Here is a 649,829-nt window from a genome sequence, read left to right as displayed (position 1 = left end):
AGAAAATAAAGTTTGCATCACTTCGATGAAGTGCTGCCTGTTCTGCAAAATTGTGAAGAGAAGATTGATCTGGAGGCTTCCAGGTGTTTTGAGCGCAAGTTCAAGACGTCCGAAGCCGGTTCCAATGACGTCGTGGATGGTCTAGCCGACTGGAAACGAACGAGGAGCCGGACGTAGGAAGGAAGCTTGTCACTCTGGATCGTTTGTTGTTGGTGACTTCGTGTCATCTCTGATGAACGATCGGATTACCGTTGCCTGACCGCGCGGTACCGGATTTGATCTCGAGAAGCTGGTCTTAAGACAGACTGCAAGTGAGCTGCTCGGCGTAGCTCCAGTAAAGCAGATCTGTCGAACACGTTGATGGCATTGTTGAGTAGGTTGGGTTGTAAAAGGTAACCCGGCCCGTCGATCGTTTCTGATGAAACGACGACTAGATGATGAGCATTGGCAATGAGAACGATTAAGTAGAATAAGGGCAATTGGTGGATGCCTTGGCATGCACAGGCGATGAAGGACGTGATACGCTGCGAAAAGCCGTGGGGAGCTGCGAATAAGCTTTGATCCATGGATATCCGAATGGGGAAACCCACCTTAAATGCTTGGAGAATCCAAGCTGTCAGCGATGACGGCTTGGGTTTCCAAGCATTGTGATAAGGTATCAACCCTTGAATAAAATAGGGGGTTTGAAGCGAACTCGGGGAACTGAAACATCTAAGTACCCGAAGGAAAGGACATCAACCGAGACTCCGTAAGTAGTGGCGAGCGAACGCGGACCAGGCCAGTGGCAATGTGGAATAAAGTGGAACGCTCTGGAAAGTGCGACCGTAGTGGGTGACAGTCCCGTACGCGTAGAACACACATTGTCCTTGAGTAAGGCGGGACACGTGAAATCCTGTCTGAACATGGGGAGACCACTCTCCAAGCCTAAGTACTCGTGCATGACCGATAGCGAACAAGTACCGTGAGGGAAAGGTGAAAAGCACCCCGACAAGGGGAGTGAAATAGAACCTGAAACCGGTTGCCTACAAACAGTTGGAGGGCGCAAGCCTGACAGCGTACCTTTTGTATAATGGGTCAACGACTTAGTGTAACTAGCAAGCTTAAGCCGGTAGGTGTAGGCGCAGCGAAAGCGAGTCTGAATAGGGCGTTTAGTTAGTTGCATTAGACCCGAAACCGAGTGATCTAGCCATGAGCAGGTTGAAGGTTGGGTAACACCAACTGGAGGACCGAACCCGCATCTGTTGCAATAGATTGGGATGACTTGTGGCTAGGGGTGAAAGGCCAATCAAACTCGGAAATAGCTGGTTCTCCGCGAAAACTATTTAGGTAGTGCGTCGACCGAATACCCTCGGGGGTAGAGCACTGGATGGGCTATGGGGACTCACCGTCTTACTGATCCTAACCAAACTCCGAATACCGAGGAGTACTAGTCGGCAGACACACGGCGGGTGCTAACGTCCGTCGTGAAGAGGGCAACAACCCTGACCTCCAGCTAAGGTCCCCAAGTCATGGCTAAGTGGGAAAGGATGTGAGGATCCCAAAACAACCAGGATGTTGGCTTAGAAGCAGCCATCATTTAAAGAAAGCGTAACAGCTCACTGGTCTAAATAAGGGTCTTTGCGCCGAAAATGTAACGGGGCTAAAGCCATGCACCGAAGCTGAGGATACGTCGCAAGACGTGTGGTAGCGGAGCGTTCCGTAAGCCTGTGAAGGGGTACCCGTGAGGGGCCCTGGAGGTATCGGAAGTGCGAATGTTGACATGAGTAACGATAAAGGGGGTGAGAGACCCCCTCGCCGAAAGACCAAGGGTTCCTGCTTAAAGTTAATCTGAGCAGGGTTAGCCGGCCCCTAAGGCGAGGCAGAAATGCGTAGTCGATGGGAACCACGTTAATATTCGTGGGCCTGGTGGTAGTGACGGATCGCACAAATCGTACATTCTTATTGGATTGAATGTGCGGTGGAGCGGTTCCAGGAAATAGCTCCACCCTATAGACCGTACCCGAAACCGACACAGGTGGTCAGGTAGAGTATACCAAGGCGCTTGAGAGAACTATGCTGAAGGAACTCGGCAAATTGCACGCGTAACTTCGGAAGAAGCGTGACCCCATTTTACGCAAGTGAGATGGGGTGGCACAGACCAGGGGGTAGCGACTGTTTATCAAAAACACAGGGCTCTGCGAAGTCGCAAGACGACGTATAGGGTCTGACGCCTGCCCGGTGCTGGAAGGTTAAAGGGAGAGGTGCAAGCTTTGAACTGAAGCCCCAGTAAACGGCGGCCGTAACTATAACGGTCCTAAGGTAGCGAAATTCCTTGTCGGGTAAGTTCCGACCTGCACGAATGGCGTAACGACTTCCCCGCTGTCTCCAGCATAGACTCAGTGAAATTGAATTCCCCGTGAAGATGCGGGGTTCCTGCGGTCAGACGGAAAGACCCCGTGCACCTTTACTATAGCTTTACACTGGCATTCGTGTCGGCATGTGTAGGATAGGTGGTAGGCTTTGAAGCTTGGACGCCAGTTTGAGTGGAGCCATCCTTGAAATACCACCCTTATCGTCATGGATGTCTAACCGCGGTCCGTTATCCGGATCCGGGACAGTGTATGGTGGGTAGTTTGACTGGGGCGGTCGCCTCCGAAAGAGTAACGGAGGCGCGCGATGGTGGGCTCAGACCGGTCGGAAATCGGTCGTCGAGTGCAATGGCATAAGCCCGCCTGACTGCGAGACTGACAAGTCGAGCAGAGACGAAAGTCGGTCATAGTGATCCGGTGGTCCCGCGTGGAAGGGCCATCGCTCAACGGATAAAAGGTACGCCGGGGATAACAGGCTGATGACCCCCAAGAGTCCATATCGACGGGGTTGTTTGGCACCTCGATGTCGGCTCATCGCATCCTGGGGCTGGAGCAGGTCCCAAGGGTTTGGCTGTTCGCCAATTAAAGCGGTACGTGAGCTGGGTTCAGAACGTCGTGAGACAGTTCGGTCCCTATCTGCCGTGGGTGTAGGAATATTGACAGGATCTGTCCCTAGTACGAGAGGACCGGGATGGACATATCTCTGGTGGACCTGTTGTCGTGCCAACGGCATAGCAGGGTAGCTATATATGGAATGGATAACCGCTGAAGGCATCTAAGCGGGAAACCAACCTGAAAACGAGTATTCCCTATCAGAGCCGTGGAAGACTACCACGTTGATAGGCCGGGTGTGGAAGTGCAGCAATGCATGAAGCTTACCGGTACTAATAGCTCGATTGGCTTGATCGTTCTCATTGACCATGCTCATCGGCCGCCTCAGCGGCGGCGATGAAGCCAAAAACGTGTTCATATCTCAAAACGAAGTCGAAACGACTTCTACCAGCTTCTCTTTTATTGCCCTTAGCTGACCTGGTGGTTATTGCGGGGTGGCTGCACCCGTTCCCATTCCGAACACGGCCGTGAAACGCCCCTGCGCCAATGGTACTCCGTCTCAAGACGCGGGAGAGTAGGTCGCTGCCAGGTCTGCTAAAGGCAAACATAAATCTTCTCTAAACATTCTACGGCCCTTGAGCCGATCAGGGGTCGCCAAAAGCGACCCTTATTCGTTTGTAGAATACGCAAAACACAGGGTTGGATCAGAGGCTTCGGCTTCGTGCCAACCTTACAGGAGACAAAACCTTCGGTTTTGCTCCGGCACAGTCCGTCATCGCATAGCGATGACGTAATCGCGACATTCGGCAAAGCCGAATGCGCTTGGCGCGGGGTGGAGCAGCCCGGTAGCTCGTCAGGCTCATAACCTGAAGGCCGCAGGTTCAAATCCTGCCCCCGCAACCAAACGAAACGTGTAACCAGCGCCATGAAGCTTCCTCCTCAGCGAGGAAAGCACGAAACCGGTCAACATACGCCAGCTGCTCAGCTCTATCCCTAAACTCACCCGCTATAACCCGGCGGGCGAACTCGTTTGCGTGCTGTTGAAGAATGCCGGTGCTGTGTAGTGTAAGCAGACGGCGTGCTGGTCAAGGCCACGCAAGCATCTGTGTCGCAGCGTCAGCTTTTTTCGTTGGGCTTGGTCGAACAGTGGGTCCGGCGCATCAATCCGTGTGCATCAGAGTTCAAGCTGAAGCCGGTTTTCTTGACTGTTGTCCTGTTCGGCCGGAACCGCGCAGCACAACAGGACTTCGCCTTCAGCGATCGCGGCCGTTGGTTCCTTCATGTAGGTCACGGCACCCTCGGTGAGCTTGGTGCGGCAAGTGCCGCAGGTGCCCTCTCGGCAGCTGAACTCCGGTTGCAGGCCGCGGGCTTCCGCCAAATCCAGCAGTGTGCCAGCTCCAGGCGTCCATCGCGCCTCCTTCAGAGACATCAGAAAGGCAACCGGCACGGGCTTTGTCGATGCGGGTGGGCGCACTGGTTCGGTCCTGCCGGCGTCAAGTGTTCGCGTCAGGGACGACGGACCGAAGGCCTCGGCGTGGATGCGGTCGTCCGCGATCCCAGAACCCCGCAAGCCATCATACAGGGCCTGGGTGAACTGTGGCGGCCCGCAGAGGTAGAAATCATAATCGCCGAACGGCAGGTGACGGGAGAGTAGCCCCATGTCGATCCGGCCTATCGCATCATAGTCAATGCCTTCCCTGGCCGCGTCAGTATCGCTGAGGACCCTAATCAGCCTGATGGCACCCTTGCCTGAATTGACCAATTCGGCGATTTCCCGATCAAACGGCCGCTCTTTTCTCGATCGGGCTGCATATAAGAGGATGATTGGGCGGATCTGTTGCCTCCGGCGGCCTTCGTAGATGACATGGCGCAGCATGGCGAGTAGCGGCGTGATCCCTACGCCCCCGGCAAGCAATACCGCCGGGCGGGTGGCGCGTGCATCGATGGTGAAGTCGCCGGCTGGCGCGCGCGCCTCGATCGTGTCGCCGACACGGATATGATCGTGTAGATATTGCGACACGGCGCCGTCGCGCTTGACGCTGATGCGGTATACCCCGTCGGAGGGAGCTGTCGACAGCGTGTAGGTCCGGATCAACGGCCTGTCTGTACTTGGTATCGTCACCCGGATCGGCAGATGCTGGCCGGCACGATGAGGCAGCAAGCCTGCGCCATCGACCGGCTCCAGATATATCGAACGGATGGAGGCACTCTCCTCGACGATCTTTGTCACAGAAAGCGCGCGCCATCGGGTGGCCAATGATGCTGCATGCAGCCGGTCGGCTGCCTGCGCCCAATCGCCGGTCATCAAGGAGCTCTCCGACCAACCGCCTTCCCGAAAGACCCAGCGCAGCGCCAGGGCATTGCGCCTGCGGACGATCCGGCGGGGCTTGAATGTCCAGAGCCGCTCTGCTCCCTGGAAAGCGGCGATCTCGGCGGAATCGAGAATGACTTGCGCATCGCCGGTCATCTGCAGCATGTCACCATTGGTATAGTCGATAAACAGAAGCCCGGCCTTGCCGTTTAGGACGATATTCCCGAGCGTGTTGAAAAAGAGATTTCCATCGAAGTCCGGTATGGTCAACGTGTCGTCTTCGCCGATGCGGACAAACCCCGCTTTGCCACCACGATGCGATACATCGACTTGGCGTCGGTCCTTTCGGTCGGCATAGGATGCAACGAAGAAGGCATCGGCTGTGGCGATCATCGATCGTGCAGCCTCGTCGAGCGTAGAGAGGTTTTCGACGGTGCCTGAATGGGGCTGGCGAGGTTCGCGAACGAACTCGAAATCGCGCAATTGGATGTAACGTGGGCAATTTCCGAAACTCTGGTCGACATCGACGCGTAGACCTTCCGGAGTGTAGGAGACGAACCCGTTCATGCGATTGCGGCGCCGCGTGTGCATCTCGATTCCGAGAAGTCCGATGGGCTGACCATCGGTCAACCCCTCTCCTGCGGGATCGCTCACATCCGCTTTTGCCTTGATTTCGAGGACTGTGGGCAATGGAGAAAACATGAAACCGGAGCGCCCTTCGAGAAGGGTCGCCCAGGCGTCACCTTGGTTGTCTACACCGCCAACGACGATGCAGGGCAATTGAGCATAGAAATCGCGGTGTTGGTCGGGCATGAAGTCACGAATGAAGCGCTGGCCGACAAATGCCATACGTTCAACAGCGCCAACCTTCTCTTGAAGGTAGATTTCCCCTTCGTGCCAAGCCGGCAGGCCATTTGGCGTCTCATTCATGTCTGATCTCCCGCAAGTAGACCGGGCGCACGAAGCTGTACGCCCGCATCAGGGCCTCAGGCGGCAAGGCCGACCGATGTTTGAACGAAGGGCACGAAGCCTGGCAGAGCTTCAATGCGACGGAGATATGTGTCGATCGAAGGATAGGTGGACAGATCGACATTGCCCTCCGGTGCCCGGGCGACATAGCTGTAGATGGCCACGTCGGCGATGGTTGGCCCGTTGCCGACAAGCCAATTGCGATTGGCAAGGTGGCTTTCCAGACGTCCCAGCAATGTGTGGGCACGGCCGATGACTTCTTCAGGATTGAACTTTGCGCCGAACACAGTGATCAGACGAGCGGCGGCCGGACCATAGGCAACTTCGCCGGCGGCCACCGAAAGCCAGCGCTGGATGGCGGCAGCGCCTGCGGCGTCTTCAGGAAGCCAATCGGGGCGGGCCGCCTTCTTCGCAAGGTAGACGAGAATGGCGTTGCTGTCGGCGACAACGACGCCGTCGTCTTCCAGAACCGGCACCTGACCGAACGGGTTCAATTTCAGGAAGTTCGGCTGTTTGTGCGCGCCGGATTTGAGATCGACCTCAACCAGTTCATGCGGCAAGCCAAGCAGCGATGCCATCAGGCATGCTCGATGCGAGTGACCTGAAAGCGGGTGATGATAGAGTTTCATTGATGGTTCCTTTTCGATTGATGGGTACATTTCCAACAGCAACCCGCGTGTGTTCGGCCCGGTTGTCAGTCAGGATGGCTGAGTTCGGCAGTTCGTAGCTCGGTTGACGCGACAGGCGTGTGAGTGGGCATGGGATCCTGGTTCGTCATATCTCCGTCACACCGCCCAGCAGGAGCAGCCGAGCGCGCCGAAGAAGCCCTTGAGGTCGGCAATCGGAAGTTTGGATGTCCAAGCTCCGGCATGGTCGTGGCCGTGGACGCCGCAGTCGCTGGCGCAGCCGCAGGTCGAGATTGCCGTACGGCGCAATGACCGGGCACCGGCACCTTCCGGCTCACCCCAGGCGGCATAACCGCCAAACTTGCGGACAGGCGACCAGTCCGGCATCGCGGGAGGAATGTCGTTTTCGTCGAGCGCGTTGAAGTCACCTGCGCCATAGACGATCTTGCCGCCCACCATGGTCAGCTCCGAGACGAGGAAGGAGATCTCCTCCTCGGCACAGGAGAGGAAGTCCTTGTCCGGCACGATCAGATCGGCGAACTGGCCCTTTTCGATCCGGCCCTTCTTGCCCTCCTCGTTGGAGAACCAGGTCACTTTCTCGGTCCACATGCGAAGCGCCGTCTCGCGGTCGAGGCAATTGGCACGCGGGTAGAGCTGCATGCCGCCAACCGTCTTGCCGGTCACCATCCACGACAGCGACACCCACGGATTGTAGGAGGCGACGCGGGTGGCATCCGTGCCGGCGGAGACGTTGACGCCCTTGTCCAGCATGCGTTTGATCGGCGGGGTGGCTTCCGCCACACCATGGCCGTAACGCTCGACGAAGTACTCGCCCTGATAGGCCATGCGATGCTGGGTGGCGATACCACCACCGAGTGCCGCAATGCGATCGATCGAACGCTCGGAGATCGTTTCCGCGTGGTCGAAGAACCAGTTCAGGCCTTCGAGCGGAACATCCTTGTTGACCTTCTCGAACACATCCAGCGCGCGGGAGATCGTCTCGTCATAGGTGGCGTGCATGCGCCAGGGCCAGCGGTTTTCGGCAAGAACCCGCACGACTTCTTCCAGCTCGCCTTCCATCTCCGGCGCCATTTCCGGGCGCGGCTGACGGAAATCCTCGAAGTCGGCGGCGGAGAAGACGAGCATTTCGCCAGCGCCGTTATGGCGGAAGTAGTCATTGCCCTGCTTGTATTTGACCGATTGCGTCCAGTTGAGGAAATCCTGCTTCTCTTCCTTGGGCTTTTGCGTGAAGAGGTTGTAGGCAAGCCGGACCGTCATCTGGTTTTCGTCGGAGAGCTTCTGGATCACTTCGTAGTCGTCCGGATAATTCTGGAAGCCGCCGCCCGCGTCGATCACGCCGGTGACCCCCAGGCGATTGAGCTCGCGCATGAAGTGACGGGTCGAGTTGACCTGATAGTCGAGCGGCAGCTTCGGCCCCTTGGCAAGCGTCGAATAGAGGATGCCGGCATTCGGCTTGGCGAGCAGCATGCCGGTGGGATTGCCGTTGGCATCGCGGGTGATCTCGCCACCTGGCGGGTTCGGCGTATCCCGGGTGTAGCCGACGGCACGGAGTGCTGCGCCGTTCAGCAGCGCCCGATCATAGAGATGGAGGAGAAACACGGGTGTGTCCGGGGCGATCGCGTTGATCTCCTCGATCGTCGGTAAACGCTTTTCGGCGAACTGGTGCTCGGTAAAGCCACCGACGACGCGCACCCATTGCGGCGCCGGCGTGATCGCGACCTGCCGTTTCAGCATGTCCATCGCATCGGCCAGCGAACGAATACCGTCCCAGCGGAGTTCCATGTTGTAGTTCAAACCACCGCGCACGACATGGGTGTGATTGTCGATCAGACCCGGCAGGACACGCTTGCCCTTGAGATCGATGATCTTCGTGTCGGGCCCGGCCAGCGCCATGATCTCGGCATCCGTGCCGACCTCCTGAAAGAGGCCGTCCTGGATGGCGACTGCGGTCGCGTTGGGTCTTGTCCGGTCAAGTGTCGTGATCAGGCCGCGATAAAGGATGAGGTCAGGATGCATGGATTGGCCTCCTGTCTTGCCGGGATAGGCGGCATTGGCAGGCGAGAACAGATTGGCCATGGCAAGGCCGGAGGCACCGCCGAGAAAGGCGCGTCGCGTGGTCATCAGCCATTCCTCGCATCGTTTGCCTCCGCGCCGCGCGGTCTTGCCGTCGGGAGTTCACCGAGAATGTGCGGGGCACAATGTGTGCGGAACCATGAGATGTTCATGGGCTCGCGCGAGAGGATTCGCCTGGCTACAGGCACCACCTGCTCGCCAGCGAGGATGCCGAACAGGCCAATGAGCGCGATGACGGGCGGTGCCGGTGAGCGGACATTAAGCAGGCTGTAGACCACACCGACCAACAGGCCGGCTGCCAGCGAGAACATATAGATCTTCATCGTTTCTTGTCCTTTGAACCGAACCGAGGGCAGGGGGAGTTAATCGCGGTTGATTGATCTCACCCAAGGCTAGGCACATCAGACTGGCTGCGCGCGTGAAGTGTTGGGAAATGCGGTGAAGCCCACAAGGCGAACCCGCGAGCATCGCTGATGCGTCCGAATTCTCACCGATTTTCGTCCTTTAACTCGTCTCCCACAACCGTCTCCGGCACCCTGTGTCCTGCATTCGACCTCGATCACCTTCAAAGGCAGGCTGGAATGACCACCAACGCCAAGACACCTCTGCTGACGGCAAATCGGCGCGAACTGTTGCTTGCTGGAGTGGCGAGCATGGCCGCCTCACTCCTTCCCACAATCGCGCTCGCCGCCGAACCGCGCAGCGAGAACAGCATGGAGATTCCCGATATGTCCTTCATCAAGACCATCGACGGCACGCAGATCTACTACAAGGACTGGGGACCACGCGACGGCAAGCCGTTGGTCTTTCACCATGGGTGGCCGCTTAGCGCTGACGATTGGGACGCGCAGATGCTGTTCTTCGTCTCCAAGGGGTATCGGGTGATCGCCCATGATCGTCGTGGCCATGGGCGATCGACCCAGACCGCCACAGGAAATAACATGGACACCTATGCGGCCGATATGGCCGAGTTGGTGAGCCATCTCGACCTGCGCGATGCGATCCATATCGGTCATTCAACCGGTGGCGGCGAGGTCGCCCGCTATGTCGCACGCGCCGACAAGGGCCGCGTGTCGAAGGCGGTGCTGATTGCCGCGATCACCCCGCTGATCTTGAAGACATCGGGCAATCCTGGGGGCATTCCTATCGAGGCCTTCAACGGCTTTCGGCAAGCGATTTCGGTCAATCGCGCCCAGTTCTTCCTCGAGATTCCGTCCGGTCCGTTTTTTGGATACAACATGACGGGTGCTACCCCGGTCGAGGGTGTCATTCGAAACTGGTGGCGACAGGCGATGATGGGAGGCGTCAAGGCGCAACATGATTGCGTCAGGGCTCTTTCGGAGACTGACTTCACCGCAGATCTCAAGGCGATCGATCAACCGGTTCTCGTGATGCACGGCGAGGCCGACCAGATCGTGCCTTTCCCATTGGCGGCCGCGACCACTGTCGATCTCCTTCGAAACGGTACGCTCAAAGCTTATCCGGGTCTCAGCCACGGCATGTGCACGACGCATCCAGACGTTATCAACGAAGATCTGTTGGTCTTTTTCCAGAGCTAGTCCAGCGCGAGTCAACCGGAGGCGGCTTTTCGGTCGCCAGTTTCATGCTGCCGCGAGGATCGCGGCGGCCTCGGAAACATCACGGGTCTGGTACCCTTCCGTGAAGGTTTCGTAGATCGGGTTCAACACTTGCCTGGCAGCTTCTCTCTGCGACCGGGAAATCAAGAGCCGGGCAAGATCATTGGATGTACGAAGCTGCCAAGAGCGGGCATTGATCTCGGCTGCTGCCGCGAGGGATGCGTGGAGGAAATGTTCTGCCGCGTCCGTTAATCCTTGCCGATAGACGATGGATGCATTGAAGCGCAGGATCTCGGGAAGGCACCATCGCTCGTTCTGGATGCGTGAACATTCGAGCGCTTCTTTCATGATGAAGGAGGCCATCTCGTGATCTCCGGCCGCAGCTCTGAAATAGGCGTGCACCCCGAGATAGTACGGCATGCGTACAAAATGATTCAGCGATCGCAGTTCCAGGATAGCTTGCTCAATGTCATGGAGACCGCTCTCACTGACTTCGCCGTGACTGCAGGTTATCGCACCATCATAGAAGCGCGCAACCGGTCGCCAGACGGCGATGCCGTGCCGCATGAGATGCTCCCGGAAAATTGCCAGGTGTTCGGCAGCCTTCGTATATTGACCATTCCAGAACAGCACGGGTGTCGCAAAGGCGAGGGCATGCGAATAGGAAATCGCATGCCTGGATTCACGTCCGTATTCGACCGCACGCATTGCGATCTGTTCCGCCGTTTCAGGCGAACCGGTGATCCACTCCACATGGGAAAGGACGTTCATGACGTTGACGTGCTTGCTGTCGAGGAATCTGACGAACTGCGAATCTTCGAAATCCGGCAAATCCAATTTGAGCTCTTGCAGTCGCGCCTTTGCAGTATTCAACTGTCCTACAAAAAGCTCTCCAATCGCCTGATGGGTTGAGCCTTCTATCAATGCCGACACGTCTTCTGACGGGGTTAATTGGGAAAAGGTTGCAAGTGTGCGAATGGCCGAGTCATGTTTACCCGTCCAAAGCTCGAACGCTCCTACAAGTCGTAAGCAGCGCAGCCTGTAGTCGGTGTCTCCAGTCTGCACGGCTACGAACAAGGCGCGGTCGGCAGCTGCGGATGCTTCAGGCGTCAATCCATGTGTCAACATCGTCGCCGCAGCCAACGAGAACTGCAGCCGAACTTCGAGACTTGTGCCCGCCAATCCGGCATTGACCAATTCATCGATCGCACGTCTGACCCTTATGCGGCACTCCTCAACGAGCGAAAAATGGTTCCACAAAAGACATCCGGCGACTGTAAGGCGAACGAGCAGTGCCCGCTCCTCGTCCCGTTGTCCGAGAAAGTCGAGCGCATTGCGCAAGTCGTCTATCAGATTCCCGAATTTTTCTCCCCATTCGCGTGCGGGCATGTTCATCCATTCATTGGCGCCGCGCTCAAGCGTGTCGCAAACATGGGTCGCGTGTCTTAGCTGGGCGATCGCTTCCTCGCGGCCAGCGTGCAGCCGATCTCTGCAATACGCCCGCGTGGTCTCCAGAAATCGGTAGCCTGTTCGCTTGCCAGCCTGATCAGAGACAAGGAGGGATTTGGATGCGAGCTGTGAAAGCATCTTTGCCGTCTCGCTGGGGGGGTGGCTTGAGATTGCAGAGGCTGCCGCGACATCAAAAGAACCGGCAAAGACCGACAAGGCAAGTAGGGTTTCCGCCTCTCGCGCCGATAGCAGCCCATAGCTCCAGTCGAGCGTTGCCCCCAGCGTACGATGACGCTCAAGGCCGCCACGCCGCCCGGCCAGAAGCCGAAACCTGTCGTCGAGCTGCGTCCGCAGCCCGACAACGCCAAACACGTCGATGCGCATAGCAGCGAGCTCTATCGCAAGCGCGATACCATCCAACCCCCGACAGATGTCGGCCACGACAGGTGCTTCCGCATCGTTGAGTGTGAACGCCTCCATCCTGTCTGTCGCACGGTCGACAAAGAGCTGAATTGCGGGAAATCGCATCGCAGTTTCAGCCGTAAGGGGCGAGGAAACGTCAGGCGAGGCCAACTGAGGGAGACAGTAAACGCGCTCACCCGCGGCCCCGAGCGGTTCACGACTTGTCACCAGAACCTTGAGCGCAGGGGCGTCTTTGAGAAGCTGAGTGGCGCACTCTGCCACGGCTTGGGTGAGATGCTCGCAATTGTCTAGGACGAGCAGCATTTCGCGGTCGCTGACAGATTTGCATATCGTCGCCAGAACGTCGGCAGAATGGACTTCAAGTCCGATAGCAACAGCGATCGCATTGGCGACAAGGCCCGGCCCCCTGATCGGTGCAAAATCCACCAGCCAGACACCGTCTTTGACGTTGCCGGCGATTTTCTCCGCGACGGCCAGTGCGACTGTCGTCTTGCCAATTCCACCGCCGCCTACGATCGAGACCAAGCGGTTGAGGGCGAGTTCCCCCGCTATTGTCTCGATCTCTTGGTCTCGACCAAAGATCCGCGTCGAATTGGTCGGCAAATTGCCGGCCTCCAATAGGCGGTGTGCTGCAGCCCTGCTGGCTTGGACCGCCGCAACAAATTGGTAGCCCCGTCCAGGCACTGTTTTGATATACCTGTCTTGCCCAGGTTCTTCACCAAGCGCGCGCCTCAGTGCAGCCATGTTAACCTTGAGATTGCCCTCGTCGACTATCTGGTTCGGCCAGACACGCTGGTTGAGCTCGGTCTTGGTGACCAGATTGCCCGCTTTTTCCACGAGCACCGTCAAAATATCGAGCGCCCTACCGCCCACCCGAATTGCTTCGTCGCCTCTTAACAGGGCTTGGCGTTCGGGAACCAGCGAAAATGGTCCGAAGGCATATGTCCCTGGGCTCTCAGGGTCGAAAACGCTCATTACGCCCTCTCTGAAACGTTCGCTGCGATCCGAGGAACATATCAGGCTTGATCGAGAACTGCGCGCGCGCGGCGCAGGTCTGCGGTCCAGAAACCTTCTTCAAATCGGCCATAGGCTGACAACAGCATCTCCCGCGCTTCCTGACTGCCACCCACTGTGTGCCAAAGGCTTGCAAGCTGTGTCGCCGACCGTAGTTCCCAGGTCAACGAACCATGGCGGCGTGCAAGCTCGATCGATTGCATGTAGCAGTCCGCAGCTTGCTCGAAGGATGACGCTCGGCCACCGGCCCGAATGAAATTGCCTTTCATCATCAGCATTTCCGGTAGCCCCCAGTCCTGGCCGCTTTCGGAATAGAGCGAAATAGCCTCGTTGATGCATGAAAGTGCGCCATCTACGTCGCCGTTGCGCGACAGTAGGTGGCCGTAATTGCCGAGGAAAGGCGGATAGCGCATGCCAAGACCACTGCTGCGCAGCGCGTCTAGGGCGCGGCGATAGGTTTCCAGATCGACCGGCAGGTTTGTGTCGATATTGAGCTTGGCTCGCATGCAGACGGAGATCGCGCCCCAAAGCGCGAGGCTGTGTTCGGCCGCAAACTGGTCGGCGAAGTCCAGCATCTCTTCGACCTCGTCGAAGTTGCCAACATAAATCGCAATGCAGACCGACGTTATCAAAATGGCTGAACAGAGAGGAACCGGATAATGGCGAGCCTCGGCTTCTTCCCGCTGGCGGCGTGCCATGGCTAGTGCCTGATCCGAAAATCCCTGCAGCCAGAGCACCATGGCCAGGGAGCCACGGGCTTCTGATTGTTGGTCGAATTCGAAACGGGATACTTCGGCGCTCGTGGATGGCAGGGTGTTGAGGAAACCTTCCAGCTGTTCGCGCGCTGCCGTCAGGTCGCCGAGATAGTGGAGCGCGCTGCCGGTCTGGCCGTCGACCTTTCGTGCGAGATGTTCCTCACCCATGCCTGCCGCAATATCGCGAACCTGTTCGGCATAAGCCAGAGATGCGCGCGAGTCGCCGGCCCAGAGTTCGTATTGCGACAGACCCCTCAGGCATTCGATCCGCAAATCGACATCGGCAAGCGCCTTGGCTATGTCCAGTGCCTTGGCAAAGGCGCCCTTCACCTCAGGCAGCGGCCCGCGAGTAAAGAGCCGGGTCCATCCTTGGGACAGCAGGAGCAGCAGATTGTCACGTTCGGTCCTGTGGGCCACGTGGTGATCGTCAAGCGCGCGCTCGACGGCAACCCTGCATTCCTCAAGCAGCGACAGTCGTTCCCAGAAGGGAATTGCGGCGACAGTGAGTTTAATACCCAGAGCTTCTTCGCCACGACCGGAGAAGGCGAAGGTCAGGCCATTCCTGATCTCGTCGATTTTCGAACGGTACCGGGCGAGCCATGCGTCAACCGGCAATACCACAAGCTCGGACTTGGCCTCCTCCGCGAGGTCGAGTGCATGATATGTGTGCCGGCGTCGAATCTGTTCGAATTCCGCAGTCGCTGCGAGCTTTTCGAAAGCATATGCGCGGGTAGTCTCCAGCATGCGGTAGCTGACCTCGATGTCGAGGGCATCCGCGGTGAGCAGTGATTTGGCGACCAGCCCGCTGAGATCGTCTACAACCTGTATCTGATCCATGGCATCAACGGCCGCTACCTTGCAGGCAGCGGCGAGATTGAAGGTGCCTGCGAAGACTGAAAGGCGCCGCATGAGCGCTTGCTCGCTGTCGGATAGCAGCTCGTAGCTCCAGTCGATGGTCGCTGCAAGCGTGCGGTGGCGCTCGGGTCCGGCTCGCCGCCCCAGCAAAAGACGGAAGCGGTCGTCAAGGCGGGCTAGCAGTTCTGATGGCCGAAACGCATCTATTCGGGTTGCTGCGAGTTCAATTGCCAGTGCCAGACCGTCGAGCCGCCGGCATATGGCGGCGATGATCGCGGCATCGGCATCGCGCATGGCAAAGGATGCGCTCCTGTCGGTCGCGCGCTCGATAAACAGCTGGACCGCAGAGAAGCCCAGTGCGTCCTGAGCATTGATCTCGGAGGTCGAGGGCGGCAAAGCCAGTCCTGAGAGCCGGCGCACGCGTTCCCCCTTGACAGACAGTGGCTCCCGCGACGTTGTCAGGATTTTCACATGTTTCGCGGTTGTCAGGATTCGCTGGGCGCAGGTTGCCGCCGCATCGATCAGATGCTCGCAGTTGTCGAGCACAAGCAGGGTCTCGCGTTCCTGAAGAGCAGCGCACAGAGCGGCCATAATGTTGGCCGAATGAGCCTTCAGACCAACCGCTGTCGCGATTGCGCTGGGCACGAGCGACGGATCCTTCAGTGCGGCAAGATCCACGAACCAGACACCGTCGGCGAAGCTTTCGATTGCCTTCTCGGCAGCGGCTACTGCCACGGTCGTCTTCCCAACCCCCCCGGTGCCGACGATCGAGACAAGACGCGTGCTCGCCAGCTCGCGGACAATTGAGTTGATCATGTCAGCACGACCGACGATGCGCGTGGTGCCAATAGGCAGGTTATGGCTGTGGGCGGCAGGCCTTTCCTCAATATACGGAGAGGGCGCGGCTCCATTGGACGAGACGGGCGCGACAAACCGGTAACCCCGCCCGACGACGGTTGCAATATATTGCGGCGGACCGGCGAGCTCGCCGAGGGCGCGGCGGATGACGCCCATATTCACCTTGAGGTTTGCCTCGTCGACGGCGATGCCAGGCCAGACGCGAGACAGGAGTTCCCGCTTGCTCACGACTTCGCCGGGACGCTCGACGAGCACCGTCAATACGTCGAGCGCGCGACCGCCTATTCGAACCGGCTTTTCCCCCTCGACGAGCAATTGCCGCTCCGGAATGAGGACAAACGGTCCGAAGGAGTATGAGCGCTGTAGACCCTTTGCCGGAACTCCGGTCAATGCGATTCCCTCAGGTTTTAGAAAGCAAAACAAGGGTCACATGATAGCCGAGGTGGGCTCCAGTAAAAAACGGTAAAGACCGATCCGAATTCTTTTCGTGCACGTTTATGCACGAATTTCGCTGAGAAGAGCACCGATCGGGGGATCGGTGCTCCAGGGCAGTGGCCTGCCGGACAAGGGTTACTCAGCGCATTGCATGGTTGCGATCGAGGAAGTCATGGATAAGGGGTGCCATCACGTCGAGGCGATCTTCGAGCGCGAAATGACCGGAATCAAGAATATGCACTTCGGCCTTGGGTAGGTCGCGGAGATAGGGGTGGGCGCCTTCCTCGGGGAAGATTTTGTCGTTCTTGCCCCAGACGATGAGCGTAGGCGGCTGGTGCTTGCGGAAGAAGGCCTGGAAGTCAGGATAGAGCGGCACGTTGGAGCCGTAGTCTCCCAACATATCCAACTGGACATCCTGGTTGCCCGGACGGTCGAGCAGCGCTTGGTCGTGCACCCAATTGTCGGGGCTGATGCGCTCTACGTCGCCCATGCCGTCAGTGTATTGGAACTTGGTGACAGAAAGCGTCACAAGCCCGCTTAACGCGTCGCGGTTCTTCTGCGAGCGGTCGGCCCAATACACCTTTATCGGATCCCAGAAAGGTGACTGCAAGCCCTCGTCATAGGCGTTGCCGTTCTGAACGATCAGGCCACTGACGCGCTCGGGATGTTTCAGGGCCACGCGATAGCCGATCGGTGCGCCGTAATCCATGACATACATGGTGTACCGGTCGGCGCCGAGTTTCGTCACGAGCTTGTCGACGATGTCGGCCTGGTTGGCGAAAGTGTAGGCGAACTTCGAGTGATCAGGCGCATCGCTTTGACCATAGCCCGGATAATCCGGCGCGATGACCCGATATTTGTCAGCCAAGAGAGGAATAAGGTTGCGGAACATGTGAGACGAGGTGGGGAAGCCGTGCAACAGCAGCACGACCGGACCATCGACGGGGCCCGCCTCACGGTAAGACACCTTGACCCCATCGATAGCGACAGAGCGATAGTGCACGGTTGGAACCACCAGGCTGGCATTGGCTAGCTCGTCTGCATGAGCGGTGAGCGGCGGTGCAACCGTGGACGCGAGAGTTGTGGCGAGCAGCAAAGACATCAGAATTCGACGCATTTTGTATCTCCAGTGCGTTGTGAGGCTGAAGGTGAAGACACCAATTCAGTGCGATCAGCGTCCTGCACGGAGGCGGCAATAGCGAGTTAAAGCTTGAAAATTTGAAGGAAAATCAGAGCGCAGGCGATAGGTCGATTGTGGAAAGGCGAGGTAAAGCCGAACTCTTTACTGGAATTAACGGGTCTCAGGCCCCGCTCTCGACTATCTCTGACATGCCAGCCGCAAAAGAGCGAACGCTTCCTGACACGGCGCCACCATGGGATGTCCTCGAGATGTTTGACAGAACAAGAGACGGCTACTTTGCTTTTGGCCCCTATTATCTCTACCCGACCTGTCGGATCCTGAAACGGGGCGATGATGCCGTCGCCATTGGTAGCCGAGCGTTCGACATGCTCGTGGCGCTGGTTCAGCGACAGGGCGAGGTACTGTCGCGGCGGGAACTCATGTCATTTGCCTGGCCCGGTCTTAATGTTGAGGATTCCAATGTGCGCGTCCAGATGGCGCATCTGCGTCGGGAGATTCACTGCGGTGACAACGGTGAACGCTACGTCGTCAGCATTGCCGGGCGGGGTTATTGCTTTGTCGCCCCGGCGGAATGGAGAGATGCCCCGGAGGGGGCGCCAACTACTTCGGGCCCCATCGATCTTCAGATGGTGTCGGATGAGGTGCGCTTGCCAAACCGGTATTTGCAGCCAGTCGGGCGTGAGGAAAGCTTGGCAGACCTCATCCAGAGCATCTCGGAGAAGCGCCTTGTAACAATTGTCGGAGCGGGAGGGGCTGGCAAGTCGACACTGGCTGTTATGGCCTCACAGGCCACTACGAGCTTCGAGCGAATCCACTTTGTGGATTTAAGCGCGGTCGTTGATGGCGAAACGCTTCTCGCCGCGATTGGCGTTTCGGCCGGCATCGACAGTTGCGACATCATGCTGGATCGTGTTGTCGCCAGTCTGTCGTTGCATCGAACGCTGTTGGTGCTCGACAACTGCGAGCACGTAATCGATGCAGTCGCTGACGTCGTCGACCACATCATGCGACAGACCTCGGTCGTACACATCCTTGCTACTAGCCGCGAAGCATTCCGACTGTCCGGTGAAACGATCCATCTTCTCGGGCCGCTTGCGGTTCCGCTGGCGACGGATAATCTGTCGGCTCAACACGCTCTTGAATGGCCTGCAGTGCAACTGTTCGTCCAGCGCGCCATAGAGAGTGGCCTTGCTGGCCCCATGGATGACGAGCAGGTTGGCGCCGTTGCTGCGATCTGCCGGCGGCTTGACGGCAACCCATTGGCGATCGAGCTGGTCGCGAGCAGAACGGGGGCCTATGGACTTGAGCGTGTTGCGGATCTTCTCGATAACCGTCTCGTCTTGTCTTGGCGCGGAAATCGCTATGCGCCCCAACGACATCGAACAGTTCGCTCCATGCTGGATTTGAGTTATTCTGGTCTCGCGCCAAAAGACCAAAAGGTGCTTCGGGCCTTGTCAATCTTTCAAGGCCCATTCTCTCTCGATGCGGCGTTGACAGTCGTCGGCGGAGACGACCTGGAAGATGCCGATGTCGCTGCGGCCATCGGAAACCTGGTGGACAAGTCTCTCCTGCATTTCCACCCTGGCACCGATGTAGCAAGCCTGAGGCTCTCGGAATTCACCAAGACCTATGCCGCGGCGAAACTTGCCGAAACGATGGAACGCGAACATGTTCAGCGCCGGCACGTCTCTTACATGTCCCAGACGGTCAAGATGCTGACGAATGTCGCGGAAGATGCACGCATTGCGCCGCAGAGGATAGCAGCGCCGGCGGCCTAGGTTTGGCGAAATCACCCCCTTGACAGGATCTTGCACGATGGGCGGCCCGTTGGCTGGCAGGGAAAACTGCCAATCAACCTCGAGCACATACTGCGCATCTGGCCTGGGCTCCGGGACCTTTTTCTGATCAACATATGGAGACTTCATGTCACACCCAGCTATTCGGCGTGAGGAAGCGATTGAGGTACAGGCTTTCATCGATCTCTTTCGATCGGCACTCCGGTCGATGACGGAGGAGGACGAACTCGCTTATGCGTCGATTGCCGAAGGTTGCGCAGTTTCACTGCCTTTCGCGCCCGCCATCGGATTGAACCGGGTGCTCGGCCTCACGGATACCGAAAGCCTGGAAGCTGCTCTTGGATGGTTTGCCGGGCGCGGGGGGACCCGCCATGTGCAGATCGATGCAAGCTCAGCATCTGCGAGTGTCCTTCAATGGATATCAGACCGGGGATTGAAGAGGAATGGTGCAAGCTGGGTCAAGCTTGCTTGTCCTGCACCCGTTTCTCCTGGGTACAGAAACGGTGCAATCGAGGTGCGGCTTGCCAGCGAGGCAGAGGCCGAGCTGTTCGGTGCGCTGATGTGCCGTGGTTTCGGTTTTCCTCCGCGGCTCGCGCCGCTGTGGTCGGGTATCGTCGGCAAACCTAGCTGGAGTTGCCATCTCGCCTATCTGGATGAAACGCCGGTAGGCAGTGCGATCATGTACACGGCTGGCGGCTATGCCTGGCTCGGCGGCGGCACAACGCTTCCGGAATACCGGAACAGAGGCGTGCAGACGGCCTTGATTCACGACCGGATGAGCATCGGCGCCGCGCTGGGCGTGACAGTCTTCGCCTCAGAGACAGCTGAGCCGGAAAGCGGCAAGAGCCGGGTCTCCTATGACAATTTGGTCAAGCTGGGGTTCGAGCCGGTCTACACGCGCCAGAACTATTTGATCGAGGATTAAGCGTCCGCAAACGTTGAAGAAGTCCCGCACCATCTGGAACCTCCCCGTAGCCAATGATGTCGCTGATGGGGATGCCGCGCGCGGGGCTTACCGCCCAGCACAGTATTTGTCGTTAGAGACGGCGGATAGTCCGATGACGCTGCTTCGTGTGCTTCTCAGAGCGATGCGAGTGTCACCTGGCTCCGCTTCTGTCGGTGTCGACTGCGGTCTGCGCGATGCGTCGTCTGCAGGAAAAATGAGCGCGCCGGACCTTGTAGGGCACGGGGCGGGGGCGGATCGGTCGCGGCGCGCTCAGGTTGCCTCCGGTGGGAGCCGGGGCAGGGGAACGGGAACGGATGGTTACACAGTCTTGGGAACAGTGGGCATCTGGTGGCTTCAATGTGCCATTGTCTCCCATGCCTGGCGAATAAATCGTGGTCAAACCATGTGAATTGGCGATCGGCCGCAGCGAAGCGATTGTTCACGCGACTGGAAGAACCCAATCGGCTCGAAACCGTCCTGGTGTCCCTGATCTTTCCCCGAGTGATAAGATGAGGCCGAAAAATGCTTCGATATCTTCTGGTTCTGCTTCGTCCAAGCCTCGGAGAAAATGAAAAACTACGGCTTCACAGCGTTTCCCCGCGTTTGCCCTTGCTTAACTTCTATCGCTGCCGCGTTCCCGCTATCCAAGACCGAGGGCGGATTGCCCCACCGACACAGATCAGGGAGAGTGACAGTGAGCACATCAATACATACAAAATCGAGCGTTTTGGCGTCTGGAGGCGGCATCGCGCTCATCGATCCTGCCGATGCCGTCATCCTGCTACTCGACCACCAGTCAGGGCTTTTCCAAACGGTCAAGGATATTCCCGTGGCCGACCTCAGGCGAAATGTTGCGATGATCGCCCGGCTTGCAACGCTCCTCGATATCCCCGTCATTACAACGGCCTCGGAGCCCAATGGCAGCAATGGGCCCTTGATGCCTGAGATCCACGAGGATGCACCACATGCCGTCTATGTCCCGCGAAAGGGAGAGGTCAACGCCTGGGATAACGATGATTTCGTCGCACAGGTCAAATCAACCGGCCGCAAGACGCTGGTGATGGCTGGTGTCTGGACCAGCGTCTGCGTGATGTTTCCGGCGCTCGATGCCGTCGCCGCCGGATACGGTGTCTATGCCGTCATCGATGCCTCGGGCGATCCCAGCGAAATGGCTTCGCGCGTCAGTGTCGCACGCTTCGTACAGGGGGGCGTCAAACCGACCTCGACTAACGCGCTGCTGTCTGAACTGCACCGCACCTGGGCGCGTCCTGAAGCCGCCGAGCTGGCTAAACTTTACGGGATGGTCGCGCCGAACTACGCCGCCGTCAGCGAGAGCTATCAGCGTGCGCAGCAGGCGGCGAGAAACGCATCGTAGACGCTCCGGGCATGGTGCATTCCGACTGACTTCATGATGCGGAGACGCGCAAACTGTGCGGCTCCTCAGCCTCTCACTCAGCCAAGGAACCAAAAGATGTCCCGTCCGCCGCTACCACCATTCACAGAAGAGACAGCACGTGAAAAAGTCCGCCTCGCCGAGGATGGCTGGAACAGCCGCGATGCGGCCAGAGTGGCTCTCGCCTATACCGAAGACACCGAATGGCGCAATCGCGCGGAGTTCCCGCGTGGACGCGCTGAGGCGAGGGCGTTTCTTGAGCGCAAGTGGGCAAAGGAGCTCGACTACCGGCTGATCAAGGAACTCTGGGCCTTCTCCGGCAATCGCATTGCCGTACGCTACGCCTATGAGTATCACGACGACAGCGGCAACTGGTTCCGCGCCTATGGCAACGAAAACTGGGAATTTGCTCCCGACGGCTTGATGCGGCAACGTTTCGCCAGCATCAACGAGCATCCGATGCGGGAGGACGAACGCAAGTTCCGATGGCCGCTGGGCCGCCGTCCCGACGATCATCTCGGCCTTTCGGATCTCGGTCTCTAAGCTAGCGAATGATGTGCAATCATGGCATGAGGGTGGAGTGCCCTCTGCATGTCTACTTCAACCTGGCGAGGGTCTCGCGGGCGCGTACAATATCCTTGCTCTTGGTGCCGATAATGTCGGTGAAGGCCGGTCGTAGCATCTGCACGGCTTCTTCAGTCCGTGACTGACCTTGCCAAAGCCGCGCCAGATCGTTGCTCGCCCTTAACCGCCAAGTCGAAGCGTCGATCTCATCCGCTGCCGCGATTGCCTCCTTGAGGAGGGCTTCAGCCGTGTCGACCTGCCCCTTGGCCAGCACGATAGACGCATTGATCCTGATGATTTCGGGGAGACACCATCTTTCATTCTGCTCGTAGGCAAGAACGAGGGCCTCTTCGATCCTGGCGGATGCCGCATCGATCCATCCCTGCCGAGCAAGGGCCTCGGCGAGTACGGAGAGAAAATACGGTAACCGGACCAAGTGACCAATGGTTCGAAAATCGGCGATCGCATCCTGCATGCGGTCGATCCCTTCGGCCAGGCTAGCAGGCCGCGTGGCCGCCACCGCCCCGCGGCAGAAGGTTGCAATCGGCCGCCAGATCACGATGCCATGGCGTTCGCAAAGTTCGTCGAGAATGATCGCATGGTGCTCGCAATCGGTCTCGCGACCCGCCCATTGGAAAAGCAGACAGGCCCAGGCGAGCGCAATGCTGTAAGATAGTTCATGTTCTGCCTGTCGGGCATATTCGAGTGATTTCGCAATCATCTGTTCGCCGGCGTCGGGATATCCTGTCAACCATTGCGCATGCGACAGCACGATCATGGCATTGACGCTGTTGCTGTACTGATATTGGGCAAACCGCTGGTTGTTGAAGTCCGGGGGGATCTGTGCATGCAAGCGTTCCATCCGATGCCGGGCGGTGATAAGCCTGCCCCGACAAAGCTCTCCCACGCCAAGATGGGTCTCGCCCTCCGGCAATGCCGAGATGTCGTCAGTCGATGCGATCGGCAGGAAGGTCTCAAGCGTGTGGATTCCAGCATCCAGTTGGCCGGCGAAAAGCTCGTATGTCGCCTTGATCCGTAGGCATTGCAGGCGGGCTGTCGTGTCGCCCAATTGGTCGGCGATCTCAAGCGAGCGGGATAAGGCTGAAAGGACATCCGGCACGTTGCCACGGGTGAACAGCAGTGCGCCGCCCAGCATGATCTGAAGATTCATCTCAACCGCGGTTCCGGCCTGGCCGGCGTTCTCAAGTTCGGCAATCGCTCGCGTCAGGTGTGCCCGTCTCTCGTCCGTGAGGGAGAAGTGGTTCCAAAGTGGGATAGCCGCTACCGTCAATCGTATCAGCAGCGCTGAATGTTGCGGGTCGGAACCTGCCCATCCCAAGGCAGCGCGCAAGTCGTCCAGATGTCGTCCGTGTCGCGCGCCCCACTCACGAGATTGGGAGTGTTTCCATTCGTTTGCAGCCAGTTCGAGAACGCCGCAGATATAGATCGCATGGCGAAGACGGATCGAGTCTTCCTTGCCATTCAGGGCGAGCTTGGACAGGCAGTAGGCGCGTGTCGATTCCAGAAGGCGGTAGACTGCGCGCTCCCCCGTCTCGTCAATCGAAAGCAGCGATTGTGCTACAAGTTCCCGAAGCAATCCGATCGTATCGCTTGGCGTGTGGTCAAACGCTGTTGCCACATCCTCGGCCTGAAATGAACCGGCAAAGATGGACACTGCCATCAACAGCTCGGCTTCCCGGTCAGGCAGCAATCCATAGCTCCAGTCGAGTGTGGCAGCCATGGTGCGATGCCGCTCCATCCCGGCTCGCCGTCCGGCAAGGAGTCGAAAACGGTCCTCCAACTGCCTTTGAAGCTCGGCAATTCCGAAGACGTCCACCCGCATCGCCGCAAGCTCGATCGCCAGTGCAATTCCATCCAGGCTTCGGCATATATCTGCCAGCTTTGGAGCATCGGAATCCGTGAGAACGAAGGTCTCGACGCGGTCGCGGGCCCGATCGACAAAGAGCTGGATAGCCGAATACTGCAGAGCAGTTTCGGCGCTCGGCGTGGTGCCAGGCGGCGGTATCTCGAGGCCGGGGAGCCGATGGATCTGTTCGCCTTCGAGACCCAGCGGCGCCCGGCTGGTGCAGAGTATCCGAATGCCGGGCGCCTCGGCCTGGATCTGCCTGACGCATGCCGCAATCGTTTCGAGCAAATGTTCGCAGTTGTCCAGTACGAGCAACATGTTGCGATTTTGAAGGAATCGGCATAAGGCGGCTAGGGCGTCTGAAGAGTGAACGGTCAATCCGGTGGCATTGGCAATGGAATGGCTGACAAGCACAGGCTCGCGCAGCGGGGCAAAATCTACCAGCCAGACGCCGTCGCCAAAAGTCCCAAGAGCCCTGTCGGCAATCGCGAGCGCAACCGTTGTCTTCCCGATCCCTCCGGCGCCCACGATCGACACCAGTCCACACCGCTTCACCTCGCTCTGAATGAGGTCAATAAAGGCGTCTCGACCAACGACGTTGGTGGTTGCGGCCGGCAAATTGTTGGCTGCTTTGGACCTCATATGTTCAGCCCCCTCTTCCCTAAGACGCGTATCGCGGAAATGCGAGAGAGCAGGAAAAGTGACCCGCGTGAGGTAGCGTCTGATGGATTTCGGTCACCTTGAGGGATTCAGACAAATTGGGCCTCGGGAGTTGGCCATATAGGCTTGAACATGTGCGGATCGCTGCCACACATCGGTACACGGTCCCCCAGCATCCTTTATCGTCTCACTTAACGCCTTCCGATCCCATGGCTCAAGTAAAATGAGGTAAAGTCAAGGACATATGCCTTCGACGAATTGCACGATTTTGATCGGATAGGCAGGCCCGCGTCGCATCACGATGCGAGCCCGCTTGTGTCATTGATAGACGCGGTTCACCGCCGGTACCGTCCCGCAAAGTTCCCGAGAGCAGAGATTAATCCTGCAGGGCCCAATCTGCGATCTGCCAGCGCATTTCTCCACGATCAGCCACGATGCGGCCGAGCCCGGGAAAGGGCATGTGCGTGGCGGCGATGAGCGCGCCTTCGGAAGCGGCGCGAGGAAAGAACTTATCGCGCATCGCTTTCGCAGCAGCAGGATCCTGTTCGAAGAGGAAGAAGACATCGGTCGCTCCTGGATGGACGACAGGAAAGATCATGTCCGAAACCATGATCAGGCTTTTCCCGCCATCCTCGACACGCACACCGATCTGGCCGGGCGTATGGCCGGTCAGGTCGACGATCGAAATTCCAGGCACGATCTCTCGCTCTCCGTCGATCGCCTGCAGCCTTGGATAGAGACGAACCACTTCCTCCGCCATGGCAAAGCTGGTCTGCAGAAAGTCAGGTGCACCATTGCGCTTGGCCGGATCGGTCCAATGCTTGACGTCACGGCGATCGATATAGAGTTCCGCTTGCGGGTAGTTGTTCTTCCCGCCCAGGATGAGACCACCCATGTGGTCCTGATGCATATGTGTCACAATCACCGCATCGATCTGGTCTGGTGTAATGCCGAGCATGGCGAGGGCTTGGGGAAGCTGTCCCGTCTGCCCGATCGAGCCCGCAGCTCCGGCATCGATCAGGATCCGCCGTTGCCCATCGTCGATGAGATACTGGTTGAAGAGGAAACGAACACCGCTTGTCCGGGCGGAAAACTGGGCGGTTGCCGACTTCTCCACCTCGGCGGGACTGCGCCCCGGAAAATAGTCGTAGGGCATATCGGCATATCCATCCGTCAATGCCGTGACTGTGAAACGACCGATGCGGATCTGAGCAAGTGGGGTGACGCTTGCCGGTGCTCTGGCGGCTTCCTGGGCCGCAGCCGGAGCAGCCGCACGTCCGATGATGGCAGCGCTGAAAAGGCTCCCTCCGAGGAGGCCGACAGGTAGGGCGCCGGCAAAGGCACGACGTGAAAGTTGGGGCATGATAATCTCCTTCGGATGAGTGTCAGGTCAATGGGGCTGAACGAGTGGCATGGACATCAACCCGACGACGCCGTGCCGCTGGGTGTCTGGCATCGGAAGAGCGCGCCTTACTCCCGGATCTCTTGGGAGGGGCAAGTTCCTTCGGTAAGGCGCGCTCTGGTAGATCCCCTTCAAAAGGAGATCATCGAGCGGGCTGAATGCCGATAGGTCCAATGCGGCGGAAGACCTTCGGCTACGTGGCGGGGAACTGCTTCAACTCAATCGACCAACACAGGATGGCTTGCTGGCGAAAATGCGCGAGTTAATCTCGATCAATTTAGGTGAAACCCGGTGAAACGGACGTTTCCAACTGGTCCTGGGGCGGAGAATAGACGTTTGGACGATGCATGTTCCGGAGATGCATTGGAGACACAAGCAAATGGGAGGCTGGCGGATGTAATCCCGGTTGGATCGCCCTCAATTCATCATCGAGTTCAGATGTCGGTGTCCCGATTCATGTCCGGACAAACAGCAACGTATCCTGCAAGATCACTGTGTAGCCTGCAAAAGCAGATGCGCACGTCGAAGGTCTCCGGTATCGTCGTCTGCTGCGAAACGCGAATAGATGGGCATCAACATCGCGTACGCCTCGTGGCCGCGTGACGCCGTCTGCCAGAATTCGGCGAGATCGTTTGCCGCGCGTAACTGCCACGACAGCATGCCGAGATCGCCCGCAACCGTCATCGACCTGATAAACCGTGATTCCGCTTCTGCCGGACGGGCCTGTGCAAGCAGGACCGAGCCATGTATACGAAGCAGTTCGGGGAGGCACCAGCGTTCATTGTTTTTCCCCGATATGGCCAGTGCAGTCTCGATCGTGGAAATTGCCTCTTCCATATGTCCTGCTTTGGCAAGCGCTTCTGCGAGAACTCCGAGGAAATAGGCACGGCGAAGCTTCTGGCCCTTAGAGTCGAGACCTCTGAGAGAGGTCTTCAACATCTCAAGGCCTTCACTCAATGAAGCTTCTTCACTGCACATCAAAGCGCCGCGATAATGCAGCGCGACCGGACGCCAGACTTCCAGCCCGCTTTCGTCAAGAACGTGATCGAGGATGTCGAGATACCGCCGTGCGTCGTCCCTATTGTTTCGAAGCAGCGCAATCAGGCATCCCGACATCACCAGCGAACTGGCTATTTCCATTTTGTGGCCTGTGCGAAGCGTGTCTTGCACCACTCGTTCTATCGTGCGTGCGGCACGACCAGGCCATCCCTTGTTCCATTGCGTGATCGAGAGGATAACGCCGAATGTGGAATTCGAGACGAATTGGAAGCGGGCCAACCGCGGCTTTTCCAGAGCATTCTCGTTGGGATTAAAATGCGCTTCGACGCGCCGCAGGGCATTGTCGAGGTCGCCAACGTAGAATTCCGCGGTGGCCAGCATCGCCTCACCGCCCGGAACAGCGGTTCTGTCTTTCGCCTCCGCTATCGCAAGGAACGCCTTCATGTGATCGAAGGCCTCGTCATATTTGCCTGCGAAAATCTTGTAGCTTCCCAGCGTCCACAGGCTACGGAGCTGAAACTCGGTGTCATCGAGTGCAGTTGCGATGTCGAGTGCCCGCTCTGCGGCCATCAGCATTTCCGGCCCGGGACCCCGTGTGAAAACGGCTGCTCCGGATAGAAAGGTCTGCAGCCGCATCTCAGTTGCAGTGCCCTCAAGACCGAGATGATTCAGTTGGCCAATGGCGCGAAGGATGGCTTCTCGGCATTCTTCGGTCAATGAAAAGTGATTCCAGAGAATCGTCGCCGCGGTTGTCAGTTCGATCAGCAACTTTTGATCGCGGGCCTCGGCCCATACGAGGGCAATTCGCAAATCTTGCAACACCGAGCGATAACGCTTGCCCCAATCGCCGGCCGGCGTCCGGCGCCATTCTTCGCCCGCTGTCCGAAGGATCGTATGGACGCGTTCTGCATGGCGACGTTGCATCGCATCGAGCCGTCTGGTCGCCCGCAAATGCATGACGCAATAAGACCGGGTGGTTTCTAAAAGCCTGTACCATGTGCGGTCGCCGGCGAAGCTTATGGTTACGAGTGACTTGGCAGCGATCTGCGCCAACCGTTCAACAGCGTCCACCGTCGAAGTTCCTGCGACGGCAGCGGCATCCTCGCCACTGAATGCACCGGCAAACACCGACATCGCGTTGAGCAGTTCGGCCTCGCCTGGGGACAGCAGCTCGAAGCTCCAGTCCAAAGTGGCCACAAGGGACCGGTGCCGTTCCGTAGCCGTTTTCGGTCCCACCAAAGCCCGGAAGCGGTCGTCGAGTTGCTCAAGGATTCCGTCGACGGAAAACGTGTCGACGCGCGTGCCAGCGAGCTCGATCGCCAGGGCAATTCCGTCAAGACGCCTGCAGATTTCAGCGGCAGCCGGTGCGTCTTGATCGCGCAAGGCGAATGTCTCCTTGCGCCGTTTTGCACGCTCGACGAAGAGCTGGATGGCTGGAAACATCAACGCGTCCTGGGCCCTGACGCCAATGGGCTCCGGCGGAAAGCTCAGGCCGCCGAGCGCACGGACACGCTCACCATTTACACCGAGTGGCTCGCGACTGGTGGCGAGGATGCGCACGCCACTTGCTGCGGACAGAATGCGGTAGGCACTTGTCGCAGCCGTCTCCACAACGTGCTCGCAATTGTCCAGTAGCAGCAGCATTTCGCGGTCGCGCAAGCTGGCGCAGACGCTATCCAGAACAGGTGAAGCTCCCGTTTTCAAACCAAGTGCTTCGGCAATCGCGACCGGTACCATCGCCGGGTCCTGCAAGGTTGCAAAGTCGACGAAACAGACCCCGTCCACGAATTGTCCATGTACGGCTTTTGCCACCTCTATGGCGACTGTCGTCTTGCCGACGCCGCCAGGACCGACAATCGAAACCAGCGGAGATGCCATCAAGTCGGCAGCGAAGCTCTCGATCTCGCCTTCTCTGCCGAAGACTTGCGAGTGGAGGGTCGGGAGATTGGGATTCTGTAACAAATCCATGTTTATCAGGAGCTTGTGTTAGACAGATTTTGGGCGACGACGGCGCGGGAGGTCTCAACCGTTTGATTCAGATGGTCCATCTGTGCCCTGAGGTCAAATCATTTTCCAGAAGAAGCCGCACCCGCGCCCGTTCTTCGACGGCCGTGGCGTCAAGCCTGTACGATTGTTACACCGTCTTAATGACCGTTTCAGCTTTCACGGCCGCTTCGGAGCCGCCGTGGGGAATTGCCTCCTACACGTCGGCCAAAACGGCACGCAGTCGGAGTCCGCTGGTTGCAGGCTGCGGCATGTTTGCCGCAGCCTGCTCCTGTTGCGGCAGCTCAGGCTTTGACGAAGGCCAGCAGGTCTTCGTTCAGCACGTCGGCATTGATGGTGAGCATGCCGTGGGAGAAACCGGGATAAGTCTTGAGCGTACCGTTCTTCAACAGCTTCGCCGACTTCAGTGCCGAATCCGCGATCGGGACGATCTGGTCGTCTTCGCCATGCAGGACGAGCGTCGGCACGGTGATCGCCTTCAGGTCTTCCGTCTGGTCGGTTTCAGAGAAGGCCTTGATGCCGTCATAATGGGCCTTGGCGCCGCCCATCATGCCCTGGCGCCACCAATTCTGGATCACGCCTTCATGGACCTTGGCGCCGTCGCGGTTGAAGCCATAGAAGGGGCCGGCCGGGACATCCCGGAAGAACTGGGCGCGATTGGCGGCAAGTGCCGAGCGGAAACCGTCGAAAACCTCGATCGGCAGGCCTTCCGGATTGGAGGCCGTCTTGAGCATCAGCGGCGGAACCGCCGAGACGAGAACGGCCTTGGCGACGCGACCGGCGGGCTGGCCGTGCTTGGCGACATAGCGGGCGACTTCGCCGCCGCCGGTGGAGTGGCCGATATGAACCGCGTTCTTCAGGTCCAGATGCTCTGCGACGGCGAAGGCGTCGGCGGCGTAGTGATCCATATCGTGACCGTCGGCCACCTGGGCGGAGCGGCCATGGCCGCGGCGATCATGGGCGACGACGCGATAGCCCTTCGACAGGAAGAAGAGCATCTGCGCGTCCCAGTCGTCTGACGACAGCGGCCAGCCGTGATGGAAGACGATCGGCTGCGCGTCCTTCGGACCCCAGTCCTTGTAGAAGATGTCAACGCCGTCCTTGGTGGTGACGAAACCGCTGGTCATATCGGTGTCTCCTTGGTTCGTGGAAGCGGTTTGGGTTTGGGCGAATGCGGGGATATTGAGGGCTGCGAGCGAGACGGCTGCGACGCCCGTGATCAGCAAGCCGCGGCGGGTGGCCATCGGGCCTAAGCCTTGTTCAGTCGATGCCATGGTCGTTCCTTTCTCAGGTGGTTCGCGCTCTGTCTTCGTTTCGACATGGACAGATGTAGGCCATCCGTGCTTCATGGAGAGGTGGCGAAAATGACTTTAATGATGCAGAAAGTGACAATATGGCGGAGCAGGTAGACGTCGTGATGGAAATCGGGCTGCTGATCTATCCCGACTGTCAATTGTCGGCGGTTTACGGCCTGACCGATCTATTCCGAATTGCCAGCCAATGGGCGCCGCAGCAGGCTGGACATCCCCGCACGATCCGGATTTCGCACTGGCAGATCGCCGGGGACGACGTGGTTTGCGCGTGGGACAGCCATCCGGGAACGCCGCACCGTCTCGGCTATGTCATCGCGCCGCCGAGCATCATCATGCCGGCGCAGATGCAGCCGATGCCCGTCGCGGCGCGCTGGATGGCAACCAAGCATAAGGAAGGAGCCACAATCGGCTCGATCTGCGCCGGGGCCTTCGTTCTGGCGGAGACGGGGCTGGTCAACGGCCGACGCGTGACGACCCACTGGGCGTTCAGCGAGGAACTCGCAGCACGCTATCCGAAGCTCGAACTGGCAGCCGAACAGATGGTGATCGACGACGGCGACATCATGACGGCCGGCGGGATCCTGGCTTGGACGGATCTGGGACTGACGCTCGTCGAAAAGCTCATGGGCGTCGGGACGATGCTGGCGACGGCCCGGTTTCTTCTCGTGGACCCGCCCCGCCGCGACCAGGATATTTACAAGGCCTTCGTTCCGAAATTCGACCATGGCGACGCCGCCATCCTCAGCGTGCAGCACCATATCCATGGGCAGGCTGGGGAGGCGCATGACATTCCGGAGCTCGCTGGCAGGGCGGGACTTGCGCAGCGAACCTTTCTGCGCCGCTTCGTAAAGGCGACGGGACTTCGTCCGACCGAATATCTTCAGCAGATCCGCATCATGAAAGCGCGCGACGCCCTGGAAACCACCAATCTGCCCGTCGAGCAGATTTCGTGGAATGTCGGTTACTCCGATGTCACGGCCTTCCGGCGTGTGTTCCTGCGCGTGACAAGTCTCACGCCCACCCAATACCGGCAACGCTTCGGCGTTCGGTATGACGCCAAATGATAGGATTGCGTGCGTGAGCGCTCCAGTCGAAAGGTACAACCCCGACGGGTCGCGCGTAGCAGGCCGCGATCACCCAAATTATTGACAGTGCTGATGATTTTCTTGGGGGTTGACGCTTGAGCGCAATGTTTGGGCCGGGCCGCCAGCCTGCGATACCCCATGGCCCGGACTTCACGATTCAACGTCTGCTCGCTCACAGAAGCCCGAAATTCTTCCCAAAGCCATTGCGCCAGATCGCACAGACGCCATCAAACAACCCGGTCAAGATAGGGTGTCGGCCCACGCTCGATTGCTTGCGCCAGGGCCGCACGCTGCTGATCGTTCAACCGCGACTGCGGACCAGGAGCCTTGCCATTGATCAGGCCTTGGGGACCGCGTCCGTTGAACCGCATGACCCAGTCCCGGTCAATCTACAGCGTGAGATTACCGAGGCGTGCGGCATCGGAACGCGAGCCTCCATCGTAGATCGACGCGATTGCTAACAGACGCCGTACCTGGGCTGCGTCCTTCGTCGGCCGCGTCAGCCGCCGAAGACTTTCTCCATCGAAATCGTCACGTAGTGAATTCCCTGATCGCATCGCAGACATCCGGTTTTCATCAGAGATTCAGATTCACCGCGTTTTGGGAAGGCCAAAGAGTCGAGGTCAGCAAGTTGGCGGATAAGGCGTCATGCCGAGTTTTGTAACATCATGATACGATGTGAATTTTAGTGATGATTGATGTTGTCCGGCAAAGACTTGCCTAACGTATTCTTCTTTGTTTGACGAAAGGCAAGATTGAATCGGATAGACCTGAGCGTGCGTCAATCTACCGCGTGTCTGGACAATGCTACAGTCGAGAACTGCACGTCTTATACGCAAATTCCAGATGCGAAGAAGTTGGTGGATTTGGATGGCGGGTCATCGCCTGTGGCACTGTCTCGGCACCCTCTGGTTTTGACCGTCCCTTCTTAGCGCCTTTTTTCAACGACCGGGTCAGCTTCGCCCTGTAGGCAACCTGCCTTCTGTTTTCCGCCTTTGCGATAACATCCTCTTCCCGTCCAACGACACGTGGCGCCGCGACACCGACCACTTCGTGCAGGGGTACCGCGGGCGCAGCCCTGAGCAGATCGACACTCTGCTCGACGCCGCCCATGACGCGATGGTCCAGTCATTCAACGTACCGGAGCGTGACCGCTACCAGGAACTGAACGAGCACGAGCCAAGCCATTTGCGCGCGCTCGATACGGGGCTCGATATTCCACGGACAGAACGCTTCGTGATGCTCGAAGTCGCCTCGCGTCCGAGGCGACCGAGGAGAAGACGTCCTTCTATGAGACCCTCTGTGCAGCCTTGCAGTAACGATGCAGTACCGCTCCAACGGATGTGATGGTGTCGTTCATACAGAACACCGACGAGGACTGGTCCTTTGGTCGGGGCCATGCCCAGTTCCTGACCGGGGAACTCTAGGTCGCGCAGTCTACCGGAATGCATCAGCGGGTCAGCAGAACGAAAGCGAATTCAATGAGCCAGCAATCAATCCTTCCGCGTTCGAATGCACGTTTGGCCGTAAGTCCGCTGTCGTGGGCGAACGACGTCCTCGAGGATCTCGGCGCCGACATTTCCCTCGAGACGTGCCTGCGCGATGCTGCGGCCAACGGTTACGCAGGCGTCGAGTTGGGCAGGAAGTTCCCCCGGCGATCCGGCGGTCCTGAAACCAATGCTCGAAGAGAACGGCCTCGCGCTTGCTTCTGGTTGGCATTCCGGCCAGCTGGCAGAAAAATCGGTGAACGAGGAAATGACTTCAGTTGCGGCGCACGCTGAGCTTCTCAAAGCCATGGGCTGTAGCGTGCTCGTTTATGGCGAGGTCGCTATGATGGCTCCCGGTTCGCCTTTGGACGAGCCGATGTCGCGCCGCCTTCTGATGCCGACAACTGATAGAGCTGGCTACGCCTCTCGACTGACAGAGTTCGGCAAGCGCCTCTTCGACAAATACGGCCTCAAACTGGCATACCACCATCACCTAATGATGGTTGCGGAAACCTTCGACGAGATCTCCGACATGATTGGAGCAGCCGGGCCGGAGGCAGGGGTTCTTGTTGACACCGGGCACGCGGCCGCTGCCGGCTTCGACTATGCGAGGCTGATCGAGCGGTTCGGCGACCGTATCGCTCACATCCATCTGAAGGACGTGCGCAAGGTGGTCCGTGCGGAGGTTCAGTCGAAGGACCTGAGCTTCAACGACAGTGTACGGAGCGGAATGTTCACGGTTCCAGGAGATGGGATGATCGACTTCGCTCCGATCGTCCGGTTTGTGAAGGACAGCGGCTATGCCGGGTGGCTCGTCGTCGAGGCGGAACAGGATCCCGCGATCGCTGCGCCGAAGGAATACACGGCGACAGCCTTCGAATTCATCCAGGCAAAGTTCCGAGGCTAGTTCGAAACCCCGGATGCTGGCCACCCGAGACACAAGTGCTTCCTCATGACGAAAAGGGCTTCGAAGCAATGGCATATAGTCGGGACTATTGCCGCTCGCTGCAACAACCGATGACAAGTCGCCTCCGCCCTAAGTTCCCATGCTTGCAACCCGCTCGGCCGATTCCGGGCGGCTGCGTCACTGAGTCTAAAATAGACTATGGGTGCCTTAGCGTCGATCACGGCTTAAGCAGTCCCTTCTTGTGGACATAAACTGTCGTTTTGCCACAATGGCATGTCAAGCAAATCAAGGGCTTGATCTCGTCCACAATCCTTTGTCCCGGCTTTTCGTCATCCAAACATCGAGTTCGGCAGCACAAGGGCAATCTGCGGGAAGATGATGATGAGCAGCAGCGCGACGATCATCGCCAGCAGAAACGGCATGACGCCCTTGAAGATCGTCGCGAGCGGGACATCCCCTGCGACGCCGCGGACGACGAAGACGTTCATCCCGACCGGCGGTGTAATCATGCCCATCTCGATCACGATGACCGCCACCACGCCGAACCAGATCGGGTCAAATCCGAACGACATCATGATCGGGTAGACGATCGGAATGGTGACGACCAGCATGGCGAGGCCGTCCATGAACATGCCCAGGATGATGTAGGCAAAGATGATCACGGCCAGCGAGCCGTAGGCTCCGAGACCCAGACCCTGCAGCCCCTCTCCGAGCACTGCCGGAATGCGGGTGACGGCGAAGAAGGGATTGAGCACATTGGCGCCGATGACGATCGTGTACAGCATGGCTGATGTGCGCAACGTGTCCTGAACCGCTCTCCAGAACCCTGCAAGAGAGATGGAGCGCGTTGCGAAGGCGAGCAGGATCACGAGAGCGGCACCGATGCCCGAGGCTTCGACCGGCGTGAAGACGCCAACATAGATGCCTCCGATCGAGAGGACCATAACGCCAAGCAGTGGAGCGGAGCGCTTCACGGTGCTGAGCTTCTCCCGGATCGTCATCGGTTCGCCCCGAGGTCCAGCCTCCGGATTGAGCGTGGCGACGATCCAGACGACGATGACGAACAGACCGGTCAGCAACAGGCCAGGGACCACGCCCGCCATGAAGAGACGACCGATGGATTGCTCAGTCAGGATTGCGTAGAGAACAAAACCCGTCGATGGCGGGATCAGAAAGCCGAGCGTTCCGCCCGCGGCAATGGCACCCGTCGACAGACCGGGCGCGTAGCCGAGCCGTCGCATTTCAGGAAGTGCGACCTTGCCGAGCGTGACGGCTGTTGCAACCGACGAACCACAGACAGCCGCAAAGGCGGCACAGGCGATGACCGAAGCAGAGGCCAGCCCGCCGCGGAACCGTCCGACCCAGGCATAGGCCGCATCGTAGAGACCGGCGCTGAAGCCTGCTGCCGACGAGACGTTGCCGAGCAGGACGAACATGGGTGCCACAATCAAGGAGTAGGAGGCCACTGCGGAAAAGCTCTCCGTCACGACCACGCCGCCCGCAGATCTCAAACCCTCCAGGGCCCACATCCCAAAAAATCCAACGCACATCATCGCGAAGGCGACGGGCATGCGCAGCAGCATCAGGATGAACAGGCTGGCTATGCCGATCAGGCCGATTGTCATGGGGCTCATTTTTCAGCCTTTCCTGTCACGATAAGCAGGATTTCGACCGCAAAGACGAGGACACACAGGGCAACACCGGCGGCCAGCATGCCGTAGAATGGCCAGAGCGGCATGCCGAGCATGTTGGTGGTGTCTTCGAACTCACGCGCATCCAGGAGCTTGTCCCAGGCGCGGGACACCAGGATCAGCAGAACAAATCCTGACAGCAGGCGAGACAGCACGTCGCCCAGATTGCGCCCGGCGCGTCCCAGCCATTCGTCGAAGATGTCGACACGCACATGCGCGTCGCTCAGCGTGGCATAGGGCAAGGCAAGCATGACGAGGCCGACGCCCGTCATCTGGACGATCTCATCGATACCCGTGATCGGCATGTTCAGGAGATACCGGGTCATCACGCCGAAGGTGATGACCGCCATCATGAACAGGAGGCTGATCCCGGCAAGCACTGAAAGTGCGCGGGTGGCGCGGTCCATGAACCGCGCCAGGGGTGATTGTTCAACCGCAACCATGGTTCGTCACTTCGCCGCAAGCGCGTCGACAAGCGCCTTGGCCTCGTCACCGGCTTCCGCAACGATTTTCGCGGTTACCTCGGCAGCGATGGCGTCGAAGGGCGCCGCCTGCTCGGGGGTAAGCCGGATCACTTCCTTGCCCGGCATGGCAGCGATTGCCTCGATGCCCGATGCCGCCACCTTGAGCTGGCTTTGCTGCCCATTCAGCGATGCTTGCTTGCCGGCTGCTTCAACAGCAGCCTTCTGCTCATCGCTGAGACCCTGCCAGGAGTCGCGGTTCATGACGATGAAGAAGGGTGAATTGGTCGTCTTCATACCGAGCGTCACGTAGCTGGCCACCTCGCCTAGCTTGAAGGCCTTGGTCGCCGTGCCATCGATCATGGCCGCGTCGATGACGCCGGTCTGCAGCGCGTTGTAGACCTCGCTCACCGGCATCGACACGGGCGTTCCGCCCCAGGCCTCGACAAGAAGACCGGAGTTGCGCGAGGGAACGCGGATCTTCATGCCCTTGACGTCGTCGATCGTCCGGATCGGCTTCTTGGCGCTGTAGAGAATGTTCTCGGCGCTGGACCACAAGGCAACGAGCGGCGTCCGCTTGTATTCGGATTTCAGCAGATCGAGGTGGTTCCAGAGCGTCTCCGTACCATCCGCTTCTGCCAGTACGCCTGGCAGTTCGGCAACAAGCGTCAACGGGAAGTTGGAAGCGGTGTAACCCGGAAGGCTGATCGAGAGATCCGCAACGCCGTCAACGGCGCGGGCATATTGCTCGGCGGGTCCGGCGCCCAATTCTCCACCATTGTAGAGCTGGACCTTCACTTCGCCCTTGGTGGCCTCTTCCACGGCCTTTGCAAAAGGCTCGAAGGTCGAGGCGACATAAGGATGCGTCGGAGCCATGAAGTTGGCGAACTTGAGGGTTTCGGCCTTCGCTGCCGTCAGTCCGAGCCCGAGGCCCAGAAAAGCCCCCGCTATTGCAGTCATCTTGCGCATGTCTTCCTCCCAAATGAGACAAGATTGATGGTGCCGGCACAACTCTTGCCGCTTCAGGGGCGGGGACACCAATTCAAAGCCGAGGGAGCGCTATAAGGTTTGGCTATGCTGCGTGGTCTGAGCAGACACTTCTGACAGCAGGTCCAACATCAGCTTCTGTGGTTTGGTCGGCGACCATGTCTGCCGGGTGGTGATCCCGATCGGCCGGACGAGATGTTCAGTCGGAAACCGCAGCGGGACCAGCAAGCCATGTTCGGCTTCGCGTTCAGACTGGTGGCGGGAAATGCAGCCCAGATGCTGGCGGTCGGCGAGGAGCTCGCGCATCAGGAGCAGGGAGCCCGACTCGATAATTCGCTCCGGCGGATCTCGACCATTCTCCGTGAAGAGGGATCGGAACTGCTCCCTGGCCGGCGTGCCGCTGCGCGGCACCACCCATGGAAAACTCAAGAGATCATCGAAGCTCGGTGTCTCCATTCCGACCAGCGGATGTCCCGGGCCTGCGATCAGGGCGAGTCGATCGTGAAACAGGGTTTGCTGGACGACGTCGCCGATCGGCAGGGGCTCGCGCAATGCGCCGATCAGAAAATCGATCGCACCCCGGCGAAGGCCACCCAGCAACTCGTCATAAGGACCGTCAAGGATGGAAACCGGATAGGTGGGGCGCGCCTGGCGGAAGCGGCTCAAGGCACGTGGCAGGAGCGTCGAGCGGGCAAGCGGCATGGCGCCGATCACGATCCTGCCGGCCTCTCCCCCATCAAATTCGGCCAGCTCGACATCGGCCTGATCGAGCTCGTACATTGACAGACGGGCGGCCTGAATGGCTGCCTGGCATGCGCGTGAGGGAATGATGCCGAATGACGTGCGCTCGAACAGGCGTCGCCCGGCTTCCAGCTCGACTTGTGTTACCGCACGATGGACGGTCGGTTGCGCCAGTCCGAGCTTGTTGGCGGCCAGCGTGAAGTTTTCACACTCCCCGACCGCAATGAGGGAGAGTAGCTGGGCATAGCTCAGCGTCACTTTCAGTCGAGGAGAGATATCGGCAAGGACTGGGTCGAGAAGCGCGAAGGCCGCTTCGACCCGATGGTGCACGAGAGTACCTCTGTCGGTGAGGAAGAAGCCGTGTGGTGTGCGGGTAAACAGCGGACCGCCAGTCTCACGTTCCAGTTTTCCGATCGCCTGGGTGACCGCCGGCTGGGAGATGTTGAGAGCAAGCGACGTGGCTGTGAGAGACTTCAGATCCGCGACGGCCGCAAACAGCCGCAAGTGTCGGAGATTGCGCGAGATCAGAGGCATTCGAGGATCCTGTCCGCCCGGACCGTCAAGCTGTTCACTCCGGCCTCGAGTTCGAGATCCGCGAGTTTACGCTGCCATTCGATGGTGCTCCGGCTCATCCAGTCGGGAAGCCCCAGGCTAGTCAGCGTCTTGCAGACCTCTTCCATCTCGGCTGCGCGACGTTCGCCGTGTACCAGCATCCGCTCCAGATTGTAGGAGGCCCTGGCCGACCAGTCGATCCCGGGGTCGGATGCCTTCAGGGAGGCCAGCACTGCGTCTTCCACACCAGCGCGGCGCGCGGCGAGGAGGCATTCGCCTGTCAGGGCTTCCAGCCCCTTGATCATCACGGAACGCAGCATCTTGATGGTGGATGCATCGCCGACGCGCGTGCCTACAATCTCGGGCCGCATGCCCAGTTCCAGAAGTAGATTTCGGGCAGGTTCAGCCATCTTGCCGGCGAGCAGGAGCGGTACCTCATGCCGCCGGGGATAGACCGGCGCCATGACCGCCATATCGACATAATACGCTCCCGCCGCCTCTATCAATGATGCTGCCTTGACCTTCGTTTCAGGCGCGCAGGAGTTTCCGTCCAGCCACAGGCTGCCGGGTCCGAGATGGGGTGCGCATGCGATTGCTGCTGCAAGCGCTTCGTCCGCCGTCACCAGCGAAATCACGAGGCCTGCACCCGCGAGAGCCGATTTGGGGTGATCGTTTGGCTCGACCCCGGCTTCTTCGCACCGAACGTGGATGAGGTGACGAGTCTCGGGGTTTTCCAGTCCGCGATCATAGGTGCGCAGGGCGGACCAACCCCTGTGGTGCCAGCTCCCCGCAATGGCATGCGCGGCCTCGCCAAATCCAATCATGGCGATGTCTGGAAATGCCGTCGAGTGCTCCGTCATTTTATCCTCCTGGCTGGCAGTGCAACTTCGCAAATCCCGCGGCCGAATTCCATCCGTTATAGCCCTAGCTTATGGATTGGTGCTGCCTTTCGATTTGATCTCGACGGGCCTGAGCGCGCATCCCTGTGACCGGGAAAAATCTGGAGTCTGCAACATGTCCAAGGAGAGTAACGTGGCCAAGACTGCACTGGTGATCAGCGCGCATGCGGCGGATTTCGTGTGGCGATGCGGCGGTGCGATCGCGCTCCATGCGGCCATGGGTTACCAGGTGACGGTCGTTTGCCTGTCGTTCGGCGAGAGGGGCGAGTCGGCGAAGCTGTGGAAGCAACCGGGCATGACACTCGACAAGGTCAAGGCGACGCGCCGGGCAGAGTCCGAAAAGGCGGCCAAAGCGCTTGGTGTTCATGATCTCATCAGCTTCGACCTCGGAGATTATCCGCTCAGGTTGACCGACGAAGACAAGTATCGTCTGGTCGACGTCATTCGTGACGTTCAGCCGTCCTTCATGCTCAGCCACTCGCAGTATGACCCCTACAACACTGACCATATGTATGCGACGCAGGTTGCGCTGGAGACGCGGATGATCGCCCAGGCCTGGGGTCACAACCCCGGCCAGAAGGTTCTCGGGGCGCCACAGCTCTACCTCTTCGAACCGCATCAGACCGAGCAGATGGGCTGGAAGCCCGATGTCTTCCTCGACATCACCTCGGTCTGGGACAAGAAGCGTGCCGCCATCGAGTGCATGGAGGGGCAGGAGCATCTCTGGGAATTCTACACCCGCGTGGCCGAAAACAGGGCCAACCACTTCATGCGCAATTCTGGCGGACAGTCCGGTGGACGGGCGGCAAAATACGCGGAAGGCTTCCAGTCGGTATTCCCGCGGACCGTCGACGAACTCTAGGATGCCGAGGGGCGGTTCCTGAATATCCTAGGGAGGAGATGATCCATGACCATGCCGACAAACCCATCCTTCGACATTGCGCACCTGGCGCATGTCGAAATGTATACCGACAAGTTCGAGGAGAGCCTCGATTTCTTCACGCGTGTCTATGGCCTGAAATTGTCTGGGACGGACGAGACCTCTGCCTATCTGCGGGCCTGGGACGATTACGAACACTGCTCGCTAAAACTCACCCGTTCCGATCGGACGGGGCTTGGTCACGTTGCCTATCGGACCTCCAGCCCGGAAGCGCTCGAACGGCGCGTTAAGATCATCGAAGCATCGGGTTTCAAGGTCATCGGCTGGGTCGAGGGTGACCAGAGCCACGGCCGGGCCTTCCGCTTCGAGGATCCATTCGGTCATGTCTTCGAGATCTATTGGGAAACGAGGTGGTACGAAGCTCAGGATGCCGCCGAAAAGGCGGCATTGAAGAACACGGCTTCGTCCTTCACCGGTGCGGCTCCCCGCAGGCTCGATCACCTCAACCTGCTGAGTTCGGATGTCAGGGAGTTTCGCCGGTTCATGGAAACGTGCCTTGGTGCGCGCGTCACCGAAATCATCCAGCTCGACAACGGGCGGCTCGGTGGATGTTGGTTCACGATCAACAACAAGACCTATGACCTGGCCTGCACCGAGGAACATGGCGGCGGCGTCGGCCGCCTGCACCATGTGACCTATGCGACCGATCAGCGTGAGGACATTCTCCGGGCGGCGGACATTTTCCTGCAGAACGGCGTGCACATCGAGACCGGACCCCACAAGCACGCGGTTCAGGGCACCTTCTTTCTCTATGTCTGGGAGCCGGCAGGCAATCGCGTCGAGCTCGCCAATGCCGGAGCGCGCCTGATCCTCGCGCCCGATTGGCAGCCCATCGTCTGGACCGAGACGGATCGCAAGAAGGGCCAAGCCTGGGGGCTCAAGACGATCGAGACATTTCATACCCACGGCACACCGCCGGTGAAGAAGGAGCATTGAACATGGCTGTCGTCGTCCAGAACATCGAGCGTGTTTCGCAAGAGGTCATCGACAGGCTCGCTGGCGCCGGCGTTGCGACCGTGCACGAGGCGCAAGGGCGCAAGGGGATGCTGGCGAGCTACATGCGGCCCATTTATCCGGGTGCGCAAATTGCCGGTTCCGCCGTCACCATTTCCTCCCCTCCTGGCGACAACTGGATGCTTCACGTGGCGATCGAACAGCTGAAGGATGGCGATATCCTGGTGCTCGCACCGACCAGCCCCTGCGACAACGGCTACTTCGGTGATCTCCTGGCGACCTCGGCCAAGGCGCGCGGATGCCGGGGACTGGTGATCGATGCCGGCGTGCGCGACATCCGCGATCTCACCGCCATGGGGTTTCCGGTTTGGTCCAAGGCCGTCTCGGCCCAGGGGACAGTGAAGGAAACGCTGGGCTCGGTGAACGTGCCCATTGTCTGTGCCGGATGCCATATCGAGGCTGGCGACGTGATCGTCGCGGATGATGACGGCGTTTGCGTGGTCAAGCGGGCGGAAGCGGAGACCGTTCTAGCCGCTGCCGAAAAGCGGCTTGCCAACGAGGAGGCCAAGCGGCAGCGTCTGGCTGCGGGAGAACTCGGCCTCGATATTTACGACATGCGCGGAACCTTGGCTGCCAAGGGGCTGAAATATGTCTGACGGGCAGGGCATCCCCTGTCTCTGGATGCGCGGCGGCACATCCAAGGGGGCCTATTTTCTGGGCCAAGACCTGCCTGCCGATCCCGCGGAGCGCAATGATCTCCTGCTGCGCATCATGGGATCACCCGACCCCCGGCAGATCGACGGTATCGGCGGCGGCGATCCGCTGACATCGAAGGTCGCCATTCTCTCGGTCTCGACCAGGGACGATGCCGATGTCGACTATCTGTTCCTCCAGGTCTTCGTCGATCAGGCTCTCGTCAGCGATGCGCAGGGATGCGGCAACATTCTCGCCGGCGTCGGTCCGGCGGCCATCGAGCGCGGCCTCGTTTCCGCCACTTCCGAGGAGACGGAGGTGCGCATTCACATGGTGAATACCGGCGAGATCGCGCTTGCACGGGTCCAAACCCCGAACGGTCGCGTATCCTATGACGGAATGACCGAGATTGCCGGCGTGCCAGGGCGCCACGCGGCGATCCCGCTGCTGTTCCAGAACACGGCCGGCTCCATGTGCGGCAGCCTGCTGCCGACGGGGCAGGAGGTCGATGTCATCGAGGGCGTCGAAGTGACCCTCATCGATAATGGAATGCCGTGTGTGATCATGCGCGCTTCGGACTTTAATCTGTCGGGGGCGGAGGCTCCGGAGGAACTGGAGAAAAACCATCGGCTGAAGGAGCGCGTCGAGGCCATTCGGCTGCAGGCTGGCCCAATGATGAACCTTCGCGATGTCAAGGCTGCCTCCGTTCCCAAGATGGTCTTCGTCTCGGCGCCGACGAGCGGTGGGGTGATCTCGACCAGAAGCTTCATTCCCCATCGGGTTCACACGAGCATTGGCGTTTTTGCGGCCATTTCCGTGGCGACAGCCACGCGTCTCCCGGGAAGTCCGGCCTATTCGCCTGCGCTGCAGCCGTCCGATGGTCGCTATCAGATCGAGCATCCGACGGGCTCCATGGAGGTGTTTCTGGATATCGACGCCGCTGGCACGCAGCAGGCCGCCGGTTCTGTGCGGACGGCACGCAAGCTGCTGGACGGACTGGTGTTTGCCAGATCGGCCGTGTGACTTGGTCGTATCGGCGTTGGTGCGTGGATCGTTAGTGGCGGGGTCGTAGATGTCGGGCCAACCCGATACTTGCCTCCACCGCGATACCCTTCAAGCACAATGCCTCCCGCCGCCATCGTATCCGCAAGATGAGGTTCGATGTGACGAATTTACCGAAATGCGAGGTAGGCCTTCGTGGGCGCGGAAGTCTGACCCTTTGGATGACACCAGAGGCGCTATCGCCCAGGCAGGCACAGAAGCGGACGACGCGCGGTGGCCATCTGCCGAAGACTGCCTGGGTTACGTTCGACCTTGCAGTGCGGCCGTTCTGGTGACCTACAGGAAGCAGATAAGCGAAAAGCTGGAGCCGCCCCAAAGCTAAGACGGCAGATCATTGGCACTGCAGGGTATTCGATTATGGATTGCCAATCCGGATTACCACATCACCTTCAAGGTGGGAGCCGCATCAATCGCCGATATGGTGCTCCAGCCCTTGAAACATGCCAGCGTTTCAACGATAGGATTTTCAATCACATAGCTATATGAAGCATGGGTTGATGGTTCGTTTCCGTTCAAGACCATAGTGCCCCCGCTATCACTTACTGGATTTTTTTCAATCCGACTTGTTCAGTTCTAAGGCGAAGACTTTGGCGAATATTTCGCCGCAGTCTCCGCCGTGAATGCCGTCGGTCTACATCAGCGTCCCTCGTCCATCTCGGCAAGCTTGCGGACACGTCGGCGGAAATCCTCATCGGTGGAGAATTCGGCCTTGAGATAGGCGTCGACGAGGTCGGTGGCGAGCCAGGCACCGACGATCTGGGCGCCGATACACATGACGTTGACGTCGTCGTGTTCCACCGACTGGTGCGCTGAGTGCACGTCATGGCATACCGCCGCCCGGATGCCCTTCACCTTGTTGGCTGCAATCGAGGCTCCGACGCCAGTGCCGCAGACGAGCAGGCCGCGTTCCGCTTTGCCGGTGATGATCGAAGCGGTCACGCTCTTCGCGATATCGGGAAAATCGACGGGATTTGGATCGTAGGAACCGACATCTGTGACCTCATGACCCAGCGATTTGATGTACTCGACAATGGTGGACTTGAGTGGGAATCCGGCGTGATCGGAACCGATGACGATGCGCATATGGGAGTTCTCCAGGTTATTGGGCAATCATGCGAGGCAGCCACAGCGTGAAATCCTTCGCAAATGTCAGAATTACAAGCGTGGAAAGCAGCGGGACGTAAAATGGCAGAAGCGCTTTCAGCAACTGTCGGACAGACACTTTCGCAATGTCGGAAACGAGAAACAGCGACAGCCCCATGGGCGGTGTCAGAAGACCCAGCATCAGGTTGAAGATCGTGACGATGCCGAGTTGGACGGGATCTACACCCGCCAGGACAAGCGGCGGAGCGATGATGGGCACGAGAAGCAGCGTCGCGGTGGTGGAATCCAGGAACATGCCGGCGACGAAGAAGATCAGATTGGCGATGACCAGCAACATCAGCGGGTCCTTCGACAGCCCGAGCAGGGCGGCGGCAAAGGTCTGCGGCACCTGTTCGACGGCAAGGATCCAGCCGAACAGCGCGGCCGAGGCGACGATGATAAGGATGGCGCTGGAACTACGCGCCGTCAGCACGGCCGAGTGCCAGAGATGCGCGAATGTCAGTTCGCGATAGAAGACGGCGCTGATGAAGATGACATAGACGGCGGTCATGGCGGCCGCCTCGGTCGGCGTGAAGGCGCCGGCCGTCATGCCGCCGACCATCAGCAGCGGTGCGACGATGGCGGGCATGGCAGGCAGCAGCGTGCGGATGATTTCACCTCCCGTTGGCCAGCGCTCCGCCCGGGGATGGTTGTGCCTGATGGCAACGATCAGGACCGTCAGCATCAGCAGCACCGTGCAGACGATGGCGGGCATGATGCCGGCGATCAGCAACTGGACGATGGAGACGCTGGTGACCGAGCCGTAGACGATGAGCGGGATCGAGGGCGGAAAGATCGGTCCGAGTGTGGCGGATGCCGCGGTGACGGCGCCGGCAAAGGCCGGATTGAAGCCCCGCTTCTTCATGGCGTCGATCTCGATGCGTCCGAGACCGCCGATATCGGCGAGCGCGGCACCCGACATGCCGGAAAACACAAGGCTGCCGAAGACATTCACCTGTGCCAGGCCGCCGGGAATGCGACCGACCAGCGTATAGGCGAACAGGAAGATGCGGTCGGTGATGCCCGACAGGTTCATGAGGTTGCCGACGAAGATGAAGAGAGGGACGGCGACGAGCGGAAACGAATCCAGCGCGTAGGTAATGCGCTGCGCCAAGAGGCCCAGAGGCAGGCCTTCGATCAGCACATAGGCGATCGACGGCAGAAGGATGGCGTAGACGACAGGAAAACCGAGAATGAACAGGCCGAGAAAGGCGACGACGACCAGAAAGCCCATGGGACGCTCCTCAGACCGCGACGTTCTTGTCAGCCTGCGGCGGCTTGCGCAGATGGATCAGATGAACCAGTACGGCGCCGGCGAAACCGAAGAGGGTGGCCCCAAGGAAGATCCAGAACGGGATGCCGAGGGTCGGCGTCGCATTCGAGAGGTTCTTCGATATGTTCGTGGCGGTCACCCAGGCCAGAAATCCTGTGATCGCGATGGCACTCACGGAAATGCTGACATTGACCACCGCGCGCAGGCGGGCGGGCAGGGCGGCCTTGATCTCCCCCATCACGATATTCTCGCCATTCTGCACGACCAGCGGATAGGCGCAGAAAACCAGGCAGATCAGAAGAAACCGCGTCAGCTCTTCCGCGCCGATAAAGGGCAGGGTGAAGGCGTTGCGCATGACGACCTGGGCCGTTGGCACCAGCACAAGTCCTGCAACCAGTACGGCAACGACCGCGGTCAGGACGCGTTCGGGCAGACGCATCTTGCAAACTCCATTTGATGTTCGGATTGGGTGCGGGGGCGACCTGTGGTTCGCCCCCGCCGGCACCTTGATTATTTGACGGCGTCGATCTGTGCCATCAACGGCTCGAAATTCGGGAAGTCCTGCTTGATCTGGGCGCTCACCTTCTCGCGGAAAGCTGCAACGTCAAGTCCGTCGGCTTCCGTGATGACGGTCATACCCCGGCCCTTGAGGTCGCCCACCAGCCTGGCCTCGGATTCGCTCGCCATCTTCAGGGACTTGTCGGCCTCTTCGTCCAGTACCTTGGTGATCGCCGCCCGCTGCTCTTCGGTGAGCCGCTGCCAGACCTCCTCGTTGACGAAGACGGCGAGCACGGCGCGCATATGGCCGGTCATGGACAGATGCGTCTGCACCTCGTTGAGGTTGTTGGACGCGATCATCGTCAGCGGATTTTCCTGTCCGACCACCACGCCGGTCATCAGCGCGGTCGGAAGCTCTGCCACTTCGACCGGCGTCGGGATGGCGCCGAAGCCCTTGACCATGGAGACCCAGAGTTCAAGCGGCACGGCGCGGAACGGCTTGCCCGAGAGATCGGCCGGCGTCTTGACCGGGAAGTTCGACGATATGTGCCGGTCGCCGCGATAGATGCGGCCGATGATGCGCACGCCCTGGGCGATCAGCTTCTCGTTGACGGCCTTGAGGGCGGGCGAGCTGTCCGGATCGGTGGCGGCCAGCGCATGGGCACCGTCACGGTAGATGAAAGGGGCGTTGAACACGGCCACTTCCGGAACGAGGCGGGCAAGGGACGCGAAGTCGTGGTGACCCATCGAGATCGAGCCCATGCGCACGCCGTCGACCATTTCGGCGACGCCGCCGAGCTGGCTGGCGGGATAGACCGTGACGGTCACCTCGCCATTGGTCGCGGCCTTGATGCCATCTGCGGCCTGGGCCGCGTAGATGGTCTGGATGTCTCCTTCGGCGCCGACATGCGCGTAGCGCAATTCCGCTGAGATCGCCGTGTTGGCGCAAAATGATATCGTTAGGGCAACCGCTGCGGCGGTGCCCAGTTTCATAATGTTCAGCATTTCATTCTCCTCCCTGAATTAAAGACGGGCCTGCGTCACTCCTCTTTCGGCAGGTCCTTCTTCGTGAACGCGGCGATGTAGCTCTTGCGTCGAAGCTCGTCGCCGATGGCAAAATGTTGTCTGAGCTTGTTCTCGGCATCGTCCGGATTGCGCGAAAGAAGGCAGAGATAGATCTCGCGATGGGCCTCCAGGAGATAGTCGCGGATGCCGCCGGTATCACGCGTTTCCACGCGCCGCTTGACGTGGCTACGTTTCAAAAGGGTCGCGATGGATTGATAGATGGTGATCAGCGCCGGGCTGCGGCTCGCTTCGACCAGCGCCAGGTGGAAGGCGAAATCGGCCGCGCCGCCATCCTCGGCGCTGTCTATTGTCTCCATCAATTGCGCGAGCAGTCCGCCGATGCGGGAAAGGTCGCCATCTGTAGCGCGGCTGCAGGCCAGCCGGATTGCCTGGCATTCGATGGCGATACGGGCCTGCATGATGTCGTCCATCATGTCAGGCTGCTGGGCCAGGCAAAAGGTCAAGAAATCGCCAAGCACGGCCATGTCGGCCCTGCGCACGAAGGCGCCCTTGCCGTGGCGGATGTCTAGGAAGCCGAGATTGGCAAGCGACCTCAGAGCCTCCCTCAGAACGGGGCGGGAAACGCCGAGCGCTAAGGACAACTCCCGCTCGCCCAGAAGACGATCCCCCTCCTTCAGCGTGCCGGACAGAAGCTGCTCACGGAAAAAGGTCAGTACTTTTTCCGTCCCTGTGACATCCGACGATTCTTGCGCGACGACTGTGTTCACAGCTGGGCTCCACTGGTATGACCAGTTAATCACCACTTTGTAGTGGTGTCAACTCCGGCGTGGGTGAAGTTAGGTTAATTTGGGCAAGTACATTTCCGCACCATGGTTGGCTGATACCGCAGCCCCGGTGACCGCCGTCCAATGTGCCATCGCTCAAAGTCGATAGAGACGCACGGCGACGGCTGAGTTTTTGGAGCGAGGGGGACGAAGAGATTTCGCAGGAATACAATGACGCTTGTGCATGATGGAGCTCTTGTTCATCACGGCGAAGTAGCCGCAAATCTTCAGCACAAGTGAACCTGACATCCTGCTCGCAATGCGGCGCTCGGTTCAACACCGGCGATACCTACGATGTCCAGCCCAGAGGCCGCCCGCAAAGAATTTAATGTCCGCATTCCATGCCGCTCGCCTTAAATGCATACGGTCGGCCGTCGGTGCACTTCTCGACATTCCAAATGCATGAAATCCTTGATTTGGCGCGTTTAGCTGCCAGATGTCATGGTGGATTGACGGTTCGAACCCCTCCGAGAGCTTAGCGACGGACACCATTGCCGAAGTCTGAAACAGTCATCAGCGCCCCACCGATGAAGTAGGGCGCCAAAAGATCAAGAATTGAGCAGGTCGTTCATGCTATGGCCTTTTCCTTGCTTAGAAGGGTGAGGCCGAAGATCACGAGGCCGATCAAGGTCAGCGCAAAACCGGCCCAGACAGCGGAGAGCAGACCGTAGCCTGCGGCGATGGTGGCACCACCGGCTGCGGCGCCGATGGCATTGGCGACATTGAGTGAGGCGAGGTTCATTGCGCCCATCAGGCTTGGGGCTTCGGGGGCAAAGTTTGTGAGGCGAACCTGGATGGTCGGGATTGCAGCCATCATCGCGGCGCCGACACCGAACATGGCGGAGAAGAAGACGATCGGATTGGAGCCGCCGACGGCGAGGGTGGCCATGATAACCAGGGCGCTGCCGAAGCCGATGACGATGCCGCGAGCCGGATAGCGGTCAGCGAGCTTGCCACCATAGATATTGCCTGCTGTCATGCCGATACCAAACAGGGTGAGTGCAACCGGGGTCATTTCCGGAGCGAGGCGGACAGTGTCGGCGACCATGGGGCCGATGAAGGTGTAGACGGCAAAGATGCTGGCGACACCGAGGGCGGCAACGAGCATCACACCCCAGACAGAAGTCTTGCGCAGCGACGAGAGTTCCTGGATGACCGGGGTGCCGTCAAGCGCTCTGGTGCGCGGAACCCACTGCCAGATCGCACCGAAGGACAGCAGCGAAAAGGCGGCGACCGCGAGATAGGTTTCGCGCCAGCCGACGGTCTGGCCAAGGAAAGTGGCAAGCGGCGAGCCGATGATGGTGGCGACCGTCAGTCCGGTCATGACGATAGCGAAGGCCTTGCCCGCCTGACCGGGACCGACGATGTAGGAGGCGACCACGGCGCCGGCGCCGAAATAGGCGCCTTGCGGCAGGCCGCTGATGAAGCGGGCGAGCATCAGGAGTCCGAGATTGGACGCAAGCGCCGACAGCACGTTGCCGGCGACGAAGAGAGCCATGAGACCGAGAAGAAGCGTACGGCGGTTGAGTCGGGCGGCAGCCAGCGTCACCAGGGGTGCGCCGAGGACGACGCCGAGAGCATAAGCCTCGATGGCATGGGTGGCGTCGGGGACGCTGATGCCGAGGCTATCGGAGAAGAGCTGGATGATGCCCATGCTGGCAAATTCGGACGTGCCGATCGCAAAGCTGCCAAGCGCCAGCGCCAGCAGCGTCAGTTTCCGGGAGTGGGCGGCAGTATCGGCGGGAGCCGATACGAAGGGTTGGGTTTCAGAGGCGATGGACATGGGAGCGATCCTTTCGAGAACGGAGTAGATTTCGCCGTTTGGCGAAGCCCAAAATCAGCGTGTTGCTTGAAGACATAGATCTCACGGACGAGCCGGCGGCAGTAGCCGGGCCGCGTTCTCACGATTTGAGAAGAAAATTCACAGACCGACCGACGCAAGTGCCCTTGTCGGGCGACAGCGCACAATTCAGCGACTATGCTCGACCCACTTTTGAACCGGAACGGGGACGGGCATGGACAACAGGGCCGGCGAGATGATGGTTTTTGTGCAGGTCGTCGAGGCTGGCAGTTTTTCCGAAGCTGCGCGGATGATGATGATGACCCCATCAACGGTTTCCAAGCTTGTGGCGCGGCTTGAGAACCGGCTAGGCATCCGGCTCATCGAGCGCTCGACACGCCGCCTGGCTTTGACCAAGGAGGGCGAGTTCTACTACGAGCGAAGTCAACAGCTGCTGGCTTCGCTTGACGAGACCGAGCAGCAGATCGCCCAGGGCGGAGCGGAACCCGAGGGACTGATCCGGGTAAGCTCGTCGGTTACTTTCGGCGTGGCTGCGCTGGAGCCGATTCTGCCCGCATTTTGGGAAGCCTATCCGGGTATCGTCATCGACCTCTCACTGTCCGACGAAACGGTCGATCTTTACCTTGACCGCACTGATGTCGCGATCCGGGTGGGCAAGCTCCCGGACTCCAATCTGATGGCGCGCAAGATCGGCACCACCCAACGCCGGATCGTTGCCTCGCCAGCCTATCTTGAAAAGTGGGGCAAGCCGGAGACGCCCGAGGATCTGCTGAAGCATAATTGCCTCGGCTTCAATTTTCGCCGGGCCAATCCCGTCTGGCCGATGCGCGAAGGTGGCCGCATTGTCGAACGGATGCTGAGCGGGTCGATGCTCGTCAACAACGGCGAAACGATCCGCCGCATGGCGATTGCCGGTGTCGGTATCGGGCGCATTGCCGACTATCACGTTCGCGGCCCGATCGCCCGTGGTGAACTGGTCGAGTTGCTCGCGGACAGTACCGTTTCGGATTTCGACGATATCCACGCGCTTTATCGAGGAGCCCAGCTAATGCCGGCGCGCGTGCGGGCTTTCCTCGATTTCACCGTGCCACGCTTGCAAAAATTCCTCTCGGATGATCCGACAAAGGATGCCTCGCGCACGCAGACGTGAGCGAGGCGGATTTTAGTTCACTGCCATCAGTTCGAGATGGGAAGCGGTGCTTCCGGGTTGACCAGATTTGCGGCTCGCAGCTCCCGCCAGAAATCGGCAGGGATGGTTTCCCCGAAAGCTCCACTATCCTCGGTGATGCGGCTCGGCTGGCTGGCGCCGGGGATGACGGCGGCGACAGCGGGATGGCCGAGCGCGAATTGCAGGCCGGCCGCCTTCATGCTGATGCCATAGCGATCAGCGATCGCCTTGATCCGTGCAACCTTGTCGAGGATGGCCGGTGTTGCCGGGGCATATTCAAAATTCGAACCACCGACGAGGGCGCCGGAGCTATAGGGGCCGCCAACGACGACGCCGAGGCCGCGTTCTGCTACCTGCGGCATGACGCGCTGAAGGGCGCTGTCATGGTCAAGCAGCGTATAACGGCCGGCGAGCAGGAAGCCATCTGGACGTGGTCCTTCCAGCGCGAGCAACAGTTCGATCGGCTCGACACGGTTGACGCCGAGACCCCAGGCCTTGATCACGCCCTCGTCGCGCATGCGGTCGAGCGCCTTGAATGCGCCCTTTCGAGCGGTTTCGAATATACTCAGCCACTCGTCGCCATAGAAATCCTGGGCGACGTCATGGACAAAAGCGACGTCGATCTGATCGGTCTTCAGCCGTTTCAGGCTATCTTCAATCGAGCGGTAGGTCGCATCTTCCGAGTAGTCGTTGACGATCTTGTTAGGACGACCGTACTTGAAGACATCTCCCTTTTCACCGAGATCACGGCTGGTTACATCCTCGATCTCGTCGAGGATGACGCGGCCGACTTTGGTGCTAATGATGTAGTCCCCTCGCGGCTTGCCAGCCAGCGCCTCGCCCATGCGGATTTCGGCGAGACCGGCGCCATAAAAGGGCGCGTTGTCGAAATAGCGGATACCATCGTTCCATGCAGCCTCGACCGTGGCGCGGGCTTCTGCTTCAGGGATGTCGCGAAACATGTTGCCGAGGGGTGCTGCGCCGAAACCCAGTTTGGTGGGCAGAATATCCTTGAGAGTCATTGTCTTGTCCTTACGATTTGAGTGCTTTGAACCAGGGCCTTGCCTGTTGGGATAAGAGATATGGGAGATGGTCGGAGGGCGGTAGCCGGACGGCATTCCCAGGATTTTGGAAGGAAATTCATAGCTTGGGACCCTCCCTTGTCCCCACCCGCACCTGACTCACTGCGCCGCCGTCTCCATCACCGCACCTAGGTCTTAAGCCTTCGAAGTTATCTCCCCATCGCTGGCCACGATCTGGGTAACCTCAGTTTTCCTGAAGCCGGCGAAGAAGAACTGGCATCGGCGGGACGGTTGTTGTCGTTTGTGTTTCGGCAAGGTAATTCACCCCGCAATACGCGCAGAACGTTGACGGTCGAGGATCCGAACATTCTTCACGACGGTGCTCAGCGCCTCGAGGAAGATTGGAGAGTTCTCGTGCGCTTCCTAGGCGGCCTTGTCTCTCCAGCCTCGACAAGGTGGAAGGTGTTCGGATCCGTCAGATCCTGCGCGAAGGCGTAGAAGATGCATCCGTCGATTTCGGCTGCCGCTTCTTCTGATACGTTATCTGGGATTTCGGTAACATATTCAGCCGAGACGGTTGCCTTCTCGATCCACGTGCCGCGGCCTGGAAAGAAGGCAACGCGAGTGCCTTGCTGTTGGTTTCCACGCGGAACTGAGCCGGTTTTTCCACCGAGAAGTGAGCCACCTCTGATTATGGTTTTCTGATCAGGCTTTGGTCAATGGGTTGGTCTTTTCTCCTCTCTTTTGCGCTGCTGCGGCCGAGCTGGCTTTGAAGCGGAAGCTGTCGTTCCCGGTTTCCAGGATGTGGCAACGGTGGGTGAGGCGGTCCAGCAGAGCTGTCGTCATCTTGGCGTCGCCGAAGACCGTTGCCCATTCGCTGAAGCTGAGGTTGGTGGTGATGATGACGCTGGTGCGCTCATAAAGCTTGCTCAGCAAATGGAACAGCAGTGCACCGCCTGAGGCACTGAACGGAAGGTATCCGAGCTCATCGAGGATAAGCAGATCGAGGCGAACCAGTGTCTCGGCGATCTGGCCTGCCTTGCCTTTGGCCTTCTCCTGCTCGAGCGCGTTGACCAATTCGATGGTCGAGAAGAAGCGGACCTTTCGGCGATGATGCTCGATGGCCTGGATTCCAAGAGCGGTCGCGACATGCGTTTTGCCAGTGCCAGGGCCACCGATAAGGACAACGTTCTGCGCCCCATCCATGAACTCGCATCGGTGCAATTGGCGCACGGTGGCCTCGTTGATCTCGCTGGCGGCGAAGTCGAAGCCGGAGATGTCTTTGTAGGCCGGGAAGCGGGCAGCCTTCATATGATAGGCGATGGAGCGGACCTCGCGCTCGGCCATCTCGGCCTTCAGCAACTGGGACAGGATTGGCACGGCCGCATCAAAGGCGGGAGCGCCTTGCTCGATCAGGTCGGTGACGGCTTGGGCCATGCCATACATCTTCAGGCTCCGCAGCATGATGACGACGGCAGCACTTGCGGGGTCATGACGCATGGCGGCCTCCTGCGATCCGGGCGCGTAGGTCATCATAGCGTTCGACATTTGCTTTGGGTTCACGCAGCAAGATCAGAGCCTGTGGCGTATCGATGTCGGGACCATCGATTGTCTTGCCGTCGATCAGCCGATGCAGCAGGTTCAGCACATGCGTCTTGGTCGCCACCCCCGCATCCAAGGCCAGTTCCACAGCCCTGAGGACGACCTGTTCGTCGTGATGAAGGACAAGCGCAAGGATATCGGCCATCTCACGATCACCGCCGGGGCGGCGAAGCATCTGATCTTGCAACTGTCTGAAGGCCAGCGGTAATTCCAGGAAGGGTGCACCATTGCGCAGGGCACCGGGTTTGCGCTGGATGACGGCAAGGTAATGTCGCCAGTCGTAAATCGTTCGCGGCGGCTTGTCGTGGCTGCGCTCAATGATCCGCTCATGCTCGCATAGGACATTGCCCTCAGCCGCAACCACCAGTCTTTCGGGATATATCCGCAGGCTGACGGGCCGGTTCGCAAACGATGCAGGCACGCTGTAGCGATTCCGCTCAAAGGTAATCAGGCATGTCGGCGAGACGCGCTTGCTCTGCTCGACGAAGCCGTCAAATGCAGCGGGGAGCGGCATCAATGCTGGTTGTTCTGCGGACCAGACGTCCGCGATCGTGCCGGGCAAGGTGCCGTGCGCTGTGTCGCGCCACAGGTCCTGGCAATGCTGTTCCAGCCAGGTATTCAATGCCGCCAGATCCGGAAAGTCTGGCATCTGTTGCCACAGCCGCGGTCGGGCATCTTGGACGTTCTTCTCGACCTGCCCCTTCTCCCAGCCGGCGGCGGGATTGCAGAACTCAGGCGCAAAGACGTAGTGGTTCGTCATCGCGAGGAAACGGATGTTGACCTGCCGTTCCTTGCCGCGGCCGACACGATCGACCGCCGTTTTCATGTTGTCGTAGATGCCGCGACCAGGTACGCCGCCAAACGCCCGGAAGCCGTGCCAGTGGGCATCGAAGAGCATCTCATGCGTCTGGAGCAGATAGGCCCTGACCAGAAAGGCGCGGCTGTGCGACAGCTTGATGTGAGCGACCTGTAGCTTCGTGCGCTCGCCGCCGATCACGGCATAGTCTTCACTCCAATCGAACTGGAATGCTTCGCCTGGGCGGAAAGACAGAGGAACGAATATGCCGCGGCCAGTCGTCTGCTGCTCAACCCGCCACTCACGGGCAAAGGCGGCGACCCGACCATAGGAGCCGGTAAAGCCGAGAACCACCAGATCGGCATGAAGCTGCTTCAGCGTTCGGCGCTGCTTGCGCGACCTCCCGGCCTCGGTCTTCAGCCAGCCAGCAAGTTTGTCGGCATAGGGATCAAACTTGCTCAGTCGTTCCGGTCCCGTGAACGTCGGCTCGATCGTACCAGCGTTCAAATACTTCGCGATCGTGTTACGCGACAAACCGGTATGCCGACTGATCTCGCGGATCGACTGCTTCTCGCGCAGCTTCATCCGACGGATGATGTTTAAAAGTCCCATGTGGATCACTCCGTTGCCCCCGTCGCTCACCGCGTTGGGGGAAGGTTCACATGGCTCAATTCTCAATGGAAATTATGCGCCTAACCGGCTCAGTTCTGCGTGGAAACCAACACACTATGGCCTGATCGCACCGCGCTACGCCTTCTTCCTGTTGATCATTTGTCATTTCTCCTTGGCGTTGTTCGTGCTCGTCCTGGTCCAGGAGCGGGCCGAAGCGCGGTTGAGACACCTGGCAAACACGGATTCTCTCACAGGAATACCAAACCGGCAGCGCTTCTTTGCATCGCTCCCAGCGGCGCCGAGGCAAGGCGACGCCTTCGTCATGATCGATATCGATCACTTCAAGAGCGTCAACGACCGTTACGGCCATGAAACTGGAGATGCCGTACTCGTCGGCGTCGCTCAAGCCATTGCCGCCGCTGCCGGAAAAGAAACCTCGCTTGGCCGTCTAGGAGGAGAGGAGTTCGGGCTGTTTTTGAGCAACCAGACAGAGGAGACGGTGTTCGCCAAGGCCGATAAGGTTCGTCGGGCGGTCAAGGCTCTAGCATTTTCATTTTCGGCTTCGACAATAAGGCCGAGCGTGAGCATTGGCGTCGCGCTTTGGGAAGGTGTTGGAGATCTGAAGGCGTGTCGTGACCGGGCCGATCAAGCGCTATATCTTTCAAAGGCTCGTGGTCGAGATCGTGTAGAGTTACATGTCAAAGCGCCCCAGCATGTACGGAGCGGCTTTGGACAATAAGTGTTTCGGTCTGGTCAAAATGTAGTCATGAAGCACATTGGTGAACTGAGGGGCATCCACCCCATCAGTTCAGCCCGTTGAGTTTTAATCCATCCATCCTCTGTCAGAATGTGCCGGGTCGGTAGGGTGGCAACCACGCCATCTATTGAGTTTTCAACCTCGGCAAGCCAACGGATCTGGAGTGGCTCGTGCATGTCGTCCGAGATCTGGGAACGCCGGGAGGATCAGCATCCGGGCGAAGCGCCGCCGTCTGGTCTGCCGCGAATCCCGTCGGTGTGTCGCGGATGAGGCGGCGGCATGGAGGGCCTCAGCGCGCTTCCTTTGCCTCCATCAAGACGGTTTTGAGCGCATCCAGGGTGAAGGGCTTGGAGAGCTGCAAGGCATCCTCGATGCCGGATGTCGACTTGGCCGCATTGTCGCCGCTGGCGAAGATGATTTTCACGCTCGGCCAGCGCTCGCGAACGATGCGGGCCAGATCCATGCCGCTCATTCCAGGAAGGCCAACATCGGTCAGCAGGATGTCGATATGCCTGTCATCCAGGATCTTCAGCGCGTCTTCGGCCGATTTCGCGTCTTCGACCTCGTGACCGAGCTCCTCCACCATGTCGACATTCGACATCAGGATCAGCGGTTCGTCTTCCACCACGAGAATGCAAGTGGTCCCAGTCAGTGAGCCGGTCGGCTCGGGTGATCGCGGGGAAGGCATAGTCGTTTGCACCTGTTCGTGTCGCTCCAGGCGCTCCACCGCGATGCGATGCTGCTGTGCATTGCCCAGCACATGTCGGACTTTGCGCGCCAGCGCTTCACGCGTGTAAGGCTTCGACAGCAGCTCTACTCCGGCGTCCAGCTTGCCCCCGTGCACGATCGAATTTTCGGTATAGCCGGAGGTGAAGAGGATCGCCATGTGCGGGAAGAGCGCCTTGGCTTTCCGGGCTAGCTCCGTGCTGCGCATCGGTCCCGGCATCACCACGTCGGTGAACAGCAGGTCGACATGCACGCCGCTATTGACGATCGCGAAGGCGGACTGCGCATCCTGTGCCTTCAACACGCGATATCCGAGATCGGCCAGGAGCGCGACCGATGTGTCGCGAACACCGTCGTCGTCCTCGACGACCAGAACCGTCTCGCTGCCACCTTTGACCGGATGGGAATTGAGGTCAGTCAGGCTGTCCTCGACCTGCATGGTGCGCGGCATGTAAAGTCTCATCGTCGTGCCATGCCCTGGCTCGCTGTAGATCTTGAGATGGCCACCCGACTGTTTGAGAAAACCGTAGACCATGGAGAGCCCAAGACCGCTGCCTTTCCCGTCCGATTTGGTGGTGAAGAACGGTTCGAGCACATGCTCGATGATATCGGCAGGGATCCCTGATCCGGTATCGGTCACGGCAACCATGACATATTGGCCGGGCCGAACGTCTTCGTGCATCCTGGCGTAATCGTCATCCAGTACCGAATTTGCCGCTTCGATCGTCAGTCGCCCTCGACCATCCATGGCATCGCGGGCATTGATCGCGAGGTTGAGAATGGCGTTTTCGAGTTGGCTTGGATCGATCAGCGTGTTCCACAATCCTCCCGACACGACAGTTTCCAGTTCGATCTCCTCGCCGAGCGCGCGACGCAGCATGTCGTCCATGTTGTGAATGAGCCTGCGCACATTGACGACCTTTGGCTCCAGCGGTTGCCGTCGCCCGAAAGCCAGGAGCTGCGACGCGAGTTTCGCGCCGCGGGTAACCCCGGACAGGGCGTTCTGCAGGCGTTGTTCGGCCCGTTCATTGCCCTCGACATCCTTGGAAAGCAGCTGCAGATTGCCGCCCACGACCTGGAGAAGATTGTTGAAGTCGTGCGCGACACCGCCCGTCAGATTGCCGAGTGCTTCCATTTTTTGGGCTTGTCTCAGCGCAAGCTGGGCCGTCTCGCGTTCGATGGTCTCCCTCTCCAGCTTGAGGAGAGCCGTCCTCAGCTCGTTCGTGCGCTGCTCGACCCTCTGTTCGAGCGTATGATTGAGGCTGTGCAACTGCTCTTCCGCACGTCTCTGATGCGTGACGTCGAATCCATCGACGAAGATACCTGCGACCTGGTTAGTCTGATCGAATATCGGTTGATAGATGAGATTGAGGAACCGTTCGTCGGGCTCGCTTGCGCCTTCCCGTTGGAGATGGACCTTCACGTTACGCCCGATGTAGGGCTTCCCAGACTGGTACACGCCGTCCAGCAATTCGAAAAAACCCTGTCCTTCGACTTCCGGAAGGGCGTTTCTCACAGTCATCCCCACCAGCTCGTGCTTTCCCACGAGCTGCAGATAGGCATCGTTGACCAGCTCGAACACATGGTCCGGACCGCTGAGGATGCACATGAAACTTGGGGCCTGCTGGAACAAGGCCCGCATGCGGTCCCGCTCTGCGGTGCGAAGTTCGACCTCGGAAGAAAGTTGCCGGTTGATCTGCTCCAGGGCGACAGCGGCCTGATCCCGCAGCTCCGCCGCTTCGGCGAGCGCCACCGCCCTTCGGCGCTCTGTTTCGAAGGCTTCCGCGCTGGCCAGGCGAGATGTGATCTGGCCGGCAATCAGCTTGAGGAAGTCGAGATACTCGTCGCTCACAACCCGATGGGGGTTAAGGCCGCTGATCAGGGCGCCGGTTGCCCTCCCGCTCCCTTGCCCCATCAATGGAATGACGGCTGCCTGAACCGGTGCGTTCTGCCATGCCCCGCACGGCATATCAGGCAAACCGGACAGGTCGGCGAGCTCGACTGCCTGCTGGGCCCACGCCTGCTCGAGGTTCCAGATGCTGTCTGTCATTAAGATCGCCGATGGTAGCAATACGTCATCGTCTTCGGCGCCGCAGATCCATTGCCGCCGCGCATTGCCCGCGTCGTCGAAAAGGTAGAGCGCACTGAACGGCAGGTCGTGCAGATTTTCTCCCAGGGCGTGCTGCGATGCATCGAGGACTTGGCGCTTGGTATCAGCAGCTGCAAGGCCGGAGGCAAGCAGGCGCAGTGTGACCATGCGGCGCTCGCTGATGACCCGCTCGGTCTCCTCGGTCACGGCGCAAAACACGCCTTCGACATTGCCCGTGTCTCCGATCAGCGGGCTGTAGGAGAAGGTATGGTATGTTTCCTCGGGATAACCTCCTCGCTCCAGGATAAGCAGCAAGGCCCGGTCCCATGTCGATTGACCGGTCTCGTAGACCGTTGCGAGGCGGTCCTTGATGTCATCCCAGATCTCGGCCCACAGGACATGTGTCGGGACCGCGAGCGCGTTGGGATGCTTGTTGCCCAAGGTCGGCCGATAGGCATCGTTGTAGAAGAATGCGATCTCCGGTCCCCAGCCGAGCCACATCTCGAATTTCGAGGTCAACAGCAGGCGAACGGCTACCTTCAGCGCTTCAGGCCAGCTTTCGGGCGGGCCGAGCGACGTCTGCGTCCAATTATGTTGGCGCATCATCTGCGCCATCTCGCTGTCACCGATAAAGATGTCCTGATGTAGATTCGGTGATGCCAGATTCACGCCATGTCCCCAAATGCCGGTATTGCGACACTTGGTAACTCCTCTGCAGCCATTTGGTTCCAATTCGCTGTCCATTTTTTCGCGTATTGGACGCCGAAGTATTGTCTCGGAGCCGGCTGCACAAAAATCGGGAAGAATGCGCCGGATCTGAGCGGTCAGTTCTCCGGCAAACTGCCGTACAAGCGCCTGTCTGGTCGGTGTTCTAAACAGCCCCTGACATCCGACCTGTCGTAGAGAATGCCGCTTGTGGCGCCTTCGATGCCAGACTCCGCTACAGAGTGCTTACGGCCTGAACTGGTTCGCTCGCATGTTCTGTGGTGCACGACCGGATATCTGACCCGTCGTGAAGCTTCACATCATCCCGCAATACCCAATAGCGGGTCGGCGGCTAATGCAATCGCATCGTGCGCGGGAGGCATTGGAGTTCGCGTATTGCGATCTTGCGCGCCCGCGCCTCGAAAACAGCGTCAAGCGAGCTGTTTGGAGTGAGGGCATAGACGAGCGTGCAATCCACGGGCTCAGCGGCAAATATGCAGGGGCGAAACCGCGGGGGTGATGCAGGTGAAAGACCTGTGCCGAAAAACCTCTTGCCGACCGAGCAAACCAATCCCGCTCTACATCGATAGCATCCTGGACCAGCTCCGGATCTCTGTCGATCAACCCGTTGAGGCTCAGCTTACATGGGATGTTTGCTGTCAATGCACCACAAGAAATCTCCGCAGTTTTCAAAATCCGGGCTTGAGCTATATAGATGACGCGGTTCATCGCTGAACCCATCAACCTCACGTCCGCTCACCGTTAAAAGGGTCGTTTGCGGGCGGGAGCGAAATGCCGCGCCACGCCGCGGGCCCGCTTGCCGTACTCTCTGAGTATGCCCTTGGGGACGACATATCTGTAAAGAGAAACGCGCTCGATCCCGAGTTCTTTGCACATATCGAAAAAGGAAGTGTCGCGCCTCATGTAGCCCATGGTGCAAGCTCCGCCCACGAACCCGCCCCGATAGGCGACGCTGCCGTCGACATCACCGCAAAGCTCAAGGCGATGTTCGAAACCGAGGGAAACCCGCTCGCCGTCGAGCCGGCGGGTTCTTCAGCTAGGTGTAAAATCCGCTCGGGTGAACCCGCAGGAGACGGCACATCGTCCGCACCGAAAACTGCAAGCAATACAGGGCAATGAACGCGTACTTCACTTTGCATCCCTGGCGAAATACGCGGCCGCTTTTTTTAAGATATCGCGCTCCTCGGTGACGCGAGCCAGTTCCTCCTTCAGCCGCCTGATCTCCTCGGCCTCGTCGTTGCCTTTGGCGTTCGACGCGGCAAACTTCTTCTTCCATTCATATAGGGAATGCTGGATCACGCCGAGGCGCTGAGAAACCTCCGCAACCGGATAGCCTCGCTCCGTGATCTGACGCACGGCGTCGCCCTTAAAATCTTCGCTGAAATTCGATTTGCTCATGATGCTCTTCCTGCCTCAAAATTAAGAAAGAAGGCGTCTACAAATCTAGGGGCTATTCACAATTCGCGCGACGCGCTCTCGAAAAGTCCTTCGGCGAGGTCAGCCATCGGGGCTGTTCACGCAATGAAGATCAAGACATATCTTGGCAGACGCGGTTGAAACGGCTAAACCTACCAGACAGGTAATCGGGCCGAAGGTGGAACAATGACAGCAGAGGCTCGGCAAGCCCAGTCGCTCGCATCGATGATTAGCGCTGCATTGCGCGAGGATCTCGTGAGCGGGGTCTTTCGCGTTGGCGACAAGCTGCCGAGCGAAAGCACGCTGTCACGCCAGTATTCGGTAAGCCGGACGGTCGTGCGAGAAGCCATCGCCATCCTCCGCGCCGACGGCTTGGTCGAAGCGAAGAAGGGAGCTGGCGTTTTCGCGCTCGCACCGAAGCAGAACGCCGCACGCCCCTTCGATGACGTTGCGACGCAGCGGATCTCGTCGGTGATCGAGCTACTGGAGCTGCGCACGGTATTCGAGGTGGAGTCCGCTGCACTGGCTGCACTGCGGCGGTCTGCGGCACAGATTGAGGACATTCTCGAAGCCCATCGGGAGGTGGGGAAGTGTCTTGAAGAAGGGCTCCCGACGCGGGACGCCGACTTCGGCCTGCACCTCGCCATTGCTGAAGCGACCCAGAACCGTCGCTTTCCGGAATTTCTGCAGTTGATCCGCTCGGGGATCATTCCCCGCGGCGATCTGCAAGGAGAGGCGCCGGGTTCACGCCCCAAAGACTACAATCTTCATCTTCAGGAAGAGCACGGAAATATTGTCGATGCAATCATCGAAGGTGATGCCGAAGCCGCTCGCCTTCATATGCGTGCCCACCTGAAAGGAAGCCTCGAGCGCTACAAGGCGCTTTTGCGCAACCAGCCGCTCGCGAACGCGGAGCGTGCCCGTTGAAATCCAAGCTTGTCAGGTAGATTGAATTTCCTGTATGACACGTTGTCGATCTAAGACGGAGATAACGATGTCCTTAGTCAAGTTTCCCGAATTCCATCCTGATCAGGGCGTCACGCGGCGCGTACTCGCCGAGACGGACCAGCTCATGGTCGTATCCTTTCGATTTAACGCCGGCGCCAGAGGTAAATTGCACAGCCATCCCCATGTGCAGTCGACCTATGTCGCCAGCGGCAGCTTCGAGTTTTTCAGGGGTGGCGATGCCTTCAACTTGAAGGCGGGCGATAGCCTTGTCATTCCCGGTGGCGTCGAGCATGGCTGCCTCTGCCTTGAGAAGGGCGAGCTCATCGACAACTTCACGCCGCGCCGCGACGATTTTCTTCTTTGATGTACTCCGGATCGACATGCCAGCCCGGCTTGTCTTGCGGGCGGTGAACCGCCCGCAAGACAGCTTGACACATCCATCTACATGTGACAACTTCGATCAACTTGTCAGACAGGAATGGAGATCTGTCGTCGGTGGCAAGGGTCGGAGTTCTCGGAGGAGCCATGTCCATCAGAAGCCTGCGCCTTGCGGGCGCGATCAGCCAGCTCGGCAGCATTGCCGCGACTCTTCTGGGTCTGCTCGCGTTGACCTTCTTCATCGGGCGGCTGATGCCGGCCGACCCCGTTCGCGCGATCGTCGGTGAGGATGCGACGCCGGAAACCTATGAGCAGGTCTATCGTTCGCTCGGCTTTGACCGGCCGCTCTACGAGCAGTTCTTCTATTTCCTCGGCGATATCGCGACCGGTGATTTCGGGACATCGATCCGCACCGGCCAGCCCGTCATTGAGGATATCCTGCATGTCATGCCGGCGACGATCGAGCTCGCTACATTTGCCATTCTGATCGGCGCATCTCTGGGCGTGACCATGGGGGTCATTGCCGCCGTCAACAAGGATCGGTGGCCGGATCATGTCGTCCGCGTGTTGAGCCTTTTTGGCCACTCCATGCCGATCTTCTGGACCGGGATGATCGCGCTGATCGTCTTCTACGCCCATCTGGGGCTAGTCGGGGGAAGCGGGAGGATGGATCAATTTTACATCGGGCTTGTCGAGGATCGAACCGGGTTCCTGCTGATCGACAGCCTGATCGCGGGAGAAATGGACGTCTTCTGGTCCGCGCTCAATCACCTGATCCTGCCTGCCTCGCTCCTGGGCTACTCGTCCTCCGCCTATATCACCCGAATGACGCGCAGCTTCATGCTGGATCAGCTTGGGCAGGAATACATCACCACGGCGCGGGTTAAAGGACTGTCCCGAAGCCAGACGATCTGGCGGCATGCTTTCGTCAACATTCGGGTCCAGCTGGTCACGATCATCGCGCTTGCCTATGGCGGGCTGCTGGAGGGCGCCGTCCTGATCGAAACGGTCTTCGCCTGGCCCGGATTCGGCCAGTATCTTACCAGCAATCTGATCATTGGCGACATGAACGCCGTGATGGCCTGCGTGCTGATCGTCGGTGTGATCTTCATCGGCCTCAATCTGCTTTCCGACATCCTCTATCGCATCTTCGATCCCAGGACACGCTGATGACAGCCGAGACCCAAACCCGCAGCCTTCCTATCTGGCTGATCGCCCCAAAGAACATCGTGGTCTTCCTGCTGCGCAGCCCGACTTCGGCCTTCGGTCTGGCGGTCCTGCTGCTGCTGGTGTTGACGGCCATCTTTGCGCCGCTGATCGCCACGCATGACCCCTATGTGCAGGCCCTGGGAAATGTGCTGCAACCACCATCCAGCGAGCATTTCTTCGGAACCGACGAACTCGGCCGCGACATTTTCAGCCGCCTCGTCTATGGCGCGAGGATCACTCTCACCATTGTCATGCTGGTATCGATCGTCGTCGGCCCGATCGGCCTCGCGGTCGGCACTTCCTCCGGTTATCTGGGGGGGCGGTTCGACACGGTGATGATGCGCATCACGGACATTTTCCTGTCATTCCCGAGCCTCATTCTCTCGCTCGCATTCGTCGCTGCCCTGGGACCGAGCCTGAACAACGCGATCATTGCCATCGCCTTGACCTCATGGCCGCCCATCGCGCGCCTTGCGCGGGCCGAGGCGATGACGTTTCGCAAGGCTGACTACATTGCCGCAGCCCGGCTGCAGGGCGCCTCTTCGGCACGTATCATCGTCAAATCGATAATGCCGATGTGCCTGCCATCGGTGCTGATCCGACTGACACTGAACATGGCGACAGTAATCCTCACGGCCGCGGGCCTCGGCTTTCTTGGCCTTGGTGCCCAGCCGCCCATGCCGGAATGGGGCGCCATGATTGCGACCGGTCGACGTTACATGCTCGACAGCTGGTGGCTGGTGACGTTTCCAGGGCTTTCGATCCTGTCGGTGAGCCTGGCCTTCAACCTGCTGGGCGACGGGCTGCGTGACGCCCTGGACCCGAAGCAGATGAACAGGAGATAGGCGATGACTGAAACCGTACTCGACGTCGAGAACCTCCGCATCCGCTATGCCAACGCACCCGTCGAGGCCGTACGTGGCGTGTCCTTCCAGTTGGGTCGGGAGCGTCTCGGGATTGTCGGCGAATCTGGCTCGGGCAAATCGACGGTCGGCCGGGCCCTTCTGCGCCTGCTGCCGGGAGCGACGATCACTGCCGACAGACTGCGTTTCGATCAGCGCGACCTGCTTTCGCTAAGCGAAAGGGAAATGCTGAAGATCCGCGGACGCCGGATGTCGATGATCCTGCAGGATCCCAAGTTCTCGCTCAATCCGATCCGCAAGGTCGGCGATCAGGTGGCTGAAACCTACCTGCGTCATTTCAGATGCACACGGACCGAGGCACACCAGAAGGCCGTTGCCATGCTGGAAGCCGTCAAGATCCGAGATCCGGAGCGCGTCTTCAATCTCTATCCGCATGAGATTTCCGGTGGCATGGGGCAACGCGTGATGATCGCGATGATGCTGTTGGCGGATCCCGATCTCGTCATCGCCGATGAGCCGACTTCAGCCCTGGACGTAACCGTCCGGCTTCAGGTGCTTAACATCCTCGACGGGCTGGTCCGCGATCGAGGCATCGGACTGATCATGATCAGCCACGATCTGAACCTCGTGCGAAACTTCTGCGACCGCGCGCTGATCATGTACGCGGGAAAGGTCGTCGAGACGCTCAAGGCGAGTGAACTGGATCAGGCTCGTCACCCCTATACGCAGGGCCTGCTGGCGGCGCAACCTCGCGTCGGCGGCAGTCGCCAGCCGCTGGCGGTGCTGGATCGCAAACCGGAGTGGCTGGAGGAAATGGCCTGATGTCGGTAACCGTCAATGTTCGCGACCTCTCCATCGTCTTCGGGTCCGGCCCTTCGGCCGCGAAGGTATTGCCCGGCGTTTCCTTTGAGGTGAAGGCCGGCGAGTGCTTCGGCCTGGTCGGGGAATCCGGCTCCGGCAAGTCCACCGTGCTCCGTTGCCTCTCCCTGCTGACCGACTTCTGGAAAGGCGACGTGAAGATTGCCGGCCGATCCGTTCGCGACATCCCCCTTGTCGAACGGTGCCGCACGCTGCAGATGGTGTTCCAGGATCCCTATGGCTCGCTGCATCCGCGCCAGTCCGTCCGAACCGTGCTCAACGAACCTCTGGTGATTCACGGGATGAGCAATCGCGAGGAAAGAATACGTCGTGCCATCACCGATGTCGGTCTTCCCGTGTCCTTTCTGGATCGGTTCCCCCATCAGTTGTCCGGGGGGCAGCGACAGAGGGTCGCCATTGCGCGCGCCCTGATCCTGGAGCCATCGCTGCTCTTGCTCGACGAGCCCACTTCGGCGCTGGACGTTTCCATCCAGGCGGAGATTCTCAATCTTCTGCAGCGCCTGCGCGAGGAGCGCGGTTTTACCTATATCATGGTCACCCATGATCTGGCCGTCGTCGATCATATGTGTGATCGCTTTGCGGTGATGCAGCACGGCGAGGTTGCCGAGATCCTTCCGCATGAGGCGATCCTCGGCAATGGAGCGACACATCCCTATGCGCGGGAATTGATCGCCGCCTCGCTCGAATACGAAGGCGCGCGTTGAGCTGAATGGTTCACATCGCGACTGTCTGTGAAGGCCCGGCCATAAGCCGGGCCTAACCCGTTTATCCGATCGCTGATCGGACGTCCGTGCCGCCATGAAAATGAAGGGGCGCGTGTTTCCACGCGCCCCTTCGTCCCTTGGGAGGAATAGCATGAAGATCCCAATGCGGCCGGCTCCGCCGGCCGCATTGGAGTTGGTTCACCGCGTCTTGGTGATGCCTTCGAAGCGGGAAAGCCAGGGGCTGACGATCAGCCCTTTGACATCGCTGCGGAAGGCCGCCGTATCGACGACTTCAGAGAAGGGCTGGATGGGCATGACGATTTCATCCATGTAGACCTGCAGCTCCTCATAGAGCTTGGTCTGCTTTGCCAGATCACGTTCGACCAGCGCCGCTTCGATCATCTCGTTGAGCTTCACATCCTGAAAACTGGTGCGCCAACTCTGATAGTTCGTGAGCTTGGCCTCGTCCGAATTGTCCGGGTTGTAGGCCATGGAACGAAGATTGTTGTCCGGATGGGGCTGCTGCCCGCCACCGCCACGCCCGACAAGCAGCTCGAACTTGCGCTCGCGCATGGCACCGTAGATCTGGTCACCGGATCCACTGATCAATTCCGCCTCGATGCCGGCCTGGCCAAGCGTGTTCTGGATTGCGGTCGCGGCCTTGAGGAAAGGGTCCTCCGAGAGCACGCGCAGCGTCGCCTGGAAGCCGTTCGGGTAGCCTGCGTCGGCGAGGAGAGCCTTCGCCTTCTCGACATCGAGCCTGTAGCCCTGGTTCGGCAGGGAGCCCATGACGCCGGAACTCAGCGATCGTTGATGCAGCTTGCCGTAGAAGGGCATGACTGCCTGGTCGATACCTTCGTAGTCGATCAGGTACCGCAGGGCTTCCCGCACCTTCCTGTTTGCAAACCGCTCGTCCTTCATCGAAACGGCCAGATAGTAGAATCCGGAACCGGGAACGGATTCGCTCGTGATCGCGGCGTCTGCTTCAAGCGCCTTGAGATCTGGCGCCTGCAGCGAATAGGCGACATCGATGTCGCCCTTTTCGATCATCAGACGCTGGGACTGCGATTCCGGAAGATGGCGGAGGAGGACCCGACGCATGGCAGGTGCCGATCCCCAATAGGCGTCATTGCGGGTCAGGATGATGAATTCGTTCGACTTCCATTGGGTGAGGGTAAAAGGCCCCGAACCGGCTGAATTCGTCGTCAGCCAGGCTGCTCCGAGGTCCCCATTTGCTTCGTTCTCAAGCGCGGCCTTGCTGTCGATAATGGATCCCGGACCATTCTGGGCCAGAATCATGAGCAGGAGGTTCGGATCGTCCGCGCGCGGCAGCTTCAGAACGAAGGTATGGTCGTCCTCCACTACGAAATGCTCGTCCGCCGCCTCAAGCGTGAAGCCGCGCGTCTTCAGGAATGACGACTGCGCGAGATTGATCGTCAGCAGACGCTTGAGGCTCCATGCCACATCCTGCGCGGTGACCGGATTGCCTGATCCGAAGGCAACATCCTTGCGCAGATGAAAGCGGATCGACAGACGATCCTCGGCGATCTCCCACTTCTCCGCGAGCCGCGGCTGAAGGCTTCGATCCTGTGGCGAGAGCATGACCAGCGTGTCGTAGACATTGTTGAGTACCTGCACCGTCTCGCGGCCCGTGATGGCGGCCGGGTCGAGGGTCAGGATATTGTTCATCGTCGTCGCGACGACAAGTTGATCAGCCGGCGTCTCCGCCAGGGCTCCCACGGGTGCGGCACCAGACAGCAATGCTGCGATGGCGACGGATAGAAAGAACTTCCTCATGCTTCCTCCCTTTCGGCCCCACGAACGTGGATGGCCTTCAATGTTGAGAACGCGACCGTTCCTCCACGAACGGCAGTGTTCAGGCGAGTAGACGGCGGACCGGCGCGGCAAGCGCCCGTCCGATGGCGCGGGTCTGCTCTCTGTCGAGATGGACCCCGTCAATGCTGGATGCCGTTGCAACTGTCCCGGCATCGAAAAAATGCACACCAATTTCTTCGGCCAGCGCCCGGTAGAGCGGCGAAAGACGGGCGGCTTCGGCGAGACTTCGTCCTGCCCTTTCGCTCGTGCAGGCTGGCGGTGCCACAAGGAGAAATTTCGGGACCGAGCGCCGCGGCTTGTAGGGAAAGGTCTCGACGATCTCCGCCAGCCGTCGCATGCCGGACACGGCAGCCTCGGCGCGACCTCCATGGGCAGGCTTCAGATCATTGGTGCCCAGCATGACGATCACGAGGTCGAGCGGCATGTGGCTCGCGAGGGCCACGGGCAGCGCCCTGGCTCCATTGCGGCAGCAGGGGCCTGTGTGATCGTCATGGCAGGTCGTGCGACCTCCGAGGCCTTCGGAGATCACGCGGTAGCCATCGGCCAGCTCATTTTCCAGGACCTCGGGCCAGCGCCATTCTTCCGGGTGCCGCAATCCCGTCGCCGGATCCGCGCCCCAGGTTAGACTGTCACCGAATGCCAGTATCGTCCTCATCGCCCTACCTTCATCCGACGCGGTTGTTTTCGATGAAGTCAAAGTCGATGTCCTCTCCAAGCCCCGGGCGATCCGGCACATGCACGTAGCCGTCCTGATCCATCGGGTCGGAGAGGGACTTCAAGTAGTCATGCCCGTCGTCATATTCGAGGAAGGGGTGCAGCAGACCGCGCTCGTACCAGCGACAATTCTTGGATGCGGCCACCACATGCAGGTTCATCGCCGTGTTGCCGTGGACCTCGCAATCCATGCCAAAGCACTCCGCCATACGCATGGTCTTGAGTGCCGGCGTGATGCCGCCAACATCATTGACTCCCGTCCGCAGAATGTCGCAAGCGCCCGCCTTCACCCATTCCGCACGGTGCCAGTGCTTGCCCGCAGCGCTTTCGGGCCCGACGACCGGGATGTCGAGGTTATCTGCTAGCCACTGGTAGGAACTCATGGACTGCTCGTCCATCGGTTCCTCGATCCAGTCGAAACCGAGCTTCTCGAGCCCGCGCCCGAGCGCGAGCGCATCGCTGCGCGTATACCAGTGAAAAGCGTCGATCATCAGTCGGATGTCAGGGCCGACTGCCTCGCGCACCGCCGCGCAAGCCTTGAGGTCCATGCGCACGTCCGGAGCCCAGCTGACCGGCGGCATCCAGGTATGCAACTTGATCCCCTTGTAGCCGCGCCGGACCAGTGTTTCAGCAAAACGTCCATAGTCCTCGGGCGTCGCCAGGCCGCCCTCGAGTTCGTCGCCGCACATGATCGATCCGTACGCCAACACCTTGTCGCGATAAGCCCCGATCAACTTGTATACAGGCTGGCCGGTCGTCCGCCCCGCGAGATCCCAAAGGGCGCAATCGATCGCGGCCAGCGTGCGGTCCGTCAACTGCGCCGCAGAACCGCGCTGCCAGTGCGCGAGGTCCTGCCACAACCGTTCACGGTCGCGATGGTCCTGACCGATCAGGACCTTCTTGGCGAATTTTTCGATCACGTGCGGCCGAACGATCTCTGGCGCGGTAAAGGAGTGTCCCTCTTGGCCATCCTCGGTTCTGATGGTCAAAAGGGCCTGCTCCACCTTGTGCGGCGGACCGGGATGCGCGTGACCGGCGCTGTCGGAGTGTCGACGCGTTGTGGTTAGAAATCGCCGGACGAAAACTTCGGAAATGTTCATGATTGCTTATGGTCCCCCAGACAAATCTCCATCCTGTCTGTTAGGTTATGCACAAAAGAGCGATTTGTGTCAAACCTGTAATACAGGAATGGAGGATTTATGTGCGTCAGGCGGCAGGCCGGCGCTTCATGGGTTTGCAGGTTCCGGTAACGGTGCCTAGGAGGAGAGCCTTTATTCGCCGCTCCAGAAGCTGGAGGCGACGCTGCCCAGCTGCCTCCATGCCGTCATGACAGAGGCGGTCAATGAAAACCGGCTTCCCGGAGAAGGCATGCATCTCCATGGGTGACAGCCTGAACGGCTCGCTAGGTTTTTGATCCGGGATATTGAGGAGAGGGTCCCATGTGTTGAACCCGCAGCTTACCGGAATGTGGTCGGTGGATGACCATATTTCTGCTTGAAGGCAGTCGCTAGGTGAGCCGAATCGGAAAAGCCGGTTTCGAATGCGATCTCGGTCATGGACATGGCGCCGTTCTCGACGAGGAAGCGCGCATAACGCAGCCTGGTTTCCAGAATGAACCGTTTTGGCGTGACACCGATATGCTGCCGGAAAAGCCGGGTGAACTGGCGTGGAGAGAGACCCGCGACGCGCGCAGCCTCTTCCGGGGAAACGTCTTGCCCCTTTCTGCTTTCAATCAGGACCAACGCTCGTTGTATGCGGGTGTCGCCAACATGACGGAAAACCGAAGCGCGGCCATGGTCGAAAGCGCTCATCGTCTTGTGTTCGGTCAGGGAAAGCTGGTGCACGGCCTTGGCTGCCCGGTCCGGGCCGCAATGCTGACGAATGAGTTCGGTCATCAGTGAAAGGATCGAAACGCCACCCGGTACGGTGATCCGGCCGTTGTCGACCAGAAAGTCGTCGCGGCTCGAAAATGCGATGCGTGGAAAGGCGACGCGGAAATCTTCGGCATGAAAAGGATGGACAGAGGCTTTCCTGCCCTCAAGCAATCCTTCCTGCGCAAGGACGAAGACGCCCGTGCAGGCTCCAATGATCGGGACGTTTGCCGCGGCCGCAACCTGCAAGTAGTCGCGATGCTGACGGGATGCAGCCCGCAGGTGGGGGAGAAGCCCGCCAATCGCGACGATGTAGTCGAAATCCGTCGGGTTGATATAGGGCGAGTCTGCGTGCACGCGAATGCCGCAGCTTGCCGCCACCGCGTGACCCGGTCCACCCATGATCGACCAGCGGCAGTGGAGCGGGCGGGAGTTGTCGGCGAAGTCGGCTGCATGGCGCAAAGGCTCGACGATGCCGGTAAGCGACATCATCGGAAAGGTTGGCCACAGCAGTATCCCGACCGAAAGATCCGGTCTGCGCTCCCGTGACGCCTGCAGACGCCGCGACCAGATCCCGTCCAGCCATTCAACATACCCCGTCTCGGTCGGTGCGGATAACGTCGGCACATCATCGGAATTCATGCCGCTCTCCAGCAAGACGAGCTCGCACGCGTCGAATTTTCAAAGAGAATGTCCGATTTATAAAATTCACGCAAGCCGATGACTGCCAGATTTGCAGGCGTCAGATGAGACGGCCGGGGAGAAGAACTCCGTGGCTTGGGGAACTCAATAGAAAAAAGGATCGAATCGATGACACTTTCTCTTTCGAGAAGGGTGGTGGTGTGCGCCCTGCTGGCAGCTGCGAGCTATCCCGCGTTCACGCCCAGGGCGACGGCATTTGAACTGGCAGAGGACGGCAAGTTGACGGTGGCCTTCACCGGCGACATGCCGGGCTCCGGCTGGCAGGACGGTAAGTTGATCGGCTATGACGGCGAAATCATGCAGAAGATCGCCGACAAGCTGGGGCTCAAGATTCAGCCGGCGCTGATGGAGTGGTCGGGCACGATCGCCTCGGTTGAGGCCGGCCGCGTCGACGTCATGCTCGGTACCATGGGCTGGACGGAAAAGCGCACGAAGATCATGACGTTGTCCGAGCCGATCCATTACTTCAAGAACGGCATCATGCAGTCGACCAAGACGAACTGGGACAAGCTCTCGGATCTCGAAGGCAAGAAAGTCGGCACCATCACCGGATTCTCTTTCGTGCCTGAATTGAAGAAGATCAAGGGCTTGGAACTGTCGCTCTACGACACGTCAGACGCTGCGGTGCGGGACCTGATCGCAGGTCGCATCGAGGCAGTGATCGGCGATCCGCCGGTTGTCTCCTATGCCATCAAACAGAACCCGGATTGGAACATGCAGTTCCTCGCCTTTACCGACCAGAACGCTGATTTTCCGCTTCTGACCGGCCTCGGACAGGTCGTCTACGGCATCAACAAGAAGAATGATGACCTGCGCCAGAAGATGGACGCCATCATCGCCGAGATGTGGAAGAGCTGCGAAATGAAGGCGATCGGCGCCCGCTACGGCCTGTCTGCCGACGTCTGGTTCACCCCGTCGGGAGACAATTTCCGGGCCGGCGTCGATCGCCCCGCCGACTACAAGCTGCCGTCCTGCGCTGCAGGCGGCTGACCGGCATCCATTGGGGCCGCAAAAAGGCGGCCCCAATCTCAGCTGAAAAAGACGAGGAGAACGGTGATGTCGGTACTGTTGAGCGTGACAGGACTGCGGAAGAGCTATGGCCCGGTGGACGTCCTGAAAGGCATCGATTTCAATGTAAAGGCGGGCGAAAAGATTGCGCTGATCGGTCCTTCGGGCTCGGGCAAATCCACCTGCCTGCGTTGCCTGAACTTTCTTGAAAAACCGTCTGCCGGCGACATCAGGCTCGACGGTGAACGCGTCGGCGTCCGACCAATCGGGCGAGATGGGCGTGAGCACGTCATGAGCGACCGGCAACTCGCACCTCAGCGGGCGCAGATGGGCATGGTGTTCCAGCTCTTTCATCTCTGGCCGCATCTGTCGGTTCTGGAAAACGTCGCCATTGCGGCCCGCAAGGTGCGACGGCTTTCGTCTGCTGAAGCCCGAGAACTTGCCATGGAGATGCTCGCCAAGGCGCACATGTCGCATCGAGCCAGTGCATCGCCGCTCGAGCTGTCCGGTGGACAGCAGCAGCGCGTCGCCATCGCCCGTGCCCTGGCGCAGAAACCCAAGCTGATGCTTTTTGACGAGCCGACCTCGGCTCTCGACCCTGAACTGGTGCACGAGGTGCTGAAGGTCATCGAGGAACTGGCAAGCGAAGGGCGGACAATGCTGCTCGTTACCCACGAAATCGCATTTGCACGTGACGTCGCCGATCGGGTGATGTTCCTCGATGGTGGCGTGATTGTCGAGGAGGGCGCGGCGCGCGATGTGATCAGCTCGCCTCGGGAGCCGCGCACACAAGCCTTTCTCAAGCAGATCCGGCATTGAGGGGCTTGTCATGACCGGTCTGGACACATTCCTCACCATCCTGCAGGGCCTCGCGCGTGGTGCCGGCATCACCATTGTCGTCACACTGTCGGCGCTGACATTCGGTCTATCGCTCGGGTTTATCCTGGCGCTCGCCCGGCAGTTTTCTCGCTCGAGGATTCTCTCTGGTCTGATCGATGCCTATGTGGAGTTCTTCCGCAACGTTCCGGCGCTGTCGCATCTGTTCATCCTGTATTTCGGGCTGGCGGGGCTTGGCTTCCGCCTCTCTTCGATCGGCGCGGCAATCTTGGGTCTCGGGCTGATCGGGGCAGCGGTCACCTGCGACATCTTTCGCTCAGGTTTCAAGTCGCTTCCTGCCGGACAGACGGAAGCCGCACTCGCTGCCGGTTTTACGCCGCTTCAGACGATCTTCACCATCCTCACGCCGCAGGCAATGCGCATCGCCCTGCCATCGCTCGGCAATTTTGCGGTTCAGCTCTTGAAGGATACGTCGGTGGTGTCCGCCATCGCCGCACCTGAAATCATGTTCTATGCCCGCTCCATGGTGACCTCGTCCTTCCAGACAACGCTGATCTACGCCACGGCCGCCGGTCTTTACCTCGTCATGAGCCTGCCGCTGATGCAGGTCACGAGGGCGCTCGAAAATCGCTACGGGAGAGTGAAATGACCGGCTTCTTCCAGCCTTATATCGAGTATGGCGGCGAGTGGTTGCCCTTGCTTTTCGACGCAATGACGAAGACGGCACTCCTGTCGATCTCGGCCTTCGTCCTGGCTCTGGTTTTCGGACTTGTCCTCTGGCTATGCCAAGGGTCTCGTGTGCCAGCGCTGAGGCATTTCGCGAGCCTCTACGTGACGGTCGCGCGTGGCGTGCCGCTTCTTGCCGTGCTCTTTCTTCTCTACTTCGGGCTTCCCGGGGTCGGCATAACCTTCGATGCCTTTACCGCTGCCATGCTGGGCCTTGCCCTTTGCTTCGCGGCGCAGGTGGCGGAAGTGTTTCGCGCCGGCATGCTGGCGATCCCGAAGGGACAGCGGGAGGCGGCACTGGCCGTCGGTTTCACGCCCCGCCAGTGTTTCACCTTCATCATCCTGCCCCAGGTTGTGCGGGTGGTCTTGTCGCCCCTGATCGTCACTTTCGTTTCGCTGCTCAAAGACAGCTCGCTCGCTTCGTTGATCACGGTCGATGAACTGGTGTTGACCGGGCGGGCGATGGCAACGGAATACTTCCTGCCTCTTCAGATCTATTGCGCCGTCGGGCTCTGTTATTTCCTCATTGCCTGGCCGTTTTCCCTGCTCTCACGGCGTCTCGCCGTTCGATGATCCTTCCGACAAGGCATAGATGATGACCACCCAAAGCCGTCGTATCAACCGCATGCAAACTGAGCCTCGGGAAATCAGCTCCGTCTTTCGCAAACCCCTTATCCTGATGACCCCGGATCTTCTTGAAACCTCAGATGCCGCCACAGAGCGGGAATATGTCGTGCGCGTGAACTATGCAGAAGCCATTGCCGAGGCAGGCGGGATCCCGCTGATATTGCCCCATGCGCTGGACGGAATCTCCGCTGCGCTCGCCATTGCGGACGGGATCATGATCACCGGCGCACGCCCCGGTGTCGAAGTCACGGCGCAGCGCAGCGCCTTCGAAAGAGCTCTCGTTCGACAGGCGCTCGACATCGGCAAGCCGCTGCTCGGCATTTGCCATGGCATGCAGCTCATCGGCGAAAGCCTCGGCGGCACATTCGTCACGGATCTACCGGAGACTTCTGCCGATGGTGAAACGGTGCATATGCCGCGTGACATACCTGATCGTCTGGCGCACGAGATAACGGTTGATCCGGGTAGCTCATTTGCCGCCTGGTTTGGCGATTCAAAGGTGAGCGTCAACAGCCTTCATCGCCACGCCCTTGCCGGGTCGGGCCGTTTCCGGGTCGTGGCGCGCGCGCCGGATGGTGTCATCGAGGCATTTGAAGGGGAGACATCCGGTTTTGCTCTGGGCGTCCAATGGCACCCGGAATATCGGCTGACCGCCCTTGACCGATACATCCTCAAAACTTTCGTCGATCACGCTGCGTCCCGTGTCGAGGCTCCGTGCAAAAGGGATTCCGGCGGATCGTCGATCGCAGACCGGCTGGCGGCGCTCGGACTGATCCTGCCGGAAGCGCAGACGCCGCCGGGTTCCTTTGCCGGCGCCGTGCGAAATGGCGACGTCGTGACGGTCTCCGGCCAGGTACCGTTGAAAGACGGAAAGGTTCTAAGGACGGGGCATCTGGGGCAGGACGTATCGATCGAGGACGGTCAGGAATGCGCTCGGTGGGCACTCCTCAATGCGCTTGCGCAACTGGATCGAAGGGCAGGCGGATTGGAGCGGGTGAGCGGCTTTGTCCGCCTTGCCGGTTATGTCGCGGCAAGTGCCGATTTCACCCGGCATGGGGCGGTCGTCGACGGGGCATCCGAACTGCTGCGCGAACTTTTTCCGGATCGTTGGTCTCATGCTCGGATTGCCGTCGGAGTCTCGTCGCTGCCCCGCGGTGTTCCGGTCGAAATCGAATTGACTGCGACCGTCATGGGGGAGGGCGGCTGACATGGCGGACATCGCTATCATCGGCGCCGGTGTCGTCGGCGTAAGTACCGCCTATATGATGGCGCGGCGCGGATATCGGGTCACACTGATCGACGCCGCCGGCGCGCCCGGCTCGGGCGCCAGCGCCGGCAACGCCGCTCAATTGTCATGGGCCTATGGCGATGCCATGGCCTCACCCGCGCTGATCCGGCATTTGCCAGGGATAATGCTCGGTCGCGACCCCGCCTTTCGCATAGGCTGGCAGGCCGATCCCGACTTCCTGATCTGGGGGCTGCGTTTTCTCGCCAACGCATCACCCCGCCGCTGGTGGACAAACACACGTTCCATCCTCGATCTTGCAGCCGTCTCGCGCGAGGAGCTTGCCACGCTGCTGCGCGAGACGGGAATTGCCTTCGACTATCGGCTTGCCGGCAAGCTGCACCTCTACGGCGATGCCGCGAGTTTCCAGGCAGCCCGTAGGGCGGTTGACAGGAAGAACGGGCTCGGCATCGAGCAGCGCATGCTTAACCGGGAGGGTGCCGAGGAGATCGAACCGGCGCTCCGCCTCTATCAAGGCGAGATTGCGGGTGCGGTCTATACGCCCGGCGACGCACTCGGTGATGCGGCCGTTTATTGCCGCGCGCTCACGAACCACCTCGTTCGCGAATACGGAATGACGACGCTTCTCGGCCACCGAGTTTGCGGCTTTCGCACGGTCAATCAAAGGCTGCGCGCCATTCGTTTTCTGGATCGTGACGATCTTGGCGTCGATATGGCGGTTCTGGCCGCTGGGCCGGGAGCGCCGCTCCTCTCTCGCGAGGTACCGGAGGCGCGCGCCATTCGCCCGGTGCGCGGCTACTCGCTGACCATTCCCCTGACCGCGGGCTCGCCGCGTGTCAGTCTCACCGACGTCAAACGCAAGCTGGCCTTTGCCGCCATCGGCGACCGGTTTCGCGTCGCAGGCCTCGCCGATATCACGGCCGTCGGTGCCGGGTTCGATGGCGAACGCTTCGGTGCCCTGCGAACTGCCGCTTCCTCGGTTCTGTCGGAATTTAAGGCTGCGAGCACTGACGAGACCATATGGTCGGGCGAACGCCCCACCACGCCTTCATCACAGCCGATCATCTGCGCCTCGCGCCGAACCCGAGGACTGTACCTGAATATCGGTCACGGCATGCTCGGCTGGACGCTCGCTCTCGGCTCCGCCCGGCGTGTCGCTGATCTCATCGCCAGATAATGCGCATGTCGGCCGCGTAAAATGGCGGTGTCCGCCGAGCGAACCGGGAAGTGCTTCTTGCAAACTCTTCTGGTCACGCCATCGGATAAGATCGCGACAATGATATCCTTTGTGAGGGAAGGCGCGGACGTAGTCACCGAGCCAGAAACGACGGAGATTGAACGCTTTCGTACCGGATTCAAGGTCGTTTCAATCCTCGCATCGTCCTTAACCTCGATGTCGCCATGCTCCAGCCGCGTCCTCCCGCCCAAGCGCTTTCCTTCGAGCGGTATTCGTGCTTATATTGAATGAACGTTCAGCAAGTATGAGGGCGCCATGAACGAGCTTGTCCGGGATATCGCCGTGCCGAAGGAGTGGGACAGACGGGGACTGCCCGGGTGGTGTTACCATTCGGACGCTCTGCTCGAACTCGAGAAGGAACATGTCTTTCGCAGCCACTGGCAGATAGCCTGTCATGTCTCCGACGTGCCGGAACCGGGCAGCTACATCACCCTCGACATGGTGGGTGAGAGGGTTCTCGTCCTGCGCGACAAGGCGGGTGATGTCCGCGCCTTCAACAATGTCTGCCGGCATCGTGGCTCTCGGCTGGTAACCGCTGAGGCCGGGATGTGCCGCGGCGCGTTGGTCTGTCCGTTTCATGGCTGGGTCTACAACCTTGACGGCACGTTGCGGGGCCCCTCGCGACCGGACAGTTTTCCACCGCTCGACAAGAATGATTTTTCGCTTGCCGGCATCGAGACGGAAGTCTGGCTCGGCTTCGTTTTCATCCGCCTCAAGCCGGGTCCGCAGGCAACTGTCGCCGAGCTCATGAAACCCTTTGAAGCGGAGCTTTCACATTACCGGACCCGCGACATGATCCCGACCACTGGCTTTTGGGGTCACGAGTCGCCGGTCAACTGGAAGTCGGTGCGCGACGTCGACAACGAAGGTTACCATGTCGCGATGGCGCATCCAGCGCTGCAGGATCTCTACGGTTCCAGCTATTTTGACGAGCCCTTCGTCGGTGGGATCTGCCGTTCGTTTGCCACTTACAATCCCCATGCGGGCCGGCGCTGGAGCGTACGACAGTACCGCGCCGTCGCGCCGCCGGCGACGCAACTTCCGCCGGAACTGCGCCATGCGTGGATCTACTACGGCCTGTTTCCAAACAACGTCATCGCGGTGACGCCGGAAAGCGTGCAGTTCTACCAGGAGTTCCCGATCACACGCGGCAGGACCCAGCTTCGCGGCGCGATCTATCGCTATCGCGACGAGGGCAGGGCCGAGCGTCTCGCACGTTATCTCGCCGCCCGCATCGACCGGGACACGATGGCCGAGGACGTGCAACTCACCGTCTGGTCCAACGAGGCGATGACGTCACGAGCCTTTGCCGGTTTCTACCTTTCCGACCTGGAATATGGAGTGCGCACCCATCACGACCATCTGCGTGCGGTGCTGCCGGTGATGACCCTCGACGAGGCGCCGGAGGAAGAGCGCATGGCTGAAGTGAATGCACGGATGTCGAACAGGATCTGAGCGGCTGAACCTTCATCGGCGCGACATTAATTGCCGGCGGCAACGGCATGTCGCCGGCTTCCCATATTTTGAACCTGGTTTCAGCCCTTCCACAAACCTTCACGGACCAGTTCGTCCTGCGTGAGCGCAATGCCCTGGTGCAGGATGGAGACGAGATCGTCGATTTGCGGTCGCGTGATCGTAAGTGGCGGCGACATCACGCACATGTGGATCAGCGGTCGCACCAGCAGGCCGAGCTGCTGGCAATGGGCGTCGATCCGCTTGCCGACCTCGAGGTCGAGCGCCAAGGGATTATTGCTCTTGCGGTCGGCGACGCATTCGACACAGGCCATCAGTCCGAGCCCGCGAACTTCGCCCACGAGCGGCAGATCCTCGAGCGTCTTCAACTGCGCCTGGAAGTAGGGTGCTATGTCGCGGGCATGGGCGAGAAGGCCGCCCTCGAGCAGGTCGAGATTGGTTTCCGCGACGGCGCAGCCGATCGGGTGGCTGCTATAGGTCAGTCCGTGGGCGAACATCGCCTCGGGATGGTTGGAGTGACGCAACCTTTCCAGAAGCCCCGCCGAGATCATCATGCCGCCGAGCGGGAAGTATCCGGAGGTCACGCCCTTCGCGAACGTGATGATGTCAGGTTCGATGCCGAAAACGTCTTTCGAGGCAAAGACATGGCCGAGGCGGCCGAAGGCGGTGACCACCTCGTCGGCGATGAAGAGGATGTCATTGTCGCGGCACAATTTTCGCATGCGGGTAAGGTAGCCGGCTGGCGGTACGATGACGCCGCCGGAGGCCATGATCGGTTCGGCAACGAAGGCGCCGATGGTTTCGGCCCCATGCGTCTCGATAGCAGTGCGGAATTCGTCGATGAGGGTGTCGCAGAAGGCCTCGACCGACAGGCCGACCGAGCGGCGGAACGGATTGGGACAGGAAAGCTTGATCACCATGTCCTGCGCGCTGTCCATCCAGTCATGGTCGCGGGGGCGGCCGTTCAGGGAAGCGGAGAGGAAAGTGGATCCGTGATAACCGCCCTGGCGGGCGATGATCATCTTCTTGGTTGGGCGACCGTGGACATTGTTGGCGAACTGCATGAAGCGCAGTGCCGTTTCGACCGCCGACGATCCGCAGGTCGTGTAGAAAACATGGTCGAGATCGCCGGGTGCATGGGCCGCCAAGCGTCGTGACAGGCGAACCGATGGTTCGCTCGCCGTGTACCAGGGCGAATTGTAGGAGAGCGTCATCGCCTGTTCGTACATGGTTCGGGCGATAGGCTCGCACGCATGGCCCACATTGGTGCACCACATGCCGGCGGGGCCGTCGATGAGCCTGCGCCCTTCGATATCGGTGACATAGATGCCGTTGCCACCGACGATGCCGCCCCGTGCCTCCGCGCCGATCTCGCCGGCAACCGGCCAGGGCTGGATCAGGTGTCCTTTGGCAGCATCGACGAATTCCTGGCGTTCGGTTGCGGACATGGTCTCGAAGTTTCGGATGGCTGCCATTGCGAACCTCTTTTTGTATCGCTTCAAGCGTCTGAATTTGATTGAAGAATAGCACCATATTGAATGGACGTTCAATCAGATTCGATGGATGAGTGCTTGCATTTCGTCAACATTTGCGCTCATCATGCGAAACGAAACGGAAGAGGCGGAAAGCCGGAGGGCAGCCATGCATCGATTGCTGCATTACGCCTGTTGTCACGCGGGCCCCTGGGAGGGCGGCTGATGGCGCTGGCTGTGGATCGATCGTCGAGTGCGGCGAACAATGCCCCGCCTGCAAGGCCGTCATGGCTGCGCGGGGAAGAGGCGGCGGGGCTCGCTCTCATTTCTCCGACCGCCCTCTACGCCCTGTTTCTGCTCGGCATTCCGATCCTCACAGTTTTCGCCTACAGCTTCTGGACGCAGAACTACCTGGAGATCGATCGCAGTTTCACTTTCGAAAACTACCGTATTGCCCTGACGGAGCCGATCTACCGCGATCTGCTGCTGCGCTCGCTGGCGATCTCCCTTGTCGTCTCCGTTGTCACGGTTGTTGTTTCCTATCCGGTGGCCTGGTTCATCTCCTTTCACGGAGGCCGCCACAAGAACCTGCTGCTTTTCCTGATCACGGTACCTTGCTGGACGAGCTACCTGCTCAGAGTCATGTCGTGGAAGATGATCCTCGGCTATCAGGGTGTCCTGAACACGGGGCTGATGTCGCTCGGCGTCATCAATGAGCCGATTGCCTCGCTTCTCTATAACTCCAATGCCGTGGCCATCACTCTTGTCCATAGCTGGGCCGCTTTCGCCATCCTGCCGATCTACGTGTCGCTCGAGAAGATCGACCGGTCGCTTGTCGAAGCGGCGCGCGACCTCGGTGACGGGTCGGTGCGGAGCTTTCTGCGTATCGTCCTGCCGCTTTCCATGCCGGGGGTCATATCGGCCATGCTTATCGTCATGATTCCGACCGTCGGCGACTATGTGACACCGCGCCTCGTTGGCGGCAAGGACGGGGTGATGATTGCCACCGCCATCCAGGCGCAGTTCGGCAAGGCGGCCAACTGGCCGCTTGGTGCCGCCCTGTCGGTCACCACCATGGCGATTGTTTCGGTCATGGCTGGCGCCTGCGCGCTTCTGCTCAAACTTGCGGCGAGGCGTATCCGATGACCGTGCTGAAGCTGTCCCGCTGGCGCGTGCTGCCGGTCTATATGACACTCTATCTTGGGTTCCTCTATCTGCCCATCCTGCTGCTTCCAGTCTTTTCCTTCAACAATGCCGCCGCCACGCGCTTCCCGCTCGCCGGGTTTACGACGAAGTGGTACGCCTCGTTGTGGGGCAATCGGGAGATGCTGGATGCCGCCTTCAACAGCCTCGTCGTCGGCATCTGTGTGTCAGTCCTGTCGACAGGGCTGGCAATCTGCGCGGCCCGGGCGGTAACCCGCTATCGATTCCGGGGGCGGCGGGCCGCGAACGGCCTGATCATGGCGCCGCTGTTCCTGCCTGAGATCATCGTCGCCGTCTCGCTGCTGATGATCGTGCTTCAGGTCGGCGCAGAGCTCTCGCTCGTGACCGTCATCCTCGGTCAGGTGGTTTTCTGCCTGCCCTATTCGATGGCCGTACTGACGGCAGGGTTCGACGGTTTCGACCGGTCGCTGGAGGAGGCCTCGCTGGACCTCGGTGAAACCGCCTTCGGCACCTTCCGAAGGGTCACCTTGCCTGTGGTAGCACCTGCCATCCTGTCCAGCCTTCTGGTCTCCTTCACCATATCACTCGACGAGTTCCTGCTCGCCTTCTTCCTGTCCGGCACCGAGCCGACGCTGCCCGTCTACATCTGGGGACAATTGCGTTTTGCCGCTAAGCTTCCTGGCGTTCTCGCGCTCGGCAGCATCATGCTTGCCTTGTCCATCTGTCTGCTCGTCGCTGCCGAACTCCTGCGCCGGCGCACTGCGCGGCAGCTTTCTACCGGAGCCGCAGCCCATGTCTGATATGCCGATGATCGCGATTTCGGGGGTGAACAAGTTCTACGGAATCTACAAGGCGTTGACCGATGTCTCGCTCGATATCGCTGCCGGTGAGTTCTTCTCGCTGCTCGGCCCGTCCGGATGCGGAAAGACCACGCTGCTGCGCTCCATCGCAGGCTTCGAGACACCGAGCTCCGGCGACATCAGGATCGACGGCCAGTCGGTGATCGGTGTCCCGCCGAACCGCCGGCCGACCAACATGGTCTTCCAGAGTTATGCCATCTTCCCTCATCTCAACGTGGAGGAGAACGTGTCCTACGGCCTGAAGCGCTTGAAGATTGGCGCGGCCGAGGAACGCCGCCGCGTCGGCGATGCTCTGGATCAAGTGCGGCTCGGCCACCTCGGAAAACGACGCGGTCATGAACTGTCCGGCGGCCAGCGGCAGCGCGTCGCGCTTGCCCGGGCGCTGGTGTTGCGCCCCAAGGTGCTGCTGCTCGACGAGCCGTTGTCGGCCCTCGACAAGAAACTGCGCGAGGAGATGCAGTCCGAATTGCGCGCCCTGCAGAAGGCTGTCGGAATTACCTTCGTCCTGGTCACCCACGACCAATACGAAGCGCTGGCGCTGTCCGATCGGATCGCCGTCATGTTCGGTGGGCGGATCGCCCAGGTGGCCACGCCGAAGGAACTGTATCAGCATCCCCTGACGCGGCTGACGGCAGATTTCCTCGGTGGCATGAATTTTCTGTCCGGCAAGGTCGTCGACAAGGCCGGTGACATGCTGGCTGTCGAGACCGAACATTTCGGCCGGCTGCGGCTTGCCGCTGCGGCCTCGGGCGGGCGGGCGGGCGACAGGATCACGCTCGGCATCCGGCCTGAACGGCTGCGTCTGCTCTGGGACGGCGAGCGCGCCGACCACGAGTTGCAGGGCAGGGTCACAAACCGGGCCTACTTTGGCGAGACGACACATCTGAGCGTCCAGGTTGACGGGCTGGAACAGCCGCTTTCCATGGTCGAGACCAATACCTATGGTGCAGATGACCTTCCGATCGGCGAACCGATCCGGCTCGCCTATGATCCGGAGGCGTTCGTCGCGCTCGCGGATGACGAGACCGAGGATCGTATTCGCAAGCCCGACTGATCACATGGGTCGGATCCATTCAGCGGCTGCGGCGCGCCAGCTTTTCGAGCCAGCTGTCGCCGACGCGATAGCGCCGCAACACGTCAGCGGGTTCCTCAGCATCGAGACGGGCGAGATAGCGGTAAACTTCCAGTGTCTGGACGTCCATTTCCCCGCAAGCATAGAAATACATGGCCGCACCATAGCGGGCGCGGCCGGACCATTCGATGCCCGGTGGAAGCGTGATGTTCTCCCATTGCGCTTCGGTCTCGCTGTCCGGATCCGCGTCCATGCTCGATGCCTCAGAACCGGCCCGGCGGCGTTGCCGTGCGTCGGTCCAGTCTGATGAAGGGGCGCGGCACGATCTTGGCGCGCTTCATCAGCTTCTGGTACTGCAGTTCCCGCAGCGCATAGATCTCCACCCAGAGATCGTCGAGAATGCGTTCGCCATAGGGGTGTGCGAGCGTGGCGATCGCGATATTGCGCTTGGCGATCGGCGACCAGATGCCGGCGGTGACGATCCCGGCTTCCCGGGTCCTGCGATGATAGACAAGGGCATGCTCGGCAGCGATGTTTCCCTCGATTTCGAGACCCACAAGGATGTGCTTCAGCGATTTTGTCCGCCGCGCCCCGAGGATTGCGTCGCGACCGTTGAAGAAGGGCTTTTCAAGATCCACCAGCCAGTCGAGGCCGATTTCGTCGGGTAGACGTACGCGGTCGGTGCGCAGCGTTGCCTCCGCGGTGGTGAAGTCGGTATTGGCGACGATGAATCCGGCTTCGATGCGGGCGCGATTGAGTGCGCCATATCCGATCGCCTGAAGGCCGAACAAGTGGCCGGAACTCCAGATCCGATCCCACAATGACAGGGCAAGGTCGGCGGGCGCGAAAAGCTCGTAGCCCAGGTCGCCGGTGAAGCCGGTCCGAGAGATGGTGATCTCGCGACCCTCGTGGTCGAAACGTGCCAGCTGGAAGGGCCTGAGGGTCTCGATGCCGCCAAACCCTGCCGTGTCGAGCACCGCAAAGCTGGTGGGTCCCTGCAAGGCTACGGCGGCCACCGTCTCGGTTTCCTCATCGATTGTCACGTCGAAACCCACGGCACTGTCGGTCAGCCAGGGCAGGTGGCGCTCCTGGCAGCAGAGGCGGAAATCCGTCTCCGCCAGCCGGAACAGGGTGCCGTCATCCAGGACATGGCCGTGATCGTCGCACCACGCGGTATACTGGACGCGTCCGGGCTTCAGCTTGCGCACGTCGCGCAGCGTCAGGCGATTGAGGAAACGTTCTGCATCGGCTCCGCGTATGCGGTATTTGATCATCGGCGAGATGTCGAACAGGGCCGCCGTGGAGCGGATCGCGAAATATTCGAGCTCATCGTCGAAGACCGAGTGCGGCGCCTTGTAGCCTGCCCACGAATACCAGTCGTTGGTGGTCGACAGAGCCGCGATGCGCGGATGGAAAGGCGTTTCCAGACGGGGAGCCGTGATGTGGATTTGTCCGGCACGGCGCTGGGCGGTCTCGATGTTCATCGTCTGTCTCCGGCAAGGATTTGGCGCGCCGCGAGCAGACCCGGCAGGCCTGAAATGCCGCCGCCGGGATGCGATCCGGCACTGGCGAGGAACAGCCCCTGGAGCGGCGTGCTGTAGCGCGAGGCGGCGTGCACGGGCCGGTTCACCAGCAGTTGATCGGCCTGCAACTCGCCATGGTGCCAGTGCCCGCCCGGAATGTGGTAGGCGGCCTCGATATCCGGTGGTGCCATCACACGGACGGCCCGCACGGAGCGGCCAATGCCCGGCGCATGTCGTTCCAGAACGGCAAGTGCTGCGGCCTCCAGTCGGCTTCGCCCGTGCTTCAAGCCCTCTTTCAGCGCATAGGGCACAAACGGGATGAGAGCCGACAGCGTTGCGGCGCCTGACGGTGCAAGCGAGGGCTGCGCCAGGCTCGGCAGCATCACCTCCATCACCGGATCTGCCGGAAGCTCGCCGTATTTCGAGGGATTGAAAGCGGTTTCCACATGCTCCATCGACCGTCCGATCACCAGCCTGCCGGTGAGCGCGTCCTGCGGCACTCCGGTGAAGGAAGGGGGCGTATCGAGGGCCAGGTCGAGCCGGGCGACATTGCCCAGCGAGCGGATATTGCCGATGGCGCGACGGAAACCGGTGCCGATCTCGGCGGCGTCGATGAGGGTGAGGAACGTTGTTTTTGGATGAATGGCGGCGACGATGATCGGTGCCGTGAACGTCTCGCCGCTTTCCAGCACGACGCCGCTGACGACACCCCGGTCGGCCAGAATGCGGGCGACGGGAGCACTGGTTCTGATCGTTACACCGGCCTTCAGTGCGCCCGCGACGAAGGCTTCGCCAAGCGCGGCCACGCCCCCTTCGGGCACGAACTGGCCACCGACATGCCCGTTCACCTCGCCCGTCAGGCGATAGTAAAGGCCGAGCAGGGAGGTCGGAGAACGTGGACCAAGCTGGACGCCGAGTGTGGCGTCAAAGGCGATGAGCGCCTTCAGGCGATCGTCGGTCAGGTATTCGTCGCCGATATCGGCGACATTCATCAGCAGCATGCGCAGGAAGTCCCGGCTTTCCTCGCGACCTTTGAGCAGAAGCGCGAGACCTGCCGACCCCAGCGCAGCAAGGTCTGAAATCCCGACAGCCTTGAGCGGTGGAGGCGTACGCTTGAGGAAGCGCCGCAGGATCCCGGCTTGTGAGATCAACGTGTCCCGCAGGAGCCTGAACCGGTCTGCCTCGTTCTTGGAGACGCCTCTGATTCGTTCGCCATAGGCACTTTCCAGAATGGCGGGCTCCACCCGAGCAGACAGCACTACGGTCGGAACGTCTCGCCCGCCTGCCAAGTTGTCGGGCAGGGCGAGAAGCTTCGCCACATCCGGATCCAACCGGTTGACGATCTGGGCGGGACCGTTCGCCTGGAAGCCCGGATGAAAGCTATCACCGCGTAGTGCACCGCCGGCCTTCTCATGCGCCTCCAGAACCACGACCTTCCTCCCGCTTTTGGACAGGGCTGCCGCTGCGGTCAACCCGTTGTGCCCGCCACCGATCACGATCGCATCAAATGACGTCATGGGCCCCACTCATGTGTTGCCGGCCCCGCTTGAGGTCGCGCAGGATTTCCGAAGCGGCGTTGCGGCCCGGAGCCCCCATCACTCCGCCTCCGGGATGGGTTGAGGATCCGCAGAGATAGAGCCCCTTCACCGGGCTGCGATATTGCGCATAGCCGGGCACCGGTCGGTTGAACAGCAACTGGTCGAAAGTCAGCTCGCCCTGGAAGATATTGCCTTCAGTCAGCCCGACCTCCGCCTCGATCTCGCGCGGCGTGCGCACTTCCATGTGCAGGATGCGGTCGCGGAAGCCCGGCGAATAGGCCGCGATCTGGCTGACGACGGTTTCGGCAAACGCGTCGCGGTCGGCATCCGTCCAGTCGCGTCCTTCAACCTTCGGCGGACAGTACTGCACGAAGCAGCTCATGAAATGCTTGCCCGGCGGCGCCATGGTCGGATCGAGCGTGGTCGGGATCATCATGTCGATAAAAGGATCTGTCGACCAGCGCCCGTCCTTCCAGTCGTCATAGGCCCGTTCCATGCGCTCCACGCTGTCGGTGAAATGCATGTCGCCGCGAATACAGGTGGAGCCCTGCGGCAGGGCCGGAAATTCCGGCAGGCTGTCGAGGGCGATGTTGAGCTTGCCCGACGAGCCGCGCATCTTGAAGTGGCGGACCCGGTGCACGAAGCGTTCGGGCAGGTCCTTTTCCTCCACGAGCTTGAGGAAGGTCCGTTTGACATCGGCATTGGAGACGATCGTCCGGCCGCGCACTTCCTCGCCATCGGCCAGCACCACGCCCGTCGCTTCGCCGCCGCGTGTCAGTACCTTGTCGACATCGGCGCCGGTGCGGATCGTGCCGCCGGAGGCCTGGAAAGAACTGGCAAGCGCCCGGCTGATCGCCCCCATGCCGCCGCGGGCATAGCCCCAGGCGCCGACCGATCCGTCGACTTCCCCCATGTAGTGATGCAGCAGCACGTAAGCCGTGCCGGGCGACATCGGCCCGAGCGCGGTGCCGATGATGCCGGAAAGGGCGAGATAGGCCTTGACCACATCGGTCTCGAAGTACTCGTCTAGGAAATCCGAGATGGACATGGTCCAAAAGCGAAGCGTCGCAGCCATCTCTGCGGCCGAAAAGTCCCCGAAGCGCCTGGCGAGAAACAGAAGTTCGCCGATGTCGCGCGGCTTGAAGGAAAAGGGATCCGGTGCCGTCCGCATCAGCAGAGGCTGGATAAAGCGGCACTGGCGCGTCACGTCGCGGGCATAGCGCTCATAGGCCTCCGCATCGCGCTTCGACCAGCGAGCGAATTCGCGCCGGTGGCTGTCGTGATCCCGGTAGGAGGCCAGATAGTCGCCGTCACGGGTGAAGACCGCACCGCCCTCATAGGAGATGATCTGTAGCCCATGTTTCGGCAGTTCGAGATCACGCATGATTTCCGGCCGGAAAAGTGAGCAGACATAGGAGCAGTTGGAATAGACAAATCCGGGCGTCAGCTCGCGGCTGGTGGCCGCTCCTCCTACCCAGTCGTTCTTTTCAAGCACCAGGACATCGAGGCCGGCCCTCTGCAAATAGCAGGCGGCAACGAGGCCGTTGTGACCGCCGCCGATCATCACCACGTCATGGGTCTTCATGTTGCCCCCAATCATGCGTTTCACCAAAAGTGAATGAAAAACGAATGCTTGTCCATCTATATTGAATGAACATTCAGCAAGTTTGTTGCAAAGTTGTGAGAATGAGCTACTCTGATGTGGACAAAGGGAAGGTCAGAATGGCTGAGGGTTTCGTGGGGCATCCATGGGGAAAGGGCAGGCCGGACGGTCGGGTGTTCCAGTCTCTGTCCACGCGCATCATTTGCAAGAAGGTCCTTGACAGTGACGGCTGACGTCGCGCTCATCTCAAAGCTGATGAACCGGGTGCACGGCGATGATGCCTGAGCACGCGGACAGATACGTTCGGAACTGGACCCAGAGCATGAAGTCGATAGACGCCCTCCCCGAAGCGGGAGTTCCCGGCGACAAGAAGGGCCGCAAGGCTTCCAAGGAAACCCGCCAGCAACAGCTCATCGAGGCGACGATCGATTCGCTGGCAAAACGTGGTTATGCGGAAACGACGCTCGCCAATGTGGCCGATGGAGCCGGACTGTCGCGCGGCATCGTGAATTTCCATTTCGAAAGCAAGGAGCGGCTTCTCATCGCCACGCTTCAGTTCATGGCGGATGAATATGCCGGCCATTGGATGGGGGCCTACGAGAAAGCCGACCCACCGCCCGCAGCCAAGCTCTGGGCGCTTGTCGCTGCGGATTTCGATCGCAAGCTTACCACGCGGCGAAAGCTCGCGGCCTGGTGTGCCTTCTGGGGCGAGGCGAAGTCGCGACCGACCTATCAGGCACTCTGCGGTGCGCGGGATGCCAAGTATCAGCAGCTGTTCGAGGATATCGTTACGGCACTGAAGGCGGAAGCCGGATACACCTTTGAACCGAAAGCCACGACGCTTGCGCTGTGCGCAACACTCGAGGGCCTTTGGTGGCGCCTCATGATGAACGACGGGCTGACGCGCGATGCGGCGCATGCAGCGGCTATTGAATTCCTCGTCGGACTTTTTCCGCGGCACATGACCCGCGAGGGGCCCGACCCGACATAGCAACAGAGACCAAGGAGATCGGCATGAAGCCCAAAACTGCATTACGACTGTCCGTCCTGCTTTCCGGTCTCCTGGCGAGCGTCGCGCTCGCCGCGGCTGCGGCCGACAACATCGTCGTGTTCGACTGGGCCGGCTATGAGGATCCCGCTTTCCATCCAACCTATACGGAGAAGTTTGGCAGCGAGCCCGACTTCTCCTTCTTCGGCGACGAAGAGGAGGCCTTCCAGAAGCTGCGCTCCGGTTTCACCGCAGACCTCGCCCATCCCTGTTCGCAAAGCGTTTCGAAATGGCGAGACGCAGGCCTGCTGGAGCCGCTCGATACGTCCAAGCTGGCCAATTGGAACGACGTCCTGCCCGGCATCAAGGCGATGAAGGGGTTGATGACGGCCGATGATGGTACGGCCTATTTTCTGCCCTTCGAATGGGGGAATACGGTTCTCACCTATCGCACAGATACGGTGAAGCCGGAGGATGTCACGTCGCTCAAGGCCTTCGCCGATCCGAAGTTCAAGGATCGTGTTTCGATCGGCGACAATGTCGACGATGCCTATGCCCTGGCGAGCCTGGCGATCGGGATGAAAGACTGGACCACGCTCACGGATGAGCAGTTCAAGCAGGCATCAGACTTCCTGCGCGCCGTACACCAGAATGTTCGGCTCTACTGGACGGACAACACCGACCTCAGCCAAGCCATGGCGGGCGGTGAGGTCGATCTGGCCTGGGCGTGGAACGAGACGGCGACGACACTTGCTGCCGATGGCGTTGCGGTCGCCATGAACAAGAATACCACGGAAGGCATTTCCACCTGGGTGTGTGGCTATGTGCGGCTGAAGGGTGGAGCCGGCAGCGAGGAACAGCAATACGGCTTCCTCAACGCCATCACCGACCCCGCCATCAGCAGCTATATGGTGGAAAGCTGGGGTTACGGGCATTCCAACGCGAAGGGCATGGCGGCAGTCGATCCCAAGATCATGGCAGACAAGGGGTTTGCCGACATCGACAAATTCACTGCCAGCACCCTTTTCCAGTCGCCGATGCCGACAGAACTGCGTCAGCGCATGATCGCGGAGTTCGAGAAGATCAAGTCGGGCTATTGATCGCCGATGCGAGACGTGTCGCGGTGGATCTGTCCGTTACGACGAAGAAGGGCAAATCCTGACCGTCTTCGCGTATATGTCGAACGACCAAACTGCGGTTAGCCCGAGCCCCCAGCGAATACTAAATACTATATGGATCAGTCGCGGCGGCAGCGCTCGTGCCTGTCCGGTTGCGTCGCATTTCCACAACAAGCTCGGTTGAGGCTAGCCTGAGGAGCCGATTCATCAGTCCTCATATACTCGCCGTGGAAATCGACAATGCAGTGAACGCTTCTTCCCATGTTCCCACCGTTCCAAAAGCCGGTTCAACATTCTTTTCCTCAATATGTTCGCAAGGTGCCTGCTCTCATGAAACCGTTTCATGCACCGCAGAACGCCGCTTTACATGGTCTGCCAAGACAACCACCTCCGCCGGCGCATTGAGGCCTGAAGCGATGATCGAGACCCGCAGGTTGTTGCCGAGGGTGTCATCCAGATTTGCGCCCAGGATCATATCGGTATCCCCGTTGACTTGGTTGCGGATGTAACCCGCGGCCTCGTCGACCTCGAGCAATGTCAACTCTCGAGCGGCTGAGATCGACACGAGCAGGCCCTTGGCATCTCGGAGGCTTGTTCCATTGAAGAGCGGGTTCTCAACGGCAGCCTTTGCCGCTTCTGTCGCGCGACCCAACCCTGAGGCTACGCCGGTCGCCATGATGGCTCGGCCCATATCCCTGACCGGTTGGGCCATGTCGCTGGCTTGAAGTTTCATCCGGCTTTCATACGAACTCCGACAGCGCGTCAGGCGGAAATCTTGTCTGCCCCGCCAGAAAGATTGGCATAATTGGCCCAACGCGCTCACCCACAAATGCGGCCGTGATGGCAAGTGGGTGAGCGCCATTGCCCCGGGCGGCCGGCGTTTGCGTCGTGCAGCTTCAAATCGATGCCGTGCCTTCCTTTTGGACGTGAGGGTATAAGGCCTCACCGGGTTTTGACACCGGCGGAACAGTCCAAAAGCGCGATGTGTGTCCGCAATCCATCGGAAGTCTTCCTTTTTCGGTGACGCAGATCCGCAGTAGCCGTGGTGAAATAGACAGCGCTACAGCGGTCAACGAGGCTGGCCCGGGAAGAGCGCGCAAGTTCGTTGGTCTTTTGGTCCGTCTGTCAAACGAGACTTACCCGTTTTCCGGACCGCACACTTTCCAACGCTGCGTCCGCGAGCTCCAAAGCGCGTAATCCGTCTTCCCCGCTCGGCGACATGGCGGCACTGCTTTCTAAGGCCGCGATGAAGCTTGCGATCTCGTTGGCGTAGGCCTCGGTGTAGCGTGTCATGAAGAAATCGTGCAGGGGCGGGCGGGTGTAGCCCTCGGCTGTCGCGACCTCGATCGAGATCGGGCGCTGGTTTTCTGCGGATGCCGAGCCCTTGGAGCCATGTACTTCGATGCGCTGGTCATAGCCGTAGGTGGCGCGGCGGGAATTGGAGATCACCGCTTGCCGGCCGCTCGCGGTCTCCAGGACGACGGTCACGCTGTCATAGTCGCCAGCGGCGCCGATAGCGGGATCGACGAGAACGGCGGCATGCGCGGAGACAGACGCGATTACCTCGCCATCGAGCAGGAAGCGGGCCATGTCGAAATCATGGATTGTCATGTCTCGAAAAATGCCACCGGAACGGCCGATGTAGTCGAGGGGCGGCGGACCTGGGTCACGCGATGTAATGGTGATCATCTCGACCTTGCCGATCCTGCCGTCGTCGATCGCCTGCTTGACCGCCATAAAGTGTGGATCGAAGCGGCGATTGAAACCGACCATCAGCTTGGCGCCAGTCTGCTTGACCACGCTGATGCAGGCCCTTACCCGCTCGACATCCAGATCGACGGGCTTCTCGCAGAAGATCGCCTTGCCGGCCCGGGCAAATCGCTCGATCAGATCCGCGTGCGTGTCTGTCGGTGTGCAGATGATCACGGCGTCAATGTCACGCGCAGCCTCGATTTCCTCGATAGTGCGAACCTCTGCGCCATATTGAGCCGCAATCGACTGGGCCGCAGCCGGAAAGGCATCGGCCACGGCGAGAAGCCGCGCGTCTGGATTGCTGCTGACGGCCTTGGCATGGACGCGGCCGATCCGGCCCGCACCTAGAAGGGCAAAATTCACTGACATGGTCTGGTCTCCTGTGGCTTGATCAGCCGTTGATCATGGTGCGGAAGCGGGCGAGTTCGTCGGCCGGCACGCCGACATTGTGCCGATCTGCGGGATAGGCGCCGCGGTCGACGTCCTCGCGGAACTCCCGGAAGGCGGCAATCCGCTCTTCCTGAAGGCGGCTGAACTCGGCCGCGAAATTGCGATAGGTCTTGGCATGGCGCGGGACATGCCCGCGGGTCTGGCCAAGCACGTCATCGGCGAAGAGGTATTGCGCATCGCAGCCGGCGCCGGCGCCCATTGCGATCATGAAGAGCGAGGTCCTTGCGCTGATCAGGGAGGCAATTTCGGCCGGAACCACCTCGATCTCGGCAGCGAAAGCACCGGCTTCCTCGAGCGCCTGCACAGCCATCCAGATCGCCAGCGCACTTTCGGCCGTCTTGCCGACAGCCTTGAAGCCCCCTGTCCATGTCGCCTTGGAGGGGATGAGGCCGACATGGCTGCAGACCGGAATGCCTTCGTCGCGCAGCCGGCGGATTATGCCGAGGCTTGCTGCGCAATAGACGGCGTCACCGCCTGCGCGCATCGCCTGGAAGGCGGCGCGGAGGTATTCCTCCGCAGTGACGTAGTCTCCATATTCAAGGCCTGGCACGGCAAAGACGGTGGGAGCCGCCTCGCGGAAAGCGGGGCCGAGCAGGGCCGGCGGCACCGAAACCATTTCGATGCCGGCCTTCTCCGCGGCTTCTGCCTCTTCCAGCGTGACGACACGCAGCATGCTCAATTGCCGCTTGCCCTTGAGTGCCAGAATGTCGGCGACGGTGGGACGGTTGGATTTCATGGGATTGTCCTCTGGCGCCCTGCGCCTACAAAAGGGATTTCAGTTTGACGGAAGGGTCGGCAAGCGCCGCCGGGTCCGGGTGGACCCGCCTCGCGATCAGCATCTCGGCAAGACGGATATCGCGCGCTACGGAGCCCCCTGGACCCAAGCCGCTTGCCGCCAGCAATCGTCCCTCACCATCAAGGTGAAAGAGAATTTCGGCCTCCGATGAGAGCGCGCGGCGCACGGTGGACGCGGCGCTGTCAGCAAGGCCAGCCACTTGCAGGGTCAAGTCGTATTGATCGGACCAGAACCAGGGCACGGCCTCGAAGATTTCCGCCTTGCCCAACATGTTTGCCGCGGCGACATTGCCCTGCTCTTGCGCATTGCGCCAGGATTCAAGTCTCGCGCGCCGGCCGCCATATGCTGCGATCGGGAAAGAGCAGCAGTCACCGGCGGCAAAGATATCCGGATCGCTCGTGCAAAGATGATGATCCACCGCAATGCCGTTTTCGATGGCCAGCCCAGCCTCCGCAGCGAGCGCCGTGTTGGGCTGGGCACCGATGCCGACCACCAAGGCATCGGCCTCGATCCGGCGACCGTCAGCGAGCGTGATCGAAACGGAAGTCTCGTCGTCCGTGATGGAATTGATGCCGACACCGCAGATCAACTCGACACCTTCTGCGGCGTGCCGCGCCTGGAGTGTAGCGGCCAGTGTCTCCGGAACGCCGCGCATCAGGACGCGGGGTTGTACTTCGATCAGCGTGACATCGGCGCCGAGCATCCGTCCCATCGCCGCCAGCTCCAGTCCGATGAAGCCGCCTCCGAGAATGGCAAGATGGCTGCCTTTGCGCATATGACGCCGGATGGCCCCGGCATCCTCGATTGTTCGCAGGACGTGGACACGATCACTCCGGTGAAGACCCGGAACCATGCGTGGCGAGGCACCGGTCACCAAAAGCAGCCGGTCGTAGTCCCGCGGATTCTCACCATCGAGGGCGAACGTGTGAGCGCCTGGGTCGATGGAGGTAACCTTCTGGCCCCGAAGAAACGTGATGCCTGCCTCCAAAAACCGGTCTTCCGCGGCAATGGCCCGCACGGCATCAGCCTCAGCTCCCGGCTTGGACAGGGGTGGACGTTCGTAAGGGAGATGCGGCTCGTCACCGATCAGCGTGACGGTTGCCTGATAGCCCTGCTCGCGGAGAGCAAAGGCCGCGCGCACGCCCGCCTCGCCGGCCCCAATGATCACCATGCCAGAGGTGCCCATCTCAGCCGACCTGGATGAAGACGCGACCGCCTTCGACCTTGACCGGATAGGTCTTCAGATTGATGCAGACGGGAGCCCCCTTTGCCTCGCCGGTCTTGTAGTTGAAACGGCCATTGTGTTTCGGACATTCGATGATGTCGTCCATCACCAGGCCGTCCGCCAGATGAACGTGCTCATGCGTGCAATGACCGTCCGTCGCGTGGAAGCTGTCTTCCGGGCTACGATAGACGGCAAAGCTCTTGCCGGCGTGGTCGAAGCGGATGACGTCCTCTTCGTCGATCTCGTCCTTGTCGCAGATGTCGATCCAGTTGCTCATCGGGTTCTCCTCCCCAAAATTCGATTTTCGTGTTTGCCGACCGGCGTTATTCGGCGGCCGGTGCCATGACTTCGCCGTGGAAGTCTTCGCGATAGGGCTTCGCTGTCGACGGCAGTTCCCGTCTAAGGAAGTAATCCTCGTTGCGGAGCTGGCGCAGGAAAGCCGGGATCATTTCACGGTAGCCGTCGAGGATTGACAGGTTCGGCGCCGGCAGGTCGTCCTTGATCATCGCGTGCAGTCTCGGCAGGGCGTGATAAGGCACCATCGGGAACATGTGATGCTCAACGTGGTAGTTCATGTTCCAGTAGATGAACCGGCTGATCGGGTTCATGTAGACTGTGCGGCTGTTCAGCCGATGATCGATCACGTTGTCCGCAAGGCCGCCATGCTGCAACAGGCCGGTCATGACATGGTGCCAGGCGCCATAGAGACGTGGTAGGCCAATGAGCATCAGAGGCAGGATCGAACCCAGGTAGACCGCGAGGGCTACGGTCGCGATATAGATCGCGAGCCAGATGCGGGCGGCTTGGATTGCCTTGGGCTGCTCGCTTTCCGGAATGAAAGTCTTCTCTTCTGCGCTGATCACGCCGAAGGCATTGCGGACCATGTCTATCATGGCGTGCCAGGCATCGAGCAGGCCGAAGAAATTGAGGATTAGCCGCAGAAGATCCGGCGGACGCATGACGGCGATTTCCGGGTCGCGTCCGACAATTACGGTGTCGGTGTGATGTCGCGTATGGCTCCAGCGCCAGGTCACGGGATTGCGCATGATCATGAAGCAGGCGATCTGGTAGACGACGGTGTTCATCCACATCGTCTTGAAGGCCGTGCCATGGCTGCATTCGTGCCAGCGGCTGTCGGAGGCAGAACCGTAGAGCACGCCATAGGCCAGGAAGAAGGGGATAGCCCAGAGGCTGCCCCAGAAATAGATACCGAGGCCGCCAAAGACGAGCATGGAGCCGAGCCAGATCGCAGTATCGCGCATGGCCGGGCCATCTTCCCGCTTCATCAGCTCCTTCATTTGCTTGCGCGGCACGTCGGTATGATACCACTCCGCAGCCGACAGGCCATTGGCCACCGCTGCCTGCGCATCGCGACCCAAAAGACTGTAGTCACGCTTTGTCGCCATCCTCGCCATGCTCTCCTCCTGCTCCCAAGGGACACCGGTCCCACGTCGTCTTGACGGATGCCAAAGGATGAGCACACTTTTTCCCGACCTCAATAGGCGCATGATATATTCTATCAAACTATATCATTTTCGATCCATTTTATGATAACTTACCTCATCGAGAGGAGTTTTCATGGGAACGAGACCAACCATTGCCGATCTCGCCAAGGCCGCAAATGTCAGCGTCGCCACGGTGGACCGCGTCCTGAATGGGCGCCACAAGGTGCGGGAGGATACGGCACGACGGGTATATCAGGCGGCGAGCGACATCGGCTTCCATGCCGTCAGCCTGTTGCGGCAACGCGTCTTTGAAGGCCAGCCGCAATACAGGCTCGGTTTCGTGCTGCAAAAGCCCGACCAGCCTTTCTATCGGGCCTTTGCCCGGGAACTGGAAAATGCGGTTGAAAATTACGCCGAAATTCGTGGTATCGCCCAGATCGAGTATTCCTCCAGCCAGACTCCGGCCGAACGCTCGGAGAAACTGAAGGATGTTGGCGCACGCTGCCATGCGGTCGCCATGGTCTCTCCCGACTACCCCGCCATCACGGCAGTGGTGGAGGACCTGAAGGCGAGAAACATCCCCGTGTTCTCGCTGCTGACGGATTTTGCCACCGGCGTGCGCGAAGGCTATGTCGGAGTCAACAACAGGAAAGCCGGCCGCACGGCTGCCTGGATGATCACCAAGGCGGCCAAACGGCCCGGCAAGGTCGCCGTCTTCGTCGGCAGCCATCGTTTCAACGGTCACGAACTGCGCGAAATCGGCTTCCGCTCCTTTTTTCGTGAATGTGCTCCGGAATTCGAGGTGCTAGACAGCTTCGTCAATCTCGACAGCGGTGAGATCACCCATGAGGCGACGATCGATCTGATCCAGCGCCATCCAGACCTTGTCGGCTTCTATGTGGCAGGCGGCGGCATGGAGGGGGCGATTTCCGCACTCAGGGAAGAAAACGCCGCGGGCAAGTATGTCGTTGCGGTCAACGAACTGACAGCTGATTCCCGTGCGGCCCTGGCCGACGACATCGTAACTGTCGCCATCCACACGCCGCTGCAGCATCTCTGCCGCGAACTCGTGCGCCTGATGGTGGCCGCCATCGAGAACGGACCGGCTACCGTCCCCGGCCAGACCTTTCTTCCGTTTGAAATGTACGTTCCAGAAAATATTTAATATGGAATGAAATAATCGCATCATGATTATTTGCAAAATCTCTCATAAATGAAAGAGAATGACGACAGTTCGACTTTGACGATCGCCATGAAACCTGATGACCTTCCCCCACGAGGCGGGAGGATAGAGCCGCCCGGAACAACATCATTCTGGAGACATCCATGGCGGCCCCCACTTTTGCGCTCAACCATATGGTTGCGCCTACGCTTTCCTTTGCAGACCTGATCAAGGCCGGCGCCGCAATCGGCGTCCATCAATTCGAGATCCGCAACGACCTCGCCGGCAACGCCATCCTTGACGGAACCGCCCCGGAAACGATCCGCGCCGAAGCGGCCGCTGGCCGGGCCGAGATCATTTCGATCAATGCCCTGCAGCGCTTCAACGAATGGACACCCGAACGCGAGGCGGAAGCAAAAGAACTCGCAGCCTATGCAGCCGCCTGCGGTGCCAAGGCGCTGGTTCTGGTCCCCGTCAACGATGGCAGCGGCCAGGCGGATGGCGAGCGACAGGCAAACCTGCGCACCGCCATTGCGGCGCTTGCACCCATTCTCGAACGGGCCGGTCTGATCGGACTGGTCGAGCCGCTCGGCTTCCAGATCTGTTCGCTGCGCTCGAAGAAGGAAGCGGCCGAGGCAATCGCCGCCATTTCCAGCGCTGGCCGCTTCAAGCTGGTGCATGACACATTCCACCATGTCCTGGCAGGCGAGCCGGAAATCTTTCCCGAACTGACCGGCCTTGTGCATATCTCCGGTGTCGACGACGAGACCGTCGGCATCGACGACATGCGCGACCCGCACCGGGTCATGGTCACGCAGAATGACAGGCTCGACAATGTCGGCCAGATCCGTAGCCTCCTGGCCGCCGGCTATGCCGGGCCGTTTTCCTTCGAGCCCTTCGCCGCAGACGCCGCACGCGATGCGGACCCCGCAACGGCGGCGCGCGTAAGCATCGATTTCATCCTGCAGAAACTCGGCTGAGGACCCGGCCGAGATTCACATTGACACGCCCTTAAAATGGAATAAATATTCCAGTAACTCGAATATGGATTTGTTTATTCCATGCGCCTTTGGGAGAAGGGCGTTGCGAGCTCACCTCACCGAATTGGATGAGGCTCCGGGATTTTTCGGGTGCACCGGACACCCAAAGTGGAGGAGAAAACATGAAAAAGCTTATTCTCGGCACGACGATCGCGCTGATGACGTCCGTTTCCGCCTATGCTGGCGACATCGGCGTCTCGATGGCGAATTCGGACACCTTCCTGACCGTTCTGCGCAAGGGCATCGAAAAGTCGGCAGGCGATGCGAGCCAGCCGGTCCAGATCGAAATCGCCGATGACGACGTGCAGAAGCAGCTGTCGCAGATTCAGAACTTCATCGCCGCCAAGGTTGATGCCATCATCGTCAACGCTGTCGACACGTCGGCAACGGCACCGATGACGAAGCTGGCCAATGACGCCGGCATCCCGATCGTCTACGTCAACCGTCAGCCGGCTGACGTAGATGCACTGGGTCCGAAGGGCGCATTCGTCGCATCGAACGAAGTGGATTCCGGCACGCTGGAAACCAAGGAAGTCTGCCGCATCCTCGGCGGCAAGGGCGACATCCTCGTCATGGTCGGCGACCTTGCCAACCAGGCTGCCGTCCAGCGCACCAAGGACATCCACGACGTGATCGCCACGCCGGAATGCGCCGGCATGAAGATCCTCGACGAGCAGACCGCAGTCTGGGATCCGGTCAAGGCACAGGACCTGATGACCAACTGGATCGCAGCAGGCCACAAGCCCGCCGCCGTCATCGCCAACAACGACAACATGGCGATCGGCGCGATCAATGCCATGAAGTCCGCTGGTTGGGACATGAAGGATGTCGTCGTCGCAGGTATCGACGCGACCCAGGAAGCGCTTGCCTACATGAAGGCCGGTGACCTCGATGTGACCGTCTTCCAGGATGCCTTCGGCCAGGGTGCCGGCGCCGTGGATGCCGCCATCAAGCTCGCCAAGGGCGAAAAGGTCGACGCCAAGGTCTGGATCCCGTTCCAGCTGGTCACGCCTGAAAACATGGACCAGTTCGTCACCAAGAACTGATAGAATGCCAATCCGGTTCGCCGCCATTGGAGGTGGCGGCGAACCGATCTTTCCGGGGAGGAGTACACCTAATGGTGCGATCACAAGCGATCAGCCCGCAGACCATGCTGGCGGTCAGGCAGAGCGGAGCCGTTCCACAAAGTGAATACCTGCTCGAGGTCACGGATGTCCGCAAGGAGTTTCCGGGCGTCGTCGCCCTTGACGATGTCCAGCTGAAGCTTCGCCGCGGCACCGTACACGCCCTGATGGGCGAAAATGGCGCCGGCAAGTCGACGCTGATGAAGATATTGGCTGGCATCTACACGCCGGATAGCGGCAGCTTCCGCCTGCGCGGCAGCGAGATCCGCCTGAAGAACCCGCTCGACGCCCTGCAGAACGGCATTGCCATGATCCATCAGGAACTGAACCTGATGGCGCCGATGACCGTTTCGGAAAACATCTGGATCGGCCGCGAACCGATCGGCCGCTTCGGGCTGATCGACCATGCCGAGATGAACCGCCGTACAGAGGCGCTGTTTGCCCGTCTCGACATCGACATCGACCCGGAAATCAAGGTGGGCACACTCAGCGTCGCGAGCCGCCAGATGGTCGAGATCGCAAAGGCTGTTTCCTTCGATTCCGACGTTCTGATCATGGACGAACCGACGTCGGCCCTGACCGACAAGGAAGTGAACCATCTCTTCCGGATCATCCGCGCCCTTCGCGAAGAGGGTAAGGGCATCATCTATATCACCCACAAGATGAACGAACTCTTCGAGATTGCCGACGAGTTTTCCGTCTTCCGCGATGGCAAGTACATTGCTACCTGCAACTCATCCGACGTCACCCGCGACGACATCATTCGCATGATGGTCGGCCGTGAAATCACCCAGATGTTCCCGAAGGAACCGGCAAAGATCGGCGAGGTCGTGCTGGCGGCGAAAGGCCTGACACTGAACGGCGTCTTCCGCGACGTGTCCTTCGAGGTTCGCGCCGGAGAAATCGTCGGCTTTGCCGGACTGGTCGGCTCCGGTCGCTCGAATGTCGCCGAGACGATCTTTGGTGTCACCCCTGCCGATGCCGGCACGATCGAACTTTTCGGCAAGCAGGTGGACGTTTCCTCGCCCTCCATTGCCATGAGCCACGGAATGGCCTTCCTGACCGAAGATCGCAAGGAAACCGGCTGTTTCCTGCTGCTCGACATCCAGGAAAACGCCCAGATGGCGGTGCTCCAGCAAGGCTATACCAAGTTCGGTTTCGTCCAGCAGGACAAGCTTCAGAAGGAAGCGTCCGACATGGCCAACCGACTGCGCGTCCGCACGCCGGACATGCGCGAGCCGATCATCAACCTGTCGGGCGGCAACCAGCAGAAGGTGCTGATCTGCCGCTGGCTGATGACCAATCCGAAGATCCTGATCCTCGACGAGCCCACGCGCGGCATCGATGTCGGGGCTAAGGCGGAAATCCACCGCCTGATCTCGCAGCTGGCGGGACAGGGCGTCGCGATCATCATGATCTCCTCGGAGATGCCGGAAGTGCTCGGCATGAGCGATCGCATCGTCGTGCTGCATGAAGGACGCGTCACCGGCATCCTGGACAGGGCCGAGGCCGATCAAGTGAAGATTATGGAGCTGGCGTCGCATTGACGACACAGCCGGGAGGAAATCATGTCAGATGCCATCAACGAACTCGGCGAGACGTCCAAGACGGGCCTGAAAAAGGTCCGCCGTCTGCCGCCTGAATTCTCGATCCTGGTCGTCCTGATCGGGATTGCCCTGGTCTTCGAAGTCCTTGGCTGGTACCTCGTCGGCGAAAGCTTCCTTGCCAACAAGCAGCGCCTGTCGATCATCGTCCTGCAGGTTGCCGTGACCGGCATCATCGCCGTCGGCGTGACCCAGGTCATCATCACCGGCGGTGTCGATCTCTCTTCCGGATCCATGGTCGGCTTCATCGCCATGGTGGCGGCAAGCTTCGCGCAGACGTCGCTCAATGCCCGCGCGGTCTTCCTGCAACCGGAATATGCCGCCTTCGGCCTGAACTGGTTCATCGATTCCAGCCCGATCTGGCCCTTGCTGGTTGGCCTTTTGCTCGGCGGCCTGCTCGGTTACCTGAACGGCGTGCTGATCGCGAAGACCGGTATCCCGCCCTTCATCGCCACGCTCGGCATGATGGTCTCGGTCCGAGGCCTGGCAAAATGGTATACCGAAGGCCAGCCGGTTGCGCTCCTGAACGAGAACTTCGCCTGGCTTGGCCAGAGCTTCGAGGTCTGGGGCTTCCCGGTGCCGCGAACGGTGATCGTCTTCTTCGTGGTTGCGATCATCTTCCACATTGCCTTGTCGCATACCCGCTACGGCAAATTCACCTATGCGATCGGCGCCAACAGCCAGGCGGCACGCGTCTCCGGCATCGATATCGGCAAGCACCTGATCAAGGTCTATGCGGTCGCCGGCCTTCTCTCCGGTCTGGCAGGCGTCATGCTGGCTGCCCGTGCCCAGTCGGGCCAGCCCAACATGGGCGTCTCGTTCGAACTCGATGCAATCGCCGCAGCCGTCATCGGCGGCACGTCGCTCTCGGGCGGCATCGGCCGGATCACCGGAACCGTCATCGGCACGATCATCCTCGGCGTGGTGACCTCCGGCTTCACCTTCCTGAAGGTCGGCGCCTACTACCAGGAAATCGTCAAGGGCGCGATCATCGTTGCGGCCGTCGTCATCGACGTGCATCGCCAGCGCAAGAAGTCCCGCGCCTGAACTACCTCCCAGGCGCATGAGGCGGTGCAGGTTCGGGGGAACCGGCGCCGCCTCTCCTCTTCATGCCACAAGACAATCTGACCTGACCCGTCACGGACCTATCGAGAGATGACCATGAAGCCCTATGTATTGACCGTATCCTGCAAGTCCACGCGCGGCATTGTCGCGGCGATCTCCGGCTATCTCGCCGCCGAGGGCTGCAACATCGTCGACTCATCCCAGTTCGACGACCTCCATACCGGCCAGTTCTTCATGCGCGTCTCCTTCATCTCCGAGGAAAGCGCCAGCCAGGCCAGCCTCGAAAAGGGCTTTGCCACCGTCGCCGAAGCCTTCGGCATGACCTGGAACCTCTACGACGCCGCAAGACGCGAGAAGGTCCTGCTGATGGTCTCGCGCTTCGGTCACTGCCTCAACGACCTGCTCTATCGCTGGAAGATCGGCGCCCTGCCGATCGACATCGTCGGCGTCGTCTCCAACCACTTCGATTACCAGAAGGTCGTCGTCAATCACGACATTCCCTTCCACCACATTCCCGTCACCAAGGCCAACAAGCCCGAGGCCGAAGCCCGCATCATGGGCATTGTCGAGCAGACCGGCACCGAACTCATCGTGCTTGCCCGCTACATGCAGGTCCTGTCCGACGACATGTGCCGCAAGATGTCCGGCCGGATCATCAACATCCACCACTCCTTCCTGCCGTCGTTCAAGGGCGCCAACCCCTACAAGCAGGCCTTCGAGCGCGGCGTGAAGCTGATCGGCGCCACGGCCCATTACGTCACCGCCGATCTCGACGAAGGCCCGATCATCGAGCAGGACGTCGCCCGCATCACCCATGCGCAGTCGGCCGAAGACTATGTCTCGATCGGCCGTGACGTCGAAAGCCAGGTGCTGGCCCGCGCCATCCATGCCCATATCCACCACCGCACCTTCATCAACGGCAACCGGACCGTCGTCTTCCCGGCAAGCCCGGGTTCCTATGCTTCCGAGCGCATGGGGTGACGCCGTGGCAACCGTAATCGATGGAAAGGCAGCGGCCGCCTCCGTGGTCGAAGCGGTAACTTCAGCGGCGACGGACCTTCAGGCGCGCGGCCACCGCAAGCCGGGGCTTGCCGTGGTGATCGTCGGCGATGATCCGGCAAGCCATGCCTATGTCGGCGCAAAGAGCCGCATGGCCAAGCAATGCGGCTTCAACTCGATCCAGCACACCCTGCCGGCCGAGACCGCGCAAGCCGATCTGATGGCACTGGTTGCTTCGCTCAATGCCGATCCCGAAATCGACGGCATCCTTGTGCAACTGCCGCTGCCCAAACCGCTCGACAGCGACAGCGTGATCCAGTCGATCCTGCCGGAAAAGGATGTCGACGGGCTGCACATCGTCAATGCCGGCAAGCTGGCAACCGGCGATCTTGCGACCGGTCTGATCTCCTGCACGCCGGCCGGCGCCATGATCCTGGTGCGCCAGATCCATGGCAAGGACCTGTCCGGTCTGAACGCACTGGTCATCGGCCGCTCCAACCTGTTCGGCAAGCCGATGGCGCAGCTTCTGCTGAACGCGAACGCCACCGTCACGATCGGCCATTCGAAAAGCCGCGACCTGCCGGCGCTCGCCCGTCAGGCGGATATCCTGGTCGCAGCCGTCGGCCGTCCGGAAATGGTGAAAGCCGACTGGCTGAAGCCGGGTGCGACCGTGATCGATGTCGGCATCAACCGCGTCGATGCGCCGGAAAAGGGCGAGGGCAAGTTCAAGCTGGTCGGTGATGTCGCCTTTGCCGAATGCCGGCCGGTCTCCGGTGCCATCTCGCCGGTTCCCGGCGGCGTCGGCCCGATGACCATTGCCATGCTCATGGCGAATACGGTCATCGCTGCCTATCGCCGCGCCGGCGAAGACGCGCCGGCGTTCTGACGGAATTTTCGAAATCGACTGCTGCAAGCGGAGGAAGACATGGGATTGGGAATAGGACTGATCGGTTCGGGTTACATGGGCAAGTGCCACGCCATGGCCTGGAACTCGGTGGCAACCGTCTTCGGCGACGTGGAGCGGCCGCGCCTTGTGGCGCTCGCCGATGCGACCGAGGAATTGGCAAGCCGCCATGCCAAGGCCTTCGCCTTTGACCGCGGCACCGGAAACTGGCGCGACCTCGTGGCCGACCCTGATATCGATGTGATCTCGATCGCCGCACCGAACCAGTTTCACGCCGAAATGGCGATCGCCGCCCTTGAAGCGGGCAAGCATGTCTGGTGCGAAAAGCCGATGGCGACCTCGCTTGAGGATGCAACACGGATGCGGGATGCGGCGCAGGCATCCGGAAAGACGGCGATCCTCGGCTACAACTACATCCAGAACCCGATGATGCGCCAGGCAAGCCGGCTGATCGCCGAGGGTGAAATCGGCACCGTGAACCACATCCGTCTTGAGATGGATGAAGACTATATGGCCGATCCGGACGAGGCCTTCTACTGGAAGAGTGCCGCCACGTCAGGCTATGGCGCCCTGGACGACTTTGCCGTCCACCCGCTGTCGCTGCTGACGGTGCTACATGGCAGGATCACCTCCGTCGTCGCCGACATGGCCAAGCCTTACGAGGACCGTCCCGCAGCCGGCGGTGGCCGTCGCGCGGTTGAGAACCATGATATTTCCCAGGCTCTGTTTCGCACCGAAAACGGCGCTTCCGGCGTGCTCATGGTCAACCGCTCCGCCTGGGGCCGCAAGGGTCGCATCGCCGTCCAGATTTTCGGTTCGGAAGGCTCGATCCTGTTCGATCAGGAACGCATGAACGAACTGCAGGTCTTCACGCGGAAGGATCGCAGCGACACTCAGGGTTATCGCACCCTGCTGGCAGCCCCAGCGCACCCGCCCTATCAGCAATTCATCCCGGCACCGGGCCACGGCCTGGGCTTCAACGAACTGAAGGTGATCGAATGCCGCGAACTGCTGCGCCTGATTGATGGCGACAAGGCAGCGCATGTGATCGACTTCGATACCGGGTTGGAAATCGAACGCATCGTGCATGCCACTGCGCAATCAGCGGAACGTCGGTCCTGGGTCGAACTCTGAACGATGGCTTTGCCTGGTGTGCTGTTCGAAGCCTGGCAATCTTCGGCAGCGACATGGGTCGTTTCCTGCGGGGGCGACACAACGTGCATTCCGGCTTGCTTCCGAGCCTGACCACTCTTATCGCAGTGATGATCGCCCGCTGCTATCAGACTACGGCACGACCTGTTGCGTGATAACAGACGCGTTGTAAATCTGCTCTGCTGCGAGTGGCAGCAGGCGATAGGCCATTTCGGCCTTCAGTTCCTCGTGACGGGCGATCTCGTCGGGGGTCTTGTCCTGCTTGGCGCCGAGCGTGACGAATTCCTCCTTCACGTGTCCCGGCTTGATCACGGCTTCGGCGGTGCGGCCGCGATAGCTGAAACGGAACACGTAAGGGCCGGGATGGTCGCTGATCGACTTGTCGACGGTCAGCCGTCCCTCGGTCAGCGCCCGGGTCACCATTTCCAGCGCATCGCGGCCGCCGGGACCGGAAAACGCGGTCACGATCGTCACCTCGCGCCGTTCCAGCGGCGTGTCGGAGAGGAGCGGAAACGCCGCCTGCATCGCCTTCAACGCATGCGCGACACCACCGGGAAAACCGCCGCCGTGATAGGCGTTGATGTTGTCGAAGGTGAAGCTGATCGGGTGGCCGTTGTCGAGCACGGTAATGACGTTAGACATCTGCGAAGGCTTTCAGGTTGGGTACGAAACAGTCGAGGAAAAAGGTCGTGGCCGGCATGAAGTGCGAACCGTGGTGGAACATCGGATCAAGCGAGGAGAGGATCATCGTGCCTTTGGTCGAGACCTTGTCCTCGTAGAGGATCGCCCGGCCGTCTCCATCGCGGGCGAGAACCGTGGCGCCGTCCGGCGGCACGAACCAGCCGTGCAGGTGCCAGGTCGCCTGCCGGTCGCCGATCCCGGCCATCAGCGGATGGCGGGCGGCGACTTCGGTCACGCGCACGCCGAGATCGGCGGCCGGATCGAGCCACCACCACCAGTTCGTCGGCGTGCCGGTAAAGTCGACATGCGGCAGCCAGAGATCTGACTGGCTTTCGCCGAGCGCCACCACCGTTCCGCCGGCCGCCAGGTGGCGGGCGATCACGGGCTTCTGGGCGATCATGCGCTGCGCCGGCGTGCGGCACGGAACCCAGAGAATGTCGTCTGGCCGAAGGATGTCGGCGAGCTGTTCGGGCGCGCAGATCACGTCGAAGGCCGCGGTGTAGCGCGGCCCTTCAAGGCTGCGGATATGGTAATGGGTGCCGCAGGATGGCGCGACGATACGCCGTCCGGTGTGGCTCGACATGCGCATGCCGCCATAGGTTTCGGAGGCGGAAAGCGGCAGGTCGGCCGCCGGTGACGCGGGCGAACCGGGCCAGGGGTCGAGGCATGTGCCGCCGCGGGTCCAGTCGATCATGCGGCGCGTCAGCTCGCCCGAAAGCTTCCATTCGAGCCCCATCGAGCCAAGATCATTGCCGGCATGGGAAAAGATCCGCCCACCCTTTGGACGCGCCCAGACCCAGTCGACCGGCACCTTCGCCGCGCCCAGGCCGTTGACCGCGACCGCGCCCTCGGGCAGCGGATTGCAGCCCCGGCCGTAAAAGCCGGCAACGCCCTTGTTGGTCTCGAGTTTCGAAAGGTCGATACCGGCAAATACCGGATGGGAATTGACCGAGGCGAGGTCGAAATCGGCGCGCTTCGGCGCCTCGATCGGCCGGTACTGGGCCATGCCGTCGACCAGCGGCCGCACCATGTGGCCGTTGAAGAACCAGCGCCCGCCGGCTTCGAGGAAGGCGGCGAGCGCCTCGCGCATCAGCGCCATGGCGTTCTGGTCGAGCTGGTTGCCGGTGATCAGGCCCTTGTGGGCCAGAAGCATGTCGGCGTTCAGCGCCGACTGCTCGACGATCGTCACAAAACCCTCGGCGGCGGCCGCCTTCACCGCCTCGGACGGAGCCTCATAGGTGGATTTCAGATAGATCGTACTCATGCTGCCTCTATTCCGGCGAAGGCCGGCAGGATTGCCCGGCGCGTCTCGCCCGTCGGTCCGGTGACCTCCACCCAGCGCATCGGCACGCCGTAAAGCTCGGAAAGCTTGTCGGGCTCGATCATGTCGGCGACGGTCCCGTGCATCTCGCGCCCGCCCGGCATCATCAGGAGAACGTCGTCGGCCGCCGCCAGCGCATGGTTGGGGTCGTGGGTGGTGAACAGGATGGCCTTGTCGCGGCGCAGCCTGAGCGTGTTCAGGAGTTCCAGCGTGCGCGACTGGTTGCCGAGATCGAGCGCCGAGGTCGGCTCGTCGAACACCAGCGCCGGCGAACCGGTGGCGATGGCCCGCGCGATCAGCACCATCTGCCGCTGCCCGCCGGACATGCGGTCGTAGCGAAGCTCGGCGAGATGGCAGGCGCCGACCTCGACCAGCGCCTCCGCCGCCGCCGCGCGATCCTCGGCCGAGGGCTGGCCGAACAGCCCGAGCCGTGCCGCCCGGCCCATCACCACCACGTCGAGCCCGGAAAGCTTGGCCTGAGAGGCGCCGTGCTGCGGCACGTATCCTGCGATTTTCGGCGCGCTGCGGCGACCCTTCGCCAGCGGCTGGAAGCCGAGCAGGGCGCGCAAAAGCGTGGTCTTGCCGCGCCCGTTGGGGCCGAGCACCGCCATCGACCGGCCGACCGGCACGGTGAAGCTGATGCCGGAAAACAGGGGGCGGGCACCGAAGGAGACGGAAGCGTCGTCAAGGCCGATCATGTCCGGCTGGTCTCCTTGAAATGGCGGCGCAGCAGGGTGCCGAACACCGGCGCGCCGACCAGCGCGGTCAGCACGCCGAGCGGAATCTCGGCCGCCGTCAGCGTGCGGGCCATGGTGTCGATCAGTGTCAGGTATGCCGCGCCCAGCAGGGCCGAGGCGGGGATCAGCACGCGGTGGTCCTCGCCGACGAGGATGCGCGCGGCATGCGGCACGACGAGGCCGATCCAGCCGATAATGCCGGCCACCGCCACCGATGTGCCGGTCATCAGCGAAATGGCGACGAAGATGTACCAGCGCTCGCGGTCGGGATTGACGCCGAGCGACCGGGCCTCCTGTTCCTCGAGCGCCAGAAGGTTGAGCCGGTAGCGCAACATCCAGACGGCGAAGAGGCCAAGTCCCATGCCCGGAACGGCGAGCCACAGGCGTGGCCAGGTGGCGGTCGAGAACGAGCCCATCAGCCAGTAGACGATCGCCGGCAGCGAGGTGTTGGGATCGGCGACGAACTGCACGACCGAGACCAGCGCGGCAAACAGCGCGCCGACGATCATGCCGGCGAGGATCACCGTGATCACCTCGGTGCGGCCGTTGATGCGGGCGAGAAGCCCGACCATGACCAGCGCCGACAGGCCGAGCAGGAAGGCCATGCCAAGCAGGATGAAGCCGGAATAGCCGAACAGGATGGCGAGCGCGCCGCCGAAGGCGGCCCCCTGGCTGATGCCCAGCACCTGCGGCGAGACCAGCGGATTGCGGAACACGCCCTGCAGCGCAGCACCACCGACGGCGAGCGCCGCGCCCGACAGCGCCGCCAGCAGAACGCGCGGCAGCCGCACCAAAAGCACGATGCGCTCGTCCATCTGGCTCGGCGCGGCGTCGGGGTTCATGACCGCCGCCAGCAGGATTTCGCCGATCCGAGGCACGTCGACGGAAAAACGCCCGGCGCCGATCGAAAACAGCATGGCGGCGACAAGCGCCAGCGCCATCAGGCCGAAGGCGCCGATCCTGACGCCGATCAGGCTCTTACGCCCGCTTTCCGCCGCCGCCATCGCCATCCTACTTCGCCTTGAACTGGGCGTAGTCGGTGGCGTCGCCCTGCATGCCGATCCACAGGATGCCGTCGATGTCCTCGTCGGTCAGGTCGTAGTCGTAGAGCGTCTTGTAGGCCTTTTTCATCTCTGCGCGCAGGTCGTACTGGAAGATGTCGGGATGCATGAGATTGGCGAGCCACATCCAGGTCAGCGGGCTTTCCTGGTTCGGCGGATCCCAGCGATAGCCGCCGAGCGGCATCTTGTAGACGCGCTTGTCCTGGGCGGCCTTGGTCAGCGACAGGATCGGATCGTCATAGATGCGCTCAAGGCCGAGCTTGGCTTCGAAACTGTTGAGGAGAATGACGTCCGGGTTCCACTCGGCGATCTGCTCGGGGCTGATCGTCGTGCCCTGGCCCTCGAGATCGGCCGAAACCGAGACGGCGCCGGCCAGATTGACGTAGAAGGCTGCATAATTGCCCTTGTCGCCGGAGGCCGTGAGGCTTTCCAGCGCGCGGCCGAGATAAAGGATACGTGGCTTCTTGTCGGCCGGAATATCCTTCGACTTCGCGGCCATTTCGGCGGCCACCTGGTCGCGCCAGCCATTGATCATCTCGGCGCGCTCGGGCTTGCCCATCGCGGTCGCCACCATGGCCTGGTACTGCTTGGTCTTTTCTTCCGAGCCGTAGGAGATCAGAAGCGCGTTGAGGCCGGCATTGACGATCGGATCGACCAGGTCCGGGCCGCGATCGGCCCACTGGATCACCAGTTCCGGATTGGTGGCCGCCAGTTCCTCGACATTGGGAATGAAGTTCGGCGCGGTGATGTCGGAGGGAATGTCCTTGGCCTCGGGGAAGATCTTGCCCAGCACACCCTCGACGATCGCCGATTTGGCGGTCGGGTTCATGCCGACGAGCTTGGAGGTTCCGCCGTCCATGGCGATGATGGTGGAGGCCATCGGGATCGGGATCGAGGCGATCCGCTCGACCGGCTTTGCCAGCGTTACGGTCCTACCTTCATGGTCATTGATGGTAATTGGGTCGGCGCGCGCTGGGATTGATGCAAGTATGGCGAGGACTACTCCCGCCAGGGCGATAGGAAATCGGATGGTCATTGAATGTCTCCAAAAAGTAGATTGTCTAGTTTCCTCGGCGAATAGCGCACTAGCGCGCCGCTGCCAGGAAGCGCTGTTGGCGATGACAGTCGCATATGCCCCAGGACAGGTTTGGATAAGATGGTCTTTCCGGCTTCGAGATTTTGCCCTCGGCGGCAATGATGCCGTTGCAGATGTCGCGCAACAGACAGGGGCCGTGCGGCCCATGATCTGGATACCGCACGATGCTGTCGCCGTTGTGCATGAACACGTAGCCCCCCTTGTCGTTGGAGGTCGGGTATTTCCACAGCCAGTCCGCCGGTTTCGGGTCGTCCGTAGGTCCCACATCTGTCAACCAGATGGCGCCCTCTGGCATGTCCGTCCAGCCGCGCGCGTACTGACCGAAAATCCCCTGCCAGCCGTCGAATTCGTCGCTCACATTCGAGAAGAAGCCGAGTGGGTCGTGTCGAACGCGTACCTTCAGGTTGGTGAACGGGCGCGGTGCCACGGCGCGAAACGTCGACATGAATGGCAGCCATGGGATGGCCGGCTGGCTCGACAGGATGAGATGCCCACCGCGTTCCAGGAAGGCTAGAAAGTCAGTTGCCCTGCTGCGCAGGAAGATCTCGTCCGTGTTGTTAGGTATGTAGATGAAATTGGAGTCCCGCAGTACGGTGTCGTCGAGATCGTAGAGAGCGTGGTAGCGAAGGGTGACGCCGGTTCCCTCGAAGGTTTCGGCCAGACCCGGCGGTTCCCAGTCCCAGGTGCTGTCGAGAGCCCGCAGATATGTAAGGCTAAACGTGTTTCTTTCCCGGTTGATGCCGAGTTCGCCATTGAGCCATGGATAGAATGCTTCGAGAAAGCGTGTGGTGGCGGGCATGAAACGCTCGCCGTTGTGGCCGTGCGGATCGAGCGTGGTCACCATCAGCCGACCGCCGCCTTGGAGATTTCGGAAGTCCATGAAGAGGCTGAGGCTGTCGTCGTCAAGGGTCAGAATGTGCTCGGCGTCGGGATGTTTCTCCAGTGCTCCCATCCAGTGCCAGCTCATGTCGGCAAGTGAAATGGCGTCGCAGATCGGATGCCGAGGCTCCGGCTGCCGGACCTCGAGATAGGGATTGGGGCGCGTCCACCAGAGCCAATCCCGTGCGTTCACTGGCTGCCATTTGAGCTTGACCACATCAATGATGTTCTCGACGTCGCGGATCGAAAAAACGATGAGAAAGCCGCCATTGCGGACATAGTCGTTCAATTGCCGGGCGTGCGCTCTCAATTCCACGCAATCCATTACATCCGGGATGATGATGGCAGAATATGCACCGAGATCGTGCCGATCGAGTTCGCGAAGATACAGCATGTCGTCGAGCAGATGGGCAAAGTCCTGGAAGCTGCGCACCTGCGCGGCGTTGCCCCACGTCACATAACCTATCTTTTGCATGTACCGTCCAGTTTTCAGCCTGCCACAGGTGGCAGATATCTAAACTTGACATAAATAGTCAATATATCATATCAGCTCCGCGACAAAACAATCTGGGGCGAAGATCATGAAGACGGCGATTTTTACAGGCTTGGCGGCAATGCTGGCGGTTTCGGCCGCACACGCCGGTGATAAACCGATCAGCTTTGAGGATCACCGCGGGCAGAAGATCGAGTTGGCAGCGCCTCCTGAGCGGATTGCGACGATCATCCGGGCAGCGCCGTTCATCTACTATTCGGCGGATCGTACGACTGATCACATGGTTGCGGTGAATGCGGATTCGATCGCTCGTATGAAGAAGTTCGTCTATGCGGATCTCATTCCCGAATTGCTTGAGCTCGACGGTACGGCCGCCCGCGATGGCTTCGCCCCCAATGTCGAGGCGATACTGGCAACGAACCCGCAGCTGGTGATCCAGGCCATGCACAACCCGGACCTCATCGAGCCGCTGGAGCGTGTCGGCCTCAAGGTTGCGGCTTGGGGATGCTGCTCGGAACAGCAGCGCCTTGACTACATCACCATGAGCGGCATCATCTCCGGTCATCCGGAACGGGCAGAAGCGACGCTCAAGCTCCATTATGATTCCAACGCGGCGATGAAGGCAAAATTCGGCGAACTGGCGGACGACAAGCAAGTCAGCCTCGTCTACATCGAGAAGCTCGGCGACCAGATCCAGGTCGTTGCCAATCCCTCGCAGGACTTTTCCCTGAGCGGAATCAAGAACCTCGCAGCAGATGACAGCGGCGAATGGTGGAAGAATGTCGATGTGGAGCAGCTCTTCACCTGGAACCCCGACATGATCATCATTCCGGCCCAGGCCGTGACGCTCAACCCGTCCGATTTCTATGCGCATCCCTTGCTTTCAGGTATGGACGCGGTGAAGAACAAACGCGTCTACAAGGTCCCGAAGTTCAACGCCTCGCCGGATTCCCCGGAACTGTTCCTCTCGGCGGTATGGCTTGCCATGGTTGCTCATCCGGAGATGGGTCCGATCGACGAAGACTTCCGCAAGACTGTTCGCGATGCCTACGTGACGATCTACGGTCGTGAACCGGACGAAGCGCTCATCAACCGTATTCTTGAGCTGGAGGCAAATAGCCAGGCTCCCGGATACGCAGCCCTGTTCGAATAGTGTCTGTGGCCTCGACCAGCGAGACAATTTCAAGGCAGCGCGGCGGGAGCGCAATACCCGCCACGCTGGTGCTGTTTACAGCGCTCGTCGCCTTGACCCTCGTTTCCATCACCATCGGGCGTTACGACCTTGATGTGCTCAAGGTCATCCGTATCCTTGCCGACAATCTCATACCGGTGCGCAATCCAGACTGGACGGTGCTGGAGGAACAGGTCGTGGAACTCGTACGGCTGCCTCGTATCCTGGCCGCCGTGCTGGTTGGCGCCGGGCTTGCGGCGTCGGGCGCCGCTTTGCAGGGCCTGTTTCGCAATCCACTGGTTGATCCGAACATCATCGGCGTCACGAGCGGCGCCGGCTTCGGCGGAACGCTCGCCATCCTGTCAGGGATTTTTGGCTACGGTCTTCTTGCGATTGCATTCCTCTTCGGACTGGCAAGCGTGATGATCGTCAAGGTGCTGGCAAGTTCCCGCGGAAGGACGTCCGTCTTGGCGCTCGTGCTGGCTGGGGTCATCATTTCGGCCTTCTTCGGCTCGGCTATATCGATCGTGAAATTGCTTGCCGATCCGCACCAGAAACTGCCGGCCATTACCTATTGGCTGATGGGCAGCCTGGCATCGACAAACTATGAAGACCTGTTGCTCATGGCGGTCGTGATGGTCCCGGCTCTGGCGGTGATCTATCTCATGCGTTTCCAAATCAACATCATCTCGCTTGGCGAGGAGAAGGCGCGGGCGCTTGGATCTCCGGTCGCGACGGTTCAATGGGCCGTGCTCGGCGCAACCGCTGTCATCTCGGCCGGCGTGGTGGCCTGTTGCGGGATTATCGGGTGGGTTGGACTGGTCATCCCACATGTGGCGCGGGCCATTTCCGGACCCGACCATGGCCGGTTGCTGCCGGTCTCCATTCTGCTCGGGGCAATCTACATGCTGCTGGTCGACAATATCGCGCGAACGGTGTCGACGGCCGAAATCCCGGTCGGCATCATCACGTCGCTGATCGGCGTTCCGGTCTTTGCCGTCCTCTTGCGACGCATGCAGAGCAAGGGAGGCTGGAAGAGTGATTGAGGTGCGCGATTTGTCCGTGGAGCGAGGCGGCCGCCCGATCCTCGAAGGATATGACCTTGCCATTTCCACCGGCAGCGTTGTGGCAATCCTCGGCGCGAATGGTGTCGGCAAGACCAGCCTGATCAACACGATCGCCGGCCTGGTGGCACCGAGCCGGGGTGAAGTGCATTGCCGTGCCCGTATCGGCTATGTACCGCAACTCTTCGACGTCGCTTTCGACTACTCGGTGACCGATATCGTGTTGATGGGCCGCGCGCGTCAGGTTGGCTTGTTCGGTACGCCCCAGCGCCTTGACTACGACGCCGTGCATAACCAGCTCTCCATGCTTGGCATCAATCATCTGGCAGAGCGCTCCTTCAATGCGCTGAGCGGCGGCCAGAGGCAGCTTGTCATCATCGCCCAGGCGCTTGTGTCGGAATGCCAGGTGCTGATCCTTGACGAACCCTGTTCCGCACTCGACTATCACAATCAGGCCGTGGTGATCTCGGTGTTGGACCGGCTGTCGCGCCAACATGGCATGACCGTGCTGTTCACCACCCATTCTCCCCAACATGCGCTGGAAATCGCAAGCGACGTTCTGTTGATGTATGGCAGCAACGAGTTCGACTTCGGCCCGACTGCTCGCATTGTGTCGGAGGCAAGCCTGGCGAGGCTTTATGGCGTCGAGGTCCGCAAGGCGTTGTTCGAGGGTGATGGCGCCTTCACATACGCACCGTCGTTTAGGAGCCGATAGGACTTGATCCTGCGGATGGTCATGAGGTCAACACCTGATGCTGCAGAGTGCTTGGACTTGTCACGAAAATTGCTCCTAGAAGAAATAATTCCAGATATGCCTGTCTCGGTGTCATCTGCATTCCATGAGCGCTGAGTGATCGATTGGCGGCAGCCAAACAATCATGCGTGATGAACAGGAGTTCGATCGATCCTGTTCCGGTTCACATTGTCTCAAGCGCATTCACCCTTCACAGCGGAAGGCCGATGTTGGAGCGCTCTTGTTTCGCAAAGGCTACGACGAGCGACAAGGATCGGATTGGTTTTAAGCGCCATTGGCTGCACGCGACCCTCTATGCGCGACAGGAGCGTTTCGGTTGCAAGTACGCCAAGGGCGCGGCCAGACTGATCGATACTGGCCAAATCGACAAGGCTGAGGGCGGCGGTGGGCGAGTTGTCATAACCGATCACAGCAAGATCTTCCGGAACCCGGACCTTCATCTCGGACGCCATGTTCAAAAGCGTTATGGCGTCGAGGTCACTCCAGCAGAAGACGGCCTCGGGGCGATCAGGCCGGAGCAGAAAGGCTTTAAGGCTTTCCTCTCGTTCCGGCGATGCGACGGCGACACTATGGATGTCGATTGCATCGGCAAAGCCGGCCGCCTCCATCGCCTGACGATAGCCAATCTCGCGCTGGCGCACCACCGAGACGCTGTGTCCTTCCCGTGAGCCAAGGGTCAGCATGCTGATCCTGTTGTAGCCGCGTTCGACAAATGCCTGAACGGCAATAGCGGCACCTCGCTGGTCGTCGCAGTTCACCGTGTCGAAATCTTTCGCCTCCGGATCATGATAGCCGATGGCAACGATCGGGATCTGGGCGGCGAACCGCGCGATGACCTCGGAGGGCAGGCGCGGAGCAATCAGGATCAGGCCGTCCATCTTGTAGTCGATCATCGATTCGATCAGCGATGTTTCCAGCTGTATCCGTGCCTCGCTGACGCCGATCATGGCGCGGTAGTGCGACGGAGCGAGGATTCCGTTCACTCCGTCGATGATTTCCGGAAGGAAGGGGTTGCGGATATCGACCAGCAGCAGGCCGATGGTAAAGGTGCGGCCGCGAAGTCCGCGTGCTGCCCGGGAAGGCCTGTAGCCAAGCGCTTCGATTGCGGCTTCGACCCTGCCGCGCAGTGCTTCGCTCACCCCATATGCATTGCGCAGGACCTTGGAGACGGCGGCAACGGACACCCCGGCACGGGCGGCGACCGTGCGGATGGTCACGCGGCCGCCGGTTATTGCCGTCTCGTCTCTCTCGGACATTATTTTCCCCGATTTTTCAATTGCTACGACCACCATGGCAGATGCCGTGCGAAATTTCTATTGCGTGCCGACAAAAAATGTAGAACGTTACACATAGAACGTTCTACACGACGTCAGGGAGGACATCATGAACATGCACGCCACCGCCAGCCGCAAGGGGCTGACGCAGCGCAACTGGGCTGCGGAGATGATCGCGCCGTTGTCGGATGAGGGCGTCGGTCGTCCTGCAAGTTTTGTTTCGAAGACGTTTGCGCAGGAGGCTGTGCCGGCTGCCGTAGATCTCTTCATTTCTGCGCAGGGGCTCTATCGCTGTTTCATCAACGGCAAGCGTGTCGGTGAAGACCTGCTGACGCCCGGCTGGACCAATTACGACCATCGCATCGCCTTTCAGCGTTATGATGTCGCGCCGCTTCTCGTTGCCGGAGAAAACCGCATCGAGATCTGGCTGGCGGATGGCTGGTATCGCTCGCCGATCATGTGGGGTGTCAACGCCATTCCCAACTGCTGGGGCGACCGGATCGCCGCGATTGCCGAGCTGGTGTCTGGCGGACGCACGCTGCTTTCGACCGATGCGAGCTGGAAGAGCGGTAAACTGCCGGTCGTGAAGTCGGGCATCTATTTCGGCGAGATTTTTGACGCACGGATCGGACTTGCGGAGACGCATGGCGCAGAAGCCATCGCCTTCGACAAGGCGCTGCTCGTCGCCCATGAAGCGGCGGCAGTGCGCGAGCTTCCGGCGCTTGCTCCGCTTGAGCAATGGCGCGATGCCGAGGGGCGTCTGGTCTATGATTTCGGCCAGAATGTCGGCGGCTATGTGCGCTATACGGTACGGGGCAAGGCAGGTGCGCAGGTGCGTGTCGAGCATTCGGAAGTGCTTGGTCCCAGTCGCTATTTCGACAATCGTAACTACCGTACGGCCGTTGCCGAAACCCATTATACGCTTGCAGGCGAGGGCGATGAGACCTACGCGCCTTACTTCACCTTCCAGGGCTATCGTTATGCCCGCCTGACGATCACGGGCGAGGCGGAGATCGTTTCGATCGCTTCCGTGCCGATCACCTCGGTTGCCGAGATCAAGGGCGGCTTCGAAAGTGGCTCCAGTCTGGTCAACCGGCTGGTTCTCAACACCGTCTGGTCGCAGCGCGGCAACTTCATCGAGGTGCCGACCGATTGCCCGCAGCGCGATGAGCGTCTCGGCTGGACCGGCGACGCGCAGGTCTTTGCGCCGACCGCCTGCTGGCTGGCAGATGCCGAGGATTTCCTGCGCAAGTATCTGCGCGACGTGATGGCCGATCAGCGGCCGGATGGCGCGATCCCGCATGTATCGCCGGACCCGACGCGGCTGCATCCGGAGCATTTTCCGGGTTATGCCGGCTCGACCGGCTGGGGTGATGCCATCGTCATCATTCCGTGGGTTCTCTATACCCATTATGGCGACCGCGCTGTGCTCGACGAGTGCTTCGATGCCATGGTGCGCTGGGTGGATTTCCTCTGGTCGATCTCGGACGGGCCGATCGTACGCCCGCCGCCGCATTGGGGTGATCGTGGTTTCACCTTCGGCGACTGGTTGCAGCCGGTCGGTGACAATCGCAAACCGCGGCCGACCATCGCCGACGATTGCGCCGCGACCCTCTATCACTTCATCTCGACCGAGCTTTTGGCGTGTATCGCCGGGGTGCTGGGGCGTAACGACTTGCGGCAGACGATGGAGCGTCGGGCGGCCGAAATCCGCACTGCCTTCGCCTTCGAATTCATCTCGCCGTCCGGTCGTCTCGCCCATAATGACCAGACATCGTACGCACTCGCTTTCCTCAACGACCTCGTACCGGCCGAGCATTTCGAGGCAGCGAAAGGCCATTTCCGGCGTGTCGTCGAGGATGCGGACTACAAGATCGGAACCGGCTTTATCGGCACGCCGGCGCTTCTGCCGTCGCTGACCAAGCTTGGCATGGACGATCTGGCCGAAAAAGTCTTCCTGCAGGAAGAGGTGCCGGGCTGGCTCTATCAGGTGAAGCAGGGCGCGACCACGATCTGGGAGCGCTGGGATTCCATGGCGCCGGACGGGACGATCTACGATCCCGACATGAACAGCTACAACCACTATTCCTATGGTGCTGTTTGCCAGTGGCTGTTCGAGAGTGTCGCGGGTGTCTCACCTGATCCCGAACATCCGGGATTCACCCGTGTAAGGATTTCGCCGACGCCGCTCGAAAGGCTCAATCCTGTCTCGGCCTGGCATGAGAGCGCCAAGGGCCGCATCGAGGCCTCATGGACGATTGCCAATAGCATGGTCGAATACAGAGTCAGCCTTCCCGAAGGCTGCGAGGGACTGTTCGTGCCGACAGCGCGGTATGTCAATCCGGTGCTGGACGGCAAGCCAATTAATGGCGAAACCCTGATGGCGGCCGGCCGCCATCTGATCACCTTTGAGATTTCGAAAGGCAACTAGTGCATTCCATCGTGTCGTCTTACTGTTCGGAGGAGGAACATCATGACACTGCGTATGAAGACGAAACTGACCGCTGCAACGGCCCTGACGGCGCTTCTGCTGTCGGGCACGGCTTTTGCCGATACAACGCTCACCTTTCTGGTCGATAACAACACAGACTCTGTGGCGGCCGCCGAAGCGCTCGCGACTGCCTATTCAGAAAAGCATCCCGATGTGACGGTCGAGGTCGAGCAACGTCCAGGCGGCGGCGAGGGCGACAACATCGTCAAGACCCGGCTTGCGACCGGCGAAATGACCGACGTGTTTCTCTATAATTCCGGTTCGCTTCTGCAGGCACTGAAGCCAGAAAGTTCGCTGCTGGATTTGAGCGACCTGCCGTCACAGGGGAAGGTTGCCGATGGTTTCAAGTCGGTCGTTTCCGCAGACAGCAAGGTTTATGGCGTGCCCTATGGCACGACCATGGCTGGGGGCATCTTCTACAACAAGAAAATCTATTCCGAGCTTGGCTTAGCGCCTCCCAAAACCTGGGCCGAGTTCATGGCCAACAACGAAAAGGTCAAGGCGGCCGGCAAGGTCGCTGTTGCCCAGACCTATCGCGACACCTGGACATCGCAGCTTTTCGTGCTGGCGGACTATTACAACCTGCAGGCTCAGGTGCCGAATTTCGCGGCCGACTACACGGCCAACAAGGCGAAATACGCGACCACCCCTGCGGCCGTCAAAGGCTTCGAACGTCTGCAGGACGTGCACGACAAGGGCTTGCTGAACGAGGATTTCGGTGCCGGCACCTATGACGACGGCCTGCGCATGGTGGCGACCGGGGAGGCGGCGCACTATCCGATGCTGTCCTTTGCCATCGGCGCCCTGAAGCAGAACTATCCGGATGAGATGGCGGATGTCGGCTTCTTCGCCCAGCCGGGCGACGATGCAGCAAACAACGGCCTCACCGTCTGGATGCCGCCGGCGGTCTATATCCCGAAGACCACATCCAATCCCGAGGCGGCGAGGAAATTTGCCGATTTCGTCGGCAGCGTCGATGGCTGCAAGGCGATCATGGCTGTCAACACCGTGCAGGGGCCGCCGCTGATCGACGGCTGCGATCTGCCGGCGGACGTTCCGGCCGCGATCAGCGACATGCTGCCTTACTTCAGGGACGGCAAGACCGCGCCGGCGCTCGAATTCCTGTCGCCGATCAAGGGGCCGGCACTGGAGCAGATCACCGTCGAAGTCGGCTCCGGCATGCGCCCGGCCGCGGAAGCGGCTGCTCTCTATGACGAGGATGTGCGCAAGCAGGCCAAGCAACTCGGCATTCCGAACTGGTGAGTTCCCGCGCGTTGCAAGAACAAGCCGCCCGCAACAGCGGGCGGTCCCCCATGCCGTGGAAGGAGGCCCCATGGTCGAGGCAATAAGACCGAAACGCAAATCCCCATACCCGCTGTGGTTCTTTCTGCCGGCAGCGGTCATTTATGGCGTTTTCTTCCTCCTGCCGACAGCCACGTCCTTCTGGTACAGCCTGACGCGCTGGGATCTGATGACGGCTGAGTTCATCGGTCTTGAAAACTTTCGTCAGTTCTTTTCCGAGCCGTTCCTGGTGCAGGGACTGATCAACACGCTGATCTATGCGGTCATGACTTCCGGCCTGAAAACCATCTTCGGTCTGCTGCTCGCCGTGCTGCTAACCAGCAATCTGATCGCCCGCGGCTTTCTGCGCACCGTGGTCTTCTTCCCCGTTCTGGTCTCGACCATCGGTATCGGCATCACCTTTACCGTCATGATGCATCCGACACGTGGCATCATCAATGTGGCGCTGGAAGCCATCGGCATCGACGGACCGGGCTGGCTGACCGATCCTGCACTTGCCTTGTTTTCCGTGGCGCTTGTCGATCTCTGGAAGGGTGTTGGGCTGGCGACCCTGATCTTTATCGCGGGCCTTGCCGCCATCAGCCCGGATTACTACGAAGCCTCTCGCATCGATGGCGCAACAAGGATGCAGCAGTTCCGGCGGATCACCCTGCCGCTGGTGCAGCCAGCGACGATCACGGTGATCACGCTTTCGCTGATCGGCGGGCTGCGTTCCTTCGACCTGATCTGGGCGATGACGCGCGGCGGCCCGGGTTTTTCTTCCGATGTCGTCGCCTCGGTAATCTACAAGCAGTATCAGGCCGGGTTCTACGGGCTTTCGACGGCAGGCAATGTCATCCTCTTTGCCCTGATCGCCGCGATCATGGTGCCGTTGACCGCCATGTTCAATCGCCGGGAGATCGATCAATGAGGCGTTATCGTCCCATCGTCGTCGGCGGTATTTCGCTTGCGATCGCAGCCGTCATCTTCATCGTGCCGTTTCTGTTCATTGCACTGCAGGCGGTCAAGTCCCGCTCCGAGGCATCGCGGCTGAACTTCCTGTTGCCCAAGGAATGGCTGCTCTGGGATAACCTCGTTGCGGTCGTCGAGGCGCGCAACTACCAGCTGCTGCTCGCCTATTTCAATTCGACCGTCATAACTGTGTTTTCCGTAGCGATCCTCGTCGTGCTCTCGGCGATGGTGGGTTATGTGATGCAGCGGCGGCGCTCCCGCTGGAACGGGGTCGCGCAGGTGGCGGTGCTGATCGGGCTGATGATGCCGCCGGCCGTGGTGCCGACCATCGGGCTCCTGCAGTCGATTGGCCTGTTCAAGACGATGACCGGCATGGTGCTGATCCAGGTCGCCTACAATCTCTCCTTCTCGACGCTCCTCTACCGCTCGTTCATCAGCACCATTCCGCGCGATCTCGATGAGGCCGCGCTGATCGATGGCGTAAAACCGTGGCAGATCTTCTTCCGGGTGGTGATGCCGCTTTTGAAGCCGGTGACGGTGACCAATATCGTCGTGCAGTCGATTGCCATCTTCAACGATTTCACGAACCCACTCTACTACCTGCCGGGCAAGGAGAACGTAACGGTACAGCTGACACTCTATAATTTCCAGAGCATGTATTCGAGCCAGTACAATCTGCTCTTCATGAACATCCTTCTCGTGACGATCCCCCCGCTCATCGTCTTCATTTTCTTCAATCGACAGATCGTTGCCGGCATGACCGCCGGTGGTGTGAAAGGCTAGGTGTATGTCAGGCGTTCAACTGAAGGACATCCGCAAGAGTTTTGGCGCGCTGGAGATCATCAAGGGCATCGATCTTGATGTCCGCCCGGGAGAATTTGTGGTCTTTGTCGGCCCCTCGGGTTGTGGCAAGTCGACCTTGCTGCGGATGATCGCAGGGCTGGAGGATGTGACCTCTGGCGTGCTGACAATCGGCGGCAAGGATGTGACCTATGCGGAGCCGTCACAGCGGGGCATCGCCATGGTGTTCCAGTCCTATGCGCTTTATCCGCACATGACGGTGGCGGAGAATATCGGCTTCGGCCTGTCACTTGCGGGACGCCCCAAGGCGGAGATCGCGGCGAAGGTTAAGGAGGCGGCAGGATCGCTGCAATTGACACATCTGCTGGATAGAAAGCCGAAGGCGCTTTCCGGCGGCCAGCGCCAACGTGTCGCCATCGGGCGTGCTATCGTGCGCAATCCGCAGGTGTTCCTGTTCGACGAACCGCTGTCGAACCTCGATGCGTCTCTTCGCGGGCAGATGCGGCTTGAGATCACCGACCTGCACAAGCGCCTTGAAGCGACGATGATCTATGTCACGCACGATCAGGTCGAAGCGATGACCATGGCCGACAAGATCGTGGTTCTGAACGGCGGCCGCATCGAGCAGGTCGGCAGTCCGATGGATCTCTACAACAGGCCGGCGACGCCTTTCGTTGCCGGGTTCATCGGAAGTCCCAAGATGAACCTTTACACAGGAGCGGCGGCCGAAGGCCTGGGATGCAAGACCTACGGCATACGGCCGGAAGACTTGACGCTGTCATCTGAGAGCGGTCGCTGGAGCGGCAGGATCCGCCATGTCGAGCGGCTTGGGGCGGACGCGCTCGTCTATTTCAATGTTGACGGCCTTGGTGAGATGGTTGCCCGTACGCCGGGCGACAGCACCCTCCAGTCCGGTGAATTGGTTTGGGCAACACCGGATACGTCGAAGGAGCACAGGTTCAGGAGATAGAGACCGGCTGCTGGCGATATCCGGCAATCTGAGAAAGTCGCTGTAGGAAGACCAAAAGTGATGTTTTGAACTGCTTCATACGACGGAAATCATGAATTTGGTTGCTTTCTCCGACTGACTTCCCGGAGGATTTTTCTGGAGTTGCGTCACCTGCACTATTTCATAAATGCCGCTGGGGAGCCGCATTTCTAACGGACGGCATTTTGATGAAAATTTCCCTGGCGCTGCTCAGCGGGCAGATCCGATCACTGGAGCGGCAGCTTGGCATACAATTGCTGCTGCGCTCGACGGCGAGTTGAACTGATCAGGGTAGGCGCAACCTTCGACGATCGCTGTGGCAGGATCCTTCGTGACATCGACCTCGCGACCGAGTTCACCCGATCTGCTGCCGGCAAACCAGTCAACCGGATCAAGATCAGAACGAGCTGCAAGGTCACTTTGGGCGTGCCGTCGCGCGTCCTCGTACGCTCGCCCGCAAGTATGCGAACATCCAGTTGCTGATCCAGAGCGGCTTTGCTGTCACGTCATCCGTGAACTGGAATGCGGCCAGATCAGCCTCTGCAGCCTGTGCTTGATAAATATGCAAGTGACGAGTGTCTACCGGTCTGAATAGCCCCGAGTTTCATAGACACCCTCGGGTTACGTTTTCTGCAAGCGTTCGAACTCGACGGCGATAGCATCCCGTTCCTGACGTGCTTGCGTTTCGGGTTGTAGAACATTTCGATGTAGTTGAACACGTCCTGGCGAGCTTCATCGCGTGAACGGTAAACTTTGCGACGTATCCGCTCCCGCTTGAGAAGATTGAAGAAGCTTTCAGCCACTGCTTTATCATGGCAGTTACCGCGTCGGCTCTGAGCGAAGAAAACCGGCAAGGAGCGCGCCGCAGTGCTGCGCAAGCTCTACGATCTGATGATCGCCAATGCCGATGATCTGGCGGCGATCCTGACCATGGAAATGGGCAAGCCGCTGGCCGAGGCCAAGGGCGAAATCCTCTATGGCGCAGCCTATGTCGAATGGTTCGGTGAAGAGGCCAAGCGCGTTTACGGCGATACCATTCCCGGCCACCAGCAGGACAAGCGCCTGATCGTCCTCAAACAACCGATCGGTGTCGTAGCATCGATCATCCCATGGAATTTCCTCAATGCCATGCTGGCCCGCAAGTTCGCCCCCGCGATTGCCGCAGGCTGCGCCATGGTGTCGAAACCGGCGGCCGAAACGCCGCTCTCGGCGCTTTCGCTTGCGGTGCTGGCCGAGCGCGCTGGCCTTCCCGCCGGTGTCTTCAGTGTCGTCACGTCACGAAAGTCGGCCGATATCGGTCTGGAATTCACCGAAAACGAGAAGGTGCGCAAACTGACCTTCACCGGCTCGACAGGCGTCGGGAAGATCCTGATGCGCCAGGGTGCCGAGCAGATCATGAAGCTCGGCCTGGAGCTTGGCGGTAATGCACCTTTCATCGTCTTTGACGATGCAGACCTGGATGCGGCCGTCGAAGGCGCAATGGTTTCGAAATATCGCAACAATGGCCAGACGTGTGTCTGCGCCAACCGGCTTTACGTGCAGGCGGGCGTCTATGATGCCTTCGCCGAAAAGCTGGCGGCAAGGGTTTCGGCCATGAAGGTGGGCGATGGCTTCGAGGATGGTGTCGTTGCCGGTCCCCTGATCACCGAAAAGGCGGTGCAGAAGGTCGAGGAACATATCGCCGACGCTCTGGCCAAGGGCGGCGCCATTGCCGTCGGCGGCAAGCGCGATGCGCGCGGTGGGCTGTTCTTCGAACCCACGATCCTGACCGGCGTGACCTCTGCCATGCAGGTCGCGAAAGAGGAGACTTTCGGCCCGGTCGCGCCGCTCTTCCGCTTCGAGACGGAGGAGGAAGTGATCGCGATGGCGAATGACACCGAGTTCGGCCTTGCCTCCTATTTCTATGCCAAGGACCTGAGCCGTGTGTTCCGGGTCGCCGAGGCGCTGGAATATGGCATGGTCGGCATCAACACCGGCCTGATCTCCACCGAAGTCGCCCCCTTCGGCGGGATTAAGCAATCCGGCCAGGGCCGAGAGGGTTCGAAATACGGAATCGAGGACTATGTGGAGGTGAAGTACCTGTGCCTGCAGGTCGATGCATAACACCACGCCTCACAATTTGATCCGCGGATGTATGTTTCCAACTGTGGACGGTATTGATTGCCGCAAAGCGACAAGCTCAGGGGTTTCGAACTGAACCTGCTACTGCTCGCGGAAGGCGCGGGTGATCTGGTCGCTCAGCGGTTTGACGAGATAGGACAAAGCGGATCGTTTGCCGGTCTGGACGAAAACCTCGGCCGGCATGCCCGGCACAAGTGCCAATCCGGCAAGCTCAGCTTCTTTGCCGGCATCGACCGAAAGCCGCACCAGATAATAGGAAAGCCCTGTCTTTTCGTCGGAGGTCAGATCCGCCGCCACGCGGCTGACATGGCCACTGAATTCCGGAGTTGTTCGCTGATTGAAGGCCGACAGGCGGATCATGGCTTTCTGACCCGGCTGCACCTGATCGATGTCCTTGGGCGAGATGCGTATCTCGACGGAAAGCCGGTCGCTTTTCGGCACGATCAGCATGATGGGTTCTGCCGGCGTCACCACCCCGCCAACCGTGTGAACCGCCAGTTGATGCACCACGCCCGATTGCGGTGTGATGATATCGATCCGCTTGAGCTGGTCCTCCGATGCGATCTTGCGTTCGACATATTCGCCGATATCGCCCTGTACCTCGCGCAGTTCCCTGCCGACTTCGGTCTTCAGGTCCTGGTCGATCTGCAGCATGGCGAGCCGGGTTTCGGTAATCCGACCGGCAATCTGCGCCTGATAGGCGATCTTTTCGCCTAGTTCGCCGCCGAATGTCGCAAGCTCGGTCTTCAGGCCGTTGAGGCGCTGGTCGGAAACCGCACCTTGCTTGCGCAGGTCCGCAAGTAGCGAAATTTCACCGCGCAAGACCTCGCTTCCCTCGCGATAGGCGGCTTCCTGCGCGCGCAGTCCCTCGATTTCATGGCCATATTGCAGGATGCGCTCGCCGAGCTGTGCCTTCTGCCCCTCGCGCGAGGCCCGGCGGAACTCGAACAGCCGCGTTTCGCTGTCGATAGCGGCGGCCACTTCCACCTGTCCCTGGCGCTGGCCCTCCAACAAGGCAACCGGAAAGGCGATTTGCTGCAGGTCGTCTCGTTCCGCCTGCAATCGGGCCTGCCGGGCAAGCAGCTCATCCAGCCGCTTGCGCACCATATCGAGATTGGCCCTGGCCTGAGTGGCATCGAGACGCATCACCACCTGGCCTGCGGCAACGCTGTCGCCTTCGCGCACCAGAATTTCCCCGACCACACCGCCTTGCGGATGCTGGACCGTTTTCAGATAGCTGTCGACCACGAAATGGCCGCTGGCAACGACGGCACCCGACAGGTTCGTCACGGCCGCCCAGGCACCGGCGCCACCGACCAGCAGCAGGCAGGCGAGGAGCCCGAGGCGCATATGGCGACGGATCGAGCGGCTGACGGCAAAGTCCATGTCATGGAGTGACATCGGCATCTCCCTGTTTGGCGGTCGGGTAGGTGTGTTCTGCCTGGAGGGCGCTGCCGGGTGAGGCGACGACCCGCAGGGGCGAGATGCCGTAAGGAGCCGGCTGATAGGGACGAACCGCCGGCGGGAGTGCCTGCAGGACTTCGGCCAGAACCTTTTCACGCGGGCCAAAGGCCTTTTGCCGGCCTGCCTCGACCATCAAGATGAAATCCACGGCCCCGATCGCGCTCGGGCGGTGGGCGACGACGACGGCAATGCCCTTGCGCGCACGCACCGAGGCAATCGCTTTCACGACGGCGGCTTCGCCTTCAGCGTCCAGATTGGCATTCGGCTCGTCGAGGATCACCAGAAACGGATCATTGTAGAGGGCGCGTGCGAGACCGATGCGCTGGCGCTGTCCGGCAGACAGCGCCGACCCGCCTTCGCCGATCCGGGTGTCGTAGCCATGCTCCATCCGCAAGATCATCTCATGCGCACCGGCTGTCCGGGCGGCGGCAACGATGGCTTCGGAATTCGGCTGTGCCTCCAGCCTTGCGATGTTTTCGGCAATCGTCCCGTCGAAGAGTTCGACACCCTGGGGCAGGTAGCCGATATGGGGGCCGAGTTCCTCCCGGTTCCATTGGTCTAGGCTGGCGCCATCGATCCGGACCTTGCCTGCCAGCGGTGGCCATGCGCCGACGAGTGCGCGTGCCAGGGTTGATTTGCCGGAACCGGAAGGGCCGATGATCCCGAGGGCGTTTCCGGCCTGGATGGCAAATGCGATGCCGGCGAGCGTGGGGATTTTCTCGCCGGGCGGCGCGACTGCCAGGGCATCGACCCTGAGATCGCTTTGCGGCCGCGGCAAGGACAGGACGGGAGGGTCCAGCGGAACGCGTGCCAGCAGTTCCTGCAGCCGTGTCCAGCTCTGGCGCGCCATCAGATAGGGCTTCCAGGCGGTGATCGCCGCATCGACCGGCGCCAGTGCGCGGCCCATCATGATCGAACTGGCGATCATCACGCCGCCGGTGGCCTCCTGGCTGATGACCAGCCAGGCGCCGACGCCGAGAAGAGCCGATTGCAGCATCATGCGCAAAGCGCGCGACAGGTTGCCGAGCCCGTTCATCACGTCGCCGGATTGCCTGTTTGCGTGGAGATAGTCGAGATTGGCCTGCTGCCAGCGCAGCGCCGTGCGTGAGCCGAGGCCCATGGCGTGGACGATTTCGGCATTCCGTCGGGTGGCTTCGAGAAGCCCGTTGCGCGCCATGTTGGCGGCGGTCGCCTCGCGGATCGGCCGACGGGACATCAGATTGGTCAGGATCGTCAGTGAGACCAGCATGATCGCACCGGCAAGAGCGGTGACGCCGATCCAGACGTGGAACAGAAAGCTGATGCCGAGATAGAGCGGCATCCAGGGCAGGTCGAAGAAGGCGGTCGGGCCACTGCCGGAGAGAAAGCCGCGCACATTGTCGAGATCGCGCAATGGCTGGAGCCCGTCTCCGGGCATCCGCGTGAGGAGCGGTAGACGGACCACCGCATGGTAGACGCGTGGTGACAGACGGTGGTCGAATTTTTCACCGATCCGCAGCAGCACACGCGCCCGGATGATGTCGAGCAGGGCTTGGAAGGCATAGAGGCTAGCGGCCAGGACGGCGAGCCCGACCAGCGTGGGAATGCTGCCGCTTGACAGAACACGGTCATAGACCTGCAGCATGAAGAGCGGCGAGGTCAGCGCCAGAATGTTGGTGACGCCACTGAGCAGCGCAATGGCCGCCAGAGGCCCGTTGATTTTCAAGGCCTTGCCCGCCGGGGCGTGTTCCGTGCGATTTGCAGTTTGCATGCGGTCGACGCGCTCCTGGTTTGAAACGAAGTGGTCGCGCGCACAAGAGCTGTGCGCGCGACCTTTGTTACCCTTAGGCGAACAGGAAGTCGGAGGCGTCGAGGACGCTGGACGAAACACCATTCAGTGTGATGGTGTCACTGGTATACTGGTTTCCGATAACGGCGTTGCCGTTAAGGTTTGAGAAGGTCAGTTCGCTGAAATCGGAAAGGTACCATCCCGAAACGTCCAACGTGTCTACACCGTCCTGATAGCCATAAGTGCCGGCCGGACCTGCCTTGACGATGTCATTGCCGGAGCTGAACACGAAAGTGTCGGCGCCGCCGAACCCAACCAGGGTATCGGAAGCGGCGGTATCGCGAACTTCGGTGCCAACGGCCGCCAGATAGTCATAGAGGCTGTCGAGCGAGCTGTTGACGGTCAGATCGTAGATCGCCCAATCGAAGACATCCTGGCTGGCACTCGGGAAAGTGCTGTCCGGCGTGATCACGAGATCGGCCGAGACGCTGAAGCCGGTAGATGCAGACTGGCTGAAGCCTGTGCCGAGCGTGATGCTGTCGACGGTGCCGGTCAGGTTGCCGCGGGAATACTGGAATTCGCCTTCCATGTAGATGCCGTTGCCGCCTGTGGAGCCGTTGCCCCATTGTTCGTAGACGGTCGTTGCGAGCGGATTGGTGACCAGGCCGTTACCCTCGTCCCAAAATGCGCCATAGGTCGAGCTGTAACCGCTCGTCCAACCGTTGAGGTAGCCTTCCATATTGGCGGAGGCGGAGCTAAGTTGGATGACTGCAGCCATGGGGTTTCTCCTTGAGTGGCTGTTGACATTGGCCCGGACGATCGTCCGGACATTGTATCCCCGGGTCAGGCCATCACCCTGGCCCGGGGAATTTCTGGTCGGCGCTGCTGCTAAGCCGCGCGATAAGGGAAGCGTTAGAACTTCATCTTCAGTGTTGCGATGAAGGTACGGCCTGGAGCGGTATAGTCGCCGCCTGCCGGGAGGTAGTTCCGATCGGTGACGTTGTTGACCGCAAACCGCAGCGTTGCCGCATCGGTCACATTGAACGAGCCGTAAAGATCCACCGTGGTGTAGCGGTCTGATGCTTCGGTCAGGTCACCGTCGGAATCGTAGGTCCTGCCCTGATTGGGACTGACGTGATTGACGCGTGCGCCGAGAGAGAGCCGTTCATCGAGAAAGCGCATGCCGCCATCCAGGGTCAGCTTCATCTTCGGCGGCACGTTGCCTGACGTCGCAAAGATGTCGCCTGTGGTGGTCTGGCTGCCGTTCGAGAAGATCTCGGTCTTGGTCGGCCATTTGGTATCCAGCAAGGTGGCCGTGCCGCCCAGCCAGAACGCGCCTGTGTCGTAGTTGCCTTCCAGTTCGATGCCCTTCATGCGGGTCGTGCCGTCGACATTGACGAAGCTTCTATATGTCCGGCTGCTGACTTCGGACGTGTAGATGTCACCCATCACGATGAAGTCCTCGATTTCTCGGTAGAAGACTGCGGCCTTCACGCGAAGAGAGTCTCCTCCGGTCAGCACATCGTCCAGGCTGATATTGGTGCCGATCTCATAGGTCTCAGCGGTTTCGGAGCGAAGATGTTCGTTTGGAGCATAGGTGATGCCAATGTCGTCGCTGGGCGTGCCGCCGCTGAGAAACGCCTCGAGAATGGTAGGGGGGCGGTAGCTTTCGGAATAGCTGGCATACGGCCGGAACCAGTCTACCGGCTTGAATTCTATGGTAGCCGATGGCAGCCAGGCACTGTCGATGCGGTCGATGTCGACTTCGTATTCCGGAAAGTCTTCAACTGGGGGTTCTTGTGTCGCAGGGACGATGTCGCCGGCCACGTACCAAAGGCCATCGATCATTTCGCCGGCTGCGTTCAACGCATTGCATGTGCGGGTCCGTAGTACGTTATTCACCGCGAGACCGGTGTTTGGATTGATGCCTGTTGTGCAAACAGCCGTGCGAAACGTGTAGTTGGTGACATCGTAGATCTGGCCCCAGGCACCCCATGTGGTGACTGCCTGCGCAACACGGGCGGGAGTGATCACTGTGGTTACCCGGCGATTGAAATAGCTGGTGGTCCCCTTCAATCGTGACCAGTCATAGCGTATCCCGGCAGAAACGCTGACCCAATCCGTCGGCTCCAGCGTTCCGTTGAGAAAGATGCTCGCCATGTCGCGCCGGCCTGGAGGGCTGAAAGCGGTATAGCTGCTGGCGATGTCAGGCTCGGCCGCAATCGTTTCGCTATAGGCAGACGAGTTGGCGATGTCGCGAAATGCCTCGGCGCCGTAGTTCAGGGTGAGCGGTCCGGCGATGGTATCCAGCTCGCTGGTATTCTCCAGCGAAGCCCCGAAACTTTTTGTCCCCATGTCGATCGAGGTTTCAGGCGCCTCGTTCGTGCGTGCCTCGCGCACCTCATTTGTCATGGAATCGTTGAGCCACAGCAGGCCCTTCATATCGATCAGCGCGGATTCCGGATCCCAGGCGAATTTGGCCGTAACGCTGTCGTTGCGCGCGTCCTCATGGTTGAGGCTCGCGCCACCGGACGATCCGTAAAGGAAGGAGTTGTCCTGATGCATCCAGGACAGCGATGTCTGTACATCGCCGAAATCCCCTTCCAGCTTGAACAGCGAGCTCCAGTTGCTGCGACCGAGCAGGTTCTTCATGTTGGTTTCGGTGGTTGCCGAATCGCCGTTTCGGCCGATCGCATATTCACCGAGATTGGAACTGCTGAAGCCGCCGGTCAGTGAGAATGGCGTCTCGCCAAGCCGGGTCGCTCCGAGAACAGAGCCCTGAAAATAATAGTTGTTCGTGCCGGTCGAGGTATTCGTCTCGACACCCCAGGTTCTGCCGTCGGCAATCAGGTCGTCCGCACCGACCGTCTGGAATTCGACCTTGCCGCCAAGCGAACCGGCACTGCCGGACGTCGCGGACGTTCTCTTTTCCACTTCGACGGCACGGATGAATGCGCTGTCGACAAAGGCCTGGCCCGAGTTGGAGATGTAGTTGCCACCACCGAAACCGGCGCCGCGCTGGGCATTCTGACGTGCGCCATCGATCGAGACGACGACACGGCCGGAATCCTGCAGGCCGCGAATATTCGGCGACACCGTCGGAAAGCTTCCATTGCCTTCGCCGGCATAGACACCGGATATCCGGTTGAAGACATCACGGGTGTTGCGAACGCCGGCCGCCTGTATTGCTTCGCGGCCAACCACGCTGAGACTGCTCGGTGTCTCGTAGACCCAGTCGGGCGTACCCTGATAGCCGGAACCGGTCGTGGCCGTGCCGCGGCCTCCGGCAACAGTGATGGTTTCAAGGACCGTAGATCCATCGTCCGCGGAATTGGTGGCTTCGCTGCCGTTCTGGCTGGCGCCGATCACCACGGCCCGGTTGCCGGTAAACCGGAAGGGTATGCCTGTGCCGGAAAGCATGGTCGTGAGAGCGGCCTGCGGCGTCATGCGTCCCCTGACGGCATTGACAGTGACATTCGCTGCTGTGCCAGAGGCCTGGCTCACCTGGATGCCGGACTGGCGGTTGAATGCGGCCAGCGCTCCTGACAGCGGCTGACCTGTAATATCGAAATCGCGCATATCCGTTTGGTGCGACTGCTGGCCTACGGCGGGAACGGCCGTTTGCGCCTGCCCCTGTCCGCAGAGCATGACGGTGCCGAGGGCGACCGAACTCAAAAGAAACCCAATTTTCCCGGCTCTGCCCTTTGGGGAAGGATGTCGCCTCAAAGCTACTCGTTGTACCATTTACCCACTGCCTCTCCTGCCTTGGCACACCGGTCGAACCGGTTTGCTGACAGAAAGACACATCGATAAGCCGATATTTTCAGTAGGTTTTTCGCTTTTGTGCTAAATCTTGATTATTATTATCATATTTTTAATGGCGGCTTATGACCCTGACGGAGCTGCCGAAGTTTCTGACCCTGCCGCCGAATGGATCGACCAGCGCCCCGAGTGCGAGTTCGGGGGATTTGAGGTCGTAGATACCCGTCACCCTCTGTTCGCCGAGCGAAGTATCCGCAAGCGTGATCCACGCGCTGTCGTAGTGCCGGATGACGTCCACCACCGAGGCTATGGTCGCATTGCTGACCACCAACCTGCCTTGACGCCACGAGCCGACGTCGTCTGCCGCAACAAGCGTCCTGGTCGCAATGCCCGTCCGCTCGTCGATCTCGATGGCGTCGCCCGGTGCAAGCATGTTGTTTGACGAAGGTGGCGAAGCGTTTCTGGCAAATGCCGAGACCGAGCCGCGGGCAACGGAGACCGTTGTCGACGCCTCGGTGACATGAACATCGAAGGCGGTGCCGAGCACTTCGACCTCGGTGCCGCCCGCAACGACCTTGAATTTCCGGTTTGTATCCTTGGCGACGTCGAAGAATGCTTCACCGCGCACAAGCACGACCTGCCGGACACCGTCGTGGAATTCGATGCGCAGGGCACTCTCGGGCGCAAGTTGCACCGTGCTGCCATCCTCCAGCCGGATGGTCTGGATCTCCGCAGTCGTCGTCACGTGATCTGCGGACAATCGGATCATCAGGGAGGGGGCCGCAAAGAAGACAGCGAGTGCGCTGACGCACACAATCGCCAGCGCCGTCGCAAGCCGGGGAAGGGAAAATACCGGCAACCGCATTGCCTTCGGCGCCTTGGGCTTGCTTGATTGGGCAAGCGGACGATAGAACGGCTCGGCCTTTCCCGTGGCGCTCCATAGACGACAGAGATCGCTCCAAGCCTGTTCATGATCCGAAGAGGTCCGCCGCCAGGCCTCGAACGTCGCCCGTGTATCGGCGGATTGTGGATTTTCCCGGATACGGATCAGCCATTCGCTGGCTTCCTCAAACAGGAGAGATCGGTTGTTGCGTGGTTCGGAGGTCATCTGGGCCGGCCTTGTCAGTCCTGGCGATTGTGTAGTTTCAAATGCATTATCTGCATAAACACGCGAGCCGGGTAATTCTTTCACAGAATTTGCATTGAGCGGGATTTTTTCCGTCACAAGACATCCCTTGTCTCGTCCCGGAGGCGGCGCATGGCTGCACTTAGCAAGCGGTGCGCGGTGGCAACAGAAATCGCCAGCCGATCAGCGATCTCCTGCAGCGTCATTTTTTCGAAGCGGTACATCTCCATGACCGCGCGTTCGCGATCCGGCAATTGCTCCATGACCTGAGCCACCAGCTTTATCTGCTGCTGCAGCACGAGGTCCGCCTCCGGTGACGGGCGGCTTTGCGGCCAGGCCCACCATGGAATGTCGTCCGGCTCATCCTTCGTCTCAAGCTTGCGCCTGCGCCTTTTATTGAAAGACAGGTTGCGAACGATGCGAAACAGATAGGCCTTCGGAGGCGTTGGCCCTTCGCTGTCTTCCGGCACAAACTTCAGAAACGCATCCTGTACAATATCCTCAGCGTCCTCGCGGGAGCCGGTAATCGGCGTGGCATAGTCGATCAGGGCCTTGCGTGCCTTCAGGTACACTTCATACCGGGCATCTTTTTTTACAGTGACCATGATCGGCTCAAATAGCATGATTGCAAAGAAAGGATGCGACACAACAATTCGCACCACCTGGCGGCGAGCGAGGAGATATCATCGTTTGAATAAATATGAATAGAAATGTCAAGTTATCATCGGTCTATGGATGACATCGTGTTTCGGCGGACAGGGAATCCCGCTCGTCATACGGTTAGGTCGTGGTGAAAAAGGTGTGCGGATCCATATATGCGCTATTCCTGGGCTCAGCATCAGGATGCAGCCTATCATGATATCGCGGCCTCCCTTGGCAAGGCTGTCTCAGCGGCCGCCGCCTCCAGTTCGTCCGCCGGTTGGTTTTGGCTGCTATTGCGGCGAGCGGCGGCCCGTTCATCCACGGGCCGCCATCGACGGGTTTAACCGAGAGCAGGTTTGCGGCTTTCCCTGAAACCTCAGGGACTCAGGCCGCTGCGCGCGTAAGCTTCACACCTGGAAAGTCGACCGGCACGTCGAGGGCGACGTTCAGGTAGTTGGTAAACAGGTTCAGCGCGATGTGTGCGACGATCTCGACGATTTCCTCGTCGTCGAAACCAGCCGATCGCAAGGCACTGACATCGGACGTTTCGATCCCTGCGCGCTTGTCCACCACTGCAATCGCGAAGGTGAGAGCGGCGGCGGTTCGAGGATCGGTCGAGCGGCCAGCCTGGGCGTCGGCCATCTCCTGGCCAGTCGCACCTGCCTTGCGGCCAAGACCCGTATGGGCGGCGAGGCAATAGTTGCAATTGTTGCGATCGGCGATGGCAACGGCAATCTGTTCACCCAGCTTGGCGCCGAGGCGGCCGCTGCCGAGCGCGCCAAATGCACCCCACAGGCTGTTCAAGGCTGCGGGCGAATTGGCCGCCGCCTTGAACATGTTCGGGACCATTCCGAAGGCGGACTTGATCTGGGCAAGCTGTTGCGATGTCTCGCCTGTTGCATTGGTCGGTTCGATAAGTGTAATTCTGGACATGTTCTTTCTCTCTATTAGCCTGGAGGGGGGAATATGCGGGTTCGTCGATGGCTGTCGGCGGACCCGCGCAATTCAAGTCACTTGGAAGGCATCACCTTGCCGGGAAGGCTGAGGTTGCCGGAAGCGACCTTGAATACGTTGCTGACGCACAGAAGCGGTGCGTGCAAATTGCCGTTGACCTTGAGGCCGGCAGTCACCCCGTCATAGGATGCGCCGTTGATGCCGCCGATCAACGACAGCGGGATCGTGACGTCCACGGCATCACCGCGGAACGTCGTCGGGTATTCGGGACTGTCGATCAGCAGAGGCACGCCCGGCCAGGTTTCCGGAACCTTCGGCTTTGTGCCTTCGGGGATGTCGATGACCTTCAGACCGCCGCCACAGGCCTTGTCCTCGGCCAGAACCACCCAGTGGGGATGCCAGATGTCGCGATTCTTGCCGCCCTTGGCTGCATCGTCGAAATCGGGATGGAAGGTGACGGCGAGTGCGACGATGCCCTGATCCTTGCCGAAGCCTATCTCGCCGCTGTTGAGCGATGTCGGCCAGACATAGGCATAGACGTCCGATCCTTCGAATTTGCCGGTTGCCGCTGGCTTGTCAGCGCCAGCTTCCCCGCGGACGCGAGTTGTAAAGACGGCGGAATCGCCCTTGGTGGCGATCGTCGTCTCGATGATGTCGAACGAAGCCTGTACGGCTTGCGAAGGGTCGGCCTTGATCGAGTGCGCGCTGGCTGTTGACAGCCATAGCGAGGCCGTTCCGGCGAGAAGCGCGCCGGCTGCAGATATCCTGGTCATTTCGATGTTCTCCTCTTGTCTCCATAGCCTGGAGGGGTTGCAAACTAGCCCTGTTGAAACGCGTCCCAGGTGGCTGCCCGTGACGCAGGGTCGGCGGTCTCGTGTTCCCGACAGTCTATGCGGATATCCCGCTGTCCGAATGCCGCGTTGACGAAATTGCAGTGATGCGGTTTTGCCGCATCCGAATGGATGAATGGCGCGAAATACCGGCAGCTGGCGCACATGCGTTGAATCGGGATCGCGTCGATCTCTTGAAGATGTCTGATCATCTTGACCAGTGTGACCAGCAGATCTTCTTGTTCGCGGTCGGCCAGGGCATCTACCGATTGTTCGGCGACGCTTTGCGACGACCTGCCAACCTCAAGCACCGAAAGTCCTTCGGGCGTGATGCCGACATTGACGGCGCGCTTGTCGGTTTCGCCACCGCGTTTGGTCACGCAGCCCTTGCGTCCAAGCGCCGCGATGGAGTCGGTGGCTGTGGGTTGCGAGACCCTCAGGTTTGCGGCGATCTCCTTCACGCCCAGTCCGTCCGTTCGCCCTTCCAGCAATTCCAGAATGGCGAGTTGTGTCGGGTTCACGCCGCTTGTCTTGGCGCGGGTCCAGTCATCTGTCCGCATGGCCATGGCGATCCGCGAAAGTCCTTCGCGAATGCGGTGGTTAACAGACGTTGGGTTGCTGGGCGTTTCCATGGATCTAATATGTATAGGACTCCTATCCATGTCAAGAGATGGTCTGAGACTTCATTTGGTTGGCGGTGCGCCGATACCCGTGTCCGATATCGGCCCATGCGGTTGCTCGGCATTGTGCGAATGTGTTGCCCTCTCGGCAGTTGCCGGGCCCGTAAATCCTTCGGCTCCGTAAAAGGCGAGATGCAGGCCCCAGTAGGCGGTCGCAAAGACCACCAAGGCGCTGGCGATCCCTCCAGGGATTGCCGGAAGGTGGACCTTGAGTGAGGGCAGGAACCTTGTGACGCGGCATTGATCACAGGCGACAGCCACCAGGATAGCCATGATCAGGCCATGTCCGATGAGATCGACCCGCCCGAACGGCCACACTGCTGCCGTGAAGATCACGATCAGCGCGATCGCCGACAGACGACGGATCAAGGGAGTCCAGAGGAGGCCGAAGCCCATGGTGAATTCAGCGACACCTGCCATCGGGATGAACACATCCCGTGGCATGCCGAAGGTCAGGAACGGCTTCTCGACGACAAGCGGATAGAACCAGTCGGGATAGGCGAATTTTTCGAGGCTCGACCACATCAGGGCGATGGCGAGACCCCAACGCAAAGCCTCAAAGCGATGCGATCTCCATGTCTCGTTCTTCGACGGCTCGAGGATCAGATAGGCGGCGACCCCCGTACCCAGCGCCAGATAATCGAACAGGTGGAACAGGTCATAGTCACGGATCGCCAGGAACCAAAGTGCCAGAATGCCGATGCCCGCCAACGGCATGGTCTTGCGCGAGAAGATGCAGGCGGCGATCAGGAGCTGCAGCCATGACACCCATTCCGCCGGGGTCTTGAGATCGGGTGTCAGGTATACGCCGCCGACCGAGAAGATCGCCACGAAAAATGCACCGACGGTCACGCGGACATAGTCATCCAGCCTGTTCCACAATGGTCCGGAGATACGGTCCAGCCCGTCGTGAACACGTGCGCCCAACGGACTGATCTCGACCAGGCGCGCCAGAACGAAGAAGACCACGACCAGCGCAATACCGATCCAGAACCACGGATCGGCGAGCACGGTCGAGATCGGTTGCGGCGGAGCGCCGATGATATAGGGGGCGAACCATTTGACATGGGCGATTGCCGGGGAGGCAACCGTCAATGTCGATGCGAAGGCTGCTACCCGGAAGACCGTATCTCTCCGGGTCATGGGCGCTGCCCAATCGCATAGCGCCCCGCGGCATGTTTAAGCGACAGGTGCGGCGCCAGTGTTCCCCTGGCTTCCACGTATTTTTGCCAGAGGGTGACATCCGCAAGCGAGGGGATGGTCACGATTTCCCCCTGATCGAAGCCCGCAAGGGCGGCATCCACCATCTCGGCAGCATCCATCATCATGTCCTGCGGGATCGCATTGATGTCGATGCCGGCGCGGTCGAAGATTTCCGTGCGCGTGAAGCCGGGCAGGACCGCCTGAATGCGGACGCCTTTCGGCTTGAGTTCCACTTCCAGCGCCTCGGTCAATGCGAGCACGAAAGCCTTGCTTGCGACATAGGTCGCATTGAAATGTTCCGGCATCAGCGCGACGACCGAGGCGATGTTGATGATCGCGCCTTCTCCCCGATCGGCGAAAATCCTGGCGGCTACGGTCGTCAGGGTATGTAGGACATCGACGTTGAGGTAAACCATGTCCGACAGCCTTTCGGGCTCAGCGGTCAGAGCCGGGCCCTTCGGTCCGATTCCCGCACAGTTGACGAGCATCCGCAGGGAGTCGTCGCCCTGCAATTTTGCCGTGACCTTAGCTAGGTCGGCGCTACGAGACAGGTCGGCAGGCAGCGCGGCGACAGAGACCCCATGCTCCTGCGCCAGCCGTTTCGATAGGATCGCCAGCCGTTCGACGTCGCGTGCGACGATGACGAGATCGAAGCCTCGACCTGCCAGCTTCTCCGCATAAACCGCTCCGATGCCCGAAGACGCTCCGGTGATCAATGCCGTTCCCTTTGCCATCTTGTTCTCCTATTCCGCCGCCTGTGCGGCCAAAATGCCGATTGCTGCCGCCACACCCGCGCCGTAGCGCGGATCGGCCCGCGTGCAGTTGGCAATGTGGCGTTCCTTGATCTTCAGATCCGCTCCCGAAATCGAGCGGGCGGTGTTGTCGAACAATGCCTGCTGTTGCTTCGGCGACATCAGCCTGAACAGGTCGCCTGGCTGTTCGAAGTGGTCATCATCGACCCGATGGTCGTAATGCGCGGCGTAGTCGCCCGTCGGCATTGGTGGTTCGGCCATGCCCGGTCTCGTTTCCCATTCCGCCTGGGAGTTCGGGAAGTAGTGAAGCGTGGACCCCAGATTTCCGTCGGTCCGCATCGCGCCGTCGCGGTGGAAGGAATGGAACGGGCATTTCGGCGCGTTGACCGGTATGTGGTTGTAATTGACGCCGAGGCGGTAGCGCTGAGCGTCGCCATAGGAAAACAGCCGGGCCTGCAGCATGCGATCCGGTGAAAAGCCGACCCCGGGGACGACATTGGCGGGGCTGAACGCCGCCTGTTCCACTTCCGCAAAGACATTGTCCGGGTTCCGGTTGAGTTCCAGTATGCCGACCTCGATGAGCGGATAGTCTCCATGGGGCCAGACCTTGGTCAGGTCAAACGGGTTGTGTCTGTGATCGCGCGCCTGCTCCTCCGTCATCACCTGCACGCAGAGCGTCCATCGCGGGAAGTCGCCGGCTTCGATGGCCTCATACAGATCGCGCTGGTGGCTTTCCCGGTCATCGCCGATGATTGCCGCAGCATCTTCGTCGGTGAGATTGTGAATGCCCTGCTGGCTGCAAAAATGGAATTTGACCCAGACGCGCTCGTTGGCGGCGTTGATGAAACTGAAGGTGTGCGACCCGAAGCCATGCATCGTGCGGTAGGATTTCGGGGTGCCGCGGTCGCTCATGACGATAGTGACCTGATGCAGCGCTTCCGGAAGAAGCGTCCAGAAATCCCAATTGTTGTTTGCGCTGCGCATGCCCGTGCGCGGGTCGCGTTTGACCGCGTGGTTGAGGTCGGGAAAGCGTAGTGGGTCGCGAAAGAAGAAGACGGGAGTATTGTTGCCGACGATGTCCCAATTACCCTCTTCGGTATAGAGCTTGACCGCGAAACCCCGGATATCCCGCTCTGCGTCGGCAGCACCCCTTTCGCCGGCGACCGTCGAAAAACGGACGAATGCCGACGTCTGCTTGCCAATCTCGCTGAACAGTCTTGCCTTCGTGAAATGGGAGATATCGCCCGTGACGGTAAACGTGCCGCAGGCTCCGGACCCCTTGGCATGCATACGCCGCTCGGGAATGACTTCGCGGTCGAAATGGGCGAGCTTCTCGATAAGCCAGATGTCCTGGAGAAGCGCAGGGCCGCGAGGACCCGCCGTCTGTATGTTCAGGTTGTCGGTGACGGGTGCACCGTTGGCATGGGTAAGGCTTTGCCTCATTGCGGTCCCCTTCATGTTTTGGCGGAAATGGGCGGACGGCAATCACTGCCGTCCGCGAGCGTCAGGCCGCCTTCGCAGCTGATCCGAGATATTCGTCTGTCGACATCATGCGCGCATAGGCGAAGCCAAGGGCCGACATGAACGCCGCATGGGCGAGATTGGCCGGGACGGTGACACCGTTGAATTCGAGATCGCGTGACGCGCATGCGTCATGGATCACGGTGACGGGATAGCCGAAGTCGGCCGAGGCGCGGGTGATGGCATCGACGCACATGTGGCTCATGTTGCCGCAGACGACGACCTCTTCGATACCGTGTGTATCTAGATGTTGCTTGAGATCAGTGTCGCGGTAGGAGTTGATCTGGTGTTTGAGCACCACATGTTCGGTATCCAGATTGATGACGCTTGGGTGAAGTGCTGCACCCTCCGAACCTGGCTGGAAGAAGGGGGCGTCGGCAGTCGGGAATTCGTGCCGGATGTGGACGACGAGATCTCCCGCCGACCGGGCATCGGCGATCAGGCGCGCCGCGTTGCGTGCTGCGGCCTCCACGCCTGCCAATGTCCATTTTCCACCGGGAAAGTAGTCGTTCTGGATATCGACAACGATCAAAGCTCTCTTGCTCATGGCTTTTCCTTTATCCATTGCGCTGCCGCTCGCGCGGCGGGTGCCGCTCGTGGAAGCTGTTGCGAGATTGACGACAGGAAGGACCTTGTCCTTCCTTACCTGTAGCCTGCGGGACCAACACAGCTCCGACAGGGATGCACTTCGCTTTCCGGGGCTCGGCTCAAGAGACCGCCCGGAGATCACCGATAAGCGTAGGCAAGATTTCCGACACGGTCGGATGGATGGGCACCGACCATTGTAGGGTCGGGTAGGGGGTGCGTGCATTCATGGCGTCGATGATGCCGTGAATCGCTTCGTCGCCTTCGATGCCGAGAAAAGCGGCGCCGAGTATCTGCTGCGTTCCGGCGTCCGCGATGATCTTCATCATGCCCTGGGTTTCGCCTTTTTCGACGGCCCGGCCGATACGGGTCATCGGCCGTGTCGAGACCAGGATCGGCCGCCCGGAAGCTCTCGCCTGACGCTCCGTCATGCCGACCCGACCGAGCGGCGGATCGATGTACAGCGCATAGGCAGGAATGCGATCACTGAGTTTGCGATCGGCTCCGTCGAGCAGGTTGGCGGCGACGATCTCAAAATCGTTGTAGGATGTATGCGTAAACGCGCCATGTCCGTTGCAATCGCCCAGCGCCCAGATGCCGGGGACATTGGTGGAAAGACTGTCATCGACGAGGATGAAGCCTTTCTCATCCGTCTCTACGCCCGTCGTCTCAAGGCCAAGGTCATCGGTATTCGGCCGTCTCCCCGTCGCGACGAGTATATGACTGGCGATGACGGTTCCACTGTTCGTCGTCACTTCGATACCGTCTGCGGCTTTGCGGAATGATAATCCGGTTGCTTCCGTCTGGACGTTGATGCCCTCCGCACGGATGATGTCGGCGATCGCATCGGAAATGTCCACGTCTTCACGGGAGGCGAGATGCGTGCCGCGCTCAACGACCGTAACCATTGCGCCGAAACGGCGGTATATTTGCGCAAACTCCAGCCCGATATAGCTGCCACCAATCACCACCAGGTGGCGGGGGACTTCGGTCAACTGGATGATCGACGTGCTTGTCAGGTACGGCACATCCTGAAGGCCATGATAGTCCGGAATGGACGGACGCGCTCCAACGTTGATGAATATCTGTGGTGCAATAAGCCTCTCGCCATTGACCACAACCGTATTCGGGTCTTCGAACCGCCCCTGGCCGTAGATCACGGTCATGCTGTCGAGGCCATCGAACCACGTCTCAAGACCCTGGCGGGCATCCTGTGTCACCTTTTCGGCCCGGCCATGCACCACCTTCATGTCGATCCCGATTTCACCGGGGATCAAGACGCCATAGGCCGAGGCGCTGCGGGTGACCTGGGCGGCCCTGGCGCTGGCAACGAGCGTCTTCGTCGGCATGCAGCCGGCATTGACGCAGGTGCCGCCGAGATACTTCCGCTCGACCAGCGCGACCTTGCGCCCTGCCGAGGCCATCCGGGCTGCTAGAAACGGTCCAGCCTGTCCCGCGCCGATGAAGATGGCGTCGAACTCCTTCATGACACGGCCGAGACGATAAGGAGGGCGCCACCGACAGCGATCACGTCTTCGATGAGGGCGGCCGGGAGGTCGCGGCCGAAGGAGGCGGCAAGTCGGGCACGAACCGTCGCGCCGCCGTAGGTGCCGATGACCGCGCCGATGATCCCGGCGACCAGTCCCAGCACGAGCGACCCGCCCGCTGCTCCGATGGCGGCGCCTGAAAGGCCGCCTGTCACGATGCGTGTTCCGAACTGGACCGGCACCTTCCGGGAGGGTGTACTCGGGAGCTGATCGCTGATCAACTCGCCGATTGCCAGCACGGACAATATCCAGGGTGTCCACCTGTAGCCCATAAAGGCAAGCGGTGTCTGGGAGATGTCGATCCATCCAAGACTTGCGGCCCAGGCGATGGCCGCCGGGGCCGTCATCGCACGCAATCCTGCAACGATACCGATCAAAAGCGCAAAGACTATCATCATGTTTTCCCCTGTGATGACCTGGCGTGGCGCATCTTCTCAGATGCGCCACTGCTTGAACTGGTGAGCGACTAGCTCTTGATGAAGGCGAGAAGATCGGGATTGACGATCTCTGGATGCGTGGTGCACAGCCCGTGAGGCAGCCCGGCATAGGTCTTAAGGGTGCCGTTTTTCAGAAGCTTTACCGACAGCGGCGCTGAATCCGCATAGGGGACGATCTGGTCGTCGTCGCCATGCATCACCAGCGTCGGAACGGTGATGGCCTTCAGGTCGTCGGTGAAGTCGGTTTCCGAAAACGCCTTGATGCAGTCGTAATGCGCCTTCGCACCACCGGCCATGCCCTGTCGCCACCAGTTCTCGATAACGCCCTGGCTGACTTTCGCGCCTGGTCGGTTGTAGCCGTAGAATGGGCCGGCCGGGACGTCGAGAAAGAACTGCGCGCGGTTGGCGACCAGCGCCGCCCTGAAACCATCGAAGACCTCGATCGGCAAGCCACCCGGATTCTTGTCCGACTTTACCATGATCGGCGGGACGGCTCCAATGAGAATGGCTTTGCTGACCCGGCCGGGTTTGGCGCGGGCAACATAGTGTGCCACTTCACCGCCGCCTGTCGAATGGCCGATATGAACCGCGTCCTTGAGGTCGAGGGCATCGGTGAGCGCTGCGACATCGGCGGCATAGGTATCCATCTCATTGCCGGTCCAGGTCTGGGTGGAGCGGCCATGGCCTCGACGATCGTGCGCGATGACGCGGTAGCCCTTGTCGAGGAAGTACATCATCTGTCCGTCCCAATCGTCGGCGCTGAGCGGCCAGCCATGGTGGAAGACGATCGGTTGCGCCTCCTTTGGACCCCAGTCCTTGTAGTAGATTTGCGTGCCGTCCTGTGTTTTCACGAATGACATGATTTCGTTCTCCGATTGGTTGGCAGAAGCTTGGGTTGAGGCCGCCCCCAGTCTCGGGAGCGCCAGGGCAGTGATCGCAATACCGGCGGACAGAATGACATCACGCCGGGTGATCCCAAAGGTGGATGCTGCTGAGCGTTCGTTCATGGTGTCCTCCAACCGCTGCCTTCGATGCCGTGACGTTGCCCGGGCTGCATTCGAATGGCGAGTAAAGCGTCGTAAATTGATGCAAACGCCGATTTTGGCGTGATAGGTGTCAAGCGACGTGGCTGCGTCGTTGCGTCACGATCGCCGCAAGGGCATGCGCTGCCATGATCGGTGCGTTGTCTGAATCGCCGAAAATCAACAGCCCCTCGCCGGCGCCGTGAGGAGCAATCGCTACAGCCTTGCCGGGGATGACGGCAACGGGCTTGCCGTTCTCCAGAAGCGTTGTGAGTATGGCGGTCACGCTGTTGGTGCAGTTCCCCCAGAGAGCGCCCGATAATCCCAGGCAGAGGGCCGCGTCGAAATCTTCCGCGACGATTTGGTCTGCGGCCAGTGTGTCGGCAAGTTCGTCCCTTGCCGCCCTGTCGAGGAGGAAACGACGAAGGCTCTTTTCGTGCGTGTCTGTCTCTCTGTAGTCGGGAAGGCAGGGATAGCCGCCCGTCAACGTGGCAAGGACAACCTCCGCGCCTTGGTCCTTGAAGAAATAGTAAGGCGCTGCAATTCGACCGAGTGTAACAGCGCCAGCCGATACGTCGCCACTTTCATCCGTTGAAAGAATGACCAGATATCGGATCGGCTGGCTGCCTTGCATGGCACTCTCCTCTTCGACGCCACAATGCCGCGCCCAAAGGATGGAAGCGAGTTTAGAGTTGTAAATCCGTGTAAACCGGCGACTTTTGCAATTCTGTCATTGCGCGGGATCCAGCCAGGTCTCGTTCGACAAACCGGGCCAAAGCGATGGCGCCGGCGGCGCTGGCCGTGCGCTCCGCGATGTCGAAGTTGAGTTTCGCGTCCCCCATGTCCGCCATCTGTAGGTGTATGTTCGCCTTCGCCCGGTGCAGTTCAGGAAGGTACCATGCCTCGCCGGAAGCCTTGCTTTTCTGCAGGGCGGCATCAAGGATCACGACGGCCTCTGAATTGCGGCCGAGCCCGGATAACGCCCGTGCCTTGGTCACCACGAACATTGACTCGAACAGGATGAACCCCGCCTTGCGGAGCGACTGAAGCCCGTGTCGAAGCTGTCGCAGGCAGGCCTGATTGTCGCCATTTCTTCGTGCGAGCTCGGCCTCGAAACAATCCGCATAGGTGCGCCAGACGTCGAGCATCGTGGTCTTCGTGTGGTCTCGCAGCATCGCGATATAGTGAGCAGCCAGTTGATCGTCGCCGGACATGAGGGCCAGCGGGCAGGCAGCCTCGGCGAGAGCGTTGGTCATGGACGCATAATGGCCGATGCTCTCAGCATATTTGAGCGTCGCCACCACATCGTCCTTGGCCTCCTGCTCGCTTCCGAGAAACCATTTGCACCGTGAAAGCAGGATTCTGGCGGTCACGCTCTGGTCAAACTGAAATCGGATCGCATGCCCGGCCGATGGCAGGCCGTCGTATTCTGCCAGCATGGTACTCAGGCAATCGGCAGCCTCTGCATGGCGACCCAGCCAGTGAAGGGTCGCACCTTTCATTCGGTGGCCGATCAGAATATCGGCGGGATCGGGTGACATGGTTGCCGTTTCTGCAAACTGCAGCGTCAAGCCGAGTGCGGTCGTCGGCTCCGCCCTGTTGATCGTGTCCACCCAAAGCCCCCAGATGGATCGCAGTTGATGATCGACATCTCCCAGTTTCTCGGCGATGCGAGCGGATGCCGTCCAGGCTTCGACACCTCGCCCCGGGGCATCGGCGGCTATCATCTGCGGCCATCCCAGCGCCGTGTAGAGTTTCATTCTGCTCGCCTCGTCGATGTCGGGGTTGGCATCGAGGTAGCCGATCGATGACGTGACCGCGGCGATACATTCGTCATACAGCGACAGTTTGAAAAACAGTGGTAACGCCGCGACCGTTATCCTCGCGCCGAGGAGCCTTTCGCCGTTCTCGAGCAGTGCCCAGTCCAGACACGCGCGCAGACTGGGTATGAGATAGCCGAAATCACGCACGACCTCGTCGGTGGCATGCGTGTGCATTTCCGACGCGGATGCCTCGAACAAATCGCACAGGTAGTTGCCGAACCTGCCCATGGCACAATCGAATTCACCGGATTCCACAAGCTTTGCGGAAGCATATATGCGTGTCGTGTCGAGCAAACGGTAGGATGGTTCGGTTGCGCCGGTCTCCAGAACCACCAGCGACTTGGCTACCAGTGCCGCCAGAAGGTCGTAGGCGTCGCCGGTCAAAACCGCCTGGGCAGCGTCTATCGAGAACCGGCCCCGGAAGACCGAGAGTTCGATCAGTGCGCGCTGTTCATTGGGATTCAGCAACATGTAGCTCCAGTCCAGGGCCGCGCTGAGCGTCTGGTGTCTGGGCAAGGCTGTCCGTCTTCCGCGGCTGAGCACCTTGAAGCTGTCGTTCAGGGACTTGCCTAGCGACGCTATTCCCATGGATTCAAGCCGGCCGGCGGCCAGTTCGATGGCCAGGGCAATCCCGTCGAGCCGGTTGCAGATGTCAATGACGGTAGGTGCATCATCCTCGGTCAGTTCGTAGCCGCCCAGGCAGGCATCGGCCCGCTCGACGAAAAGCTGAACGGCCGGAAAACTGAGCGCCTCCTCTGCGGTTACATTGGCAGCCGGGGTGTCGAGGGGCAGGAGACGGTGGACGCGCTCGCCGCTTGCCCGGAGTGGTTCGCGACTAGTGGCCAGGAACCGGACCGACCGCGTGCGCTGCAGGACGGTTTCGACGAATTTCGTCGCATCCTCGATCAGATGCTCGCATCCGTCCAGGACAACCATTGTCGGCGTGGCTTCCAGCGTCGAGCATATTGAATCCAGTATGTCGTCGGTCCTCGATTTGACACCGAGCGCGGATGCGACAACCGTCGGCACGAGGTCGCCGGAAACGATTTCGGACAATTCTACAACGACAATCTCAAACAACCCGGACGATCTCGCAGCGACCGCTCTCGCCACGGTGGACTTGCCGATCCCGCCTGGACCCGTCACTGTGACGAGCCGGCCTTTGTCCAGTTGCGACAGGATGATCTCAATGCTGTCATCGCGGCCGATTACGCGCAGCGGATCCGTGTCGCGTGACATGCGGGTGAATGGGGGGTCGGTCGGTGAGAGGTGCGACCGGCGCTCTACCCGGGCGATGAAAGTGTAGCCGCGACCCGGGACATTCGCCACGAAGCGGGGTTCGGCCTTCGTGTCGCCAAGAGTTTTCCTCAAGGTCGACACATGCACACGCAGATTGGCATCATCGACATACGTGTCTGGCCAGACGTGATTTACGATCTCCTGGTTGGTTTTCAGTTCACCGGGATGCGCGACGAGGAAAAGGAGGATGTCCGTGGCCCGGCTTCCCAAAGGAACGACCGCGCCGTTCCGCATCAGGCTTCGCCTGGCGGGCACAATTGAAAACGGCGCAAAATAAAATTCCTCTTCCAACCTCGCCACTCCAGCGACATCACTTAAAATTGTCGTTGGTCACATTGTGCCGCGACACGCCCTTAATAACATTCGAAATTCTTATACTTCAGGTTTCAATGCGCTTAGCTAACACCATTGCAATTACTGGAACAAGGTGACGAACGAACGAAGCAGCTCCGCTGGCATTCCGGATGCCTCGCGTTGCAACTTTCTGCGCGCGGGCCAATTCCCGCTACCTGTTTCAGCCAACAGCATTGACGCAGGCATCGCAAACGTCTTGTCTGGCTGTGCCGAGGTTTTTACCTTGTGTGCTGTTTTCTTGATTTCAGGCCGATGCTGATCATACAACATTGAGGGCAAGACTATGCGCGGGCGGCTGCAATGACATCTCTTTACGACCACGGCGTTCAGAAATTTCCCGATGCAGGTTTGCTCGCGACGTCCCAGCAACGAGGTTGGAGTGGATTGGCCGCGGAGTTGCGGACGCATCCCGCATGTGAAATCCCGGATATCTGCTCGAAGCAGACGGAAATAACCTTTGCTGTTCGTGGGACGGGCGGCGGAACGGTCGAGCGACGAGGCAACGGACGATTTCAATCGACGCCGAGCCGATCCGGAACGCTCTGGCTATGTCCCAAGGGCGTCAACGAGGACCAGATCCGGCTGACCGAGGCGATTCCGGAAGTCTTGCATGTATACATTCCCGACAATCAGATCGAGGCGCTGTCCGCGCTGGCATCGCGTCCTGTCGTTTTCGATGAAAACCTCTATAGAGCCGGGCTCGACGACGAGTTCGTCCGACAGATTTGCCTACGCATACTCGGCGAGTTGAGGGAAGAGACCGCTGGCGGTTCGCTCTTGATGGAATATCTCGCGAGTGTCCTGGTAACGCATATCTGCGGTAGTTATACAGATCACCGCATAGAGAGCCAGGGTAGCGGAATAGTCGGTGCATTGGATCAACGGCGGCTCAAGCGTGTCCAGGACTACATAGAGGACAATCTCGAAACCGATCTGACCGTCACCGAGATTGCGTCGGTCGCGTGTCTGAGCCGGTATCACTTCGCGAGGGCGTTCAGGGCGGCGGTTGGTGAAAGCCCGAACAGTTATATCGGGAGCCGCAGGATCAATCGCGCATTGGCTCTGCTGGCTTCATCAGAAATGTCGCTCGTCGAGATCGCCTTCGCCTGCCGTTTCTCTTCACAGGCGGCGTTCGCCAGGGCGTTCAGGCGAAAATTTGGCCAAACGCCGGGCGAGTACCGGCGGGGTTGCTGAAGTCCGCCGGTACAGATAGCGGGTCATCAGTGGGCCGCCAAAGGTGAGGTTGGCCGGATTTGTCATATGCGACCTTCGCTGACCTCTGGCATTGTATCGTAGCAACAAGCCAAAGTCGCAAAGGCGTCCCTAGAGCAACTGGGGTCCACTACGCGAACAGCCATCGCATATGCTATATATTCTGGGTCCGGAATGCAGGCGAGCCGTAGGAGTGGCGGATGCTCGAAAATCGGGGCAACAATCCACGACAACTGACAAAACCTTCGCTTGGCAAGGGGCGCCCCTTCGAACATGGCGGCGAGCGGAGAATCGTGACCGCCCTTTGTTATGATCTCATCGGTTCGACGAGACTTCTCCAGTTGCTCGACATCGAACACTATCAGGAACTGATCGCTGCATTTCAGCATGCGGCGAAACAGTCTGTCATCGCGCATTCGGGCGTGATGCTGCTTGAGGCCGGCGACGGTGGAGTGGCACTGTTTCCAAATGACCTGGGTGCGAAGGATGCGGCATCGCTCGCCATTCGTGCCGGTCTCGGAATCGTCGAAGGCTGCGCCCGCGTGGGCCGGGACGCCTTGCGTGACGATCTGCACGTTCGTGTGGGTATCGCGACGTCTGTCGCGCTGATTCAGGAGACGCAGGGCGAACCGGTTGCTGCTGCGGCACTGGCCATAGCCACCCGTCTGCAAGAGATCGCTGCACCCGACACGGTCCTTGTTTCGGAGGACACGCGCAATCTGGCAGGCAGGTCACACGCTTTCGTGTTCGAAGGCACAAAGGAGCTAAAGGGTTTCGCTGACCCGGAAAAGGTTTGGCGTGCACTCGGACACAAGATCGATGTCAACCGGTTCTACGCGTTCGGTAGTCTCGATGGTCCCTTCATTGGCCGTGAAAGCGAGTTGAGCAGCATCGCCGCTTGCTGGGAACGAGTTCACACCAAGGGCGGCGAAATACTGCTGCTCGAGGGCGACGCAGGCATCGGAAAGTCGCGCCTTTTGCGAGAGGTTCGAAAGATCACTCGCGACCAGCGATCGGGACTGTTTTTCTTTCAATGCCTGCCCGGGGGACATCGCGCGACACTCCACCCCTTGTTGAACACATTCACTGGCGCTGCCTCTGGACATGACGACGAACCCGGTCTGTCGACTTCGGCTGTGGCGGCCGCCTTCGAACGAAACGGCATTCGTGACGCAGAAACGATAGAAACATTCTCTCATTTGCTCGGCGCCCTGGGACAAAATCAGACCCTCGCCGATATCGACCCCAAAGCCATCCGGGACAAGGCGCATCGCGCCGTGTTTCGCGTGCTTGCCGCATTATGCGCGAACGGGCCAATCGTGGTGGCCGTCGAAGACATCCACTGGATCGATCCGACCTCGAAGGACCTGCTGGTGGAAGCGGCTCGGGTTGTGGGCCAATTTCCGATCCTCCTCGTCGTGACCTCACGTCTCGGGGCCGGGATAGACTGGCTGGACGAGGCCACCCTCACGCGTCTGATCCTGCGTCCGCTTGATCGATACGAAACCCGAATGGCAATAGAGGCGCGATGGCCGGAGCAGCGCCAAGCCATGCTTCCCGGGCTCTATGACGTCATCGAGCGGATATCCGGCGGCGTTCCGCTCTTTATCGAGCAAATCGGCCAATGGATCTCGGAGAATGTCGACCCGGACACGATGAGCCTGTCGCAGGACGTTACCCCCAGCCACCTGTCTGCATTCGAGGAAATTCTGAATGCGCGCCTGAACGAGCTGGGCACGTCTAGAGACGTGGCCCGGGCGGGAGCTGTTGCGGGCAACCGGTTCACGCTGCAACTACTTCGCGCCCTGTTGCCAGGGCTGAGCAAGGCCTCCCTGGCCAAGGCCGCCGATACCCTGAGCGATGCGGGGTTCCTGATGCGGGTCAGGACACGTGGGCATGTCGCCTACGGTTTCCGACACGCTCTGATCCAGGAGACCATATATAAAACGCTCTTGCGCAAGCAACAGCAGGCATTGCATCGGCGCCTGTTCGCGGCAGTCAGTCAAGACCGCCCGATGGCCTCGTGGATGGATACCGGAACGCTGGCAGAGCATGCGGAACGTGGGGGGCTGCTTGAAAATGCAATCGATCTTTATACCGCGGCAGGCAGGGAGAGTTCCAGCCGATCGGCGATGATAGAGGCGCGCAACTATCTGGAGCACGCCCTGGCGTTGTGCGATCGCATGGGGGAGAAACAAGCAATCGAGCCTTATCAACTGGCTGCGTTGACTTTACTCGGTCCCATCCTCACCGGCCTTGTCGGACAGAACTCGCTGCCGGCACGTACGCTCTATGAAAATGGCGTAAACATAGCCCGTCGGCAGCCGTTGGAGGACCAATCCAGATGGTTTCCCATCTATTGGGGATGGTGGCTGACAGGATCTGATTTTCGCGTCATGCATGATCGTGCACTGCAGGTGCAGGCAATGTTGGCCGGGGTGGACGATCCGGAGATCAAGCTGCAGGTCAACCATTGCATCTGGGCCATCGATTTCAACCTCGGCAACCATCAGGAGACCCAGTCAGCGATCAAGGCGGGGCTGGCGCTTTACGAAGAGCAATCTGCAAGGACCAGCCGCACGTTGTTTGGTGGCCATGACGCAAAAGTGTGCGGCCTCGGCCAACTTACTCTTTCGCTTTGGCTGACGGGGCAATCGAAAGCCTCGGACACATCTCTTTCGAAGATGGTCGCTTTCGCAGACCGGATATCACACGCGCCAAGCAAGGCGCACTCGCTGGATACGGAAGCGGTGTCGGCGTTTTATCGAGATGACTATGGGCGTCTTGCCGAAATTGCCGGGAGAATGGCCGATTTCGCGAAGTTTCACGATATGCAGTCGTTGTCCGGTCTGGCGCTGCTCTTTGCCGGATGGGCTCATGCCCATAGCGAAGACCTCGACAGTGGGCATGCGATGTTCAGCGAAGGGCTGTCGCACCTGAGAAGCCTAGGTGCCGTCGCAGATCTTCCCATCTATCTCTACATGCAGGCCACCCTGTTCGGTCTTGCGGGCAAATTCGAGCGGGCGGTCGAGGTCACGAACGACGCAATCGAAAAGGCCAGGGAGACCGGGCATGCCTATTGGCTGGCCGAGCTTTACCGCCGCCGCGCCGTTCTTCATGCGCGGCTCAATACCACCAAGGAGCCCGTTGCGGCTGACCTTCGCTCCGCCATGGAAATTGCCGAGCGCCAAGGCGCCAAGGCGCTTCTAAGGCGGGCGAGACGTTCCATTCAGGAGCTAGGCTTTGCAGGTCAATCTTGATCTCACGCACCCGGAAGCGAACGGTCCGTCAGACCGTGACGAGATGCTTGCGCGTCTTCACTGTGCCGTGGTGTCAAACCTGCACAAATCCCTAACGCCACGCCCAGATCGCGAAGAGACCAATCAATGCTTGCGCAAGATACTGCCGCTCTGTCGTCGCGCGCGCATAACCCGGCTGGGGGATCTGACCGGACTGGACCGGATCGGCCTGCCGGTCGTTCAAACCGTGCGACCCGCGGCCCTCTCTGAAGTCACTTCACTCGGGCGGGGCCTTTGGATGGCGGGCGCGGCGGTGGGGGCGATCATGGAATCGCTTGAGCGGTTCTACGCTGAAGCCATTCCCTCCGAGTTTATATTTCAAGCGACGGCGGATGAACTCAAAATCGCTGACGGCCTGTTTGAAAATCTCCTGACACCGGATCGCCGGGGAAACTGGCGTGCAAGGAGCCTATCGTGGATCACCGGTATCGATATCAAGACCGGTTTGCCGCAACCGGTGCCGCTCGAACTGGTTCACGCCTGCTATACGGATCCGCCACTCGCTCATGATGGTGTGTTTATGCGCACGACCACGGGTCTTGCCTGTCACATGACATTGCTCGATGCGTTTGTGCATGGATTGTTCGAATGTATCGAGCGCGACGCCATCGCTCGCGCCTTTGCTACCCACGGCTTCTTTGATCGCATGCGTATTTCTCCGCTCGGGTTGGGGGACGGGGTTGATCACATCCTGTCCATTGTCGGCGAGCATCCTGTGTCCTTTGGCTTGTGGCTCGTTCCGTCGCCGGCAAAGGTTCCGGTGGTCTGGTGCCAGACGATCGAGACAGGTCCAGGCGAACCTATCCTTGCTCTTCCGACCGAGGGATATGCGGCGGCACCAAGCATCGCTACGGCGGCGGCGAGTGCGATGCTCGAAGCCTTGTCGGCACGAGCCGGCGCCATTTCGGGTGCGCGCGATGATCAAACCCGCGAGCACTACAGGCGCAGCACCGACATGGTCGTCGCCAAGGCACGCCAGCTTATTGTTGTAGACCCGACCAGGTTACCGCACCCGGCGATGGAAGCCTGCGCCGTGCCGGATCTCGGCTCGCTCATCGACAGGGTTCTTTCTGCCGGCTTCGGACCGATACTGGCTGTTCCGTTGGGATCGGACATCGAGACGGGTGTCCAATGCGTGAGAACCATTCTTGCCGGAGCCCGACCTTTTTCAATCCAGCGGTGAGTGTTGATATGGTCGATGGGAGCGCGGAAGGTCCGGTGGTGGTGTTCCTTGGTCCAACGCTTCGACTGGTCGAGGCCGAGCGGGTTCTCGATGCCATATACGTGCAGCCGGCCGCGCAAGGCGACATTTTGCTGGCCGCCCACGCATACCGTCCGCGGATCATGGTCCTGATCGACGGGCAATTCGAGGACAGGCCGGCCGTGCGGCACAAGGAAATCCTCTGGGCGATGGCACAGGGGATCCTGGTAATTGGGGCCGCGAGCATGGGCGCGCTCAGGGCCGCTGAACTCAATCCATTCGGTATGATTGGAGTAGGCCTGATCTACAGGTGGTATCGGCGCTGGCAACTGGCTCCCGACGATGCTGTCGCGGTTCTTTCAGGTCCGGCGGAACTCGGCTTCCTACCCTTGACGCACGCACTGATCGATCTTCAGCGGACATTCGCCAATCTGGAGCGCCAGAATTTGGCAACCCCCGCACAGCGCGCCGCGTTGACAACGATTGCACGTAACATGAATTTTCGGGAGCGCCGGTTCGAGTTGGTCATGCGGGATGCGGGATGGCCGGAAGAGCGGCTGAAGGAATTGTGCAAAGAGGTAGTGGGCCAAAAGAGACTGGATGCGCTGCTGGCGCTGCAAAGCGTGCCTGCCCTCGCGAGGGGGCACGCGGCGGGGCCGGCGAGCAGCACGTGGATTGCAACGAATACCTTTGTCCGCGATCTTGAGGCTGGCGGCATTGACTCAAAATTAGTCAACACTTATAAATTGAACCCTTAGATGCGAGTTTCAATCGAGGGGGCAAATGTGCGATGCGCCTGCTTCGGGACGATTCCCTCGATTCTGGAAATGCGCGTCTAGGCACGCGCTTCTGGATCTATCCCCAACCCCCCTTCATTCCCGGATACGAACAGCCCGACCGTGTGTGGCTGTCGATACAGCGGGATGAAATCGGCGAGGGGCCAAGCGACCTCTCCATGTATGTCGCTGATCCGGTCGATCACAAACAGCCCTATGGCTTTGCGAACCTGCCGCCGTTCGGTGGGGCAAAACGCGCGCCGGTCAGACCTGGACCGGACAGACACTTCGACAATATCGATCCAACCTCGCGTCCGTTCCTCGCGGTTCACGCCTATGCCTGCGTACGGTTTGTACTCGACATCTGGCAGAGCTATCTGGGACGGCGGGTCCACTGGTTTTTCGATCAGACCTTTCCGCGGCTTGAAATCATTCCATTTGTCGATTGGGATAATGCCCAGGCGGGATACGGCTTTCTGGAGCTGGGGTGTTCCGACGTCGATGGCATACTCAGACCTTACGCGTTGAATTTCGACACGATCGCCCACGAGGTCGGACATCTGATCATGCTGTCGGAGACTGGCGTGCCAACCGCAGCATCGCCCGACAGCGACTTCTTTTCGTATTCAGAAGCGTTTTCGGACTGCGTTTCGCTGATCTCGCTCCTGCATTTCGATTCCGCGATTGACCGGCTCTTGCGGAGAACGAAAGGCAATCTGCTGCTGTACAACGAACTGAACCGCTTTGCGGAAACAAGCCCCGAAACGCAGATCCGTCTGGCAACCAATTTCCGGAAAATGTCTGCGGTGACGCGCGAGGTCCACGACCGGGCATTGCCGTTTGTCGGCGCGATCTTCGACAGCATCGTTGCGCTTTATCATCGCGATCTTGTCGCCAAAGGCTGCGCCGACAAGCGGCTTCTGGACGTCGATCTGCGGGATCTGGCATGGGACGAGTTCGACATGTTTCGTCAAGCGACGGCGCAGGCATTCAGTGCCAGGCCGTTGTTTTTCAAACAGGCGTTGATCGGCGCACGGGACGCGGTTGGCTCGGCTTTGGCGGCTTCACTGAAAGCGCTTGATCCGGGCACGCTGCGACTGGATCAAGCGGCAGGCGCCGTCATTGCCGCCTCGGACGGGCGGGCGGCCGAGCTGCTGGAAGAGAATTTTGTGTGGCGTGAAATCATTGGATCGAGGTAAATATCAAAGGAGAGTGCGATGAGCGACTGCAGCAGTCATCCCGGTGTGGGGCCGTTTCTGGAAGGTTTGTCCGAGCCGGATTATCGATCTTACAATCCGAGCGAAGTGCGCCTCTACGGCAGGCCCGCCATCCATCGGCCAATTTTCAAGCTTTCGGACGAGACTATAACCAGGCAAATCTCTGAAAAACTGCAAGGGCTTACGGTCGATTCCGCGGAGATGCGGAAAATTGTTGAAGCCGTCAAGGAAGTCGCTGTCCTAAAGATTACCAGCGACGAAATATTCGGCATAGTCAATCAGCAGATCGTGTTGGCCATTGTCGATCACAATCTCAAGCTCCAGCAGCTTCCCGTCGATATCGGTGTTCCGTCGAAAAATTTTAAGGGTGATGACGGGCGCTATATAAAGAGCATTGGTGTGATTTACGGCTATGCCTATGAGGGGCATTGCTACACGTTGCCGAAACCCCAGATCATGTATCTGCCCGAAGAGGCACATGCGATCAAAGGGGGCGATTGCGGTTGTGACTGCGGCTATGTGCCCGAACTTGGCTATGTCGTGTGGCAAATCGACAAGCTTGAACGCGTCGTCGCGCTCGATGTCCGATCCGATGATCTGAAGACGTTGGTTTTGGACGAAAATATGCCCGGAAACCGGTCGCCACTCGCTTATGCACAGACGATGGCGCTGGCCCCGCAACGACACCGTGACTGATGACCTTGCGCTGTGGGCAAACTCGTTGTCAGTTTGCTCTTGCAGGCCTGTACCATATTCCCGAGCGGCGGGCATAGAAGCCGGTATGTCGGCAAGGCAGCCATGGAGTATGGGGCCGGCTGGCCTGCCGTCGGTTGGTGGCTTGATTGCATCTTGCGGATCAGTCGATCAGGACGTCGCAATCCCGTCGGACGTCATGCTGTTTGGTGGTGCTGTTGCTTGCAATCCAAGTCAGGGTGCGATGGATTGATGACGAGGCCCTTTGCGACCCATGACGTTTGCCGATTGAATTGGCAACAGACGCTTCGATCTTCTCGCGCCGTTCGCGGGCCTTGGAGTATCATGTCGAGTGCGTGATCCCATGTCGGTCGTTCTCGATGTGTATGGTGAGCCACGCGGCAATGCCAACACTGGCAATCATACGGTCGCCGCAAGACGTCTTGCGTTCGGACGTGCCGGACTGAGTGTCGAGGCGGTCTCCGCCAAGGTCGGCTTCGGCAGCGCCGCCGCATTTTCCCGTGCTCATCATCGCAAGTTCAGCGCTGCGCCGATCTATAGCAAAACGAAGCCATGGAACGGTGCATGATTTACCACCGGGCAATTGAGCCACTCTCGCGGATAATCAGCTTGACATTAATGATGATGGACATCATATAAAATAAATGATGGTCGTCATCGAAAAGTCCACAGTGCGTCCGTAACGGACGCGCGCTGTGTGACGGTTTTGCAAGCGACGATGTGTCCAACGTGAGGGAAGAACAGATGATGGCATTCCTCACGGGTGCTTCCACCGGGATTGCCATGGCGTGGCACAAACCGTTGGGCGTCAACTAGCCGGGCCGGGGTGTGGCGGTTCGCCGTTCATTGGTCACAAACAATTGCCTGCCTGCGAATCCGGGCAGATCAGGAACGCAAAGATGGTCAATTTCGTCAAAAACTCAGATTTCAACAAGCGGTATCAAGATGCCCCGAACAGTTCGATCACAATCGGCGGGGTGCATTTTGCCTATCGGGAGCTTGGTCCGCGAACTGGTGTGCCGATCATCCTCCTCAATCATTGGGGCGCGGTGCTCGACAATTTCGATCCGCGCATTGTCGATGCGCTGTCGGCCACCCATTGGGTGATAGCGACGGACTATCGCGGCATTGGCGGCTCAGGTGGGACAGCACCGCTCACCGTCGGCGAGATGGCGCAAGATGTGGTCGACCTTATCCGTGCTCTGGGCTTGGAGAAGGTCGATCTGCTTGGCTTCTCACTGGGCGGTTTCGTTGCGCAGGATGTGGCGCTCAAGCAACCGGGGCTGGCGCGCAAGTTGATCCTCACCGGGACCGGGCCGGCCGGCGGGCAGGGTATCGACCGGGTAGGGGCCGTCTCGTGGCCGCTGATGATCAAAGGCCTGCTGACGATGCGCGATCCAAAGTTCTATCTCTTCTTCACGTCGACTGCGAACGGCCGCCAAGCCGCAAAAGCTTTTCTCGACCGCTTGAAGGAGCGCAAGACGGATCGGGACAAGGCGCCGACGCCGAAGGCCTTCCTCAGGCAGCTCAAGGCGATCAAGGCCTGGGGACGGCAGGCACCGCAGGGCCTCAGTACACTTGATTTGCCTGTACTGATCGCCAATGGCGACAATGACATCATGGTCCCAACCGCAAACAGCCTCGACATGGCGCGGCGCATCAAGGGGTCGGAACTGGTGATCTACCCGGACGCAGGGCATGGCGGAATCTTCCAGTATCACGCCGAGTTCACCACCAAAGCGCTTACCTTCCTGGCGGCCTGAATGCCAGACAATCAAGATTGGAGAAAAGCCCATGAAGGCTTTCATCGTTGAGAAATACAAGAAGAACGGCGAGTTGCGCATGGTCGATACCGCGGAACCGGTGATGCAGGCCGATGATGTCCTGGTCGAGATCAAGGCGACCGGGGTCAACCTGCTCGATTCCAAGGTGCGCGACGGCGAATTCAAGCTGCTCCTGCCCTACAAGCCACCTTTCATTCTTGGGCATGATGTTGCGGGTACGGTCCTCGCCGTTGGGGCGAATGTCCGCCACTTCAGAGTCGGCGACGAGGTATATGCTCGTCCCCGCGATCATCGTGTCGGAACATTTGCAGAGCGCATCGCGATCCACGCAGGCGACGTCGCGCTGAAGCCCAAAAACCTTGGGTGGACGGACGCGGCGTCCATACCTCTGGTCGGTCTGACGGCCTGGCAGGCGCTGGTCGAACTTGGCAAGCTTCGCAAAGGGCAGAAGGTCTTCATTCAGGCCGGTTCAGGCGGTGTCGGGACCTTCGCCATTCAGCTCGCCAAACATCTGGGAGCATTCGTTGCCACGACCACGAGTTCTAAAAACGCCGAGCTCGTCAGGAGCCTGGGTGCCGATGTCATCATCGACTACAGGGCACAGGATTTCGAGACTGTGCTGTCCGACTATGACTTCGTCCTGCATAGCCAGGACCAGAAGACGTTGGAAAAGTCGCTTCGAGTGCTCAAGCGCGGTGGTCACCTCGTGTCAATTTCGGGGCCGCCGGATCCGGCATTTGCAAAATCGCTCGGGCTCAATTTTGTCCTGAAGCTGGTGTTCGGCTTGCTCAGCATGCGCGTGCGCAGAACGGCCAAAAAACACGGGCTCCGTTACGACTTTCTGTTCATGCGGGCTGACGGACGGCAATTGGCAAATATCACTGCCCTCGTCGAAAACGGTGTGATCAAGCCCGTCGTTGACAAGGTCTTCCCGTTCGAAAAGACCGGTGAAGCATTGGCCTATGTCGAGACGGGACGGGCCAAGGGCAAAGTCGTCATCGAGGTGCGATAAAGGCCGATAGGCGCTCCTGCGGGCCCCGTAGTCGACATTGCCAGAAGCATGTCGTTGCGGATGGTCGAGGAGGGTGATGACGAGCTTCTTTCAAGGCAGATGCTGGCATGCTCCGGACCGATGTGCCTATCGTCTGCAAGGAACAACGACCGTGCTGGTGCTGCTGCGGCAACTGGCCTGGTGATCTTCAGAAACCTCGATCATCTCCAATGAGCGCGCGGCAGGATTGCTCGATCGTGAGCAATCCGCGACCTGCTGGCGCGAGATTGCCTGAGTGCACAAACCCACTGGGTCCCGGAAAGGGGAAGCCTCAGGCACGAAAAATCCGGGACGCACCCTTGACAATTTACATGTTGATCGTCATCTATAAATATAGATTACGAACATCATCATTGTGGCAAAACCAGAAAGAAAGAGTTTCAAAATGTCTTCCAAATCCACAGTCCTGATCACTGGCGCTTCAACCGGTATCGGAGCGACCTATGCTCAACGGTTTGCAGAGCGTGGACACGACCTCGTGCTCGTTGCGCGCAATATCGAGAAGCTTGAGGCAAATGCTGCGAAGCTGAGACAGCAGGCAGGCATTAACGTCGATCTTCTGCCCGCCGATCTGACGGATGAAACCCAACTACAGGCCGTCGAAACGCGATTGCGCGATGACGCGTCGATCGGCATTCTAGTCAACAATGCTGGCGGCAATGTCGGTGGGACGTTTGTCACGCAGAGTGTTGGCGACCTGACGAAACTGGTGACGCTCAACGCCACGAGCATCCTGCGTCTCAGCCATGCCGTTGCCCCCCGTTTCGCAGAAAAGGGCGAAGGCTCCATCATCAATATCAGTTCCGTGCTGGGCCTTGCTCCGGAATGGGGCACAAGCGTCTATTCCGCAACCAAGGCATTTGTCTTGTCGATCTCGCAGGCGCTGCAGGCCGAACTGGGGCAGAGCGGCGTCTATGTTCAGGCTGTGCTTCCCGCAGCAACACGCACCGACATATGGAACTTCGTCGCGGAAGATAAGCGTCCTCCGATGATGGAAGTTGCCGAAATGGTCGATGCTGCACTTGTCGGTTTCGATCGACGCGAAGGCGTCACCATTCCGCATCTGCATGAAGAGGCTCATTGGGTTGCCATGGAAGCCGCTCGCAAGGCGCTCATGCAGGATACTGGCCATACCAGCGCCGCAAGCCGTTATCTCGCCGCGAATTAAAGCAGCCGGCAGTCGTCATTTTCCTGGTTGAAGGATCAATGAAATGACCTTCGGAACTTTGTTGCCACAAACGCCGGGAACGCTCTTTTCGAGAGCGTTACGGATTTTGACGACAAGGACCTTATGCCGGGTGAAGTACCAGCGACCGTGGAGCATTCCACGGTCAGCTTCAAGGATAGAGCATGGCACTGACAGGTGCTTTGTCGATCACGCAGAGCTTGCCGACAATTGCATACGCGGGCTTGCTAAGAAAATTCTGAGAGATGAGGTGCAGAGCGGGACCATCGGTCACGAAAAAGCTGAAGCAGAACGGGAGACGACATGAAAGTCACGCGCGAACAGGTTGTTGAGAACAGGCGGCGCATACTCGATTCAGCCAGCCAGCTTTTCCGGAGCAGAGGTATCGATTCCGTCACCGTGGCTGAGGTGATGCAATGCGCCGGCTTGACCCATGGTGGCTTCTATCGGCATTTCGCGTCCAAGAACGATCTGGTTGCGCAGGCATTGGGCCATAGCATGAAGGCTGACATCGACCGACCGTTCGATTTGCCTGGCTATATAGATAGCTACTTGTCCTCGCATCATCGGGACAATCCCGGGCTGGGATGCCCAACGGCAGCGCTTGCTTCGGAGATGCGTCGCCAGAACCCCCAGGCACGAGCGGTGATGTCGTCAGGTGCCCATCTGGTCTTAGACACGATTGCAGATGCGGTATCGGCTCCCGTTGCAGCGGAAGGACGTCAGGCAGCAATCGGAAGCTGGGCAGCTATGGTCGGTGCGATCATTATCGCCCGGGCTGTCGACGATCGCAAACTCTCTGACGAGATACTGGAGGAGACGCGTCGCTTCATCTTATCCGCGATGACGTAAGTCTGCTCGCGACTGTCCACCGAGCCCTCGACAGGCCAGCCGCATTTCCGACACCACAGCCGCCGTCACCACGCCGCTGTTGGTGCGCACTTATTCCGATAGGATTGCCTTCGTTGCGGCCTCGAGAATTTCGCTCGATAGGCTCGAATCCTCCACCGTGCGCGCCAGCATCAATGCGCCGACCATGGTCGCCAGGGTCGCGATGGCCGCATCTCGCCGGGAGGTGTCTCCTTGTGGCTCGACGATGGATTCGAGCATTCCAATATGGTCCTCCACGCCGCGTTGCATCACTCGGCGCACCTGCGGACCATGACGGGCCGCATCTGGGCCGAGCGATGCCAAAGCGCAGCCGTTTGCGATGGCATTGCGATGTCCATCAGACAGATAGTGGCGCACGGCCGTCTCGAATGATGCACCTTTGTCCTTGCCGACCAACGAGGAGAGCTGCTCTCTTGACTGGTTCAGCGCGGCCTGGGTCGCTTTGGCGATCAGGTCGTCCTTGGATTCAAACTGCTTGTAAAAGCCGCCATGCGTCAAACCGGCAGCTTGCATCAGGGTGCTGACCCCGACACCGTCGAAGCCTTTTTCTCGAAACAACCGACTGGAGGTCTCAATGACCTGCTGCCGGTTTTCTTCGGCTTTTTCTCTCGTGACTTTCATGGCTCTTGCCTTGGTGGATGTGTTGCTCACATATATATGATGAATAGCATCTTACTCAAGGCCAGTACTTCGGAAACGATTCCGGCCGAAGTGGCCTTGGAAGCCGAAGCCGGTGGTTCTGTAGATGTCGACAAATCGACATTACGGGTATATACATCAAATATGACCCGATGCTATTCCACATTGTTGCGTGAGGCGACCCGCAAGGTTTCGACGATTTACGACGACGCGCTGTCTCCGCTCGGCGTAAATGTCGCACAGTTTTCGCTTCTGAGGCGTATCGAGCGGCTGCAACCGGTCAGCCTGAGCGACTTGGCGCGCAGTGTGCAGCTTGATCGTTCGACAATTGGCCGAAACGTCCGGGTGATCGAGCGTATGGGGCTCTTGGAAACGCGGCGTGGTGATCTCGATCAGCGCGAGGCGATGATCCGGTTGACCGGGGCGGGTGTGGAATTGCTTCGCGTGGCAGGTCCGGTCTGGGACGGATGCCAACGAGAAATGGAGGATCGGCTCGGACCCGTGAAGATCACGGCGCTGCAGGATATCCTTCGATCGATATGATTTGTTTGTTCAAGCTGGGGTATATACCCGCAATAGGGACGTAGTATGACGACTGAACCTCTCGTTTCCGGCGATGCCTCTGCGCCAGCACAATTCTCCTTGAAGAGGGGTATTCACTATGGCTGGGTCGTCGTTGCGGTCACCTTCCTGACGATGATGGTCGGGGCGAGTGCGGTCGGTGCACCGGGTGTTCTGATCGGCCCCTTGCAGAAGGAGTTTGGCTGGAACATCGCCGACATCTCTGCGGCCTTTGCCATTCGTTTCCTGCTCTTCGGTGCAGTCGGTCCCTTCGCGGCCGCATTCCTCACCCGCTTCGGCGTGAAGCGCGTATCGGTTTTTGCTCTCGGTCTGATCGCGGCAGGTGTTGTCGGATCGTTCACGATGACATCTCTGATCGAGCTCTTCCTCCTCTGGGGCGTCATTGTGGGGGTCGGCACGGGCTTCACTGCGATGGTGCTGGGCGCGACTGTCGCTACGCGCTGGTTTGTTGCAAAGCGTGGCCTGGTCATCGGTCTGCTCAGCGCCAGCGTCGCCACCGGACAAGTGCTCTTTCTGCCTGCATTCGCCGCTCTCTCTGAAACCTGGGGTTGGCGGATCGCGCTCAGCCTTCTGCTTGCTATGCTGGGCTTCAGCGCCATGGTTGTGCTGTTCCTGATGCGCGAGCGGCCCGCTGATGTCGGTTTGTTGCCCTTTGGCGCATCCGATGCTCCCAGGCCGGAACCACAGCAGGTATCGCTCCTCAACACGCTCCTGGCACCCATCCGTGTGCTCGTTGTCGCCATCCGATCCGCTGCGTTCTGGATATTGTTCGGCACTTTCTTCATTTGCGGCGCAACCACGACCGGGCTTGTCCAGACCCATCTGGTGGCAATCTGCGGGGATTTCGGCATCGCTCCGGTCATGGCGGCCGGAATGCTCGCCGCGATCGGAGCCTTCAATTTCATCGGTACCATCGCTTCCGGTTGGCTGTCCGATCGCTTTGATAGCCGCTGGTTGCTGTTCTGGTACTATGGCCTGCGCGGTCTCTCGCTTCTGTATCTGCCTTACACGGATTTCGGATTCTATGAGCTGAGCATTTTCACCTTGTTTTACGGCCTTGATTGGCTGGCGACCGTTCCGCCGACCGTCAAGCTCACTTCCGAAAAATTCGGTGCCGATGCCACCATCGTCTTTGGGTGGGTGTTTCTCGGCCATCAGATCGGAGCGGCGGTGGCTGCTTGGGGTGCAGGGCTGACCCGCAGCGTCTACGCCACCTATCTCCCCGCTTTCTACATTGCGGGCGTGATTTGCCTGGCTGCCGCCATCGCGGTGTTTGCAATTCGAAAAACCACAGCCATCAACCAGCCAAGGATGGTCTGATCTGCCAATGGAAAGGGAGATGTCGGGCTCGACGAACTGAGACAGGCACAAGCGTGCGCTGGTCTATCATCTGTCCGAGAGCGAGGGATTGGCAGGTCTATTCGTTCAAGGTCACCACTTGCCGGAACCGCTGCCGGTACTGGAGCGGCGAAATCCCCGTCGTTCGCTTGAACAGCCGTCTGAATGCGGCGGGTTCGCCATAGCCGACCTCTTCGGCAATGGCGTCAATCCCGGAGTCGGACGCCTCCAGCATCTGTTTTGCCTCTTCCACGCGCAGGGATTGCACATATTCAAGCGGTGAATAGCCCGCGGCCGCCTCGAAGCGTCGCTTGAAGGTCCGAGGCGCCAGACCGGAAACTGCGGTCATTCCGGCCACCGGATTTGGCGAACCATAGTTCTCCGCGATCCAGACCTGAGCTGCAGTCACGGCCGCGTCGTCATGTTGGGGCGGGCGGACGCGCGCGGCAAACGGAGCCTGCCCGTTGCTGCGATCACCAAACAGGAACAGCTTCGCCGTACGCCGCGCCTCGTCCTCGCCGCAAAAGCGCGCAACGATATAGAGCGCCAAATCTGTCCAAGACGCGTTGCCGCCGGATGTGACAATCCGATGCTCGACGCCGGAGGACACCAGAACCCGTTCAGGCCGCAGTTGAACCGCCGGATAGCGGAAGCGGATCTGATCGGTCGCGGCCCAATGGCAGGTCGCTTCCACGCCGTCCAGAAGGCCTGCCTCGGCCAACATCAGCGACCCCGTGCATACCGAACAGACCAGAGCGCCTTGCGCATGCTGGTGGCGCAGCCAGCGCGCCACTTCAGGCCAACGGCCGCGTGTCTCATCCTCGCGGCCGATTGCCAGGTCCGCCACAATGACGATATCGGCGCGTTTCGCCTCCTCCAAGGACATGTGGGGTGCAATCGGCAAGCCGACACTGTTGTGAAACGGCTCCGGGCCGCTGGCGACGATGCGGGGCGAGAACCGGCGAGGCCCCGGTGGCCAGCCGGTCAACATTTCCCAGCCGGAGCCTACATAGGAGAAAACTTCGTAGAGACCATGGAGCACACCGGTCGCCGTTTCAGGCACCGCGACGAGGCAAACGGAAATCTTCTTGGGCACGACGGGAACGGTCATGCCTCTATTTGGCACATTTGGACCGTTTTTGTCGAATCCATGTCTCACGCCGACGGCATGCCCCATGCGATCAGGTCACCCAGCGGCCGCATAGGGCGACCGTTTGCAAGGATGGCCCTCATGACTGACATCACAATGACCGCACGTCCACAACGCCGAATTCTGTGGCGCATCTGGCTCACGCTGCCGTTCGCCCGCCGACGCAAGCCATTGGTCGACCTCGATACCTTCTCCGACCATTTGCTGCGCGACATCGCCATGACGCGCGACCCGATCGACCGGATGGCAATCCGGTTCTTGCAGGATGCAAGCGCGGTTCGGGCTGCTCGGGGGCGGAAACAATGACATTCCGGTTCACCAGGCGCCTGCTGCTTGGCAGCACCTTCGTCGCCACAGGCGCCATTCTGACTGGTCTTGGCTTTGCCCGCGGCCAGACACTTTCAACGAAAGGCAAGATCATGCTCAATTCCTATTCGCCCATTTCCCGCGGCCTTGTCGAAGCGGCAGCATTTCCTCTGATCGAGGCCATTCACGGTCGCCGGTCGCGCCGCTTTGCCAAGGGGGCAAGCATCCCAGACGGGCCACTGGCCTATGTCTCCAGCGAGGCGCCGCAGGCGCTGGATGAGACCGAGCAGATGCTGCTGATTTCGACCGTCGCCGGCAATACCGGCTGGGCAAACCTGTTTGCCCATCATCCCGGCTACAAGGGCAAGCTGCCGAACTACACCACAGCTGCTGGCGGACGAAGCTTTCCGTCGTCGGCGGGGTTCAATACGACGGAGTTCTTCTTCACCGATGACACGGGCGTCTATTTCCTGCCGACCCGTGACATGACGCCGGCTTCAACCGATGGCTCCGTCGACCTCAAGGGATGGGCCGAGGCGCACCGGTCGCGGATCGTCAAGCTGGCTGACGGGCGGATGAATATTCCAGCCGCCATGCCGTATATGGAGGGCCACAACACGTGGTGCGCCAACGTGCCGGGCTCGACGCTGATCTGGCCGGTCGCCGATGTTGCACAGCATGTGATCCTGCTGCTCTTGTACCTCGTGCAAAACGGTACCGGCATCTACGATGACGTGAACGGCCGTCAGATTCCGGGACTGGAACGGTTCGCCCAACGGCTGAACATGGAGGTTGCCTATCCGATGACCTTCCTCGAACAGGTGGCGATGACCGATGTGGCGACAGAGACGGGGACGGCGTGTTATGCAGGGGCCCTGATGCTGCAGGCCCTGGGCCTGGGCGGCTGGATGTATACCGGCATCAATCCCTTCGTCGTTCTGGGTGCAAGCGACAATCCTGCAGTTCCGGGGCTGGGATTCCAGTATCGCATGCTTGATGGCAATCCGTTGCCCTATTTTACAGGCTTGCCGGGCGTGTTCGAGGCACATGTGCCGCCGCACCATGCCAGCATGCGCGCGGCGGTGGAGGCGGTTGTTGAGCGCAAGTTCGGCAAGGGTGGGCCGTTTGATACGGATCAGGGCGGGCCATACCGCGAAAATGCGGCGGTCCGCGGTTCCGGCGCAAGGATCGACGCCGAGGCGATTGAGATCGCCGTGATCATGGCAGAATACGTTTTCTCCACGTTCGGGCGGTTTCCGGCGACTGCCCCTGCGGTTTTCATCAACACCTACCTGCAGGCGCATCGGCTCGACACCGGGTTCTACGACACACATTTCGGGCCTGAGGCTTATCTGCAGACCCATGCGGACCACGACAGCAACTGGAGCTGATCTGGCTCGGGGGCGTTGAATTGGCTTTTCAAGCGGCCCCGGTCGTCAGCCGGGATTCCGAACCGAACGAAAACGGGCAGCCATGCTGGGCTGCCCGTTGGACCGTTTGGCTGGGCCGATTACTTGCCGAGCGAAGCCTTGATGTTGGCGACTTCATCGGACGGCATCTCGCCGACGGTCGTCACTTCGCCATCAGTCATCTTCCAAAGGCGGAAAGGACCCGTGATGTCGCCATACTGGTCGAAGCTGACGGGGCCGATGACACCTTCATATTTGATCGGCTTGCCTTCCTTCAGGAGAGCCAGCGCCTTTTCGAATTCCGCCTTGCCGGCATGGATCGGCGTGCCACCTGGCGCGGTGACCTCGGAAATTGCGGCCTTGATGGCATCCTTGTCCGGCTTGCCAGACTTGGCGATTGCAAGGGCCACGATGGCGCCGGCATCATAGGAGCGGTCGGCAGCCGGAGCGGACGGAGCAATGCCGCCGGAGAACTGTTCGTAGTTGGCGTTGAAATACTCGGTCGAGGCCGTCGGTGTCGTGCCGGACGACGTGCCGTAGGCATCATTGAGATACTGGGCCCCCACGCTCGCAATGAAGTCCTTGGAGTTCATGCCGTCGTTAAACAGGAATTTCTGCGCCCCGCCGCCGGATATCCATGCTCGGGCGATTGTGGCGCCGTCGACCGGCGTTGACACGAGATAGAGCGCATCCGGTTCGCCATCCATGGCAACGGAGGCTTCTGACGAATAGCTGGCCTGCTTCTCATTGTAGGGCGTGGTCGAGGTGATCGTGCCGCCGAGCTTGGTATAAGCTGCGGTGAACTCGTTCATCAGATTGTTGCCGAAGTCATTGTTGACGTGAATGATGGCAATTTTCTTCATGCCCTGGTCAAGCGCGTATTTCGCAGCCGCCGTACCTTGCAGGGCATCCGAGGTGATGGTGCGGAAGAACACGCCCTTTGTCTTGCCATCGCGACCAAGTGCCGTCAGCGTCGGCGAAGACGATGCGGGCGAAACCTGCACGACGCCGGCAGGCGCCGTGACGGAGGTAAGGATCGGGATCGAGACCGATGAAATGATACCGCCGATGATCACCGGAACCTTTTTGATGTTGACCAGCTGGGTTGCCTGATCGACGGCGACATTGCCTTGGCTCTGGCTGTCACGCGTGTCCATCACCAGCTTGCAGCCGCCAACGCCGCCCGCATCGTTGAAGTCGCGGAATGCCATTTCGACTGACTTAGCGCCTGCCTTGCCATATTCGCCCGCTGGACCGGTCAATTCCATCACGACGCCGACGGTGATGTCGCAGTCCTGCGACAGTGCCGGCGCGGCGCTGAGCGTGAGGCCCGCGAGCATGGTGGAGGCGCGTATCAACCGGTTCATTCTGTTCCCCTTGTTCATGTCATTCCCCTTTGTTGAGATTGTATTTCATGATGCTGCCGTGGCGCCCCGTTCGGTCGCGCTCGAGCGTGTAGACGTCACCGTCGAGCTCGCGAGCCCCGATCAGGGCGGCCTCGATCTCTGCAAGATCGACATCCGACAGGGTGACGCCTGCGATGGCGAGATTGGATGAGAGATGGTCACGGTTGCGCGCGCCGACGATGACCGCAGACACTCCAGGCCGGCGCAGCATGGCGGCACTTGCAATCGTGGCAATATCGGTGGCATGTCGGTCGGCGATCTTGCGCAGGGATTGCAACAGCGCCTGGAAGAGATCCCATCCGCCGAGATCGTCGATGATCAGCTTGTACTTGGTGAGCGAGCGGTTCTCCAACGGATGCTCGGGCTCGGTCTTGCCGAGCCAGCGATCGGAGAGAAAGCCGCCAGCGACAGTGCCGTAGCAAAACAGCGCTATGTCATGGCGTTTTGCGAGAGCCACCATGCGCTTTTCTGGGCGCCGGTCGAGCAGGGAATATTGCAGCTGCAGTGAGGTGAAGGGGATCCCGGCATCGAGGATGGAACGAACGTGATCACTGTCGAAGTTGGTACCGCTGATCTTGTTGATCCGGCCGTCGTCCTGCAATTCCTTCAGCCAGCCGAGCGTATCCAGCCACAATGGCATTTCGTAGTCCCACCAATGGAACTGCACGAGATCGAGGCACTCCAGATTGAGACGCTGGCGCGATGTGTCGATCACGCTTTCCACATAGGCCTTGGTGATGGTTGGCAGAACGCCGAGGTCAGGAACGAACTTCGTGTGGACACGGATGCGGCCCAGCGCAGCCTGTCCGCGCGTATCGCGGTAACGCAGCCGAAAGCGACCGATCAGATCTTCGACACCGGTATAGATATCGGCGCAGTCGAAGGTGGTAATACCGGCATCGGCAAAGGCCACCATGTCTTCGATCGCCATCTCGTGATCGACCACGCCGTGGCCGCCAGCCAATTGCCAGCCGCCGCGGATGACGCGGGAGATTTCATAACCGGGGGAGATGGTGATGCGCTGCATGCTTACTGCTTTTCTTCGAGGGGGACAGCCGTTGTGTCGGCATGGCTGAAGCGGCGAAGGCCGGTGCGTTTGATCCTGAGCCGGGTCGAGCAATTGGGGTCGGGACAGGCTATGTCGGTGTCGGTCGTCATCCAGTCATGGGCGTGGGTTGCCCGTTGCTTGGCTGCGAGCAGCGGCAGGACCGAAGCGAGTGAGTAGATCGATATCCCCTGGTCCGATGGCAGATGCAACATCTCGCCCCGCAGCTCGAAATAGTCCCCGGGCTTTGCGCCGCAATACACAGCGCCACCTTCCGGTATCACCACGTCGACCCTCAGATCGAAAAGCTCGAATGTGTCGTCGGGTCTGCTCATCCCACTTTCCTCATGTCGTCTCTTCGCCCGCCTTGAGGCGTCCGCGCACCAGATCGAAGGACCGGCCGATGTCATTGGCAAGCGCCTCCACGGCTTTATCCACGTCGCCTGCTTCCAGCGCGGCAATCAATGTCCAGTGATGGTTGGTCGCGGCCAGCCCGCCCTGTTCGTCATGGATGTGAGCGGCTTCCCGGACAACCGGCCCGGATTGCAGCCACAGGCTTTCCACCATCGGGATCAATACCTGGGAACCCGCGGCCCTGTAGATCTCGAAATGAAAACGCTGGTTGAGCTCTGATGTGACCGGCCCGATATCCTTGCCGTGATTGGCAAAGGCTGCCTCGCAATCCCGGTTGATCTGCTTCAGACTCTCGAGGTCCTTTGCCGTCAGGCGCGGGCAGGCCATGGCGACAAGCCTGCCTTCGATGAGGATGCGGGCACGCTCCAGGTCGTCGAGCCTGTCCCGCGTGATCAACGGCACCCGGACGGAGCGGTTGGGCAGGGCTTCGAGCGCCTGTTCGGCAACCAGCCGTCCAAGCACTTCGCGTACCGGCATCGTGCTCGTCTTCAGCCGGTCGGCCAGATCGACGATGCGCAGCATGTCGCCTGCGGCAAAGCCGCCATTGATCAGGGTGCGACGCAACTGCCCATAGACGCGGTCCTGCACCGTTTCGCGCTCGACCGGGGTCAGGCTTGGGGTGAGACGGTCTTCCGTCTGGTCGAACTGTTCCGCAATTCCCGCCACCAATGCGCCTTTCAGGAAATATTGGTTGATTTTGGAGCTGTCGTAAAGTTTGATCAAACATCAACGACCAGATCAAGGCCTCTTTTTGCATATGACTGCCGAAACTCTCCAACGACCCGCGCCGGCTTCGCAAGCCGCCGCGCCGCCATCGATCGAGGCGCGGCATCTGACCAAGCGTTTCGATGGCCTGACCGTCGTCTCCGATATGTCGCTTGCTGTGGGGGCGGGCGAGATGGTCGGGCTGATCGGCCCGAACGGCGCGGGCAAGACGACGATGTTCAACCTGCTCGCGGGTAGCCTGAAGCCCAGTGCCGGCGAAATCTGGATCGGCGGGAGAGAAGTCTCTGGCGAGCCGCCGGAGCGGCGCATTGCCCATGGTGTCGGCCGCACTTTCCAGATTCCGCGGCCCTTTGCCGAAATGAGCGTGCTGGAGAACCTGCTCGTCGGAGCCCAGAAGCAGCACGGCGAGCGGTTCTTCGCCAATTTCCTCGCCCCCGGTCTCGTCCGGCGCGAGGAAAAGGTCGCGCTGGAAAAAGCCCGGGATCTTCTCGAATTCGTCACCCTCTCGCGGCTCGCGGACGAGCCGGCACGCGTGCTGTCCGGCGGCCAGCGTAAGCTTCTGGAACTGGCGCGCGTGCTGATGGCCGATCCGCAGGTGATCCTGCTCGACGAACCGGCGGCCGGTGTGAACCCGGCCCTGCTGGAGGTGATCATCGAACGCGTCGTCGCGCTGAATGCAAAGGGCAAGTCAATCCTTCTGATCGAGCACAACATGGACATGGTTTCCAGGCTCTGCTCGCGTGTCGTAGCAATGGCGCTCGGCAAGTCTCTGGCCGAAGGCTCGCCGGCAGACGTTGCCGCCAATCCCGCCGTGATAGAGGCCTATCTTGGAGGTGGCGCGTGACCGGCGCCGTACTCTCGACCTCTGAACTCGTGGCGGGCTATGAACCCGACCTGCCGATCGTCCGGGGCGTCGATTTTGCCGTGGCGACGGGCGAACTCGTCATTCTTCTGGGACCAAACGGCGCGGGAAAATCCACCTTCGTCAAGGCGATTGCGGGTATGGTGCCAGTTCATTCCGGCGCGATCCATCTGGGCGGCCGTGACATCACCAGGGTTGCGCCGCATCGCAAGCTGGCCGAGGGGCTCGCCTTCGTGCCCCAGACGGACAATGTCTTTGCCAGCATGAGCATTCTGGAGAACCTGCAGATAGCCGTTGCGCTCTTGCCCAAGGCGGAGCGGTCCGCCAGGATCGAAACGCTCCTTGCCCGTTTTCCTGATCTCGCGGTCAAGCCGAAGCGGTTGGCCGGAGCGCTCTCGGGCGGCCAGCGGCAGATGTTGGCGGTGGCGCGCGCACTGGCGCTCGATCCACCGGTCCTGATCCTCGATGAACCCTCGGCCGGTCTGTCCCCAAAGATCGTCGGCGAAGTGTTTGCCCTGCTGAAACGCATCAATGGCGAGGGCGTGACGATCGTGCTGGTCGAGCAGAATGTGAAGGCGGCGATGGCGATTGCCGATCGCGCCGTTATCCTTGCAGAGGGGCGCATCCGGCACGAAGGAAGACCCGCCGACCTGGCGGACGATCCGCTGATCGGCCAGATTTATCTCGGCACCGCGCGGCATGCCTTTGGCGAGGTTGCCAGATGAACCCGCAGTTTCTCATGGACGGTCTGATCGCCGGCGCGATCATCGGGCTCGGCGCCATCGGTGTCACGCTCACTTATTCGATCCTGCGTTTTTCTAACTTCGCCCATGGCGAACTTTTGTCCTGGGGCGCCTATCTGGCGCTCGGCATCAGCAGCGCGCTTGGTGTATTGGGGGCGGGGTCTACCAAGCCGCTTGGGCCCTTTTCCTTCGGCTGGTCGTTGCCTGTTGCTGCGGTGCTGGCAATCATTCTGACCGGACTTCTTGCGCTGGCAGTCGATGCCCTGCTGTTTTCCAGCTTCCGCCGACGCGGCAGCGCGATCATCATCATGGTCATGGCAAGCTTTGGCGCATCGCTTGCGTTGCGCAGCCTGCTGGAATTCCTGTTCACGTCGAAGCCGGCCTATTTCAGCCAGGCGCTGCAGATCGCCATGAAACTGGGCGGTGGCCTGCGGGCCACGCCGGACCAGTTGGCCATGCTGGTCGTCGCCTTGCTCTCGGTCATCGCGGTCCACCTTGTCATGACGCGGACAGATATCGGCCGGGCCATGCGCGCCGTCAGCGAAAACCCGGGTCTTGCCGGCATCGCCGGGATTGATGTGCGCCGCGTGATCCGTACCGTCTGGTTCCTCGGCGCCGCGCTTGCCTGCATCGCCGGCATGATGAGTGGCCTTATCATCCAGATCCGCCCCTATCTCGGTCACGACCTGCTGTTGCCGCTGTTCGCAGCCGCCATTCTTGGCGGCATAGGCTCGGTGCCGGGTGCCATGATTGCCGGGCTTGTCATTGGTCTATGTGAGGCTTTCACGGTGCAAATCATCGGAGCGGAATGGCGGGCAGCGGTGTCCTTCGCCATTCTCATTGCGGTTCTCGTCGTGCGCCCGCGGGGCCTGTTTGGAAAAGCCTCATGATGCTCGATCTCGTCGCTTATGGCGCCTTCTTTCTGACCATAGCGCTGACCTATGCGATCATCTCCCTGGGTCTTAACGTGCAGTGGGGAATGACGGGGCTGTTCAATGTCGGAATTGCCGCCTTTGTGGCGGTCGGTGCCTATACATCGGCCATCCTCACAACGCCGGAAACCGCGGACCGCTTCGGCGGCTTTGACATGCCGATCGTGGTTGGCTGGTTGGGCGCGGCGCTCGTCGCTGGCGCATTGTCCTGGGGTGTCGGCGCCCTCACCATAAGGCTCAGGGCCGATTATCTCGCGATCGCCACTTTCGGTGTCGCCGTCACTGTCCAGCTTTGCATGCTCAACCTGCAACCCCTGACCGGCGGCGCCTTCGGCATCGGCTTTATTCCGCGGCCTTTCGCCGGTCTGCAGGGTGACGCGTTGTTGTTCAGCCTGGCCAATTGCGGCCTGATGGCAGTCGTCGTGCTTTCGCTTTATCTCGCCCTGCAGCATCTGTCGCGCAGTCCCTGGGGCCGCGTGTTGCGCGCTATCCGGGAGGACGAGGCAGCGGCACAGGCGCTGGGCAAGCAGCCCGTCCGTTTCCGCCTGCAGGCGTTTACCGTCGGGGGAGCGATCATGGGGCTGGCGGGCGCGGCCCAGGCGCATTTCATCGGCTTCATCGCGCCAGACAACTATATGCCGGTCCTTACCTTCCAGGTCTGGGCCATGCTAATCGTCGGTGGTTCTGGCAACAATCGCGGTGCCATTGCCGGTGCTGTTCTGGTCTGGGGACTCTGGGCGGTCACGGCAGCTGCCGTCTCCGCCTTCGTGCCGCCGGAAGATCAGGCCCGCGCGGCCGCCTTGCAGATTGTTGCCATTGGCGTTGGCCTCTGCCTCATGCTCCTGCTGCGTCCGCGCGGCCTTTTCGGCGAGGTGAGCCCGCTTGCCCGGTCCAGCACCAAGCCACCCTTATCCGCCAAGGAATGACTACCATGAATCCAGAACGTACAAGCCTTGCGCCGGGACTGTCGATCAGCCGCCTCGTCTGCGGCCTTTGGCAGGTCGCCGACATCGAGAAGGGGGGCGCAACCATCGACCCGCAGCAGGGGGGCGACGCACTGCAGGCCTATGCAAAGGCCGGTTTCGACACCTTCGACATGGCCGACCACTACGGGTCGGCGGAGCTTATTACAGGCAACTTGCTGAAGCGCTATCCGGACCGAACCGGACGGCCGGTTGCCTTCACCAAATGGTGCCCGGAACCAGGTCCGATGAGCCGCCATGTGGTGCGGCGCGGTGTGGAGGAGCGGTTGGCGCGGCTTGGTGTCGACAAGGTGGACCTGCTGCAATTCCATTGGTGGACCTTCGAACATCCTGCATGGCTCGATGCCCTCCACGAGATGCAGGCGATGAAGGCAGAAGGGCTGATCGGCGCGCTCGGCCTGACCAACTTCGATGCAGCTCATCTCGACCTGGCGCTGGCCGACGGCATCGAGATCGCCAGCAACCAGGTGTCCTTCTCATTGATCGACCGGCGCGCGGCCGGTGATCTGTCAGCCCTGTGCCGGAAGACGGGCGTAAAGCTTCTCGCCTATGGCACCCTTTGCGGTGGCTTTCTATCGGAGAAGTGGCTGGGGCAGCCGGAGCCGACATCGATTCCCGATTGGAGCCGGTCGAAATACAAGCGTTTCATCGATGCCGCTGGCGGCTGGAGCGTCTACCAGGGCATCCTCAACGCGGCATCCGAGATCGCAAGCAAGCATGGTGTCTCGGTGTCCAATGTCGCCAGTCGCTGGGTTCTTGAACATCCGGCCGTTGCAGCGACCATCATCGGTGCGCGGCTTGGTGAAAGCCAGCACCGCGACGACAACCTGAAGGTCTTCACCTTCACGCTCGACGAAGAAGACCGGAGCCGGCTCGATGCCGCCTTTGCGGCCAGCACCCCCATTCCGGGAGATTGCGGCGACGAGTACCGCAAGCCTCCCTTCCTCACGGCCTCGGGCGATCTCAGTCATCACCTCGAGGCAATTCCATCCGTTTACAAATCTGTGCCGGTGCCGGGCCGCAAGAACCGGTTTCGTGTTTCGTCCGGCAGTATCTGGGAGCCGCTGGCAGGCTACAGCCGGGCAGTCAGAATAGGCGATCGCATTCTTGTGTCGGGTACAACGGCGACCCACGGCGCCGACCGCTGCGTGGCACCTGGCAATGCCGGCGCGCAGGCAACTTACATCCTCGACAAGATTGCAGCGTCCATTACGGCCCTGGGCGGGCGCATGGAGGACGTCGTGCGCACACGGGTCTATCTCAAGGATGCCTCGCAATGGGAGCCTGTATCGCGCGCGCATGGCCGGTTCTTTTTAAACGTTCTCCCCGCTAACACGCTGATCGAAGCAGGTGCCTTGGTCGGTGACTATGAGGTGGAGATCGAAGCCGAGGCAATGCTGGATTCTGAATGAAACATTAGCTTCCTCCAATAGGTCGCTGCGCCCGGCGAACATCTGAGTTCGTCGAATGCGGCCGCTGAACGTCGGAACATAACCGTGTGAACCGAGAGGCTTGGACAGCCTTTCTCGTCGCCCCCGTTTTCATTCTGCGGTTAAGTAGTCTTGCGTGGTGCATGCACTTTCGACGAAATGGGCTACTAGATCCGCACAGGCATGCATCAAGACTGCCCTTTCGGAAGTTCTGGGCAATAAGTGCATCCAGGTGTGCCGAAACCCGTCGGGAACGATTCCCTTCACACCGGCAGCCACACCTAGCAGAATCTTGCGCTTGTTTGCGTCGTTCGAGATTTGGCAACGGATCTTTCTTCCACCCGTGCAGATGATAGAGTTCGCTTGGCGATATTGCACGGTCAGGTCGTAGGGGGGGATGGATGAAGGCTTTGCTGGCACAGGCTGCAGCGGCAGTGATCGTGCTGTTTGCCCGCGCAGTCACGGCGGTTCGCACAATCTGGCCGGAAGGGGGGCTGCCAGCCCGTCCGTGCATATATTTCGCCAACCACTCCAGCCACGGCGATTTCGTGCTCGTTTGGGCAGTTCTGCCTCCACGCCTGCGGCAGCGAACCCGCCCTGTCGCGGGGGCCGAATACTGGCTGAAATCCAGGCTCACGCGGTTCATTGGCAGTGACGTGTTCAACGCGGTCCTGATTGCAAGGGAGCGTGAGAACCGCGTCCATGATCCGATCCAGCAGATGGCCGAAGCCATTGACGCCGGATCGTCTCTCATTCTTTTCCCCGAAGGCACGCGAAACCAGACCGATGCGCCGCTCCTGCCGTTCAAAAGCGGCATCTTCCATCTGGTCGCAACTCGCCCTGACACAGACCTCGTTCCGGTCTGGATCAATAATTTGAACCGGGTGATGCCGAAGGGAGAGATTGTGCCGATCCCGCTGATATGTACCGTGACCTTCGGAAACCCATTGCGCGTCGAGCCTGACGAAGGCAAGGACGTGTTTCTCGAACGGATGCAGACCGCCCTTTTGGCCCTGTCTCCTCGACCGGCAGGGAGTGGCGAATGAGTCCCGCGAATTCTGATCTCCTGATGCTCGTGACCGGTATCTTCGGTGTGCTGATCTTTGCATCGATCGTCGGCTACGCGCTCGAGCAGCGCTTTTCACCGACCGGTTCGAACGCCTCGATCGAAAACCTCAATGCGCGCATCAAGGCCTGGTGGGTGATGGTGGTGCTGATCGGCCTTGCCTTCGTCGCGGGCCGCATCGGTGTGCTGGTCTTGTTCGCATTCTGCTCTTTCGCCGCATTGCGCGAATTCGTAACGCTGATCAACACGCGCCGGGCCGATCATTGGGCCCTTGCCGCGGCATTTTTCCTTGTCGTGCCGATCCAATACTATCTGCTCTGGGCGGAAGAATACGGCATCTTCTCGATCTTCATCCCGGTTTACGCCTTCCTGCTGATGCCGATCGTTTCCGTGCTCAGAGGCGACACGGAACGCTTTCTGGTTCGCATCGCTGAAGTGCAGTGGGCGTTGATGATCTGCGTCTTTTGCGCTTCACATGTGCCGGCATTGCTGACCCTGCACATTCCCGGCTACGAGGGCCGGAATGTCCTTCTGATCGCCTTTCTGGTTATCGTTGTGCAACTCAGTGACGTCCTGCAATATGTCTGGGGCAAGATGTTCGGCCGGACCAGGATCGCTCCAAAACTGTCGCCCTCCAAAACTGTGGAGGGCTTTGTCGGCGGCGTCATCAGTGCCACGCTGATTGGCTCTGCCCTGTGGTGGATCACGCCATTCACGCCATTCCAGGCGGGCCTCCTGGCCTTCATCATAACACTGATGGGCTTCTTCGGTGGTCTGGTCATGTCGGCGATCAAACGCGACCGCGGGGTGAAGGACTGGGGCCATTTGATCGAAGGTCACGGTGGCCTGATTGACCGGCTCGATTCCGTTGTCTTCTCCGCGCCGATCTTCTTTCATATCGTTCGCTATTGGTGGTCGCTTTGACTTTGGGCCTCTTGCGACGGTTTGCCCGCGATGGACGGGTGCATGTGCTGTTCGCCTTCATTGCCATGGGTGGCTGGGCGGTCTTCGTCAATCGGGCCCATGACATGCCGCGACCGGCTTATGCCGGTCTTGTACAGGGTGCGATGTCGGCTTGCCTGACCCTCTTTCTAAAATCGGTCATTGACTGGCTTTCGCGGCGAATTGCCTACCCGACGCAACTGTGGGCTCCTCCGGTTATTGCCTGCGTCGGGTCGGCTTGTCTTCTCCTTGCTATCCATGCGGCAAGCGGCACGCCTGAGATATGGAGGACGATTGCTGTTCCGCTTCTGGTATCGAGCAGCTACGCCGCGCTCTACAACTATTCGATCTCTTCAAGGACAGGACCATGACCGATACAGGCGACCGACGACCGCTGGACAGTCGCAATACGCGCTGGGCCGGCGCAATTGCCCGCTGGCTGGCAGTGCGCGCTATCACGCCTAACCAGATATCTCGGGCGAGCATGTTGGCGGCCGCAATTGCCGGCGCGGCTTTCTATTGGGCCGGTGCTGCAAGCGGTTGGCCGCGTGTGAGCCTGCTTCTGCTCGCGGCGCTTGGTTGTCAGGCCCGGCTGCTTTGCAACCTCTTCGACGGCATGGTCGCCATCGAGGGCGGAAAGGGAGAGCCTGACGGTCCATTCTGGAATGAGTTTCCCGACCGCGTTGCCGATCTGTTGATCTTTGTGGGCCTCGGCTATGGCATCGGCATGCCGGATCTCGGATGGGCAGCTGGTGCCTTCGCCGTGTTGACTGCTTATGTTCGTGAACTGGGCCGGGCCAATGGCCACCCCAGCGACTTCTCCGGCCCGATGGCCAAGCAGCATCGAATGGCAACGGTGACGGCAGCGACATTGGCGACTATTGTCGAGCCGCTTTGGGGTGGACACAATCAATTGCTGGTGATCGGGTTGTCCGTGGTTGCTGTTGGGGCTGCATTCACGGCTCTTCGCCGCGCAGGTACGCTGATCAAGCGCCTGAAACGCGCCTGAAACGCGCCTGAAGCCAGCCGGACAAAATTGAGCAATGCCATACCATCGCGAAGCAGGGTCAAGCTCGCGTTCGTGTGACCAAGAGCAGGCGGCGGTGAGGTGGGCGCGACCGACGTTGCTATGGACGTGTAGTTTGGCGGCGAAGATGGCGAAGTCGATGGCATTGCCTTCCTTGATCTACTCTGGATAAGTCACGGCATCTTCCGGCGCGGCCTGGTTGAAGAGAATAAAGGCCAGGGGATTTCCAGGTTCGGACATTGCGTCGCTGCGCAGTCCGGTAATCACGCCGTCTACGCCACTCGTGTATTCGGCAACCAATTCCCCGAAGCTGTTTCGTTGGATTGCCACCTTTTGGCCCGCCTTGACCTTGTCATCGAGCTTGACCAGATGCTCGACGATGCCGCCCTCTGTTGCCAGTATCGGAAACGCGCTGTTGCCGAGAAAGACGCTGACGTCCTTGCCGGTGCGTCCCATGGGTCCGGCAATGATGCCGTGATGCTTGAGAACGTTCATCGTGCCTTCGACGAATAGCGAGATCATCTCGATGTCCAGAACCCTTGCGGCGCCGATCTCAGGGCAGAAGGCGGGAATGCCTGCGTCGACAAATGCGTTGTGAAGCACACCCGGATACACATGACTGTCGAAAATCTGGCCGACGGGATAGAGTTCCAGCATCGCCTTGACCTCTGGCACATCCATGGCGCCGATATTGAATGCGGTAACGTCGAAACCGGTAGTTCCGGTGTGGAAGTCGATGGCAGCGTCGGCGTTCGGCCGCAGCAGGCGGTTGAACAGGAGCCCCGCATGACGGCTGGGCGCGGTGGCACCATTCTCGTTGCCAGGCCATTCCCGATTCATGTCAATCAGGTCGCTGCCCCTGCCAAAGTCGGGCCATCGCCGCTGCATGCCTTCGATGGCCGGCCGAGATATGTCCGTCACGGCCATCACGGTACCTGACATCGCTGCGGGATCGAGCTGGTTCATCACCGTCAGGATCGTATGGATGGAACTCATTTCGTCGCCATGCACGCCACTGGTCAAGACGACGCGCTTGCCCGGCTTTATGCCTTTGGCGACCGTGACCGATACATACCAGTGCTGTCCGGTCGGCATCTGCACACCCTGGAAATACAAGAGGTGCCTTTTTCCAGGCTCCAGGTCGTTGACGTCGAGTGCGCTGACAACCTTCTTCCCCTGAATCACTTCGCCCGTATAGACAGTTCCCAGCGCCCCATCCGATGTCGTATCGCCCGAGGGTGCCTGCGTGTCCTGGGCTTTCGCCGGCCCGGCATCGCCGGTGACAGCCGCCGCCGCGCCGAGTGTGACAATGGATGCAATCATGAAGTCGCGACGATCCAGGCCTTCTTTGGGGTTCTCCGACATGACTGGCTCCTTGTTATCGGGAAAGGCAATTTGATCTGTCGGCACGCATACCGGCCGCAAAATGCTCCAGCGAATTTTCAATCCAAAGTTATATCACGCGTAGGAAAGATGGCACGATTTAACCTGCCTTGACAGAGGGCAGCTCAGGTCCGGCCGTTCTGAAGCCGGTTGAAGGAATAAACTGTCGTGTACGGCAAGGGCGCTGTCTTCACTATGTACCAACCTGCGGCTCATGAAACCTGCGGTGTCATTGAGCGGCCAAATGGGTAGTGATGACCACGAGTGCAGCACCAATGCTGGACGCAGTGACCCATTTCCATTCGACGAGTAAGTCCAGCCCCTGGCCCTTCTAGGTCGCGGCAATCGTCAGTGCCACAAGCACGAAGAGTGCCAGGAATACGGTTTCTCCTATCAGCAATCCGATTGCGCGACCGCCAATGCGGAAAACTTCCGGCAATGATGTCTTTACGCCAACAGCCGCTATGGCGACGAGCAGAGACCAGCGTGAAACCGTGCCAGCCCAGTCTGCGATTGCCGGCGGTATTGCGACAAGGGAATTGAGGCTCGCCAGCGCCAGGAATACGATAACGAAAGCCGGGAGCAATGGTGGCCGACGGACAGCTTCTGTGTCGCGGAGGTTGCGGCGGAAAACCAAGGCTGCGACGAGCACGACAGGGGCCAGCATGGTCACGCGGATCAGCTTTACGAACACGGCGGTTTCGCCGGCCGGCACGGAAACGGAAAAGCCTGCACCGGCGACCTGGGCGACGTCATGGATGGTGGCGCCGAGAAAGATGCCGGTGGCATGCTCGTCGAGCCCCGCCTGGCTGGCGAGGATCGGATAGAAGATCATCGCGAGCGTCGAGAGCATCGTCACGCCGATCACGGTGAAAACCATCTGTTGGTCTGCTTCCTTGTCGCGTGCGCCGCCCAGGGCGGCCGAAATCGCCATCGCTGCGGATGCGCCGCAGATCGCCACCGCGCCGCCAGTGAGGAAACCAAAGCGGCTGCCTTGTCCTGAAAGTCGCGATGCCAACAGGCCGAAGAGGATGGTCATGACCACGGAGGCAACAATCATGACAATCACGGTGGTCCCCAGTTCGGCGAACATGCCGACGCTGACCCTGAGACCAAGAAGGGCAATGCCGAGCCTGAGCACCGTGCGGGAGGCAAAGTCCAGTCCATGCTCAGTCTTAGGGTCTTCCGCGAGGAAATGCAGCGCTAGCCCGATCAGGATCGCCAGCAGCATCGCCGGCGCACCGTAGTGCTCCGACAGGAAAGCCGAAGCGAGTGCGATCAGGATCGTCACTGAGAGGCCGGGGAAACGCCGACGGCAGTCATCCGCGAACGACGAGAGGGATTGTTCCCGCCGGTGGTCGGGCGGAGTGGGGGACGGCACGGACATTTAGCACCTGTGAAAGAGCCGCCCGGCGTCGTGCATTGTCACGCGCCGGTCTCGGGCGGTTGGTTAGGGATGCGCGGTTGCCCGCGCATCCCTATCATGGGTTCAGTTCAGTTCAGTTCGGCGGCGCGCTCTGCGTCGACCTTCTTCTGTGCCTCGGCGACAGCGGCGGTGAACTGGTCGAAGACTTCAGCACCACCGGTCACATTGCCCTTGAACCAGTCGAAGACCGGCGAGACGGCGGCCTTGAAGGCTTCTTTTTCGGCAGCCGTCGGCACGTAGATCTCGCCGCCGGCCTTGGCGAAGTCCTGATAGGCGGCGATTTCCTTGCGCTTCGGCGAGGCGAAGGTTGCCTGCTGGAGCGCTGCGAAGCCGTCGACGACGATCTGCTTCTGCTCCGGTGTCAGGCCGGTGAAGCGGTCATTCGACATCCACCAGAAGGCGCCCATATAGCTGTGGCCGTCGAGCGTCAGGTATTTCAGGCCGGCATCCGGGAACTTCATCGACATGATGTCGGTAATGCCGTTGGCGGTGCCTTCGACAACGCCTGTCTGCAGTGAGGTGAAGAGTTCCGGCCACGGGATCGGCGTCGGGGCCGCACCCACGGCGGTCGCGGCCTGCTGCGGCAGGTCGGCCGGCACGGTACGCATCTTCAGGCCCTTGAGGTCCGCAGGCGATTTCACGGTCTGCTTGGTATTGGCATAGTTGCGCCAGCCACCGGTATTGCCGATCGTCATCAGGCGGATCTTGTTGTCGCTGTCGGTAAGCGCGCGGTCACGCAGCTTGCGCGGAAAGTCGCCGGTGAGAACCGCTTCCGCGACGCGGTCGTCATTCATCAGGTAGGGCAGGTCGAGAACCTGGATATAGGGGAAGAGGCCCGCAGCACCGCCCGAGGTCGAGATATAGACGTCGAGCGAGCCGTCGGCGATGCCCTGCAGGCATTCCTCGCCGGTGGCGCAAAGCTGGGTGCCCATGAAGATCTCGACGGCAATCGCACCGTTCGAGGCATTTTCGACATAGTTCTTGAACACGACGAGGCCATCATAATCCTCGTCATTCTCGTTGGAATTGGCCGTGGCCCGCAGTGTGATATCGGCTGCCTGGGCGACACCGGTGACGGTGAGCGCGCTGGCAAGCAACAGGGTCTTCAGCATGGACTTGAGCATTTCGGTACCTCCCGTTTTTTCAAGTTAGTCGACGAAGCCCGCAAGACGCGGGACTGTCAGGGTCAAGGCAGGGAAATAGGTGATCAGGAAGATCACGGCGATTTCCGCCAGAAGGAAAGGCATGACGGCCTTGGCTACCGTCTCGACCTTCAGCCCGGAGACCGTGGACGTGACGAAAAGCACGAGGCCCATTGGCGGCGTCAGAAGGCCGACCGTCAGGTTCACCACCATGATGATGGCAAAATGCACCGGATCGACGCCGAGTTGGGTGAAGATCGGCCCGAGGATCGGTCCGAGCACGATGATCGCCGGCCCCGCATCGAGGAACATGCCGACGACAAACAACAGGATGTTGACGAGGAAGAGCAGAACCAGCGGATTGTCGCTGAGGCTGAGGAAGATATCGGCCAGGAGCTCCGGCGTATGGGCAAGCGAGGCGACGGTCTTGAAGGCCATTGCAGCACCAATCAGAAGCAGCACGACTGCAGACGTCATGGCAGCCCGCATCAGGATGCCGGGAATGTCGCGGTATTCGAGCGTGCGGATGACGAAGAGACCGAGGAAGAAGGCATAGCCTGCGGCGATTGCAGCGGCTTCCGTGGGCGTAAAGACGCCGCCGAGAATGCCGCCCATGATGATGACGGGGGTGAGTAGCGGCCAGAAGGCACCGACCATCGCTTCGCCGCGCTGGCGCCAGGAGGCACGCTGGGTGGCTGCCGGCAGGTCATAGTGATTGGCCATCAGCCGGATCATCACCATCAGGCTGATGCCGATCAGGATGCCCGGCACGATGCCGGCGAGGAAGAGGGCAGCGACGCTTTCACCCATGACATAGGCATAGATGATCATGATGCCGGACGGCGGGATGATCGGCCCGATAATGGCCGACGCCGCCGTGATGCCGGCGGCGAAGCGGCGGGTATAGCCTTCCTTCTCCATGGCCGGGATCAGCATGGCGCCCAGCGCGGAGACGTCGGCGACGGCCGAGCCGGATATGCCGGCAAACATCATGGAATCCACGACATTCACCTGGGCAAGGCCGCCGCGCATGTGGCCGACCATGGCCTGGGCGAAGTGGATGATGCGCACGGTAATGCCGGCGCGGTTCATCAATTCGCCCGTCAGCATGAAGAACGGGATGGCCATCAGCGGAAAGCTGTCCATGCCGGCATAGATGTTGCGGTAGAGCAGCACGATGTCGCGCTCCTGGCCGTTCATCCACAGCAGGATGGCGGGGGCCGCGATCAGGCCGAAGACGATCGGCAGGCCGAACAGCAGGAAGGCGATGAAGAGGGGCAGGAAAAGGCTCAGCATCATTCGGCTCCCAACTGTCCGGCGATCGGGATCGGCGCGAGCCGCTCTCCGAAAAGGTTGAGAAGGGCGCGCAGGATGAGTTCGATATTGACGACGAACATCAGCGTGATGCCGGTGGCGAGCGAGGCCATCATCCAGCCGCGCGGCACCTTCATCCAGGTGGAGAGGTCGAAGGATGTGGGAACGGCGATGGCCGACATGGCGAATTTGCCGCCAATGCCGGTGACCTCGTTCCAGCCGATCCGCATGCCGACATAGAGCACGGTGATGCTGAGCAGCAGGAAGGCAAGCGCGATCACGTCCGCAAGCAGGCGCGGCAGGTGGTCGGTGATCATGCTGATGGCGACGAAGCCGCCCTGGCGAAAGGCGGTGGGAACCATGAGGCCGGTCATCCAGAGCATCAGAAAGCGCGAGGCTTCCTCGCTCCAGGGCAGGGCATTGCCGAGGAAATAGCGGAAGAAGACCTGCATCAGCATGAAGAAGAGCATGATGCCGAGCGCGCCGGCGCCAAGCCAGAGTCCGACCGCGAGCACGGCGGCGTTGAGCCGGCCAAGCTGCCTGGTCAGGGATGCGATTGAATTCATGTCTCCACCCGTCACTTGTCATCGGTCAATTCCGGGCGACTATCGAAGACAAGTCCTTGCGGCGCAAAGACGACTGTTCCCGTTTCGGGCCTCGATGGAGCAAATCTCTCCACCGCGACCCTTTTTGCGGAAATGCTTCGATCGTCCTCCCGGTGCATTGTGAAAACGCCCCGACGACCTCCTCCCAACATTTCGATCAGACCGCGAAGCGGCCGAACCGTCCTTGCGAGAAGCACAGCGGATCTCCCTGCCGATGTGCAACCCGTGTCACCCTGCCGATGATGATCGTGTGATCACCGGCATCATGCAGCGCCTGCTGCAGGCATTCGAACCGCGCCAGCGTGCCCGGCAGAACCGGGACGCCCTGCGGATTGATCTCCACCTCGAGCCCGTCAAAGGCGGCCCCGCCCCGCGTGAAGGCGGCGCTCAGATGGTCCTGTCCGGCACCGAGCACGTGAATGGCGAAATGGCTGGCATTGGCAAAGGCATCGTGCTTCGACGAGTTCTTGGCCGGCGACCAGAGCACCAGTGGCGGATCGAGCGACACCGAGGCAAAGCTGTTCACCGTCATGCCGATCGGGCCCGACGGGCTCATCGCGGTCACCACCGTGACCCCGGTGGTGAAGCTGCCGAGCGCATTGCGATAGGCGCGATGGTTCTCCGCCTCGGGCAGAAAGACGGCTTCGCCGGATCGCTGACTGTCATTGGCGGCCATCATCAGGCGACCTCCCGCCCGATCGCCAGCGTATAGAGTTCGAACCAGGTCTGCCGGTCGATCTCGACCGTTTCGGCCTCGGCGATCCTGGCGATGCGGTCGAGCGAATTGGTGCCCATGACCGGCAGGATGGCGGAGGGATGGCGCAGCAACCAGGCAACGGCGACGGCGGTTTCATCCACGCCCTGCTCCGAGGCGATGCGCTTCAGCGCCGCGAGAAGTTCAGGCTTCGACCCGTCGAACAGGCGCCCGCCACCCAGCGGCGACCAGGCCATTGGCGGCACCATGCGTTCCTGCAGATAGGCGAGGTCGCCATTGACGAAGGCGTCCGTGGCCAGAAGGCTGAGTTCGATCTGGTTGGTGACCAGATTGTTTTCCATCGACGACTGCAGCAGCGAGAAATCCCAGGGGCGGAAGTTGGACACACCGACGGCGCGCACTTTGCCCGAAGCGACGAGCGCATCCAGCGCCGGGCCGGTCTCATCGGGATCGATCAGCGGATCGGGGCGGTGGATCAGAAGAAGGTCGATATGATCCGTGCCCATGTCGGTGAGCGAGGCTTCGACGGACGCGGTGATGTGGGCAGCCGACGTGTCGTAATACTTGACGCGGGCAGCCGCGTGGCGGCCGACGGGTGCCACGATATCGCATTTGGTGACGATTTCGAGCTTGTCGCGCAGGCCGGGCGCGGCCTTCAACGCGCCGCCGAGCACCGCTTCGGCCGTGTAGCCGCCATAGATATCGGCCTGGTCCATCGTGGTGATGCCCTGGGCAAGGCAGGCCTCGATCTTCGCCTGCACGTGTTTCGGCGAGGTGTCGGCATCGTCGCCGATGCGCCACATGCCATAGACAAGGCGGCTGAAGGTCAGGTCTGGGGTGAGATTGACGCGCTGCATCAGCGGCGAACTCCATTTCCGAGAGGGGTATCAGGCGTGTCCGAGGGCACGCGGCCATAGACATGGGGGAGGGAGGCGGTGGTCAGCTGCGGCAACACCTTGGTGCCGAAATGAACCGCCTCGTCGATATGCGGATAACCGGATAGGATAAAGGCGCGAATGCCCATTTTCCGATAGGATTCGAGTTCCGACAGGATCTGGTCCGTCGAACCGACAAGGGCAGCACCACAGCCGGAACGGGCCCGGCCTATGCCGGTCCACAGATGCGGTTCGATATATCCAAACTGATCGGCCAGTTCGCGGGCGCGGGCCTGGTGGGCAACGCCGAGCGAAATGGAATCATGCGCCCGCTCGCGGATCAGCTTGCCGTATTCGTCATCGAGCTTCGAGACGATGTAATCGGCATATTCACGGGCTTCCTTCTCGGTATCGCGCACGATCATGTGTACACGCAGGCCATAGTCCAGCGTGCGGCCATGGGCTTCGGCGCGGGCATGAACGGCCTTCATGCGCTCGGCCAGCTGGTCCTTCTTTTCCGGCCACATCAGATAGACGTCGCATTGCGCGCCGCAGAGTTCGAGGGCATCCGGTGAATAGCCGCCGAAATAGAGGAGTGGGCCGCCATTCTGCTGATAGGGGCGGGCAGGCTCGGTGGAGACGCCCTTGAACTGGTAGACCTCGCCGTCGTGATCGATCGTCTCGCGCGTCCAGGCCTGCCGCAGGATCTCGACCACCTCGTGGCTGCGCTTGTAGCGAAAGGCGCTGTCGGCGACTTCGCCGGGGAAATCCGAGCTGATGACGTTGAGCGTCAGACGGCCCTTCAGCATGTGGTCGAGTGTCGCGACCGTGCGGGCCAGCATGATCGGCTGCATCTCGCCGCAACGGATGGCGGCCAGCATGTTGATCTTGGACGTGATCGGCGCACAGCCGGCAACGAAGCTCAGCGTGTCCTGGCCAACCTGATAGGACGAGGGGCACAGGATGTTGCGAAAGCCCAGCTGCTCGGCCTTCTGCACGATGTCGGAGCAGTGCTCGAAGCTCGACCGAAGGGCACCATCCGGCACGCCGAGGAATTGATAATCGTCAGAGCAGAGCGCGGCAAACCACGACACTTCCGCGCCATCCAGATCGGCCGATGTGACGGGTACGACGGTCATGCGAGGCTCCTCCACGCGGAAAACTTTCCTCTTGCCTAACACCCGATTTGATGTAGATCAATAGTGTATCAATTTTTTCTCGCCGTGACGAAAACGTAACTTGGACCCTCTTTCACGCCCATGACGGCCGCCCCCGGAAGCCTTCCCATCTATGTGCAGATTGCCGAACTTCTGGTGCGCGACATCGCTGCCGGCCGGCTGATCGACGGGGAAAAACTGAAGCCGGAAAGGGACCTGGCGGAGGAGCTTGGCATTGCGGTCGGCACCTTGCGCAAGGCGCTGGCCGAACTGCAGAGCCGCGGGCTTCTGGAGCGGGTTCAGGGGTCCGGCAACTACATCCGGGCGCTGGCCGATCCGAAGAGCGTCTATTCGATGTTCCGGCTGGAGCTTCTGGGCGGCGGCGGGCTGCCGACAGCCGAGATCCTGTCGATCGAGCGCCTGCCCAAGCCGGCGGAACTGCCGGCATTTGGCGTGAGCGATGAAGGCCACCGGATCCGCCGCCTGCGCCGGCTGTCTGGCCGCCCGGCCGCGCTGGAGGAGATCTGGCTCGACGGCGCCTATGTCGAGCGCATCGATCCGGAGGCCGTGTCTGAATCGCTCTATCTTTTCTATCGCACCCGGCTGTCGCTCTGGATCACCCGCGCCGAGGACCAGATCGGCCTCGACCGCGTGCCTGAGTGGACGCCTGCTGTCTTCGGCCAACCAGCCGGTGCGCCGATCGTCCATATCCAGCGTATCAGCCAGGACCAGGAGGGCGCCCGCGCCGAAGTCTCCCGCACCTGGCTCGACCATGAGGTGGCGCGCTACGTGTCGCGCCTGAAATGAGCGGGCAGACAATGCCCGGATATCCATGCCCGAGGAGGAAAGAGTGGCACGACTGAATTACGGGATCATCGGTTGCGGCATGATGGGGCAGGAGCACCTGCGCAATATCGCCCTTCTCCCCGATGCGGCGGTGGTCGCCATCTTCGAGCCGGATGCCGGCATGCGCGCACTGTCTGCCGAGGCCGTGCCGACCGCCAGACTGGTGGATTCGATCGAGGATGTGCTGGCCGTCGAGGCGGTGAATTGCCTTTTGATCGCCAGCCCCAACTATCTGCATCTGGAGCAGCTGGAAAAGATCGCCGCGATCCGGCCGCTGCCCGTACTCGTTGAAAAGCCGCTCTTCACCGATCCCGCCGATGCCCCCCGCCTTGCAGCCTTGCGCGCCGCCTATCCCGCCCCGATCTGGGTGGCGATGGAATATCGCTACATGCCGCCGGTGGCGCGCATGATCGAGGAGGCTGCAGAGGCGACCGGCGGCATCCGCATGCTGACCATCCGCGAGCATCGGTTTCCCTTCCTCGAAAAGGTCGGCGACTGGAACCGCTTCAACCGCAATACCGGCGGCACGCTGGTGGAGAAGTGCTGCCACTTCTTCGACCTGATGCGCCATATCCTGAAGTCGGATCCGGTGCGCGTCATGGCTTCGGGCGGTCAGGCGGTGAACCATCTCGACGAGGTCTATGGCGGCGAGAAATCCGACATATGGGACAATGCCTATGTGATCGTCGATTTCGCCTCCGGTGCCCGCGCCATGCTGGAACTCTGCATGTTCGCCGAAGGCGCCCGCTATCAGGAGGAAATCTCCGCCGTCGGGCCGAAGGGCAAGATCGAATGCCTGGTGCCGGGTCCGGGCCGGTTCTGGCCGGAACATCTGGGCGAGCCGCCGATTGCCCAGGTGATCGTCTCGCCGCGTGACCCCAAGGGGCCGCGCATGGTGGAAATCCCAGTTGATCCGCAATTGCTGGAGGCGGGAGACCACAATGGCTCGACCTTCTACCAGCATCGGCGTTTCCAGAAGGCGGCGCAGGGCGAACAGGAGGTTGAGGTTGCGATCGATGACGGCTGGTGGGCCGTGGCCATGGGGCTTGCGGCGCAGAAATCCGCCGAGACAGGGCAGGCGGTCATCTTCCCGCTGGAGTTCTCGCCGAATATCGAGCCGGTTGCTCCAGGCGCGTAACCGCTGGTCCACATACCATCGAGCGCAAACCCGACAAGCTTAGCGCGCTCAGGGGATGTAATTGTTGTCGGTGTCCAGCCAAGGCGGCTTTTCGGCATACATTTCCTGGATGAGCATCTTGACCAGGCCGATGGAGGGAGAAGTGTCGCCGGCTCGCTGGTTGAGGATGACTGGAGAGGTAAAGTCTTTCTCCTCAATCAGCCGGTAGTGCACGTCTGAGCGCATCTGGCGGGCTGAGGCGGGAATGATGCACAGGCCTGCATCTGCGGCAACGAGACCGAGCGCAGTCTGGATCTCTCGGACCTCGTGGACCTCGGAAGGGCGGGCGTCGTGGCCCTGCAGCAGACTGAGCACCTGATCGGCATAGCTCGGTCGTGGCTCCTTCGGGTAGACGATGATCTTCCGGTCGGCGAGCGCGGCGACGGGAAGGGGGCTGTTGCTTTCGGCGAGCGGCGTGCCCTTCGGAATGGCAACCACCAATCGTTCCTCGCGCAGTACGATGCCGGTGACGTTGGGATCGCTGTGGCGCAGGCGGCCGAAGCCGATGTCGATGCGCCCTTCCTTCAAGGCCGGGATCTGTTGTACCGAGACCATTTCGAGAAGCTGGATATCGAGTTCCGGCGCGTGCTGACGGAGCTTGCGGACCAGCGATGGCAAGCCGCCATAGAGGGTGGAGGCGACAAAGCCGATGGAAAAGATGCTGTTCTGGTTCAGCCCCACCCGGCGTGTCGCCGTGCGCATCTGTTCGACCCGGCCGAGAACCTGCAGGGATTGCTCATAGAAGAGCCGTCCCGCCTCCGTCAGTCGCACCGGCCGGCTTTTTCGGATGATCAGCGGGACGCCCAGTTCTTCCTCCAGCAACTGGATCTGCCGGCTAAGTGGAGGCTGCGCGATATGCAGGATTTCCGCTGCGCGGGTGAAATTGCGTTCGCGCGCGACCGCAACGAAATAACGGAGCTGACGAAGATCCATTTTCTCTCCTTGTTTGGGTATGTTGCGCTGCGGTAAGTCTCGCCCTGCGGCGATTTTCCCAATACTATACCCAAGAGGTATAGTGTCCAACGCAAATGGTGTTGGACGAACTGGTCCCCGCTGCCGCAGGATCGCGGCATGAACAAGCTATTTTCACCCATTGCACCGACTGCAAGCACCGCTCCCACCGTCGAGCGGATCGAGACTCTGCTCGTCGACCTGCCAACCATCCGACCGCATAAATTATCGGTCGCCACGATGGACGGGCAGACCTTGATGCTCGTGAAGATCCATTGCAGCGACGGGATCGTCGGCATTGGCGAAGGTACGACCATCGGCGGGCTCGCCTATGGCGGGGAGAGTCCCGAGGGCATGAAGCTCGCAATCGATACCTATTTCGCGCCGGTTTTGGTCGGACAGGATGCCGCCCGCGTGCAGGTACTGATGGCGCGCATTGGCAAGATGGTGAAGGAGAATCGCTTCGCCAAGAGTGCAGTGGAAACGGCGCTGCTCGATGCGCATGGCAAGCGGCTCGGCCTGCCGGTCAGCGAGCTTTTGGGCGGTCGCCGTCGCGACCGTCTGCCGGTTGCCTGGACCCTTGCCTCCGGCGACACGGCCAAGGATATCGCAGAGGCGGAGCGAATGCTCGGACTGCGCCGTCACCGCATCTTCAAGCTGAAGATCGGAGCGAAGGGGTTGAAGGAGGACATCGCCCATGTCTCCGCGATCAAGCAGGCGCTTGGGGAACGAGGCGCGGTCCGGGTCGATGTCAACATGGCATGGAGCGAGACCGAAGCGGCTTATGGCATGGCGGCGCTGGCCGATGCCGGTTGCGACTTGGTCGAGCAACCCGTCGCCTCAACTGCGACCCTTGCCCGGTTGGTGCGCCGTTTCCCCGTGGCACTGATGGCCGACGAGGCGCTGACGGGGCCGGAATCCGCCTTCGAAATTGCAATAATTGCCGGCGCAGACGTCTTCGCCGTCAAGATCGCGCAGAGTGGTGGCCTCTACGGCGCACAGCGCGTTGCGGCTATCGCGGACGCGGCCGGGATCGGGCTCTACGGCGGGACCATGCTTGAGGGTGCGGTTGGCACGATCGCCTCGGCGCAGGTCTTCTCGACGTTTGCCAACCTGCAATGGGGCACGGAACTGTTTGGTCCGCTGCTTCTGACGGAAGAAATTCTCGCGAGACCGCTGGACTACAGCGACTTCGAGCTTGCCGTGCCGGACGGACCGGGGCTCGGCATCGAACTGGATGAGGAGCGGGTCGCGTTCTTCGCCCGCGATGGTCTGCGCAAGACGATCAGCGCAGGGTGAGGAGAGGACAATGCTTTTTCACGTACGGATGGATGTGAATATTCCCGGCGATTTGCCGCAGGCGGAGGCCGCCGAGATCATTGCGCGGGAAAAGGCCTATTCGCAGGCGCTGCAGGCGAGCGGCAAATGGCGGCATATCTGGCGCATCGCCGGGGCCTACGCGAACTACAGCGTCTTCGACGTGAAGGACAATGCCGAGTTGCACGAGATCCTGTCCGGCCTGCCGCTGTTCAAGTTCATGCAGATCCAGGTGGCGCCCCTCGTGCGCCATCCTTCGTCGGTCCGGGACGATGACACCTGACAGTTTCGTAGGCGGGGTCCTGGAGGATGGATCCGCCACCTTTTTTGAAGCAAACCCGAGTGGAGGATGAAATGAGTGTGAAGATTTTTGGCAGACCCGATGTCCAGGATTTCCTGAAGGTCCTGAGCGGGCTCGATAAAGACGGCGGCAATCCGCGCGTCAAACAGGTCGTGCACAGGATCATGTCGGACCTATTCAGAACAATCGATGATCTCGATATTACCCCGGACGAATACTGGACAGCCATCGCCTGGCTCAACGAGATCGGCGCGACGGGACAAGCGGGCCTGATCTCGCCCGGCCTTGGTCTCGACCACTTCCTTGACGAGCGCCTCGATGCAATCGACGCGGAACTCGGCATTGACAACCCGACCCCGCGGACCATCGAAGGGCCGCTCTATGTGGCCGGTGCGCCGGTCTCGAAGGGGTTTGCCCGTCTCGACGACGGCGCGGACACGAATGGCCATACGCTGGTCATGCATGGGACTGTCTATGATGCCGGCGGCAAGCCGTTGCCGGGTGCGACCGTGGAGGTCTGGCACTGTGATACTCGCGGTTTCTATTCGCATTTCGACCCGACGGGTAAGCAGGCGCCATTCAACATGCGCCGCACCATCGTTGCCGACGACAAGGGCTGTTACAAATTTCGCAGCATCGTGCCGAACGGTTACGGTGTGCCACCGGGCAGCCCGACGGAGCGGCTTCTCTCTGCTCTCGGTCGCCACGGCCAGCGCCCCGCGCATATCCATTTCTTCATCAGCGCCGAAGGCCACCGCAAACTGACAACGCAGATCAACATCGAAGGCGACCCGCTGGTTCATGACGATTTTGCCTATGCGACGCGCGACGGCCTGGTTCCGCCGGTGATCGAACGCACCGACGCGGCGAGCATCGCGGCCAATAGCCTCCAGGGGCCTTTTGCCGAGATCGTGTTCGATATCCACCTGACGGCGCTGGTCGATGGTGTCGACAACCAGATCAACGAGCAGCGCAAGCGCGCCGCGGCCTGATCATACGGCGGCTTTGCCAGGGCCGCCCATACCACCCCGATCATTGACATCGTTGCAAGCGCGCGCCCGGAAAGCCGCCTCTTGCGGGAGAGAAGCCATGTCCGCGATTATCGATAAGGCACGTGACCTCGATCATCTGCTTGCCACTGCCGTTGAGGACGATCATGAAGCCGGCACATTCCGTTGCCGCCGCGACATCTTCACCGACGAAGACCTGTTCGCACTTGAAATGAAACACATCTTCGAAAGCAACTGGGTCTATCTGGCGCATGAAAGCCAGGTCCCGGAGAACAACGATTATTATACCACCTATATCGGCCGGCAGCCTGTCGTCATCACGCGCGACAAGACCGGTGCGTTGAATGCCGTCATCAACGCCTGCGCCCACCGTGGTGCAATGCTCTGTAGGCGCAAGCATGGCAACAAGGGCAGCTTCACCTGCCCGTTCCACGGTTGGACTTTTTCCAACACGGGCAAACTCCTGAAGGTGAAGGACGAGAAGTCGACCCAGTATCCGGAGCAATTCGCCAAGAACGGTTCGCACGATCTGACGCGTGTCGCGCGCTTCGAGAACTATCGCGGTTTCCTGTTCGGCAGCCTCAAGGAAGATGTCGCACCGCTCGTCGACTATCTCGGCGAGGCACGGGTCATCATCGACCAGATCGTCGATCAGGCGCCCCAGGGTCTGGAAGTGCTGCGCGGAAATTCTTCCTACATCTATGACGGCAACTGGAAGCTCCAGATGGAAAACGGCTGCGATGGTTATCACGTCTCGTCCGTGCACTGGAACTATGCGGCCACTATGGGACGCCGCAAGGAAGAGGGTACCAAGGCGGTCGACGCCAATTCGTGGAGCAAGTCGGTCGCCGGCGTTTATGGTTTCGAGAACGGCCATATCCTGCTCTGGACAAATACGATGAACCCGGAGGTGCGCCCGGTCTACGGTCAGCGCGAGGAAATCAAGGCGCGTGTCGGTGAGGAAAAGGCCGACTTTATCATCAACCAGACGCGCAACCTCTGCATCTATCCGAACGTCTTCCTGATGGACCAGTTCTCGACGCAGATTCGCGTGACGCGCCCGATCAGCGTCGACAAGACGGAGATCAGCATCTTCTGTTTCGCGCCGAAGGGTGAAAGCGCCGAGGACCGAGCCGTGCGGATCCGGCAGTACGAGGATTTCTTCAACGTCTCCGGCATGGGCACGGCAGACGATCTGGAGGAATTCCGTGCCTGCCAGTCCGGCTATGCCGGCACGGCGGCCTTGTGGAACGACCTGTCGCGTGGCGCGCCACTATGGATTGATGGTCCCGATGACAATGCCAAGCGGATGGGACTTAAGCCGCTGCTCTCGGGCGAGCGCAGCGAGGACGAGGGACTGTTCGTGCGACAGCACGAATACTGGGTGACCGTCATGCGTGAGGCACTGGCGGCGGAAAGACAGGGAGTGGTCGCATGAGCATTCCCTATGACAGCATCTGTGCTTTCCTCTTCCGCGAAGCGCGCTTCCTCGACGATCGGCAATGGGACGAATGGCTCACCTGTTATGCGCCCGACGTTACCTACTGGATGCCAGCCTGGGACGATGACGATGCGATCACCGAGGATCCTCACTCGCAGATTTCGCTGATCTTCTATCCCAACCGTGATGGGCTGGAAGACCGGGTCTTCCGCATCAAGACCGAGCGCTCCGGCGCCTCGACGCCGGAGCCGCGCACCAGCCACAACGTGACCAATGTCGAGGTGATGGCTGAAAGGGGCGGGGAGGTGGACGTGCGCTACAACTTCCACACGCTCAATCATCGCTACAAGGTCACCGACCAATTCTTTGGCACGATGTTCGTCACGTTGCGGAAAGATGGCGACAAGCTGCTGATATCGAACAAGAAAATCGTTCTGAAGAACGATTACATCCGCCAGGTAATCGACGTTTATCACATCTGATACCGGCTTTGTGCAGTCACGACTGGGAGGAGAAACCATGTGCTACCAGATCGCATTGAATTTTGAGGATGGCGTAACGCGTTTCATCGGATGCAACAGCGGCGAGAAGCTTCTAGACGCCGCCTATCGCGCCAAGATCAACCTGCCGATGGATTGTTCCGATGGCGTATGCGGCACCTGCAAATGTCGCGCCGAAAGCGGCAGCTACGACCTTGGCGACGACTACATCGAGGATGCCTTGACCGCCGACGAAGCCGGAAGCGGGATGGTGCTGACCTGCCAGATGAGGCCGACGTCCGACTGCGTTCTGACGATCCCGACGACCTCGCTCGCCTGCAAGACCGGACACCAGAAATTCTCTGCGACCGTTGCGGCCGTGACGCCGCACCACGATGCGGCGATTGTTCTGGAACTGGATGTGGACGCAACTGCCGCACCCGCCTTCCTGCCTGGTCAGTATGTCAATATCGATGTGCCCGGTAGCGGACAGAGCCGGTCCTATTCCTTCTCCTCGGCTCCCGGCGACAAGCGCCTGGGATTCCTGATCAAAAAGATCCCAGGCGGCGTGATGAGCAACTGGCTTGCCGACGCGAAACCCGGCGATCGGCTCGACATTACCGGGCCGCTTGGGAGCTTCTATCTGCGCGAGGTGAAACGCCCGCTGCTTTTTCTTGCCGGTGGCACGGGGCTCGCGCCGTTTCTCTCCATGCTGGAGGTTCTGGCGCGTGCAGGCTCAGAGCAAGTGATCCACATGATCTACGGGGTGACCCGTGACCTTGACCTGGTGCTTGTCGAAGAGATCGCGGCCTATGCCGCCCGCCTGCTGAACTTTTCCTTCATAACTGTTGTGGCAGATGAGGTTTCAAACCACCCGCACAAGGGCTGGGTGACGCAGCATATGCCGGCCGAAGTCCTGCACGGGGGTGACGTCGATGTTTACCTCTGTGGTCCGCCGCCGATGGTCGATGCGGTCCGCCGGCATTTTGACGTGACCGGCGTGTTACCTGCAAACTTCCACTACGAAAAGTTCACGCCAAATGCTCCTGCGAGGGAAGCGGCATGAGCCCGAGGTATTTTCCGGGCCGGTTTGCCGGCAAGGTGCTGGTGGTGACCGGCGCGGCACAGGGCATTGGTCGCGCGGTTGCGCTTCGCGCGGCAAAAGAGGGTGGCCGGATTCTGTTCGTTGACCGCGCCGATTTTGTTGCCGCGGTGGCAGCGGAAGCGGAGGGCGAAGCGGCCGCCTTCAGCGCTGACCTCGAGACCTATGAGGGAGCCGCCGCAGCCATGGGCTTTGCCTCCGAAACATTCGGCGGCGTCGATATCCTGATCAACAATGTCGGTGGGGCGATCCGAATGCGGCCCTTCGCCGAGTTCGAGCCACAACAGATCGATGCGGAAATCCGTCGCTCGCTCATGCCCACGCTCTATTGCTGTCATGCCGTATTGTCGCATTTTCTTGCGCGCGGTCGCGGCACAATCATCAATGTTTCGTCCAATGCGACACGCGGCATATATCGCGGCCCCTATTCGGCGGCAAAAGGCGGCGTGAACGCAATTACCCAATCGTTGGCCATGGAACTGGCGGACCAAAACATTCGCGTGGTCGCAACTGCGCCCGGCGGAACGGAAGCACCGCCGCGTCGTATTCCGCGCAATGCGGCCGGTGATACGGAGAAGGAGAAGGCCTGGATGGGCGAGGTCGTGAGCCAGGTGAAGCAATCGAGCTTCATGCGTCGCTACGGCACCATCGAGGAGCAGGCAGCGCCGATCCTTTTCCTTGCCTCGGAAGAGGCATCCTACATTACCGGCAGCGTGCTGCCGGTTGCCGGGGGAGATCTCGGCTGAAGCCTTGCAACTGAATGCGTAACGACTCGGGGAGGAGTGACCATGCGCAATATCGATGTAAATGAGATCATAGACAGCGGGCCCTTTGGGAGGTTCCAATGGACGGTGGTCGCGCTCTGCGCGCTGCTGTTGGTCGTCGATGGCTACGACGTGTTCGTCGCCGGCACGGTCTTGCCCACGCTGATCGCCGAATGGGGCCTGACCAAACCGCAGGCCGGTACGCTTCAGGCATGGGCGCTGTTCGGCATGATGTTCGGAGCGCTGATTTTCGGTCCGTTGGCCGACAGGATCGGCCGCAAGAAGGGCATTGCGATCAGCTTCCTGCTGTTCACCGTCGCCACGCTTCTGACCGGTTTTGCCAATACGCCGGATCAGTTCAAGCTCTTCCGCTTTTTTGCCGGTCTCGGCTGCGGAGGCCTGATGCCGAATGCTGTGGCGCTGATGAACGAATATGCGCCCAAGCGTCTTCGCGGTACCATGGTCGCACTGATGTTTTCCGGATACTCGGTCGGCGGCATGGTGGCGGCTGGCCTTGGTATCGGCCTCATTCCGCACTATGGCTGGAAGCCGATGTTCTTCGTCGCGGCGGTGCCGCTGCTGCTCCTGCCATTCGTCCTCTGGAAGCTCCCGGAATCGCTCGGTTTTCTCATCCGCCAGGGGGAGCAGGAAAAGGCCCGTCGCATTTACGCACGGATCGCACCATCCGCCCGGCTCGAAAGCGGCGATACGCTGGTCTTCACGGAGAAGAGGGGCGCATCCGCCTCAATTGCTGAGCTCTTCCGCCACCAGCGTGCGCTACGCACGGTCATGCTCTGGGTCGCGTTCTTCTGCTGCCTTCTGCTGGTCTATCTTCTGTCGTCGTGGTTGCCGAAGGTTCTTCAGGAGGCCGGCTATGCCGAGAAGGCAAGCTTGCTCAGTCTTTTTTCGCTGAACTTCGGCGGTATGGCAGGGGCCATCGCCGGCGGCTGGCTGGGGGATCGTTTTGGTCTGCCGAAAGTGGTGGTCGGCTACTTTCTCGCTGCCGCCGCTTCGATCGCACTGATCGGCTACACCCCGTCGGCGGGTCTCCTGTTCCTGCTGGTTTTCGTCGCCGGCGCCACCACCATCGGCACGCAGATCCTGCTTTATGCCAGTGTCGCGCAGCTCTACAACCTTTCCGTTCGCTCTACGGGGCTGGGTTGGGCTTCGGGTGTCGGCCGCATCGGTGCAATCGTGGGGCCGACGCTCGGCGGCGTGCTGCTGGCCAGGGAACTGCCGTTGCAGCAGAACTTTCTAATTTTCGCCATCCCTGCCATGGTCTCGGCGCTCGCCATGCTGATCTTCGCCGTCAGCAATGCCCGTCGCACCGAAGCGGCGCAACTCGCCGTGGCATGAAAAATCGTCGACCGGCGTGGCGCTGCCCGCCGGTCGTCCCATCCCTCCGTGTCACGCCGAAAGCCGCCCGCCATGCCCTATCTCGATCTTGCCGGCCATCGTCTTCACTATCGAATCGACGGCGATGTCGCCGGCAGACCGTGGTTGCTGTTCTGCAATTCGCTCGGTACCGACCTCGGCATGTGGGACAGGCAGGTGGCCGCACTGACGCAGACTTACCGGGTGCTGCGCTACGACAGGCGCGGCCACGGCCGGTCTTCCGCTCCACCGGCTCGTTATGCGCTTTCCGATCTCGGCGGCGACGTTCTGGCGCTGCTCGATGCGTTGAACATCGACCGGGTGCATTTTTGCGGCCTCTCTATCGGCGGCCTGACCGGACAATGGCTTGCCATCCATGCCGGCGATCGCCTGGGCAAGGTCGTCCTCTGCGCCACCGCCGCCCGGATCGGGACAAGCGACGGCTGGGAAGACCGCATGCAAGCCGTGCGGAAGAGCGGTCTCGGCGGGCTGGTCGTAGCCACCTCAGATCGGTGGTTCACACCTGATTTCACCCTAGCAGAGCCGGAGCTGGTGGGTGGCATTCTCGACCGTTTCGCCGCAACAAGCCCAGAGGGTTACGTCGGTTGCTGCTCGGCGCTAGCAGATGCTGATCTTCGCGGCGAGCTTGACCGGATATACCATTCTTTGCTGACAGTTTCCGGCGAAGACGATGCGGTCTGCCCACCTTCAGACCTCAAGGCGATTGCCGCGAATGTGCAGCGTGGGCGGCATGTTGCGCTGGCAGGACGTCATATCGTCAACATCGAATCGTCAGCAGCGTTCAATGCCGTGCTTTCCGATTTTCTGCAAAACGGCTGAGCCGATCCATGCGAGAAGAGAGTGCGCCAGACTGCCGAATGATCGGCCTCTTCGTGAGCCGCGTGCAATCGACCAGAAGGCGTGGTGACTACCTTCGACACGGTGCGCTCGAAGGTGGCACCGATCGGTGCCTTCGCTGTTATGCGGTGTTCCAATGACATGGGTTGCGCATCCACCATATGCATTCGCCACTGCGCAAGGCCGAGAAAGCCCCGGTTATCAGGGCTAGTGCCGACGGGTAGCAGAGGCGAGTTCCGGTTATCCCCGTCAAATTCGGGCTAGGTGAATCGTATCTGTTGACGGAAGTATTGTCTCGTCTACTATATGTAGTGTTCGAGGTTCCCATCGATTCGTCAGCGGATCAAGGGCTAAGACGGGAATTCGGTAGCGGACATGAGGTCCGATAAGCCGAGGCTGCCCCCGCAACTGTGAACGGCGAGTGCCTGCTCCATCATGCCACTGGGTTTTCCCGGGAAGGCGGAACAAGTGCTGTGACCCGTGAGCCAGGAGACCTGCCTTGAAAGATACGTCCGCCGGCGGGGTGCTCGGCAGGGTGCGGTTGATCGTGTCCGGATGAAACCGGGTGTGCGCCGTTCTCGCTCCCCCGTCAAATCGTCTGCTTCGGGGTGAAGGCCATGAACATGTCATTCCAGACCATCACTGACCCGTAGTCCTTCCGACTGCGGCTTTTCGTACCGCCATTTCCACATTGACCATTTCGCTCCGGCTGACGCCAGTCCGGCCGCTCCCTTCTGCGTCCATTCTCCACGAGGAACTCATGTCGATCACCGTCTATTCCAAGCCCGCCTGCGTTCAATGCACCGCCACCACTCGCGCCCTTGATCGTCAGGGCATCGACTATACTGTGGTCGATGTCTCCGAGGATGCGCAGGCCTTCGCACTCGTGTCCGAACTTGGTTATCGTCAGGTGCCGGTTGTCATCGCCGGTGAGCAGCATTGGGCGGGCTTCCGCCCCGACATGATCAGCGCGTTGGCTTAAGGCCCACGATGATGGGCGGTCTCGTCTACTTCTCTAGCCGATCGGAAAACACCCGCCGCTTCGTTGAGAAGATCGGGGGCGACGCCTTGCGTCTGCCGATCGATGGAACGGACGAGCCGCCGATGCCCAGTGAGCCCTTTGTGCTGATTACGCCGACCTATGGCGGCGGTGGGGATAAGGGTGCGGTACCGAAGCCCGTCATCCGGTTTCTCAACAATCCACAGACCCGACATCTCCTCCGCGGCGTGATCGCGGCGGGCAACACGAACTTCGGCGAGGCCTATGGGCGCGCCGGCAAGATCATCGCCGACAAATGCGGCGTGCCACTCCTCTACCGGTTCGAGCTTCTCGGAACGCAAGAAGACGTTGCCGCCGTCAGACAGGGACTGGAACGATTTTGGACACGCTGACCCATACTAAGACGGGCACCCCCACCGAAGGCACGCATGATTATCATGCGCTGAACGCCATGCTGAACCTCTATGACGAGGAGGGCAAAATCCAGTTCGACAAGGACCGGCAGGCGGCCAAGCAGTATTTCCTTGAGCACGTCAACCAGAACACAGTCTTCTTCCATAACCTCCGGGAGAAGCTCGATTACCTGGTGGCGGAGGAATACTACGAGCGCGAAGTGCTAGACCAGTATGCGTTCAATTTCGTCCGCGACCTCTTCGATGACGCCTATGGCCGCAAGTTCCGCTTTCCCACCTTTCTCGGCGCATTCAAATACTACACCTCCTATACGTTGAAGACCTTCGATGGAAAGCGCTACCTGGAGCGCTATGAGGACCGCGTCTGCATGGTGGCGCTAACGCTGGCGCGCGGCAATGAACAGCTTGCCCGCGATCTGGTCGACGAGATCATCTCCGGCCGTTTCCAGCCGGCGACGCCGACCTTCCTCAATGCCGGCAAGAAGCAGCGCGGCGAGCTTGTTTCCTGCTTTCTGCTGCGGGTCGAAGACAACATGGAGAGCATCGGCCGCTCGATCAATTCGGCCCTGCAGCTCTCCAAACGCGGCGGTGGCGTGGCGCTGTCGCTCACCAATATCAGAGAGATGGGCGCGCCGATCAAGCAGATCGAGAACCAGTCTTCCGGCGTCATTCCGGTGATGAAGCTGCTGGAGGATTCCTTTTCCTACGCCAACCAGCTTGGCGCGCGCCAAGGTGCGGGCGCCGTCTATCTGCATGCCCACCACCCCGATATCATGCGCTTCCTCGATACCAAGCGCGAGAATGCCGACGAGAAGATCCGCATCAAGACGCTGTCGCTCGGCGTCGTCATTCCCGACATCACCTTCGAACTCGCGAAGAACAACGAGGACATGTATCTGTTTTCGCCGCATGACGTGGAGCGGGTCTATGGCGTGGCCTTCACCGAAATCTCGGTGACGGAGAAATATCGCGAGATGGTCGAGGATGCGCGTATCGCCAAGAAGAAGATCAAGGCGCGGGACTTCTTCCAGGTGATCGCCGAGATCCAGTTCGAAAGCGGCTATCCCTACATCATGTTCGAGGACACGGTGAACCGGGAAAACCCGATCACCGGCCGCATATCCATGAGCAATCTCTGCTCGGAAATCCTGCAGGTGAGTGAGGCAAGCCGCTTCAACGAGGATCTCTCTTATGCAGAGATGGGCAAGGACATTTCCTGCAATCTCGGATCCTTGAACATTGCGTCCGCGATGGATTCATCCGACTTCGGCAAGACGATCGAGACCTCGATCCGGGCGCTGACCGCCGTCTCCGAAATGAGCAACATCACCTCGGTTCCCTCCGTCGCCAAGGGCAATGACGATAGTCATGCTATCGGCCTCGGACAGATGAACCTGCACGGCTATCTCGCCCGCGAGCACATCTTCTACGGCTCGGAAGAAGGCATCGATTTCACCAATATCTACTTTTACACGGTGACCTATCACGCGCTGAGGGCTTCAAACCGTCTCGCGGTGGAGAAGGGACGAAGCTTCAAGGGCTTCGCAAACTCCAAATATGCCTCGGGCGAGTATTTCGACAAATATACCGCGCGGGAATGGAAGCCGGCGACGGAGAAAGTTGCCGAACTCTTCGAAAAGGCCGGCATCCACGTTCCGACGCAGGACGACTGGATGGAATTGAAAGCCGCCGTCATCACGAGCGGTCTCTACAATCAGAACCTCCAGGCAGTCCCCCCGACGGGCTCGATCTCCTACATCAACCACTCGACCTCCTCGATCCATCCGATCGTCTCGAAGATCGAAATCCGCAAGGAAGGCAAGATCGGCCGCGTCTACTATCCGGCCGCATATCTCACCAATGAGAATGTCGAGTATTACCAGGATGCCTATGAGATCGGGCCGGAGAAGATTATCGACACCTATGCGGCGGCCACGCAGCATGTCGACCAGGGCCTGTCGCTGACGCTGTTCTTCCGTGACACTGCGACCACCCTCGACATCAATCGTGCCCAGATCTACGCGTGGAAAAAAGGCATCAAGACCATCTACTACATCCGCCTTCGCCAGATGGCGCTGACCGGCACGGAAGTGCAGGGCTGCGTTTCCTGTGCGCTATGACAGCAAGGATCAATCGCATGAACATCCAAGTTAAGAGCAAGTCAACTCGACCGGCCAGTACCATCCGCGCGGTCAACTGGAACCGCATAGAGGACGACAAGGATCTCGAGGTCTGGAACCGGCTCACCTCGAATTTCTGGCTCCCGGAAAAGGTGCCGCTATCAAACGACATCCCCTCATGGGCTATGCTGAGGCCTGAAGAGCAGACGCTGACGATCCGTGTCTTCACCGGGCTGACATTGCTCGACACGATCCAGAACGGGGTCGGCGCGGTGCGATTGATGGCCGACACCCAGACCAGCCATGAGGAGGCCGTGCTCTCCAACATCTCCTTCATGGAAGCGGTTCATGCGCGCTCCTATTCCTCGATCTTCTCGACGCTCTGCTCGACGCCGGATGTCGACGATGCCTATCGCTGGTCGGAGGAAAACGAGTTCCTGCAAAAGAAGTCGGCATTGATCATGGAGCAGTATGACGGCGCAGACCCCCTGAAGAAAAAGGTAGCGTCCGTCTTCCTCGAAAGCTTCCTGTTCTATTCCGGCTTCTACCTGCCGATGTACTGGTCGAGCCGCGCCAAGCTTACCAACACCGCCGACCTGATCCGGCTTATCATCCGCGACGAGGCGGTGCATGGCTACTATATCGGCTACAAGTTCCAGCGCGCACTCGAGCGCGAGCCGGAAGCGCGTCGCCAGGAGATCAAGGACTTCGCCTTCGACCTGATGCTCGAACTCTACGACAACGAGGCGCGCTACACAGAAGATCTCTATGACGGAGTCGGCCTGACCGAGGATGTGAAGAAATTCCTACACTACAATGCCAACAAGGCATTGATGAATCTCGGCTATGAGGCGCTATTCCCGCCGGAAGCCTGCAAGGTCAATCCGGCAATCCTCTCTGCGCTCTCTCCAAACGCAGACGAGAACCACGATTTCTTCTCAGGTTCCGGTTCATCCTATGTCATCGGCAAGGCGGTGGCGACCGAGGACGAAGACTGGGATTTTTGATCCTGGAAATAGTAGCCGGGATGGATATTCGTCAAAGGGAAGGCGGTCGGTGGTTTCCCGGCTCGGCCTCGATGTGGCGCAGGCAGTAAGGCAAGGGAGCACATCCTCGCGAGATGCTTATTGATGTCAGGCGTCTGTAACGCGATCAGAAAGAACGGCCTGCGGGAGCTGCCGCGGCACCATCGCCGCGGCACGCATTTTCCCTATATGGCCGATTGACTGATCCGGCTTCGCCCCTTCAATGGCAACAGCTGCTTCTTTTCTCGTCTTTTGTGCCGAAGCAATCCGCCTCGCGATTGTCCTTGCTCCCGGCATTCTTGCCCGGTGGCAGATCCATGGCGATGTTGGCGGCAAAAAAGCCGTTTGGCTTCAGGGTAAAGCCTGCATATTCGACCGGCATGATCGGGAAATCCTCTGGCTTGCAGACATGGGTATGGCCAAAGGAATGCCAGAGCACCACGTCTGCATTCTCGATCTCACGGTTCTGCTGGACATATTTCGGCAGGCCGTCACCGCCGGCATGCACATTCGGGTAGTCTCCGCTTGCATATTTCTCCGCGGGATCAAAAGCCGTGACCCAGATATGCTTCTTGGCGAAACCGCCACGCTGAGCAACGGTGGAGCCATCCTGCGCCAGCATCAGCGGGCTCGGCATGACCACCATCTTGTAACCCGGCGCCTTGCCGACCGAATTCTGGACGTTGGTGTTCTGCACCTTCCAGTAACGGCCCGTTTCGCCGCTGGCGATTGCGGGTGAATCCAGTTCGCGCTTCAGCACCCTGGTCCTGGTGTCAAAGACATTGCCATAGGGGTTGTCGTCACCCCAGGGGCGCGGCACGAATTCGTGCTCGGTCACGGTATTGCCGCCGCCATCGACATCCATGTGCAGGCGGGCATTGAAGAAATGCTGGTGGGTCGGTCCGCCGAGATTGTCATCAACCATGCCACCCCACGGATAGGTCTCGCCCGGAGCGACGGCGGCCGTCTGGATGATGCCGGTGAGCTTGGCCTCGAGCTGGATCGTGCCGTCCTGGTAGAGATACCAGTAGAAGCCGTAGTCGTAGTTGCCGACGGTGGCGAAGAAGGAAATGACCAGCCGGCGCGAGCGGCGCACCTCGAAGATACCGTTGCGGAATTCATAGTGCTTCCAGAGGATGCCGTAGTCCTCCTCGTGCATGCAGATGGCGTTCTTCATCACAGTCGGCTGACCGAAATCGTCGGCGGAAGGCACATCGAAATAGTGGATATGGCCGAGGCAGTCGCAGCCGAGTTCCAGGCAATTGGCCAGACGTCCGAGACCATATTCGCCAGCGTCGAAAGCGCTTTTCCAGAAGTGGTTGGCGGTCGGATCTGCATAGGGCACCACCATTTCGGTGACCGAAGCGCGGAAGATGACAGGGCGGTGCTTGCCGTTGTCCTTTATTCCCAACTCATGCAGCACCAGGCCTTCGCGCGGCGTGAAGCCAACTCGGAACGACCAGTTCTGCCATTCGACCTTCCAGCCGTCGACGGTGAAGCTCGGACCCTCCGGCTGGACGATGTCCAGCGGCTTCACACCCTCACGCGTCTGTGGAAAGGTCTCCTGGCCGTAATTGCGCTTCTTCTTCGGCACGGGGATGATCTTTTCGTCATCGACGAGATCGACAACCTCGTTCTTGACCAGATCGACGACCGCGACCACGCCCTCGATCGGATGGGCATAGGCATTGTCGCGCACGTCTTCGCGCCAATAGGACACGGCGCGGACGATGCGCTGCCCCTTTTCGAACTCAAGACCGAAGTAACCCGACGAAAACGGATCGATCTGGACGAGAGGAATGTCCTCGTCAGTGATGCCGCGTTTCTTGACGGCGGCGATCCAGCGCGGGTCAGACTTGACGGTCGCCTCGACGGTTTCGAACTCGCACAACATCACCGGCGGCTGGCCATAAGGCATCTGGTCGAGCGGCAGGCGGGTGAAGGCCGTCACGGATGCGCTGGTGAGATCGACGATGGCCTCGAAGGTTTCACCATTGCTGATGTCGAGCGCCAATAGGAAGGCGAGACGGGCAAGAGGCAGGCCTTTGCGGAAGGCCGCCATGTCCGCCTTGGTGGGCTCCTCGAGCCGAATGATCGGAAAGCGGATTGTTGCGGCAAGTGCCTTATCCCGCTTGAGGATGGCAACGGCAGTGCCGATTTCCGTGAGGCTCAATGGGTCGAGCGGATGGGTTTTGACGACAACGGCGTCCATGGTTTTGACCTCATTCTGGGAGAGTTGGGTGGCACCGCCGAGAAGGCGGTGCCTGTTTTGGCAAGAGGTCTACTGGCCGGTGGCGCGGATGCAGATCTCGCTCACCATGGTCTCGCCATGGATGCAGAAGAGTTGGCAGAAGACATGGGCGTCTGTGGCAAGCACCAGGGTCATTGCGGTGAGCATGGTCAGGGAGAGCACCAGCAGGCGATCACCCGGATTGAGGCTGACGAACGCGGTCATTCGAACACCTTTCCGAGCGAGGCATAAAGGGCGGGCCTGGCCTTCTTGATCTGCATCGCGAAAGCCGCGCCGACGAGACCGGTGAGCGCGATCAGATAAGGAAAGGATTTGACGATCAGGCTCTCGCTGCCGGAAAGCAGCGACAGGTTGGAAATCACCAGGAACAGCGAGCCGACAAGGCCAGCAAGGCCGAGACTGGGTGCAATCGTAGTGGTCCAGACACCATGGCCGGTCGGTGTCTTGCGGAAGAACATGATGATGGCGACCGAGACCAGTGCCTGTACGGCGAGGATGCCAATGACGGCGAGCGCCGACATCCAGGAGAAGACGACCGTATAGGGGTCGGCACCGGCGAGGATGAAAAGAACCAGCACAACGGTTGCAATAGCGCTCTGGACGAGACCGGCGACATAGGGCGAGCCATGCAGCGGATGAACCTTGCCCAAGGCCTTGAAGGCGAGGCCCTCGCGGCCCAATGCAAAGAAATAGCGGTTCAGGGTATTGTGGAAGGAAAGAATGCAGGCAAACAGGCTCGTGATCAGCAGGATGTTCATGACCTGGCTCGCCCAGGCGCCCAGCACTGCGTCGGAAGCAACGAAATAGAAGCTTTCCAGACCCGCAGCGGCCGTTTCCTGGACTTTGCCTGGGCCATAGAACTGGGTGATCGCCCAGGTGGAGAAGGCATAAAACAGCGTGATCAGCAGCACGGCGACATAGGTTGCACGCGGGATGGTCTTTTCCGGATTTTCCGCTTCTTCGCCGAAAATGGCCGTGGCCTCGAAGCCGATGAACGAACCGACGACGAAGACCAGCGCCACGCCGAGACCCGGAGCAAATACTGCAGCAGGCGAAAATGACGACAAGCTGAAGCCTTCCGGTCCTCCGCCGGCAAAGAGGATGCCGAGATCGAGCAACAAAAGGATCGCGATTTCGGCAATCATGCAGATGCCGAGAATGGCGCCGGAAAAGGCGATGTTGCGCTGGCCGCAAACCAGCACCACGATCAGGGCGGCAAAGGCCCAGGCCCACCATGGCAGGTCAAGGCCGAGTGGCGCAATTGCGCCGGCCATGAACACGCCGAATAGGCCGTAGACGGCGATCTGCACGGCCGAGTAGGTGACAAGCGCCATCAATGCACCACCCACGCCTGCTGGCTTTCCGATACCGTGGGTGATGTAGGTGTAAAAGGCGCCGGCACCGCCGACGTGACGGCTCATGGCGGTAAAGCCGACGGAAAACAGCAGATAGAGCAGACCCGCGAGCACAAATGCGCCAGGAACGCCTGCGCCATTGCCGAAGGCGAAGGCTGCAGGTGAAGCGCCGACCACGGCAGTCAGCGGTGCCGCGGCGGCGACGACAAAAAAGACGATATGGGCAAGGCCGACGGAATTCTTCGCCAGCCTGTCCGTCGGACCGGCCATACTTGTATCCAGTGTCATGGGAACCCCTCTTATGTTTTGATTTTCATCAAGAGGGTAGGCGCGACACTTTGGCCCCGAAATTGCAATTCATGCCAATGAATCGATAATTCACGCCAGGGCGATGGTTAAGGGCGCTAAACATGGCATCTGCACCGCAAATGATCAGCACCATGCCTGCAATTGCATCCATTCGCGCCTCAGTGCTTGCGCCATTGGTGCAACAAATCGACAAACGTTCGGGAAAAACCGATCTCCTGCTTGCCGCGCACGGCATTGTGAGGTCCCAGCTCGATGATCCGTATGCGATGGTGCCGATGGCGCGCTATGTGGCGATCTTCGAGGATGCCGCCCTGATTGCAAACGAGCCGACGCTCGGCGCACGCATGGGTACATTGTTCAAGCCGAGCGACATCGGGCCGATCGGCATCCTGTTTTCGATCTCGCCGACCATCCGCGCGGGCTTCGAGCGGCTGGCGAAATACGTCAATACGGTGCAGAGCGCGACCAGTTCGGGCGTGTTCGAGGAAGACGGCAATCTTGTCTGGAGCTACCGACTTGAGGACGCCGGCATGTGGCCGCGCCGGCAAGACAGCGAGTTCACCATCGCCGCATCCTGTCAGCTGGTGCGCAGTTGCTTTGCCAAGGGGTGGCGGCCGATCGAGGTACATTTCGAGCATGTCGCACCGCGCGACCGCACGATGCTTGAACGCCTTTTGCGCGCGCCGCTCAAATTCGGGGAATCAGCCAACCGCATTATCGTTTCAGGTGCCGATGCTGCCCGGGTCTATCGCCATGAGGATGCCGCTCTTGCATCGGTGCTGCAGCGCCATGTCTCCGAACTTGCCGGCAAGGCCGTTACACCGGATACGGTGACGGAAAAGGTGCGCTCGCTGATCGGCATTTATCTTGGCCACAAGCCGATCACGCTACCGGCCATCGCTGCTGAGCTGAACGTCTCGGTGCGGACCTTGCAGCGGCGGCTTGCGGACGAAGACACGTCCTTGCGTGACCTCGTGCGGAGCTACCGCCAGACCATCGCCTCCACACAGCTCGCGGCTCATATCCAGAAATCCCGGATCGCCGAAGTGCTCGGCTATGCCGATTCTACGGTCCTCTGGCGAGCGCAGCGGGGATGGGCACAATCGGCCGGTTCTTCGGCGGATGGAAACACGCGTTGAAACTGTTCACCCGAAGGTGGCCATGTCCGGCGATTGCTGCGGCCACAAGCCAGCGGAGGCGCAACCTTGTGGCAGTTACCGTGCGCAGCAACGAGCAGCGTCTCATTGGGCTGAAATTCGAACATGGAACGCGGTTGATGCTGAATATGCGTCGCGCCCAGGGGCAAGAAATATGCTTCGCCCGCTTTGTTGTGCCGCACACGCCATGCCGAACTGCTTGCCTACCAGACGGCGCTCCAGAACGTGCTTGCCGCCATATAGATGATAATCAGAGAGCCAGGCGTCCACAGTGCCGCGCGGATGTCATGAATCTGGGCGGTGTAGTAGGCAAGGAAGTGCAGCATGCGGGTGACGACATAAGCGTAGAAAAGGAACTGTGCGAGGAACGTTGACGGCGCTGTCGTTACGTAAAGTAGGCCGGACACCAGGAAGTAAGGCAAATTTTCGAGATCATTGAGCTGAATGCGGCGGATGCGTTCAACCCGATCATTGGGAGCCAGTTGCGCATCGTTCGGTCTCGGGTTGACCAGAGTCTTTTTCAAGTCCTCCGGATTTCGAAAGCCGCCATTTTCAGCCGTCATGCGGATTACCGTAAGCCAAGACATTGCAACCCCTTTCAGGATCATCAATGTAGCCGCGATAGAATAGGCTGAAAATACAGGGTTGCTCAGGCTCAAATGGTCCATCTGAAATCCCCCAGGAACAATTTTTCTGAATGAGTTGGCTATATTTCTACTGTGTCTCCAAGTATCTTATGAATTTCGAACTGCTATTCAACATGCACTATGTTGATAAACGGGCGGCGCCGGAAGCGCTCGTGCTTCAAGGCGGTGGCGAAGCTCTGGGTGCGATAGCGCGGCAGACGTAAGCGCCTCGTGAGCTGAGCGGTCGATCTGATTGAATGCGGCCATACGAGCCGTGGCGAAATAGCGGCCACGCTCCTCAACAAATACAAGGTCTCGATAGTCCCGGCGTCTGATCGATGCCGAGGCGTGCAGCACAGCGTTGACATAAGATCATTGAACCATCGATGAGCGCTGTCGTGCTAGGTATGATCCTCGCCGATCGGCGTCCCCTACTGTTCTTCCGTCATTGACGATGGTTTTCCCGCGCAAGAGGAGGCGAACAGGCCAGCCACGGATGTCGAGACCCTCATAGGGCGTGTAGTCTGCGCCGTGTTTGAGCATCTCGTTTGTCAATGTGACGCTTATGTTCGGGTCCCAGAGTGCAATGTCGGCGTCAGCCCCGATCACAATCGTGCCTTTCCTGGGATAAAGGCCGTAAAGTTTGGCATGATTGGTCGATGTCAGGGCGACAAACCGATTGATGTCGAGACGCCCCTTCATGACACCTTCGGAAAACAGGATCGGCAGGCGGGTGGCAACACCCGGAATGCCGTTTGGTATCCAGCGGAAATGGCGCTTGCCCTTCTCGTTCAGCTTTCCCTGCGGATCGTCGAAGCGAAAGGGGCAATGGTCGGACGAGAACAGGTCGAAGACACCCTGTTCAAGGCCTTGCCAACAGGCGTCCTGGCTTGCCTTGTCGCGTGGGGGAGGCGAGCAGACATATTTTGCGCCTTCCAGCGCATCCTGGTCGAGATCGTCGGCAGTCAGCATCAGGTATTGTGGACACGTTTCGCCGGCGATCTTCTGTCCGCGTTCACGAGCGCGCCGGATTTCCTCCATCGCTTCGCGGTTGGAGACATGCACGATGACGATCGGCACATCGACGATCTCCGCGAGAGACAGCGCCCGGTGCGTCGCTTCCCGTTCGGCAGCAACGGGACGCGTCGTGGCATGGAATTTCGGCGCGAACTTTCCGTTCTCCTCATGACGTCCGATCAGGTAGCGGATCGCATCCTCGTTCTCGCAATGGACCATCACCAGCGCGCCGGTGCGTCTTGCTGCGTCGAGGGTTGAGAGGATCTCGTCATCACGCAGGCGGAGCCCCTCATAGGTCATGAAGATCTTCAGCGAGGTGTAGCCGTCCTCGACCAAAGCGGGCAGTTCCTGTCCGAGCACTTCGGCTGTCGGATCGGTGATGACAAGATGGAACGACACGTCGACATGGCATTTGCCGTCCGCCTTGGCGTGATAGACTTTCAGGGCCTCACGTAGCGACTGTCCCTTCTCCTGCATGCAGAAGGCGAGAACCGTGCTGTTGCCTCCGATCGCCGCCGAGCGCGTGCCGCTGTCGAAATCGTCGGCCATGACGATCCCGTCTCCCGAGGGCTGGTCGAGATGCACGTGGCTGTCAATGCCACCCGGCATCACGAACAGACCCGTGGCGTCGATGACTTCGTCCGCGTCCGTCAGGCCCAGCGCGAGTGCCGCGATCCTTCCATCCTTTATGCCGACATCGGCGAGGAATGTGTCGCTTGCCGTTACCACCGTTCCATGCCGGATCACCGTATCGAAGCGCATCGCCCGTCTCCTTTCCTGCTGTTGTTCAGCTCGCCCTGGCAAGCCCGGCCTCTCCGGCCAGGATACGGTCGAGCGCCGCAATGAAGCGATCCACTTCCTCGATCGTGTTGTAGTGCACCATCGATACGCGCAGCATGCCGCCCTGGTCGGTCAAGCCGAGATATTCCGCCAGCCGGCGGGAATGGAAATCGCCGAAGCGCATGGCGATCCTGTCGGCATCCATTGCCTTGCAGAGGTCTGCGGCCTCGCGGCCGTCGAAGCGGAACGCGATTGTCGGTACGCGGTTGCCGTCCCGGTTGATCGACTGGCCGATGATCTGGCAGTCGTTGCGCGACCGCAGATAGTCGAGCAACCGCTCCGTCAACGCATTTTCCTGCTCGGCAATCGCGACAAATGCCGCCTCGATCTTTTGCCGGATCGTTCCCTTTTCACCCGCCTGTTCGCCTAAGGCCACGAGATAGTCGACGATGCCGCAGGTCGAGTAAGCCAGTTCGTAATTCGGATTGCCCGGCTCCAGCTTGCCCGGAACTTTTTCCCTTCCATAGAAGTAGTGGTAGAGCGGATCGAGCTCCAGAAGCAGGTCGTATTTCCCGTACATCAGCGCATAGTGCGGACCATAAGTCTTGTAGAGGCTGAAGACATAGTAGTCGACGTCGAAGGCCTGAACGTCGACAGCGCGGTGCGGGGCATAGGCCACGGCATCGACGCAGATCCTTGCGCCGCGAGCGTGAACGAAATCCGCGATTTCACGGATCGGATTGATCGAGCCGAGCAGGTTCGAGCAATGGGTAACGCAGACCAGTTTGGTGCGCTCGCTCATCAGGGGTGCGAGGTCTGCCAGATCGAGCGTCAGCGTTTCCCTGTTCAGCGGCCAGACCTTGAAAATGACGCCGCGCTCCTGCAGCCGGTCCCAGGGGCCGATATTGGATTCGTGATCGGCAACGGTGACGATGATCTCGTCGCCTGGCGCCAGCTGGCTGCGCATGGCGCGGGCCAGGTTCTGCAACAGCGCGGTGGTCGAATTGCCAAAGACAATCTCCTCGGGCCGGCCGGCATTGACGAGATGCATGGCAGCGGTGCGGGCCTCGTAAAGGGCATCGGCGGCTGCCTGAGACACCTCGTAGGTGCCGCCGATCTGGACATTCTTTTCGATCAGAAAGGTATTGATGCGTTCGACGGCGCCCTTGAGAATTTGCGATCCGCCGGCATTGTCGAAAAAGGTCCAGCCGCGATCGAGGCCAGGAAACTGGCTGCGTACGAATTCAAGATTGAGCGGCGAAGTGGTGGCCATCCTTGTTGTCCTCCAATGCTGTATTTTTGTTCAGTGGTTGAGGACCGCGCGCAGGAAGCTGCGCGTCCGTTCCTCTTTGGGATTGTCAAAGATCGCTTCTGGCGTTCCGGCCTCGACAAGGCGGCCGCTGTCCATGAAGATCACCCGATCGGCAACCTGGCGGGCAAAGCCCATTTCATGGGTGACGACGATCATCGTGACGCCGGAGCCTGCAAGCTTGCGCATGACGTCGAGCACTTCGCCAACCATTTCAGGATCGAGCGAGGACGTCGGCTCGTCGAAGAGCAGCACGCGGGGCTCCATCGCGAGCGCCCGTGCGATCGCAACGCGTTGTTGCTGGCCACCGGAAAGCTGGCCGGGAAACTTCTCTGCCTGTTCGGAGATGCCGACGCGGGCGAGCAGTTCGCGCGCCTTTCGCTCGGCTTCCGCCGGTGGCGTGCCTCGCACCCGCATTGGTGCCAGCATGACGTTCTTCAACACGGTCATGTGCGGGAAGAGATTGAAGGACTGGAAAACCATGCCAACCTCGGCGCGCACCTTGGCGAGTGCAGGGCCCGGCTCGACGCGGATGCCGTCTACCGTGATGCGGCTCTCTGGCGCAAAGGCTTCCAGATGGTTGATGCAGCGGATCAGCGTCGATTTTCCCGAGCCAGAGGGTCCGATCACGCAAACGACCTCCCCTTCTGAAATATCGAGATCTATGCCATGCAGGACGGTGAAGGTGCCATAGGCCTTGGTGAGGCCCTTGATCGAGATGAGGGGTGTCGTTGGGGTGTTCATCAGCGTCTGCCCCGGCTGTAGTGTTTCTCAAGGCGAGCGACGACAGCTACCATCGGCCACAGAAGTGCAATGTAGATGAGTGCGGCACCGATCAGCGGCGTCGGATTGGCAGCGAGAGCCTGAGCTTGTGTCGCCTGCTTCAACAGATCGGGCATGGCGACTACGGATGCGAGCGCCGTATCCTTCATCACGTTGATGCAATTGTTGGTCAGCGGCGGGATGACGATGCGGATCGCCTGCGGCAGGATCACGTCGATCATTGTGTGGCGATTGGATAGGCCAAGCGCAGCAGACGCCTCGAACTGGCCATGCGGGATCGCCTCGATGCCGGCCCGGAAGATCTCTGCGGTGTAGGCGGCTGATACCAGCGAGAGTGCGGTCACAGCTGAAAGGAAGGGGGACAGACGGATCCCGACGAACGGCAATGCGTAGTAAACGATGATCAGCAGCACGAGCAACGGGATCGAGCGGAAGATGTCGATATAGGCGCGGATCAGCACGGTGACGAAAGCTGGGGCGTAGAGGCGTGTGACGGCCAAGAACAGGCCGCCGGCCAGTCCGCACAGAATGCTGGTCACACCGATCTGCAATGTCACGACCAGCCCCCAGAGAAGCTGCGGCAGGCTGTCGATCATCACCTGCAGATTGAAGAAAGTATTGATAAGTGTCATGCCGCATCGGCTCCTTTGGCAGCCCGGTGGAACGGCTCTTCCGTCCCACCGGGTGCAATTCAAGCCTTATTTGCCCTTGGGCATGTCGAGAACCGTGACCGTCGAGGTCGTGTCCTCTGCCTTGGCGCCGAACCAGGTTTCGTGCAGCTTTGCGATGAAGCCCTCGCCCTTGAGCGTTGTGATCACGGCATTGACTTCGGCCGCCAACGGATCGTCCTTGTTGAACATGATCGAGTACTTCTCGCCGGTCGGAATGCGTTCGACGACTTTCAGCTCCGGCTTGTCCTTGACGTAGTAAAGAAGGGCCGGGATATCGGAGATGTAGCCATCGACACGACCTGCGACGAGATCAAGCATGGCGGGCTGCAGGCCCTCGAAGCGGCGGATTTCTCCGAGCTTGTACTCGGCCTTGTTTGCTTCCGCCCACATGTCGCCGGTCGACCCGGTGTCAACGCCGACGACCTTGTCTGCCATGCCCTTCAGACCCTCGATACCGGAGGCTGCCGTGACCGTCAGCGACTGGTCGCTGTCATAATAGGGCTGTGCGAAGGTGACGGATTCGAGACGCTTGTCCGTGATGGTGATGGAGGAGATCGCCATGTTGATGCGTCCGGACTGGACTGCCGGAAAGAGGCCGTTGAACGGCGTGTTGACGAATTCGACCGATTTTCCAAGACGTTTGGCAATTTCATTGACGAGATCGACCTCGAAGCCGGTGACCTTGCCGCTGGCATCTTCGAATTCCCACGGCACATTGCCGATGTTGGCGCCGACGGTAAGGTCTGCGGCCTGAACACCCGTTACGCCAAATACGGCCAACAGGCCGGACAGAAACGAGACGTTGAAGTTTGAAACGCGTGTCATGAGGGTTCCCCTTGTTATTTGAACATAACTCAATCTACATTGGTCTAACTGGTCAGACCAGTAGGACCAAAAAAGCATGCCGCTTTCGGCTTGGCAAGACGGCCTGTGAAAAAATAGATTGGCAGCGCCGCAAGGCCTGAGCCGGAGAAGGGGTCGCATGTTCAACAAAACGCTTGTTCCGCAATCTGTTGCGCGAGAGATCCAGACCATGATCCAGGCGGGCACCTTGAAGCCGGGCGAGAAAATTCCGTCCCAGCGGGAGTTCGCGCTCAAATTCGGCATCAGCCGCGCGTCCCTGCGGGAGGCGCTGCTGACGCTGGAAACGCTGGGGCTTCTGAAGACCGAGGCCGGTCGCGGTACCTTCGTGACTGCCGCCGCAGAAGGGGCAAGAAGCCTGGGTGGACACATGGCGCCCTGGCGTTACTCCGATAGCTATTCAGTCTTCGATGTATTCCAGACCCGAATTTTGATGGAAGGCGAAATCGCGAGGCTTGCCGCGGGGCGGTTGACGCAACTGCAGTTGGAGAAGATGGAGCGAGCGACGCAGACCATGGAGGAATGCTGGGCGAAACAGGACCTGCTCGCCAATGTCGAAGCCGATCTCGACTTTCATGGGACAATCGTTTCAGCCTGCTCCAATGCGATGTTGAAGGCGCTCTATCAAACGGTGCGGGACCAGGTAACCGAAACACAGCGTCAGCCTATTCCGATCACGGATCCGGAACGCATGCGCGAGTCGATCGCGGAGCATCGCAAGATTATCGCGGCGCTAAGGGCAAATGACGGCCAGTCGGCCCGTCTGGAGATGGAAAATCACATCCGCAATACGGCGCGCTGTGCGGGGCTCTCCCCATAGCGGGTGGCTTTGTGTTGCAAGGTCTGGGGGACGCGCCAGGCATAGGTGGCTTTCCCATTCACACTTGTGGCCGAGGGCCTCGGTTCCGACAGTGCCCGTGACGACCGGCCTCAACTGGCAGACGCGGAGCGATGGCGGTTTTCGGTCGCGGCATGAGGTTTGGCCGCGAGAGTTGACTGACAACATCACCGTCACAGTCTGCTGGGACAGGTGTGGCGTCGGGACCGTTGCCGGAAGTCATTCGGCTCTGTCGTGGATAGGCAGCAGCGAGTTTTCCGGCAACCGGTCACCGAAGCCGGTCCAAAATGCCGAAGTCTGGCCCATTACGGATTGGCATCGATGTATCAGTTTTTTTCATGCAAGTTTCAGTCAGGGACGAATTGACACGGGTTTGTCCATGGCATCAACTGCCATTGTCAGACATCTTACATATACGGGAACTGCAGTCTGACTGCTCAACAGGAGGAACGAATGAAAAGACTCATGACCAGCCTGGCCGTCGGTGTTGCAGCTCTTACCATCGCGACAGGGGTGCATGCCGGCGCGACGCTTGATCGCGTGATGGAGAAAAAGGCGATGGTGGTCGCCACCAACAGTGGCTGGCCGCCGCAGAGCTATCTCGATGACAGCAATGAAATGGTCGGTTTCGACATTGATGTGTCAAAGGAAATCGCCAAGCGACTGGGCGTCGAAGTCAGCTTTGAGACCCCGGAATGGGCAACCCTGACCGGTGGCCGCTGGCAGGGGCGCTACGATGTCGGCGTCGGCTCGGTCACCCCGACCAAGGCACGCTCGCAGGTCATCGATTTTGCCGGGATCTATTACTACAGCCCCTATGTCTATGTCCTGCACAAGGACAGCACCGCCAAGTCGGTGGAGGATCTGAAGGGCAAGGTCATCGGCGTCGAGACTGCAACGACCTCGGAAGACTTCGTCAACCGCAAGCTTGAAATCGATGCGCCCGGCCTGCCGCCGATCGAATACAAGCTGGAGCCGGGTGAAGTACGTACATTTGCCGATTCCATGCTGCCGTTTGATGATTTGCGACTAGGCGCAGGCGTGCGTCTCGACGCGGTGATCGCGCCTGAGCAGACGGCCTTGAACGCGATCAAGAACGGCTATCCGTTGCGCATCCTGGAAGGCGAATATGCCTTTCGCGAACCGCTTGTCGTCATCGCCGAAAAGGTTGATCCGGAATGGACGGCCAAGATCGGTGGAATCCTGGAAGAGATGAAGAAGGACGGCACGCTCGGCGCGTTGACCACCAAGTGGTACGGCAAGGACTACAGCACCGACTGACATGTCCGGGCGTGCGGGCGAAGGTCCGCACGCTTCTCAAAAAATGGCGATTAAAATGACCTATCCCGATACCTACTATTCGCGGACGATGACTGAAGATCGGAGTCGTCCAGTTCTTTCGGCCCATATCGACTGCGACACTGTGATCATCGGAGGCGGTCTGGCCGGATTGACCACGGCGTTGCAGCTGGCGCGCGGCGGCCAGTCAGTTGTGGTGCTCGAAGCGAAATCCGTGGGATTTGGGGCGTCCGGACGCAATGGCGGTTTTGTCAGTCCGGGCTATTCGACCGGAGGCGATGATATCGCCCGCGTGGCCGGAACCAGCACGGCGAAAAAACTTCATCAAATGTCGATCGAAGGAGTGGATTTCGTTCGGTCCACGATTGCCGAGCTGAAAGTCGCCGGCGTAAATCCGATCGATGGTGTCACCAGTGTGATGCGCTACGATGACGGCCGAGGGCTGCAATCCTATGCCGAGATCGCGAGCAGGGACTATGGCTACCAACTCGACTATCTCGATACGGCTGCGGTCCGCAATGTTCTGAAATCGGAGCGGTATTTTCATGCGCTGAGAGACTCGCGGGCCTTTCATATCCATCCGTTGAACTATCTGCGCGGGCTTGCATTGGAGATCGAGAGACTTGGCGGGGCAATCTACGAAGGTTCGCCGGCTGTCCGGACCGATCTGGCCCAGCCGGAGAAGTTGGTCTGGACAACGCAAGGCCAGGTGCGGTCGAAAAATGTCGTCTTTACCACCGGCGGATATACCGGCAACCTCGATGCCCGTTTGAAGCGGGCATTCCTGCCGATCGCGACCTATGTGATGGTCAGCGAGGCGGCACCCGATCTGATCGCATCCGCCATCGCGACCACGGACGGCATCGGCGACAATCGCCGTGCCGGCGACTACTATCGACTCGTCGATGACGGTCGGCGGCTCCTCTGGGGTGGCCGCATTACCACGCGGGCTGCAAACACTGCCGGACTGGTGGAGGAATTGCGGCGCGAGATGACCGGCACCTATCCGCAACTCGAGGGGTTGAAGACTGAAATCGCGTGGTCGGGCCTGATGTCCTACGCCCGGCACCTCATGCCACAGATCGGCAAACTTGAGCCCGGCGTCTGGCATTGCACCGCCTTTGGCGGGCATGGGCTCAACACCACCGCGATTGGTGGCAAGGTTGTGGCCGAAGGCATTCTCGGCCAAAGCGACCGCTACACGCTGTTCCGGCCGTTCGGCCTTGTCTGGGCAGGCGGGCTTGCGGGCCTTGCCGTGGCGCAACTCACCTATTGGAAACTCCAGACGCAGGACTGGTGGCGCGAGCGCGCAGCCTGACGGCGGAAAGGCTGAAAAGATGATCGGTCGACTGATACTCACCTATCCGGATTTGTCCCGCCGCTTGGGAGGGCTGTTGATCCTGTCCATCGTGGTGCTCGCGCTCTATGGACTCGGCATCAGTTCGACCTGGATCAGTCTTGCGGTGCCGGGTAGCGCGGACTGGCTGGCTGCCAATCCTGCGGCAGGGCGGCTGGTGTCGGCCATCCTGCTTTCGCTGATCGCCGCGGCGAACTGGAAGGCGCTGCGCCAGCTCAGCCGAACCCAGCAGATCATCGGCGTGTGGGTGGAGCTTTTCATCCTCCTGATGCTGTTTTTCTACTCATTCGATCTTTCCTTCGCCTTCATCGCCAAGAAGATCGGTTTCCTGGTCACCCAGGGGGTCACCACCACGCTCTTCATATCAGCCGTGTCGATCCTCCTCGCCACGGCGATTGCTCTTGCGGGTGCCATCGCCAAACTGTCGCGCAACGGCGTCATCTATGGGCTTGCCACGTTTTACACCTCCCTGTTCCGTGGCCTTCCGCTGCTGATGCAGATCTACATCATCTATCTCGGTTTGCCGCAGGTGGGGTATGTCATCGGTGCCGTGCCAGCCGGCATTCTCGCGCTGTCGCTATGCTACGGTGCCTATATGACGGAGATCTTCCGTGCCGGTATCGAGAGTATTTCGCGCGGCCAGAGCGAGGGAGCGACGGCGCTCGGCCTCAGTCCCAACCAGACCATGGCGCTGGTTATCCTACCGCAGGCAATGCGGGTGATCGTGCCGCCTACAGGCAACCAGTTCATTGCCATGTTGAAGGATTCGTCCCTCGTCTCGGTGGTCGGTGTTTGGGAAATCATGTATCTCGCACGCACCCAGGGTCAGACTGAATTCAGGCATATCGAAATGTTGATCACCGCTTCGATGATCTACTGGATACTGTCGATCTGCCTGGAATACCTTCAGTCTCGGATCGAGGAGAGGTTCGGCAGGTTCGATGTCCGCTGAGGTGTCGATCGCAGAGAGCCAGCGACGCACACAATGAGTTTGCAAGGCAGGTCGCGGGCCGGGTTTCGTTCCTCAGTCAATTGATGCATTGGCCGGGGATGCTCTCAGCTACTTGCGCACCAGGCTGAAGGTGAAGTGGCTGCCGCGATGGTAGTCGATGGCGTAGTTGACCGGCAGGCCGGCGGCGTTGAAACAGGTCTCGGTAATCAGCAATGCCGGGCCGAAATCGCGCAGGTCGTGCCGCTGAACAATGTCTTCCGGCAGCATGACCGCAGAAACGCTCGCCGCCGACATGCGGGGCCGGTTACGATACCGTTCAAGCAGGTTGAGCAATGATCCGCTCCAGTCGATGTCATAGAGCTTGGCGGGGATGATGGAGCGCGGCACGTAGTCGATGCAGTAGAGGATGGGCTCGTCCCCCTGCAGGCGCAGACGCTCGATGCCGATCACCCGCGCGCCCGGTTCTATCAGGAGCTTTTCGGCAACGATCTCTGGGGCCGGCTCTTCCGCGATCGAGAGTACCTTGTTGATCGGCTTGTAGCCGTAGTGCTGCGCCATATCGGTGACGCTTTCGAACACGGTAATCGGCCGGTCGACCTGGACGGCCGACATCGCCGAGACAAAGCGACCGCGGCCGTGTTCAACGTAGATGATGTCGTCCTGCTCAAGAAGCTTCAACGCTTCGCGCAATGCCGGACGGGAAATCCTGAAGCGCTCGGTCAACTGCGCCTCGGTTGGCATTTTGTCGCCTGGACGCAACTCCTGCTCACGAATGAGTTCGGCCAGCCGATCGCGCAACTGAATCGCCAATGTGCGGGTGTCGCGAAGGGGCTCGTCCAAGGCTGACCTCCTGGTTTGCGGAATTGTCCCCGTTCTTGTCTGACAAAGTCGGGTAGGTCAAGTCATGGTCCAATCGGCGCGATCCATCGACAGGCAAGCGTGATGACGGTCGTCGATTTTCAACTGCAATGCCTTGACTCCGTAAATTGCAGATGTCAGTTGTCTTACAACATTGTGGCTGATCGGAAGGTCGCCGAATGGGTCATTCACAGGAGAGGCGCAACATGCTGAACTTTGACGAAAAGAGATTCCTTCGTATTCAGGGCGGGGCAGTGGCGTTGCGCGAGCGCCTCGACGCCGTGATTTCGGATTGTCTGGCTGCTGGCGCCGAAAACATTTTCTTTCTCGGCACAGGCGGTGCGGCAATTCTCATGCAGCCGGCCATGCAACTGCTGCAACGCAATTCCCGTTTCCCGGCGATCATCGACATGCCGGCGGAATTGGTCCTCACGGGCTCGGCACAATTGACCTCGAAGTCGATTGTCGTCATGCCCTCCTTGTCGGGAACGACAAAGGAAAGTGTGGCGCTGCTGGAGCGCCTGCAGGAAATCGGTGCGACCGTGATCACGCTGGTCGGCCATGTCGACACCCCACTTGGCAAGGGCGGCGACCACGTGTTCGTCAACTTTGCGGAGGATGATACCTCCTGCGAATCCTTTTATCTGCAGTCGCTGTTCATAGCTCTCTCGGTCATGCGCCATCGCGGCGAGATCGCAAACTACGAAGAGATCACCGGTGAGTTGGCGCGGATGCCTGAATTGTTGCTGGAGGTGAAGCGCGCCTTCGAGCCGCAGGCCGAAGGCTATGCGCGCACCTTCGCCAGCACCGAGTATCACATCGTCACCGGAGCCGGGAATGTCTGGCCCGAGGCATTCTACTACGGCATGTGCATTCTCGAGGAGATGCAGTGGATCCGCACCCGTCCCGTTCATGCGTCGGACTTTTTTCATGGCACGCTTGAACTGATTGACAAGGACGTGAGCCTCATCCTGTTCAAGGGCGAGGACGCACTGAGGCCACTGGCCGAACGCGTCGAGAATTTTGCGCCGAACTACACCAGCAAGCTCACGGTCCTAGACACGGCGGCGTTCGAACTTCCGGGTATCTCGAAAGAGGTTCGTGCGCTGGTCTCACCGATCGTGCTGGCAACCGTTCTCGAACGCATCAGCGCCCACCTGGAGGTCTTGCGCAACCACCCGCTGACCACCCGCCGCTATTACAAGCGCGTGGCCTACTGAGCCAGAGACCGATCCCATCTGCAGAAGCCGCCAGGATGCTTTGTCACCTTGGCGGCTTTATCGTAGAGATGTGAGATGAACATGAAGACACTTCGCTTCGCGGCAGTCGGCGACAATTGCATCGACCGTTTCCAGCCTCCGCTGTCCCAGTCTCTGGTCGGCGGCAATGCCGTCAACGTGGCGGTGCAACTGGCACGGCTGGGGCATGTCTCCTATTACTTCGGCGCGGTTGGTCCCGATGCTGATGGCCGCCGGACACGCGCGCTCGTGCGCGAGAATGGCGTCAACGTCGATCATCTGCATGAGCGGCCAGGCGTCACCGCCTATACCGATATCAAGGTTCTTGCCTCCGGCGAACGCATCTTTGTATTCGAGGATTTCGGTGTTTGTGCCGGTTATCGGCCCACGGCCGACGATCTCGATGTGCTCATGACGATGGATCATGTGCATATCGGCTGGATGGATGATGGCGGTGCCTTGCGCCGTGCGCTCACAACTGCCGGCGTCAGCGTTTCGCAGGACATTTCGGTCAATGCGGATGCCAGCAATCTCGCGGTTGCAGGCCTCGCGGTCGCATTTGGCTCCGTCGGAAGCGACGACGAGGCGCTTGATCGCATGTTGCTGGATCTGCTCGACGGTGGCGCCGCGCTTGCAGTCGTCACCCGTGGTCCCAAAGGGGCTGTCGCCAGCGATGGTACGACGCGTGAGGAAACGGACATTCGCTCGGTCGATGTTGTCGACACCACCGGCGCCGGGGACAGTTTCATTGCGGGCTTCCTTTCCGCCCGGATCGGCGGCCTGCCGCTGTCGCAGTGCCTGCAGGCGGGACGCGACGCGGCCGCATCGACCTGTACGCACGTTGGAGGGTTCCCGCAGGCCGCTTTTGATGAATAGTGCGGAGGGCGAGCCGATCGAACCCGGAAAGGCTCTATGCTGGCTCAGCCGGCGGCGACCATCTCCAGCATCGTGCTTGCCACGCGCGCGTGATCATACGGCTTGCTGAAGAATCGCCCCTCGACAGGCAAAAGGTTGTCGCTGAGATTGCTGTGACCTGATGTGACGATGATTTTGATCGGCGGCCAACGGTCGCGTACGGCGATTGCAAGCTTCAGGCCGTCCATGCTGCCCGGCATGTCGATATCGGTGAACATCACGGCAATATCGGGATGGCTGTCCAGGATTTCGATGGCCTCATCAGCATTCGATGCCTCGTGCACAGTAAACCCCTGGCTCTCCAGCGACATGACGATATCCATGCGCAGCAGGGCTTCATCTTCAACAACCAGAACCGTTGTTCCGTTACGCGTCAACTTCACGACATTTCCCTTTGCGCTGCAGGCATGTTTTATTAGCGACATGGAGTAACGATGGTAACGCGCTTGCACCTGCATTGATCCATCCGGAGCCACTATTTTGACGTCGCTTCAAAGACATGCCCCGATCCATCGTTGTGACGAAGCTAGATCTGCGGGGTGATGGCCCTATTGCTGTCGTTGCGGCGTGATCCGCGAGAGCGGTGCTTGCGCGCTGCAGCGGAAACCGTCTGGTGCAAAGGTGATGTCTGGAGGGGTGCCGAAAAGCGAGCCCAATGCCGCGCGAACATAACGGGTGCCATAGCCTTGGCGTGAAGGCTCACGCACCGTCGGCCCGCCGGATTCTATCCAGTTCAACGTAAAATCGGCCCGATCCTGTCGAATGATCGACCATGAAACGTCCACGGTGCCGTCATGGACGGACAAGGCGCCATATTTGATCGCGTTTGTTATGAGTTCATGCAGACACAGCGCGATCGTGGTTCCTGCCTCCCTGCTGACCGTGATTTCGGGACCGTTCGCCTTGATACGGCTGGCGCCATTGTGGTTGTAGGGCGAAATGGTCAGCTGAACGACCTCCGAAAGCGAGACATCCTCCCCGCCTGCCTCAAATACGGCAGAATGGACGTTGGAAAGTGCTTGCAGGCGCCCCGTGAAGTCGTTCGCCAGGTTCTCGACCGTATCAGCGCCGCGGCGGGTCATCTGGAAGATCGAGGTCACGCTGGCGAGGATGTTCTTCACCCGGTGGTTCAGTTCCAGTCGCAACTCTCTTTCCCGTTCGATGGAATCACGAACCTGGCGCTGGCGCAGCCGCACCAGCAGATTTGAATGAACGGCATTCACCAGTTCCAGGGGGCTGATCGGGCGCGTGTGGAACAGCAGCCGTGAACCGGGCCAAGCCCGCTCAAGTTGATCGCGAATTTTGCCAATGGGCGCGGCACGCTCCAGCAGGATAATGATCGGCACTTCGGACCAGTCAGGCTGCACTGCCAGATGTTCGGCAATCCGGGCCACGACCTCAGGGTTGAGGGCCTCATGGGTGATGGCAATGAGGCCCGGTGACAGGGCAAGGTGTGGGATCAGGTCGTCGCCTGCCTTGGCCGTCTTGACCCCGACTTTCTGCTCACGGAGAAACGCTGCGACGTAGTCGGCGTCCTTGCGAAAGGGCGCAAGGACAAGCACCCAATCCAGTTCGCTTTCTATCGCACGGGCATTCATTTCGGATCCGGGAGAGGGTTGTAGGCAACGACGCTGACGAGACCACTTTCGATCAGCAGTTCCTGGACATTGAGATCGTGGGGTCCATGACGCTTTTTGACCACGGTAATGTTGCGCCGCAGCCGTCCCTCGTGCTCGACAATGCGCAGCAAGAGAACTGTGTCGCCGAGGAAGCTGACATCGACATCTATGCCGACATTCTGACCGATCAGTCCGTGCTGGGCGACGATCAGCATGGTCAGGACGCCCGAACGGGCGAGATACTTGAGGAGGGACTGGATGTCGCGCACGGCCTTTTCGCGATGCGGCAACGAGTTCAGGTAGCCGGTGAGGCTGTCGATGACCACCACGCGTGCCTTGTCCTGATTTACTGCATTTTGAACGATCTGTCCGAATTCGCCGGGCGAAATTTCGTTCGGATTGAAGTCGCGAAGGATCAGCCTGCCGTCCTTGTGGAACTGCCGCAGTTCCATGCCCAGTCCCTCCGAGCGTCTAAAGAAGGTTTCCAGTCGCTCCTCAAACAGAAACAGCGCGACATTTTCTCCCCGCTCCAGCGCAGCGGTCGCGTAGAGGGATGACATGGTCGATTTGCCGGTTCCGGATTGTCCGATCACCAATGTTGTCGTTCCGGCTTCCTGGCCGCCGCCGAACATGTCGTCGAGGGCTGCAACGCCGGATTTGATCAACTGCGGCTTGGCCGTTTCGGCTGCCGTGCTCGGCATGATGCGGGGGAAGACCACGACCCCTTCGCCTTCCCGGATGGCCATGTCGTGATAGCCGTCGGCGACCGGTACGCCACGCATCTTGGAGATTTCGATCCGGCGTCTCACGCCGCCATATTCCTCCAGCGACTTGTCGAACCGGATGACCCCATGGGCAAGGCCCTCAACCTCTTCGCCGCTGCCGTCATAGCCGGCAGACTGCGTGTCCAGAAGCAAGGCAACGACGTCCTGCTTCGCGAGGAAGGACTTGAAGCCGATCAGTTCGCGACGAAACCGGGGAGAATCGCCGGTTATCAGGCGAATTTCGAGGAGCGAGTCGTAGACCAACCGGCGAGGCTTGTGCTCTTCGATTGCTGCTTCGATTGCTTTTCGGGTCTCATCCAGACGCAGATCGGCGGTCAGGAATATGCTCTGATCGTCAGCCTCGTTCACGGTTCCCGATGTGGACAGCTCCTCGACGCGAATGCCATCAAGCGTCCAGCCATGCGACACGGCAATGGCTTCGAGCTCTGCTGCCGTTTGAGACAGCGTGACATAGATGCAGCTTTCCCCGGCCTCTACGCCTGCGCGCAGAAACTGCAGCGCGGCCGTCGTCTTGCCTGAGCCTGGCGCACCTTGAAGCATGTAGAGGTTCGATGCGGGCAGGCCGCCGCGCAGGATCTCGTCCAAGCCTGCAATTCCCGTGCTGACAACAGATAGCTTTTTTCTCTTGGGCATATTCGACTTCCGCTACAATGCTGTTCGCATATTGATGGTCGATGAGGCGCATCATCCCGAGCGGAGATGCGCGAGAGGATATATGTGCCTGCAACGAAACATCAATAAGGTTCAGGCGCGCCATGTGAGATCTTCGACACGTTGACGGTTCAATCCGTCGCGCCGATGGCATTCGTACTCCGGGCTTCGCCAACCATTGTTGCGGTTCGACAAGGCATTGACATATAAAAAATAATATATACATAAAAACGTAGATACGAATAAATAAAGCATGGAGGCTTGTTGTGTCCGTTGATCGTGCCGTTCTCGCATTTGCCGGCATCATGGTGCTGGTCTCGTTGGCCCTAAGTCATTTCGTTCATCCCGGCTTTGTCTGGCTCACAGCTTTTGTGGGCGCAAATTTAATTCAGTCTTCGATCACCGGCTTTTGTCCTGCCGCAATGCTGTTCAGGAAAATCGGCCTAAAATCCGGTTCGGCTTTCTGAGTCAACGCTTTCCAACGGGATGATCGTCATGATGCGGCTCTTGCCTGCCGGCATTCTTGCCCTGTGTTTTCTGCCGTGTGCGGCCCATGCCGAAGAACTGCTTCTGAGGCCGACCCCTGTCGCGGAGATGAAGGCTGTCTACGGTCAGGTCGAGGCGCGTGACAGCGTCTTGGCGCGCGCCCGGATCGGCGGCACCGTCTCCGAACTCAAGGTGACGGAAGGTGATCTCGTCAAGGCCGGTGATGTGGTTGCAGTCGTCAAGGACGACAAGCTGAATTTCCAAATCCGCGCGGTGGAGGCGCAACTTCTCGGGCTGAACGCGTCGCTGAACAACGCGCTCCTGGAAGTGGAGCGCGCCGAAAGGTTGATCAAGAGTGGTGCAACCACGACGCAACGTCTGGATCAGTTGAGGACCGAGGTGGATGTCATCCGCAACCAGATCGCTGCGGCGCAAGCCCAGAGGCTGGTAGCGGTTGCGCAGTCTCAAGAGGGCGATGTTCTGGCGCCGACCGCGGGCAGGGTACTCAAGGTTCCGGTCACACGTGACGCTGTCGTCCTTCCGGGCGAGGTTATCGTGAATATTGGTGGCGGCGGGTTTTTCCTGCAACTCGCAATTCCTGAACGCCACGCGGCTTTTCTAAAGCTGGGGACGGCCATCCGCATCGATGCCGGCGATGAACTGCTCGAAGGCCGACTGGCGAAGGTCTATCCCCAGATCGAGAATGGACGGGTGATTGCCGATGTCGAGGTGAAGAATATCAGCACGGAATTTGTCAACGCCCGGGTTCTGGTCGAGTTGCCGGTCGGTGAGCGGCTTGCGCTGTTGGTGCCGTCAAATGCCGTGGAAACACGGTCAGGGCTCGATTTCGTCACGGTCATGCAAGCGAAAGAGCCTGTCGAACGCGTCGTCGTGACAGGCGAGGCCAGACGCATCGATGGAGAGTTGCAGGTCGAGGTCCTTTCCGGCCTGTCCGCAGGCGATGTCGTGGTGATCCCGTGACCCAGGATGTAAAGAACCACGCGCGCGCACTCGGCATTGCCGGCAATCTGACGCGCTTCTTCATCCAATCGCCCCTGACGCCGCTCTTTTTGTCGGCGGCGTTTGCCATGGGCCTCGTTGCTTTGATGACGCTTCCGCGCGAGGAGGAGCCGCAGATTTCCGTGCCGATGGTGGATATCATCGTGCAGGCGGCAGGTATCAAGGCGGAGGATTCCGTCAAACTGGTGACCGAGCCGCTGGAAACTATCATCAAGAGCATCGACGGCGTCGATCATGTCTATTCGCAGTCGATGGACAATCGCGTCATGGTGACGGCCCGTTTTGTTGTCGGCACGTCTTCGGATGCCGCCGTACTGCGCGTCCATGAAAAGGTGCGCGCCAATATGGATCGCATCCCGGTCGGCATACCGGAGCCGACGATTGTCGGTCGCGGCATCGACCATGTGGCGATCGTCGCCCTGACCTTGCAGCCCAGGCCTGAAGCTGCTGGCAGGATCACGTCCAACGATCTCACCCGGGTGGCGCGCGAACTGCGGACCGAAATCGCCAAGATTGAGGATGTCGGCCTGACCTATCTGGTGGGCGAGACCGGAGAAATCATCCGCATCTCACCGCAGCCGGAAAAGCTGGCACTCTATGGCATCACCTTGCAGCAATTGGCTGGCAAGGTGGAGGGCGCCAATAGTGCAGTGCCGGCCGGCGAGGTCCGCGACCAGGGCGGGCAGATCGACGTAATGGCTGGAGAAACGCTATCGTCGCCGGTGGCGATCGGCAATCTCCTGCTCACGTCCCGCGACGGTCGTCCCGTTTATGTCCGTGATGTTGCCCGCATTGAGTTTGCCACCGACACCCGGGAAGCGCTGGTCTCGACCGTGCGCCGGACTGATATGGGCATCGAACGTGTGCCATCGGTGACGCTGGCAGTCGCCAAACGCGCCGGATCGAATGCCGTTGTCGTGGCGGAGGGCATCCTCAAGCAGGTTGAGAGCCTGCATGGCAGTTTGATCCCCGCAGACATGACTGTTGAGGTGACGCGCAACTATGGCGAAACGGCCAATGAAAAGGCAAATGAGTTGCTCTTTCATCTGGGGCTGGCGACTCTGTCGATCATAGCACTGGTCTGGGTGGCTATCGGCCGGCGCGAAGCCATGGTGGTGGCAATCGTCATTCCGGTGACCATCCTCCTGACATTGTTTGCGTCATGGCTGATGGGCTACACGCTCAACCGGGTGTCGTTGTTTGCATTGATCTTCTCGATCGGAATTCTGGTCGACGATGCGATCGTCGTCATCGAGAACACCGCACGGCACTGGGCCATGGATGACGGACGCTCGCGTCGCCACGCAGCCATCGATGCGGTCGCGGAGGTGGGCAATCCGACAATCGTCGCGACCCTCACGGTTGTTGCCGCATTGCTACCGATGCTGTTCGTCTCCGGAATGATGGGGCCATATATGAGCCCCATCCCGGCCAATGCCTCCGCTGCCATGATATTTTCGTTCTTCGTGGCAGTCATGGTCACCCCATGGCTGATGCTGAAGATTGCCGGCAATGCGCCGCTTCATGCGCAGGACACCCACCAGGGAGGGCGCCTTGGCAAGCTGTATTCGGCGGTCGCCCGTCCGGTCCTTGCCTCCAAGACGCGCAGCTGGATCTTTCTTCTCGCCGTCGGCATGCTGACACTGGGCTCACTGACGCTGTTCTATACCAAGCATGTCACCGTCAAACTTCTGCCCTTCGACAACAAGTCGGAACTGGCCGTCACGATCGATCTGCCGGAAGGTTCCTCCGTCGAGGCAACCGACTCCGTGGCGCAGATGGTCTCGGCTATCGTGCTCGACATGCCGGAGGTGATATCAGTGCAGACCCATGCGGGTACCGCGGCACCTTTCAATTTCAACGGGCTGGTGCGGCACGCCTATCTGAGATCGGCGTCCTACCAGGGCGATGTCGCTATCAATCTTGCCGGCAAGGCCGATCGTCAGCGCACGAGCCATCAGATTGCACTCGAGATCCGCAAACGGCTTGCCGAGGCGGAGGTGCCAGAAGGCACAAGCCTGAAGGTCGTGGAACCACCGCCGGGACCGCCGGTGATGGCGACGCTGCTCGCCGAGATCTATGGTCCTGATGCCGCCACCCGTCGCAAGGTTGCGGAAAAGGTGGAAGCCGCATTCCGCAGCGTTCCCTTCATCGTCGATGTCGACAATTCCTATGGCGTCCAGGCACCGCGCAAGCGGCTGGTGGTCTCGACAGACGACGCAGAGTTCTTTCGGGTCGAGGAAGGAGACGTCTTCGACACGATCGCGATCCTGACTGGTGGCAAGACGATTGGATATTCGCATCGTGGCGAAGGGCGCCAACCGTTCCCAATCAAGATCGAGCGGGCCAAGGGCGAAAAGACACTCGACGAGCGCTTCCTTGCAACCCCGCTGCCGAGCAATGTCTTGCCGGGCGACCGAGATGTGGTTGAACTTGGCGATGTCGTGCGGGTCGTCGACGAAAAGACATCCTATCCCATCTTCCGCCACAATGGGCGTGCCGCCGAAATGGTCACCGCGGAGCTCGCCGGTTCTTTCGAGGCGCCGCTTTATGGAATGCTGGCAGTACAGCAGGCCATCGACGCCCAGGACTGGACAGGTCTGGTCAAGCCGGTCATCGTCCTGCATGGACAGCCCGACAGCGACAGGCAGACGACCTTGCTGTGGGATGGCGAATGGGAGGTGACATGGGTCACGTTCCGCGACATGGGGGCCGCTTTCATGGTCGCGCTGCTTGCCATCTATATCCTGGTGGTCGCGCAGTTCGGCTCGTTCAAGCTGCCACTGGTCATCCTCACGCCGGTGCCCTTGACCTTCATCGGCATTCTGGGCGGTCACTGGCTTTTCGGTGCGCCGTTCTCGGCAACATCGATGATCGGTTTCATTGCACTTGCCGGCATCATTGTCCGCAATTCGATCCTCTTGGTGGACTTCCTCCGTCATGCCGAAAAGGCCGGACGGCCATTCACCGAGGTGCTGATCGAGGCGGGGGCAATCCGGTTCAAACCGATCCTTCTGACGGCGCTCGCTGCCATCATCGGGGCCGCCGTGATCCTGACGGATCCTATTTTCCAGGGTCTGGCCATCTCCCTGTTGTTCGGGCTTATATCGTCGACTTTGCTGACCGTGCTTGTCATCCCGGCAATCTACCGGGTGCTGCGCACGTGAAGGAACGATGATCAGAAAACACGGATGTCTGAGAGCAGCGAATTGTTGATCGCGGGCGTCAGGCGGATATGATCTGAAATCGGATGACAGGGCAGGCGGCTTTGCCGCGATCGGCGGGCAACGCATGTCTTGTCATGAAGTTCTCTTTTCAGGTCTCGCCCGAGACTTCGCGTCGCCTTTTGTCGAGTTCTTCCGAGTACCGGCGCAGGGTGTAGCTTTCGCTCAGCAGGCCGATCACATGTTGTTCGATTTTGTCGCCGAGGACTGCCAAGGCTTCGCTCTCGGCGTGTTCGAAGATCCGGGTTGCCTGTTTGGCGTTCATGGTCGGCAGCAAGAAGGAATTCCTGTAGCGGATGAGATCCAGGAGCCCGCCGTCCGTATCGATAACCAGGCTTGAATGGGCTTCGGGCACGATGACGATACCGACATATTTTCCGTCATCATCAACGATCACGACGCGCTGGGTTGATCCGAGCGGAAAGCTCTCGCGGAATTTTGCCAGCGACATGCCGGCAGTCGCAGTCTTCACATCTGGGCGCATCAATTTGCCGACTGTCAGGTTTCTGATCCAGCCGACATCATGCGCACTGCGGATGCTCTCACCGCGCAGGTGAAAGCGCCAGGTCGCAAACGAATAACCGAACAGGTTTCGCACGGTCAAAGAGGCTGTGATGACCGCGGCAAGCGTCAAGGCGGTAATCGAAAAGTCCCCCGTCACCTCGAGTGCCAGGAAGGTCATGGTCAACGGGCCGCCGATTACGGAAGCGGCAAGACAACTCATGCCGATGATCGCATAGACGGCGGGGGTCAAAGCAGATCCGGGAACCAGCCACATGCCCGCCAGCGCGAAGATCTTGCCGAGCAGGGCACCGATGAACAGGGAGGCGAAAAACAACCCGCCGCGAAAGCCGGATCCGATCGAGACGGCCGAGGCGAGCGACTTCATCAGCAGGAGAAATCCGAGTGCTGGAATTGTCAGGTCCTGGTCGAGGTTGACATGCAGCGCCCCATGACCGCCCGACAGGATCTGAGGCGAGACGAGAGCGAGAAGTCCGATGACGATACCGCCGAGTGCCGGGCGGATGGCGGGAGGAATGGAGCTTTTGCGCGACACTTCCTCCACCATCGATACTCCCGTCATCAGAAGGATGCCGCCGCCGGCACAGAGTAGGCCGAGCAGAAGCGCGGGCACATAATCGGTCGGGATCACCGCTCCAAATGATCCGGCATTGACCAGGAAACTACTCGGGACGAACGGTCGCGCAACACTGGTTGCCAAGAGGGAGGCTGCGATCACCGGCGTCAGGCTGGCGATGCTGTACGAACCGATGATCAGTTCGAATGCGTAGAATGCACCGGTCAAAGGCGCATTGAAGGCTGCAGCGATCGCGCCGGCAGCTCCGCAACCGACGAGTATCCGCAGGTCGCCGCGGCGCAGTTTCATCGACACGCCAATCTTCGATGCGAAGCCGGACGACAGCTGCGTATACCCGGCCTCGAGGCCGACAGAGGCACCAAATCCGTTGGAAACAAGGTTCTGCACGCAGACGATGATGCTGTCCGTCAGAGACAGGCGTCCGCCGTGAAGGGCGTTGGCTTCGATCGGATCCACCATCGGCCTCTTTCGCCGATAGGCGAGCACCAGATGGATGAGCCCGAGCACAATGCCGCCAACGACGGGGGCTATCAGGATCGTCGTCGTGTCGAGCGAGGCGGCGCTGCTCAGGCGCTCTCGGATCTCGATACGGAATATTGCCTGATGCAGCAGGCGCGCGATGGCGCTCATCGCAACGACAACCAGGCCGGCTAGGACGCCAACCACTGCACCGAGCAGGACGATTCCGAGTTCACTCTGGCGAACAAAGGCTCTGAATCGGCCGGGCGCGATCAGCAGGCGAAGCAAGCCGGTGCGCCGCAAGGCGGCTTTCAGCGTCGAAGGCACGTTTCGTCCCCAATCAGGATCCGTCATCTTTTTCAGGATGACATATTCAGGTCAGTGTCGCATGTCCAAGCGCGGCGTCCAGATGCGCCTGCCGGTCGGCGGCAAGGCCAGGCAAGCGGTTTCCATCCGCCCGGACATTCTTGGGCATTCCATTCTGCCGACCTCGGTAGACTGTCAACCTTCATCGAAAATGTTCCTGAAGAGCGATGCCTCCTTCCCCCCATCGCTTGGCCAGTCGGCTAACCGCGATGACCTGGGGATCCCCCAGTTTTTCCAGCCTGCACTGTCCGTGACGATAGTCGGGTGATGCGATCCGAGGAGGCAAATCCGAATAGATACCTGCGCGACCAGAATCTATTTCCTTCTAAGCTACGAAATATCGTATATATATAGGTATAGATTTCAACGTGAAGGAGGCGCGTATGGCAAATATCGTGGTACTGGGGGCCGGGCTCGGTGGCTCCATCATGGCTTATGAAATAAGGGATCGTGTCGGCAAGGATGACAATGTCATCCTGATCAGCAAGGGATCGACCTATTCGTTCGTGCCATCCAATCCCTGGGTTGCTGTCGGCTGGCGCGATCGCGCCGCGATCGAAGTTGATCTTGAACCGGCATGCGCAAGACGTAACATCACGCTGAAACCGCAAGGGGCGGAGCGTCTCATCCCTGATGAGAACCGTATCCAGCTTCTGGATGGGTCCTCGGTGAGCTACGACTATCTCGTCATATCGACCGGCCCTGAACTGGCTTTCGATGAGATCCCGGGCTTCGGCCCTGAGGCCTTCACCCATTCTGTCTGCCATATCGACCATGCGCTGCAAACAAAGCAGGCGGTGGACCGGCTGATCGCCAATCCTGGGCCGGTGGTCATCGGCGCGGTTCAGGGTGCCTCTTGCTTCGGTCCGGCCTATGAGTTTGCCTTCATTCTCGACAAGGCGTTGCGCGATGCCAAGGTACGCGATCGGGTGCCGATGACCTTCGTCACATCGGAACCCTATATCGGTCACCTTGGTCTCGATGGTGTGGGCGATACTAAGGGGCTGCTCGAGAGCGAACTGCGCAACCATCACATCAAATGGATCACCAATGCCAAGGTCCAGCGGTTCGAAGACGGAAAAGTCGTGGCCGAGGAGCTGAACGAGGACGGGTCAACCAAAACGGTTCACGATGTTCCGGCGGCATTCACAATGATGCTGCCGGCATTCCGCGGCGTGTCGGCGGTCCGCGATATCGAAGGACTGGCCAATCCACGCGGGTTCATCTTGGTCGACAGGCATCAACAGAACGCCCGGTATCCCAACATATTTTCGGTTGGGGTTTGCGTGGCGATCCCGCCGATGGGCAAGACGCCCGTGCCGATCGGCGTTCCGAAGACCGGCTTCATGATAGAATCCATGGTCACGGCCACCGCCCACAACATCGAGCGACTGGTCAGGGGAGAAGCGCCGAATGCCGAAGGAACATGGAACGCTGTTTGCCTTGCCGATTTCGGGGACGGAGGCATTGCCTTCGTGGCTCAGCCGCAGATCCCACCGCGCAACGTAAACTGGTCGTCATCGGGAAAATGGGTCCATGCGGCCAAGATTGGCTTCGAAAAATACTTCCTTTACAAGGTGCGCCTGGGCAAGTCAGAACCCTTCTATGAGAGGCTGGCGCTACAGGCCCTCGGTATCGACAAGCTCAAGGCGATCAGGCTTGATCCGTAAAGACAGCCGCCCGCCAATCGTTGGATCGGCGGGCGTTCGCTAGCTGTCTTCATGTTACGTGCGGCAAGATTCGTCCGCCGCGCTCTGGCGCTGGACTGGCTCACGGATGCTTCCGTTCAGCCAGCCGGCTTTGGCTCAGCCTTGCTTGCTCATCTCGAACGCGCTTGCGCAACGATTGCCCGAAGCGCAATAGGCGAGCACCGGGCCGGATGTGGTGCCGAGGACGGACTTGAGTGCTGCCAGATTGGCTGGCGTAATCGCTCCGGGCACGACCGGGATGTAGTGAGCCTTGATGCCGGCGGCTTCGGCGGCGGCTTCCATGTCCGCAAATGTCGGCTGAAAAAAACCTTCCTTGTCAGGTCGCATGCAGATGACTGTCTTGTAGCCGAGTGCGGCGATATCCTGCATTGCCGCCGGCTTTATCTGGCCGGTGACGTGGAAATTGCGGTCGATCGTTCGAATGCTCATATTCATTCTCCTTGGGCGACGATGACACGGTCGTGGTCAAAGTCCGCAGTCATCTGTTGGCGTTTGCTGCTGTCACGACGGGTACTTCGTCGATCAATAAATATACGTTAATACGTATATACGGCTAAATGAAAAATAATTCAATGGCATTTTATCCGCTGGAGGCGCAATCGATTGTCTCCGCATCTTGATGCGCATGCATGGCCCCGGGTCACTTGCAATCCGCGATCGTGTCTGTATATTCGTATCTATGAAGATTGATCCGGAAGCTATGAAAGCCGGGGCGGAGATTGCGAGCGAATTGCTCAAGTCACTGTCCAACCGTTACCGTTTGCTGATATTGTGCCGTCTCGCGGACGGTGAGCACTCGGTCGGGCAACTGGCGGAATTCCTCGAAATTCGCGATTCGACCGTGTCTCAGCATCTGGCATTGCTGCGGCGCGACAGGATCATTGCCGCACGCCGGGACGGGCAGACGGTCTGGTATCGGATCGAGAGCGATCCTGCGCGCGAGATCGTCAACACGCTCTACAACAGTTTTTGCAAAGCCGGTGACTGTGGCGAGCAGCCATAAGTTCGCACCGCCTCGGATCTATAAGTAAATTCTGAGATACGTCGTTTCATACCGACTGGTGTCTCCTCCAGCTTCTATTCTCGGCAGTGCCGTGGGTTCACACGGGCTGCAAGGGCAGAATGGCAATTGACAAAGCCATAATATCCAATATTCTGGATATATGGATGAGAGTAAGACGATCATGGCGCTGTCCGCGCTCGCCCAGCCGACGCGGCTGCAGACCTTTCGCATGCTTGTGGCCAGCGAGCCAGACGGAGTGGCCGCCGGCGAGTTGGCGCGCCTGGCCAATGTGCCGCAAAACACGATGTCGGCGCATCTTTCGATCATGGCGAATTCCGGATTGATCACCGGCGAGCGGCAAAGCCGGTCGATCATCTACCGCGCCGATCTGGAAACGTTCCGCTCCCTGATCCTCTACCTTTTGCAAGACTGTTGCGGCGGGAATTCCAGCCTTTGTGCGCCGCTCATCGCCGATCTGACTCCGTGCTGTTCTCTACCGGAGACCGCACGCTCCACAACCTGAACATCGAGAGAAAAAGCCATGACCAAGGTCTACAACGTGCTCTTCCTTTGCACGGGCAATTCTGCACGCTCCATTCTGGCTGAATCCATCCTTACCACGGAAGGCAAGGGCCTCTTCAAGGCGTTCTCGGCTGGAAGCCATCCAAAAGGGGAAGTGCATCCGCTGGCCCTCAAGACGCTCGCGGCACTTGGCTATCAGAACGACGGTTTCCGTTCGAAGAGCTGGGACGAGTTTGCTGGCCCGCATGCGCCGGAGTTCGATTTTATTTTCACCGTCTGCGACAATGCAGCAGGCGAAGCCTGCCCGGTCTGGATCGGTCACCCGATGACGGCTCATTGGGGCGTCGAGGATCCAGCGGCGGTCGATGGCGCCGATTTCGACAAGCAGCAGGCTTTTGCCCAGGCTGCCCGCTTCCTGAAGAACCGCATCATGGCATTCATCAGCCTGCCGCTGGCATCGATCGACAAGCTCGCACTGGAAAGCCGGCTCAAGCAGATCGGCGATATGGATGGCTCGACCTTGTCCGATGGAAAGGTGGCATGAGATGTCCATGTTCGAACGCTACCTGAGCCTTTGGGTCGCTCTCTGCATCGTCGTGGGCATCGGGCTTGGTCACGCAGTTCCTGGCGTATTTCAGGCAATAGGCGGTTTGGAAGCTGCCAGGGTCAACCTTCCCGTCGCCGTCCTGATCTGGCTGATGATCATCCCGATGCTGCTGAAGATCGACTTCGCCGCGCTTGGCCATGTCGGGCGATACTGGCGCGGGATCGGCGTCACGCTTTTCATCAACTGGGCCGTGAAGCCCTTCTCGATGGCGTTGCTCGGGTGGCTGTTCATCGGCTGGCTGTTCCGGCCGTATCTGCCGGAGACCCAGATCGAGTCCTACATTGCCGGCCTGATCATACTTGCCGCGGCTCCCTGCACCGCCATGGTCTTCGTCTGGTCGAACCTCACCAAGGGTGAACCGCATTTCACGTTGAGCCAGGTGGCTCTGAATGATGCCATCATGATCGTCGCCTTTGCGCCTATCGTGGCACTGCTGTTGGGGCTTTCCGCCATCACGGTTCCCTGGGATACGCTGATCCTGTCGGTCGTACTCTACATCGTGATCCCGGTCATCATTTCCCAAATGCTTCGCAGGGCTATGCTGTCTGACGGATCTACTGTTCGGCTGGATGCCCTTCTGGCCCGCGTCCAGCCTCTTTCACTGATTGCCCTCCTGACGACGCTTGTTCTGCTGTTCGGATTTCAGGGCGAGCAAATTATCGAACAGCCGGGCATCATTGTGCTGCTCGCCGTCCCGATCCTCATTCAGGTCTATTTCAACTCGGGTCTGGCCTATTTGCTCAACCGTTGGTCGGGCGAGGAGCATTGCGTGGCTGGTCCTTCCGCCCTGATCGGTGCATCCAACTTCTTCGAACTCGCGGTCGCGGCAGCCATCAGCCTGTTCGGTTTCAATTCCGGTGCGGCGCTGGCAACGGTCGTCGGCGTGCTCATCGAGGTTCCGGTCATGCTTTCGGTCGTGTGGATCGTGAACCGTTCCAAGGACTGGTACGAACGCGCGCCGGCCGTCTCCCGCAATGCCGCAGCAACCAGGAAAGCCTGATCATGGACGTGACCATCTATCACAATCCCGATTGCGGGACTTCGCGCAACACGCTGGCCCTGATCCGCCATGCCGGTATCGAGCCCAAGGTGATCGAATACCTGAAAGCGGCGCCATCGCGGGAGCAACTGATCAAATTGACCTCTGACGCAGCACTGACTGTCCGCGATGCGATCCGTCAGAAGGGAACGCCTTATGCGGCGCTTGGCCTGGATGATCCTGCGCTGACCGACGACCAACTGATCGACGCGATGATCAGTCAGCCAGTCCTGATCAACCGCCCTTTCGTGGTGACGCCGCTTGGCACAAGACTGTGCCGACCGTCCGAGATCGTCCTGGATATCCTGCCGGAAGATGCCTTCGTGGGACCCTTCTCAAAAGAGGACGGCGCGCCGTTGCTGGACGAGAAAGGGAAGCGTGTTGTCTGATCTGCCTGCCGCCGCCATGGATCATCTTCACCGGCCGGACGGCGATGCCCTTCGGAACGGACATTCGACGCACAAACCGCGAATTCTGATCCTCTACGGCTCGCTGCGATCGCTGTCCTACAGCCGTCTTCTCGCGCATGAAGCTCGCCGTCTGCTGGAACATCTCGGTGCCGATGTTCGGATCTACGATCCGCATGACCTGCCGCTGGCGGACGGTGCGCCCGTTACGCATCCCAAGGTCGAGGAACTTAGGCAATTGTCGGGCTGGTCGGAGGGACAGGTCTGGGTCAGCCCGGAGCGTCATGGCGCCATGACGGGTGTCATGAAGACGCAGATCGACTGGATCCCGCTCAGTATAGGCGCGGTGCGACCGACACAGGGCAAAACACTGGCTCTGATGCAGGTGTCCGGCGGATCGCAGTCATTCAATGCGTTGAACCAGATGCGCATTCTTGGTCGCTGGATGCGGATGATCACGATCCCGAACCAGTCCTCCGTGGCCAAAGCCTATCAGGAATTCGACGAAGCTGGTCGAATGAAGCCGTCGTCCTACTACGACCGCGTCGTGGATGTCTGCGAGGAACTGATGAAGTTCACGCTCCTGACGCGTGACATATCGGGCTACCTGACGGATCGCTACAGCGAACGGAAAGAGACAGCGGAAAAGCTTGAACAACGTACGAAGCTGAAATCCATCTGATGTAACCGGTGGACGAAGAGGGAAGACGTTAGATCGAACCGATCCACCGTACTGTCCTGAAGCGTGAATACCGCAGTGCCATGCGCAACTGCGGTTGGTTGCGCTTTAGCGCAGCGGTCAGTCCGGCATCGACGCGCGCAGTTGCGTCGGAGTTTGGCCGAAGGTCTGCTTGAAGGCGCGTGAAAAGTGCGAGGCGTTTTCAAAGCCTGTGTCGAGCGCGATTTCGATCAGCGGCGCTTTCGATTGCAGAAGCACCTGCTTTGCCCGTTCCAACCGGACTCTGCGATAGACCAGTGCCGGTGTGCTGTTGGTTTCGCTGAGGAACAGCCGTTCGAGCTGCCTTCTTGACAGGCCGACGGAGCGGGCCAGCTCCGGTATCGTTATCGTGCCCTCGATGTGCCGGTCCATCATGATCAGGACGGCCCGGATGCGCGCATCTTCCGAAGCAATCTCGAGCGGCCTGCGGGGCTGGATTTCAAGCGCCGTCCGGGCTCTTTCGATCTGCAGCACCTCAAGCGCGTTGCGCGCCGCATCGTGACCGATATGTCGCTGGACAATTGATGCTGCCATATCGGCCGCACTGCTACCGCCGGCACAGGAGCCTCTTGTGCGGTCTAGGTTGAATATCCGGTCGGACCGAACCTGATGGTCGGGGAACCGGTCGCGAAATGCCTGATAGTGCAGCCAGCTAACGCATGTCTGGTGGTGTTTCATCAGCCCGATTTCGGCGAGAATGAAGGAACCGGTACAGACGCCGATCAGCCGTACGTTTTTTGCCGCCGCCGTCTTCAGGAAGCTCACGGTTTCCTGGTCAATGGGCGTCTCGTTGTTCAGCAGGCCGCCAACCACGACGATGTAGTGGAACTGGCTTGGGTCGACAAAGTCGGACGTTGGCGCGACTTTGACGCCGCAACTCGACATGATCAAATGTCTGGTGCTGCCGAGAACTTCCCAGTCGGCGAGCACCCGCCCAGACCTGTCAAACTCATCGCTTGCAAGCCGAAGCGTATCGACAAACAGCGAGAAGGCCGAAAGCGTGAAGGACCTAGCCAGAACGAAGCCGATCTTCAGGCGTTCGCCGGGAGCGCTTGCGTCGGAGGGTTTCATAGTCACGTCGATCAAATCCTGGCTGAAGATACTGTCCACGTCATTCTATACGCCGCGTCCAGATCGCCGACAACAAGGGTGTTGACGTCTCAGCCTGTTTGATGGGGCGGTGTCGTTGGCTGTTCTCGGGCGCAGGAGACCTTGTGCGGGGTGTCCGGTCGTGCGGATCACAATGCCATCCAGTTGCTCTCGTCATTGTCGAGGCGTCTGTTATGGAGTATGGTCTTTCGCGTCCGCACTGGTCGAACTGATGACAGATCGGAGGGCGCGATGAGGCTTTTTTACATTTTTGTCCATATCGCGACTTTTTGGGTCGCCACGGCTTTGGCAGGGCCATTGCACGATGCTGCCAAAAGCGGAGATCTGGAAGCTGTAAAGGGTATGCTGGCTCAGGATCGTGATCTGGCGGCTCCCGACAGTAGCGGAGAACCGCCGCTGCTATTGGCGGCAATTGCCGGGCACGCGGATGTGACTGCTTTTCTTCTGGAGAACGGTGCCGACATCGAAACACGCAACAAGGGTGGTCTGACTGCGCTGCATGCGGCGGCCTATGCAGGCAAACTTGATGTAGTGATGCTGCTTGTGTCCAAAGGGGCCGCGATCAACGATTCGCGCAATTTCTACCGGATGTCGCCGCTCCACGCCGCGGCCGAAGAGGGCCATGGAGATGTTGTCGCATTTCTCCTGGCAAACAATGCAGACATTGAAGCCAAGGAACGAAACGGCATTACGCCGCTTAGTCAGGCGGGCTGGCGTGAGCATTGGGATGTGGCCAAATTGTTGCTGAACGCGGGCGCTGGATGTCAGGATGCGGCCGTTGTCGGTGAATGGCTTTATGGTGAGTGTATCAAGCGAAAATAGCGCCTTGCTGCATGAGGACTTGAGCGGAGGCGCGAACAGGGAGGATGGCATGTTACGCAAAACACGCTCGGTTTGCCTCGCAATGGCGACCGGGGTCGCTGCGGTTCTACTCTTGGCTGCCCCGGCAATTGCCGCCGAAGACGTCGTAAATACGGGTTACTTTGGTGATGTCGCGATCAAGGGTTTCGATCCGGTCGCCTATTTTACCCAAAATCAGGCTGTGGAAGGGTCCGCGACCTATTCTCACCACTGGCTCGGGGCGACCTGGCATTTTGCCAGCGCCGAGAATAGGGCCCTTTTTATCAAGGACCCGGCCAGATACGCACCACAATACGGTGGTTATTGCGCAGACGGCGTGTCTCTGGGAACAGTGACAACCAACATAGACCCGAAAGCCTGGCGGATTATCGAGGGCAAGCTCTATATCAGCTATGATCCGGGGGCTGCCGAGGGCTTTGAGAAGAACCCGTCAAAGCTCGCCAATTCGCAGAAGCATTGGGCGGACGTTCAGCACACCCTTGTTTCAGAAAAGTTGCAGACGGATTGGCGCATGGGTGGTTCGAACTGATCTTCTCAAGCACGTTCGTTCAGGCCGCAGGGGCGACTGAAAAGAACTTCAATGCCTGCGGGGTAACATGAATATACCTCGCGGGTAACAGGTCTGGGTGTTCGGTGCGGTAGACATATCCGCAGACCATGCGATCAAGGAACGAGCCACCGAAGGTTTCGCACAGTCTGCCATCGCGAACCTCGGCAATGCCGGTGATGCTCGTGTTGGCGGTGCGATACGCCGTGTTGCCGTCCTTGTCGAAGTGCTGAATGAAGTCGGTACCGTTCTTGTGCTTGCCGATCCAGGTCTTGTCGGTGACCAGCTTGCGAATATCAGCCTCGCCAAGCCTGTCTGACGGCTGTCCTTCAAAACCAAAGGGCCATTCCGGAATGCCGGCCGCACGAAGGCCCGCCAGGTGATATTGAAGGTCATCATCGTGCCAATAGTCATAGAGATAGCTGTAATAGGTCAGGTTGGTGTCGGGAAATAGCTCGAGCAGTCGGGCGGCCGCCTCAGTGCCACGTTGCTCGTCATGATTGGCCATGTATGCCGCAGCCAGATATTCATGTGCCGGTTCGGCATTCGGCAAGGCATCTCGTGCCGCTTCCATCAGGGGGATCGCTCTGTCCAGATCGTGGGCCGTATAGAAGACGATGCCTGCCAGCAATTGAAAGCTGGGTGATGGCGACGGGTCCAGCCGCAAGGCCTTTTCCATTTCGTCGATCGCCTCGTCATGCCGCTCCGTGTGCGCGAGAATCAAGGCCAGGTTGCCGAATGCCTCGGCGTCGCTTGGCTGTGCGATCACCGCCTGCGTTGCGGATGCCGTCGCCTCGGCGCTACGACCGGCGACCAGTTGCAGAAGCGCAAGCACTGCAAGGGCTCGCGCATTGTCGGGGTCCAGTTTCAATGCCTGGCCCGCGGCGTCATAGGCAATTTTTCGCGCAACCGCCGCGGACCAGAGATAGTTGTAGTCGTTGCGCCAGACATCGACAGCCACCCGAGCGATGCCGGCATGCGCGTCGGCAAATTTCGGGTCCAGGTCGATCGCTTTCTGGTAGAAGGAGAGCGTCTGGCGATAGGTCTCGACATCGCTATAAGTGATGCCCTTCTGTTCGGCCCTCAGATAGTAATCATAGGCCTCGAGATTCTCTGTCGGGATGCGTGCGAGCCGATGACGCTCTCCCTCACTCAGCTTGACCGATAGAGCCGAAATGATCTTGCTGATCACGTCATCCTGGACAGCGAAGATATCGGCATATTCACGATCATATCGTTCAGCCCAGAGCGATAGGCCGGTCACCGCGTCGATTAGCTTGGCGTTGATCCGCAATCTCGCGCCAGCCTGCTGCAAAGTGCCTTCCAGCACATATTGGACGCCCAGTTCGGCTGCGACATCCTGGACCTTGCCCGATGTGGTCGTCAGCGCAAAAACCGAATGACGTGCGATAACAAACAGACCGGAGACGCGCGACAGTTCGGTGATCAGATCGTCCGTCAGACCGTAGGCGAGGTGGTCATGGTTCTTGTCGCCGCTGACATTGATGAAGGGTAGAACGGCAACCGAAGGTTTGTCCGGCAGGGGATAGGCAAAGCGATCGCTCAGTTGCGACGTCTGGACGTATGTCCAAGGTTGCCACCATAGGCCCGCGATGGCGATCGCAATCACAAACGCGGCTGTCGCCAGATGGGGACGAAGACGGAGCGGTTTGCGGGCCTCGGCGGTCTTTCCGGCAGCCGTCGGATCAAGCACGACGCGGTAGATGCGAATGGGCTCGGCGATGTTCTTGACCTTTCGCTCGCCGAGCGAGGTGAAGCCGACCGACAGTCTGGACTTGATCTGATCGTAGGCCGATCCTGAAAGGGCGATGCCCCCCGGTTCGGCCAATGTCTGGATTCGGGCCGCCATGTTGACGCTGTCGCCATGGATGTCAGTGCCTTCGACGATGATGTCGCCGAGATTGATGCCGATGCGAAAATCGAGCCTGCGTTCGGGTGACGTCAGTACTTCCTGTTTTGCCTTTTGTTGTTGTACGGCGACTGCGCAACGGGCCGCATCGACCACGCTGTGAAACTCCACCAACAGCCCGTCGCCCATGGTTTTAACGAGCCGTCCGTTGTGCCGGGCGATCTCGGGCTCGAAAATGGTCTCCATGTCCTTTTGGAAGCGGACACGCGTTCCTTCCTCGTCGACCTGGCTCAGGCGGCTGTAACCAACGACGTCGGCAATCATAATGGCTGCGAGATGGCGCTCCATGCCCCGTCTCCCTGAGCGTGTGCTCGTCTCGCTATTCTACAGGAGATGGGCGCGTCATGCCATTGCATCGGGCCATTGCATTGGGTTGAAGGGGGGCTTCTTCCAGCCCGGTCGACCGGTGGAATGCCGTGGCGATATTGCAATGCGCCATTTACCGCAAAAAAATTGCAGCCGATGCTGGTGGGCGGCGCCAGCCTGTCTGTATCCTGATCGGCGAATGCTTTGCCGTTGTCCGTCAGGTCGGCCGTGTTCCGCGAACAAAAAGGGCAATACACCGTTCAAGATGGCGCCGACGGTCCGCTCTGGTGTTGAAGTCTTCCCGCCGCGGGCCCATCGCTCCAAACAACATGTCCATCAGCATCCGGGCGCCGCCGAGCGGATCCTCGATCACCAGCTTTCCGCGTTTGGCCTCGTGAGACAGCCAATCTGCAAGAATCTGTCGTGAGCGGTCAATGCCGTCGCGCCGCAGGATTTCGGCGATCTCGGGAAACTGTGCGCCTTCGCGCATGACGATATGGATGACGGCCTGCCGCTCGTTCTCAGCCTCTTCGTCGATGTCGATCATGAAGATCTTCTCGAGCACGGTATCGACGGGATCGTCTTCATCGGGGGGACGCGGAAGATCAAGCATCATCTGCCGGTGCGCGGCAATCACAGCGAGAAACAGATCCGACTTGGAGGGAAAAAGACGGTAAAGCGTCTGTTTGGAGATCCGGCATCGCGCGGCGACGATGTCCGTCGTCGTGCCGGAAAACCCGAGTTCGACAAATGTCTTGCGCGCGGTGTCGATAATGTCCGAGCGCCGATCCGTATCGGAATGGGTTTTTGGCCTGCCGCGTTTTCGTTTTGCAGCGGGTTGACCGGCTGTTGTTTCGGTGTCGCTCATACGCTTGTCATAGCATCTGATTGACAATCATCCAGCCATGATAGCAATGGTACTATACGGTACTGAAAAAATGTGGGGCCGGAATTTGATTTGTGTCTGTTTTCCGAGTGTCCGGGCACGGCACATCATTTAAAACAAACAGTAGGTCGGCGACCCTGTGTTCGGCTGTAGCGACGGCCCCGTGACCACCAGCAATGACATTGCCGTCAAGCAGTCTGAAGCGGCCACATTGGCCGCTCCAGGACGCGGCAGCAATTACACATAGGCGGTGCGGTCGCCGAATGCGCTATCTTCGTCGAAGTTTTTCGTGCCGATTCGTTCGCTTTCACCGGACAGTTCCTGGGGAGTTTCCTCCTCCGTTTTTGCCGACGTGGCGGTCTGCGTATCGCTGCTCTCAGTTGCGCTTATTTTTGCAATCTTGGACTGCAAGGTCGCGATAGCCTTTTCGATCGTGGCTTTCTCTTCCTCGTCGTCCGTTTCAGCTAGGGCGGCCTGCTTTTCGGCAAGTTGCGCTTCGAGCGAGGCGAGATCACTCGCGGAACTAGATGAGGATGTTGAACTCAGAATACTGGTTGCAGAACTTGAAATTGCGCTGACCATGTGAGTAACCTTCATTGATGAACAGTCTCGTTTTAGGTCGCAAGCCTTAACGAATTCCTAATTAAAGTACTCGGCGGTACAATTTGTTTCCGGAGTCTTTCAGATCAATAGATATCTTCATTCCGGCGCTGCGACACGGTGCGGCGCTTCGTCGGGACGGGTCGGGTAACGGATGAGCAATTTCCTCTTTGATGGGCCGAGTGATGCCAAAGTTACAATTCTGCTTGCCCACGGGGCAGGGGCGGCGATGGATACGGCGTCGATGAGTGCCTTCGCTCAGGCGCTGGCCTCCGCGGGATCGCGTGTTGCCCGTTTCGAATTTGACTACATGGCGGCGAGGCGGGTTTCAGCTGCTCGCCGGCCGCCGCCGCTGGCTGAGAAGCTCATGGCGGAATACTGCCACGCAATCGATGAACTCAAGGCAAGCGGGCCACTGATTATCGGAGGAAAATCAATGGGCGGCCGCGTGGCGAGCATGGTTGCAGATGAGCTTTTCGTGGCCAAACGGATTTCAGGGCTGCTGTGCCTCGGATATCCCTTTCACCCGACCGGCAAGCCGCAGCAGTTGCGTACCGCCCATCTTGCCAATTTGAAAACACCGACTTTGATCGTCCAGGGAACGCGGGATCCGTTTGGAACGCGTGACGAGGTTGAAAGCTACGATTTGGCGGGCACGATCGAGTTGCTCTGGCTCGAGGACGGCGATCACGATCTGAAACCTCGCAAAAGCATTTCGGGCCTCTCGCTTGCCGACCATATGGATATTCTGGGCAGGGAAGTTTCAATCTGGGCCGACAGGAATACGCAATAGTCCCGGGACATTGTGCCGGTAACGCTGGCATATGCGCTGGGGCGCGGCTCTTTCCGGGTGCTGCATATTTGTCATGACTTTTGCCACACGGCAGTGGATCGGCTCTGCGGCAGGGATGACATCGATACAGCCTCAGCACATAGAATAGTGCATGACGAATCAGTTTGATATGTTCGCCCAGCAGGTAGATGCCGGTCACCGCTCCACTTCGGACACGGTTCATCCGACCAGTCCGAGAAAGCCTCCTCCATCCATCGCCATGAGCGAGGAGGCCATGGTTCGGCATCTTTCCGAGACTGGCCGGTATCGCTTGCTGAAGAGACTTGAACCTCGACGGGTGGTGGCGGTTGCGCGACCGGAATATCCGTTGCGAGGCATCATTCTCGATACGGAGACGACGGGTCTCAATGCGCGCAAGGACGAAATCATCGAGATCGGCGTCATCGCTTTCACCTACGATCATCGCGGAAACATTGGAGATGTTGCAGGCGTGTATGGCGGTTTGCGCCAGCCAACGGTGGCCATACCTGCCGAAATCACCAGGCTGACCGGCATCACCGATGAGATGGTGGCCGGACAGTCGATTGATCTCGCCGCGTTGCATGCCCTGATCGACCCTGCAGATCTGATCATTGCCCACAATGCGGCCTTCGACCGTCCCTTCTGCGAAGCGTTTTCGCCCATGTTTGCAGCCAAGGCCTGGGCTTGCTCCAATTCTGAAGTCGACTGGTCGTCGCGTGGCTTTGAAGGCACCAAACTCGGTTATCTGGTCAATCAGGCCGGATATTTCCACGATGGCCATCGGGCGGTCGACGATTGTTTTGCCCTGCTGGAAGTGCTGTCGCGCGACACGGTGGGGCGGTTGCCCGCCTTTGCCGAACTCTATGAATCAAGCCAGCGTACGCGGGTTCGCATCTATGCCGAAGGCAGTCCCTTCGACATGAAGGACCATCTCAAGGCGCGGGGCTATCGTTGGTCGGATGGCAGCGATGGGCGTCCCAAGTCCTGGTGGGTGGAGATCGGCGAAGAGGCGCTTGAGGATGAACTCCGTTATCTCCGAAGCGAAATCTATCGCTACGGTGATGCCGATCCGCCGAGGAAGCACCTCACGGCCCACGATCGATTCCGCGGCTAGGACGACACGCCCTGTTTACTTCGACCGCACTCGGCTGATGCATAATTTGCATGGCTGACCTGTGAGCTTGTCACTTTTGCAAGGGCGGGCAATCGCCTATATTCCAATCATCGAAACGACGTTGGAACTGAAGCAAGGTTGCTGGCGTCAAAGAGACCTCACGAAAGGGGATCATCATGAACGTAGCACGCTCTTTTAATAATTGGCGCAAGTATCGTCAGACGGTTGCAGAACTGGGCCGCATGTCGAGCCGCGAACTGTCCGATATCGGTATCAGCCGTGCCGACATCAACCGCGTTGCCCGTGGAGCATACGCTCGCTAAAGACTGCAGACTTTCTCGCATGCCGCACGACGCCCGCTGATGACGCGGGCGTTTTTGCGTTTGGGCTTGTATTTGGGCTTGCGTTTGGGATTGGGTCGCGCGGTGCAATCCCGCCCGCCCCGTTGCGCCAGTCTTGCGGGCCTAGGCGGCGGATCTTGCGGGCAGGAGTGTCGCCGTTTTTGCATGGCTGCACTGCAACAAAGCGCATTTTATAAGCACGGCGATGCTGTATGTTGGTTTTCAACGAAGCGATGCACCTCCTCCCGCAGAGCTTCGTGTTTCAGGCGACCCACTCCTCCTCCCAGGGGCGCCTGTAGGAACAGCGGCACTCCTCCTCCCAGTCGCTGTTCATCCATTCGAAAAGCCTGCCGCACCTCCTCCCGCGGCAGGTTTTTTCGTTTCTGCGACTTGCTGCAGACCGATATGGTGGCTTGCGACCGTTGTCGTTGCTCGCTTCAACAGTCTCCTCGACCAATTTCGCTTGCCTATCCTGCCTGGGATCAGGCGTAACGGCTGATCGCAAGGTCGGCCGCGTCGATATCCGGTGCCCGACCGCTGACCAGATCTGAAATCACCCTTGCCGAGCCTGAACTCATCGTCCATCCCAGCGTGCCATGCCCCGTATTGAGGAAGAGGCCCTTGATCTTCGTCGGTCCGATTACCGGCGTTCCGTCCGGTGTCATCGGGCGCAGACCGGACCAGAATGTCGCCTTCGATACGTCGCCGCCGGGGAACAGGTCTTGCACCGAATGTTCGAGTGTGCGCCGCCGCGCCTGGCCCAGATCGTTGGTATAGCCGGAGATTTCAGCCATGCCGCCAACACGAATGCGCTCTCCAAGGCGCGTTATGGCAATCTTGTAGGTCTCGTCCATCACCGTGGATTCCGGCGCCCGTGACGCGTCGGTGATCGGGATCGTCAGCGAATAACCCTTGACCGGATAAACGGGAAGCCCAATGCCGAGCGGTTTCAGCATCAGCGGCGAGTAGCTGCCAAGCGCGACCACGACGGCATCGGCGGCAAACTTCGCCTTGTCGGTGACAACGGCCTCAACGCGACCACCAGCGATGTCCAAGCCCTTGATATGATGCCCATAGGCAAAGCGCACTCCGAGCCCGGCGGCTTTGTTGGCCAATGCATTGGCGAACTTGAAGCAGTCGCCGGTCTCATCCTTTGGGGTCAGAAGTCCGCCGACGATCTTGTCGCGCACGTGGGCGAGTGCCGGTTCCACCCGAACGCAGCCGTCGCGGTCGAGCACTTCATACGGGATGCCGTCTACGGCGAGTGCCTTGACGTCCTTGCCCGATGCGTCCAGCTGTTGCTGTGTCCGAAACAGCTGCAGCGTGCCCTGCATGCGCTCGTCATAGGAAATCCCGGTCTCGGCGCGCAACGCAGCAAGCGATACGCGGCTGTAGTCAGCCAGTCGCAACATACGGCTTTTGTTGATGGCGTAACGCCTGGAAGTGCAGTTCGACAGCATCTTCAGCATCCATGACAGCATGGCCGCATCGATTTTGGGACGCAAGATGAGCGGCGCATGTTCCATCAGCAGCCACTTCATTGCCTTCATCGGAATGCCGGGCGCCGCCCAGGGCGAGCAATAGCCGAATGAGACTTCTCCCGCATTGGCAAAACTGGTCTCCAGAGCCGGCGCCTGCTGGCGGTCGATGACGGTGACGTCGTGGCCGGCTTTCGCGAGCTGATAGGCAGACGTCACGCCGATGATGCCGGCGCCGAGAACGATGACTTTCATGTGGTCCCCACAGGCCAAGAGAAGTGACCAGCAATAGCGCTGTTGTGAGCGCAATGCGAGCCTTGTCGAGATCGACTATGCCGGTTAGCCCCAGCGAATTGACCGCCTGGGCCTGTCTACGTTGCAGGTATTTCTGCAATTCATGCCGCCATGTTCAATCCGTGATGGGCCGAACATTCTCGCGGGGAAACGCTCGCGATCCGTTTCTGACGGATTGATGACGAAATTGGAAGACCACTGAAAAGCACCGTCAAGCGACTGACATGCTGGACCCTTAAAGACAGGCCAGCAGCGCCGGACCTCGCCTCCACCACCGGCCGTCCGCAGCATGTCAGCTCGTGTTTTGAAAGGGAACATCCGATGAAAATCGTCCAGATCAGCGACACCCATTTCAGTCCGTCCAAGGCGCATTTCAACGGCAACTGGGAACCTGTGCGTCGCTGGATCGAAACGGTCAGGCCCGATCTGGTCATACATACCGGCGACCTGACGATAGACGGTGCCGATCAGGAAGAGGACATCACCTTTTCCATGTCCCTGCTCAACGAGTTGGATGTCCCCGTTCTTCTGGTTCCAGGCAATCACGATGTCGGTCATATGCCCGGTTCGCCGCAGCCGGTCGATGACCTGCGCCTTCAACGCTGGCGCCGGCTGGCCGGTCCCGACCGCTTCGCCAAGGACCTCGGTAATTGGCGGCTGATTGGCCTCAACAGTCTGCTGATCGGCTCGGACCACCCGGAAGAACGTCTGCAGTTCGACTGGCTTGCCGACATGCTGGAAGGTCGCGATGGCCGGCGCGTGGCGATCTTCGGCCACAAGCCCTTGTTCGTCGATGATCCAACAGAAGGCGAGACCGGTTACTGGGGCGCTGGTCCCGCTGATCGCCGGCGGCTGTTCGAGCTTTTTGCCGCACATGATGTTGCCCTGTATGCCAGTGGCCATCTGCACTGGGCCTGGAAGGGCGAGATGGGCGCAACCAGGCTCGTCTGGGCGCCACCGACCTCATTCATCATCGATACGCTGGAGCGAGAAATGCCCGGAGAGCGTCTCGTCGGCGCAGTCGTGCATCACCTGGGCGATGATGTGGAAAGCGAGATTGTTGCTGTCGATGGCGCCACGGCACACGTTCTCGATCATGTCATCGATGAGGTCTATCCGCGCCATGCGACGAAGGTTGTCGTGGAGGCGGCCCAATGACCGCCTTTAGCCTTCACGATATCAACAAGTCCTTCGGCGGCAACAGTATCCTGAAAGGTGTCAGCCTGGAGGCTGAAGCCGGTGAGTTTATCGCCCTTGTCGGTCCGTCCGGCTGCGGCAAGAGCACGTTGCTGCGCATCGTCGCCGGCCTCGATCATGCAGACCATGGCGAGATCGTAATCGGCGGCGAAGACGTCTCGGCCAAGGCGGCGGGGGACCGCAATGTGGCGATGGTCTTCCAGTCATACGCGCTCTATCCGCATCTGACTGCGGGCCAGAATATTGCCGTGCCGCTCGCCATGCGTCGTCTCTCCACGGCCGGTCGTCTGCCGTTGATCGGCGCCTTGTTCTCCGACCAGCGCCGGATACGAGCCGATATTCAGCGTGACGTTCGCGCCATGGCGAGTTCGCTCAAGATCGACCACTTGCTCGATCGCAAGCCCGGCCAGATGTCCGGTGGCCAGCGTCAGCGCGTAGCGCTTGCCCGCGCCATGGTCCGGCAGCCGAATGTCTTCCTGATGGACGAGCCGCTTTCCAATCTGGATGCGAACCTGCGCGTACATGCCCGTGGTGAGATCGTCGAACTGCACCGCAAGGCAGGCGTGCCGACGCTGTATGTCACGCATGACCAGTCTGAAGCCCTTTCCATGGCCGACCGGGTTGCGGTGATGATCGGTGGTCGGCTGCTACAGCTCGATAGCCCGCGCACCATCTACGATAATCCCTCGCATCTGGAAGTCGCCAAATTTCTAGGTCAGCCGCGTATCAACGTCCTGTCGACCGTGATCGACGGCGAGGGACTTGTCCAGGTTGGCGATATCCGTCTTGCCACACGCCTCGACCTGAAGCCGGGAAAAGCACTGTCTGTGGCATTTCGGCCCGAATTTGTCCGGCTTGCCGACGCTGGTGCGGGTGGCCTGCCGGCACGGGTCGAGCGGCTGGAGTTCCTCGGCTCCGAGGTGGTGGTCTTCACCAAGCTCGCGGCCTTGGATGCAATCGTTTTGGCAAGGGTCGCACCTGCGGATGCGATCGGCATTCATGCTGGCCAGCGGATCGATCTGAGGCTCGATCCCGACGCGATCCTGCTCTTCGACGAACAGGGCGACCGCCTGCCGGTCAGCATCGCAATGACATCGACTTTGCGGTCGGAGGCTTTTCATGGCTAGTCTTGCCCCGGAATACGGCGCAGAAATCCCGCTGGCCCAAAAGGGCGCACGGCTGGCAAAGCGTCGCGAGGCGCGCATCGCCATGGTGCTGTCGGCACCGGCGCTGCTGCTGATCTTCTGCTTCATCATCTTGCCGACCATTGCTGTCATCGCCCTCGGCTTTACCGATTTCGAGCTTGGCTACGGCAGCTTCAATTTCGTCGGCTTCGAGAACTACGCCGAACTGCTGAACGATCGCACGTTCAGGAAGTCGCTGTGGAACACGACGATGTATGCGGCGATCGTCGCACCGGTGTCCATGGCGCTCGGGCTTGGCATCGCGCTGATGATTGAATCGGAGGGCTGGGGCAAGAGCCTGTTTCGCACCGCCTATTTCCTGCCCGTTGCGTCCCTGCTCGTCGCCATGGCGACCGTGTGGCAATATCTCTTCCACCCGACGATCGGGCCGATCAACGCGCTGCTCGATCTGATCGGCATCGAAGGCCCCAACTGGCTCGGCGCGTCGAAAACCGTGATGACCAGCCTGTCGATCATCGGCATCTGGCAATCGACCGGCTTCAATATGGTCCTGTTCCTCGCCGGCCTTTCGGCCATCCCGCGCGAGCTTTACCAGGCGGCCGAGGTCGACGGTGCTCGTTCGGCTCTCTCGAGGTTCCGTCTGGTAACCTGGCCAATGCTGGGCCCGACCACGCTGTTTGTCACCACGATCAGCATCATCAACGCGGTCAAGGTATTCGAGACTGTGAAGACATTGACCGAAGGCGGCCCCAACAAGGCGTCCGAGGTCCTGCTTTTCACCATCTACCAGGAAGGCTTCGTCTTCCTGCGTGTCGGTTATGCCTCGGCGATGACCGTGGTCTTCCTGTTGATCCTCGTGTCGCTGATGTTCCTCCAGTACCGCGTCATGGACCGGAAAGTGCACTACGTATGACACAGGCTCCTGTCTCCGCCGGCCGCATTCTGCGGCTTGTCACCCTGTCGTTGGGCGCCATCCTGTTTTTGGCGCCTTATATTTTCATGATTTCGACCGCTGGAAAGGCACAGAGCGAGATATTTTCGTCCTCGCTCGCCCTGATCCCGCAGTCGTGGTCCTATGTGGAGAATTTTACCAAGGCCTTGGGTCGGGTGTCGATGGCGGGCCTGCTGTTCAACGGCGTTGTCGTCTGCGCTCTGATCCTTGTTGTCCAGGTCGTGGTGGCAATCCCTTGTGCCTATGCGATGGCCAAGCTTTCCTTTGCGGCCGCGCGCTTGATGATGGCGCTGGTGATGCTGGGTCTGCTTGTCCCGATACATGCAACGGCCCTGCCGCTTTACGTCGCTTTCGACCGGGCGTCGGTGCTCAACAGCTACTTTGCGCTGGTCGCCCCTTTCTCGATTTCTGTCTTTGCGATCTTTCTGTTCCTGCAGTTCTTCCGCGGCATTCCGGACGACCTGATCCATGCGGCACGGCTCGACGGCATGTCGGAGACCGGCATTGTTGCCCGAGTGATCGTGCCGAATGCCTGGCCGGCAATCACCGCCTTTTCGATCTTCTCGGTCGTTGCCCATTGGAATGATCTGTTCTGGCCGCTGATCGTTGTCACCAACCAGTCCTATGCCACGCCGCCGCTCGGGCTGCTCTACTTCCGCGCCGCCGAAGCCGGTGACGACTACGGCGCGCTGATGGCAGCCACCCTCATCATCACCCTTCCTCTCGTCCTTGCCTTCCTGCTCGCGCAGAAGCGCTTCGTCGAGGGTATCACCATGACCGGTCTGAAAGGCTGATCGGTCCAACCTAGGAGATCTGCAATGACTCTTTTCAAGAATGCAATGGTTGCCGCCGCGGTCACCATGGCGACCTTTGTTCCGGCACATGCCGAAACCGTGCTCAATATCCACTATCCGATGCCCGGCTTCTTCAAGGACGTGATGGATACGATCTCGAAGAAGTTCATGGAAGAAAACCCTGAGATCAAGATCACCTTCGCGAACCCGTCGGCGACCTATGAAGAAGGTATCCAGACCATCATGCGCCAGGCCGGTACGGCCGAAATGCCGGATGTCACCTTCATTGGCCTCAATCGTCTGCGCATGGTCAACGAGCGTGATATCCCGGTCGACCTCGGTCCGTTCATCGCCAAGGACGCCAACATGGCAGAGCAGGGTTTTTCCGACAACATCCTGAAGCTCGCCCAGGTCAAGGGTAAGCAGGTCGGTCTCGCTTTCGCGACCTCAAACCCGATCATGTACTACAACGCCGATCTGGTTCGCAAAGTCGGCGGCAATCCGGACGTCGCGCCGAAGACCTGGGATGAGGTGATCGCACTCTCCGCCAAGATCAAGGCACTCGGCGACGGCAATGAAGGCATCGACTTCCGTTGGCAGGGTGACGACTGGATGTTCTCGGCACTGCTGTTCGGCGCCGGCGGCAAGATGTTAAATGACGAGGAGACCGCCGTTGCCTTCAACGGTCCTGAAGGCCTGAAAGCTTTTGAACTGGTCGACCGCATGGTCAAGGAAGGTGGCCTTCCGGTATTCACCAAGCAGGCTGGTGAACAGGCCTTCGTTGCCGGCAAGGTCGGCTTTGCCTTCCAGACCACAGGCGCGCTGCGCAACACGATCAAGAATGTCGGCGACAAGTTCGACCTGCGCACAGCCCATATCCCGCTGATCGATCCGGTCAATGGAAAGCTGCCGACCGGCGGCAATGCAGCCGTCATGCTGACGCGCGACGCCGAAAAGCAGGAGGCCGCCTGGAAGTTCATCAAGTTCGCGTCGGGCCCATACGGCGCCTCGGTCGTGGTGCCGGGCACAGGTTATGTTCCGAACAATGAACTGGCGGCGACGTCCGCGGACTATCTCGGCAATTTCTACAAGGAGAACCCGCTATTTCGGGCCGGCCTAGAGCAGATGCCGCTGATGCAGCCGTGGTATGCGTTTCCGGGCTCTAACGGTGTCAAGGTCACGCAGACCATCGTCGAGAACCTGTCGCGCGTCGTCGAGCAGTCGGCCGAGCCGAAGGAAGCCCTGGACGATGCGGCGGCCGAAGTCGAGGGCCTGCTGCCGCGCAGCTGACACTGATCGGCAATGGATCAGTAAAGCCTCGAACGATGATGCGCCGCCGAGAAAGGCGGCGCATTCTTTTGTCAGGATGGCTGGTCGATGCGCCTTACCGTGCCGCCCGGCTTCAACTTGTAACCCATGCTCAGGTGGCGCGGTTCCGCCCCGTTTTCCGCCATGTCCAGCAGCAGCGACGCCGCCGTCGTTCCCATGCTGGCATCGGCCATTTCGATGGTCGATAGCGGCGGATCGACAAGGCGGCCGATGGCAATGCCATCGAAACCGGCGACTGAAATATCACCAGGAACGGTCAGGCCCTCACGGCGTAGCGCGCCGATGACGCCGAGCGCCAGAAGATCGTTTGAAGCAATGATGGCTGTCGGCTGGTGTTCAAGCAGCGCACGGCTGAGATCGAGTTCGTCATTGCCGGTCACGAATGGGATCTGCAGGGCCTTGACGGCTTCAAGACCGGCCTGAGCCATCGCGTGGCAATAGCCTTCATAACGTCGGCGCGCCCGATCCGAACTTTCAAATGCTCCCGAGACAAACAGGATTTTCTGATGGCCGTGTTCGATCAGATGTTGGGCAAGCTCCATCGCAGCCGAGCGGTTGTCCGTCGTCACTGCCGCTTGAAATCGCGCTGTCGGCAGATTGTTCAGGAGCACGATCGGCGGCAGATGGGCAGGCAGGTCATTCTGGCTCTTTTCCATGTCGCAGGCAGTGACAACCAGTCCGGTCGGTTTTTCTGCAAGAAGCGATGCAATGGCGTCGGCTTCGCGGGCCGGATCGTAGTCGGATTGGGCAATCAGCACGCCATGTCCGGAAAGCCGCATCCGGTTCTGGATGCCGGAAAGGGAGGCGGCGAAGACCGGATTGGTGATGCTGGGTATGAGAACGCCGATCACGGGTCGCCGTCGGCTGGCCACGGTGGTCCCCTCTATGCGGTAGCCAAGGTCGGACGCGGCCTTGCGAACGCGCCGGACCATGCCTTCGCTGGTTGGTCCGCTTCGGCTGAGCACGCGGCTTACGGTGGCCGTCGAGCAGCCAGCCCTTAGTGCTATCTCCTCAAGGGTCGCCATGTGACCTCGTATGGTGATGCTGTCGAACGCCCGTCTCGTGTGACTCTGAGCACTGTCGGCCCCTGCTAGCCGACTTCCATGACAGTGGTTTGACGCAGGAAATGAGGCTTTGCAGCGCAGAACAGTCGCGGCGAGGCGACGGTCTCGGCGTGCTTTCCGTCTCTCCGGCAGGTGGTTATGACGAATGGCTGCCCATCCTTCACGCAGGGCGTTGCATCGTCTGCGCGACGCGTAGCCTTCGGTTTAGCCGTTACTATGGCCGACATCAGAGGACGGGAGCGGATCAGCCTCGTTCCAGCGCTGGCTCCCATCTTATCTGCAATCAATCACTTCCCAGCAGACGATGTAGTTATGTGTCGCGCGCGTCGACGTTCGACGAGGTCGACAAAGGCTGCCGGGGCCAGGTCGCGGCTTGAATTTGTTGTCAAACATGCTTGCGGATCCGCGGTGCAGCGCAAGCTATTCGCTATTTAGTTGCGCCAGTAAGTTTTGAACCCGAAGCCTAGTTTTGGGATTCTGAGCTGATCACAGACGGTTCTGTGGCACTATATTCGATTTTATCGTGCCTGTGACTTTAACCGCAATCGCAACTACTCGATGACCATCACGAAGGAGAGTATAATGAAGAAACTGCTCGTGTTTTTCCTGGTCGGTCTATCCCTTGCAAGTTGTACGGCAACGGAGCGGGGCGCGGGCATCGGTGCGGCGTCAGGTGCCGTCATCGGTGGTGCGATTACCAACGACGTGCGCGGCGCAGCTGTCGGTGCTGCCATCGGTGGCGTTTCGGGCGCCCTGATCGGCAGTGTCGCGGACCAGCCTGGCCAGTGCTACTACCGGGACCGCAACGGCCGTCGCTACACCGCACCCTGCCCACGGTGAGCGTTTAAACGGGGCGGTATATCCGCCCCGTCTCCATCAGGAGAGGAATTGTCGGCGCCAGTGACGGCGGCTTGCATTGCACATTGCAGTCTCCGGCTACGTTTCGTTGTTTGAGAGGATCCGTTTGCCCGTAGGCCTGCGGTTTTTCCCAGTCAAGGCGAACCGATAACGAAGTCTGTTCGGCTTGTTCTGCCTGAGAACTCCGTACCTGGCCAACCCTGCGCTGGGCATGAGGCGCATCGGCTGGGGGCGGCGGGTTGCCCGGTCCTGTTTCATTTCGATTGCAACGACTGACTATCAAAGAGCGCCAACACGAACGTCACTCTATCGATCGCTTCGGGCGCTATCCTTGGGTTCAACGGGAGGCAAGACATGGCCAACGCCAATGCCGCATCAAAGACCACGATGCAGAGATTCCTCGACGGTGTCGAAAAGGTGGGGAACATGGTTCCTCATCCCGTGGTCATCTTTCTGATACTGATCGGCATCGTCATTGTTCTGTCGGCCATTCTCGGTCTCTTCGGAGCTGCCGTCACGTTCGAACAGATCAATCCGGAAACGCATGAACTGGAGACGGCATCTACGGCGATCCGCAGCTTGCTGAGTATCGAGGGCATACGCTTCATGTATGCGTCGCTCGTTCCCAATTTCATGAGTTTCACCGCAGTTGGCCTGATGATCGCGGCAATGATCGGTGCGGGCGTCGCCGAGGAATCCGGCCTCGTCACCGCCCTGATACGCAAGCTCGTGATCGTCGCTCCACGTTGGGCGCTGACCTATATCCTCGCATTCGTCGGCATCCTCGCCAGCATTGCTGCGGATGCCGGTTATCTGGTGCTGATTCCTTTGGCGGGTGTCGCTTATCTGGCTGTTGGCCGCCATCCACTCGCGGGCCTTGCGCTCGGCTTTGCCGCGGTTGCCGGTGCGTTTACCGTCAACATGCTGATCAAGCCGCTTGATGCCGTTCTCGTCGAGTTCACCAATGACGCCGCCCGGCTTGTCGATCCGAACGCATCGATCGGACTTGCGTCCAATCTCTGGTTCTCGATTGCCTCTGTTCTGTTCCTTACGGTGGTGATCGCATTTATCACCGACAAGATGATTGCGCCGCGCCTCGGGGAATACAAGCCGGCCGATGGCGCCGGCGTCAGCCAGGGTGCGGTTCTGACTGAGCAGGAAACGCATGGACTGCGTTATGCTCTCTACGCCCTGATCGCGCTCGTCGTGGTCTTCCTTCTGCTGACGCTTCCGTCCGGTGCGCCCCTTCGCAACCCCGATACTGGCGAGCTGATCGGAAATTCGCCGTTCATGAACGGCCTGATCGCACTGATCATGCTGGTCTTTCTGACGACGGGTTGGGCATTCGGCGTGGGCGCGGGCACGCTGCGCACTCTGGCAGAGGTCATTGCGGCGATCGAGAAGTCGATCAAGAACATGGGGGGCACGATCTTCCTGTTCTTCGTTCTCAGCCAGTTCGTTGCCTATTTCACCTACACCAACATCGGCACGGTCATGGCACTGAGCCTGGCGGGCACGCTTCAGGCCGCCAATATCGGGGCCTTGCCCTTGTTGCTTGGCTTCATCGTGGTGGTCGCGATTATCGACCTGCTTCTGACGGGTGCGATTGCAAAATGGGCCATCTTCGCCCCGGTTTTCGTACCACTCTTGATGAAGCTCGGTGTGGAGCCGGAAGCTGTGCTTGCGGCCTATCGCGTCGGCGATTCGCCAATGAACGCCATCACACCGCTCAACGCCTATTTTGCACTCGTCGTCGGCTTCGCCCAGAAATACGACAAGTCCGCTGGCGTCGGCACACTCGTGTCTCTCATGCTCCCCTACGTTGTGTGGATGTTCGTTCTGTGGACCGCGCTCTTTGCGATCTGGCAAGCGCTTGGACTGCCATGGGGCCTGTAGTGGCCCGCATGTGAAAAGACTGAGAACCCAATAAATTGGAGGGACACCATGAGCAGTAGCCAAATTCCACTCAACGTCGCTGCCGCAGAAGACCACCTGATGCGTTTTCTGTCCGTCGAGGGTGTAACGGGCCAGGAGGCCAATATTGCCGCCGCCGTTATCGATGCCTTGAAGGCGGTGGGCGTGCCGGAATCCGCCATTCGGTTTGACGATGCCAACAGCCGGATTCCGCTGCCCACGGAGACGGGAAACCTGATTGTCGATCTTCCGGGAACGCGTCCGGGGCCACGTCTGTTGTTTTCCACACATCTCGATACGGTGCCGCTTTGCGCCGGGGCGAAGCCGAGGCGGGAAGGCGACCGGATCGTCTCCGACGGCACGACTGCGCTCGGCGGGGATGCCCGCACTGGCGTGGCGGTTCTCGTCGTCGTTGCGGAGACACTGCTGAAGAACAAGCTTCCCCACCCGCCGATCACGCTTCTGTTTACGGTGCGGGAGGAAAGCGGTTTGCACGGAGCGCGCGAACTGAACCCTGCTGATCTCAACGGGGCGGCGATGTGCATCAATGTCGATGGCCAGTCGGCCGCCGATCTTATCATCGGAGCGGTGGGGCAGGAGAACTGGGAAGTCGAGATCATCGGCCGCGCTTCGCACGCTGGTGTGGCGCCGGACAAGGGCATCTCTGCAACGATGGTCGGCGCGATCGCACTTGCCGAGGCGCGCAAGGAAGGCTGGTTTGGCAAGATCGTCAAAGCCGACGGTCGCGGCACCAGCAATGTCGGCGTCTTTGGCGGCAAGGGCAACACACCCGCCGGCGATGCGACCAATGTCGTGACCGACTACGCTTTCATCAAGGGCGAGGCGCGCAGTCCGGAATCGAGCTTTGCGACAAAGATCGCCGAAGGCTACAAGAAGGCCTTTGCCAAGGCACAGGCGGATGTGACCGATCATGAAGGTGTCACTGCCACGGTGACCTTTACCCATAAGGCGTCCTATCCACCGTTCGAACTTGGCAAGGATACGCCGATTGTGAAGCGTGCGGCAAAGGCGATGCAGATACTGGGCATCGAGCCGGTCTATATCTTCTCGAATGGTGGCCTCGATGCCAACTGGCTCGACAAGCACGGTGTCCCGACGATCACCATTGGCGCGGGCCAGGCTGAAATCCATACCATCAAGGAATATGTCAATTTGACCGAGTACGAAAAGGGTTGCCGTCTTGGTGTGCTTCTCGCGACCCTCGACGACTGAAGACGTCTGGCTGCTGCTTTTCGTGCGGCGGCGCTATGCGTCAGGTCTCTGCGATATCTTCGATCGGCAATGCCTCACCCCTTGCCAGGGGTGAGGGTGGATAACGCGGCGCAGCCGCAGGACCGCGCGACGGAAACAGCGCCGCACCGAGAGCGGCAACAAGACGTGGCCGCGCGTTGACCACGCAGCCCGAGGGGTGCTGGAGATAGTCATCGGCCTGAGCAGGTCCATATGAGGAGCAGAGCGATTGAGCCCGATAGCATATATAGCCATAATCATTGTCTCTGCGGTCGTTCTGTTCGTCTGGAACAAGCTTCCGGTCGTTGTGATTGCCATGTTGACGGCTCTGTCGCTTTGGGCGAGCGGTGTTCTGACGCTTGGACAATCTCTCAGCGGCTTTGGTGATCCGGCAGTTATTTTCATCGCTTCGCTTTTTGTTGTCAGCTCCGGGCTTGAAGTAACCGGTGTCACCGCGTGGGCGGGTCAATTGTTGATCCGCGGTGCCGGCGAGGAAAGCCGGACACGGCTTTTGCTTTTGACCATGGGGCTCGTTTCATTGCTGACCGCACTGATCAGCGTCAACGGTGCTGTTGCCGCTCTTTTGCCGGTCGTGGTGGTTATCGCCGTCCGCCTGAAGCGCAATTCCTCGCAATTGTTGATGCCCCTTGTCTTTTCCGCGCATGCAGGTTCGATGCTGGCACTGACGGGCACCCCGGTAAACGTGCTGGTTTCGGAAGCCGGTATCGATGCGGGTGTCGGCGGTTTCGGGTTCTTCGAATTCGCGCTTATCGGCGTGCCATTGCTGGCCGGAACGATGGCGATCATTATCCTGTTCGGCGCCAAGCTGCTTCCAGAGCGTAACGGGGCGACCATGCCGTCCGATTTCAGCCGTCATGCCAAGACGCTGGTCGAGCAATACGGTCTTGCAAGCGGGATCTACCAGATGCGGGTCCGCTCCAGTTCACCGTTTGTCGGGATGGCCTCTTCCGACATCAGCATGGCGGATCATCCCGGGCTGCAACTTGTCGCGCTGCAGGAAGGGGAGACATCGGGCCCCCTGCGTCGCGCCGTGATTGCCGAAGGCGACCATGTGCTGGTGCGCGGTGACGCCGAGCTGGCCGCAGCGTTTGCCGCCAAGATGCATATGTCGTTTCGAGATGAGAAGGCGACAGGCCAGGGCGAAGAAACGTTGTTCAACCGCAGCTCCGGCCTTGCCGAAGTGGTCATTCCGCCGCGCTCCGGCCTGATCGGCGAGACCGTTTTCCCCGGAATGGTCACGGATAGCGGTGACCTGATCATCCTTGCCGTACAACGCGCGGGCGATCAGGTGGAGGCAGCCAATGCGACTCGCGACGCAGGCGGTGTCGTGCTGCAAGCAGGTGATACGATGCTGCTCCAGGGAACCTGGAAGGCGCTTGACGTGCATCTCGATGACCCAGACGTTCTCGTGGTCAATTCGCCCGAGCTGGTGCGCCGTCAGGCGGTGCCGATGGGGCCGGGCGCGCGCCAGGCTGTCATTATTCTGTTTGGCATGGTCCTGCTTCTGGCGACAGGCATCGTGCCGCCGGCGGTGGCAGGCCTGCTCGCTGCTGGCGCCATCATCCTGTCCGGTATCATGAGCGTCGAACAGTCCTATCGAGCCATCGGCTGGACGACAGTGATACTGGTCGGTGCAATGATGCCGCTGTCGACGGCCATGGTGGAAACCGGCGCCGCACAATTGATGGCTGAACATCTGGTCAATCTTGTCGGCGATGCTGGTCCTTTGGCGCTGCTTGCCGGCCTGTTCCTTCTGACCGCAATCATGGGGCAGTTGATCAGCAACACAGCAACGGCACTGATCGTCATTCCCATTGGCGTGGCGGCAGCGACGGCTATGGGGGTCTCGCCGCGTCCGGTGCTGATGAGCACGGCGGTCGCCGCTGCCGCCTCATTCCTCACCCCGATTGCGACGCCGACAAACCTGATGGTCATGGGACCCGGTGGCTATGCCTTCAGCGACTACTGGAAACTTGGTTTGCCGCTGTTGATCTGGTTTTTCGTCGTTTCGGTGTTCATTGTGCCGCTGATCTGGCAGTTCTGAGCTGCGCCGTTGTTCAATTGGTCGCCATAGATACGCCCCGCTCAGTTCCCGAGTGGGGCGTTACAATTTTGGAGCAGGCGCCTCAAGCCATGCCGAGTGCCCGCTGATTGGACTATGCGGTCGAAGCAGTGAGGGAGAGGTATTCTGCGCATTTTTCTGGATGCGGCTCTGTCCAAAGGCAGCCTCGACGCGACCTATCTCGATTTGACCAGGCCGGAAAAACCGGCGACGGCAAGCAGGCTAAGCGCCCAGCCGACGATCGACTGGAAAAAGAAGAAGTTCAGTGTGAACGGTCCGTTCGGCTTGGTCGGGTCCGGCCGCCAGAATTCCTTCTGCTCGATCGACAGCACCGGCAGCAGAACATCCAGCGAATACATCGGCGCATTGAATTCGGGATAGCTGGATGCCTCGGGTTGCCTGAGGAAACAGCTCAACTGGTTTTCCCCTGCTGTCGCCCGCCCCGAGAGTACCTGCGAGCTTGATGGCATGTAGCGGCTTTTGCTTTGTTCCAGTCCGCACATCGTCCATTCGGAAGAACGCAGGACGACCGGACTGTTTGGCTTGACCGCGCCATTGCGCTCCGCGATCGCGAACACGACCGCACCGATCGCCCAGAACAGCACGAGCCAAAGCAGGGCGAGGAGAGGTTGGCGGCCATAGCGCACGGTAATGCTCAATATGCCGTCACGCATCGCAAGCGCTGCACGCAAGGCGGGATTTTTCGCCCGCGCCCGCCGCGCCCGCCGCTGCAACCTTTCCTTGGTGATCAGCACGGTACGTGCATCTTCGTCATGGCCCATGGCACCCAGAACCATGGCCAGTTGCTCGTAGGGTTGCGGCCAGAAATCTGCCTTCCAGCGGTCAGGTGCCTGCCGCGAAAGCCAGTCAAGCCTGCGCGCGGCATCGACGGGACCGCCGATGAACGCGCCGTACTGGCATCGGTTCAGCAGCAAATCGCCGGCCTGCGGCCAGCTCGACTGCTCGTCATCGATCGCCCCGATCGTCGTTGCGGTCAGGTCGAGTATGCCGTCGATGGAGGCCCCCTGGCGCAGGAAAAATGCGCCTTCGATCGAGGCGCGGTTGAGTCTGAGCGCATAGCCACCCGGCTGCGACAACGAGGCTGCCGTACAATCGATATCCCCGCCGAAACGCGTGCCAAGCAGGCGGGTCTCACCGGTAATCTTTGCGCCTCGCAGGGCGAGATCGCCGCCGGCGATAACCCCGTCTCCGTTGAGGGCGGTTTCTCCCGGCCGAGCGATCGTTCCGCCTACCGCATTGATATCGCCGCCGAGGCGCACATTTGAAAGAATGATACCCCCCTTGATTTTGGCGCCGCGCATCAGGACGCCGCCCTTTGCCTCCAGGCCACTGGCTTCGATCGCGATGCCCTCCGGCGAGGTGATCGAGACGCCGTCTGCCTCGACGCTGCCGCCCAGCCGCGCCCCGGCCAACCGGATTTCGCCGGTCACGCTTGCACCGCGAATGGACAAGCAGCCTCGGGCTTCAAGCCGGTCCGCCTGCAGGCCGGGAATATTGGAGCCGTCGAGAAACAGGTTGTCGATGATGGCGGACTTCAGCACGGGAGACGCCTCGAACCGGCAATCCTTGAGGCCGATATCGCGTGGGATTCGGCAGCCTTCAAGATCGAGTATGCCGGTAATCCATGCGCCGCTGACACGCACGCCTTTCTCGTGAGAACGGTAGCTGTTGTCGCCGAGGATGAGAAAGCGCAGCAGTTCGGCGCGCATGTTTCTTGAATCGTCTTCGCGCTCCGGCAGGAGCCCGTCGCCCAAGCGATCGAAGTCCCCGGAGCTCAGATAGGCAACAACCTTTGCCTCGGCGGCACTGAAGGGGCGAAAGCTGTCGAGGCCGGACATCACGCTGGCAATCGGCGGCGTGGCTGGTGGATCGCCGGTCATGACCGGGAGATCCGTCTGCTGTCCATCGCTGCATCCATCATGCGATATTCCTTCCGCGATGAGTTCCCGGCCCATCGATATGCTCGCGCCGTACCCTGTCAAACACGGCGCATAGTTGGGTTGGCAGGGTATGGCCTTCAGAACACGGCCTCAATCGCTTCCCAGGCTCGGTCCTGTATCGGCACGTTTCCGATTGATTTCTGCGTTTTGCGCGAGGGTCAAGAACTATCGGCTTTCCGAGCATGGTCTGTCGCTAAAAAGCGTTACACAGCAATGAGATATCGGACAGAGCGCATAATTTTCGGATTCCATGCCGATCACAGTCGGACGCGCCTGATGCTAAGCTTGATGCCCTGACAACGGCTTCATCCGGGCGGGCGGGCGCGCAGAACCGGAAGGTAGCTTTGCTCAACGCTTCTGCCTCGTTCCGGTTCACTTATGGCCCGTTCAATTATGGAAGGCCGCGCGATGTCGACACACCAGCAATATGATCGATCGAGCAGTGCGGCATGGTTGCAGGGCCTGGCACTGCTCTGGGCGTTTCTGTTTGTCGTCTGGCTGGTGATCAACGCAACGACAGAGCTTCCGGTTGTCATAACCGGTGCGGTGATATCCTTCGCCCTGGCTGCGATATTCGTCCGGCGCGGCGATGTCTGGCGCATCGGGGTCACCCCTTTGAAAACTTATCATTTCATTGCCTATACCGGTGTGTTCTTCATCGAAATGGTCAAGGCGAACATCAACATGATGCGTTACGTCTATGCGCCGCGCATCGATATCCGACCCGGGATCGTCAAGATCAACATGCGGCTGAAATCGCCGATCGGTCGGTTGGCGCTGGCCAATTCGATTGCTTTGACGCCCGGCTCCCTCGTGATGGACATCAGCGACGATACGCTGTTCATCCATTGGCTCGACGTCAAGACGACCGACCCGGACATGGCGACTGCGATGATTGCCGGACCGTTCGAGAAGCATCTGGAGGTGGTATTTGGCTGACATCATCCTCCAGATCGCGGTTGTCCTGATTTTCCTTTCTATCGTGCTGGGTGTCGCACGCCTGATCATCGGCAAAACAGCGATCGATCGCGTCGTTGCAATCGACATGCTGACGGTGGTTTCGATCGCAATGATTGCGCTTTACGCGCATCTGTCCGGGCGTTTCGTCTATATCGACGTTGCCCTTGTCTACGGACTGTTGAGCTTTCTGGCCGTGCTCGCCATCGCCCGTTTTCTGGAAAAGGGGCCATAGTCACCGTGCTCGAATTGTTGATCCTCTTGGTCTGCGGCAGCATTCTGGTGAGCGGGGTTTTGGCCGTTTTGCTGGGGAATCTGATGGCTGCGATGATCAGCGCGGGGCTGGCCAGCCTTTTCGCTGCCGTCTCCTATGTGCTTCTCGCGGCGCCGGACGTTGCCATGGCGGAGGCAGCGATCGGTTCGGGTCTTGCGACACTCATTTTTCTCTATGCGATCCGCAAGACCAATGGCGGAGGGGAGTGACGCATGGCAGAGCTGATCGGTAGCATCATCATCCTTGTCGGTGCATTTTTCCTGTTTTCTGCAGGTCTGGGCCTGCTGCGCATGCCCGATACCTTCACCCGTATCCAGGCAGGCACAAAAGCCTCCACACTTGGCAATATCCTGGTGCTCGCAGGGCTTGGCGTCTATCATCCGGATTGGGCGCTGAAGCTTCTGATCGTCGCCTATTTCATTCTCATGACCAATCCCCTGTCATCGCACGCCTTGTCACGGGCCGCACATGCAATCCGCACGCCGATGGCGCCGACCACGATGTATGACGCGTTGCGCGCCGAGCAGGACAAGGCGGCCAAAAGTGGGGACGCGCCATGAGCCGTGTGTTCAATCTGCTGTTGCTTGTCGCTTTCGCTTTTGTCTTTGCCGGCCTGATCGCGGCCTATGACGAAAGACAGGTCCTGTCAGCGCTCGCCATTCGCTATCTCACCGAGGTGCCCCAGGGCCTTGGTGCGCCGAATGTCGTGACCGGTATTCTGATCTCGTTTCGCGGCTTCGACACACTGGGCGAAGTCGCGGTGCTTTTCATGGTTGCGGCAAGCGTCAGTTCGCTTCTCGGCGGAAAAGCCAAGGGTACGATCGCGTCAGAGGCTTTTTCGAATGAAGGCGGACGCCGGCCGAGCGAGTTGGTGCGCAACGGTGCCGAGGTCGTGCTTCCGCTGATTTTTCTGTTCGGCGCCTATGTGATCATGAACGGCCACCTTTCGGCGGGTGGTGGTTTCCAGGGAGGCGCAGTCGTGGCGTCCGGGATGATGTTGTTCATGCTGGCCTATCCGCAAGGGAGGATCAATCACGACGTCCTCAGCATCACGGAATCCCTGGCCGGTGTCGTCTATGTGACGATCGGCATCCTCGGCATCGTTTTTGCCGGTGGCTTCCTCGATAGTGCAATCCTGCCCCGGGGAGAGTTCGGGGCTTTCATCAGCGCCGGTGCCATTCCGATCATATCAGCCCTGCTCGGCATCAAGGTCGGCGCTGAGTTGAGTGTCATCATCGACCGTTTCCGCAGCTAGCGCCACGAGGCAGGGTGTCATCATGGGATTGCCGATTTCACAAATACTGCTGGCGACGGGTTTTGCGCTGGTGCTGATCGGGTTCTGGGGCATTCTCAAGCACCGCAATATCCTGCGCATCATCATTGGATTTTCCCTGGTAGATACGGGTCTGCACATCGTCATGGTGGCGACCGGCTATATCACCGGCGGTACCGCGCCGATTGTCGATGAGGCGCTCTTGATTGCCGATGCCGCCACCCGCTCCGTTGACCCCATACCTTCTGCTCTCGTTGTGACAGCAATCGTGATCGGATTTTCGGTCACTGCCGTGATGCTGTCCTTCGCAATCGTCCTTTATCAGGCAACCAAAACCCTTTCGATCGATGCACTGACGGAGCAAAAATGGTAGACAGCGTCCTGCAACCGCTGAACATCTTTCTCCTCGGTCTCGGGGGCGGTTTTCTGATTCCTCTGCTCTACAAGATCGCCAAGCCCCTGCCGGCTGCTGCGTTCGTCATGGCCCTTGTGAGCATGACGGCGATTTCGGCTGCCTGCTTCTGGAGCCTTTACAATGGTGCGCCGACGATCGAAGTGCTGACTGCAGGCGTCCTGCCGCCGCTGTCGATCAATCTGCGGTTCGGACTTGCCGAGGGGTTATTTTCCGTCTGCGTGAATATCGCGGCACTGCTGGGTGCATGGCATATGTGGGATCGGCTGCGCACCAGCTATCCCGCCCTGTTGCTCTATCTGATCCTGATCATGGGCATCAACGGCATGGTGATGACCCGCGACCTGTTCAACCTGTTCGTGTTTCTCGAAATCGTCTCGATCGGCACTTATGGCCTTCTCGGCCTGGACCGGACACCGGCAGCCCTGGCTGCGAGTTTCAAGTACATCATGTCGACGGTGATAGCTTCGTCGTTCTTCCTCTTGGGCTCGGCACTGCTCTATCACGTTACCGGTACGCTCAACATTGACGACATGATCGCCAATCGGGTGCTGATCTCCGGGCCGATCGGAGCTACCGCACTGTTGTTCGTGCTGGCATGCCTGGTGGTGGAACTCAAGCCGTTCCCGGCCAACGGCTGGGGGCTGGATGTCTACGAGACCGCCGACAGTGGGGTTGCTGCGCTTGTTTCGGGTGGCGTGTCTGCGGGTGTGTTCTTTGCGCTTTACAAGCTGATGCCGCTGTTCGAAAGCCATCTCGACATCCTTGCCGTCTCCGGCGGGATAACATTTCTGTTTTCCAATCTGATCGGTCTTCACCAGACCAATGTACAAAGAATGCTCGGCTATTCCTCGATCGCGCAAATGGGGCTGCTGACCCTTGCCCTGTCGTTGATGCAGCAATTCGGTGCCGAGGATACACTGCCGCTTGTTGTCGGCGGTCTGTTTATCAATCACCTGTTTGCCAAGGCGGGATTGTTCTGGCTTGCGGGAGTGGTTGGGCGCAGGGATATCAACGGCTGGTCCGATATCGCCGGGCGACCTTTGCTCCTCAGTGTTTTCGCGCTGCTTCTCGTGGCTATCTCCGGCTTGCCGCCATTTCCCGGTTTCTGGGCGAAATGGGAACTCATCATGCAGGTCGCCAGAGGCGAACGATATATCTGGATCGCGGTCATCCTTGCAGGCTCCCTGCTGGAGGCGTCCTACATGTTCAGGTGGTTCAAGCAGGCCATGCGGCCGGTGACCGACGGCGTTCCGGTCGCAGCGGGTCTTGGCCGGATGTTCCCGGTGTTGGGATGCGCCGCGCTGCTCACTGCAAGCGGCTTCGCTGCGGCCAGTCTTTCCGCTGCGCTCTCCCTTGCGCTTGTTGCCCCGCTTTGTATCGGCGCTGGCCTCTATATCCTCGACGGGCTTCCTGGCCGAGCCAAGTGCCTGTTGATGCTACTTGCCGTATTCCTGGGCGCGCGCTGGATTCTGGATGATGTCGACGGCATCAGCGCCTTGTTCGCCGCAGTCCTGATCAGCGGCGGTCTGATTATCGGATCATCGGGGTTCTACCGGCCGGATGCACGTCCCGGTTTTTATCCGATGTTGACAATTCTGCTGCTGTCGATGGCTGCTCTGCTGCAGGCATCGACCAGTCTCGAATTCTTCTTCCATTGGGAAATCATCACCCTGTCGTCCTATTTCCTCATCACCCTCGGACGCGGCGCTCATCCATACGCCTTGCAGTTTTTGCTGTTTTCGCTTGTGTCGGCATTCTGCCTGCTTGCCGGGTTTGGTATTGCAACGAGTGCCAACGTCACGACGGCTCTGTCCGCCTTCGCCACCGCGGGCCCATCAGCAGCGCCTGCCTTCCTGCTTTTGGCAACCGGATTTCTGGTCAAGGCGGGCGCTGTCGGCGTTCATGTCTGGTTGCCCGGTGCCTATGCCGAGGCGGACGACGACCTATCAGCCATGCTCTCGGCCGTCATCAGCAAGATTGCGGTCTTCGGTCTGTTCATGACCACCTATCTTGCCATCCGTTCCGAGGTCGGGCTTGAATTGGCACATGTCATGGGCTGGATCGGTCTGCTGACCACGATTGCCGGTGCGGTAATGGCGCTCCAGCAGAGCGACATGAAGCGCATGCTGGGCTATTCCAGCATGAGCCAGATCGGCTACATCATCACCGCGATCGCTCTGATGAGTCATCTCGGCTGGGTCACGGCGTTTTACCTTGTCGCCAACCACCTGATGGTCAAGGGTATTCTGTTTCTGGCAGTCGCCGGGATCGTGCTGAGGACAGGAACCAGACTACTGGACCAGACCGGCGGGCTGGCGGGAAAGATGCCGTTCACGTTCGCGGCTGTCGTCATTGCGTTGATATCGATGTCCGGACTTCCGCCTCTGGCCGGCTTCGGAGGCAAATGGCTGCTGATCAGTGCAATGATGGAGAAGGGGTGGTCGGGCCTCGCGATCCTGGCGGCCGTGGCGACATTCCTTGGTTTCCTCTACATGTTTCGCTTGTTCCATGCCGTGTTCTGGGCCCCGTCCGCAGTCGGCAGAAGCGACCTCAAGGAGGCACCATTACCGATTTTGCTGCCGCAGTTTGTGCTGGTGGGCGGCATACTGGTCCTATCGTTCTTTCCAAAGCTGGTCATGGCGCCGGTATCGAAAGCCGTCGATCCGCTTTTTGCCTCCACCCTGGTCTGGCAGGGTATGTCGCTCGAGAGCATCTATGCCTATTGGAATCCGCTGCCGGTCATGACTGTGACCGTCATGGCGACAGCAATGCTTCTTCTTGTATTCCTGCTGCTATACTGGATTGGTCGTGGCCGGTCTGTTCCCGCCGGGGTGACGCGTTTCTACGGCTTCTACCGTGCGGTCTTCACGCCCCTGGTGACGCCGCTTGCCAATGCTTTCTGGGATGGCGTCTCCGGGCTTACCCTTGGCGCGGGCGGTCTCGTTCGCAAGATCTACACCGGCAACGGCCAGACCTATGCACTTCATGTGCTCTATTATGTCATCGCGTTGTACGCGCTGGGAACGTTCGGTTTTGGCATGTGATCACGGGCTACCGGGCGGCAACCGCATTTGCCATTCCGCCGAGGATCCGGGCCGGAAGAAAGATCACCAGCGATGCCGCACCTTCGACGACAGAGGCACCGTCGCCAATCATGGTCTGTGTCGCCGGTGGCTGATCTTCGCGAAGCAGATTGCGCATGAGATCATTGTTGTTGACCACGTCCATGAGCGTCTGCGAACTGGCAAACACATTGTGCCTACCACCGTCGAGGTCAGAGGCATCGATCACGGCGATATCCTTCTGTTGCAACATGGCGATGTCCGAACCGCTGCCGACACGCGGATGCCCACCGGTCAGGCGCCTGGATATTCCCAGAGCACGATCGCGCCGGGAAACGATGATGGTGAAGGGTTTGGGAAGTTTTTCGATGTCGCGGACCTGACTCTGGAAGACGTCGACATCTATGTCCGGTGCCGCGAGAACCACGCCACCCAGTCGATCGAGGCTGCGGCGGCGCCCGGTGACGGCCAGATCGCGCAGGGCTTCGGTCACCACATAGGCCCCCATCGAATGGCCAACCAGGATTACCCTGTTCGCTTTGGTCCGTGAGGCGATCTCGATCGTTTCAGCAAGTCCCGCCCGACCGACAAGGGCGCTGTCCCTGTCGAAAACATAGAGGGGAAGTGCGCCGCCTGACGGCCATGCATAGTGCAAGGCGACCGCATTGATTTTGTAGTCATGGACTATCTGAGCATTTCGAAAGATGCTGTCGGCAAAATTGTTGTTGTAGCCGTGCACAAAGATAAAGATATCCCGGTCCCGCGGCGCGCGGGTCGCCAATGCCGCATTGAGCTGGGCAATGAACTGTTGGCGTTGGTCGATCTGTTGATATTCCCGGGCGGTGAAGTGACGGGACGGATCAGGTGTTCTGCCGGTTTTTTCGACATGCCCGGGGATGTGGTTTTCGGGGATGCCGATTTCGAACCTGGCAAAGTTCAGCGTCATTGATCGCTCAGCCGAATAGGGAAGCCCCGGATTGTCCGATCTGGCGCGCGTCGTCGCCAGATAGATCGTTTCCGTTGTTTTCGGATCTCTGCCAGTCGGCGCATCGAGCCCAAGAACGGCACGCGGGCCGCTGCAGCTTGTCAACGAAATCAGGATGATCAGAAGGATACACAAACGCATGAAACAGCATCCGTCTCATAGTTTCGAAGAAGCTAGAGGATTTATGTGCAGCAAATCTGCAAGTAGACAACGGTTGCCTGGGCAGTTTTTTATCTTTTCGGCCGTGAAGAAAGAAAGTGTGCTTTCGTGGTCACGCGTAGCTGCGGCGCATCCATGCAAAAGGCTGTAGTACGCACGATTATTGGATGACGAAATCTGTACGCTGTGCCTGTTTGCGGGATTCTATGCTGATCACTTCGCATCTTGAACAGCACTATAGTGCTGTCACGAGGTCTGCGTATCCACTCCGCGAGCCATCGTCATGAATATGTAAAGCGTTGAACGGGAGCACCATGACTTCGGTTTCCATACAGAGTTCAGACGGTCGCGTTGGGGATTGTATTGCGGAGCGGGTGCGGATTTTCGTTTCTCCGAACCGTCGCTCAAGCCGCCGCATCGCTCATCATTTCGCGTCTCTTGCCAACCATGTTCAATGCTTGACCGTATCCATGAGGCACGGGCTGCTTGGTTGCAAGCATCTGGCTCGTGTCCGTGGCGCGGCCCTGTCCGTAAGCAATTTCGCAAGTCAAATCAAACGTCTTGAACCAACGACCCACACGTGACGGCCAAGCCGTTGCATTGAAATGCATATGGGGAATTCTTTCATGAAAACACGTCATTCAGCGTCGGAGCATAAGGTGTTCAAGGGGTCGGCAGCGGTGGCCTTGATGGCCGTGCTTCTGGTTGGCTGCCAAGGGGAAGACGAGGGCGCAGAGCTGCCGCCGCGACCGGTCAAGACCGTCGCCGTCTCCTTCAGCCCCGAGGATACATTCGGTTCGCTGGTTGGCGAGATCAGGCCCGTTATCGAGACGAGTTTCAGTTTCCGCCAGGGGGGCGAGATGCGCGAGCGCGATGTCGAGGTCGGAGACCTTGTCGAGCCCGGCACGGTACTGGCTCGCCTCGATGCGGAAGACGCCCAGGATGCTTTGCGCAAGGCAGAGGCAAATCTGTTTTCGGCAGAAGCCCAGTACCAGAATGCCGAACTGTCTCGCGCCCGCCAGCAGCAGCTCTATCCACGGACTACGACACGCCAGGCTCTCGACAACGCCATCGCCCAGGCCAGCATGGCGCAGGCCGGCGTCGATGCTGCCAAGGCCGGACTGCGGATTGCCCAGACCAATCTCGACAACCGCGTGCTTAAGGCCAACGCGGCAGGCGTCGTGACAGCGACCGGCGCCGAGGTCGGTCAGGTCGTCGGCGGTGGGCAGATGGTCGTTCGAGTCGCACAGCTTGGTGCGCGCGATGCCGTCTTCGAAGTTCCGGAGGCAACCATCCAGACCACCGGTGGCCAGGCACGCGTCGATGTTCAGTTGCTGAGCAATCCTTCCAGTACGGCGACGGGAGCCGTTCGCGAGATTTCTCCCACGGCCAATCCGATTACCCGAAACTTCACCGTCCGCATCGGACTTGACGCCGCGCCGGATGACTTCCGCTTCGGGAGTGCCGTTCGCGGGACCATCCGTCTTGCAGGTGCGCCTGCGGCACGGCTGCCGATGACGGCATTGTTCAACCAGAACAATGAAACAGCGGTCTGGCTGGTCGATACTGCCTCCAACACGACCAAGCTTGTTCCGGTGGAGGTCCATCGGTTCGATACGCAGGATTTCCTCGTCACCAAGGGTCTTGCAAGCGGAGATCAGGTCGTGGTCGCCGGTGTCCAGCAGCTTCGTCCCGGCATGGCGGTTCGCCTTCTGGAAGGAAGCGCGAAATGAACGAAGGATTCAACCTGTCTGAGTGGGCGATCCGGCGCCAGAGCCTTATCGTCTTTCTCGTTGTCATCAGCGCCATTGCCGGCGTTATATCGTATCTCAATCTTGGCCGTGACGAGGATCCGGAATTCACCTTCAAGACGATGATCGTTTCGGCTGCATGGCCCGGAGGCACGATCGAGCAGACAGCCGACCAGATCACCGACCGCCTCGAGCGGACGCTGGAGGAGGTGCCCAATCTTGACAATCTGCGCAGCCTGACCACAGCCGGTCAGTCGGTGATCTATGTCACCCTCGACGATTCGACACCGCCGGATCAGGTGGGCGAAAGCTGGTATCAGACCCGCAAGAAGGTCGGGGACATGCAGGGCACGTTGCCGGCAGGGGTTCGGGGACCTTTCTTCAATGATGACTTCGGCGATACATTCGGCATTATTTACAGCCTGTCGTCCGACGGATTCAGTGATCGTGAAGTGCGCGACTGGGCTTATGAGGCACGCAATCGTCTGCTCAAGGTCGAAAACATCGGCAAGATCCAACTGATCGGCACGCAGGACGAGACCATCTATATCGAGTTTTCGACCGAGCGGCTGGCCAGCCTTGGACTGAGTGCTGCGACGGTCGTCAATACCATACAGGCACAGAATGCGGTTCTGCCGTCCGGTCTGATGACCACGGATCAGGATCGCACCATTCTCCAGGTATCGGGAAGCCTTGTCGATGAAAACGATATCCGCAAGCTGAACATCCCGACCACCTCCGGTTTTGTGAGACTGGGCGATATTGCCAGCGTTGTCCGCGGCACGGTCGATCCGCCGCAGCCGCGCTTCAAAGTCAAGGGCAAGCCTGCGATCGGCATCGCCATCTCGATGGCCTCTGGTGGCGACATCCTGCAGCTTGGTGAAAGCATCAATGCAACCATGCGGCAGTTCGAGAACGATTTGCCGATCGGGATCAACCTTTCCCATGTCGCAAGCCAGCCGGAGGTTGTCCAGAACGCCATCCGCGGGTTCACGACGTCGCTCGGTCAGGCGGTGGTCATCGTGCTCGGCGTCAGTTTCCTTGCGCTTGGTGTCCGCGCCGGTCTTGCCGTCGCCGTCTCCATTCCGCTGGTGCTTGCGCTTACCTTCCTGTTCATGGACATCACCGGCATCGCCTTGCAACGCGTGTCGCTCGGCGCGTTGATCATCGCTCTCACCTTGATGATCGATGACACCATGGTGACGGTCGAGACGATGATGGCGAAGCTGGAAGAGGGTTGGGACCGGATAAAAGCCGCCTCCCATGCCTATAAGACGACGGCGTTTCCGATGCTTGCCGGCACATTGGTGACGATTGCAGGCTTCATTCCTGTCGGATTCGCCAGCAGTTCCTCGGGCGAATACGCGCGTTCGCTGTTCTTTGTCATCGGCTTCTCGCTCATCGTCTCCTGGCTCGTCGCCGTCCTCCTAACCCCGGTGGTCGGTCTCGCCGTGCTCAAATCAGGCGCCGCGACTGGTGAAAAACAGGATGGTCCGGTGATCCGCGGTTTCAAGAATTTCCTGCATACGTGCATGCGCCTTCGGGTGATGGTCATTCTTGGTACAGTTGCGATGTTCGTGCTTGCCCTTATCGGGTCCCAGGCGATGAACCGTCAGTTCTTTCCTGCATCCGATCGTCCGGAACTGATCCTGCAACTGACCCTGCCGCAAAATGCATCGCAGGCCGCCACGGCCGCTGAAGTGGCGAAAGTCGAGGAGGTCCTGGCCGCCGACGAGGATGTCGCCGACTGGAGTTTCTATATCGGCTCTGACCCTGTGCGGTTCTATCTGTCGATGGACCTCCAGGCACCCGCTACCTCGCGCGCGCAGGCCGTTGTGATTGCCAAGAGCGTCGAGGCCCGCGATGCTTTGCAAAAGCGTCTGCAAAGCGAGCTTGACGAAAGGATGCCGGATATCATTGTTCGCGTCTCGCCACTGGAAATGGGCCCGCCTGTCGGTTGGCCAGTCCAGTACCGCGTCAGTGGCGTCGACATACCGGGCGTGCGCAATGTGGCTTGGCAGGTGGCGGATGCCATCGCCCAGGTGCCGGGTGTGGTCGAGCCGAACCTCGACTGGAACGAGCCTGTGCGCAAGGTCGTCATCAATGTCGATCAGGATCGTGCGCGCCTGGTTGGATTGAACTCTGCGGTGATCGCCCAGACGCTGTTTGCCACCGCATCGGGCGTGCCAATCACCCAGGTCAGGGACTCGATCTATCTTGTCAATGTCGTCGCACGAGCCAATGCGGAAGAACGCGTCGACGTCAACACGCTGCGTCAACTGCAGATTCCGGTCGGTCCCAATCACACGATACCGCTCTCAAGCATTGCGACGATCGAATACCAGACCACACAGCCCGTCATCTGGCGCCGTGATAGTTCGACCACGATCACGGTGCAGGCTGATGTCGCCGAAGGCGTTATGGCAGCGGGGGTCGTGGAAGCTGCGCAGGACAAGATCGAGGAACTACGTCTCGCCAACCCCGGTTACGTCATCGAGGTCGGGGGAGCGGTGGAAGGTGCGGAAGAGGGGCTTGCCTCCGTTCTGGAGATGCTGCCCTTGATGGGCATCATCATTCTGATTGTCCTGATGTTCCAGCTCCAGAGTGTGCAACGCTTGCTGTTGGTCGTCAGTGTCGTACCGCTCGGACTGATCGGCGTCGTCTTGATCATGCTGGTCACCAATACGCCGGTCGGCTTCATCGCCGTGCTTGGCATGATTGCGCTCATCGGCATGATCACCCGCAATTCCGTGGTGTTGATCGATCAGATCGACATCCGCATGGAAGAACAGGGACCGTCGTGGCAAGGCGTGATCGATGTGACCGCGCAACGACTGAGGCCGGTGTTCCTGACTGCAGGTTCAACGATCCTCGGCATGCTGCCGATTATCCGTGATCCGTTCTGGTCGCCGCTCGCCTTCACCGTCATAGGCGGTCTGGTCGTTGCGGCCGCATTGACCCTGGTGTTTCTGCCTGCCCTCTACGTGCTGTGGTTCCGCATTCCAGCCGAAGCTGGATCCGAACGGGATGATGAAGCTCAACCGCATACAGCCGCAGTCGGTGCGCAGAGCTGATCCTTCTGCGGATCTATCCTGAAAGACTCTGCCGCGAATCCCGTGTCGCGGCAGATGCGTTTTAGAGCCTGTTTTGGTAGATGAGGCCGTTTGCAGCACCGGCGGGTGAGGCCACTGGCTCCGGGGCTTGTGCGGACGAAATGCATAGTTTCCGGATTCCTGGCTAATTGCTTCTGTGCGATTGCCAGCGATACTTCCGTATCTGCTCATGCGCTTGTGCGTTTGTGCTGCTCAAAGGGCCTTCAGTGCCGGCATCGAGTTCTGTCCTCATTGCTTTGGTGCCTTAGGCGCCTGTCTATTTGGGGCCGTTTCTTTGAGGGGAATCTCCGCATTTCTACGCCGGACCGAGATCGGCGCTCGCATAGTGTCTTTGGTTGCGACAGGGGGAGACAATAAAATGAGGTTCCAGCAGTCCTATACAACACACGCGCGGCCTGTTGCCTTGATGCCCTATCCGCCGCTGGGCGCCACGGAGCATACAGAGCGGGACGTTGAAGCAGACATTGAGCGTTCCCCGGGGCTGCCCTCCTTTGAGCTGAGCACCGAGGGATTTGATCCATCTGTCCAGTTCGCGGTCTGGCACGACAGTTTTGCGCCGATCCTGGAGTTGACCCGGACGGGCAGTGCAGAGGCAAGGTTTCACGGCCGGCAGAAGATCTGGGATCTGGGCAATCTTGTTTTTGCCGAGATCAGTACCGATGAACTGGACTTTGCCAGTCTGCCGGGACATATCCGGCGCGAGCCGCTCGATCACTGGACGGTGACAGTGCTGAAATCGGGCAGGATCAGAACCGATTGCGCAAGAAGGACGTTTACTGCCGGTCCCGGTGAAGTTCAGGTTCACTCCCTCGGCCGCCGTTTTTCCGGTCACGTCTCCAGAAGCGACATGTTGATGCTGTTTGTGCCGCGTGATTTTTCCCACGAGGCTGCCGTCGCGCTGAGTGCCGCCGAACTTTCGAAGCTTGGCACCGGCATGGGGCAACTGTTCTCGGACTATCTGGTCGGAATGGCGAACCGTCTGCCTTTGCTCACCCAGGCCGAGATGCCGGACCTGGCTTCGGCGACCAACGCGATGATCCTTGCCTGTGTGTCCCCATCGGCCGACAATGTCGAAGCCGCGGAAGAACCCATCGCGACGTTGCTTCTGGAAAAAGCCAGGCAGTTTGTTCAAAAACGGCTGTTCGATCCGGACCTGGCGAGCGAGGCGGTTCGACGAGAGCTCGGCATTTCGCGAACGCGTTTGTACAATCTCTTCGAGCCCTTCGGCGGGGTCATGCACTATATTCAGCATCGCCGGCTGCTCGGCGCCCATTCATCGCTGACCGACCCAGACGATCAGCGTCTTATTCTTGAAATTGCCGAAAAGCATGGTTTTTCGGACGGCGCCGAATTTAGCCGGGCCTTCAAGAGGGCCTTCGGATACAGCCCGAGCGATGCACGCCGCGGTGGCAAAGGCCGCATGCCGTGCCCGAAGGACCGTCGTCGTCACGATTGCCCGGCCACGGGCCGGTTGGGTACGCTGCTGCGGCGGTTGCAGGGTTGACGCTTTTGTTCTTTGCACTGTGTGCCACGCCGCCCGACGCTTTTGGCAGGGCGCGCGGCAAAGAACACGTTTCCAACCCCCTCTGCATTCATTCAGCACAACGATTGCAAGCATGACGGCGCCATGCCGGACGCGCGCCTGCTGCGCGTTTAGTCGCGCAGATGTGCAAGGACTTGCAACCGTCGCGGATCATTCGTAGACCGCGTGCTCGAAGCGCACGACCATCAAGCCAAAGACAGAGGCGCAGTTGCGACTATCGTGGCGCAGCGCTTTTCCCATGCAGGAAATGTTCCCCCGGCTTGGTCTGAGATGGCGGACAGGTTTTGTGGGCGGCTTGAAATGAGTCAGGAGATGACGGTGTGACGGAGGCAGATATGGCGATAGTAAGCAGGGTGGATGGGCCGGTCAAAGTGCCGGTATTCGATGGCCACAATGACATCCTGTCACGCCTGATGCATGAGGGACGCGAAGGCGCCGAGGCGCGCGTGCTGACGGGAAGTTCCCGCATGCAGGTGGATATGCCCAAAGCGCGCGAAGGCGGTCTCGCCGGCGGCCTTTGCGCTGTCTATGTTCCGTCGCCAGCATGGGGCCTTGATGAAAACGGTGACCTGCCGCGTGTCGAACGTCTTTCCGCGCTTGAACAGACGATCGCTCAAGCGGCTCTGCTCAGCCGGATCGCCGGTCAGTCGGACGGGGCCTTCAGCATCTGCACCTCGGTTGCCGAGATTCGTGCGGCGATGGAAAAGGAAAGCTTCGCCGCGGTATTCCACATTGAAGGCATCGAGGCCGCCGGAGCGGATCTTGACCTTATCCATGTGTTGCACGCGGCCGGTCTGCGGACACTCGGCCCGGTATGGAGCCGTCCGAATATCTTTGCCCATGGCGTGCCGTTTCGTTTCGGCCATCAACCCGACATCGGACCGGGCCTATCTGATGCCGGGCGCGATCTGATCCGGTTGTGCAATCGGTTGAGAATCATGATCGACCTGTCACACATGAACGATGCCGGTTTCTGGGATGTTGCCGAAATCTCGGATGCGCCGTTGGTCGCCTCCCATTCGAATGCTTTCGCCATTTGCCCGCACAGCCGCAATGCGACGGACCGGCAGCTTGACGCGATCCGCGACACCGGCGGCCTTATCGGCCTGAATTTCGGCGTCAAGTTCCTCCATCCGGAAGGCAAGGCCGATGCGGAGATGGATATCTCCGTGATGGTGCGCCACGTCGACTATCTGGTCGAGCGTGTCGGCATCGATCACGTCGGCCTGGGATCGGATTTTGATGGGACACTCATTTCGAACAGGATCGGCGATGCTAGCGGTTTGCCCCGTTTGCTCGGCGCCCTGCGTTCGGCCGGTTATGACGACGCGTCACTCGCCAAGATCGCGCACGGCAACTGGCTTTCGCTTCTGGAGCGCACCTGGGGCTCATGATCGCATTGCTAACGAGCGTCCGGGCCGAAGCCATAGAACCCGGGCGGACCGAGGAATGAGCTAGCGCCGGGCAGGTCTGTTTCCAGTGTGCAATGCCCGGCGCTTGGTCCCGGTGTCGCTGGCCAGTAGCGAAGCTGGCCGGCGAATTCGGTGTGCATGGCGCGCGTCAGAACCTGTGGGTGGAGATGAGGCCGAGCGGGACGTCATCCCGGCCCCCTTGCGCGTGGGTGCGCCACGCCGGGATTGATCAGATATCCAGCGTGGACTGGCGCTCCCATGTGGTGAACTGCGCGCAATAACTGCTCCACTCTTCATGCTTGAGCTTGAGATAGGCACGCGAAAATTCCATGCCGAGAGCGGCTTGAAGTTCTTTGTCCGCCTCGTAGGCGCGCAACGCGTCGAGCAGGTTAAGCGGCAGTTTCGGCGCGTCCTGGACCAAATGACCATCGCGGTACATGTCGATGTCGTGATGCGGACCCGGATCGGCATCGGTTTTGAGGCCGTTCAGGCCCGCCGCGATGATGATTGCCTGCAACAGGTATGGATTGACCGCACCGTCGGGCAGGCGGAGTTCGAAACGGCCAGGTCCCGGCACACGCACCATGTGGGTGCGGTTGTTGCCGGTCCAGGTCACGGTATTGGGCGCCCAGGTCGCGCCGGAGACGGTGCGGGGCGCGTTGATGCGCTTGTAGGAGTTGACGGTCGGATTGGTGATGGCGGCGAGTGCCGATGCGTGCTGCATGATCCCGCCGAGAAAAGTCCTCCCCTTGGCGGACAGGCCAAACGGCATGGCCTTATCGGCAAAGGCATTATGCGCGCCGTCATTGTCCCAGACCGAGATATGGGCATGGCAGCCGTTGCCGGTCAGGCCCTTGAAGGGCTTCGGCATGAAGGTAGCGCGCAGCCCATGCTTCTCGGCGACGGACTTGACCATGAACTTGAAGAAGGAGTGCTTGTCGGCCGTCCTTAGGGCGTCGTCATATTCCCAGTTCATCTCGAACTGTCCGTTCGCGTCCTCATGGTCGTTCTGATAGGGGTTCCAGCCGAGCTCGAGCATGTAGTCGCAGATTTCCGCGATCACATCATAGCGACGCATCAACGCCTGCTGGTCATAGCAGGGCTTTTCCGCGGTATCGAATTCGTCCGAGATTTTTTCTCCATCGGCAGAGATCAGGAAGAATTCCGGCTCGACGCCGGTCTTTATCCGCAGGCCCATGTCGGCCGCTTCCGCCACCAGCCGCTTCAGCACGACGCGGGGTGCCTGTTCAACCGGCTGGTCATCCATGACGCAGTCGGCTGCGACCCAGGCAACATCCTTCTTCCATGGCAGCTGGATGACCGAGGAGGGGTCGGGCACCGCAAAGAGATCCGGATGGGCAGGCGTCAGGTCCAGCCAGGTGGCGAAACCGGCAAAACCCGCACCGTCCTTCTGCATGTCATCGATCGCTTGCGTCGGTACGAGCTTGGCGCGTTGGGCACCGAATAAATCGGTGTAACTGATCATGAAATATTTGATGCCGCGCTCGGCGGCGAATTTCGACAGGTCCTGTGTCACGTCGTTCCCCTGTTTTTATGGATTGAGACACATGTTGAATGAAAAATGGCCGTATCCCTGGGAGAAGGATACGGCCATTCCGGTTTTAGAAACCTCCCTTGCCGGGATACCAGCTGGTGCCGGCAAGTGGGATTTGCGCCATTGCGGCGGCCTCCATCGTCAGCGCGCAGAGATCCTCCGGCTCGAGATTGTGCAGTCTGTTCTTGCCGCAAGCCCGTGCGATCGTCTGGGCCTCCAGCGTCATGACCTTCAGATAGTTTGCAAGGCGATGGCCGGCCGTTACCGGATCGAGTCGGGCGGCGAGTTCCGGGTCCTGCGTCGTGATGCCGGCCGGATCCTTGCCTTCATGCCAGTCGTCATAGGCGCCGGCGGTGGTACCCAGCCTCTGGTAATCGTCTTCCCACTTCGGATCATTGTCGCCGATCGCAACCAGCGCCGCAGTGCCTATGGCGACCGCATCGGCCCCCAGTGCCAAGGCCTTGGCGACATCCGCGCCCGAGCGGATGCCACCGGAGACGATCAACTGCACCTTGCGGTGCATCCCGAGATCCTGCAGCGCCTGCACGGCGGGTCGGATGCAGGCAAGCGTCGGCATGCCGACATTCTCGATGAACACGTCCTGGGTGGCGGCCGTACCACCCTGCATGCCGTCGAGCACGACGACGTCTGCACCGGCCTTCACCGCAAGGGCCGTGTCATAATAGGGACGGGAGCCGCCGACCTTGATGTAGATCGGCTTTTCCCAATCGGTGATTTCACGCAGCTCGTTGATCTTGATTTCGAGATCGTCCGGGCCGGTCCAGTCGGGGTGACGGCAGGCCGAGCGCTGGTCTATGCCCTTTGGCAGGTTGCGCATGTTGGCCACGCGATCGGAGATCTTTTGGCCGAGCAACATGCCGCCGCCGCCGGGCTTGGCGCCTTGGCCGACTACAATTTCAATGGCATCGGCGCGGCGAAGATCCTTCGGGTTCATGCCGTAGCGCGACGGCAAGTACTGATAGACCAGCGTCTGGCTATGGCCACGCTCTTCATCTGTCATGCCGCCGTCGCCTGTCGTGGTCGAGGTGCCGGCGAGCGTTGCACCCCGGCCAAGCGCTTCCTTGGCATTGCCCGACAGCGCGCCAAACGACATGCCGGCAATAGTGATCGGGGTCTTCAGATGAATCGGGTTCTTGGCAAAACGCGTGCCGAGGACCACCGATGTGTCGCATTTTTCGCGGTAGCCCTCGAGCGGATAGCGCGAGATAGAGGCGCCGAGGAACAACAGGTCGTCGAAATGCGGAACCTTTCGCTTGGTGCCGCCGCCGCGGATATCATAGATTCCGGTAGCGGCTGCGCGACGGATTTCGGCGAGCGTGTGGTCATCGAAAGTGGCGGACTTGCGCGGCGGGGTAAACGGATTGTGGTAGCTCATGGCTGGTCCTCGCCTCAATACGCGTCAGCGTTGTCGATGTTGAAATTGTACAGCTTGCGGGCCGAGCCATAACGCTTGAACTCTTCCGGCTTGACATCGTTGATGCCGGCTTGCTGCAGAAGCTCGGCAAGTTTTGCCAGATGTTTGGGCTTCATCTGCTTTTCGATACAGTCGGTTCCCAGGCTTTTGACCTCGCCCCGCACGAAGAGTTTTGCCTCATACAGGCTGTCGCCAAGCGCCTCGCCGGCATCGCCACAGACGACCAGGTGGCCGGATTGTCCCATAAAGGCCGACATATGGCCTATCGAGCCATGGACAACGATATCGATACCCTTCATCGAGATGCCGCAGCGCGAGGCGGCATTGCCCTTGATCACAAGCAGGCCGCCGCGTCCGGTCGCGCCGGCATATTGTGAGGCATCACCTTCGATGACCACCGTGCCGGACATCATGTTCTCGGCCACTCCGGGGCCGGCGGATCCGTAAACGGTGACCGTGCCGCCATCGTTCATGCCGGCGCAGTAATACCCCACCGAGCCCCTCACCTCGACGGTCACGGGGCTATCGATGCCGACGGCGACAGAATGGCTGCCACGCGGATTGATGACCTCGAATGCTGTGTCGTTCGCGCCCTGGCCGAGTTTGTGCAGGGCGCTGTTGAGTTCGCGAAGCGGCGTTTGGGAGAGGTCAAAGACGGGCATGAGCGGAACTTTCTTGTCGTGAAGGGCAGATATCAGGCAGCCTTTTCGTGATCCCAGAAATAGACGGTGGCGGGCTCCGGCTCCCAGACGCGGGCAGTCTCGATACCCGGCAGATTGACCAGCGCGCGGTATTCCGAGCCGAAAGCCACATATTGGTCGGTCTCGGCCATGACGGCAGGCTTGCAGGCGATCGGATCGCGCACCACGCCGAAACCTGACTTCGTGCCGACGACGAAGGTGAAGAAGCCGTCGAGATCGTCGAGGGCGCTGGTCAGTGCCTGCCCCAGATCCTTGCCCTTGGCCATTTCGGCTGTCAGGTAGGCAGCGGCCACTTCGGAATCGTTTTGCGTTTCGAACGTCATGCCGTCGCGGATCAGTTCGCGGCGCAGATTGTTGTGGTTCGACAGCGAGCCATTGTGCACCAGGCACTGATCGGCGCCGGTCGAGAACGGATGGGCGCCAAGCGTGGTCACCGCACTTTCTGTCGCCATGCGCGTATGGCCGATGCCATGCGAGCCAGTCATCGAACGCAGGGCGAAACGCGCGACGACATCTTTCGGGAGGCCGGTTTCCTTGTAGATTTCGACACTTTCGCCAGAGCCCATGAGGCGGACATTGGGACGGATGTCGGCGAGGGCAGCGCGTATGTCGGCAAGGCTCGAAGCGTCGATCTCGACCACGGCGTGGGTGCTCTTGACGGTGACTGAAGCTGCGATGCCAGCCTTATCGAGATCCTCTTCAAGTCCTGCAAAATCGGCTTCCGGCTCTGCCGACTGGATCGTGACCTTGGCTTTGCCCGCAGATGCGCTGCCATAAATGGCGATGCCTGCTGAATCCGGCCCCCTGTCGGTCATGACAATCAGCATGTCGGACAGCAGCGTCCCGAGCTGCGGTTCGAGCGCCTTGTCTTTGAGGAACAAACCAACGATTCCGCACATGGCTGTCTTCTCCAGTTTCCATTGAAGACAGACCTAGCAGCGGTCACTCTCGATATCAATCCGTGGGAATAATATCTTCCTGTTAGGCAAGTATCATTGGTGTGGATAGGCGATGATCGACAGGTACCGTGCGGGCAGCTTTACCAGTTCCTCTGGTCCGTGTGGCGCATCCGCGTCGAAGAACAGGCTGTCGCCGGGCTCCATGCGGTAGAGACTGTCGCCATGGCGATAGATCACCTCGCCCTCGAGCATGTAGAGGAATTCCATGCCCGTGTGCTGGAAGGTCGGAAAGACGTCGGATTCGGCGTTAAGGGTGATCAGATAGGGTTCGACCGTCACACCGGAACTGTTGTTTTCTATATGCCCAAGCAGGCTGTAGTGGTGCCCGGCGCGTGTGCCGCGCCGTTCCAGGTTCACGCCTTCGCCAGCTTTGACGAAGCTTGCGCTTCTGGGCTCCTCGAAGCCGCGAAAGAAGGCGGTGATCGGCACGCCCAGAGCCTTGGAAAGCGCCTGTAGCGTGGTAAGTGACGGCGAGATATTGCCATTCTCGATCTTCGACAGCATGCCGACAGACATGCCGGTGGCGACCGCCATATCGGCCACTGTGATGCCGAGCTTCTTGCGATAGGTGCGAACCTCGTGGCCGATCGCCATTTCCAGATTATTGGCGCGTGGCTCGCGGACGGCGTGCGGGTCTTGAGCGAGGAGGGGCTTGCGGGGACTTTTCGTCCCGGGTTCTTTCTTGGCCATCGGCTTCTTTCCTGTCCCGCGGGCTGTGACTGTGAGCCTGCGCGTCTGGTTGATTTAGCCGATTTTGACGTTATGCCAAAATATTCTCCTGAAGGCGGGTGAAACGCCCGCTTGACTGGCGAAACAGGTGGCGACTGCCGGAGTGTAGTGTGGTTCGGTGCCAGCTGTCCCGTTTTTACTCCACGCGCCGAGGGCGGCGCGTGGAGACGGCCCAGGGAGGCCGTTTGTGAGAAGATCCCGTTCGGGACGGCGCAATCGGTCGCCTATAGATTGGCCAGCAGGTCGTTGATCCTGCTTTCTGCACCAGACAGTGCTTCTTCAACCGATTTGTCGCCGTTGACCGCAGCGCCAACTTCCTCGCCGATGATATCCTGGATGGGGAACTGCCTCTGTACCGCTGAGGGCAACGAGTGGCCGGTTTCGGCGATCCGTGCAATATTGGCACGATGCGGCAGCGACTTGAACTCCGCCATGTCGAAAACGGCTTTTACGGCTGGCAGATGGCCGGTGCGGGCCCATTGGAAGTCATTGTCGGCCAGGAACTTGAACAGCTTGCCGATTGCCTCCACCTGCTCCGGGGAGCGATCTTTTTTCGGCATGACCCAGCTATGGCCATCGGCATAGGTGCTGTCTTGCGCGGCAAAGAGCTGCGGGATCGGATAGACCGTGTAGCCGTTGGCAAGTGCGGTGCCGGCTTTTTCGGATTGGGCAACATAGTCGCCGATCAGCCAGGTGCCATTTATCGCGATGCCGCCGTCGCCATTGGCGAAGGAGGATACTGCAGCCGCATAATCGAGCCCCAGAGTGCTGATACCTTCGTCCTTGATGCGCTTCATAAGCTCGACCACCGCCTTAGCCTCCGGCGTGTTCAGCTTGATCGATGTCGGATCGGCAAAGAAATCCGATTTTTGCTGCTGCAGCATCGTGTACAGCACACGGGCATAGGAGGCGGTTTCATTGGCGAGGATCTGCACCAGATAAGGCTTGCCGGTCTTTTCCTTGAACTGTTTGCCCTGGGCGATCAATTCGTCGGCGGATTTCGGCAGGATCGGCGTGCCGTCGGCATTCACAAGCCCGGCTTCCTTCATCAGATTAAGATTGACGTGGAAGAGCATCGTCCAGTTGTCAAACGGCAGACCAAACATCTGGCCTTCCTTGGTGACGCCATCGCGGCCGGCATCCGTAAAGCTCTCGGGCGTGATGCCCTGTGTCGCCAGAACCGGATCGATTGGCTCGATCAGTCCACGGGACTGATAGTCGGAAATCGCGGAATAGTGCATGGAGACGACGTCGGGGGCAGCGCCTGATGCGAGTTGGGCATTCAATTGGTCATAGCCCGGCCATTCCACCGTCGTGATATTGACGTCGATATCCGGATTGTCCGCCTCGAACTTGTTGACCAGCGCCGTGATGATGCCGCATTCGCCAACGGCGGACGATACATCGGTCACCGAGCCATAGTCGGCTTCGCAGGCGCCAAAGAAACGCTGCAGTTCAATCTTTGTTTGAGCCTGGGCCTGCGTGCCGCAGCTCAATGCAATCAGGGCAGCCGTGCTTAAAAGAATGCGTCTCATGACAGTTTCTCTCCCTTGTATCGGGGCGCGCGGCCCCTTTGGTTGATACTGATCCGATCGACTCCTCTCGATCGGATCAGGCATTATTTCACCGCACCGCCGGAGACGGCGGTGACGATGTGACGCTGGAAAACCAGATAGACGATCAGCACCGGAAGGCTGGCAAACACGGCCTGTGCGGCGAGAAATCCAAGTCCTTCGCTTTGGGCGAAATTGGTTTGCGATGACGCGATTCCGACGGTCAGCGTGAACATTTCCTTTTTGGTCGCGGAAATCAGCGGCCACCAGTAATCGTTCCAACCGTGCAGAAAGGTGAAGATGCCGAGGGTCGCCTGGGCCGGCAGCGTCAGGGGCAGCATGATTTTCCAGAAGATCCGGAATTGCGATGCATTATCCAGAAGGGCCGCCTCGTCGATCTCCTTGGGAATGGCGCGGAAAAACTGCGTCATCAAGAAGACGCCGAAGGCTGACGACATTCCGGGCAGCATAAGTCCCAGATAGGAATTATGCAGGCCGAACCAGTTGAACATCTGGTGACGCGCGATGATCACCGCCTGTTCAGGCACCGCAAGCCCGAAGAGGACGATGATGAACAGAGTGCGGCGAAATGGAAAGTGCAGTCGCGCAAATGCGTAGCCGGCGAGCGATGACAGAACGAGCACGCCGAACGTCTGCCCGCATGCGACGATGAAGCTGTTCACCAGCCAGCCAAACACCTGGGATGAATGCAGTATGTTGAGATAGTTGGCGATGGTGTAGGGCATCCTGAAGACGGATTCGGTGCCCAGCATCAGTTCCTGGTTGTTCTTGATCGAGAGGCCCACAAGCCAGGCCACCGGCGCCATCATCACCGCCGACAGCATTCCCGCAAGCCAGAGCATGGTACGGTTGGCCGTCAATGCGGAGGGACGGTAAGTTCTGTTGTCCAGGGTCATTCGCCAGCCTCCGTCTTGCGGGTCGAGACCAGATATTGGGCCATGGCGGCGATCAGGATGATCAGGAACAGGACCTGTGAGGCCGCGGCGCCTTTTCCAAGATCCCATCTGACGAAGCCCACTTCGTAGATATACATGACCAAAGGACGCGAAGACCCGTTCGGGCCGCCATTGGTCATCAATTGCGCCTGGCCGAACAACTGGAACTGCATGACGATCTGAATGATCGTCACCAGCATGATGGTGCGTGCGATGGAGGGCAGGGTGATACGGGTGAGCACGCGCCACGGACCGGCGTTGTCGAGCGCTGCCGCCTCGTAGAGATCGACTGAAATCTGTTGAAGTGCTGCCAGAAACAGCATCATCGGCAAGCCGAGGCACCACCACACAGTTGCAACGCCGACCGCAAAGAGTGACCAGCCGCTGGTCGAAAGGAAATTGAGCGGCTCCATTCCCAGCTGTTCGAAGATCACCGGCAAAAGTCCGTCGCCGGGAATGAAGACGAAGCGCCAGATCAGGGTCACGATCGTGACCGATAGCACCGAAGACGAGAAGAACAGGCCGCGCAGAAATGAGGTGGAGCGAGTTGTCCGGTTGAGCGCCAGTGCCAGGAACAAGCCAAGTGCAACCAGCGCCGGCACGCTGAACGCAACGAAGACAAGCGTGTTGCGCAAGGCCTGCAGGAAGACGGAGTCGCCAAATACGCGGACATAGTTGGCCAGGCCGACAAAGCGTCCAGGCCCGAACAGGTCGACCTTGTGCAGACTGAGCCACATGCCCCAGATCAGGGGGAATACCAGAAGCACGATGAAGAATGACAGATAGGGCAGGATGAACAGCCCGTGGCTCCATTGGCTGCGGCGATAGCTTTGGGCCATGTCAGACCCCCTCCATGCGATGGGCGATGCCCTTGGCGTCGAAGAGATGGAGGGCGGAAAGATCCAGCCGGATCTGCAGCCTGTCGCCAATGCGCGCGGTGCTGCGTCCGTCTGCCTCGGCGGTCAGCTTGGTTCCGTCATCGAGTGCACCGTAAACCAGCGTCCGATCGCCAAGTCGTTCGACAACTTCCACGGTGAGCCCGATGCCGGTTTCGGCATCTGAAAGAACCGTGACATCTTCGGCACGAATGCCGAGCGTGCTGTCAGCGACCGAAAAGCCCGTCTGTGGCCGTATACCGGTCTTCAGCGTTCCCAGGCCTGCGGCGGTGATCGAAAGACCGGAGCCTTCGTGTCCAACACTCGTTACCGGAATGAAATTCATTGCGGGGGATCCAATGAAGCCGGCAACGAAACGCGTCGCGGGCTTCTGATAGACCTCCATCGGTGTGCCGATCTGCTCGATCTTGCGGTCATGCATGATGACGATACGATCAGCGAGCGTCATCGCTTCAATCTGGTCATGGGTGACGAAAACCATCGTCGAACCCAGTCGAGCATGCAACTGGGCGAGTTCCAGCCGGGTGCGGCCGCGCAAGGCGGCATCGAGGTTGGACAGCGGTTCGTCAAACAGGAAGGCTTTGGGTTCCTTGACGATCGCCCGGCCGATGGCAACGCGCTGTCTCTGCCCGCCGGACAGCTTTTCCGGCTTGCGATCGAGCAGATGGCCTATCTCCAGGGTTTCCGCAGCGAGCGCGACCCGACGGTTGATCTCATCTCGTGGCAGTTTGATGTTCTCAAGGCCGAAGGCCATGTTCTGCGCAACGGTCATATGCGGATAAAGCGCATAGGACTGGAACACCATGGCGACGCCGCGTTGGCCGGGCGGCAGCGTATCCACTCTTGTGCCACCGGCGGAAATTGTGCCTTCCGTAACGTCCTCAAGCCCCGCGATCATGCGCAGCAGCGTCGATTTTCCGCAACCCGATGGCCCGAGGAATACGACGAATTCGCCGGGTCTGATGGTGAGCGATATGTTGTCCAATACGGTCAGGGCGCCGTAACGCTTGGTGACATTGCTGATCTCGATTGATGCCGACATGGTTTCTCCTCCCCGTCGCATGCCGTCTAGCGGCCGAGCCGGATCATCCGATAGCTGAGCGGTGCTATTGCGGCCCTGATCCGGTCGTCCTTTACCTCAGCGCCGGTGCCGTCCTTGGGCGCGACCGGTTCTTGGTTCGGTCCGTTGGTGTCACGCAGGCCGTGGCCTTCGATGACCTTGTCCATGACGACATTGCGGCTGCCAAAGCCTTCGAGTGCCAAGTCGAGATCGATCGTCTCGGTTTGGTTGCGGTTGACGATGAAGAGGGTTAGTGCGCCGTCGGCCTCTGTCTCGACTGCGGAAACATCCAGATAAGCGATATTGTCGGCGAAGTCGGTTGCGTAACCAGGGCAGTCCAGCGCCAGCTGCAACGCCTTTCCGCGTCCATAGTGTGAGGCGAAAAGATAGGGGTAGTAAGTGGTCTGGCGCCATGCCGGGCCACCTGGAACGGTCATGATCGGCGCGATGACATTGACGAGCTGGGCAAGGCAGCCAACCTTCACCACATCGGCGCGGCGAATGAAGGTGTTCAGGATGCAGCCGACCTGCAGAACATCCTCGAAATTGTAGATGTCCTCCAGCAGCGCCGGTGCATGCGGCCAGCCGTCATTGCCTTCGAGAACCTGGCGATCGGCGTCGCGTGAGTGATACCAGACATTCCACTCGTCGAAGCTGATATAGACATCTTTCTTCGAGCGCTTTTTGGCTTTGGTGAATGTGATCACGCCGGCGATGGTTGCGATGTAGTCGTCAAGCCTGGCATTCTGGGCCAGATAGCTCGCCGTATCGCCCTGATGATTGTCGAAGTACATATGCAGACTGATGAAATCGACGCTGTCGTAGGTGTAGTCGAGTACGGTCGCCTCCCAAGCCGGGTAGGTCGGCATTTTCGGTGAGGAAGAACCACACACGACGAGCTCGATCGATTTGTCGAGGGCTCGCATTGCTTTTGCGGTCTCGAATGCAAGTCGGCCGTATTCGTCGGCTGTCTTCTGGCCGATCTGCCAGGGGCCGTCCATCTCGTTGCCAAGGCACCACATCTTGACGCCCCAAGGCTCTTCGCGCCCATTTTTCCGGCGCAGGTCAGACCAGTAACTTCCGCCGGGATGATTGACGTATTCGAGGAAGGCACGGGCCTGGTCGAGGCCACGTGAACCCAGATTGACCGCCAGCATCATGTCAGTTCCGACCGCTTCGGCCCAATCGGCAAATTCATGGATGCCGACATGGTTGGATTCGGAGCTGTGCCACGCGAGGTCAAGACGAACCGGGCGTTGTTCACGCGGTCCAATTCCGTCTTCCCAGTTATAGGCCGAGACAAAGTTGCCGCCGGGATAGCGGACGACCGGGACATCAAGTTCCCGGACCAGATCAATGACGTCCTGGCGCATGCCGTTGGCATCGGCAGTCGGATGATCGGGTTCATAGATGCCGCTATAGACGGCGCGCCCCAGATGCTCGACGAATGAGCCATAAAGACGTGCGTCGATCGCACCAATGACGTAGCCGCTATGAACGGTTCCAACTGCTCGCATGCATTCCTCCCATTTGTATCCAATATCTAGATACATATCATTATGCTTGATAAGATACACGGGATCACCCGAGCGTCAACCCGGGGATGGAGCATTCCTCATGTCAATGCTGTCAGATCTTCAGGCGCAGGATGATGTCCTGGTCGTAATTGCCGAAGCCGCGGCCGAAAATGTTGATTCCACCCGGATGTTCGGCCTTCTCCGGAACCTCGATGCGCAGTCGGATTGAGCGATGTTCCAGCAGGTCCAGGTCGTCAAGACAGGTATCGGACACGCGAACGCCATCGATGAATGTGCCGCCGGGTGTTACGCGAAAGCTCTTCAGGACCCCGTATTGGCTGCCGCGCAGTTTCCACCAGTCCGGCGTGTACTTGCCACGGTGGTCGCCGAAGTCACCCGGCGATGTCCAGATGGCAATGGACTTGCCATTGATCGACAGCGTTATGTCGGAAGGCCAGTTGTCGGAGGTGCCTGGGACTTCGGACGAAAGCTCCAGCAGCAGCTCCAGTTCCTTGATGTCTGCGCCCTTGATCCGCGCGTTGTTCGGGAACTGGTAGTCGACATAGCCGCGCGTGAACCACAGAAGTCCGGCTTTCATGCGTTCCGGCGCAAGGAAGGTGTCCGGACTGTCAAGGTAGCCGATAATACCGTCATGCGAGCACATGCCGCAGGGGGCCGCCACGTCGTAGCCGCTATAGAGGCCGACAGGCATGGCGACCTCGATCGCCTCGTCGGCAGTCTTTGCGGGGCCAGCAAACGTCAGGACAATCTCGTCATGGACGGCGTGACAGATCTTCTGGCTACCCTTGCGCGCTTTCAGAACCTCCGTACGGACAAGGCCAGCCTCTTCCATCTGGTTGAGATGGGTCGACGTCGTCGACTGGGGTAGGCCAAGCACATCGGCGATGTCGTTGACGTTCAACGGCCCACGGGCATGCAGCAGTTCGAGGATCGCGAGCCTTGCGGGTGCGGCAAGGCATTTCAGGACATCCTTGCCGTCTTCCGGCGTAATCATCAGAAACCGGCTGCTCATCATCTCTCCTGCGCGAGTTTCTGGATTTGTATCAAGATATATGATTTAATCAAGCGCGGCGTGCGCATAAGTCGTCACGCAAATCGAGCGTGGTTTCGCGACAGGCAAGAGTGAACCCGGTGCCGTGGTGCCATAATGCGCCACGACAGGTTTATCGTGGCGCTCTGGTCGCGGCGATAGTGGGCGCAGGATACCGGATGCCCGGTTTCCGGCATTCGCAAGCTGTCGCTGCCGAAGGACATCGCACATGCCGGAGATCGCGTGACGCGCGTGCTTAAACTGGGGCTTCGCTCTCGGTTTTGTCGTCCTCCTTGATCCAGTAGGCACTGACCGACATCAGGTGCCGATTGTGTCCACGGGCCTTGAGCATGTCGCGGATCTGCTGCGCCTCAAGGCGTTCGCACCCGGCCCAGACATAGGTGTCCTCCGCAAGATCGTCTGCGATGTTTCGCATGGCCTGGACAAGAAGGCCGTTAGTGCCGGTCTGGCGCCCTTTCCGGTGCAGCCAGTGAAGTTCAAACGATGCGCCGGATACAAGCGCCTGTTCCTCGCGCTCGTCTTCAACTTCGATAAAGGCGCGCAGCCGCGTCTGTGCCGGCACCTCTGCTGCAATGCGGGCAATGGCTGGAAGTGCGGTCTCATCGCCGACAAGCACGATATCCGAAGCTTTCGGGACGCTGCTGCCGCCCGGGCCCATCAGGGCGGCAATATCGCCGGGCTTTGCATCGCGGGCAAAATCGGCGCCCGGCATGGCGACCCCGTTGCCCTGGTGCTGGACGAAGTCAATCAGTAATTCCTTGCGCAGGACATCGACCGCACGGATTGTGTAGATGCGCACGCCGAGTTCATTCTCGCCCTTCGGCCAGCAAAGCCTGCCATCTGCGCCAATCGACGGCCAGACGGGCGTTCTGTTCTTCGGCGGCATCAACAGGCGCACATGCAGGCCGCCTTCGAGATAGGAGGTAACATCGTCACAGGTGACGGTCAGCCGGCGCATATGCGGCGTGATGGTCTCGGCGCGGACAACGGTGATCTCGCGAAGTGTGGGCGGCACGGTCGTTGCGACAGCGTCCGACCAGCCAAGCTCGAATGGATCATCTCCGGCGAACATGAACAGATGCTCGGCGATGACGCCACGCGCGATCTGCAGGGCCTGCTGGCTCGGGCAGGAAAGCTCGATCGCCAGCTTGTTGTCAACGATCCGGATTTCCGCGATCCCGATTTCCGTGCTCAAGAAGACGGCAGTGCCCTCCCGCCGTACTTCGGCGTGTTCGTCGAAATGTTCAAAGACCTCGTCGAGCATATGCTGTGCATCGACCGGCACTGCGATGCCCGACAGGGTGAAGGCATTGATCATGATCTTGTTCTTTCCTTGCCATCGTGGGTGGCTGTTTGTGCCATGCGCCGCATCGGAACAATCAGCGGAGTGTGGGTGACGGGATCTGCGATGATCATCGAAGAGATGCCGAAGACGGATTCGACGAGGTGTTGCGTGACGATGTCGCCGGGGCTGCCTCTGGCAGCAATTGCGCCGTCCTTCATGGCAATCAGATGTGTTGCATAGCGGCAGGCCTGGTTGAGGTCATGCAGCACCGCGACGACAGTGCGCCCCTGGCTGTTGAGGTCGGCAAGCAGGTCAAGCAGTTCGATCTGATGGGCGATATCGAGAAAGGTAGTGGGCTCGTCGAGCAGGAGGATCGGTGTTTCCTGTGCCAAAACCATGGCGATCCACACGCGTTGCCGCTGGCCGCCGGAGAGTTCGTCTATCTGCCGGTCGGCAAGATCGGCGACGCCTGTGGCGGCCATAGCGGCGGCAACGGCATCTTCGTCGCTCTTCGACCATTGGCGAAAGAGCGATTGATGCGGATAGCGGCCGCGGGCAACGAGATCGACGACTGCAATGTCATGCGGCGCGATCGAGCTTTGCGGCAAAACGCCGAGGCGACGGGCGACTTCCTTTGCAGGCAGGGCAGAGATGTTCTGGCCATCGAGGATAACCTGCCCGGCAGAAGGTACCAGCAGCCTGGATAGCGCCCTGAGCAAGGTGGATTTTCCGCAGGCGTTCGGGCCGACGATCACGGTGAACGAGCCGTGAGGAATGCTCACCGTCAGATCCGACGAGATCGTGCGATCACCGTAGCGCAGGTTCAACCTATCGGCATGAAGACGCCCCTTCATTTCCGTGCCTCCTTGATCAGCAGCCAAATGAAATAGAGCCCGCCGAGGCTGACCGTCATCACCCCGACCGGAAATTGAAAGCCAAAGGCATGTTGAGCGATGTAATCTGCACCGATCAGCAACAGCGCTCCGGTGAGCGCGGAAGAGACCAGGTCTACGCCGGCACTACGGGTCAGTCGCCGAGCGATTTGTGGTGCGCACAGTGCGACGAATGAAATCGGGCCGGCCGCAGCTGTGGCAAGGCCTGTCAATGCGACGCCCAGCACGATCAGAAAGACACGCGTCGCCCCGATTTGCACCCCCGAGGCTGCAGCCATATCGTCGCCCATTTCCAGTTGCCGCATCGGGCGTACAAGGAGAGCCAGCGGAGGGAGGAGCACGAGAAGAGTGATCAGGACCGGCCAGAGTTGCTCGAGGCCGAGGCCGTTCAACGAGCCGGCGCCCCAGAGTGCCGCAGACATGGCCACGTCCAGTTCGGCGCGGCGGATCATCCAGGCGTTCAGTGCCTGCAACATGGCCGCGACGCCGATACCGACAACAATGAGGCGAAATCCCTGAATGCCTTGGCGATAGGTGAGCAGATAGACCAAAAGTGCGGTGACGAGGCCGCCAGTCAGAGCGCCGGCTGCGGTGGCGTAATATCCGCCGGACAAAAACAGCATGACCACCAATCCGCCGGTATAGGAGCCAGTGGCGAAGCCGATGACATCGGGAGAGCCGAGCGGGTTGCGCGTCAATGACTGGAAGATTGCGCCGCTCATACCCAGGGCCATGCCAAGCAGGAAGGCAAGGAGCACGCGCGGCAGGCGCCATTCAAGGACAACCAGCCGCATCTGTTCGTCGCCGTTGCCGACCAGTGTGGCGAGAACATCGGTAAGCCGGATGTGATAGGCGCCAGTCGACAGGGAAAATGCGATGCCGGCGAGCGAAGCCAGGAACAGGATCGCACTGACGGTCAAAAGGCGTGTGTCGGAGCGCAGCGAAATCATGCCGCCGGCCATGCGGATGATCTTTAGCCGGCGTCTCGATTGCAGGGTGGTGTGTGAGCGGAACGACATCATGGGCCACCCGCATTGCGTCGGCGTGATAGCATGATCAAGACCGGAGCGCCGAGGAAGGATGTGACGATTCCGGCTTCCAACTCTCCCGGATGAAGCAGGATGCGTCCAATTATATCGGCTGTGAGAAGCAGCGACGGTGCAAGGACCAGCGTGGTCGCCACGATCCGGCGCTGGTCGGGTCCGACGATCCAGCGTGCCACATGCGGGATCATCAATCCGATGAAGCCGATGGGGCCTACAGCCGCGGTGCCGGCTCCCGCCAGCAAGGTGACGGCAATTGCCGCCATCACCCGGGTCCGCGTAACATTGGCGCCAACCGAACGGGCTAGGTCGTCGCCGAGGGCAATGGCATTGAGGGATCTGCCGATTGCCAGGGCGATTGCCAGTCCCACGAGGATGAAGGGTGCGACCGTTATTGCAACATCGATATCGCGACCGGCGAGCGAACCGATTGACCAGGAGCGCATTCCGTCGAATGCGCGCGGGTTGAACAAAGTGAGCGACGATCCGATCCCGCCGAGCACGGCCGATACAGCAACCCCGCCGAGGACCAGCCTGACCGGTGAACCACCACCCTGTCCAAAAACCCCCAGCGCATAGACGGCCAGCGTCGCAAGGATTGCGCCGAGGAATGAAAACCATAGATATATGTCGATCGACTGCAGACCGAAGACGCCCACGGCGATCGTCACGAAGAAGGCCGCGCCGGCATTGACGCCCAAGATGCCAGGGTCTGCCAGCGGATTGCGGGTTGTTGCCTGGATCAGCGCACCGGAGACGCCGAAGGCAGCACCCGCGAGGAGTGCAAGAAGCGTGCGCGGCAGCCGGTAGTCGTGAATAACAATGTGTTCCGCCAGGTTTGCGTCATAGGCAAGAAGTGCCTTTGCCACGGTTGATACCGGTACCGACCGCGCCCCGACCAGCAGGCTTGCGAGACACAGGGCCAGAAGCATGGCGACCACCAGGATCCATTGGGCCTGTCGATTGTTGCGAACGCGGCGCCACATCTCGATTCCATGCTCAACTATCAAGGTTATTGCCACCAATATGGAGGATGTCGATGGCAGGCTTCATCTGCTGGCTCATGGGGCAAGACCTGCTTTGACCGCCGAAGGCACGGGTGTCCGCGGATCTCCGTCCAGGGCTGCGGCAATCTCGACTTCGAGCGTGGACAGGACGAAGGGCAGCGACAATATGCTGCCGAAAGACAGGGCAGCGGCCAGCAATCCGCCGGCAAACACTTCGCGACCTTGGCTGTGGGCCGAAAGCAGACGGCGCATCGGCAGGTCTACGAGATCCGATGCTGTGTCGTCAGACGAGATCCAGACCAGCAGATCGGCATCGATGGCCGAGAGATCCTCTGGCGACAGGGCTTGGTAGAAACTGCCCGACTCGCCAAGCTTGGCGACTGGAGGCGTGGTGGTAAAACCCAGTTCAGTAAGGAAGCGGCCGCGGGTGTCTTCGGGTGCAAATACGCCGGTTTCACCGCCATAGTGGTATGCTGCCACGGCAGTGCGGCCATTCCAGTCGGGGTGACGCTGGCGTATGTCTGCGATTTGCTGGCGGGTCTCTGAGACAAGCTCACTGGCTCGCTCGCTCTTTCCGACCGCCCGACCGACCGTTTGCACAAGATCATCCCAGGGCATGCCGTAGGCGGGATATTCTGGCCCTTGCATCAGCACAGGCGCAACGCGCGACAGTGCTGCATATTCCGTCTCCGATATGCCGGAGCCGATGCCGATGATCAGGTCTGGTTTCAGCGCGGCAACGGCTTCGATGGAGACGTTGCCTTTGATCAGGATCGGTTCGGCGCCGTTGAGATGGGCTTGCGCCCATGGCCAGACGCCGGATGGCTGATCCCCGAACCAGTCTCGAATTCCGACCGGTATGACGCCCAGAGCAAGCAGGCTGTCCTGGGTCGTATAGCCCAGTGACACCACGCGCTCTGCCGGACGCGGCAATACGATCTCCCCGAAAACATGGCTGAAGCGCTGTTCGCCTTCGGCAGCAATTGCGCTCGACGGCGTCAGTGCGGGCATGAACAGACTTGCAGCCAGCCCGCCGAGCACCTGTCTGCGGCCGATGACGGATTGGTGCATCGTCGTGACGTTACGTTCGGATCTGCGATTGTTCACGTCATTCCTCTATTGGGTGCAGCCCTGCCATCGCGCGCAGGCTTGACAGGGGTTCAAAACGGAAAAACGCCCCCCGTTTGCACGGGAGGCGGTAGAGGCAGAAGCTGGAACTACCAGGTATATTTCAGCGTGGCTTTGACAGTGCGCCGATCGCCGTAGAATTCCAGGTTTGCGTAGCTGTCGTAGTGGGTGATGTATTTCTTGTCGAAGATGTTGGTGGCGTTGATCGAAAGCGTTGTGCTGTCGGTCACCTTGTAGCTCAGCGCAGCATCGACCAGGGTGCGCGATGCAATGTCGATGGTATTGGCATTGTCATCGTAATTGCTGCCGACGTAACGAGCGCCGACGCCGAAGGTGAAGTCGCCGAAGGTGCCGTTACCCGGAATGGTGTAGTCGACCCACGCCGATGCCATGTGTTCGGGGACGAGTTCCGGCCGGTTGCCTTCATTGGTGCCGTTGCCGTCCTCGATGATCTCGGCGTCGAGATAGGTATAGGCGAGGGTCACGTTGGCGCGATCGGTGACGGCAAACTTGCCTTCGAGTTCCACGCCCTTGACGTTGATCTCGCCGATCTGTTCGGTCAAAAGCGCGGTAGTGGTCTGCGGCGTGTTTTTCTGGGTCAGGTCGAAGAGCGCAACGCTGAACAGCGCATCCATGCCTTCCGGCTGGTACTTGGCGCCGATTTCGTATTGCTGACCTTCGACCGGCTTCGGATCGGCAAGGCTGGTCGTATAATAGAGCGCCACCGGTTCGAAGGATTCGGCGTAGTTGGCGTAAAGCGAAACCTCGCTCGTGGCCTTGTAAGTCAGGCCGATGCGCTTGGTGAAGGCTTCGGTGGTGAAGTCATAATCCGATGCCCAGGGGCCGACCGTGACCGACTGCTGCGAGACATTGTCATAACGGCCGCCGAGTGTCAGGATCCACCGATCGTCGAAAGTCAGTTCTTCCTGAAGATAGACGCCCTTGCGCAGCATGCTGTTATCGGTCGTGTTGACCGTATTCCATGTGATGCAGGCCGTGCCGCAGAAAGCAGGATTGTAGATGTCGATCCCGTCTGCGCTGCCATCATAGCGGACTTCACTGGCATCGGTATGGGTCACGTCGAAACCGAGCAGCGTGCGGCTGTCGAAGAGTCCGAAGCTCGCGTCATACTGCAACTGGTTGTCGAGCGCGATTTGCTGCGACTGGCCATAGACCGCAAAGGCCAGACGGTCGTCTGCCGGATCGGTGCTGCCGCCATAGACGGTCTCGTAGGTCAGGTCGAGATCGGTGTAGCGCAGGTTCTGGCGGAACTGGAGGCCGTTGCCGAAATCGTGCTCGAAGGCATAGCCGATGTTCTTTTCCAGCGTGTCCATGTTCTCGAAATCCGGCTCGCCGACAAAGGCGGTCGTATCGAGGCCCGAGCCGATCGGAATGCCGTGCCCGGTATTTCCGTCACGCTTGTTGTAGTCGGCCATGAAGGTGAGCGAGGTTGCGTCATCGGGGCTCCAGGTCAGTGCGGGAGCAACATAGATGCGGTCGTCTTCGCTATAGTCGAAGCCATTGCCGCCGTCCTGCCACTTGCCGGTCAGGCGATAGGTCCAAACGCCGTCCTCATCGATTGGGCCGCCGAAATCCGTCCCGGTTTCAATATGGTCCTCGCCGAAGGTGGTGTAGACCTCGCCGAATTTCTCGTCCTGAGGGCGCTTGGTGATCGAGTTGACCAGGCCGCCGGGGCCGTTGAGCCCGAACAGTGTCGAGGTCGAGCCCTTCAGAGCTTCGATCCGCTGCATGCCATAAGGCTCTACGCGGCTGCCGGTGAAGTTGGAAATCTGCATGGGCAGGCCGTCGCGATATTTGCCGGTGCCGGTCTGGGCAAAGCCGCGCATCAGGTAGAAATCGTAGCGGTCGTCGGAGCCATACATGTCGGTGGTGACGCCGGACGTGTACGCAAGCGCCTGTTCGAGGTTCTTGACCCCACGCTGTTCCATTTCCTTCTGGGTTACCACGGAGACGGCGGCAGCGGTATCGAGGATCGCCGTGCCGGTCTTGCTGCCGGTCGAGGAATTTTGAGCGACGATGCTCGTGTCCGGGCCGATCACGCCACCGCCATTGCCGGCAACGACGATGGTTTCAAGCACGGTGCCGCCGGCTGCGCCCGCATCGACGCCGGCAACCGTCGGATCGATCAGTGCCGCCTTTGTCGCACCGGTCAGGCGAACGTTAAGGCTGGTGCCGGCAAGCAGGGTCTGAAGCGCCTGAGCGGGGGCCATTGTGCCAGATACGGCTTGCGAGGTCTTGCCGTTGACGATCTGCGACGAGTAACCGACTTCCCATCCGGTGGCACGGATGAATGCGGCGATGGCCGAGGCAAGCGGCTGAGCCGGGATCGAGAAGCTCACCGTCTGCGCTGCTGCCTGCACGGCCTGCTGGGCGACCACGGGGGTCGTGATCAGCAGACTTGAGCCGCCAAGGATAGTGCCGACGACGACATGGCGCAGAATGCGGCGATTGCCGATCGACACCTTGTTTCGCTTGATCTTGCCCGTGTCTCGAGCACCCGTATTACGCCCCATAGGAAATCCCTCAAACCATCATCGTAAGGGGCCGGTCTGCGTTTGCAGACAGCGGCCATGAACATGGGACGAACGGGCGCCGCATATCTCACAAAAAAAGTTGATATTTTATTGAAGGATTAAGATTCCGCCCGGCAGCCGCGATACGGATGCGCCCGCGGCCGAGGCCAGGGAGCGGATCGTTCCTTCCGGATCCGTCAGGCGGTAGTTGCCGCTGACGAGCACGTGCCCGACACGATTGTTGGCAATGATCACAGGGCTGGGGTAGTAGCGGCCCACCTCGTCCAGAACGCTGGAAAGCCGGCGTTCGCTGAACACGATGCGCCCTTCGAGCCACGCGAGTGCGTTTTCGGTGCTGACGCTCGCCACCGGTGACAGCGACGTGGCAGTTGCCGAGATCGACTGCCCCGGATCGAGATGCGCGGTCGAAGCGCGATCGGGGAGATGGACGACCTGGACTGCGCCATGCTGGAGGACAACAAGATCTTCCTGGTCATCGGTTCTGACAGAAAAGCCGGTTCCCTTGACCTCTACCTCGGAGAAATGCCCCGCCACCTTGAACGGATGGGCTGCATCCGGGACGACGTCGAAAAAGGCCTCGCCCTGCAGTAGCTTGACCGAGCGTCTGCCGTCCTCGAAGTCGAGCGCGACGGCACTTGCCGTGTTCAAGGTCATGCGCGAACCATCTGGCAGGTCCAGCTCCTGCTTCGAGCCTGTCGCTGTCTGGTAGTCCGCCTGCCACCGTATCATCAGGCCCGGATATTGCTGAATGCCGACGGCAAGCAGGATGGAGGCTGCGATCGCGCCTGCCCAGCGCCAGACACGGGGACGAGTGGGGGTCGTGAATTGCAGGATCTCACCATCCTGGCGTGCCAGTCGCTGCGTGGCTGCCTCCAGTTCCGGCATGGCACCCAAAGCGACGAGCCTCGCATAGGTCTCGGCATGCCTTGGGTCTTGCCGACACCACTGCTCGAATCGCGCGCGCTCGGCAGCGTCTTCCGGCCGCGACTGCAACCGCAGCAGCCAGTCCAAGGCGGCATCCGTGACCGGATCAGCATGCATATAGGTCCCTGTGTCGCGCGCCCGCGTCCTGTCATTTGTCACTGAGGTCATCCGAAAGACAGTTGTGGTAAGGCTTCGCCCTATCGTTGAGACGATTTTCGCCGTGCAATCTCACAAAAATACTCCTTCTCCATATATTCGTGCTCGAAGATCATCGAGGCGTTCGGCAATCGATTTCAGATCCGTTCCAACCGCACAGCGGGGGAGACGGCTTGGCTCTTGTCTGGGTCAAGAGCGTTCGGCCTTTTCCAGGGCGTCGTGGCAATGTCCGATCGCCATTTTCAGGTCGTTGTAGACGGTGTTCGGCGAAACTCCGAGATGTTCGGCGATTTTCGGATAGGACCACTTTTCGATGCGGCTCAGAATCCACACCGTCTGCGCGCGCTTGGGCAGTCGCGACAGTGCGGAATAGAGCAGGGCGAGCCGCTCACGCTGGATCAAGGTTTCTTCAGGCGACGGGGCGGGAGTGGCAACATTGGCCGTCTCGCTTTCCGGAATTTCCTGGCTCACGACAGCGCCGGTCATCGCATGTCGCCTGAGATAGTCGATGGCGAGGTTGCGCGCGGTCTGGTGGAGGAACGCCTCCAGATGTTCGATAGGCCCGTTCTCGATCGCCTTGCGTGCCCGCAGATAAGTTTCCTGCGCAAGATCTTCTGCCGCCTGCGGATCGTGCACGATGCGCATGACCCCCCAGATCAGGGATTTGCGGCTCGACAGAAATGCACTGTTCAGGGCGGCATACATTCAGGCGGCCTCAGGGATGACGCAGAACAAAAGCGGGGCGACAGAGAGTTGTGCGAACAGCCATGGAACACGAGGCTCTTGAATGTTCTCTCCAGCGATTTGCCGGACATAAAATATGGAGCGCACGTGTCAAGTTTTATTGACAAAAAAGCACGCCAAAATAGTCTGCTCGGCAAACATGCACCGCCATAGTGGCCGCAATCCACGAATTGCAAGCTGAAACGCGTCGTCTGCGCTGACATGTCGATGGCCGCTGGGCGAAACGGTCGAGCAGAAGGAAGAATGAATAGCGCAAGGGGCCGACGACCTGCGTAGCCGGCCCCTTGCGCTCCAAACTTTCCGTGCGTTGCAGGCTGCCCTTGGACTATTCCTCGCGGAAAGCGCGCATGATCTGGTCCTGCATCGGCTTCGTCAGGTAGGAGACCACGGTTCTCTCATCCGTCTCGATATAGACCTCTACCGGCATTCCAGGCTGAAGCTTGGCGGCGAGCTTGCCAAGGTCGCTGCGGGAAAACGAGACGGTGGTCTTGTAGAAGGGAAGGCCGGTTGCCTTGTCGATGGATGTGCCGGCAGCGACAAATTCGACAGCGCCGCGCACCTCTGGCGTTGTCTGCTGGTTGAAGGCAATGAAACGCATGCGGGCCTGCTGATCCGTGCTGACGCGGTCGATATCGGTCGGCGCGACCTTGACGTCCACCCTGAGTTCCCCCTGTTCCGGCACCAGCGACATGATGGCTTGGCCCGGTGCCACGACACCGCCGATCGTATGCGCTTGCAAGTCGTAGATATAACCGGTCTCCGGTGCGCGAACGGTCGAACGGTCCAGCCGGTGGGCAACAGCGATCGCCCGTTGCTCAAGTTCGGCAAGCTGTGCATCGACGGTCAGAATTTCCTTCTGGACTTCCGATCGGGTATTCTGGTCGATCGAAATCAGCTTGATTTCCAGCTCGCTGGTTTCGGCCTGAGCTTCGGCGATCTTCGCCTCGATGTCGCCGATCGTGCCCCTTACCCGGACCATCTGGCGCCTCAGATCGCGCAATTCGGACGTTTTTGTCAGCCCCTTCTCAATCAGCCCGTTCTGAATTTCGATTTCCTCGGCCAATAGCTGTTGTTCTGCCTCACTCGCCTTGCGCTGCTCGCCCAATCCGCCGATCTGGTTCTTCAGCTGCGCCGACTGCATGCGCAACTGTCCTCTTTGATTTTCACGCATCTTGCGGTTTTCAAGCAGCAGCTTGCGTTCTTCTCGCTCGATCTCCGCCGGCAAGGATTTGCCATCGAAGACAAATGTCTCGAGGCCATCGCGCTCTGCAACGAGACGGGCGCGCATGGCGCCCAATTGCTGGATCTGGGTCTGGAGAATGCCGAGTTCGATCTTGGCCTGGGTTTCATCCAGCCTTAGGACGATATCGCCGCGCTTGACGAAATCGCCTGCTTTGACCGGGATATCGACGACGGTTCCACCATCTATATGCTGTACCTGCTTGATCTCGCCGGCGATGGCGATTTCGCCCTGGGAGATCACGGCACCGGCGAGTTTTGCCTGTGCTGCCCATCCGCCTATGCCGACGACCAGAAAGGCGGACAGCATGGTCGCCGAGACAAGACGGCTCCGGATGCCGTTGCCGCGAACATCGATCTGTTCAGGTCCGCTCGTGTCCAACTTGCTCATAGGATTGTCCCCCTCATTTCTGGTTGATGCGTCTGGTCGTCAAGCGATCTGGCCGTCTGTCAGGCCGATTGCGGTCAGGATGAAGTCCGAGCTGTCCAATGGATTGTGGCTGATCACCACCAGTTCGTAGTGATCGTCGTCATTCAGATCGGTGATGAGCTGAACAACCTGAATGTCTTCACCATCCTCGGTCATTTCACGGAACAGCTTGATCAGTGTCTTGTGGTCCTTGTCGTCAAGCGAGGTCACCATCGTGTCCCCGTCGTCGAATTGAAGTCGTCCCAATTCGCTGCCAAGCTTTGAAAAGTCGATCTTGTCACCGATCTCGAAATCATGGATTTCGTCTCGGCCCTTGCCGGAGTTCGACAATTGGGATGTCGTGCCGAAGACGAAGACGTCATCACCATCGTTGCCAACCAGGATGTTCACGGCATTGCTGGCCGTTAGACGGTCGTTGCCGGTGCCGCCGGTGGCATTTTCGACATGGACCAGCACGTCGGTTCCGATGTCGCTGCCCTCTGCGATGCCGGTATTCAGGTCTATATCGACTGAATTGGAAGCCTGGGATGCGTCATAGGTATCGCATCCTTCCCCGCCGTCGACATGATCATCGCCATCATCGTCGATGTCCCCGTCGCTTGCCTGAATTACTTCCCGAATTGCTGCCCGGAACAGATCATTGCCGGCGCCACCGGACAGATGGTCATCGCCAGCGCCTCCAGTGATGTCGTCGTCTCCATCGTGTCCGATAAGAACATTGTCAGACTGGTCACCGACAAGCACGTCATTGGCCGAGCCACCAATAGCGTTTTCGACCTGGAAGACACGATCCGTACCGATCTCGGTACCGCTTGCGGTGCATTCAGCAAGATCGATGGTAACGCTGGCCCGCACCGAAGAAGCATCATAGGTGTCGGCGCCGGCGGCACCATGGATCGTGTCATTGCCGTCGCTTGAAAAGGTTGTACCCGCGGCCGCCTGATCCGGCGACGGAAGATCATGCGAAAGAACTGTTGCTGTTCCAGCGACGAAGACATCGTCACCGTCTGCGCCAAGAAGTACGTCACTTCCGGCGCCTCCAGCCAGCGTGTCATGACCCGCTCCGCCATCAAGCACGTCGTCGCCGGCATCTCCGGACAGCACATCATTGTCAGCATCGCCGAACAGGCGGTCGTTGCCATCGCCGCCCAATATGACGTCATCGCCTGCGCCGCCTTGAGCCGAATCCTGGCCATCCTCGGCAAACACGATGTCATTGCCGGCACCGCCGAAGATGACATCGTTGCCGCTACCGCCAAAGATGCGGTCATTGCCGTTCCCGCCATGAATGACGTCAGCCCCATCACCGCCGAGCAACAGGTCGTCGCCTTCATCGCCGAAGATCATGTCGTCTGCTTCTCGACCGTAGACGATGTCGTCGCCGGCGCCTGCCAGAATGATGTCTTTTGTCGGCGTCCCGAGCAGGACATCTGCGCCATTGGTACCATTCGTTTCGCGGGCCGGCGTTTCGTTCAGCGTCAGCCAGGCCTTGCCGCCAACCGTACGAAGTCCGTCACCGATCGAGTATTGGAATGACACTAGGCCAACCATGTCGCGGTTCGGGGTGAAGATCCAGGCATCCGTGCCATAGGCGCGGATCGTTCCCGACGCCGTTTCGATATTCGAAACGACGAGCCGATCGCCGTCGGGATCGGTCGCGGCCCGCGCCAGGTCGGCCCAGGTCAGCACGATCGACAGATTGGCAAGGCCGGTTCCCAGATAGAGTGGTCCCGTCGACACAGGCGACCTGTTGACCTTGTCGGATCCGCCACCATTATTGCCATTGCCATTGCCATTGCCATTGCCATTGCCATTGCCGGGACCGGCGCCGCCGTTGCCGATACCGCCGCTATTGGGTTTCGTGCCGCCTGACCCTGCGCCACTGGAAGCGGTTGCGCCGCTAGAGGCCGCCATCTGGAAGCCGAATTTCAGCTTGCCAAAATCCGGTGGTGAGAAGTTGAAGGAATTCGTTCCGTCATCGATGCGAAATGGGCGGCTGGTCTGGCCGCGATAGCCATCGTCATCCGTGTAATGGATGGGTCGCAGATCGGCGGTGGCGAAATGATGGCGCACGAGACGCGGGGTCATGGTGTCGTTCTGTCTGTAGTCGTCGATGAACTTCTTCCAGAATGCGGCAAGTTCTTCAGCCAGCATGCTCGGAGTGGACGCCGCCATCATGCTCAGGTTTCCGTCTTGCGCTTCGTTCGCCGGCTGTCGATCGTCGCTGCGTGGATCTGCGTTTGGAGCCGGGTTGATGGTTTCCTGCATCCGACCGAGATATGTGCCGACCCCGACCGCAAGCAGCGCGAAGAATGCATGGGAGAAAAGCGGCTTGTCCTGTGGCTCGCGGCTGTCAAACCGGCGTGCGGGAGCCTTGGCGGCACCCGGTTGCTCCCGTTCGAGCACGAGTGGCTTGTCAAGCGTGTCCAACGGATCCATCAGCATTGGTCTTCCTCCGCGCCTGGGGCTTATTCTGCCGCGATCGACATGGCCTGGGGCATTGACTGGGGCATTGGATGGCGAGGCGGCGTCGAGACATTCGCCGGCGTCTTGACCACATCGTCCTTGGGCCCGAACGAGACCAGCCTGCCGCCCTGCACCACGCCGACCATGTCGACATATTGCAGGATGCTGGGTCGGTGGGCGACCAGGATGACGATCCCGCCGCGCTCGCGGACTTTGAGGATTGCCTCGCCGAGTGCCTGTTCACCCTCGGCGTCGAGATTGGAATTGGGCTCGTCAAGCACGACCAGGAAGGGATCGTCATAGAGCGCCCGAGCCAGGGCCACACGCTGACGCTGGCCGGCCGACAGAACCTGCCCGGCAACGCCGATATCCGTCTGGTAGCCGCTTGGCATGCGCACGATCAGGTCGTGGATGCCGGCAGTCTTGGCCGCCCGGAAAATCTTGCGGGCATTGGCGTCATCGTCGAAACGGGAAATGTTTTCGGCGATCGTTCCGTCCATTAGCGAAACATCCTGGGGCAGGTAGCCGATGTTGCTGGTGAAGAACTCCGTCGGCCATTGCTTCAGGTCGGCGCCGTCGACCCTGATTGCGCCGCGTAGCGCTGGCCAGATGCCGAGGATCGACCGGACCAGCGTCGTCTTGCCGCCGCCACTCGGGCCGATCAGCGCAAGTGCCTGGCCTGCTTTCAGCTGGAAGCTGACATCGGTCAGAAGCACCGTGCCTGACGTTGGCGCGACGGTTGTTATGTTTTCGACGGTCAAAGTCTCGGATGGCGCCGGAAGATCGAACCGGGTGTCGGGGCGATTGAGGACGGCAAGCGTGTCCTTGATCCGGTTCCAGCTGCGTCGGGCCGCCATCACGCCCTTCCACTGGGCAATCGCCTGGTCGACAGGTGCCAGCGCCTTGCCGGTGATGATCGACGATGCAATGATCGATCCGGCCGACATGTCGCCCTTGATGGTCAGATAAGCGCCGACACCGAGAATGGCGGACTGGAGCATCATGCGCAGGACCTTCGATATTCCGGCAAAGGTGCCGGAGATGTCGGATGTCGCGGTCTGTGCATCGATATGCCGGACATTTGCCTGCTCAAAGCGATCGAGCGCCCGTTCCGTCATGCCCATCGAATAGAGGACATCGCCGTTGCGCAGGTGGTTGTCGGCCACGACATTGCGGTGCACCGCCGTGCGCGCCAGGTCGCGTGCATGGCGGCGCGACAGGAGTTCGGCCGCGAGCGTCAGGCAAGAGAGGAAGATGGCGCCGCCCAGCGTCAGCATGCCGAGCACCGGATGAAGCAGCCACACAAAGATCAGATAGACCGGGATCCATGGCAGGTCGAAAAGTGCGACCGGGCCGGCGCCGCTGAGGAAGCCGCGAACGGTGTCGACATCCCTGCCGCGTTCGGCAGCTTCTGCCGGTGCATAGCCGAAACGTGGCATTTCGATTACCACCTTGTGCACCAGCGGTGCGATCTTGGCGTCGATGTTGGCGGCGAAACGCACGAGAATCTGGGAACGGATGATATCGAACAGGCCCTGGAACAGATAAAGGCCGATTGCGATCGCGGACAGCCACAGCAGGGTCGGTATGCTTCCGCTTGTCAGCGCCCGATCATAGACCTGCATCATGTAGAATGCGCCGGTCAGTGCCAGGATGTTGATGATCCCGGAAAGTCCGAAGACGAACCAGAGAAGACTGCCAATGCCGCGGATGGTGTAGCTTGCTTGTTTGCTCATGATCTTGCCCCTTCGCCCTTGTCTGCCCGGCCATGGTCATGGCCGGGCCGCCCCGTTTGTCAGGCCCTGTCAGGCAACGCCGATGAAGTCGTTGGCTGTCAGGTTGTGACGACCGTGCAGCGCCAGTTCGAAGTCAGCGCCATCGTCGCCCTGGGTGTTGCCACGAATGACGGTGAATTCCTCGCCCTCGCGCAGTTCGTGCGTCACCGTGACATCGCCGATGCCTGTCATGGTCGTCCCGGCGGTCAGGTGCAGGTTTGTGCCTGTCCCTGAGAAGTCGATGCGGTCGCCGGCCTGGAAGCCATAGATCGTGTCGCCATTGGCCGCAGCCGCGGAGTTGAACTTGAACACGTCGTCGCCAAGGCCGCCGTCCATGATGTTGACGGCGCTCGACGCGGTGACCACGTCATGGCCCGATCCGCCGATGAAGTTTTCGAAGCCATAGAAGGTATCGCTGCCCGTCGATCCGCCGCTGACCGAGCCTCTGCCCATGAAGCCATTGCCGAGGTCGACTGTCAGGCCGTTGCTGTTGACGGAATAGTCCAGCGTGTCGACGCCTTCTTCGCCATGATAGACATCGTTGCCGTCGTTCGCGGTCGATAGAACGGTGTCGTTGCCGGCACCTGCCCAGATCCGTTCGGCACCGGCACCGCCCTCGATGATGTCGTCGCCGTCATCCGCGAAGATCAGGTCGTCACCCTCGCTGCCGAAGATCACATCCCGGCCGTTGCCGGCATGGATCTCGTCAGCACCGCTGCCGCCCGTGATCACATCGTCGCCGTCACCGCCTAGAATGACATCGTCGCCGGCTTCGCCGCGCAGGATGTCCGCACCGCCGTCGCCAGACAGGACATCGGTTCCTTCACCGCCGAGTGCGACGTCATTTCCGGCAGCGCCTTGCAGGACATCGCTTGCACCCGTTCCGATGAGTGTCTTGGCCGCGACCGAGGCGGGCGGTGTGACTATGTCCCCATCGCCATCTTCGTCACTGTCGTCGTCTTGATCGTCAGTTTCATCGTCGGTGTCGTCCTCATCGGTATCGTCACCGTCCGTCTCGTCGTCCCCATCATCATCGGTGCCCCCGATGTCGTCGTCGTCATCATCGTGGTCGTTGTCGACGGTGCCATCATCATCATTCTGATCGTCATCGTCATCGTCATTCTCATTGTCCGCCCCGTCCTCTAGTTCGGAAGAGAAGATATCCTCCGGAAGCCCGGTCAGCCCGGTGTTGCGTTCGATGATGTCGGCGAATTCCTGTCCGTCGATGAAGTTTTCGTAGAGATCGAAGTTGTCGAAGCGCTCCTTGTAGTAGAAGCGATCGGCTTCCTGCAGGCGGTCGAACTGTTCATGCAGGATCGCCCAGAAGGTCGAGCCGGCCATGCCGCCGTTGAAATGCGCTTCCGCAAGGCCGCCGACCCAGAGATCGACGCGGTCGATGCCCTTGACGAGACCGGTTCCGTCCGTCTGGACGGCAACGATGTCGCCATTGATTGCCTTGAATGCATTGATCTGGTCGGCACGTAGTACGAGATCCGGATAGGCGGCCATGAATTGGGCGATCACAATGTCGGTCAGGCCGTTGCGGGTCTGGAAATCCTGCCAGCTGGAATAAGGGTTCACCGAACCACCATTGGCGGAAAGGAAGTCGACGGCAAACTTCACGTAGGGGTCCGTCGAATTCTGCAGGCTTGCCTTCACTTGGTTCAAGGTGCCAAGGCCGACATCACGGCCGCGCGCCACATTGAAGGCGAAGAGGTCGGCGCGGATGCGGACCAGGTCATTGCGGACCGCATCGACGATGTTGAAATCGACTTCTTCCGCCGGCTGCTCGACGATGCCGGCCAGGATCGCCCCGGTGCCCAGTTGCTCATAGCCGGGCTGCGGATCGTAGCCCATCGCCTGCAACTGGATGAGTTGCTCGGGCGTGAACACGTCATTGCTCGGGTTGAGGAAGGCGTCGAACAGATTGACTGAGTAGTTCTGTCCGTCGTCACCCTTGACGGTAATCGTATCACCGATCAGCGAATGGCCAATGCGGTAGACCGCGGCTGCGAATTCATGGCTGATGCTGGCCGTGGCTTCGGGGTTATATGCTTCGAAGCCATGGTCGCCATCACCCTGTATGCCGCCGATCAGCGCATCGGCAAATTCGGTGAAGACGACACGCTGGTATTCGGCCTCGTTGACCATCTTGGCCGCCTGGAACAGTTCTTCTGCCGTGCCGACAAATCCGGCATCGAGCAATGTGTCGATGTGGAAGTTGTGGTTGCGAGCCCAGATCGTGTGCATCGAGGTCAGCGTGACATTTTCATTGGTCCGGCCATCACCGCCGACATAGTGGTCGAGCAGGTTGATCACCGGATTTGTGTCAAGCAGCAAGGCATGGTCCGAGCCCATGAAATTGCCGGCCAGAGCACGCACTGTCGCGCCGTGATAGCTGTTCGTGGCGCTGTTCCACAAGTTGGGATAGTAGCCATCGATGGTGATGCCACCGGCCGGCAGGCCGGGACCGGTAAACAGTGTACCTGCTTCGCGGTGATGATCGAGTAGTTCGCGCAGGGTCGACATCAGCTCGAAGCCGGGTGCAGACGGGTCGTCCCCTCCCATCAGGATCCGCGAACCATATCCATGATTGCCATCGCTTTCGCGCAGCAACTGGCCGACAATCATGTTTGACCCATAGACCTGGTTTTGATCGACATAGGCCGAGGTCTTGTTGATATGCTGCGGGATGTCGTCAGCCGACGCCAGTGGCTCGGCCAGCGAACCGCGGGTAAGGTCGGTGAAGTTGGATGCTGCAGGTCCCGGAATGTCCACACCATCGATGACGACCTGTCCGGCGCCACCCTTGGGCAGGAAATCGAGGCCGTGGTCGAAATATTGGCCAAAGGCCATGAAGAAGATGTTGGCCTTGTTGGCATTGTTCGGTAGATCCAGCTCCTGTTCGCCCAGGACATTGGAGATCTGCCGCGGATCCAGTCCGTCGAAGATCGGATTGAGTGCGCGGTTGATGATCGCGCCCGTGCTGTCGGTAACGACGCCTTCGCCGTAGCGTGCCTCAGTAAGGCGAATGAACGGCTGATCGGCGGCGCCAAATCCGGCATTGCCATCATTGTTGCCTTGCCCAGACAGGCTGCGGACCCCGACGGCACCGTTGGTATCATCATCGTCGGCAAAGGCTGGCAAACCACGCACGAGGTTGGTGATGCCGGCGACGTCCCTGGCGGTCAATGCAAACGGGCCAGTCGGTTCGCTGCCACTGTTGTCGTCATCGTCGCCGTTTGCACCGATCGGCAAAAGCGTCGGGGTCTGGCCGGTAAACGTGATCGAGTGCGAGCCGTTGGACAGGGTCTTGGTGCCATTGGCATTCACCGTCTCGATGTAGTCCGCCGGATCGGCACTATCTGGGATCTCGATGCGATCCTGGGACCGCAAAGTACCGATCAGCGTGTCATTGCCACCGTTCGAGCGAAACAGGATGCGGTGAGCGGATGCAAGGCCGCTCAGATTGACAGTGTCGTCACCCTCCGAGCCATTGATGGTAATGGTATTGAAGTTCAGGCTGGTTCCGTTGAAGTTGCCGAGCGTGGTGACATTGTCGTTACCGGCACCGGTATTGATGACGATCTCTTCGACATTGTCGAGTTCGACGGCAACCTGTCCGTTACGTGTGATGACGATCTCCGTCGTGTTGAGAAGGCCGGTAATGCCATTCGCCAGAGCGGCTGCACGGCTGTAGACGACAAAGGCTTCGTTCTCTTCATTGCCCTCGATGCGGATAGTGTCGCCGGCGGCGGCGTTGGCCTCGCCGTTGAACCGGTCTAGGCCGTCGCCGACGTTCCACACCATGATGTCGTCGCCGGTGCCTGCCAGGATGGTATCATTGCCACCACCGCTGAAGATGATGTCGTTGCCGCCGCCTGCGTTGATCGCGCTTGCGGCACCGTCGGCAACGATGATCTCCGCGTTTGCGCCGCCATTGATGGCGCCGGCATCAAAATTCACCGAAACTGTCGCGGTGTCATTGGCGAGGCCGTCGGTTGCGGTATAGGTGGCCGATCTGCCTTGCTGCGTGTTGTAGCCGAATGTCGTGACGCCACCGGAACGGGCGACCGAGAAATTGGTCTGGTTCTCCGTGATGCCCGTGATCGAGAGCGCTCCGTCCAGATCCACGTCATTGGCGAGCAGGACCCAGTCCGGCAGGGCGAAATTGGTCTGGATATTGGTGATGACAATGTCATTTACGGCATTCGGCAGGTCGTTTAGCGCCGTGACATTGACGGTGGTGCGCGCAACGTTTGAGGAAAGCAGGCCGTCATTGACGGTGACTTCAATCACGCGCGGTGTGGTGTTCGGGTTCTCTGAAGTGTTGCGATAGCTGATCGACTGGATGGCACTCTGATAGGCCGCCAGCGAGGCAACGCCTTCCAAAGTCACGACAATGGTCGAGCCGACAGCCTGGGTCGTCGCCGAGATCGTTGCATTCGGACCGGTGAGGGCGTTCGGAATGACGAATTCGTCGTCGGCGAAGGCATTGGTCAGCACGATGCGGGCCGAGGCGAGGGTCTCGCCGTCATCGGTGATGCGCGGCAGCGAGGCGATCGCTGTCGCTGCGGCGTTCTCCGTGTAGCTTGTGACGATGTCGACGGAGGCCGGATTGGCCGGAACTTCGAAGACGGCATTGATGCTGACATTGTCGATCGTGAAGGTTTCGCCGTTGTCCAGTGTGTTGTTGGCGCGGAAGCGGATGGCAGCATTGGCGGTGTATTGAACCTCCGTCGGCAGAGTGACCGAGATGTTGCCGCCGTTGTTACCGTTGAACGTGCGCAATGTGGTGAAGGTGGTGCCGTCAGCGGCGAATTCGAAGAGGATTTCCTCGTCATCTCCCAAGATGGGGAAGGCGGTGACGTTGACGTCGCTAATCGAGAAGGTAACGACCGCAGACGATGCACCTTCAAGGTTCAATGCCCGGGTGACCGAGGCATTGTCGGCATTGCCCGTAGAGAAGGTCAATGTGCCTGCATTGGTTACCTGGACGCTTCCTGTCGTCGCACTGCCATTGGCGTCGTCTCCCGTTTCCGTCCAGGCGGCATTGAAACTGCCATTGGTGCCGTTATTGTTGGCATAGGAACGGGTACTGAAAGTGTCGGCCCAGTTGCGGTTGACGATGTCGAAGCCGTTGAGTTCAATTTCCGGCGCGATCAGCGAGACCGTCCGGTCGGCAAACTGCAGCTTCTCGATGTTCCACAGCCGGTCGATGCCGTCGGCTGCCAGCTGTCGACCGGTGATCGGATCGACGCCACCGACGGTCGGATTGACGTGGTTGACGGTAAAGCTTCCGTCCTCGTTCGCGGTGATTTGGTAGTTGTCGAAATTGTCCCAGTAGACAGCCGTGTCGATATCGCCGGCATTGCCGCCATTGACGATTTCACGAACGATGGTCAAAGCGCCGGGATTGACGACGCGGCCGAACATCAACTGATCGAGGGTAAGGCCGTTGAAAGCGGGTACGGCGCCAGGATCGGGCGCCCCGTCCACATAGTCCGCAAGCCTCCAGACGACATCGTCGAGACCATCGACGGTATAGGCGACGCCGCCATGGGTGAAGCCGATGCGGACATTGAGCCAGCTGTCGCCGTCGATCACGTCGTCGCCGCCACGGCCCTCGATCAGGTCGCTGCCTCCGCCACCGAGGAGTATATTGCCGTCGTCGAAGGCGACTTCGGTTTCGCGGGCTGTCTCGCCCACCGTAATGCTGTTCTGCACCAGGTCGCCGAGCAGTTGACGAAGACCGGTGATGCGATCAACGCCGGCTTGGCTGAGGTGGTGCTTGACCATAGTGCCCTCGGCACCGGCAAGGTTTGCACCCGGATTGACCTCCGGCTCTGCCGGTGGCGTGGTGGGAAATGCGGTCGCGCGGTCATCGCCCCTTAGTACGTCGTTCGACTTGTATCCTGACAAGCCTTCGACAGCGTCGAAGCGGTTGCGCAGGATATCCTGTTGTTCGGTCGTGAAGATCGGACGCAGAAGATCGCCGTCCGCCGACTTGGTGGAGCCCTTGTAGGCCGCCCAGTCATAGCCCCACATCCCCTCATTGCGCATGACGCTTTCGCCCTGCACCATGATGTCGTCGCCGGATTCAGCGTCGAAGTCATGCTCGTTCTCTCCGGCGAACATGACATCGTGGCCGATGATCGTCGAATTGAAGAAGAGTTCGGAATTGTCACCGGCTGTCGTATCGAAGCCATTGCCGGCCTCGATCCAGTCGTCGCCCTCATTGCCGAGCAGGAAGTCTGAGCCTTCGCCGCCGAGCATGAAGTCGTTGCCTTCGCCGCCGAACATTTCCTTGCCGTCGGGACCGGCGATCAGGAAGTCGGAGCCCTGGTTGCCGAAGACCAGCGCGAGACCGGAGCCGCCATGGACGACATCATTGCCTTCCTCGCCCATCAGGAAGTCGGTCTCACCGATATCGGTACCCGAATTGGTGATGATGTCGTCGCCTGTGCCGCCATGCACCTTGTCGACGCCATAGCCGGCCTCTATGCGGTCATTGCCGCCGCGGCCCCAGACTGTATCGTCGCCGCCGCCGGCAATGATCGTATCGTCCTGGTTTGTGCCCTGGATGAGGGCATGGTCCAGACTGTTGAACTGGATGAAATTGGCGCCCCGCTGCACCATGGGCGACAGTGCGTTCTGGAACGGATCTTCGCCCATCGGGTCCGGACCGGCCCACTTGGCCTGTTCTGCCGGGTCGACATATAGCACATGGTCCGGGACCGAGAAGATGTCGCCCGGAACGGCATAGCCGCTCTCGCCGATGTCCGTATTGCGGATGACAAGTTCGGCCAGCGAGTTCGCCTCCAGCTCGTTCAGTAGGTTGAGGCCCTGGGTGCGCGAAAGATAGTAGAAGCGGTCGCCGTTCTGCAGGTTTTCGAGTTGCAGTTCGAAGACGAAGGAGAAGGTGGAGCCCAGCATGCCGCCGAAGGCCATCTTCTTTTCGGCAAGACCACCGACCCAGAGGTCAACGTCGTTGAGACCGCCGAGTCCGGCCGCGTAGATACCGGTGCCGTTGAGGAACGCCTGCCGGTCCACTTCGTCGAGCGAGGCGCTGCCGAAGACCAGGTTCATGGCCGCATCGCGCCTGGCATCGGTGGTCGTGGCCGAGGTAATCGTCGAATGCGTGCCATAGGCGGCAATGAAATTGACGATTGAGGCCGAGTTCTTCAGGTTCATCCCGAAGTCGATCCAGTTCTTGTACGGATCGAGCTGGGTATCGCCACTAGCGATTTCTTTGAACTGCGCACGAGCAGCATTGAGGCTTGGAATGCCCGTTTCCCGACCGCGAGCGATGTTGAGTGCAGGAAGGTCAAGTGGGATGCCGACCAAATGGTTACGCAGGACGTCGGTGACGTATTCGTCGATCTCGTTGCCGACCTGGCCCGTCATGCCGCGAATGACGGCACCGGCCCCCTGCTCGGCGGTGATGGTCCCCGGCGCATAGGCGAGCGGATTGAGGAAGGCATCGAACAGGTCCATCGATGAACCGACGCCGTCGGCGTCTATGCTGTCGACGGTTTCGTTCAGCATCGAGTGGCCGAAGCGATAGACCACATGGGCGAACTCGGCGAAGATCGCCGGATCGATATCCATCGACGGGTTGAATACGAAGAGGTCGATGTCGGGTTGGATTTTCCGGGCGAATTCTTCGAACACGAGATGCTGATACTGCATTTCAGTGGTGAAACGTGCGGCCTGGAACAGGCGCTCACCGTCCCAATTCAGCGTGCCAAGGTCCTGGGGCAGGGACTGAACATCCGTTGAGAGCCACTCGTTTAGGAAGGCGAAATCGCCGGCTTGAGCTGCTTCGATCGCGCGCTCCTTGACTTGCTCCACCGTCTTGTTGTGTTCGGAATGGAAGATGTGGTGAACGGCGGTCAGGCCTATGTTTTCATTGCCGCGACCGTCGCCGGTAATGAAATGGGCGTCGAGCAGTTCGTTGTCGTACGTTGTTGCCTGCCCGACATTGTTGAGGGGAATGGCATTGCCCGCGTCCGTGTCGGCATCAGCCGTTTTCTGAATGGCGGCGGTCGACGGATTGCGATCGTGATCAACGAGGCCGGGCACGGCATTGTGCGCAATGTCGTCAAGGAAGGCGTGTCCTGTGAGGACGGCATTCGCAAGGCTGATCGGTGCGGCAGGATTGCCTTCGACGAGACCATTCGCGGTTATGAGTTGCGGGAACCCGTTCGTGCCTCGGATGAACTCGCCGTAAGCGTCCATCAGGAAGAGGGGAACCGTTCCGACATACTCGTCGGTGAGGTTGATCCCGAGAATTGTCCTCGCTTGCTCCTTCACTTCGCCCCAAGTGGCAATGCCCTTGGCACCTTCGAGCAAATGTCCCGTCGCCATCGGCTTGCCAGCGCCGTCAAGGTCGTATTCCCGCAGGAATAGTTGTTTCGAGGCCGTGGAGGAGTAGGTTTGGTTCTGGTCGATGAAGGGTGTCGTGAAGTTGCGCGGCTCCAGAGGCGAGCGGGTGAGCACCATGTAATTGGTAAAGCTCCCTGGAACATAGAGCGGGTCATCGGGAGAGAGGGGAATGTAGATCTTGTCGTTTCCGCCCTTTTCCACGAGGTCGAGACCGTGGTCAAAGAACTGCCCGAACAAAGTGAACCAGGAATTGTAAGGCGCTGACAGGCCCTCATCGGGGGCCACGTTTTCGATAAGCACCGATGGGCCGTCGAACGCGATGCCGTAGCGGCTTTCCAGACCTTCATAGGCTGGGTCGGCATCTGTGGCCGGACGGTCCGAGGCCAGCATCTCCGTCACTTCCGCCGCAAGCACGGCAACGGTTTTCTGTTGGGCCAGAGGAAGAAGCGCGTTATCTGCCTTGGCGTCATTCAATGCCGCGGTGAATTCGGCGCGGATCGCGCTCACTGCAGCCATGATGTCGCCAGAGTATCCAGACTGCTTGAGCGCGGTGTAGATCGCGGCCGGATTGGCCATCGTCTGGTCGACGATCAGGTTGGAGATGAGCCGCGGATCGGCATCGGCAACGGCGCCGCCCGGGGTGTAGGCGCTGTTGGATATTGTCGTGAAACTTGGACCAGCCTGGGAAAAGCCAGTAAGAAGTTGGAACGTGTCGCCGTCGCCGGCGCGCCAACCCTGCTCCAGCAACCGGACGAATGGCTGGTCGGCGGCGCCCCAGTTCTCCCGGCCCTCGGCCAGATTGTTGTAGCTGCCATCGACCGTGCGCAGACCATAGGGTACGTGTTCGGCACTGATCGCGAGTGCCAGCCCCAGATCCGTCACGGTCTGAGCCACATTCGCCACAAGGATACGCTGACCATCGTTGCCGACCGGAAAGCCCTCATTGTCCAGTGTGTATGTATTGCCGTCCTGATCGGTCCAGATCTCCGTGAGACCCGCAGCAAAGTCACCGGAATGCGCGGTTGAATTTGCCTCAGCGATCTTGATCTGCTTGAGAATGAATTCCAGGTCGTGCGTGTTCAGCTGAACCATCTGATATCAGGGGCCGTGCCCCGCCTCCCAAGTTTCGAACCCGATGCGCCGCTTCGTCCCCCATGGACATCTGGAGCTGGCATCCCACCTGCCACGATGCCAGAACCTCCCGTCTTTAAAAGGGAACATGGTCCAACGATAAATCGGCATATGGTCTGAGAATTCTTCGGACCATGGTCGGAAGACGCGCGGGGAGATATTGCTGTACGACAATGCGATCCGAGTTACATTTTATGTTTGATTTAAAGAGTTTGACCTAGGGTTTGCGTTTCAGTTCGATGCTCGCGTTGGAGGGAATCATGCGTGAGACTTCAGGGCCTGCGGAAAAAACTGCAATGCTGGTGCTGGCGTCGGGACGCCGGGAGAGATGGCTCGGCACAGCCATGACGTCGATCGCCAATCTCTCGATTGCCAACCAGTTTCTGATCGCCGCTTCCATCGTGGTCTTCGGCCTGATGGCAGCTGTCGGTCTCTACACCGGCGCCCAGATCGAGCATTCGGCACTCAGTGCGGCTGGCTCTGCCGGTGCCGCACGCATGCAGACCTCGATCGCGCCGCTTCTGCGCCGCAGCGCGGATGGTTCGTTCCTGTTCGATGAACAGCTCAGTCGCGATATTAATCTTCTTATCGGCCAGGGCCCGGAAGGTCAGCGCATAACCAATGTCAAAATATGGCTGGCCGACGGGACGACGGCCTTCTCCGTTCATGGCGAGCGTGCAGGCGAGAACCAGATGTTCCCTGAATTGGAGGATGCGCTGGCTGGCAAAACGGTCGTGTCGCGCACAGTTGAGCACAAGCATGAGTACTCCCAAGCCGAGATGGATGGAGCGCAGCTGGAAATCTATGCGCCGCTTGTGATCGACGTCTCCGGCAAGGTAGCTTTGGCGGGCGAGATCTACCTGGAGTCAAAAATGCTTGAGGCGCAGATATCGCGCTCCCGAGCAATCTCGATGATTGCGGTCTTTCTGGTGTCGGTTCCCATGTTGTCGCTTCTCTACCTGATTGTCCGTCGAAGCGGCCGTGTCATAGAAGAACAGAGACAGACCTTGCGTGAAAGCCTGCGCAACGCGATTGACCTGTCGATCGAAAATAACCGGTTGAGGCTCATGGCGGACAACGCGCGTGTCGAGGCCGGCAAGCTGAACGAGCGCATCCTCGATCAGATCGGTGCCGACTTGCACGACGGTTCGCTCCAGGTTCTCACTTTGGTGAAGCTCAGGTTGAGCGATCTCTTGTCGGCCGATGACCTGCAAGAGAGTAGGCGAACCTCGCTTGGCAAGCTTCTGGACCTCGTCTCGATGACGTTGGAAGAACTGCGCAATGTTTCTGCGGGCCTGATCTTGCCGGAGCTCGAACATGTGTCAGTTCGCGAGGCTATCGAACTGGCACTGAAGCGCTACCTCGAAATCACCGGCTGCGAGGTAAAGCTTGAGTTTCGCAACGATATCGACCTCAGGGTGCATGACCTGTCAATCTGCCTCTACCGTTTTGTCCTTGAGGGCCTGATGAACAGTTATCGCCACGCTCGAGGCAATCGACAGATGGTCAGGTGTGAACTCATCCGGGGACGGCTCTACGTTAGTGTCGCCGACTTTGGTGCACGGCAGGTTCTGTCGTCCGCCAAGGAGGTGCAACGGGCGCGCCTGGGCAAGGTCAGCCAGAAGAGACGTATTCGCTCCTTCGGTGGACGGATGCGGTATTTTCCAAGGCCTACCGGATCCATCGCCGTGGCGCTGCTGCCGATCAATGCCTGATCACTTCGGGCTGGGAGGGGAGCGCATCTGATGAACGGTCACGTGCCACGGCCCGGTTCTTGACGGCAATCACCAACTGCACGCGGTTGCGCACATTCAGCTTCTGCATGAGCGATGTCATGTAGTGTTTGACCGTCTTCTCACTGATGTTGATCGCTTGCCCGATCTCGCGATTGGTCAATCCCTTGAGCAAGCCGCTGACGATCTGCTCTTCGCGGTGATGCAGTCGCGCCGGAGAAGGCAGGCTCTTTCGACGCATCTGGTCGGTCTTCATCGACACGATCACCTTGGTAGCAAAGCCTGGGGTCACATAGGTTTCACCCCGACAGGCAATCTTGATCGCCTCGTGCAGCTCCGAAGAGGAACTTCCTTTCAGGACATAGGCCGAAACGCCAGCTTCCAGAAGTTCAATGGCAGGTTGAATCATGTTGCTGGCAGTAAAGACAATCACCTTTGTTGCGGAAGAGCTGGTCATGATCTGTGCAATTGCAGCAAAAGTATCGCCAGGCATGGTCAGATCCATGACGATCGCATCCGGTTCAAGTTCTTCAACGATCCGCACGGCGTCGCAGGCAGAGTGGCCCATAGCCACGACTTCAAGGTCACTTTTTTCACTGTAGAGGCTTACAAGCCCCTCAAGCAAAACATGGTGGTCATCAATAAAAGCGACACGTATTTTCATCACGCAACCCGTCTATTTTTTTCATTATTAGCGTTATTCCTGAATTAGATAAAGCGGATGGTAAAAGAGTGGTTAATCGAGGTTGAGTTAGAAGGATGAGGATTACCAACCGAAGATGGTAGCCTGTTTTCTCTACCGCGCCGGCCCTGTTTTTCGATTGGTGGGTATGGGTGGATGCCTGAATTTTGCGGGTGGAACGCAGTGCCGCATCTGTGAGGGTGCGACATCAAGGGTTTGATATCAATCAATATTGTCTGAAGAGATTGATTGAAACGTGCTTAAACGTCACGCCGCTTGCTGCGGTGCGGGGCTTCCATCTCAATGCAATCTCTGGCTGACGAGCTGTTCGTGAAGCGCTTATCCCGTGCCTCGTCTTTAGGCCGGCCCGCGAGTTTTTTACCGGGTACCGCAATAGCAATCTGTCTGAAGTGATATGTCGGTGGTACCTTTATTGGGGTATCTTTCGGAAGGCGACTTCCAGCCGTCAGAGGTGGGGAGTCTGACCGATGGCCGCGCCGCGGCCCATTCGGTCTTGCCCAACGCAGCCGTGCGGCCGACAAGGGGCGGACTGCAGCCGACACCTGACCACAATCGACGATTGGAAATGACAATCCGCTCCACTCGACAAATCGGGCGTAAGATCGATAGATTGGCCGAGGTCATGTCGGGAGCGTGGCCCGGAGGCATTTCATATCGATTTACTGACGTCTGACTTTGGACTTTCGTCTGCGCGTGTCCCGTCACGTGCGGCATTCTTGGCTGAAAATGTTGGTGGCGATTGCGATGAATGAAATGGTGGCCTCTTTCACCTACAGCCCGATCCTTGTTGCGCTTTCCGTCCTGGTGGCGATCCAGGCAAGTTATGTCGGCATCAGTCTTGCCCTTTTGATCCCTGGTGCTTTTGCCAATCGGCGTCGCCTGCTGATCGCGGGATCGGCGACGACGCTCGCGGTCGGTATCTGGAGCATGCATTTCATCGGCATGCTGGCCGTGACGACCTCTGTTGCAATCGACTACGCGGTCTTGCCGACGCTTCTGTCATTCTTCGTAAGTGGTCTGGTCACCGGCGTTGCCATCTATCTGGCAAGCCTGCGCTCGCGACGTCTGTTGATCCTGGCAGCTTTTGCCATGGGGCTCGGCATTACAGCCATGCACTATGTCGGCATGATCGCCATTCATTCGGTCGTACATGTCAACCATGATCCGCTTTATGTACTAGCAAGCGTCACAATTGCCGTCGCCGCTTCAGGTCTTGCGCTCTGGCTCGCCTTTTCCGCCGACAGGCGGCCACCGCTTTTTCTCTGTGCCGTCGTGCTTGGCTGTGCTGTGTCGGGCATGCACTATATGGCGATGGCCGGCATGAGCCTGCATCTGCCCGGTCAGATGTCAGGCTCGCATGATGCCGTAGCCAAGTCGGTGATCTCAGGTGATATGTTGGCCATAATCGTCAGCGTGGTCGCCTGTACGATTTCCGCCGTCTTCATGCTGGCGCTGATTCCGTCCGAAACAAAGGAGGGTGCTGGAGATGCCTCATGGAATACGGCGCATGCGTCACTATCCGCGGGGATCGAGCCGTCGCCGGGAGATGACTGTGTCGGCGACGTGCGTGATGCCGGCTTGCCGTTAGCCGATCCTTCACTCGCTCTTTTGCCGGTAGAGAGAAACGGCGCTCGCTTTCACATCGCACCGGAAGAGATCGCCTCGGTTCATTCCAACGCCCATTACACCTATGTGTTCAATGGGCGCGACGATCTTTTCTGTCCCTTGTCAATTTCCGAGATCGCATCGCGCCTTGGCAAGGCACGCTTTTTCCGCACCCATCGCAGCTATATCGTCAATCTCGATTTCGTTGCGCGGGTCAAGAAGTCCGGGGATGCCGGGGTCGCGGAACTGGATACGCCCCTGCGCAGAACGGTTCCGGTCAGTCGCGCCAGGTTGACTGCGCTTCGTCATGAACTGGCCCTGCACCAGGTGTCTGCGCCGACAGGTATATCGCACGCATAGGTCAGCCCATCTGTCGCAGTTGGCGCAATCTGTACCGCAGTTCGTGCATTTTCAGGCATTTGGTGTGGTTGCACTTGTATCGAAGCGCTAATCTCCGCCTCCTTCTCCAACCCGACACCGTGCCTGAGGAGACGCGGTGAATTCGCCGGTGCAATGCGCCATGACGATTGGGTGACGGGCCGCGATACGTGCTTTGGGAGGAGCGCAATCATGATACCAGGAAGCTTTGACTACCATCGGCCAACGACGATTGTTGCGGCCGTCGCGCTGCTTACCGAGCTTGGAGAGGACGCCCGTCCCTTGGCAGGTGGTCACAGCCTCATCCCTTTGATGAAAACGCGTCTCGCCGCGCCCGAACACCTGATTGATCTGGGTGGCATCGAAGGGCTGAACGTCATCGAGCTTGATGGCGATGAGATTGTCATCGGAGCGATGACGACGCAGCATGCGTTGATATCGTCGCCGCTTTTGGCCGAATTCCTGCCGATCGTTCGTGAAACGGCGTTGATGATCGCGGACCCTCAGATCCGCTACAAGGGAACGATTGGTGGCAATTGTGCCAATGGTGATCCAGGCAATGACATGCCGGCACTGATGCAATGTCTGAACGCCCGTTACGCGCTGACGGGCGTTACCGGAACACGGGATGTGACAGCGCGCGGCTTCTATCTGGGCGCTTACGAAACCGAATTGGCGGCAGGAGAGATCCTGACATCCGTACGCATTCCCATCCCCCCTGGTGGTCATGGCTACGCCTACGAAAAACTCAAGCGCAAGGTGGGAGACTATGCAACCGCCGCCGCGGCCGTGATCCTGACCATGGCTGCTGGCACCTGCACCAGCGCCTCGATCGGCCTGACAAATGTGTCCGAAACGCCGCTCTGGGCTGCGGAAGCAGGCATGATACTCACCGGCACCATGCTCGATGCGGCGACCATCGACCGGGCTGTTGCTGCCGCAGAGGCAATCACCAATCCGGCATCCGACATGCGCGGGCCATCGGAATATCGCACCAAGATGGCGGGCGTCATGCTGCGCCGTGCACTTGAGCGGGCGCGCGCCCGCGCCACGGTTTGAGGGGGAAGCAATGACCAAGTCACACATCAAGGTCACCATCAACGGTAAGGTTGTCGAAGCGCTGGTCGAGCCGCGCACCTTGTTGATCCATTTTCTGCGCGAGCAGCAAAACCTTACCGGCGCCCATATCGGCTGCGACACCGGCCATTGCGGCGCATGCACCGTCGACATGGACGACATGTCGGTGAAAAGTTGCATGACGTTTGCAGTACAGGCGGATGGCGCGTCGATCACGACCATTGAAGGTATGGCCAATCCTGACGGTACGCTGAGCGCCTTGCAGGAAGGTTTTCGCATGATGCATGGCCTGCAATGTGGCTATTGCACGCCGGGCATGATCCTGCGGGCGCACCGCCTGCTGCAGGAAAATGCCAATCCGACCGAGGAGGAAATCCGCTACGGGATTGCCGGCAATCTCTGTCGCTGCACGGGTTACGTGAATATCGTCAAGGCCATCCAGTATGCGGCGGCCAAGATCAACGGAACACCCTTTCTGGAGGCGGCAGAATGAACGAGCAAGTCAAGATCGACATAGCCATCGACCGGGCCGAGCGCACCGAAAAGCTCCAGGGCATGGGCTGCAAGCGCAAACGCGTCGAAGACATCCGCTTCACCCAGGGCAAAGGCAACTACGTTGACGACATAAAGCTGCCCGGCATGCTGTTTGGCGATTTCGTTCGTTCGCCGCATGCCCATGCCCGCATCGTCAGCATCGATACCTCGCGAGCCAAGGCATTGCCAGGTGTGGTCGCGGTGCTTACCGCCGCTGATCTGAAGCCGTTGGGACTGCACTACATGCCGACGCTGGCCGGTGACGTGCAAGCGGTGCTCGCCGAACACAAGGTTCTGTTCCAGAACCAGGAAATTGCCTTCGTCATCGCCGAGGATCGCTATATCGCCTCCGATGCCACTGAACTGGTGGACGTGATCTATGAGGCGCTGCCCTGTATCGTCGATCCGTTCAAATCGATGGATGCGGATGCGCCCATCCTGCGCGAGGACATCCAGGACAAGATGGTTGGTGCCCATGGACCACGCAAGCACCCCAATCATATCTTCGAATGGACGATCGGTGACAAGGACGCGACCGACGCGGTATTTGCCAATGCCGACGTGGCGATCAAGGAAATGCTGGTCGATCACCGCACCCATCCCTCGCCGCTGGAGACCTGCCAGTCCCTGGCGTCTTTCGACAAGATCAAGGGCGAACTGACACTATGGGGCACCTTCCAGGCGCCGCATGTCATCCGTACCGTTGTGTCGCTGATTTCAGGGCTGCCGGAGCACAAGATCCATGTAATTGCCCCCGATATAGGCGGCGGTTTCGGCAATAAGGTCGGAGCCTATTCGGGCTATGTCTGCTCCGTGGTCGGCTCGATCGTGCTCGGCGTTCCGGTCAAGTGGGTCGAGGATCGGATGGAGAACCTGTCCACCACGTCCTTTGCCCGCGACTATCACATGAGCACCGAGCTAGCCGCCACCAGCGACGGCAAGATCCTCGCGATGCGCGTGCATGTACTGGCCGATCATGGCGCCTTCGATGCTTGCGCCGATCCGTCCAAGTGGCCGGCCGGTTTCATGAACATCTGCACGGGATCCTACGATATTCCCGTGGCGCATCTGGCGGTTGACGGCGTCTACACCAATAAGGCCTCTGGTGGCGTTGCCTATCGCTGTTCGTTTCGTGTGACGGAAGCGGTTTTTGCCATCGAGCGCGCCATCGAAGTGCTGGCGCAGAAACTCGGCATGGATTCCGCCGACCTGCGCATGAAGAACTTCATCAAGGCCGAACAGTTTCCCTACCAGTCGGCGCTGGGCTGGGAATATGACAGCGGCGATTATCACATGGCGATGCAGAAGGCGATGGATACCATCGGTTACCGCCAGCTGCGTGACGAGCAGTCTGCCAAGCGCGACGCGTTCAAACGGGGAGAGACCCGCGAGATCATGGGCATCGGCATTTCGTTCTTTACCGAAATCGTCGGCGCGGGACCGGCCAAGAATTGCGACATCCTCGGTATTGCCATGTTCGACTCTGCCGAAATCCGCATCCATCCGACCGGCTCGGTTATCGCTCGCATGGGCACCAAGAGCCAGGGGCAGGGGCATGAGACGACCTATGCCCAGATCATCGCGACCGAACTCGGCATTCCCGCAGACGATATCATGATCGAGGAAGGCAATACCGATACCGCGCCTTACGGTCTCGGCACCTACGGATCGCGTTCCACGCCCGTCGCCGGTGCCGCGACAGCAGTCGCCGCCCGCAAGATCAAGGCCAAGGCACAGATGATCGCGGCGCATATGCTGGAGGTTCACGAGGGTGATCTGGAATGGGACGTCGACCGGTTTCGGGTCAAGGGCCTGCCGGAAAAATTCAAGACCATGAAGGAAGTAGCATGGTCGGCCTATAATGCACCGCCACCGAACATGGAGCCGGGTCTCGAAGCCGTAAACTACTACGAGCCGCCCAACATGACCTATCCGTTCGGTGCGTATTTCTGCGTCATGGACATCGACGTCGATACCGGCGTGGCCAAGACACGACGCTTCTATGCGCTGGACGACTGCGGCACGCGCATCAATCCGATGATTATTGAAGGTCAGGTGCATGGCGGGCTGACCGAAGCCTTTGCCTGCGCAATGGGCCAGGAGATCCGCTATGATGACATGGGCAATGTCATGGGCGCCTCGTTCATGGACTTCTTCCTGCCGACCGCCGTGGAAACGCCGAAGTGGGAAACCGACTTCACCGTGACTCCATCGCCGCATCACCCGATCGGTGCCAAGGGTGTCGGCGAAAGCCCGCATGTCGGCGGTGTGCCGTGTTTCTCCAATGCGGTCAACGATGCCTACGCCTTCCTCGACGCCGGCCACATCCAGATGCCGCACGATGCCTGGCGTTTGTGGAAAGTCGGAGAGCGCCTGGGCCTGCACGCGTAAGATAGGACAGAGCATGGCGATCACGCTTCCTCAGGATCAGGTTGCCGGCGAGATGGCGGCGGTCGGGTATGTCCCCGATCGCGATCTGGCGACCGCACTTTGGCTCATGAACAGCCTGAAGCGGCCACTGCTGCTGGAGGGAGAGGCGGGTGTCGGCAAGACCGAGGTGGCGCGGGCCTTGGCTCTGGCGCGCGATACCCGGCTGATCCGGCTGCAATGTTATGAGGGACTGGACCAGAGTTCGGCGCTGTATGAATGGAACTACCAGCGGCAATTGCTGGCGATCAAGGCACGCGAGGGCCAGCATGGTTTGAACGCCGACCAGGTCGAGGAGCAGATCTTTTCGGAAAAGTACCTGCTGGAGAGGCCATTGCTGGCGGCCATCCGGCAGTCCAAACCGCCAGTGCTGCTGATTGATGAGATTGATCGTGCCGACGAGGAGTTCGAAGCCTTCTTGCTGGAACTGCTGTCGGATTTCCAGGTGTCTATCCCGGAACTCGGCACGATCAGCGCATTGACGATCCCAATGGTGATCCTGACCTCGAACGGCACGCGGGAATTGTCCGATGCGCTGCGCCGACGCTGCCTGTACCACTATGTCGATTTCCCCGATATCGATCGGGAGGCGCGCATCATCGTGTCGCGGTTGCCGCACATCGACGCGGCATTGGCGCTTCAGATCGCCAGCATGGTCAACCTGATCCGCAAGGAAGAACTGCGCAAGGCGCCCGGCATAGCCGAGACGCTGGATTGGGCGGCAACATTGGCTGGCCTTGATATCCGGGTTTTGCGGGACGAGCCTGAAGCCGTGTTCGAGACGTTGATGTGTCTGATCAAGACTGCGGAGGACAAGACGCGGATGACGCGGCAGGTATCGGACCGGCTGTTGGGCAAGGTGGCGTGAGATGAGCGCGTTGCGAATGAGCGAGGCTGATCTTGGCGCGATGATGCGGGCGAAGCTGTCGGGCTTTGTCACGACGCTGCGTGACAATGGGTTCATCATCGGCCTGGCCGAGATGCGCGATGCGCTCGGTGTGATGAGTGGCGCATGTGCTTCGCGACCATCCCGATTTCGACCGGCGCTTCGGGCGCTGTTCTGCAGCCGGCATTCGGATTGGCAGAAGTTCGACGAGATTTTTGACGCCTTTTGGACAGGACGCGGCATGAAGTCGGCGACGCGCATGACAGGCGCACCACGGAAGGCGCCGAGTGGCCTGCAGGCGGTGGCGGGAGGCCGAGGTTTGGGCGACAGCCTGAATGCCGACCATGTTCAGCGCGGCGAAGACGCCGAGCAGACGGAAGTTGGTCAGTCGAAGCGCGAGGGGGCGTCACACACCGAGACTTTGGCAAGAACCGATTTTCGCCACCTGACCGATCCGAACGATCTGGCCGCGGCCCACGATCTGGCGGCGCGTCTGGCGCGCAGCATGCGGGCACGGTTGACACGACGGATGCGTGCCCGGCGCGTTGGGCAGAGGCTCGATCTGAGGCGCACCATCCACAAGAGCATCGCGCATGGCGGCACGCCGATCGAACTCATCCATCGCCGTCGCAAGGACAAACCGCTGAGGCTGGTGGTATTACTGGACGCGTCTGGCTCCATGAGTCTCTATTCCGCGGTATTCCTACGCTTCCTCCATGGGGTGCTGGACGCATTTCGCGAGGCCGAAGCGTTCATCTTCCACACGCGGCTTATCCATGTGTCACCGGCCCTGCGCGAGCGCGATCCGCAGCGGGCAGTGGAGCGCATGTCGTTGATGGCAGAAGGTGTAGGCGGCGGCACGCGGATCGGCGAAAGTCTCGGCACCTTCAACCGCTGGCACGCCAAGCGCTGTCTCCATTCACGCAGCTGTGTTATAATTGTCTCTGATGGTTACGACACTGGACCCGCCGAGCAGCTAGGCGCGGAAATGCGGGCGCTGCGCCGCCGCTGTAGACGCATCGCCTGGCTCAATCCGTTGATCGGCTGGCGGGATTATGTGGCGGAAGCGGCCGGCATGAAGGCGGCGTTGCCTTATGTCGATCTGTTTGCCCCGGCCCACAATCTCGAGAGCTTGGGAGCCATCGAACCTTATCTGGCGAGGATCTGATCATGCGGCCGCCGTCCGACATACTCGATCTGGTGAGCGAAGCCCGGGCTCGTGGTGAGCCTTTTGCCATTGCAACCGTGGTCCGCACGGTCTCCGTCACCGCCGCCAAGGCTGGCGCGAAAGCCATCGTTCTGGCCGACGGCAGCATATCCGCCGGCTGGATCGGTGGCGGCTGCGCAAAGGGTGCTGTTTTGAGGGCGGCACATGAGGCCATCCGCGATGGTCAGCCCCGCCTGATCAGCATACAGCCGGAGGATCTGCTGGATATGCAGCAGGTTGCGCCGGGAGAGCAGAAAGACGGGATCTTTTATGCCCGCAATATGTGCCCAAGCCAGGGTACCATGGATGTCTTTGTCGAGCCCGTGTTGCCAAGACCGAATCTCATCATCCTCGGTGCTTCGCCGGTGGCGCTTGCGCTCGCTGATATTGCACGGCGCATGGGCTTTTTCATCACACTCTGTGCCCCGGCCGCCGACCGTTCCGGTTTTGATGATGTCGATCGCCTGATTGACGGACTCGATGTGCCGGTGGGTGTCACATCGGGCGACTTTGTCGTCATCGCCACCCAGGGACGTGGCGACAGTGCCGCGTTGAAGGCAGTTCTCGGCCTGACGGTTCGCTACATCGGTTTTGTCGGCTCAACGAAGAAATTTTCAGCGCTTCGTCGGGATCTTGAAGCGTCAGGCCTCGCAGTCGCGGCTATGGATGATATCCGATCACCCGCGGGCCTTGATCTCGGTTCCATCACGCCGGATGAAATCGCCTTTTCGATCGTCGCTGAAATGATCGAGGTCCGCCGTCGCGGCCAGAGACACGCCTGAGGCTTAGAAGCGTTTATCACGAGACACCGGAATTGGGAGAGACAATATGGATATGAATGGATCACAGCGGATCGAGGCGTCGCGGGAAACGGTTTTTGCCGGACTGAACGACGTCGATGTGCTTCGCCAATGTATTCCTGGATGCGATAGTATCGAAAAGACATCCGACACGGACATGGTCGCCAAGGTCACCTTGCGCATTGGGCCGGTCAAAGCCAGCTTTGCCGGTAAGGTCACGCTGTCCGATCTCGATCCGCCGAATGGTTACACGATCTCTGGCGAAGGGTCGGGTGGCATGGCCGGCTTTGCCAAGGGAAGCGCCAGAGTAACCTTGGAGCCGGACGGCGCCGCGACAATCCTGCACTATACCGTGACGGCCGAGATTGGCGGCAAGCTGGCGCAGATGGGCAGCCGCCTGATCGACAGCACCGCCAAGAAGCTGGCGGGTGACTTCTTTGCCAAATTCGGCGAGATCGTCGGCACGCCGCCCGCAGATAGCAGCGCGGCCGAAGCGGCACCCGATGGCGACGAGGCCCCCAAGAAGGGTTGGTTTGGTCGGCTTGTCGGCACCACATCGGCCGCATTGCTGCTAGTCGCGATGAGTTCCGATGTCTGCTGCCTCACTGGACAGCATCATGTTGTCGCGGACGAACTGGCGATTTCGATCTGTACGTCGCAGCCTGTCGTCTAGCCGAATCTCGACAACTGCCGCGCGTCCTAAGGGTGACTGTGGTTGGGCTGCGTAATCGGCAGATGCAGGCTAAGTGGAGCTTTGAGCTGCGTACATGCTTCTTGCCGTATCGGTTGTACGCGCCGGTTCCGCGCCACATGAGAGATATGCAAGGGCGATGACGGCGCTGATGCTAATGCTAGTGCTAATGCCGATGTGTTCATATGTCGTAGCTGTGGCCGGCGCTGAGTGACGAGATGAACTTCTTCGTGCGATCGCGTTCCGGTGCCTGGAAGATCGTTTTCGGTGCTCCGCTCTCGACGATCAGGCCGCCATCCAGGAACAGCACCTGGTCTGCGACACGCGAGGCAAGCCGCAGGTCATGGGTCGCCATGATCATGGTCGTTCCTTCGCGAGCAAGCCGGCTCAGCACTTCGACGACTTCTTCTGCAAGTTCCGGGTCGAGTGCCGATGTCGGCTCGTCGCAGAGAAGCACGCGGGGCGACGGTGCCAGCGCACGTGCGATTGCGACGCGCTGTTGTTGACCGCCAGAAAGCGTTGCCGGCCACGCATCGGCTTTGTGCGCCATGCCGACCTTTTGCAGAAGGTCGGCCGCATGATGCCGTGCCTTTTCCTTCGGCCATTTGAGTACGGTGACCAGCCCTTCCATGACATTCTCGATGGCAGTCTGGTGGGGGAATAACTGGAAATTTTGAAACACCATGCCGGTCTGGCGACGCAGGCGCTGGGTCGCATCCCATCCCGTCTTTTGGCCGGGTAGGAACCGGATGGTTTCCTCACCGAGGCGGATGGTGCCGGAGGTTGGCGATTCAAGCAGGTTGATGCAGCGCAGGAGCGTGCTCTTGCCGCCGCCGGAGGGGCCGACAAGTGCGGTGACGGTGCCTTCGGCGATCGTCACGCTGATGTCCTTCAGCACGACATTGTCGCCAAAGCGTTTTTCGATATGGGACAGTTCGATCATGTTCTGGCCTCCAGAAAGCCGCCATACCGGGCAAAGCGTTTTTCCAGCCGAACCTGCAAGGCCGAGAGGACAGAACTCATCGCGAGGTATATCAGGGCGGCCTCGATATAGAGGATCAAGGGCTCGTATGTTGTGGCCACAATGCGCTGGGCGGTCTGGAAAAGTTCAGGGACGGTTATGGCGGCCGCAAGCGACGTGTCTTTCACCAGCGAGATGAAGGTGTTGGAAAGCGGAGGAACCGCAACGCGTGCTGCTTGTGGCAGGATGGTGCGGCGCATCGCCTGGCTCCAGCTCATGCCGATGGAATAGGCGGCTTCCCATTGTCCACGCGGGACAGAGGCAATCACGGCACGTATGATTTCGGACGTGTAGGCGCCGATATTCAAGGTGAAGCCGATCAGGGCGGCGGGAAATGCATCCAGCAAAATGCCGAGGCTGGGAAGGCCATAAAAAATGACGAAGAGTTGCACCAGCAGCGGCGTGCCGCGGATCACCCAGACGTAGAAACGGGCGATCGCGACCAGCGGCCTCGGACCGAAGAGGCGCGTCACGGCGACCACAAGTCCGAGTGCAAGACCCAGTACGAAGGACAGGAGGGTTAGCGGAATGGTGAAGACCAGACCCGCCCATAAAAGCGGCTGGAGCGAATCCAGCATGAGTTGAAGCCAGGCGGGCAAGATCTGATTCCTCGAATGAAACAATCCGCTCCAAGCGTTTTGCGTCGCTTGGAGCGGATCAGACTATAGCGATACGCGGACCGGTTCGATACCGCCCCGCGCTTCGAGTTCCCAAACCTTTTATTTGGATACGTCGGCGCCGAAGTATTTTTGCGAAATCGCCTCATAGGTACCGTCAGCCTTGATGTCGTTCAAAGCCTTGTTGATGGCGTCCTGCAACTCTGTTTCGCCTTTGCGCAATATCACGCCGGAGTAATCGGCATCGGCCTGTTCGGCGACAATCTTCACGGGCGCATCGGGCTTCTGCTTCTTGAAGTCGAGGAAGGAGAGGCTGTCATTGATGGTGGCATCGGCACGGCCGGTCAGCACGAGCTGGATCGACTGGTCAAAGCCGTCCGTGCCGACGAGCTCGGCGCCCGATGCCTGGGCCAGTTTGCCGAAATTGCTGGAAAGTGACTGTGCCGCGGTCTTGCCGTTCAGATCGGCAAACGAGGTGATGCCGTCATTGTCGGCCTTGACGATCAGGACAGCCTTGGAGGCGATGTAAGGGTCGGAGAAGTCATACTTCTTCTTGCGTTCCTCGGTGATGCCAACCTGGTTGATCACGACGTCATAACGCTTGGCGTCGATGCCGGCGATCAGGCCGTCCCATTTTCCTTCGAGGAATTCCGCCGTTACGCCAAGCTTCTCGGCGATGGCCTTGCCGATCTCGACGTCGAAGCCAACCAGGGCGCCGGACGTGTCATGAAACGTAAACGGGGCATAGGTTCCTTCGGTGCCGATCTTCAGAACGCCCGCCGATTTGATCTCGTCAAGATTCGCGCCCGCGTGGGCAATACCCATGGAAAGGAACTGGGTGAATGCTGCGGCAGCAGCGAGTGTCTGAAACCATTTCATGGTGATTGTCCAATCTGTTGATCATTGGCCTGATAGTCCGGCGTTGATACAAGCGTCGCATGTCGTGCTGGTTATGGCGCCGGACAAATCCCCAATGTTTGCCTTAAACGGCGAAGGTTTTGTCATCGGTCGAACCGCAAGCGGAAATTTTGACCTTCCGGTCAAAATTTATGACGCAGATTGTCGTGTCGAAGGGCTCAAGCTTGGCTCAATCCTCACCGGCCAGCGCTCGCTTCAGTTTGCGTAGCACGACGCCGCGTTCCTTGTCGCTGGCTGCATTTTGCAGCTCGGCCTGCAGTTTGAGGATGAACGACTGGAATGTGTTGTGCCAGTCGTGGTGTCCAGCCCTCAGCGGTTCCAGGCGCAACGCGCGCGCTTCCGATACGTCAATCGCGGCATCCTTGGTGAGCTTGAATGCGGAATCGAGATGAGGTGTCACGATCCGGCTGTCATCAAGGATGGACGACAGGCGCTGGGCGAGACCAGAAAGAGCCGCCTCTTCGCCATGGACCAGAAATACCCCCGCCCTGATCGGCTGCCTTGCCTTGACCCATGACAGCAATTCCGTGCCGTCGGCATGGCCACTGTAGATCTCCAGCTTGCGGATGCGGGCACGCACCTTGATTTCGTCGCCTTGGATGCGGACTGTGGCCGCTCCATCTTCGAGAATCCGCCCCAGCGTTCCGGCCGCCTGATATCCGACAAGAAGGACCGTGCCATTGTCTCGCCAAAGCCAGTTTTTCAGGCGGTGGCGGATGCGCCCCGCCTCGCACATCCCGCTGGCGGCGATCACGATATGAAAGCCCCGGATGAAGTCGACGGCCTTGGACTGTTCGACCGTCTGGGTGAACCGCACGTTCTTCGCATGCAGCGCCTTGCTCAGCAATTGACCGTTTTCCATCCTGCGAGCATGCCGGGCGAAGATTTCGCTGGCGCGCGTGGCGAGCGGTGAATCGATGATGATCGGGCAAGTGTCCACGGCCTTGGTGTTCATGAGGTAAACAAGGTCCGCCAGAAGTTCCTGGGTTCGCTCGACCGCGAAGGAGGGAATGATCAGGGCGCCGTCGTGACGGTTGGCGGCGCGGACCTCGGCCATCAGTGCCGCACGGCGCGTCGGGTCCGATGTTTCAAGTCTCTCGCGATCGCCATAGGTGCTTTCACAAATGACGTAGTCGAAATCTGTCGGCGCCTTCGGATCGAATTGCAGCAGCTTGTGCTCCGGGCCAATGTCACCGGAAAACAGCAACCGAAGCGGACGATCGGCTGTTGCTATTTCGATCTCCACAGATGCCGAGCCGAGGAGATGGCCGGCATTCCATAGACGAAAGCGAATGGACCGCGTCGCTTGCTGCCAGACTTCCAGATCGACCGGCCTGAACAGCGTGAGGGAAACGGCCGCATCCTCGGCGGTATAGATCGGTTCGACACTTTCACGGCCCCGACGTTCGTTGCGCCTGTTGAGATGCACGACCTCGCTTTCCTGGATATGGGCAGAATCCGGCAGCATGATCGAACACAAGTCCGCCGTTGGCTGCGTCGCATAGATCGGCCCTTCGTACCCGGCCTTTGCAAGCTTGGGTAACAGGCCGGAGTGATCGATATGGGCATGTGTCAGGATGACAGCGTCGATCCGGTGCGGCTGGAACGGAAAGGGCCGGTAGTTCAGTTCCTTCTCTGTCTTGGAACCTTGAAACATGCCGCAGTCGATCAGGACCCGTTGATCCTGCCATTCCAGCAGATGACATGAGCCGGTGACGGCCCCTGCTGCTCCATGAAAACGGAGAATCGGTTCGTCCGACATGTTCCATCCTCCTCAGGGAAGTCGTCCGATGGCGATCCTAGTTCGAAGGCATACGTTGGCCATGATCCACATCAAGCAATTTGACGTCCCATTTGCCGATCTTGTTCCGTTGCGATGGGTTCCTTGGTCATGGCCGAGGTGTTCGAAAGTCCCTGTTTACTTCGACCGCACTCGGCTGATGCATAATTTGCATGGCTGACCTGTGAGCTTGTCACTTTTGCAAGGGCGTGCAATCGCCTATATTCCAATCATCGAAACGACGTTGGAACTGAAGCAAGGTTGCTGGCGTCAAAGAGACCTCACGAAAGGGGATCATCATGAACGTAGCACGCTCTTTTAATAACTGGCGCAAGTATCGTCAGACGGTTGCAGAACTGGGCCGCATGTCGAGCCGCGAACTGTCCGATATCGGTATCAGCCGTGCCGACATCAACCGCGTTGCCCGTGGAGCATACGCTCGCTAAAGACTGCAGACTTTCTCGCATGCCGCACGACGCCCGCTGATGACGCGGGCGTTTTTGCGTTTGGGCTTGTGTTTGGCTTGGTATTTGGGATTGGGTCGCGCGGTGCAATCCCGCCCGCCCGTTGCGCCAGTCTTGCGGGCCTAGGCGGCGGATCTTGCGTGCAGGAGTGTCACTGTTTTTGCATGGCTGCACTGCAACAAAGCGCATTTTATAAGCACGGCGATGCTGTATGTTGGTTTTCAACGAAGCGATGCACCTCCTCCCGCAGAGCTTCGTGTTTCAGGCGACCCACTCCTCCTCCCAGGGGCGCCTGTAGGAACAGCGGCACTCCTCCTCCCAGTCGCTGTTCATCCATTCGAAAAGCCTGCCGCACCTCCTCCCGCGGCAGGCTTTTTTCGTTTCTGGGCTATCCTCGAACTATTGGCACGTTTTTTGAGACGGCGTGGCGCGGTTGCCGATGAAGTCGGGTCGGTGGGTCGCGTTCGCGCAACTGACAGACGCTGCCGTTGACGCCGGATCGGCTATTCGATGCCGTAGATTCCGGCGAAGTTCTTCATCCGTCTGGTCGCCAGGTCGGGATTGTCGAGCACGTTTGCCTGATCGGCAAGGCGGAAGATATCCGCATAGTGCAAGATCCCCCGCGCTGATTGCATGCCGGCAGGCAGGCTGAAATGGCTCTGGTGGCCGTTCAGCCATGCGAGAAATACGACGCCCGCCTTGTAGTACTGCGTCGGGGCTTCGAAGATTTTTCGCGACAAGGGGACTGTGGGCTCAATGACGGCGCGGAAGGTTTTTGCGTCGCCGTTTGCAAGGCAAGCAAGCGCCTTGGAGGCTGACGGAGCCACCGCATCGAAAATGCCGAGCAAGGCGTGGCTGTGGCGCTTCCCGTCGCCTTCGATCAACTCGGCGTAGTTGAAGTCATCGCCGGTGAAGCAAAGTACGCCTTGCGGCAGCCGGTCACGCAGCGCGACTTCCTTGCTGTTTTCTAGAAGCGAGATCTTGATGCCTTCAATCTTGTCCCTGTTTTCAGAGATAATGTTCAGCACGCAGTCGAGCGCCTGTTCGAAATCCTTGCTGCCCCAATAGCCGGCAAGCTGGGGATCGAACATGTCGCCGAGCCAGTGAAGCACGACCTTGTCCTTCGCCTGGGAAAGGATGCGGCCATAGACCTTGATGTAGTCGTCGGCCGATACCGCAACGCGGGCCAGTGCGCGGCTTGCCATCATGATGCCGCGGCCGCCGAATTTTTCCACGTATTCGAGCTGTGTTTCATAGGCGGCGATCACGTCGTCGATTGATCGCGTGTCCGCCGGTGCCAGATGATCCGTCCCGACACCGCAGGCGAGATCGGCGCCCTCGACGGTCTTTGCCTCCGCTAGAGAGCGGCGGATAAGTTCCTGCGCGCCAATCCAGCCCAAGCCCATGCCGCGCTGAGAGGTGTCCATGGCCTCGGCAATCTTGAAGCCAAGGCTCCAGAGATGGTGTCGGAAAGCCATGGTCGTGTCCCAGTCGATGGCTGGTCGGTTCCATGGGTCGTGGTCTGAGAAGGGGGCCGATACGACATGGGCGGCGGCATAGGCAATTCGATTGAAAATCGGTGGGGTGGAAGGTCTTTCGACCGGGGTTCCGATCAGTGTGTAAGGGGCGGCGGTTCCGTCCGCAGCGGGCAGGTTCAATGTCAGGGTCATGGGGTTCTCCTCGTCCGTGCCAATTGCCAATAATTTAGATCGTTCCAAATATCAAGATGAATGGTTGGAATCATTGATCGAGGGATTTCATCCCGAAACAACGCGTATGGGGCGAAGCATCAGATTTATTCAGTGAAATTCTAGTGGCGATATCTTCTGTTAGGCGGGGAGCGAGGCGGTCGGGTTCGATTTTTTCGCCTTGACGAATTGGAACGTTCCAATTATGGAGGGTGACACTTGCGAAAGTCGCAGGAGGAATTGATGAGTGCTGCACGGGTGACCGTCATTGATATCGCGAAAGCGGCGGGTGTTTCGAAGTCCACGGTGTCCCTCGTTCTGCAGGGCTCGCCGCTGGTCAATGAGATGACGCGCGCCAAGGTGACGGCCGTGATGCGCGAGCTGGGCTATGTCTATAATCGCGGTGCTGCAAATCTTCGCCAGTCGAGTGCAAAGTCAAAGATCGTCGGTGTTGTCGTCAATGACCTGACCAATGGATTCTTCGCCGAGGTCGCGGTCGGCGTCGATATGGTCGTGCAGTCGGCCGGTTTCGTGCAGTTTCTCGCTAATACCAATGAAAGCGTCGATCGCCAGCTCGAGGTGATCGCCTCGATGCGCGAGCACGGCATTTCAGGCTTGATCATATCGCCGGCGCGCGGCTCGAAGGCTGTGGATTTCAAGCCTCTGGTCAGCGCCGGGATTCCGGTCGTGCTGATGGTGCGCAACATTCAAGGCTCCAAAGTCTCGTCGATCACCTCCGACAATCATGCGGGCATGTATGCAGCCGTCGAACATCTGGCATCGCTCGGTCACAGGCGCATCGCCTTTTTCGGTGGCTTTCCTGATATGTCCATTTTTGACGAGCGCCTTGCAGGTTACCGCGATGGGATGATGGTTGCCGGTCTTGGTTTTGACGAGGACCTCGTGTTTCCGTCTGCGCCATCGCGCGCAGGGGGAGTGGAAGCCCTGGGGCGCGCCCTGTCCATCGCCGATCGGCCTACGGCCTGTGTGTCGTTCAACGATGCGGTCGCCTTCGGAGTTTGCGACGGCCTGCGGTCTCATCGGCTGGAGCCGGGTGCCGATTTTGCCGTGGTCGGCTTTGATGACGTCATCGAGGCCAAGTCGACCGTGCCCGCCCTGACGACGATATCCGTCGATCCGCAAGGCATGGGGCGTCGTGCCGCACAGCTTCTGCTCAAGCAGATCAATGCGGGCAAGCCGGAGCCGGAATCCCTGGTGGGTGCTGTTCGTCTCGTCGTCCGGGAGAGCTGCGGAGCGACGAAGGCTAGCCCTGGGAGGAAGGCATCATGACGGTAGGTTGGGGGTTGGTTGGTGCCAGTACCATCGCACGCGAATGGGTGATCGGCGCGATCCGTGCGACCGGTGGCCAGGTTGTCTCGGTAATGAGCTCGGATGCAGAACGCGCCAAAACCTATGCCCGGGAAAATGGGATTGATCGGTCGACCGCCGATCTGTCCGTTCTGCTGGCCGATCCGGCAATCGCCGCCGTTTACATCTCGACGACCAACGAGAAACATGGCGAGCAGGCCATTGCCGCAGCCAGGGCAGGAAAGCATGTGCTTTGCGAAAAGCCGCTTGCGATGACCCTTGCGGACGCGCATGCGATGGTTAGATGCGCCCGTGAGGCCGGCGTCGTTCTGGCGACCAATCACCACCTGCGCAATGCGTCCAGCCACATTGCCATGCGAGATGCGATTGCCGCTGGCAAGATCGGCCGGCCGCTTGCCGCCCGCGTCTTCCATGCCGTCTATCTGCCGCCGCACCTGCAGGGCTGGCGTCTCGACAAACCGTCGGCTGGTGGCGGCGTGATCCTCGATATAACCGTGCACGACGCTGACACGCTGCGTTTCGTTCTGGGTCGCAATCCAATCGAAGTAACGGCATTTTCGCAATCCGGCGGCATGGGTCGGCAAGGCCTTGAGGATGCGGTCATGGGTGTCATGCGTTTCGAGGACGGCATTCTCGCCCAGTTCCATGATGGCTTTACCACCCGATTTGCCGAGACCGGCTTTGAAGTCCACGGCACGGAGGGCTCTCTTGTGGCGCGCAACGTCATGACCCAGCGCCCTGTGGGGTCCGTGACGCTTCGTAGCGAGGGCGGCGAAGAGGTGCTCATTCTGGGCAACCGCAATCTCTACGAGACAGGCCTTGATGCCTTCCATGCCGCAATCGCCGGCAACGGCAGGCCTTCGGCAACTGGAGAAGACGGTATCTGGTCGCTGGCGACGGGCTTGGCCGTTGTCGAGGCCGCCAGATCCGGGCGCGCCGTCAATGTAGAAACCGGACTTTGAGCAGGGTCACCATGAACAAGCACATCACCCCCGCCGCCGCCGCCGCCCTTATCCCGGATGGCGCTGTCGTGTCTGTCTCCTCGTCCAGTGGCCTTGGCTGCCCGGACCTCATGTTGAAGGCCATCGGCGAGCGCTTCGAGACAACCGGCCATCCGCGCGACATCACCACGCTTCACCCGATTGCGGCCGGCGATATGAGCGGCATCAAGGGTGTCGATCACATCGCCAGGAAAGGCTTGTTGAAGCGTATTCTGGGTGGCTCATATCCTTCGGGCCCATCGACATCGGAGCCGCCGCTGATCTGGCAGATGATCACCGGCAACGAAATCCCGGCCTACAATATTCCGTCTGGCATCCTGTTCGATATGCACCGGGAGGCTGCCGCCAAGCGCCCGGGTGTGCTGACAAAGGTCGGGCTGGACACCTTTGTCGATCCGGAACGCCAGGGATGCGCGATGAATGCCGCCGCCGGGCGAGGCTGTGGTTAAGCGCGTTGAATTCGAGGGGGAGGAATGGCTGTTTTTCCCGTCGATCATCCCACAGGTATCCATCATCCGGGCAACAACGGCCGACGAGCACGGCAACCTGACCTATGAACACGAAGGGGCCTATCTCGGCGGTCTCGACCAGGCGCTGGCTGCTCGCAACAATGGCGGCATCATCATCGCCCAGGTCAAGCGCATCACCAAGGATGGTTCGCTGAAGCCACATGACGTGCGTGTGCCCGGTATGCTTGTCGACTACATCGTGGTCGATCCCGACCAGAAACAGACCACGCAGACCGTCTACGATCCGGCGATCTCCGGCGAGATCTTCCGTCCTCTGGAAACGTTCAGCGTGCCGGAATTCAACATCCAGAAGGTGATTGCCCGTCGCGTGGCGCAGGAATTACAGGCCAATAGCTGCGTCAATCTCGGTTTCGGCATTTCCGCCAATGTGCCGCGCATCCTGATGGAGGAAGGCCTGCATGGGGCGGTGACCTGGGTGATCGAACAGGGCGCTGTCGGGGGCGTGCCGCTTCTCGATTTCGCGTTTGGCTGCGCGTCGAATGCCGATGCCTATATGCCATCGCCCTACCAGTTTACCTACTTCCAGGGTGGCGGCTTTGATGCCTCGCTGCTTTCCTTCCTGGAGATCGGCAGGGATGGCTCCGTCAACGTTTCAAAGCTCTCTTTCCGCCCGCATGTGACGGCAGGAGCAGGCGGCTTTGTCGACATTACGGCCAGAGCCCGCAAGATCGTCTTTTCCGGCATGTTCAACGCCGGTGCAAAGCTTGCCATCGACGCCGGAAAGCTTGTGATCGAGAAGGAAGGAAAGCTCAAGAAACTGGTGAACGAGGTCGAGCACGTCACATTTTCCGGCAAGCGTGCGATCGAACAGGGTCAGGACATTACCTATGTCACGGAGCGCTGTGTGATGAAGCTGACACAGGCCGGTATTGTGCTGACGGAAATCGCGCCCGGTATCGAACTTCAGGCAGATATTCTCGATCAGTCCGATTTCCCGCTGGCGGTTTCGCCCGATCTCAAGCTGATGGATGCGAGCCTGTTTGACGAAGGCCGCATCGGCCTTGAGTTGCCCACCAAGGCGCCCATGGTTCTGGAGGGTCGTTTCCATGGCTAGCGGTACGGTCCGGATCGATATTGAGGAGCATGTGGCGATCCTTACCGTGTCGCGGCCGGAAAAGCGCAATGCGCTCGACCTCGACATGCTGAAAGCGCTCACCGATGCCGCAGACGAAGTGGAGGCGAATAGCCAGGTTCGCGCCGCCGTCCTCACGGGTGAAGGCAAGGGTTTCAGCGCCGGCGGCGATATCAAGGCCTGGGGCGGCATGCGGCCGGAAGAATTCGGCCACGCCTGGGTCCGCCACGGTCACCGTGTTTTTGAGCGAATGGCAACGCTGCGCATGCCGCTGATCGCCGCCATCAACGGCGATGCATTGGGTGGTGGCCTGGAACTTGCCGGCATTGCCGATATCCGGATCGCCGAAGAGCAGGTCCGGGTTGGTCTGCCCGAGACCGGCCTTGGCATGGTGCCTGGCTGGTCCGGCACGCAAAGGCTCGTCAAGCGCTTCGGCGCGCAGGTGGTGCGCCGCATGGCACTCGGCGGCGAAATCTTCACGGCTGAACAGGCCCAGGCACACGGCATCGTCGATAGTGTGACCGCGACCGGAAACGCTGTTGCCGCAGCGAAAGACTATGCGAGGCGGATCGCTGATCGCGGTCCTGCAGCGCTTGAAATGGTCAAGCTGATGATTGCCGTTTCGAGCGGCGAAGACAATGGCGCGGCGGTCGAGGCGCTCGGCTCTATTCTGGCGGCAAAGACCGGCGACCTTAAGGAAGGCGTATCCGCATTCAGCGACAAGCGCCCACCAAAATTCAAGGGAGAATGGTAATGACAGTCCTGGTAAGCCCGAAAGCGCTCAGAGACACGACCGCACGCGACTTCAAGATGCTGATCGATGGCGATTGGGTTGAGGGTAGGGGAGAGCCGATCGAGCGCGTGGCGCCAAGCCATGGCGTCATCGTCAGCCGTTTCCAGGCTGGAAGCAAGGCTGATGCTGAGCGCGCCATCGCCGTTGCCCGCCAGGCATTCGATACAGGCCCCTGGCCGCGCATGACGGCTTCCGAGCGTTCCGCCATCCTGCTGAAAGCTGCGGATCTGATTGCATCGCGTGCCGAAGAACTTGCCTATCTCGATGCAATTGAAGCCGGCAAGCCGATCAGCCAGGTTCGCGGTGAAATCGCCGGTTCCGTCGACATCTGGCGCTATGCGGCTGCCCTTGCGCGCGACCTGCATGGCGAAAGCTATAATACGCTGGGCGATGGCACTCTCGGTGTCGTGCTGCGCGAGGCGATCGGGGTCGTCTCGATTATCACGCCATGGAATTTTCCGTTCCTGATCGTCGGCCAGAAACTCCCCTTCGCGCTGGCGGCCGGTTGCACCACAGTGGTCAAGCCATCCGAACTGTCATCTGGATCGACCATCGTGCTGGGCGAGATCCTGCTTGAAGCGGGTGTGCCGAAAGGCGTCGTCAACATCGTCACGGGAACCGGCCCGGAGGTCGGCGCCGTGCTGACTGCGCATCCCGATGTCGATATGGTGTCATTCACCGGTTCGACTGGTGTCGGCAAGTTGACGATGCGAAACGCCGCAGAGACACTGAAAAAGGTCTCGCTGGAGCTCGGCGGCAAGAACCCGCAGATCGTCTTTCCGGATTGTGATCTTGACGCTTTCGTCGATGCGGCTGTCTTCGGTGCCTACTTCAATGCCGGCGAGTGCTGCAATGCCGGATCCCGTCTTATCCTGCACAAGAGCATCGCCAGCGATGTGGTTGCTCGCATTGCCGAATTGTCGAAGAAGGTGCGCGTTGGCGACCCGCTCGATCCGACCACCCAGGTCGGTGCGATCATCACGCCACAGCATCTGGAAAAGATTTCCCGCTACGTCACCGGCGCGGCTGCGAGTGGTGCTGCGATCTCCCATGGTGGCGAGACGCTTGACTTCGGCATGGGTCAGTTCATGGCCCCGACGATCCTGTCGGGTGTGACGCCCGACATGGCTGTTGCCCGTGAGGAGGTCTTCGGTCCGGTGCTGTCGGTGCTGACATTTGAGACGGCAGCAGAAGCAATCAAGATTGCCAATTCCATAGACTACGGACTTTCGGCCGGCGTCTGGAGCCGGGATTTCGACACCTGCCTGACGGTCGGCCGCAATGTGCGCGCCGGAACCGTGTGGATGAATACATTCATGGACGGCGCGTCGGAACTTCCCTTCGGTGGCTACAAACAGTCAGGTCTCGGTCGAGAATTGGGTCGCCACGCGGTCGAGGACTATACGGAGACCAAGACACTGAACATGCATATTGGCAGTCGTACCAACTGGTGGATGCCACGCGCCTGAGGCGTTTTCGGGAGGATCGGCCATGGCCGGAGCATCAGTGCGAAATCGATGGGCAGCGGCCGGATTAATGGCCGGACGTGGCAAAGCCGATCTGCGGCGGCATCAGCAATTGCATGTCCGTCGAATTCGGGTCGGCGATACGACGGATCAGAAGTCGGCCGAGTTGTTCGCCTGCGGCCGTAAGATCCTCGTAGATGGTCTCGACGCCGGGTTGGATATCGGACAACAGTCGCGAGGTTTGTTTCGCGACCATGTCATAGTGCTTGCCAAGCGCCCAGCCGGACTCGTTGAGCCCGGTGATCGCCGCCATGGCAGAGACTTCGCCGGGACAGATCAGCCCATCCGGGCCGTCGGGCTGTTGAGCCCGGGCGCGAAAATGGTCGCGCACGTCTCCGGCTGCAGAATCGAGCGTGATGGTGTCAGGAAGTTCATAGGCGATGCCCGCCTCGCGGACCGCGGTCATGAACCCATGCAGCATATGCTGGCTGAAGGTCAGGCGGCGGGAAGGCAGGATGATCGTGAGCTTTTGCCGTCCCTTTGCGATCAGACGGCGCGCCGCCTCATAGGCGAACGCATAGTTGTCGTAGTCGACATAGGGATGCGGCGTGGAAAACTCCGTGCGGCCGTGGCTGACAAAGGGAAAGTTGTTTTCCAGCAGCAGGCGCACACGGGTGTCGAGTTGTTCCGTGCGGGTGAATATCAGACCGTCGGCGAGATTGTTGCGAACGATGTAGTCGACCGCCTCGACATTCGACGTGTCGAGAAAATTGGGCATGACGATCAGATGATAGGCCGTGCCTTGCAGGGCCTTCGTCAGGCCGTACAGCAGGGATGTGCCAAAGCCGAGGATTTCCTCATGCGGATCAAGCAGGACGCTGATAACATTGGTGCGGCCCGTCTTCAGGCGTTGCGCTGCCCTGTCTGGCGAATAACCCACGCTGACGGCCACTTCACGCACCCTCTTTCGAGTGTCGTGATTGATGAGCGGGTCGTCGGAAAGAGCCCGCGAAATGGTGGTGACTGCCAGGCCGGTAAGCTCGGCAATGGTTCGAAGCGTCGGCCGGCCGGACCTTTTTCCGGTCGTCGGCTGCCTGTTGGTCGGGAAGATTTTTTCTTTCGGCACGCGGGTACTGCTTTTCGGATGAAATTCGATGTGACGATAGCGCGAGACCCGTGCTCGGACAATGCGTCTTGCATAGAATTTAAAACGTTTCCAATTCTTCACGCCTCGTCGGCTGTTAGACGCGAATTTGCTGCATTGCGGCAAACTAATCATGATCTGAAGTGATTTCGGGGCCAATTGGAGATCTTGACTCTGTGCAATTTGTAACGTTTTAAATTGGTTGGCGGCACATTGCCGTGGGAGGAGTTGCCGACTGTCTTTATCGACGGTTGGCTTGGGAAAGCGGGGAATTGTCCCGCGATGTTGACTTGCAAACGGGAGGATACGATGCGCAAGTTTTTGATGACGACAGCAGCGATGGCATTGGCACTGGGCGTGACGCAGGGAGTGGCGCGTGCAGCCGAAGGCGTGGAGGTTCTGCACTGGTGGACATCGGGCGGCGAAGCTGCGGCCCTCGACGTTCTGAAAAAGGATCTTGAGGGCAAGGGTATCGGCTGGACCGACATGCCGGTCGCCGGCGGCGGCGGCACCGAGGCAATGACAGTCCTGCGCGCCCGTGTCACGGCCGGCAATGCACCGACCGCCGTGCAGATGCTCGGCTTCGACATTCTCGATTGGGCCAAGGAGGGCGCGCTCGGCAATCTCGATGACATTGCGGCCAAGGAAGGTTGGGACAAGGTCATCCCGACCGCACTCCAGCAGTTCTCTAAGTATGACGGTCACTGGATTGCAGCGCCGGTCAACGTTCACTCGACCAACTGGGTCTGGATCAACAAGGCGGCTCTCGACAAAGCCGGCGGCAAGGAGCCTGCCAACTGGGATGAGCTTGTAGCACTTCTCGACAAGTTCAAGGAGCAGGGCATTACTCCGGTCGCCCATGGTGGCCAGCCCTGGCAGGATGCAACGATTTTCGATGCCGTCGTGCTCTCGCTAGGCAACGACTTTTACAAGCAGGCTTTCATCGATCTCGACCCTGCGGCGCTGGGTGGCGACAAGATGAAGGAAGCCTTTGATCGCATGACGAAGCTGCGGTCCTACGTCGATGACAATTTCTCTGGCCGCGACTGGAACCTTGCATCCGCCATGGTGATCGAGAACAAGGCCGGCCTGCAGTTCATGGGCGATTGGGCAAAGGGTGAGTTCATCAAGGCGAACAAGAAGCCGGGCACCGATTTCGTCTGCATGCGCTTCCCGGGCACCCAGGGTTCTGTAACCTTTAATTCTGACCAGTTCGCCATGTTCAAGGTTGCGGAAGCCAAGATTCCGTCGCAGCTTGAAATGGCAACCGCCATCGAAAGCCCGGCGTTCCAGTCGGCGTTCAATGTGGTCAAGGGTTCAGCCCCGGCGCGCACGGACGTGTCTGACGAAGCGTTTGATGATTGCGGCAAGAAGGCGATCAAGGACCTTGCCGAAGCGAATACGGCCGGCACGCTCTATGGTTCCATGGCCCATGGTCATGCAAATCCGGCATCGGTGAAGAATGCGATCTACGACGTCGTGACCCGGCAGTTCAATGGCGAGCTTTCTTCCGACGATGCCGTCAAGGAGCTCGTCTCGGCCGTCGAGGCCGCGAAGTAAGCAGGCACGCAAGCGCTGTGGGGGGCACGTCCTCCCACAGAGGCTGCCGATATCAAAATTCCGAGTGAAGCGATGGTGCCGGCAAGATATGCCGCGGCAGCGGTTGCGGCTACCTTGAAATCCGCGCCTGGCGGATCGGGCGCAAGCGGTTTCACTGCAAGACACAACAAGGATGGATTGAGCGATGCAAGGTCGTGACAGACTTCAGGAGTTTTTGCCCAAGCTTGTGCTGGCGCCGAGCTTCGTTGTCATCGTTATTTTTGTTTATGGCTTCATCGCCTATACGGGTTTCCTGTCACTGACGGACAGCAAGATGCTGCCGTCTTACAATTTTGTCGGCTTCAGCAATTATTCCAAGCTCTGGGCCTTGCCCCACTGGTGGCGATCGATTTCGAACTTGGCGATCTTTGCCTCGCTCTACATTCTGATCTGCTCGGTGCTGGGTCTGTTCCTGGCAATCCTGCTAGACCAGAAGATCAGGGGCGAGGGCTTTTTGCGGCCCATCTACCTCTACCCGATGGCGCTGTCCTTCATCGTCACCGGCACGGCGTGGAAATGGTTCCTCGATCCCGGCATCGGGCTGCAAAATACCATGCACATCTGGGGCTGGGAGAGCTTTTCCTTCACCTGGATCAAGGACAACACGATGGCGATCTATTGCGTCGTCATCGCTGCCGTCTGGCAATCATCCGGCTTTGTCATGGCGATGTTTCTCGCCGGCCTGCGTGGCGTTGACAACGAGATGATCAAGGCGGCCCAGATGGATGGCGCCTCGACCTTCACCATCTATCGTCGGATCATCATACCGCTGATGCGTCCGGTCTTCCTGTCGGCCTTTGTCGTGCTCGCCCATCTGGCGATCAAGGCCTATGACCTTGTCATCGCCCTGACAGGCGGTGGCCCTGGACAGGCAACGCAACTGCCGGCGACCTTCATGTATTCCTATACCTTTACCCGAAACCAGATGGGCATCGGTGCATCGTCTGCGATCATCATGATGATCATGATCTTCTCGATCATCATTCCCTATCTTTATTCGGAAGTTCGCGGAGGTAAACGCTGATGAGCGGCGCGGCAAATCCCCAGAATGCGATCTCGCATGGCCTGCTCACCAGAGCGTTGATCTACAGCGCACTGATCATCTTCGCCATCTATTATCTCCTGCCGCTCTACATCATGGTGGTCAATTCACTGAAGCCGCTAGAAGAGATCCGCCAGGGTGGCATGCTCAACCTGCCCGAGATCTGGACAATGGAACCCTGGAAACAGGCCTGGTCGGCTGCCCAGATCGGCGTCTCGCCGACCGGTCTCAAACCCTACTTCATCAACTCGATCCTGATGGTCATCCCAGCCGTTGCGATTTCGACGATCGTCGGCGCGCTCAACGGTTACGTGCTGACCAAATGGCAGTTCCGCGGTTCGAACATCTTCTTCGGCATGCTGCTATTGTCCTGTTTCATCCCGTTCCAGATCGTCCTGATCCCGATGGCGCGCATTCTTGGCATATTCGGCCTGGCCGGTTCCATCTGGGGATTGATCCTTGTCCATGTCATCTACGGCCTCGGTTTCACCACGCTCTATTTCCGCAACTACTATGAAGCATTTCCGACCGAACTGGTGCGTGCCGCACAGATCGACGGTGCCAGCTTCTTCCAGATCTTTCGGCGCATCCTGCTGCCGTCGTCCGCGCCGATCATCGTCGTCTCGGTAATCTGGCAATTCACCAATATCTGGAACGACTTCCTGTTCGGTGCTTCGTTTTCGGGCGCGGGTTCGACACCGATGACGGTGGCTCTCAACAATCTCGTTTCCTCGTCCACGGGCGTCAAGGAATACAACGTGCATTTTGCGGGTGCGATCCTCGCCGCCCTGCCAACCCTGATCGTCTACATCGTCTCCGGTCGCTATTTCGTACGCGGCCTGATGTCCGGTGCTGTGAAAGGATAAGATCATGTCATTTCTGAAAATATCCCATCTGCGTAAGTCCTATGGCGCGCTGGAGATTCTGAAGGACATCAATATAGAAATCGAAGAAGGTGGCTTCCTGGTGCTTGTAGGCCCCTCCGGTTGCGGCAAGTCTACCCTCCTGAACACCATTGCCGGGCTTGAACCGATCAGTTCGGGCGAGATTGCCATCAATGGGCGCAATGTCGCAGATCTGCCCCCATCGCAGCGTGACATTGCCATGGTCTTCCAGTCCTATGCGCTCTATCCGAACATGACCGTGGCCGGAAATATCGCCTTTGGCATGGAAATCCGCAAAGTGCCGAAGGAGGAACGCGAAAAGGCGATCCGGGAAGTCTCCGATATTCTCCAGATCGGCCACCTTCTCGATCGCAAGCCAAGTCAGCTTTCGGGTGGCCAGCGCCAGCGCGTTGCCATGGGCCGCGCTCTTGTGCGCAACCCGCAGGTCTTCCTCTTCGATGAACCGCTCTCGAACCTCGACGCCAAGCTGCGCGTCGACATGCGCACCGAAATCAAGCGTCTGCACCAGCGGCTGAAGACGACCATCGTCTACGTAACCCATGACCAGATCGAGGCGATGACGCTTGCGACAAAGATCGCGGTGCTGAAAGACGGCGTGCTGCAGCAATTCGGCTCGCCGGCCGAGATCTACAACAATCCGGCCAATATGTTTGTCGCCGATTTCATGGGGTCGCCGGCCATGAACCTCCTGGCCTGTACGCTGGAAAAGGACGCGGCCGGTCTTTCGGTTTCGCTTGCCCGCCCCCATGGCGATCCGATCCGGCTTCCGGTCGCCAACGGACGTGAACAGCTCGAGGCTCATGCCGGCCGCCAGATCGTCTTCGGTATCCGGCCCGAAGCCCTGACTGACCCCGATGGTGCCGATCGCAACGCCAAGGCGGTGGCGGAAGGCGAATGCCTGATTGAAGTGGTGGAGCCGGCTGGCTCCGACACGTTTGCCGTTACCAAGCTCGGCGGCAAGGAAGTGGTCGCCCGCCTTCGCGCCGACGCCCGCATCCATGCCGGCCAGACGGCACGGCTTGCGTTCAATCTCGACAAGGCTGTCTTCTTCGATCCGAAGACACAGCTGCGGATCGCGTGATCGAGGGCAGGAGAATTGAAATGACAAAGTCACCTGACATCGTGATCATTGGCTCCGGCATTGGCGGCGCAACAATTGCGGCCGGATTGGCTGCGACCGGGGCGGACATCCTGATCCTGGAGGCCGGCGATCATCTGGCCGATCGGCCGGAAAACCGCGACCAGCGTGCGATTTTCCAGCGGGGTCATTTTCGCCCAAAGGAGATGTGGTACGAACACGGTGGTTCGGCATTCAATCCAGGCAACTACTACTATGTCGGAGGCAATTCAAAGTTCTATGGGGCCGTTCTGGTGCGCTACCGGCGAGAAGATTTCGTCGAAATGCAGCACCGCGAAGGCGTTTCGCCCGCTTGGCCCTTTGCCTATGAGGAACTCGAACCTTGGTACAGTCGCGCCGAACAGCTGTTTCAGGTGCGCGGCGTCGAAGGACAGGATCCGACGGAGCCTTTTCATTCCGAGCCATATGCATTTTCCTCTGTGCCTGACGAGCCCGCAATAGCCGATGTCCGGTCTCGCCTCAAGGCGGCCGGCATGCACCCTTTCTCACTGCCACTGGCGATCGACATCGACAAATGGTTGAACAAGGCCCGCACGCCGTGGGACGCCCATCCCAATTGCAACGACGGCAAGCTGGATGCGGAAACTGCGCCATTGGCGAAGGCCTTGCAACATGCAAATGTCAGGCTCCTGACCAATTCGCCGGTGGTCCGGCTTGAGGCCGCAGCCGATGGAAATACCATCCAGACCGTGCACTACCTGCAGCAAGGCGAGGCAAAGTCGGTCTCGCCGAAACTCGTGATCCTGGCGGCAGGCGCCGTGCAGTCCGCGGTGCTACTTTTGCGTTCGGCAGATGCGCGTTTTCCGCAAGGCCTGGCCAATAGTTCCGATCAGGTCGGCCGCAATTTCATGAACCACAATTCCAGTGCCGTGCTGGCGATTTCGCCGTCTTTCCGCAACGATTCCATCTATCAGAAGACGTTCGGGTTCAACGATTTCTATCTTTCCGACGGAAATGGTGGTCCGCCACTGGGCAATATCCAGTTGCTGGGCCGTATTTCAGGCGCCATCCTCAAGGCAAATCTGCCGCTGGTGCCCGAATGGCTGCTCAACCGCATCTCGGCACATGCGGTCGATTTCTACGCGATGAGCGAGGACATTCCTCATCCGGAAAGCCGCGTCATGGTGGATGGCGACCGTATCATTTTGAAATGGCACCGAACCAATTGGGATGCGCATCTCGATCTCGTCAGTAAGCTGAAGCAGGTGCTGAAAGCGGCAGGCTTTCCCGTGGTGCTGTCGCGTCCATTCGACAAGCGCACGCCGTCACATCAATGCGGCACGGTGCGTATCGGCAACGATCCGGCAACCGCACCGCTGGATCCCTATTGCCGTGCCTTCGACCACGCCAACCTGTTCGTGGTGGATGCGAGTTGCCTGCCGACATCGGCGGCTGTCAATCCGGCACTGACCGTGGCCGCGCAGGCGTTGCGCGTCGCTGATCACATTGCGTCCAGGGATTTGGCATCATGACAGATCAAACGATCAGACCCGTTGCGATTGTCACCGGCGGACGGCGCGGCATCGGACTTGGCATCGCCACGGCGCTGGCGAGGACAGGCCATGACATAGTGATCACCGGCATCGGTGATGCGGTGTCCGTGCAGGAGACGCTGTCATTTCTCCGCTCACAAGGTGGCGATGCGCTCTACCTTCATGCCGACCTGTCTGACGTCCAGAGACATGAAGGCACGGTCAAGGCGATATTGGAACGCTTCGGCAGGATCGACTGCCTGGTCAACAATGCCGGCATCGCGTCGGTGGTGCGTGGCGACTTCCTGGAGCTTGAGCCTGAAAACTTTGACACGATCATCGACACCAATCTCAAGGGTACCGTGTTTTTCACTCAGGCGGTGGTGAAGGCGATGCTGATCCCCAGCGAGCCCTCGCATGCACGATCGATCATCAATATCACCTCGGTGTCGGCGCAATCGAGCTCTCCCGAACGGCTCGACTATTGCATCACCAAGGCCGGCCTTGCCGCCTTCTCGCAGGGCCTCGCGCTGCGCCTTGCGGAAACCGGGATCGCTGTGTTTGAGGTGCGCCCCGGTATCATCCGTACCGACATGACCGCGGCCGTCACCTCGAAATATGACAACCTGATTGCCAATGGCCTGGTTCCGATGCGGCGCTGGGGGCAGGCCGAGGATATCGGCGACATCTGCGCGGCGCTGGCATCTGGCAGTTTCGCATTCGCAACCGGCAGCGTGATCGACGCCGATGGCGGGCTTTCCATCCCGCGTTTGTAAAAGGACGGAACTAGATGCGTTTTGACTATATCATTACAGGCGCCGGGCCGGCGGGTTGCGTGCTCGCCAATCGGCTGAGCGAAGATCCGGACGTCAATGTGCTGCTGCTGGAGGCCGGGGGAGGTGATTGGAACCCGCTGTTCCACATGCCGGCAGGCTTTGCCAAGATGACCAAGGGTGTGGCCAGCTGGGGCTGGCAGACCGTTCCGCAGAAACATATGAAAGGCCGGGTGCTCAGATATACGCAGGCAAAGGTGATCGGCGGCGGGTCCTCGATCAATGCCCAGCTTTATACGCGGGGCAATGCTGCAGACTATGATCTGTGGGCAAGTGAAGATGGCTGCGAAGGCTGGGACTACCGGTCGATTTTGCCATACTACAAGCGCGCCGAAGACAATCAGCGGTTTGCGGATGACTACCACGCCTATGGTGGTCCGCTTGGCGTATCCATGCCGGTCTCGGCCCTTCCGATTTGCGATGCCTATATCCGGGCCGGCCAGGAACTTGGTATTCCATATAATCATGACTTCAATGGTAACCAGCAGGCTGGCGTCGGGTTCTATCAGTTGACCCAACGCAATCGTCGTCGATCGTCCGCCTCATTGGCCTATCTTTCACCGATCCGGGATCGCAAGAACCTGACGATCCGCACCGGCGCAAGAGTTGCACGGATCGTACTTGAGGCCACGCGTGCGGTCGGTGTGGAGATCTCCACGTCCAGCGGGTTGGAGTTTGTGCGTGCCGAGCGTGAAGTCCTGGTTACCTCCGGGGCGATCGGTTCGCCGAAACTCCTGCTGCAATCGGGTATCGGTCCTGCCGATCATCTTCGCTCGGTCGGCGTCGACGTCAAACATGATCTCGCCGGCGTTGGCGGCAACCTGCAGGATCACCTCGACCTTTTCGTCATTGCCGAATGCACCGGCGACCATACTTATGACGGCGTCGCGAAGCTGCACCGTACCCTCTGGGCAGGTCTCGAATACCTGCTGTTCAGGTCCGGCCCGGTCGCGTCGTCGCTCTTTGAGACCGGAGGCTTCTGGTATGCCGATCCACAGGCGCGTTCACCCGATATCCAGTTTCATCTCGGGCTGGGTTCAGGCATCGAGGCGGGCGTTGAGAAGCTCAGGAATGCCGGCGTCACGCTGAATTCGGCCTATCTTCATCCGCGCTCGCGCGGCACCGTCAGGCTTTCGTCCGCAGATCCCTCGGCAGCGCCCCTGATAGATCCGAACTACTGGTCCGATCCGCATGACCGGGCCATGTCGCTCGAGGGTTTGCGCATTGCCCGTGAAATCTTCCAGCAGTCTGCCCTGAAACCATTCATCGAGGCAGAGCGCCTGCCGGGTCCCAAGGTCCAGACGGAGGCAGAGCTGTTCGACTACGGCTGTGCGAATGCCAAGACGGACCATCATCCGGTCGGAACCTGCAAGATGGGCAGGGGGGCGGACGCGGTTGTCGGGCTCGATTTGAGGGTGCACGGACTTGATGGACTACGCGTCTGCGACAGTTCGGTCATGCCGCGCGTGCCTTCGTGCAATACCAATGCTCCCACCATCATGGTCGGAGAGAAGGCGTCAGACATGATCCGCGATCTGCCTGCCTTGCCACGTACGATCTTTTCCCATGAACGCAACGACACGCGCCCGCGGGCACGCGCCGATGCGCGCTGATCGAACTGCGTTGACAATGGTCAGCCATTGCACCTTGATCAGTGTCGTTGAGCCGATGCAGGGGCAAACGCGGCGGCAACCGGCAGGACTGGCGGTTGGTTTGCAGATGATGAAACGATAGAAGGAGATTGAGATGTCGATCGACGGGCGGTCCTTTCTCACCTCCCTTTTCCAGGCGGCGGTCTTGGCTGCTGATCCTTATGACGCCATCGTGCGGCATCTGCCGCAAAAGCCGAAGGGACGCACGATCGTGATCGGTGCAGGCAAGGCTGCCGGAAAGATGGCAGCGGCGTTCGAGCGCGCCTGGGACGGTCCGTTCGAGGGCCTCGTGGTTGATCGTCACGGTCCTCTGGAACCCTGTCGACAGACGAGGATCCTGCAGGCGGCGCATCCGGTGCCCGACGCTGCAGGACTACAAGCTGCGCAAGCGCTCATGGATCACGTCGAGGGACTGACCAGGAACGATCTTGTCATTGCGTTGATCTCTGGTGGAGGCTCGGCACTTCTGCCCGCGCCACCGCAGGGATTTCAACTCGCCGATGAAATCAGGCTGAATGAAGCGCTGCTTGCGTCCGGGGCGCCGATTTCGGCAATGAACGTGCTTCGCAAGCATTTTTCCCGGATCAAGGGAGGCCGACTGGCCGTGCGCGCTTATCCGGCAAAAGTCGTCAGTCTGATCGTCTCGGATGTGCCGGGTGATCATCCGGCATTGGTCGCATCCGGCCCAACCGTGCCCGATGCCTCCAATGCCGCAGAGGCTCTGCGGCTGATCCGCGACTATCGCATCGATCTGCCCCAGGCTGTCATCGATGCCATCGGACGGGAGACGGCTCCCGACCCTTCGGACGAGGTATTTCGCGGCAATGAGGTGCATGTGATCGCATCCGCGCGCGTTTCCTTGATCGCAGCTGCGGAAAAGGCCCGTTCCCTGGGTGCGCAGCCCTTGATCCTGTCGGATTGCATCGAAGGAGAAGCAAAGGATATCGGACGGATGCATGCCGCGCTGGTGCGCGAGTTTGCGCAGAACGCTTCATTTTCCAAGCCGCTCGTCCTCCTGTCAGGTGGCGAGACCACGGTGACCATTGGCCATGGAAAGCATGGCAAGGGTGGACGCAATTCCGAGTGCCTCCTGTCCGCGGCCATGGATCTGCAGGGGCTGGCAAAGGTGACCGGTCTGGCCGCAGATACGGACGGAATCGATGGTTCGGAAAACAACGCTGGTGCCTTTTGCGACGGTACGACCGCAGACAGGATCAGGGCTGCAGGTGCCGATGCCCGCAGTTATCTTGCAGATCATGACGCATGGTCTGCCTTCGACCTGATCGGCGATCTGTTCATACCTGGTCCGACAGGCACCAATGTCAATGACTTCAGAGCGTTCCTCATCCAGTGAGTGTCGCGATTATTCATGTCGGATCGGCTGATCACGAACCTTGCGTCTGTTTGTCGGCAAGGCCGCCAGGCTATCATGGTCTAAGACGGCAGGAATGAAACGAAACCGCCATCTCGCTTTCGTTGCGCGAGTCACCTACGATCGGCTCCATGCGATACGATCTTGCCAAGCTGCCGATTGCGACCCTGTTTGCACCTGTCTGTTCCGCAACTGCGGCATTGACCCGTCTTGACGAGCGCATCGCCCGTTCCGCCTTGCGCGATGGTTGGATTGCACGATCGCATTTCGGCGATGCCGTGGCATCGCTATGGGTCGATGGCGAACTGGTCCATCTCGAAGATCTGGTTTTGCACGATGCCGGCATGGGTGTACGTGCGCCGACACATGAATTGACCATTGCCCATGATGTGTTGCGAACCCGCCGCCGGATTCTCGCCAATGAACCCGCATGGGCACTCGGCAATGATGGCGTGCTTCGGGGGCGCATGGCTGACACCCCTGCGGTGGCTGGCATGGCAACCACCGCCGGGTCGCATGATGGATTGGACGAGGATCATGACGATGAAGACGAAGACGATGCGCTGACGAAGCAACTTGCTGAAATGGATGCTGTTCTTGCCCGAAGTGACGCATTGTTGTCCGGTGTGAAAGAGCCGATGCGCGTGACCGGACGCGATCGCAATGCGTTCGTCTACGAGCCGGATTGGGATGAGGACGGCCGCTTGGACGAATGGCGGTGCGTCTTGACGGAAACAGAGGATTTGCCACCAGTATTGCGTGCCGCTCTGTTGCTCGATGCGTGGGGCCAGTTGCAGGTTTTGCAGCATGCGCCCTGGCTCGGCCGGATGTTGGCGGGCGCGCTGTTGCGCGAGACCGGTACCTGCATGTCGCATCTGGTCGCAGTCAATCTTGGCTTGAAGCAGGTGCAACGGGAACGGCGTTCGAGCCGTGATCGCGATACCCGGTTGCTGGCATTTGTCGATGCCTTCAAGGTGGCTGCTGAATCTGGGCTGAAGGAACATGACCGGCTGCTCCTCGCCCGCCAACAGATGCAACATCGGCTCGCCGGCCGGAGAACCTCTTCGAAGCTGCCGCAACTGATCGATCTCGTGCTCGCCCGACCCATGGTGTCGGCCGGCATGATTGCCGAAGAACTGGACGTCACGCCGCAGGGTGCGCTGAAGATCGCCGCCGCCCTCAGCCTGCGTGAGCTGACGGGCCGAGGACGGTTTCGTGCCTGGGGCGTGCTGTAGTGCCGCCTGTCCGTAGCGGGTCACATGGGTGAACTGCTGCTGCCATCCCGCCCAGACCTGATGAAACTCGGTTCGACCCGATGTTTCCCATGCCTGGGGGAATGCAGCAGTCGGATGTTATGCTGCCACCTCAAGCAGGCTTGAGGCGCTAGAGCCGGACGCCTTCAGGTAAGCGATCAGATCCTCGATTGTGACGAGATGCAGGTTGTGCTGCTCGGCAAATATTTCGAGATCCGGTAGCCTTGCCATGGTGCCATCATCCTTGGCGATTTCGCAAATTACGCCCGATTCTGCCTTGCCTGCCAGACGGCAGAGATCGATCGCCGCTTCGGTGTGGCCAGGTCGTCCAAGCACACCTTTCGGATTGGCGCGGAGCGGGAAAATGTGGCCGGGGCGTGCAAATTCCTCGGGCTTTGCAGCGGGATCGATCAGCGCCTTGATCGTCGCAGCCCGGTCGGCTGCCGAAATCCCGGTCGATGTCGTCGGCAAATGGTCGACCGAGACGGTAAAGGCGGTCTTCAGCGATTCTGTGTTGTGGGGCACCATCAATGGGATTTCCAGCGCGTCCAACCGCTCGCCCTGCATGGAAACACAAATCAGGCCGCGTGCCTTGTTCATCATGAAGGCGATTTTTTCAGCTGTTGCGTCTTCGGACGCAAAAACGATGTCACCTTCATTCTCGCGATCCTGGTCGTCCACGACAATCACCATTTCCCCGCGGGTAATGGCTGCAATTGCATCTTCAATTTTAGAGATAGTCATTCATCGGTCTTTCAAGGGTTGAGCCGGAGATCCGGCTGTCTGTTGTGCCGGACATGTCTTCACATGCCGACGAAACTTCCCTTGGGCGAACAAACACAGCTCAACCGTCCTCGCGGACGGGCGGCCGTTGCCTTGCTCTCTTCCATCCGGACTATACCGTCGGCCCCGGCATCGCACCGGATCTGCTGACCTTCCGAGGTTGTCGGAAGCGCTTGCGGGCTCCGGGATTTCTCCCGATACCGCCGGTGGGGAATTACACCCCGCCCTGAGAACAGTAAAAGAGTGGGGCAAGCGCTTTCGAATTGCAAGAGCACGGGGCGCCGTAGATGTGCTAATTTGCGCCGCAGCAACGAACACACTGTTGCATGTTCACCCGTTTTTCTTGCACTTTCGATCGCAGACGGCGTTCTAGGCCTGCGCAGTTGCGCGAGCGATCGCCTCTGTCCACCGCCGCTTGATGTCGTCGCGTGTGCAGCTTTCCAGCCGTCCTGGCATGAAACGCTGTGTCTCGGCGGGTCCGGCCGCATTCGCCGCGTTGCCAAGTGACTGCAGCGCCATCCTGGCCACGCCGATGGCGCCGACCTCCGCCTGGTGGCCGCGCGACACTGGCCGGTCGAGGATGTCAGATTGCAGTTGCATCAGGAAGCTGTTCGCGGATGCGCCACCGTCGGCCAGCAATCCCGTCAGGGGCGACCCCATATCCTTTTCCATGGCGAAGAACACGTCGGCAATCTGAAGTGTAATTGCCTCGAACGTGGCGTGGGCCAGATGTGCGGGTTGCGTAGCCAGTGTCATGCCGGAAATCGTGCCGGTGGCACTATCGTTCCAGTGCGGAGCGCCAAGGCCAGCCAATGCGGGAATGAAGGTGACCCCGGCTGAATCTTCAACTGTTTGCGCGAGTGCGGACAGGGCCTGCGCGTCGGCGAGCCCAAGCATTTTTGCGACAAATGCGGCTGCCTGGGCCGACACAGTGATGTTGCCTTCCAGTGCATAGGCCGTTCCGTTGCGGTCGCTCCAGGCGATCGTGCTTGATAGGCCGTGGCCAGACATGATGCGTTTGGATGTCAACGTCATCAGTGAGGAACCTGTGCCATAGGTCGCCTTGACCAAGCCCGGTTTCCGCACATCATGGCCATAGAGCGCGGCATGGCTGTCGCCCATCATGGCAACGATCGGAATGCCCGCGCCAAGTGAGGTTGTGCCGTCTGCCGTGTAGCCAAACAGGCTATCCGACGGTCTTGGCGCAGGCAAAGCCGAGACTGGAACGCCAAACAGGTCGCAGAGAGCGTCATCCCAGGTGAGGCTGGCGGTGTTGAACAACTGGGTCCGCGACGCATTGGAGTGATCGGTGGCGAAGGTCTGACCGCCGGTCAGTCTATAGAGCAGCCACGAATCCACGGTCCCGGCTCGCAATTGTCCGCCGGCGGCCAGGGATTTTGCTCCCGCGATATTCTCCATGACCCAAGCAAGTTTGGACGCAGGAAAAAGTGCGTTGATGGAAAGGCCGGTCGACTTGGTAACGGCCGGGTTTGCGCCATCCCTCATCAGTTGCGCGCAGGCGGCTGCCGTACGTCGGCATTGCCAAAGTATTGCCGGCGCAATCGGCTGCCCTGTTGTCGAATCCCAGACGACCAGCGTTTCACGCTGGTTCGCGATCCCGATGCCATCAATATCAATCGATACGGCACTGCGGATTTCGGCAATCACCGTCTGGACGCTAACCCAGATGTCGTCGGCCGACTGCTCGGCCCAGCTGGGGCGCGGGTAGTGGGATTTCAACGGCGCGTATGCTTTGGCGAGCACGGTGCCTGAAGCATCGACAAGCATGGCTTTGGTATTGGTCGTGCCCTGGTCGATAGCGATGACATGACCTGTGCTCATGGGCGTTTGCGACCGATTGCCGTGTTGGCCGCTTTGATGATGCCGGGAACCGTGAGGCCGAAATGCTCGAAAAGCCACTCGACCGAGCCCGTCGGCACGAAACCGGGAAAGCCCATACGCTCGACCGGAACTGGCAGGTTGCCGGCGGTAAATTCAGCGACCGCACCACCGAGGCCGCCGTGAATGTTGGCCTCCTCGATGGTGACGATCGCCCCCGTTTCGCTGGCCGCCGCCGCCACGGCTGCCTCGTCGAGCGGGTTGATGGTGGCCATGTTAAGCACACGTGCCGAAATGCCGTCGGCCGTAAGGGCCAAAGCCGCCTTGGCAGCCAGATGAACCATGGTGCCGCAGGCAATCAGCGTCACATCGCGTCCCTGATGGACGAGTTCGGCCCGTCTGGGCTGGAATTTGCGATCGGCAATATCGAGGTTTGGCACCGGCATGCGGCTCAAACGCAGGTAAACAGGGCCTTCGTGGCTGGCCGCCCATTTCACCACCTCTGCAGTCTCCCATGGATCGGAGGGAACCACCACGGTGATTGCGCCGAGCGGGCGAAGCCAGGCGAAATCCTCGATCGAATGGTGCGTTGGTCCAAGTTCGCCATAGGCAACGCCGGAGGATTGCCCAACCAGCTTGACGTTGAAATTGGCATAGGCGATGTCGGCCTTGATCTGCTCCAGCGCCCGGCCGGTCAGAAAGCAGGATGCGGCCGAGACGAAGGGGATACGGCCGCCATTGGCCAGCCCCGCGCTGACGCCCACCATGTTCTGTTCCGCGATGCCGACATTGATCAGCCGTTCGGGAAACCTTTTCTGGAAACCGCCGAGCTTCGATGAGCCGACGGAATCGTTGACCACGGCGACAATTCGGGGATCCGCCTCAGCCAAGGCCTCGAGTGTTTGCGCCCAGGCGTCGCGGCAGTCGAAATAACCGTCCTGTTTTGCAGCGGGGGCAGCCATTATACCAATTCCTTCATTGCGATATCGAATTGCTCGGCATTCGGCACGCCATGATGCCACGATGCCTTGTTTTCCATGAACGATACACCCTTGCCCTTGATCGTATCGGCGATCACGCAGAGCGGTTTGGACCGGGCGCCCGGTGCGGCACCCAGCACATTGAGCAAGGCTTGCACGTCATGACCGTCAACGATCTCGACGTGCCAGCCAAAGGCGCGGAACTTGTCGTCCAGCGGATCGAGCCCGTTGGTCTCTTCGGTTCCCATGCCTTGCTGCAGACGATTGCGATCGACGATCAGCGTAAGATTGGAAAGTTTGCGATTGCCGGCACTCATCGCGGCTTCCCAGTTCGAGCCTTCCTGCAGTTCGCCATCGCCGGTGAGAACGAAGGTGCGATATTCGCTCTTCGCCAACTGGCCGGCGATCGCAATGCCGAGTGCGACCGGCATGCCATGGCCAAGGGGGCCGGTATTGGTCTCGACGCCGGGAAGGTAATTGCGGTTCGGATGGCCATTCAACCGGGACGACGGCTGCATATATGTCGACAGCCAGTCTTCCGGGTAGTAACCGGCCGCGCAGAGGGCCGTATATAGGGCGCCGGTTGCATGTCCTTTTGACATGATGAAACGGTCGCGTTCTGCCAATTCCGGCTTTTTCGCATCGTAACGCAACACGCCGAAATAGAGCGTGGCGATGATGTCGATGGCTGAAAAGTCGCCGCCGGGATGGCCCAGCTGGGCATCGAACACCATCCGAAACGCCCTGCGGCGCATCCAGAGTGCCTTGTCCCGAATTGTTGCGACAGTGTCGTTGTTCAGCATGGTCATAAGCCTTTCAGTCCCAATTCTGCCTGCCTCCGTCGGCGCCTACATGGCGCCGAACAGCGCTTTCTGGGCGATTTTCAACGCACCGATCGCGTCATGGCGGCTCTGTGCCTCCTTCAGCGCATCGACGTCGAGCGCGTCGAGGCCTTTCGACGCGGCCTTGAGGAAGTCGATCGCATGATTGGCGGTTGCAACGCTGTCTTCGCGGAAGGGAAACTGGTCGAGCTGCCAGACGCCTTCCCACTTGTTCTTGCGCAGCACATAGAAGAACTCGAAGAGTTCAATCGGGTGCAGGCTGCCGGCGACGAGGTCATCATCCCAGGAACGGTAGTTATCATTGACGTCCATGCCGAACAGGCGGCCGTAGTCGATGGCCAGCTGAGCGCTGTCGGCGGCCGATTCTCCGCCCATGATGGCATGGCCGAAGTCGAGAAGGATGCCGACATTCGGCAGGCCGATCTTCTCGATTCCGAGCAGGGTCCGGGCAACGGAGCCGAAACTCATGCGCACACGCGGTTCGCGCGGCTTGTACTCGATGACGAATTTCAGGTCCGGGTTTTCGCTGGCGAGTTGACCGACGCCGTCAAGCGAGTTCTGCCACAGGGTTCCGTAGTCGACCTGGAAGGGATAGTCCCAGCCATCCTGGCCGGGCCAGAGTTTGACATAGTCGGCGCCGAAATATCGGACCTGGTCACAGGCTTCGGTAACAAGCTCATGGGCACGACGGCGAACACCTGCGTCCGGATTGGTAAACGAACCCTTGACGAATTCGCGGGTGTAGATTTCCGGGGTGATGCCGATCACGCCAAGCTTGTTGCGGTCGAGCGCCTGCTTGACCTGCGCATTGCTGAAATCGCCACCAAAGAAGGGATAGTTGATATCCACCACGGAAAGATCCGCGACCTGGCCGGCCAGGTCGATCGCATTGATGATTGTGCGCGGTGTGCCATAGCCATCGGTGGCATAACGATCGAGATAGGTGGCAAAGTGCCAGATGCCGGCACCAAAACGCTGGTTGCTCATAGGGTTCCTCCAGATGAATGAATATGCGTGCCGCCGCGCGCGTTCGGGCGAAATTTCTGCGCTGTGGTGAATGCAAGATCGGATGCAGTCAGTTTGCCAATGAATCGGTCCAATCCTGCCTCCCTGATGCTGGCGCCGTCGCGGCACTTCTGTGATGAAAGATCGCGTTTGTTTTCGTTTGTGTGCGTTATTTCCCATAATCCCAAAGTTTCATCAAGCGGAAACTTTTGAATCCGGCTATTTCGGCGCCTAAAAACGAGCGAATTGGCGCGACTTTGGGCAGATAGGCCATTGCTGCGTCGCAATTCCCCATGCTGCGACGCAAAACAAAAACAGTTTGACATCAATCGATAACAATCGATAGAAAATAAGGAGGGTCGCCAAAGGGCGGCTTGTTGAGAAAGGGAGGTTCTCATGAAGATCACTCGACGTCTGCTTGTTTCCGTTTGCGTGCTCACACTGTCGGGCGTCGTGCCGGGCTTGGCCATGGCTGCAGATACAATCGCTATCATCACGCCCAGCCACGACAATCCGTTCTTCAAGGCGGAAGCCGATGGTGCCGCAGCCAAGGCGAAGGAGCTTGGCTACGACACCATGGTGCTGGTCCATGACGATGATGCCAACAAGCAGAATGAATTGTTCGATTCCGCCATTGCCGCAGGCGTCAAGGCGATCATCCTCGACAATGCCGGCGCTGACGCGTCTGTCGCCGCGGTACAGAAAGCCAAGGACAAGGGTATCCCGTCCTTCCTGATCGATCGCGAGATCACCACGACCGGCGTTGCTGTATCGCAGATCGTCTCCAACAATTACCAGGGCGCACAGCTCGGTGCCGAGGCCTTTGTCAAGCTCATGGGCGAAGAGGGCAACTACGCCGAACTGGTGGGCAAGGAATCCGACACCAATGCCGGTATCCGCTCCCAGGGTTATCACGACGTCATCGACCAGTATTCCGGTCTGAAATCGGTTGCCAAGCAGACTGCAAACTGGTCGCAGACCGAAGCCTATACGGTAATGGAATCGATCCTTCAGGCACATCCGGACATCAAGGGCGTGATCTCGGGCAACGACACCATGGCCATGGGAGCCTATGCGGCACTTGAGGCGGCCGGTCGCAAGGATGTCATCGTCGTCGGTTTCGACGGCTCCAATGACGTGCGCGACTCGATCAAGAATGGCGGCATCAAGGCCACTGTTCTGCAGCCGGCCTACAGCCAGGCGCAGCTCGCCGTCGAACAGGCGGACAAGTTCATCAAGACCGGTTCGACCGGGCTCGAAGAAAAGCAGCTGATGGATTGCGTGCTCATCGATGCGAACAATGCGGCAAAGCTTGAGACATTCGCCTTGTCCAACTGAGTCCAGCCAAACACCTCCCAAGGGGCATTCCCTTGGGAGGATTAGTTGATGCGAACGAATTCGGTTGTCTCATGAACATGAAAATGATCCTTGCTGCAGGCATGCTCGCAGCGTTGTGCCTTTCCGGCTGCAAACTGGTGAAGACGGAAGAGGCCGGCAAAGATGCTGCCGCGAACGGGCCGGGTGGTGATCAGGAGCGCATCGCGTCCTTGGTCTCGTCGACCTATGACAGCAAGCTTGTGCCGATGCTGAGGGAGAAGGCCGTCGACATGCCGGTTCTGCTCGCGGCGATCAAGGCCAATCTCGACGATGCCGGCAAAGCCTATGGCGTGCGCGTCGGCGGCGCGGGAGGTGGCTGGAATTTTGCCGTCAAGGGAACAGCGTCGGTGTCCGACGCTGATCTGTCTTCCAAGGCAGCCGTGGCGCATCTGGATTTTGATCGGGACGGCAAGGGGGACGCGAACCTGCAGCTTGGCCCGGTGGTCAAGGGCAGTGCGATCCGAGATACAATTGCGATTTATGATTTTTCCACGTTCCGTGATCAGATCGAGTTCGCCAAGCTGGGTCGGGCATTGAACGACAAGGCGGTCTCCGGAATCGTGGTTCCGAAAGACGGCCTGAAGGGCAAGACGCTCACCTTCCTCGGTGCATTCTCCATACGCTCCGCCGGCGAGATGCCTTTGGTCACCCCGGTTTCTGTCGAGGTCGCGCCATGAGTGCGGCCCATCCCATCGGCCTGTCGATCCGCGGTGGTTCCAAGCTTTATCCCGGCACGCAGGCCCTGAAGAATGTCGATTTCGACCTGCGCATGGGCGCCGTCAACGTTCTGGTCGGTGAAAACGGCGCCGGCAAATCGACCTTGATGAAGATAATCGCCGGCGTTGAGCAGCTGAATGGTGGCACGATCGAGCTTGATGGTGCGCCGGTGGTCTTTGCCGACAAATCGGACGCAACCCGCCACGGTGTCGGCATCGTGTTCCAGGAACTCAACCTGTTCCCTAACCTGACCGTGACGGAGAATATCTTCATCGGTCATGAAAAGACCCGTGCTGGCATTCATATCGAGCGTGCCGCCCAGACGGAAGCGGCAAAAGCTCTGATGAAGCGGCTGGAGCAGGATATCGACCCGGAAACGCCGCTTGGAAATCTGCGCATAGGACAGCAGCAGATCATTGAGATTGCCAAGGCGCTGGCGGAAAACGCCCGCATTCTCATACTCGATGAGCCGACATCGGCGCTGTCTGCGGCTGAAGTCGATGTGCTGTTTCGCGTCATCGGCGACCTGAAGCGCCAAGGCGTCGGCATCGTCTACATCTCGCACCGGTTGGAAGAACTGATCCGCATAGGTGACTACATTACCGTCCTGCGGGATGGTGTGATCACCGGCTCGCGTTCCATGCAGGGCGTCGATATCCCCTGGATTGTCGCCAACATGATCGGAAGTGCGTCGAAGGAGTTTCCGAAGACCGGAGACCATGCACTCGGCAACGAGGTGTTCCGGGTTGAGGATGTTTGCCTTGCGAGCCCCGCAGGTGGCTACGCCGTCGACCATATGTCTCTTGCGGTTCGTGAAGGCGAGATCGTCGGGCTTTACGGATTGATGGGGGCAGGGCGTTCCGAGCTTTTGGAATGCATCATGGCGCAGCATCCGACATCGACGGGCCGGCTCTACATTGCCGGCCAGCCGGTGCGCGAAAAAAGTGTGTCCGGCCGGATCAGCCGCGGATTGGCCCTGATCCCGGAAGACCGAAAGCGCGACGGTTTGGTACAGATCATGACCATCCGGGAGAATCTCACCCTGTCGTCACTGCCCGATTTCACCCGGATCTTTCATCTCGACCTAAAGGCCGAGGTCGCCAAGGCAACGGAATTCGTCAAGCGAATGGCGATCAAGATCGCAAGCCTCGAGCACCCGGTTTCCAGTCTGTCAGGCGGCAACCAGCAGAAGGTGGTGATCGGCAAGGCGCTGATGACCAAACCGCGTATCCTCTTGATGGATGAGCCGTCGCGCGGCATCGATATCGGTGCCAAGGCCGAGATTTTTCGCACAATGCGCCGGCTGGCATCCGAAGGCCTCGGCATTCTTTTTGTAACATCCGATCTCGATGAGGTTCTCGCCCTCTCGGATCGCATTCTCGTCATGGCGAATGGCAAGCTGACTGGGGATTTCCCCGCCGGCGCCGACGCGGCGGCCGTTATTTCCGCCGCAACGCCCAATTTGAGCAGGGTCGAAACACCATGAGCATCATCAATACTGCAAACGCCGCGAATGCGGAATCCAAGGCATCCGGCAGCTCGGCGGTTCTGCTGCTCCTGCGTATGCGCACCTTCGTTGCGCTTATTCTCGTATTTGCCTTCTTCGCCTTTGCCGCACCGAATTTCCTGTCCTATGCCAACATGCTGATCATCTCAAAGCATGTGGCGCTGAATGCGCTGTTGGCGATCGGCATGACCTTTGTCATCATCGCCGGCGGCATCGACCTGTCGGTCGGATCGATCGTCGGTCTCTGCGCCATGGTCGCCGGCTATCTCGTGCTCTATGGGATCGATCTCGGCATCGGCTGGACCATCCAGTTCAACACGCTCGAGATCTGCTTTCTGGTGCTGGTGGTCGGTGTGTTTATCGGCCTGATCAATGGACTGCTGATCACCAAGCTCAATGTCGCGCCGTTCATTGCAACGCTTGGCGTCCTGTATGTGGCGCGTGGGGCAGCCCTGCTGTTTTCCGATGGCCGGACCTTTCCCAATCTCGCCGGCAATCCGGCCTATGGTTCGGATACGTTCAAGCTGATTGGATCCGGCAGCTTTTTCGGTTTTCCGCTGTCCATATGGATCATGGTGGTGGTTGCGCTCGCGGCAGGCTATCTGGCCACGCGCACGCCGCTCGGTCGGCACATCTATGCCGTCGGCGGCAATGAGCGCGGAGCGGGCCTTTCCGGCGTCAATGTCGATCGGACCAAGCTGTTCGTCTATATGTTTTCCGGTCTCTGCGCGGCGCTTGTCGGTCTGATCATCTCATCGCAGCTGCAGGCAAGCCATCCGGCAACCGGCGAAACCTTCGAGTTGAATGCCATTGCGGCGGCCGTTCTCGGAGGTACCTCCATGTCCGGCGGACGCGGGCGCATCGGTGGCACGATCATTGGCGCGTTTGTCATCGGCATTCTCGCAGACGGCCTGATCATGATGGGTGTATCGTCCTTCTGGCAGACGGTCATCAAGGGGCTGGTCATTATTGCGGCAGTTGTGGTCGATCAGATCCAGCAGAAGCTGCAGGCCCGGGTGATATTGCAGCAGCAGGCCGCGTGAGGATTTCAAATCGGCGTCGGTTGCTGTATATCCTGGGTTATTCGGGATGACGCGCTTTCGTTTGATTGCGAATTTTTAGGTTTGGGCAGATCGCCATGGATGCGAAGACAGAGCAGGACAACTCCGAAACCATGATCGGGCTTCTGTCCGAGCCAAGGCGGCGGCGCATTTTGGAATGGCTGCAGGAGGAAGGCTCTGCGCGTGTCCGGGAACTGGCCGCCGCTTTCCACGTGTCCGAAGCCACAATTCGCCAGGATCTCGAGAGGCTGGAGAACGAGGGGTTCATCACCCGCGAGCACGGTGGTGCCTTCCTCAACACAGTGCCGATCCAGACTGGCACGATGACGCTGCATCATCAGGAGAACATGGACAAGAAGCGCCGAATAGGCGCTCTTGCTGCCGGACTGGTCAAGGATGGTGAAACCCTGATCCTCGACGCGGGCACGACGACGACCGAAATTGCCATGCGACTGACCAGCCGGCGCGATCTGACGCTGATTACCAATGCGCTCAATATCGCGATCATTCTCGGTGCTGTTCCGACATTTGCCGTGCATATGCCGGGCGGTCAGTTCAAGTCGCCCACCCTGTCGCTTTCAGGTGACAAGTCTGTCGAGTATTTCCGCAATATCTTCGCCGGAAAGCTCTTCTTGGCGACAGCCGGCGTCGCGCTGGATACGGGCCTGACCTATCCGAGCTTTGCTGATCTGCAGCTGAAGGAGGCGATGATCAAGGCCGCCGCCCATGTCTATCTCGTGGCGGATTCGACCAAGATCAACAAATCCTCCTTCACCCGTCTCGGCTCGCTCGATGTCATCCACTCCTTCATCACGGACGACGGTATTTCCGATCGTGATGCAAAGGAGTTCGAAAAGCGTGGCATCCAGGTGCTGATCGCGCACTGAGCCGATGCGTCTGAAAATGGCGATCGGCCGTTCCGCGCTTGGTCAGGGCGCTTGGTCGATCGCGCTGCGCAATGTTGCGTTGATCCGCTCCTGCCAACCGGGGCCGTCTGCCTGGAAATGGGCAATGATGTCGCTGTCGATCTTGATCGAGACCAACTCCTTGGTGTTGGGAAGGGCTGCTCGCTCGATCGCGGGTGTGGCTGGTTTCTTGACAGGCCTGAACAGCGCTTCGGCCGCGTCTTTCGGGTTAACGGGTCTGCGGGGCGTCTGTGCCATTCTCATGTCCTTTGGTACTTTATGCTTTGTCGCACGGCAGATACGTATTCCTGCGTCATTGCATCGGGTGATTTGACCTCAGATCGACGATTCCCTTGTCAAAGCATAGCGTGATTGGGTCCAGTTCGAACATCAATAAATTCAAACATCGGATAAGCATGACAACATGCCCTGCGTTCCAGGAAATTCAGGTTTGCGGTGCATTGGGCTGATCGAGGCCGGATAGACCGACATGGTCTCCGTCGCACGCGATAAAGCGAATGCCGCTCCTCTCGAAGGCCAGGCAAAGCTGCGCTTCCGTTGCGCGGTGTACGTCGTGCCGGTTGCCTTCATAGTCGCGGACAGTGCTGCGTGAAACGCCAGATCGCTCCGCTAGATCGGCCTGTGTCCAGTCGAGAAAGCCGCGTGCCGCTCGACAGAGGGCGGGTGTCAGTGTTTTCGTCATTTCGGGTTGACCCACTGCGATAAGTTACCCATATTGGTCACTATACACCATAATAAGTGGTTTTCCGCAAATATCCAGATGCGCGGTGTGGCGGCTGCTGACCCGCTTGGCGGTTTTGGCGCTGTCAATCATTGGGAAGGTCTTCAGGTCTTGGGATAACGTTCGAGCCATATTTTCTGACTGTCCTGCTCGCCCTGCCATTCATCGGCAGCGTGATCTGCGTCTTTCTGCTGAACAACAAATCTCGTGATCTTCCGGTCGCCGTCGGTGGCGCGGTCACGCTTATGGCAATTCTTCTGACCGCAGGCTTCTATCCGCTGGTTTCCGACGGGCAGGCTGTACGCTATTCGCTCGAATGGGTTCCGCAGTTGGGGCTAAACTTCAGCCTCCGTATGGATGGCTTCGCATGGATCTTCACCATGCTGATCGCAGTCATCGGCTTCCTCGTCGTGCTCTATGCCCGCTATTACATGGGCAAAGACGATTCGGTCGCCCGCTTCTTCTCATTCCTGATGGCGTTCATGGGGGCAATGCTCGGCATAGTCCTGTCGGGAAATGTCATCCTGCTCTCGGTGTTCTGGGAACTCACCAGTATTTTCTCCTTCATGCTGATCAGTTTCTGGCATCACAATGCCGCGGCCCGCGACGGTGCGCGTATGGCGCTGACCGTTACCGGCATCGGCGGCTTCAGCCTGCTGATCGGCCTGCTTCTGCTCGGCAATATCGTCGGCAGCTATGATCTCGACAAGATCCTCGCCTCTGGCGATCTGATCCGGAACCACCCGCTCTACCTGCCGACGCTGGTCTTCATCCTGCTCGGAGCCTTTACCAAAAGCGCGCAGTTTCCGTTCCACTTCTGGCTGCCCAATGCGATGTCGGCGCCGACGCCTGTCTCCGCGCTTCTGCATTCGGCAACCATGGTCAAGGCAGGGGTCTTCCTGCTGGTGCGTCTATGGCCTGTGCTGTCGGGAACCTATGAATGGTTTTGGCTCGTTGGTCTGGCCGGTATCCTGACGCTGCTGCTGGGCGCCTATTTCGCTATGTTCCAGCAGGACCTGAAGGGGCTGCTGGCCTATTCTACCATCAGTCACCTCGGGCTGATCACGACACTGCTCAGCCTGGGCAGCCCGCTGGCAACGGTCGCTGCGATCTTCCACATGCTCAACCACGCAACCTTCAAGGCGTCCCTGTTCATGGCGGCCGGCATCATCGATCATGAAACGGGCACACGTGACCTCCGGCGATTGAGCGGTCTGTTTCGCTTCTTACCGATTACCGCGACGCTTGCCATGGTCGCCAGTGCGGCCATGGCCGGCGTTCCTTTGCTGAACGGCTTCCTGTCGAAGGAAATGTTCTTCGCCGAAGCCGTCGAGACCCATGCCGATTCAATCCTTGATCGGGCGCTCCCCTACGTGGCGACGCTCGCCGGAGCGTTCAGTGTCGTCTATGCGCTGCGTCTCATTCATACGGTATTTTTCGGGCCGGCACCCACTGACCTGCCCAAGCCCAAGCCGCACGAGCCGCCGCATTCGATGCGCCTCCCGATCGAGATCCTGGTCATTGCCTGTCTGGTAGTCGGCATCATTCCAGCCATATCGATCGGCCCGTTTCTGCATGTCGCCGCCACCAGTGTGCTGGGAAGCGAGATGCCGGAATACAGTCTGTCCATCTGGCACGGGTTCAACCTGCCGCTGCTGATGAGCATTGTCGCGATCGTGGGTGGGGGCATTCTTTATGTCGTCCTGCGCAAATATCTGGCGTCATGCGATGACGGCCCGCCGATCCTGCGCAATCTGAAAGGTCAGCGCATTTTCGAACGCGTCCTAGTCGACGTCTCCTGGCGTTGGGCAAGACTGGCCGAGCGGCGGTTTGGAACACGCAATCTCCAGCCGCAATTGCGATGGCTGGTGGCGGTTGGTTTCCTGGCAGCACTCTTGCCGCTCTATCTTGCGCGTTTCGAAATCCGCGACATTGCCTTTACCGGCATAGACCCGGCCTTCGCCGCCATCTGGCTGCTCGGCATCTGCCTTGCAATCGGCACGGCCATGCTCGCCAAATACCACCGGTTGGCAGCCCTGATCATGCTCGGTGGCGTCGGATTGATCGTCTGTATTACATTCGTCTGGCTATCGGCGCCGGATCTGGCCATCACCCAGTTGCTGGTCGAAGTGGTGACGACGGTACTCATTCTCCTCGGGTTGCGGTGGCTGCCGAAGCGGACCGTGAACGTCGACGATCAGATCACGCTTCGTGGCCGGTTCCGGCGTTTCCGGGACCTGATGCTGGCCGTGATTTGCGGTGTCGGGATGTCGTTTGTCGCGTACGCGGTAATGACCATGCCGGTGCCGGACGCGATCGCCAACTATTTCCTCGAAAATGCCTATGCGCAGGGCGGCGGACGTAATGTCGTCAATGTCATCCTAGTCGACTTCCGAGGTTTTGACACGATGGGCGAGATCGCTGTTCTCGGCGTTGTGGCGCTCACCGTCTATGCATTGCTGCGCCGCTTCCGCCCGGCTGAAGACAGCTTTGAAATGCCGGAACAGCAGCGGATCCAGAACCGTTTTGACGAAGAGCGCCCCGAGCGTTCGGCCGGAGATACGGTGCGCGATTATCTGCTGGTGCCGTCGGTCATCATGCAGTGGCTGTTCCCGGTCATCATAACCTTCTCGGTATACCTGTTCATGCGCGGCCACGATCTGCCGGGTGGCGGCTTCTCCGCAGGGCTGACGCTGTCGATTGCCTTCCTTCTGCAATATCTGGCAGGTGGTACACGATGGGCAGAGGACCGCATCCGAATCCTGCCTTTGCGCTGGATGGGTGCTGGTTTGCTCACTGCGGTCACGACAGGCATCGGTGCCTGGGTGCTGGGCTATCCGTTCCTGACCTCGCATTTTCGCTACATCGAAGTCCCGCTGGTCGGCAAGGTTCCGGCAGCGTCCGCTTTGCTGTTCGATCTCGGGGTTTTCATGCTGGTGGTGGGATCGACCGTGTTGATCCTTGTCGCGTTGGCGCACCAATCCATTCGTATCAACCGGCTCCGCGCGATCGAGACCAACCGAACCGAGGAGGGGTGATGGAACTCGTTCTGTCGATCGCCATTGGTGTGATGACCAGCTGCGGCGTCTGGCTGATCCTGAGGCCGCGGACCTATCAGGTTATCGTCGGCCTCTCGTTGCTTTCCTATGCGGTGAACTTGTTCATCTTTGGCGTTGGAGGCGTGAAAAGCAATGTGCCGCCGATCCTGGGCGATGACATCCTGCCGTCCACTCTGGCCGATCCGGTTCCGCAGGCGCTGGTGCTGACGGCGATCGTCATCGGCTTTGCCACAACTGCGCTGTTTCTGGTCGTCATGCTTGCGTCGCGCGGCTTGACCGGCAACGATCATGTCGACGGAAGGAACTGAGGCTGATGACCAGCTGGCACAACCATCTGATCATCCTGCCGATCCTTCTGCCGATGATAGCAGCGGCGGCGCTGCTCTTCGTTGATGAACGCAGTCGCGTCATGAAGGCGATGATCAGCCTGGCATCGACGATTGCAATTGCCGGCGTGTCGATCATCCTGCTTCAGGTCGAAAATTCTGCCGAGACATTCGACGGCGTCTATCTTGTCGGCAACTGGGTGGCGCCTTTCGGCATCGTCCTCGTGCTGGACGGGCTATCGGCGCTGATGCTGGCACTGACGTCGTTGCTGGCCCTTGCCACGCTTGTGTTCGCGCTCGCCCGTTGGCACGCGGTCGGCGCGCATTTCCACTCGATGTTCCAGATCCTGTTGATGGGGGTCAACGGCGCCTTCCTCACGGGCGATCTGTTCAACCTGTTTGTCTTTTTCGAGGTCATGTTGGCCGCATCCTATGGCTTGCTGCTCCACGGGTCCGGTGCGCTTCGGGTGAAAGCCGGACTGCACTACATCGCGGTCAACCTGGTTGCCGCACTGTTCTTCCTGATCGGCGTCAGCCTCATCTATGGGACGACCGGCACACTGAACATGGCCGACCTTGCTGCGCGCATCCCCGAGATGGAAGCCGATCGGCGCATGCTGATGGAAGCGGGGGCCGGTGTTCTCGGCATTGCCTTCTTGATCAAGGCTGGCATGTGGCCGTTGTGCTTCTGGCTGCCTACCGCCTACAGTGCGGCCTCCGCTCCGGTGGCCGGCATGTTTGCGATCCTGAGTAAACTGGCAATCTATGTCATCCTGCGCCTGACCATGCTTTTGTTCGGTGCCGGACCGTCCGCCGGCTTCGGCGCGGAACTCCTGCTTTTCGGCGGCATCGCAACCATCGTCTTCGGGACGATCGGCGTGCTTGCCTCCCAGGCGCTCGGGCGCCTTGCCGGATATTCGGTTCTGGTTTCGTCTGGCACGATGCTGATGGTGTTGGGCATCAATGATGGGGCGGTGTCATCGGGAGCCTTGCTGTATCTCGTCAGCTCGACCCTGACGATCGGCGCGTTTTTCATGTTGATTGAACTGGTGGAGCGCGGGCAGGACGCCGGAGCAAACGTCCTTGCGGTTACCATGGAGGCCTATGGCGAGGGTGAGGACGAGGTGGAGGAAGGCGGAGGACTGGCGATGCCGGGAACCATGGCCATCCTTGGCATCTGTTTCGCCGCCTGTGGAATCCTGCTGTCGGGCCTGCCGCCGCTATCCGGATTTGTCGCCAAATTCGCGATGTTGTCTGCGATGATGGGGGCCGGCGCGACAGGCGTTCCGCCAACCGCTGCGGTCTGGACACTGGTCGTGCTCGTCATCCTCTCCGGCGTCGCCGCATTGATCGCGATGACCCGGGCCGGTATCCGCGCCTTCTGGACATCGATCGAAGGAACGGTGCCGCGTGTGCTGGTCATCGAACTTGTGCCGGTGATGTTCCTTCTGTCCCTGACATTGGCGTTGACACTCCAGGCCGGTGCCACGATGCGATACATGGACACCACCATCCGGACGCTGAGCAATCCAACGATCTATATCGATGCGGTGAGAAATGCCGCGGCAATTGGAACGCGTGCCGGGGTTCAATCGCAAGAGACGGGAGGTAACTGATGCTTCCATATCCGCTCCTGACGATTTCGCTTGTCGTCATGTGGCTGCTGCTCAATGGCTTCAGCCTTGGCCATTTGCTGCTCGGGACCTTCGTTGCCATTTTTGCCAGCTGGGCATTCGCTGCCTTGCGTCCGGAGAAACCGCGCCTGCGCAAATGGTACCTCTTGCCAAAGCTCTTTGCCCTCGCGTTCTCGGATATCATCCGCTCAAATTTGGCCGTCGCCCGGGTCATTGTCAGTGGTCGACCGAGGGGCCATCATGCCGGTTTTCTTCTGCTGCCGCTTGAGCTTGAGGATCGTACTGCGCTTGCCTTGCTCGCCGTCATTCTGACGAGCACGCCGGGTTCGGCCTGGCTCGAATATGATTCACGCGAGCGCACGGTCCTGCTGCATGTACTCGATCTTGTCGATGAAGAGGCCTGGGTCAATACGATCAAGAACCGCTACGAGAAACTGTTGATGGAGATCTTCGCATGAGCGCCGTCATCCTCTTCACCGCTGTGTCCCTGTCGCAAATGCTGCTTGCCTGTGCCATGGGCATCGCCTCGATCCGCATGTTCCGCGGTCCCCGTGCGCAGGACCGCATCATTGGCCTGGACACCCTCTACATCAACGCGATGCTGCTGCTGGTAACCTTCGGTATCGGCACGGGGCGGGTGATCTATTTCGAAGCTGCACTGGTCATCGGTATGATCGGTTTTGTGGCAACGGTTGCACTGGCAAAGTTTCTGATGCGGGGAGAGGTAATCGAATGATGCAGGCAACGGCTGATCTGCCGCTGTGGGCGGCCATACTCGTTTCCCTTTTTCTTCTGATCGGTGCATCTCTGGCGCTGGTCGGCGCTATCGGATTTCTGCGCCTGCCGACTTTCTATGAACGGCTGCACGCCCCCACGCTTGGCACCAGCTGGGGCATAGGCGGGGTGATGCTGGCATCGATGATCTTCTTCACTGTCACCTCTCAGCGCTTGGTGATCCATGAGATCCTGATCGGAGTTTTCGTGACCGTCACCACGCCGGTGACCTTCATGCTTCTGGCGCGTGCGGCCCTTCACCGAGACCGTGTAGCGAAAAATGGCAAGGCTCCGGCCAAACAGGACGGCCCCTGACGCTTGAGCCTGCACCGGATGCATCCATGCCGGTGTTGTCGAGGCAGAACTTCTCCCGTTGAGTGTGAGGGCACCCGGACAAGCCGGGTGCCCTTTCTGTTTGAAACGGCGAGGTTCAGGCGGTTTCGGCCTGTGCCGCCACGTCGGCCGCTGCACGGCGTCTGGTGCGCCAGTCGCCGAGGAAGAGCAGGATGGGGGCCGCGATGAAGACCGACGAAGAGGCCGCGATGAAGATCCCGAAGACCATCGGGATTGCAAAGCTCTCGACCGCACTTCCGCCCCAGATCGCCATGGGCAACATGGCGAGGAAGGCCGTGGCCGATGTGAAGATGCTGCGGGCGAGCGTCTCGTTGATCGACAGGTTGATCAGGTCGCGGAACGGCATCGACTTGTAGAGGCGCATGTTTTCCCGCATGCGGTCATAGACCACCACCTTGTCATTGACCGAATAGCCGACCAGCGTCAGAAGGGCCGCGATTGCCGTCAGGTTGAAGTCGAGACCGGTCAGGGCGAAGAAGCCGATGGTCTTGGTGACGTCGAGAATGAGCGTCGCAATCGCGCCCACCGCGAACGGCCATTCGAAACGGCTCCAGATATAGATCAGCATGGCGATGCTGGCGAGGATGACCGAGAGGAAACCGGCCGTTGCCAACTCGCCGCTGACCTTCGGGCCAACGACTTCCGTGCGTTGGATCTGCGACGTCGGATCGATGGTCTGGATTTCCGTCTTCAGTTTCTCGACCGCTTCATTTTGCGCCGATTCCGGGCCTGGTTGGCGCTCGACACGCAGCAGGATGTGATTGCTGTCACCGAACTCCTGCAGGGCGACCTCGCCAAGGCCGAGCCGCTCCAATCCGGCACGAAACGCGCCAAGATCGGCGGCTTGTTCCGTCGACACTTCAATCTGGATGCCGCCTTTGAAGTCAACGCCATAGTTCAATCCCGGCGTGAAGAACAGGATGACCGATGAGATCGACAGAAAGGCGGAAATGCCAAGGCCGACCAGGCGGGCCTTCATGAAGTCGATCTTGGTGCCATCGGGGATCAGGCGGATCGGAACGAGGGCATTGATGCTGATCGTCTTCAGTTTGAAACGTGTCGTGATCGAAATCATTGCGACACGGACGACCGACACTGCCGTGAACATCGAGATGGCGATGCCAAGCCCCATCGTTACGGCAAAACCGCGTACCGGTCCGGAGCCGAACCAGAATAGCAGGACGGTGGCTATCAGCGCCGTGACATTGCTGTCGATGATGGTGGAGTAGGCCTTCTGGAAGCCTTGATCGATCGCGGCATGGACGCCGCGGCCCTTGCGGCTTTCCTCGCGGATGCGCTCATTGATCAGCACGTTTGCATCGACGGCAAGACCGATCCCGAGCACAATGCCGGCAATGCCGGGTAGCGTCAAAGTCGATCCGATAATGCTGAGGCCCGCAAAGGTGAGAATGACGTTCAGGGCAAGGGCGACAACGGCAAGCAGGCCCCAGGTGCCATAGAGGAGAAGGATGAAGCCCATGACGAGGCCGAAACCTGCGAGGCCTGAAAGGATGCCGCGTTCGATTGCGTCGCCGCCGAGGTCCGCGCCTACCGTACGCTCTTCGATGACGTTCAATTTGGCAGGTAGCGCGCCAGCCCTGAGCAGGGCCGCAAGCGTATTGGCACCTTCAACCGTGAAGGAGCCGGAAATCTGACCCGCGCCCCCGGTGATGGGTTCTCGGATGACGGGCGCGCTGAGCACCTTTCCGTCGAGAACGATGGCAAACGGATTGCCGACATTCTGTCTGGTGATATCGGCGAAGCGGGTAGCGCCCGTCTGGTCGAAACGGAAGCTGACCACCGGTTGATTGTTATTGGGATCGAATGCAACGCGAGCATCGGTCAGCCGGTCACCCGAAAGGAGGACGCGGTCCTCGACGGGATACGTCTGGCCTTCTTCGTCTTGAAGGGACGAAACACCCCGATCACCGGTGCGACCGAGCAGATGGAAGCTCATCTTGGCAGTTGATCCGAGCAGCTGCTTGAGATGCGAGGGATCCTGCTCGCCCGGAAGCTGAACCAGAACGCGGTCCGCGCCGACGCGCTGGATCGTTGGCTCGGCAACGCCGACCTGGTCGACGCGCTGCCGGATAATCTCAAGGCTCTGGTCAACTGCGCCGCTGATCCGGTGGGAAAGCCCGATTTCGGATGGATGCAGCGTGATTGCGCTGTCGCCGCGCTGTGCAATGTCGAGGTCAGATACACCGATCGACGTGCCCCAGGTGACCTGATTGACCAGTTTGGCAAGTTCGGTCTGGGCTGCCTGTCTTTGGCTCGGGTCCCTGACGGTTACCACGACATTGTTTTGCTCCCGACGGATGGACGCCGTCGGGATCTTGGCCGCTTCGAGCGTGTTGCGCGCATCCTGCGTCAGGTTCTGCAGCCACTCAGCTTCCAGCGATGGCCGGTCCACTTCGAGAACGAGATGCGATCCGCCGCGCAGATCGAGGCCGAGCGAAATTTTCGATGATGGCAGCCAGGATGGCCAGGCTGCCAGGGTCTTTTCGGAAAGGATATTGGGCAGTGCAATCAGCATGCCCATGACGATGATGACCGCATAGGTCAGCACCTTCCAGGGTGAGTTTCTCAAGGTCGTGGTTCCTGAAATGGTCGCGACTGCCCGTCAGCGACCAAGCCGTAGCCTGGTCTCGGGGATACAGTGCGACACCGCTTCTGATAGTAAGGCGTCTGAGCGTCAGATGATCAGAACGGGTGGCGCGCGCGCTCTGTAGGCAGAGCTTGTGCTCGGGGCCAGATGTGCGAGATCTGGCGCAGCATGGGGGCTGTGCCCGTCAGGGCCAGAGAGCGGGCGTGTCTGGCCAGGCGGTGCCGCATCAGGCGCATCGGCCAAACGCGCCTTGAAGCGTTGACGGTCAGAATTTGCAACAAGCGCCCTGGTCGCCTCTGTCCTGTTGGCGAGAATGTTTCGCGAATCCTGCGCGTCTGCAAGCGCTTGGCCATGGACCGCATGCCGCTGCAGCGTCTGCCCCCAGTCGCCTGGCACCAGCAGCAGGAGAAAGAGCAGCGAATGCATGGTCGAAATCAAAAGACCAAGCGCGCGTCCTTCACTGGCGCAAACATATCGAGCCAGTCGACCGTTTTTCCCAGGCGAATGGGTGTTGCTGTCGATCTTCATTGCCGGTGCTCTAGCAGGAAATTGCGCGCGTGTCGTGGCCGCAATCGCGATCTCTTTCGAATATTGCGCATCCGGCTCTGTCCAAATCATTCCCGGATCCGCGCGAACCGGGCATGATTTGGGGGATGCCAGCAAAGGTTTGCTGTGGCTTTGCATCGAGGTTTGATCTGGAGGCAAACCACACGGGTGCCTCATTTTCTCGGCGGCAGCTGGCCGAAATGAATGCGGGCCTCAAAGCCATCTTCCCGCCCAGTCGCTGGCGAGTGTAACGTCAGACTGGCGCCCATCTGGGTCAGAAGCCGTTCCGCAATGGACAGGCCCAGACCCGAGCCGGGTGCTGCGGTCTTGCCTCTGCCGAACCGCTGCCTGATATCCGCGATCTCGGTCTGCGAAAAAGGATGTGCACCATTGGTGATGCGGATGTTGCCGCCGGTTTCGACATGGATGTCGACCGGTTGATCCGGCATTCCGTGGATCATGGCATTTTCGATCAGATTGCGGATGACGATGGCAAAGGCGTCCTCGCTTGCGGCCCACATCAGCGTGCTGCCGGGCGGGCGATGATAGCGGATGCGCTCCGGGTTCGGTGTGGACCGTTTTGCATCGAGGACCACGAGATCCATGACTGGAACAAGGTCGACGTCACTGTCGGTGGCGCCGATTCCCGCTTCTGCGCGGGCGAGCTGCAGCAGCTTTTCGGTCAGCCTCGTCAACTTCACGAGCGATGTTTCCACCTGGCGTGCGCGCTCCTGGCCAGGACCCGGGGCAAGTTCACCGATCAGCAATTGCGTCTGTGCCAGTGCTCCGGCCAGCGGTGTCCGCAGTTCATGGGCGCTGTTGGCGGTGAACTCGCGTTCGGCGCTGAGTGCTGCACGCAGCCGCGCAAGCAGCAGGTTCACCGATGCCATGATCGGCTGCAGTTCCTGCGGCAGCGCGGTCAGTTCGATGTCGGCCATGTTGCCGCTATCCTTGCCGGCAATCGCATTGCGGAGCTCACTCACGGGGGCAACGAGCCGACGGACGATCAGCCAGACAAGCAGAATGCTACCGGGCACCAGGATCAGAATTGGCAAAAGAAGGGCGCCGGCGCCTTCCAGCGAGGCCTCACGGCGATGGGCCATATTGTCGGCAACCTGCAGGAAGATGGTGTTGCTGACGGCCGAAGTGGTCAAGATACGGTGTTCTTCATCCTGCCAGAAACCGGGCACGAGCGGCGCCTTGAAGGGTTCCTTTGTGCTGTCATGCGAATGAAGGATCACCCGGCCGTTCGCATCACGAACCTGGTAGATCAATTCATCCTCCGGTGCGACAGCGACGGCGTTGTTTGGCTGCAGACTGAGCGGCGTGTCCGTTTCCGGCCGTTGAAACAGGTCGTCGACGACCAGTGGCATCAGTCGTTCGGCTGTCTGCTGAAGCGCGCTGTCGAAGATTTCACCGAATTCGTCCCGCATTACGATGACGCCGAGGCCCGCGGCCACGAACCAGAAGCAGGAGATGGCGACCGTGAGCCAGATGACCAGACGGCGCGTCATGCTATAGCCAGTCATCCGTCTTTCCCCAAGCGATAGCCGATACCCCGAACCGTCTGGACAATGTCCTTGCCCAGTTTTTTGCGTAAGCGGCTGACGTAGACCTCGACGGTATTGCTTTCGACCTCCGAGCCAAAGGCATAGAGGGCCTCTTCGATCTGAGACTTCGAGACAATGGCGCCGGGCCTCGAAATCAGGCTGTCGAGCACCGCCCATTCACGGCTGGACAGGGCAATTTCCTGCGTGCCGTTTCGCACCACGCGATCTGCTGGCCGGATTGCGAGCGGTCCGATGGTGACGACCGTATGGGCCGCGCCGGCATATCTCCGTGAAACCGCCAGGATCCGGGCACTCAGCTCGTCAAGATTGAAGGGTTTCACCAGGTAGTCGTCGGCGCCGCTGTTCAGCCCTTCGATCCTGTCGGATATCTGGTCATGGGCCGTGAGGATGATGACGGGCGTGGTGTCGCCCTCGGTGCGCATTTGCCGGAGAAAGCCAATGCCGCTGCCATCGGGCAGGCGTAAATCGAGCAACACCAGGCCGTAGTCGATCGTTTCGCGCGCGATGACGGCGTCATCCAGGCATTTCATCCAGTCAACGGCGTGGCCAACGGTCCGGACATGATCGCGCACCGCCTCGCCAAGGATCGCGTCATCTTCGACCAGAAGAATTCTCAAGGCCATTTCCCTGTCGGTTGATCGCCTGGATGTGTCTGCATTTGTAACGATTCCTTCGGCTGCTGGTCACTGTAGCTGAACTGGAGCCGCAACGTCCATGCGTTGCCCCGCCTGCACAGATAGCCCTTCAGGTCCGCGTCAGGCAGAGGTCCGATAGCCGCATCGTTGCCAGTCGAAAAGGAGAACCGAGATGAAATTGTTGTTGGTCACGATCCTGGGCTGTCATGTCTTTGCCGGTTTCGCTGTCGCATCCGGCAAATGCAATGTGCCCCTTGTGGACTGGCAGCCGAGAAAGGCGCTGCAGGCCAGGCTGGAGGGAGCCGGGTGGACTCTCCGCTCAATCCGGTCGAAGGACGGTTGCTACCTGGTCGATGCCGTGAATGAAAAGGGCGAGCCGGTGAATGCGCAGTTTGATCCGAAGAGCTTTGTAACGCTCGACATCAGCATCCAACCTTGATGCGGATCTGCAACTTGACACGTGCCCTCGGCACAGAGACAAGCGAAGGCAGATGGCCGCCATCTGTATCTTCGTTCATCTCGTCATCTTATTGTGTCGCCACGGGAGTTCGACAGGCGGAGGCAAGATCGAGGGCCGGATCCCGTGCTGCCGTGTCCACCTGCATCATGCCGAGCGCGGTATGAAACAGGTTGTCATGCGATGCCGGACCTTCGGTCTCCTTGCGCAGGCAGTCGAGGTTCATCCCGGCTTTCTGCTCTGAACCGAACCAGACCAGCATGGGAACATGGGTTTGCTGCGACGGTGCCAGCATATAGGGCGCACCATGCAGGTATAGTCCGTATTCGCCCAGGGATTCACCGTGGTCTGAAGCATAGACCAGCGACGGCGAAAACTTGTCTTCGCGTGCCTTCAGCTTGTCGATGATGGTCGCGAGCACGTGATCGGTGAAGAGAATGGTGTTGTCATAGGCATTGACGATTTGCTCGCGGCTGCATTCTGAAAATTCTGCCGTTTCGCATTCCGGAGTGAAATGACGAAATTCCTCGGGGTAGCGTAGGTAGTAGGCAGGTCCGTGGCTGCCCATCTGGTGCAGGACCAGAACGGTATCCTGGGAGACGCCGTCGAGCCAGGCGTCGAGCCCGTCGAGCAGCACGCCGTCCTGGCATTCTCCATCCGAACAGAAGCGCTTGTCAGTGCGATTTGACAGGGTGACTTCTTTGACCCGTTTCGCCACGTTCTTGCTGCCGGTATTGTTATCCCACCATTCGACATGCACGCCGGCATGGGACAGGACGTCGAGCAGATTCTCTGTGCCAAGGGCCTTGCTGTGCGAATAATTCTCCCGGGTCAGGTTGGAAAACATGCAAGGCACAGAGGTGGCGGTCGCGGTGCCGCAGCTGGTCGCGTTGTTGAAATAGAAGATGTCGCGTTTCTGAAGCTCGGGATTCGTCATCCGACCGTAGCCGCCAAGTGAGAAGTTCTCCGCACGCGCGGTCTCGCCCGTGACGATGATCGTCAGTCGGGGTTTTCTCTTGCCGGCAGGCAGTCCGAGCAGCCGGGCGTCCGTTCCCAGCGGAGCGGCGATCAGGTTGCGCTCGGTATTGCTGGCGATAACGTAGTCGACCATCTTGCCGATCGGCACGAACGGGTTGAGCGTCGCGAACATGTCGCGATGCTCGCGGCTCAGCGAGGCATGGGTGCCGGCGAAGGAAATGCCGGCCAGCGCAAAGAGTGCCAGACCGGCGGCAATCGCACTGATGTTGCGAACAAACTTTCTCGGAAAACTGTCATGCTCTATCCGGACCCAGGCAATCAGGGAGGCTGGCAAGACCCCGTAAATCATCATGTGCAGGACGAAACCGGCCGTGATCAAATGACCGGCTTCGGCCGTGTTGGTCTCCGCCGCGTTGCGGATCATGTTGACATCGATGATGACGCCATAGCTGTCCATGAACCAGGAGGCGGCTGCAGCTACAAGCACAAGCAGGATAAACACCGGTTTGGTCAGGTACTTGACCGACGGGGTAACGCAGGCGGCGATATAGGCGCCAGCCAGCCCGATGACCAACGAGGCAAAGGCAAATGGCTGGCTTGCGTAATTCGCAGCGGCCTTCGTCCAGAAGGTGTGATTTGTCGAAAACAACAGAAACAGGGCTGTGAGCACGCTCAGCGTCAGGCTTCTGATCTGCGGACGCAGCAGTGCTGCATTGTCGTTTGTGTGGGTTACGCTGTGCAAGGTTTGGACCTGTCGTGAACGGAAGCAGGAAACCCACCCTCTCTTGTCAGCGCAGGACGGCGTTGAAACATGTGTCGTGTGGTTTCACCTAGCCAGGCACGCTGAGCCAGCCTGAGGGCAGGCGGCGTGTCATCGGCAATGCGTGATTTTTCTGACAGCAAGCTGAACGATATAGAGCTTAGGCCCGCGCGATGGGCCCGGCTGTCCCGAGTGATGAGGAGAGCTGCGGCTCACCGCACGAGCCCGATAACGCTCTTGCGCTTCGGCGATCGTGCGGGCCGATGGACAGTCATACGTGCGGTTGAAATCGCGACGACCAAAAATCTCTTGACGCGACTCGCTTGATGTCACACGCTGTTACGGATAGAAGCCGCATCAGAGGGGCTTTGCCGTAAATTACTATAATGTCTGTTATTTCTCGCAATCGCGTATTTCCACGGCGAAGAGAATCACGGATGTAGAATCAGTTTGCCCGTTTCGACAGCAGCGCACCATGAGGGCCGCGACGTTGTCGGATGAGCTGCAAGAGAATGGAGAAGGTCGGATGGGCAGTCCATCGATCACGGCAACACAGGAAGAGGCAATTTCATTGCGCCCTGCCGACGAGACCATTGCCGAAGATGCCCAGGCGCTTTCGGCGCAATTGAAAGCGATGCGCGAGCGGCTGTTTCCGCCGACATCGCAAAAGACACTGCGGTCGTTCACCTCGGGAGAGGCGGCGCGCCTGATCGGTGTGTCCGACGGCTATTTGCGCCAGCTGTCCCTGGCTGGTGAAGGTCCGCAGCCGAAAGTCGGCTCTGGCGGTCGCCGGTACTACTCGTTGTCCGATATCGATGCCCTCCGCCATTTCCTGGCTGACCAGGCCCGAGCCAAGGGCAACGAAGGAAAGGCGCGCTCCTATGTAAAATGGCGCGATCCCGCCCGGGGCGAACATCTGCAAATCATTTCGGTGACCAACTTCAAGGGCGGGTCCGGCAAGACGACTTCGTCTGTCCATCTGGCGCAATATCTGGCCATGACCGGCCACCGGGTGCTGGCCGTTGACCTCGATCCGCAGGCATCGCTTTCGGCACTCTTCGGTTATCAACCGGAACTCGATCTTGTCGGCAATGACACGATCTATGGGGCAATTCGTTATGATGGCGAAGTGCGGCCGCTGAAGGACATCATCCGCAAGACCTATTTTCACAATCTCGACCTGTTGCCTGGCAATCTTGAATTGCAGGAATTCGAGCACGCAACTCCGCGCGCACTCGCCGAGCGCCGTGCGGGCGATACACATTCGCTGTTCTTTACCCGCGTTCAGGCCGCGCTCGCCACGGTCGCCGATGACTATGATGTCGTGATCATCGATTGCCCGCCACAGCTTGGTTACCTGACCCTCTCGGCGCTGTGTGCCTCGACCTCGGTCCTGGTGACCGTGCATCCGCAGATGCTCGACGTTGCGTCGATGAGCCAGTTCCTGTTCATGACATCGGATCTGCTCGCAGTCGTGCGCGAGGCCGGTGGCCAGCTGAATTTCGACTTCCTGCGCTACCTTGTTACCCGCGTCGAACCGCATGACGGGCCGCAGACCCAGATTGTCGGCTTCCTGCGCTCGCTGTTCGGAGAGCGGGTCTTGACCGCGCCGATGCTGAAGTCGACCGCCGTCTCGGATGCGGGCCTCACCAAGCAGACGCTATACGAGGTCGGACGGGAGAATTTCTCCCGCGGTACCTATGACCGGGCGATGGAGTCCCTGGACGCGGTGAACTCGGAAGTGGAAGCCCTGATCCACGCAGCCTGGGGGCGGTCGGCATGACGACGGGACGCGACCGCAAGAATTCAATCAAGGCTCTGTTTGGTGAAGCGTTGACGCCGGCGCCGGAAACCAAGTCCTTGCCGCAGGCACCTGTGCCGCCGCAGACGACCGGCCAGGCGAATGAGACGCCTTCAGGACAGACGGAAACAAATGCAGCGCCGGCGCGTAGCGCGTCCGGGGCGGTGAAGGCTATGGGCCTTTCGCTCTCGTCGATCGCGCGTGAAGCCGAAGAAGCGCGGCAGCTCCGTCAGGCTCTCGAAGAGGGCGAGCGTGTGATTTCGCTTGATACCGCACAGGTTGATGCGTCCTTCATCTCCGATCGGCTGAGCCAGGGTGAGGTGAATGACCCGCAGTTCATCGAACTGGTCGAGAGCATGCGCGAAAGCGGCCAACAGGTTCCGATCCTGGTCCGGCCGCATCCGGACGATGACGGTCGCTATCAGGTTGCCTATGGCCATCGGCGCATGCGCGCGGCCCAGGCCTTGGGCATTCAGGTCAAGGCTCTGGTCCGTGCGCTCTCCGATGACGAACTCGTGCTGGCCCAGGGCAAGGAAAATGCCGAGCGGCGCAATTTGTCATTTATCGAGCGCGCTGTGTTTGCCCAGACCCTGGTGACCAGGGGGTTCGACCGGAAGCTCATCGGTGATGCGCTTTCGGTGCAGAAATCCGAATTGTCACGCCTGATCCAGGTCGCCGAAGGCATTCCTGAACATATCGTGCGTGCCATCGGGCCGGCGCCGAAAGCCGGGCGGGATCGGTGGATGAAACTCGTTGAGCTCTATACGCGCCCGGCAGGCAATGAGAAGGCGCAGGACGAGATCAAGGTGACTGCATTCAAGGAGGCCGAAACCGATCGCCGGTTCGAGCTTCTGTTTGCCCGGCTGGCGCGCAACACGGGGGCTCACAAGCCGGAGCCGGATCAGTTGTTGGCGCCGAGTGGCCGTGCTTTCGCAGCCTATAAGCGGCAGGGCAGGGCAGTCAGGATCGATTTTGCCAAGGATGCGGACGAGGCCTTCATCGATGCGCTGTCGGCGCATGTGAGCGAGGCTTATGCAGCGCATTTGAAGGCGAAGGAAACAGGCAAATGATGCGAGGCTACGGAAGCGGCCGGCTGATTTGCTGAAGTGAGTAGAGGCACTGGGCGCAAAGTCGCGACCGACCGCTCGATGAAACATCGCGAAACCCAAGAAAGGAAGCGCGGAGACAAGAAAAAAGGCCCCCAAAACCTGACGTTCCGGAAGCCCCTCTCCTATGTAGCAATCCGAGAGAATCACTTCCAGCGTGCAAAGTCAAGAGTCGGCGACCGCAATGTCGAGTCCGAATATTGAAACTATTGCCAAATTTCATGTTTTTCGGGTCCGGCTTGGCTCCTCAAAGAGGACCGGATCATGGTGGAGAGACTGGCAACGACGCCTTTTGGCGGCGGCCGGATGACTGCGCGGCTCTTTGCCCGCCAAGCATCCGTCGCTGAAAGGCAGGAGAAACTGCGCGCCGGTGACGGCGGAAATGATAGAGGCGCGAGCGACAAGTGGCAGCTCATTCGGGCACTGACCGAGGCGCGCGACCATTTTGGCTTGAGTGACCGCGCGATCGGGCTTCTGGAAGCTTTAGTCAGCTTCACGACAGAGCGCGTGCTTGACGGCGCCAATCCGATCATCGTCTTTCCATCCAATCGTGAGCTGTCGCTCAGGGCTCGGGGTATGGCGCCTGCCACGATCCGACGGCATCTGACGGCCTTGGTCGAAGCAGGCCTCCTGTTTCGTCGTGACAGCGCCAATGGCAAGCGTTTCTGCCGGCGCGATGACAATGGTGTTGTCGAGGACGCGTTCGGATTTGATCTGGCTCCGCTGGCGCTGAAGTCGGCCGAGATCCTGTCCTTGGCAGAAAAGGCACGGGCTGAAGCCCGGATGATCCGCGCGCAGCGCTCCGAGGTGACTTTACATCTGCGTGATATCTCCAAGATCATTGCCACGGCCTTGGAAGAAGGGCGTGAAGGCGGTTGGGCCGATATTGCAACCGAGTTCCAGGAGATGTCTTTCGGCAGTTTGCCACGCGGCTACGATCCAACGTTGCTTGTATCGCTTCGCGACCGGCTGGCAGCATTCAGAGCAAAGGTGGAAAACGCTTATCTTTCATCGCTTTCCGAAGAAGAAATGAGCGGCAATGACGATCAAAACGAGCGTCATATACAGAATTCAAATACAGACCTTCCATTTGAATTAGAAGGCCAAAGAGTCATAGAAAGGGCGGAAGCGGGTGAACCGAGTTTGGCGAAAAACCGCAAGATGGCGATCAGTCTCGAGCGTATGAAGCGGATTTGCCCGCAGATCGGTGATTATGCCCGCGGTGGAATGAGCGGATGGCAGGATTTGATCCGTGCGGCCGACCTGGTTCGCTCAATGCTTGGTGTTTCGCCAGACGCCTGGCAGAAAGCAAAGGCAGCGATGGGCGAACAGGCGGCGGCAATTGTCGTGGCAATCATGCTGGAGCGTGCCGAAGAGATCCGGTCGCCTGGTGGTTACCTTCGCGATCTGACACGCAAGGCCGAGAAGTCGGCGTTCAGTGTCTATCCGATGCTTCAGGCCCTTGAACGGCAAACGGAATGAAGGCCAGCCTCGTAGTGGAGACGTTGGCGGATGAAATGCAGACGTTGACAGCTGTCAACGGAAGTTGACGGGTGGGAATTGCGATCTCTTCGCTATCTTTATGGTTAGGCAGATTGGTTTGATGGATGCAGTAACAAGTGCGGCGGATGAAACGGAAGTGCCGACTGCCCGGATGCTGGCTTGGGCACGCAATTCCGCCGCCTACCGTCTGGCAAAGCGCATGATGACGGAACGCGAATTGTCCGATGCAATCATGCGCAAGGCCAGACAAAAGTTCGAGGGGATTTCTCAGGCACAGGTGGAGGCGCTCGGCTCCTTTGCCATTACGTTCGGTCGCAACATGAAGGTGCTCGACGACCAGGCCTATGCCGAGATCCGTTCGAATTCGGCCGCGCGCAGCGGCAAGTCCAAACGGGCAATTGCCCGCAAGCTCCAGGAGAAAGGCGTCGATCGTGAGATTGTCGCGACAGTTCTCGGGGAAGCGGACGACCTTAGAGCCGCGGTGGTACTGGCGCGCAAACGGGCCTTCGGCCCATTCCGCAAGACGGAGGCGGATGAAAAGCAGCGAACGAAGGAGTTTGCCTCTTTTGCACGCAACGGCTTCGGCTTCGAACTGGGCCGGCGCATCATGCAGATGGATCTCGATGAGGCCGAACAGATCCTCTACGGCGATCCCTGATCAAATAGGTTCGCCCGGTGAAGCCGGGTGAGGGAGATTGCCGTCAGGCGCTGGCGGATCGGCTAAGCTCCGCCTAGATCGAGAGATCGAGTGCACGGCCTTCAAACAGACGGTCGCGAGACCCTTCCAGATGTTTGAGCATGGCGCTTTTGGCGTCTTCGGCACGGCCTTCGGCAATGGCACGGTAAATCGTGTTGTGCTCCTCATATACCTTTTCGAGGCCAAGCTTCGGACCGAGTAGCGACAGTCCGTGCAAATGCATGCCCACGGCGATGTGCGCTTTCAGTGCGTCCAGCGAGGCTGTGTAATAGTGATTGTTCGCAGCTTCCGTGACCGCCCGGTGAAAGACGAAGTCGGCATCGGTGCGATGCAACTGATGACTTGTCGCTTCACGCAGCTCCGCAAGAGCCGCTGCAATTTTCTGGATTGCCGCCTCGTCGCGGCGTTTGGCGGCGAAATAGGCGGCTGCAGGTTCGATGGTCAGGCGAAATTCGTAGCATCGCTGGATATCGGCAATCGTCTTGACCGGAGAGTATGATAGTTGCGCCGATGACGATCCCTGGGCACTGACAAAGGTACCGGCGCCTTGGCGTGCATAGACGATGCCTTGTTCGCGCAGCCGTGCCAGAGCATCGCGCACGACGGGCCGCGACACGCCAAGCATCGACGACAATTCATGTTCGCCGGGAAGGCGGGAATCGGGTGGGTAATTGCCGGCGCGGATGCGCTCCATCAATTGATCAAACACGCGGTCGACAAGCTTTACCGGCTTGATCCGCTCCGGCTTTGGCGGTGTCACAGCTGTTTTGAGAACAGCGTCGCTAGCTTCGGCCAATGAAGGTCTCCTTGCTGTCCGTCGATTTCTGATCCGGCTTTGCCGGCAGCACCGCAACCAGGCTGTCGACGGTCCCGAATCCTCCCGATTTGACCGCGCAACGCAGCGACTTGCCGTTCTGCAACGTCACGTCGAACCAGGGAATTCCAGGTTCGACTTCTCCCATCGGGAAGAGCACATCTATGCCGAGTGCGGTGAGGACGGCAAGCGCCGTGTCGCCACCACCCATCATCAGCATCTCGACATTGCCAGCGGCTATCACGTCGCGCACGCCCTCGGCAAAACGCTTTGCGACCATCGCGCCATCGTCTTGGACGTTGCCGGTGCACCGCAGCAATGCAGGCAAGCGCAGTGGTGCGTCAAGTTCGCCAAGTTGACCATGGGGCGCATCCGCCAGGACTGCGAGCCGATCTTGCATATAAAGCTGGTGCATCTGCGAGACGGTGATCGGATCCCGTGAACCAAAGGCAAAGAGTGTCTGATCGGTGAGTGTCAGTAAAGCCGGCTGCGTGGAACCGCTTGCGCCTTTGCCGATCCTTTTTGCCAAAGCGAGGCCAAGGCCGCGTGCGCCGACGGCAAGCCCCGTTTGCCAGTCTTGCATATCGGCGATCCTGTCGAGGTCGGCAACGCTTTCGGCGTCACAGATCGTGACCGATGTCTGACCGAACAGCGCAGCGATCGATATCGGCTGATCGACACCGCGGCCGACGACATGGCCGTTGCGGGTCAGGCGCTGCTGGTCGGGAATGGCTGGGCAAATGACAATGCGGCGACGGCCAAGTGCATCGGCGACGGCCAGCGTTTCCACGGCCACATTGCCCTTGAGCCGGGAATCGATTTTCTTCATCACCAGATCTGGTGAATGGGCCTTCAGCCGGGCAGCGATATTGCCGACACGACTGGACGCCTCTTCGGGTGACAGTGCTCGTGACGCGGTGTTGACTACAAGCACGTCCGGCTTTGCCGCAACTGCCTTGTCCAGGCCCTCGCAACAGACGGCAACCGCGACTTTTAAACCGTTTTCGACAAATGGCGTCCCGGTATCCAGGGCACCCGTCAGATCATCGGCGAGGATCGCGGCCTTGAGCGTCATGCATGAACCTCGACAGGAACGGCGTGGCAGGCGACCTTGTGGCCCGGGCGGGCTTCGCGCCAAACCGGCACATCCGTGCGGCAGACATCCATGGCGATCGGGCAGCGGGTGTGGAAACGGCAGCCGGAAGGTGGATCGAGCGGGCTTGGCACATCGCCCTGCAGGATCTGGCGCTGGCGTGTCCGTTCATGGGCCGGATCAATTTCCGGCACGGCCGACAGAAGTGCCCGGGTATAGGGATGCAAGGGGTTGGTGAAAATCTCATCGCGTGGTGCAAGTTCGGCAAGGCGGCCGAGATACATCACGCCGACGCGGGTGGAGATATGGCGCACGACTGCGAGGTCATGCGCGATGAACAGGTAGGTCAGGCCGTATTTGTCCTGAAGATCGAGCAGAAGATTGATGATCTGCGCCTGGATCGATACGTCGAGCGCGGAAATTGCCTCGTCGCAAACAATGAACTTCGGCTGGCAGGCGAGTGCCCGGGCAATGACGACCCGCTGGCGTTGACCACCGGACAGTTCATGTGGATAGCGCTGGGCAAACCGGGTCGGCAGGCCGACGTCGGAGAGGAGTGAATCGAGCTTGTCCTTCAACTGTGCCTTGGTTGCCAGCTTGTGAAACAACATCGGTTCGCTGATCGCTTCGCCGACGGTCATGCGCGGATTGAGCGTCGAATAGGGGTCCTGAAAGACGATCTGCAGGTCGCGACGGAACGGACGCATCTGGTCTTCGTTCAGTTTTGATAGATCCTGGCCTTGGTACAGGATTTTACCGCTGGTTGCGCGGTAGAGATTGAGGATGGTGAAACCGGTCGTCGACTTGCCGCAACCGGATTCGCCGACAAGGCTGAGCGTCTCGCCCTGCATGATGTCGAGATCGATGTCGTCCAGGGCATGCACGGTCGCTTCGCGTTCGCCGAAGGCGCCGAGCCGCACATGGAAATGCTTGACCAGGTTCTCAATTCTGAGCAGCGGTTCGCCAGCCATCATGCGGCCTCCTTGGCAGTTTGGGCTGCGAAACAGGCAACGCGGTGGCCGTCTGTTTCATTGGCATATTCGAGACGCGGCACGCGTTCGCGGCAAATCGCCATGGCCTGCGGACAGCGGGGTGCAAAGGGGCAGCCGGCTGGTCTTCGACCTGGTTCTGGTGGCGTTCCGCCGATCGAGCTCAAACGGCTTGTGGCGGCATGGCCGATCTGCGGGATCGAGGCGAGCAGCCCTTGTGTATAGGGATGCAGCGGCTTGCTGTAGAGCGTGTCGACCGGCGCATCCTCGACGACTGTCCCGGCATAGAGCACGACGACGCGATCAGCGAGACCGGCAATCAGTGCCAAGTCATGCGTGATCCAGACGATCGACATGCCGAGCTTGGTGCGCAGATCCTTGACCAGGTCAACGATCTGGGCCTGGATGGTCACATCAAGGGCAGTCGTTGGCTCGTCGGCAATCAGCAGCTTCGGATTGCAGGCGAGGCCGATGGCGATCATCACCCGCTGGCGCATGCCGCCTGACAATTCGTGGGGAAAGGCCTGCAGGCGCTGTTCTGGACCCGGGATACCAACGAGGCGCAAGAGTTCGATGGCGCGGGTTCGAGCCTCATGCTTGTTCATGCCGCTGTGGTAGCGCAACGGCTCGCAGATCTGGTCGCCGATGCGCATGACCGGATTTAGCGAGGTCATGGGATCCTGGAAGACAAAACCGATATCGCCGCCGCGAACCTTGCGCAGTTCCCTGTTCGACATGGTCTGCAGATCGCGGCCGTCGAACATGGCGGTGCCTTTCGTGACCTTGATCTTGTTCGGCAGCAACCGCATCAGGGAAAGCATTGTCAGGCTCTTGCCACAACCGGATTCCCCGACCACGCCCAGCGTTTCTCCGCGGTTCACATGCAGGTCGATGCCGTCGACCACGGTCGCGGGACCATTGCGGCCGTCTATGTCAATCGTCAGGCCACGAACATCAAGAAGGGGGATCATGCTTTTGAGATCCGTCATTTGTTGCCTCGCGGATTGAGTGCGTCGTTCAAGCCGTCACCGAGAAAGCTGAAAGCGACGGATGCCAGACCGAGAACTGCGGCGGGGGCCGCCAGAAGATGCGGATAATGCTGCCAGACGCGAAGACCATCGGAGATCATGTTGCCCCAGCTGGGTGTGGGAGGGTTCACGCCGACGCCGAGGAAGGAAAAGGCGCTTTCGAGCACCATCGCGGTGCCGAGGCCGGCGCTGACCGAGACGATCAACGGACCGAGCGAGTTCGGAACGATATAGCGCCGTATGATGATCCAGTTGGTCAGGCCGAGCGCCTGGGCGGCCGTTACGTAAGGACGCGAGCGGATCGACAGGACCTGGGCACGGACCAGGCGCGCATAGGGCGGCCAGGAGATCAGTGCCATGGAGCCGAAGACGAGGAGGAAATCGATCCAGACCGTTTCACGGTAGAACGGATTGAGCGTCGCCATGTAGCGGCTTTCCATCCATGTCGCGATCGGTGTCTTGAGCGAGGCATTGATGACGACAACGAGCAGGAGGTTGGGCACGGACATGGTCATGTCTGTGAGCCACATGATGATCCGGTCCCAGGCACCGCCGAAGAAACCGGCGATGGCACCGAGCGTGACCCCGATCAGGACCGCAATGAACGTAACGACGACGGCAACCAGGAAGGCTGTTCGCGTGCCATAGACGACGCGGCTGAAGACGTCACGCCCCAGATCATCGGTGCCGAACAGATGGGAGAACGAAGGCGCGAGGTTCCGGCCCTCGAGGCTCTGGCTCAGATAGTCGTAAGGGGTCAGCAGCGGACCGAAGATCGCGGTGAACGCAAGCAGCATCACGATGGCAAGTCCGAAGACGGCAAGCTTGTTGCGTTTCAGCCGGAACCAGGCGTCGCGCCAGAGGCTGACGCTGGGTTCATCGTGAGACTGGACAAGCGGCGGGGCCGAAATGGTCGACATGTCAGCGGCTCCTCTTGGTATCGTGGGCGCGGGGGTCGAGCATCGGATACAGCACGTCGACCAGAAGATTGGAGATCATCACCAGGAAGGAACCGATCAGGGTGATGGCAAGAATTACCGGATAGTCGGAGTTGATCAGTGCCTGCACGGTCAGACGGCCAAGGCCGGGAAGGCCGAAGACGAGTTCGACGAAGATCGCCCCGTTGACGATGGTGATCATGATCAGGCCGAGCTGCGTGACGACCGGCGTCAGGACGGGACGCAGGATATGGCGGATCGCAACGATCACTTCAGGAACGCCCTTGGCTCGGGCGGTTCGAACGAAATCTTCCGACAGGACTTCGATCACTGCGGCACGCGTCTGGCGTACGATCAGCGCAATCGGCTGGAACGACAGGACCAGCAGGGGAAGCAGGATGCGTACATCGAAGATGCCGCCCCATCCGTAAGGCACATCCGCACCGGGGAAGAGCACGATCAGGCCGACCATGAGGAGGGGCCCCGCCACATAGGCCGGGATTGCCCAGAGAAACAGCGCCGTGCCGAGAATGATATAGTCGAGGCGGGAATTCTGCTTGAGCGCCGCGATCATGCCGAGCGGGATGGCGACGATGGCGGTCAGCGCGATCGAACAGAGGGCCAACTTGAAGGAAACAGGGGCCGCCGCCGATACCATGGCCCAGACAGAGCGGCCGGAGGTCAGAGAATTGCCGAACTTGCCCTGCAGCAGATTGAGCACATAACCGGCAAACTGTTCGAGAAATGGCCGGTTGAGACCTGCACTTTCGCGAATGGCCTCGATCTTGGCCGGGTTATAGGCGACATCGCCGGGCGCCCTCAGAAAGATCAGCTTGATTGGATCGCCGGCGCCATAGAAGGCCAGGGCATAGACTGCCAGCATGACCAGCAGCACGGACGGGATCCAGATGGCGAAACGCGTGAGCACGTAGCGAAGCAACGGTGCCTCCCACCTCTTGTTCGGGTCTCATCGCCAACAGCCAAGGCCGCGGCCGCCCTTTACTCCTCCAGAATGCACCGGGGCCTGACGGCCCCGGCACGCGTCGAATGTGTCGCTGACAGCGGTCCGCCAGAACCGTCAGCCGATGGAAATCTCCCAAGGGGCAACAACCTGCCAGTCGAGGTTCTTGTCGATGCCCTTGACCTCTGCGACGGCCCAGCGCGACATGGTTTGAGCATACCAGGGGATAAAGGCCCAATCCTCGCGGAAGGCTTTCTGGGCTTCCTGTGCAAGGGCGACACGCTGCGGGTCGTCAGCAGCCTTGGAGGCCGCTTCCTTAAGCAGGCTGTCGACCTTGTCATTCTTGTAGCCCCCCATCTTGTTCTGCGCATTCGACGAGGTCGAGGCGATCGAACCGGCGAGATAGGAGACGGCATCGGGAACCCGGGTGCCGACGTCATCGCGGAAGATCTGCACCGCGTTCTGGTCAGGACCGGCATAGGCATCCTGCTGCGGCTTCATGTCGACGGCCGTGATGCCGAGGTTCTGTCGCCATTGCTCGGCGATGTACTGGGCGGCAGCCTCGATGGCCGGACCCGATACACCGACAAACAGAAGTTTGGGCAGACGCTCCGGCCCGCCATAGCTGGATTCGGACAAAAGCTTCTTGGCAGCCTCGGGATCATAGGGGAAAGGCTCGAAACCGGAATTGTCCGCACCGGGAACCGAGTTCAGGACCTGATCCGTCTTCTTGTGCGGGCCGTCCGGATAGGAAGCCTTGATCAACCCTTCGCGGTCGACGGCCATGATCAGCGCCTGGCGCACCTTCGGGTCGTCCATCGGCGCACGTGCGGTGTTGAACCAGAAATGCTGGCTTGTCGGAATGGTCGGGCCGGACGAGAAGTCCGCGCCCAGATCCTTGATGATCGTCGAGGTGATCAGTTCGGTATGAGCGTTGTATTCGCCGGAATTCAACAGCGATGTCGCCGTGACATTGTCTTCGATCGATGACAGCTCGATGCGGGTCAGTTTCGGTTTCGGCCCGAAGAAATTCTCGTTCGGCTCAAAGGCAAGTGTGCCGGCGTCGAGATCGATCTCGACCAGCTTGAATGGTCCTGAATAGACTGTGTCATTGGCCGGCATATACCAGTCTGCGACTTCCTCGCCATCTTCGCCGCGTACCTGAGATGCCTTGGCAATCGGAACGATGTGATTGGCGAGACGCATGAAGAAGATCGGATCGACGTCCGAAAGCGTGACGACAACGGTGCCTTCGTCCGGTGTGGCAACACCGGACAGTTCCTTGACCGTGCCGCCGGTCAGATCGGCAAAGCCGGCGATCTTCGACAGGACCTGATCGGCGCGCTGGTTCTTGGTATTGGGCATGGCTGCCACATTCCACGATGCCTGTACGTCCGCCGAAGTGATCTTGCTGCCGTCGGAGAAGGTTGCCTTTGGATCAAGCTTGAAGGTCCAGACCTTGTTGTCCGCGGTTTCCCAGCTCGTGAAGACATAAGGATTGATCTTCCCGTCGCCGTCGAAATACATCGGCGATGCCCACCACAGGGAATTCCACCGGAAGGGCGGTCCACCGCCACGCAGGGGCGACCAGTCCTGGCTGAAGGTCGGATGGGCGATCTTGAGGATCTGCTCTCCCGCTGCCTGGACGATCTTTGCACTGACGCCCAGAAGCGTGAAGCTCACGCCGGCTGCTAGGCCCAGTTTCAATGCCTCGCGACGCGACAGACCCGCGCCGAGTGTTCCAACGTTACCGTCAGTCATTCCGTCTCCTCCCTTTGATCTCCCATCACCGGCAGCCTCCTCCGAGGGGCAAGGCCGTTCGAGCCATCGCCGGGATGGCAGAGACTGCGACGTTATTGTAAATATGTCAATCATCAACCTCATTTTCTTGTGGGCATTTTCAGAATACGAGAAAAAAGGCATTTTAAAACAACAATATAGATCTCAGCCGAACTTTATGCCTGGAAACTGTTGTTGACAAATTTTTCCAATCAACGCTTTTTAAGGCGCGCCGATTGCGGATCGGCGCCTGTTTTTCGCCGGAGGAGGGCGGAGATGAAGGCTCACAAGATTACCGGCGTATTTTGCGCGGCGACCACCCCGATTACTGAGCAGGGTGAGCCGGATTTCGCCCGGTTCACCCGCCATTGCCAACGGTTGCTCGCGGAGGGGTGTCATGGGGTCGCCTTGCTCGGCACGACAGGCGAGGCGAACTCCTTCTCGATGCGCGAGCGTTTCGCCATTCTTGAATCGACTTTGAAGGCCGGCGTGCCGGCTGACGCCCTTTTGCCGGGCACAGGCGTCGTCGCCTCATCCGATACGGTTGAGTTGACAAGACATGCACTGTCAAATGGCGTGCGCAAGGTGGTGATGTTGCCGCCCTTCTACTACAAGGGCGTTTCGGACGATGGACTGTTTGCTGCCTATGCCCGGATCATCGAGGCTGTCGCCAATCCGGACCTGCAGGTCATCCTCTATCACATCCCACAGGTTTCCGGTGTTCCGCTCGGCCAGGACCTGATCGGCAGACTGGTGGAAGCCTTTCCAGAACAAATCGTCGGCATCAAGGATTCTGCAGGCGATTTCAATAACATGCAGGCGCTGGTTGACGCATTTCCGGGCTTTTCGGTGCTCGCCGGAGCCGATCCGTTGTTGCTGCCGCTGCTGAAAGCAGGTGGGGCTGGCTGCATTACGGCGACGTCGAATCTCGTCGCCGGGTCACTGCGAACGATCTATGATAAGGTGGCGGAACCTGGCGAGACCGGCGCGATCGAGGCGGCGCAGGCGCGGATCAACGCTTACCGCACGCTTTCCAATTCCTATGTGCAGATCCCGACGATCAAGGCGATGGTCGAGCTGAAAACCGGAGAATCAGGCTGGCGGCGGACGCGGGCACCCCTGATGCCGCTGTCCGATGTCGACTTTGCAAGTCTCTCCAAGAGTTTCAACGCTTTGCCGTGAGGATGGATGCTATGTCCGCATTGAACCAGCCGACAGAACTGGCGCCCGAAGATGTCCCGGCCCGCATGACCGGCCTGTTGACCGCGCATCCCCATCACGAGGGTTGGCAGGAGGCGTTCCTCGTCTCGCCAACGGTACAAAATCACGCCGCGAACCTGGCATTTCTTGCCGATGGTACCCTGATCTGCGTCTGGTTCGGCGGAACCATGGAAGGCATGGGCGACATATCGATTTACATGTCGCGCCTGGCGCCCGGTTCGACCGCCTGGTCCGTTCCGGAAAAAATGACCGAGGACGCCACAAAGTCTGAACAAAACCCTATAGTTTTCAATGCACCAGATGGCAAGATCTGGTTGATTTACACGTCCCAGGTTTCTGGCAATCAGGATGGAGCAGTTGTAAAATGTCGGATCTCTTCGGATGGCGGCAAGCACTTCGGTGAGCCGCGCATTCTGTGCGATCTGCCCGGCACGTTCGTGCGCCAGCCGGTGATCGTGAATGCCGCTGGAGATTGGCTGCTGCCGGTCTTTCTTTGCCGCTCGCTGCCCGGCCAACGCTGGACCGGCGATGCCGATACGGCGGGTGTGCTTGTGTCTGAAGATGATGGGAAAAGCTGGAGCCTGACCGAGGTTCCAGACAGCTACGGTGCCGTCCATATGAACATCGTGCCCCGAGGCGACGGGCGGATGACCGCATTCTTCCGCAACCGGTATGCGGGGCAGGTCCTGCACAGCTGGTCCGACGACGACGGCCGCAACTGGAGTCCGCCGCAACCGACCGTGTTGCCGAACAACAATTCCTCGATCCAGGCGGTCGATCTGAAGAATGGTGCCATTGCAATCGTCTACAATCATTCAAACGCCGCCAGCTCCGACCAGCGACGACTTTCGCTCTATGACGAGATCGAAGGCGAGGCGGGGGAAGAGGCGGTAGGCGAACAGGCGGAACCGGCCACAGGCGGCGCCTATGATGGCCCGCGTGCGGTGTGGGGCGTTCCTCGCGCACCATTGTCGCTTGCCTTCTCCTATGACGACGGCGTGAGTTTCCTTGAGCATGTAGATCTCGACACGGGAGACGGCTACTGCCTGAGCAACAATTCGCAGCAGTCGCTCAATCGCGAGTTTTCCTACCCGTCGGTTGTCGAGGGTCCGGATGGCACGCTGCATGTGGCCTACACCTATTTCCGCCGCGCAATCAAATATGTCCGCATCCCTTCCGGCAAAGAGACCTGAGGTCCGGCGGGTAGCGGCTGGGCGACCATTGCGGCCGCTCATCACGTAGTAACAACTTTACAAATCGGAAGCGCTTGTAAGCGGTCTTCCGGGGAGGAATGTTCGATGGCAAGCCTTGAAGCGCCGATCACAATCGTTCGTCCGCATTTGATCGAATTCGGCGTGGGAACAGCGGGCAAGCTTGGAAAATGGGCCGCAGATAAAGGCTTTGCCCGCATATTGGTGATTTCCGATGCGTTTAATGCGGGCCGCGTCGATGCGCTCGAGTTGCCGGGGCACGTTGCGGTCTTCGGCGAGGTGAAGCCCGAACCGGACACAGACAATCTGGACAAGGTGCTGGCGGCCGCAAACGCTGCTGACGCCCAGCTGATCGTCGGTTTTGGTGGCGGCAGCGCCATGGATCTGGCCAAGCTGGCTGCAGTCCTGGTCGGTTCGTCTCAGAGCCTTCGCGATGTGGTCGGCCCGAACAAGGTCGAAGGGCCACGCCGCGTCGCGCTGGCGCAGGTGCCGACCACCGCTGGAACCGGCAGCGAGGCAGGTATTCGCGCATTGGTGACCGACCCGGCGACAAAGGCAAAGCTCGCGGTGGAAAGTCTGCATATGCTGGCCGATATCGCGGTAATCGATCCTGCTTTCACATTCAGCGTTCCGCCAAAGGTGACGGCGGCGACCGGTGTCGATGCCATGGCGCATTGTGTCGAGGCCTTCACCAACCGCAAGGCGCACCCGGCGATCGATCTCTATGCGCAGGAAGGGACGAGGCTTGTCGGCCGATATCTTGCCCGCGCCGTGCGTGACGGGGCCGATGCGGAAGCCCGCTCCGGCCTGGCGCTTGCATCGCTCTATGGCGGGTTCTGTCTCGGACCGGTCAATACGGCTGGCGGCCATGCGCTTGCCTACCCGCTCGGAACCCGTTGGCATGTGCCGCATGGGGCGGCCAACGCATTGATTTTCCCGCATGTCCTTGCTTTCAACACGCCGACCGTCCCGGTGAAAACGCAGGCCGTCATGCAGGCGCTCGGATATGAGGGCAAAACTGAGGTCGGCGAGGTCTTTGATGCGGCTTACGCCTTCTGTGCCGACCTTGGCATCGAAATGAGCCTGTCGGGTCTGGGCGTGGACGCAGACGATCTTGCGACCATGGCGAGCGATGCCTTTGCAATCCGCCGCCTGCTCGACAACAATCCGCGCGACCTCAGCCAGGCCGACATTTTGACAATCTACCAGGCTGCCTACTGAGCCGAAGTTTTGAAGAAGGAAGCATGATCATGGCGCGCAACCCGAAAGTGGCAGTGACGCTCGGCGACCCTGCCGGTGTCGGCCCTGAAGTCATCGTCAAGGCATTGGCGAGCATGACGCCCGAGGAGCGCCGCGACTTCGTCATCGTCGGCAATATCGAAGCGCTGGAGCGTGCCGACAAGGCGACCGGCGCCGGTCTCAGATATGGTTTGGAGCCGGCTGGCATTGCGGATGCGGTTGCCGTGGACGAAGTGTCGCTCGATGCGCCGCTACCGGAGATCGGCAAGGTCAGTCCGGTCGCCGGCGAAGCCTCGGTTCGCTATATCACGCGGGCCGTCGATCTTGCGATGAGCGGTCGTGCCGATGTCATCGTCACGGCACCGATCAACAAGGAAGCGATGAACCTTGCCGGGCATCATCATGACGGTCACACGGGCCTGCTTGCCCATCTGACGGGGTCAAAAAGCTCCTTCATGCTGCTCGCCTCGGAACGGCTTAACACCATCCATGTGTCGACCCATATCTCGCTGAAGGGTGCGATCGAACGGGCAACGACCGCGCGTGTTCTGGCTACCATCGAGGCAGGACACAGGCATTTCCTGCGGCTCGGCAAGAAGGCGCGCATTGCGGTCGCCGGGCTCAATCCGCATTGCGGTGAAAACGGGCTTTTTGGCACGGAAGACACGGAATTCCTGGCGCCTGCCGTAGAGCTTGCCAAGGCACAGGGTATCGATGTCGTCGGGCCGATCTCCGCCGATACAGTCTTTGCCCGCGCCTATAACGGCGCCTTCGATCTGGTGATCGCCCAGTATCACGACCAGGGTCATATCCCGATCAAGCTCGTCGCCTTCGAGACCGCCGTCAATGTTTCGCTTGGACTGCCGATCGACCGCGTGTCGGTCGATCATGGCACGGCCTTCGATATTGCCGGAACCGGCAAGGCCAATCACATCAATATGCTGTCGGCGATCGCCTATGCGCGGCTGATGGCGCGCGCGCCGCGTCCGGCGTAAAGTCGGACGGAGGGCTAACGTTGCATGAAACGCCCGGCAATCAGCGGATAGAGTTCAGTCTTTTGCCCGCTGCAGCATGCCGAACAGATCACGCGGATCGTCCGGATCGGCGATGATGTCGATGTCCTGGTAGAAGCCGGTGCCTTCAAGCTTGGCGCGCACATAGCGCAAGGCGGAAAAGTCCTCGATGGCAAATCCGACGCTGTCGAACAGGGTGATCTGGCCCGGCTCTCGCCGACCGATAGCCTCGCCGGTCACCACCTTCCACAGTTCCGTTACCGGATAGTCGGGATCCATCTGCTGGATCTCGCCTTCGATGCGGGTTTGCGGCGGGTATTCGACAAAGGTCTCGGCGCGCTTGAGAATGTCCCTGTGCAGCTCGGTCTTGCCGGGGCAGTCACCGCCGATTGCGTTGATATGCACGTCGGCGCCGACCATGTTGTCCGTCAGGATCGTCGCGTTCTGCTTGTCGGCGGTGCAGGTCGTGATGATCTCTGCGCCCTCGATCGCCGCCTGGGCCGATGTGCATACGGTGACCGCCAGACCAGATCCTGCGAGATTGCGGGCGACCTTGTCGCTGGCGCGCGGGTCGATGTCATAGAGCCGGATCTTGTCGATGCCGAGTACGGCCTTCATGGCCAGGGCCTGGAATTCCGCCTGGGCGCCATTGCCGATCATCGCCATGGTCTTTGCACCTTTAGGTGCCAAATGGCGGGCGGCCATGGCGGATGTAGCTGCCGTACGCAGTGCGGTCAGCAACGTCATTTCCGTGAGCAGGACCGGATAGCCGGTGGAAACCTCCGCCAGCAGGCCGAATGCCGTGACGGTCTGCAGGCCCTGGGCCATGTTTTTCGGGTGGCCGTTTACATATTTGAACGCATAGATCTCGCCGTCCGACGTCGGCATCAGCTCGATCACGCCCTCGCGCGAATGGGATGCAACACGCGGGGTTTTGTCGAACAGGGGCCAGCGACGGAAATCGGATTCGATGACGTCGGTCAGCTCGGTCAGGACCGTTTCGATGCCGATGTGATGCACAAGGCGCATCATGTTTTCGACGCTAACGAAGGGAACGAAGGCTTTTTCCGAAGGGCTGGGTGCTGTCATGGTCCACCGGGGCTGGAGCGTTAACTGCAAGCAGTCTAATCCGGCAGGCAGGCTATGCGAAATGGCGATAATCTATCTGTTTGATCGATGAAACTGACGTTTTGCCTATTTATGTTGCGCAAATTGCAAGCCTTTGCCGGCCGGCGACAAAAAAGGCGGGGGCCAAAGCCCCCGCCAGATGCCTGTTTGAGCAGGGCTGCTTACTTGAACAGGCTGGGGAGCCAGAGCGACAGCGCCGGAATATAGGTCACGGCCATCAGCACCGCGATGCTGGCGCCGAAGAAGGGCCAGATCGTCTTCATCGCTTCACGGATTGTGATGCCGCCGACCGCGCAGCCGACGAATAGAACCGTTCCGACCGGTGGTGTATTGAGGCCGATCCCGGCATTGAGGATCATCACCACGCCGAAATGCACGGGATCGATGCCGAAGGCTTTGACGACTGGCAGCAGCACCGGTGTCGCAATGATCACCATCGGTGCCATGTCCATGAAGGTTCCAAGCAGAAGCAGGATGATGTTGATCATCAACAGCACGACGATCGGATTATCGGACACTGCGCTGATGGCCTGGACCAACAGTGTCTGGACCTGCAGGAAGGACATCAGCCAGCCGAAGGATGCCGCCGTACCGATGACCAGCAGGACCATGGCCGTGGTCCGTACCGCGCCCAACACGGCTTCGACAAAGCCGTCCCAGTTCAGCTCGCGATAGACCAGCATGGCGACGAGAAAGGCGTAGAGAACCGCTATGCATGAGCTTTCCGTCGCCGTGAAGATGCCCGAGCGCACGCCGCCGAATATGATGCCGATCAGCAGAAGCCCCGGCAGGGAGGCGAGAAAGAAGTAGCCGAGCTTCTGGAAGCCGGGGAAGGGTTCAGACGGATAACCGCGGCGCCGCGCAACGATATAGGCGGTGACCATCAAAGCTGCGGCGAGCAGCATGCCGGGAATGACACCGGCGGTGAACAGGTCGGCGACCGAGACATTGCCGCCGGCGGCAATCGAATAGAGGATCATGTTGTGCGAGGGCGGGATCATCAGTGCGATGATTGCAGCATTGACCGTGACGTTGACGGCGTAGCTGCGGTCATAACCGCGGGCTGCCATTTGCGGGATCATCAGGCCGCCGACCGCGGACGCATCGGCGACCGCGGAGCCGGAAATACCACCGAACAGGGTTGAAGCAACGATGTTGACCTGGCCCAGGCCGCCGCGCAGATGGCCAACAATGCCGGCGGCAAAACGGATCAGGCGATTGGCAATCCCGCCGCGGACCATCAGGTCACCGGCGAAGATGAAAAACGGGATCGCCATCATGGCAAAGACGTTCATGCCGGAATTCATCTGCTGGAACACGACGATCGGCGGGATGCCGATATAAAGCACGGTGGCAAGCGAGGCGATGCCCAGGCAGAAGGCGATCGGCATGCCGATCATCATCAGCAGGGTGAAGACGCCGAAAAGAACGGTATAGGCCATCACGCAGCCTCCTGCACAACAACGGTGGCAGCGATTTTCTCGCCGATGGAAACATCTATGAAGCGTTCGGCGGCAAAGATGGCGATGATGGCGCCGCCGACGATCAGCGGGAAGAAGTCGACGCCGCCGGGCAGACCGAGGACCGGAATGGTTGCTGTCCAGGTACCGGCAGCGAGAAGAAAGCCGTAGTAGCTCATCGCGACGCCAAACAGGACGATCAAGCCGAGGCTCACCAGGTCCATGATCTTCTGAATTGCCGGAGACGCTCCGTGACGGACAAAATCGAGGCCGAGATGCACGCTTTCACGGACCCCCACGGCAGAGCCCAGCATGATGAACCACGACATCAACATCAGCGACAGCGGCTCGGACCAACTCGGCGTATCGTTCAGAACATAGCGACCGAAGATCTGCCATCCGATGATCAAGGTCATCGCGACAAGGCCGATGCCAGAGATATACAGGCAGAACTGGCTAAGGCGTGCGAGAGCCGGGCGCACAGCCGTCATAAAGCGCAACATATTTCCCTCCACGGCCACCACGAATAGGCGGCCACACTGCAACCCTGAATGAAAAACCGGCCATATCTTGCGATACGGCCGGCTGCTTCCGATTACTTGACTTCCTGGACCCGGGTGACCAGGTCCTTCATCTTGGGGTCGGTGATGAACTTGTCATAGACAGGCTGCATTGCTGCGGAGAATTCGGCCTTGTCGACGGTGATGATATTGGCTCCCGAGGCGCGGATCTTTTCTTCCGATGCCTTTTCGCGGGCCTGCCACAGTTCACGCATCTTGCCGACCGATTCCTTGGCGGATTCGCGGATGACCTTCTGGTCTTCCGGTGTCAGCTTGTCCCAGGTGATCTTGGAGATGACCAGGATTTCCGGGGTCAGGGAATGTTCGGTCAGGGTGTAGTTCTTCGCCACTTCGAAGTGGCGCGAGGATTCGTAGGACGGCCAGTTGTTTTCGGCGGCATCCACGACACCGGTTTCAAGCGAGGAATAGACTTCGCCGAACGGCATGGGGGTCGGGTTGGCACCGAAGGCTTCCATCATCGCGATCCACAGATCGGACTGCTGGACACGTACCTTCATGCCCTTCAGATCGGCGAGCTTTTCGATCGGCTTCTTGGTCGAATAGAACGAGCGCGCACCGGAATCGTAGAAGGCGAGGCCGATCAGGCCGTGCGGTTCGAAGGCCGCAAGCACTTCGTCGCCGATCGGGCCATCCACCACCTTGTGCATGTGATCGGTATCGCGAAACAGGAAGGGCAGGCCGAAGACGACGGTTTCAGGAACCAGGTTGTTGAACGGCGCGCTGTTGACGCGGTTCATCTCGATGACGCCGAAGCGGGTCTGCTCGATCGTGTCCTTTTCGGCACCGAGCGCCGCATTGTTCATGACCTCGATCTTGACCCGGCCATTGGTCTTTTGGGACACCAGTTCGCCCATGTATTTCACAGCGTCCACGGTCGGATAACCATCGGGATGGATATCGGCGGAACGCAGGGTGATCTCTTGCGCGTTCAGCGCGCCGGCACCCAGTGTCAGCCCCATGACGAGGCTCAGCATTGCGGCAGTTTTCATGTCTTCCTCCTCTTTATCGGTGATCCGTCAAAACCTCCCAGGATTGACGGTTAGCTCTCAGGTCCCCTTGTTCCCCCTTGGTTCAAGGCCGAAGAGTTGCTCGGGATTGTCCACGAGTGCGAGATGGCGAGCGGCATCATCGGCCAGCCAGCCAAGAATTGTGTCGGTCAGGGCAGCGTCGTCGGGATAGTCCGCTTGTGTCTTTGCGAGATTATGCGGCCAGTTCGACCCCCAGACGATTCTCTCCGGAGCATGGGCTGCAATGGCCTGGGCAACGGCTGCGACATCGGAGAAATCGGGTGCACCGGACTTCGACGATTCGTAGGCGCCGGCAAACTTGAACCAGCAATTGCCGCGATCGATGAGGCGCTTGGCTGCCTTGACCTGCGGGCTATCCGGTGTAACGCCGCAGAAGAATTTGCCATGGTGATCAAGCACCCAGCGCGATTTCAACCGGGACAGGCGGGATTCGTGGTCGACGATATTGCTGCCGTCGAATTGCACGGCGAGCATCCAGTTGCGACTTGATGCAATCGCATCGACTGCTTCCAGATGGCTCAGGTCGACGCCACCGCCGGGCAGGTCCATGATCCGCAGGCCGATCACACGCCCATCGGACAGCTCATCGAGTTCGGCTTCGGTTGCCTGACCATTGACCGCCGCCACACCCCAGGCGAGATCACCGAAGTCCTTCAGGCAGGCGATCAGGTTGTGGTTGTCGCGTTGATGCGCATTGCCCTGGGTCACGATAACCCGGTCGATCCCGATCCATTTCATGAATTCGCGGTACTGCGACGGACTTGGCAGTTCGCCGGCCGGCAGAGGGGGGCCACCTTCGATCGCGGCGAAACCCGGCAGATAGGCGTGCATCTGGGTGTCGATCGCCCCTTTCGGGAGCGCGATCTTGGGTTTGCGGCCGGAAAGGGGGCGAACGAGCGTCATCAGTCGTCCTTCATCTTGAAGTCGGCGAGGGCATCGCGGTTGATCTCGATGCCAAGGCCAGGACCATTCGGGATGGCGACGACGCCGTTTTGATGCTCGATCGGGGTTTTGATCACCGCCTGACGGAACGGATTGTCGGTGCGGTCGAATTCGAGGATCGGCTCGATCGGATTGACGCGCACCGGATCCGGCACCATGGCAGCGATGAACTGCAGGGCGGCGGCGATATGCACGGCTGTACCCCAGACATGCGGTACGACGCGCACGCCGAACAGGGCGGCCAGATCGGCCACCCGCTTGGCTTCGGTGAAGCCGCCGACACCCGCCAGGTCCGGCTGGACGATATCGATGCAACGCGTTTCGATCGGCTCTTTCATGCCCCAGCGACTGTGCCAGGTTTCACCGCCGGCAACCGGGATCGGCTGCCTGGCGCGCACTTCGCGGTAGGCAGCAAGCTGTTCGGGCACGACCGGTTCCTCGAACCAGTCGAGGCCGTATTCGGCGGCGCGACGGCCGAATTCAACCGCTTCCAGAACGCCGTAGCCATGGTTGCCGTCTGCCATCAGGCGCATGTCGGGGCCAGCGGCTTCGCGCGCAGCCTTGATCACGCGCAGATCTTCCTCGATGCCGAAACCGACCTTGATCTTCGAGGCATGGAAGCCTTGCGACCGATAGGTCGCGATATCGGTGGCATTGTCTTCGACACGATCAACGCCATCGCGCTTGAAGCTGCCCGTGGCATAGGCCCTGACGGTTTCGCGGAAGCGGCCGCCAAGCAGGATCGACACAGGTGCGTTGAAATGTTTGCCCTTTATGTCCCAAAGCGCGATATCGATGCCGGATAGAGCAGTCAGCGTCAGCCCCCGCTGGCCCTGGTCGCGCAGCGCATTGTAGAGCGTCGCCCAGATCTTTTCGGTTTCCAGCGGGTTGGCGCCGATCAGCCAGGCCTTGTAGGCGGCAACGACAGCTGCATTCGGACGTGCCGGGCCGAGGCATTCGCCCCAGCCCGTGGTGCCGTCGTCGCACACAATCTCGACCAGCACATGGGCACGCCGGTCAAAGCGCATGGATGCGCTCTGGAACGGAACGGCCAACCTGTGCTCGAGCAGATGGGTGCGGACGTCGACGATCTTCATATCAGCGCTTCCATGGCTCGATCAGCTTGGCAAGAATTTCTTCTTCCGCCGGAGTCAGGTCGTCGAGCGGTGGGCGAACCTTGCCGGCATTGAAGCCCTGAAGGCGCACACCCGCCTTGACCGCCGACACGGCATAGCCCTTGCGGCGGCCGCGCAGTTCCATGAACGGATAGAAGAAGTCCTTCAGGATGGTCTCGCAGCGTTCGCGGTTGCCGGCCCGCAGGGCCTTGTAGAATTCGACGGCAAGGCCGGGGACGAAATTGAATACGGCCGACGAATAGGTGGTGAAGCCGGCGCCGAGATAGGCTTCAGCAAACAATTCCGCTGTCGGCATGCCGCCAAGATAGGTGAGGCGATCGCCCATGGTTGCGGTGATTTGGCGGATCAGGCCGACTTCGCCGGTCCCGTCCTTGAAACCGACGAGGTTCGGGCACTCGTCGCAAAGGCGCTTCAGGACATCGACACCGATGACCGAATTGTCGCGGTTATAAACCATGACGCCAATGCCGACAGACTGACACACGCGCTTGACGTGGTGATAGATGCCTTCCTGCGGGGCATCGATCAGGTAATGCGGCAGAAGCAGAATGCCGTCGGCGCCAGCCTTTTCAGCGGCGCGGGCAATCTCGACGGCCATCTCTGTACCATAGCCGCAGCCGGATACGATCGCCGTCTTGCCGGCAGCTTCCTTTGCCGTTGCGACGATCCGCGGGATTTCACTGGGGGAAAGGGAGAAGAACTCACCCGTGCCGCCGGCGGCGAACAGGACCGGCGCATCGTAACCTGCCAGCCATTCCACATGCTTGGCGTAGCTGTCTGGTTGAAACTGGCCTTCGCTGTCGAAATGGGTGACAGGGAAGGACAACAGGCCGGCGCCAAGCGCGACCTTGATTTCTTGCGGCGTCATAATCGAATATCCTCTTTTGGCCTCCTCAGGCTAAGTTGTCATACGTATTATGCGCCGATCAGTCAATAGTTATCGTACAGGTTGGCGTTGTTCGCGCAGAAGCGTGCGGTAGCGGGCCTGGCTGCCGCGCAGGTGCCGGCGCATGGCCTCTCGCGCCGCTTCCTCGTCGCCGGCGGAAATCGCCTCGATGATATCGGCGTGTTCCGCATCGATCAGGCGAATGTAGGCTGCCTGATCTTCGTCGCTTTCTTCGCCACGCAGCGCTGCGCGGGGAATGACATTCTTGCCGATCATTGCAAGGAACTCGCGAAAACGCGGGTTGTTGGTGGCTTCGGCGATGGCCAGGTGCAGGGCAAAATCGGCCTCGCTGCTCGATTTTCCGGCATCGAGACAGGCGCGCACGGCATAGTGCTGTTCCAGGATGACCTCCTCCTGGGCGGGGGAACGGCGCAGCGCCGCAAGCCCTGCGGCCTCGACTTCAACGGCGGTTCGAAGCTCAAGCAGCTCGATCATCGAGGAGACACGCGCCGGGTCGATATGGGCGATGGACAGGGGGGCAGGGGCGGGTTCGCGCGGCTCCAGAACAAAGACGCCAGCGCCCTGGCGGGCCTCGACGAGGCGATCTGCGCGAAGGGCTGCAATCGCCTCGCGGACAACGGTGCGCGACACACCATTGGCCTCGGAAAGCTGCGCCTCGCTGGGTAGCTTGCTGCCCGGCGGGAATTGGCCGCCATGGATGGCGCGGCGCAGATTGTCACTCAGCCTCTGCGTCAGTGTTCCGGACCCGGCCTCCATTTTCGCCTGCAGCGCCATGCTCATCTCCGCGTTCGTTCGGCATTCAATGAGCTTATCCATAAACTCGTCTGGCAAGTTAGCCAAGCACGAAGGAGAGCGTCGCGAAATATTGACCGCATTGGCGCTACCTGTATGATGAGTTTAATGAGGCCGGATGCGGGCATCCGCGAATGGACAAGGGAGGTTCATGTGAAGCGACTATTGGTGACCGGCGCTGCGGGCGGGCTGGGCAGGGCGATGCGCGGGCGTCTGAAAGGCATGGCGGAAGTCTTGCGGCTCTCGGACATTGTCGGCATGGGCGAGGCGGCAGAGCACGAGGAACTGGTTGTCTGCGACCTGGGCGACCGTGCCGCCGTCGACAGGCTGGTTAAAGGGTGTGACGGCATCATTCATCTGGGCGGCATTTCCGTCGAGGACAAGTTTTCCAAGATCCTGAACGCCAATCTGCTGGGACTTTATAATCTCTACGAGGCCGCGCGGGCGAATGGCATGCCGCGCATTCTCTTTGCCAGTTCCAATCACACGATCGGCTTCTACGGCCAGGACGATTTTCTGGATGCCAGCGCTCCGATGCGGCCTGACGGTCTTTATGGCGTGTCGAAATGTTTCGGCGAGGCGCTGGCCAGCATGTATTTCGACAAGTTCGGTCAGGAGACGGCGCTGGTACGCATCGGCAGCTGCATGGATAAGCCGAAGAACCATCGGATGCTGTCCACCTGGATGAGCCATGATGATTTCCTCGCGATGATCGAATGCATCTTCCGCGTTCCGCGTCTCGGTTGCCCGATCATCTGGGGGTGCTCCAACAACGACAGTCGCTGGTGGGATAACTCGGCTGTCGCCTATCTCGGCTGGCATCCGAAGGATAATGCCGAGCGCTTCCGCGCCGAGATCGAGGCAACCGTTCCGCGGCCCTCGGCGCAGGATTCGATTGCCATCTACCAAGGGGGGCCGTTTGTCGACGACCCGATCTTTGAAGAAAACTGATCTCCACGGCGAATTGTGCCTGTCGGATCGCTGAGTGAAAATGAGCCGCCCTGTGCGGCCATTTTTTTGCGCGAAAAAGTCAATGTTGGAGCCCGCAACAGGTTCTATTTAGCTCTGGTGGGGAAGCTGGCGCTTACGAAAGCCCCGAAGGCTTGGCTCGATGAACGGCTGCCCTGTTTTGGCGCAGTGGAGGAATTCACTAATACATAACTTGTTATATCTCATCAAGAATTCATCTTCCTATATGCATATCATGATATGCCATTGTGAGTTGCGCGCAGTTTAGATCGTTTTGTTGGCGTGTCTGCAAAGCAGAGTGTGAGTCGTATGTGTCACTTTCTATTGCCGAGGACTCGCGCCTGTGTCGGTCGTTGAGTCTAGATATTGATGAATAGGATTAACGCGGCGAGTCCGGAGTTTCCGCCCTCGTCAGGCGTTTGGGTGATCGAATATACAAGTAGCGGAAAAGAATAAATAATATCGGTTTTCCGTGATGTCCTTGAATGCTGTCGCAATCCGGATTCTGCGATTGTGAGTAGGGCAATTCTGCAACTATACTTGAATTTTTCCGTGTGGCGTTTTCCATGTTTCGCGAAAGCACGTGACTCTCATAGAAGCTTGAGTATACATCCGAATCTGGATTTGTTCCTGCACTGTTGGGGATTCCGTTAGAGGGGAGAGATCCGCAAGGTCATTGATGGCTTCCTAAAGGTTAATAGGCCCAAAAATGGTTCTTTTAACCCGTAAGAATTCATAGATTGGCGTGACGGCTTCGGCTAGGTTTCGCCACACTTGATCAGACGGTCTCAATAACTGCGTAGTTCGGCTACGAGGGGGATATGAAGAAATTTTCGATGCTCGCAACGACGGCAATTTTCGCCGGCACGATTGCTCTCACCACGTCGCTGGCCACTGCTGCTGATCTCCGCGAAGCAATGCAGACTGCCGTTTCCACCAACCCGGATATCGGTCAGGCGGTTGAAAACCGCGAAGCTGTCGAATTCGAATTGCGCCAGGCGCGCGGCCTTTATCTCCCCAGTATCGATCTGGAAGCGTCCGTCGGGGTTCGAAATCTCGATAGCCCGAGCCGTCGTGCGTCCGGCATTGATGGTGACGATCTGTCGCCGACCGAGGCTGGCATCACCATTACCCAGAAGCTGTTTGATGGCGGCGGTCGCCGCGCGCAGCTCGACCAGCAGGCGTCCCGCGTCGACAGCGCGTCCTACCGCGTCATGGAGCGCAGCGAGACGATCGCCCTTCAGGTCGTTCGGGAATATCTCGAATACCTGCTGCAGTCGCGCATCGTTGCCGAATCCCAGGAGAACGTCCGCGTTCACCAGGCTCTTCGCGGGGATATCGGTTCGCTGATCTCCAGCGGTACCCTGACCGAGGCTGACAGGCAGCAGGCCGATGAGCGCCTGCTCGCGGCTCGGGCTCGCCTGCAGGAGGCAACGGAAGCGCTTCAGCAGGTGAAGATTTCGCTGCTGCGTCTGGTCGGCACGCCGATCACCGGCGGCAAGATGCCGCCGTCGCTGGCGGCCCACTTGCCGAAGAGCCTGGATGTGGCTCTTGACACGGCGCGCCGCAACAATCCGCGTATCAAGGCTGGCCTTGCTGATGTCGATGCGGCTGACGCTGGTGTGCGCGGTGCGCGCAACAACTATCTGCCGGAAGTATCTGCCGAAGGTCGTTTGGTCACCGGCACGGATATCGATGGCAGCGAAGGTCGCTCCACGGATGCGCAAGTTCGCCTCGTTGCCCGCTGGAACCTTTATCGCGGCGGTATCGACCAGGCGCGCGAAGAAGAACAGATCCGTCGCGCGGGCGAACAGCGCTTTGCGCTCGATTCCGCGCATCGTGAAGTCGACGAAGCCGTGCGCCTGTCCTGGGATCGTCGCATCCAGCAGCGTCAGCTTGCCGGTCTGCTCAAGCAGCAGTCCAATGCGAATGCGCAGCTCGTGTCCAGCTATCGGGAACAGTTGAATATCGGCCAGCGCTCGCTGCTCGATGTCCTTGGCGCGCAGAACACCAAGTACAACGTCAACGTTCTGTCGATGACGGCACAATATGCATCGCTGTTTGCCGAATATCGCCTGCTGGCTTCGACCGGTAGCCTGTTGAAGGCCATGAACATCACCCCGCCGAAGCAGAATGATGCTTATGCGCGCAGCGAGTTCAAGGTCCGTTCCGGCGGCGAGCCTCAGCAGAAGCGTCTGGTCTCGAAGCAGAATGCCGGCCTTCCGATCGATCTCTTCGCGACAGCCAACGACTGAGCGAAGCGTCGGTAGATCAGGAACGGTATCTTAGAATGGTAGGCTCAGCCTGATGACCAACGAGTTTACCGCGTCCTTTCGCGCCCTGGCCGGTTTCATGAACCGGCCAACGGCCGATATTCTTCTTTTCTCCGGTGTGCCCTTCGATCCTCAGGCCCCGACCTATGAGGAAGTGGAACGGTTGGCGAGCCGTATCGGTCTTGACGCCCACCAGGTCACGGTCGACGAACTGCGGCGCCGCGCCTTCGAACTGCCGCTGATGCTGCTCTTTGCTGACCGCACCTCGATGGTGCTGCTCGAAGAAGATGCGCATGGATTATCCATGCTCTCTGGCGACGGCACGCAGGTTGCCTTTGCCGAAGTCCTGAAAAAGCCGGTGGTTTCCGCATTTTCTTTCGCTGCCGTCTATCAGAACGACAGCGAGGCGGGCGTCACGGGCACGGCCGAGGAAATCGACCGCGTCCATTGGCTTCGTGCCATTCTCAAGCCATTCTGGCGCTCGTATCTGGATGTGGCGCTGGCCACCTTCCTGATCAACGTGCTGGCGCTGACCGCGCCGCTGTTCACGATGAACGTCTATGACCGGGTGCTGCCCAACAAGGCGGTCGCGACCCTTTGGGTTCTGGCCATCGGTGTCTCGGGTGCGATCCTGTTCGACTTCATCTTGAAGTCGATCCGGGCTGCCACGATCGATTTTGCCGGTCGCAAGGCCGATCTCAAGCTATCCTACAAGCTTTTTGACAAGATCCTCAACACGTCGCTGAAGTCGCGGCCAATGTCGACGGGCGAATACGCCAACCGCGTGTCGCAATATGAATTTGTCCGGGAGTTCTTCACCTCGAATACGATCAGCGTGGCCATCGACTGCGTCTTCGTCTTCATGTTCGTGGCAGTGATCTATATCATCATCGGCTGGATCGCCGTTGTGCCGCTTGCTGCCTTCTTCATCGTCGCGGCGATCGGCTATTATGCGCAGGTCAAGATCGGGCGCGTGATGGGAGCCGCGCTGAACGAGGCATCCCAGCGCCAATCCCTGCTGATCGAGTCGATTTCGGCACTGGAAACCATCAAGCTTCTCAATGCGGAAGCAACTTTGCTGCGCCGCTGGCATACGCTTGCAAAAAATGCGTCCCATACGTCCGAGGAGATCAAGCACATCTCGGCCTGGGCGGCCAATATCACGCAATTCATCCAGCAGTTGGTAACGGTCGTGATCATTCTGGCCGGTGCCTATGAATTCGCCGCCGGCAATATAACCTCCGGTGCGATCGTCGCGACGACGATGCTGGCGGGCCGTGCGGTTGCACCGCTCGGGCAACTGGCGCTGACCTTGGCGCGCATGCGCCAGGCGTTCCTGTCGCTGCGTATCCTCGATGAAATCATGGCGCAGGATGAAGATCGCCCGTCGACCACCGGTTTCGTCAACCGGACGATCAATAGTGGGGCGCTGACCTTCCACAATGTCGGTTTCTCCTATCCAGGCACCGATCATCAGGTGATCAACAACATCAATTTCACCATCCAGCCCGGTGAAAAGGTTGGCATCATCGGTCGTGTCGGGTCAGGCAAGACGACGATGGGACGGCTGATTTCCGGCCTCTATACCACGGGTGCTGGTCGCGTCCTGATCGATGGTGTGGATATCAGGCAGTATCATCCGGCTGTGGTGCGCAGCGCGATCGCCTTCGTTTCGCAGAACTCCGACCTGTTCTCCGGCACGGTCAAGGATAACCTTCTGATGGCCGCACCGACGGCGACGGATGAGGAAATCATCGAGGCCGCGAAGATCGCCGGCGTTGACAGTTTTGTCTCTCGCCATCCGCGAGGCTATGACATGCCGGTCGGTGAACGTGGCAATCTTCTGTCCGGTGGACAGCGGGCAGCGATCGCCATTGCTCGGATCATGCTGCGCAAGCCCTCGATCGTCTTTCTCGACGAGCCCTCGGGCTCGATGGACATGGCCAGTGAAAAAGAACTGATCGACAAATTGCTCAAGTGTTTCCCGACGGATGTGACGCTGCTCGTTTCCACGCATCGCTACAGCATGCTGGCGCTTGTCGATCGGCTGATCGTTCTCGAACAGGGCCGGGTGATCAGCGATGGACCGAAGAACCAGGTGATCGAAGGTCTCAAGGCGGGCGCAGTGCCGGCTCGGGCGAGGGGTTGAGCTATGTTCAATCTTCCAGACTTTTCCTCGTTGCTGAACATCAAGATGCCATTCAATCTGGGCGGTTCGGCAGATTTGGAGAGCCATACCGTTGAACGGCAGGCTTGGGCACCGCGGCTGACGCTCTATGTCTTCGCAGCCCTGCTCGTCACATTCATCACCTGGGCGGCATTCGCCGAACTCGAAGAAATCTCGCGCGGCGTCGGCAAGGTCATTCCCGTGTCGAAGACGCAGATCATCCAGTCGAGCGAGCCGGGCATTGTCCAGGAAATCGCCGTTCAGGTTGGACAGGTTGTCAAGAAGGGTGACCTTCTGGTGCGGCTCGACGACACGATGACGGCGTCTTCCCTTGGCGAAGCGCGGGCCAAGGCCCGCTCGCTGATGGCCCAGATCGCGCGCCTGGATCTCGAGCAGACCGGCAATTTCACTGCCACATATCCGTGTCCCGACGAAATTGCCAAGATTGCACCGCTGATTTGCGACAACGAGGCCCGCTTGCTGCAGGCGCGCGCCGATACCTATCTCAACAAGCGCTCCGTTCTTGTCGAGCGTTACGAACAGCGCCTCAAGGAAGTGTCCGAGACGCGTGAGAACATCGCGCGGCTGCAGACAAATCTCGCGATTACCCGCAAGGAAGAAGCGATCCTGGCGCCGATCGTTGCCAAGAAACTTGCGGCTCAGACTGACCTTTTGCGTGTGCAGAAGGAGGTGGCCGACAATGAGGGCCAGCTCAAGCTCTACGCAGAAACGCTGGAACGAATCCAGCGTGCGGCGAGCGAAGCGCAGTTGCAGGTCGAGGAAGTCAAGCTGCAGACCCAGCAGGAAGCGCTCGCTGCCAAGACGGAAGCGCTGTCGCAGTTGTCGGTGATCGACGAGACGATCAAGGGCGCGGAGAGCCGCGTGAGCAACACCGATATCCGGTCTCCGGTGGATGGCATCGTCAACACAATGGATGTCAATACGGTTGGTGCCTATGTGAACGCGGGCGCCGTTGTCGCCGGTGTCGTGCCGACGTCTGACATCCTCTTGATCGAAGCCCGGCTTTCGCCATCGGACGTCGCCTTTGTGCGCCCGGGACAGCATGCGGTCATCAAGATTACCGCCTATGACTATACGGTTTATGGCGGTCTTTCGGGCAAGGTCGAAACGGTTTCTGCGGACAGTCTCGTCGACCAGGAAACGGGCGACGCCTTCTATCAGGTGCGCGTGCGCACCGACAAGGCAGCGTTGGAGAAGGATGGTCAGAGCTATCCGATCACGCCCGGCATGGTGGCATCGGTCGACATCATTACCGGCAAGAAAACGGTGCTGACCTATCTGCTCAAGCCGATCATCAAGGCGCGGCAGGAAGCGTTGCGGGAGCGGTGATGGGACGATCGATCTTCAAAGGAAACCCCGATGAGCCGGAAGACAGTGCCAAACTGATTTTCCGCGCGGTCACGGCCAATGGCTCCCGTCGCGGCATCAGGTTGGAGAATGCATTCTGGGCCTCGCTGGCGGAGATTGCCGGTGAAGAGGGCAAGCGCGTCGGCGACCTTATCGAGGAATTTTCCGAGCGCTATCCGATGCTCGACAATGCCACCGGCGCTGTGCGTCTCGGGGTACTGGAATCCTTGCGCAAGCGATACAATGACCGCAAGGCCGCCCGCGACGTCAAGTTGACGCTTGGCGTGGTTGCCGGCAGTCCAGCTCCGGCCTTCGCCCTGTCGAGCGACAAGAAGATCATATCGTATAATTCGGCATTTCTCACCTTGCTGCAGGCGCGACTTTCGCCACTGTCGTCCGATGTGATTGGCAGCGGGTTGAAACTGCAGCTCGACATTCCGTTCGAGGGGCTGGTGGCCCGCCTCAAGGATGATCCGCAAAATCCGATCGTGGTGAACTACACCATCGTGGCCCAGCAAAAGGCCCTGCGCGGCCGGATGAATGCTGTTCTGGCCGACCCCGCCGAGGGCGGGGCCATCATAGGATTTCTGATCAACTGATCGCCTAATTTTCGCCAGGCACGGTTTTTCGAGCCGGGTTCAACCCGGGACGGAGTTGAAATCGACCGTCTGCGCGGCGATTGCCTCGCCTTCATTGATGAAGCCGTGGATCCACGAACGATTGCCACTCATCGAATAAAGCGGCTGATATGTGCGATAGCTGGTATCGAGGCCGGCATTACGGCGCAGATTGTCAAGAATGTAGTGACCCTGAGCCGTCGAAACCGCCAGTACGGCATGGTAGATGTTGCGGTCGGTAACGCGCAACACGACGATCGACATGCTGCTGTCCGGAATACCCATCGCCTTCAGTGCCGCCATCTTCAGGATCGCATAATCTTCGCAATCACCCTTGCCGGCGGCCAGCGTCTTGGCGGGTGCCGACCAGTGGTCCATCTTGCCGTATTGCTTCTCATCAGATGTGTAGGTGATCATGCTGTTGATGGCATTGCTCACATAGCTCAGGCGTTCCTGGAATGGCATCTGTTTGGCGATTGCGATCACCTGGGCCAGTCGCTTCTGGTTGGCCGTGCACGGTGCGTTGGAGCTAGTGCCAGTACCGGCGCATGTCGACATTTCAGGCATGGCCAATTGCGCGCGAACGCGCTGCCAATTGGCTGTCACCGGCAATTTGCCGAACGGTATGGTGACCGAGGCGAAGACCGCTGAAGACGCCGGCTTTTTCATCGAGGTATCCGGCTTTGATCGGGATGGCGACACTCTCGGCATCGCCGCTTCCGGCCGCATGGCGGCTGTCATGCGCGCATAGATGACCTCTGACAGCATGAGCTGGCTTTGCGAGCGCAATACATAGCCAAGGCTGATGTCGGGAAGGCGGCTCGACACGGCGAAGGCCGATGGTGCCATGGCGCCGACAAGCGTAAGGGACAGGGCGGCTGTCGTTGCTATTCTTTTTATTAGTTTTTTATTTGTTGAGAACCGCATGTCTTTCTCCGGGTTATGGGAGAAACCTACATTTAAGCTCCAAAAACTTCGAAAATAGACTTAGATTATTCTTATATAACATCCATGATGGCATTTATGTAAAATTTTATATTGTTGAGAAATGTCTCTGTGGCCTAACTGCCGTTAGGTGAGCCAAACAGCTACAGAGGGGCCTGATTTGCAAGATGAATATCAGGTTATGCATCAAGATTAACCAAAGAACAGATAGCTTGTAATTTGGCATATCAGATTATGTTTTAACCAATTTCCACCCAGTTTTGTTCGTTGTGCGGCCCGATATTCAATGGTTTACGTCTGGTTAAATTAATCAGGAGTTCACCATGCTGGATCGCAACGTTTCGAACGAGAATATTGAAGTTGAAGCTGAGTATATCGCTGAGGCCACTCAGCCGGCAGCAAGGATCGTCGAAGTTGCCCAGGCCAGCAGCCAGGATCCGGCTTTCGTTGATCCGGCAACAGGCGCGGCAATCGGTGTGCCGTCGAATGGTCAGTCCAATCCAGCCGCCACGCGCTTCGTCGCCGACGCGTCCAACACGATTACGCTGCCGGTCGGTGTTTCGCTCGACAACATCGAGATTGACGGCAACGACATCATTCTCGTCCAGGCCGATGGCACCCGGATCGTCATCGAAGGCGGCGCGCTGAACGTTCCGACCTTTCTGATCGGTGCAGTGGAAGTGCCGCAGCAGGTTCTGGTCGCGGCGCTCCAGGCGAATGGCATCAATGTTGCCGCCGGCCCGGATGGTGCTGTGTCCGTTGTCAGCAACAGCGGCAGCGCGGGTGGCAATTTTGCGGAAGGCTCCGGCGATATCGGTGAAGCGGGTGATGCGATTTCGCTGCTTTCCGACACGGATCAGGCCGATGACAACGATGGCGGCGAAGACGAGCAGCCGGTCGATCAAAATGATGCGCCGGAAATCCTGACGGCCTCCGACGGCGGCGCAGGCAGCGTGACCGAGGCGGTTGATCTTTCGGAAGACGAAATCGGCGATGCCGATCACACAGCTACTGGCACGATCGGCTTCACCGATGCAGATCTCGGCGACGTTCACACGGTCACGGTAGTTGCCGCTGGTGAAGGCTATCTTGGCAACTTCACCGCGGTCGTCACCGATAGCGCAACTTTTGACGGTCAGGGCACCGTCACATGGACCTTCACGGTCGCCGACAATGCCATCGATTTCCTGGCCGCTGGCGAAACACGCACACAGAGCTATGTCGTCACGATCGCAGACCGCAACGGCCTCCCGGTTCAGCAGACGATTACGGTCAACATCATCGGCACCAATGATGCGCCGGTTTTGGACGCCGGCAATGTCGAAGGCGTATGGAGCGACGTTTCGGAAAATGAAGAAGGCATGATCATCGATCTGCCGTCGGAGGCGGTGAAGATCGCCGTGGAAGGTGAAACATCTGGCGATGAGCCGGCATCCGAAGAGCTGCCTGCCACCCATTCGGTTGAAGGCGTGCTGAACTTCACGGATGTCGACCTCATCGACACCCATGTGGTTTCCGTCAGCGACAGGTCCGAGCAGCAGGAGCGGACCTATGTCGGTCAGCTCGAAGCTGTATTGACTCAGGACACGACCGGTGGCGCGGTCGGTGAGATCAGCTGGACGTTTACGGCCGACGACGCCGAACTCGACTTCCTCACCGAAGGCCAGCAGATCAGCCAGACCTATATCGTCACTGTGACCGACAGCGCAGGCGCTACCAGCCAGCAGACGATTACGGTTCGCATCTATGGCTCCAACGATACCCCGGTGATCGAAAGCGCGGTCAGCGAGGGCTCCGTCACGGAAATTGCCGACGGCGCCAAGGGTGAAAACGTTGATGTTCTCGAGGCGACCGGAACGATTGCGTTTTCCGACGTCGACACTATCGACAAGCACAGTGTGACCACAGAAGCGCAGGGTGAAGACTATCTCGGCACGTTCGAGGCAGTGATTTCGGACAGCGCGACCGGCGACAACGAAGGCGAAGTGACCTGGACATTCAAGGTTGCCGACGCTGCCATCGACTACCTCGCTGCCGGCGAGACCCTGACCCAGACCTATACCGTCATCGTTAGTGACGGCAAGGGCGGCACCGTTGCCCAGGACGTGACCGTTACCATCACCGGCACGAACGACGTTCCGGTCCTGGGCAAGGGCTCGACCGAGGCGACCGTGACGGAGTTTGTCGACGGACGTGGGCGTGATGAGACGCCGCGCGGCTTCGACAAGGGCGGCGACGAGCGCCACGGCGGCGATTGGGGCGCGCCTGCGAAGGCGCATTCGGCGACCGGTGTGATCAACTTTTCGGATGCGGACGACACGAACACGCATACTGTTACTGCTGCTGCCAAGGGGGAAGCCTATCTCGGCGAGTTCATTCCTTCGATCTCCAACGCTGCCACCGGCGACAATGCTGGCCAGATTACCTGGAAATTCACTGTCGATGACAAGGACATCGACTTCCTCGGCGCCGGCGACACGCTCGTTCAGACCTATACCGTTTCGCTGGTGGACAGCTCCGGTGCGACCGTCACCCAGGATGTGACGATCACGCTCGTTGGAACCAATGACCGCGCCGAGATTACCGCCAACTGGTGGGCCGGCGACGACTGGGGCGTTGTTGTTGAAGACGGCAAGTGGAACAGCGAAAAGACGGCCTCGGGCGACCTCGACATCAAGGATGTGGATCAGGGCGAAGCCGTGTTCCAGACACCGGAATCCCTCGAAGGCAAGTACGGCACCTTCACTTTCAACGCTGCAACCGGCCAATGGTCCTACGTCATCAACAACAAGCTCGCAGCCACCCAGGCCCTCAATGGCTGGAAGGTCGCTGAAGACACACTGACCGTCTACTCGAAGGATGGCACTGACAGCCACACGATCACGGTCTATGTAAATGGCACCAATGATGTCGCCGTGATCTCCGGCGAAAGCGCCGGCACGATCACCGAAGACGTCAAGATGACGACCGGCGGCACGCTGACGGTTTCGGATGTCGATACCGGCGAAGCCGTGTTCGATGCGCCGTCCGCCAAGGACCTGGTCGGCAAATATGGCGCGTTCGCCTTCAATGCCAAGACAGGTGAGTGGACCTACCAGGCTGCCACGGACAAGGTCCAGAAGCTGGCAGCCGGCGAGACGGTGACCGAAACCTTGACCGTCAAGTCGAAAGACGGCACCGACAGCCAGACGATCACCGTGACCATCACCGGCACCAACGACAAGCCGGTCTTCGTCTCGGGCGGTGAAACCAGCACAACCCTGACCGAAGGCAAGTTTGAAAGCGGCGACGAGGGTCATGGCCATGGCCACGGCTATGGCAGGCCCCCGGTGGTTTCCACCGAACTCAAGGCTTCGGGCGAAATCGACTTCACCGACGTGGATGCATCGGACAAGCACACGGTGTCCGTCGCTTCAAACGAAACCTACCTCGGTACGTTCTCGGCCAATGTCAGCAATGACTCGACCAATGACGGCAAGGGTACCGTCTCCTGGTCCTTCAAGGTCGACGACTCCAAGGTCAACTATCTCGCCGCGGGCCAGACGCTGGTCCAGACCTATACGATCACGCTCGACGACAAGAATGGTGGCACCGTCAGCCAGATCGTGACCGTCAAGATCGTCGGCACGAACGACGCGCCGGTGATCCTGTCCGGCTCGACGGATGCCGTCGGCGCGGTGACGGAGGATGCATCCAAGCCGGTCCTTACCGACACGGGCGTCATCACGTTCAAGGATGTCGACCTGATCGACACTCACACGCTCGACGTGTCTGGCTCGAAGAGCAATTCGCTCGGCGGCAAGCTGACGGTCACAGGCGTGACTGAAGACAGCGCGACGGAGAATGGCAGCTTCACCTGGACCTACAAGGTCGACAACGCAAAGGTTCAGTATCTCGGCGCAGGCGACACGGCGACGGAAACCTTCACCGTCACCATCTCCGACGGCAAGGGTGGCTCGATCACCCAGGACATTACCGTAACGGTCACTGGCACGAACGATGCGGCGACCATTAGCGCCGACTGGTGGGATGGCGGCGATTTTGGCTATGTCAAGGAAGACGGCATCTACAACAGCGAGAAGATCGCCTCCGGCGACCTCGACATCACGGATGTTGACCAGGGTGAAGCTGTATTCAAGCAGCCGAGCGCAGATGACCTTGATGGTACCTATGGTACCTTCCAGTTCAACAAGCAGACCGGCGAATGGTATTACACGATCGACAATGCTCGGGCGGAAACCCAGGCGCTGAATGGTGGCACGGAGGTCTATGACACGCTGACCGTATGGTCGGCTGACGGCACCGACAGCCACACCGTCTATGTTCTGGTCAGCGGCACGAATGACAACGCGGTCATCTCCGGCAAGGCCGATGGCATCGTTGTCGAAGACGGCGTCCAGACGGCTGGCGGCACACTGTCGGTCAAGGATGTCGATGCCGGCGAAGCCAAGTTCCAGTCTGTCTCGGACTGGGCCCTGGCTGGCACCTATGGCAAGTTCACCTTCAATGCCACGACCGGCGAGTGGACCTACAAGGTCGACAACAGCAAGGTTCAGGCACTCGGCGCCGGCGATACGGTTACCGACAGCCTGACGGTACGCTCGTTCGATGGCACTGATAGCCAGGTGATCAAGGTCACCATCAACGGCACGAACGATCCGGCTGAAATCACCGGCACAAAGACCGGTGCAGTTGTCGAAGACGGCGTGTCCTACGCATCGGGCGATCTCGACATCAAGGATGTCGACGACGGCGAGGCAAAGTTTGTCAAGATCGAAGGCAATGCGCTGAACGGCACCTACGGCAAGTTCACCTTCAATCAGAACAGCGGCAAGTGGGAATATCGTCTCGACAACACCCTTGCCGCGACGCAGGCTTTGAAGGCTGGCCAAGCGGTCATCGAAACGCTGACAGTCAAGGCTGTCGATGGCACCACAGCCTTGGTCAAGGTGACGGTGACCGGCACGAATGACGGTGCATCGATCAGCGGCAGCAAGGGTGGCTCGGTCACGGAAGATGGCGGCCAGACTGCAGAAGGTACACTCACCGTTTCCGACAAGGACACGGGCGAAAACCAGCTCGCAGCCCCGGCCTCGCTTGCCGGCAAGTACGGCAGCTTCACGCTCGACACGGCGACGGGTGCCTGGAAATACACGCTCGACAACGCCAATGCCGATGTTCAGGGATTGGCTGGCGGCAAGAGCCTGACCGACACACTTGCCGTCAAGTCGGTCGACGGCACGGCAAGCGAAACCATCAGTGTGACGATCAACGGGACGAACGACGCAGCCGTCATCGGCACGCCGACCAATGCTGCGGTTACGGAAGACGTGGGTGTTGTCTCTGGCAATCTGGTTGCCACCGGTTCGATCTCGATCAGCGATGTGGATGCCGGCCAGAACTCGTTCAAGACCTCTGTGACCTCTGCGAACGGCAATGTCGGTTCGCTGGTTCTGCAGTCGAACGGCTCCTACACCTACACGGTGTCGAACGCCGCGGTTCAGTCCCTCGGTGCCGGCACGACCAAGGTCGACAGCTTCACGGTTACGGCGCTGGATGGCACGACCAAGGTCGTCGAGTTCACCGTCAATGGTGCCAACGACGCAGCCGTCATCGGAACGCCGACCAATGCTGCTGTCACGGAAGACGTGAGTGTTGTCTCTGGCAACCTGGTTGCCACCGGCTCGATCTCGATCAGCGATGTGGATGCCGGCCAGAACTCGTTCAAGACCTCTGTGACCTCTGCGAACGGCAATGTCGGTTCGCTGGTTCTGCAGTCGAACGGCTCCTACACCTACACGGTGTCGAATGCCGCAGTTCAGTCCCTCGGTGCCGGCACGACCAAGGTCGATAGCTTCACGGTTACCGCGCTGGACGGCACGACCAAGGTCGTCGAGTTCACCGTCAATGGTGCCAACGACGCAGCCGTCATCGGAACGCCGACCAATGCTGCTGTCACGGAAGACGTGAGTGTTGTCTCTGGCAACCTGGTTGCCACCGGCTCGATCTCGATCAGCGATGTGGATGCCGGCCAGAACTCGTTCAAGACCTCTGTGACCTCTGCGAACGGCAATGTCGGTTCGCTGGTTCTGCAGTCGAACGGCTCCTACACCTACACGGTGTCGAATGCCGCAGTTCAGTCCCTCGGTGCCGGCACGACCAAGGTCGATAGCTTCACGGTTACCGCGCTGGACGGCACGACCAAGGTCGTCGAGTTCACCGTCAATGGTGCGGCTGAAGCCACGCCGGTGACCGTCAACGAGAGCACAAGCGCAACTGGTCGCTACGCTTTTGTCGACAACAACGACTCGCCAAGTTCCATTAACTTTGACGCTTCCAAGCTTTTCAGCGGCGTGACGAGTGACACCAAGTATTCCTACTTGGTTGTCTCGGCCACAGACACACCTTGGCTGTCGACAGAAGGCAAGATGATCGAAGGTGATCCACGCAGCAATTATTGGAGTGGATGGAGCTACGACTCGAATGGTGACACGGGCCTCTATGTCTATCAGGTGACTGCGACAACAAACGGTGTCACTCAGACCACTTATGTAGCCTTCAGTGCGATCGAGAGCGCCGGCACAACTTTCAACATCCAGAACAATGGCAACTGGAACAATTCTGGCTCGTTGGATTATGCCAACGACCGCAACGGCGATGGCGATGTAATCAACATTGTCAGCAGCGGGATCAAGGATCAGGTGCAAGCCGGTGCGGGTGATGATGTTGTTGTCGGTTACTCTGATGACAACAACATTGATGGCGGTTCTGGCGACGACGCTATCTATGGTATGGGTGGCGACGATTTTCTCGATGGCTGGACCGGCAACGATTTTCTCGATGGCGGTGCCGGAGATGACACGCTCTATGGTTACGATGGCAATGATGTCTTGCTGGGTGGAGCGGGCAACGACTTCTTGTCCGGCGAATCGGGCAACGATATCCTGGTGGGTGGATCCGGCAACGACGATCTTTCCGGCGGCACAGGCATCGATTACCTCACAGGCGGTGCAGGCAGTGACACGTTCATCCTGAGCGATCTGAACGCTGTGGACGTGATCACGGACTTCAATGCTTCCGAAGACATGATTGATCTCACTGCGTTGTTGGACGGCATCAGCAAGACGACCGACCTTGAAACGTCGGGCTATGTCAAAGCTGTGCAGAGTGGCAGCGACACCTTGCTGCAAGTCGATACAAATGGCGGTGGCAACAGCTGGACCACAGTCGCGGTCCTTCAGAATTACACCCACACCAACGAGGCGATCCGCATACTGTTTGATGACAGCACGCATAAGCCAGTCGAGCAGCAGGTCTGATCCTTGCCTCTGATCACCACTGGTGGTTAAACAAGGACAATCAGAAAACAGACGGGTGGGGACGGCATGAAGAAGGGTCAAGTCAAAAGCATGCGCGGAGGTTTGGCCCAACTCCCCATCGTTGTCACATTTCTCATCGGTCTGGCAGGTTGCCAGACCGATGATCTCAAGCCGACCGAGGCCGACAAGGCGGCGGCCGGCGGGGCGGCCGCAACGGCCGTCGCAGTCAGCAATACGGGGCTCTACAACCAGACCCTGGGTGCGGGATCCGTGCGCATCGGCTATCTCGGCGTTCGCCGCAACGACCAGCCGAGCCGGCAGGCAGATAGCGAATATCGCGACGGTGCCGCCCTTGCGGTCAATTCGCTGGGCACGCAGCAGGTCAAGCTGACCATGCTCGAAACACAGGAAAAGCCGGAAGCGATCGAGGCGGCGGCGAAATCGTTGGCAAGTCAGAATATCGGACTGTTGATTACCACGGCTCGTGGCCCGGAATTCGAAGCGATCAAGCGCACGTTCGGCGACCGGCAGATCCCCGTCATCTCTTTCCAGATGAACGACGCGACCCTGCCGCCGGATGTCTTTTCCTTCGTCTCCAGTCCGGTCGACGGACTGGTCGAAGGCGCCTCCTTCGCCATGGCGGAAGGCTCGACCCATGCGGTGATCCTGGCGTCTTCGCCTGCCGAGAAAATCGAGGCGGAGCGCATTGCGCGGCAGATCAAGGCCTTTGGCGGCACGGTCGAACCGATCATCGAGGTCGCCGGCGGCCAGGTGCCCGCCAAGCAGCTTGCCGCCTGGAACAAGGCCGACATGGTCGTGCTGATGCCGGGTGTCAAGTCGCCTGGCGACGTGTTGAAGAAGACCGATCTGGCAAAACCGCCCAGGCCCGGGCGCCGTGTCGTGGCAAGCACGGTACTGACAGCAGCGGATCTTTCCGATCCCAAGATGACCGGTGCCATCGTCTGTCGCTATGACCAGAACATCCAGGCCCGTATCGGCAAGAGTTACATGACAAGTTATGGTATGCCGGCATCGACCCAGGCCGGTTACGGATTTGATGCGATGGCGATGGCGGTCGGGCTGGTCAACACCTATGGCGACGATGCCTTTCTCGTCGATCGCATGACCGCACCTGAAGGTTTTTCAGGCTCGCTCGGGGTCTTCCGGCTGGAAGAGGGTGGCAAGGTCCGGCGCAACTGCGACATCTTCAAGGTCGCCAAAGGATCCTACGTGTTTTTCCAGCGGGCTCCGGCGACCCTCTGATCTTTGGCATTCTCCATGGTTGCGGGATGACTGGCTGATCACCAGAGTGTGACCGGGCGGGCGGCAGAAGCCTGTGCTGTTTACATTGCCGCGGAAGCGGATCATCCTATTTCACTGATAAATCAACGGATGTGATCAGATGCGGAGGGGTATCTGGTCAACGGTTCAGTGGGAGCGAGTTGAGCCTATGACGAAGCTTGGAGAGCCGCTCGGGGACGAAGGCAGATATCCGTCCGGGCTGCGGTTGCTGCATTGGATCATTGCCGGACTGGTGCTGGCCACATGGCCACTGGGTCTGATGATCGGCTTCGTCAAGGACGCGGTGAAGCTCGACTTCTACATGGTCCATGAAAGCATCGGCTTTCTGGTTCTCTGGCTGATGCTGCTGCGCATAGGCGCGCGGCTGACCGGCAGGATGCCAGTGATCGACGGTCCGGCGCTTGAACGGTTCGTTGCCGGCCTCGTGCATGGCCTGCTCTATGTCTTCCTGGTCGTCATGCCGGTGAGCGGCTTCCTCGCCACCAATGCCCATGGTTTTCCGCTCAACTGGTTCGGATTGATCCCGGTCTGGAGCCCGATCGGCAAGACCCCGGATGTCGCCGGCACTTTGTCGACCATTCATCAATGGAGCGCCTGGATCCTTTTGACGCTGTTTGCGTTGCATTTTGCAGCGGTCGTCTTCCATCACGTCATCCGACGCGACGAAACCTTGTATCGCATCCTCTAGAAGATCGCAGGACTGGCACGCATGCGAATGATCGAAATGAATGACGGGCTGTGGGCAAGGCTTCTCGCCTTGCGCGGCGGGAGCGGCTTTGCGGACGGGTCGGATTGTGAACCGGCCCTGGCGCTGTACGGCCCGATTGCCACCGCAAGCGAGCCTTTCGTGCTGGCCCAGGTGGGGCAATCACTCGACGGCCGAGTGGCGACGCCGACCGGCGACGCCCGTGACATATCCGGTCCCGACGGCATTGCGCATCTGCATCGCTGCAGGGCGCTTGTGGATGCGGTGATCGTAGGTGTCGGCACCGTCAAATGCGATGATCCGCGACTGTCGGTGCGCGCCGTCAAGGGTCCCGATCCCGTGCGTGTCATTATCGACTGTCGCGCCGAACTCTCCGGTGAGGAGAGCCTGTTTGACGACAGCGGCGCTCCGGTCGTCCTGTTGCAGGCGCATGACGCAGCGCAAAAGCGCTACCGCGCCGACGTCATCCGCATCCGTCGCCGTGCGAATGGGCTCGATCCGCGAGAGATCCTCGATGTGCTGGGTGAACGTGGCCTCGGTCGTATTCTTGTCGAGGGAGGCGCCCGGACGATTGCGAGGTTTATTGCAGGCGGGCTTGTCGATCGGCTGCATGTCGCGATTGCCCCCTTGATCATCGGATCCGGGCCGACGGGCATCTGCCTGCCACCCATTGACCAGTTGTCAGGTGCAACGCGGCCGAAGGCCACCGTCTATAATCTCGGCAGCGACATCCTGTTCGATTGTCGGCTTAGGCAGGACGAGCGAGTGACGTCAGCGCCTGCGCAGCGCGATGAGATCCGTGTGCCCAACCACGCATGAACTGCCCGCAGGCGCGATGCATGCCAGCCGGAAACCGAGCCAATCACGGATCTGGGTCGATGACAGATTGCCGATCTCGATCAAGGGATTGAGCATGCCGCGCAAGAGTTCTTCTTGCAGTCCTGCTTCCGCAGGACCCAGCATCCACGGGCTCGGAGCGACGCGGACGATGTAGCCGCTCCATTCCAGACCGAGACGAAGGTGCTGTGTCGCGTCCGGCCCAAGGGCGGGACCGAAACCCTTGTCGATGCGCTGGTGGCGATTGAAATCGGCGACCACCTGCTCGTCCAGTGGATGAGGCTGCGTCCAGTGCATCACGCCATCATAGTTGAGCGCCGCATAGAGCCCGTTGCCACGTTGGCTGATCGTCTCAATGAAACGATTGCAAAAGTCCGCCGAACAGAGGTCGAATAGCGCGGAGGCGGTGACAACCGTGACGCCATCGAGCGGCAGGCTCTTCAGGTCATTCAGGTCGTGCTGCTGGAAGCGGACGGCCGGTCTCTCACCGATCCGTCTTTCTGCTTCGGCAAGCAGCAACGGGTCATAGTCCAGCAAATGCCACGTGGTATCCGGCGGTACGTACGAAGACAGGGTTCGAAATGTCGAGCCCGTGCCGCAGCCGATATCCAGCAATGCACGATGCGGTTTTGCTGCAACCAGGTGCACACACAGGCGGTCGATCAGATCTAAAGCCCGAGCCCTGCGATCCGCAGGCTCCCGCAGTGCCAGCCAGTTCTTGTCGAAACCGCTCATAGGATCTTGTCCAGCGCTTGGCCGATGTGAGCTGCCGTGTCCTCCCAACTCGGCAGAAGAGCCCCGGCCTTGGCCGCCGCCCTGGCGCGCTCAAGCCGCTCTTGCGGGCTGAGCAGCAACCTGCGAAGGGCGGTTGCAAAAGCTGCGACATCGTCGACGGCAACCAGGATACCCGCGTCGTCAGGCACCACGTCGGGCACGGCTCCGGCATGGCAGGCGACGATCGGCAGGCCTTGCGACAGCGCCTCGGCAAACACCATGCCATAGCCTTCATAGCGGCTGGCAAGCGCGAAGATATCAGCCTTCGCCAGCTCAAGCCGGCTGTCGTCACATTCGCCGACAAGGGTGATCCGGTCGGACAAGCCGAGTGTCTCGATCTGCTCTTCGAGTGTTTTTGCCGTGTTCGGATCCAGATGACGGTTGCCGACGATGCGGGCTTGCCAGGCAAGGTCCTCGTTTGCCTTCAGGGCGGCAATCAGCACATCATGTCCCTTGCGGGGCGAAAGCGTCCCGATCGACACGATCCTGGGTGGTTCGCCATCCCCCTTGGCGGGCGGCGCCCGGTCGGTGCCAGGCAAAGCAACCGTGATATCGGCCTCTGCTACGCCGTATCGGTTGACGAGTTCACGCGCGGTGGCGTGGGACGTGACGATGACATGGCGAGCAGCCGACAATGCCGCAGTCTCCGAAGCGCGCAGGGTCTGTTGCCGTCTTTCGTTGAGGCCCGTCTCGAGAGCAAGGGGATGGTGCACGAGCGCGACGATGTTCAGACGCTGCGCATGCTGTCGTGCCCACCCGTCCAGAACACCATAGGCCAATCCATCGATCAGGAGCAGTTGGTCATCCATGAGCGCGGAAAGCTGCCGTTCGGCGATGGCCAGCGTTTGAGCCGAGGGAAACGGAAAGCCATCTCCGAGGCCAAGCAGCTCAACTTCCCAGCCGCTTGCACGAAGTTTTTCGATCACGCGTCGGTCATAGGCATAACCGCCGGTGTTGAGATCGAGTGCTCCCGGATAGGCGAATGTCAGGCTGCGCCTCAAAGGTCGGCCTCGTACCAGCCGCGCGCTGCGTGGGATTCGTGCAGTGTAATCTTCAGCTTGCAGATGCGATGGCTGCCCGGGCCGAGACGCCCGTCGGCGACGGCCTGCGCCAGCTGGTCGAAAATGTGTTTGGCGATGACTTCGGTCGTCGTCACCTTACCCTTGAAGACGGCGACTTCGTCAAGGTTCTGATAGTTCAGCGGCTTCAGGGTTTCGGCCAGAACCGTGCTCGCCGCGCCGATGTCGACCGCCAGACCATCCTCATCGACATCGCGGGTGAAAAAGGCGGCATCCACCACAAAGGTTGCGCCATGCATACCTTGGGCGGGGCCGAACACGGGACGCGGCAGACTATGGGCGATCATGATGTGGTCACGGACTTCAACGGCAAACATGGTTTCCCTTTTCAACGGTAGCGGATGCGATGGCACAGGGTCTCTTGCGAGGACAGGATATGCGGATAAGCGGTTTCAAGATCGCGGAAATCGGTTTCACCGGAAATCAGTACATCAAGACGTTGATCGGCCAGGAGTTCAAGCGCCTTGGCCATGCGGCGTGCAAAGCTCCAGCGCGGACGCCGAGCAGCAGAAATGGCCCCCACCTGCGAGCTGACGATTTGCAGCCGGCGGGAATGGAAGGTACCGCCGAGAGGGATGCTGGCCTGCCTGTCGCCGTACCAGCTGGCTTCGACGATGCGCGCTTCCATCCCGGCATGGCCGATCGCGCTTTCAAGGGCCTCGGACGATCCGGAGGCATTGATCAGAACATCAAACTCGCCCTCAAGAGCCGAGGCCTCCACGAAACCCAGACCAAGGCTTACGGCGAGGCGGGCGCGGCTCGGGTCGCGATCGACAAGCACGGTTTCGGTACCTACGATACCGGAGGCAATGAATGCGATCAGGCTGCCGACCACGCCCGCGCCGAAGACGGCTACCTTGTCGCCCGGCAGGATGCCGGCATCCCAGACGACATTGAGCGCAGTTTCCATATTGGCAGCCAGGATCGCGCGGTCTGCCGGCACCGTTTCTGGAAGGACTGATGCCTGATCTGCGGCGATCACGAAGACATCCTGGTGTGGATGAAGGCAAAAGACCATGCGGTGCATCAGCTCCGCCGGACCCACTTCGATCCGTCCGACGGCGGCATAGCCGTACTTGACCGGAAACGGAAAGCTGCCGCCCATGTTGGGTCCGCGCATGCGTGCGTGTTCGCTGACGGGAACCTTACCGGCAAAGACAAGCGCTTCCGTCCCGCGGCTGATGCCACTGAAGAGTGTGCGAACGCCGAGCTCGCCTTGCTGAGGACGGGGCAGATTTTCGTGGCGAAGTCGACAGCACCCTTCCGCCTCAAACCACAGCGAGGAGGTTGTCATGACGTCGGACACAGACTGTTCATCGCTCAAAGGCTTCACGCGGTCTTCCTCTTTCGCGTATTGAGACCATATCTCTGGCTGAACCTAGAGCGATAGTGCGTATTTGGTTGTCGCTATGATCAAAATATATTTACCGCACCGGCGCAATCCGGCTGTGTCTCATTGGCGTAATGTTCCGCAGTGTTCAAAGGAGTGCCAAGATGTCATCGACGCATGATTCCGCCTTCCAGTTTTCAACGCCGGCCGTCGAGGTTGAGCGCGCTGTCTCTGAATTGCGCTACGGCCGGCCTGTCATCCTGAAGGAGGGCGCGCGCCATCTCGCCGCTGTCTCGCTCGATTGCATTGCGCCGTCGCTCTACGATCAGTTTGCATTGGCTACGCAAGACAGCCATGCGCTTCTTCTGACGGCGCCACGCGCCGGCCGCCTTGGGCTCGGGTATGGACGAGACATGCTCGCTCCACTCGCCGGCGTGAGTTTCGACAGGGCGTCGCGGCTGGCATATGCCTTGGGTGCGGACCAGCCGCAGTCGTACCAGCCGGCTGACAACCTGGCGTCTTTGTCTTCCGAACTTGCCCGCATCGCCCTGTTGCTCCCCGCCATGGTCGTCGCCGATGTGACCTACAGCGCCGACCGGTTTTCCGGCTGTTGCTCGATCGAGGCAGACCGGTTGCGCGGTGCCGATGTTGCCCGCCAGCGCTTCGACAAGGTCGTTCGGACGCGCGTGCCATTGGCGGGCCTTGGCAAGGCGGAATTTGTCGTCTTCCGTGGAGGCCTTGCGCAGAAGGATCAGGTTGCGATCATTGTCGGTCAGCCTGACCTTACCAAGGCTGTTCCCGTGCGAGTCCATTCGTCTTGCATGACCGGCGATCTTTGCGGGTCGCTGAAATGCGATTGCGGTGATCAGCTTCGCAATGGCCTGTCCTTGTTGAAGCATGCCGGCGGTGGCGTGTTGCTTTATCTTGATCAGGAAGGACGCGGTACGGGCATCGGCGCCAAGATGCGCGCTTATGGCTATCAGCATCTCGGCCTGGATACGATCGACGCGGATGCCGAACTCGGTCTGGGTGAGGATCATCGGCGATACGAGGCAGCCATTGCCATGCTGCAACTGCTGGAGATCAAGCGCGTTGCGGTATATACCAACAATCCGACCAAGATCGCGGCTCTTCGTGCTGGTGGTATTTCCGTTGAAGCGCGGGCGCCTGTGAACGGGATCGTGACCGCGGAAAACGAGAACTATCTGCGCACCAAGACACTGCGCGCCGGCCATATGATGGACCTCGAAACGCTGGTTGCTGCGGAATAGGCTGCATCGCGTCGAGGAGCGGATCATGGTCAGCGAACCGGAGAGGATGGGTGATTGGGTTGGCGACGACGGGCTTCGCCGCCCCAGTTCGAGCCTGCTCCTGCGCGATACCCTCCTGCATCTGGCCGGCATATTTGTAGCGACGCTGGTGGTTGCAATGACCGCGACATTGCATGTGCCGCTTGGCTGGGATTTTGTTGTCTCGGCCATGGTCATCACCGGGGTGATCTTCGCGTTTGCCCTGCACGCGCTACCTGGTCACCCGCATCGACGTTTCGGGCCCGCCAATGTGGTGACGGCCGTTCGTGCGGCAATGGTCAGCCTGACAGGCGCGGCGGTGTTGTTTCTGAACCAGCTTGACCAGACGGATATCGCACTCTGGACCTTGGTCGGCGTCGTGTTGGTTGCACTGGCGATGGACGGCATAGACGGCTATCTGGCGCGCCGGTTTGGACACACATCCGAATTCGGTGCGCGCTTCGACATGGAAGTCGATGCCTTGCTGATCCTGATCCTCTCGGTCGCAGCGGCTGTCCTCGACAAGGCGGGCGTCTGGGTCGTGCTGATCGGATTGATGCGCTACGGATTTGTCGCCGCACAGCTGTTCATGCCCGGATTGCGCGGTGAGCTCTTCGTCTCCTTTCGTCGAAAGCTGGCCTGTGTCTTACAGATAGTCGCGCTTTGCCTAGTGTTGATGCCGTTTGTCGAGCCGCCCTATTCGAGCGGCATTTCGGCAATTGCACTTGCGATGCTGATTTATTCCTTCGGTGTTGATATCGTGTATCTGCTTGGCCAGCCGGGCAGACCGCGATGAACCTCAAGGCGCGTCTCGGTACTTCCTGGGGTCTGGTCCGTTCGCTTGTCGTCTACTACGCACAGCCTTGGCGCCGCCTTGCACTCAAGCGGTTCTATAGTCATCTGATCCAGCCAGGCGATCTGGTCTTCGACATCGGTGCCCATGTCGGCAGCAGAAGCCAGACACTGCTCTTGCTCGGGGCGAAAGTCGTCGCCGTCGAGCCTCAGCCCGTCTTTGCCGATTTTATCGAAGACCGTTTCAAGGGACGTCTGAAGGCCTTCGAGCGTGTGGCCGTCGGCCAGAAGCCGGGGCAGATCGACCTGTTGATCTCAAGGCGGCATCCGACCGTGACGAGCATATCGCCGCGTTTTGTCGAGACGGTGCGGAAGACACCGGGCTTCGCCCAGGTGGTCTGGGACCACAAGGTGACGGTGCCGATGGTTACGCTCGACCAGTTGATCACCCGCCACGGCGTGCCGGTCTTTTGCAAGATCGACGTCGAGGGAGCCGAGGCGGAAATCCTGGACGGTTTGAGCACGCCGATTGCGCTGATCGCGTTCGAATATCTGCCGGCCATGCCATCGGTCGTGACGCATGCAATCGGCCGGTTGCTGAGTTTGGGCGACTACCGTTTCAATCGTGTCGTTGGAGAAAGCCATCGTTTTGTCGGTGACGCGTGGATAAGCGCCGAGGAAATGCTTGACGAACTCGCAGCCATGCCACCGGACGCGTTCTCGGGCGACATCTATGCACGGCTGGAGCCCCGATGAGGGGCCAAGGAGGCCTAGCTTTTCGTCCCTGCCGCGGCAAAACCGGGCAGGGCGAGGACGAGGATCCCCGGCGCCGCTCCGGCAAGAGACAATGCGCCGTAAAGCAGGCTGGCCGCCAGTCCATCGGCGGCGCTGGCGCCGAGGAACGGCCAAAGCGCCATGGCGGCAGCTTCGCGCGTGCCCCAGCCACCAAGGCCTGCCGGGATCAGCATGGCAAGCAGGGCGAGCGGAATGGCCGTCAGCGCCGAGACCAAGGGCAGCGAAGCGCCGACGGCTTTCGATGCCAGCAGAAAGATTGCGAGATAGGTCGCAAGAATGACAAGGCTCAATCCGATCTGCACCGCCCAAGCCCGGTCTTTGACAAAGACGTGTTGCAGGTCCGGCAACAGGCTTGCGAGACGGTGGAAGCTATTGGTCCGGATTGCCCACATCAAGCCGATCAGGGCAAGGACGGCACATGCGAGCATGGCCGGCAGCACCGAATGCAGCCGGACCGGCTCGGATGCGCCCATCAGCAAGGGCCAGGCAACAATACCGCAGGCCGCCAGCACGAAGAACGCAGCCTGACCGGAAAGACGCTCGAACAAAACAGCCTTGGCCGGCAGCTTCCAGCCACCTTGTCCGCTAGTCCGCATGCGCCAGGCTCTGATCGCATCACCTGCCATGCCGCCGGGCAGACTCTGGTTCAGCAGACTTGCCACATAATATTCGCCGATGGCCCGGTTCAGCGCTATGGGCTGGCCAAGACGAGCGGCCGTAAAGCGCCAGCGCAGCGCCGACAGCATGATCTGCAGCTGAACGAGCACAAGGCCAAGCCCCAGGTCGGATATCGAGACATGGGAAAAAGCCTGAACCAGGGCGACCCTGTCGACCCACATCGCCATGACGGCGATCAGGGCAATGGTCACAATCGGGGCGGCCAGGCGGAGCAGGAACACGTGGCTGAACTTTCTGATCAGGACATCGTTTCTCGAAGCCGGATACGAATGCGCGAGGGGTTTGGACTGTCATGAACCGCAAAATCCTGGATCGCAAGCCGCGTTCGACGCAATTTTCGCTCCTGGGGATGTTGCTGTTTTCCGCAGTCGGCTGGTTTGCCTTCACCCTGCCGGACCATCCCGATGCCATCGTTATCGATGCTTTCGCGAGATTGCCGCTGGAAGTGCCGCTACTCGGGCTGGCGCTGTTGTTCGCCAGAGGCCGGCCCGCGCGCTTTCTTGCTTGGCTGGTGACGCTGTTCGTTTTTGCAATCCTCTTGCTCAAGCTTGCCGATATCGGCACGCAGGCCGCATTTCAGCGTCCTTTCAACCCCTATCTGGACGCCCGCATGCTGATGGATGGATGGAATCTCCTGTCCGGTTCAATCGGCATCGCCGCCACGCTCGCGGCAATCGTTGCCATCACCGCTGCGCTGATTGGCTCTGGGTTCCTGTTCCTGCGGGCGATCGACTGGATGGCGATGGCCGAAGGGAGGATGCGCAACGGACTGCTTGTCGCCTTTGCTGCGCCGCTGCTGATCGGCGCATTCGGCTTTGCTGCCGGCCAGCCTCGTGTCGAGGCGCGGATGTCGCGTTATCTCCTTGAACGTCTCGCTCTGATCGCAAGCTCTGTCGAGGATCTGAGGGCCTTCGAGGCTGACCTGGCTCGCACAGACGGGCAGACATCCGGCGCTGGCCTGTTTTCGGCAATCACGGGTCAGGATGTTGTTTTGATCTTCGTCGAATCCTATGGCCGCAGTGCCATCGAAGACCCCCGTTATGCATCTGTAACGATGTCCCGCCTGCAGGCGGTCGAGACGCAACTGGCATCGGCGAGCCTTTCCTCCGCCAGCGCCTGGGTCGGCTCGCCGACGGTGGGCGGGTTGAGCTGGCTTGCCCATGGCACGCTGCTGTCCGGGCTCTGGGTCGATAGCCAGGCACGTTATGATCGGTTGATGCGCAGTGAAAAACCAAGCCTGAACAGGCTGTTCGCCGATGCGGGCTGGAAAAGTGTCGCGGTCATGCCGGCGATCACCATGGCGTGGCCTGAGGCCGCCTATTTCGGCTATGACCGGATTCTGGCGGCTGCCGATCTTGGCTACCGCGGTCAGCCGTTCAACTGGGTGACGATGCCCGACCAGTACACGCTTTCGGCCTTCGAGCGACGGGTTCGTCCGCTTCCGGTTAGCGAGCGCAAGCCGGTGATGGCCGAAATCGCGCTGATCTCCAGTCATGCGCCCTGGACGCCGGTGGCCAGCCTCGTCGACTGGCAAGCGGTCGGGGATGGTTCGGTCTTTGATACGCAGGCAATGGGCGGAGAGTCGCCATCGGTTGTATGGGCAGATCCGGAGCGCGTGCGCGGGCACTATATCCGAACCATTGACTATTCGCTGGAGACATTGGGAAGCTATATGGCACGTTTCGGTAATGACACGGTCTTTGTCATTCTCGGCGACCACCAGCCCGCATCGATTGTGACGGGCACGGACGCGCCGCGCGGCGTACCCCTGCATGTGGTCAGCGCAGACGCGGCGCTGATCGACCGTTTCCGCCGGGCCGGATTTGCCGCAGGCATGATCCCGAAGCCCGATACGCGCGAATGGCGGATGGATCAGATGCGCGCTGTCCTGATCGACCTGTTCACGATGATCCGGTGACTGCGTCGCCGCTGGCGCGCGGAGACAGGCGCTGCTGTTCTCGCAATCTCCAGGCGCGCGGGGTCGTCCCCGTCTGGCGGGTGAAGAACCGCGAAAAATATGCGGGATCGGCAAAGCCGAGGCGGAAAGCCACTTCCTGGATGCTGCCGGGGGTAAACAGCAATTCGCGCTGGGCTTCCTCCAGCAGGCGACGCATCAGCAGGTCCTGGGTGCTGACGCCGGCTTTGTTCTTGACCACGCGGTTGAGATGGGTTGGCGAAATTCCGAGGGCCTTGGCATAGAAACTTGCCGCGCGATGGTTTCGGACTTCGCGGTGCATCATGGCCGTCAGCGCTTCCATGCGTCTGTCGTTTTCATCTGTGGTTTCGGCATCCCCGGCCTCCTGTCCTGCGAGGCGCGCTGTCAATGTCAGGGCGGTGGCAAGATAGGCTTCCAACAGAAGGGTGCGGCCGCCGCGTCGATCCTGCCACTCCTGGCAAAGCCGACGGAGGCTTTCCCGGATCAGACCGGAATCGGCATGGTTATCGTCGAGTTGGGTGACCCGCGGGCTCTGCAGAAAGGCACCCAGTTGATTGGGTTCACCGGGGCGGACGGGCAGGCGCGATGCGAGGAACGTCAGAACGTGGCCGTCAATGTCTGGCGAAAAGCGGAACCCATGATTGATGGCGGGCGGAATGGTCAAGACCGCACAGGGTTCGAAACGCACAATCTCGCTGCCAAAAAGCGCATCGCCCGAGCCACCGGTGACCAGCAGGATCTGGAAGAAATGCACATGGCGATGCAGGCCGATTTCCCAATGGTATTGGCTGCTTCGCGCCGGGATCGTTTCGCAGTGCACCCAGAATCGTGCAGACGCGGGCTCGTCCTCGCCATAGAGTTCATAGGTCGGGATCATTCTGTCAGCAATAGGCTTGCGGTTCGTCATGTTCGAAATGTGCAATAAAAGACGTCCTTAGTCCATTGTTGTGGCGCCGATCCGGGGTCAGAGTTTGCGTATAGACAAGTTTGCAGACGCATTCGGGAGGAACCATGCGCACCAGGGTTGCCATCATCGGCTCAGGCCCATCAGGCCTTTTGCTCGGTCAGCTTTTGACCAATGCGGGTATCGACAACATCATCATCGACCGGGTGGGCAAGGATCATATTCTTGCCCGCGTGCGGGCCGGGGTTCTGGAAGAAGGCATGGTCGGCATGCTCGACCGTGCAGGTGTCGGTGCGCGCATGCATCGCGAAGGCCTGCCACATGACGGCTTTTCACTCGCGTTCGACGGCCGAGACCACCGTATCGACCTTTTCGACCTGACGGGCAGCAAGCGGGTGATGGTCTATGGCCAGACCGAGCTCACGCTCGATCTGATCGAAAGGCGGGAGCGGGATGGCAGCATCACGATCCATGATGCGGCCAATGTCACGCCGGCAGGTTTTGATGGCGAAAGTCCCTATCTGACTTATGACAAAGACGGTGTCTCCCATCGCATCGACTGCGATTTCATCGCCGGCTGTGATGGTTTCCACGGGGCCAGCCGCAAGGCGGTTCCGGAAACTGCGATCAAGACCTTCGAAAAGGTCTATCCCTTCGGGTGGCTCGGCATTCTGGCCGACGTGCCGCCGGTCAATCACGAGTTGATCTATGCGAACCATCCCCGTGGCTTCGCACTCTGTTCGATGCGCTCGAATACCCGCAGCCGCTATTATGTTCAGTGTTCTCTCGACGACACGGTCGACATGTGGTCGGACGATCGATTCTGGGACGAGTTGCGCCGTAGGCTGCCGGCCCATCATGCCGAAGCCCTGGTGACTGGCCCCAGTTTCGAGAAATCGATTGCACCCTTGCGCTCTTTTGTCGCCGAGCCGATGCGCTTCGGACGCCTGTTCCTGGTGGGCGATGCGGCCCATATCGTGCCGCCGACCGGCGCCAAGGGGCTCAATCTGGCGGCATCCGACGTCTTCTACCTGATCGAGGGCCTGCTTGAGTTTTACCAGGAGAAGTCGAAGGCCGGGCTTGATGCCTATTCCGCCAAGGCGCTGAAACGGGTGTGGAACGCCGTGCGCTTTTCCTGGTCGATGACGACGCTGCTGCATCGCTTTCCCGACAATGGCGATTTCGGCCAGAAGATCCAGGAAGCGGAACTGGACTATCTGACGCATTCCCGGGCGGCTGCAACAGCGATGGCGGAGAATTATGTCGGCTTGCCCTACTGAGGGTCGCGCGCTCTTGCTGTCGCCAAATAGTATGTTAAGCTTACTATAATGCGACCAGACTTCCCGAGCAGGTGACAGCTTGCCGAATTGCCGGCTGCGCCCGGGTGGAGGGGCGCCCTCTGGGTGCCTTGGCGGAATCGATCTGGCGCATTGGGAGATGTGGCAGTGTTTTGGCGCACAGCGACAGAATGGTCCTTGTACGCGCTGGCGGATGGATCAATACGAAAAGGAGGAGACATTCATGAATATGCATATTTCATTGCTGATCAATGGCGCCGATCAGGCCGCCGAAGGTGGCCGGACCTTTGACCGGATCAATCCCTTTACCCAGAAGGTCGCAACGACGGCTTCCGCCGCGAGCCTGAAGGACGTGCAGGCGGCGGTCGATGCCGCTTCCGCGGCGTTTCCCGCCTGGTCGAAGACCGGTCCGGGCGAGCGGCGCAAGATCCTGCTGAAGGCGGCGGACATCATGGAGGCCAAGGCCGGCGAGTTCAGCGAGCTGGTGATTTCCGAAACCGGTGCCACCGGTCATTGGGGCGGATTCAATGTCATGGTGGCGGCCAGCATGCTGCGCGAAGCGGCTTCGATGACCACACAGATTTCCGGCGAGGTCATCCCGTCGAACAAGCCGGGCTCGCTGTCGATGGGCATGCGTCAGGCGGTTGGTGTGTGCCTTGGCATCGCACCCTGGAATGCCCCGATCATTCTCGGCACCCGTGCCGTCGCCATGCCGATCGCTTGTGGCAATACCGTCATCCTGAAGGCATCGGAACAATGCCCGGGTACCCATCGCCTGATTGCCCAGTGCCTTGTCGAGGCTGGTTTGCCGATCGGTGTGATCAGCGTGATCACCAATGCGCCGGAAGATGCAGCAAGCATCGTCGAGGCATTGATCACCAATCCGGCGATCAAGCGGGTCAATTTCACCGGCTCGACCAAGGTTGGCAAGATCATCGGCGAGCTTTGCGGTCGTCACCTGAAGCCGGCGTTGCTCGAATTGGGTGGCAAGGCTCCGCTTGTCATTCTCGACGATGCCGACATCGATGCGGCGGTCAACGCGGCAGCCTTTGGTGCCTTCGCCAATATGGGCCAGATCTGCATGTCGACCGAGCGCATCATCGTCGATGCAAAGATTGCCGATGAATTTGTCGAAAAGCTTGCGGCCAAGGCTTCGAAACTGCCGGCTGGCGATCCACGCGGCCATGTCGTTCTGGGCTCCCTGATCAGCCTCGAGTCTGCCAAGAAGATGGAAGAACTGATCAGCGACGCCGTCTCCAAGGGCGCAAAGCTGGTGGCCGGCGGCAAGCGTGACGGCAGTGTGGTCGAAGCGACACTGCTCGACCATGTGACTTCGGACATGCGCATGTATTCCGAAGAGAGCTTTGGACCGGTCAAGCCGATCATTCGCGTCGCTGGCGAGGATGAGGCGATCCGTGTTGCCAACGACACCGAATACGGGCTGTCCGGCGCTGTGTTCAGCCGCGATATTCAGCGGGCACTTTCCGTTGCCGGGCGTATCGAATCCGGCATCTGCCATATCAATGGCCCAACGGTCTTCGACGAGCCGCAGATGCCGTTTGGAGGCGTGAAGGGCAGCGGTTATGGCCGCTTCGGCGGAAAGGCGGCGATTGCGGAGTTCACCGAACTGCGCTGGATTACAATCGAGGATCCGAACCAGCACTATCCGTTCTGACATGGGACTGGGATAAGGGCTGGCATATGAAATGACAACGAACGGCCGCCCGGAAGGCGGCCGTTTTTGTAAGATAGGCGCAGAGGTTACTCGAAGTCGCCACCGCCTGGAATTATATCGGCATAGATGCGTTTCAACCCGGAAACGAAAAGCTGAAGCTCTTCCGGCGTAAAGCGGGATGTAAAACGCTGCTCGTGTTGCTCCTGGATCGTCCGGGCCTGGGCGATCAGGGCGAGACCATCGGCCGTCATCAGCAACTCCTGGCGCCGGCGGTCCACGGCGGAGGGTTTGCGTTCGATCAGCTTTCGCGCCTCAAGCCTGTTGACCAGCGCCATCATCGTCGCACGGTCCATGCTCAGCTGATTGGCAATGTCGATCTGGCTGACGCGCGGGTTGGCGGCGATCAGCTCCAGCACTGCGAACTGTTTCTGCGTCAGGCCGATATCGCACATGGCGGCCGAATAATCCTGGTAGATCGCGACATTCGCCATGCGCAGATGAAAGCCTAGTATGTCATCGAGCCGCCCGGTGCGCAGGCCCGCGCCGAGTTCTGGAGCGTCATCGTCGTTGGCCGGTCTCAGGTCATTTGGTCGCGTCATGACTTGTCTTTCGCTGCAGCGCCGCTTGTGTTGCGCCTTTTATGATCACTGACAACATTAGCAGCCAAAATTCCCCTTGTCTGTTACTGCTTTTATATAGTATGTGTAACTTACAAAATTGCCAGGGAGAGGCAATGTGGAGGAGAAACCAATTATGCAGCCAAGCACGCTGACTGCTGCGATGCATCCCGACGCGGTCGGGCTGGAGACGGATGACCCCTTGATTTACCGGGCCAGAGTCAACCCGGATCGCCCTGCCGTCTTCGAGGTGGCGACAGGCCTTAACCAGACCTATGCCGAACTCGACGACAGCGTCGCCCGTATCGTCACTGTCCTGGCGCAAGTAGTCGTGCCTGGCGAACCCTTTGCCCGCATCGCCTATCTCGGACGCAACTCGATCGCGCAGATCGCTGTTTGCCTTGCCTGCCAGCGAGCAGGATATGTCTTCGTCCCGCTGAACTGGCGCCTGGGAGCCAAGGAGCTTGCCCCGATCATCGACGATTGCAAGCCGGCGCTTCTCCTGCATGACGCGGAGTTTGCCGAAGTGCTCGGCATGATCCACCCACTCGCACCGAAGTTGCTGCCGGTTGACGGCGAGGGTGGCATCCTATCTCTGGCAGGCGCTGTCGAGCGCTCTCAACCGGCGTCGGTCGACGCGGACGCGCCCTGCATCATGCTCTACACGTCGGGGACCACCGGTGTTCCCAAGGGTGTCGTCATTACGAGGCGCAACACCTTTGCGGCTGCGATCAATTTTGCGCTGGTCGGCGAGGTCACCGCAGCGTCGGTCTCTCTTTGCGATCTGCCGTTTTTCCATACGATAGGCCTTGTCGCCATCGGCCGGACAACACTGCTGATGGGCGGCCGTCTTGTCATCTCCGATCGTTTCTTGACGGAACGCACGCTGGCAACACTGGGTGATCCATCGCTGGGCATCACGCACTATTTCGCTGTGCCACAGATGGCGGCGGCCTTGCGCTCGGCGCCGAACTGGAACCCTTCGGCACTCAAGGCATTGCAGGCGATCTTCATCGGCGGGGCTCCGTTGTCGCCGGCACTGATCAAGACGTTCCTCGACGACGGCATTCCGTTGGTCAACGGCTACGGCATGAGCGAGGCAGGCACGGCGATCCACATGCCGCTCGACCGCGACATGGTGGCAACCTATCCCGGCAGCGTGGGCTTTCCGGCACCTTTGATCGAGGTTCGGCTGGTCGGCGAAGACGGCGTGGATGTTGCCGATGGCCAGGTCGGGGAAATCTGGCTGCGTGGCCCGTCGGTGACGCCCGGCTACTGGAACAAGCCGGAAGAAACGGCCAAAGCCTTTGTTGGCGACTGGTACCGGTCCGGAGACCTTGGCAGACGCGATCCTGGTGGCGTGATCCACGTGCCGGACCGGCTGAAGGACATGTATATTTCCGGCGGTGAAAATGTCTTCCCGGCCGAGGTCGAAGCGGTGATCGGCGCCCATCCCAAGGTTCGTGACGTCGCAGTGATCGGGGTCGACGACCCCCGATGGGGCGAATGTGGGCTCGCCTTCGTCGTGGCGCAGGACGCGGGCGTTACCGCAGAGGAAGTTCTAGTCCACTGCGCCGCACGGCTTGCGCCCTACAAGCGGCCGACACGCGTGGTTTTCCTCGACACCATCCCACGGACGGCATCCGGCAAGGCGCAAAAACATATTCTTCGCCAGAGCCAAATTCGATCCTGAACATCATCGGCCGGTCAGGACCGGCCGGACAACAACAGACTTCAAAGGGAGTTCATCATGACCGAGACTGACAAGACCGTGGCTGATCCGGTCCTCGTGGAATTCGACAACGGCATTGCCTTTGTCACGCTGAACCGTCCGGACAAGCGCAATGCGATGAATCCGGCGTTGAACAAGCGGATGATGGAGGTGCTTGAAGATCTCGAGGCCGACGAGCGCTGCGGCGTTCTGGTGCTGCGCGGCGCCGGCCAGTCCTGGTCGGCCGGCATGGACCTCAAGGAATATTTCCGCGAAAATGACGGCAAGGGTCGGGCCGCAGTCTTGAAGAGCCGCCGCCAGTCCGGTGGCTGGTGGAACCGACTGATGTATTTCGAAAAGCCGACCATCGCCATGGTCAATGGCTGGTGCTTCGGCGGCGCATTTACGCCGTTGGTCGCTTGCGACCTGGCGGTTGCCGCCGATGAGGCAACCTTCGGTCTGTCGGAAATCAACTGGGGTATCCTGCCGGGCGGCAATGTCACCCGTGCTGTCGCAGAAGTGATGAACCATCGCGACTCGCTCTACTACATCATGACCGGCGAGAATTTCGGCGGCCAGAAGGCGCGAGATATGGGACTGGTCAACGAATCCGTACCGTTGGCCGATCTCGAGACCCGCGTGCGGGCCATCTGCGCGACCTTGCTTGAAAAGAACCCGGTCGTTCTCAAGGCGGCCAAGGACACGTTCAAGCGCGTGCGCAACATGCCGTGGGAACTGGCCGACGACTATATCTATGCCAAGCTCGAGCAGATGCTGTTTCTCGACAAGAGCAATGGTCGCGCCGAGGGCCTCAAGCAGTTTCTCGACGACAAGACCTATCGTCCCGGTCTCGGCGCCTACAAGCGCTAATGCCCTGAATGGAACTACCGGCCAGTTTGGCGCGCCGGTAGTTCCTGCAGGGTTTGAGCCAACAGAATGCTTCAATCTAGGCCGGAAAGGTTCTAGGCTTCGAAGCGTGCAATCTCCGCGCCGGCCTGCAGATAGGCTCCGGCTTGCGCAACGATACGGATTCGACCCGCACGCGCGGCCGTGATCTGCGTTTCCATCTTCATTGCTTCCATCACGGCGATCAGGTCGCCGGCGGCCACGTCAGACCCATCTTCCACCTTGAAGGCCTGCAGCGTGCCGGAGATCGGTGCGCTGAGGCTGAGGGCATCCTCAGCCTTGGCCGCATCGGGCTGGCCGGCACTGTGGCCAGCAAGTCCGCCAAGACCAGCCAGCAGGGCGGCGGGTATGCCGAGCGCATGGCGCCTGCCGTCGATTTCGACATGGGTACGGACAAGACCGGTATCCTCGCTCGGCAGTGGTCTTGCCGCCTGCTCCAGCGTCGCGGCGAAATCGGTCTCGATCCAGCGGGTATGTACCTTGAACCCGTCATCGCCGGTGAAGTCACGGCTGTTGATCGCGGCGCGATGGAAAGGCAGGACCGTGGCGATGCCGTCGATCGTGAATTCACCAAGGGCGCGGCGGGCGCGGGCCAGAGCCTGGTCGCGGGTGGCGCCGGTGACGATCAGCTTGGCCATCAGGGAATCGAACGTTCCAGGCACGGTCGAGCCGGAGATGACGCCGGTATCGAGGCGGATGCCGGGGCCGGACGGGGCGTCGAAACGGGTGATCGTGCCAGGGGTCGGCAGGAAGCCGCGACCTGGATCCTCGGCATTGATGCGAAATTCGATCGAATGGCCGCGTGGGGCAGGGGTCTCGGTGACCATCAGCGGCAGACCGTCGGCGATGCGGAACTGTTCTATGACCAGGTCGATGCCGGTCGTTTCCTCGGTGACCGGATGTTCGACCTGCAGGCGCGTATTGACCTCGAGGAAAGAGATCGTGCCGTCGACGCCGAGCAGAAATTCCACCGTGCCCGCACCGGAATAGCCGGCGGCCGCGCAGATGCGCTTGGCGGCATCGTGAATTTCATGACGTTGGGCGTCCGAGAGGAAGGGGGCTGGAGCTTCCTCGACGAGCTTCTGGTTGCGCCGCTGCAAGGAGCAGTCGCGGGTGCCGAGAACTAGGACATTGCCATGCTTGTCCGCCAGCACCTGCGCCTCGATATGGCGTGGCCGGTCGAGGAAACGCTCGAGGAAACATTCGCCGCGACCGAAGGCGGCTTTTGCCTCGCGCACGGCGGAGTCATAGAGTTCGGGAATTTCGTCCATGGTCCAGGCGACCTTGAGGCCGCGACCGCCGCCGCCATGCGCCGCCTTGATGGCAACGGGCAAGCCGTGCTGCTCGGCAAAGGCCGTGACTTCGGCGGCTGTCTCGACCGGGCCGTCGCTGCCGGCGACCAGAGGCGCACCGACGCTGGTTGCAATGCGCCGTGCCTCGACCTTGTCGCCGAGCGCCTCGATGACATGCGGATCGGGGCCGATCCAGATCAGGCCGGCCTCTTGCACGGCACGGGCGAATTCCGCCCGTTCCGACAGAAAGCCATAGCCGGGATGCACCGCATCGGCACCTGAACGCCTGGCAATGCCGATCAGTTTGTCGATGTCGAGATAGGTTTCTGCCGGGCGGCTGCCGTCCAGTCCATAGGCCTCGTCGGCGAGTCCGACGAAGAGCGCATCCATATCGGGATCGGCATAGACGGCGACAGACTGGATGCCGTGGTCACGACAGGCGCGGATGATGCGTACGGCGATTTCGCCCCGGTTGGCGATCAGCACTTTTTTCATGGATGTCTCCTCACAGTTTTTGTCGTGCAGTTTCGCGAGACTCAGGCTTTGGCGGGCTTGATATCGGCAAATGTCGTCACGGGCCGGAAGCGGATCTGGGCACCGACAGGGATCTGTCCGGCAAGATCGAGATGATATTCGGCAACCGTACCGATCACCGGATAACCGCCGGTCAGCGGGTGGTCGGCAAGAAACAGCACCGGCTGTCCGCTATGCGGCACTTGAATGGCACCTGTGGCCGTGCCCTCGCTTGGCAGTTCGGCCTTGTCCTTGCGCTCGAGCGCCACGTCGCCGGTTATACGAATGCCGACGCGGTTCGATTGCGGGGTCACCTGCCAGAGCTGCGATGACAGCGTGGCAATGCCGGTTTCCGTGAACCAGTCGCCGCGCGGCCCCATGATCACATCGAGCGTGACCACATCGCCGAATGCCGGGGGATCGAATGCCGGCACTTCGGTGAGCGAAACGCTGGTCAGGTTGGACGCGTCTTGGTTGAACGTCAGCACGGCGCCGGCCGTGACCGGATCCGGACCGACGACGGCAAGCGTGTCGGTCGAGGCGCTGCCGAGCACCGGCTTTACGGCAAAGCCGCCACGGACGGACAGATAGCTGCGCATGCCTTTCGGGGCCTGGCCAAGGGTAACGACGTCGCCGGCTTCCAACGCGATCGGCTGGTAGGCCTCGGCAACAATGCTGCGCCCCGATATGTCTCGGATGGTGATCGGGCAGGGTGCGCCGGCAATGGCAAACACGGCGCGGCCGGAGACTTCGAAGGAAAACCCGCCGAGGATAATTTCGAGGACAGGCGTTGCGGCCGGATTGCCGACGACACGATTGGCGGCTTTCAGCGCCCCCTGATCGAGCGCGCCGGACGACGATACGCCCTGGCCGGTCTGGCCGAAGCGACCGAGATCCTGGAACAGGGCCGGCACGGGGGCTGCCAGAACGGTGAACGTCAGATCGTTGTCTAGCGGGGCAGCTTGTGCGGCGTCAGAAGTCGGAATGGATGCAACATTCGAGGACGGGGCAGTGGTTGCTCCGGTCTTCTTGGCCAGGTCGATGAAACGCACCCTGTGGCCGGGCTGGAACAGCGCCGGCGGATCGCGTGAGAGGTCCCACATCTTTTCTGGCGTCGTGCCGATGATCTGCCATCCGCCCGGGCTGTTTTGCGGGTAGACGCCCGAAAAGGCACCGGCGAGCGCGACCGAGCCGGCCGGGATTTTCGTCCGCGGGCTCTGGCGGCGCGGCACCTGCAAGGCCGGGTCGCCACCGACGAGATAACCGAAGCCGGGGGCAAAGCCGCAGAAAGCGACGGTGAATGTGCTGTCGGTGTGGCGACGGATGACGTCTTCGACAGACAGGCCGGTCAGCTCGGCGACGTCGGCGAGATCTTCTCCGTCATAGATGACCGGGATTTCCACCAGTATGTCCGAGGGTGTGATGCGGGCCGACAGGTCACGTGTGGCGATATTGGCGGCAAGACGTTCGGCCGTCAGTTTTTCGGGACGAAACCGGATCATCAGGGTGCGGGCGGCCGGCACCATCTCCACGATACCATCCACCGGATCGGCTTCGAGCGAGGCAAACAGCGCGAGCGTCTCGTCGAGATCGGCGAGCTCCACCAGAAGAACTGTCAGGCTGACGGGCAGGATACGCATGGCAACCTCAAGCGTGATAAGCGGAATCGGGAATGTCGGTGATGAACATGTGGCCCGGCGCATGGGTAATGGCAAACGGCACGCCTGATGCCATGACGGCTGCCTGCGGGGTCACGCCACAGGCCCAGAACACCGGCACTTCGCCAGGCTCTATGCGCACCGGATCGCCGAATTCCGGCTTGGCCAGATCCTTGATACCGATCTCTTCCGGGGCGCCGACATGAACCGGGGCGCCATGCACGGCCGGAAAGCGGCTGGAAATGGTGGCAGCGTCGGCCACGCGTGATGCGGGGATCGGTCGCATCGAGACGACCATGTTGCCATGCAGGCGGCCGGCGGGTCGGCAGGGCTTGTTTGTCAGATACATCGGCACGTTCGACTTGTCGGTCATGTGGCGGATCTCGATCCCGGCTTCGACCATCGGCGTTTCGAAGGTGAAACTGCAACCGATCAGGAAGCTGACGAGATCGGGATGCTCGGCCCAGGCGGCAGTCGCGTCCGCAGTTTCCTCGGCCAGCTTGCCGTCGCGCCAGACGCGGTAAAGCGGGATATCCTTGCGCAGGTCAGCATCGGGCGCAAGCAAGGTCGTATGCGACCCCGGATCCGACACGTCGAGCACGGGGCAGGCTTTTGGATTGCGTTGCGCATACAGCAGGAAATCGAAGGCCCAGTCGCGCGGGAGCACGATCATGTTGGCCTGGGTGAAGCCCGGGGCAACGCCCGATGTCGGCTCGATACGGCCGGCGCGATATCGTTCACGGGCGCTGCGGGCCGGCTCGACATCGACGTGACGAAGATGATCCAGGGCAATCATGGTATTCCTCCCTTGAGTTGAAATCAGGCAGTCAGAAACGATTTTACCGTGATCCCGCTTTCCTCGAACGTGCGGCGGATTTCGCGGGCAATGGCAACAGCGCCGGGGCTGTCGCCATGCACGCAGATCGACTGGGCATCGATTTTGATCGTCGAGCCATCGATTGCTTCCAGCGTGCCTTGTCTGGCAAGCTGCAGCATGCGGCTTGCGATCACCAGCGGGTCGTGCAGGACAGAGCCTGGTTCGCGGCGGGAAACGAGTTGGCCGTCAGGCGTATAGGCGCGGTCGGCAAAGGCTTCGGCGACCACGTTCAGGCCAGATTTGCGCGCGAGCTGCAGGATCGGCGCACCGGCAAGACCCATCAGGACCAGTGAGGGATCGATGGCCTTGATGCCGTCGATCACGGCCTGCCCCTGCTTGGGATCGTGGGCAATGCGATTATAGAGTGCGCCATGCGGCTTGACATAGGAGACGGTGACACCGACGGATGCCGCAATGCCTTTCAGGGCGCCGATCTGATAGATGACGTCGGCGATCAACTCGCCGCTCGTCACATCCATGTCGCGCCGGCCGAAGCCGACGCGATCGGGATAGGAGACATGCGCCCCGATCGAAACACCTTTCTCGGCCGCGGCCCTGACGGTCTTCAGGATGCCGACGGGATCGCCGGCATGAAAACCGCAGGCGACATTGGCGCTGGAGACGATGGCGAGCATCGCGGCGTCATCGCCCATGCCCCAGGCGCCGTAGCTTTCACCGAGATCGCTGTTCAGATCGATGGCAGTCATGTCAGTCTCCTCAGGCTGCGAGCAGGGCAAAGATCGGGCCGACAGACTTGTAGCCCATGTACCAGGTCAATGCGCAGGTGAGTACGCCAAGCACCAGCAGCCAGCGCGGGTAACGATACCCGGCCATCAGGTCCGAGCGGGCCCAGGCGGCATAGATGAAGATCGACAGGCCGATCGGCAGGATGAGGCCATTCAGGCCACCAACGAACACAAGCATCTGGGCCGGCGGCGTGGTGATGACCACGTAGAAGAACAGCGAGACGGCGATGAAGATCACGGTCGCGATATTACGAGCGCGTTCGGTAATGTCCTGCTTGAACACGGTGATGAAGGATACCGATGTATAGGCGGCGCCGATGACCGAGGTAATGGCGGCAAACCAGAGGACGGCACCAAAGATGCGGAAACCGACATCGCCGGCTGCTGCCTGGAAGGCCTGGGCTGCCGGGTTTGCACCCTTGCCCGATACGTCAATGACGACGCCAGAAGCAACGACGCCAAGGATGGCGAGGAACAGCACGTAGCGCATCAGACCGGTGACCGCGATGCCGGTCAGGGCTGCACGGTTGACGGCGCCGAGGTTCTCGATACCTGCCTGACCCTTGTCGAGCAGGCGGTGAGCACCGGAATAGGTGATGTATCCGCCGACCGTGCCGCCGACGATGGTGGTGATCGTGGCGAAATCGATCGTGCTCGGCAGGAAGGTCTGGAACAGCGCATCGCCAACGGGCGGCGCGGAGACGATTGCGACATAGAGCGTCAGCAGGATCATCAATACGCCGGCAACGACGATCAGCCTGTCGATTGCCACACCGGCGCGCTTCGACAGGAAGATGCCGATGGCGATCAGGGCGCTGATCGCGCCACCCCATTTCGGGTCGATGCCGAGCATGGCGTTGAGGCCTAGGCCCGCTCCACCGATATTGCCGATGTTGAAGAACAGGCCGCCGATAATGACGAGTATGGCCAGGACATAGCCAGTCCCCGGGATCGCGGCATTGGCGATGTCGGAGGCACGCATCTTGGTCAGCGTGACGATCCGCCAGATGTTCAGCTGGACGACGAAGTCGATCAGGATCGAGGCGAGAATGGCAAAGGCGAAGGCCGCGCCGAGCTTGGTGGTGAATGTTGCCGTCTGGGTGATAAAGCCCGGACCGATGGCCGATGTGGCCATCAGGAATATGGCGGCCGTCAGTGCGGCGCGCCGTGACTTGGCGGACATGCCGCCGGCTACGCCGCCAGGTGATGTCGTATTCTGATCCATGTTACCCTCTCCGTTGATCGCTTCGTCATTCGAAATGTCGTGTTGGAATTGACTATCGATAAGGGCAGCGTCGTCGCGTTTCACAATTCTGTCAAGATTGTTCAACGATTTAATTCTATCGTTCTACTAAGTTGTGCAAATGTTGAGCGATTTGTTTTTCTTTTGGGCATGTTCGACGCGCCTTTGGGACATATTTTGGCCATCGGAGCGACACGTCACGTCCGTTGTGCGAGCGTCATCCTATCCCCGCAGGACCAAAGACAGCAGCCTTGAAGACCTGATGCTCAAGGCAATCGGTGGGGAGCGTGAAAAGATAAAACTGTTTTCACTGGTGACCGTCGGTTTTGTTTGTGCGCAAAGCACGATAACGATGCGGACCAAGGGATGGTGCATCGCGTTTGCGGCGTTCAAGGGACACATATGGCTGAGCAGGACACGACATCGGCGCTTGCGCCAAGGCTGGCGGAACAGATCCGCGACAAGCTGATCGCCGGTGAATTGAAGCCCGGCCAGCGCCTGTCGGAGGCGGCACTCAGCGCCGATCTCGATGTGTCGCGCAACTCGTTGCGCGAGGCCTTCCGGCTGCTGACCAAAGAAGGGCTGCTCCGCCACGAACCCAATCGCGGCGTCTTTGTCGCAACTCCCAGCATGGCGTCGATCATCGACATCTACCGGGTGCGCCGAACGATCGAATGCCGGGCGATCGCCAATGCCTATCCCAACCATCCGGCGGTTGCCCGGATGCAAGATGCCGTCGCGCATGCCCGCGTCGCGCGCGATGCAAAGGACTGGCTGACCGTTGGAAGCCAGAACATGGTTTTTCACGCAGCGATTGTCGATCTGGCCGATAGCCAGCGGCTCAATGTGTTCTATGCCCAGATCGCGGCTGAGCTTCGCCTGAGTTTCGGCCTGCTGGATGATCCCGAACTCCTGCACGCGCCTTATGTCGATCTCAACGCTGCGATCCTCGACAGGCTCGCGGCCGGCCAAACGCAGGAGGCCGCAGCGGCGCTGGAGTCCTATCTCCTGCAGTCGGAACGCACGGTTCTCGCGGCCTTTTCACGGATTGATGCGACCGGCTGAACCTGGCTTTGTATCGAGCCGTGGCTAAAGCGAAATCGTCATCCCGGCATTGTTGACCAGGATGTCGAGCGCCCCGATTTCCACTTCGAAACGGTCGATGGCTGCGCGTACCCGCATGGTCGGTGACAGCGAAGGCAAGGATACGGGTATTGCCACCGATCTCCTGCGCTGCTGTCTGCAGTTTGCCGAAGTCACGACCATCAACCCCTTTGCAAGCGAAATGCCGCGACCCCTTGCGACGAGCCGGTAATCAGCGCCCGCCGCCCGGCTAAGCCAAGTCAACCGATTCCGATGATGGGATGGGCACAGATTGCGGTGGAGAATGGGCCAACACAGGCGCGATATGCTGCCGCTCGTCCGGCGGAGCAAAAAGAAAAGCCCCGGAAACCGGGGCTTTTCGAGGTCTTAAGGCAATAGCCGATCAAACATCGTCTGCGGTCTTGTGATCATTGAACAGGATCCGGACATGTTCGCTCGTCACGTTGAAGCTGTTCAACACAGCAACCGTTTCGAACGACTTGGCCGCCCCGGCACCGTCGGTGTCGACCTGCAGTTCGGCATTGCCGCCATTCTGCACAAGCTTGACATAGCCGCTTTCCAAAGCCGTGTTCGAAGCCAGGCCGGAGAGGATCTCCGACAGATCGATGACATCGCCTTGGGCCATGTCATAGTCGGTAATGATGTCGTGGATCCCGACATTGACGCTGTCTGCACCGATTACGAATACGTCGGCGCCTGAGCCGCCGGTCATGGTGTCGATGCCGCTGTTACCGATGAGAATGTCGTTGCCACCATTGCCATCGAGATCGGTATTGCCACCGAGGACATCGATGATGATGTCATTGCCGTTTGAGCCATCCATATCGTTGCTATCACGATAGAGATTCACAGAAACATCTGTTGACCCAACACGGTACTCGAAGGTGCCGCCTTCGGTATTGTTGTCATTAATCAGGATATTGCTACCCGAGAGCGCAATGCTATCGAATCCGCTGGCATTCTTTACCTGGGTCAAATCCAACAAGTTATCCTTGTCATCATTGAACAGCAGAGCCCATTCCGGAATGGATGAATTACCTCCCGACGCTGCGTTGGTATAAACATGGTCTGCTATGTAGGAAGTCGCATCGTTGACGGCGGCGATATTGATCGTTGCCGTGTCTGTTGCTGTGAGTGCACCGCCAGTGCCATTGTTTGCGCCGTCATTCACAACCATCGTGAGAACGGTCGATCCCGGAGGCGTGTCACTGTCGGCTTGGTAGGTTATGGTCTTCTCCCGCCATCCCGAGCCTCCACCCGCCAACAGCGCATTGATCTGCGCAATGCTGCCGGTAAGGGTCACGGACATCGTTCCGTTCCTGCCGACACTTACGTCGCTATCACCAGTATCAATTGTCAGCTTGCCGAAACCGACCGCCAAGGTGACGACGACATCGTCCGATGCTGCGTCGATATCACCGATCGTTAGCCCAGTGCCTTGCAGGGCGAGATCGACTTGTTCCGTTGCATTGTAGCTGCTCAGGGCGATCACGGCAGTGGGCGCATCATTGACAGCCGCAATGTTGATCGTTGCCGTATCGGTGCCGCTTTCCGCTCCACCGCTACCCGTGCTGCCGCCATCATTGACGGAAAGCGTCAATGTGGTCGAGGAGGCAGGCGTGTCGCTGTCGGCGATATAGGTGACGGTCTTTGCACCACCGCCTGTCAGCAGGGCGTTGATCTCGGTGATTGTGCCAACGAGGGTAACGATCGAAGTGCCGCTATTCGTGACAACGACGCCGCTGTCACCTGCCGCCACATTCAACTTTCCGGTGCCCACAGACAACTTGACGGTGACATCGTTCGGGCCCGCATCCGGATCAGATACGCTGAGGCCCGTGCCGTGCAGTACGAGGGTCGTCTGTTCTGTCGCGTTATACGTTGTGGGCGAGATCGTTGCGGTTGGATCATCGTTGACCGCCGTAATATTGATCGTGGCAACATCACTGGCAGTTTTGGCGCCACCGGTGCCTGAATTGCCGCCATCATTGACGGTCAGCGTGAGCGTGGTGGAGGACGGAGGGGCGTCTGTGTCGGCCAGATAGTATATGGTCTTGCTGCTTCCACCTGAACCCCCACCCGTCATCAGCGCATTGATCTGAGCGGATGTGCCGGTCAGCGTCACCGAAGACGAATTGTTGTTCGATACGACAACGCCGCTGTTTCCGGGGGTTACTGTCAACTTGCCATAACCCACCGACAGGGTGACCGTCATTGGATTGGTGCCAGCGTCGATATCACCGACGCTGAGACCCGGGCCATGCAGTGCGAGTGCGCTTTGCTCTGTTGCGGAATACGCAAGGTTGTTGATCACAGCGCTCGGCGCATCATTCACCGCCGTGACATTGATCGTCAGCGTATTCGGCGTCTGATCGGTATCCTGGCCACCATTTGCAGTGCCGCCATTGTCCTTGACCGCAAACTGGATCGAAGCATAGCCGGATCCACTTGCGTTGGCCGCTGGCGTAAAGACCAGCTTGCCGGCCGCCAGATCTGCCGTCGAGACGAAGGCGTTCAATGCAACCGCCGAACCGTTCAAGGTCAAAGCGCCATTCGCTGGCAGCGCCTTGATGAAGATCCCGCTCAGGCCATCATTTTCGATATCGGTGAAGCCGAATTGGGCGGCCGTCAGGATGATCGACGTGTCTTCCTCGGTTGCAACAGTCGCGTCGACACCGGCGGGAGCCTCGTTGGTGCCCTGAACGGTGATGGTGATGGTCGCGGTTGCAACATCGCCGTCGCCATCTTCGACCTTGTAGGTGAAGACATCGACATCACTCTCGTTGCCCTTCAGTTCGCGCACGGCAGCACTTGTGCTGTTGAGGGTGTAGGCATAGGAGCCGTTCGCCTGCAGAACGAGGGAGCCATAGGTGCCCACGATCGTGGCCCCCACAACGCCGCTCGGGTCGGCGACATTGCCGCTAGAGACCGCGGCGATCTTGCCGCCATCAGCACCGAAGAAATCGTTCGATGCGGCGCTTCCACCGGTCAGGACATTGCCGGTGACGGCCGGTGTGCTGACGAGATTGACCAGGGCGGTGACGATGTCCGAGAAGTTCGCCAGCTGGATGACGTTAACATTGCCGTCGACGTCGATCTGTTGGAGCGAGCTTTGCGAGATGTCGTCTCCGACACCGATCGCGGTGACCTTGACGTTGTTTGTGTCAACGAAGGTGTTCCACTCGTTGGCGACCGTGGAGTTCAGAACGTTGTTGCCGGAGCCCAGGTTTTTCGTCGGGTTGCCGTCGCTCAGGAAGAAGACCTGGTTGCTGTAGCCTGGAAGTGCCGAGTATTCTGCCAGGACTTCCTCGATCGCATCCGTGAAATCAGTGTCGTCGTCATCGATCGGTCGGTCCGCAGACCAGCCATTGAGAACGTTCACCAGCTCGGCATAGCTTGTCACCGATCGAGCTGTCGCATCGTCGCCGAATGCAATCAGCTCGATCTTCACGTCGCCGGTCGTGCTGTTGAACAGCTGCTGTGCCGCAGCCTTCACCCCGTTGAGCATCTGGGTCAGTTCGGGATTGTCGATGCTGCCGCTGAAGTCGAGCACGAAGGCGACATTGTAGTTTGCAGGTGGCACGGCGATGACACTTGCGGTGTCGTTGCCGGCAACCGGCGCGTCGTCGATAACGGTGACCGATGCGGCGAGCCCAACGGACGTATCTGAGATCGGCCCACCGGCATCCGTCACCCGCACAAGGCCATCGAGCTTGATGGTGATAGCGTCTTCCGCCGAGTTGACCGGATGATCGATCGGCGCATTCAGCGTGAAGACATAGGCGCCGGTCGCCGGATCTAGGGTCATGGTGAAGATCTTGGTGTCGCCAGCTTCATACGGCGAATTGCCGCCGTCGCTGTTGACATAGCCGATCAGGTTGCCGCCCTCGATGGCGAAATAGACCGGCTTGTCGTCCGACGTCAGCGGCTGATTTGCCGATGTGAACACTGCCTTGTCGGCCGGCAGCTCGAAGGTATATGAGATAACGCCATCCTTGCCGCCGGTCACCAGATCGCCGTAGGAGCCAGTCGAGACATTGGTTGTCAGGTTCAGATTGCCGCTGGTATCGAGATCACCGCCAGCCAGGCTTGCCGTGTCGTCGCGACCACCCGCAAGGCCGTGTTCCTCCTCGACCGTGCCGGTCACCGCACCGCTGATGGCCAGAGGCGCACTGACATTCTTGATCGTGAAGTTATAGGTCGTTTCCTGGGTGTCGTTGTCGCCATCGACGGCCTTGAGCTTGATGCTGACAGGCGTGTCGGTCGAAACCGCGGACGCCGTAAAGGACCAGGTCTTGTTTTCGTTGACTGTCAGTGTTCCCGAGCTTGTCGTGAACTCGACCGAGCCATTGGTTGCAACGTCGGCGAGATTGATGAACTTCGACACGCCGTTGAAGATGACTTCCAGCTCGTTGACGCCATCGGCGCCGGGATGGAAATTATAGCTTCCGTTGATCGTGGCGCCTTCGTTGATCTCGCTAAGGCCGGTTGCAAAGTTTAGGCTTGGCGTATCGTCGGATACTTCAGCCGAGACAACGGCACTGGCTGTGTCGCCATCCGTATCCATTGCGATCACGTCGATCTTGCCGAACTGGGCAAGATCGTCGCCCTGCGTCGGGTGCAGAGGGTAGTTGTCGCTGAGCGTCAGCTTCACCTCGACCTTGTTTTGTGCGGCGAGGTCCGTCGTCACCAGCGTCAGGGTGGCGATCAGAATTCCACCGATCTTGCCGGTAATTTCCGTGTCGGACACGCGGTTCCAGGTCAGCGCATTGCTCAGCTGGCTGAGGTCCGTCGAGAAGGCTGCCGAGACAAAGGCGTCGGAGCCGGCCCCGAAGGTGATCGTCTCGCTGTCGGTCGTCGTCGCATTGCTTGTCAGACCCGAGTCATCGACCTGCAGGAAGGTGATCGTATTGCCAAGCCCTGTCGGATTGGCGCCGTCGGTGATCGAGATCTGCTGTGTTCCGGTTGCCTGGTCGCCGTCGCCATCAGTCAGCGTGTAGCTGAAGGATGTCGCCGCGGCTGCAGCGTTGTTCGCCTGGGCGCTCGGATCGAAGGTCCAGCTACCGTCGGCCTTGAACGTATAGGTGCCGAACGAGGTGACCACGGTTGCGGCAGTACCATCTGTCGGAATGGCAACGGTCTGGGTACCATTGCCATCGCCCACCATGACCGAGGTCAGGCTACCGCCGTCAGCGCCCAGTTCGTCTAGCTGGATGACAGAGCCGCTAAACAGCGATGCATCTTCCACAATGGACAAACCGGCAGAGTCGATGATCTTCGGGCTGTCGTCGTCGACCTGGATGACGATCGCGGCCGATGCCACATCGCCATCGTTGTCCGTGACGTCGTAGCCGAAGCTGAGCGTTAGATTGTCCTCATAGCTCGTTTCGGTCGCGGCAGTCTGCGGGTCGTTGACCAAGGCATGCACCAGCGGCAGCACCAGAACCATGGTGTAGCTGCCATTGGAGGCCATCGTCAGGGTGTAGACGGTCTTCGGGCCCGCATCGGTTGCAATGGTGCCGACATAGGCGCCACCCGCGCCGCTGGCCGTCCAGGTCGAAGTGACGGCATAGGCCTTGCCCTGATAGAGCGCCTGCAAGGTCTGGCTCGCGCCAGATTCGTCCTTGGCGGTGACGCCGGTCACGGCAATGGTCTTCAGCCCATCAGCACCAGCGGTGATAGAGATCTTGCCGCCGACGCTGTTGATCGCACCTGCCGCATCGCCTTGACCACCGGCAATTCCGCCGAACAGCGCCTCGTCATCGATGATGGCGGCCTTCAGGCTGACATCGTCAATATAGGCACCCAGTGTATCTGATGCGCCGGTGCCTTCGAAGGCAAGCACAGCCGACGAACCGGTTGCGGTAACGGAGATCGTGATCTTCTGCCAGCCGGGTTCGGCGGACTGCGGATCGATCTGGTAAACCGGATTGCCGTCGAAATAGACCTTCACGCCGCTGGTATTGTTGCCATCCGGACGTTCTGAGTACCAGAACGTCAATTCGTAGGTCTTGCCGGCTTCAAGCCCGCTGACCGTTTGCTGAATTGTCGCATTGCTGTTGCCGGTGTTCGGATCGCTGTCCAGTTCGACCTTGATGTCGCCGGAATGAGCGGTGAGTCCACCAACATTGCCATTCTGCAGTTCGAACGGCACCGCATTCGCCGAAGACCAGCCGGTAACGCCGGTGGTGGTGGTGAAATTGCCAGCCGTGACGCCGGGATTGATCTCGAAGCCGCCGTTGACGATCAGTTCCGCCCCCTGGGCATCGCTGCCGGTTGTGGTCGGTACGTCATCGACCACGGTCACCGTGACAGAGGCCGTTGCCGTATCGCCATCGGTATCGGTTGCAACAACCGTGATGCCCGTCAGCGTGACTTTGTTTTCACCATCGGCATTGGCGTGCGGGAAGTTGTCGGTCAGCTCGACATTGACCGACGCGGTGCCGCTGGCACCTGCCGCAATGGCCGAAGCAGGGGTGGTCAGGGTGACCATGATCGCCGGCGCGCCGTTGATCGAACCGATCAGCTGGTAGGCGCCATTGGCGGTCCAGACGATATCGGCACTGCCTACGCCATCGACATCGACGGTGATGCCGGCGGTGGAGCCGAAGGCATAGCTGACGAGATTGTCGGAACCTGCGGTGAAGCCGACCGTGCCGGCCGAATATTCGACATCGGTGGCCGAAGCGGTACCGGTTGCGCCGGCGGTGCCGAGACCTTCTTCATCGACGGTGAGGGCGAGCGGATTGTTCGCACCATTCGATGTCGTCGGGAGGGCACCGTCCTCAACGGAAATCGACTGGACGGCAGTGGCTGTGTCGCCATCGCCATCGGTCAGGGTGTAGGTGAACGAGGCGTCCACGGCCTGGGCGTTGTTCAGGTTGCTGGCCGCCTGGAACGTCCAGCTGCCGTCACTGTTGAAGCTGTAGGTGCCATAGGCTGTGTTGACCGGCGTCGTGCCGCTCGCCGCAATTGCATATGCCTGATTACCGATGGTCACCGATGTCAGCGTGCCGAGATCGGATCCCGCCTGGTCGTTGGTGAGGACATTGCCGCCGATCTGGGCGCCACCTTCGATGGACGTCTGGGCGAGGTCATTGGTCGCAATCGGACCGTCATCATCGAACGCGAACTGAGAGGTCGACGTGTCGATCAGCGTCAAGGTTGCGGACGAAGTCTTGCTGTCTCCATCGGCATCCTTGATTGTGGCGGTGTAAGTCAGCCCAATCGACGTATTCTGCGTTGCAAGGCGAAGGACCGCCGTCGCATCGAACTGGTTGCCATCCGCACCGTGATTGATGGCTTCATAGAGGGTTGTCTTCATCTGTGCTGAAGCGCCCGAACCGACGATCTCGATCTTGAAGACCAGATCGTTTGCCGCATCCCGCCCGACCAGAACGCCACTTTCGATCGACAGTGTGATCGCCCCGCCATTCGTTGCCGAAAGGTTGGTGGCAAACGGACCGTTTCCGCCGGTGGTTGTCAGGCTGAACGAACCCGTAACGCTGCCGGCGCCGTCGGTACCGAAGTCCGTGGTCACGTTGAACAGGCTGGCCAGGCCGCCGGTAACGCTCGTCGTCACTTGTGCAAGGGCGCCTGATGCATCGTCCGTGTTGGTGTTGCTGCCGGTTTCTGTTTCCGAGCCGTTGTAACGATCGGCTCCGACAGTTTCGTCGAGTTCGGTCGCGAGGCTGGCTGCGGCGTTGCTATTGGCGACGACGGTGATCTGCGGGCCGTCGTCCTCGAATGTCACCACCGTGCTGTTATGGTCGATAATCTCGATCGTTTCGCTGTCGGACGCGGTATCGCCATCACCATCCGTTGCCGAGACGGTGAGATTGATCGACAGGCCAGCGTCATTGTCTGCCAGCGTCAAACTGCGGGCATCGTCCGGATTGCTGCCATCGGGATGCGCAATCGGCAGATATTGCGTGACCACCAACTGTGTGGTGCTCGCACTGCCCGTCAGCTCGATCTTGAGAACGATGTAATCGTCACTGGTCGTGTTGGTGTCGTGGCCGATCTTGCCGACCAGGACGGTGTCGCTGATCTTATAGAGCCAGATCGTCTGGCCGGGGTCTGAAAGCCCGTTGGCGTTGTACCATGGCGATCCGACGGTGTTGGCCACCTTGAGGTTGGTTTCGACGCCTGTGGTCGAGCCGCTGTCGAGTGTCTGTCCATACGAGCCCTTGAGAACAAAGCTGAAGGCAGACGTAATCGTGCCACCATCCACGCCGGTCGAAGCGTCGACGGCGAAGAGTTCGGAAACCGAGGTGCCGGCTGCAACCGTCGGCGTTGCCATGCTGCCGATGGCCACGGCCTGAGCCAGGTTCGTCGCCGGCACCCATTCGGTGTTCGGCGTATTGTCGTTGGGCAGATCGCCAGGGGTCGTTTCATCGAGCCTGATCAACGACAGCGAAACGTTGTCGACATCATTGACGGTGACCGTCGGGCCGTCATCGAGGAAGCGGATCTGCTGCGATACATCGACCGTTGCCGTATCGGTATCACCATCGGAATCCGTAATCGTAAGGGTTACCTTGACGCTGTTGGCGAGCAGGGTTTCCTGTTGCGGGTTGGGGCTGTCATTCGGATACGCGTCGCCTGAACCGTAACCGTTGTCATTGTTTTCGTTGTTGTCGCCTTGGTCGTCATGTTTGATCGACAGGTATTGCGCGAGAGCGATGTGACCATTCTGGTCGACTGCGATCGCGAATGCGACCACACCCGTTGCACCGCCAACACGGCCGACGACCACGTCGCCGAGCGTATAAAGACGGATGTCGGTGCCTTCGGTTGTCTTCAGGCCGGAGAGGGCGCCTTCGGTAATGGTGAGCGACAGCTTGAAAACTGCGGCCGAAGCATCTGCTCCGACATCCGATCCGGCCGTCGAGACGATGTTGTCGGCGCTGTAGGCATAGCCGTTGACCGGGGCATTCGAGATGCTGCTGGTGCCGGAGGCATGCGGATCGTCACCGGTTACGCGCGGATTGGTGTTCTCGATGGAAGCAAAGAGCTGACGCACCTCGGCGGAGAGTTCCGAACCGAGCTTGTCGTCGGCATCGCCAGCCGTCTGGATTGCGGCAGTCTCGTCATGGATCACGTATTCAAAGCGGTCCACCGACAACACGGCCTCCGGCACATCGTCGATGATCTTGATCTCGAAGCTGCTGCCGAGGTTGACGGTATCGCCGTCGCTATCCTTTGCTTCGATGATGTCGCCGAAGCGGATTGCCTCGATCACAGCTTCGCCGGAACGCAGCTGCGTGTTCTCGTCCGCGCCATTGGCCGGCGCCTTGTGATACAATTCGTCGAACAGCCGGAACTCATAGGCGCCGGATGTGGTGTTGATGCGAATTTCGAAGACCGGATTGGCAGTGTCGCCCGGTGTTGCGGCATCCGCTTCGCTCGCGGTGATGATCAGCCATCCGTTTGTGCTGGTTTGTACATAGGTCAGCGGCAGGGCTGCAGGCTGACCGTTGACCGGCTGGTTGGATGTCAGGTTGAGCGCCTGGAGATAGGCGATTGCGTTGCTGGTGAAGTGGAAGGTTGCCGGATCGTCTGCGCCGGAAGTCACCAGACCGGCCAGGCTGCCCTTGACGATCGCGCCGTCGGCCGAGCCCGATGCGTTCTCGGTGTAGGAATTGTCGCCGTCATTCTCTGGATCGTTGTTGCCCTGGCCGTGTGGCGATGTGCCTTCCGACCAGTTGGTGTCGATGTCGTCTTCGTTGACCTGGACCGAAATTTTGCTGCCGGTGAGGCTCGGGCCGTCATCGGCAAACCGGACATTGCCGCCAAGATCGATCGAGGCGGTTTTCGAGTCCGTATCGCCATCCTTGTCCGTCGCGGTGACAGTCGCTGTCAGCGAAACGAGGTTATCGGCAAGCGTGGCAAATTGCGTGTCGAAGCCCGCGTTTGAGCCGGGTTGTGCATGGTCGATGGTTTCCATCTGGGTAAGCGTGACCACACCGGAACCGTTGACCGACAGGGAGAAGACTGCCTTGGCGATCGCTTCGCCCTCGACTGATGTTGTCGAGCCGTAGATCACGCCATTGACCTCGAAAAGATTGACCTGCTTGCCATTGCTGTCGAGGCCGGAATCCGTGCCTTCGGCAACCTTGAGCGACAGGGCAAAAGTCTTGACCGACGTGCCGCCATCGGAGCCGAGATTGACGGTCGAGATGAATGCGCCACCGAAATCGGCAGCCGATGTTGAGGTGTCGCTGAGATTGCCGATCGTTTGGGCATCCTGCGTTGTCAGCAGCACCGTTGCTTCCGAGCCGACGGTCAGCGTGACGATCGGACCGTCGTCTTCGAAGCGGATGCGACCGGAAATATCGGCAGACTTGGTGATGTTGTCTCCGTCGCCATCCGTTGCCGTTACGCTTGCCGAGAGAATGCCCGGGTTCAGATGCACCGCATCGTCGGCATTGTTGGGGTTCGGATTGTAGAGCGAGATATACTGCGCGATGGTGACCACGCCGCTGCCATTGATATGCACGGCAAAGGCGGCCTTGTCCGACGCCTGAACGCCGTCGTTGTTTTCATCGTAGACGCCGATGATTCGGCCCGCAGCATCCTTGAAGAGATAGATATCCTTGCCTTCGGTGGTCTTCAGACCGGAAGCGACACCGTTGGCAGACAGCGTCAGCGCATAGGCAAGCCCGCCGCCAGTGGCAGCACCGTCGGCGCCGAAATCGACATTGACGTTGACGATCGAACCCGACCCTTGCGCATATTGTGCCGTCATGTCCGGATCGATACCGGCATTGACGGAGGCAAACAACGAGGCAACGTTGTCTACTTCGTCGGAGCCGCCATCCAAGCTAGCGGTCTCGTCGATGATGATCGCGTCGCTGAGCGAGATATTGGACAGGTATGTGCCGGTGTTGTCACCGGTGGTTCCGATTTCCCGGAAGGTGACAGAGTTGTTGCCATCGGCCGCCGTCACGACGACCGAGATCGTCTGCATCAAGCCGCTTTGCGGATCGAAGGTGCCGACAGAGACGCCGTTCCACAACACTTCGAGCTTGGCGGTACCGGCCGATCCGTCATTGGCCTTGCCGATTTCAAAGGTGAGTTCGTAGGTTTCGCCGGACGCCAGGCCAGTCACGGCCTGGGTGATCTGCAGGTTGCCCGGAGACGCTTCAAGGTCGACCATCGCGTTGTTGGTCGGGCTGTCGGCGCCACGATAGCCGTCGCCAACCTTTTCCAGCTGGATCTGGGTCGCCCCGCCGACCGAGGACGCGCCGACTGTCCATGCTCCGGCTGTCGTCCCGACGACAACGCCGCTGCCAGTACCCCATGCGTTGTTGTTTGGCGTGAAGCCGTCGAAGAACAGGCCGTTGCTGACGGCCTGTGGCGCCGAGACGTCCAGTTTCGGGCCGTCGTCGTCGAAGGAAATGACCGAATTGTTGGCGCTTATCAGGGTGATGGTGGCCGAGTCGTCGTCATCATCTCCATCTGAATCGGTGCGCTCGACGTCGTATTCGAGGCCGATTGTCACATTGCCGATGACCTTCAAAACGGTCTCGGCATCGAACAGGTTGCCATCCGAATGCTTGATCGCCTCAAACAGAGTCGTCTGCAATTGTGCCGAGGCACCGGAGCCGATGATCTCGATCTTGAAGACGGTATTGTTCTGCATGTCGCGGCCAGTGATGGTGGAGCCGCTAACGAAAAGCCGGATATTGCCACCATCGGTGGCCTGCAGGTTCGTGGCGTAGCCGTTGTTGCTCCAGCTCGAGGTCACGAAGCTGAGCGTACCGGTCGTGGTGCCCGGGCCATCGGTGCCGTAGCTGCCGCTGACGGTGAACAGGCTGGCCAGGCCACCGGCAATGCTGGTGGTTACCTGGGCGAGCCCCGGACCTGCATCATCGGTATTGGCATTGCCGTTCGCATCTTCGACTTCAGCGCCATTGTAACGATCGGCGCCCTGCGTCTCGTCAAGTTCTGCCACCAGCTGAGTGGCAGCATTGGCGTTTGCCGTCACGTCAACGGTTGGCGCGTCGTCTTCGATCCTGATGACGGTCTCGTTTCTGTCGATCAGCTTGATTGTCTGGCTATCCGTCGCCACATCGCCGTCGCCATCGGTGGCTGTCACCGTAAGCTTGACTGACAGGCTTGCATCATTGTCGCGCAGATTGAGCGATGCGCTATCGTCGTCATCGTTGCTGTTGGCATGGGAAATCGGCAGATACTGGCTGACGACGAACTGCGGATCAGTGGTCGAGCCGGTCAGCTCGATCTTCAGGGCGATGAAATCGTCGCTGGTGTCGGCCGTATTGGCGCCGATGCGGCCAATGATCAGGGTGTCGCTGACCTTGTAGAGCCAGATCGTCTGGCCCGCCGCACTCAGATTGTCGAAGGCCGAGCCCAGGACATCGGAGACGCGCAGCGTCGTCTCGACACCTACCGACGATCCGTTGCTGACCAGATTGCCACTTGCATCACGCAGATCGAAACTGAAGGCTTTCGCAACGACGGCACCATCGGCGCCTTGGGCGACCGAGACACTGAACAGTTCCGCAACGGATGTGCCATTGCCGGGGCCGGAAGCCGTCGTGGACTGGACGCCGATGGCCTGAGCCGCATTGATGTTGGTGGCGGCGGTCCAGGTGCTGGTGCCGGTGTTGTCGTTCGGGTTTCCGCCGGGGGTGGTTTCATCAAGAACAACGGTGGAAAGATCAGCGTTCCAAACGCTGCCCACATCGACCGATGGACCATCGTCGAGGAAACGGATCTGGTGGGAAATGTCGACTTCCTGCGAGCGGACCGTGTCGCCATCGGAATCGGTGATTGTCAGGACCGCCTTGATCGCGCCGCTGGCAATGGTTTCCTGAACCGGGTTGGGATCGTTGTCCGGGGCGGCGTCAGTGGCGCCGGAGCCGTTGTCATTGCTTTCGTTGAAATCGCCAGCGTCGTCATGCTTGATCGACAGGTACTGCGCGATTGCGGCATGGCCGTTCTGGTCGATGGCGATGGCGAAGGCGACAGTGCCGCTTGGGCCGCCGACGCGGCCGACAACCAGATCACCGACCTTGTAGAGCAGGATGGCCGCGCCCTCTGTGGTGGAGAGACCGGATGGCGTGCCGTCGGTGACTTCCAGAGTCAGTCGATAGGCATCCGCCGGAGCATCGGCGCCGACGCCAGAGCCGAGGTTGGTGACGATGTGCTCGTCGCTATAGGCGTAGCCGATGACCGGCTTGCCGGAAAGTCCGCTGACCCCATCCGAATGCGGGTCGTCGCCGGTGGCATTGCTCTGTTCCAGCGCCCTGAACAGGTTGCGGACTTCGCTTGGCAGCTGGGACGAATTGATATCGTCGGCCTGATTGCCATTGCTTTCGTCGATCGTCACATATTCGCCAGGCCGGGTCTCAAGCTTGGCGACGGGGATATCGTCGATCACCTGGATTTCGAAGCTGTCGCCGAGGGTGACGCTGTCGCCATCGCTATCCGTTACCTGGATGATCTGGCCGAAGACGATGGCGTCGATGGTTTCAGCGCCGGAGATCAGCGCCGTGTTCTCGTCGGCACCGCTTTCAGGGGCCTGATGGTAGAGTTCGTCGAACAGGCGGAATTCATAGGCGCCTGTGGTGGAATTGATCCTGAGTTCAAAGACGATGTTGGAGCTGTTGGTGCTGCCATTGCCGGGCGCGTCAGGCTCGATGCCCTTGATGATCACCCAGCTGCCAGACGTGGATTGTTCGTATGTGAGCGCCAGGGCGGTGTTCTGGCCGTTGACCATTTCATTGGTGCTCAGCCCAAGGCCCTGCAGATAGGTCAGCGCATTGGCGGTAAAGCCGTAGGTGAATGGCGTATCAGCGCCTTGCACAAGCGTTGCCAGGCTGCCGGTGACAATGGCCGGGTCGTTGGGACCCGAAGCCGCCTCGGTATGGGAGTTGTCACCATCATTGTCGGAATCAGGCTGATTTGCGCCATGCGGCGACGAGCCGTCGGACCAGCTTGTATCGATGTCGTCTTCGTTGACGATGGTCGAGATCTTGGTGCCGGTCAGGCGCGGGCCGTCATCGGCGAAGTGGATGTTGCCGCCAAGATCGATGCTTGCTGTCTTGACGTCCGTATCACCGTCCTTGTCCGTCGCAGAAACAGTGGCCGTCAGGGAGACGAGATTGTTTGCAAGCGACGCAAGTTGCTCGTCGTAGCTTGAGCCAGCGCCAGGCAACGGATGATCGATCGACTGGAATTGGGTCAATGTCACGACACCATTGCCATCGACGGTCAGCGAGAACACCGCCGTGCTGATAGCCTGTGCTTCCGAACTGGTTGTCGAGCCGTAGATCACCCCACCGATCTCGAACAGATTGACCTGCAGTCCCTTGCTGTCGAGGCCAGAATCCGCGCCGTCGGCGCCGGTCAGGCTGAGGGCATAGACGGTGCTGGACGACGCCATGCCATCAGCGCCGTAGGTAATGGCGGACGTGAAGACGGAACCAAAGTTCGCCGTCGATACGGCGGTATCGCTCAATTCACCGATTGTTTCGGCATCCTGGGTGGTCAGCGTGATCGCTGTCTCGTCGCCGACGTTCAACGTGACGATCGGGCCGTCGTCCTCGAAGCGGATCCGCCCCGAAATGTCGGCAGATTTGGTCACCGAGTCATTGTCGGCGTCCGTCGCCGTTACCGTTGCCGACAGGATTCCCGGCGTCAGGTAAACTGCATCGTCCGCGCTGGTTGCATCAGGATTGAAGAGCGAGACATACTGCGCCACGGTAACGACGCCGCTGCCGTCGATATGCAGGGCAAAGGCCACCGGGTCGGTGGAAGACACGCCGTTGTTGTCTGCGTCGTAGACGCCGATTACCAGACCATCGGCATTCTTGTAGAGGTGGATGCTCTGGCCGTCGGTGGTCTTCAGCCCGGAGTCAATGCCATCGGCAGACAGGGTGAAAGCATAGGCAAGGCCACCACCGGCTGCGGCACCATCGGCACCGAAATCAACATCAACTGTAACGACCGAGCCCGTGCCCTGGGCATATTGTGCCTCGGGCATATCGGCATCGATCCCGGCGTTGACGCCGGCAAACAGCGATTCAGCGCCGGACAATTCGTCGGAACCGGCATCGATACCTGCGGTCTCATCGATGATGATCGCATCGCTGAGCGAGATGTTGGAGAGGTAGGTACCGGTATTGTCGCCGGCGGCGCCAATTTCGCGGAAGGTCACCTCGTTGCTGCCGTTCGCGGCCGTGACGACGATCGAGATCGTCTGAAGCGCGCCGGACGCCGGGTCGAATACACCGACGGAAACACCGTTCCAGAACACTTCCAGCTTGGCGCTGCCTTCGGAGGCATCGGATGCCTTGCCGATTTCAAACGTGAGTTCATATGTCTCGTTGGCAGCAAGCCCTGAAACGGACTGGCTGATCTGCAGGTTACCTGGAGACGCTTCCATGTCGACCATGGTGTTGTTGCCGACACTGTCGGCGCCACGGTATCCGTCGCCGACCTTTTCAAGCTGGATCTGCGAAGCGCCACCTACGGGAGAAGCACCGACTGTCCATGCCCCGGCTGTCGTACCGGCGGCAACGCCGCTGCCAGTGCCCCACGCGTTGTTGTTCGGCGTGAAGCCTTCCAGGAAGAGACCGTTGCCGACGGCCTGCGGTGCAGACACGTCGAGCACCGGACCGTCATCATCGACGTCGACCTCAAGTGCGCCATTGACGCTATCGCCGTCACCATCCGTTACCGTGTATTGGAAAGAGAAGCCGACATTGTCTTCGGTTGTGCCATCGGGATGCCGGACGGCATTCAGCTGGGTCAGGGTGTAGCTGCCGTTGGTCGAGTCAGAAAGGGTCAGCTCCAGCACATCCACCGGTTCGCCGGACTGGATCTGGGTGACGATAACGGTCAAGCCGTCGTCGCTGACGCTATAGAAAAACGCACCTTCGCCGGCTTCTGAATCGGGAGCACCGAAGGTCGCACCGGCAACACCGGTCAGAAGGATCGAGCCGGCGCCATCTGCGCCGTAGCTATGGGCAAGCACGCCTTCGACCTGCGGCGCCCCCTCGGTTTCCTGCTGGTCGCCGACAGCGAAATCGCCATTGCCGCTTTCCAGGGCATCGTCATCCAGCTGGATCAGGCTGGATTCTCCGACAACCGGCGTATCGTCGTCGACATCGATACTGAACGATCCGACGGCCGTGTCGCCATCACCGTCGGTGACGACATATTTCAGGTCGAAGAAGAGATTGTCCTCGAATGCCGTCTGTGTTTTATCGACGGCGAGAAGTTCGAACTGGGGCAGGTCATCATTGCCCGGATCTTCGGAGCCGCTATTCGTCGAGGGATGGTCGATCGGATTGAGCTGACGGACCACATAGGCACCGCTTGTGCTGTCTTGTAGGGCGACTTCCAGAACAGGCACATCGCCTTGCAGGATGGTCAGGACGAGGCCGTCCTCTGACACCGTTGCGGTGAAGCCCGCCGGCAACACGATGCCTTCGACAGTCAGAAGCAGAGAGCCAGCGCCATCGGCACCGTAATTATGGGCGAGGATGCCCGATGCGTTGACGGAATCGGCATCATCGCCTTCGCCACCGGGATTGCCGGCGAACGAGACGCTGACGAGCTGGCTGCGCAGCAGCACGGGCTCGTCGCTGCCTTCACCCTCCGTCTGTTCGGATTGAATAGCGTCGTCATCGAGCTGAACATTATTGTTGGCGCCGGCTTCCGGGCTGTCGTCCTCGATACGCACGGTCATGATCGCGGTGTCGGTGCCGTTATCGACATCGGTCACAGTCACCGGGATCTGCAGGTCGATGCTGTCTTCCTGTGCTGTGTCGGGGTGATCGATCGGGCCGAGCAACGTGATTGTGTAGGTGCTGCCGCTGATCTCCGCGCGAATGATCACCGGACCGTCTTCGCCCGCCCGTCCTTCAAGGGCGCCATCCGCACCAAATGTCCAGACGAGCGATATGCCGCCTGAGCTCAGCTCTGTTGTTGGCAGGCCGAACGTGTAGGTGAGGGCGGTATTTTCGAAGTCTGTGCCGGCAAAAGTACCGGTAATCGTCGATGAGTCCGAGCCGTCGTCAGGCTCCTTCAAGCCTGTCGACAGGTCTTCTTCCGAGATGCCACCGGCAAGGAAGTCCTCGAGTTCCGGATCGACATTGCCCGCATCGGCAAGCGCCTCAAGCGTCGGCGCGTCGAAACCGAAGTCCGTATCGCCGAGCAGGTCGATCACAGGGCCTGCCTCGCCGATATTGCCCTCGCCGTCCGACAAGTCGCCGCCGGAGCTTCCTGCACTGACCACGCTGACGGTGCCGTCAGGCCCTGCGGCCACATTGATGCCATTGGCCTGGAGCGCCGCAATGAGAACCTGGGATGGCACCTCGACCTGACCGATCAGGAAGGTGGGTACATTGAGAGAGGCGCCTTCGATGATGATGCGCGTACCGTCCGGCTGCACGAGAACTAGGTTGTCGCCTTCGACAACAATGTTTTCGATCGATGCGCCCTCGGGCAGGATTGCCCGGTTGTCGGCTGCGACCTGGATGACCGTGGCGCCGATCGTTTGTGCGGAGGGTGTCGGCTGCTGGATATCCTGGCCTGTGGCCGGATCAACGAAGACCGGGTCATTCGTTGCCTGGGCAATTTCAACCGGTGTTACTGCCGTTGGCTGCTGATCAGCGCCAAACTCGACAACATCGTTCTGGGCATCCGAAAAATTAACGTCGCGCTCGACCATGAAACATTCCTCCTACGTTTGAGGCGGAATGAACCATGGAGTAATAATTAACGCAATATTAACTTCATCGGTTAGTGGCTAGTTAATATAAAGGAATATGCTAAGCCCTATAGTTCTTATTGCTTGGTTAATAGAATAGCATATCAGATTATATCGTCACCCATGTATCACCGCCAGAATCGTCTCAGTTCTGTTTATGGAAATATTCAGATCAGCGGTTTAAATCGATTGAAATTGCCATTTTTGGGCATGTTTGTGAAATGTAGGGATTTGGATCGGACCTAATTTGGGTGCTTTTGGCCGAATTCCGGTGTGGATTTGCGAGATCCGCCGATTTGGATTCAGAGCCTGTCGCCAGATCTATCGATCCTGTCGAGAATTGATCGATACTATGCTTGTGAAGTAGATGATACTACTTCGAAAGGAGTAGAGAATTGTCTTGCGAGCGGCCCTTGCTGGCGCGCAGGCAACCGGATGCCGCTGGCTAGCTGCGCCGGTGACCGCGTTCCAGGACCGCGTGGCATGTCGGCCGTATGCGGATTCGTCGGTTGTCCGCTTGAGTTTGGGCGCGAGGCTAATTCTCAAGTGGTCGGTTCGAATTCTCCATCATCCGTTTTCTCGTCGGCCAGCGCGCTCGCCTGCTTGAACCGGGCCTCGAATTCCAGCCGAAGGCTGCGGCGGATTTCGGCTGCCCGTTGGCGCCGCTTGCGGGCAGGGCTCTTCGGTTCATAGGGCGGAACGGCGATGGGACGAGCGTTGGCGTCGACGGCGACCATGGTGAAATAGCAGGAATTCGTGTGGCGTCGTTCGCCACTGCGGATATCTTCGGCTTCGACACGAATGCCGATTTCCATCGAGGTCCGGCCGGCATGGTTGATCGAGGCGCGAAAGGTGACCAATTCGCCGACATGGATAGGCTGGCGAAACACGACCTGATCGACGGAAAGGGTCACGGCATACTGCTGCGAATAGCGCGAAGCGCAGGAATAGGCTACGCGGTCGAGCAGATTGAGCAGGGCACCACCATGAACCTTGCCGGAAAAATTCGCCATGTCCGGCGTCATCAGCACCACCATTTCAAGCTGGCTCGTGTCATGGCCTCGTTCTGTCATGTGTCTTGCGGTCCTTCTGCGTTGGCTGGCTGTCGATCGTACCCGACAATCTTCGCGCAAAGCCTAGGAGAGTTTATCCCTTCATGGAAGGCGACATGCTTCGTAGCTGTTCCATCGCGTTCATTTTCCAGTTTGCGCTATGTCAAAGAAGCAAGCCGGGAAGCCGCGTAATTCCCATTGCCAACGGATCGCGAGTGATCCCGTCAATGGAGATGGAATAGACATGTTTGATGTGCTGAAGCCTTTTGCCGCCGCTGGCCTTTTCATGGCGACCCTGACGGTTTCCGCGGGGGCTGCCGATTTTGAAGTGCATATGTTGAACAAGGGCGCCGATGGCCAGGCCATGGTTTTCGAGCCGGCAGGCTTGAAGATCGCCGCCGGTGATACGGTGACATTCATCCCGACGGACAAGGGTCACAACGCCGAGAGCATCAAGGGCATGAGCCCCGATGGCGCAACCGAGTTCAAGGGCAAGATGAACGAGACGATCAAGATCACGTTCGATGTGCCGGGCGTGTATGGCATCAAATGTGCGCCGCATGTCGGCATGGGCATGGTCGCCGCCATTGTCGTCAACGATCCGGCTGTAAATCTCGAAGCGTTCAAGGCGGTCAAGTTGCCGAAGAAGGCGCATGAGCGAATGGAAGCTGCTCTCGCCAGCGCCCAGTAAGCGCTGCCTGATTGAGATGGTCTGCAAAATATCCCGTGGCCGGCAGCGATGCAGGTCGCGGGATCGCTTTATATAGTCATGATTTGAAAAGTTTATTAGTGAGTTCTGCGCCCCAAGGCGCTGTCGGCACCCATCCGCCCGGCGCATCCGCGCCGATGGTCGGCTCCATGAGCCAAACCTTGCAGCTTGAACGCGAACCGGCCGCTCGGTTGCCAAAGGTCGTACGAGTACACTGCAGATTCGCATAAACGCGAAAGCGCCTGACTTGCCGCGGGTATCTCTCGGCTTTTAGGCCGAAAAAGGGGCAGACGCCTACCTCTATCAGTGGAACCGCTGGCTATCAGGATCAATTGCTTCGTCCCGCTTTGGCAGGCAGCTTTAAGTTGGCTGGAAGGGGCGGGTGATGTCTTTGTATTCGGATAACTTTGCGCAGCGTCATGCAAGGGACTTGTCGGCAAGACATGTCGGCCGGCGTGGCCTCAAGCGCGCCTTTGACATCGTCTTTTCGCTACTTGCGCTTGTCTTCCTGTCGCCGGCATTGATCCTGATCGCGATCGCTCTGCTGTTCGTCGACGGTCGTCCGATCATTTTCCGCCACAAGCGGATTGGGCGCGACGGTCGCCCGTTTTTCTGCCTGAAGTTCCGCACCATGCGCAACGACGCCGACAGGGTGCTTAACGAACTGCTCGCCAGCGATGCGGCGAGACTGCAGGAATGGCGGGAAACGCAGAAGCTGAAAAGCGACCCGCGCGTCCACTGGCTGGGCAAATATCTGCGCATCACCAGCTTGGACGAACTGCCGCAGCTGGTGAACATATTGAAGGGTGAGATGAGCATCGTCGGTCCGCGACCGATCATCGCTGAGGAACTCGAGCACTATGGTCAGCACGTTCATTGCTATCTGACGATGACGCCGGGGCTCACAGGGCTTTGGCAAGTGTCTCGTCGCGCGGATACGTCCTACGAGCAGCGTGTCCAGTTCGATGTCGACTACTACAACAATTGGTCGCTTCGAGCCGATATCGTCATCATCATCAAGACGATTGGCGTCGTTCTATTTGCGCAGAACGAGCGGTGATGTGCTTCAAACAAGCCAGCAGGCGATGGCGGCCCAGACACTCAGGCAGAAAATGATGACGAGCCATCGAAGTTGGAATTTCAAAGCTATCTCGCTCATGGATAGGCCTCTCATCGACCGCGTGGCTTCAAAGAACTCTGAACGTGGCGTTGAAATCAGGCGGTTTTGTTTGCAGTTCGATCTGGGTGCCATGAATCTATCGATGAAAGGTCAACAAAGGTTGAAGTCATTCCTGTTGCGGATTGTCCGCAACAGTTGGTGGATACTTGTGCAGTTCGGCGATGATCATAGACATGGAATAAGGCAGGAATGCTGATGCCAAGCTTACTTTCGAAAACTTGCATGTGGCTTGCCCGTCGCACCGAAGCATTGCGTTCGAAATCGATCCTGCGATCGCTCCTTGGAAATGCCATGTGGTCGCTCTGGGCAAAGATCGTGGTGCAGTTCACCCAGCTGGCGACATTCATCGTGGCAGCCCGCACGCTGGAGTCCGCAGAATTCGGGCTTTTTGCCTATGTCGCGGCGATCGTTGCCCTTCTCGTCATCCTCGCCGAGGGTGGCTGGAGCGAGTTCGTCATGAAAACGAATCATGACGGCGACCGGCTGGATCAGATCGCGACCGTGGCCATTGTCTCGGGCGTGACGGCCATGGCAACGGGTTTGTGTGTTGCATTGGTGCTGGGTTTCTACTTTCAGCTGACGCATGTTGGCCTGCTTGTTGCCATGTTCAGCATCTGGTTGCTGCCCACGCCGTTCGGCTCTGTTTGCGAAGGTGTCTTTATTGCCGATGGGCGCCTGCGCGACCTGAGCATGATCAAGATCGTCGCAGAGCTCTGCGGGACTGCCGTCGCCATATTGGGATTGCTCCATGGCATGAACATCTTTGCCCTCGTGGCGGGACGGCTCGCGAGCCAGGTGGTGAGTGTCATCGCCTATGCGCTCGTCCTGCGCTGGCTGCCAAAACTTGGCGTCCGATCCAGGTTCCTGAGCGAGCTCTTCGAATTTTCCCGGCATATCGTATCCAATCGCCTGATCGTCTTCCTGCGCTCCTATTCCGGGACCTTGGTGGTCGGCAGCGTTCTTGGCCTGACGGAGGCGGGTTACTACCGGGCTGCCGAACGTATTGTTTCGGCGTTCTCAGAAGTTGTCGGCGAACCGGCACGTCAGCTGGCCTGGGTCGTGTTGCGCAAGGGGGCGGTCTCAGGTTCAAGCCCATCATCGGCATCGCCGGAGATCGGAGCCAAGGCTACCACATTTGTAGTTGTCCTGATGGCCATTTCGGCGCCGATCTATATCGGTCTTGCGCTGATGTCGGGCATGTTGATCCACCTCGCGCTGGGAGATGGATGGGCACCGGCTGCCATCCTGGTCAGCTTGCTGTCGGTCAAGCAGATCCTGCTGGTGCCAGGCTATGTCACGGAGCCTCTGCTCTCTCTGACCGGTACGATCCGCAAGATGCCGGCGGCGATATTGGTCAATAGCCTCGTTTCTGTTGTCCTGATCATCGCGCTGTCACCATTCGGCATGGTGGCCGCTGCGGCCGGGCAATGCGCTGCCGCGCTGTTTTCGTTTGCCGTCTCGGCCTGGCTTCAAAGCCTCTATGGCGCGGTTAACTGGTCCCGGATCCTGCGCGGGTGCGCTCATCCGGCCGTTGCGGTGATCGCGATGGCGCTGACGATTTTCCTGATCGGCGATGTCGCGGGACAATCCGTGATGAACGGGTTCACAACCACCTTCCTGCAGGTTCTTGCGGGCGGGCTCGTCTATATCGGCACGCTTGCGGTTCTCCACAAGGTGGCAGGTGGTTTGCTGCCCGTCACGGTCAAGGAACAGGGATAAAGACGTGAGCATCATCAGAGCACAGTTCGAAGAGTTTGCGGGAGGCACTGCGAAGATGAAGAAGACTGTCCAGGCTTTGCTGCATACCGTGGGGTCGGGCGTTGGCCAATCGCTTGTGCCGCTTCGCGCAATCGGAGGCCGGCTGCGGTATCTGTCGCCGCTACCGCGTCGTTTCACCGGCGCCTACCGCTCGTTCGACGAGGCGATCACAGCCGCAGCAAAAGCCGGTCCTCTCGCGGGCTACAATCATGACGAGATTGCCCACGTCGCCTTTGAGCAGATGTGCAGGGTGGCGCCCTGGGACTATCCGGTGCTGTTCTGGCTGAGCCGGCTGGGAGACAGGGTTGACGGCCTGCTGGATGCCGGCGGGCATATGGGGACGAAATACCGCGCGTTCCGCAGCCTGCTGGATCTGCCGAAGAACTTTCAATGGGTTGTCTACGAATTGCCGGCGATCGCCGAGGCCGGGCGCAGGCGGGCTGAAAAGGACGGCCTCGATCAACTGCATTTCGTCGACCGGCTGGAAAATGCGCCAGGCATGTCGGTGTTTCTTGGCTCCGGCCTGATGCAGTATCTCGATGTTCCGCTGTCGTCTGTCCTGACCAGCCTGCCGCATCTGCCGCAGCACCTGCTGCTCAACAAGGTTGCTTTTCGCAAAGGTGGTCCGATCGTCACGCTAGAACGCATAGGCAAGGCCTATGTACCCTATCAGATGCGCGATGAAGGCGATTTCGTTCGTGATCTGGAGCAACTGGGCTATCGTCAGGTGGATCGCTGGAGCATTGCGGCGCTATCGCATGTGATCGAGACCCATCCGGAACTGGGAGCAAGCGACAATGCGGGCTTCTACTTCCGCCTTCAGCCGATGTAGGGCGGGGCGCTCCCGTGCATGATAGGGGGGCGGAGCCTGTGCCCGGCTATAGCCTTTGACTGGCAACGTCGCCAACATCGAGCCCCGGGAGTGGACCGCTGGGAAACGCACCCTGTTGCGTCATGTCGCTGGCGCGGTCGAGAACATCCCCATACAGCACCAGTAGCGCTTCGATCCAGGACGCATGGGTAGAGGCCAGCGCTGGTGCATGGTCACGGCAATTGTCGGCAAACCTTCGAATAAGGACATCATCGCCTGCCATCTGGCGCAGGCGCGCGGCGAGGGCCTCCAGGTTGCCATGGGCAAAGGCGAAGCCGCAGCCGAGCTGCGCAATCTCGGTGCTCAACAAGGCCGAATCCGGAATGATCACCGGAATGCCGCTCGAAACCGCTTCCAGGGCGGCAAGGCTGAAGGGTTCCGGAACTCGCGATGAAATCACCAGGGCGCGTGCGCGCTGCATGATCTGGCGCAGGCCCTCGCGTGATTGCCAGCCATGAATCACCACTTCCGGATACCCGCGCTCCAGCACGGCCCGTCCGGGACCATCGCCGATGACCTCGAGCTTGACATTGGCCATGCGCGCCGCACGGGCGGCTTCTTCAAAGCCTTTCTCCGGCTCGAGACGGCCGATGAAGAAGAAGGTGTTGTGTTCCGACGGGTCCTTGGGGATGCGGAAGAACGGTTCCACCGGATTTCGAATGGTCACGACCCGGTCGGTATTCATGCCGGATTGCTCGAAACGCGTCCGCATGCGCTCGTGTACCACGACAATATTCGCCGGCATGTTCTGGATGGCGTAAAAGTGTTCCCGCAGCAGGTGGCGTGCGGTGCGCCACAGCTTCTGCTGATATCCCCGCTTGTCGCACTGGCTCATGACGCATTGCGCAGACATCGGACGAAGCTGACAGATATGATCAGTCCTGTAATTGGTGAAACCGCCATTGGGGCAGGCGAGAAAATAGTCATGGGCGTGGAGAATCGTCCTCTGCCGAACACCCGACAGGGCCCGGAAAATGGAAGGGGACAGGATCTTCGACCAACCATGCACGTGATAGATCGTGGAAGGGGTGTCTTTTTCTCGAATGAGTTGATCGAGCGCCGCGAAGGCCTTGGCATTGTACAGGCCACTTGCGAAGGCGGAGAGCTTGCCCTGTTGCACCAGAGGCTTGCCGGCAAGCCCGATCGTGTCCGGTACGGGCAAATCGGTCTCCGGCTGGTCGCCACAGAGATAGGTGACATTGAGACCCTGCTGGCTGAATAGTTTCGCAGACAGGATCGCTAGGTTGGATGCGCCTCCGACCATAGCCGAACGGTCGTTGATGATGACGACACGGTCGGGAGTTCGCTGCGCCATGACTAATCCATGTTCTCTATGTTTTGTGGCGCCAGCCGTCCGCTGACCAGATGGCGCAGTGCCAGCAGATTGCCATTGAGCCGCCCCTTGCGATCAATCCACGGCTCGGGACGCCAGACCTTGAAGAGGTTGGCGAGCAGGTTACGACCCATCTGGTGGGCAGCATGGCGTAAGCTCATGGTCTCCTTGCGCATCAGGTAGATCGGATTGGCGATCTGGGAATAGCCGAACCGCAGGCTCGACGTGCGGCCGACCTTGGTGCCCAGATGCACGCCGATCAATCGCGGCGAACTTACGACGCGGCCGTAGCGTGCCGCGACTCGGCTGAAATCGACATCCTCGAGCCAGCCGTAAAGCGGCAGGTTTTCGTCAAAGCGCAGGCTGCCGATATGTACGGCCGACATGCGGACCGCCAGATTGCAGCCATAGCCGCTATAGGCCGTGCAGGCGGGAGTAGCCTCGCTCGGTTCCGGATTGTTGCGCAACAATTCCAGCCCCTTCGTTACCGATATTCCCGGCCCGGTTATGCCATCGGCAATCACCGTTCCGGTCGAGATGTCGACATCCGGGTTCTTGAGGAAAAGCTGTTCCATTTCAGCGAGATAACTGGGTGCCAGCAGAAAATCATCGTCGAGAAACAGGACGACATCAGCATCCGGCACGGCATCGAGGATCGCGTTTCGCTGTTTGCAGCTGCCGCGTTGAGAGACCAGAACCCGAACGGGACAGGGCAGGCGGGACAAGGCCTTTGTGTCGACGTCGTCTGTCGTCGGAACACAGATGACGATCTCATCCGGCTGCCGCGTCTGTCGTGCAATGTGGGGGATGACGGCCGTGATGATGTCACGGCGTCCGGCGCTCGGAATACCGACCACGATCGCCATTCCGGAGACCGGCATGGCGGTATTGTTTCGTGCCAGGGCCTGTGCTGTTTCCACGGTCATCGGGACGGTCCTCCGAGAAGAGCCAGAGTCCGCTTCGGCTTCGTCTCGCTTCGGTTTGAGATCACGCCGAGCAAGGCAATGCGGGAGCGGCCAAAGGCCTTCAACGCATCCGAGAGACGTTCGATTGTCAGCTTTCTGGTGTTGCCGATAACAAGGATGATCCCATCGACATAGGAACAGATCGCACGGGTGTCGGCAGACTCTTCAAATCCGGACATATCGACGATGATCACCTTGTATTGTCGCCGAAGTTTCGCCAGCGCCTCTTTCAGCGCGGAGAGATGCCCATACCGGTAGGGCGTGGCGGCTGAACGTCTGGTCTGCTCTACGGTCAGCAGTGGCACGGGAATGGCCGCGTCCGTCGCCGCATGTTCGGGGTCGTGTTCGAGATAGGTGCGCTCGCTGTAGCGAGCGCTGCGCATCAACCGTGACCCGCCAAGCCCGTCTGCGGGATCACCAAGGGCGGCCGGGTGGATCGGCTTGAGGGCGAAGTCGGGGGCTGCATTCACCGCAAGCCTGGTCAATCGCGCCGCGACAAAATCAGCATCGACCAAAAGCACCGACTGGCCCTCGTTCTGATAGAGCTGCGCCAGGTTCGTCGCAATTGTCGTTTTGCCTTCGCCAGAGCCGACCGACGTGATGCCGATCACGACCGATCCGTTGGCCGGTACGATCGAATCCAACGAGTTCTTCACGCTCCGCAGAGCCTCGGAGAATGGCGAATATGGCATGTCCAGAATCGATCTCAACGGCAGGACCGACGCCGGGAGACCGTTTGACTGATTTTTGGCCGAAAGCTGCGGCTTGTACACCGGGACATGGCCAAGTGAGGCAATGCCAAGTTCGCGCTGCAGGCGCTCGCTTGTTCCGGCTCTGCGGTCCAGCCCACTGCGCAAGACAGCAGCCAGCAAGCCGAACGAAAGGCCCAGCATCAGCGAAAACGGCAGGATGACCGAGGGTTTCGGCCAGTCTCGACCGAACGGCTCGGTGGCGAACGCCACGATGCGGGCCTTGCCGAGTGGAAAAGATTGGGTCTGGAAGGCGCCGACGAACTGCTGGAGAATGCTTTCGTAGAGGCGCCTGTATGTGTTTGCCCGGCTTTCTATCTCTGCAAGCTCGACGCGTGCGATATTCTTGTCGGCACCCTGGCTGTTGGCGGCGGAGAACTGCTGCTCTGCCAGGGTCTCTCGCGTGCGCGCAATCTCCAGGTTCGAGCGATAGAGGCCTTCGACCTGGCGCAGTTCGCTGCGGACCGAGGCTTGTATGCGCGCTATATCGGCTTCGGCGGCGGTAATTGCCGGGTTGCCGTTGCTGTAGCGATCCTTGAGGCTTTCGAGACGGGTTTGCGCCAGACGCATGTCGTCACGCAGTTTCTGGATCTGCGGATTGTTGGCGATCTCGGGCAGGTTCGCATCGGTGGAATTGCTCTCGATCAGCTTGCTCAAGGTGGTCAGTTTGGCCGAGGCGTCCGCGGTTGCAGCCCTGGCAGCAAGCATCTGGCTGCTGACTTCGGCCAATTGCTGCTGATCAAGCGACGTGGCGTTTGCCATCGCCGTGATGTCGTGTTCGTTGCGATACTCTTCTGCCGCCAGCGCGGCCTCGCGTGCCTTGCGACCGACATCGATCAATCGACCTTCGAGCCATTGCGCACCCTGCTTGGCGGCGGCGGCGCGATCGTTCATGCCATTGCGAATATAGGCTTCGGCCAAGGCATTGGCGGTTCTCGCGGCCTTTTGCGGGTCGCCGGAACGATAGCCGATCTCCAGAACATAGGACTGGCCGACACGACGGACGGTTACCCGCGACAGGAAACCGTCCATCGTGCGTCGCATCCGCTCTTCGTCGGTGGGCGGCCCCTGCTCTTCGTCCTCGGAGCCGGTGACGGTCTCGATTGCCGAAGTGACAAATCCGCGCAAGGTCGATTGCCAGGATCGGTTGCTGACGATTTCCGGATCCGACATCAAGCCGAGCTTTCGGATGACGTCTTCGGCGATCGCCTCCGATTTCACGATTTCGACCTGGCTTGCTATTTCCGCCGCCTCGATGATCACGGTGCCGGTCGTCGCATCCTGGGAGACGATGCGGCCCTGTTCGGGGTCGATGACGAGACGTGCCGTTGCCTCATAACTGGACGGTGTATTGACGGTGTAGAGAATACCCAGGCCGAGACCGGCACTGGTCGACAGCGCAATGACCGGGATATTCTTCTTCAGGAAGTTGAAAATGTCTCGGAAGGACAGATATTCCTTGCGCTGATCTTCCCTCCTCTCGATCGGAGGGTAGGTCTCGATCGTTCCGAACTCATGGAGCCCCATGGGTTTCTCCCTGTTTTTCCTCAGCGATTGCGGTCATGGCTATTGAGATGGCCCCGTTGCGGGGGGTGATTGCTGAGCAACCGTCATGCTTGACGAGATGTCGTAGCGCACATCGAGCACATCGCCCGGAGCAAGGCTGGCCGTTTGCGGGAGCTTGGTGGGTACGCCCGAGCCGCCCAGGCGGGTGACCCAGTATTCCAGCGGCTGCAGGTCTCCGGCGGCCATTGCCGCATCCCGCGAGACAGAGGCGCCGGTAGCCTGGAGAAGATCGATCACCGTGTTGCGTTTCAGCTTGGTGTCCTCGAGTTCGGCAAGCACGTCCTGAAGGTCACGCCCAGCTTCGGTTCGCCGCTGCCCCCTCAAGGTGATCGCATCCCTTTGTGTTTCACTCAGCTTCTGTTTCGCGCGCATCGCGGCGATCACCAGATCGAGCTTGTTGCTGCTCAGGTCGGCGACGACACGCTCAAGTGACGTTTCTCGCGATTTGGCCAATGTTCCGGAATCGACGAGCGAGGCAATGCTTGCCAGTTCGTCCTGGGCGATCTTGATCTGGCGGTCCTGAACTGCGGTCTTTTCGTCCAGAACGCTGATTTCATTCTGCAACAGCACCTGGAGTTCGGTGAGCGACGCGAGCTGGCGTTTCAACGCTTCCGCACGTGCTACAAACAATGCGCCTTCGCTGTCCATCACGAGCCTGCCGGCACTGCCATCGCGGGCATTGACGAGTTCGGCGGGGAACTCGACCTTGGTGCTATCCTTGAGTTCGGCTTCCAGTCGTGCGCGTTTTGCCATCAACTGTTTCAGCGCCAGGTCGTATCGGTTGAGTTCACCGGCATATTTGACCTGTTCAAGGTCCCAGGATCCGTTTGGATTTGCCCGCCGCTCACGTCCGCCGGCCATGGCGACGGCCTGGGTAATCGTCAGTCCCGGTCGGTATTCCAGCTCACCTGGTTTTGCGACCACGCCGGAGACGTAGAACATTGGGTACCGAACGACTTCGACGGTTGCCACCGGCGGTGCGGAGAGCCCGGTCTTGTTTTTCAGCAGCTCCCCGATCCTGAGTGCCACGGTGCTCGGCGTGTCGTCGCCAACCGGAAACTCACCGAGCAGGGGCACGGCGACGGTTCCGGCTGGCGATACCGAATATTCTCCGTTGAGTGCTGTCCATTCCTTGTATTCGCCTGTGGAGGCAACCCATTCGACGATCGTTACCTTAATACGGGTCTGGGGCCGCAGGCGCTCTTCCGCGATTGCAGTGCCGGACATGGCAGGAAGCACGGCCATTGCGGGCAGGGCGAGCAGGGCTGCAAGGGCGAAGCGCGTGAGCGGTCGGCGCCGGGATGCGGCCAGCCGTTGTGGTGCTGGATCGTTACTTGGCCCTGAATTGCGATATGGCATGGCGCAGCCTCTTGAGGGGTGGCGTCGCGGCCAGCCGGATCCTGATGGACGCCGACAGACATGGCGGTACCTTATTGCTCCATCATCGCGTCGATATGCGCTGAGTAAATTCTCTTGCCGTCGGTTCGTGACTAGTCACTTTTGGTAGGAGGGACTAAGCCTCCACCCCGATTGGATGAGTTCGGACCCGGCCGGGTAGGGTGTGCGTGCTTCGTTTGGCTATGAGTTTGGTTTCTTCGCTTTCAGATCCGTCCCTTTGATCAGGTCGGCAGACCTAAGTGGGTTCTGGGCGGGCGGCATGGCGAGCGCGTAGCGTCGCGCCAAAGTCGAGGAAGGGAACAGCCCATGCGGGTGGCGATCATTCACTATTGGCTCGTATCGATGCGCGGCGGCGAGAAAGTGATCGAGGCCTTGTGCGATATGTACCCGGACGCGGACATATTCACGCTGGTATGCGATCGCGACAAGCTGTCCGAGAAGATCCGGCGCCATCGGATCTTTACTTCGTTTCTGCAGCGCATTCCCGGCGCAAAAAAACACTATCAGTCGCTACTGCCATTGATGCCGTTTGCTCTGGAGAGCTTTGATCTGCGGGACTACGATCTGATCATCTCGAGCGAATCCGGGCCCGCAAAAGGGATTATCCCTCCGCCCCATGCGGTGCATGTTTGCTATTGCCATTCGCCGATGCGCTATCTGTGGGATCACTACCATTTCTATCGTGGCAATGCCGGTCTGGCGGCGCGGATCATGATGCCGCTGCTGGCGCCTGTGTTGCGCGCGTGGGACGCGAATTCGAGCCTCCGGGTCGATCGTTTCGTTGCAAACTCGCACCATGTCGCAAATCGCATCGGAAAATATTACCGGCGTTCCTCCGTCGTCGTCTATCCGCCCGTCGCTGTCGATGAGTTTGCACCCAGCGCAGAACTGGGTGATTTCTATCTCTGCGCCGGCCAGATCGTCCCCTACAAGCGCATCGATCTTGCCGTGCGTGCCTTCACCAGCATGAATCGCAACCTGGTGGTGCTGGGCGGCGGAGATGACCGGGAGATCGAGGCGCTGAAGCGCGAGGCGGGACCGACCATCCGATTTGTCGGCCAGGCTTCGTTTGCGGACCTCCGGTCGCATCTGGCCCGTTGCCGCGCGTTGATTTTTCCGGGTGAAGAGGATTTCGGCATTGTTCCGGTCGAGGCGATGGCAAGCGGAAGGCCTGTGATCGCCTATGGTCGCGGCGGCGCCATGGATACCGTGGTCCACGGTCATACCGGCATCCTGTTCAAGGAGCAGTCGATTGAATCGCTGGTCGATGCGGTCGAGATCTTCGAAGCAATGGAACATCGGTTCCGGCCGGAGGCCATTCAGATGCACGCTTCGCAGTTCAGCGTGCTGAACTTCAAGTCGGGCATGAAAAAGGTGATAGACCAGGAGATCGCGAGGCGCGTCTCCTTGGTTGAACCGACAACATTCGGCGCATCGATGTCATCGCTGTTCGACGAAGCCGGGCATGTGCCGTTGCACTAGCCCGGCTTGAATATCGTATCGGTATGTTTCTCCAAGCAACCAACCACGAATTGTTTGCAGCACGCTTACTTCAGCTTGAAAGCAACCTGGGTCCGGTTGGTAACGTTCAGCTTCTTCATGATATTACGGATATGGACCTTCACCGTGCTCTCGCAGAGGTTCATTTCATAGGCGATGATCTTGTTGGCTTTGCCGCGTCTCAGGGCTTCGGCAACTTCGATCTCACGCGGCGTGAAGCTTTCGTTGAGATAGCTCGACCCCTTGACCACCGAGTTCAGGGCTTCCCGATTGGCAAGCAGGCTGCTGACAGGAATGAACACGCCGCCGGCGCGGGCCAGCGAGATTGCCTCTGCCGCTACGCTGATGTTGACGCTTGTCGGAATATAACCGCGCGCGCCGCAATCGATTGCCTTGAGGATGTCTCCAAGGTCATCCGATTCTGCGATGACGATCACCGGGCTGAGCTTGAAGGCGGCGGCCGCACGCTCGATCTTGTCGCTGGCGCTTGGCTCGTTGGTCTTGCCTCCGGCCACCACGAGAAGGACCGCGGATGGCTCGCTCTGCATCTGCCGCTTGCGCCAATCCTCGATCGATCCTGCGGTGACGATCCGCATCGCGGGATCATAGGTCGAGAGGCTGCGGGAGAGGCACTCGCGATCGAGCACACGGCTGTCAAGGATTAGAACGTATTCATCGGTCTTGGCATCCAGCACCGGGCTGGTGGCAAGCGAGCTGATGAAATCTATATCGGCCTTCGATACTGTATCGATATTGTGTGAGGTCGACGCATATGCACTCATTTTAAACCCCTCAATTCGTTTGGCTTTGCCGTTGCTGCGGCGCAAAAGAATCCCCTTCGTTACCCGGTCGAGTAACGACGATCTGCTTTGACGGTTACTGTCAATTTATACAGGTGATTTTTTCACAGTTTTATTAGCGTTGCATTAACCTAAGTTAAGTCTGTACGCCAAAAGCCGTATTTCGACCAAAAATGGCCGCAATATTGTGAGTGGCTTGGTTAACTTCACCAATTAAAGTGCAAGTGGAGTTTTGGTACTGCTCTGTTCTTGTTATTATTGTTCCATCATCTTTGTGATGGAACATTCTCAGAGACATGACCGGTCAGGTAGCTGGAGTCGAAGTCAACGATCTCTATCAGCTTGCGACGATTGAGGAATTCAACGATTCCATTGCGGAAAGAAAGCAGGCCCGCAAGTCTCATTTCCTTGAGAACGCGGTTGATATGCACGGTAGACAGGCCCAGCGCATCGCCGATTTCCGACTGTTTCAGCGGACACTCGAAGCCGTCGAGATCGGGACGTGAGGCGCCTCCCGCGCGCACAGCCAGCTCAAGCAGCAGATGACCTGTCCTGCCGAAGGCGTCACGGCGGCCAATGCTTGCAAGACGCTCGACGATGCGGGCATGCCGTTTCATCATCTCGATCGTCATGATCAGGGGTAGTTGTGTCGAAGCCTCGCCGGCCTTGGCGGACAAATGTCCGACAAACTCGTAGCATTTGACGTTGGAGATGGTCTGCACGGTCTCCTGGGCTATCGCGGCCGATGCCGACGACAGGACGTCTCCGTGCAAAGAAAAATCGGTGACGATGCGGGTTCCGTTCGCCATCGTTTTACTGGAGACCACCCAACCACTGTTGATAAACAGAATTCGGGACACTTCGCATTCCGGATCGAAGATGGTCGTTCCGGCAGCATAATTGCGCAACACGGCGCCTGTCAGCTTCGGGCTATCTTTTTGATAGTCGAAGCTGAGTGCTGGTCTGCTGTCTAAATGATGTTCTAGCCCCATTTATTAGCCCACCCGTCCAAGACCCCCAAGGACTAAGGGAATTTTTACCACAAAATACTTGGCCATCATAATCACTTTCGGTAGTGAACTGTCATCTTGGTTACCCATCGAGGTTAACCTGAACTCTCGACAAGCAGTTTTGTTCTGTTTGTGGGTGGGGTCATGGAATGCAGGCACGCATGTAACGTCTCGATACCGGCTGCTGCTGCCGCCAGTGTTTCCTCACGACGGGCATCGGTGATACCGTTGCCTTCCGCCAGCTTGATCAGGGCTGCTATGTGTGCAGGCGTCGCCGAAGGGCCTGCGGCAAAAAATGTTTCGCGCCCGACAGACTTGAAAAAACTAGCGACTTTGGGATCCCAGCCTAGACCCACATGGGGAATTGCCAGCGAATAGGCGGCAATACAGGCGTGCAGGCGATGCGCCAGGACGACGGAGACCGATCGCAGAATGTCGATCAGTTCCTCGGGTTTTTCCGGACGCCCGGCCAGGTTGAGCCAATTTCTGGCTCTGTAGGCCTGCATCGTCTTTTCGTCCAGCAACCGTTCGGCAAAGGCCTGATCTTCTCTCGCTCCGTTGCAGAAAAGCCGAATGTGATAACCGGCCTCGATCAACTGCCGTATCAATGCCCGATATTCTTCGACGGTTTTGAGCGCGATGTCGGACGCAGGCCCACCGGCATGCCGCTGAAGGATGACGGGATCCGTCACGCAGATGCCGGCATAAGCGGGCGGACTGCTGCGATCGCCGACGGGTGCCGCATGTGGCAAGCTACGGGTCAAAAGGCCCGGATCCGGCAGTACGATGGGCGACATTCCTGGCGGAAAATGCCGCTTCCAGTGCCGAAGCGCCAGTTCGTCGCGGACTGAAAGATGGATCAGATGCGTCTCTTCAAGGCGCCCGAAAAGCTGGCGGGCTTCCCGCGACCAGTGTCCACTGACGCCAACGGCATAGACCGCCAGAGGCTTGCCGCTTTTGCGGATGCAATCGAGCAGTGTGCCAATCTTGAGCGGAAAGTTGAGGTCGTCATCCTGAAACAGATTGCCGCCGCCCACGACCACAGCATCGGCATTGTCGATCTTCATCGACCAATCCTTTGCAAGCTTTTCCAGTTTGGATCGAAGCATGGCCTTGACCGCCAGCCGACGGGCGAAAGGGGGAAGCACATGCAGGGCACGGATGGCAAGCTGGCGGCGGGAATGCGTTGTGCCGAAACCGGTACGTCCGGCAAGATCGATGGTTTCCACCTGCATGCCGGGATAATTCGACAGGGCCGTCTCCAGGCATTGCGCCAGAAGCCCGTCTCCAAGGTTCTCACTGAACTTTACGTTGAAAACCAGGACCTTCATGATGGCTCCGCGATATCGACGGGCTGGCGCACATCGTGAGGTATGATCCTGGACGTACGGGCTGGTGCCCGGCCCAGGCTGATGGCGGCGATGCTGCCGGCAATCAGATAGAACAGCAAGCCAAGGTCGTAGACCGTGCCTGAGGTGCAGGCGCCGATCAGGAGGGCAATCAGTCCGCATTTCCCGGCGCGCATCGCCGCATTGGCCATATAAGCGTCATTCTCGGTTGGACGCGGTTGCCGCGCAGCCAAGATGGAACCGGTGAAGACCACAAAAAGGATGAAACCCGGCAGGCCGACATTCGAGAGCAGCACGAGAATGAAGCTGGAAGCGCGCGCGCTGCCTAGACCGGCTCCGATACCGAACGTATTGATAAAGGCCTCATAAGCCATGGCATTCCACAGGAACCGCTCCTTGCCCGATTGGCTGTCGGCCTTCGACAGCAGCATCATGTCGAGAAATTCGTGAACCTGGTCGCCAACGCTTGGAAACAGGATAAAAATCGACACCAGCGCCACGGGAATAACCAGCAGGCAGCCGGCGAGAAACACGGGCCGACCGCTGGTGACCGGAGAGGCTGAGCCGATCCAGGACCGGATCCATAGAAAAGGGATGACGATGGCAAGACCGACAAGGGCGGTCGCGGAGGTCGACAGAAGCAGCGATAGAAGCAGGAGCGCCGTCAGGATGCCGGTTGCCCAGGAACGGACCCGATCGAGCCAGAGACTCGTGATGATGGCAAACAGCACCAGCGTATATTCAGAAAACGCCGAGGCTTCCGCGAATGTGCCGGAGATCCGCTTCAGCCCACCCTTTTCCGCCGCGGTCAGAAGCGCATAATTGGCGGTTCGAACAAAGCTGAGCAGATATTCGGTGCCGGTGAAGTAGGTGACCACGTCGGCAATCGCAAAACCGATATCGGCAGTCGCAACGATGATGATCGCGGTAACCAGATAGGCTGGCTTTCCGAGATGGCGAAAATAGGCAAAGCTGACGGCAAATGTGATCAATCCACCGAGTGCATAGACGGCCTGGGTGATATTGCTGGCCGAAAATCGCAGCGGCGACAGGGCAATCACGTTTCTGGAACTGGTGACCCGTTCGACCTTCATCGTTTCGGTCACCCCCTCGAACACACGGGGGAAATAGATCGCGCTGAAAATACCGAGCAAGGTCAGGATCAGCAGCCAGAAGCCCGGACTTTGGGGCCGCAGCGCCGACATCATGTAACCTTCCCCTGTGGCCATGAAGACCCGCAGCGTGAAGAACACCAGCAGAAGATTGGGCACGAGTATCGATGCGCCGCCCAGCATAGGCAGGCTGATGGCGGCTGCAGCGCCGAACAGCGTCGAAAAGACCATAAATGGAAAGGCCCACGCCACAGGCGCTGCCAGGATGAACAGCCCGGCAAGCACTGTGACCAGCCCCATCAGCTCAAGGCTCATTTCGCTCCGCTTCCCGCTTCACAAATTCCCGTAGAGATTGTATCCACATTTTGTCGTGAAATCCAGCCATCCCACATGGATCCGCATTCGCGCCTTGCCCTGCAGCAGTTTCCAAACGCCCGGGAGCAATCTTTTATCCACCTTGGGAAATTATCATACGGCCAGTTCTGGGTATTTACGCCTTCTCTAAGCCTAATTGGGTAGCCGGAGCGCCAAAGTCGTCTCTCTTTTTTCCGGTGTGACACGGCTATTCATTTGATATGTCCAGTTTAGTCCACCGATCCGTTCGCAGATACGAGAACACAATCCTTGATGCGTATTTCGTCAAGTCTTGTGCGGCGCTGGTTCTGCTGTCCCTGCTGGTTGGACCGGCGTGGAGTGATCCGGGTGTCGAAGGCGATACCGGTGATGCCGTCGATCCGGCGACTTTGTCCCTGACATTTGCCGAGGAGTTCGACACGCTCGATGTGTCCGAATGGGGCCCTGGCACGCGGTGGATCGCCCATACGCCGTGGTCGGGCGATTTCGGCGGTGCGCGGTTTTCCGCCCCGATGGAGGGCTTTCCCTTCACCACGGAGCAAGGCGTTTTGCGCATCGAGGCCAGCCGCGACAAGGCCGGCAAATGGCGATCGGGGCTCTTGGCCTCGGTCGATCCGAAAGGCAAGGGCTTTGCCCAGCAGTATGGTTATTTCGAAATGCGGGCGCGCCTGCCGACCGGTCCCGGTGTCTGGCCGGCCTTCTGGTTGATTGGTCTCGACCGTTCCAAGTCGACGGCGGAAGTCGATGTGCTGGAATATTACGGGGACAAGCCCGGCGGCTATTCCTCGGCGGCGCATGTCTGGCACCGTGACGCACCGCCAGCTTCCAAGGGCAAGCGGATCAATGTCTTCAAGGATGCGGATCCGACCGCCTATCATACTTATGGCGTGAAGATCGATCCGATGTTCATCCGGATGTATTTTGACGGACAAATGGTCTGGAAGACGGAAACCCAGCCGCAGCATCGCCAGCCAATGTATGTTCTGCTCAACCTCGCGCTGGTCGACGAGGAGACGCGAAACCTGGCGGCCGATCCATCCTATATGTTTGTCGATCACGTCCGTGCGTATTCCATCGACTGACGCACCTTCCCACAAGCGCCGATCCACGACATCCCCGCTTTGACGCTCAGCGTTGAGGCTAGGGGTTGTTTAGATAATTTATTGCAACCCTGCATCGATTGGGTCCGGAGCCTAGCCAAATGGATTAGGTCGATGCGCTGATCGGTCGGCTGCTTCCACCCAATGACCAGCTTTCCATTTTATCGCCCCGTGAAATTCTGGGCACCGAGGGAAGGCCGCTTTCAAAGCCTTGCTGATGCAGGCGGGCATGGGGTTCCGCATGGATCGCGCAAGCAGTGGCAAGGCAGGGGAAACCGATGAGTGAAGTCCACGGCAAGAATGGTGCAGATGTGACGCCAAAGGAAATTGGACCGGCAAAGGTCCGCTACGACAAGGCACGCGGCATTCCCGAGATTGTCAGGCAGCATGCCATTTCAGCGCCGGACACGATTGCGGTCATTTCCGACGATACGAGATTGACCTATCGCGAACTGGATCGGCTGTCGGACGCATTGGCGGCCTATCTGATCGACAATGGCGTCGAAAAGGGCGACGTGGTGTGCCTTCTCGTCCCACGGGCACTGACGACCGTGGTGGCCAAACTCGCCATCCTCAAGGCCGGCGCCGGCTACCTGCCCGTCGATCCGGCCTATCCGACCGACCATCTGCAGTATGTGCTGGAAGAGTGCCGCCCCAAGGTGATCTTTACCGATGCCGGGCAGGGACCGGATGTCGACGCATTGGCTGCGACCGGCGGCCGGGTTGTCGATCTGCCGAGCCTTATTCCGGAGCTCGGCACGCGTGATGTCGAAAATCTGCCCGCCGTCCATGGTGGCGACCTTGCCTATGTCATGTACACCTCCGGCTCTACCGGGCGCCCGAAAGGGGTTGCGGTCTCGCACCGGGGTATCACACGCCTGGTCCTCGAACAGAATTTCATCGATTTTCGCCCCGGTGACATGGTTCTTCATGCCACCACGATTTCCTTCGATGCGTCGACCGTCGACGTCTGGGGCACCCTGCTGAACGGCAGCACGCTCGTGATCGTGCCGAAGACGAGTTTCTCGCTCACGGATATCCGCGATCTCGTGCGCAAGCACGACATTACCTTCATCAATTTCACCACGGGTCTGTTCAATCTGTTTGCCGATCATGCCGATGGCGGCCTGCCCAGCCTGCGCCAGGCGATCTTCGGTGGCGAAGTTGCATCGGCGGCGCATGTGCGACGCTTCCTTGCAGCCTATCCGAACTGTGTATTGACCAATGTCTACGGCCCGACGGAAGCGGCCTGCATCGCAACCACCTACACGGTGCCGCGGGATTTCGAGGCGGCTGAGCTGCCCATCGGTCGCGCCATCGCCCATACCGATGTCTTTCTGCTGGACGAAGAGATGCAGGTGGTGCCGGCCGGCACTGAAGGCCAGATCGCGATTGCCGGCGACGGCCTTGCCATCGGTTATTTCAAGCGCCCAGATCTGACCAAGGAGCGGTTTGTCACGATTGAGACCAGCGGTGGTCCGCTGCGCTGCTATCTCACCGGTGACCTTGGTGTGGCTGACGGCGACGGTCTCTTTCACTTCAGGGGCCGTCGGGACCGACAGGTCAAGATAAACGGCAAGCGCATCGAGCTGGAAGAAATAGAAGCAGCACTGCGTCGTCATCCCCGTTTGCTGGAGGCGGTGGTCGAATGCCGCGAACCGGGCGGCATCAAGCGGATCATCGCCTATCTGCGGCCGCGCGACCCGCAGGACCTCGGCAATTCCAATCTTGTGCCTGCGGTGATGGAACGGCTGCGCAACACGTTGCCGGCCTATATGATACCGAGCGCTGCCATGGTGCTTGCCGAATTCCCCCTGACGCGTGCCGGCAAGATTGACCGGTCGCGGCTGCCGATGCCGCCGATCGAAGGGGTAAAACCCATCGTTCCCGAAAGCCGGAGCGAGGAGGTTCTGACCCGTTTGTGGCGGGAAGCCCTGGGCCTCGAAGCTATTCCGGTCGACAGGAATTTTTTCGACCTCGGCGGTACATCATTGCAGCTGATGAGGGTGCATGCCGGATTGGAAGTCGAACTGGGGCTGCGCTGCGAGGTTCTGGCACTTTTCAAACATCCGACGGTTCGGGAAATGGCCAGCTTCCTTGATGGCCGAACCATGAGTGCGCCCCGCACGATGACCGCCGACCAGCGCGCCGCCCTTCAACGAAAAACGATGTCGCAATTTCGACGGAGCACTCCATGAGAGAGGACGATCGGTCCGCGCGTTACCAGTCGGGGGACGCGGACGAGGACAACGGTAACCTGCCCGATGGAATTGCGATCATAGGCATGTCCGGCCGCTTCCCCGGGGCTTCAGACGTCGATGCCCTCTGGCAGCTCGTCGAACGCGGCGGCAATGCCTTCAGGATCTTTTCCGCAGACGAGATCGAGGATAGCTTTACCGACGAGGAACGGGCCTCGCCGGACTATGTCGCCTGTCGTCCCCATCTTGAGGATGTTGACCAGTTCGACGCCGAATTCTTTGGCATGTTCGCGCGCGAGGCGGCACTGACGGATCCTCAGCACAGGATATTCCTGGAGCTGTGCTGGGAAGCACTGGAGATCGCCGGCTACGATCCCTACCGCAATCCCGGTGTGGTCGGCGTGTTTGCCGGCTGTTCGATGCCCACCTATCTGCTCAACAATGTGATGGCAGACAGGGCGGCGGTCGAGGAAGTGACGTCCAACTACCAGATCGGCTGCTACAACCAGCTCATTGGTTCGCTCGGCGACGCACTGGCCACCCGCATCGCCTACAAGTTCAATTTGCGTGGTCCCGCCTTCACGCTGCAATCGGCCTGCTCGACCTCTCTGCTTGCGGTTTCCCAGGCCTGCCAGAACCTCCTGACCTACAGTTGCGACATGGCGCTGGCTGGTGGCGTGTCGATCACGATGCCGCAAAAGCGTGGCTATATCTACCAGGAAGGCGGCATGGTTTCGCGCGATGGCGTGTGCCGGCCCTTCGATGCCGAGGCCTCCGGGACCGTGTTTGGCAGTGGTGCCGGGGTCGTCCTGCTGAAGCGCCTCGAGGATGCCATCAACGATGGCGACCTGATCTACTCGGTGATCCGGGGCTATGGCATCAACAATGACGGATCTGACAAGATCGGCTTCACCGCGCCCAGTTCCGAAGGCCAGGCAGAGGCGATCGGGGCCGCCATTGCACGCGCCGGTGTCGATCCTTCGACAATCGGATATGTCGAATGCCATGGAACGGCCACCCCTCTCGGCGATCCGATCGAGTTCTCCGGTTTGAAAGGGGCTTTTGCGGAAGTCACGGGCAAGAGCGACACCTGCGCGCTGGGCTCGCTGAAGGGCAGTATCGGCCATCTGGATGCCGCAGCCGGCGTGTCGGGCCTGATCAAGGCGACGATGGCATTGCATCATCGCAAGATACCGGCCATGCCCAATTTCAAGTCGCCCAATCCGCGCATCAATCTGCAGGATACGCACTTCTATATACCGACCGAGACCCGCGATTGGCCCGAGACGGATACGCCGCGGCGGGCAGGCGTGAGCGCATTCGGGGTCGGCGGCACGAATATCCACCTCGTCCTCGAAGAGGCACCAGCCTCTCATCGCGTCGATGCTGCCCAAGCCACCGGACCGTTCATCCTGCCGCTGTCCGCACGGTCGGACGCCGCCCTGTCGGATATGCGCCGGAACCTCGCCGCCTATCTCGAAAAGAACAACAGTCTGCCGCTGTCGCAGGTTGCAAGAACGCTGCAGCAGGGGCGGCACGATTTCAAGACACGAACTGCCGTTGCCGTAACCTCCGTTGCGACCGCTGTCGAGCAACTTCGCGCTGAGACTCTGGTAAGCGGCGTTGCGGAAGACAGGCCGCCACCGGTCGTTTTCATGTTTCCCGGGCAGGGCTCGCAATATGTCGGCATGGGGGCCGCGCTGTATGCCAGCGAACCCGAGTTCGCGCGCTGGATAGACCGCGGTACCGAATTGCTCAAGATGCGCTTCAACGTCGACGTGCGTGACTACATCTGCCACACCGGGCCGGTGAGCGCGGCAATGGCAGCGGAACAGCGTGAAACCCGCATCGCTCAACCGTGCCTCTATCTGGTCGAATACGCTTTGGCTCAGTTGTGGATGAGCCGTGGCCTGAAACCCGATGCCATGATCGGGCACAGTGTCGGGGAATTTGTCGCTGCGACGCTTGCCAATGTCATTTCGTTCGAAGACGCGCTGACAATGGTGGCCGCGCGTGGCCAGCTGATGCAGAACCAGGCGCCCGGCGCCATGCTTTCGGTTCGCGCGGCGCCGGAGACGCTGCTCGGCTATCTGCGGGGAGGGGCCGAGATCGCGGCCATCAACGCGCCGAAACTCTGCGTCGCCTCCGGTCCGATGGATGATATCGAGGCACTCTGTTTTGCGCTTGAAAAGGCCGGCATCGCGTTTAGCCGGCTGCATACGTCGCATGCCTTCCATTCTGCCATGATGGAGCCCTGCATCGATGAGCTGCGCGATGTTGCCGCGAAGGTCACCTATGGCCGGGCAACCATCCCCTATATCTCCTGCGTTACGGGTGGCTGGCAGAATGACGAGCTTGGATCGTCGCCGGACTATTGGTCGAGACATTGCCGCGAACCGGTTCGCTTTTCTGACGGTCTGATCACGCTGTGCCAAGACCAGAACCCGATCCTGCTCGAAGTCGGCCCCGGTCGGACCTTGTCGGTGTTTGCCGCCCAGACGATCGGCCGCAGCGAGCTGAGTGCCATCGTGCAATCGCTGCCGGAACACGACAATGCCCATGCGGCGCCCAGAGTGATGGCGGAAGCGCATGGCCGGATGTGGGTGGCCGGAAGCGATCTACCCTGGCCGAACCTTCCAGTCGGCCGCGAGCGCGCGGTGCCTCTGCCGACTTATCCCTTCCAGCGTCAGCGACACTGGATCGATGCCCCACCCTCGGCTCGTCGCGCCCGTGCGGCTCAGCCAGCCCGAGTGACGGCCACATCCGAGACAATCACAAGCGAGTTACCTGTAAACAGTGAGGTGGAAACCATGAATGCTATCAGCACAATCGCCATCGCAGACCGTATCCCCGGACTGGAGACGTCGCTTCTGACGCTGCTGAGCGACATGTCTGGTGAAGTGCTTGAAGCCGGCAACCGCAACGACAGTTTCCTCGAACTCGGCTTTGATTCCCTGTTCATCGGTCAGTTCGCCCAAAAGATCGACAAGCAGTATGGCGTGAAGATTTCCTTCCGGGAGCTGTTGAGCAACATTCCGTCGATCGCGGCTCTCGCACGCTACCTCGACAAGGCGCTGCCCCCTGAAACAGCGCCGGTGGACGTTGCGCCTCCGGTTGTGCCCGCGGCAATGACCCCGGCGCCCGCTGCGCAGGCTCCGGTTGCGGCACCGACGCCTCTGCCGGCCGTCGCACGCAGTGCGGCCGTCGATGGCAGCCTGGAAGCGGTACTGCAGTCACAGCTGGCGCTGGCGCAGACGCTGTTTTCCCAGCAGTTGCAGCTGCTTCAGGGTGGTGGCCAGGCCCTTCTTCAGCCCCTTCCGGTGACTGCGGCCCCGGCCTTGCTCGCTGCTGCTGCCCCGGTTGCCAAGCAGCCAACGGCGAGTGCGCCCGCGGCGATGGCTCTGTCCACCAACGCCGTTTCTGTCAGCGACAGTGCGGCGGAGATCGGTGGCGAACGCTATCGGCGCTACCAGCAGGGCTCCGTTGCGGCGAAGGCCGAACTGTCGCCTGAAAAGGAAGCCTTCCTCAACGATCTGATCCTTGCCTATTCGAACAGGAACAAGGGATCGAAGGCCTATACACAGGAGCACCGCAAGCGTCTTGCCGACCCACGCACGGCATCCGGTTTCCGCGCCGAGTGGAAGGAGATGACCTTCCCCGTCGTCAGTGACCGCTCGAAGGGCGCGCGCATCTGGGATATCGACGGCCACGAATATATCGATCTCGTCAATGGCTTCGGCCAGACTGCGTTCGGCCACGCTCCTGACTTCGTCGTCGATGCGATGAAGGAACAGATGGATGCCGGTTTCGCCATCGGCCCCCAGACCCCGCTCGCCGGCGAAGTCGCCGCACTGATAAGTGAAATGACCGGCCATGAACGCGTCACCTTCTGCAACACGGGTTCGGAAGCAGTGATGGCGGCCATGCGGCTTGCGCGCGCGGTCACGGGTCGCGACCGGATCGTGGTGTTTGCCAATGACTATCACGGCCAGTTCGATGAGGTCCTGGTCAAGGGACGGGCGCGCGCGAAGGAACCCGTTGCGCTTCCGATCGCGGCCGGCATTCCGTCCGGCTCCGTCGGCAACATGCTGGTTCTGCCCTATGGCAGTGACGAAAGCCTCGACTGGATCCGCGCCAATGCGCAGGATCTGGCCGCGGTGATCATCGAGCCGATCCAGAGCCGCCATCCGGAATTGCGCCCGCAGGAATTCGTGCGCAGCCTTCGCCAAATCGCCACTGATGCAGAATTTGCCCTGGTGTTTGATGAAGTCGTGACCGGCTTCCGCGTCGATCCGGGCGGCATGCAGGCCATCTGGGGCATCCAGGGCGACATGGCGACCTTCGGCAAGGTTGTTGGCGGCGGAATGCCGATCGGCGTGCTTACCGGTACGAGCCGGTTCATGGATGCGCTCGATGGCGGCCACTGGACCTATGGCGATGATTCCGTGCCGAATGTCGTTCCGACCTTCTTTGCCGGAACGTTTGTCCGCCACCCGGTCGTTCTGGCCGCGGCAAAGGCGGTTCTTCATCACATCAAGGGCGAGGGCTCAGCCCTCTACAGCCGCGTCGCCCCCCGGACCGAAGCGCTGGTCGAGGAAATCAATGCCGAACTGGTCAAGCGCGGCATCGCGCCGAGCCTGCGCGGCTACAAGAGCTGGTTCGTCACCGATTTCAGCAGTCAGGATCCGCTTGGCGGCCTGTTCTATCCCTATCTCCGGATGAACGGCATCCACATCCAGGACGGCTATCCATGCTTCCTGACGACAGCGCACACCGAAGAGGACTTCAAGACCATTGCGCGGGCATTCCGCGATGCAATCGACGCCCTTCAATGCGTCGGCATTCTCTCGCCGAAAGGCCAGAGCGAACTTGCCGGCACACCCAAGGCGATTGCTGCGCCGGTCAAGACCGAGAGGCCGGAAAGCGCCGCCCTGACCGAGGCCCAGTCGGAAATCTGGCTGGCCGCACAGGCTGGTGACGAAGCCTCGTGCTCCTTCAATGAATCGCTGTCGCTGTCGCTTGACGGGACATTCGACCGCCAGGCCTTTCTGGCGGCGTTGAGAACCGTGGTGGATCGCCATGACGCCTTGCACATCCGCTTCGATCGCAATGGCGAGCGGTTCCGCTTCACACCGGAATTTGTATTACCGGTCGAGGTCCTTGACCTGTCCGAGGATGCCGATTCAGACGCGCTCCTCGGTTCCTTGATCGAAAGGGATGCTGTCACCCCATTCGATCTGGTGCATGGACCTCTTGCCAGAGGCTATCTGGTGCGACTGGGTGAAGACAGGCATGTCTTTGTCTTTACGGCACATCACATCATCTGCGATGGCTGGTCGCTGAACGTGATCATCAACGAATTGTCCGCGGCTTATTCCGCTGCCTTGCGGGGGGAAGCGGCCGAATTCGAACCTGCACTGTCCTTCGCCGACTATGCGACGAAATTTGCGCCCAAGGATGATGTCAGCCGTGAGACTGCGCGTTTCTGGCAGGAGCAGTACAAGGTTCTGCCCGAGCCCGCGGATATGCCATTCGACAGGCCGCATCCTGATCACAAGAGCTTTGCCGGTGGTACCTGCACCGCGATGATTTCCGCCGATGTGTGCAAGCAGATCAAGAAACGCGGTGCCCGATCCGGTGCCACGCTCTTTTCCACCATGCTGGCTGCGCTTCAGGTCATGCTGGCCCGTCTTTCAGGCGAACCCGATGTGGTGATCGCCATTCCTTCGGCCGGCCAGAGCCTGCTGGAAGATAAGATCCTGGTCGGCCATTGCGTCAACCTCCTGCCGCTGCGCCAGATGGTCGATGCGTCCGACTCGTTTGAAGACCACCTGAAGGCGACGCAACAGCTCGTCCTGAAGGCCTTCGAGCATCAGGACTACACCTATGGTACGCTGGTCAAGACGCTGGGTGTCAAGCGCGATCCCCGCCGCCTGCCGCTGACCGGGATTCAGTTCAATCTCGAGCGGGTCGCCGCAAATGCGGAATTTGCCGGTCTCGATGCGAAGATCGTGCCGAACCCCAAGGCATTTTCAAACTTCGACATGTTCCTCAACATGATCGAGGGGGTCGACGGTATTCGGATCGATGTCGACTACAATGCCGACGTCCTGGATCGCGCCACCGTGGATCGCTGGATCGGCCATCTGGCCACGCTCGTCACGGCACTTGCACAAGACATGCAGCGTCCGGTCGCATCGCTGGCTCTGCTGTCAGCCGATGAAACTACGTGGCTGGCTGAAGGGCTCAATCAGAGTGCCGCGGACTATGACCGCGACCGGTTCGCATTCTCGCTGTTCTCGGACAATGCCAGGCAGTTTCCAGACACGGTTGCGGCCCGTCACGGCAGCCAGGCGATGAGCTATGGCGAGCTTGAGAAGCGCTCGAACCAGTTCGCGCGTCATGTCCGCTCGCTTGTCCCGGGGCAGGGGGAACGTATCGCGCTGCTGGCCGATCGTTCGCTCGATATGCTGGTCGCATTGATCGGCATCATGAAGGCCGGGCACGCCTATGTTCCGCTCGATCCGGGTCATCCCGAAACACGGTTGCGCCAGACGCTGACAACGGCACGGCCGACGGCCTTGGTTTGTGACAGCGAGCTTGGTGCTGGACTTGCAGCGGAGAGCGTCACCGTTATCCGTCTCGACAAGGATGCAGATGCAATCGCGAGCCATTCCGGCTCGGCACTCGAAACCCTGCCAACCGATACCGAGACGACAGCCTATGTGATCTTTACCTCGGGCTCGACGGGCACGCCAAAGGGCGTGGCGATTTCGCACCGCGCCCTGATGAATTTTCTCCAGTCGATGGCGCGAGAGCCCGGCTTCACGTCGGAGGACGTCCTGGTTGCCGTCACGACGATATCCTTCGATATCGCCGGCCTTGAACTCTATCTGCCGCTGATCGCCGGCGGACAGGTGGTGATTGCCGACCGCGCCCAGGTGGAGGACGGCTTTGGGCTGGTCCGCCTGATCAAGGAGAGTGGCGCAACCGTCCTTCAGGCAACGCCGACGCTGTGGCAGATGCTGGTCGAGGCCGGCCTGGACGGCTCGGTGCCGCTGAAGAAGCTCTGCGGCGGCGAAGCCCTGCCGAAGGCGCTGGCCCGCACGCTGGCTGCCATGCAGGGCGCGTTGTGGAACATGTATGGTCCGACCGAAACGACGATCTGGTCTTCCGTGGCGCAGATTGCCGATGAAGACACGCCGATCACGATCGGGCACCCGATTGCCAATACCCAATTGCACATCCTCGGTGCGGATGGGCGTCTTTGCCCGGTGGGTGTCACCGGCGAGCTCTACATCGGCGGCGATGGTCTGGCGCAACGCTATTTCGAGCGGCCGGACCTGACCGAGGCTGCATTCGTCCAGCGCGATATAGGCACTGGCACCGCTCAGCGCCTGTACAAGACCGGTGACCTTGGCAAGCGGCTGGTGGATGGCTCCCTGCAACTGCTGGGACGGCGAGACAACCAGATCAAACTTCGCGGCTTCCGCATCGAACTAGGCGACATCGAGTCGGTGATTTCCCAGGTGCCGGGCATGCGCCAATGCGCGGTGGTCGGCGCGCGCAATGGCAAGGGCGATCTTGTCCTTGTGTGCTATTTCGTCGCCGAGCCCGCTACGCCGGCGGCAGACAGCCTGCAACTGGCCACCAGGGTCCGGGCGCAATTGCCCGCCTACATGGTTCCAAGCATCTGGTCCCTGGAAACCGAATTGCCGCAGACCGCAAACGGCAAGCTCGACCGCAAGACTCTGGAAGCACGTGATATTCGCCGCAGCGACGCGGCCCAGGCCGTTGTGAAGATCAAGCCGCGGACACCCATGGAGGAAAAGCTCTGGGGGATCTGGAAGGGTGTGCTCGATGTCGAGACCTTGGGGGTCGAGGATAATCTCTATTCGCTGGGCGCTGACTCGCTGGTGATCTTCCGCATCGCGGCCCGGATGCTGGATGCCGGACTGCCGCTGGAGGCCAAGCATCTGCTTCGCCATCCTTCCATCGCCGAACTGGCAGCCTATGCGGAAGCGCAGGAGGACACTCCGGCTGTCGCCGTCACCTATCAGATCCCGTCTCTTTCCGATTTCCGCAACGGCGCCCGTCGCCGGATCGAGAGCCTGTGATGAACCAGATTGAAAATACGACCGCTTTGTCCGCGACAGACGCAAACGTGATCGGCGAATTTCCCTGCACGCAAACCCAATTGCGATGCTGGGTCCTCGACCAGCTGCAGCCGGGAAACCCGGCGCTCAACGTCGCCATCCGGTGGGAAATCCGCGGAGCATTCAAGACGGCAACGATCGAGGCGGCTTTTCGCAAGATCATCCAGCGTCACGAAATCCTGCGGACACGTTTCGTCGAACGGCGCGGCAGCCCCTATCAGCAGGTGCTTGATGCCGTTGATTTCAAGATGTCGGTGATCGACCTGCGCAACATGCCGGCGGATCAACGCGAGCAGCGTATCCTGTCGATCGGCGAGGAGACCGCGTCGGCCCCCTTCGACCTCGGCAAAGGCGGGCTCTTCCGCGTCGCGCTCTTGATGGTCGAGAACAATCGTGCGTTCATCCTGATCACGGCCCATCAGACCTGCTTTGATGGCTGGTCCATCCGTGTGCTGGGGCGCGAGCTTGGCGAGATCGCTTCGGCGATCGATGCCGGCAGGGTGCCGGACTTGCCGGAATTGCCGCTGCAGTACGGTGATTTTGCCTTGTGGCAGCAGGAATATCTGTCGAGTTATGGCTTCGAGACGGAAAAGACCTTCTGGAAGGAGAAACTGGTCGGCGCGCCCTATTTCGAACTGGTGAGCGATCATCCGCGATCGCTGGTCAAGAGCACGAACGGCAACATCCTGTCGGCGGTCAAGGGACTGGAATTCGGCGAGCGGATTGAAAAGGCGGCGAGGGATCACAAGGTATCGCTCTATGCCTACGGCGTTGCCGTGGTCAGTTCTGTCCTCCATCGGTTCACCGGCGCCGAGGACATTCTCTTCGGAACGCAGATCGCCGGGCGCGAACAGTCGGACCTGGAGCCGATGATCGGTGTTTTCATCAACAATATGGTCTTGCGCTTGCCGGTGCAGCCGCAATCAACGTTCGAGGAACACCTTCGCACCGCGACCGAAACGGTGACGGCGGCTGTCAATCACCAGCGCATGCCGTTCAACAAGCTGGTCGAATTCGTCAATCCGGTCCGCGATCCGTCGCGCAACCCGTTGATCTCGGTGAACTTCAATCTTTCCAAGGCTTTCCTGGAAGATCGCCACTATGGCGACTTCGAGCTGATCAGCGCTCCATCGCAGTCCCCCGGCGTCATCTACGACATCAGCTTCGGCATGGTCGGGCGTCCGTCCGGCTGGCGCATGTCGGTCGAATACAACACGGATCTGTTTGAAAAGAGCACAATCGAGCGCCTGCTGCAGATGTGGCAGGATGTCTACGAGCAGGCATTGAGCAATCCCACGGCGCCTCTGTCATCAGGGACTGCGCTTGAGCGGCCCGGTAAGTCCGAAACGCGCGCACCTGACGCCCCGGTGATTAATATCGCCCGCAAACAGCCGCAAATCGCTGCTGACGACGGAACGACATTTGCTCCGGAAGATCCGGCGGCTCTGTCTGCGTCTGACCGCATCTTGCGTATGGGCGAGATCTGGGCCGATGTCCTGGACGTCGCAAAGGTCGAACCGGACGGGAATTTCTTTGCGCTGGGCGGTCATTCCCTGCTTGCGTTGCGCATGCTCTCGACTGTCAGAGACACATTCGGGATCAAGCCAGAGCTTGCCCTGCTGTTCAAGGAGCCGACCCTGAAAGGCTTTACGCAAGCGCTGTTCGGCGGCATCGCGGCCGACACCGTGCCAGCCAAACCTTCACCCGGCATTTCCTGGGAGGTCAACACCTACAAGACCGGAACCGGTTCCGGCACGGTCTACACCTTGAACCATCCGTTTCTCTACTATCGGCTGGCCAACACCCTCGATGATGCGATCTCGGTGCACAATGTCAACATGTTCGGCGCCTCCCTGGAGGAAACGGAATCAGAGGCCTCACTCGAGGAGATTGCAGCCAAGGCCATCGAGGCCATGCAGATCGACAAACGTCATGGTCCGGTTGCGATTGTCGGCCTGTGCGTCAATGGCGTCCTGGCCGTGGAAGTCGCGCGGCAATTGCGCAAAGCCGGGGTCGATGTGGCTTTCACCGCCATTATCGATGCCTGGGCGCCCGGCTATTTCCGCTCACAACCAAAGCTGCGCCAACGCTTCTGGAATGCGGAAAGACGGTACAAGCGGGTCGGCTATTTCGTGCACAAGCTGCTGTCGGGGCGCATCAAGCCTGTCGCTTTCCTCAAAGAGTTCAATGCCACGCTCTGGCTGATGGAGAAGTTCGGCATGGGCGCTGCGCAGCCGACGGCTGAAGAAAGTGCCAATACGCGGGTGACCGAGTTCCTGGTGCGTGCGGCCCGTGCTTATCGCGCCCGCCCCAGCGGTGAGCTTCTGCTCTTTCGCAGCCAGGCCAACCATCCGCGCGCCAAGAAGCTCCTGTTCGGCTGGGGACAGGCGGCTCCCGCCAATACGCGTGTCATCGATCTCGATGGGTGGCACGAGGACTCGCTGACGGTTGACGGCATGCATACGCTTGCCGTGTCGATTGAGGATGCGCTTTTGCTGGAGCGCGTCTGAGATGGACAGCTTTGCCAAGCCGACTGACATAGCCTCGCAATCGGCTAGCGCCACCTTGCGGCTGGGAATCCTGACCGATCGGCAACACGGCTTTGAAAACTGGCAGTTGCGCATCATCGATCGAATTCTGGCGGATAGCCGATTTGCGCTGGTGTCCGTTCTGGTGTGCCCGCCTTCGCACGACGCGGTCAGGCCGTCACGACTTTTGCGGTTCGCGTCGGCAATCGAACGGAGCGTCCTTGCACGGCAATCTGCCTATCTGCCGCAGCATTTCGATCCAGCAACACTGCCGTTCCGACAGGTCGCCTCGGGGAGCGGCGAGGCGGGCAAGGACGACGAGACGGTCTCGGATGAGATCGGCGCCCTGAAACTCGACCTTGTGCTGAACCTCGCCGCCGGCGAACTGCCCGACCGGGTGGTCGGGGGACTTCGTTTCGGAGAATGGCGTTTTTCGTTCTCGGCTGAGGCATGCGAAGGAACCGACTGGTCGGGTTATGCCGGCGTGATCGAGAACAGGCCCGCAACCGAGATGCGCATCGATATCCGCCGCGGCGCCCCATTGCGGCATGAAACTCTTGTGGCCGCCGCGTTCAACACCAAGTTCAGTGCGATCCGCAACGCTGATTTCATCAAGGAACGGGCCGTGACCCTCGTCATGAGGGAGTTGCGTCGCGTCGCCGATACCGGTCGCCTCGAGCCATCTGGCAACCGGGCTACCGACAAGGCCCGCTCGGATCCCCCTTCGGGTTCAGTACTTCTGCGATATGGATGGGGTCTTGCGTCGGAACTTCTGGCGCGCAGCTGCAAGGCGTTGCAGTCAAAGTTCGGCGGAGGGGCTGCTGTCTGGGCGCTTTATGTCGGGCAGGGGAGCCCGCGTGATTTTGATCCGCGCCAGTCTGTTCTGATCGCGCCGGACAAGGACGAGATCCGGGCGGATCCGTTCCTGCTAGAGCACGAAGGGGAGGTCTATCTGTTTTACGAGGCCTATGCGCCCGGTGACGGCAAGGCCCATATTGCAGTGAGCCGTCTCGTCGGCAATCGGGTCGAACGGTTGGGCATCGCCCTGAATTGCCCGCATCACCTGTCCTATCCATTCATCTTCCGCCATGATGGCCAACTGTTCATGATGCCGGAGACCAACCAGGCGAGACGTCTGGAAATCTGGCGCTGTGTCGAGTTTCCGCTTCGCTGGGAACTGCATTCGACCGCCCTTGAAGGCCAGTCGCCGGCCGACAGCACGCTCACTCAGTTCAATGGCCGGTGGTGGCTTCTGACAAACCTATCCGATTTCCACGCCTATGAGGACCATTGCAGCGAATTGCACATATTTGAAGTGGATGGACCGGACCTGAAGACGGTCGTGGCGCACAGGAACAACCCCGTCGTCATCGACAGCACGACTGCACGAAACGGGGGGCGTCCTTTCGTGCAGGACGGCAAGCTCTACCGACCGTCGCAGCGCAATGAGTTCGGGATTTACGGCTACGGCCTCAATATCATGGAAATCGAGCAGCTGGATCTTGATAGTTTCCGGGAACGCTGCGTTCGAACCATAACGCCCGACTTCAGCCCTGGTCTTGTCGCCTGCCACCATATGGATGCGGCGGGCGGGCACTATGTCATAGATGCGATGCGCGGGCGCCCGCGCCATTCGCCGCAATAGCGCAACTGAACGAGTTGTCCCTCGGTCAAGATTGCAACGGCGGCACAAAAGCCCTTTGAAACGGTGATGTTCATGACCGTCCAGTCCTGTACCGAGCCCAGTGCCGGATCAAGTCTGCGCAGGTGCTGTTGCGGCCTTGTCGACAGCGATACATCAAAGCGGTCCAGCGCCAGCGAGAGCCCTGCGCCATGTGCCTTGACGAAGGCCTCCTTGCGGGTCCAGCAACGGTAGAAGGCCGGCATTTGATCAGCAGCCGGATAGGATCTCAGTTCGGTGCATTCCGCAGCGGAGAAGAAATGCCCCGCCACGTCTTCCGCGATTGGCTTGATTTCTTCGATATCGACCCCGAGCGGAAAGCCCCTGGATACGGCGAGCAGGGCTTGATCGGCGCTATGGCTGAGATTGAATTCAAGTGGGTCTTGCCCCATCGAACCGAGGCCCGGTTTGCCGAACGCGTTGTAGGAAAAGCGGAGATCTTGCGGGGCAGTCCCGAGATAGTCTGCCAATATGGATCGTAGCCCGGTTCGGCCTGCCCGGTAGCGCCGGGCATCACGTGGTTTGACAAATCGCGCCGCCCGCTCCAGCTCATCCTGAGAGAGAGATGCGCCTGTGCCGGCGTCTTCTCCGCAAGGCATATCGAGAGACCAGTTCCAGATGTCGATCTGGCGAACGCCGGCGACCGGGTCGACGACAGGCATCGGCTAGGACAGGCCCGGGCTTGTCGCAAGCGGAGCAAGCGACATGCTCCGGTCCTTGACCATGCGTCGGGCCATGAAACGCATGAACGCCAGCGGATAGTTTTCCCCTACCGTGACGCGGCAGGTCCGCTTCAATATGTCGAGCGAGCGCGGACAGGCTTTCGGCGAGTAGTCCATCGGGCGCGCCGCCCAGGCATAAGGGTTGAGCTTCGGATGGATGGTTCTCTGCTCCAGGATCGGTTGCCAGAATGTGTAGACATGGCGGCTTGAATCATAGACCCGGTGCACGCCGCGCTTGTTGCGGGCCGCAAAATCGCGGGCTTCCTCCTCGGTGTCGAACACCACATGCAGACCTGCAGCGTTTGCCGCGTCGTGCTGCGGAATGAGGCGCAATCCGCCTTTGGAGGTCAGGATGTCTGCCATGGCCTCGTAGCGTTGTCGCATCCGGCGCAGCATCGGGCCAAGCTTCTTCAGCTGGACATTGAGCATGGCTCCCTGGATCTGGCTGGCCTTCAGGTTGATGCCGGGGATCAGCGGCGCGTTGGCGTTGTCCAGGTGTCCGCGAAAGACCGCGCCTATGTCGTGGTACATGCGCGCGCGGGCAAACAGCTGGTCGTCATTGGTGACGATTGCGCCGCCTTCACCGACGTTGATATTCTTGAACTGGTTGAAACTGTAGGCACCAGCATCACCGATCGTGCCGACCTTCCTGCCTTTGTAGGTGAGGCCGACGGCCTGGCAGGCATCTTCGATGACCAGCAGATTGTGATCCTTGGCGATCTGCATGATGGTATCCATGTCGCAGACCACATTGGCCATGTGCACGGGAATGATCGCGCGCGTGTTCGGGGTGATCTTGCGCAGGATGTCTGTCGGATCGATCGTCAGGCTCTGGTCGATTTCGACAAGCACCGGAACGGCTCCGACGGCGAGGGGTGCTGCGGCAGTTGCGATCCAGGTATAGGCAGGAACCAGCACCTCATCCCCCGGGCCGATGCCTGCGGCGGCAAGGGCTGCAATCAGCGCCCCGGTGCCACTGCTGACCACCAATGTATGCTGGACACCGAAGGCGGCGGAGAAGTCACGTTCGAAGCGGTTGAGGGGGCTACCGGCACTGCCGCCATAGCGAGACAGCCGTCCTGATGCGATGACGGGAGCGATTGCCAACCACTCGCGCAAGCCTACCTTTGCCATTCCAATCTCCAACCCCTGGCCGATGTCGCTGGCCATCTATGTCAAGGCTGGAAGTCTAGGATTTGTCGGAATGCATTTCAAAATGGATATCCGGCTTAGGCTTGCGCCAGCGCCGCTCCAGCAGGCTGACCTGAATGGGTAGAATGGCCATTCAGGCTAAGCATATTGGACAATTTCAACGTTGCAGCCGTTTTGTTAGCACTCAGGCTGCCTGCACAAACGCAGCTGCGAGGACGATGGCCGAGGGCGAAGGCATGGGCGTGCGTGATCTGCGAACCGCTGCGAAGGACACCCTGTTTCATGCCGATGTTGCCATCATCGGTGCGGGGCCGGCGGGCCTTGCGATTGCACGCGAGCTGGCCCATTCGAAGATCCGGGTGCTGATTGTTGAAAGTGGCGGATTTGATTTTGAAGACGATGCCCAGGTTCTCAACCGTGTCGAGAATATCGGCGAACCTCGCTCCGGAGACGGTCGCGTTTCTCCGGGGCGCGGATACGATGGCAGCCTTGCCTGGCTGAACGACATTCCGGCCTTCGAATTGCGCAATCGCTGTGTCGGTGGCAGCAGCCATACATGGGTTGGCAAATGCGCGGCCTTCGACAAGATCGATTTCGAGCGGCGCTCCTGGCTTTCGGGTTCCGGCTGGCCGATTGCGCGTGACAGCCTCGAACCATTCTTCGACCGTGCCGGCGATTTGCTCAACCTCGGCCCCAATCTCTACGATGCCAGGCTGCGCGACCATCTGCGCTCTCCCCCCGAAGACCTGAAATTTGACCAGACAAAACTGCGTTCCTTCTTCTGGCAGTTCAGTCATCAGAGTGCGGTCAAGCGTGAACCGTTTCGTTTCGTCGAGCTTGCCCGTACACTTGGCGCGCCGAATATCGAAATCCTGACCCACGCGACCGTGACGCGGATCAATGTCGAGCCGTCCGGCCGCGCCGTGACTTCGCTTGAGGTTCGCAGCCTGGCCGACCACCGGGTTCTGGTTCAGGCGCGCACCGTTGTGCTGTGTTGTGGCGGTGTAGAGAATGCACGGATGCTCCTGGCGTCGAACTCCGTCATGCCGCATGGCATCGGAAACGGCAGGGATGTCGTGGGGCGCTATCTTGCCGATCATCCCCGCACGGTGATTGCCCGTTTCAAGAGTGACGCTCTGCAACCCGTCGCAAGACAGTTCGGCTTTTTTGGCCTGACTCACAAGGGCCATACCCATTTCTACCTGCATGGATTGGCACTCAGTGCGGATATCCAGGCGCGGGAAGGGCTGCTCAACTGTGCGGCCTATCCAGTCCAGACACTGTCTCCCGATGATCCCTGGGCTGCGTTGAAGCGTATGGCCCGTGGATCACGCCGACCAGGGCGCGACTTTTTGACGGTTCTTCGGTCGCCGGCAATGCTGGCGCGTGGCCTCTACGAGCGGCAGGTCCTGCAACGTGGCCTGCCGCGAAAATCCGACGAACTGCGCTTTGATGTCATGGTCGAACAGCCGCCCAATCCTGACAGTCGGGTCACGCTTTCTGCGTCCACCGACCGGCTTGGAATTCCGATGGCCCGAGTGGACTGGCGTATCGGCGCGCTGGAACGGCAAAGCGTCAAGCGACTGGCACGATTGATGCAGTCGGAATTCAAGTCGGCGGCATTGCCGGAACCAAGTCTGGCAGACTGGATTCTGGCCGATGACGATCAAGCGGGTGCATTCATGGATATGGCCCATCCATCTGGCACGACCCGGATGGGCGATGATCCGGCCACGAGCGTCGTCGATGCCGATGGTATGGTGCATGGCGTGGACGGGCTGTTCATTGCCGGAAGTTCGGTGTTCCCGACGGCTGGTCATGCCAATCCGACGCTGATGATCGTGACCTTGGCCCTGCGTCTCGCCGACCATCTGAAGCGTCGCTCGGCGCTTTCCGGGACAGTGGTTCGAGGCGCTGTGCGAAACGGCGAGGTTGGTGGCGAAATTCTTCCCCGAACGGCGACATCCGACAATAAAATCAGGGGCCTGTGACGGCCGGCATTCTGCAACAATCGCGGTTCGAGAGCGAAGAAAGCAGGTCGTCGCCGTTTGGATTGTCGCTGGCGCGCCGGTTAATTTTCCTGCCGCGAAAGCGCTCGCGTTAACCATTTGTTAACCATATCCGCGCTAGAAATCGTAAACGATTTGTTTACGTAGATGACCAAAGTGCTAACCGATTCCCGTTCCATCCGCATCAAAGGTCGGTCCTTCCTGGCAGTCGTCCTGGCGCCGGATCTGCCGCTCGACGACTGGTTGATCCGACTGGACGACCTGGCGGCACGGTCTGCAGGCTTCTTTCTCGGACGACCGGTTGTCCTGGATGTATCTGACATCGAGATCGACCGTTCCCAGTTGAAGGCGCTGATCGCCGAACTTTCGGCGCGCAATGTCAGCATCATGGGTATCGAGGGCGGACGTGCTTCGCTCATCGAACCTGGAATGCCGCCGGCGCTGAAAGGCGGACGGGCTGCGGCCGACTATGAGGTGCCGCAATCGGACATGCCGGTCGAAGGCTCAAAGCCGGTGGCGCCGCCTGCGGCCGAGCCTGTGGTCGTGGCGGAACATCCTGCTTCGGCGCCATCGCTGATGGTGCGTGAGCCGGTGCGATCCGGGCAGTCAATTGTCTTTGCACAAGGCGACATCACCGTGCTCGGATCTGTCGCGTCGGGTGCCGAAGTGATTGCCGGTGGATCTGTGCATATCTACGGCGCCTTGCGCGGGCGCGCTCTTGCCGGGTGTCTCGGCAATGGCGAGGCACGGATCTTTTGCCGAAAATTCGAATCCGAACTGATCGCGATCGACGGTGTCTACGCGATGACCGAAGACATGGACCCGGACCTGCGTGGCAAGCCGGTTCAACTGTGGCTTGAGGGCGATGCGATCCAAGTTGAGAAGATGATGTGATGATGAATTTGAGCGGGGCTACACAGGAGAGACAGATGGGCAAGGTAGTTGTTGTAACTTCAGGCAAGGGTGGGGTGGGCAAGACCACATCGACTGCCGCACTGGGAGCGGCTCTTGCGCAAAGAAACGAGAAGGTTGTTGTCGTCGATTTCGACGTCGGCTTGCGCAATCTCGATCTTGTCATGGGTGCCGAACGCCGGGTCGTCTATGATCTGGTCAACGTCATCCAGGGCGATGCGAAACTGCCGCAGGCGCTGATCCGCGACAAGCGGCTCGAAACTCTGTTCCTGTTGCCGGCCTCGCAGACCCGCGACAAGGATAACCTGACCGCCGAAGGCGTCGAGCGGGTTATCGGTGAACTGAAGAAGTATTTCGACTGGATCATCTGCGACAGCCCCGCCGGGATCGAGCGCGGTGCGACGCTTGCCATGCGCCACGCCGATATGGCGGTGGTCGTGACCAATCCGGAAGTCTCGTCGGTGCGCGATTCCGACCGCATCATCGGCCTCTTGGATTCCAAGACCTTGAAGGCGGAACGTGGCGAGCGCATCGAGAAGCATCTGCTTTTGACTCGTTACGATGCCAACCGCGCTCAGCGCGGGGACATGCTGAAGGTCGATGACGTGCTCGAAATCCTGTCGATTCCGTTGCTCGGCATCATTCCGGAGAGCATGGATGTACTGCGCGCATCGAATATCGGTGCGCCGGTCACGCTTGCCGATGCCCGCAGCATTCCGGCGCAGGCCTATTTTGATGCAGCACGTCGCCTCGCCGGCGAAAGCCTGCCGATTACCATTCCGGGCGAGAAGCGCAGCCTTCTCGACAAGATTTTCGCACGGAGGGCCGCATGAGCATTTTCTCCCTGTTTCGCAAGCAACACCGTTCTGCACCGATGGCCCGGGAGCGGCTTCAGGTCTTGCTGGCGCATGAACGCGCGTCCCTGGAATCCGATCTGGTCTCCGTCTTGCGCGAAGAAATCCTGGCCGTGATCGCCAAGCACGTGGAGTTCGACCGCGACAAGGTCCAGGTCAAGATGGATCGTGACGATCACGTTTCCATCCTCGAGATCGATGTCGAGATCCCGCTGAATGCGGCAAGGCTTGCCGCATAACTCTTCTGCGAGACGCACGCGCATTGAGCGTTTTGTGCCGATCGCGCGTGCCATCATTGACAAGCCGCCTCCGAAACTTCGGCAGGCGGCTTTTTCGTTCAATGATGAAGGCCTTGGTGTGTGCGCCGAGAGGCGAGACTGTCGCACTGTAAAATAGAATGTACCCACCACGCAAATGTGGCGGCATAATATACATTATGGAACTAATCACCCGATTGCCGAGGCATCTGCTGCCGATGCTACCTTGAGAGCCGGTTTTCGTCGTCAATCAGTGTCAGTCGCGATGGTGCCGTCGCTCCCCATTGCCAAAGTACCAGATTGAGGTCTTCTTCGACGGCGCCGGAAGCAAAGCTTCTGACGAGAAGCGCGCAGTAACCCTCTGCAATCAGGTCGCGGGAAAATTTCTGCGTTCGCGACTGACCTTCGGCTTTCATCTGGTCGCGCCATGTATTGGCCGAGAGCATGGAATGGTCCATGCCGCGCGCTTTGAGTGCTTCAATGTCGCGTGTGTCAAAGATGCGCTCGATGTCCGCATCGTAGGAAACCAGTGTCGTTGGCTGCAGGCTGCCGATTTGGTTCACTTCTCGCAATGCGGTGATCATCGACAGCGAAGCATAAAGCGCCGGTATTCCCTTCGGATTGAAGCGACCGCCATAGAGTTCGGCACCACGCCCGGAGAGCGGCTCGCGTGCGAAGACCGGGTTGAGGGCGCGATAGACTGGGCCGGCGTAGCGCATCGGGGTCAGGCGTGGACGCCCGCATCGACGGCGTCAATGTAGTCGAGAACCTCTTCTGCCCGGCCATTGCGAACGAGCTGCATTGCCGTCTGTCCGGAGAACCCCGGAAGCGGCTCGGACCGGAACCACGCATAGGCCATCAGCCCGGAACCGAATCGTGGTTCCGTTTTGTTAATGATTTCAATCATTTCACGCAGCCGTCTTTGTGTCTTGTCCGAACGGACGCGATCCTTGCGTTGTACGGCATCCTTTCCCAGTCCCGCGGTCCGGGCAACCTCTTCGCTGGTCGTGCGGAATGCCTCGGCGATTTTCCGCGGCGCGAAGAAGCCGTCGTCCGAATATTGAACCAGTCCCATCGCAGTATCTCTCTTTATCCAGCGCCTCAAATATAGACGCTAAAAAGCGTCAAAACAAGGGGCGCCTTGCGGTTGCAGACAGCGCGGCGGAAAGGCCGTATCGGGCAATGGACCGGCCACGGATGACATTGCGTCCACCCGTTGGCTTCTCTGCGCTGCATATCCCGAACCGTGGTCCCTTTTGAAGTGGTACCGGCGAATGTGTTGTCGGGTTGTGGACTCGGGATGGCAAATAGCCTGCGGTTCTTGCTGCGCAAAATACGCTGTAGAAACGGAACGTGAGCATGATCGGCCCAAGGAAAAATAAGCCGTCCGCTGTGGAAGCGGACGGCCTTGCAGGTCGGCACGTGTGGGGTCGAGGTTCCGTTGCCGAACCTGCTCCCGGCCAGGGCGGTGGCCGGAATGCCAACTACTGGGTCATGGCACGGAAAGCGCCGGATTGGCTGTCGAGCCAGGATTCGAAGGATCGCGGCTCGACACCTGTCAGGGTTTTGAAATCTGTGGTGATCCGGGAGAGCCCGCCGACACCCACCATGGTGTCGATTGATGCAAACACACGGGCGACCGGTTCCGGCAGGCCGGCGCCGATCATCCCCTGGACGAGGCCTTCGAGCGGAACGTCGATTACCGTTATGTCGCGACCGGTGGCCTTGGCAAGCAGCTGTGCGATGTCCTGGTGGCTGTAGGAATTCGAGCCTGTCAGCGTGTAGATCGACTTGCCGTCTTCCTTCGCGATCAGGGCCGCGGCGGCAGCTCGCGCCAGGTCGTGGCGCGCAATATGAGCGATGCGCCCCTGCCCGGCGGCCGAATACCAGTGGCCGGAGGACAGAACCGAGCCGGCGCTCATGAACAGGTTCTCGAAATACCAGTTGTTGCGCAGGATCGTCCAGGCCGGTAGCCCGCTCGCCTTGAGGGCCGCTTCGGTGCCTTCGTGGTCCGGTGCGAACAGCAGCGGCGAATTTTCCGGTTCCGGCATGGATGTGTAGAGCACATGCCGCACGCCCGCCTGCTCCGCGGCCTTGATCGCTGCGCGGTGCTGGTTCAGGCGATGTCCGGGACGGTCGAGGGTATCGGTGCTGATGATGAGCACACGCTCAACGCCGGCAAATGCCGTTTGCATGGATGCGGCATCGTCGAAATCCACGGCCCGAATGGCCATACCCTTCGCAGCCCAGTCGGCAAGCGCGTCTGGCTTGCGGCTTGCGGCAATGATATCGGCCGGGGCTACGTCATAGGTTTCGACGAGATGGCGTAGAACTGCCTGGCCGAGGTGGCCGGTTGCGCCGGTGACGAGATATTTCGCAGTCATGTCTTGTCCACTTTCAGTGTGCGACCGGCCACAAATTGCTCTGTAAACAATGGCTGGTCTGAAAAACAGAGTAAGTGTAGATTACAGATCGCCGAGCTGCGGTAAAGTAGGCAGTTTTTTAGAACCAGGTTTTGGAAAGGATACCGGATGACGCTGCAGGAGCGGATCGAAAGCAAGCAGAGTGAACGGGTTGAGACCACCGGCTTGAAGACAGGACAAAGCGGCAGTTCCGAATTCTCCTCCGAAAAATGCCCGGTGCGTGACGTCTTTTCGCATATCGGCGACAAGTGGAGCACGCTCATTCTCGGGACGCTTGGACAAAGCACGCATCGCTTCGGCGAATTGCGGCGCGCCATCCCCGACATTTCCCAGGCCATGCTTACCAGCACCTTGCGCACTCTGCAGCGTGATGGATTGATCAGCCGGCATGTGTTTGCGACCCAGCCGCCAAGCGTCGAGTACCGGCTGACCGATCTTGGTCGATCCCTGCTCGAGCCGGTTTCCGCGCTGGTCGCCTGGGCCGCAAGTCATCATGGCCAGATCCGCCTGGCGCGTGATGTGTTTGATGTCGATAATCCGCCCAGAAAGAAGCGCTAGGCAAGTGCATCAGCGATTCTGATGCTGGTGAAGCCGCGTCTGCGTGGATGACGGCGATGTCTGCTCATCCGTCGCGGCCGCGGCCTGGACGAGTGCGCAAACATCCATCAGCAGCATTTCATAAACCATCTGTCTCAGGGGTTTCGTCACGATCACTGTGTAAAAAGGCCCCCAAGGTTTTGGGGGATTCTATGTTGAAGCGTCTTTTGGGTGATCGTTCAGGCAATTTCGGGATGATGACCGCTCTGCTATTGGTACCGGTCATTGGGACGGCAGGCCTTGCACTGGATATCAGCGATGCCTTGCTGGTGAAAACGACGCTTCAGGGCGCCGCCGATGCTGCGGCGATCGCGGCAGTGGCTGAAAGTTCCGCCGGCGTTGCCGAGGCGATGCAGATGAGTTCGGACGGCCACCTGACGGCCGCGGTCGCCGATGCAAGGAAGATTTTTATCGCACAGACCGGCGGTGCCGAAGGCTATGAGCTGATCAGCACCGATGTGGATGTGGTCAAGCAAGGGAGTGAGCTGAAGGCGGTGTTCAGCTACAAGGCGAAGGTGCCCACCACCCTCGCCCGGATACTGGGCCAGGACGCGGTCACGGTATCGGGCAAGGCGGAAGCCACGTTCCAGACGCAGACATTTCGCGATTTCTATCTGTTGCTCGACAACACACCGTCCATGGGCGTCGGCGCAACGCCGGCTGATGTTACCAAGATGGTCAACAACACGTCGGATAAGTGCGCATTTGCGTGCCATATCGTCAAGAATGGCGTGGAGAACAAGAACAGCTACTACAACCTTGCCAAGACGCTTGGGGTGACGATCCGCATCGATGTCGTGGCCAAGGCAACCGCCGCCTTGATGGAGACGGCGAAAAGCCTGCGCAAGAGCTCGAACCAGTACCGCATGGCCGTCTATACTTTCGGCGAAAAGGCGGAGGATACCAAGCTGCTTGAAGTCGCGGCGCTGACCGAAAACCTCGATTCCGTGCAAACGAAGGCGGCGAAGATCGGCCTCATGTCGATTCCGGAGCAGGGCTACGACAACGACCAGCAGACGAATTTCGACCGGGCACTGAAGAATATTGGACAACTGATCGGCGCGCCTGGCACCGGCGTATCAGCCGGGAGTCCGGAAAAGGTCGTCTTCTTTGTTTCAGACGGCGTCGGCGATTCCGAAAAACCCAGCACCTGTACGAAGCCAACCACGGGCAGACGGTGCCAGGAGCCGATCGATATCACGGAATGCACTGCGCTCAAGGCAAAGGGCTATCGCATCGCGGTTCTCTACACGACCTACCTGCCGCTTCCGACCAACGACTGGTACAACAAATGGATCAAGCCTTTTCAGTCGGAGATCCCCAAGCGCATGGAAGCCTGCGCCTCGCCCGGCCTGTTCTTCGAAGTGAGCCCAAGTGAAGGCATCACAAATGCGATGAATGCCCTGTTCAAGAAAATCGTCAGCATGCCGCGCCTGACAAGCTGAGCTGAACGGACTCGAACCGGCGCCGGTGGTTTCTATTTTTGGCCGAGGAACGTGACCGTGACGGCGCCGGCGGAATTGACCGCGAATTGGATGCCATACTCCTCGAATGCGGTGCGAATGGCATGCAGCGAAGCGGGCCTCGTTGCCCGCTCCCCCTCGCCTTCGATGCGGCGGATCGAGGATACGGAAACGCCGGAGACCTGAGACAGCTCGTCAAGCGTCCATTGCAACATGGCGCGGGCGGCCCTGACCTGTATGGGCGTGAGCATGTTCATTGAGGGAGGCGCCATCGGCGCTTCGCGCTTCAGGTCCGCCTGGCGCATGATGATGCCAAGCCATTCATGGCTGCGTCCGCCCCGCTTTATGATCGGCACGGCCCGCGCGTGAAACCATTCGTAGTGGCCATTGATCAACAGGATCCGGTGATTGAGCGCATAAGGCGCGAGCGTCGAGACGGATTCCTGCCATTTGCGGCTTACCAGTTCACGGTCGTCGGGATGAATTGTCTGGAGCCAGCCGTTGTTGGCGGCATCCATCTCAACCTGTCCTGTGAGAGCTGTCCACCCGTGGGAAAAGATCGGATGGCCATCCGCTGACGAGCGCCATTCCATGGTTGCCAGCGAGCCAACCAGCGCCCGGTACCGGTCCAGGGCATCTTCCAGCGCCTGCCGACCTTCCTGCTGGTCGGTGACATCGATGATCAGGCCGATGGCCTTGAACGGCTTTTGCTGTGCGTCGAGAACCACTTCGCTCTTGAATTCCACCCATCGTACGGTTCGATCAGAGCGGATGATACGAAAATTCCGGTTGACCGGGATGCCTTGGCGGATCGTGGTCCAGATGTCCTCGCCGTAGCCGCGATCGTCCGGATGGATAAAGCGGCTAAAATCGGCAATGCGAAATTGCGCGCCGTTTTCCAGTCCAAGCAGCCGAAGCAGGCCGAGCGTTGCGGATCCCTGCCCTGTTGCGATGTCGCTGGACCAGAATCCGATCGTGCCGCGATCTTCGACAAGTTTGAGAAAATGCGCCGACGAGATGCCGGACATTTTGCGCACGGCGGCCTCGAACTGTTCCGAGCTCAACTCCGTATCCGATTTGCTGCCGACCGACGATTTTTCCTGCATTCTTCCAGTTCACTGGTTTCATGATCTGCTCAGGCCCTGGCTTTGAGACATCTGCAAGCCAGAGCAGACATTGGTTCGAAAGCCCGGTTTCCCCGCATTTGCGGACGCTAGCGCGCACAAATATACACATCAAGACCTTTGCTGAGTCAGAAAAAATTTTCGAACATTCGAATTAATGATTGAAAAATTCCACGGCTGCAGATGAATGGTTATCGATCTTTTCGATGTGTTCTTCGTGTAACGTCGGTCACAAGTGAACGCAGAGTGTCCCCGACGGCTGTGCGAGAAATTTTGCGATTGAGGCGTTGCAGCGTTGCCTGGAATGGCGTCGAATCACTTCGTATGCGCGTCGCTTCGGCCGCATGGGGCATGATGGCGCGCCCGATCGCTTGGCGTCGGTTCTGGATGTTGGAATGTCAGGACTTTTGAAACCCGTCGCGTCTATAAGCATGCTTCGGAGAAACGAGAGAATACCATGTCGAATGTCATTAAATTCGAGCGCCCGCCGGAACCCAAGGCGCCGAAGCCGAAACGGTCCCTGACGCCGGGTACACGCAAGGCACTGATATGGGTTGGCGTGCTTGCGGCACTCGCCGCCGCCTGGGGCTATTTCACGGTCACCGGCGGCTAGCTTGGTGCCTAGTCGGACAGGCTAAACCTCGATTGCCTGCGGCACCAGCGCGCCGCGCGCGCCGATGACCCTGCCGGCCAGCGCAGCGCCGGCACTTGCCGCCTGCGCCATTGTGCCACCGGCAAGCTCTGCTGCCATGAAACCCGCATTGAAGCTGTCGCCCGCAGCAGTCGTGTCGACGACAATGGCTGCCGGTTGGACCGGCACGATGGCCAGTTGACCGTCGGCATCCAGCAGGCTGATTTCACCGGGACCATTCTTTACCGCGACGCGTTTTGCACCTGCCTGCCGGTAGCGTTTCGCGGTCGCTTCGGCATCCCGGTCTCCAAACCAGGATGCCTCGTCTTCGTGCGATGGAAGGCAGAGATCGGCAATACCGGCTGCGCGCGTGATCCATTCCCGCATGGCGTCGGCGCTTTCCCAAAGGCGGGGGCGAAGATTGGGGTCAAAAATGACCTTGCCGCCCCGCGCCGCAAAACGCATCAAGGCGTCGATCAATGTCTGGCGGTCGGCCTGTGCGAGGATGGCGAGCGTGATGCCTGACCAATAGGCGATCGATGCGCCCGCGAGTGCCTGTTCAAGTGTTTCGACATCGCCTGCCAATCGCTTGGCTGCACTGTCGGAACGCCAATAGGTGAAGCTGCGCTCGCCATTTTTGAGCTCAATGTAATAAAGGCCGATCGTCTTGTCGGAAAGCCGCTGGATATGGCGCGTGCCAATGCGCTCGCTGTCGAGGTACTCCACCAGACGGTTGGATAGCCCGTCCGTGCCCACCGCGGTGACATAGTCCACCGTCCAGTCGCCGGGCAGCATGCGACGCAGATACCAGGCGGTGTTCAGGGTGTCGCCTGCAAAGCCCATGGACAAGGTGCCGGGCACGCCGGTCTCCGACAGTTCCCCCATGCATTCGCCGATCGAGACGATACGTTTCATTGTTCTGCCCCCTGATTTCTGTGTCGTTCAGCGCGCCAGCCAGCCGCCGTCGACGGGCAGCACGGTGCCATGCACATAGGCTGCCGCGTCGGAGGCAAGAAACACCGCTGCGCCGCCGAGTTCGGCGGGGTCGCCCCAACGACCGGCAGGAATACGCGCAAGGATATCGGCCGAGCGTTTCTGGTCCTCTCGGAGCGCAGTCGTATTGTTGGTGACGAAGTATCCCGGCGCGATCGCGTTGACATTGATGCCCTTGGCGGCCCACTCGCAGGCAAGGAGCCGGGTGAGGCCCGCCAGCCCGCTTTTCGACGCGGTATAGGATGGTATGCGGATACCGCCCTGGAAGGAGAGCATCGATGCAATGTTGATGATCTTGCCGTGGCCTTGCGGGATCATGCGCTTGGCCACGGCCTGGGACAGGAAGAAGGCGCTCTTGAGGTTGATATCCATCACATCGTCCCAATCGGCCTCGGTAAAGTCGATGGCATCGGCCCGACGGATGATACCGGCATTGTTGATCAGAATATCGACGGAACCGAACGCATCCAGTGCTGCGTCCACGATACTGTTGACCGGCGCGATTGTGCCGAGATCGGCGGAAAAGCCCGCGAAACGTCCGCCCTGCCCCTCGATCAGGCTTGCTGTTTCCGCCATGCTGGAGCGGCCGACGCCCAGCACTGCCGCACCAGCGCTTGCCAGTGCCACGGCAAGGGCCTGGCCGATGCCGGTATTCGCCCCGGTGACGATGGCGCTGCGGCCGGTGAGATCGAAGGAAACGGGCATGTCAAAACCTCCTCTGGTTGGCCGAGATGGCCGTATCGTTTTGGTGGTCACGGCTGGCGATCATCGATGAAGATCGCCGGGTCGAGATGTTGGATATCGTCAAGCTCTTCCAGCATTCGGCCGATATGGGTTCCCATGGCCGCGACGGCCGCACAATCGTCCCTTCGCCGCATGCCGTCGATGATCGCGGCGTGTTCATCGATCACCACATCCAGCCGGCCCGAGCGCGGCAGGGTGATGTAGCGATACCGGTCGATCTGGACTTGAACCTGCTGGATGAGGGTCCAGATGCCGGGATATCCCGCGAGTTCGGCAATGTGCTGGTGAAATTCGCTGTCGATGCGGTGGAAGCGGACGATATCCCCGGCTTCGGCGCAGGCGACCAGCTGGGCTTGTATTGCCTCGATTTCGGCAAGGCCCGCTGCTTTCCCGCCGGCAATTGCCAGCGTGACCGTCGTCGCCTCCAATGCCTTGCGGATCAAGATGGCTTCGAAGAGGGCGCGGCGGGGAATGCGGCCGACAAAGGTGCCGGATTGTGGGTAGATATCGACCAGTCCTTCGTCGGATAGTCGCAACAATGCTTCGCGCACCGGCGTGCGGCTGACGCCGAAACGTTCTCCCAACAGTTTTTCGTTCAGCACATCGAGCGGCTTCAGGCGCATCTGGACGATGTCATCGCGCAAGGCTGCATGTATCTGGTTGGCCGCGCGTTCACCGCGCGCTCTCGAAATGACGTGTGCCGGTGAGCGTCCCCTGCCCGGACTTATGCGAATTTCTGCATCCGCCATCGGTCAAGCCTCCCACTCTGCCGTTTGCGTTGGAGAATTGATATACTAGTATTTTATTCACGCCAGCAAAAAATTCGTGTTTTCGAAGCGCGCCCTTCCCTCTTTAAGTCACTTGTCTTCAGGGCGGTGGCAGCTTGTCGTCATCGCTCGCACCGTAGGCCGCATCGCACATGATGCCGGCCAGAAGCGTATAGGCGGCGAGCCAGGCCTGATGCGTTTCGGGGGTGAAATGCCTGTCCAGAGCCTCGTCCAGGGACTGGATGAGGGCTTGCCCGACCTTGAAGTAGTCCTCGCGCTTCACGCCATAGGTCAGATGACGCTTGGCGATGACTTCTGCGACCGGAAGAAACCGGTTCGCGTCATGCAGGTTCTTCACCACATAGGTCAGGGCCATCAGCAGCTTTTCAGACTGCGCTGCCAAATCCGTCCGAAACAGAGGCCTGAGATCGGGATCGATTTCGAAGAGCTTGTCGTAAAACGACAGGATAAACGGCGTGCCGACGGCAAAGATGAAGCTGTAGCTGTCTTGCACGCGTTCTACTTGTGCTGGTGTCATGCCATTCTCCCAAACTGAGGATTGGCATATAAGCTCAAGTAGCTTTCGCTAAACTGAACAGCTGAATTATGTGCGGATATGGCCCACCGCATTTGCCTCTGCCGCTTCCAGCGCTTCATCATAACCGGCATCCGCATAGCGGATGATCCCAAGCGATGTGTCATTGGTGATCGCATGATCAAGCCGCAGATCCGCCTCGGTCGTGCCATCGGCAACGAGCGTGACGCCGGAACTGGTCATGTAGCCTGCATAGCCGCCGCCGCCGGAATGGATCACCACCAGATCGGCCATCGAGGAGGCCAAAGTCATGGCGTTGATCAATGGCCAGTCTGCAATCGCATCCGACCCGTCCATCATCTTCTCTGTCATGATGTTGGGATGCGCCATCGCGCCGGCGTCGAGATGATCGCGGGAAAAGGCGATCGGCCCGGCAAGCTTTCCGTCTCGAACGAGGGCGTTGACCGCGAGCGCCAGCCGCGTGCGTTCGCCGTGACCAAGCCAGGCGATACGGGCGGGAAGACCTTCGAACGGCACATTCGCTCGTGCAAGACGGATCCAGTTGGTGACGATCTGGTTTTCGGGGAACATCTCAAGCACCAGGTCGTCGATCGTGGCGATATCGCTTTCCTCACCCGACAGGGCCATCCAGCGAAACGGGCCGATTGCCTTGCAGAACAGTGGACGCAGATAGGCTTCGGTGAAGATCGGGATGTCGAACGCATCCTGGACGCCACCCTGGAAGGCCTGGGTGCGGATCAGGTTGCCATTGTCGAAGACCTCTGCGCCCTTTTTCTGGAACTCGAGCATGGCGCGAACGTGTGTGACGATCGAGGCGCGGCTGGCGGCCATCAACTGGCCCTGCCCGTCTTCGCGCAGCGCTCGCGCCTGCTCCAGCGTCATGCCGTTCGGAACATATCCATAGACGAGGTCATGCGCCGAGGTCTGATCGGAGACGATGTCGGGCGTGATGCCACGGGCGGCGATCGCGGTGTAGATCTCGGCCGCATTGCCGACGAGGCCGACAGAAATCGCCTTCTTCTCGGATACGGCTCTCTCGATCATCGCAAGGGCATCGTCCAGCGAGGTTGCCGCTTCGTCGAGGAAACCGATTTCCTTGCGCTTCTTCACCCGTTCGGGGTCGATGTCGACCACCAGGATCGCAGCCCCCGCGAGGCGGCCGGCCAGTGGCTGCGCGCCGCCCATGCCGCCCAGCCCTGCCGTCAGGATGAAACGTCCGGCCAGCGAGCCGCCAAAGCGCTTCTCGGCGATGCGCATGAAGATTTCATAGGTTCCCTGGATCACGCCCTGGCTGCCGATATACTGCCATGCACCAGCGGTCAGTCCGCCCCAGCAGATCAGTCCCTTGCGCTGCAGATCGTAGAAGTTTTCGGCTTTCGCCCACTGACCGACGATGTTGCAATTGGCCATCAGCACCAGCGGTGCGCGTGAATGGGTTTTCAGCAGACCGACCGGCTTGCCCGACTGGATGATCAAAGTCTGGTCTTCGTCCATCGTCTTCAGCGTCTCAACGATGGCAGCATGGGCCGACCAGTTGCGCGCCGCCTTGCCGAGGGCGGCGTAGACGACAAGATTGTCCGGATCTTCGCCGACCGACAGCACGTTTTCGAGCAGGCGCAGAAGTCCTTCCTGCCGCCACCCCTTGGCCCGCAGCACATCCCCGCCGGGGATCGGAAATCTCGGATGGCGCGGATTGGGCTTCGGCATGGTTCTCACTCTCTTGTTCGGGTGTCGGTATTTCAGTCAGTCCAAACTGTTTCAGCTCAGGGCATAGCGGGCGATCTCGATGCCCATGGCTTTTTCGACGGATGGATAAACGGCCGGATCCTTGACGCTGGAGGCGAGCGGAATGACCGATTTGGGCACATGCAGCAGGAAGATCTTCATGCCGATCTGCAACTGTCCGACGCTCATTGCCTCGGCCTCTGCCGACAGCGTGGTGATGACATCCGGGAAGGTCGCGATGCGATTTCCGCTGGCGTCGTCCACCGCCATGTATTCGTTCATGATGTGCAGGGTCACCGCCTTGTCGCCGGTGCCGAGCGTGACCGTACCGATGTCGAAGGCTTCCGCGGTATAGACGACGTTCTTCGCCGTGACCTCGGCTTCGGCGAGAATTGCGCCATTGGTTGTGTTGACGATCGCATCGATCACCGCGTGCGGCCCTCTGGCTTCTGCCGCGATCATCGCTTCGCCGAGGGCAAGCGCCATGCTGATCCCGCCGAGCGCGGCATTGTCGCGCACATAGGACGCCTTCAGCGGATTGCGGCAGGAGGCAATGAACCCGCCCGACTGGTCGGCGGCTGTACGTAGAACCGGCGAGACCTTGGCGGTGGCGCCGCGCACTACCAGTTCGATGTAGCGATTGTCGGCGCGATTGCCGCCGACCGCGGTCTGGATCATCGGCTCCGGTGAACCGGCCATTCCGATGGATCCCATGTCGCCGGTCGGATGGGCACGAATGTCCCCGACCGCATCCAGCACCTTGGTCCCCAGGATGGCCGATGGCAGCCATCCATTCAGCGTCGAGGATTTGCCGTTCTGTCCGACCATCAGGGCGGCGAGCGGCTCGCCAAGTGCTTTCTGCAGAAGCTGCACGGCCTTGATATAATCGACGCCGCGCATTTCCCAGGGAGTCGTCGAGGCCGGTGCACCAATGGCCGCAGCCGTTGCCACCCAGTCCGATGCTGCCAATTCGTCGATCGAGACCAGTTCCGGCTGGCCGGCATTGACCGCCGCACGGCCGAGCATGCGCCCGTGATCGGCCCAGCCGCCGCCACCAGCCGCATAGACGGATCCACCGCGAACGGCGGGTTCGATGTCCTTTTCCGTCAGGATGCGTCCCATGTTAGTGCCTTTCTGCGGCCGTTTCGGCGCTCATCTCTTTGTCCAGTCTTTTCACGGTTTCCAGCAGAACACTTGCCCCGAGCGCAATGTCGTCCGTTTCGGCGAATTCTTCCGCGGCATGGCTGCGACCGCCCCGGCAAGGAATGAAGATCATACCGGCCGGTGCTACCCGGGCAAGAAATGCAGCGTCATGGCCGGCTCCGGATGCAAGGCGCCGATGCCCCTCGCCTATCGCGCCTGCGATGTCGGCTAATACATCCTGTAGATAGCTGTTCATCGGGACCGCTGCTGCCTCGGAGATCGGATTGAGGGCAATCGCGGTCCCGCTCCCTGCGCTGATTTCGGCGGCTGTCCTGCGCAGAGCACTGGCGAAAATGCCTGCATCGGCCGGCCTCTCGGCGCGGATGTCGATCAACAGCCTGACATGTGATGGAACGACGTTTGCAGCATTGGGGAGCATTGCGAACTCCCCCACGGTCGCGGCGAAATGCGCCTTTCCGCTTGCCATGGTCCTCGCCAATGCCTCGATATCCAGCACGAAGCGGGACGCGGCAACCAGCGCATCCGCCCGTCGATCCATCGGTGTCGTGCCGGCGTGATCGGCCCGGCCTTCGATCTTGACTTCGATTCGCGTAATGCCGGCAATTGCCGTTACCACGCCGATCGACAAGCGTTCGGCTTCAAGCACCGGCCCCTGCTCGATATGCAGTTCGAGAAAGGCCCGGATATCGGATCGGGCGTAATGGGTGGTAGGGTCACCGCCGGCCCTGACAATGCCGTCTGCCAGCGTCTGGCCATCGACTTCGCGCGACAACCATTCCTCGGGACGGATGCCGGCCATGGCGCGGCTGCCGATACAGGATACGCCGAAGATGGAAACTTCCTCCGCAAGGAAATCGACGATCTCCAGGTTATGCTCCAGTTCGATCCCCTGCTCGAACAGCGTGCGCGCGACTTCGAGCGCGGCGATCACCCCGGCGATGCCGTCGAACCGGCCACCGTCCGGCACCGTGTCCGAATGGGAGCCGAGCATGAGGGTTCCAAGGTCCGGGTTCTTGCCAGTCCGGCGTCCAATCAGATTGCCGCCTTCATCGACATGTGGGACGAGCCCGGCCATGCGGAACCTGTCGAATAGAAAAGACCGGCCCTCCAGATGCAGGGGTGTAAAAGCCCGGCGCGTATAGGGCCTCCCTGGCTCTGTCAGGCCGGCAAGAGCATCGATATCGGCAGCGATTCGCTCAGCCGATACGGGAAAATTGCGGCGATTCATACGGCGGGCGCCCTGTATGGGACGGCAGCCGGCGGGCGCACGAAACGGCCGCGGCCGGGCTGGCCGATGACGGTGGTGCCATCGTAGACGAGTTCGCCGCGATTGTAGGTCGCAGCCACCCGATATGGCAGGCTCATCCCGTCATAGGGTGACCAGCCGGCAACATTGTTGCCGGTCTTGGCGGCATCATAAACGAAGGCCTCCGGGGTCAGCACCGCGATATCGGCATCGCGACCGATCGCGAATGCCCCTTTCTGGTGATCGATGCGGAAATGCCGCGCCGGGTTCTCCGCCATCAGCCTTGCCCCCCAGGTCAGCGGCACGCCGCGTGCAAGCGCGCCTTTGACGAAGAGCGGGATCATCATTTCCAATCCCGGCAGACCGGAAGCATTGGCCAGCATGTCCGGCTTGGTCTTGCGGTCAAGCGACCAACTGACATGATCGGTGGCCAGCAATGTCACATTGCCGGCGGTCACTTGGCGCCAGAGCGCCTCGACTTCGGCACGCGGCCGGATCGGCGGGTTGCATTTCGACCGTCCACCCAGGCGCTTCGCGTCGACTTCTTCATCGAGTGTCAGATAGTGGATCAGACATTCGACCGTGGCCTGATATCCCTGGGCGCGGTAGCCGGCGGCAATCTCGTAGCCGCGGGCCAGCGAGCAATGCACGACATGGGCCGGACAACCGGTCTGGGCGCCGGTCTCATAGATCTCCAGCATTGCCAGCAGTTCGGTCAGCGGCGGGCGCGACAGGCCATGGGCGGTGTAGTCGGTGATGCCGGCCGCCTTCACCTGATCCATGGCGAAGCGGACATATTCTTCGTTTTCATTGTGCACGCCGGCCGTCAGCCCGGTCTTGGCGACCTCGGCAAAACATTCGGCCAGAAGGGGCGTGATGATCCGCGGAAAACGCTTGGCATCGGTTCCGAATGTCGAGAACTTGAAAGCCGCAACACCGGCTGCTGCCTGCTCGGCGATGCGGGCGGCCCCTTCCTCAGGATCGATGGTGCCATAAAGAGCGAAATCGACGCGTGCCTGCGCGCTGGCATGCGCGACCTTTTCCGCAACTGCCTGGGCAGAACAGACGAGGTGGCCTTCATCATAGGGCATGTCGACAATGGTGGTGATGCCGCCGGCAGCAGCCGAGTGCGTCGACCAGATGAAATCCTCCTGCCCCTTCTGGGACAGGGAATGCACCTGCGCATCGATTGCGCCGGGAAAGATCAGTGCATCCGGCAGAAGATGGCGGTCGTGCGCTGCAGGCGCTGTACCCTGGCCGACCAGCGCCACAACGCCGTCGCGTACCGCAACGAAGCCATTTTGCAAGATGCGATCGGGCAGGACAACCGTGCCCGACAGCACCAGATCGAAATCAGCCATCAGCTTATCTCCCTTGCCGGTCGATCCGGCTCTGGAAATCAGATTAGGCATGCGCATGGTTTTGTGGCATATCCCAATTCATGGACAAGTTATGCTCCGTCTCCTGACATTGGAAAGGTGAGAGATTGGATATCGCGACGCTGATGACGGTGCATCAGGTTCTTGTTGCCGGTGGCGTGCGCAAGGCCGCTGCCCGCCTGGAGCGTCCCGTCTCCAGTGTTTCGGCGGCGCTCGGCCGCTTTCAGGCGGCTGTGGCCACCCCCATGTTCGCAACGTCGGGCAGTCGCAACCTCCTGACGCTGGAGGGGCGAAGACTGGAAGCGTCGTTGTCACGCGCCGCGGAACTCTCTCTGGCGATTGCCGGTCTCGGACGGGAACCGACCGGACCAGCATCCGTCGAAGATGCACCGCCCCCGGCCCTCACCGCCTCCCTGCCCTTTCTCGTCGTAGCGACACGTCTCTCTATCTCGCTCGCCACGCTGCAGCGCTTCCTGATCATCGCCCGCGCCGGCAGCATCCGCAGGGCTGCGATGGAAATCGGCATGGGCCAGCCGCAATTGACGCGCCAGATGCGGCGACTGGAAACCGAATTGGCTGTCGAGCTGATGAAACGCGGTCAGGCGGGAGTGGTGCTGACGGATGTCGGCCGCCGCCTGCTGGCACTGACCGAAGACCTCGATCAGGTCTGGAGCCGTCTGAATGAGGGATCGGAAGATCGCTTTCACCGGCTCGGCGCGACCACCCGCCTGGGGGCGGTTTCGCCACTCGGATCCGGCAGCCGGGTCGCCCGCATTATCGCAGCACTGGTCGCCGCCTGGCCAAAGCGACGCGCGCGGGCTCCGCTTTTTGTCACCTCCGCCAGCGCCGATGAACTGCTGGCCGGTTTGAATGCCGGCGTCTACGATCTGGTCTTGGTCGATTGTGACGAGATCCCGGATGGCCTGACGGCACAGCCTGTCTGGCAATCCGGGCTGGCGCTGGTCGGACCTGCGGGCAGTCTCGCCGGCAGGACGCTGGCCGACATGCCTGAAATTCTGGCGGCTCGCCGGATTGCTGCGCCCTCGTCACGCACCGGCTTGCGGCAGAAGATCACGCAGTTGATCGACCGTGAATTGCCGCGCGAGCAGCGAGACCGTCTGTCGGTTACAGAAATCGACATGATCCCCGTCATCGCCAATCTCGTGGTCGATCATGGCTATCTCACAGTGATGCCGGTCTCGGCTCTGGCCGGGCTGGAGGGTGAGATGGACGCCATTCCCCTGCCCGATCTCTATGACATTCGCCTGACGCTGGTGCGTCGTCCGTCGCCTGCCGCCGATGCGGCCATGGCCGTGGCGCTCGATATTCTCAGGGAACTGCCGCTTGAGTCCGATTGCAAGTCATCGGATCAAAGTGCGAAAAAGCCGTCGAAAACGGGAAGCGGCGCTTCCGCGACGAGCCGCGACAGCGTGCCGGGGGCGGCAAGATCCTCTTCGAGAGCTTCCACCTCCGAAGACAGGGGTCTGTCTGAGCGATAGAAGGCGGAATGGCTGCGGGTGATCTCATGCAGCAAGGCGGCGACGCCTTCCGGTTGGTCGCCGAGGATGTCCGTGCCTTGCGCGGCAAACAGAGCCTCAAGCGCTGCCATGCGCTTCAGGGCCTCGACCTGTCGCTCGAGCCGCTCGACGATCAGCGGCAGGAAGGCTGCCTCGTCCTCGATGCCGTCGGCCACCACCAGCGACTGTGGCGATAGAGCGGATGTCATCGACAGGACACGGATATAGAGATCGCCGACCAGTTTGAGCGCCGGGCCAAAGCCCGTTGCCACCGCGCCTGACGGCACAAGATTGACCGGCAAGCCACGTCTGCCACCGTTGGCCAGCAAGACGCAGCGGTTGAAGATGTTGCGTGCGACGTGAGCAAGGATCAACTGTCCGGCCTGAATGGCAATCGCTACTTCCAGCGGCAGCGAACCGCCGGAGGTCAGGACCTCGCCATCGACCACGACCGGATTGTCATCGCTGCGGCCGGTTGCGTTGAGGACGACAGCGCCGATGCGCGAGATCTCGGCAACCGCCACGCCGAAGATCTGCGGCAGCATGCGCAGGCTCAACGGATCCTGGACATGCGACGCATCTTTCCAGTCCCACTTCCCCGACGTTTCGGTCAGCCACCGTCCTATCTCGGATTGCCTGGCACAACCGACCGCGATCGCCGAGCGCCAGGGCGCCCGAGCTGCGCCAAGCGTTGCCGACGACATCAGCGCCGTACCCATCAGCACCCGCAAGACCTTTGCGGCATCGCGAAGCGCGACGGCACTCGCTGCATAACCGACGCCATTGACGGATAGGGAGGCAAGTGCGTCGCGCGGTGCGAGCCTGAGCGGCACGATGCCCACTTCGGGAAACACATCCGATGTCTTGCGGCGCAGGCCCTGGTAGTAGACCTCGCCGACGCCGGTGAGAACCGAACCGATCTGGCCCATCAAGCCGATATCGGCGCAGCCGATCGATCCCGTCCGGCGCACGACCGGGATGACATCCTTGGTCAACAGGGCTTGAAATGCCTCGACCAGTTCCGGCGAACATCCGGCATAACCGGTCAGCGCCGTGTTGATACGAATGGCGATGGCCTTGCGCACGGTCGGAACCGGGAACGGCGCACCGGTGCCGAAATGATGGGCATGCACCAGACCGAGATTGAAGGTGCCGATCTCGTCTTCGTTCCAGTCGGTGTCCTTCATCGCGCCGACGCCGGTATTGGCGCCGTAGATGGTTTCGCCTCGATTGATGGCGGTCTCCACGCCTTCGCGGCCCTTGCGGACCCGCGCCATGCCGGCGGGGCTGAGGCTGACGGATACGCGGCCCGAGCCGATGGCGTCGAGGGCAGCGAAGGTGAGAGGCTGGGAGTCAAGGACGATGCCGGACACGGGCGCGAATTTCTCCAACTGCTGCGTGGCATGGGAAAGATCGGCGCGACGCATCATGCAAGAGATAGTACAGGCCCGGACGCGCATGGCATATCCCAAATGCCGGACATTCTATGCGCGATCGCGACGCTGCAAACCCGCAAGACCTATTTGGGCTAGGATATGTCCTCGTCGCTGCTCACGTTCCGGGTGTGATCAGTGTAAGCTTGGGGAAATAGCTGCGATAGCGACCGCTGTCGCGGGTCAGCACAGGGAAACCGCCGACGGCAGCATGCGCTCCGATAAAGAAATCCGGCAGCACGCCAGTGCGTGATCCGCCAGCCTTGCGATAGGCAGTGAAGACCTTGCCGGCGAGAAACAGGGCTGCCTTGGTGATCGGAGCATGGATCAGGCCAGCCGCTTCGACAAATTCGTCCAGCCGCTCGATCTTGGCATAGCGCACGGCAAGTTCGGCATAGACCACGTCATTGATCAGGAGCGGTCCTTCAAGGGCGGCAGCCTCCAGCCGGTCCACCGACCAGGGTGCCCAGACGGGATCGTCGGTGACCAGATCGAGCAGAACATTGGTATCGACGAGGATCAAACCTCGTCGCTTCGCGTCAGGGCCATGATCGCGTCGGTACTCATGCCTTCGCCGGCATGGCCGCGCAACGCGCCGAAACGGCTTCTCCCGACCTTGCGATCGGCACGGGTCAGCACCACGCTGCCATCTTCGGCACGGTGAAACTCGACCTCCGTGCCCGGCACGATGCCGAGCAGGTCGCGCACCGGTTTGGGGATCGTGACCTGCCCCTTGGATGTGACTGTTGTCGCCATGTCGACCTCTGTAATACCTAACGAAACAAAAGTATTACTTCTGCATATGCGATGCAAGAGGCAGTCGCGGCCTATTTCTCCGCGCAGATGGCATAGCGGTGCTGGGTCGCCCGCTCCAGGCCCTTCAGGAAAGAAAAGTTCTTGCGCTGGGCACGGTGGATCGGGCCAAGATCCGTATCGACGGTTATCTTTTCGAACCCCGCTTGGCGTAGCAGTTCCACCACCGCTTCGGCATGGGCGCCGTTGGAAAAATGGACCCGCGACAGGATGCGATTGTGCGTTTCCGCCATGTCGGAATTCGGCGCGCCATGCATGGCATCCTTGGCCAGGCCAATGCGGGATGCCCATCGGGTCAACCGTTTCATCATCCGGGTCAGGGGTGAGACATTAACGAAGTCGCCATCGACAATGAGCACTCGTCCGCCTTTTTTCAGCACGCGGTTCCATTCGCGAAAACAGGCCAGCGGATCGACGAGTGTCCAGACAAGGTGGCGATTGGTGATCACGTCATACGACTGGTCGGCTTCCATGGTGTTTTCTGCGTCGCCCATCAGGAATCGGATCTCCCGGCCACGTTTTGCGGCCTTTGCGCGGGCGCGCTCAAGCATCGGCTCTGCCCAGTCGAGACCGGTAACCTTGAAACCTAGGTCGTCGAGGATATGGGATACGACTGCGGTGCCGCAGGCCAGATCCAGCGCGTCCCTCCCCTGCCCTTCGCCAAGATGCTTTCTAAACAGAGCGTGCCAAGCCGCCCGTTCGTCTTCTGAAAAGATTTCATGACCGGGTTGGGTGTCAAAAGTCTCGGCTCTGAGCGACCAATAGGCTTTAATTTCGTCACGCAGGTCATGATTCGATAGAGTGCTAACAGCTTGCATCGGCTGGATCTTTCGGAAGCGATCGAGAGGTTGGAACACTTCTAAAAGATAATTGTTGACTGCGAAAGTCATAAAAACATAAATCACCTCACAATTCCAAACAGGAGACGCGATAGTGTTTTATCTCGACAAGGTGGCTTCCGCCGCCGCGATTTCGCTCGTTCTTTTTTCCACGGCCGCCTATGCTGGCGAGACCGTGAAGATCAAGGATATCACGGGTCGTGAAGTTGAAGTGAACGTGCCTGTCGAGCGCGTCATCCTCGGCGAAGGCAGGCAGATCTACTTTACCGCAGCGCTGGACACCGAAAAGCCGTTCGGTCGCGTCGTCGGCTGGCGTGATGATTTCAAGAAGGCGGACCTGGACGGCTACAACATCTATCTCAAGAAGTTCCCGGAGATGGAAAAGATCCCGACCTTCGGTGGCATGAAGGATGGAACTTTCGACATCGAGCAGGCCGTGGTCCTCAAGCCTGACGTGATCATCATGAACACGGAGGCGAAATCGGCCACCGAGGAAAGCGGTTACATCGAAAAGCTTGCAGCGGTGGGTATTCCGCTCGTCTATATCGACTTCCGCGAGAAGCCGATGGAAAATACCGACGATTCCATGCGCATCATTGGCAAGCTGTTCGGCAAGGAAGAGCGCGCCGAGGAATTCGTCAAATTCCATGACGAGCAGATTGCCCGTGTTACGGACACGCTTGCCAAGGCTGCCGATCTGAAGAAGCCGGTCGTGTTTATCGAGCGCGCCGGCGGCTACTCTGACGATTGCTGCATGTCCTTCGGCAACGAGAACTTCGGCAAGATGGTCGAACTCGCCGGCGGCATCAACATGGCCAAGGACTTCATTCCCGGCACGTTCGGCACCGTCAATCCGGAGCAGATCATCGCATCCAATCCTGACCAGGTGATCGTCACGGGTTCCAATTGGGAACTGTATGTTCCCGGTGGCAAATGGATCGGCGTCGGTCCGGGCGCCGACAAGGCGATCGCTGCCCAGAAGCTCGCCGAGTTGATGAAGCGCCCCGGCTTTACCGATGTAAAAGCGGTCAAGGATGGCAATGTCCATGCTATCTGGCACCAGTTCTACAACAGCCCTTACCAGTTCGTCGCTGTGCAGCAGATCGCCAAGTGGCTGCATCCCGACCTGTTCAATGATGTCGACGCGGATGCAACGTTTAAGGAAATGCATGATCGCTTCCTGCCGGTCGACTACCAGCCGGGCTATTTCGCCTCGCTGAAGCCTGGCCTTTGATCATCATGCCGGCGGGGAAACCCGCCGGCCTCGTTTGCTGGACAGGCCTCGATGTGGGTGGCGCGAAAACCGGGCAATTTTTGCCCTTTTTGCCGTTTTACGGCGTCGTGTTTCGCGACTTCGCAGGGGAACCAGTCAATCTCGCCGCAGGCTTCAAGGCCCGGCGATTTCGCTTTGCTGGAAAAGGATAACATTGGATGGCCGTCGTGACTGAAGACGTAGCCGGGGTCGAGGGGCGCGGTCGCTACCGAGCGTTGACCGCGCGGCGCGTGCTGATCCTGAGCGCATTGTTTGTCACACTGATCGTCAGTGTTGCCGTCGACATGGCGCTTGGACCCGCGCGTTACTCGCTGGCAGAGGTTGTTTCGACGATCTTGTATCCAGGCGAGGCCAACAACCAGCTGCGCGTCGTCATCTGGGATATCCGCATGCCGATCGCGCTGATGGCGGTGACGGTTGGTGCGTGTCTCTCTCTTGCCGGCGCGCAGATGCAGACCATTCTGGCCAATCCCTTGGCGAGCCCGTTCACGCTCGGCATTTCGGCAGCCGCCGGATTTGGCGCGGCGCTGGCCTTGGTCGGCGGTGTCGCCGTCTTTCCGGCTGCCGTGCAATATATGGTGCCGATCAACGCGTTCCTCATGGCGATGCTGGCCTCGCTGTTCATCTACAGCGTATCCACGCTGCGTGGCGTGACCGTCGAGACCATCGTCCTGCTCGGCATTGCCCTGGTCTTTACCTTCAATGCGCTGCTGTCGCTGCTGGAATATCTGGCGTCCGAGCAGGCGCTTGCGGCGGTTGTCTTCTGGACGATGGGTTCACTCACCAAGGCGACATGGGCAAAGGTTGGCGTGACCGCTGCCGTTCTGGTGTTTTGCGTGCCGCTTTTTGCCAGCAAGGCATGGGCTTTGACGGCATTGCGCCTCGGCGACGACAAGGCCGCGTCTTTCGGCGTCAACGTCAAGGCTCTGCGCCTAGAGACGATGATGCTGGTGAGCCTTCTGGCGGCAATCCCCGTGTCATTCGTTGGCACGATCGGCTTCGTCGGCCTGGTTGGCCCGCACATCGCCCGCATGCTGGTCGGCGAAGACCAGCGTTTCTTCCTTCCGGGTTCGATCATCTGCGGCGCCTTGCTCTTGTCGGTGACTTCGGTCGTCTCGAAAATGCTGATCCCGGGCGCCATTTTGCCGATCGGGGTGATTACCGCGCTCGTCGGCGTACCCTTCTTCTTTTCGCTGATTTTCACGCACCGGAGGCGCGCATGGTAGCCCTGAAGCTCGAGGCGCTTGGCGCCCACTATGGTCGCAACCGGATTTTTACCGATATCACCACCGGCGATATCGTCGGCGGCATGCTGACGGCGGTGATCGGGCCGAATGCTGCGGGAAAATCGACGCTGTTCAAGCGCATCGCCGGCCTGTTGAAGGGCGAGGGCATTGTGCATGTCAGCGGCGAGGAAAGCCTTCGGCCGATCTGTTACATGCCACAGGATACTGGCGCCAATGCCGTGCTGACTGTCTATGAAAGCGTTCTTCTTGCCGCAAAACAGGGCTCCGGCTGGAAGGTTGCGGATGACGAATTGGTCGACATCGACCGTATCCTGTCGTCCCTTCGCATCACCGATCTCGCTTTCCGGGATCTGGGCGAATTGTCGGGCGGCCAGCGACAGCTGGTCGCCATTGCTCAGGCTCTGGTTCGCAAGCCGCAAATTCTGCTGATGGACGAACCGACGTCGGCTCTTGATCTCTTCCGGCAGATCGAGGTCTTGCAGCATATGCACCAGCTTGCCCGCGAGACGGGAATGGCCGTCCTGATCGCGCTCCACGATCTCAACCATGCCATGCGCTACTGCGACCATTCGCTCGTCGTGGCTGACGGCCGCCTGGTTGCCAATGGGCCGACGGCCGATGTCATCACCCCTGCCCTGCTTCGCCGCGTTTACCGGGTGGATGCTCGGATCGAAAATTGCACGCAAGGTCGCCCGATGGTGATCGTTGATGCGGCGCTGGCCTGATTGAAGACGACGTTCCAGCTCTATCCAGCCGGAACGTTTTTCAGCTCAACCCCATGTAGCGGCCAGGCTTGTGGTTGATGGCGATGATCAGGTTCGCGATGGCGGCACCCAGGACGGAATAGGCCAGCCGGTCTGTCGGGAGTATGAAAAAGGCAGCTGCAAGGATCGCCAGATCGACGCCGAGCTGGACGTATCCGGCGCGGATTCCGAGCTTTTCCTGCAGGTAGAGAGCGAGGATGTTGATGCCACCCAGTCCCGTGCGATGGCGAAACAGCATCAAGAGGCCCGTGCCGATCAATCCGCCACCGATGATCGTCGCATAGAGCGGATCCAGATGGGAGAAGTCGATCCACGCCGCGTTGAGTTTTGACAGGATCGAAACCAGCGCAACGGCGGTGAATGTGCGGATCGTGAAGCCCCAGCCCATGCGTTTGACCGCAAGGATATAGAACGGCAGATTGACCAGAAAGAAAATCAGGCCGAAACCCCAGCCCGACGCATAGGACATCAGCAAGGCCAGACCGGCCGTGGAGCCGACGGTCAACATGGACTTGGTATAGATCAGCGTCCCAAGGGAGACAAAAAGCGTGCCGGACAGCATCGCCAGGACGTCTTCATAGAGCCGGTGACGCTCGGCGGGCGCCACCGGATTGGCAGTTGCGGTGGTCATGGACAGTTATCCGAGCAATGGCTTGAGGACAGAGGCAACGCGGGCGATGTCGGCGCTTTTCAGGCCGGCGATGTTGATGCGGCCGGACGTCGGCATGTAGATGCCGTGATCCTTGCGCATGTCGAGCACTTGGCTCTCGCTCAGCGGCAGAAGCGAGAACATGCCCTGCTGTTCGGCAATCTGTGGCGCAAGCTGCCAGCCATCGGACAGGGCATTGGCCAATTCCCGGCGCAGGCCGTTCAGGCGGTCGCGCATCGCATTCAATTCATCCACCCAGTTACGACGCAGCGTGTCTGAGGCAAGAATGGTGCGAACGACGGCCGCGCCGTGGTCCGGCGGCATCGAATAGCTGGTGCGGGCCATGGTGACGAGATTTGACCGGGCGATATCCGCGGCCGCCTGTGTTTCTGCCACGGCAAAGATGGCGCCGGTGCGTTCGCGGTAAATGCCGAAGGATTTCGAGCAGGAAACGGCCACCAGCGCTTCGGGCGCGGCTTCGATCACCTGGCGCAGGCCTGCCACGTCCTCCTCGATGCCGGTGCCGAAACCTTGGTAAGCAGAATCGATCAGGGGTATGAGACGGCGCTCGGCTATGATGGCCGCCAGCTCCTGCCACTGCGCAGCCGTCAGCCCCGCCCCTGTAGGATTGTGGCAGCTCGCATGGATCAGCACGGCATCGCCTGCCTGGGCACCCGTCATCGCCTTCATCATGCTGGCGAAGCGCACCGATTGCGTTGGCACGTCGAAATACGGATAGGTTTCAACGGTAAGTCCGGTCGCACCGAATATTCCGGCATGGTTCGGCCAGCTTGGCAGGCCAAGCCAGAGACGGCGGGTTCCGGCGCGGGCAAAGAGATCGGACGCCAGCCGCAGCGCGCCGGAGCCACCGGGTGTCTGAACGCCAGCCGCGAACTTGCCGGTGTTGCTTCCGCCAACCAGATCCCAGAGCAGTTCCAGAAAGACCCGGTCGCCTTCCGGCGCCACATAGGACTTGCTCTCCTGGGTGTCGAGCAGCTGCTTTTCGGCGGCCTTGACGGCTCGCAGCACCGGCGTGCGCCCCAGGTCGTCGCGGTAGACGCCGACGCCGAGGTCGATTTTATCCGCACGCGTATCGGCGTTGTAGAGCCCGATCAGGGCGAGCAGCGGATCGTTCGGTTGGGAGGCGAGTTTGTCGAACATGGGAGGCCTTTGTCTGGGGGCGTACAGATTACGCAAATGATAGTGATTCGTTCGAGCAAAGTCGCGCGCAATATTCTAGTGTCGCCCAATATGAGTTGTATTGAATTGCGCATGAGGTAACATTTGCGCTAGAAAATTGCCGGAAGATGGGGAATGATGTTTTCATGACCAGCGACCCTCAATTCGACCTCGACCGCATCGACCGCCGCATTATCGAATGCCTGCTTGAAAATGCGAGCCTGAGCAATGCGGAGCTTGCAGACCGGGTTGGTCTCACCGCGGCACCGCTCTCGCGCAGGTTATCACGTCTCTACAGCAGCGGCATCATCCGCCAGGCGGTAATCATTGATGCGGCCCGGGTAGGCCTTGGCCTGCAGGCCTATGTCGAAATCACCCTGGACCGCACCACGCCACAGGTCGGCGATCGATTTATCCAGATGGTCGGCCGCTTGCCGGAAGTGGTGGAGATCCACGCTGTGGCCGGAGATTTCGATTTCCTGCTGAAGATCTCGGTGCGCGACATGGCCGACTACAAGCGGCTGATCTGGCAGGAATTCGATCGGCTGGCGGAGATCAAGACGATCCGATCCACCATGGTCTTCGACAGTCCGAAGATCTCCTACGGCCATCTGCCGGAATAGAAAAGGGCGCCATCGGCGCCCCTCCCCTGCACTTTTCAGTGGTCCAAAAGTTAGCCTGCGCTGACCAGCTTGCCGCGTTTTGCCATGCGGGCGCGGATCGATTCCACATCGGCACGCGGGGTCGCGGCAAACAATGTGCGGGTATACTCGTGCTGCGGATTGGAGAAAACCGCGTCACGCGTGCCGTATTCGACGGCCTCGCCGTAGTACATGACCATCACCTCGTCCGCGATGTAGCGCACGACCGAAAGGTCATGGCTGATGAAGACATAAGTCAGGCCGAACTCTTCCTGCAGATCGGCAAGCAGGTTGAGAACCTGTGCCTGGACGGACAGGTCGAGCGCCGATACCGGCTCGTCGAGGACCAGAAGCTTCGGGTTCAGCATCAATGCACGGGCAATCGCGATGCGCTGACGCTGGCCGCCGGAGAACATGTGCGGATAGCGATTGTAGTGCTCCGGACCGAGGCCGACCTTGATCAGCATTTCCGTTGCCCGCTCGCGGCGTTCTGCGGGGGTCATCTTGGTGTTGATCAAAAGCGGTTCGCCGAGAACGTCGCCGATCTTCTGGCGCGGATTGAGCGATCCATACGGGTTCTGGAAGACGATCTGCACCTTCTGGCGCATTTCCGCAGTCAGGTGACCCGGACGGGTATCGACCTTCTTGCCTTCGATCAGCAGTTCGCCGCCGGTAGGCTCATCGATGAAGGTAAGGATACGGGCAAGGGTCGACTTGCCGCAGCCGCTTTCACCGACGATAGCCAGCGTCTTGCCGGTCTCGAGCTTGAACGATACGCCCTTGACCGCATGCACGGTCTTGTCGGCCTTCAGGAAGCCCTGCGGCACGTGATAATCGCGCTTGATGTCGCGAATTTCCAGCATGGGAACGCCGCTGGTGTTGCCGGCTGCAGTGCTCATGCTGCACCTCCCGTCGTCTGGGTTGCTGCCATGAAATCGGAAACCGTCGTCAGACGATCACCGGTGGCATTTTCCGGCAAAGCGGAAAGCAGCGCCTTGGTGTAGGGGTTCTTCGGCGCTTCGAACAGCGAAAGCACGTCGGCCTCCTCCATCTTCTTGCCCTTGTACTGGACGATGACCCGGTCGGCGGTTTCGGCGACCACCGCCATGTCATGGGTGATCATGATCAGGCCCATGCCGGTCTCGACCTGCAGCTTCATCAGCAGATCAAGGATCTGCTTCTGAATCGTCACATCGAGGGCCGTCGTCGGTTCGTCGGCGATCAGCAGTTTCGGATTGCAGGCAATCGCCATGGCGATCATCACGCGCTGGCACTGGCCGCCCGACATCTGATGGGGGAAGTGATTGAGGCGTTCAGCCGGATCCGGCAGGCCGACGAGCTTGAACAGCTCGATCGCTCTGGCACGGCGCTCCTTTGCACCCATGCCCATATGCAGTTTCAGCACTTCCTCGATCTGGAAGCCGACGGTAAAGCAGGGGTTGAGGCTGGCGACAGGCTCCTGGAAGATCATCGCCACATCCTTGCCAATCAGCTTGCGGCGATCGGAAGGCGACATGCCCTGTATATCGCGCCCGAGAAAGAGCATGCGATCGGCCGTGATCTTGGCTGTCCAAGGCAAAAGCCCCATGACCGCCAGCATGGCAACGGACTTGCCGGAGCCACTTTCGCCAACGATTGCAAGCACTTCGCCAGCATTGACCGAAAGCGACACGCCATCGACGGCCTTGAACCAGCCCGAAGCGGTCTCGAACTCGACCGTGAGATTTTGAATGTCGAGAAGTGCCATGTCAGGACCTCTTCAGCTTGGGGTCGAGCGCGTCGCGCAGGCCGTCGCCCATCAGGTTGATCGCCAGAACCGTGATCAGGATTGCCAGACCCGGGAAAGTCACGACCCACCAGGCGCGCAGGATGAACTCTCGGGCTTCTGCCAGCATGGTGCCCCATTCGGGTGCCGGCGGCTGTGCGCCCATGCCGAGGAAGCCGAGTGCTGCGGCGTCGAGGATGGCGTTCGAAAACGACAGCGTTGCCTGGACGATCAATGGCGCCATGCAGTTCGGCAGGATGGTGCGGAACATCAGGCGGAACGGCCCTGCCCCGGCCAGCCGGGCGGCCGTCACATAGTCACGGGTCTTTTCCGACATGACCGCGGCACGCGTCAGGCGGACGAAATGCGGCTGCAGTGTCAGTGCGATGGCGATCATGCCGTTGGTCAGGCCCGGTCCAAGGATCGCGACAAGCACCAGTGCCAGAAGCAGCGACGGAAATGCCAGGATGATGTCCATCAGGCGCATGATCGTGGTGTCGAGCCAACCGCCGTAATAGCCGGCCAGCACGCCGATCGCGATGCCGGTAGTCAGCGAGAGCGTCGTGACGAACACACCGATGAACAGCGAGTATTGCGATCCGTAGATCAGGCGCGACATGATATCGCGGCCGACCGGATCGGTGCCCAGAGGATAGCTCCAACTGCCGCCTTCAAGCCAGGCGGGCGGCAGGAGAATGGCATCGCGATACTGTTCGAATGGCGAATGCGGTGCGACCAGCGGTGCAAACACCGCGATCAGCACAAGGGCGATGAAAACGACGAGGCCAATGACGGCGCCGCGGTTTTCGGAAAAGTAGAACCAGAACTCGGCCAGCATCTGGCGGCGCATCGCCGCTGTGGTGACCGGCTGGCTTTGAGTGGTCTCAGCCATGGGATTTTATCCTTCTAGTGGCGGATGCGCGGGTTGATCAGGCCATACAGGAGATCAACGATCAGGTTGACGACCATGATGATGCCGGCAATCAGCAGCAAACCGCCCTGGATGACGGGATAATCGCGGCGGAATACGCTGTCGACCATCCATTTGCCGATGCCCGGCCACGAGAAGATCGTTTCGGTCAGGATCGCGCCGGCAAGCATGACGCCGATCTGCAGGCCGATCGTGGTAATCACCGGGATCATCGCATTGCGCAGGGCATGCAGGCCGACCACCCGGAACGGCGAAAGGCCCTTGGCGCGGGCCGTGCGGATATAGTCCTCCGACAGCACTTCCAGCATGGCCGATCGGGTCTGGCGTGCGATGACGGCAAGCGGAATGGTGGCGAGCACGATCGACGGCAGGATCAGGTGGCTGAGGGCCGATGAGAAGGCACCCTTTTGACCCGACAGCAGGCTGTCGATCAGCATGAATCCGGTGACGGGCGGGAAGAAGAACATCAGCGAGATACGACCCGAGACCGGTGTCCACTGCAGGATGCCGGAAAACAGGATGATCAGCAGCAGGCCCCACCAGAAGATCGGCATCGAATAGCCGACGAGCGCAATGCCCATCATCGTCTGGTCGAAGGCCGAGCCGCGCTTGATTGCAGCAATGATGCCGGCTGGAACGCCGATCGCGATGGCGATCATGATGGCACAGAAGGACAGTTCGATGGTCGCCGGGAACAGCGCGAAGAACTGGTCGATGATCGGGCTCTTCGAGACGATTGACGTGCCGAAATCACCGGTCAGGACGCCGCTGATATAGTCGAAATACTGCACGACTATCGGCCGGTCGAGGCCGAGATTTGCGCTGATTTCCGCGTGTCGCTCAGGCGACATCACGCGCTCGCCAGACAAAAGCGCGACGGGATCACCCGGCAGCAGCCGGATGAAGGCGAAGGCTATGATCGATACGCCGATGAAGGTCGGGATCAAGACGGCAAGCCGCCGCAAGAGAAAGCCAAACATGTAGGAGACCTGTTGTTTTTCTTATGAAGGTCGGACCGTGGGCTTGTCGCCTCTTCGGTCACTCGAAAAGCCGTATCGGGTTTCGAACCGTGGAAATCGCCGGATTTTGTCCGGTGGAGCTTAACGAGAATCGCCGCGGGTTTTGGCCCGCGGCGACTGCGTCTCGTATCCGATTACTCGGCGATGTCGACGTTTTCGAAGGTGAAGTCACCGAGCGGGCTCTGAACGAAGCCAGAGACTTCCTTGCGCATCGGAACGATGGACAGGGAGTGGTCGATGGTTGCCCAAGGTGCTTCGCGCTTGAAGACGAGCTGGGCTTCTTCGTAAAGCTTGGTGCGTTCAGCCTGATCGGACGTGACCTTGGCCTTCTTGACCAGGGCGTTGAACTCTTCGTTGCACCACTGAGCGCGGTTGTTGCCGCCTACGGCTTCGCAGCCGAGCAGGGTGTCGAGGAAGTTGTCCGGATCGCCATTGTCGCCGGTCCAGCCGAGCATGACGGCGCCGTCACGATCCTTGGCCTTCGAACGGTCGAGATATTCCGCCCATTCGTAGGAAACGATCTCGACCTTGACGCCGATCTTGGCAAAGTCGTCCTGCATGATTTCAGCCGCACGGCGTGCGTTCAGCATGTAGGGACGCGATACCGGCATTGCCCAGATCTTCATCGACAGATCCTTGACGCCAGCGGCTTCGAGCGCCTTCTTGGCGGCGTCGAGGTCGTAAGCGTCGTCCTGCGTGGCTTCGTTGTAGGACCACATTGTCGGCGGGATCGGGTTCTTGGCCGGTGTTGCCATGCCCTGGAAGACGGCATCGACGATGGCCGGCTTGTTGATCGCCTGGTTCAGAGCCTTGCGGACTTCCGGCTTGTCGAACGGAGCCTGGGTCGTATTGTAGGCGAGGTAGGCGACGTTCAGGCCTTCCTGTTCCATGACGGTCAGCGACTCGTCGGTCTTCATCGCGGCAACGTCTGCTGCGTTCGGGAACGGCATCAGGTGGCATTCGCCGGCCTTTAGCTTCTGGTAGCGAACGGCAGCATCGGTGGTGATTGCGAAGACGAGATCGTCGATCTTCGGTGCGCCGCCCCAGTAGTCAGCATTCTTCTTGAAGCGGATGACCGCGTCCTGCTGGTAACCGACGAAGGAGAACGGACCCGTGCCGACCGGCATCTGGTTCAGCTGTTCCTTCTTGCCAGCCTTTTCGAGGCTGTCGGCGTATTCCTTCGACAGGATCGATGCAAACGGCATCGCCAGGTTGGCGAGGAAAGGTGCTTCCGGCTTGTTGAGCGTGATCTTGACCGTGAGGTCATCGACTTTCTCGATTGACTTGATCAGTTCCGGGAAGCCCATGCCCGCGGCATATTCCCAGGAGGTGCCTGCTACATACTGGTTCCACGGATGATCGGCCTTGATCTGGCGCTCCAGCGAGAACAGAACGTCGTCCGCATTGAATTCGCGGGTCGGCGTGAAGAATTCGGTGGTGTGGAACTTGACGCCCGGACGCAGCTTGAAGGTGTATTCGGTGCCTTCGGCGTTCACGGTGTAGCTTTCAGCCAGACCGGCTTCGGCTTCGGTCGTGCCAGGCTTGAATTCCATCAGGCGGCTGTAAACCGGATGCGCCGACGCATCGAATGTCGTGCCAGCGGTGTACATGCCCGGGTCGAAGCCTTCCGGCGAACCTTCCGAGCAATAGACGAAGGTCTTGGCGCTCGCAGCGCTCGACAGGAACGTAGCCGCGAGCAATGCTGCGGCGGCAAAGCCAAACTTGTATTTCATGAGCAGTCTCCCAGTGGCGTTGGACAATGACTGTCCGGTCGCCGGTTCTTTTGGTTCCGTGGCGCGTGTTTCGCGCCCAGTGTTTTGCAAAACAGGGCGTTAAACCCCATTCCGGCGTACCGAGGCGACGAAAACACCATGGCTGTCGTAAAGAGGCCATTGTGTAGGCTCGTCGTCGCGGCCCGCATGCCCAACGTCATATCGGCTTAAAAAACGTTGTAAAGAGAGATTCTGCCGCAATATCACTTCATTTTGGACTGGAAATTGGCGAAATTGGCCCAGGACAGCAGAAAAATTGCAGATTTTAATCGTATGCAAGGCGTACGAAAGCTGTTTTAGCGATATGATAGACGCGTTAGTTTCCAACGACTTCGGGTTTTCGCGTCGCAAAATGAAAACCGCGCACGGCGCGGTCTTCATCCTAATTTTAGCATGTCTGGCCGATTGATCAATCGCCCATAAAATGCAGACGTGGGGGGGCTTGGGGTCCCCTCCCTCCCCCTTATTCGGTCGCCAGCTTTTTGGGCGCGCGACCGAAGAACAGGGAATAGGCTGCCGGCAGAACCAGGATCGTCAGGACCGTCGCAACCAGGATACCGCCCATCATCGCGTAGGCGAGCGGACCCCAGAAGATTCCACGCGAGATCGGGATCAGCGCGAGTACGGCGGTCATTGCTGTCAGCATGATCGGGCGGAAGCGTCGTACGGCCGAGCCAACGATCGCTTCAGAGCGTTCCATGCCCGCCGCAATGTCCTGGTCGATCTGGTCGATAAGGATGATCGAGTTGCGGATGATGATGCCGAGAAGGGCAATGACCCCAAGGATCGCGACGAAGCCGAAGGGGGCGCCGGAGATCAGCAGCGCGGCCGACGCCCCGATAATGCCGAGCGGTCCGGTGGCCAGAACCAGCATCGCCTTGCCGAAGTGCTGGAGCTGGATCATCAGCAGCACGACGATGACCAGCAGCATGATCGGCGCTTTCGCGGCAATGGAGTTCTGGCTCTCGGCGCTGTCTTCGGCTCCGCCCTGGATCTCGACTTGATATCCGGCGGGCAGTCGATCCCGCAGAGGCTGGAGCTCGGCGAACATCTTCATCGTGACGTCGTTCGACTGAATGCCATCCGGAAGGGTGGCGCGGACCGTGATGGTCGGCAGACGGTTGCGACGCCATTCGATGCCTTGTTCCAGAGTTGGCACGACCTTGGCGACCTGGGACAGTGGTACGAAGGTGCCGTTGTCAGTCGGGATGTAGATCGAGTTGACAGCTGTCAACAGCTTGCGGCTCTCCTCCGGTTCACGGGCGACAATCGAGATTGTCTCCTCCCCTGCCCGAACGTCCGCCAGCGGTGCGCCGCTCATTGTCGCCTGCAGCATCTGGCGAAGTCTCTGCGAGGTAACGCCGAGCGCACGGGCGCGATCCTGATCGACGACCAGCTTCATCGCCGGAACTGGCTCAAGCCAATCGTCGTGAACGGCCTGAAGGACCGGGTTGGTGTTGAAGGCCTTCTTCACCTCGTCGGCAATCCGGCGAACCTCGGCGCGGTCCGGTCCCGAAACGCGCATCTGGACCGGCCAGCCCGTTGGAGGGCCGAGGAACAGGCGGTCGACCTTGCCGCGGATGTCCGGGAAATCGGCTGCGAGCATGTCGCGGATCTTGGTGATCAAGCGCTCGCGTCCCTCTTCGTTTTTGGCCATGACCAGAAGCTGGGCATAGTTCGGATTGCGCAGCTGCTGGTCGAGCGGCAGGAAGAAGCGCGGTGCCCCCTCCCCGATATAAGTCGCAACAAACCGCTGGTCGTCTTCCTTGAGGATCCGGCCCTCGAGAATGGTCGCCTGGCGTTCAACCTCGGAAATCGAAGTGCCTTCCGGCAGCCAAAGGTCGACGAGGATTTCCGGCCGTGAGGATTGCGGGAAGAAGTTCTGCGGAATGAACTGGAAGGCCCAAAGACTGGTGACGAACGCCGTGAGCGTCAGCAGGATCACGATGAGCCGATGCTTGACCGCCCAGACAACGGTGGAGCGCAGCCGATGATAAAACGGCGTATCGAAAGCATCGTGATGGTTGCCGGCATGGTGTCTCTGCTTGAGGATCATGTAGCCGAGCCAAGGCGTGAAATAGACGGCCACGAACCAGGATATGACCAGCGAGATGCCGACGACATAGAAGAGCGACCGGACATATTCGCCTGCGGTCGATTCCGCAAAGCCGACGGGAATGAAGCCGGCGATGGTGATCAGTGTCCCGGTCAACATCGGGAAGGCGGTCGACGAATAGGCGAAACTCGCCGCGTCGATCTTGTGCAGCCCCTCCTCCAGTTTTCGTTCCATCAGTTCCACGACAATCATCGCGTCATCGACAAGAAGCCCGAGCGCGATGATCAGGGCGCCAAGCGAAATGCGCTGAAGGTCGAGCCCGAACTGGTACATGACGGCAAAAGTGGCCGCCAGCACCAGCGGGATCGCAATGGCGATAACCAGGCCCGAGCGCCAGCCGATCGAGATGAACGACACGACCAGCACGATCAGCAGGGCCTCGCCGAGAGCCTTCATGAATTCGCCGACGGCCTCTTCCACGACTTCCGGCTGGTTGGAGATCTGTGATACCTCGACGCCAAGCGGCAGGCTTGCCTCGAAACGGGACAGTGTCTCTTCGACGGATTTGCCGACATCCGTGACCTTGAAGCCCTTGGTCATCACCACGCCGACCTGGACGGAATCCTGGCCGTTGAAGCGGAACTTGCGCTGATAGGGATCCTCGAGGCCTTCGGTGACTGTGGCAATGTCGCCGAGGCGTGTGATCTGGTCGCCTGCCTTAAGGCGGAGTTCGCGAATGTCTTCGGCGGCGCTGAAACCGCCGTCGACGGCGATGCGCACCGAGCGTTCGCCGGTATCGATCGTGCCAGTGGCGTCAATCGCATTCTGGCCAGCCAGCGCATTCTGCAGATCGGTGAAGGTGAGACCGCGCTCCGCAAGTGCCTTGGAAGACACTTCAATGAAGATCTTCTGCGGCTGATCGCCGAGGATCACCGCCTTTTCCACGCCCGCCGTCGAGAGCAGTACGTCGCGGGCCTGGATCGCGTAGTTCTTCAGTTCCGGATAGCTGTAGCCGTTTCCGGTCAGCGAATAGAGTGTGATATAGGTGTCGCCGAATTCGTCATTGAAATAGGGGCCGAGCAAGCCCTCGGGCAGTTCGTTCTCGATGTCGCTGATCTTCTTGCGCACCTGGTAGAAGGCATCGGCCACGTCGTTTGCGTCCGTATTGCCCTTGACCTGAAGCGTGATGATGGCCGAGCCGGCGCGAGTGTAGGATTTGACCCAGTCGAGATAGGGCGTCTCCTGCAGCTTGCGCTCGATCTTGTTGACCACCTGATCCTGCATATCGGTCAACGACGCGCCGGGCCAGAAGGCCTGCACGACCATGACGCGGAAGGTGAAATCAGGATCTTCCTTCTGGCCCATGCGCATCAGGCCGAAAAGACCTGCGATCAGGATGAGGCCGAACAGAAAGCGTGCCATGCTGGGATGGCCGATCGCCCAACGCGACAAATTGAAGGAGCCGTGGTCGACGGGTGGGGTGTTCATGGCAATGGTCCGCGCGGGAGGAACGGGAAGGGATCGGGATCAGGGCGTTTCGCTGGTGCTGCCGGTGACGGCAGGCTCCGCGGCTTCTGCCGAATGGGACAATACGCCCTCGGGAAGCTTGACCTTCATGTCTTCCGCCATGAATTGCGTGCCTGCTGCAACCACCAGATCGCCGGGGCGGATGCCTTCCGAGACCTTGATCCCGACGTCGGTGAATTCGGCAACCTTGACTGGCCGGGCATGGACCGTGCCGTCGAGCCGTTCGACCGTCCAGACAATCGTCTGCTGGCCCGGGTCGCGTGCCAAAGCAGACAATGGCAGGCTGTAGTGATTGTCGGCGGTCGGGGTTGTCGCGATCACGCCGGCGGTCATGCCGAGCAGTACGCGGGCATCTTCGGGAAGCGAAATGCGAACGGCGAATGTCCTAGAGCTGGCATCGGCGGAGCCGGCGACTTCGCGAACGGTACCCTTGAGCGTGACGCCGGCATTCGACCAAAACGTCACGTCGACGACCTTGCCGGTGGTGAAGGCGAAAATCTCGTTCTCCGGAACGGCGATCAGGACTTCCTTTTCGCCGTCAGCGGCAACCGTCACGACGGGGCTGCCGGCCGAGACTACCTGACCGGCATCCGCGTTGATCGCGGTCACGATGCCGGGCTTGTCTGCCTTGAGTTCACTGTAGCCAACCTGGTTCCGTGCCTGCTCGAGGCTCGAGCGGGCACTGTCACGCGTCGATGTCGCCTGGTTGTAGGAAAGCTGCGCCTGCTCAAGCTGGGCCTTGGTGGTAACCTGCTGCTTGTAGAGCGCTTCAGCGCGCCTCAGGGCAAATTCGGTGGTCTCGACCTGACGCTGGGCCGATGCAAGGCTGGCTTCTGCGCTGCGCACCTGCAGTTCATAATCTGTCGCGTCGATGCGGGCGAGAACGTCGCCGGGATTGACCCTGTCGCCGATATCGACATTTCGCTCGATGATCTTTCCGGCAACACGAAAGCCGGTCGCGGCCTCGCTGCGGGCTTTTACCGCGCCGGAATAGCGCATTTCGCGGGCCGGTGAGGCGGCGTCAACCTCGACGACCTTGACCGGGCGCATCGCCGGTGCCTCGGAAACTTCGGCCTTGTCGTCGGAGCAGGCAGCCAGCGCGATTGTCATCACCAACGGCGCAAGCAGGCGCACAATTCGCCCACGCTTGTTGCGGCCGGGGGTCGATAGTTCGATTGGACGCGGTGTCATAAACATACTCTCCTGAAACACTGGATGCCGGGTCGAGCCTCCGAGGCTCGCTCTCGGGTCAGGCCTTGAGGGCCCGGATCGAAAATTCAGTCAATTGTTCGGCATTGGCGCGATTGCCCTTGCCAATGCACTGGGCCACGAGTTGCGGGTGATGCAGCGCGGATGTGGCAGCGCCAAAACAGCGAGATGCCAGTTCCGGGTCACCCTTCGTAAATTCACCGTTTGCCATGCCGTCAGCGATTATGTCGCGCACGATAGCCTGAAGTTGGTCGATGTGCTGGTCCACCACCTGCCAGTCTCGCTCGATGGCGACGATGACCATCTCATGCACCTTTTCGGCATCGAGCATGGTTTCGACTGTATACTGATAGTGGCCCATGGAATAGCGCCGCAGCCGTTCTTCGGCGCTGAGTGGCAGGGCAGCGCATGCGCGCGCCAGCTCAAGGCTCTCGTTCAGCATCCGGGCGCACAGCGCCTGATGGATTTCCACTTTTGACGCGAAGAAACGGTAGATATTGGCCGGCGACATGCCGAGATCCTTGGCAATGTCGGCGACCGTCGTCTTGGCATATCCGTAGTGTCTGAACAGGCGCTCAGCCGCTGCGAGAATACGCACGACATTGTCGTGACGCGTCTGCTCCTGATCAGCTTCAATGACGTGAGGCATCTGCATTCCTGAATGATGACGAATATTGAATTTCGTCAGCAATAAAATGTCAGAAGTTGGTTGTCAATATATCTCATGAAAGAAAACCCTGAAACAAGGCGCGCCAGAGTTGTGGCCTATTGTGATATACGACCGTTAACAAACCATTCGCGGGGCGCGCTTTCGGCGCACGGCAAAGATGACGTATAGAGTTGGTCCAGCGGGTGGGTGTGCTGGCCAAGCCGTCGTTCTTGACGGCTCCTTCATTGCTCGTGTCTTGCGGGGATGGCTGATCGATTGGGAGGGTGTGGGCTTGCTGTAGGTCGATGATGTGAGTTCCAGCTGCGGCCCTGCAGGCATTGCCTCCAAGCTGCCGGGCATGGCGATTGAGAGCGGTAAGCTCTATCAAGTGGGTTGGCAAGAACGACTGTTGACAGCTGTCAACATAAGTGGGTCGCGGTTTATGAGTCGCGCTGTTGGTGCTGCCCCATTGGAGATCTAGGAGGCCAACTGTAGTTCACGGGATGCGGCAAACGATCATCGATCGAGCAGCCGAACTATAATTCTGCGATCGCAAGAACCGCTTGTTGTTGTCGACGCCCAGTTGGCTTGGCGGCAAGCCGCACGGAAAGCGGCGGAAGCGCGGTATAGTTCGCCATCTTATAAATAGACGTATTCACAAAGCCTGGGCTAGGCGGTCGGCAATGCACGCTCTCCCGGTCGGGATGATTGGTGCCCGGTCTCTGCGGGGAAGGGGAGAGGGGGGAAGGTTCGCGCGTTTCAGGTGATGGCCGTTATGAACTCGTATGCGGTTTTCGAATGCAGCATTTTACTGCTGCATCAGAAGTGCGGTTGAGGCCGTTCGCGCTGGATGGGGCTGTCGTGCCGCATTGGACGTCTACCCGGACGCCCTTGCGATGTTGCTGCGGTAAGGACACTTGTCGTTTGGTAACGTCGCACGACAAGAAGGCCAAACGGTAACGTAGCGCCGGCCGCTTTCTTCAATCATGGAAAGCTACGTCTTCGAGCGCATTTACGTATTTTTTTCGTCAGTGTGCGTTGGGCCCTTGGAAATTCCAGTCATCTGTGGCAATCTAACTGAACTAAGGAAGCGGAATCGCTTCATGGGCGTATAGCCCCCAATTTCCAGCAATCCGGTCAAATTCGGTTAACCATAACCGCATACGCAGTGGCGAAACCAAAGCCCCACTTCAATTTCGTATCGGAAATTGCGCCAAGCAAAATCAATGCGTTGGAACCTGCGAAAATCGCCAGTGGCACGCGCGATTGCGACGTGTGACGGCCCGCCGGGCGCCTCCGAGAGAGCCGCCCTCGTCAAGCTTCGATCCGCAGTGCGGATTGTGGTCCCGGCATGCCAAGGAACAGCACAAGATTGAGCGTTCAGCAGAAGCCGTTCAGCTTCAGGATTTTGTGTGCGTCGATCGAAGCACGAAGCTTGTCTTCCGAATTGCGATCGCCGTGGTTCGCGTCCGGATGATGCATCTTGAGCATCTGCTTGTAGCGGCTTCTGATTTCTTCCGGCGTTGCATCCGGCGACAGGCCGAGGGTGTCGAATGCCTTGGCTTCAAGCACCTTGAGCCGGCGCCGCTGGAGTTCAGCTACCGCAGCCTGGCGCTGTTGCGCAGTCTTGCGGGCATTGGTCGCTTTCGCCGAACCCGAGCGCTCCGTGGACGGGAGCGGGGTTTCGGACGGCGGTTTGATGCTGGTCCCTTCGGTCGCGCGGGTGCCGTTTGCCGCTTCCTTCTGGTAGCGCGCAGTCACTGGATCCGACAGGTTCGTCGCGAAGTTGTAACCCTTGTTGTATTCCCTGACATGATCAGGACAGAACCGCAGATAGAGCCCTTCCGCATCCCTCCCGACAGGAGCGCGATGCGTACCAACGGCTTCGCAACCGTCCCATTGGCATGCTGGACCACTTGGTTTGCGATGCGGTGTCGGCTTTTTACGAGTAGGCTTCAGGCCCACGAAGATCTTTGAATCAGACGTCATCGGGCCTTATAGGGCGGACCTGCTCCAAACGGCAAGACCGACGATGCAGCCACGAGCGGCATCACGTTTGCTGTTGCTATGGCCTCGATCCCCATTCCGGTTGGCCAGCCAATTGGTTAGCCGGTGGAATATGCGCAACGCGTATTCTGTGCCTGGCGCATATAGTCGGGCAGGTGTTGCACATAGGCAATATCGCCGGGAGGTCTGCCGGCTTCTTCCGGGAATGTCCGATGATCCGATTGCGCGATACGGTGCTACGGGTTTTGCAGGTAGGCGATCACCGCATCGGAGATCATCTGCTTGTGACGCGCGTAGAGGCCCGGTTCGGAGAGATCCCGATGAAAGATCGTGCCGAATGTGTAGCGGTTGGACACGCGGAAGAAACAGAAGGCGCTGATCAGCATATGCAGATCGATTGCGTCGGCCTTGCGTGTGAAGGTGGCTTCGCGCAGGCCGCGATCCAATATTGTCTGGATGGTGCGGATGACGGAGATGTTGAGGTCACCGATCTCGGTTGAACGTTTCATATGCATGGCATGATGAATGTTCTCGATGCTGACCAGGCGAACGAAATCGGGATTGCGTTCGTCGTGGTCGAAGGTCGTCGAGATCAACTGCCGCAGCGCTTGCTCCGCGGGCATGTCGGCTAATTCCAGATCTGCCTCCAGCGAACGGATTTTTCGATAGGCCTTCTCCAGGACGGCCAGATACAGGCCCTCCTTGCTGCCGTAGTAGTAATAAATCATGCGCTTGGAGGTGCGGGTCTTCTCGGCGATCGCATCGACGCGACCGCCCGACAGGCCAAACTCGGCAAATTCCGCAGTCGCGATGTCCAGGATATTCTCCTTGGTCTTTTCCGGATCGTTCTTGCGTGCATCGCTGGCTGTTCTGGCCATGGTCGTCCCAACTCCCTGTATGCGGTGCGGGCTCAAGGGCGCGCAGCAAAGCGCGCCGTTTGGCTGCTGCCTTTCCCATTTCTTAGTCATCTTGATGCTGGTGATCAACCGCTGGAGAATTGACACGAACTAGTTCGTACATTATTTGTTGATCGGAGGATGCGCCCGGGCCAATGGAGGATTGGCCTGCGGAACATGCGGTGGATCTGCTGGTCGTTCTGGCTTCCGGCACGATCACGCGGGAGAGTGAGGAGGAACGGCCATCATCATCGAGACGAAGCGTGCCGGCCTTATCGGTTCAGCAATCCAGCGTTCGCTCACGCCGGCCATGCACATGGCGGAAGGAGCGGCGCAGGGGCTCGGCTATGACTATGTCCTCCTCGACCTGGATACACTCGGCTACACACCAGACATGTTGAATGACCTGATCCGCGATGCGGAGAACAAGGGTTTCTGTGGTCTGAACATCACCTATCCGTGCAAGCAGACGGTCATGCCGTTGCTGGACGAATTTTCCGACGATGCCGCAATGCTGGGTGCGGTCAACACGGTGGTGTTGCGCGACGGCAAACGCTTCGGCCACAATACCGACTGGTGGGGTTTTGCCGAGGGCTTCCGTCGCCAGTTGCCACACGCCGATCTGGCAAGCGTCGTACAGTTGGGTGCTGGCGGTGCCGGTGCCGCAACCGCGTTTGCGATCTTGAAGATGGGTGCGGAACTGCTGACGATCTTCGATGTCGACAGTGATCGTGCCAGCCAGCTGGCAGACACGATGGCAGGCCATTTCCCGCAGGCAAGCGTTAGAGCCGGCAGTGACCTTGAGCAGGCGATGCGCACGGCGACCGGTCTCGTGCATGCGACGCCGACCGGCATGGACAAACGTCCCGGTCTGCCGCTGCCTGCGCGTTACCTGCGGGGTGAACTCTGGGTGTCTGAGGTGGTGTACTTCCCGCTGGAGACGGCCTTGTTGGCCGAGGCGCGCGCACGCGGCTGCAACGTGGCGCATGGCGGCGATATGGCTGTGTTTCAAGCGGTCGGCGCATTCCGGTTGTTTACTGGGCGCGAGCCGGATGTGGATCGCATGCTGGCACATTTTCTGGCACTGACCAATCCGGATCCGATGCGGGATGAACGTCATGGCTGATGTTCGTTTCAGCGGGGTTTCTGTCTCGCAAGCAGATTAGAAAGGGCGGCCGGGCGGCCGCTCTGATGAGGAGAAGTCCCGCGACCGTGGAGGCGGATGGGACATTGAGGAGGAAAGACATGACAATCGAACTTTCGCGGCGCCATTTCCTTGGCGCGTCCCTGGCTGCCACGGCTACGGTCATGGCAGGCTCTACAGCCGTCTTCGCTCAGGATGCGGTGACGCTGAAATTCTCGGCGGTATTCTCCGAGCAGGATATTCGCGCCGGCATGGTGAAGATGTTCGCCGAAGAGTTGAAGAATGACTTCAAGGTCGAGCCCTTCTATGGCGGTACGTTGTTCAAGCAGGGCACGGAACTGGTCGCTCTGCAGCGCGGCAACCTGCAGATGGGCAACATCGCGCCTCAGGATATTTCCAAGCAGGTACCGGAATGGTCGGTGCTGACGTCGGCCTACCTGTTTCGGGATGCGGCCCATGTCCGGGCCTTCTTCGCCAGCGACGTCGGGGCGGAATTCAAGAAGATGGCAGAGGACAAGGCCGGCGTTCATATTCTCGGACCGACCTATTTCGGTGCGCGCCAGGTTGGTCTCAAGCCTGAAAAGAAGATTACCGGTCCCGCTGATCTCGCCGGCGTGAAGTTGCGCATGCCGGGCGGCGATGCCTGGCAGTTCCTGGGTGAATCGCTCGGCGCGAATCCTGTCCCGATGGCCTATGCCGAGGTCTATACCGGGCTCCAGACCGGTGCGATCGATGGCCAGGACAATCCGCTGCCGAACGTCAAGAACATGAAGTTCTATGAAGTCATGTCGCAGATTGTCATGACCTCGCATCTGATCGGCTATGACCTGCTGACGGTCTCCGCCGACGTCTGGAAGGGCCTCACGCCCGAGCAGCAGGCGAAGATCCAGGCTGCTGCCGACAAGGCGATGATGTGGAGCGAAGAGCAGCACATTGCCCAGGAGGCTACTCTGGTCGAGGAGTTCAAGGCGGCCGGCCTTCAGATCTATGAGCCGGATCTCGATGCCTTCCGCAAGTTCGCGCAGGAAAAATACCTCGCCTCGGATCTCGCAAAGAGCTGGCCGGCGGGTATCCTTGAAAAGGTCGCTGCACTCTGATCGTTGGTCACCCATTGATGCGGGCCGGTATGCCGGCTCGCATCATGCAACAGGAAAGTGACGCTGGATGACCCATAAAACTCCAATAATCGCCGAGTGGTTGAGGCGCCGGGCCGAAGATCTGCTCGCTTTCATGCTGCTGGGCATGTTCGTGATCTTTCTGCTGCAGATCGCCTTCCGCTACCTGCTGAACCTGTCTATTGGCTGGACCCATGAGGCGAGCGTGGCGCTGTGGATCTGGATCGTGCTCTTCGGTTCCGCTTTCGTCATTCGCGAAGTTGAGGAAATCCGCTTCGATTTCTTCTGGGCCAGCGCAAGCGCCGGCGCACGACGCGTCATGCAGATCATCTGCGCGGTCGCGCTGGTCGCCGCATTCGGCATCTCGCTGCCGGCGGTGATCGACTACATCGCCTTCATGAAGGTCGAAAGTACGGCGTATCTCAAGATACGCTTCGACTATCTCTATTCGATCTATATCATCTTCGCGGTCGCCATGATCGTCCGCTACATCTGGCTCGGTGTCGCCGCCATTCGCGGCAAGGCACCTGAAGCCTTTGATCCCACCAAAGCGGGCTCCGGCGTATGAACCTTACCAGTCCTTTTTCGATATCGATCTTCGTCATCACCGGCCTGGCTTTCCTCGGCCTGCCGATCGGCCTGTCCATGATGACGGGATCGGTTCTCTATCTCTTTCTCGTCGGGGCGGACATGGGCACCGTCGCCGAGCAATTCCTGAACGGCATGTATTCGAACTATGTCATCCTCTCGGTGCCATTGTTCATCCTTGCGGCCGAATTCATGAACATCGGCTCGATGACGGAGAGGTTGCTTGCATTCTGCAATGTGCTTGTCGGCCGCTTTCGTGGCGGCCTGGCGCAGGTCAACGTTGTCCAGAGCATCATCTTTGCCGGCATGTCGGGTTCGGCCGTTGCCGATGCCGCAGGCAGCGGCCGAATGATGCAGAACATGATGACGCGGGACGGGCGCTATCCGGCGAGCTATGCGGCGGCTCTCACCGCCGTCACCTCGGTGATCGGCCCGATCATCCCGCCATCGATCCCAATGATCGTCTACGCTCTGGTGTCCGACGCGTCGATTGGCTATCTGTTTTTGGCCGGCATGGTGCCGGGCCTGCTGATGGCCGGGCTGCAAATGCTGCAGGTCGCCTATGACGCGCGCCGTCGCAATTTTCCGGTCGAAGCGCCCGTTGCGCTCAGAGAAATCCCGCGCATCACCTGGCGCGCGTTTCCCGCGTTGATGATGCCGGTCCTGCTGCTCGGCTGCATCTATTCCGGTGTGACGACACCGACCGAAGCCGCGGCACTTGCCGCCGCCTATGCGTTGCTCGTCTCCGTTGTGATCTATCGCAGCATTAGCTGGGGCGCATTCTACGATTCGCTCTTGCTCAGCGCCAAGTCGTCCACCTCGATCGGCATGCTGATCGCGGGCGCGCTCGTGTTCAACTACGTCGTCACGATCGAAAATATCCCCGATAGCCTGCGCGTGTTGCTGACGGGCTGGGAACTCACGCCGACCAGTTTCCTGATCCTCGTCAACATCGTCCTGCTGGTGCTCGGATGTGTACTGGAAGGGACCGCGATTCTTTTGATCATCGTGCCTGTCTTCATTCCGACGGCCCAGGCGCTGGGCATCGACATGGTGCATTTCGGTGTCGTGGTCGTCGTCAACATCATGCTCGGGCTGGTCACGCCGCCCTACGGGTTGTTGTTGTTCATCATGACGAACATCTCCGGCGTTCCGGTGCGCGACATCATCCGCGATGCGCTTCCGTTCATCGGCGGCATGTTTTTGTGCCTGATACTGATCACCTTCATTCCGGATCTGGTTCTGTGGTTGCCGCGTATGATGGGATATCAGGGATGACGCCGATGAACGAGACGAAGCCGATCTACATCCTCAACGGACCCAATCTGAACCGGCTCGGAAAACGCGAGCCGGAGATCTACGGGCATGACACGCTTGCGGATGTCGAGGCCTGGTGCCGGGAGGCGGCAAGCCTCAGGCCCGTGGTCTTTCTGCAGACCAACAGCGAGGAAAAGCTGATCGATCTTGTACATGAGGCAATTGACGAGGGCGCCGGCATTATCATCAATCCGGCCGCCTTCACCTTCACCTCGCTGGCACTCCTCGATGCTCTGAAGATGTTCAAGGGACCGATCATCGAGTTCCATATCAGCAACGTGCACCGGCGCGAGGCGATCTATCATCGCTCCTACGTTTCCATGACGGCGACCACGGTCATGGCTGGACTTGGCGCCAAGGGGTATCCCATCGCGGTCAGGGCGCTGGAACTGCTGATCGCCGAGGGCAAGCGCTAATCGCCATCGACCGACCAAGACACCATCACATCTCGATACGCCAGGAGCTGCAGATGAAAACATCGATCGCAACCGTATCGATCAGCGGTAACTTCGAAGAGAAGCTGGCGGCGATTGCGCGCGCGGGCTTCGATGGCATCGAGATTTTCGAGAACGACTTCCTTGCCTATGACCGTTCTCCCGCCGATGTCGGTCGCATGGTGCGCGATCATGGTCTCGACGTGACCCTGTTCCAGCCATTCCGCGATTTCGAAGGCATGCCGGAACCGTTCAGAAGCCGCAATTTCGACCGGGCCGAGCGAAAGTTCGACCTGATGGCCGAACTCGGCACGGACTTGATGCTGATCTGCTCGAACACGTCGGCGGTCTCGCTGGGGGGGATAGACAGAGCCGCCGACGACTTCCGGCAACTCGGTGAACGGGCGGGCCGACGGGGCTTGCGCGTCGGGTATGAGGCGCTGGCCTGGGGGCGGCACATCCATGATCACCGGGACGCCTGGGAAATCGTGCGCCGAGCCGATCATCCGAGCATCGGTCTTATCCTCGACAGCTTTCACACCCTGGCGCGCAAGATTGACGTCAATTCCATTCGCTCCATCCCGGGCGACCGTATCTTTATCGTCCAACTTGCCGACGCGCCGCAGATCGATATGGACCTGCTCTACTGGTCGCGCCACTTCCGCAATATGCCGGGGGAGGGCGATCTGCCGGTGACCGATTTCATGCGTGCGGTGGCTGCGACCGGTTATCGTGGTTATCTCTCGCTCGAGATCTTCAACGACCAGTTTCGTGGCGGCTCTCCCTCTGCGATCTCGGCCGACGGCCATCGTTCGCTGGTCTATCTGATGGACCAGGTGAAACGGGCGGAGCCGGCGGTTGCGATGGATGTGCCGGTCATGCCGGATCGCGCCGAGGTCGAAGGGATTGCCTTTGTCGAATTTGCCGTAGGCGACGACGACGCGCGTCAGTTGGAGGCGCTTCTGGAAGTGCTGGGCTTCCAGGCGGTCGCCAGGCACAAGTCCAAGGCCGTGACCCGGTTTCGCCAGGGCGGCGTCAATCTGATCCTCAATCGCGATGAAGCCGGGTTTGCCAGCGCCTCCTATCTGGTCCATGGCGCAAATGCCTATGCACTCGCGTTGATGGTCGATGATGCGACGGCTGCCATGGAAAGAGCCATCGCCCTTGGCGCGGAAGCATTCGAGCAACCGGTGGTACCGGGAGAACTGAGTGTCCCTGCCATCCGGGGTGTCGGCGGTGGCCTTCTATATTTCCTGGATCGAAAGAGTGATCTCGGCTGTCTATGGGATGTGGATTTTGAGCCTTTGCCGGGTATCGATGAAAACCCGAAAAACGTCGGACTGACCGGTTTCGATCACGTGGCGCAGACGGTCAAATATGACGAGATGCTGACCTGGCTGCTGTTTTACACATCGCAACTGAACACGCGCAAGACGCCGATGGTCGATATCATCGATCCGGCCGGGGTGGTGCGCAGCCAAGTCGTCGAGAACGCCACAGGCAGTCTCCGGATCACGTTGAACGGCGCGGAAAACCGCAATACGCTCGCCGGACATTTTATCGCGGAGACCTTTGGGTCGGGCATCCAGCACCTCGCCTTCCAGACCGGCGACATCTTCGCGACCGCGGAGGCCCTCAGGCGAAACGGCTTTGTCCCGCTGACCATCTCGCCAAATTATTATGACGACGTCGAAGTGCGCTTCGGACTGGATCCAGCGCTGGTCGAGAACCTCAAGCGCTGCAATATACTCTATGACCGCGATGAGCATGGCGAATATTTCCAGCTGTATTCACCGACCTATGGCGAAGGCTTCTTCTTCGAGATCGTCGAGCGCCGCGGTTACCAGGGCTATGGCGCAGCAAATGCCATCTTCCGCATCGCAGCGCTCAGACGCTATCTGCGGCCGGACGGAATGCCCTCGACATAGGGGCCGTGCGGGGAGCGTCCCGACGGAGTGCTTTTCAATGCTGGCCGTTGCGTTGTTTCCACTCGCTTTATGTTCAATCATATACGCGCAACTATCGTCGAGGACGCGACCAACTACCGCTTGCCGCGCCTGTCGGACCTTGACGGTACAGATGTCTGTCCGCCAACGGAATCGTAGGCCGCATAGGCTCCGCCTTACGAGCTGAGCGATACGCCACGCGTGCTTCCAATTGCGTCGTTCGGCAAAAATCTTTCTGACGGTCTGGCACGAGGCCAAAGGTCCGCCCGCCGCATTTCGAACCTATTGCCAAGACATCAGGTAGAAAAATGGACCGTGTGTATTGCCGGAGCTTCGCCCTTTTGGAGGAATTGAACGCTGCGCTTTGAAATGGCAAAATTGGTAACCCGGCTGTCAAATCGCGGTTGTCGAGCCCCGGTCGGCGAGCCCTGTCGTCAAGCGATACCGGCGCACTTCCAGTATCTGGGCGCACCGGCATGGCGGTTCGCAGTCACCAAAAATGGTCACCGCAACGGCAGGCCCGACTGCGCGAGACAAGCTGTGGCAATCGATCAAATATTGGGAAAATCGGTGGCGTTGGCGGTTGGCCATTGATATCAACCGCCTCCATTTTGATACAAGGACGAATGTCGGTCATGGACTCGCGCCGGGAAATAGCGGAACGCATCATCGCCCGATGCAGGGATCGCGGCAGGCCGATCGACACGCATCCGCAGTTTCGCGATCTGCTCGAACTGTGGATTGCGGGTTCGATCACGATGCCCGAAATGCGTTGGAGACTTCTCGATCTCTTGCGTCGCGATACGGCAGAGCGGCGGGCCGCCCGGTTCGAAGATGGCAAGAGCCGGGATGCCGAAACCCAGGCTGCCCAGATCACAGATGTCGAGGTCAGAGATGCCGTGGCCAAAGATGCAAGCGCAGAGGATGAGGCCATCGACTGACTGTCGGCACGCCGCGACAACCGATGGGGCGCGTCACCGATCCCGCCAATGCATTCACGGCATTTGCGCACCCGTCGTCGTGACGTAGATCGAATACAGCGATTTTGTCGCGGTGATGAACAGCCGGTTGCGATTGCGGCCGCCGAAGGTCAGGTTGGCGACCGTCTGCGGCACCAGTATCTTGCCGAGCAGCGTGCCGTCCGGCGCAAAACAATGCACGCCGTCTGCGGCGCTGGACCAGAGATTGCCGGCCATATCCAGACGGATGCCATCGGGGATGCCATTGTCGATCTCAGCGAAGACGCGGCCATTGGCGAGCCTGCGACCGCCGACTACGTCAAAGACGCGGATATGGCGCGGCGCGCCTTCCAGATGGCTGGCGCCTGAATCCGCGACATAGAGCAGGCTTTCATCCGGCGAAAAGGCAAGGCCGTTCGGCTGCAGGAAGTCGTCGATCATCACCTCGAGCGCGCCGGTATCCGGCTCCAGGCGGTAGACGTTGCGTGTCTTTTGTTCGGGTTCTGCCTTGTAGCCTTCGTAGTCGGACAGGATGCCGTAGGTCGGGTCAGTAAACCATACAGAACCGTCCGAACGCACCACCACGTCGTTCGGCGAGTTCAACCGCTTGTCGCCGAAGCTGTCCGCCAGCACCGTGATTGTGCCATCGACCTCGGTGCGGGTGACGCGGCGAAGGCCGTGTTCGCAGGAGACGAGCCGACCCTGCCTATCGCGGGTATTGCCATTGGTGAAATTCGACGGGCTGCGAAATACCGAGATGCCGCCGCCCTCGACATAACGCAGCATCCGCTGGTTCGGGATGTCGCTGAACAGCAGATAGCCGCCATCGTCGAACCAGACGGGACCTTCGGCCCATCGGCAGCCTGAATGCAGTTCCTCGAGATCGGCGCTGCTGATGACCAGCGAGCGGAACCGCGGGTCGAAAATCTCATAATTGGGGTTTTGCGACATGATACTGTCCTGCCTAACGTTTTCCGGCTGTTCGCCCACCGGCGAGCATGATGACGGCAATGATGATGAGACCTGTCAGGATGAGCCGGACGCCGGCGCCGAATCCATAGGTGTTGAGCATGGAAACCACAAGGAACATGAACAGCGAGGCGCCCCATATGCCCGGCACATTGGAATCTCCGCCGGCAACCGCCGTGCCGCCGATGACCACGACGGCGATCGACATCAGTAGATATTCCGATCCCATGTTCAGCGCCGCGCCGCCGGAAAAGCTGGCGAGCAGATAGCCGCATATCGAAGCGAGGATCGCGCATAGCACATAGGTGACGAACCGGATGCCGTCGATGGGAATGCCGGCCATGCGGGCGGCGCGGCTACTCTGGCCGATGGCGGCGATCCAGCGACCATAGACGGTCTTTTGCAGGAGCAACCAGACAATGGCGGAAAGCATGAGCGCGACGATGGCGACATTGGGAATGCCGACCGTTGTCGACGTCGTGAAGTCGGCAAGTACGGGCGGCGGCTTGATGCGCAGCCCGCGATTGGTCCAGATGGCGGTGGACTGCACGACGAAGCTCATCGACAGCGTTGCGATGATCGGTGGGATACGCAGCAGCTTGATCAGGGCATAATTGCCGGTTCCGATCAGAACGCCAATGCCGATGGCGACAAGCAGACCCGGCACCACCATGCCGTCTTCGACATTCATCAGTTTCAGCGCAACCGTACCCGCCAGCGTCATGGTCGCGGGAACGGACAGATCGATATTGCCGGGTCCAAGTGTGATCACCAGCATCTGGCCGATGCCGACGATGACCGAGAAAGCGGCAAAGGTCAGGGTTGCCTGGGCAAGGCCCGCCATGCTGGCCCCGCCGGTCACGAGGATGGTCGTCAGGAAAACCAGTGCCGTGGCGATGAAGGACCAGATCCACGGCTTGCGCATCAGGGCGGTCATCGGCGCGTCCTCCTTGCTTCGAAGCGATTGAGCAGCAGCCTCAATCCCAGCACGATGATCAGGATCGCTCCCTGGGCACCGATCTGCCAGTCCGGCGATATTCTGAGAAACGAGAGGAACGACCCTGCAAGCGTCAGCGTCAGGGCGCCGATCACCGCACCGATCGGCGAGACCCGGCCGCCGACAAATTCGCCGCCACCGAGGATGACACCGGCAATCGACAGCAACGTGTAGCGCAATGCGATATTGGCATCGGCTGCGGTGGTCAGCCCGACCAGCGCGATGCCGGCCAGGACGGCGAAGAAGGCGGCCAGCGCATAGACGGCGGCCCGCGCCCGGACAATCGACCAGCCGGCACGCTCGACCGAGCGGGCATTGCCGCCGACACCACGCAACACCACGCCGAACGACGAACGCATGATCAGAAAATGCGAAAAGAGCGCGATCACAATGCTGGCGACGATTGCCATCGGCATGATCGGAGGCTTCGACGTCATGATTGCCCGTATCCAGTCCGGGGCCTGACCGCCCGGTGCCGGAAGGATCAGCACGGCAAGGCCTCCCCAGACAAAGCTCATGCCGAGCGTCACGACGATCGATGGCAGGTCGCGCAGATGAATGAGCACGCCGATGACCGCGTAGGTCGCGATGGCCCCGGCCAGGATCAAGACGCCGAGAAACGGCGTCGCTTGCAGGAAGGTCGCCGTGACACAGGCGACGAAGCTGACGAAAGTGCCCATCGACAGATCGAGGTCGTTGACCGTCATGATCAGCATCTGGGCGATAGTGGCCAGCGCGATCGGCACGGCAAGATTGAAAAGCAGGTTGAGCCCGGTATAGCTCATGGCGCGCGGCTGGAGATAGAATACCGCGATCAGGAGAACAGTCAGGGACAGTGCCGGGACGATGAGTCTGATCGTATCAGGGGACAGGAATTTCTTCACGCTGCAACCTCGGTAAAGGATGCGGCGAGGATGTTTTCCTCCGTGACAGCCTCACCCTTGAGCTCGGCGACGATGGCGCCGTTGTTGAACACATAGACCCGGTCGCAAAGGCATACCTCGTCCATTTCCGTCGAATACCAGATGAACGTGCGGCCCTGGTCTGCTTCGGCCCTGAGGATTCCGTAGACCTCCTGTTTGGTGCCGATATCGACGCCGCGCATCGGATCGTCCATCAGGACGACGGGCGCGCGGCTTGCCAGGGCGCGAGCAAACAGCACTTTTTGCTGATTGCCGCCGGAAAGCGACAGGATGTTGTTGTCCATGTCGGGCGTGCGAATCTCGATCTTCTCTCGCCATGACCGGCCGAGCGCCTGTTCGCGGCTCTCATCCAGCAGGCCGCGGCGCGAAAGGTCAGGCAGCAATGCCACGCTCATGTTCTTCAGGATGCTCCACAGCGGGAAGGTCCCGTTGACCGCGCGGTCGCCGGCAACGAACATGGCCGCAGGATCCCGCCTGCCGAACCAGTCACCGCTGAGCGACATATAGAGTCCGACAAGCATGTCGGTCTGGCCGTGACCGCCAAGCCCGGCAAATCCCACGATCTCGCCCTGGAATGCCTCGAAGGCCAGCCCGCGGCCGCGCACGGGTGCTGCCGACAGGGCAGGCGGGCCACGTCTCTTGTCTGCCATGACCCGCGCAGCGCGATGTTCCTTGACCACGCTTCCCATCGCCTCGATCAGGCCATGTTCGGAGAAGTCGGACGCCGCTCGCTCGGTCACGACCCGGCCGTCCTTCATCACGATGATGCGGTCGGCGATGCCGAGAATTTCGCTGAGGATATGAGAAATGAAGATGACCGAGCCTCCGCCTGCAACGAACCTGCGGACATAGGAAAGCAGTTGCGCGGCCAGTCGCGAGTCCAGCGAAGACGTGGGCTCGTCGAGAATGACCAGCCGGACGGGATGGCCGATTTCGCAGAAGGTAATCGCAATTTCCACCATCTGGCGCTCGGCGATGGAGAGATTGCCGACATGCTCGCCGCTGTCGATGCCGTGGCCGGGAAAGATTTCGTCCAGCTTGCGGCCAATGATGTCGGCACCACGCCGCCGCCAACCCCAGCCGGCAAGCGGCTTGTGCATGACACGGGTATTTTCCACCACGGTCAGGTTAGGGCAGAGCGAAAGTTCCTGAAATACGCAACGTATGCCGCTTTGCCTTGCCGCGCTGATGCCATGGCCAAGCGTCGGATCCTCACCATAGATGACGGTCCCCTGATGCGGCGACAGCCCGCCATTGATGACGTTGACGATCGTCGACTTGCCCGCGCCGTTGTGACCGACAAGCCCCACACATTCGCCCGAGCGAATGGCAAGCGTGACGCCGTCCAGCGCCTTGACCGCGCCGTAAATCACCTTGGCGTCGCGGACGCTGACGACCGCTTGCGTCGAACCGGCCTGTGTCATGTAACTTGATCCCATTGCAGAATGACGGTGCCGGCTCGCCTGGCCAAAATGCACGTCGGTATGACCGTCTGCCCCGCCCGGCACGCAGCCGGACGGAACAGGGAGGGGTTTGTCAGAAGGTGCTTACTTGGCGCCCTCGATCACTTTCTGAGCGTCTTCCAATGCGTATTCGACATTGGCGACGCCGCCGGCCTGGGTATTGGCCAGATTGGCTTCGAGATTGTCCTGGTCGATGCGCAGGAAGGGCACGACGAGATCCTTCTTGACCTCTTTGCCATCCAGGATCTGCTGGGCGACCCAGAAGGCGAGTGTCGAGACACCGGGTGCGATGGAAACCGACATGGTCTCATAGCCATTGGCGTCCTTCTGCTCTTTCCACCACTTCAACTCGTCTTCACGGTTGCCCATGACGATGGTCGGCATTTTGCGGTTGGCAGCGGCAATCGCCTGTGCCGCACCGTAGCCGTCGCCACCCTGGGTGACCACGCCGACGATTTCCGGCAGGCTTGGCAGAATGCCTGCGACGGCCTTCTGCGCCACGTCCTGCGCCCAGTCGCCATGCACCGAGCCGGCGATCTTGAACTGCGGGAACTGCTTGACACCCTCGTGGATGCCGGCCGAAATCTCGTCATCGACAAAAACGCCGGCCAGGCCGCGGATTTCGAGCAGGTTGCCGCCTTCCGGCAGCTTGCCGGCCAGGTATTCGATCTGGCTGCGACCCATTTCCTTGAAGTCGACGGCGATACGCCAGGCGCAAGGCTCCGTGACGATGCCGTCGAACGAGACGACGGTGATGCCAGCGTCACAGGCTTCCTTGATGGCGCCGTTCAAGGCGGTCGGCGAGGCCGCATTGACGACGATGGCGTCATAGCCCTGCAGGATCATGTTCTGAATCTGGGCGGCCTGTTCGGTCGCCTGGTTTTCGGCCGTGGTGAAAGCATCGGCGGCGGCGACCTTGCCATCCTTGACGGCGGCACCCGTGACCTTTTCCCAGCTCGTCAACATGGCCTGACGCCAGGAGTTACCGGCATAGTTGTTGGAAAGCGCGATCTTCTTGCCCGAGGTATCCGCCTGCGCGGCCATCGGCGTCATGGCAAGGCAAAGTGCAGCCGTTGCCAGAAGCATTCTGGATTTCTTCATGGTCTCTCTCCCTCTTGTCCGACCTTCAGGCGGCCGGTTTCCTCTTTTCAAGCCGCCCGCAACCTGGCGGACGAAACTGAACTCCCTTGCCGAGCACCTCCTCTCGACGCCAGTCAGGATGGTATAGAATGCAGTGCTTGTATAGGCTTGCCACGGCAGCGCGATTGCGGGAAACACGCAAGATAATGCGGGATCCTGCAAGACGCGGCCGGTACGGCTTCTATCATATGGGACTGTGAGGACGGCGCCTGTCGGGAGCGGGCTGTCGTGGAGGAGAGGAACGGCATGTTGAAGATAGCGCCTTTGGCGCTGCTCGATCATTACCTGGGCATCTCGCGCCTTTTGGCGGGGCAGCTTGACTTCCGCTCGGCCATCAAGGCTGTCGGCGCGGAAGTATCACACATCATTCCCCATGACCATCTCGATGTCTGCATCACGATGGTCAACGGCAAGTATCACACCGCCTATGAAACGGGCCTCGATACCGCCTGGGGCGAGCATGCGCCGGCGCCGATCTGCAACAGTCCAATCCGGTCGCTGTTGTGGGGCGAGGTCGACCAGATGATCACGCCGGATGCCCGGGTGGACCAGCGTTTTCATTTCGAAGATGCCTTCACCCGACCGATTTTCGAGCACAATCTCAGAAGCCGCATCCACGTGCCGTTGAAGGTCGAGGGCGAGGTCATTGGCGCCCTGTCCTGTTCGTCCCACCAGGTTGCGTTCTATTCCGCCGAGGACGTGGCCAATGCATGCTCCGTCGCCGACCTGCTGTCGCCCTATTTCTTCGCTCTTCGCGCGGCCGACCAAGCCAAGCAGTCGGCCATAGTCGAGGCGGAAGCCCGCGCCCGGGAAGAGGGCTTGCGGCTAGGTGCGCTCAACCTGACGGAGGCGCTGGAGAGGGAGCGCCAGCGTATCGGCATGGACCTGCACGACCAGACGCTGGCTGATCTGACGCGGCTGTCGCGCCGGCTCGACCGGCTGATGAACGATGAAGAGGTTCCAGGCGATGCGCTGGAGCCGCTTGCGCGCAGCCTGCAGCACTGCATGCAGGACCTGCGCGAGATCATCGAGGAGGCCAAGCCCTCGGTGCTGCAGCTCTTCGGCTTCGCCCAGGCGGTTGAAAACCATCTGGACCGGTCGTTGCGCGACACCGGTGGCGAGACCCGTTGGGAACTGGTGGACGAGACCGACGGCATGATCGATACCCTGGACAAGACGCTTCGCATTGCCCTCTTTCGCATCGCCCAGGAGGCGATCAACAATGCAGCGCGTCACGCGCAGGCGGGTCATATCTCGGTGCGGTTGCGCAGCCAGGCGCTGGGTGTCGTGATCGAGGTTTGGGATGACGGCCGCGGCATGACCCGGCCGCAGCGCCGCAGCGGCGGCGGTATCGACAACATGATGACGCGGGCCCGGCTGATATCCGCCAAATTCACCATTGGCCCCTGCCGGGAAGGCAAGGGAACGGTCGTGCGCGTGCAATTGCCGGTCGGCCCGGCAAAATCGAAATCCGCTGGAGATATCCCATGAAAGTCCTGATCGTCGAGGATGATCCGCTGCATCGATCCTACCTGCATGAGGCGGTCTGCGCCGCCTTGCCGGAATGCGACACCGTGATCGAGGCGGATAATGGCACCGCTGGCGAGAAACTCGCCCGCGACAACAAGTCGGCCCATGTGGTGATGGACCTGCAGATGCAGGCACGCAACGGCATCGAGGCTGCGCGCACCATCTGGAAGGAGCGGCCCGATACCCGGATCCTGTTCTGGTCCAACTATTCGGACGAGGCCTATGTCCGCGGTGTCTCGCGCATCGTGCCGGATGGAGCGGCCTATGGCTATGTGCTGAAATCGGCATCCGACGAGCGGCTGAGGCTGGCGCTGCGGAGCATTTTCGTCGAGGCGCAATGTGTCATCGACCGCGAGGTGCGCGGCATGCAACAAAAGAGCCTTGGCCAGGTCAACGGTTTCAGCGACACGGAATACGAAATCCTGGTCGACATCGCGCTGGGTCTTACCGACCGGGCGATCGCGAGACGGCGCGGCCTGTCCCTGCGCAGCGTGCAAAACCGGCTGCAGCATTTGTACGAGAAGCTGGATGTCTACCAGATGGCGGCCGACGACCATGACGACGGCCGGTTCAATCTGCGCGCCCGCGCCGTGACGGTGGCGCTTTTGCGCAAACTTTTGAACTATTCGTCGCTGGAGCGGGCGGAAGCGGAGCTCGCAGACTGGTTGAAGGCGGACTGAGGGCAGGGCGACCATGCCTTTCTCGCCACGCGAAAACGGAATGGACGGTTTTTCCGGCAACTGCGGAAACAATGCGGCGCGGCAGATGTAAATGTCTCGTCGCAATCAAGAATATTTTTTGCTTTTGAAGCATGATGCTCGGTGATCGGAAGCAGAATTTTGGTTTTGGTAGAAAAAATCCTTGCTGCGCCTGATGATTTAACGCGATTTCTCCGTCTGAAATTAACGTATTTCCGCTGATGAAAGCGCATTTTTTCACCGCTCGTTGTTACTGGCATCTACTACGTGCTAATCAAAAACACAGATGGCCAGGCGCCGCCTTTAATTTCTCCCAAATCTAGCATGCTAGGACCTGATTTTGACCACAGCCACCGACAAGATTGAAATGATGCCGATCACGTTGACCCCCGTGCAGTTACGCGGCCTGAAACTCGCCCTGGAAGGCGATCTCTATCCGCAGGAAGGCAACAAGTGGACCCATTTGAATGCCACGATCACCTATGCCAAGACAGATCGTTTCAAGGAGCGGGCCCGCAAGATCCGGTTTGCCACAACAACAACCGTCGGTCAGTTGCGGGACTTCGGCCTCCTGAGCGAACTCGGTGCGGATGAAGGCGAAGGCAAGTTGAGGCAGGAAATTACCATGGCCGGCAAGATCTGGCTGCTGAAGAACAAGTGACCTGACTTCGTCAAACGCTGGCTGTTGGACACATCAGCCAGCGCGCGTCTCCCATGACGGCCTCTTCGCATTCCTCTGTTCCGACGTCTTCCCTTCCGGGATTTGCAACAAGAGGCAGATCCCGCCGTTCAGTCTCAGCTTTTTACGCATTCAGCACAAAGCATCTAGACCTCCCCGGTCCATGCGCGATGCGTCGCATGGGACATGTTGCCCGCTCGCAGCGACGGCCCATCGTGTGCCGATGCCAATCAACAGATCTTTGTCGGCCGGGACGAAACTTGCCTTCAAGAGTGGGACCAGCTTGGCCGACCTTTGCATCGGCTTGGCGCCAACAGCCGCAAGGTTGAGGCAAGGCGACGGACTATAAATAACCCCTCATAATTGGGGAAACATAAGTGAATTGGCATCCGATTGAAGCGCTTGAGCCGGGGCGATTGGCGGTTTTGTTCTTCCTCGACGAGGCGGCGCCTCGCTGCGTCGGCTATATCGAGCGTGATGGGCTCTGTGGATGGCCGGCCAATGTGAGCGGCCGTCGGCCACAGGGCTGGCTCGATCTCTCCGCCATGCTCGAAGGCATGCCCGAAATGGCGAGACGTTTCGCGTCGTCGGCCTGATGCCAGGATCGTTCGCCAATTCCAGCCACGAATGCTGGATTATTTGCCTGCCAAAATCAGACGTCTGAGCCTTTAGCCCGGTGGCCCGATGACGATGGTCCTCGTCTCACGTGCACAAGAGCGGATGATCCCATCTGCCAGGTTCCCGGCCTGGGCGGCGATCTCGGGCACGCCTGTGAGTTCCCCGAACGCCGGGCGGGCGGGCGGGCCCGCGACGAAGAGGCTGGTGTTCGGGGTGCCCGCAACGGTGAGCGCTCTGCCAGCCGTATCGCAAGCCAGTCCCAGGCCGAGCGGGTCTGACTGGATGAAGCCTTCCCGGTGCATGGCGAGCAGAAACCGCTGGTGCGCGGCATAGTCGCGGAAATCAGGGCCCGTGGCCAAAAGGATGTGTCGACAGCGAAACGCGGTCCTTTCACTGTCGCGGGTTTCGATCGTGGCCAGCAGGTGTTCTCCGTCACGGACGATTGATGTGAGAGTGCCCATCGCCACGGTGACGCGGCCCATGTTCAGGCCCCTTTCCAGCGCAGCGGCAGCCTGTGGCGGCATGCGGTAGCGGTGGACGTCGTACCAGCGGCGCAGCCGGCGCAGAAATTTTTGTCGCTCCTGCATCGGAAGCCCCTGCCAAAGGTCCTGCGCATGCTGACGCAAAGCATCGAAAACCGATTGCCAGGGAATGCCCTGCTTTTCTGCTTCCGCGATCGTGTTGCGGACCTTTGCGAGAAGCTTTCTGGCAGAGGTCAGGGCTGCACCGCGAAAATCGCCGAAAGGAGAAAAGCCGCCGCCGGCATGGGGTCGTGGCATGTGGCCGGAGCGCGACAGTAGCGTGATCCTCCCATCATGGCCGAGGGCGTCGAGACGGCTGAGCGCGTCGAGAGCGCTGAGGCCCGAGCCCACGATCAAGATAGGGTCGGACTTACCTACGCGGTCAAACGCGTCCGGCGCACAGACATCGGCGACACGACCTGCGGTGAGAGGATCGAGCCTGTTGATTGCAGCCGGTTTCGATGCGGGAGGATGCCCTGTGGCGAGGATCAGGATGTCGGCAAGGACCACAGCGCCGCCGGAGCCGGTGATCCGCCACTGATAGTTTTCCCGGTCGATCGCCCGTGCCGCCTGACGCAGGTGGCGGATCGCGCCACTGTCCAGGTGCGTCGCCAGTTGCGCCTGCATGAACCGGCCAAAATCGCGGCGGCGGGCGAATATACCTTCCGGCGTGACAGCCTGCGGATCGACAGTGAGTGTTCCGCTCGTCTGCAGCCAGTCGACAAAGGCCGTCGGGGAGCCGGGGATTGCACGCATCCGGTGGGCCGCGACATTGAGGCGGACGTCGACATTGCGGACATCATAGGCGAGGCCGCATCCCAGGCAGTCGCGGGGTTCGAAGACGATGACCTCGTCCATATCGTGCAGACCACGCTCGACGAGAAGCTTGGCCAGGATTGCGCCGGTATAGCCGCCGCCGACGATCGCGACGCGGGAGGCAGAGCGCTCGGATTGCGCCGGCAGTCTAGGCGAGGAGATTCTGATCTTCAACATGGCAGTCTTCCTTCCGGTTTGCGGTGGCAGAGCTGGGCATATTTTCTATAAAATATATGTAGATTAAAAACGCTTGTCTACTGCTTGGGTTCTCCGGCTGATACCCATTGCTCAGATGCAGTCTGCACGGAGAGATTAGATGAACGTTTTTGTCGCGAATGAGTTCAGCGAACCCCGCATCCGCCCTGTCTATGAGCGGCCAGCCGACGCGGCCGGTCTGAAGGAAGCGCTCCGAACGTTGGGCGGCGGTGTCAGCGTGATCACAGCGGGCGAGGGAACGCAACGTTCAGGTGCAACGGTGACGTCCGCCACAGCCCTGTCGGTTGATCCGCCGTGCATGCTGGTGTCGCTCAACAGATCCTCCTCCACCTGGCCCGTGGTTGAGCGATATGGCCACTTCGCTGTCAACGTGATCGGTGCCGACCACCAGGAAGTGGCCAATCGGTTCGCGGGCGTGGGTGGTCTTCGCGGATCCGAGCGCTATTCGGGATCAGAGTGGACGCGGCTTGCCAGCGGGGCACCCGTGCTGGAAGATGCGGTCGCAGCGCTCGACTGCGAAGTCGAGGAAGCGATCGAAAGGCACAGCCATGTGATTTTGATCGGCAGGGTGCTGTCGATCCGTCTGCGAGGGGGAAACTCTCTACTGTACCAGAACGGGAGATACCACTCTGTCGCTTGAAACATCCGGCTTCGGGATGGGATTGATGCGATGGCATCGATGACTGATCGGTTGCGGCCAGTGCCTCGGGCTCTGACGCGGGAAGCCGATGTCCTGGCCGCGCTCGAGCGCCTGAGAGAGATTGCGACCAGCGACAATCCGAGCCACACAGCGATCCTCCCCGCAAGCGGACTTCTCGCTATTTCCATTCCCGCGAGCTTCGGGGGAGCGGATATCTCGAACCTGATCGTTGCAGAGGCCGTCAGCCGGCTCGTGACATGGAATGCCGCGGTGGCGGAGCGGCTTCTCCGGCATCTCGTCGCCCTGGAGCTGGTCCGCACCAGCGGATCGACGGAGCAGCGAAAGGCGATCTACGGACGTGTCGTTTTAGGCGATGTCTTCGAACTCTCCGGCCATCACCCAGGCGATGAGCTTCCGAGGTTGGTCCAATCGGGTCTCGCTTTCTCCCTTGAGCCGGAGCGGTCGGTCTTGCCGTTAGGATCCGCTGACTGGCAGATCGTCATGGCGTCCGCCGCCGGTCACGAGCCGGTGGCCGTGATCCTCGATCACGAGCGCCTGTCGTTGCGCGACGAGCATGCTGCGTCGGATTTGACCGTGCATCCAGACTATATTCTCTCTCTTGGTGCCTATGCAGGCCGTCTCGCGCGTCTGATGACGGCTTTCCTGATGGCAGCTGCCACGCGCGGGCATGTCGGCGCAAGGACCCAGAATGATGCGGCCGATGCCTCGGCGGAAGTGGAACTGGAACTTCTGGACGCGATGATCCACAAGACCGCTTCCGTCATCGATGGCATACAGGTGGACGATCCACCGATCGATCTAACATATATCGACCGCGTTTGCAGGGCGCTGGACGCTGCGCGCCTGCGCTGTCTGGGCGATCATTCGCCGGCAACCAGATCCTGACTTGGCTGTTCGGTCGCGACGAACTGGGTGAGCGTCATCGTGTCGAGCACGGCTGCCATGGCATCGCGCACCTGGGTCATGGAGATCCGGATCTGGCAAGAGGCGGGGTCGCGGCAGTCGTCACAGGCTTCGAACGCGGTTCTGCTCGCACAGCGGATCGGCGCGAGCGGCCCGTCGAGCGCGCGTATGACCTGACCGATCATGATCTCGTCGGCCGGTTTGGAGAGGGCATAACCGCCGTTCGGCCCCTTCTTCGAGCGCAGGAAGCCATTATTGCGCAGTTCCAGCAGGATGGTATCGAGAAATTTCTTCGGAATGTTGTTCCGGGTGGCAATGTCGGTGACGAATGCCGTCTGCCCCGGCTCAAGACCTGCGAGGTCGACCAGTGCTTTCAGACCATATTTGCCTTTGTTGGTGAGCATTGCGGAGAAATCCGGCCAAAAGGCCTGAGGGGTCATTCTGTTCTCATTACATAGTTTTTCTGAACTAATCGTTCAAGCCGCTTTTGGCCGGTCTGATCGGCACAGGCCTTATCCTGTTCAAAGCCGCGTCAAGCATGCCTCCCACATAACTCCAACTGGCACCACCATCGCAAATTCTTTCGCCAATCGGCAGAATCTTCGCAATCTTATTTCTCTATATAAAATATAGACAATGTAGGCTGCGCTCATTCGATCATCGGAACGAGAGAGGATCAGCCATGACACGCAAAATCAGACTAGGAGCATTTCTTCCCGGCGGCGGGCAACACGTCGCCTCGTGGCGGCATCCCGATCAGCCGGTCGACGGAGCGGTCAGCTTCGAATTTCACAAGCAACTGGCTCTGACGGCCGAGAGGGGGTTGTTCGACGCCTATTTCCTCGCCGATGGTCTCGCGGTGGGGTTCGGTGGCGCCCGCGAGGGGGGGAATGCGCGGGTGGCCGGCTTTGAACCCGTCACGCTGTTTTCGGCGCTCGCCCCTTTCACCACCCATCTCGGTTTCATCGCGACCGCCTCGACGACCTATGAGGAGCCCTACAACACGGCGCGCAAATTTGCCTCCCTCGACCTCATCTCCGATGGCCGGGCCGGCTGGAACGTCGTGACAACGACAGGCGACGCCACGGCGCAGAACTTCAATCGCGAGACCCAATTGCCGCATGCCGACCGGTACAAGCGGGCAGCAGAGCATGTCGACGTGGTCAAGAAGCTGTGGGACAGTTTCGAGGACGATGCCTTCATTCGTGACAAGCAGTCGGGCATCTTCTTCGATCCCGCCAAGCTGCATGATGCCGACCACAAGGGCGAGCATTTCAAGGTCAAGGGGCCGCTCAACGTCTCCCGGTCGCGCCAGGGGCATCCCGTCATCGTGCAGGCGGGTCAGTCCGATGATGGTCGTGGTCTCGCAGCCGCAACGGCGGAGGTCATCTTCACCGCGCACCAGCACATCGACACGGCGCAGGAATTCTACCGTGATATCAAGAATCGCGCCCGCGGCCTCGGCCGCAATCCCGATCATATCCTGATCATGCCCGGCGTCTCGCCCTTTGTCGGCCGCACGGAGGAAGAGGCGCGCGAGAAATACGATCGCCTGACTTCGCTCATCCTTGAAGAAGATGGCGTCGGCCTGCTCAACGGTTTGACCGGGGGCACGCTCGATCTCAGGGGCTATGATCTGGATGGCCCTCTGCCGCCGGCTCCGCCGACCGAGGGCATGAAGAGCCGGCAGGCGCTGATCCGTCAGATCGCCGACGAGAACAATTTCTCTATCCGGCAGCTCTATCAATGGGTTGCATCGGCGCGGGGACACTTCACGATCGTCGGAACGCCCGCGCGGATCGCCGACACGCTGCAGGAGTGGTTCGAAAACGAAGCGGCGGACGGCTTTAATATCCTGCCGCCATGGCTTCCGACGGGCCTCGACAATTTCGTCGACCTTGTCATCCCCGAGTTGCAGCGCCGTGGCCTTTTCCGCACCGCCTATGAGGGAAGGACACTGCGCGAAAACCTCGGCCTGCCGTTCCCGATCAACCGCTACACTGCCGACCGTTCGGTCGTGCAGGCTGCCGAGTGAGGTCCCTCATGTCCTATGAAGATATTCATCAGGCACGGGCCTACGCCCTGGACCTCTCCCCGGATCGGCCCCGTGTGTCCCATTGGCTGAGCCAGGCGACGGCGGTGATTGCACCCTTCCTCTCCCGCTATGGCCTTGTCATCGCCTTCCTGGTTCTCTGGCAGGCATCATCGACCTTTGGATGGGTCAACGCATCCGTCTTCCCTCCGCTGGACCAGATCATCGGCGCCTTGTGGAAGGCGATCGCCTCGGGCGCTCTGGTGGATGACATCGCCATCAGCCTGCAACGATCGGGTATCGCCTTCGCCGCAGCCGTAGGGCTCGGCATCCCGCTCGGCCTCTTCATGGGGCAGGTGAAGGCGGTGGAACGCGCACTCGATCCTCTGTTGCAGTTCTTTCGCCAGACATCGGCACTCGCCCTCTATCCGGTCTTCATCCTCCTGCTCGGGCTCGGGGAGACATCGAAGGTTTTCGTCATCTTCTGGGCGACCCTTTTTCCGATCCTCTTGTCGACCATCGGCGGCGTGAAGGAAGTGGATCGCAAGCTAATCGAGATGGCCCGGACCTATGGCGCCGGATCGCTGCAGATCTTCCGTCGCGTGGTTTTGCCGGCCTCGGTTCCCGCCATCTTCGTCGGCCTGCGGCTATCGGCGACGACGGCGCTGCTGCTCCTCATCGCAGCCGAGATGATCGGTGCCAACAAGGGCATCGGCTTCCAGGTGATGAATGCCCAGTACAATTTCCAGATCCCACTGATGTTCGCGGCGATCCTTCTGCTGGCCCTGCTCGGCCTTGCCGCCAATGCAGCCCTCGTCCTTCTGCAGCGGCGCCTGTGCCGCTGGGCCTGACCAGACATCCAACCCATACCGTCACTCCATCATCCAAGGAAACTCCCATGACACTTCATTCCCGCAAGCTCCTCCTCTCCGCCGCACTCTCGCTTGCCCTGTCGGGCTCCGCCTTCGCGGCCGAGGAAGTCAAGTTCCGCTATCTCTCCAGCCAGGGCGGATTGTCCGCCCACGAACTCGCCGCCGAGCTCGGCTATTTCGACAGTACCGGCATCACCTTCGAGAATGTCGGCTATGCGACGGGCGGCCCGGCATCGCTCATCGCGCTGGCTTCGGGTGATGTCGAGATCGGCAGTGCGGCGACATCAGCCGTGCTGAACTCGATCGTCGGCGGCAACGATTTCGTCGCCGCCTATCCGTCGAACGGTATCAATGACGACGTCCAGTCGATCTTCTACGTGCTGGAGGACAGCCCCATCCGCGACATCAAGGACATCGCGGGCAAGACCATTGCGGTGAACACGCTCGGCGCCCATCTCGACTACACCATCCGCGAGGCCTTGCATTCCGTCGGCCTGCCGTCTGACGCTGCCAACCAGATCGTCGTTCCGGGTCCGCAGCTTGAGCAGGTCCTGCGGTCGGGCCAGGTCGACATCTCCGCCTTCGGCTACTGGCAGACGACCTTCGAAGGAGCCGCCAAGCAGAAGGGCGGACTGCGTGCCATCTTCGACGACACCGACGTGCTCGGCGAGATCGCCGGCGGCTTCGTCGTCCTGCGCCGTGATTTCATCGCGGAACATCCGGAAGCGGCAAAGGTTTTCGTCGAGCAGTCGGAGCGGGCGCTGGACTATGCCCGCGAAAATCCGGAGGAAACCAAGAAGATCTTTGCCAGGGCGCTCGCCGAGCGCGGTGAAAACCCCGATATCGCCCAGTTCTTCCGCGGCTATGGCGTGCGTCCGGGCGGCAAGGCTGTCGAGCGCGACCTGCAGTTCTGGATCGACGTCCTGGTCCGCGAAGGCAAGATCAAGGAAGGCCAGCTCTCGGCCAACAAGCTCCTCTATTCCTCCGAAACCGCGAGCAACTGACACATGGCGCTCGCTCAATCCAGCACCATTCGCGGAGAGGTGACGATCCGCCACCTCTCCAAGACCTTCACCTTGAACGGGCAGCCGCTGCCGGTCCTGAAAGACCTGAACCTTACCATCCGATCCGGCGAGAGCCTCGCCATCGTCGGCGCCAGCGGCTCCGGCAAGACGACACTTCTCCGGGTGCTTGCCGGCCTTGAGGAGGCTGACAGCGGCGACGTGTTGATCGATGGCCGTCGCGTGCGCGGCGTCGGCACGGAGCGGGCGGTCATCTTCCAGGAGCCGCGCCTTCTGCCCTGGCTGACGGTGATCGACAATATCGGCTTTGGCCTCGAAACGAGGGGGCTGTCGCGCGAAGAGGCGCGTTTCATCTCCCAGCGTTACGTCGATCTCGTCGGTCTGAAGGGCTTCGAAACCGCCTATCCAAGGCAGCTCTCGGGCGGCATGGCGCAAAGGGTGGGTATTGCCCGCGCGCTTGCGGTGCAGCCGGAAATCCTGCTGCTCGACGAACCGCTGGGGGCGCTCGATGCGATGACCAAGATCGGCATGCAGCAGGAACTGGCCCGGATCTGGAAGGAGGAGGATGTGACGACTGTGCTCGTTACCCACGATCTCGAAGAAGCGATCTTCCTCGCCGACCGGATCCTAATCCTGCCCCGCGAAAAGGGCGGCGAGCCCAGGCTGATCGACATCGACTTGCCGCGTCCACGTGACCGCAGCGCTTCGGGTTTCGTCCGTCAGCGTGAGGAACTGCTCGGGTTCTTTGGGCTGCATTGAGGCGGAGGGGCAGGGCTGCTGTGTCGCCGCCATGCCTTGCGACGGCTTTCATCCCTTCCCGTGTCCGGTATCGTCCCCGTTTCAGCACCTCTTGATTGAGGACTACCAGTTCTACCAAGGAGGCCGTCGAGGCTCCACGGAGGGGCCAGAGATCGACATCGCGACCTTGAGGGTCCGACCGGATCACCCGCCGGGCCCTGCAGCAGGCTGGTCAACGGCAATGTTGAAAGCCTCGAGACAAGGCTGCGAGTGATGGTTTTGGCGCACGTCGCCTGATCAGGTCGCAATGAACGCCTGCCTGGAAGGTCTAAGCTGCGCAATCGGTTCAAGCCGACAGGCGCTCGACAAGTCGGCACTCGACCTTCAACTGGTCGTGGGAACTGGTCAGCCCGCCGGCAATGTCGGCGATCATTTCGACGGCCATCGATCCCATCTCGAACATGGGCAGGTGGAAGGTGGTCAGGGGCGGCATGGTGAACTGCGCGATGTCGCGGTTGTCGAAACCGACGACGGACACATCCCCGGGGATCGATTTACCCAGTTCCTTCAGCGCTTCGATACAGCCGACAGCCATCAAGTCGTTGGCGCAGAAGATACCGTCCGGCGGATTCTGCAGTTTCATCAGGGCGTGGGTTTTCTCATAGCCCGACGAAGGCTCCCAGTTTCCGTAGTGAACGAGGTCGGGGTCATAGGTGAGGTCGTTGCTCGCCAGCGCCTGCTTGTATCCGCGCAGGCGGTCCCGCGGATTGTCGAGGCCTTCCTGTCCGTTGATCAGTGCGATCCGGCTGCGTCCCGACGCGATCAGCCGTTCAGTCGCTGCCCGCCCGCCGGCGACGTCGCCCGGGAGGACGGAGGGAAGGCGGCGCTCCTGATCATAGCAATTGACCAGTACCGACGGTACCTTGAGCAGCGGCTCCGGAGGATCGATCTTGCGCGTAAGGATCGTGCCGAAGACATAGCCCACCAGGACCTGTCCGTCGCAGATGGAGAAAATGCCGCCGTCCGGATCTTCGCCCTTTCGGAAAACGCCCAGCGTGACGATGATCCCGAGTTCAAGCGCCTTTTCGCGGGCGCCCTCGAAGGCCATGGACATCCAGGGGTCCGTGGTCAATTCATCGACGACGAAGACGATGACCTTGTTGGCCGGAGAACTACCGGAACCCGCATTCGCGGATGACTTGTTGGAGAGGCGGTAGCCCAGTTGTTCCGCCGCATCGAACACCCGCTTTCGGGTCGCATCGCTGAAGCGGGCCCCGGAACTGCCGTTGAGAATGAGGGAAACGGTCGCCTGCGAAACGCGCGCCAGCGCAGCCACATCCATCATTGTCGGTTTCAAGGCATTCTCCATGACGAACACCGTGGTTCCCGGGGCATTTCCGCGTGTCATGACCGAAAGTACCGGACACGATCGAAGGCTACGGCAACCACAATGAAGGTACCTATGAACATTCCTTGCCAGAATGTCGAGATGCCCAGCAGGATCAGAGAGTTGCGAATAACTTCGATCAACAGGGCGCCGACGACGGCGCCCAGCGCGTTTCCTTCCCCGCCGGCGAGGTTCGCGCCGCCGATTACCGCTGCCGCGATCACGGTCAGTTCCATCCCCTGTCCGAGGTTGGTGGTCACGCTACCCAGCCATCCCGCCATGAGAATGCCGGAAAGGCCGGCAGTCAGCGCGGAGACCACGTAGATGCTGACCTTCATCCGCCGAACCGGAATGCCGGTCAGCAAGGCCGCATTCTCATTGCTGCCGATGGCAAACAGATGCTGTCCCCAGCGCGTCCACTTGAAGACGAGCGACATTGTAAGTGTCAGTGCGGCGAGCACGTAGAGAGGGTGCGGCACGCCGAGCGTCGAGCCGCCGCCTACCCAGATAAGCAGGGCATGGTCGGGGCCAAAATTCCAGATCATCTTGTTGTCGGACAGAACCATGGCGAGCGATCGGGCAGCCGATAGCGTTCCAAGCGTGACGACGAAGGGCGGCATGCCGGCATAGGCCACAAGCACGCCGTTGAGGACGCCCACGAGAAGGGCGGCCAAGAGGGCCAGCGGGGCCGCAAGGACGAACGGTGCGCCGGCTTCCATCGTGGTGCTGATCACCATGGCGCTCAGCACCACGATGGAGCCGACCGAAAGATCAATCCCGCCCGAAGCGATGACGGTCGTCATTCCGATCGCGATGATGCCGACGAAGGCAAAGTTGCGGGCGACGTTGAAGAGGTTGCGCTCTGTGGCGAAGCTGTCCGTCAGCACGCTCAGCGCCAGGCATGCCAGCAAGGCCGCCATGAACACCCAGAACAATTGCTGGCTCGACACGCGAGCAAACCAGCCCCGATGCTCGCTTCGGGCAATCACGTCTTCGAGCGTTGTCATTGCGATATCCTCTCAGGCGGCTTCGATTGCGCCGGTGATGAGCCCCGTAACCTCTTCGGGTGAAGACCTGTCGGCGCGCTTGCTGGCGACCAGTTCGCCGCGCCTCAGCACGGCGACGCGGTCGGAAACGCCGAAGACGTCGGGCATGCGGTGGCTTATCAGGATCACGCTGATGCCTTGGTCCCGCAGCCTCCGGATGACGTCGAGGACTTCGGCCACCTGACGGACGGAAATGGCGGCCGTGGGCTCGTCCATCACCACGATCTTGGGTTCTGAAAGCAGCGTCCGTGCGATTGCCACTGCCTGACGTTGTCCACCAGACATCCGTCTCACAAGATCTCGAGGTCGCGTTTCCGACTTGAGCTGCCGAAAAAGGGTGGCCGCGACCCGGTTCATTTGCGGATAGTCGATATAGCGCAAAGGGCCGAACCTTTGCATCGGTTCGCGACCCAGAAAGACGTTGGAGGCGGCCGAGAGATTGTCGCACAGCGCGAGGTCCTGATACACGACCTCGATTCCGTGTCTCTGTGCATCGCGCGGATTGTGGAAGGTCACAGGTTGATCGTCAATGCGGATATCACCGGCGGATGGCGGGAAGTTGCCCGCGATGATCTTCACCAGCGTACTCTTGCCCGCACCATTGTCGCCCATCAAACCCAGGACTTCTCCGGGTTCGATCGACAGGCTTACGTGGGATAGCGCCTGTATTGCGCCATAACTCTTTGAAATTGAATGCAATGATAGTCGTGACACTCTCCGTCCTCCTTCGGCCGATCGCACGATTACTCTGCGTGTTTACCATAGCTTGCATGGCGGCGTTTCGCAAATTGATATTAATGATGCTTGACTTAATATTATTACTAATTATTAATTGACTGGATCCGAGAACGAGTTGACGGGAGGCGTTGATGCGGTTGCTCGTGACTGGCGCCACCGGAAAGGTGGGGCAAGCTTTCATTCCGGCTTTCCTTGCAGAACCACGCTTTGCCGATTGGGATATCGTTGCGCTCTGCAACAGGCGGACCCTATCGCCGCAGTCCCGCATCGGGATGGTGACAGGATCCGTGGCAGATCGGCAGGTTGTGGCTCAGGCGCTCGAGGGTGTCACCCATGTCCTGCATCTAGCCGCCGTGAAGGAGACGCCGGACCAGGCGATCGATGTGGCCCTGAAGGGTCTCTACCTGTTGCTCGACAGTTTCTGCCGTTCGCCGACGAGGCGCCAGTTCATGCTGCTGAGCGGGGATTGCGTCGTGGGGCATATTTTCCAGGAATATCCCGAGCCGATCACCGAACAGTCGCCGAGACGGGCCTATCGCGGGGTCTATGCGCTAACGAAGGTGCTCGAAGAGACCATGATCGAGCAGTTTGGCGTGCAGGAGGGCCTGAACTGGACGACGCTTCGTGCACCATGGATCATGGAAAAGGATGACTTTCGCTACGCTTTCGAACTGGGCGACGACCAGTTCGGTGGACCGCCATGGTCCAGCCTGATCGCGCCCGCTGAACTGGCGGCACTCAGGGAGCAGCGTTGTCTGCCCGCGCTGCGCGACAAGGCGGGCAGATATCTGAAGCGGAGTTTCATCGACATCCATGATATTGTGAGGGCCATGCTCGCCGCGCTCGACAATCCCGTCGCCTTCGGGGAGTTGTTCAACGTGGCCATGGACCGACCCGTGGACTACGGCGATTTGGCCGACCGGCTGGAGGCCGAGGGGCATCAGCAACGTTGCGATATCCCAACACCGTTTCACAGCAACTGGCTCGACAACTCGAAAGCCCGCATGCTCCTCGGATGGCGACCCGAGATCGATCTGACCAGTCTCGTCGAGCGTGCCTGGAGCTACAGGCGCGCGGCCGACGATCCGCGCATCGTTTGGTATCCCGGCTGAGCAAGAGGGCTTCGCCGGCGATTTGGAGGAGGAGAAAGGCAATGAACATCAGATATTTGGCATTCACTGCAATACCTGTTCTCATGATGCTGGCCGGCGAAAGCGCTGCTGAGGGTAAGAAGACACTGGCCATCGTCGTAAAGGGACTCGACAACCCGTTCTTCGAACAGATCAATCTCGGCTGCAAGAAATGGCTCTCGGAAAACCCGGATAGTGAATACGAGTGCCTCTACACGGGGCCGGCCTCGTCCGCCGATGAAGCGGGTGAAGTGCAGATCGTCGACGACCTGTTGACGCGTGGCGTCGCGGCCATCGCCATTTCGCCGTCAAACGCGCCGGCGATGGCCAATCGCGTCCGGGAAATCGCCCCGACCGTGCCCGTCATGACGGTCGACGCCGATTTTCTCGAAAAGGACCATGATCTCCGCAAGACCTATCTCGGGACCGACAACTACCTGATGGGTGTAAAGATGGCGGAGGAAGCGAAGAAGCTGAAGGCCGAGGGCGGCACAGTCTGTCTGCAGCTCGGCAATGTCGCAGCCGCCAATATCAATGCCCGCGCCCAAGGCTTCCGTGACACAATCGCGGGTGCCAAGGATGTCGAGCGCTTGACGGGCCAGAATGGCTGGACCGAAATTGAAGGCTGTCCGGTCTATACCAACGACCAGGCGGACCTGGCCAACCAGCAGATGTCGGACGTCTTCACCGCTCATTCGGATCTCGACGCCTTTATTCTGATTGGCGGGTGGGCGCAGTTCGCGCCTCAGGCATACACCCAGGTCACTGACCAGGTAATGGAAAAGCTGAAGTCGAAGGAACTGGTTATTGTGGCGGGCGACACGCTGCCGCCGCAGACCCAGGCGTTCCGCGAGGGGCGCAGCCATGCGCAGGTCGGGCAGAGACCGTTCGAGATGGGTTACAAGGCGCCCGATGTGATGATCAGGCTGATCAAGGGTGAGGCCGTCGAAGACCCGTTGTTTACCGGCCTCGATGTTTGCAACACCGAAGATCCCGGCTTCTGCAAGGACAATTGAGCAAAGAGAGGAGCGCGCATCTCGCCCATCCTCACCCGCATACGGCAGCCAGCGGCGCGAAAGCGCCGCGCGTCGGATGCCGTCCGTCAGCAACGTGCAGCCTGAGAGGAGAGGGCTGCGGGAGGAAATCATGAAACGAGTTTCGATCACAGCCATTGCGGCCATCATCGCCATGGTCGCAACACCCACAGTGGCTCAGGACAGGCAGGCGCTTGCCTTTGTCGTCAATGCGGCTTCGGATTTTTGGAAGCTCGCCGAGGCCGGCGTGAAGGCGGCGCAAGCAGAGCTGCCGGATTTCGAATTGCAGTTCCGCTACCCTGCGCAGGGGACGGCGGCGCTTCAGAACGCCCTGATGGACGATCTCGTGGCGGCGGGCACCGATGCGATCATGATCTCGTCGGTCGATTCCAAGAATTCCGTCGACGCCTTCAATCGTATCGCGGCGCAAATTCCTCTCTTCACGACGGACAGCGATGCACCGCAGTCCAAACGCATAGCCTACCTTGGATCGTCCAACACGCAGGCCGGCATCCAGGCAGGCGAGATCGCCATCAAGGCGCTGCCGAAGGGCGGCAAATGCATGGGCTTCGTCGGGTTCCTCGGGGCAGACAACGCCAAGGAGCGTATCGCAGGCTTCCGGCAGGCGGTTGAAAGCAAGTCGATCGAGCTGGTGGACGTGCGCGGCGACGACGTCGATTTCGCCCGTGCGCGCTCGAACGTCGATGACGTGCTCGCCGCCAACCCGGATATCGACTGCATGGTCGGCTTCTATTCCTACAATCCGCCCAAGATCTACGAGGCCCTGCAGGCTGCGGGGAAACTCGGGAGCATCACTGTGATTGCCTTCGACGAAGACCCGATCACGCTTGGTGCGGTGCGTGAAGGCACTTTTGCCGGCACCGTGGTCCAGGATCCCTATCAGTGGGGCTACCAGGGAATGAAGCTGATGGCTGCTTACCTGAAGGGCGACAGGTCGCAGGTGCCGGCCGACGGACTGATCATCGTACCGACGCAGATTGTCGACAAGGCGAATGTCGATACCTTCGAGATGCAGCTCAAGGAGCGGATCGGCGGCTGAAAAAGCCGGTTGGTCAGCGGTCTGCGCGGATGATTCGCGTCCGCGCAGGCTTGAACAGCAACTGAGGTCAACCTGATGTCTGCCGCTGCTCGCATATCGCTCGATCTGGTCGGCATTACCAAGGTGTATCCGAGCGCCTTCGCGCTTGACCGTGTTTCGCTGGGCATCCGTGGCGGCGAGGTCGTCGGACTGATCGGAGAAAACGGCGCCGGGAAATCCACCTTGATGAAGGTGCTCGGTGGTGCGATTGCGCCGGATGAAGGCGCGATTGTCATTGATGGTAAAAGTGTGCCCCGTCTGACGCCTACGGAGGCTTTGGCGCGCGGGATTGCATTCGTGCACCAGGAGCTCAATCCATTCTTCAACCTCGATGTCGCGGGCAATGTCCTGCTGGGGCGTGAGCCGCGTAGCCGCCCCTTTGGTTTCATCGACCCCGTGGCGATGGCGGATCGTGTTCGGCCTTTGCTCGACATGCTCGGCGCCCGCTTCGGGCCGTCGACACCGGTTTCCGAACTCTCCCTGGCTGACCAGCAGCTGATGGAGATCGCCAAGGCCCTTTCAACCAATGTGCGCCTTCTTATCCTGGATGAGCCGACCTCCAGTCTCACCCTGGCTGAGACAAAACGTTTGCTGGACGTGATCCGACGGCTAAGGGCCGATGGTGTCGCCGTTCTGTTCATCACCCACCGCCTTGCGGAAGTTGAAGACGTGGTTGACCGGGTTGTCGGACTACGGGACGGCCGGAATGCGGGTGAGCTGGATAAAGCGGCGATCACCCGAGATGCCATGGTGCGGCTGATGATCGGCCGGGACGTCAAGCAGTTCTATATCCCTCCCGAAACCAATCGGGGACTGGTCGTTCTTCGAACAAAGGGACTGCGAACCCAGGCCTATCCCAAGGTTCCCGTCGACCTTGAGGTTCGAGGCGGCGAAATCCTGGGTCTGGCAGGATTGGTCGGTGCGGGGCGGACGGAGCTCGCCCGGGCACTGTTCGGCATCGATCCGGTCGAGGGTGGGCATTTCGAGGTCGATGGGCAGCCGGTTCCCTCCGGATCAGTGCAGGCGGCCATCGCGGCCGGGATTTGTCTCGTTCCCGAAGATCGTAAATCCGAAGGTCTCTTTCTGGATTTCACGCTCGCTCAGAACATCGTCATGCCAAGTCTATCCGCAATTGCTCGCGCAGGGTTCGTGGACCGCAAGGCAGAGTTGGGCATCGCCGAAGAATTCCGAGACCGCCTGTCGATCCGCGCGAAAAGCCTCGACCTACCGGTCGGAGAACTGTCGGGCGGGAACCAGCAGAAGGTGGTGCTGGCCAAGTGGCTTCGGCTGAAGCCCCGGCTGATCATCCTCGACGAGCCGACACGAGGAGTCGATGTCGGCGCCAAGGCGGAGGTCTATAGCCTGATGCGCGACCTGGCAAAAAGCGGGACGGCGGTGCTGATGATTTCGTCGGATATGGAGGAAGTGATCGGCGTTTGCACCCGCGTGGCAGTTATGCGTCGCGGAAGGATTGCCGGCGTGCTTTCCCGCGCCGAGTTGAGTGAAGACGCGATCCTGCGGCTGGCGGTGGAATAGGAGGACCGCATGCAAAAGAAGGACATGGGCCTCGCCATACTGGTGTTGACCATCGGTGCCATTGTCACCCTGGTCAATCCACGTTTCATCTCGCCCATCAACCTTGCCAACACGGCCAACCTGATCGGGCTCTTCGGTCTGTTTTCGATCGCCGAGGCATTCGTCATCGTCACCGGGGGCATCGAACTCTCGATCGGATCGGTGATTGCCCTGCTCGGCGTCATCTTCATCGACCTGATCGCCTCGCATGGCGTGCCTTGGCCTGTTGCCTTCGTGATCGTGCTCATCCTCGCCGTGGTGATTGGTCTGCTGCACGGCTGGCTGATCACCCGTCTCAAGCTGCAGCCCTTCGTCGTCACGCTGTGTGGTTTGCTGATCTATCGGGGCATCGCACGCTTCTACACGAAGGACGGCACGGCAGGTTTTACGTTCGGCACGGACCTGCCTATGCTGGAATACCTGTTTGTCGGTCGCACCGCCGGCGTGCCGCATTCCGTCATCGCTTTTTCCATCTTCGCGGTCCTCGCGTGGTGTCTCCTGCACCGTACGGTGTTTGGCCGTCATCTGCTGGCCGTGGGGAAGAATGAAGAGGCCGCGCGTTATTCCGGAATTGACACGAGGCGCGTCATCGTGACGGCCTATGTCCTGTGTGCCTTCCTGACCGGCATGTCCGCGGTGTTCTTCGCCATGTATACGAAATCGGTCCAACCCTCGTCGCATGGCAATTTCTACGAGCTCTATGCGATCGCGGCCGCGGTTCTGGGTGGATTTTCGCTGAGAGGCGGTGAGGGGTCTATCGTCGGCGTCGTGCTGGGAGTGGTGTTGCTGCAAGTGCTGCAGAATCTCGTCAACCTGCTTGGGATTCCCTCGTCGCTCAATTTCGCGGTCATGGGAGCCGTCATCCTGGTCGGTGTGATCGCAGATACTCAGTTTCTGGCCTATCGCGAGCGCCGCCGCCAGTCTGCCACCAAGCATGCCTTCGCGCAGCCGTCCCGCGAACCGTCCGTCAACTCATGACACTCCCGGGCTGTGCATCGGGAGCAATTCGGGACTGTACAGGTGAGGCCTGTCGGGGCTGAAGCTGACGGTAAGGCCAGGGCAGTCAGGCCGATCGTGAATGCCGTCGCGATCTGGATTGCAGCGCCGTCATTGCGAGCACTCGAGTTTATTTCAATAAGCGCAATAAATTCTAAATAATTCATGCAATTGTGAACGCATCGATCTGACGGCAGTATCGCCTCATCAGACGAATGCAGCGTCGTCTGAGTTTTCAATGACGAAATCGCAGGATGCGAGATGACCCGGACCCTTTCTTCCATGACACGCAGAAGCGCTCTGCTTTCCTTAGGCGCCTCCGCAGCGGCCATGGCAATTTCACCCTCTTTCAGCTTCGCAGCCAACGCTGCTTCGCCCAACTCAATCGAAGGAAACAAGACAATGGCATATGTAACAACCAAGGACGGCGTTGACATCTTCTACAAGGACTGGGGTCCGAAGGACGCGCAGCCGGTCGTCTTCCATCACGGCTGGCCGCTGTCGTCGGACGACTGGGACGCGCAGATGCTGTTCTTCCTCGCCAAGGGCTATCGTGTTGTCGCCCATGACCGTCGCGGTCACGGTCGGTCGGCCCAGGTTTCGGAAGGCCACGACATGGACCACTATGCCGCCGACGCCTTTGCCGTGGCGGAGGCGCTTGATCTGAAAAACGCGGTTCACATCGGTCACTCCACCGGTGGCGGCGAAGTAGCCCGCTACGTCGCCAGGCACGGCCAGCCCTCCGGCCGCGTTGCCAAGGCCGTGCTCGTCTCAGCGGTCCCGCCGCTGATGCTGCAGACCGAGAACAACCCGGAAGGCCTGCCGATCGCTGTTTTCGACGGTTTCCGTTCAGCACTTGCCGCCAACCGCGCGCAGTTCTTCCGCGAAGTTCCCGCGGGGCCTTTCTACGGCTTCAACCGTGATGGCGCGACGGTCCACGAAGGTGTGATCCAGAACTGGTGGCGGCAGGGCATGATGGGCGGCGCAAAGGCCCATTACGACGGCATCAAGGCCTTTTCCGAAACGGACCAGACGGAAGACCTGAAGGCGATCACCGTTCCGACGCTCGTGTTGCACGGCGAGGATGACCAGATCGTTCCGATCGCCGACTCGGCGCTGAAATCCGTCAAGCTTTTGAAAAATGGCACATTGAAGACCTATCCGGGCTTCTCGCATGGCATGCTGACCGTCAATGCCGACGTGCTCAACGCCGATCTGCTGGCCTTCGTGAAGGCTTGATCGGCCCTGGCGACGGGTGCGGCCTCCCACGCATCCGTCGCCTGTCAAACCATAAGATTCACAAGCGCTCGGACGCTTCCTCAACACTGACGGGTGCTGTCATGACGAACAAGAAATCCGCCAAGAAGGTCGCAGACCTCGGAGTCGCCTGGGAACAGGCATTCGGTTACGTGCAAGCCGTGCAGGTCAAGGACACGATCTACATGTCGGGGCAGTTGAGTCACGACCGCGATGGCGAGCTCATCGCTCCGGACCAACTCGATGCAAGCGGGCGGCCTGTCGATTTTTCGCAGATGGAGGCGCAGATCCGCCAGACCTACGTCAACGCCAAGACACTGCTCGCCACGTATGGGGAGACACTCGATGATGTCGTTGAAGAAACCTTGTTCGTTCTCGATGTCCCGAGTGCGTTTTCCGCTGGCTCGAAGGTTCGCAAGGAAATGTACGGTATGGACATTCCGCGGTGCGCCAGCAACCTGATCGGCGTTACAGCATTGGCGTTTCCGGAGCAGATCGTCGAGATCACATTCCGCGCCGTAATCGGTCGTGGCGCTGACTGACCGGCAACAACCATGCCACCACCCTCCGGACACAACTTTGCTTCGGCGGTATCCTCATTGAAACAGGTAGTACGTTCACGATGCCAAAGACGCTCCCCGCCAAGATGCGCGTGCTCGATGCCATGCAACTAACCACTTCCCTTGTCGCGAGAACGCTCAGGGTTGTGGATGACGAAGGCCCGGAACCGAACTGGACCCCAATTTCGTCTCAGCAACTTGATGAACTCGTCTGCAAAGTTGAACAGGAGGTCGATGGTGAGGATATCTGGGTGTTCGCATACGGATCCCTGATGTGGAATCCGGGATTCGAGGTCGCTGCCAGTGAAGAAGCGGTTGCTCATGGATGGCACCGTGCATTCTCGTTGAGGATAGAGCGGCTCAGGGCCACTTCGGATGCGCCGGGTCTGATGCTCGCGCTTCGGCCTGGAGGGAGTTGCCAAGGTGTGGTCCTGAAGCTTCCATGCTCGACGAAAACACATGATTTACGGACTTTGCTTGCGCGTGAAATCCGCTACGCCGAAGTCTGCGACATGGTGCGATGGGTCTCGGTCAAAACGCCGACAGGGACACGTCGTGCACTCACATTCTGGGCGAGCAACCAGCGATCTCCGCTGACCGAGAAGATACCTCTTGGTGACGCGGCAGCGTTGATCGCACAGGCATGCGGACCCGCCGGATCGTGTGCCGAGTATCTGCATCGGACGGTTTTGGATCTGGCGGATCGCAATATCTTTGACCGAAACCTTTGGCAATTGCAGCAATTGGTCGCCGCAAGACTGCGGGCTCTTGCACGTGATGGCGCGATCTAGGAACGGGCTTAAGGCCGCATGTGGATCATGAAGACGCGCGGCAGTGTGCGTCAGTCCAACATGACCATATGGGCGCCGACCTGCTCTTCAAAGAACTTCGAGAAGGATGCGATCCGGGGAGGGAGTGCCTGATACGGTGGGTAAAACAAGGTCAGCCACAGATCGGGCGGCGCCCACCCCTTGAAGATGTGGATCAGGCGACCGCTCCTGATGTGGTCAGCAATGTTAAAGCCGGGTAGCAAGGCGACGCCCGCGCCGTCCGCAGCCATGTCCGCCAAAACCTCGCCGCTGTTGGCGCTGAAGGCACGACCCGCCGAGATATTCATGCTCGATCCGCCATCCGACAGCACCCAGTTCTCGCGGCGACTCTCGCCACTGTAAGCGAGGCAGTCGTCGGGCTTCAATTCGTTCGGATGCTGCATGTCGGCGAAACGGCTGCCTGGTGCCGCGACCAGGATACGTGGCACCACCCGTATCTTCCGCCAGATCGTGAATTTGTCGGACGGCTGCGACGAGATGCGGATGGCCAGGTCGTAGTCATCATCAACGATGTTCACCAGCCCATCGGACAGCGAAATCTCGAAGCTCATTTTCGGATAGCGTTCCTTGAAGCCTGACAGAATTGGTGGCAGCACGGTCTTGCCAAACCATGTCGGCGCGCTGATCCGCAGACGTCCCTCGTCAGCCTTGTGCGCGTTCATCACCTCGCGCCGTGCGTCTTCCAGCACCTTCACCGCCGGTTGGATCTGCGCGGCGAAGATCGCACCGTCTGTTGTCAGCGATACCTGCCGCGTGGTGCGCACAAAGAGCTGCACGCCAAGTTCCGCCTCAAGGGCTGCGATGGCGCGCGTGACGGCGGCCGGCGTCATGTCGAGTTCGCGAGCGACCTGTGCGAAGTTGCGCTTCTCAGCGGCAAGAAGGAAGGTTCGAAGAGCTTTGTAGTCGTTCATGTCATTGTTTCAATAATTGCAATTCAATCAAAAGTAATATTGCAATTATTTTTGTCGTTCAAGAAGGCTATATTCATTTCAACACTTTAATCCAGCGCCTATTGAAAGGCATAGACATGATCAAGGATATCAAGGGACTGCATCACGTAACTTCGATGGCTTCGGATGCCCGGCAGAACAACCGCTTCTTTACCGGCACGCTTGGCCTTCGCCGCGTCAAGCAAACGGTCAATTTCGACGATCCGAGCGTCTATCACCTGTATTATGGTGACGAGAACGGCTCGGCCGGCACGGTCATGACCTACTTCCCGTTTCAGAACATGATGCTGGGCCGCCCCGGCGTGGGCGAGGTCGGCGAGACACAGTTCTCCGTGCCGAAGGGTGCGTTGAAATTCTGGCAGGATCGCTTCACCAGCCAGGGCGTCGCCGGTCTGGAAACGGATACCGTATTCGGTGCCCGCCGACTTCGCTTCATGGGACCTGATGGCGACGGTCTGGCGCTGATCGAGACCGCCGAGGATGACCGCGCGCCGTGGCTCAGCGAGGGAATTCCTGGCGATGTGGCCATTCGTGGATTCGCCGGCGCCCGCTTCAGCCTGCATGATACAGCAGGGACTGAAGAACTGCTTGGTTTCATGGGTTATCAGCGCGCGGAGAAGGAGGGTGACGTCACCCGCTTCATCATTCCGGATGGAAATGGCGCGAATACGATCGATCTCGCAGCACTGCCCAGGACGACGTTTGCCCGCCAGGGCGCTGGCTCGGTTCACCATATCGCGTTTGCAGTCGACAATCGCGAGAAGCAACTCGAAGTGCGCAAGGCGTTGCTGGATACAGGTTACCAGGTGACACCTGTCATCGACCGCGACTACTTCTGGGCCATCTATTTCCGCACACCGGGCGGCATCCTGTTTGAGGTTGCGACGAACGAACCGGGCTTCAATCGCGACGAGGACACCGCACATCTTGGAGAAGTGCTCAAACTGCCGAGCCGATACGAGGAATACCGGGATCTGATCCAGGCCAACCTTGTACCACTGGCGGCGTGACGCGAGACAATGTGATGTAGAACTTGAAGCGTCGTGAATCCCAGGATTTGCGACGCTTTGGCACGTCCTGTGCTAACGGCGACCGATCGACATAGGGCGCTCAGGGCGAACGTGATAAGGTACTCTTGACCATCCGCGTCTGGTTGTCCCGATTGATCAGCCAGCATCTGGCCGGGGCAGGGATGACATTCAAGACAGGGTGATAGCCTGGGCCGTCGGCAAAACGTCCGGTTGCGTGGCAATGCGATGTTTCGACGTGGTCGTCACTGTATCGGTGCGGCAGGCGGGTCAATCTGCGCCTGCACGGCTGCTTTGTATGTCTTTTGTTCAACGCACCTGATTATTCAACAAGATCTGCCGCGTATTTTTCACGAGAAGCCCGATACGGTGAGCGACGGACGTTTGCCCCAACGAGACGGGCGAAGTGAGACTGATGCCAATTGTTGCGAATTTTGCAATTCATTCGCAATTAATATTGCAATTCTGCATGGAAACCCGATGCGCTAGTTTCTATTCAGCAGCCAAGACAACGGGTGAACTGCTCCCAACGGGAAACGGCAACACTCCAAGGATTGCAGAACGACTGTCTTACCGCGACGTCCGAACGATAGCTGCTAACCGTTTCTTACACCGCAACAGGCGGCCCCAACAACCGAAGAGGAATTGACCCATGTCCAAGCTCGAAGTCCTGACCCCGGCGAACAGCCAGCTCATCTTCATCGACCAGCAGCCGCAGATGGCATTCGGCGTACAGTCGATCGACCGTCAGACGCTGAAGAACAACGTTGTCGGTCTCGCCAAGGCTGCGAAGATCTTCGGCATCCCGACCACGATCACAACGGTTGAAACCGAAAGCTTCTCGGGCAACACCTTCCCGGAACTGCTTGCCGTCTATCCGGAGAACGACATCCTGGAACGCACCTCGATGAACTCCTGGGACGATCAGAATGTCCGCGACGCGCTGGCGAGGAATGCCGCAAACGGTCGCAAGAAGATCGTGGTATCCGGTCTGTGGACAGAAGTTTGCAACACAACCTTCGCCCTCTCGGCTCTCCACGACGTTCCGGACTACGAGATCTACATGGTCGCCGACGCGTCCGGCGGCACCTCTTCGGACGCGCATAAATATGCGATGGACCGCATGGTTCAAGTCGGTGTGATCCCGGTCACCTGGCAGCAGGTCCTGCTCGAATGGCAGCGCGACTGGGCCTGCAAGGAAACCTATGATGCGGTCACCACACTGGTGAAGGAGCATTCCGGCGCCTATGGCATGGGCATCGACTATGCCTACACGCATGTCCACAAGGCTGCCGAGCGTGTCGCCCACGGCAAGCGTATCGGCCCGAACCCCGTCAAGTAAGGACTCCCATCAGACCACTCCGATACCCCGTCGGAGTGGTCTTTCTCTATCCCGTGGAGCATACCCATGAAAATCTATCTTCTATCGCTCGGTGCCGGTCTGCTGGTAGGGGTCGTTTACAGCCTCCTGAACGTCCGCTCACCGGCTCCGCCTGTTGTCGCGCTCGTTGGTCTTCTCGGCATTCTTGTCGGCGAACAGATCATTCCACTCGCCAAGACCCTGTGGAGCAAGGAGCCGGCCGCGGTCTCATGGCTTCATCAAATCAAGCCGCATATGTTCGGTCACATGCCCAAGGGCGGCAACCCTGTTGCGGTTGCCCATCGGGAAGATACGAATAAAGAAGAGCGGAGCTGATGACGACGCGCCGAACCTTCCTGGGTGGAGCGTCAAGCCTGGCGATCTCGAACCTTTTCGCAACGGCAAATGCCGCCGATCCCAAACAGACCGGAGTAGACAGCATGCATCCCGACCTGATCCTTCACAATGGTCGATTCACGACGCTTGACCGGACCAATCCCAACGCGACCGCAGTCGCCATCCAGGACGGCCTCTTTCAGGAGGTCGGCACGGATGCCGAGGTCATGGCGCTGGCCGGGCCCGGCACGAGGATCATCGATCTCAAGGGCAAGCGTGTCCTGCCGGGTCTGATCGACAATCACACCCATGTCGTGCGCGGTGGTTTGAACTACAACATGGAACTCCGCTGGGACGGTATTCGTTCGCTGGCCGATGCGATGGACATGCTGAAACGGCAGGTCGCGATCACGCCTGCGCCGCAATGGGTGCGCGTCGTCGGTGGCTTTACCGAGCACCAGTTCGCCGAAAAGCGTTTACCGACGATCGAGGAGATCAACGCGATCGCCCCGGACACACCCGTGTTTCTCCTCCATCTCTATGATCGGGCGCTGCTGAACGGCGCAGCACTCCGTGCCGTCGGCTACACCCGGGATACGCCGAACCCGCCAGGTGGCGAGATCACCCGCGATGCCAACGGCAATCCCACCGGCATGCTGCTCGCCAAGCCGAATGCCGGCATCCTCTATTCGACGCTTGCCAAGGGGCCGAAGCTGCCGCTCGACTATCAGGTCAACTCGACCCGTCACTTCATGCGCGAGCTCAATCGCCTGGGGGTCACCGGCGTGATCGACGCGGGCGGCGGCTTCCAGAATTATCCGGACGACTACGAAGTGATCCAGAAGCTCTCCGACGAAAACCAGATGACGGTCCGGCTTGCCTACAACCTCTTCACGCAAAAGCCCAAGGAAGAGAAGCAGGATTTCCTCAACTGGACGCAATCGGTCAAATACAAGCAGGGCAATGACTACTTCCGCCATAACGGCGCTGGCGAAATGCTCGTCTTCTCCGCCGCCGACTTCGAGGATTTCCGTCAGCCGCGCCCGGAAATGGCGCCGGAGATGGAAGGCGAGCTGGAAGAAGTCGTGCGGGTTCTTGCCGAAAACCGCTGGCCCTGGCGCATGCACGCCACCTATGACGAGACGATCTCCCGCGCGCTGGATGTGTTCGAGAAGGTCAACAAGGATGTTCCGCTCGAAGGCCTGAACTGGTTCTTCGACCACGCGGAAACGATCTCCGAGCGTTCGATCGATCGCATTGCGGCACTCGGTGGTGGTATCGCCACCCAGCATCGCATGGCCTATCAGGGCGAGTACTTCGTCGAGCGTTACGGCCATGGTGTGGCGGAAGCCACCCCGCCGATCAAACGCATGCTCGACAAGGGCGTCAACGTCTCCGCCGGCACGGATGCCACCCGCGTCGCCTCCTACAATCCGTGGGTGTCGCTGTCGTGGATGGTGACCGGCAAGACGGTTGGCGGCATGCAGCTCTACCCGCGTGCCAATTGCCTCGACCGCGAGACGGCGCTTCGCATGTGGACCGAGAAAGTGACCTGGTTCTCCAACGAGGAGGGCAAGAAGGGCCGGATCGAAAAGGGCCAGTTCGCCGATCTGATCGTGCCGGACAAGGACTTCTTCTCCTGTGCCGAGGAGGAGATCTCCTTCCTCGTCTCGGAGCTGACCATGGTGGGCGGCAAGATCGTCTATGGCGCAGGTGACTTCAACGCGCTCGACGAAAACGACATTCCTCCCGCGATGCCGGACTGGTCGCCTGTCCGCAAGTTTGGCGGTTATGCCGCCTGGGGTGAGCCGCAAGGTGCCGGTGCCCGGTCATTGCGCCGTACGGCAATCTCGACCTGCGGCTGCGCCAGCGACTGCGGCGTCCACGGCCACGACCATGCCGGAGCTTGGACATCCAAACTTCCGATTGCCGACCTCAAGGGCTTCTTCGGCGCGCTCGGCTGCTCCTGCTGGGCGGTGTGATTCAAGCTCCCGCTCGGGCGGCTATTCAGATCGCCCGAGCAACCTATCCCATAATTGCAAAATTTGCAATTAAATCGAAACTATTGATGCAATTGTTGGTGAGCCCGCATGCCGCCAATATCGCTCCATCAAACGCAGCCGCTCGGTCCGATCGGCGAACATGCAGGAGCAGACATGACCCACCAATCTCAAACGTTAGGCCCCGTCCGGAATAGTCTGGCACGCATTGTCGGCTCTACCGCCGTACGAACCGTCTCGTTGCTCGCGCTCTGCGCCGCTTACATCCAGGGGCCGCTCATGAAGATCTTCGACTTCAATGGCGCGCTGGCCGAGATGGATCATTTCGGCCTTCATCCGGCCGCCTTCTTCGCCGTCGCCGTCATTGTATTCGAACTGACGGCTTCGGCCATGGTTGTCTCCGGCTTCATGCGCTGGGCAGGCGCCCTGGCCCTCTTAGGCTTCACACTTCTCGCGACCTTTATTGCCTTGCGCTTCTGGGAAATGGCCCCGGGCATGGATCGCATGATGGCGACCAATGCCTTCTTCGAACATATCGGCCTCGCAGGCGCATTCGTCTTCGTCGCAGCATCTGATCTTAACAAGGGAGCGGGCAAATGAGTGCAGGAAAAACTTCCGGGGGCACTTTCGCTCCTCTCGCACAGCCTGTCTTCGCGGTTCTCTGGATCGCTACTGTTCTGGGCAATACAGGCAGTTTCATGCGCGACGTGGCCAGTGCATGGTTGATGACGGACCTGTCCGCATCGCCTGCCGCAGTCGCCCTTGTTCAGGCAGCAGGCACCCTGCCAATCTTCCTGCTGGCCATCCCGGCTGGCGTTCTCACCGACATCCTCGATCGCCGCAAGTTCCTGATCGCCGTCCAGCTCCTGCTGGCGTCCGTTAGCATCTCGCTGATGGTTCTGTCCCAGACCGGTATGCTTTCGGTCAGCGCGCTGATCGGCCTGACCTTCCTCGGCGGCATCGGTGCCGCTCTAATGGGCCCGACCTGGCAGGCGATCGTGCCGGAACTGGTGAGACGCGAGGACGTCAAGAGCGCGGTCGCGCTCAACTCGCTCGGCATCAATATTGCCCGCTCCATCGGACCGGCCGCGGGCGGCCTGCTTCTCGCGGCCTTCGGAGCCGGGATCACCTATGGCGCCGACGTTGCCAGCTACATCTTCGTCATTGCAGCTCTCGTCTGGTGGCCGCGCGCAAAGAACGCAAACGATGCGCTTCAGGAAAACTTCTTCGGCGCCTTCCGGGCCGGACTTCGCTACACCCGCTCGAGCAGGCCGCTGCATGTTGTCCTGCTGCGGGCCGCGATCTTCTTCGCATTCGCCAGCGCGGTCTGGGCGCTTTTGCCCCTGGTTGCCCGGCAGTTGCTCGGAGGCGATGCCGGCTTCTATGGCATCCTGCTCGGTGCGGTGGGTGCCGGTGCGATCGGTGGGGCACTGGTCATGCCGAAACTGCGCGAACGCCTGAGTTCTGACGGCCTTCTTCTGGGCGCAGCTCTGGTCACGGCCATCGTCATGGGGATCCTGTCGTTTGCACCGCCGAAGGTCGTCGCCATCATTGCTCTTCTCTTCCTCGGCGGCGCCTGGATCACGGCGTTGACGACCCTGAACGGAGCGGCGCAGTCGGTGCTCCCCAACTGGGTGCGCGGTCGTGGTCTTGCCGTCTATCTGACCGTCTTCAACGGCGCGATGACGGCCGGAAGCCTGGGGTGGGGTGCGGTTGGCGAAGCCGTAGGCATCCCGTCGGCCTTGCTCATTGGTGCCGCTGGGCTGCTCGTCGCCGGCTTGATCATGCATCGCATCAAGCTTCCTGCAGGCGACGCCGACATGGTGCCGTCCAACCATTGGCCTGAGCCGCTTGTCGCCGAGCCCGTTGCCCATGACCGTGGTCCGGTTCTGATCCTGATCGAATACAAAGTCGAAAAGCAGCACCGCAGTGCCTTCCTGCATGCCATCGATCACCTCGCCAGCGAACGCCGCCGCGACGGTGCCTACGGCTGGGGCGTGACCGAAGACTCTGCCGATCCGGAAAAGATCGTCGAGTGGTTCATGGTGGAATCCTGGGCCGAGCATCTTCGCCAGCACAAGCGGGTCTCCAATGCCGATGCCGACCTGCAGGGCAAGGTGCTGGCCTATCATGTCGGCCCCGAAAAGCCTGTCGTGCGTCACTTCCTGACGATCAATCGGCCGGGTGCCGCCTAACGAAAGCAATAGGTGAGGGCGGCTTTGGCCGCCCTTTCCATTATGTCACATGAGAAAATGAACTCCAAAAAATTGATGCCATTGCGCATGGCCATCTCACCTGCAAAACACAGGCTGCTTCGCGGGGCACTGTTCCCGTCAGGATCCTGGTTCGAGGTCCTGACCGCGGCGCGCGACTGCCGCGGTCCCGCCAGTTTGAGTTCAGCTTTTGACGAAGGCCAGCAGATCGGCGTTGAGCACGTCGGCATTGACGGTCAGCATGCCGTGCGAAAAGCCGGGATAGGTCTTCAGCGTGCCATTCTTCAAAAGCTTGACGGATTTCAGCGCCGAGTCTGCGATCGGAACGATCTGGTCGTCCTCGCCATGCAGCACGAGCGTCGGAACGGTGATCGCCTTCAGGTCTTCCGCCTGGTCCGTTTCGGAAAAGGCCTTGATGCCGTCGTAATGGGCTTTTGCGCCGCCCATCATGCCCTGCCGCCACCAGTTCTGGATCACACCTTCGTGGACCGTCGCGCCATCACGGTTGAAGCCGTAGAAAGGTCCCGCGGGAACGTCGCGGAAAAATTGTGCGCGATTGGCGGCAAGTGCTGAACGGAAACCGTCGAAAACGGCGATCGGCAGGCCTTGCGGGTTGTTCTCGGTCTGCAGCATCAGCGGCGGGACCGCTGAGACGAGCACGGCCTTGGCAACGCGGCCGGAGGGCTGACCATGCTTGGCGACGTAACGGGCTACTTCGCCGCCACCGGTGGAGTGGCCGATGTGAACGGCGTTTTTCAGATCAAGCGCCTCCGCCACGGCAAAGGCGTCGGCGGCATAGTGGTCCATGTCGTGGCCTTCCGAAACCTGGGCCGACCGACCGTGACCGCGACGGTCATGGGCGACGACACGATAGCCCTTGGCGAGGAAGAACAGCATCTGCGCGTCCCAGTCGTCCGACGACAGCGGCCAGCCGTGATGGAAAACGATCGGCTGCGCGTCCTTCGGACCCCAGTCCTTGTAGAAGATGTCGACGCCGTCCTTGGTTGTTACATATGCCATTGTCTTGTTTCCTTCGATTGAGTTGGGCGAAGCAGCGTTGGCTGCGAAGCTGAAAGGGGTCGGAAGCGCCGCGAACGCAGCGGCCGCCGTGCCGCAGATCAGGGCATGGCGGCGTGTTAAGAGGGGGAGGGTCTCGGTCATGTTCGCGTCCTACGGTCTAAGCTTTGCGTTTGGAAAGCTATGGTGCCGGACCGTTATCGCCATGGACGGGAGAGGTTTCTTGGACCTGCAGGACGCGTTTTGGATATTTCATGCTTGTCGGTGTTTCACGCACCGCACTGACGATCCCGTCAGCGCCAGGCTCGCCGCCATTGAGCGGGTGTCACGCCGAGCTTTGCCGAGAAAACGCGGGTTAGATGAGCCTGATCGCAAAAGCCGCATAAAATGGCTACCTCAGCAATTCTCAACTCGGTGAACCGCAGAATTTCTTTGGCCTTCTCGACGCGTTTCAAGATCACCCACCGATAGGGTGGGTGGCCCGTCGATTGCTTGAATGCTCTCGTAAAATGGCCTTGGGACAGCCCGCACGCTGCGGCGACAGCTGAAAGTGGCAGATCGGCCGTTAGATCGGCCTCAAGCATCTCCAGCGCGCGTTTTCTTTGCCAGGGAGCGAGAGTTCCTTGGCTTGGTTTCGGCAGGTCCGCATTTCCATAGGTCGCACAAAGGTGGAATGTCAGGATTGCGGCCAGGTGATCCTGGAAAAGGCGTGTTGCGCCATCTTGATGCTCAAGAGCGGGGAGACAGGCTTTTATCAACCCTCGAACGATATCGTCCTCGATGTCTCGACCGGGTGCAGCGTGCAGCGTGTCTATATGTTTGCCGCCCAAGTCCTCTTCAAAGGCCTTTAAGGCTGCTCGAGGAATATGAAATCCGAGGCCGTCGAACGGTGACTTCATATTGGCAAGCCATGTCCTGCGGTAGTCATAGATTGTGAAGTTGCCGCGTTTTGATAGTTTGGTGTTGGCCTTTTTTCCATCAACCCACAGGTCCCCTTCATAGTCGCGGAGATTGAAGGCGAGGAAGAATGCGTCTTCGTGCAGGGGAGGATCGATGACGCCATGGCCGGGTCTCGTGCATGACAACCGCGCCATCGTGACCTCGGACTTTCCGAACACGGGGGCGATGACGATCTCGGCTTGTTTGGCGCGGAAAAATTCCATGCTCTGATTGCTGGCGACGGCGCTCCGCATGTTGATCGCTTTTCTGATTCTATCTTGTTAAAAGTCAATTTCCTTTGACTTTTACCATTCTCATCAGAGGCGAAAAGCATGATTTTCACGACTGGCGTCATCAGTTTGCGGCGCGGAATTCACCATCCTTGTTCCCATGCGATCGTGGAGCAACTCAGGTGTACGGCGACAAGATGCCAGGACCGTTCAGGAGCTGCCGCCAACTTACGGCTGGCTAAGATATGACCAATTCGCTCGTTCCAAGTGTTCGCCATCAAGCCCTATTGGGTGGCGGGTTCCTTTTCAACTTCAGCGGAAGATATCGCCAGCCGGTCTGAGGGCGCCCACAGGGCAGTGTGCGGGACAGTATCCCGCCAAGGAGCCCCGGTGCCCCCTACATTCTAGTGTTTTTCGGCCGGCCGTAGCGGTGACTACAGTGAGTGGCCTTCGAAAATCGGAGGCAGTTCCACCCGTGAAGACGATGCGTGCCCCGTATCGATGATACTGAACGCCGCTTGCAGCATGCCTTTCACGTCCTGGCGGACCATCTCGATATTGTCTCCGAGCAATGCGACAAACGGATCCCAGTCGAAGCAGCCTATGATTGGCGGCTTTCCTTCGAAGTGATGCGAGGTCTTGATCCAGCGCATGACGCCTTCCAAGGAAATGGTTGAATTGACAAACATGCCTCGGGGCAGGGCGTCTTCCTTTTCTGTCAAAGCCTGGAGCGCGCTGGCCGCCTTTTCCGGCGCGTAGCCGCAGGCAAGAACATGGTTCTCATCCACCGGTATTCCCAGGTCGCTGTGGGCCTGCCTGAAGCCACGGATACGCTCTGCAGTATTGTGATCGGAGGCGCGGCCCCCGACAAACAGCAGCGGTGACAGCGTTCCAAGCTTGTTCTGGCAGTTGAGCAGCGTCCGGCGGGTGAGTTCCCGTGCGCCAGCGAAATTGTCCGAAATGATCGACGGCGCCTTTGCGCCAGGCAGGTCGAGATTGAGGCTTTTTGCGCCAGCGGCGCTGCACAGATCGGTGATGCGGTCGGGATCTGTCGCGCCCGTTGAGATCAGCCAGTCGACCTGATAGGACAGCATGGTTCGGGCCGCCTCGACCTCGAGCGCTGGGTCGCGGAGCGTGCAGGTGATGATCGGAAACAGGCCGCGTTCACGGGCCATGATTTCGAACGTCTCGACGATCGAGCCGAAATAGCGATTGTCGTATTTCGGAACGATCATGCCGACAATCTTCGACTTGTCGCGCCGCAAAAGGCTGGCCTGCATGTTGACGGCGTAACCCTGCTCGTCGGCGATGCGGCTGATCTTGTCGGCCAGCTGTGCGCTGATCCGGCGCTTTTTCCAGTTGCCGTTCAACACCGCGCTCACCGCACTGGCGGACGTGCCCGCGAGTTCTGCGAGATCGTAGATTGTCGTCTTCTTCGTTGGCTTTTGCTGATTCACTGAATTCTCCTGCTGACGCCACCTTGACACCAAAGCGGGAAAGTGGCAATTCTTGCTTCATCGATTGAGCAAGCATGCGCAATCGATGACATTGGTTGACTGTGGAGGGTCGACCGGGAGGCGTTCAAAAGAAAACCATCGAAGCGACGGCGCCGGATTGTCCCGCGACGGCTGGAAAGCCGCGCGTTTCAGGCAGCGCTCACGATGGCGGCGATGCGAACGGGATCCGGAGCAGTCTCTCGACACGGATTCACCACATAAGGAGGAGAAGAGACATGAAAATTCGTTCCACGCTGCTGGCAACCGCAGGCCTTGCAGCCATGCTTGCCGGAACCGCCTATGCGCAGGATGCCGCGACTGTTGCATTCCTGATGCCGGACCAGGCATCGACCCGTTACGAAGAGCACGATTATCCGGGCTTCAAGGCCGAGATGGAAAAGCTCTGCCCGACATGCACCGTGATCTACCAGAATGCCAATGCCGACGTTGCGCTTCAGCAGCAGCAGTTCAACTCGGTGATCGCACAAGGCGCGAAGGTTATCGTTCTCGACCCGGTTGACTCCGCTGCGGCAGCCGCCCTCGTCGAGATTGCCCAGTCGCAGGACGTCAAGGTCATCGCCTATGACAGGCCGATTCCGGACAAGGCTGCCGACTTTTACGTTTCCTTCGACAATGAAGGTATCGGTCATGCGATCGCCAAGTCGCTCGTCGATCACATGAAGGCAAGCGGTGTCGCGGAAGGATCCGGCGTCCTGCAGATCAATGGCTCTCCGACCGACGCCGCGGCCGGCCTCATCCGCGACGGCATCCATCGCGGCCTGAAGGACTCGGGCTACAAGACACTCGCCGAATTCGACACGCCGGAATGGGCGCCACCGAAGGCGCAGGAATGGGCCGCCGGCCAGATCACCCGCTTCGGCGCCGATATCAAGGGCGTGGTTGCCGCCAATGACGGCACCGGCGGCGGCGCGATCGCAGCCTTCAAGGCGGCAGGCGTCAATCCGGTTCCGCCGGTCACCGGCAATGACGCGACGATCGCCGCCCTGCAGCTGGTGATTTCGGGTGACCAGTACAACACGATTTCCAAGCCTTCGGAAATTGTCGCCGCAGCGGCTGCCAACATCGCCGTCAAGCTCCTCAAGGGCGAGACGCCGGAAGCCAAGACGACGTTGTACGAGACGCCGTCCGAACTGTTCGTGCCGGCTGTCGTGACGGCGGAGAACATCAAGGCGGAGATCTTCGACAAGGGCATCCAGAAGCCGGAAGAAATCTGCACCGGCGAATATGCCGAAGGTTGCAAGAAGCTCGGCATCACCCAGTAATCAACCTCCCAAGGAACTCGGTCGGGGCTTGCCCCGGCCGGGCGAACCCCATTCCAAAGAAGAGCGTCTCGTCATGGTGCCAATCGACAAAGGTCTGCCCGCAAAGGGAACGACCATCCTGAAGCTGAGCAATGTATCGAAGAATTTCGGCGCGGTGTCCGCGCTCACCGATATCGACCTGGAGATCAAGGCCGGTGAGGTGGTGGCCCTTGTCGGCGACAATGGCGCGGGCAAGTCGACGCTGATCAAGGTGCTGGCCGGCGTGCACCAGCCGAGTTCGGGCCGGATCGAATTCTGCGGCAGGGAAGTGTCGCTCGACAGTCCGAGCAAGGCGCTCGAACTGGGCATCGCGACGGTGTTCCAGGATCTCGCATTGTGCGAAAATCTCGATGTCGTTGCCAATCTGTTTCTCGGTCACGAGCTGTCGCCGTGGAACCTCGACGAAGTCGGCATGGAAGTCCGTGCCTGGACGCTGCTGCGCGAACTGGCCGCCCGCATTCCCTCCGTCCGCGAGCCGATCGCCTCGCTCTCCGGCGGACAGCGGCAGACGGTGGCGATCGCCCGGTCGCTGCTACTCGACCCGAAGATCATCATGCTCGACGAACCGACGGCCGCGCTCGGCGTCGCCCAGACGGCCGAAGTGCTCAACCTGATCGAGCGCGTGCGCGAGCGCGGCCTCGGCGTCATCATCATCAGCCACAACATGGAGGACGTGCGCGCTGTTGCCGACCGCATCGTCGTCCTGCGTCTCGGACGCAACAACGGCGTCTTCAGCCCTGACGCCTCGAACCACGAACTCGTGGCCTCCATTACGGGCGCCACCGAAAACTCCGTCTCGCGCCGCATCGGCCGCAAGGCGGGCGAACAGATCGAGACCGGCGGGAGCCTCGCATGACCCAGCAGATATCCAAGCAGAACAATCCGGCTCCGGCAGCCCTCGATCGCAGCGACGAGCGCGTCAGCCATTCAGAAGGTTTGAGCGGCGCAATCCGTGCCTTTATCACCCGCGTGCGGTCGGGTGATCTCGGCATGTTGCCGGTTGCCATCGGCCTCATCGTCATCTCTACCGTGTTCAGCATCCTGAACCCGATCTTCCTCGCGCCGAACAACCTGGTGAACCTGCTGTTCGATTGCGCGACCGTGGGCATCATCTCGCTCGGCATCGTTTGCGTTCTCATCCTCGGCGAGATCGATCTTTCCGTCGGCTCGATGAGCGGGCTGGCGTCCGCAATCATCGGCGTGCTCTGGGTCAATTCCGGCGTTTCGCTGCCGCTGGCCATCGCGGCTGCCCTGGTAACCGGGGCTGCGGTCGGCGCGCTTTACGCGGTGCTCTACAACCGTCTCGGCATGCCGAGCTTCGTCGCGACCCTGGCGGGACTGCTCGCCCTTCTCGGGATGCAGCTCTATATCCTCGGGCCTACCGGCAGCATCAACCTGCCCTATGCTTCGCCGCTCGTCCGTTTCGGCCAGATCCTCGTCATGCCGGACTGGTTGTCGCATATCCTCGCCCTGGTGCCAGGCGGCGTCATGATCGTCGCCGGACTGATGGCCAGGCAGCGCCGCATGTCGGTCAACCTGTCGACGCAGCCGCTGAGCAGCCTGCTGGTCAAGGCCGGCGCCCTGACCCTCGCGCTTCAATCCGTCGTCTTCTATCTCAACACCGGGCGCGGCGTGCCGTGGATGTTCGGCCTCTTCGTCTTCCTGGTCATCGTCTTGAACTATGCCCTGACGAAAACGCAGTGGGGCCGCTCGATGTTTGCCGTCGGCGGCAACCGGGAAGCCGCCCGCCGCTCCGGCATCAATGTCCGCCGTATCTATATGAGCGCCTTCATGCTTTGCTCTACCTTGGCAGCCCTTGGCGGCACCCTGTCGGCATCGCGGCTGGCCTCGTCGAGCCAGCAGGCCGGCACCGGTGACGTCAACCTGAATGCCATCGCCGCAGCCGTCATCGGCGGAACCAGCCTGTTCGGCGGCCGGGGCAGCGCCTATTCCGCCCTGCTCGGCATTATTGTGATCCAGGCGATTTCCAATGGCCTGACACTTCTCAACCTGAGCTCTTCGCTGCGATACATGATCACCGGCGCCGTGCTCGCCATCGCCGTTATCGTCGACTCGCTGGCAAGACGCTCGCGTGTCAGCCACGGCCGCGCCTGATAAACAAGACTGGAGAATATCATGACGGATCTCATGAAAGGCAAAGTCGCCGCGATCACCGGTGCCGCCTCAGGCATCGGGCTCGAATGCGCCCGCACCCTGCTTGCGGAAGGCGCCACCGTGGTCCTGATCGACCGCGCCGCAGACAAGCTCGAGGGCCTTTGCAAGGACCTCGGCAACCGTGCCAAGCCGTTGGTCGTTGACTTGCTGGACGGCCCGGATGTGTCCGGCATGCTGCCGCGCATCCTTGAACTCGCCGGTCGGCTCGACATTTTCCACGCCAATGCCGGCGCCTATATCGGCGGTCCGGTAGCTGAAGGCGATCCGGATGCCTGGGACCGGATGCTCAACCTCAACATCAATGCCGCATTTCGCTCGGTGCACGCGGTTCTGCCGCACATGATCGCGCAGAAATCCGGCGACATCCTGTTCACCAGTTCGATCGCCGGTGTCGTGCCGGTCGTCTGGGAGCCGATCTACACGGCCTCGAAATTCGCCGTACAGGCCTTCGTGCATTCCACCCGTCGGCAGGTCGCCCAGCACGGGGTTCGTGTTGGCGCCGTCCTACCCGGGCCCGTCGTTACCGCGCTGCTCGACGACTGGCCGAAGGAGAAGATGGACGAGGCGCTGGCCAACGGCAGCCTGATGCAGCCAAAGGAAGTGGCTGAGGCCGTGCTCTTCATGTTGTCGCGGCCGCGCAATGTCACCATCCGCGATCTCGTCATCCTGCCGAACAGCGTCGATCTCTGACGAATTGTCGTTGTGAATAAACATTGTGAATTTCCGCCCGCATATCCCCGACAGCAGAGCATGAGACCATGACACCATCACAGAACTCGCCAGTCGATGCCGCGCCGCGTTACGTCATCGGTGTCGATGTCGGAACCGGCAGCACTCGGGCTGGTCTCTTCGATCTGAAGGGAACCATGCTCTCCGCGGCCAAGCGCGATATCCGGCTCTATCGGGAAGCCGGTGCCGTGGTTGAGCAGTCGAGCACGGAGATCTGGCAGGCCGTCTGCGCGAGTGTCCGGGAGGCCGTAGCCTTGGCCGGGGTCGAGCCGTCTTCGGTGATCGGCATCGGCTTCGACGCGACCTGCTCGCTGGTGGTCCTGGGAGACGGTGGCGTGCCTCTTGCGGTCGGCCCCTCGGAGGATCCCGCCCGCGACATCATCGTCTGGATGGATCACCGGGCCGTCGCCCAGGCCGAGCGCATCAATGCCCTGGGGCACGACGTTCTTCGCTATGTCGGCGGGCGGATCTCGCCGGAGATGGAAACGCCCAAACTTCTGTGGCTGAAGGAGAACCGGCCTGAGACATTCGCGGGCGCCTGGCAATTCTTCGATCTGGCCGACTTTCTCACCTGGAAATCGACCGGAGACCTGTCGCGTTCGACCTGCACGGTGACCTGCAAATGGACCTATCTGGCGCATGAACAGCGATGGGATCCGAGTTATTTCGAACAGATCGGACTGAAGGATCTCGCCGACGAGGGCTTTGCCCGTATTGGTACATCGATCGTGGAACCGGGTACGCGGCTGGGCCAGGGCCTGACTGCGGAGGCAGCAACGGCGATGGGCTTGAACGCCGGCACGGCGGTGGCCGCAGGTATGATCGATGCCCATGCTGGAGGCATCGGCACCGTCGGCATCGGCGGCAGGCCCGAGGAGAACCTCGCCTATGTCTTCGGCACCTCGTCCTGCACCATGACATCCACGGCCGATCCGGTCTTCGTGCCGGGCGTCTGGGGACCTTACTACTCGGCCATGGTGCCCGGCATGTGGCTCAATGAAGGGGGGCAGAGTGCGGCGGGTGCGGCCATCGATCAGCTGTTGTCGTTCCATCCGGCAGCCGGCGAGGCTCGAGCCGCCGCAGACAAACTGGGCGTACCGCTTCCGGTGTTGATCGCCGAGGAAGCCCGCACCAAGGTGGATCAGATCTCGGATGCAATATGGATGGCCGACGGATTGCATGTGGTGCCGGAATTCCTCGGCAACCGCGCTCCGTTCGCCGATCCGCATGCCCGCGCCCTTATCGCCGGATTGGGAATGGACCGGGATCGTGACAGTCTCGTTGCCCTCTATATCGCCGGCATTGCAGGCATCGGCTACGGCTTGCGCCAGATCATCGAGGCGCAGGCAAAAGAAGGCGCCGCCATCAAGCGGGTGGTGATCAGTGGTGGCGCGGGGACAAGCCCACTCGTGCGCCAACTTCTTGCCGACGCCTGCGGAAGACCGGTGCTGGCGCCCACTGCTGCCGAGCCTGTATTGCTGGGTTCCGCCATACTTGGAGCCGTCGCAGCTTTGGCATATCCGGATGTCCGCACCGCGATGGAAGCGCTCTGCGCCATCTCCTCTGCCCACGAACCCGCTCAGGGCGAAATACAAGCCGTGCATTCCCGCAGGTTTAAGGCCTTTGAAACACTGCAGGACTGTGGCCGAAAACTGAGGGCCTAGTTTCACGAGGAGGGGAGGGAATTTTTTGCATTCAGACTGCTGGCAAAACCGCCACTTCCTTCAGCGGGCTTTTTTATGCGGATCGGCGCGCGCGTCGGGGTGACGCGAATGCGGCCGCTGCAAAGGACCGTTTGCCAGTCTGCGCATTGTTGATGGCCTTGCCCCGATGCACTGGTGCACATTGGCCCAGAGTTAGCGGGAGATCTCTTGCTCCACTTTGCCATTTGAAGTGCAGGAGGCTGGGAGCGTGCTACCTTGTAGTGCCATCGACAACCAACCAAGCATTCGGCGTCATTGACCGCTGATCAGATGCTCAAGACATAGTCGGCGATGAGCTTCAGCGACAGAAGCAGCAGGGATATCTCGACAATGCGAAAGAACAGCGTCTCGGGAAGGATCTGCGTCAGTCTTTTCCCGACAACAGTGCCGACGATCGCTGCAGGCAAAAGCCAAAGAACCAGACTGCCGTCAAAGTTGGAAAACTGCTGCAGTTCCCAGTAGGGAATGACCTTGGCGGCATTGATGATGGCAAAGAGGATCGTCGAGGTACCGGCAAATTTCATCTTTTCCAGACGCTGCGGCAGGACATACATCTGGTAGGGCGGGCCGCCCGAGTGTGAAACGAAACTGGTCAACCCGGTCAATGTGCCCCAGAAGATGCCTGCCGGAATATTGGCATCTTTCGCCACTGTCCTGTAGCGCGCGCCGAACCATGCATTGAGGCAGAACATGACGCCAACGAGGCCGACGATCATGCCGATGAACATGCTCGACAGATAGGCGCTGAAGGTCCAGCCGATCGCCACGCCCAACAGGGATGCCGGCACCAGTATGGCAAGGTTTCGCGCGGAAAAGCTGCGGCGATAGAGATAAAGCCCGACCATGTCGCTCGCGATATAGATCGGTAGCAGCAGCGCGGCCGCCGTTACCGGCGATATGACAAGTGCGAGCAGCGGAACGGCGAGGGTCCCGACAGAGGGCAGGCCACCTTTGGAAAGACCGACAAAAAATGCACATACGAGGGCTATTGCGACGATCAGCGTGGTATGTTCGATCATGCGGCCTGCCCAGGTCTATGCGAGTCAATAAAAATGAAGCCGGCGTACCTGAAACCACCGGCCCGTTCCGCATCCAGCTTCGGATGCGGCGGCGTTGATACAGGTCGAAGGCAACCGACATTGCGGTTCTCGTCGAAATCTCAGCCGAAGTAAATCGCTGCCTTGAAGCCGTCGCCCGAAATGATGCCGGCGATGGCAGTCGGTGTCGGCTGCCATCGCCAGAGGCGGGTAAGATGGAGCTGTGTGAACGAGTACAGCGCTAGCAGGAGGCCGCGGATTTACCCTATATAGTGGGGTGAATCTGTTTCGGGTCGCTTCATGCCATTTCGCTTTGTACATACCGCCGACATCCATCTCGACTCGCCGCTGCGTTCGCTGGCGCTGCGCAACAGCGAGTTGGCGGATCTCATCGGGGGCGCCACGCGTCAAGCGCTGGTCTCCGTTGTCGATCTTTGCCTTGAAGAACAGGTCGATGCCCTGGTGATCGCCGGTGATCTCTACGATGGCGATCAGACTTCGATGAAGACGGCGCGGTTTCTCGCCAGCCAGTTGGAGCGTCTGCACCAGGCTGGCATCGCCGTCTATGTCATTCGCGGCAACCATGATGCACTTTCCAGAATCACCCAGGAACTGGTGCTGCCGCCGACCGTCAGGATATTTGGTGCGCGCGCCGAGGTGATGGAGGCATCCGGCGGGGAGCTTTCCGTTGCAATCCACGGGATGAGTTTTTCCAAGCCTCAGGCGCCGGACGGGCTTTTGCCACGGTACAAGTCACCGGTTCCGGGCGCCGTGAACATCGGCATCATGCATACCAGCCTCGCCGGCGCACCTGGGCACGATGTCTATGCGCCCTGCAAGGTCGCCGACCTGCATGCCGCCGGCTTCGACTACTGGGCGCTTGGCCATATCCATCAACGTAGCCATCATCAGGGCGCGCGCACGGTTATCATGCCGGGCATGCCGCAGGGCCGCGATATCAACGAAACGGGCGCAAAGACCGTCTCACTTGTCACCATCGCCGACGACCGTTCGATTTCAGTCGATGAGCGCCTGACCAGCGTCGCGCAGTTCGAGCGGGTGAGCGTTCACCTCGGTGGTGTGGACGAATGGCGCGATGCGGCAGCGGCAATTGAAACGGCACTTCTTTCTCAACGCGAGCACACCGCTTCGCCGCACCTGGTCGCACGATTGCGGCTGACGGGGGAAACAACGCTCGCCTGGAAGATCCGACGCGATATCGACCTGATGCAGGCGGAGGCGGAACAGCGCGGCGAGCGGGTCGGCAACACATGGATCGAAAAACTGGAAGTGGAAGTACAGCCGCCGGCAGGGGTACGCGGCTCAATCGCCGATCCGGTCAGCGAACTCAGGCAGTTGATGCGCGACGATATTCTTGGTCGCTCCGATTTTCGCGACGAGATAAGCGACATGGCCCGCGATCTTTTGGCTGACCTGCCGCCGGAAAGCCGGCACTTTTCCGGCGACGACCAGGCCAGCTTTGATCGCTTTATCGACGCCCTGCTTGTCAGGGGCGCCGAAGACATTTCCGCACGCATGAACGCTGCCGAGCGGGGCGACAACTGATGCGCCTCAACCGTCTTGATCTCACGCGCTACGGTAAATTCACCGACTGCGTGATCGATTTCGGCAAGGCTGCAGCCGGACGACCGGATTTTCACATTGTCTACGGCCTGAACGAGGCGGGCAAGTCCACGACGCTGACCGCATTTCTCGATCTGCTGTTCGGCATGCATCCGCAAACACCTTATAACTTCCTGCATCCGTATGGTGCGATGCGCATCGGTGCCGAACTGGATATCGATGGGGTAACCCACGAACTGGTGCGCTTGAAACAGCGCACCGGCAGTCTCGTCGATTTGCGCGGCGCGCCAATCAATGAGGTGCTTGTATCGAGTGCGCTGGGCGGCATCAGCCGGGACGCCTATCGGACGATGTTTTCGCTCGATGATCAATCGCTGAAGGATGGCGGCAACGCCATCATGCAGAGCAAGGGCGAACTGGGCGAGCTGTTGTTTTCTGCCAGTTCCGGGCTTGCTGGCCTGAGCAAGGTTCTGTCTTCCGCCACGGATGAGGCCATCGCATTCCACAAGAAGCGATCGTCCAGCACCAAGTTGGCCGAGCTGAAACGGTCACTGGAGGCGTTGAAGTCCGAGCGCAATGCAACCGATACCTTTGCCGCAGCCCATGCGGTGCTGACGGCGAGTTACCAGCAGGCAAAGGCGGCTTATGACGGTGCGGCGGGCGCGCTTGCGGAAGCAAGGATCAGGCACACAGAGCTGACGCGTATCCTGACCGCGCTACCGCTTGCCTCGGAGCTGGCAAGACTTCTCGCAGACCCGGTAGTGCAGGCGGATCTGCCACGCCCGCCTGCCGAATGGTTCGCATTGCTGCCGCAGCTTTCTCGGGACGAAACCCGTCTGCAGGCTCTGTTGCAGGAAAAAGACCGTGGCATTGATCAGATCGAGGCCGAGATCGCCGGCATCGTCGTCGATGAGAAGGGCCTTTCGATCGCAGCGCACACCGAATTGCTGGCCGACGGAAGCGGGCGGTTTCGCGCCGCAGAGGTGGATCTGCCCAAACGTCGGCTGGCCCTGGCAGAGCAGGAAGGCATGCTTGCGCGGCTGCTCGCCGATCTCGAGCGGCCGAATGACGATGATCCGCACGCCCTGTTACTGCCCGCCAGCAGCGCGGCGATCATTGGTGACCTGATTGAAAGGCGCTCCGGAGTCGATGCGGAGCTGGCGGCGGCGGAACGCGAACTGGAGCGTACCCGCGATGTACTCGACAGCTTGCGCGCAGAGACGGTCGGTACAGCGGACAACGCTGGTGCCATGGACGGTGACGCAGTTGCCAGACTTGAGAGTGTACTGGCCCGGCTGACCGGCTCGAACCTTGTCTCCCGGCTTCCTGTCGAAGAGCGCGCGCGGTTGCAGCAACAGCGCAACCTCGACGGCCGGCTGGCGCTGCTCGCGCCTTGGTCCGGCGACCTGGACGCCCTGGCTGCGACAGGTTCTGTGGACCTGCGGCAGATCGAGATCTGGCGATCCCAGGCGACGGCGATCGACCGCTGTATTGCGGAGCACCGCAATCGCCACCGCGATCTCGTAACAGATCAGGTAGCGATACAGGCGGGCCTCGCATCGCTGATGGCCGCCGGTACGATCGACGACAGTGAGGCAAACGCCCTGCGCGCGGCACGCGACAATGCCTGGCAGCTGCATGTCGGCGTGCTCGACAAGGAGACCGCGCAGTCATTTGAGGCGCTTTTGCGCCAGGATGACATTGTGTCAGCTAGCCGGCTGGCGCATGCCCACGACCTGGCCGCTCTTCGTCAGTTGCAACAGCGATCGGCGGAGAACACTGCTGCCATTGAGAGACAGGCGCAATTGCTCGATGAGGCGCAGGCGGACTATGGCGCGCTCGCTAAGACGATCGCCGGTTTTCTGCCGGATGTGTTTATCACGCAAGACGATGCGCTGGAGCGGCTGGCGACGCTGGAGAGCTGGATGGCGCGCCGGTTTGACGCCTTGGCTGCGCGCGACGATCTGCAGCGGGCCGACGCGGCGATTGCCGATATCCGTACGGAACTCGATCGCTATCAGGCCGAGCTCCTGACCGGATTGGCCAAGGCTCTGACGAAACAGACTGCTGAAACAAGTCTCCGTGGCGCATCACTGGATGTGGTGGTGCAGGCGACCCACGACGTTCTGGCGCGACACAGGGCCGAAGCCGAAGCGAGGGCGCGTCATGAGAAATCAATGGCGGACCTGTCGCGCGATCTGACGCAACGCGAGCGTGACTGGAGGCAAGCGCAGGCGGCCTCAGAGGCCTGGCAGGCTGGCTGGCGTGACGCACTTGCCAATACATGGCTGTCCGACAAGGCCGGTTCTGTCGCGGCTGTCCGGGGCATTCTGCAGGTATTGGCGAAACTGCCTGGAATCTTGAAAGAACGTCTCGACATGGCGCAGCGGGTCGGCGCCATGGAACGAGATCAAGCGCAGTTCCGTATCGAGGTCGCCGCCTTGCTCAGCCAGGTCGATGATGGCGGCTCCGCAGATGATCCGGTGTCCGCTGCCGGCCGATTGCTCGATCGTCATCGAGCCGCGCTGCGAAACAGGCAGATCATCGACGACAAGCAGATCGAGCTTTCAAATCTGAGGGCACAACGGGCGGAGCTTGCCACGGACCTTGCCGTGCACACGGCGCGCAAGACCGAACTTACCGCCTATTTCGGTACCGATACACTCGCCGCTGTTTCTGGTTTTCTGGATCAGGCCAAGGAACGCGAAAGGATGGAAGACCGTATAAGCGGGCTAAGGGAGCAGATAGCCCAGAGCCTCAGAGCATCCAGCTTTGCGGAGGCTGAAATGCGCCTGTCGGACACCGACATCCACGGCGTGGAGCATGAAGCCGCCGAGCTTGCAGCCCGCATCGAGGATCTGACGGACCGGGCACGTGATCTCTATGCCGAGACGAGCCGCGCCCGGGACAAGCTCGACGCGGTCGGTGGTGATGACACTGTGGCGAGAATAGAGGCGAAACGCCGGACGATCCTGCTCGAAATCGAGGACAGCGCTGCCCGCTATCTGGCTCTGAAGGCCGGGATTCTCGCGGCCGAACGGGCATTGCATACCTATCGGGAAAAACATCGCAGCTCGATGATGAACCGGGCGTCCGAGGCCTTCCGCCTGATTACAGGTGGAAACTATTCGGGCCTCGCCACGCAGTTCGACAAGGACAGGGAGATCCTGATCGGCGTTGCACAGGACGGCGGATCGAAACTGGCCGAGACGATGTCCACCGGCACGCAGTTCCAGCTCTATCTGGCGCTGCGCCTGGCAGGTTACGAGGAGTTTGCTGCCGTTCGGCCTGCCGTGCCCTTTGTTGCCGACGACATCATGGAAAGTTTCGACAACCCCCGCTCGACCGAGGTCTTTCGACTTCTCGGCGAGATGTCGAAAATCGGCCAGGTGATCTATCTGACTCACCACTGGCATCTCTGCGAACTTGCAAAGACGGTCGTCCCGGAGGTGCAAATCCATCGATTGCCGTGATGGGCCGTGTGCTTCGCCGTCGCCCAAGCTGCCGGCTCGGGCATCTGTCTTCATCGCACGGTACTGGCACGACGCTGCTAGCGTTCCGTATGGCAATGTGGCAAGCCGACGCAGCGAGGGTGGATTGAACACCCTTTGCTGCGTGGGCTTTTCTGTCCTCAGTGATTGTGACGCGGGAGTTTTTCAGCCAGCTTGCGGAACTCGGGTGCGCCTTCGATGACGGCACCATCGGAGAGCTGCGTCACGGTGCGCCGGTAGAGCATCTGCCAGGGCGTTGCATCGGCGGGAACGGCGGGAATGCCATTTGCCTTGCGCCGATCGATCTCTTCCTGCTCGACGAGCATATCGCAGCGTCCCTGGTTGAAATCGATGCGGATGATGTCACCGCTGCGGATATAGGCAAGACCACCGCCTGCGGCACTTTCGGGCGAGGCGTTGAGGATCGACGGGCTGTCGGCCGTGCCGGACTGGCGTCCGTCGCCGATGGTCGGCAGGCTGAGAATGCCTTGTCTGATCAAGTGATCCGGCGGCTGCATGTTGACCACTTCGGCAGATCCCGGCCAGCCGAGCGGCCCGGCGCCACGGATCACCAGGATCGTCCGTTCGTCGATGTTCAAGTCCGGATCATTGATGCGCTTGTGGTAATCCTCGGAGCCGTCAAACACCACGGCCTTGCCGTCGAAGACGCCTTCTTTGCCCGGCTCGCTAAGGTAGCGTTCGCGGAAGCCGGCCGAGATGACACTCATCTTCATGATGGCGAAATCAAAAAGATTGCCTTTCAGGACAAGGAACCCCGCGCGCTCTTTCAGGGGGGCGTCGAAAGGCAGGATGACGTCGCGGTCGGTGGATTGCCGGCCATCCAGATTTTCCGCCATGGTCTTGCCGGTCACCGTCGGACAGTCGCCCTCCAGTTTACCCGCCTGCAGCAGTTCCCACATGATGGCGGGAACGCCGCCTGCGCGGTGGAAGCGTTCGCCGAGATAGGCACCGGCCGGCTGCACATTCGCGAGCAGCGGAATGTCGAAGCCGTGTGTCTGCCAATCATCCGGATAGAGATCCACGCCTGCGTGTTTCGCCATGGCGGCCAGATGCGGTTGCGCATTGGTGGAGCCGCCGATCGCCGAATTGACCCGGATCGCGTTGAGGAACGCCTCGCGTGTTAGAATATCCGATGGCTTGATATTCTGTTGCACCAGTTCCACGGCGCGGCGTCCGGTCCGATAGGCCATCTGGCCGCGCTCGCGATAGGCTGCCGGGATCGCGGCACAGCCGGTCAGCGACATGCCGAGCGCTTCCGCCATGGCATTCATCGTCGAGGCTGTGCCCATGGTGTTGCAGTGGCCGATGGAAGGCGCCGAATCGAGCGCCGACTGGAGGAACTCCTCGCGGGTGATTTCGCCGGCCGCATATTTGCGCCGCGACCGCCAGATCACCGTGCCGGATCCGACCAGATCGCCGTCATGCCAGCCGTCGAGCATAGGACCGCCGGAAAAGACGATCGCCGGAATATCGACGGTTGAGGCGGCCATCAGCGCCGAGGGCGTGGTCTTGTCGCAGCCGGTGGTGAGCACTACGCCATCGAGCGGATATCCGTAGAGGATCTCGACCAGGCCGAGATAGGCAAGGTTGCGGTCGAGCGCGGCAGTTGGTCGTTTGCAGTTCTCGAACAGCGGATGGGTCGGGAACTCGATCGGAATGCCGCCGGCGTCGCGAATGCCGTCGCGGATGCGCTTGGCAAGCTCGATATGGTGGCGGTTGCAGGGATTGATGTCGCTACCCGACTGGGCAATGCCGATGATCGGCTTGCCGGAGCGCAGTTCTTCCGGCGTCGTGCCGTAGTTCATGAAGCGCTCGAGATAGAGCGCGGTCATGTCGAGATGATCGGGATTGTCGAACCAGTCCTGCGAGCGCAGGCGGCGTGACGTCTTGTTGTCCTCAGCCATTGTGTTCCTCCCCGCCCTTGGCGGCATTCATCGCTTCCAGATGCAGCAACAGGCCGCTGTGATCCGTATCGCCGCCGCCACCCGTGACGAAATCGGCGAATTCGCGGCGCACCTGTTCGGTCAACGGCAAATCCAGTGAGAACCGATCAGCCATGGCCTTTACCGCTTCAAGGTCCTTCAGCTGCAGCTTTGACGGCCCGCCCGGGGTGAAATTGCGGCTGACCATGCGCGCACCATGCAGCTCCAGAATTCGGCTTTCGGCAAATCCGCCGCGAATGGCCTCGCGGAACTTTTCGCGGCTTGCCCCGCCGGCTTCGACCAGAACCATCGCCTCGGCAACCGCGCCGATGGTGATCGCGACGATCTGCTGGTTGGCGAGCTTACAGATCTGACCCGCGCCGGAGGGTCCGACATGGGTTACCCGGCCGAGCGCGGCAAACACGTCCGCAAGCCCCTCGATCACACCGGCGTCACCGCCGGCCATGATGGCGAGCGTTCCCGCCTCTGCGCCGACTACGCCGCCCGAGACGGGCGCATCGACATGCGCGATGCCGAGCGCCTTCAGGCGCGCTGCGTGATCCTTGGCAATCGGCGGCGAGATGGAACTGCTGTCGACGACTACGGCGCCTTCAGCAAGGACATTGGCGACGCCACTGTCAAACAATACCTGATCGACGGCTTTTCCGTCGCTCAGCATGGTGAAAACGATGTCGCAACCCTCGGCGGCCGCAGCAGCCGTTGCGGAAGGAACAGCGCCGTCAGAGGCGAGGGCATCTGTCTTGGAGCGATCACGATTCCAGACCGTGACCTGATGACCGGCGGCCAGCAGCCGTCGCACCATCGGCGCGCCCATCAGCCCGGTTCCGAGAAAGGCAATCCGGCGCGGATAGCTTTTGCCCCGATCAGTTTCGCTCACAGTTTTCCTCCCAGTTCATCCTCGATATGCACGCGGATGATCTCATCAAAGGAGGTTTCGGCGGTAAAGCCAAGCGCTTTCGCGCGCGTTGCCTCAAAGCCGGGCGCCCAGCCGGCGACCATCTTGATGATCATCTCATCCGGCTCGCGGCGGATCAGCGCGACGGCCTTGTCACCGGCGACGCGGCGCAGCGCCTCGATCTGTTCCCCAACCGTGGCGCTAAGCCCAGGCATGGAAAGAGCCCGACGCGGGCCGACCTTTTCCAGATCGATGGTCGCCCCATGGATGAGGAAGCCAACGGCGGAACGTGGAGACGTGTGCCAATGGCGAACATCGTCGGACACCGGCAGAATGGCCTGCTTGCCGACCAGCGGCTCGCGGAGAATATTGGAGAAGAAGCCGGAAGCTGCCTTGTTCGGCATACCGGGCCGAATGCAGATCGTCGGCAGGCGAATCGCGATGCCGTCGAAGAAGCCGCGGCGGCTGTAGTCGGACAGCAGCAGTTCACAGATCGCCTTCTGGGTTCCGTAGCTGGTCAGCGGGGTGGTGTGGTAGTCGTCGGGGATCGGATAGGGCAGGGGCGCGCCGACGACAGCGATCGATGATGTGAACACGACGCGCGGCTTGTAGCCGTCCGTGCCATTGGCGAGGCGAATGGCGTCGAACAGGTAGCGCGTACCATCCAGATTGATCCGGTAGCCCTTCTCAAAGTCGAGTTCGGCTTCGCCGGAGACGATCGCTGCCAGATGGAAAATGGCATCGGGTCGGGCAGCCACGAGCGATTCGGCTTCACCAGGAGCGGAAAGGTCTGCCTCCTTGGCATGAACCTTTCCAATAAAGCCCGCCGGGGCCTCAGGTGTGACGACATCCACCAGGGTCATTTCGGTGATCGGCTTGCCGCCGAGTTGGCCGTCCGCAGTCAGTCTGGCGGCAAGTTTGCGACCAACCATACCGGCTGCGCCGATGATCAGGATATGCATCAGGTCTCTCCTCCCTGGTTTTTACTCTGAGATTTCACCGAGTCGGCCCGGCGAAAGACAGACAAAATTTTGATTGTAAGGTTGTCTGATAACCTTATATGCTTCGCTTGAAAACAGAATAGTTTGATTGCCCATGAAATACACGCCCGGCCTGGAAGGACTGAGGACCGGTGGTTTCTGCGTGGCAGTCGGAGCGAAGGGCAGGACAATGAAGGCCGAAGTCATGAGCACATCCGCACAATTGCAGGCATCCCTGCGTGCAGCACTGTCCAGCGACGTGGTGCTGACGCAGCCGGACGAGATGATGCGCTTCTGCCGGGACTGGCACGGCGATGTCGCCAGTGGCGCCATCGCCGTGTTGCGCCCGCGTTCGACCGCCGAGGTTGCCGCTGCCGTTCTGATCTGCCGGGAGCTCAAGCTTTCTATAGTTCCTCAAGGGGGCAATACCGGACTGGTGCTTGGTGGCGTGCCCGACCAGCCGGCAACCCAGGTGGTTCTGAGCCTCGAGCGGATGACCGCGATCCGCAATATCGACGCAGAGGATTTTTCAGCTGTCGTCGAGGCAGGCTGCATCCTTTCCGAGGTGAAGGACGCTGTCGCCGAGAAGGATATGTATTTTCCACTGGCCCTAGGGGCGCAGGGATCCTGCCGGATCGGGGGAAATGTCTCGACCAATGCCGGCGGCATCAATGTGCTACGCTACGGCATGACCCGCGAATTGGTCCTCGGCCTTGAGGTGGTTCTGCCAGACGGCAGCATTTTCAATGGCCTGTCGACCCTGCGCAAGGACAATCGCGGCGTTGACCTGAAGCAGATCTTCATCGGTGCCGAGGGCACCCTCGGCATCATCACGGCCGTCTCGATCAAGCTGATGCCTTTCCCGGACCAGGTGGCAACGGCCCTGCTCGGTCTCAATTCGCTCGACGATGCCATCACGCTCTATCGGCGTGCCCGCCGCGATTGCTGCGACCTGATGTCGGCCTTTGAGTTCATGCCGCCGCTGGCCTTCGTCTTGGCGAGGGAAGCGATCCCGGATCTGGCCATGCCGATTGCCGGTGACTATCCGGCCTATGTGCTGATGGAGATTTCCGGATCGGGTCTCGTCGATATCGCCGACCTGATGGAGCGTTTTCTCGGTGGCGTCATGGAAGACGGTCTCGTCGTTGACGGCGTTATCGCGGCATCACAGGCGCAGGCGCGCAATCTCTGGCTGTTCCGCGAGGGCATGAACGAGGGGCAGGCCAAACGTGGACAGCATATGCGTACCGACATATCCGTGCCGCTTTCGCGCCTCGCGGATTTCGTCCGCGATGCGGAACAGGCGGTATCGGAGGCACTTCCCGATTGCACCAGCGTGTCCTATGGCCATGTCGGAGACGGCAATGTGCATTTGAATGTCCTGCCACCAGCCGGCAGTTCACCGGCCGAGATCGCAGCCAAGATCTACGAGGCGAAGACGGTGGTGAACCGGGTTCTGGACGACTATCATGGCAGCATCAGCGCCGAACACGGCATCGGCCGCCTGAAGCGCGCCGATTTCGAAGAGCGCCTGGATCCCTCGCACCGCGCCTTGCTGTCCGCCCTGAAACAGGCCATCGATCCGTCGATGGTGATGAACCCGGGCTGCCAATTGAATTTCGTCGGCATATCGTAGAATAGTCTGGCATCATCAGGGACGGACACCAACATGACGGCGGATTTCAGCCAGATCAGACGGATCGAACATCTCCCGGCGCGCATCGCCGGCCATATCGGCAAGGAAATTGCCGAAGGCCGGATCAAGCCTGGAGAAAAGCTGCCGACCGAGCATCTCCTGGCCAAGACATTCGGCGTCAGCCGCTCCGTTGTTCGCGAGGCAATCGCCCAGTTGCGCAATGAGGGCCTTGTCGATACGCGTCAGGGTGTAGGTGCCTTCGTCACTGAAGGCATGGGGCGTGGCTCCATCCGTATCGAGCAAACCGATCTGCATCATCGCGACAGCTTTCGCAGCCTGTTCCAGTTGCGCATCCCCCTGGAAATCGAGGCTGCGGGTCTTGCTGCCGTCCATCATGATGACGCCGATCTGAAGAAACTGGATGACTCGCTGGCACAGATGACCGGTGCCGACAAATGGACCGACCAGGGCATCGTTGCCGACCTGATTTTTCACCGGACGCTGGCGGCTGCTACCCACAACGAGTATTTTCCGTTGTTCATCGGTTTCATCGCCGAGCGCATCAGTCTTGCGATCAATGCAGCCCGCGCTGCCGCCGTTCTTGAAGAAATCGTCGAGACCACGATTGCCGAGCATGTGGCCATCCGCGATGCGGTGGTCACGCGCGATCCCGCGAAAGCGCGCGCGGCAATGCACGATCACCTGATGGGAGCCGCCGGTCGACTCGACCTGACGCTGGAAATTTTCTGAGCCCTGCGGACGGGCCAGCCGACCGATACGTGCAGCATACAGGTTTTTGGCATGCTTTGCGCCTTGGGGTCTGGACAGGCCGGGCAAGTCGCTTTAAAAACGCATGAGGAGCGTTGTCAGACATCCTGACAATAGGGCAAGTGGTGCTGGAGGGCGCGCTTGTGCTGGATAGCGTGGAGGACTGCATTTGAATTCCGAACGTGTATTGCGTGCCGAGACCGTCTTGCCCGATGACGCTTCCGATGCGCTTCTGGTCGGTCGCGTCTGGTCGAAGGCAAGTGCCGGTCCATGCCCGGTCATGGTCTCCGGCGGTCGCCTTCTGGATTTGACGACGATTGCCGCCACCATGTCGGCGCTCCTTGAAAAAGATAACCTTGCCGATCTCCTGCGCGATGCATCGCGGGCTAGCGGGATGACGGACCTTGGCAGTCTCGACGACTTCCTCTCCGGCGACAAAGGCACGATCCTGGCGCCGATCGACTTGCAGGCGATCAAGGCCGCCGGTGTAACCTTCGCCGACAGCATGCTGGAACGAGTGATCGAGGAGCAGGCCAAGGGCGATCCACTGCGCGCCCAGGATATCAGGGCAAAGTTGGCGCCTGTACTCGGCGACAGCCTGCGTGGTCTCGTCGCCGGTTCCGAGCAGGCGGCAAAGGTCAAGGCCTTGCTGCAGGACTTGGGGTTGTGGTCGCAATATCTGGAAGTGGGCATTGGCCCCGATGCCGAGATCTTCACCAAGTCCCAGCCGATGTCTTCGGTCGGCTGCGGCGCGCTCGTCGGTATCCATCCGATTTCGCAATGGAACAATCCCGAGCCTGAGGTCGTCCTCGCTCTGCGCTCCGACGGCAAGATCGTCGGCGCAAGTCTTGGCAATGATGTGAACCTGCGCGATGTGGAGGGCCGCTCGGCCCTGCTGCTCGGCAAGGCCAAAGACAACAATGCGTCCTGCTCGATCGGTCCTTTCATCCGGCTTTTTGATGATGCCTTCACGATGGACGATCTGCGCCGTGTCCGGGTAGCGCTTCGGGTTTCCGGTAACGACGGCTTCGAAATGACCGGCGAGAGCCCGATGGAAGCCATCAGCCGATCGCCGGAAAACCTTGCATCACAACTGATGAACCGCAATCATCAGTACCCGGATGGTGCGGTGCTTTTTCTCGGCACGATGTTCGCTCCGGTCAAGGACCGGCGCGGCGTGGGCCTTGGCTTCACCCATGAGGTCGGCGACAGGGTCGAGATCTCGACGAGCAAGCTCGGCCGCCTGGTGAACTGGGTCGATCGCAGCGATGCCTGCCCCGAATGGACTTTCGGCGTGAGCGCACTCATTCGCAACCTGGCCGGTCGTGGTCTTCTGGAAAAAGCGTGAGGGACATTATGCAAAGGGCAATAGACCTTTTCTACCGCTTCCTTGAACTTCTGCTGATCGTCTTGCTGTCTGCCATGGCGGTCATGGTCTTTGTCAACGTGGTTCTGCGCTACGGCATGAATTCCGGGTTGAATGTCTCGGACGAACTCTCGCGCTACTTCTTTGTCTGGCTGACATTCATCGGGGCCGTGGTCGCTTTTCGCGAACATGGGCATGTCGGGGTGGAGACACTGGTGATGACCCTTGGTCGCCGGGGCCGCATCGTCTGCATGATCCTGTCGAACATCATCATCATCGGCGTGTCGGCCATTTTTTTCTGGGGAACCTGGAACCAGGCGCCGATCAACGCCAGCATGGACGCACCGGTCACCAAGATTTCGATGATCTGGGTCTATGGCATTGGCTTCTTCACGGGGGCAGGCGTGGTGATCATTGCGGTTGAACGCCTGATCCGATTGCTGACGGGTCGCGTGACAGACGAAGAAATCGCTGCCTTTGCCGGCGAAAACCTGACTGCCGAACAGATGGCGGAGCGTAGCCAATGACTTTGCTTGTCTTTATCGCTTCACTCGTCGGAGCCATGGCCATCGGCGTTCCGGTTGCTTTCTCGCTGATGTTCTGTGGTGTCATGCTCATGTGGTTCATGGGCATGTTCAATTCGCAGATCATTGCGCAGAACATGATCGCCGGCGCCGATACCTTTACCCTCCTCGCGATTCCGTTCTTCATTCTTGCAGGCGAGTTGATGAACGCGGGTGGCCTGTCTCGCCGCATCATCGATTTTGCGATTGCCTGTGTCGGTCATATCCGTGGTGGTCTGGGTATCGTCGCCATCATGGCTGCCATCATCATGGCAAGCATTTCCGGATCGGCTGCCGCAGACACAGCGGCCCTTGCAGCCATTCTTATCCCGATGATGGCCAAGGCTGGATACAATGTGCCCCGATCGGCTGGCCTCATTGCGGCAGGCGGCATCATTGCGCCGGTCATCCCGCCGTCCATGGCTTTCATCGTCTTTGGCGTGTCGGCGAACGTGTCGATCACACAGCTTTTTATGGCCGGCATCGTGCCCGGTTTGCTGATGGGTATCGCGCTGATCGTGACGTGGTTGATTGTTGTCCGGAAGGACAATATCCAGCCGCTTCCCCGCACGCCGATGAAAGAACGGATGCGCGTGACCTCTCGTGCGCTTTGGGCGCTCGGCATGCCGGTGATCATCCTCGGCGGCATCAAGGCCGGCATCGTAACGCCGACGGAAGCAGCTGTCGTTGCCGCAGCCTATGCCTTGTTTGTCGGGGTATTCATCTACCGCGAACTGAGCCTGAGCGAGCTTCCGCGGGTTATCCTCCAGGCCGCAAAAACCACGGCCGTGGTCATGTTCCTGGTCTGCGCAGCTCTGGTTTCCGCTTGGCTGATCACTGCCGCCAATATTCCGGCCGAGATCACAGGCTACATCGAGCCTCTGATTGATCGTCCGATACTGCTGATGTTCGTGATCATGGTGCTCGTTCTTGTGGTCGGCACGGCGCTCGACCTGACGCCGACCATCCTGATCCTGACGCCGGTCCTGATGCCGATTATCAAGCAGGCCGGCATTGATCCTGTCTACTTCGGCGTACTGTTCATCATGAACACCTGCATCGGTCTTCTGACACCGCCTGTCGGCGTTGTGCTCAACGTTGTCAGCGGCGTCGGCCGCGTGCCTCTTGGCAAAGTCACGATCGGCGTTCTGCCGTTCCTGGCCGCCCAGGTGTTCGTCCTTTTTGTCCTGGTCCTGTTCCCGGACATCGTCATCGTGCCTGCTCAATGGCTGCGTTAGCAGCCGGCGATACAAAAGTCTCACTTAACCATCCTGGGAGGATATAATGAGAAAACTGCTTCTAGCCACCACCGCGATTGCTTTCGGCCTGTCGGCCGCTGCTCCGGCATTTGCGGAGTTCAACGACCGCAACATCCGTATTTCGAACGGCATCAATGCCGACCATCCGGTCGGCAACGGCATCAAGGCGATGCAGGCCTGCCTGGACGAAAAGTCAGGCGGGAAGCTAAAGATCACAGCATTCTGGGGCGGCGCGCTCGGTGGCGACCTTCAGGCAACCCAGGCGCTGCGTTCGGGCGTCCAGGAAGGTGTGGTCACCTCGTCTTCGCCGCTCGTCGGCATCATTCCGGCTCTTGGCGTCTTCGATCTGCCCTTCCTGTTCGGCACGCCACAGGAAGCCTATACCGTGCTTGACGGCAAGTTCGGCGACATGATGAACGAGAAGCTGGAAGCCGCCGGCCTGGTCAATCTGGCCTATTGGGAAAACGGCTTCCGCAACCTGTCGAACTCCGTTCGCCCGGTCACCAAGTGGGAAGACTTCTCGGGGATGAAGGTTCGCGTCATGCAGAACAACATCTTCCTCGACACCTTCCAGAACCTGGGTGCCAACGCCACGCCAATGGCATTCGGCGAAGTCTTCTCGGCGCTGGAAACCAATGCGATCGATGCACAGGAAAATCCCTATGTGACGATCGACACGTCGAAGTTCTATGAAGTCCAGAAGTACATCACCGAGACCAATCACGCCTACACGCCGTTCCTGCTGCTGTTCTCGAAGGCAATCTTCGACACCTATACGCCGGAAGAGCAGGCTGCCCTTCGCGAATGCGCCGTTGTCGGCCGCGATGAAGAGCGCAAGGTCATCCAGGAACTGAACAAGACCTCGCTTGAAAAGATCAAGGCAGCTGGTCTTGAAGTGAACGTCCTGTCACCGGAAGAGCAGGCACGTATTCGCGAAAAGTCGATGGTCGTCTACGAAAAGCACAAGGCTGAAATCGGCGCCGACGTGGTCGACGCGATCATGGCCGAGCTTGCCGCGATCCGCAAGTAACGCGCCTGACTGACTTTGACTGAGAAGAGAGGGGACCGAAGCGACGAGCTCCGGTCCCCTTTTTATGGTAGCTCTTTTCCGGGTGGCACGCAGTGATCACCGGGCGATGAATGGTGCGTGGCCGATGCACCGTATCTGCAAATGGCGGCGGCAATTTCTCAGCGAGCGCCGCGATGACAAGAATATTGATCAAGGCACAAAGGCCGTGCTGACCGCAGGCCCTCTTGATCGCGGAGGAGGAATTCCATGAAGATAGCCGGCCTTGAAACCGTGCGCGTTGCCGAACGCGCCAATCTCCTATGGCTGCTTGTGCATACCGATGAGGGCATCACCGCGATGAAAATCTGGCCGTTTGATGCGGCCGCCGAAAAGACACGCGGCAATTACATCTCGATGCCGGACCTGAAACAGGCGCTTCAGCCATTTGAAAAGATCCGCGCGGCTGTCGGCGACAAGATGGACATCATGGTCGAGTTTCACTCGATGTGGCAGTTGTTGCCGGCCATGCAGATTGCCAAGGCACTGACTCCCTATAACACGTTCTGGCATGAAGACCCGATCAAGATGGACAGCCTGTCCAGCCTTGCACGCTACGCCGCCGTTTCGCCGGCGCCGATTTCGGCGTCCGAAACCCTCGGTTCGCGCTGGGCGTTCCGCGATCTTCTGGAAACCGGGGCTGCCGGCGTGATGATGCTCGACATTTCCTGGTGCGGCGGCCTGTCGGAGGCACGCAAGATTGCCTCGATGGCGGAGGCGTGGCATCTGCCCGTCGCGCCGCATGACTGCACAGGCCCGGTGGTCCTTTGTGCCTCGACACACCTGTCGCTCAATGCACCCAACGCGTTGGTCCAGGAAAGTGTCCGGGCGTTCTACCGCACATGGTATCGCGATCTGGTCACGGCGTTGCCGGAAGTGAAAAACGGCATGATCACCGTGCCGCCAGGCCCGGGTCTTGGCATGGAACTGAACCCTGAACTGGATCGGGCCTTTACGGTCAGTCGCCGCCTGTCGGATGTGACCAGCCTGTCGTGATTGAATAAAAGAGAATTTGGGAGGATTTGCGTGACAACAATAGAAACCCGTGCGGCCTCATTTGGAGCGTCAGCGATGACGGGTCCGCTGATCATGCTGCTCGGCATGCTGATGTTTGCGCTCAATGACGCGATGGGCAAATGGCTGGTGGCAAATTATGGGCTTGGACAGGTCATCCTGATCCGCAGCCTGGCGGCCCTTGTCGTTCTGGCACCCTTCCTGTGGAAGGCGGGCTTGCGGTCCGTGCTTTCGGTTGAGAAGCCGTGGATGCAGTTTACCCGTGTCGTATTATCGACGTTGGAAGTGTTCTGCTTCTACTACGCGGTGATGTATCTGCCGTTGGCGGACGTCATGACCTACTGGCTTGCCGCGCCGATCTATGTGGCGGCGGCATCGCCCTTGTTGCTTGGCGAAAAAGTCGGATGGCGACGTTGGTGCGCGATCGCCGCCGGCTTCATCGGCGTCATCATCACGCTGGAACCGTCGTCGGCAATGTTCACGCTGCCGGCCCTGATATCGATCGTCGGCAGCGGCGCCTTCGCCTTCATGCTCCTGTCGGGCCGTAGCCTGCGCAATACGCCGGACAAGACCCTGGTCTTCTTCCAGGTCGCAGGTGCAGGACTTGCCGGGCTCGCTTTTGCGCCTTTCGACTGGGCACCAATCTCGTCGGGTGTCGACCTGACCCTGCTGGGCTTATTGGGCATCGTCGCGATGGCAGCCCATATGCTGGTCAATCGCGCCCTGAAGATTTCGGATGCGGCAACGGTGGCACCTCTGCAGTACACGCTGCTTCTGTGGGCGGTGGTGTTTGGCTGGATGTTCTTCGGCGACGTGCCCCGTCTGGGCATGCTTGTCGGCGCTGGGCTGATCGTGGCGTCTGGCCTCTTCATTTTCTTTCGCGAACGACAGTTGAAGGCGCGCAATGCAGTTTCGCCAGATGTTGCGGAGTGATCCCTGCCTCTCGTGTGCGGTTAAATCACCGGGAGCCAGCGGCAGGCGAACGCGGCTTTAAAAGAGAACAGAGAGAGTAGCAAGGTGCCCGTTCCGCCATCATTCGCATCCGGCGCGCCAAGCGATCAGCGTCCTCCCCAAGCTTCGGCGATCGTATTTCGATCGGTTTAGAACGTTGGGGAGGCCGTCATTGATATGCCGGTGCTGGCCTCAGGCCAGCATCATCAACGTGCTGCCCAATCGGCCCCACGGCGAAATATCTCGCGCATCTGCGGAACCTGGAATTCCGCAGCTACATGCCCGAGCGCCGAATAAAATACCCGGCCTTTGCCGTAGTTGCGTTTCCAGACCACCGGCATGACGACTCCGTCGATCCACCAGGCATGTTCACCGTTGAAGGTGGTCGTCGCGAGAACCTCGTTGGATGGGTCGACATGCATGTAATATTGCTCCGACCGATAGGGAAAATCACTCAGGCCTTGCATCAGCGGGTCGTCCGGCCGCGTAATGTTGATCGTGTAGTCGATGATGTTGCCCGGATGGGCGACCCATTGTCCGCCGACGATGAATTGGTATTCGACGCATTCCCGGAACGCATCGCCGGCACCGCCATGATAGCCGGCGAAACCAACACCGTTTTCAATGGCGGTGGCGAGGTTTTTCGCCTCCTCCTTCTCGATCTTCGACATCGTCATGATCGGGACGATCAGTGAGAGATCGTGGATCGAAGGATCGGCGAAGGCTTCCGTGCTGCGTTCGACATAGACCTTGAAACCATCCTCCTGCAGCATGTCTCGGATGATCTCGGCGCATTGTTCCGGTTCGTGGCCACTCCAGCCACCCCAGACGATCAGGGCTTCACGCATATTTCATTCCTCCAGTGTCAACGGGCCAGGCGGCCGTCGCTCAACGATTCCGACAGGGGGGCCGGACGCTCGGTCTTGGTGTTGATCTTGATCGTCGTGCTGCTTTCTGCTGCCCGCTGGAATGCCTCCATCACTTCCAGCACATGCAGGGCGAGATCGCCATTGGCGCGGTGGGGCCGGTTCGAGCGAATGGCGTGGGCCATGTCGGCCACGCCGATTGAGCGGTAGTTGCCATCGGCATAGGGCTGCGTGGTCTCCTGCGGTTCGAAAGTGCCGCCCTTTTTCAGAAACTCGACCTGGCCACCGAAGTGGTTCGGGTCGGGCACGATCAGAGTGCCTTCCGTACCGTAAAGCTCCAGCGGAACATGCTTGTGACCGGCCACATCGAAACTCATGCCGATCTGGATGATCGCGCCGGATTCAAACGCCATCACGCCGGCCACATGGGTCGCAACATGAACCGGGATATGTTCGCCCTTGCGCGGTTCGCTGGTGATCAGCCGCTCCTTGCGCGGCGCGATGGCAAAGCCGGCAACCTGCGAAACCGGCCCGAGCAGATTGACGAGGTCGGTGATGTAATACGGACCCATGTCGAGCATCGGGCCGCCACCAGTCTCATAGTAGAAGTCCGGGTTCGGGTGCCAGCGTTCATGGCCGGGACACATGAAAGTCGCGGTTCCTCCGACAGGAATGCCGAGTGCGCCAGAATCAACCAGCGCGCGTGCCGTCTGGTGCGAGCCGCCGAGGAATGTGTCCGGTGCCGCGCCGATGCGCAGCCCTTTTGCCTTGGCCGCGGCAGCCAGCGTCTGGCCCTCGGTGAAATTGATGCCCAGCGGCTTTTCCGAATAGGTATGCTTGCCGGCATCCAGGACCTGCATCGCAACCGCGACATGCGCCTTCGGAATGGTGAGATTGACGATGATCTCGATAGCCGGGTCTGAAAGCAGTTCGTCGACCGATCGCGCCGTCAGGTTGAATTCTGCCGCGCGCTGGTTGGCAAGATCACGATTGAGATCGGCAATGCCCCTCACATCCAGGATCGGGAAGGAGGCCATCGCCTTCAGATAGGCTGAGGAAATGTTCCCGCAGCCAATGACACCAATACCCACCTTTTCCATAATGCCTCCCAAGGTTGTTTCTTATAAAATCAGGCTTTTGCCGATTGCGGCGCTGGCGCCGGGCCCGTGGTCCCCCAAGGGGATTCGTAAAGCTCGCAAAGCGCCACGACGGCCGCACCTTGGGCCCACATCTGTTCCTCCGATCCGTCGAAGACCAGTTCGGCGATTTCCTTGATGGAAGAGGGAATGGCCGCCCTGTAGGAATCAGACAGGGCCTTGATAAACAAAGGGCCGAGCGACAGGCTTGAGCCGACGATGATGACGCGTGGCGGACCAAACAGCGTGACGATGTTGGCAACTGCAATGCCGATCGCTTCGCCGGCGCGCGTGGCGGCGAGGATCAGCGTATTGTCTTCCGCCGCGATCAGCGTCTGGGCAAGCGTCATGCCGCGTCCAAGCCGTACGGCATCGGCGAACCTCCCGTAAGGCGCCTGCTCTCCAAGGATCGCTGCCTCGCCGGCAACCGATGCAAGGCGAACGCTTTCAGCCAGCCCGCTTCCCATGACGAGGTCGCCGAGATTGTGGCTGAGGCCGCCCGCGCCGCGAAAAAGTTGTCCGCCATGCAGGACGCCAAGGCCAAGTGTCTGCTCAAGAGACACCAACACCAGATCGTCGAGATCGCGTCCCTTGCCGAACCAGTGATGGGCAAGCGTGATGGCGTGGGAATCGCTCTCGACGATCGTTGTCACGTTCAGCCGCTTGGTCATCTCGGTGGAGAAATCGACGTCGGCTTCGCTCAGGATCGGGCTCGAGCGCACCAGCCCCGTGCGGTGTTCGACGACCCCCGGGAAGCCGACACAAACCGTGTCGACATCCTCCAGCGCAAGTCCGGCATCGACGACACACCGGCGGATACCGTCCTCGATTAGATCCGCGATCACGCTGATCGGCTGCCGGGTAATCCTGACGGGCAGCGACAAATGGGAAATCACCTCGCCGCAGAAATTGGTCACCGCAAAGATCATCTGGTTGGCGGCAATCTTGGCGCCGACCACGCGGGCGGCATCCGGGTTCAGCTCCAGCATCACACGGGGCCTGCCCCTCGACGCGACATTGCGGATATCGCCTTCGTGTCGTGTCAGAATCAATCCGTCATCGAGAAGCGAGCCGGTGATGGCCGAGACCGTGGTGGTCGACAGCTGCGAGCGTTCGCTGATCTCCACCCGTGATATCGGGCCAAAGCGCCGGATCGTATCCAGCACGGTGAAGCGATTGATGGCGCGCATCAATTCCGGATCGGCTGTTTTCATTGCTGGCTGAGCGCTCGCATCTTGATGATTATATTCGGTATCGGGACAAAAATAGCCGCTAGGTGGCGCCTCTTGTCAATAGATTTCGTAAGAAGTTGCAGTTTATCAGTTGACAATGCGATGTCCTTCGCCTGATTTTGTACGCGTTGAGGAATAAATGCGCACCTTGGGAGGAGAACCGGATGACGCATCTTTTTAGCGAGGCGCCTGTTGGCGCCAAACGTCTCGTTGGTCTGGCAGCTGCAACAGCTGTCGCACTTCTGGGCGGAGTAGGGCTTGCATCGGCTCAGACGGTCGTGAAGTGGATGCATGTCGAGACAGTCCCGGCCTATATCCAGGTCTGGGAGGAGATTGCAGCGGCCTATGAAGGCGAGCATCCGGACGTCGATGTCCAGCTGCAGTTCCTTGAAAATGAAGCGTTCAAGGCGAAGCTGCCGACGCTTCTGCAGTCCGACGCGGCCCCGGACTTCTTCTATAGCTGGGGCGGCGGCGTCTTGCGCCAGCAGTCTGAAACCGGCGCGCTCAAGGATCTGACGGAGGCGATGAATGCCGATGGTGGAGCCTGGGCGAAGAGCTACAAGCCGGCGGCTGTGAACGGCCTGACATTCAACGACAAGATCCATGCGGTTCCGTATCGCATGGGCACGATCAGCTTCTTCTACAACAAGGAACTGTTCGAAAAAGCGGGCGTCAAGGCTGAGGACATCAAGACCTGGGACGACTTCCTGCAGACGGTGAAGACGCTGAAGGACGCCGGCATTACCCCGATCGCCGGCGGCGGTGGCGACAAATGGCCACTGCATTTCTACTGGAGCTATCTGGTCATGCGCAATGGCGGCCAGGAGGTCTTCGACAGGGCGAAGAACAACGAGGGCGACGGCTTCCTTGATCCGACGATCATCAAGGCGGGCGAACAGCTGGCCGAACTCGGCAAGCTGGAGCCCTTCCAGGGTGGTTATCTCGGATCGACCTGGCCACAGACACTCGGCGTGTTCGGCGATGGCAAGGCCGCCATGCTGCTGGGCTTCGAGCACACGGAACCAAACCAGCGCAACAATGCGGGCGATGGCAAGGGCCTTGCGATCGAAAACATCGGACGCTTCCCATTCCCTCTCGTCGAGGGTGGAGCTGGCAAGGTAACCGATACGCTGGGCGGACTGAACGGCTGGGCAGTGACCAAGAATGCCTCGCCTGAGGCCGTCGACTTCCTCCGCTTCCTGACAAGCCCGGAACAGGAGCGCAAGATGGCCGCAGCCGGCATGATCATCCCGGCTGCAACCGGTGCCGAGGACGCTTTGAAGAACCCGCTGATGCGCGAAGCAGCCGACCAGTTGGCGGCCTCGACATGGCACCAGAACTTCTTTGACCAGGATCTCGGGCCGTCGGTGGGACGTGTCGTAAACGACGTCTCGGTTGAGATCCTGGCCGGACAGATGTCGCCTGAGGAGGGCGCGCAGATGATCCAGGACGCACGCGAGCTCGACTGAGCCCTGAAGCAATGCCGCCGGCCCTTTCGCCGGCGGCATTCGAGCGGCCTACATGCAGGGAGGAAAAGCCAGCATGACATATACCACCGCCATGCCAGCGGCTCGACCGGTGATGCCGGCGAGCAGGGCCAGACACAAGAGCCCGACAGCCCGAGGGCGTCTTCCCGTCCTGGTGCTGTTCCTGCCGCCGGCGCTGCTGCTGTTTACGCTTTTCGTCATATTGCCGATGGGCGAGGCGGCCTGGTACAGCCTGTATCGCTGGAACGGCTATGGGACGCCGACCGAATTTGTCGGCCTTCGCAATTTCACCGTCCTGTTCAACAATGCCGCCTTTTCGCAGGCCCTGATCAACAACGGGCTGATCATCGTGGTCTCGCTTCTGGCCCAGATTCCCCTGGCGATCTGGCTTGCTATGATGTTGGCGCACAAGCTGCCGGGCGTGGTCGCCTTTCGGCTGATTTTCTTCCTGCCGTATGTTCTGGCCGATGTCGCTGCCGGCCTGATCTGGCGCTTCGTCTATGACGGCGACTACGGTCTGCTAGCGGCGATTGCCGGATTCCTCGGCGTCGAGACGCCCTATGTGCTGGCGGATCGCGACCTGGCGATCTACGCGGTGCTTGTGGTGATCATCTGGAAATACTTCGGGTTTCACATGATGCTTTACATCGCGGGCCTCCAGGCCATCGACAAAAGCGTCCTGGAGGCTGCGGAAATCGACGGCGCCACCGGATGGCAGAAATTCCGCTACGTGACGCTGCCGCTTCTTTCCTCGACCGTAAGACTGTCCGTCTTCTTTGCCATCATCGGATCGTTGCAGCTTTTCGATCTGATCATGCCGTTGACCGGCGGTGGGCCGTCCAACGCGACGCAGACCATGGTCACGTTCCTTTTCACCTACGGTGTCACCCGAATGCAGGTAGGCCTCGGCAGTGCCGTTGGCGTGGTGCTGTTTGTCATCTGCATCACCCTGGCGTTCGGCTACAAACGGATATTTATGCGCCATGACTGATATGAAATCCGATGTCAGAGTGACGGCCGCGACCCGGCTCTACCTCTATGTTTCGCTCTCTCTCGTGGCCGCCCTCGTGCTCATCCCGCTGGTGACGACGGCGCTCGGGGGATTCAAGTCTCTTGGTGACCTGCGCACCAGCCCTTTCGGTCTGCCGACCGACTGGATATGGTCGAACTACACGGACATCCTGTTCGGTGAGCGCTATTGGCGCCAGATGATGAATTCGCTGTTCATCTCCACCATGACCGTGTTCCTGACGGTGGTGATCTCGGCCATGGCCGCCTTCACCTTCGCCCATGTGCGGTTCTTCGGAGCCGGCCACCTGATGAACTATTTCCTGATCGGGCTGATGTTCCCGGTTGCAACCGCCATCCTGCCGCTGTTCATCCGGATCAGAGACCTTGGCCTGCTCGACTCCTATTGGGGAGTCATCCTGCCGCAGGTCGCTTTCGGGTTGGGCATGAGCATCCTTCTGTTTCGCAACTACTTTCGCAACCTGCCGGATGAGTTGTTTCAGGCCGCATTCGTCGACGGCTGCGGCTACATCCGCTTCTTCTGGTACGTATCCCTGCCGTTGTCGCGGCCCATTGTTGCGACCGTCAGCATCGTCACCTTCGTCAACAGCTGGAACAGCTACATCCTGCCGCTGATCATGCTGAACACCGAAACCAAATACCCGTGGCCTCTCGGCATCATGGTCTATCGCGGCGAATTCGGCACGGAATGGCAACTGGTGCTCGCGTTCATCACGCTGACCATTCTGCCGACGGTCGTCGTCTTCTTCCTGGCACAAAAACACATCATCGCGGGCCTCACGGCTGGCGCGGTCAAGTCATAGATACGGAGAGCAAAATGGCATCTGTCGAACTGAGGGACATCCGCAAGGCCTATGGCATGCTGGAGGTGATCCACGGTGTTTCGCTCTCGATTGAGGACGGCGAATTCATTGCCCTGGTCGGGCCCTCCGGCTGCGGAAAATCCACGCTTCTGAGGATGATCGCCGGCCTGGAAGAGATCACAGACGGCGAAGTGCTGATCGGCGACAATGTGGTCAACGCATTGACGCCGCGCGAGCGCAACATTGCCATGGTCTTCCAGTCCTATGCGCTCTATCCGCATATGACGGTTGCGCAGAACATGGGCTTCAATCTGAAGCTTTCCGGTGTATCCAAGCCCGACATCGACAAAAAGGTCAGCGAAGCCGCCCGGATGCTGGCGCTTGGCGACCTTCTGGATCGCAAACCGAGCCAGTTGTCCGGCGGCCAGCGCCAGCGCGTGGCGATGGGGCGAGCCATCGTGCGTGATCCGGCAGTCTTCCTGTTCGACGAGCCGCTTTCCAACCTGGATGCCAAGCTGCGCGTGCAGATGCGCACCGAGATCAAGACGCTGCATCAGAAGGTGGGCACGACCTCGGTCTACGTGACGCATGACCAGATTGAAGCGATGACCCTTGCCGATCGCATCGTCGTTCTGAACGGTGGCCATATCGAACAGGTCGGGACGCCGCTCGAGCTATATCGAGCACCAACCAATCTGTTCGTTGCCGGCTTCATCGGATCGCCTGCGATGAATTTTCTCGATGCAGTGGTGGACGCGCACGAGGGTGGACCGATCGGGCGTCTCGCAGACGGGACAAGCATCCGTCTTGCGGCCTCGCGCAAGGTAAACCGCGGACAGGCGGTCAAGCTGGGCATCCGGCCGGAACACCTGCAGGCGGGCCAGGCGGGTGACAACGTGATGGGCGGGCAGACACTGGTCGTCGAGCCGACCGGCGCGCAGACCCATGTCGTCTTCAGCCTGGCCGGCGAACCGGTGACGGCTGTCGTCGATGGCGCCTTTCCTGCGCGATATGGCACTCCCTTTGAAGCTGCGATCGCCGCGGAACAGGTTCACGTCTTCGATCAGCGAAGCGGGCTGTCGCTCTGACCCGACCGCGCTACTGATGGGCTGCCGCATCTGCTGATGAGGTTGCGCTCAGCGGCGCAGGCATGTGCGTCGGTGATCGTCCGGATTCTGCTTCGATAGACCGTGTCAAATTTTCTGGAAATCCGCATGAAAATCACTGCCATCAAGCCGTATATCGCCAGGGTCGGCGTCAGGAACCAGCTGGTCGTCAAGGTCGAAACCGACAGCGGCATCCACGGTTGGGGCGAATCCGGCCTGTCCTATCGTGAAAAGGCAGTTGCCGGTGCAATTGACCACTATGCGCAGTTCCTGATCGGTAAGGATCCGATGCAATGCGGGGCCTTGTGGCAGGAAATGTACAGGAGCCAGTATTTCGAAGGCGGCCGTGTTCTGACGGCGGCAATCGCCGCGCTCGATATTGCCTTCCACGATATCAAGGGCAAGGCGCTCGGCGTGCCCGTCTACCAATTGCTGGGCGGAAAGCAGCGCGACCTTGTCCCGGCGTTTGCGACGACATCGGCTGAGCCGGGCGAGGCGATGATCGAGCAGGCGGTCCTTCTCAAGGAAGCCGGGTGGAACTGTGTGCGGTTCATTGCTGTGGGCCAAGAAAATACCGAGCGTTTCGAGCCGCGGGAATCGATTGCGATCACAGCCGAATGGGTCACGCGCGCTCGCGCCGAGGTCGGCCATGCGATGACGCTGGGCGTTGAATATCATCATCGGCTCAGCGTTGCGGAGGCGGCGTCCTTTTGCCAGAAAATGCCGACAGGAACGATCGATTTCATCGAGGAGGCAATCCGTGACGAGGCGCCATCGGCCTATGAGGCCTTGCGCAGGATGACCGATATTCCGTTCGCGATCGGCGAGGAGTTCTCGTCGAAATGGCAATTTCTTCCCTATGTCGAACGGGGCATCATGCAGTTCTGCCGGATCGATATCTGCAATGTCGGCGGCTTCACCGAAGCGATGAAGGTCGCCGGCTGGTGTGAAGCCCACTACGTCGATCTGATGCCGCATAGTCCCTTGGGGCCGATCTGCACGGCAGCATCCGTGCATCTTGGCGCGGCGGTTGCCAATTTCAGCTGGCTGGAATGCCGCCAGAGCCCGGCCGAGCAGCACTGGGGCTTCGACAATTCGACACTGTTTCCAGGCCAGATCGACATGGATGGCGCATTTTACGTAGTGCCGGACGCGCCGGGGCTCGGAATAGAGGTCAACGAGGCGGAATTGCAGAAAATGCCGTTCGAATATTCTGAGCCGCCACATCTTCGTCGGACCGACGGATCCTTCACCAACTGGTAGCGCGCTCGCTAGTCGATGATCTCTTCCGTGATCACCTCGAACCGAACCAGTTCAGCCGGCCCGAAATTGGTTGTCAGGGCCACGTCGATCGCATCACGCCCCGTTGCCATGAGGATCCGTCCGATACGGGGCGTGTTGTGCCGCGCATCAACCGTGTGCCAGCATCCGCCGAGATAGACCTGGAACCAGGCGCTGAAATCCATTGGGTTCGGATCTTTCGGCACGCCGATATCGCCAAGATAACCGGTGCAGTAACGAGCAGGAATGTTCATGCACCGGCACAGTGTGATGGCGAGATGGGCGAAATCGCGACAGACACCGATCCTGTCCACATAGCCGCCATAGGCGGATCGCGTCGAATCCGCGCGGCTGTAGTCGAAGGTGATGTGTTCATGGGTGAAGTCGAGGATCGCCTTGACCCGCGGCCATCCCATGGGTGTCGCGCCAAACATTTCCCACGCCAGATCCGCCAGGCGATCCGTGTCGCAGTAGCGGCTGCCGAGCAGGTAGACCAGCACCTCGTCGGGCAGATCCTTGATCGCATGCTGAACCGCATGTTCCGGAATCACATCCGGCTGGCCGTCGTCATAGATGTCGAATTGCGTCGATATCGTCGTCAGCCCGGGTGGGGCGAGGATGCGCGAGCAGGCATTGCCGAAACCATCCAGGTAGCTCCAGGCCTCTATTGGCCGGTCGAAGGTCAGAACCTGATCGGACAGGAGGCCGGCACGCCGGGATGGATGAATGTTCAATGCGAGTAGCATTGGCGTTGGCTGCGTGCATTGGTAGCCCAGGTTGAAGCCAGCTCGTATTTTCATGAAACCCTCGGTTCGGTGCCCTAGTGAGTCGAAGACTGGCGCAGCGTCGGGGATCAACGCCGTGCGGTGGCGAGTGTTCCATCGCTCCTCCCGCAAATCCGTCAATGGTCGGCGGGCCTGGTGGTGACATTGACCTGTACGGACATGCCGGCAAAATCGGTCGGTCCGCCGTCATAGCTTCCATAGAGGGGCACGGCCTGACGGGGATCGCGGGCGACCCCGACGCGGATCAGGTCCCTGTTTCCAACGATGCCATTGGTCGGATCGAATTCGACCCATCCGGCACCCGGAATATAAACCTGGCACCAGGCATGAGTGGATCCGCCACCGCGCGTCGTCGAGCCGTCGCGATCGGCAACATAGACATAGCCGGTCACGAAGCGAGCCGCGATGCCAAGCGATCGGCAGGCCTCGACCATCAGCAGGGCGAAATCGCGGCAGGTGCCTTTTCTCGACGTGAGCGTCGTCTGTGGCGTTTGCGTGCCGGCTTCAGTGCGCCGCGCATAGCTGAAGCTTTCCTGGATCGCGCAGCACATGGTCATCAGCAATCGGCCTGTCGGTGTAGGCATTCCGAGCGCGACAAACTGGCTGGCCCATCTGGCAACTTCGTCGCTTTGGTCGGGATAGTGTCGTTGAATGACCCGCTCGAGGTCTGGCTCTTCCTCGGGGTCATAGGAAAACGGATAGGTGGCTGCCGCCTCGTCGATCTCGAGATCCAGTGCGACCTGAGGGGTATGGTCGATGGTGATCCAGGTCTCGAAACGCAGGTTTGTTGACGGTCGGGTGATATCGACGATCGCCACGCAATTGCCGAACACGTCCTGGATCCAGCGTATCTGCTGCGGGTCCGGATCGCAGATCAGCTTTGCATCCAAAAGCCGCTGGTCATAGCTGTCGCGTGGCCGAAACATCAGCCGATGTTCGCCGAAATGCACAGGCCGGTTGTAGCGGTATTCGGTGATGTGCCTGACGGAAAAAATTGTCATTTTGAAATTTGCCCTCTGCTCCGATGAAGAGCCTCGAACGGCAAGCCGGCCCGAAATGGGAGCTTTCAGTGGTCGTCCCCGGATCATAGCACCTGTCCGCAAGGCAGGCTTGTCTCAATTTCAAATTCAAGGTGCGGGAGGACAGCCGTTTTGACGACGCCTGCTGGAACGGAGCGCCGGATCCAGGCCGACGCATGGCCGCAATCGCGCCTGTTCGGAATCGCCTGAAACGAAAAGAGCCGGCCCGCCTTTTGGGCGAACCGGCCTTTCAAGCGGCGCTTGATGATCAGAGGCCGGCGCGACGATAGCGATCCCGCTCCTGCTGAACCTCAGCCGGGCCATAAGGTGCGGCGGTATCGTCGAATGTCGACCAACCCTGCTCGGCATAGACGCGGCGGCGCTCGACCGGATCGACCCAGCTGGACCGTTTCAAGATGGCAGTGGCCCTGTCGACATGCATGTCGTCCACCTTGGCGGTCACCAGCGTTCCGCCGCGGCGCACGCCTTCGGCATAAACATGCGCATGATCTTCCGGGACGCCGGAATCGGTCAGCGCTCCGATCAGGCCGCCCGCGGCTCCGCCGGCAACCGCGCCGGCAAGGGCACCGGCAGCCGTCGCTGTGAGCCAGCCGGCCGCAACCACCGGGCCTACGCCCGGGATCGCCATCAGGCCAAGGCCGGTGAGCAGACCACCCGCGCCACCCACGACAGCGCCGATACCAGCGCCTGCGCCGGCCTTTTCGCCAACATCGGATGCTTCTTCCGCTGGTCGACCGGCAGCATTGTTGGATACGATGCTGATATCCTTGGACGGAATGCCTTCTGCCTCAAGCGCGGTCACAGCGGCGCGGCCGTCGGCGTAATCATCGAAAAGTCCAGTAATGGTTTTCATCTTCGGGTTTCCTCGTTGTCTTTTTATGAGTGTTTATTCGGCGACAATATTACCCTGGTAGTCCAGGCTGGCCTTCACAGACTTCCCGTCCTTGTCGGCCATCGCCTGCCAAACGCCCTGCTCGGACAGCTTGAGTTCGGTTACATTTGAGTATCCGGCTTCCTCGAGCCGCTGCTTGGCCTGCGCTTCGGTGAAGCTGTTCTCGCCCGCCACCGGTGCTGTCGGGTTTGTCTGGTCAGGCGTCGCAATCGCTGGCGTCTCGCCATCGGTGGAAGGCGTTGTGGTCGTGCTGGTCTGAGCCAGAGCGGAGAAGGCGGAGGCGCCAAGAATTGCCGCCACGAAAACAATCTTTTTCATGTGATTTCCTCATCTTACCGGGCTGCGTTCACAGCTGCCGTGACAACAAAACGTTGCGGATCTGATTAGGTTCCGTGCCTTTGATGCAGGAAATTGGTCGTCGAAAACGGCAGTCCCCATCCGCGGAGCGGCTGGTTGACGGCGATGGAAAGTGCCTTACGCGCGCGTGAAATCCATATCCTTACGCAGCGCATTTTCTGCCGGGCGGAACCAATGGAGTTGGCCAGGTGTTCAACCTCGGTCGAGGCACACGGATCAGGTCCGCGGCGCCGAGTGATACGAACAAACGGTTTTCAGGGGGCGTCTCCACGGTCTTTCAGTCTTGTGCTGCACAAATCCCCACAGGGTGGGACGCACGCTTTGAGGCTGCTGGCCAATTCAAACCAATTTCAAACCAATGGACTTCGATCGGGCGCCATGCAGGTCCAGACCAAAAGGGAGGCAAGACAAATGGTTGACAGGAACTTCGATACTGACCGCGGCAACGGCGGAGAAACGCATCAGCATGTACCCGAAAAGGGTTCGCACGATGCAGAGGCACATTTGACCACCAATCAAGGCATTCGTGTTTCGGACAATCAGAACAGTCTTAAATCGGGAAGCCGCGGTCCTACCCTTCTTGAAGATTTCGTACTTCGCGAAAAGATCTTCCACTTCGATCATGAGCGAATCCCCGAACGGATCGTTCATGCTCGCGGCTCGGGCGCGCACGGGTTCTTCGAGGTGTATGAAACGCTGGCAGAGGTGACAAAGGCCGACCTTTTCCAGCGGCCCGGCGAAAAGACGCCTGTCTTCGTTCGCTTTTCGACGGTGGCAGGTGGCGCAGGGTCCGTCGATACGCCGCGCGATGTGCGCGGGTTCGCAGTCAAATTCTATACGAAGGAAGGCAATTGGGACCTGGTCGGCAACAATATACCGGTGTTTTTCATCCAGGATGCGATGAAGTTTCCGGACCTGGTGCATGCCGTGAAGATGGAAGCCGATCGCGCCTATCCTCAGGCCGGCAGTGCGCATGACACATTCTGGGACTGGGCCTCCCTCATGCCGGAAACCACCCATATGCTGACATGGGCGATGTCTGATCGCGCCATTCCGCGCTCTTTGCGGATGATGGAAGGTTTCGGTGTTCACACATTCCGTTTCGTCAATGCGTCGGGCAAATCGAGCTTCGTCAAGTTTCACTGGAAACCGAAACTGGGTCTCCAGTCCGTTGTCTGGGATGAAGCGTTGAAGCTGCAGGCTGCTGACAACGACTACCATCGCCGCGACCTTTATGAGGCGATTGCCTCCGGCAATTTCCCCGAATGGGAACTGGGCCTGCAGATCTTCGACGAGGCTTTTGCCGATAGCCTGCCCTTTGACGTGCTCGATGCGACCAAGCTCATTCCAGAAGAATTGGTGCCGGTCAGGATCGTCGGTCGTCTGGTGCTCGATCGCAACCCGGACAATTTCTTCGCCGAAACCGAGCAGGTGGCCTTCTGTCCCGCCAACATCGTGCCCGGTGTGGATTTCTCCAATGATCCGCTGCTTCAGGGTCGGTTGTTCAGCTATCTCGATACGCAGAAGTCCCGTCTCGGGACGGCGAACTTCCACCAGATTCCGATCAATGCTGCCAAATGTCCCATGATGAATTTCCAGCGTGACGGGCAAATGCAGATGAATGTGCCGAAGGGACGGGCAAATTACGAACCCAACAGCCTTTCGCAACATGGTGAGGATGGCGGACCGCGCGAGTGTCCTATGACCGGGTTTCGCACGATCGAACGCTCGACCGGAGACAATGAAGAGGGAGACAAGTTGCGCATTCGCCCGGAGCTTTTTGCCGACCATTACAGCCAGGCCCGCCTGTTCTGGACGTCGCAAACACCGTCCGAGCAGGCGCATATCGCCTCGTCGTTCGTTTTCGAGCTTTCCAAGGTGGCATTGGAGCAGGTGGCCCCGCGCATGGTGGCCAATCTGTTGAATGTCGATCAGGATCTTGCCAAGCGCGTTGCCGACGGTCTTGGCATCGATCTGCCGAACAAGAACCCAGCAGCCCGGGCGCCGATCGACATGGATCCGTCAGTCGCGCTATCCATTCAAAAGAACATGAAGGACACGGTCGAGGGTCGCAAGATCGGGATCCTGATTGCCGATGGCAGCGATGCAAAAGCTTTGAAAAAGCTTTCCGGGATCATTGAGAAAGCAGGTGCGACCGCTTTCCTCGTGGCGCCCAAGTTCGGAAAAGTTGTGCTGTCGGATGGCAAGGCGATCAAGGCCGACGGCCAGTTGGCGGGGTCTCCGTCTCAGATTTTCGATGCCGTTGCCGTCATCCTGTCTGCGGATGCGTGCAAGCTTATGCTGAAGGAGGCGGCCGCGATCCAGTTTGTCATGGACGCATTCGGTCATCTGAAGGCAATCGGCGCCAATGGCGATGCCAAGCCGCTGCTCGACAAGGCGGGCGTGGAAAAGGATGACGGTGTGGTCGACCTCGGGGAGGATTTTATCGCCGCAGCATCTAAGCGCTATTGGGACCGCGAGCCGTCAGTCCGCACCTTGGCCTAGGATGAAACCGTTGCGGCAGTACTCAGGTTTGCCTCTGCCCAACAGGTCATTGCCGCAAACCCGCACATGCATATCGTGAGGATCCGCCTCTAATGCCGCTTCCGGCCGTGCAACCCGCGGTCGGAAGCAGGGTCTCGGCAATAGGAACTTGATTCCGATTTCACGCCAACCTGGCGGCGGTCACTTCGACCTCGACGAGAAATTCCGGTCGCGTGAAGCCGGAGACGATGATCAGTGTCGAAACGGGCTTCGGCTCCAGCGTGAAACGGTCGCGCACGGCCATATAGGCCGGGAAGTCCTCCCGTTTCGTGACGAAGCCGCTGATGCGGATGACGTCGGCAAAGCTCATGCCGGCCTCCTGGAGGATGGCGCCGATTGCCTCGAAGCAGAGTTCCGCCTGCGCAGTCACGCCGTCGGGAATGCTGTCGTCGAGGTCGATGCCCAGTTGACCGGACGTGACCAGCAGGCTTGCGCCCGGTGGGACCATGAGGCCGTGATTGTAGTTGCCGAAGGGGCGGCGCACAGACGGCGGGTTGAAGACGGCTTTTCCCGGCATTGCGTCAAAATCTTTCCATCTTGGCTTTTACCTTTGCCATGAAACGTGCCCGCGTCTCCTCCGTGCAATTGTTCATGTCGTAGTGGGCAAGGAAAGTGACCGGTGACCAGGGATTGATCTGCGCGCGCAACACCCGCTTGACGATTTTCTTCGGCGGATTGCCGGCGACAAACGCCCGGAATGGTGTCGCGCCATAGGTCATCACCGCGCCGAGCTTGCGGATATGGCGCAACCGGGACTGCACCTTTCCGTCCACAAGTTCGAAGGAAATCCCGGGCAGCCAGACGCGATCGAAATAACCCTTGAGGATCGCCGGAAAGCCGAAATTCCATACCGGCGTGACAATAACCAGTCCTTCGGCAGCCAGCAGCCTGTCGCAATGCTCTTTCACCAGCGCCGTGTTCTCGGGATAGTCGTGATAGATCATCCGGTCGTGGCGCGAGAGGACTGGGTCGAACTCTTCGGCATAGAGATTGCAATCATCGACCTCGTGACCTGCCGTCTGGAGGCTTTCCCGGGTGAGGCGGTGAAGGGCGCCGCCGAAGCTTTCTTCCACGGGGTGGGAATGCAGCAACAGGACGCGCATCAGACCCCCATCGCCGCAAGGCCGGGGAAGAGATAATTCTTGCCGGCGTTGAAATCGAAATCTGGATTGTCCCAGGCGATCATCTTGCCCGGATTGAGCAGACCCTTGGGATCGGTCTGCTGCTTGAAGGCGAGTTGTGTCGTATCCGTCTGCTTCATGCCGCCTTCCTCCAGCGTATAGCGATGCGGATTGAAGATCGGGCAACCATTGTCTTCATGGATGCGGATGATCTCCTCCAGCCGCGCTTCGGTGGTGTAGCGCACGAGCGGCAGGCCGGAACACTGGATGGCCGCATCGAACTTGATGAACTCGAGATGGCCCGGAACTTCGTCGCCGAAGATCTCCACCAGTTTACCGACTTTCGCGACGTGATCGGGGCCGGGGTATTGGACCTGCAGATAGGTGAAGGTCGGATCGACCTTCAGGGCTCGGAGCGTTGTGTGGTTCCATGCCAGCTCGTAGGCATGCGGGATGCCCTTCATGCTCTCGACCTTGTCGGAGCGGAACAGGATCTCGCCCTTCTGCTGGGCGACGAATGCGGCAAACGGGTCCATCGCATGCGGCGCGATCATGATCACCACCACCGACTGGCCGCGATCACGAAGATAGGGCTTGTGACGGGTAAAATAGTCGTAAGGAATAGGGGCTGCGATCGGCGCCACTTCCTTCAACAACAGGCCGTTCATATGGCTGAGCGCATCGGAAAAACGCACGGCATCCATGAAGTCGTCATAGCCGACCAGAACGTCCACCCAGTCATAGGCGGGTGCGAGTGGCATTTCGACTTCGGTAATGATGCCGTTGGTGCCATAGGCATGGCTGACCTTTTGCAGATCCCAGCCGGTCAGGTCCAGCACCTGGGGCTCGGCTTCCATGGTGACGACCCTCAGGCGCAGGATATTGCCGAGATCACGAAGACCGCCCCAGGTGATGGAGCCGACGCCGCCCGATCCGCCGGCGATGAAGCCACCGATGGTTGCGGTCTGGGCTGTCGAGGGATGGAAACGCAGTTCCTGGCCGGAATGGGCCTTTGTCGCCTTGTCGAGCTGGGCGATGACGACACCGGGTTCGCAGACGACCTTTCCGGGCTGGATGGATTTGATTTTGTTCATGCCGGCAAGATTGAGGATGATGCCGCCCGAGAGGGGCATGGCCTGGCCGTAATTGCCGGTGCCGGCGCCGCGCGGGGTCACGGGAGCCCCGTGCGCATAGGCGACCTTCAGGACGCGGATGACCTCCTCTTCGGATGTCGGCGAAACGACGAGATCGCCGGTGACGTTCTCGAGCTGCGCCTTCAGGACCGGGGAATACCAGAAGAAATCGCGGCTCTTCTGGCGAACCAGCGCCGGATTGTCCTCGACGGCGATAGCGTCGAGTTCCTTCTTGATGGCTGCGTAGTCGGGCATGTCATGCTCCAAGGATCGGGTCGAGTTCGCGGTAGTCCGGCAGGCTGCGGTCGATGCCCATGCCATTCCGCATGACGATGCGGTCGGCCTGCGGACGGGAGAGGAATTCGCTCCAGCGGCGGGCGCTGAAGAGGACGAGATCGGCGGGGCCGCCGACGGCAATGCGGCCAAGGTCCGGCCGGCCGAGTATATCGGCCGGCGATGTCGTAACGACGCGTGCAGCATCGGTCAGCGGATGATCCAGGTGCAGGATGCGTACCGCTTCGCGAAAGACTTCGACCGGGTCCATGTCGCCATAGGCGTAGAAGGGGTCGCGCGTATTGTCGGACGAAACGGCAGTCGCCACACCGGCTGCCGCCAGTTCGTGAAAAAGCGTCACCCCGCGCCATCGCGGGGTGCGGCCCGGATGTCGGTCCTGCAGATACATGTTGCACATCGGCAGCGAGACAACGGAGATGCCCGCGCGGGCAACGAGATCGATGGTCGCCTTTGCCAGGTCTTCGTCCTGTCGGGCGAGCGAGCAGCAATGGCCGACGGTGACCGCGCCCTGGTACCCGTTGCGCATCTTGGCTTCGGCGATTGTTTTCAGGGTCAGCACCTGCCGGTCCTCGGTCTCATCGACATGCAGGTCGATATCAAAGCCGTTGTCTGCAGCAGTGCGGAATAGGAGGTCGAGGCGCTCCTCCAGATCGGGCATCAGATAGGTCACGCCGCCAAGAAGGCCCTCATGCTCCCGGATCACCGAGACGAGGTCGTCGAAAAACGGCGCCTCGAAGATCTTGTCGAGCGGAAACAGCGCGACTGCCTGCAACGCGATCCTGTCCTTCCAGACCTCCCGGAGTTCCGAGAAGACCTCGAATGAAATGCGATGCTGGGGGGCGATGGAATCGAGATGGGTCCGGATCAGGTGCGTGCCATGCGCATAGGCTGAGCGCAGCGAAAATTCCATCCGCGTCCTGACGTCGTGTGCCGTCCAGTTGGTCTCGCGATCAATACCGACATTTTCGAGCGCACCCATGAAGGTGCCGTCCGGGTTCGGACGGCGCGGCCAGATGTGGCCCTTGTCGAGATGGGTGTGCATGTCGGCGAAGCACGGCCAGACCATGCCTTGAAGCAGATCGGCCTTGGGCAGTTCCACCGGAGCCGTGCCGGCAGGCAAAACGGCATCGATCCGCCCATTGGAAATCACGATATCGACAGACGCCAAACCTTCGACTGCATCACCTGTCGGTGCCGTCACCGCGACCGTTGGTACCGTGGCATTGCCGAGCACGAAATGCGCATTGTCTGGCAGGGAAACGAATGGGCCGGGCATCAGTTTTCCCTTTTCAGGCTGCTTTCGTGCCAGCGATGCAGGCTCAGCCATGAGATGAAGGAGGTCAGCGCGAAGATCGTCACGCCGAGCAGCGACAGGAGGATCAGCGCGGCAAAGAGCCGTGGGATGTTCATCCGGTACTGGGCTTCAAGAAGGCGGAAGGCAAGGCCTGAACCGGCACCGGCGGAGCCAGCCGCAAATTCCGCAACGACCGCTGCGATCAGTGCCAGGCCTCCGCCGATGCGAAGGCCGGTCATGAAATAGGGCAGGGACGCGGGAAGCTTGAGATAGAGCAGTGTTTGCCACCGCGAGGCACCGTAGAGATCGAACAGGTTGAGCAGGTTGTGATCAACGCTTTTCAGCCCCTGTACCATGTTGGACAGGATGGGGAAGAAGGCGACAAGAAAGGCGCAGATCAGCAGGGCCACCTGGGTCGATGGTGCATAGATCAGGATCAGTGGCGAGATCGCGACGATCGGGGTGACCTGCAGGATGACGGCGATTGGGTAGAAGGCAATCTCCACCCAGCGTGACTGCACCAGGAAAATCGCAAAGGCAACACCGCCGATGAGAGCCAGCAACAGCGACAGCAGCGTGATCTTGGTGGTAACCCAGAGCGCCGGCGCCAGAGTATGCCAATCGGTGACCAGCGCCGTCGCGACGGCAACCGGACTCGGCAGGATATAGGGTGGAACGCCGGAAACCGTGACGCCGACGTGCCAGATCAGCACCATGGTCGCGAGCACAAGGAATGGCACAAGGATGCGGAGAAGCAGGTCGCGGTTCCTGCTTTGCAAGGCGGAAGGGGCAATGGTGGCGCTGTCGGGGGCTTTGTCTTGCGCGTGCATCAGTGCTCTCCCGATCCGATGGCTTCGAGCAGCATGGTCGAGACCTTTTCGCAGGCCTGCCGATAGTCCTCAGAGGTTCGGTAGTGGGCGTCTCGCTCCAGGCTGGTGTGCAATGGAAAATCAGCATGGACGCGGCCCGGCCGTGCCTTCATCACCACGATGCGATTGGAAAGATAGGCCGATTCAAACACCGAATGGGTGACGAAAATGACGGTGATGCCTGTTTGTTTCCACAGGCGCAGTACGTCGTCATTGAGTTTCTGGCGGGTGATTTCGTCAAGCGCGGCGAAAGGCTCGTCCATCAGCAGCAGCTTCGGCTTCGTCACCAGCGCACGGGCGATTGAAACGCGCATCTTCATGCCGCCGGAAAGTTCACGCGGATAGGCCTCGGCGAAATCCTCGAGCCCCACGGTTGCCAGTGCCTCGATGATCTGCGGGCGGGCCGCGGCTTGCGAGATGCCGCGCAGCTTCAGCGGCAGGTGCACATTGCCGAAGACATTCTGCCAGGGCATCAATGTAGGCTCCTGGAAGACGAAGCTGATGTCGCCTTCCGGCAATCCTTTGGAATTGATCCGCGAGCTAGGCCAGTCGATCGTTCCCGACGAGGCATCGCCGAGGCCGGCGATGATGCGCAGTGCCGTCGATTTGCCGCAACCCGACGGCCCCAGCAGGCTGACGAACTCTCCGCTTTCCACGACGAGCGACATGTCCGAGAGTGCCTGCGTACCGCTTGAAAAGCGCTTCGAGACCATGTCCATGACAACCAGTGGCCGTTTGCGTCCGTCGTTGGAACGCTTCAGTGCGCGCGTTTCTTCCAAAATCATTGCTGTCCCGGGCTGCTCGGCAGTTGCTGTGCCCCGCCGCCGGTGCGGCGACGGGACGATCGATGCGCTACTACTTCTTCAGCGCCATGCCGACGCCCTTGCAGGCGAACTGCGTTGAAAAAGCCTTCTTGTAGTCGGTCTCGGCTTTGAAGAGCTTGATGGCAACGCCGTCTTCGAAGAATTTCTTGTAGTGCTCTTCGGTGATGCAACCGATGCCTTTTTCCAGGGCCGCTCCAGATTCCAGAATACCGTATTCCTTCATCTTGGCGATCGAGTAGGCGATCTGGCCATCGGTCATTTCCGGATTGTCTGTCTTGATCATGGCATTGGCCTTGGCATTGTCGCCGTAGAGATAATTGTACCAGCCCTCGATCGAGGCATCGACGAAACGCTGCACCACGTCCGGCTTGGTTTCAACCAGCGATGCCTGCGTGGTGATCATCGTTGAATAGGGCGAGTAGCCGCTGTCGGCCAGCAGGAAGACTTTTGGCGTCCAGCCGGCCTGTTTCTCGATCTCGTAGGGCTCCGAGGTCAGATAGCCCTGCTGGGCAGATTGCTTGTCTGCCAGGAAGGGCGCCGGGCTGAAATTATAGGGCTTGTACTGCTCGTCCTTGAAGCCCGGAAAATTCGCTTTCATCCACTCGAAATAGGTGAGGTAACCGTCTTTGCCCATGAAGATTGTCGGCAGCTTGGCCAGATCCGCGAAAGTCTCGACGCCTTGGTCCGGATGCGCGATCAGGACCTGAGGATCCTTCTGGAAGATGGCCGCGACATCGACGATCGGGATGCCCTGCTCTACCGCGGAAATTTCGCTCTGCGGGCTGCCCATGTAGAAGTCGATCTTGCCGGAAATCAGCAGCGCGCTGTTGGCAGCGTTCGGTCCACCCTGCACGATGGTCACATCGAGGCCGTATTTTTCATAGGTACCATCGGCCACCGCCTGGTAAAACCCGCCATGCTCGGCCTGCGCCAGCCAGTTGGTCCCATAGCTCACCTTGTCGGCTGCGGCGGCATGGGTGAAGGAAGCTGCCATGGCTCCGAGGCTGACGATGACGGGAAGTGCGTTTGATTTCAGTAGAGTGCGCATTCTGCGTCGTTCCCCTTTGATGCAACAGACCGTCGTCATTGACCGCCTGTTTTCTGCATTTGAGCGGTTGCGTTGCTCTTTGAAAAGCATCAAAATTCGTCCGCATTGATGCTTTTTAGGCATCCATGTATGGACGGCGCCGAAAGCGCTCAATCGCTCCGTGAACGCTGAAAGACCAGACGAATGCTGCATTCCCGAAAGTTGCAATACATCAATGAAATTGCTCGCTGCGGTTCCATTCGCAAGGCCGCTGCCCGGCTGAATGTCGCGTCCTCGGCGATCAATCGGCAGATTCTGGCGCTGGAGGCGGAAATCGGCGTGCCGATCTTCGAGCGGTTGCCGCGCGGCCTGCGGCTGACGGCCGCCGGTGAACTGTGCATCGAGCATATCCGAGACGTGCTGAAAAACTACGAGCGGCTGGAATCGCGCATTCGCGGATTGAAGATGCCGCAGGCCGGCAAGGTTTCGATCGTGACCACGGTGGGCCTTGCTGCCGGTCCGCTGCCGGACATCATCGCCCGGTTTGTCGCGCAGCATCCAAGGGTGCGGGTCCAGTTGCGCAACGATGGCGGCTCGACGACGCTCAACCCCGTATTGACCGGCGAAGCCGATATCGGTCTTGGCTTCAATATCCAGGCGACGCCGGGCATCCGCACGCTGGCCAATTTCGATGTGCCGATCGGTGTCGTTCTACCGCCCGGACACAGGCTCGCGGGCACCGGCCCGATCAGCCTTGCCGATGTCGTGCAGGAACGGCTGGTTCTGGCGCAGACCGGCACAAGCCTGCGCGACGTCATCAATCTGGCGCTGGCGCCGCTGCCGGTCTCGGTTGAGCCTGTGGTGGAAACCAATGCCTCGGAGATGCTGAAGCAGCTGGTGAAAGCCGGCACCGGCCTGACTTTGCTCAATCCGCTGGACGTGATCGTCGAATGCCGGCGTGGCGAACTGCTGTTCAGGCCCATCGCGGAGAGCCATTCACGCCAGCCGATGAAACTGTTTGCGCGGGCGCGGGCGCCGCTGGACGCCGCAACCAGTCTGTTTGTCGAGTATCTGATGACAGAACTGCTGGCGCTGATGCAGGAATTGCAGGCGAACGGCTCCATCCTGGCATCGGAGAAATGACGCCAGGCACTGCTATTTTGAATAGAGGCTGGACAAGGGATAGTTCGTCAGGTCGTCGAGCAACTCTATAAAGCCCTTGGCCTGATGCCGGGCGATCAGGGCACCTTTTTCCGCCGTGCCGAGCGAGGCGTTACCCACGACGCCGTTCGGGTTGAGATCATGGGCGATCCAGGCAAGGGAATGGGGCGGCAACGGTTGCAGATAACGCGTGTTGTCCTTCATCCATTCTGCTCTCGAGACAAAATTTTCGGCTCTATCAATGCGCACGAGATCAGGTCGGAAATACAGCATCATCGAGGTTTCCATGTCGCCGCCATGGATGCCGAATTTCTGTTCGTGCTCGCTGATCAGGCCTTGAGGGCTGCCGAAACGCGACCACTGCGTGGCGACGACCGCCATGGCAAAACGCACGCGCAGCTCGCGCGCGACGATGTTCATCACATCAAGATTGCCGCCATGCGAGTTGACGATCACCATCTTGCGCACCCCGGCTTCCGCAACCTTTCCACCGATGGCGGTCCATGCGGGAATGAGGATCTCGGCTCCGAGCGAAAGGGTGCCGGGACCGTGGATATGTTCGTTGGCCTTGCCGATCTCCTGCGTCGGGAGAACAAGGATATCCAGTGTCTGGGGCAGCTGGGCGCGCACCTCGGTCAGCATGCCATTGGCGATGGTGACATCGGTGGAAATCGGCAGATGCGGACCGTGCTGCTCGGTGGAGGCGATCGGCAGGATGGCGATGGTCCGATCGACCGAAAGATGGGCGAAATCGCCCGTATTCAGTTCGTTCCAGAAGAATGGTTTGCCCATGTCTGTGTCCGCCTCTGCCTCATGATCCATCCGAGGAATACGGAAGAGGGTGGCCAACGAAAAGCATCAATTTGCGCCCGGCATGATGCTTTTTTGCGTGCGTAGGCTCGCGTGCCGGAAACGGATCGGGGGGGCGGATCAGCGTTTCCGCGCACCTCTAGAAAAGCACATTAGGGCCGGATGCTATGGGAGGACTGGGGTGCGATCACCGATTTTGCCCGGATGCGTGCCGCCTTGCGATAGGCTCGCGGCGTCAGACCCGTTTCCATCCGAAAATACCGATTGAAGTTCGAGAGATTGTTGAAGCCTGCCTCGAAGCAGATGTCGGTGATCGGCATCTCGCTTTCCGACAGGAGGGTGCGGGCCCGCCACACGCGCAGCGACCGGCTGTAGTCGGAAAAATTCATGCCGGTCAGCCGGCGGAATGCCCGTGAGAATGCGGATGGCTCGAGATCGACCTCTGCGGCCACTTCATGCATCTGCGCGCCTGGATTGGATTGCATGATCTGAATCGCCTGGTCGATCCTGCGATGCCGCCTGTCCGACAGTTGATTGTACACCGAAATGAAGTGTTCGCTGGCCAGAAGACGCTTCTGCGGGGCGTCCTCGATGGCATTGAGGATTTCGATGAAAAGACCCAGGCCGGCGCGGTCTTTCCTTTCATGCAGCGCAAGAATCTTCGAGCCGATTTCATGTGCTTCTGGCCCCAAAATCTCGATGCCGCGTTCGGCAAAAGACCTCAGGCGATGCAGGACCTCGAACTCGGGACAGACCGCACGCACCCCCATCAGCGCATCGGCGTCGAATTGCAGCACCATGTCGCGCCCGGGCAGGTCGGGTGCGCCGGGCGTGATCCAGTTGTGCGGCAGATTGGTGCCCGCCAGCACCAGATGGCCGGGTTTGAACGGGCCGATATAGTCCCCGACATAGGCAAAGCCGTGCGCATCCGGAATGAAGTGGATCTCCCATTCGGGATGGTAGTTCCAGATACAGATCGGGTTCGGGTAATGGTCCCGGCGGATCAGGTAGGAACTGCTACCCGGCAGCACGATCTGCTCTCGTGTTGCCGTGAATGTTTCCGAGACCGAGAGCGGGAAATCTGATGCAATTCGCATTGATGGACTCGTGTTGCAGTGCAAAAATGTCAATATAGTATCAATTATGCGGCGAAGGTAAACTAGTTCGGGCTCATCTGTTGCGCAAAATAGCCCCCGTAGATGGCAAGGGAGTTTGCCATCCGAGGGAGGAAATCATGACATTCAACAGCCTCCGCGCCGGCTGCGCGGTGATCGCCATTCTTGCGGCTTCGAACGCATTTGCTGCTGCCCAGTGCAGCGAAGACCTGCGCGTCCTGGCGCAGCCGCGTGACGGACTGACGCTTCTTGAAGACTATGTCGACGAGTTCGAAGAACTCTCCGGCGCCGGTTTCGAGATCAGCTATCTCAACGAAAACGACCGTCGTGCCAAGTCGCAGGCCGACGCCTCGACCGTCGGCAGCTTCGACGTCTACTATGTCGACGAGGCCAATCTTGCGCTGTTTGCCTCGTCCGGCTGGATCGTTCCGCTCGAAGGTTTCTACCCGGCCGAATACGACTACAAGGATTTCGACGCAGGCATGCGTGCTGCGGCCACCTATGACGGCAAGCAGTGGTTCGCACCGGTGCAGGGTGGCGGCGACCTGATGGTCTATCGCACCGATCTCCTGGAAAAGGCAGGCATCGCGCCGCCCAAGACCTGGGACGAGTATTTCGCTGCCGTTCAGAAGCTGCATGATCCGGACAACGGCGTCTATGGCACGGCGCTGCGCGGCCAGCGCGGCTCGGGTGCAAATGTCTGGCGCTGGATGCCGTTCTTCAAGGCCAATGGCGGTGAATGGTTCAAGGACGGCAAGCCGGCCTTCAACTCGGAAGCGGCCGTGAAGGCGACGGAGACCTATCTCGAGCTTTTCAAGTATTCGGCACCGGGCACGCAGACCGGATCCTGGGATGAATCCACCGGCGCCTTCCGATCGGGCAAGGTCGCGATCATCATCGAATCCGCACCGCTCGGCGGCATGTCCGTCGACACGGCGCAGAGCCAGGTGGCCGACAAGGTGGCCTTCTCCGTGCCGCCGTCGCCGTTGCCGGGTGGCGGTTACGCCCACGGTTTCGCCATTGCGTCGAAGGCCAATGCGACAGATGAGGAAAAGGCCTGTGCCGGCCTGTTCGTCGCCTGGGCAACCTCCAAGGAGCAGGAAGCGCGTCGCCTCGCCGCCGGCCAGCCGGGCGAACTAACCCGCACCAGCACCTATCAGAGCCCGGAATATGCCAAGACCTTCGGCCAGAACCTGGCCGACGCCATGGCCGCGACCGGCGAGAAAACGACCGTCACCTTCTGGCAGGATCCGCGCTGGCAGGAACTGGGCAACCAGTGGGGCATCATGCTGGAAGAGTTGATCACCGGCAGCCGCACCGACATCAAGGCGACGCTTGCCGAACTGGAAACCTTCGCCGCCAAACTCTGACGCCTCCCAAGCCGTCAACTGGGCGCGTCGTCGACGCGCCCCTTTTTCCATCCGAGGACCTGCCATGCGTCGCGGCCGTTCGCTGCCTTACGTCTTTCTTGGGCCCACCATGGGCATCCTGGTCGTGCTGGCCCTCGTGCCGACGGTCTACGCGATCAATATTTCCCTGCAGAACCGCACGCTTGCGCAGCCGGATGCCGATTATGTCTGGTTCGCCAATTATATGGCCCTGTTCTCGGATGCCCGCTTCCTCAACGCGCTCTGGGTGTCGTTCAAATGGGAGATTCTCAGCGTCAGCGCGACCATGGTCACGGGGCTTGCGCTGGGCATCGCGATGTTCGAGGCCGCCAGCCCGCGCATGCGAAACATTCTCTGCGTGCTGTTCATCATCCCGGTCCTGCTGCCACGTGTCTGTGCCGCCTTCGTATGGAAGTTCGCCTTTCACCCGCTCTATGGCGCCCTGACCTGGCCCGTCCGCGAACTGACCGGCATCACGCCCGACATCCTGTCGACGCCGCTGGGGGCGCTGCTCGCGGTTGCCTTTGTCGATGTCTGGCAATGGGGCCTGTTCTTCTCTGTGATCATCCTCAAGCTTTTGGAATCGCTGCCGCCGCAGCCGCTAGAGGCGGCGCGGATCGACCGCGCGACCCGGTTCGAGATTCACCGTTTCGTCACGCTGCCGATGCTGAAGGCGCCGCTGATCAGCCTGCTGCTGGTCAAGGCGATCGAAAGCCTGCGCTCCTTCGACCTTGTCTACGTGATGACCCGCGGCGGTCCCGGCATTTCGACGGAAACGCTCGACATGTATGCCTATTCGCAGGGCTTCATCGAATCCGGCAAGATTTCCTACGCCTCGTCCATGGCGGTCATCATGATGGTGCTGACCATCGTCACCTTCACCTTCACCTGGAAGAGGCTGAACCGATGAAGCTCTCGACCCTGCTGCTCAAGCTGCTACTGATCCTTGCGGCTGCGCTTGTCGTGCTGCCGCTGCTGTGGACGCTGCTCAACGCCTTCAAGACCAATGCCGACCTCCTGGTGTCTACGCCCAAGCTCGTCTTCCAGCCGGTCTGGGACAACATGAGCTATGTGCTGAACCGCCGCTCGGTGGCGCGTGCGCTGACGAATTCGCTGATCATCTGCTCAAGCGCCGTGGTGCTCGGCGCGCTGATCGGCGTGCCGGCCGCCTATGTCATCGCGCGCTTCAAGAACCGCCTGACCGCCGAGGCGCAGTTCTTCGTCCTCTCGCTGCGTTTCCTGCCGCCGGTTGCGATCGCCATTCCGATGCTGGTCATCTGGCTCGGGCTCAACCTCTACGATACGCGGCTCTCGCTGATCGTCACCTATCTGATCGTCACCGCCTCGATCACCATCTGGCTTTCGGTGCCGGCCTTCGAGCGCGTCAGCCTGCATGTCGAGGAAGCCGCACGCGTCGATGGCCTTGGTCCCTACGCGACCTTCTTCCGCATTGCGCTGCCGATTGCCCGTTTCCAGGTCTTCGGCGCCATCGCCTTTTCCTTCGTGCTGGTCTGGAACGAGTTCCTGCTCGCCATGATGCTCACGACATCCAAGGCAAAGACGCTTCCGATCATCGCGTCGGAAATGTCCCAGCTCGGCATGAACGTGCCCTGGGGCATCCTCAACGCCGCCGTCGTCCTCCTGTCCCTGCCGCCGCTGATCCTGCTCGGAGTGATGGCGGGTGGGCTCAATGCCGCATTTTCCAAGAAAACTGATCAAGGTTGACCTTCATGAAAGCACTTGTCCTCGAGCGCGTCGGCGAACTCTCCCTGCGCGACATCGATCTCCCCCAGGCCATGGGTCCCGACGACGTTCGTATCAAACTGCACACGGTCGGCGTCTGTGGCAGCGACGTGCACTACTACACGCATGGGCATATCGGCGATTTTGTCGTCAACGAGCCCATGGTTCTTGGCCATGAGGCGGCCGGCACGGTCACCGAAGTCGGTGCCAATGTCACGCATCTGAAGCCCGGCGACCGGGTCTGCATGGAACCCGGCATTCCCGACCCGAAGTCGCGTGCCTCGCGCCTTGGCCTCTACAATGTTGATCCCGCCGTCACCTTCTGGGCAACGCCGCCGGTGCATGGCGTGCTCTGCCCGGAGACCGTGCATCCAGCCGGTTTTACCTACAAGCTGCCGGACAATGTCTCTTTCGCCGAAGGCGCGATGGTCGAGCCGTTCGCGGTTGGCATGCAGGCGGCAACACGCGCCCGCATCAACCCCGGCGATACAGCGGTTGTCACCGGCTGCGGCACAATCGGCATCATGGTGGCGCTGGCAGCCCTTGCCGGCGGATGCTCGCGGGTGCTGATCTCGGATCTTTCGGAAACGAAACTCAAGCTGGCCGAGATCTATGACGGGATTACCGGCATCAATCTGCGCGAATGCAACCTCGTCGAGGCGGTCAATGAGGCCACGGAAGGCTGGGGTGCCGACATCGTCTTCGAATGCTCGGGTGCAGCGGCGGCCGTTGCCGATCTGTTCAAGGTCGTGCGCCCCGGTGGGACGGTGGTTGTGGTCGGCCTGCCGCCGGGACCGGTGCCGGTCGATCTCGCCGCCGCCTGCTTCCGCGAGTGCCGTATCGAGACGGTGTTCCGCTACGCCAATGTCTTTGATCGGGCGCTGGCCTTGATCGCGGCCGGCAAGGTGGACCTAAAGCCACTGGTGTCCAGGACCTATGCGTTCGACCAGTCGATCGCCGCTTTCGAGCGCGCGGCCGAAGGGCGACCGGAGGACGTCAAGCTGCAGATCATTCTGGATGGGGAGGAGAACTGATGGCGACTGTCGAATGCCGGGGCATAGCCAAGACCTATGGCGCGCTCGAGGTAATGCGTGATTTCGACCTCAAGGTCGACGACCATGAATTCGTCGTCTTTCTCGGCCCGTCCGGTTGCGGCAAGTCGACCATGCTGCGCATGATCGCGGGTCTTGAGGAGATTTCTGGCGGTGACCTGCTCATCGGTGGCCAGAGGATGAATGACCGCGATCCCGGCGATCGCGGCATCGCCATGGTTTTCCAGAACTATGCGCTTTATCCGCATATGAGCGTGCGCGAGAACATCACCTTCGGGCTTGAGCGCGCAGGCATCGGCAAGGTCGCGATAGACGAGCGGCTTTCACCCGTCGTCGATGCGCTCGGCCTTGGCGTCTATCTGTCGCGCAAGCCGACGGAACTATCAGGCGGCCAGCAGCAACGGGTGGCGATCGCACGCGCGATGATCAAGACACCGGAGGTCTTCCTCTTCGACGAGCCGCTTTCCAATCTCGATGCCAAGCTGCGCGGCAGCCTGCGCGTCGAGATCGCGCGGCTGCATCGCGATCTGAAGACGACGAGCATCTATGTCACGCATGACCAGCTCGAGGCGATGACGCTCGCCGACCGGATCGTCCTGATGAAGGACGGCCGCATCGAGCAGATGGGCACGCCCGAGGAAATCTACCAGGCGCCGGCAACGGTCTTTGCCGCCGGTTTCATCGGCACGCCCAACATGAATTTTCTGCCGCTGCAAGCGATCGATGGTGTGCTGAGCGACGATCTCGTTCGCTTCCAGGCGCCTTCCGGCATCCGTGCGGGCGCGGTCACGGTCGGCATCCGGCCCGGCGCATTCCGCCTTGGTGGCGAGGTCAGTGGATTTCGCGGCGCGGTCGAGCGCAACGAGTTTCACGGAGAGACCCGGCTGGTCAGCGTGCGCAACGATCGCCATGAAATCAACGTGGCCGTCCCGGCGTCCTGCGTGTTGAGGCCTGGCGAACTCGTCGGCGTCGACGTCGAAGCATCGGACCTACACGTATTTGATCCGGCAACGGGCAAACGTTTGAATTGACGTCGCAGAGCGCATGGGGAGTGGCCACCCCCAGATCTGCATTTATCCCTTTTCCCTCAGATGGTAGTGCTGCCGCAGCGTTTTTGACCACGCTGCGGCCTCTCCCGTCCACGGCTCTCGCCTTGACACGATCGGCTCGATTGCGTGCAGCATCGACGATGGCCGCCTGGTCCATATAGCAAGATTCCACCGCGAGTATTCCTCAATCATAGCGCCTCCGTTTCGGTCCCTTTCATGTAGGAATGATATTTATTTCACGAACAATAATTTCTTGCAAATATCTTGACGTTTGCTCGCGAGCCGCCTAGGAGTGGTGTTGCAATAAATTCTGTGAGGAGAAATTTATTGCGTCTCGGTTAGACCATTCCTGGGAGGGGAAGATGTTGAAATACCTGAAGAGGGCCTTGGGCCTTGGTGTGGCCGCTTGCGTCATCGGCGTTGCCGTTTCGCCCGCCAAAGCAGAAGGAAAATTCGCCTGTGAGCCCGGCGAGACCTACGTGATGAATGTCATGGTGTCGGCGCATCCCTATTGGGTGCCGGTGTTCGAGGGTTTCAAGCAGGCCGCGGCGTCGCTTGGCTGCGAAGCGGTTTTTTCCGGCACCCCCGATTACGACATAACCAAGCAGATTGCGTCCTTCGAGCAGGACCTGGTCAAGAAGCCCAAGGGTGTGCTGCTGCACCCAATGCAGGCTGATCCGTTCATCGAGCCAATCAACAAGGCCATCGAATCGGGCGTATCGATCACCACTTTTGCCGCGGATTCGCCCAAGTCGAAGCGGACCGCCTACATTACCTCTGACAACGTTGCCGAGGCGAAGTTCGCATCCGAGGAAATCGTCAAGCAGCTCGGCGCAAAAGGCGAGTTCGCCGTGCTGGAGAACCCCGGCCAAAGCAATCACGACCTGCGTGTCACGGCACTGGTCGATTACATGGCCCGCACCTATCCTGAAATGAAACTCGTGGCCCGCCAGGCGACGAACCAGGACGCAAATGCCGCATATCAGGCCGTCTCGGCCATGTTGCAGGCCAATCCGAATCTCGGCGCTCTCTGGATCCCTGAAGCCGGCTCGGCAGAAGGGGCCGTGACTGCCGTTCTCGAAGCCAAGAAGAACGTGTTGATCATCCACGCGGACATCACGCCGACCACGCTCGACCATATCAAGGCGGGCAATATCCATATGGCCATCAATCCGAACCAGGGCGTTCAGGGCTTCATGGGCTTTGTGAACACATTCCTCGGCGCGCATCCCGATCTTCTGGATCCATTCAACGACTATAAGCTGTCGGGCTTCAACCCGCTTCAGGTTCCGTCGATGGACAATGGCTTCGCCGTCATCACCAAGGCCAATGCGGCGGCGTTCGACCTCAATGAGTACATGAAGAATCGCTGATTTCGAAGCGATCGTCCCGGCAGGCACTGTTGCAGCCGGGACGACGAACATCGATGGCACCGTGAGGAATGGAGGGCGTGATGGGTGAAGTAATTCTTGATATCGTAGACGTGCACAAGTCCTTCGGTCCGGTCCACGCGCTCCGCGGTGCGCACCTGCAATTGAGAAAAGGCGAGATCCACGCGCTCGTCGGCGAAAACGGCGCTGGAAAATCGACCTTGATGCATATTATCGACGGCATCCTTCAGCCCGATTCCGGCGAGGTCAGCCTCGATGGCCGGAAGGTACGCATCTCGTCCCCGAATGAAGCCCATCGGTTGGGCATCGGCTTTGTCCATCAGGAGATCGCGCTGTGCCCGGAAATTTCCGTGGCCGAGAACATGTATATGTCGGAAACCAATTCCACCCCCGCCTGGTTCATGCGTTATGCCGACATCAACCGCCGGGCGGCAGCGGTGTTGAGTGAACTGGGCGACATCGACCCCATGGTGAAGGCCGGCAGCCTGTCGATATCCCAGCAGCAGATCGTCGAGATCGCCAAGGCGCTGACGCTCGATTGCCGCATTCTGATCCTGGATGAGCCCACGGCCGCACTGACGGAAACCGAGGCAAAGATCCTGTTTCGTATCATGCACCGGCTCGCCGACAAGGGTATCGCCATTATCTATATTTCGCATCGCATGGCCGAGATCTTCGAACATTGCGATCGCATCACCATCATGCGCGACGGTTGTCATGTGCGCACCGCCGATATTTCCGGGATCACCCAGGACGAGGTGATCAACAGCATGGTCGGGCGGGTATTGAGCAATCTTTATCCTGCCAAGCAGGGTGACGAGAAACGTTCCAGCCGGTCGATTCTCTCGGTGCGCGGCCTGAGCGAAAGCAGCCGGATCTTCGATGTCGGCTTTGATCTTTACGAAGGCGAAATCCTCGGCCTCGCCGGATTGATAGGTGCAGGCCGTAGCGAGATCGTCCGCGGCATTTGCCGGCTCGAGGGCCGGGCGACCGGCGAGATTGCGCTCAATGGTCGCCGCCTCCACCTGCGTGACTATCGCGACAGTATCCGTGAGGGCATCGTCTACCTGTCGGAGGATCGCAAGACTGACGGGCTGTTTCTGGACATGTCGATTGCCGCAAATGTCTCTGCGCTCGACGTCGACCTGATTGCGAACGGCATGGGGCTGATTGAAAAGCGGCGCGAGCAGGCGCGGGCGCGTGAACTCGGCCAAAGACTACAGCTGCGGGCCAACAGCGTCGATGATCCGGTCTCGTCGCTTAGCGGTGGCAACCAGCAGAAGGTGGCTCTGGCGAAGATGTTGTCGGTAAACCCCAAGGTGATTTTCCTGGATGAGCCGACTCGTGGCGTCGATGTCGGTGCCAAGGCGGAGATCCACCGGCAGCTGCGCGCACTGGTGCAGGAAGGTGTCGGCATCGTCGTCATCTCGTCGGAACTGCCGGAATTGATCGGCATCAGTGACCGCGTGCTGGTGGTGCGCGAGGGGCGCATCGCCGGTGAGCTGCGCGGTGACGACATGACGGAGGAAAAGATCATGCATCTGGCGTCGATTGATATCGGTCCGGCGGTGGCACATGGCTGAGGGAGTGAGGAGCATGCTTGCAACACAGGAACACCAGTCCGGCAATGTCCGCGCGATCCGGCGGATCGGCTGGTTCGACAACATGATCAGGGCACGTGAAACGGGCCTGATCCTCATCATCGTGACGCTGTTTTGCGTGATGTCGCTGATATCGCCCTACTTCCTCACCGTGGAGAACATCCGGGCGATGGCCATGGCGTTTGCGGTGGAAGGCATCGTGGTCGTGGGCATGACCATTCTCCTGATCTCCGGCGGCATCGATCTCTCGGTGGGCTCGGTCACGGCGCTTGCCATGGTCGCCGGCGGCTGGCTGTTTCTCAACGGGATCGATCCCTGGGCCGCTGCGGCAATGGCCATTGCCTTGACGACGGCCATCGGCATGGCCATGGGTTTTCTGACCACCGTCGTCGGGCTGCATCACTTTATCGTTTCGCTCGCCGTCATGGTCATTGCCCGCGGCGTCTGCCTGCTGGCGACGGGCGGCCGGCCGCTCGGCCTCTATTCCTTGCCGCCGGAATTCAAATTTATTGGTCAGGGCACGATCCAGAACATTCCGCTTGTCATCATCATCTTCGTGGTCGTTGTCCTGGCGTTCGACCTGCTGCTCCGCCGCACGACCGCCTTTCGCAAGGTGTTCTACACCGGCAGCAATCCGAAAGCGGCAGCCTATTCCGGCATTCGAATTGGCCGCGTGATCTTTGCAACGACGACGCTCTGCTCGACGCTCTGCGGCGTGGCCGGGGTGATCTATATGGCACGTTTTGGCTCAGCCCAACCGAGTTTCGGGATCGGTATGGAACTCAACGTGATTGCGGCGGCTGTCATCGGTGGCGCCAGCCTATCGGGCGGGTCCGGAACCATTCTCGGCGCCATTCTCGGTGCAGTCCTCTTGTCCATGGTGTCGAGTTCGCTCGCCTTGCTCAACGTGTCAGTCTATTGGCAGGACATCATTCGCGGCAGCATATTGCTGGGGGCGGTATTGTTCGACCACTACCTCGTCAAGCGGCGCCGCTGAGAACTGTTCAGGGAAACGAGAGATTTCGACTATGGCGGATATCAGGGAAGACTTCGACCAGCAGCGGCAGATGTATTCCGTGCTCGTGCTGCATTTCATCGAAGGGCTGAAGCAGTCGGAAATCGCCGAGCGGCTCAATCTCTCCCATTCCAAGGTCAACCGGCTGATTGCGACGGGCCGAAAGGCGGGCATGGTCAAGATTGCCATATCAAGCCCGTACCAACGGCTTGTCGACCTGGAGAGTGAACTGGTGAACGGCTTTGCGCTTCGGCATTCCGTTGTCACTCCGACGGTCTCGGACAATCCGGAGACAACGCTGCAAATGGTCGGTCGGGTGGCCGCAAACCATTTGCTCGAAACTCTTCGCGATGGCGACATCATCGCAATTACCGGCGGCAAGGCGGTGAGCGCCGTGGTCGAAAACCTGGAGGCCGAGCGCCGCTTCGATGTCCGGGTCGTGCCCGTGACCGGCGGTGTGCAGGGCAAGCACTATACCGACGTCAATCATCTCGCGACGCAACTGGCGGAAAAGCTTGGTGGCAGCGCATCACTGGTCCATGCGCCGCTGTTTGCCGAGGACGCCGAACAGCGCGACCTCCTGATGAACGTGGCATCGATCCGTGAGGTCTTTGATCTTGCAAGAAGCGCAACCGTTGCCCTGGTCGGTATCGGCTCGGTCGAGGCGCCTGGCTCGGGTTACTACGATCTGTTGCCGGATCCGGCCCGTGGCGGCAAGGCGCTGGTCGATGCCGGGATATCGGGAGAGTTCCTGGCGCACCTGATCAGCGCCGATGGATCATTGGCCGACATCGACCTGAACTCCCGGGTCGTGGCCCTTCCTCCGGGGCAGTTCGAAAATTGCCGCAACACCATCGGCGTGGCTGCGGGCGACTACAAAGCCGGCCCTGTCGCAGCAGCCCTTGCCGGGCGCTACCTCACGTCACTCGTTGTCGACGAAGCGGTCGCAAGACAAATCATTGGAGATATCAGGGATGGGAAACCATGACGAACAACGGGGTTAAGGTGAGGTCCATCGGGACCAGCGGCATTGAAGCCTCCGTGGTCGGGCTGGGAACCTGGGCCATCGGCGGCTGGATGTGGGGTGGCACCGACGAGCAGCAATCAATCGCCGCGATCCAGGCGTCCATCGATAACGGCATTTCGCTGATCGATACCGCGCCGGCTTACGGCATGGGCCTGTCGGAAACCATTGTCGGCAAGGCAATCAGGGGAAGACGCGATGAGGTGGTGCTGGCAACCAAATGCGGCCTCGTCTGGCATACGAACGAGGGCCGCTATTTCTTCGATCAGGATGAAAAGCCCGTGCACCGCTATCTGGGAGCAGGTTCAATCATCCACGAAGTCGAGCAGAGCCTGAAACGGCTCGGCACTGACTACATCGACCACTACATCACCCATTGGCAGGATCCGACCACTCCCATCGCTGACACGATGGAGACGCTGTTGCGTCTGAAGGAACAGGGCAAGATCCGCTCGATTGGCGCCAGCAACGTATCGCCCGAGGATTTGGCAGCCTATATCGCAAGCGGTGGGATCGATGCGATCCAGGAAGAGTATTCCATGGTTCGCCGGGATATCGAAAAGACGCTGCTACCGCTTGCAAAAGCCAACAACGTCTCGGTCCTGAGTTATTCTTCGCTGGCACTGGGCCTCCTATCGGGCAAGGTCGGCCCGGACCGCGTCTTCGCCGCCGATGACCAGCGCCAGGGCAATCCTCGCTTCAGCCAGGCGAACAGGCAGAAGGTGGCGCAGCTGGTGCTGGATATCGCGCCGATTGCCGAGGCGCATGATGTCTCCATCGCCCAGCTGGTGATCGCCTGGACGGTCCATCAGCCAGGCATCACCTTCTCTCTCTGTGGCGCTCGCGATGAAGCGCAGGCGCGCGAAAATGCCGCCGCGGCACGATTGACGCTGGCCGATGACGAGCTCGTCCTCATCGGCGAGGCGGTCAATCGACATCTCGTCGATCTCGACCGCTAGCTTAGACACACAGATTTTGAACCTTGGGACGCCGGCACCAAACCGGTGGATGGGATTGCTATGCCCGCATTTCGCAATGATGCCATCAGGCGCATCGGACAGGACGGTCACTTTGACGCCGTGGTTGTCGGGGGAGGGATCAACGGGATCGCCACCTATCGCGACCTCGCGCTTCAGGGGCTGCGCGTGCTTCTCGTGGAGCGCGGCGATTTTGCGTCAGGCTGCAGCGCTGCCCCGTCCCGCATGATCCATGGTGGCTTGCGTTATCTGGAAAATGGCGAGTTCGGCCTGGTGGCCGAATCCTTGCGCGAACGCGATGCCCTGCTCACCCTTGCGCCGCACATGGTCCATCCGCTGCCGACGACGATCCCGATCATGTCGGTCTTCAGCGGGCTGTTCAACGCCGCTGCCGCATTTGCGGGATCGAGCGGCAAGCCGACGCGGCGCGGTGCGCTGGCGATCAAGGTCGGCCTGGCGCTCTACGATTTCGTCACGCGCAAGAAGCGCCTGCTGCCACGGCACGAATTCAGGAGCCGCGAGGCGACCCTGGCGCAATGGCCGGCGCTGACCCCTGATTTGCGCTACTCCGCCACCTATTACGACGCCTGGATCCGCCAGCCGGAGCGGCTGGCTGTCGAGCTGATCACCGATACCGAGCGGGATGCGCCGCAGGCGATCGCGCTGAACTATGCCGAACTGGAACGCGGCGGGAATGGTTATCTGCTGCGGGTAGAAGGACTTGATGGTTGTCTCGAGGTGCGGCCAGGCATCATCGTCAATGCGACCGGGGCCTGGATCGATCGAACGGCCCACGCGCTTGGAATGACTGCGACGGCACAGCAGCCTGTCGTGTCGGGCACGAAGGGATCGCACCTCATTCTCGACAATCCGGCCCTACATAGTGCCCTGAACGGCCACATGATCTTCTTCGAAAATACCGACAACCGGGTCTGCATTCTGTTTCCCTATCTCGGCCGTGTCCTTGCGGGTTCCACCGATATCAAGGTTGAGAATCCCGCCAGGGTCCGGTGCGAGCCGGAGGAGCGCGACTACATCCTCGATGCCATCCGCTATGTATTTCCCGAGATCGCTATCGTGGCGTCTGACATCGTCTTCAGCTTCAGCGGAATTCGCCCGTTGCCGCGCAGCGATGCCGAATTCACAGGCCGTATCTCGCGCAGCCATTTCATTCACCGCATCGAGGGCGATCCGCCACAGTTGTGCATGGTGGGCGGAAAGTGGACAACCTTTCGCGCCTTTGCCGAGCAGGCGACTGACCAGGTATTGACCCATCTGGGGCGGCGGCGCGTCACTGGAACGCTGACGCGACCCGTTGGCGGAGGGCGCGATTTTCCCGGCTCCGTCGATCGGCTGGCCGAGATGCTCGAACGCAATTTCCCGATCGACAGCGTGCGAGCCAGCTATCTGGCCGAGACCTACGGCTCCCGCGCATTCGATATCATGGCTTTCTGCACCACCCGGACGGATGACCGCCCACTGACTGCAAGCCTGCCGGTCACCGAGGCTGAAATCGTGTGGCTGATCCGCAGTGAATCCGTTCGCCATCTTGCCGACATCGTCCTGCGGCGCACGGCCTTGGCGATCACCGGCCAGATCGACATCGCCATCATCGCTTCTTTGGCGAGGATCGCGGCGTCCGAACTGGGCTGGAGCGCCGACCAAGCAGCGTTCGAGCAAGACCAGTTGCTCACCGAACTGGACGTCTTCCATGGCGTCTCGAAAGACATTCTCGAAATCAGATGCAAGGAAGGTCCACATGACAAGAGTTTCACACAAAGCGCGCCTGAACCGTCTCTTTCGGAACGGCGGTTGCCTTGATGTCGCGGTCGATCACGGGGTTTGCAACGAGCCGAGCTTCCTGGTCGGGTTGGAAAACATGGAGACGGTCATGGACCGTCTTGTCGATGCCGGACCCGACGCGATCCAGTTGGCCTATGGACAGGCCGACCTCCTGCAGAATCGGCCGGGGCGCGACAAGCCGGCGCTGGTCATGCGCATAGACATGGGAAATCCCTATAACGCAACGCGTCACCGTGTGATGTGGTCACAGTTGCAGAACCGGGACGAACCGCTGATCGGCGCACTTGAAATGGATGCGGCCTGTGTTGTGGTCAACCTGTTCATGCTGCCGGACGAGCCCGACCTGTTTCGCCAATGCGTGGAAAATATCAGCCGGGTTCGCGCCGATTGCAACCGCTACGGCATGCCGCTGATGATCGAACCGCTTGTCATGCTGCCCAATGACGTCAGGGGCGGCTATCAGGTGGATGGCGATGCGGAGAAAATCGTCACGCTGGTGCGCCTTGCCTCGGAAATGGGTGCCGATATCATCAAGGCCGATCCCACCGCCGACCCGGAGGACTTCCACCGGGTCATCGAGGCGGCACGCTGCCCGGTTCTGGTACGCGGCGGCGGCAAGGAGGATCTGCGCACCGTCCTGGCAAAATCGGCGGCCTTGATCGCCCAGGGCGCAAACGGCATGGTCTATGGCCGCAATATCTATCAACATGACAATCCGAAGGCCGTGGTTTCGGCGCTGATGGCGATCATCCATCAGGGCGCCGGCGGCGAGGAAGCATGGGACATATACAATCGTGGCTGATGACATTTTTCTTCTGGGCCTCGACGCAGGCAATACCGTGATCAAGGCCGTGCTCTTTGATCGAAATGGTCGTCAGCTTGCTCATCACGCCATCGATGGCAAGTCGACCTATCCGGTTCCCGGTCATGTGGAGCGGGACCTTGGCGAACTCTGGCGCAACTGCTGCGGGGCCATCCATGAACTGCTGGCCCGATCCGGTGTGAGGCCGGGTTCGATCGCCGGCATCGGCTGTGCCGGCCATGGCAACGGGCTCTATCTATTGGACCGGGCGCATGAACCATTGCTCGGAATCCAGTCGCTCGATGGCCGTGCGGCTGTCGTTGCCCAGGAGATCGATGCGCAGACTGGAGCGGAACTGCAGCGCCGTTGCCTGCAACGCCCCTGGCCCGCCCAGACGCCTAGCCTGCTGGCATGGGTCAAGCGTCACGCGCCAGAGGTCTATGCGGCGACAGGAGCCGTGCTGTTCTCCAAGGACTATGTCAACTTTAGACTGACCGGACAGCTCGCCAGCGACATCTCCGATCTGAGTGGCGCCGGCCTGCTCAACATGCCGGGAGGCACGCTCGATCGGGAACTTCTGGGTCTCTATGGCCTGGAAGATGCATTGCCGTTGTTTGCCCGGCCGGTCGATTCCTGCGAGATCGTCGGACGTGTGACGGCAGAGGCCGCGGCGCTGACCGGGCTTGCGGAGGGCACGCCCGTGATCGGCGGCTTCTTCGATGTCGTCTCCAGTGCCATGGGGTCTGGCGTGGTGCGACCGGGTGAAGCGTCGATCATTGCCGGCACCTGGGGTATCAACCAGGTCTTTGCCTCCACGCCGGTGCAGAGCGCCGATGTGTTCATGGTGACGACCTTCGGAAAGGATCGCTTCGTCAACATCGAGTCCAGTGCCACCTCGGCCGCAAATCTGGAATGGTATGTCCATCGGTTGCTGAACAGCCACGGCGCCTCCGCATTCGAGCGCTGCAATTCAGCCGTTGCATCGGTATCGCCAGCAGGTGACGATCCGTTTTTCCACCCGTTCATCTTCGGATCCCGACTGGGCGCAGAGTTTCGCGGCGGCTTTTACGGACTGGCCGGCTGGCATGGCGAGGGACACATGCTGCGCGCCTTGTTCGAAGGCGTATGCTTCGAACACCGCCGCCATATCGATGTCCTGCGGTCGGCGGGTCTTGCTATTGACGCCGCCGTCATGTCGGGTGGCGGCGCGCGCAGCCCCTATTGGCCACAGATCATGGCGGATGTGCTCGAACTGCCGATTGGTGTCGCTGAGGCCCGCGAAACGGGCGCGCTCGGTGCGGCCATCGGGGCGGCTGTGGCAGTGGGTATGCATCCGGATTTCGAGACAGCAGTCTCCACCATGACCCGTATGGAGCGACGCCATGTGCCAGATCCCGATATGCACAATCATTATGAACGTCGCTACGCCCTCTATGGGAAATTGACGGATCGGATGCGCGACTTCTGGTCCGCTTTGAAAGCATGAGGCCGCTGCCCCGCCACTTCCTGATAGGTGGTCGGCTGCCGTGCAACGACGAAAGGATATGCGATGTCACAAGCAAATCGGCTTGAGGGCACCTACGACTACATTATTATCGGCGCCGGAACGGCGGGCTGTGTGCTGGCGGCGCGGTTGACGGAGGATCCTTCGGTCCGCGTGCTGCTTTTGGAGGCTGGCGGTTCCGACCTTTACCACTGGGTCCATATCCCGGTGGGTTATCTCTACTGCATCGGCAATCCGCGCACCGACTGGATGATGACGACGGTGGCGGAGCCCGGGCTCAACGGCCGTAGTCTTGCCTATCCTCGTGGCAAAGTGCTGGGTGGATGCTCATCCATAAACGGAATGATCTACATGCGCGGCCAGGCCAGTGACTACGATGGCTGGCGCGATCTCGGCAATGCCGGCTGGGGCTGGTCCGATGTCCTGCCGTACTTCCGCAAATCGGAAGACCATCACGGCGGCGCAAACGACCTGCATGGCAGCGGCGGCGAGTGGAAGGTCAGCCGCCAGCGCCTGCGCTGGGATATTCTGGAGGCGGTGCAGAAGGGTGCACAAGAGTTCGGTATTCAGCCTCGAGCCGATTTCAACGACGGCAACAACGAAGGGTCAGGCTTCTTCGAGGTCAACCAGCACAAGGGCATGCGTTGGAATGCAGCGCGTGGCTTTCTACGTGGCGCGCTGAAACGCGGCAATCTGCGGCTGATCAAAAATGCACTGGTGCAGCGGCTGACCATCAGCGGCAAACGTGTCAGCGGTGTGAGCTTCCGCACGGCGGGTGGCGAATTCACGGTCGAGGCCTCAGCCGAGGTGCTTCTCGCCGCCGGCGCCATCAATTCGCCGAAGCTGCTCGAACTGTCCGGCATCGGCAATCCCGACATACTGCGCAACCTTGGAATATCGGTGGCGCTGGACCGTCCAGGCGTCGGCGAAAACCTGCAGGATCACCTGCAGATCCGTACCGTCTACAAGGTAAGCAATACGCTGACCCTCAACCAGCTCTCCAACAGCTTGGTTGGCAAGTTGAAGATAGCCGGCGAATATGCGCTGCGCCGTTCGGGACCGATGTCTATGGCGCCAAGCCAGTTCGGCATGTTCACGCGCTCAGGTCCGAACGAAAACACTCCAGACATAGAATATCACGTGCAGCCCTTGTCGACCAATCGGCTGGGGGAGCCGTTACACGCATTTCCGGCCATTACCATGTCGGTAT

The 649,829-nt window shown here is 59.9% G+C and carries 529 protein-coding genes, 1 tRNA gene, 2 rRNA genes, 10 pseudogenes and 2 riboswitches (1 of these 544 only partly in view); of the genes and pseudogenes, 289 read left to right on the top strand and 253 right to left on the bottom strand.

From position 1 onward, the window contains the following. Window positions 1-458: 458 nt before the first annotated feature. The 3 genes from IM739_RS22135 to IM739_RS22125 all read left to right on the top strand — a co-directional run bounded on the left by IM739_RS22135 (window position 459) and on the right by IM739_RS22125 (window position 3,803). Window positions 459-3,257 (top strand): 23S ribosomal RNA (locus tag IM739_RS22135). A 119-nt stretch (window positions 3,258-3,376) separates the two neighbouring features. Beyond that, window positions 3,377-3,491, top strand: a 5S ribosomal RNA gene (gene rrf / locus IM739_RS22130). Window positions 3,492-3,726: 235 nt separating this feature from the next. Further along, window positions 3,727-3,803, top strand: a tRNA-Met gene (locus tag IM739_RS22125). Between the two features lie 271 nt (window positions 3,804-4,074). Here the strand turns inward: IM739_RS22125 and IM739_RS22120 are convergent. The 4 genes from IM739_RS22120 to IM739_RS22105 all read right to left on the bottom strand — a co-directional run bounded on the left by IM739_RS22120 (window position 4,075) and on the right by IM739_RS22105 (window position 9,223). Continuing rightward, entirely contained in the window at window positions 4,075-6,141 is a 2,067-nt protein-coding gene (locus tag IM739_RS22120; RefSeq protein WP_237371380.1) for a 2Fe-2S iron-sulfur cluster-binding protein, read from the bottom strand. Between the two features lie 56 nt (window positions 6,142-6,197). Next, window positions 6,198-6,809, bottom strand: coding sequence for a glutathione S-transferase family protein (locus IM739_RS22115; RefSeq protein ID WP_237371379.1), 612 nt, complete (start codon window positions 6,807-6,809; stop codon window positions 6,198-6,200). Window positions 6,810-6,965: 156 nt separating this feature from the next. Continuing rightward, window positions 6,966-8,948 (bottom strand): amidohydrolase, encoded by a 1,983-nt coding sequence (locus IM739_RS22110; RefSeq protein WP_237371378.1) that lies wholly within the window; start codon window positions 8,946-8,948, stop codon window positions 6,966-6,968. Beyond that, window positions 8,948-9,223: a XapX domain-containing protein gene (locus IM739_RS22105; RefSeq protein WP_237371377.1), complete on the bottom strand. Its 276-nt coding sequence runs from the start codon at window positions 9,221-9,223 to the stop codon at window positions 8,948-8,950. The genes IM739_RS22110 and IM739_RS22105 overlap by 1 nt, the downstream gene beginning before the upstream one ends. 258 nt (window positions 9,224-9,481) lie before the next feature. On the opposite strand from IM739_RS22105, the gene IM739_RS22100 reads away from it, so the two are divergent. After that, window positions 9,482-10,459, top strand: a complete 978-nt coding sequence (locus IM739_RS22100; RefSeq protein WP_237371376.1) for an alpha/beta fold hydrolase — start codon at window positions 9,482-9,484, stop codon at window positions 10,457-10,459. Between the two features lie 42 nt (window positions 10,460-10,501). On the opposite strand, the gene IM739_RS22095 is transcribed toward IM739_RS22100, so the two are convergent. The 3 genes from IM739_RS22095 to IM739_RS22085 form a co-directional block, all read right to left on the bottom strand. Beyond that, window positions 10,502-13,324, bottom strand: a complete 2,823-nt coding sequence (locus IM739_RS22095) for an ATP-binding protein (protein ID WP_237371375.1) — start codon at window positions 13,322-13,324, stop codon at window positions 10,502-10,504. Between the two features lie 41 nt (window positions 13,325-13,365). After that, entirely contained in the window at window positions 13,366-16,221 is a 2,856-nt protein-coding gene (locus IM739_RS22090; RefSeq protein WP_237371374.1) for an ATP-binding protein, read from the bottom strand. A gap of 184 nt (window positions 16,222-16,405) precedes the next feature. Beyond that, window positions 16,406-17,383 carry an alpha/beta fold hydrolase gene (locus IM739_RS22085; RefSeq protein WP_237371373.1) on the bottom strand — a complete coding sequence of 326 codons (978 nt, stop codon included), beginning with the start codon at window positions 17,381-17,383 and terminating at the stop codon, window positions 16,406-16,408. Window positions 17,384-17,655: 272 nt separating this feature from the next. Between IM739_RS22085 and IM739_RS22080 the strand changes: the two genes are divergently transcribed. The 4 genes from IM739_RS22080 to IM739_RS22065 all read left to right on the top strand — a co-directional run bounded on the left by IM739_RS22080 (window position 17,656) and on the right by IM739_RS22065 (window position 22,085). Further along, window positions 17,656-19,185, top strand: coding sequence for an ATP-binding protein (locus IM739_RS22080; RefSeq protein ID WP_237371372.1), 1,530 nt, complete (start codon window positions 17,656-17,658; stop codon window positions 19,183-19,185). Window positions 19,186-19,411: 226 nt separating this feature from the next. Then, window positions 19,412-20,128: a GNAT family N-acetyltransferase gene (locus IM739_RS22075; protein ID WP_237371371.1), complete on the top strand. Its 717-nt coding sequence runs from the start codon at window positions 19,412-19,414 to the stop codon at window positions 20,126-20,128. A gap of 715 nt (window positions 20,129-20,843) precedes the next feature. Next, window positions 20,844-21,524, top strand: a complete 681-nt coding sequence (locus IM739_RS22070; RefSeq protein ID WP_237371370.1) for an isochorismatase family protein — start codon at window positions 20,844-20,846, stop codon at window positions 21,522-21,524. A gap of 96 nt (window positions 21,525-21,620) precedes the next feature. After that, window positions 21,621-22,085: a nuclear transport factor 2 family protein gene (locus IM739_RS22065; protein ID WP_237371369.1), complete on the top strand. Its 465-nt coding sequence runs from the start codon at window positions 21,621-21,623 to the stop codon at window positions 22,083-22,085. A 52-nt stretch (window positions 22,086-22,137) separates the two neighbouring features. Here IM739_RS22065 and IM739_RS22060 read toward each other — a convergent pair whose 3' ends face one another. The 4 genes from IM739_RS22060 to IM739_RS22045 all read right to left on the bottom strand — a co-directional run bounded on the left by IM739_RS22060 (window position 22,138) and on the right by IM739_RS22045 (window position 30,165). After that, window positions 22,138-24,615 (bottom strand): ATP-binding protein, encoded by a 2,478-nt coding sequence (locus tag IM739_RS22060; RefSeq protein WP_237371368.1) that lies wholly within the window; start codon window positions 24,613-24,615, stop codon window positions 22,138-22,140. Window positions 24,616-25,009: 394 nt separating this feature from the next. Beyond that, a complete protein-coding gene (locus IM739_RS22055; protein ID WP_237371367.1) occupies window positions 25,010-25,996 on the bottom strand; it encodes an MBL fold metallo-hydrolase in 987 nt (328 codons plus the stop codon). A gap of 528 nt (window positions 25,997-26,524) precedes the next feature. After that, on the bottom strand, window positions 26,525-29,002 hold the full coding sequence (locus IM739_RS22050) for an ATP-binding protein (RefSeq protein ID WP_237371366.1): 2,478 nt from the start codon (window positions 29,000-29,002) through the stop codon (window positions 26,525-26,527). A 320-nt stretch (window positions 29,003-29,322) separates the two neighbouring features. Further along, entirely contained in the window at window positions 29,323-30,165 is an 843-nt protein-coding gene (locus IM739_RS22045; protein WP_237371719.1) for an alpha/beta fold hydrolase, read from the bottom strand. Between the two features lie 266 nt (window positions 30,166-30,431). Here IM739_RS22045 and IM739_RS22040 point away from each other — a divergent pair, with 266 nt between their 5' ends. Beyond that, a complete protein-coding gene (locus IM739_RS22040) occupies window positions 30,432-31,415 on the top strand; it encodes a GlxA family transcriptional regulator (RefSeq protein ID WP_237371365.1) in 984 nt (327 codons plus the stop codon). Here the strand turns inward: IM739_RS22040 and IM739_RS24160 are convergent. Continuing rightward, complete coding sequence (locus tag IM739_RS24160; RefSeq protein WP_442981170.1) at window positions 31,313-31,657, bottom strand: winged helix-turn-helix domain-containing protein; 345 nt, start codon at window positions 31,655-31,657, stop codon at window positions 31,313-31,315. The genes IM739_RS22040 and IM739_RS24160 overlap by 103 nt on opposite strands. Window positions 31,658-32,489: 832 nt before the next feature. On the opposite strand from IM739_RS24160, the pseudogene IM739_RS22030 reads away from it, so the two are divergent. Continuing rightward, window positions 32,490-32,863: pseudogene (locus IM739_RS22030) on the top strand (tautomerase family protein). A 54-nt stretch (window positions 32,864-32,917) separates the two neighbouring features. Then, window positions 32,918-33,830, top strand: a pseudogene (gene iolE, locus IM739_RS22025) (myo-inosose-2 dehydratase). Between the two features lie 329 nt (window positions 33,831-34,159). Here iolE and IM739_RS22020 read toward each other — a convergent pair. The 5 genes from IM739_RS22020 to IM739_RS22000 all read right to left on the bottom strand — a co-directional run bounded on the left by IM739_RS22020 (window position 34,160) and on the right by IM739_RS22000 (window position 39,122). Continuing rightward, window positions 34,160-35,464, bottom strand: coding sequence for a TRAP transporter large permease (locus IM739_RS22020; RefSeq protein WP_237371364.1), 1,305 nt, complete (start codon window positions 35,462-35,464; stop codon window positions 34,160-34,162). After that, entirely contained in the window at window positions 35,461-35,964 is a 504-nt protein-coding gene (locus IM739_RS22015; RefSeq protein ID WP_237371363.1) for a TRAP transporter small permease, read from the bottom strand. Before IM739_RS22015 ends, IM739_RS22020 begins: the two co-directional genes overlap by 4 nt. A 6-nt stretch (window positions 35,965-35,970) precedes the next feature. Further along, window positions 35,971-36,951: a TRAP transporter substrate-binding protein gene (locus tag IM739_RS22010; protein ID WP_237371362.1), complete on the bottom strand. Its 981-nt coding sequence runs from the start codon at window positions 36,949-36,951 to the stop codon at window positions 35,971-35,973. Between the two features lie 90 nt (window positions 36,952-37,041). After that, on the bottom strand, window positions 37,042-38,244 hold the full coding sequence (locus IM739_RS22005; protein ID WP_237371361.1) for a LysR family transcriptional regulator: 1,203 nt from the start codon (window positions 38,242-38,244) through the stop codon (window positions 37,042-37,044). Next, window positions 38,235-39,122, bottom strand: coding sequence for a DUF1932 domain-containing protein (locus IM739_RS22000; RefSeq protein WP_237371360.1), 888 nt, complete (start codon window positions 39,120-39,122; stop codon window positions 38,235-38,237). The genes IM739_RS22005 and IM739_RS22000 overlap by 10 nt, the downstream gene beginning before the upstream one ends. A 154-nt stretch (window positions 39,123-39,276) precedes the next feature. Here IM739_RS22000 and IM739_RS21995 point away from each other — a divergent pair, with 154 nt between their 5' ends. The 5 genes and pseudogenes from IM739_RS21995 to IM739_RS21975 all read left to right on the top strand — a co-directional run. Beyond that, window positions 39,277-40,023: a PIG-L deacetylase family protein gene (locus IM739_RS21995; protein ID WP_237371359.1), complete on the top strand. Its 747-nt coding sequence runs from the start codon at window positions 39,277-39,279 to the stop codon at window positions 40,021-40,023. Window positions 40,024-40,068: 45 nt separating this feature from the next. Next, window positions 40,069-41,037: a VOC family protein gene (locus IM739_RS21990; RefSeq protein ID WP_237371358.1), complete on the top strand. Its 969-nt coding sequence runs from the start codon at window positions 40,069-40,071 to the stop codon at window positions 41,035-41,037. A 2-nt stretch (window positions 41,038-41,039) separates the two neighbouring features. Next, a complete protein-coding gene (locus tag IM739_RS21985; protein ID WP_237371357.1) occupies window positions 41,040-41,711 on the top strand; it encodes a 4-carboxy-4-hydroxy-2-oxoadipate aldolase/oxaloacetate decarboxylase in 672 nt (223 codons plus the stop codon). After that, window positions 41,704-42,771: a 4-oxalomesaconate tautomerase gene (locus IM739_RS21980; RefSeq protein WP_237371356.1), complete on the top strand. Its 1,068-nt coding sequence runs from the start codon at window positions 41,704-41,706 to the stop codon at window positions 42,769-42,771. The genes IM739_RS21985 and IM739_RS21980 overlap by 8 nt, the downstream gene beginning before the upstream one ends. A gap of 83 nt (window positions 42,772-42,854) precedes the next feature. Then, window positions 42,855-43,028: pseudogene (locus IM739_RS21975) on the top strand (IS5/IS1182 family transposase); the annotation flags it as partial. A 418-nt stretch (window positions 43,029-43,446) separates the two neighbouring features. On the opposite strand, the gene rpiB reads toward IM739_RS21975, so the two are convergent. The 6 genes from rpiB to IM739_RS21945 form a co-directional block, all read right to left on the bottom strand. Next, on the bottom strand, window positions 43,447-43,893 hold the full coding sequence (gene rpiB, locus IM739_RS21970; RefSeq protein WP_237371355.1) for a ribose 5-phosphate isomerase B: 447 nt from the start codon (window positions 43,891-43,893) through the stop codon (window positions 43,447-43,449). Window positions 43,894-43,909: 16 nt separating this feature from the next. After that, on the bottom strand, window positions 43,910-45,187 hold the full coding sequence (locus IM739_RS21965) for a TRAP transporter large permease (RefSeq protein ID WP_237371354.1): 1,278 nt from the start codon (window positions 45,185-45,187) through the stop codon (window positions 43,910-43,912). Window positions 45,188-45,197: 10 nt separating this feature from the next. After that, complete coding sequence (locus tag IM739_RS21960) at window positions 45,198-45,665, bottom strand: TRAP transporter small permease (RefSeq protein WP_237371353.1); 468 nt, start codon at window positions 45,663-45,665, stop codon at window positions 45,198-45,200. Between the two features lie 71 nt (window positions 45,666-45,736). Then, on the bottom strand, window positions 45,737-46,729 hold the full coding sequence (locus IM739_RS21955; RefSeq protein ID WP_237371352.1) for a TRAP transporter substrate-binding protein: 993 nt from the start codon (window positions 46,727-46,729) through the stop codon (window positions 45,737-45,739). 35 nt (window positions 46,730-46,764) lie between these two features. Next, on the bottom strand, window positions 46,765-47,517 hold the full coding sequence (locus IM739_RS21950; RefSeq protein ID WP_237371351.1) for a FadR/GntR family transcriptional regulator: 753 nt from the start codon (window positions 47,515-47,517) through the stop codon (window positions 46,765-46,767). Window positions 47,518-48,142: 625 nt separating this feature from the next. Then, the gene (locus IM739_RS21945; RefSeq protein WP_237371350.1) at window positions 48,143-49,357 is read right to left on the bottom strand and encodes an MFS transporter; all 1,215 of its coding nucleotides are present in this window, start codon (window positions 49,355-49,357) and stop codon (window positions 48,143-48,145) included. A gap of 232 nt (window positions 49,358-49,589) precedes the next feature. Here IM739_RS21945 and IM739_RS21940 point away from each other — a divergent pair, with 232 nt between their 5' ends. Continuing rightward, window positions 49,590-50,525: a LysR family transcriptional regulator gene (locus IM739_RS21940; RefSeq protein ID WP_237371349.1), complete on the top strand. Its 936-nt coding sequence runs from the start codon at window positions 49,590-49,592 to the stop codon at window positions 50,523-50,525. Window positions 50,526-50,551: 26 nt separating this feature from the next. Here IM739_RS21940 and IM739_RS21935 read toward each other — a convergent pair whose 3' ends face one another. From IM739_RS21935 to istA, 3 genes are all read right to left on the bottom strand, one after another. Further along, entirely contained in the window at window positions 50,552-51,565 is a 1,014-nt protein-coding gene (locus tag IM739_RS21935) for an aldo/keto reductase (RefSeq protein ID WP_237371348.1), read from the bottom strand. Between the two features lie 705 nt (window positions 51,566-52,270). Beyond that, window positions 52,271-53,065, bottom strand: coding sequence for an IS21-like element helper ATPase IstB (gene istB, locus IM739_RS21930; protein WP_237368523.1), 795 nt, complete (start codon window positions 53,063-53,065; stop codon window positions 52,271-52,273). Continuing rightward, window positions 53,055-54,575, bottom strand: coding sequence for an IS21 family transposase (istA, locus tag IM739_RS21925; protein WP_237371347.1), 1,521 nt, complete (start codon window positions 54,573-54,575; stop codon window positions 53,055-53,057). Before istA ends, istB begins: the two co-directional genes overlap by 11 nt. On the opposite strand from istA, the gene IM739_RS21920 reads away from it, so the two are divergent. Next, complete coding sequence (locus IM739_RS21920) at window positions 54,574-55,314, top strand: GGDEF domain-containing protein (protein ID WP_237371346.1); 741 nt, start codon at window positions 54,574-54,576, stop codon at window positions 55,312-55,314. The genes istA and IM739_RS21920 overlap by 2 nt on opposite strands. 307 nt (window positions 55,315-55,621) lie before the next feature. On the opposite strand, the gene IM739_RS21915 is transcribed toward IM739_RS21920, so the two are convergent. Both IM739_RS21915 and IM739_RS21910 read right to left on the bottom strand, forming a co-directional pair. Beyond that, the gene (locus IM739_RS21915) at window positions 55,622-58,762 is read right to left on the bottom strand and encodes a hybrid sensor histidine kinase/response regulator (protein ID WP_237371718.1); all 3,141 of its coding nucleotides are present in this window, start codon (window positions 58,760-58,762) and stop codon (window positions 55,622-55,624) included. Window positions 58,763-59,210: 448 nt separating this feature from the next. Beyond that, window positions 59,211-59,342 (bottom strand): annotated as a pseudogene (locus IM739_RS21910) (mobile mystery protein A); the annotation flags it as partial. 302 nt (window positions 59,343-59,644) lie between these two features. On the opposite strand from IM739_RS21910, the gene IM739_RS24155 reads away from it, so the two are divergent. Next, window positions 59,645-59,992 carry a hypothetical protein gene (locus tag IM739_RS24155; protein ID WP_442981174.1) on the top strand — a complete coding sequence of 116 codons (348 nt, stop codon included), beginning with the start codon at window positions 59,645-59,647 and terminating at the stop codon, window positions 59,990-59,992. On the opposite strand, the pseudogene IM739_RS21900 reads toward IM739_RS24155, so the two are convergent. Beyond that, window positions 59,916-60,271 (bottom strand): annotated as a pseudogene (locus IM739_RS21900) (transposase); the annotation flags it as partial. The gene IM739_RS24155 and the pseudogene IM739_RS21900 sit on opposite strands and share 77 nt — an antisense overlap. 204 nt (window positions 60,272-60,475) lie before the next feature. Here IM739_RS21900 and IM739_RS21895 point away from each other — a divergent pair. From IM739_RS21895 to IM739_RS21870, 6 genes are all read left to right on the top strand, one after another. Further along, the gene (locus IM739_RS21895; RefSeq protein WP_237371345.1) at window positions 60,476-61,216 is read left to right on the top strand and encodes a FadR/GntR family transcriptional regulator; all 741 of its coding nucleotides are present in this window, start codon (window positions 60,476-60,478) and stop codon (window positions 61,214-61,216) included. A 67-nt stretch (window positions 61,217-61,283) separates the two neighbouring features. Next, window positions 61,284-61,601 (top strand): cupin domain-containing protein, encoded by a 318-nt coding sequence (locus IM739_RS21890; RefSeq protein ID WP_237371344.1) that lies wholly within the window; start codon window positions 61,284-61,286, stop codon window positions 61,599-61,601. A 161-nt stretch (window positions 61,602-61,762) separates the two neighbouring features. Continuing rightward, window positions 61,763-62,785: an ABC transporter permease gene (locus tag IM739_RS21885; RefSeq protein ID WP_237371343.1), complete on the top strand. Its 1,023-nt coding sequence runs from the start codon at window positions 61,763-61,765 to the stop codon at window positions 62,783-62,785. Continuing rightward, window positions 62,785-63,669 carry an ABC transporter permease gene (locus tag IM739_RS21880; RefSeq protein ID WP_237371342.1) on the top strand — a complete coding sequence of 295 codons (885 nt, stop codon included), beginning with the start codon at window positions 62,785-62,787 and terminating at the stop codon, window positions 63,667-63,669. The genes IM739_RS21885 and IM739_RS21880 overlap by 1 nt, the downstream gene beginning before the upstream one ends. Window positions 63,670-63,672: 3 nt before the next feature. After that, window positions 63,673-64,509, top strand: coding sequence for an ABC transporter ATP-binding protein (locus IM739_RS21875; RefSeq protein ID WP_237371341.1), 837 nt, complete (start codon window positions 63,673-63,675; stop codon window positions 64,507-64,509). After that, window positions 64,509-65,270, top strand: a complete 762-nt coding sequence (locus IM739_RS21870; protein ID WP_237371340.1) for an ABC transporter ATP-binding protein — start codon at window positions 64,509-64,511, stop codon at window positions 65,268-65,270. The genes IM739_RS21875 and IM739_RS21870 overlap by 1 nt, the downstream gene beginning before the upstream one ends. Window positions 65,271-65,468: 198 nt before the next feature. On the opposite strand, the gene IM739_RS21865 is transcribed toward IM739_RS21870, so the two are convergent. The 4 genes from IM739_RS21865 to IM739_RS21850 all read right to left on the bottom strand — a co-directional run bounded on the left by IM739_RS21865 (window position 65,469) and on the right by IM739_RS21850 (window position 70,333). Next, window positions 65,469-67,067, bottom strand: coding sequence for an ABC transporter substrate-binding protein (locus tag IM739_RS21865; protein WP_237371339.1), 1,599 nt, complete (start codon window positions 67,065-67,067; stop codon window positions 65,469-65,471). 79 nt (window positions 67,068-67,146) lie between these two features. Beyond that, a complete protein-coding gene (locus IM739_RS21860; protein ID WP_237371338.1) occupies window positions 67,147-67,761 on the bottom strand; it encodes an SGNH/GDSL hydrolase family protein in 615 nt (204 codons plus the stop codon). 10 nt (window positions 67,762-67,771) lie between these two features. Continuing rightward, complete coding sequence (locus IM739_RS21855) at window positions 67,772-68,920, bottom strand: mandelate racemase family protein (protein ID WP_237371337.1); 1,149 nt, start codon at window positions 68,918-68,920, stop codon at window positions 67,772-67,774. Window positions 68,921-69,277: 357 nt separating this feature from the next. Continuing rightward, window positions 69,278-70,333, bottom strand: coding sequence for a GlxA family transcriptional regulator (locus IM739_RS21850; RefSeq protein WP_237371336.1), 1,056 nt, complete (start codon window positions 70,331-70,333; stop codon window positions 69,278-69,280). 168 nt (window positions 70,334-70,501) lie between these two features. Here IM739_RS21850 and IM739_RS21845 point away from each other — a divergent pair, with 168 nt between their 5' ends. From IM739_RS21845 to IM739_RS21815, 7 genes are all read left to right on the top strand, one after another. Next, window positions 70,502-71,383, top strand: coding sequence for an ABC transporter substrate-binding protein (locus tag IM739_RS21845; RefSeq protein ID WP_237371335.1), 882 nt, complete (start codon window positions 70,502-70,504; stop codon window positions 71,381-71,383). 66 nt (window positions 71,384-71,449) lie between these two features. Beyond that, window positions 71,450-72,220: an amino acid ABC transporter ATP-binding protein gene (locus tag IM739_RS21840; protein ID WP_237371334.1), complete on the top strand. Its 771-nt coding sequence runs from the start codon at window positions 71,450-71,452 to the stop codon at window positions 72,218-72,220. A gap of 10 nt (window positions 72,221-72,230) precedes the next feature. Continuing rightward, entirely contained in the window at window positions 72,231-72,887 is a 657-nt protein-coding gene (locus IM739_RS21835; protein WP_237371333.1) for an amino acid ABC transporter permease, read from the top strand. Next, window positions 72,884-73,537, top strand: a complete 654-nt coding sequence (locus IM739_RS21830; RefSeq protein ID WP_237371332.1) for an amino acid ABC transporter permease — start codon at window positions 72,884-72,886, stop codon at window positions 73,535-73,537. Before IM739_RS21835 ends, IM739_RS21830 begins: the two co-directional genes overlap by 4 nt. Window positions 73,538-73,589: 52 nt before the next feature. Further along, entirely contained in the window at window positions 73,590-74,798 is a 1,209-nt protein-coding gene (locus tag IM739_RS21825) for an Atu1372/SO_1960 family protein (protein WP_336886421.1), read from the top strand. A gap of 1 nt (window position 74,799) precedes the next feature. Then, window positions 74,800-76,014 carry an FAD-dependent oxidoreductase gene (locus tag IM739_RS21820; RefSeq protein WP_237371330.1) on the top strand — a complete coding sequence of 405 codons (1,215 nt, stop codon included), beginning with the start codon at window positions 74,800-74,802 and terminating at the stop codon, window positions 76,012-76,014. Window positions 76,015-76,329: 315 nt separating this feature from the next. Further along, a complete protein-coding gene (locus IM739_RS21815; protein ID WP_237371329.1) occupies window positions 76,330-77,529 on the top strand; it encodes an aromatic ring-hydroxylating oxygenase subunit alpha in 1,200 nt (399 codons plus the stop codon). Window positions 77,530-77,609: 80 nt separating this feature from the next. Here the strand turns inward: IM739_RS21815 and IM739_RS21810 are convergent, their stop codons facing one another. Then, entirely contained in the window at window positions 77,610-79,022 is a 1,413-nt protein-coding gene (locus IM739_RS21810; RefSeq protein WP_237371328.1) for an aminotransferase, read from the bottom strand. Between the two features lie 222 nt (window positions 79,023-79,244). Here IM739_RS21810 and IM739_RS21805 point away from each other — a divergent pair, with 222 nt between their 5' ends. From IM739_RS21805 to IM739_RS21795, 3 genes are read left to right on the top strand one after another with little or no spacing between them, the layout of a single operon-like run. Beyond that, window positions 79,245-80,165, top strand: coding sequence for an ABC transporter permease (locus IM739_RS21805; protein WP_237371327.1), 921 nt, complete (start codon window positions 79,245-79,247; stop codon window positions 80,163-80,165). Beyond that, entirely contained in the window at window positions 80,162-80,983 is an 822-nt protein-coding gene (locus tag IM739_RS21800; protein WP_237371326.1) for an ABC transporter permease, read from the top strand. Before IM739_RS21805 ends, IM739_RS21800 begins: the two co-directional genes overlap by 4 nt. A 7-nt stretch (window positions 80,984-80,990) precedes the next feature. Continuing rightward, window positions 80,991-82,097 carry an ABC transporter ATP-binding protein gene (locus IM739_RS21795; RefSeq protein ID WP_237371717.1) on the top strand — a complete coding sequence of 369 codons (1,107 nt, stop codon included), beginning with the start codon at window positions 80,991-80,993 and terminating at the stop codon, window positions 82,095-82,097. Between the two features lie 19 nt (window positions 82,098-82,116). Here IM739_RS21795 and IM739_RS21790 read toward each other — a convergent pair whose 3' ends face one another. The 4 genes from IM739_RS21790 to IM739_RS21775 are packed head-to-tail and all read right to left on the bottom strand — an operon-like array spanning window position 82,117 to window position 86,761. Continuing rightward, the gene (locus tag IM739_RS21790; protein ID WP_237371325.1) at window positions 82,117-82,368 is read right to left on the bottom strand and encodes a hypothetical protein; all 252 of its coding nucleotides are present in this window, start codon (window positions 82,366-82,368) and stop codon (window positions 82,117-82,119) included. A gap of 10 nt (window positions 82,369-82,378) precedes the next feature. Continuing rightward, window positions 82,379-83,599, bottom strand: a complete 1,221-nt coding sequence (locus IM739_RS21785; protein ID WP_237371324.1) for an aminomethyltransferase family protein — start codon at window positions 83,597-83,599, stop codon at window positions 82,379-82,381. Beyond that, complete coding sequence (locus IM739_RS21780) at window positions 83,596-85,155, bottom strand: phytoene desaturase family protein (protein WP_237371323.1); 1,560 nt, start codon at window positions 85,153-85,155, stop codon at window positions 83,596-83,598. The genes IM739_RS21785 and IM739_RS21780 overlap by 4 nt, the downstream gene beginning before the upstream one ends. Further along, window positions 85,142-86,761: a phytoene desaturase family protein gene (locus IM739_RS21775; RefSeq protein ID WP_237371716.1), complete on the bottom strand. Its 1,620-nt coding sequence runs from the start codon at window positions 86,759-86,761 to the stop codon at window positions 85,142-85,144. Before IM739_RS21775 ends, IM739_RS21780 begins: the two co-directional genes overlap by 14 nt. A gap of 340 nt (window positions 86,762-87,101) precedes the next feature. Between IM739_RS21775 and IM739_RS21770 the strand changes: the two genes are divergently transcribed. After that, entirely contained in the window at window positions 87,102-87,770 is a 669-nt protein-coding gene (locus IM739_RS21770) for a TetR/AcrR family transcriptional regulator (RefSeq protein ID WP_237371322.1), read from the top strand. A gap of 23 nt (window positions 87,771-87,793) precedes the next feature. Next, window positions 87,794-88,867 carry an extracellular solute-binding protein gene (locus tag IM739_RS21765; protein WP_237371321.1) on the top strand — a complete coding sequence of 358 codons (1,074 nt, stop codon included), beginning with the start codon at window positions 87,794-87,796 and terminating at the stop codon, window positions 88,865-88,867. Between the two features lie 346 nt (window positions 88,868-89,213). Here IM739_RS21765 and IM739_RS21760 read toward each other — a convergent pair whose 3' ends face one another. From IM739_RS21760 to IM739_RS21735, 6 genes are all read right to left on the bottom strand, one after another. Beyond that, window positions 89,214-89,597 (bottom strand): hypothetical protein, encoded by a 384-nt coding sequence (locus tag IM739_RS21760; RefSeq protein WP_237371320.1) that lies wholly within the window; start codon window positions 89,595-89,597, stop codon window positions 89,214-89,216. 413 nt (window positions 89,598-90,010) lie between these two features. Then, window positions 90,011-91,006 (bottom strand): inositol 2-dehydrogenase, encoded by a 996-nt coding sequence (gene iolG, locus IM739_RS21755; protein WP_237371319.1) that lies wholly within the window; start codon window positions 91,004-91,006, stop codon window positions 90,011-90,013. Between the two features lie 22 nt (window positions 91,007-91,028). Continuing rightward, on the bottom strand, window positions 91,029-91,823 hold the full coding sequence (locus IM739_RS21750; RefSeq protein ID WP_237371318.1) for a 3-methyl-2-oxobutanoate hydroxymethyltransferase: 795 nt from the start codon (window positions 91,821-91,823) through the stop codon (window positions 91,029-91,031). Between the two features lie 25 nt (window positions 91,824-91,848). Beyond that, entirely contained in the window at window positions 91,849-93,054 is a 1,206-nt protein-coding gene (locus IM739_RS21745) for an NAD(P)/FAD-dependent oxidoreductase (protein ID WP_237371317.1), read from the bottom strand. Between the two features lie 16 nt (window positions 93,055-93,070). Next, entirely contained in the window at window positions 93,071-93,385 is a 315-nt protein-coding gene (locus IM739_RS21740) for a MocE family 2Fe-2S type ferredoxin (protein WP_237371316.1), read from the bottom strand. 46 nt (window positions 93,386-93,431) lie between these two features. Then, on the bottom strand, window positions 93,432-94,523 hold the full coding sequence (locus IM739_RS21735; protein WP_237371315.1) for a fatty acid desaturase family protein: 1,092 nt from the start codon (window positions 94,521-94,523) through the stop codon (window positions 93,432-93,434). Between the two features lie 163 nt (window positions 94,524-94,686). Between IM739_RS21735 and IM739_RS21730 the strand changes: the two genes are divergently transcribed. The 8 genes from IM739_RS21730 (at window position 94,687) to IM739_RS21695 (ending at window position 103,585) form a co-directional block, all read left to right on the top strand. After that, window positions 94,687-95,718 (top strand): LacI family DNA-binding transcriptional regulator, encoded by a 1,032-nt coding sequence (locus tag IM739_RS21730; RefSeq protein ID WP_237371314.1) that lies wholly within the window; start codon window positions 94,687-94,689, stop codon window positions 95,716-95,718. 161 nt (window positions 95,719-95,879) lie between these two features. Further along, window positions 95,880-96,695 (top strand): TIM barrel protein, encoded by an 816-nt coding sequence (locus IM739_RS21725; protein WP_237371313.1) that lies wholly within the window; start codon window positions 95,880-95,882, stop codon window positions 96,693-96,695. Window positions 96,696-96,877: 182 nt separating this feature from the next. Then, the gene (locus IM739_RS21720; RefSeq protein WP_237371312.1) at window positions 96,878-97,801 is read left to right on the top strand and encodes a sugar ABC transporter substrate-binding protein; all 924 of its coding nucleotides are present in this window, start codon (window positions 96,878-96,880) and stop codon (window positions 97,799-97,801) included. A 71-nt stretch (window positions 97,802-97,872) separates the two neighbouring features. Next, window positions 97,873-99,426, top strand: a complete 1,554-nt coding sequence (locus tag IM739_RS21715; RefSeq protein WP_237371311.1) for a sugar ABC transporter ATP-binding protein — start codon at window positions 97,873-97,875, stop codon at window positions 99,424-99,426. Window positions 99,427-99,447: 21 nt separating this feature from the next. Beyond that, window positions 99,448-100,530: an ABC transporter permease gene (locus IM739_RS21710; protein WP_237371310.1), complete on the top strand. Its 1,083-nt coding sequence runs from the start codon at window positions 99,448-99,450 to the stop codon at window positions 100,528-100,530. Between the two features lie 114 nt (window positions 100,531-100,644). Further along, on the top strand, window positions 100,645-101,529 hold the full coding sequence (purU, locus tag IM739_RS21705) for a formyltetrahydrofolate deformylase (RefSeq protein ID WP_237371309.1): 885 nt from the start codon (window positions 100,645-100,647) through the stop codon (window positions 101,527-101,529). A gap of 4 nt (window positions 101,530-101,533) precedes the next feature. Further along, complete coding sequence (gene folD, locus IM739_RS21700) at window positions 101,534-102,433, top strand: bifunctional methylenetetrahydrofolate dehydrogenase/methenyltetrahydrofolate cyclohydrolase FolD (RefSeq protein ID WP_237371308.1); 900 nt, start codon at window positions 101,534-101,536, stop codon at window positions 102,431-102,433. A gap of 39 nt (window positions 102,434-102,472) precedes the next feature. Beyond that, a complete protein-coding gene (locus IM739_RS21695; protein ID WP_237371307.1) occupies window positions 102,473-103,585 on the top strand; it encodes a Gfo/Idh/MocA family protein in 1,113 nt (370 codons plus the stop codon). A 150-nt stretch (window positions 103,586-103,735) separates the two neighbouring features. Here IM739_RS21695 and IM739_RS21690 read toward each other — a convergent pair whose 3' ends face one another. The 6 genes from IM739_RS21690 to IM739_RS21665 are packed head-to-tail and all read right to left on the bottom strand — an operon-like array spanning window position 103,736 to window position 109,853. Next, the gene (locus tag IM739_RS21690) at window positions 103,736-104,245 is read right to left on the bottom strand and encodes a hypothetical protein (RefSeq protein WP_237371306.1); all 510 of its coding nucleotides are present in this window, start codon (window positions 104,243-104,245) and stop codon (window positions 103,736-103,738) included. Further along, window positions 104,238-105,548 (bottom strand): hypothetical protein, encoded by a 1,311-nt coding sequence (locus IM739_RS21685; protein WP_237371305.1) that lies wholly within the window; start codon window positions 105,546-105,548, stop codon window positions 104,238-104,240. The genes IM739_RS21690 and IM739_RS21685 overlap by 8 nt, the downstream gene beginning before the upstream one ends. Further along, window positions 105,545-106,303 carry an ABC transporter ATP-binding protein gene (locus IM739_RS21680; protein ID WP_237371304.1) on the bottom strand — a complete coding sequence of 253 codons (759 nt, stop codon included), beginning with the start codon at window positions 106,301-106,303 and terminating at the stop codon, window positions 105,545-105,547. The genes IM739_RS21685 and IM739_RS21680 overlap by 4 nt, the downstream gene beginning before the upstream one ends. Next, complete coding sequence (locus tag IM739_RS21675; protein WP_237371303.1) at window positions 106,300-107,352, bottom strand: FecCD family ABC transporter permease; 1,053 nt, start codon at window positions 107,350-107,352, stop codon at window positions 106,300-106,302. Before IM739_RS21675 ends, IM739_RS21680 begins: the two co-directional genes overlap by 4 nt. A 1-nt stretch (window position 107,353) precedes the next feature. Further along, window positions 107,354-108,439, bottom strand: a complete 1,086-nt coding sequence (locus tag IM739_RS21670) for an ABC transporter substrate-binding protein (RefSeq protein WP_237371302.1) — start codon at window positions 108,437-108,439, stop codon at window positions 107,354-107,356. Between the two features lie 49 nt (window positions 108,440-108,488). Then, on the bottom strand, window positions 108,489-109,853 hold the full coding sequence (locus IM739_RS21665; RefSeq protein ID WP_237371301.1) for a hypothetical protein: 1,365 nt from the start codon (window positions 109,851-109,853) through the stop codon (window positions 108,489-108,491). Window positions 109,854-109,959: 106 nt separating this feature from the next. Here IM739_RS21665 and IM739_RS21660 point away from each other — a divergent pair, with 106 nt between their 5' ends. From IM739_RS21660 to IM739_RS21650, 3 genes are read left to right on the top strand one after another with little or no spacing between them, the layout of a single operon-like run. Beyond that, window positions 109,960-111,024 (top strand): ABC transporter substrate-binding protein, encoded by a 1,065-nt coding sequence (locus IM739_RS21660; RefSeq protein WP_237371300.1) that lies wholly within the window; start codon window positions 109,960-109,962, stop codon window positions 111,022-111,024. Then, entirely contained in the window at window positions 111,024-112,088 is a 1,065-nt protein-coding gene (locus tag IM739_RS21655; RefSeq protein WP_237371299.1) for a FecCD family ABC transporter permease, read from the top strand. The genes IM739_RS21660 and IM739_RS21655 overlap by 1 nt, the downstream gene beginning before the upstream one ends. 1 nt (window position 112,089) lies before the next feature. After that, window positions 112,090-112,821, top strand: coding sequence for an ABC transporter ATP-binding protein (locus IM739_RS21650; protein ID WP_237371298.1), 732 nt, complete (start codon window positions 112,090-112,092; stop codon window positions 112,819-112,821). A 212-nt stretch (window positions 112,822-113,033) separates the two neighbouring features. Here the strand turns inward: IM739_RS21650 and IM739_RS21645 are convergent, their stop codons facing one another. Continuing rightward, window positions 113,034-114,116, bottom strand: coding sequence for a LacI family DNA-binding transcriptional regulator (locus IM739_RS21645; protein ID WP_237371297.1), 1,083 nt, complete (start codon window positions 114,114-114,116; stop codon window positions 113,034-113,036). A 127-nt stretch (window positions 114,117-114,243) separates the two neighbouring features. Between IM739_RS21645 and IM739_RS21640 the strand changes: the two genes are divergently transcribed. The 5 genes from IM739_RS21640 (at window position 114,244) to IM739_RS21620 (ending at window position 120,649) form a co-directional block, all read left to right on the top strand. Continuing rightward, window positions 114,244-116,565 carry an alpha-L-rhamnosidase gene (locus IM739_RS21640; protein WP_237371296.1) on the top strand — a complete coding sequence of 774 codons (2,322 nt, stop codon included), beginning with the start codon at window positions 114,244-114,246 and terminating at the stop codon, window positions 116,563-116,565. A gap of 42 nt (window positions 116,566-116,607) precedes the next feature. Continuing rightward, complete coding sequence (locus tag IM739_RS21635) at window positions 116,608-117,888, top strand: ABC transporter substrate-binding protein (RefSeq protein WP_237371295.1); 1,281 nt, start codon at window positions 116,608-116,610, stop codon at window positions 117,886-117,888. A 70-nt stretch (window positions 117,889-117,958) separates the two neighbouring features. Beyond that, window positions 117,959-118,837 (top strand): carbohydrate ABC transporter permease, encoded by an 879-nt coding sequence (locus tag IM739_RS21630; RefSeq protein WP_237371294.1) that lies wholly within the window; start codon window positions 117,959-117,961, stop codon window positions 118,835-118,837. Then, entirely contained in the window at window positions 118,834-119,661 is an 828-nt protein-coding gene (locus IM739_RS21625; RefSeq protein WP_237371293.1) for a carbohydrate ABC transporter permease, read from the top strand. The genes IM739_RS21630 and IM739_RS21625 overlap by 4 nt, the downstream gene beginning before the upstream one ends. Window positions 119,662-119,665: 4 nt before the next feature. Continuing rightward, complete coding sequence (locus IM739_RS21620; protein WP_237371292.1) at window positions 119,666-120,649, top strand: ABC transporter ATP-binding protein; 984 nt, start codon at window positions 119,666-119,668, stop codon at window positions 120,647-120,649. 639 nt (window positions 120,650-121,288) lie between these two features. Here the strand turns inward: IM739_RS21620 and IM739_RS21615 are convergent. Beyond that, window positions 121,289-121,506, bottom strand: a pseudogene (locus tag IM739_RS21615) (IS3 family transposase); the annotation flags it as partial. On the opposite strand from IM739_RS21615, the pseudogene IM739_RS21610 reads away from it, so the two are divergent. After that, window positions 121,505-122,770: pseudogene (locus IM739_RS21610) on the top strand (NAD-dependent succinate-semialdehyde dehydrogenase); the annotation flags it as partial. The pseudogenes IM739_RS21615 and IM739_RS21610 overlap by 2 nt on opposite strands. A 99-nt stretch (window positions 122,771-122,869) precedes the next feature. Here the strand turns inward: IM739_RS21610 and IM739_RS21605 are convergent. The 18 genes from IM739_RS21605 to IM739_RS21520 all read right to left on the bottom strand — a co-directional run bounded on the left by IM739_RS21605 (window position 122,870) and on the right by IM739_RS21520 (window position 144,437). Then, window positions 122,870-124,189 carry an HlyD family type I secretion periplasmic adaptor subunit gene (locus tag IM739_RS21605; protein WP_237371291.1) on the bottom strand — a complete coding sequence of 440 codons (1,320 nt, stop codon included), beginning with the start codon at window positions 124,187-124,189 and terminating at the stop codon, window positions 122,870-122,872. Next, window positions 124,176-126,002, bottom strand: a complete 1,827-nt coding sequence (locus tag IM739_RS21600) for a type I secretion system permease/ATPase (protein ID WP_237371290.1) — start codon at window positions 126,000-126,002, stop codon at window positions 124,176-124,178. Before IM739_RS21600 ends, IM739_RS21605 begins: the two co-directional genes overlap by 14 nt. Window positions 126,003-126,075: 73 nt before the next feature. Then, window positions 126,076-126,798, bottom strand: coding sequence for a hypothetical protein (locus IM739_RS21595; RefSeq protein ID WP_007597387.1), 723 nt, complete (start codon window positions 126,796-126,798; stop codon window positions 126,076-126,078). A gap of 134 nt (window positions 126,799-126,932) precedes the next feature. Beyond that, window positions 126,933-129,668: a TonB-dependent hemoglobin/transferrin/lactoferrin family receptor gene (locus IM739_RS21590; protein ID WP_442981169.1), complete on the bottom strand. Its 2,736-nt coding sequence runs from the start codon at window positions 129,666-129,668 to the stop codon at window positions 126,933-126,935. Window positions 129,669-129,894: 226 nt separating this feature from the next. After that, a complete protein-coding gene (locus tag IM739_RS21585; protein ID WP_237371288.1) occupies window positions 129,895-130,890 on the bottom strand; it encodes a FecR family protein in 996 nt (331 codons plus the stop codon). 113 nt (window positions 130,891-131,003) lie between these two features. Further along, window positions 131,004-131,513, bottom strand: coding sequence for an RNA polymerase sigma factor (locus IM739_RS21580; RefSeq protein ID WP_237371287.1), 510 nt, complete (start codon window positions 131,511-131,513; stop codon window positions 131,004-131,006). A gap of 421 nt (window positions 131,514-131,934) precedes the next feature. Continuing rightward, window positions 131,935-132,483, bottom strand: a complete 549-nt coding sequence (locus IM739_RS21575) for a carboxymuconolactone decarboxylase family protein (RefSeq protein ID WP_237371286.1) — start codon at window positions 132,481-132,483, stop codon at window positions 131,935-131,937. Between the two features lie 77 nt (window positions 132,484-132,560). After that, a complete protein-coding gene (locus IM739_RS21570; protein WP_237371285.1) occupies window positions 132,561-133,277 on the bottom strand; it encodes a hypothetical protein in 717 nt (238 codons plus the stop codon). Between the two features lie 44 nt (window positions 133,278-133,321). After that, window positions 133,322-133,900, bottom strand: a complete 579-nt coding sequence (locus tag IM739_RS21565; protein WP_237371284.1) for a MarR family winged helix-turn-helix transcriptional regulator — start codon at window positions 133,898-133,900, stop codon at window positions 133,322-133,324. Between the two features lie 117 nt (window positions 133,901-134,017). Beyond that, window positions 134,018-135,157 (bottom strand): hypothetical protein, encoded by a 1,140-nt coding sequence (locus tag IM739_RS21560; RefSeq protein ID WP_237371283.1) that lies wholly within the window; start codon window positions 135,155-135,157, stop codon window positions 134,018-134,020. Further along, the gene (locus tag IM739_RS21555; protein ID WP_237371282.1) at window positions 135,154-135,951 is read right to left on the bottom strand and encodes an SDR family NAD(P)-dependent oxidoreductase; all 798 of its coding nucleotides are present in this window, start codon (window positions 135,949-135,951) and stop codon (window positions 135,154-135,156) included. Before IM739_RS21555 ends, IM739_RS21560 begins: the two co-directional genes overlap by 4 nt. A gap of 9 nt (window positions 135,952-135,960) precedes the next feature. Further along, window positions 135,961-137,412: a catalase gene (locus IM739_RS21550; protein ID WP_237371281.1), complete on the bottom strand. Its 1,452-nt coding sequence runs from the start codon at window positions 137,410-137,412 to the stop codon at window positions 135,961-135,963. 61 nt (window positions 137,413-137,473) lie between these two features. Beyond that, on the bottom strand, window positions 137,474-138,037 hold the full coding sequence (locus tag IM739_RS21545) for a cysteine hydrolase family protein (RefSeq protein ID WP_237371280.1): 564 nt from the start codon (window positions 138,035-138,037) through the stop codon (window positions 137,474-137,476). Between the two features lie 160 nt (window positions 138,038-138,197). After that, window positions 138,198-139,562 carry an FAD-containing oxidoreductase gene (locus IM739_RS21540; RefSeq protein ID WP_237371279.1) on the bottom strand — a complete coding sequence of 455 codons (1,365 nt, stop codon included), beginning with the start codon at window positions 139,560-139,562 and terminating at the stop codon, window positions 138,198-138,200. Further along, window positions 139,559-140,020, bottom strand: a complete 462-nt coding sequence (locus IM739_RS21535) for a DUF4126 family protein (protein WP_237371278.1) — start codon at window positions 140,018-140,020, stop codon at window positions 139,559-139,561. The genes IM739_RS21540 and IM739_RS21535 overlap by 4 nt, the downstream gene beginning before the upstream one ends. Window positions 140,021-140,088: 68 nt before the next feature. Continuing rightward, window positions 140,089-140,919 carry an alpha/beta fold hydrolase gene (locus IM739_RS21530; protein ID WP_237371277.1) on the bottom strand — a complete coding sequence of 277 codons (831 nt, stop codon included), beginning with the start codon at window positions 140,917-140,919 and terminating at the stop codon, window positions 140,089-140,091. Window positions 140,920-141,175: 256 nt separating this feature from the next. Next, window positions 141,176-141,715 (bottom strand): transporter, encoded by a 540-nt coding sequence (locus IM739_RS21525; RefSeq protein WP_237371276.1) that lies wholly within the window; start codon window positions 141,713-141,715, stop codon window positions 141,176-141,178. 52 nt (window positions 141,716-141,767) lie between these two features. Then, on the bottom strand, window positions 141,768-144,437 hold the full coding sequence (locus IM739_RS21520; protein ID WP_237371275.1) for an ATP-binding protein: 2,670 nt from the start codon (window positions 144,435-144,437) through the stop codon (window positions 141,768-141,770). A gap of 420 nt (window positions 144,438-144,857) precedes the next feature. On the opposite strand from IM739_RS21520, the gene IM739_RS21515 reads away from it, so the two are divergent. The 11 genes from IM739_RS21515 (at window position 144,858) to IM739_RS21465 (ending at window position 157,849) form a co-directional block, all read left to right on the top strand. Further along, window positions 144,858-145,751 (top strand): helix-turn-helix domain-containing protein, encoded by an 894-nt coding sequence (locus IM739_RS21515; protein ID WP_237371274.1) that lies wholly within the window; start codon window positions 144,858-144,860, stop codon window positions 145,749-145,751. A gap of 218 nt (window positions 145,752-145,969) precedes the next feature. Further along, complete coding sequence (locus tag IM739_RS21510) at window positions 145,970-149,029, top strand: ATP-binding protein (RefSeq protein WP_237371273.1); 3,060 nt, start codon at window positions 145,970-145,972, stop codon at window positions 149,027-149,029. Between the two features lie 43 nt (window positions 149,030-149,072). Continuing rightward, a complete protein-coding gene (locus tag IM739_RS21505; RefSeq protein ID WP_442981168.1) occupies window positions 149,073-150,251 on the top strand; it encodes a YcaO-like family protein in 1,179 nt (392 codons plus the stop codon). Between the two features lie 8 nt (window positions 150,252-150,259). Next, complete coding sequence (locus IM739_RS21500; protein ID WP_237371715.1) at window positions 150,260-151,027, top strand: TfuA-like protein; 768 nt, start codon at window positions 150,260-150,262, stop codon at window positions 151,025-151,027. Between the two features lie 32 nt (window positions 151,028-151,059). Further along, window positions 151,060-152,244 carry a hypothetical protein gene (locus tag IM739_RS21495; RefSeq protein WP_237371271.1) on the top strand — a complete coding sequence of 395 codons (1,185 nt, stop codon included), beginning with the start codon at window positions 151,060-151,062 and terminating at the stop codon, window positions 152,242-152,244. An 18-nt stretch (window positions 152,245-152,262) separates the two neighbouring features. Next, a complete protein-coding gene (locus IM739_RS21490) occupies window positions 152,263-152,958 on the top strand; it encodes a hypothetical protein (protein WP_237371270.1) in 696 nt (231 codons plus the stop codon). Between the two features lie 349 nt (window positions 152,959-153,307). Further along, on the top strand, window positions 153,308-153,544 hold the full coding sequence (locus IM739_RS21485) for a hypothetical protein (protein ID WP_237371269.1): 237 nt from the start codon (window positions 153,308-153,310) through the stop codon (window positions 153,542-153,544). 331 nt (window positions 153,545-153,875) lie between these two features. Next, on the top strand, window positions 153,876-154,739 hold the full coding sequence (locus IM739_RS21480) for an alpha/beta fold hydrolase (protein ID WP_237371268.1): 864 nt from the start codon (window positions 153,876-153,878) through the stop codon (window positions 154,737-154,739). Window positions 154,740-154,770: 31 nt separating this feature from the next. Further along, window positions 154,771-155,772 carry an NADP-dependent oxidoreductase gene (locus IM739_RS21475; RefSeq protein ID WP_237371267.1) on the top strand — a complete coding sequence of 334 codons (1,002 nt, stop codon included), beginning with the start codon at window positions 154,771-154,773 and terminating at the stop codon, window positions 155,770-155,772. Between the two features lie 424 nt (window positions 155,773-156,196). Beyond that, window positions 156,197-156,979 carry an SDR family NAD(P)-dependent oxidoreductase gene (locus IM739_RS21470; RefSeq protein WP_237371266.1) on the top strand — a complete coding sequence of 261 codons (783 nt, stop codon included), beginning with the start codon at window positions 156,197-156,199 and terminating at the stop codon, window positions 156,977-156,979. Window positions 156,980-157,300: 321 nt separating this feature from the next. Beyond that, window positions 157,301-157,849 (top strand): TetR/AcrR family transcriptional regulator, encoded by a 549-nt coding sequence (locus tag IM739_RS21465; protein WP_237371265.1) that lies wholly within the window; start codon window positions 157,301-157,303, stop codon window positions 157,847-157,849. A gap of 90 nt (window positions 157,850-157,939) precedes the next feature. On the opposite strand, the gene IM739_RS21460 is transcribed toward IM739_RS21465, so the two are convergent. Continuing rightward, window positions 157,940-158,539, bottom strand: coding sequence for a TetR/AcrR family transcriptional regulator (locus IM739_RS21460; RefSeq protein ID WP_237371264.1), 600 nt, complete (start codon window positions 158,537-158,539; stop codon window positions 157,940-157,942). A gap of 132 nt (window positions 158,540-158,671) precedes the next feature. Between IM739_RS21460 and IM739_RS21455 the strand changes: the two genes are divergently transcribed. Beyond that, complete coding sequence (locus IM739_RS21455; protein ID WP_237371263.1) at window positions 158,672-159,070, top strand: MarR family winged helix-turn-helix transcriptional regulator; 399 nt, start codon at window positions 158,672-158,674, stop codon at window positions 159,068-159,070. 45 nt (window positions 159,071-159,115) lie between these two features. Further along, entirely contained in the window at window positions 159,116-160,429 is a 1,314-nt protein-coding gene (locus IM739_RS21450) for an MFS transporter (protein ID WP_237371262.1), read from the top strand. A gap of 97 nt (window positions 160,430-160,526) precedes the next feature. On the opposite strand, the gene IM739_RS21445 is transcribed toward IM739_RS21450, so the two are convergent. After that, entirely contained in the window at window positions 160,527-161,558 is a 1,032-nt protein-coding gene (locus IM739_RS21445; RefSeq protein WP_237371261.1) for a GlxA family transcriptional regulator, read from the bottom strand. Window positions 161,559-161,678: 120 nt separating this feature from the next. Between IM739_RS21445 and IM739_RS21440 the strand changes: the two genes are divergently transcribed. Together IM739_RS21440 and IM739_RS21435 are read left to right on the top strand one after the other, a co-directional pair. Beyond that, on the top strand, window positions 161,679-161,903 hold the full coding sequence (locus IM739_RS21440; RefSeq protein ID WP_237371260.1) for a hypothetical protein: 225 nt from the start codon (window positions 161,679-161,681) through the stop codon (window positions 161,901-161,903). Continuing rightward, window positions 161,900-163,294 carry a hypothetical protein gene (locus IM739_RS21435; protein WP_237371259.1) on the top strand — a complete coding sequence of 465 codons (1,395 nt, stop codon included), beginning with the start codon at window positions 161,900-161,902 and terminating at the stop codon, window positions 163,292-163,294. The genes IM739_RS21440 and IM739_RS21435 overlap by 4 nt, the downstream gene beginning before the upstream one ends. Window positions 163,295-163,413: 119 nt before the next feature. Here IM739_RS21435 and IM739_RS21430 read toward each other — a convergent pair whose 3' ends face one another. The 4 genes from IM739_RS21430 to IM739_RS21415 are packed head-to-tail and all read right to left on the bottom strand — an operon-like array spanning window position 163,414 to window position 166,843. Further along, window positions 163,414-164,697, bottom strand: a complete 1,284-nt coding sequence (locus tag IM739_RS21430; RefSeq protein WP_442981156.1) for an ABC transporter substrate-binding protein — start codon at window positions 164,695-164,697, stop codon at window positions 163,414-163,416. Window position 164,698: 1 nt separating this feature from the next. Beyond that, the gene (locus tag IM739_RS21425) at window positions 164,699-165,745 is read right to left on the bottom strand and encodes an aldo/keto reductase (protein ID WP_237371257.1); all 1,047 of its coding nucleotides are present in this window, start codon (window positions 165,743-165,745) and stop codon (window positions 164,699-164,701) included. 2 nt (window positions 165,746-165,747) lie between these two features. After that, a complete protein-coding gene (locus IM739_RS21420; RefSeq protein ID WP_237371256.1) occupies window positions 165,748-166,098 on the bottom strand; it encodes a TIGR04076 family protein in 351 nt (116 codons plus the stop codon). Window positions 166,099-166,108: 10 nt separating this feature from the next. Then, window positions 166,109-166,843 (bottom strand): GntR family transcriptional regulator, encoded by a 735-nt coding sequence (locus IM739_RS21415; RefSeq protein WP_237371714.1) that lies wholly within the window; start codon window positions 166,841-166,843, stop codon window positions 166,109-166,111. A gap of 91 nt (window positions 166,844-166,934) precedes the next feature. On the opposite strand from IM739_RS21415, the gene IM739_RS21410 reads away from it, so the two are divergent. The 9 genes from IM739_RS21410 (at window position 166,935) to IM739_RS21370 (ending at window position 174,870) form a co-directional block, all read left to right on the top strand. Beyond that, window positions 166,935-167,747: an ABC transporter ATP-binding protein gene (locus IM739_RS21410; protein WP_237371255.1), complete on the top strand. Its 813-nt coding sequence runs from the start codon at window positions 166,935-166,937 to the stop codon at window positions 167,745-167,747. After that, on the top strand, window positions 167,744-168,490 hold the full coding sequence (locus tag IM739_RS21405) for an ABC transporter ATP-binding protein (RefSeq protein WP_237371254.1): 747 nt from the start codon (window positions 167,744-167,746) through the stop codon (window positions 168,488-168,490). The genes IM739_RS21410 and IM739_RS21405 overlap by 4 nt, the downstream gene beginning before the upstream one ends. Beyond that, window positions 168,487-169,398, top strand: a complete 912-nt coding sequence (locus tag IM739_RS21400) for a branched-chain amino acid ABC transporter permease (protein WP_237371253.1) — start codon at window positions 168,487-168,489, stop codon at window positions 169,396-169,398. Before IM739_RS21405 ends, IM739_RS21400 begins: the two co-directional genes overlap by 4 nt. Then, window positions 169,395-170,366 (top strand): branched-chain amino acid ABC transporter permease, encoded by a 972-nt coding sequence (locus tag IM739_RS21395; RefSeq protein WP_237371252.1) that lies wholly within the window; start codon window positions 169,395-169,397, stop codon window positions 170,364-170,366. The genes IM739_RS21400 and IM739_RS21395 overlap by 4 nt, the downstream gene beginning before the upstream one ends. A gap of 5 nt (window positions 170,367-170,371) precedes the next feature. Continuing rightward, on the top strand, window positions 170,372-171,835 hold the full coding sequence (locus IM739_RS21390) for an aldo/keto reductase (protein WP_237371251.1): 1,464 nt from the start codon (window positions 170,372-170,374) through the stop codon (window positions 171,833-171,835). 419 nt (window positions 171,836-172,254) lie between these two features. Continuing rightward, window positions 172,255-172,899 carry a lysophospholipid acyltransferase family protein gene (locus IM739_RS21385; RefSeq protein ID WP_237371250.1) on the top strand — a complete coding sequence of 215 codons (645 nt, stop codon included), beginning with the start codon at window positions 172,255-172,257 and terminating at the stop codon, window positions 172,897-172,899. Beyond that, on the top strand, window positions 172,896-173,843 hold the full coding sequence (locus IM739_RS21380; RefSeq protein WP_237371249.1) for a phosphatidate cytidylyltransferase: 948 nt from the start codon (window positions 172,896-172,898) through the stop codon (window positions 173,841-173,843). Before IM739_RS21385 ends, IM739_RS21380 begins: the two co-directional genes overlap by 4 nt. Before the next feature lie 65 nt (window positions 173,844-173,908). Further along, on the top strand, window positions 173,909-174,232 hold the full coding sequence (locus IM739_RS21375) for a hypothetical protein (protein WP_237371713.1): 324 nt from the start codon (window positions 173,909-173,911) through the stop codon (window positions 174,230-174,232). Then, window positions 174,229-174,870 carry a CDP-alcohol phosphatidyltransferase family protein gene (locus IM739_RS21370; RefSeq protein ID WP_237371248.1) on the top strand — a complete coding sequence of 214 codons (642 nt, stop codon included), beginning with the start codon at window positions 174,229-174,231 and terminating at the stop codon, window positions 174,868-174,870. The genes IM739_RS21375 and IM739_RS21370 overlap by 4 nt, the downstream gene beginning before the upstream one ends. 177 nt (window positions 174,871-175,047) lie before the next feature. Here the strand turns inward: IM739_RS21370 and IM739_RS21365 are convergent, their stop codons facing one another. The 8 genes from IM739_RS21365 to IM739_RS21330 all read right to left on the bottom strand — a co-directional run bounded on the left by IM739_RS21365 (window position 175,048) and on the right by IM739_RS21330 (window position 183,487). Next, entirely contained in the window at window positions 175,048-176,253 is a 1,206-nt protein-coding gene (locus IM739_RS21365; RefSeq protein ID WP_237371247.1) for a M14 family metallopeptidase, read from the bottom strand. A 349-nt stretch (window positions 176,254-176,602) separates the two neighbouring features. After that, window positions 176,603-177,562, bottom strand: coding sequence for a YeiH family protein (locus IM739_RS21360; RefSeq protein ID WP_237371246.1), 960 nt, complete (start codon window positions 177,560-177,562; stop codon window positions 176,603-176,605). A 203-nt stretch (window positions 177,563-177,765) separates the two neighbouring features. Next, window positions 177,766-178,821, bottom strand: coding sequence for a TRAP transporter substrate-binding protein DctP (gene dctP / locus IM739_RS21355; RefSeq protein WP_237371245.1), 1,056 nt, complete (start codon window positions 178,819-178,821; stop codon window positions 177,766-177,768). Between the two features lie 24 nt (window positions 178,822-178,845). After that, window positions 178,846-180,135, bottom strand: a complete 1,290-nt coding sequence (locus tag IM739_RS21350; RefSeq protein ID WP_237371712.1) for a TRAP transporter large permease — start codon at window positions 180,133-180,135, stop codon at window positions 178,846-178,848. Beyond that, on the bottom strand, window positions 180,135-180,719 hold the full coding sequence (locus tag IM739_RS21345) for a TRAP transporter small permease (protein WP_237371244.1): 585 nt from the start codon (window positions 180,717-180,719) through the stop codon (window positions 180,135-180,137). Before IM739_RS21345 ends, IM739_RS21350 begins: the two co-directional genes overlap by 1 nt. A gap of 196 nt (window positions 180,720-180,915) precedes the next feature. Then, a complete protein-coding gene (locus tag IM739_RS21340; protein WP_237371243.1) occupies window positions 180,916-181,437 on the bottom strand; it encodes a flavin reductase family protein in 522 nt (173 codons plus the stop codon). Further along, complete coding sequence (locus IM739_RS21335; protein ID WP_237371242.1) at window positions 181,437-182,330, bottom strand: aldo/keto reductase; 894 nt, start codon at window positions 182,328-182,330, stop codon at window positions 181,437-181,439. The genes IM739_RS21340 and IM739_RS21335 overlap by 1 nt, the downstream gene beginning before the upstream one ends. Beyond that, the gene (locus IM739_RS21330) at window positions 182,330-183,487 is read right to left on the bottom strand and encodes an LLM class flavin-dependent oxidoreductase (RefSeq protein ID WP_237371241.1); all 1,158 of its coding nucleotides are present in this window, start codon (window positions 183,485-183,487) and stop codon (window positions 182,330-182,332) included. Before IM739_RS21330 ends, IM739_RS21335 begins: the two co-directional genes overlap by 1 nt. A gap of 120 nt (window positions 183,488-183,607) precedes the next feature. On the opposite strand from IM739_RS21330, the gene IM739_RS21325 reads away from it, so the two are divergent. Together IM739_RS21325 and IM739_RS21320 are read left to right on the top strand one after the other, a co-directional pair. Next, window positions 183,608-184,312: a GntR family transcriptional regulator gene (locus IM739_RS21325; RefSeq protein WP_237371240.1), complete on the top strand. Its 705-nt coding sequence runs from the start codon at window positions 183,608-183,610 to the stop codon at window positions 184,310-184,312. A 79-nt stretch (window positions 184,313-184,391) separates the two neighbouring features. After that, window positions 184,392-185,489 carry a Gfo/Idh/MocA family protein gene (locus IM739_RS21320; RefSeq protein WP_237371711.1) on the top strand — a complete coding sequence of 366 codons (1,098 nt, stop codon included), beginning with the start codon at window positions 184,392-184,394 and terminating at the stop codon, window positions 185,487-185,489. 48 nt (window positions 185,490-185,537) lie between these two features. Here the strand turns inward: IM739_RS21320 and IM739_RS21315 are convergent, their stop codons facing one another. After that, on the bottom strand, window positions 185,538-186,461 hold the full coding sequence (locus IM739_RS21315) for a LysR family transcriptional regulator (RefSeq protein ID WP_237371239.1): 924 nt from the start codon (window positions 186,459-186,461) through the stop codon (window positions 185,538-185,540). 138 nt (window positions 186,462-186,599) lie between these two features. On the opposite strand from IM739_RS21315, the gene IM739_RS21310 reads away from it, so the two are divergent. The 13 genes from IM739_RS21310 to nrdF all read left to right on the top strand — a co-directional run bounded on the left by IM739_RS21310 (window position 186,600) and on the right by nrdF (window position 199,665). Then, window positions 186,600-187,778 (top strand): muconate/chloromuconate family cycloisomerase, encoded by a 1,179-nt coding sequence (locus IM739_RS21310; RefSeq protein WP_237371238.1) that lies wholly within the window; start codon window positions 186,600-186,602, stop codon window positions 187,776-187,778. Window positions 187,779-187,788: 10 nt separating this feature from the next. Then, window positions 187,789-188,079 (top strand): muconolactone Delta-isomerase, encoded by a 291-nt coding sequence (catC, locus tag IM739_RS21305; protein WP_237371237.1) that lies wholly within the window; start codon window positions 187,789-187,791, stop codon window positions 188,077-188,079. A 71-nt stretch (window positions 188,080-188,150) separates the two neighbouring features. Beyond that, window positions 188,151-189,089: a catechol 1,2-dioxygenase gene (gene catA, locus IM739_RS21300; RefSeq protein WP_237371236.1), complete on the top strand. Its 939-nt coding sequence runs from the start codon at window positions 188,151-188,153 to the stop codon at window positions 189,087-189,089. Window positions 189,090-189,186: 97 nt separating this feature from the next. Then, the gene (locus tag IM739_RS21295; protein WP_237371235.1) at window positions 189,187-190,545 is read left to right on the top strand and encodes a Rieske 2Fe-2S domain-containing protein; all 1,359 of its coding nucleotides are present in this window, start codon (window positions 189,187-189,189) and stop codon (window positions 190,543-190,545) included. Continuing rightward, a complete protein-coding gene (benB, locus tag IM739_RS21290; RefSeq protein ID WP_237371234.1) occupies window positions 190,542-191,030 on the top strand; it encodes a benzoate 1,2-dioxygenase small subunit in 489 nt (162 codons plus the stop codon). Before IM739_RS21295 ends, benB begins: the two co-directional genes overlap by 4 nt. A 37-nt stretch (window positions 191,031-191,067) precedes the next feature. Then, on the top strand, window positions 191,068-192,093 hold the full coding sequence (benC, locus tag IM739_RS21285) for a benzoate 1,2-dioxygenase electron transfer component BenC (RefSeq protein WP_237371233.1): 1,026 nt from the start codon (window positions 191,068-191,070) through the stop codon (window positions 192,091-192,093). Next, window positions 192,090-192,875, top strand: coding sequence for a benzoate diol dehydrogenase BenD (gene benD / locus IM739_RS21280; protein WP_237371232.1), 786 nt, complete (start codon window positions 192,090-192,092; stop codon window positions 192,873-192,875). The genes benC and benD overlap by 4 nt, the downstream gene beginning before the upstream one ends. Before the next feature lie 42 nt (window positions 192,876-192,917). Continuing rightward, window positions 192,918-194,249 carry an MFS transporter gene (locus tag IM739_RS21275; RefSeq protein ID WP_237371231.1) on the top strand — a complete coding sequence of 444 codons (1,332 nt, stop codon included), beginning with the start codon at window positions 192,918-192,920 and terminating at the stop codon, window positions 194,247-194,249. A 72-nt stretch (window positions 194,250-194,321) separates the two neighbouring features. Continuing rightward, a complete protein-coding gene (pcaD, locus tag IM739_RS21270) occupies window positions 194,322-195,107 on the top strand; it encodes a 3-oxoadipate enol-lactonase (protein ID WP_237371230.1) in 786 nt (261 codons plus the stop codon). Between the two features lie 319 nt (window positions 195,108-195,426). Beyond that, a riboswitch (cobalamin riboswitch) is annotated at window positions 195,427-195,641 on the top strand. A gap of 244 nt (window positions 195,642-195,885) precedes the next feature. Beyond that, entirely contained in the window at window positions 195,886-196,107 is a 222-nt protein-coding gene (gene nrdH, locus IM739_RS21265; RefSeq protein WP_237371229.1) for a glutaredoxin-like protein NrdH, read from the top strand. A gap of 11 nt (window positions 196,108-196,118) precedes the next feature. Further along, entirely contained in the window at window positions 196,119-196,517 is a 399-nt protein-coding gene (nrdI, locus tag IM739_RS21260) for a class Ib ribonucleoside-diphosphate reductase assembly flavoprotein NrdI (RefSeq protein WP_237371710.1), read from the top strand. 59 nt (window positions 196,518-196,576) lie between these two features. After that, a complete protein-coding gene (nrdE, locus tag IM739_RS21255; protein WP_237371709.1) occupies window positions 196,577-198,658 on the top strand; it encodes a class 1b ribonucleoside-diphosphate reductase subunit alpha in 2,082 nt (693 codons plus the stop codon). Window positions 198,659-198,675: 17 nt separating this feature from the next. Beyond that, window positions 198,676-199,665, top strand: coding sequence for a class 1b ribonucleoside-diphosphate reductase subunit beta (nrdF, locus tag IM739_RS21250; protein WP_237371228.1), 990 nt, complete (start codon window positions 198,676-198,678; stop codon window positions 199,663-199,665). Between the two features lie 238 nt (window positions 199,666-199,903). Here nrdF and IM739_RS21245 read toward each other — a convergent pair whose 3' ends face one another. The 3 genes from IM739_RS21245 to IM739_RS21235 all read right to left on the bottom strand — a co-directional run bounded on the left by IM739_RS21245 (window position 199,904) and on the right by IM739_RS21235 (window position 203,577). Next, a complete protein-coding gene (locus IM739_RS21245) occupies window positions 199,904-201,895 on the bottom strand; it encodes a primary-amine oxidase (protein ID WP_237371227.1) in 1,992 nt (663 codons plus the stop codon). Between the two features lie 69 nt (window positions 201,896-201,964). Continuing rightward, on the bottom strand, window positions 201,965-202,138 hold the full coding sequence (locus IM739_RS21240; protein ID WP_237371226.1) for a hypothetical protein: 174 nt from the start codon (window positions 202,136-202,138) through the stop codon (window positions 201,965-201,967). Then, the gene (locus IM739_RS21235) at window positions 202,135-203,577 is read right to left on the bottom strand and encodes an APC family permease (protein WP_237371225.1); all 1,443 of its coding nucleotides are present in this window, start codon (window positions 203,575-203,577) and stop codon (window positions 202,135-202,137) included. The genes IM739_RS21240 and IM739_RS21235 overlap by 4 nt, the downstream gene beginning before the upstream one ends. Window positions 203,578-203,699: 122 nt before the next feature. Between IM739_RS21235 and IM739_RS21230 the strand changes: the two genes are divergently transcribed. Beyond that, the gene (locus IM739_RS21230) at window positions 203,700-204,737 is read left to right on the top strand and encodes an AraC family transcriptional regulator (RefSeq protein WP_237371224.1); all 1,038 of its coding nucleotides are present in this window, start codon (window positions 203,700-203,702) and stop codon (window positions 204,735-204,737) included. A gap of 221 nt (window positions 204,738-204,958) precedes the next feature. Here the strand turns inward: IM739_RS21230 and IM739_RS21225 are convergent, their stop codons facing one another. Further along, a complete protein-coding gene (locus IM739_RS21225) occupies window positions 204,959-205,423 on the bottom strand; it encodes an MAPEG family protein (RefSeq protein ID WP_237371223.1) in 465 nt (154 codons plus the stop codon). A gap of 29 nt (window positions 205,424-205,452) precedes the next feature. Here IM739_RS21225 and IM739_RS21220 point away from each other — a divergent pair, with 29 nt between their 5' ends. Further along, window positions 205,453-205,605, top strand: coding sequence for a hypothetical protein (locus tag IM739_RS21220; protein WP_237371222.1), 153 nt, complete (start codon window positions 205,453-205,455; stop codon window positions 205,603-205,605). A gap of 148 nt (window positions 205,606-205,753) precedes the next feature. Here the strand turns inward: IM739_RS21220 and hydA are convergent, their stop codons facing one another. From hydA to IM739_RS21195, 5 genes are all read right to left on the bottom strand, one after another. Then, a complete protein-coding gene (gene hydA, locus IM739_RS21215) occupies window positions 205,754-207,160 on the bottom strand; it encodes a dihydropyrimidinase (protein WP_237371221.1) in 1,407 nt (468 codons plus the stop codon). Between the two features lie 25 nt (window positions 207,161-207,185). Continuing rightward, window positions 207,186-208,451, bottom strand: coding sequence for a cysteine desulfurase-like protein (locus IM739_RS21210; protein WP_237371220.1), 1,266 nt, complete (start codon window positions 208,449-208,451; stop codon window positions 207,186-207,188). A 30-nt stretch (window positions 208,452-208,481) separates the two neighbouring features. Then, complete coding sequence (locus IM739_RS21205) at window positions 208,482-209,231, bottom strand: amino acid ABC transporter ATP-binding protein (RefSeq protein WP_237371219.1); 750 nt, start codon at window positions 209,229-209,231, stop codon at window positions 208,482-208,484. Continuing rightward, complete coding sequence (locus IM739_RS21200) at window positions 209,231-209,902, bottom strand: amino acid ABC transporter permease (RefSeq protein ID WP_237371218.1); 672 nt, start codon at window positions 209,900-209,902, stop codon at window positions 209,231-209,233. The genes IM739_RS21205 and IM739_RS21200 overlap by 1 nt, the downstream gene beginning before the upstream one ends. 66 nt (window positions 209,903-209,968) lie before the next feature. Further along, window positions 209,969-210,766, bottom strand: coding sequence for an ABC transporter substrate-binding protein (locus IM739_RS21195; protein WP_237371217.1), 798 nt, complete (start codon window positions 210,764-210,766; stop codon window positions 209,969-209,971). A gap of 157 nt (window positions 210,767-210,923) precedes the next feature. Here IM739_RS21195 and IM739_RS21190 point away from each other — a divergent pair, with 157 nt between their 5' ends. The 4 genes from IM739_RS21190 (at window position 210,924) to IM739_RS21175 (ending at window position 215,248) form a co-directional block, all read left to right on the top strand. Beyond that, on the top strand, window positions 210,924-211,622 hold the full coding sequence (locus IM739_RS21190) for a FadR/GntR family transcriptional regulator (protein WP_237371216.1): 699 nt from the start codon (window positions 210,924-210,926) through the stop codon (window positions 211,620-211,622). Between the two features lie 471 nt (window positions 211,623-212,093). Then, complete coding sequence (locus IM739_RS21185; protein WP_237371215.1) at window positions 212,094-212,921, top strand: transporter substrate-binding domain-containing protein; 828 nt, start codon at window positions 212,094-212,096, stop codon at window positions 212,919-212,921. A 55-nt stretch (window positions 212,922-212,976) separates the two neighbouring features. After that, window positions 212,977-214,257, top strand: coding sequence for an NAD(P)/FAD-dependent oxidoreductase (locus IM739_RS21180; RefSeq protein ID WP_237371214.1), 1,281 nt, complete (start codon window positions 212,977-212,979; stop codon window positions 214,255-214,257). 19 nt (window positions 214,258-214,276) lie between these two features. Continuing rightward, complete coding sequence (locus IM739_RS21175; RefSeq protein WP_237371213.1) at window positions 214,277-215,248, top strand: amino acid ABC transporter permease; 972 nt, start codon at window positions 214,277-214,279, stop codon at window positions 215,246-215,248. 108 nt (window positions 215,249-215,356) lie between these two features. Here the strand turns inward: IM739_RS21175 and IM739_RS21170 are convergent, their stop codons facing one another. Further along, on the bottom strand, window positions 215,357-216,088 hold the full coding sequence (locus tag IM739_RS21170; RefSeq protein ID WP_237371212.1) for a GntR family transcriptional regulator: 732 nt from the start codon (window positions 216,086-216,088) through the stop codon (window positions 215,357-215,359). A gap of 224 nt (window positions 216,089-216,312) precedes the next feature. Here IM739_RS21170 and IM739_RS21165 point away from each other — a divergent pair, with 224 nt between their 5' ends. Continuing rightward, the gene (locus tag IM739_RS21165) at window positions 216,313-217,326 is read left to right on the top strand and encodes an SIS domain-containing protein (RefSeq protein WP_237371211.1); all 1,014 of its coding nucleotides are present in this window, start codon (window positions 216,313-216,315) and stop codon (window positions 217,324-217,326) included. Window positions 217,327-217,407: 81 nt separating this feature from the next. Then, window positions 217,408-218,220 carry a PfkB family carbohydrate kinase gene (locus IM739_RS21160; protein WP_237371210.1) on the top strand — a complete coding sequence of 271 codons (813 nt, stop codon included), beginning with the start codon at window positions 217,408-217,410 and terminating at the stop codon, window positions 218,218-218,220. Window positions 218,221-218,264: 44 nt separating this feature from the next. On the opposite strand, the gene IM739_RS21155 is transcribed toward IM739_RS21160, so the two are convergent. The 3 genes from IM739_RS21155 to IM739_RS21145 all read right to left on the bottom strand — a co-directional run bounded on the left by IM739_RS21155 (window position 218,265) and on the right by IM739_RS21145 (window position 221,296). Next, window positions 218,265-218,684: a response regulator gene (locus IM739_RS21155; RefSeq protein WP_442981167.1), complete on the bottom strand. Its 420-nt coding sequence runs from the start codon at window positions 218,682-218,684 to the stop codon at window positions 218,265-218,267. 123 nt (window positions 218,685-218,807) lie between these two features. Beyond that, complete coding sequence (locus tag IM739_RS21150; RefSeq protein WP_237371209.1) at window positions 218,808-219,857, bottom strand: sensor histidine kinase; 1,050 nt, start codon at window positions 219,855-219,857, stop codon at window positions 218,808-218,810. Beyond that, window positions 219,854-221,296 carry an ATPase domain-containing protein gene (locus tag IM739_RS21145; RefSeq protein ID WP_237371208.1) on the bottom strand — a complete coding sequence of 481 codons (1,443 nt, stop codon included), beginning with the start codon at window positions 221,294-221,296 and terminating at the stop codon, window positions 219,854-219,856. The genes IM739_RS21150 and IM739_RS21145 overlap by 4 nt, the downstream gene beginning before the upstream one ends. 284 nt (window positions 221,297-221,580) lie before the next feature. Here IM739_RS21145 and IM739_RS21140 point away from each other — a divergent pair, with 284 nt between their 5' ends. Genes IM739_RS21140 through IM739_RS21130 form a run of 3 tightly spaced genes read left to right on the top strand, consistent with a single transcriptional unit; the run spans window position 221,581 to window position 225,987 of the window. Continuing rightward, window positions 221,581-221,781 carry a YgaP family membrane protein gene (locus IM739_RS21140; RefSeq protein WP_237371207.1) on the top strand — a complete coding sequence of 67 codons (201 nt, stop codon included), beginning with the start codon at window positions 221,581-221,583 and terminating at the stop codon, window positions 221,779-221,781. Between the two features lie 28 nt (window positions 221,782-221,809). After that, window positions 221,810-222,781, top strand: coding sequence for an efflux RND transporter periplasmic adaptor subunit (locus tag IM739_RS21135; RefSeq protein WP_237371206.1), 972 nt, complete (start codon window positions 221,810-221,812; stop codon window positions 222,779-222,781). Further along, entirely contained in the window at window positions 222,778-225,987 is a 3,210-nt protein-coding gene (locus IM739_RS21130; protein ID WP_237371205.1) for an efflux RND transporter permease subunit, read from the top strand. Before IM739_RS21135 ends, IM739_RS21130 begins: the two co-directional genes overlap by 4 nt. Before the next feature lie 148 nt (window positions 225,988-226,135). Here IM739_RS21130 and IM739_RS21125 read toward each other — a convergent pair whose 3' ends face one another. Continuing rightward, complete coding sequence (locus IM739_RS21125; RefSeq protein ID WP_237371204.1) at window positions 226,136-227,956, bottom strand: chloride channel protein; 1,821 nt, start codon at window positions 227,954-227,956, stop codon at window positions 226,136-226,138. A gap of 34 nt (window positions 227,957-227,990) precedes the next feature. Here IM739_RS21125 and IM739_RS21120 point away from each other — a divergent pair, with 34 nt between their 5' ends. Together IM739_RS21120 and IM739_RS21115 are read left to right on the top strand one after the other, a co-directional pair. Next, the gene (locus IM739_RS21120) at window positions 227,991-228,236 is read left to right on the top strand and encodes a hypothetical protein (RefSeq protein ID WP_237371203.1); all 246 of its coding nucleotides are present in this window, start codon (window positions 227,991-227,993) and stop codon (window positions 228,234-228,236) included. Window positions 228,237-228,351: 115 nt separating this feature from the next. Continuing rightward, window positions 228,352-229,638: an NAD(P)/FAD-dependent oxidoreductase gene (locus tag IM739_RS21115; protein WP_237371202.1), complete on the top strand. Its 1,287-nt coding sequence runs from the start codon at window positions 228,352-228,354 to the stop codon at window positions 229,636-229,638. A gap of 135 nt (window positions 229,639-229,773) precedes the next feature. Here IM739_RS21115 and IM739_RS21110 read toward each other — a convergent pair whose 3' ends face one another. Continuing rightward, window positions 229,774-230,106, bottom strand: coding sequence for a TIGR01244 family sulfur transferase (locus tag IM739_RS21110; protein ID WP_237371201.1), 333 nt, complete (start codon window positions 230,104-230,106; stop codon window positions 229,774-229,776). 250 nt (window positions 230,107-230,356) lie between these two features. Here IM739_RS21110 and IM739_RS21105 point away from each other — a divergent pair, with 250 nt between their 5' ends. The 6 genes from IM739_RS21105 to arsH all read left to right on the top strand — a co-directional run bounded on the left by IM739_RS21105 (window position 230,357) and on the right by arsH (window position 233,937). Beyond that, window positions 230,357-230,680, top strand: a complete 324-nt coding sequence (locus tag IM739_RS21105; RefSeq protein WP_237371707.1) for an ArsR/SmtB family transcription factor — start codon at window positions 230,357-230,359, stop codon at window positions 230,678-230,680. Window positions 230,681-230,840: 160 nt separating this feature from the next. After that, entirely contained in the window at window positions 230,841-231,203 is a 363-nt protein-coding gene (locus IM739_RS21100; protein ID WP_237371200.1) for an ArsR/SmtB family transcription factor, read from the top strand. An 18-nt stretch (window positions 231,204-231,221) separates the two neighbouring features. After that, window positions 231,222-231,746, top strand: coding sequence for an arsenate reductase ArsC (locus tag IM739_RS21095; protein WP_237371199.1), 525 nt, complete (start codon window positions 231,222-231,224; stop codon window positions 231,744-231,746). 1 nt (window position 231,747) lies between these two features. Further along, window positions 231,748-232,809, top strand: a complete 1,062-nt coding sequence (gene arsB, locus IM739_RS21090; RefSeq protein WP_237371198.1) for an ACR3 family arsenite efflux transporter — start codon at window positions 231,748-231,750, stop codon at window positions 232,807-232,809. Between the two features lie 2 nt (window positions 232,810-232,811). Next, window positions 232,812-233,237, top strand: a complete 426-nt coding sequence (gene arsC / locus IM739_RS21085) for an arsenate reductase (glutaredoxin) (protein WP_237371197.1) — start codon at window positions 232,812-232,814, stop codon at window positions 233,235-233,237. A gap of 16 nt (window positions 233,238-233,253) precedes the next feature. Continuing rightward, window positions 233,254-233,937, top strand: a complete 684-nt coding sequence (arsH, locus tag IM739_RS21080) for an arsenical resistance protein ArsH (protein WP_237371706.1) — start codon at window positions 233,254-233,256, stop codon at window positions 233,935-233,937. 117 nt (window positions 233,938-234,054) lie between these two features. Here arsH and IM739_RS21075 read toward each other — a convergent pair whose 3' ends face one another. After that, window positions 234,055-235,044, bottom strand: coding sequence for a GlxA family transcriptional regulator (locus IM739_RS21075; RefSeq protein WP_237371705.1), 990 nt, complete (start codon window positions 235,042-235,044; stop codon window positions 234,055-234,057). Between the two features lie 270 nt (window positions 235,045-235,314). Between IM739_RS21075 and IM739_RS21070 the strand changes: the two genes are divergently transcribed. Both IM739_RS21070 and IM739_RS21065 read left to right on the top strand, forming a co-directional pair. Continuing rightward, window positions 235,315-235,905: an ankyrin repeat domain-containing protein gene (locus tag IM739_RS21070; protein ID WP_237371196.1), complete on the top strand. Its 591-nt coding sequence runs from the start codon at window positions 235,315-235,317 to the stop codon at window positions 235,903-235,905. 49 nt (window positions 235,906-235,954) lie between these two features. Continuing rightward, window positions 235,955-236,473 (top strand): YHS domain-containing (seleno)protein, encoded by a 519-nt coding sequence (locus tag IM739_RS21065; protein WP_442981166.1) that lies wholly within the window; start codon window positions 235,955-235,957, stop codon window positions 236,471-236,473. A gap of 19 nt (window positions 236,474-236,492) precedes the next feature. Here IM739_RS21065 and IM739_RS21060 read toward each other — a convergent pair whose 3' ends face one another. The 3 genes from IM739_RS21060 to IM739_RS21050 all read right to left on the bottom strand — a co-directional run bounded on the left by IM739_RS21060 (window position 236,493) and on the right by IM739_RS21050 (window position 240,195). Continuing rightward, window positions 236,493-238,709, bottom strand: coding sequence for an adenylate/guanylate cyclase domain-containing protein (locus IM739_RS21060; protein WP_237371195.1), 2,217 nt, complete (start codon window positions 238,707-238,709; stop codon window positions 236,493-236,495). A 235-nt stretch (window positions 238,710-238,944) separates the two neighbouring features. Continuing rightward, window positions 238,945-239,595 (bottom strand): TetR/AcrR family transcriptional regulator, encoded by a 651-nt coding sequence (locus IM739_RS21055; protein ID WP_237371194.1) that lies wholly within the window; start codon window positions 239,593-239,595, stop codon window positions 238,945-238,947. 255 nt (window positions 239,596-239,850) lie between these two features. Beyond that, on the bottom strand, window positions 239,851-240,195 hold the full coding sequence (locus IM739_RS21050) for a hypothetical protein (RefSeq protein WP_237371193.1): 345 nt from the start codon (window positions 240,193-240,195) through the stop codon (window positions 239,851-239,853). A 172-nt stretch (window positions 240,196-240,367) separates the two neighbouring features. Between IM739_RS21050 and IM739_RS21045 the strand changes: the two genes are divergently transcribed. The 3 genes from IM739_RS21045 (at window position 240,368) to IM739_RS21035 (ending at window position 242,464) form a co-directional block, all read left to right on the top strand. After that, complete coding sequence (locus IM739_RS21045) at window positions 240,368-241,006, top strand: alpha/beta hydrolase family protein (RefSeq protein ID WP_237371192.1); 639 nt, start codon at window positions 240,368-240,370, stop codon at window positions 241,004-241,006. A 259-nt stretch (window positions 241,007-241,265) separates the two neighbouring features. Beyond that, the gene (locus IM739_RS21040; protein WP_442981165.1) at window positions 241,266-242,141 is read left to right on the top strand and encodes a 3'-5' exonuclease; all 876 of its coding nucleotides are present in this window, start codon (window positions 241,266-241,268) and stop codon (window positions 242,139-242,141) included. Between the two features lie 176 nt (window positions 242,142-242,317). Next, window positions 242,318-242,464 (top strand): DUF1127 domain-containing protein, encoded by a 147-nt coding sequence (locus tag IM739_RS21035; protein WP_237371129.1) that lies wholly within the window; start codon window positions 242,318-242,320, stop codon window positions 242,462-242,464. 500 nt (window positions 242,465-242,964) lie between these two features. Here the strand turns inward: IM739_RS21035 and IM739_RS21030 are convergent, their stop codons facing one another. Then, the gene (locus tag IM739_RS21030; RefSeq protein ID WP_237371190.1) at window positions 242,965-244,215 is read right to left on the bottom strand and encodes a D-amino acid dehydrogenase; all 1,251 of its coding nucleotides are present in this window, start codon (window positions 244,213-244,215) and stop codon (window positions 242,965-242,967) included. A 360-nt stretch (window positions 244,216-244,575) separates the two neighbouring features. Here IM739_RS21030 and IM739_RS21025 point away from each other — a divergent pair, with 360 nt between their 5' ends. From IM739_RS21025 to IM739_RS21005, 5 genes are read left to right on the top strand one after another with little or no spacing between them, the layout of a single operon-like run. Next, window positions 244,576-245,412, top strand: a complete 837-nt coding sequence (locus IM739_RS21025; RefSeq protein ID WP_237371189.1) for a metallophosphoesterase family protein — start codon at window positions 244,576-244,578, stop codon at window positions 245,410-245,412. Next, complete coding sequence (locus IM739_RS21020) at window positions 245,409-246,578, top strand: ABC transporter ATP-binding protein (protein ID WP_237371188.1); 1,170 nt, start codon at window positions 245,409-245,411, stop codon at window positions 246,576-246,578. The genes IM739_RS21025 and IM739_RS21020 overlap by 4 nt, the downstream gene beginning before the upstream one ends. Next, window positions 246,571-247,509 carry a carbohydrate ABC transporter permease gene (locus IM739_RS21015; protein ID WP_237371187.1) on the top strand — a complete coding sequence of 313 codons (939 nt, stop codon included), beginning with the start codon at window positions 246,571-246,573 and terminating at the stop codon, window positions 247,507-247,509. Before IM739_RS21020 ends, IM739_RS21015 begins: the two co-directional genes overlap by 8 nt. Next, window positions 247,506-248,342 carry a carbohydrate ABC transporter permease gene (locus IM739_RS21010; protein WP_237371186.1) on the top strand — a complete coding sequence of 279 codons (837 nt, stop codon included), beginning with the start codon at window positions 247,506-247,508 and terminating at the stop codon, window positions 248,340-248,342. The genes IM739_RS21015 and IM739_RS21010 overlap by 4 nt, the downstream gene beginning before the upstream one ends. 24 nt (window positions 248,343-248,366) lie before the next feature. Continuing rightward, complete coding sequence (locus tag IM739_RS21005; protein ID WP_237371185.1) at window positions 248,367-249,632, top strand: ABC transporter substrate-binding protein; 1,266 nt, start codon at window positions 248,367-248,369, stop codon at window positions 249,630-249,632. A 71-nt stretch (window positions 249,633-249,703) separates the two neighbouring features. Here IM739_RS21005 and IM739_RS21000 read toward each other — a convergent pair whose 3' ends face one another. Beyond that, complete coding sequence (locus IM739_RS21000; RefSeq protein ID WP_237371184.1) at window positions 249,704-250,696, bottom strand: substrate-binding domain-containing protein; 993 nt, start codon at window positions 250,694-250,696, stop codon at window positions 249,704-249,706. 621 nt (window positions 250,697-251,317) lie between these two features. On the opposite strand from IM739_RS21000, the gene IM739_RS20995 reads away from it, so the two are divergent. The 4 genes from IM739_RS20995 to IM739_RS20980 all read left to right on the top strand — a co-directional run bounded on the left by IM739_RS20995 (window position 251,318) and on the right by IM739_RS20980 (window position 256,823). After that, a complete protein-coding gene (locus IM739_RS20995; RefSeq protein WP_237371183.1) occupies window positions 251,318-251,575 on the top strand; it encodes a glycine zipper domain-containing protein in 258 nt (85 codons plus the stop codon). A gap of 372 nt (window positions 251,576-251,947) precedes the next feature. After that, window positions 251,948-253,489: an AbgT family transporter gene (locus IM739_RS20990; protein WP_237371182.1), complete on the top strand. Its 1,542-nt coding sequence runs from the start codon at window positions 251,948-251,950 to the stop codon at window positions 253,487-253,489. Window positions 253,490-253,537: 48 nt separating this feature from the next. Next, the gene (locus tag IM739_RS20985; RefSeq protein ID WP_237371181.1) at window positions 253,538-254,740 is read left to right on the top strand and encodes a M20/M25/M40 family metallo-hydrolase; all 1,203 of its coding nucleotides are present in this window, start codon (window positions 253,538-253,540) and stop codon (window positions 254,738-254,740) included. Between the two features lie 247 nt (window positions 254,741-254,987). Beyond that, window positions 254,988-256,823, top strand: coding sequence for an SLC13 family permease (locus tag IM739_RS20980; protein ID WP_237371180.1), 1,836 nt, complete (start codon window positions 254,988-254,990; stop codon window positions 256,821-256,823). A gap of 194 nt (window positions 256,824-257,017) precedes the next feature. On the opposite strand, the gene IM739_RS20975 is transcribed toward IM739_RS20980, so the two are convergent. Continuing rightward, window positions 257,018-258,742, bottom strand: a complete 1,725-nt coding sequence (locus tag IM739_RS20975; RefSeq protein WP_237371179.1) for a hypothetical protein — start codon at window positions 258,740-258,742, stop codon at window positions 257,018-257,020. 468 nt (window positions 258,743-259,210) lie between these two features. On the opposite strand from IM739_RS20975, the gene IM739_RS20970 reads away from it, so the two are divergent. Genes IM739_RS20970 through IM739_RS20940 form a run of 7 tightly spaced genes read left to right on the top strand, consistent with a single transcriptional unit; the run spans window position 259,211 to window position 264,765 of the window. After that, on the top strand, window positions 259,211-259,741 hold the full coding sequence (locus tag IM739_RS20970; RefSeq protein WP_237371178.1) for a Na+/H+ antiporter subunit E: 531 nt from the start codon (window positions 259,211-259,213) through the stop codon (window positions 259,739-259,741). Then, window positions 259,734-259,994, top strand: a complete 261-nt coding sequence (locus IM739_RS20965; RefSeq protein ID WP_237371177.1) for a monovalent cation/H+ antiporter complex subunit F — start codon at window positions 259,734-259,736, stop codon at window positions 259,992-259,994. Before IM739_RS20970 ends, IM739_RS20965 begins: the two co-directional genes overlap by 8 nt. Before the next feature lie 5 nt (window positions 259,995-259,999). Further along, entirely contained in the window at window positions 260,000-260,242 is a 243-nt protein-coding gene (locus IM739_RS20960; protein ID WP_237371176.1) for a hydrogenase subunit MbhD domain-containing protein, read from the top strand. 3 nt (window positions 260,243-260,245) lie between these two features. After that, window positions 260,246-260,593, top strand: coding sequence for a monovalent cation/H(+) antiporter subunit G (gene mnhG, locus IM739_RS20955; RefSeq protein ID WP_237371175.1), 348 nt, complete (start codon window positions 260,246-260,248; stop codon window positions 260,591-260,593). Beyond that, window positions 260,590-261,288 (top strand): hydrogen gas-evolving membrane-bound hydrogenase subunit E, encoded by a 699-nt coding sequence (mbhE, locus tag IM739_RS20950; protein ID WP_237371174.1) that lies wholly within the window; start codon window positions 260,590-260,592, stop codon window positions 261,286-261,288. Before mnhG (IM739_RS20955) ends, mbhE begins: the two co-directional genes overlap by 4 nt. A 22-nt stretch (window positions 261,289-261,310) precedes the next feature. Then, on the top strand, window positions 261,311-261,679 hold the full coding sequence (locus tag IM739_RS20945; protein ID WP_237371173.1) for a sodium:proton antiporter: 369 nt from the start codon (window positions 261,311-261,313) through the stop codon (window positions 261,677-261,679). Then, window positions 261,673-264,765 carry a complex I subunit 5 family protein gene (locus IM739_RS20940; protein WP_237371172.1) on the top strand — a complete coding sequence of 1,031 codons (3,093 nt, stop codon included), beginning with the start codon at window positions 261,673-261,675 and terminating at the stop codon, window positions 264,763-264,765. Before IM739_RS20945 ends, IM739_RS20940 begins: the two co-directional genes overlap by 7 nt. A gap of 7 nt (window positions 264,766-264,772) precedes the next feature. On the opposite strand, the gene IM739_RS20935 is transcribed toward IM739_RS20940, so the two are convergent. Then, on the bottom strand, window positions 264,773-265,909 hold the full coding sequence (locus IM739_RS20935) for an alpha/beta hydrolase (protein WP_237371171.1): 1,137 nt from the start codon (window positions 265,907-265,909) through the stop codon (window positions 264,773-264,775). A gap of 644 nt (window positions 265,910-266,553) precedes the next feature. Here IM739_RS20935 and IM739_RS20930 point away from each other — a divergent pair. From IM739_RS20930 to IM739_RS20915, 4 genes are all read left to right on the top strand, one after another. Next, window positions 266,554-267,660 (top strand): efflux RND transporter periplasmic adaptor subunit, encoded by a 1,107-nt coding sequence (locus IM739_RS20930; protein ID WP_237371170.1) that lies wholly within the window; start codon window positions 266,554-266,556, stop codon window positions 267,658-267,660. Further along, window positions 267,657-270,752: an efflux RND transporter permease subunit gene (locus IM739_RS20925; RefSeq protein WP_237371169.1), complete on the top strand. Its 3,096-nt coding sequence runs from the start codon at window positions 267,657-267,659 to the stop codon at window positions 270,750-270,752. The genes IM739_RS20930 and IM739_RS20925 overlap by 4 nt, the downstream gene beginning before the upstream one ends. A gap of 397 nt (window positions 270,753-271,149) precedes the next feature. After that, window positions 271,150-272,295 (top strand): helix-turn-helix domain-containing protein, encoded by a 1,146-nt coding sequence (locus IM739_RS20920; protein WP_237371168.1) that lies wholly within the window; start codon window positions 271,150-271,152, stop codon window positions 272,293-272,295. Between the two features lie 374 nt (window positions 272,296-272,669). Further along, window positions 272,670-273,728, top strand: coding sequence for a dipeptidase (locus tag IM739_RS20915; protein WP_237371167.1), 1,059 nt, complete (start codon window positions 272,670-272,672; stop codon window positions 273,726-273,728). A 247-nt stretch (window positions 273,729-273,975) separates the two neighbouring features. Here the strand turns inward: IM739_RS20915 and glnT are convergent, their stop codons facing one another. The 23 genes from glnT to IM739_RS20800 all read right to left on the bottom strand — a co-directional run bounded on the left by glnT (window position 273,976) and on the right by IM739_RS20800 (window position 311,304). Continuing rightward, window positions 273,976-275,283 (bottom strand): type III glutamate--ammonia ligase, encoded by a 1,308-nt coding sequence (glnT, locus tag IM739_RS20910; RefSeq protein ID WP_237371166.1) that lies wholly within the window; start codon window positions 275,281-275,283, stop codon window positions 273,976-273,978. Window positions 275,284-275,368: 85 nt separating this feature from the next. Next, a complete protein-coding gene (locus IM739_RS20905; protein ID WP_237371165.1) occupies window positions 275,369-276,697 on the bottom strand; it encodes an FMN-binding glutamate synthase family protein in 1,329 nt (442 codons plus the stop codon). A 14-nt stretch (window positions 276,698-276,711) separates the two neighbouring features. Next, on the bottom strand, window positions 276,712-277,398 hold the full coding sequence (locus IM739_RS20900; protein ID WP_237371164.1) for a GXGXG domain-containing protein: 687 nt from the start codon (window positions 277,396-277,398) through the stop codon (window positions 276,712-276,714). A 32-nt stretch (window positions 277,399-277,430) separates the two neighbouring features. Next, window positions 277,431-278,336 carry a class II glutamine amidotransferase gene (locus IM739_RS20895; RefSeq protein WP_237371163.1) on the bottom strand — a complete coding sequence of 302 codons (906 nt, stop codon included), beginning with the start codon at window positions 278,334-278,336 and terminating at the stop codon, window positions 277,431-277,433. Between the two features lie 93 nt (window positions 278,337-278,429). After that, a complete protein-coding gene (locus IM739_RS20890; protein ID WP_237371162.1) occupies window positions 278,430-279,086 on the bottom strand; it encodes a helix-turn-helix domain-containing protein in 657 nt (218 codons plus the stop codon). Between the two features lie 263 nt (window positions 279,087-279,349). Further along, on the bottom strand, window positions 279,350-280,660 hold the full coding sequence (locus IM739_RS20885; RefSeq protein ID WP_237371161.1) for an extracellular solute-binding protein: 1,311 nt from the start codon (window positions 280,658-280,660) through the stop codon (window positions 279,350-279,352). 83 nt (window positions 280,661-280,743) lie between these two features. Next, a complete protein-coding gene (locus tag IM739_RS20880) occupies window positions 280,744-281,595 on the bottom strand; it encodes a carbohydrate ABC transporter permease (RefSeq protein WP_237371160.1) in 852 nt (283 codons plus the stop codon). Next, a complete protein-coding gene (locus IM739_RS20875) occupies window positions 281,592-282,473 on the bottom strand; it encodes a carbohydrate ABC transporter permease (RefSeq protein WP_237371159.1) in 882 nt (293 codons plus the stop codon). Before IM739_RS20875 ends, IM739_RS20880 begins: the two co-directional genes overlap by 4 nt. Before the next feature lies 1 nt (window position 282,474). Then, entirely contained in the window at window positions 282,475-283,572 is a 1,098-nt protein-coding gene (locus tag IM739_RS20870) for an ABC transporter ATP-binding protein (protein WP_237371158.1), read from the bottom strand. Window positions 283,573-283,598: 26 nt separating this feature from the next. Then, entirely contained in the window at window positions 283,599-285,107 is a 1,509-nt protein-coding gene (arfA, locus tag IM739_RS20865; protein ID WP_237371157.1) for an arabinosylfuranosidase ArfA, read from the bottom strand. A 112-nt stretch (window positions 285,108-285,219) separates the two neighbouring features. Further along, window positions 285,220-286,140, bottom strand: coding sequence for an ArsR/SmtB family transcription factor (locus IM739_RS20860; RefSeq protein WP_237371156.1), 921 nt, complete (start codon window positions 286,138-286,140; stop codon window positions 285,220-285,222). A gap of 274 nt (window positions 286,141-286,414) precedes the next feature. Continuing rightward, a complete protein-coding gene (locus IM739_RS20855; protein ID WP_237371155.1) occupies window positions 286,415-287,497 on the bottom strand; it encodes a DUF2218 domain-containing protein in 1,083 nt (360 codons plus the stop codon). Continuing rightward, the gene (locus IM739_RS20850) at window positions 287,494-288,318 is read right to left on the bottom strand and encodes an ABC transporter ATP-binding protein (RefSeq protein ID WP_237371154.1); all 825 of its coding nucleotides are present in this window, start codon (window positions 288,316-288,318) and stop codon (window positions 287,494-287,496) included. Before IM739_RS20850 ends, IM739_RS20855 begins: the two co-directional genes overlap by 4 nt. Further along, window positions 288,315-289,376 (bottom strand): FecCD family ABC transporter permease, encoded by a 1,062-nt coding sequence (locus IM739_RS20845; protein ID WP_237371703.1) that lies wholly within the window; start codon window positions 289,374-289,376, stop codon window positions 288,315-288,317. Before IM739_RS20845 ends, IM739_RS20850 begins: the two co-directional genes overlap by 4 nt. After that, window positions 289,376-290,386 (bottom strand): FecCD family ABC transporter permease, encoded by a 1,011-nt coding sequence (locus IM739_RS20840; protein ID WP_237371153.1) that lies wholly within the window; start codon window positions 290,384-290,386, stop codon window positions 289,376-289,378. The genes IM739_RS20845 and IM739_RS20840 overlap by 1 nt, the downstream gene beginning before the upstream one ends. A gap of 75 nt (window positions 290,387-290,461) precedes the next feature. Next, the gene (locus IM739_RS20835; RefSeq protein ID WP_237371152.1) at window positions 290,462-291,514 is read right to left on the bottom strand and encodes an iron-siderophore ABC transporter substrate-binding protein; all 1,053 of its coding nucleotides are present in this window, start codon (window positions 291,512-291,514) and stop codon (window positions 290,462-290,464) included. Window positions 291,515-291,624: 110 nt separating this feature from the next. After that, window positions 291,625-294,069: a TonB-dependent siderophore receptor gene (locus IM739_RS20830; protein ID WP_237371151.1), complete on the bottom strand. Its 2,445-nt coding sequence runs from the start codon at window positions 294,067-294,069 to the stop codon at window positions 291,625-291,627. Between the two features lie 108 nt (window positions 294,070-294,177). Then, window positions 294,178-295,182 (bottom strand): FecR family protein, encoded by a 1,005-nt coding sequence (locus tag IM739_RS20825; protein WP_442981155.1) that lies wholly within the window; start codon window positions 295,180-295,182, stop codon window positions 294,178-294,180. Between the two features lie 177 nt (window positions 295,183-295,359). Continuing rightward, window positions 295,360-295,875, bottom strand: coding sequence for an RNA polymerase sigma factor (locus IM739_RS20820; protein WP_237371149.1), 516 nt, complete (start codon window positions 295,873-295,875; stop codon window positions 295,360-295,362). 364 nt (window positions 295,876-296,239) lie between these two features. Next, on the bottom strand, window positions 296,240-297,544 hold the full coding sequence (locus IM739_RS20815; RefSeq protein ID WP_237371148.1) for an HlyD family type I secretion periplasmic adaptor subunit: 1,305 nt from the start codon (window positions 297,542-297,544) through the stop codon (window positions 296,240-296,242). A gap of 39 nt (window positions 297,545-297,583) precedes the next feature. After that, a complete protein-coding gene (locus tag IM739_RS20810; protein ID WP_237371147.1) occupies window positions 297,584-300,028 on the bottom strand; it encodes a cadherin-like domain-containing protein in 2,445 nt (814 codons plus the stop codon). Between the two features lie 23 nt (window positions 300,029-300,051). Next, on the bottom strand, window positions 300,052-301,785 hold the full coding sequence (locus IM739_RS20805) for a type I secretion system permease/ATPase (RefSeq protein WP_237371146.1): 1,734 nt from the start codon (window positions 301,783-301,785) through the stop codon (window positions 300,052-300,054). 69 nt (window positions 301,786-301,854) lie between these two features. Then, window positions 301,855-311,304 carry a peroxidase family protein gene (locus tag IM739_RS20800; protein WP_237371145.1) on the bottom strand — a complete coding sequence of 3,150 codons (9,450 nt, stop codon included), beginning with the start codon at window positions 311,302-311,304 and terminating at the stop codon, window positions 301,855-301,857. A 299-nt stretch (window positions 311,305-311,603) separates the two neighbouring features. On the opposite strand from IM739_RS20800, the gene IM739_RS20795 reads away from it, so the two are divergent. Next, the gene (locus tag IM739_RS20795) at window positions 311,604-313,058 is read left to right on the top strand and encodes a sensor histidine kinase (protein ID WP_237371144.1); all 1,455 of its coding nucleotides are present in this window, start codon (window positions 311,604-311,606) and stop codon (window positions 313,056-313,058) included. Here IM739_RS20795 and IM739_RS20790 read toward each other — a convergent pair. After that, window positions 313,048-313,740 (bottom strand): response regulator, encoded by a 693-nt coding sequence (locus IM739_RS20790; protein WP_237371143.1) that lies wholly within the window; start codon window positions 313,738-313,740, stop codon window positions 313,048-313,050. The two genes, IM739_RS20795 and IM739_RS20790, sit on opposite strands and share 11 nt — an antisense overlap. Before the next feature lie 783 nt (window positions 313,741-314,523). Here IM739_RS20790 and IM739_RS20785 point away from each other — a divergent pair. From IM739_RS20785 to IM739_RS20750, 8 genes are all read left to right on the top strand, one after another. Continuing rightward, window positions 314,524-315,744: an MHYT domain-containing protein gene (locus IM739_RS20785; RefSeq protein ID WP_237371142.1), complete on the top strand. Its 1,221-nt coding sequence runs from the start codon at window positions 314,524-314,526 to the stop codon at window positions 315,742-315,744. A 210-nt stretch (window positions 315,745-315,954) separates the two neighbouring features. Continuing rightward, entirely contained in the window at window positions 315,955-316,821 is an 867-nt protein-coding gene (locus IM739_RS20780; RefSeq protein ID WP_237371141.1) for an FAD binding domain-containing protein, read from the top strand. 10 nt (window positions 316,822-316,831) lie between these two features. Continuing rightward, a complete protein-coding gene (locus IM739_RS20775) occupies window positions 316,832-317,332 on the top strand; it encodes a (2Fe-2S)-binding protein (RefSeq protein ID WP_237371140.1) in 501 nt (166 codons plus the stop codon). After that, window positions 317,329-319,764, top strand: a complete 2,436-nt coding sequence (locus IM739_RS20770; RefSeq protein WP_237371139.1) for an aerobic carbon-monoxide dehydrogenase large subunit — start codon at window positions 317,329-317,331, stop codon at window positions 319,762-319,764. Before IM739_RS20775 ends, IM739_RS20770 begins: the two co-directional genes overlap by 4 nt. Before the next feature lie 13 nt (window positions 319,765-319,777). Next, complete coding sequence (locus IM739_RS20765) at window positions 319,778-320,668, top strand: AAA family ATPase (protein WP_237371138.1); 891 nt, start codon at window positions 319,778-319,780, stop codon at window positions 320,666-320,668. 1 nt (window position 320,669) lies between these two features. Then, window positions 320,670-321,854, top strand: a complete 1,185-nt coding sequence (locus IM739_RS20760) for a vWA domain-containing protein (protein WP_237371137.1) — start codon at window positions 320,670-320,672, stop codon at window positions 321,852-321,854. Between the two features lie 2 nt (window positions 321,855-321,856). Then, window positions 321,857-322,675, top strand: a complete 819-nt coding sequence (locus IM739_RS20755) for an XdhC family protein (protein ID WP_237371136.1) — start codon at window positions 321,857-321,859, stop codon at window positions 322,673-322,675. Between the two features lie 46 nt (window positions 322,676-322,721). Continuing rightward, window positions 322,722-323,366, top strand: a complete 645-nt coding sequence (locus tag IM739_RS20750; protein WP_237371135.1) for an SRPBCC family protein — start codon at window positions 322,722-322,724, stop codon at window positions 323,364-323,366. 199 nt (window positions 323,367-323,565) lie between these two features. Here the strand turns inward: IM739_RS20750 and IM739_RS20745 are convergent, their stop codons facing one another. From IM739_RS20745 to IM739_RS20735, 3 genes are all read right to left on the bottom strand, one after another. Further along, window positions 323,566-324,327, bottom strand: a complete 762-nt coding sequence (locus IM739_RS20745) for an amino acid ABC transporter ATP-binding protein (RefSeq protein ID WP_237371134.1) — start codon at window positions 324,325-324,327, stop codon at window positions 323,566-323,568. Then, window positions 324,324-325,004, bottom strand: a complete 681-nt coding sequence (locus IM739_RS20740; protein ID WP_237371133.1) for an amino acid ABC transporter permease — start codon at window positions 325,002-325,004, stop codon at window positions 324,324-324,326. The genes IM739_RS20745 and IM739_RS20740 overlap by 4 nt, the downstream gene beginning before the upstream one ends. A gap of 120 nt (window positions 325,005-325,124) precedes the next feature. Next, complete coding sequence (locus tag IM739_RS20735; RefSeq protein WP_237371132.1) at window positions 325,125-325,901, bottom strand: amino acid ABC transporter substrate-binding protein; 777 nt, start codon at window positions 325,899-325,901, stop codon at window positions 325,125-325,127. Here IM739_RS20735 and IM739_RS20730 point away from each other — a divergent pair. Further along, a complete protein-coding gene (locus IM739_RS20730) occupies window positions 325,900-326,148 on the top strand; it encodes a hypothetical protein (RefSeq protein WP_237371131.1) in 249 nt (82 codons plus the stop codon). The genes IM739_RS20735 and IM739_RS20730 overlap by 2 nt on opposite strands. Here the strand turns inward: IM739_RS20730 and IM739_RS20725 are convergent. Further along, window positions 326,110-327,702 carry an MBL fold metallo-hydrolase RNA specificity domain-containing protein gene (locus tag IM739_RS20725; protein WP_237371130.1) on the bottom strand — a complete coding sequence of 531 codons (1,593 nt, stop codon included), beginning with the start codon at window positions 327,700-327,702 and terminating at the stop codon, window positions 326,110-326,112. The two genes, IM739_RS20730 and IM739_RS20725, sit on opposite strands and share 39 nt — an antisense overlap. A gap of 317 nt (window positions 327,703-328,019) precedes the next feature. On the opposite strand from IM739_RS20725, the gene IM739_RS20720 reads away from it, so the two are divergent. Beyond that, window positions 328,020-328,166: a DUF1127 domain-containing protein gene (locus tag IM739_RS20720; RefSeq protein ID WP_237371129.1), complete on the top strand. Its 147-nt coding sequence runs from the start codon at window positions 328,020-328,022 to the stop codon at window positions 328,164-328,166. Between the two features lie 521 nt (window positions 328,167-328,687). Here the strand turns inward: IM739_RS20720 and IM739_RS20715 are convergent. Continuing rightward, window positions 328,688-329,854, bottom strand: a complete 1,167-nt coding sequence (locus IM739_RS20715) for a dihydrodipicolinate synthase family protein (RefSeq protein ID WP_237371128.1) — start codon at window positions 329,852-329,854, stop codon at window positions 328,688-328,690. Window positions 329,855-330,115: 261 nt separating this feature from the next. Here IM739_RS20715 and IM739_RS20710 point away from each other — a divergent pair, with 261 nt between their 5' ends. The 5 genes and pseudogenes from IM739_RS20710 to IM739_RS20690 all read left to right on the top strand — a co-directional run bounded on the left by IM739_RS20710 (window position 330,116) and on the right by IM739_RS20690 (window position 336,066). After that, window positions 330,116-331,162 carry a LacI family DNA-binding transcriptional regulator gene (locus IM739_RS20710; protein ID WP_237371127.1) on the top strand — a complete coding sequence of 349 codons (1,047 nt, stop codon included), beginning with the start codon at window positions 330,116-330,118 and terminating at the stop codon, window positions 331,160-331,162. Further along, window positions 331,159-332,163 (top strand): Gfo/Idh/MocA family protein, encoded by a 1,005-nt coding sequence (locus tag IM739_RS20705; protein ID WP_237371126.1) that lies wholly within the window; start codon window positions 331,159-331,161, stop codon window positions 332,161-332,163. Before IM739_RS20710 ends, IM739_RS20705 begins: the two co-directional genes overlap by 4 nt. An 11-nt stretch (window positions 332,164-332,174) precedes the next feature. Next, window positions 332,175-333,786 (top strand): annotated as a pseudogene (locus IM739_RS20700) (acyl CoA:acetate/3-ketoacid CoA transferase). Continuing rightward, the gene (locus IM739_RS20695) at window positions 333,779-334,558 is read left to right on the top strand and encodes an enoyl-CoA hydratase/isomerase family protein (RefSeq protein WP_237371690.1); all 780 of its coding nucleotides are present in this window, start codon (window positions 333,779-333,781) and stop codon (window positions 334,556-334,558) included. Before IM739_RS20700 ends, IM739_RS20695 begins: the two are co-directional and overlap by 8 nt. After that, window positions 334,558-336,066, top strand: coding sequence for an aldehyde dehydrogenase family protein (locus IM739_RS20690; protein WP_237371689.1), 1,509 nt, complete (start codon window positions 334,558-334,560; stop codon window positions 336,064-336,066). The genes IM739_RS20695 and IM739_RS20690 overlap by 1 nt, the downstream gene beginning before the upstream one ends. Before the next feature lie 64 nt (window positions 336,067-336,130). On the opposite strand, the gene IM739_RS20685 is transcribed toward IM739_RS20690, so the two are convergent. Next, window positions 336,131-337,189 carry a LacI family DNA-binding transcriptional regulator gene (locus tag IM739_RS20685; RefSeq protein WP_237371688.1) on the bottom strand — a complete coding sequence of 353 codons (1,059 nt, stop codon included), beginning with the start codon at window positions 337,187-337,189 and terminating at the stop codon, window positions 336,131-336,133. A 327-nt stretch (window positions 337,190-337,516) separates the two neighbouring features. On the opposite strand from IM739_RS20685, the gene IM739_RS20680 reads away from it, so the two are divergent. The 9 genes from IM739_RS20680 (at window position 337,517) to IM739_RS20640 (ending at window position 348,455) form a co-directional block, all read left to right on the top strand. Beyond that, on the top strand, window positions 337,517-338,767 hold the full coding sequence (locus tag IM739_RS20680) for an ABC transporter substrate-binding protein (RefSeq protein ID WP_237371687.1): 1,251 nt from the start codon (window positions 337,517-337,519) through the stop codon (window positions 338,765-338,767). Window positions 338,768-338,951: 184 nt separating this feature from the next. Further along, a complete protein-coding gene (locus IM739_RS20675; RefSeq protein ID WP_237371686.1) occupies window positions 338,952-339,830 on the top strand; it encodes a carbohydrate ABC transporter permease in 879 nt (292 codons plus the stop codon). Next, complete coding sequence (locus IM739_RS20670) at window positions 339,830-340,714, top strand: carbohydrate ABC transporter permease (RefSeq protein ID WP_237371685.1); 885 nt, start codon at window positions 339,830-339,832, stop codon at window positions 340,712-340,714. The genes IM739_RS20675 and IM739_RS20670 overlap by 1 nt, the downstream gene beginning before the upstream one ends. A gap of 4 nt (window positions 340,715-340,718) precedes the next feature. Beyond that, complete coding sequence (locus tag IM739_RS20665) at window positions 340,719-341,834, top strand: ABC transporter ATP-binding protein (protein ID WP_237371684.1); 1,116 nt, start codon at window positions 340,719-340,721, stop codon at window positions 341,832-341,834. Between the two features lie 20 nt (window positions 341,835-341,854). Further along, the gene (locus tag IM739_RS20660; RefSeq protein ID WP_237371683.1) at window positions 341,855-343,363 is read left to right on the top strand and encodes an FAD-dependent oxidoreductase; all 1,509 of its coding nucleotides are present in this window, start codon (window positions 341,855-341,857) and stop codon (window positions 343,361-343,363) included. Then, window positions 343,360-344,139 (top strand): 3-ketoacyl-ACP reductase, encoded by a 780-nt coding sequence (locus IM739_RS20655; protein ID WP_237371682.1) that lies wholly within the window; start codon window positions 343,360-343,362, stop codon window positions 344,137-344,139. Before IM739_RS20660 ends, IM739_RS20655 begins: the two co-directional genes overlap by 4 nt. 14 nt (window positions 344,140-344,153) lie before the next feature. Beyond that, window positions 344,154-345,809, top strand: a complete 1,656-nt coding sequence (locus tag IM739_RS20650; RefSeq protein ID WP_237371681.1) for a GMC family oxidoreductase — start codon at window positions 344,154-344,156, stop codon at window positions 345,807-345,809. Window positions 345,810-345,942: 133 nt separating this feature from the next. Beyond that, on the top strand, window positions 345,943-347,202 hold the full coding sequence (locus tag IM739_RS20645; protein ID WP_237371680.1) for a glycerate kinase type-2 family protein: 1,260 nt from the start codon (window positions 345,943-345,945) through the stop codon (window positions 347,200-347,202). A 149-nt stretch (window positions 347,203-347,351) separates the two neighbouring features. Further along, window positions 347,352-348,455, top strand: coding sequence for an RHE_PE00001 family protein (locus tag IM739_RS20640; RefSeq protein WP_237371679.1), 1,104 nt, complete (start codon window positions 347,352-347,354; stop codon window positions 348,453-348,455). Window positions 348,456-348,572: 117 nt separating this feature from the next. On the opposite strand, the gene ribB is transcribed toward IM739_RS20640, so the two are convergent. From ribB to IM739_RS20615, 5 genes are all read right to left on the bottom strand, one after another. Further along, window positions 348,573-349,217 carry a 3,4-dihydroxy-2-butanone-4-phosphate synthase gene (ribB, locus tag IM739_RS20635; RefSeq protein WP_237371678.1) on the bottom strand — a complete coding sequence of 215 codons (645 nt, stop codon included), beginning with the start codon at window positions 349,215-349,217 and terminating at the stop codon, window positions 348,573-348,575. Window positions 349,218-349,347: 130 nt separating this feature from the next. After that, window positions 349,348-349,494, bottom strand: a riboswitch (FMN riboswitch). 131 nt (window positions 349,495-349,625) lie between these two features. Further along, window positions 349,626-351,098, bottom strand: coding sequence for an FGGY family carbohydrate kinase (locus tag IM739_RS20630; protein WP_237371677.1), 1,473 nt, complete (start codon window positions 351,096-351,098; stop codon window positions 349,626-349,628). After that, the gene (locus IM739_RS20625) at window positions 351,095-352,057 is read right to left on the bottom strand and encodes a transketolase family protein (RefSeq protein ID WP_237371676.1); all 963 of its coding nucleotides are present in this window, start codon (window positions 352,055-352,057) and stop codon (window positions 351,095-351,097) included. The genes IM739_RS20630 and IM739_RS20625 overlap by 4 nt, the downstream gene beginning before the upstream one ends. Then, entirely contained in the window at window positions 352,057-352,884 is an 828-nt protein-coding gene (locus tag IM739_RS20620; protein ID WP_237371675.1) for a transketolase, read from the bottom strand. Before IM739_RS20620 ends, IM739_RS20625 begins: the two co-directional genes overlap by 1 nt. Window positions 352,885-352,923: 39 nt before the next feature. Continuing rightward, the gene (locus IM739_RS20615) at window positions 352,924-353,904 is read right to left on the bottom strand and encodes a sugar phosphate isomerase/epimerase family protein (RefSeq protein WP_237371674.1); all 981 of its coding nucleotides are present in this window, start codon (window positions 353,902-353,904) and stop codon (window positions 352,924-352,926) included. Between the two features lie 414 nt (window positions 353,905-354,318). Between IM739_RS20615 and IM739_RS20610 the strand changes: the two genes are divergently transcribed. The 5 genes from IM739_RS20610 to IM739_RS20590 all read left to right on the top strand — a co-directional run bounded on the left by IM739_RS20610 (window position 354,319) and on the right by IM739_RS20590 (window position 359,471). Next, window positions 354,319-355,260, top strand: coding sequence for a D-ribose ABC transporter substrate-binding protein (locus IM739_RS20610; protein WP_237371673.1), 942 nt, complete (start codon window positions 354,319-354,321; stop codon window positions 355,258-355,260). Between the two features lie 83 nt (window positions 355,261-355,343). Further along, the gene (locus IM739_RS20605; protein ID WP_237371672.1) at window positions 355,344-355,976 is read left to right on the top strand and encodes a DUF2291 family protein; all 633 of its coding nucleotides are present in this window, start codon (window positions 355,344-355,346) and stop codon (window positions 355,974-355,976) included. Beyond that, window positions 355,973-357,502: a sugar ABC transporter ATP-binding protein gene (locus tag IM739_RS20600; protein WP_237371671.1), complete on the top strand. Its 1,530-nt coding sequence runs from the start codon at window positions 355,973-355,975 to the stop codon at window positions 357,500-357,502. Before IM739_RS20605 ends, IM739_RS20600 begins: the two co-directional genes overlap by 4 nt. Further along, complete coding sequence (locus tag IM739_RS20595) at window positions 357,499-358,566, top strand: ABC transporter permease (protein ID WP_237371670.1); 1,068 nt, start codon at window positions 357,499-357,501, stop codon at window positions 358,564-358,566. The genes IM739_RS20600 and IM739_RS20595 overlap by 4 nt, the downstream gene beginning before the upstream one ends. A 95-nt stretch (window positions 358,567-358,661) precedes the next feature. Then, window positions 358,662-359,471 (top strand): DeoR/GlpR family DNA-binding transcription regulator, encoded by an 810-nt coding sequence (locus IM739_RS20590; protein WP_237371669.1) that lies wholly within the window; start codon window positions 358,662-358,664, stop codon window positions 359,469-359,471. A 42-nt stretch (window positions 359,472-359,513) separates the two neighbouring features. Here the strand turns inward: IM739_RS20590 and IM739_RS20585 are convergent, their stop codons facing one another. Together IM739_RS20585 and IM739_RS20580 are read right to left on the bottom strand one after the other, a co-directional pair. Beyond that, window positions 359,514-359,747, bottom strand: a complete 234-nt coding sequence (locus IM739_RS20585) for a BrnA antitoxin family protein (RefSeq protein WP_237371668.1) — start codon at window positions 359,745-359,747, stop codon at window positions 359,514-359,516. A gap of 187 nt (window positions 359,748-359,934) precedes the next feature. Then, window positions 359,935-360,207, bottom strand: a complete 273-nt coding sequence (locus IM739_RS20580) for a helix-turn-helix transcriptional regulator (protein WP_442981163.1) — start codon at window positions 360,205-360,207, stop codon at window positions 359,935-359,937. A gap of 140 nt (window positions 360,208-360,347) precedes the next feature. Here IM739_RS20580 and IM739_RS20575 point away from each other — a divergent pair, with 140 nt between their 5' ends. The 6 genes from IM739_RS20575 to mnhG (IM739_RS20550) are packed head-to-tail and all read left to right on the top strand — an operon-like array spanning window position 360,348 to window position 366,339. Further along, the gene (locus IM739_RS20575) at window positions 360,348-363,269 is read left to right on the top strand and encodes a monovalent cation/H+ antiporter subunit A (protein WP_336886420.1); all 2,922 of its coding nucleotides are present in this window, start codon (window positions 360,348-360,350) and stop codon (window positions 363,267-363,269) included. Beyond that, entirely contained in the window at window positions 363,269-363,598 is a 330-nt protein-coding gene (locus IM739_RS20570) for a Na+/H+ antiporter subunit C (RefSeq protein ID WP_237371666.1), read from the top strand. The genes IM739_RS20575 and IM739_RS20570 overlap by 1 nt, the downstream gene beginning before the upstream one ends. 5 nt (window positions 363,599-363,603) lie before the next feature. After that, window positions 363,604-365,232 (top strand): monovalent cation/H+ antiporter subunit D, encoded by a 1,629-nt coding sequence (locus IM739_RS20565; protein WP_237371665.1) that lies wholly within the window; start codon window positions 363,604-363,606, stop codon window positions 365,230-365,232. Further along, window positions 365,232-365,708 carry a Na+/H+ antiporter subunit E gene (locus IM739_RS20560; RefSeq protein ID WP_237371664.1) on the top strand — a complete coding sequence of 159 codons (477 nt, stop codon included), beginning with the start codon at window positions 365,232-365,234 and terminating at the stop codon, window positions 365,706-365,708. The genes IM739_RS20565 and IM739_RS20560 overlap by 1 nt, the downstream gene beginning before the upstream one ends. Further along, a complete protein-coding gene (locus IM739_RS20555; protein ID WP_237371663.1) occupies window positions 365,705-365,986 on the top strand; it encodes a K+/H+ antiporter subunit F in 282 nt (93 codons plus the stop codon). Before IM739_RS20560 ends, IM739_RS20555 begins: the two co-directional genes overlap by 4 nt. Continuing rightward, complete coding sequence (gene mnhG / locus IM739_RS20550; RefSeq protein ID WP_442981162.1) at window positions 365,983-366,339, top strand: monovalent cation/H(+) antiporter subunit G; 357 nt, start codon at window positions 365,983-365,985, stop codon at window positions 366,337-366,339. The genes IM739_RS20555 and mnhG (IM739_RS20550) overlap by 4 nt, the downstream gene beginning before the upstream one ends. Before the next feature lie 115 nt (window positions 366,340-366,454). Here mnhG (IM739_RS20550) and secD read toward each other — a convergent pair whose 3' ends face one another. From secD to IM739_RS20530, 4 genes are all read right to left on the bottom strand, one after another. After that, window positions 366,455-368,968, bottom strand: coding sequence for a protein translocase subunit SecD (gene secD / locus IM739_RS20545; protein WP_237371662.1), 2,514 nt, complete (start codon window positions 368,966-368,968; stop codon window positions 366,455-366,457). Between the two features lie 105 nt (window positions 368,969-369,073). Further along, the gene (locus tag IM739_RS20540) at window positions 369,074-369,604 is read right to left on the bottom strand and encodes a hypothetical protein (RefSeq protein ID WP_237371661.1); all 531 of its coding nucleotides are present in this window, start codon (window positions 369,602-369,604) and stop codon (window positions 369,074-369,076) included. A 101-nt stretch (window positions 369,605-369,705) separates the two neighbouring features. Next, window positions 369,706-371,061, bottom strand: coding sequence for a sensor histidine kinase (locus IM739_RS20535; protein WP_237371660.1), 1,356 nt, complete (start codon window positions 371,059-371,061; stop codon window positions 369,706-369,708). After that, window positions 371,058-371,720, bottom strand: a complete 663-nt coding sequence (locus IM739_RS20530; RefSeq protein ID WP_237371659.1) for a response regulator transcription factor — start codon at window positions 371,718-371,720, stop codon at window positions 371,058-371,060. The genes IM739_RS20535 and IM739_RS20530 overlap by 4 nt, the downstream gene beginning before the upstream one ends. A 190-nt stretch (window positions 371,721-371,910) precedes the next feature. On the opposite strand from IM739_RS20530, the gene IM739_RS20525 reads away from it, so the two are divergent. Next, complete coding sequence (locus tag IM739_RS20525) at window positions 371,911-372,177, top strand: PepSY domain-containing protein (protein WP_237371658.1); 267 nt, start codon at window positions 371,911-371,913, stop codon at window positions 372,175-372,177. Between the two features lie 88 nt (window positions 372,178-372,265). Here the strand turns inward: IM739_RS20525 and IM739_RS20520 are convergent, their stop codons facing one another. Next, window positions 372,266-373,915 carry a phosphoethanolamine transferase gene (locus IM739_RS20520; RefSeq protein WP_237371657.1) on the bottom strand — a complete coding sequence of 550 codons (1,650 nt, stop codon included), beginning with the start codon at window positions 373,913-373,915 and terminating at the stop codon, window positions 372,266-372,268. A gap of 544 nt (window positions 373,916-374,459) precedes the next feature. Between IM739_RS20520 and repA the strand changes: the two genes are divergently transcribed. From repA to recX, 4 genes are all read left to right on the top strand, one after another. Beyond that, window positions 374,460-375,716: a plasmid partitioning protein RepA gene (gene repA, locus IM739_RS20515; RefSeq protein WP_237371656.1), complete on the top strand. Its 1,257-nt coding sequence runs from the start codon at window positions 374,460-374,462 to the stop codon at window positions 375,714-375,716. Beyond that, window positions 375,713-376,804 carry a plasmid partitioning protein RepB gene (gene repB / locus IM739_RS20510; protein WP_237371655.1) on the top strand — a complete coding sequence of 364 codons (1,092 nt, stop codon included), beginning with the start codon at window positions 375,713-375,715 and terminating at the stop codon, window positions 376,802-376,804. Before repA ends, repB begins: the two co-directional genes overlap by 4 nt. Before the next feature lie 342 nt (window positions 376,805-377,146). Continuing rightward, window positions 377,147-378,322 (top strand): plasmid replication protein RepC, encoded by a 1,176-nt coding sequence (gene repC, locus IM739_RS20505; RefSeq protein ID WP_237371654.1) that lies wholly within the window; start codon window positions 377,147-377,149, stop codon window positions 378,320-378,322. Between the two features lie 121 nt (window positions 378,323-378,443). Then, the gene (gene recX / locus IM739_RS20500) at window positions 378,444-379,001 is read left to right on the top strand and encodes a recombination regulator RecX (protein ID WP_237371653.1); all 558 of its coding nucleotides are present in this window, start codon (window positions 378,444-378,446) and stop codon (window positions 378,999-379,001) included. Window positions 379,002-379,074: 73 nt separating this feature from the next. Here recX and IM739_RS20495 read toward each other — a convergent pair whose 3' ends face one another. The 7 genes from IM739_RS20495 to IM739_RS20465 form a co-directional block, all read right to left on the bottom strand. Then, the gene (locus IM739_RS20495) at window positions 379,075-379,836 is read right to left on the bottom strand and encodes a FadR/GntR family transcriptional regulator (protein WP_237371652.1); all 762 of its coding nucleotides are present in this window, start codon (window positions 379,834-379,836) and stop codon (window positions 379,075-379,077) included. Beyond that, window positions 379,823-380,929 (bottom strand): four-carbon acid sugar kinase family protein, encoded by a 1,107-nt coding sequence (locus IM739_RS20490; RefSeq protein WP_237371651.1) that lies wholly within the window; start codon window positions 380,927-380,929, stop codon window positions 379,823-379,825. The genes IM739_RS20495 and IM739_RS20490 overlap by 14 nt, the downstream gene beginning before the upstream one ends. After that, complete coding sequence (locus IM739_RS20485; protein WP_272911347.1) at window positions 380,926-381,918, bottom strand: ABC transporter ATP-binding protein; 993 nt, start codon at window positions 381,916-381,918, stop codon at window positions 380,926-380,928. Before IM739_RS20485 ends, IM739_RS20490 begins: the two co-directional genes overlap by 4 nt. Next, complete coding sequence (locus IM739_RS20480) at window positions 381,918-382,925, bottom strand: ABC transporter ATP-binding protein (protein ID WP_442981161.1); 1,008 nt, start codon at window positions 382,923-382,925, stop codon at window positions 381,918-381,920. Before IM739_RS20480 ends, IM739_RS20485 begins: the two co-directional genes overlap by 1 nt. Further along, window positions 382,922-383,884 (bottom strand): ABC transporter permease, encoded by a 963-nt coding sequence (locus IM739_RS20475; protein ID WP_442981160.1) that lies wholly within the window; start codon window positions 383,882-383,884, stop codon window positions 382,922-382,924. The genes IM739_RS20480 and IM739_RS20475 overlap by 4 nt, the downstream gene beginning before the upstream one ends. A gap of 1 nt (window position 383,885) precedes the next feature. Beyond that, the gene (locus tag IM739_RS20470) at window positions 383,886-384,842 is read right to left on the bottom strand and encodes an ABC transporter permease (RefSeq protein WP_237371648.1); all 957 of its coding nucleotides are present in this window, start codon (window positions 384,840-384,842) and stop codon (window positions 383,886-383,888) included. A gap of 138 nt (window positions 384,843-384,980) precedes the next feature. After that, window positions 384,981-386,624 (bottom strand): ABC transporter substrate-binding protein, encoded by a 1,644-nt coding sequence (locus IM739_RS20465; RefSeq protein ID WP_237371647.1) that lies wholly within the window; start codon window positions 386,622-386,624, stop codon window positions 384,981-384,983. Window positions 386,625-386,918: 294 nt separating this feature from the next. Here IM739_RS20465 and IM739_RS20460 point away from each other — a divergent pair, with 294 nt between their 5' ends. The 4 genes from IM739_RS20460 (at window position 386,919) to pdxA (ending at window position 391,308) form a co-directional block, all read left to right on the top strand. After that, window positions 386,919-387,824, top strand: coding sequence for a dihydrodipicolinate synthase family protein (locus IM739_RS20460; RefSeq protein ID WP_237371646.1), 906 nt, complete (start codon window positions 386,919-386,921; stop codon window positions 387,822-387,824). 11 nt (window positions 387,825-387,835) lie between these two features. Continuing rightward, window positions 387,836-389,056, top strand: coding sequence for a sialidase family protein (locus IM739_RS20455; protein ID WP_237371645.1), 1,221 nt, complete (start codon window positions 387,836-387,838; stop codon window positions 389,054-389,056). A gap of 105 nt (window positions 389,057-389,161) precedes the next feature. Continuing rightward, window positions 389,162-390,295 (top strand): iron-containing alcohol dehydrogenase, encoded by a 1,134-nt coding sequence (locus tag IM739_RS20450; RefSeq protein ID WP_237371644.1) that lies wholly within the window; start codon window positions 389,162-389,164, stop codon window positions 390,293-390,295. Between the two features lie 29 nt (window positions 390,296-390,324). After that, the gene (gene pdxA, locus IM739_RS20445) at window positions 390,325-391,308 is read left to right on the top strand and encodes a 4-hydroxythreonine-4-phosphate dehydrogenase PdxA (RefSeq protein ID WP_237371643.1); all 984 of its coding nucleotides are present in this window, start codon (window positions 390,325-390,327) and stop codon (window positions 391,306-391,308) included. Window positions 391,309-391,362: 54 nt separating this feature from the next. On the opposite strand, the gene IM739_RS20440 is transcribed toward pdxA, so the two are convergent. The 8 genes from IM739_RS20440 to IM739_RS20405 all read right to left on the bottom strand — a co-directional run bounded on the left by IM739_RS20440 (window position 391,363) and on the right by IM739_RS20405 (window position 399,282). Further along, complete coding sequence (locus tag IM739_RS20440; RefSeq protein WP_237371642.1) at window positions 391,363-392,415, bottom strand: ornithine cyclodeaminase; 1,053 nt, start codon at window positions 392,413-392,415, stop codon at window positions 391,363-391,365. 200 nt (window positions 392,416-392,615) lie between these two features. After that, window positions 392,616-393,896 carry a TRAP transporter large permease gene (locus IM739_RS20435; RefSeq protein WP_237371641.1) on the bottom strand — a complete coding sequence of 427 codons (1,281 nt, stop codon included), beginning with the start codon at window positions 393,894-393,896 and terminating at the stop codon, window positions 392,616-392,618. Beyond that, window positions 393,896-394,417, bottom strand: coding sequence for a TRAP transporter small permease (locus IM739_RS20430; RefSeq protein WP_237371640.1), 522 nt, complete (start codon window positions 394,415-394,417; stop codon window positions 393,896-393,898). Before IM739_RS20430 ends, IM739_RS20435 begins: the two co-directional genes overlap by 1 nt. Window positions 394,418-394,509: 92 nt before the next feature. Continuing rightward, the gene (locus tag IM739_RS20425) at window positions 394,510-395,484 is read right to left on the bottom strand and encodes a TRAP transporter substrate-binding protein (RefSeq protein ID WP_237371639.1); all 975 of its coding nucleotides are present in this window, start codon (window positions 395,482-395,484) and stop codon (window positions 394,510-394,512) included. Window positions 395,485-395,541: 57 nt separating this feature from the next. After that, the gene (locus tag IM739_RS20420) at window positions 395,542-396,426 is read right to left on the bottom strand and encodes an amidohydrolase family protein (protein ID WP_272911346.1); all 885 of its coding nucleotides are present in this window, start codon (window positions 396,424-396,426) and stop codon (window positions 395,542-395,544) included. Continuing rightward, window positions 396,426-397,562 (bottom strand): mandelate racemase/muconate lactonizing enzyme family protein, encoded by a 1,137-nt coding sequence (locus tag IM739_RS20415; RefSeq protein WP_237371638.1) that lies wholly within the window; start codon window positions 397,560-397,562, stop codon window positions 396,426-396,428. Before IM739_RS20415 ends, IM739_RS20420 begins: the two co-directional genes overlap by 1 nt. Window position 397,563: 1 nt before the next feature. Then, window positions 397,564-398,469, bottom strand: coding sequence for a 5-dehydro-4-deoxyglucarate dehydratase (kdgD, locus tag IM739_RS20410; protein ID WP_237371637.1), 906 nt, complete (start codon window positions 398,467-398,469; stop codon window positions 397,564-397,566). 69 nt (window positions 398,470-398,538) lie between these two features. After that, on the bottom strand, window positions 398,539-399,282 hold the full coding sequence (locus IM739_RS20405) for a FadR/GntR family transcriptional regulator (protein WP_237371636.1): 744 nt from the start codon (window positions 399,280-399,282) through the stop codon (window positions 398,539-398,541). Window positions 399,283-399,453: 171 nt separating this feature from the next. On the opposite strand from IM739_RS20405, the gene IM739_RS20400 reads away from it, so the two are divergent. The 5 genes from IM739_RS20400 to IM739_RS20380 all read left to right on the top strand — a co-directional run bounded on the left by IM739_RS20400 (window position 399,454) and on the right by IM739_RS20380 (window position 406,676). Further along, window positions 399,454-400,251, top strand: a complete 798-nt coding sequence (locus IM739_RS20400; protein ID WP_237371635.1) for an NAD-dependent epimerase/dehydratase family protein — start codon at window positions 399,454-399,456, stop codon at window positions 400,249-400,251. 839 nt (window positions 400,252-401,090) lie between these two features. Beyond that, window positions 401,091-402,524 (top strand): TolC family outer membrane protein, encoded by a 1,434-nt coding sequence (locus IM739_RS20395; protein WP_237371634.1) that lies wholly within the window; start codon window positions 401,091-401,093, stop codon window positions 402,522-402,524. Between the two features lie 52 nt (window positions 402,525-402,576). After that, window positions 402,577-404,691: a type I secretion system permease/ATPase gene (locus IM739_RS20390; RefSeq protein WP_237371633.1), complete on the top strand. Its 2,115-nt coding sequence runs from the start codon at window positions 402,577-402,579 to the stop codon at window positions 404,689-404,691. Between the two features lie 3 nt (window positions 404,692-404,694). After that, a complete protein-coding gene (locus IM739_RS20385; protein ID WP_237371632.1) occupies window positions 404,695-406,059 on the top strand; it encodes an HlyD family type I secretion periplasmic adaptor subunit in 1,365 nt (454 codons plus the stop codon). Then, window positions 406,059-406,676: a ribbon-helix-helix domain-containing protein gene (locus IM739_RS20380; RefSeq protein WP_237371631.1), complete on the top strand. Its 618-nt coding sequence runs from the start codon at window positions 406,059-406,061 to the stop codon at window positions 406,674-406,676. The genes IM739_RS20385 and IM739_RS20380 overlap by 1 nt, the downstream gene beginning before the upstream one ends. Before the next feature lie 39 nt (window positions 406,677-406,715). Here IM739_RS20380 and IM739_RS20375 read toward each other — a convergent pair whose 3' ends face one another. Continuing rightward, entirely contained in the window at window positions 406,716-407,621 is a 906-nt protein-coding gene (locus IM739_RS20375; RefSeq protein WP_237371630.1) for a transglutaminase-like cysteine peptidase, read from the bottom strand. Between the two features lie 341 nt (window positions 407,622-407,962). Here IM739_RS20375 and IM739_RS20370 point away from each other — a divergent pair, with 341 nt between their 5' ends. The 4 genes from IM739_RS20370 (at window position 407,963) to IM739_RS20355 (ending at window position 417,785) form a co-directional block, all read left to right on the top strand. Further along, on the top strand, window positions 407,963-414,958 hold the full coding sequence (locus tag IM739_RS20370) for a VCBS domain-containing protein (protein ID WP_237371629.1): 6,996 nt from the start codon (window positions 407,963-407,965) through the stop codon (window positions 414,956-414,958). Window positions 414,959-415,024: 66 nt separating this feature from the next. Further along, window positions 415,025-416,221, top strand: a complete 1,197-nt coding sequence (locus IM739_RS20365) for a hypothetical protein (protein ID WP_237371628.1) — start codon at window positions 415,025-415,027, stop codon at window positions 416,219-416,221. Window positions 416,222-416,408: 187 nt separating this feature from the next. Beyond that, entirely contained in the window at window positions 416,409-416,948 is a 540-nt protein-coding gene (locus IM739_RS20360) for a cytochrome b (RefSeq protein ID WP_237371627.1), read from the top strand. Between the two features lie 21 nt (window positions 416,949-416,969). After that, window positions 416,970-417,785 carry a RibD family protein gene (locus IM739_RS20355; protein WP_237371626.1) on the top strand — a complete coding sequence of 272 codons (816 nt, stop codon included), beginning with the start codon at window positions 416,970-416,972 and terminating at the stop codon, window positions 417,783-417,785. Here the strand turns inward: IM739_RS20355 and IM739_RS20350 are convergent. From IM739_RS20350 to IM739_RS20335, 4 genes are read right to left on the bottom strand one after another with little or no spacing between them, the layout of a single operon-like run. Then, a complete protein-coding gene (locus tag IM739_RS20350; RefSeq protein WP_237371625.1) occupies window positions 417,738-418,538 on the bottom strand; it encodes a class I SAM-dependent methyltransferase in 801 nt (266 codons plus the stop codon). The two genes, IM739_RS20355 and IM739_RS20350, sit on opposite strands and share 48 nt — an antisense overlap. Beyond that, a complete protein-coding gene (locus IM739_RS20345) occupies window positions 418,535-419,578 on the bottom strand; it encodes a glycosyltransferase family 4 protein (protein WP_237371624.1) in 1,044 nt (347 codons plus the stop codon). The genes IM739_RS20350 and IM739_RS20345 overlap by 4 nt, the downstream gene beginning before the upstream one ends. Next, window positions 419,575-419,973 carry a 6-pyruvoyl trahydropterin synthase family protein gene (locus tag IM739_RS20340; protein WP_237371623.1) on the bottom strand — a complete coding sequence of 133 codons (399 nt, stop codon included), beginning with the start codon at window positions 419,971-419,973 and terminating at the stop codon, window positions 419,575-419,577. Before IM739_RS20340 ends, IM739_RS20345 begins: the two co-directional genes overlap by 4 nt. Window positions 419,974-419,984: 11 nt before the next feature. Beyond that, entirely contained in the window at window positions 419,985-420,989 is a 1,005-nt protein-coding gene (locus IM739_RS20335; RefSeq protein WP_237371622.1) for a zinc-dependent alcohol dehydrogenase, read from the bottom strand. 161 nt (window positions 420,990-421,150) lie between these two features. Between IM739_RS20335 and ribA the strand changes: the two genes are divergently transcribed. The 3 genes from ribA to IM739_RS20320 are packed head-to-tail and all read left to right on the top strand — an operon-like array spanning window position 421,151 to window position 423,823. Beyond that, on the top strand, window positions 421,151-422,257 hold the full coding sequence (ribA, locus tag IM739_RS20330; RefSeq protein ID WP_237371621.1) for a GTP cyclohydrolase II RibA: 1,107 nt from the start codon (window positions 421,151-421,153) through the stop codon (window positions 422,255-422,257). A 25-nt stretch (window positions 422,258-422,282) separates the two neighbouring features. Further along, the gene (locus tag IM739_RS20325) at window positions 422,283-423,071 is read left to right on the top strand and encodes a CDP-alcohol phosphatidyltransferase family protein (protein WP_237371620.1); all 789 of its coding nucleotides are present in this window, start codon (window positions 422,283-422,285) and stop codon (window positions 423,069-423,071) included. Further along, a complete protein-coding gene (locus IM739_RS20320) occupies window positions 423,068-423,823 on the top strand; it encodes an FkbM family methyltransferase (protein ID WP_237371619.1) in 756 nt (251 codons plus the stop codon). The genes IM739_RS20325 and IM739_RS20320 overlap by 4 nt, the downstream gene beginning before the upstream one ends. 14 nt (window positions 423,824-423,837) lie before the next feature. Here the strand turns inward: IM739_RS20320 and IM739_RS20315 are convergent, their stop codons facing one another. After that, on the bottom strand, window positions 423,838-424,761 hold the full coding sequence (locus IM739_RS20315) for a lysylphosphatidylglycerol synthase transmembrane domain-containing protein (RefSeq protein ID WP_237371618.1): 924 nt from the start codon (window positions 424,759-424,761) through the stop codon (window positions 423,838-423,840). 71 nt (window positions 424,762-424,832) lie between these two features. On the opposite strand from IM739_RS20315, the gene IM739_RS20310 reads away from it, so the two are divergent. Continuing rightward, a complete protein-coding gene (locus IM739_RS20310; protein WP_237371617.1) occupies window positions 424,833-426,458 on the top strand; it encodes a sulfatase in 1,626 nt (541 codons plus the stop codon). On the opposite strand, the gene IM739_RS20305 is transcribed toward IM739_RS20310, so the two are convergent. Further along, window positions 426,442-427,353 (bottom strand): helix-turn-helix domain-containing protein, encoded by a 912-nt coding sequence (locus IM739_RS20305; RefSeq protein ID WP_237371616.1) that lies wholly within the window; start codon window positions 427,351-427,353, stop codon window positions 426,442-426,444. The genes IM739_RS20310 and IM739_RS20305 overlap by 17 nt on opposite strands. A gap of 134 nt (window positions 427,354-427,487) precedes the next feature. Here IM739_RS20305 and pobA point away from each other — a divergent pair, with 134 nt between their 5' ends. Both pobA and IM739_RS20295 read left to right on the top strand, forming a co-directional pair. After that, on the top strand, window positions 427,488-428,660 hold the full coding sequence (pobA, locus tag IM739_RS20300; RefSeq protein ID WP_237371615.1) for a 4-hydroxybenzoate 3-monooxygenase: 1,173 nt from the start codon (window positions 427,488-427,490) through the stop codon (window positions 428,658-428,660). Window positions 428,661-428,907: 247 nt separating this feature from the next. Further along, the gene (locus IM739_RS20295; protein ID WP_237371698.1) at window positions 428,908-430,353 is read left to right on the top strand and encodes an aldehyde dehydrogenase; all 1,446 of its coding nucleotides are present in this window, start codon (window positions 428,908-428,910) and stop codon (window positions 430,351-430,353) included. An 86-nt stretch (window positions 430,354-430,439) separates the two neighbouring features. Here the strand turns inward: IM739_RS20295 and IM739_RS20290 are convergent, their stop codons facing one another. After that, a complete protein-coding gene (locus tag IM739_RS20290) occupies window positions 430,440-430,952 on the bottom strand; it encodes a MarR family winged helix-turn-helix transcriptional regulator (RefSeq protein ID WP_237371614.1) in 513 nt (170 codons plus the stop codon). A 154-nt stretch (window positions 430,953-431,106) separates the two neighbouring features. Here IM739_RS20290 and IM739_RS20285 point away from each other — a divergent pair, with 154 nt between their 5' ends. Together IM739_RS20285 and IM739_RS20280 are read left to right on the top strand one after the other, a co-directional pair. Then, window positions 431,107-432,663 (top strand): AMP-binding protein, encoded by a 1,557-nt coding sequence (locus IM739_RS20285; RefSeq protein WP_237371613.1) that lies wholly within the window; start codon window positions 431,107-431,109, stop codon window positions 432,661-432,663. 57 nt (window positions 432,664-432,720) lie between these two features. Continuing rightward, window positions 432,721-433,551 carry a p-hydroxycinnamoyl CoA hydratase/lyase gene (locus IM739_RS20280; protein ID WP_237371612.1) on the top strand — a complete coding sequence of 277 codons (831 nt, stop codon included), beginning with the start codon at window positions 432,721-432,723 and terminating at the stop codon, window positions 433,549-433,551. Between the two features lie 92 nt (window positions 433,552-433,643). On the opposite strand, the gene IM739_RS20275 is transcribed toward IM739_RS20280, so the two are convergent. The 5 genes from IM739_RS20275 to IM739_RS20255 are packed head-to-tail and all read right to left on the bottom strand — an operon-like array spanning window position 433,644 to window position 439,898. Next, entirely contained in the window at window positions 433,644-435,374 is a 1,731-nt protein-coding gene (locus IM739_RS20275; protein ID WP_237371611.1) for an acetyl/propionyl/methylcrotonyl-CoA carboxylase subunit alpha, read from the bottom strand. A 41-nt stretch (window positions 435,375-435,415) separates the two neighbouring features. Continuing rightward, complete coding sequence (locus IM739_RS20270) at window positions 435,416-437,032, bottom strand: 5-oxoprolinase/urea amidolyase family protein (RefSeq protein ID WP_237371610.1); 1,617 nt, start codon at window positions 437,030-437,032, stop codon at window positions 435,416-435,418. 7 nt (window positions 437,033-437,039) lie between these two features. Next, the gene (locus IM739_RS20265; protein ID WP_237371609.1) at window positions 437,040-437,846 is read right to left on the bottom strand and encodes a putative hydro-lyase; all 807 of its coding nucleotides are present in this window, start codon (window positions 437,844-437,846) and stop codon (window positions 437,040-437,042) included. A gap of 23 nt (window positions 437,847-437,869) precedes the next feature. Then, the gene (locus IM739_RS20260) at window positions 437,870-438,634 is read right to left on the bottom strand and encodes a LamB/YcsF family protein (protein WP_237371608.1); all 765 of its coding nucleotides are present in this window, start codon (window positions 438,632-438,634) and stop codon (window positions 437,870-437,872) included. A 10-nt stretch (window positions 438,635-438,644) separates the two neighbouring features. Then, window positions 438,645-439,898: an NRAMP family divalent metal transporter gene (locus IM739_RS20255; protein ID WP_237371607.1), complete on the bottom strand. Its 1,254-nt coding sequence runs from the start codon at window positions 439,896-439,898 to the stop codon at window positions 438,645-438,647. Window positions 439,899-440,318: 420 nt separating this feature from the next. On the opposite strand from IM739_RS20255, the gene IM739_RS20250 reads away from it, so the two are divergent. Continuing rightward, a complete protein-coding gene (locus tag IM739_RS20250) occupies window positions 440,319-440,981 on the top strand; it encodes a GntR family transcriptional regulator (protein WP_237371606.1) in 663 nt (220 codons plus the stop codon). Between the two features lie 24 nt (window positions 440,982-441,005). Here the strand turns inward: IM739_RS20250 and IM739_RS24075 are convergent, their stop codons facing one another. The 3 genes from IM739_RS24075 to IM739_RS20235 all read right to left on the bottom strand — a co-directional run bounded on the left by IM739_RS24075 (window position 441,006) and on the right by IM739_RS20235 (window position 459,839). Further along, window positions 441,006-441,137: a hypothetical protein gene (locus IM739_RS24075; protein WP_272911345.1), complete on the bottom strand. Its 132-nt coding sequence runs from the start codon at window positions 441,135-441,137 to the stop codon at window positions 441,006-441,008. 265 nt (window positions 441,138-441,402) lie between these two features. Continuing rightward, window positions 441,403-458,727 carry a DUF5801 repeats-in-toxin domain-containing protein gene (locus IM739_RS20240; protein ID WP_237371605.1) on the bottom strand — a complete coding sequence of 5,775 codons (17,325 nt, stop codon included), beginning with the start codon at window positions 458,725-458,727 and terminating at the stop codon, window positions 441,403-441,405. Window positions 458,728-459,308: 581 nt separating this feature from the next. Then, window positions 459,309-459,839, bottom strand: a complete 531-nt coding sequence (locus tag IM739_RS20235; protein WP_237371604.1) for an acyl-CoA thioesterase — start codon at window positions 459,837-459,839, stop codon at window positions 459,309-459,311. A gap of 223 nt (window positions 459,840-460,062) precedes the next feature. Between IM739_RS20235 and IM739_RS20230 the strand changes: the two genes are divergently transcribed. From IM739_RS20230 to IM739_RS20215, 4 genes are all read left to right on the top strand, one after another. Continuing rightward, a complete protein-coding gene (locus tag IM739_RS20230) occupies window positions 460,063-460,509 on the top strand; it encodes a pseudoazurin (RefSeq protein ID WP_237371603.1) in 447 nt (148 codons plus the stop codon). Between the two features lie 403 nt (window positions 460,510-460,912). After that, window positions 460,913-461,587 carry a sugar transferase gene (locus tag IM739_RS20225; RefSeq protein WP_237371602.1) on the top strand — a complete coding sequence of 225 codons (675 nt, stop codon included), beginning with the start codon at window positions 460,913-460,915 and terminating at the stop codon, window positions 461,585-461,587. Window positions 461,588-461,929: 342 nt separating this feature from the next. Continuing rightward, complete coding sequence (locus IM739_RS20220) at window positions 461,930-463,426, top strand: oligosaccharide flippase family protein (protein ID WP_237371601.1); 1,497 nt, start codon at window positions 461,930-461,932, stop codon at window positions 463,424-463,426. A gap of 4 nt (window positions 463,427-463,430) precedes the next feature. Next, window positions 463,431-464,297 (top strand): methyltransferase, TIGR04325 family, encoded by an 867-nt coding sequence (locus IM739_RS20215; protein ID WP_237371600.1) that lies wholly within the window; start codon window positions 463,431-463,433, stop codon window positions 464,295-464,297. Window positions 464,298-464,343: 46 nt separating this feature from the next. Here IM739_RS20215 and IM739_RS20210 read toward each other — a convergent pair whose 3' ends face one another. From IM739_RS20210 to IM739_RS20195, 4 genes are read right to left on the bottom strand one after another with little or no spacing between them, the layout of a single operon-like run. Continuing rightward, complete coding sequence (locus tag IM739_RS20210; protein ID WP_237371599.1) at window positions 464,344-465,651, bottom strand: glycosyltransferase family 4 protein; 1,308 nt, start codon at window positions 465,649-465,651, stop codon at window positions 464,344-464,346. Between the two features lie 2 nt (window positions 465,652-465,653). Beyond that, window positions 465,654-466,595, bottom strand: coding sequence for a glycosyltransferase family 2 protein (locus IM739_RS20205; RefSeq protein ID WP_237371598.1), 942 nt, complete (start codon window positions 466,593-466,595; stop codon window positions 465,654-465,656). Further along, a complete protein-coding gene (locus IM739_RS20200; protein WP_237371597.1) occupies window positions 466,592-468,910 on the bottom strand; it encodes a GumC family protein in 2,319 nt (772 codons plus the stop codon). The genes IM739_RS20205 and IM739_RS20200 overlap by 4 nt, the downstream gene beginning before the upstream one ends. A 39-nt stretch (window positions 468,911-468,949) precedes the next feature. Beyond that, window positions 468,950-470,308, bottom strand: coding sequence for a polysaccharide biosynthesis/export family protein (locus IM739_RS20195; RefSeq protein WP_237371596.1), 1,359 nt, complete (start codon window positions 470,306-470,308; stop codon window positions 468,950-468,952). 345 nt (window positions 470,309-470,653) lie between these two features. Here IM739_RS20195 and IM739_RS20190 point away from each other — a divergent pair, with 345 nt between their 5' ends. After that, window positions 470,654-471,829 (top strand): glycosyltransferase, encoded by a 1,176-nt coding sequence (locus IM739_RS20190; protein ID WP_237371595.1) that lies wholly within the window; start codon window positions 470,654-470,656, stop codon window positions 471,827-471,829. Between the two features lie 65 nt (window positions 471,830-471,894). Here IM739_RS20190 and IM739_RS20185 read toward each other — a convergent pair whose 3' ends face one another. The 4 genes from IM739_RS20185 to IM739_RS20170 all read right to left on the bottom strand — a co-directional run bounded on the left by IM739_RS20185 (window position 471,895) and on the right by IM739_RS20170 (window position 476,433). After that, on the bottom strand, window positions 471,895-472,629 hold the full coding sequence (locus IM739_RS20185) for a response regulator transcription factor (protein WP_237371594.1): 735 nt from the start codon (window positions 472,627-472,629) through the stop codon (window positions 471,895-471,897). A 284-nt stretch (window positions 472,630-472,913) separates the two neighbouring features. Then, the gene (locus IM739_RS20180; protein ID WP_237371593.1) at window positions 472,914-473,639 is read right to left on the bottom strand and encodes a Crp/Fnr family transcriptional regulator; all 726 of its coding nucleotides are present in this window, start codon (window positions 473,637-473,639) and stop codon (window positions 472,914-472,916) included. Between the two features lie 113 nt (window positions 473,640-473,752). Beyond that, window positions 473,753-474,988: a polysaccharide pyruvyl transferase family protein gene (locus IM739_RS20175; protein WP_237371592.1), complete on the bottom strand. Its 1,236-nt coding sequence runs from the start codon at window positions 474,986-474,988 to the stop codon at window positions 473,753-473,755. Further along, complete coding sequence (locus IM739_RS20170; RefSeq protein ID WP_237371591.1) at window positions 474,985-476,433, bottom strand: hypothetical protein; 1,449 nt, start codon at window positions 476,431-476,433, stop codon at window positions 474,985-474,987. The genes IM739_RS20175 and IM739_RS20170 overlap by 4 nt, the downstream gene beginning before the upstream one ends. 260 nt (window positions 476,434-476,693) lie before the next feature. Here IM739_RS20170 and IM739_RS20165 point away from each other — a divergent pair, with 260 nt between their 5' ends. The 5 genes from IM739_RS20165 to IM739_RS20145 all read left to right on the top strand — a co-directional run bounded on the left by IM739_RS20165 (window position 476,694) and on the right by IM739_RS20145 (window position 492,099). Then, a complete protein-coding gene (locus IM739_RS20165; RefSeq protein WP_237371590.1) occupies window positions 476,694-477,554 on the top strand; it encodes a glycoside hydrolase family 16 protein in 861 nt (286 codons plus the stop codon). A 296-nt stretch (window positions 477,555-477,850) separates the two neighbouring features. Then, window positions 477,851-479,770 carry a non-ribosomal peptide synthetase gene (locus tag IM739_RS20160; RefSeq protein ID WP_237371589.1) on the top strand — a complete coding sequence of 640 codons (1,920 nt, stop codon included), beginning with the start codon at window positions 477,851-477,853 and terminating at the stop codon, window positions 479,768-479,770. Next, entirely contained in the window at window positions 479,767-487,887 is an 8,121-nt protein-coding gene (locus tag IM739_RS20155) for a non-ribosomal peptide synthetase/type I polyketide synthase (protein ID WP_237371588.1), read from the top strand. Before IM739_RS20160 ends, IM739_RS20155 begins: the two co-directional genes overlap by 4 nt. Further along, a complete protein-coding gene (locus tag IM739_RS20150; RefSeq protein WP_237371587.1) occupies window positions 487,887-490,436 on the top strand; it encodes a condensation domain-containing protein in 2,550 nt (849 codons plus the stop codon). The genes IM739_RS20155 and IM739_RS20150 overlap by 1 nt, the downstream gene beginning before the upstream one ends. 1 nt (window position 490,437) lies before the next feature. Then, entirely contained in the window at window positions 490,438-492,099 is a 1,662-nt protein-coding gene (locus tag IM739_RS20145; RefSeq protein ID WP_237371586.1) for a glucosamine inositolphosphorylceramide transferase family protein, read from the top strand. Here IM739_RS20145 and IM739_RS20140 read toward each other — a convergent pair. Further along, window positions 492,051-492,797, bottom strand: a complete 747-nt coding sequence (locus tag IM739_RS20140) for a 4'-phosphopantetheinyl transferase family protein (protein ID WP_237371585.1) — start codon at window positions 492,795-492,797, stop codon at window positions 492,051-492,053. The genes IM739_RS20145 and IM739_RS20140 overlap by 49 nt on opposite strands. A 3-nt stretch (window positions 492,798-492,800) precedes the next feature. Further along, window positions 492,801-493,991 carry a DegT/DnrJ/EryC1/StrS family aminotransferase gene (locus IM739_RS20135; protein WP_237371584.1) on the bottom strand — a complete coding sequence of 397 codons (1,191 nt, stop codon included), beginning with the start codon at window positions 493,989-493,991 and terminating at the stop codon, window positions 492,801-492,803. A gap of 236 nt (window positions 493,992-494,227) precedes the next feature. On the opposite strand from IM739_RS20135, the gene IM739_RS20130 reads away from it, so the two are divergent. The 4 genes from IM739_RS20130 (at window position 494,228) to minE (ending at window position 498,023) form a co-directional block, all read left to right on the top strand. Continuing rightward, window positions 494,228-496,000 carry a GMC oxidoreductase gene (locus IM739_RS20130; protein WP_237371583.1) on the top strand — a complete coding sequence of 591 codons (1,773 nt, stop codon included), beginning with the start codon at window positions 494,228-494,230 and terminating at the stop codon, window positions 495,998-496,000. Window positions 496,001-496,165: 165 nt separating this feature from the next. After that, the gene (gene minC, locus IM739_RS20125; protein ID WP_237371582.1) at window positions 496,166-496,912 is read left to right on the top strand and encodes a septum site-determining protein MinC; all 747 of its coding nucleotides are present in this window, start codon (window positions 496,166-496,168) and stop codon (window positions 496,910-496,912) included. 35 nt (window positions 496,913-496,947) lie between these two features. Then, on the top strand, window positions 496,948-497,763 hold the full coding sequence (minD, locus tag IM739_RS20120) for a septum site-determining protein MinD (protein ID WP_237371581.1): 816 nt from the start codon (window positions 496,948-496,950) through the stop codon (window positions 497,761-497,763). Further along, entirely contained in the window at window positions 497,760-498,023 is a 264-nt protein-coding gene (gene minE / locus IM739_RS20115) for a cell division topological specificity factor MinE (protein WP_237371580.1), read from the top strand. The genes minD and minE overlap by 4 nt, the downstream gene beginning before the upstream one ends. A gap of 239 nt (window positions 498,024-498,262) precedes the next feature. On the opposite strand, the gene IM739_RS20110 is transcribed toward minE, so the two are convergent. From IM739_RS20110 to IM739_RS20100, 3 genes are all read right to left on the bottom strand, one after another. Further along, window positions 498,263-498,760 carry an RES family NAD+ phosphorylase gene (locus IM739_RS20110; RefSeq protein WP_237371579.1) on the bottom strand — a complete coding sequence of 166 codons (498 nt, stop codon included), beginning with the start codon at window positions 498,758-498,760 and terminating at the stop codon, window positions 498,263-498,265. 5 nt (window positions 498,761-498,765) lie between these two features. After that, window positions 498,766-499,116 (bottom strand): MbcA/ParS/Xre antitoxin family protein, encoded by a 351-nt coding sequence (locus tag IM739_RS20105; RefSeq protein ID WP_237371578.1) that lies wholly within the window; start codon window positions 499,114-499,116, stop codon window positions 498,766-498,768. Between the two features lie 409 nt (window positions 499,117-499,525). After that, window positions 499,526-500,425, bottom strand: a complete 900-nt coding sequence (locus tag IM739_RS20100) for an SDR family oxidoreductase (protein WP_237371577.1) — start codon at window positions 500,423-500,425, stop codon at window positions 499,526-499,528. Window positions 500,426-500,572: 147 nt separating this feature from the next. On the opposite strand from IM739_RS20100, the gene IM739_RS20095 reads away from it, so the two are divergent. Next, window positions 500,573-501,022 carry a winged helix-turn-helix transcriptional regulator gene (locus IM739_RS20095; protein WP_237371576.1) on the top strand — a complete coding sequence of 150 codons (450 nt, stop codon included), beginning with the start codon at window positions 500,573-500,575 and terminating at the stop codon, window positions 501,020-501,022. A gap of 191 nt (window positions 501,023-501,213) precedes the next feature. Continuing rightward, window positions 501,214-502,506: a pilus assembly protein gene (locus IM739_RS20090; protein ID WP_237371575.1), complete on the top strand. Its 1,293-nt coding sequence runs from the start codon at window positions 501,214-501,216 to the stop codon at window positions 502,504-502,506. Between the two features lie 32 nt (window positions 502,507-502,538). Here the strand turns inward: IM739_RS20090 and IM739_RS20085 are convergent, their stop codons facing one another. Then, window positions 502,539-503,588, bottom strand: coding sequence for a PAS domain-containing protein (locus IM739_RS20085; protein ID WP_237371574.1), 1,050 nt, complete (start codon window positions 503,586-503,588; stop codon window positions 502,539-502,541). Window positions 503,589-504,105: 517 nt separating this feature from the next. Between IM739_RS20085 and IM739_RS20080 the strand changes: the two genes are divergently transcribed. After that, complete coding sequence (locus IM739_RS20080) at window positions 504,106-504,261, top strand: hypothetical protein (RefSeq protein WP_237371573.1); 156 nt, start codon at window positions 504,106-504,108, stop codon at window positions 504,259-504,261. Window positions 504,262-504,282: 21 nt separating this feature from the next. Here IM739_RS20080 and IM739_RS20075 read toward each other — a convergent pair whose 3' ends face one another. The 8 genes from IM739_RS20075 to IM739_RS20040 all read right to left on the bottom strand — a co-directional run bounded on the left by IM739_RS20075 (window position 504,283) and on the right by IM739_RS20040 (window position 512,835). After that, a complete protein-coding gene (locus tag IM739_RS20075) occupies window positions 504,283-505,194 on the bottom strand; it encodes a sugar kinase (protein WP_237371572.1) in 912 nt (303 codons plus the stop codon). Window positions 505,195-505,221: 27 nt separating this feature from the next. After that, a complete protein-coding gene (kduD, locus tag IM739_RS20070) occupies window positions 505,222-505,977 on the bottom strand; it encodes a 2-dehydro-3-deoxy-D-gluconate 5-dehydrogenase KduD (protein ID WP_237371571.1) in 756 nt (251 codons plus the stop codon). Window positions 505,978-506,024: 47 nt separating this feature from the next. Continuing rightward, window positions 506,025-506,765 carry a GntR family transcriptional regulator gene (locus IM739_RS20065; RefSeq protein WP_237371570.1) on the bottom strand — a complete coding sequence of 247 codons (741 nt, stop codon included), beginning with the start codon at window positions 506,763-506,765 and terminating at the stop codon, window positions 506,025-506,027. A gap of 118 nt (window positions 506,766-506,883) precedes the next feature. After that, window positions 506,884-507,321: a globin family protein gene (locus IM739_RS20060; RefSeq protein WP_237371569.1), complete on the bottom strand. Its 438-nt coding sequence runs from the start codon at window positions 507,319-507,321 to the stop codon at window positions 506,884-506,886. Window positions 507,322-507,387: 66 nt separating this feature from the next. Next, window positions 507,388-509,046 (bottom strand): urocanate hydratase, encoded by a 1,659-nt coding sequence (locus IM739_RS20055; RefSeq protein WP_237371568.1) that lies wholly within the window; start codon window positions 509,044-509,046, stop codon window positions 507,388-507,390. Window positions 509,047-509,097: 51 nt separating this feature from the next. After that, a complete protein-coding gene (locus IM739_RS20050) occupies window positions 509,098-510,186 on the bottom strand; it encodes a DUF917 domain-containing protein (RefSeq protein WP_237371567.1) in 1,089 nt (362 codons plus the stop codon). 1 nt (window position 510,187) lies between these two features. Further along, the gene (locus IM739_RS20045) at window positions 510,188-511,456 is read right to left on the bottom strand and encodes a Zn-dependent hydrolase (RefSeq protein WP_237371566.1); all 1,269 of its coding nucleotides are present in this window, start codon (window positions 511,454-511,456) and stop codon (window positions 510,188-510,190) included. Next, the gene (locus tag IM739_RS20040; protein ID WP_237371565.1) at window positions 511,453-512,835 is read right to left on the bottom strand and encodes a dihydroorotase; all 1,383 of its coding nucleotides are present in this window, start codon (window positions 512,833-512,835) and stop codon (window positions 511,453-511,455) included. Before IM739_RS20040 ends, IM739_RS20045 begins: the two co-directional genes overlap by 4 nt. A gap of 143 nt (window positions 512,836-512,978) precedes the next feature. Between IM739_RS20040 and IM739_RS20035 the strand changes: the two are divergent. Further along, window positions 512,979-514,130, top strand: a pseudogene (locus tag IM739_RS20035) (LysR family transcriptional regulator); the annotation flags it as partial. Between the two features lie 92 nt (window positions 514,131-514,222). On the opposite strand, the gene IM739_RS20030 reads toward IM739_RS20035, so the two are convergent. The 4 genes from IM739_RS20030 to IM739_RS20015 form a co-directional block, all read right to left on the bottom strand. After that, window positions 514,223-515,797: an aromatic amino acid ammonia-lyase gene (locus IM739_RS20030; RefSeq protein WP_237371697.1), complete on the bottom strand. Its 1,575-nt coding sequence runs from the start codon at window positions 515,795-515,797 to the stop codon at window positions 514,223-514,225. Between the two features lie 124 nt (window positions 515,798-515,921). Beyond that, window positions 515,922-516,326 carry a type II toxin-antitoxin system VapC family toxin gene (locus IM739_RS20025; RefSeq protein ID WP_237371564.1) on the bottom strand — a complete coding sequence of 135 codons (405 nt, stop codon included), beginning with the start codon at window positions 516,324-516,326 and terminating at the stop codon, window positions 515,922-515,924. Further along, complete coding sequence (locus tag IM739_RS20020; protein WP_237371563.1) at window positions 516,323-516,559, bottom strand: AbrB/MazE/SpoVT family DNA-binding domain-containing protein; 237 nt, start codon at window positions 516,557-516,559, stop codon at window positions 516,323-516,325. Before IM739_RS20020 ends, IM739_RS20025 begins: the two co-directional genes overlap by 4 nt. Window positions 516,560-516,630: 71 nt before the next feature. Continuing rightward, window positions 516,631-517,434, bottom strand: coding sequence for a class I SAM-dependent methyltransferase (locus IM739_RS20015; RefSeq protein ID WP_237371696.1), 804 nt, complete (start codon window positions 517,432-517,434; stop codon window positions 516,631-516,633). Window positions 517,435-517,549: 115 nt separating this feature from the next. Here IM739_RS20015 and IM739_RS20010 point away from each other — a divergent pair, with 115 nt between their 5' ends. The 3 genes from IM739_RS20010 (at window position 517,550) to IM739_RS20000 (ending at window position 520,700) form a co-directional block, all read left to right on the top strand. Beyond that, the gene (locus IM739_RS20010; RefSeq protein ID WP_237371562.1) at window positions 517,550-518,689 is read left to right on the top strand and encodes an ABC transporter substrate-binding protein; all 1,140 of its coding nucleotides are present in this window, start codon (window positions 517,550-517,552) and stop codon (window positions 518,687-518,689) included. Window positions 518,690-518,886: 197 nt separating this feature from the next. Next, the gene (locus IM739_RS20005; protein ID WP_237371561.1) at window positions 518,887-519,954 is read left to right on the top strand and encodes a FecCD family ABC transporter permease; all 1,068 of its coding nucleotides are present in this window, start codon (window positions 518,887-518,889) and stop codon (window positions 519,952-519,954) included. Then, window positions 519,948-520,700, top strand: a complete 753-nt coding sequence (locus tag IM739_RS20000; RefSeq protein WP_237371560.1) for an ABC transporter ATP-binding protein — start codon at window positions 519,948-519,950, stop codon at window positions 520,698-520,700. Before IM739_RS20005 ends, IM739_RS20000 begins: the two co-directional genes overlap by 7 nt. Before the next feature lie 40 nt (window positions 520,701-520,740). Here the strand turns inward: IM739_RS20000 and IM739_RS19995 are convergent, their stop codons facing one another. Both IM739_RS19995 and IM739_RS19990 read right to left on the bottom strand, forming a co-directional pair. After that, window positions 520,741-521,370, bottom strand: a complete 630-nt coding sequence (locus IM739_RS19995) for a YitT family protein (RefSeq protein WP_237371559.1) — start codon at window positions 521,368-521,370, stop codon at window positions 520,741-520,743. 6 nt (window positions 521,371-521,376) lie between these two features. Further along, window positions 521,377-522,549 (bottom strand): amino acid aminotransferase, encoded by a 1,173-nt coding sequence (locus IM739_RS19990; RefSeq protein WP_237371558.1) that lies wholly within the window; start codon window positions 522,547-522,549, stop codon window positions 521,377-521,379. Between the two features lie 164 nt (window positions 522,550-522,713). On the opposite strand from IM739_RS19990, the gene IM739_RS19985 reads away from it, so the two are divergent. Continuing rightward, a complete protein-coding gene (locus IM739_RS19985; RefSeq protein ID WP_237371557.1) occupies window positions 522,714-523,190 on the top strand; it encodes an Lrp/AsnC family transcriptional regulator in 477 nt (158 codons plus the stop codon). Window positions 523,191-523,240: 50 nt separating this feature from the next. On the opposite strand, the gene IM739_RS19980 is transcribed toward IM739_RS19985, so the two are convergent. The 10 genes from IM739_RS19980 to IM739_RS19935 form a co-directional block, all read right to left on the bottom strand. Then, window positions 523,241-524,107 (bottom strand): dipeptide ABC transporter ATP-binding protein, encoded by an 867-nt coding sequence (locus IM739_RS19980; RefSeq protein ID WP_237371556.1) that lies wholly within the window; start codon window positions 524,105-524,107, stop codon window positions 523,241-523,243. Continuing rightward, window positions 524,104-524,955: an ABC transporter ATP-binding protein gene (locus IM739_RS19975; protein ID WP_237371555.1), complete on the bottom strand. Its 852-nt coding sequence runs from the start codon at window positions 524,953-524,955 to the stop codon at window positions 524,104-524,106. The genes IM739_RS19980 and IM739_RS19975 overlap by 4 nt, the downstream gene beginning before the upstream one ends. Before the next feature lies 1 nt (window position 524,956). Further along, complete coding sequence (locus tag IM739_RS19970) at window positions 524,957-525,865, bottom strand: ABC transporter permease subunit (protein ID WP_237371554.1); 909 nt, start codon at window positions 525,863-525,865, stop codon at window positions 524,957-524,959. A gap of 14 nt (window positions 525,866-525,879) precedes the next feature. Then, entirely contained in the window at window positions 525,880-526,884 is a 1,005-nt protein-coding gene (locus tag IM739_RS19965) for an ABC transporter permease subunit (protein WP_237371553.1), read from the bottom strand. Between the two features lie 173 nt (window positions 526,885-527,057). Beyond that, on the bottom strand, window positions 527,058-528,656 hold the full coding sequence (locus IM739_RS19960) for an ABC transporter substrate-binding protein (RefSeq protein ID WP_237371552.1): 1,599 nt from the start codon (window positions 528,654-528,656) through the stop codon (window positions 527,058-527,060). Between the two features lie 502 nt (window positions 528,657-529,158). Next, window positions 529,159-532,239 (bottom strand): efflux RND transporter permease subunit, encoded by a 3,081-nt coding sequence (locus tag IM739_RS19955; RefSeq protein WP_237371551.1) that lies wholly within the window; start codon window positions 532,237-532,239, stop codon window positions 529,159-529,161. 39 nt (window positions 532,240-532,278) lie between these two features. Next, the gene (locus tag IM739_RS19950; protein ID WP_052023421.1) at window positions 532,279-533,388 is read right to left on the bottom strand and encodes an efflux RND transporter periplasmic adaptor subunit; all 1,110 of its coding nucleotides are present in this window, start codon (window positions 533,386-533,388) and stop codon (window positions 532,279-532,281) included. Between the two features lie 139 nt (window positions 533,389-533,527). Beyond that, window positions 533,528-534,136 carry a TetR family transcriptional regulator gene (locus IM739_RS19945; RefSeq protein WP_007600710.1) on the bottom strand — a complete coding sequence of 203 codons (609 nt, stop codon included), beginning with the start codon at window positions 534,134-534,136 and terminating at the stop codon, window positions 533,528-533,530. 1,380 nt (window positions 534,137-535,516) lie between these two features. Further along, window positions 535,517-536,125, bottom strand: a complete 609-nt coding sequence (locus IM739_RS19940) for a J domain-containing protein (RefSeq protein WP_007600711.1) — start codon at window positions 536,123-536,125, stop codon at window positions 535,517-535,519. 254 nt (window positions 536,126-536,379) lie between these two features. Next, on the bottom strand, window positions 536,380-537,021 hold the full coding sequence (locus tag IM739_RS19935) for a TetR family transcriptional regulator (RefSeq protein WP_007600712.1): 642 nt from the start codon (window positions 537,019-537,021) through the stop codon (window positions 536,380-536,382). 334 nt (window positions 537,022-537,355) lie between these two features. Here IM739_RS19935 and IM739_RS19930 point away from each other — a divergent pair, with 334 nt between their 5' ends. From IM739_RS19930 to IM739_RS19900, 7 genes are all read left to right on the top strand, one after another. After that, on the top strand, window positions 537,356-538,165 hold the full coding sequence (locus IM739_RS19930; RefSeq protein ID WP_336886419.1) for a shikimate dehydrogenase: 810 nt from the start codon (window positions 537,356-537,358) through the stop codon (window positions 538,163-538,165). A gap of 119 nt (window positions 538,166-538,284) precedes the next feature. After that, window positions 538,285-539,280, top strand: a complete 996-nt coding sequence (gene dctP / locus IM739_RS19925; protein WP_237371550.1) for a TRAP transporter substrate-binding protein DctP — start codon at window positions 538,285-538,287, stop codon at window positions 539,278-539,280. A 67-nt stretch (window positions 539,281-539,347) separates the two neighbouring features. Continuing rightward, complete coding sequence (locus tag IM739_RS19920; protein WP_237371549.1) at window positions 539,348-539,866, top strand: TRAP transporter small permease; 519 nt, start codon at window positions 539,348-539,350, stop codon at window positions 539,864-539,866. Next, entirely contained in the window at window positions 539,863-541,164 is a 1,302-nt protein-coding gene (locus IM739_RS19915; protein ID WP_237371548.1) for a TRAP transporter large permease, read from the top strand. Before IM739_RS19920 ends, IM739_RS19915 begins: the two co-directional genes overlap by 4 nt. A gap of 5 nt (window positions 541,165-541,169) precedes the next feature. Further along, complete coding sequence (locus IM739_RS19910) at window positions 541,170-541,619, top strand: type II 3-dehydroquinate dehydratase (protein ID WP_237371547.1); 450 nt, start codon at window positions 541,170-541,172, stop codon at window positions 541,617-541,619. A gap of 53 nt (window positions 541,620-541,672) precedes the next feature. Next, window positions 541,673-543,565 carry a bifunctional sugar phosphate isomerase/epimerase/4-hydroxyphenylpyruvate dioxygenase family protein gene (locus tag IM739_RS19905; protein ID WP_237371546.1) on the top strand — a complete coding sequence of 631 codons (1,893 nt, stop codon included), beginning with the start codon at window positions 541,673-541,675 and terminating at the stop codon, window positions 543,563-543,565. Between the two features lie 494 nt (window positions 543,566-544,059). Continuing rightward, window positions 544,060-544,524, top strand: a complete 465-nt coding sequence (locus tag IM739_RS19900; RefSeq protein ID WP_237371545.1) for a hypothetical protein — start codon at window positions 544,060-544,062, stop codon at window positions 544,522-544,524. A 54-nt stretch (window positions 544,525-544,578) separates the two neighbouring features. Here IM739_RS19900 and IM739_RS19895 read toward each other — a convergent pair whose 3' ends face one another. The 5 genes from IM739_RS19895 to IM739_RS19875 all read right to left on the bottom strand — a co-directional run bounded on the left by IM739_RS19895 (window position 544,579) and on the right by IM739_RS19875 (window position 549,995). Next, window positions 544,579-545,493 carry an SMP-30/gluconolactonase/LRE family protein gene (locus IM739_RS19895; RefSeq protein WP_237371544.1) on the bottom strand — a complete coding sequence of 305 codons (915 nt, stop codon included), beginning with the start codon at window positions 545,491-545,493 and terminating at the stop codon, window positions 544,579-544,581. A 13-nt stretch (window positions 545,494-545,506) separates the two neighbouring features. Continuing rightward, complete coding sequence (locus IM739_RS19890; RefSeq protein ID WP_237371543.1) at window positions 545,507-546,448, bottom strand: ABC transporter permease; 942 nt, start codon at window positions 546,446-546,448, stop codon at window positions 545,507-545,509. Beyond that, window positions 546,445-547,392 carry an ABC transporter permease gene (locus IM739_RS19885; protein ID WP_237371542.1) on the bottom strand — a complete coding sequence of 316 codons (948 nt, stop codon included), beginning with the start codon at window positions 547,390-547,392 and terminating at the stop codon, window positions 546,445-546,447. Before IM739_RS19885 ends, IM739_RS19890 begins: the two co-directional genes overlap by 4 nt. Next, on the bottom strand, window positions 547,389-548,855 hold the full coding sequence (locus IM739_RS19880; RefSeq protein ID WP_237371541.1) for a sugar ABC transporter ATP-binding protein: 1,467 nt from the start codon (window positions 548,853-548,855) through the stop codon (window positions 547,389-547,391). Before IM739_RS19880 ends, IM739_RS19885 begins: the two co-directional genes overlap by 4 nt. Before the next feature lie 123 nt (window positions 548,856-548,978). Then, window positions 548,979-549,995: an ABC transporter substrate-binding protein gene (locus tag IM739_RS19875; protein WP_237371540.1), complete on the bottom strand. Its 1,017-nt coding sequence runs from the start codon at window positions 549,993-549,995 to the stop codon at window positions 548,979-548,981. A gap of 285 nt (window positions 549,996-550,280) precedes the next feature. Between IM739_RS19875 and IM739_RS19870 the strand changes: the two genes are divergently transcribed. From IM739_RS19870 to IM739_RS19855, 4 genes are all read left to right on the top strand, one after another. Next, window positions 550,281-551,525, top strand: a complete 1,245-nt coding sequence (locus tag IM739_RS19870) for a sensor histidine kinase (protein ID WP_237371539.1) — start codon at window positions 550,281-550,283, stop codon at window positions 551,523-551,525. Beyond that, window positions 551,522-552,244, top strand: coding sequence for a response regulator transcription factor (locus tag IM739_RS19865; RefSeq protein WP_237371538.1), 723 nt, complete (start codon window positions 551,522-551,524; stop codon window positions 552,242-552,244). The genes IM739_RS19870 and IM739_RS19865 overlap by 4 nt, the downstream gene beginning before the upstream one ends. Before the next feature lie 358 nt (window positions 552,245-552,602). Next, window positions 552,603-552,923, top strand: coding sequence for a hypothetical protein (locus tag IM739_RS19860; protein ID WP_237371537.1), 321 nt, complete (start codon window positions 552,603-552,605; stop codon window positions 552,921-552,923). Between the two features lie 395 nt (window positions 552,924-553,318). Continuing rightward, the gene (locus IM739_RS19855) at window positions 553,319-553,537 is read left to right on the top strand and encodes a hypothetical protein (protein WP_237371536.1); all 219 of its coding nucleotides are present in this window, start codon (window positions 553,319-553,321) and stop codon (window positions 553,535-553,537) included. 72 nt (window positions 553,538-553,609) lie between these two features. Here the strand turns inward: IM739_RS19855 and IM739_RS19850 are convergent, their stop codons facing one another. Further along, entirely contained in the window at window positions 553,610-555,073 is a 1,464-nt protein-coding gene (locus IM739_RS19850; protein ID WP_237371535.1) for an FAD/NAD(P)-binding protein, read from the bottom strand. Window positions 555,074-555,212: 139 nt separating this feature from the next. Here IM739_RS19850 and IM739_RS19845 point away from each other — a divergent pair, with 139 nt between their 5' ends. Together IM739_RS19845 and IM739_RS19840 are read left to right on the top strand one after the other, a co-directional pair. Beyond that, on the top strand, window positions 555,213-555,752 hold the full coding sequence (locus IM739_RS19845; protein ID WP_237371534.1) for a flavin reductase family protein: 540 nt from the start codon (window positions 555,213-555,215) through the stop codon (window positions 555,750-555,752). A 30-nt stretch (window positions 555,753-555,782) separates the two neighbouring features. Then, window positions 555,783-556,658 carry a hypothetical protein gene (locus IM739_RS19840; protein ID WP_237371533.1) on the top strand — a complete coding sequence of 292 codons (876 nt, stop codon included), beginning with the start codon at window positions 555,783-555,785 and terminating at the stop codon, window positions 556,656-556,658. On the opposite strand, the gene IM739_RS19835 is transcribed toward IM739_RS19840, so the two are convergent. Next, window positions 556,634-557,080: an Rrf2 family transcriptional regulator gene (locus tag IM739_RS19835; protein WP_237371532.1), complete on the bottom strand. Its 447-nt coding sequence runs from the start codon at window positions 557,078-557,080 to the stop codon at window positions 556,634-556,636. The genes IM739_RS19840 and IM739_RS19835 overlap by 25 nt on opposite strands. Before the next feature lie 278 nt (window positions 557,081-557,358). On the opposite strand from IM739_RS19835, the gene IM739_RS19830 reads away from it, so the two are divergent. From IM739_RS19830 to IM739_RS19815, 4 genes are read left to right on the top strand one after another with little or no spacing between them, the layout of a single operon-like run. Next, entirely contained in the window at window positions 557,359-558,711 is a 1,353-nt protein-coding gene (locus tag IM739_RS19830) for an LLM class flavin-dependent oxidoreductase (protein ID WP_237371531.1), read from the top strand. A gap of 8 nt (window positions 558,712-558,719) precedes the next feature. Further along, the gene (locus IM739_RS19825; protein ID WP_237371530.1) at window positions 558,720-559,559 is read left to right on the top strand and encodes an ABC transporter permease; all 840 of its coding nucleotides are present in this window, start codon (window positions 558,720-558,722) and stop codon (window positions 559,557-559,559) included. A 47-nt stretch (window positions 559,560-559,606) separates the two neighbouring features. Then, window positions 559,607-560,584 carry an ABC transporter substrate-binding protein gene (locus tag IM739_RS19820; RefSeq protein ID WP_237371529.1) on the top strand — a complete coding sequence of 326 codons (978 nt, stop codon included), beginning with the start codon at window positions 559,607-559,609 and terminating at the stop codon, window positions 560,582-560,584. A 3-nt stretch (window positions 560,585-560,587) separates the two neighbouring features. Then, window positions 560,588-561,361, top strand: coding sequence for an ABC transporter ATP-binding protein (locus tag IM739_RS19815; RefSeq protein ID WP_237371528.1), 774 nt, complete (start codon window positions 560,588-560,590; stop codon window positions 561,359-561,361). 325 nt (window positions 561,362-561,686) lie between these two features. On the opposite strand, the gene IM739_RS19810 is transcribed toward IM739_RS19815, so the two are convergent. Genes IM739_RS19810 through IM739_RS19800 form a run of 3 tightly spaced genes read right to left on the bottom strand, consistent with a single transcriptional unit; the run spans window position 561,687 to window position 564,487 of the window. Then, window positions 561,687-562,748 carry a LacI family DNA-binding transcriptional regulator gene (locus tag IM739_RS19810; RefSeq protein WP_237371527.1) on the bottom strand — a complete coding sequence of 354 codons (1,062 nt, stop codon included), beginning with the start codon at window positions 562,746-562,748 and terminating at the stop codon, window positions 561,687-561,689. Beyond that, window positions 562,745-563,734, bottom strand: a complete 990-nt coding sequence (locus IM739_RS19805; RefSeq protein ID WP_237371526.1) for an ABC transporter permease — start codon at window positions 563,732-563,734, stop codon at window positions 562,745-562,747. Before IM739_RS19805 ends, IM739_RS19810 begins: the two co-directional genes overlap by 4 nt. Window positions 563,735-563,746: 12 nt before the next feature. Beyond that, window positions 563,747-564,487: an ATP-binding cassette domain-containing protein gene (locus tag IM739_RS19800; protein ID WP_237371525.1), complete on the bottom strand. Its 741-nt coding sequence runs from the start codon at window positions 564,485-564,487 to the stop codon at window positions 563,747-563,749. 155 nt (window positions 564,488-564,642) lie between these two features. Between IM739_RS19800 and IM739_RS19795 the strand changes: the two genes are divergently transcribed. From IM739_RS19795 to IM739_RS19760, 8 genes are all read left to right on the top strand, one after another. After that, window positions 564,643-565,623: an NAD-dependent epimerase/dehydratase family protein gene (locus IM739_RS19795; RefSeq protein ID WP_237371524.1), complete on the top strand. Its 981-nt coding sequence runs from the start codon at window positions 564,643-564,645 to the stop codon at window positions 565,621-565,623. 47 nt (window positions 565,624-565,670) lie between these two features. Further along, window positions 565,671-566,657 carry a substrate-binding domain-containing protein gene (locus tag IM739_RS19790; protein ID WP_442981164.1) on the top strand — a complete coding sequence of 329 codons (987 nt, stop codon included), beginning with the start codon at window positions 565,671-565,673 and terminating at the stop codon, window positions 566,655-566,657. 130 nt (window positions 566,658-566,787) lie between these two features. Next, window positions 566,788-567,735, top strand: a complete 948-nt coding sequence (locus IM739_RS19785; RefSeq protein WP_237371522.1) for a sugar-binding protein — start codon at window positions 566,788-566,790, stop codon at window positions 567,733-567,735. A 75-nt stretch (window positions 567,736-567,810) separates the two neighbouring features. Beyond that, window positions 567,811-569,310 (top strand): sugar ABC transporter ATP-binding protein, encoded by a 1,500-nt coding sequence (locus IM739_RS19780; protein ID WP_237371521.1) that lies wholly within the window; start codon window positions 567,811-567,813, stop codon window positions 569,308-569,310. 9 nt (window positions 569,311-569,319) lie between these two features. Beyond that, window positions 569,320-570,327 (top strand): ABC transporter permease, encoded by a 1,008-nt coding sequence (locus tag IM739_RS19775; protein ID WP_237371520.1) that lies wholly within the window; start codon window positions 569,320-569,322, stop codon window positions 570,325-570,327. A gap of 420 nt (window positions 570,328-570,747) precedes the next feature. Then, window positions 570,748-571,584 carry an alpha/beta fold hydrolase gene (locus IM739_RS19770; protein ID WP_237371519.1) on the top strand — a complete coding sequence of 279 codons (837 nt, stop codon included), beginning with the start codon at window positions 570,748-570,750 and terminating at the stop codon, window positions 571,582-571,584. Between the two features lie 101 nt (window positions 571,585-571,685). Beyond that, window positions 571,686-572,144 (top strand): Rid family hydrolase, encoded by a 459-nt coding sequence (locus IM739_RS19765; protein WP_237371518.1) that lies wholly within the window; start codon window positions 571,686-571,688, stop codon window positions 572,142-572,144. 80 nt (window positions 572,145-572,224) lie between these two features. After that, entirely contained in the window at window positions 572,225-572,953 is a 729-nt protein-coding gene (locus tag IM739_RS19760; protein WP_237371517.1) for a gamma-glutamylcyclotransferase, read from the top strand. Between the two features lie 50 nt (window positions 572,954-573,003). Here IM739_RS19760 and IM739_RS19755 read toward each other — a convergent pair whose 3' ends face one another. Further along, window positions 573,004-573,903 (bottom strand): LysR family transcriptional regulator, encoded by a 900-nt coding sequence (locus tag IM739_RS19755; RefSeq protein WP_237371516.1) that lies wholly within the window; start codon window positions 573,901-573,903, stop codon window positions 573,004-573,006. A 116-nt stretch (window positions 573,904-574,019) separates the two neighbouring features. On the opposite strand from IM739_RS19755, the gene IM739_RS19750 reads away from it, so the two are divergent. The 6 genes from IM739_RS19750 to IM739_RS19725 all read left to right on the top strand — a co-directional run bounded on the left by IM739_RS19750 (window position 574,020) and on the right by IM739_RS19725 (window position 580,861). Further along, window positions 574,020-574,952 carry a VOC family protein gene (locus IM739_RS19750; protein WP_237371515.1) on the top strand — a complete coding sequence of 311 codons (933 nt, stop codon included), beginning with the start codon at window positions 574,020-574,022 and terminating at the stop codon, window positions 574,950-574,952. Window positions 574,953-575,622: 670 nt separating this feature from the next. After that, window positions 575,623-576,312 (top strand): hydrolase, encoded by a 690-nt coding sequence (locus tag IM739_RS19745; protein WP_237371514.1) that lies wholly within the window; start codon window positions 575,623-575,625, stop codon window positions 576,310-576,312. A 66-nt stretch (window positions 576,313-576,378) separates the two neighbouring features. After that, the gene (locus tag IM739_RS19740; protein WP_237371513.1) at window positions 576,379-576,666 is read left to right on the top strand and encodes a XapX domain-containing protein; all 288 of its coding nucleotides are present in this window, start codon (window positions 576,379-576,381) and stop codon (window positions 576,664-576,666) included. After that, window positions 576,666-578,648 carry an amidohydrolase gene (locus IM739_RS19735; protein ID WP_237371512.1) on the top strand — a complete coding sequence of 661 codons (1,983 nt, stop codon included), beginning with the start codon at window positions 576,666-576,668 and terminating at the stop codon, window positions 578,646-578,648. The genes IM739_RS19740 and IM739_RS19735 overlap by 1 nt, the downstream gene beginning before the upstream one ends. Before the next feature lie 174 nt (window positions 578,649-578,822). After that, entirely contained in the window at window positions 578,823-579,266 is a 444-nt protein-coding gene (locus IM739_RS19730) for a DoxX family protein (RefSeq protein WP_237371511.1), read from the top strand. Then, on the top strand, window positions 579,263-580,861 hold the full coding sequence (locus IM739_RS19725; protein ID WP_237371510.1) for an MFS transporter: 1,599 nt from the start codon (window positions 579,263-579,265) through the stop codon (window positions 580,859-580,861). The genes IM739_RS19730 and IM739_RS19725 overlap by 4 nt, the downstream gene beginning before the upstream one ends. Before the next feature lie 201 nt (window positions 580,862-581,062). On the opposite strand, the gene IM739_RS19720 is transcribed toward IM739_RS19725, so the two are convergent. The 3 genes from IM739_RS19720 to IM739_RS19710 form a co-directional block, all read right to left on the bottom strand. Beyond that, window positions 581,063-581,899: an alpha/beta fold hydrolase gene (locus tag IM739_RS19720; protein ID WP_336886418.1), complete on the bottom strand. Its 837-nt coding sequence runs from the start codon at window positions 581,897-581,899 to the stop codon at window positions 581,063-581,065. 290 nt (window positions 581,900-582,189) lie between these two features. After that, the gene (locus IM739_RS19715) at window positions 582,190-583,089 is read right to left on the bottom strand and encodes a helix-turn-helix domain-containing protein (protein ID WP_237371508.1); all 900 of its coding nucleotides are present in this window, start codon (window positions 583,087-583,089) and stop codon (window positions 582,190-582,192) included. A 410-nt stretch (window positions 583,090-583,499) separates the two neighbouring features. Next, window positions 583,500-584,522: a LacI family DNA-binding transcriptional regulator gene (locus IM739_RS19710; protein WP_237371507.1), complete on the bottom strand. Its 1,023-nt coding sequence runs from the start codon at window positions 584,520-584,522 to the stop codon at window positions 583,500-583,502. 275 nt (window positions 584,523-584,797) lie between these two features. Between IM739_RS19710 and IM739_RS19705 the strand changes: the two genes are divergently transcribed. The 5 genes from IM739_RS19705 to IM739_RS19685 all read left to right on the top strand — a co-directional run bounded on the left by IM739_RS19705 (window position 584,798) and on the right by IM739_RS19685 (window position 590,451). Beyond that, entirely contained in the window at window positions 584,798-585,844 is a 1,047-nt protein-coding gene (locus IM739_RS19705; protein WP_237371506.1) for an ABC transporter substrate-binding protein, read from the top strand. A 73-nt stretch (window positions 585,845-585,917) separates the two neighbouring features. Then, window positions 585,918-586,739 (top strand): ATP-binding cassette domain-containing protein, encoded by an 822-nt coding sequence (locus IM739_RS19700; RefSeq protein ID WP_237371505.1) that lies wholly within the window; start codon window positions 585,918-585,920, stop codon window positions 586,737-586,739. Further along, window positions 586,736-587,998, top strand: a complete 1,263-nt coding sequence (locus IM739_RS19695) for a sugar ABC transporter permease (protein WP_237371504.1) — start codon at window positions 586,736-586,738, stop codon at window positions 587,996-587,998. Before IM739_RS19700 ends, IM739_RS19695 begins: the two co-directional genes overlap by 4 nt. Window positions 587,999-588,019: 21 nt before the next feature. Continuing rightward, window positions 588,020-588,748 (top strand): SDR family oxidoreductase, encoded by a 729-nt coding sequence (locus IM739_RS19690; RefSeq protein WP_237371503.1) that lies wholly within the window; start codon window positions 588,020-588,022, stop codon window positions 588,746-588,748. A gap of 68 nt (window positions 588,749-588,816) precedes the next feature. Beyond that, the gene (locus IM739_RS19685; protein ID WP_237371502.1) at window positions 588,817-590,451 is read left to right on the top strand and encodes an FGGY-family carbohydrate kinase; all 1,635 of its coding nucleotides are present in this window, start codon (window positions 588,817-588,819) and stop codon (window positions 590,449-590,451) included. Between the two features lie 305 nt (window positions 590,452-590,756). On the opposite strand, the gene IM739_RS19680 is transcribed toward IM739_RS19685, so the two are convergent. Then, window positions 590,757-591,509, bottom strand: a complete 753-nt coding sequence (locus IM739_RS19680) for a sulfite exporter TauE/SafE family protein (RefSeq protein ID WP_237371501.1) — start codon at window positions 591,507-591,509, stop codon at window positions 590,757-590,759. Window positions 591,510-591,827: 318 nt separating this feature from the next. Between IM739_RS19680 and IM739_RS19675 the strand changes: the two genes are divergently transcribed. Both IM739_RS19675 and IM739_RS19670 read left to right on the top strand, forming a co-directional pair. Continuing rightward, the gene (locus IM739_RS19675; RefSeq protein WP_237371500.1) at window positions 591,828-593,093 is read left to right on the top strand and encodes a metallophosphoesterase family protein; all 1,266 of its coding nucleotides are present in this window, start codon (window positions 591,828-591,830) and stop codon (window positions 593,091-593,093) included. Then, entirely contained in the window at window positions 593,093-596,584 is a 3,492-nt protein-coding gene (locus tag IM739_RS19670; protein WP_237371499.1) for an ATP-binding protein, read from the top strand. The genes IM739_RS19675 and IM739_RS19670 overlap by 1 nt, the downstream gene beginning before the upstream one ends. Before the next feature lie 158 nt (window positions 596,585-596,742). Here IM739_RS19670 and IM739_RS19665 read toward each other — a convergent pair whose 3' ends face one another. From IM739_RS19665 to denD, 3 genes are read right to left on the bottom strand one after another with little or no spacing between them, the layout of a single operon-like run. Continuing rightward, window positions 596,743-598,527 (bottom strand): IlvD/Edd family dehydratase, encoded by a 1,785-nt coding sequence (locus IM739_RS19665; RefSeq protein ID WP_237371498.1) that lies wholly within the window; start codon window positions 598,525-598,527, stop codon window positions 596,743-596,745. Beyond that, window positions 598,520-599,443, bottom strand: a complete 924-nt coding sequence (locus tag IM739_RS19660; protein WP_272911344.1) for an NAD(P)-dependent oxidoreductase — start codon at window positions 599,441-599,443, stop codon at window positions 598,520-598,522. The genes IM739_RS19665 and IM739_RS19660 overlap by 8 nt, the downstream gene beginning before the upstream one ends. After that, on the bottom strand, window positions 599,440-600,423 hold the full coding sequence (gene denD / locus IM739_RS19655) for a D-erythronate dehydrogenase (RefSeq protein ID WP_237371497.1): 984 nt from the start codon (window positions 600,421-600,423) through the stop codon (window positions 599,440-599,442). Before denD ends, IM739_RS19660 begins: the two co-directional genes overlap by 4 nt. A gap of 208 nt (window positions 600,424-600,631) precedes the next feature. Here denD and IM739_RS19650 point away from each other — a divergent pair, with 208 nt between their 5' ends. The 8 genes and pseudogenes from IM739_RS19650 to IM739_RS19615 all read left to right on the top strand — a co-directional run bounded on the left by IM739_RS19650 (window position 600,632) and on the right by IM739_RS19615 (window position 609,046). Continuing rightward, on the top strand, window positions 600,632-602,077 hold the full coding sequence (locus tag IM739_RS19650; RefSeq protein WP_237371693.1) for an FAD-binding oxidoreductase: 1,446 nt from the start codon (window positions 600,632-600,634) through the stop codon (window positions 602,075-602,077). Window positions 602,078-602,110: 33 nt separating this feature from the next. Then, the gene (locus IM739_RS19645) at window positions 602,111-602,827 is read left to right on the top strand and encodes a FadR/GntR family transcriptional regulator (RefSeq protein WP_237371496.1); all 717 of its coding nucleotides are present in this window, start codon (window positions 602,111-602,113) and stop codon (window positions 602,825-602,827) included. A 187-nt stretch (window positions 602,828-603,014) separates the two neighbouring features. Then, window positions 603,015-604,193 (top strand): fumarylacetoacetate hydrolase family protein, encoded by a 1,179-nt coding sequence (locus tag IM739_RS19640; protein ID WP_237371495.1) that lies wholly within the window; start codon window positions 603,015-603,017, stop codon window positions 604,191-604,193. An 8-nt stretch (window positions 604,194-604,201) separates the two neighbouring features. Further along, the gene (locus IM739_RS19635) at window positions 604,202-604,738 is read left to right on the top strand and encodes a TRAP transporter small permease (protein WP_237371494.1); all 537 of its coding nucleotides are present in this window, start codon (window positions 604,202-604,204) and stop codon (window positions 604,736-604,738) included. Then, complete coding sequence (locus IM739_RS19630) at window positions 604,735-606,012, top strand: TRAP transporter large permease (protein WP_237371493.1); 1,278 nt, start codon at window positions 604,735-604,737, stop codon at window positions 606,010-606,012. Before IM739_RS19635 ends, IM739_RS19630 begins: the two co-directional genes overlap by 4 nt. A gap of 46 nt (window positions 606,013-606,058) precedes the next feature. Continuing rightward, window positions 606,059-607,063 (top strand): TRAP transporter substrate-binding protein, encoded by a 1,005-nt coding sequence (locus IM739_RS19625; RefSeq protein WP_237371492.1) that lies wholly within the window; start codon window positions 606,059-606,061, stop codon window positions 607,061-607,063. A gap of 318 nt (window positions 607,064-607,381) precedes the next feature. Then, window positions 607,382-608,095, top strand: a pseudogene (locus IM739_RS19620) (mandelate racemase/muconate lactonizing enzyme family protein); the annotation flags it as partial. A gap of 75 nt (window positions 608,096-608,170) precedes the next feature. After that, on the top strand, window positions 608,171-609,046 hold the full coding sequence (locus IM739_RS19615) for a DMT family transporter (protein ID WP_237371491.1): 876 nt from the start codon (window positions 608,171-608,173) through the stop codon (window positions 609,044-609,046). 224 nt (window positions 609,047-609,270) lie between these two features. Here IM739_RS19615 and IM739_RS19610 read toward each other — a convergent pair whose 3' ends face one another. Genes IM739_RS19610 through IM739_RS19600 form a run of 3 tightly spaced genes read right to left on the bottom strand, consistent with a single transcriptional unit; the run spans window position 609,271 to window position 612,280 of the window. Continuing rightward, a complete protein-coding gene (locus tag IM739_RS19610; RefSeq protein ID WP_237371490.1) occupies window positions 609,271-609,912 on the bottom strand; it encodes a ThuA domain-containing protein in 642 nt (213 codons plus the stop codon). A 17-nt stretch (window positions 609,913-609,929) separates the two neighbouring features. Then, complete coding sequence (locus IM739_RS19605; protein ID WP_237371489.1) at window positions 609,930-611,030, bottom strand: Gfo/Idh/MocA family protein; 1,101 nt, start codon at window positions 611,028-611,030, stop codon at window positions 609,930-609,932. 29 nt (window positions 611,031-611,059) lie between these two features. Then, window positions 611,060-612,280 (bottom strand): ROK family transcriptional regulator, encoded by a 1,221-nt coding sequence (locus IM739_RS19600; protein WP_007600786.1) that lies wholly within the window; start codon window positions 612,278-612,280, stop codon window positions 611,060-611,062. A 182-nt stretch (window positions 612,281-612,462) separates the two neighbouring features. Between IM739_RS19600 and IM739_RS19595 the strand changes: the two genes are divergently transcribed. From IM739_RS19595 to IM739_RS19575, 5 genes are all read left to right on the top strand, one after another. After that, complete coding sequence (locus IM739_RS19595) at window positions 612,463-613,767, top strand: ABC transporter substrate-binding protein (protein WP_237371488.1); 1,305 nt, start codon at window positions 612,463-612,465, stop codon at window positions 613,765-613,767. 73 nt (window positions 613,768-613,840) lie between these two features. Continuing rightward, window positions 613,841-614,776, top strand: a complete 936-nt coding sequence (locus tag IM739_RS19590) for a carbohydrate ABC transporter permease (protein WP_237371487.1) — start codon at window positions 613,841-613,843, stop codon at window positions 614,774-614,776. Next, the gene (locus tag IM739_RS19585) at window positions 614,769-615,617 is read left to right on the top strand and encodes a carbohydrate ABC transporter permease (RefSeq protein ID WP_237371486.1); all 849 of its coding nucleotides are present in this window, start codon (window positions 614,769-614,771) and stop codon (window positions 615,615-615,617) included. Before IM739_RS19590 ends, IM739_RS19585 begins: the two co-directional genes overlap by 8 nt. Window positions 615,618-615,631: 14 nt before the next feature. Further along, a complete protein-coding gene (locus IM739_RS19580; protein ID WP_237371485.1) occupies window positions 615,632-616,705 on the top strand; it encodes an ABC transporter ATP-binding protein in 1,074 nt (357 codons plus the stop codon). A gap of 126 nt (window positions 616,706-616,831) precedes the next feature. Beyond that, on the top strand, window positions 616,832-617,986 hold the full coding sequence (locus IM739_RS19575) for a mandelate racemase/muconate lactonizing enzyme family protein (RefSeq protein ID WP_237371484.1): 1,155 nt from the start codon (window positions 616,832-616,834) through the stop codon (window positions 617,984-617,986). 8 nt (window positions 617,987-617,994) lie between these two features. On the opposite strand, the gene IM739_RS19570 is transcribed toward IM739_RS19575, so the two are convergent. The 4 genes from IM739_RS19570 to IM739_RS19555 all read right to left on the bottom strand — a co-directional run bounded on the left by IM739_RS19570 (window position 617,995) and on the right by IM739_RS19555 (window position 621,039). After that, entirely contained in the window at window positions 617,995-618,804 is an 810-nt protein-coding gene (locus IM739_RS19570) for a transglutaminase-like domain-containing protein (protein ID WP_237371483.1), read from the bottom strand. Window positions 618,805-618,905: 101 nt separating this feature from the next. After that, the gene (locus tag IM739_RS19565; RefSeq protein WP_237371482.1) at window positions 618,906-619,790 is read right to left on the bottom strand and encodes a transglutaminase family protein; all 885 of its coding nucleotides are present in this window, start codon (window positions 619,788-619,790) and stop codon (window positions 618,906-618,908) included. A 286-nt stretch (window positions 619,791-620,076) separates the two neighbouring features. After that, window positions 620,077-620,682, bottom strand: a complete 606-nt coding sequence (locus tag IM739_RS19560) for a hypothetical protein (RefSeq protein ID WP_237371481.1) — start codon at window positions 620,680-620,682, stop codon at window positions 620,077-620,079. Window positions 620,683-620,715: 33 nt separating this feature from the next. Beyond that, window positions 620,716-621,039 carry a PepSY domain-containing protein gene (locus tag IM739_RS19555; RefSeq protein ID WP_237371480.1) on the bottom strand — a complete coding sequence of 108 codons (324 nt, stop codon included), beginning with the start codon at window positions 621,037-621,039 and terminating at the stop codon, window positions 620,716-620,718. A gap of 450 nt (window positions 621,040-621,489) precedes the next feature. On the opposite strand from IM739_RS19555, the gene IM739_RS19550 reads away from it, so the two are divergent. Then, window positions 621,490-623,583 carry a catalase gene (locus IM739_RS19550; RefSeq protein WP_237371479.1) on the top strand — a complete coding sequence of 698 codons (2,094 nt, stop codon included), beginning with the start codon at window positions 621,490-621,492 and terminating at the stop codon, window positions 623,581-623,583. A 160-nt stretch (window positions 623,584-623,743) separates the two neighbouring features. Here IM739_RS19550 and IM739_RS19545 read toward each other — a convergent pair whose 3' ends face one another. The 7 genes from IM739_RS19545 to IM739_RS19515 form a co-directional block, all read right to left on the bottom strand. Continuing rightward, window positions 623,744-624,139 carry a RidA family protein gene (locus tag IM739_RS19545; protein ID WP_237371478.1) on the bottom strand — a complete coding sequence of 132 codons (396 nt, stop codon included), beginning with the start codon at window positions 624,137-624,139 and terminating at the stop codon, window positions 623,744-623,746. Between the two features lie 4 nt (window positions 624,140-624,143). Next, entirely contained in the window at window positions 624,144-624,725 is a 582-nt protein-coding gene (locus IM739_RS19540) for an NAD(P)H-dependent oxidoreductase (RefSeq protein ID WP_237371477.1), read from the bottom strand. Further along, window positions 624,725-626,131, bottom strand: a complete 1,407-nt coding sequence (locus tag IM739_RS19535; protein ID WP_237371476.1) for an FAD-binding oxidoreductase — start codon at window positions 626,129-626,131, stop codon at window positions 624,725-624,727. Before IM739_RS19535 ends, IM739_RS19540 begins: the two co-directional genes overlap by 1 nt. A gap of 1 nt (window position 626,132) precedes the next feature. Continuing rightward, entirely contained in the window at window positions 626,133-627,446 is a 1,314-nt protein-coding gene (locus IM739_RS19530) for a cytosine deaminase (protein ID WP_237371475.1), read from the bottom strand. Further along, on the bottom strand, window positions 627,446-628,294 hold the full coding sequence (locus IM739_RS19525; protein ID WP_237371474.1) for an ABC transporter permease: 849 nt from the start codon (window positions 628,292-628,294) through the stop codon (window positions 627,446-627,448). Before IM739_RS19525 ends, IM739_RS19530 begins: the two co-directional genes overlap by 1 nt. Next, on the bottom strand, window positions 628,294-629,118 hold the full coding sequence (locus tag IM739_RS19520; protein ID WP_237371473.1) for an ABC transporter ATP-binding protein: 825 nt from the start codon (window positions 629,116-629,118) through the stop codon (window positions 628,294-628,296). The genes IM739_RS19525 and IM739_RS19520 overlap by 1 nt, the downstream gene beginning before the upstream one ends. A gap of 70 nt (window positions 629,119-629,188) precedes the next feature. Further along, window positions 629,189-630,151: an ABC transporter substrate-binding protein gene (locus IM739_RS19515; RefSeq protein ID WP_237371692.1), complete on the bottom strand. Its 963-nt coding sequence runs from the start codon at window positions 630,149-630,151 to the stop codon at window positions 629,189-629,191. A 237-nt stretch (window positions 630,152-630,388) separates the two neighbouring features. On the opposite strand from IM739_RS19515, the gene IM739_RS19510 reads away from it, so the two are divergent. Then, window positions 630,389-631,327, top strand: coding sequence for a LysR family transcriptional regulator (locus IM739_RS19510; protein ID WP_237371472.1), 939 nt, complete (start codon window positions 630,389-630,391; stop codon window positions 631,325-631,327). Window positions 631,328-631,339: 12 nt separating this feature from the next. On the opposite strand, the gene IM739_RS19505 is transcribed toward IM739_RS19510, so the two are convergent. Together IM739_RS19505 and IM739_RS19500 are read right to left on the bottom strand one after the other, a co-directional pair. Further along, window positions 631,340-632,137 (bottom strand): creatininase family protein, encoded by a 798-nt coding sequence (locus tag IM739_RS19505; RefSeq protein ID WP_237371471.1) that lies wholly within the window; start codon window positions 632,135-632,137, stop codon window positions 631,340-631,342. A gap of 170 nt (window positions 632,138-632,307) precedes the next feature. Next, the gene (locus tag IM739_RS19500; protein WP_237371470.1) at window positions 632,308-633,252 is read right to left on the bottom strand and encodes an AraC family transcriptional regulator; all 945 of its coding nucleotides are present in this window, start codon (window positions 633,250-633,252) and stop codon (window positions 632,308-632,310) included. Window positions 633,253-633,389: 137 nt separating this feature from the next. On the opposite strand from IM739_RS19500, the gene IM739_RS19495 reads away from it, so the two are divergent. The 14 genes from IM739_RS19495 to IM739_RS19430 all read left to right on the top strand — a co-directional run. Then, window positions 633,390-634,640, top strand: coding sequence for an ABC transporter substrate-binding protein (locus IM739_RS19495; protein ID WP_237371469.1), 1,251 nt, complete (start codon window positions 633,390-633,392; stop codon window positions 634,638-634,640). A 64-nt stretch (window positions 634,641-634,704) separates the two neighbouring features. After that, window positions 634,705-635,568, top strand: coding sequence for a carbohydrate ABC transporter permease (locus IM739_RS19490; RefSeq protein ID WP_237371468.1), 864 nt, complete (start codon window positions 634,705-634,707; stop codon window positions 635,566-635,568). Next, complete coding sequence (locus IM739_RS19485; protein ID WP_237371467.1) at window positions 635,565-636,383, top strand: carbohydrate ABC transporter permease; 819 nt, start codon at window positions 635,565-635,567, stop codon at window positions 636,381-636,383. The genes IM739_RS19490 and IM739_RS19485 overlap by 4 nt, the downstream gene beginning before the upstream one ends. A 5-nt stretch (window positions 636,384-636,388) precedes the next feature. Then, a complete protein-coding gene (locus tag IM739_RS19480; protein ID WP_237371466.1) occupies window positions 636,389-637,435 on the top strand; it encodes an NAD(P)-dependent alcohol dehydrogenase in 1,047 nt (348 codons plus the stop codon). After that, window positions 637,435-638,484: an ABC transporter ATP-binding protein gene (locus IM739_RS19475; protein ID WP_237371465.1), complete on the top strand. Its 1,050-nt coding sequence runs from the start codon at window positions 637,435-637,437 to the stop codon at window positions 638,482-638,484. The genes IM739_RS19480 and IM739_RS19475 overlap by 1 nt, the downstream gene beginning before the upstream one ends. Before the next feature lie 380 nt (window positions 638,485-638,864). Then, entirely contained in the window at window positions 638,865-639,875 is a 1,011-nt protein-coding gene (locus tag IM739_RS19470) for a substrate-binding domain-containing protein (RefSeq protein ID WP_237371464.1), read from the top strand. An 80-nt stretch (window positions 639,876-639,955) separates the two neighbouring features. After that, the gene (locus IM739_RS19465; RefSeq protein ID WP_237371463.1) at window positions 639,956-641,476 is read left to right on the top strand and encodes a sugar ABC transporter ATP-binding protein; all 1,521 of its coding nucleotides are present in this window, start codon (window positions 639,956-639,958) and stop codon (window positions 641,474-641,476) included. Window positions 641,477-641,489: 13 nt separating this feature from the next. Beyond that, a complete protein-coding gene (locus tag IM739_RS19460; protein WP_237371462.1) occupies window positions 641,490-642,491 on the top strand; it encodes an ABC transporter permease in 1,002 nt (333 codons plus the stop codon). A 31-nt stretch (window positions 642,492-642,522) separates the two neighbouring features. Continuing rightward, window positions 642,523-643,497 (top strand): sugar-binding transcriptional regulator, encoded by a 975-nt coding sequence (locus IM739_RS19455; RefSeq protein WP_237371461.1) that lies wholly within the window; start codon window positions 642,523-642,525, stop codon window positions 643,495-643,497. Further along, window positions 643,494-644,492, top strand: coding sequence for an aldo/keto reductase (locus tag IM739_RS19450; RefSeq protein ID WP_237371460.1), 999 nt, complete (start codon window positions 643,494-643,496; stop codon window positions 644,490-644,492). The genes IM739_RS19455 and IM739_RS19450 overlap by 4 nt, the downstream gene beginning before the upstream one ends. Before the next feature lie 60 nt (window positions 644,493-644,552). Then, entirely contained in the window at window positions 644,553-646,331 is a 1,779-nt protein-coding gene (locus tag IM739_RS19445) for a glycerol-3-phosphate dehydrogenase/oxidase (protein WP_237371459.1), read from the top strand. Then, entirely contained in the window at window positions 646,270-647,115 is an 846-nt protein-coding gene (locus tag IM739_RS19440; RefSeq protein ID WP_237371458.1) for a class I fructose-bisphosphate aldolase, read from the top strand. Before IM739_RS19445 ends, IM739_RS19440 begins: the two co-directional genes overlap by 62 nt. Then, on the top strand, window positions 647,108-648,601 hold the full coding sequence (locus IM739_RS19435; protein ID WP_237371457.1) for an FGGY-family carbohydrate kinase: 1,494 nt from the start codon (window positions 647,108-647,110) through the stop codon (window positions 648,599-648,601). Before IM739_RS19440 ends, IM739_RS19435 begins: the two co-directional genes overlap by 8 nt. Before the next feature lie 63 nt (window positions 648,602-648,664). Beyond that, window positions 648,665-649,829, top strand: partial view of a GMC family oxidoreductase gene (locus IM739_RS19430; RefSeq protein ID WP_237371456.1) — the 5' portion only. The gene runs 455 nt beyond the window's last position; the window shows 1,165 of its 1,620 coding nt (coding positions 1-1,165); it begins with the start codon at window positions 648,665-648,667; its stop codon lies off the right edge, out of view.

Source organism: Rhizobium sp. SL42 (assembly GCF_021729845.1).
Taxonomy (GTDB): Bacteria; Pseudomonadota; Alphaproteobacteria; order Rhizobiales; family Rhizobiaceae; genus Allorhizobium.
Note: the sequence above shows the minus strand (reverse complement) of the source record. Positions and strands in the feature narration are given on the sequence as shown.

Excerpts from the sequence above, each read along its gene's own strand:
- IM739_RS22120 (WP_237371380.1), bottom strand. The coding sequence starts at position 6,141 with ATGAATGAGACGCCAAATGGCCTGCCGGCTTGGCACGAAGGGGAAATC.
- IM739_RS22115 (WP_237371379.1), bottom strand. The coding sequence starts at position 6,809 with ATGAAACTCTATCATCACCCGCTTTCAGGTCACTCGCATCGAGCATGC.
- IM739_RS22110 (WP_237371378.1), bottom strand. The coding sequence starts at position 8,948 with ATGACCACGCGACGCGCCTTTCTCGGCGGTGCCTCCGGCCTTGCCATG.
- IM739_RS22105 (WP_237371377.1), bottom strand. The coding sequence starts at position 9,223 with ATGAAGATCTATATGTTCTCGCTGGCAGCCGGCCTGTTGGTCGGTGTG.
- IM739_RS22100 (WP_237371376.1), top strand. The coding sequence starts at position 9,482 with ATGACCACCAACGCCAAGACACCTCTGCTGACGGCAAATCGGCGCGAA.
- IM739_RS22095 (WP_237371375.1), bottom strand. The coding sequence starts at position 13,324 with ATGAGCGTTTTCGACCCTGAGAGCCCAGGGACATATGCCTTCGGACCA.
- IM739_RS22085 (WP_237371373.1), bottom strand. The coding sequence starts at position 17,383 with ATGCGTCGAATTCTGATGTCTTTGCTGCTCGCCACAACTCTCGCGTCC.
- IM739_RS22080 (WP_237371372.1), top strand. The coding sequence starts at position 17,656 with ATGTTTGACAGAACAAGAGACGGCTACTTTGCTTTTGGCCCCTATTAT.
- IM739_RS22075 (WP_237371371.1), top strand. The coding sequence starts at position 19,412 with ATGACGGAGGAGGACGAACTCGCTTATGCGTCGATTGCCGAAGGTTGC.
- IM739_RS22065 (WP_237371369.1), top strand. The coding sequence starts at position 21,621 with ATGTCCCGTCCGCCGCTACCACCATTCACAGAAGAGACAGCACGTGAA.
- IM739_RS22060 (WP_237371368.1), bottom strand. The coding sequence starts at position 24,615 with ATGAGGTCCAAAGCAGCCAACAATTTGCCGGCCGCAACCACCAACGTC.
- IM739_RS22055 (WP_237371367.1), bottom strand. The coding sequence starts at position 25,996 with ATGCCCCAACTTTCACGTCGTGCCTTTGCCGGCGCCCTACCTGTCGGC.
- IM739_RS22050 (WP_237371366.1), bottom strand. The coding sequence starts at position 29,002 with ATGGATTTGTTACAGAATCCCAATCTCCCGACCCTCCACTCGCAAGTC.
- IM739_RS22045 (WP_237371719.1), bottom strand. The coding sequence starts at position 30,165 with ATGACCAGCGGTTTCGTCACCACCAAGGACGGCGTTGACATCTTCTAC.
- IM739_RS22040 (WP_237371365.1), top strand. The coding sequence starts at position 30,432 with ATGGCGGAGCAGGTAGACGTCGTGATGGAAATCGGGCTGCTGATCTAT.
- IM739_RS22020 (WP_237371364.1), bottom strand. The coding sequence starts at position 35,464 with ATGAGCCCCATGACAATCGGCCTGATCGGCATAGCCAGCCTGTTCATC.
- IM739_RS22015 (WP_237371363.1), bottom strand. The coding sequence starts at position 35,964 with ATGGTTGCGGTTGAACAATCACCCCTGGCGCGGTTCATGGACCGCGCC.
- IM739_RS22010 (WP_237371362.1), bottom strand. The coding sequence starts at position 36,951 with ATGCGCAAGATGACTGCAATAGCGGGGGCTTTTCTGGGCCTCGGGCTC.
- IM739_RS22005 (WP_237371361.1), bottom strand. The coding sequence starts at position 38,244 with ATGCCTCTGATCTCGCGCAATCTCCGACACTTGCGGCTGTTTGCGGCC.
- IM739_RS22000 (WP_237371360.1), bottom strand. The coding sequence starts at position 39,122 with ATGACGGAGCACTCGACGGCATTTCCAGACATCGCCATGATTGGATTT.
- IM739_RS21995 (WP_237371359.1), top strand. The coding sequence starts at position 39,277 with ATGTCCAAGGAGAGTAACGTGGCCAAGACTGCACTGGTGATCAGCGCG.
- IM739_RS21990 (WP_237371358.1), top strand. The coding sequence starts at position 40,069 with ATGACCATGCCGACAAACCCATCCTTCGACATTGCGCACCTGGCGCAT.
- IM739_RS21985 (WP_237371357.1), top strand. The coding sequence starts at position 41,040 with ATGGCTGTCGTCGTCCAGAACATCGAGCGTGTTTCGCAAGAGGTCATC.
- IM739_RS21980 (WP_237371356.1), top strand. The coding sequence starts at position 41,704 with ATGTCTGACGGGCAGGGCATCCCCTGTCTCTGGATGCGCGGCGGCACA.
- rpiB (WP_237371355.1), bottom strand. The coding sequence starts at position 43,893 with ATGCGCATCGTCATCGGTTCCGATCACGCCGGATTCCCACTCAAGTCC.
- IM739_RS21965 (WP_237371354.1), bottom strand. The coding sequence starts at position 45,187 with ATGGGCTTTCTGGTCGTCGTCGCCTTTCTCGGCCTGTTCATTCTCGGT.
- IM739_RS21960 (WP_237371353.1), bottom strand. The coding sequence starts at position 45,665 with ATGCGTCTGCCCGAACGCGTCCTGACCGCGGTCGTTGCCGTACTGGTT.
- IM739_RS21955 (WP_237371352.1), bottom strand. The coding sequence starts at position 46,729 with ATGCTGAACATTATGAAACTGGGCACCGCCGCAGCGGTTGCCCTAACG.
- IM739_RS21945 (WP_237371350.1), bottom strand. The coding sequence starts at position 49,357 with ATGTCCATCGCCTCTGAAACCCAACCCTTCGTATCGGCTCCCGCCGAT.
- IM739_RS21940 (WP_237371349.1), top strand. The coding sequence starts at position 49,590 with ATGGACAACAGGGCCGGCGAGATGATGGTTTTTGTGCAGGTCGTCGAG.
- IM739_RS21935 (WP_237371348.1), bottom strand. The coding sequence starts at position 51,565 with ATGACTCTCAAGGATATTCTGCCCACCAAACTGGGTTTCGGCGCAGCA.
- istB (WP_237368523.1), bottom strand. The coding sequence starts at position 53,065 with ATGCGTCATGACCCCGCAAGTGCTGCCGTCGTCATCATGCTGCGGAGC.
- IM739_RS21920 (WP_237371346.1), top strand. The coding sequence starts at position 54,574 with ATGTGGATCACTCCGTTGCCCCCGTCGCTCACCGCGTTGGGGGAAGGT.
- istA (WP_237371347.1), bottom strand. The coding sequence starts at position 54,575 with ATGGGACTTTTAAACATCATCCGTCGGATGAAGCTGCGCGAGAAGCAG.
- IM739_RS21915 (WP_237371718.1), bottom strand. The coding sequence starts at position 58,762 with ATGGCGCAGATGATGCGCCAACATAATTGGACGCAGACGTCGCTCGGC.
- IM739_RS24155 (WP_442981174.1), top strand. The coding sequence starts at position 59,645 with ATGCCGCGCCACGCCGCGGGCCCGCTTGCCGTACTCTCTGAGTATGCC.
- IM739_RS21895 (WP_237371345.1), top strand. The coding sequence starts at position 60,476 with ATGACAGCAGAGGCTCGGCAAGCCCAGTCGCTCGCATCGATGATTAGC.
- IM739_RS21890 (WP_237371344.1), top strand. The coding sequence starts at position 61,284 with ATGTCCTTAGTCAAGTTTCCCGAATTCCATCCTGATCAGGGCGTCACG.
- IM739_RS21885 (WP_237371343.1), top strand. The coding sequence starts at position 61,763 with ATGTCCATCAGAAGCCTGCGCCTTGCGGGCGCGATCAGCCAGCTCGGC.
- IM739_RS21880 (WP_237371342.1), top strand. The coding sequence starts at position 62,785 with ATGACAGCCGAGACCCAAACCCGCAGCCTTCCTATCTGGCTGATCGCC.
- IM739_RS21875 (WP_237371341.1), top strand. The coding sequence starts at position 63,673 with ATGACTGAAACCGTACTCGACGTCGAGAACCTCCGCATCCGCTATGCC.
- IM739_RS21870 (WP_237371340.1), top strand. The coding sequence starts at position 64,509 with ATGTCGGTAACCGTCAATGTTCGCGACCTCTCCATCGTCTTCGGGTCC.
- IM739_RS21865 (WP_237371339.1), bottom strand. The coding sequence starts at position 67,067 with ATGAGGAAGTTCTTTCTATCCGTCGCCATCGCAGCATTGCTGTCTGGT.
- IM739_RS21860 (WP_237371338.1), bottom strand. The coding sequence starts at position 67,761 with ATGAGGACGATACTGGCATTCGGTGACAGTCTAACCTGGGGCGCGGAT.
- IM739_RS21855 (WP_237371337.1), bottom strand. The coding sequence starts at position 68,920 with ATGAACATTTCCGAAGTTTTCGTCCGGCGATTTCTAACCACAACGCGT.
- IM739_RS21850 (WP_237371336.1), bottom strand. The coding sequence starts at position 70,333 with ATGAATTCCGATGATGTGCCGACGTTATCCGCACCGACCGAGACGGGG.
- IM739_RS21845 (WP_237371335.1), top strand. The coding sequence starts at position 70,502 with ATGACACTTTCTCTTTCGAGAAGGGTGGTGGTGTGCGCCCTGCTGGCA.
- IM739_RS21840 (WP_237371334.1), top strand. The coding sequence starts at position 71,450 with ATGTCGGTACTGTTGAGCGTGACAGGACTGCGGAAGAGCTATGGCCCG.
- IM739_RS21835 (WP_237371333.1), top strand. The coding sequence starts at position 72,231 with ATGACCGGTCTGGACACATTCCTCACCATCCTGCAGGGCCTCGCGCGT.
- IM739_RS21830 (WP_237371332.1), top strand. The coding sequence starts at position 72,884 with ATGACCGGCTTCTTCCAGCCTTATATCGAGTATGGCGGCGAGTGGTTG.
- IM739_RS21825 (WP_336886421.1), top strand. The coding sequence starts at position 73,590 with ATGCAAACTGAGCCTCGGGAAATCAGCTCCGTCTTTCGCAAACCCCTT.
- IM739_RS21820 (WP_237371330.1), top strand. The coding sequence starts at position 74,800 with ATGGCGGACATCGCTATCATCGGCGCCGGTGTCGTCGGCGTAAGTACC.
- IM739_RS21815 (WP_237371329.1), top strand. The coding sequence starts at position 76,330 with ATGAACGAGCTTGTCCGGGATATCGCCGTGCCGAAGGAGTGGGACAGA.
- IM739_RS21810 (WP_237371328.1), bottom strand. The coding sequence starts at position 79,022 with ATGGCAGCCATCCGAAACTTCGAGACCATGTCCGCAACCGAACGCCAG.
- IM739_RS21805 (WP_237371327.1), top strand. The coding sequence starts at position 79,245 with ATGGCGCTGGCTGTGGATCGATCGTCGAGTGCGGCGAACAATGCCCCG.
- IM739_RS21800 (WP_237371326.1), top strand. The coding sequence starts at position 80,162 with ATGACCGTGCTGAAGCTGTCCCGCTGGCGCGTGCTGCCGGTCTATATG.
- IM739_RS21795 (WP_237371717.1), top strand. The coding sequence starts at position 80,991 with ATGATCGCGATTTCGGGGGTGAACAAGTTCTACGGAATCTACAAGGCG.
- IM739_RS21790 (WP_237371325.1), bottom strand. The coding sequence starts at position 82,368 with ATGGACGCGGATCCGGACAGCGAGACCGAAGCGCAATGGGAGAACATC.
- IM739_RS21785 (WP_237371324.1), bottom strand. The coding sequence starts at position 83,599 with ATGAACATCGAGACCGCCCAGCGCCGTGCCGGACAAATCCACATCACG.
- IM739_RS21780 (WP_237371323.1), bottom strand. The coding sequence starts at position 85,155 with ATGACGTCATTTGATGCGATCGTGATCGGTGGCGGGCACAACGGGTTG.
- IM739_RS21775 (WP_237371716.1), bottom strand. The coding sequence starts at position 86,761 with ATGAAGACCCATGACGTGGTGATGATCGGCGGCGGTCACAACGGCCTC.
- IM739_RS21770 (WP_237371322.1), top strand. The coding sequence starts at position 87,102 with ATGAAGTCGATAGACGCCCTCCCCGAAGCGGGAGTTCCCGGCGACAAG.
- IM739_RS21765 (WP_237371321.1), top strand. The coding sequence starts at position 87,794 with ATGAAGCCCAAAACTGCATTACGACTGTCCGTCCTGCTTTCCGGTCTC.
- IM739_RS21760 (WP_237371320.1), bottom strand. The coding sequence starts at position 89,597 with ATGGCCCAACCGGTCAGGGATATGGGCCGAGCCATCATGGCGACCGGC.
- iolG (WP_237371319.1), bottom strand. The coding sequence starts at position 91,006 with ATGTCAGTGAATTTTGCCCTTCTAGGTGCGGGCCGGATCGGCCGCGTC.
- IM739_RS21750 (WP_237371318.1), bottom strand. The coding sequence starts at position 91,823 with ATGAAATCCAACCGTCCCACCGTCGCCGACATTCTGGCACTCAAGGGC.
- IM739_RS21745 (WP_237371317.1), bottom strand. The coding sequence starts at position 93,054 with ATGGTGATCATTGGGGCCGGCGAGGCGGGCGTGCGCGCGGCCTTTGCT.
- IM739_RS21740 (WP_237371316.1), bottom strand. The coding sequence starts at position 93,385 with ATGAGCAACTGGATCGACATCTGCGACAAGGACGAGATCGACGAAGAG.
- IM739_RS21735 (WP_237371315.1), bottom strand. The coding sequence starts at position 94,523 with ATGGCGAGGATGGCGACAAAGCGTGACTACAGTCTTTTGGGTCGCGAT.
- IM739_RS21730 (WP_237371314.1), top strand. The coding sequence starts at position 94,687 with ATGGGAACGAGACCAACCATTGCCGATCTCGCCAAGGCCGCAAATGTC.
- IM739_RS21725 (WP_237371313.1), top strand. The coding sequence starts at position 95,880 with ATGGCGGCCCCCACTTTTGCGCTCAACCATATGGTTGCGCCTACGCTT.
- IM739_RS21720 (WP_237371312.1), top strand. The coding sequence starts at position 96,878 with ATGAAAAAGCTTATTCTCGGCACGACGATCGCGCTGATGACGTCCGTT.
- IM739_RS21715 (WP_237371311.1), top strand. The coding sequence starts at position 97,873 with ATGGTGCGATCACAAGCGATCAGCCCGCAGACCATGCTGGCGGTCAGG.
- IM739_RS21710 (WP_237371310.1), top strand. The coding sequence starts at position 99,448 with ATGTCAGATGCCATCAACGAACTCGGCGAGACGTCCAAGACGGGCCTG.
- purU (WP_237371309.1), top strand. The coding sequence starts at position 100,645 with ATGAAGCCCTATGTATTGACCGTATCCTGCAAGTCCACGCGCGGCATT.
- IM739_RS21695 (WP_237371307.1), top strand. The coding sequence starts at position 102,473 with ATGGGATTGGGAATAGGACTGATCGGTTCGGGTTACATGGGCAAGTGC.
- IM739_RS21690 (WP_237371306.1), bottom strand. The coding sequence starts at position 104,245 with ATGTCTAACGTCATTACCGTGCTCGACAACGGCCACCCGATCAGCTTC.
- IM739_RS21685 (WP_237371305.1), bottom strand. The coding sequence starts at position 105,548 with ATGAGTACGATCTATCTGAAATCCACCTATGAGGCTCCGTCCGAGGCG.
- IM739_RS21680 (WP_237371304.1), bottom strand. The coding sequence starts at position 106,303 with ATGATCGGCCTTGACGACGCTTCCGTCTCCTTCGGTGCCCGCCCCCTG.
- IM739_RS21675 (WP_237371303.1), bottom strand. The coding sequence starts at position 107,352 with ATGGCGATGGCGGCGGCGGAAAGCGGGCGTAAGAGCCTGATCGGCGTC.
- IM739_RS21670 (WP_237371302.1), bottom strand. The coding sequence starts at position 108,439 with ATGACCATCCGATTTCCTATCGCCCTGGCGGGAGTAGTCCTCGCCATA.
- IM739_RS21665 (WP_237371301.1), bottom strand. The coding sequence starts at position 109,853 with ATGCAAAAGATAGGTTATGTGACGTGGGGCAACGCCGCGCAGGTGCGC.
- IM739_RS21660 (WP_237371300.1), top strand. The coding sequence starts at position 109,960 with ATGAAGACGGCGATTTTTACAGGCTTGGCGGCAATGCTGGCGGTTTCG.
- IM739_RS21645 (WP_237371297.1), bottom strand. The coding sequence starts at position 114,116 with ATGTCCGAGAGAGACGAGACGGCAATAACCGGCGGCCGCGTGACCATC.
- IM739_RS21640 (WP_237371296.1), top strand. The coding sequence starts at position 114,244 with ATGAACATGCACGCCACCGCCAGCCGCAAGGGGCTGACGCAGCGCAAC.
- IM739_RS21635 (WP_237371295.1), top strand. The coding sequence starts at position 116,608 with ATGACACTGCGTATGAAGACGAAACTGACCGCTGCAACGGCCCTGACG.
- IM739_RS21630 (WP_237371294.1), top strand. The coding sequence starts at position 117,959 with ATGGTCGAGGCAATAAGACCGAAACGCAAATCCCCATACCCGCTGTGG.
- IM739_RS21625 (WP_237371293.1), top strand. The coding sequence starts at position 118,834 with ATGAGGCGTTATCGTCCCATCGTCGTCGGCGGTATTTCGCTTGCGATC.
- IM739_RS21620 (WP_237371292.1), top strand. The coding sequence starts at position 119,666 with ATGTCAGGCGTTCAACTGAAGGACATCCGCAAGAGTTTTGGCGCGCTG.
- IM739_RS21605 (WP_237371291.1), bottom strand. The coding sequence starts at position 124,189 with ATGTCACTCCATGACATGGACTTTGCCGTCAGCCGCTCGATCCGTCGC.
- IM739_RS21600 (WP_237371290.1), bottom strand. The coding sequence starts at position 126,002 with ATGCAAACTGCAAATCGCACGGAACACGCCCCGGCGGGCAAGGCCTTG.
- IM739_RS21595 (WP_007597387.1), bottom strand. The coding sequence starts at position 126,798 with ATGGCTGCAGTCATCCAACTTAGCTCCGCCTCCGCCAATATGGAAGGC.
- IM739_RS21590 (WP_442981169.1), bottom strand. The coding sequence starts at position 129,668 with ATGCTCTGCGGACAGGGGCAGGCGCAAACGGCCGTTCCCGCCGTAGGC.
- IM739_RS21585 (WP_237371288.1), bottom strand. The coding sequence starts at position 130,890 with ATGACCTCCGAACCACGCAACAACCGATCTCTCCTGTTTGAGGAAGCC.
- IM739_RS21580 (WP_237371287.1), bottom strand. The coding sequence starts at position 131,513 with ATGGTCACTGTAAAAAAAGATGCCCGGTATGAAGTGTACCTGAAGGCA.
- IM739_RS21575 (WP_237371286.1), bottom strand. The coding sequence starts at position 132,483 with ATGTCCAGAATTACACTTATCGAACCGACCAATGCAACAGGCGAGACA.
- IM739_RS21570 (WP_237371285.1), bottom strand. The coding sequence starts at position 133,277 with ATGACCAGGATATCTGCAGCCGGCGCGCTTCTCGCCGGAACGGCCTCG.
- IM739_RS21565 (WP_237371284.1), bottom strand. The coding sequence starts at position 133,900 with ATGGCCATGCGGACAGATGACTGGACCCGCGCCAAGACAAGCGGCGTG.
- IM739_RS21560 (WP_237371283.1), bottom strand. The coding sequence starts at position 135,157 with ATGACCCGGAGAGATACGGTCTTCCGGGTAGCAGCCTTCGCATCGACA.
- IM739_RS21555 (WP_237371282.1), bottom strand. The coding sequence starts at position 135,951 with ATGGCAAAGGGAACGGCATTGATCACCGGAGCGTCTTCGGGCATCGGA.
- IM739_RS21550 (WP_237371281.1), bottom strand. The coding sequence starts at position 137,412 with ATGAGGCAAAGCCTTACCCATGCCAACGGTGCACCCGTCACCGACAAC.
- IM739_RS21545 (WP_237371280.1), bottom strand. The coding sequence starts at position 138,037 with ATGAGCAAGAGAGCTTTGATCGTTGTCGATATCCAGAACGACTACTTT.
- IM739_RS21540 (WP_237371279.1), bottom strand. The coding sequence starts at position 139,562 with ATGAAGGAGTTCGACGCCATCTTCATCGGCGCGGGACAGGCTGGACCG.
- IM739_RS21535 (WP_237371278.1), bottom strand. The coding sequence starts at position 140,020 with ATGATGATAGTCTTTGCGCTTTTGATCGGTATCGTTGCAGGATTGCGT.
- IM739_RS21530 (WP_237371277.1), bottom strand. The coding sequence starts at position 140,919 with ATGTCATTCGTGAAAACACAGGACGGCACGCAAATCTACTACAAGGAC.
- IM739_RS21525 (WP_237371276.1), bottom strand. The coding sequence starts at position 141,715 with ATGCAAGGCAGCCAGCCGATCCGATATCTGGTCATTCTTTCAACGGAT.
- IM739_RS21520 (WP_237371275.1), bottom strand. The coding sequence starts at position 144,437 with ATGCGGAACGGCGCGGTCGTTCCTTTGGGAAGCCGGGCCACGGACATC.
- IM739_RS21515 (WP_237371274.1), top strand. The coding sequence starts at position 144,858 with ATGACATCTCTTTACGACCACGGCGTTCAGAAATTTCCCGATGCAGGT.
- IM739_RS21510 (WP_237371273.1), top strand. The coding sequence starts at position 145,970 with ATGCTCGAAAATCGGGGCAACAATCCACGACAACTGACAAAACCTTCG.
- IM739_RS21505 (WP_442981168.1), top strand. The coding sequence starts at position 149,073 with ATGCTTGCGCGTCTTCACTGTGCCGTGGTGTCAAACCTGCACAAATCC.
- IM739_RS21500 (WP_237371715.1), top strand. The coding sequence starts at position 150,260 with ATGGTCGATGGGAGCGCGGAAGGTCCGGTGGTGGTGTTCCTTGGTCCA.
- IM739_RS21495 (WP_237371271.1), top strand. The coding sequence starts at position 151,060 with ATGCGCCTGCTTCGGGACGATTCCCTCGATTCTGGAAATGCGCGTCTA.
- IM739_RS21490 (WP_237371270.1), top strand. The coding sequence starts at position 152,263 with ATGAGCGACTGCAGCAGTCATCCCGGTGTGGGGCCGTTTCTGGAAGGT.
- IM739_RS21480 (WP_237371268.1), top strand. The coding sequence starts at position 153,876 with ATGGTCAATTTCGTCAAAAACTCAGATTTCAACAAGCGGTATCAAGAT.
- IM739_RS21475 (WP_237371267.1), top strand. The coding sequence starts at position 154,771 with ATGAAGGCTTTCATCGTTGAGAAATACAAGAAGAACGGCGAGTTGCGC.
- IM739_RS21470 (WP_237371266.1), top strand. The coding sequence starts at position 156,197 with ATGTCTTCCAAATCCACAGTCCTGATCACTGGCGCTTCAACCGGTATC.
- IM739_RS21465 (WP_237371265.1), top strand. The coding sequence starts at position 157,301 with ATGAAAGTCACGCGCGAACAGGTTGTTGAGAACAGGCGGCGCATACTC.
- IM739_RS21455 (WP_237371263.1), top strand. The coding sequence starts at position 158,672 with ATGACCCGATGCTATTCCACATTGTTGCGTGAGGCGACCCGCAAGGTT.
- IM739_RS21450 (WP_237371262.1), top strand. The coding sequence starts at position 159,116 with ATGACGACTGAACCTCTCGTTTCCGGCGATGCCTCTGCGCCAGCACAA.
- IM739_RS21445 (WP_237371261.1), bottom strand. The coding sequence starts at position 161,558 with ATGACCGTTCCCGTCGTGCCCAAGAAGATTTCCGTTTGCCTCGTCGCG.
- IM739_RS21440 (WP_237371260.1), top strand. The coding sequence starts at position 161,679 with ATGACTGACATCACAATGACCGCACGTCCACAACGCCGAATTCTGTGG.
- IM739_RS21435 (WP_237371259.1), top strand. The coding sequence starts at position 161,900 with ATGACATTCCGGTTCACCAGGCGCCTGCTGCTTGGCAGCACCTTCGTC.
- IM739_RS21430 (WP_442981156.1), bottom strand. The coding sequence starts at position 164,697 with ATGAACAAGGGGAACAGAATGAACCGGTTGATACGCGCCTCCACCATG.
- IM739_RS21425 (WP_237371257.1), bottom strand. The coding sequence starts at position 165,745 with ATGCAGCGCATCACCATCTCCCCCGGTTATGAAATCTCCCGCGTCATC.
- IM739_RS21420 (WP_237371256.1), bottom strand. The coding sequence starts at position 166,098 with ATGAGCAGACCCGACGACACATTCGAGCTTTTCGATCTGAGGGTCGAC.
- IM739_RS21410 (WP_237371255.1), top strand. The coding sequence starts at position 166,935 with ATGACTGCCGAAACTCTCCAACGACCCGCGCCGGCTTCGCAAGCCGCC.
- IM739_RS21400 (WP_237371253.1), top strand. The coding sequence starts at position 168,487 with ATGAACCCGCAGTTTCTCATGGACGGTCTGATCGCCGGCGCGATCATC.
- IM739_RS21395 (WP_237371252.1), top strand. The coding sequence starts at position 169,395 with ATGATGCTCGATCTCGTCGCTTATGGCGCCTTCTTTCTGACCATAGCG.
- IM739_RS21390 (WP_237371251.1), top strand. The coding sequence starts at position 170,372 with ATGAATCCAGAACGTACAAGCCTTGCGCCGGGACTGTCGATCAGCCGC.
- IM739_RS21385 (WP_237371250.1), top strand. The coding sequence starts at position 172,255 with ATGAAGGCTTTGCTGGCACAGGCTGCAGCGGCAGTGATCGTGCTGTTT.
- IM739_RS21380 (WP_237371249.1), top strand. The coding sequence starts at position 172,896 with ATGAGTCCCGCGAATTCTGATCTCCTGATGCTCGTGACCGGTATCTTC.
- IM739_RS21375 (WP_237371713.1), top strand. The coding sequence starts at position 173,909 with ATGGGTGGCTGGGCGGTCTTCGTCAATCGGGCCCATGACATGCCGCGA.
- IM739_RS21370 (WP_237371248.1), top strand. The coding sequence starts at position 174,229 with ATGACCGATACAGGCGACCGACGACCGCTGGACAGTCGCAATACGCGC.
- IM739_RS21365 (WP_237371247.1), bottom strand. The coding sequence starts at position 176,253 with ATGTCGGAGAACCCCAAAGAAGGCCTGGATCGTCGCGACTTCATGATT.
- dctP (WP_237371245.1), bottom strand. The coding sequence starts at position 178,821 with ATGCTCAAGTCCATGCTGAAGACCCTGTTGCTTGCCAGCGCGCTCACC.
- IM739_RS21350 (WP_237371712.1), bottom strand. The coding sequence starts at position 180,135 with ATGCTGAGCCTTTTCCTGCCCCTCTTCATCGCCTTCCTGCTGTTCGGC.
- IM739_RS21345 (WP_237371244.1), bottom strand. The coding sequence starts at position 180,719 with ATGAATTCAATCGCATCCCTGACCAGGCAGCTTGGCCGGCTCAACGCC.
- IM739_RS21340 (WP_237371243.1), bottom strand. The coding sequence starts at position 181,437 with ATGATGGCCGCCAATGACAGTCAGCGATCCGGCGAAGCCGTCTTTCTG.
- IM739_RS21335 (WP_237371242.1), bottom strand. The coding sequence starts at position 182,330 with ATGCAGCGCGTCAATCTCACCCCAGACCTGACCTTCAGCCGCCTTGTC.
- IM739_RS21330 (WP_237371241.1), bottom strand. The coding sequence starts at position 183,487 with ATGACCGTCGTACCCGTCACATCGGCCGATCTGGATGGCGCGGAAGTG.
- IM739_RS21325 (WP_237371240.1), top strand. The coding sequence starts at position 183,608 with ATGACGGCCGCCCCCGGAAGCCTTCCCATCTATGTGCAGATTGCCGAA.
- IM739_RS21320 (WP_237371711.1), top strand. The coding sequence starts at position 184,392 with ATGATGGGGCAGGAGCACCTGCGCAATATCGCCCTTCTCCCCGATGCG.
- IM739_RS21315 (WP_237371239.1), bottom strand. The coding sequence starts at position 186,461 with ATGGATCTTCGTCAGCTCCGTTATTTCGTTGCGGTCGCGCGCGAACGC.
- IM739_RS21310 (WP_237371238.1), top strand. The coding sequence starts at position 186,600 with ATGAACAAGCTATTTTCACCCATTGCACCGACTGCAAGCACCGCTCCC.
- catC (WP_237371237.1), top strand. The coding sequence starts at position 187,789 with ATGCTTTTTCACGTACGGATGGATGTGAATATTCCCGGCGATTTGCCG.
- catA (WP_237371236.1), top strand. The coding sequence starts at position 188,151 with ATGAGTGTGAAGATTTTTGGCAGACCCGATGTCCAGGATTTCCTGAAG.
- IM739_RS21295 (WP_237371235.1), top strand. The coding sequence starts at position 189,187 with ATGTCCGCGATTATCGATAAGGCACGTGACCTCGATCATCTGCTTGCC.
- benB (WP_237371234.1), top strand. The coding sequence starts at position 190,542 with ATGAGCATTCCCTATGACAGCATCTGTGCTTTCCTCTTCCGCGAAGCG.
- benC (WP_237371233.1), top strand. The coding sequence starts at position 191,068 with ATGTGCTACCAGATCGCATTGAATTTTGAGGATGGCGTAACGCGTTTC.
- benD (WP_237371232.1), top strand. The coding sequence starts at position 192,090 with ATGAGCCCGAGGTATTTTCCGGGCCGGTTTGCCGGCAAGGTGCTGGTG.
- IM739_RS21275 (WP_237371231.1), top strand. The coding sequence starts at position 192,918 with ATGCGCAATATCGATGTAAATGAGATCATAGACAGCGGGCCCTTTGGG.
- pcaD (WP_237371230.1), top strand. The coding sequence starts at position 194,322 with ATGCCCTATCTCGATCTTGCCGGCCATCGTCTTCACTATCGAATCGAC.
- nrdH (WP_237371229.1), top strand. The coding sequence starts at position 195,886 with ATGTCGATCACCGTCTATTCCAAGCCCGCCTGCGTTCAATGCACCGCC.
- nrdI (WP_237371710.1), top strand. The coding sequence starts at position 196,119 with ATGGGCGGTCTCGTCTACTTCTCTAGCCGATCGGAAAACACCCGCCGC.
- nrdE (WP_237371709.1), top strand. The coding sequence starts at position 196,577 with ATGCTGAACCTCTATGACGAGGAGGGCAAAATCCAGTTCGACAAGGAC.
- nrdF (WP_237371228.1), top strand. The coding sequence starts at position 198,676 with ATGAACATCCAAGTTAAGAGCAAGTCAACTCGACCGGCCAGTACCATC.
- IM739_RS21245 (WP_237371227.1), bottom strand. The coding sequence starts at position 201,895 with ATGGACGCCGTTGTCGTCAAAACCCATCCGCTCGACCCATTGAGCCTC.
- IM739_RS21240 (WP_237371226.1), bottom strand. The coding sequence starts at position 202,138 with ATGACCGCGTTCGTCAGCCTCAATCCGGGTGATCGCCTGCTGGTGCTC.
- IM739_RS21235 (WP_237371225.1), bottom strand. The coding sequence starts at position 203,577 with ATGACACTGGATACAAGTATGGCCGGTCCGACGGACAGGCTGGCGAAG.
- IM739_RS21230 (WP_237371224.1), top strand. The coding sequence starts at position 203,700 with ATGGCATCTGCACCGCAAATGATCAGCACCATGCCTGCAATTGCATCC.
- IM739_RS21225 (WP_237371223.1), bottom strand. The coding sequence starts at position 205,423 with ATGGACCATTTGAGCCTGAGCAACCCTGTATTTTCAGCCTATTCTATC.
- IM739_RS21220 (WP_237371222.1), top strand. The coding sequence starts at position 205,453 with ATGAGTTGGCTATATTTCTACTGTGTCTCCAAGTATCTTATGAATTTC.
- hydA (WP_237371221.1), bottom strand. The coding sequence starts at position 207,160 with ATGCGCTTCGATACGGTGATCCGGCATGGAACGGTGGTAACGGCAAGC.
- IM739_RS21210 (WP_237371220.1), bottom strand. The coding sequence starts at position 208,451 with ATGGCCACCACTTCGCCGCTCAATCTTGAATTCGTACGCAGCCAGTTT.
- IM739_RS21205 (WP_237371219.1), bottom strand. The coding sequence starts at position 209,231 with ATGAACACCCCAACGACACCCCTCATCTCGATCAAGGGCCTCACCAAG.
- IM739_RS21200 (WP_237371218.1), bottom strand. The coding sequence starts at position 209,902 with ATGACACTTATCAATACTTTCTTCAATCTGCAGGTGATGATCGACAGC.
- IM739_RS21195 (WP_237371217.1), bottom strand. The coding sequence starts at position 210,766 with ATGACACGCGTTTCAAACTTCAACGTCTCGTTTCTGTCCGGCCTGTTG.
- IM739_RS21190 (WP_237371216.1), top strand. The coding sequence starts at position 210,924 with ATGTTCAACAAAACGCTTGTTCCGCAATCTGTTGCGCGAGAGATCCAG.
- IM739_RS21185 (WP_237371215.1), top strand. The coding sequence starts at position 212,094 with ATGAAAAGACTCATGACCAGCCTGGCCGTCGGTGTTGCAGCTCTTACC.
- IM739_RS21180 (WP_237371214.1), top strand. The coding sequence starts at position 212,977 with ATGACCTATCCCGATACCTACTATTCGCGGACGATGACTGAAGATCGG.
- IM739_RS21175 (WP_237371213.1), top strand. The coding sequence starts at position 214,277 with ATGATCGGTCGACTGATACTCACCTATCCGGATTTGTCCCGCCGCTTG.
- IM739_RS21165 (WP_237371211.1), top strand. The coding sequence starts at position 216,313 with ATGCTGAACTTTGACGAAAAGAGATTCCTTCGTATTCAGGGCGGGGCA.
- IM739_RS21160 (WP_237371210.1), top strand. The coding sequence starts at position 217,408 with ATGAAGACACTTCGCTTCGCGGCAGTCGGCGACAATTGCATCGACCGT.
- IM739_RS21155 (WP_442981167.1), bottom strand. The coding sequence starts at position 218,684 with ATGTCGCTAATAAAACATGCCTGCAGCGCAAAGGGAAATGTCGTGAAG.
- IM739_RS21150 (WP_237371209.1), bottom strand. The coding sequence starts at position 219,857 with ATGAATGCCCGTGCGATAGAAAGCGAACTGGATTGGGTGCTTGTCCTT.
- IM739_RS21145 (WP_237371208.1), bottom strand. The coding sequence starts at position 221,296 with ATGCCCAAGAGAAAAAAGCTATCTGTTGTCAGCACGGGAATTGCAGGC.
- IM739_RS21135 (WP_237371206.1), top strand. The coding sequence starts at position 221,810 with ATGATGCGGCTCTTGCCTGCCGGCATTCTTGCCCTGTGTTTTCTGCCG.
- IM739_RS21125 (WP_237371204.1), bottom strand. The coding sequence starts at position 227,956 with ATGACGGATCCTGATTGGGGACGAAACGTGCCTTCGACGCTGAAAGCC.
- IM739_RS21120 (WP_237371203.1), top strand. The coding sequence starts at position 227,991 with ATGTCCAAGCGCGGCGTCCAGATGCGCCTGCCGGTCGGCGGCAAGGCC.
- IM739_RS21115 (WP_237371202.1), top strand. The coding sequence starts at position 228,352 with ATGGCAAATATCGTGGTACTGGGGGCCGGGCTCGGTGGCTCCATCATG.
- IM739_RS21110 (WP_237371201.1), bottom strand. The coding sequence starts at position 230,106 with ATGAGCATTCGAACGATCGACCGCAATTTCCACGTCACCGGCCAGATA.
- IM739_RS21105 (WP_237371707.1), top strand. The coding sequence starts at position 230,357 with ATGAAGATTGATCCGGAAGCTATGAAAGCCGGGGCGGAGATTGCGAGC.
- IM739_RS21100 (WP_237371200.1), top strand. The coding sequence starts at position 230,841 with ATGGATGAGAGTAAGACGATCATGGCGCTGTCCGCGCTCGCCCAGCCG.
- IM739_RS21095 (WP_237371199.1), top strand. The coding sequence starts at position 231,222 with ATGACCAAGGTCTACAACGTGCTCTTCCTTTGCACGGGCAATTCTGCA.
- arsB (WP_237371198.1), top strand. The coding sequence starts at position 231,748 with ATGTCCATGTTCGAACGCTACCTGAGCCTTTGGGTCGCTCTCTGCATC.
- arsC (WP_237371197.1), top strand. The coding sequence starts at position 232,812 with ATGGACGTGACCATCTATCACAATCCCGATTGCGGGACTTCGCGCAAC.
- arsH (WP_237371706.1), top strand. The coding sequence starts at position 233,254 with ATGGATCATCTTCACCGGCCGGACGGCGATGCCCTTCGGAACGGACAT.
- IM739_RS21075 (WP_237371705.1), bottom strand. The coding sequence starts at position 235,044 with ATGAAACCCTCCGACGCAAGCGCTCCCGGCGAACGCCTGAAGATCGGC.
- IM739_RS21070 (WP_237371196.1), top strand. The coding sequence starts at position 235,315 with ATGAGGCTTTTTTACATTTTTGTCCATATCGCGACTTTTTGGGTCGCC.
- IM739_RS21065 (WP_442981166.1), top strand. The coding sequence starts at position 235,955 with ATGTTACGCAAAACACGCTCGGTTTGCCTCGCAATGGCGACCGGGGTC.
- IM739_RS21060 (WP_237371195.1), bottom strand. The coding sequence starts at position 238,709 with ATGGAGCGCCATCTCGCAGCCATTATGATTGCCGACGTCGTTGGTTAC.
- IM739_RS21055 (WP_237371194.1), bottom strand. The coding sequence starts at position 239,595 with ATGAGCGACACCGAAACAACAGCCGGTCAACCCGCTGCAAAACGAAAA.
- IM739_RS21050 (WP_237371193.1), bottom strand. The coding sequence starts at position 240,195 with ATGGTCAGCGCAATTTCAAGTTCTGCAACCAGTATTCTGAGTTCAACA.
- IM739_RS21045 (WP_237371192.1), top strand. The coding sequence starts at position 240,368 with ATGAGCAATTTCCTCTTTGATGGGCCGAGTGATGCCAAAGTTACAATT.
- IM739_RS21040 (WP_442981165.1), top strand. The coding sequence starts at position 241,266 with ATGAGCGAGGAGGCCATGGTTCGGCATCTTTCCGAGACTGGCCGGTAT.
- IM739_RS21035 (WP_237371129.1), top strand. The coding sequence starts at position 242,318 with ATGAACGTAGCACGCTCTTTTAATAATTGGCGCAAGTATCGTCAGACG.
- IM739_RS21030 (WP_237371190.1), bottom strand. The coding sequence starts at position 244,215 with ATGAAAGTCATCGTTCTCGGCGCCGGCATCATCGGCGTGACGTCTGCC.
- IM739_RS21025 (WP_237371189.1), top strand. The coding sequence starts at position 244,576 with ATGAAAATCGTCCAGATCAGCGACACCCATTTCAGTCCGTCCAAGGCG.
- IM739_RS21020 (WP_237371188.1), top strand. The coding sequence starts at position 245,409 with ATGACCGCCTTTAGCCTTCACGATATCAACAAGTCCTTCGGCGGCAAC.
- IM739_RS21015 (WP_237371187.1), top strand. The coding sequence starts at position 246,571 with ATGGCTAGTCTTGCCCCGGAATACGGCGCAGAAATCCCGCTGGCCCAA.
- IM739_RS21010 (WP_237371186.1), top strand. The coding sequence starts at position 247,506 with ATGACACAGGCTCCTGTCTCCGCCGGCCGCATTCTGCGGCTTGTCACC.
- IM739_RS21005 (WP_237371185.1), top strand. The coding sequence starts at position 248,367 with ATGACTCTTTTCAAGAATGCAATGGTTGCCGCCGCGGTCACCATGGCG.
- IM739_RS21000 (WP_237371184.1), bottom strand. The coding sequence starts at position 250,696 with ATGGCGACCCTTGAGGAGATAGCACTAAGGGCTGGCTGCTCGACGGCC.
- IM739_RS20995 (WP_237371183.1), top strand. The coding sequence starts at position 251,318 with ATGAAGAAACTGCTCGTGTTTTTCCTGGTCGGTCTATCCCTTGCAAGT.
- IM739_RS20990 (WP_237371182.1), top strand. The coding sequence starts at position 251,948 with ATGGCCAACGCCAATGCCGCATCAAAGACCACGATGCAGAGATTCCTC.
- IM739_RS20985 (WP_237371181.1), top strand. The coding sequence starts at position 253,538 with ATGAGCAGTAGCCAAATTCCACTCAACGTCGCTGCCGCAGAAGACCAC.
- IM739_RS20975 (WP_237371179.1), bottom strand. The coding sequence starts at position 258,742 with ATGACCGGCGATCCACCAGCCACGCCGCCGATTGCCAGCGTGATGTCC.
- IM739_RS20970 (WP_237371178.1), top strand. The coding sequence starts at position 259,211 with ATGTCGACACACCAGCAATATGATCGATCGAGCAGTGCGGCATGGTTG.
- mnhG (WP_237371175.1), top strand. The coding sequence starts at position 260,246 with ATGGCAGAGCTGATCGGTAGCATCATCATCCTTGTCGGTGCATTTTTC.
- mbhE (WP_237371174.1), top strand. The coding sequence starts at position 260,590 with ATGAGCCGTGTGTTCAATCTGCTGTTGCTTGTCGCTTTCGCTTTTGTC.
- IM739_RS20945 (WP_237371173.1), top strand. The coding sequence starts at position 261,311 with ATGGGATTGCCGATTTCACAAATACTGCTGGCGACGGGTTTTGCGCTG.
- IM739_RS20940 (WP_237371172.1), top strand. The coding sequence starts at position 261,673 with ATGGTAGACAGCGTCCTGCAACCGCTGAACATCTTTCTCCTCGGTCTC.
- IM739_RS20935 (WP_237371171.1), bottom strand. The coding sequence starts at position 265,909 with ATGCGTTTGTGTATCCTTCTGATCATCCTGATTTCGTTGACAAGCTGC.
- IM739_RS20930 (WP_237371170.1), top strand. The coding sequence starts at position 266,554 with ATGAAAACACGTCATTCAGCGTCGGAGCATAAGGTGTTCAAGGGGTCG.
- IM739_RS20925 (WP_237371169.1), top strand. The coding sequence starts at position 267,657 with ATGAACGAAGGATTCAACCTGTCTGAGTGGGCGATCCGGCGCCAGAGC.
- IM739_RS20920 (WP_237371168.1), top strand. The coding sequence starts at position 271,150 with ATGAGGTTCCAGCAGTCCTATACAACACACGCGCGGCCTGTTGCCTTG.
- IM739_RS20915 (WP_237371167.1), top strand. The coding sequence starts at position 272,670 with ATGGCGATAGTAAGCAGGGTGGATGGGCCGGTCAAAGTGCCGGTATTC.
- IM739_RS20905 (WP_237371165.1), bottom strand. The coding sequence starts at position 276,697 with ATGAGCTACCACAATCCGTTTACCCCGCCGCGCAAGTCCGCCACTTTC.
- IM739_RS20900 (WP_237371164.1), bottom strand. The coding sequence starts at position 277,398 with ATGCCCGTCTTTGACCTCTCCCAAACGCCGCTTCGCGAACTCAACAGC.
- IM739_RS20895 (WP_237371163.1), bottom strand. The coding sequence starts at position 278,336 with ATGTGCGGAATCGTTGGTTTGTTCCTCAAAGACAAGGCGCTCGAACCG.
- IM739_RS20890 (WP_237371162.1), bottom strand. The coding sequence starts at position 279,086 with ATGGCCAAGAAAGAACCCGGGACGAAAAGTCCCCGCAAGCCCCTCCTC.
- IM739_RS20885 (WP_237371161.1), bottom strand. The coding sequence starts at position 280,660 with ATGAGACGCATTCTTTTAAGCACGGCTGCCCTGATTGCATTGAGCTGC.
- IM739_RS20880 (WP_237371160.1), bottom strand. The coding sequence starts at position 281,595 with ATGACCCTGGACAACAGAACTTACCGTCCCTCCGCATTGACGGCCAAC.
- IM739_RS20875 (WP_237371159.1), bottom strand. The coding sequence starts at position 282,473 with ATGGCCCAAAGCTATCGCCGCAGCCAATGGAGCCACGGGCTGTTCATC.
- IM739_RS20870 (WP_237371158.1), bottom strand. The coding sequence starts at position 283,572 with ATGTCGGCATCAATCGAGATCAGCAATGTCACCAAGCGTTACGGCGCC.
- arfA (WP_237371157.1), bottom strand. The coding sequence starts at position 285,107 with ATGCGAGCAGTTGGAACCGTTCATAGCGGCTACGTCATTGGTGCGATC.
- IM739_RS20860 (WP_237371156.1), bottom strand. The coding sequence starts at position 286,140 with ATGAGCAGCCGGTTTCTGATGATTACGCCGGAAGACGGCAAGGATGTC.
- IM739_RS20855 (WP_237371155.1), bottom strand. The coding sequence starts at position 287,497 with ATGATCAATGCCTTCACCCTGTCGGGCATCGCAGTGCCGGTCGATGCA.
- IM739_RS20850 (WP_237371154.1), bottom strand. The coding sequence starts at position 288,318 with ATGAAGGGGCGTCTTCATGCCGATAGGTTGAACCTGCGCTACGGTGAT.
- IM739_RS20845 (WP_237371703.1), bottom strand. The coding sequence starts at position 289,376 with ATGTCGTTCCGCTCACACACCACCCTGCAATCGAGACGCCGGCTAAAG.
- IM739_RS20840 (WP_237371153.1), bottom strand. The coding sequence starts at position 290,386 with ATGTGGCGCCGCGTTCGCAACAATCGACAGGCCCAATGGATCCTGGTG.
- IM739_RS20830 (WP_237371151.1), bottom strand. The coding sequence starts at position 294,069 with ATGGGGCGTAATACGGGTGCTCGAGACACGGGCAAGATCAAGCGAAAC.
- IM739_RS20825 (WP_442981155.1), bottom strand. The coding sequence starts at position 295,182 with ATGACCTCAGTGACAAATGACAGGACGCGGGCGCGCGACACAGGGACC.
- IM739_RS20820 (WP_237371149.1), bottom strand. The coding sequence starts at position 295,875 with ATGTATGCCGCCCTGAACAGTGCATTTCTGTCGAGCCGCAAATCCCTG.
- IM739_RS20815 (WP_237371148.1), bottom strand. The coding sequence starts at position 297,544 with ATGAGCAAGTTGGACACGAGCGGACCTGAACAGATCGATGTTCGCGGC.
- IM739_RS20810 (WP_237371147.1), bottom strand. The coding sequence starts at position 300,028 with ATGCTGATGGATCCGTTGGACACGCTTGACAAGCCACTCGTGCTCGAA.
- IM739_RS20805 (WP_237371146.1), bottom strand. The coding sequence starts at position 301,785 with ATGAGCAAACAAGCAAGCTACACCATCCGCGGCATTGGCAGTCTTCTC.
- IM739_RS20800 (WP_237371145.1), bottom strand. The coding sequence starts at position 311,304 with ATGGTTCAGCTGAACACGCACGACCTGGAATTCATTCTCAAGCAGATC.
- IM739_RS20795 (WP_237371144.1), top strand. The coding sequence starts at position 311,604 with ATGCGTGAGACTTCAGGGCCTGCGGAAAAAACTGCAATGCTGGTGCTG.
- IM739_RS20790 (WP_237371143.1), bottom strand. The coding sequence starts at position 313,740 with ATGAAAATACGTGTCGCTTTTATTGATGACCACCATGTTTTGCTTGAG.
- IM739_RS20785 (WP_237371142.1), top strand. The coding sequence starts at position 314,524 with ATGAATGAAATGGTGGCCTCTTTCACCTACAGCCCGATCCTTGTTGCG.
- IM739_RS20780 (WP_237371141.1), top strand. The coding sequence starts at position 315,955 with ATGATACCAGGAAGCTTTGACTACCATCGGCCAACGACGATTGTTGCG.
- IM739_RS20775 (WP_237371140.1), top strand. The coding sequence starts at position 316,832 with ATGACCAAGTCACACATCAAGGTCACCATCAACGGTAAGGTTGTCGAA.
- IM739_RS20770 (WP_237371139.1), top strand. The coding sequence starts at position 317,329 with ATGAACGAGCAAGTCAAGATCGACATAGCCATCGACCGGGCCGAGCGC.
- IM739_RS20765 (WP_237371138.1), top strand. The coding sequence starts at position 319,778 with ATGGCGATCACGCTTCCTCAGGATCAGGTTGCCGGCGAGATGGCGGCG.
- IM739_RS20760 (WP_237371137.1), top strand. The coding sequence starts at position 320,670 with ATGAGCGCGTTGCGAATGAGCGAGGCTGATCTTGGCGCGATGATGCGG.
- IM739_RS20755 (WP_237371136.1), top strand. The coding sequence starts at position 321,857 with ATGCGGCCGCCGTCCGACATACTCGATCTGGTGAGCGAAGCCCGGGCT.
- IM739_RS20750 (WP_237371135.1), top strand. The coding sequence starts at position 322,722 with ATGGATATGAATGGATCACAGCGGATCGAGGCGTCGCGGGAAACGGTT.
- IM739_RS20745 (WP_237371134.1), bottom strand. The coding sequence starts at position 324,327 with ATGATCGAACTGTCCCATATCGAAAAACGCTTTGGCGACAATGTCGTG.
- IM739_RS20730 (WP_237371131.1), top strand. The coding sequence starts at position 325,900 with ATGGTGATTGTCCAATCTGTTGATCATTGGCCTGATAGTCCGGCGTTG.
- IM739_RS20735 (WP_237371132.1), bottom strand. The coding sequence starts at position 325,901 with ATGAAATGGTTTCAGACACTCGCTGCTGCCGCAGCATTCACCCAGTTC.
- IM739_RS20725 (WP_237371130.1), bottom strand. The coding sequence starts at position 327,702 with ATGTCGGACGAACCGATTCTCCGTTTTCATGGAGCAGCAGGGGCCGTC.
- IM739_RS20720 (WP_237371129.1), top strand. The coding sequence starts at position 328,020 with ATGAACGTAGCACGCTCTTTTAATAACTGGCGCAAGTATCGTCAGACG.
- IM739_RS20715 (WP_237371128.1), bottom strand. The coding sequence starts at position 329,854 with ATGACCCTGACATTGAACCTGCCCGCTGCGGACGGAACCGCCGCCCCT.
- IM739_RS20710 (WP_237371127.1), top strand. The coding sequence starts at position 330,116 with ATGAGTGCTGCACGGGTGACCGTCATTGATATCGCGAAAGCGGCGGGT.
- IM739_RS20705 (WP_237371126.1), top strand. The coding sequence starts at position 331,159 with ATGACGGTAGGTTGGGGGTTGGTTGGTGCCAGTACCATCGCACGCGAA.
- IM739_RS20695 (WP_237371690.1), top strand. The coding sequence starts at position 333,779 with ATGGCTAGCGGTACGGTCCGGATCGATATTGAGGAGCATGTGGCGATC.
- IM739_RS20690 (WP_237371689.1), top strand. The coding sequence starts at position 334,558 with ATGACAGTCCTGGTAAGCCCGAAAGCGCTCAGAGACACGACCGCACGC.
- IM739_RS20680 (WP_237371687.1), top strand. The coding sequence starts at position 337,517 with ATGCGCAAGTTTTTGATGACGACAGCAGCGATGGCATTGGCACTGGGC.
- IM739_RS20675 (WP_237371686.1), top strand. The coding sequence starts at position 338,952 with ATGCAAGGTCGTGACAGACTTCAGGAGTTTTTGCCCAAGCTTGTGCTG.
- IM739_RS20670 (WP_237371685.1), top strand. The coding sequence starts at position 339,830 with ATGAGCGGCGCGGCAAATCCCCAGAATGCGATCTCGCATGGCCTGCTC.
- IM739_RS20665 (WP_237371684.1), top strand. The coding sequence starts at position 340,719 with ATGTCATTTCTGAAAATATCCCATCTGCGTAAGTCCTATGGCGCGCTG.
- IM739_RS20660 (WP_237371683.1), top strand. The coding sequence starts at position 341,855 with ATGACAAAGTCACCTGACATCGTGATCATTGGCTCCGGCATTGGCGGC.
- IM739_RS20655 (WP_237371682.1), top strand. The coding sequence starts at position 343,360 with ATGACAGATCAAACGATCAGACCCGTTGCGATTGTCACCGGCGGACGG.
- IM739_RS20650 (WP_237371681.1), top strand. The coding sequence starts at position 344,154 with ATGCGTTTTGACTATATCATTACAGGCGCCGGGCCGGCGGGTTGCGTG.
- IM739_RS20645 (WP_237371680.1), top strand. The coding sequence starts at position 345,943 with ATGTCGATCGACGGGCGGTCCTTTCTCACCTCCCTTTTCCAGGCGGCG.
- IM739_RS20640 (WP_237371679.1), top strand. The coding sequence starts at position 347,352 with ATGCGATACGATCTTGCCAAGCTGCCGATTGCGACCCTGTTTGCACCT.
- ribB (WP_237371678.1), bottom strand. The coding sequence starts at position 349,217 with ATGACTATCTCTAAAATTGAAGATGCAATTGCAGCCATTACCCGCGGG.
- IM739_RS20630 (WP_237371677.1), bottom strand. The coding sequence starts at position 351,098 with ATGAGCACAGGTCATGTCATCGCTATCGACCAGGGCACGACCAATACC.
- IM739_RS20625 (WP_237371676.1), bottom strand. The coding sequence starts at position 352,057 with ATGGCTGCCCCCGCTGCAAAACAGGACGGTTATTTCGACTGCCGCGAC.
- IM739_RS20620 (WP_237371675.1), bottom strand. The coding sequence starts at position 352,884 with ATGACCATGCTGAACAACGACACTGTCGCAACAATTCGGGACAAGGCA.
- IM739_RS20615 (WP_237371674.1), bottom strand. The coding sequence starts at position 353,904 with ATGAGCAACCAGCGTTTTGGTGCCGGCATCTGGCACTTTGCCACCTAT.
- IM739_RS20610 (WP_237371673.1), top strand. The coding sequence starts at position 354,319 with ATGAAGATCACTCGACGTCTGCTTGTTTCCGTTTGCGTGCTCACACTG.
- IM739_RS20605 (WP_237371672.1), top strand. The coding sequence starts at position 355,344 with ATGATCCTTGCTGCAGGCATGCTCGCAGCGTTGTGCCTTTCCGGCTGC.
- IM739_RS20600 (WP_237371671.1), top strand. The coding sequence starts at position 355,973 with ATGAGTGCGGCCCATCCCATCGGCCTGTCGATCCGCGGTGGTTCCAAG.
- IM739_RS20595 (WP_237371670.1), top strand. The coding sequence starts at position 357,499 with ATGAGCATCATCAATACTGCAAACGCCGCGAATGCGGAATCCAAGGCA.
- IM739_RS20590 (WP_237371669.1), top strand. The coding sequence starts at position 358,662 with ATGGATGCGAAGACAGAGCAGGACAACTCCGAAACCATGATCGGGCTT.
- IM739_RS20585 (WP_237371668.1), bottom strand. The coding sequence starts at position 359,747 with ATGGCACAGACGCCCCGCAGACCCGTTAACCCGAAAGACGCGGCCGAA.
- IM739_RS20570 (WP_237371666.1), top strand. The coding sequence starts at position 363,269 with ATGGAACTCGTTCTGTCGATCGCCATTGGTGTGATGACCAGCTGCGGC.
- IM739_RS20565 (WP_237371665.1), top strand. The coding sequence starts at position 363,604 with ATGACCAGCTGGCACAACCATCTGATCATCCTGCCGATCCTTCTGCCG.
- IM739_RS20560 (WP_237371664.1), top strand. The coding sequence starts at position 365,232 with ATGCTTCCATATCCGCTCCTGACGATTTCGCTTGTCGTCATGTGGCTG.
- IM739_RS20555 (WP_237371663.1), top strand. The coding sequence starts at position 365,705 with ATGAGCGCCGTCATCCTCTTCACCGCTGTGTCCCTGTCGCAAATGCTG.
- mnhG (WP_442981162.1), top strand. The coding sequence starts at position 365,983 with ATGATGCAGGCAACGGCTGATCTGCCGCTGTGGGCGGCCATACTCGTT.
- IM739_RS20540 (WP_237371661.1), bottom strand. The coding sequence starts at position 369,604 with ATGATTTGGACAGAGCCGGATGCGCAATATTCGAAAGAGATCGCGATT.
- IM739_RS20535 (WP_237371660.1), bottom strand. The coding sequence starts at position 371,061 with ATGACTGGCTATAGCATGACGCGCCGTCTGGTCATCTGGCTCACGGTC.
- IM739_RS20525 (WP_237371658.1), top strand. The coding sequence starts at position 371,911 with ATGAAATTGTTGTTGGTCACGATCCTGGGCTGTCATGTCTTTGCCGGT.
- repA (WP_237371656.1), top strand. The coding sequence starts at position 374,460 with ATGGGCAGTCCATCGATCACGGCAACACAGGAAGAGGCAATTTCATTG.
- repB (WP_237371655.1), top strand. The coding sequence starts at position 375,713 with ATGACGACGGGACGCGACCGCAAGAATTCAATCAAGGCTCTGTTTGGT.
- repC (WP_237371654.1), top strand. The coding sequence starts at position 377,147 with ATGACTGCGCGGCTCTTTGCCCGCCAAGCATCCGTCGCTGAAAGGCAG.
- recX (WP_237371653.1), top strand. The coding sequence starts at position 378,444 with ATGGATGCAGTAACAAGTGCGGCGGATGAAACGGAAGTGCCGACTGCC.
- IM739_RS20490 (WP_237371651.1), bottom strand. The coding sequence starts at position 380,929 with ATGACGCTCAAGGCCGCGATCCTCGCCGATGATCTGACGGGTGCCCTG.
- IM739_RS20485 (WP_272911347.1), bottom strand. The coding sequence starts at position 381,918 with ATGGCTGGCGAACCGCTGCTCAGAATTGAGAACCTGGTCAAGCATTTC.
- IM739_RS20480 (WP_442981161.1), bottom strand. The coding sequence starts at position 382,925 with ATGACGGATCTCAAAAGCATGATCCCCCTTCTTGATGTTCGTGGCCTG.
- IM739_RS20475 (WP_442981160.1), bottom strand. The coding sequence starts at position 383,884 with ATGTCGACCATTTCGGCCCCGCCGCTTGTCCAGTCTCACGATGAACCC.
- IM739_RS20465 (WP_237371647.1), bottom strand. The coding sequence starts at position 386,624 with ATGACTGACGGTAACGTTGGAACACTCGGCGCGGGTCTGTCGCGTCGC.
- IM739_RS20460 (WP_237371646.1), top strand. The coding sequence starts at position 386,919 with ATGAAGGCTCACAAGATTACCGGCGTATTTTGCGCGGCGACCACCCCG.
- IM739_RS20455 (WP_237371645.1), top strand. The coding sequence starts at position 387,836 with ATGTCCGCATTGAACCAGCCGACAGAACTGGCGCCCGAAGATGTCCCG.
- IM739_RS20450 (WP_237371644.1), top strand. The coding sequence starts at position 389,162 with ATGGCAAGCCTTGAAGCGCCGATCACAATCGTTCGTCCGCATTTGATC.
- pdxA (WP_237371643.1), top strand. The coding sequence starts at position 390,325 with ATGGCGCGCAACCCGAAAGTGGCAGTGACGCTCGGCGACCCTGCCGGT.
- IM739_RS20440 (WP_237371642.1), bottom strand. The coding sequence starts at position 392,415 with ATGACAGCACCCAGCCCTTCGGAAAAAGCCTTCGTTCCCTTCGTTAGC.
- IM739_RS20435 (WP_237371641.1), bottom strand. The coding sequence starts at position 393,896 with ATGGCCTATACCGTTCTTTTCGGCGTCTTCACCCTGCTGATGATGATC.
- IM739_RS20430 (WP_237371640.1), bottom strand. The coding sequence starts at position 394,417 with ATGTTGCGCTTTATGACGGCTGTGCGCCCGGCTCTCGCACGCCTTAGC.
- IM739_RS20425 (WP_237371639.1), bottom strand. The coding sequence starts at position 395,484 with ATGAAAACTGCCGCAATGCTGAGCCTCGTCATGGGGCTGACACTGGGT.
- IM739_RS20420 (WP_272911346.1), bottom strand. The coding sequence starts at position 396,426 with ATGACGCTCGTTCGCCCCCTTTCCGGCCGCAAACCCAAGATCGCGCTC.
- IM739_RS20415 (WP_237371638.1), bottom strand. The coding sequence starts at position 397,562 with ATGAAGATCGTCGACGTCCGCACCCATCTGCTCGAGCACAGGTTGGCC.
- kdgD (WP_237371637.1), bottom strand. The coding sequence starts at position 398,469 with ATGACGCCGCAAGAAATCAAGGTCGCGCTTGGCGCCGGCCTGTTGTCC.
- IM739_RS20405 (WP_237371636.1), bottom strand. The coding sequence starts at position 399,282 with ATGGCGCTGCAGGCGAAAATGGAGGCCGGGTCCGGAACACTGACGCAG.
- IM739_RS20395 (WP_237371634.1), top strand. The coding sequence starts at position 401,091 with ATGAAGAAATTTTCGATGCTCGCAACGACGGCAATTTTCGCCGGCACG.
- IM739_RS20390 (WP_237371633.1), top strand. The coding sequence starts at position 402,577 with ATGACCAACGAGTTTACCGCGTCCTTTCGCGCCCTGGCCGGTTTCATG.
- IM739_RS20385 (WP_237371632.1), top strand. The coding sequence starts at position 404,695 with ATGTTCAATCTTCCAGACTTTTCCTCGTTGCTGAACATCAAGATGCCA.
- IM739_RS20380 (WP_237371631.1), top strand. The coding sequence starts at position 406,059 with ATGGGACGATCGATCTTCAAAGGAAACCCCGATGAGCCGGAAGACAGT.
- IM739_RS20375 (WP_237371630.1), bottom strand. The coding sequence starts at position 407,621 with ATGCGGTTCTCAACAAATAAAAAACTAATAAAAAGAATAGCAACGACA.
- IM739_RS20370 (WP_237371629.1), top strand. The coding sequence starts at position 407,963 with ATGCTGGATCGCAACGTTTCGAACGAGAATATTGAAGTTGAAGCTGAG.
- IM739_RS20365 (WP_237371628.1), top strand. The coding sequence starts at position 415,025 with ATGAAGAAGGGTCAAGTCAAAAGCATGCGCGGAGGTTTGGCCCAACTC.
- IM739_RS20360 (WP_237371627.1), top strand. The coding sequence starts at position 416,409 with ATGACGAAGCTTGGAGAGCCGCTCGGGGACGAAGGCAGATATCCGTCC.
- IM739_RS20355 (WP_237371626.1), top strand. The coding sequence starts at position 416,970 with ATGCGAATGATCGAAATGAATGACGGGCTGTGGGCAAGGCTTCTCGCC.
- IM739_RS20350 (WP_237371625.1), bottom strand. The coding sequence starts at position 418,538 with ATGAGCGGTTTCGACAAGAACTGGCTGGCACTGCGGGAGCCTGCGGAT.
- IM739_RS20340 (WP_237371623.1), bottom strand. The coding sequence starts at position 419,973 with ATGTTTGCCGTTGAAGTCCGTGACCACATCATGATCGCCCATAGTCTG.
- ribA (WP_237371621.1), top strand. The coding sequence starts at position 421,151 with ATGTCATCGACGCATGATTCCGCCTTCCAGTTTTCAACGCCGGCCGTC.
- IM739_RS20325 (WP_237371620.1), top strand. The coding sequence starts at position 422,283 with ATGGTCAGCGAACCGGAGAGGATGGGTGATTGGGTTGGCGACGACGGG.
- IM739_RS20320 (WP_237371619.1), top strand. The coding sequence starts at position 423,068 with ATGAACCTCAAGGCGCGTCTCGGTACTTCCTGGGGTCTGGTCCGTTCG.
- IM739_RS20310 (WP_237371617.1), top strand. The coding sequence starts at position 424,833 with ATGAACCGCAAAATCCTGGATCGCAAGCCGCGTTCGACGCAATTTTCG.
- IM739_RS20305 (WP_237371616.1), bottom strand. The coding sequence starts at position 427,353 with ATGATCCCGACCTATGAACTCTATGGCGAGGACGAGCCCGCGTCTGCA.
- pobA (WP_237371615.1), top strand. The coding sequence starts at position 427,488 with ATGCGCACCAGGGTTGCCATCATCGGCTCAGGCCCATCAGGCCTTTTG.
- IM739_RS20295 (WP_237371698.1), top strand. The coding sequence starts at position 428,908 with ATGCATATTTCATTGCTGATCAATGGCGCCGATCAGGCCGCCGAAGGT.
- IM739_RS20290 (WP_237371614.1), bottom strand. The coding sequence starts at position 430,952 with ATGACGCGACCAAATGACCTGAGACCGGCCAACGACGATGACGCTCCA.
- IM739_RS20285 (WP_237371613.1), top strand. The coding sequence starts at position 431,107 with ATGCAGCCAAGCACGCTGACTGCTGCGATGCATCCCGACGCGGTCGGG.
- IM739_RS20280 (WP_237371612.1), top strand. The coding sequence starts at position 432,721 with ATGACCGAGACTGACAAGACCGTGGCTGATCCGGTCCTCGTGGAATTC.
- IM739_RS20275 (WP_237371611.1), bottom strand. The coding sequence starts at position 435,374 with ATGAAAAAAGTGCTGATCGCCAACCGGGGCGAAATCGCCGTACGCATC.
- IM739_RS20270 (WP_237371610.1), bottom strand. The coding sequence starts at position 437,032 with ATGCGTATCCTGCCCGTCAGCCTGACAGTTCTTCTGGTGGAGCTCGCC.
- IM739_RS20265 (WP_237371609.1), bottom strand. The coding sequence starts at position 437,846 with ATGATTGCCCTGGATCATCTTCGTCACGTCGATGTCGAGCCGGCCCGC.
- IM739_RS20260 (WP_237371608.1), bottom strand. The coding sequence starts at position 438,634 with ATGACTGCCATCGATCTGAACAGCGATCTCGGTGAAAGCTACGGCGCC.
- IM739_RS20255 (WP_237371607.1), bottom strand. The coding sequence starts at position 439,898 with ATGGATCAGAATACGACATCACCTGGCGGCGTAGCCGGCGGCATGTCC.
- IM739_RS20250 (WP_237371606.1), top strand. The coding sequence starts at position 440,319 with ATGGCTGAGCAGGACACGACATCGGCGCTTGCGCCAAGGCTGGCGGAA.
- IM739_RS20240 (WP_237371605.1), bottom strand. The coding sequence starts at position 458,727 with ATGGTCGAGCGCGACGTTAATTTTTCGGATGCCCAGAACGATGTTGTC.
- IM739_RS20235 (WP_237371604.1), bottom strand. The coding sequence starts at position 459,839 with ATGACAGAACGAGGCCATGACACGAGCCAGCTTGAAATGGTGGTGCTG.
- IM739_RS20230 (WP_237371603.1), top strand. The coding sequence starts at position 460,063 with ATGTTTGATGTGCTGAAGCCTTTTGCCGCCGCTGGCCTTTTCATGGCG.
- IM739_RS20225 (WP_237371602.1), top strand. The coding sequence starts at position 460,913 with ATGTCTTTGTATTCGGATAACTTTGCGCAGCGTCATGCAAGGGACTTG.
- IM739_RS20220 (WP_237371601.1), top strand. The coding sequence starts at position 461,930 with ATGTGGCTTGCCCGTCGCACCGAAGCATTGCGTTCGAAATCGATCCTG.
- IM739_RS20210 (WP_237371599.1), bottom strand. The coding sequence starts at position 465,651 with ATGGCGCAGCGAACTCCCGACCGTGTCGTCATCATCAACGACCGTTCG.
- IM739_RS20205 (WP_237371598.1), bottom strand. The coding sequence starts at position 466,595 with ATGACCGTGGAAACAGCACAGGCCCTGGCACGAAACAATACCGCCATG.
- IM739_RS20200 (WP_237371597.1), bottom strand. The coding sequence starts at position 468,910 with ATGGGGCTCCATGAGTTCGGAACGATCGAGACCTACCCTCCGATCGAG.
- IM739_RS20195 (WP_237371596.1), bottom strand. The coding sequence starts at position 470,308 with ATGCCATATCGCAATTCAGGGCCAAGTAACGATCCAGCACCACAACGG.
- IM739_RS20190 (WP_237371595.1), top strand. The coding sequence starts at position 470,654 with ATGCGGGTGGCGATCATTCACTATTGGCTCGTATCGATGCGCGGCGGC.
- IM739_RS20185 (WP_237371594.1), bottom strand. The coding sequence starts at position 472,629 with ATGAGTGCATATGCGTCGACCTCACACAATATCGATACAGTATCGAAG.
- IM739_RS20180 (WP_237371593.1), bottom strand. The coding sequence starts at position 473,639 with ATGGGGCTAGAACATCATTTAGACAGCAGACCAGCACTCAGCTTCGAC.
- IM739_RS20175 (WP_237371592.1), bottom strand. The coding sequence starts at position 474,988 with ATGAAGGTCCTGGTTTTCAACGTAAAGTTCAGTGAGAACCTTGGAGAC.
- IM739_RS20170 (WP_237371591.1), bottom strand. The coding sequence starts at position 476,433 with ATGAGCCTTGAGCTGATGGGGCTGGTCACAGTGCTTGCCGGGCTGTTC.
- IM739_RS20165 (WP_237371590.1), top strand. The coding sequence starts at position 476,694 with ATGTCCAGTTTAGTCCACCGATCCGTTCGCAGATACGAGAACACAATC.
- IM739_RS20160 (WP_237371589.1), top strand. The coding sequence starts at position 477,851 with ATGAGTGAAGTCCACGGCAAGAATGGTGCAGATGTGACGCCAAAGGAA.
- IM739_RS20155 (WP_237371588.1), top strand. The coding sequence starts at position 479,767 with ATGAGAGAGGACGATCGGTCCGCGCGTTACCAGTCGGGGGACGCGGAC.
- IM739_RS20150 (WP_237371587.1), top strand. The coding sequence starts at position 487,887 with ATGAACCAGATTGAAAATACGACCGCTTTGTCCGCGACAGACGCAAAC.
- IM739_RS20145 (WP_237371586.1), top strand. The coding sequence starts at position 490,438 with ATGGACAGCTTTGCCAAGCCGACTGACATAGCCTCGCAATCGGCTAGC.
- IM739_RS20140 (WP_237371585.1), bottom strand. The coding sequence starts at position 492,797 with ATGCCTGTCGTCGACCCGGTCGCCGGCGTTCGCCAGATCGACATCTGG.
- IM739_RS20135 (WP_237371584.1), bottom strand. The coding sequence starts at position 493,991 with ATGGCAAAGGTAGGCTTGCGCGAGTGGTTGGCAATCGCTCCCGTCATC.
- IM739_RS20130 (WP_237371583.1), top strand. The coding sequence starts at position 494,228 with ATGGCCGAGGGCGAAGGCATGGGCGTGCGTGATCTGCGAACCGCTGCG.
- minC (WP_237371582.1), top strand. The coding sequence starts at position 496,166 with ATGACCAAAGTGCTAACCGATTCCCGTTCCATCCGCATCAAAGGTCGG.
- minD (WP_237371581.1), top strand. The coding sequence starts at position 496,948 with ATGGGCAAGGTAGTTGTTGTAACTTCAGGCAAGGGTGGGGTGGGCAAG.
- minE (WP_237371580.1), top strand. The coding sequence starts at position 497,760 with ATGAGCATTTTCTCCCTGTTTCGCAAGCAACACCGTTCTGCACCGATG.
- IM739_RS20110 (WP_237371579.1), bottom strand. The coding sequence starts at position 498,760 with ATGCGCTACGCCGGCCCAGTCTATCGCGCCCTCAACCCGGTCTTCGCA.
- IM739_RS20105 (WP_237371578.1), bottom strand. The coding sequence starts at position 499,116 with ATGGGACTGGTTCAATATTCGGACGACGGCTTCTTCGCGCCGCGGAAA.
- IM739_RS20100 (WP_237371577.1), bottom strand. The coding sequence starts at position 500,425 with ATGACTGCGAAATATCTCGTCACCGGCGCAACCGGCCACCTCGGCCAG.
- IM739_RS20095 (WP_237371576.1), top strand. The coding sequence starts at position 500,573 with ATGACGCTGCAGGAGCGGATCGAAAGCAAGCAGAGTGAACGGGTTGAG.
- IM739_RS20090 (WP_237371575.1), top strand. The coding sequence starts at position 501,214 with ATGTTGAAGCGTCTTTTGGGTGATCGTTCAGGCAATTTCGGGATGATG.
- IM739_RS20080 (WP_237371573.1), top strand. The coding sequence starts at position 504,106 with ATGTCGAATGTCATTAAATTCGAGCGCCCGCCGGAACCCAAGGCGCCG.
- IM739_RS20075 (WP_237371572.1), bottom strand. The coding sequence starts at position 505,194 with ATGAAACGTATCGTCTCGATCGGCGAATGCATGGGGGAACTGTCGGAG.
- kduD (WP_237371571.1), bottom strand. The coding sequence starts at position 505,977 with ATGCCCGTTTCCTTCGATCTCACCGGCCGCAGCGCCATCGTCACCGGG.
- IM739_RS20065 (WP_237371570.1), bottom strand. The coding sequence starts at position 506,765 with ATGGCGGATGCAGAAATTCGCATAAGTCCGGGCAGGGGACGCTCACCG.
- IM739_RS20060 (WP_237371569.1), bottom strand. The coding sequence starts at position 507,321 with ATGACACCAGCACAAGTAGAACGCGTGCAAGACAGCTACAGCTTCATC.
- IM739_RS20055 (WP_237371568.1), bottom strand. The coding sequence starts at position 509,046 with ATGCCGAAGCCCAATCCGCGCCATCCGAGATTTCCGATCCCCGGCGGG.
- IM739_RS20050 (WP_237371567.1), bottom strand. The coding sequence starts at position 510,186 with ATGGGACGCATCCTGACGGAAAAGGACATCGAACCCGCCGTTCGCGGT.
- IM739_RS20045 (WP_237371566.1), bottom strand. The coding sequence starts at position 511,456 with ATGAATCGCCGCAATTTTCCCGTATCGGCTGAGCGAATCGCTGCCGAT.
- IM739_RS20040 (WP_237371565.1), bottom strand. The coding sequence starts at position 512,835 with ATGGCTGATTTCGATCTGGTGCTGTCGGGCACGGTTGTCCTGCCCGAT.
- IM739_RS20030 (WP_237371697.1), bottom strand. The coding sequence starts at position 515,797 with ATGCGTCGCGCCGATCTTTCCCATGCCACGCAGCAGTTGGAGAAATTC.
- IM739_RS20020 (WP_237371563.1), bottom strand. The coding sequence starts at position 516,559 with ATGGCGACAACAGTCACATCCAAGGGGCAGGTCACGATCCCCAAACCG.
- IM739_RS20015 (WP_237371696.1), bottom strand. The coding sequence starts at position 517,434 with ATGCAAGCTGTTAGCACTCTATCGAATCATGACCTGCGTGACGAAATT.
- IM739_RS20005 (WP_237371561.1), top strand. The coding sequence starts at position 518,887 with ATGGCCGTCGTGACTGAAGACGTAGCCGGGGTCGAGGGGCGCGGTCGC.
- IM739_RS20000 (WP_237371560.1), top strand. The coding sequence starts at position 519,948 with ATGGTAGCCCTGAAGCTCGAGGCGCTTGGCGCCCACTATGGTCGCAAC.
- IM739_RS19995 (WP_237371559.1), bottom strand. The coding sequence starts at position 521,370 with ATGACCACCGCAACTGCCAATCCGGTGGCGCCCGCCGAGCGTCACCGG.
- IM739_RS19990 (WP_237371558.1), bottom strand. The coding sequence starts at position 522,549 with ATGTTCGACAAACTCGCCTCCCAACCGAACGATCCGCTGCTCGCCCTG.
- IM739_RS19985 (WP_237371557.1), top strand. The coding sequence starts at position 522,714 with ATGACCAGCGACCCTCAATTCGACCTCGACCGCATCGACCGCCGCATT.
- IM739_RS19980 (WP_237371556.1), bottom strand. The coding sequence starts at position 524,107 with ATGAGCACTGCAGCCGGCAACACCAGCGGCGTTCCCATGCTGGAAATT.
- IM739_RS19975 (WP_237371555.1), bottom strand. The coding sequence starts at position 524,955 with ATGGCACTTCTCGACATTCAAAATCTCACGGTCGAGTTCGAGACCGCT.
- IM739_RS19970 (WP_237371554.1), bottom strand. The coding sequence starts at position 525,865 with ATGGCTGAGACCACTCAAAGCCAGCCGGTCACCACAGCGGCGATGCGC.
- IM739_RS19965 (WP_237371553.1), bottom strand. The coding sequence starts at position 526,884 with ATGTTTGGCTTTCTCTTGCGGCGGCTTGCCGTCTTGATCCCGACCTTC.
- IM739_RS19960 (WP_237371552.1), bottom strand. The coding sequence starts at position 528,656 with ATGAAATACAAGTTTGGCTTTGCCGCCGCAGCATTGCTCGCGGCTACG.
- IM739_RS19955 (WP_237371551.1), bottom strand. The coding sequence starts at position 532,239 with ATGAACACCCCACCCGTCGACCACGGCTCCTTCAATTTGTCGCGTTGG.
- IM739_RS19950 (WP_052023421.1), bottom strand. The coding sequence starts at position 533,388 with ATGACAATCGCGCTGGCTGCCTGCTCCGACGACAAGGCCGAAGTTTCC.
- IM739_RS19945 (WP_007600710.1), bottom strand. The coding sequence starts at position 534,136 with ATGCCTCACGTCATTGAAGCTGATCAGGAGCAGACGCGTCACGACAAT.
- IM739_RS19940 (WP_007600711.1), bottom strand. The coding sequence starts at position 536,125 with ATGACGTCTGATTCAAAGATCTTCGTGGGCCTGAAGCCTACTCGTAAA.
- IM739_RS19935 (WP_007600712.1), bottom strand. The coding sequence starts at position 537,021 with ATGGCCAGAACAGCCAGCGATGCACGCAAGAACGATCCGGAAAAGACC.
- IM739_RS19930 (WP_336886419.1), top strand. The coding sequence starts at position 537,356 with ATGGCGGAAGGAGCGGCGCAGGGGCTCGGCTATGACTATGTCCTCCTC.
- dctP (WP_237371550.1), top strand. The coding sequence starts at position 538,285 with ATGACAATCGAACTTTCGCGGCGCCATTTCCTTGGCGCGTCCCTGGCT.
- IM739_RS19920 (WP_237371549.1), top strand. The coding sequence starts at position 539,348 with ATGACCCATAAAACTCCAATAATCGCCGAGTGGTTGAGGCGCCGGGCC.
- IM739_RS19915 (WP_237371548.1), top strand. The coding sequence starts at position 539,863 with ATGAACCTTACCAGTCCTTTTTCGATATCGATCTTCGTCATCACCGGC.
- IM739_RS19910 (WP_237371547.1), top strand. The coding sequence starts at position 541,170 with ATGAACGAGACGAAGCCGATCTACATCCTCAACGGACCCAATCTGAAC.
- IM739_RS19905 (WP_237371546.1), top strand. The coding sequence starts at position 541,673 with ATGAAAACATCGATCGCAACCGTATCGATCAGCGGTAACTTCGAAGAG.
- IM739_RS19900 (WP_237371545.1), top strand. The coding sequence starts at position 544,060 with ATGGCGGTTCGCAGTCACCAAAAATGGTCACCGCAACGGCAGGCCCGA.
- IM739_RS19895 (WP_237371544.1), bottom strand. The coding sequence starts at position 545,493 with ATGTCGCAAAACCCCAATTATGAGATTTTCGACCCGCGGTTCCGCTCG.
- IM739_RS19890 (WP_237371543.1), bottom strand. The coding sequence starts at position 546,448 with ATGACCGCCCTGATGCGCAAGCCGTGGATCTGGTCCTTCATCGCCACG.
- IM739_RS19880 (WP_237371541.1), bottom strand. The coding sequence starts at position 548,855 with ATGACACAGGCCGGTTCGACGCAAGCGGTCGTCAGCGTCCGCGACGCC.
- IM739_RS19875 (WP_237371540.1), bottom strand. The coding sequence starts at position 549,995 with ATGAAGAAATCCAGAATGCTTCTGGCAACGGCTGCACTTTGCCTTGCC.
- IM739_RS19870 (WP_237371539.1), top strand. The coding sequence starts at position 550,281 with ATGTTGAAGATAGCGCCTTTGGCGCTGCTCGATCATTACCTGGGCATC.
- IM739_RS19865 (WP_237371538.1), top strand. The coding sequence starts at position 551,522 with ATGAAAGTCCTGATCGTCGAGGATGATCCGCTGCATCGATCCTACCTG.
- IM739_RS19850 (WP_237371535.1), bottom strand. The coding sequence starts at position 555,073 with ATGTTGAAGATCAGAATCTCCTCGCCTAGACTGCCGGCGCAATCCGAG.
- IM739_RS19845 (WP_237371534.1), top strand. The coding sequence starts at position 555,213 with ATGAACGTTTTTGTCGCGAATGAGTTCAGCGAACCCCGCATCCGCCCT.
- IM739_RS19840 (WP_237371533.1), top strand. The coding sequence starts at position 555,783 with ATGGCATCGATGACTGATCGGTTGCGGCCAGTGCCTCGGGCTCTGACG.
- IM739_RS19835 (WP_237371532.1), bottom strand. The coding sequence starts at position 557,080 with ATGCTCACCAACAAAGGCAAATATGGTCTGAAAGCACTGGTCGACCTC.
- IM739_RS19830 (WP_237371531.1), top strand. The coding sequence starts at position 557,359 with ATGACACGCAAAATCAGACTAGGAGCATTTCTTCCCGGCGGCGGGCAA.
- IM739_RS19825 (WP_237371530.1), top strand. The coding sequence starts at position 558,720 with ATGTCCTATGAAGATATTCATCAGGCACGGGCCTACGCCCTGGACCTC.
- IM739_RS19820 (WP_237371529.1), top strand. The coding sequence starts at position 559,607 with ATGACACTTCATTCCCGCAAGCTCCTCCTCTCCGCCGCACTCTCGCTT.
- IM739_RS19815 (WP_237371528.1), top strand. The coding sequence starts at position 560,588 with ATGGCGCTCGCTCAATCCAGCACCATTCGCGGAGAGGTGACGATCCGC.
- IM739_RS19810 (WP_237371527.1), bottom strand. The coding sequence starts at position 562,748 with ATGACACGCGGAAATGCCCCGGGAACCACGGTGTTCGTCATGGAGAAT.
- IM739_RS19805 (WP_237371526.1), bottom strand. The coding sequence starts at position 563,734 with ATGACAACGCTCGAAGACGTGATTGCCCGAAGCGAGCATCGGGGCTGG.
- IM739_RS19795 (WP_237371524.1), top strand. The coding sequence starts at position 564,643 with ATGCGGTTGCTCGTGACTGGCGCCACCGGAAAGGTGGGGCAAGCTTTC.
- IM739_RS19785 (WP_237371522.1), top strand. The coding sequence starts at position 566,788 with ATGAAACGAGTTTCGATCACAGCCATTGCGGCCATCATCGCCATGGTC.
- IM739_RS19780 (WP_237371521.1), top strand. The coding sequence starts at position 567,811 with ATGTCTGCCGCTGCTCGCATATCGCTCGATCTGGTCGGCATTACCAAG.
- IM739_RS19775 (WP_237371520.1), top strand. The coding sequence starts at position 569,320 with ATGCAAAAGAAGGACATGGGCCTCGCCATACTGGTGTTGACCATCGGT.
- IM739_RS19770 (WP_237371519.1), top strand. The coding sequence starts at position 570,748 with ATGGCATATGTAACAACCAAGGACGGCGTTGACATCTTCTACAAGGAC.
- IM739_RS19765 (WP_237371518.1), top strand. The coding sequence starts at position 571,686 with ATGACGAACAAGAAATCCGCCAAGAAGGTCGCAGACCTCGGAGTCGCC.
- IM739_RS19760 (WP_237371517.1), top strand. The coding sequence starts at position 572,225 with ATGCCAAAGACGCTCCCCGCCAAGATGCGCGTGCTCGATGCCATGCAA.
- IM739_RS19755 (WP_237371516.1), bottom strand. The coding sequence starts at position 573,903 with ATGAACGACTACAAAGCTCTTCGAACCTTCCTTCTTGCCGCTGAGAAG.
- IM739_RS19750 (WP_237371515.1), top strand. The coding sequence starts at position 574,020 with ATGATCAAGGATATCAAGGGACTGCATCACGTAACTTCGATGGCTTCG.
- IM739_RS19745 (WP_237371514.1), top strand. The coding sequence starts at position 575,623 with ATGTCCAAGCTCGAAGTCCTGACCCCGGCGAACAGCCAGCTCATCTTC.
- IM739_RS19740 (WP_237371513.1), top strand. The coding sequence starts at position 576,379 with ATGAAAATCTATCTTCTATCGCTCGGTGCCGGTCTGCTGGTAGGGGTC.
- IM739_RS19735 (WP_237371512.1), top strand. The coding sequence starts at position 576,666 with ATGACGACGCGCCGAACCTTCCTGGGTGGAGCGTCAAGCCTGGCGATC.
- IM739_RS19730 (WP_237371511.1), top strand. The coding sequence starts at position 578,823 with ATGACCCACCAATCTCAAACGTTAGGCCCCGTCCGGAATAGTCTGGCA.
- IM739_RS19725 (WP_237371510.1), top strand. The coding sequence starts at position 579,263 with ATGAGTGCAGGAAAAACTTCCGGGGGCACTTTCGCTCCTCTCGCACAG.
- IM739_RS19720 (WP_336886418.1), bottom strand. The coding sequence starts at position 581,899 with ATGGCATATGTAACAACCAAGGACGGCGTCGACATCTTCTACAAGGAC.
- IM739_RS19715 (WP_237371508.1), bottom strand. The coding sequence starts at position 583,089 with ATGCGGAGCGCCGTCGCCAGCAATCAGAGCATGGAATTTTTCCGCGCC.
- IM739_RS19705 (WP_237371506.1), top strand. The coding sequence starts at position 584,798 with ATGAAAATTCGTTCCACGCTGCTGGCAACCGCAGGCCTTGCAGCCATG.
- IM739_RS19700 (WP_237371505.1), top strand. The coding sequence starts at position 585,918 with ATGGTGCCAATCGACAAAGGTCTGCCCGCAAAGGGAACGACCATCCTG.
- IM739_RS19695 (WP_237371504.1), top strand. The coding sequence starts at position 586,736 with ATGACCCAGCAGATATCCAAGCAGAACAATCCGGCTCCGGCAGCCCTC.
- IM739_RS19690 (WP_237371503.1), top strand. The coding sequence starts at position 588,020 with ATGACGGATCTCATGAAAGGCAAAGTCGCCGCGATCACCGGTGCCGCC.
- IM739_RS19685 (WP_237371502.1), top strand. The coding sequence starts at position 588,817 with ATGACACCATCACAGAACTCGCCAGTCGATGCCGCGCCGCGTTACGTC.
- IM739_RS19680 (WP_237371501.1), bottom strand. The coding sequence starts at position 591,509 with ATGATCGAACATACCACGCTGATCGTCGCAATAGCCCTCGTATGTGCA.
- IM739_RS19675 (WP_237371500.1), top strand. The coding sequence starts at position 591,828 with ATGCCATTTCGCTTTGTACATACCGCCGACATCCATCTCGACTCGCCG.
- IM739_RS19670 (WP_237371499.1), top strand. The coding sequence starts at position 593,093 with ATGCGCCTCAACCGTCTTGATCTCACGCGCTACGGTAAATTCACCGAC.
- IM739_RS19665 (WP_237371498.1), bottom strand. The coding sequence starts at position 598,527 with ATGGCTGAGGACAACAAGACGTCACGCCGCCTGCGCTCGCAGGACTGG.
- denD (WP_237371497.1), bottom strand. The coding sequence starts at position 600,423 with ATGCATATCCTGATCATCGGCGCAGCCGGTATGGTTGGTCGCAAACTT.
- IM739_RS19650 (WP_237371693.1), top strand. The coding sequence starts at position 600,632 with ATGAAGGCCGAAGTCATGAGCACATCCGCACAATTGCAGGCATCCCTG.
- IM739_RS19645 (WP_237371496.1), top strand. The coding sequence starts at position 602,111 with ATGACGGCGGATTTCAGCCAGATCAGACGGATCGAACATCTCCCGGCG.
- IM739_RS19635 (WP_237371494.1), top strand. The coding sequence starts at position 604,202 with ATGCAAAGGGCAATAGACCTTTTCTACCGCTTCCTTGAACTTCTGCTG.
- IM739_RS19630 (WP_237371493.1), top strand. The coding sequence starts at position 604,735 with ATGACTTTGCTTGTCTTTATCGCTTCACTCGTCGGAGCCATGGCCATC.
- IM739_RS19625 (WP_237371492.1), top strand. The coding sequence starts at position 606,059 with ATGAGAAAACTGCTTCTAGCCACCACCGCGATTGCTTTCGGCCTGTCG.
- IM739_RS19615 (WP_237371491.1), top strand. The coding sequence starts at position 608,171 with ATGACGGGTCCGCTGATCATGCTGCTCGGCATGCTGATGTTTGCGCTC.
- IM739_RS19610 (WP_237371490.1), bottom strand. The coding sequence starts at position 609,912 with ATGCGTGAAGCCCTGATCGTCTGGGGTGGCTGGAGTGGCCACGAACCG.
- IM739_RS19605 (WP_237371489.1), bottom strand. The coding sequence starts at position 611,030 with ATGGAAAAGGTGGGTATTGGTGTCATTGGCTGCGGGAACATTTCCTCA.
- IM739_RS19600 (WP_007600786.1), bottom strand. The coding sequence starts at position 612,280 with ATGAAAACAGCCGATCCGGAATTGATGCGCGCCATCAATCGCTTCACC.
- IM739_RS19595 (WP_237371488.1), top strand. The coding sequence starts at position 612,463 with ATGACGCATCTTTTTAGCGAGGCGCCTGTTGGCGCCAAACGTCTCGTT.
- IM739_RS19590 (WP_237371487.1), top strand. The coding sequence starts at position 613,841 with ATGACATATACCACCGCCATGCCAGCGGCTCGACCGGTGATGCCGGCG.
- IM739_RS19585 (WP_237371486.1), top strand. The coding sequence starts at position 614,769 with ATGACTGATATGAAATCCGATGTCAGAGTGACGGCCGCGACCCGGCTC.
- IM739_RS19580 (WP_237371485.1), top strand. The coding sequence starts at position 615,632 with ATGGCATCTGTCGAACTGAGGGACATCCGCAAGGCCTATGGCATGCTG.
- IM739_RS19575 (WP_237371484.1), top strand. The coding sequence starts at position 616,832 with ATGAAAATCACTGCCATCAAGCCGTATATCGCCAGGGTCGGCGTCAGG.
- IM739_RS19570 (WP_237371483.1), bottom strand. The coding sequence starts at position 618,804 with ATGAAAATACGAGCTGGCTTCAACCTGGGCTACCAATGCACGCAGCCA.
- IM739_RS19565 (WP_237371482.1), bottom strand. The coding sequence starts at position 619,790 with ATGACAATTTTTTCCGTCAGGCACATCACCGAATACCGCTACAACCGG.
- IM739_RS19560 (WP_237371481.1), bottom strand. The coding sequence starts at position 620,682 with ATGAAAACCATTACTGGACTTTTCGATGATTACGCCGACGGCCGCGCC.
- IM739_RS19555 (WP_237371480.1), bottom strand. The coding sequence starts at position 621,039 with ATGAAAAAGATTGTTTTCGTGGCGGCAATTCTTGGCGCCTCCGCCTTC.
- IM739_RS19550 (WP_237371479.1), top strand. The coding sequence starts at position 621,490 with ATGGTTGACAGGAACTTCGATACTGACCGCGGCAACGGCGGAGAAACG.
- IM739_RS19545 (WP_237371478.1), bottom strand. The coding sequence starts at position 624,139 with ATGCCGGGAAAAGCCGTCTTCAACCCGCCGTCTGTGCGCCGCCCCTTC.
- IM739_RS19540 (WP_237371477.1), bottom strand. The coding sequence starts at position 624,725 with ATGCGCGTCCTGTTGCTGCATTCCCACCCCGTGGAAGAAAGCTTCGGC.
- IM739_RS19535 (WP_237371476.1), bottom strand. The coding sequence starts at position 626,131 with ATGCCCGACTACGCAGCCATCAAGAAGGAACTCGACGCTATCGCCGTC.
- IM739_RS19530 (WP_237371475.1), bottom strand. The coding sequence starts at position 627,446 with ATGCCCGGCCCATTCGTTTCCCTGCCAGACAATGCGCATTTCGTGCTC.
- IM739_RS19525 (WP_237371474.1), bottom strand. The coding sequence starts at position 628,294 with ATGCACGCGCAAGACAAAGCCCCCGACAGCGCCACCATTGCCCCTTCC.
- IM739_RS19520 (WP_237371473.1), bottom strand. The coding sequence starts at position 629,118 with ATGATTTTGGAAGAAACGCGCGCACTGAAGCGTTCCAACGACGGACGC.
- IM739_RS19515 (WP_237371692.1), bottom strand. The coding sequence starts at position 630,151 with ATGGCAGCTTCCTTCACCCATGCCGCCGCAGCCGACAAGGTGAGCTAT.
- IM739_RS19510 (WP_237371472.1), top strand. The coding sequence starts at position 630,389 with ATGCTGCATTCCCGAAAGTTGCAATACATCAATGAAATTGCTCGCTGC.
- IM739_RS19505 (WP_237371471.1), bottom strand. The coding sequence starts at position 632,137 with ATGGGCAAACCATTCTTCTGGAACGAACTGAATACGGGCGATTTCGCC.
- IM739_RS19500 (WP_237371470.1), bottom strand. The coding sequence starts at position 633,252 with ATGCGAATTGCATCAGATTTCCCGCTCTCGGTCTCGGAAACATTCACG.
- IM739_RS19495 (WP_237371469.1), top strand. The coding sequence starts at position 633,390 with ATGACATTCAACAGCCTCCGCGCCGGCTGCGCGGTGATCGCCATTCTT.
- IM739_RS19490 (WP_237371468.1), top strand. The coding sequence starts at position 634,705 with ATGCGTCGCGGCCGTTCGCTGCCTTACGTCTTTCTTGGGCCCACCATG.
- IM739_RS19485 (WP_237371467.1), top strand. The coding sequence starts at position 635,565 with ATGAAGCTCTCGACCCTGCTGCTCAAGCTGCTACTGATCCTTGCGGCT.
- IM739_RS19480 (WP_237371466.1), top strand. The coding sequence starts at position 636,389 with ATGAAAGCACTTGTCCTCGAGCGCGTCGGCGAACTCTCCCTGCGCGAC.
- IM739_RS19475 (WP_237371465.1), top strand. The coding sequence starts at position 637,435 with ATGGCGACTGTCGAATGCCGGGGCATAGCCAAGACCTATGGCGCGCTC.
- IM739_RS19470 (WP_237371464.1), top strand. The coding sequence starts at position 638,865 with ATGTTGAAATACCTGAAGAGGGCCTTGGGCCTTGGTGTGGCCGCTTGC.
- IM739_RS19465 (WP_237371463.1), top strand. The coding sequence starts at position 639,956 with ATGGGTGAAGTAATTCTTGATATCGTAGACGTGCACAAGTCCTTCGGT.
- IM739_RS19460 (WP_237371462.1), top strand. The coding sequence starts at position 641,490 with ATGCTTGCAACACAGGAACACCAGTCCGGCAATGTCCGCGCGATCCGG.
- IM739_RS19455 (WP_237371461.1), top strand. The coding sequence starts at position 642,523 with ATGGCGGATATCAGGGAAGACTTCGACCAGCAGCGGCAGATGTATTCC.
- IM739_RS19450 (WP_237371460.1), top strand. The coding sequence starts at position 643,494 with ATGACGAACAACGGGGTTAAGGTGAGGTCCATCGGGACCAGCGGCATT.
- IM739_RS19445 (WP_237371459.1), top strand. The coding sequence starts at position 644,553 with ATGCCCGCATTTCGCAATGATGCCATCAGGCGCATCGGACAGGACGGT.
- IM739_RS19440 (WP_237371458.1), top strand. The coding sequence starts at position 646,270 with ATGACAAGAGTTTCACACAAAGCGCGCCTGAACCGTCTCTTTCGGAAC.